699 protein-coding genes, 5 tRNA genes, 7 pseudogenes and 2 riboswitches (1 of these 713 cut by a window edge) are annotated in these 860,880 nt (G+C 63.5%); of the genes and pseudogenes, 344 read left to right on the forward strand and 367 right to left on the reverse strand.

Going from position 1 to position 860,880, the window contains the following annotated elements:
* Positions 1-1,133 carry the 3' portion of a DUF3300 domain-containing protein gene (locus tag J2X54_RS05170; RefSeq protein ID WP_310178682.1) on the forward strand. The gene continues 751 nt to the left of window position 1, outside the view, so 1,133 of the gene's 1,884 nt are visible here — the last part of the coding sequence; the start codon falls outside the window, past its left edge; its stop codon occupies positions 1,131-1,133.
* Here J2X54_RS05170 and J2X54_RS05175 read toward each other — a convergent pair.
* The 5 genes from J2X54_RS05175 to J2X54_RS05195 are packed head-to-tail and all read right to left on the reverse strand — an operon-like array spanning position 1,130 to position 4,989.
* Entirely contained in the window at positions 1,130-1,441 is a 312-nt protein-coding gene (locus tag J2X54_RS05175) for a hypothetical protein (protein ID WP_310178684.1), read from the reverse strand. The genes J2X54_RS05170 and J2X54_RS05175 overlap by 4 nt on opposite strands.
* Before the next feature lie 59 nt (positions 1,442-1,500).
* Positions 1,501-2,265, reverse strand: a complete 765-nt coding sequence (locus tag J2X54_RS05180) for a TorF family putative porin (RefSeq protein WP_310178686.1) — start codon at positions 2,263-2,265, stop codon at positions 1,501-1,503.
* Positions 2,196-3,668 (reverse strand): S8 family serine peptidase, encoded by a 1,473-nt coding sequence (locus J2X54_RS05185; RefSeq protein ID WP_310178688.1) that lies wholly within the window; start codon positions 3,666-3,668, stop codon positions 2,196-2,198. The genes J2X54_RS05180 and J2X54_RS05185 overlap by 70 nt, the downstream gene beginning before the upstream one ends.
* Entirely contained in the window at positions 3,665-4,432 is a 768-nt protein-coding gene (locus tag J2X54_RS05190) for a zf-HC2 domain-containing protein (protein ID WP_310178691.1), read from the reverse strand. Before J2X54_RS05190 ends, J2X54_RS05185 begins: the two co-directional genes overlap by 4 nt.
* Positions 4,405-4,989 (reverse strand): RNA polymerase sigma factor, encoded by a 585-nt coding sequence (locus J2X54_RS05195; RefSeq protein WP_070247580.1) that lies wholly within the window; start codon positions 4,987-4,989, stop codon positions 4,405-4,407. Before J2X54_RS05195 ends, J2X54_RS05190 begins: the two co-directional genes overlap by 28 nt.
* 130 nt (positions 4,990-5,119) lie before the next feature.
* Here J2X54_RS05195 and J2X54_RS05200 point away from each other — a divergent pair, with 130 nt between their 5' ends.
* The 3 genes from J2X54_RS05200 to J2X54_RS05210 all read left to right on the forward strand — a co-directional run bounded on the left by J2X54_RS05200 (position 5,120) and on the right by J2X54_RS05210 (position 7,590).
* Positions 5,120-5,935: an alpha/beta hydrolase gene (locus J2X54_RS05200; RefSeq protein ID WP_310178694.1), complete on the forward strand. Its 816-nt coding sequence runs from the start codon at positions 5,120-5,122 to the stop codon at positions 5,933-5,935.
* Between the two features lie 68 nt (positions 5,936-6,003).
* Positions 6,004-6,360 (forward strand): hypothetical protein, encoded by a 357-nt coding sequence (locus tag J2X54_RS05205; protein ID WP_310178696.1) that lies wholly within the window; start codon positions 6,004-6,006, stop codon positions 6,358-6,360.
* Positions 6,361-6,744: 384 nt separating this feature from the next.
* Entirely contained in the window at positions 6,745-7,590 is an 846-nt protein-coding gene (locus J2X54_RS05210) for an NAD-dependent protein deacetylase (protein ID WP_310178698.1), read from the forward strand.
* 179 nt (positions 7,591-7,769) lie between these two features.
* Here the strand turns inward: J2X54_RS05210 and J2X54_RS05215 are convergent, their stop codons facing one another.
* From J2X54_RS05215 to smpB, 3 genes are all read right to left on the reverse strand, one after another.
* Entirely contained in the window at positions 7,770-8,324 is a 555-nt protein-coding gene (locus tag J2X54_RS05215; protein ID WP_070247577.1) for a FlgO family outer membrane protein, read from the reverse strand.
* Entirely contained in the window at positions 8,325-8,978 is a 654-nt protein-coding gene (locus J2X54_RS05220; RefSeq protein WP_229255309.1) for a hypothetical protein, read from the reverse strand.
* A gap of 190 nt (positions 8,979-9,168) precedes the next feature.
* Positions 9,169-9,618, reverse strand: coding sequence for an SsrA-binding protein SmpB (smpB, locus tag J2X54_RS05225; RefSeq protein ID WP_019919646.1), 450 nt, complete (start codon positions 9,616-9,618; stop codon positions 9,169-9,171).
* A 111-nt stretch (positions 9,619-9,729) separates the two neighbouring features.
* On the opposite strand from smpB, the gene J2X54_RS05230 reads away from it, so the two are divergent.
* From J2X54_RS05230 to J2X54_RS05245, 4 genes are read left to right on the forward strand one after another with little or no spacing between them, the layout of a single operon-like run.
* Positions 9,730-10,179, forward strand: coding sequence for a type II toxin-antitoxin system RatA family toxin (locus J2X54_RS05230; RefSeq protein WP_310178704.1), 450 nt, complete (start codon positions 9,730-9,732; stop codon positions 10,177-10,179).
* Entirely contained in the window at positions 10,154-10,477 is a 324-nt protein-coding gene (locus tag J2X54_RS05235; protein WP_310178706.1) for an RnfH family protein, read from the forward strand. Before J2X54_RS05230 ends, J2X54_RS05235 begins: the two co-directional genes overlap by 26 nt.
* Positions 10,477-11,151: a hypothetical protein gene (locus J2X54_RS05240; protein WP_310178709.1), complete on the forward strand. Its 675-nt coding sequence runs from the start codon at positions 10,477-10,479 to the stop codon at positions 11,149-11,151. Before J2X54_RS05235 ends, J2X54_RS05240 begins: the two co-directional genes overlap by 1 nt.
* A gap of 2 nt (positions 11,152-11,153) precedes the next feature.
* A complete protein-coding gene (locus J2X54_RS05245) occupies positions 11,154-12,005 on the forward strand; it encodes a hypothetical protein (RefSeq protein ID WP_310178711.1) in 852 nt (283 codons plus the stop codon).
* A 96-nt stretch (positions 12,006-12,101) separates the two neighbouring features.
* Here J2X54_RS05245 and J2X54_RS05250 read toward each other — a convergent pair whose 3' ends face one another.
* The 4 genes from J2X54_RS05250 to J2X54_RS05265 all read right to left on the reverse strand — a co-directional run bounded on the left by J2X54_RS05250 (position 12,102) and on the right by J2X54_RS05265 (position 19,357).
* Entirely contained in the window at positions 12,102-14,306 is a 2,205-nt protein-coding gene (locus tag J2X54_RS05250) for a glycoside hydrolase family 3 C-terminal domain-containing protein (RefSeq protein ID WP_310179828.1), read from the reverse strand.
* Between the two features lie 90 nt (positions 14,307-14,396).
* The gene (locus J2X54_RS05255; RefSeq protein WP_310178713.1) at positions 14,397-16,769 is read right to left on the reverse strand and encodes a GH36-type glycosyl hydrolase domain-containing protein; all 2,373 of its coding nucleotides are present in this window, start codon (positions 16,767-16,769) and stop codon (positions 14,397-14,399) included.
* Between the two features lie 15 nt (positions 16,770-16,784).
* A complete protein-coding gene (locus J2X54_RS05260; protein ID WP_310178717.1) occupies positions 16,785-18,152 on the reverse strand; it encodes an MFS transporter in 1,368 nt (455 codons plus the stop codon).
* A 176-nt stretch (positions 18,153-18,328) separates the two neighbouring features.
* Positions 18,329-19,357: a LacI family DNA-binding transcriptional regulator gene (locus tag J2X54_RS05265; RefSeq protein WP_310178720.1), complete on the reverse strand. Its 1,029-nt coding sequence runs from the start codon at positions 19,355-19,357 to the stop codon at positions 18,329-18,331.
* A 136-nt stretch (positions 19,358-19,493) separates the two neighbouring features.
* On the opposite strand from J2X54_RS05265, the gene guaB reads away from it, so the two are divergent.
* The 3 genes from guaB to J2X54_RS05280 all read left to right on the forward strand — a co-directional run bounded on the left by guaB (position 19,494) and on the right by J2X54_RS05280 (position 24,229).
* Complete coding sequence (guaB, locus tag J2X54_RS05270) at positions 19,494-20,957, forward strand: IMP dehydrogenase (RefSeq protein ID WP_310178722.1); 1,464 nt, start codon at positions 19,494-19,496, stop codon at positions 20,955-20,957.
* Positions 20,958-21,016: 59 nt separating this feature from the next.
* Positions 21,017-22,627, forward strand: coding sequence for a glutamine-hydrolyzing GMP synthase (guaA, locus tag J2X54_RS05275; protein WP_070247567.1), 1,611 nt, complete (start codon positions 21,017-21,019; stop codon positions 22,625-22,627).
* A 405-nt stretch (positions 22,628-23,032) separates the two neighbouring features.
* Positions 23,033-24,229, forward strand: a complete 1,197-nt coding sequence (locus tag J2X54_RS05280) for a tyrosine-type recombinase/integrase (RefSeq protein ID WP_310178727.1) — start codon at positions 23,033-23,035, stop codon at positions 24,227-24,229.
* A gap of 7 nt (positions 24,230-24,236) precedes the next feature.
* Here the strand turns inward: J2X54_RS05280 and J2X54_RS05285 are convergent, their stop codons facing one another.
* Complete coding sequence (locus tag J2X54_RS05285; RefSeq protein WP_310178730.1) at positions 24,237-24,497, reverse strand: AlpA family phage regulatory protein; 261 nt, start codon at positions 24,495-24,497, stop codon at positions 24,237-24,239.
* 549 nt (positions 24,498-25,046) lie between these two features.
* Positions 25,047-25,673, reverse strand: a complete 627-nt coding sequence (locus J2X54_RS05290; RefSeq protein ID WP_310178732.1) for a plasmid fertility inhibition factor family protein — start codon at positions 25,671-25,673, stop codon at positions 25,047-25,049.
* Positions 25,674-26,122: 449 nt separating this feature from the next.
* Between J2X54_RS05290 and J2X54_RS05295 the strand changes: the two genes are divergently transcribed.
* Positions 26,123-26,686 (forward strand): PEP-CTERM sorting domain-containing protein, encoded by a 564-nt coding sequence (locus tag J2X54_RS05295; RefSeq protein WP_310178734.1) that lies wholly within the window; start codon positions 26,123-26,125, stop codon positions 26,684-26,686.
* A 109-nt stretch (positions 26,687-26,795) separates the two neighbouring features.
* Here the strand turns inward: J2X54_RS05295 and J2X54_RS05300 are convergent.
* The 3 genes and pseudogenes from J2X54_RS05300 to J2X54_RS05310 all read right to left on the reverse strand — a co-directional run.
* Positions 26,796-26,954, reverse strand: a pseudogene (locus tag J2X54_RS05300) (aldehyde dehydrogenase); the annotation flags it as partial.
* A 301-nt stretch (positions 26,955-27,255) separates the two neighbouring features.
* Positions 27,256-27,573 carry a hypothetical protein gene (locus J2X54_RS05305; protein ID WP_310178736.1) on the reverse strand — a complete coding sequence of 106 codons (318 nt, stop codon included), beginning with the start codon at positions 27,571-27,573 and terminating at the stop codon, positions 27,256-27,258.
* Between the two features lie 57 nt (positions 27,574-27,630).
* Positions 27,631-28,497: a DNA-binding protein gene (locus J2X54_RS05310; RefSeq protein ID WP_310178739.1), complete on the reverse strand. Its 867-nt coding sequence runs from the start codon at positions 28,495-28,497 to the stop codon at positions 27,631-27,633.
* Positions 28,498-28,868: 371 nt separating this feature from the next.
* Between J2X54_RS05310 and J2X54_RS05315 the strand changes: the two genes are divergently transcribed.
* A complete protein-coding gene (locus J2X54_RS05315; protein ID WP_310178742.1) occupies positions 28,869-29,054 on the forward strand; it encodes a recombinase family protein in 186 nt (61 codons plus the stop codon).
* Positions 29,055-29,780: 726 nt separating this feature from the next.
* Here the strand turns inward: J2X54_RS05315 and J2X54_RS05320 are convergent.
* Positions 29,781-31,574: a YbhB/YbcL family Raf kinase inhibitor-like protein gene (locus J2X54_RS05320; RefSeq protein ID WP_310178745.1), complete on the reverse strand. Its 1,794-nt coding sequence runs from the start codon at positions 31,572-31,574 to the stop codon at positions 29,781-29,783.
* Positions 31,575-31,900: 326 nt separating this feature from the next.
* On the opposite strand from J2X54_RS05320, the gene J2X54_RS05325 reads away from it, so the two are divergent.
* The 4 genes from J2X54_RS05325 to J2X54_RS05340 all read left to right on the forward strand — a co-directional run bounded on the left by J2X54_RS05325 (position 31,901) and on the right by J2X54_RS05340 (position 34,506).
* Positions 31,901-32,545 carry a hypothetical protein gene (locus J2X54_RS05325; RefSeq protein ID WP_310178748.1) on the forward strand — a complete coding sequence of 215 codons (645 nt, stop codon included), beginning with the start codon at positions 31,901-31,903 and terminating at the stop codon, positions 32,543-32,545.
* Positions 32,546-32,632: 87 nt separating this feature from the next.
* Positions 32,633-33,094 carry a response regulator gene (locus J2X54_RS05330; RefSeq protein ID WP_310178750.1) on the forward strand — a complete coding sequence of 154 codons (462 nt, stop codon included), beginning with the start codon at positions 32,633-32,635 and terminating at the stop codon, positions 33,092-33,094.
* A gap of 203 nt (positions 33,095-33,297) precedes the next feature.
* On the forward strand, positions 33,298-33,681 hold the full coding sequence (locus tag J2X54_RS05335) for a response regulator (protein WP_310178752.1): 384 nt from the start codon (positions 33,298-33,300) through the stop codon (positions 33,679-33,681).
* Between the two features lie 111 nt (positions 33,682-33,792).
* Positions 33,793-34,506, forward strand: a complete 714-nt coding sequence (locus tag J2X54_RS05340) for an SOS response-associated peptidase family protein (RefSeq protein ID WP_310178755.1) — start codon at positions 33,793-33,795, stop codon at positions 34,504-34,506.
* A gap of 72 nt (positions 34,507-34,578) precedes the next feature.
* Here J2X54_RS05340 and J2X54_RS05345 read toward each other — a convergent pair whose 3' ends face one another.
* Positions 34,579-34,845, reverse strand: a complete 267-nt coding sequence (locus J2X54_RS05345; protein WP_310178758.1) for a hypothetical protein — start codon at positions 34,843-34,845, stop codon at positions 34,579-34,581.
* A gap of 261 nt (positions 34,846-35,106) precedes the next feature.
* On the opposite strand from J2X54_RS05345, the gene J2X54_RS05350 reads away from it, so the two are divergent.
* The 3 genes from J2X54_RS05350 to J2X54_RS05360 all read left to right on the forward strand — a co-directional run bounded on the left by J2X54_RS05350 (position 35,107) and on the right by J2X54_RS05360 (position 39,933).
* A complete protein-coding gene (locus tag J2X54_RS05350) occupies positions 35,107-38,280 on the forward strand; it encodes a PAS domain S-box protein (RefSeq protein ID WP_310178760.1) in 3,174 nt (1,057 codons plus the stop codon).
* 722 nt (positions 38,281-39,002) lie between these two features.
* A complete protein-coding gene (locus J2X54_RS05355; protein WP_310178763.1) occupies positions 39,003-39,410 on the forward strand; it encodes a hypothetical protein in 408 nt (135 codons plus the stop codon).
* A gap of 46 nt (positions 39,411-39,456) precedes the next feature.
* On the forward strand, positions 39,457-39,933 hold the full coding sequence (locus tag J2X54_RS05360) for a DUF6328 family protein (protein ID WP_310178766.1): 477 nt from the start codon (positions 39,457-39,459) through the stop codon (positions 39,931-39,933).
* Between the two features lie 386 nt (positions 39,934-40,319).
* Here J2X54_RS05360 and J2X54_RS05365 read toward each other — a convergent pair whose 3' ends face one another.
* A complete protein-coding gene (locus tag J2X54_RS05365; protein WP_310178769.1) occupies positions 40,320-41,963 on the reverse strand; it encodes a methyl-accepting chemotaxis protein in 1,644 nt (547 codons plus the stop codon).
* A gap of 387 nt (positions 41,964-42,350) precedes the next feature.
* Positions 42,351-43,259 (reverse strand): LysR substrate-binding domain-containing protein, encoded by a 909-nt coding sequence (locus J2X54_RS05370; protein WP_310178772.1) that lies wholly within the window; start codon positions 43,257-43,259, stop codon positions 42,351-42,353.
* Between the two features lie 191 nt (positions 43,260-43,450).
* Here J2X54_RS05370 and J2X54_RS05375 point away from each other — a divergent pair, with 191 nt between their 5' ends.
* Genes J2X54_RS05375 through J2X54_RS05385 form a run of 3 tightly spaced genes read left to right on the forward strand, consistent with a single transcriptional unit; the run spans position 43,451 to position 45,505 of the window.
* Positions 43,451-44,524 (forward strand): aldo/keto reductase, encoded by a 1,074-nt coding sequence (locus tag J2X54_RS05375; RefSeq protein WP_310178775.1) that lies wholly within the window; start codon positions 43,451-43,453, stop codon positions 44,522-44,524.
* Positions 44,521-44,898, forward strand: coding sequence for a DoxX family protein (locus tag J2X54_RS05380; protein ID WP_310178777.1), 378 nt, complete (start codon positions 44,521-44,523; stop codon positions 44,896-44,898). The genes J2X54_RS05375 and J2X54_RS05380 overlap by 4 nt, the downstream gene beginning before the upstream one ends.
* 10 nt (positions 44,899-44,908) lie before the next feature.
* On the forward strand, positions 44,909-45,505 hold the full coding sequence (locus tag J2X54_RS05385; RefSeq protein ID WP_310178780.1) for a flavodoxin family protein: 597 nt from the start codon (positions 44,909-44,911) through the stop codon (positions 45,503-45,505).
* Between the two features lie 241 nt (positions 45,506-45,746).
* Here J2X54_RS05385 and J2X54_RS05390 read toward each other — a convergent pair whose 3' ends face one another.
* From J2X54_RS05390 to J2X54_RS05405, 4 genes are all read right to left on the reverse strand, one after another.
* Positions 45,747-45,983: a hypothetical protein gene (locus tag J2X54_RS05390; protein ID WP_310178782.1), complete on the reverse strand. Its 237-nt coding sequence runs from the start codon at positions 45,981-45,983 to the stop codon at positions 45,747-45,749.
* 190 nt (positions 45,984-46,173) lie between these two features.
* Positions 46,174-46,428 carry a hypothetical protein gene (locus J2X54_RS05395; RefSeq protein WP_310178784.1) on the reverse strand — a complete coding sequence of 85 codons (255 nt, stop codon included), beginning with the start codon at positions 46,426-46,428 and terminating at the stop codon, positions 46,174-46,176.
* Positions 46,425-47,192 carry a hypothetical protein gene (locus J2X54_RS05400; protein ID WP_310178787.1) on the reverse strand — a complete coding sequence of 256 codons (768 nt, stop codon included), beginning with the start codon at positions 47,190-47,192 and terminating at the stop codon, positions 46,425-46,427. Before J2X54_RS05400 ends, J2X54_RS05395 begins: the two co-directional genes overlap by 4 nt.
* 148 nt (positions 47,193-47,340) lie before the next feature.
* Positions 47,341-47,709 (reverse strand): hypothetical protein, encoded by a 369-nt coding sequence (locus J2X54_RS05405; RefSeq protein ID WP_310178790.1) that lies wholly within the window; start codon positions 47,707-47,709, stop codon positions 47,341-47,343.
* A 1,081-nt stretch (positions 47,710-48,790) separates the two neighbouring features.
* On the opposite strand from J2X54_RS05405, the gene J2X54_RS05410 reads away from it, so the two are divergent.
* From J2X54_RS05410 to J2X54_RS05420, 3 genes are all read left to right on the forward strand, one after another.
* Positions 48,791-49,231, forward strand: coding sequence for an antirestriction protein (locus J2X54_RS05410; RefSeq protein ID WP_310178792.1), 441 nt, complete (start codon positions 48,791-48,793; stop codon positions 49,229-49,231).
* A 103-nt stretch (positions 49,232-49,334) separates the two neighbouring features.
* Positions 49,335-51,314, forward strand: coding sequence for a ParB/RepB/Spo0J family partition protein (locus tag J2X54_RS05415; RefSeq protein WP_310178794.1), 1,980 nt, complete (start codon positions 49,335-49,337; stop codon positions 51,312-51,314).
* Between the two features lie 71 nt (positions 51,315-51,385).
* Complete coding sequence (locus J2X54_RS05420) at positions 51,386-51,913, forward strand: single-stranded DNA-binding protein (protein WP_310178797.1); 528 nt, start codon at positions 51,386-51,388, stop codon at positions 51,911-51,913.
* A gap of 57 nt (positions 51,914-51,970) precedes the next feature.
* On the opposite strand, the gene J2X54_RS05425 is transcribed toward J2X54_RS05420, so the two are convergent.
* Positions 51,971-52,471: a hypothetical protein gene (locus J2X54_RS05425; protein ID WP_310178799.1), complete on the reverse strand. Its 501-nt coding sequence runs from the start codon at positions 52,469-52,471 to the stop codon at positions 51,971-51,973.
* Between the two features lie 56 nt (positions 52,472-52,527).
* Here J2X54_RS05425 and J2X54_RS05430 point away from each other — a divergent pair, with 56 nt between their 5' ends.
* From J2X54_RS05430 to J2X54_RS05450, 5 genes and pseudogenes are all read left to right on the forward strand, one after another.
* Positions 52,528-52,848: a hypothetical protein gene (locus tag J2X54_RS05430; protein ID WP_310178801.1), complete on the forward strand. Its 321-nt coding sequence runs from the start codon at positions 52,528-52,530 to the stop codon at positions 52,846-52,848.
* A complete protein-coding gene (locus J2X54_RS05435; RefSeq protein ID WP_310178804.1) occupies positions 52,848-53,444 on the forward strand; it encodes a hypothetical protein in 597 nt (198 codons plus the stop codon). The genes J2X54_RS05430 and J2X54_RS05435 overlap by 1 nt, the downstream gene beginning before the upstream one ends.
* 388 nt (positions 53,445-53,832) lie before the next feature.
* Positions 53,833-54,120, forward strand: a complete 288-nt coding sequence (locus tag J2X54_RS05440; RefSeq protein ID WP_310178806.1) for a hypothetical protein — start codon at positions 53,833-53,835, stop codon at positions 54,118-54,120.
* A gap of 353 nt (positions 54,121-54,473) precedes the next feature.
* A pseudogene (locus tag J2X54_RS05445) lies at positions 54,474-54,986 on the forward strand (transposase); the annotation flags it as partial.
* A gap of 60 nt (positions 54,987-55,046) precedes the next feature.
* Positions 55,047-56,029 (forward strand): annotated as a pseudogene (locus J2X54_RS05450) (IS3 family transposase); the annotation flags it as partial.
* A gap of 96 nt (positions 56,030-56,125) precedes the next feature.
* Here the strand turns inward: J2X54_RS05450 and J2X54_RS05455 are convergent.
* On the reverse strand, positions 56,126-56,821 hold the full coding sequence (locus tag J2X54_RS05455) for a hypothetical protein (protein ID WP_310178808.1): 696 nt from the start codon (positions 56,819-56,821) through the stop codon (positions 56,126-56,128).
* Between the two features lie 266 nt (positions 56,822-57,087).
* On the opposite strand from J2X54_RS05455, the gene J2X54_RS05460 reads away from it, so the two are divergent.
* The 4 genes from J2X54_RS05460 (at position 57,088) to J2X54_RS05475 (ending at position 59,740) form a co-directional block, all read left to right on the forward strand.
* A complete protein-coding gene (locus tag J2X54_RS05460; RefSeq protein WP_070247207.1) occupies positions 57,088-58,005 on the forward strand; it encodes a glutaminase in 918 nt (305 codons plus the stop codon).
* 221 nt (positions 58,006-58,226) lie between these two features.
* Complete coding sequence (locus J2X54_RS05465; RefSeq protein WP_310178812.1) at positions 58,227-58,916, forward strand: hypothetical protein; 690 nt, start codon at positions 58,227-58,229, stop codon at positions 58,914-58,916.
* 161 nt (positions 58,917-59,077) lie between these two features.
* Positions 59,078-59,341, forward strand: a complete 264-nt coding sequence (locus J2X54_RS05470) for a hypothetical protein (protein WP_141749459.1) — start codon at positions 59,078-59,080, stop codon at positions 59,339-59,341.
* Positions 59,342-59,482: 141 nt separating this feature from the next.
* Positions 59,483-59,740, forward strand: coding sequence for a hypothetical protein (locus J2X54_RS05475; RefSeq protein ID WP_310178815.1), 258 nt, complete (start codon positions 59,483-59,485; stop codon positions 59,738-59,740).
* On the opposite strand, the gene J2X54_RS05480 is transcribed toward J2X54_RS05475, so the two are convergent.
* Positions 59,727-61,967, reverse strand: a complete 2,241-nt coding sequence (locus J2X54_RS05480; RefSeq protein WP_310178817.1) for a family 1 glycosylhydrolase — start codon at positions 61,965-61,967, stop codon at positions 59,727-59,729. The genes J2X54_RS05475 and J2X54_RS05480 overlap by 14 nt on opposite strands.
* Positions 61,968-61,981: 14 nt before the next feature.
* Entirely contained in the window at positions 61,982-63,136 is a 1,155-nt protein-coding gene (gene glf / locus J2X54_RS05485) for a UDP-galactopyranose mutase (protein WP_310178822.1), read from the reverse strand.
* A 252-nt stretch (positions 63,137-63,388) separates the two neighbouring features.
* Between glf and J2X54_RS05490 the strand changes: the two genes are divergently transcribed.
* The 3 genes from J2X54_RS05490 to J2X54_RS05500 all read left to right on the forward strand — a co-directional run bounded on the left by J2X54_RS05490 (position 63,389) and on the right by J2X54_RS05500 (position 68,315).
* Positions 63,389-65,149 (forward strand): glycoside hydrolase family 2 TIM barrel-domain containing protein, encoded by a 1,761-nt coding sequence (locus tag J2X54_RS05490; protein ID WP_310178824.1) that lies wholly within the window; start codon positions 63,389-63,391, stop codon positions 65,147-65,149.
* A gap of 9 nt (positions 65,150-65,158) precedes the next feature.
* Positions 65,159-67,663 carry a glycosyltransferase gene (locus J2X54_RS05495; protein ID WP_310178825.1) on the forward strand — a complete coding sequence of 835 codons (2,505 nt, stop codon included), beginning with the start codon at positions 65,159-65,161 and terminating at the stop codon, positions 67,661-67,663.
* Positions 67,664-67,784: 121 nt separating this feature from the next.
* Entirely contained in the window at positions 67,785-68,315 is a 531-nt protein-coding gene (locus tag J2X54_RS05500) for a DUF4142 domain-containing protein (protein ID WP_310178827.1), read from the forward strand.
* A gap of 94 nt (positions 68,316-68,409) precedes the next feature.
* Here J2X54_RS05500 and J2X54_RS05505 read toward each other — a convergent pair whose 3' ends face one another.
* Complete coding sequence (locus J2X54_RS05505; RefSeq protein WP_310178829.1) at positions 68,410-68,580, reverse strand: hypothetical protein; 171 nt, start codon at positions 68,578-68,580, stop codon at positions 68,410-68,412.
* 284 nt (positions 68,581-68,864) lie between these two features.
* Here J2X54_RS05505 and J2X54_RS05510 point away from each other — a divergent pair, with 284 nt between their 5' ends.
* Positions 68,865-69,950 carry a GGDEF domain-containing protein gene (locus J2X54_RS05510; protein ID WP_310178830.1) on the forward strand — a complete coding sequence of 362 codons (1,086 nt, stop codon included), beginning with the start codon at positions 68,865-68,867 and terminating at the stop codon, positions 69,948-69,950.
* 106 nt (positions 69,951-70,056) lie between these two features.
* Here the strand turns inward: J2X54_RS05510 and J2X54_RS05515 are convergent, their stop codons facing one another.
* The gene (locus tag J2X54_RS05515; protein ID WP_070247216.1) at positions 70,057-70,602 is read right to left on the reverse strand and encodes a TetR/AcrR family transcriptional regulator; all 546 of its coding nucleotides are present in this window, start codon (positions 70,600-70,602) and stop codon (positions 70,057-70,059) included.
* Positions 70,603-70,723: 121 nt separating this feature from the next.
* Between J2X54_RS05515 and J2X54_RS05520 the strand changes: the two genes are divergently transcribed.
* The 3 genes from J2X54_RS05520 to J2X54_RS05530 all read left to right on the forward strand — a co-directional run bounded on the left by J2X54_RS05520 (position 70,724) and on the right by J2X54_RS05530 (position 72,844).
* On the forward strand, positions 70,724-71,062 hold the full coding sequence (locus J2X54_RS05520; RefSeq protein ID WP_070247217.1) for a multidrug efflux SMR transporter: 339 nt from the start codon (positions 70,724-70,726) through the stop codon (positions 71,060-71,062).
* Between the two features lie 97 nt (positions 71,063-71,159).
* The gene (locus tag J2X54_RS05525; RefSeq protein WP_310178833.1) at positions 71,160-72,233 is read left to right on the forward strand and encodes a catalase family peroxidase; all 1,074 of its coding nucleotides are present in this window, start codon (positions 71,160-71,162) and stop codon (positions 72,231-72,233) included.
* Positions 72,234-72,250: 17 nt separating this feature from the next.
* Positions 72,251-72,844, forward strand: coding sequence for a cytochrome b (locus J2X54_RS05530; RefSeq protein WP_310178835.1), 594 nt, complete (start codon positions 72,251-72,253; stop codon positions 72,842-72,844).
* On the opposite strand, the gene J2X54_RS05535 is transcribed toward J2X54_RS05530, so the two are convergent.
* Together J2X54_RS05535 and J2X54_RS05540 are read right to left on the reverse strand one after the other, a co-directional pair.
* Positions 72,841-73,542 (reverse strand): MarC family protein, encoded by a 702-nt coding sequence (locus tag J2X54_RS05535; RefSeq protein WP_310178837.1) that lies wholly within the window; start codon positions 73,540-73,542, stop codon positions 72,841-72,843. The two genes, J2X54_RS05530 and J2X54_RS05535, sit on opposite strands and share 4 nt — an antisense overlap.
* Before the next feature lie 26 nt (positions 73,543-73,568).
* Positions 73,569-75,557 carry a BCCT family transporter gene (locus J2X54_RS05540; RefSeq protein ID WP_310178838.1) on the reverse strand — a complete coding sequence of 663 codons (1,989 nt, stop codon included), beginning with the start codon at positions 75,555-75,557 and terminating at the stop codon, positions 73,569-73,571.
* Between the two features lie 277 nt (positions 75,558-75,834).
* On the opposite strand from J2X54_RS05540, the gene J2X54_RS05545 reads away from it, so the two are divergent.
* Together J2X54_RS05545 and J2X54_RS05550 are read left to right on the forward strand one after the other, a co-directional pair.
* A complete protein-coding gene (locus J2X54_RS05545) occupies positions 75,835-76,539 on the forward strand; it encodes a response regulator (RefSeq protein ID WP_310178840.1) in 705 nt (234 codons plus the stop codon).
* A gap of 2 nt (positions 76,540-76,541) precedes the next feature.
* Positions 76,542-77,735, forward strand: coding sequence for an ATP-binding protein (locus tag J2X54_RS05550; protein ID WP_310178842.1), 1,194 nt, complete (start codon positions 76,542-76,544; stop codon positions 77,733-77,735).
* Here J2X54_RS05550 and J2X54_RS05555 read toward each other — a convergent pair.
* From J2X54_RS05555 to J2X54_RS05570, 4 genes are read right to left on the reverse strand one after another with little or no spacing between them, the layout of a single operon-like run.
* The gene (locus J2X54_RS05555) at positions 77,719-80,763 is read right to left on the reverse strand and encodes an efflux RND transporter permease subunit (protein WP_310178845.1); all 3,045 of its coding nucleotides are present in this window, start codon (positions 80,761-80,763) and stop codon (positions 77,719-77,721) included. The genes J2X54_RS05550 and J2X54_RS05555 overlap by 17 nt on opposite strands.
* Positions 80,760-81,935, reverse strand: coding sequence for an efflux RND transporter periplasmic adaptor subunit (locus J2X54_RS05560; RefSeq protein WP_310178850.1), 1,176 nt, complete (start codon positions 81,933-81,935; stop codon positions 80,760-80,762). Before J2X54_RS05560 ends, J2X54_RS05555 begins: the two co-directional genes overlap by 4 nt.
* 20 nt (positions 81,936-81,955) lie before the next feature.
* The gene (locus J2X54_RS05565; RefSeq protein ID WP_310178853.1) at positions 81,956-82,774 is read right to left on the reverse strand and encodes a MipA/OmpV family protein; all 819 of its coding nucleotides are present in this window, start codon (positions 82,772-82,774) and stop codon (positions 81,956-81,958) included.
* Positions 82,767-84,266: an efflux transporter outer membrane subunit gene (locus J2X54_RS05570; protein ID WP_310178855.1), complete on the reverse strand. Its 1,500-nt coding sequence runs from the start codon at positions 84,264-84,266 to the stop codon at positions 82,767-82,769. Before J2X54_RS05570 ends, J2X54_RS05565 begins: the two co-directional genes overlap by 8 nt.
* Positions 84,267-84,469: 203 nt before the next feature.
* Between J2X54_RS05570 and J2X54_RS05575 the strand changes: the two genes are divergently transcribed.
* Complete coding sequence (locus J2X54_RS05575) at positions 84,470-85,378, forward strand: DUF535 family protein (RefSeq protein WP_310178857.1); 909 nt, start codon at positions 84,470-84,472, stop codon at positions 85,376-85,378.
* Between the two features lie 123 nt (positions 85,379-85,501).
* Here J2X54_RS05575 and J2X54_RS05580 read toward each other — a convergent pair.
* From J2X54_RS05580 to J2X54_RS05595, 4 genes and pseudogenes are all read right to left on the reverse strand, one after another.
* Positions 85,502-85,747 (reverse strand): annotated as a pseudogene (locus J2X54_RS05580) (arsenical resistance protein ArsH); the annotation flags it as partial.
* A gap of 8 nt (positions 85,748-85,755) precedes the next feature.
* Positions 85,756-87,036, reverse strand: a complete 1,281-nt coding sequence (locus tag J2X54_RS05585; RefSeq protein ID WP_310178859.1) for an arsenic transporter — start codon at positions 87,034-87,036, stop codon at positions 85,756-85,758.
* A 75-nt stretch (positions 87,037-87,111) separates the two neighbouring features.
* A complete protein-coding gene (locus J2X54_RS05590; RefSeq protein WP_310178860.1) occupies positions 87,112-87,606 on the reverse strand; it encodes an arsenate reductase ArsC in 495 nt (164 codons plus the stop codon).
* Between the two features lie 14 nt (positions 87,607-87,620).
* Entirely contained in the window at positions 87,621-87,947 is a 327-nt protein-coding gene (locus J2X54_RS05595) for a metalloregulator ArsR/SmtB family transcription factor (protein ID WP_310178863.1), read from the reverse strand.
* 456 nt (positions 87,948-88,403) lie between these two features.
* Between J2X54_RS05595 and J2X54_RS05600 the strand changes: the two genes are divergently transcribed.
* Positions 88,404-89,885, forward strand: a complete 1,482-nt coding sequence (locus tag J2X54_RS05600) for a SulP family inorganic anion transporter (RefSeq protein ID WP_310178865.1) — start codon at positions 88,404-88,406, stop codon at positions 89,883-89,885.
* Between the two features lie 48 nt (positions 89,886-89,933).
* Here J2X54_RS05600 and J2X54_RS05605 read toward each other — a convergent pair whose 3' ends face one another.
* From J2X54_RS05605 to J2X54_RS05620, 4 genes are all read right to left on the reverse strand, one after another.
* Entirely contained in the window at positions 89,934-91,655 is a 1,722-nt protein-coding gene (locus J2X54_RS05605) for an ABC transporter ATP-binding protein/permease (protein ID WP_310178867.1), read from the reverse strand.
* 106 nt (positions 91,656-91,761) lie between these two features.
* The gene (locus J2X54_RS05610; RefSeq protein WP_310178869.1) at positions 91,762-94,203 is read right to left on the reverse strand and encodes a TonB-dependent siderophore receptor; all 2,442 of its coding nucleotides are present in this window, start codon (positions 94,201-94,203) and stop codon (positions 91,762-91,764) included.
* An 84-nt stretch (positions 94,204-94,287) separates the two neighbouring features.
* The gene (locus J2X54_RS05615) at positions 94,288-95,289 is read right to left on the reverse strand and encodes a FecR domain-containing protein (RefSeq protein ID WP_310178870.1); all 1,002 of its coding nucleotides are present in this window, start codon (positions 95,287-95,289) and stop codon (positions 94,288-94,290) included.
* 15 nt (positions 95,290-95,304) lie between these two features.
* Positions 95,305-95,769 carry a sigma-70 family RNA polymerase sigma factor gene (locus J2X54_RS05620; RefSeq protein ID WP_310178876.1) on the reverse strand — a complete coding sequence of 155 codons (465 nt, stop codon included), beginning with the start codon at positions 95,767-95,769 and terminating at the stop codon, positions 95,305-95,307.
* A gap of 215 nt (positions 95,770-95,984) precedes the next feature.
* Between J2X54_RS05620 and J2X54_RS05625 the strand changes: the two genes are divergently transcribed.
* On the forward strand, positions 95,985-97,688 hold the full coding sequence (locus tag J2X54_RS05625; protein ID WP_310178879.1) for an ATP-binding protein: 1,704 nt from the start codon (positions 95,985-95,987) through the stop codon (positions 97,686-97,688).
* Positions 97,689-97,702: 14 nt separating this feature from the next.
* Here J2X54_RS05625 and J2X54_RS05630 read toward each other — a convergent pair whose 3' ends face one another.
* Positions 97,703-99,880: a TonB-dependent siderophore receptor gene (locus tag J2X54_RS05630; protein WP_310178881.1), complete on the reverse strand. Its 2,178-nt coding sequence runs from the start codon at positions 99,878-99,880 to the stop codon at positions 97,703-97,705.
* 142 nt (positions 99,881-100,022) lie between these two features.
* On the opposite strand from J2X54_RS05630, the gene J2X54_RS05635 reads away from it, so the two are divergent.
* From J2X54_RS05635 to J2X54_RS05640, 3 genes are all read left to right on the forward strand, one after another.
* On the forward strand, positions 100,023-102,161 hold the full coding sequence (locus J2X54_RS05635; protein WP_310178883.1) for a TonB-dependent siderophore receptor: 2,139 nt from the start codon (positions 100,023-100,025) through the stop codon (positions 102,159-102,161).
* A gap of 101 nt (positions 102,162-102,262) precedes the next feature.
* On the forward strand, positions 102,263-102,622 hold the full coding sequence (locus J2X54_RS25720) for a type II toxin-antitoxin system RelE/ParE family toxin (RefSeq protein ID WP_404990883.1): 360 nt from the start codon (positions 102,263-102,265) through the stop codon (positions 102,620-102,622).
* A 61-nt stretch (positions 102,623-102,683) separates the two neighbouring features.
* On the forward strand, positions 102,684-103,076 hold the full coding sequence (locus tag J2X54_RS05640; protein ID WP_070247243.1) for an addiction module antidote protein: 393 nt from the start codon (positions 102,684-102,686) through the stop codon (positions 103,074-103,076).
* 31 nt (positions 103,077-103,107) lie between these two features.
* Here J2X54_RS05640 and J2X54_RS05645 read toward each other — a convergent pair whose 3' ends face one another.
* Positions 103,108-103,434 (reverse strand): NIPSNAP family protein, encoded by a 327-nt coding sequence (locus J2X54_RS05645; protein ID WP_070247244.1) that lies wholly within the window; start codon positions 103,432-103,434, stop codon positions 103,108-103,110.
* 137 nt (positions 103,435-103,571) lie between these two features.
* Here J2X54_RS05645 and J2X54_RS05650 point away from each other — a divergent pair, with 137 nt between their 5' ends.
* Positions 103,572-104,753, forward strand: coding sequence for an endo-1,4-beta-xylanase (locus tag J2X54_RS05650; RefSeq protein WP_310178886.1), 1,182 nt, complete (start codon positions 103,572-103,574; stop codon positions 104,751-104,753).
* Between the two features lie 10 nt (positions 104,754-104,763).
* Positions 104,764-105,198, forward strand: coding sequence for a DUF2177 family protein (locus tag J2X54_RS05655; RefSeq protein WP_310178888.1), 435 nt, complete (start codon positions 104,764-104,766; stop codon positions 105,196-105,198).
* A gap of 1 nt (position 105,199) precedes the next feature.
* On the opposite strand, the gene J2X54_RS05660 is transcribed toward J2X54_RS05655, so the two are convergent.
* From J2X54_RS05660 to J2X54_RS05675, 4 genes are all read right to left on the reverse strand, one after another.
* The gene (locus J2X54_RS05660) at positions 105,200-106,951 is read right to left on the reverse strand and encodes a bifunctional diguanylate cyclase/phosphodiesterase (protein ID WP_310178890.1); all 1,752 of its coding nucleotides are present in this window, start codon (positions 106,949-106,951) and stop codon (positions 105,200-105,202) included.
* Positions 106,948-108,285, reverse strand: coding sequence for a diguanylate cyclase (locus J2X54_RS05665; RefSeq protein WP_310178892.1), 1,338 nt, complete (start codon positions 108,283-108,285; stop codon positions 106,948-106,950). Before J2X54_RS05665 ends, J2X54_RS05660 begins: the two co-directional genes overlap by 4 nt.
* Positions 108,282-108,671, reverse strand: a complete 390-nt coding sequence (locus J2X54_RS05670; protein ID WP_310178897.1) for a phosphonate transporter — start codon at positions 108,669-108,671, stop codon at positions 108,282-108,284. The genes J2X54_RS05665 and J2X54_RS05670 overlap by 4 nt, the downstream gene beginning before the upstream one ends.
* Before the next feature lie 120 nt (positions 108,672-108,791).
* Positions 108,792-110,402: a methyl-accepting chemotaxis protein gene (locus J2X54_RS05675; RefSeq protein WP_310178900.1), complete on the reverse strand. Its 1,611-nt coding sequence runs from the start codon at positions 110,400-110,402 to the stop codon at positions 108,792-108,794.
* Positions 110,403-110,763: 361 nt separating this feature from the next.
* Between J2X54_RS05675 and J2X54_RS05680 the strand changes: the two genes are divergently transcribed.
* Both J2X54_RS05680 and J2X54_RS05685 read left to right on the forward strand, forming a co-directional pair.
* The gene (locus J2X54_RS05680; protein ID WP_310178902.1) at positions 110,764-111,750 is read left to right on the forward strand and encodes a TauD/TfdA family dioxygenase; all 987 of its coding nucleotides are present in this window, start codon (positions 110,764-110,766) and stop codon (positions 111,748-111,750) included.
* A 2-nt stretch (positions 111,751-111,752) separates the two neighbouring features.
* Positions 111,753-112,667, forward strand: a complete 915-nt coding sequence (locus J2X54_RS05685) for an AEC family transporter (protein ID WP_310178904.1) — start codon at positions 111,753-111,755, stop codon at positions 112,665-112,667.
* An 81-nt stretch (positions 112,668-112,748) separates the two neighbouring features.
* Here J2X54_RS05685 and J2X54_RS05690 read toward each other — a convergent pair whose 3' ends face one another.
* The 3 genes from J2X54_RS05690 to J2X54_RS05700 form a co-directional block, all read right to left on the reverse strand.
* The gene (locus J2X54_RS05690) at positions 112,749-114,071 is read right to left on the reverse strand and encodes an MFS transporter (protein WP_310179829.1); all 1,323 of its coding nucleotides are present in this window, start codon (positions 114,069-114,071) and stop codon (positions 112,749-112,751) included.
* Between the two features lie 92 nt (positions 114,072-114,163).
* The gene (locus J2X54_RS05695) at positions 114,164-115,240 is read right to left on the reverse strand and encodes a porin (protein ID WP_310178906.1); all 1,077 of its coding nucleotides are present in this window, start codon (positions 115,238-115,240) and stop codon (positions 114,164-114,166) included.
* 54 nt (positions 115,241-115,294) lie between these two features.
* The gene (locus J2X54_RS05700) at positions 115,295-116,656 is read right to left on the reverse strand and encodes an enolase C-terminal domain-like protein (protein ID WP_310178909.1); all 1,362 of its coding nucleotides are present in this window, start codon (positions 116,654-116,656) and stop codon (positions 115,295-115,297) included.
* A 140-nt stretch (positions 116,657-116,796) separates the two neighbouring features.
* Here J2X54_RS05700 and J2X54_RS05705 point away from each other — a divergent pair, with 140 nt between their 5' ends.
* The gene (locus J2X54_RS05705) at positions 116,797-117,525 is read left to right on the forward strand and encodes a GntR family transcriptional regulator (protein WP_310178912.1); all 729 of its coding nucleotides are present in this window, start codon (positions 116,797-116,799) and stop codon (positions 117,523-117,525) included.
* On the opposite strand, the gene J2X54_RS05710 is transcribed toward J2X54_RS05705, so the two are convergent.
* Positions 117,471-118,937, reverse strand: coding sequence for a PLP-dependent aminotransferase family protein (locus J2X54_RS05710; protein ID WP_310178914.1), 1,467 nt, complete (start codon positions 118,935-118,937; stop codon positions 117,471-117,473). The two genes, J2X54_RS05705 and J2X54_RS05710, sit on opposite strands and share 55 nt — an antisense overlap.
* A gap of 145 nt (positions 118,938-119,082) precedes the next feature.
* On the opposite strand from J2X54_RS05710, the gene J2X54_RS05715 reads away from it, so the two are divergent.
* Positions 119,083-119,256, forward strand: coding sequence for a hypothetical protein (locus J2X54_RS05715; protein WP_310178916.1), 174 nt, complete (start codon positions 119,083-119,085; stop codon positions 119,254-119,256).
* 18 nt (positions 119,257-119,274) lie between these two features.
* Here the strand turns inward: J2X54_RS05715 and J2X54_RS05720 are convergent, their stop codons facing one another.
* Entirely contained in the window at positions 119,275-120,204 is a 930-nt protein-coding gene (locus J2X54_RS05720; RefSeq protein WP_310178919.1) for a LysR family transcriptional regulator, read from the reverse strand.
* A 110-nt stretch (positions 120,205-120,314) separates the two neighbouring features.
* Between J2X54_RS05720 and J2X54_RS05725 the strand changes: the two genes are divergently transcribed.
* The 9 genes from J2X54_RS05725 (at position 120,315) to J2X54_RS05765 (ending at position 132,170) form a co-directional block, all read left to right on the forward strand.
* A complete protein-coding gene (locus J2X54_RS05725; protein WP_310178922.1) occupies positions 120,315-121,064 on the forward strand; it encodes an SDR family oxidoreductase in 750 nt (249 codons plus the stop codon).
* Positions 121,065-121,170: 106 nt separating this feature from the next.
* A complete protein-coding gene (locus tag J2X54_RS05730) occupies positions 121,171-122,253 on the forward strand; it encodes a catalase family peroxidase (RefSeq protein WP_310178925.1) in 1,083 nt (360 codons plus the stop codon).
* Positions 122,250-122,786, forward strand: a complete 537-nt coding sequence (locus J2X54_RS05735; protein ID WP_310178927.1) for a cytochrome b — start codon at positions 122,250-122,252, stop codon at positions 122,784-122,786. The genes J2X54_RS05730 and J2X54_RS05735 overlap by 4 nt, the downstream gene beginning before the upstream one ends.
* A gap of 304 nt (positions 122,787-123,090) precedes the next feature.
* Positions 123,091-124,710, forward strand: coding sequence for a methyl-accepting chemotaxis protein (locus J2X54_RS05740; RefSeq protein ID WP_310178929.1), 1,620 nt, complete (start codon positions 123,091-123,093; stop codon positions 124,708-124,710).
* A 472-nt stretch (positions 124,711-125,182) separates the two neighbouring features.
* A complete protein-coding gene (locus tag J2X54_RS05745) occupies positions 125,183-128,212 on the forward strand; it encodes a TonB-dependent receptor (RefSeq protein WP_310178931.1) in 3,030 nt (1,009 codons plus the stop codon).
* Positions 128,213-128,277: 65 nt separating this feature from the next.
* Positions 128,278-129,240, forward strand: coding sequence for a glycoside hydrolase family 6 protein (locus J2X54_RS05750; protein ID WP_310178933.1), 963 nt, complete (start codon positions 128,278-128,280; stop codon positions 129,238-129,240).
* A gap of 25 nt (positions 129,241-129,265) precedes the next feature.
* Entirely contained in the window at positions 129,266-130,501 is a 1,236-nt protein-coding gene (locus tag J2X54_RS05755) for a sugar MFS transporter (RefSeq protein ID WP_310178935.1), read from the forward strand.
* 54 nt (positions 130,502-130,555) lie between these two features.
* Complete coding sequence (locus J2X54_RS05760; protein WP_310178938.1) at positions 130,556-131,497, forward strand: glycoside hydrolase family 6 protein; 942 nt, start codon at positions 130,556-130,558, stop codon at positions 131,495-131,497.
* Positions 131,498-131,561: 64 nt separating this feature from the next.
* The gene (locus J2X54_RS05765) at positions 131,562-132,170 is read left to right on the forward strand and encodes a PEP-CTERM sorting domain-containing protein (protein WP_310178940.1); all 609 of its coding nucleotides are present in this window, start codon (positions 131,562-131,564) and stop codon (positions 132,168-132,170) included.
* A 95-nt stretch (positions 132,171-132,265) separates the two neighbouring features.
* Here J2X54_RS05765 and J2X54_RS05770 read toward each other — a convergent pair whose 3' ends face one another.
* On the reverse strand, positions 132,266-135,568 hold the full coding sequence (locus J2X54_RS05770; RefSeq protein WP_310178944.1) for a glycoside hydrolase family 2 TIM barrel-domain containing protein: 3,303 nt from the start codon (positions 135,566-135,568) through the stop codon (positions 132,266-132,268).
* Positions 135,569-135,855: 287 nt separating this feature from the next.
* Between J2X54_RS05770 and J2X54_RS05775 the strand changes: the two genes are divergently transcribed.
* From J2X54_RS05775 to J2X54_RS05795, 5 genes are read left to right on the forward strand one after another with little or no spacing between them, the layout of a single operon-like run.
* Positions 135,856-136,752: an isoaspartyl peptidase/L-asparaginase gene (locus J2X54_RS05775; protein ID WP_310178946.1), complete on the forward strand. Its 897-nt coding sequence runs from the start codon at positions 135,856-135,858 to the stop codon at positions 136,750-136,752.
* Positions 136,753-137,631, forward strand: coding sequence for a cyanophycinase (locus J2X54_RS05780; protein ID WP_310178948.1), 879 nt, complete (start codon positions 136,753-136,755; stop codon positions 137,629-137,631).
* A gap of 12 nt (positions 137,632-137,643) precedes the next feature.
* Positions 137,644-139,083, forward strand: coding sequence for a cytochrome ubiquinol oxidase subunit I (locus J2X54_RS05785; RefSeq protein ID WP_310178951.1), 1,440 nt, complete (start codon positions 137,644-137,646; stop codon positions 139,081-139,083).
* A 5-nt stretch (positions 139,084-139,088) separates the two neighbouring features.
* Positions 139,089-140,096 carry a cytochrome d ubiquinol oxidase subunit II gene (gene cydB, locus J2X54_RS05790; protein ID WP_310178955.1) on the forward strand — a complete coding sequence of 336 codons (1,008 nt, stop codon included), beginning with the start codon at positions 139,089-139,091 and terminating at the stop codon, positions 140,094-140,096.
* Positions 140,096-140,230: a DUF2474 family protein gene (locus tag J2X54_RS05795; protein WP_310178959.1), complete on the forward strand. Its 135-nt coding sequence runs from the start codon at positions 140,096-140,098 to the stop codon at positions 140,228-140,230. Before cydB ends, J2X54_RS05795 begins: the two co-directional genes overlap by 1 nt.
* Positions 140,231-140,256: 26 nt before the next feature.
* On the opposite strand, the gene J2X54_RS05800 is transcribed toward J2X54_RS05795, so the two are convergent.
* From J2X54_RS05800 to J2X54_RS05815, 4 genes are all read right to left on the reverse strand, one after another.
* The gene (locus J2X54_RS05800) at positions 140,257-141,759 is read right to left on the reverse strand and encodes a tryptophan 7-halogenase (RefSeq protein WP_310178962.1); all 1,503 of its coding nucleotides are present in this window, start codon (positions 141,757-141,759) and stop codon (positions 140,257-140,259) included.
* A gap of 191 nt (positions 141,760-141,950) precedes the next feature.
* Complete coding sequence (locus J2X54_RS05805) at positions 141,951-143,225, reverse strand: DUF819 family protein (protein WP_310178965.1); 1,275 nt, start codon at positions 143,223-143,225, stop codon at positions 141,951-141,953.
* Positions 143,226-143,291: 66 nt separating this feature from the next.
* Positions 143,292-144,959, reverse strand: coding sequence for a GMC oxidoreductase (locus J2X54_RS05810; RefSeq protein ID WP_404990893.1), 1,668 nt, complete (start codon positions 144,957-144,959; stop codon positions 143,292-143,294).
* 60 nt (positions 144,960-145,019) lie between these two features.
* Complete coding sequence (locus J2X54_RS05815; protein WP_310178973.1) at positions 145,020-145,961, reverse strand: DMT family transporter; 942 nt, start codon at positions 145,959-145,961, stop codon at positions 145,020-145,022.
* A gap of 279 nt (positions 145,962-146,240) precedes the next feature.
* Here J2X54_RS05815 and J2X54_RS05820 point away from each other — a divergent pair, with 279 nt between their 5' ends.
* Entirely contained in the window at positions 146,241-147,779 is a 1,539-nt protein-coding gene (locus tag J2X54_RS05820) for a CitMHS family transporter (RefSeq protein WP_310178976.1), read from the forward strand.
* 71 nt (positions 147,780-147,850) lie between these two features.
* Positions 147,851-148,036: a DUF1289 domain-containing protein gene (locus J2X54_RS05825; RefSeq protein WP_310178980.1), complete on the forward strand. Its 186-nt coding sequence runs from the start codon at positions 147,851-147,853 to the stop codon at positions 148,034-148,036.
* Between the two features lies 1 nt (position 148,037).
* Here J2X54_RS05825 and J2X54_RS05830 read toward each other — a convergent pair whose 3' ends face one another.
* Complete coding sequence (locus J2X54_RS05830) at positions 148,038-148,754, reverse strand: hypothetical protein (RefSeq protein WP_310178982.1); 717 nt, start codon at positions 148,752-148,754, stop codon at positions 148,038-148,040.
* 136 nt (positions 148,755-148,890) lie between these two features.
* Between J2X54_RS05830 and J2X54_RS05835 the strand changes: the two genes are divergently transcribed.
* Complete coding sequence (locus J2X54_RS05835) at positions 148,891-149,076, forward strand: hypothetical protein (protein ID WP_310178985.1); 186 nt, start codon at positions 148,891-148,893, stop codon at positions 149,074-149,076.
* Positions 149,073-150,056: an alpha/beta hydrolase gene (locus tag J2X54_RS05840; protein ID WP_310178987.1), complete on the forward strand. Its 984-nt coding sequence runs from the start codon at positions 149,073-149,075 to the stop codon at positions 150,054-150,056. The genes J2X54_RS05835 and J2X54_RS05840 overlap by 4 nt, the downstream gene beginning before the upstream one ends.
* Here the strand turns inward: J2X54_RS05840 and J2X54_RS05845 are convergent.
* Positions 150,034-150,405, reverse strand: a complete 372-nt coding sequence (locus J2X54_RS05845; protein WP_310178990.1) for a translational machinery protein — start codon at positions 150,403-150,405, stop codon at positions 150,034-150,036. The two genes, J2X54_RS05840 and J2X54_RS05845, sit on opposite strands and share 23 nt — an antisense overlap.
* A gap of 188 nt (positions 150,406-150,593) precedes the next feature.
* On the opposite strand from J2X54_RS05845, the gene poxB reads away from it, so the two are divergent.
* The 3 genes from poxB to J2X54_RS05860 all read left to right on the forward strand — a co-directional run bounded on the left by poxB (position 150,594) and on the right by J2X54_RS05860 (position 155,204).
* Entirely contained in the window at positions 150,594-152,315 is a 1,722-nt protein-coding gene (gene poxB / locus J2X54_RS05850; protein ID WP_310178992.1) for a ubiquinone-dependent pyruvate dehydrogenase, read from the forward strand.
* 15 nt (positions 152,316-152,330) lie between these two features.
* The gene (locus J2X54_RS05855) at positions 152,331-153,440 is read left to right on the forward strand and encodes an NADH:flavin oxidoreductase/NADH oxidase (RefSeq protein WP_310178994.1); all 1,110 of its coding nucleotides are present in this window, start codon (positions 152,331-152,333) and stop codon (positions 153,438-153,440) included.
* A 105-nt stretch (positions 153,441-153,545) separates the two neighbouring features.
* Entirely contained in the window at positions 153,546-155,204 is a 1,659-nt protein-coding gene (locus J2X54_RS05860) for a family 43 glycosylhydrolase (protein ID WP_310178996.1), read from the forward strand.
* A 46-nt stretch (positions 155,205-155,250) separates the two neighbouring features.
* Here the strand turns inward: J2X54_RS05860 and J2X54_RS05865 are convergent, their stop codons facing one another.
* Positions 155,251-156,678, reverse strand: a complete 1,428-nt coding sequence (locus tag J2X54_RS05865) for a sugar porter family MFS transporter (RefSeq protein WP_310178998.1) — start codon at positions 156,676-156,678, stop codon at positions 155,251-155,253.
* 284 nt (positions 156,679-156,962) lie between these two features.
* On the opposite strand from J2X54_RS05865, the gene J2X54_RS05870 reads away from it, so the two are divergent.
* Positions 156,963-157,712: a hypothetical protein gene (locus J2X54_RS05870; protein ID WP_310179831.1), complete on the forward strand. Its 750-nt coding sequence runs from the start codon at positions 156,963-156,965 to the stop codon at positions 157,710-157,712.
* On the opposite strand, the gene J2X54_RS05875 is transcribed toward J2X54_RS05870, so the two are convergent.
* Positions 157,713-158,681 carry a LysR family transcriptional regulator gene (locus J2X54_RS05875; protein ID WP_310179001.1) on the reverse strand — a complete coding sequence of 323 codons (969 nt, stop codon included), beginning with the start codon at positions 158,679-158,681 and terminating at the stop codon, positions 157,713-157,715.
* A gap of 196 nt (positions 158,682-158,877) precedes the next feature.
* Between J2X54_RS05875 and J2X54_RS05880 the strand changes: the two genes are divergently transcribed.
* The 3 genes from J2X54_RS05880 (at position 158,878) to J2X54_RS05890 (ending at position 162,877) form a co-directional block, all read left to right on the forward strand.
* Positions 158,878-159,651, forward strand: coding sequence for an SDR family oxidoreductase (locus J2X54_RS05880; RefSeq protein ID WP_310179003.1), 774 nt, complete (start codon positions 158,878-158,880; stop codon positions 159,649-159,651).
* Between the two features lie 59 nt (positions 159,652-159,710).
* Positions 159,711-162,167 carry a beta-galactosidase gene (locus tag J2X54_RS05885; protein WP_310179005.1) on the forward strand — a complete coding sequence of 819 codons (2,457 nt, stop codon included), beginning with the start codon at positions 159,711-159,713 and terminating at the stop codon, positions 162,165-162,167.
* Between the two features lie 119 nt (positions 162,168-162,286).
* On the forward strand, positions 162,287-162,877 hold the full coding sequence (locus tag J2X54_RS05890; protein ID WP_310179007.1) for a hypothetical protein: 591 nt from the start codon (positions 162,287-162,289) through the stop codon (positions 162,875-162,877).
* 132 nt (positions 162,878-163,009) lie between these two features.
* Here J2X54_RS05890 and J2X54_RS05895 read toward each other — a convergent pair whose 3' ends face one another.
* The gene (locus J2X54_RS05895) at positions 163,010-164,140 is read right to left on the reverse strand and encodes a diguanylate cyclase domain-containing protein (protein WP_310179009.1); all 1,131 of its coding nucleotides are present in this window, start codon (positions 164,138-164,140) and stop codon (positions 163,010-163,012) included.
* A 246-nt stretch (positions 164,141-164,386) separates the two neighbouring features.
* Here J2X54_RS05895 and J2X54_RS05900 point away from each other — a divergent pair, with 246 nt between their 5' ends.
* Both J2X54_RS05900 and J2X54_RS05905 read left to right on the forward strand, forming a co-directional pair.
* Positions 164,387-169,903 carry a DUF4011 domain-containing protein gene (locus J2X54_RS05900; RefSeq protein WP_404990884.1) on the forward strand — a complete coding sequence of 1,839 codons (5,517 nt, stop codon included), beginning with the start codon at positions 164,387-164,389 and terminating at the stop codon, positions 169,901-169,903.
* 141 nt (positions 169,904-170,044) lie between these two features.
* Positions 170,045-171,658, forward strand: coding sequence for a mechanosensitive ion channel family protein (locus tag J2X54_RS05905; protein WP_310179014.1), 1,614 nt, complete (start codon positions 170,045-170,047; stop codon positions 171,656-171,658).
* Between the two features lie 21 nt (positions 171,659-171,679).
* On the opposite strand, the gene J2X54_RS05910 is transcribed toward J2X54_RS05905, so the two are convergent.
* Positions 171,680-172,189, reverse strand: coding sequence for a TspO/MBR family protein (locus tag J2X54_RS05910; RefSeq protein WP_310179016.1), 510 nt, complete (start codon positions 172,187-172,189; stop codon positions 171,680-171,682).
* Positions 172,190-172,417: 228 nt separating this feature from the next.
* On the opposite strand from J2X54_RS05910, the gene J2X54_RS05915 reads away from it, so the two are divergent.
* On the forward strand, positions 172,418-172,687 hold the full coding sequence (locus tag J2X54_RS05915) for a GlsB/YeaQ/YmgE family stress response membrane protein (RefSeq protein ID WP_070251096.1): 270 nt from the start codon (positions 172,418-172,420) through the stop codon (positions 172,685-172,687).
* A gap of 28 nt (positions 172,688-172,715) precedes the next feature.
* Here the strand turns inward: J2X54_RS05915 and J2X54_RS05920 are convergent, their stop codons facing one another.
* The 3 genes from J2X54_RS05920 to J2X54_RS05930 are packed head-to-tail and all read right to left on the reverse strand — an operon-like array spanning position 172,716 to position 175,296.
* Positions 172,716-173,939, reverse strand: a complete 1,224-nt coding sequence (locus J2X54_RS05920) for an AAA family ATPase (protein WP_310179019.1) — start codon at positions 173,937-173,939, stop codon at positions 172,716-172,718.
* Positions 173,940-173,944: 5 nt separating this feature from the next.
* Complete coding sequence (locus J2X54_RS05925; protein WP_310179021.1) at positions 173,945-174,838, reverse strand: tetratricopeptide repeat protein; 894 nt, start codon at positions 174,836-174,838, stop codon at positions 173,945-173,947.
* Complete coding sequence (locus J2X54_RS05930; RefSeq protein WP_310179023.1) at positions 174,835-175,296, reverse strand: hypothetical protein; 462 nt, start codon at positions 175,294-175,296, stop codon at positions 174,835-174,837. Before J2X54_RS05930 ends, J2X54_RS05925 begins: the two co-directional genes overlap by 4 nt.
* A gap of 146 nt (positions 175,297-175,442) precedes the next feature.
* On the opposite strand from J2X54_RS05930, the gene J2X54_RS05935 reads away from it, so the two are divergent.
* On the forward strand, positions 175,443-176,669 hold the full coding sequence (locus tag J2X54_RS05935) for a cyanophycinase (protein ID WP_310179025.1): 1,227 nt from the start codon (positions 175,443-175,445) through the stop codon (positions 176,667-176,669).
* The gene (locus tag J2X54_RS05940; protein WP_310179027.1) at positions 176,666-177,064 is read left to right on the forward strand and encodes a VOC family protein; all 399 of its coding nucleotides are present in this window, start codon (positions 176,666-176,668) and stop codon (positions 177,062-177,064) included. The genes J2X54_RS05935 and J2X54_RS05940 overlap by 4 nt, the downstream gene beginning before the upstream one ends.
* Before the next feature lie 22 nt (positions 177,065-177,086).
* Here J2X54_RS05940 and J2X54_RS05945 read toward each other — a convergent pair whose 3' ends face one another.
* Entirely contained in the window at positions 177,087-177,458 is a 372-nt protein-coding gene (locus J2X54_RS05945; RefSeq protein ID WP_070251084.1) for a glyoxalase superfamily protein, read from the reverse strand.
* A 150-nt stretch (positions 177,459-177,608) separates the two neighbouring features.
* Here J2X54_RS05945 and J2X54_RS05950 point away from each other — a divergent pair, with 150 nt between their 5' ends.
* The 4 genes from J2X54_RS05950 to J2X54_RS05965 all read left to right on the forward strand — a co-directional run bounded on the left by J2X54_RS05950 (position 177,609) and on the right by J2X54_RS05965 (position 179,584).
* On the forward strand, positions 177,609-178,028 hold the full coding sequence (locus tag J2X54_RS05950) for a hypothetical protein (protein WP_310179030.1): 420 nt from the start codon (positions 177,609-177,611) through the stop codon (positions 178,026-178,028).
* Between the two features lie 32 nt (positions 178,029-178,060).
* Entirely contained in the window at positions 178,061-178,489 is a 429-nt protein-coding gene (locus tag J2X54_RS05955; RefSeq protein ID WP_310179032.1) for a hypothetical protein, read from the forward strand.
* Between the two features lie 193 nt (positions 178,490-178,682).
* Positions 178,683-179,102 carry a hypothetical protein gene (locus J2X54_RS05960; protein ID WP_229255457.1) on the forward strand — a complete coding sequence of 140 codons (420 nt, stop codon included), beginning with the start codon at positions 178,683-178,685 and terminating at the stop codon, positions 179,100-179,102.
* A 38-nt stretch (positions 179,103-179,140) separates the two neighbouring features.
* The gene (locus J2X54_RS05965) at positions 179,141-179,584 is read left to right on the forward strand and encodes a hypothetical protein (protein ID WP_070251068.1); all 444 of its coding nucleotides are present in this window, start codon (positions 179,141-179,143) and stop codon (positions 179,582-179,584) included.
* Between the two features lie 59 nt (positions 179,585-179,643).
* Here the strand turns inward: J2X54_RS05965 and ppk2 are convergent, their stop codons facing one another.
* Both ppk2 and J2X54_RS05975 read right to left on the reverse strand, forming a co-directional pair.
* Complete coding sequence (gene ppk2 / locus J2X54_RS05970) at positions 179,644-180,516, reverse strand: polyphosphate kinase 2 (protein WP_371851812.1); 873 nt, start codon at positions 180,514-180,516, stop codon at positions 179,644-179,646.
* Between the two features lie 158 nt (positions 180,517-180,674).
* Positions 180,675-182,024 carry an MFS transporter gene (locus J2X54_RS05975; protein WP_070251066.1) on the reverse strand — a complete coding sequence of 450 codons (1,350 nt, stop codon included), beginning with the start codon at positions 182,022-182,024 and terminating at the stop codon, positions 180,675-180,677.
* 130 nt (positions 182,025-182,154) lie between these two features.
* On the opposite strand from J2X54_RS05975, the gene cyoA reads away from it, so the two are divergent.
* From cyoA to J2X54_RS06010, 7 genes are read left to right on the forward strand one after another with little or no spacing between them, the layout of a single operon-like run.
* The gene (gene cyoA / locus J2X54_RS05980; RefSeq protein ID WP_071651681.1) at positions 182,155-183,162 is read left to right on the forward strand and encodes a ubiquinol oxidase subunit II; all 1,008 of its coding nucleotides are present in this window, start codon (positions 182,155-182,157) and stop codon (positions 183,160-183,162) included.
* 3 nt (positions 183,163-183,165) lie between these two features.
* Positions 183,166-185,175, forward strand: coding sequence for a cytochrome o ubiquinol oxidase subunit I (gene cyoB / locus J2X54_RS05985; RefSeq protein WP_310179037.1), 2,010 nt, complete (start codon positions 183,166-183,168; stop codon positions 185,173-185,175).
* Positions 185,168-185,797 carry a cytochrome o ubiquinol oxidase subunit III gene (gene cyoC / locus J2X54_RS05990; protein ID WP_070247969.1) on the forward strand — a complete coding sequence of 210 codons (630 nt, stop codon included), beginning with the start codon at positions 185,168-185,170 and terminating at the stop codon, positions 185,795-185,797. Before cyoB ends, cyoC begins: the two co-directional genes overlap by 8 nt.
* The gene (gene cyoD / locus J2X54_RS05995; protein WP_070247971.1) at positions 185,794-186,201 is read left to right on the forward strand and encodes a cytochrome o ubiquinol oxidase subunit IV; all 408 of its coding nucleotides are present in this window, start codon (positions 185,794-185,796) and stop codon (positions 186,199-186,201) included. The genes cyoC and cyoD overlap by 4 nt, the downstream gene beginning before the upstream one ends.
* Positions 186,198-187,025, forward strand: a complete 828-nt coding sequence (locus J2X54_RS06000; RefSeq protein WP_070247973.1) for an SURF1 family protein — start codon at positions 186,198-186,200, stop codon at positions 187,023-187,025. Before cyoD ends, J2X54_RS06000 begins: the two co-directional genes overlap by 4 nt.
* Positions 187,012-188,373, forward strand: a complete 1,362-nt coding sequence (locus tag J2X54_RS06005) for an ATP-binding protein (protein WP_070247975.1) — start codon at positions 187,012-187,014, stop codon at positions 188,371-188,373. The genes J2X54_RS06000 and J2X54_RS06005 overlap by 14 nt, the downstream gene beginning before the upstream one ends.
* Positions 188,363-188,929 carry a response regulator transcription factor gene (locus tag J2X54_RS06010; RefSeq protein WP_070247977.1) on the forward strand — a complete coding sequence of 189 codons (567 nt, stop codon included), beginning with the start codon at positions 188,363-188,365 and terminating at the stop codon, positions 188,927-188,929. Before J2X54_RS06005 ends, J2X54_RS06010 begins: the two co-directional genes overlap by 11 nt.
* Positions 188,930-189,001: 72 nt before the next feature.
* Here the strand turns inward: J2X54_RS06010 and J2X54_RS06015 are convergent, their stop codons facing one another.
* A complete protein-coding gene (locus J2X54_RS06015; RefSeq protein ID WP_310179044.1) occupies positions 189,002-194,104 on the reverse strand; it encodes a response regulator in 5,103 nt (1,700 codons plus the stop codon).
* 135 nt (positions 194,105-194,239) lie between these two features.
* On the opposite strand from J2X54_RS06015, the gene J2X54_RS06020 reads away from it, so the two are divergent.
* Together J2X54_RS06020 and J2X54_RS06025 are read left to right on the forward strand one after the other, a co-directional pair.
* Positions 194,240-195,190 (forward strand): 2-hydroxyacid dehydrogenase, encoded by a 951-nt coding sequence (locus J2X54_RS06020; protein WP_310179046.1) that lies wholly within the window; start codon positions 194,240-194,242, stop codon positions 195,188-195,190.
* Between the two features lie 83 nt (positions 195,191-195,273).
* A complete protein-coding gene (locus J2X54_RS06025) occupies positions 195,274-196,938 on the forward strand; it encodes a methyl-accepting chemotaxis protein (protein ID WP_310179048.1) in 1,665 nt (554 codons plus the stop codon).
* Here the strand turns inward: J2X54_RS06025 and J2X54_RS06030 are convergent.
* A complete protein-coding gene (locus J2X54_RS06030) occupies positions 196,883-200,599 on the reverse strand; it encodes a CHASE domain-containing protein (RefSeq protein WP_310179051.1) in 3,717 nt (1,238 codons plus the stop codon). The genes J2X54_RS06025 and J2X54_RS06030 overlap by 56 nt on opposite strands.
* A 161-nt stretch (positions 200,600-200,760) precedes the next feature.
* Here J2X54_RS06030 and J2X54_RS06035 point away from each other — a divergent pair, with 161 nt between their 5' ends.
* From J2X54_RS06035 to J2X54_RS06050, 4 genes are read left to right on the forward strand one after another with little or no spacing between them, the layout of a single operon-like run.
* Positions 200,761-201,186, forward strand: a complete 426-nt coding sequence (locus J2X54_RS06035) for a DUF2141 domain-containing protein (protein WP_310179054.1) — start codon at positions 200,761-200,763, stop codon at positions 201,184-201,186.
* A 13-nt stretch (positions 201,187-201,199) separates the two neighbouring features.
* Positions 201,200-202,684 (forward strand): carotenoid oxygenase family protein, encoded by a 1,485-nt coding sequence (locus J2X54_RS06040; protein ID WP_310179057.1) that lies wholly within the window; start codon positions 201,200-201,202, stop codon positions 202,682-202,684.
* Entirely contained in the window at positions 202,681-203,817 is a 1,137-nt protein-coding gene (locus J2X54_RS06045) for a histidine kinase (RefSeq protein WP_310179059.1), read from the forward strand. The genes J2X54_RS06040 and J2X54_RS06045 overlap by 4 nt, the downstream gene beginning before the upstream one ends.
* Positions 203,818-203,840: 23 nt before the next feature.
* Complete coding sequence (locus J2X54_RS06050; RefSeq protein ID WP_310179061.1) at positions 203,841-204,638, forward strand: LytTR family DNA-binding domain-containing protein; 798 nt, start codon at positions 203,841-203,843, stop codon at positions 204,636-204,638.
* Between the two features lie 3 nt (positions 204,639-204,641).
* Here J2X54_RS06050 and purT read toward each other — a convergent pair whose 3' ends face one another.
* A complete protein-coding gene (gene purT, locus J2X54_RS06055) occupies positions 204,642-205,853 on the reverse strand; it encodes a formate-dependent phosphoribosylglycinamide formyltransferase (RefSeq protein WP_310179063.1) in 1,212 nt (403 codons plus the stop codon).
* A 13-nt stretch (positions 205,854-205,866) separates the two neighbouring features.
* The gene (locus J2X54_RS06060) at positions 205,867-206,637 is read right to left on the reverse strand and encodes a YdiY family protein (RefSeq protein WP_229255326.1); all 771 of its coding nucleotides are present in this window, start codon (positions 206,635-206,637) and stop codon (positions 205,867-205,869) included.
* 186 nt (positions 206,638-206,823) lie between these two features.
* Here J2X54_RS06060 and J2X54_RS06065 point away from each other — a divergent pair, with 186 nt between their 5' ends.
* On the forward strand, positions 206,824-207,249 hold the full coding sequence (locus J2X54_RS06065) for a DUF4124 domain-containing protein (RefSeq protein ID WP_310179077.1): 426 nt from the start codon (positions 206,824-206,826) through the stop codon (positions 207,247-207,249).
* Here J2X54_RS06065 and J2X54_RS06070 read toward each other — a convergent pair.
* Positions 207,239-208,162 carry a LysR family transcriptional regulator gene (locus J2X54_RS06070; RefSeq protein ID WP_310179079.1) on the reverse strand — a complete coding sequence of 308 codons (924 nt, stop codon included), beginning with the start codon at positions 208,160-208,162 and terminating at the stop codon, positions 207,239-207,241. The two genes, J2X54_RS06065 and J2X54_RS06070, sit on opposite strands and share 11 nt — an antisense overlap.
* Positions 208,163-208,253: 91 nt before the next feature.
* Here J2X54_RS06070 and J2X54_RS06075 point away from each other — a divergent pair, with 91 nt between their 5' ends.
* A complete protein-coding gene (locus J2X54_RS06075) occupies positions 208,254-209,270 on the forward strand; it encodes an NAD-dependent epimerase/dehydratase family protein (protein ID WP_404990885.1) in 1,017 nt (338 codons plus the stop codon).
* 20 nt (positions 209,271-209,290) lie between these two features.
* Here the strand turns inward: J2X54_RS06075 and J2X54_RS06080 are convergent, their stop codons facing one another.
* Entirely contained in the window at positions 209,291-209,749 is a 459-nt protein-coding gene (locus J2X54_RS06080; protein ID WP_070247997.1) for an Lrp/AsnC family transcriptional regulator, read from the reverse strand.
* 125 nt (positions 209,750-209,874) lie between these two features.
* Between J2X54_RS06080 and J2X54_RS06085 the strand changes: the two genes are divergently transcribed.
* The gene (locus J2X54_RS06085; protein WP_310179084.1) at positions 209,875-210,123 is read left to right on the forward strand and encodes a hypothetical protein; all 249 of its coding nucleotides are present in this window, start codon (positions 209,875-209,877) and stop codon (positions 210,121-210,123) included.
* On the opposite strand, the gene J2X54_RS06090 is transcribed toward J2X54_RS06085, so the two are convergent.
* On the reverse strand, positions 210,114-211,418 hold the full coding sequence (locus J2X54_RS06090) for an NCS2 family permease (protein ID WP_310179086.1): 1,305 nt from the start codon (positions 211,416-211,418) through the stop codon (positions 210,114-210,116). The genes J2X54_RS06085 and J2X54_RS06090 overlap by 10 nt on opposite strands.
* Positions 211,419-211,488: 70 nt before the next feature.
* Positions 211,489-213,435, reverse strand: coding sequence for a diguanylate cyclase domain-containing protein (locus tag J2X54_RS06095; protein ID WP_310179088.1), 1,947 nt, complete (start codon positions 213,433-213,435; stop codon positions 211,489-211,491).
* Positions 213,436-213,634: 199 nt separating this feature from the next.
* Between J2X54_RS06095 and J2X54_RS06100 the strand changes: the two genes are divergently transcribed.
* The 3 genes from J2X54_RS06100 (at position 213,635) to J2X54_RS06110 (ending at position 214,967) form a co-directional block, all read left to right on the forward strand.
* The gene (locus tag J2X54_RS06100; protein ID WP_070248005.1) at positions 213,635-213,853 is read left to right on the forward strand and encodes a hypothetical protein; all 219 of its coding nucleotides are present in this window, start codon (positions 213,635-213,637) and stop codon (positions 213,851-213,853) included.
* Positions 213,854-213,933: 80 nt separating this feature from the next.
* Positions 213,934-214,719, forward strand: a complete 786-nt coding sequence (locus tag J2X54_RS06105; RefSeq protein WP_310179091.1) for a DNA/RNA non-specific endonuclease — start codon at positions 213,934-213,936, stop codon at positions 214,717-214,719.
* Complete coding sequence (locus J2X54_RS06110) at positions 214,719-214,967, forward strand: hypothetical protein (RefSeq protein WP_310179094.1); 249 nt, start codon at positions 214,719-214,721, stop codon at positions 214,965-214,967. The genes J2X54_RS06105 and J2X54_RS06110 overlap by 1 nt, the downstream gene beginning before the upstream one ends.
* Here the strand turns inward: J2X54_RS06110 and J2X54_RS06115 are convergent.
* Positions 214,964-215,947 (reverse strand): diguanylate cyclase, encoded by a 984-nt coding sequence (locus tag J2X54_RS06115; protein WP_404990886.1) that lies wholly within the window; start codon positions 215,945-215,947, stop codon positions 214,964-214,966. The two genes, J2X54_RS06110 and J2X54_RS06115, sit on opposite strands and share 4 nt — an antisense overlap.
* Before the next feature lie 35 nt (positions 215,948-215,982).
* Positions 215,983-216,837 carry a sensor histidine kinase gene (locus tag J2X54_RS06120; protein ID WP_310179097.1) on the reverse strand — a complete coding sequence of 285 codons (855 nt, stop codon included), beginning with the start codon at positions 216,835-216,837 and terminating at the stop codon, positions 215,983-215,985.
* 201 nt (positions 216,838-217,038) lie between these two features.
* Between J2X54_RS06120 and queE the strand changes: the two genes are divergently transcribed.
* The 4 genes from queE to J2X54_RS06140 all read left to right on the forward strand — a co-directional run bounded on the left by queE (position 217,039) and on the right by J2X54_RS06140 (position 219,635).
* On the forward strand, positions 217,039-217,674 hold the full coding sequence (gene queE / locus J2X54_RS06125; protein ID WP_070248010.1) for a 7-carboxy-7-deazaguanine synthase: 636 nt from the start codon (positions 217,039-217,041) through the stop codon (positions 217,672-217,674).
* Positions 217,674-218,120, forward strand: coding sequence for a 6-carboxytetrahydropterin synthase QueD (queD, locus tag J2X54_RS06130; protein ID WP_056145237.1), 447 nt, complete (start codon positions 217,674-217,676; stop codon positions 218,118-218,120). Before queE ends, queD begins: the two co-directional genes overlap by 1 nt.
* Positions 218,113-218,613, forward strand: coding sequence for a tRNA adenosine(34) deaminase TadA (gene tadA / locus J2X54_RS06135; protein WP_310179104.1), 501 nt, complete (start codon positions 218,113-218,115; stop codon positions 218,611-218,613). The genes queD and tadA overlap by 8 nt, the downstream gene beginning before the upstream one ends.
* A gap of 101 nt (positions 218,614-218,714) precedes the next feature.
* Complete coding sequence (locus J2X54_RS06140; RefSeq protein WP_310179106.1) at positions 218,715-219,635, forward strand: LD-carboxypeptidase; 921 nt, start codon at positions 218,715-218,717, stop codon at positions 219,633-219,635.
* On the opposite strand, the gene J2X54_RS06145 is transcribed toward J2X54_RS06140, so the two are convergent.
* Complete coding sequence (locus J2X54_RS06145; protein ID WP_310179108.1) at positions 219,636-220,190, reverse strand: hypothetical protein; 555 nt, start codon at positions 220,188-220,190, stop codon at positions 219,636-219,638.
* 142 nt (positions 220,191-220,332) lie between these two features.
* Positions 220,333-224,082: a TonB-dependent receptor gene (locus J2X54_RS06150; RefSeq protein WP_310179111.1), complete on the reverse strand. Its 3,750-nt coding sequence runs from the start codon at positions 224,080-224,082 to the stop codon at positions 220,333-220,335.
* A 459-nt stretch (positions 224,083-224,541) separates the two neighbouring features.
* On the opposite strand from J2X54_RS06150, the gene J2X54_RS06155 reads away from it, so the two are divergent.
* The 4 genes from J2X54_RS06155 (at position 224,542) to nadC (ending at position 228,794) form a co-directional block, all read left to right on the forward strand.
* On the forward strand, positions 224,542-225,084 hold the full coding sequence (locus tag J2X54_RS06155) for a PEPxxWA-CTERM sorting domain-containing protein (RefSeq protein WP_310179113.1): 543 nt from the start codon (positions 224,542-224,544) through the stop codon (positions 225,082-225,084).
* 94 nt (positions 225,085-225,178) lie between these two features.
* Positions 225,179-226,780 carry an ABC-F family ATPase gene (locus tag J2X54_RS06160; RefSeq protein WP_310179115.1) on the forward strand — a complete coding sequence of 534 codons (1,602 nt, stop codon included), beginning with the start codon at positions 225,179-225,181 and terminating at the stop codon, positions 226,778-226,780.
* A gap of 2 nt (positions 226,781-226,782) precedes the next feature.
* Positions 226,783-227,928 carry a quinolinate synthase NadA gene (gene nadA, locus J2X54_RS06165; protein ID WP_310179117.1) on the forward strand — a complete coding sequence of 382 codons (1,146 nt, stop codon included), beginning with the start codon at positions 226,783-226,785 and terminating at the stop codon, positions 227,926-227,928.
* Entirely contained in the window at positions 227,928-228,794 is an 867-nt protein-coding gene (gene nadC, locus J2X54_RS06170) for a carboxylating nicotinate-nucleotide diphosphorylase (RefSeq protein ID WP_310179833.1), read from the forward strand. Before nadA ends, nadC begins: the two co-directional genes overlap by 1 nt.
* Here nadC and J2X54_RS06175 read toward each other — a convergent pair.
* Complete coding sequence (locus tag J2X54_RS06175) at positions 228,791-229,333, reverse strand: GNAT family N-acetyltransferase (protein WP_310179120.1); 543 nt, start codon at positions 229,331-229,333, stop codon at positions 228,791-228,793. The two genes, nadC and J2X54_RS06175, sit on opposite strands and share 4 nt — an antisense overlap.
* A 4-nt stretch (positions 229,334-229,337) precedes the next feature.
* Positions 229,338-230,951, reverse strand: a complete 1,614-nt coding sequence (gene nadB, locus J2X54_RS06180) for an L-aspartate oxidase (protein ID WP_310179122.1) — start codon at positions 230,949-230,951, stop codon at positions 229,338-229,340.
* Between the two features lie 208 nt (positions 230,952-231,159).
* Here nadB and J2X54_RS06185 point away from each other — a divergent pair, with 208 nt between their 5' ends.
* Positions 231,160-232,746, forward strand: coding sequence for a TIGR03013 family XrtA/PEP-CTERM system glycosyltransferase (locus tag J2X54_RS06185; RefSeq protein ID WP_310179123.1), 1,587 nt, complete (start codon positions 231,160-231,162; stop codon positions 232,744-232,746).
* Positions 232,747-232,849: 103 nt separating this feature from the next.
* On the opposite strand, the gene J2X54_RS06190 is transcribed toward J2X54_RS06185, so the two are convergent.
* From J2X54_RS06190 to J2X54_RS06215, 6 genes are all read right to left on the reverse strand, one after another.
* Complete coding sequence (locus J2X54_RS06190; protein ID WP_310179124.1) at positions 232,850-233,200, reverse strand: hypothetical protein; 351 nt, start codon at positions 233,198-233,200, stop codon at positions 232,850-232,852.
* Between the two features lie 194 nt (positions 233,201-233,394).
* Positions 233,395-233,796: an Hpt domain-containing protein gene (locus J2X54_RS06195; RefSeq protein WP_310179125.1), complete on the reverse strand. Its 402-nt coding sequence runs from the start codon at positions 233,794-233,796 to the stop codon at positions 233,395-233,397.
* Between the two features lie 101 nt (positions 233,797-233,897).
* Complete coding sequence (locus J2X54_RS06200) at positions 233,898-234,701, reverse strand: transglutaminase family protein (RefSeq protein ID WP_310179128.1); 804 nt, start codon at positions 234,699-234,701, stop codon at positions 233,898-233,900.
* Between the two features lie 35 nt (positions 234,702-234,736).
* Positions 234,737-235,690: an alpha-E domain-containing protein gene (locus J2X54_RS06205; protein WP_310179130.1), complete on the reverse strand. Its 954-nt coding sequence runs from the start codon at positions 235,688-235,690 to the stop codon at positions 234,737-234,739.
* 10 nt (positions 235,691-235,700) lie between these two features.
* Complete coding sequence (locus J2X54_RS06210) at positions 235,701-237,131, reverse strand: circularly permuted type 2 ATP-grasp protein (RefSeq protein WP_070248043.1); 1,431 nt, start codon at positions 237,129-237,131, stop codon at positions 235,701-235,703.
* Between the two features lie 154 nt (positions 237,132-237,285).
* Entirely contained in the window at positions 237,286-237,804 is a 519-nt protein-coding gene (locus J2X54_RS06215) for a PRC-barrel domain-containing protein (protein ID WP_070248045.1), read from the reverse strand.
* 208 nt (positions 237,805-238,012) lie between these two features.
* On the opposite strand from J2X54_RS06215, the gene J2X54_RS06220 reads away from it, so the two are divergent.
* From J2X54_RS06220 to J2X54_RS06245, 6 genes are all read left to right on the forward strand, one after another.
* Complete coding sequence (locus J2X54_RS06220; RefSeq protein WP_310179136.1) at positions 238,013-238,861, forward strand: ferritin-like domain-containing protein; 849 nt, start codon at positions 238,013-238,015, stop codon at positions 238,859-238,861.
* Positions 238,862-238,996: 135 nt separating this feature from the next.
* Entirely contained in the window at positions 238,997-239,665 is a 669-nt protein-coding gene (paoA, locus tag J2X54_RS06225) for an aldehyde dehydrogenase iron-sulfur subunit PaoA (protein WP_310179834.1), read from the forward strand.
* Entirely contained in the window at positions 239,662-240,615 is a 954-nt protein-coding gene (locus J2X54_RS06230; protein ID WP_310179139.1) for a xanthine dehydrogenase family protein subunit M, read from the forward strand. The genes paoA (J2X54_RS06225) and J2X54_RS06230 overlap by 4 nt, the downstream gene beginning before the upstream one ends.
* Positions 240,616-240,618: 3 nt before the next feature.
* A complete protein-coding gene (gene paoC, locus J2X54_RS06235; RefSeq protein WP_310179142.1) occupies positions 240,619-242,817 on the forward strand; it encodes an aldehyde oxidoreductase molybdenum-binding subunit PaoC in 2,199 nt (732 codons plus the stop codon).
* Positions 242,818-242,914: 97 nt separating this feature from the next.
* A complete protein-coding gene (locus J2X54_RS06240) occupies positions 242,915-244,345 on the forward strand; it encodes a glycoside hydrolase family 28 protein (RefSeq protein WP_310179144.1) in 1,431 nt (476 codons plus the stop codon).
* Between the two features lie 58 nt (positions 244,346-244,403).
* Positions 244,404-245,954 carry a TerC family protein gene (locus J2X54_RS06245; protein ID WP_070248053.1) on the forward strand — a complete coding sequence of 517 codons (1,551 nt, stop codon included), beginning with the start codon at positions 244,404-244,406 and terminating at the stop codon, positions 245,952-245,954.
* A gap of 173 nt (positions 245,955-246,127) precedes the next feature.
* Here J2X54_RS06245 and J2X54_RS06250 read toward each other — a convergent pair whose 3' ends face one another.
* The gene (locus J2X54_RS06250) at positions 246,128-249,949 is read right to left on the reverse strand and encodes a beta-galactosidase (RefSeq protein WP_310179149.1); all 3,822 of its coding nucleotides are present in this window, start codon (positions 249,947-249,949) and stop codon (positions 246,128-246,130) included.
* 529 nt (positions 249,950-250,478) lie between these two features.
* Between J2X54_RS06250 and J2X54_RS06255 the strand changes: the two genes are divergently transcribed.
* The 8 genes from J2X54_RS06255 to paoC (J2X54_RS06290) all read left to right on the forward strand — a co-directional run bounded on the left by J2X54_RS06255 (position 250,479) and on the right by paoC (J2X54_RS06290) (position 263,156).
* A complete protein-coding gene (locus tag J2X54_RS06255) occupies positions 250,479-253,325 on the forward strand; it encodes a TonB-dependent receptor domain-containing protein (protein WP_310179151.1) in 2,847 nt (948 codons plus the stop codon).
* 5 nt (positions 253,326-253,330) lie between these two features.
* Positions 253,331-255,160, forward strand: coding sequence for a glycoside hydrolase family 28 protein (locus J2X54_RS06260; protein WP_310179154.1), 1,830 nt, complete (start codon positions 253,331-253,333; stop codon positions 255,158-255,160).
* A gap of 2 nt (positions 255,161-255,162) precedes the next feature.
* Positions 255,163-256,773 (forward strand): DUF5060 domain-containing protein, encoded by a 1,611-nt coding sequence (locus J2X54_RS06265; protein WP_310179156.1) that lies wholly within the window; start codon positions 255,163-255,165, stop codon positions 256,771-256,773.
* Positions 256,770-258,032, forward strand: a complete 1,263-nt coding sequence (gene pelA, locus J2X54_RS06270) for a pectate lyase (protein ID WP_310179158.1) — start codon at positions 256,770-256,772, stop codon at positions 258,030-258,032. The genes J2X54_RS06265 and pelA overlap by 4 nt, the downstream gene beginning before the upstream one ends.
* A gap of 112 nt (positions 258,033-258,144) precedes the next feature.
* Complete coding sequence (locus tag J2X54_RS06275) at positions 258,145-259,353, forward strand: MFS transporter (protein WP_310179160.1); 1,209 nt, start codon at positions 258,145-258,147, stop codon at positions 259,351-259,353.
* Between the two features lie 12 nt (positions 259,354-259,365).
* A complete protein-coding gene (paoA, locus tag J2X54_RS06280; RefSeq protein WP_070248083.1) occupies positions 259,366-260,016 on the forward strand; it encodes an aldehyde dehydrogenase iron-sulfur subunit PaoA in 651 nt (216 codons plus the stop codon).
* On the forward strand, positions 260,013-260,954 hold the full coding sequence (locus tag J2X54_RS06285) for a xanthine dehydrogenase family protein subunit M (protein ID WP_310179162.1): 942 nt from the start codon (positions 260,013-260,015) through the stop codon (positions 260,952-260,954). The genes paoA (J2X54_RS06280) and J2X54_RS06285 overlap by 4 nt, the downstream gene beginning before the upstream one ends.
* A 3-nt stretch (positions 260,955-260,957) precedes the next feature.
* Positions 260,958-263,156, forward strand: a complete 2,199-nt coding sequence (gene paoC, locus J2X54_RS06290) for an aldehyde oxidoreductase molybdenum-binding subunit PaoC (RefSeq protein WP_310179163.1) — start codon at positions 260,958-260,960, stop codon at positions 263,154-263,156.
* Here paoC (J2X54_RS06290) and J2X54_RS06295 read toward each other — a convergent pair.
* The gene (locus J2X54_RS06295; protein ID WP_310179167.1) at positions 263,153-264,046 is read right to left on the reverse strand and encodes a LysR family transcriptional regulator; all 894 of its coding nucleotides are present in this window, start codon (positions 264,044-264,046) and stop codon (positions 263,153-263,155) included. The two genes, paoC (J2X54_RS06290) and J2X54_RS06295, sit on opposite strands and share 4 nt — an antisense overlap.
* Positions 264,047-264,157: 111 nt before the next feature.
* Between J2X54_RS06295 and J2X54_RS06300 the strand changes: the two genes are divergently transcribed.
* Positions 264,158-264,937 (forward strand): DNA-binding protein, encoded by a 780-nt coding sequence (locus J2X54_RS06300; protein WP_310179170.1) that lies wholly within the window; start codon positions 264,158-264,160, stop codon positions 264,935-264,937.
* A gap of 2 nt (positions 264,938-264,939) precedes the next feature.
* Here the strand turns inward: J2X54_RS06300 and J2X54_RS06305 are convergent, their stop codons facing one another.
* The 10 genes from J2X54_RS06305 to mdcA all read right to left on the reverse strand — a co-directional run bounded on the left by J2X54_RS06305 (position 264,940) and on the right by mdcA (position 273,123).
* Positions 264,940-265,587: a DUF2726 domain-containing protein gene (locus tag J2X54_RS06305; RefSeq protein WP_310179172.1), complete on the reverse strand. Its 648-nt coding sequence runs from the start codon at positions 265,585-265,587 to the stop codon at positions 264,940-264,942.
* 80 nt (positions 265,588-265,667) lie between these two features.
* A complete protein-coding gene (gene mdcH, locus J2X54_RS06310) occupies positions 265,668-266,597 on the reverse strand; it encodes a malonate decarboxylase subunit epsilon (protein WP_310179175.1) in 930 nt (309 codons plus the stop codon).
* Positions 266,594-267,259: a malonate decarboxylase holo-ACP synthase gene (locus tag J2X54_RS06315; RefSeq protein ID WP_310179177.1), complete on the reverse strand. Its 666-nt coding sequence runs from the start codon at positions 267,257-267,259 to the stop codon at positions 266,594-266,596. The genes mdcH and J2X54_RS06315 overlap by 4 nt, the downstream gene beginning before the upstream one ends.
* Before the next feature lie 4 nt (positions 267,260-267,263).
* The gene (madM, locus tag J2X54_RS06320) at positions 267,264-268,028 is read right to left on the reverse strand and encodes a malonate transporter subunit MadM (RefSeq protein ID WP_070247043.1); all 765 of its coding nucleotides are present in this window, start codon (positions 268,026-268,028) and stop codon (positions 267,264-267,266) included.
* A 10-nt stretch (positions 268,029-268,038) separates the two neighbouring features.
* Entirely contained in the window at positions 268,039-268,464 is a 426-nt protein-coding gene (madL, locus tag J2X54_RS06325; RefSeq protein WP_310179182.1) for a malonate transporter subunit MadL, read from the reverse strand.
* An 89-nt stretch (positions 268,465-268,553) separates the two neighbouring features.
* Positions 268,554-269,387 carry a biotin-independent malonate decarboxylase subunit gamma gene (mdcE, locus tag J2X54_RS06330; protein ID WP_310179184.1) on the reverse strand — a complete coding sequence of 278 codons (834 nt, stop codon included), beginning with the start codon at positions 269,385-269,387 and terminating at the stop codon, positions 268,554-268,556.
* Entirely contained in the window at positions 269,387-270,232 is an 846-nt protein-coding gene (locus tag J2X54_RS06335; RefSeq protein ID WP_310179187.1) for a biotin-independent malonate decarboxylase subunit beta, read from the reverse strand. Before J2X54_RS06335 ends, mdcE begins: the two co-directional genes overlap by 1 nt.
* Positions 270,229-270,540: a malonate decarboxylase subunit delta gene (locus tag J2X54_RS06340; RefSeq protein ID WP_310179189.1), complete on the reverse strand. Its 312-nt coding sequence runs from the start codon at positions 270,538-270,540 to the stop codon at positions 270,229-270,231. Before J2X54_RS06340 ends, J2X54_RS06335 begins: the two co-directional genes overlap by 4 nt.
* Positions 270,521-271,462 (reverse strand): triphosphoribosyl-dephospho-CoA synthase, encoded by a 942-nt coding sequence (locus J2X54_RS06345; RefSeq protein ID WP_310179190.1) that lies wholly within the window; start codon positions 271,460-271,462, stop codon positions 270,521-270,523. The genes J2X54_RS06340 and J2X54_RS06345 overlap by 20 nt, the downstream gene beginning before the upstream one ends.
* Complete coding sequence (gene mdcA / locus J2X54_RS06350; RefSeq protein ID WP_310179192.1) at positions 271,462-273,123, reverse strand: malonate decarboxylase subunit alpha; 1,662 nt, start codon at positions 273,121-273,123, stop codon at positions 271,462-271,464. The genes J2X54_RS06345 and mdcA overlap by 1 nt, the downstream gene beginning before the upstream one ends.
* Positions 273,124-273,260: 137 nt before the next feature.
* Between mdcA and J2X54_RS06355 the strand changes: the two genes are divergently transcribed.
* The 3 genes from J2X54_RS06355 to J2X54_RS06365 all read left to right on the forward strand — a co-directional run bounded on the left by J2X54_RS06355 (position 273,261) and on the right by J2X54_RS06365 (position 277,002).
* Positions 273,261-274,175 (forward strand): LysR family transcriptional regulator, encoded by a 915-nt coding sequence (locus J2X54_RS06355; RefSeq protein WP_310179194.1) that lies wholly within the window; start codon positions 273,261-273,263, stop codon positions 274,173-274,175.
* A gap of 174 nt (positions 274,176-274,349) precedes the next feature.
* A complete protein-coding gene (locus tag J2X54_RS06360) occupies positions 274,350-275,897 on the forward strand; it encodes a methyl-accepting chemotaxis protein (protein WP_310179196.1) in 1,548 nt (515 codons plus the stop codon).
* A 43-nt stretch (positions 275,898-275,940) separates the two neighbouring features.
* The gene (locus J2X54_RS06365) at positions 275,941-277,002 is read left to right on the forward strand and encodes a porin (protein WP_310179198.1); all 1,062 of its coding nucleotides are present in this window, start codon (positions 275,941-275,943) and stop codon (positions 277,000-277,002) included.
* A gap of 56 nt (positions 277,003-277,058) precedes the next feature.
* Here the strand turns inward: J2X54_RS06365 and J2X54_RS06370 are convergent, their stop codons facing one another.
* Entirely contained in the window at positions 277,059-277,460 is a 402-nt protein-coding gene (locus tag J2X54_RS06370; RefSeq protein WP_310179200.1) for a DUF5329 family protein, read from the reverse strand.
* 216 nt (positions 277,461-277,676) lie between these two features.
* Between J2X54_RS06370 and J2X54_RS06375 the strand changes: the two genes are divergently transcribed.
* Entirely contained in the window at positions 277,677-279,098 is a 1,422-nt protein-coding gene (locus J2X54_RS06375) for a S8 family serine peptidase (RefSeq protein ID WP_310179203.1), read from the forward strand.
* Between the two features lie 30 nt (positions 279,099-279,128).
* Entirely contained in the window at positions 279,129-279,362 is a 234-nt protein-coding gene (locus J2X54_RS06380; RefSeq protein ID WP_310179205.1) for a hypothetical protein, read from the forward strand.
* On the opposite strand, the gene J2X54_RS06385 is transcribed toward J2X54_RS06380, so the two are convergent.
* The 4 genes from J2X54_RS06385 to J2X54_RS06400 form a co-directional block, all read right to left on the reverse strand.
* Complete coding sequence (locus J2X54_RS06385; RefSeq protein WP_310179208.1) at positions 279,359-279,796, reverse strand: hypothetical protein; 438 nt, start codon at positions 279,794-279,796, stop codon at positions 279,359-279,361. The genes J2X54_RS06380 and J2X54_RS06385 overlap by 4 nt on opposite strands.
* Before the next feature lie 18 nt (positions 279,797-279,814).
* Positions 279,815-280,675 carry a hypothetical protein gene (locus J2X54_RS06390; RefSeq protein ID WP_310179210.1) on the reverse strand — a complete coding sequence of 287 codons (861 nt, stop codon included), beginning with the start codon at positions 280,673-280,675 and terminating at the stop codon, positions 279,815-279,817.
* Between the two features lie 113 nt (positions 280,676-280,788).
* Positions 280,789-281,670 (reverse strand): class I SAM-dependent methyltransferase, encoded by an 882-nt coding sequence (locus J2X54_RS06395; protein ID WP_310179213.1) that lies wholly within the window; start codon positions 281,668-281,670, stop codon positions 280,789-280,791.
* Between the two features lie 127 nt (positions 281,671-281,797).
* Entirely contained in the window at positions 281,798-282,427 is a 630-nt protein-coding gene (locus J2X54_RS06400; RefSeq protein ID WP_310179215.1) for a cation transporter, read from the reverse strand.
* A gap of 65 nt (positions 282,428-282,492) precedes the next feature.
* Here J2X54_RS06400 and cadR point away from each other — a divergent pair, with 65 nt between their 5' ends.
* Positions 282,493-282,888, forward strand: a complete 396-nt coding sequence (gene cadR / locus J2X54_RS06405; RefSeq protein ID WP_310179217.1) for a Cd(II)/Pb(II)-responsive transcriptional regulator — start codon at positions 282,493-282,495, stop codon at positions 282,886-282,888.
* Positions 282,889-283,035: 147 nt separating this feature from the next.
* On the opposite strand, the gene J2X54_RS06410 is transcribed toward cadR, so the two are convergent.
* Both J2X54_RS06410 and yghU read right to left on the reverse strand, forming a co-directional pair.
* Positions 283,036-284,226 (reverse strand): tyrosine-type recombinase/integrase, encoded by a 1,191-nt coding sequence (locus J2X54_RS06410; RefSeq protein WP_310179220.1) that lies wholly within the window; start codon positions 284,224-284,226, stop codon positions 283,036-283,038.
* Between the two features lie 156 nt (positions 284,227-284,382).
* Entirely contained in the window at positions 284,383-285,225 is an 843-nt protein-coding gene (gene yghU / locus J2X54_RS06415; RefSeq protein ID WP_310179222.1) for a glutathione-dependent disulfide-bond oxidoreductase, read from the reverse strand.
* A gap of 148 nt (positions 285,226-285,373) precedes the next feature.
* Between yghU and J2X54_RS06420 the strand changes: the two genes are divergently transcribed.
* Positions 285,374-287,356, forward strand: coding sequence for a U32 family peptidase (locus tag J2X54_RS06420; protein ID WP_310179224.1), 1,983 nt, complete (start codon positions 285,374-285,376; stop codon positions 287,354-287,356).
* Here the strand turns inward: J2X54_RS06420 and J2X54_RS06425 are convergent.
* Complete coding sequence (locus J2X54_RS06425) at positions 287,353-290,355, reverse strand: two-component regulator propeller domain-containing protein (protein ID WP_310179227.1); 3,003 nt, start codon at positions 290,353-290,355, stop codon at positions 287,353-287,355. The two genes, J2X54_RS06420 and J2X54_RS06425, sit on opposite strands and share 4 nt — an antisense overlap.
* A 232-nt stretch (positions 290,356-290,587) precedes the next feature.
* On the opposite strand from J2X54_RS06425, the gene J2X54_RS06430 reads away from it, so the two are divergent.
* The 5 genes from J2X54_RS06430 to J2X54_RS06450 all read left to right on the forward strand — a co-directional run bounded on the left by J2X54_RS06430 (position 290,588) and on the right by J2X54_RS06450 (position 300,031).
* The gene (locus tag J2X54_RS06430; protein ID WP_310179229.1) at positions 290,588-293,767 is read left to right on the forward strand and encodes a di-heme oxidoredictase family protein; all 3,180 of its coding nucleotides are present in this window, start codon (positions 290,588-290,590) and stop codon (positions 293,765-293,767) included.
* Between the two features lie 156 nt (positions 293,768-293,923).
* The gene (locus J2X54_RS06435; protein ID WP_310179231.1) at positions 293,924-296,293 is read left to right on the forward strand and encodes an acyl-CoA dehydrogenase; all 2,370 of its coding nucleotides are present in this window, start codon (positions 293,924-293,926) and stop codon (positions 296,291-296,293) included.
* Between the two features lie 194 nt (positions 296,294-296,487).
* Positions 296,488-297,723 carry a DUF4861 domain-containing protein gene (locus J2X54_RS06440; RefSeq protein WP_310179233.1) on the forward strand — a complete coding sequence of 412 codons (1,236 nt, stop codon included), beginning with the start codon at positions 296,488-296,490 and terminating at the stop codon, positions 297,721-297,723.
* 2 nt (positions 297,724-297,725) lie between these two features.
* Entirely contained in the window at positions 297,726-299,078 is a 1,353-nt protein-coding gene (locus J2X54_RS06445; RefSeq protein ID WP_310179235.1) for a rhamnogalacturonan acetylesterase, read from the forward strand.
* 2 nt (positions 299,079-299,080) lie between these two features.
* Entirely contained in the window at positions 299,081-300,031 is a 951-nt protein-coding gene (locus tag J2X54_RS06450) for a glycoside hydrolase family 43 protein (protein WP_310179237.1), read from the forward strand.
* Positions 300,032-300,110: 79 nt separating this feature from the next.
* Here J2X54_RS06450 and J2X54_RS06455 read toward each other — a convergent pair whose 3' ends face one another.
* Both J2X54_RS06455 and J2X54_RS06460 read right to left on the reverse strand, forming a co-directional pair.
* Complete coding sequence (locus tag J2X54_RS06455; RefSeq protein WP_310179239.1) at positions 300,111-302,441, reverse strand: glycoside hydrolase family 31 protein; 2,331 nt, start codon at positions 302,439-302,441, stop codon at positions 300,111-300,113.
* 53 nt (positions 302,442-302,494) lie between these two features.
* Positions 302,495-304,141 carry a GDSL-type esterase/lipase family protein gene (locus J2X54_RS06460; protein ID WP_310179241.1) on the reverse strand — a complete coding sequence of 549 codons (1,647 nt, stop codon included), beginning with the start codon at positions 304,139-304,141 and terminating at the stop codon, positions 302,495-302,497.
* A gap of 124 nt (positions 304,142-304,265) precedes the next feature.
* Between J2X54_RS06460 and J2X54_RS06465 the strand changes: the two genes are divergently transcribed.
* Positions 304,266-305,600, forward strand: coding sequence for a hypothetical protein (locus tag J2X54_RS06465; RefSeq protein WP_310179243.1), 1,335 nt, complete (start codon positions 304,266-304,268; stop codon positions 305,598-305,600).
* Here the strand turns inward: J2X54_RS06465 and J2X54_RS06470 are convergent.
* Positions 305,597-306,229 carry a DUF1080 domain-containing protein gene (locus tag J2X54_RS06470; RefSeq protein ID WP_310179245.1) on the reverse strand — a complete coding sequence of 211 codons (633 nt, stop codon included), beginning with the start codon at positions 306,227-306,229 and terminating at the stop codon, positions 305,597-305,599. The genes J2X54_RS06465 and J2X54_RS06470 overlap by 4 nt on opposite strands.
* Positions 306,230-306,244: 15 nt before the next feature.
* Between J2X54_RS06470 and J2X54_RS06475 the strand changes: the two genes are divergently transcribed.
* On the forward strand, positions 306,245-307,180 hold the full coding sequence (locus J2X54_RS06475) for an alpha/beta hydrolase (RefSeq protein ID WP_310179247.1): 936 nt from the start codon (positions 306,245-306,247) through the stop codon (positions 307,178-307,180).
* Here J2X54_RS06475 and rhaM read toward each other — a convergent pair.
* The 6 genes from rhaM to J2X54_RS06505 form a co-directional block, all read right to left on the reverse strand.
* Positions 307,168-307,506, reverse strand: coding sequence for an L-rhamnose mutarotase (gene rhaM, locus J2X54_RS06480; RefSeq protein ID WP_310179249.1), 339 nt, complete (start codon positions 307,504-307,506; stop codon positions 307,168-307,170). The two genes, J2X54_RS06475 and rhaM, sit on opposite strands and share 13 nt — an antisense overlap.
* Positions 307,503-308,708: a glycoside hydrolase family 88 protein gene (locus J2X54_RS06485; protein WP_310179251.1), complete on the reverse strand. Its 1,206-nt coding sequence runs from the start codon at positions 308,706-308,708 to the stop codon at positions 307,503-307,505. The genes rhaM and J2X54_RS06485 overlap by 4 nt, the downstream gene beginning before the upstream one ends.
* Positions 308,705-310,141, reverse strand: a complete 1,437-nt coding sequence (locus J2X54_RS06490; protein ID WP_310179253.1) for a glycosyl hydrolase family 28 protein — start codon at positions 310,139-310,141, stop codon at positions 308,705-308,707. The genes J2X54_RS06485 and J2X54_RS06490 overlap by 4 nt, the downstream gene beginning before the upstream one ends.
* Before the next feature lie 7 nt (positions 310,142-310,148).
* Positions 310,149-312,863 carry a glycosyl hydrolase gene (locus J2X54_RS06495; protein WP_310179255.1) on the reverse strand — a complete coding sequence of 905 codons (2,715 nt, stop codon included), beginning with the start codon at positions 312,861-312,863 and terminating at the stop codon, positions 310,149-310,151.
* A gap of 81 nt (positions 312,864-312,944) precedes the next feature.
* On the reverse strand, positions 312,945-314,240 hold the full coding sequence (gene rhaI / locus J2X54_RS06500) for an L-rhamnose catabolism isomerase (protein WP_310179257.1): 1,296 nt from the start codon (positions 314,238-314,240) through the stop codon (positions 312,945-312,947).
* A gap of 98 nt (positions 314,241-314,338) precedes the next feature.
* On the reverse strand, positions 314,339-316,435 hold the full coding sequence (locus tag J2X54_RS06505) for a bifunctional rhamnulose-1-phosphate aldolase/short-chain dehydrogenase (protein ID WP_404990887.1): 2,097 nt from the start codon (positions 316,433-316,435) through the stop codon (positions 314,339-314,341).
* A 334-nt stretch (positions 316,436-316,769) separates the two neighbouring features.
* On the opposite strand from J2X54_RS06505, the gene J2X54_RS06510 reads away from it, so the two are divergent.
* Genes J2X54_RS06510 through J2X54_RS06535 form a run of 6 tightly spaced genes read left to right on the forward strand, consistent with a single transcriptional unit; the run spans position 316,770 to position 323,649 of the window.
* A complete protein-coding gene (locus tag J2X54_RS06510; RefSeq protein ID WP_070247009.1) occupies positions 316,770-317,636 on the forward strand; it encodes a DeoR/GlpR family DNA-binding transcription regulator in 867 nt (288 codons plus the stop codon).
* Between the two features lie 17 nt (positions 317,637-317,653).
* A complete protein-coding gene (gene rhaS / locus J2X54_RS06515) occupies positions 317,654-318,661 on the forward strand; it encodes a rhamnose ABC transporter substrate-binding protein (RefSeq protein ID WP_310179262.1) in 1,008 nt (335 codons plus the stop codon).
* 14 nt (positions 318,662-318,675) lie between these two features.
* Positions 318,676-320,196 carry a sugar ABC transporter ATP-binding protein gene (locus J2X54_RS06520; RefSeq protein WP_208600007.1) on the forward strand — a complete coding sequence of 507 codons (1,521 nt, stop codon included), beginning with the start codon at positions 318,676-318,678 and terminating at the stop codon, positions 320,194-320,196.
* A 14-nt stretch (positions 320,197-320,210) separates the two neighbouring features.
* Positions 320,211-321,212, forward strand: coding sequence for an ABC transporter permease (locus J2X54_RS06525; RefSeq protein WP_310179268.1), 1,002 nt, complete (start codon positions 320,211-320,213; stop codon positions 321,210-321,212).
* 14 nt (positions 321,213-321,226) lie between these two features.
* The gene (locus J2X54_RS06530) at positions 321,227-322,258 is read left to right on the forward strand and encodes an ABC transporter permease (protein WP_310179835.1); all 1,032 of its coding nucleotides are present in this window, start codon (positions 321,227-321,229) and stop codon (positions 322,256-322,258) included.
* The gene (locus J2X54_RS06535) at positions 322,255-323,649 is read left to right on the forward strand and encodes an FGGY family carbohydrate kinase (protein ID WP_310179270.1); all 1,395 of its coding nucleotides are present in this window, start codon (positions 322,255-322,257) and stop codon (positions 323,647-323,649) included. The genes J2X54_RS06530 and J2X54_RS06535 overlap by 4 nt, the downstream gene beginning before the upstream one ends.
* A 180-nt stretch (positions 323,650-323,829) precedes the next feature.
* Here J2X54_RS06535 and J2X54_RS06540 read toward each other — a convergent pair whose 3' ends face one another.
* Together J2X54_RS06540 and J2X54_RS06545 are read right to left on the reverse strand one after the other, a co-directional pair.
* On the reverse strand, positions 323,830-324,858 hold the full coding sequence (locus tag J2X54_RS06540) for a glycoside hydrolase family 43 protein (protein ID WP_310179272.1): 1,029 nt from the start codon (positions 324,856-324,858) through the stop codon (positions 323,830-323,832).
* Between the two features lie 8 nt (positions 324,859-324,866).
* Entirely contained in the window at positions 324,867-328,034 is a 3,168-nt protein-coding gene (locus J2X54_RS06545) for a TonB-dependent receptor (protein WP_310179275.1), read from the reverse strand.
* Between the two features lie 203 nt (positions 328,035-328,237).
* On the opposite strand from J2X54_RS06545, the gene J2X54_RS06550 reads away from it, so the two are divergent.
* Positions 328,238-329,950 carry an FAD-dependent oxidoreductase gene (locus J2X54_RS06550; RefSeq protein ID WP_310179278.1) on the forward strand — a complete coding sequence of 571 codons (1,713 nt, stop codon included), beginning with the start codon at positions 328,238-328,240 and terminating at the stop codon, positions 329,948-329,950.
* 1 nt (position 329,951) lies between these two features.
* On the opposite strand, the gene fabI is transcribed toward J2X54_RS06550, so the two are convergent.
* The 9 genes and pseudogenes from fabI to J2X54_RS06595 form a co-directional block, all read right to left on the reverse strand.
* The gene (gene fabI, locus J2X54_RS06555; RefSeq protein WP_310179280.1) at positions 329,952-330,728 is read right to left on the reverse strand and encodes an enoyl-ACP reductase FabI; all 777 of its coding nucleotides are present in this window, start codon (positions 330,726-330,728) and stop codon (positions 329,952-329,954) included.
* Positions 330,728-331,918 (reverse strand): acetate/propionate family kinase, encoded by a 1,191-nt coding sequence (locus tag J2X54_RS06560; protein ID WP_310179282.1) that lies wholly within the window; start codon positions 331,916-331,918, stop codon positions 330,728-330,730. The genes fabI and J2X54_RS06560 overlap by 1 nt, the downstream gene beginning before the upstream one ends.
* A gap of 3 nt (positions 331,919-331,921) precedes the next feature.
* Complete coding sequence (locus J2X54_RS06565; RefSeq protein WP_310179283.1) at positions 331,922-332,863, reverse strand: phosphate acetyltransferase; 942 nt, start codon at positions 332,861-332,863, stop codon at positions 331,922-331,924.
* Positions 332,864-332,944: 81 nt separating this feature from the next.
* The gene (locus J2X54_RS06570) at positions 332,945-333,100 is read right to left on the reverse strand and encodes a hypothetical protein (RefSeq protein WP_310179285.1); all 156 of its coding nucleotides are present in this window, start codon (positions 333,098-333,100) and stop codon (positions 332,945-332,947) included.
* A gap of 78 nt (positions 333,101-333,178) precedes the next feature.
* Entirely contained in the window at positions 333,179-334,777 is a 1,599-nt protein-coding gene (locus J2X54_RS06575; protein ID WP_310179287.1) for a P-loop ATPase, Sll1717 family, read from the reverse strand.
* A gap of 704 nt (positions 334,778-335,481) precedes the next feature.
* Positions 335,482-335,904 carry an antitoxin VbhA family protein gene (locus tag J2X54_RS06580; protein ID WP_310179289.1) on the reverse strand — a complete coding sequence of 141 codons (423 nt, stop codon included), beginning with the start codon at positions 335,902-335,904 and terminating at the stop codon, positions 335,482-335,484.
* A gap of 96 nt (positions 335,905-336,000) precedes the next feature.
* The gene (locus J2X54_RS06585) at positions 336,001-339,030 is read right to left on the reverse strand and encodes an NACHT domain-containing protein (protein ID WP_310179290.1); all 3,030 of its coding nucleotides are present in this window, start codon (positions 339,028-339,030) and stop codon (positions 336,001-336,003) included.
* A 739-nt stretch (positions 339,031-339,769) separates the two neighbouring features.
* Positions 339,770-340,441 (reverse strand): annotated as a pseudogene (locus J2X54_RS06590) (PepSY-associated TM helix domain-containing protein); the annotation flags it as partial.
* Between the two features lie 85 nt (positions 340,442-340,526).
* Complete coding sequence (locus J2X54_RS06595) at positions 340,527-341,888, reverse strand: DUF2799 domain-containing protein (RefSeq protein ID WP_310179292.1); 1,362 nt, start codon at positions 341,886-341,888, stop codon at positions 340,527-340,529.
* 136 nt (positions 341,889-342,024) lie between these two features.
* Here J2X54_RS06595 and J2X54_RS06600 point away from each other — a divergent pair, with 136 nt between their 5' ends.
* Both J2X54_RS06600 and J2X54_RS06605 read left to right on the forward strand, forming a co-directional pair.
* Positions 342,025-342,507, forward strand: coding sequence for a hypothetical protein (locus J2X54_RS06600; protein ID WP_310179836.1), 483 nt, complete (start codon positions 342,025-342,027; stop codon positions 342,505-342,507).
* A gap of 180 nt (positions 342,508-342,687) precedes the next feature.
* Positions 342,688-343,836: a phospholipase A gene (locus J2X54_RS06605; RefSeq protein WP_310179294.1), complete on the forward strand. Its 1,149-nt coding sequence runs from the start codon at positions 342,688-342,690 to the stop codon at positions 343,834-343,836.
* A gap of 1 nt (position 343,837) precedes the next feature.
* Here the strand turns inward: J2X54_RS06605 and J2X54_RS06610 are convergent, their stop codons facing one another.
* The 3 genes from J2X54_RS06610 to J2X54_RS06620 form a co-directional block, all read right to left on the reverse strand.
* On the reverse strand, positions 343,838-344,038 hold the full coding sequence (locus J2X54_RS06610; protein ID WP_070246937.1) for a hypothetical protein: 201 nt from the start codon (positions 344,036-344,038) through the stop codon (positions 343,838-343,840).
* A 151-nt stretch (positions 344,039-344,189) separates the two neighbouring features.
* Entirely contained in the window at positions 344,190-344,438 is a 249-nt protein-coding gene (locus tag J2X54_RS06615; protein WP_070246936.1) for a hypothetical protein, read from the reverse strand.
* A gap of 65 nt (positions 344,439-344,503) precedes the next feature.
* Positions 344,504-345,427, reverse strand: a complete 924-nt coding sequence (locus J2X54_RS06620) for a methyltransferase domain-containing protein (RefSeq protein WP_070246935.1) — start codon at positions 345,425-345,427, stop codon at positions 344,504-344,506.
* 205 nt (positions 345,428-345,632) lie between these two features.
* Between J2X54_RS06620 and J2X54_RS06625 the strand changes: the two genes are divergently transcribed.
* The gene (locus J2X54_RS06625) at positions 345,633-346,436 is read left to right on the forward strand and encodes an alpha/beta hydrolase (protein WP_310179300.1); all 804 of its coding nucleotides are present in this window, start codon (positions 345,633-345,635) and stop codon (positions 346,434-346,436) included.
* On the opposite strand, the gene J2X54_RS06630 is transcribed toward J2X54_RS06625, so the two are convergent.
* From J2X54_RS06630 to J2X54_RS06645, 4 genes are read right to left on the reverse strand one after another with little or no spacing between them, the layout of a single operon-like run.
* A complete protein-coding gene (locus J2X54_RS06630; RefSeq protein WP_310179302.1) occupies positions 346,430-347,101 on the reverse strand; it encodes an ankyrin repeat domain-containing protein in 672 nt (223 codons plus the stop codon). The two genes, J2X54_RS06625 and J2X54_RS06630, sit on opposite strands and share 7 nt — an antisense overlap.
* Positions 347,101-347,886, reverse strand: coding sequence for a TatD family hydrolase (locus J2X54_RS06635; protein WP_310179304.1), 786 nt, complete (start codon positions 347,884-347,886; stop codon positions 347,101-347,103). Before J2X54_RS06635 ends, J2X54_RS06630 begins: the two co-directional genes overlap by 1 nt.
* A 33-nt stretch (positions 347,887-347,919) precedes the next feature.
* Positions 347,920-348,306 (reverse strand): PilZ domain-containing protein, encoded by a 387-nt coding sequence (locus J2X54_RS06640; RefSeq protein ID WP_310179306.1) that lies wholly within the window; start codon positions 348,304-348,306, stop codon positions 347,920-347,922.
* A gap of 21 nt (positions 348,307-348,327) precedes the next feature.
* Positions 348,328-349,362, reverse strand: coding sequence for a DNA polymerase III subunit delta' (locus J2X54_RS06645; protein WP_310179309.1), 1,035 nt, complete (start codon positions 349,360-349,362; stop codon positions 348,328-348,330).
* Positions 349,363-349,526: 164 nt separating this feature from the next.
* On the opposite strand from J2X54_RS06645, the gene J2X54_RS06650 reads away from it, so the two are divergent.
* A complete protein-coding gene (locus J2X54_RS06650; RefSeq protein WP_310179311.1) occupies positions 349,527-351,152 on the forward strand; it encodes a hypothetical protein in 1,626 nt (541 codons plus the stop codon).
* Positions 351,153-351,358: 206 nt separating this feature from the next.
* Here J2X54_RS06650 and J2X54_RS06655 read toward each other — a convergent pair whose 3' ends face one another.
* The 4 genes from J2X54_RS06655 to mltG all read right to left on the reverse strand — a co-directional run bounded on the left by J2X54_RS06655 (position 351,359) and on the right by mltG (position 354,314).
* Complete coding sequence (locus J2X54_RS06655) at positions 351,359-351,817, reverse strand: GNAT family N-acetyltransferase (RefSeq protein WP_310179314.1); 459 nt, start codon at positions 351,815-351,817, stop codon at positions 351,359-351,361.
* A gap of 99 nt (positions 351,818-351,916) precedes the next feature.
* Positions 351,917-352,663, reverse strand: a complete 747-nt coding sequence (locus tag J2X54_RS06660; protein WP_310179316.1) for an AAA family ATPase — start codon at positions 352,661-352,663, stop codon at positions 351,917-351,919.
* 34 nt (positions 352,664-352,697) lie between these two features.
* Positions 352,698-353,318, reverse strand: coding sequence for a dTMP kinase (gene tmk, locus J2X54_RS06665; RefSeq protein WP_310179318.1), 621 nt, complete (start codon positions 353,316-353,318; stop codon positions 352,698-352,700).
* A 6-nt stretch (positions 353,319-353,324) separates the two neighbouring features.
* Positions 353,325-354,314, reverse strand: a complete 990-nt coding sequence (gene mltG / locus J2X54_RS06670) for an endolytic transglycosylase MltG (RefSeq protein WP_310179321.1) — start codon at positions 354,312-354,314, stop codon at positions 353,325-353,327.
* Between the two features lie 179 nt (positions 354,315-354,493).
* On the opposite strand from mltG, the gene J2X54_RS06675 reads away from it, so the two are divergent.
* From J2X54_RS06675 to J2X54_RS06685, 3 genes are read left to right on the forward strand one after another with little or no spacing between them, the layout of a single operon-like run.
* Complete coding sequence (locus tag J2X54_RS06675) at positions 354,494-355,516, forward strand: folate-binding protein (protein ID WP_310179322.1); 1,023 nt, start codon at positions 354,494-354,496, stop codon at positions 355,514-355,516.
* A 1-nt stretch (position 355,517) separates the two neighbouring features.
* Positions 355,518-355,805 (forward strand): DUF4936 family protein, encoded by a 288-nt coding sequence (locus tag J2X54_RS06680; protein ID WP_310179324.1) that lies wholly within the window; start codon positions 355,518-355,520, stop codon positions 355,803-355,805.
* Entirely contained in the window at positions 355,796-356,539 is a 744-nt protein-coding gene (locus J2X54_RS06685; RefSeq protein ID WP_310179325.1) for an NRDE family protein, read from the forward strand. The genes J2X54_RS06680 and J2X54_RS06685 overlap by 10 nt, the downstream gene beginning before the upstream one ends.
* A gap of 85 nt (positions 356,540-356,624) precedes the next feature.
* Here J2X54_RS06685 and J2X54_RS06690 read toward each other — a convergent pair whose 3' ends face one another.
* Together J2X54_RS06690 and J2X54_RS06695 are read right to left on the reverse strand one after the other, a co-directional pair.
* A complete protein-coding gene (locus J2X54_RS06690; protein WP_070246921.1) occupies positions 356,625-357,059 on the reverse strand; it encodes a GNAT family N-acetyltransferase in 435 nt (144 codons plus the stop codon).
* A 13-nt stretch (positions 357,060-357,072) separates the two neighbouring features.
* Positions 357,073-357,987 (reverse strand): LysR substrate-binding domain-containing protein, encoded by a 915-nt coding sequence (locus tag J2X54_RS06695; protein WP_310179330.1) that lies wholly within the window; start codon positions 357,985-357,987, stop codon positions 357,073-357,075.
* Positions 357,988-358,073: 86 nt separating this feature from the next.
* On the opposite strand from J2X54_RS06695, the gene J2X54_RS06700 reads away from it, so the two are divergent.
* A complete protein-coding gene (locus J2X54_RS06700; RefSeq protein WP_310179334.1) occupies positions 358,074-359,153 on the forward strand; it encodes a tartrate dehydrogenase in 1,080 nt (359 codons plus the stop codon).
* Between the two features lie 90 nt (positions 359,154-359,243).
* Here J2X54_RS06700 and J2X54_RS06705 read toward each other — a convergent pair whose 3' ends face one another.
* From J2X54_RS06705 to J2X54_RS06715, 3 genes are all read right to left on the reverse strand, one after another.
* Positions 359,244-359,774, reverse strand: coding sequence for a superoxide dismutase family protein (locus J2X54_RS06705; RefSeq protein ID WP_070246918.1), 531 nt, complete (start codon positions 359,772-359,774; stop codon positions 359,244-359,246).
* Between the two features lie 69 nt (positions 359,775-359,843).
* Entirely contained in the window at positions 359,844-360,842 is a 999-nt protein-coding gene (locus J2X54_RS06710) for an NADP-dependent oxidoreductase (RefSeq protein WP_310179838.1), read from the reverse strand.
* A gap of 2 nt (positions 360,843-360,844) precedes the next feature.
* On the reverse strand, positions 360,845-361,147 hold the full coding sequence (locus J2X54_RS06715) for a Dabb family protein (protein WP_310179336.1): 303 nt from the start codon (positions 361,145-361,147) through the stop codon (positions 360,845-360,847).
* A gap of 237 nt (positions 361,148-361,384) precedes the next feature.
* On the opposite strand from J2X54_RS06715, the gene J2X54_RS06720 reads away from it, so the two are divergent.
* Positions 361,385-363,082 carry an MFS transporter gene (locus tag J2X54_RS06720; RefSeq protein ID WP_310179337.1) on the forward strand — a complete coding sequence of 566 codons (1,698 nt, stop codon included), beginning with the start codon at positions 361,385-361,387 and terminating at the stop codon, positions 363,080-363,082.
* Positions 363,083-363,139: 57 nt separating this feature from the next.
* Here the strand turns inward: J2X54_RS06720 and J2X54_RS06725 are convergent, their stop codons facing one another.
* Positions 363,140-365,227 (reverse strand): 3-hydroxyacyl-CoA dehydrogenase NAD-binding domain-containing protein, encoded by a 2,088-nt coding sequence (locus J2X54_RS06725; RefSeq protein ID WP_310179339.1) that lies wholly within the window; start codon positions 365,225-365,227, stop codon positions 363,140-363,142.
* A gap of 300 nt (positions 365,228-365,527) precedes the next feature.
* Between J2X54_RS06725 and J2X54_RS06730 the strand changes: the two genes are divergently transcribed.
* The 6 genes from J2X54_RS06730 (at position 365,528) to J2X54_RS06755 (ending at position 372,617) form a co-directional block, all read left to right on the forward strand.
* Positions 365,528-367,225 (forward strand): methyl-accepting chemotaxis protein, encoded by a 1,698-nt coding sequence (locus tag J2X54_RS06730; protein ID WP_310179341.1) that lies wholly within the window; start codon positions 365,528-365,530, stop codon positions 367,223-367,225.
* 14 nt (positions 367,226-367,239) lie between these two features.
* On the forward strand, positions 367,240-368,061 hold the full coding sequence (locus tag J2X54_RS06735; RefSeq protein ID WP_310179343.1) for a protein-glutamate O-methyltransferase CheR: 822 nt from the start codon (positions 367,240-367,242) through the stop codon (positions 368,059-368,061).
* Between the two features lie 11 nt (positions 368,062-368,072).
* A complete protein-coding gene (locus J2X54_RS06740) occupies positions 368,073-368,636 on the forward strand; it encodes a chemotaxis protein CheD (RefSeq protein WP_310179346.1) in 564 nt (187 codons plus the stop codon).
* On the forward strand, positions 368,629-370,203 hold the full coding sequence (locus J2X54_RS06745; RefSeq protein WP_310179349.1) for a chemotaxis protein CheW: 1,575 nt from the start codon (positions 368,629-368,631) through the stop codon (positions 370,201-370,203). The genes J2X54_RS06740 and J2X54_RS06745 overlap by 8 nt, the downstream gene beginning before the upstream one ends.
* Before the next feature lie 67 nt (positions 370,204-370,270).
* Complete coding sequence (locus J2X54_RS06750; protein ID WP_310179351.1) at positions 370,271-371,005, forward strand: DUF4197 domain-containing protein; 735 nt, start codon at positions 370,271-370,273, stop codon at positions 371,003-371,005.
* Between the two features lie 223 nt (positions 371,006-371,228).
* Positions 371,229-372,617, forward strand: coding sequence for an amino acid permease (locus tag J2X54_RS06755; protein WP_071651588.1), 1,389 nt, complete (start codon positions 371,229-371,231; stop codon positions 372,615-372,617).
* A gap of 56 nt (positions 372,618-372,673) precedes the next feature.
* Here the strand turns inward: J2X54_RS06755 and J2X54_RS06760 are convergent, their stop codons facing one another.
* Positions 372,674-373,846 carry a hypothetical protein gene (locus tag J2X54_RS06760; RefSeq protein ID WP_310179357.1) on the reverse strand — a complete coding sequence of 391 codons (1,173 nt, stop codon included), beginning with the start codon at positions 373,844-373,846 and terminating at the stop codon, positions 372,674-372,676.
* 149 nt (positions 373,847-373,995) lie between these two features.
* Positions 373,996-374,679 carry a pentapeptide repeat-containing protein gene (locus J2X54_RS06765; RefSeq protein WP_070246909.1) on the reverse strand — a complete coding sequence of 228 codons (684 nt, stop codon included), beginning with the start codon at positions 374,677-374,679 and terminating at the stop codon, positions 373,996-373,998.
* 410 nt (positions 374,680-375,089) lie between these two features.
* On the opposite strand from J2X54_RS06765, the gene J2X54_RS06770 reads away from it, so the two are divergent.
* The 7 genes from J2X54_RS06770 to J2X54_RS06800 all read left to right on the forward strand — a co-directional run bounded on the left by J2X54_RS06770 (position 375,090) and on the right by J2X54_RS06800 (position 383,336).
* Entirely contained in the window at positions 375,090-376,379 is a 1,290-nt protein-coding gene (locus J2X54_RS06770; RefSeq protein WP_310179360.1) for a DUF445 domain-containing protein, read from the forward strand.
* A 60-nt stretch (positions 376,380-376,439) separates the two neighbouring features.
* Positions 376,440-378,008, forward strand: a complete 1,569-nt coding sequence (locus tag J2X54_RS06775; RefSeq protein WP_310179363.1) for an ABC transporter substrate-binding protein — start codon at positions 376,440-376,442, stop codon at positions 378,006-378,008.
* Positions 377,996-378,970 (forward strand): ABC transporter permease, encoded by a 975-nt coding sequence (locus J2X54_RS06780; RefSeq protein ID WP_310179366.1) that lies wholly within the window; start codon positions 377,996-377,998, stop codon positions 378,968-378,970. Before J2X54_RS06775 ends, J2X54_RS06780 begins: the two co-directional genes overlap by 13 nt.
* A 5-nt stretch (positions 378,971-378,975) precedes the next feature.
* The gene (locus J2X54_RS06785) at positions 378,976-379,818 is read left to right on the forward strand and encodes an ABC transporter permease (protein WP_310179368.1); all 843 of its coding nucleotides are present in this window, start codon (positions 378,976-378,978) and stop codon (positions 379,816-379,818) included.
* Positions 379,815-381,239 (forward strand): ATP-binding cassette domain-containing protein, encoded by a 1,425-nt coding sequence (locus J2X54_RS06790; RefSeq protein ID WP_310179370.1) that lies wholly within the window; start codon positions 379,815-379,817, stop codon positions 381,237-381,239. The genes J2X54_RS06785 and J2X54_RS06790 overlap by 4 nt, the downstream gene beginning before the upstream one ends.
* 12 nt (positions 381,240-381,251) lie before the next feature.
* A complete protein-coding gene (locus tag J2X54_RS06795; protein ID WP_310179373.1) occupies positions 381,252-381,944 on the forward strand; it encodes a copper homeostasis protein CutC in 693 nt (230 codons plus the stop codon).
* Between the two features lie 96 nt (positions 381,945-382,040).
* Positions 382,041-383,336, forward strand: coding sequence for a sodium:proton antiporter (locus J2X54_RS06800; RefSeq protein WP_310179375.1), 1,296 nt, complete (start codon positions 382,041-382,043; stop codon positions 383,334-383,336).
* 15 nt (positions 383,337-383,351) lie between these two features.
* Here J2X54_RS06800 and J2X54_RS06805 read toward each other — a convergent pair whose 3' ends face one another.
* Positions 383,352-383,813, reverse strand: coding sequence for a MarR family transcriptional regulator (locus J2X54_RS06805; protein WP_310179376.1), 462 nt, complete (start codon positions 383,811-383,813; stop codon positions 383,352-383,354).
* A gap of 100 nt (positions 383,814-383,913) precedes the next feature.
* Between J2X54_RS06805 and J2X54_RS06810 the strand changes: the two genes are divergently transcribed.
* The 6 genes from J2X54_RS06810 (at position 383,914) to J2X54_RS06835 (ending at position 391,348) form a co-directional block, all read left to right on the forward strand.
* Positions 383,914-384,747, forward strand: a complete 834-nt coding sequence (locus J2X54_RS06810; protein ID WP_070246900.1) for a p-hydroxycinnamoyl CoA hydratase/lyase — start codon at positions 383,914-383,916, stop codon at positions 384,745-384,747.
* A gap of 29 nt (positions 384,748-384,776) precedes the next feature.
* A complete protein-coding gene (locus J2X54_RS06815) occupies positions 384,777-386,222 on the forward strand; it encodes an aldehyde dehydrogenase (protein ID WP_310179379.1) in 1,446 nt (481 codons plus the stop codon).
* Positions 386,223-386,234: 12 nt separating this feature from the next.
* Positions 386,235-388,109, forward strand: a complete 1,875-nt coding sequence (locus tag J2X54_RS06820) for a feruloyl-CoA synthase (RefSeq protein ID WP_310179382.1) — start codon at positions 386,235-386,237, stop codon at positions 388,107-388,109.
* Between the two features lie 24 nt (positions 388,110-388,133).
* A complete protein-coding gene (locus J2X54_RS06825) occupies positions 388,134-389,306 on the forward strand; it encodes an ABC transporter substrate-binding protein (RefSeq protein ID WP_070246897.1) in 1,173 nt (390 codons plus the stop codon).
* A gap of 93 nt (positions 389,307-389,399) precedes the next feature.
* On the forward strand, positions 389,400-391,112 hold the full coding sequence (locus J2X54_RS06830) for a tannase/feruloyl esterase family alpha/beta hydrolase (protein WP_310179386.1): 1,713 nt from the start codon (positions 389,400-389,402) through the stop codon (positions 391,110-391,112).
* 80 nt (positions 391,113-391,192) lie between these two features.
* Positions 391,193-391,348 carry a hypothetical protein gene (locus J2X54_RS06835; RefSeq protein WP_167359037.1) on the forward strand — a complete coding sequence of 52 codons (156 nt, stop codon included), beginning with the start codon at positions 391,193-391,195 and terminating at the stop codon, positions 391,346-391,348.
* Positions 391,349-391,494: 146 nt separating this feature from the next.
* On the opposite strand, the gene J2X54_RS06840 is transcribed toward J2X54_RS06835, so the two are convergent.
* Positions 391,495-394,035 carry an excinuclease ABC subunit UvrA gene (locus J2X54_RS06840; protein ID WP_310179389.1) on the reverse strand — a complete coding sequence of 847 codons (2,541 nt, stop codon included), beginning with the start codon at positions 394,033-394,035 and terminating at the stop codon, positions 391,495-391,497.
* A 293-nt stretch (positions 394,036-394,328) separates the two neighbouring features.
* Here J2X54_RS06840 and J2X54_RS06845 point away from each other — a divergent pair, with 293 nt between their 5' ends.
* Complete coding sequence (locus tag J2X54_RS06845) at positions 394,329-394,544, forward strand: hypothetical protein (RefSeq protein WP_310179391.1); 216 nt, start codon at positions 394,329-394,331, stop codon at positions 394,542-394,544.
* A gap of 5 nt (positions 394,545-394,549) precedes the next feature.
* On the opposite strand, the gene J2X54_RS06850 is transcribed toward J2X54_RS06845, so the two are convergent.
* The 15 genes from J2X54_RS06850 to J2X54_RS06920 all read right to left on the reverse strand — a co-directional run bounded on the left by J2X54_RS06850 (position 394,550) and on the right by J2X54_RS06920 (position 411,858).
* Positions 394,550-395,119: a HupE/UreJ family protein gene (locus J2X54_RS06850; RefSeq protein ID WP_310179393.1), complete on the reverse strand. Its 570-nt coding sequence runs from the start codon at positions 395,117-395,119 to the stop codon at positions 394,550-394,552.
* Between the two features lie 28 nt (positions 395,120-395,147).
* A complete protein-coding gene (locus J2X54_RS06855; RefSeq protein WP_310179395.1) occupies positions 395,148-396,251 on the reverse strand; it encodes a GTP-binding protein in 1,104 nt (367 codons plus the stop codon).
* Positions 396,248-397,804: a precorrin-3B C(17)-methyltransferase gene (gene cobJ, locus J2X54_RS06860; protein WP_310179398.1), complete on the reverse strand. Its 1,557-nt coding sequence runs from the start codon at positions 397,802-397,804 to the stop codon at positions 396,248-396,250. The genes J2X54_RS06855 and cobJ overlap by 4 nt, the downstream gene beginning before the upstream one ends.
* Positions 397,804-398,583 carry a cobalamin biosynthesis protein gene (locus J2X54_RS06865; RefSeq protein ID WP_310179400.1) on the reverse strand — a complete coding sequence of 260 codons (780 nt, stop codon included), beginning with the start codon at positions 398,581-398,583 and terminating at the stop codon, positions 397,804-397,806. The genes cobJ and J2X54_RS06865 overlap by 1 nt, the downstream gene beginning before the upstream one ends.
* On the reverse strand, positions 398,580-399,356 hold the full coding sequence (gene cobM, locus J2X54_RS06870; protein WP_310179402.1) for a precorrin-4 C(11)-methyltransferase: 777 nt from the start codon (positions 399,354-399,356) through the stop codon (positions 398,580-398,582). The genes J2X54_RS06865 and cobM overlap by 4 nt, the downstream gene beginning before the upstream one ends.
* 1 nt (position 399,357) lies before the next feature.
* Entirely contained in the window at positions 399,358-400,089 is a 732-nt protein-coding gene (gene cobI, locus J2X54_RS06875; RefSeq protein ID WP_310179405.1) for a precorrin-2 C(20)-methyltransferase, read from the reverse strand.
* Positions 400,086-401,222 (reverse strand): cobalt-precorrin-5B (C(1))-methyltransferase CbiD, encoded by a 1,137-nt coding sequence (gene cbiD, locus J2X54_RS06880; protein WP_310179408.1) that lies wholly within the window; start codon positions 401,220-401,222, stop codon positions 400,086-400,088. Before cbiD ends, cobI begins: the two co-directional genes overlap by 4 nt.
* Entirely contained in the window at positions 401,209-402,798 is a 1,590-nt protein-coding gene (locus J2X54_RS06885; RefSeq protein ID WP_310179839.1) for a precorrin-8X methylmutase, read from the reverse strand. The genes cbiD and J2X54_RS06885 overlap by 14 nt, the downstream gene beginning before the upstream one ends.
* A 17-nt stretch (positions 402,799-402,815) precedes the next feature.
* Positions 402,816-403,514: a cobalt-precorrin-7 (C(5))-methyltransferase gene (locus J2X54_RS06890; protein WP_070246886.1), complete on the reverse strand. Its 699-nt coding sequence runs from the start codon at positions 403,512-403,514 to the stop codon at positions 402,816-402,818.
* Positions 403,515-403,545: 31 nt separating this feature from the next.
* On the reverse strand, positions 403,546-405,504 hold the full coding sequence (locus J2X54_RS06895; protein ID WP_310179412.1) for a putative cobaltochelatase: 1,959 nt from the start codon (positions 405,502-405,504) through the stop codon (positions 403,546-403,548).
* Between the two features lie 3 nt (positions 405,505-405,507).
* Positions 405,508-409,626: a cobaltochelatase subunit CobN gene (locus J2X54_RS06900; protein WP_310179416.1), complete on the reverse strand. Its 4,119-nt coding sequence runs from the start codon at positions 409,624-409,626 to the stop codon at positions 405,508-405,510.
* Positions 409,623-409,955 (reverse strand): ferredoxin, encoded by a 333-nt coding sequence (locus J2X54_RS06905; protein WP_310179418.1) that lies wholly within the window; start codon positions 409,953-409,955, stop codon positions 409,623-409,625. Before J2X54_RS06905 ends, J2X54_RS06900 begins: the two co-directional genes overlap by 4 nt.
* A gap of 3 nt (positions 409,956-409,958) precedes the next feature.
* Complete coding sequence (locus J2X54_RS06910; RefSeq protein ID WP_310179420.1) at positions 409,959-410,756, reverse strand: CbtA family protein; 798 nt, start codon at positions 410,754-410,756, stop codon at positions 409,959-409,961.
* Positions 410,747-410,950 carry a CbtB domain-containing protein gene (locus tag J2X54_RS06915; RefSeq protein WP_070246882.1) on the reverse strand — a complete coding sequence of 68 codons (204 nt, stop codon included), beginning with the start codon at positions 410,948-410,950 and terminating at the stop codon, positions 410,747-410,749. Before J2X54_RS06915 ends, J2X54_RS06910 begins: the two co-directional genes overlap by 10 nt.
* A 123-nt stretch (positions 410,951-411,073) precedes the next feature.
* Positions 411,074-411,283: riboswitch (cobalamin riboswitch) on the reverse strand.
* 53 nt (positions 411,284-411,336) lie between these two features.
* Positions 411,337-411,858, reverse strand: a complete 522-nt coding sequence (locus tag J2X54_RS06920; RefSeq protein ID WP_310179422.1) for an N-acetyltransferase family protein — start codon at positions 411,856-411,858, stop codon at positions 411,337-411,339.
* 175 nt (positions 411,859-412,033) lie between these two features.
* Here J2X54_RS06920 and J2X54_RS06925 point away from each other — a divergent pair, with 175 nt between their 5' ends.
* On the forward strand, positions 412,034-413,641 hold the full coding sequence (locus J2X54_RS06925; protein ID WP_310179423.1) for a sensor domain-containing diguanylate cyclase: 1,608 nt from the start codon (positions 412,034-412,036) through the stop codon (positions 413,639-413,641).
* Here J2X54_RS06925 and J2X54_RS06930 read toward each other — a convergent pair.
* Positions 413,614-414,609, reverse strand: coding sequence for a ribonuclease T2 family protein (locus J2X54_RS06930; protein WP_070246879.1), 996 nt, complete (start codon positions 414,607-414,609; stop codon positions 413,614-413,616). The genes J2X54_RS06925 and J2X54_RS06930 overlap by 28 nt on opposite strands.
* Positions 414,610-414,842: 233 nt before the next feature.
* Between J2X54_RS06930 and J2X54_RS06935 the strand changes: the two genes are divergently transcribed.
* The 3 genes from J2X54_RS06935 (at position 414,843) to J2X54_RS06945 (ending at position 420,885) form a co-directional block, all read left to right on the forward strand.
* On the forward strand, positions 414,843-417,926 hold the full coding sequence (locus tag J2X54_RS06935) for a TonB-dependent receptor (RefSeq protein ID WP_310179426.1): 3,084 nt from the start codon (positions 414,843-414,845) through the stop codon (positions 417,924-417,926).
* A 94-nt stretch (positions 417,927-418,020) separates the two neighbouring features.
* Positions 418,021-419,682 (forward strand): DUF5597 domain-containing protein, encoded by a 1,662-nt coding sequence (locus J2X54_RS06940; RefSeq protein ID WP_310179427.1) that lies wholly within the window; start codon positions 418,021-418,023, stop codon positions 419,680-419,682.
* Positions 419,683-419,787: 105 nt separating this feature from the next.
* Positions 419,788-420,885, forward strand: coding sequence for a LacI family DNA-binding transcriptional regulator (locus J2X54_RS06945; protein ID WP_310179428.1), 1,098 nt, complete (start codon positions 419,788-419,790; stop codon positions 420,883-420,885).
* 55 nt (positions 420,886-420,940) lie between these two features.
* Here the strand turns inward: J2X54_RS06945 and J2X54_RS06950 are convergent, their stop codons facing one another.
* Positions 420,941-423,337, reverse strand: coding sequence for a glycoside hydrolase family 3 N-terminal domain-containing protein (locus J2X54_RS06950; RefSeq protein WP_310179429.1), 2,397 nt, complete (start codon positions 423,335-423,337; stop codon positions 420,941-420,943).
* Between the two features lie 40 nt (positions 423,338-423,377).
* Positions 423,378-424,787: an enolase C-terminal domain-like protein gene (locus tag J2X54_RS06955; protein WP_310179430.1), complete on the reverse strand. Its 1,410-nt coding sequence runs from the start codon at positions 424,785-424,787 to the stop codon at positions 423,378-423,380.
* A 50-nt stretch (positions 424,788-424,837) separates the two neighbouring features.
* Here J2X54_RS06955 and J2X54_RS06960 point away from each other — a divergent pair, with 50 nt between their 5' ends.
* The 9 genes from J2X54_RS06960 to J2X54_RS07000 all read left to right on the forward strand — a co-directional run bounded on the left by J2X54_RS06960 (position 424,838) and on the right by J2X54_RS07000 (position 436,668).
* On the forward strand, positions 424,838-426,139 hold the full coding sequence (locus tag J2X54_RS06960; protein ID WP_310179432.1) for an SGNH/GDSL hydrolase family protein: 1,302 nt from the start codon (positions 424,838-424,840) through the stop codon (positions 426,137-426,139).
* Between the two features lie 43 nt (positions 426,140-426,182).
* Complete coding sequence (locus J2X54_RS06965) at positions 426,183-429,053, forward strand: glycosyl hydrolase 115 family protein (protein ID WP_310179434.1); 2,871 nt, start codon at positions 426,183-426,185, stop codon at positions 429,051-429,053.
* A gap of 23 nt (positions 429,054-429,076) precedes the next feature.
* Positions 429,077-431,296, forward strand: coding sequence for an alpha-glucuronidase family glycosyl hydrolase (locus J2X54_RS06970; protein WP_310179436.1), 2,220 nt, complete (start codon positions 429,077-429,079; stop codon positions 431,294-431,296).
* Positions 431,297-431,312: 16 nt separating this feature from the next.
* On the forward strand, positions 431,313-432,389 hold the full coding sequence (locus J2X54_RS06975; protein WP_310179437.1) for a LacI family DNA-binding transcriptional regulator: 1,077 nt from the start codon (positions 431,313-431,315) through the stop codon (positions 432,387-432,389).
* A 98-nt stretch (positions 432,390-432,487) separates the two neighbouring features.
* Positions 432,488-433,552, forward strand: coding sequence for an acyl-CoA dehydrogenase family protein (locus J2X54_RS06980; RefSeq protein ID WP_404990888.1), 1,065 nt, complete (start codon positions 432,488-432,490; stop codon positions 433,550-433,552).
* Positions 433,549-434,352 carry a PIG-L deacetylase family protein gene (locus J2X54_RS06985; RefSeq protein ID WP_404990894.1) on the forward strand — a complete coding sequence of 268 codons (804 nt, stop codon included), beginning with the start codon at positions 433,549-433,551 and terminating at the stop codon, positions 434,350-434,352. Before J2X54_RS06980 ends, J2X54_RS06985 begins: the two co-directional genes overlap by 4 nt.
* Complete coding sequence (locus J2X54_RS06990) at positions 434,349-434,975, forward strand: cyclopropane-fatty-acyl-phospholipid synthase family protein (RefSeq protein WP_070246870.1); 627 nt, start codon at positions 434,349-434,351, stop codon at positions 434,973-434,975. Before J2X54_RS06985 ends, J2X54_RS06990 begins: the two co-directional genes overlap by 4 nt.
* Positions 434,972-435,709, forward strand: a complete 738-nt coding sequence (locus J2X54_RS06995; RefSeq protein WP_310179440.1) for a glycosyltransferase family A protein — start codon at positions 434,972-434,974, stop codon at positions 435,707-435,709. Before J2X54_RS06990 ends, J2X54_RS06995 begins: the two co-directional genes overlap by 4 nt.
* Positions 435,706-436,668 carry a methyltransferase gene (locus tag J2X54_RS07000; RefSeq protein WP_310179441.1) on the forward strand — a complete coding sequence of 321 codons (963 nt, stop codon included), beginning with the start codon at positions 435,706-435,708 and terminating at the stop codon, positions 436,666-436,668. The genes J2X54_RS06995 and J2X54_RS07000 overlap by 4 nt, the downstream gene beginning before the upstream one ends.
* Here J2X54_RS07000 and J2X54_RS07005 read toward each other — a convergent pair.
* Positions 436,665-436,862, reverse strand: a complete 198-nt coding sequence (locus J2X54_RS07005; protein ID WP_070246867.1) for a hypothetical protein — start codon at positions 436,860-436,862, stop codon at positions 436,665-436,667. The genes J2X54_RS07000 and J2X54_RS07005 overlap by 4 nt on opposite strands.
* A gap of 87 nt (positions 436,863-436,949) precedes the next feature.
* Complete coding sequence (locus J2X54_RS07010) at positions 436,950-437,855, reverse strand: helix-turn-helix domain-containing protein (protein WP_310179442.1); 906 nt, start codon at positions 437,853-437,855, stop codon at positions 436,950-436,952.
* Between the two features lie 105 nt (positions 437,856-437,960).
* On the opposite strand from J2X54_RS07010, the gene J2X54_RS07015 reads away from it, so the two are divergent.
* The gene (locus J2X54_RS07015) at positions 437,961-438,518 is read left to right on the forward strand and encodes a flavodoxin family protein (RefSeq protein WP_310179443.1); all 558 of its coding nucleotides are present in this window, start codon (positions 437,961-437,963) and stop codon (positions 438,516-438,518) included.
* Between the two features lie 64 nt (positions 438,519-438,582).
* On the opposite strand, the gene J2X54_RS07020 is transcribed toward J2X54_RS07015, so the two are convergent.
* The 7 genes from J2X54_RS07020 to J2X54_RS07050 form a co-directional block, all read right to left on the reverse strand.
* Entirely contained in the window at positions 438,583-438,864 is a 282-nt protein-coding gene (locus tag J2X54_RS07020) for a hypothetical protein (protein ID WP_310179444.1), read from the reverse strand.
* 24 nt (positions 438,865-438,888) lie between these two features.
* On the reverse strand, positions 438,889-439,623 hold the full coding sequence (locus tag J2X54_RS07025; RefSeq protein WP_310179446.1) for a GGDEF domain-containing protein: 735 nt from the start codon (positions 439,621-439,623) through the stop codon (positions 438,889-438,891).
* Entirely contained in the window at positions 439,620-440,000 is a 381-nt protein-coding gene (locus J2X54_RS07030) for a DUF1987 domain-containing protein (RefSeq protein WP_310179448.1), read from the reverse strand. Before J2X54_RS07030 ends, J2X54_RS07025 begins: the two co-directional genes overlap by 4 nt.
* A 5-nt stretch (positions 440,001-440,005) precedes the next feature.
* Positions 440,006-440,563 carry a SiaB family protein kinase gene (locus J2X54_RS07035; RefSeq protein WP_070246861.1) on the reverse strand — a complete coding sequence of 186 codons (558 nt, stop codon included), beginning with the start codon at positions 440,561-440,563 and terminating at the stop codon, positions 440,006-440,008.
* A gap of 11 nt (positions 440,564-440,574) precedes the next feature.
* Positions 440,575-441,795 (reverse strand): SpoIIE family protein phosphatase, encoded by a 1,221-nt coding sequence (locus J2X54_RS07040; RefSeq protein WP_310179449.1) that lies wholly within the window; start codon positions 441,793-441,795, stop codon positions 440,575-440,577.
* Between the two features lie 64 nt (positions 441,796-441,859).
* Positions 441,860-444,541 carry an EAL domain-containing protein gene (locus tag J2X54_RS07045; RefSeq protein WP_310179451.1) on the reverse strand — a complete coding sequence of 894 codons (2,682 nt, stop codon included), beginning with the start codon at positions 444,539-444,541 and terminating at the stop codon, positions 441,860-441,862.
* 83 nt (positions 444,542-444,624) lie between these two features.
* The gene (locus J2X54_RS07050; protein ID WP_310179452.1) at positions 444,625-446,931 is read right to left on the reverse strand and encodes an FdhF/YdeP family oxidoreductase; all 2,307 of its coding nucleotides are present in this window, start codon (positions 446,929-446,931) and stop codon (positions 444,625-444,627) included.
* A 140-nt stretch (positions 446,932-447,071) separates the two neighbouring features.
* Between J2X54_RS07050 and J2X54_RS07055 the strand changes: the two genes are divergently transcribed.
* Positions 447,072-448,043: a YihY/virulence factor BrkB family protein gene (locus J2X54_RS07055; protein WP_310179453.1), complete on the forward strand. Its 972-nt coding sequence runs from the start codon at positions 447,072-447,074 to the stop codon at positions 448,041-448,043.
* Positions 448,044-448,051: 8 nt separating this feature from the next.
* Here J2X54_RS07055 and J2X54_RS07060 read toward each other — a convergent pair whose 3' ends face one another.
* On the reverse strand, positions 448,052-448,339 hold the full coding sequence (locus tag J2X54_RS07060; RefSeq protein WP_310179454.1) for a helix-turn-helix transcriptional regulator: 288 nt from the start codon (positions 448,337-448,339) through the stop codon (positions 448,052-448,054).
* Positions 448,339-449,631 (reverse strand): HipA domain-containing protein, encoded by a 1,293-nt coding sequence (locus J2X54_RS07065; protein WP_310179455.1) that lies wholly within the window; start codon positions 449,629-449,631, stop codon positions 448,339-448,341. The genes J2X54_RS07060 and J2X54_RS07065 overlap by 1 nt, the downstream gene beginning before the upstream one ends.
* A 131-nt stretch (positions 449,632-449,762) precedes the next feature.
* Between J2X54_RS07065 and J2X54_RS07070 the strand changes: the two genes are divergently transcribed.
* Positions 449,763-450,659 (forward strand): hypothetical protein, encoded by an 897-nt coding sequence (locus J2X54_RS07070; protein WP_310179457.1) that lies wholly within the window; start codon positions 449,763-449,765, stop codon positions 450,657-450,659.
* Positions 450,660-450,677: 18 nt separating this feature from the next.
* Positions 450,678-451,406, forward strand: a complete 729-nt coding sequence (locus tag J2X54_RS07075) for a carbon-nitrogen hydrolase family protein (RefSeq protein ID WP_310179458.1) — start codon at positions 450,678-450,680, stop codon at positions 451,404-451,406.
* A gap of 53 nt (positions 451,407-451,459) precedes the next feature.
* On the opposite strand, the gene J2X54_RS07080 is transcribed toward J2X54_RS07075, so the two are convergent.
* Positions 451,460-453,727 carry an EAL domain-containing protein gene (locus J2X54_RS07080; RefSeq protein WP_310179460.1) on the reverse strand — a complete coding sequence of 756 codons (2,268 nt, stop codon included), beginning with the start codon at positions 453,725-453,727 and terminating at the stop codon, positions 451,460-451,462.
* Between the two features lie 185 nt (positions 453,728-453,912).
* Here J2X54_RS07080 and J2X54_RS07085 point away from each other — a divergent pair, with 185 nt between their 5' ends.
* On the forward strand, positions 453,913-454,692 hold the full coding sequence (locus tag J2X54_RS07085) for an OBAP family protein (protein WP_310179461.1): 780 nt from the start codon (positions 453,913-453,915) through the stop codon (positions 454,690-454,692).
* On the opposite strand, the gene J2X54_RS07090 is transcribed toward J2X54_RS07085, so the two are convergent.
* The 4 genes from J2X54_RS07090 to J2X54_RS07105 form a co-directional block, all read right to left on the reverse strand.
* A complete protein-coding gene (locus J2X54_RS07090) occupies positions 454,693-456,267 on the reverse strand; it encodes an aminotransferase class V-fold PLP-dependent enzyme (RefSeq protein ID WP_310179463.1) in 1,575 nt (524 codons plus the stop codon).
* Between the two features lie 67 nt (positions 456,268-456,334).
* Complete coding sequence (locus J2X54_RS07095) at positions 456,335-457,711, reverse strand: DUF3526 domain-containing protein (protein ID WP_310179465.1); 1,377 nt, start codon at positions 457,709-457,711, stop codon at positions 456,335-456,337.
* Positions 457,708-459,144, reverse strand: a complete 1,437-nt coding sequence (locus J2X54_RS07100) for a DUF3526 domain-containing protein (RefSeq protein ID WP_310179466.1) — start codon at positions 459,142-459,144, stop codon at positions 457,708-457,710. Before J2X54_RS07100 ends, J2X54_RS07095 begins: the two co-directional genes overlap by 4 nt.
* Positions 459,145-459,146: 2 nt before the next feature.
* On the reverse strand, positions 459,147-459,950 hold the full coding sequence (locus tag J2X54_RS07105) for an ATP-binding cassette domain-containing protein (RefSeq protein WP_310179843.1): 804 nt from the start codon (positions 459,948-459,950) through the stop codon (positions 459,147-459,149).
* 190 nt (positions 459,951-460,140) lie between these two features.
* On the opposite strand from J2X54_RS07105, the gene J2X54_RS07110 reads away from it, so the two are divergent.
* On the forward strand, positions 460,141-461,505 hold the full coding sequence (locus J2X54_RS07110) for an acetylxylan esterase (protein WP_310179467.1): 1,365 nt from the start codon (positions 460,141-460,143) through the stop codon (positions 461,503-461,505).
* Positions 461,506-461,522: 17 nt separating this feature from the next.
* Here the strand turns inward: J2X54_RS07110 and J2X54_RS07115 are convergent, their stop codons facing one another.
* Positions 461,523-462,446 carry a LysR family transcriptional regulator gene (locus tag J2X54_RS07115; protein ID WP_310179469.1) on the reverse strand — a complete coding sequence of 308 codons (924 nt, stop codon included), beginning with the start codon at positions 462,444-462,446 and terminating at the stop codon, positions 461,523-461,525.
* Positions 462,447-462,551: 105 nt separating this feature from the next.
* Between J2X54_RS07115 and J2X54_RS07120 the strand changes: the two genes are divergently transcribed.
* Positions 462,552-462,944, forward strand: coding sequence for a RidA family protein (locus J2X54_RS07120; protein ID WP_310179470.1), 393 nt, complete (start codon positions 462,552-462,554; stop codon positions 462,942-462,944).
* A gap of 31 nt (positions 462,945-462,975) precedes the next feature.
* Here the strand turns inward: J2X54_RS07120 and J2X54_RS07125 are convergent, their stop codons facing one another.
* From J2X54_RS07125 to J2X54_RS07135, 3 genes are all read right to left on the reverse strand, one after another.
* A complete protein-coding gene (locus J2X54_RS07125) occupies positions 462,976-463,551 on the reverse strand; it encodes a TadE family protein (RefSeq protein ID WP_070247763.1) in 576 nt (191 codons plus the stop codon).
* Positions 463,548-464,957, reverse strand: coding sequence for a pilus assembly protein TadE (locus J2X54_RS07130; protein WP_310179474.1), 1,410 nt, complete (start codon positions 464,955-464,957; stop codon positions 463,548-463,550). The genes J2X54_RS07125 and J2X54_RS07130 overlap by 4 nt, the downstream gene beginning before the upstream one ends.
* A gap of 151 nt (positions 464,958-465,108) precedes the next feature.
* On the reverse strand, positions 465,109-465,408 hold the full coding sequence (locus tag J2X54_RS07135) for a hypothetical protein (protein WP_070247761.1): 300 nt from the start codon (positions 465,406-465,408) through the stop codon (positions 465,109-465,111).
* A gap of 168 nt (positions 465,409-465,576) precedes the next feature.
* Between J2X54_RS07135 and J2X54_RS07140 the strand changes: the two genes are divergently transcribed.
* Both J2X54_RS07140 and J2X54_RS07145 read left to right on the forward strand, forming a co-directional pair.
* Positions 465,577-466,353, forward strand: coding sequence for a hypothetical protein (locus J2X54_RS07140; protein ID WP_310179476.1), 777 nt, complete (start codon positions 465,577-465,579; stop codon positions 466,351-466,353).
* 160 nt (positions 466,354-466,513) lie between these two features.
* Positions 466,514-467,818 carry an MFS family transporter gene (locus J2X54_RS07145; RefSeq protein WP_310179478.1) on the forward strand — a complete coding sequence of 435 codons (1,305 nt, stop codon included), beginning with the start codon at positions 466,514-466,516 and terminating at the stop codon, positions 467,816-467,818.
* A 22-nt stretch (positions 467,819-467,840) separates the two neighbouring features.
* Here the strand turns inward: J2X54_RS07145 and J2X54_RS07150 are convergent, their stop codons facing one another.
* From J2X54_RS07150 to J2X54_RS07180, 7 genes are all read right to left on the reverse strand, one after another.
* Entirely contained in the window at positions 467,841-468,677 is an 837-nt protein-coding gene (locus J2X54_RS07150; protein WP_310179479.1) for a MipA/OmpV family protein, read from the reverse strand.
* A gap of 34 nt (positions 468,678-468,711) precedes the next feature.
* On the reverse strand, positions 468,712-469,842 hold the full coding sequence (lldD, locus tag J2X54_RS07155) for an FMN-dependent L-lactate dehydrogenase LldD (RefSeq protein WP_310179480.1): 1,131 nt from the start codon (positions 469,840-469,842) through the stop codon (positions 468,712-468,714).
* 247 nt (positions 469,843-470,089) lie between these two features.
* Positions 470,090-473,458, reverse strand: coding sequence for a DUF6250 domain-containing protein (locus J2X54_RS07160; RefSeq protein ID WP_310179483.1), 3,369 nt, complete (start codon positions 473,456-473,458; stop codon positions 470,090-470,092).
* A gap of 16 nt (positions 473,459-473,474) precedes the next feature.
* On the reverse strand, positions 473,475-475,790 hold the full coding sequence (locus J2X54_RS07165) for a TonB-dependent receptor domain-containing protein (protein ID WP_310179485.1): 2,316 nt from the start codon (positions 475,788-475,790) through the stop codon (positions 473,475-473,477).
* Positions 475,791-475,910: 120 nt separating this feature from the next.
* Positions 475,911-478,556, reverse strand: a complete 2,646-nt coding sequence (locus tag J2X54_RS07170; RefSeq protein ID WP_310179487.1) for a response regulator — start codon at positions 478,554-478,556, stop codon at positions 475,911-475,913.
* A 66-nt stretch (positions 478,557-478,622) separates the two neighbouring features.
* Positions 478,623-479,774 (reverse strand): glycerate kinase, encoded by a 1,152-nt coding sequence (locus tag J2X54_RS07175; RefSeq protein WP_310179844.1) that lies wholly within the window; start codon positions 479,772-479,774, stop codon positions 478,623-478,625.
* 16 nt (positions 479,775-479,790) lie between these two features.
* Positions 479,791-481,119, reverse strand: a complete 1,329-nt coding sequence (locus J2X54_RS07180) for an MFS transporter (RefSeq protein ID WP_070247753.1) — start codon at positions 481,117-481,119, stop codon at positions 479,791-479,793.
* Positions 481,120-481,338: 219 nt separating this feature from the next.
* Here J2X54_RS07180 and J2X54_RS07185 point away from each other — a divergent pair, with 219 nt between their 5' ends.
* Positions 481,339-482,496, forward strand: coding sequence for a sugar diacid recognition domain-containing protein (locus J2X54_RS07185; protein ID WP_310179489.1), 1,158 nt, complete (start codon positions 481,339-481,341; stop codon positions 482,494-482,496).
* A 1-nt stretch (position 482,497) separates the two neighbouring features.
* On the opposite strand, the gene J2X54_RS07190 is transcribed toward J2X54_RS07185, so the two are convergent.
* Positions 482,498-484,099, reverse strand: coding sequence for a methyl-accepting chemotaxis protein (locus J2X54_RS07190; protein ID WP_070247750.1), 1,602 nt, complete (start codon positions 484,097-484,099; stop codon positions 482,498-482,500).
* A gap of 418 nt (positions 484,100-484,517) precedes the next feature.
* Here J2X54_RS07190 and J2X54_RS07195 point away from each other — a divergent pair, with 418 nt between their 5' ends.
* From J2X54_RS07195 to J2X54_RS07220, 6 genes are all read left to right on the forward strand, one after another.
* Positions 484,518-485,909, forward strand: coding sequence for a protein adenylyltransferase SelO (locus J2X54_RS07195; RefSeq protein ID WP_404990895.1), 1,392 nt, complete (start codon positions 484,518-484,520; stop codon positions 485,907-485,909).
* A gap of 14 nt (positions 485,910-485,923) precedes the next feature.
* Positions 485,924-486,322: a peptide-methionine (R)-S-oxide reductase MsrB gene (msrB, locus tag J2X54_RS07200; protein WP_070247749.1), complete on the forward strand. Its 399-nt coding sequence runs from the start codon at positions 485,924-485,926 to the stop codon at positions 486,320-486,322.
* Positions 486,323-486,338: 16 nt separating this feature from the next.
* Positions 486,339-486,968 carry a septation protein A gene (locus tag J2X54_RS07205; protein ID WP_310179493.1) on the forward strand — a complete coding sequence of 210 codons (630 nt, stop codon included), beginning with the start codon at positions 486,339-486,341 and terminating at the stop codon, positions 486,966-486,968.
* A complete protein-coding gene (locus J2X54_RS07210; protein WP_070247747.1) occupies positions 486,965-487,237 on the forward strand; it encodes a BolA family transcriptional regulator in 273 nt (90 codons plus the stop codon). Before J2X54_RS07205 ends, J2X54_RS07210 begins: the two co-directional genes overlap by 4 nt.
* A gap of 134 nt (positions 487,238-487,371) precedes the next feature.
* Positions 487,372-488,154 carry a peptidylprolyl isomerase gene (locus tag J2X54_RS07215; RefSeq protein ID WP_070247746.1) on the forward strand — a complete coding sequence of 261 codons (783 nt, stop codon included), beginning with the start codon at positions 487,372-487,374 and terminating at the stop codon, positions 488,152-488,154.
* Between the two features lie 98 nt (positions 488,155-488,252).
* Entirely contained in the window at positions 488,253-489,032 is a 780-nt protein-coding gene (locus J2X54_RS07220; protein ID WP_070247745.1) for a peptidylprolyl isomerase, read from the forward strand.
* Positions 489,033-489,358: 326 nt separating this feature from the next.
* Here J2X54_RS07220 and purL read toward each other — a convergent pair whose 3' ends face one another.
* Positions 489,359-493,369: a phosphoribosylformylglycinamidine synthase gene (gene purL, locus J2X54_RS07225; RefSeq protein ID WP_310179497.1), complete on the reverse strand. Its 4,011-nt coding sequence runs from the start codon at positions 493,367-493,369 to the stop codon at positions 489,359-489,361.
* 274 nt (positions 493,370-493,643) lie between these two features.
* On the opposite strand from purL, the gene J2X54_RS07230 reads away from it, so the two are divergent.
* Complete coding sequence (locus tag J2X54_RS07230) at positions 493,644-495,281, forward strand: response regulator (RefSeq protein WP_310179498.1); 1,638 nt, start codon at positions 493,644-493,646, stop codon at positions 495,279-495,281.
* Positions 495,282-495,292: 11 nt separating this feature from the next.
* On the opposite strand, the gene J2X54_RS07235 is transcribed toward J2X54_RS07230, so the two are convergent.
* Together J2X54_RS07235 and J2X54_RS07240 are read right to left on the reverse strand one after the other, a co-directional pair.
* The gene (locus tag J2X54_RS07235; protein WP_310179499.1) at positions 495,293-497,311 is read right to left on the reverse strand and encodes an ATP-binding protein; all 2,019 of its coding nucleotides are present in this window, start codon (positions 497,309-497,311) and stop codon (positions 495,293-495,295) included.
* Between the two features lie 35 nt (positions 497,312-497,346).
* Positions 497,347-500,976 (reverse strand): hydantoinase B/oxoprolinase family protein, encoded by a 3,630-nt coding sequence (locus J2X54_RS07240; RefSeq protein ID WP_310179500.1) that lies wholly within the window; start codon positions 500,974-500,976, stop codon positions 497,347-497,349.
* A 108-nt stretch (positions 500,977-501,084) separates the two neighbouring features.
* Here J2X54_RS07240 and J2X54_RS07245 point away from each other — a divergent pair, with 108 nt between their 5' ends.
* Positions 501,085-502,704: an NAD(P)H-hydrate dehydratase gene (locus J2X54_RS07245; protein WP_310179501.1), complete on the forward strand. Its 1,620-nt coding sequence runs from the start codon at positions 501,085-501,087 to the stop codon at positions 502,702-502,704.
* A 205-nt stretch (positions 502,705-502,909) separates the two neighbouring features.
* Here J2X54_RS07245 and chrA (J2X54_RS07250) read toward each other — a convergent pair whose 3' ends face one another.
* Genes chrA (J2X54_RS07250) through J2X54_RS07260 form a run of 3 tightly spaced genes read right to left on the reverse strand, consistent with a single transcriptional unit; the run spans position 502,910 to position 506,378 of the window.
* A complete protein-coding gene (gene chrA / locus J2X54_RS07250; RefSeq protein ID WP_310179502.1) occupies positions 502,910-504,154 on the reverse strand; it encodes a chromate efflux transporter in 1,245 nt (414 codons plus the stop codon).
* Positions 504,100-505,644 carry a hypothetical protein gene (locus J2X54_RS07255; protein WP_310179503.1) on the reverse strand — a complete coding sequence of 515 codons (1,545 nt, stop codon included), beginning with the start codon at positions 505,642-505,644 and terminating at the stop codon, positions 504,100-504,102. Before J2X54_RS07255 ends, chrA (J2X54_RS07250) begins: the two co-directional genes overlap by 55 nt.
* Before the next feature lie 14 nt (positions 505,645-505,658).
* The gene (locus J2X54_RS07260) at positions 505,659-506,378 is read right to left on the reverse strand and encodes an ABC transporter ATP-binding protein (RefSeq protein ID WP_310179847.1); all 720 of its coding nucleotides are present in this window, start codon (positions 506,376-506,378) and stop codon (positions 505,659-505,661) included.
* A gap of 31 nt (positions 506,379-506,409) precedes the next feature.
* Between J2X54_RS07260 and J2X54_RS07265 the strand changes: the two genes are divergently transcribed.
* Both J2X54_RS07265 and mnmH read left to right on the forward strand, forming a co-directional pair.
* Positions 506,410-507,060: an arylesterase gene (locus tag J2X54_RS07265; RefSeq protein ID WP_310179504.1), complete on the forward strand. Its 651-nt coding sequence runs from the start codon at positions 506,410-506,412 to the stop codon at positions 507,058-507,060.
* Positions 507,057-508,118, forward strand: a complete 1,062-nt coding sequence (gene mnmH / locus J2X54_RS07270) for a tRNA 2-selenouridine(34) synthase MnmH (RefSeq protein WP_310179505.1) — start codon at positions 507,057-507,059, stop codon at positions 508,116-508,118. The genes J2X54_RS07265 and mnmH overlap by 4 nt, the downstream gene beginning before the upstream one ends.
* Before the next feature lie 145 nt (positions 508,119-508,263).
* Here mnmH and J2X54_RS07275 read toward each other — a convergent pair whose 3' ends face one another.
* From J2X54_RS07275 to J2X54_RS07330, 12 genes are all read right to left on the reverse strand, one after another.
* On the reverse strand, positions 508,264-510,177 hold the full coding sequence (locus J2X54_RS07275) for a SurA N-terminal domain-containing protein (RefSeq protein WP_310179506.1): 1,914 nt from the start codon (positions 510,175-510,177) through the stop codon (positions 508,264-508,266).
* Between the two features lie 335 nt (positions 510,178-510,512).
* Positions 510,513-510,589 (reverse strand) — tRNA-Asp (locus J2X54_RS07280).
* A 39-nt stretch (positions 510,590-510,628) separates the two neighbouring features.
* Positions 510,629-510,705 (reverse strand) — tRNA-Asp (locus J2X54_RS07285).
* A gap of 54 nt (positions 510,706-510,759) precedes the next feature.
* Positions 510,760-510,835 (reverse strand) — tRNA-Val (locus tag J2X54_RS07290).
* A 52-nt stretch (positions 510,836-510,887) separates the two neighbouring features.
* Positions 510,888-511,160: an HU family DNA-binding protein gene (locus tag J2X54_RS07295; protein ID WP_019921008.1), complete on the reverse strand. Its 273-nt coding sequence runs from the start codon at positions 511,158-511,160 to the stop codon at positions 510,888-510,890.
* A 216-nt stretch (positions 511,161-511,376) separates the two neighbouring features.
* Complete coding sequence (gene lon / locus J2X54_RS07300) at positions 511,377-513,788, reverse strand: endopeptidase La (RefSeq protein WP_070247735.1); 2,412 nt, start codon at positions 513,786-513,788, stop codon at positions 511,377-511,379.
* 282 nt (positions 513,789-514,070) lie between these two features.
* A complete protein-coding gene (clpX, locus tag J2X54_RS07305; protein WP_070247734.1) occupies positions 514,071-515,339 on the reverse strand; it encodes an ATP-dependent Clp protease ATP-binding subunit ClpX in 1,269 nt (422 codons plus the stop codon).
* A 182-nt stretch (positions 515,340-515,521) separates the two neighbouring features.
* Positions 515,522-516,160, reverse strand: a complete 639-nt coding sequence (gene clpP / locus J2X54_RS07310) for an ATP-dependent Clp endopeptidase proteolytic subunit ClpP (RefSeq protein ID WP_310179507.1) — start codon at positions 516,158-516,160, stop codon at positions 515,522-515,524.
* A gap of 173 nt (positions 516,161-516,333) precedes the next feature.
* Positions 516,334-517,674: a trigger factor gene (gene tig, locus J2X54_RS07315; protein WP_070247792.1), complete on the reverse strand. Its 1,341-nt coding sequence runs from the start codon at positions 517,672-517,674 to the stop codon at positions 516,334-516,336.
* 31 nt (positions 517,675-517,705) lie between these two features.
* Positions 517,706-517,792: transfer RNA gene (locus J2X54_RS07320), tRNA-Leu, on the reverse strand.
* 226 nt (positions 517,793-518,018) lie between these two features.
* Complete coding sequence (locus tag J2X54_RS07325) at positions 518,019-521,126, reverse strand: efflux RND transporter permease subunit (RefSeq protein ID WP_310179508.1); 3,108 nt, start codon at positions 521,124-521,126, stop codon at positions 518,019-518,021.
* Entirely contained in the window at positions 521,123-522,142 is a 1,020-nt protein-coding gene (locus tag J2X54_RS07330) for an efflux RND transporter periplasmic adaptor subunit (RefSeq protein WP_310179848.1), read from the reverse strand. Before J2X54_RS07330 ends, J2X54_RS07325 begins: the two co-directional genes overlap by 4 nt.
* Before the next feature lie 298 nt (positions 522,143-522,440).
* On the opposite strand from J2X54_RS07330, the gene hpnC reads away from it, so the two are divergent.
* The 5 genes from hpnC to J2X54_RS07355 all read left to right on the forward strand — a co-directional run bounded on the left by hpnC (position 522,441) and on the right by J2X54_RS07355 (position 527,209).
* Positions 522,441-523,292 (forward strand): squalene synthase HpnC, encoded by an 852-nt coding sequence (gene hpnC, locus J2X54_RS07335; RefSeq protein WP_310179509.1) that lies wholly within the window; start codon positions 522,441-522,443, stop codon positions 523,290-523,292.
* Between the two features lie 38 nt (positions 523,293-523,330).
* Positions 523,331-524,164 (forward strand): presqualene diphosphate synthase HpnD, encoded by an 834-nt coding sequence (gene hpnD, locus J2X54_RS07340; protein WP_310179511.1) that lies wholly within the window; start codon positions 523,331-523,333, stop codon positions 524,162-524,164.
* Positions 524,151-525,620: a hydroxysqualene dehydroxylase HpnE gene (gene hpnE / locus J2X54_RS07345; RefSeq protein WP_310179513.1), complete on the forward strand. Its 1,470-nt coding sequence runs from the start codon at positions 524,151-524,153 to the stop codon at positions 525,618-525,620. The genes hpnD and hpnE overlap by 14 nt, the downstream gene beginning before the upstream one ends.
* Before the next feature lie 130 nt (positions 525,621-525,750).
* Positions 525,751-526,392, forward strand: coding sequence for a DUF1700 domain-containing protein (locus tag J2X54_RS07350; protein WP_229255319.1), 642 nt, complete (start codon positions 525,751-525,753; stop codon positions 526,390-526,392).
* A gap of 10 nt (positions 526,393-526,402) precedes the next feature.
* Positions 526,403-527,209: a head GIN domain-containing protein gene (locus tag J2X54_RS07355; protein WP_310179515.1), complete on the forward strand. Its 807-nt coding sequence runs from the start codon at positions 526,403-526,405 to the stop codon at positions 527,207-527,209.
* Here J2X54_RS07355 and J2X54_RS07360 read toward each other — a convergent pair whose 3' ends face one another.
* Positions 527,210-528,460, reverse strand: coding sequence for a TIGR03862 family flavoprotein (locus J2X54_RS07360; protein WP_310179516.1), 1,251 nt, complete (start codon positions 528,458-528,460; stop codon positions 527,210-527,212). It abuts the gene before it with no gap.
* A gap of 33 nt (positions 528,461-528,493) precedes the next feature.
* Here J2X54_RS07360 and J2X54_RS07365 point away from each other — a divergent pair, with 33 nt between their 5' ends.
* Complete coding sequence (locus J2X54_RS07365) at positions 528,494-528,733, forward strand: hypothetical protein (RefSeq protein WP_310179518.1); 240 nt, start codon at positions 528,494-528,496, stop codon at positions 528,731-528,733.
* Here the strand turns inward: J2X54_RS07365 and moaD are convergent.
* Genes moaD through thrC form a run of 3 tightly spaced genes read right to left on the reverse strand, consistent with a single transcriptional unit; the run spans position 528,730 to position 531,688 of the window.
* Positions 528,730-528,984, reverse strand: coding sequence for a molybdopterin converting factor subunit 1 (moaD, locus tag J2X54_RS07370; protein WP_310179519.1), 255 nt, complete (start codon positions 528,982-528,984; stop codon positions 528,730-528,732). The two genes, J2X54_RS07365 and moaD, sit on opposite strands and share 4 nt — an antisense overlap.
* Complete coding sequence (gene glp, locus J2X54_RS07375; RefSeq protein WP_310179850.1) at positions 528,984-530,183, reverse strand: gephyrin-like molybdotransferase Glp; 1,200 nt, start codon at positions 530,181-530,183, stop codon at positions 528,984-528,986. The genes moaD and glp overlap by 1 nt, the downstream gene beginning before the upstream one ends.
* 26 nt (positions 530,184-530,209) lie before the next feature.
* Positions 530,210-531,688: a threonine synthase gene (gene thrC, locus J2X54_RS07380; RefSeq protein WP_310179520.1), complete on the reverse strand. Its 1,479-nt coding sequence runs from the start codon at positions 531,686-531,688 to the stop codon at positions 530,210-530,212.
* A 225-nt stretch (positions 531,689-531,913) separates the two neighbouring features.
* Here thrC and J2X54_RS07385 point away from each other — a divergent pair, with 225 nt between their 5' ends.
* The gene (locus J2X54_RS07385) at positions 531,914-534,709 is read left to right on the forward strand and encodes an EAL domain-containing protein (RefSeq protein WP_310179521.1); all 2,796 of its coding nucleotides are present in this window, start codon (positions 531,914-531,916) and stop codon (positions 534,707-534,709) included.
* Positions 534,710-534,797: 88 nt separating this feature from the next.
* Here J2X54_RS07385 and J2X54_RS07390 read toward each other — a convergent pair whose 3' ends face one another.
* Genes J2X54_RS07390 through kbl form a run of 3 tightly spaced genes read right to left on the reverse strand, consistent with a single transcriptional unit; the run spans position 534,798 to position 538,467 of the window.
* Positions 534,798-536,183: an L-serine ammonia-lyase gene (locus J2X54_RS07390; protein WP_310179522.1), complete on the reverse strand. Its 1,386-nt coding sequence runs from the start codon at positions 536,181-536,183 to the stop codon at positions 534,798-534,800.
* Positions 536,184-536,218: 35 nt separating this feature from the next.
* Positions 536,219-537,202, reverse strand: coding sequence for an NAD-dependent epimerase/dehydratase family protein (locus J2X54_RS07395; RefSeq protein ID WP_310179524.1), 984 nt, complete (start codon positions 537,200-537,202; stop codon positions 536,219-536,221).
* A 59-nt stretch (positions 537,203-537,261) separates the two neighbouring features.
* Positions 537,262-538,467, reverse strand: a complete 1,206-nt coding sequence (gene kbl / locus J2X54_RS07400; RefSeq protein WP_070247719.1) for a glycine C-acetyltransferase — start codon at positions 538,465-538,467, stop codon at positions 537,262-537,264.
* A 225-nt stretch (positions 538,468-538,692) separates the two neighbouring features.
* Here kbl and J2X54_RS07405 point away from each other — a divergent pair, with 225 nt between their 5' ends.
* Positions 538,693-539,268, forward strand: a complete 576-nt coding sequence (locus J2X54_RS07405) for an XRE family transcriptional regulator (protein ID WP_310179525.1) — start codon at positions 538,693-538,695, stop codon at positions 539,266-539,268.
* Between the two features lie 39 nt (positions 539,269-539,307).
* On the opposite strand, the gene J2X54_RS07410 is transcribed toward J2X54_RS07405, so the two are convergent.
* The 8 genes from J2X54_RS07410 to J2X54_RS07445 form a co-directional block, all read right to left on the reverse strand.
* The gene (locus J2X54_RS07410) at positions 539,308-541,020 is read right to left on the reverse strand and encodes a response regulator (protein WP_310179526.1); all 1,713 of its coding nucleotides are present in this window, start codon (positions 541,018-541,020) and stop codon (positions 539,308-539,310) included.
* The gene (locus J2X54_RS07415; RefSeq protein ID WP_310179528.1) at positions 540,995-542,557 is read right to left on the reverse strand and encodes an ATPase domain-containing protein; all 1,563 of its coding nucleotides are present in this window, start codon (positions 542,555-542,557) and stop codon (positions 540,995-540,997) included. The genes J2X54_RS07410 and J2X54_RS07415 overlap by 26 nt, the downstream gene beginning before the upstream one ends.
* A gap of 73 nt (positions 542,558-542,630) precedes the next feature.
* A complete protein-coding gene (locus J2X54_RS07420) occupies positions 542,631-544,778 on the reverse strand; it encodes a prolyl oligopeptidase family serine peptidase (RefSeq protein ID WP_310179530.1) in 2,148 nt (715 codons plus the stop codon).
* A 101-nt stretch (positions 544,779-544,879) separates the two neighbouring features.
* On the reverse strand, positions 544,880-547,309 hold the full coding sequence (locus J2X54_RS07425; protein ID WP_310179532.1) for an EAL domain-containing protein: 2,430 nt from the start codon (positions 547,307-547,309) through the stop codon (positions 544,880-544,882).
* Positions 547,310-547,319: 10 nt separating this feature from the next.
* Positions 547,320-547,961 carry a methylamine utilization protein gene (locus tag J2X54_RS07430; protein ID WP_310179534.1) on the reverse strand — a complete coding sequence of 214 codons (642 nt, stop codon included), beginning with the start codon at positions 547,959-547,961 and terminating at the stop codon, positions 547,320-547,322.
* A 157-nt stretch (positions 547,962-548,118) separates the two neighbouring features.
* Positions 548,119-549,537, reverse strand: a complete 1,419-nt coding sequence (locus J2X54_RS07435) for an SEL1-like repeat protein (protein WP_310179536.1) — start codon at positions 549,535-549,537, stop codon at positions 548,119-548,121.
* Between the two features lie 111 nt (positions 549,538-549,648).
* Positions 549,649-550,266 (reverse strand): PolC-type DNA polymerase III, encoded by a 618-nt coding sequence (locus J2X54_RS07440; protein ID WP_070247714.1) that lies wholly within the window; start codon positions 550,264-550,266, stop codon positions 549,649-549,651.
* On the reverse strand, positions 550,259-551,521 hold the full coding sequence (locus J2X54_RS07445; protein WP_310179537.1) for an Hsp70 family protein: 1,263 nt from the start codon (positions 551,519-551,521) through the stop codon (positions 550,259-550,261). Before J2X54_RS07445 ends, J2X54_RS07440 begins: the two co-directional genes overlap by 8 nt.
* Positions 551,522-551,767: 246 nt before the next feature.
* Here J2X54_RS07445 and J2X54_RS07450 point away from each other — a divergent pair, with 246 nt between their 5' ends.
* The 5 genes from J2X54_RS07450 to J2X54_RS07470 all read left to right on the forward strand — a co-directional run bounded on the left by J2X54_RS07450 (position 551,768) and on the right by J2X54_RS07470 (position 559,073).
* A complete protein-coding gene (locus tag J2X54_RS07450; RefSeq protein WP_310179538.1) occupies positions 551,768-552,898 on the forward strand; it encodes a LacI family DNA-binding transcriptional regulator in 1,131 nt (376 codons plus the stop codon).
* A 3-nt stretch (positions 552,899-552,901) separates the two neighbouring features.
* Complete coding sequence (locus tag J2X54_RS07455; protein ID WP_310179540.1) at positions 552,902-555,091, forward strand: ATP-dependent helicase; 2,190 nt, start codon at positions 552,902-552,904, stop codon at positions 555,089-555,091.
* 115 nt (positions 555,092-555,206) lie between these two features.
* Entirely contained in the window at positions 555,207-555,737 is a 531-nt protein-coding gene (pal, locus tag J2X54_RS07460; protein ID WP_310179541.1) for a peptidoglycan-associated lipoprotein Pal, read from the forward strand.
* Between the two features lie 190 nt (positions 555,738-555,927).
* On the forward strand, positions 555,928-556,662 hold the full coding sequence (locus J2X54_RS07465) for a hypothetical protein (RefSeq protein WP_310179542.1): 735 nt from the start codon (positions 555,928-555,930) through the stop codon (positions 556,660-556,662).
* A complete protein-coding gene (locus J2X54_RS07470) occupies positions 556,659-559,073 on the forward strand; it encodes a hypothetical protein (RefSeq protein WP_310179543.1) in 2,415 nt (804 codons plus the stop codon). Before J2X54_RS07465 ends, J2X54_RS07470 begins: the two co-directional genes overlap by 4 nt.
* A 37-nt stretch (positions 559,074-559,110) precedes the next feature.
* Here J2X54_RS07470 and J2X54_RS07475 read toward each other — a convergent pair whose 3' ends face one another.
* From J2X54_RS07475 to J2X54_RS07485, 3 genes are all read right to left on the reverse strand, one after another.
* Positions 559,111-559,569: an FKBP-type peptidyl-prolyl cis-trans isomerase gene (locus J2X54_RS07475; protein WP_310179544.1), complete on the reverse strand. Its 459-nt coding sequence runs from the start codon at positions 559,567-559,569 to the stop codon at positions 559,111-559,113.
* A gap of 102 nt (positions 559,570-559,671) precedes the next feature.
* Positions 559,672-559,899, reverse strand: coding sequence for a hypothetical protein (locus J2X54_RS07480; RefSeq protein ID WP_310179545.1), 228 nt, complete (start codon positions 559,897-559,899; stop codon positions 559,672-559,674).
* Positions 559,900-559,945: 46 nt separating this feature from the next.
* Positions 559,946-561,394, reverse strand: coding sequence for a SulP family inorganic anion transporter (locus J2X54_RS07485; RefSeq protein ID WP_310179546.1), 1,449 nt, complete (start codon positions 561,392-561,394; stop codon positions 559,946-559,948).
* 204 nt (positions 561,395-561,598) lie between these two features.
* Here J2X54_RS07485 and J2X54_RS07490 point away from each other — a divergent pair, with 204 nt between their 5' ends.
* On the forward strand, positions 561,599-561,823 hold the full coding sequence (locus J2X54_RS07490) for a hypothetical protein (RefSeq protein ID WP_070247705.1): 225 nt from the start codon (positions 561,599-561,601) through the stop codon (positions 561,821-561,823).
* Positions 561,824-561,838: 15 nt separating this feature from the next.
* On the opposite strand, the gene J2X54_RS07495 is transcribed toward J2X54_RS07490, so the two are convergent.
* The 4 genes from J2X54_RS07495 to J2X54_RS07510 all read right to left on the reverse strand — a co-directional run bounded on the left by J2X54_RS07495 (position 561,839) and on the right by J2X54_RS07510 (position 566,351).
* Positions 561,839-562,621: a Crp/Fnr family transcriptional regulator gene (locus J2X54_RS07495; protein WP_070247704.1), complete on the reverse strand. Its 783-nt coding sequence runs from the start codon at positions 562,619-562,621 to the stop codon at positions 561,839-561,841.
* Positions 562,622-562,832: 211 nt separating this feature from the next.
* Complete coding sequence (locus tag J2X54_RS07500; RefSeq protein WP_310179547.1) at positions 562,833-564,929, reverse strand: TonB-dependent siderophore receptor; 2,097 nt, start codon at positions 564,927-564,929, stop codon at positions 562,833-562,835.
* Positions 564,930-565,004: 75 nt separating this feature from the next.
* Entirely contained in the window at positions 565,005-565,505 is a 501-nt protein-coding gene (locus J2X54_RS07505; RefSeq protein ID WP_310179548.1) for a hypothetical protein, read from the reverse strand.
* A gap of 54 nt (positions 565,506-565,559) precedes the next feature.
* Complete coding sequence (locus J2X54_RS07510) at positions 565,560-566,351, reverse strand: poly(3-hydroxybutyrate) depolymerase (RefSeq protein ID WP_310179549.1); 792 nt, start codon at positions 566,349-566,351, stop codon at positions 565,560-565,562.
* Positions 566,352-566,774: 423 nt separating this feature from the next.
* Between J2X54_RS07510 and J2X54_RS07515 the strand changes: the two genes are divergently transcribed.
* The 3 genes from J2X54_RS07515 (at position 566,775) to J2X54_RS07525 (ending at position 569,804) form a co-directional block, all read left to right on the forward strand.
* Positions 566,775-567,203 (forward strand): transcriptional repressor, encoded by a 429-nt coding sequence (locus J2X54_RS07515; protein ID WP_310179550.1) that lies wholly within the window; start codon positions 566,775-566,777, stop codon positions 567,201-567,203.
* Between the two features lie 86 nt (positions 567,204-567,289).
* Positions 567,290-568,564 carry a GTP-binding protein gene (locus tag J2X54_RS07520; protein ID WP_310179551.1) on the forward strand — a complete coding sequence of 425 codons (1,275 nt, stop codon included), beginning with the start codon at positions 567,290-567,292 and terminating at the stop codon, positions 568,562-568,564.
* Between the two features lie 52 nt (positions 568,565-568,616).
* A complete protein-coding gene (locus J2X54_RS07525) occupies positions 568,617-569,804 on the forward strand; it encodes an esterase-like activity of phytase family protein (RefSeq protein WP_310179552.1) in 1,188 nt (395 codons plus the stop codon).
* Here the strand turns inward: J2X54_RS07525 and J2X54_RS07530 are convergent.
* Together J2X54_RS07530 and J2X54_RS07535 are read right to left on the reverse strand one after the other, a co-directional pair.
* On the reverse strand, positions 569,770-571,437 hold the full coding sequence (locus J2X54_RS07530; RefSeq protein WP_310179553.1) for an ATP-dependent DNA helicase RecQ: 1,668 nt from the start codon (positions 571,435-571,437) through the stop codon (positions 569,770-569,772). The genes J2X54_RS07525 and J2X54_RS07530 overlap by 35 nt on opposite strands.
* Positions 571,438-571,551: 114 nt before the next feature.
* A complete protein-coding gene (locus J2X54_RS07535) occupies positions 571,552-571,938 on the reverse strand; it encodes an OsmC family protein (RefSeq protein ID WP_070247696.1) in 387 nt (128 codons plus the stop codon).
* 146 nt (positions 571,939-572,084) lie between these two features.
* Between J2X54_RS07535 and J2X54_RS07540 the strand changes: the two genes are divergently transcribed.
* Complete coding sequence (locus J2X54_RS07540; protein ID WP_310179555.1) at positions 572,085-574,352, forward strand: outer membrane beta-barrel family protein; 2,268 nt, start codon at positions 572,085-572,087, stop codon at positions 574,350-574,352.
* A gap of 57 nt (positions 574,353-574,409) precedes the next feature.
* On the opposite strand, the gene J2X54_RS07545 is transcribed toward J2X54_RS07540, so the two are convergent.
* Complete coding sequence (locus J2X54_RS07545; protein ID WP_310179556.1) at positions 574,410-575,579, reverse strand: branched-chain amino acid ABC transporter substrate-binding protein; 1,170 nt, start codon at positions 575,577-575,579, stop codon at positions 574,410-574,412.
* 122 nt (positions 575,580-575,701) lie between these two features.
* Between J2X54_RS07545 and J2X54_RS07550 the strand changes: the two genes are divergently transcribed.
* Entirely contained in the window at positions 575,702-576,862 is a 1,161-nt protein-coding gene (locus J2X54_RS07550) for an aminotransferase class I/II-fold pyridoxal phosphate-dependent enzyme (protein ID WP_310179557.1), read from the forward strand.
* Positions 576,863-576,865: 3 nt separating this feature from the next.
* Complete coding sequence (locus J2X54_RS07555; RefSeq protein WP_310179559.1) at positions 576,866-579,067, forward strand: ATP-binding protein; 2,202 nt, start codon at positions 576,866-576,868, stop codon at positions 579,065-579,067.
* Between the two features lie 15 nt (positions 579,068-579,082).
* Here J2X54_RS07555 and J2X54_RS07560 read toward each other — a convergent pair whose 3' ends face one another.
* Entirely contained in the window at positions 579,083-580,156 is a 1,074-nt protein-coding gene (locus J2X54_RS07560) for an FAD-dependent oxidoreductase (protein WP_310179560.1), read from the reverse strand.
* A gap of 160 nt (positions 580,157-580,316) precedes the next feature.
* On the opposite strand from J2X54_RS07560, the gene J2X54_RS07565 reads away from it, so the two are divergent.
* The 4 genes from J2X54_RS07565 to J2X54_RS07580 are packed head-to-tail and all read left to right on the forward strand — an operon-like array spanning position 580,317 to position 583,994.
* Positions 580,317-581,270, forward strand: coding sequence for a MerR family transcriptional regulator (locus J2X54_RS07565; protein ID WP_310179561.1), 954 nt, complete (start codon positions 580,317-580,319; stop codon positions 581,268-581,270).
* 28 nt (positions 581,271-581,298) lie between these two features.
* On the forward strand, positions 581,299-582,006 hold the full coding sequence (gene folE, locus J2X54_RS07570) for a GTP cyclohydrolase I (RefSeq protein ID WP_310179562.1): 708 nt from the start codon (positions 581,299-581,301) through the stop codon (positions 582,004-582,006).
* Positions 582,007-582,022: 16 nt separating this feature from the next.
* Positions 582,023-582,448 (forward strand): BLUF domain-containing protein, encoded by a 426-nt coding sequence (locus J2X54_RS07575; RefSeq protein WP_070247689.1) that lies wholly within the window; start codon positions 582,023-582,025, stop codon positions 582,446-582,448.
* Between the two features lie 4 nt (positions 582,449-582,452).
* Positions 582,453-583,994 carry a cryptochrome/photolyase family protein gene (locus J2X54_RS07580; RefSeq protein ID WP_310179563.1) on the forward strand — a complete coding sequence of 514 codons (1,542 nt, stop codon included), beginning with the start codon at positions 582,453-582,455 and terminating at the stop codon, positions 583,992-583,994.
* Between the two features lies 1 nt (position 583,995).
* Here the strand turns inward: J2X54_RS07580 and J2X54_RS07585 are convergent, their stop codons facing one another.
* The 9 genes from J2X54_RS07585 to J2X54_RS07625 form a co-directional block, all read right to left on the reverse strand.
* On the reverse strand, positions 583,996-586,098 hold the full coding sequence (locus J2X54_RS07585; RefSeq protein ID WP_310179564.1) for a LamG-like jellyroll fold domain-containing protein: 2,103 nt from the start codon (positions 586,096-586,098) through the stop codon (positions 583,996-583,998).
* An 81-nt stretch (positions 586,099-586,179) separates the two neighbouring features.
* On the reverse strand, positions 586,180-587,430 hold the full coding sequence (locus J2X54_RS07590) for a TerD family protein (RefSeq protein WP_310179565.1): 1,251 nt from the start codon (positions 587,428-587,430) through the stop codon (positions 586,180-586,182).
* 109 nt (positions 587,431-587,539) lie between these two features.
* A complete protein-coding gene (locus tag J2X54_RS07595; RefSeq protein ID WP_310179566.1) occupies positions 587,540-589,870 on the reverse strand; it encodes a glycoside hydrolase family 2 TIM barrel-domain containing protein in 2,331 nt (776 codons plus the stop codon).
* A gap of 205 nt (positions 589,871-590,075) precedes the next feature.
* The gene (locus tag J2X54_RS07600; protein ID WP_310179567.1) at positions 590,076-590,393 is read right to left on the reverse strand and encodes a type II toxin-antitoxin system RelE/ParE family toxin; all 318 of its coding nucleotides are present in this window, start codon (positions 590,391-590,393) and stop codon (positions 590,076-590,078) included.
* Between the two features lie 8 nt (positions 590,394-590,401).
* The gene (locus J2X54_RS07605; protein ID WP_070247683.1) at positions 590,402-590,668 is read right to left on the reverse strand and encodes a type II toxin-antitoxin system Phd/YefM family antitoxin; all 267 of its coding nucleotides are present in this window, start codon (positions 590,666-590,668) and stop codon (positions 590,402-590,404) included.
* Between the two features lie 60 nt (positions 590,669-590,728).
* Positions 590,729-593,026, reverse strand: coding sequence for a xanthine dehydrogenase family protein molybdopterin-binding subunit (locus tag J2X54_RS07610; protein ID WP_310179569.1), 2,298 nt, complete (start codon positions 593,024-593,026; stop codon positions 590,729-590,731).
* A complete protein-coding gene (locus J2X54_RS07615; protein WP_208600028.1) occupies positions 593,023-594,072 on the reverse strand; it encodes a xanthine dehydrogenase family protein subunit M in 1,050 nt (349 codons plus the stop codon). Before J2X54_RS07615 ends, J2X54_RS07610 begins: the two co-directional genes overlap by 4 nt.
* Positions 594,069-594,623, reverse strand: coding sequence for a 2Fe-2S iron-sulfur cluster-binding protein (locus J2X54_RS07620; RefSeq protein WP_310179571.1), 555 nt, complete (start codon positions 594,621-594,623; stop codon positions 594,069-594,071). Before J2X54_RS07620 ends, J2X54_RS07615 begins: the two co-directional genes overlap by 4 nt.
* Positions 594,624-594,718: 95 nt before the next feature.
* Positions 594,719-595,132: a hypothetical protein gene (locus J2X54_RS07625; protein WP_310179572.1), complete on the reverse strand. Its 414-nt coding sequence runs from the start codon at positions 595,130-595,132 to the stop codon at positions 594,719-594,721.
* On the opposite strand from J2X54_RS07625, the gene J2X54_RS07630 reads away from it, so the two are divergent.
* Together J2X54_RS07630 and J2X54_RS07635 are read left to right on the forward strand one after the other, a co-directional pair.
* A complete protein-coding gene (locus J2X54_RS07630; RefSeq protein WP_310179574.1) occupies positions 595,101-596,948 on the forward strand; it encodes a rhamnogalacturonan lyase in 1,848 nt (615 codons plus the stop codon). The genes J2X54_RS07625 and J2X54_RS07630 overlap by 32 nt on opposite strands.
* Before the next feature lie 74 nt (positions 596,949-597,022).
* Complete coding sequence (locus J2X54_RS07635) at positions 597,023-597,370, forward strand: hypothetical protein (RefSeq protein WP_310179576.1); 348 nt, start codon at positions 597,023-597,025, stop codon at positions 597,368-597,370.
* A 12-nt stretch (positions 597,371-597,382) separates the two neighbouring features.
* Here J2X54_RS07635 and J2X54_RS07640 read toward each other — a convergent pair whose 3' ends face one another.
* Positions 597,383-599,578: an ATP-binding protein gene (locus J2X54_RS07640; protein ID WP_310179577.1), complete on the reverse strand. Its 2,196-nt coding sequence runs from the start codon at positions 599,576-599,578 to the stop codon at positions 597,383-597,385.
* A 257-nt stretch (positions 599,579-599,835) separates the two neighbouring features.
* Between J2X54_RS07640 and J2X54_RS07645 the strand changes: the two genes are divergently transcribed.
* The 4 genes from J2X54_RS07645 to J2X54_RS07660 all read left to right on the forward strand — a co-directional run bounded on the left by J2X54_RS07645 (position 599,836) and on the right by J2X54_RS07660 (position 605,314).
* A complete protein-coding gene (locus J2X54_RS07645) occupies positions 599,836-600,363 on the forward strand; it encodes a sigma-70 family RNA polymerase sigma factor (RefSeq protein WP_310179578.1) in 528 nt (175 codons plus the stop codon).
* Positions 600,363-601,367: a FecR domain-containing protein gene (locus J2X54_RS07650; RefSeq protein ID WP_310179579.1), complete on the forward strand. Its 1,005-nt coding sequence runs from the start codon at positions 600,363-600,365 to the stop codon at positions 601,365-601,367. The genes J2X54_RS07645 and J2X54_RS07650 overlap by 1 nt, the downstream gene beginning before the upstream one ends.
* Positions 601,368-601,448: 81 nt before the next feature.
* A complete protein-coding gene (locus J2X54_RS07655; protein ID WP_310179581.1) occupies positions 601,449-603,833 on the forward strand; it encodes a TonB-dependent siderophore receptor in 2,385 nt (794 codons plus the stop codon).
* Positions 603,833-605,314: a PepSY-associated TM helix domain-containing protein gene (locus tag J2X54_RS07660; RefSeq protein WP_310179583.1), complete on the forward strand. Its 1,482-nt coding sequence runs from the start codon at positions 603,833-603,835 to the stop codon at positions 605,312-605,314. The genes J2X54_RS07655 and J2X54_RS07660 overlap by 1 nt, the downstream gene beginning before the upstream one ends.
* Positions 605,315-605,340: 26 nt before the next feature.
* Here J2X54_RS07660 and J2X54_RS07665 read toward each other — a convergent pair whose 3' ends face one another.
* Positions 605,341-605,748, reverse strand: coding sequence for a hypothetical protein (locus tag J2X54_RS07665; RefSeq protein WP_310179585.1), 408 nt, complete (start codon positions 605,746-605,748; stop codon positions 605,341-605,343).
* Between the two features lie 299 nt (positions 605,749-606,047).
* Here J2X54_RS07665 and J2X54_RS07670 point away from each other — a divergent pair, with 299 nt between their 5' ends.
* Positions 606,048-607,229 carry an extracellular solute-binding protein gene (locus tag J2X54_RS07670; RefSeq protein ID WP_310179586.1) on the forward strand — a complete coding sequence of 394 codons (1,182 nt, stop codon included), beginning with the start codon at positions 606,048-606,050 and terminating at the stop codon, positions 607,227-607,229.
* Positions 607,230-607,235: 6 nt separating this feature from the next.
* Here J2X54_RS07670 and J2X54_RS07675 read toward each other — a convergent pair whose 3' ends face one another.
* A complete protein-coding gene (locus tag J2X54_RS07675; RefSeq protein WP_310179587.1) occupies positions 607,236-608,141 on the reverse strand; it encodes a LysR family transcriptional regulator in 906 nt (301 codons plus the stop codon).
* A 143-nt stretch (positions 608,142-608,284) separates the two neighbouring features.
* Here J2X54_RS07675 and J2X54_RS07680 point away from each other — a divergent pair, with 143 nt between their 5' ends.
* The 7 genes from J2X54_RS07680 to J2X54_RS07710 all read left to right on the forward strand — a co-directional run bounded on the left by J2X54_RS07680 (position 608,285) and on the right by J2X54_RS07710 (position 617,504).
* Positions 608,285-608,761 carry a TadE/TadG family type IV pilus assembly protein gene (locus J2X54_RS07680; protein ID WP_310179589.1) on the forward strand — a complete coding sequence of 159 codons (477 nt, stop codon included), beginning with the start codon at positions 608,285-608,287 and terminating at the stop codon, positions 608,759-608,761.
* Between the two features lie 113 nt (positions 608,762-608,874).
* On the forward strand, positions 608,875-609,984 hold the full coding sequence (locus tag J2X54_RS07685; protein WP_070251926.1) for a branched-chain amino acid aminotransferase: 1,110 nt from the start codon (positions 608,875-608,877) through the stop codon (positions 609,982-609,984).
* A 57-nt stretch (positions 609,985-610,041) separates the two neighbouring features.
* On the forward strand, positions 610,042-610,287 hold the full coding sequence (locus tag J2X54_RS07690; protein WP_310179591.1) for a hypothetical protein: 246 nt from the start codon (positions 610,042-610,044) through the stop codon (positions 610,285-610,287).
* A complete protein-coding gene (locus tag J2X54_RS07695; RefSeq protein ID WP_310179593.1) occupies positions 610,253-613,096 on the forward strand; it encodes a type VI secretion system tip protein TssI/VgrG in 2,844 nt (947 codons plus the stop codon). The genes J2X54_RS07690 and J2X54_RS07695 overlap by 35 nt, the downstream gene beginning before the upstream one ends.
* Positions 613,093-613,989 (forward strand): DUF4123 domain-containing protein, encoded by an 897-nt coding sequence (locus J2X54_RS07700; RefSeq protein WP_310179594.1) that lies wholly within the window; start codon positions 613,093-613,095, stop codon positions 613,987-613,989. The genes J2X54_RS07695 and J2X54_RS07700 overlap by 4 nt, the downstream gene beginning before the upstream one ends.
* Before the next feature lie 2 nt (positions 613,990-613,991).
* Complete coding sequence (locus J2X54_RS07705) at positions 613,992-616,463, forward strand: T6SS effector BTH_I2691 family protein (RefSeq protein WP_310179596.1); 2,472 nt, start codon at positions 613,992-613,994, stop codon at positions 616,461-616,463.
* Positions 616,464-616,472: 9 nt separating this feature from the next.
* A complete protein-coding gene (locus J2X54_RS07710) occupies positions 616,473-617,504 on the forward strand; it encodes a DUF6708 domain-containing protein (protein ID WP_310179598.1) in 1,032 nt (343 codons plus the stop codon).
* Between the two features lie 133 nt (positions 617,505-617,637).
* Here the strand turns inward: J2X54_RS07710 and J2X54_RS07715 are convergent.
* From J2X54_RS07715 to tnpA, 4 genes and pseudogenes are all read right to left on the reverse strand, one after another.
* Positions 617,638-618,035 (reverse strand): annotated as a pseudogene (locus J2X54_RS07715) (IS3 family transposase); the annotation flags it as partial.
* An 84-nt stretch (positions 618,036-618,119) separates the two neighbouring features.
* Complete coding sequence (gene tnpC, locus J2X54_RS07720; protein ID WP_310179600.1) at positions 618,120-619,661, reverse strand: IS66 family transposase; 1,542 nt, start codon at positions 619,659-619,661, stop codon at positions 618,120-618,122.
* Positions 619,662-619,690: 29 nt separating this feature from the next.
* On the reverse strand, positions 619,691-620,038 hold the full coding sequence (tnpB, locus tag J2X54_RS07725) for an IS66 family insertion sequence element accessory protein TnpB (RefSeq protein ID WP_310179602.1): 348 nt from the start codon (positions 620,036-620,038) through the stop codon (positions 619,691-619,693).
* On the reverse strand, positions 620,035-620,433 hold the full coding sequence (gene tnpA / locus J2X54_RS07730; protein WP_310179604.1) for an IS66-like element accessory protein TnpA: 399 nt from the start codon (positions 620,431-620,433) through the stop codon (positions 620,035-620,037). Before tnpA ends, tnpB begins: the two co-directional genes overlap by 4 nt.
* Before the next feature lie 298 nt (positions 620,434-620,731).
* Here tnpA and J2X54_RS07735 point away from each other — a divergent pair, with 298 nt between their 5' ends.
* Both J2X54_RS07735 and J2X54_RS07740 read left to right on the forward strand, forming a co-directional pair.
* A complete protein-coding gene (locus J2X54_RS07735; protein WP_310179605.1) occupies positions 620,732-621,925 on the forward strand; it encodes a hypothetical protein in 1,194 nt (397 codons plus the stop codon).
* Positions 621,922-622,653, forward strand: coding sequence for a hypothetical protein (locus J2X54_RS07740; protein WP_310179606.1), 732 nt, complete (start codon positions 621,922-621,924; stop codon positions 622,651-622,653). The genes J2X54_RS07735 and J2X54_RS07740 overlap by 4 nt, the downstream gene beginning before the upstream one ends.
* A gap of 441 nt (positions 622,654-623,094) precedes the next feature.
* Here the strand turns inward: J2X54_RS07740 and J2X54_RS07745 are convergent, their stop codons facing one another.
* The 20 genes from J2X54_RS07745 to J2X54_RS07840 all read right to left on the reverse strand — a co-directional run bounded on the left by J2X54_RS07745 (position 623,095) and on the right by J2X54_RS07840 (position 649,849).
* On the reverse strand, positions 623,095-623,778 hold the full coding sequence (locus J2X54_RS07745) for a PAAR domain-containing protein (RefSeq protein ID WP_310179608.1): 684 nt from the start codon (positions 623,776-623,778) through the stop codon (positions 623,095-623,097).
* Between the two features lie 10 nt (positions 623,779-623,788).
* Complete coding sequence (locus J2X54_RS07750; protein ID WP_310179609.1) at positions 623,789-624,481, reverse strand: hypothetical protein; 693 nt, start codon at positions 624,479-624,481, stop codon at positions 623,789-623,791.
* Positions 624,478-625,080, reverse strand: coding sequence for a T6SS effector amidase Tae4 family protein (locus J2X54_RS07755; RefSeq protein ID WP_310179610.1), 603 nt, complete (start codon positions 625,078-625,080; stop codon positions 624,478-624,480). The genes J2X54_RS07750 and J2X54_RS07755 overlap by 4 nt, the downstream gene beginning before the upstream one ends.
* A gap of 167 nt (positions 625,081-625,247) precedes the next feature.
* Positions 625,248-626,906 (reverse strand): DUF2235 domain-containing protein, encoded by a 1,659-nt coding sequence (locus J2X54_RS07760; protein WP_310179611.1) that lies wholly within the window; start codon positions 626,904-626,906, stop codon positions 625,248-625,250.
* Positions 626,907-626,909: 3 nt separating this feature from the next.
* Positions 626,910-627,572, reverse strand: coding sequence for a hypothetical protein (locus tag J2X54_RS07765; RefSeq protein ID WP_310179612.1), 663 nt, complete (start codon positions 627,570-627,572; stop codon positions 626,910-626,912).
* Positions 627,573-627,582: 10 nt separating this feature from the next.
* Positions 627,583-628,500 carry a DUF4123 domain-containing protein gene (locus J2X54_RS07770; protein ID WP_310179613.1) on the reverse strand — a complete coding sequence of 306 codons (918 nt, stop codon included), beginning with the start codon at positions 628,498-628,500 and terminating at the stop codon, positions 627,583-627,585.
* Positions 628,500-631,355, reverse strand: coding sequence for a type VI secretion system Vgr family protein (locus J2X54_RS07775; RefSeq protein ID WP_310179614.1), 2,856 nt, complete (start codon positions 631,353-631,355; stop codon positions 628,500-628,502). The genes J2X54_RS07770 and J2X54_RS07775 overlap by 1 nt, the downstream gene beginning before the upstream one ends.
* A 519-nt stretch (positions 631,356-631,874) precedes the next feature.
* Entirely contained in the window at positions 631,875-632,438 is a 564-nt protein-coding gene (locus J2X54_RS07780; protein WP_310179615.1) for a T6SS immunity protein Tli4 family protein, read from the reverse strand.
* Positions 632,435-632,791, reverse strand: a complete 357-nt coding sequence (locus J2X54_RS07785; RefSeq protein ID WP_310179616.1) for a hypothetical protein — start codon at positions 632,789-632,791, stop codon at positions 632,435-632,437. The genes J2X54_RS07780 and J2X54_RS07785 overlap by 4 nt, the downstream gene beginning before the upstream one ends.
* A gap of 51 nt (positions 632,792-632,842) precedes the next feature.
* Positions 632,843-633,676 (reverse strand): T6SS immunity protein Tli4 family protein, encoded by an 834-nt coding sequence (locus J2X54_RS07790; RefSeq protein ID WP_310179617.1) that lies wholly within the window; start codon positions 633,674-633,676, stop codon positions 632,843-632,845.
* A gap of 597 nt (positions 633,677-634,273) precedes the next feature.
* Positions 634,274-635,626, reverse strand: a complete 1,353-nt coding sequence (locus tag J2X54_RS07795) for a T6SS immunity protein Tli4 family protein (RefSeq protein WP_310179618.1) — start codon at positions 635,624-635,626, stop codon at positions 634,274-634,276.
* 76 nt (positions 635,627-635,702) lie between these two features.
* Complete coding sequence (locus J2X54_RS07800; protein ID WP_310179619.1) at positions 635,703-635,909, reverse strand: hypothetical protein; 207 nt, start codon at positions 635,907-635,909, stop codon at positions 635,703-635,705.
* A gap of 211 nt (positions 635,910-636,120) precedes the next feature.
* On the reverse strand, positions 636,121-637,311 hold the full coding sequence (locus tag J2X54_RS07805; protein WP_310179620.1) for a T6SS immunity protein Tli4 family protein: 1,191 nt from the start codon (positions 637,309-637,311) through the stop codon (positions 636,121-636,123).
* Between the two features lie 358 nt (positions 637,312-637,669).
* A complete protein-coding gene (locus J2X54_RS07810; RefSeq protein WP_310179621.1) occupies positions 637,670-639,151 on the reverse strand; it encodes a hypothetical protein in 1,482 nt (493 codons plus the stop codon).
* 357 nt (positions 639,152-639,508) lie between these two features.
* Positions 639,509-640,831, reverse strand: coding sequence for a T6SS immunity protein Tli4 family protein (locus J2X54_RS07815; protein ID WP_310179623.1), 1,323 nt, complete (start codon positions 640,829-640,831; stop codon positions 639,509-639,511).
* A gap of 174 nt (positions 640,832-641,005) precedes the next feature.
* Positions 641,006-641,149 (reverse strand): hypothetical protein, encoded by a 144-nt coding sequence (locus J2X54_RS07820; RefSeq protein WP_310179625.1) that lies wholly within the window; start codon positions 641,147-641,149, stop codon positions 641,006-641,008.
* A 211-nt stretch (positions 641,150-641,360) separates the two neighbouring features.
* The gene (locus J2X54_RS07825; protein ID WP_310179627.1) at positions 641,361-642,623 is read right to left on the reverse strand and encodes a T6SS immunity protein Tli4 family protein; all 1,263 of its coding nucleotides are present in this window, start codon (positions 642,621-642,623) and stop codon (positions 641,361-641,363) included.
* A 78-nt stretch (positions 642,624-642,701) separates the two neighbouring features.
* On the reverse strand, positions 642,702-645,728 hold the full coding sequence (locus J2X54_RS07830; protein WP_310179629.1) for a phospholipase D-like domain-containing protein: 3,027 nt from the start codon (positions 645,726-645,728) through the stop codon (positions 642,702-642,704).
* Between the two features lie 3 nt (positions 645,729-645,731).
* Positions 645,732-648,986: a type VI secretion system Vgr family protein gene (locus J2X54_RS07835; protein WP_310179631.1), complete on the reverse strand. Its 3,255-nt coding sequence runs from the start codon at positions 648,984-648,986 to the stop codon at positions 645,732-645,734.
* A complete protein-coding gene (locus J2X54_RS07840) occupies positions 648,983-649,849 on the reverse strand; it encodes a hypothetical protein (protein ID WP_310179632.1) in 867 nt (288 codons plus the stop codon). The genes J2X54_RS07835 and J2X54_RS07840 overlap by 4 nt, the downstream gene beginning before the upstream one ends.
* A gap of 239 nt (positions 649,850-650,088) precedes the next feature.
* On the opposite strand from J2X54_RS07840, the gene J2X54_RS07845 reads away from it, so the two are divergent.
* The 6 genes from J2X54_RS07845 (at position 650,089) to tssA (ending at position 659,422) form a co-directional block, all read left to right on the forward strand.
* Positions 650,089-650,952, forward strand: coding sequence for a M15 family metallopeptidase (locus J2X54_RS07845; RefSeq protein WP_310179633.1), 864 nt, complete (start codon positions 650,089-650,091; stop codon positions 650,950-650,952).
* A 67-nt stretch (positions 650,953-651,019) separates the two neighbouring features.
* Entirely contained in the window at positions 651,020-652,462 is a 1,443-nt protein-coding gene (locus tag J2X54_RS07850) for a hypothetical protein (RefSeq protein WP_310179635.1), read from the forward strand.
* Positions 652,463-652,496: 34 nt separating this feature from the next.
* Entirely contained in the window at positions 652,497-656,516 is a 4,020-nt protein-coding gene (gene tssM / locus J2X54_RS07855; RefSeq protein ID WP_310179851.1) for a type VI secretion system membrane subunit TssM, read from the forward strand.
* Positions 656,513-657,496, forward strand: a complete 984-nt coding sequence (gene tagF / locus J2X54_RS07860; protein WP_310179637.1) for a type VI secretion system-associated protein TagF — start codon at positions 656,513-656,515, stop codon at positions 657,494-657,496. The genes tssM and tagF overlap by 4 nt, the downstream gene beginning before the upstream one ends.
* Before the next feature lie 2 nt (positions 657,497-657,498).
* On the forward strand, positions 657,499-658,308 hold the full coding sequence (locus J2X54_RS07865) for an OmpA family protein (RefSeq protein ID WP_310179638.1): 810 nt from the start codon (positions 657,499-657,501) through the stop codon (positions 658,306-658,308).
* A 64-nt stretch (positions 658,309-658,372) separates the two neighbouring features.
* Positions 658,373-659,422 carry a type VI secretion system protein TssA gene (gene tssA, locus J2X54_RS07870; protein ID WP_404990889.1) on the forward strand — a complete coding sequence of 350 codons (1,050 nt, stop codon included), beginning with the start codon at positions 658,373-658,375 and terminating at the stop codon, positions 659,420-659,422.
* A 76-nt stretch (positions 659,423-659,498) separates the two neighbouring features.
* On the opposite strand, the gene tssH is transcribed toward tssA, so the two are convergent.
* The 8 genes from tssH to J2X54_RS07910 form a co-directional block, all read right to left on the reverse strand.
* Positions 659,499-662,180, reverse strand: coding sequence for a type VI secretion system ATPase TssH (gene tssH / locus J2X54_RS07875; protein ID WP_310179640.1), 2,682 nt, complete (start codon positions 662,178-662,180; stop codon positions 659,499-659,501).
* 51 nt (positions 662,181-662,231) lie between these two features.
* Complete coding sequence (gene tssG, locus J2X54_RS07880; protein WP_310179642.1) at positions 662,232-663,317, reverse strand: type VI secretion system baseplate subunit TssG; 1,086 nt, start codon at positions 663,315-663,317, stop codon at positions 662,232-662,234.
* Positions 663,281-665,125 carry a type VI secretion system baseplate subunit TssF gene (gene tssF / locus J2X54_RS07885; RefSeq protein WP_310179644.1) on the reverse strand — a complete coding sequence of 615 codons (1,845 nt, stop codon included), beginning with the start codon at positions 665,123-665,125 and terminating at the stop codon, positions 663,281-663,283. The genes tssG and tssF overlap by 37 nt, the downstream gene beginning before the upstream one ends.
* A 1-nt stretch (position 665,126) precedes the next feature.
* Entirely contained in the window at positions 665,127-665,618 is a 492-nt protein-coding gene (gene tssE / locus J2X54_RS07890) for a type VI secretion system baseplate subunit TssE (protein WP_310179645.1), read from the reverse strand.
* Positions 665,619-665,762: 144 nt separating this feature from the next.
* A complete protein-coding gene (locus tag J2X54_RS07895) occupies positions 665,763-666,254 on the reverse strand; it encodes a type VI secretion system tube protein Hcp (protein WP_310179646.1) in 492 nt (163 codons plus the stop codon).
* A 29-nt stretch (positions 666,255-666,283) separates the two neighbouring features.
* Positions 666,284-667,768: a type VI secretion system contractile sheath large subunit gene (tssC, locus tag J2X54_RS07900; protein WP_310179647.1), complete on the reverse strand. Its 1,485-nt coding sequence runs from the start codon at positions 667,766-667,768 to the stop codon at positions 666,284-666,286.
* Positions 667,769-667,770: 2 nt separating this feature from the next.
* A complete protein-coding gene (gene tssB / locus J2X54_RS07905) occupies positions 667,771-668,280 on the reverse strand; it encodes a type VI secretion system contractile sheath small subunit (RefSeq protein WP_310179650.1) in 510 nt (169 codons plus the stop codon).
* A 72-nt stretch (positions 668,281-668,352) separates the two neighbouring features.
* Entirely contained in the window at positions 668,353-668,946 is a 594-nt protein-coding gene (locus J2X54_RS07910; protein WP_310179651.1) for a hypothetical protein, read from the reverse strand.
* Between the two features lie 313 nt (positions 668,947-669,259).
* Between J2X54_RS07910 and tssK the strand changes: the two genes are divergently transcribed.
* Genes tssK through J2X54_RS07930 form a run of 4 tightly spaced genes read left to right on the forward strand, consistent with a single transcriptional unit; the run spans position 669,260 to position 675,729 of the window.
* Complete coding sequence (gene tssK, locus J2X54_RS07915) at positions 669,260-670,606, forward strand: type VI secretion system baseplate subunit TssK (RefSeq protein WP_310179653.1); 1,347 nt, start codon at positions 669,260-669,262, stop codon at positions 670,604-670,606.
* 10 nt (positions 670,607-670,616) lie between these two features.
* Entirely contained in the window at positions 670,617-671,399 is a 783-nt protein-coding gene (icmH, locus tag J2X54_RS07920; protein ID WP_310179654.1) for a type IVB secretion system protein IcmH/DotU, read from the forward strand.
* Entirely contained in the window at positions 671,399-675,187 is a 3,789-nt protein-coding gene (locus J2X54_RS07925; RefSeq protein ID WP_310179655.1) for a type VI secretion system Vgr family protein, read from the forward strand. Before icmH ends, J2X54_RS07925 begins: the two co-directional genes overlap by 1 nt.
* Positions 675,188-675,243: 56 nt before the next feature.
* Positions 675,244-675,729: a hypothetical protein gene (locus J2X54_RS07930; RefSeq protein ID WP_310179656.1), complete on the forward strand. Its 486-nt coding sequence runs from the start codon at positions 675,244-675,246 to the stop codon at positions 675,727-675,729.
* 374 nt (positions 675,730-676,103) lie between these two features.
* Here J2X54_RS07930 and J2X54_RS07935 read toward each other — a convergent pair.
* From J2X54_RS07935 to J2X54_RS07950, 4 genes are all read right to left on the reverse strand, one after another.
* Positions 676,104-676,178: transfer RNA gene (locus J2X54_RS07935), tRNA-Val, on the reverse strand.
* A gap of 72 nt (positions 676,179-676,250) precedes the next feature.
* Entirely contained in the window at positions 676,251-676,967 is a 717-nt protein-coding gene (gene dnaQ, locus J2X54_RS07940; RefSeq protein ID WP_070252000.1) for a DNA polymerase III subunit epsilon, read from the reverse strand.
* Positions 676,968-677,021: 54 nt separating this feature from the next.
* On the reverse strand, positions 677,022-677,471 hold the full coding sequence (gene rnhA, locus J2X54_RS07945; RefSeq protein WP_019920826.1) for a ribonuclease HI: 450 nt from the start codon (positions 677,469-677,471) through the stop codon (positions 677,022-677,024).
* The gene (locus J2X54_RS07950) at positions 677,464-678,306 is read right to left on the reverse strand and encodes a class I SAM-dependent methyltransferase (protein ID WP_310179658.1); all 843 of its coding nucleotides are present in this window, start codon (positions 678,304-678,306) and stop codon (positions 677,464-677,466) included. The genes rnhA and J2X54_RS07950 overlap by 8 nt, the downstream gene beginning before the upstream one ends.
* A gap of 20 nt (positions 678,307-678,326) precedes the next feature.
* On the opposite strand from J2X54_RS07950, the gene gloB reads away from it, so the two are divergent.
* The gene (gene gloB / locus J2X54_RS07955; protein WP_310179659.1) at positions 678,327-679,133 is read left to right on the forward strand and encodes a hydroxyacylglutathione hydrolase; all 807 of its coding nucleotides are present in this window, start codon (positions 678,327-678,329) and stop codon (positions 679,131-679,133) included.
* A gap of 111 nt (positions 679,134-679,244) precedes the next feature.
* Here the strand turns inward: gloB and aceB are convergent, their stop codons facing one another.
* A complete protein-coding gene (gene aceB, locus J2X54_RS07960) occupies positions 679,245-680,840 on the reverse strand; it encodes a malate synthase A (protein ID WP_310179661.1) in 1,596 nt (531 codons plus the stop codon).
* Positions 680,841-681,037: 197 nt separating this feature from the next.
* Between aceB and J2X54_RS07965 the strand changes: the two genes are divergently transcribed.
* A complete protein-coding gene (locus J2X54_RS07965) occupies positions 681,038-681,955 on the forward strand; it encodes a LysR family transcriptional regulator (protein WP_310179662.1) in 918 nt (305 codons plus the stop codon).
* A 138-nt stretch (positions 681,956-682,093) separates the two neighbouring features.
* On the opposite strand, the gene J2X54_RS07970 is transcribed toward J2X54_RS07965, so the two are convergent.
* The 3 genes from J2X54_RS07970 to upp form a co-directional block, all read right to left on the reverse strand.
* Complete coding sequence (locus J2X54_RS07970) at positions 682,094-682,297, reverse strand: cold-shock protein (protein ID WP_008448165.1); 204 nt, start codon at positions 682,295-682,297, stop codon at positions 682,094-682,096.
* A gap of 241 nt (positions 682,298-682,538) precedes the next feature.
* Entirely contained in the window at positions 682,539-682,898 is a 360-nt protein-coding gene (locus tag J2X54_RS07975; RefSeq protein ID WP_310179674.1) for an Hpt domain-containing protein, read from the reverse strand.
* 12 nt (positions 682,899-682,910) lie between these two features.
* Positions 682,911-683,561: a uracil phosphoribosyltransferase gene (gene upp / locus J2X54_RS07980; RefSeq protein ID WP_070252006.1), complete on the reverse strand. Its 651-nt coding sequence runs from the start codon at positions 683,559-683,561 to the stop codon at positions 682,911-682,913.
* A 320-nt stretch (positions 683,562-683,881) separates the two neighbouring features.
* Between upp and J2X54_RS07985 the strand changes: the two genes are divergently transcribed.
* Positions 683,882-685,576 (forward strand): GGDEF domain-containing protein, encoded by a 1,695-nt coding sequence (locus J2X54_RS07985; RefSeq protein ID WP_310179675.1) that lies wholly within the window; start codon positions 683,882-683,884, stop codon positions 685,574-685,576.
* A complete protein-coding gene (locus tag J2X54_RS07990; RefSeq protein ID WP_310179676.1) occupies positions 685,573-687,132 on the forward strand; it encodes an HDOD domain-containing protein in 1,560 nt (519 codons plus the stop codon). The genes J2X54_RS07985 and J2X54_RS07990 overlap by 4 nt, the downstream gene beginning before the upstream one ends.
* A 6-nt stretch (positions 687,133-687,138) precedes the next feature.
* Here the strand turns inward: J2X54_RS07990 and aroC are convergent, their stop codons facing one another.
* The gene (aroC, locus tag J2X54_RS07995; protein ID WP_310179677.1) at positions 687,139-688,236 is read right to left on the reverse strand and encodes a chorismate synthase; all 1,098 of its coding nucleotides are present in this window, start codon (positions 688,234-688,236) and stop codon (positions 687,139-687,141) included.
* Positions 688,237-688,447: 211 nt separating this feature from the next.
* On the opposite strand from aroC, the gene J2X54_RS08000 reads away from it, so the two are divergent.
* Positions 688,448-690,736, forward strand: coding sequence for an EAL domain-containing protein (locus J2X54_RS08000; protein WP_310179678.1), 2,289 nt, complete (start codon positions 688,448-688,450; stop codon positions 690,734-690,736).
* Positions 690,737-690,778: 42 nt separating this feature from the next.
* Here J2X54_RS08000 and J2X54_RS08005 read toward each other — a convergent pair whose 3' ends face one another.
* The gene (locus J2X54_RS08005) at positions 690,779-691,237 is read right to left on the reverse strand and encodes a CBS domain-containing protein (RefSeq protein WP_070252011.1); all 459 of its coding nucleotides are present in this window, start codon (positions 691,235-691,237) and stop codon (positions 690,779-690,781) included.
* 188 nt (positions 691,238-691,425) lie between these two features.
* Positions 691,426-692,802: a YihY family inner membrane protein gene (locus J2X54_RS08010; RefSeq protein ID WP_310179679.1), complete on the reverse strand. Its 1,377-nt coding sequence runs from the start codon at positions 692,800-692,802 to the stop codon at positions 691,426-691,428.
* A gap of 82 nt (positions 692,803-692,884) precedes the next feature.
* Here J2X54_RS08010 and wrbA point away from each other — a divergent pair, with 82 nt between their 5' ends.
* The 11 genes from wrbA to J2X54_RS08065 all read left to right on the forward strand — a co-directional run bounded on the left by wrbA (position 692,885) and on the right by J2X54_RS08065 (position 706,037).
* Entirely contained in the window at positions 692,885-693,493 is a 609-nt protein-coding gene (gene wrbA, locus J2X54_RS08015; protein WP_070252013.1) for an NAD(P)H:quinone oxidoreductase, read from the forward strand.
* Positions 693,494-693,504: 11 nt separating this feature from the next.
* Positions 693,505-693,912, forward strand: a complete 408-nt coding sequence (locus tag J2X54_RS08020) for a DUF2069 domain-containing protein (protein WP_310179680.1) — start codon at positions 693,505-693,507, stop codon at positions 693,910-693,912.
* Positions 693,909-695,327, forward strand: a complete 1,419-nt coding sequence (locus J2X54_RS08025; RefSeq protein ID WP_310179681.1) for an FAD-binding oxidoreductase — start codon at positions 693,909-693,911, stop codon at positions 695,325-695,327. The genes J2X54_RS08020 and J2X54_RS08025 overlap by 4 nt, the downstream gene beginning before the upstream one ends.
* Before the next feature lie 11 nt (positions 695,328-695,338).
* Positions 695,339-695,788 carry a DUF4124 domain-containing protein gene (locus J2X54_RS08030; protein ID WP_310179682.1) on the forward strand — a complete coding sequence of 150 codons (450 nt, stop codon included), beginning with the start codon at positions 695,339-695,341 and terminating at the stop codon, positions 695,786-695,788.
* Positions 695,788-698,358 carry an FtsX-like permease family protein gene (locus tag J2X54_RS08035; RefSeq protein ID WP_310179683.1) on the forward strand — a complete coding sequence of 857 codons (2,571 nt, stop codon included), beginning with the start codon at positions 695,788-695,790 and terminating at the stop codon, positions 698,356-698,358. Before J2X54_RS08030 ends, J2X54_RS08035 begins: the two co-directional genes overlap by 1 nt.
* Entirely contained in the window at positions 698,358-699,443 is a 1,086-nt protein-coding gene (locus J2X54_RS08040; RefSeq protein ID WP_310179684.1) for a carotenoid 1,2-hydratase, read from the forward strand. Before J2X54_RS08035 ends, J2X54_RS08040 begins: the two co-directional genes overlap by 1 nt.
* A 19-nt stretch (positions 699,444-699,462) precedes the next feature.
* Complete coding sequence (locus J2X54_RS08045; RefSeq protein ID WP_070252019.1) at positions 699,463-701,334, forward strand: ABC transporter transmembrane domain-containing protein; 1,872 nt, start codon at positions 699,463-699,465, stop codon at positions 701,332-701,334.
* Positions 701,335-701,359: 25 nt separating this feature from the next.
* Positions 701,360-702,448 carry a beta-eliminating lyase-related protein gene (locus tag J2X54_RS08050; protein ID WP_310179685.1) on the forward strand — a complete coding sequence of 363 codons (1,089 nt, stop codon included), beginning with the start codon at positions 701,360-701,362 and terminating at the stop codon, positions 702,446-702,448.
* Between the two features lie 77 nt (positions 702,449-702,525).
* Positions 702,526-704,079, forward strand: a complete 1,554-nt coding sequence (locus J2X54_RS08055) for a DEAD/DEAH box helicase (RefSeq protein WP_310179687.1) — start codon at positions 702,526-702,528, stop codon at positions 704,077-704,079.
* A gap of 273 nt (positions 704,080-704,352) precedes the next feature.
* Entirely contained in the window at positions 704,353-705,324 is a 972-nt protein-coding gene (locus tag J2X54_RS08060) for a thymidylate synthase (RefSeq protein ID WP_310179688.1), read from the forward strand.
* Positions 705,321-706,037: an alpha/beta hydrolase gene (locus J2X54_RS08065; RefSeq protein WP_310179689.1), complete on the forward strand. Its 717-nt coding sequence runs from the start codon at positions 705,321-705,323 to the stop codon at positions 706,035-706,037. The genes J2X54_RS08060 and J2X54_RS08065 overlap by 4 nt, the downstream gene beginning before the upstream one ends.
* Before the next feature lie 48 nt (positions 706,038-706,085).
* Here the strand turns inward: J2X54_RS08065 and J2X54_RS08070 are convergent, their stop codons facing one another.
* Positions 706,086-708,977 carry an insulinase family protein gene (locus tag J2X54_RS08070; protein WP_310179690.1) on the reverse strand — a complete coding sequence of 964 codons (2,892 nt, stop codon included), beginning with the start codon at positions 708,975-708,977 and terminating at the stop codon, positions 706,086-706,088.
* A gap of 191 nt (positions 708,978-709,168) precedes the next feature.
* Between J2X54_RS08070 and J2X54_RS08075 the strand changes: the two genes are divergently transcribed.
* From J2X54_RS08075 to J2X54_RS08085, 3 genes are all read left to right on the forward strand, one after another.
* A complete protein-coding gene (locus J2X54_RS08075) occupies positions 709,169-709,654 on the forward strand; it encodes a dihydrofolate reductase (protein WP_070252024.1) in 486 nt (161 codons plus the stop codon).
* 239 nt (positions 709,655-709,893) lie between these two features.
* Positions 709,894-712,146 (forward strand): arginine/lysine/ornithine decarboxylase, encoded by a 2,253-nt coding sequence (locus tag J2X54_RS08080; RefSeq protein WP_070252025.1) that lies wholly within the window; start codon positions 709,894-709,896, stop codon positions 712,144-712,146.
* 110 nt (positions 712,147-712,256) lie between these two features.
* Complete coding sequence (locus J2X54_RS08085; RefSeq protein WP_070252026.1) at positions 712,257-712,445, forward strand: YqaE/Pmp3 family membrane protein; 189 nt, start codon at positions 712,257-712,259, stop codon at positions 712,443-712,445.
* A gap of 15 nt (positions 712,446-712,460) precedes the next feature.
* On the opposite strand, the gene J2X54_RS08090 is transcribed toward J2X54_RS08085, so the two are convergent.
* Positions 712,461-713,363 (reverse strand): intradiol ring-cleavage dioxygenase, encoded by a 903-nt coding sequence (locus J2X54_RS08090; RefSeq protein WP_310179691.1) that lies wholly within the window; start codon positions 713,361-713,363, stop codon positions 712,461-712,463.
* A gap of 202 nt (positions 713,364-713,565) precedes the next feature.
* Between J2X54_RS08090 and J2X54_RS08095 the strand changes: the two genes are divergently transcribed.
* Genes J2X54_RS08095 through J2X54_RS08105 form a run of 3 tightly spaced genes read left to right on the forward strand, consistent with a single transcriptional unit; the run spans position 713,566 to position 716,968 of the window.
* On the forward strand, positions 713,566-714,258 hold the full coding sequence (locus J2X54_RS08095) for a response regulator transcription factor (RefSeq protein WP_310179693.1): 693 nt from the start codon (positions 713,566-713,568) through the stop codon (positions 714,256-714,258).
* A 4-nt stretch (positions 714,259-714,262) separates the two neighbouring features.
* Positions 714,263-715,756, forward strand: a complete 1,494-nt coding sequence (locus J2X54_RS08100; RefSeq protein ID WP_310179695.1) for an ATP-binding protein — start codon at positions 714,263-714,265, stop codon at positions 715,754-715,756.
* A gap of 3 nt (positions 715,757-715,759) precedes the next feature.
* On the forward strand, positions 715,760-716,968 hold the full coding sequence (locus tag J2X54_RS08105; protein ID WP_070252030.1) for a PrpF domain-containing protein: 1,209 nt from the start codon (positions 715,760-715,762) through the stop codon (positions 716,966-716,968).
* Positions 716,969-716,995: 27 nt separating this feature from the next.
* Here the strand turns inward: J2X54_RS08105 and J2X54_RS08110 are convergent, their stop codons facing one another.
* The 3 genes from J2X54_RS08110 to J2X54_RS08120 form a co-directional block, all read right to left on the reverse strand.
* On the reverse strand, positions 716,996-717,394 hold the full coding sequence (locus J2X54_RS08110) for a FlxA-like family protein (RefSeq protein WP_310179697.1): 399 nt from the start codon (positions 717,392-717,394) through the stop codon (positions 716,996-716,998).
* A gap of 99 nt (positions 717,395-717,493) precedes the next feature.
* Complete coding sequence (dcd, locus tag J2X54_RS08115; RefSeq protein ID WP_026637094.1) at positions 717,494-718,060, reverse strand: dCTP deaminase; 567 nt, start codon at positions 718,058-718,060, stop codon at positions 717,494-717,496.
* Positions 718,061-718,114: 54 nt separating this feature from the next.
* Complete coding sequence (locus J2X54_RS08120; protein ID WP_310179700.1) at positions 718,115-718,948, reverse strand: alpha/beta hydrolase; 834 nt, start codon at positions 718,946-718,948, stop codon at positions 718,115-718,117.
* A gap of 325 nt (positions 718,949-719,273) precedes the next feature.
* On the opposite strand from J2X54_RS08120, the gene J2X54_RS08125 reads away from it, so the two are divergent.
* From J2X54_RS08125 to J2X54_RS08135, 3 genes are read left to right on the forward strand one after another with little or no spacing between them, the layout of a single operon-like run.
* On the forward strand, positions 719,274-720,620 hold the full coding sequence (locus J2X54_RS08125) for a gluconate:H+ symporter (RefSeq protein ID WP_310179701.1): 1,347 nt from the start codon (positions 719,274-719,276) through the stop codon (positions 720,618-720,620).
* Positions 720,610-721,329: an FCD domain-containing protein gene (locus J2X54_RS08130; protein WP_310179702.1), complete on the forward strand. Its 720-nt coding sequence runs from the start codon at positions 720,610-720,612 to the stop codon at positions 721,327-721,329. The genes J2X54_RS08125 and J2X54_RS08130 overlap by 11 nt, the downstream gene beginning before the upstream one ends.
* A gap of 13 nt (positions 721,330-721,342) precedes the next feature.
* Complete coding sequence (locus tag J2X54_RS08135) at positions 721,343-724,462, forward strand: glycosyl hydrolase family 28-related protein (RefSeq protein ID WP_310179704.1); 3,120 nt, start codon at positions 721,343-721,345, stop codon at positions 724,460-724,462.
* Between the two features lie 6 nt (positions 724,463-724,468).
* Here the strand turns inward: J2X54_RS08135 and J2X54_RS08140 are convergent, their stop codons facing one another.
* The 9 genes and pseudogenes from J2X54_RS08140 to J2X54_RS08180 all read right to left on the reverse strand — a co-directional run bounded on the left by J2X54_RS08140 (position 724,469) and on the right by J2X54_RS08180 (position 732,854).
* Positions 724,469-726,433, reverse strand: coding sequence for a DNA internalization-related competence protein ComEC/Rec2 (locus J2X54_RS08140; protein WP_310179706.1), 1,965 nt, complete (start codon positions 726,431-726,433; stop codon positions 724,469-724,471).
* 444 nt (positions 726,434-726,877) lie between these two features.
* Positions 726,878-727,207: pseudogene (locus tag J2X54_RS08145) on the reverse strand (helix-turn-helix domain-containing protein); the annotation flags it as partial.
* A 188-nt stretch (positions 727,208-727,395) separates the two neighbouring features.
* The gene (gene arsH / locus J2X54_RS08150) at positions 727,396-728,112 is read right to left on the reverse strand and encodes an arsenical resistance protein ArsH (RefSeq protein WP_310179707.1); all 717 of its coding nucleotides are present in this window, start codon (positions 728,110-728,112) and stop codon (positions 727,396-727,398) included.
* Positions 728,105-728,533 carry an arsenate reductase (glutaredoxin) gene (gene arsC, locus J2X54_RS08155; protein WP_310179708.1) on the reverse strand — a complete coding sequence of 143 codons (429 nt, stop codon included), beginning with the start codon at positions 728,531-728,533 and terminating at the stop codon, positions 728,105-728,107. Before arsC ends, arsH begins: the two co-directional genes overlap by 8 nt.
* Before the next feature lie 13 nt (positions 728,534-728,546).
* Complete coding sequence (locus J2X54_RS08160) at positions 728,547-729,827, reverse strand: arsenic transporter (protein ID WP_310179709.1); 1,281 nt, start codon at positions 729,825-729,827, stop codon at positions 728,547-728,549.
* Between the two features lie 85 nt (positions 729,828-729,912).
* The gene (locus tag J2X54_RS08165) at positions 729,913-730,392 is read right to left on the reverse strand and encodes an arsenate reductase ArsC (protein ID WP_310179710.1); all 480 of its coding nucleotides are present in this window, start codon (positions 730,390-730,392) and stop codon (positions 729,913-729,915) included.
* 20 nt (positions 730,393-730,412) lie between these two features.
* Positions 730,413-730,913, reverse strand: coding sequence for an arsenate reductase ArsC (locus tag J2X54_RS08170; protein WP_310179711.1), 501 nt, complete (start codon positions 730,911-730,913; stop codon positions 730,413-730,415).
* A gap of 14 nt (positions 730,914-730,927) precedes the next feature.
* Complete coding sequence (locus J2X54_RS08175; RefSeq protein ID WP_310179712.1) at positions 730,928-731,257, reverse strand: metalloregulator ArsR/SmtB family transcription factor; 330 nt, start codon at positions 731,255-731,257, stop codon at positions 730,928-730,930.
* A 280-nt stretch (positions 731,258-731,537) separates the two neighbouring features.
* Positions 731,538-732,854: a voltage-gated chloride channel family protein gene (locus tag J2X54_RS08180; protein WP_310179713.1), complete on the reverse strand. Its 1,317-nt coding sequence runs from the start codon at positions 732,852-732,854 to the stop codon at positions 731,538-731,540.
* A gap of 78 nt (positions 732,855-732,932) precedes the next feature.
* Positions 732,933-733,007: riboswitch (Fluoride riboswitch) on the reverse strand.
* Between the two features lie 179 nt (positions 733,008-733,186).
* On the opposite strand from J2X54_RS08180, the gene nhaA reads away from it, so the two are divergent.
* Positions 733,187-734,353 carry a Na+/H+ antiporter NhaA gene (gene nhaA / locus J2X54_RS08185; protein ID WP_310179714.1) on the forward strand — a complete coding sequence of 389 codons (1,167 nt, stop codon included), beginning with the start codon at positions 733,187-733,189 and terminating at the stop codon, positions 734,351-734,353.
* Here the strand turns inward: nhaA and J2X54_RS08190 are convergent.
* The gene (locus tag J2X54_RS08190) at positions 734,340-735,281 is read right to left on the reverse strand and encodes a site-specific integrase (protein WP_310179716.1); all 942 of its coding nucleotides are present in this window, start codon (positions 735,279-735,281) and stop codon (positions 734,340-734,342) included. The genes nhaA and J2X54_RS08190 overlap by 14 nt on opposite strands.
* 44 nt (positions 735,282-735,325) lie before the next feature.
* On the opposite strand from J2X54_RS08190, the gene J2X54_RS08195 reads away from it, so the two are divergent.
* From J2X54_RS08195 to J2X54_RS08210, 4 genes are all read left to right on the forward strand, one after another.
* The gene (locus J2X54_RS08195; RefSeq protein ID WP_310179717.1) at positions 735,326-736,489 is read left to right on the forward strand and encodes a DNA-binding protein; all 1,164 of its coding nucleotides are present in this window, start codon (positions 735,326-735,328) and stop codon (positions 736,487-736,489) included.
* A 310-nt stretch (positions 736,490-736,799) separates the two neighbouring features.
* A complete protein-coding gene (locus J2X54_RS08200; protein WP_310179719.1) occupies positions 736,800-737,444 on the forward strand; it encodes a hypothetical protein in 645 nt (214 codons plus the stop codon).
* A gap of 171 nt (positions 737,445-737,615) precedes the next feature.
* Positions 737,616-738,848 (forward strand): chromate efflux transporter, encoded by a 1,233-nt coding sequence (chrA, locus tag J2X54_RS08205; protein ID WP_404990896.1) that lies wholly within the window; start codon positions 737,616-737,618, stop codon positions 738,846-738,848.
* Between the two features lie 137 nt (positions 738,849-738,985).
* On the forward strand, positions 738,986-739,258 hold the full coding sequence (locus J2X54_RS08210) for a hypothetical protein (RefSeq protein ID WP_310179720.1): 273 nt from the start codon (positions 738,986-738,988) through the stop codon (positions 739,256-739,258).
* Between the two features lie 121 nt (positions 739,259-739,379).
* On the opposite strand, the gene J2X54_RS08215 is transcribed toward J2X54_RS08210, so the two are convergent.
* The 13 genes from J2X54_RS08215 to J2X54_RS08275 all read right to left on the reverse strand — a co-directional run bounded on the left by J2X54_RS08215 (position 739,380) and on the right by J2X54_RS08275 (position 756,692).
* Positions 739,380-739,778: a hypothetical protein gene (locus J2X54_RS08215; RefSeq protein ID WP_310179721.1), complete on the reverse strand. Its 399-nt coding sequence runs from the start codon at positions 739,776-739,778 to the stop codon at positions 739,380-739,382.
* Between the two features lie 186 nt (positions 739,779-739,964).
* On the reverse strand, positions 739,965-740,441 hold the full coding sequence (locus tag J2X54_RS08220; protein WP_310179722.1) for a hypothetical protein: 477 nt from the start codon (positions 740,439-740,441) through the stop codon (positions 739,965-739,967).
* Positions 740,429-742,648 (reverse strand): integrase, encoded by a 2,220-nt coding sequence (locus tag J2X54_RS08225; RefSeq protein ID WP_310179723.1) that lies wholly within the window; start codon positions 742,646-742,648, stop codon positions 740,429-740,431. The genes J2X54_RS08220 and J2X54_RS08225 overlap by 13 nt, the downstream gene beginning before the upstream one ends.
* Positions 742,649-742,650: 2 nt before the next feature.
* Complete coding sequence (locus tag J2X54_RS08230) at positions 742,651-744,582, reverse strand: hypothetical protein (RefSeq protein ID WP_310179724.1); 1,932 nt, start codon at positions 744,580-744,582, stop codon at positions 742,651-742,653.
* The gene (locus J2X54_RS08235) at positions 744,579-745,844 is read right to left on the reverse strand and encodes a site-specific integrase (protein WP_310179725.1); all 1,266 of its coding nucleotides are present in this window, start codon (positions 745,842-745,844) and stop codon (positions 744,579-744,581) included. The genes J2X54_RS08230 and J2X54_RS08235 overlap by 4 nt, the downstream gene beginning before the upstream one ends.
* 150 nt (positions 745,845-745,994) lie before the next feature.
* On the reverse strand, positions 745,995-746,663 hold the full coding sequence (locus J2X54_RS08240; RefSeq protein WP_310179726.1) for a DUF4131 domain-containing protein: 669 nt from the start codon (positions 746,661-746,663) through the stop codon (positions 745,995-745,997).
* A gap of 18 nt (positions 746,664-746,681) precedes the next feature.
* Positions 746,682-747,506, reverse strand: coding sequence for a CsgG/HfaB family protein (locus J2X54_RS08245; RefSeq protein WP_310179728.1), 825 nt, complete (start codon positions 747,504-747,506; stop codon positions 746,682-746,684).
* A gap of 116 nt (positions 747,507-747,622) precedes the next feature.
* The gene (locus J2X54_RS08250; RefSeq protein ID WP_310179729.1) at positions 747,623-748,423 is read right to left on the reverse strand and encodes a TatD family hydrolase; all 801 of its coding nucleotides are present in this window, start codon (positions 748,421-748,423) and stop codon (positions 747,623-747,625) included.
* An 11-nt stretch (positions 748,424-748,434) separates the two neighbouring features.
* Positions 748,435-749,142 (reverse strand): lipoprotein-releasing ABC transporter ATP-binding protein LolD, encoded by a 708-nt coding sequence (gene lolD / locus J2X54_RS08255; RefSeq protein WP_310179731.1) that lies wholly within the window; start codon positions 749,140-749,142, stop codon positions 748,435-748,437.
* Complete coding sequence (locus J2X54_RS08260; RefSeq protein ID WP_310179732.1) at positions 749,135-750,400, reverse strand: lipoprotein-releasing ABC transporter permease subunit; 1,266 nt, start codon at positions 750,398-750,400, stop codon at positions 749,135-749,137. The genes lolD and J2X54_RS08260 overlap by 8 nt, the downstream gene beginning before the upstream one ends.
* A 15-nt stretch (positions 750,401-750,415) precedes the next feature.
* Complete coding sequence (locus J2X54_RS08265) at positions 750,416-751,681, reverse strand: lipoprotein-releasing ABC transporter permease subunit (protein WP_310179733.1); 1,266 nt, start codon at positions 751,679-751,681, stop codon at positions 750,416-750,418.
* Positions 751,682-751,801: 120 nt separating this feature from the next.
* Positions 751,802-752,548, reverse strand: coding sequence for a hypothetical protein (locus J2X54_RS08270; protein WP_310179735.1), 747 nt, complete (start codon positions 752,546-752,548; stop codon positions 751,802-751,804).
* 46 nt (positions 752,549-752,594) lie between these two features.
* The gene (locus tag J2X54_RS08275; RefSeq protein ID WP_310179737.1) at positions 752,595-756,692 is read right to left on the reverse strand and encodes an SdrD B-like domain-containing protein; all 4,098 of its coding nucleotides are present in this window, start codon (positions 756,690-756,692) and stop codon (positions 752,595-752,597) included.
* 276 nt (positions 756,693-756,968) lie between these two features.
* On the opposite strand from J2X54_RS08275, the gene J2X54_RS08280 reads away from it, so the two are divergent.
* From J2X54_RS08280 to J2X54_RS08300, 5 genes are all read left to right on the forward strand, one after another.
* On the forward strand, positions 756,969-758,051 hold the full coding sequence (locus J2X54_RS08280; RefSeq protein WP_310179739.1) for a hypothetical protein: 1,083 nt from the start codon (positions 756,969-756,971) through the stop codon (positions 758,049-758,051).
* Between the two features lie 17 nt (positions 758,052-758,068).
* Positions 758,069-759,763 carry a single-stranded-DNA-specific exonuclease RecJ gene (recJ, locus tag J2X54_RS08285; protein WP_070252045.1) on the forward strand — a complete coding sequence of 565 codons (1,695 nt, stop codon included), beginning with the start codon at positions 758,069-758,071 and terminating at the stop codon, positions 759,761-759,763.
* A gap of 74 nt (positions 759,764-759,837) precedes the next feature.
* Positions 759,838-760,272 carry an antitoxin Xre/MbcA/ParS toxin-binding domain-containing protein gene (locus J2X54_RS08290; protein ID WP_070252046.1) on the forward strand — a complete coding sequence of 145 codons (435 nt, stop codon included), beginning with the start codon at positions 759,838-759,840 and terminating at the stop codon, positions 760,270-760,272.
* The gene (locus tag J2X54_RS08295) at positions 760,273-760,965 is read left to right on the forward strand and encodes an RES family NAD+ phosphorylase (RefSeq protein WP_070252047.1); all 693 of its coding nucleotides are present in this window, start codon (positions 760,273-760,275) and stop codon (positions 760,963-760,965) included.
* A gap of 13 nt (positions 760,966-760,978) precedes the next feature.
* Entirely contained in the window at positions 760,979-761,308 is a 330-nt protein-coding gene (locus J2X54_RS08300; RefSeq protein WP_070252048.1) for a DUF2288 domain-containing protein, read from the forward strand.
* Here J2X54_RS08300 and J2X54_RS08305 read toward each other — a convergent pair.
* On the reverse strand, positions 761,305-763,188 hold the full coding sequence (locus J2X54_RS08305) for a carbohydrate-binding module family 20 domain-containing protein (RefSeq protein WP_310179741.1): 1,884 nt from the start codon (positions 763,186-763,188) through the stop codon (positions 761,305-761,307). The two genes, J2X54_RS08300 and J2X54_RS08305, sit on opposite strands and share 4 nt — an antisense overlap.
* A 268-nt stretch (positions 763,189-763,456) precedes the next feature.
* On the opposite strand from J2X54_RS08305, the gene J2X54_RS08310 reads away from it, so the two are divergent.
* Both J2X54_RS08310 and J2X54_RS08315 read left to right on the forward strand, forming a co-directional pair.
* Positions 763,457-764,368, forward strand: a complete 912-nt coding sequence (locus tag J2X54_RS08310; RefSeq protein WP_310179853.1) for a glycoside hydrolase family 43 protein — start codon at positions 763,457-763,459, stop codon at positions 764,366-764,368.
* Between the two features lie 8 nt (positions 764,369-764,376).
* Positions 764,377-765,105, forward strand: a complete 729-nt coding sequence (locus tag J2X54_RS08315) for a lipase secretion chaperone (RefSeq protein ID WP_310179742.1) — start codon at positions 764,377-764,379, stop codon at positions 765,103-765,105.
* Between the two features lie 118 nt (positions 765,106-765,223).
* Here J2X54_RS08315 and J2X54_RS08320 read toward each other — a convergent pair whose 3' ends face one another.
* The 3 genes from J2X54_RS08320 to J2X54_RS08330 all read right to left on the reverse strand — a co-directional run bounded on the left by J2X54_RS08320 (position 765,224) and on the right by J2X54_RS08330 (position 767,726).
* A complete protein-coding gene (locus J2X54_RS08320; RefSeq protein ID WP_310179743.1) occupies positions 765,224-765,676 on the reverse strand; it encodes an RcnB family protein in 453 nt (150 codons plus the stop codon).
* Between the two features lie 109 nt (positions 765,677-765,785).
* Positions 765,786-766,868: a DUF4272 domain-containing protein gene (locus tag J2X54_RS08325; RefSeq protein WP_310179745.1), complete on the reverse strand. Its 1,083-nt coding sequence runs from the start codon at positions 766,866-766,868 to the stop codon at positions 765,786-765,788.
* A gap of 18 nt (positions 766,869-766,886) precedes the next feature.
* Positions 766,887-767,726: an aldo/keto reductase gene (locus J2X54_RS08330; RefSeq protein ID WP_310179747.1), complete on the reverse strand. Its 840-nt coding sequence runs from the start codon at positions 767,724-767,726 to the stop codon at positions 766,887-766,889.
* Positions 767,727-767,855: 129 nt separating this feature from the next.
* Here J2X54_RS08330 and J2X54_RS08335 point away from each other — a divergent pair, with 129 nt between their 5' ends.
* Positions 767,856-768,719, forward strand: coding sequence for a transposase (locus tag J2X54_RS08335; protein ID WP_310179748.1), 864 nt, complete (start codon positions 767,856-767,858; stop codon positions 768,717-768,719).
* Here J2X54_RS08335 and J2X54_RS08340 read toward each other — a convergent pair.
* The 4 genes from J2X54_RS08340 to J2X54_RS08355 all read right to left on the reverse strand — a co-directional run bounded on the left by J2X54_RS08340 (position 768,651) and on the right by J2X54_RS08355 (position 774,143).
* A complete protein-coding gene (locus J2X54_RS08340; RefSeq protein ID WP_310179750.1) occupies positions 768,651-769,529 on the reverse strand; it encodes a response regulator in 879 nt (292 codons plus the stop codon). The genes J2X54_RS08335 and J2X54_RS08340 overlap by 69 nt on opposite strands.
* Positions 769,526-771,244 (reverse strand): ATP-binding protein, encoded by a 1,719-nt coding sequence (locus J2X54_RS08345; protein WP_310179751.1) that lies wholly within the window; start codon positions 771,242-771,244, stop codon positions 769,526-769,528. Before J2X54_RS08345 ends, J2X54_RS08340 begins: the two co-directional genes overlap by 4 nt.
* On the reverse strand, positions 771,241-771,969 hold the full coding sequence (locus tag J2X54_RS08350; RefSeq protein ID WP_070252056.1) for a Crp/Fnr family transcriptional regulator: 729 nt from the start codon (positions 771,967-771,969) through the stop codon (positions 771,241-771,243). Before J2X54_RS08350 ends, J2X54_RS08345 begins: the two co-directional genes overlap by 4 nt.
* A gap of 131 nt (positions 771,970-772,100) precedes the next feature.
* Complete coding sequence (locus J2X54_RS08355; RefSeq protein ID WP_310179754.1) at positions 772,101-774,143, reverse strand: bifunctional 2',3'-cyclic-nucleotide 2'-phosphodiesterase/3'-nucleotidase; 2,043 nt, start codon at positions 774,141-774,143, stop codon at positions 772,101-772,103.
* A gap of 193 nt (positions 774,144-774,336) precedes the next feature.
* Between J2X54_RS08355 and udk the strand changes: the two genes are divergently transcribed.
* From udk to J2X54_RS08385, 6 genes are all read left to right on the forward strand, one after another.
* On the forward strand, positions 774,337-774,978 hold the full coding sequence (gene udk / locus J2X54_RS08360; protein ID WP_070252058.1) for a uridine kinase: 642 nt from the start codon (positions 774,337-774,339) through the stop codon (positions 774,976-774,978).
* Positions 774,979-775,052: 74 nt separating this feature from the next.
* Positions 775,053-776,157 (forward strand): peptide chain release factor 2 gene (gene prfB, locus J2X54_RS08365; protein ID WP_310179755.1). Its coding sequence is split into 2 segments (ribosomal slippage): positions 775,053-775,133 and positions 775,135-776,157, totalling 1,104 coding nucleotides; the frame shifts between segments, so codons are not numbered across the junction.
* A gap of 3 nt (positions 776,158-776,160) precedes the next feature.
* Entirely contained in the window at positions 776,161-776,850 is a 690-nt protein-coding gene (locus J2X54_RS08370) for an HAD-IA family hydrolase (RefSeq protein WP_310179756.1), read from the forward strand.
* A gap of 31 nt (positions 776,851-776,881) precedes the next feature.
* Positions 776,882-778,423 (forward strand): lysine--tRNA ligase, encoded by a 1,542-nt coding sequence (gene lysS, locus J2X54_RS08375; protein WP_310179757.1) that lies wholly within the window; start codon positions 776,882-776,884, stop codon positions 778,421-778,423.
* A gap of 169 nt (positions 778,424-778,592) precedes the next feature.
* A complete protein-coding gene (locus tag J2X54_RS08380) occupies positions 778,593-779,390 on the forward strand; it encodes an SDR family oxidoreductase (protein WP_310179759.1) in 798 nt (265 codons plus the stop codon).
* On the forward strand, positions 779,390-781,258 hold the full coding sequence (locus J2X54_RS08385) for a glycoside hydrolase family 15 protein (protein WP_310179760.1): 1,869 nt from the start codon (positions 779,390-779,392) through the stop codon (positions 781,256-781,258). Before J2X54_RS08380 ends, J2X54_RS08385 begins: the two co-directional genes overlap by 1 nt.
* A 10-nt stretch (positions 781,259-781,268) precedes the next feature.
* On the opposite strand, the gene ppnN is transcribed toward J2X54_RS08385, so the two are convergent.
* Positions 781,269-782,639: a nucleotide 5'-monophosphate nucleosidase PpnN gene (gene ppnN / locus J2X54_RS08390; RefSeq protein ID WP_310179761.1), complete on the reverse strand. Its 1,371-nt coding sequence runs from the start codon at positions 782,637-782,639 to the stop codon at positions 781,269-781,271.
* A 222-nt stretch (positions 782,640-782,861) separates the two neighbouring features.
* Between ppnN and J2X54_RS08395 the strand changes: the two genes are divergently transcribed.
* Positions 782,862-784,361, forward strand: coding sequence for a peptide MFS transporter (locus J2X54_RS08395; RefSeq protein WP_070252063.1), 1,500 nt, complete (start codon positions 782,862-782,864; stop codon positions 784,359-784,361).
* Positions 784,362-784,446: 85 nt separating this feature from the next.
* On the opposite strand, the gene glpD is transcribed toward J2X54_RS08395, so the two are convergent.
* Complete coding sequence (gene glpD, locus J2X54_RS08400) at positions 784,447-785,982, reverse strand: glycerol-3-phosphate dehydrogenase (RefSeq protein ID WP_310179762.1); 1,536 nt, start codon at positions 785,980-785,982, stop codon at positions 784,447-784,449.
* Positions 785,983-786,187: 205 nt separating this feature from the next.
* Between glpD and J2X54_RS08405 the strand changes: the two genes are divergently transcribed.
* A complete protein-coding gene (locus tag J2X54_RS08405) occupies positions 786,188-788,572 on the forward strand; it encodes a penicillin-binding protein 1A (RefSeq protein ID WP_310179763.1) in 2,385 nt (794 codons plus the stop codon).
* A gap of 4 nt (positions 788,573-788,576) precedes the next feature.
* Here J2X54_RS08405 and J2X54_RS08410 read toward each other — a convergent pair whose 3' ends face one another.
* Positions 788,577-789,722 (reverse strand): LuxR C-terminal-related transcriptional regulator, encoded by a 1,146-nt coding sequence (locus J2X54_RS08410; protein WP_310179764.1) that lies wholly within the window; start codon positions 789,720-789,722, stop codon positions 788,577-788,579.
* A 119-nt stretch (positions 789,723-789,841) separates the two neighbouring features.
* Here J2X54_RS08410 and J2X54_RS08415 point away from each other — a divergent pair, with 119 nt between their 5' ends.
* Positions 789,842-791,074 (forward strand): lipase family protein, encoded by a 1,233-nt coding sequence (locus tag J2X54_RS08415; RefSeq protein ID WP_310179766.1) that lies wholly within the window; start codon positions 789,842-789,844, stop codon positions 791,072-791,074.
* A gap of 13 nt (positions 791,075-791,087) precedes the next feature.
* On the opposite strand, the gene J2X54_RS08420 is transcribed toward J2X54_RS08415, so the two are convergent.
* Positions 791,088-791,777 carry a TetR/AcrR family transcriptional regulator gene (locus J2X54_RS08420; RefSeq protein ID WP_229255510.1) on the reverse strand — a complete coding sequence of 230 codons (690 nt, stop codon included), beginning with the start codon at positions 791,775-791,777 and terminating at the stop codon, positions 791,088-791,090.
* An 80-nt stretch (positions 791,778-791,857) separates the two neighbouring features.
* Here J2X54_RS08420 and J2X54_RS08425 point away from each other — a divergent pair, with 80 nt between their 5' ends.
* A complete protein-coding gene (locus J2X54_RS08425; RefSeq protein WP_310179768.1) occupies positions 791,858-793,714 on the forward strand; it encodes a diguanylate cyclase domain-containing protein in 1,857 nt (618 codons plus the stop codon).
* A 46-nt stretch (positions 793,715-793,760) separates the two neighbouring features.
* On the opposite strand, the gene J2X54_RS08430 is transcribed toward J2X54_RS08425, so the two are convergent.
* Complete coding sequence (locus J2X54_RS08430; protein ID WP_310179769.1) at positions 793,761-795,074, reverse strand: hypothetical protein; 1,314 nt, start codon at positions 795,072-795,074, stop codon at positions 793,761-793,763.
* Between the two features lie 178 nt (positions 795,075-795,252).
* On the opposite strand from J2X54_RS08430, the gene J2X54_RS08435 reads away from it, so the two are divergent.
* The 6 genes from J2X54_RS08435 (at position 795,253) to J2X54_RS08460 (ending at position 802,763) form a co-directional block, all read left to right on the forward strand.
* Positions 795,253-796,206 carry a 5'-nucleotidase gene (locus tag J2X54_RS08435; RefSeq protein ID WP_310179770.1) on the forward strand — a complete coding sequence of 318 codons (954 nt, stop codon included), beginning with the start codon at positions 795,253-795,255 and terminating at the stop codon, positions 796,204-796,206.
* 83 nt (positions 796,207-796,289) lie between these two features.
* Positions 796,290-799,736, forward strand: coding sequence for a transcription-repair coupling factor (mfd, locus tag J2X54_RS08440; RefSeq protein ID WP_310179771.1), 3,447 nt, complete (start codon positions 796,290-796,292; stop codon positions 799,734-799,736).
* A 102-nt stretch (positions 799,737-799,838) separates the two neighbouring features.
* Complete coding sequence (serB, locus tag J2X54_RS08445) at positions 799,839-800,681, forward strand: phosphoserine phosphatase SerB (RefSeq protein ID WP_310179772.1); 843 nt, start codon at positions 799,839-799,841, stop codon at positions 800,679-800,681.
* 3 nt (positions 800,682-800,684) lie between these two features.
* On the forward strand, positions 800,685-801,443 hold the full coding sequence (locus J2X54_RS08450; protein WP_070252072.1) for an EAL domain-containing protein: 759 nt from the start codon (positions 800,685-800,687) through the stop codon (positions 801,441-801,443).
* A 2-nt stretch (positions 801,444-801,445) separates the two neighbouring features.
* Positions 801,446-802,345, forward strand: coding sequence for an alpha/beta fold hydrolase (locus tag J2X54_RS08455; RefSeq protein ID WP_310179773.1), 900 nt, complete (start codon positions 801,446-801,448; stop codon positions 802,343-802,345).
* Positions 802,346-802,400: 55 nt separating this feature from the next.
* Positions 802,401-802,763, forward strand: coding sequence for a hypothetical protein (locus J2X54_RS08460; protein WP_310179774.1), 363 nt, complete (start codon positions 802,401-802,403; stop codon positions 802,761-802,763).
* Here J2X54_RS08460 and J2X54_RS08465 read toward each other — a convergent pair.
* From J2X54_RS08465 to J2X54_RS08480, 4 genes are read right to left on the reverse strand one after another with little or no spacing between them, the layout of a single operon-like run.
* Positions 802,760-804,202, reverse strand: coding sequence for a UdgX family uracil-DNA binding protein (locus tag J2X54_RS08465; protein WP_310179854.1), 1,443 nt, complete (start codon positions 804,200-804,202; stop codon positions 802,760-802,762). The genes J2X54_RS08460 and J2X54_RS08465 overlap by 4 nt on opposite strands.
* Positions 804,199-805,428 carry a putative DNA modification/repair radical SAM protein gene (locus tag J2X54_RS08470; RefSeq protein WP_070252076.1) on the reverse strand — a complete coding sequence of 410 codons (1,230 nt, stop codon included), beginning with the start codon at positions 805,426-805,428 and terminating at the stop codon, positions 804,199-804,201. The genes J2X54_RS08465 and J2X54_RS08470 overlap by 4 nt, the downstream gene beginning before the upstream one ends.
* A gap of 45 nt (positions 805,429-805,473) precedes the next feature.
* On the reverse strand, positions 805,474-806,532 hold the full coding sequence (gene hisC / locus J2X54_RS08475; RefSeq protein ID WP_310179776.1) for a histidinol-phosphate transaminase: 1,059 nt from the start codon (positions 806,530-806,532) through the stop codon (positions 805,474-805,476).
* Positions 806,529-807,698 (reverse strand): cystathionine beta-lyase, encoded by a 1,170-nt coding sequence (locus tag J2X54_RS08480; RefSeq protein WP_310179777.1) that lies wholly within the window; start codon positions 807,696-807,698, stop codon positions 806,529-806,531. Before J2X54_RS08480 ends, hisC begins: the two co-directional genes overlap by 4 nt.
* Positions 807,699-807,779: 81 nt before the next feature.
* Here J2X54_RS08480 and J2X54_RS08485 point away from each other — a divergent pair, with 81 nt between their 5' ends.
* Complete coding sequence (locus tag J2X54_RS08485) at positions 807,780-808,106, forward strand: hypothetical protein (protein ID WP_310179778.1); 327 nt, start codon at positions 807,780-807,782, stop codon at positions 808,104-808,106.
* Between the two features lie 60 nt (positions 808,107-808,166).
* On the opposite strand, the gene rimO is transcribed toward J2X54_RS08485, so the two are convergent.
* Positions 808,167-809,570 (reverse strand): 30S ribosomal protein S12 methylthiotransferase RimO, encoded by a 1,404-nt coding sequence (rimO, locus tag J2X54_RS08490; protein WP_310179780.1) that lies wholly within the window; start codon positions 809,568-809,570, stop codon positions 808,167-808,169.
* A gap of 175 nt (positions 809,571-809,745) precedes the next feature.
* Between rimO and motA the strand changes: the two genes are divergently transcribed.
* Positions 809,746-810,603 carry a flagellar motor stator protein MotA gene (gene motA, locus J2X54_RS08495; protein ID WP_310179781.1) on the forward strand — a complete coding sequence of 286 codons (858 nt, stop codon included), beginning with the start codon at positions 809,746-809,748 and terminating at the stop codon, positions 810,601-810,603.
* Positions 810,604-810,735: 132 nt separating this feature from the next.
* Here motA and phaR read toward each other — a convergent pair whose 3' ends face one another.
* Positions 810,736-811,299: a polyhydroxyalkanoate synthesis repressor PhaR gene (gene phaR / locus J2X54_RS08500; RefSeq protein ID WP_070252081.1), complete on the reverse strand. Its 564-nt coding sequence runs from the start codon at positions 811,297-811,299 to the stop codon at positions 810,736-810,738.
* A gap of 200 nt (positions 811,300-811,499) precedes the next feature.
* Entirely contained in the window at positions 811,500-813,218 is a 1,719-nt protein-coding gene (gene phaC / locus J2X54_RS08505) for a class I poly(R)-hydroxyalkanoic acid synthase (protein ID WP_310179782.1), read from the reverse strand.
* A gap of 47 nt (positions 813,219-813,265) precedes the next feature.
* On the opposite strand from phaC, the gene J2X54_RS08510 reads away from it, so the two are divergent.
* Positions 813,266-813,502, forward strand: coding sequence for a hypothetical protein (locus tag J2X54_RS08510; RefSeq protein ID WP_070252083.1), 237 nt, complete (start codon positions 813,266-813,268; stop codon positions 813,500-813,502).
* 100 nt (positions 813,503-813,602) lie between these two features.
* Here J2X54_RS08510 and pgeF read toward each other — a convergent pair whose 3' ends face one another.
* Both pgeF and J2X54_RS08520 read right to left on the reverse strand, forming a co-directional pair.
* Positions 813,603-814,349 (reverse strand): peptidoglycan editing factor PgeF, encoded by a 747-nt coding sequence (gene pgeF, locus J2X54_RS08515; RefSeq protein ID WP_310179783.1) that lies wholly within the window; start codon positions 814,347-814,349, stop codon positions 813,603-813,605.
* Positions 814,350-814,392: 43 nt separating this feature from the next.
* Positions 814,393-815,445 carry an RluA family pseudouridine synthase gene (locus tag J2X54_RS08520; protein WP_310179784.1) on the reverse strand — a complete coding sequence of 351 codons (1,053 nt, stop codon included), beginning with the start codon at positions 815,443-815,445 and terminating at the stop codon, positions 814,393-814,395.
* A 66-nt stretch (positions 815,446-815,511) separates the two neighbouring features.
* Between J2X54_RS08520 and J2X54_RS08525 the strand changes: the two genes are divergently transcribed.
* Complete coding sequence (locus tag J2X54_RS08525; protein WP_070252088.1) at positions 815,512-816,318, forward strand: outer membrane protein assembly factor BamD; 807 nt, start codon at positions 815,512-815,514, stop codon at positions 816,316-816,318.
* Between the two features lie 147 nt (positions 816,319-816,465).
* Here the strand turns inward: J2X54_RS08525 and yaaA are convergent, their stop codons facing one another.
* Complete coding sequence (gene yaaA, locus J2X54_RS08530) at positions 816,466-817,236, reverse strand: peroxide stress protein YaaA (protein ID WP_310179785.1); 771 nt, start codon at positions 817,234-817,236, stop codon at positions 816,466-816,468.
* A gap of 32 nt (positions 817,237-817,268) precedes the next feature.
* Between yaaA and J2X54_RS08535 the strand changes: the two genes are divergently transcribed.
* From J2X54_RS08535 to J2X54_RS08545, 3 genes are read left to right on the forward strand one after another with little or no spacing between them, the layout of a single operon-like run.
* Positions 817,269-817,727: a putative toxin-antitoxin system toxin component, PIN family gene (locus J2X54_RS08535; RefSeq protein ID WP_310179786.1), complete on the forward strand. Its 459-nt coding sequence runs from the start codon at positions 817,269-817,271 to the stop codon at positions 817,725-817,727.
* 54 nt (positions 817,728-817,781) lie between these two features.
* Positions 817,782-818,978: a pyridoxal phosphate-dependent aminotransferase gene (locus J2X54_RS08540; RefSeq protein ID WP_310179787.1), complete on the forward strand. Its 1,197-nt coding sequence runs from the start codon at positions 817,782-817,784 to the stop codon at positions 818,976-818,978.
* A 9-nt stretch (positions 818,979-818,987) separates the two neighbouring features.
* Positions 818,988-819,929 carry an HD domain-containing phosphohydrolase gene (locus J2X54_RS08545; RefSeq protein WP_310179788.1) on the forward strand — a complete coding sequence of 314 codons (942 nt, stop codon included), beginning with the start codon at positions 818,988-818,990 and terminating at the stop codon, positions 819,927-819,929.
* A gap of 25 nt (positions 819,930-819,954) precedes the next feature.
* Here J2X54_RS08545 and J2X54_RS08550 read toward each other — a convergent pair whose 3' ends face one another.
* The gene (locus tag J2X54_RS08550; protein ID WP_310179789.1) at positions 819,955-822,234 is read right to left on the reverse strand and encodes a PEP-CTERM sorting domain-containing protein; all 2,280 of its coding nucleotides are present in this window, start codon (positions 822,232-822,234) and stop codon (positions 819,955-819,957) included.
* 144 nt (positions 822,235-822,378) lie between these two features.
* On the opposite strand from J2X54_RS08550, the gene J2X54_RS08555 reads away from it, so the two are divergent.
* A complete protein-coding gene (locus J2X54_RS08555; protein WP_310179790.1) occupies positions 822,379-823,314 on the forward strand; it encodes an AraC family transcriptional regulator in 936 nt (311 codons plus the stop codon).
* Here J2X54_RS08555 and J2X54_RS08560 read toward each other — a convergent pair.
* The 16 genes from J2X54_RS08560 to J2X54_RS08635 form a co-directional block, all read right to left on the reverse strand.
* The gene (locus J2X54_RS08560; RefSeq protein WP_310179791.1) at positions 823,311-826,025 is read right to left on the reverse strand and encodes a PEP-CTERM sorting domain-containing protein; all 2,715 of its coding nucleotides are present in this window, start codon (positions 826,023-826,025) and stop codon (positions 823,311-823,313) included. The two genes, J2X54_RS08555 and J2X54_RS08560, sit on opposite strands and share 4 nt — an antisense overlap.
* A 119-nt stretch (positions 826,026-826,144) precedes the next feature.
* Positions 826,145-827,326, reverse strand: coding sequence for a tetratricopeptide repeat protein (locus J2X54_RS08565; RefSeq protein ID WP_310179792.1), 1,182 nt, complete (start codon positions 827,324-827,326; stop codon positions 826,145-826,147).
* Positions 827,323-828,228, reverse strand: coding sequence for an AAA family ATPase (locus J2X54_RS08570; RefSeq protein WP_310179793.1), 906 nt, complete (start codon positions 828,226-828,228; stop codon positions 827,323-827,325). The genes J2X54_RS08565 and J2X54_RS08570 overlap by 4 nt, the downstream gene beginning before the upstream one ends.
* 2 nt (positions 828,229-828,230) lie before the next feature.
* Entirely contained in the window at positions 828,231-830,018 is a 1,788-nt protein-coding gene (gene mshL / locus J2X54_RS08575) for a pilus (MSHA type) biogenesis protein MshL (RefSeq protein WP_310179794.1), read from the reverse strand.
* Between the two features lie 2 nt (positions 830,019-830,020).
* Positions 830,021-830,473, reverse strand: coding sequence for an MSHA biogenesis protein MshK (locus J2X54_RS08580; protein WP_310179795.1), 453 nt, complete (start codon positions 830,471-830,473; stop codon positions 830,021-830,023).
* On the reverse strand, positions 830,458-831,360 hold the full coding sequence (locus J2X54_RS08585; protein ID WP_310179796.1) for a hypothetical protein: 903 nt from the start codon (positions 831,358-831,360) through the stop codon (positions 830,458-830,460). Before J2X54_RS08585 ends, J2X54_RS08580 begins: the two co-directional genes overlap by 16 nt.
* Positions 831,357-832,019 (reverse strand): MSHA biogenesis protein MshI, encoded by a 663-nt coding sequence (locus J2X54_RS08590; protein WP_310179797.1) that lies wholly within the window; start codon positions 832,017-832,019, stop codon positions 831,357-831,359. The genes J2X54_RS08585 and J2X54_RS08590 overlap by 4 nt, the downstream gene beginning before the upstream one ends.
* Positions 832,016-832,960 (reverse strand): agglutinin biogenesis protein MshI, encoded by a 945-nt coding sequence (locus J2X54_RS08595; RefSeq protein WP_310179798.1) that lies wholly within the window; start codon positions 832,958-832,960, stop codon positions 832,016-832,018. The genes J2X54_RS08590 and J2X54_RS08595 overlap by 4 nt, the downstream gene beginning before the upstream one ends.
* 112 nt (positions 832,961-833,072) lie before the next feature.
* On the reverse strand, positions 833,073-833,540 hold the full coding sequence (locus J2X54_RS08600) for an agglutinin biogenesis protein MshP (protein WP_310179799.1): 468 nt from the start codon (positions 833,538-833,540) through the stop codon (positions 833,073-833,075).
* Complete coding sequence (locus tag J2X54_RS08605) at positions 833,537-834,478, reverse strand: type II secretion system protein (protein WP_310179800.1); 942 nt, start codon at positions 834,476-834,478, stop codon at positions 833,537-833,539. Before J2X54_RS08605 ends, J2X54_RS08600 begins: the two co-directional genes overlap by 4 nt.
* Positions 834,479-834,489: 11 nt before the next feature.
* Entirely contained in the window at positions 834,490-835,125 is a 636-nt protein-coding gene (locus J2X54_RS08610) for a prepilin-type N-terminal cleavage/methylation domain-containing protein (RefSeq protein WP_310179801.1), read from the reverse strand.
* A complete protein-coding gene (locus J2X54_RS08615) occupies positions 835,115-835,723 on the reverse strand; it encodes a prepilin-type N-terminal cleavage/methylation domain-containing protein (protein ID WP_310179802.1) in 609 nt (202 codons plus the stop codon). The genes J2X54_RS08610 and J2X54_RS08615 overlap by 11 nt, the downstream gene beginning before the upstream one ends.
* Positions 835,724-835,748: 25 nt before the next feature.
* A complete protein-coding gene (locus J2X54_RS08620) occupies positions 835,749-836,282 on the reverse strand; it encodes a type II secretion system protein (protein WP_310179803.1) in 534 nt (177 codons plus the stop codon).
* A gap of 48 nt (positions 836,283-836,330) precedes the next feature.
* Positions 836,331-836,843, reverse strand: a complete 513-nt coding sequence (locus tag J2X54_RS08625) for a prepilin-type N-terminal cleavage/methylation domain-containing protein (RefSeq protein ID WP_310179804.1) — start codon at positions 836,841-836,843, stop codon at positions 836,331-836,333.
* Between the two features lie 19 nt (positions 836,844-836,862).
* Positions 836,863-838,092 (reverse strand): type II secretion system F family protein, encoded by a 1,230-nt coding sequence (locus J2X54_RS08630; RefSeq protein ID WP_310179805.1) that lies wholly within the window; start codon positions 838,090-838,092, stop codon positions 836,863-836,865.
* Position 838,093: 1 nt separating this feature from the next.
* Positions 838,094-839,797 (reverse strand): GspE/PulE family protein, encoded by a 1,704-nt coding sequence (locus J2X54_RS08635; protein WP_310179807.1) that lies wholly within the window; start codon positions 839,795-839,797, stop codon positions 838,094-838,096.
* 175 nt (positions 839,798-839,972) lie between these two features.
* On the opposite strand from J2X54_RS08635, the gene J2X54_RS08640 reads away from it, so the two are divergent.
* The 16 genes from J2X54_RS08640 (at position 839,973) to J2X54_RS08715 (ending at position 860,650) form a co-directional block, all read left to right on the forward strand.
* On the forward strand, positions 839,973-840,689 hold the full coding sequence (locus J2X54_RS08640) for an ATP-binding cassette domain-containing protein (protein WP_310179808.1): 717 nt from the start codon (positions 839,973-839,975) through the stop codon (positions 840,687-840,689).
* Positions 840,690-840,744: 55 nt separating this feature from the next.
* Positions 840,745-841,683 (forward strand): AAA family ATPase, encoded by a 939-nt coding sequence (locus J2X54_RS08645; protein WP_310179810.1) that lies wholly within the window; start codon positions 840,745-840,747, stop codon positions 841,681-841,683.
* A gap of 66 nt (positions 841,684-841,749) precedes the next feature.
* Positions 841,750-843,621, forward strand: coding sequence for a type II and III secretion system protein (locus J2X54_RS08650; protein ID WP_310179811.1), 1,872 nt, complete (start codon positions 841,750-841,752; stop codon positions 843,619-843,621).
* On the forward strand, positions 843,618-845,483 hold the full coding sequence (locus J2X54_RS08655) for a tetratricopeptide repeat protein (protein WP_310179812.1): 1,866 nt from the start codon (positions 843,618-843,620) through the stop codon (positions 845,481-845,483). Before J2X54_RS08650 ends, J2X54_RS08655 begins: the two co-directional genes overlap by 4 nt.
* A 7-nt stretch (positions 845,484-845,490) precedes the next feature.
* Entirely contained in the window at positions 845,491-847,203 is a 1,713-nt protein-coding gene (locus J2X54_RS08660) for a GspE/PulE family protein (protein ID WP_070251835.1), read from the forward strand.
* Positions 847,203-848,405 (forward strand): type II secretion system F family protein, encoded by a 1,203-nt coding sequence (locus J2X54_RS08665; RefSeq protein WP_310179814.1) that lies wholly within the window; start codon positions 847,203-847,205, stop codon positions 848,403-848,405. The genes J2X54_RS08660 and J2X54_RS08665 overlap by 1 nt, the downstream gene beginning before the upstream one ends.
* Positions 848,406-848,412: 7 nt before the next feature.
* Entirely contained in the window at positions 848,413-849,999 is a 1,587-nt protein-coding gene (locus J2X54_RS08670) for a hypothetical protein (protein WP_310179816.1), read from the forward strand.
* Positions 849,996-850,736, forward strand: coding sequence for a hypothetical protein (locus J2X54_RS08675; protein ID WP_310179817.1), 741 nt, complete (start codon positions 849,996-849,998; stop codon positions 850,734-850,736). Before J2X54_RS08670 ends, J2X54_RS08675 begins: the two co-directional genes overlap by 4 nt.
* Positions 850,733-851,464: a hypothetical protein gene (locus J2X54_RS08680; protein WP_310179818.1), complete on the forward strand. Its 732-nt coding sequence runs from the start codon at positions 850,733-850,735 to the stop codon at positions 851,462-851,464. The genes J2X54_RS08675 and J2X54_RS08680 overlap by 4 nt, the downstream gene beginning before the upstream one ends.
* 65 nt (positions 851,465-851,529) lie before the next feature.
* Positions 851,530-852,294: a hypothetical protein gene (locus J2X54_RS08685; protein ID WP_310179819.1), complete on the forward strand. Its 765-nt coding sequence runs from the start codon at positions 851,530-851,532 to the stop codon at positions 852,292-852,294.
* A gap of 5 nt (positions 852,295-852,299) precedes the next feature.
* Positions 852,300-853,022 carry a prepilin-type N-terminal cleavage/methylation domain-containing protein gene (locus J2X54_RS08690; protein WP_070251853.1) on the forward strand — a complete coding sequence of 241 codons (723 nt, stop codon included), beginning with the start codon at positions 852,300-852,302 and terminating at the stop codon, positions 853,020-853,022.
* Positions 853,019-853,792 carry an ABC transporter permease gene (locus J2X54_RS08695; protein ID WP_310179820.1) on the forward strand — a complete coding sequence of 258 codons (774 nt, stop codon included), beginning with the start codon at positions 853,019-853,021 and terminating at the stop codon, positions 853,790-853,792. The genes J2X54_RS08690 and J2X54_RS08695 overlap by 4 nt, the downstream gene beginning before the upstream one ends.
* Entirely contained in the window at positions 853,792-854,520 is a 729-nt protein-coding gene (locus J2X54_RS08700) for a hypothetical protein (RefSeq protein WP_310179821.1), read from the forward strand. Before J2X54_RS08695 ends, J2X54_RS08700 begins: the two co-directional genes overlap by 1 nt.
* A 56-nt stretch (positions 854,521-854,576) precedes the next feature.
* A complete protein-coding gene (locus J2X54_RS08705; RefSeq protein ID WP_310179823.1) occupies positions 854,577-855,155 on the forward strand; it encodes a prepilin-type N-terminal cleavage/methylation domain-containing protein in 579 nt (192 codons plus the stop codon).
* A 9-nt stretch (positions 855,156-855,164) separates the two neighbouring features.
* A complete protein-coding gene (locus J2X54_RS08710) occupies positions 855,165-859,736 on the forward strand; it encodes a PAS domain-containing protein (protein WP_310179825.1) in 4,572 nt (1,523 codons plus the stop codon).
* Positions 859,733-860,650 carry a diguanylate cyclase domain-containing protein gene (locus J2X54_RS08715; RefSeq protein ID WP_310179826.1) on the forward strand — a complete coding sequence of 306 codons (918 nt, stop codon included), beginning with the start codon at positions 859,733-859,735 and terminating at the stop codon, positions 860,648-860,650. The genes J2X54_RS08710 and J2X54_RS08715 overlap by 4 nt, the downstream gene beginning before the upstream one ends.
* The last annotated feature ends 230 nt before the right edge of the window (positions 860,651-860,880 follow it).

Raw genomic sequence — 860,880 nt, forward strand, 5'->3', positions numbered from 1 at the left:
TCGAGCAGCGGCCGGTGTATGCCACGCAAACGCTGGTGGAGACCGGCGCGCTGTCGTTCGGCATCGGTGTGCTGGTGGGGGCCGCGGTGAGCCATCACCACGACTGGGGCTGGAATTCCTGGGGCGTCAACTGGGGCGGCCCGGCGCCGCAATACGGCGGCCCTGGATATTCCGGCTACGGCGGCGGCTGGCATCGTCCGGCGGTGGTGTACAACAACACGACCTATGTGTCGAAGTCGGTTACCGTGGTCAATCGCGTCAACAATATCAACGTCACCAATAACAACTACCGGACTGTCAACAACGTCAACAACGTGGTGAACCGGACGCAAAACTTTGAGGCTCCCAACGTCGCACCCCGTCCGTCACCAAACTTCGCGCAGAACTTCGCTGCCGGTCCCGCCCACAACACCGCGCAGCAGCATCCAGTCGCGGCAATGACCATGCCGCATTTCACTCAGCGCGACGTGATACCCGGCGCCCGTCCGTTGCCGGCGACGGCATTGCAGCCGATGCATAACGCTGGCGCGCCGCAGATGCATCAATTCGCGCAAGCGCCGCACAATATGCCCGCGCCGACGTCGATGCAGCACCAGATACACCAGATGGAGCAGACGCAGCAGATGCAGCAGACGCATCAGATGCAGCAGACTGCGCACGATCCGCTCCAGCAGCACCAGCCGTTCCAGCAGCACCAGCCGATCCAGCCGTTCCAGCAACACCAGCCGCAGCAGGCCGAGCGTATAGCGCAAGCGTCAACGATGGCGTCAATCGATGTCGGTCATGCAATGCATAACGAGCGCGGTGTCGACCGGGCAGTTGCCGAGGCGGAGATGGAACACCAGCATGCGGATGCCGCAGCCCGGCGCATGGCGCAGGAAAGAAACAGCGCGCCGGCGCACATGGCGCCGGTGCAGCACGTGAACCCGGTGATGCAGCCCGCACCATCGCCGCAACGCGAAGCCATTGCTGGCCATGGCCAATTTCAACCGCACCAGCAGATGATGGCGATGCACGCCGAACATGCCCACCCGGTCGAACAACACGCGGCGCCCCATGTGGAAAGACACGAGCAGGCTGCCCATCATCACGATGAGCACGGCAAGCACGATCCCCAGGAAAGGCATGGCTAACGAGAAGAAGCCGTCCGCTCGCCGGCCTTGCCGGCCGACAGCGCCTGGAACCACCCGGCATATGGGGTATTCTTGACCATATGCCGATTCAAATCCGGCGCGCCATCGGTCCACCACACCGGCCCCCGTTCACCCAGCGCGCGCTTGGCCTGGTCTACCGCCGCCCGGGCGGCGCGCTCGCGTTGTTCGTCGCCATCCTTGCGTGCGGCGCTTACCTCGCGTCGCGCCGCCATCAGTTCCTTGACCAGCGCCTCGCGCCGGCCTGGCGCCAGGTCGGGATTACTCAGGCGCCAAAGTCTGCCTCTCACCACGAAATAACGCCCGTCGGGCGTGTGCGGATGCGGATCAGCGCCGGCCATGGCTGGACCTAGAACGCGTAACTCAGCCCCAGGCTCCACTGGCGTGGCGGATGCACCGGGTACATGGTGTAGCGGCGGCCGTCGTCCTGCACGTGTTCGCGCGCCAGTTGCAGGGTGTAGCGGCCGAACGGAATGCCGATGCCGATGCGGGCGTCGTAACGCCAGGCGTCGGGGATGCCTGGGAAGAAGCCGCCGCTGAGGTTGTGCATCAGGCCGATGTGGCCCACGAGGTTGAAGCGCGGGTGGATCGGGTAGAAAGCGTTGATTTCGCCGTACAGCACGCGCGCATCGTAGCCGAGATACCTGGGTGAATAATAAAGCCGGGCGCTGCCGCGCTCGAAACTGAGGCCGCCGTAGCATTCGCTGAAGTCGTTGTCGTGCGCCTGGGTGTAGGTGATGCGACTGCAACCGAGTTCCCAGCTGCCGCCCGAGCGCAGGCGCTGCGCATAGCCGGCATAGCCTTGCAGCTTGTAGCCTTCCAGGTCGCCGATGGTCATCGCGCTGGCGAAGGCGCCGCCATACCAGCCATGGTCGCTGTCGATGTTGACGGTAGCCTGCGGCACCGCGCTGCCCTGGCCGGGGTTCTGGCCCCGGTACCGGTATTCCGACTGCACGGCCACGCTGCCGGTGATGTCGAGCTGGGCCAGCGCGGGCGCGGGCGCCAGCATGACGCTGAAAAATAAAAACGCTGCCCGGCGCCAGGTCACGGCACCGGTGCTGGCCGGGTGGCGGTGGCGGTCGCGGTTGCGGGCACGGGGCAGGTGCAACTGCATTGACGGATCAGGCGGGAAATAGTGGCGCATGCATCGATATTAGCAGTCTTGACCATGTCCGCAGGTTGCAACATGGTGCGCAATTGTGTGGGCGAGGCGTCGGGCCGCAGTTCTTCGAGCAGGGCCAGCATGCCGGAGACGTGCGCCGCCGCATACGAGCTGCCATTGACGAAGGCCCAGCGTGCGCCGGGCGAGGTGGTCGGGATGTCGTTGCCGGGGGCAAGCAGGCCGGTCGTCGCGCTATTTTTAGTCGAAGGCGCCATGCCCGGACGCGGTTGCGAGGCCACCGCCATCACGCCCCGATGGCTGGCGGGGAAGGCCGGGCCGCTGTCCTGCGGATCGACTGCGCCCACTACGCTGATGCCGCGTTCGAGCGCCACGTCGAGCAGGCGGTCGAGCAGCTTGTCCGGTGGACCCGACAGGCTCAGGTTGATGATCTTGGCGTTGTTGAGGATGGCGTAATTGAGCGCCTTCGACAGCGTGAAGCTGTTGCAGCGGGTGCGGGCGTTGTTGGTCTGCCAGCAGGCGCGCAGTCCCATCAGCTTGGCGCGCGGCGCCACACCGACGATGCCGCCATTGCCACTGCGCGCGGCGATAATGCCGGCGACGGCGGTGCCATGCAGCTCGGGCGGCGGCGGGCCGGCATCGACGAAGTTGGTGTTGACCGCGAGCTGGCCTGCCAGGTCGGGGTGTTCGCCATCGATGCCGCTATCGATCACCGCCACCCGCACTTCGCGCCCGGTGGCGTAGCGGTGCAGGTCGGCCACGTGCCAGTAGCGGGCGGCCGGCTGGACCTGGTACAGGGCGTCGGCAGCGTCGGCGGCGGCCGAATCGGGCACCTGCGCCATGCCGTCGAAGCGGGCCACGCTTTGCGCCCATTCCACCTGTGGATCACGGCTCAGTTGTTCGATCAGCAGCTGCGGATCGGCGTGGTCGCCGTACTGCATCACGTAGCAGTCGATGCCGAGCAGCGACATGGCCCAGCCTTCGACGACTGTCAGGCCGTGCTGGCGCGCCAGCGCTTCGGCGCGGCGGCGGCGCGCGCCGTTGCCGTTGTCGTCCATGTACCGGCCGCCGTAGGTGGCGTCGGGACGGTAGTGGGTGGCGGGCAGGCGCAGCATGACCAGCAACTGGCGCTGGTTCGGATCGCCTGCGCCATCGGCGTCCGCATGGTCGGCGCCGCCCACCGGCAGCACGCCGATGTCGACGCCGGCCGGGGCGCCGATGGCGGTGTCCTGGACATTTTCGCGCCACGCATGGGCTGGCGCCGCCACGGTCATTGCGACCATTAACAGTGCGGCTGATGCCAGCGCTGCCAGCGAACGCGGCCAACGGCCTTGCGAGGTCTGCACCAGCGGGTGCGCTGTGGGCATTGCCAGGCCGCGCGGCCAGCGAGCGCTCATGGCGCGCCGCTGTCGTCGAGCGCTTCGGCCAGGCGCACCGCCGGGTCGTGGCGCAGCGCCTCGAGCGCGCGCTGGCGTTCGGCGTCGGGCACGCGCAGCAGGTAGGCATCGGTGACGGTGGGGCCGTCCACCACGCGCGCGCCATGGCGTTGCAGGATGCGGCGGAACTCGCGCTCCGTGGTCGCCGGTTCGAACATCACCACCAGGTTGCCGCCGGATGGCGCAGCGCCATTGCCGAGCGCATGATAGGAGGGCAGGTTGGCAGTGTCGGCCGCGTCGGGACGGGCCAGCATGGCGGCCATGCCGACGATCAGCACGCACTGGGCGGCAGCGGCCCAGCGCAGCCACGACGGCTCGTTGGCGGCCGCGCGGCGCCACCAGGGCAGCGTTGCGCGCAGCGGCGCCACGGCGGGGCTTGTGGCTGGCGGCGTTGGCCGATTGCTGTCGTCGGAATCGCCGGCATCGCCGGACTTGTCCTGTGCACCCAGTTGCGGCATCAGGCGCGCCAGCGCGGCGTCCATGTCCAGGCCCGGCGGCATGACGTCGTCGTCGTTGGCGGCGGCCAGCAGGGCGCGTTCGCGCGCCAGGTCGCGTCGGCAGGCGATGCAGTGTTGCAGGTGGCGCGCCACGCGCTGGCTTTCGTCGGTCGACAGGTTGTCCGCCGCGTACCATGGCAACAGCTCTTGCGCCGCCCGGTGTTCCGGGCCCGATCCATCAATATTGAAGACGCCCGCGTTCATCGGTTGTTCTCTCTTTCGTTCCACAACATATCCTTCAATTTCTGTCGCGCGTTGAACATGCGCGTCTTGACGGTATTGACCGGACACGCAACGATATCGGCGATGTCGCTGTAGGCCAGTTCGTGATAATACGTCAGCACCATCACCGCGCGTTGCGCTGCCGGCAGCGCGTCGAGCGCGTCTGCCACGGTTTGCTGCAACTGCTGGCGGTGCATATGCTGCTCCGGTTGCAGCCCGCTTTCATCTTCGTACAGCGTGGCGTCCGATTCCAGCGGTTCGTCGCTGGCGCGCAGGCCTTTCAAGGTCTTGCGGTAGGCAATCGCAAACACCCAGGTGGACGGCTTGCAGGTGCCATCGTACGTGGCGGCCTTTTGCCATACCACCAGCATGGTGTCGTTGATTACTTCCTCGATCAGCGGCGTGCTGCGCGTCATGCGTCCGACAAACCGCGTCAGGCGAGAAAAATATATTTTATATAACTTTTCAAACGCACCTCTGTCCCCGCTGGACACCCTGGCCAGCAGGCACTTTTCGTCGTTGTCACTGTGAGAGCCCGTCGACAGGCCCAGTTGATGCTGCATCAGCGATCCTCCTTGTAACCGTTAATACCTTGCCGTTCACAAACGGTTCTACAAATCGGGAAATTCTTTTTGAACCGCGAATGGTAGCACTGTCCTTGTTCCCCGCCGGCATAACTATTAAGATGACAACATGAAAAATTTCCTGCTGCCGGCCGCCATGGCCACTTCCATCCTGTTCGCCGCGCCGGCACATGCCCAGCCGCTCGCCGGCCAGGGCGCTTTCGCTGGCCCCCAGGTGCGCGTTGACGTAGGCGGACGCAAGCTCAATATGTACTGCATGGGCAAGGGCTCGCCCACGGTGCTGTTCGAGGCCGATGCCGGTCGTGCCGGCTGGGACTGGTCGGCGGTGATGCCGCAGGTGGCCGCCCGCACCCGCGCCTGCGTCTACGACCGCGCCGGCATGGGCGCGAGCGACCCCATCATCCGTGCCGCCTCGGTCGGCAACGCCAGCCGCGACCTCGGCTTCTTGATCAAGAACGCCAGGATCGACGCGCCGCTGGTGCTGGTGGGCGCCGGCTACGGTGCGCTGGTGGCGCAGCAGTACACCTGGCGTTCGCGCGGCGCCGTCACCGGCCTGGTGCTGATCGATGCGCTGCACGAAGACGCACTCCCGGCCGGCAACGCCGACCGCTTGCAGGCGGCGCTCGATTGCCTGGCAGCGGCCGAGTCGGGCAAAACCGGTGCCGGCTGCGCCTACCCGGCGGTTGCCTACAACGCCGAACTCGGCCAGTCGCTGGCGGCGGCGCAGGCAGCCCAGGCGGTCAAGCCGGCCTACTGGCGCGCCCGCGCCTCCGAGCTCGACAGCCTGGAGGTGAGCGCTGGCCAGGTGCGCACCGCCCGCAAACCGTTCGGCGCCGTGCCGGTGGTGGCGGTCGAGCAGGGCGATGCCGCCGCCATCGTGGCGGCGGTACTGCAGGTGCTCGACCAGCAGTTGCCTGTTAAATAGTTTATAGCGCGCATCCTCTCGGCCGCCGTTTCAGCGGCCCACCGTAAGTCCATCATCGGAAATAGATTATGTCCAGAAAAAAGCAACGAACTGGCTTGTCCGCGCCCGAGCCAGCCGATCCGGGTGCTAACGCGCCGTTACCATCAGCGCCGAGCGGTCAGCCAGCGCCAGTCAAAGTGCCTGCGCTGTTGTCGATTGCCGTGCTGCTGGGGTCTCTCGCGATCGCGATCTGGGTTGGAAGGGATCTGTATGCGATTGTTATCGAAGGCGAGATATGCAGACCTCGCTGTCAATCGTGGTCAACCAACCCGGTATCGCTAGTTGGTCAGTGCGTGGGTTGTATTGTGCTCATGACGATGTTTTTGGGTTTGGCGTACGGCGCGCTGAAATTTCTGATCGAGCCGGCAGGCGAAGATCGGGTATGACGGGTTTGCTGGGGGCCTAGCTCAGTGTACCCGTGTCCCCGACTATCAGAAACCTCCTGCTTGTTCTGTTTTTTTTGCTTGTTTTGCATGTCCGCGTTGCGATTGCCTCGGCCGCCGCTGCCCAGTGCCAGGCAGACTTGTCGAGTATTGCCCAATTCATAAAAGTGAACGATGCTGGCGCTGACACGCACCTGGCCAGTCGTGGCGCGGGAATCGGCGCAGCATTGGCTCAGGCCCACGCTGCGGCTGGGCTGACGCCTGACGTCGCCGCTTGCGACCTGATGTTGCAGCGCTATGTAAAGGCCTGGCAATGCATCGTCGGAACGGCGGCCCGACGCCAACCGCCGGCCACCGCTGGGCCCCCATGGTGCTACCATAACGGCCATGAACCTCCATCCCCATCTCCCAGCTCAGATCGACCAGCTCCAGACCTTCCTGCACCAGCACCGCCGCGTGCTGGTGCTGACTGGCGCCGGCCTGTCCACCGCCTCCGGCATTCCCGACTACCGCGACAAGGACGGCGTGCGCCGTGGCCGTGCGCCGATCCAGGGGCCCGACTTCCGGCGCGATGTAGCCGTCCAGCGGCGTTACTGGGCGCGCAGCATGGCCGGCTGGCCGGTGATGTCGAAGGCGGCGCCCAATATCGGCCACCATGCGCTGGCCGAGCTGGAAGCGGCGGGGCGGATCGACGCCATCATCACCCAGAACGTGGACGGCCTGCACGACAAGGCGGGCAGCCAGAACGTGATCGAACTGCATGGCAATATCCACGGCGTGGTGTGCCTCGCGTGCCGCACCGTGCACCCGCGCGCCGAGATCCAGGCCTGGCTGGCGCGCGAGAATCCGCACATGGTCCATACCGGGCCGGTCGATGGCGTGGTGCCGGAGGCGCGGCCGGACGGGGACGCCGAGCTCGAACTCAATGGCCAGGATTTCCGGATGCCGGTCTGTTCGCACTGTGGCGGCGTGCTGCAGCCGGACGTGATTTTCTTCGGCGATAACATCCCCGTCGAGCGCACGGCGCGGGCATTGGCACTGGCCGAGCAGGCCGATGCCTTGCTGGTGGTGGGGTCGTCGCTGATGGTGTTTTCAGGCTACCGCTTCTGCAAGCTGGCGGCAGCGGCCGGCAAGCCGATCGCGGCGATCAACCTGGGCAAAACCCGGGCCGATGACCTGATCGGATTGAAGGTGGAGGCGTCGGCGATCGAGGTTTTGCCGCTGTTGTTGTGACAAACTGGATCCCCGCCTGCGCAGCGGTCCGCCGGTGCGGGATGAGGCAGGGATGACGCCAGGATAAGCGGCGGCGAATCCTGGCCACGCACTGGATCCCCGCCCGTGTAGGGAGGACGGCGCCCAGTATGGCGACCTTAATGCCGTCATTCCCGCGCAGGCGGGAAGCCAATTTGAATTTAATTGCGCTGAAGCATGGAGCGCACCACCGCTTCCTTGGCCAGCACATAATCCTGCCCGGCCAGCACGAAATTGGTATTCGGCTGGATCACCTTGACGTTGATGAAGACCATGTCGCTGGTCTCGGCGTACGACCCCACCACGATGGCCTGGGCGTTGTGGGCGGTGGCCACTTCACCGATTTCGCGGGTGAGCATCAGTTCGCCCTGGTTGCGCTTGAAATACACGTTGCTGCGCAATTTCATTTCCACCATAGACAGCCCGCCCTGCGCCAGGCGCGTGGACAGCTGTTCCGAGACCAGCCGGCCCAGCGTGGTGGTCTGTTCCAGTTCGTCGATGTTGACCAGCGTGGCCATGATCAGCGGCTTGTCGCCGGCCAGTTTGCCGGTCAGCTGGCGCATCAGCGAATCGGCCGCCTTGTAGTTGGCCTCGATGAACTGGTTGGACGAGACGGTGGTGTAGTCGCGCTGCTCCTTGTCCTTGTTGGTGGCGCAGCCGGCCAGCAGCAGCGGCACGGTGAGCAGGAGGGCGCTAGCCAGTTTGGTGATCGGCATTTACAGGTCTCCGCGCACTTTGAATACGCGCGTCAGTTTGGTGTTTTCAGGTTCCGGCTCGGTGAGGCCGTACAGCGCATAGTCGGCGTCGGCGACGTAATAGGCCGACGTGCTGCGCGCCAGGTAGCGATATTGGTCCGACACCGAAATGGTGACGATGATTTCGGTGCGCGGCGTGGCGCCGGGGGCGAATTCCGAATCGAGCGGATCGAACGGTTCGTTTTCCAGGCGCGGCGCGCTCAGCTCCTTTGCCATCCACACGCCGTCGGCGAGCGGAAAGCGCTGGCCGAAGTTCTGCCGGTACTGCGGGCGATTGGCGGCAAAGGTCAGCGTTTGCACGTCGAGATCGATCTTGAGCGCGCCCGCCGGCGCGCGTGACACCGTAAACCCGTCGTTCACCAGCGCCGTAGTGAGCTGGGTGGCCAGCGCGCGCTGGAACGGATTCGGTTCGGCAGGGGTGTTGATGAAGATTGGCCGGGTGGGCGTCTTTTTCAACGCCACCGCCAGTTGCCGCTCCACTGCATCGGCCACGATGCCCCAATGGTAGGTGGCCTGCAGCTTGGCCTGCTTGCTGGCCGGGAAATTGGCCGCCAGCGGCGCGGGCGTGTAGCGGGTTGCGCATCCGGACAGGATCACACCGGCTGCGACAGCCATTAAAAGTTTCAGCGCCATTGCTTGCCTCATCGTCAAAAAGTAGACTTTGTCATGTCTCAACGCCGCACCAGCGCAGGCCATGAATGACAAATCATCGTGACCAAGTGTAACATGGATGTTTCCCCTTAGAAATTACAAGGCAACAAAAAACCCGGCGCGGGGCCGGGTTTTGTCCTGAGGGCGCAACAGATCAGCGGTTGTGGGTCTTCATGGCGGCAGCCACTTCGCGCTTGCCGTCGCGGTCTTTTTCGGTGGCGCGCTTGTCGTGCTGCTTCTTGCCCTTGGCCAGGCCGATTTCACATTTGACGCGGCCTTCCTTGTAATGCAGGTTGAGCGGCACCAGCGTGTAGCCGGAACGCTCCACCTTGCCGATCAGCTTGTCGATCTGGGCGCGGTGCAGCAGCAGCTTGCGGGTGCGCACGGCTTCGGGGCTGATGTGGGTGGAGGCGGTGGGCAGGGCGCTGATGTGGGCGCCGAACAGGAACAGCTCGTCGCCACGGATGGTGACGTACGCTTCCTTGATCTGCACGCGGGCGTCGCGGATGGCTTTGACTTCCCAGCCTTCGAGCACGATGCCGGCTTCGAAACGGTCCTCGATGAAGTAGTCAAAAAATGCTTTTTTGTTATCAGCTATGGTCATGAATTCGGTAAATCGACGATAAACCCGTACCGGGTCGGTTAAATTTCGGTTTCGCGTATAAAATTAGGGCTTACAGCATCTTATTTCCACATCATAGCAAATGGTTAGACAATGGCAGTAGTGCACAAATCAGTTTTCCTCGGTTATAGCGCCCAGCAGATGTTCGAACTGGTCGCCCGCATCGAAGACTATCCCAAATTCCTGCCGTGGTGCGGTGGTGTTGACATCCGCGAACGCACCGACAATCGCACCGTGGCGAGCATTGGCATCAACTACCACGGCGTCAAGCAGAGCTTCACCACGTCCAACGACAACGTGCCGTTCGAGACCATCCGCATGAAGCTCGTCGATGGTCCGTTCAAGTGCCTGGACGGCGTATGGACCTTCAAGGCCCTGCGCGAAGACGCCTGCAAGATCGAACTGGACCTGCGCTACGAATTTTCCAGCACCATCCTCGACAAGCTGGTGGGCCCGGTATTCGGCATGATCGCCAACAGCATGGTCGATTCCTTCTGCAAGCGCGCGGAGACGGTCTATGGCAGCGCACCCATCGGTGGTTGATCCGGCCGAGACTTTCGCGGTCCAGGTCTGCTACGCCAGCGACGCCGTGCAGTTCCTGCGCGCCTTGCAGGTGCCGGCCGGCACCACCATCGACCAGGCGCTGGCGCTGTCCGGCATCGCCGTCGAAGTGCCTGCAGTCGACCTGGCCGCCATGCAGACCGGCATCTACGGCAAAAAGAAGCCTCGCGACACGCTGTTGCGACCCCACGACCGGGTGGAACTCTACCGCCCGCTGATCGCCGATCCCAAGAACGCGCGGCGCCGTCGCAAGAATCCTCCCCCACCTTCCGCTACCTGATGCTCGACACACAATCTGCTCCTTCCATCCTGCGCCGCGCCGGCGTGGTCCTGCTTGCGCTGTGCGCGTTCGAACTGGCCTGGATGGCCTGGCGCATCGCCACCGGCGCCGACTATTCGTACAACATGATCATCCCGGCCCTGGTCGGCGGCATCTACCTGCTGCGTGGCAGCCTGCGCGCCGCTTTCTTCCTGGTCTGGATCGCCAGCGTGTTGCTGCCGATGGCGCTGGCCATGATCGTGCTCACGCTGTTGCAGCCGTTCGACCTGACCCTCACGCAATGGCAGCTCGATCCCGGCACGCAACTGGCGGTGCTGCTGCCGTTGCTGCTGTTCTGCGCCGTACTGCACTGGCTGCGCACCGAGCTGCTGCGCCAGCCAATACGCACCGCCATCCTGTCCGGCGGCCGGCGCGAGCCGTCGGCCCACCTGGCGCTGGGCGTGGGTATCGTCCTGGCGCTGCTGGCGCTGGGCGGTCACCAGCTGGGCCGCGATGCCGACCTGGTACGCAAGGCTGAATTTTTGGCGAAAGCCAAACACGGCGAGGAGTATCACTACTACGCCAGCAAGATCACCGCGCGTGACGACATGGAAGGCACGTTCGTGGAAGCGAAAGTGCAGGCATGGCGCGCCGACCGGATCGACACCGTGGACGTGTTCTGGAAAGAAAAGTAGCAATGACCGAGCCGGATTACTCGAAATACAGCGCACAGCAGCTGCGCCAGGTGCTCGGGCGTATCGACCGCGCACGTTTTCCGGAACGCGTCGCCACAGTGGAGGCCTTGCTGGCGCAGCGCGAGCGCGACGGCGATGACAATAACAATGGGGCCGATAGTGCATCGAAGGCACCGATGGCCGATCCCGCCAGCTACGTGCCGGTGCTACGGCGCGTGGGCATGGTGCTGATTGCCGCCGGTCTGCTCCAGCTGGGCTATGGAATCTGGCAAATGCCCGCACAGGCGAACACCTTTTCGTTCAACTTCGGCGGGGCCATCATCGCGGGCCTGCTGCTGTTGACCGGCAGCCTGCGGGTGGCGGCGGTGCTGCGCTGGCTGGGCTGGCTGACCTTGCCCGGCATGGTCGCCATGGGACTGGTGGCGTACGCGATACCGCTCGACCTGCTGGAAGTGGAGTTGCGGCTGGCGCCATGGCAGTTTGCCAGCGGGGTGCTGATGACATTATTCCCCATCGTCCTGGCTGCGTGGGTGCTGCGTGAGCTGGGCAGTGCGAAGATTGCAGCAGCGCGGGCGTTCGAAGGGCGACGTACCCACGACATGCGCATTGCGCTGGCGATCGGCGTGATCGGCACGCTGGTGCTGCAGGTATGGATGTTCAAAATACTCAACGGGCCCGATGCCGAGTATGCCGAGCAATTGGCCGCCGCGCAGGTGCAGGGCGCCAACAAGTACCGCGTGGTGCAGCTTAACTTCCTGAGCGGAACTTCGGGCACCCGGTACCAGGCAACGGTCCAGGTCTGGAACCATGAAGGCGTGGGCTATACGACCGTGAACTGGCAAGTGCCGAAGTAACGGCGCCAGCCGTCGCACCAGTTGCACCGGGCCGCAGCAAATGGTGCTGCGGCCCGGTTGTTGCCTTCTTCATTACGCCTTCTTCATTGCAACTTCTTACTTGCCGTGGATATCCACGGTTTGCGCGTCGAGGCTCACCTTGACCGTGGCGGCAGGCTTGGCGCCTGCCGATTCGGCCAGCGTGACCACGTACTCGCCCGGTGCGATCTTCCAGGTCTTGCTGGCGCTGTCATACATGGCCAGCAGGCGCGGATCGACTTTGACCGTGGCCTTGCCGGTCTCGCCGGCTTTCACTTCCAGCTTGTCCCAGCCACCCAGGCGCTTCGGCGCTTCCCAGCCGCCCTTGGCCGGCGAGATGTACACCTGGCCCACCGTTTTGCCGTCACGCTTGCCGGTGTTTTTCACACTGAAGGTGACTTCGATCCCCTTGCCGGTCTTGTTGGCAGCCAGGTCCGACATGGCGAACGTGGTGTACGACAGGCCGTAACCGAACGGGAACAGCGGCTTGTGGCCTTTCAGGTCGAACCACTTGTAGCCAACCGCTGCGCCTTCGATGTTGTAGTCGGTGGTGAGCTTGTTGAGGATGTTTTCGTCCTTGGTCACGGCATCGCCATCGAGCACTGGACGCGGCAGCTGCGCCACGGAAGCAGGGAAGGTCGCCGGCAGGCGTCCGCTCGGATTGACTTCGCCGGTCAGCACGCGCGCAATGGCCGCGCCACCGTTGGTGCCCGGGTACCATGCTTCCAGCACCGCCGCGACGTTTTTCAGCCACGGCATCACGACCGGGCCGCCGGTTTGCAGCACTACCACGGTCTTGCCGTTGGCCTTGGCCACGGCGGCGATCAGGTCGTCCTGCTTGTTGGGCAGGTTCAGGTCCGGTGCGTCGATGCTCTCGGCGGTCCACTGGTTGCCGAACACGATCACCAGGTCGGAACTCGCGGCCAGCTTGGCTGCAGCCTTGACGTCCTTGCCGTCGGCGTAGCTGATCTTGGCCTTGGTGCGCGAGGCCAGTTCCTGCATCGGCGACGAGCGGTGATAAACCATCGGGCCCGGGAAGTACTGCGGACCTTCGTTGGGCACTGGCGACAGGCCGATCGGATATACCTGGGCCGAACCGCCGCCCGACAATACGCCTACGTTGGCGTGGCCGCCGATAATCGCAATGGTGCGCACGGTGGACGCCAGCGGCAAGATGTCGCCGCTGTTCTTGAGCAGGACCATGCCTTCTTCCGAACCGGTCTGCGAGATTTTGCCATTGGCGGCGAAGTCGATGCCGGCGTCCTTGGTGGCGGCGGCTTTGACCGGGTGCTCGGCCAGGCCGTGGGCGAACATGGTGCGGGTGATGCGCTTGACCATGTCGTCGAGGCGCGACTGCGGCACGTGGCCGTTGACCACAGCTTCCTTCAGCGCTTCGTTAAAATACGCCGACTTGTCGAACGGGTGGCCCGACTGCTGGTCCAGTCCCGCCATGGCGGCCGGAATGGTGGAGTGGGTGGCGCCCCAGTCGGACATCACGTAACCCTTGAAGCCCCAGTCCTTTTTCAACACTTCATTGAGCAGGTAGTCGCTCTCGCAGGCGTATGGGCCGTTCACGCGGTTGTACGCGCACATGACGGAGCCCGGATCGCCCACTTCGGTGGCGATCTGCAACGCCAGCAGGTCCGACATGCGGCCGGCTGCGTCGTCGATCTTGACATTGATGTGGAAACGGTTGGTTTCCTGGTCGTTGAAGGCGAAGTGCTTGAGCGTGGAAACCATGTGGTTGCTCTGGATGCCGCGAATCTGCTCGCCGACCATCACGCCGGCCAGCAGCGGGTCTTCGCCGCCGTATTCGAAGTTGCGGCCGTTGCGCGGTTCGCGCATCAGGTTCACGCTACCGGCAAGCATGATGTTAAAGCCGCTCATGCGCGCTTCGCTGCCGATCATGTGGCCGCCGGCGAACGCCAGCTTGCGGTCCCAGGTGGCGGTGGTGGACAGGCCCGAGGGCAGGGAAGTGCGCTCGACCGGGTTCTTGGACGCGGCCTGGGTGGCCACGCCCATGCCGGCGTCGGCCTGCCATTGCGACGGCAGGCCGAGGCGTTCGATACCGGGCACGAAGCCGGCCGAATCCTTGCGGCCTTCTTTCGGGGCGATGTACTGCTTGGATTCGAAATCGGTGGAGAAGTAGCCGAACACGGTCTGGATCTTTTCATCCAGCGTCATCGCCTTGACCAGCTGTTCGGCGCGGGCGTCCGGCGACTGCTTGGCGTCGAGCCACGGACGGTTGGTGTCGGCGGCGGCATGGGCCGCGCCAGTCATCATGAGGGGGTAGGCCAGGGCCAGCGACAACCAGAGACGCTTCTTCAATTTGTTTATCCTTGTAGTGTAGTTTCAGTCTTGAACGCGCTATCGTTAACGTGGAATCGTTACGTCCAGCGCGTGTACTCCACCCGCTACGATACCTGTCACTTTAGTATCAGGCAACCGTTTTCCGTCAAGTTTGACAACGATTTCAAGAATATCTCCCCGTTGTATAACTACATGGAATGTCGCGCCCCGGAATTGCCGCGTTACGCGTATGCCATCCCAGTGCTTGGGTAGTTGCGGCGCGATGCGCAGGCCATCGACATCGCCCTGCAAACCGCACAGGCCTTCGACGAAGCAGCGGTACACCCACGACACGGTGCCGGTGTTGAACAACTGGCTCGAACGCCCGGCCGTGCGCGGGTACTGGTGGTAGGCGCCGCGATAATAGTTGGGGATGAAGACCGGCAACTGGCCGCGCTGCAGGTAGTCTTCCTCGGTCGGACCGGGAATCATCTGGCGCAGCAGTTCGTAGGCGCGCTCGCCTTCACCGACTTGGTACAGGCTGTAGATATAAAAGATTGACGCGTGGTTGTACACCGCGCCGTTTTCCGCCGAGCCCGGGTGCTTTTGCGTGACGCGGCCGACGTCGTCGCGCATGGCGCTGTAGGGCGGCGCGAACATGGCCACGCCGTACGGCGTGTGCAGCTGCTGCTTCACCTGCTCGAAGATCGACGCGCGCTGGCCGGCATTGGCCGCCCCGCCCAGCATGGCCCACGCCTGCGGGTTGAGGTAGATGCGGCCCTCGACATCTTTGGAGACGCCGAAGACCACGTTGTCATCGGTGATGCCGCGCGCATACCAGTCGCCGTCCCACAGGTGTTCGTTGGCGGCGCGGTTGACTGCCTGCGCGCCGGTGCGGAAGTGCTTCGCCTTGTCGGCCAGCGCGCTGTCGCTGTGCGCGCTCTTTTCGCACATCTCGGCCGACAGGTTGAGCGCATACGCGGTGGCCACCGTCAGCCAGCCGGAAACGCCCTTGCCCTTGTAGCCCACCATGTTCATCGGGTCGCACCAGTCGCCCTGGGCGATATAGCTGAGGCCACGTTCATCGCGTGCCTGCAGCAGCCAGTCCATGGCGGCGTGCATGCGTTCGGCCACGGTGAGCGTGACGCCGCTGTCTTTACCGGTGACCGGCGCGGCCAATACATCGTAGTCGCCGGTCTCGTCGAGATAGACCTTGAGCGCGATCGGCAGCCACACGCAGTGGTCGGTGTGCGGCACCTGGTTGATGTACTTGAGCTCCGCGCCCTCGATCAGCAGGATCCCGTCGGGCATGGCGCCGCTGTCTTCCTGCTGCGCCAGCGCGTGCAGCAGCGCTGCGCGCATCACGCCGGGCTTGATGAAGCTCATGCCCATATTGTCCTGCAGGTAGTTGCGGGTTTGCGGATCGGTGGACAGGCGGTTGACGTCGCCGTGGTAGAACACCTGGCGCGGCAGCCAGTGGTTGACGAAGTTGTCCAGTTCCTTGTCGGGCGTGTCGATCTGCAGGCAGCCGGCGCCGCTGGCGATGTATTGCGCGTAATCGGCGCGCGCCTTGGTAAAACCTTCGGCGTGCAGGTAGCGGGCGCGCATGGCGGCGATTTCGGCGTCGTCAAACGCGGGGCCGAAGATGAAGCGGTAGTCGTGCGCGCCATTGGCGTCGAGCGCCAGTCGGTATTGCACCACGGCGGCTGGCGTCTCGTAGCGGGCGTCGCCGTTGGCCAGGGTTTTCAGGTCGATGGCGGACGGGCGATGCAGGCCGCCTTCGCCCTCGAAGGCCTGCTGCTGCACTTCCCACGCCTGCGGCGCTTCTTCGCACAGGAAGTAGGTCTTGTCCTTGAAGTCCTTTTGCTTGAAGTAGTCGGCCACCTTCTGGTACGGCGCCACGCAGCTGGCCACCACGCCGCCCAGGTCCGGCCGGTACTCGCCCGACTGGTTCATCCACGACATGTAACCGATCGGGAAGTAGGGGTACACGCTGAGCTTGCGGGCGCGGCCCGACAGGTCGGTCACGCGCAGCGACCACAGTTCCACCACGTCGGCGGTCGGAATCGAGAGCGTGAGTTCGACCCGCACGCCCAGGTGTTCGACGGTCCAGGCCAGGTCGTTCTTGCCGACCGAGAAAGCGAAACGGTCGACCGGCGCGCGCACCGGTTCGTACGGCGCCGAGAACAACTGGCCGGTTTCCTCGTCCTTGATATAGAAGAAGCGGCCCGGGTGATGCGCATAGTAATTCTGCTCCGGCTGCATGAAGGTTTTCGCTTCGAGGTTCGGTGCATGGGCGTACTTGGCCGGTTCCGGCTGCATGAACTGGGCCACTGCGTAACCACGGCAGGTCACCTGGATCATCATCTTCTGGTTCCACAGGAAGCCGCCCGCGCGCGGCATGGCCGTGGGGCTGGTCAGTTCGTAGCGGTCACCATTATCGGTAGGGCGTAACATGAAACGTGTCTCCATTTATTGAGTTTTGCGCGCTTGCAGGTCGGCCTGGATCTGCACCAGCTTGCGGTTGTCGAGGTTATAGAAAAACATGATGGCCACGGCCAGCACCGCAAAGGCGGCGGGGATGAACGACATCAGCCACACGATGCCGGCCTGCGAGCCGCTGTTCTGGGCCGAATTGGCCACGTAGCCAAGCACCGTGAACAGCCAGCCGATGACGGCCACCGCGATCGCGGTGCCGAGCTTTTGCGAGAAGGTGGCGGCGGCAAAGGTCATGGCGGTGGCGCGGCGGCCGGTGCGCCATTCGTTGTAGTCGGCGGTGTCGGCATACATCGAAAAGGCCAGCGGCGACTTGGGGCCGAGTGCCAGGCCCATGCCGATCTGCAGCGCGAACATCAGGGTGACCTGGTCGTTCGGCACGAAGAAGAAGGCCGAGGACAGCACGGCGGTGATGCTCATCAGGATGATCATCAGCTTCTTCTTGTCGACGAAACGCGTCATCAGCGGCGTGAGCGAGGCGCCGATCGCGGCCGAGATCATGTACGCCGGCACGAAACCCTGCATCAGCTCCGGGCGGCCCACCACGTACTTGAAGTAGTAGGCGGCGCTGGTGGTGCGCAGGGTGATGGTGATCATGATGATCAGCGCCAGGAAGAACAGCACCACCCATGGCCGGTTTTGCGACAGGTCGCGGATGTCCTGCATCACGTTGGACTTTTGCGACGGTGGCGGCGCGATCCGTTCGCGCGTGTTGAAGAAGGTGAGCACGAACAGCAGCGACGCGAAAATACTCCACACCAGCATGGTCAACTGCCACCCCAGCTTGTCGTCGCCATGGCCGAACCAGCCGACCATGGCCGGGGTGGCGGCCGTGACCAGGGTGCCGCCGGCAAACGCGAAAATGAAGCGCAGGCCGTTGACGGTGGAGCGCTCCTGCGGATCGGCCGACAGTACGCCGGACAGGGCGTTGTACGGGATGTTGATGCAGGTGTAGCACACCATCATCAGCAGGTAGGTGCCATAGGCCCAAACCAGCTTGCCGTCGTGCGACAGGTCGGGCGTGGTATAGGTGAGGATGGCGGCGCAACCCAAAGGAATCGGCACCCACAGCAGGTAAGGGCGGAACTTGCCGAAGCGGGTGGAGGTGCGGTCGGCAGCGGCGCCAATCATCGGGTCGGTGAAGGCGTTGATGATCTTCACCGAAAACATCATCGAGGCGGCAGCGGCCGCCGAGATGCCGAACACGTCGGTATAAAAGATCAGCAGGAAGGTGGCGATATTGGTCCAATAAAAATTGAACCCGATATCGGCCACGCCGTAGCTGAATTTTTCGCGCCATGTCAGGGCAAGGGGAGCCGGGGGCGCAGTCTGGGTGGGGATCACAGTTGCCTTCTCAAAAAGCGGGTTCGACATCATTATGTTAGCGCTAACAACAATGCTAGGCAGTGTAAGGGTTTGCCAAGATTTGTAAACAGAATTCCATGTTGCGGCGCAGCGGAGCCAACCGATATCGACTGATCCGTCATTGCCGCGCAGGCGGCAATCCCATCAGTCCAGGCTCAGGCACTCTCGCGCGCCATCAGCGTAAATCCCAGGTCGATCTGCCGCACCGCCGGCTCATCGCCCTTGATCACCGACCGCAACAGGGTGGCCGCCTCGAAGCCGATGCGGTAGCGCGGCGTGCCGATCGTGGTCAGCGACGGATTCATCCACGCCGAGGCCGGCAAATCGTTGAAGCCGCAAACTGCCAGCTGCGCCGGCACCGCGATGCCGCGCCGCTGGCACTGGTAGATGGCGCCGTGGGCCAGGTCGTCGTTGCAGCAGAAGATGGCGTCGCAGTCGGGCGCCTGCGCCAGCATGCGGCCCACCAGCTCGGCGCCCAGGGCAAGCGTGGACGGATCGGGCACCATTACTTCCAGCCGAGGGTCGGCCAGGCCCGCTTCGTGCATGGCCTTGCGGTAGCCTTCGGCGCGGCGCAGCGTGCGCTCGTCCAGTTGCGCGCCGATGAAGCCGATACGCTTGTGGCCCTTGTCGAGCAGGTAGCGGGTCATGGCGTGGCCGGCCTGGAATTGCGAGAAGCCCACGGTGAGCTGGGCCGGGTCGGTGGACATGTCCATCATCGACACCACCGGCACGCGCGAGGTGGTCAGTATCTGCTGCACCCGGTCGCTGTGCGACAGGCCCGAGAGCAGCATGCCGTCCGGGTTCGACTGCAAATACGTGTTGATCAGCTTTTCTTCCTCGCGGTCCGAGTAGCGGGTGTTGCCGATCAGGATCTGAAAGCCGTCGGCGTCGAGCGCATCCTGGATGCCGGCCAGCACTTCGGTAAATACCGCATTCGACAGCGACGGCACCAGCACCGCGATCACCTTCGATTGCGACGAGGCCAGCGCGCGCGCGGCGCGGTTGGGCACGTAGCCGAGTTCGAGCACCGCTTTATCAACGCGGTCGCGCAACGCCTGCGACACCATGTCGGGCTGGGTGATGGCGCGCGAAGCGGTCATCGTCGCGACGCCTGCATGCTGGGCCACCATTGCCAGCGTGATGCGCCCGCTGGCACGGCTGCTAACCGCTTGTGATTTCGTCATTGAATATGGCTCAAGAACATTGATAGCGATATCATACGGCAGCCATGGCGAAAGTGACAGCAATCTCAACCAAAGCTATGCCTGACAGCAAGGCCGTTTTCCTGTACAATGCCGCTTTGCGCCTATAGGAAATACTATGCGTCTACTCCAAAAAGCACTCACGTTCGATGACGTGCTCCTCGTTCCAGCCTATTCCAACGTCTTGCCTGCAGATACGTCCCTCAAGACGCGCCTGACCCGCAATATCAGTCTCAACATCCCGCTGCTGTCCGCCGCGATGGATACCGTGACCGAAGGTCGCCTGGCCATCGCCATGGCACAAGAGGGCGGTATCGGCATCATCCACAAGAACCTGCGCCCGGCCGACCAGGCCCGCGAGGTTGCCAAGGTCAAGCGTTTCGAGGCTGGTGTGCTGCGCGATCCGATCACGATCCCGCCGGACATGAAAATCCGCGACGTCATCAAGCTCACCGAACTGCATGGTATTTCCGGTTTCCCTGTCGTTGAAGGCAAGCAAGTCGTCGGCATCATCACCAACCGCGACCTGCGTTTCGAGCAGGAACTGGACGCCGAAGTACGCGCCAAGATGACTCCGCGCGAAAAACTCGTCTACGTCAAGGACGACGAAGACCGCGACGAAGCCAAGCGCCTGATGAACAAGCACCGCCTCGAGCGCGTGCTGGTCGTTAACGACAGCTTCGAGCTGCGTGGCCTGATCACCGTCAAGGACATCCAGAAATCGACCGAGCACCCGAATGCGTCGAAAGACTCGCACGGCAAGCTGCTGGTCGGCGCAGCCGTCGGCGTGGGCGCCAAGGACGAAGAGCGCATCGACCTGCTGGTCGCGGCCGGCGTGGACGTGCTGGTGGTCGATACCGCCCACGGCCACTCGCAAGGCATTCTCGACCGCGTGAAGTGGATCAAGACCAAGTACCCGCACGTGGACGTTATCGGCGGCAACATCGCCACCGCCGCCGCAGCGCTGGCGCTGGTGGAATACGGCGCTGATGCGGTCAAGGTCGGCATCGGCCCGGGCTCGATCTGCACCACCCGTATCGTGGCCGGCGTCGGCGTGCCGCAAATCACCGCGATCTCCAACGTGGCCGAGGCACTGGAAGGCACGGGCGTGCCCTGCATCGCCGACGGCGGTATCCGCTTCTCGGGCGACATCTCCAAGGCGCTGGCCGCTGGCGCGTCGACCGTCATGATGGGGTCGATGTTTGCCGGTACCGAAGAAGCGCCGGGCGAAGTGATCCTGTACCAGGGCCGTTCGTACAAGTCGTATCGCGGCATGGGCTCGCTGGGCGCCATGTCGGACGGCTCGGCCGACCGCTACTTCCAGGACGCCACCATGAAAGCCGACAAGTTCGTGCCTGAAGGTATCGAAGGCCGCGTTGCCTACAAGGGCTCGGTGCTGGCGATCATCTTCCAGCTGGTGGGCGGCGTGCGCCAGTCGATGGGTTACTGCGGCTGCGCCACCATCGAAGAACTGCGCAACAAGGCGGAGTTCGTCGAGATCACCTCGGCCGGCATGCGCGAATCGCACGTGCACGACGTACAAATCACCAAGGAAGCGCCGAACTACCGTTCCGGCGACTAAGTCCCTTGCAAACGCCGGCACGATGCCGGCGTTTTTCCATCCTCTAGTTCAAACACCCCATGCACTCAAAAATCCTCATTCTCGATTTCGGCTCACAGGTAACCCAGCTGATCGCGCGCCGCGTGCGCGATTCCGGCGTGTTCTCGGAAGTGTTCCCGTACGACGTCTCCGACGAGTTCGTGCGCAACTACGGCGCCGCCGGCGTGATCCTGTCGGGCAGCCACAGCTCCACCCTGGAAGGCGACGCCCCGCAGGCGCCGGCCGCCGTGTTCGAGCTGGGCGTGCCGGTACTGGGCATCTGCTACGGTATGCAAACCATGGCCGCGCAACTGGGCGGCAAGGTCGAAAACGGCCTGGTGCGCGAATTCGGCTACGCCGAAGTGCGCGCCCGCAGCCACACCAAGCTGCTCGACGGCATCAACGACTTCGTCACCGACGAAGGCCACGGCATGCTCAAGGTCTGGATGAGCCACGGCGACAAGGTGCTGGAAATGCCACCGGGCTTCGTCCTGATGGGCAACACTCCAAGCTGCCCGATCGCCGCCATGGCCAATGAAGAGAAGCATTTCTACGGCGTGCAGTGGCATCCGGAAGTGACCCACACGGTGCAGGGCAAGGCCATGCTGGGCCGCTTCGTGCACGAGATCTGCGGCTGCAAGTCCGACTGGAACATGCCCGACTACATCACCGAAGCCGTGGAAAAAATCCGCGCCCAAGTGGGCACCGATGAAGTGATACTGGGTCTGTCCGGCGGCGTCGATTCGTCGGTCGCCGCTGCGCTGATCCACCGCGCCATCGGCGACCAGCTGACCTGCGTGTTCGTCGACCACGGCCTGCTGCGCCTGGACGAAGGCAAGATGGTGATGGACATGTTCGCCAAGAACCTGGGCGTCAAAGTCATCCGCATCGACGCCGAAGACCAGTTCATGGGCCACCTGGCCGGCGTGGCCGATCCGGAGCAAAAGCGCAAGATCATCGGCCGCGAATTCGTCGAAGTGTTCAACGCCGAATCGGGCAAGCTGGTCAATGCCAAGTGGCTGGCGCAAGGCACGATTTACCCGGACGTGATCGAGTCGGCCGGCAAGGGCAAAAAAGGCCAGACCATCAAGAGCCACCACAACGTGGGCGGCCTGCCGGAGCACATGAAGTTGTCGCTGCTCGAACCGCTGCGCGAACTGTTCAAGGACGAAGTGCGCAAGCTGGGCGTGGCCCTGGGCCTGCCGCACGACATGGTTTACCGCCACCCGTTCCCGGGCCCTGGCCTCGGTGTGCGCATCCTCGGCGAAGTGAAGAAGGACTTTGCCGACCTGCTGCGCCGCGCCGACGCGATCTTCATCGAAGAACTGCGCAACACGCCATACGAGTTCATCGCCGGCCAGGCCGTCGATTCGGACAACCTGCCGAAGAACTGGTACGAAGCGACGTCACAGGCGTTTGCGGTGTTCCTGCCGGTGAAATCGGTGGGCGTGATGGGCGATGGCCGCACCTACGAATACGTGGTGGCCTTGCGCGCGGTGCAGACGCAGGACTTCATGACGGCGCATTGGGCGCACTTGCCGCATGCGTTGCTGGGCAAGGTGTCCAACAGGATCATCAATGAAGTGCGCGGGATCAATCGCGTCGTTTATGACATTTCCGGGAAGCCGCCGGCGACGATCGAGTGGGAATGATTTCCTGATAGGCAGAGGCCGGCACCGGCCGGCAAGCTGAACCGACTAAGCCCCTGATTTCAGGGGCTCTTTAGTTTTAGGCTCAGCATTATCTGGCAGACTCAGGCAAGGCCAAGCACTACGTTTTGATGGTCATCATGATGGCACCGGCTCACCGGGTACATGATCTCATGCAACGAATACCATCAATATTGTTGAGTCTGTCATGGTATACGTGATGGTAGTTTTCTCTCTAAGTGTTTGATTTTAAAGGTGTATTTTTCCGCGTACAGCCTTGATGGAGTTGATGGTATTTTTGCGGAACTTGCGCCCCCAAACCACGTCTAAAACTTGATCGCTGCGCATCCAAGTAGTTGATTTTACTTGGGTTTTCGTAACTTGATGGTATCTGAAACAGGGGGACAAATGCTGACCGATACAAAGCTGAAAAATCTCAAACCCGGCGAACGTGCTTACAAGGTCTCCGACCGCGATGGGTTGTATGTGTCGGTGTCTACCGCTGGCGGCATCTCATTTCGGTTTAACTACCGTGTCAACGGCAGGCAAGAGACGCTGACCCTCGGCCGCTATGGTGTCGGCGGGATGACCCTTTCGGAGGCCCGTAACTTGCTCGCAGAAGCACGGAAAAGGCTGGCCAGCGGCGTATCACCAGCGAAGTCGAAGAAGGAACTGGCCCAACGCAGGAAGGCGCAGGAAACGTTCGCCACTTGGGCAGAGCAGTGGCTTGAAAAATACAAGATGGCCGAGTCGACACGGGCAATGCGGCGCTGGACGTATGAGCGTGATTTGAAGAAGCCGCTCGGAGCGCTTCTGCTGTCGGAAATAACGGAAGGGCGGGTACGCGAACTGTGTGACCGGATTGTGGAGCGCAGCGCGCCGGCAGTCGCGGTTCACGCGCGGGAAATCGTTCTGCAGGTCTACAGGTTTGCCGATGCTCGAGGCGAACGTCATCCGAATCCAGCAGAAGGGGTACGGCCAACCTCGATCGCAACGTTCGTGCCGCGTGATCGCGCTTTGTCGCCAAAGGAGGTAAGGTCGTTCTATAAATACCTCGAACGCATTCAAAGCGCTCCAACGATCAAGCTCGCATGCAAAATGCTTTTGCTGACATTGGTGCGTAAATCGGAGCTGACGGATGCAACCTGGGAAGAAGTCGACTTTGAGCACGCGGTCTGGACGATTCCAGGCGTTCGGATGAAGCGCCGCAATCCACACAATGTGTACCTGTCCCGGCAGGCGATGGATATCCTGATTGCCTTCAAAACTTGTGCTGGTGCCTCCCGCTACATCCTGCCAAACCGATATGACATCGATCGTCCGATGAGTGGTGTCAGCCTGAACGGCGTGTTGGTCAAAGTCGTTGAAACTGCCAACAGCGACGGGTGTCCGCTCGATCCGTTCTCGCCCCACGACCTGCGGCGTACCGGATCAACGTTACTGCATGAGGCGGGGTTCAACACGGACTGGATCGAGAAATGCTTGGCGCACGAGCAGCGCAATGTGAGGGCCGTCTACAACAAGGCAGAGTACGCCGAACAGCGACGCGGGATGCTGCAAACCTGGGCCGACATGATTGATGAATGGACTGCGGAAACCAAGTAGCGTCTGCTTATCGCTTGCCCGGTTGCTTCGTCGGCGCGACCGCTTGCTGTCTTGCTTGCTGCTGCGCTTCGATCCACGCATCGACCTCGGCCAGATCCCATGCTACGAGGCGCGACGAAATGGTAAAGCGCTTGGGAAATTCGCCGCGCTGCTCCATTGCAAAAATGGTCCGTTCGCTGAGGGGGACTTTCTGAAGTAGTTGCTTTCGCTTAATGAGCACGCGACCAGGTACCGTGAGGTCGGAAGGGGAAAGTGGACGCGTCTGCATGATAAAGGTCCTTCTTGTTCAGCACACCAGGGGCATGAGTGTCTGCTGAACGACGTTGGCTGCTTGGTTCAATTCACCCTGTCGCAGGTTGCACACTATGTCCAGTATCCGCCGAATCTCCGGTTGGGTCGGACTCGGCGTGAAGGATGCTTCATCAAGATCAAATTTGATACTTATTGATTTTCATTAGAAAAACCTTTCTCGAGGAGCTAGATGTATCTATTGTCCGGGGGAGTTCCTATGAGAACAATTTTTCTGGGCGAGTCTTCTACCTTTTCATCCTAAACGACCTGAAGATGCTAAGAAAAATGCGCTTAGCGAATTCATCCGATGGCTTTTTCTAATCCGAGTTGAAGAGGATGGGATAGTCATGGATTCTAAATTGAAATAAATGATATAAACGGTTTATGTATTTCTTCAACTTGTTTTCTTCCCTTCCGCCGGCACCATCAGTTTGATCTCAGTGCCGGTTCGATCCCGGTAGCCTGCATCGAAAGGCGCGCGTACAGGTCGGCTAGGTGGCAAAAGGAAAGCGGCTAGCGCTGCTCGTCACCGGCCGTGTTGTAGCGCCTCCCTGCACCTCGCCAGATCATCAGGAATAAGCTGCTCCACTGTCTGATAAACAGTGCCGGCAACCCCGGCCCACTGTTGGAGGAGGGGCGCGTCAGCGGCCGAGCATTTGACCGGGAATTGTTTCGCACCCGAGTGTAGAAGCCATATTGTTCGTGTAACACCGTTGGTAAATCCAAGAACACGGCGCTCTGCTCTGACAACTGCTGCCGGCTTGCGCAGCATCCATAACCACCGTTTGTACATCATCGTTTCGTCAAATTCAGCATGGCACCCTATGTCGGCGAGCGGCACCGGATTGCTGGAACCTTTCGAAAATCCATCGGCAGCACCAGCGAATTTACAGTCAGTGGGCCAGGTGTCATCAGCCATGTGCGCAACATCTTCATGGCTGCTGCCTGGCGAGCGCCAGAGCTCCAGAAAGCGACCTGCATCCACAATCACGACGGCGCTCAGATCGTTACGAAAGTTTGACCGGGAGACGCGCATGCACACGTCGCCGTGTAGCGCGGTTGGCACCTTGAATACCGCAGCAAGCTGATCGTGAAAGACCTTCATGTTTTCCAATAAAAGCATTGTTACCCCCGATGATTTATCTTTGTGCATATTCTAGCTACACTAAAGTATGCGAATTGAGTTGGGACATGCTCGGTACTTACGACGCGCTGCTTTACATGGCCGAATGTGGGATTCCCGAGTCGGTCGCAGCCCGGGTACTGGCGCGTATGGCGGTCAGAGGGTAGTTCCCCGGGCTGGTATGCAGGCGGCGGCCAACGATGAGCACAATGAGCAAAACCAACCCTGGCCCGCGATCGATCAATTGGTCACGCATAACGATGGTGCGGGCGCTGTTGCGGTCGGTGGGCAGGAACATCGGGCGTAACACTTGAGGTTACCTGTAGCCTGAATCGCGCTTCGCCAGTGCTGTTGTTTGCCCTTTTTCCACGCGCATCAGCTGTGGTGGGGCAGCGACACACCGATGTATTTGGGCATGCCGGTATTGGACGTCGTTTTCAATATGATAATCTGGCTCCACTCATTGAAGGAGACCGATCATGTTCAGACGCTTCCTGGCTGCACTGGCAGCGGTGCTGGTGATGTGTGCTGCGCCCGCCACTGCGGAAAATTACAAGCTTGATTTCAAAGCTTCAAATTTTATCTGGGCCTCCGAGGGCATTCCTAGCAATCCCGTCAACTCGATTTCCGGATCATTCTCATTTCGATACGATTCGTTTGGGACCGAAGGTTTAGTGATGTCAGCTGTCGACCTGGTCGTGGATGGTCACACTTATATGCTGCCTGAGATATCGGCCTATGCCACCCGGTCTCTCTTCGCGTTTAGCAGTATTGAGCAGCTAAATCCGGGCATTAATGCGTTTCAAATGTTTTATACGGGGGGCTTCGTTTCTTTCGGCTTCACGAGCGATGACAGAGAGGGGCTATGGTCCGCAGGCACGGTCGATAGCACCTTGGCGGTCCTGCCGGCCGTGGTACCCGAGCCGCAGATATATTGGCTCCTATTGGGCGGGTTCGGCTTGATAGGTTACGCTGTGCGCCGACGGCGGCCTGATGCGTCCGTGAATTCGATTGATGTTGCCTGGAATCTTGGACGCCAGTGAGTTGTGCTTTAACTGGGCTGAGCCCCGACGGAAGCGGTGGAGAGCGCTGCAAGCAGTTGCTAATGATTACGGCGGCTTTCGGCAACGATCCGGGAGCCGCCGTTTTATTTTATTGACCTGGCTTGAGGACCACTTTGGTCCATCCGTCAGCACGCTTGTCGAATTTTTCGTAGGCGTTCGGCGCTTCGGAAAGCGACAGCTCGTGCGAGATGATCGTCGAAGGCCTGGCCTTCCCCGCATGAATCAGGTTGGCCAGCTGGCGATTGTAGTGCAAGGAGCTCAGTCTGCGCCAATATGTGTCGGGCCAGTGTTAGCGCTTTAACAGTTGAAGGCGATCGGATCAGAGCTCGGCAAAATAGGATCGGCGTTGACGTGCCGCGTTCAGGGGGCGGGGGCCGCTGCTCACTCTTTACCTGGAGGTTTCTTGCAGGCGCCAAGGCTTTACGACCTCGATGTTCTTGGAGATGGGTTCAGCCTGACGAGTAATGTGGCGGATCGCCTTATTTTTGCGTACACCGATACCCCGTCGTGCGCCCAACCGTTTGATCGAAGAAGTGGTGTCGAAGCTTTTACGCAGGCGCTCTCTGGATCCGGCGTTGCGATTGGCGGTGCTGCAGGTCCTCCATTGTCAACCGTTCGCGCCCTGAACGAACGGGATCTGCTTCACCAGCATAGGCCGTATGGACATTCCACATATTGGCGGGAGCGGCAATCAGCAGCTCATACGGTTCCCCGTCGGAACTGAACAGTTCAACGGCGGTGGCGCCGCTTTCAATAGCTTCATCCAGCGCTGCGCGCAGGAGGGACAGGGCGCACGCGTCACCTGCGATCATCCCCGGTTTGCCGTCCCGGCTTGGTGCGATCAAGTGCAGCATCGGCGTTTCCATTTTGACTCTCCTTCGAATTTGAGGTGTTTCCCTGTGCAGTGAAGTCGCGGCCATTGCTCAGCGCGCTCGTTTCTGGACTGCTGCTTTTGGTGATGGTTCAACGGTTTTGTCTGCCAGCCGCTGACGCAACTGCGAGGCTTCCTCTTTCAGCTGGCCCAGTTGTTCTGCGTACCGTGTTTGTTCTGCCATATGGCGCTCGGCTGTCGCGGCATGCGTGGTCAGTTGTTCCTGGAGCTGCTGGGTGAGGCGCTCTTGCGTGGTCTGCGCTGCCCGTAGCAGTGAGCGCAGTTCTTGTATTTCCTGCTGTGCCTGGTGCAGTACGCGAGCGTTTCCCTGGCACTCCGATTCGGCGGTAACGGCGCGTTGTTCGAGCCGGTGTTGGACGGCAGCCGCCTCGGTGAGCTGCGTTCGCATTTGGGTGAGGGCGGTGCTCGCCTCGCGCAGTTCTGCGGCTTGGCCGTCGACGGCTGCGGCCAACTGCGCCTGAAGATCCTCGAGTTCTTTCTTTTCCTCTTCCCAGGTGCTGGTTGCGCTGGCAAGGTGCGCCTGTCCGATGGCATTGGCTTCGCGCCAAAAGCTTGCCAGCAGTTGACTGCCGGCGTGGCGCAATGTCTCGGGCAGCGATTCCTCCGTGATCGGCGGCTGCGGCTTGTGCTGCTGGCGCCATTGGCGCATCACCAGGGTGACGTAGTTCATGTTGACATGCGCGCGGCGCCGAACTGCATCGACATTCGGAAAAACCACGCGCCCAGCCTCGGCAAAGAGCTGGTCCGCCGCGTCGTTGATGCGGGAGACAATGTCTGGGGCGATGTCGTCATTGGTGGTCATGATGTTCTCGTCGATGCAGCCATCAGTCTGGGCTGTTGTGATGGCAAGGACTTGCGAAATCTCGATAGTGATAAGAATGTCCGCGATTTTTTGCATTCTTCTTTTCCTGCTCTCATCACTACTACCGTTATCACCAATTATTCTTATTTTTGAATTTTTCGTCGTGATGAAGGAAGGGCCGAACCGTCGCCTGTGTAACGCACCTTGTGAGCTGGACCTCGGCGGCATATCGTGTAGCGAGGGATTTGCAACTCGGGGGCGCACTGCCGCCGGGCGCGGCTGGGCCGGAGGAGGGACATGATCACGCGCTAGGGGATCAAAAGCTCTGGTGATGCAACCTGGGCTGATCTGTACATTCGGAAGTCCAGGGTCACGCAAGAGATATTCCCGCAGGTCCAGGAGGCGAGCTTGCGGCTGTACGCGGCGCAGCATGCCATGGTGGTGCCGCGCGTGTATATCGATGCCGGATGCAACGGATTGACGGCCTCAGGACGAAAGCTTCGCAGCAACTGCTCGCGGACGTGGCTGCCGGCGGCACCGATTTCCCGGTGCTGCTCATCTACGATGTCTCGCGGTGGGGGCGCTACCAGGTTGCCGATGAAGCCGGCTTTTACGAGTTCATTTGTCGTAGCGCTGGCATCCGCGTGGTCTAGTGCGCCGAACAATTCGACAACGACGGTGCGCCGTTGTCGCAGCTGCTCAAGAGCATTAAACGTAGTATGGCTGCCGAGCACGGTCGGGAACTGTCAACCAAGGCCTTTGCAGCGCAGCGCCGGCTGGCGTCTCAAGGGTGCAAGCAGGATGGGGCATCCCCCTATGGGCTGTGCCGGCTTGCTGTCAGCGCTGACGGCAGCCCGATCTGCGAGCTGGCTGGGGGAGCGCAAGCCGCGTCGAAGTGACCGCGCGCGTCTGGTATTGTGAGGGAAGGACGAAGTCGCCACCATACGCTGCATTTTTAAGCTTTAAGTCGAGCATGGCCTGACGATTACGTGCTATTGCGTGTCGCCTCAATGCGGATCAGATTCCCTGCGGCCCCAGGGTATGGAGCGATCATCTCGTCGCTGGTGTTCTGTTCTCGATGGAACTGCGAGCGGTGTATGCAGAGCACCGGATGGTTACGCACGCCATGTTGGCCACGGCGCCTGGCATGCCGGGGGCGCGGCGCTTGCTGGGGCTGTTCGGTTCTCTAGGCGCAGCCTGGTGTCGAAGCCGGTGTACCGGTAAGACCGCGCCGGCCTGTAGCACAGGCGCTTTCACAGCAGGCGTTGATGCAGCAAAACTTTTTGTCTGAAGCGTGTGCGAACACATCTTGGCGGCAGATACACGCCGGGCTTGGCACTGCGGGCTGGCTGTTTCCACCAGCCCCCAACAAATTATCGTTATTTCATCGGTGCCTGTTTTTGCGCATACCGCCCGACGATTTCACCTTTCGCGAGCACATGTCCCTGTATCGCTTGCAGCAGCTGGTCGCGGTCGGCGCCCCAGCCCAGCGGCAGCTCGGTATCGAGTGCGAAGACTTGGAAGTGGTAGTGATGTGCGGGATTGCCCACCGGGGGTTTAGGACCGTAGTAACCCATCGAACCGCGTGTGTTGCGCCCTTGTAGCACGCCCTCTGGCGCGGTCAGGCGCGGTAGCTCTTGCAGTCCTTCGGGCAGGCTGGTGACGTTCGCCGGAATATTCCATGCGAGCCAGTGCACGAACGGTCTGTTGGGCGCGTCCGGGTCTTCCATGATGACGGCGTACGACTTGGCGCCTGGCACTGCCCGCCATGACAGCGGTGGCGATACCCCTTCCGCATATTCGGTGTACTTAGGCAGCATGGCGCCCCCGGCGCTGAACGCGGAGCTTTGCACGCTCAGCCTCGCTGCGCCGGCACCGCCAGCTGCGGACTCGGGCCGCACCAACGCCAGCGGCACGTTGTCGCCCCGCTGTGCTTGCTGCCGCATCGGGCCGGCTGGTGGAGTGGGCAACGCGGCCGTCGCTTTGCCGGCACCAGTGTAGGCCACGCGGTAGAGCACGCCGTTGGCGTCGTCCGCCATCAGCAGCGAACCATCCTTGGCCATCGCCAGCCCCACCGGGCGGGCGATATGGGTTTTGCCGCCATCGGTCAGGAAGCCGGTGACGAATGGCTCGACCGAGGTAGCCTGTCCGTTGGCAAAGCGTACGCGCACGATCTCGTAGCCCGAGGGCGTGCTGCGGTTCCACGACCCGCGCATGGTAACGAACGCGTCGCCCTGGTACTCGGCAGGGAAACCGGTGCCCCGGTAAAACAGCATCTGCATCGGCGCCGCGTGGGCGGTGTAGCTCAGCACCATCGGCGTGCTATGCGCTTTCCAGTCTTCCTTGCTGATGTCGCCTTGCGGTGTGCTTTGCGGATAGATGCCGCCGGCGCCGTAGACGTGCGGCCAGCCATATTGTTTGCCCAGTTCGAGCTTGTTGATTTCCTCGGGTTGCTCGTCGTCGCCCAGGAAGTCAATGCCGTGGTCCATGCTCCACAACTCGCCAGTGCGCGGGTGCCAGTCGAAACCGATGGTGTTGCGCAGGCCGCTGGCGAAGATGCTGCGCTGCTTGCCGTCGGGCGACGCGCGCAGCAGGGCGGCATTTTCCGGATTGCTTTCGTTGCAGGCATTGCAGGTCGAGCCGGCGCTGATGTACAGCATGCCGTCGGGACCAAATGCCAGCGTGCGGTTGGAATGCTGACCGGCGTCAGGCAGGTCGCCGATGAGCAGTTGTAAAGCACCCAAGGTGCCGTCGCTGCGGATGTCTGCAACGAACACTTCCTTCACTGTGGCCAGGTACAGTTTGCCGTCGCGAATGGCCAGTCCGTGCGCGCCGGCGCGGTTGGCCACCGTGACCGGCGCTCCGTCTGCGCGGCCGTCGCCGTTGGCGTCCTTGAGCATCAGCACGTCGCCCTGGTCGCGCCGGCTCACGTACACGGTGCCGTCCGGCGCGACTGCGATGATGCGGATATTTTTCAGGCCGGTGGCAAACGCCGACACAGAGAACCCGGCCGGCGCCTTCACTGCGGCGATACGCGCGGGCGTCGCTTCCACCTTGTCGGGCTTGACGATGGCCGTGGCAATCGCCACGCGGGTGCCGTCGCCTTGCTGGGCGAAGCCGGGTATGGACGTGGCGGCAAGTGCCAGGGTGGTGAAGAGCGAAGGCAAGCGCATCGGGGATCCCTTTCGGAGGCAGTCGGTGACAAGTAAGACTTAGTGTCGTTTTTCAAACTGCTGGTCTACTGTGCGCGTCCTAACCGATTCCAGCAGTAGATGCGATCCGCGCATGATTTCCTGACATTCTGTGATTTTCCCGCAACCCAAATGAGCGTTTGTAATTGCGAAAGAAACAGCGCTGAGGCGCAATCAGCTGGCAGGACATTGCCAGGCTGAAGCGCTAAAGCTGGTCAGCCTCAGCCGTTTGATGTACTGTATAAGCGTACAGTAAAAAAATGGTGGAGTAAGTGAAAGCGTTGGTATGGAAACGGCGAAGTTGTGGTGTGATGCTGCCTGCGGCCGAGCGGGTCGGCGACATGCCTCCGCCCTTTGAATTGCTGATCGTCGAGGTAACCGACCAGGGGCGGCGGCGTCCGACGAGGGTGGCTCGGCTGGTCCCGCCGGGGAGCCGGGTTGCCGTGGCAGAGCTGGTATCTACCAAGCTCGCGTGGTTCAGGAATGACAAATTCGTGCTCAGCGGCGTGGAATGTCTGGCGAGGGAGCGCTCAGCCGTCAATGCTTCACAATCCTGGCTATGCCAACTGGCGCTGCCGTCGAAAGAAGCGTTATTCAAGGTGTGGACGAATCATCAAGAAGGTGTGGAAGTCTCGCGACATCGTGTGCTCAATGCCGGGCCGAACGTTAACGGAGCGAGCATGGCAGTCTCTAGCGTGCTGCACGAGGAGTTGGGCCGGCACACGACCGAGGCGTTGCTGAAACGTGGCAGCAAGACGGATCTGGCGCTTATCGATTGCGAGATTGAGTGGATGTCGGAGGAGCGGTTTTGCCTCGGCGGTTTGCAACATTATCCGGCGAGTGAGCAGTGGCCAGAACGGTTGCTGAAGCAGGGATGGTTGTGTGAACCTGACATTGTCGTCCCGCTGCCACTTTTGTCGGACCGACTGCTGCGCAAGATGTCGCTGCGCTAAGGGCTATATCCTTATTTCGGCGCCCTCGGTATAATTCGTGCCCCTCATTGTGCCTACGCCGGATATGCACGCTGCGACAGATTATTTATGCCGAAACCGACATTGCTCGTCGAAGACAAACCTTTTGACCGTGACCTTGCCATCGTCGCGCTTGAACGCGCCAACCTGCTCGACGACACTGTTGTTCTGAATGACGGTGTCGAGGCGCTCGATTACCTGCTGCGCCGTGGCGCGTATGCCGATCGCGCGTCCGGCAACCCGTCCGTCATTTTGCTGGACTTGAAAATGCCCAGGATGGATGGGGTGGAAGTGTTAGAAGCTGTGCGCGCCCACGCCGACACTGCACAAATCCCTGTGGTCATGCTGACCAGCTCGAAAGAGGCGTCCGACCTGGATAAATGCTACGCGCTCGGCGCCAATGCGTATGTCGTCAAGCCGATTGAGTTTCGGGAGCTTGTCGGCGCGATTTCGGACATCGGAACATTTTGGGCTGTCGTCAACGAGCCGCCCGCCGGCTCCATCAAGCATCACCTGCTACCCGACAGTTGACCCGCGCGGTTAAGTTGGCGTAGTACTGCGTCAACCGCCTTGAAATACCTCCCCACTTCGAAATTTGGCATGGTTCTTACTCATCAGCCGGCCTTACTCCTACATCGCCCTTGGTGGACAGGATGCATCATAGGTCAAGTCCGCGCTCTCTATTGGTCGTAGCGGTAGTCCGGCGTCGCGGTCGATGTTTTGGAGCGCAACTGATGAAAACCATCCTCGTCGTCGACGACAACCTTGAGGCCGCGTGTACGCTGGTCGAGATACTTGCCTTATCCGGATTTTCCGCTTACGTTGCGCACGGCGCCCGCGCGGGACTCGCGGCTTTCGAGAGTCTTGTTCCGGATATCATATTTCTCGATATCGGGATGCCTGTCATGAACGGCTATGAAGTGGCCGAAGCGATTCGTGCCAATGATTCGGTGCCCCAGCCGTTCCTCGTCGCCTTCACTGCATGGGACGATCCCGCGTCGGTTCGCCAGGCAATGCAAGCTGGATTTGACCTTCATCTTACCAAGACATCCCCGTTCGAGGTGCTGATCGCGCAGATCGAAAAATTGGTGCGTTTGGGAAATCGAACCGATGCATGATGTAGCCTCGCGACGCCCGTCGTTCGCAATCCTGGAGCTCGCATGAAACCTGGCTCTTCTTTGAATCGCGCACCGTGTCTGTGTGCCCGATGCTGTACTTTTCGAAGGCCGGTGACTGGTCGCGATTATTTTGAGAAAGGGAGAATAACGATGTGTGGGCGTTTAGATCAGCATGACGTCAACAAGCGCTTTGCCGAGCTGGCAGCGACCTGCGCGCTCATGAACCGAAGCATTGCTGTGGACCGCTGGAATGTCCCACCAGGAACTTACCGGCCAGTGATGCACGTTGAAGACGGGGCGCTGGTGGTGGACGACGTATTTTGGAGCTATCGGCCCGCCTGGGCTGCAGCGGCACAGCCGGTGCCACCTAAGAAAAGAATTCCGATCGCGATCAATGCGAAAGTCGAGAAGCTGATGGGGGCGTACTGGAAGCCCCTGCTGCGGGCGGGGCGGGGCATCGTCTGCGCCAATGGTTGGTATGAGTGGACCGGGACGAAGGGCGACAGACAGCCGTGGCATATTCGCAGGCGTGATGGTGAGCCATTGTTCCTGCTGGCGCTGGCTAACTTTGGCGCCTTCAACGAGAACCGTGAGGAGGCTGGCTTTGTCCTGGTGACGGCGGACTCATTGGGGGGAATGGTTGATATTCATGACCGTCGCCCGGTTGCAGTCAGTTTGGCCGATGCCCTGCGATGGATGGATCCGGCGCTGCAGGCAGAGCAAGCAGTGCACCTTGCGCGTTACTGCATGCTTGACGCTGGCCTTTTCCAGTGGTCAGAGACCAGCCGCGCACTCAATGGCGGAGCTGAACTGCCAACCGTCTAGTAGCAGGGCGTTGCTGTATGGGTGGATCGTAGCGCAAGAAAACAGCGGTTGTACCAGCGACGTTCGCGGCATTCACCTCCTTTGGTGCCTCAGACGAACGGTTAGAAATGCGATGACTCTTGCCAGCGCACCTTGTTTCGTTTCGCGATGAAATTGAGGTGCAGTCAATACTCGCAACGCAGTGTCGCGTTCGACCCCGGCACGCTCCATGTAGTCGACGGCGGGGCCCACGCCATCGACTTCCGCGAGCAATACCCCATCATCAATGGCCTCATTCGGGCCATCGACTCTACGCTCGTCCAGACGGTTGCCGGGAAAGGTGTTCTCTTTTGTCGTCATCGTTAGAATCCTCCAAAACGACAGTGTCCGTCGGCGGTAAGTAGCCTCGCGGTGCGCTTATTCACACTGTCACGCGCTTTCGTGGGTTTGTTGTATCGACATGCGCTCAGGTAGCTTTGGATGATTGCGCGGCGCGGTGCACCTGGTGATCATTAGCTCGCTGGAGGATGTGCAAGCGGACGCGGGCAGTCTTTTTCAGCAGATATACTGATTCAATAATTTGTCATATTGCCACTATTGCCGCTACTGGGTTACGCCGACATGCGAACAATTTCCTCTGAAGAGCGTTACCGCTTGTTAGCGAATAACGCGGTCGAACATGCCATCATCATTCTCGACGCTGATGGGGTGATCTGCGAATGGACGCCAGGCGCCCAAGCGCTGCTCGGCTGGTCGGCGGACGAAGCTGTCGGTCAGTTGATTACAATGATTTTTTCAGACGAGGATCGGGCAGCCGGGGCGCCCGAGGCCGAACGTGCCACGGCAAAGGCGCTGGGCAAAAGTGCAGATGTGCGATGGCACCTTCGCAAGGATGGGTCCACCGTATTTTGCGACGGCGTCACGTATCGAATACTTGACGAGTCGAGTGGTACCTTGCTGGGTTTTGGCAAAGTCCTGCGGGAAGCCTATTCGTTGCGGCAATCGACTGACGGCATTGACGGCCCCGCTGTATCCGAGCAACGAACTTTCGTAGCGGCAGTGCTCGAAAGTATAGAAAACGGCGTGATCGCCTGTGACCGGCACGGGCAGCTTACTTTCTTCAATGAGGCCGCACGCAAGATCCACGGCATGAAGGAAGAACGGGTAGATTTCCACCATTGGGCTGAGCACTATCATTTATTGCGCGCTGATGGTGTGACGACGCTGCCATTGGACGAGATTCCCCTGTACCGCGCTTTGCAAGGTGACGTGGTGGAAAATGTCGCCATCATTGTCGGTGCGGCGGACGGATCCCGCCGGCAGGTTCAAGTGCGGGGGCGGGCAGTGACCGACCATGCCGGGAAAGTCCTGGGAGCCGTCATTTCGATGCAAGACGCGACCCCCATGCATGCCGCCCGAGAGGCCAAGATCGCGGCGGAGCGTGAGCAGTCGCGCCGGCTGAGCGCCGAGAAGTCGGAAACGCGTCTGCGCCGAATAGAAGAGCAGCTACGGCTGGCCACCGAGGCCGCGCAGCTGGGCATCTGGACCTGGAATGTCGAGCTTGATCGCGGTACCTGGGAAAACGCCCGCATGCACGAAATCTTCAACGTCCCGGCGGGCGGCGAGCCGGTAAATGCCGCCACCTTGATGAACCAGTATCTTCATCCGGACGATGTCGACAGCTACCGCCAGGCGATCAGTGCGACGCTGCAACGAGGGGATCGATTCTATTTCTGTGGGCGTTTTTATCGTCTGCCGGCAACCGATGTACGCTGGCTTGAATTGACTGGCATGCGCCAGTGGAGTGCCGATTCGGTGGTGATCATCGGCACGGCGGAAGACATTACCGCCCGCAAGCAGGATGAGGCGGCGTTGAGGGAAGCGCGGTTGCGGTTCGAGGCGACCCTCTCTGCGGCTGAGGTTGCGAGCTGGATCTGGGATATATCGAAGGACCGGGTCATCGGCGATCGCAATCTTACGCGCTTGTTTGGTTTGCCCCCGGAGCTGGCCCAGTCGGCGCCACTTTCGACGTACGTCAGCGCCATTCATCCCGATGACCTTGAACATGTTCGTGCCGAAATCGAGCAGGCAATTGCCTCGAAGTCGATGTATAACACCACCTATCGCGTGAAAGACGCCCAAGGCCGGTATCGGGTGGTGATCGCGCGCGGCCGCGCCATGTTCGATGCAGAAGGACACCCCGAGATGCTCACCGGCGTGACGGTGGATATCACTCGCCAGACCGAAGTACAGCAAGCCCTACGGATCACCGACGAGCGGTACCGTACCCTGATCTCTTCGATGGATCAAGCCTTTGGCATTGTCCAGGTGCTCGTCGATGACCAGGGCACACCTACGGACTATCGTTTTGAGGAGGTCAACCGCGCCATGGAATTGCAGTCTGGTTTGGTGGCGGCCGCGGGGAAAACCATTCGGGAAATGGTACCGGGAATCGAGCAGAAGTGGATCGATATCTACGGTCAGGTCGCGCTATCCCGCCAGCCCGTGCGATTCGTCGAGCATTCGGCCGCGATGGGTTACTGGTGGGACGTGTACGCCACGCCGATCGGTGAAGCTGATGAACGCCGCATTGCCATCCTCTTTAGTGATGTGACGGAGAAAAGACGCGCCGACGAGCATCTGCGGCAGGTGGCTGCGGACCTGTCGGCCGTCAATCACCGCAAGACAGCGTTTCTTGCCACGCTGGCGCACGAGCTGCGCAATCCGCTGGCACCGATGCGTACTGGCATGGATTTGCTGCGTCTTCAGGGGCGCAACAATTCGGGCGAGACCCGGATCCTCGACATGATGGACCGCCAGCTCAAACACATGGTTCACCTGATCGATGATCTGATGGAGGTGGCGCGCATCAACAGCGGCAAGATCGTTTTAAAGTTGGGTTGGTTTGACCTGCGGGACGCCGTTGCGCATGCGATCGACAGCGTCGCTCCGGCCGTCAACGCGGCAAGGCATCGGTTGCAGGTGGTGGTACCCGACCAGCCGGTGTGGATCGACGCAGACGCTACGCGGCTGGCGCAGGTGCTGGGCAATCTGCTGACCAACGCCGTCAAATACACGCCGGAAGGGGGCGACATCGCGCTCACCATGGCAGTGCAAGATGGGCAGGCCTGCATCGACGTGTCTGACTCCGGGATTGGCATACCGCTCGACGAGCAGGCAAAGGTGTTCAACATGTTCAGCCAGGTCGGCCGCAACATCGGCCATTCGCAGGGCGGCCTCGGAATCGGGCTGGTGCTGGTACGCACGCTCGTGGAGATGCACGGAGGTTCGGTCACGGTGCGCAGCCCGGGTCCGGAGCTGGGCAGTACCTTCACAGTCAAGCTGCCCGGGTGTTCTGTCGGCGCCTCGACGGCCGTGCTGCCGCGCCCCGCACCGTCAGTTGCCGGTGGCGAACTGGCGGCACCCCTGCGTGTTCTGATCGCTGACGACAATGCTGACGCAGCGTCCGTGCTGAGCACATTGCTGGAAACGACTGGGCATACCACTTATGTCGTGGGCGACGGCCTCTCAGCTGTTGGCAAGATCGTTGAACTCAGGCCTGACCTGGCCCTGATCGATATCGGCATGCCGGGATTGAATGGTTACGAGGTGGCGCGAAAAATTCGCCGGACGGCAGGGCTTGAGACGATAAAGCTGGTCGCACTGACGGGGTGGGGTGGTGAACAGGACCGTGATCGCTCACGGGAGGCGGGTTTTGATACCCACATGGTCAAACCAATCGGAGTAGCCGAATTGCAGCAGTTGCTCACCCTGCATGAAGACCGGCGCCCATGAAGCGCGCGTCTGCTAGGTGCAGGGGAAGTCGAGGATGCCGCCTCGTGGTACCCGCCTGCGCTCGACCCGCACGAGGGTGAGGTTTTCGGAGGAAACGACCTCTTCGTGCAAAAAGTGCTGGCGCTCCCAGACGCAGAAGAATGACGGGACCGCAGGTACTTCCTACCGATCATCGTTGTCACTTCCGATCACCAGCATTTCAATATCTGTTTCGTTATTTCGCACCAGATCCCCGGCCCCAATCGTCATCACATTTCTCCTTTATGACTCAGCGAGCTTGGCAGGATATCGTGCAGCCAGCTGCGATTCCTGACCATAAACTTTTGGTATTTATCTTGTGGACGATAGTACGATAAGCAAAAGAAAGTCGCAATTGCTACTTCGGGAGCGCGCTGTGCAGGCGCAGCCGCATGACAGTGACGGCAATCGATTATCTGCCGGTGAATCGCATTACGCTGGCGGACTGTTCCGCTCCGATCTGGTTTCCATGCTCCCTTAACCAGGCCTCAGCCGTCGCCACGCCCGCAGCGTGCAGGTGAGGCAGAAAGCTCAGCTCACCGTTGAGTTTGCTGGACTGCGGTGGTTCTGCAGTGTTTCCGCAGCCAGTTTTGCGGTACGGTCGATCGCCTCGGGAGAACCGCCTCGTTGCTGGTGCTGGGCAAGGGGTATGGGCAAAAGCCAGAGGTTGTGATGAGTGAGGAAGCTAACTTACTCGTCGCTTAATGCGAGGCATCATCGGAAGTTCCTTCTTCGTTCAGTCAGCCTTGCCAGTGTTGCTTGCTATGGGAGGTTTCATTGGCCAGGGAATTCTGGTGGCCGGGCCAGGCTGTCCTGTTCCTGTTCCTGTTCCTGATCTAGATCACGAAGGCACTTCAACTGTTTTATTCAGGGAGATGTCGATGCCAACAGGTGCAAATCCAAAGCGCGAGCGCGAGTATAAGAAGCTCGAGCGCAAATTCAAAAAGGAAGGGCGCTACAAGGGAAGGGAGGATGAGGTCGCGGCCCGCATTGTGAACAAGCAGCGTGCGCAAACCGGTGAAGCCAAGAGCAGCCACAAGGCGCCCCAGCGCTCGGCGTCACGCCGCAAGAGTCGGGGGGCACGATCTGCTTCGCGCCGCAAGAAAACTTGATGGCATGTTCCCGCCCGCGTGCGTTGTCGCGCGGTAGGCGGGTTAGATGCCGGGCATCGCAGTGGAGAAAAACACGTTAAAAGATCAGTTGGGCAATGTGCTCGAAGAGGCGCGGATGGTGCTGCCCGGGATCCAGGCGCTGTTTGGTTTTCAAACGGTGGCCGTGTTCCACCAGGCGTTCTCGAAGTTGCCATGGTTGGCGCAAGTGGTTCATCTGGTGGCGCTGCTGTCGGTAGTAGCAGCAATCGCCCTGGTAATGATGCCCGCTGCGTGGCACCGGATCGTAGAGCCGCATCAAGTGTCGCGCGCCACGGTCTCGCTCGCATCCCGGATGATTTTTGCTGCGTTGCTGCCACTTGCCATCGGGTTGGCACTCGATATTTATGTCGTGCTCTTCGCTGTCACGCATTCGACCGCTTTTGCGTTGCTGATGGGAATCGCCACCGCGACGCTGCTCATTGGTCTCTGGTTTGCCATCCCATTTTTGCGACGGTGCTTTCACCACGACGGTCAGGACTCCTGACCGCTACGCATCGGTCCATGTTAGCTACACATATTGATCTCGCACTGGCAGACGATCCTGGCCGTGGATCCAGGCTGCTATTGGCCGCTTTCGGCTGCTCGCGCCAGCATGGGATATTGCTACCTCGAAAACATCAGGTCCCATGCCGACAAGCGCCTTCGTCCCAAATCAGACATTCGATACCGGAGCGACAACCATTCTGACACCTGAGGCGTAGCTGATTTAGTCGACGCCGATAGATTCCCAGCTAGGGCCGGTCAAAGCGTGTATCGCCTCTGCGTTGCTCAGCGTACGTTCGTATGCTGCGCTACTCGAGACGATAGCGGTCCGCTCGCTACGATATTGCGAGGCCTCAACGAGGCCGCGTGATGCCCCTTAAATTGTTGCTAGGCGAGCTTGCGGGGGGGGGGGCGCCGTGCTTGTTTTGTTTTCGGTAGCATCGTTGCTGGCGGGGCCTTGTACGCTGTCAGTTCTGTCTTTGTCAGCGTGAATATGCCGACCAGCTGCGACAGTTGTTGCGCCTGGTCCTGCTGGGCTTCGGCTGCTGCTGCTGCTTCTTCCACCAGCGCCGCATTCTGCTGGGTCACAGTATCCATCTCGGCGATGGCGTGGTTGATCTGGGCGATGCCCGCCTCCTGCTCCTGACTTGCCATGCTGATCTCGCCCATGATGTCGGTCACCGACCGGACGGCCGCAACCACGCGCTCCATTGTCGCACCTGCTTCGCCGACGAGCTGTGTGCCCATGCCGACCTTGCTTACCGAATCATCGATCAGCACCTTGATTTCCTTGGCGGCGGCCGCCGAACGGTGCGCCAGCGTGCGTACTTCGGTTGCCACCACAGCAAAGCCGCGCCCCTGTTCGCCGGCTCGAGCCGCTTCCACTGCGGCGTTGAGCGCCAGGATATTGGTCTGGAAGGCGATGCCGTCGATGACGCTGATAATATCGACAATCTTTTTGGCCGAGTCGTTGATGCCAGCCATCGTGGTCACCACGTTGGCCACCACCTCGCCGCCTTGGACGGCGATCTCCGACGCCGAGCGCGCCATGGTGTTGGCCTGGCGGGCGTTCTCGGTGTTTTGCTTGACGGTGGCTGTCAGTTCTTCCATCGACGATGCGGTTTCCTCGAGCGAACCGGCCTGTTGCTCGGTGCGCGAAGACAAGTCCTGGTTGCCGCTGGCGATTTCAGTGGCTGCCATCACAATGGAATCTGCGCCGCCGCGTACCTGGTGCACGATGTTGGCCAGACTGTCGCGCATCGAATGGATCGCAAACAGCAGGCTGTGCCGGTCATTGGCGCGCAGCGCGATGTCCACCGCCAGATCGCCGCCGGCGATGCGGCCGGCAATGCCGGTGACGTAATCGGGTTCGCCGCCGAGTTGGCCGAGCACCTGGCGCGAAATCAGCCAGGCGCCGCCGGCGCCGCAAGCCACCGCCAGCGCGCCCAGCAGCAGCATGATATTGCGCGACTGCTGGTACGAGGCCTCGGCTTCGGCCCGGGCGCGCTCCATGGCCGCGCTTTGGTGCGCGATCAGCTCGTCGATGCGTTTCATATAGGTCATTTGCAGGGCGCGCGTGGTGGTCAGCATGAAATCGACCGCTTCATCGATCTTGCCATCGCCGCGCAAACGGATTACCTCGTCGATCGATTTGACATAAGGCGGATAGGCCGCTTCCATGGCGTCAAACAGCGCCCGGCCATTGGCCGACTGGACCATGGTACCGAGCTTGCTGGTTTCGATGGTGATCTGCTTGCGGTTGTCTTCGACCACCGCGAACTCCTTGGCCGCCTGCGCAGCGTCGCGCAGCAGCAAGCCGTTGCGCAGCGAACGCGCGGCCTTATTATTCAGGTTCATCAGGGTTTGGGCCTGAAACACTTTTGGATAGTTATCCGTGACAATTGCGTTGGTGCCCGCGTTCATTGCCGAAAGGTACTGGATTGCCAGGCCGATCACGATCACGAGCATCACTAAAATCACGCCAAAGCCGATGCCTAGGCGCGTGCCGACCTTCAAATTCTTGCTGTTCATTTTATATTCCGGTGTCGAGAAGAGGCTCTCGCGCTCCGTGCGGAAGCGTTGGCGGGGAGTCGGGCCGGAGAGAAGGGCGCGCGCGCGGGGCTGGGCGGGCTGATGGTGAATTGATGAGTTCGCCAATTCTCACAATTATACACACCGCATTTGCCGCCGGGAAATTAATTCGTCTATCTGGGGCACGCAAAGTCGGCAGTTGCCTGATGCTTGGCGGCGGTCAGCGAGAACAAGTGGCGGTAGTCGACGAGAACAGGTGGCGGCGTCGGTGAGAATACTCAACCAGGCGCTGGACGGCGCGGGCCTGGCCCCAGTCTACCTGCAAATCTACCAAGGCGTCGGCGGTGCCTGTCACCAGCTGGTGCGACTCATCAATTTAGTGGCCCGCTAGTTGTCCAGATAGGGCGCCAGTATTCCTTCGGACCATTCCATGAAGGTGCGTACCCGACGTGAAAGGTTGTGGCGGTGCGCGACGACGAACGACACCGGCAGGGGCTCGGGCCGCAGATCCGGGAGCACCTCTACGAGCTCGCCTGCGACCAGATGTTCCTTGATGCTTGACAGGCCCGCCTGCATTAACCCCAGCCCGGCCAACCCGGCGGCGTGATAGGTCTGCACGCTGTTGACGCTCAGGGATCCGGCGACCGCCAACGTCGCGTAGCCGTCGGCTTGGGGATATTCCCATCCGAGCGGCCGGCTGCCCAGCGTCGGCGCGTAGTGGATCATGCGATGGCCTTGCGTGCGGAGCTCATCGAGCGTGCGGGGTATGCCGTGCCGTCGCAGGTAGGCGGGACTGGCAACGTTGACCATGCGCAGTGCTCCTACCGGCCGCGCCACCAACGTGCTGTCGACGATGCCGCCGATTCGAATCGCGCAATCCATCCCCTCCTGGATCAGGTCGATACGTCGGTCGGTGCTCGATAGTTCCAACTGTACTTCGGGATAGGCGGCCATGAACGAAGGAAGCGCTGGCACGATGGTGGCGCGCGCCAGTTCGGTTGGCAGGTCCACGCGCAGTCGCCCGCGCAGCTTGGCCTCGCCTCCCGCGAACATCGCGTCGAGCTCTTCGGCGTTCGCCAGCAGCGCGCGTGCGCGGCTGTAAAAGGCACGCCCTTCCTCGGTTAGCTGGACAGTACGCGTCGACCGGTGCAGCAACCGGGCGCCCACGTCCGCCTCGATGCGGCGGACCACATTCGACGCTCTGCCTTTTTGAATACCGAGGCTCTCTGCGGCGTGGGTGAAGCTGGCCATTTCCGCGATCCGCAGGAAAATTGCCAAGGATTCGAGATCCTGCATTTGCGTCTTTCTAAATAACTGTCTGTCTTGATTGGTGCACTTTATCGCAAAACTGGTTGTCGGTCTCAGGCATTGTGTTCTTTTGGTGTAACTATGGGTTTTGATTGGCGTACTTTATCGCAAATGCTGAAGGGGGCATAGTCAGGTCTTAGGGGGCGGACAAGCCGCTCCCATGTATTTGGAGGACGATCATGCGATACAACCAACTTGGCAACACCGGACTGTTCGTGTCCGAACTTTGCCTCGGCACCATGACCTTCGGCCCTGCCGAGCAGGAAGGCCTCTATCACGACATCGCCGGCATGGATCAGGCGACGGCGGACGCCATTATCGAGCGCTGCTTGGTGGCGGGTGTGAATTTCTTTGACACGGCCGACGTTTACACCAACGGCCATTCGGAGCGCATGCTTGGCCAAGCGCTTAAAAACCTCGGCGTGGCACGCAAGGACGTGGTAATCGCCACCAAAGTGTTCAACCCTTCGGGCAGCGGCCCAAACGATCGAGGCGCCTCGCGCGCGCACATCATGGACTCGGTCGAGGCAAGCCTGGAGCGCCTGCAAACTGATTACATCGATCTCTATCAAGTCCATGCCAGCGATCCGGTGACGCCGCTGGAGGAGACGCTGCGCGCGTTCGACGATCTCATTTCCCGTGGCCTGGTGCGCTACATCGGCGCCTCGAACTGGTCGGCCTGGCGCCTGGCGAAGGCGCAGGGTATCGCCGAGCGTTGCAGTTATGCCCGGTTTGAGAGCTTGCAGGCCTATTACTCCATCGCCGGCCGCGACCTCGAGCGCGAGATCGCGCCGATGTTAACCGAAGAAAAAGTCGGCCTAATGGTCTGGTCGCCGCTGGCCGGCGGCCTATTGTCAGGCAAATTCGGTCCCGGGTCCGCGAGCGAAGGACGGCGCGCGAAGTTCGACTTCCCGCCCGTGGACCGGGATCGCGCATGGGCGTGCGTGGCGGCGATGCGGCCGATCGCCGAGAAACACGGCGCCAGCGTGGCAACCGTGGCGCTGGCCTATGTGCTGGCCAAGCCTTTCGTCACGTCGGTCATCACCGGAGCCAAGCGGCTCGACCAGCTCGAGCAGAACCTCGCTGCCGTCGACCTCCGGCTCGACGACGACGACGACCTTGCGGCGCTCGACGCTGCCAGCGCGCTGCCGCCGGAGTATCCAGGCTGGATGCTTGAACGCACGGCCCCAACCCGCATGCCAGCTGGCGCGCAAGTGGTTCCGGGCGCCTCAGGGCAAGGGGAGCACGCATGAGAACGTTAGCCTGGCGCAAGGGTTTGGCGTGGGCGCTGGTTGCCTTTTTTGTCCTCGGCGGTGTGATGAACATCGTGGCGCCACCTTCGGTGGCCGACGAATATATGCGCTGGGGCTATCCGTACTGGTTCAACTACGTCACCGGTGCGCTTGAACTGGCAAGCGCCTGGCTGCTCAGCCGAGCGGCGACCAGAGCGGCAGGCGCAGTCCTGGGCATGGTGGTCATGACTGCGGCCCTCATCACTCTCTTTATCCACAGTGACTGGTCGCATGCGGTTCTTCCGGCGTTAGTTATGGCCGCGCTGTCCATCATCTTGGCCGCACAATTCAAACAACTTAAAACCAGTGTCACCGCCAGTGGCACATCACATTAAAGGAAACATGATGAGCGCTAATTCTTCCGGTTTAAAAGGCGTCGTTGTTTTTCACTCGGGCTATGGCCACACCAAACGGATGGCCGATTCCGTCGCGGAGGGCGCCAAGGCAAGCTTGCTACAGATCAGTGCCGAAGGTGAGTTGTCAGAGCAGCAATGGGCGGAAATTCTTGCAGCGGATTTCATCATCCTGGGTTCGCCAACGTACATGGGCGGTCCTAGCTGGCAATTCAAAAAGTTCTCAGATGCGTCTTCCAAGCCGTGGTTCGCGGACCTGTGGAAGGACAAGATCTTTGGCGGGTTCACCAACAGCTCCAGCGTCAACGGCGACAAGCTGGCAACGCTGCAGTATTTCACTCTGCTTGCCGCGCAGCACCGTGGAATCTGGGTCGGCGTGGGGATGAAGTCGTCGAACACAAAAGCGTCGCAACGCGACGACCTCAATCGCATGGGGTCTTTCATTGGCCCGATGGCGCAGACGCCGGCCGATGCGGCACCAGAGGAGATGTCGCCGGGCGATCTGGAGACTGCGCGCGTGTATGGCGAGCGCGTGGCGGAAATAGCCGGGCTGTTCCTGGCCGCCAAGACCGCCGCGTCGATCGTCTAAGGCCGCTCGTTCGAGAAGCTCCCCCCGATCGGTGCTATCGGTCTGCCGCTGGCCGACACTTGGTACGCCTCACTACCTAGTGCTGGCTATGGCGGTGACGGTGCGGCGAGCGCGCCGGCAACTGCCGCAGGCATGAACTGTAAGCAGTTGCAGTTCTAAGCGGGGCGAGGGCGGCGGTGGCAACCAGCTGGTGCGCACCATCACGAGACGCCGATTAGGACATGACAGCGTCCGCTTCGCATCACTGGCGCGCCAACTCCTTAAATTCCGGTATGACCATGCGGGACTCGGCGAAGACTTCAGCTTCTCTGCCGCGGGGTACAGGTTTTCCGGTCAGCATAACATGCAGCTTTCCATCAACCGATTCAAATTCGCAAGGCTGCGGCTGGCGTTTGGCCAGTACCTTCGCACGGTGGAGCGCGGTGGCAATGGCATAGCTGGCTTTTTCGTCCAGTGGAACTTTCTTCGCGGCAGTCATGGTCGATCCTCCTGCAAGGCGTCCTGCAAATTAGCTTAGCAGAATCGTCTCCGCGCATACCTGGGGCATGCGCGCGACGTAATTTGCCATTAACTTCTTCGGCAGGGCTGGACGAAGTCCTGGGCATCAACCTCTGCAGGGGCCGTGCGACCTGGAGAGGCCGGTGAGCAGAACGCGACAATGCCGACGCCTATTTGCTTTTCTGTATCAGCTTCTTCAGCACTTCCTGGTACTCAGGGATGACGATACGCGACGGTCCGAACACTTCTGTTTCCGTACCCGGCGTGATCGGTTTGGCGTTGAGGGTCACGTGCAATACGCCGTCTATTGGCTCGAAATCGTTGGGGTGCGGCACGTGCTTGGCAACCATCTTGGCGCGGTGGAGCGCAGCGGCAATCTCATAGTCGGTTGCGGGCGCTGGCGGTAGTTTTTTGACGATGGTCATGTTGCATCCTCCATCAAGGCAGTGTAAAGGTAGTTTAGCAGAATCGACCAACTGCGGCTGTTGGCCGCGAGCTGAAAAAGCATGGTGCGACCGCTGCCATGTTCTTCCCACCAGCCAGGTGCATTCTTGCGCACGTCCTGCACGGTAGCGGCGCCCGTCAGGGCGGGGTTTGGAAAGCGGTCCAGCTCGACCGAAGCGACTTCGGCATCGAAGCCGAGCTTGGGCCAGACGGCATAGCCGATGAGATCGTCCTCGCTGGTTTCTCGCAGCGGTCCGCCGCCTGCGGCCAGCAGGCTGATGTGCTGAAATCCCAGGCGGTAAGCCGCAATCGCCATCAAGCCGAAGGCGACCGATGTCAGGCGCGGCGGCGCCTGCGGTGCCAGCATGACGTTGCGAATGTAGAGTGCGTCGATCCACATGGCGGGGCCGCTCTGGCTGCGGTACATGACCACGCTGTTGTGCTGGCCATTCTGAATGAAGATGTTGCTGTAGTGGATATCGACGCCTGCGGGGGCCTCTGAGCGATCATCGATACGAGTCGCCGTGACCAAGGAGCCGTCTGGAATCATGCACAGGCGGCCGGTAGTGGCGGCATTGAGCCGCAGCGGTGGACCTTCCGTGTGATGGATGTTCAGTTCCCTCAATGGCTGGCCGTAGCCGTCGAAGAGCCTGCCCTGGAAGTAAGCCTGCGCAACGGGATGCGCCAACAGCGCGGCTTCAAGTCTCACGAGGTTGCGGGCATTGAATGTTGAGTTAATGTCCATGTCCTATCGTACGCGCGCGCGACGGCGATGTATTACGATGGATCAAAGGGATGTGAAATATTCCTGAACGTGGCCGGTGGGGTTCATTGCAGCCGCTCAGCGGACCAGGTCGGGGTTCTGTGCCAGGTTTCTACTGGAGACGCCGGTGTCATTCCGATGCGACCTTCATCACCCGCTCGCACTCGACCGCGCCATCGGGCAGGAGCACGAAGTTCAGGTCGGACCGCACGAATTGTTCTGGTGTCACGCCAACGTAAATCGAGTCGTGCAGCCACGCTGACATGGCGACATTGGTCGCCTGCAGATTCTGGCGCTCGCGCGGCTGGCGTGTTTGTATCGTTTTCAATAATTCCTGGGCGAAGAAGGGCACGGCGCCGGCTGCCCAGACCCGCCCCCGGCGCCGGGTGTTTTCCTCGCGATCTTCGGCCACGAGCATCAGCCGCAGCGCGTCCACGTGCAGCTCTGCCATCAACGTCTTGTGCGAATTCTCGTCCAACCTGTAAATGCGTATCAACATGGTGTCCTCGCCGGTTCTGCTGGCCTCTGTACCTGTAGGAGGGCCGTACCGCCGTGCAGCTGTTTGCGTTGTTGTGACGGAAGCAGGGTTGCCCTGCGGTGCGCCCAAACTTGCTCAGCCAAGTCTGTTTTTACTGTCAGCAAATGGGGCGTCATCGCTGCGCGCCCTCATGCTCGACTGCGTGGTGATGTCACCGGAACCTGCTTCATTCCGTCATGCGCCTGGGGTAACTCTCCGACCGTCGCCGACCTTTGGCGATATCATCCCATCGCGCTTATTCGTCGTGTTTGAGCGTCAGCAGATCCCGGTGGGCGGCCTGTCGATGCGGTAGCGTACCGACAGTGGAAAGGAAACAGGGCGACTGCGGTGTATGTTCGCTGATCACACCGGCAGCGTGCCGCAGCGGGGTCTTGATCTCTCCCATTCCGTTCAAGTGTTCGACCTGGAACGCAAGGCCCGGGGCAATGGCCGGGGCCGAAACCCCGGTCTCTCGTGAACCGAGCCCCGGCAAACCGGGTCTCGGCCCTGCGGGCTCGGCCCGGCGGCCGGGTCGCGTTGCCGCACTGCCCAGGCTTTGCTGGTCCGCATGCAAACCACCTGAAGTGAAGGACCGTCGCTTTCAACCGTCGCGCCAGCCGAACGGCACGGCTATCACGCCGGTTGAGCCGCCGCTGGCGCTATGAAGCCGGCCGCGAAAGGTCCAGGGCCGGGAGCTTTCAAGGGCTGCGCCAGCCCAACACCACGGCTGTCACAGCCCTTGAGCCGCCGCTGGCGCTATGAAGCCGGCCGCTCCCTGGCCAACCCCCACGATGGGCAGCACGGGCCGCAGGCACCCCGTTCCTCAATCCCCAAGCAAGCGCCCCCCAAGCCAAGTGAGGGGGGCTTGCTTGGGGATAAACGACGGAACGGGGCAGATTCAGCGGCCCCTTGCCTCGCTGCCTGAACCCCACCCATCCCCACCCTGCCCGTGAGGGCAGGGCATCCCCCACCCTCCGCCCGCCCCAGGGCGGGAACGAGAGAGTTCGAGCAAGAGGATCAGCTTTACCTCTTAACTCCTAACAACTTTCTGAAAGGGACAATCATGGAAACCATCAACGCCCACCTGAAACAACCGCGCGGCCGCGCGGCAGTCACCGCCACGCTGGTGACGAGTGACCTCGAGCGCATGGAGTGCCTGCCGCGCATCGCTGGCATGCGCTGTGTGCTGCTCGAGTCCACCATCTTCGACACGCTGGCGCGGATCTGCGACAGCTACGAAGGCGGCTACTGGCATTTCTACAACCTGTCGAACGGCGGCTTTTACATGGCCCCCGATTCCGATGCGGCTTTCCCGCTGTCGTGTGAAAACTATTTTGAGCACACGGTGTGCGCCGATACGGCTGGCATCATCGCCAGCGCCAGTGCCTACAGCCACCTGTCGTTCCTCAGCAATGGCGCGTGTTTCGCCACCGCCTACCACCAGTTGTCCGAGTTCATTTTCCAGCACCGTGATGCCGGCCTGATCCGCGCTGCGCTCGATTAGTACCCGGGCGTCGGGAAGCGGTCCACCCCGACGCCGTCGCTGGACCGGACCGGCCCCGGCTGCAGAGCGCGGCCGCTTATTCCCTCTGTTCTCAGGAGCTATCATGCACGCACTTATTGACACCCTTGACACCCTTGACGCCCGCAACACCATCATCATTCCCGGCGGCGCGCACCTGCCGCCCCCAATCGACGCGCTGGCGCAGCTGACCGCGCACGCGACGATCACCAACGCCACCTATACGCAGCTGGTGCGCAGCCGCTATAACGTCCGCACCAAGCAGACCGATGTCACGGAGCTTGCCGCCCTGATTCGGACGCACGGACTGCTGCAAAACCTTGTCGGCTATCGCCAGATGGTGGACGGTGTCGCCACCGGCATCATCGAAGTCGTGGCCGGTGGCCGCCGTCTGGCCGCTATCGGCCACCTGATCGAGAGCGGTGATCTGCCGCACGATTTTGCCATCCCGCTGTTGATCGTCACCGAGGACGAGGCGATCGAACTGAGTCTTGCGGAGAACCTTGGCCGCGCCGACATGCACCCGGCCGATCTCTACGTGGCGATGCAGGCGATGATCGACCATGGCCGCGCCATCGAGGACGTGGCGCTGCGTTTTGAGCTGGAAGTGACGACCGTTAAGCGCTACCTGAAACTGGCGAACGTCGCCCCGCGCCTGATCGGCCTGTACCGCGATGGCGTGCTCAACTTCGAGCACATGATGGCGCTGGCGCTGGTCGATGACCACGCGGCGCAGGAACAGGCGTGGGACAGCCTGCCAGCACACAGCCGCCATCCGTACGATCTGCGCCGCCTGCTCACCGCCCAGAAGATCAACACCCAGACCGACCGGGTGGCGCGCTTCGTCGGCGTGCGCAGCTTCGAGGCGGCAGGCGGTACCGTGGAGCGTGACCTGTTCAGCCGAGACAATACCGGCTACATCAGCGATGCGGTTCTGCTCGACAAGTTGGCGCTCGATAAGCTAGCCAAGCAAGCGAAGCAGTTACGCAAGGACGGCGTGGCATGGGTGGAGCTCGTGCCGCGCGCCGACCACGCCGACCTGTCAGCTTTTGGGCGCGTGCGTAGTACCACCGGGGAACTGAGCGAGGCTGACCGGCAAGCGGCAGACGCTTTGCAAGCGCAGATCGCCGCGCTGGACGAGCGCATCGACGACGCCTGCGACGGCGACAACGAAACGCTGGCCGAGACGCTGGACGCCGAACGCGATGCCTTGTGCGCGCAGCGCGATGCCGTCCTTGCACGCCGCACCAGCGTGCCGCACCCGGACGACGCCGCGCTGGCCGGTGCCGTGCTGTATCTCGACCACGACGGCAAGCCGGTGGTGCTGCGCGACGTGATACGGCCAGCAGACGTCGCCCGCCGCGCCAGTGCCGTCAAGGGGGCGGAGGTCGTGCCAGAGGAGAGCAAGCGCGTCAGGCGCGATCACTCGGACCGTCTCACCCTGGAGCTGACGTCGCAGCGTACCTTGGGGCTGCAAGCGGAAATGATGGACCAGCCCGACACCGCGCTGGCGTACCTGACCTACACGCTGATGCGCTCGGTGCTGCTGCCGCACCACGGCGTCGGTACCGCCTCGCTGTCCAGGATCAGCCTGGGCATGGCGACCCTCGCCGACAATAGCATGGACAGTGCCGCTGGCGTCGCCTTGGCACAGCGCCGTGAACAACTGCTGGCGCGCCTGTCCGATGCTGCACAGAATGAGCAGAACGGGCAAGGCGGCTGGCTGGCATGGTTGCAGGCGCAGCCTCAGCCGGTGGTGCTGGAACTGCTGGCATTTTGTGTCGCCGCATCGCTCGACGCCACCCTCGAACGGGAAAAAGACTCGCCCGATTTCATGGCGCTGGGCAAGGCGTTGAAGCTGGACATGACCAAGTGGTGGCGCGCCACTGCTGCCAGCTACTTCGACCACGTGCCGCGTGAATGCACGGTCAAGGTGGTGACCGAAGCGGTGTCCGCCACGGCGGCGGTACCGCTGGAAAAGCTGCCGAAAAAGGCGGCGGCCGAGGCGGCTGAACGGGCGCTGGCCGATGCGGGCTGGCTACCGCCAATGTTGCGCACGGCGTAAGACGTCAAACGCAGCAACGGCCCCGGTATCGAGTCTGCCGGGGCCTTCAACAGGGAAGGCGGGAAGCAACCATGTCGCCATCGATCAACCGGGTGTCCTTGCAGGGAACGGTGGCGCTGCCGCCGCGCTGGTCGCGCCTGCCCGGTGGGGCGACAGTGTGCCACGTGGTGCTATCAACCGAGGAGCGCGCCTACGACTGGAACTCCGGCCGTCTTGAGCCTGTGACCGTCCGGCACCGCGTGGTGATCGGCGGTGCGCCAGCGTTGAGACTGCGGGACACGCTGGCGCCGGGCGCGGTGCTGCGCGTGCACGGGTGCCTGGCATACCGCCGCTGGACTGGCCGTGACGGCGTCAATCGCACCGCGACGGCAATCGTTGCCACGGCGGTGCGATTGCGGCAGGCGCCGGTGCCGGCGCAGCCCGTTTCAGGCGCAGCGTCACCGACGCTGAATGACCCGGCAATTGCGGCGTGGCTGGCCGACTACGATGCGGCCACCGCACGCGCCGCGATCACGCCACCGCGCGAGGCGTTTGGCAGGAGCGGCGCAGGCCGACGTGTGGCGAACCTGGTGCAATCGCGCCAACGGACTGCCCGCTAAATCCTTCGTAATCGCTCATATCTGTGCATGACTACCTGGCGCGAGGCACATTGCCGATCAGCGATCAAGTCCGCGCTGCTGGACCGCCTGTTGTGTGCGGGCAGGGGCGGCGTGATCGTAGGCCACGGTCAGCATGGTGGGCATCGCCAGCAAGCCGCCGGGGATCGTGGCCAGCATGCCGAGGTCATGGACCACGTGCAGCGCCGCACCGACTTGCTGCAACAGGTGAAATTCGGTCGCGGCAACGACCGCGCCGGTATAGGTGCCGCTGGCAGTGGCCAGCTGCCATAGCGGCTGTACCGGACTGTGGGTAACAATGGCGTCGTAGGCGCGGCGTATCGACCGCAACGAGGCAAGGCGCGCCAGTCGTGGTATCAGCATGCGGCGCACGATCCAGCCGGGGCGGGTGTCCAGCACGCTGATGCGGCCGTGCTCGACGCGTGCCGCCATGCGCGCTGTAGCGGTGCTGTTGTCGATGCATAGCACGCGCTGGGCCAGGTCGGCGGCGTTTGCGAGAAAGCTTAGCGCTGGAGGCAGGCATACCTCGAAACATTGCACAGAACCCTTCAGGAGTATGGGGATCGTCCTTAGACGATTTGAAGCAATCCTTCAGCATGGATGGCGCTACAGTAACAACAAAGGCACCGCGTGCATCTTCTTCTGGTAATGCCCAAATATTTACTGTTGAAAATAGTGCTACTGGCATTAAGGAAGTGCAATTTAGTCCTGCGAGTGACGTTAGTACCCATTTAGGTCAATATTATAAGTTGACTAGTGCTGACGGCAGCAAGATAAAAATCATCGATCCTATTAAGTATGCTCCGTCGTTCAAACCAAATGGTATGCCGCTGTATGATAAAAATACAGTTTATTTAAACCCGCAGGGGCAACACGTGGTGTTTAATCCTGCTACCAATACATGGGTGAAGAAATAATGGAAAATTTCAGAAATAAAGTAGTGAGTTGGGTTGCTCCAATTGTGCCATCTATTTCTTTGGCTGGAATTGAATTGGGCATGAGTGCCGGTGAATTATTCAGTTTTTTGTCGATGTATGTTGTTGATGATAAGAATGATTTGTATCAATTTGAGATGTCTCCGATTCTTCGATTGGTAAAGAGCAATTCCAACGAGGATGAATTCTATTTGTTCAATGTTTATGATAGGGAATTGACAAATTGGCATTTATACTTTAATACGCCCGAACATCTGGGAGCGAACCCTCGTGCGCTAGGGATTGTCGTTCGAGATGGGAAAGTGCATTCCGTTAAAGTTTGGCACTTCGAGAAACTAAAGGAAGGGGATAAACCAAAGAATATTTATCGCGGAAAATTGCCTGAGAATATTGGCTTGGGTGATTTGGTTAGTGATTTGCTTCCGTACGCCAATTTGACCTATGACGACGCTGAAGAACTGTTCTATTCGTATGGCGAGTATGGAGCACTTGAGGTCACAGGCTACGGTGATCTCGAAGAGTATCCTGATCAAGTAATAATGGCGATATCGGTAAATTCTGAAACTACTAGTCAATAGAACGACATGTAATTGTTGGGGCAAAAAAAACTGGAACGGTCTGGGATACTATTCAACCAGTCGTCCCTATGCATCCTGGCTCCGTCATACCAAAGCAATTTGAACTTGCTTTGGAGAGAGGCGGAAAAATTTGGGTTGACAGAAATGCTACCAAGCACGTCGCCGAGTATGCGGCTGCCAAGGCAATTAACTCTACACCCGCAGCTGTTCGGTTGGCCAGTCAAGTGCAAATTGAAAGCCTCAGAACCGCTGTCAACACAGCTGTGCAAAACGGGTTGTTATATCGCCAAGTAATAAAAGTGAATAACTGGGAGCTGGTCTTTGCGCCGGCGAAATCGGCAGATCAATTCCGAGCTCTTTATCACGCGCTTTATAAAAGGTAAATGGGATGTTGAAAGTAACTGAGTCGCGAGACTGTGGGAAAACCGAAATCGAGTGTGGAGATTATTTGCCTTTCAAATTTTGGCAAAAAACCCTGACTACTGAGCCGAATGCTTACTGGCGAACGGGTGATATGAAATCGACGCTTCTCGAAATGGAAATTGACCGAGTATCGGGCCAGATTATTGGTGTCTCTTTGATACTGCCGGGGAAGGTGCGCAGAGATTTCCCTGAATTGGATTCTGCCAATCTTCCTAAAACAGACGGATATCCGATAGTGGATCTCAGTGAATAGCCCGATAACCGTATTAAAGATGATCCGGGTGCACTTCACGTATTTATCGACTCAATCCATTTGCTAATCACGCTTACTACATCGTTGGCGGCCACAAGAACGATCTCCGCTGATGGTGCTACTTTCGGCGTGGGTCGCAATAACTCTATAGTTTGGATATTGCTTAGCAATTTGTTAGGAGAAAAATTAACGGCCTTTGAAAATTTATAGGGGAAAATAGCACTGCGGCAGCAGAGCGAGTCCTTTTTGAAAATAAGTTCCCCCTTGATAATCGGTGACCCTAAGATTGAGGGTGTAAATAATTTTGTGTAAACGGTCATTTGGCAGGAAACTGCCGGTATCAAGGGGAAACAATGACCGTTGTAAAGCGTAACAAGCGGGCCAAGCCCGATCCAGAGCTGCTCAAACTGGCCGACAGCCTGCTGGCGAACTACCAAAAGCCGGAAGACCTGATCGGCGAAAACGGTCTGCTCAAGCAGCTCACCAAGATGCTAGTGGAACGGGCCCTGGAAGTCGAAATGACCGAGCACCTAGGTCATGACAAAAGCGGCGAGGTGACCAACGGCACCGCCAACACGCGCAACGGCTACAGCACCAAGACGCTCAAGGGCGATTTTGGCGCTCTGCCGCTGGACGTTCCGCGCGATCGCCAGGGCAAGTTCGAGCCCCAGATCGTGGTCAAAAACCAGACCCGCTGGACCGGCTTCGACGAAAAAATCATCTCGCTCTACCCGCGTGGGCTCAGCGTGCGGGAGATCCAGGGCCATCTGGAGGAGATGTACGGCACCGAGGTGTCGCCGACCCTCATCTCCAACGTCACGGACGCCGTCAGCGAGGATGTGAATCTGTGGCAGTCCCCCCCGGTGTCAGAATGGTTGTCGCTCCGATAGATTCGGTAAACTCGGGGGCGTTGACTGGAGCATGAATTGGCACGATACGGACAAGAATTTAAAGACAGAGCGGTGGCGAGACTGCTGCCGCCAGAGAGCGCATCGATCAAGGATGTGGCCAACGAAATTGGCGTGGGCGCGTCGACATTGGAGCGCTGACGTACTGAGGCATTGGCCCAGCCAGGCCGGGAGCGAATCTGGACGGGTGCGGCGCGCTTCGATGCCGTGTTGAGCACAGCAGCGATGGACGAGGCCAGCAAGAGCGCCTGGTGCCGTGCCAACGGCGTCTACCCGCAATAGCTGGCGGTATGGCGTGAAAATGCGATGTCGGCCTTGTCCGGTGACGCGGTCCCACGCACCAGCGCCCAGGAGGCCAAGCAGGACCGGCGCAGGATCAAGGAACTCGAGCGCGAGATCCGTCGTAAAGACAAGGCGCTGGCCGAGACCGCAGCGCTGTTGGTGCTTTCAAAAAAAGTCGCGGCGATCTTCAACAGGGACATGGGCGAGGACGAATGATCGGCCTCGAAGATCGCCAACGCATAGCCCAGGATATCGGCACAGTGCACGCAGACGGAGCAAGGTTGTACAAGGCCTGCGCGGTCGCTGGCATCGATGTGCGGACATTGCAACGCTGGCAGGTGGGTCAAGGACTGGTCACCGGCGACTTGCGGCCATCTGCGGTGCGCCCGCGCCTGCGCACGCGCTCAGCGCCGACGAGCGCGCAGGTACTGCAGGTGGCCAACGAGGCGCGTTTCGCCGATGTGCCGCCAGCGCGGATCGTGCCCATTCTGGCCGATGGAGGCGTGTATGTTGCGAGCGAATCGACCTTCAGCCGCGTGCTGCTCGCTGCGGGTCAGGCGACGCACCGCGGGCGCGCCAAGACGCCGCGCAAGACACGCCCACCCACCACCCACGTCGCAACGGCGCCGCGCCAGGTCTGGTGCTGGGACATGACTTACTTGCCGGCCAATATCGCCGGGCGCTGGTTCTACCTGTACCTGATTCTTGACCTGTACACAAACAATAATCGAGTGGGAATGATTTCCTGATAGGCAGAGGCCGGCACCGACCGGCAAGCTGAACCGACAAAGCCCCTGATTTCAGGGGCTTTTTTCTTATTTTGACACAGCACTATCTGGCAGACGCTTGCGGGATTTTGCGCGAGCGGCTATACCGAGCGCGAAAAGGCCGAGGCCGAGCAAGGCTGCAGGTGGAAGTTCGGGAACAGGGCTCGCGGCGAGTGGGAGCGCAACCGTCTCGGCGGTGAACGTCATAGACTGGAATTGAATATACCCGGACCAGGCCGGCAGACTCGCTACCACGATGTTATAAACGAGAACACGGCTGTACATACCCGACGCTGCCGACTCGTTCGCGACGAATTGCATGCCGCCGTCCGTTCGGGTGAGCAAGCCATCGCGGCCAGTGCTCACCAGGTCGGAAGCGAACGGTCCACAGAAATCGCAATGTGGCAGGAGAACATCGAAGGTGATGTCCATGTAGGCATCACCTTCTGTCGCATCGCCCAAGCTGTACAAAGCGTTAATCGTCGCGCCCATCTTGCCCGTTAGGGCATAGTTTGGTGGAGCCTGGACTTCGAACAGATTTTTGCTGATAAACAGTCCAATTCCTCCCGCAGTCGGGACGTAGGTTGGCTCGTAAGGAATGTCCAGTGTAACGAAGCTCGATCGGACTGCGGCTGGCTTTGACGACTCGGCCGCTGGTGTGGGCGTTCCGACGCTCGCGCTGGACAGTCCGGTGTGCGCAACGAGTAGTGCGGAAAGAAATAATTTTTGAAGCGAGCTGCCCATGGTGTCCCCGTAACGTTGATTATGTAACCATCTTAAGTATACATATGAATATGGAAATATAAAATTGATATTTTATTTTTTGATATTTGTGTGCCATTCCTTGTTGCAGTTTGGTCCTGAGGTTATGCAAGTCTCGCTCGCCTGCGCGCGCCTGCGTTGCGTGAACGTCGCGACGATATCATGCGGCTTCGGCTGGCCCGGAAATATTCGGGAACGCGAATATCTTGCGTGCGAGGCCCCCCGCCGACGCTGGTTTAGAATGCCGCATGACCGATTATGCCGCCATTCTTGAAACCATTTATGCCGATGTCCAGCCGCTGCTGGTCCAGGGCAAGGTAGCGTCTTACATTCCGCAATTGTCCGAGGTCGATGCTGCACAGTTCGGCATGGCTGTCTATTGCCTGGATGGACGCACGTATTCCGTCGGCGCGGCGGGGCAAAAGTTTTCGCTGCAAAGCGTCACCAAGCTGTTCTCGCTGGCGCTGGCTTTTTCGCTCGAGGGTGACGCCATCTGGTCGCGCGTCGGACGCGAGCCGTCCGGTAGTGCCTTCAATTCGCTGGTGCAGCTCGAGTACGAGCAGGGCAAGCCCCGCAACCCGTTCATCAACGCCGGCGCGCTGGTGATGACCGACATCTTGTCGTCGCGCTCTACCGCTTCCGATACCGCCATCCTGCAGTTTGCTCGGGAGATTTGTGATCGCCAGGACATCGAGTTCGATCTGGCGGTAGCGCAGTCCGAGCATGGCACCGCGCACCGCAACTACGCCATCGCGCACCTGATGAAAGACTTCGGCAACCTGCACAATTCGGTCGAGACCGTGATCGACAGCTACTGCCGCCAGTGCTCGATCACCATGACTTGTACCGAGCTGGCCAAGGCAGGCAGTTTTCTGGCCAACCATGGCACCATCCCGTGGAGTGAACGGCAGGTTCTCGACGCCAGTTCGTCCAAGCGCCTGAATGCGCTGATGCTCACCTGCGGCACCTATGACGCCGCCGGCGAGTTCGCCTACCGGGTGGGCCTGCCGGCCAAGAGCGGCGTGGGCGGCGGTATCCTGGCATTGGTGCCAGGAGAGATGGCCATCGCGGTCTGGTCGCCGGGGCTTGACGAAACCGGCAACTCGCTGGCCGGTACCTACGCGCTGGAGCGCTTCACCAGCCTCACTGTGCGGTCGATTTTTTAGGCGGTAGGGGCGCGTCGAGCAACGACAGTCGCTGGAGTGATGCGCATGTGGTCTGGCCGACAGATGCTCGCGCAGGAAGGCGCGCCTGGCCGGCTCTCAACGCGCAAACTATTTCCTTTTCCGACGGCGTTGTAAATGTGTCTCACAATGAGATGAACTTTACATAGTTATTTATTGAGCACGGTCATAAAAGTTGGTACGATTTCTGCATCGACTATTGATTGTTCACCGTGATCATTTCTTCTTTATTTTCCCCGGAAGATAGCCCGTCAGGCGATGTTCCACCTTCTCTTTACGCGCTTGAAGAGTCCGTGCTGGCCTGGATGAAAACGTCCGCCGCATGGGACCAGCGCAAGCACCCGACAATTTTTCAGTTCCTTCGCGATATCCGACTGCACACAACTGCGATCTGCGGCCCGGGCAACGTCTCTACGACGATACTCAACTTGGAGCTTGACCGTCTCGGTAACAAAGTCCGCTGCAGTGATGTCGACGCGAGGATTGGTGACTTGCGGCGGGATCTATCGAACAGGCCTATTGTTGCTCAGTTCAAAGCAGCGAACGCGGACCATGGTTCCGGCAGCGAAAAATTAGCTGCTCCAGTTGATAGCACGACAACAATCGGGGGTCCCGTTGTAGCGAGGCAAGTCATGTCGCAGCTGTCCGCAGGAGACTTGGTCAAACTCGAGGATGATCATTGCGAAATGCTGGTGGTTGGATGTGCAGATGAACCAGCACAGGTGCCCTGCGGTCCACCGACCTGGTTCTGCGTTTGGGAATGCGACCACCGCATGTTTGAGAAAGTGTTTCCAGAGGATATGTTGCGTCTACTGCGCAAGGAGCGTCGACGCATTCCGCGAGCCTCGGGTTTCGTCTTTCCCAGCCGCTGCGCAGGTGGGTGCAGCCGATGAGGGGCCGGGACGCCGGCAGCACGGGCCGCGAGATGGACTGCGAATAAAAGCACGGCGCATTCAAATCGATTATAATGCATAAAAATTACAAACGTATCTACAGGGAAACATTATGATCTTCCTCGAGCCGGCTTGAAGTTTCCACATATTTAAAGAGTTCGATGCGAAGAATTAATCACCTGATGGCGCAGCGCGTCGATGTTGCCATTGTTTTCCGGGACATGCTCGGTACGCACGACGCGCTGCTGTACATGGAGGAGTGCAACATTCCCGAGGCGGTCGCAACCCGGGTCTTGGCAGGCATGGCGGTGACCAGAATAGTCCGCCGGACTGGCACGCAGGCTGCAGCCAACGATGAGCAACATCAGCGCGAGGATCACTGGTCCACGATGAGTCACGCGGTCGCGCATCACCGCATTCCATGAGCTGACAGGTCGGCAGAACTCGATGTAATCTCCTTCTTACACAACCTCGAGCAACTGAGCCACAGCCAGATTCAGGCAGATTGGTAGCATCGTCGTCAGCGATTCCGTGCGGTGCGGTGCGGTGAGGTGAGGGGAGTGACGATGCTCGATTATCTGGTCCAAATTTCGGTGAAAGAAACCGGCAAGCAGTTCGTTGGCACGTTCTCCGACGCCGACCTGGTTCACCTGCTGTCGCCCCGCACCGGGCGGGCGTTCGACCTGGAGAACTACAAGGCCTATCTGACGCCGGACGGGAAAATCTCGCTGGCCAGAAAACCCTCGTATGAAGAACACACCACGCTCACACTTGCCGAGCTGGTGCGCGCATTGCGCTCGGCCGTGAGCATCAAGATGTGGTGAGGTCGGCGCATGCTGCCCTCTGGCGTGCGCGGTCTGCCAGGAAGCGGGACAGCGCATCGTCCAGCGTGGGCAGCAGACGGGCCCGGCTGCTGTCCAGTGTACTGTTGACCGGCCGCGCAGCGAGGTACTGGCAATCGGACGCCCGCACTTCGTGCAGCCGCGACGGGTCCAGCCCGGCCCCCACGGCGGCCCGGCGCGCCAGCTCGAACCAGGATAATGCGCCGGTGTTGGCCAGGTGCCAGATCCCGCGTTCGCCATCGATGACCAGGTCGAGACAGTTCTCCACCAGGTCCGGCACATGGGTCGGCGTGATGAGGAGGTCGCCGGGGGCGGCAAACATGCCGCCTGCCTCCAGCGCGGTCAGCGCGTGATGAACGAAATTGTGCTGATCCCATGGCCCGAAAAAACTGCTGGTGCGTATCACCAGCGTTGCCGCGTTGTGCGTGAACACGGCGCGCTCGCCTTCGGCCTTGCTGCGACCATACACATTGAGCGGCGCTACCTCGTCGGTTTCCACGTAGGCTCTACCGGCGCGACCGTCGAAGACCATGTCGCTCGAGAACGTGGTGAAGTGGACGCCATGCCGGGCGCACGCCGCCGCCAGCACGCCGGGGCCAAGCGCGTTTTCACGGAAGCAGCGCTCTGCATCGTGCTCGGCCTGGTCCACGCGCACGTAACCGCTGGCGTTGATCAGCGCCCACGGCCGGTGCTTGTCCAGTGCGCGTTCGACCGAACCGGGGTCGGCGATATCCATCTCGGCGCGGCGCAACAGCCGACAGGCCAGGTTGCGTTGCGCGCACACGCGGGCCAAGGCGCGGCCGAGCGTGCCGCTGGCGCCGGAGATCAATATCGGCGCACGATCGGACGTGTCGGGCAACCGTGCCAGTTTTTCCGGGTCCGGCGGTGGACGGGTGGTCGTGGCGTGATAGCGTGTATCGCGGCGCCACCAGCCGTGCCCCGGCGCGGCCGGATGGGCCGGTTGCTGCCCGGCGGCCAGCTGGCGCAGCAAGGTTGCCACGGCCGTGGCACGCGGCTGTCCGCCACGCAGGTCGAACGCCCCCGATTCGTAGTGACCTGCCTGGCGCGTGACGAGGCTGTTCCAGTCGAACGAACCCAACAACGCCCATGCGGTGACAGCGCGCACGTCGGCGCCTTGCGTGCGGGCGGCCTGGGCTGCCTGCCAGATTTCGATAAGCCAGCGCAACTGGTCTTCGCGGCCGGCGTGGAGGTGGGCTTCGGTGACGGCAATCGGCAGCCGGTAGCGTTGCCACGCCTCCAGCAGCAATGGCGTGAGACCGGTGTCGGGCGCTTCGGCAACGCGTGCAGACTCGGTGTCGATGCAGGCCTGGCCGTCGATCATGCCCGGCGTGATGAATGGATACCGTTCGACCCGGTCGTCAAGCCAGCGCTCGCTGGTGACGTAGTAGTTGACGCCTATGATGTCGGGCGGGCAGGGGTTGGCGCGGAACCACAGCACGTCGCCGGGCGCAGCGCCGTGCTTGAGCAGATAGGTCCAGAGAGGGTGGCGCCGATCGACCTTGCCGCATAACAGGTCCCACGCCAGCCAGCGCCGATGGTTGTAGAACGCGGTTACGGCAGCCATGGCGGGCGTACCCCAGCTCTTGCCCAGGTCGTCCGTCTGCACCAGCTTGGCTGCCGGGTTCACGGCGCGTATGGCCTGCATGGCCAGCACGGTGGCGCGGCACTGGTTGAGCACGGCGGTGACGAAATCGCGGTCGCTGCAGCTGTGCGGATACCACACGCCGTACAAGGTGGAAAAGCGCGCCGTGGTCAGCGGCTCGTTGACCGGCGTGTAATACTCGATCCACGGATAACGGCTGGCCACCGCGCGCGCATAGTCGGCCAGCCCGGGTGCAAAACCGGCATCGATCAGGCTGGTGTGGCGCGGTCCGCTGCCGTGGTGCACGAGGCCGGCGATCACGGTGAGTTCGCGTGCCCGGCATGCCGCCAGCTGCGCATCGGACACGCTCCAGTCTGCCTGATCGAGCCCGTTAGGGGCGACGCGCTCCCACAGGACCGGATAGCGCATGACCGGTATCCCCAGCGACTGCACCAGGTCGAGGTCATCGGGACGCGTGTCATGTCCGCTATGGACGGCCTGGTCGAAAAACTCGTCGCCCACGCGGTTCACCGTGCATTCGATGCCGCCCCATAACGCCAGCCGCTGTCCGCCCGTGTCTGAATGTGGATGTGGATGTGGATGCATGCGTGGTGCCCGCATCAGGCCAGTGGATCGATCACGAAGGCCGGCATGGCAGTGTTGTCGCGCGCACTGGCCAGGAACTTGTCGGCCGTGATCAGCGCCTCGTTGATGGTGACATCCATGTCGAGGTAGCGGTAGGTGCCGAGGCGCCCCACGAAGGTCACGTTCACTTCCTGGCGGGCGATGTTGACATAGCGTTCCAGTTGCTGCTTGTCCCGCGCCAGCCGGATCGGATAGTAGGGAATATCCTGGTCTTCGCACTGCCGGCTGTATTCCTTGTACAGGATGGTGGCTTCGTGCTGCTCCCATGGCGAAAAGTGCTTGTGCTCGGTGATGCGGGTGTACGGTTCGGCGTCGTCGCAGTAGTTGACCACGGCATTGCCCTGGTAGTCGCCGCTGTCGCGGAACACTTCGAAGTCGAGCGTGCGGTACGGCAGCCGACCTTCTGCATGGCCAAACCACGCGTCGATGGGGCCGGCATAGAAAACATGCTGGTAGTCGGTTTTCGACGCCGGATCGAACGGCGTGCTCAGGTGCACCGCGATGCCGGGCACGTCGAACATCCTCTCGACCAGGGCGGTATAGCCGTCGGCCGGCATGCCCTGGTACTTGTGGCTGAAATAGTTGTCATCGTAGTTGAAGCGCACGGGCAGACGCTTGAGTATGCTCGCCGGCAGCTCGCTGGGCGACAGGCCCCATTGTTTGATGGTATAGGTCTTGAAAAACGCTTCATACAGGTCGCGGCCGACGAAGCGCAGGGCCTGGTCTTCGAACGTGGTGGGCGTGGTGATGGTCTTGTCGCCCAGCGAGGTCAAAAACTCCGCAGCCTGCGCCGGCCGCAAGGTCTTGCCGAAGAACTGGTTGATGGTCAACAGGTTGATGGGCAAGGTGTACACGCGGCCATTGGTGATGGCCTTGACGCGATTCACATACGGTTTGAACTCGCCGAAGCGGTTGACGAATTCCCAGGCCCGCTCATTGTCGGTATGAAAAATGTGCGGCCCGTACACGTGCAGCATGACGCCGGTCTCGTCGTCGCGCCGCGAGTGACAGTTGCCGCCCACGTGGGGCCGGGTTTCGAATACATCGACCGCGTAGCCGGCATGGGCCAGCTGATTGGCGATGACTGCACCGGAAAACCCGGCGCCCACGATGGCGATACTCTTCTTCATCTTGTCTCCCAAATATACAAGCGCTTTGATATCGCTGATGCGAAAAGTTCAAGTGTCCTAGCGGATCCGGCATGCGCTCTGTGCGCGCTTTAACCGTGGCGCGCTGTGCCGCCTCTACGTGGTTGAAATGGCACAGCGGCCACCGAATGTAGGCCATCTCTTACACAATCTCAGGTGACGCAAGAAGTGACAGGGCGGCGGCGATTGATACCATGTTTCTAATATTTCCCGCCATCTCAACTGGAGACCTGCGTGCCCCAATTCGACTATCCCCGACCGCAACTGGTCCGCTCCAGCTGGACCTCCCTCAACGGCGTATGGGATTTCGCCTTCGACGACACGCAGGTCCACTCCGCACCGCACGACCCCATCGACTGGCAGCACCGCATCACCGTTCCATTCGCGCCGGAATCGGCTGCCAGCGGCATTGCCGACCAGGGCTTCCATCCGTGCGTGTGGTACCGCCGCACGCTCGATGATCTTGGCACTGGCGGGCGTACCCTGCTGCACTTCGGCGCGGTCGACTACGCGGCCCGCGTCTGGCTCAATGGTCATCTGGTGGCGCAGCACGAAGGCGGCCATACGCCATTTACTGCCGATATCACCGATGCCATCGTGGCCGACGGCCCGCAAGTGCTGGTAGTGCGGGTGGAAGACGATCCGGCCGACCTGGCCAAGCCGCGCGGCAAGCAGGACTGGCAATTGGACCCGCACTCGATCTGGTACCCGCGCACCACGGGCATCTGGCAAACCGTGTGGCTTGAAACCGTGGGCGATACCTATATCGAACGGCTGCGCTGGACGCCGATCTTCGACGGCTTCGAGATCGGCTGCGAAGTGGTCACCGCTGGCGCCCAGCGCACCGGCCTGTCGGTGGAAGTGCGGCTGTGGCACGGCGACAAACTGCTTGCCGACGACCGCTATTCGATGGTCGGGCAGGACACCATGCGCAAGATCGCGCTGCCCGATCCCGGCATCGACGATTCGCGCAACGAACTGCTGTGGAGTCCCGAACATCCCACGCTGTTCGATGCCGAAGTGGTGCTGCGCTGCGGCGACACCGTGCTCGATACCGTGCGCTCGTACACCGCGCTGCGCTCGGTCTCGATCACGCGCGACCGGCTGATGCTCAACGGCCGGCCTTACCAGCTGCGCCTGGTGCTCGACCAGGGCTACTGGCCGGAGTCCTTGATGACGGCGCCGTCCGACGACGCGCTGCGCCGCGACGTCGAGCTGGCCAAGGCGATGGGTTTCAACGGCGTGCGCAAGCACCAGAAAATCGAGGATCCGCGCTATTTGTACTGGGCCGACCGCCTGGGCCTGCTGGTGTGGGAAGAAATGCCATCGGCCTATGCCTTCAGCCCGCGCGCGATGTCGCGCCTGGTGCGCGAATGGACCGAGGCGATCGAACGCGACTACAGCCACCCGTGCGTGATCGTCTGGGTGCCGTTCAACGAATCGTGGGGCGTGCCCAACCTCACTGCCATGCAGGCCCACCGCAATGCAGTGGAAGCCTTGTACCACCTCACGCGCATGCTCGACGCCACCCGGCCCGTGATCGGCAACGACGGCTGGGAAGCGTCGGCCACGGACATCCTCGGCATCCACGATTACGATGGCGACCCGCACAAGCTGCGCGCCCGCTACGAGGCCGAGCACCAGTCCAACACCCTGTTCGACCGCCGCCGTCCCGGTGGCCGCATCCTCACGCTCGACGGCTTTCCCCATCGCGGCCAGCCGATCGTGCTCACCGAGTTTGGCGGCGTCGCCTACGATCCGCGCGCGTCCGAACATCATACTTGGGGCTACTCGCGCGCCAACACGGCCGAGGCATTCCACGCGCTGTATCGCGACCTGCTGCAGGTGGTGAACGAAACCGCGATGTTCAGCGGCTTTTGCTACACCCAGTTTGCCGACACCTTCCAGGAAACCAACGGACTGCTCAATGCCGACCGCAGTCCCAAGATTCCCCTTGAGCAGATCAGTGCCGCCACCCGCAACGTTCAATATTGAAAGCGCCCCATGTCGGCACCGCCAACCTCATCGCCAACTGCATTGCCAACTGCATCGCCAACTGCATCGCCAACATCGCAGCCCGCGCCGTTTGCCTCGTTCTGGCAGGGCGGCTATGAAGGCGCCGACCACGTCAACCACGGCGGCCGGGCGCTCGACATGAACGCCGCCAACGGCCACGTCGAGCGTGCGCGCGAAGACTACCTGCTGTTGCGGCAGTTCGGCATCACGACCGTGCGCGAGTCGATTGGCTGGCGCCTGGTGGAGCGCGACGGCGTCTTCGACTTTTCCAGCCTCGATGCGCGCCTGCTGGCTGCGCACGAACTGGGCATCCAGATCTGCTGGACCTTTTGCCACTACGGCTGGCCCGACGAGATCGATGTCTATGCCCCCGACTTCGTCACCCGTTTCGCGCGGTTTTGCCGCGCCGCCGCCCAGTACCTGGCGCCTTACGCCGGCCCGGCGCCCGTGTACTCGCCGATCAACGAGATCTCGTTTACCAGCTGGGGCCTGTCGGTCCACATGTTCAGGTGCACCAACATGTTCGATCCGCGCGCAGCGACCGAAGGCAAGCGCCAACTGGTGCGCGCCGCACTGGCCGGCTGCGATGCGATCTGGGACGTGACGCCGGGCGCCCGCATCCTCCACTGCGATCCGCTGATCCACGTGATCGCGCCCACCGGCCGTCCGGAGTGGCAGCAGGAAGCGGACGGCGCCAGCGCCGCCCAGTACGACGCCTGGGACATGTTGTGCGGCAAGCGTGAACCCGAGCTGGGCGGCGCACCGCGCTATCTCGACCTCATCGGCGCCAACTACTACGACACCAACCAGTGGGAAAGCGGCACCAGCGCGCGCCTGTGGTGGCACCTGGGCGACCCCCGCCGCAAGCCGCTTCATCTGAGCCTGCTGGAACTGCACCGCCGTTATCAGCGCCCGGTGCTGCTGGCCGAAACCAGCCACGTGGGCAGCGGCCGCGGCGCCTGGATTGCCGAGATGGCCAGTCAAACCGCGCTGGCCCTGCAACATGGCGTGGCCATGCAGGGCATCTGTCTTTATCCCATCGTCGACCGCAACGACTGGGAGCACGAACACCACTGGCACCGCAGCGGGCTGTGGGACCTGGACCGCGACGGTCCGGACCCGCTGGCGCGGCAGCTGGTGGCGCCATACGGCGTCGCCCTGCAACAGGGGCAGCGCCTGCTTACCCGTCTTACACGTCTGTTCCCGGGGCCGGGAACAGGTTTACACCCGCAAGGGCACATCAGGGAGAGAGTCATGAATACTGTTATCGTTTTTTGTCATCTGCGCTGGGACTTCGTTTATCAGCGCCCACAACATCTCCTGACCCGCCTGGCCCAGCATTACAAGGTGCTGTTCGTCGAAGAGCCGGTGTTCGACGAGGCCGAACCCCATCTGCGCACCTACCATCCGGCGCCCAACGTCACCGTGTGCCAGCCGCATACGCCGGTGCACGCAGCGGGCTTCCATGACGACCAGATCCCGGTGCTGCAGTCGCTGCTGAACAAGCTGGTGCCCCACGGGGAAAATCCGGTCGTGTGGTTCTACACGCCGATGGCGCTGCCGCTGCTGGCCGACCTGCATCCGGCGCTGGTGGTGTACGACTGCATGGATGAACTGTCGGCCTTCAAGAATCCGCCGCGCCAGCTGTTGCAACGCGAGAGCGCCTTGCTTGGCGTTGCCGACCTGGTGTTTACCGGTGGCCCGAGCCTGTATGAGGCCAAGCGCCCGCGGCACGCCAACGTCCATTGCTTCGCCAGCAGCGTCGATACCGTGCACTTCGAGCAGGCGCTCGACCGCAGCAACGCCCATCCGCTGCACGCCGACATCCCGCATCCGCGGCTGGGCTTTTACGGCGTGATCGACGAACGGTTCGACACCGCACTGATCGCCGCGATGGCCGACGCCCATCCCGAGTGGCATATCGTGCTGGTGGGGCCGGTGGTCAAGATCGAACCGTCGGCGCTGCCGCAGCGGCCCAACATCCATTACCTGGGCCAGCAGGCCTACCAGGCGCTGCCGCAATTCCTGGCCGGCTGGGACGTGTGCCTGCTGCCGTTTGCGCTCAATGAATCGACCAAATTCATCAGCCCCACCAAGGTGCTCGAATACATGGCCGCCGAGCTGCCGATCGTCAGCACCGCGATCACCGATGTCGAAGTGCCATACGGCGATATCGTCGCCATCGGCCACGGTCACGCCGAATTCATCGCCCATTGCGAGGCGGCGCTGGCGCTGACCCCCACCGCGCGCGCTGCCATGGCGACGCAGATGCGGGCAGTCGTCGCCCGCACCTCGTGGGACGGCACTGCCGACCAGATGCATGCGCTGATCGAGGACATGCGCGCCGATACCCCGGCGCGGCTGCCCGGGCATGTGGCCGCGCTTGCAGTGGAGCAGAGCGCAGCGATTGTAGTCGGTGTGCCGAACTACGGCGAACCCGACAAGATCAACCCGCTGCGCCCGGCGACTTCGCCGATGAGACCGGCTGCCTGAGCTTTGGGCGCGATGCCGCTGTGCTGGTCTTGGTGGTCTGCCGTACAGAAACCTTTTCATTCATTCGTCAGACTCGGCTTTACGAGAAAAATCTCATTCATAACACTTTGAAAGCCCCACCATGAAACCAGCTAAACTGTTTATTGCGTTATCGATAGCAGCGTCGCTCGCCGCCGGCGTGCATGCCCAGACCAGCACCAATGCAGCCGCTACCATCAGCAAGGACGACGCCGCGCGACTCGTCGGCATCGCGCAAGCCAATATCGCTGAAATCGAGGCGGGAAAGATGGCGTTGCAAAAGAGTAGCAATCCGGACGTGAAGGCCTTTGCGAAGATGATGATCGACGATCATACCAAGGGTCTGGAGGAGACGAAGAAAGTTGCCGCAGCGAAGAAGGTGACGCTGCCGTCCGAGCCGGATATGGCGCATCAAAAGCTTGCGGCCGAACTCAAAGCCGTGCCCGCAGACAAATTTGATCTGGCTTATGCCAAGCGGGCCGGCGTGGCCGATCACCTTAACGTTCACGCATCGCTGAAAAAAGATATCTCGATGTTGAAAGATGCGGATGTCAAGGCCTTGGCCACCAAGCTCGAACCGACCGTCGCCCATCACGTGGAAATGGCGAAGAAGCTCGCCACTGCCGTCAAGTGATGCTGCTGAGCACTGCGGTGTAGGGACTGACCTGTTCCTTGCGCGGCGAAGGGGCGGCAACCATAGCCTGGCTGCCGCCCCTTCGTTATAGGCGTTAGTGCTTCCGGCTTTGCTTGGCGCCGCCACCGGCGCTCTTGGTGCCGGCCGCTTTGGTGTGGCTTGCTGCATCCTTGCCGGATTTGGATTTCTCTGGCGTGGCCGATTGCTTCGATCCGCTCTCGGTCGACGATTGCTTGTTGGAACCGCCTGACTTTTGCTTGGTCATGATGAACTCCGTGGGTTGAGGAGCTTCCATCTTGCGCGGCCGGTGTTCGGACCGACGTGTGGTATCGAACATTCGTATGGATTTGATGTCAATTTCGCACGCGGCGCAGTCGCCAGGGAAGTGCCGCAGTCGCCAGGGAGGTGCAGGCAAATTGCGTTGTGAGCCGTGCCGGCGGTACTTGGTTGCTGGTATCCTTGCAGATCCACGACATCTGCCCACTTTTCCCTGTGACATTGCTCGATCCTGCAACCATCGTTCTGACGTCGACCCTGATGGCGGCGGCGATGACCATCGTATTGTTTTCCGCCTACCGCAGCTTCCCTGCCGACGTGCAAGGGTTGGGCCATCAGTCGCTCGGCATGTTGTCGCTGACGGCGAGCGGCTTGCTGTTCTGCGCTGGCCCGCTGATACCGGAAGCGGTGTTACTGTTTGCGGCCAATAGCACCATGCTCGGCGCCGCCGGGCTGATGCTGATCGGCACCCAGTTATTCTTCGGTCGCAAGCCGAGCTGGTGGTGGCTGGCGCTGGCGTGGGTGATCGGCATGGTCTGCCTGGTCGGCTGGTATGTGATCACCCAGGACTACGCGTTGCGGGTGGCGGTGTTTTCATTGTTGACGCTGTCGTTCTACGTGGCGCAACTGGTGCTGCTGGTGCGCCATGGCGAACGCCACTTCTCCAGCTGGTTCTTCGGCACGCTGTTGCTGGTGCAGTCACTGGTGCTGCTGTTGCGGTTGTTCGCGGCGCTCAGCGGCGCGGTCGGCACCAGCAACGCCAGCAACGGTGCGGTACAGGGCATTTTCCTGTTGACGGCCAATTTCATGACGCTGATGATGGCGGTCGGCTTCATGACCATCGCTACCCGGCGTCTGCAGGTTGTGATGGAGCACCGCTCCAACTCGGACCCACTGACCGGGGTGCTGAACCGGCGCGGCTTCGCCGCTGCCTACCACCGCGAAGTGGCGCTGATGAAACGCCATGGCAAGCCGATGACCCTGCTCAGCATCGACCTCGACTACTTCAAGGCGATTAACGACCAGTACGGCCACGCAGTCGGCGACCGGGTTTTGGTGCATGCGGCGCATACCACTGTCTCGGCCCTGCGCGAGATCGACCACGTGGCGCGCTTCGGCGGCGAGGAGTTCATCGTACTGCTATCGGGCACCACGGCCGAGCAGGCGAAATCGACTGCGCAACGGATCCGGGCGTCGCTGTTCGAGGCGCGTGGCGGCGACATGCCGGACTACACGGTCAGCATCGGCATCGCCAGCCAGCAGGCGCCAGACGAGAGCCTGGAAGCGCTGATGGCCCGCGCTGACGCCGGCCTCTACCGCGCCAAGGCCGCCGGCCGCGACCGCAGCGAGGCGGCGTAAGCGCGCACACCCGGCGCCATCCGACACTGTTCGGCTGATCGACAAAGCGGCCGGTCAGGTGGTCCATAATCTGCGGGTTCCATAAATTTCATTGACGCGCTGGCGGTCAAGGATTCCTGAGCAGTCCTTGCATCAACACATCGAGTTCCTCGCGCTGTTTCTTGTCGACCTTGTAGGTAGACAGCAAATCCGACAGCCATAACCCGTCTGCCGCCAGACGTACGAGCAGGGCATTCGCAGCCGGTGGCTGGTCGAGCGCACGCTCACTTTCCGCCCGTTCGCTCCACCGGGCCGCCAATCCGCGGTCAATCACAGTGGCCACGACCATAGCGCGCCACCCTTCGGTGTCCTCGTACGAGGTGGCATTGAGCGACATGCGCGCATAGCGCAAGGCTGGTGGCGCCGAGGTATCTTCCAACGCCAATGCTTCGTTGAATTCGTCCATGTAGAGATCGAAAAGCGCAGCGAGCAGCTGTTCTTTCGTGCCGAAGTGATGCTGCACGGCACCTTTGCTGACCCCGGCTGCACCGGCGATTGCCCCGATAGAAACGGGCTGCCCGGTACTCAATAAAGTTGTCGCCGAGCGGAAAAGTCTCTTTTTAACCTGGTCTGGTTGTTTCGGAGGACGGGGAGTGTTGGCTTTGGAAGTCATCGCTGGATTCTACAACAAAAAATAACGTACAATACGATCGTATTGTAAAAATCGCCGCGATCGATGAGGGTCTCGGCAGCTGATTCACATTCAAAAATTGACCATGGAGTAAGAGACCGACATGTTTCCAGCACACTATATTTGGCTAGGTGCGGCCATCGTATCGGAGGTTGCCGGTAGCGCCTTCCTGGCCAAGTCCGAACAGTTTTCCCGGTTGGTGCCAACCGCGCTGGTGGTGGTTTTTTACGGATTCGCATTCTATGGACTCGGCCAGGCACTGAAAGGCTTACCGCTGGCGGTCGCCTACGCCATCTGGGGCGGGTTAGGCATTGTCCTGACAGCGCTGCTTGGCGTGTTCGCTTTCAAGCAAAGGCTGGACCTTCCGGCCATCATCGGCATCGTTCTCATAGTCACGGGAGTGATCGTGATGAACCTGTTTTCCAAGACAGCCACGCATTGACTTGCGAGATGTATCTATTCCAAGGAGTCATCATGAGCAACCCCCCCCGCACCGCATTCGCGTTGTCCGTCAATGAGCCTCGATACGGAGGCTGTCCATGAAGATCGGCGACATGGACTTGAAGCGCAGCTGGCCGGCCCTGGCTGGCATTGCCGCAGTCGTTGCCGTGCTGGCCACGGGCTTCGCCTGGACTTCCGGTTTGCTCGGCCAGCGCGTAACCAGTACCACCTTCCTGGAAGACATTCCGCATGATTTTCCTGCTGGCTACCGTCGCGCACACGGCAAGGGCGTGTGTTTCGAAGGCGTATTCCGCTCCAGTGGCGCGGCCGCAAAGTACTCCGATGCCAGAGTGTTCACGCAGCCGGAGACCCGGGCCATCGGACGCTTCTCGATTGGCAACATGAGCCCCTATGCCGCCGACAATTCCACCAGCACCGTCAGCATGGCCATGATGCTCACTGCCGACAACGGCCAGCAGTGGCGCATGAAAATGAACAACGAGCCGTATTTCGTCACCCGCGATGCCCCCGGTTTCCTGGCGATGGTCAAGGCAACGGCCCCCGATCCGGCCACCGGTAAACCCGACCCGCAACAGCTGGGGGCTTTCCTCAAGGCGTATCCGGAAGCGCGCAAATACCTGGAAGCAGATGCCGTCAAACCGTGGGCCAGCAGCTTTGCCGGCGCGACGTTCTACGCCATTCACGCCTACTATCTGGTCGCCGGCGATGGCCAGCGGCAAGCCATGCGCTGGTCCCTGCGGCCGCACGCGCCATTTGCCGCCTGGAGTGCTGACGAGCGTGCGCGGGCCAGTCACGACGCCTTGTTCGACGAGGTGGCGCAACGCCTGAAGAAGTCGCCGCTGTATTGGGACATGATGATGCAACTCGCTGCGCCCGGCGATCCGGTCAATGATCCATCGCAGCCCTGGCCGCAAACCCGCTCCCAGATCGTCGCCGGAACGCTGGAAGTGCAGCGGGTCTTCGACCAGACTGATGGCGTGTGCCGCGACATCAATTTCGATCCCACCTTGATACCGGCCGGCATGGCGCTGTCGAACGACCCGGTATTGGCTACGCGGGCAGGTATCTATGCCCATTCGTACAACGCACGGCTGCACGAAATCGGCTACGGCAATGCCACCGATGCGGTTGGAAAGAAGGCCCCACAATGACTACCGACACCCGTTCCATGACCGCGACTCGCCAAGGTAATCAAGCCGGCCTGCCAGAACGCTTCAATCTGCTGGCGCAACTGCTGCACTGGACAATGGCGGCAGCAATCCTGGCGATGCTGTTCATCGGCGTAGCCATGATGGCGTCGCTGACCTGGCGACCCCGGATGCTCGACCTGCACCAGCCGCTGGGCATTGCCATCTTGCTGTTGGTGATCGTGCGCCTGGTCAACCGGCTGCGTCACGGTGCACCAGCGTTGCCCGCCGATTTGCCACGCTGGCAAGTGATGGCAGCCAAGGCATCGCACTGGTTGCTGTATGGGCTGATGTTCTCGTTGCCGCTGCTCGGCTGGGGCGTGCGCTCGGCGGGCGGGTGGCCGGTGACGATGTTGGCGGGCGTCACGCTGCCGCCCATCGCGCCTGTCGATCCGGTGTGGTACGCGGTGCTGCGCGACGCCCACGGCCTGCTGGCCTGGCTGCTGTTCGCCGTCGTGCTGATGCATCTTTCTGCCGCACTCATGCATGCGTGGGTACGCCGTGACGGGGTGTTCTCGAGCATGACGCCAGCAGGGCTTCATCGCCGGTGCCGGGGCAACCCCGGTTCTGATTAAAGCATGGCGACCTTGCCGAAATACAGAGCGATATCGAGTACCAGTTCCCGCACGCCGTCCCAGACGATCTGGACACCGAGGCAAAGCAGGATGAATGCTGTCAGCCGCAAGAACACTGCCGTACCGGCGTCGCCGATCAGGCGCAGGAAATGCTCGCCATATCGAAAGGCGAAATACAGCAATACGCCGATCACCCCCAAGGCAAGCAGGGCGCCCCCCATGCGGGCCAGTGAAATGATGATTTCGGTGTCATGCAACGATACGCCGACGGTGATGGCGACCGAAATCGACGCCGGGCCACAGCTGATCGGGAATGTCAGCGGATAAAAAGCCTGTTTATGCGCATGGTCAGGCGTGAATGCTTCGGCCAGCGCTGCCCGGCTATCGGGCGTGTCCGGGGAGGCGCCCAGCAGCCGCCAGGCGACCGATGCAAGGATCAGTCCGCCTCCAATACGGACGATGGGCAACGAGATGCCGAAGAAATCGAGCACGTACGACCCCACCAGCATCGACCCCGTCATGAGCCAGAACATATTGACTGCGATACGACGCGCGAGCAGCTCCCGGGTTGCGCCGGAGGCGCCCTTGGTCATGCTCAAAAATATCGGTGCGGTGGCAGCGGGGTTCAGAATGGGCAGCATCGTCACGAAGACGAACAGGAAGCTCTTTGCCGCGGCCAGGATCAGCGCAATTGTCATATCGCAGAATCTTTCCTGTTTTCCGGTTAGCTGACGCGCCGTATATGGCGGAAGCGCGCGTACTGACTCAACAGGTCGTTGATCAATTGCTCGTTGGTATAGCCCGTCACGTCGCGCTGTCGGTCCTCCTCGTTGCTGGAGGCGATCGCTCGGAAGTGCCTGCTGTCCGGGGCAGCGTTCGCGGATTCGGCCCAGGCAAAGCTCGGAGACCGGTAACTGCGCGCCCGGATCATGTAGCGGAAGATGCCGCGGTCGCCATGCGGGACAGTGAGTTCGACATACTCCTCGCGTTGCTCAATGTTCGGAACCAGTCCGCTCTCGCTCAACTGGGCAGCGACTGCCTCCACCGCAGGAAGCGCTGTTGCGCTGAGAAACGCCAGGATGTCCGGTTTTTTATAGAACCCGGTAATGCTCTCCAGGCGCTGCTGCCAGCTCAGGTCTTTCACCTCGCGCTCACCGTCAAGGTCGAGCGACAGGTCCATGGAAACATCTTTGGATTCTGTCTGCAATGCGCGCAATAACCCATAACAGATGAATAGCATGACCACTGCGAAAGGAAGCGCACTGACCAGCGCAGCAGTCTGCAGTCCCTTCAGCCCTCCTGCCACCAGCAATACCGCCGCGACAACGCCAGCGCTGACGGCCCAGAAAATGCGCTGCCACACCGGCGGATTGGGAGCGGCGCCGGACGTGATCATGTCGATGACGAGCGCGCCGGAGTCTGCAGACGTCACGAAGAAGGTGATGATCAGCAGGGTGGCGATACCCGACGAGATGAGAGGGAAGGGCAGCTGCTCGAGCATCTTGAACAATGCGACGGGCATATTTTCCGCGACCGCCTTGACGATGGGAGCCGTGCCACTGAGGTCGAGCGCAATGGCGGTGTTGCCAAAGACGGTCATCCACAGGAACGTAAACAGCACCGGCACCAGCAGCACTCCTGTCGTAAATTCTCGAATAGTGCGGCCACGCGAGATACGGGCGATGAACATGCCGACGAACGGCGACCAGGAAATCCACCAGCCCCAGTAGAACAGTGTCCAGTCCCCCAGCCACGTGTTGGGTTCGTACGCGTACATTCGGAACGTTCTCTGGACAACTGCACCCAGGTATGCGCCAATGTTCTGAACATATGCCTGCAAAAGGAAGACGGTGGATCCTGCTGCCAGCACAAAGATCAGCAGCGCAACCGCCAAGATGATATTGAGTTCGGACAGGCGGCGCACGCCCTTGTCGAGCCCAGTTCCAGCAGATAACGTTGCCAGTCCGGTGATGGCGGCAATCAGCCCGACCTGGACGGCAGCATTGACCGGTATGCCAAACAGGTACGAGAAGCCGGCGTTGACCTGCAACACGCCGAACCCCAACGACGTCGCGACGCCGAACATGGTGCCCAACACTGCAAAGATATCGATGGCGTGACCAATGGGGCCATTAATCCGCCGGCCGATCAGCGGGTACAGGCCGGAACGCAAGGTCAGTGGCAAACCGCGGCGAAACGCAAAATATGCCAGCGCCAGGCCGATCACGATATAAATCGCCCATGCATGCATGCCCCAGTGGAAGAACGTCAGGATCATCGCCTCGCGCGCAGAATCCACCGTGCTGCCCGGACCTACCGGCGGTTTCGAATAATGCTGGATTGGTTCAGCCACGCCGAAAAACAGCAAACCGATGCCCATGCCCGCGCTAAACAGCATGGAGAACCAGGAAAGATAGCTGTAGTCCGGCTCGCTATCATCGGGGCCGAGCTTGACGTCCCCGTAGCGGCTCACCATGAGGAAGATGACAAATATCAGGAAGATCGCGACGGACAGGATATAAAACCAGCCGAAGTCGCGCACGATTCGGGTCTGCACCCGATCGAACATGGCGCCGGCCAGTTCCGGGAAGATGGCGCCGAACAGTACAAAGACCAGGATCAGGGCGGCTGAAATAAAAAAGACGGGTGGATTGACCTGGATTTTTGGCCGAGGTACAGCGCTGGCGGCTTGCTCGGTATTGGAATTGGACATGTGTTTAGCACCAGATTAAGAATTAGCACAAGGTTATCACCTCGACGAACGTATTGATGTCCCTTAGAAATTTAGCCTCCCGCTGCGCGACAGCCCAGGTTGGAAGACGCCGTACCGCTTTGAGGTCGGACCTGCATTGCGCCAAGGCGCCAACCGGATCGACGGCAAGGTCACCAATACCTGGGCCAAGCCGATACCTGGGCCAACCTGGCACAGAGAAGATCGCCTATAATTTCACACGAAAAAAAGTTCCGTTGCCCCCCACAATCCCATACAAATGAGTACCAACCTCCCAACCGGCAAGCGCATCCTGATCGTGGAAGACGATGCCGACAGCGCCAGTATTCTCGAGGCCTACCTGCGCCGCGACGATTTCCAGGTGGAGATCGCCCGTGACGGCGTGCAGGCGGTGGACCTGTATGCCAGCTGGCAGCCGGACCTGGTGCTGCTCGACCTGATGCTGCCGCGCCTGTCGGGTACCGACGTGCTTTCCCACATCCGCCGATGCGGCGACACGCCGGTGATCATGGTGTCGGCCATCGGCGACGAGCCGGAAAAGCTCGGGGCGCTGCGCTACGGCGCCGACGACTACGTGGTCAAGCCTTACAGCCCCAAGGAAGTGGTGGCGCGCACCCACGCCGTGCTGCGCCGGTGGCAGCCGCGCGTGGGCGCCGGCAGCGTGCTGCGCCATGGTCCGCTCACGGTCGATACGGACTCGGTGCGGGCGGTGATCGTGGATCCTGCCGCGCGCGAACACACGCTCGACCTCACGCCCACCGAATTCCAGCTGCTGGCGCTGATGCTGCGTGCACCGTTCAAGGCATTTACCCGCAGCGAGCTGCTGGCCGCCTGCCTGCCCGACAGCGACGCCCTCGAGCGGGTGGTCGATACCCACATTTCCAACCTGCGCCGCAAACTGGGCGCCCATGGCCTCGACAACGTGCTGCTGACAGTGCGTTCGATCGGCTACCGGTTCCAGTGACCATGACCGCCATGTCTGCCACGTTCGCGCGATGGCGGCGCCAAGGCGTGCCGCTGTGGGTGTGGATGGGCCTGCGCATGAGCATGCTGGCGATCATCGCGGTGATCGTCATCGCGCTGACCATGTGGTGGTACCTGAATGCCAAGGAGCAGCACTATCTGCGGCAGGTGCCGGCAGACGTGAGCGCGCAGCTCGAGGTGCTGATCCGGGAACCGCAAAAGAACGCCGACCAGATCTGGGACCTGCTGCGCGAGCACTACAACATCGCGCTGTACCTGCCCGCCATGCCCAATGACGACTGGTGGATGCTGGTGGCGATGGTGGTGTTCGTCACGCCGTTCATCATCATCAGCGGGCTGCTGGTGTCGCGCTCGATGTCGCGCCAGTTCACGGTGCTGGGCGCGGGGGTACGCAAGGTACGCGATGGCGATTTTTCGATCCGGCTGGCGTCGTCGCCGCGCGCGCCGCAGGAGCTGGCGGAGCTGACCGATAACTTCAACGACATGGGCCGCCGCCTGGCCCAGTACGAGCGCGAACTGGAAGAATCGAGCGCCATGCTGGCGCACGAGCTGCGCACGCCGCTCAACGCGGCCATGGGCCGCCTGCAGGCGATTCTCGATGACGTCTTTCCGCTCGAGCCGGACCAGCTGCGCAAGGTGCACGGCCAGCTCGAACAGATCAACCGCCTGGTGGGCGACCTGCACCTGATGTCGCTGGCGCGCGCCGGCCAGCTGGGCCTGGAGAAAGACCATTTCGGCGTGCGCGACCTGCTGCTCGAGCGGCTCGAATGGGCCACGCTGCGCATCGCGGCAGCGGGGCTGGTGGTGACCACCCGGTGCGACCCGGGCCTGGCGCTGCGGGCCGACCGCGACCGCATCGGCCAGACCGTCTCGATCCTGATCGAAAACGTGCTGCGCTACGCCGCCGACGGCAAGGTGCTCGACGTGACCGCGTACGCGGAAGGAGCCATGGTGACCATCGTGGTGGCCGACCGTGGACCCGGCATGGATGCAGAGCATCTGTCGCGCGCGGTGGACCGCTTCTGGCGCGCCGAAGATTCGCGCTCGCGGCACCTGGGCGGCAGCGGCCTGGGACTGGCGATTGGCGCCGCCATCTGCGAGAGCCATGGCGGCACGCTGGCGTGCCGCAACCGCAGCGGCGGCGGGCTGGAGGTCGTGCTCAAGCTGCCCGTTTAGCGCGCAACGAAAACAGCAGGTCATACGCGACCGGTATCAGCCCCAGCGTGACCAGCGTACCGAGTGCCAGCCCGCCGATCATGGTGATCGCCATGCCGGTCCACAGCGGGCCGGCAAACAGCATCAGCGGCACCAGCCCGACGATGCAGGTCAGCTTGGTCATCAGGATCGGGCGGAAGCGCTTGATGGCAGCGGCCACCACGGCCTCGCGCCGGGTGCAGCCGGTTTCCAGTTCGGCGTCGATCCGTTCGAGCAGCAGCACCGCGTTGTTGACGATGATGCCGGCCAGCGCGAGCAGGCCGAAGGTCGCCATGAAGCCGAACGGGTAGCCGGTGATCAGCAGCGCGGTGGCTGCGCCGATCAGCACGAACGGCACGCTCGACGCCACGATCACCACCTTGCGCAGCGAATTGAACTGCCACACGAACAGCAGCATGATCGCACACAGCGCATGCGGCATGAAGCCCAGCAGCGCCTGGTTCACTTCGGCCGAATCTTCCAGTTCGCCGCCCAGCCTGATCTTGTAGCCGGGATCCAGCTTGATGCCGGCGATGTCGTCGGCCAGCGTGTCGGCGATTTCGCTGGCGGTCATGCCGGGGTTGCGGCCGGTGATGGTCACGGCTGGCGCCAGGTCGCGGCGGATGATCACCGACGGCTCGCTGCCGGTCGTCACCCGCGCCACGGCGCCGAGCGGCACCGCTGCACCGTCGGCCGGATACACCATGGTGTCGTCCGGCGCGCCGCGCTCTCTGGCGTCGCCGCGCAGCACCACCGGCACCGTCACGCCGTCGTCGTGGATGCCTGTGATGGTGGCGCCGCCGTAGCGCAATTGCAGCGCCTTGGCGATGTCGGTGCTGGCGACGCCGGCGCGGCGGGCCTTGAGCTGGTCCACGTCGATCACGTAGCGCGGCACGCGCGCCTCCCAGTCGTCGTGGATGTCCATTGTACCCGGCAGGTTGCGCAGGCGATCGGCGATGCGCGCGGCAATGCGCTGCAAGACTGCCTGGTCCGGCCCCGTCACGCGGTAGGCCACCACGCCCGACTCGGTCGAACCGAGCGAGAAGCGCTTCGGTTCGGCGCGCACGTCGGGCATGCTGGCCAGCGTGTGGCGGCGCACCCGGTCGATCACCGCGTCGACGTCCGTGCCCGGTTTGACGCTCACCGTAAAATAGGCGATATTGGGTGCGGGCAGGGTGGGCGCCAGGCCCAGCACGATGCGCGGGCCGCCATCGGCCACGTAGCCGATGCTGTCGACCACTTCAGGATTGGCTTGCCGGTCGCCCAGCCAGGTGCTCAGGGTACGCACCCGCTGCAGCGTCACGCGCGAGTCCACGCCCGGCTGCAAGGTCACCGGGATCTGGAACTGCAGCCGGTCCGAGCGCGGCAGAAAATCGTAGGGGATCGACACCAATACGGTCACTGCACCGGCCAGCGCCACGGTCATGGTGGCGATGAACAGCAGCTTGTGCTCGAGCAGCGTGGTGATCACGCTGCGGTAGGCGCGGTAGAAGCGGGTGTCGTAATGTTCGGCGCCCGCGTGGAGCGGCTCCACCTTGGCGAAGTGCAGGCACAACAGCGGGGTGACCGTAATGCTGAGCAGCCAGGAGCCGAGCAAGGTCACGGCCAGCACGATGGCCAGCGATTTCAGGTACTCGTTGGTGGACGTCTGGCCGAAGAAGAACGGCGAGAACGCCAGGATGATCGCCAGCGAGGAGGTGAGCAAGGGAATCGCCAGCGTGCGGCCGGCTTCTTCGCAGGCGTGGGCGCGGTCTTCGCCGGCCACCAGGCGCCGCTCGATGTCTTCCGCAATCACGATGCCGTTGTCCACCAGGAGGCCCAGCGCCAGGATGATGGCGGCGATCGACACGGTCTGCAATTCCACTCCGAGAGCGCGCATGGCGATCAGCGCAGCGAGGATGGTAAGCGGCACGATGGCGCCCACGATCAGGCCCGTGCGCCAGCCCAGGAACAGCATCACGACGGCCATCACGATGACGACGGTCTCGCCCATCACGTGGTGCATCTTGCTCATCTCGCGCGCGACCACGTAGGGCTGGAAGGTGACGATGTGCAGTTGGAAGCCCACCGGCAGCTGCGCCTTGGCGCGGTCCAGGCCCACCCGCAGGGCCTTGCCGAAGTCCTCCATGCTGCGCCCGGCAGCCATCGACACCGCCATCACCACGGCCGGCTGGCCCTGGTAGATGGCAGCGCTGTCGGGCGGATCGGCGGGCGTCAGGCGCACGTCGGCCAGGTCGGCCAGGCGCACGGTGCGCGCGCCGTTTTCTCCCTTGACGCGGATCGGCACCTGGCGCAGCGACGCCACGCTGGTGAGCATGCCGGTTGTGCCCAGCGACATGGACAGGCCAGCCACCGCCGTCAGGCCGCCCGGCTCGACGATGTTCTGCGTTTGCAGCTGCTCGATCACCGCTTGCGGCGCCACGCCCGCCTCGGTCAGGCGTGCGCGGTCGAAGGAGAGGTACACGCGGTCTTCCTGCAAGCCGTGCATGGTGACGCGCTCCACGCCATCGACGGTGTAGAGTTGCGCGCGCATGGCGCGCAGCGGTCCGCGCATCTCGCTCATGCCGAAACCCGGCGCGGTAATGGCGATCGACGCGGCGGCCACCCGGCCGAAATCATCGTCCACGAACGGTCCGACCGTGCCTTGCGGCAGGGCGCCGCTGGCGTCGGCGGCCTTGGCGCGCACGCGCAGCCACAGCGCGGGCAGGTCGCGCACGTTGTCATACGCGGTCAGCTGGATGATGGCATTGCCGGTGCGGGCGCTGGAGACGATGCGCTTGATGCCGGCGATCTCGCGCAACTGCTCTTCAAGCGGCTTGACCAGCAGGTCGGCCACCTGGGTGGCCGGCATGCCGGGAAATGACACGGAGACGGTCGCTTCACGCACGGTGACGGACGGTTCTTCCTGGGACGGAAAATCGAGGAACGTGAATACGCCGACGACCAGCAGCAGCAACGCCACCACGATGGTCAGCCGGCTCGATGAGAGTGCGGCGCGGGTGATGTTCATGGCTGCTCCCCGGCGGCCAGCGTGGATGCGGCCTGGTACGGCACCACGCGCTGGTGGTCGATCAGGAACGCGGTGCCGGCGCCGGCGACTTGCTCGCCGGGCTGCAGGCCCTCGGTGACCTCGATGCTGTCGCCGCGCTGGCGGCCCAGCACGACGGAACGGCGTTCGAGCACATTGCCGGTGTGGTGGAACACGAACACGTGGCCGGTGCCGGACCTGGCGCCCTGCGCCACGGCCGTCAGCGGCAGGGTTGCCACTTGCTTCGCGCCGGAGTCGATCGCGATCGACAGCGCTGCGCCGCTGCGCAGGGACGCATGCCCTGGGCCCGGCTCCGGTTGCAGGTCGAAGATGGCCTGCACTGTGCCGCCGGCGTCGATATGGTCGGCCAGGCTGCGCAGGGTGAGGCGGATGATGTTGGTGGGGTTGGTGGTGTTAATGGTGTTGGTGGTGTCGTTGGCGTCGGCCGGCTCGGCGCGGCGCGCGGTCACCACGGCGCCCGGCTTGAGCGATGCGGGCAGCAGCGCGGCCGGCAGGTCGGCCACCACCTGCGGGTGGCTGTCGCCTTCGATTTGCAGCACGACCTGGCCGGCGGCGGCCAGTGCGCCCGGTTGCGCCAGGCGCGCCTTGATGCGCCCGGCGTACGGCGCGCGCAGCACGCTAACACGCTGGGCGCGCGCCGCCAGTTCCAGCGCGGCGGTGGCCGAGCTGTTGGCGGCGTCGGCCATCGTCACGGCCAGTTGCGCCGCATCGAGCGTGAGTTTCGAGGCGGCGCCATCGGCGTGCATGGCCTGCTGCTGGCGCAGCTGGTCGCGCCGTTCCTGCAACTGGCCGGCGGTGGAGCGCACCTGGGCCTCTGCCTGCAGTATTTGCAGGTGGGCCGGTTCCGGGTCGAGCGTGGCCAGCACCTGGCCACGGCGGACGGTATCGCCCACGTCGACCATCACGCCGGCCACCCGGCCGCCGTTTTCGAACGACAGGTCGGCGCGCTGCGCCTGCCGTACCAGCGCCACGAAGCTGTAGTTGCCGGCGGCGGTCGTGGGTGGCGTGATCAGCTTGACCATGCGCAGCGGCGCTTCAGCGCGGACTGGCTGGCGGTCGCAGGCCGCCAGCTGCGTGGTCAGCAACACCAGCGCCGCAGTGCCAAGCAAGAAGGGAAAGGAACGTCGTGTCATGAATTCTCCTGGGCCACCGGTCAGTACACGTACCGGATGGTCATCATCGCTTCCACCGGCGTCTTGCGGGCCATGAGCGGGCTGTCCTTGGCGCGTTCGACAAACGGCATGGCAGTCAGTTGCACCGAGCTGTACCAGTGATCGGCCAGCTTGTGCTCCCACTGGGCGCTGACCGAGTACGCATACAGGCCGCCCGGTGCGCGGTACGCGCTGAAACGGGTGTTGGCCGCCTGGGCGTCGGTCACGCCGAAGTACGCCTGGTTGTAGCGGGCGTTGCCGACATGGACGTTGGCGCCCAGCGCCACGCGCTCGTCGCCGGCATCGATCACGTTCCACTCGGCGCCCACGCGCAGGTTCTGCCGGTCCACGTGGGACTTGAGCGTGACATCGGCCTCGGCGCTGATCGACAGCGCGGGGGTGACCTGCTGTGCGATCAGGGTGTGCCAGGTGGCCGATCCGGGCACCTCGCCCATGCCGGCCAGGTCGCGCCCGCCGGGGCGGAACAGGTCAGATTTAACCCCGCGCCCCTGGTCGTAATGGATCGACTGCGACACGTAAAAGCCGGAGTCGGTGAGCAGTTGCAGGCCGGCGCCACGGCTGCTGTCGATGAAGAAGATGCCGCGCTGGGCGTACACCACGGGCACGAACGTGGTGGTGGTGTCGCGCGAACCCATGTAACGCGGCGCCACCCGCACGCCGGCGCCGATGGCCGCTTCGAGCTTGTCGCCCAGCAGGTAATTGACGGTCAGTTCGGCGCTGTGCGCGGCGGGTGTCGTGATGGCGATGGCGAGCAGGGCGGCGGAGGCGGCCAGCAGCGAAGGGCGGAGCGTATCAGTCATGGTGTGGGCTATCCTGGGTGATGGGGAGGTTGAGAGAGAACGTGGTGCCATAAAAGGCGTGCAGCAGGCGAATCCGGTTGAGAGCGAGGTCGCGCGCGGCGTCGATGCGGGCCAGCGCTGCATCTTCCGTGCGCAGGTGCTCGGCCAGCAGGTCGGTGCTGTCCTGCAGGCCTTGCGCCACCCGCAGCGCCATGGCGCCGGTGCGCCGGGTGAGCGTGTCGTGGCGCTGGCGGCGTGCCGCTGCCTCGGCTTCCAGTCCGCGCTGCTGGTCGAGCGCGCCGGCCACTTCCTGGAACGCCGCCTCGATGGCTTGCGCATAGCTGGCCACGGCGGCGTCCTTGCGCAGTTCGGCCGCGTCGAGCTGCGCCTGGTTGCGGCCGCCGTCGAAGATCGGCAGGCTTACCGTGGGATTGAAAGTCCAGGCGCGGCTGCCCGACTTGAACAGGCCACCGAGATCCTCGCTGACCGATCCCACGCCGGTGGTGAGCCGTATCGACGGGAAGAACGCCGCGCGCGCCGCGCCTATGTCGGCATGGCGCGCCTTCAGTTCGGCCTCGGCCTGGCGGAGGTCGGGGCGATCGAGCAGGATGCGGGCGTCGAGGTCGCGCAGCGCGGCGAGCGGCAAGGGGCTGGCAGCCAGCGCGTCCACGCCGCCGCTGGCGCCCACCGACGCGGCAGGCGCGTAGCCGGTGAGGACGTCGAGCGCACGCTGCGCCGTCGCGTACCGGCCCGCCGCAGCGATGGTGGCGGCATGATGGGCGGCGGTGGCGGCGCGCTGCGCCCCGAGCTGGTCGCGCGAGATCAGGCCCACGTCGAACTGGCGCTGCGTATAGGCGTCGAGCTGGCGCTGATAACCATCGGTGACCTGCAGCACGCGCAGGGCGGCGCTGCCGGCCACCAGCTGGGTGTGGGCGCGCAGCACTTCGGCGATCAGCCCGGCGCGCACGGCAGCGGCGCCTTGTTCCGAACCGGCGTAGCGGTCCTGCGCCGCCTGCGCCATCGAGCGCAATCTGCCGAAGATGTCGAGGTCATAGTCCAAGCCGATGCCGGCGGCGCTGTAGTGTTCGCGCTCGGTCGCCTCCAGGTCGGGATTGTCGAAGCTGGTGCGCTTGCCTTCCGCCTGCAGTGACACGGTCGGCAGGCGCGCCGCGCCTTCCAGGCGGGCCAGTGCGCGCGCTTCGTCCACGCGGCGCATGGCCACCCGGTATTGGGCATTGTGGGCCAGCGCCTGTTCTACCAGCGTGGTCAGCATGGACAGTTGCGCGGCGCTGTGTTGCGGGGCGAAGTTGGCCAGCAAGCGTGCTTCGGCCGGGTTCAACGGGGCGGTGCCGACCGATGCTGTGGCGACACCGGCGACGCCGGCGACACCTGCGATACCGGTGGCGCCCAGCGTGGCAGGCAGCACGGGCATGGCCGGGCGTTGATACACGGGGGCCAGCGAGCAGCCGCCGAGCAGCAGCGTGCAGAGAAAAACGGGAAGTCGAGCGGGCATGGTGGCGGTGGTGTTGTCGGAATGCCGCCAGCTTCCCACTCAATGGTGCAGGTACTTTGTGGAAAGTATCAAGAAATGGTGTGGACCGGGTAATGAGGAGCGTGAAGAACCTGCGCCTCCACAGTTTCTCCATCAATCCATCATCGAAACTGCACGGACGAATCGTACCCTGCCTGGCATCATAGCCAACCCAGGTAAAGAATATGTCGCACTTTTCTTCGCAAGTCACGATCCGCTCGGGAGCGCAGGGCAACAGCCGGTTGAGCAGGGCGCGAGAATTGATCAAACTGCTGGCACGAAGCATTACCCAGCCGCATGCCAGCCATGGCTGGCTCGGACTACTCAATTCGGACCCCATCTTCAGCGACCTGGTCGCGGCCCGTCCGCGCCTGGTGGGCAAGGTATTCCGCCCGTATCTGTCCAATACGTTCGACAGCGGCCAGCGGACGTCGCTGCTGATCGGCCACTATCATTCGGTCCTGCGGGAGGGATGGGGGCCGCTGGTGGTGCAGGCCGCGCGCACGGGCGTGGAGTTGGGCAGCATTCGCGGCAAATCGGGCCACACGCTCAGCATCGTGTTACGTGCGATCGAGCCGATGGACCGCGAGGGCGAGCTGACCTTGCAGCTGATGCATGACGATGTCCATGTTTATTGCTGCGCATTTTCCCTGATTCAATCGGCCAATGGCATCTACCTGGGTATCGGCTGCCTGCAGGGACCACGCGGCGATACCAGCCTCGACATCGTGCGCGAGGCCACTCGTCAACTTCACGGGCTGCGACCGAAAAACCTGCTGCTGAAGGTGATCTCGGCGATCGGCCACCAATACGGCTGCGCCGGCATGCGCTTGGTGGGCAACCGCAACCGCGCCGTGCGCCGCGCCTTAAAGGACGGCAAGGTGCACGCCGACTACGATGCCTTCTGGCTCGAGTGCGGCGCCCAGCGGCGCGCCGATGGCGACTACGACATGCCGTGCGCGCCACTGGCGCCGCCCGATTTCGCCAGTATCGCGTCGAGCAAACGGTCGGTGGCCAGGCAGCGGTATGAACTGCTGCGCCAATTCACGTCATCCATCAGCGCTACGCTGCAGCATGCGCGCCAGTATGCGTGAGCTGCCTGAACCCTCGGCGAAGCGCAGGGCCTGATCGAAAAGCCGCGCATGGACCTGCGCGCACTATGCGCAGCACGCTTCGGTCTGTCTAGCCGGCACGACCGGTATGCGCGTGCTGTGGGGTCAGATTCTGTTGATGGCGTGGTCGATGGCTTTCATCGACCGATCGCTGCGTTCGCTGTAGCGGTCAGTCAGATCATCGGTGCGGCCACGCAGCAGCAGGGTCATCTTGAACAGTTCTTCCATCACGTCCACGACGCGCTCGTAATATCCGGAGGGCCGCATGCGGCCTTCCTCGTCGAATTCCTTGTACGCCATCGGCACCGACGACTGGTTGGGGATGGTGAACATGCGCATCCAGCGACCTCGGAACTCCATTAAGCCAGGCGCACTGCCAGTGCGGCCAGGGTGATCAGCAGTACCGGCAGTGTCAATACGATGCCGACACGGAAGTAATAACCCCAGGAAATCTGGATGCCCTTGCTCGACAACACGTGCAGCCACAACAGCGTGGCCAGGCTGCCGATCGGCGTGATCTTCGGCCCCAGGTCGCTGCCGATGATGTTGGCGTAAATCATCGCCTCGCGCACCACGCCGGTGGCACTCGTTGCATCGATCGAGAGCGCGCCGATCAGCACGGTCGGCATATTGTTCATGATCGACGACAGGACGGCGGTGATGACGCCGGTGCCGAACGCTGCGCCCCACACGCCGTAGCTGGCGCATTCGTTGAGCACGGCGGCCAGGTAATCGGTGAGGCCGGCGTTGCGCAATCCGTACACCACCAGGTACATGCCGAGCGAGAACACCACGACCTGCCACGGCGCGCTGACCAGTACTTCGCGGGTGGAAATCCGGTGTCCGCGGCCAGCCACCAGCAACAGCAGTACCGCACCGGCGGCCGCCACCGCGCTGATCGGCACCCCGAGCGACTCGAGCCAGAAGAACCCGGCCAGCAGCAACGCCAGCACCCACCAGCCGGCGACGAAGGTGGCGCGGTCGTGGATGGCCTCGGCAGGCGCCTTCAGTTGTGACAGGTCGTAGTTGGCCGGAATATCCGCGCGGAAGAACCACAGCAGGGCGCCCAGCGTGGCGGCCACGGCCACCAGGTTGACTGGCGCCATCACGGCAGCGTAGCGCGCAAAGCCGATATCGAAGTAGTCGGCAGAAACGATGTTGACCAGGTTCGACACCACCAGCGGCAGGCTGGCGGTGTCGGCAATGAAGCCTGCGGCCATGACGAACGCCAGCGTGGCCCGGGCGGAAAACTTCAGCGCGCGCAGCATGGCGATGACGATCGGCGTGAGGATCAGCGCCGCGCCGTCGTTGGCGAACACCGACGCCACGGCCGCGCCCAGCAACACCAGCAGCACGAACAGGCGCCGGCCGCTGCCCCGGCCCCAGCGCGCGACATGCAAGGCTGCCCATTCGAACGAGCCGGCCTTGTCCAGCAACAGGCTGATGATGATCACGGCCACGAAGGTGCCGGTGGCGTTCCAGACGATGTGCCACACCACCGGGATGTCGCTGGTGTGGATCACGCCGGCGAGCAGGGCAACGGCGGCGCCAGCGGCAGCGCTCCAGCCGATGCCGAGGCCGCGCGGCTGCCAGATCACCAGGACCAGGGTGGCAAGGAAAAGCAGAAAGGCGGGAAGCACGAGCGCTCCTGGTAAATTGTCAGACAAGGGGGCGCCGGTCGGCCCTGGGGCCGGCCGTAAATGCGCGGCTGCGGCTCAGGCCAGGATGGTGCCGATCTTGTCGAGTTCGGCCTTGAACTGCGCCCTGTCGTTGGCCAGCTGGTCCAGCGGCAATGCCAGGAACGCCTCGATGCGGGCGCGGATGATGCGGTAGGTTTGCTCGAAGGCGATGTTGATTTCTTCCTCGGAACCGACCACGTGGCCGGGATCGTCAACGCCCCAATGCGTGCGCAGCACCGGGCCGAGGTAGGCCGGGCAGGTTTCACCGGCTGCGCTGCCGCACACGGTGACCACGATGTCTGGTGTCACTGGCAGGTCGTCCCACGATTTGCTGTAGTAGCCCTCGGTCGAGATGCCCTTGCTGTGCAACAGCGCAACTGCGCGCGGATGCAGCTTGCCGGCGGGCTGGCTGCCGGCGCTGATCGCCTTCAGGCCGCTTGGGGCGAGATGGTTGAAAGTGGCTTCAGACAGCACGGAACGGCACGAGTTGCCGGTACAGAGAAACAGTACGGTGCAAACATGTTCTTGCATGGGGAGTTCTCCGGTCAGGTGGATGCAGTGGTTTGGCAGGCCGACGGTCCGCAAGGCATGCCGCCGCAACAGTTTTCGGTGAGATAGCCGATCAAGCCGTTCATCACACCGATATCGGCCGAGTAGATGACGAAGCGGCCTTCGCTGCGCGAGGTGATCAACCTGGCGTGCGTCAGTTCCTTGAGGTGAAAGGACAGCGACGACGGCGCGATCTCGAGCTGCTCGGCAATCTTGGTGGCCGCCATGCCGCCGGGGCCAACCTGCACCAGCAACCTGAAAATGGCCAGCCGGCTTTCCTGCGCAATAGCCGCCAGCGCGGCCAGAACCTCTTTGGTATCCATCGTAACTGCTTTCATTATTCAATAATTATGGAAGCATAATAAACTCGATACTTCGACAATTCAATCATTATCGAATCGTTGGGGGGGCGCGCAGCATATCTCTTCCCCTTGACGAAGTCGGTTGCTGAGCTTCAAAATGATGCCCATGACCGCCCAGAACCCTCCATTTGCCCCCGCAGTTTGCGATCCGCGCGCGCCACGCGCCACGCAATGTGCGGCAACAAGGCCCGGGGTTCCCGTGTTCGCCGGCTCGGGTATGCCGCTCGGGTACTTCTGCTCCGTTACTCCGCCGTAACATCTTTTCCTGCGTGATCCAATTTGCACCAGCTCGCTCATGCGGGCATGGTCGCTTTGCGTCATCGTTCTTGCCGTAGTCCGCGTGCGCCTGTCTCCTGGCGCGCGATCGGCTGCATCTTTCAAGTTAACGCCAGCCACACCGGCTGGGAAGGAAAAACCATGTCCCCATCAACCATCCGCCGTGATTGGTTCTCCAATATTCCACATGATCTGCTGGCCGGCGTTGTCGTTGCGCTCGCGTTGATTCCCGAGGCAATCGCCTTCTCCATCATTGCCGGAGTCGATCCCAAGGTCGGCTTGTATGCTTCGTTCTCGATGGCGGTGGTCATCGCTTTTTCCGGGGGACGTCCCGCCATGATTTCAGCCGCTACCGGCGCAATGGCTTTGTTGATGGTCACGCTGGTGAAGGAGCATGGCTTGCAGTACTTGCTGGCCACAACCATTCTGACCGGCGTACTGCAGGTTCTGGCCGGCGCGCTGCGCCTCGGCGTGCTGATGCGCTTTGTCTCGCGCTCGGTGATCACGGGCTTCGTCAATGCACTGGCTATCCTCATTTTCATGGCCCAGTTGCCCGAGCTCACCCATGTCGGTTGGCAAGTGTATGCGTTGACCGGTGCCGGCCTGGCCATCATTTACCTGTTCCCGTACATCACGAAGGCGGTTCCGTCGCCGCTGGTGACGATCGTCGTGCTGACTGCCGTGTCGATGTTCCTCGGTCTCGACGTGCGCACGGTCGGCGACATGGGCAAACTGCCCGACAGCCTGCCTGTTTTCCTCCTGCCCGATATCCCATTGACCTGGCAGACCTTGACCATTATTTTTCCGGTGGCCGCGACACTGGCGGTCGTCGGGTTGCTCGAATCGATGATGACCGCATCAATTGTCGATGACATGACCGACACCAACAGCAACAAGAACCGCGAATGCGTGGGACAGGGCATTGCCAACATCACGACCGGCTTCCTGGGCGGGATGGCCGGCTGCGCGATGATTGGCCAGTCCGTCATCAACGTCAAGTCGGGTGGGCGCGGCCGGTTGTCCGCCTTCGCTGCCGGCGTTTTCCTAATGCTGATGGTGGTATTCATTGGCGATTGGGTGGCGCGCATCCCGATGGCAGCGCTGGTCGCGGTCATGATCATGGTTGCGATCGGTACCTTCAGTTGGTCCTCGCTGCGCAATCTCCGCGAGCACCCCATCAGTTCAAGTGCCGTGATGCTCGCCACCGTGATCGTCGTCGTCGCGACCCACGACCTGGCCAAGGGCGTGCTGGTGGGGGTGATTCTTTCCGGATTTTTCTTCGCGCACAAGATCGGGCGCATCCTGCACATCAGCTCACGCAGGCAAGACGCGGACCGCGCTCGCACCTATGTGGTGACTGGCCAGGTGTTTTTTGCCTCAGCGGACAACTTCATCAAATCCTTCGATTTCAAGGAAGTCCTCGACACTGTCCGAATAGACCTGACAGGCGCGCATTTCTGGGACATCACGGCAGTCAGCGCGCTCGACAAGGTTGTGCTCAAGTTCCGCCGCGAGGCTGTTGCTGTCGAGATCATCGGCCTGAATGAAGCAAGCTCTACGTTGGTTGACAGGTTTGCGGTTCACGACAAGCAAGGTGCCGAAGCGATGCTGTCGGCGCATTGAGGAGAAATGGATAGCCGGTGCAATCGAACGACCGGGGCTTGCCACATGTCACGCCGCCTGCGCCGCACTCGGCACCAGCTCGATGATGTCGTCGTGGTACTTGGCTACCGCAGTGCGGTGCGCCACGCTGATGATGGCGGTGTCGGGCAGTTCGCTGATCAAGGCCTCGTACAGCCTGGCCTCGGTGGCCGGGTCGAGTGCGCTGGTCGCTTCGTCGAGGAAGACGAAGTCGGGCCGTTGCAGCAGCACCCTGGCGAACGCCACGCGCTGCTGTTCGCCGCCGGACAGCAATTGCTGCCAGTTGTCGCGCGTATGGAGCGACGTGATGCGGCCGCCGAGGCCGCAGGCGTCCAGCACGCGGCGGCAGGTGGCGTCGTCGAACTGGTCGGGCATCATCGGGTAGCACATGGCAGCCTTGAAGGTGCCGCTCGGCAGGTAGCTACGCTGCGGCAAAAACATGATGCGGGCCGCGGCCGGCAGCGTGACGGTGCCGGCGCCGTGCTGCCACAGGCCGGCCAGCGTGCGCAGCAGCGTGCTCTTGCCGGTGCCGGACGGGCCGCGCACCAGCGTGCGGCTGCCTGCCGCCAGTTGCAGCGGGGCCACGTCGGCCAGCGCGTCGCCGTCCGGGGTGCGCAGGGTCAGCACGCTGCTGTGTATGCCGTCCTGGCTGGCGCGCGCCACGGTAAAACCGTTCGGCCGCGCCTGCGCCTTGTTGATGGCCCAGGAAAAATCGCGCAGCCGGTTGGCCAGCGCCAGCCACATCGCGAAACTCTTGTACGACTCCTGGAAGTAACCGAGCGACGCGCTCAACTGGCCAAAGGCGCCCACGGCCTGGGTCACGCCGCCCATGGTGATTTCGCCGGCGAAATAGCGCGGCAGGGCGGTCAGCGTGGGCAGTACGGCGAACAGGTGGCCGTAGACAGTCCGGGTCATCTCTAACTTGGCGTTGCGCGCGACCGTGGCCAGCACGTTGTCGCGGATTTTTGCGAAGCGGCGGCGCAAGCGCTGCAATTCGTTGTCGGCGCCGCCGTACAGGGCGATCTGCACGGCGTTTTCGCGCACCTGCATGGCGCTGTAACGGTAGTTCGCTTCCACCGTTTGGCGTTTCATGCCCAGCACGATCAGGCGCTTGCCCACCCAGTGTACCAGCATCAGGTACGCCAGGTTGTAGAGCAGCGCGACATACACCATGTAGCCGGGAATGCGCAGGCTGCCATCGCCGATGGGGATGGTCAGGGTGCCCGACAGCCCCCACAGGACCGCAGTGAAGGCCACGATGTTGACGATCACGTTGATCATGTTGGAGATGTTGACCACGCTGCTGTTGGCAAACAGCCTGACATCTTCGGCGATGTGCTGGTCGGCGTTCGAGAGCGCACCGTCTGGATCGATGTCGTAGTAGGCATTCGAGCTGAACCACTGTTCAAGGTAGTGGTTGCTCAGCCAGGTGCGCCAGTCGAGGTCGATCAGGTCGATGATGGCGGTGCGCACCACGCCCAGTGCACCGACCAGCAAGCCGACGCCGATGGTCATCCAGATGACTTTTTTCAGTACATCCCAGCGACGGGCCAGCAGGGCGTCGGTCAGTTCGCCGGTGAGCTCGTTGGCGCGGACGTACAGCCATGACGAGCCGAGCGTGATGGCCAGCCACAGCAGCACCAGCAGCCAGGCACGCCAGCGCTTGCGCGCGCCCCAGTAGGGCGCGAACAGGTGCAGCATGCCGGGACGGTCGGTCGCGGCGAGAGAGGATTGATCAGGCGAGGCGCTCACGGTGGATGCAAAAGAATGTGCTGTTGCAGCGCATCATAGCGTCAATAATGAAATGTTTGCAAAGAAACATTACAACAGTGCGCGACCACCGGCGCCGCCACCCTGGCTAGAGCAGTCCGCGCAAGGTGAGCACCAATTCGCGCGGGTTGCCATACACGGCGCCGAAGTTGGTGCGGTCGATGGTGGCGTAATACCGTTTATCGAACAGGTTGTTGACGTTCAGTGCCAGCATCCAGCGGCGATCGAGGCGGTAGGCTGCGCGTGCGTTCCACAGCGTGTAACCGCCCTGGGTGACGGTTTCGGCCCGCCCCTGGATGCCACTTTGCACATTCATGCCCAGCCCCACGCTCAGCGGTCCGCTCAGCTGCTGGTCGCCCCATACGCGCAGCAAGTGCCTGGGCACTTGCGGGTTGAAGATCTTGCCCTCGTTGGTGTTGTCCTGCAGGTACTTGGTCGTGTTGTAGGTATAACCTGCCGACAGGTTGAGATCGGCTGTGATTTTGCCGCCCACCTCCGCCTCGACCCCCTGGCTGCGTACCTTGCCGGCGGCGCGCGAGCAGTAGTCGCCGTCGCACAGCAGTCCGCCATCGGTGTCGGGCACGGCGCGGTTTTCCTGCAGGTAGCGGAACAGGGCCAGCGAGGCGTTCACGCGTTGCGCGAACAACTGGCCCTTGATGCCAAGTTCGTCATTAGTGCCGACGATGGGGGCCAGCGTGGTTTGCGCGGCCGTCCTGCCGGCTTGCGGCACGAACACTTCGGCATAACTGGCGTAACCAGTCCAGTTCGGCGTGAAGGCATACGTCAGGCCGGCATACGGGGTGAACTCGCCCCGGCTCCGGGTGAGGCCGGTATCGGCCCCCCAGCGAGTGACCGACGCATATTTGTTGCTGTACCAGCTGGTGCGCCCGCCCACAGTCAAGTGCAGGCGGTCGTTCAGCGCGAAACGCGCCGTGCCGTACAGTCCTTTGCTGGTGACGGTGTAGGCGCCGGTGGACACGCCGCCGGACAGCGCGGCCAGGCGGTCCATGTCGAATCTCGGCTGGTAGGGGTCGGGGTTGAATACATCGACCGTGCCCAGGCCGGTGGCGGCGATGGCGTAGCGGTCGTCCGACGTGTAGCGCGAGTAATTGGCACCCACGATCACTTCGTGGGCGCGGCCCCAAGCCTGGAACGCGCCATTGAGCGAGGCGTCGAAGCCGGCGTGTTCGCCGGCAAAGTCGGTGGCGACACCGACCCGGGTAGCGCCGGTGCCGGTGGCGCGCCCTATGTTGCCCTGGCCATAGCTGTACAGCGACTTGTTGTGTTCATCCATGTACACCGCGCCCACCTTCAGGCGCCAGTCGTTGTCGAACCGGTGGGCCAGGTCCGCGAACAACCGCGTCTGGCGGTTCGACAGGTCGTTCCAGTCGGCGCCGAGGAAGGTGCCGCGCCGCAGGCCCAGGTCGCCACCGTCCGCGTAGCGCGGCAAGCCCGCAAACGACGGCGTGGCATCGGTTCTTTCGTGGCTGACCCCGAAGCCCGCAGTGGTGCGCGCCGTCAGGTCGATATCGATGGCGCCGTAGACCGTCAGGTTCTTGCTGCCCACAAAGTCGATAAACGTGTTGCGCCGGTCGTGGTCGAGGACGGCGCGGCCACGGATGGTGCCGCTCTCGTTGAGCGGTCCGCTGAGATCGAGCTGCGCGCCATACAAATCGTGCGACCCCGCCTTGGCAATGACATCCGTGGTTTTTTCCTGCTGTCCGCGCTTGCGCACCAGGTTGACTGCGCCACCCATGCTGTCGGCGCCTTGCCACAGGCCGGCGCTGCCGCGCAGCACTTCGGCCCGCTCATACAGCGCCATGTTTTCGGTGAGGCTGCTTGCCTGCGAATAGAACTGCCGCGTGAGCGGCACGCCATCGTACTGGAGCGAGGTGATCGGAAAGCCACGGGCGAAAAAATACTTGCCTGCCATCGGGCTTTGGGTGGTGACCACGCCCGTCACATTTTCCAGCACATCGTACAGCGAGGTCAGGTTTTGATCGTCCATGCGCTGGCGCGTGACCACGCTGACCGATTGCGGAATCTCCTTCAGGGCCTGGCTGGTCTTGCCGATCGACACTGTACGGCGCGTGTAGGCGACCGGGTCGTCGGCCGCATCGGACACCACCGTGACCGCCGCCAGCGTGGTGACCGGCGCACTGGCCCGGGCACTGACAGCGTTCGCAACCAGCATGTATTCGCTGCCATTGCCGGCCACGGCGCGATAGCCGCTCTCGTGCAACAGCAGCGCGAAGCCGTCAGCAATACCATGTTCACCGCGCAAGCCGGCGCTACGCATGCCGTCGAACCGGGCCGGCTCGAACACCAGCCGCACGCCCGAGACGGCCGCAAACTCGGCCAGCACATCACCGAGCGGGCCGGCCGCGATGGCATAGCTGCGCTTGGCTGGCGCCTGTTGCGCATGGACTGAGAGCGGCGCCAGTGACAGGGCGCCGGTACCGATCAGCATCAGGGCCAGGGCAAGGGTGGTCGGGCGCAGGCCGGGCGCGCGGTGAAGGGTAGGTTTCATGGTTGTTCAGGTTCCTGGATCGAAGTGGATGGCAGCGTGCATGGACGCCATTACCCTCTACGCCGGACGAGGCGGAAAAAGTGATCACTTTTTCGTCGAATATTTTTCCGTGGCCGATGTGGGCAGCGGCTCAACCACGGTCCAGTAAGGATGCAAGCGCCGGATCCGCACCGGGAAACGCTGGGCCAGCGTGGCCAGGCTGGCATCGACATCGTCGAGCGCGAGTGCGCCGGACACGCGCAGGTCGGCAATGGACGCAGCGCAGCGCAGAAAGCCGGGACGGTGCCGGTCCAGTTCGGCGATCACGTCCGCCAGGCGCATATTGCGCGCGACCAGCATGCCGTTTTGCCACAGGTAGCTGTTGGGATCCACGGCGCCGGACTGCAGCACGGTGGCGTGGTCGAACGTGACCTGCTCCCCGCTGTGTACTAGCCGCGCTTGGCCGCTGCGCGGTGCAATCCGCACCGCATGCTCGATCACGGCCACGCGGGTGGCGCCGTTCGCCAGGCGCACGCTGAAGCGGGTACCCAGTGCTTGCGCCGTGCCGTGCGGTGTTTCGACCAGGAACGGACGGGGAGCGGGGGTGCGGTCGGCATGCGTGACGACCAGGACCTCGCCGGCACGCACGATCACGCGTCGCTCTGTCTCGGTGAACACGACATCGGCGGCACTATTGCCGTTGAGCGTGAGCTCGGTGCCGTCGCCCAGCGTATGGGTCCGCCGCTCCCCCTTGGACGTCGCCACGTCGGCCGTCCATTGCGGCGGCGCCAGCTCGTGCCAGGTGCGCCAGGTCAGCCAGCCTGCCGGCACGGCCACCAGGAGCGCGCCGAGTCTGGCAAGGGTGCGGCGGCGGCTGCCGTGATCGATTCCTTGCAGTGTCGTCGCGCCGAGTGGGGACGATACCTGCTCGAAACTGCGATGCATGGCCTCGGCCCTGGCCCACGCCGCTGCGTGCGCGGGGCTGCGCGCGTGCCACTGCGCGAACGCTTGCCGGTCGCTCGCATGCGGTTCGCCAAAGCACAGGGTGATCACCCAGTCGGCGGCTTCTTCGAGCAGCGCGTAGGGAACCGGCGTGGTGGAAGTCATGGGCGCCGGACCGGGTTATTGTTGCGTGCTCATGCAGGCGAGCAGCGCACGCCTGATGTGGCGGCGCACCGTGATGGCCGGTTTGCCGGTGCGGACGGCAATCTCGGCCAGCGTCATGCCTTCGAGCTGTGCCATCAGGAACATCTGTCGCGTCAACGGCTTCAGCGTGCTGAGCATGTTGTCAACGGCGACCAGTGCTTCGATCAGCATCAGCCTGGTTTCGGGCGAAGGCGCTTCGTGCTCGGCAAGATGGGCGACCGCTTGCAGATACGCCTGTTCGATGTCGCGGCGGCGCCAGTAATCGATCAGCAAACCTTTGGCGATGTGCGTGAGCAGGGCGCGCGATTCGCGCGGCGCTTGCATGGAACGGGTGGTCAGCACGCGGATGAAGGTGTCCTGGGTGAGATCCGCTGCGGTGCCGGTGTCGGCCAGGTGGCGCTGCAACCAGGTGTGCAGCCAGCGGCGATGGGTGCAATACATTTCTGCCACATCGGGGCAGGGGACGGAAGTGACCGCAGACATGGCGCCATATGCAAATGAGAATTAATCGCATTATTGCCGAAAATCGCCATGCTGGCAACTCTCCACGCTGTTGAAAAAACAATCGTGTCTTTTCTTGCCCTGCGCGACAAGTTAGCAACCTCACAGAATTTGTTTAACGCCAATGTTACCTTGCGAGTTCAACAGGAGGAACCATGGCAATCGGAAAATCGGTGCGCGACCACGGTGGCGACGCATCTGCGGACGGGGCAACCGGCATCAAGGCCGACGGCCAGATGGACGGCAGCAGTTACAACCCGCTGGGCAATCCCGGCATGGAACACTGGCAGGCCACCTACGTCAGCAAGGACGGTATCGAGGACCGTGGCAATGTATTTTTTGCGGCGGTCGAAATGACGCGCATGCCGATGATCATTACCGACCCGCGCCAGCCCGATAACCCGATCGTGTTTGCCAACGGCGCTTTCCTGGACCTGACCGGCTATGCGGAAGGCCAGATCCTGGGCCGCAACTGCCGCTTCCTGCAAGGGGGCGATACCGACCGCGACACGGTGGCCGAGATCAGGCACGGTATCGAAGAGCACCGCGCCGTGGCAGTCGATATCCTCAACTACAAGGCCGATGGGACGCCGTTCTGGAACGGGCTATTCATGGGGCCGGTCTTCGATAAAGACGGCGAGCTGCTGTATTATTTTGCGTCCCAGCTCGACATTACCGACAAGTTCAACCAGCACCAGTCGTCGATCCAGGCCCAAAAAATGGAAGCGATCGGCGCGCTGACGGCGGGATTGGCGCACGACTTCAACAACCTGCTGCACGTGGCCACCGGCAACCTGGAACTGGCCACGCGCCAGTTGCACGGATCGAATTCGGCCATCGACGCCCTTGAGCGCAGCCGGGGCGCGCTGGACAAGGCCACCCGCCTGACCCAGAAACTGCTGTCGTTCGCCCGCAAGCAGAATCTGCATCCCAAGCTGGTGTCGCTGAACCAGGTCGTGCTGGGCCTGGCGGACATGCTGGGACCCACCTTGCCCAAGTCGATCACGCTGCGCCTCGACCTCGGTACCAACTTGCCGCAGTGCCAGGTCGATGCCGACCATCTCGACTCGGCGCTGCTCAACCTGGTCAAGAATGCGCGCGAAGCCATGCCCGATGGCGGCGCGATCACGATTGCCACCCGGGAGTTCACCGGCACGGCGCCAGCGAAGCTGCTGGCGAACGGCGCCCATCCGTGCGTGGAAGTGGCGATCCAGGACAGCGGGCCCGGCATGGCCGAAGAGGTGGTGCGGCGGTCGACCGAACCATTTTTTACCACCAAGGGACCAGGTACCGGCCTGGGCCTGGCAATGGTGCATGGCTTTGCCGAACAGTCGCAAGGCAAGCTGCACATTGCCAGCACGCTGGGCAAGGGCACCACGGTCACGCTGAGGTTCCCGTCCGCGCCTGCGTCGCCACCGGCACCGGCTGCGGACAAGGCGGCAGCGGGGGCGGCAGAGGCGTCCGAAAATGCGCCGGCCGAGGTTGAGCGCAGCCGGTGGCGCAGCAAGCGCCTGCTGGTGGTGGACGACAATGCCGACATCCTGATGCTGACCACCGAGTTCCTGCAAGCGCTCGGCTACCAGGTCAAGCCGGTTGAAAGCGCTGACGCTGCGCTGGCGTACCTGGCCCGGGGCGAGCAGGTGGACCTGATGTTTACCGACATCGTGATGCCGGGCGGGATGAGCGGCATCGCGCTGGCGCAGGCGGTGGCGCGCGACTACCCGCAGGTGAAGCTGCTTGCTGCCACCGGCTACATGGACCAGTTACCCGAGCAGGGCGACCTGGGCACGCCGCTCGACATCATCCCCAAGCCATTCCGCTTCGACATGCTGGGAGAAAAAATCCGCCAACTGCTCTGACACTATCGGAGCGGTCAGAAGCCTACCGTGGCCGACAGCGTGACGCTGCGCGGCGCCCCCAGCACCAGCGCGCCCGAGTCGGACGACACCACCGCCGAGGCCCAGTAGTTGCGGTCGGCCACGTTGTCGATGCGCGCGCGCAGGGTGACGTCGCGGTCGGCAATGCGGGTGACGTAGCGCGCGCCCAGGTCGAAGCGGGTCCACGCGCCGATTTCCATGGTATTGGCCGGGTTGATGTACTGCCTGGACGTGTAGATCGCGCGGGCAGTCAGGGCCAGCCCGGCCGCGCCGGGCACATCCCACTCGGTACCCAGGTTGAGCTGGGTCTTCGGCGCACCGAGCGCGTCCTTGCCGGAGAACGCGGTGCCGCGCTGCTCGGCTTCGAGCAGCGACAGGCCGCCGAGCAGGCGCAAGCCCTGCGCAGGGACGCCGAACACGCTCACATCGAGGCCACGGTTACGCTGTTCGCCGCCGAGCGAGTACAGGCCGTTGAGCACACCGGTGCCGATCGGCTTGGCGGCGGTGTACAGCGCCGCGGTCATGCCGAGTTTGCCGCCATCATATTTGACGCCGACTTCCTTCTGCTTGGTCTTGTATGGCGACAGTACCGTGCCGCGATTCGAATAATCGCTACCGACGATGCCGCCTTGCACCAGGCCTTCGCTGTAGTTGGCGTACAGCGACAGGTCGCTGCGCACCTTGTAGACCACGGCCGCGACCGGGGTGGTGGCGCTGGCGTCGTAGTGGGTGGCGGTGGCCAGGCCGGTGTTGTAGGCGTAGCCCTGGTCCTTGATGGTCTGGCGGCGCGCGCCGAGCGTCAGCAGGACCGTGTCGCCCTGGAAGCCCATGGTGTCGGCGATGGCGTAGCTCGACAGGATAGCCTTCTGCGTGGTGCGCGGATCGTTGATGTCGTTGCCGTAGGAGAGGGCGGACGTGGGAATGAAAGTCGTGGTCGGCGCATACAGGTTGGTATTACCGAGGCCGAATCCGCCGAAGCCGTAGGCGTTGCGCGAATCGAGCCAGAAGCCCGAGGCGGACGCCACCAGCGTGTGCGTGACCGCACCGGTGGCCAGCTTGCCGCGCACGCCCGTTTCACCGGTGCGCGTGTTGCGTTTACCCGCGTTGTCGAAACGGTAGAAGCTGGCGGAGCCGTCGCTTGATAACGAGGTCATGTTCGCCAGGCTGTTGCTTTCCACGCCCGCGCGGCCGCCGAAGGCTGCCCAGGCGGTGACGTTCTGGTTGACGTCGTATTCGGCGCGCACGGTGCCGAAGGTGTCGCGCTCTTTCGAGTACGTCCACGGCTGGGCAGAGTTCTTCGAAGCGTCTGGTGCGGCTGGTACGGCCGTGCCGCTGACGGTCACGCTCGGGCGCGGCGCGGTCAGGTCAAAGTCCTGGTAGCCGAGGTCGGCCGAAACGCGCAGGTTGCCGGCGCGGTAATCGAGTCCCACCGTCAACAGGCTCACTTCGCTGCGCTGGTCATCGACACTGGTTTCACCCTTGCGCTTGACTGCATTGACGCGTACGCCGAACTGGTTGTTGTCACCGAAGCGGCGGCCGATATCGACCGCGCCATAGCCCTGGCCGCCGCTGGCAATGCCGGCCGTGAACTCGGTGAGCGGGGTGTTGCCGGCGCGCTTGGGCACCAGGTTGATCGCGCCGCCGAGGCCGCTGCCGCCGGGCGCGGCGCCGTTCAGGAAGCTGCTGGCGCCCTTGAACACTTCCACCCGTTCGAGCAATTCCGGCGAGACATACTGGCGCGGCAAGATGCCGTACAGGCCGTTGTAGCCGACGTCGTCCGAATACAGCTCGAAGCCGTGGATCACGTACGACTCCTGGAAATTGCCGAAGCCTCGCGTGACGCGCACGCCCGGATCGGCAGCCAGCACGTCGCCGATGCTGGCCGCTTGCTGGTCGGCGACGAATTGCGCCGTGTAATTGGTGGCGTTGAACGGCGCGCTCATCATGTCCACGTTGCCGAGGATGCCGAGGCGGCCGCCGCGCGCGACCTGGCCGCCAGCGTAGGCTTTCGACAGGCCGTCCTTCGAGGCGTCGGCCGAGGCGGTAATCGTGACCGTTGGCAGCGTTTCAGGTTCGGCAGCAGTGATGGCGGTGCTGCTCTGGGCGTGGGCGGTGGTGGCTAACAGGAAGGCGGCAAACGCCAATGGCGACATGGTGAAGGCGGGTTTTTGCATGGTGGTGGGCGACACGTGGACGGTGCATCGATAATAGGAATGATTATCATTATAGCCGTGCGAGGCGTGTGTTGCTTGCTGGTCCGCGCTGAATTACTTAGAATGCGAATTATTATCATTCTCAAAACAAGGAATTCCCACCATGTCGCACCGTGTCTCTTCGTTTCAACCGCGCCGCCTGGTGCTTGCAGTCTTGCTGGCTGAGCTGGCCGTGGGTAGCGCCGCCCCGGCATTGGCGCAGGCCCAGGACCAAGCCGCCGCCACCCTTCCAGCCGCGACCGACATCGCCGTCCTGCCGCAGGTGCTGGTGACGGGACAGGGTGAAACGGCCACCAGTGCGGTTGCCGGCTACCTGGCCAAACGCAGCGCCACAGCCACGAAGACCGATACCAGGTTGTCGGAAACCCCGCAGGCAGTCACCATCGTCACGCGCGACCAGGTCATCGACCAGGGCGCCAGCAACCTGCAGGACGCGCTCAACTACGCAGCCGGCGTGCGCTCGGACGCCTACGGCATCGATTCGCGCAACGACGGCATGCTGGTGCGCGGCGTCTCGCCCGACGAATACCTGGACGGCGTGCGCAAGTCGATGAGCTATTACACCAGCACCGCCCGTACCGATCCGTACACGCTCGAGCGCATCGAGGTGCTGCGCGGCGCCGCCGCCATGCTGTACGGGCAGGGCGGCACCGGCGGCGTGGTCAACATGGTGAGCAAGCGCCCGCAGGCCGTGGCGCAGAACGAGATCGGCGTGCAGGTCGGCAGCTACCAGCGCAAGCAGGTGCAGGGCGACTTCACCGGCCCGCTGACCGAAGACGGCAAGTGGCTGTACCGCCTGGTCGCGGTCAAGCGCGACGCCAACACCCAGGTCGATCATGTACCGGACGACCATGCGCTGGTGGCGCCATCCTTGACATGGAAACCCAACGCCGACACCACGCTGACCTTGCAGGCCCTCTGGCAGGATGATAAAACCGGCTCCACCTCGCAGTTCTTCCCGTGGTCCGGCGTGCTGACGAGCAACCCGAACGGCAAGATTCCAACCAACCGCTTCATCGGCGAGCCCGGTTTCGACCAGTACAACACCAAGCGCAAGACCATCGGCTGGACTTTCGAGACAGCCTTGAACCCCGACTGGAAACTGCGCCAGAGCATGCGCTACTCGTACAACAAGAACGACTACCGCACCATCTACGCCGACTCGTTCTCGCTGCCGGGCGGTTTCAACGCCGACCCGGTCAACCAGCGCGTGGTGGACCGCTTTGCCAGCGCCGCGCTGGCACAGACCAAGGTGTTCGGCCTCGATAACTCGGTGGAAGGCAACCTGGTCACCGGCAGCATCAAGCACAAGCTGCTGCTCGGCGTGGACTACCTGCATTACAAGCAGACCGGCTCGGCCGGCTACCCGGTGGCGACCCAGATCGACGTCTATAACCCGGTCTATACCGGTTTTACCTTCGATGACCTGGCGCTGCTGGCGGCCAATACCCAGAAGCAGACCGGCCTCTACGTGCAGGATCAACTGAGCCTGACGTCGAAACTGCTGCTCACCCTGGGCCTGCGCCACGATAAGGCGCGCAACGAGACCGAGGGCGCGGAGAGTCAGAAATCGAGCGCGACCACCAAGCGCGCTGGCTTGATGTATTTGTCGGACAGCGGCGTGTCGCCGTATGTCAGCTATAGCGAATCGTTCACCCCGGTGGCCAACAGCGCCCAGGGCCAGGTCTTCAAGCCGCTGCGCGGCGAGCAATGGGAGGCGGGCGTCAAGTACGAGCCGGCCGGTCGTAACCTGTCGTTGAACGCTGCCGCGTACCGCTGGAAAGAAAAGAACCAGCTGGTGGCCGTCACGCCAGTGCTGTCGGCCCAGCTCGACAGCACCAGCGCCCGTGGCGTGGAACTGGAAGCGCGCGGCCAGGTGGCCAGGGGGCTGGAACTGATTGCCCAGTACAACTACATCGACCTCGACGAGCAGCTCAACGGTATCCCGTCGCAACAGGCGTCGCTGTGGACCAAGTACAGCTTTGCCGCTGCCGGGGTGACCGGGTTGTCGGTGGGCGGCGGCGTGCGCCACATGAACGCCTTCCGCGACGGCAACGCTCCGACCACGCCGGACGTCACCCTGGTCGACGCCATGTTGTCATGGGACAGCCCGAGCTGGCGCGTGGCGCTCAACGTCAACAACCTCGGCAACAAAACCTACGTGGCCACGTGCCTGAGCCGGGGCGACTGCTGGTTTGGCGCCAAGCGCAACGCGGTGTTGTCGGCGACGTACCGCTGGTAAGAACCTGTCCCAGTAATGTAGCCCAGGTGCTGCACGCGAAAATTATCCATCCATGGGTATTTTAGATTGCAGCACCGTAATCGAGTGAATACAATGGATGCATGAAGACGACGAAGCTCACTCCATCGTTTCAGGCCTGGCTTGACGGAATCAAGGATGAGATTACTCGGGCGACCATTGTTCAGAAGATTTCTAATCTTCAACGCGGCCTGGGTGATACCAGGTCTCTTGGGGATGGCCTGAAGGAGCTACGGATTCATTTCGGCGCCGGGTGGAGGGTTTACTACATCGAGGTCGAGGGTACTTTACTTTCTTGCTCGCCGGCGGGATCAAGCGTACTCAGGCGTCGGACATTGCAGCAGCGAAGGGCGCTTGCAAACATCAAGACTGCGTCTGCGGCGAGGACCAGAACGGTCGGCAAGCCAACCGCAAAGCCGGCAGCCAAGTCCCCTAAACAGTGATGCCTTTAGTTCCAGGCGCAACGCCATTATTCACAGACAATACATCGGTAGGGAGTTAATCATGGATGAGCACGGAATCACTCTGGCCGATCTGGACGGACTGGGTCTGATCGAATTCGACCCTGCGGAATACATTACCAGCGATGAGGCTGCTGCTGCCTACATTACTCAGGCATTGGAAACAAATGATGCTGCTATCTTTGCAGCTGCGGTCGGCGACGTGGCGCGTGCGCGAGGGATGGCGGAAATCGCCAAGGCGTCCGGCCTGGCGCGCGAAGGTTTATACAAGGCGCTACGGCCGAATAGCCAGCCGCGCATGGAGACGATCACGCGCGTCCTTGGTGCACTGAATGTACGGTTTAAAGTAGAAGTCATTCCACCGGACGAAAGGATATCGGCAGCCAAGCCTGTGACGAAGGCCTCTGCCAAGTCGGTCGTTAAGCCGTCTGCGTAGAGGCCTGCCACAAAAAATCCTGCAGCGGAAATCAGCGCAGTGGCGAATACCCGGTCGGCGACAGGAACGAATTCTCGATATGGCCGACGATCGGCGCCTCGGCTTCGGACGCCGCGCGTTTTGTTATCCATTCGGGATCGACCATGAAATTATTCCATTTGGTCTCGCGCTCGGCCAGGCTGTTCCACTTGAGCAGGTAGGTCAGGGTCTGGTTGCTGGGCCCCACCAGGGTGGTGAAAAAGCCGGCAGGTTCGATGCCGTGTTTTTCCCACAGGGGCAGCGTGACGTTCTGGAAGCGCTCGTGCAGGGCGGGCAGGCGGCCCGGCAGGCAGTGATAAACACGTAATTCGACGATCATGGTGCATCCTTTATCAGTGGTGGTCGCCCAAGAATACCTGCGACCGGCGCTGCCGTCCAGATCGCTACCGTCAGCAAAGCAAACCTTGTCCAGCGTGCGCCGCTTGCATTAAGATGGCAACTCCTCGAAGGAGAGCCATGCCCAACCGCAGAACCGTACTCACCATGTTTGGCGCCGCCGCCGGCGCCCTGATGTTGCCCGCCGTCGCTGCCAGCGACGTATCGTTGAAAGATATCGCCGCCAGAAAAGGCATGCGCTTCGGCTGCGCTGTCGGCGGCCGAGGCGGGGCGGGGGCAGGCGTCCGCTTTGCCGACACCGCTTACGGTCAGCTGCTCGAGCGCGAATGCGGTGTGGTCGTGTCCGAGAACGCCACCAAGTGGCCGGCCTTGCAGCCGCAACCGGGGCCGCACCGCTTTGCGGCCGCCGACGAGATGGTCGCGTGGGCCAGGGAGCAGCGCATGCTGGTGCGCGGCCATAACTTGCTGTGGCAATCGCGGCGCTGGCTGCCGGACTGGGTCAACCAGTACGATTTCGGCCCGGAGCCAGCGCGCGTGGCCGAGCGCCTGATGACCGAGCACATCAAGGCGGTATGCACCCACTTCGGCCGTGACATGTTCAGCTACGACGTCGTCAACGAGGCGGTCGATCCCAAGACCGGCGAGCTGATCGTCAACGTCCTGAACCAGAAGATGGGTGCGCTGGAACAGATCGACATGGCGTTCGTGCTGGCGCGCCAGTTCGCGCCTGGCGCCCAACTGGTCTACAACGATTACATGGGGCCTGGCCCCGGCAGCGCCAAACACCGCGCCGGCGTGCTGGCGCTGCTGGGCGCGCTGCGCGCACGCGGCACGCCGATCGACGCGCTCGGGCTGCAAAGCCATGTCGGCAACACGTTGCCTGCTGCAGCCACTGCCGCTGGCAGCGAATGGCGCAAGTTCCTCGACGAAGTGTCCGGCATGGGCTACGACCTCCTGATTACCGAATTCGATGTCAACGACCGCCAGTTGCCGGCCGACCTGGCCGCGCGCGACGCTGGCGTGGCGGCGATTGCGCGCGATTATCTCGACCTGACGCTGAGCTACCCGCGCTGCCGCGATTTCCTGCTGTGGGGAATGGCCGACAACGTGAGCTGGCTGCAACATTGGGAAGAGGCGCGCCGCGCCGACGGCCTGCCGCAGCGGTGCACGCCGTACGACAGCGAGTTACGCGCGAAGCCGCTGCGCGAGACCATCGCGTACGCGCTGAAAATCATGCCGCCGCGCTTGAATGCCGTGCAAGGTCAGATTTATCGTCCCGAAGCAAACCAGTTGTCGAGATAAAGGACATCCCATGCCTGCTACCGATCCGGCGCAAGCCCTTAGCGTGCAACAGTGGCTGCTGGCCTATGGCGGCACCTTGCTCACCATGCTGATCCTCGACGCCTTGTGGATCGGCCTGTACATGGCGCCCGCCTACAAGTCGGCGCTGGGGGACCTGATGCTGCCGCAACCGCGGCTGGCCAGCGCCGCCGCCTTCTACCTGCTGTTTGCCGCCGGCGTGGCGTTCCTGGCCGTGGCCCCCGGCTTGCGCTCAGTCAGCTGGCAGACCGCAGCAGTGCATGGCGCGGTGCTGGGCTTGACCGCGTACGCCACTTACGATCTGACCAATTACGCCATCCTCAAGGTCTGGCCGCTGGGCTTGACGCTGGCCGATATCGCCTGGGGCGCGGTGCTCACGGCGGCCGCAGCCGCCGGCGGCTGGTTTGCCGCCAACCGCTGGGGCTGAATTAATGCGCAGCCGCTGGCTGCGCCGTGTGCGCAGTGAGCCACTGCTGCAACGCTGCACTCTCGAGCGGCCGGCTGTACAGATAACCTTGCCCCTTGTCGCAGCCTTGCGCATGGGCCACATTGGCCTGTTCCAGGGTTTCGATGCCTTCCGCCACCGTGGTCATGCCCAGGCTGCGGGCGACCAGCACCGTCGCTTCGATCAGCACCTTGTGGTGTGCACTGCCCGCTGCCAGGCTCACGAACGAGCGGTCGATCTTGACTGTATCCACCGGCAGCAGGTGCAGGCTCGACAGCGACGAATAGCCGGTGCCGAAATCGTCGAGCGCCAGCTTCACGCCAAGTTGCTTGAGGCCGAGCAGCTGGTGCTGGATATCGGCGCCTTGCGCCGCCAGGCTTTCGGTAATTTCCAGTTGCAGTTGCGCCGCCGGCATGCCGCTGGCGGCCAGAATCGCGGCCACCTTGTCGCACAGGTCGGCCTGGGTCAGTTGCGCGCGTGACAGGTTGACCGCCAGCAGGCGCGGCGCGGCAGTACCCAGTCGCCGCTGCCAGGCGACGAAGTCGCGGCATGAGGTGGCCAGCACCTGCTCGCCGATCGCGTGGATCAGGCCGGTCGATTCGGCAATGCCGATGAAATCGATGGGACTCACCAGGCCGCGCACCGGGTGGCGCCAGCGCACCAGCGCTTCCACGCCCGCGCCCGGATCCGTGTGGCCGTCTGCCAGCAGGCCCACCACTGGCTGGTACACATTGAACAGTTCGGCGCGCTCGACGGCGGTGCGCAAATCCGCTTCCAGGCTGCTGCGCAGCAGTGCCTGGTCGCGCATTTCCTGCTCGAACGCCACTGCGCGGTTGCCCCCCTGCGCCTTGGCCACGGCCATGGCGATGGCCGCGTCGCGCAGCAGGTCGTCGGCATCGTTCTCGCCGGTTTTCAATACCACCAGCCCCAGGCTGAACGTCAGCGCGAGCTCCTGTTCACGCACGCGGTAGGGCAGCCCCAGGCGCTCGAGCAGGCGGCTGGCGATGCGCTCCACCACGCCGGGCTCCGGCAAGCCATCGAGCAGCACGGCAAACTCGTCGCCGCCCACGCGGGTGACCGCTTCCATCACCATGCCGCCGTCGCCGGGACGTCCGCCCGAGCGCAGCGTCGAGCGCAGGCGTTCGCCCACCAGCGTAATGACCTGGTTGCCCGCCGCGTTGCCCAGCGTATCGTTGACCTGCTTGAAGCGGTCGAGGTTGACCAGCAGCACCGCGCAGTGGTCGCCGGTGGCAGACCTGGTGCGCGCTGTCATCTTGCGCAGCAGGGTCATGGTGCCGGCCCGGTTGGGCAACTGCGTGAGCGTATCGAGCTGGGCCGCGCTGGCCAGCAGGCGCTGTTCGCGCACCACTTCGTGGGTGGCGTCCAGCAGCACCGCCATCAAGCGGTTGTCGTCGAGTTTCAGCAGGCCGAGCGAAAGCACGGCAGGGCCGTCGGCAGCGCCATGGGTTTCGTCAACGACGATGCGGCGGCCTTCGCAGACCACGCCCTGCTGGTCCGAAAATTGGGCGCACAGCTGCGGCAAATCCGGCGCGTGGCGGCGCAGCACGTGGAAAAAGTTTTCCATGTCGCCGTCCGGCGCCAGCGGCATCAACAGGCGCGAGGCCATCGGGTTGAGCAGTTCGATGGCGCCGTCCTTTTGCAACTGGATCAGCGCCACCGGCGCCCGGTACAGGAACTGTACCAGCGCTTCGTAAGCAAGTTCGCCTTCGCTCATGCCTGCTCCGGTGCCGGGTTCTGCCAGATCGCTACCTGGTTGCGGCCGCGCCGCTTGGCCGCGTACAGCGCTTCGTCGGCGCGCTTGATCAGGCCATCGAAGCCGGTAAGGGTATCGTCCATGACCGCCACGCCGATGCTGATCGAATAGGCGATCGTCTGTTGTTCGTAGAGGGCGGGGGTGCGCACCACCTCGGCGCGCAGGCGTTCGGCAATCACCCGCGCGTCGTCCAGCGCCACGGACGGCAGGATGACGGCGAATTCCTCGCCGCCGATGCGGGCGAGCACGTCCACCTGGCGGCATACGCTGCGCATGGTCTGGGCCAGGTGGGCCAGTACCGCGTCGCCGGCCGGGTGGCCATGGCGGTCGTTGATGGCCTTGAAATGGTCGGCGTCGATCACGAGCAGCGCCACCGGGCGCACGGCTTTCAGGCGGCGCGTCAGTTCCAGGTCGGCTGCTTCGAAGAAGGCGCGGCGGTTCGACAACCCGGTCAGGTGGTCGCTGTAGGCGGCCTTGCGCAGGTTTTCGCTCAGGTCGCGGCGGTCGGAAATATCGCGAATGATCATGCAGTAAGCAGGATCGCCATCGGTCCGGGGGACTGGCGAAGGCGCGGTGTCGTCGGCGCGCGCGGGCAGCGGCGAAATCATCGCGCTGCCCCAGAATTCGCTGCCGTCGGCGCGCTGGCGCAGGCCCTCGTCGAGGGTCCAGCCGTTCTCGTCGGCTTCGCGCAGGCGGTCCAGTTGCTGCGCCTCGGTGGTGGCGCCGTCGGGATAGAAGCGGGCGTACGGCTGGCCCTTGATGGCCTCTGCCTCGTAGCCGGTCACGCGCTGTATGCTTTCGTTCCACGATTCGACCCGGCCCTGGCGGTCGAGGCTGACCAGGGCGTAGTCGCTGATATTGGTCATGATGGCATTGAGCCAGGCATCGGTTTTGCGCAACTGGCGCTCGCGCCGGTCTTGTTCGGTGACGTCGGTGAGCACCGCCATCAAGCGGTCGGCGTCAAGTTTCAACATGCTGAGCGACATCACCTGGGGACCGCCGGTCTTGTCGTCCGCGTGCACATACAGGCGGATGGCGTCGCAGATCGGGCCTTGCGGCGCGGCGTAGCTGGCGCATTGCAGGCGCAGATCGGGGGCGACCGGCGCCAGTGCGTCGAACAGGTTGATCAGTTCGCCGTCGCGGCTGAGCGGCATCAGCAGTTGCGCCGACACCGGGTTGAGCATCTGGATGGCGCCATCGGCGTCAAGCTGCACCAGTCCCACCGGCGCCATGTACATGAATTGCAGCAGCGCTTCGTATTCCTGCGCATCGGGATGGTCGGGGGCGGTGCTCACGGCCGCTGCACCAGCACGTAACCCAGCGTGGCGCCGGGCAGGTACAGCAGCCGCAGCTTGACTTTGGTGGGGCGCATGCGCAAGGTCAGCACGTAGTTGATGGTGTCGTCGAGCGGTACGCCTTCGGTCCGCGCGTCCGCAAAGCGCTGGGCCACCATGAAGTTGTTCATGCACGGCGCCACCGCGAGAAACAGGTCCTGGCCCAGCACGCGTGCGGCGCGCAGGCCGGCCGCCTGCGATTCGAACGCGTTGTAACGCTGGACGCGGCCGTCGTCGTCAAAACCGATCACCCCGAAACCCAAGGTGTCCAGCGCCTCAGCGTCGCTGTGTTCCAGCAAGGCTGCGAGGTCGGGTTGGTCGAACGGTGTTTCGGCTGGTAATGTCATGGTCGGATTCCTTCACGGTGGGCAACGAGAAGGGTAACATTGTCTTGCGGCAATTTACCACTGCTCACACCTGGCTTATGTGCGCTATATGTGCGCCACTTAGCATTCGCGTGAGGAAACTCAAGCCCGGAGACGTTTGCGGCTCGAGTTTGTTGCCACGACCCGGGCCGCAGACCTGGCCAACTGGAACACCGACACCAGCTCGCTCAGCGCGGCAGCCTGCTGCTGCATGCTCTGCGAAGCGGCCGTTGCCTCTTCCACCAGCGAGGCGTTTTGCTGCGTCACGGCGTCCATGCCGGCGATCGCAGTGTTGACCTGCTCGATACCGGCGCGCTGCTCGGCGCCGGCGGCGCTGATCTCGCTCATGATGTCGGTCACGCGACGCACGCTGACCACCACGTCTTCCATGGTGGCGCCGGCCTGCTCGACCAGTTTGCTGCCGCTTTCGACCTGGTTGACCGAGTCGCTGATCAGTTCCTTGATTTCCTTGGCTGCCGCTGCCGAGCGCTGGGCCAGGTTGCGCACTTCGGAAGCGACCACGGCAAAGCCGCGACCCTGTTCGCCGGCGCGCGCAGCCTCGACCGCCGCGTTCAAGGCCAGGATATTGGTCTGGAAGGCGATGCCGTCGATGACGGCGATGATGTCGACGATCTTGCGCGACGACTGGTTGATCGAGCCCATGGTCTGCACCACCTGCGACACCACGGCGCCGCCTTTTTGCGCCACGGCCGAAGCGCTCAGCGCCAGGTCGTTCGCCTCGCTGGCGCTGGCCGAGTTTTGCTTGACGGTGCTGGTCAGCTCTTCCATCGACGCGGCGGTTTCCTCGAGCGACGCAGCTTGCTGCTCGGTACGGGCCGACAGGTCGACATTGCCGGCGGCAATTTGCTGCGAGGCGGTGGCGATGGTGTCGGTGCCGGTGCGCACCTCCTGGACCAGGCCGGCCAGGCTGTCGCGCATCGATTTCATGGCGAACAGCAGGCTGTCCTGGTCGCCGGGGCGGGTGTCGATGGCGACTGTCAGGTCACCGTCGGCAATCTTGCCGGCAATTTTGACCGCGTAGTCAGGCTCACCACCGAGTCGCTTGACCAGCCAGCGCGTAATCAGCGTCGCGCACAGGGCGCCCAGTACGACCGAGCCGATCAGCAACGTGATGATCCAGAACCGCGCCGAGTCGTACAGCGCATCGGCTTTATCGGAGGCGGCGTCGCCGCCGTCGCCGTACAGCGTGACCAGCTTGTCGATCTGGCCACGCAGGGCGACGATCAATTTATTCGATTCGCCGCGCAGCAGCTGTTTCGCGGTGTCGCTCTCGGCCGCGCGCGAGGCGGCGCGGATCTTGCCGTCTTCGATCATGTAGCGGTCCCACAGCGACAGGAATTCGCCGTAGAGCGCTTTTTCTTCGGGCGTGGCAATCAGCTTGGCGTAGGTGTCCTGCATCTTGCGCAGGTCCACCAGGTCGTTGGCGATGACCTTGTCGTACTTGTCCATCTCGGCCGGGTCGGTGGAAATGATGTACTGGAATTCGCGGGTGCGCACGCGGGCGATCTGGGCCTTGAGGTCCTGTACCACGCGCATCGCCGGCATCCAGCGCTCGGACAACTCGGTGGATGCGCTGTTGATCTGCGCCAGTTTTACGATGGCAAAGATATCGACAGCTGCAGCCAGCGCCAGCACCAGCGCAAACGCCAGCCCCAACTTGGTTGCCAGCTTCAAATTACGTAACGAAGTCATAAAAGAATCCTTCAGACAATGAGCGACGGCGCGCCCTGGTGTGTTATTGGAAGAGACAAGTTAGAATGTGTGACAATTGCCACAAAGAAACGGATAATATCACGTCGCAATTATTTCTGTATCCTAAAAATATTGGCAAGAGGGCCAAGTAATTTCTCCATAGACACATTTATGCTAACAATAATCATCAATAGATTATTTAGTAGTGAATATTGACCCGGGAACCCCGCAGCGCCGCATTCCGTCGTGGTTGAACCGGAAAGCGTCCCAAAGTATGGTCGTTCCATCATGTTGCATTGCAATATGGTGTGGCTTAGTATTCCGGGAGTGTTGCCACAAGGCACTTCTTTAGGAGATCTAGATGGGCATAGCACTTCAGCAATCCCCGAATGTATTCGTCAACCACCGTAATTTCGACTGGGGCTATGACCAAGACGCAATTATCGCGCTGGTCGGCCGCTACTTCAGCGACTTCAACGGTAACGGCTTCTATCCGCACCCGGACGAGGTGGCCTTGCGGCGCGCGCTGCTGACCATCCCGTCACTGCATGCTTTGCAGCGCTACATTGGCGGCGCCGAGGCGCGCGGCCTAGCGATCACCGGCCTCGGCCTTGCCGGCCTCGACGAGGCGCCGCGCAACGCCGTGCTGTACGCGATAGCGCTGAGCCTCGGTTATCCGACCTCGACCGACCAGCGTACCCAGCGCGTGGCCTGGGATATCCGCGCCCGGCCCGGCAGTGCGCCCAAGAGCAGCTTCGTGACGTTTTCGGAGCGGGTCGGCAGTGCCGACATGCATACCGACTCGTCGTTCTATCCGATGCCGGAAGAACAGTTCCTGTTGTACGTGGTCACTGCTGCGCGTTGCGGTGGCGGCGCTTCCCTGCTGATCGCGGTCGATGACCTCTACGAAGAACTGCAGCGCAGCGAGGCCGGCCGCGAAGCCTGCGCGCTGCTGTTCGCGACGCCATTGCCATTTCGCGTGCCGTCGGTGTACGCGGCCAGCGACGAGCAGGTGGAAATCGAACTGGCGCCGGTGTTCGAGCGGCAGGGCGGAGCGCTGACCATGCGCTGGCGCTACGACGCGCTGCTCAAGGGCCTGGCGGCCCGGCCGGCGCTCGATACGCCAGCCGTGCGCGCAGCGCTGGACTTGCTGCACGAAGTGATCGAACAGCGCGCGCCACGCTTTTGCCAGCAGTTGCCGGACGATACCCTGCTGTGGGCGGACAACCGGCGCACCCTGCATGGCCGCGCTGACTACACCGATGCGGCGCGTCACCTGATCCGCATCCGCATGGCCAACAGGCCGAATGCCGAGCGTGTCGGACCCTCCGGCATTTCGGCGGATTGAACATGGTGAATGCGATTCTGCCGGTATTGCTGATCATTGCGCTGGGGGTGGCGATCCGGCGCTTCGGCTGGCTGCCGGAAGCCTTTTTTCCATCGATAGAAAAATTTTCGTACAACATCTGTTTCCCGGCGCTGCTGTTCAGCGGCACGGCGCGGTTAAGCTTTCAGTCGGCGCAGGTCGGTGAGCTGGCGCTGGCCACGGTGCTGCCAACCCTGCTGGTGACGGTCGTGGCCTTGCTGGCGCTGTTGCCGGCGCGGGACATGCCGGACGCGGCGCGGTCGTCGGTGGTGCAGGGAGCGGTCCGGCCCAACACCTATTTTGGCATCGCCGTCTCGGCGCTGTTGTTTACGCCGCCAACGGCGGCGCTGGTGATGTTGGCGCTGGCGTTGTGCCTGCCGCTGGTCAATGTGATCTCGGTGATCGCGCTGTCATGGTGGAGCGGGGTGCCCACCCAGCCGGCGCGCATCGCACGCAACCTGGCCACCAATCCCATCATCCTGTCCACGCTGGCCGGCGTGATCTGGAGCGTGGCCGGCCTGCCATTGCCGGCGCCGCTGTTCAATACGCTCGACATCCTGGGCAAGGCGGCCCTGTGCCTGGGGCTGATTTGCGTGGGCAGCGGACTGGTGTTTTCACTGCAGGGCTTGCGTCCGCTGGCGCTGGGCACGACGTCGATACTGAAGCTGCTGGTGCTGCCGCTGCTGGCGGCCAAGGTGTGCTTGCTGTTCGCGGTGTCGGCCCCGGTGGCGCTGGCGGCCTGTTTCTATTGCGCGCTGCCCACCGCGCCCAATGCCTACATCATGGCCAAGCAGATGGGTGGCGACACCCGCCTGATGGCCGCGCTGATCACCGCGCAAACCTTGCTGGCGGCGCTGACGGTGCCGCTCAGCGGGCAGTTCCTGCAATGGCTGGCATGAGCCTGGACTGATGCTGAATTGTTCGGCATGCCGCACACTGGACGCGAAGCCAGCTGCGGCAGCCGATGGGACAGCGGCGCGTCAGGCCTGCGAGGCCAGCTGCCCCGGCTGGTCGGACTTCGGCCGGCTGCGCGCGAACAGCACTGCGATCGCGCCCAGCAGCGAAGCGCAGGCCAGGCCGTACAGGCCGCCCTGGATCGAGCCGGTGCGCTGCTCCAGCATGCCGAACGCGGCCGGGGCGACGAAACCGCCGAGGTTGCCCACCGAGTTGATCAGCGCGATCACGGCGGCAGCGATGCGCACGTCGAGATACGATTGCGGGATCGGCCAGAACAGGGACGAGGCCGCTTTGAAGCCGATCGCCGCGAAGCAAATGGCCACGAAGCCGTACACCGGGTTGCCGGTCGAGGCCGATGCGAACATGCCGGCGCCGGCCACGGCAAACGCGGCGGCAGTCCAGCCCTGCTGGTGCTTGTAGCGCTGCGCGAGCGCGGCGAAGATATACATGGCCACGATCGAAATCAGCCATGGCACCGAATTGAACAGGCCCACTTCGAACTCGCTGAAATGCCCCATCTTCTTGATGATGGTCGGCAGCCAGAAGGTGGCGCCATAAATGGTCAGCGCGATCATGAAGTAGATGGTGCAAAACAGCACGATCTGCGGATCGCGCAGCAGGTGCAGGCTGCTGCCGTGGTGGCCCTTGGCGTTGTGGGCGGCCTCGCGCTCCAGTTGTTCGGCGGCGATGGCGTCGGTCAGGGCGTCGCGTTCAGCGTTACTGAGCCACTTGGCGTCGCGCGGCTCGGAGTCGAGCAGGAACCACACGGCCACGCACAACACCATCGAGAAGCCGCCTTCGATCAGGAACATCCACTGCCAGCCGTGCAGGCCGAGTCCCTCCACCTGCAGCAGGCCGCCCGTGATCGGCCCCGACAGCACCGAGGCCGCCGCCGAACCGCTCAGGAACACCGCCATCGCCTTGCCGCGCTCGGCGCGCGGCAGCCAGCGTGTAAAGTAATACACCACGCCGGGGAAGAAGCCCGCTTCGGCCACGCCGAGCAGGAAGCGCAGCGCATAGAACGAGTTCGGGCCCTGGGCGAACGCCATGGCCGCAGCCGCGATGCCCCAGGTGAACATGATCCTGGTTAGCCAGGCCTTGGCGCCCACCTTTTGCAGCATCATGTTCGATGGCACCTCGAACAGCGCGTAGCCGATGAAAAACAGGCCGGCGCCGAAACCGAAGGTGGCGGCGTCGATGCCGAGGTCGGCGCTCAGGTGCGGACGCACGAAGCCGATGTTGACGCGGTCGATGTAGTTGGCGATGAACATGACGACCAGCAGCGGCAGCAGGCGCCACTTGACCTTGCTGATCGCGCGGGCCAGCAGCGGGTTGGTGCTGTCCATGGATGTTGTTGGTGGTTGTTGCACGGTGATCTCCTGGTTCTAGGGATGCGTAACGACGAGGCGGGGCCAGACGGGCGGCGGGCCTGCCCAGGTCAAAAGGTAAAGCGCATGCCGAGGTTGACGGCGCGGTCGCCGCTGCCGCCGTCGCTGGCATTGCCCAGCGTGTAGCTGGCGCCGCGCCGGTTGTTCATGCGCGCATAGATCGCGTACAGGTCGGTGCGGCGCGACAGCGCGTAGCGGTAGCCGAGCGCCAGCTGGTCGGCGTCCTGGTTGGCCGCTTCCTTGTCGTTCTTGTGGATCCACGAGGCCAGCAGCGTGTGCGGACCGCGCGGCAGGCTCACGCCGAGCAGGGTGTCGGTGCTGTCGCGGGTGACCGTGGTGGCCACCGGCACCACCGCGTAGCCATAGGGATTGGTGCTGTTGCGCAGGGTGGAGCTGAGCGGGCCCTTGTTGACGCCGTAGGCGAAGAACAGCTTGGCGACCTTGAAGTTGTAGGTAGCGGCCAGCAAAGTATTGCGCGCGCTGGCCAGGCGCGTGGTGGCGGTGTCGTTGCTCTTGTCGTGGTAGTTCAGGCGCACCGCCAGCGGGCCGTCGCTGTAGTTCAGGCCGACGCCGCGCGAACTGGCGGCCGAGGCATCGCCGGCGATTTCGCCGGCCGCGTACACCAGCTCGCCGCTAAAGCCGTGCAGCACCGGGCTGGCGTACTTGATGCTGTTGTCCATGCGGCCGCCGTTGGACACCGCATTGATCAGGTTTTTTTCGTCGGCCGAAGTGCCGCTGACGAAGGGATCGGCAAACACCGCCGCCAGGTAGTGCGGGGCGTACTGGCGCCCGAAGGTAAGGGTGCCGAGCCTGGTATTGCCGATGCCCACGAAGGCCTGGCGGCCGAACAGCACGCCGCCCTGGCCGGACGCGCCGGTGTCGGCCTGGATTCCGCTCTCTAGCACGAACAGCGCGGTGCTGCCGCCGCCAAGGTCTTCGGTGCCCTTGAAGCCGAGCCGCGAACCGGACGAGATGCCGCCGGTGAGCTTGGTGACCGAGCCGGCCTTGTTGCCGCCTTCAAAGGACAGTCCGGCGTCGAGCACGCCGTAGATGGTCACGCTGGACTGGCTCCAGGCGCAAGGGGAGAGCAGCAACATCGCTGCTGCCATGATTTTTTTCTGGTGCATCTGTGTCTCCTGTCGTTATATATCTTATAGGTGTTCGATCTTGCCCTGGCGCCGTCAGCGGCCCAGGCTCGGCTGCTTGGGATCGTAGGTCCAGTCCGGTACCAGGTAGCGCATCGCGTGCGCATCGTCGCGGGCGCCGCCGGCCACCCGCTTGTACAGTTCGTGCGCCGCGTGGATCCGCTCCATGTCCGGCGTGATGCCCAGGCCCGGGCGCTGCGGCACTGCCACCTGGCCGCCGACGATCTGCAACGGTTCCTCGGTGAGCCGCTCCTGGCCCTCCTGCCAGATCCAGTGGGTGTCGATGGCGGTGATGGCGCCCGGGGCCGCCGCCGCCACGTGGGTAAACATCGCCAGCGACACGTCGAAATGGTTGTTCGAATGCGAACCCCAGGTCAGGCCCCAGTCGTGGCATAGCTGCGCCAGGCGCACCGAGCCCTGCATGGTCCAGAAATGCGGATCGGCCAGCGGAATGTCCACCGCGCCCAGCAGGTGCGAATGGGCCATCTGGCGCCAGTCGGTGGCGACCATGTTGGTGGCGGTGCGGATGCCGGTGGCGCGCTTGAATTCGGCCATGATTTCGCGGCCCGAGTAGCCGTTTTCCGGCCCGCACGGGTCTTCCGCATACGCCAGGATATGGCCCTGGCCGCGGCAGGCGGCAATTGCCTGTTCGAGCGACCAGGCGCCGTTGGGGTCGAGCGTGGCGCGCGCGTCCGGGAACCGCTGCTTGATCGCCGCCACCGCTGCAATTTCTTGCTCCGGCCGCATCACGCCGCCCTTGAGCTTGAAGTCGCGGAAGCCGTATTGCTCGACGCTGGCCGAGGCCAGGTCGGCGATCGCCTCTGGCGTGAGCGCCTGCTGGTGGCGCCGGGCGTACCAGCCCTGCTGTCCGGCGCCGGACAGGTAGGGCAGGTCGGTACGCTGACGCTCGCCGATGTAGAACAGGTAGGCCAGCATCGGCACGTGGGTGCGCTGCTGGCCGGCGCCGAGCAGCTCGCACACGGGCACGCCCAGGTGCTGGCCCAGCAGGTCGAGCAGCGCCGCTTCCACGGCGGTGACCACGTTCTCGAGGCGCAGGTTGATCTCGTGCGGCTGCTTGAGCACGGCCTGTTCGGCAGCGTTGGTGACCTGGTGCGAGGCCTTGCCGGAGATGGCCTCGCGCATCGCCGCCAGAGTGCGGTTGTAGCGGCCGATCTCGGTGCCGGTGACCAGCGGCGCGGCCTTTTCCAGTGCGCTCAGGATGCCTGCGGAGCCGGGCACCTCGCCCATGCCGACATGGCCGGCGCTGTCCTTGAGCAAGACCAGGATGCGGGTGAAATAGGGCGCATGGGCGCCGCACAGGTTCAACAACATGCTGTCGTAGCCGGCGACCGGAATTACTTGCATTTCGGTAATAACTGGGGTGTTGGTGCTCTGCATGGTGGCAATTCCTCGAAAGATTGGAGCTAGGATCCTAGGTAACGGAGGCGAGTGTAACCGATTCTTTTGCGTTCGCGCTATCGAAATTTGCTAGAATCGTCACCCCGCGACGACCGCGCCACTCCCGTTGATACCGCAATATGACCCTAGAGCGCCTGACCGCTACCTTCCGTCTCGACCGCTCGCGCAGCGCCGCCTCCCAGGTCTACGACCACTTGCGCGAGATGATCGTCACGCTCGCTCTCGAGCCCGGCACTTCGCTGTCGCGCACCCAGGTGGCCGAAGCGCTCGAGCTGTCGCCGATGCCGGTGCGCGACGCGCTGTCGCGGCTGGAAAAAGAGGGGCTGGTGGAAATTTTTCCGCAACACCTGACCCGGGTGTGCGCCATCGACCTCGATTCGGCGCGGCAGGCCCACGTGCTGCGGTTGTCGGTGGAACTGGAAATCGTCCATGGGCTGGCCAACGCGGGCGATCCGGCCACGGCCAGGTTGCTGCAGGCGGCAGTGATCAAGCAGCGCGCCTGTCTCGAGGCGGACGACCTTGGCGGCTTCATCCTGTTCGACCAGGAGTTCCACAAGACCATGTACGAGGCCGCGCAGCTGATGACGATCTGGCACATGATCCGCGGCGCCAGCGGCAACCTCGACCGGCTGCGCCGCCTGCACGTGCCGCTCAACGGCAAGGCCCAGGCCGTGCTGGAGGAACACACCGGCATCGCCCAGGCGATCGCCGCCGGCGATGCCGCCGGCGCCCAGGCGTGGCTGCGGCGCCATCTGTCCGGCACCTTGACCGAACTCGACAGCTTGCGCGCGCGCTACCCCGACTTCATCCTGCCGATGGCCGATTTCACTGGGCGGGCAGGCGGCTGAGGTTGCGCATCGGCCCGCTCAACGCTTGAGCCGGGCGCGGGCTGCTGCGCCAGCAATTGCGACAGCCGTTGCAGGCCTGCCTGCAAGTGGCCACGGTCCCTGGTACTTCCGAGCGAGATGCGGATGGCATTGACGGCGGTGCTGCCGGTGGCGAACGCCTGTGCCGGCGTGACCGCGATGCCGACGCTGCCGGCGGCCTGCGCAAGCTGGGCAGGGGTCCAGTACGCCGGCAACTCGAGCCAGACATGCAGACCGTCACCGAGGCCGCTGTAGCGCCCGGCCAGGATGTCGCGTGCCATGCGGTAGCGCAGGCGCGCTTCGGTGCGGATGCCGTCGAGCAGGCGGCCGGCCGAACCGTCGAGTATCCACTGGGTGGCCAATGCCGACGTCAGCGGCGCGACCATCAGCGCAAATGATCTGAGCGCGACCAGAAAACGTTCTCGTTGCTGCGCATCGCGCAGCAGCACGAAGGCGGCGCGCAAGCCCGGCGTCAGGCATTTCGACAGGGTCGAGATATAGACCACCTGTTGTGGTGCGAACGTGGCGAGCGGCGGCGGCGGGGCCTCCGCCAGCAGCCAGTACGGATCGTCCTCGACTATGATGACCTGGCAGCGCTGCGCAATGGCGGCCAGTTCCTTGCGGCGCCTTGCCGGCATGGTGATGGCAGTGGGATTCTGTAACGTGGGATTGAGGTAGATCAACCCCGGCCGGTGCTGGCGGCACGCGTGCTCCAGCTGCTCGGGCAGCATGCCGTGCTGGTCCGTGGCCACCGCAACCACGTGCCGGCCGAATTGGGCCGCTGCGTCGCGCAGGCCGGGATAACCGATCGGTTCGGCCAGGATGATGTCGCCAGGCGCGGTGAACGCCAGGATCAGTGCGGCAATCGCCGCCTGCGCACCGGGACAGACCACCACCTGGCGCGCATCGACCTGGCCCAACATCGGCGCCAGCCAGGTGGCGCCGGCCTGGCGATCGGAGTCGCTGCCGCCGCCCGGGTGGTACGTCATCAGCAGTTCATTGTCCGCCCGCAGCAGTACCTGGGACAGGCCTTGTTTGAGCAGGTCGTCGAAGTCCACCCCGTCCGGCGGTGGCGGGGTATTCATGCTCAGGTCGAGGATCGACGTCAAATGCACTTTTGGCGCTGCGACATAGGTGCCGCGTGCGCCGCGCCCCTCCAGCAGCTGGCGTCGCCTGGCTTCGTCGTAGGCGCGCGTGATGGTGGTCAGGTCGACGCCCAGCTGGGCCGCCAGCTGGCGCTGCGGCGGCAGCCGGTCACCCGGCGCCAGCGCGCCATCCGCCACTGCCGCCTGCAACGCATCGGCAATCTGCAAAAAGCGTGGTCCCCGGTTGCCGGCCAGGCGCGGCAGCCAGGCGGCAAGGTGCTGGTCTTGTATGGTTTTTACCTGGGACATTTTGTCTCGATGTATGGATATTGTTTTTCAGTAGTATGCTGTAGATAGCCTCAATCACCGCCCGCAATCACCGGAAATACCCGAAAACATGGAATGGATCCCCTTAGTCTTCTTTACGTTCAAGTTTATCGTGCTTGGAACGGGCATGTTCTTTGCCATCAAGTGGCATTACGATCAAGGCCGCAAGACCAGGGAAAAGCGCGCGGTGCTGCGCGCGGGCGGCAAGGTGGCGGCGATCTTCGTACTGGCGCTGCTGGCGGTGGCCGTGGTCACCTACGTCATGGTCAGAACGCTCGGCATGGACCTGCATTTGCCCTGATGGTCCAAGGTCCATGCTTCAGCCCTGGGTGAAGCGCACCGGATGGACACTGGCGCGGAACCGTTCGACCACATGGTCCACGAACACGCGAACCTTGGCCGGCACCAGCTTGCGACTGGAATAGTAAATCGTCAGCGGGCGCGTTTCAGCATGCCAGTCCGGCAGCAGCCGCACCAGCGCGCCGCTGTCCAGGTAGGGCAGGGCGTGCGGCAGCGGCAGCAGCGCGATGCCGAGGCCGCGCGCGGCCGCGCTGGTCATCGCTTCCGGATCGTCGAGGATCGCCACCGGCCGGATGCTGGCGACAATTTCCTGTCCTTCCTGGTTTTTCAAGGTCCACGGCTGCAGCCGTCCGGTTGCCAGCGAGCGCCGCAACAGCCCGCGATGGCGCACCAGGTCGGCCGGCGAGGCGGGCGCAAGGTGGCGTTCCAGGTAGGCGGGCGCGGCGGCCAGCACGATGTGCACGCGCGCCAGTTCGCGCGCGATCAGCCCCTCGGTCAGCTCGATGCCGCCGCCGATGCCCACGTCAAACCCTTGCCCGATCAGGTCCACTTGCCGGTTATCGAAATGCAGGTCCAGCACCACGTCCGGATAGCGTTCGATAAAATCGTCCAGCAGCGGCAACATATAGTTGCGGCCCAGTGTGTGGGCCATCGATACCTTGAGCGTGCCCGCCGGCTTGCCGGCGCCCTGGCGCAGGGCGGTGAGGGCGTCGCCGATTTCGGTCCACGGCAGGCGCACCTGCGCATACAGACGTTCGCCATCGGTGGTCAGCGCCAGGCTGCGGGTGCTGCGCTGGAACAGCCGCACGCCCAGTTGCATTTCCAGGCGCGCGACGCTCTTGCTGACGGCGGCGGGGGTGACGCCCAGCTTGCGGGCGGCGGCGGAAAAGCTGCCTTCGGCGGCGGCGTTGATGAAGGCGTCCAGGTGGCTGCCGAGTTCGTCGATCATCTGGATTCGATACCAATGGTTGAAAGTGAAAGCGATTATTGCACGCTACCCGGATTTAGTCCCCAAGTCCATACTTGATTCATTAACTAACCCCCCGAAAGGAAATGATCATGAATTCGCACCTGAACCTGGATGGCAAAGTCGCATTCATCAACGGTGGTTCGCGCGGCATCGGCGCTGCCACCGCCCGCCGCCTAGCGCGTGAGGGCGCCAAAGTCGCCATCGGATACGGCGCTTCGGCAAGCGCTGCCGCAGCGCTGGTAGCCGACATTGAGGCGGCCGGCGGCAGCGCCATCGCCTTCCACGCCGACGCCACCGACGCCGCTGCCCTGAGCGCCGCCATCGACCGGGCGGCAGCGCATTTCGGACGCCTCGACATCCTGGTCAATAGCGCCGGCGTGCTGCGGCTCGGCTCGGTAGAAGAGTTTTCGCTCGATGATTTCGACGCCACCCTCGCCGTGAATGTCCGCGCCGTGTTCGTGGCCACCAAGGCGGCCGTGGCGCACATGAATGAGGGCGGGCGCGTCATCAATATCGGCAGCACCAACGCTCAGCGCATGCCGTTCGTGGGCGGCGCCGCTTACGCCATGAGCAAGTCGGCGCTGGTCGGCCTGGTAAAAGGACTGGCGCGCGACCTCGGACCGCGCAGTATCACGGTCAACAACGTGTCGCCCGGACCGATCGACACCGACATGAATCCGGCCGAGGGCGACTTCGCCGCCAGCATGCACGGCCTGATGGCCTTGCAGCGCCACGGCGATGCCGACGAAGTGGCGGCCATGGTAGCCTACCTGGCGGGACCGGAAGCGGGCTTTGTCACCGGCGCCGACTTGCTGATCGATGGCGGTTTCGCGGCCTGAGCAATTAAACCTGTGGAGCGGCAAAAGCGGGCTGTACCAGTTATGATCATGCGCACGACGAGTACACCGCGTCGCCAGCCATCGACCATACGAAAGCCAGCCCCACATGCCTATCCCAAATCCGCGCCGCGGCTCCATGCTGCTGCTGTTACCGATTGCCCTGATCCTGGCCATCCTTGCCGCGCTGTTCGCGTGGGTGGGTGGCTGGTTCGGCAACCACAATCTGACGCCGCAGAAAATGATGAACTTTGCCGAAGGCTCGGGCAAGCAAGCCTCGGGCTTTCGCCGTGCCCACAGCAAGGGCGTGTGCTTTGCCGGCACGTTTACCCCGGCGCCCGACGCGGCAAGCCTGTCGAAGGCGCGCGCGTTTGCGCAGCCGTCGATCGAGGTGATCGGCCGCTTTTCGGCGTCGTCCAACAATCCGTACGCGCCCGACGGGGCGTCGCCGGTGCGCGGCATGGCCGTGCAGCTGAAAACCGACGACGGCCAGGACTGGCGCATTGCCATGAACAGTTTCCCGTTCTTTGCCGCCGCCACGCCGCAGGCGTTCCAGGCCATGAACGAGGCCGGCAAGCCCGACCCTGCCACCGGCAAGCCCGACCCGGAAAAAATGAAGGCCGTGCTGGCCGCGCACCCGGAGATTGCCGCCTTCCAGGCCTGGGCCAAGACCGCGCCCCGGTCCGACAGCCTGGGCAATACCCGTTTTAACGGCGTCAATGCTTTCCGCCTGACCAATGCCCAAGGTGACCAGCGCATGGTGCGCTGGTCGATGCGGCCGCGCCTGCCGTTCGTGGCGCTCACGTCCGAACAATTGAAGGCCGCCGATCCCGACTTTCTGATCGCCGACCTCGACCGCCGCCTGGCCGCCGGCCCGCTGCTGTGGGACCTGGTGGTGCAAATCGCCGCACCGGGCGACCCGATCACCGACCCGTCGAAGGCGTGGCCCGACACGCGCCAGCAAGCCACCATCGGCACCCTGGCGATGAAGCACGCCGAGCCACAAGCGACCGGCCCGTGCCGCGACCTCAATTTCGACCCGTTGATCGTGCCGGACGGCGTCGCCGGCAGCGAAGATCCGGTGCTGCGGGCCCGCTCGGCCGCCTACTCGGTGTCGTTCAACCGCCGCGAACGTGAAATTGCCGAAGGCAAGTCCGCCTATCCTGCCAACCAGAACGGGAGCGCCCGATGAACCGTCCACGCCACTTCAACCTGCTGGCCCGGGTGCTGCACTGGTCCATGGCGCTGGCCATCCTCGCCATGCTGTTCGTGGGCGCCGGAATGGTGGTCTCGCTGCAATACCGCGCGCCGCTGCTGGACTTGCATCGCCCGCTCGGCATCGCCATCCTGTTGCTGGCCATCGTGCGCCTGGTCAACCGCCTGACCCGGCCTACGCCGCCTTTGCCTGCCGACCTGCCGGCCATCCAGAAGTTCGCCGCGCACGCCTCGCACTGGCTGCTGTACGGGCTGATGCTGGCGATGCCGCTGATTGGCTGGGCCATGTTGTCCGCTGGCGGCTACCCGATCAAGATGTTCGGCGGCGTGCACCTGCCTGCAATTTTGCCGCACAGCCCGGAGGTGTACGGCATGCTGCGTCCGCTGCACGGGGTGCTGGCGTACGTGCTGTTTGCCACCATCCTGGCCCACCTGGGCGCGGCGCTGTTCCATGCCTGGGTACGGCGCGACGAAGTCTTCGGCCAGATGGCCAAGGGTGGTCCGCAGTAGCTTTTTTCATGCAACCGGCGCTGTGATGGTTCTACCACGCCGGTTGCTACAAATTTATAAAATATTGCTTTGTGGAATTTCCTAATGTAATATTGTGCTACCGGTTGCCCGTCGTGGCGCCACGTCTCCTTGCTCCCAAAGCCGAGCATTCTGCAAGTTGTTACCGGCCCCCTACCTGCCGTCGCAGTCTCCCTCACTTAAACAATTCAGTGTCCACCAGCGCATCCGGCCCGATGACCGTCTGCGCAGACACTTTGCGGCGGGCGGTGCGCATTCGGCACCAGTCGCGGGACAGGAAAAAAACATGAACACTTTATGGACCAAGATGGGTATCGGCACCCGGCTGTACGCCGGCTTCGCGCTGATCCTGGTAATACTGATCACCTTGTTGACGGTTGCTTACGTCAATTTTTCAAAGCTGAACGAAGCCAACCAGTGGAACGAGCACACGCACGAGGTGCTCGGCGCCAGCCAGGAAATGCTGGAAAGCCTGATCAACATGGAGACGGGCGAGCGCGGCTACGCCTTGACCGGCGCGCAGGCGTCGCTCGAGCCGTTCGTGGCGGGCCAGGCCGCCTTTAAAAAGGCGTTGACGCATGTGCGCACGCTGACGTCCGATAATGCTGCGCAGCAGGAACGTCTCAAGAAGCTCGAGGAAGCCGAGCAGCAATGGCGCGCCACCGCCGCCGAGCCGGCAATTGCACTGCGCCGCGCCAGCGTGGCCGGCACCGCCACCGTGGAAGCGGTGATCGCCTTCGAACAGGCCGCCAAGGGCAAGACGCTGATGGACCAGATGCGCGCCACGCTGGCCGAGCTGGCAGGCGCCGAGCAAACCTTGCTGGTCGAGCGCGCCCGCAATGCCGCCACCATGCAGGCCACCACCAGGATGACGCTGATCGGCGGCGGTGCGCTGGCGGTGGTGTTGTCGGTCTTGCTGGCCGTCATCCTGGCAAAAATGGTGTTGCAGCCATTGCGGGCGATCCTGCTGGCCACCGAGGACTTGCGCAGCGGCGAGGGCGATCTGACCTATCGCCTGCCGGCGCTGTCCGCCGAGTTCGGCCAGGTGGCGACCTCGCTCAACGGCTTTATCCAGAAGCTGCACGACATCATCAACGAGGTCCGCAAGGGCACCGAAACCATTGCGTCGGCCAGCCAGGAAATTGCCACCGGCAACCTGGACCTGTCGTCGCGCACCGAGCAGCAGGCCAGTTCGCTCGAAGAAACGGCATCGTCGATGGAAGAGCTGACGTCCACCGTCAAGCAGAACGCCGACAACGCCCGCCAGGCCACGGCCATGGCCGGCAGCGCAGCGGACGTGGCAACGCGCGGCAGCGCGGTGGTGGGGCAGGTGGTCCACACCATGACGGCGATTAACGATTCGGCTAAAAAAATCGCCGACATCATCGGCGTCATCGACGGCATTGCGTTCCAGACCAATATCCTCGCGCTCAATGCTGCCGTGGAAGCGGCGCGTGCCGGCGAGCAGGGCAGGGGCTTCGCGGTGGTGGCCACCGAGGTGCGCACCCTGGCGCACCGGTCAGCCAGCGCCGCCAAGGAAATCAAGGCGCTGATCAACGACTCGGTGGACAAGGTAGCCGCCGGCACGCAGCTGGTGGGCGCCGCCGGCGACACCATGGACGAGATCGTGGGCAGCGTGCGCCGTGTGACCGATATCATGACCGAGATCAGTGCCGCCAGCGCCGAGCAGGAGTCGGGCATCATGCAGGTCAACCAGGCCATCAGCGAGATGGACAGCGTGACCCAGCAAAATGCCGCCCTGGTCGAGCAGGCAGCAGCGGCGTCCGAGTCGATGCAGGACCAGGCCCGCCAGCTCGAGCAACTGGTCAATATCTTCAAGCTCGAAGGCGCGGGGCAGCAACGCCCGGTCGCGCCACGGCCGCGCAAGCTCGCGCTGGCCGCCTGACCTCGCGTTTTACCCTGGCCCCGGTGCGTTCGTCGCCGGGGCCAGCTTGCCTCTTCCCCTGCCGCAATCGTCCCCCAACACCTCCTGTGCCGCCCAGGCCCCTGGGCGGTTGCCCTGTCCAAAGTTTGAAATCGATTTCAATGCATGGTCTTCAAAGATAACTTTCAAGTCAAGCGGAAAGTAGTCGGGACCAAGAAAATGTCGGCGATTTGGTATTTTTACTACGTTTAGTGGACTGCATTAAACAAATTCATTGACGCAGCTTTTGTAGTTCAGGTAACTTCGCGTCCTTGAAAGCGATTTCATAACAGCAGTTGGTGAAAAACATAAAGCAACCAGAAGTTGTTTTTGCTAGGCGCGCTGCAACGGGCAGTTGCCAGCTTTTTTAGACGCTGTTTGACAACGATTTCAAAACCCGCTAGCCGGCCTCAAGAGCGGTAGCGAACCAACATACATCTGCATCGGAGACAGAATGAAACACCTGAACAAGACGGCCATGGCGATTGCGGTAGCCCACCTGGGCATGATGTCCGGCGCCGCCTGGGCGCAAACCACGGCTGCCGACAAGCCGCCGGTCGAGCCGGCCGAGGCCAAGGTCGTGGTCGTGTCCGGCCAGCGCGCGGCGCTGCAGTCGGCCCAGAAAATCAAGCAAAATGCCGACGAGATCGTCGATTCGATCAACGCCGACGACATCGGCAAGCTACCCGATCGTTCCGTCACCGAGGTCTTGCAGCGGGTAGTCGGCGTGACCATCGACCGCAGCATGGCAGGCGACCCGCAGCACTACGCGGTGGAAGGCTCGGGCGTGGCGATTCGCGGCCTGAACTACGTACGCTCCGAGCTCAACGGTCGCGACTCGTTTTCCGCCAACGGCGCGCGCTCGCTCAGTTTCGAGGACGTGCCGCCCGAACTGATGGCCGGCGTCGACGTGTACAAGAACCCGTCCGCCGAGCAGATCGAAGGCGCGATCAGCGGCCTGGTCAACCTGCGCACGGCGATGCCGTTCGATTACAAGGGCTTCCGGGGCGCGGTCTCGGGCCAGATGTCGTATTCCACGCTGCGCAAGGGCAAGGCCACGCCTTCGACGTCGCTGCTGCTGTCGGACCGCTGGACCACGCCGTTCGGCGAATTCGGCCTGCTGGTGGACTTTGCCAAGTCGCAGAGCGATACCCGCACCGACAACTTCCAGGTCGAGCCGTACTATCCGCGCGACGACCTGGTGCCCGGCAGGACCGTCTGGGTGCCGAAAGGCGTGACCTGGCGCACCATGGAATTCGAGCGCGAACGCAAGGGCCAGTACGCCGCCGCCCAGTGGCGCCCGAACCGCGACCTGACCGCGTCGCTCACGTATTTCAAGTCCAGCTACGAGAACAGCTGGAACGAGCAGGCCATGCTGATGTCGCACGCCACCCCGTTCGATATCAAGGTGGCCAACGGCGTGTACGCGCCCAACGGCGCCCTGTTGTCCGGCACGCTGTCCGATCCCGACCACAGCGGCATCAACCTGAACCCGGACCGCCGCATCTCGAGCCGCGACTCGTCCACCACCGATATCGCCCTCAACGTGCAGTGGCGTATCAACCAGGACTGGACCGTGCGCAACGACTTCCAGCGCATCCGCGCCAGGACCGAGTCGCTGGACTCCGACGTGGCCACCGGCCTGCGCTTGCCCAAGCAGGGCCTGGACCTGACCGGCGGCCTGCCGAAGCTCACCTTCGACGACGCCGACCGCGCCTACATCGCCAACCCGGCCAATTACTACTGGGCCTATACGATGGAGCACCTGGACCGCTCCACCGCCAGCAACAACGTATGGAAGACCGACTTCCAGCGCAGCTTCGACCACCCGGTGCTGCGCGACGTGCGGTTCGGCGTGCGGTTCACTGACCGCAAATCCGATACCCGCACGTCCAACCCCAGCTACAACTGGCAGCCGATCACCCAGCCGTGGATGCTGGGCTGGGATATCCCGAACCTGGCCTTCCTGAGCGATCCGCGCTTTGCCGGCGGCGCGCGGGTACACCCGTTCAATAACTTCTTCAATGGCGACGCCTCGGTACCGGCCGCGGTATTCCCGGCCGACGCCCTGGCGCTCGGCTACCCCGACAGCTACCAGAAGCTGCACGAGTACCATACGGTGCTGTGCCAGGAGCGCGTCGCTGCCCAAGGGGGCGGCACCTGCGATCCATGGAAAAAGGCGTCGTTCGGCACCGACCCTTCCGAGAACAACAACGTCCAGGAAAAGACCAAGGCGTTCTACACCCAGCTGCGCTTCGGCTTCGACGACCTGAAGTACCCGGTGGACGGCAACCTCGGCGTGCGCTACGTGAAGACCGACATGACCGCCGCCGGCTACACCGTGTTCAAGCCGAACATGCCAGCGATTCCGGCGGGCGCCGCCGTGACCGGCGTGGCGATCCCCAATATCGGGGCAATCGCGAGCGCGGCCGACTTCAGGAACAGCTATAACAACCTGCTGCCGAGCCTGAACCTGCGCCTGAAAGGCACCGACGGCTGGCAGTTCCGCCTGGCGCTGGCCAAGGCGATTTCGCGCCCGGACTTCAACAAGCTGCAGGCGTATAACTCGCTGTCGCAAGTCGTCAACAGCAGCAGCAACCCGACCACCGGCGCCGTCAATATCGACAACGTCAGCCTGACCGGCGAGGCGTACGGCAACCCGATGCTGCGGCCCACCAAGTCCACCCAGCTGGACCTGACGGCGGAATGGTATTTCGCGCCGGGCGGCTCGCTGACCTTTGCCTTGTTCAACAAGCGCCTGAAGGACATCGTGGTGGACCAGCTGGTCAGCGTGGAACTGCCCGATACGGCCGGCACCATGCACAGCTTTGCCGTGACCTCGCCGGTGAACGGCGCCAAGGGCCGCGCCAACGGTTTCGAGGTGGCGTACCAGCAGTACTACGACAGCGTGCCGGACTGGCTCAAGGGCATCGGTTTGCAGGCCAGCTTCACCTACGTGGACAGCAAGCGCGACCTGTACAACCCGGTATATTCCGCGTATTGCAGCGGCAGCGCCGACGGCAAGGTCAACCTGAACCTCAACATCAACGGCTGCGACACCGATGGTCGCGTGTTCGGCAACCTGCCGCTGCAGGGACTGTCCAAGCGCAGCGGCAACCTGTCGCTGATGTACGACCGTGGTCCGGTCTCGGCGCGCGTGGCGTACAACTGGCGTTCGCGCAACCTGCAGGCGGTCAATACCTTCGGCGCGCGCGGCACCGATGGCAAGGACACCAACCCTGCCAGCCCGACCTTCGGCGCCACCAACCTGGCCTGGGGCCTGCCGCTGTGGGCAGAAGCGTATGGCCAGGTCGATGCCTCGATCTTCTACAAGATCACCGAGAAGCTGTCGATCGGCCTGGAAGCGCAGAACCTGAACGACGTCAAGTTCCGCCAGACCATGGACCAGCACATCGGCAATCTGAACCACACCTGGTTCAAGACCGGCCCGCGCTACACGGCGCAGCTGCACTACACGTTCTAAACGTGTTCGCGGGAGCGCGCTGCCCTGGCGCTCCCGCTTGTCGACCTGTCAACGATGAGGAAACCATGAAATCCAGGCTGAAAATACTGGCGCTGGCGCTGGCTTGCCAAATGGGCGCGCTTGCTGCCGTCACTGCTGCAACTTCCGCAACTGCCGCAACTTCCGCCACCCCCGAACTGTATGTCGACCCGCAATCGAGCGCCGCCACTTGGGTGCGCGACCATCGCGACGACCCGCGCGCAGCCGACATCGGCGCGCGCATCGCCAGCCAGCCCGGCGCACGCTGGTTCGGCGGCTGGAGCGGCGAGATCGGCGCTGCCGTGGACAAGTACGTGGACGGCGCTGCTGAGGCCGGCCGTCTGCCGGTGCTGGTGGCCTATAACATTCCCGCGCGCGACTGCGGCCAGCACAGCGCTGGCGGCGCCGGTTCCATCGCCGCCTACCGCGACTGGATTCGCGCCTTTGCCGGCGGCATCGGCGGCCGCGCCGCCGTGGTGGTGCTGGAGCCGGACGCCTTGCCGCAACTGGACTGCCTCGACGCCGGCGGCAAGGCGAGCCGCCTGCAGTTGTTCCAGTACGCGACCGGCCAGTTGAAAACGCTGGCGCCGAACGCCCAGGTCTTCATCGACATCGGCAACAGCGACTGGCTGGCGCCGCAGGAAGCGGCAGCGCGGCTGGTGGACGCCGGCGTGGCGGTCGCTGCGGGCTTTGCCCTGAATGTCTCGAACTACCGCACCGATGGCGAGAGCAATCCTTACGGCATCGCCGTCGCCAATGCGCTGCGCGACAAGTACCAGCTCGATAAATCCTTCGTGGTCGATACCAGCCGCAACGGCAACGGACCGCTGGGCAAGGAGTGGTGCGACCCGGCCGGGCGCCGCCTGGGCGCCGCACCGCGCATCCACGCCGCCGGCAGCCAGCCGGCCATGACGCTGTGGATCAAGTCGCCGGGCGAGGCGGACGGCTGCGCCGCCGCCGCCGGCGCCTTCGTGCCCGACCTGGCCCACAAGATGATCGACGGCCGCTAACAATATATATACATAAAGGATCAACGTGTCACTCATTCAACCGGCCCAGACCCCGCCCGATACCCCAGCCGCCATCACCGCGCCGCAACCGGGTCGCACTGGCGCACTGACCATGGTCACCATGCTGTTTTTCATGTGGGGCCTGATCACCGCGCTCAACGACGTGCTGATCCCGCACCTGCGCGCGGTGTACACGCTGAGCTACGTCCAGGCGATGCTGGTGCAGTCGTGCTTTTTCGGCGCCTACTTCCTGGTGTCGCTGCCGGCTGGCGCGCTGGTGCGCCGCATCGGCTACCAGCGTGGCGTGGTGGTTGGCCTGGCCACGGCCGGCATCGGCTGCCTGATGTTCTATCCGGCCGCGCAGGCAGGCTTTGGCCTGTTTTTGGCGGCGCTGTTCGTGCTGGCCAGCGGCATCACCATGCTGCAGGTGGCGGCCAACCCGTACGTGACCATCCTCGGCCCGGCGGCCACCGCGTCCGGACGGCTGACGCTCACGCAGGGCTTCAACTCGCTGGGCACCACGGTCGGCCCACTGGTGGGCGCCTGGCTGATCCTGTCCGACAGCGCCGCTGCCGGCGCCGACGCTGTCAAAGGTCCGTACCTGCTGCTGGCCTGCACCTTGCTGGCGCTGAGCGTGGCCTTCGCGCTGGCCAGGTTGCCGCAGGTGGCGGCCACCGCCGACGACCGCACGCCACTGGTATTGCGCCAGCACCCGCGCCTGGTGTTCGCGGTGCTGGCGATTTTCCTGTACGTGGGAGCCGAGGTGGCGATCGGCAGCTTCATCGTCAGCTTCCTCACCGAGCGCCATATCGCCGGCCTGACCGTGGCCAATGCCGCCCACTACGTCAGCCTGTACTGGGGCGGGGCGATGGTGGGCCGCTTCGTCGGCGCGCTGGTGATGCGCCGCGTGAGCGCCGGGACCGCGCTGGCGTTCAGCGCGGCGCTGGCCGTGGCGCTGATCGTGGTGGCGGTAGCGGGCAGCGGCAGCGTGGCCATGTGGGCGATCCTGGCCGTGGGCCTGTGCAACGCCATCATGTTCCCGACCATCTTCAGCATGGGACTGCACCAGCTGGGCGCCGGCACCGGCCAGGCCGCCGGCCGGCTGTGCATGGCGATCGTGGGCGGCGCCGTGGTGCCGGTGGGGCAGGGCGTGCTGGCCGACGTGGTTGGCGTGCAGTGGTCGTTCCTGCTGCCGGCCGCCTGTTATGTACCGATCTTGTGGTTCGGGATCAAGTATGCCGGAATATACCGGCAGCGATGACCCCTGTTGTAGGTAGTGCAGACGTGGCATCAATACACCAAAAAGGAGACGATGATGAAACTGAAACACACGAAATCCCTGGCCAGGCGCCTGCTGCCAGCGTTGTTGCTGGCAGTGTCGGTCACGGCGGCGGCAGCGCTGCCGCCGCTGTACGTGGATCCGCAATCGACGGCCGCCATCTGGGCCCGTAACAACCCCAGCGACGGCCGCGTGACCGACATCCGCAACCGCATCGCCAACCAGCCCGGCGCCAGGTGGTTCGGCGACTGGAGCGGGGGGATCGGCGCGGCGGTCGGCAATTTTGTCGGCGCCGCTGCGGCCAACGGCCGCACCCCGGTGCTGGTCGCCTACAACATCCCGGCGCGCGACTGCGGCCAGTTCAGCGCCGGCGGCGCCGGCTCGCTGCAAGCCTACCGCGACTGGATCCGCGCCTTTGCCGCCGCCATAGGCAACCGCCAGGCGATCGTGGTGCTGGAGCCGGACGCCTTGCCGCAACTGGACTGCCTGGACGCCGCCGGCAAGAGCGCGCGGCTGGAACTGTTCCGCTACGCGGTGGCGCAATTTACCGCGCTGGCGCCGGGCGCCTACCTGTACCTCGACATCGGCAACAGCGCCTGGCTGGCGCCAACCGTGGCGGCCGCGCGCCTGGTGGACGCCGGCGTGGCTGGCGCACGCGGCTTCTCGCTCAACGTCTCCAACTACCGCACCGATGCCGAAAGCAATCCGTACGGCGTGGCGGTGGCCAATGCGCTGCGCCAGCGCGGCCTGCAAAAAAATTTCGTGGTCGATACCAGCCGCAACGGCAACGGCCCGAATGGCACCCAGTGGTGCGACCCGGCCGGACGCAAGCTGGGCGTCACGCCCAGCATGAACGCGGCCGGCAGCGCGCCGGAGATGGCCTTGTGGATCAAGTCGCCCGGTGAATCGGATGGCTGCGCGGCAGCGGCGGGAACCTTTTCACCGGAGCTGGCGTACAAGATGATTTACGGCTTCTAGCCTGTCGAAAAGTGTCATGTCAACATCCCTGTGTTACATTTGCGCACTTACAGGGAGAAAAATCATGGCATGTATGCGTAAAAGACTTCTTTGCGGCCTGCTGGCATCGGTACCGGTGTTGGCCACCAACGCGGCGGTGGCAGACACCTTTACCTTCGAGCTGACCTGGTCCGGCCAGTGGGCTTACGGGCCCGATGGTCCATACGGCAACAGCGACGCCAAGGCTTCTGCGGTGGTGGTGGTGGAAGGGCCGGCTTCCGACCCCAACGTGTCCATGGACCGCATCCGCAGCATGACCATGACCGTCGACGATGCAGTGGTCGGCAATGGTACTTTCAGCCAGCGCGATTTTACGTCCATCGCCACCTCCTACCGGCTGCTGCCCACGCTGGCGTTGAACGAGCGCTTCTGGCTGACCAGTTACAACCTGTACGACTTCACGTTCTTTGGCAAAGGCAACGGCGCGCCCACCCAGTTCGCCAATTACACGCTGTGGTCGGGCGGTGTCCAGGGCAGCAATGCTCTCTACATGAGTTCGATGTACGTGACCCGCACCCTGACCTCCGCCGTGCCCGAACCTGCAGCCGCCGCGCTGCTGCTTGGCGGCCTGGCCCTGGTGGGCGCCATCGCGCGGCGGCGTGCCTCACCTGGTGCGGATGATCTGCGCTACTGACGGCGCGGTAGTCGAACCTATCGAACAGCATGCCGTGGCCGCAGTCGCACCGCAGGATCGGCGCATCTTTGCCTTTCCAGGCGACGGGGTGGACATCAGTCGAAGCGCAATGTCAGGCTGCCTTCGTAGCCGCCATTGGCCGTCGGCCAGGCGGCTGCAGGGCCGAGCGCTTCGGTGGGCGTGAATTTCTCGCCGATGGCGGGGATCGCGTGCAGCCACGACAGGTCGCCGGCAGGGAATTCCACCGTCGTATTGGCGTGCGAAATGCGCGGCGTGCCCACGCGCAGGTAGCCCTCCGCCTTGTTGTCGTTGCTGTTGATGTGCAGCCTGCCGGTGGCAGTGTCGAAGCGCGCCCAGCGCACGCCGGCAAAGAAGCCCTGCGACTCCGGGTAGCGGAAGCGCTCGCCCGGTTGCTGGTCGAACTGCACCACCTCGTGTACACCGAGCCAGGTGCCTTGCAGTCGATTTTTCCACACGCGATAGGGGCCTTCACCGAGCCAGCGCGTGCTGCGCAGCGCAGCTTCCGGGTGGTCGAACGTGATGCCGTGGTATTGCACCGCGCCTTCCAGGCGATAGCTGTAATCGAGCGTCAGGTCGCCGTTCGAGGCCATGGTCCAGCGCACGCGATCAAGTCCGCCGCTTTGGCTGGCCTCGATCCAGGCGACGGGTTTGCCGTCGGCATTGGCGCCGGTGCCGGTGCTGGTGCCGGAGCTTATGCCAGCTGCGCTGGCACTGGCGCTATTGGCCGCGCCGAGCAACGGAAATCGCCGGGCGGCGTGGCCCAGGCGTACGCTGTTCAGGGCGAGCTTCTGGCCGTGCTGGTCGGTGGCGTTGGTGATGCGTACGGCGAGCACCGGCTGTGGCGGAATGCGGTAAGCATTGCCGTCCGATTTGCGGCGGGTGGCGTCGAACACGGTTTTCCAGTTGGCGCCGTCGGCACTGATCTCGATCCTGAAGCGGGCGTAGGCGGCGCCCTTCCCGAATGCGGGGACGACTTGGATGACGCTGGCTGTCTGGGGCGTGGCCAGGCGGTGGACGGTGGCGCCAGCCAGGATGCCGCCGTTGCCGCCCCCATCATGTGCGGTATCGACTGCCAGCGGCAGCCAGGCCACCTCGGTATCGGCTGCGGCCAGCGGACGGGCGTAGGCCAGGCGCGGGCCGTTGGTCAGGGCCGACACGCGGCTGCCGTGTTGCAGCGTACGCAGCTGGCCGGTGGCCGCGTCGAAGATGGCGCTCACCGGTCCGGCCGTCAGGCGCACAGTGTCGCCACTTGTGCTGACCGTGGGTGCGGCTGACGATGGCGCAGTAGCGGTAACAGTCGTTGGCGCAGCGTTGTTGGCAGAATCGGTCTGGCGGCTGGAGGCGTGCGACAGCCGCGCCGGTTCGGCAAATCGGGCAGACAGGCGTTGGGACAAGTCACTGGCCGGATAAGTCCAGGTCCAGATCTGCTGCCCATCGGCGCCGGTGGCGGTGACCTCCAGCGCATCGGCATCGCGCTGGCGCCAGCCGGCCGGCAAGTGCAGATCGAGTTTGCCATCGCTGCGCGCCGCCACGCCGCTGGCGCTGCCCGCACCCCTGGCCAGTTCGCGTGGCTTGGTCGAGCCATCGTCCGGGCTGGCGAAGCGCAGCAGCCGCCAGTTGAAACGCACCTGGTCCAGGCCGACGAAGTCGTAACGGTTGTGTACCGGTAGCGTGCAGTCGAAGCGGGCATCGAACGTGGCAGCCCCCAGTTTGACCGGCGACCAGATATCCTTGACCGCGTAGTAGCTGCCTTCCTTCTCGTGGTGCGGACCGACGATGCCGTCCGGGCCGTACGTGCCATACGGGTCGATGCGTTTGGCCTGGTCGGTGCGGACCACGCCTTCGTCCACCAGCGCCCAGATCACGCCGCCCGCGCCCATGGGCGACGCCATCATCGCGTCCCAGTAGTCTTGCAGGCTGGCGCCGCCGCCACCGTCGTACAGCGCGTGCATGAATTCGGTCGGCATGAACAGGTTGGGGCCGCGCAGGCGTTCGTTGACCAGGTTCCAGTTCGGATAGTGCTTGGTGTCGAGGCCGTTGAAGATGGCCCACGGATGGATGACCGGGCGCTGCTGCGGATCGTGCTTGCCGAACTCCGCATCGAGATCGGTATTGAAGCCGCCCTCGTTGCCGTTGGCCCAGAACAGGATGCTCGGGTGGTTGACATCGCGCGGCACCATCTGCGCCACCAGCTTGCGGCCGATGGCGGTGCCGTGCGCGGCCTGCCAGCCCGACAATTCGTCGATCACGTACAGGCCCAGTTCGTCCGCTGCTTCGAGAAAAGCGGGATCGGGCGGATAGTGCGACATGCGCGCCGTGTTCATGTTCATCGATTTTATAAGACGCGCGTCGGCGTAGTTGTCGGCGCGATCGAGGGCGCGGCCGGTCTGCGGCCGGAAGCTGTGGCGGTTGACGCCCTTGATGACGATCTTGCTGCCGTTCAGGTACAGGCCGTCGCCCTGGCGGACTTCGAAGGTGCGGAAACCGAAGCGGGTACTCTGCGTATGCAGCGCCTTGCCGCCCCGGCGCAGGGTGAGGCGCAGCGTGTAGAGGTTGGGGGTTTCAGCGGTCCACAGGCGCGGTGCAGGCAGGGTGGCGCGCAAGGTGATGCCAGCGCTGGCGGAATCCGGCAGCACGGCGCGAAACACCGGCCCGACCGCTTTGCCGCCTGCATCGAATACCTGGCCGTCCACCGTGGCCCCAGGCAGAGGGTGCGACAAATTCACGTGCGCGGACAGCGAACCATCGGCTCGCGCATCGATCGCCACGGCTGCAATGGCCTGCACCGGCGCCGCTTCCAGCCACACTGGACGGAAGATGCCGCCGAATACCCAGTAGTCGCCGGCCCGCTCGGCCTTTTCGCTGGCCGCGTCCGACGCCACCTTGTTGACATCGACTTCCAGCAGGTTGTCGGCGTCGGCGGACAGTTTGACCAGCTTGGTGATGTCGTAGCCGAAGCGGTAAAAGCCGCCGATGTGCGGCGGCCCGGCCGGCATGCCGTTGACGCGCACCGTCGCTTCCGTCATCACGCCTTCGAACACCAGCCGGATGGTGCGGCCGCGCCAGGCCGGCGGCACGGCAAACTTCACCCGGTACTGGCCCTGCTCGTTGTGACGCTTGGCGCCTTCACCGTAATCGTAGCCACCGAATCCTTGCAGCTCCCAGTTCGATGGCACCGGCATCGTCGACCAGGCGCCGGCGCGGCGGCCGTCGGACACCTTGAAGTCCCACGGCACCGCCGTGGCCGGCCCTTGGCCGGACAGGTAGTGCTGTTCGGTGACGGGGACGGCGGCACGCGCCGTGGTTACGGCGCAGGCCAGCAACACCAGCAACATCGGCATCGGCAATCGGGCGAACATTGTGACAACCGGGTCCATGGCAGGCCTCCGTGATCAAACCGCCCAGCATAGCCACACTGTGACTCGAAGTCATCCATTCTTGGATCGCGCCATCCAAGTGATCGCGGCGATGATTATTTTGCCCACTGACGATCAGACTGGTCTTACATCGGCCTGGCTCAAAGACGCACAGAGCACGCGAGTTGGCCTTGCTAGAATTTATTCGTTTCATCCGCCCACGCCAACCCGGACCTTTCTATGCTGCCATTACACGACAAGCCGCCTACCATTCCCGCCGGTGCAGGAAAATCGTCGAGGGGACAGCCGTGAGCGCCCCGGTGGCAGTGGTGGTGCACGGCGGCGCCGGCGCCTCGCAGGACGACGTGGACGGCTGCCAGGCGGCAGCGCGCGCCGCCCTCGATGTGCTGCAAGCCGGCGGCGAGTCGCTCGACGCAGTGGTGCGCGCCGTGATGGTGCTCGAAGACGATGACCGCTTCAATGCCGGCACCGGTTCGGTGGTGGCCCCCGACGGCGCCACCATCGAAATGGACGCCTCGGTCATGGACACGCGCGGCAGGCTGGGTGCGGTGGCGTGCGTGCGCGACGTGCGCAACCCGGTGCTGCTGGCACGCGAAGTGGCCAACACGCCACACCGCCTGCTGGCCGGTGAAGGCGCGCAGCGCTTTGCCGAGGTCAGCATGCTCGAATCTTCCTTGCCGGTGACCGGCGAGCAGGCCAAGCGCCGTGCGGTCAAGCTGGCACAGGCACTGAAAGCGCCGTCGCCGGCGGAGACGGCCAAGCGCGCGGCGCTCTTGCGTCAATGGAACTATCCCGACCAGCCGGTACCGGCGGCGGCCGAAGGCTGCGACACCGTGGGCGCTGTCGCCCGCGACGCCGAAGGCCATTTCGCCGTGGCAGCTTCCACCGGCGGCGTCAGCCCGGCGCTGCTGGGGCGGGTGGGCGACACGCCGCTCATCGGCGCCGGTTTTTATGCCGGGCCTGAAGGCGCGGTCGCCGCGACCGGCACCGGCGAAGACATCATCCCGCTGCTGCTCTCCCATACCGTGTACCAGTGGATCGCGGACGGCGTGCCGTTGCAGCAGGCGCTCGAACGCGGGGTGGCGCTGCTGCCTGCCGACAGCGACGTCGGCATCATCGCCGTCAGCCGTACGGAAGCGGGACACCATAGCAACCGGGCCATGCCAACCTCGAACGGAGACTAAATGGACAACAGCAAACCAGAACGCAACGGCCACCTGGTCATCATCGGTGGCAGCGAAGACCGCACCGATGGCCGGGGCATCCTGAAAAAATTTGTCGAACTGTCGGGCGGCTCGCAGGCCAGCATCCTGGTCATCACAGCGGCCAGCGCGGTGCCTGAAAAAGTATGGCCGCCGTACGATGACGCTTTCCGCGCGCTCGGCGTAACCGACCGCGCGCTGCTGCACCTGGACACGCGCGAACAGGCCGATGCCCCCGACAACGCCCGCAGCATTACCGAGGCGTCGGGCATCTTTATCGCCGGCGGCGACCAGAAGCGCCTGATGGCCACGCTCGGCGGGAGCGCCGTGGCGGCAGCGATGCATGCGTCGCTTGCCACCGGCGGGGCCTGTATCGGTGGCACCAGCGCAGGTGCGTCGGCCCTGTCCGTCCACATGCTGGCAGAGGGAAATACCGACCTCAACCCGGGGAAGGGCACAGTCAGCCTGGGGGACGGCCTGGGGCTGCTTCGCCACGTGGTGATCGACCAGCATTTTTCGGAACGCCAGCGCCTGGCGCGCCTGTTGAGCATTGTGGCGCAGCATCCCGAGCTGTTAGGCATCGGCATCGATGAAGATACGGCGCTCGTGATCGAGCCGGGTACCGGCGTCGAAGTCATCGGCAACGGCGCCGTCACGCTGGTCGATGGACGCGACGTGGTCTCGAACGCAGCCGGCGCAAAGCAGGGAGAGAGCCTGGAGCTGATCAACGTGCGCCTGCACCTGCTGCCGGCCGGCACCCGCTACCGCCGCGCCAGCGAATCTGCGGACCCTGCGGACAGCGCGGCGGCCCCGGGGGGCTTGCGTTTCTTTGTCGATTTGGTCACGCAAACCGCTGCATGACAGGGACTAGACATGTTCGGATTGACAGCGCTGGAACTGGCCCGTATCCAGTTCGGGTTCACCATTTCGTTTCATATCGTGTTCCCGGCGCTGACCATCGGACTGGCCAGCTACCTGGTGGTGCTTGAAGGTCTATGGCTCAGGACGGGGCGCGACGTGTATCGTGCGCTTTACCATTACTGGTCGAAAATATTTGCCGTCAATTTCGGCATGGGCGTGGTGTCCGGCCTGGTCATGGCCTACCAGTTCGGCACCAACTGGAGCCGGTTTGCGGATTTTGCCGGCGCCGTTACCGGGCCGCTGCTGGCCTACGAAGTGCTTACCGCGTTCTTCCTGGAGGCCGGCTTCCTGGGCGTGATGCTGTTCGGCTGGAACAAGGTCGGGCCGCGCCTGCACTTCCTGTCCACGGCGATGGTGGCACTTGGCACGCTCATTTCCGCGACCTGGATCCTGGCATCCAACAGCTGGATGCATACTCCGCAAGGCTACGCCATCGTCGAAGGCCGCGTGGTGCCGGTGGACTGGTTCGCGGTGATCTTCAACCCGTCGTTTCCATACCGACTCGCGCACATGACGGTCGCCGCCTACCTGGCCACCGCGCTGGTGGTGGCGGGCGCCGCCGGCTGGCACTTGCTGCGCGGACGGCAGACGGTGGCGGTAAAAAAAATGTTTTCGATGGCGTTGTGGATGCTGCTGGGCGCCGCGCCGCTGCAGGCGGTGATCGGCGACTTCCACGGCCTTAATACGCTGGAACACCAGCCGGCCAAGATTGCGGCGATGGAAGGTCACTGGCGCAATCAAGCGCACGGCGGCACGCCGCTTATCCTGTTCGGCCTGCCGGACATGGCGCGCGAGGAAACCCGTTACGCGGTCGAGATTCCCCGCCTGGGCAGCCTGATCCTCACCCACAGCTGGGATGGCAAGATCCCGGCGTTGACCGATTTCGTCCCGCAGGACCGCCCCAATTCGACCGTGGTGTTCTGGACCTTCCGCCTCATGGTCGGCCTGGGCCTGCTGATGATACTGCTGGCCGCCTGCGGCCTGTGGCTGCGCCGTGGACAACGGCTGTGGCGCAGCCGGGCGTTGCAGCGGTTTGCCGTGCTGATGGGACCGGCCGGCGTCGTTGCCATCCTTGCCGGCTGGTACACCACTGAAATCGGTCGCCAGCCCTGGACCGTGTATGGCTTGCTGCGAACTGCGGATGCGGTCTCGGCGCATGGCCCTACCCAGCTCGGCATCACGCTGGTGGCGTTCGTGCTCGTGTATTTCGTGGTGTTCGGTGCCGGTGTCGCCTACCTGCTGCGGCTGATCCGCGTGGGACCCGGCGGACACGATGCCAGCGCGGCCTTGGTCGGCGGGCCTGGCCTGGACCGCCAGCCCATGCGGCCGCTCTCGGCGGCGTCCGGCGCGGCCGACCACCCCGGCGCTGCCGATCCCACCGACAGGAGCTGAACATCATGGGCATCAATCTTCCGGTCGTCTGGGCGGTCATCATCCTCTTCGGCATCATGATGTACGTGATCATGGACGGATTCGACCTCGGCATCGGCATGCTCTACCCGTTTTTCCCGCACCACGATGACCGCGACGTCATGATGAACACGGTTGCGCCGGTATGGGACGGCAACGAAACGTGGCTGGTGCTGGGCGGCGCCGGACTGCTGGCCGCCTTTCCGCTGGCGTATTCGGTCATCCTCAGCGCCTTGTATCTGCCGTTGATCTTCATGCTGATTGGCCTGGTTTTCCGTGGTGTGGCGTTCGAGTTCCGCTTCAAGGCGCGCGAACACGAGCGGCACTGGTGGGACAAGGCATTCATTTGCGGCTCGCTGATGGCGGCGTTCTTCCAGGGCGTGGCGCTGGGCGCTTACGTCCAAGGGTTTCCGGTTGTTAACCGCGCTTACGCGGGCGGGGCGCTCGACTGGCTGGCGCCATTTCCGCTCTTTACCGGTTGCGGCCTGGTGGTGGCTTATGCGCTGCTGGGCAGTACCTGGCTGATCATGAAAACCGAGGGCAGCCTGCAAGCGACTGCCGGGCACATCTCGCGCCGGCTGGTCTGGGTGCTGCTGGCCGTGATCGCCGTGATCAGCCTGTGGACGCCCGCGATGGACCCGGCCATCGCGCAGCGCTGGTTCAGTTTTCCCAACATCGCCTGGTTTGCGCCGGTGCCGCTGCTCGTGGGCCTGGTGAGCTGGCAGATGATACGGTCGCTTGCCGCCGGGTGTCAGGTCACACCGTTCCTGTGCACGCTGGCGCTGGTCTTTCTTGGGTACACGGGCCTCGGTATCAGCCTGTGGCCCAACATCATTCCACCAGACGTCTCGATTGACGCGGCCTCGGCGCCATCGCAGAGCCAGGGCTTTGCCCTGGTCGGCGCGCTGCTCATCATTCCGGTCATTCTGATGTACACGGCCTGGAGCTATTTTGTGTTCCGGGGCAAGGTCAGGCAAGGGGAGGGATATCACTGATGACGCACGAAAACAAAACCGCCTGGTGCCGGTTGCTGTGGTTTATCGGCCTGTGGCTGACGGGCGTGGCAATGCTGGGCGTGGCCGCGCTAGCCATACGGCTGGCGCTGACCGCCGCCGGCTTGCGCACGTGACGTGACGTGAGCGCGCCGGCTGAGCGTTAGGGCTTGCCCCCAGGGCAGTACCGCTCGACGTACGCCTGGTGCCCCGGCATCTGCGCCACCGTCCGGTCGATGCCGGTGCGGATGCCGTCGAGGAACGCCGCCATCTCGCGCTCGGGCATCACGTGCGCGGTATGGTGCTGCGTGCGCGGAATCAAACCCTGGCCCAGCATCACCTGGACCCACGAGTTCTCGGAAAACAGCTCGTTCTGGGAGCGGAACACCCGGCCCGAACCGCCAAACAGGTCGAGCCGGTGCTGCAATGACGGCGGCACTGCCATGTCCCGCGCGGCGCGCCAGTACGGCGTGTCGTCACGCTCGGTCACCTTGTAGTGCAGGATGATGAAGTCGCGGATGGTGCGGATATCGTCGGCGGCCTGGGTGTTGAATTCGGCCACGTCGGCCGGCTCGATGCCCTCGGTCGGGAACAGCTGCAACAGGCGCACGATGCTGCGCTGAATCAGGTGGATGCTGGTCGATTCGATCGGCTCGAGGAAACCCGAAGCCAGGCCCAGGCCGATCACGTTGCCGGCCCATACCTGCTGGCGTTGGCCCGGTGTGAAGCGGATCACGCGCGGCTCGGTCAGCGGCTTGCCTTCCAGGTTGGCCAGCAGCGCGGCCCGCGCGGTGTCGTCATCGACGAAGCGGCTCGAGAACACCATGCCGTTACCGGTGCGGTGTTGCAAGGGAATGCGCCACTGCCAGCCCCAGTCGTGGGCGATCGCGCGCGTGTACGGCACGGCCGGGCCGACCGATTCAGTCTGCACCGCGATGGCGCTGTCGTTGAACAGCCATTGCGACCAGTCATCGTATGGCACGCCCATGGTCTGGCCCAGCAGCAGCGAGCGGAAGCCGGTGCAGTCGAGGAACAGGTCGCCTTCCAGGCGGCGGCCGGAATCGAGCACCAGCGCCGCGACGTTGCCATTGGCCGGGTCGCGCTGGACGTCGGCGATCTTGCCCTCGATGCGTTCGATGCCGAAGTGTTCGGCATAGCGGCGCAGGTAGCGCGCGTAGCGGCTGGCGTCGAGGTGATAGGCATACACCAGGCCGTCGTCGGGCAGGTGGCCGAAGCGCAGCGCCCGCGCCGCCTTGTGCTCGAGGCAGTAGTCGCCGTAGTCGGCGGCAATGCCGGCGTCGCGGCCTTTTTGCCAGAAGTGGTGGAAGCCGGCGGTCCAGTGGTCGGTGCCGGTGGAACCGAATGCGTGGATGTAATCGTGGCCGCGCGCACGCCAGTTTTCAAAACTGATGCCGAGCTTGAAGGTGGCCTGGGTGGCCGCCATGAAGTCGCGCTCGTCGATGTCGATCAGGCGGTGGAACTGCGCCAGGCTGGGAATGGTGGCTTCGCCCACGCCCACGGTGCCGATGTCGTCGGACTCGACCAGCTTGATGTCGAGCACCTTGCCCAGGGTGCGGGAGAGGGCGGCGGCGGCCATCCAGCCGGCCGTGCCGCCGCCGGCGATGATGAGCCGGCGCACCGGGCGGGATTGAGGTTGGTGAGGCATGTCTCGGAGTTCCTCTCTGCGTGGAGGGAACCTCGAAAAACCTACTGCGCGATCCGCTATCGCCGCTCCGTTGCTCAGCGTACAGCCGTACGCTTGCGCTACTCGCGACGATAACGAACCGCTCGCTACGGTTTTTCGAGGTCCCCTGGAGATGATTATTGTTGTATTGCCAACCGCAGATTCTACACTCGTTAAGCTCCCGTGAGCAGCCTCAGCAACTGGCCGGCGATCCAGCCGCCATAGGTGCCCAACGCATAGCCGAGCACGGCGAGCAGCACGCCCACCGGCGCCAGCGCCGGGTGGAAGGCGCTGGCTACTACCGGAGCACTGGCGGCGCCACCGACGTTGGCCTGGCTGCCCACCGCCATGTAAAAGACCGGCGCCTTGATCAGCCAGGCCATGCCCAGCATCAGTGCGCCGTGGAAGCTGATCCAGATCAGGCCGAGCACGAACAGCTCGGGGTCGGAGAAGATCGCCGCCAGGTTCATCTGCATGCCGATGGTGGCTACCAGGATGTAGATGCACACCGAACCCACCTTGGATGCGCCGGCGCCTTCGAGCTTCTTGGCGCGGGTAAACGACAGCAGCAGGCCGAACGTGGTGGCCAGCACCGTCACCCAGAAGAAGTTGGCGGTCAGGCTGAAGCGCTCCAGTTCCGGCGCGTGGGTCTTGATAAACGGCACGATGATGCCGGCCAGCCAGTGTGCCAGGCCGGTAGCGCTCAGGCCGTAAGCCAGGATCCACACCATGTCATACGAGCTGGTGACGCGCGCGCTGTCCAGCTGCACTTTTTCGACCTTGACGCGCAGCGCGTCGAGCGCGCTGGTGTCGGCGCCGCGCCAGGCATCGATGCGCGCGCTGCGGCTGGCCAGGAACAGCAAAAACGCCATCCAGATATTGGCGCAGATGACATCGACCGCGACGAACTTGCCGAACACGTCCGCGCCCACGCCATACACTTCCTTCATGGCTGCCTGGTTGGCGCCGCCGCCGATCCAGGAGCCCGCCGTGGTGGTCATGCCGCGCCAGATGGCGTTGGGGCCTTCGGGATTCAGCAGCGACGGATCGAACACGCCCATGATGGCCAGTGCGACCGGTCCGCCGATGATGATGCCGGCGGTGCCGGTCAGGAACAGGATCACGGCCTTGGGGCCCAGCTTGGCAATCGCACCGAGGTCACAGGCCAGGGTGAGCAGCACCAGCGCCATCGGCAGCAGGTAGTCGCGCGCCATCGGGTACAGGCGCGAGGTTTCGCCGTCGATCACGCCAAAGGTGTTGAGCAAGCCGGGGATGAAGTAGCAAAGCAGCAGCGCCGGCACCACCGCGTAAAACTTGCGCCAGAACGGATTACTGGACCGCTCGCTGGCCATCACCAGTGCCAGGATGGCGACCAGGATGCCGAGCACGACCGGGTCGGCGGCGATGAGGGGAGCGGTGGATGGTGCGGTTGCGCTGGAGACGGCCATGGAGTTCCTGTAGGCTAGGGGCGTGGGCGGACAAAGCGGCGATAGTAACAACATTCATGCTTGCCGTCACCCCTGCTGGCCAGCGACCTCGGTGCCGATGGCATCCCAGAGATTGACGTCCGCTGGCGGCACATGGCTCATCGCATGTTCGGTCAGCGCCGTGATGGTCAGGCTGGGATTGACGCCGAGGTTGGCGCCCAGCATCGAGCCGTCGCAGATGTACATATTGCGGTAGCCGAACACGCGGTTCCTGCCATCGCACACACCTTCTGCAGGTGTGCGGCCGATGCCGGCGCCGCCCATGCAATGCGCGGTCATCGGGATATTGAGCAGGATCTCCGTCATCGATGTGAGCGGCACGCCGCCGGTGGCCCTGGCGGCCTTGATGGCGAAGTCGTTGGCGGAAGGGATGAAGGTGGGAATGCGGGCGCCGTGCGTGGTCAGTTGCTTGGAAAACGGCCAGAACCAGCGGCGCTTGAGCTTCATGGTCAGATGGCCGTCGAGCGTTTGCATGCACAGGAAAATCATCGATTCGCGCGCCCAGCCACGAGGTGAGAGCGCGCGCAAGGTTGTTACCGGCCGCGTGACGAGCAGCTTGAGCAGGGTGGCGGCCCAGGTGACGATCCTGGTCCAGCCGGGTCGCCCCAGCGTCATCACGGTGGTGAGCATTCCCATGGCGTCCGAGCCCTCGGGATAGCGTACTGTCTCGATATGGGTGTGTGCATCGATATGGATGCCGGAACCGATGGCGATGCCGCGCGACAGGTCGGGCTGGGAGCCGGGGAAGCGCACGCCGATCAGCGACTCGGCATTGGTGCGCACGTACTTGCCCAGGGCGTCGGAGATGTTCGGCAACGATCCCTTGTCCCGCAGCCGGAACAGCAAATCCTGCGTGCCCAGCGACGACGCGGCAAACACCACGCCCCGACAGCTGATGCGGCGCCGCTGGCCGCGTTCGGGGCCGGATACCACCAGCAGTTCCACCCGGTAGCCGTCCGCACCGTCGGCCTTGTCGTTCAACGGTCGCACATCGACCACCCTGGTCTCCGCGAACAGTGCCGCACCTTGCTGCTCGGCCAGGTACAGGTAGTTTTTATCGAGCGTGTTCTTGGCGTTCTTGCCGCAGCCGACCATGCAGCCGCCACAGCCGTCGCAGGCAGTGCGGGCCGGACCGGCGCCACCGAAATACGGGTCGGGATAGGTGACGCCGGGCTTGCCGAAGAACACGCCCACCTCGGTCGGATAAAACGATTTTTCCACGCCCACCGCAGCGGCCATCTCCCTTAGCCGCAGGTCCGCCGGTCCCAGCAGCTGGTTGGTCGTTACGCCCAGCATGCGCTTGGCTGTCTCGAAATGGCCGGGCATGACGGCCTGCCAGTCGTTCAGACCGGCCCAGCTGCCCTGTGACCAGACCGTGGCAGGCGGCACCAGCAGTGTATTGCCATAAGTGATGGAGCCGCCGCCGACCGCGTTTCCGTGCAGGACAACGACATGGCGAAAGAACTGCATGCTGAAAAAGCCGTTCAATCCCAGCGACGGGCGCCAGAGCCAGCGCGACAGCGACCACGTGGTCTTGGGCAGGTTGTCGGCGCTCCAGCGCCGGCCTTGCTCGACGACCACCACGCGGTAGCCTTTTTCCACCAGCCGCAGTGCGGAAACGCTGCCGCCGAAGCCGGAGCCGATTATCACGAAGTCGTGGTCATGATGCACCTGTGTCTCCCCGGCGTCTGTTATGTTTTACCTTAGAACATGAACATTACTACCTTCCCTTGACTAACTCAATGCATAGGGGAACTAATCCTGGTTGCTTCGCGTCACCAGCCATATCCCGCCGCATACCAGCAGCAGCGCGGCCAGGTTTTTCCATTCCAGGATGGTTTCGTTGAGGAACAAGGCTGACAAGGCCGAGCCGAATACCGGTACCAGGAAGGCGAACACGCTGATCTTGCCGACCGGGTTGTACTTCAGTAACAAGCTCCACACGGTAAAGGCCACGGCCGACAGCAATGCCAGGTACACCAGCAGTGCAGTCGAGGCCGGCGTCATGGTACCGAGGGTGCCACCGGTCACGTAGCCGCCCACCAGCAAGGCCAGGCCGCCGATGGCCAGCTGCCAGCCGGTCATGACCATCGCGTCCATGTTCTTCGAGACGTATTTGCCGTAAATGGAGGCCGCCGACAGCACGAACGCGGCAATGACGATAAAACCTTCGCCCAGCAGCGACGGCGGCGCGGTGAGCGGACCGCCGCCGGCATTGACCGTCAATACGCCGGCAAAGCCGAGCAGGCATCCAATACTCTTGCGCGGCGACAGCTTGTCGTTGTGATAGACGAAGTGCGCCAGCAGCACGCTGAAGAAGGTGGTGGTGGCGTTCAGGATCGACGCGCGCACGCCGGAGGTGTACGCCAGGCCAATATAAAAGAACACGTATTGCAGGCCGGTTTGCGCCACACCGAGTGCCGCTACCTGGCCGAACTGTTTGCGGTCCAGCCGCAGCACCGGTTTGCGCATGCAAGCGGCCAGTAGCAACAGGCAGAGGCCGGCGAGCAGAAAACGATAACCGGCAAAAATCAGCTTGGACGGCACGTCATGCTGAGCGATACCGAGCATCTCGTAACCGTTCTTGATCGCCGGGAAGGAGCTGCCCCACAGGACACAGCACAGGGTGGCCAGCGCCAGCACCATTTTTGGATTGGAAAAGAACTGTTGCCCGTACGGCGATGCTGCTTTGCTCATGAGATTGCTTGTGATTGCTTGGGGTTGCTTGGGGTTGCTTGGGGTTGCTTGTTAATCGTTTACCAAAGCTCGCCATGATACTGCACATTCAACAGGGTCGTACCTGGTCGGAGGATCGCCCGCAGCGAGGCCAGCGCATTGCCATGAACGCCTCGGCCCGCACTGAAAGACAATTGAAAGCTTCGGGCGTTTATAGTATTCACATTGCTGATGTTGCATATGCGAGAAAACTATAACCCCGGCGTGATTGCCGGAGATGAAATGCTTGGAGGAAATCAAATGTTGACCGTGCTAGCCTATTCGATGGTCGTTGTCTTTATGTTCCTGATCATGACCAAGCGCCTGCCGGCGCTCGTGGCGCTGATCCTGGTGCCGGTGCTGTTCGGCGTGATCGGCGGCTTTGCCCCCGAACTCGGCCCGATGATGCTCGCGGGTATCAAGCAACTGGCGCCGACCGGCGTCATGCTGATGTTCGCCATCCTGTACTTCGGCATCATGATCGACGCCGGCCTGTTCGACCCGGTCGTCAAGCTGATCCTGAAACTGGTCAAGGGTGACCCGTTGAAAATCGTGGTCGGCACCGCCGCACTGACGATGATCGTCTCGCTCGACGGCGACGGCGCCACCACCTACATGATTACGGTGTCCGCCATGCTGCCGCTGTACCAGCGCCTCGGCATGAGCCGCCTGGTGATGGCATGCGTGATCATGCTGTCCGGCGGCGTGTTCAACATCCTGCCATGGGGCGGCCCGACCGCCCGCGCCGCCAGCGCCCTGGGCGTGGACGTCGGCCACATCTTCGTGCCGATGATCCCGGCCATGATCGCCGGCGTGTGCTGGGTGCTGTTCGTGGCTTATGTTCTGGGCCGCAAGGAACGCAAACGCCTGGGCGTGGTGGACTTGCTGCCGCTGAAATCGAAAGCTGCCAAGGCTGCCAAGGTTGCCAAGGAAGAGCAAGACGCCGCCCTGGTCCCGCAGAAAGCCTATGCCGGTTTCGAACAACCGCGCCAGGCCAATGCTTCGATGGGCGGTTACACCCCGTCCAATGGCGACATGCAATTCGGCCACAGCGACGGTGCCCGCTTCGTTGCTCGCCGCTCCGGTGGCGACCGCAAGGTCATCCACATGAACTGCCCGCCCGAGGTCGAGAACTGCGACGACATCAAGGTCGGCGATCCGAAGACCGCGCGTCCTAAACTGATCTGGGTGAATTTCCTGCTGACGCTGGGCCTGATGGTAATGCTGGTGCTGGCCGTGCTGCCGCTGCCGGTGCTGTTCATGATTGCGTTTGCCGTGGCCATCATGATCAACTACCCGAACATGGAAGAACAAAAAGAGCGCATCGCCGCCCACGCCGGCAATGTGCTGCCGGTGGTCTCGCTGATCTTTGCCGCCGGTATTTTCGTCGGCATCCTGCAAGGCACCAAGATGGTCGATGCGATTGCGGCAAGCGTGATCTATGCGATTCCAGAGTGGATGGGCCCGCACCTGGCCATCGTTACCGGTTTGCTCAGCATTCCGTTCACGTTCTTCATCTCGAATGACGCGTTCTACTTCGGTATCGTGCCGATCCTGGCCAAGGCCGCTGCGGTCTACGGCATCACCGGCGCCGAAATCGGTCGCGCCTCGATCATCGGCCAGCCGGTGCACTTGCTGAGCCCACTGGTGGCGTCCACCTACCTGCTGGTCGGTATGGCGAAGATCGAGTTCGGCGACCACCAGCGGTACACGCTGCTCTGGGCGATCTCGGCTTCGCTGGTGATGCTGGTGGCGGCGCTGGTGTGTGGCGTGATCCCGTTCATGGGCGTTGCAAGCTGATCCTGTCTGTGCGGTAAAATAGCGATTCGAAGGCCGGCTTGTTGCCGGCCTTTTTCTTGTTGAAGGTATTCATGGCAGCCAAGTCTCCCTGCACCGGCGTGTGCGAATTCGAAGGCCGGACCGGCTACTGCGGCGAATGCCTGCGCACGCTGGACGAGGCGCGCTCGTGGAAAAAGATGACCGACCATAAGCGTCACCAGATCATCAACGACAAACCGCGCCGCATCCAGAAGCTGGCCAAGGCGACCAGCACTTAGGTCACTTGCCCAGCAGGCGCAGCGACTCTTCCCAGTTGCCCAGCCATGCATGCAGGAAGTCGTACGACTTGAATGCCCGCTTCAAGGGGCCGATCGGGGCGCGGTACACGTCGTGCAGGCCGAGGGCCAGCGTGACCGGGTTCCATACCGCGTTACGCTTCGACTTCTTGGCGCTGGCTTTGACGCGCGCGCCATCGTCGCCAAAAATCCCGATCGCTTCATCGAGCGCCTGGTCCAGGTTCAACTTCACCAGCGCGCCAAACGCCTGCAGCACTTCGGCCTTGCCGATGCCGGCCTGGGTTTCGGTGGTGGCGAGTTTCTGTTTTTCCTCTTTCGAGACCTGCGCCTCCTGTTTCAGCCTGGCCACCAGACGTTCGAGGTCGCGCTTCTGAAAGCGCAACTGGTCCAGTGGACGGGTAAAGCCGGGTGGCGGCAGCCGCACCGGCAGCTTGTGGGCGTCCTTGGTCATGGTGATCAGCACGTCCGCGCTGCCGGCCGCCAGCCGGGCCACGTCGTCTTCGAAATAGACCGGGGCGGCATAGCCGCCGTTGGCGTCGCCGAACAGATCGGGCCAGGCGGCATCGTAGTCGAGCCAGACCACCGGGATCAGCGCGTTGTCCAGCATGCGCGCCAGGGTCCACGACGTGCCAGTCTCTTGTTCGAGCCAGGCGCAGGCTTCGGCGGTGGTGGCCCGGAAGGGCAGGTCGGTGGTGCTCATGGTCTCTCTCGGGGTGTCGGTGGCGCGCAGAATAACATGCGGGCCAGGCGCGATGTCACCTTGGGCACCTTGCAAGACTGCGCGCACTGTTCGCCGCCGTACCGTACGCGGCTGCGCGTTATGCGATAGTCATGCGATGGATATCAAAAAACTTCCCCGTACCGATGCCCGCCAGGCATCCATCGTCCGCCAGGGACTCGAATGGGCCCGCACCTATGGCCAGCGCAGTGCCGCCGCCTTCCTGCTGGTGCGCAAGGTGCCACGCCCGGTGGTCGAACGCATTCTCGCTGCCGCCACCCGCAAGGAAGACCGGGCGCGATGAACCTGGTGTTTGAGCCGCGGGCGCTTGACGACATGCGCAGCTTCAACCGCAAGCTGGCCTGGGCTCCGCGTTTCAGGATCAGCAACCGGGTGATGCCTTTCATGATCCAGTCCTTGTTGCGGATGTCCCAGTTCGTTCCTGACGTGCGTACCATCGGATCCGGCGTGCGTATCTATCAGCGCACGGCGCAGGCCGACGGCCTGAGCGTGCCGGTGCGGCTGCTGCGCGGCCCCGGGCCGGCGCGCGCCGTGGTGCTCGATTTTCACGGCGGCGGCTGGGCCATCGGCAACGCCAAAATGAACGACCAGCTCAACGCCGAACTGATTGCCGCCTGCGACGTGGCCGTGGTGTCGGTCGATTACCGTCTGGCCACCAGTGCGCCGCTGGCCGCCATCATGGAAGATTGCCTGGGGGCCGCGCGCTGGCTGCTCGGCGGCGGTCTGCCGGAATTCGACGGCTTGCCGGTGTTCGTGCTCGGCGAGTCTGCCGGCGGCCACCTGGCTGCTGCCACGCTGCTACGGCTCAAGGCCTGGCCCGATCTGCTGCGCTGTATCGACGGCGCCATACTGTATTACGGCGTGTACGACCTGGCCGGTACGCCGAGCGTGCACGCAGCCGGCGCCGATACGCTGGTGCTGCACGGGCCGTCGATGGCCGCGTCGCTGCGCCTGCTCACGCCCGGCCTCACCGACGAGCAGCGCCGTGCGGCGCCGGCGTCGCCGTTGTACGGCGACCTGGCCGGGCTGCCGCCGGCAATCATGGTGGCCGGCGAGCGCGATCCGCTGCGCGACGACACCATGCTGATGGCCGCGCGCTGGGGGGCCGTGGCAGCTGTCGAATGCCACGTGGTGCCCGAGGCGCCGCACGGCTTTATCCGTTTTCCGGTGTGCATCGCATCGCTGGTGCGCAGCCGGGTCCATGCGTGGATTAACGGCCGCGTCCAGTCATTAGAAACAATCAGTGCGTCAGGTCCGATTTAACAAAGTACTTGCGGGCATAGGTGAGCAGTTGTACGTCGGTCGGGTGATCGACGGTTTCCACGCTGACGACCTTGTCGGCCGTTTCAGCGTGGCTCTTGGTCATGTGGCGCATGAAAGCCAGTTTTTCCATGCCGGGGCCGACGACCAGGATTTCCTTGGCATCGCCCAGCACGGCGATTACTTCGTCCATGTAGGTATAGTCGGGGTCGGCGCGATTGTTGCTCGGCACACCGGCCTTCTGGTGTTGGGAGGACGTCTTGATGACATCGGTCTCGGCGTCGTCGCGGGTGAAGTGGATGACATGGGCTTCGGACTGGTCAAGCCAGACGATTGCGTGTTGAAACGACATTGAGATTTTCCTTGGGGTGAGCGGGTGGCAAAGCACCCAGTCCTGCAGTTTGCGCCGATGCGCCGCCTGTATCTGTGCGTGATCGTACCCAGCAGAAAATGGCGTACCTCCACAATAGGGGATGCGAAACGCGTGCGCGCGCCGCTACACTGGTTTCATCTTGAACCGTTTATCGAGGAGTATTGACCATGAGTGGAACTGCAGCGGACTATCTGGCAAGCACCCTGGCCCAGGCGGGCGTCAAGCGTATTTATGGCGTGGTGGGCGATTCGCTCAACGGCCTGACCGATTCGCTGCACCGGCAGGCGCAGATCGACTGGGTGCACATGCGCCATGAAGAAGGCGCGGCCTTTGCCGCTGGCGCCGAGGCCCATCTGACCGGCGAGCTGGCCGTGTGCGCCGGCAGCTGCGGTCCCGGCAACCTGCACCTGATCAACGGCCTGTACGACTGCCAGCGCAGCGGCGTGCCGGTGCTGGCAATTGCCGCCCATATTCCGAGCGCCGAAATCGGCATCGACTACTTCCAGTCCACCCACCCGGAAAGCCTGTTCAAGGAGTGCAGCCACTACGTCGAGCTGGTGTCCAACCCGGCGCAGCTGCCGCAGATCCTGCACCGCGCCATGCGCGTGGCGGTAGCCCGGCGCGGCGTGGCCGTGGTGGTCATCCCCGGCGACATCGCCACCGGGCGCCTGCATGCCGAACCACCCGAGTGGCTGCTGCCGGTGGCGCCATCGGTCCAGCCGCAAGCGGCCGAGGTGGCGCAGCTGGCGACCATTCTCAACGAGTCCGAACGCGTGGCCCTGTTTTGCGGCGCCGGTTGCGCTGGCGCCCATGCCGAGGTGATGGAACTGGCGCGCACGCTGCAGTCGCCCATCGTCCACACGCTGCGCGGCAAGGAACACATCGAATACGACAACCCCTACGACGTGGGCATGACCGGCCTGGTGGGCTTTGCGTCCGGTTACAAGGCCATGAAGCGTTGCGACACGCTGGTAGTGTTGGGCGCCGATTTTCCGTATCGCCAGTTCTTTCCCGAACACGCGCGCATCGTGCAGATCGACGTGCGCGCCGAGGCGCTCGGCAACCGTTGCCCGCTCACGCTCGGACTGCTGGGCGGCGTGAAGGAAACCCTGACCGCGCTGCTGCCCAGGCTCGAGGCCAAGACCGACGGCAGCTTCCTGGCCAGCGCCCAGCAAGACTACGTGGAAGCCCGCAAGGACCTGGACAAACTGGCCGAGCTCGACGAAGGTACGCGCCACATCCACCCGCAGGCCGTCACCCGCATCGTCAGCGAACTGGCGGCAGACGACGCGATTTTCACCTGCGACGTCGGCACGCCCATCGCCTGGACCGCGCGCTACCTGAAACTCAACGGCAAGCGCCGCCTGGTAGGATCGTTCAACCACGGTTCGATGGCCAACGCCATGCTGCACGCGATCGGCGCACAAGTGTCGCACCCGGACCGGCAAGTGATATCGTTCTCCGGCGACGGCGGCTTTGCCATGATGATGGGCGAGTTCCTCACGCTGCTGCAACTGGACCTGCCGGTGAAGATCGTGGTGCTCAACAACGGCACGCTGGGCTTCGTGGAAATGGAAATGAAGGCGAACGGCTATCCGGACGTGGGCTGCGACCTGAAAAACCCCAACTTCGCCGCCATGGCCGAAGCCATGGGCATCAAGGGCATCCGCGTGGAAGACCCGCAGGCGCTCGAAGGTGCAATTGCCGCCGCACTGGCCCACAAGGGGCCGGTGCTGGTGGACGTGGTCACGCCGCGCCAGGAACTGATCATGCCGCCGAAAACCTCGATGGAGGAGGCCGGCAACTTCGGCCTGTTCATGCTCAGGGCCGTGCTCGATGGCCGCGCCGGCCAATTGATCGACCTGGCCAAAGTCAACCTGCTACGCTAAACAAAAGGAAGCACCATGCCGCAATCCCGATTATTCACGCCGCTCAAGGTCCGCAACCTCACGCTCGACAACCGCATCGTCATCGCGCCGATGTGCCAGTACTCGGCGGTCGATGGCTGCATGAACGACTGGCACCAGATGCACCTCGGGCAACTGGCGCAGTCGGGCGCGGCGCTGCTCACCATCGAAGCGACCGCCGTGCTGCCCGAAGCGCGCATCAGCTACGGCGACGTGGGCCTGTACGACGACGCCACCCAGGCTGCCATGGGCCGGGTGATCGACTCGATCCGGCGCTGGTCCGACATGCCGGTTGCGGTGCAACTGAACCACGCCGGCCGCAAGGCGTCCACCCAGAAACCGTGGGACGGCGGCGCCCAGATCGCCCCGGGCCAGCCTAACGGCTGGCCCACCGTCGGACCGTCGGCGGTAGCCTTCCGCGACGACTATGTGCCGCCCGCGGCGCTCGACAAGGAAGGCTTGCGCCGCATCCGCGACGGCTTTGCTGCCGCCGCACGGCGCGCCGCCGACCTGGGCATCGACGTGATCCAGATCCACGCCGCGCATGGCTACCTGCTGCACCAGTTCATGTCGCCGGTCTCCAACCGGCGCACCGACGAATACGGTGGCTCGCTGGACAACCGCGCGCGCTTCCCGCTCGAAGTGTTCGACGCGGTGCGGGCAGCATTCCCGCACGACCGCGCCATCAGCGTGCGCATTTCCGGCACCGACTGGGTGCCGGGCGGCTTTACCATCGAAGAGGCGCAAGCCATCTCCACGATGTTCGAGGCGCACGGAGCGGATGCGATCCACGTCTCCAGCGGCGGCTCGCACCCGGACCAGCAAATCCCGGTCGGTCCCGGCTACCAGGTGCCGCTGGCGCGCGCCGTCAAAAGCGTGGTCAAGATACCGGTGGTGGCGGTGGGCCTGATCACCGATCCGCTGCATGCCGAAGCCATCATCGGCAATGGCGACGCCGACCTGGTGGCGCTGGCGCGCACCGTGCTGTACGACCCGCGCTGGCCGTGGCACGCGGCGGCCGCGCTGGGCGCACAGGTGAAGGCGGCCAACCAGTACCTGCGCTGCCAGCCTTCGCTGTACAAGGAGCTGTTTCAATCACCGCGATGACTAAATGCTCGCGGCGGCAGTTTTGATATGCCTGCCGCCCGAACCGGCATAGCCCGGGTGCTCCTCGTCCGCTAGAATTTCCGGCATAACAACGAGGAGAGACTGATGCGGTGTTCGATAACAAGAAACACAAGCTGCGCGCGCTGGCTGCCCGGCTTGCTGGTGGCGCTGGCCGCGTCGGGCATGGCCGGCGCCGGGCCGGTCGCGGCGGCCAATGCGCCCGAAACGGCGATTTCGGCCGACGACGCCAACCCGGCGAGCGCGGCCAACCCTGCCAACCCGGCCAGCCCGACCGCCACCCCCGCCACCCCCGCCACCGCAACTGCAGCCAGCCGAACCATCCGCAATGGCGACTTCTGGCGCGATACCAGCGGCGCACCGATCTACTCGCAGGGCGGCGGCGTGCTCAAGGTGGGCGACAGGTATTACTGGTACGGCGTCAAGTACGAGGAGGCAGTGCGCTACATCGAGGATCGGAAGGCCGACGGTGCTTCAACGAAATTCAATGCCGTCACAGCCTATTCATCGCTTGATCTGGTCAACTGGACCAACGAGGGCGAGGTCATCAAGGTGGCGGCTCCCGGCAAGATCTTCGAGCGCGACGCCTGGCTGGGCCGCCTTGGCGTGGTCTACCACCCGCGCACCAAAAAATACGTGCTGATCACCCAGTACGGCAGCAAGAGCGCCGGCAACGGCGTGCTGTTCGCCACCAGCGACACGCCTGCCGGCCCCTTCACCTACCACAGCCTGCAAACCCAGGTCGCCAACGTCAACGGCCCGGCCACCGGCGACCAGACCGTGTTCGTCGACGACGACGGCCAGCCTTACCTGGTCTTCAGCAATTCCGGCGAACGGCGCCATTTGTACGTGGCGCCATTGCGCGCCAGCGACTTTCTGCAGGTGGAACCGGCCACGCTGGTGCACCAGGCGCCTGCCGGTGGACGTGAAGGCAACGCCATGTTCAAGCACAATGGCCTGTATTATTTCTGCTCGTCCGAGCTGCACGGCTGGAACGCTTCGCGCAGCTATTACATGACCGCCGCCAGCATCAACGGGCCCTACTCGCCCGAGCGCCTGATCGAGGGCACCGCAGCCGACTTTTCGCACGTCTCGCAAAACGGCTTTTTCATTCCCGTAACTGGCGGCAAGCAGGGCATGGTGCTGTTTGCCGGCGACCGCTGGAGCAATTACGCCGGTAACGGCGATGGGTATAACATCTGGGTGCCGCTCACGTTCGAGGGCACGGCGCCGGTGTTTCACTCGCTGAGCGAATTTTCGCTCGACGCCAAAAGTGGGGCCTGGCAGGCGGGCAAGGGCAACAACTACGTGCGCAACCCCGGTTTCGAGGCCGACCGCGTGGCGCAGACCGGCGTTGCCGGCTGGGTGGTCAGCTGGACCAATCTGAAAGGGCCGAGTCCCACTGTCAACGTAATGGACAGCCGCTCAGGACGCTGGGCGCTCACGCTGGCGCACGACCAGCACACCATGGGTAGCGCGGTGCAGAACGTGACCTTGCCCAATGGCCGCTACACGCTCAAGGCCTGGGTGAAAAGCAGCGGCGGCCAGAAGGTGGCGCGCCTGTACGCCTACGGCCATGGCGGGCCGGAAGCGGCGGTGTCGCTCGCGCCGGCGCGCGCCGGCTGGACCGAGGTGACCGTGCCTGGGGTGGCAGTCAGCAACGGCAGCGTGCAGGTGGGGCTGTATTCCGAAGGGCAGGACGGCCAGTGGCTCAAGGTCGATGATGTGAGCCTGGTGGCGGAGTAACAGGTCAACCCCGCAACCCCGGCCTTGGTCCTGCGGGCTTGGGGATCTAGCGCCATCCTTGTTCGATTTCTTCCAGGCTCTTGCCACGCGTCTCGGGCAGCTTGTGCAGCACGAATACAAACCCGGCCAGGCAAATCACCGCGTACAGCCAGAACGTCATCCCGGTGCCCATTGCCGCGTTGATCAGCGGGAAGGTGTAGGTCAGCAGGAAGCACGCCGCCCACAGCGCGGTGGTGGCCACCGCCATGCAGGCGCCGCGTACTTCCTGCGGGAAGATTTCGGACAGCGCCACCCAGGTCACCGGCGCCAGGGTCATCGAGTACACGGCAATTGCGGTCACGACCAGCAACAGCAGTGGCCAGCCTTGCCAGCCGGCCAGGTAGCAGGCGCCCAGCGCCAGGTAGATCACGAACAGGCCCGCGCAGCCGAGCAGCATCAGCCGGCGCCGGCCCCAGCGCTCGACGGTGGCCAGCGCCACCAGCGCGAACACGCAGTTGACCACGCCGGTGATGACGATGTTGAACAACATGTCCGACACCGCGTAGCCGGCCGAGGCGAAAATCTCCTGGGCATAATTGAAAATCACGTTGATGCCGCACCATTGCTGCAGCACCGCCAGCACGATGCCGATCACCAGCACGCGCGCAAAGCGCGGCTCGGCCAGTACCTGCCGCAGGCTGCGTCCGCTGGCGGCGCCCAGCGCGGTGCGGATGTCGTGCATGGCGTCGCGCGCGTAGTCGGCGCCGCCCAGCTTGTGCAGCGCCGCCTGCGCCTCGTGGTGGCGGCCACGGCCGGCCAACCAGCGCGGACTTTCCGGAATCAGCAGGCAGCCGAGCAAAAACGCGACCGCTGGCACGGCAGCGGCGGCAAACATCCAGCGCCAGCCGGTGGTGCCGTTCCAGCTGGCGGCCAGCTGGGCGGCAGTGGCGCCGGCCGGCACCGGCTCGGCGATCAGGAGGTTGACGACCTGCGCGCCGAGGATGCCGAGCACGATGGCGATCTGGTTCAGGCACACCATGCGCCCGCGTATCGCGGCCGGGGCAATTTCGGCGATGTACACCGGTGACAGGCCGGCAGCCAGGCCGATGGCCACGCCGCCGATCATGCGCCAGGCGATAAAGCTGTCGAACGACCCGGCCCAGCCGGTGCCCACCGACGACACGGCAAAGATCAGCGCTGCGATCAGCAGGCCGCGCCGGCGGCCCAGGCGATCGCTGATCCAGCCCGAGCCGATGGCGCCGACCAGGCAGCCGACCAGTGCGCAGCTGACGGCCCATGCCTGCTGCGCAGGCGCCACCAGTTGAAACCACGCCTCGTAAAACGGCTTGGCGCCGCCGATCACCACCCAGTCGTAACCGAACAGCAGCCCGCCCAGGGCGGACACTGCCGCCGCCAGCCACAAGGTGGTGGTCGAAGCTGGCGGGTTGGCTGCCGTCGCGCTGCCGGCTGCCGGCTGGTCTATTCCATGCATCATTGCTCGGTCCTTTGCTTGTCTCTTTATTGTAGGAGTTACTTCGTTCGCGATTTTACAAAGGAAAGCAGTCTCACAGCGGCTGCTATCTATGCCAATCCTGCTGTGAGGCATGACAAAGCAGCATGGCTGGGCGCCGGGCGGCAACCGTATAATTCACCGGCCCCATCCATATCCGAAGGTTACTCCTGGACGCGCTCGAACTCCACTGCGGCGACAGCACCGCGCACCTGTATCCCGCCCACGGCGCTGCCATCGGCGCCTGGCAGCGGCGCGGCATCGCGCTGCTGCACGCGCCCGATGGCGTGGCTGCGTGCTTTCCCTTGGTGCCGTACGCCAATCGCATTGCCGGCGGCCGCTTGCCAGGCGAGGCACCGCTGGCACCGTATCCGGGCGAGGTCCACAGCCTGCATGGCGTAGGCTGGCGGCGCGTCTGGCGCGTGATCGAGCGCGAGTCCCACTATGCCGTGCTGGGCTTGCAGCACCGTGCCGACCATGACTGGCCATTCGATTTTGGCGCCACGCTGACGATCGTGCTGGGCGATGCCAGCCTGAAGCAAACGCTACGCGTGACCAATACCGGTACCCGCGCCATGCCGCTCGGCATGGGCTTCCATCCCTTTTTTCCGGCAGCGCCAGGGCAGGGCACGACGCTCGGCGCCAACTGGTCGGGCCGCTGGGGCGTAACACCCGACCATTTGCCGGTGGGGCTGGCGCCGCAATCGGTGGCGCCGGGGCCGGTGGACGTGGGGCCGTGGCAGGTCAACAATTGCCACACCGGCTGGGACGGCCGCGCGGTACTGGCCTATCCGCAGCACACGCTGGTGATGACCGCCGATCCGCTGTGCCGCTTCCTGCAGTGCTACCGGCCCGCAGCGGACAGCGCGTTCGTCGCCATCGAGCCGGTCACCCACGTTCCCAATGCTCACCAGTTGCGGGCGGCAGGCGTGGCCGATACCGGGCTGATCGACCTGGCGCCGGGTGCGGTGCGGTCGATTTCGATGACCATGCAGGTGCTGCGCCATGTCGATGGCTGATCATGCGGCTTGCCGCTTGCGCGATGCGTCGAGTTCCGCCGTCGCTGCCTCGCGCAGCGCATCGGCCAGGATTTCCGCGCCCGGCGAGAGCACGTGGCCCCGCCGCGTGATGATGCCATACGCGTCCATGCGCAACTTGAGGTCGAACGGCAGCGCCACCAGTTCGCCGGCCACAAGTTGCGCCTGCACCAACTCCTTCGGCAGCGCCACCAGCATGTCAGTATCGGTGAGCAGCGCGACCACCAGCGGCACTGCCAGGGTTTCCACCGTTTCCGCTGGCGGCGCCAGTCCTGCGGACAGGAACAGGGCGGTGAGCCGGTCGCGCAGGATGCTGCCGGTGGGCGGCACGATCCACGACTGCTCCACCAGTTCGGCCAGTTGCAGATCGTCGCGGCCCACCAGCGGATGGCCGGCGCGCACGATCAGGTGGTGGACTTCGTCGCTGATCGGCTCGAAGTTGAGCAGCGGGACCACGGCGGTATCGAGGATACGGCCGAGCACCAGGTCGAGCTGGCCGTCGAGCAGGCGTTCCACCATCGACTTGCTGGTGCTGAAATCGACGACCAGGCTGGCCTTTTGCGACCTGGCCTTGAACAGCTTGATGGCCTGCATCAGGATGTTGGTGGCAGGCGTGAGCACGCTGCCGATCGCCACCCGGCCACCGATGCCCGAAAGCAGGGTGGAGATTTCGCAGTGCGCCGCATCCATCTCGGCCAGCGCCACGCCGGCGCGGCGTATCAGCATCTTGCCCGCCCAGGTGGGCACCACGCCGCGCGCCATGCGCTCGAACAGCTGGATGCCGAGCACGTGCTCGAGGTCGCTGATCAGGCGCGAGGCCGACGGCTGCGTCAGGCGTGCCGCGGCGGCGGCGTTGGCGATCGATGCGTGGCGGCCCAGTTCGACCAGCAGGATCAGGTGCCGCATCTTGAGATGGCTGCGGACAAAACGGTCGGAAAGTGTGCTGCTCATGCTCATTTGATGAATCGCCAAAGTGTGAAAGCGGGAGCTGTGCAAGTCCCCGACGTGGTTAACCGCAAGTATCGGCGCGATGTACCGGAGAAGGCTATGGAGCTTGCGGTAACAATCATCTATTTGAGCAGAACTATGCGCCAGAATATCCTTGCCCGTAAGACAATATAGCGACAAGACAGGAGGAATGGAGACCATGGCAGACAGGGTGAAAGACAAGGTGATCATTGTCACCGGTTCGACGATGGGCATCGGCCGCGCGGTGGCCGCGCTGTTGCTGGAAGAGGGCGCCCGGGTGGTGCTCAACAGCCACCAGGACGACGCCCACGCGGCGTCGGTGCGCGCCGAATTGGGCGGCCCCAACAGCCTGTACGTACAGGCCGATATCGCCGACCGCGCGCAGGTGGAGGCGATGGTGGCGCAAGCAGTGGCGCACTTCGGTCGCGTCGATGCGGCGGTCAACAACGCCGGCATGAACGTGTTTGCCGACCCGCTGGAAATGACCGCCAACGACTGGCAGCGCTGCTTCGCGGTGGACCTGGAGGGCGCCTGGAACGTGATCCGCGCGGTGCTGCCGGCGATGCTCGAACGCGGCTACGGCAACATCGTCAATATCGCCTCGGTGCACGGCCATAAGATCATTGCCGGCTGCTTTCCGTACCCGGTGGCCAAGCACGCGTTGATCGGCCTGACCAAGTCGCTCGGCATCGAATACGCCGCGCGGGGCATCCGCGTCAATTCCATTTCGCCGGGCCTGATCCTGACCGAGAGCGCGGAAGCCTGGCTGGCGTCGTGCCCCGATCCGGCCGCCGAACGCGCGCGCCAGGAGCAGTTGCTGCCGGTGCGCCGCATCGGCACGCCGCGAGAAGTGGCCTATACGGCGCTGTTCCTGGCCAGCGACGAAGCGCGCTTCATCAACGCCACCGACATCCTGATCGACGGCGGCCGCTCGCAGGTGTACTGCGACTAGGGATACTGTCGCCTTGCCCCGGCGTGGCCGGGACCTTCCACCTTTTGCACAATTAAAATATGAACCAGACCATCCTGCGCGCGGCCCTGGCTGCGCTGATTTTGCCTGCCACGCTGGCGCAAGCCGACACCCTGCTCAAGATCGACGCTACGGCGCCGGTGGCCGCGCCCTTGCAGGGCCATCTCAAGCAAGGCGCTGCCGTCTCGCCGGCCGGCGTGCGGATCGGCGCCAACAGCCAGTACCTCACGCGCGACGGTCAGCCGTGGTTCCCGGTGATGGGCGAATTTCATTACACGCGTTCGCCGGCCAGCGACTGGGAGCTGGAGCTGCGCAAGATGAAGGCGGCCGGCATCACGGTCGTGGCCAGCTACATCATCTGGAACCACCACGAGGAGCAGGCCGGCAAGTTCGACTGGAGCGACCGCCGCGACCTGCGCCGCTTCCTGCAACTGTGCAAAAAAGTGGGGCTGGAGGCGGTGGTGCGCATCGGTCCGTGGGCCCACGCCGAGGTGCGCTTTGGCGGCATGCCGGACTGGGTGGTGTATGCCATGCCCACGCGCGGTAACGATCCGCAGTATTTGCAGTACGTGCAGCGCTTTTATGACCAGATCGGCCAGCAACTGAAGGGGTTGATGTTCAAGGATGGCGGTCCGGTGGTCGGCGTGCAGCTGGAAAACGAATACAACCTGCGCGGCCCCGGCAAGGGCGCCGAACATATCAGCATGCTCAAGCGGCTGGCGTTGAAGGCGGGCCTCGACGCGCCGCTGTACACGGTCACCGGCTGGGACGGCGCCGTGTATCCGCCGGGCGAGGTCACCCCGGTGTTCGGCGGTTACGTCGACGAACCATGGGCGACGAGCACGCGCGAACTGGCGCCCAAGGAAACCTATGCGTTCCGCTTCGACACCCGCGTCAGCGGCGACCTCGGCGCGCAAACGGTCACCCACGAGCGCGGCACGGCCGATGATGAAATCGGCAAGACGCCGTTCTTCGGCGCCGAGTATGGCCCCGGCGTGCCGTTCATGTACCGCCGCCGGCCGGTGATCGCTGCCGACGACGTGGCGTCGATGGTGCCGGTGCAGCTCGGCTCCGGCGTGAACCTGCTCGGCTACTACATGTTCCACGGCGGCCGCAATCCGGCCGGGCGCACCTGGCTGCAGGAGAGCACCGGCAGCGGCGGCTACAACGACGTACCTTTGATTAACTACGACTTCCAGGCGCCGCTGGGTCCGGACGGCCAGCAGCGCCAGGTGCTCACGCGGCTGCGCCCTTACCACTGGTTCCTGCACGATTTTGGCGCGCGCCTGGCCACCATGACGGTGCGCAAGCCGGCTGCCGTGCCGGCCAATGCCGCCGACCTGGAGACGCCGCGCTACGCGGTGCGCAGCAATGGCGACAGCGGTTTCGTGTTCGTCAACAACCACGTGCGCAAGTATGCGATGGCGGCGCACGAGGACGTACGTTTCAAAGTGGCGCTACCGGGCGGCAAGCTGACCTTCCCAAGTACGCCGGTGGGCATCGCCGATGGCGATTATTTCATCTGGCCCTATAACTTCGACCTGGACGGACCAGTGCTCAAGTCCGCCACCGCGCAACCGCTGGCGCGGCTGGACCTCGGCGCCGACGGCGTGGTGTACGTGTTTGCCGCCCACAAGCGCATTCCGGTGGAGCTGGCGTTCGAGCCGGCCCTGGCCAGGCAGTTGCAGGCCCCAGGCGCCCGCGTGGCCGAGCGTGATGGCAGGCTGGTCGTCGATCAGCTGCAAGCCGGTACAAGCGCCGCTGTCACCATCGCCCGCCAGGGGAAAGGTCCGGTGCGCGTGGTGGTGCTCACTGCCAGCCAGGCCGAGCAACTGACCATCGCCGACGTGGCCGGCAAGCGCCGGCTGCTGCTGAGCGAACAGCAACTGGTGGTCGATGGCGGCGAGTTGCAGCTGCGTTCGGTGGGCAGCAGCGCCTTCCGGGTGGCGGTGTTTCCGGCGCTGGCCAAGGTCTCCACGGCAGCGGCCGGCGTGCAACGGGGCACGGACGGTATCTTCCAGACCTTGGCGGCCACGCTGCCCGAGCGCCAGCTGACCGCCAGCATCGCGCCGCTGCGGGCAGCGCAAGCCGTGCCGCCGCTACTGATCGGCGGCAACGCCAAGGCGGCCCAGGAACCTGGTCCGGAAACCTTTGGCGCTGCGGCCTCGTGGCAGGTGACGGTGCCGCCGGCCCAGCTCGAGGGCCTCGATGACGCCTTGCTCACTATCGACTTCGTCGGCGACATCGGCCGCCTGTACGCCGGTGTGGAGATGCTCGACGATTGGTATTACAGCGGCTACGGCTGGCAATTCGGCCTGCGCCGCCTGGGTGCGCGGCTGGCGCAGCCGCTGACGGTGTCGGTACTGCCGCTGCGCGCCGATGCACCGATCTACCTCGACAACAAGGCCCGGCCGGACTTCGGCGGCCAGGCCCAGCTGGCGCAATTGCGCCAGGTGACGGTGACGCCGGTGTACCTGCTCAGGCTTAACATGAAATAACGTGGCACGATCGCAAGCCCATCTTGCTGAGCAAGGCGCGCAACTTTGTGCCGCGCGGTATTTCGTTACCGAGTTGTCTATAGGGTAAGATTGCGCGTTTCCACCACCGAGGGCTGCGCGTGACCGAACCCATACTCCCTGCCGCCGCAGCCACTGCGCCCGACATCTTCCAGAGCACCATCGATGCCGCCGCGATCGCGCACCTGGAAGCCGGCCTCACCTCGGCGTTTTTCATGATGCTGATGACGATGGGCGACCGGCAGCGGCTGGCAGCTGACCTGGACGCGATACAGGCGAAGTACCATGACAGGATGATGCGCCGCGCCTGGGCTTTGCCGGTGCTGTTATGGTCGTGCTTGCTCGGGTTGGTGATTTGCGCGGCGTTCGCTTTCAATGGCGGCATTTACTACCGCGGCTACCGGCTCGACGCCTGGTTCGCACTGTTCTTTCTGGGCGGACTGGCATTGCTGCCGCTGCTGCGGCGCATGCAGGGGTACCGGTTGAAGCCCGGGTATTTCAACTGGATTTTAGCGCCGGACCGGATGTTACGGCAGTGGACCGCCCGGCGCCTGGCCGCACGCGGCCTGCAGCACGCCCGCAAGCTCACGCCATTCGATGCGCGCTACGAGATCGCCGACGGCATCGCCACTTATTACCGGGTAACGCCAGCGGGTGCTGCGCAGGTGCGGCAGCGACCATTGACCGGCTGACAGGTTGCCGGACCCGGTTTTACGCTGTTGTTCGAAGACACCAAAACCTTCCGTTACATCCTGTTCATGCACCAGCCCAGCGCGCGTTTCGATGCGTTGCTGGCGCAGCAGGGCGTGTTGCCACGGCCGTAATCATGGCGTGAAAATCTGGAACGACCCATCGCCGCGCGCCTTCGCTGCATACATGGCGCTGTCGGCGTCGTGCAGCAGGCTGGCAGTGGTGGCTGCACCGCTACTGGCCAGGCTGATGCCGATCGCGGCGCCCACCTGCACCGGTGTGTCGTCCAGCTGGAACGGCGCCTGCAGGGCGTCGATCAGGCGCTGGGCGATGGCGCCGGCCTCGGCGCGGTCGTGGCACGCGGCCGCCACCACGAATTCGTCGCCGCCCAGGCGCGCCACCGCATCGCCGGAACGCATGCAGTGCTTGAGGCGGGCGCTGACCAGTTGCAGCAGCAAGTCGCCGGCCGCGTGGCCCATGGTGTCGTTGACTTCCTTGAATCCGTTCAGGTCCATGAACAGGATGGCGGTGATGGTGCTGGCGGTGCTGTCGGCCAGCAGCCGGTCCACGTGCTGGAGCAGCCAGGCGCGGTTGGGCAGGCCGGTGAGGGCGTCGCGGGTGGCGCGTTCTTCGTACTCGCGCAGCATCTCCTGGTCGCGCGTGATGTCGCGCGAGACCATGACCGCGCCCACGCACAGCCCGGTCGCCGGCTCGATGATGGCGCTGGCCTTTGTGCCCAGCGCGATGTAGTGACCGTCGCGGTGGCGCTTGCGCACCTCGACCACGTGGGGCACCACGCCGCCACCGAGCACGTGCGACAACGCCTGCACCGAATGCGGCCGGTCGTCCGGATGCAGGAACTCGACCACCGGCTGTCCGACCACGCGTGCCGGGTCCCATCCCATCATCGATTCGTACGACGGCGAAATCGACAGGTAATTGCCATCGGTATCGCAATGCGCGATCAGGTCCGTGGTGTTTTCGATCAGCAGGCGATACTCGTCGGCCTGGTGTCGCACTGCGGCCAGCGCATGGTAATGCGCGGTGAGGTCGGTGATGAAACCCTGGTGGGTTCCCGGCGCCGCCGGCATACCGGACACGCGCACCTGGCGTACGGCGCCGTCGAGGCAGCGCAGCGGCAACTCGATGTCGAACGGCGCTCGCTCAGCTAAGGCAGCGACTACCGCTGCCAGCGGCTGTGCACAGTCCCCCGCGTGCACGGTGGCAATCCACTCGGGCAGCGACAATCCTGCGGGAACCGCCAACACCCCGTCCGGGACGAGTTGTAAAATAGCAAAATCGCCAGACTGGCCGGTGGACCAGATGGCGGAAAGGTTGTGTTGACTGGCGATAGACATGGACTGGCCGCCTGGCGACTGGCGCTTGCGGACTTGGCAAAGGTGACAGGGTTCTTCCGGGGACCACGCTACACTGCCGGGCGTGGGCCATTTGCACCAGTATAACGCGACCTTCAAATCATTGTCGCACGGCATCACTATTATGATAAAAGCATGGGAAATCAAGTGGAACAAGCAGAAACTCCGGCAGCGCCGGCCGCCCGCGTCGAGCTCGACTACGCGATTCATGTCTCGCATGCCAGCAAGCTGAACCTGGCCGACTTTCAGAATGCGGTGCCGCTGCTGCGCGAGTTGGCGCTGGTCAACCACAGCGCGCACGAGGTCACCGGTCTGCAGCTGCGCCTGGTCTCGTTTCCGCCTTTTCTCAAGCCCAAAACCTGGCTGATCGACGCCAGCGGTCCCAAGTCGCGTTACGGCATCGTCGATTGCGACGTCCAGCTCGACGGCGCGCTGCTGGGCAAGCTGACCGAGGCCGAGACTTCGATCATGACTTTCACCCTGGTCTCCGGGGCCGGCTCGGAACAGGAGCAGGTGCTGGCAACGCTGGAGCGCCAGGTCGAACTGCTGGCGCGCAACCAGTGGGGCGGCCTGTCGCATCTGCCCGACCTGGTTGCGGCCTTCGTGCAGCCGAACGAGCCTGCCATCGACCGCCTGCTCAAGCAGGCCGCCGAAGTGCTGCGCGAGGCCGGCAAGCCTGCTGCGCTGGACGGCTACGAAGGGGGCGCGCGCCGCGCCTGGGAATTGACGTCCGCGCTGTGGACTGCCGTGGCGCGGCTCGGCATCGATTACGCCTTGCCGCCGGCCAGTTTCGAGCAGCGCGGTCAGAAAGTGCGCAGCGCCGCGCAGTTGATCGATGGCCGCATCGCCACCTGCCTCGACCTGGCCTTGCTGTTTTGTTCGGTGCTGGAACAGGCCGGCCTGAATCCGGTCATCGTATTTACCAAGGGCCATGCGGTGGCCGGCGTGTGGCTGCGCCAGGAAGAGTTTTCGACGGTGGTGGTCGATGATGTAACGGCCATCCGCAAGCGCCTGCGTCTGCAGGAGCTGGTGCTGTTCGAGACCACGCTGGCCACGGCGCGGCCGGCGCTGTCGTTCACTCACGCCACCGAGGTGGCCGCCGGCCAGCTGGCCGAGGCGGTGCAGGACCAGTTCGAACTGCTGGTCGATATCCGCCGCGCGCGCATGCAGCGCATCAAGCCGCTGGCCAGCCTGGACAGCCATAACGGTGACGCAGCCGGTGACGCTGCCACGCCGGCCACTGCCGCCACCTTCGACGACGCTGTGCCCGACTTGCCCGACCAGCCGCTGCAGGACGCCGCTGCGCTCGACCCGAAAGACCGGCTGGCGCGCTGGCAGCGCAAGCTGCTCGACCTGTCGCTGCGTAACAACCTGCTCAACTTCAGGAGCGGCAAGAAGACCTTGCGGCTCGACGCGCCCGAACCGGCCGCGCTGGAAGACGCGCTGGCGGCAGGCGCGCCGATCCGGCTGGTGCCGCGGCCCGAGCTGATGGAAGGCAGCGACCCGCGCAACCAGGCCTTGCACGAACAGCGCTCACGCGAGGATGTGCGGCGCGAACATGCGCTCGATGCGCTGGCGCGGCGCGAAGTGTTCGTCAGCGTCGATGCGCAGGAGCTCGAGGCGCGGCTGGTGGACCTGTACCGCAGCGCCCGCACCACCTTGCAGGAAGGCGGCGCCAACACCCTGTTCCTGGCGCTGGGCTTTCTCAACTGGACCCGCGACGACAAGGCCGGGCAGGTGTATAAGGCGCCGCTGATCCTGGTGCCGGTGTCGCTGCAGCGCAAAAGCGCGCGGTCCGGCTTTACGCTGAGCCTGCACGAGGACGAGCCGCGCTTCAACCCCACGCTGGTCGAGATGTTGCGGCAGGATTTTCAGCTCAACCTGGGCGTGACCGATGGCGTGCTGCCGCGCGATGGCGCCGGGCTCGACGTGGCGCAGATCTGGCGCACCGTCTCGCACGCGGTGCGCGACATCAAGGGCTGGGAGGTGACGGACGAAGTGGTGCTGGCGCCGTTTTCGTTTGCCAAGTACCTGATGTGGGTGGACCTGGCCCAGCGCACCGACCAGTTGCGCGCAAGCCCGGTGGTGCGCCACCTGATCGACACGCCGCGCGAACCATATTTGTCCACCTCGGCGTTCCCGTCGCCGCAACGGCTCGATGCCGACTACGCGCCCGACCAGACCTTCTGCCCGCTGCCGGCCGACTCGTCGCAACTGTCGGCCGTGATGGCCGGGGCCAAGGGCAAGGATTTCGTGCTGATCGGCCCCCCGGGCACCGGCAAGAGCCAGACCATCGCCAACCTGATCGCCCAGTGCCTGGCCGAAGGCAAGCGGGTGCTGTTCGTATCCGAAAAGATCGCCGCGCTCGACGTGGTGTACCGCCGCCTGCGCGAGGTGGGGCTGGGCGAGTTTTGCCTGGAACTGCACTCGAGCAAGGCGCGCAAGCTCGACGTGATCAACCAGCTGCACCGGGCCTGGGATGCGCAGGGCGATGCCGATCCCGAGGTGTGGCGCGCGCAGTCGCTCAAGCTCAAGCGCCTGCGGGACGAATTGAATCAATATGTCCAACGCCTGCACCAGCGCCACCGTAACGGCTTGAGCATCTTCCAGGCCATCGGCCACGTGGTCGATGGCGACGCCGATGGCGTGCCCCGTGTGGAGCTGACCTGGAGCGACGCCGACGTGCACGACCGGCTCCTGCTCGACGCCCTGCGCGAACTGACCGAGCGCCTGGCGATGAACGCCGCTGCGGTCGGCCAGCAGCACTTGCAGGGCGGACCGTTGATGGCGATCGGCCAGACCGAATGGACGCCATCGTGGCAGCAGGTGCTGACCGGCGCCGTGCGCGCCACGGTGGCGGCGGCCGACGACCTGCAACAGGCGCTGCTGGCGGTGCAAAACGCCACCGGCCTGGCCGGCTTGCCGACCGGCCGCCAGGCCCGGGTAGCGATTGCCGACCTGGTGCGGGTGCTGCCTGACGCCTACGGCCACCAGTGGAGTTTCGTATTTTTGCCGGAAGGACGCGCTGCGCTCGGACGGCTGTGGCATGCGCTGGCGGCGGTTGCGCACGTGCCTGGGCAAGCGCATACACTGGCAACGGCGCCGGCGCCGGCGCCAGCACTTGCAGCGGTCGCGCAACCGCCAGTACCAGCATCAGCGCCAGCACGCACGTCCGCAGCGCAGGCAGGCAGCGGCTGGACCCAGGCGGCCAGCGCCCGCAGCAGCAAGGCGCAGGCACTGCTGTCCGAACCGGTGACGTTGATGAACGCGCTGGGCAAACCGTGGGCGGCCGATATCGTGGCCGAGCTGGAACGGGGCTTGCAGCTGCTGGGCGAACTCAAGGCAGCCGAGAGCGCCCTGTCGGTGCGCTACGGCGAACCGGTCGAACAGCTCGACGTGCAGCGATTGCAGCGCGCGTGGCGCGACGCCGAAGCGAGCATCTGGCCGTTATCGTGGAACCGCAAGCGCCAGCTCGGCAAGCTGCTGGCCGACTGCATGCTGCCCGGCAGTGCCGACGCCGAACCGGACGCGGCCAGGGACCTCGGCTTGCTGGTGCGCATACGCGAACTGCGGGCCGCCATCGACGCGGCCTGGACCGAGCTCGAGAACAGCGAGGCGGCAGTGGCGCGCGTGCTGGCGTTCGAGGCGGCGGTGACGAGCGCCATCGCCAGCCTGGCCGAGAGCGAGGCAGACGGCGCCGTGCTGCGCCAGGCGTTCGACATGCTGGTGGGCGACGGCAATACCCAGCTGGCGCCGGGCGGCGCCGTGGTCACCGCCGGCAAGCGCTACCTGGCCGCCAGCGGCGCGCTGCACACCGCGCTGGAACACCTGGCCAGGACCGCCATGTTCAGCGTGGGCGTGGCGATGCAGTTCGACGAACTGGCAATCGACGAGCTGACCGACCGCTGCGCCCGCGTCCTGGCTGCCGAACCACGCCTGAAGTCCTGGTGCGCCTGGCGCAAGGTACGCGCCGAAGCGCAGTCACAGGCGCTGGGGCCGCTGGTGGGAGCGATCGAGATCGGCGCCGTGGCGCCACAGCGGGCGCTGCATGCTTTCGAGATCAATTACAGCCGCTGGTGGCTCAACCGCGCGGTGGACAACGACGACGTGATCCGCACCTTCGTCTCGGCCGAGCACGAAAAACGCATCGGCGACTTCCGCGCGCTCGACCGCCAGTTCACCGACCTGACCCGCGCCTGGGTGCGGGCCCAACTGTGCGCTGGCATGCCGCGCGCCGACGAGGTCACCCGCAATTCCGAATGGGGCGTGCTGCGCCACGAGATCGGCAAGAAAAAGCAGCACATGCCGCTGCGCGAACTGATGCACAGCATCCCGACCGCGCTGGCCAAGCTGGCGCCGTGCCTGTTGATGAGCCCCTTGTCGATCGCGCAGTACCTGGCGGCCGATACCGACGCCTTCGACCTGGTGGTCTTCGACGAAGCGTCGCAAATTCCCGTGTGGGACGCCATCGGCGCCATGGCGCGCGGCAAGCAGGTGGTGATGGTGGGCGATCCGAAGCAACTGCCGCCAACCTCGTTCTTCGACCGGGCCGATGCCTCGGAGGACGATGAAGATGTGGAAGTGGACCTGGAGAGCATCCTCGACGAATGCATGGGCGCCAACCTGCCCACCATGCACCTGGCCTGGCACTACCGCAGCCGCAACGAGTCGCTGATTGCCTTTTCCAACCACCGGTACTACGGCGGCGGCCTGGTGACGTTCCCGTCGCCGGTGGCCGAAGACCGGGCCGTGAGTTTCCACCACGTGGCCGGCGTGTACGACAAGGGCGGGGCGCGCACCAACGTGCTCGAAGCGAAAGCGCTGGTGGCGGACATCGTCGCCAAGCTCACGGCGCCCGGCTTCCGCGCATCGACACTGACCATCGGCGTGGTCACCTTCAACACCGAGCAGATGCACCTGATCGAAGACTTGCTCGACGAAGAGCGGCGCCGCGACCCGGCGCTGGAGCCATATTTCATCGAATCGGAACTGGAACCCCTGTTCGTCAAGAACCTCGAATCGGTCCAGGGCGACGAGCGCGACATCATCTATTTTTCGGTCACGTACGGTCCCGACCAGGGCGGCGGCGTGTCGATGAACTTCGGCCCGATGAACCGCGATGGCGGCGAGCGCCGCCTGAACGTGGCGATCACGCGCGCCCGCCAGGAGTTGCGCGTGTTCTCCAGCCTGAAGGGCGAACAGTTCGACCTGTCGCGCACCCAGGCGGCCGGGGTGCGCGACCTCAAGCACTTCCTCGAGTTTGCCGAACGCGGCCCACGCGCGCTGGCCGAGGCCACCCGTGGCAGCCAGGGCGGCTTCGACAGCCCGTTCGAGGAGGCAGTAGCCGCCGCGCTGGCTGCGCGGGGCTGGCAGGTGCACACCCAGGTCGGGGCGTCGTCGTTCCGGGTGGACCTGGCCATCGTTCATCCCGACACGCCCGGCGTGTACCTGTGCGGCGTGGAATGTGACGGCGCTACCTATCACCGCTCGGCCACGGCCCGCGACCGCGACCTGCTGCGCGAGCAGGTGCTGCGCGGACTGGGGTGGGAAATCCTGCGCATCTGGTCCACCGACTGGTGGATCGACCGCGAGGGCACGCTGGACCTGGTGCATGGCGAGTTGGCGCGGCTGCTGGAAGCGAGCAGGGGTTAGTCGGAAGAACTGAACTCCGCATGGATTTTCGTCAACAGTGCGTAGGTGGGGCGGCCCGAATGCTAGACTTTGGGGCCATGCGCGTGCTTATTCGTACTTTTTTGCACTTTTTTGCGCCCCATTTTTGCAAACGAGGTCCATTTGCCCAAGCGATTCTTACACCATATTCTGCTCTGCCTGATGCTGGCGGTGAACCTGCCCGCCGCCATGGCTGCCGCGCCCAAGGCCCCCGCGCCAGCGCCGGAAACCCCTACCGATAACCTGGGCCGCGAGACGCCGCGCTCGGCCGTTGCGGGCCTGATCGGCGCCCTTGCCGAGCTCGACTACGACCGTGCCGCGCAGTACTTCGATGTGCCCGATCCCACCAGCAACCGCCAGCAGCTGGCCGTCGCCACCCAGGCCCGCACCTTCCACGCCTTGCTCGACGACAGCGGCTCGCTCAAGCCGTTTGCTGCGCTCTCGAACCAGGAGGCCGGCAAGCTCGATGACGAGCTCGATCCGGACAAGGAAGACATCGGCGAAGTCACCTTGCAGGACAAGAAAATCCCGATCGTGATGACGCGCAGCGCTGAAGGCGAGCCCAAGATCTGGCGCATCTCGAAAGAGACGCTAAGCCAGATTTCGGCCGCCGCCCGGCGCGCGCCGGTGCCGGCCGCGCCGGCGGAGCACGAAGTGCTGGTCGGCGGCGCGCCGCTCAAAGACTGGGCCACGTTGCTGGGCCTGGGCGTGGCGATCTTCGGCGGCTTGTGGCTGCTCTCGGTCGTGCTGGTGGTCGGCACGCGCCGCCTGCTGTCCGACCCGGCCGCCAGCAGCCCGTTCCGCTTCTTCGAGGCGGCTTTGCCGCCGTTCAGCCTGTTAGTTGGCGTGTTCGTGTTCTATAACTGGGCCGACCAGCTGCCGGTGTCGATCGTGGCGCGCCAGACCTTGCTGCGCTATACCGGCATCGTCACCGCCATCGCGGTGGTGTGGTTCAGCTTGCGGCTGGTCGACGGTATCGCCGACCTCGCCATTACCCGCATGCAGCGTCACCAGCGCCGCCAGGTCGTCTCCGTGATCATCCTGGTGCGCCGCGCCGTGAAATTCCTGCTGCTGGCGTTTTCCGTCATCGCCATTCTCGACACCTTCGGCATCGACGTTACCACCGGTATCGCTGCACTCGGTATCGGCGGTATCGCATTGGCCCTGGGCGCCCAGAAGACCGTGGAAAACCTGGTTGGCAGCGTCACCCTGATCGCCGACCGGCCGCTGCAGGTGGGCGACTTCGTCAAGGTGGGCGACGTGGTGGGCACGGTGGAAGACGTGGGTATCCGCTCCACCCGCATCCGTACCGGCGAGCGCACCGTGGTGACGGTGCCCAACGGCGACCTGTCGGCGCGCCAGATCGAAAATTACGCTGACCGCGACCGCTTCCTGTTCAATCCGGTCATTGCGATTGCCTACAGCACGCCGTCGGCCAAGTTGCGCGAAGCGATCTCGATCGTCCAGCAGATCATTGCCGGCAATGTGAACATGGCCGAAGGCGGCCGGGCCCGGCTGGGCAATATCAGCGACCGCTCGTTCAACATCGAAGTGTTTTCCTACATCAACGTGAAGGAATTCGACACCCAGGTGATTATCCGCGAGGAGCTGCTGCTCGATATATATCAGCAGCTGGAAGAGGCCGGCATCGAGCTGGCGTTCCCGACCCAGACCGTGGTGTACCTCAGCAAGCACCCGCAAGAAGGGCAGGACGAACCGCTGGCAGCGCGGCCCTGACGCCACCCGGCGTGGCGTGTATCAACCCAGCACGCCCGGGTTGCGCTGCCAGATGCTGTAGCACAGCGCACCCGCGAAGGTCACCCAGGCTATATAAGGCAGCAGCAACAGTCCCGCCAGGCGGTCGCGCCGGCCGAAGGCGACGATGGTGGCGGCAATCGCCAGCCACAGCACGATGATCTCGGCAAACGCCAGCGGACCGTTGTGCCAGGCGAAGAACAGCCAGCTCCACAGCGCATTGAGCACCAGCTGCACCACGTACAAGGTCAGCTCCGGCCGCACGCTGCGGATGGGAGCAGTCCGGTACACGCGCCATGCGGCCACCGCCATCAGCGCATACAGCACGGTCCAGGCCGGCCCGAACAGCCAGGCCGGCGGCGCCCACTCGGGCCGGTCCAGCTGCGCGTAAAAGGTGCCCGCCTGCGAGGTGGCAAAGGCGCCGATGGCGGCGAACAGGAAGGTGAACACCACCGAGCCGGCCAGGGCCGGTAATTGCAGGGGACGGGCGGGAGGGTGTGCTTGGCTGGTCATGATGGATACTCCTGGAATGTATGAAGCGATGGTGCCGCAAGCGCGGGGCTAACGCTGTTCGCCAGCATACAGTTGGCAGGGCGCCGGGCGCAAGTTAGGAATTTTCCCACACCAGTATGCGACGAGTGCCGATAGCCTTGCTTGTGCAAGCTCTCGATAATCAATCGACCTGCCGGCTTCTCGGTTGGCAGGCACACTAAAGGCACACTCAACTACAAGGGGGAAAAGATGAATCTGATACTGTGGATAGTCATAGGCGGCATCCTGGGCTGGCTGGCCAGCCTGGTCATGAAAACCGACGCCCAGCAAGGCTTGCTGCTCAACGTGGTGGTCGGCATAGTCGGCGCGCTGCTCAGTGGCTGGCTGCTGGCGCCCATGCTGGGCACGGGCACCATCAATTCCGACGATTTCAGCCTGGCGTCGCTCGGGGTTTCGTTCGTTGGCGCGTTGATCCTGCTGGCCATCGTCAACCTGTTCCGCCGCGGCCGGGTGCGATAACCTGGCCAGCTGCGGTTCGGGCTGGGGCTCAGGCGAACTTGGTCTTCTTCAGGTATTTCTCGACGTCGCGGTAGCTGTCGTCGCTGCCGGCGTAGCGTACCAGGTTGCGCGCCGTTTTCAGCCACTCGATGGTGGACGGCTGCATCTGTTCCAGGGCGTACTCCATGTCCCTGGGGCCGATCGGCCGTTCTGGCGCGCCCGACAGGATGTCGTGCAGCGTGCTTTCCTTGGCCAGGTCGATCAGGCCGTCGATGTCGGCGCCCGAGTAGTGCGGCGTGGCGGTTACCAGCGCGTCCACGTCGATGTCCTGTACCGGGATGTCGCGCAGCTTGAGTTCGATGATGTGCTTGCGCGCCTCGGCGTCCGGCGGTGGCACGAATAGCTGGCGCGCGAAACGGCCGGTGCGCTTCATGGCCTGGTCCACGTCCCACGGCATATTGGTGGCTGCCAGGAACAGCACGTCGCGGTTGTCGCGCTCGAAGCCGTCCAGTTGCGACAGGAATTCGTTGACGATGGTGCGGCTGTTTTCGCTGTGCGCCTTGCTGCGCGAGAAGGCCAGGGCGTCGAGCTCGTCGAAGAAGAGCACACAAGGCTTTTGCGCACGCGCCTTCTCGAACAACTGCGCCAGCGCGCGTTCGCTTTCGCCGCGCCACATGCTGAGCACTTCGCTGATGCCCACCGAGACGAACGACGCATTGCACTCGTTGGCGATGGCGCGCGCGATCATGGTTTTGCCGCAGCCGGGCGGCCCGTACAGCAAAATGCCGCCGCCACCGCTTTTCTTGAACCTGGCGAACAGGCCGGGGCGCAGGAACGGTTCGATGATGTGCAGGCGCAGTGTCTTCTTGAGGTCGTCCATGCCGCCCACGTCGGCAAAACGTACCTGGTCGGGCGCCTCCGGCTTGAGCGGGACGACCTTGCCGCCGCCCACTACCGACAGCGCCGGGCCGGTCGCCGGCCGCGCCTTTTGCTGCAACTGTTCCAGTGCGTCGTGCGGCGCGAAGTCCGGTTGCTGTCGCGCGGCCGTGTAGGCCGCCAGCGCCTCGGTGTTACGTTCCAGTGCCAGCAGGGCCAGCGCCTTGCCGGTCAGGCTGGCGGCGTCGACCTGCTGGCGCGCTGCCAGTTCAAACTGGGTCAGGGCGGCTGGCGCATCGTGCGCGTCCAGCAGCAGGCGGGCGTAAGCCAGGCGGGTATCGAGATTGAACGGGTCGCTTACCAGCGCCGCTTCGTACGTTTCACGTGTCATGGTCATGGCGGTCAGAGTCCTGCGCGGCGTTTGAGCCAGCGCGTCAAGAGGGAGGGATAAATCCAGGAATAGGCGCAATAGCCGAGCAGGGTCCAGGTGGCGGCGCTGGAAAACAGCGGCGCCTGGTTGCGGACCAGGTTCAGCGCCAGCAGGGTGATCACGTACAGTGCCGCCGAGGCGGCCCAGCCCCAGCGGTTGAGCGGCCACAGCGGCAACATGCTCCAGTGGCTCAAGGCGTCGAGCTGCACCACCAGTTCCAGCACTTCGCGCGAGCTCGGGTACAGCTTGAGCAGCTCTACCGCGATGCGCTTGGCGGCCTTGTAGCGGCCCCGGCTGATCAGGTGGGTGATCAACATGCGCGCCGTGTTTTCGCTTTCCGGGTGGCCTTGCAGCAGCCGCGCCAGCCCCGCCTGTTCGGCGCCCTTGCGGCCGTCGATGATGTCGCCGATCAGGCAGGTGGTCAGGGCCAGTTCGTTGTTCGGGTCGAGCCTGAACGCTTCGCGCGCCAGCGCCTGGGCTTTTTCGATGTGCAGGGTGCGGTACATCAGCAGTGCGTAGCGCGCGTACTGGAACCCGGCTTCCGGGTATTCGCGTATCAGTTCGATCAGCAACAGTTCAGCTTGCGGCAACTCGCCGGCATCTTGCAGCACGCTCACCATCAGCGAACGGGCGGCATAGTCTTCGGGGTCGCGGGCCAGGATCTGTTGCAGGGTGCGGCGCGCCTGGTCGCCGGCGTCGGTGTTGTAATCGACGCAGGCGGCGGCAAACAGCAGCGCGTGGTCGTCCGGGTAATGCGCCAGCGCTTCGCCGATCAGCACGCGAGCCTGGGCATAACGGCTGCGTTCGATCAGTCCGTCGATTTGCAGCGCATAGTCGCGCGCGGAGAGCAGGCCGTTCTCGCTCATGGCGCCATCTCCCTGAACAGTTTGAAGAGGCCGACCATGATGCCGTAGCCGGCAGCGATGCAGATAATCGCGGGAATCCACGGCGATGGCGGCTTGTCGGCGAAGAAGGCGGCCGAGCGGTGCTGCTTCTGGTGCAGCGCGTAAAATACGCCGCAGATCGCCAGCGAGAGCAAGGTGCGCAGCGCGCGCACCATGTCGTTGCCCAACAAGTCGAACAGGCCATTGAACAGCGCCGGCTGGAACAGCAGCGCATACACGAAGCCGACGATCACGGCGGCGCCCGCCAGGTGTACCGGGATGTCGGCCGTGCGGCGCAGGCGCCAGGAATTGAGGCCGCTATAGAGCAGGGCGGCAGCCGGCCCGCCGAAGAAGGCGACCAGGAAGCTCGACTGGATCGAGTACAGCTTGACCGGCCGGGTAGTGGCCGACAGCGAGGGGGTAAGCAGATGTTCGCGCATGAGATTGATGTGGTCGGCAAGGCCGCATGGTAGCAAGTCGCGCCGCTGCGGGCAAATGAATTGTTGCCTGTATGGTAGTCTTACGGCAGCGCGCTGACGGATGGCGCAATCACGGCGAAAACGATCGAAGACTGGGGATGGCAGGCATGGCAAGTATTGTTCGGGCGGCGATGGTGGTGGCAATGTCCATTTCGATGATGTTGACGGTCCAACAGGCAACTGCAGCGGGGGCGGAGGCGCCTCCCAAGGGCTCGCTGGTGATCGCCGGCGGCGCGGTTCGCGGCGATAATACGGTGATCTGGCAGCGCGTGGTGCAACTGGCCGGCGGCCCCGGCGCCCGCATTGCGGTGCTGCCCAGCGCGGCCGGCAACCCGGTACGCTCTGGCGCCACTGCGGCCGCCGGCTTGAACCGGCAGGGCGCCAACGCCTTCGTGGTGCCGCTGGCGGTGCGCATGAAAGACCGCGACTACCGCCGCGACGCCGACGACGACAGCATCGCCAAGTCGATCCGCGATGCCGGCGGCGTGTATTTCTCGGGTGGCGACCAGGCCCTGATCACCCAGGCGCTGGTGCGCCCGGACGGCAGCCGCAGCAAGGTGCTCGAGGCAATCTGGGACGTGTACCGGCGCGGCGGCGTGATTTTCGGCACCAGCGCCGGCGCCGCCATCATGAGCACCACCATGTATTACGAGGCCAAGACCGTGTTCGGCACGCTGAGCGAAGGCGTCAATGGTCGCGAGCTGGCACTGGGCCTTGGCTTCGTCGGCGACGACATCTTCATTGACCAGCACCTGCTGGCGCGCGGACGCTTCGCGCGCATGTTGCCTGCCATGCTCAAGAAGGGTTACAAGCTGGGTATCGGCATCGACGAGAATTCGGCGGTAGTGATCAACGCCCAGCGCGAAGTGGAAGTGCTGGGCTACCAGGGCGCGCTGCTGGTGGACCTGACCCGGGCCACCGTCAACAGCGACATCAAGGATTTCAATTTGCAGAACGCGCGCCTGAGCTACCTCGATCGCGGCGACAAGTACGACCTCAAGCTGCACAAGTACACACCGTCCGAGGACAAGATCGAGGGCAAGGTCGATCCGGCCAACCCGTATTATTCCGACCCGGTGTTCTCGGCCGATGTGCTCGGCCATAACACCATCCTGATCATGATGTCGAAGCTGGTGGACAGCTCGCAGAAGGAGGCGATCGGCATCGCTACCGCCGGCCCGGGCGAGCCGCACCAGGAACTCGGCTTCGAATTCAAGCTCACCCGCGACGCCGCCACCACCGGCTATTCTTCGGCGGCGTCGGAGGCCTACACGGTCCTCAATATGCGGCTCGATGTGCGGCCGCTGAAAATCACCCGGCCCTGGTACCAATGATTTCGCATGTCCATGTCGGCGTGAACGAGTTCGGTGCCGCACTGCGGTTTTACCAGGCGGTGTTGCCGGAGCTGGGACTCGCGATCAAGTTTTCCGATTCCGAACGACAATGGGCGGGCTGGATGAAGCCCGGCGTGCCGCGTCCGCTGTTCGTAATCGGCACGCCGCACGACGGCGCCCCGGCTGCGGTGGGCAACGGTCACATGGTAGCGCTGCTGGCACCCACGCGCGCTGCAGTAGACCGTTTTTATCATGTCGCGCTGGAAGCGGGCGCGACCTGCGAAGGCCCACCCGGGTTGCGCCCGCACTATCACGCTGATTACTACGGCGCCTACGTCCGCGACCCTGAAGGCAACAAGATCGCGGTGTGTTGCCACGATCCGGTAGCCGCGTAGATACGCCTCTTCAGTCACTTCCTCACGCCTGTTCGGCAACCTGTACGAACGTCAGCCGGTTGCCGAACGGGTCCTTGATCGACATTTCCCTGCTGTCCCATGGCATGTCTTCGATAGCGGGCCGCGCGTAGCCGTAAGGCTTGGCGGCCAGTTCGGCGTGCAAGGCGTCGATATCGTCCACCGTGATGCGGATGGCCGCGCCGGGGCAGCAGTCGCCGTGGTGTTCGGTCAGGTGCAGCACGCAGGCGCCGCGCGATACCTGCTGGTACAGCGGCATGCCCGGTTCGTAGCGATGCTCCCAGTCGCGCTTGAAACCGAGGTAATCGATGTAAAACACCTGCGCTTTTTCCTCATCGAACATTCTGAGCAGTGGTGTAACGGTACCCATTTGCATTTTTAATCCCCACGGAAATTCAAGCCTTCGATAGTACCCGCGATCTGGTGCGGAAGTCGATTGCATCAGCATCGGTGTCGCCCGGCTGGCTACGCTGAAGACAGGCTCATCGCGAGTCTGGCGTTCTCGTTATCAACCCTGGAGGTCATGATGGAAGACGATATCTACAACCTGTTTCTCACAAGCGAACAGGGCTGGAGCCTGTTTTGCACCTTGCGCTTGCGCCTGACCCAGCCGCTCACCAGCGGTGGCAGCTTGCGCTTGCCGCCATTGCTCGACGCCGCCCTGGCGCCTGCCACCCAGCAACTGACGCCGCTGCCAATTACGGGATCTATTTCAATACCGCTGTTGTTGCCGTTTCGTGCAGTGCCGCTGCGTGGCATCGCTTTCGCCACGCCCGCCGGCCTGTTTTCGTTCGCACTCGACAGCGGCAACGCGCGGCCGGCGGCCGGCATCCAGCTGTTCCCGTTCGGCAGCCCGGACCTGGGCGGCTTCGTGGTGTGGGGTACCAGCGCTTACAGCGAGCTGGTATTCAGCGCGCTGGCACGCCAGCTGCCGCGCGCGTTCTGACCTCACTCTCAACTGTCATGAAAGGAAGCATCATGGATGAGTTCATTTACAACCTGTTCCTGAAATCGCGCGGCGGCCTGGCCTTGCTGGGGGTGTTGCGCTACCGGTTGACCGGCATCGAGGTCGACCAGGCCGGCGACGACAACATCTTCTCCTTGCCCGCGCTGCGGCAAGCCCATGCGAATCAACAGCAACAGGAAACCATCGAGGCGCTGGTGGTGCGGGCCGAGGGCAGCATCACGATTCCGGCACTGACCGGCAGCCGCGCCATTCCGGTCGCTGATGTGGCCTTCTTTATCCAGATGGGGCCGCCGATCGTGACGCGCCTGTTCAGTGCCGACAGCACCGTGCTGATGTGCTTCAACCAGGTCAACAACCAGCAGATCGGCGGCGGCCTGTTGTGGGGACCGACCACGACCAGCTTTGCCCTGCTCGGCAGGCGCCAAATGCTGCCGGCTTGACGATTTTGTTTCCTTCTCACCCCGCGTGGACCGGGCGATTGTCGGCCCCCGTCCACGGTCTTGCCGCCCCTCATTCCCATTTGAGCCCAACATCGAATTGATCAGCATCTCAGTGCATGTGGCTGGCTAAGCTTGACCACCGGCCGCGAACCGGCCGGACAACGAGTTTGTTTCCAATCCTTGGGAGGTCATGATGAACGACTTTATCTACAACCTGATACTGACAGGCGAGCAGGGGCTGACCCTGTTCGGCACCTTGCGTTTTCGCTTCACCGATCCGCTGGCGGCCGTGCCCGATGGCGGCGTACCGGCTTTGCTGGCTGAAAATCAGCAGCTTGGCGTGATCACGGCGGTGGTGATCCCGCTGGAAGGTTCGATTTCGATGCCGCTGCTGACCGGCTTTGGTCGTGTGCCATTACAAGGCGTGTTGCTGGCCACGGCGGCCGGCCCGATCACCACGGTGTTCGGCACTGCCGATCCGGCCCGCCAGATTTTCGTGCAATTCAACCAGATCAGCGGCAACCAGATCGCCGGTGGGACGGTCTGGCGCGCTGGCGAGCCGGCCGAGCTGGTGTTCAGCCTGCTGGGCTTCCAGCTGCGCCTGCCTTTCTGAGTGTCGTCACCCCCGTGTTTATACCGAAGGAGATTATCATGGATGAATCCATTTTTAACCTGCTGCTGAAGACCGCGCAGGGCCTGACGTTGTTCGGTGCCTTGCGTTTTCGCATCGACTTCACCCAGCCCGCTGACGGTCCCGCCAACGCCGCTGCGGCCGGCGCCGACGTCGCCAAGCTGTACTCGCAAGTGCAGCAGCAAACCACGTTCGAGCTGTTCGCTTACCGGATCGACGGCTCGGTCACCATTCCGTTCGTGACGGGTTTGCGCCCGGTCCCGATCACCGGCCTGGCGCTGTTCACCTTCCTGGGACCACCGGCAACCTTCATCACCAGCAGCACCGAATCGCAACGCAACCTGTTCTTCCAGTTCAACCAGCTCACCAACGACAATAGCGCCGGTGGGCTGGTGTGGCGCCCCGGGGAGCCGGGCGAATTGATTTTCAGCGCGCTGGGGACGCAACTGCAATTGCCGGCCTGAGTTTCATGGCGCTAAGAAAAGGCGCGCATCCGGGTGGGGCGCGCCTTTTCTTGTTTTTGTCAGTAATATTCGGGCACGATGATCTCTGCGGGTACCGGGCGGCGCACGTAGTCGTCGTGGTACTCGCGCTCGGGCAAGGTAATTTCCGCGTGCGGCACCTCCACGTAAGGCATTTGCGACAGCAGGTGGTGGATGCAATTGAGGCGCGCCTTCTTCTTGTCGACGCCTTGCACCACCCACCACGGCGCCTCCGGAATATGGGTGCGCTCGAGCATGATTTCCTTGGCCTTCGTGTATTCCTCCCAGCGGCGCCGCGATTCCAGGTCCATCGGGCTCAGTTTCCACTGCTTGAGCGGATCGTGGATGCGGCCGAGGAAGCGGGCATTCTGCTCTTCGTCCGAGATCGAGAACCAGTATTTGATGACCTGGATGCCGGAGCGGGCCAGCATGCGCTCGAATTCCGGCACGTCCTGGAAGAATTCCTCGTATTGTTCGTCGCTGCAAAAGCCCATCACGCGTTCGACGCCGGCGCGGTTGTACCAGCTGCGGTCGAACAGCACGATTTCGCCGGCGGCCGGCAGGTGCGACACGTAACGCTGGAAGTACCACTGCGTGCGTTCGCGGTTGTTGGGCGCGGGCAGGGCGGCCACGCGGCAGACGCGCGGATTCAAACGCTGGATGATGCGCTTGATTACGCCACCCTTGCCGGCGGCGTCGCGCCCTTCGAAGATGATCACCACCTTGTGGCCGGTGTGCACCACCCAGTCTTGCAGCTTGACCAGCTCGGCCTGCAGGCGGAACAGTTCGCGAAAATACAGGCGGCGCTCTTCCTTGGCCGAGTCGGTGCGCTCGTATTCGATGACCTTGCGCGTGACCGGATCGATTTCGCGGTCTTCCAGTTCCATTTCCAGTTCTTCGTCGTAGCCGTCCATCAGCTCGAAATGCACGCGTTCGAGTAATTGTTCCTGGTTCAGATTCACGCAATACTCCTCAGTTTGGACTTGCATTACTGTACTCGCCTAATGTGACATGCACGTGACACCATAAAAAAGGGCCGCTTGCGCGGCCCCTCTGACGGAATGACTACCTATCAGTTACGGATGTCGAGGCGGCGATTCAGACTCAATGCCGCCAGCGAAGCCACCGCGCCCGACAGCAGGTACAGGCCGGCGTAAGCGAGACCGAAGTAGTTCGATACGCCCAGCGCCACCAGCGGTGCAAACGCTGCGCCCACCAGCCATGCCAGGTCCGAGGTCAGCGCTGCGCCGGTATAGCGGAAGCGTTGTTCGAAGTTGGCGGTCACAGCGCCCGAAGCCTGGCCATACGACAGTCCGAGCAGCGCAAAGCCGACCAGGATGAAGATGTTCTGGCCACCTTCGCCGGCGTCCAGCAGGAACGGCACGGCCACGCTGAAGATGGCGATCAGGGTGGCCAGCGTGCCCAGGGTGCGCCGACGGCCGTAACGGTCAGCGACGACGCCGGAAATGATGATGCCGATGGTCATCAGGATCACGCCCAGCAATTGCACGCCGAGCACGCCGGTGAGCGAACGCGATTCGTTAATTGCGACCCACGACAGCGGGAACACCGTTACCAGGTGGAACAGCGCGTACGACGCCAGGGCGGCCAGCGCGCCGATGACGATGTTGCGGCCTTGCTTGCTCACCAGTTCGACAGCGCTGACAGGTTCCAGCTGACGGTCGTCGAGCAGATTCGAGTACTCGGTGGTGGTCACCAGGCGCAGGCGGGCGAACAGTGCCACCACGTTGATGGCGAAGGCCACGTAGAACGGATAGCGCCAGCCCCATTCGAGGAAGTCGGCCGACGACAGCGCTGCCATCAGGTAGGCGAACAGGCCGGCGGCAATCGCGAAGCCGAGCGGCGCGCCCAGTTGTCCCAACATGGCGTACCAGCCGCGCTTGTTTTCAGGCGCGTTCAGCGCCAGCAGCGACGGCAGGCCGTCCCACGAACCGCCCTGGGCAATACCCTGGCCCATGCGGAACAGTGCCAGCAGCACGATGGCGGTAGTACCCAGCGATTCGTAGCTTGGCAGGAAGGCAATACCTGCGGTGGAAACACCCATCACCATCAGCGCCAGGGTGAGCTTTGTCTCGCGTTTGAAGTGGTGTTGCACTGCCATAAACGCCACAGTGCCTATCGGGCGGGCAATAAACGCTAGCGAGAAAATGGCGAAAGCGTATAGTGTTCCGTCAAGCCGGCTGTAGTTTGGGAAGAAAACCGACGGAAATACCAATGCCGAAGCAATGGCATAAACGAAGAAGTCGAAGTATTCGGATGCGCGGCCGATCACCACGCCGATTGCTATTTCGCCTGGGGAAATATGTCCATCCCTGGCATTGATGTTACGGGCGCCCTGGCTGGTCTGGGGTTGTTCGTGGACGCCAGCTTGGACGCCATTCAGTGTAGTCGTGTTGGCCATGGTCTCGTCTCGTGTTAGTTAATAATTATCACGCGCCTCCATGACCGGTAGGACAAAGTGTCCAATAGCATGAAGCACCCGTGATTGGTACAGTAGCATGTTATCCATCATTAGTAACGAAAATTACCGCATGATTCCTCCTATCGTTCGCCGTGGACTCTTCCTCGCACCGTTGTTGTGGCTAGCTGGCTGCAACACGGTTGTGTTGAACCCGTCCGGAGATATCGCTGCACAGCAAGCTGATCTGGTTGTCATTTCAACCTTGCTGATGTTGTTGATCATCGTACCTGTTATGTTTTTGATCTGTCTGTTCGCTTGGCGCTATAGGAAGGCAAATACTTCCGCTAAATACGAGCCGAACTGGGATCACTCGACCAAGCTCGAGCTGCTGATCTGGGGCGCACCGCTCTTGATCATCATCGTGCTGGGCGCCATCACGTGGATTTATACCCACTTGCTGGACCCGTATCGTCCGCTGTCGCGCATCGACCATGAGCGTCCGCTGGCCGCCAACGTCAAACCGCTCGAAGTACAGGTGGTGGCGCTGGACTGGAAGTGGATGTTCATTTATCCGGAGCAGGGCATTGCCACCGTGAACGAGCTGTACACCCCGATCGACGTGCCGGTGCGCTTCAAGCTGACCTCGTCAACTGTGATGAACGCGTTCTACATTCCGGCGATGGCAGGCATGATTTACAGCATGCCTTCGATGCAGACGGAACTGAACGCGGTGATGAACAAGGTGGGCGTGTACGACGGCTTCTCGGCCAACTACAGCGGCGCCGGCTTCTCGCAGATGCGCTTCAAGTACCACGGCGTGACGCAAGCCGACTTCGACGCCTGGGTTGCCAAGACCAAGGCCTCCGGTGGTGGCGAGCTGAACCGAGCAGAATTCATTGCGCTCGACAAGCCGACCATCAAGCACCCGATCATGCACTTCGCCTCCGTGGAGAAGGGCCTGTTTGACCGTGTTGTCAACCGTTGCGTTGTCGACGGTACCGTGTGCATGAACGAGCAGATGCATAGCGACGCCAAACGCGTCAAGGCCGCCGTCGTCGCCAAGCAGCTGGAAGCAGAAGTTTGCGAAACCGACGTCGCCACCGCTGCGGTTGCCGCACCAACTATCCGTAAAGAATGACCTATGTCTGATACCACTCTCAATCCATCAACTTCGTTGATCATGGGTAAGTTGTCGTTGGCGGCGATCCCGTACCACGAGCCTATCCTAATCGGCACCTTCGCGGGCGTAGCGCTGGGCGGCATCGTGTTCCTGGCCCTCATGTTCAAGTTCAACCTGTGGGGCACCCTGTGGCGCAACTGGATTACCAGTATCGACCACAAACGCATCGGCATCATGTACATGGTGCTCGGTATCATCATGCTGTTGCGCGGCTTTGCCGACGCCATCATGATGCGCGCGCAACAGGCCATGGCCTTTGGCGACAATCCCGGCTTCCTGCCGCCGCACCACTACGACCAGGTGTTTACCGCCCACGGCACGATCATGATTTTCTTCGTGGCCATGCCCCTGGTAACCGGCCTGATGAACTACGTGGTGCCGCTGCAAATCGGCGCGCGCGACGTGGCCTTCCCGTTCCTGAACAACTTCTCGTTCTGGATGACCACCTTCGGCGCGATGCTGACCATGGCGTCGCTGTTCATCGGTGAATTCGCCAAGACCGGCTGGCTGGCGTTCCCGCCACTGTCGGGCGTACTGGCCAGTCCGGACGTGGGGGTTGATTACTATATCTGGTCATTACAGGTGGCCGGGGTGGGAACAACACTGTCCGGCGTCAACCTGATCGCCACCATCGTCAAGATGCGCGCGCCAGGCATGGACCTGATGAAGATGCCGGTATTTACCTGGACTTCGCTGTGCACCAATGCACTGATCGTCGCCTCGTTCCCGATCCTGACCGTGACCCTGGCGCTGCTGTCGCTGGACCGTACCATCGGCACCAACTTCTTCACGAACGAACTCGGCGGTAACCCGATGTTGTACGTGAACCTGATCTGGATCTGGGGCCACCCGGAGGTGTACATCCTGATCCTGCCAGTGTTTGGCGTGTTCTCGGAAATCGTCTCGACCTTCTCGGGCAAGCGCCTGTTCGGCTACACCTCGATGGTATATGCCACCGTCGTGATCACCATCCTGTCGTACCTAGTATGGCTGCACCACTTCTTCACCATGGGTTCGGGCGCCAGCGTCAACTCGTTCTTCGGTATCACCACGATGATTATCTCGATCCCGACGGGCGCGAAGATCTTCAACTGGCTGTTTACCATGTACAAGGGCCGCATCCGCTTCGAAGTACCGATGCTGTGGACCATCGGCTTCATGCTGACCTTCGTCATCGGCGGTATGACCGGCGTGATGCTGGCAGTGCCACCAGCCGACTTCGTGCTGCACAACTCGCTGTTCCTGATCGCCCACTTCCACAACGTGATTATCGGCGGCGTGGTGTTCGGTGTGTTCGCGGCGATTAACTTCTGGTTCCCGAAAGCGTTCGGCTACAAGCTCGACGATTTCTGGGGCAAGGTATCGTTCTGGTGCTGGCTGGTTGGTTTCTGGGTGGCGTTCACGCCGCTGTACGTGATGGGCTTCATGGGCGTTACCCGCCGCATGAACCACTTCGACGATCCTTCGCTGCAAAAATGGTTCATCATCGCTGCCATTGGCGCCTTGATCATCGCAGCCGGTATCGGCGCCTTCCTGATCCAGCTGTTCGTCAGCTTCATGAACCGCGAAAAACTGCGCGACGTGACCGGCGACCCATGGGGCGGCCGTACCCTGGAGTGGGCGACTTCGTCGCCACCGCCAGACTACAACTTCGCGTTCACGCCAGTGGTGCACGACAGTGACAGCTGGGCCGACATGAAGGACAACAAGTACACCCGTCCTCTGACCGGCTTCGTCGCCATCCACATGCCGAAGAACACGGAAATGGGCTTCATCATCGCGGCCATCAGCTTCGTGCTCGGTTTCGCCCTGATCTGGCACATGTGGCTCGTTGCCGCCGTGAGCTTCGTGGTGATGTTGGCTGCCATCGTCAAGCACACCTTTAACTACAAGCGCGATTACTACATCCCTGCGGAAGAAGTAACTCGTACCGAAGAAGCCCATACTCGTCTGCTGGAACGCCATGTCTGAAATTACCGCTAACGGCGCCGCGAGCGCCGACCCAAGCGCGCGTTACTGGACGCGCGACCACCACCCGGAGAACAGCACGCTGCTGGGCTTCTGGTTGTACCTGATGAGCGACTGCCTGCTGTTTGCCGGCCTGTTCGCAACCTACGCCGTGCTGGGCCGCAATTATGCTGGCGGCCCGACCGGCGCCGAGCTGTTCGAACTGGGCACGATCGCGCTCAACACCGCGTTCCTGCTGCTGTCGTCGATCACGTACGGCTTCGCCATGATCGCCGCCCAACGCCGCAACGTCGGCGCGGTGATCGGCTGGCTGGCGGTGACCGGCCTGTTCGGCGCGGCCTTCCTGTTCCTGGAAATCGAAGAGTTCATGCACCTGATCCACCTCGGTGCCGGTCCGCAGCGCAGCGCGTTCCTGAGCTCGTTCTTTGCACTGGTCGGTACCCACGGCCTGCACGTGACGTTCGGTATCATCTGGCTGATCACCCTGATCTTCCAGGTGAAAAAGCACGGCCTGACCGTTGAAAACCGTCGCCGCCTGATGTGCCTGTCGATGTTCTGGCACTTCCTGGACGTGATCTGGATCGGTGTGTTTACCTTTGTTTATCTGATGGGAGTTCTGCCTTGAGCGCGCCAATTAATCAACATGGCCACGGCCACGACGACCATGGTCACCATGAGCAGGACGATGGCAACCACGGCACGATGAAGGAATACGCGATCGGCTTCGTGCTGTCCGTTATCCTGACCGCGATTCCGTTCTGGCTGGTGATGGCCAAGGTGTTCGACAAGTCGAGCACCACCGCCTTCGTCATCCTCGGCTTTGCCGCAGTCCAGGTCGTGGTCCACATGGTCTACTTCCTGCACATGAACGGCAAGAACGAAGGCGGCTGGACCTTGCTGTCCACGCTGTTTACCCTGATCCTGTTGATCATTGTGCTGGCCGGTTCGATCTGGGTCATGTACCACATGAACATCAACATGATGCCGTCCATGGGTGACGACGTGCACAACATGCATGAGATGAAATGACGGGCGGCGCTGAACAGCGCCAGCGTTCCCGCACCCTGCGCATCAGCCTGGCCATTCTGGCCGGGTTGATGTTTGCAGGGTTTTTTGCTTTGGGAACCTGGCAAGTCTATCGTCTGCAATGGAAGCTGGCCCTGATCGAAAGGGTTGACCAGCGCGTGCACGCACCCCCCATCGCCGCACCGGCGGTGGCGCAGTGGCCGCAGGTCACCGCCGAATCGGACGAGTACCGCCACGTGCGCATCACCGGCATGGTCCTGCCGGGCTCGGACACCCTGACCCTGGCCTCGCTCGACCGTGGCATCGGCTACTGGGTGCTCACCCCCCTGTGCACGGCCGACGGCGGTATTGTCATGATCAATCGCGGTTTCGTGCCGGCAGGGGCGGGCGGCTGGCGCGCGCAACCGGCGCCGCCGAAGGCGCAAGCCGATGCCTGCGGTGCGCTGGCTGAATCGTCTTCACCAATGGTCACCGTGTCGGGCTTGTTGCGCATGAGCGAGATTGCCAGTTCGCTGCGCAAGAACGAACCGGCGCGCAACTACTGGTACACCCGCGATACCCGCGCGATTGCCGAGGCGCGTGGCCTGCCGGCCGTGGCGCCATACTTCATCGACGCCGACGCCGCATCGGCAGCAGCAGCGAACCTGCCGGTGCCCGGCGAGACTGCGAAACCGGTCGGTGGATTGACGGTGGTATCGTTCGTTAACAACCACCTGGTGTATGCGCTGACCTGGTATGGCCTGGCGTTGATGGTGATTGCCGCAGCGGTATGGGTGGTGCGTGATGCGCGCAAGAGCAAAGCAGAAGGCGTGAATGGCGAAAGCTAACAAGAACCCGTTCGACCATGGCAGCCGGCCCACGCCGGTGATCGAGCCGCTGGCAGCTGCCAATTCGATCACCCACGCGGCCGGCCACAAGAACATGCAGCAACTGATCCAGCTGCGCTGGATTGCCGTGGTCGGACAAATGGCGACGATTGCCGTGGCCTCGATGCTGCTCGACGTGCAGTTGCCGATGCCGGCCATGCTCAACGTGCTGGCCTGCCTGATCGCCTTCAACATCGCCAGCACCTTGCGCTGGCAGGAAAACCAGGTGGTCTCCAACAGCGAGCTGCTGCTGGCGTTGACGGTGGACGTGGCCAGCCTGACGGCGCAACTGTACCTGTCGGGTGGCGCCACCAATCCTTTCGTTTTCCTGTATCTGCTGCACGTGATTTTGGCAGCCGTGCTGCTCGAAGCGTGGTCCACCTGGACCATCGCCGGCGTGACCGGCTTCTGCATTGCCGGCCTGGCGCTGTTTTCGGAACCGCTGCGGCTGCCGCTGGACCAGGAGCGCGGCATCATGAGCCTGTACGTGCAGGGCATGCTGCTGTGCTTCATCATCGACGCTGCGCTGCTGGTGGTATTCGTCAACCGCATCATGCGCAATATGCGCACCACCGCCAGCAAGCTGGCCGACCTGCGCCAGCGCGCGGCGGAAGAAGAACATATCGTGCGCATGGGCCTGCTGGCCAGCGGCGCCGCGCACGAGCTGGGTACGCCGCTGGCCACGCTGGCCGTGATCCTCGGCGACTGGAAGCACATGCCCGAATTCAAGGGCAATCCGGAGTTGCTGGAGGAAGTCCAGGAAATGCAGACTCAGCTGCAGCGCTGCAAGTCCATCGTCAGCGGCATCCTGTTGTCAGCGGGCGAGACCCGGGGCGAATCGTCGGAAGCGACCACGCTCGACGATTTCCTGTACGACGTGGTGGCCGCATGGCGTATCGGCCGGCCGGTGCAGCTGTTCGAATTCGACAACCGGGTGGAAGTGGACTTGCCGGTGGTAGCCGACTCGACCGTCAAGCAGATGATCAGCAACCTGCTCGACAATGCACTGGAAGCATCGCCGCGCTGGCTGCGGCTCGATGCCGTCATCGAAGACAAGGCGCTGGTGCTGACCGTGACCGATTCCGGCCCCGGTTTCGCCGAAGCGATCCTGGCGCAATTCGGCAAACCGTATAATTCAAGCAAAGGACGGCCGGGCGGCGGGCTCGGACTGTTCCTGGTGGTAAACGTGGCGCGCACCCTGGGCGGCACAGTGACTGCCAGCAATCGTGAAGAGGGCGGGGCGGTGGTGCGCGTGCACCTGCCGCTGTCGGCCATCGCCATACAACCGGAAGCAACCCATGACTACTGAAGCCGTGCTTGATGAAGCTGTATCGAACGAACGCGTGCTGCTCCTGGTGGAAGACGACGCCGCCTTCGCCCGCACCCTGGGCCGCTCGTTCGAGCGGCGCGGCTACCGCGTGCTGCTGGCGGAAAATGTCGACGAAGCCAGCGCGGCGCTGATCGACAACTCGCCCGGCTATGCCGTGGTGGACCTGAAACTCAAGGGCAATTCGTCGGGGCTGGCCTGTGTGCAAATGCTGCACCAGCACGACCCGGAGATGCTGATCGTCGTGCTGACGGGCTTTGCCAGCATCAACACCGCAGTGGAGGCGATCAAGCTGGGCGCCTGCCAGTACCTGGCCAAGCCGTCGAACACCGATGACATCGAAGCGGCGTTCGACCACGTGGCCGGCACCGCCGAAGTGGAAGTGACCAACCGCGCCACGTCGGTAAAAACCCTGGAATGGGAGCACATCCACACCGTGCTGGCCGAGACCGACTTCAACATCTCGGAAGCCGCGCGTCGCCTCGGCATGCACCGCCGCACCCTGGCCCGCAAACTCGAAAAACAGCGCGTCAAGTAACCGCTTCAGGTTCAGCGCTTCGGGGTCAGTGCCGACATTCGGACATTTTGGAACTTTATGGTGCGGTGTTGGTCACTCCAGTGACGGGCTCGTGTCCGAATGTCGGCACTGACCCCGAAGTAGGATGTTGAGGGCGTGGTTGAAGGCGTCCAGCAAGCCTTGCAGGTCTTCGTGTTGGGCGCGCAGGCGGTCTTCGAGGGCGGTGGCGGTTTCGTGCAGTTCGGTGGCGGAGAGGTTGCCGGCGGCGCCGCGTACTTTGTGGACCAGGTCGGCTGCATCGAACCAGCGGCCGGCCGCGATGGCTTCCTCGATCATCCGGGGCGCCTGTTCGAAGTCCTTGGCAAACATCGCCAGCAGGCGCTTGAGCAAGGTCGCGTTACCGCCCAGACGCTCCATTGCGGCCGGCACGTCGATGCCGGGCAGGATGATTTCGGCTGCTGCTGCGGTTGCTGCGGCTGCGGTTGCGGTTGTTGTTGCGGTTATTGCGGCTATTGCGGCTGTTCCTGCTGGCGGCGCTGGCAGGAATTGCGCGGTGAGCGCCATCTCCGCCACGCTGGACTGGTCCGGCGCCACCCAGGCTGCCAGCACCGTGTACAGCGTTTCCGGGTTGATCGGCTTGGTCACGTAATCGTTCATGTCCATGTTCAGGCACCGTTCGCGGTAGCCGGCCACCGCGTGCGCGGTCATGGCGATGATCGGCAGGCTGGCGTGGCGTTCGTCGGCGCGTATCAAGGCCGTGGCCTGGTAGCCGTCCATGTCCGGCATCTGGATGTCCATCAGCACGGCGTCGTACTTGCGCTGGTTGATCATGCGCGCCGCTTCGTCGCCGCTTGCCGCCAGGTCCGAGCGCACCCCGGCGCGTTGCAGGATTTCGCTGGCCACCTGCAGGTTGATGCTGTTGTCATCGACCACCAGCACGTGCGCACCACGAATGCGCTGTACCGCGAACGATGGCGGCGGCGCCAGCTTGGCCGTGGCCTGGCCCACTTCCAGTCCGAGCGCCGTCAGCACCGCGCTGCGCAGCAGGTACGGGTTGACCGGCTTGTCGATGAACGGCGTGGTGCGCAGCAGTTCGGCGCCCTGGAACCGGTGCTCGCGCGCGTAGGCGCTCACCATCAGCACCGGCGGCACCGCCGCCAGCTCACTGTCTTCGGCGATCCGTTGCAAGGTCTCGATGCCGTCGATGTCGGGCATCTCGGCGTCGATCAGCAGCAAGTCGTACTGGTTCAACTGCATCGCCGCCACGGCCGCCGCGCCCGACGCCACCGCCGCCGGTTTCAGGCCCCATGTCGCCAGCTGTACCTTGAGCTTGTGGCGCACCGAGTTGTTGTCGTCGACGATCAATACGCGCTTGCCCAGCGCCGCCTCGGGCACCGGCGCCTGGCGCTGGCTATGGGCGGGGCCGGTCTGCATCTGCACCGTGAAGCTGAAACTGCTGCCCACGTTCGGTTCGCTGTCGACCGTGATCACGCCGCCCATCTTGCGCACCAGCTGCTGCGAGATCGCCAGTCCCAGGCCGGTGCCGCCGTACAGGCGGGTGGTGCTGGCATCGGCCTGGGCAAAGGCCTGGAACAGGCGCGACTGCTGCTCGGGGCTGATACCGAGGCCGCTGTCTTCGACCGCGAAGCGCAGCGCCACCATGCCATCGGGCACCGGCTGTTCGGGCGCCGGGACGGCCCGTTCCACCCGTACTTCGATCTGGCCGCTGGCCGTGAATTTCAGGGCGTTGCCCACCAGGTTGACCAGGATCTGGGACAGCCGCAGCGGGTCGCCCAGCAGATTGGCCGGCACCTCGGGCGTGGCCGAGATCACCAGTTCCAGTCCCTGCTCCGACGCCCGCCATGCGAACAGGTCGGCCAGCTGGTTGAGGGTGTCGAGCAGGTCGAACGGCAGCGCTTCCAGTTCCAGCTTGCCCGATTCGATCTTGGAAAAATCGAGCACGTCGTTGATGATCTCGAGCAGGCTCTGGCCCGCCCGGCCGATCTTGCGGAAGTAGTCGAGCGGCTGCGGACCGATATCGAGGTGCGTGCCCAGCCCCGCGAAGCCGAGGATGGCGTTCATCGGCGTGCGGATTTCGTGGCTGATATTGGCCAGGAATTCGCTCTTGGCGCGGGTGGCCGCTTCGGCGTTCAGGCGCGCGCGTTCGATCGCCCGCAGCGCCCGCGCTTTCTGATAGGCCGAGACGAACGGCTCCTTGAGCGCCTTGAGCAGCTCGATGTCACTGGCATTGAACGACACCTGGTACTGGAAGTTCTCGAAGATCAGGTAGCCCTCCACCTGGCCGTCGGTCACCACCCGCACCGACAGCAGCGCATGGACGTCGCCAGGCAGCGCGTGCTGGTGGTGGATTTCAAAGATGTCGGGCGCAATTTCGCAGCCGGCCGGCGCATACAGCGCCTCGGCCTGGCGCAGGTCGATCCGGTAAGCGTCATCGACGACGTCGATGCGGCCCCAGGCCGCGCGCAGGCCGAGCATGTCGCTGCCGTCCTCGCGCACCAGCGCCAGCGCCGAATCGACACCGTGGACGGCGGTCGACTCCTGCAAGATGGTGTGCAGCAGCGCGTCGAAGTCGAGCTGCTCGTTGATCGAGCGGACGATGGCGTTGAGCTTTTCCAGGTGCTGGGTGCGCGAATACACGAGCGCCTGCAAATTCTCCCCCTTCAGGTGCAGCTGGCGCAGGCGCCAGCGCACCATGCCCCAGGCCAGCAGGCAGCACGCCACGCCGTAAGCCAGCCAAGCCCACCAGGTCTGGTGCCACGGCGGCAGCACCTTTACCTGCAACGCCAGTTCCTCCGTGCTCCACGCGCCTTCGCGATTACTGCCGCGCATGCGCAGCACATAGTCGCCGGCCGGCAGGTGGGTGTAGCTGGCGATGCGGCGGCTGGCATCGACCTCGATCCAGCCGCGGTCGAAGCCTTCCAGCAGGTAGGCATAGCGGTTGCGCTGCGGCGCCGAATAGTCGAGCGCCGCCAGTTCCACGTCGAAGCCCTGGCTGTCGGCGCGCAGGCTGATGGCCGGGCCCTCGGCGGTATTGACTTCGGCGGCAGTCAGCTGCCGCTGGTCGATGCGCACTGCGCTCACCACCACCGGCGGGCGGTGGTTCCAGTCCGCCAGCTGGTCGGGATAGATCACCGCCATGCCGGTGGCTGCGCCGAAGATCAGGTCGCGGTCGGAAACCGTGCTGGCGCCCAGGTAAAAAGTACGGAAGGCCAGGCCGTCGGCGCGCGCGAGGGCGCGCGCCTTGAAGGTGCTGGCGTCGATGATGACGATGCTGTCGCCGGTGGCGGCCCATACCCGGCCCGCCTGGTCGGCTTGCAGGCTCATGATGGTACTGGTGGCCAGACCCGGCAGACCGATCGTTGGTCCAACCCGCTGGAAGATTGGCTTGCCGTGTGCATCGCGGCCCGTCAGCACGCACACGCCGCCACCCTGCGTGCCTACCCACAGCCGCCCGCGGCCATCGAAGACCAGCGCGCCGATCTGCGCCTCCGGCAATTCGGTCGAGATATTGGGCGCGGCCAGGATCTGTTCGACGGCGCCGGTGTCCGGTTCCAGGCGATTCAACCCGTTGCCGGTGGCTATCCATAGCGCGCCGTAGGCGTCCACCGCCATGGCGTGAATGCGGTTGTCGGTCAGTCCGCCGGTGTTGGCCGCACCCTGCACGTAGCGGCGCACGATGCCGATGGCGCTGTCGTAGCGCAGCAGTCCTTCGGAGGTGCCCAGCCACAGCTTGCCGTCGTGCGGCAGGATGGTGGTCACACGCGGCGTCGGATTATCCTGCGGCAGCGTCACCCGGCGCACCCGGGCGCCATGGCCGCTGGTGAGATAGAGTCCCAGCTCGGTGCCGATCCAGGCTTCGCCCGGCGTGGCCTCGGCCAGCGCCAGGATCATGCGGTTGGGCAGGGCAGTCTCGGGCTGGTGCGGGTCGGGACGCAGCAGGGCGCGGCGGTGACCGGCCGGATCCGCCAGGTCGAGCCCACGGTCGCCCAGGGCGATCCAGACGTCGTTATGAACATCGTTGAGCAGCGCGGTAATGCCGGCTTCCAGCTGTCCTTCGGCGCCGAACACCGAGTCGATCGCTTCGGTGTGCGGATCGTAGCTGTCCACGCCGCGCTCGGTGGCCACCCAGATCATGCCGCTGCGATCGCGCAGCATGGCGCCGGTGCGGTCATGGGCGAGGCTGGCCTGCACCGCCGGTTGATGCACGATGCGGGTGCTGGCGCGGTGGTCGGTTCGGTATTCCACGATGCCGTTGCCGTACGTGGTGGCCCACCAGCGGCCCGGCGCGATTTCGACGATCCCCTGCACCATGTGCGCGTCGAGGTCGCGCACGCCGGTCGGCTTGACCAGCACTGCGCTCGTGCCCCGCGTCTCCACCACGCCGATCCCGCTGCGCATGGTGCCGAAGGCGATTTGTCCTTGCCGGTTCTCGCCCAGCGCCAGTACGGCGTCCTGCCATACGCCCAGGCCCGCAACCGCCACCGGCACCGGTTCGATGGCGCCACCGGGGCGCAGCCGGGCCAGGCCGCCGGTGGTGCCGATCCACAGCGTGCCGGCGCGGTCCAGCAGCAGCGCGCGGATGTCGCTGGCCGGCAGGCCGGGCGCGTTGTCGCGGGTGTAGCTGCGTACCGTGCCCTGGACCGCATCGTAGAACTTGAGCGCGGTGGGGGTAGCGAGCCACAGGTTGCCCCGGCCATCGCCGGCAATGGCATTGATGGCGCCGTGATTCAACTCGTCGGCGACGCGCACGAAGCGTTCGGTGCGCGGGTCGAACCGGGCCAGTCCGGCGCTGGCGGTGCCCACCCACAGGCGACCACCCTGGTCCACATGCAGCGCCAGGATGGTGTCGCCCGGCAGCGACCCCAGGTCGGAGGGGACGTGGACAAAACTGCGGAAGTGATAGCCGTTCCAGCGCGCCAGGCCGCTGCGGGTGCCCACCCAGATATAGCCGTCGCCATCCTGTGCCAGCGCCGTAGCGACCGGATTGGGCAGACCCTGATCCATGCCCAGGTGCTCGAACAGCGGCGTGGCCAGCTGGTCCCAGCGCTCCTGGCCGGCCGATGCCGGCAACGGCGCCGCCATCATGGCGGACCAAGCCATCGTGACGAGGACGAGCGCCGCCAGCCGTCGGACTGCGGCCAGCGTGACTTGCAAAAAACCGAGCTGGATATTCAACTGAACAAACACTCCCGTCAGGCAAATCTATTGCTAAGAGCATACGGAATACCCCTGGGAAAGTCCACGGGTACCAGCGCGAAATGCCATTGGCCGTTACAATCGCTACCGGTCTTTACAACACATGGAATCTCGATGAAACCTGAAATCCTGGTACTTGCCGCCAGCCCGTCCGCCGCCGTGATGGAGCAACTCGACCGGCATTTCCACTGCTACCACGCGTGGCGCCAGCCGCAGGCAGAGCGCGCAGCGTTCATCGCCTCGGTGGCGCCTGGCGTGCGCGCGGTGCTCACCACGGCCGCCATCGGCGTGGACCAGGCCCTGCTCGACCAGTTGCCCGTGCTGGAAATGATTGCCATCAACGGCATCGGCCTCGATGCCGTTCCGCTCGACCTGACCCGCGCCCGTCGACTGGCCGTCAGCAATACGCCCGGCGTACTGACCGACGATGTGGCCGATCACGCACTGACCTTGTTGCTGGCGGCCGCGCGCCGCCTGCCGGCGCTGGACCGCTACGTGCGCGCCGGCTGCTGGGAAGACGGCAAGCCGCTCCAGCCCACCCGTGCCCTGCGCGGCAAGACCTGCGGCATCTTTGGATTCGGCCGCATCGGCCAGGCGGTGGCGGCCCGTGCGGCAGCATTTGGCATGCGCACGCAGTACTTCCAGCCGCGTGCCATCGTGAACGTGGCCACGCCGCGCGCGGCGTCGCTGCTGGACCTGGCGCAGGCCAGCGACTACCTGGTGGTCTGCGCGCCCGGCACGCCGGCCACGCGCCATGCCATCAATGCCGAGGTGATGGCCGCGCTGGGCGCTGACGGCACCCTGGTCAATATTTCGCGCGGCGCGCTGGTGGACGAAGCGGCCCTGGTGGCGGCGCTGCGCGACGGCGCGCTGGGCATGGCGGCGCTCGACGTGTTTGCCGACGAGCCGCGCGTGCCAGCTGCGCTGCGCGAACGCGATAACGCCATTCTCACGCCGCACGTGGGCAGCCTGACGGTGGAAACCCGCCACGCCATGGGCCAGCTGGTGGTCGATAACCTGCTGGCGCATTTCGCCGGCAACCCATTGTTGACTCCAGTGAACTAATCGTCGGGACGTCATCGGCAAGTCACATAGGCGCGGTATGCTCACTGTCATTGGAGCAATATTGCTTGCCTATTGGAACTTATATGATGCGCTCGAGACTCCCCCAACTGACCACCGGCATGCGCGTGGTGGCGTCGTTTGCGGCGCTGTTATTGCTGATGGCCTGCATGTCGGCGGTGGCGCTCTGGCGCCTGCAATCGGCCAACGACACCACCGCCAACCTGGTGCACGACAAGCTGGCCCGCGAACAGCTCACGTCCGAGCTGCTCGGCTTGGCCGAACTCAATGGCCTGCGGGCGATCTCGGTGGCCCGCAGCGACAGCCTGGAAGTGTCCGACCTGTTCATGGCGCAGCTGGTGGCTGGCGATCGCCAGGCCGAAGCCATGCAGCGCAAACTGGCGGCGCTGCCGGCCGAAGCTGCCGAAGCCGCACTGCTGCAAGCGGTGACGGCTAAAAAAGCGGCTTACCTGGCGCTGCGCGCCGACCTGTTCAAGTTCAAGGACATGGGCCGCATCCAGGATGTCGAGAGCCTGCTCGACACGCGCCTGGGCGCCGCCTTCAAGCAGTACACCGGCGCACTCGATCAACTGCTCGCGTGGCAGACCCAGGAGGCGACCGCGCTGGCGGCGGTCTCCGACCAGCAGTTCCGCAACAGCCGGCTGCTGCTGGCCGCCCTTGGCGCGGCGGCGCTGGCGATCGGCATCGTACTGGCCTGGATGCTTACCCGCAGCGTGGTGCAGCCGCTCACGCGCGCCGTGGCGCTGGCCGAGCAGGTGGCCGCCGGCGAACTGCACGCGGCCATCGTCCACGGCCGCCGCGACGAAATCGGCCAGCTGTTCGATGCGCTCAGCCACATGACCGCGCGCCTGGCCGACACGGTGGGCCGGGTGCGCGATGGCGCCGTCGCCATCGACGCGGCCTCGCGCGAAATCGCCAACGGCAACCTCGATCTCTCGCGCCGCACCGAGCACCAGGCTGGCGCCCTGCAGGAGACCGCGTCGGCGATGGTGGAGTTGACGTCGGCGGTCAAACAAAACAGCGGCAATGCGCGCCAGGCCAACCTGCTGGCGGTATCGGCCTCCGACGTGGCCGGCAAGGGCGGCCACGTGGTGCGCGAGATGGTCGATACCATGGCCGGCATCAACGACGACGCCCGCAAGATCTCCGACATCACCGGCGTGATCGACGGTATCGCTTTCCAGACCAATATCCTGGCGCTGAATGCCGCCGTGGAAGCGGCGCGCGCCGGGGAGCAGGGACGCGGCTTTGCGGTGGTGGCGTCCGAAGTGCGGTCGCTGGCGCAGCGCTCGGCCGATGCCGCGCGCGAAATCAAGAAGCTGATCAACGCCTCGGCCGAGCGCATCGCCAGCGGCAGTGCACAAGCGCAGGCGGCCGGCGCCACCATGGACGATATCGTCACAGGCGTGGGCCAGGTCACCGCCATCATCGGCGCCATCTCGCAGGCCAGCAGCGAGCAGGAAGCCGGCATCGAACAGGTGGGACGGGCGATCGGCGAGATGGACGGCGTCACCCAGCAAAATGCGGCGCTGGTGGAGGAAGCGGCAGCCGCCGCCGACGCCATGCAGGCGCAGGCGCGCGACCTGGCGGCGCTCGTGGGCTCGTTCCGCATCGACGGCGCTGCCGCCGCAGAACCGGTCCAGGCGACCGCACCGGCGCGGGCGCGGCCGGCGCTCAGGCGCGTGGCGGGCTTGCTGACTGGCGCCGGTGCTGCAAGTGGTGCCGTATAACGGTCAGCATCTGTTCCACATCGATCGGCTTGGCGATGAAGTCGTTCATGCCCGAGGCGATGCACTGCTCGCGTTCCGACGCCATCACGCCGGCGGTCATGGCCAGCACCGGCAGCGTCAAACCCAGTTCGGTGCGGATCAGGCCCGTGGCGGTGAAGCCGTCCATTTCCGGCATCTGCACGTCCATCAGCACCAGGTCGATGTCACCTGCGCCAGCGCCGGCACGCAGTGCGTCGAGCGCGGCGCGGCCGTTGTCCACGGCGGTGATGCGGGCCCCCGCGTGTTCGAGCATGCTGCGGGCCACCAGCTGGTTGATCTGATTGTCCTCGACCAGCAGCAGGTGCGCGCCGTCCAGGCGGATGTGCTGCGCTGCGCCGCCATCGCCCGCTGCGGCCGGCGCGGATGGCGCGGACGACGGCTGGTGCAGCGCCGTCCTCAGCGCTTCGCGCAGGCGCGCCGCAGTGACCGGTTTTAACAGCACGCCGTCTGCTTCCTGTGCGCCGTCGGCCAGCAGCAGGCGGCCCTGCTCGTAGGCGTTGACCATCACGACCACCGGCGTGCCGGCCAGCCTGGCATCGGCGCGCAACTGGCGCAGGATGGCGCGGCCGCACAGGCCCGGCATGTTCCAGTCCAGCAGCACCGCGTGGTAGCGCTGTCCCGGTTCGCCCAGCAGTTGCAGCGCGTGGTCGCCGCCGGCTGCCAGGGTGGAGGTCCAGCCGCACGATGCCACCGTTTGCCCGAGGTAACCGGCGCCGGGGCCCTGGTCGCCGATCAGCAGCAGGCGCAGCGCCTCCGTGTCGGCGACGACAGGAGGACCATCGTCCGCCGCCCCGGCCACGCGCTGCAGCGGCACGCTGAAAATGAAATCACTGCCGGCGCCTGGACTGCTGCGCACGTCGATGGCGCCGCCCATCAGCGCCGCCAGGCGCCGTGAAATGGTCAGTCCCAGGCCGGTGCCGCCGAAGCGCCGGGTCATCGAGGCATCGGCCTGGGCGAACGGTGCGAACAGCTGCGCCAGGCGATTGGGTTCGATGCCGATGCCGGTATCACGCACGGTAAAGCGCAATTGCACGCGGTCGCTGGCACGAGTGGCGGCTGGGGCCTGCTCCACCAGCAGCACCACCGACCCCGTTTCGGTAAATTTGATGGCATTGCCGGCCAGGTTGACCAGGATTTGCTGGAGCCGGTAACCGTCGCCGACCAGCTGCACCGGCACATCCGCCTCGACCGCGATGGCCAGGTGCAGGTTCTTCTCGCCGGCGTTGACGCTCATGATGGTGGCTACCGCTTCGAGCACCTGCGCCAGCGCGAAGGGCGCCGGTTCCAGCTCCATGTGGCCGGCCTCGATCTTGGAAAAGTCCAGCACGTCGTTGAGGATGGTGAGCAGCGAGCCGCCTGACGACCGTATCATGCCCACGTACTGGCGCTGTGCGGGGGCCAGCGCGGTTTGGTCGAGCAGGTGGGCCATGCCCAGCACCGCGTTGAGCGGTGTGCGGATCTCGTGGCTCATGTTGGCGACGAATTCGGACTTGGCGCGGCTGGCCGCTTCGGCCTGGTCGCGGGCCACGATTAGCGACTGCTGCGATTCGCGCAGCGCCGCCGTCATCTGGCGCGCCAGGCCGGTGGCGTACAGGTGGCGCGCGGTGAGCGCGCGCACCACGCCGAAGAACAGCAGGCTGATGACCATCCCCGCCAGCAGTACGATGTGCGACTTCTGGCGGTCAATGGCGCGCTCGAAGGCCGGCAGCGACGTGAAGCGCAGCGTCCAGCGGTGCTGCACCAGGTCCAGCGGCAGCACGCCCTGGTACGGATTCGGATATTGCAGCTGGTCGGCTGCACTGCGGTCGGGAGCGCTGGCGTACAGGCGCTTCTCGGGTGCGGCGACATCGCCGTCGAATACTTCGAGGCGGATATCGTGGGCGCCAGTGCCCAGCAGGCCGGCCATCAGGTCGGCCGCGCGGATCGGGCTGTAGGCAAAGCCCTGCAAGGCCGCCATGCGCTGTGCCGGCGTGGCGTTCGGCGCCAGTCCGGTATGGCGCCGGTACACCGGGAAATACATCAAAAAGCCCGGCTGGCCACCGCCTTGCGCATCCTGGATCAGCACCACGCGGTCGGTGAGCGCGGGCTTGCCGTTGCGGGCGGCCTTGAGCAGCGCCACCCTGCGCACCGGCTCGGACAGCATATCGTAGCCGAAGGCGATCACGTTACGGCCGGTGAACGGTTCGAGGTAGTACACCGGCACGTGCATGCCGATGTCGCCCACGCCCTCACGCGACCAGATGCGGAAATCGGGATATCCCTCGCGCGCTACCTGGGCTTCGAGCGCGGTGCGTTGATCCTTGCTGATATAGGCGGCGTAGCCCAGTCCCATCACGCCCGGGAAATTGTGCTGCAAGTCCATCCCGGCTGCAAAGCTGCGCCACTGCTCGCGGCTCGGCTGCTGCTCGGCCTGGAACAGCGCCTGCGCCGCGCGCAGGCCCGATTCGTAGAGCGAGATGCGGCGCGCGATGCGCTCGGCGATGTCGCGGCTGTCGGATTCGAAGTGTTCGCGCGCGCGCCGCTCGGTGCCCACCGTCACCAGGTGCCACACCAGCACCGTCAATCCCACGCCCAGCAGCAGCGTGGCCCACTGCACCGCGCTGTGCTGGAGCACGCCCGCCTGCAGGCGCCGGCGCTCGGCGGCGTCGGCGCTGAGCACCATGCCGATCAGGCTGCACAGCACGACAAAGGTGTCGAGCGCGATCAGGGCGTCGTTGAGGGTGCCGGCCACGAACGGCCCCTTGCCGTTGACGGTCGCGGTTACTGCGGCGCCGGCCGCCAGCAGGCATACCGCGCTGGCGCCGCGCAGGCCATAGCGGTGGGCCGCCACGGCCACGCACGGCACGAACAGGTACGGCAGCCAGCCCAGCGCGTCGCCGCCGGTGTAGCTGCGCATGAAAATCGCCGCGCCCAGCGCCGCCAGCAGCGCCAGTCCCAGCGCCACCTCCAGCGCCACCCACAGCGCGCCGCGCTCGTGCCAGCCCGGGGGCGGGCGCAGGCGCCAGATCACGATGGCCGGCGCCACCAGCAGCACGCCAGCGGTGTCGCCCACCCACCAGGTGAGCAATACCGTGCCAAAAGATCCGGGCGGCGCCATCGCGGCCGCCGCCAGTGCGCCGGCGCCGATGCCGGCCCCCACCAGGCTCATGACCATGGCCACCAGCGCGAACTTGTAGACGTTTTGCAGCTGCCCCAGCGGCTGCCTGCCGTCGGTGTAGCGGCGCATCATCCAGGCGCCGGCCAGCGCCTCGAGCGCATTGCCGCAGCCGATCACGGTCGATACCAGCACCAGCGTAGCCGACGGCGGCTGGCCGTTGATCGTGAAGGTGACCAGGTTGGCGAGGAAGGCGCCCAGCACGATGGCCGGCCAGGCACGATAGCCTAACAATATGATAGCTGCGAGCGCGATGCCCGACGGTGGCCACAGCGGGGTGGCGTTGGTGTGGGCAAAGCCCAGTTGCAGGCTCAGGCCCGCCACCACGGCGTAAGCAGCGGTGAGCAGGAGCAGGACGGCCGCCCCCGCATGGTGGTCGTGGCCCGGTGCCTGCGGTGGCAAGGGATCGAAATCGGACGTCGCGGCTGCAGCAGCGTGCGCGGTAACGGAAGGTGGCACTGCGGGCATGGCAGCTCTCGTGGTTTGTTTCTGGAGTGACTATAACTTACCGCCGCAACTGGCGCCACCACGGTGCAACTGGCGCCGCCAGGACGCCGTTCGTCGCAGCGCACCACGCAACACCTGCCGGTTCCCTACAGTGTGGTCATTCTCACCACACGGAGCACAATATGCCCTGCCAAAACCTGTTTGCCGCCTTGTTCGTCACCCTCGTTGCCGCCGTCACCCCCGTCGCCAACGCCGCCGACCTGGCGATCGTGGTCGAAGGCGTGGCCAGCGCCGATGGCCGCGTGATGGTGGCGCTGTTCGATTCGACCGCTACCTTCCGCCGCAAGCCGGTGCGCGCACTGGTAGCGCCGGCTGCCGTCTGCACCGTGCGCCTGGACGTGAAGGACCTGGCACCCGGCGACTATGCGTATGTCGTGTACCACGATGCCAACGCCAACAACGCGCTGGACATGAACGCGGTCGGCATGCCGGTCGAGGACTTCGCCTTCAGCAACAACGCCATGGGGCAGGGTGGCGCGCCCGGTTTCGACGCCGCGCGCTTTGCGCTGCCGGCCACCGGCGCCACCGTCACCGTCAACCTGCGCTGACCGGGAGACTGCCATGCCATCACGCCGCCAATTTTTCGGCCGCTGCGCCGGCCTTGCCGCCCTGGGCGCCTCAGGCCAGGCGCTGGCCGATAGCGCCACGTACCGCAGTTTTCACGCCGCCCTCGAGCGCGATGCCCGGCTCGGCGTGTACGCCGACTTCGCGGGCGAACTGAGCGGCGAGGCCACCGTGCTGGGCCGCCTGCCGCGAGACCTGTCCGGGGTGTTCTACCGTAACGGACCGGGCCGCTTCGAGCTCGGCGGCGAGCGCTACCACCATGGGTTCGACGGCGACGGCTTTGCCCAGCGCTGGGCGATTGCCGACGGCAAGGTCGCCCATCGCGGCCGGTTCGTGGCCACCCACAAGTTCGAGCAGGAGAGCCGGGCCGGCCGTTTCCTCTACAGCGCGTTCGGCACCAGCATCGACCGCGCCCCGGTCCGCAGCAACGACGTCGTCAACGTCGCCAATACCAACCTGCTGCCGTTCAATGGCGCGGTGTATGCGCTGTGGGAAGGCGGCTCGGCCACCGAGCTCGATCCCGAGACCCTGGCCACGCGCGGCATCAAGACCTGGCGCCCGGACCTGAAGGCGATGCCGTTTTCCGCCCATCCCAAGGCGGACCCGGACGGCGGCCTGTGGAACTTCGGTAACCTGCCCGGCGCCGACCAGCTGATCGTGTACCGGCTAGACGCCCGCGGTGCGGTGACCCGCACGGCGCTGCTGCCGGTGCCGCATTTGAACATGGTGCACGACTTCGTGGTGAGCGCGCGGCACCTGGTGTTCCTGGTGCCGCCGTACGCGCTGGATCAGCCGGGCAAGAGCCTGGCCGAGCGGCTGCGCTGGCAGGGCGGCGAACGGCCGCTGCGCGCGGTGGTGGTGGACAAGGCCACGCTCACGGTGCGCCAGGTGTTCGAGCTGCCGGCGCGCTCGGTCTTCCACCTCGGTAACGCGTGGGACGATGGCGCCTGCATCCGGCTCGACGCCGTGCTGCACCAGGGCGATATCGTGCCGGAACCGGCGCTACCGATGCGCGGAGAAATGCGGCCGTACCAGGCGCAGCGCAGCAGCGCGGTGCAGATCACGCTCGATTTGGCCAGCGGCCAGGCGCGCGAGGCGCGGCTGTTCGGCGTCAGCGAGTTTCCGCGCGTGGCGCCGCAGGTGGTGGCGCGCCGCCATCGCAAGCTGCTGGTACTCGGCGTGAGCCCCGCCAGCGCGGCGCAGGTGCTTGACTCGGTCAACCTGGTCGACACCGACAGCGGCCAGGTCGATGGCTACCGCTTCGGCCCCGGCTGGCAGGTCGAGGAGCACGTGCTGGTGCCGCGCGCCGGCGCCGGAACCGAAACGGACGGCTACGTGGTGGGCGTGGCGCAGGACACGCGGCGCAGCCAGACTGTGCTCACGGTGTTCGATGCGCGCAACGTCAAGGACGGCCCGGTGGCGCTGGCGCGGCTCGGCTATCGCGCTCCGGTATGTTTTCATGGTAACTTTCTGGCCACATGAAGAATCACGCCACCGTCGTCTCCGCCCATCCGCTCGAGCTCATTCCCGGCTTTGACCGCTGGCCCGCCTCGCGCTCGCGCAACATCGTCTATACCGCCGTTTTCAGCTCCCTGATCGCGGTGGTGCTAACAGCCGGGCGCACGCTGTTCTCGGAGGGCGGCCCGCCGGCGGGGCGCTACCTGCTGCACATGCTGCTGGTGGCCAACCTGTGCGGACTGTTCATCCACGGCGGCATGCTGCTGTTCAATTACTGCTTCAACGACTGGCCGCGCCGCCTGCGCGGCTTGCCCCGGGTAGCGCTGCACGTGGGGTTCAGCGTAGCCAGCGTGATGGCGGCCATTGCGCTGGCCAACCTGCTGCTGAGCGGCGCGCCGGCGCTGCACGTGCTGGCGCGGCCGGCCGCGATCATCGAGTATACGCTGATCGCGGCGGTCATCGCCGGCTTCATGCTGCTGGTGCGGCGCGGCGCCGAGCGGCGCGTGCAGGCAGCCATGGACCAGGCGCGCCAGCAGGAGGCGGCGGCAGCGACTGCGCGCCTGCTGGCCGAAGCGCGCCTGCGCGCCCTGCAGGCGCAGATCGAGCCGCACTTCCTGTACAACACGCTGGCCAACGTGGTGAGCCTGATCGGCACCCAGCCGGGCCAGGCGCGCTACATGCTCGAGCGCTTCATCGATTACCTGCGCGCCAGCCTGGACACGAGTCGCAGCGAGGCCACCACGCTCGGCGACGAGGCCCGCCTGCTGGCCGCCTACCTCGACGTGCTGGCCGTGCGCATGGGGCCGCGCCTGCGTTACCGGATCAACGTGCCGGCCGAACTGAAAGGCGTCACCATCGCCCCGATGCTGTTGCAGCCGGTGGTGGAAAACGCGATTGCCCACGGCCTCGAGTCGAAGGTGGACGGCGGCGAGGTGACGATCGCCGCCGGCATTGCCGACGGTTTGCTGTGCATCACGATTACCGACACCGGCGTGGGCCTGTCCGGCACGCAGTCGCACAAGCCCGGGGGCGGAGTGGGCCTGGGCAACCTGCGCGAACGCCTGCGCACCCTGTATGGCGCTGCTGCCAGGGTGGAGCTGCTGGAAAATCAACCGTGCGGCGTAGTGGTGCGCATTGCGCTGCCGCTGCCGTCTTGAACAACGAGGATCACATCGCTACCATGAACAATTGCCCGCGCGCGGTCATCGCCGACGACGAAGCCCACCTGCGCGACTACCTGGAGCAGCAACTGGCCGGCGCCTGGCCGGAACTCCGCGTGGCCGGCCGCGCTGCCAACGGCATCGAAGCGCTGCGCCTGATCGACGAGGAGGCGCCCGACGTGGTTTTCCTCGACATCCGCATGCCCGGCATGACGGGGCTGGACGTGGCGACGCGGCTGGTGGAAGCCGGCCGGCCACCGCACATCGTGTTCGTGACCGCCTATGACCAGTACGCAGTGCAGGCGTTCGAGCATTCGGCGCTCGACTACCTGCTCAAGCCGGCGTCGCTCGAGCGCCTGGCAAAAACCGTGGCCAAGCTCAAGGCGGCGCTGGCGGCCCCCAGCGCAGCGGCGGCGCCGCCGGTCGATGCGCTGCGCGCCTTGCTGGCCCAGATGGGGACTGTGGTCGTACCCGCGCCGGCAGCGGGACCGGCGCCGCTGCAATGGATCCGCGCCTCGCAAGGCGAACAAACCCGCCTGATCGCGGTGGACGAGGTGGTGTACTTCCAGAGTAACGACAAGTACACCAGCGTGATGCTGGCCGAGGGCGAATGCCTGATCCGCACGCCGATCAGCAAGCTGCGCGAGCAGCTCGATGCGCAGCAGTTCTGGCAGATCCATCGCAGCGTGATCGTGGCGGCGCGCCACGTGGCGGGCACGCGTCACGATTTTCGAGGCAGGTTGATGGTGCAGCTGAAGGACCGCGCCGAGCAGCTCGTGGTGAGCCGCGCTTACGCGGACCTGTTCAGGCAGATGTGACGGTCAGGAGGCAATGACCGGCGTTACTTTCGACGCGGCCAGTTTGGCGCGTTCGCGCGCAAGGTCGGTGTCCGAAGCGGTCGCCAGCGCCACGCCCATGCGCCGCCTTGCAAACGACTCCGGTTTGCCGAACAGGCGCACGTCCGCACCGGGCACCCGCAGTGCGTCGGCCAGGCCTTCGAAAGCGATGCCTCTTGCTTCGTGCCGGCCGTAGATCACGGCGGAAGCGCCGGGTGCGCGCAGCGACACATCGACCGGCAGGCCGAGGATGGCGCGGGCGTGGATCTCGAATTCGCTCTGGGTCTGGGTGGCCATGGTGACCATGCCGGTGTCGTGCGGGCGCGGGCTCACTTCCGAGAACCACACGATGTCGCCCTTGACGAACAGCTCCACGCCGAACAGGCCCAGGCCACCGAGGTCGCCAGTGACCTTGGCGGCGATGTTCTGCGCCCGTTCGAGCGCCAGCGGATGCATGGCGCACGGCTGCCACGATTCCACGTAGTCGCCTTGCACCTGTACGTGGCCGATCGGCGCGCAGAACTGCGTGGTCAGCTGGCCGTGTTGATCGACCGAGCGCACCGTCAGCAGCGTGATCTCGTAGTCGAAATCGATGAAGCCTTCGACGATCACCCGGCCCGCATCGACCCGGCTGCCGGCGGCGGCATGGTCCCAGGCGGCGGCCACTTCGGCGGCGCTGTCGATTTTCGACTGGCCCTTGCCCGACGACGACATCACCGGCTTGATCACGCACGGAAAACCGATCTGCGCGGTGGCCTGTTCCAGCTCGGCCAGGCTGCTGGCAAAGCGGTACGGCGACGTGGCCAGGCCCAGCGTCTCGGCGGCCAGCACGCGGATGCCTTCGCGGTTCATGGTCAGCTGGGCGGCGCGCGCGGTGGGGATGCAGGTGATCTTGCCGGCCTGCTCGAGCGCGGCCAGGGTGTCGGTGGCGATGGCCTCGATTTCAGGCACCACCAGGTGCGGCTGCTCGCGTTCGATCAGCGCGGCCAGCGCGGCGCCGTCGGTCATGTCGATCACGTGGGAGTTGTGCGCCACCTGGTGGCCGGGCGCGTTGGGGTAGCGGTCCACCGCGATGGTCTCCACACCCAGGCGTTGCAGGGCGATGATGACTTCCTTGCCCAGCTCGCCCGAGCCGAGCAGCATGACCTTGGTGGCCGACGGCGAGAGCGGCGTGCCGATAATGCGTGCAGTGTTCATGGTTGTAAAAATATCAGAACGAATAGACCAGGGTGACCGAGGTCTGGGTATCGGTGTTTTTCTTGTCGTCCGGGACACTGGTGTCGTTGCGTACGCTGAACGCCGCCTTCATCTGCATGGTGCTGTTGATCTTGGTGGCCAGCGAGGTCTCGGCGGTGGAGTGGGTGTTCGACGTGCCGCGTTCCACCGTGACCAGCTGGCTGAACAAGGCCGATTCGCTCAGGCGCCATTTCAGGTTGGCGGCAGCGCGCACCGTCATGCCGTTTTCGGTTTCGCCAGTGGAGCGCTCGCCACGGAAATAGCCCGGACCGAGTTCACCGTCGAGTGTCAGGTTTTCCGCGCCATACAGGCGGGTACCGTAACCGACGCCAACGGTCGAATACTTGGTGTAAGCGCCGAATTTATCGTTGACGTGGGTGGCCAGCGCAAACAGCCGGTCGTTGTCTTCCAACAGCTTGTAGGCGGTCTTGCCGGATACCGCGTAGCGCTGCGCCGAGCGTTCGCGCGATTTGCTGCCGTCGTCGTTGGTGACCTGCTCATCCTTGAAGAAGCCGGACAGCACGTATTCGTTGCTAAAGTCCGGCAACTCCTGTTTGGCATCGATCTTGCCGGTCACCGAGGTACCGACGGTGTTGCCGGAAGTGGAAATGGCGCCCAGTTCGGCCGAGGTGCTCCAGCCATACGGCGGCGGCGTGTCGAATGCGGCGGCATTGCCGCACAGCAGGGTCAGGGCGAGCGGGGTAACGAGCAGGGAAGATTTCATGGGCATGGTGAGCAGGTTCATGGCGCTTGATGGCTTGATGGCCTATCGGGTTATTGGCTCAATAAGCGCGCGCCAGGCAACATTGCTAAAGGTTTACGGATGAGGTGCTATTGTACCTGACGACTCCTTGCGTGTGGTTCCGTACAGATTTCATGCGGTCCTTCGGCGAACATGGCGCATCGTTACAGAACACGCCAGGAGGCGGCCATGAACACCAACCATCCGATCACGGGCGCCACCGCCGCCGTCCTGCTTTGCGCCGCACTGGCCGCAGTTGCCGGCAGCGCGCAAGCCCAGGTGAATCGTTGCGTCGATGCCGGCGGACGGGTCACGCTTACCGACGAACCGTGCCCCGGCAATAGTCGCGCCGTCAACGACGACGTCAGCGACAGCGGCGCGGTCGGACTGGTGGTCACCACCGGCGCCCAATCCGCGCACCTGGCCGATGCCGCTTATCCGCCGGAACCTGCCCCTGTGATCACCGGTTTGACGCGCAGCCGCTGGGCCGACCTGCCGCGCCCGCTGACGCGCAAAACCGTCGGCACCGATGCCGCTACCCTGCAAAGCGCGCGTACCACCATGCTGATGCAGGACGAACTGCGGCGCCAGAACCGTTCCATCGCTAACCGTTAAGTTTCTCGTCGGCAGCGCTGTCGATATAGGCGCTCAACCCTTCGGCCAGGGCGCCAAAGGCGGCCATGCAGGCAGAATTGCCGCGCAGGTTTTCATGCATGGCCAACCATGTTTCCAGCGGTATGGTCAACAAGTCGGGCAAGACTCGCACCAGCGCGGGATCGCGCTGCGCCAGGCGCACCTGGCAGATGCCCACACCCACCCCGGCGCGGATCGCCGCCAGGTGCACAAGGTCGCTGTTGCTGCGCAGCGCATAGTGGGCCTCGTTCAGCGGCGCCATCTGCTCCATCAGCTTGCGGGTAAAGGCGTTGTGCGTGTCCACGCCGATCAGCGCGTGGTGCGCCAGGTCTTCGTACGTTTGCGGGGTTCCGCTTCGCTCGAGATAGTCGCGTCGCGCGTGCCATCCCACCTCGATCACGCCCAGCCGGCGCGCCACCAGCGCGTCCTGGTCCGGGCGCTGCATGCGCACGGCAATGTCGGCGTCCCGGCGCAGCAGGTTTTCAATCCGGTTCGATAACGCCAGCTCCACCGTGATGCCGGGATGCCTGCGAGCCAGCGCCGCCAGGATTGGCGGCAACACTTCCACTCCGATCACCTCGCTTGCCGTCAACCTCACCGTGCCGGTAATGTCCGGCCCGGCGCCCAGGTTCGAGGCTGCGCGCAACATCGCGGCCGACGTGGCCGCCAGCGTCTCCGCGTAGGGGCGCAGCGCCTGCGCCGCTTCGGTGCCGGCAAACCCGGCGGGAGAACGCACGAACAGGGTCAGGCCGAGCGCCTGCTCGAGTGCGTCGATATGCCGGCCAATCGTAGGCTGCGTCAGGCCCAGCGCCCGCGCCGCGCCGGACAGCGAACCTTCGCGCAACACGGCCAGCAGGGTGCGATATAAATTCCAGTCCGGATCGAGTTCAGTCATACGAAATTGTATAGCAGCTATACAGTCTTGGTCGATTTTCTTTTGATGCCGTCGCGCACACACTGGCTCCATCATTTACCGGGAGACCATGATGGAACAGCAAAAAACAGCATTGGTATTGGGCGCCACCGGCGGCATTGGCGGCGCGGTGGCACGGTTGCTGGTGGCGCGCGGTTGGCGCGTGCGGGCGCTGCACCGGGCGCCAGCGCAGGTGCAGCGTAGCGGCGACGGCTTCGAATGGCTGCACGGCGACGCCATGCAGCGCCAGGACGTAGTGGCGGCGGCACAAGGCGCCGCCCTGATTGTCCATGCGGTCAACCCGCCCGGCTACCGCGATTGGGACAAGCTGGTGCTGCCGATGATTGACAACACCATTGCGGCGGCGCGGGCCGGTGGCGCGCGCATCTTGCTGCCGGGCACGGTGTACAACTTCGGTCCGGACGCCTTGCCCGGGATTGCCGAAGACGCGCCGCAGCACCCGGTTACGCGCAAGGGCGCGATCCGGGTGGCGCTCGAGACGCGGCTGCAAGCGGCGGCGGCCGATGGCGTACGCACCCTGATCGTGCGCGCCGGCGACTTCTTCGGGCCCGATGCTGGTAACAGTTGGTTCGCCCAGGGCCTGGTCAAACCGGGGCTGCCGGTGACGGCGATCAGCTATCCGGGCCGCCCTGGCGTCGGCCACCAATGGGCATACCTGCCCGACGTCGCGGAAACCATGCTGCGGTTGCTGGAGCAGGAAGCGCGGCTGGACACCTTCGCGTGCTTTCACATGGCGGGCCATTGGGACGCCGATGGCACGCAAATGATTGCCGCCATCGCCCGCGCAGCAGGTCGCCCCAGCCTGCGGACACACGCGTTTCCGTGGTGGCTGGCCACGCTGGCGGCGCCGTTCGTGCCGCTGATGCGCGAGATGCGCGAAATGGCTTATTTATGGCGACAGCCGGTACGCATGCCCAACGCGCGCTTGCTCGAGCTGCTGGGCCACGAACCGCACACGTCGCTGGACGTGGCCGTGCACGCCACGCTGGCGGGCCTGGGCTGCCTGCCGACTCCCAGCAATGCTGCCGATACTGCCGGTGCTTCCAGTCACGCAGCGGCGCAACGATAAGGGAGCGCTGCAGGCCAGCGTCAGGGTTCGACCGAGTGGGTCTTTTTCAGGCAGCGCAGCACGAACGTCGAGCGGCTATGCTTGAGTCCTGGCAATTTGTAGAGTTTGCGGCGCAGAAATTCCTCGTAGCCGGCAGTGCCGGCCACCGCCACCTTGATCAGGTAGTCGTAGTCGCCGGTGAGCAGGTACGCTTCCATCACCTCGGGCAGTTCGGCCAGGGCCTGGCCGAATTTATCGAAGATCTCGTCGTCGTGGCGGTCGAGCGTGACTTCGATGATCACCGTGTCGGGGTAGCCCAGCCCGGTCTGGTTGAGCAGGGCGGTGTAGCCCTCGATCAGGCCGGCCTGCTCGAGCGCGCGTACCCGGTTCCAGCATGGCGTGGTGGACAATCCGACCAGTTCGGCCAGCTTGGTGTTGGACAGGCGGCCGTCGCGCCGCAGCGCGCGCAGGATGCGGCGGTCGATCTCATCGATTTCCATGATCAATCCTGAAAAGAAGTTTATTCCAGGTATTTTACTATCGACAGCAGAACCTTCCGCCAAACACTGCGGAATGAAAAAAACCAGGGAGCCTATTCCCGGGTGCAGGCGCTATTCTGAATGGCATGAAACCTACCGAAAAAAGCTACCGTTTTTGCCTCGAGCCCGACGCTCCCATCGCCACGCTGGAGCAGGTGCTGGCCATCGTGCGCAGGCTCGATCTCGACTTGCAGGCGCTGCGCACCACGGCTACGCCGGGCGGCGTGGAAGTGCTGCTGCGGCTGGCCAGCACCGAGCCGGAGCCACTGACCCTGTGCCGGATGCGGCTGCACAACCTGGTCGGCGTGCTGCCGATCCGCGAAAGTCAGGTGTAGCTGTACTTGACCAGGAACACCACGGCAATGATCCAGACTACCGGCTTGACCTGGCGCGCCTGGCCGGTGAGCAGCTTGAGGCCGGCATAGGTGATGAAGCCGAAGGCGATGCCGTGGGCGATCGAATACGTAAACGGGATTACCAGCGCGGTAATCGCGGCCGGAACGCTTTCGGTGGTCTCGGTCCAGTCCACGTCGACCAGGTCGCGCAGCATCAGGCAGGCGACGAACAGCAGCGCCGGCGCGGTGGCGTAGGCGGGCACCACGCCGGCGATCGGCGCGAAGAACAGCGCGGCCAGGAACAGCGCGGCCACCACCACTGCGGTCAGCCCGGTACGGCCGCCTGCCTGGACGCCGGCGGCGCTTTCCAGGTAAGCCGTGGTGCTGGACGTGCCCAGCATGGAGCCGGCCAGGATGGCGCCGCTGTCGGCCATCAGCGCCTTGTTCAGGCGCGCCATCTTGCCGCCGACCAGCAGGCCGGCGCGGCTGGCCACGCCCATCAGGGTGCCGGTGGCGTCGAATAGTTCCACCAGGAAAAACACCAGCACCACGTTGAACAGGCCGATCGACAGCGCGCCCGACAGGTCGAGGTGGAAGAAGGTCGGTGCGATCGACGGCGGCAGCGACATGAAGCCCTTGAAGGTATTGCCACCGAAGAAGAAGCTGAGCACCGTGACGGCAACGATGCCGATCAACAGCGCGCCCGGCACCTTCAGGCGGTCGAGCGTGACGATCAGCAGGAAACCGAACACGGCCATGATGGTGTGCGGGTTGTGCATGTCGCCCACCGTGACCAGGGTGGCGGGGCTGCCTATTACCAGGCCCGAACTTTTCATGGCGATCAGCGCCAGGAACAGCCCCAGGCCCACGGTAATGGCCACCCGCAGCGAATGCGGGATGCCGTTGACGATGTGCTCGCGCACCTTGAAGATGCTGACCAGGAAGAACAGGCAGCCGGAGATGAACACCGCGCCCAGCGCCGATTGCCACGGCACGCCCATGCCCAGCACCACGGCGTAGGCAAAATATGCGTTCAGGCCCATGCCGGGCGCCATGCCGATCGGGTAGTTGGCATACAGGCCCATGATCAGGCTGCCAATCGCGGCTGCCACGCAGGTGGCCACGAAGACGGCGTCGCGCGGCATGCCGGCGTCGCCGAGAATGGTGGGGTTGACGAAGATGATGTAGGCCATCGTCAGGAAGGTGGTCAGGCCGGCCACCACTTCGGTGCGGACATTGCTGCCATGCTCGGGCAGCTGGAAAAATCGGGAAATCGGCGACTGATGAGAGGACACGGGGGGCTCCTGCGGTGAACGGCGTTTTTTTGCGAGGGCGAACAATAGCACGTATGGGCGCTTTGTTTCTTTACGGCGCCAGCGCATAGCCGTCGCGGCCCTGGTGCTTGGCCTGGTACAGCGCGGCGTCGGCGCGTGCCACCAGCGCGGCCGGGGTCAGGTCGTCGCCGTCGAGCAGGGCGATGCCGATGCTGGTGGTCACTTGCCGGGGTGAACCGGCCACGGTGAACGGCGCCCGGATCGCCGCGACGATCTTGTCAGCCAGCCGGGCCGCTTCGTCGGCCTGGCCCACCTGTTCGAAAATGATCACGAATTCGTCGCCGGCAATGCGCGCCACGGTGTCGGCAGCGCGCACGTTGGCGCCCAGGCGGGCAGCGAATTCGCACAGTACCTGGTCGCCGGCAGCGTGGCCCAGGCTGTCGTTGATGGCTTTGAAACGATCGATGTCGAGGTAGGCCAGCGCCAGCGGCACGCGGTTGCGGCGGGCCCGCAGCACGGCTTGCTGCAGTGTTTCCTCGAAGCACAGCCGGTTGGCGATGCCGGTCAGCGGATCGATGCGCGCCAGCTGGGTGAGCTGCGCCTCGAACGCCAGCCGTTCGGTGATGTCGTGCAAAAACGCGGTGGCATAGTACTCGCCCGCATGGCGGATCGAGCCCAGCGACAATTCCACCGGCACTTCGTGGCCGTCGCGGTGCACGGCGCTGATGCGTACCCGGGCGTTCATCAGGCGGCCCATATTGCCTTCGCCAAACGCGCGCATGCCCGCCTGGTGGGCGCCGCGCATGGCTGGCGGCACGATCAGCTCGGCGATGTCGCGGCCCAGCACTTCGGCGCGGCGCCAGCCGAAGGTGCGTTCGGCGGCGGCGTTCCAGTTGGTGATGGCGCCGTCTGCCGCGCAGCTGACGAAGGCGTCGGGCGCCCGTTCGAGGATGCTGCTGATTAATGCCTCGCTGTCGCGGATGGCCTGTTGCGCCGCCTCGCGTTCGGCCATCAGTTGGTGAAAGGCGCCGCTGAGCTCGCCGATCTCGTCGGGCCGCGAGCGTTGCAGCACGGCGATCTCGGCGCTGCCGTTGCGAATTTCGCTGATATGCTGGCGCAGCAGGTTCAGCGGCCGTAACATGGCGCAGATCGCCCACCAGGTCATGAAGCCGGCCACTGCAGCGAACACGGCCGCAGCGAGCATGCCCTGGTGGCGCATGGCGATCATCGGTGCAAACGCCTCCGCCACCGGGTAGCGCGCGCCGACGATCCAGTCGGCGCCCTGCAAGCGCTTGTAAGAATAAATGGACAGCGTGCCATCCTTGCCGACCGCCTCGGTCCAGCCTTCAAAGCCGGCCAGCGCGCGCCGGGTGGCGAGGTTGGGGTTGGCGCGTTCGGTCAGGTTGCCCAACAGCAGGGAGCGGTCAGGATGCTGGACCACCACGCCGTCCTTCGTGAAGATGAAGGAATAGCCGGTTTTTCCCGAGCGTTGTCCGGCCACTTGTTCCAGCATGCTGGAATCGGCCAGGTCGAGGCTGCCGCCGAGCAGCATGGTGGTGCGGCCATCGGCGTCGGTCACCGGTTGCATGATCACCACCGCAGCCGCCCCGGTCAGAAAACTCTTGAACGGCGGCGAGACGACTGCCTTGCCGCCGGCGCGCACCTGGTCCAGGTACGCGCGCAACCGGGCGGGGGCGTCGAGCGTGGCGATGGCGTCGCCCTGGGTGTGCAGCAGGTCGCCTTGCCGGTTATAGAGGGCCAGGTTGCGGAACTCGCGGTGGGCGATCGGATGCTGCCTGACAAACTCCAGCATACCGGCCGCGTTGGCCCCGGCCGACTGCGGCACGGCTTCGGCCAGGCTGGCCAGCAGCAGTTTCTTGGCATTGAGCTGGGCGTCAAGCTGGGCGGCCGAGGAGGAGAGCAGGGCAAACTGCTGGTCCCCGATCACGGCTTTCATGTCGCGCTCGGCCAGCAGCAACGCAACCCAGGTCACGATCATGGTGGCGACCAGCACCAGTAAAATGACCACCAGGGTCATACGGAACTTCAGGCTCCGTGGAAGTGAGACAGATACGGCCATGGTGCGCTTTTTATGGGGGGGCTGTTGCCAGTATTGCATAGGAGACAGACTTAGACCAGTAAGTGTTGATGTGCTGTGGCAATACGGTTCGCAGTCGTGCGACTTCCGCGCTCAGCATTCATTAGGATAGGCCATGTAATTGTTTAAGGAGTACGACATGCCCAGAGGTGCCAACCCCAAGCGCGAGCGCGAATTCAAGGAACTGCAGCAGAAATTCAAGCAGGAAGGCCGCTATCCGGGCCGCGAGGAAGAAGTCGCTGCGCGCATCGTCAACCAGCAGCGCGCGGACGCCGGTGAAACCCGGGAGCCGCAGGGCGGCCGCACCGGTACCGGCTATCGGCGCAGAAATACAGTGAGACGCGCCAAAGCCTCGTGATAAAAAAATAGCCGGTTCCCTGTGGAGTCCGGCTATTTTTTTGCTAGTATCGTGCCCCCACGATATTTCTCAAAGTACCAATGAATTTGATTCAGCGTTCGGCCGCCGCCGTGTTCATTGCCGGTGGCCTGCTGGCCGCCGGCCTGGCCGCTGCCAGCCAGTGCCCCGCCCACTATGTCGATGGCCGCGCGCCCGACATTCTCAACCCCAAGATGGAAGCCGCCACCACCGAGCTTTGCTACGGCGTGTTCGGCGTCATGCATTCCGGCGTCACCCGCACCCCGTTGTGGTCGGCAGAACATTTGACCGTCGATAACCTGGCCGATGCCAAGGACTTGTCGCGCGAGAATTCGTTCCACGCTGAACAGCGGTTGCCGGCCAATGGCCGGGCCGAACTGGCCGACTATGCGCGCAGCGGCTACGACCGTGGCCACATGGCGCCCAACGCCGACATGCCCGACCGCGCCACCCAGCGCGAAAGTTTTACGCTGGCGAACATGGTGCCGCAGGACAGCGAGATCAACCGCCACCTGTGGGCCGGTATCGAAGGCGTGGTGCGCGGCATGGCGAAAAAAGAAGGCAATCTGTACGTGCTGACCGGGCCGGCCTTTATCGGCGGCAACTTGCAAAAAGTCGGCAGGGTGCTGGTGCCCACCCACTTGTACAAGCTGGTGTACAGCCCGCGCCAGCGTGCCGGCGGCGCGTACTTTGTCGAGAACAAGGCCGGCGCCAGCTACCAGACCATGACCGTGGCGCAACTGGAAAACCGCATTGGCATCAATCTGTTACCGTCGCTGTCGCCGCGTGAAAAACAAGTCATGCTGCGCCTGCCCAATGTGCGTCAACGCAAGGAACGGAATAAATAATGACCTTCATCCCGTATGCCAACGAAGCCGATGTGCTCACCATCGGCGGCCTCACCATCGAGAACCGGCTCGACCGCATTACCGTCACCGGCGACATCGACCTGACCGCCGACCAGGCGGGCCTGGCCCATGCCCGCGCGTTGCAGCGGCTGCTGGGCGACGTGGTCAAGCAACTGGAGGCGCACAAAGATCTGCCGCAGCAGTTGCCGCCGCCGGCCGTGGAGACCGTGGACAACCCGTTCGCTTAAGCCTTCCCGGGCAGGTCGGTATTGGGCAGGCTGATGCGGTTGCGGCCCATGTGCTTGGCGCGGTACAGCGCCGAGTCGGCCGTCGCCACCAGCTGGCTGGGGTCGGTGTCGTGCGAGGGCAGGGCGGTGGCGGCGCCAATGCTCACCGTGACCACGTGCGGCTGGCTGCCCAGGTTGGGCAGGTGCAGTTGTTCGACCCGGCAGCGGATCCGTTCGGCGACGATGGCCGCGCCTTTCAATGACTGGTTGGGCAGTATCACCGCGAACTCTTCACCGCCATAGCGCGCCACCAGGTCGTTGGTGCGCATCTCGTTGGCCACGGCCGTGGCGATCCGTTGCAGGCACTCGTCGCCGCCGAGGTGGCCGTAGGCGTCGTTGTATTGCTTGAAATTGTCCACGTCGACCATCAGCAGCGACAGCGGCTGCTGCTGGCGCAGCGCGCGTTGCCACTCGGCGTGCAGGGTGTCGTCGAAGCAGCGGCGGTTGGCCAGGCCGGTCAGGCCGTCGCGCGTGGCAAGCTGTTCGAGCGCGATCTGGGCGCGTTTTTCGTCGGTGACGTCGCGCAGGGTTTCCACCACCGCCAGCAACTTGCCGCTGGCGTTTCGGATGGGGCTGGCGTCGGCGGCCAGGAAGCAGCGCCGTCCCACGCGCGGCATCTCGCACCAGTTTTGCGACTCCAGGCTGGCGTCGGCATCGACCGGCCGGCGGCTGCCTTCGATCACCAGGTCGGCCAGGGTGGGCCGGCGCTCTTCGTAAAACGCTTGCCAGTGGTTGTCGGTGCCCAGTACTTCGCGCGCCAGCACGCCGGTCAGGCGTTCGCAGGCGGCGTTCCAGAGGATGACCTTGCCGTCGATATCGATCACGAAGGTGGGGATCACCAGCGATTGCAGCATATTGAGTGCGAAACCGTGCTGCTCTTTTGCGTGGGGGAATTCGGTGGTGTGCAATATCGGTTGAAAAATCGGGTGCGGTCGGTTCATGACGGCCTTTGCTGGTAGGCGGGTGGTGGGCATCTTCAGTGCAAGGTGGTGAGCGGGAGCGACATGGTCAGCGCCGTGCCCTGGCCGGGCGCGCTGGCCACATCGAAGCGGCCACCGGCTTCGGCAACCCGCTCGGCGATGCCGCGCAAGCCGGTGCTGGCGCCGGTCCGATCGGCGGGCTGTGGCGACTGCTGGCAGCCGACGCCGTTGTCTTGCACGGTCAGGTCGAGGCGACCGGCGGCGCGGGCGATCGCCACCGAGACCTGGGTGGCATGGGCGTGGCGGGCGATGTTGCTGAGCGACTCTTGCAAGATGCGGTAGACCATCTTGTCCACGCCGGCGTCGCGGCAGTCTTGGGCAGCCGTGAACGCGTCCGGGCGGGCGTCGAGCTGGCACGGTATGCCGGACAGGCGCGAAAACTGCGCCAGTTGACCGTTGACCGCCGCCTCCAGGCCGTTTTCCAGGGCCTCGGGCTGCAGGTCGCGTACCACGCAGCGCATGGCGCGCAAGGTGTGCTGGACATGGCCGTCGATCCGGTCCACTATTTCTCCGAGGGCCGGCTGGCTGGCGCCCAGTGCGCGCAGTTCCAGGCCCAGGGTCAACAGGTGCTGGCCCAGGTCGTCATGCAGGTCGCGGGCGATGCGGCGCCGTTCGGCGTCGCGCAGCGATTGCTGGCTGGCGCTCAGGTGGCATACCTGGCGCCGGGTGTCGGCCAGCGCCTGTTCGGCCTGCTCGCGGGTGGCGCGTTCGCGACCCAGCCGCGCCTGCAGGCGATGCAGTGCCATGTACTGGTGCCGCTGGCGCCAGTACATGAACAGGCTCAGCCCGGCCAGCAGGCACAGGCCGGCAACGAGGAGTTCTGTTTCGAACAGCAATGCTGCGGTTTCCATGCTCGGGGTCTCCTTCAAAATGTTGTTCAGGTGATAAATTGCTTGCACAAAAGCAGGACGCGTTGGAACGAAAATAACGTGCTTGCCTAAATGCATGTTTGTGTTAGGTCAACTTATGCTGCAATGCACGAAAAATGGGACAGGTCCGGACAGGTGCGGACGGGTGCGATATAATCGAGGGTTGTCCAATCAGGAACTATCGTGACTTACAGCATCAAAGAAATTTTCTACACCTTGCAGGGCGAGGGCGCGCATGCCGGGCGGCCGGCGGTGTTTTGCCGCTTTTCCGGGTGTAACCTGTGGACCGGGCGTGAGTCCGACCGCGCCAGCGCCGTCTGCCAGTTTTGCGATACCGACTTCGTCGGCACCGACGGCGAGGGCGGCGGCAAGTTCAAGTCGCCGCAGGAGCTCGCCGCCACCATCAACGCGCTGTGGCCAGCCAGCCATGCTGCCAGCAAATACGTGGTGTTTACCGGGGGCGAGCCGCTGCTGCAGCTCGACGCGGCGCTGATCGACGCCATGCACGACCAGGGCTTTACGATTGCCATCGAAACCAACGGCACCTTGCCGGTCCCCGACGGCGTGGACTGGATTTGCGTCAGCCCCAAGATGGGCTCTACCCTGGTGGTGGCCAAGGGCAGCGAGCTGAAGGTGGTGATTCCGCAAACCGGCCAGGACCTGGCTGCGTACGAACACCTCGATTTCGAGCATTTCTACGTGCAGGCGATGGATGGCCCGCTGGCCGCCTTCAACACCACGCTGGCCATCGAGACCTGCAAGCGCAACCCGAAATGGAAGCTGAGCTTGCAAACCCATAAACTTTTACAGATACCATAATGCTGACCATTACCCGCAAGCTGGAGTTCGACGCCGGCCACCGTATTCCCGACCACAAGAGCCAGTGCCGCAACCTGCACGGCCACCGCTACACGCTGGAAATCACCCTGACCGGCGAGATCATCACGGCCGAAGGCAATTCCGACAACGGCATGATCATGGACTTTTCAGACGTCAAGACGCTGGCCAAGCAGCACCTGGTCGACGTGTGGGACCACGCCTTTATCGTTTATGAGAAGGACACGGCGGTGCGCGAGTTCCTGGCCAGCCTGCCCGACCATAAAACCGTGGTGATCGACCGTATTCCTACCGTGGAAAACCTGGCGCACGTGGCGTTCGGCATCCTCAAGGCGGCATTTACCGACCGTTTCGGCACCGGCCTGCGCCTGCACAAGCTGGTACTGCACGAAACCCCCAACTGCTGGGCCGAGATCACCGATGCCTGACGCCCAATCGGAAGATTTCATGCAGCGCGCGCTCGAACAGGCGCAGCACGCATGGGATCTGGGCGAGGTGCCGGTGGGCGCGGTCGTGGTCAAGGATGGCGTGGTGATCGCCACCGGCTACAACCAGCCGATCGGCCGCCACGACCCCACCGCGCACGCCGAGATCGTCGCGCTGCGCGCTGCCGCCGAGGTGCTGGGCAACTACCGGCTGCCCGGCTGCGAGCTGTATGTCACGCTCGAGCCGTGCGTGATGTGCTCGGGCGCCATGATGCACGCGCGCCTGGCGAAAATCGTCTACGGCGCGCCCGACCCCAAGACCGGCGCCTGCGGCTCGGTGGTCAACCTGTTCGAGCACGACCAGCTCAATCACCACGCGCAAGTGACCGGCGGCGTGCTGGCCGAGGCCTGCGCCGACCTGCTCAAGCGCTTCTTTGCCGACCGCCGCGCGCAGGCCGCTGCCGCGCGCCGCGCCGCCCTGGCGGCCTTACCCTAAGCTGCCTTGCCCGGCAAGCGGCTGCTTGGTAAGATGGCGGCGGATACTTCCCGCCGGCCGCGCCCTGCGGCGGCGGCCATCCCGTCACCATCCGAGGCATCTTGAAACAATCACCGACAGGCATCGCCATTGTTGCGCCGGGCGGCTTTGCGCCCGCCCTCGACGCCCTGAACGCCGGCATCGCCCGCCTGGAACAGCAGGGCTTTATTGTCCACAATTACTACGATCACGACGCGCGCCACCAGCGCTTCGGCGGCACCGACGCGGCGCGCGTGGCGCAACTGCACGCCGCCGCCGCCGACCCGGCGGTGCAGGTGGTGATGGCCTTGCGCGGCTCCTACGGGATGACCCGGCTGCTGCCGCATATCGATTATCAGCTGCTGGCCGACAGCGGCAAGCTGTTCGTCGGCTACAGCGATTTCACCGCGTTCCAGATGGCTTTGATGCAGGCCACCGGCCGCATCAGCTTTGCCGGCCCGCTGTTCTGCGCTGACTTCACTCCTGCCGAGCTGGACGACTACACCATCGGCCAGTTCTTCGACTGCCTGCGCGGCCCGCAGCACCAGGTGCTGGGCGCGGTGGCCGACGGTGGGCCAGATAATCCAGAACTCGAGGTGGCGGGGCCGCTGTGGGGCGGCAACCTGGCGATGCTGGTCAGCTTGCTGGGTACGCCGTATTTCCCGACCATAGCCGATGGCATCCTGTACCTGGAAGACGTGGGCGAGCACCCGTACCGCGTGGAACGGATGCTGCTGCAACTGCTGTACGCCGGCGTGCTCGACCGCCAGCGCGCCGTGGTGTTCGGCGAATTTACCGGCTACAAGCTGGGCAACTTCGAGAACGGCTACGACTTCGCGGCCATGCTGGCGTACTTGCGCGCCACGCTGCCGCTGCCGGTGCTCACCGGGCTGCCGCTGGGCCATGTACGGCGCCACGCCACGCTGCCGTTCGGCGGCATGGCGCGCCTGGCCTCGACCGCGCGCGCCTTTACGCTGACCATCGACGGCTATCCCACCCTGTAATTACTCCAGGCGGCGCACGCGCGGCGCCTGGTTCACGCCTTCCACTTCCAGAAAATACGTGCCGAAGAAGTTGCGCTTGATGGCGACCTTGGGCGTCTCCCTGGTGTAGAGCGAGGCCGAACTGTCGTCCACCACGCGCCAGGCCTGGCCGTTGGCCAGGCGGAACGTCGTGGTCGGGCTCCAGCCGCTGAAGGTACCGACCAGCGTGCTTTCCACGCCATCCTGTTGGTCGGACTTGCGCAGCTGGCTCGCGGTGAGGCCGAACGTGGCATCCTGTGTGCGCGTGGCAGACGCCGTTGGTGGCGTCGCTGGCATCGTTGCCATGGCCGCCTCCGGGCCGGGGTTCCTGCCAGTCGCTGCCGCCGATGCTGTTACCGCCGCTGCTGTTGCGGCCGGACCGCCTGCTGCGGCTGCACCGACCGGAATGGCGTCGTAGCAGGCCAGTTTGGCGCTGGCGTCGGCCAGTGCCCGGCAACGCAGCAGATCGGCGTCGGCGGCCATGGCGGGGGTGGCGATGGACGCGAATACGGCAGACAGGGCAAACAGGGCTTTCATCGGGCGCTTTCCAGGTTGAGTTGGGTGATTATATCGGTTCTCGCAGGAAAAAAAACAGCCCGGAGCGCTTGCGCGGCCGGGCCAAAAGACATGGAGGATGTTGCCACCCTCCGTGGAGTTGCACGTGAATTGTTTGCGTAACTTAGTTGCGTAGATTCAGGCCGATCATGATGCGGCGGCCGGCGTACGCGGAGTCGAGCAGGTTCGGCGTGCCGTCGGCAAACGGCGCATAGTGGGCCTGGCTGTTCGAGGTGGACGACAGGTTCAGGTTGCGGCCTTCGGCAAAGATCTCGAGGTTCTGGTTGATGCGGTACGAGATCTTGGCGTCCACGTACCGGGTGGCGTCCTTGAAGGTTGGCGAGCCCGGGTTGTAGGGAATGAAGGTGGTGCGGCCGCCGCCTTCGCTCGGATAGTTATTGACCGAGTTCTGGCCGCAGGCGGCGATGCAGTTGAACTTCTGGCCTACCGCTTGCAGGGCGACTCGTGCCGAAAATTTACCGTCGTCGTACCACAGGGCGGCGTTATAGGTGTACTTGGACTCGCCCATCGGCGGCAGTTCTTCGCCGGTCAGCAGGTCAACCACGCGCGCCGTGGTATTGCTCGATTTCAGCTTGGTGTAGTTGAAATCGAAACCGGTGTAGCGCAGCAGCCATGGCAGGAACGTGAAGGCCGTCTTGCCGCCCACTTCCACTCCCTTGCGGGTGATGGTGGGGCCGTTTTCGTAGGTGCGATAGTCGAAGTCGAGATCGCTGACCGGACGACCGGTTTGCGGATCGACGATGCCGGTGCCGTCGAAGATGCGGATATCGCTACGCCCCACGATGGTATTGCCACCGACAATGCCGAGTTGGCGGAACGCGGCGACCGACAGGTTTGTATCGCTGTTCGGATACCATTCCAACGACAGATTCTGGTTCTTGTTGGTTTGCGCGCGCAGTGCCGGATTGCCGATCACGCCGCTGCACGTCTGGTCCTGCTCAGGCGTACCGTCGAGGCCGGCACGGCGCTGGTCGTAGGTGCAGTCCCCGGTCGGCACGAGGGCGGCGACCGGAGGACGGGCCACGGTCTTGGCACGGTTGTAGCGCAGCACGACCTGGTCCGGCACCAGCCACATCGACAGGTTCAGCACCGGCAGGTAATCGGTGGTCTTGGCGTGGAAGGTGGTAGGCCGGCGCGTTGTGGCCGAAATCGTGCCGCCGGTGGCGTTCGGTGTTTGCGGGTTGTACACGCCGGGCACGATATACGTCGAGGTGAATCCCATGTTGCCGGTAGCGGTGATCTTGGTACGGACCATCCGGTAACCGAAATTACCGTCCAGTTCCATGCCGAACGGCAGCGACCAGTTGGTGAACGGGATGTCGCTCATGCTGAAATCGGTCATCAGGTAGCCGGAAGTGACTTTCTCCTTGAACTTGCTGACCGGCTGGGCATACATATTGCCGTCGTTGGCGCGGCACTCCTTGACGCAGTCGAAGTTGACGTTCGGTGAGCCCACCAGCTGGAATACTTTTTCCACGTCGATCTGGTTCCAGCCATTGATGATGCCGGCAGGACGGTCGGGCATACCATTAAAGAAGGTCGAGTTCGGCGCTTTCATCGATTGCGAGATGATGTCCAGGAATTGTTGCTGGGACATGTAAGTGGTGCCGGAATTGGCCGTGCCCGGGTTGGTGCTGGCCACGTAACCGCTCTGGCAAGGCCGGCCACCTGCGCCCAGCGAACCGGGGGTATCGGTGCAACCGGTGAAGAAGCTGCGCACGTTGGCGCTCGGGATGATCACGGCCGGGACGTAGCCTGGACGGCCGAAGTCGCCAACCTGGCTCTGCACGGTATTGCCGCCGGCGCCCCAGCTGCTGCCGGAGGTATTGCGCAGATTGAAGCCTGCCTTGATGCGGCTAAAGAACGGAATCCCCTCGCCCAGCGCATAGCTGAAGTCGGCCTTTGCGGTCTTTTCTTCGGTCTCTGCGATTCTCGGGCTAAAAGTGATTTGCGGCGACTGCGTGGTCAGCGGCAGCTGGTTTACCGTGTAGGCAGGACTGGCCACCGGCACGTTGGGGCCTGCAGGGACCGCAGCGATACCGGCGGTGGCTGGCCGCACACCGGCGTAGATGGTGGGATCGGCCTGGTTGAAGGTGCTGCCAGGCTCTGCCTCGTAGGTCCACAAGCCGTTCGGCAACACCTTCATGATGGCCGGGCCGTAGTTGTAGCTCCAGTTGGTCCGCTTGTCGCCACGGCGCCAGTCGGACTTGGAGTCGCCCACGAAGAATTCCGCGCTGAAGCCGCCGTTGCGATAGGTGCCGCCCGTCTGCAGGTAGCGGCTGGTGGTTTCCATGGCGTTGAAGATCTGGTCGGTATTGACGTTGGCGTCGCTGATGCGCATTTGCGTAACGTGATGGTTGGCATCGACCACGACCGAGCGCGGATCGACGTTGGCCACCGCGCCCTGGAACGGATTGGCATTGGCGACGTAGCTGACGTTGTTGTACAGGTAGTAGCCGGAGCCGGCCACCGGCCGGCGTACACCATTTGTCCCCGTGTTGTTGGTGGTGATCGTGTCGGTGAACGACGGACCATTGTAGGTTGGGCTGTTGGTCACCGCAGGATTGATGTTCAGGCCGCCCAGGCCGTAGGTCATGAAGGTGTCGTCGACCTCGCGCTTGGAATAGTTGACCTTGCCGTAGACGCTAAGGTTGTTGTCAACCTTGAAGTCGAAGCGCAGGTCGATGTTTTTACGCTTGTCTTCCTGGCGCTTTTGAATGAAGCGCACCAGCGATGGCGAATAATCGTTCCATTGGTTGAGGCAAGAGATCAGTTCGTTGGTGCGCGCGTTGACGGCGTTGTTGAGATTGGCTCCCGCAACCATGGAATTTCGTTGGGCGGTGGTCAGATTCGGGAAGGCCGCATAGCATTCGGCCTTGGTCTGGGCGGCCGCCGATTTGGTCAGGATCTCCATCGGCGTGGCAGCATTGAAGAAACCACCGCCGCTCAGGTTCGACTGCAGGGTTGGCTGGTTGACGGAAACGTCGTTGCGCGACAAGGTGCCGGGCTGGTACGTGAAGGTCTTGTTCGGCGAATTGTCGAAGTCGATCGCGCGCGCATAGCCGGCATTGCCGGACGTGGCGATCTGGGAAGAGTGCGACTCGTTGACCACGCGCGAGGTCGAGGCATTGACCATCACGCCCAGGCGGTTGTCCAGGAACTTTTTGGTGGCAATCAGGTTGGCGTCGGGCGTCCATTTCTCGTTGATCGAGCTTTGCGAACCGGCCACGCGCAGCGAGACGAACGGCTCCTTGAAATCGAGGCTGGTGCGGGTCTTGATGATAATGCCGCCGCCGAGCGAACCTTCGGTCATGTCGGCAGTCGAACCCTTGACCACGTCGACGCTCTTGATCAGGTCGGCCGACAGCGAGCGGAATTCGGTGCCGCGGCCGCTGCCGCCGCCGTTCATGTCGGTACCGCCTGCCGATTGCACGCCCTGGCCGTCGATCTCGACCCGGGTCAGATCGGCCGAGTTGCCGCGAATCGCCACGCTGACGCCTTCACCGAAATCGCCGCGATCGAGCGCCACGCCGGAGATGCGCGAAATCGCCTCGCCGATGTTACGGTCGGGGAAAGAGCCGACGTCTTCCGCGACGATGGAGTCCATCGCGGTGGCGGCGTTCTTCTTGCGCTCGATGCCGGACTGCTGCGAAGCGCGGGTGCCTTGCACCACGACTTTCTTGACTTCGCCTTCGGTGGAAACTGCAGCTTCGGTGCCCTGCGCTGGCTGGGTCGGTTGCGTCGGTTGCATATCCTGCGCAGCGGCGTAGCCGCTGGCAAAGAACGAAGCGAGTGCAATCGAAATGGCGTAGCTGAGCGGCTTACGGCGGGTGCCGTAATCGGTGATGATCATGTCTGTCTCCCTGAGTGGCCATATGGCCTGTTTTGATATGCGGCTGTGATCGCCCGCTGATATTTGAGTAGTAGTCTAGTGTCGAAATTTGGGCAGTGGATTGCAAGAAGAGAAAGAATCACCGGCGTGATCAGTACTGTCGCTTTAACGCAAATGCGCGAATTACCTGCGGCATTCTGATATCGCTCTGTATTGCGGCGCAAAAAAATCGCCCGGCGATCACGCACTGCATTGATTGTTTATTGAGCTGGTGTGCTTATTTAGTTGCGGTCGTACCTGCCGAGCATGATGCGGCGTCCCGCATAGGCGACATCGAGCGGATTCGGCATGCCGCCGTCAGTGCCGGAGTAGTGGTCCTGGAATTATCTTAATGATATTCTTTTGTTGACTGTGGCAGCGTGATCGCCGCAGCTGATTCGGCGTGATTCCAAGCTCAACTTCCACACAAAGGGATACATCATGAACATGCTCCGCGTTGCAAGGAACCTGATGATTGTTTTTGTATTGGCGCTAGCCGCCATCAATCCGGCCCGCGCCGGTTTGGCTGGCGATGCGGTCAGGATTACGTATTTCTATCCCGACCTGGATACGCCCGCTACCGATTTCGGCACATCGGTCATTTCCGGCGCCGGCACCGACTTCGTCGACCCGCGCGGTGCGTTCACCCTGCGCGTGACCGATACGCAGATAATCGCCACCGACTTCAATTTTTCCGCATTCTGGTTGCCTGCCGCATTCAATGGACTGGTCGTCGCCAACCTGAGCGACAGTTTTACGCCCGTGTTTTCGGTCGCTCCAGCAACCAATATGGCGGGCTTCGGCGCTGACAACGTCGTCATCTCGGGCAATACACTGCGCATCAACTGGCAGGGATTGAGCTTCGATCAGGGTACGCGCGTGGTGGTAAATCTTGGCGTGGTCCCCGAGCCGCATGCGTGGGCCATGATGGTGGGCGGCCTCGCACTGTTGGGCTTGGCAGCACGTCGGCGCCGACCGGGCTGAGGCCGGGGCTGCGGACATAGCGCAGGGGGCGGGTGCTGTATAATCATGGCATTCCGCCTAACGGCATGATTTCAATAGAAAAACCTCATTACAGATGCTCTCTACAGCCAATATCACGATGCAGTTCGGCGCCAAGCCGTTGTTTGAAAACATCTCCGTCAAGTTCGGCGATGGCAACCGTTACGGCCTGATCGGCGCCAACGGCTGCGGCAAATCGACGTTCATGAAAATCCTCGGCGGCGATCTCGACCCGTCCGGCGGCAACGTCATGCTCGACACCAACGAACGCCTGGGCAAGCTGCGCCAGGACCAGTTTGCCTTTGAAGACATGCGCGTGCTCGACGTGGTGATGATGGGCCACACCGAGATGTGGGCGGCAATGCAGGAGCGCGACGCCATCTACGCCAACCTGGAAGCGACCGACGACGACTACATGAAGGCCGCCGAACTGGAAGGCAAAGTGTCCGAGTACGACGGCTACACGGCCGAGTCGCGTGCCGGCGAACTGCTGCTGGGCGCCGGCGTGGCGATCGAGCTGCACCAGGGACCGATGAGCAATGTCTCGCCAGGCTGGAAGCTGCGCGTGCTGCTGGCGCAGGCGCTGTTCTCGAACCCGGACATTTTGCTGCTCGACGAACCTACCAACAACCTGGACATCAACACGATTCGCTGGCTGGAAGACGTGCTCAACGAGCGCAACTCCACCATGATCATCATTTCCCACGATCGCCACTTCCTCAACCAGGTGTGCACCCACGTGGCCGACATGGATTACGGCACGCTGAAAATCTACCCGGGCAACTACGACGAGTACATGTTCGCCTCCACCCAGGCACGCAACCAGCAACTGGCCAACAATGCCAAGGCCAAGGAAAAGGTCGCCGAGCTGCAAGACTTCGTGCGCCGCTTCGCTGCCAACAAGTCCAAGGCCCGCCAGGCCACGTCGCGCGCCAAGCAGATCGACAAGATCAAGGTCGACGACATCAAGCCATCGTCGCGCGCCTATCCGTTCGTGCGCTTCGACGGCGAGAAAAAGCTGCACCGCCTGGCAGTCGAGGTGGACAGCATCTCCAAGACCTACGACCGCACGCTGTTCAACAACTTCAGCATCATGGTCGAAGCAGGCGAACGCATCGCCATCATCGGCGCCAACGGCGCCGGTAAAACCACCATGCTGCGCTGCATTGGCGGCGACGACATCGCCCACCTGCACGCGGACCACGGCATGGTCAAGTGGGCGGAAAACGCCAACGTCGGCTACATGCCGCAAGACCCGACCGAAGAGTTTGCCAAAGACATTACGCTGACCGACTGGATGGGCAACTGGACCCAAGAGGGCGACGACGACCAGGCCGTGCGCTCGATCCTGGGTCGCCTGCTGTTCGGCGGCGACGAGGTGAAAAAATCGGTGAAGGTGCTGTCCGGTGGCGAGAAGGGCCGCATGATGTACGGCAAGCTGATGCTGGGCCGCCACAACGTGCTGCTGCTCGATGAACCGACCAATCACATGGACATGGAATCGATCGAGTCGCTCAACATCGCGCTGGAAAAATATGCGGGCACGCTGATCTTCGTTTCGCACGACCGCGAATTCGTGTCGTCGCTGGCCAACCGCATCATCGAAATCAAGGAAAACGATGTTGTCGACTTCCGTGGCAACTACGAGGAGTACCTGACCAGCCAGGGCATCGACTGATCATGCAAACCCTGGAAATCAAACCCGTCGAGTACGAACATCCGCAAGACGGCGCCAGCTGCGTGGCCCATGCCTGGGCCCGTACGCCAGCCACTCCCACGGCCGACCAGCGCACCGCGCTCAAGGCCCGCATCAAGCAGCTGCTGGTCGAGCGCGAAGCGGTGCTGGTCGCGCATTACTATGTCGATGCCGACCTGCAGGACCTGGCCGAGGAAACCGGCGGCTGCGTGTCCGATTCGCTGGAGATGGCGCGCTTCGGCCGTGATCATTCCGCCAGGACGCTGATCGTGGCTGGCGTGCGCTTCATGGGCGAAACCGCCAAGATCCTCAGCCCCGAAAAACGCATCCTGATGCCGGACCTCGACGCCACCTGTTCGCTCGACCTGGGCTGCCCGGTGGACGAGTTCACGGCGTTCTGCGACCAGCACCCGGACCGCACGGTGGTGGTGTACGCCAACACCAGTGCGGCCGTCAAGGCACGCGCCGACTGGATGGTGACGTCGTCGATCGGCCTCGATATCGTCAAGCACCTGCATGCGCAGGGCAAGAAGATCCTGTGGGCGCCAGACAAACACCTGGGCGGCTACATTCAGAAAGAAACCGGCGCCGACATGCTGCTGTGGCAGGGCTCCTGCCTGGTGCACGACGAGTTCAAGGGCGTGGAACTGGACCTGCTCAAGGAACAGTACCCGGACGCGAAAGTGCTGGTGCACCCGGAGTCGCCGGCCAACGTGGTGGCGCTGGCCGACGTGGTCGGTTCCACCACGCAGATCATCAACGCTGCCGTGGAGATGGACGCCGACACCTTCATCGTCGCCACCGACAACGGCATCCTGCACAAGATGCAGGCCGCCGCGCCAGGTAAAAAATTCATCGTCGCGCCCACGGCCGGCAATAGCGCCACGTGCAAGAGCTGCGCACATTGTCCGTGGATGGCAATGAACGGTCTGCAAAATCTGGCCGACCTGCTGGAGAACATGGACACCGTGACCTCGAACGAAATCTTCGTTGACGCTGAAATCGGCCAGCAGGCCGTGGTGGCGATCAACCGCATGCTGGACTTTGCGGCAGCCAAAAAAGCCAAGGTGCAGCCGGGCCCGGACCTGGGCCAGGAAGCGCAACTGTTTTCGGGAATTGGACCGGCATGATGAGCACCCTCAAGAATACCTTTGCGCCGTTCGACGACGCGCTGCGCACCGCTTTCGAGGCCAACCTGCTGGCAGCTTTGCTGGAAGACGTGGGCACCGGCGACCTGACCGGCCTGCTGGTGCCGGACGGCGGTAGCGTGACGGCCCGCGTGATCGTGCGCGAAGACGCCGTGCTGTGCGGCGCGCCGTGGTTCGAGGGCGTGATGAACTGCCTGCAGGCGGGCATCGAGATCGACTGGCAGTACGCCGAAGGCGACCTGATGACGGCCGACAGCGTGGTCTGCACCCTGACCGGGCCTGCGCGCGCGCTGCTCACTGGCGAGCGCTCTGCACTGAACTTCCTGCAACTGCTCTCAAGCGTGGCCACCGCCACCCGCAAATACGTGGACGTGATTGCCGGCACCCGCGCCGCCATCCTGGACACCCGCAAAACCTTGCCCGGCCTGCGGCTGGCGCAAAAGTACGCGGTGCGCGTGGGCGGGGGCCAGAACCAGCGACTGGCGCTGTACGACGGCATCCTGATCAAGGAAAACCATATCGCAGCAGCCGGCGGCGTCACCAACGCGGTGCTGGCAGCCAAACGCCTCGACGCGGGCGTGACGATCCAGGTGGAAGTTGAAAATCTGGCCGAGCTGAACGAAGCGCTGGACGCCGGCGCGGTCTCGGTCCTGCTCGACAACTTCAGTACCGACTTGATGCGTGAAGCGGTGGCGATAAATGCGGGGAGGGCGTTGCTGGAAGCGTCTGGCGGCATCAACTTCGATACCGTGCGGGCGATTGCGGAAACCGGCGTTGACCGCATCTCTATCGGCAGCCTGACCAAGGATATTCGGGCGACCGATTTCTCGTTGCGGATAGTTGGTTAAATCGTTTTGCGCATCCGTACCAGCGGCACCTGCAATGGCCGGTTCGCCGCTCCGGGCAGCGTGATGTCGATATTCTCCACCTTCTCGAAGCCGCACGCAGCATAGAGCGGCACCCCCGGCAGTGTGGCTGCCAGTTCCAGCGTGGTAAAGCCGCCAGCGGCGGCAGCCTCGGTGCACCAGGTCAGCAGCAGCCTGCCGTAACCGCGCCGCGCTGCCCACGGCTCGACAAAGAAGGCGCGGATGCGCGCCGGTTCGATTGCCGGGTCGAGCAGGGGATCGGCCTGCTGCTTGATGCGGTCGGCGCCAAACAGCGTGGCGCGGCGGCTCCAGCCACCGCACGCCACCATTTGCCCTGCTTCTTCCACGATAAAGTACGTCCGGTCCGTGACCAGCTGGGTATCGACGCCGAATACGTGGTCGGTGATCGCGCGCGCCTGTTCGGGCGTGTAAAAACCCGCGCTCAGTTCGATGCCCGAGCGGCAAATCAGCGCTTCCATCGCAGCGATGTCGTCGTGAACGGCGGCGCGGACGGTTGGCATGGCCTTACTTGCGGTGCGGCGGCGTGAGGATGCTTGGCAGCGCCTTGGGCAAGGTCTCGGGATAGTCTCGGCTGAAGTGCAGGCCACGGCTCTCGCGCCGCTGCAGCGCGCTGTTGACGATCAGGCTCGCCACGTCGACCAGGTTGCGCAGCTCCAGCAGGTCGTGGGTGATGCGGAAGTTGCGGTAGTACTCGTCGATTTCTTCCTTGAGCAGCGCAATGCGGTGCTGGGCGCGTTCGAGGCGCTTGGTGGTGCGCACAATGCCCACGTAGTTCCACATGAAGCGGCGCAGTTCGTCCCAGTTGTGGGCGATCACCACTTCCTCGTCGGCGTCGGTCACGCGGCTTTCGTCCCAGTCGGGCAGGTACGGGATCTCACCCTTTTCCTTGGCGGCGATGTCGCGTGCGCAGGCGCTGCCCACCACCACGCATTCGAGCAGCGAATTACTGGCCAGGCGGTTGGCGCCGTGCAGGCCGGTGCAGGCGGTTTCGCCCACTGCGTAAAGGCCCGGCAGGTCGGTGCGGCCTTGCAGGTCGGTGACCACGCCGCCGCAGGTGTAGTGCGCGGCCGGCACGATCGGGATCGGCTCCCGGGTGATGTCGATGCCCAGCTCCAGGCAGCGCGCGTAAATGGTGGGGAAATGCTCGATCAGCCAGTCGGCCGGCTTGTGGCTGATGTCGAGGTGAACGTAATCGAGGCCGCGCTTCTTGATCTCGAAGTCGATCGCGCGGGCCACCACGTCGCGTGGCGCCAGTTCGGCGCGGTCGTCGTGCGCCAGCATGAAGCGGGTGCCGGCGGCGGCGCCGGCCTCGGGCGGCAGCTTGAGCAAACCGCCTTCGCCGCGAATCGCTTCGGTGATCAGGAACGATTTCGCGTACGGGTGGTACAGGCAGGTCGGGTGGAACTGGATGAACTCCATGTTGGAGATACGGCAGCCGGCGCGCCAGGCCATGGCGATGCCGTCGCCGCTGGCGGTGTCCGGGTTGGTGGTGTACAGGTACACCTTGCCGGCGCCGCCGGTGGCCAGCACCGTGTGCTCGGCCGCAAACGTATGTACCTGGCCGCTGCGTTCGTCCTGCACGTACAGGCCGTGGCATTTCGGTTGCGAGTGGCGTTTTACATCCGGGTTGACCTTGTCGGAGGTGATCAGGTCGATCGCGCAGTGGTGTTCGAACAGCGAAATGTTCGGATGCGCGCGCACCTTCTCTTCCAGCGTGACCTGCACCGCGTGGCCGGTGGCGTCGGCCGCGTGGATGATGCGGCGCTGGCTGTGGCCACCCTCGCGAGTGAGATGGAAGCCCATTTCGGCGGTGGCGTCGCGGGTAAAGGGCACGCCTTGCGCGATCAGCCATTCGATCGCTTCGCGGCCGTGTTCGACGATGAAGCGCGTGGCGCTTTCGTCGCACAGGCCGCCGCCGGCGACCAGGGTGTCGTCGATGTGCTGGTGGTGGCTGTCGCCGGAATCGAGCACTGCGGCGATGCCGCCCTGGGCCCAGTTGCTGGCGCCATCTCTCAAGGCACGTTTGGAAATAATGGCGACAGTACGGGTTTCGGCGAGGTGCAGCGCGACCGAGAGGCCGGCCAGTCCGCTGCCGACGATGGCAACATCAAATTTCATGATTTACATGGCTGAATGCAGTAGGGAACCATGACTATAGTCGATTTGTCACAGTTTGGTCATATACCCCTGCTATTTACACAGGCTTTGCGCTGCTTCGCTCACCGTCGTGATTGCGCCTGGCGGCCATTGTGGCGGCGCAAAGGCAGGCGGACTCGTTCTTGTGATCATGGAGGCTTGCGCGTTTTTGCCTGCCAGGGAGCCGACCGTGATCCGTATTTTTCATCACTATGTATCGAAAATGGCCTTCCTGCTGCTGCTGATGGAAGTTCTGCTACTGGTCACCGCTGCGCTGGCCAGCGCGCCCATGCTGCTGCCCGGGCAAGCGCCTATGCCCGATTCCCTTTACCTGCCGGCTGCGGCATTCGCGTTGGTGCTGGTGTTTTCGATGGGGGCATTGGGCATGTATCAGCACCAGCAGGCGCGCGAAGATTTGCACAATACCCTGCGCCGTATCTTGCCATCTTTTTTGCTGGGCTTTTGCCTGTTCAGCCTCCTGGCGATGCTGCTGCCGGCGCCGCAGTTCGGACGCCTGGGCAGCATGGTGTTCGTGCTGGGCGGCGCAGCGGTGCTGCTGGCGCGGCTGGTGGTGTTCACGTCGGCCGGCTCGCGCATGCTGGAAAAACGCCTGATGATCGTGGGCGACGGTCCCACCGCGCGCGAATGCCTGGACCTGGCCAGCGGTGGCGGCTTTCACCGATTTCGGGTGGTGGGCTGCGTGCCCGTCGATGGCGAAGACCGGCGCGTGCCGCCTGCCATGGTGCTGACACCGGACGTATCGCTGCTGATCCTGGCGCGGCGCTACGCAGCCGAGGAAATCATCGTCTCGGTGGCGGATCGCCGCAACGGCGCGTTCCCGGTGCGCCAGCTGCTCGAATGCGCAGTCGGCGGCGTGCGCATCACTGACGCCGCCACTTTTTTCGAGCGCGAGGCATGCCAGATCCGGCTCGATTCGCTGCAACCGAGCTACCTGATTTTCGGCGGCGGCTTCGACCAGAGCCTGTTGCGCGCGGCCGTCAAGCGCGCCTTTGACCTGGCTGCCAGCGCCTTCATCGGCCTGGCGACGATGCCGGTGATGCTGCTGGCCGCGCTGGCCATCCGCCTGGAAGACGGCGGGCCGGTCTTCTACCAGCAGGAGCGGGTCGGACGCGACAACCGCCTGTTTCGGGTGCTGAAGTTTCGCAGCATGCGCATCGACGCGGAACGCGATGGAAAACCCACCTGGGCTACCGAGGACGATCCGCGCGTGACCCGCGTGGGACGCTGGCTGCGCAAGCTGCGCATCGACGAGCTGCCGCAGATGCTCAACGTGTTCAAGGGCGAGATGAGTTTTGTCGGACCGCGCCCGGAGCGCGGCTATTTCGTCGAGCAGCTGGCGCGCGACATCGCCTATTACAACGTGCGGCACGGCATAAAACCGGGCATCACCGGCCTGGCGCAGGTACGCTACAGCTATGGCGCCTCGGTCGATGACGCCGTGCGCAACTTGCTGGCCGCGCTGGGCGACCAGCCGGCCGCCGCCAACCAGGTGTACAACGTCGCGCTGGGGGCGCGCACCAGTCTCAACGAACTGTATTTATTACTGCAGGAATTGTTGGTGGACCGCTACGGCCACCTGCGCGATTTCCAGCCGGTGTACGCAGATTTCCGTCCTGGTGACGTGCGCCATTCTCAGGCCGACATTGCCAAGGCCTGCGAGTTGCTTGGCTACGCACCCACTCACGACTTGCGGCGCGGACTGCGCCAGGCGCTGCGCTGGTACATCGAACAGCTCGACCATGGCCGGCGCGCCTGAGACCCGAACGGCAGTGCCGGTCAGGCACGCGTAGCGGAGAACTCGGGGGAAGCAGGTGGAAGTAGGGGGGAAGCAGGTGGAAGTACGGGGCCGGGTAAGACGATCAGCGCGGCATGTGGCTGGAACCGCCACGCACCAGCCCGACCAGGCCGGCCGCACGCGCGTCGCCACCGTTGGCGGCGCGCTGGAACAAGTCCATCGCTTGATCCCGTTTGGCGGGATCGGACAGGTAACGCAGCGCCAGTTCGCGCTGGGCCACCGGGGAACCCAGGTCGGCCCATTCCTGCAAACGGCGTTCGGCAGCCACGTGGCCGGCGTCGCCAATGCGGGTGGCCACGGCTTCAATCTCGGTCGGAGCGGGTATCGGGCTATCCTGTGCCTGCCAGCCTATCGCGGTACCGACCATCACCAGTACCGACGCCACCAGCACTCCAGACTTGTTGAATAAATCCATACGCTCGACTACCCCCTTGCTTGCCATTCGATTTCCCGATCTTACAATCGGGTGCACTGCGGCGTCGCACGTCTGGCGCAATAAAAGAGCAAGCCATCGGTGATCAGCGATGGCGATAGTAGCATGCAGATTAATCAACTTTGGCCATTTCAAGCATGGCCGGCGGTAACAATTGTAACGAGTCGTTAGCAGCGTCAACCGGGTGCAAGCGGGGGTTGTTGCTGAGCAAGCCAGTCGTCGGCCGCTGCCATCACGGCATCGTATTCGGCCTCGACAGTGCTCAGAAGGGCAGGGATATTGGCGGCGTCGTGCGCGCCAAGTGCCTGCTCGAGCGCCAGCGAGGCAGCGACCAGGCGCTTGGCGCCTAGGCTTCCCACCGAGCCGCGCAGGCCGTGAAACACCTTGCCGGCCTCAGTCAGGCGTCCGTCTTCGATGGCGGCGCGGGCCTGGTCAAGCGGAGTCCGGCGCGGCGCGCAGGCATCGCGTACGATCTTGGTGACGATGGCCAGCGCCTTGTCGTCGTTGCCCATGTACTTGAGCAAAGTGGTAACCGAGAATACGTTTTCATCGGCGTGTGACCGGGGGGAATCGGACATGCGTCACTCCAGAGGTTGAAAGCCCAGTATACCCCGGCTAACCGCAGCTGCAACGGCCGGCCGCGCACACATTGTTACAAATTAATGGCCTTTGCCACCGGCTAGCGCGCGGAAATATCGACCTTCACTTCCATCGACTCGATACCGCCACCGCGCCGCACACCGCGTATCGGCGCTGCACCGTCATAATCGCGGCCGATAGCCAGGCGGCAATAGGCATCGGTCATCAGGCGCGCGTGGGTAACGTCGATGCTGATCCAGCCGTGGTAGTCCTTGTCTTCCACCCACGCATCCACCCAGGCATGGCTGGCCGCGTGGTCGCTATCTTCCGGGTCGATGTAGCCGGAAACATAGCGGGCCGCAATACCATGGGCGTGACAGCAGGCCAGGAATAGGTGGGCATGATCCTGGCACACGCCCTGGCCCAGCGCCAGGGCATCGCTGGCGGTGGTGGTCACCGCCGTTGCACCGCTTTGATACCGGACCGCACCAAAGATGTGCTCGGCTAAACTCATGAGGTCGCGCGATTGCGCGCGGCCGTCCGGCAGGCACGAGGCCGCCAGTTCGAGAATACCCGGCGTAGCCCCGGTCAGCCGGGTAGGCGCGGTAAACAACAGCGGCGACAGCGCATCGCCGTTCGGCACCCGGCCCTTGAGCGGCGCCGTGGTCTCGACGACGCCTGATGCGACAATGTCGAGACCACGGTGCGGCACATCCATGGTCATCATGTGCGACAGGTTGCCGAAAGCATCGGTATAAGCGTGCACATGACCGGGCACATTCAGGTGCCAGGACTGCACCTGTTGCTGCGGTTCCTTGCGCGGCGTCATGTGCAGTTGCTCGATGGTGTAAGCCAGCGGCGCCGTGTAGAGGTAGCGCGTTTCGTGCCGTATGGTCAGTTGCATTGCTTGCCTTTCGCTTTTTTCGCCTTTTTCGCCACTCAGGCCGCCAGTGGCACCAGGAAATCGCGGCTGACGCGATTGCCCAGTTGGTTGATGTCGGCCAGGAAACGGGTGAGGGTGTCGTGCAGGCCCGCCTCGAGGATGTCGTCGATCTTGGCAAATTGCAGCGCTGCGCGCAGGCGGCCCGCCAGGCGCTCGGTGTCGGCCGAGACATCGTTGCGTACCTCGGCCAGGTTCTGCACCACTTCGTCCATGCACGCCAGCAGCGAACGCGGCATGTCGGCACGCAACATCAGCAGTTCGGCGATGCGCGCCGGCGTGATCACATCGCGGTACACCTTGCGATAGATCTCGAAGCCCGAGACCGAGCGCAGCAGCGCGCCCCAATAGTAAAAATCGCGCTGGTTCATGGCGTCGCGCACGGCCGGGGCCGCAGTGCCGCTGTGGAATTTCACATCGAGGATGCGCGCCGTGTTGTCGGCGCGCTCCAAAAACGTACCCAGGCGGATGAAATGCACCGCTTCGTCACGCAACATGGTGCCCAAGGTGACGCCGCGCGAGAGGTGCGAGCGGTACTTGACCCACTCGAAGAATTTGCTGGGATCGTCCTCCAGCATATTACCCTTGAGCAGCTTCTGCATATCGAGCCAGGTCTGGTTCTGGGTTTCCCAGACCTCGGTGGTGAGGGTGCCGCGCACGGCGCGGGCATTTTCGCGCGCTTCGGTCAGGCACGAGACCACCGACGACGGATTGGCCGGGTCGCGCACCATGAAGTCGATGACTTCGCGCGCGGCCAGGGTGTCGTAGTGCTCGGCGAAGCGGTCTTCCAGCTCGGAAATGCCGAGCAGGGCGCGCCAGACCTGGGCGTTTTCTTCATCGGACTGCGGCAACATGCAGGTCTGCACATTGACGTCCAGCATGCGGGCAGTGTTCTCGGCGCGCTCGGTGTAGCGCGCCATCCAGAACAGGTGATCGGCGGTGCGGCTTAACATGGGTGTCTCCTTAGCGTTCCAAAATCCAGGTATCCTTGGTGCCGCCGCCTTGCGACGAGTTCACCACCAACGAGCCTTCCTGCAATGCCACGCGCGTCAGCCCCCCCGGCACCATCGAGATGGTCTTGCCGGACAACACGAACGGCCGCAAGTCGATGTGGCGCGGCGCGATGCCATTCTCGACGTACGTGGGGCACGCCGACAGGGCCAGCGTGGGCTGGGCGATATAGCCGTTGGGATTGGCGAGCAGGCGGGCGCGGAAGTCTTCGATCTGCTGCTTGGTCGATGCAGGTCCCACCAGCATGCCGTAACCGCCGGCGCCGTGGACTTCCTTCACCACCAGGTCGGGCAGGTTGGCCAGGGTGTAAGCCAGATCTTCCTTCTTCCGGCACTGGTACGTGGGCACGTTGTTGAGGATCGGCTCTTCCGACAGGTAGAACTTGATCATGTCGGGCACGAACGGGTAGATCGACTTGTCGTCCGCCACGCCGGTGCCGATGGCATTGGCCAGCGTGACGCGGCCCGCGCGATAGACCGACAGCAAGCCCGGCACGCCCAGCGACGAATCGGGACGGAACGCCAGCGGATCGAGGAAATCGTCATCGAGGCGGCGATAAATCACGTCGACCCGCTTGGGTCCGCGCGTGGTACGCATGAATACCGTGTTATCGCTGACAAACAAATCCTTGCCCTCGACCAGTTCCACGCCCATTTGCTGGGCCAGGAAAGCGTGTTCGAAATAGGCCGAGTTGTACATGCCGGGTGTCATCACCACCACGACCGGGTCGGTAATGCCCATCGGTGCGACCGAACGCAGGTTATCGAGCAACATGTCGGGGTAGTGATCGACCGGGGCGATCTTGTTGCGCGCAAACAACTCAGGGAACAGCCGCATCATCATCTTGCGGTCTTCCAGCATGTAAGACACGCCGGACGGCACCCGCAAATTGTCTTCCAAAACGTAAAACTCGCCTTCGCCGGCACGCACGATATCGACGCCGGCAATATGGGCATAGATGTCGGAGGCAACGTTAATGCCTTGCATTTCCGGTCGGTATTGGGCGTTCTTGTAGATTTGCTCGGCCGGAATCAGCCCGGCCTTGACGATATTCTGGTCGTGATAAATATCATGGATAAACATATTGAGCGCTTTGACACGCTGTACCAGACCGGCTTCCATCTGCTTCCATTCGGCAGCAGTGATAATGCGCGGAATGGTATCGAACGGAATCAGGCGCTCGGTGCCGGCGTCGTCGCCATACACCGCAAAGGTAATGCCCACCCGGCGGAAGGTCAGATCGGCCTCGGCCCGCTTGCGTTCGATCGTGTCGGGCGATTGCCGTTGCAGCCAGCCACAAAACTCGCGGTAATGCTCGCGCACTTCGGCGCTGGCATTGTGCGCCAGGCCATCGGCCGTCATTTCATTAAAAAATTTTCCCATAATATAACTTCTCCCGTGTTGGGAGCAGTTATATCAAGAAACATGCCAGAGGTCCCGCACAATTATGGTGCAAACGAAGAGTATGCCACCCGCGCGTACATAAAGTAAAAAAAGCACGCGAATAACGCGTGCTTTTATATGGGCAGACCGAGATTTAAAGGTTGCCTAACCCGGTACCACGGCTGCTCGAGTAGCCAGGATCGCTTTGCAGGCTGCCGGTACCAGCGCTCATCACGCTGCCGCTGGCGGTGCGGCTGCCTGGCATTGCTTGCTGAGTACCGTAGAAGTCATGGATTTGCGTCGAAAATTCGGCGCTGGCCATATCAGGCCAATTGTCCTTGTCGAAACCAGGGGCGTTCTTCAGATGGTCTTTGGAAACATTTAGCAGGAAGCGCTTGTTGACGGTGTCCAGCTGCAGCGCCTGCCATGGCACGGCAAACAGCTTGTCGCCCATGCCCAGCCAGCCGCCGAACGACAATACGGCATAAGCCACGTTACCCTGGCGCATATCGAGCATGATTTCCTTGATGTCGCCCAGGTCTTCTTCCTGCAGGTTATACACGTCTTCGCCGATCAGCGTGTCGGCGCCCATCAGGCGCGGGCCGGGGCCGTTGTCGGCGTCGGCGTAGTCGGTGTTGTAGATGCCATAGGTGTCGCGGTCGAGGTAGCTCATGGTGGTCTCCTGGTGTCCTGATGATGGGGGGGGAAGTCACACTGGCTTCGGCGTTGTTCGCCGATGTTTAGCGCAGCACAGGACCTATGATGCGGCGCGCTTGCCCAATCGGCTATAGGTGCACGCGCGGCAGACTTGTAGGACCAGGATGAGTAACTGCGGCACATAGCAAGATGCTACACTCGCGGCTTTGTCTCTTCGTCTCTCCATGCCCTCCCTATCCAACGCATACCAGGCCGCCCACGCCGCCAGCGGCGAACTGCGCGCCCGCGCCTTGCTGTGCTTGCTGGAATCCGACCCGTTCGAGAAGGTTGCCGCCGTCAACGCCATGGCGGACGCCGTGCGCGCCAACGCCTGCACACCCGATCCCTCGGCGCAGTTGCAAACGCCGGAAGACCGCCCAATCCCGGGCCGGCCAGACCTGCCGCAACTGGTGCTGCCCTCGGCCCTGGGCAAGCGCTCGATGAACACGGTCGAGGGGCGCGCCATGCTGATCCACGCATTGGCCCACATCGAATTCAACGCCATCAACCTGGCGCTCGACGCGCTATGGCGCTTTCCCGGTCTGCCCGCCGCCTACTACACCGACTGGCTGAAGGTGGCAGAAGAAGAGTCCCTGCATTTTTCGCTGGTGGCCGCGCACCTGGTCACGCTCGGCTATGCCTACGGCGACTTCACCGCCCATGGCAGCCTGTGGGAAATGGTAGCCAAGACCACCGGCGACGCGCTGGCCCGCATGGCCCTGGTGCCGCGCGTGCTGGAAGCGCGCGGCCTGGACGCCAACCCGCCGATGCGCGCCAAGATTGCCCAGGCCGGCGACCACCAGGCCGCAGCCATTCTCGACATCATCCTGCGCGACGAAATCGGCCACGTCGAGGTCGGCAACCGCTGGTACCGCCACCTGTGTGCGCAGCGCGGGCTGGCACCGCGCGCGACCTTTGCCGCCCTGTGCGAAGAATACTGGGCGCCGGTGCCGCGCGGACCGTTCAACATCGAAGCGCGCCGTCTGGCCGGTTTTACCGAGGAAGAAATCGCCGACCTTTGCGCGAACAAGTAATTCTACGTAGGCCGAACTAACCGCAAGTCAATAGTGCGGATGTCGTCCTGGCAATGCGATTAAGATGTTTTGACTCATCCGGCCACAGGTCGTCGATGAACCACCAACACACTCTAGCCACAGGACGAATCGATGATGAACGACCTCAGCGATGTAAAAATCACCCGGCGCGATCTGCTGATCGCAGGCGCCATTTCCGCCACCACGGCCGCCGTACCCTCGGTGGCTGGCGCCCAAAACAACAGCAACGGCGGCGGCGCTGGCGCCCCAGCCCCGGCAGCAGCTGCGCCGGTGATGAACAAGGTCACGCTGATCGTCAACGGCCAGTCGCGTGCGGTGGAGGTCGATACCCGCACCACCTTGCTCGATGTGCTGCGCGAAAACATGCACCTGACCGGCACCAAGAAGGGCTGCGACCACGGCCAGTGCGGCGCCTGCACCGTCATCGTCGAAGGCCGGCGCATCAATTCCTGCCTGTCGCTGGCGGTGATGCACGACGGCGACAAGATCACTACCATCGAAGGCCTCGGCACGCCAGACAAACTGCACCCGATGCAGGCAGCGTTCGTGAAACACGACGGCTACCAGTGCGGCTACTGTACTCCCGGGCAGATCTGTTCGGCCGTCTCGGCGCTCGAGGAAATCAAGCAGGGCATCCCGAGCCACGTCACCGCCGACCTCAACACCAAGCCACTGCTCAGCAGCGAAGAACTGCGTGAACGGATGAGCGGCAATATCTGTCGCTGCGGCGCGTACTCGAACATCATCGACGCCATCAACGACGTTGCCGGGAGCCGCGTATGAAAGCCTTCAGCTACGAACGCGTTAAAACGCCGGCCGACGCCGCCAAGGCCATCGCCCGCCAGCCGAATGCGAAATTCATCGCCGGCGGCACCAATCTGCTGGACCTGATGAAGCTGGAAATTGAAGCGCCCACCCACCTGGTGGACGTCAATGGCATCGGCTTCGACAAAATCGAGGTCACGCCGGAAGGGGGCCTGCGCATCGGCGCCCTGGTGCGCAACACCGACCTGGCTGCCGACCAGCGCGTGCGGCGCGACTACGCGGTGCTGTCGCGCGCCTTGCTGTCGGGCGCCTCGGCGCAACTGCGCAACAAGGCCACCACTGCCGGCAACCTGCTGCAACGCACGCGTTGCCCGTACTTTTACGACACCAACCAGGCGTGCAACAAGCGCCAGCCCGGTAGCGGCTGCTCGGCCATCGGCGGCTTTTCCCGCCAGCACGCGATCGTCGGTACCAGCGACGCCTGCATCGCCACCCACCCGAGCGACATGGCCGTTGCCATGCAATTGCTCGACGCCCGGATAGAAACCGTGAAAGCCGACGGCGCCACGCGCACCATCGCCATGGCCGACTTCCATCGCCTGCCGGGCAAGACCCCGCACATCGAAACCGCACTGGAACCGGGTGAGCTGATCACCGCAGTGACCTTGCCCAAGCCCCTGGGCGGCAAGCACTACTACCGCAAGGTGCGCGACCGCTCGTCGTACGCGTTCGCCCTGATTTCCGTGGCCGCCGTGGTGCTGCCGGACGGCACCGGCCGCGTGGCGCTGGGCGGCGTGGCGCACAAGCCGTGGCGCTTGCCAGCCGGCGACGCCAGCGTGGCGCAAGGCGGCAAGGCGGTGGCCGACCAGTTGCTGGCCGGCGCCCGCACCACCGAAGACAACGCCTTCAAGATCACCCTGGTCCAGCGCACGATTACGTCGGTGCTGGCGGAAGCGAAGAAAGCCTAAGCCATGAAATTTACCACTCCCGCCACCACCAATCCGATCGACCAGTTGAAGGTCGTCGGCAAGCCGCTCGATCGTATCGACGGCCCCATGAAAACCACCGGCACCGCGCCGTATGCCTACGAGCAGCACGCGGTGGCGCCGAATGCCGCCTACGGCTACGTGGTTGGCGCCGCCATCGCCAAGGGCAAGATCACGTCGATCGACCTGGCTGCCGCCCGCAAGTCGCCGGGCGTGCTGGCCATCGTCACGTACGAAAACGCCGGCAAGCTGGGCAAAGGCAAGATGAACACCGCCCACCTGCTGGCCGGTCCCGACGTCGAGCACTACCACCAGGCCGTGGCCGTGGTCGTGGCCGACACCTGGGAACAGGCGCGCGCCGCCGCCCAGCTGGTGCGAGTCAAATACGCTGAAACTGCGGGCGACTATGACCTGGCCAAGGTCAAGGACAGCGCCAAGTTGCCATCGGGCAAAGACAATGCCGACAGCAAGGTCGGCGACTTCGACGGCGCCTTCAAGGCCGCGCCGGTGTCCATCGACCTGACCTACACCACGCCTGACCAGTCGCATGCGATGATGGAACCACACGCGTCGATCGCCAAATGGGATGGCGACAAGGTCACTATCTGGACCTCGAACCAGATGATCGCATGGGGCCAGGGCGACGTTGCCAAAACGCTGGGAGTGGCGAAAGACAAGGTACGGCTGGTGTCGCCGTACATCGGCGGCGGCTTCGGCGGCAAGCTGTTCGTGCGCTGCGAAGCCGTACTGGCAGCGCTTGGCGCCAGGGCGGCCGGCCGTCCGGTCAAGCTGACCTTGCCGCGCCCGTTCATGATGAACAACACCACCCATCGTCCGGCCACCATCCAGCGCCTGCGCATCGGCGCCAGCCGCGAAGGCAAGATCACCGCCATCGGCCACGAAAGCTGGTCCGGTGACCTGCCGGACGGCCAGCCGGAAACCGCCACCGCCCAGACCAAGCTGCTGTATGCAGGCCCCAATCGCATGACCAAGATGCGCCTGGCTGTCCTGAACCTGCCCGAAGGCAACGCCATGCGCGCGCCGGGCGAGGCGCCTGGCCTGATGGCGCTGGAAATTGCGATCGACGAGCTGGCCGAGAAGCTGAAGATGGACCCGGTGCGTTTCCGCATCATCAACGACATCACCCACGACCCGGCCAAGCGCGAGCGCAAGTTCTCGCAGCGCCGTTTCGTCGAGTGCATGCGCGTGGGTTCCGAGCGCTTCGGCTGGGACAAGCGCAACGCCCTGCCGGGCCAGGTACGCGATGGCCGCTGGCTGATCGGCTACGGTGTCGCATCCGCCTTCCGCAACAATATCGTCATGAAGTCGGGCGCGCGCGTCAAACTCGACAGCAGGGGCATCGTCACGGTCGAAACCGACATGACCGACATCGGCACCGGCAGCTACACCATCATCGCCCAGACTGCCGCTGAAATGATGGGTGTCACCATCGACAAGGTCGTGGTCAAGCTTGGCGACTCCGACTTCCCGGTCTCGGCCGGTTCGGGCGGGCAGTGGGGCGGCAACAGCTCCACCGCCGGCGTGTACGCCGCGTGCGTCAAGCTGCGCGAGGCCGTGGCGCAAAAACTGGGCCTGCCAGCCGACGCGGAATTTGCCGATGGTTCGGTGCGCGGCGGCGGCAAGACGGCCACCCTGGCCAAGGCCGCCGAAGGCGGCGACATCATGGCGGAAGACAGCATCGAATTCGGCGACCTGGACAAGAAATTCCAGCAATCGACGTTCGGCGCACACTTCGTCGAAGTGGGCGTCGATGCCGACACCGGCGAAACCCGCATCCGCCGCATGCTGGCCGTGTGTGCGGCCGGCCGCATCCTCAACCCCAAGTCGGCCCGCAGCCAGGTCATCGGCGCCATGACCATGGGCGCGGGTGCTGCCCTGATGGAAGACCTGGTGGTGGACCACCGCCGTGGCTTTTTTGTGAACCACGACCTGGCCGGTTACGAAGTGCCTGTCCATGCCGACATTCCCCACCAGGACGTGATCTTCCTCGACGAAACCGACCCGATGTCGTCGCCAATGAAGGCCAAGGGTGTCGGCGAGCTCGGTATTTGCGGGGTAGGAGCGGCAATTGCCAACGCCATCTACAACGCTACCGGCGTGCGCGTACGCGAATATCCGATCACGCTCGACAAGCTGATCGACAAGCTGCCGCAGCAGGCTTAAGCCGCATTCGGTCACGGCCCTGAGAATTTGGCGGGGCCGTGGTGCGGGACGGGGGAGGTGGACTACCATCCTGGGTACATCTACCAAGAGTTAAGCCATGTCCCCAACTTCGCCGGATTCACCAACGTCACCTGCCTCACCATCGCGCCGCAAGGCCGTCTTTGCCGGCCTCAGCCTGCCCCTGTTCGCCGGCTGCGCCAGCATCGCCGCTGCCGGCCATCCGCAACAACGGATCACGGTCAAAGCCCCGTTCGCCATGCCCGACATCGCGATTCCTGACTTTGCCGCCAGCAAGCGTTTTCCGATCACCGATTTCGGCGCCGACCCGGCCAGCCAAAGCGCCACCTCGAGCGCGATCACGCGCGCCATTGCCGCCGCCCATGCCAGCGGCTCCGGCGTGGTCGTGGTGCCGCCCGGCGTATGGCCCACCGCCAAGATTCACCTCAAGAGCAACGTCAACCTGCACGTGGAGAAGGGCGCGACCCTGCTGTTTTCCGAGCGTCCGGAAGACTACCTGCCGGCAGTACTCAGCAGCTGGGAGGGGCTGGAATGCTATAACTACTCGCCGCTGGTGTATGCGTTCGAGTGCGAAAACGTCGCCATTACCGGCCAGGGCAAGCTGCAAGCCAAGCTCGACATCTGGCGCGTATGGTATGCACGGCCCAAGCCGCACATGGATGCGCTGGTGGCCCTGTACCACCAGGCAGCCAAGGGCGTACCCGTGAGCGAGCGGCAAATGACCGGCGGCGCGGCCAACCTGCGCCCGCAATTCGTCCAGTTCAACCGCTGCCGCCATGTGCTGATCGAAGATATCAGCATCGAGGACAGCCCGTTCTGGGTGATGCACCCGCTGCTGTGCAAGGACGTGGTGATCCGCCGGGTGAATATCCGCGCGCACGGCCACAACAACGATGGTGTCGATCCCGAGATGACCCAGAGCGTGCTGATCGAAGACTGCGTGTTCGACCAGGGCGACGACGCGATCTCCGTCAAGTCCGGGCGCGACCAGGATGCGTGGCGCCTTGGCGTACCTTCGCGCAACATCGTCATGCGCAACTGCCGTATCAAGAACGGCCACCAGCTGATCGCCATCGGCAGCGAACTGTCGGCCGGCATCGAGAACGTGTACGTCGATAACTGCCACTTCGACCATGCCGATTCGCGCGTGGCCAGCACCATCAACAACCTGCTGTTCGTCAAGACCAACGAGCGGCGTGGCGGCTACGTGCGCAATATTTACGTCAACAACGTTAGCGCCACCCGCATCGCCGGCGGCGTCCTCAGCGTAGAAACCGATGTGCTGTACCAGTGGCGCAACCTGGTGCCCACCTACGAACGGCGCCTGACGCCGATCGAGGGCCTGCATGTCAGTGACGTCACGGTGGGGGAGGCCAGGTTCGTTTGCCACATCAAGGCCGAGCGCGAGATGCCCGTCAAAAATGTCACTTTAAGCAAGATTCAAGTCAAAAAGGTGGGGGATACCCCCATCTTGACCGAAAATGTCCACGGTTTCATAAACCAGGGATAAGTAGTCTTACCGAGATAATCGATTACAATGGCCTCCTCTTAACTCTGGAAGGCAAGGCATGGAATGGCTATTCGACCCAAATATTTGGGTCGGCTTGTTCGCACTGATCGTACTCGAAATCGTCCTCGGTATCGATAATCTGATCTTCATAGCAATTCTCGCGGACAAACTCGCGCCCGAGCAGCGCGACAAGGCAAGGCTGATCGGTTTGAGCCTGGCGATGGTCATGCGCCTCGGCTTGCTGTCTGTCATGTCCTGGCTGGTCACCCTGACCGAGCCGCTATTCCATATCGCCTCGCAACCATTCTCCGGCCGTGACCTGATCCTGCTGCTTGGCGGCCTGTTCCTGCTGTTCAAGGCCACCACCGAGCTGCACGAACGGGTCGAGGGCAAGGTCCACGTCCACACCGGCAACCGCGAATACGCCGGCTTTGGCGCGGTCGTGGCGCAAATTGTCGTGCTCGATGCCGTGTTCTCGCTCGACGCCGTGATCACTGCCGTCGGCATGGTCGACAACCTGGCCGTGATGATGGCTGCCGTGGTGATCTCGATGGCGGTGATGGTGCTGGCCTCGAAGCCGCTGACGCGCTTCGTCAACGCCCACCCGACCGTCGTGGTGCTGTGCCTGAGCTTCCTGCTGATGGTGGGCTTGAGCCTGATCGCCGAAGGCCTGGGCTTCCACATTCCTAAAGGTTATTTGTACGCTGCCATCGGTTTCTCGGTCGTGATCGAATTCCTCAACCAGCTGGCGCGCCGCAACTTCCTGCGCAAGGATGCCCACATGCCGCTGCGCGACCGTACCGCAGACACCGTGCTGCGCCTGTTGGGCAGCAAAAAGCGCGCTGTCGCCGGTGAAGAGCCGGAAGCGACCAGCGACACCGTCGAATTGCCGGCGTTCGAGGAGCAGGAACGCAATATGGTCAGTGGCGTGCTGAGCCTGTCGCAACGCTCGATTCGTTCGGTGATGACCAACCGCTCGGACATTTCGTGGATCGACCTCGACCAGGACAGCGCCACCATCCAGGGCCAGTTGCTGGAAACGCCGCACAGCTTTTTCCCGGTCAGCCGTGGCCAGCTGGACAACGTGGTCGGCATCGTCCGCGCCAAGGACCTGGTGGCCTGCCTGGCCGCCGGTCAGGACATCACCGACGAATACGTGCGCGCGCCGATCATCATGCCGGAAGCCGGCGGCGTGCTGAAAGTGATGGAAACGCTCAAGCGCTCGCGCCAGCTGGTGCTGATCGCCGACGAGTACGGCACCATCGTGGGCCTGGTCACGCCGATCGACATCCTGGAGGCGATCGCCGGCGAGTTCCCGGACGAGGACGAGCAGCCGGAAGTCCAAGTGGAAGGCCCGGGCCGCTGGCGCGTGGCCGGCAGCGCCGACCTGCACCACCTGCAGCAAGTGCTGGAAACCGATGCCCTGGTCAGCGAAACCGACGACTACTCGTCGCTGGGCGGCTTCATGCTGGAGCAATTCGGCACGCTGCCGGAACTGGGCCAGGCCATCGAGGTCGATGGCTTGCGGTTCGAGGTGGCGGAGTTGTCGGAGCGCAGGATTGCGATGGTGCTGGTGACACGTGTCGATCCGCAAGGCGAAACCGCCTGAACTGTCATGCAAGAAAATCGCCGCCGAGTGCGGTGAGCCTGAAAACGTCGTTGAGGCTGAAAACGTCGTCCCCGCGCAGGCGGGGACCCAATTTTGCACGCATCTCGACGCGTTGCACGGCACCTGGGTACCCGCCTTCGCGGGTACCACGGGTATACAACGCTTAACTGTGCTTACTTCGCCGGCGCCATCGACCCCGGCACCACTTCCAGCTTCACGCCACCGCGCACCGTACGCAAATTCACCAGCTTGACCGGCTCCAGCGCATTGCCAGGTTTGCCATCTGTAGTCACCGCCAATGCAATCGTGTTGGCGCCGTTAGGGTTCAAGATGCCAGGCGGCACCACGAACACCCGTTGCGGGCCGATGTGGGCAATGAACTGCCCCATATTCCAGCCATTAACAAAAATCAGCGCGCGGTTCTCGCGTTCCGAGCGCGGTACGGTCGTATCGCCGAACGCCAGGCCCAGCTGCACATCATGGTCCTTCGGCAAATCGAGATCGAACGACGTGCGCAGCCAGTAGGTGCCGGCGGCCGGTGGCGCGGCGGTCGGCCTGGCTGCCGCCCAGCCGGTCTTGCTGTCCTGCTGCTCCCACAGCGGACGGTACCAGCCGGCCCGCTCCCCGTACAGGCCGCCGTTGTTCATCGGACCGCGCACCACGTCGGCGATCTGTTCGCCGCCCAGGTTGCCCTGGATGCGCCACGCGATCGGCACGCCGAAGCGCTGGCCGCCGCGCCTGGTCAAGGAGGCGGCGATCAGCCCGCGCGCTTCGCGGTGGTAATCGTCGGCCATCAGGTTCCAGTTGTGCGAGTTGTTGCGCACCATCACCGCGATGACGTGCTCACCCTTCGTTAACTTGTCGCCGAGCGACAGCTTGACGCTGTCGGTGGTCTCCGGGAACGAACGGCCGACGTCCATCTCGTCCTGGCCGATAAACTTGCCATCGACCCACACCTGCACCATGCCCGCCCCGCCGGCCCCGTAGAACAGTTCGAGCTGGTTGGTTTTCGGGTCCACGATGTTGACACGGCCGCGATACCAGACGTCGCCGTGGTGAAAACCGTAATCGCTCATCGCCAGGGTTGGCTGACCGCGCTCGGGCATGGTCCAGGTTTGCGCGGCCGAAGGGCGGTTGTCGACCTTGGTCCACTGGCTGTCGTCGAAAGCGGGCTGGGCTTCCAGGCTATCCACCCGGCGCGACCAGGGCAGGGCGGCCAGGTCCGGCAGCTTGACCGCTGCCGGACCGGCCAGGGTGCCGGCCTTGATGCTGCCATCGGGCTGCGGCGCCAGCGCCAGGGTTTCGCCATTGAAGCTGGCGGCGGTAAAGACCGGGCCCCACACGGTCAACTCGCTGGCGGCGGCGGTGTCGCCGGTCAGGACCAGCTTGCCGTCCGCCAGCGTGGCGGTGCGCACCATCGCTGGCGTCAGCTGCAAGACCTGGCCGCCCGGGGTGTTCTGGGTCCAGAACTGCAGGCTGTGGCGGTTATCGGCCAGCAGTAACAGCAGCGGCGCGCGGCCACCGCCAGTGATGCGCACGCGCGCCAGGCCGTCGTGGGTGTAGGTCAGCTTGAGGTCGCCCGTGGCGGCGTCGAAGCGAGACACCACCTGGCCGGCCAGCACTTCCACCTTCGGCTCGCCCTTGAAACGCAGCACGGTTTCACCGGCTTCGCCATCGCGGCCGTGCAGCAGCGCGATATCGCGCTCGCCGTTGGCGAAATGGGTCTGGATTTCCGAGGTGGAATACACCAGGTGCTGGCGCTCGAGCTGGTAGTTCGCCAGCAGCATCTTGGCGTCCTGGCCATTGAGGCGCAGCGGCACCTGGTACTTGCCGTCAACCGTGGACAGGTCGAAGGTAAAACTGTCGTCGGTGGTGAGATCGGACGGGCTGTGCACGGCGAACAGTACGTGCGTGCCCAGGTCCGGGTTGATGTTGTGATAGACCTTGGCCTTGTTCGAAGAGGTCTTGATGTCCGGCCCCTTGTCCATCTTGGCCAGCGCCTGCTCGGCCGCCTGCACGAACATGCCTTGCTGCTTGAGCGACAGCGCCTTGGCGCGCAAGCCGCGGTCCTCGGAAATCGGCGCGCCGTAATCGTACGACGTGTACACCACCGGGCCTGCCAGCCAGCCCCACGAGGTGCCGCCAAAGGTCATGTACACGTTGTGGATGGTGATGCGGTTGATCAGGTTGGTGCCGTAGAACACGCGCTGGTAGCCGGTGCCCTGGCGCTCGGCCGTGCAGTGATACGTGCCGTTGGAACCCCAGTAGTCGAACCAGCCGCCGCCGAGTTCGGCGGCGAAACCCGGCGTCTTCGGCGACGACAGCGAGCCGATCTTCGGCGAATTCTTGCCGTAGATGCCCCAGTCGGGCGCGCGGTTGGGACCGGCCGCGCTGGCAAACACATTGCAGGTGCCGCCCGGATAGCCGTCGAACGCATACATATCGGTGGGGCCGGGATTGGCCCATGGCGCGGTGGAATTCTTAGGCGTCCAGTCGGGCAGGCGGCCGGCCGAGTTGTGGAAGAACGGCACCGTCAAACCGTCGGCGCGGGCTTTTTTCGCCAGGTGCTCCATCTGGCGCACGTGCTTCGGTTCCACCTTGCCCAGTTCGTTCTCGAGCTGGTAGGCGATGACGTTGCCGCCGCCGGTCGTGGCCTGGTGGCGGTTGATGATGGCGTTAATCTGGGTCATCCACTCATCGACGGCAGCCAGGTACACGGGGTCGTCGGTGCGGGCCTCGGCGCGGTTGCGGAACATCCAGCCCGGGTAGCCGCCGCCGGTCAGTTCGGCATTGACGTACGGGCCGGTGCGGGCGATCACGTACATGCCTTCCTCTTCGGCGATCTCGAGCGCGCGCTCGACGTTGCGGACATTGGAAAAATCGTACACGCCCGGCGCCGACGAGTGGTAGCCCCAGTCGAAATAGAAGGCGACGCCGTTAAAACCGAGCGCCTTCATCTTCTGGATGACGTCGCGCCACAGCGACGGATTGGGCAGGCGGAACGGGTGGATCTCGCCCGACCACACCACGATGCGCTTGCCATCGACCATCATCGAATGCTCGTCCCAGCTTATTTTTTTAGGCTGGCCTTTCGGCCTGGTCGCGGCGGCGAACTGCTTGCCGCCTTCGGCCATCACGGCGGTCTTGCCCAGCAGGCTGGAGACGCCGCCCAGCTCCTTCTTCGGGGTCCAGGTGCGCAGGCCGTCGGCGCTGTCGGCGTACCACAATTTGGCTCCGACCGCGTCGGGAAAATACACGCGCCAGTTGCCGTTGGCCAGCCTGACCAGCGACTGGCCGCCTGCCGTACCGCCCCAGCTCTCGGCGTCGGCTAGCGAAATCACGGTCCAGGGGCCGGCCAGTACCTTGGCCGTGGCCAGCCGCAGCAAGCCGGTCTTGTCATCGCGCAGCAGGGCCGCATAACCGTCGTCGGTCGCCACGACCACCGCATCGCTGGCAGCCGGCAAGCCCGCCAGCGGGGCCGGGGCCGACCATTGCGACAGGTCGGCATTGGCGCTTAGCAGTTGTACCTTGCCCGTGCCGGAGGTGGCTACCAGCTTGAGGGCGCCATCCTTGTCGCGCAACCAGCGCGGCGTGCCGGCGATGCCCGCCAAGTCGCGCACAAACTGCCAGCGCTTCAAATCCTGCGAGCGGGTGAGGGCCAGTCCGCTGCCGGTGGCATACACCACGTAATAATAGCCGTCGCTGTGGCGCAAGATGGCCGGATCGCGCAGCGTGGCGCTGCTGGCCCCACCGGCGCCCTGGCCGGGCTGGAACGCCTCGGAAGCGAGCGAGGTGAAGGTCACGCCGTCGTTCGATGAAAATATGCTCAGCGCATTGTTCGAAGCCAGGTTGACGGCGGCCAGCACGAACGCCTGGGCGTTGGCGGCCTGGACGGTGGTGCTGGCAGTGGTGCTGGCGGCGTTGGCCGGGCGGTTGGCATCCGATGCCTGCGGAATGCCGAGTTCCTGCGCCATGCAGCCAAGTGCGAGCGACATGCCGCCGAGAGCGGTCAGGACGGTATGGAACAGCCGGGAGACGGGGACGCGACGTCCGGAAAAGCGTGGAGGAAGTATGAGCATGGATCCTGTGATAGTGATAGATACCGAGCGCTCATGATAAATGGTTACAGAGCATGAAAAATTGGCCCGCCGATCAATTAGTTGAGTGATTTGAACAGCCATTCCGACCGGTAACTACCCGGAAGATAGTAAAAATTCCGTGAAAAACGTATTTCATATCCAGCCCGAATTACGCCAGACACCCCACGACAGCGCACTGGGTTAATCGTTTTCCAATTTAGTGATGCATTTCCACAACAACCTTGCAAAGACTAATGACCTATTGAGCAACTACGTGCATACTAAAAAAACTGGTCCGACCAATTCTAAGATTGGTTTACCAGAAGATTAAACCGATCCAACCAATTTATAAAATCCAGGACGGAGGAGACATATGCAGTATCAATCCACCCCACCACTGCGTCGGGCGACGATGGCAGTTTGCATTTCTGTAGCACTGCTTCAAATGAGCGGCCAGGCCTACGCCCAGACCGTTCCAGCCGAAGCCCCGGCGGCGCAGGTACAAGCGGTCGTCGTGACCGGCTCGCTGATCCGCCGCGTTGCGGACGAAGGCGCCACCCCTTTGACCACCATCAAGTCGGCCGAAATGGAAGCACGCGGCCACACCGAATTGAAAGACCTGGTCCTCGAACAGCCGCAGTCGCTGTCGCTGGGCACCAACACCGGCGCGGCCGGCCCGGTCACCAACCTGCGCGGCCTGGGCCCGATGCGTACCCTGACCCTGCTCAACGGCCGCCGCCTGGCCAACGAGCCGCTGCAGGACCAGTACGTCTCGGTCAACGTGATTCCGCGCATGGCGCTCGATCGGGTGGAAACCCTGTCCGGCGGCGCCGCGTCGATCTACGGCGCCGACGCCATCGGCGGCGTGCAGAACTTCTGGACCAAGCGCGGCTACAAAGGCCTGGCGCTCAAGGGCGAATTCGCCGCACCGCAAATGCATGGCGGCGGCACCACCAAGTCGTTCGGCGCCATCGGCGGCTTCGGCGACCTGGGCCAGGATGGTTTCAATGCCTACTTCGCCATCGACCACCAGGAAAAATCGGCGCTGATGCAGGGCGACCGTCCCGAGCAGCACGATCCGGAAATCCTGCGGTCGCTGGGCCTGGGCATCCAGCCGGAAGGCCGCAACGCCAATCCGCTGGCCAACTTCGGCTTTACCCGCGCTGCCAACTCGAACTACAACCCTGCGTATGCCTCGGGCTGTAACTCGCCTGCCTCGCTGCCAACGCTGGGCAACCTCAGCACCGCCGCAGCGCCGACCTACGCGCCTGGCTGCTACCGCAATCCGCTGTACTTCAACGCGGTCACCGACGGCAGCAAGATCACCACCATGTCCGGTCGCCTGAGCTTCAACCTGTCCGGCGGCCACAAGATCGACATGGACGTGCTGAACTCCGAGTTCACCGTGCAGAAGTTCCGCGGCATGCAGGTTCCGGGTTCGACCAATCCGTTCACCACGTATTCGATGCCATCGACCAGCCGTTTCTATCCTGGCCGCGGCATCACGCCGGCGGTGCAGGTGGTAGGCAGCAACACCGGCGCCAATACGCCAACCATGTACATCAACCCGACGCTGACTCCGGGCACGGTGACTAACCTGAACATGAACAACCGCACCCTGTACTTCCAGTGGGGTCCGGCGGAACTCGGTTCGGCCTACCGCAACGACAAGCAGACCAACAAGCGCCTGGTGCTCACCGCCGAAGGCGAAGTGCTGGGCTGGGACTACCGCGCCGGCGCCAACTACGGCGTGGCCGAGCGTAACACCATGGCCGGTGACGGCTACGTCCTGTATTCGAAGGTACAGGACGGCATCAACCGTGGCATCATCAATCCGTTCGGCGCCCAGGATGCAGCCGGCGCCGCTTACCTGCAAAGTACCGTCGCCAAGGACTACACGTACCGCCTGAACAAGGCCTACAACAAGAGCATCGACCTGACCCTGTCCAAGGGCCTGTACAAGCTCGGTGGCGGCGACCTGACGCTGGCCGTCTCCGGCGAACTGCGCGAAGACAGCGCCCGCACGTTCAATGCGCCGCTCGACTACGTGTACCGCCGCGCCGATGGCACCTACAACCTCGACGCCGCCGGTAACGTGCTGCAGCAGGACCTGGTTGGCGAAGTGCCGCAAGGCGTGGCCAAAAAGCTCAAGCGCAAGATCTCCTCGATCCTGGCCGAAGTCGATGCGCCACTGACCGAAACCTTCCTGCTGAACGCCGCCGTCCGTGCCGACAAGTACGATGACCTCGATACGACCACCATCAATCCGAAACTGGCCGCACGCTGGCAGCCATACCAGCCGCTGGTGCTGCGTGGTTCGGTGTCGACCGGTTTCCGGGCACCGTCGATCATGGACATCCAGAACCCGACCGCCGAAGTGCGCACCCAGCAGATGGACGATCCGGTCCTGTGCCCGAGCGCGCAGCCGACCGTTGCGGGCACTGGCACGCCGGTAGCAGGCCGTTCCGCCGACCAGGTGTGTAACGTGCTGACCAGCTACTGGACCAAGTCGCCGAACAACAGCTTCCTGAAACCGGAAAAATCGCGTGGCTTCTCGTACGGCTTCGCGCTGGAACCGATCAAGAACCTGTCGATCACCGTCGATTACTGGGGCCTGAAGATGCGTGACGTGCTGGGCGCCGTGTCGATCGCCGAAATCCAGCAAAATCCGGGCAAGTACCAGGACCAGATCCTGCGCGGTCCCGATGGTCTGATCGATCACATCGTTGCCAGCCAGGCCAACCGTGGCATGGCCCGCATTCGCGGCGCCGACATTTCGGCCAATTACCGGTTCCCGAAAACGGCCGCCGGCACGTTCGACGCCAAGCTCGATGGCACCTGGTACCAGAAGAACGAATTCCAGGGCGAGAAAGACGGCGTCTGGCTGCAAAACGTCGGCGTGATCACCAACGACGGCCGTTACGGCAGCGCTGGTCCGAACGCCGGCCTGGCCGGTCTGCCACAGATCAATCCACGCTGGAAGCACACGGCGTCGATCGGCTGGGGTTATGGCGACTTCCGCACCACGCTGTCGCACCGCTATAACACCAGCGTGCGCGACCTGACGCCGCGTCTTGGTTCGACCCTGACCAAGGTCGATGCTTATAGCCAGTTCAACATGAACGTGCGTTACACCGGCATTAAAAACGCGACGGTTACTGTCGGTGTGAACAACATCACCAAGGAATTCCCGCCACTGACCTCGAACAGCACCTATAGCGGCGGTTACGTGACGAGTATGGCCGACATGTTGGGTCGTGTTTACCGCATGTCGGTGGAATACAAGTTCTAAGCATCATGAATCAACCGTCTCCATACCAGGGACGGCGCCGTTTGCTGAAAGGGGCGGCCGCCATGGCCGCCGCTTCGGTAGCGGGCGCGCCGTCAGTCGCCAGGTCGGCCCCCGCGGATCCCTGGGCTTATGCCCAGGGCATCATCGATCAATTTTCCAAGCCGCTCGATTTTTCGCAGCGCGAAGTTTCCATCACCAGTCACGGCGCCAAGCCGTGCCAGCTGCATGCGGTCGATGGCTTTCCCACCATCGACGCCAAAGGCAAAGTCCTCACCCCCATACCAGGTTCCCACGACTGCTACCCAGCGCTGCGCGCTGCCATTGCGGCCGTGCACCGGGCAGGCGGCGGCACCGTGCTGGTACCTGCCGGCGACTGGTACTGCAAGGGCCCGATCGTGCTGCTGTCGAACGTGCGCGTGCACCTGGCGGCCAGGGCGCGGGTGCGTTTTTCCGCCGATCCCCGCGACTACGCACGCGATGGCGACTACGACTGCGGCGCCAATGGTAAATTGGTGCTGTCGCGCTGGCAGGGCAACGACTGCCTCAATTTCTCGCCGCTCGTGTACGCGCGCGGCCAACGCAATATCGCCATCACCGGCGCCGACTGGACCAGCGAACTCGATGGCCAGGCCGGCGTGCCGTTCGAAGACGGCAGCGGCAACGGCTGGTGGGGCATGAACCCGAAAGGTGCGCGGCAAGGTCCGAACCCCAACGCCATGCACCAGGGCCGCAACAACCCGCTCAATCCCGAATCGCTGGCGACGCTGGCGCCGAAGCTGGACGCCGCCGTGCTGGCGCGCATCCAGGGCGATGCGCCCGACTGGCGCAGCGACGAAAAATTCCTGCCGGCGCTGTCTGAAGCCGGCGTGCCGGTCGAACGACGCATCTTCGGCCTCGGTCACTACCTGCGCCCGTGCATGGTCGAATTCATCGACTGCGACAATGTGCTGATGCAGGGCTACCAGGTGATCAACACGCCATTCTGGATCCACCACCCGGTCGACTGCCGCCGCGTGCATTTCTCCAAAGTGCGCATGGAGAGCATCGGCCCGAACTCCGACGGCTTCGACCCGGAATCGTGCGACACCGTGCTGGTGGACGGCTGCTGGTTCAATACCGGCGACGACTGCATTGCCATCAAGGCGGGCAAGAACCTCGACACCAATTACGGGCCTACCCGCAATGTCGTGATCCAGAACTCGGTGATGAACAGTGGCCACGGCGCCGTCACCCTGGGCAGCGAAATGTCGGCCGGGATCGAGCACGTGTACGCCCAGCACCTGGACGTGCGCAACCAGCACTGGCAGACCGACCCGCTCAACACCGTGGTGCGCTTGAAAACCAATATGAACCGCGGCGGCTTCCTGCGCCATTTCTACGTTCGGGACGTCCAACTGCCCAATGGTGTGCGCCTCAAACCCGGCTTCTACAAGCCGATTGCCGGCGGCCCGGTCAAGGCGGGCACCGTGCCTACCGGTGGCGGCGCCGTGATCACCTTCGATTGCGACTACGCACCGGCATTCGACCTGATCCGCAGCCGGCCACCGGAAGTCTCGCACGTGCACATCTCGGACATCCGGGTGACCAACGTCAAAACCGCCGAGGGCGCGTTTGGCTGCTACCAGGCCTTCGTGGTGCTGGGTCCCGTGGGGCACAGCTACAACGGCCCGGACAGCAAGCAGATCCTGCCGGTCACCGACGTGACCATCAGCGATTGCGACTTCGGCACGCCAGTCAATGCGGCGCAGCCGTGGTTCATCCATAACGCCAAAAACATCGCGCTGCGCAACGTGGTCATCGGCGGCAAGCGTTACGACGAAAACCTGTCGGGGTAGGCATGAAGCGACGTGTTTGCATGATGTTCCTGGCGGCGCTGGCCGCCGGTGCTATCGCCGCGCCAGCAGCGGACAACCAATATGGCGTGGCGCCGGCTGCCGGGCCGGTGGAGCGCTGGGGGACGCTCGAACTGTCCTTCACCGGTCCCGCCACCGGCAATCCTTTCACGGACGTGGAACTGTCGGCCGTATTCCGCCAGGACGGGCGCGAACTGCTGGTGCCGGGCTTTTACGACGGCGACGGCGTCTATAAAATCCGCTTCATGCCCGACACGGTGGGCGCCTGGCGCTACGCTACCCGCTCCAACGCGCCCGCACTGCACGGCAAGCGCGGCGAGTTCACGGCGGTGCAACCGGCGCCGGGCAACCACGGCCCGGTCACGGTGCGCAACACCTTCCACTTCGGCTACGCCGACGGTACGCCGTTCTGGCAGGTGGGCACCACCAGTTATGCCTGGACCCACCAAAGCCCGGCATTGCAGGAACAAACCCTGAAAACCCTGGCCGGGGCGCCGTTCAACAAGCTCCGCATGGCGATCTTCCCCAACAACGACGACCAGGTGGCGGGCCAGCTTTTTCCGTTCGCCGGCAAACCGCCGCATGGCTGGGACTTTGGCCGTTTCGATCCGGTCTTCTTCCGCAACCTCGATCAGCGCGTGGCGCAGTTGCGCGCGCTCGGCATCGAGGCGGACTTGATCCTGTTCCACCCCTACGACAAGGGCCGCTGGGGTTTCGACCGCATGCCGGCCGCGGTCGACGACCGCTATTTGCGCTACGTGGTGGCGCGCCTGTCCGCGTACCGCAACGTCTGGTGGTCGATGGCCAACGAGTACGATTTCCTCACCGAGAAGAAGACCGACGACTGGGACCGCTACTTCCGCATCGTGCAGGCGGCCGATCCGTACAATCACCTGCGCTCGATCCATAACGCGTTCCGCTTCTACGACCACAACAAGCCGTGGGTCACGCACGTGAGCATCCAGCACGGCGCCGCCACCGAAGACCCGGAGCGCGCCGTGCTGCTGCGCGACGTGTATAACAAGCCGGTGGTGTTCGACGAAGTGAAATACGAAGGCAACTGGACCAAGCGCTGGGGCCAGCTCACGCCCGAAGAAATGGTGCTGCGCTTCTGGAATGGCGCGGTCGCCGGCACCTACGTGGGCCACAGCGAGATCTATACCGACACCAGCGGCAAGGGCGAAATCTGGCTGGGGAAGGGCGGCGTGCTGCGCGGCCAGAGCGCGCCCCGGCTGGCGTTCTTCCGCAAGATCCTGGCCGCCAGCCCGGCCGGGGGCCTGGAGCCGATCGACAAGTGGCAGGATTATCCGTTCGCCGGCAAGCATGGCGAGTATTATCTCGGGTACTTCAACCGCGCGCAGCCGACCAGCTGGCCGTTTGCACTGTTCAAGACCGGTTTGAAGGATGGCATGCGCTTCAGGGTGGAAGTGATCGATACCTGGAACATGACGGTGACGCCAGTGGCGGGCGTGTTCGAGATTAAAAAACGCGACGACTACACGTTCGCCGACAAGGATGGCCGCAGCGTTGCGCTGCCGGGCCGTCCGTACATGGCGCTGCGCATCGTGCGCGTCCCTGAGGAGTCTGATAAATGAAACGACAGATGCTGGCTGCGGCCATTGCTATTGTGCTGGCCACCGGCACGGTTCACGCCGAAGTGATCGGCAAGATGGAAACCCCGCAGGCGCTGACCGAATCGCGCCTGACGGCGCTCCCGCCCGACCAGCGCGCGGTGTGGCAGGCGTATCTCGATCGGTCGCGCGGCCTGATGGCGGCCGACAAGGCGGCGCTGGCGGCCGAACGCGTGGATTCTGCCGCCGTGCCGGCTGCCGAGCCAAAACCTGGCAACGGCATGCCGCTCAAGAATCCGGCCCCCTGGTACGGCTCCGCCGATGCGCTGCGCGTGGCCGACAACATCGCCAGCTACCAGACCCCGGCCGGCGGCTGGGGCAAGAACGTCAACCGCAGCGGTCCGCCGCGCCAGAAAGGCGAAGCGTACGTGCACGGCGACGCCGGCAAGCCGGAGGGGTGGTCGTACGTCGGCACCATTGACAATGACGCCACCATCACCGAACTGCGTTTCCTGGCGCGGGTGATCACCGCCGGCCATGGCGCGCGCAAGGCCGAGTACAAAGCCGCCTTCGCGCGCGGCATGGAATACCTGTTCACGTCGCAGTATCCCAATGGCGGCTTCCCGCAGGTATATCCGCTGGCAGGCGGCTACCACGACGCCATCACCTACAACGACAATGCGCTGGCCAATGTCACCGACCTGCTCGAAGACGTGGCGCTGCGCCAGGGCGACTACGGTTTCGTGGCGCCGGAACTGGCCGCGCGCGCCGCGCAGGCGCGCGACCAGGCCGAGCGCGTGATAGTCGCCAGCCAGATCAAGACGGGGGGCGTACTGACCGCCTGGTGCCAGCAGCACGACCCCTTGACACTGGCCCCGGTCGGCGCGCGCAACTTCGAGCCGGTCGCGCTCACCAGCGTGGAGAGCGCACGCCTGCTCAATGTGCTGATGCGCGATCCGGCGCCCAATGGCGCCATCATCACGGCGGTGGACGCCGGCGCGGCCTGGCTCAAGCGCGTGGCCATCCATGACCAGGAATGGACGCGGACAAAAGAAGGCGCCAGCCTGGCACCGAAAGCGGGCGCCGGCCCCCTGTGGGCGCGGTTCTACGACGTCGCCACCATGCGCCCGATTTTTGGTGACCGCGACCGCACCATCCACACCGACGTCAACGAACTCTCGCCCGAGCGCCGCGCCGGCTACGCGTGGTACGTGAACAATCCGGCATCGACGCTGGACAAGTATGCCAAGTGGACGGGCAAGGTTTCGACGGCAGTCAAGTAACAGGCAATTGATGAACTAAGCTCATAAGGGCATCAAATATTCATGCTGTTTTCCGCATGAATGAGCATTTAGCATACAGGCTCTCCGAGTTGTGCAGTCAAAGGATCCTGTTATGCCCATCAAATCTCGTCGCGCCCCCGCTGGCGCATCGTCCTGGGGCGCTGTGCTGGCCATGTCGCTGGGCGCGTTCGCACTGGTCGCTTCCGAGTTCATGCCGGTCAGCCTGCTCACGCCGATCGCCGCCGACCTGCACATCACCGAAGGCCAGGCCGGCCAGGCCATCGCCATCTCCGGCGCGTTTGCCCTGCTCACCAGCCTGTTCATCACCAGCATGGCCGGCAAGATGGACCGCAAGTTGCTGCTGCTGGGGATGTCGATGTTGATGATCATCTCCGGTACCGTGGTGGCGTTCGCCCCCAATTACCTGGTGTTCATGGTCGGCCGGGCGCTGATCGGGGTGGCCATCGGCGGCTTCTGGTCGCTGTCGGCGGCCACGGTGATGCGGCTGGTAGCGCCGGACAAGATCGCGCGCGCGCTGGCTATCCTCAATGGCGGCAACGCGCTGGCCACGGTGATTGCGGCGCCCGCCGGCAGTTTTCTCGGTTCCCTGATCGGCTGGCGCGGCGCTTTCCTGTGCGTGATCCCGGTCGCGCTCATCGCATTCGTGTGGAAGCTGGTGACGCTGCCGCCCATGCGCAACGACACCACCGTCAAACCGGCCAGCCTTCCCAGCCTGCTCAAGCGCCCCGAGGTGGCGCTGGGCATGCTGGCCGTGAGCCTGTTCTTCATGGGGCAGTTCGCGCTGTTTACCTACCTGCGCCCGTTCCTGGAAACCGTGACCCACGCCAGCGTCTCGGCCCTGTCTCTGCTGTTGCTGACGCTGGGCGTGGCCGGTTTTGCCGGCACCGCGCTGATCGGCGGCCTGCTGGGCAATCACCTGTACCGCACCCTGGTTGCCATTCCCCTGCTGATGGCCGCTGTGGCCCCGGCGCTGATGACCTTCGGCGCGTCGATCGCCGCCACCGCCGTGCTGCTCGCGCTGTGGGGTTTGCTGGCCACCTCGGCGCCGGTCGGCTGGTGGACCTGGCTGGCACGGACGTTGCCGCAAGACGCGGAAGCTGGCGGCGGCCTGATGGTGGCCGTGGTGCAGCTGGCGATCATGCTCGGCGCCATGGTGGGTGGCCTGGTGTTCGACTCAAGCGGCTATCGCGGCACGTTCGAACTCGCTGCCGTGATCCTGGTGATCGCGAGTGTCGCATCAGTGCTGGCGGCGCGCGCCGGCGCACAAACTTCGGTGGCGCTGGCCACTTCAATCAAATAAACAAGGATGACCATGAACGACCAAGAGATCGACAACACCCGGCGCGGAATCCTGATCGGCGGCGCACTCACGGCCACTGCCGCCGCGCTGCCAGCCATGGCGGCGGGGCAGGGCGCAGCGGTTGAAAACAGCGCCACCACGCCCGCCCCGGTGCAGTCCACCGTCACCATGCGCATCAACGGCCAGCCGCACACGCTGTCGCTGGACACCCGCACTACCTTGCTCGACGCGTTGCGCGAGCACTTGCACCTGACCGGCACCAAGAAGGGCTGCGACCATGGTCAGTGCGGTGCCTGCACGGTGATCGTCGATGGCCGCCGCATCAATTCCTGCCTGTCGCTGGCGGTGATGCACGAAGGGGCGGAGGTGACCACCATCGAAGGCCTGGGCACGCCGGAGAAGCTGCATCCGATGCAGGCCGCGTTCGTCAAGCACGACGGCTTCCAGTGCGGCTACTGCACGCCCGGCCAGATTTGCTCGGCCGTGGCGGCCATCGACGAGATCCGACGCGGCGTACCGAGCCACGTCACCGCGGATCTGACGGTGCAGCCGTTGCTGTCCTCGGATGAACTACGTGAGCGGATGAGCGGCAATATCTGCCGCTGCGGCGCCTATTCCAACATCATCGACGCCATCACCGAGGTGGCAGGGAGCCGTTCATGAGAGCCTTTACCTATCAACGCGCCGCCACAGTTGCCGAAGCGGCAGCCGTCGCGGCCCGCAGTCCCGGCGCGCGCTTCATCGCAGGCGGCACCAACCTGCTCGACCTGATGAAGCTCGAGATCGAAACGCCGGCCCACCTGGTGGATATCAATGGCCTGGGCCTGGACCGCATCGAAGCCACACCCGAGGGCGGCCTGCGCATCGGCGCCCTGGTGCGCAATACCGACCTGGCGGCCGACGCCGCCGTGCGCCGCGATTACGGCGTGCTGTCGCGCGCCTTGCTGGCCGGCGCCAGCGCGCAGCTGCGCAACAAGGCCACCACGGCGGGCAACCTGCTGCAGCGCACCCGCTGCCCATATTTCTACGACACCAACCAGGCCTGCAACAAGCGTGCGCCAGGCACCGGCTGCGCCGCCATCGGCGGATTTACCCGTGGCCACGCCATCGTCGGCCAGAGCGACGCCTGCATCGCCACCCACCCGAGCGACATGGCCGTGGCCATGCGGCTGCTGGACGCGGTGGTGGAAACGGTCAACCCGGACGGCGCCAAACGGGCCATTCCCATCGCCGATTTCTATCGCCTGCCCGGCACTACGCCCAACCTGGACACCAACCTGCGCCCGGCAGAACTGATCACCGCCGTGACGTTGCCCAAGCCGCTCGGCGGCCGCCACGTGTACCGCAAGGTGCGCGACCGCGCCTCTTACGCATTCGCGCTGGTCTCGGTGGCGGCCGTGGTGCATCAGGACGGCACCGGCCGTGTGGCCGTTGGCGGCGTGGCGCACCAGCCGTGGCGCGTGCCGGCCGCCGACGCTGCCTTGGCGCAGGGCGCCAGGGCAACCACCGCGCAACTGCTGGCCGGCGCCCGTACCACCGAAGAAAACGCCTTCAAGGTCGTGCTGGTGCAACGCACGCTCGACGCCATCCTGAAAGGATAAGAAATGAAATTCACCAAGCCGGCAACCACCAATCCGATCGACCGGATGAAGGTGGTGGGCCAACCGCTGGACCGCATCGACGGCCCGCTCAAGACCACCGGACAAGCGCCTTATGCCTACGAACAGCACGAGGCTGCGCCCAACGCGGCTTACGGCTACGTGATCGGTGCGGCCATCCCGAAAGGGCGCATCAGGGCCATCGACAGCGCGGCGGCGCGCAAGGCGCCGGGCGTGCTGGCGATCGTCACGTACGAGAACGCGGGCAGGCTGGGTAAGGGTAAATTCAATACCGCCCACCTGGTGGCCGGTCCCGAGGTGCAGCACTATCACCAGGCCGTGGCGCTGGTGGTGGCCGAGACGTTCGAGCAGGCGCGCGCCGCCGCAGCGCTGGTGCGGGTCGATTACGAGGCTGCGAACGGCGCCTTCGACCTCAAGGCCGCGATGACGGCGGCCAAGCCGGTCAAATCCGGCAACAAGGATGAAGACCGCACCGGCAACTTCGAGAGCGCGTTTGCCAGTGCCCCGGTCAAGCTGGACGCCACCTACAGCACGCCCGACCAGAGCCACGCCATGATGGAGCCGTTCGCGTCGATCGCGTCGTGGACCGGCGACCAGCTCACCGTGTGGATCTCGAACCAGATGATCGACTGGACCCGTACCGACCTGGCCACCACGCTGGGTATGCCGAAGGAGAAGGTGCGCCTGGTGTCGCCGTACATCGGCGGCGGTTTTGGCGGCAAGCTGTTCCTGCGCAGCGAAACCGTGCTGGCCGCGCTGGGCGCCAAGGCTGTCAAGCGGCCGGTGAAGGTGACGCTGCAACGCCCGCTGATCGCCAACAACACCACGCACCGGCCGGCCACCATCCAGCGCATCCGCATCGGCGCCTCGCGTGAAGGCCGTATCACCGCCATCGCCCACGAGAGCTGGTCCGGTGATCTGGCAGGTGGTGGTCCGGAAGCGGCGGTCGCGCAAACGCGCCTGCTCTACGCCGGCGCCAACCGCCTGACGCGCATGATGCTGGCCACGCTCGATCTGCCGGAAGGGAACGCCATGCGCGCCCCGGGCGAGGCGCCGGGCCTGATGGCGCTGGAAGTGGCGATCGACGAGATGGCGGAGAAATTGAAGATGGACCCGGTGACCTTTCGCGTCCTCAACGACACCACGGTCGATCCGGAGCACCGCGATCGCAAGTTCTCGCAGCGGCGCCTGGTGGAATGCCTGCGCCAGGGCGCGCGCCAGTTTGGCTGGGACCAACGTAGCGCGCAACCGGGCGCACGCCGTGATGGCCGCTGGCTGGTGGGCATGGGCGTGGCGGCGGCGTTCCGCAACAACATCGTGCTCAAGTCCGGCGCCCGCGTGCGGCTCGAACCGGACGGCACGGTCACGGTGGAAACCGACATGACCGACATCGGCACCGGCAGCTACACCATCATTGCCCAGACCGCGGCCGAAATGCTGGGCGTTGCGGTCGAACTGGTGAAAGTGCGGCTGGGCGACTCCGCCTTTCCGGTGTCGGCAGGTTCGGGCGGCCAATTCGGCGCCAACAGCGCCACCTCGGGCGTGTATGCCGCATGCGTGAGGTTGCGCGAACAGATCGCGCGCCAGGCCGGTCTCGATCCGGCCGCAGCCGAGTTCTCCGGTGGCCAGGTGCGCGCCGGCGGCAAGACGGTGGCCTTATCGACGGTAGCCGCCAGTGGCGCCATCACAGCGGAAGACTCAATCGAATTCGGCGACCTCGATAAGAAATTTCAGCAATCGACGTTCGGCGCGCACTTCGTCGAAGTGGGCGTGGACGTCGCCACTGGCGAAGTGCGGGTGCGGCGCATGCTGGCCGTGTGCGCTGCGGGCCGCATCCTCAACCCCAAGACCGCGCGCAGCCAGGTGATCGGCGCGATGACCATGGGCGTGGGTGGGGCGTTGATGGAGCACCTGGTAGTGGACCGGCGCCTGGGCTTTTTCGTCAACCACGACCTGGCCGGGTACGAAGTGCCGGTGCATGCCGACATCCCGCACCAGGAAGTGATCTTCCTCGACGAAACCGACCCGATGTCGTCGCCGATGAAGGCCAAGGGCATCGGTGAGCTGGGTCTGTGCGGCGTGGGCGCGGCAGTGGCCAACGCCATCCACAACGCCACCGGCATCCGCACGCGCGACTACCCGGTCACGCTCGACAAGCTGCTGGCGCAACTGCCGGCGGTCTAGTTTTTCATCCTGATCGCCTCAATTACCAGCGACAGCGCCCGCGAGGACTGCCGCCGGCTTGGATAGTAGGCGTGCAGTCCCTCGAACTTCGGACAGCAATCCTCCATCACCGACACCAGGCGACCGGCGGCGATATGTTCGTCCACCAGGTCGCCGGGCAGGAACGCCAGGCCGCAACCGGCAATGGCAGCGTCGCGCATCGGGTACACGCTGGTAAATACCGCCTGGCCGCGTACGCGTGCCTCCACCGGCTTGCCGTTTTCGCACAGCTCCCACGCATACAGGCCGCCACTGCCGGCAAAGCGCAGCGCGATGCAGTTCTGCCGCAGCAGCTCGGCGATCGTGGTCGGCTTGCTGTGCCATGCAAAGTACGATGGCGCGCCGACGATGCGCATCGGGACGTCGGGCGTGAGGCGCACGGCGATCATGTCCTTGTCCACCTGGTCACCGTGACGCACGCCGATGTCGTAACGTTCGGCCGCGATATCGACCAGCCGGTAGTCGGAGTTGATTTCCACGTGCAGGTCCGGGTAGAGCGGCAGCAGCGGTGCGATACGCGGCCACAGGATCGTATCGACCACCAGGTCGATGGCCGTAATGCGAATGGTGCCGGCCGGCTTGTCGCCCAGGTCGCTCACGGCCGCAATCTCCGCCTCGATTTCCTCCAGGCGCGGCGCCACGTTGAGCAGCAGGCGCTCGCCAGCCTCGGTGGGCGAGACGCTGCGGGTGGTACGTGTGAGCAGGCGTACACCGAGGCGTTCCTCGAGCCCGCGGATGATGTGGCTGAGCCCCGACTGCGTCATGCCGAGCTTGGCGGCAGCGCGCGTAAAACTGCGCTCGCGCGCGACGGCGAAAAAGACGAGAATGTCGCTGATATTGTCGCGTGCCATGGCGGTTTTTGAAGTTGTGATTGCTCGATGATACAGCAAGCGCTTGCTTTGCATTCTCGTGTATTACATAATACGTGGTATGTAATACGTTACGTTATGAGGGATCAAGAAATGGCACGTACCGGGCTGTCGAAAGAAGAAGTTGAACAAGCACGCGCGGGATTGGTGGCGCAGGGGCAGTATCCCTCGGTGGATGCGGTGCGTGTTGCGCTGGGTAACACCGGCTCCAAGACCACCATCCACAAGTACCTGAAAGAACTCGACGAAGAGCAGGGCGGTGCAGTCGGCATGGCCAATGCACGTCCAGTGACCATCAGCGACGCCCTGCACGACCTGGTCGAGCGGCTGGCGGCGCGCTTGCGGCAGGAGGCCGACGATCAGCTCGATATCGCGCGCGCGGAGCTGGCCGACAAAGAGCAGCAACTGGCGCAAGCGAACCGCCAGCTGGAAAGCGAATTGCGCACCACGCGCGAGCACGAAGCGCGGCTGCAAACCGAGTTGCGCCAGCAGCGCCTGGCGTTCAACGTCAAGCAGGACGAACTGGCGCAACTAGCCAGGGAGAGCAGCCGCATCGCAACCGAGCTGGCGCACACCCAGCAGTCGCTGTACGAGCAGCTGACCAACGCCCGCAAGCTCGAACAAAAAGTCGAGCAACTGCAGGCGCAGCAGCGCCATGCCGGCGATCTCGAACGGCAACTGGCAACCAGCATGGCGCACAACGAGCGGCTCGGTGATCAGGTGCAGGCCATGAGTGCGGCGCTGGCGCCAGCCCAGGCCAGGGCACGCGAGCTGGAACTGCTGCTGGCGCAGGCCGAAGCACGCGCCCAGGCGCAGGAGCAGATGGGGGAGCAGTTGCGCTCTTACCTGGACCGGATGGCTGCGCCGAAGTAGGGCTACAGGTAGTGCAGCTCGGTGGCTGGCGGCGGCATGGTCATCGCCACCAACAGCATCTCGATATCGCGCCGTATGTGCTCCGCCGGCGGAATGCCCTGGTAACGCAAGGTACGATAGCCGGCGTTGCGCAGCATGGCGTCGCGGTCGGCGTCCGCTGACTGCTTGTTCCGGTGCGAACGGTCATCGAGCTCGATCACCGCAATCGGCGTCAGTTGCCGCGAGCAGATGACGAAGTCGGCCACCTTGCGGTCGAAGCGGTTGCGATCAGCCTGCTCGTCGGTGGTGATCAGGGCCGAGAAGGCCACCTGGGCCAATATCACGCACTCGGGCAGCGCGCTGCGCAAGGTACCGTACATTTGTTCTTCGTACGGCGTGAGGGGGCGGCGCGCGCGCACCGGTACGCTGCAGAGCGGCGGCGGGGCCGACTGGGGCGCCGGAAGTGGACCCGCTGCAGGCATGGCAATTGGCGGCGTCGGACGCGCCTGTCGCTGCCGGTTGCGTTGGCGCCGTTTTCGGACAGAGAGCCGTGCACTGATGAAGGACAGCACGGCGCACAGCGCCAGGGCTGGCAGCCCATAGTGAACGAAGGCGTTCAACAGCGGTTGCACGCTTGCCAATAGCGGGTCTTGCAGCAGGGGAGATGTCATGTTGGCAGCATAACGCGACTATTGCTAATGTGCAATTTCTTATTCAGCTCTTGCGCAGGCTGCGCAAATCAGTGCAACGGTTATCCGCCATATGTCGCAACCAGCTGCGCAATATCCTCGAACCGCATCCCCTCGCAACTGACCGCCACGCCGCCCTCGAACACCGGTTGCGCCAACCTGGTCAGCACGCTGCCGCTGGGCATCTCGACGGCCAGCCGCGCACCGCGCTCCCACGCGTGGCGCACGCTGTCGTGCCAGTGCACCGGCCGGGCCATGTTCGCGGCCAGGTCGGCGCCGACGGCCGCGCCGTCGAACAGCGCGCGCGCCGCGCTGCCGCTGATGTAGGTGACGCGGGGCCGATGCAGCGGCACAGTGGCCATTGCCGCTGCCAGTTCCTGCGCCTGCCGCTCGAACAGTTCGCAATGCGACGGCACGCTCACCGCCAGCCGCTCGGCCCTGGCGCCCAGGCTGCTGGTCTGCACCAATGCGGCTACCGCCGCCATGGCTGAATCGGAACCGGCAATCACCAGCTGGCGCGGGCCGTTCAGGTTGGCCAGGTACACCGGCGTCGCCGCGCTGTGCACCTGCGCGACCAGCGGTGCCAGTTGCGCCTCCAGTAGCCCGGTCACTGCTGTCATGCCATGGCCGGTGGGATAAGCGTCTTCCATCGATTGCGCGCGCTGGCGCACCAGCCGCACGGCATCGGCAAAATCGAGCACGCCGGCAGTGACGGCAGCGGGATAGGCGCCGATCGACAGGCCGGCCACCATTGCCGGCTGCGCGCCCAGCACCGCGAGGTAGCGCGCAGCCGCCACGCCGGCCACCAGCAGGCATAGTTGCACGGCGACGGTAGAGCGCAGCGCGTCGGCGCTATCGAGTAACAGCACATCGCGCCCCAGCGCCATTGAAGCTGTGGCCAGCGTATCGGTTACCACGGCATGGGCGGGCAGGGCGTGCAGCATGCCCGGCTTTTGCGCGCCCTGGCCGGGGAAGGTAAACAGCACGCTCATGCCGCCTCGCGCTGCACGTCGGGTGCATGCCACGGATCGGCCGCCAGCACTGGCCCGTGCGCAGTCTTGAGCAGCACCCGGCCGCCACGCGCGTACTCGTTCAGGGCAAAGCCGCCTGCGCCCGTATCGACCTGGATATCGACGCGGCAGTCCTGCTGCTCCTGCAAGCGCAGCACGCGGTCGATGACCCATGCCGGCAGCGGCGCGGGCGCGCGAATCAGCAGATCGAGGTCGCTGTCCGCGCGCAGCACCGGCAGGCCGCTGGCCAGGTAGAAGCCGGCGCCGCCGGTGGGTCCCCACGCCAGCCCCAGTTCCTTGAGGCGCGGCGCCATGGCGGCCAAGGCCCGCAGCGGCGGCAAGTCCAACTGGCACTCGCCCGCCCGCACCGTATGCACCGTGGGCAGTCGCGGGCGCGCCAGCATCTCGGGCGTGACGCACCTGGCCACGGCGTCGCGCTGCACATAGCCCTTGCAGCGCTCGCTGCGGGACAGGCCGCGCGCGCCCACCGGCAGCAAGCTGCCCGGCGCCGCCTCGCGCCGCACTACCAGCGGCGCTTGCGTGAGCCATGCTGCGTCGAGCCACGCGGGCCAGTCGCCTCCCGTGTCGAAGCGGTCGGGCAGGCGCAAAAACAGCAGGTCGTGCGGGCGAGGTGGATTCTTCATGATGTCATCCAACGATGGCGCGGGTGGCAAAGAATAACAGTGATGGTCCCAGCAGGCAGCCCAGCCCCGTGTGGAACGTGGCCACCAGTGCGCCATACGGCACCAGCCTGCGGTCGGTAGCTGCCAGTCCCGCCGAGACGCCGGACACGGTACCGGCCAGGCCGCCGAACACCATCGCCGAACGCGGCGTGCGCAGACCCAGGAACTTGGCGGCAGCCGGCGTGCCGACCATCACCAGGATGGCCTTGATCAAGCCGGCCGCAATGCTCAGCGCCATGACGTCCGAGGTGGCGCCGATGGCCGCACCGGTGACCGGGCCGACGATGTACGTGACCGCGCCGGCGCCGATGGTGGTGATGCTGACCGCATCGCGGTAGCCGAAGGCGTAGGCCACGCAAGCGCCCACGACGAACGGCAACAGGGTGCCAAGCAACAGCGCCACCACGCCGACCATGCCGGCCTTTTTCGCTTCCACCACCTGCACTTCGAACGCGGTGGCGACAATGGCAAAGTCGCGCAGCATGGCGCCGCCCATCAGGCCCACGCCGGCAAACAGCGAGACGTCGGCCAGGCCCTTGGTGCCGCCGGTCTGCACGCCGCCCCAGTAGGCCAGGCCCAGGCCAATCACGATGGCGATGGCGGAGCCGTGCACGCGGCCCATGGTCAGGTGGCGCGAGAGTTTCATCGACACCAGCATCACCAGGCCCACCAGCGCAAATGCGGTGACCAGACCGTTGTGGCGTGCGGTTCCTTCGAGTAGTTCGAGCATGATGATCTCCTTAACGCGCGGTAACTGGGGTGGCTGGGGTAGCCGGGATTGGATCGACCGGCAGCGGCAGCGTGTCTTCTTCGACCTTCTCGCCCCGGTTGATCAGCGCAATCACGCAAGCGCACACCACCACGCTTCCTACTGCCGCCAGCAACGCGACCGGACCGCCACGCAGGGCCGTCAGCACGTTCTGCTGCGCCGCCATGGCGACCACCACCGGGATGTACATCGCGCCCCAGAAGGCCACGCCCATCTCGGTCTGTTCGGGCATCCAGCCCTTCTTGTGCATCCACAGCCGCGCGCAGATGAGCAGGATCATCGCGATGCCCACGCCGCCGACATTGGTCTTGGCGCCGATCAGGTTGCCCAGCAGGTCGCCGAGGAAGATCCCCAGCAGGTGGCAGATCGCCAGTAAAGCGGTTCCATAGATAATCATGATTGTGTCTCCTACCAGATTGAACTCGTTCCAGGAATGCAGCCACCACGCCGTTTTATAGTGGTTTCATGGGCGGCCGCAGATGACCATCAGGCGCTGGCTGCTCCTTTCCACTGCTCGCGCAGCAGTTGCCGGACGCGCCGCGAGGCGGCCCGGTGTTCGCCATCGAAACGGGTGGCGAGATCCTTGCGGCTGTCGTTGTCGATGTCGGCCAATGCCGCTTCCAGCGTGGCAGTCACCAGCGCCACGTCGTCTGCCGAGGGCGCGGCGGCGCTGGTCGGTTGCAGCACCTTCCACAACAAGCCCAGCGAGGCATAGCTGTGAATGTCGTAGGCCATCGGTGGCACGCTTTGCGCCAGTGCTTCCAGCGCTTCCACCGAACGCAGCGTGATGCGCGCGGCCGATGCCTTGCCCATCGCATGCACCATCACGCCAGGGTCGTCGAAGGCGATCAGGCGGTTGGCCTGGTAGCCGTGCGCCAGGAAGGCGCCCGACATCGCCAGCCCGACGATCAGGCCGATCACCGGGTGACCGGCGAGGCGCGCCTGGGCATAGGCGCCGGCCGCGCCAGCGAGCGCCTGGTGGATGCCGAAGGCTTCCTCGCGGCGGCCGTAGGCCTGGCTGGTGACGTCGATGACGGCGACGATGGGCCGCTTGCGGGTGGCACCGCGGTCGGCATCGATGACCTCATGCACGGCTTGTGCCAGTTGCCAGCCTTCGACCAGGCCGACTTCGCCGGTGCGGGCGCGTGGAAAGCGGTTGTCGGCGTCGGGTACCACGGCGATGAACCGGGCCGGCGCGCCGGCCAGGCTGGCGTCGCGCACGCGTACCGCCGGCCAGCTGTGTACATCGGCGCCATTGGCACCATTGGCCAGCAGGTCGAGCCAGGTGCCGCCATTGGAGGTGTTGCTTGCAGTGTTCATCACAGTTCCTTTCCGTACAGGGCGCGTACATCGGCCGCTTCGGGCTGGCCGGCGGTGTCGAATCGCGCCAGGCGTTCGAGGTAATCGGCGTAACGGTCGCTGCGATGCTCGAGCGGCGGCCCGGCGCGGAAGAGGTCCGCCACCACGCTGCGCACCTGCGCCGTATCGTCATCGACCAGCGCGTCGGCCAGGCCGGTCGCCGTGCGCTGCTGGCCGCCGGTCAGGCCCCAGATCAGGGCGCGGTTGCGCGAGTCGAATTCAGCGACGCCCGCTTCCTGCTCGATCACCTGCGGACCGTTGAGGCCCAGGCGCGCCTCGCGGGTGAGCACGAGGTATGAGCACAGGCCGGCGGCGATCGACATGCCGCCATAGCAGCCCACGGTGCCGGCGCTGACGCCGATCACTGGCCGGTAGCGGCGCAGATCGACGATGGCCGACTGGATTTCGGCAATCGCGGCCAGCCCCAGGTTGGCTTCCTGCAGCCGCACGCCGCCGGTTTCGAACAGGATCACGGCCTGGGTGGCAATGCCGGCGCGGTTGTCTTCGGCCGCCAGTTCCAGTGCGCCGGCGATCTTTGCGCCGCCCACTTCGCCCATGCTGCCCCCCTGGAAAGCGCCTTCGATGGCCAGCACCACGGTGGCCACGCCATCGACGGTGCCCTTGGCCACGACCACGCCGTCATCTGACTGGGTGACCAGTTTTTGCTGCGCCAGCCAGGGCGAGGTAACCCGGTCGAAAGGGCCGATCAGTTCGCGCATCGAGCCGTCGTCGAGCAGGGCGCGGGCGCGGTTGCGGGCGCTGCGCTCGATAAAACTGTCGCGGGCAAGTAGTTGTTCGATGTTCATGGCCGGGCTCCTCCCAGTTGCGCTTCTTCGAAGGCCTGCTCGATGCGCATGCGCACCACGCCCGGCGTGGCGCCGTTGTCATTGATCTCGATGCTGGCCGCCGGCAGCGTGGCGTCGGCAAACACCCGTTCCAGCAACGCCTTCCAGGTGCCGCCATAGCCATCGACCGAAGTTTGCACGGCGATGATGGTCGTCGCGCCAGAGCGCGGTTCCAGCAGCACCTCGAGGTCGCCGGATGCGACCACGCCGGTCACCGTGCGCGATGCTGCAGGCTGGCCGGCGGGGAATTCAAAATGCAGTCGTTCCATGTTGGGCCTCCGTAGCTTGTAGTTGTTCGGTAGTGCGCTGGTCGCGACGCGCGAGGCGGTCCAGCAACAAGGTCGCCGCCAGCAAATCGGCGGCGCCGCCGGGCGACACGCCGCGCGCCAGCAGGTCCGCATCGAGCTCGCGCAAGGCTGCGCGGCCGACGCCGGTGCCCACGCCGCCGGCAGCGAGCACCGCCTGTGCGCCGGTCTGCGCCGCCGCCAGTGCAGCGGGGCCGCCGCGCGCCAGCAGGCAGGTGTCGTCCAGGTCGGCCATCACGGCCAGCAGCGCGTTCAGTTGCGCGACATTTTCAGCCTCGCCACGGCCGCGCGCGGTGTGCAGCATCGGCAGCGCCACGTCGGTCACGTGCGGGAAAGCCGCTTCGGCCTGGCCGCGCGCACCGCCCACGCAGTAGATGCGGCGCGCCGTCTCGCCCTTGTTGCCGGTGCTGGCCGGGGCGCCGGGATCGTTCAGGCGCGCCAAGGCGCCGGCCCGCGCAGCGATGGTGCGGGCGTCAGCGGAACCCTGCGCGGCAGCGGTGACCAGCAGCCCGAGCGCCCAGATCGCGCCGCGGTGTGTATTGACGCCGCCGGTGGCGTCCATCATCTGCGCCTCGCCGGCGCGGCCGATGGCGCCGATGCGCTGGCGCAGCGCCGGCAGGTCGGTCATGGTGGCGCCGGCGTGGGCCATCGCTTCGAAGGCGGGGCGCAGCGCATGGGCCGAGCGGCACATCAGCAGCCAGCTCAAGTCGCTGTGGGCGCCGCTGCCGCGCATGTCCACCAGGCCCGGTTTTGGCGTGAGCATGGCCTCATCCACCAGGGCTGTTATGGCCAGATCGGCCAACTGCGCAAGCCTGGCGCCGACCAGGTCCACCGGCACCGGCGCAGTCAAGGAAAGATCGTGAAGTGTGTTCTGCAGTGTGGTCATTACCAGCTCCTGAATTTGGCAGGCGGGTCGTACAGGCCATCGGACCAGTCGACCAGGTCGGCGATGCTCTTGGCGGCCAGCAGCGAGCGCGTGGCCTGCGAGCGCTGTACGCCCAGGTCTTCCGGCAGCGCGATCAGCCCTTCCTGGCGCATGCGCGCGGTCTGCTTGGGGTCGTGGCGCAGGCCGACCGGCGTGACACCCGCCACTGCCGCCAGCATCGCCTTGCGCTCCTCCAGGTTGCGCGCCTTGTACAGGTAGGCGATGCCTTCCTCGGTCAGCACGTGGCTGACGTCGTCGCCGTAGATCATCACCGGCGCCAGCGGCATGCCGGACGCTTTGCCTACGGCCACGGCGTCGAGCGATTCGACGATGGTGGGTTGCGTACCGTCCTGGAACGTCTCCACCATCTGCACCACCAGCTTGCGTCCGCGCGAGAGCGGGTCGTCGCCTTCGATCAGGTCCAGCCAGGCCGGCGTGGCGTGACGGCGACCGTGCGGATCATGGCCCATGTTCGGCGCGCCGCCAAAGCCGGTCAGGCGGCCGTGGGTGACGGTCGACGAGTTGCCGAGGCCGTCCATTTGCAGGGTGGCGCCGATGAACAGGTCCACGGCGTACTGGCCGGCCATCTGGCACAGCAGGCGGTTCGAACGCATGGAGCCGTCGCGGCCGGTGAAGAATACGTCGGGGCGGGCGGCGGTGTAGGCTTCCATCCCCAGCTCGGCGCCGAAGCAATGCACGCTGTCCACCCAGCCGCTCTCGATAGCGGGGATCAGGGTTGGGTGGGGATTGAGGGTCCAGTGGCGGCAGATCTTGCCCTTCAGGCCCAGTTGTTCGCCGTAGGTAGGCAGCAGCAGTTCGATCGCGGCGGTATTGAAGCCGATGCCGTGGTTGAGCGACTGCACGTTATGGCGCTCATAGACGCCGCGGATCGCCATCATCCCCATCAGCACGTGCACCGGCTTGATCAGGCGCGGGTCGCGGGTAAACAGCGGTTCGATATAAAACGGTTTGTCGGCCTGCACCACGAAGTCGACCCACGAACCGGGAATGTCCACGCGCGGCAGGTCACCCGGGTCGTCGACGATCTGGTTCACCTGGGCGATCACGATGCCGTCGTGGAAGGCGGCCGCTTCCACCAGTGCCGGCGTGTCTTCGGTGCTGGGGCCGGTGTACAGGTTGCCCTGGCGGTCGGCCATGTAGCCGGCCACCAGCACCACGTTGGGCGCCAGGTCCACGTACAGGCGCGCATACAGTTCCACGTAGGTGTGCAGCGCGCCCACTTGCAGCACGCCGTCCTGCAGCAGCTGCGAAATGCGCAGGCTCTGGGCACCGGCAAAGGCGAAATCGAGCTTGTTGGCGATGCCGCGCTCGAACAGGTCGAGGTGCTGCGGCAGGCTCACGCTGGGCATGATCATGTGCAGCTTGTTCACCTTGTCGGCATTCAGCTGCACCATCGCGCGGGCCAGGAAGTCGGCCTGTTTCTGGTTATTGCCTTCCAGGACCACGCGGTCGCCGCTGGCGATCAGCAGTGCGAGCGCATCGACGATGGCGTCGGTGCCGATGATGGGGCCGTCGGCCAGGTGCCGCACGGAGTCGAGGCGGCGGCGCTTTTCCTGGCGCCGGGTGTCCCACTGGCGCGGTGGCTTGCTCTGGTTGTTCATGCTGTCTCCTGTCATTGCTGTCGGATGTCTGACTGGTCCCAGCATAGGCGGCAACAGGGGCCGGTTCAATCAACCGCAGCGCCCCGACGTTTACCTTCAGGTTAAGTATCGCTATACTGGTTCGAAAGGAAAACGCCATGATCGACGAAGAAATCACGCTCAAGAAACTGGAAATCTTCCTGGCCTTCATGCGCCTGGGCAGCCTGGCGCGGGTGTCGGAGGAGGTGGGGCAGAGCGTGGTGAGCGTGCACCGGGCGCTGCATTCGCTGGAAGAAGGCCTGCGTTGCCAGCTGTTTGCGCGCGAGGGGCGCAAGCTGACCGCCCAGCCAGCCGCCTTCGCGCTGGCCACGCATGCGCAGCGGGCCGTCAACGAGGCCGAAGAAGGCATCCGCAAGGTACGCGAGATTGCCGGTTTCAACAGCGGCCGGCTGCGTATCGGCTCGCTGTATTCGCTGACCTTGCGCTGCATTCCGCACCTGCTGATGGGCCTGAAATTGCGGCGCACGGAACTGCACGTGGACCTCACGCTCGGCTCCAACAAGGACTTGCTGCAAGGCCTGGCCGACGGCCGGCTCGACGCGGTCGTGATCGGCCTGCAGGCGCCCAGCGACGATGGCCGCCTGATCGCCGTCCCGCTGTTCGAGGACGAGGTGCGCCTGGCCGCGCCGCTCGGCTCGCCGTACGCGGGCGCCCGGCAGGTGGACTTGCGCCAGTTGCGCCACGAACAGTGGATTACGCTGGGCGCCGGCTTCGTCACCTCGGACAGTTTCAACCACGCCTTCCGGCAGGCTGGCTTTGCGCCGGAAACGGCAATGCAGGTGGGCGATATTTTCTCGCTGATCAACCTGGTGGGCAGCGGCATGGGTTACAGCCTGCTGCCGGCGCGAGTGGCCGAATACAGCGCACGCATCGAGCTGATTCCGCTGGCTGCGCCGTACGCCTCGCACCAGGTCATCTCGCTGTTGATGCTCAAATCGCGTGAGCGCGATCCCAACCTGCTGGCCCTGGCGGCAGAGTCGCGCATGTTCGACAATGCCGGGGGCAAACGCTGAGCTTGCCACAAATTCAGGTATGGAATTTTACACAAGGTGATCCAACTACTACCTGTTTCACCTAAAATGCGACAAATTACGCCCAGGAAACCGGCTTATCAGCTGCCTGGATCGACTTTTGAAAAGCCGGTCGCTATGATTATGTTTCTAAAAGGAAAATAATCCGGAGGCGGCATGCAGTGGTTTTATGATTTAAAGATCGGCAAGAAGCTGATCATCTCGTTCGCTATCCTCACTGTTTTCACTTGTGCACTGGGCGTGTTTGCGATTGCCCAGATGACCAAGGTCAGCCAGGCTTCCAGCGACATCGCCACCAACTGGCTGCCAGCGGTGCGCTACCTGGGGCAGATGCAGAACTCGCTCTCGCGCTACCGCATTTCGGAAGCGACCCACATCCTGCTCACCGCCGAAGAAGACATGGCCGCCACCGACAAGTCGATGGCGACCCGGCTCGAAACGCTGTCCAAGCAGCAGGCCTCGTACGCGGCGCTGGTTTCAGAGGCCGAGGAAAAGCGTATCTACGGCGAGCTGCAAAAGTCGCTGTCCGACTACATGTTGCAAAGTAAAAAGCTCACCGGGCTGTCGCACGCGGGCAGCAAGGAAGAAGCGCGCACGCTGTTCCGGGGCGCCTCCAACAAGCTGTTCCGCCAGGTCAACGAGCAGCTCGAAGCGCTGGTCAAGATCAACGACCAGGGCAGCCTGGCGTCCGACGAGCAGGCCTCGGCCACGTTTGCGCTGTCGCGCAAGCTGATCCTGGGCGTGCTGGTGTTGCTGATCGTGGTCGGCATGGGGTTGGCGGTATGGGTGGCGCGCATTGTCTCGCGGCCGTTGCAGGAAGCCGTCGAAGTGGCCCAGCGCGTGGCCAACGGCGACCTGACCGCCAACATTGCGCCCGGCGGCGGCGACGAAACCGGCCAGCTGATGGCGGCCCTGGGGCTAATGAACGCCAGCCTGCTGCGCGTGGTGGGCGAGGTGCGCAGCGGCACCGACACCATCGCCACCGCCTCGGCCGAAATCGCCAGCGGCAACCTCGACCTGTCGAGCCGCACCGAAGAGCAGGCCAGCTCGCTCGAAGAAACCGCTTCGGCCATGGAAGAACTGACGTCCACCGTCAAGCAGAACGCCGACAACTCGCGCCACGCCAAGCAGCTGGCGCAATCGGCGTCCGACATCGCCGGCGATTGCGGCAAAGTGGTGGGCGAGGTGATCACCACCATGGAATCGATCAGCTCGTCGTCGCGCAAGATCGTCGACATCATCAGCGTGATCGACGGCATCGCTTTCCAGACCAATATCCTGGCGCTGAACGCGGCCGTGGAAGCGGCGCGCGCCGGCGAGCAGGGCAGAGGCTTTGCCGTGGTCGCCACCGAGGTGCGCAACCTGGCCCACCGCAGCGCTGCCGCCGCCAAGGAAATCAAGATACTGATCGACGACTCGGTGGTGCAGGTCGGTTCCGGCACGTCGCAGGTACAGCAGGCCGGCAAGTCGATGAGCGACATGGTCGAGAGCGTGCGCCGCGTGAGTGAAGTGGTCAGCGAGATCACGGCCGCCAGCCAGGAGCAGAGCGTGGGCATCGAAGAAGTGAACCGTGCCGTGATCCAGATGGACCAGGTTACCCAGCAAAACGCTGCGCTGGTGGAAGAAGCCGCCGCAGCGGCTGCCGCCATGCAGGAGCAATCCGCGAACCTGGCGGCGGTGGTCAGCGTATTCCGCCTGGCATAGACCAGGACAGACAGCAACAATAACTCACCACCCAGGAGATAACATGAAGAAAAGCCTCATCGCCGGCGCCGTGCTGGCCGCCATCGGCGCAGCCGTTCCGGCCGCCGCGCAATCGAACGTCACCCTGTACGGCCTGCTCGACACGGGCGTCGAAAACCTCACCCACGCCGGCCCGCAAGGCAGCGCCACCCGCGTCAGTTCGGGCGGCATGAACAACTCGCGCTTCGGTTTCCGTGGCACCGAGGACCTGGGCGGCGGCCTGAAAGCCATATTCCAGCTCGAGGGCGGTCTGCTGACCGACATCGGCGGCTCCGATGGCGGCCTGTTCCGGCGTCAGGCCAACGTGGGCCTGGAAGGTTCGTTCGGCCGTGTCGTCCTCGGCCGTTCGTTCACCACGGTGTACGACTTCATCGTGGCGTTCGACCCGATGGCTTATGCACCGTACTACTCGTGGGCGTCGAGCGGCTCGGCCTCGGGTGTCAACAGCTATGGCATGATCACGTCGGCCGACAACATCGTCAAATACTCGATCGAAACCGGACCAGTCAAATTCGGCGCCACCTACGCCTTCGGCGAGCAGAGCACCGGCACCGCCGACGGCGCCCGCACGCAGCTTGCCGCCACCTACACGATGGGCAATTTCGCTGTCGTCGGTTCGGCAGAACAGGGCAACGGCAACAACGTCGCCGCCACCAACCGCCACGACAGCAGCCGCATCTACCACCTGGGCGGCATGGTCAATGCGGGCGACTTCAAGGTGCAAGTGGTGGCCCGCAGCTACAAGAACGAATTGAACAACCGCGCCTTGCCCGACGTGCGCGCCAACACCTACTGGGCCGGCCTGACCTACAAGGCCAGCCCGGCGCTGACGCTGGTCGGCGCGGTGTTTTACACCGACGTGCGCAACGTTTCTTCGCGGGTCGAGTCCGATCCAAAAATGTACATCACCCGCGCCCGCTACGCGCTGTCCAAGCGTACCGACCTGTACGTCACCGCTGCCTATGCCAAGGCCAAGAACAACCAGGTGATCAGCCTGTCGCGTAACGATGCGGGCTTTGCCGACACCCAGCGCGGCTTGATGGCCGGTGTGCAGCACCGGTTCTGATGTATCGTTCGGTGTAATGATGCCGCAATGGCCGAGGTGGCCCGCCTGCTGGCGGCCTACTTCGCTGGGGCGGCCTTGGTGCGGATGGCTTGCAGTTCGTTGGTCAGCCAGACCTGGCTGGCCACGGGCTGCGCGTCACCGCACCGCACCTGGTAAGGCTTGCCCGACATGCTGCTCGAGCTTGCCCCCAGCTTGATGAACTCTTCAGTACCATCAAGTTTGTTCTTCTCCAACAGGTAATTCAACTTTTTCGCCAGGTGCGCCCTGGCGTCGGCGGAGCTATACCAGCTGCCGTTGCGGCTGAACTGGCAGCCGGAGGCGCCCAGGCGGTTGAGCAGGGTGTCGATCTCGGCGCGGGAGGTGGCGGGCAGCTCGGCGGACAATGCCGGCGACGCGGTAGTTGCCAGCGTCGAGAAGGCAAGGGCGAGGTAGAAGGCGAGGATATTTGTTGTGCGCATGGGGGGAATGATACTGCCTTTTTACGGGATAACTATCTTGCTTATATTATTTTAAAGGTAATATGATCGGATGACATCCATTGAAGAGGTAATCATATGGCATCACGATCGCGCAACACGGCAACCGAGGTTCAACGTTACGTCCTGTTACCTAAACGGGGTCTGTATTCCGAGGCGCTGCGGGAGCCGCTTGCATCCCCCCAAACTTTTTCCTCCATGATGTCAGCCAGGCTGGACCTGCAGGGTGTCGCCAGGGCGACTGCCAACCCGGAGGCGGCGGTCAAGATCGTACACTCGAGCGCGCAAAGCGGTCCGAAGCTTGTCGAACTGAGCGATGCCGCCGCAACCGCCTTAAAGGCCAGCAATGCCGGCGTCAGGCTGGTGCCGCTGGTGCGCTACGAGATCGCCCGCAGCCCCAGGTGGCAGATTCTGCGGCCCGCAGCTGCTCGCAGCAAGGCGGCTGCGGCAGCGGCGCTAGGCTTGAAGATCAAGGTGGTCGATACCGTGAGCGGCAAGCCGGTCAGGGGCGCAATGGTGGTGGCCTTCACGAATTTCGCCGGCCAGGAAGGCGCACAGGGCACCAGCAATGCGAAAGGCGAGGTCACCTTGCAATTTACCGGCGCCAGCAAGACGCTCGACTTGTTGCTGATCTATGGTCCGGCCGGTTACTGGGGGCTGTGCGAGCGTGCCCGGAAAATCAGGAATGGCGACAGCGTCGGTATTGCCCCCATCGACCTGGCGGTGCCGGACTTCCTCGCAACCGTCTACGGCGGACATCCTGCCGAAGCCGGCAACGGCGTGCGGGTGGGGGTGATCGATACCGGTGTCGATGGCAAGCATCCCGACCTGACAGTACTGGGTGGGGCCGCCTTTGTCGCCGATGAGAACGATGCCGGCGGCTGGGGACCGGCCAAGGAGCAAGGCGAGCACGGCACTCATGTGGCAGGCATCATCGCCTCCCGGGGGCAGCAGCCGGCCGGCAAACCTGGTGTGGCGCCCGGGGTGGCACTGTACAGTTACCGGGTTTTTCCCAACGCTGGCGGCGGCGCCACCAATTACGACATCTTGCGCGCGATAGAGCAGGGCGTCCAAGACCAGTGCGACCTGCTGAACCTGAGCCTGGGCGGCGCATCGCCCGATGAGGCCGTGCACGACGCCATCAAGGAGGCGTATGACAAGGGCACTTTGTGCATTGTCGCTGCCGGCAATGACGGCCGCCAGCCGGTATCCTATCCGGCCGCATGGACCGAGTCCGTCGCGGTATCAGCAGCTGGCAGGCAAGGTACTTTTCCCGCCAATTCTTCCGAAGCGCTGGACATAGCGCCGCCGGCGGCAGCCACGGATGAGATGCTTTTCATTGCGCAGTTTTCCAATGTCGGGCCGGAGATCGACCTGACCGGCCCCGGCGTTGGCATCGTCTCGACACTGCCCGGCGGCGGTTACGGTGTGATGAGCGGCACGTCAATGGCGTGCCCGGCTGCGGCGGGCGCCGCAGCCGCGTTGCTGGCCGCCCAGCCCAAGGTGCTCAAGATGAAACGCAACCGCGACCGGTCTACGGCCATGCTGGCCGTGATTAATGCTGCGGCAAAGTCGCAAGGGTTTCCCAAGGACCTGGAGGGACTGGGGGTGCTGCCTTGATCGAGCCAGTGATCGTGCTATATTGGGTGTATGAGCCAAGTTATCCTGCGACGCACCGCTGATGCCACCGTATCCACCGAGGAAGTGCTTTCCCTGGTGGGGGCGACTGTTCACGGGCGCGTCATTCATCACAGTGGCGACAATGTGCTGGTCGACGTGGCTGCCGGTGAGCTTGACACGCTCAGGCGTAAATTGACGGGCTGGGTCGTGTCGCCGCAGCAGGAACTGATCGACGTTCCAGACACACGGCGGCGCATCGTCTAGCTTGCGTGGTCCGGAGGTGACGCTGTTGGCGCCTGCGCCGCGTCCACCGCATCGTCCAGGTTCTTGACGGCGGTAATCATGCCAAGTGCGTTCCCGGTCGGAATGGTCGCAGCCAACCCGATCAGGGCGGTGACAATGCCGATCATCGCCTTCGCGTCAACGATGTGCTTGAGCGCTTCCTTGGCAGATTCGGTGGCACTGTCCAGTGATGCCAGGGCGATCTTGCCATCGTCGAGGGCGATGCCGACGGCCTGGGTGGTGAGGTCGGTCGCCAGATTGAACAGCGTCACTTCCAATGATTGCAGTTGGGCCCTGTCATTTTTTGGGATGGCATCCCATTCGGCCAACACGCGGTCGCCCACTGCCACCGCTGCCAGCCGAAACTGCCTGGCGAGTTGCAATGCCTGTTTTGCAGCCAAGATATTGTCGCTCATGGTGACCCCCGTTTAGTTTTATCCGGCTGCGCGCACGGCAATATATGCGGCGCGAATCTGCCTGGTCTGCTTTGCGAGTTGCGAAAGAACTTCCTGGTCCGATATCCGGTGACGGTGGTCGTACAGCGACTGATGCGCAGCGCCAATTTTCTGCAAGGTCTCGATGTACCGGGGAATGGCGCGAGCGCGGGCCGCGTAAGCAGGCTTGCCGAGCTCGAGATTTGCGTACGCCATTTGCGCAGCGACCGGTTCGCGCATAGTGCCGTCCTGGCCTTTTTCCTCGCCCATGCCGATCAGGGTCTGATGGTAGCTGACGAAGACCGCTTGCTCGGTGTTCAGGGACTCGGCGAAGCTTTCCATTATCACGGTCATGGAAGTAATCACTGTCTGCAGGGGCGCATTGGCATGCTCGATTACCTGCTTCAATTCCCGTTGTTGATAGGTGCTGGCGAGCGCACCGGTGAATGCCTTGCCGAGTGCTCTGACAGCTTCCGCTTTTTCTTCGGTGAGGTATCGGGCTTGTGCTGCCGCATCGACCATTGCGTCAAGTTCGGGATCAAAATTTGGCGCCTCGTCACCTGCCAGGTCGGCCAGCGCATTCATATAGGCAGAGACGGATCGGTGATAAATCGCCAGTTCAGCACTTTGCTTCTTGCGCTCTTCTGCAACCATGGTCAGATGATCGCGCTGTGCAGTATCTGCCCTGAACGTAAAGGCTTTTCTATACTCCGGGCTCTGCACGTAGTCATCGCTCAGCTTGGTGTAGCTGGCGCCATCGGCCGACATCCTGCCGAACTCCTGGATCGCACCGAGGTTGGCGCATCCGCTAAGGCTCAACGCGATCGCCAGCACAGCTGGCCGGGTAATTGAGTCGAACAATTTGTCCCCCGTGGTGTAGGCAACTGGCGAGCCAGAAACGCCTGGCCGACCATCCGATGACATTACTATTATTTAAATAATATGTGGAATAATTTTTGATGTATTTTTACCACTTACTTCATTACAGGCAACGCCTCGCCAGGGTTCGTTTTCCGAAAAACGCAGAACATGATGTCGCTCGGAAATGCCGATAACACGGGAATCGAACACAGGACGGCAAGATATTGCAGATACAACGACAATCCTGAAATATCGCCGGTGCAACGAATGCGCTCGAACAGGCCTTTCGCGCGCAGCGAAGGCAGCTGCCCGGAATAGACGCCAGCGAAGCCATGCCTGGCCACCAGCAGCCGCAGGTTGCGCGGATTGAAGTAATGGACGTGCGGGGAGGGCAGATCCTTCTGCCAAAGCCGGTTGAACGGGTTGTGCCACCCCAGCCTGGCGAAGATTGTCGATAAACGGTAGAAGAAGCCCCGGCTGTTGGGAAGATTGAGTACCAGCAGCCCATTCTCGCTCAAGCGCGCATGGCAGGCGTCGAGGGCCGCGGCTATATCGGGAATATGCTCGATGACGTCGTTGAACACGATGACATCGAATGATTCATCCGGCGCCAGCGCATCGGGAAAATAGCCGGGACGTACCGGCAGGCCGCGCGATGCGGTGCGGTTGCCAACCACCGCATCGGGCTCGATGCCCAAGACGTCGAAATATTCTTTGGCTGTCTCGAGAAACCATCCGTGCGCGCAACCCACGTCGAGCAGGCGCCTGGCCTGTGGCTGTGCATGTTTGCGCACCACGTGCAGGATGTCGCGAAAATTTTCCTGCCGCAGCGACTTCAAACCAACTTCACGTTCGAGTTCGTCGACCGCAGCGCCATCACGCTGGGCGTTGATCTTGACTGCGAGCGCTGCGCCTTCGTAGCCACAGGCGGTGCAGCAGGTATGCCAATCGGTCAAACCTTGTGATTGCGGGGTGCTGCAAACGACACATTGCATGATCATCCTGGCTGAAGTATTTTGGTTTGTTGCCAAGCTTAACTGATCAGCGATGTTTTGCAAATACCAACAGGTGGGCTGAATCCGGTGTCAGCAATACGCCGGCAACTAGCGAACCGGCAATTATTCACCCATTCTGCGTCTCCGAGCTTTTCAGCTCTTGTCGGGCGCGGCCGATTACTTCGCGCGCGGACGTGAGACCGAGCACAGCCATGATGGCAGCGACGGCGATATCGGGCCAGGCGGTGCCCGTGCCCAAAACACCGAGTGCAGCCAACATCACGGCGACATTGCCGATCATGTCGTTGCGCGTGCAGAGCCAGACTGAGCGCATGTTGGCGTCACCATCGCGGAAAGCGTAAAGACACCATGCGACCACGCCGTTCGCTGCGAACGCGAGCAGACCTATCGCCCCCATGGTTTGGGCAACCGGCGTATGTCCGCCCAGCCCCGTCCAGAGCACGCGAGCCAGTACCAGCAGGCCGAAAATTCCCATGACGACGCCCTTGGCGTAAGCCGCGCGGCTGCGCCACACGACGGCCAGGCCGAGGACAAACAGCGATACGCCGTAGTTGGCCGCATCACCGAGAAAATCCATGGAGTCGGCCAGCAGCGACGCCGAGTGTGCCTGCATGCTGGCAACCACTTCGACTACGAACATCGCCGCGTTGATCAGCAACGCAATCCACAGCACTTTGCGATAGCCCGGGTCCGGCGCACGCGCGGATCCGCAGGAACCTGAACAGCAATCAGCCATGACACTCTCCCCATACAAAAGTGCATTAGAATCCCTCTAGCTACTACAGGGTCAAGGGGCATGCGATGAATTTGAAAATAGGGGAGCTGGCGGCGCGAACCGGTTGTCTGCCGGAGACGGTTCGCTACTACGAACAGCGCGGCTTGCTCAGCGCCCCGGCGCGCTCAAGCGGCAACTATCGGTTGTACGGCCCTGTGCATGTGGACCGGCTTACCTTTATCCGGCGCTGTCGCAGCCTCGATATGTCGCTCGGCGAGATCCAGGCGCTGCTGGTGCTCCAGGAAGAACCGGAGCAGCCGTGCGGTGGCGTGAACGATCTGGTTGACCACCACATCGAGATTCTTCGCTGCAAAATGGCAGAGCTGCAAGCATTGCAGGACGAACTGATGCATTTGCGTTCCAGATGCCAAAGTACCGGCCGGGTACGCGAATGCGAAATATTACGTGACCTGATCTCGTAGGCGACGACCATTCAAAATGGCGATGACGGACCAGGGCAACAAGCAGGGCTCGTAGTGACGACGATTCAAAATGCCGATGACGGACCACGGCAAGATGCAGGGCAGCGTTCCAGACATCGCATTTGACATAATATAAATTATGCGAAGTTATGGCTCCAGTCCCGACCGCACCCCAACCGAGGCCAGTATCTCGTCATGCCGCTCATTATCGGTCTTGTGCAGATACGCCGCCGTGGTCGCAATGCTGGCGTGGCCAGCCGTCTCCTGCAGTGTCTTCAGTTGCACGCCGTTGTTGGCATGGTTGGTCAGCATGCTGTGGCGCAGCCAGTGTGCCGATGCCTGGCGCAGCGTGGCCGCCATGTCCACGTCGCCGAACGCATCCGCCGCGCCGGCCGCTGCGGCGAAGATTGCCTTGAGTGCGTCCGATGCGGCTTCGTCGGTGATGCGCACCAGCGCGTCGCCGCGGCTCGACAGGACCAGCGGCGTGGTGTCGGTGCGGACCGCGTGCGGCAGCAAGCCGAAGGCGGCGCGGTATTGGCGGTACGCGGACAGCATCTCGGGCGGCACCGGCAGTCGGCGCGGCTTGTTGCCTTTGCCGAGGACGTCCAGCCACCAGCGGCCGTTGCCCTCGGTGTAGAACGCGCCCATGTTGGCGCTGACGATTTCGTTGAGCCGTGCGCCGGTGTGGATGTAGGCCGTGAGCAGGAAACGATCGCGTTCGCGGCGGCGCATGGCGGCAGGCGTCGGTGCTTCGCGCGTGGCCACCGTGTGCAGCGCCAGCGCCAGTGCGTCGTGCGTCAGGTAGCGCGTGATGCGGCTGGCACTGGCCGTCTTGACGTGCTTGACCAGCGCCGCCGGATCGCGCCGCAAATAGCCGGTCTGGGTGGCGTACGCGAACAATCCCTTCACTGCGATCATCGCCTGGCGCCGGCTGGCGTCGGACAACGGGCCACTGAACGGCCGATAACGCTCGTCGCTGCGCGGCCACTTGGTGGTGGAAATCCACGATGCCGGCGGCGCCTTGATGAAATCCTTGTAGCCGTTCAGGTCGGCCACACTGAGCTGGCGCAGGGTCTTGCCCGCCTCTTCCCGGCACCAGGTCAGGAAGCGAAACAGCTCTTTCTGGGTGTTGGCGATCGATTTGGGGCCCAGTTCACCGTGGCTGATGAATTCGCGGGCAATTTCGCTGTCGGTCTGGGCGTCGGTGATGGCGTCCTCGGCGATGGTTCGCAGCGCGTCGCGGTCGCGCTGGCGCCGCTGGGCCGCGCCGTCACTGTGGGCGGGAAACGGATCGAGGTTGATGACGGCAAACTTCTTCTCTGGCGGAGGCTGCTGCATGGCGGATACCGGGCTAAAAGACTGTGTGAATGTACAGTCAATTATACAGTATTGCATACAGTAATATGAATCGACAATATAGGTAGTAATGTCGATTAGATTGGAGTGGAATACGGAACGCCATGGCAGGTTTTTCCTGATCATGGCGTGAACTCTTTAGTCGAGGTCGGCCTTGTCATGGCGCTCCGCCACCTGGTCGGCCGGATCGCCGAAGGCCCGGTTCACCCGGCGGCCGCGCTTGACCGCCGGACGCGCTGCGATCTCCTCGGCCCAGCGCCTGACGTGCTGGTACTCGTGCACCGACAGGAACTCGGCGGCGTTGTAGAGCTGCCCCAGCGCCATCGAGCCATACCACGGCCAGATCGCCATGTCGGCAATCGTGTACTCGTCTCCTGCCACGTAGCGATGCCGGGCCAGTTGACGGTCGAGCACGTCGAGTTGGCGCTTGGTTTCCATGGCGTAGCGGTTGATCGGGTACTCGAGTTTTTCCGGGGCGTATGCATAAAAGTGTCCGAACCCTCCTCCCATGAACGGCGCCGAACCCATTTGCCAGAACAGCCAGTTCAGGGTTTCGGTACGGGCACTGCCCTCCTTCGGCAGGAAGGCGCAGAACTTTTCGGCCAAATGCACCAGGATCGAGCCAGACTCGAATACGCGCTGCGGTTGTCCCCCGCTGCGGTCGACCAGCGCCGGAATCTTGGAGTTGGGATTGACGTCGACAAAGCCGCTGCCGAACTGGTCGCCTTCGTTGATGCGGATCAGCCAGGCGTCGTACTCGGCGCCGGTGTGCCCCGCCGCCAGCAATTCCTCGAGCATGATGGTCACTTTCACGCCGTTGGGCGTGCCCAGCGAGTACAGCTGCAACGGATGTTTGCCTACCGGCAGTTGCTTGTCATGCGTGGCGCCGGCTACCGGGCGGTTGATGCTGGCAAAAGTGCCGCCGGATGCGGTGGGTGCGGTCCAGACTGCGGGCGGGACGTAAGTGCTTGGTTCGGTCATTCAGATCTCCTTGGACGCGCGCAGGTGGTTGGTTGCGCGGATGGTCCATTCTAGCGGATGCATTGGGGCCGTGCTGATGGCCGGCCCTTTTATGGTTTCGTGCCCGTGAACACCGGTATAATGTCGCCCTTCACAGAAGGAATCCGCCATGTCTCTGCTAGCCCACCAGCTCGAACTGCTGTCGCCCGCCAAAACTGCCGAAATCGGCCGCGAAGCCATCCTCCACGGCGCCGACGCTGTCTACATCGGCGGTCCTGCTTTCGGCGCGCGCCATAACGCCAGCAATCCGATCGAGGATATCGCCGCGCTGGTGCAGTTCGCGCACCGCTACCATTCGCGCATTTTCGTCACGCTCAACACCATCCTGCATGACTCGGAGCTGGAAGGCGCGCGCAAGCAGATCTGGCAGTTGTACGAGGCAGGCGTCGATGCGCTGATCGTGCAGGACCTGGGACTGATGGAGATGGACCTGCCGCCGATCCAGCTGCACGCCAGCACCCAGTGCGACATCCGCACCAAGGAAAAGGCCAAGTTCCTCGGCGACGCTGGCTTCTCGCAGCTCGTGCTCGCGCGCGAACTGACCATCAACCAGATCCGCGAGATCCACGCCGCCACCGACACGCCGCTCGAATACTTCGTGCACGGCGCGCTGTGCGTGGCGTTTTCGGGCCAGTGCTATATCTCGCATGCTGATACGGGCCGCAGCGCCAATCGCGGCGACTGTTCGCAGGCGTGTCGCCTGCCGTACACGCTGTCGGACAACGCCGGCCGCGTGGTCGCCTACGACAAGCACCTGCTGTCGATGAAGGACAACGACCAAAGCCGCAACCTCGAGGCGCTGATCGATGCCGGCATCCGTTCGCTCAAGATCGAAGGCCGCTACAAGGACATGGGCTACGTGAAGAACATCACGGCCCACTACCGCCTGCTGCTCGATGAAATCCTCGAGCGCCGCACGGAGTTCAAGCGCGCCGGCAGCGGCACCACCAGCATCCACTTCACGCCCGACGTGGAGAAGAACTTCAATCGCGGCCATACCGATTACTTCGCCAACGGCCGCACCGACGAAATCGGCGCCTTCGACAGCCCGAAATACCTGGGCCTGGAACTGGGCACCGTCACCCGCGTGGCCACCGACCATTTCGACATGGTGTCCAATGCCCCGCTGGCCAACGGCGACGGCTTGAACTACATGAACAAGCGCGAGACCGTCGGCGTGCAGGCCAACGTCGCCAAGAAAATTGGCGACAGCAAGGACGGCGAAGTGTGGCGCGTGTTCCCCAACGAGGCCTTCCTCGCCCTGCCCGGCTTCAAACCCGGCATCGCGATTCACCGTAACCGCGACCACCAGTGGGAAGCGATCCTCAACAAGAAGTCGGCCGACCGTAAAGTATCGCTGCACGTCACCCTGTCCGAACTCGATCACGGCGCCGGCCTGCGCCTGTCGCTGCTCGACGAAGACGGCTGCCTCAGCGTGACCGACGCGCCGATGGCGCTGCAACCGGCGCAGCAGGCCGACCAGGCCGCAGCCGGCCTGCGCGCCAGCCTGTCCAAACTGGGCGCCACCATGTTTACCGCGTCCGACGTGGAACTCAATCTGTCGCAGCCGTGGTTCGTGCCGTCGGCCGCCATCAATGCGCTGCGCCGCGACGCAGTCGAAGCGCACGAAGCGGTGCGTCTGGCCGCCTGGGACCGACCGCTGCGCAAGGCCTCGGTCGAGCCGCCGCCGGTGTACCCGGAAACGCAGCTGAGCTACCTGGCCAACGTGTACAACGAAAAAGCGCGCGCGTTCTACCAGAAGCACGGCGTGCAGCTGATCGCCGCCGCCTACGAGGCGCACGAGGAAGCCGGCGAAGTGCCGCTGATGATCACCAAGCACTGCCTGCGGTTCTCGTTCAACCTGTGCCCCAAGCAGGCCAAGGGCGTGCAAGGCGTGCAGGGACAGGTAAAGGCCGAGCCGATGACGCTGGTGAGCGGCAAGGAGACCTACACCCTGCGCTTCGACTGCAAGCCGTGCGAAATGCACGTGGTGGGCGCGATGAAGACCAACATCCTGAAGTCGGCGCCACCGTCCAACGTGGCCTATACGCCGATCAAGTTCCACCGCCAGCGCCCCGGCTCCGCTTCCTAGTAGGCAGTGCGGGCGGGCACGCGCAGCGTGATCCGGGTGCCCGCGCCAGGCGCGCTGTCGATGTCGAGTGTGCCGCCCAGATTTCGGGCGCGCTCGCGCATGCCGACCATGCCCCAGTGTCCGGGGCGGTGGCCTGTGGCAGCGACGGTTTCGTCGAGTCCGCGCCCATCGTCTTCCACGCAAAGCACCAGGCCGGCCGCCGCATACTCCAGCGCCAGTGTGATCTTGCCTGCCTCGGCGTAGCGCGAGGCATTGAACAGCGCTTCGCGGGCAATCGCGTACACCTCGTCCTGCACGCCTGGCTGCAGCCGATGCGGCGCGCCGCGCACCCTCATCTCGAACTGGTGGGCGCGGTGCCCGGTCAGCCCCTTGCCGAACTGCTCGAGCGCCAGGCCCAGCTCCTCGGGCGACGCCGCAGCCCGCAAATCCATGATCTGGTCGCGCCCTTCCACCAGCAGCAGCTCGGCCAGGTTGAGCGTCTGATCGAGCCGCATGCGCTCCTGCGTACCTTCCTTCAAGAGCCGGCTATGGGCGTCGAACGACAGCAGCAGCGACTGCACGCTTTGCAGCAGGGTGTCGTGCAGTGCCCGCGCGATGCGGGTGCGCTCGGCCAGTCGCTCGTGCAGGCGTTCGTGCATGCGCCGCGTCAGGCTGCGGATGCGCAGCGCGTAGGCGATGTACAGCAGCAGCGCCGCCAATCCTGCCAGCAGCAGCTTGAACCACCCGGTTTGCACGAAGGTCGGCGCGATGCCGATATCGAGTGCGGCGCCGGTGGTGTTCCACAGGTTGTCTTCGTTGGAAGCGATCACCTCGAAACGGTATTTGCCGGGAGCGAGGTTGGTGTAGTACGCGGCGCGCCGGCCCACCGGCTCCTGCCAGTCGCGGTCCAGTCCCACCAGCCGGTAGCACATGCGCACCCGCTCCGGGATCGACAGGCTCAGTGCAGTGAAGTCGATCTGCATGGTGCGGGTTCCCTGCGGCAGCGCCAGTGTTGGTGAGCCGGTTTCGCGAAGCTCATGGCGTGTGCCTTCCGCCACCACGGCGACGATCCGCACCGGCGGCGGCAGGCGGTTGCGCAGGATGTTGGCCGGGTCGATGGTGCCGACCGAACTGACGGTGGCGTACCACAGCTTGCCGTCCCGGGCGCGCAGCAGCGACGGCACCGGGCGCAGTTGCGGCGCGTGGCCCTGCATGCCGTCGCGGGCGTCGAAGCGCTCGAACGCCACCAGCGTTTGCGGATTGCTCAACCACGCATCCAGGCTGGCCCCGGCGATGCGGTACAACCCTTCGGCGCCATGCAGCCACAGGTCGCCGTCGGCCATGCGCACGATGCCGGAGACGCCGCGAAACCGCTCGCCGCGCTCACCTTGCAGTGGTACGAAGCGGCTCGATGGACGTCCGTCGCGATACAGCGCCACGCCGTTTTCGCCCCCCACCCACATGCGCTGTCCATCCGGGTGCAGTGCCAGCACGGTGCCCAACTCCAGCCCCTGCTCGGCGCCCGGAGTGCGCACATCACCTTCCGCCATCCGCACCACGCTGATCTGGCTGCGCAAATGCCCCAGCCACAGGTCACCTGCCGCATCGAGCGCCATGGTGGTGGTGAGCAGTTCCGACATGCCGCGCAAGCCGCCCGATTTCACCCAGCGGCCGTGCTCGAGACGATACACGCCCTTGCCGGCCGAGAACGATGCCCACAGCGCGCCGTGGCGGTCCTGCTGCAAGGCGTGCACGCGCAGGCCTTGCACTTCGTCGGGGAAACCGAACGTGGTGACGGTGCCGTCGAGCGCGCGGCGTTTGACGCCGGCGGTCCCGCCCAGCCACAGTACGCCGTCCGGCGCGGTATGGGCAGCAGTAATCTGGCCCGCCACTTCGCGCCAGCGCGGGCCGTCCGCATCGTAGCGCCACACGTCGCCCGAATAATCGCCCACCCACACGTCGCCCTCGGGGCCGGCCAGCAGCGCCGGAAACTGCAGGCGCACCTTTCCCGGCATGGTAGACAGTCGATTCGGTCGCAGCCGGTCGATGCCTTGCGACGTGCCGATCCACAGGTTGCCCTCGCGGTCCTGGAAGCTGGCAGTGAGCATCGGCCCGCTGATACCGTTCAATGGCGACAGGCGCTGATCTGCTGCGCCGGCGCCGCCGGCATCACCGTCACCAGCGTTGCCAATGCGGCGTTCCAGCGCATCCGCGTGCAGCACCCACTGCGTGCCTTGCCGGTCGTAGCGCAGGGATTTGCCGTCCAGGTCGGGTTTGATCGGCTTGCCGGCAGGCGGCGCCGTGCGCCGCACCTGGTAGTAGCGATGCTCGAAATCCTGGGCCCAGATGGCGCCGTCGGGCGCCTCCGCCAGCGCCACCCTGCCCTCGCGCGGCCAGGAGGGCCGAAAGCGCGTTTCGCCGCGGGGCCGGAAGTACGCGCCGGCATTGGTGCCGATCCAGGTAGTGCCATCGCGTGCGAACAGGACCTGGAACACGCCCAGCGCGGGCAGCCCGGCATCGGGCGGCAGGTACGCGAAGCGCTGTGCGCCCGGCGCCAGCACCGCCACGCCGTCGCGCATCGCCGCCCAGACCGCGCCGTCGGGCGCCACTTCGATATGCATCACACCCACTGGTTGCAGGCCGCCGTTCTCGGCGTACGTGTGTGCGCCATCCTGGCGAAATACCGAGACGGCGCCCACGCGGTCGCCCACCCACAATGCGCCGTCGGGCGCAGTGGTCAGCGCCATGATGTTGCTGGTGGCAAGCGCATGGCCATGGACGTGGGACACGCGCTCGAAATGCACGCCGTCGAAGCGAAACAGGCCGGTGGGCGTGGCGATCCACAGCCAGCCATCGGCGCCCTGGGCAAACTTGGTGGCGCCGGTAGGCGCGCCATCGACGGCCGTCCATGCCGTGTGCGTATATTCGGACAGCAGCGGCCTGGGGGCGGCCGCCCACGAACAGCCGGGCGCCACGACCAGCAGTACACACAACAATGCTTTAGGGAGGGACACGCTCATGCAGTGGAAGGCCGTAACTGGAGGTGGGAACCGGATCGGATGGTGCAGAATATAGCGGATAAACCGCCTCTCCGGACAGGCAATTTCAGCATCCTCCTGGCGCAGCCGCCCGCATGGCGCCCCGCGAGATCTACCAAAAGACATAATTTTAGCCGAGCCTAATGGTAAGCATATGCTATGATAAATATTTCCACACGGCACTAATCTCGTGCCATCCAACCCGGGGGCCACCTTGAGAATACCATCCTGTCTGAATACCCGCCTCGTGCCGCTCGGCGCGGCGCTGCTGCTTGCCGCCTGCGGCGGCGGTGGCGAAGCGCCGGCCGGTTCCGAGGGGCGCGTGGCGCTGGCTTCCTCCCTGCGGCTGGGTGGCGTGGAAACTGCGCTCACGCCGGTCGCGGCCACGGCCAGCTCCAGCGAACGCGGCGACCTGGCGGCGGCTGCCGCCGTCGATCGCAATAGTCAGAGCCGCTGGAGCAGCGGCGCTTCCGACGACCAGCATCTCACGCTCGATTTCGGCCAGGTGGAAACCATCACCCGCGTGCGCATCGACTGGGAAAACGCCCACGCCACGCGCTACGCGCTGGAAGTGTCGCTCGATAACCGCAGCTGGACCACGGTCAAGATCGTGGACGACAGCCAGGGCGGCACCGAGGACATCACCGGCTTCTCTGCCGAGGGCCGCTACCTGCGCATGCAGGGCCTGGCGCGCTCAACCCAGTACGGCTACTCGATCTTCGAAATCCAGGCATATACCGGCACGCCGGCTGTCCCGGCGCCTGCGCCCGACCCGGCGCCAGCCCCCAACGATCCGAGCCAGCCCGGCGTCGTCATCAAGCCGGTCGCCGCCACCTCGTCGCCGGTGGAAAACCCGGCCATGTCGGCCGCCCAGGCGGTCGATGGCAAAACCACCAGCCGCTGGTCCAGCACCGCCGTCGATGGCGCCTGGATCCAGTTCGACTTCGGCGCCAGGACCGCTGTCGGGTACATGAAACTGCAGTGGGAAGGCGCGTACGCAAAACAGTATGCGCTGCAAGTGTCCGACGATGGCGAGCACTGGTCGCAACTGCGTCATGTCACCAACGGCCAGGGCGGTGCGGAGGAATTCTTCAACCTGGGCGCCTACGCCCGCTACCTGCGCGTGCAGGGCGTGGCGCGCGCCACCCAGTATGGCTACTCGCTGTTCGAGGTCGAATTCAAGTCTCCCGGCAGCGACAACAGCCTGCCCACGGCCACCACCTCGCCACAGCCCTTCCCTGCCAGCGGTGCCGGCTGGGCGCCGCTGCCCTCGGCCGCCGAGCCGTTGGAGACGCTGCAGTTCACGCTGGCCGACGGCACCCTGGTCACGCGCTTCGGCGCACGTGGGCTGGCGCGCCACGGCCGCGAACGCGGCGAGGACTGGAACGAAATCGGCTACGGTCCCAACGAGACCGTGGACCCGGCCACCGGCCTGGCGGTCGATAAAGGCCCCGGCAATTACCTCACCTTCGTGCCGCAGTATTTCAAGAACCGCACCTGGGGCGTGGAGGTCATCGACAACAGCCGCGTGGCCGGCGTGACGAAACCCACGCTGATCGTCAACCAGTACACCACCGTCGATTTCCTGCCCGGCGGCGTGGCGTTCTTCCGCGGCTTCGATCGCCCCGGCGTGACCGGCTACGGCTGGATGGCCCCCGGCGAACTGGTGGACCGCGAGGTCACGATCTGCAAGCCGACACCCTACCCGGCCAACGGCAAGCTCACGAACGCCAACGGCATCAACGGCGCCTGCACCTTGCAGGTGAAGGACTACCCGGGCCACGCCGGCCTCAATGCGGACGGCCTGCCCAACGGCCAGTACGTGCCGGCCCGCGCGCTGGCTGCGGGCGACGCCATTGAAGTGTCGCCGTCGATGTTTTCCACCGCCGCCGCCATGGGCGCCATCGGCGACAACGGCGGCGTGCGCTACTACTCGTCCGAATGGATTTATGTGGTGGGCGCAGGGTTGCGGCCCTGGTACGGCGTGCAGCCGCGCCTGAACTCGGTGCCGCTGCCGGCGGCTACGCTGGCCGGCGGCCTCGGTTCGGTTTCGTACAACTACAGCGACAACGGCCTGTTCATGTTCCAGCAGCCGCACAACCATATCGGTATGCAGAATATGCAGCGCTTCGTGGAAGGACGGCGCCTGGTGCACACCAGCTTTACCACCGGCGACCATAATGAGCCGGGTAACGACCGCTACGCGCCGGCCGTGGGCCTGCAGGGAGCGCGTTTCAACCAGTCGGCGTGTATTGCCTGCCACGTCAACAACGGCCGCAGCCCGGCGCCCGCCGCCATCAACCAGCGCCTTGACGCCATGTCGGTGCGGGTAGCCAGCGTGGACGCGAGCGGCGCTCAGTCGCCGCATCCGCAATACGGTTCTGCGGTGCAGATGAATGGCGTGTCCGGTTCCGGTGCGCGCCAGAACTGGGGCAGCGGCGTGCGCGTGGCGGGCTTCGAAACGCGCCAGGTGAAGCTGGCCGATGGTGCCGTGGTCGAGCTGCGCAAGCCTACGGTGGCCTTCGACAGCGCCACGCCGGCCGTGGTATCGCTGCGCGCCGCCCAGCCGATGCTGGGCACCGGCCTGCTCGAGGCAATCCCGGAGGCGCAAATCCTGGCGCGCGTGCGCTCGGCGCCGGACAGCGACGGCGTGCGCGGCGTGGCCAACTTCGTGTTCGATCCCGAGTCCGGCGCCGTGCGCCTGGGGCGTTTCGGCTGGAAAGCGTCGAAGGCCAGCCTGCGCCATCAAACGGCCGCCGCGCTGCTGGCCGACATGGCGGTCACATCCCCGGTCTACCGCAGCCGGGCGTGCCACACCGATCCCGCCGGCTGCAAGGGTGCCGCCGCGCAACCAGGCATCAGCGAGGCCGACCTGCAACTGATCACGCAATACCTGGCGCTGGTAGCGGTGCCGGCCCAACGCAGTATTGCCAGCGGTTTCCCGCAAGGCGTCGCGCCGCTTGACGAACACCGCGTGGATGCGGCCCAGGTGGCCGCCGGCGCCAGGCTGTTCGACGGCATGCGCTGCGTGGCTTGCCACACCGCGCAAATGACCACCGGCGGCGGCCACCTGCTGGCCGAACTGCGCAACCAGACCATCGCGCCGTACTCCGACCTGCTGCTGCACGACATGGGCGCCGGCCTGGCCGACAACCTGGTAGAAGGCCAGGCCGGAGGCAGCATGTGGCGCACCGCGCCGCTGTGGGGGATCGGCTACACCGACAAGGTGATGGGCGGAGCCGGCAACGTCGGCTACCTGCACGACGGCCGTGCGCGCAACCTGACCGAAGCCATCCTGTGGCACGACGGCGAGGCGGCGCGGGCGCGCCAGCGCTTCGAGCAGCTGTCCCGCACCGACCGCGAGGCCGTGCTGGCCTTCCTGAAGTCGCTATAGTCGCTATAGTCGCTATAGTCGCTATAGTTGCCATAGTCGCTATAGTTGCCATAGTCGCTATAACGGCCACGCCCGATCCGGCGCTTGTGCGCGCAGCCGCACAGTGCCGGGTCGCCTTCCGCAGTATGGTGCTCCTAAAAACTGGAGGAGCACATCATGATCATCTGGATAATCCTGGCCCTGCTGATCGGCATACCGGCCATTGTCCTCGGGGTGCCGGCGCTGCGCCGCAGCCTGGTGACCCCGCACATCTTCGCGCTGTTCAAGCGCATCCTCCCCGCCATGTCCGACACCGAGCGCGACGCGCTGGAAGCGGGCACCACCTGGTGGGACGCCGACCTGTTCTCGGGCCGGCCAGACTGGAACAGGCTGATGAAGCTGCCCAAGCCCACTCTTACCGCCGAGGAGCAGTCGTTCCTCGACGTCGAAGTGCGGCACCTGTGCGAACTGGTGGACGACTGGGAATCGACCCAAGTCTGGCAAGGCATCCCCGCGCCAGCCTGGCAGTACGCGCGCGACAAGGGTTTTCTCGGCATGATCATCCCGAAGGAGTACGGCGGCAAAGCCTTCTCCGCTTACATGCACTCGCAGGTGGTGATGCAGCTGTCCACCCGGTCGTCGGCGCTGGCGGTGCAGGTCATGGTACCCAACTCGCTGGGCCCAGCGGAACTGCTGCTCCACTACGGCACCGAAGACCAGAAAAACTACTATTTGCCACGCCTGGCCGCCGGCCAGGAAATACCGTGCTTTGCGCTCACCAGCCCCTACGCCGGTTCCGACGCCGCCGCCATTCCCGACACCGGCGTGGTCTGCATGGGCACCCACGAAGGCCGCGAGGTGCTGGGCCTGCGCATCACCTGGAACAAGCGTTATATCACGCTGGGTCCGATCGCCACCCTGCTCGGGCTGGCGTTCCGCGTGGTCGATCCCGATGGCTTGCTGCCTGCCGGAGCGGACACCGGCATCACCTGCGCCCTGATCCCCACCACCCACCAGGGCGTGGTGATCGGCCGACGCCACTTGCCGCTGGGCGCCGTGTTCCAGAATGGCCCCACCAGTGGCAAGGACGTGTTCATCCCGATGGACTGGATCATCGGCGGGCCGCAGCAGATCGGCAAGGGCTGGCGCATGCTGATGGAATGCCTGGCCGCCGGCCGGGCGATCTCGCTGCCATCGACCAGCGTGGGCACCGCCAAGCTGGCCGTGCGCGGCACCAGCGCCTATTGCGCCATCCGGCGCCAGTTCAAAACGCCGATCGGCAAGTTCGAGGGCGTGCAGGAAGCGCTGGCGCGCATGGGCGGCAACCTGTACATGATGGACGCCACCCGCAAACTCTCGGCGCTGGCCGTGGACCTCGGCGAAAAACCGGCGGTCATATCGGCGATCGCCAAGTACCACGTGACCGAGCGCGGACGCGCAGTGGTCAACGATGGCATGGACATCCTGGGCGGCAAAGGCATCTGCATGGGGCCCAGTAACTTCCTGGGCCGCGCCTACCAGCAAATCCCGATCGCCATCACGGTAGAAGGCGCCAACATCCTCACCCGCTGCCTGATCATCTTCGGCCAGGGTGCGATTCGCGCCCATCCCTACGTGCTGCGCGAAATGCACGCCACCGCCGACCAGGACCAGCGCCGCGCCGAACTGGAATTCGACGACGCCTTCTTCGGCCATGTGCGCTTCGTGTGCGCCAACGCCGCGCGCGGCCTTTGGTACGCACTAACCGGCGCCAGTTCCGCGCCCGTGCCCGAGCAGGCCGATCCCGGGATGGCCGGCTACTACCGCGCCGTGGGCCGCATGTCCACCGCCTTTGCGCTGCTGACCGACACCTCGATGTTCGTGCTGGGCGGAGAGCTCAAACGCCGCGAGCGTATTTCAGCGCGCCTGGGCGATGCGCTGTCGATGCTGTACCTGGTCAGCGCCACCCTCAAGCGTTTTGAAGACGACGGCCGCCAGGCCGACGACGCGCCGTACGTGCACTGGTCGGTGCAGGACGCGCTGCACAAGGCGCAGCTGGCGCTGACCGGGGTGCTCGACAACTTCCCCAACCGCTTCATTGCCGGCGCCGTGCGCGTGCTGCTGTTCCCGTTCGGGATGCCGTACGCCGAGCCGAGCGACGAACTTGGCGGTGCAGTGGCGCGCGCCATGCAGACCGCTGGCGCGAGCCGCGAACGGCTGCTGGCCGATGGCTACCTGGCCGACGACCTGCGCGATCCGGTGGCCTGCGGCGAGCTGGCTTTTGCGCTGCTGCCGCAGGTGGACGCCATCGAGCACCGCCTGAAACCGGCCGTGCGCGCCGGCCAGCTCGACGCCATGCCGCAAACGCTGCCGCTGCTGGACCAGTGGAGCGCGCACGCGGTGTCGCTGAACCTGCTCACGGCCGAGGAACGCCGCACGCTGGCCGACTTCGCGCGCTTCACCGACCTGTCGGTACACGTGGACGACTTCTCGCCTGATCTCAATGCGGCCCAGGACGCCGAACAGCGCCGCCGCATGACGGCGCCGGCCATCGTGCTGGAAGTCTGAACCTCGGCTGTTAATCCAGGTGAACGCCATCTACTCACGAAAGTGATTAGATGGCGTCAAGCGTTGACACCCGCAACCAGACTATCGATACTCCAACGACCATGGCGTGCTTTGCCGGGCTTACCTAATGGGGTACAGTCTAGGCGTTCTACTCCTCTCGCCCCCAAACATCGTATCGAAGGACTGGTAAATACATGAAACTACGTCAGCAGCTGTTGGTTCCCGCAATCCTGTTCTCCGCCATGGCCGGCGCCGGCATCGTCAACGCCGCCGAACGCCTGACCGTCACCGTCACCCATACGCTGGACCAGGCCCGCCCGTCCGAGACCATCACCATTCCCTGGACCGAAGTCAATCGCGCCCTGCCCGGCGCGCTGCTGCAGAAGATCGCCGTCAAGGATGCCTCGGGCAAGGTGCTGCCGTACCAGGTCACCAACGTGGCGCCCCAGGCCAAGGATCCGAAGAACGAAGGCGTCGCTTACGGCGAGCTGATTTTCCAGCATAACTTCGCGCCGGGCGAAAAGAAGGCCACCTTCACGGTCGAGAAAATCGACACGCTGGCGCCTGTCTTCCCGAGCAAGGTCTCGGCCCGCTACATCCAGGAACGCCTCGACGATTTCGCCTGGGAGAACGACAAGGTTGCACACCGAACCTACGGTCCCGCACTGTCGGCCCCAGCGCCCGAAGGCAGCGGCAAGGAAGTGCTGGTCACGAGCGGCATGGACATCTGGTTCAAGCGCGTGCCGTACCCGATCGTCGACCGCTGGTACAACAAGGGCCATGACCACTACCACCACGACGAAGGTGAAGGCATGGACATGTACAACGTCGGCAAGTCGCGCGGCGCAGGCGGCGCCGGCATCTGGGACGGCAAGACCCTGTACACGGGCGTCAACTACGCGAACTGGAAAGTGATCGCCAATGGCCCGATCCGCGCCATCTTCGAGCTGTCGTACGATGCCTGGGATGCCGGCGGCGCCAAGGTGTCGGAGGTGAAGCGCTTCACCGTCGATGCCGGTCACTACTTCGACCAGATCGACAGCACCTTCAGCTTCACCGGTGCGCAGCAACTCACCGCCGCGATCGGCCTGAACAAAACTCCGGCCGACAAGGGCCAGGATGCCAAGGTCGAACCGATCACGCAACCGGCCGACCGCGCGCTGCTGCAGTGGGTGGAGCAGAAGTCGAACGGCGCTTTCGGCACCGCCATCATCGTGCCGACCGCTGGCGAGAAGGACTACGCCGAAGACAAGCTCAATGCGCTGATCACCGCGAAAATCGTCTCCGGCCAACCGCTGCGCTACTACGTGGGCGCCGGCTGGACCCGTGGCGGCGACTTTGCCAAGCGCGAAGACTGGACCAAATACGTGTCGGCACAGGCTGCGCGTGTGCGGGCGCCGATCACCGTCGCGCTGGCCGCCACCAAGTAATCATGCAACCACACCGACAGGGCGCCGCTGCCCTGCCGGTGGCGCGCCGGTTGTCGTCGGCGCTGCTGCTGGCAGGCTTTTCTACATTCGCCATCTTCGTGCCGGGCATGGCGCAATCGGCTGAAGCCTGGCACTTCACCTTCGGCGCGGCCAAACCCGGGTACACCACGGTGGATGCCGGCATGGCCTATGACGCCAAGCGAGGCTTCGGCTTCGAGCCCGGCGCCGAAGTGCGCACTGTCGGCTACCTGGCAGCAAGCAAGCCGTTCTATTTTACCGCCGACCTCCCCGAGGGCAACTACAACGTCACCGTCAAGTTGGGCGCCAGGGATACCGCCTCCAACACCACCATCAAGTCCGAATTGCGGCGCCTGATGCTGGAGAACGTGAGCACGGCCGCCGGCGTCACCGACACCCGCACCTTTACCGTCAACGTGCGCACGCCGCGCATCAGGGCGGTGCCGGGCGTGGCGGCCGGCGTGGTGGATCTCAAGGTGCCGCGCGAGACCGTATCCGAAGCGCGCACGTGGGACCGGCGCCTGACGCTCGAGATCAACGGCAGCCACCCGGTCATCGAATCGATCGACATCGCGCCCGTCACCGCGCCGACGATTTTTTTGCTGGGCGACTCCACCGTGTCCGACCAGCCGGGCGAACCATACAACAGCTGGGGCCAGATGCTGCCGCGCTTTTTCAAGCCGGGCATCGCCGTGGCCAACCTGGCGCAATCGGGCGAAACCTACCGCGACTCGCTGTCGCGCCGGCGCCTCGATAAAATCCTCAGCATGATGCGTCCCGGCGACACGGTCATGATGCAGTTCGGTCACAACGACCAGAAGCAGATCAAGGACAACAAGGGTGGGCCGTTTACCACCTACAAGGACGAGATACGCCAGCACGTGGAGGCGATCCGCCGGCATGGCGGCATCCCGGTCATCATCTCGTCGATGGAACGGCGCCGTTTCGACAACGCCGGCAAGCCGCAGGAAACGCTGACCGACTACGCCGCCGCCGCACGCCAGTCGGCCGAGGAACTGGGCGCCGCCTTTATCGACCTGCACGCCATGAGTTTGCCGCTGTACGCGGCGCTGGGCGTGGAAGGCTCGAAGCTGGCCTTTGCCGAACCGGAACCGGGCAAGCTCGATAACACCCACCACAACGCCTACGGCAGCTACGAGCTGGCGCAGGCGGTGGTGACAGGCCTGCGCCAGGCCGGCGTGCCGGCGGCGCAATGGATCGCGGACGGCTACGGCAATTTCGATTCGGCGCACCCGGACCCGGTGGCAAAATTCGCCGTGCCGGCCAGTCCCACTTTTTCCAATGAACGTCCGCTGGGCGACGAGGGTAACAAGTAATCATGAAGATCAAGCTGCGGCGCCTTGCCGCTGGCGTAATTCTGGCCGCCGCCAGCGTCGCCGCCCAGGCGGCGGACCAGTACCTGTTCGCGTACTTTACCGAGAACGGCCAGGACGGCCTGCATTTTGCCCGCAGCACCGACGGCTACAAGTGGGACAAGGTGGCCGGTGGCCGCAGCTTCCTCACACCTGCCGTCGGCAATTCGAAGCTGATGCGCGACCCGTGCATCGTGCGCGGCCCGGACGGCACTTTCCACATGGTGTGGACGTCGGGCTGGAACGAAAACAATATCGGCTACGCGTCCTCGAAAGACCTGGTCAACTGGTCGCCGCAGCAGCAGGTGCCGGTGATGGCGCACGAAGCAGGTTCGCTCAATGCCTGGGCGCCGGAAATCGTCTACGATGACCAGCGCGGCGAGTTCGTGATCTTCTGGGCGTCCACCATCCCCGGCCGCTTCCCGGCCACCGATGGCTCGTCGGAGGACAAGTACAACCACCGCATGTACGCGACCACCACGCGCGACTTCATGACCTACACGCCAACCCGGCTATTCTACGATCCGGGCTTCTCGGTGATCGACGCCACTTTCGTCAAATTCCAGGGCAAGAACCACCTGCTGGTCAAGGATGAAACCCGCAACCCGCCGAAGAAACACTTGCAGGTGGCCGATGCGCCCGACCTGCAAGGACCGTTCGGCAAACTGGGCGCGCCGATCACGCCGCCCAAGCTGTGGGTGGAAGGCCCGACCGCGCTGCAGATCGGCGACGACGTGGTGCTGTACTACGATGCCTATATCACCAAGCACTACGGCGCCATGCGCTCGCGCGACCTGGTGCATTGGGAAGATGTATCGGACAAGATGCAGTTCCCCGACGAGGGCACGAAGAAGCGCATGCGCCACGGCACGGTGATTGCCGTGCCGGAGGACGTGGCGGCGGGACTGGAGCGCTAGCCGTTTTCCTTAACCCACACGGCAAAAAAGGGGTCGGACCCCGTACAGGGTCCGACCCCAGGCTTGCGGGAGGGCGAGATTAGCGGCAGCCAGGCAGCGAGACGCTCGCCGGCTTATCACCAGCCTGCAGCGCCATGCCCTTGCCGTCAGGCTGCGCACCGCAGCGTACGATGAACGCCTGGTTCTTAACCAGCCCCTTGAAGCTCCCCTGCCAAGGTTCTACCGTCACCCGCCCGTCCTGCTGCGTCCAGGTGATGCGGCGGGTGGCAAACTCGCCGCGGGTGTAGCCGTCGCCATCGCCGGCGTCGTCGTACAGTTCATAGCTGCCGTCCTTGCCGGGATAAACGCGCAGCTCGATCGGCTGTGCGCTCTTCTGGTCCGCATACTGCACCACGGGACCGAGCGGCAGGATGCTGCCGGCGCGGGCGAACAGCGGAATCGTGGCGATGTCGGCCTGCGCCACCACCACCTTGCCACCGGCCTGGCGCTTGCCGGTCCAGAAATCGAACCAGTCTTCCTTGCCGGGCAGGTACACGGTGCGCACCTCGGCCTTGGCGCTGGTCACCGGCGCCACCATCAGCGTCGGACCGAACATGTACTGGTCGGGCACCGTCACCGCCTGGGCATCGGCGCGGAAGTCCATGGCCAGCGCGCGCATCATGGTGCCGTGGCGGCGGCTCACGTCCCAGGAGGCGCTATAGATGTAGGGCAGCAGGCGGTAGCGCAGCTCGGTGTACTTGCGCAGGATGGCTTGGGTGGGCTGGTCGAACTGCCAGATTTCCTTGCCATCGCCGGTGCCGTGCACGCGGAACATCGGATTGAATGCGCCAAACTGGTACCAGCGCGTATACAACTCCGCGTAGGCCGGATCGAGCGGTTTGCCGCCGAAGAAGCCGCCGATATCGGCCGACCAGTAAGGAATGCCGCTCAGGGTGAAATTGAGCGCGGCCGGCAAGTGGGCGCGCAGCACCTCCCAGGTCGCGGCCGTGTCGCCCGACCAGGTGATGGCGGCATTGCGCTGCTGGCCGCTGTAGGCGGACCGGGTGAGGATGAACGGCCGCTTGGCCGGCGCTGCGCGCAGCGAACCTTGGTACACGCCAGTGGTGTGCAACAGCGGGTAGGCATTGAGCACTTGCGCTCCCGGCCCGGCGGCGGTGTTCACATCGCGCATTTCACCCCAGCTGCCGCCCAGCTCCGCCTCGCTGCCATCGAGCCACCAGCCATCCCAGCCGTGCTGGCCAAGGGTGCGGTTGATCTGATCCCAGTACAGGCTGCGCGCAGTCGGCGAGTACGCGTCGTACCAGCGCCCGAAGCCGACCGGATAAACATTGGGATAGGTCTTCGGATACAGCGCGCCCGCCTGGTCCAGTTCAGCGGCATTGGCGGTGGTGGTGTCGAAGCGCGCCCACACCGAGACGATGGCGTGGACGTTCTGTTCGTGCAGCGTGCGCAGCATGCGTTGCGGATCGGGGAAGCGCACCGGGTCCATCTGGTGCTCGCCCCAGCCGCCCGGATTCCAGTACTGCCAGTCCTGCACCACCGCGTCGAGCGGCACCTGCATGGCGCGGTAGCGGGCGGCGATGCCGAGCAGTTCCGCCTGGGTCTTGTAGTGCTCCTTCGACTGCCACAGGCCCCAGGTCCAGCGCGCCATCATCGGCGCGCGGCCGGTCAATTCACGATAGCCGGCCACCACGCCGTCGAGTTCCGGTCCGTAGATGAAATGATAGTCGATGCCGCCGCCGGCCTCGGAACGGAAATGCAGCGGATGGTGCGGCGTAGCCGGCAGGCCGGCATCGACATCGGTGACCGAAGCGTTGTTCCACAATATGCCAAAACCGTTGGCAGAGACCAGCATCGGTACGGCGACGTCACGGTTGGCCTGCTGCAGGTGGACCGTGGTGCCGCGGTAGTCAAAAGCGCCATTGAGGTGCTGCCCCAGCCCGAACACGGGCGCGTCGAGCTCGAATTTTTGCGAAACGGGCGAGCCGGGCACCGCGCTGCGGCCATCGGCAAGTTCCTTCAGAATAGCTTTGCCCTGGGCGTCATGAAAGCTGATCACGCCAGTGACCTTGGCCACCCTGACCTGCAACACACTGGTCGCCAGTTGTTGATACTCGGGCGTTTCCGAGACAGTCCATTGAACGGCCGCCGGCTTGGCGATCACGGCGGGGTTGTAGTTGCCCTGCCAGCCGGCATCGTGCCCGGCCAGCACGTGGATCACGCGGTCGCTCCACGGCTCGATGCGCACCGTCCCTTGCGCCGTGCGTATCAGCAGGCCGGCGTCGCTGCGTTGGATTGCGATTTCGGTGGCCGCTGGCGCAGCCGGCGCTTGGGCCTCGGCCTGGATGGCGACGAACGGCATGACGAACATCGTCGCCACGGCGACGGATAATCTGGTGCGTTGTTTCAAGCTGGCCTCCGTGGCAAGTGACGTGGCCGGCCCGGCGCCGGCCGTGACAGTGGTTATTGCTTGATGAACGGCGCCAGCGGTTTGCCCGGCAGGCCGTTGAAGGCATCGATCACGCGCGCCGCGTTGAACCGGGCGCCGGCGTCGTTGGTGTGGGTGCGGGCGTCCGAGAAGAAGGTATCGACGACTGCTGCACCCTGCTTGCGGTAGGCGTCGCTCACCACCATGGTCAGGTCGGCGTACAGCGCGCCGCCCTTGCTGGCCACTTCCTGGTCCCACTGGGCGAAGGTGGCGAAGTCGCGGGCGTTTTCCCAGACGTCGCGGTGCGGCACCGGCGACAGCAGAATCACGGTCGCGCCCTTCGCCTTGGCGTCCGCTACGTAACGCGCCATGTACCAGCCGAAGGTGTGGACTTGCTCACGGCTGCCATCGGGCTTGGTGTCTGCCACGGTTTCGGGGCCGGTGCCAGGTGCCGAGGCGCGGTTCTTGTTGGCCGGGTCGCCGATGCGGCCGCCGTCGTTGTGGCCGAACTGGATCGCCACGAAGTCGCCCGGTTTCATCTGTTCGAGCACCCTGCTCCAGCGGCCCTCGGTAAAGAAGGTGCGGCTGCTGCGGCCACCGATGGCGTGGTTGACGACATTGATCTTGCTGGTGTCGAAGTGGGTGGCGATGCGCTCGCCCCAGCCGATGGCGCCACCGGCGCCGCCGCTCTTGACGGTGGAGTCGCCAACCAGGAACAGGCTGGGGAGCGCAGGATCGCGCGGCTGCACGCCGGCGACCTTGGCGCCGTCCACCACCGGACGGTCGTCCTCTATCGCAGCGGCAGGGATGGCACGGCCGGCCTCATTCAAGGCATTGACGGCGACTGGCGTACGAAGCGCCTTCAAACCAGCCACCACCGCCCTGGCGTTGAACTCGGCGCCGGCCATATTGGTGTGGGTGCGTTCGTCGGGCGGGAACAGCAGGCTCGCCTTGTCGCGGCCCATGGCGTCGTACTGCTTCGCAATGGTGTCGTTCAAATCGATGAAGCCGACCTTTTCCTGGGCCGCCACCTGTTTGGCCCAGCCGGCATAGCTGTCGGCCGCGCGCGCGACCTTGCCTTCTTTATCCCAATTGTTGCGCGGGATCGGCGAGCAGATCACCGGCGTGGCGCCGCGCGCCCTGATCTGCGCGACATAGCTGCGCAAGTACCAGCCGTAGCTGTGCACCACCTCGTCCTGCTTGGTGATCAGGTTGTTGATCGCCTCCGATTCTTCGCCAACGCCCTTGATGGTGCCGCGTGCGCGCACCGTGTCGTTGACCGGGCCGCTGTCGTTGTGGCCGAACTGGATCAGCACCACGTCGCCGGCCTTGATCAGCGGCAGCGTGCGTTCCCAGTGGCCGGAGCTCATGTAGGTGCGGCTGCTCAAGCCGCCGACCGCGCGGTTGACCACGTTGATCCTGGCCGGGTCGAAGTAGGCCGTGATCGGATTGCCCCAGCCCCACTGGCCGGCCGCGCCCTTGCCCTGGCCGTCGTCCTGACCGTTGCGCACAGTGGAGTCGCCGATCATGATCAGCGACGGCAGATTCGGGTTGGCGGGGTTGGGCAGCGTGACCTTGGCGTTGCGCGGGTCGGTATTGGCCGGGGCCTGTGCGACAGCGCTGGAAGGGACAACTGCGGCGCAGCACAGCATGAGCAAAAAGGAAGCGAGATATTTATTCATGGGTCCAATTCTATGCGAGGTTTTTTCCGACCCGGTTCCAGCCGTTTAAAGAATCAGGAACATGAGCAATACCCGGCGCCGTATCGGCCCACAATCGTACTCTCTCTACCCTTTTCAGACTACGATGATTTCCAAATTACTTATTTGCGCAGCGCTGATCGCGTCCAGCGCCGCCCAGGCGCAGATCGGCACCCGTTTCCCGTCCGAGCGCAAGGTGGTCAAGGACCCGGTCACCGGCACCATGCTGACCTTTTTGACCAGCACGCCCAAAGGCGACTCCAAGATCTACCCTACCCACCCGCAGTGGACGTCGGACGGTAAATGGCTGGTATTCCGTTCGAACCGCGTCAAAGGCGAGGCGATGGCCGTCAACGAGGCCACCGGCGACCTGGTACAAGTGACCGAGGGCGGCTACATGGGCATGCTCAACCTGGCGCAGAAGTCGATGAAGCTGTACTTCATGCGCGCCACCGGCGACAGCAAGCGGGTGCAGATCGTCGAAGTGGACCTGGCCAGGCTGTTTGCCGACAGCGCTGGCGGCAAGCTGCAAAAGGCCGACGCCTACCAGCGCATCTGCGGCACCACCGACGCGCAGCTGGAAGCGGGCGGCGACATGGCGCTCGACGCCGACGAGGAATGGGCCTACTTCCGCACCGGCCCTGCATGGTCCGCCCAGCACCTGCCAGCTGGTACAAAGATCGAACCGGCATTCGGTCCACGCAAGATGGGCGCAGGTCCGAACGGCATCGCACGCCTGAACGTGCGCACCGGTGAGGTAAAACACGTGGTATCGGTACCGTTCCAGATCGGTCATATCCAGGCCAACCTGTACAACCCTGGCGAAATCGTGTTCTGCTGGGAGACCGGCGGCAAGTCGCCGCAGCGCACCTGGACCGTCAAGGCCGACGGCACCGGCCTGCGCCCGCTGTACCCGGAAGCGTCGTACGAATGGGTCACCCACGAAGCGGTGATCTCGAAAGATGAAGTGGCGATGGCGATCATGGGCCACCGTCCGATTCCCGGCGCCCAGGGCGCGAGCGGCGTGGCCGCGCCGGCGACCGGCGTGTATGGCGCCAACCCGGGCCAGGATGACGGCTGGGGCGCAACCGGCACCCGCGAAAAGCCGACTGGCCTGGCGATCGTCAACCTGCGCACGCGCGAAATGACCATCGCCGGCCAGACGCCGTCGGGCAGCGGCCTGTGGCACGTGCATGGTTCGTCGGACGGCAAATGGGCGGTCGGCGATGATTTCAGCCGCAGCGTGTACCTGATCGACCGCAAGACGCGCGAGATGATCATGCTCACCACCGGCCACAAGACCACGGCAGCCGATCACCCGCACCCGACCTTCAACAAGGAAGGCACCAGGATCCAGATCCAGTCGGCCATGCTGTCGGACGATAACCGGTCGATGAATATCGTGGTGGTGCCGGTGCCGGAAGCCTGGCTGAAACGCTAAGGCAATGCCATCAGAATCACGTTGCGCAGCTCGTACGGTGCGCCTTCGAGCTGGAATCCAATGCGGCCGGCGGCCGGCTTGACGCCGGTCACGCGATTTTGCACCACGCCGTTGATCGACAGTTCCACCACGTCGTCACGGGCGACGATGTCGGCCACGTTCCACTGGCCGACCGCCAGTTCGCTGTCGGCCGCCATCTTGCCCTTGATGCGCGGTTCGGCGCCGGGGGCGCTGGTGAGCGGTTCCGCAAATGCCGCGCCGGCCATCGGCAGCAGGTCGCCGGCGCTGCCATGCTTGGTCTGCACTTGCAGGCTTAGCGGCCACACGCGGTCCATCGGGCCGTCGCTGATATGCAGCAGCACGCCGCCGTTCCCGGGCTTGCCGTTCCAGCGCCACTCGACATGCAAGGTATAGTTGGCGTAGCTTTTGGTGGTGGCGAGAAAACCGCCGGGCTGGCCGGTGGACGCGATCACGCCTTGCTGCAGTACACTGAACACCTGGTCCACGGTCGTGGCGGGCGTGGTCTTGAGTTCCCAGCCGTCGAAATTGCGGCCATTGAACAATGGCGCGGCGCTGCCGGACTGCATGGCCAACAGCACCACCGTCGCACCTAAAATCTTTTTGATCATTTTTATCGTCTCCCCATGAAAAAAACTCTGATTGCCCTATTACTGACATTGACAGTCGGCGCAGGCACGGCCCACGCCGACAGCAACATGATGACCCTGTGGCCCGAAGGCGTACCTGGCGCCAAAGCGATCGGCCCGGAAAAAATCGGCGGCGGCTACAATTCCAACGTCACCGACGCCTCGCTCACCCGTATCGGCCCTGCCGTCGATCGGCCCAACGGCACCGCCGTCATTATCTGCCCCGGCGGCGGCTACGTGCGCATGTCTACCGCGCGCGAGGGCGAACAATACGGCAACTGGCTCAGCACCCTGGGCGTGACCGCCTATGTGCTCAAGTACCGGATGCAGGAATACGGCCACCCTGCCCCGCTGCAGGACGTGCTGCGCGCGGTGCGTACCCTTCGTTCGCGCGCGGCGGAACTGGGCATCGATCCGGCGCGCATCGGCGTGATGGGCAGCTCGGCCGGCGGCCACCTGGCAGCGAGCGCCGGCACCCTGTTCGACCATCCGCTGGGCCGCACCGGCGCGCCGCTCGACGCCACCAGCGCCCGTCCAGACTTCATGATGCTGATGTACCCGGTCATCACCATGAAGGACCCGGCGGCGCACGCGGGTTCGCGCAAGGCGCTGCTGGGCGCCAATCCTGCGCCGGAAGCCATCGCGCTGATGTCGCTGGAAAACCAGGTGACGTCCAACACCCCGCCCACGCTGCTGATCCACACCCAGGAAGACCAGGCCGTGCCGGTCGAAAACAGCATCCTGTTCTACCAGGCGCTCACCCGCGCCAAGGTGCCGGCCGAGATGTACCTGTTCGAACATGGCAGCCATGGCATGGGCATGCGCGACGGTCTCGGGACCACGTCGCTGTGGCCGCGCCGCGCCGAAGAATGGCTGCGCGAGCGCGGCCTGCTTACACCCTCCAACGCGGTGGTAAAACCTCAGGCGAAGTAAAACACCTGCTGCAACGGCCACTCGGTTGGCCGGTTGCCCGGTTCCACTTCCATCAGTTCGGCCATGTAGTCCCACCAGCGCTTCATCACCGGCTGCTGCGGCAGGTCGGCGGTGGTGTGGTCGGGCGCGAGTTTCAGTACCGCGAACAGGTGCAGGGTTTCTTCGTCGAGGAAGATCGAGTAGTCGTAGATGCCGGCTTGCTTGAGCGCGGCAGCCAGGTCGGGCCACAGTTCGTCGTGGCGGCGCTTGTATTCTTCCACCGTGCCCGGTTTGAGCTTCATGCGGAAGGCGCGCGTGGTGGGTGCGGTGGCTGTGGTCAATGTCATTGATAGTCCCTGGTCATTTTCTTGAGTTCGGCAGCGGCCAGCAGGAAGCCCCCCACGCCGTAGTTATAGCTCGACGCCGGCAAGTAGTATGCCGGCTCGGCGCCGGTTTGCTGGATGCCGCCCAGGCGACCGTCCGCGTAGATATTTTTCAGAATGCCGGCCCACGCCTTGGCGATCACCGGGCGATAGGTGGCGGCATCGAGGTAGCCGCGATTGACGCCGTACGCCATGCCGTACACGAACAGCGCCGAGCCGGAAATTTCCGGCAGCGGGTAGCTGGCCGGGTCGAGCAGGCCCGCGTGCCACAAGCCGTCCGCGCCTTGCAGCTGCGCCAGCCGCGCCGACATCTGCTGCAATTGCATGATGTAGAACGGCTTTTTCGGATCGTTGTCGGGGATGAAGTCGATGGTGCGCGCCAGGCCACCCAGCACCCAGCCCTCGCCGCGCGACCAGAACACCTTCTTGCCGTTCGGTTCACGCTTGTCCTTGTAGCTGGCGTCGCGCGCGTACAGGTGTTCTTCCTGGTCGTACAGCTGGTCGTAGGTGGCCTGCCACTGGGTGTGGATGTAATCGAGGTAGCGGCGCTCGCCCGTGATCTGGTACATCTTGGCCCATACCGGCGGCGCCATGAACAGCGCGTCGCACCACCACCATGGCAGACGGGCGTCGCCCGGCTTCATGGTTTTCAAGCCGATCAGCGTCTCCAGTTCGGCCCGGGTGGACGCGATGCGCGCCGGTGCAGGCTCAAGTTGGTATAACTCCAGGTAAGTCTGCGCCACGCTGATATTGTCGGCGTCCGGATACGGCGTGCGCAGCTTCCACGCGAACTTCTCGCTCATGGCCAACATGGCGTCGCGGTACTTGGCGTCGCCGGTGGCTTCGGACGCCGCCATGAAGCCGGAGTACAGCACACTGGAAGTCCAGATGCGGTCGAAGTGCGGCGTGGTGCGCAGCAGCTGCCAGTCGGCCACTTTTCGCAGCGCCCGGTCGATGTCGGCCGGCCGCAAGACTGGCGCCAGGTCGGTGGCCAGCGGGCCGCCATCGACCGGCGCATCGCCGAAGTGGCGGCTGGTGTCCTTGTCCACGATGGCCTGCATGGCGGGCGTGGGCAGCGGATACGATGGCGGCTGCACCACGCTGGCACAGCCGCTCAATGCGACGTACGCGGCCAATATGGCCGCCGATACGGTTAGCCTGGTCACGATTTGTCCTGCTCTTCAAAGCTCTTCTCTTTGAGCGGCACTTCCGGTGGCCGTGGCTTGATCACCGTGCTACCGGCCGGCAGGCCGCGCACGTCCGACGTGGTGAGCAAATGCACCGGCTCCTTGATGGCCAGTTTGACGTCCCGGAACTGCCAGTTGCTGGCGTCGAAAATGAAGCCGCCCTTTTGCGCTTCGATGTCGATGTTCTCGAAGCTGAAGCGGTTCAACGGCGCTTCCGGATAGCCGCTCACTTCGAACGCGGTGGTGGCGCCGGTGGCCTTGATATTCCAGATCTTGACGTCATGGAAGTGGGCCATGCCCTTTTCTCGCGGCACTGGCGTGGCCAGCACTTTCCAGTAGTCCGGGTGATCCTTGATATCGTCCGGGATCCTGGCGTAGCTGTAGCTCGGGTTCCAGTTCATGGTGATGCGAATCGCCACCGGCGTGCCCTTCATGGTGAAGTCGTGCAGGCGCAAGTTGTCGCCGAAGCCGCCGCGCGTATGCGCCGACTTGAACAGGATCCCGACCGGCACCTTGTCCAGCACCGTGATGCCGTAGGCTTCCACGTTGCGGAAGCCACCCGCGGTCTCGCTGCCGAAGGTGACGCCGGCGGCGCCCTCGCGGATGACGGAGTTGCGGATCACGACGTTCTCGGTCGGACGCGCCACGCGCTGACCGTCCGAATCGCGGCCGGCCTTGAGGCACAGCGCATCGTCGTTGACCGAGATGTCGGCATTCTGCACCAGGATGTTTTTCGACGAGTCGATGTCGATGCCGTCGGTCGATGGACCGTGGCCGCCCTCGTTGTTACGGATGATCACACCGTCCACGGTCACATCGGTCGAGTAGCAGATATGCAGGGTCCAGAAGCCGGAGCGGCGCAGCAGCAGGCCACCACCCACCTTCACCTGCGACGAGTTGAAGACCTGGATCAGGCGCGGACGCTGGGCGTCGTAGTCCGAGGCCCAGCGCAGGCCGCGCGGCTCGTACATCTTGCGCAGGGTCCAGTAGCTGTCCCAGAAGACCTTGCCGTCGCCGTCGATGGTGCCCTCGCCGGTAATGGCTGCGTTGTTTTGCTCGTAGATGTTGATCAGCGCAGCCGGCCAGCGCATCTCGATGCCGGCGATGCGGGTGGGCAGCACCGTGTAGTCGGAGATCTTTTGCGAGCCGAGGATGGTCACACCCTTGTCCACTTGCAGCGTAACGCCGCTTTTGACAAAAATCGATCCGCTCAGGTACGTGCCCGGCTTGAACGCCACCGTGCCACCATGCTTGGCCGCCGCGTCGATGGCGGCCTGGATCGCCCGCGTATCGAGCGTGACGCCATCGCCCCTGGCGCCGTAGCTCGACGGGCTGAAGGTCGCTGCGGCAGCGGATGTGCAAACCGCCAGCAGCGCAATGGCTGCCAGGTTGAACCACTTCTTGATAATCATGATGCCCTCACTTTGCGGGTTGGGCCAGCAGGCGCACGGCGCCCAGCATGCCCGATGGCTGTGGTGTGATCAGCTGCGTATCTTGCGGCACGAAACGCTGGTTGTAGCGGCCGGATAGCAGCCGGTAGTCGGGCCGCTCCTGCCCCGCCAGCGCATTGAGCGCCAGGTTGGCCACCTTCACTTCGATGCGGTTCACGCCCGGCGTCAGTGCGCCAGTCACGTCCACCGTGTAGGGCGGTCGCCAGACCGAACCGGCACGTTTTCCGTTGACGAATACTTCGGCCGCCTCCCGCACCGGGCTCTCGAGCATGGCGCGCATGCCTGCGGGGACCTTGGGTACGGTGTCCAGCGGCGTGCCCTGGCCGAGATCGAGCGTGACCGCTGCGTTGTGCAACTGGGCGGCGGTGAGCGTGACGTCGCGCGTATAGCTGGCGATGCCCGAGAAATAGCGGCGCTCCGGGTCGTCGGTCCAGGACCGCAGCTGCGGCATGGCCTGCGCCGCGCCGTCCGGGTAGCGCAACTGCCAGTCGCGCGCCAGGTCGGCCAGCACCGTTGGCGCTACCTGTGCCGGCTGCGACACCGTGCCGGCCGGCGCATCGCTCAACATCAGCACCCGAGATTCGTACGGCGCCAGGTCCAGCGTCACCGATGGCGATACGGCGGCAGTGCTGGTCTTGCCGTCATGCGGATTCCACCACGCCGCCGACTTGCGCAGCTGCCCCAATTTGGCCGTGGTGCGCACCGGCTTGTTGCTCGTATTGGCGATGAAGTAGATGTCGGCGTCGGCCAGCTTGCGCCGCACGAAACCGATATCGGCGGCGTTGGACGCCACCTTGAAGTCGGGCGTGAGCACCCGGCCCAGGACCGCGCCGACGTCGCCATCATCGGCGACCACGGTCACGGCCGGTTTGGCCGACAGCGCCTTCGATGCCGCCTGTACCTGCGCCGTGATGCGCACAGCATCGCGGTAGCCGGGCGCTTTGGACGGCAGTGCGCCGACGGCGATGATCTTGCCGCCCTGGCGCACGTAGTCGTCCAGCTTGGCCAGCACGTCGGGCGACAAGCGCGTGACGTGCGGCAGCACCAGTACCGGGTGGTTCACACCCAGCGACAACACCGACTCCGCATCGACGTAATCGAGGTTGTGGCCGGCGTCGAGGATTTGGGTGGTCAGCTCGGGCGTGACGTAATGCTTCATGTGCTCGGACAGCGACACCTTGCCCGGCGTCATGGCCGCATAGGCGTCGTCATTGGGCAGCAGCACCGCTACCGTGTTGGCCGGCTGGCCCTGGCGCATCAGGTAGCTGGTGCGGGTCAGGTAGGCGTTCACGTCCGGCATCACGTTCCACCACGGCTGGTGGTTGTTGAACACGGCCGCCGCGTAGAACGAGTAACCCGGCTCGGTCACGCCGGGCGGCGTGTACGGCCAGCCGTGTCCCACGAACAGGTTCACGCCCTGCAGCAGCATGCGGTCCGCTTCCACCTTCATGTCCAGCGGCGTGGCGGCAAATGCCGGCGAATGCAGCCAGGTCCACGTCTCGGCCGAGATCACCGGGCGCTGGTACAGGTGCCCGGCAGACGTTGCCAGCCGGGTGAACGAAAATTCGCGGAACTGCGGGCCTTCGCCCTCGGGCAGTCCCACCAGCCGGTAGCTCGACAGCGACACGGCCGGTTCGCCATAGGTCTGCGAACGGAACTGCGTCTTGTGCCTGACGGCCCAGTCGTTGACCGGCGTCAGATAGCGCTCGTTGACCAGTTCCGTTTGCGTGAGCACCCAGTCGCGCCGCAGCGCCGGCGCGTCCGCACCCTGCCCGCTCGTCACGAGTGGCAGGTATGGCGTCAGGTCGTAGCCACGGCGGCGCTGGAACTCCTGCAGGAAGTCGTCGGTCCAGTCGGTGTTATAGACCTCCAGGCTGTCCGAGAACACCGCTGTCGGTGGCTGGTCGCCAAAAGCTTTGAGCAGCGGCGTCGCCACCACGTCGAGGTGATGGTCGATGGCCTTGCGGCTCAGGTGGTCGAGCACGAAACCTTCCGCACCGAGCGCTGCGCGCTTGACCTGCTGGCCGGTGCGGCTGGCGATATAGCTGACCACCACGCGGGGCTCCTTGCTGGCGCCAATCGCGCCGCGTCCTGGCGTGGTGGCCGTGGTGGCGCCGAGCTCCGTGCGTTTCAGCGCTGTGGCGTCGTACGCCTTGGCAGTCCCTGCGCCGACGAAGCTGGCGATCAGTTTTTCACCGCTCATGATCGCGGGCAGCGCTACCGAGGCAGCGCCGGCAGGCAGATCGGCCACGTGCACGCGCAGGCGCGATGCTGCCTCGGTTATGGCCACGTGCGGTCCGCCGTAGGGCCAGCCGCTGGCCAGCGTCATGTCCACGCGCAGGCCGAGCGACCGCGCCGTGCGGTTGGCGTAGCTGACGTTGTCGAGGAATTCGGGAGAAAGATAGGGAGTGTTACGGATGCCGCGCGCGGGATCGTCGAGTTCCATCGGATACACCGGCTGAATCTCCACGCCGCCAAACCCGCCCGCCTTCATGGCTTGCAGTTCGCGTTCCAGCTGGGGTTTGACCACGGCCGGGCCGAACCACCACCAGCGCACCATCGGCCGCGCGTCGGCAGGCGGCGCCGCAAACTGCGCGGCGACGTCGGCGAGGCGGTTCGACAGTGTGGCTTGCTGCGCCGCAGCCGAACTGCTGGCCAGCGAAAAGCTAAAAGCGCAGGCCAACGCCGCCGCTTGCGCGAACGGCGTCAGCTTACTGCGCAGGCGATCGCACCGGCGCAGTCCAACAATGACGGGTGCCACCGTTTATACGATACCGCTGCTGCTGGCGCCAGCCTTGGCCGGGCGTGCTTCGGCCACCTGGTCGCGGTAGCCCGAAGCGCGGTAGCAGGCCACCGGATCGATGGCGCCGCCGTTGCGCAGGCGCGCCATGGCCAGGATGGCCGAGACGTCGGTGCGGTAAGCGTGCTTGAGCGTTTGCGCCGATTGCAGCGCATCGTGCGATTCCTGGAAACCGCCCAGGGCAACGCGATCGACCAGGTTGGCCTGCACGAAGGCGCGTTGCACTTCCACGGCGCTGCTCATCAGGCTTTCGATCGGATCGGTGACGTTGTGCGACTGGTCCAGCATGTAGGCCGGATTGAAGCCCGCGCCTTCGCGCTCGGCCGCATCGGCCAGCTCGTTGAAGACCAGGAACAGCTGGAACGGGTTGATGCTGCCCGAATCGAGGTCGTCGTCGCCGTACTTGCTGTCGTTGAAGTGGAAACCACCGAGCTTGCCGAACTGGGTCAGGCGCGCCACGATCATTTCGATATTGGTGTTCGGGGCATGGTGGCCCAGGTCGACCAGGCATTTGGCCTTGTCGCCCAGCGACTGCGCGCAGGCGAAGCTGGTACCCCAGTCGGCGATGGTGGTGGCGTAGAATGCCGGCTCGAACAGTTTATGCTCGATCAGCATGTGCCAGTCGGCCGGCAGCGCGGCGTAGATTTCACGCGCGCTTTCCAGGTAGCGTTCCAGCGCGCCGCGCAGGTTGTGCTGGCCCGGGAAGTTGGCGCCGTCGCCTACCCACACGGTCAGCGCTTTCGAGCCGAGCGCATTGCCCAATTCGATACATTCGACGTTGTGCGCAACCGCTTGCGCGCGGGTGGCGGCGCTGATGGCGGTCATGCTGCCGTACTTGTAGCTGTGTTCCTGGCCAACCTGGTCCTGGAAGGTGTTCGAATTGACGGCGTCGAAGTACAGGCCGTGGGCTTCGGCTTGCTGGCGCAGGGCCTGGGTGTCCGACACTTTGTCCCATGGGAAGTGCAGAGATACGCCAGGCGTGGCGCGGGTCAGCTGGTGGATCACGCCGCAGTCGTCGAGTTTTTCGAAGACGTTGCGTGGCTCGCCACGGCCAGGGAAGCGCGCGAAACGCGTGCCGCCGGTGCCGGCGCCCCAGCTGGGCAGCGCCACGGCGAATTTCTGCGCCTTGGCGGTCAGCTGCTCGATGTCCACGCCACGGCGCGACAACATGCCGGCCAGTGCGGCGTAGTCTTCTTCCAGGCCGCTGCGCAGCTTGTCGTTGTGTTCGGCCACGCGGCCGCTGTCGATAATGGTGCTCATGTGAGGGTCTCCTTCGTTTTTTTCTGGTGCCGCCGGCGCGTTCATCGCAAACCGGGCCGGCGGCATTTTATAGGTATTCGCGCTTGATCGCCGCTTGCTTAGCGCGTGAATGCGGCAGCGTTGCCGGCATCGACGTTGAGGATGTTACCAGTGCTCTTGGCCGACTTGGAGCTGGCCAGGAAGTACACGGCTTCCGCGATATCCTCTGGCAGTACGCTCAGCTTGAGCATGCTGCGGTCGCGGTAGAACGCTTCGACGTCGTCGGCTTCGATCTTGTTCGACTGCGCGCGTTCCTGCTTCCACTTGCCGTCCCAGATGCGCGAACCACGGATCACGGCATCCGGATTGACGACGTTGACGCGGATGCCGTGCGGTGCGCCTTCGAGGGCGATGCAGCGTGCCAGGTGGATTTCCGCAGCCTTGGCGGTGCAGTAGGCCGAAGCGCCGGCGGACGCCACCAGGCCGTTTTTCGACGCGACGAACACCATGCTGCCGCCCAGTTTCTGCTGCTTCATGATGCGGAAAGCGGCGCGGCCGGCCAGGAAGTAGCCCTTGACCAGGATGTCCTGGTTGCGCTGCCAGATTTCGAGGGTGGTGTCTTCCAGCGGCGCCGACGAAGCGATACCCGCGTTGGAGATCAAGAGATCGATACCACCGAAACGCAGCGAGGTCGCGGCCAGGATGTTTTCCACTTCCTCTTCGCTGGTGATGTTGGCGACGATACTCTCGACGCTGTCCTTGCCGGCGGCCTTGGTCAGGTCTTTCTTGGCCTGGGCCAAAGCTTCCGGATCGATATCGGTCAGCATCACGCATGCGCCTTCCTGCAGCAGCTGGCGGGCCACGGCCTGGCCGATGCCGCCGGCACCGCCGGTTACCAGGGCGATACGGCCAGCCAGGCTTTTCGGCTTGGGCATGCGCTGCAGCTTGGCTTCTTCGAGCAGCCAGTATTCGATGTCGAACGCTTCCTGTTCCGGCAGGCCGACGTAAGTGTCCACGCCATTGGCGCCGCGCATCACGTTGATCGCATTGACATAGAACTCGCCGGCGATCCGTGCGGTGGCCTTGTCCTTGGCGAACGACAACATGCCCACGCCAGGAATCAGGTAGATGATCGGATTGGCGTCGCGCACGGCCGGGCTGTTGTCACGCTTGCAGCGGTCGTAGTAAGCGCGGTAGTCGGCGCGGTAGTCTTCCAGCGCCTGATCGAGGCTGGCGACCAGCTTGTCGAAGTCCGGGTTCAGCGGATCGAATTCGACCACGAATGGACGGATCTTGGTACGCAGGAAGTGGTCGGGGCACGAAGTACCCAGCGCAGCGAGCGGTTTCAGGTCGCGGCTGCAAACGAATTCCAGCACGGTGGCGTTGTCGTTGAAGTCGCCCAGCTTGAATTCGTCCCGGCTGATTTTACCGCGCAGCAGTGGCATCAGCTTGGCGGCCAGTGCGGCGCGCTGTTCGGCTGGCAGCGCCTCGATGGCCTGGCCACCGAATGCCGGCTGTTTCGAGTTGGCGGCGATCCACTCTTCTGCGCGTTTGATGATTGCCAGCGTGGTTTCGTAGCACGACTTGGCGGTATCGCCCCAGGTGAACAGGCCGTGGCCTTCGAGGATGATGCCCTTCAGTGCCGGATTGGCTTTCGAGACTTCTTCCAGTTTCAGGCCCAGGTCGTAGCCTGGACGCTGCCAGGGCAGCCAACCGAGTTCGCCTTCGAAGATTTTTTGCGTCAGGGCCTTGCTGCTGGCGCAGGCGGCGATCGCGATCAGCGAATCGGGGTGCATGTGATCGACGTGCTTGCGGTCGATGTAGGCGTGCAGCGGGGTGTCGATACTGGCGGCGCGCGGGTTCAGGTTGAACGTGCAGTGCGGCAGGTACGCCACCATTTCATCTTCGAGCGCCAGGCCGCGGTAGCGGCCCTTGAGCTCGTTCAGTTTGCTCATGTACAGGGTCGAGAAGCCGTCGAGCTTGATGCTGCCCAGGTCGCCGCCGGAGCCTTTCACCCACAGCACTTCCACTTGCTCGCCGCTGAGCGGATCTGCCATCATGACCTTGGCCGAGGTGTTGCCGCCGCCGAAGTTGGTGATGCGCAGATCGGACCCGAGCAAGTTGGAACGGTACAGCAGCAGCTCTGGCTCGCTCATTGTGGCTGCTGCGGCATCGTCCCACAGGGAAGTAATCGGGGCTTGCTGAGTTACATTCATTGCTGATCTCCGTCGTTGTTTGATTGGTATAGCGTGCTAAGTGTTGATTTCATGCCACTCTCGGGCACATGCAACCAGTAGAAATCAGCGCCGCAACAGTGTCAATGCGCAAGCGCTCAACTTCATGACCAAGACGGAAATAATCACACCCATGATCGAAACTTGATCAGTTTGTGACTCGGTTATCGAATCAATCAAATATTTGATCGCATATTGATTGACGGCAGATTTCTAAATGTTTAGGCTTGGTAATTAATAAAGTCCCACACCGGATCGGTCCGCGGCAGTGATGCAGCAGCGACGGTAGTAGGGACGAAAAAAAATGGAGACAAATATGGTAAATCACAAGCGTCGTAAACGTTTGCTGAAGTTGCTCGCCGAACATCAGACGGCCAGCGTGCCGCAGTTGGTCGACTGGCTCAGCGCCTCCCCGGCCACCGTGCGCCGCGACATCAGCTGGCTCGCCGCGCGCAGCCTGCTCACCCGCACCAGGGGCGGCGCCGCCAACCTGGAGCAAAAAAAGCGCAGCTTCACCCTCACCAGCGAAACCTTCCAGCACAACATCCAGTGCTACGCCGAGCGCAAACGCGCCATCGCGCGCCACGCCGCCGGCATGTGCGCCGAGGGCGAGACCATCATCATCAACGGTGGCACCACCACTTTCATGATGGCCGAGTTCCTGGTCGATCATCACCTCAAAATTCTCACCAATTCCTTCCTGATGGCCGAGCGCCTGCTGGTATCGAGCGAAAACGAGATCATTGTCCCCGGCGGCAAGGTCTATCGCGAGCAGAACGTCATCCTCAGCCCCTTCGACAACGACATCACCCAGCACCACTACGCCGCCAAGATGTTCATGAGCGTCTATGGCCTCTCGCTGCTCGGCCTCATGGAAGCCGATCCGCTGCTGATCCAGGCTGAAAAGCGCCTGATCTCGCAGGCCGAAGAACTGATCGTTCTGGTTGACAGCTCCAAGTTTGCCAAGAAGGCGGGCCTGATCCTGTGTGGCCTCAACCGCGTCTCCACGGTCATCACCGATACCTACGCTTCCGATTCGGCCGTGCAGCTGCTCGAGCAGTCCGGCGTGCGCGTGGTGACCGTGGAACCGGAAGCGGTGCCCGCCCAGGTCAATGCCAGCCCTTTCACTTCGCCGTTTGACTACCAGGCGGCAGCCATGTTCCAGTCGGAGGTATCACATTGAAGCGCAGGAAAATCATAGTGGCCGCAGTTGCGGCCGGACTGTTCGCGACCGTTGCCGGCTGCGGTGAGAAGAAATCCGCCGAAGCTGGCGCTGGCGGCGAAAAAATCCGCATTGCCATGGTCGTCAAAAGCCTGGGCAACGGCTTCTTCGACGCCGCCCATGCCGGCGCCAACGACGCCGCCAAGGAACTGAAAAACGTCGAAATCATTTATACCGGTCCGACCACGCCGAGCGCTGAAGGCCAGATCGAAATCATCAATTCGCTGATCAGCCAGAAGGTCGATGCGATCGTCATCTCGGCCAATGATCCGAACGCGCTGGTGCCGATCACCAAGAAGGCGATGGCGCGCGGGATCAAGGTGCTGAGCTTTGACAGCGGCCTGGACAAGGAAGGCCGCCTGATGCAGCTTAATCCGTCCAATGAGCAACTGATCGGCGAGAAGCAGATCCAGATGGCGTCCGATGCCATCGGCGGCAAGGGAGAAATCGCCATCCTGTCCGCTTCCGCCCAGGCCACCAACCAGAATATCTGGATCGGCATCATGAAGGAGACGCTCAAGAAGCCGGAGTACAGCGGCATGAAGCTCGTCGCCACCGTGTACGGCGACGACCAGTCGGACAAGAGCTACCGCGAGGCGATCGGCCTGTTGCGCAGCAACCCGAACCTGAAAGCCATCATCTCCCCCACCACCGTGGGCATCAACGCCGCCAGCAAGGCAGTCGTCGATGAAAAGCTGGTCGGCAAGGTGTACGTCACCGGTCTCGGTTTGCCGTCGGAGATGGCCGGCCACGTCAAGAGCGGCGCCGTGCGCGAGTTCGCGATCTGGAACCCGATCGACCTCGGTTACGCCGTCACCTACGCCGCCTACGACTTCGTCAAAGCGGCACCCGGCGCCAAGGCCGGTGGCAGCGTGAACGCCGGCCGCATGGGCACCATCGCCATCGACGCCAATGGCATCGGCGCCATGGGTGCGCCATTCGTGTACGACAAAGGGAACGTCGACAAGTTCTCCAAGATCTTCTGAGCTGGAATCGCCCCATGGATATGAATACCACCCCGGTCCTGCAATTGACCGGGATCTGCAAGCGCTTTGCCGGCATCGTCGCCCTCAACAACGTCGCGCTGTCGGTACGCGCAGGTGAAGTGATGGCGCTGATTGGCGAGAACGGCGCCGGCAAGTCCACCCTGGTCAAGACCCTGACCGGCATCTATCGTCCCGATGAGGGCACCATCGAACTTGCCGGCCAACCGGTTAGGTTCGCCAATGCCCAGGATGCCATGCAGGCAGGCGTCACCGCCGTCCACCAGGAGACGGTGATGTTCGACGAACTGACGGTGGCGGAAAACATCTACGTGGGGCGCCAGCCCTGTCGCGGCGCCTCCGGGCGCATCGACTGGAGCAAGATCGAAGCGGAAGCCGAGAAGCTGTTCGAACGCCTGGAAGTCGCGCTGCCGGTGCGTGCCCGGGTAAAAGACCTGTCGGTGGCGCAGCGCCACTTCGTGGAAATCGCCCGTGCGCTGTCGCAGGATGCGCGCGTGGTCATCCTCGACGAGCCGACGGCGTCGCTGTCGCAGCGCGAGATCCGCGAACTGTATCGCATCATCCGCCAGTTGCGCGACGCCGGCACTGCCGTCATCTTCATCTCGCACAAATTCGACGAGATCTACGAGGTGGCCGACCGTTACACCGTGCTGCGCGACGGCCAGTTCATCGCCGAAGGCGCGCTGGCCGACATCACCGAGCAGGAACTGGTGGCCCTGATGGTCGGGCGCACCGTCAAGCAGGCCTACCCGAAGGCGGATGTGACGCCCGGCGAGGTGCTGCTGTCGGTGGAAAACCTGTGCCACCCCACCGAATTCGATAACGTCAGCTTCGAGCTGCGGCGCGGCGAAATCCTGGGCTTTTATGGCCTGGTGGGCGCCGGCCGCTCCGAGGTGATGCAGGCGCTGTTTGGCCTATCAACCCAGGTGCGCGGCAATGTACGCCTGGACGGCAAGCCGGTGTGCGTGACCTGCGCTGCCGACGCCATCAAGCACGGCATCGCCTACGTGCCCGAGGACCGCCAGCACCAGGGCGCCCACCTGACGCTGCCCATCCTGCAGAACATCACCCTGCCGATCCTGTCCAAGGTCGGCTTCTTCCTGCGCGGACGCCGCGCAGAAGAGAACAAGATCGCCCGCCACTTCGCCGAGCAGCTCGAGCTCAAAGCTGCCTACCTGACGCAGAACGTCTCCGAACTCTCAGGCGGCAACCAGCAAAAGGTCGTGCTGGGCAAATGGCTGGCCACCAACCCGAAGGTCATCATCCTCGACGAGCCGACCAAGGGGATCGACATCGGCTCCAAGGCCGCCGTGCACCGCTTTATCGGTGAGCTGGTGAGCAAGGGCTTGTCCGTGATCCTGGTCTCGTCCGAGCTGCCCGAGGTAATGGGCCTGGCCGACCGCATCGTGGTCATGCATCAGGGCCGCATCGAACATACATTCAACCGTGGCGAGGCGACGCCGGAAATGATCGTCTCCGCCGCATCTGGCAACGAACTGGCGGAGGACTGCGCGTGAAGGAAATTCTGAAAATGCGCGAAATATTGAAGATGCGCGAAACCCAGTTGGCGATTTCGATCGTGGTGCTGATCGCCCTGGTCGGTTCGCGCGCACCGGTGTTCGTCTCGAGCTCCAGCCTGGGCAACCTGCTCACCGACAGCACCCTGCTGATCATGCTGGCCCTGGCCCAGATGCTGGTGATCGTCACGCGTGGCATCGACCTGTCGGTGGCGTCCACGCTGGCCCTGTCGGGCATGATGTCGGCGCTGCTGGCTGTGCGCTTCCCGGAGCTGCCGCTGCCGGTCGTGATGCTGGTGGCGATCGCCATCGGCCTGGCGCTGGGCCTGATCAACGGCTACCTGATCGGCTACCTGGACCTGGCGCCCATCGTGGTCACGCTCGGCACCATGAGCGTGTATCGCGGCCTGGTGTTCGTGCTGTCGGGCGGCGCCTGGGTGTCATCGCACCAGATGCCGCCCGAGTTCATCGCCTTCCCGCTGTCGCGCTTCCTCGGCGTGACCAACCTGGTGTGGATTGCCGGCTTGACCATCCTGGTGTTCTGGTACATCGCCATGCACAGCCGCTTTGGCCGCGACTTGTACGCGGTCGGTAACGCCCCGGCGTCGGCCCGCTACGTCGGCATCCCGATCGCCAAGCGCCTGTTCTGGTCCTATGGTATTTCCGGCGCCGTGGCCGGCCTGTGCGGCTACCTGTGGGTGGCGCGCTACGCGGTGGCCTATACCGAGATCGCCTATGGCTTCGAGTTCACCGTGATTGCCGCCTGCGTGATCGGTGGCGTGAGCATCGCTGGCGGCAGCGGCAGCGTGGCTGGTGCTGTGCTGGGCGGCCTGTTCCTGGCCGTAATCGGCAACGCGCTGCCGGTAGTCAAAGTGTCGCCATTCTGGCAAAGCGCGCTGACCGGCGTGGTGATCCTGGCTGCAGTGCTGATCAATGCGCGCAGCGGCAAAATCGGTGGTCGCCAGATTCTCCCGCTGCATCTGAACAAAGCTGACGCTCAAGGGAGCGCGGCGTGAATACGAGTACCGTCATGACCAACGAAGCACCAACGCCTGTCACCGAGACTCCCGCTGCGTCCACGTCCCGCTACGTCATCGCCGACCGCCAGGGCTTCCGCCTCGGCACGGCGCTGGGCAGCTGGGAGAGCATGCTGGCGTTGCTGTTCGTGGCCGCATTCACCATCTGCGCCATCGTCCAGCCGCATTTCCTCGACATGGTCAACCTGGCCGACGGCACCTTCAACTTCAGCGAAAAGGCGATGATCGCGCTGCCGATGGCGTTGCTGATCATTTGCCGCGAGATCGACATCTCGGTCTCCGGCATCCTGGCGCTGTCGTCGGTGGCGGTTGGTCTAGCCCACACCAACGGCGCCCCGCCCGAAGTGCTGCTGCCGATCGCCATTGCCACCGGCACCGCCTGCGGCTGGCTCAACGGCATCATGGTCACGCGGTACAAGCTGCCCTCGATCGTGGTCACCATCGGTACCGTGTCGCTGTTCCGCGGCCTGGCCAGCGTGGTGCTGGGCGACAAAGCCTTCACCGGCTACCCGCAACTGATGACCGACTGGGGCCAGGGTTATTTCTTCGGCTTCATCCCGCGTGAATTCGTCGTGCTGCTGGTGTTTGCGCTGCTGTTTGCCGGCTTCCTGCACTGCACGACCTGGGGTCGCCGCGTGTACGCGATCGGTAACAACCCGGTGGCCGCACGCTTTTCCGGCATTCCGGTCGACAGCTACCGCCTGGGCCTGTTCATGCTGACTGGCGCCATGGCCGGCCTGGCTGCGTGGTTCCTCACCGGCCGTATCGGCAGCACCCGTCCCAACATCGCCATGGGCTGGGAGCTGGAAGTGATTACCATGGTGATCCTGGGCGGCGTGAGCATCGCCGGCGGCGCCGGCACCATCGGCGGCGTGCTGCTGGCCGTGCTCACCCTGGGCACGGTCACCTACGGCCTGTCACTGGCGAATATCCCCGGCATTTACATGACCATCGTGGTCGGCATCCTGCTGCTGGTCACCATCGCCCTGCCCCGCCTGCTGCGCGGCAGGAGGATCGCCAAATGAGCGGCGCAACTGATGGTACAACTAATGCCACCCTGGTCCTCGATATCGGCAAAACCAACGTCAAGCTGGTATTGCTGGACGCCGCCGGCGCGGTGCTGGCCGAACGGCGCAGCCCCAACGCCATCCTGACCGACGGACCGTATCCGCACCACGACGTCGAGCGCATCTGGCACTGGATGCTGGACGGAATGACCGAGTTTTCCAGCCTGGCCACCATCGGCGCCATCGTGCCGGTCACGCACGGCGCCACCGCCGCGCTGGTCGATGACGACGGCCTGGTGCTGCCGGTGCTCGATTACGAGTTCGAGCCGCCGGCCGCGCAGGCAGCCACGTACCAGGCGCTGCGTCCTGCGTACGACACGACCTGTTCGCCGCTGCTGCCCGCCGGCCTGAACCTGGGGCGCCAGTTGGCGTGGCAGGCGCAGACCTTCCCGGCCGAGTTCGCGCAGGCCAATCACCTGTTGATGTACCCGCAGTACTGGGCCTGGCGTTTATCTGGCGTGGCGGCCGGCGAAGTGACGTCGCTCGGTTGTCACACCGACTTGTGGCAGCCGGCGCGCCAGCAGTATTCGCAGCTGGTCGAACGCATGGGCTGGAACGCCCTGTTGCCGCCGCTTCAACCGGCGTGGGCGCCACTGGGACCGTTGAAGGCGGCGCTGCTGGCGCGTACCGGTTTGCCGGCATCGTGCCAGGTCATCTGCGGCATCCACGACAGCAATGCCTCGCTGCTGCGCCACCTGGCAGCCGTCGATGGCGTGGCGCAGCCTGCCGTGCTCTCGACCGGCACCTGGGTGATCGCCGCCGCGCCGGGCAAACCGCTCGATGGCTTGCGTGAGCGGTCGGACATGCTGGCCAATACCAATGCGCTGGGCCAGGCCGTGGCCTGCATCCGCTTCATGGGCGGGCGCGAGTTCGGCGAGCTGGCGGGCGCCGACGTGCAGACCTGTACCGTGGAGGATTTGCAGCGGTTGATCGACCAGCAGACCGTGGCCCTGCCCTGCTTCTCGCAGGCTGGCGGTCCGTTTGCCGGCCGTACCGGTTCGATCACTGGCCCGGCGCCGGTCGATGCGCGCCAGCGGTATGCACTGGCCACGCTGTACTGCGTGCTGGTGTCGGACTACTGCCTCGCGCAGCTGGGCGCCGATGGCGCGGTGGTGGTGGAAGGCAGTTACACCGGCAACCGTTGGTTTGCGCCGCTGCTGGCCGCACTGCGGCCGGGTCAGGCCATCAGCAGCACCGATGACACCAGCGGCACGACCTGCGGCGGCTGGATGCTGCACCACTGGGGCAGCGCGCCGGCGGTAAGCAGCTCGGTGGCGGCGCCGTTGGTGTTGAATGGCTGGAGTGCATATCGTTCGCACTGGTTAGCGGCGTTGCAAGAGGCGCTATAATCCCCCGCACGGGCGCTTTTTACCCCCGAGACCCATGGGGTCGGACCCCGTACGGGCGCTTTTTACCCCCGAGACCCATGGGGTCGGACCCCGTACGGGCGCTTTTTACCCCCGAGACCCATGGGGTCGGACCCCGTACGGGGTCCGACCCCGGCCTTGCGGCCTTGGCCGTGCGGGTTATCAATCCGCCACCGGCGCCCCGAAGTCCGGCGAACCATCCTCTTTCCATCGCAGCACCTGCGCCCGCGTATGGCGGTTGGCATCCTTGAGCGGCTCGCCCACGATATCCCTGAAATTGCGCGCGTGGTACACCAGGATGTCGGTCTTGCCATCGGGCGTGGTCGTAAACGCGTTATGCCCCGGCCCGTACTGGCTGTTCTTCTCGCTGCTTGAAAATACCGGCACCGGCGACTTCTTCCAGGACGCTGCATCGAGCAAGTCAGAAGCCACCGGCGCCGTCAGCAACCCCAATGCATAGTTGGCATCGGTCGCACTGGCCGAATAGGTCATGAACACGCGGCCGTTCTTGACGATCACCGCTGGCGCCTCGTTGACCTCGTGCCCGACCTTCTCCCACGCATAGTCCGGCTTCGATAGCAGCACTGCCGGGCCGGTAATCGACCACGGCGTGTCCATCTGCGCCAGGTAGATATTGGTGGCGTGGACCTTGGCGTCCTGGCCGCGCTGGGTCCAGGCCAGGTAGCGTTTGCCGTTCAGTGCAAACGTGGTGGCGTCGAGCGCGAACGATTCCCAACCGGTCTTCAACTGCCCCAGTTCCTTCCAGTCCCCCTGCAGCGGATTGGCCGACTCGTTCACCAGCACGTACAGGCGGATCTCCCAGATCGCATCGGCGCGGCCGGCGGTAAAGTAGATATACCATTTGCCGTCGATATAGTGCATCTCCGGGGCCCAGATGTGCGCTCCCATCTCCCCCTTGGCGTGCTTGCGCCACACCACCTTGGCCTCGGCGGCGCCGAGGTCGTTGAGCGAGCGTGCGCGGCGGATTTCGATGCGGTCGTATTCCGGTACGGTGGCCGTGTAATAGTAATAGCCGTCGCTGTGCAGCGCCACTTGCGGGTCGGCGCGGTGCTTGACCAGCGGGTTGTTGAAAGTCGGTTCTGCTGCTAATGCGATGTTCTGCGCAAACGAAAAAACGGCGGCCGCGAAGGCCACCGTTTTGAGTCCGCGCGCAAATGGTGCCTGCGCCATGGGTCTCCCTAGTTTTTGATCGATACGGTGAAGAAGTAACGACGCCCGGACCAGGCCAGTTCGTTGACACGGTACAGGTCACCGGCGTCGGTGATCTGCGATTCCTTGGTCAGGTTCTTGCCTTCGATCGAGAACGTCACGTTGTCACTGTAACGGTACTGGAACTTCGCGTCCAGGAAACCGGTCTTTTCCTGGAAGTTCGGGTTGCCGGAAACGTCGTTGGTGCCGGTGTAGAAACGGTCGCGGTAGTTGTAGGCGACGCGGGCGTTGATCTTGCCCAGGTCGTACCACAGCGCAGCGTTATAGCTGTTCTTCGACAGGCCGGCGTATGGCAGGATCGAACCATCGAGCGGATTGATGCGTTCCGTACCTTTGGCGTAATCGTAGCTCATGCGGGTGTAGTTGACGTCGCCGCCGAAACCGCTCATCCAGCCCGGCAGGAAGGTGAACGCGGTACGCGCGGTCAGTTCCACACCCTTGGTGGTGGCGCCTTCGCCGTTCAAGGCGGTGTTCACGTCGAACAAGCGACCATCGCCGAGCAGGTTGACGTTTTTCACAACCTGCTTTTCCAGGATGTAGCTCGAAATATCCTTCTTGAACAGGCCCATGCTCAACTGGCTGTCGGCGCTCGGGTAGTACTCGAAGCTCAAGTCGGTGTTCTTGGCGCGGAACGGTTTCAGGTTCGGGTTGCCGGCCGTGCAGTCGTCGATATTGTCGCCGCCAAATGCAGGGTTGCCGCTGTCGATGATACAGGCCACGTTCGGTGCCAGCAGGTCGATGCGCGGACGCGACATCACTTTTGACAGGCCGAAGCGCACCATGAACTGGTCAGGAATCGCCCAGGCCATCAGGTTGAAGCTTGGCAGATAGTCGTTGTACTTGGTCTTGACGGTGGTCGTGCCGAAGCTGAGATCGCGGTCGATGGAAGAACCGGCAGCGCCGCCCGGATTTTGCAGGCGGATCTTGATCGATTGCGAGCCGCTGGCATCGGTCTTGGTGCCGGTGTAGCGCACGCCGATATTGCCCCAGATCTGGTGCTCGCCGATCTCGGTATCGAAGTCGGCGCGGATGTACGCGGCGCGCACACGCTCGTCTACCATGTAAGCCGGCACTTGCGGATACATCCTGCCGTCGCTGCCGATGGCGTTGTACACGTTGTTGAAGTTGAAGTTCGACGTGTCGAAATACGGTTTGGCGTTGTTATACACCGGCGACATCCAGCCCGACGGAATGTTCGAGATCTTGTCGTAGCCGCCGAAGAAGGTGCCTGGCGAGTTGCCGCGCACGGCGTTGATCAGCTCCTGCATCTTGGCGCTGTTGACGTAGGTGCTGGAGTAATTGCCGTTGATGAAGGTGTTGGTATCAGGGCCGCGCACCGCGCCCGTATTGTACGGATCGTAGGTGATGGTCTGGTTGATGTTGGCGCCGCGCACCGAGATATCGTCGGCCGTGCTGGCCGGATCGGCGCCGCCGCTGGCGATGTAGCCGCCGCCGTTGTAGCGCTGGGCCGACGAATTGCGCGCCTGGGCGCCGCCCCACAGCTTGGTGAAGAACGGCGTGGTCAAACGGTATTTCAGGTCCAGCTTGACCTGGTCTTCGTCGTTCTTGGTCTCGTAAGGACGGTATTGCAGTTCGGCCTTGACGTACGAGCTGGCGGCGTCCGGCGAGTAAGCGGCCGGGAAGTCGAAGTGCGGCAGGCCCTGCGAATCGAGCGACACCTTCAGGCCCGGCGCATTTTGCGTCAGGACGATACTATTGGTCTCGTTGTGGTAGGTCGAACGCGAACGTCCGGCCAGGCCGTCCACTTCCAGCGGACCGTCCTTGTAGTTGAAACCGGTGGTGGTGTAGTTGGAATCGATCTTGAGCTTGAAGTCGCGCGCCGAAGTGCTGAAGGCGCCCTGGCCGCCCTGGCCGGCAACGTAGTTGCAGTCGCCGACGGTGTAGCCGGTGACGTAGTGGTTCTCCACGGTGACACCGGCTGGCGTGGTGCTGGTGGATGCCGGCAGGCAGGTACCGGTGGTCGTGGTGGTGCCGTTGGCGGCGTACACCGGTGCACGACCGGCACTGGCCAGGCGATTGACGTTGCCGAAATCGGTGCCGAAGTTGCGGTCGTTCAGTCGCTGGTCCTGGCGGTTGCCCTGGTAGCTGACGAAGGCCTTCATTTCGTTGCTGACCTTGTATTGCGCGGTCAGCTCGGCCGACGAGCGCTTGTGGTCGCGGGTCCAGATGCCGTAGCGCGGCGTGCCTGGCGAGTAGTCGTACCATTGCTGGCTGCACGCGGTTTTCTGGGCGGCGGACAGGCCGGGCGCGCTGGCGCAACCGGCCGCCGAACCTACGCCGGCCACGGCCGGGTCGAGCGAATTGACGGTCTTGTTTGGCGAGAAGTCCCAGTCGCGCAGGAAGCGCCAGGTGGTGTTGCGCGAGTAGTCGTTACGGGTGCGCACGTCGTCGTAGACGATGTTGGCCATCACGCCCAGTTTGCCATCGAGGTACTGGTCGGCGATCAGCAGGCTGCCGCGCGGCTGCACGCCGCCACGGCTGGTCGAATGTTCGCCAGCGAGGGAAGTGGCGACGGTGAATTTCTTGAAGTCGAGCGGTTTGCGGGTAGTGATCACCACGGTGCCGCCCACGCCGCCTTCGGTCAGGTCGGCGGTGCTACCCTTGTACACGTCGATCGAACCGATCAGCTCGGAAGCCAGTTCGCGCAGCTCGGCGCCCCGACCGGCGTTGCCGTTGGTGCCCAGTACCGACATGCCGTTCACTTCCACGCGGTTCAGGTCGGGCTCCACGCCGCGGATCGAGATCTGCGAGCCTTCGCCGAAATCGCGGGTCAGTTGCACGCCGGTGATGCGCGACAGCGCTTCGCCCACGTTCTTGTCAGGGAATTGATTGATGTCTTCGGCCACCAGCGAGTCGGAGATGGTGGCGTTGCGGATCTTGCGGTCGATCGCCGAGGCCACCGATTTGCGGGTACCCACCACGGTCACGACGCTGGTTGGCGCCACGTCGGACGGCGAGCGCGCCGCTGGTTCGCTGGTCTGCGCAGCATCGGCAGCAGCTGCCGTTTGCGCCATGGCGGCGTTGCCGGCCATGAGGGTCGCCAGTGCCGAGGCGACTGCGCTGACGATGACGCGGCGGGTGGTGTTGCTGTGGGTGGCTTGGTGCGGATAGGTCACTATGGTCTCCGTGTATGTCATGGCCATTGGTTGGCCTTGGTTTTATGATCAGCTTGTGATCACATTCTAGATGCCGCTTGCGTGTAAAAATCAGCAACTGCTCAAAGAATCAAAATGATGATCACCAATTCTCACCACGCCCCGATCGCCCCTCCCACTTTCGCATCTGGCAGCGCACCATAAATTCGCGCTACACTGGTCCGATGACACTCCCAGACACCTTCCAGTCACGCAGCGCGCAAGCGCTGCCCACCATCGCGCCGCCCGAGCTCAAACGCATGGAGCGCTTCGGCGCGCGCGCTGTTTTCAACGATGGCGACATGCTGTTCGAAGCCGGTCGCGGCAAATTCGGTTTGATGGTGGTAGTCAGCGGCAAAATCCGCATCAGCCGCTATGACGGCCTCGGTAACAGCTCGCTCATCATCGAGCACGGACCCGGCGAATTTGCCGGCGAGATGAGCCAGTTGTCCGACGCCCCGACGCTGGTCAACGGCCACGCGCTGGGCGCGGTGGAAGTGCTGGTGCTGACCACCGCCGCGCTGCGCGCGCTGCTGGTGGCGGAGGCCGAGCTTGGCGAGCGCATCGTGCGCGCCTTCATATTGCGGCGCGTCGAATTGATGGACAGCGCGGCCTGCGGACCGGTGTTGCTATCGCCCAACAACAATTCCAGAATGCATGCTTTGCGCGGCTGGTTGTCCAGCAATGGTCAGCCGCACAAGGTGCTCGACCCGGCCTCCACCGACCAGGCACGGGCGTTGTGCGAGCGCTACACACCGCAGCCGGACGACTGGCCGCTGGTGGTTTTCCCCGATGGCGGCGTGCAGAAAAATCCGACCATCGTCGAACTGGGCCGCCGCCTGGGCACCCTGCCCGCGCTCGACTCCGACCAGGTGTGGGATGCGATCGTGGTAGGCGCCGGGCCGGCCGGCCTGGCCACTGCCGTGTATGCGGCGTCCGAAGGCTTGTCGGTGCTGGTGCTGGACACGCGCGCCTACGGCGGCCAGGCCGCCGCCAGCGCGCGCATCGAAAACTACCTGGGCTTCCCGACCGGCATTTCCGGGCGCGCACTGGCCGGTCGCGCATATGTGCAGTCGAAAAAATTCGGCGTGGAGATGGCCATTCCCGCACCCGCAGCGCGGCTGCTGTGCGACGTGCGGCCGCTGGAAGTGGAAATGTGCGGCAGCCTGCAGCGGCTGCGCACCCGCAGCGTGGTGGTGGCGTGCGGCGCGCGCTACCGCCGGCCAGACCTGGCCAACCTGGCGCGCTTCGAGGGCAAGGGCGTGTATTACTGGGCTTCGCCGCTGGAGGCGGGACTGTGCAAGGGGGCCGAAGTGATCCTGGTCGGCGGCGGCAATTCGGCCGGCCAGGCCGCCGTGTACCTGTCGGCCCACGCGGACCGTGTACACATGCTGATCCGGCGCGATAGCCTGGTTGACACCATGTCCACGTACCTGATCGAGCGCATCGCCGCCACGCCCAACATCGTGCTGCACACGCACGCACAGATCGTGGAACTGGACGGCACCGACGACGGCGGACTCGACCGGGTAAAGGTGCGCGACGCCCGGCACGGCACCGAGCGCGATTACGATGTCAAACGCGTGTTCCTGTTCATCGGCGCCGATCCCAACACCGGCTGGCTCGGCGACTGCGGGGTGGCGGTCGATGACAAGGGGTTCATCGTCACCGGGGATGACGCGCTGGCTCGAAATGATCAACCCGGTGATCGAAAAGATCACCGTCATGATGAGATCGAGCGGCCGGTCGCCAGCCTTGAAACCAGCGTGCCCGGCGTATTCGCCATCGGCGACGTGCGCGCCGGTTCCACCAAGCGGGTGGCGGCGGCGGTGGGCGAAGGGGCGGCCGTGGTGTCGCAGATCCACGGCTTCCTGGCGCGCCTGCCCCGAACCCGGTAGTTCAGGCGACGATATTGAGGCCGCTATCGACGTACACGGTGCTGCCGGTCACGCGATGTGCATAAGGTGACGCCAGATACGCGCAGGTGTTGCCCACGTCCACGATGTCCACCAGTTCGCCGATCGGCGCCCGCGCCACTGCATCGTTGAGCAGGCAGTCAAAGTCCTTCAGGCCCGAGGCCGCGCGGGTTTTAAGGGGCCCCGGTGACATCGCATGCACGCGGATCGCCCGTGGTCCGAGTTCGTAGGCCAGGTAGCGGCACGCTGCCTCCAGCGCCGCCTTCACCGGACCCATGACGTTGTAGTTGGGGACCACCTTGTTGGCGCCGTGGTAGCTCATGGCGAACAGGGTGCCGCCCTGCGTCATCAGCGGCGCGGCCAGTTTGGCCATGCGCACGAACGAATGGCACGAGACGTCCATCGCCTGCAAAAAGCCGTCGAGCGAGCAATCGAGCAGGCCGCCCTGCAGGTCGGCCTTCGGTGCAAAGGCAATCGAGTGGACCACGATGTCGAGCTGTCCCTGTTCGGCCAGCACTGCAAACAGCGCTTCGAGCTGGCCCGGCTGGGTGACGTCGAGCGGTAGTAACTGCGCGTCGATGTCGGCGGCCAGCGGCGCCACGTGGGGATAGGCTTTTTCGTTCAGGTAGGTGAGGATCACTTCCGCCCCCAGCTTGCGGAATGCCAGCGCGCAGCCCCAGGCGATCGAGTGTTCGTTGGCCACGCCCACCACCAGCGCGCGCTTGCCGGCCAATATCGGATAAACGGTTTCGGTATTCATCAGTGCTCCAGTATGTCCAGCGTGTGGCGGGCGATCATCAGTTCTTCGTTGGCCGGCACTATCCACACGGCCACGCTGCTGTCGGGAGTACTGATGCGGCGTATGCCGTCAGCGCCGCTGTCATTGGCAGCGGCGTCGAGCCGCACGCCCAGCCACGCGGCATCGCGGCAGACTGCCGCGCGCAGCGCCTTGCTGTTCTCGCCGATCCCGCCCGAAAATACCAGCGCATCGAGCCCGCCCAAGGCGGCGGCCAGCGAGCCGAGTTCACGGCCGATGCGATAGACCATCAGCGCGATGGCCGCTTGGGCGCGCGGGTCGCCGCTCTGTTCCAGCGTGCGCATGTCGGCCGACAGGCCGGAGACGCCCAGCAGGCCCGACTCCTGGTACAGCAGCTTTTGCACCGCAGCCACGTCCATGCCCAGTTCGTCGATCAGGTACAGCACCACGCCGGGGTCGAGCGCGCCGCAGCGCGTACCCATCGGCAGGCCATCGACCGCCGTAAAGCCCATGGTGCTGGCCACACTGCGCCCTGCCAGCATGGCGCACATGCTCGCGCCATTACCGAGGTGCGCTGCCACCACCCTGGCCCCTGCCAGCTGCGGATCGGACTGCGGCAGCCGGCTGGCGATATATTCGTACGACAGGCCGTGAAAGCCATAGCGCCGGATGCCGAGATCGGTGATGCGGGGCGGCAGCGCGAATGCCTGCGCCGCGACCGGCTGGCTGGTGTGGAAAGCGGTGTCGAAGCAGCCCACTTGCGGCACCTGCGGCGCCATCGCCAGCATCGAGCGCACCGGCGCCAGGTTGTGCGGCAGGTGCAGCGGCGCCAGCGGCACCAGCTGATCGAGCCGCGCCAGCACCGCCCCGGTGAGCAGTTGCGGGCCGCTGTAATCGACGCCGCCGTGGACGATGCGGTGGCCCACCGCAACCACCCGCCGTCCGTCCAGGTGCGACTGGGCGAAGTCGATCAGGAAGCGCATGCCGGTGGCATGGTCGATCGGCCCGTCGGGCCAGCGGTGTTGGTCGATGATGGCGCCGGCGGCGTCCTGCGCCACAAAACGGGTTACGCCGGCGTACAGGTTTTCGATCTTGCCGCGCATGGCCAGGTCGAGCGCGGCGCCGTCGTACAGCGAGAACTTGATGCTGGACGAACCGGCGTTGATGACGACGATGCAATCACGCGGGGCCATGGTTTACGCCACGACTGCAACGGTGCGCAGGCGGTCGTGCGCGACCAGCACCGCCACCGCGCACGAGGCCAGGCGCGCGGCCACGGTATCGGCGCGGCTGGTGAGCACAATCGGTACGCGCGCGCCCAGCACGATGCCGGCCGCCGCTGCGCCGGCCATGAAGCTCAGGCTCTTGGCCAGCATGTTGCCGGCTTCCAGGTCAGGGGCCACCAGCACGTTGGCGCGGCCGGCCACCGGCGAGACCAGGTGCTTGATGGCGGCGGCGTGCGGGTCGATGGCGTTGTCCATGGCCAGCGGGCCGTCGAGGATGGCGCCGGTGATCTGGCCACGGTCGGCCATCTTGCACAGCGCGGCGGCGTCGATGGTGGACGGCATCTTGGCGCTGACGGTTTCCACCGCCGCCAGGATGGCCACCAGCACCGGGTCGAAGCGCAGCACGTGGGCCAGGTCGATGGCGTTCTGCACGATATCGACCTTGTCGGTGAGCGTGGGTACGATGTTGACGGCGGCGTCAGTGATGATGAGCGGGTCGGGCCGGCCCGGCACGTCCATCACGAAACAGTGGCTCAGGCGGCGCGCGGTGCGCAGGCCGGTGGCGGTGGCCACCACGGCGCCCATCAATTCGTCGGTGTGCAGGCTGCCCTTCATCAGCACGGCTGCGCGCCCTTCGTGCACCAGCTCCACCGCGCGCGCAGCCGAGGCGTGGCTGTGCGGCGTGTCTTCGATGGGCAGCCCGCCGATGTCCAGGTCCGCTTCGTCGGCGACCTGGCGAATGCGCGCAGCAGGTCCCACCAGGATCGGTGCAATCAGGCCGAGCCGGGTGGCGTCGAGCACGCCTTCAAGCGCGCTGCGGTCGCACGGGTGCGCCACGGCCACCGTCACCCGGCCCGATTTGCGGGCGGCGTCGATCAGGCGGTCGTAGTTGGGATGGGCAATGCTGGTCATCGTTGCTCCTGAGCGGTATCAACGATCATCATAACCAATAGTGTAAAAAACGCAACCGGGTTCCGCTGCGCTGCGGCAACGTCAACGCCAACGCCTGCGCCAGCCGAACCAGGCGCAAGCGAGCACCGGTATCCCCAGCGCCACGGCGGACAGGGAGTCCCAGAAGCCGTCGCCCAGCAGCGCCGACAGCAAGCCGATCACGGTCAGCATCGCCATCACCAGCGGGCCGCCCCACATCCCATGGATTGGGTTCCGGCTGGACACATTATGAAATGCCTTCAGGCTAGAATATAACCCATCCCAACTATATATTCGCTAGTTTCTATTAGATTTTTTCCTAGGATCATTTCTAGTAGGAGGAGTAATATCGAGTGATCGCCAAAGCATTGGGTGAATGTAGACAGTGGCATTACCTTTAAACTGACTCTCAGCAACACCGCGGTCCTCTAGATACGACCAACTGGGTCGATCTGCTGTATCATTTTTTATCCCCACTGCAGACACGGTATAAAGCAACTTCAAAGTTTGAGAAACAACATATTCAAGCTTTCGATTTCCGGCCAGGTAATCGTTTGTCAGACGACCTATTGGATCAGTTAAGGGCAAGTCCGACCACTGATTTCCCATTAGCCCGACTATCACACCCTCATCAATTCGTGCGATTTTGAAATGATCTGATTTACCACGAAGTATCTCACAATAAAGCTCCAGATTTGGATATATCCCTGCCCACTCATCATGTAAAGAACGCAAACGTCCTAACGAATAGTTTCGCTCTGCATCTTGAACAGTTGAGGGCGCAACGAATTCCTTTCCTTCACTAAGTTCAATGCAGCAATTAACGAATGAAATAACATCTCGTGGACGTAAGAGGGTGCGATCTAGCACGTAATCAATGGCATTTTGATTCCGGACCTCAGCACGAAATACCTCGTCAAACTTTACCCGTCTTTGAGTATATTGCTCGCGGACCAACTTATCAATCCGCAGATCCACAAGCTCGCTTAACTGCTGCTTTCTCCATCGCAAGCGTAGCAGAAGAGAAGCATATTTTTCTTCCTGGAAGCCGGCATCTTTAGTCTCATCAAATACTTTTCGCAAAAGATCTTCTCGAACGGCCACGATAATCTTTACGTTACGCACACGCTGGAAAGCCTTGACTGTCTCTATAAGAGCCCTAATAAGCTTATACCGAATGCGATCATCCACCCAAGCATCATCAAGGCGGTCAATGACGAGATAAAAACGTTTTTGTGGATCGGTAAAAACATCTTCAGCGAGAAAAGCTATGATCTCGCTGAGTGCGCGAACTTGATTCTCATTAACGACCGATTGTGCCTTGTGAATGATTTCGCCTTTAATCTCTTCAGATAGCTGGCGAGCTGAAGCGGCTGTAAGCTGTATCCCGCCCAAGTCACCGCCAAAAGAAGACGATAACTTATCCTCAAGCTTAGTTGTAAACTCTTTTACCCTTGTCTCTGTGTCACTCCAGAATTTCCCATTCCACTGCTCAAAATATTCCAAAGCTTTTTTCTTAGCCGGGTCAAGAAAAATAATGTCTTTTAGTTGAGTTAGGAGGGATTCATTATCATCGAGCTTATATCGACGCTTTAGTAACTCCATAACAAACAAATGGCGCCAGAGGAGTTGATAAAATAAATCCAGCTTTACACCAGCGGTTTCAAAAAATTGAATAATGTCAGAATTGGCGATATACCCTAGAGCCAAGTCTTCCGCACGAATTTCGTAGGCATGATCACATGTGTCACGTACTCTAGACAGTAGAGCGCTTTTACCTACACCCACCCTGCCAAGTACTATACGTTTCGGTTCATCACAGTCAATCAAAACACCGAGGTCTCCGGTATCAAAAAAACATACATTAAGAAATCGTACGTCGGATTCAGCATCCATTGCGCCCACAGAGCTATTTCGTCGAAAAGTATATCGCATTGGTTGCCCGATAATGAAAATTGATGTGGTCTAAACTATTAATGAACGAGCGTATAAAGAGCACCACTTCCTTCTAAACTCTTGCTAATCGTTTCTCGCACAAGCGGTGCGGGCTAATCCTTCCAACGGTGGCTTCGAGCCTGTGTACCTCACTATACTATACTTAGGCATGGAGAAATAAAGCTATCATATCTATTGCAACGTTTTTCTAATGGCGCGCTTACGACCACTCAAAAAATTTCCGAAAAGGAAAACTCACACATTATCACTATTGAGCCGTTCCTCCGGTGCTAGTGCGCTGCCATCCAGCAGCGGCATCTCAGGCACCCGACGTTAGATATCACAGGGACAATTTTGCGCAATAAATTGATTTATCCCCCCATCGAGTCTTCGATAATTGAAATGGCGCGCCGCCGATCATCAGAGGCAATCTACCAGCCGCAGGCACACGATCAAAGCTGGTTCACAGCAAAGCTGAATAACCGTGCACCTTCCAATATTGCGCCGTCGGACCAAACCGGGATGGTGAACAATGATCTCGGTCGTCATCGCTGCTTCGATGCTCCTCATAGCCGCGATCGGTACCGTCATTTACAGAGGAAGCGGCGGCATGAACTGTACCCATTCCCGATGCAGAGCCTTATGACCTGATGATCGCCGCACCGCTATTTATGTACGACGCATAGTCCATCAAAAAGGAACGTCTGACTTTCGCATGTTTCGCGGGGGCGAAATTTTTTCGATTTTCCCAAATTTAATGTTCGCTCAGGCTCACTATGCGCCATGAATTTTTTTATTAATGCAAACTTTTGTTCAATGTCGATGAAGCCTCTGATATAAAGCTCATTGAGCATGGTGGCCTGAATATTTAGCTCGAAGCCTTCAAGTTGGATATTGGCATTCGATTGTCGAACAAGTTCCTGTCGGACTTTGCGCTCTTCCTCACATGGTTTTGAATCTTGCTCCCCGCGCTTTAATAAGATGTTCTGCGTTAGCCAAAGCGAAATTTCTTCTGAAGTGGCTTTTTCTATGAACGCATCAACTTCGTTATTTTTTTTCTCGACGATAGATGTCGCGACTTTAGCCATTATTGACACATTGCTCTAAAAAAAGTTTTAAATTGCAAACAACTTAAATAAACTAAATAAATTAATTTGGCACTAAATTTATCCTCATATGCAGAATCACTCATGTGCTCTAGATCCGTCGAAAGCAGTCTTGGACCGTTTCCAGAGTAGTGACAATAGGCGCGCAGTCGGTATTATGGCAGTGCGTAACAATGGCCGATGTCCGCTGTAACGTTCAGCATCTGACTTCTGCCATCCCCAAACCACGGCGGAGGCCGATCTAATTTGTTTAAGATCACTACTTAAAAATTCTGGATAAATGTACAACCAGTCGCCCGCTTCTTGAGAATTTTCAGCAGAAAGAAAAATTTCATAGTCTTTTGAATTTATTGATGCAATTTCAGCGAAACGTTTTATTCGATCTTTCTTAATCTGATACCTTTTGACTGCCACAGTTATCAGTCCCAAAAGCACAATTCCACCCAGTAATGGGAACCCTATTTTAAGAGCTGGTGAATTCAAAAAAAATTCATTATTAAATAATCTAACAATGTAATATACTGAGTTTCCTAATGCAGCCGGAACTAGCAACATAAAGCCAAGTGAGCCCAGTCCGGCCATTATTGTAAATCGAGCATCTTTCGATAGCTTGGATAACTTCATGCCTAGAATGTCTCTGAGCGTTATTCTGTGAGGGGTATCGCGGTGCAGATACATCATAGAAAGACTTAGAAAAATCGCAAGCATAGGTAGCAGAATGTAATAAAATAAAATCTCTTTGTTTAACACGATAATATCTTTACTCTCTTTTAATTCTAATTGCAGCATTGACGAAAAAAGCGCTGAGATAAACAGTACGGGGATAAAAATAAAAACAGTCATCCATTCAGCGCCACCTGCATATGTGCTACTAGGGAGAATTCGCTGAAGAGATTCAGTAAAATCGTTTTTGATATTCATCCGCTTAAGTAAATAGTTAATTATCCAGTTAGGAAAGAGGACCATTAGACTTAGCGTACTAAGGAAAGAGAGAATCGGTCGAAGTTTGGCACACCTTTTTACCACTACGGCGATGCCTAGTGAATTTGGGAGTTGCGCCGCCAGAGCGCTAGCCCTGAGCGTTAATGTATTATTATGCGCGGATAAGGTTAGCGTGGCCATCTTTTTACAGATTTGTTTATTTAAATCTTCGCTGGTTTGCGATAAAAAAACGCACTGTCTTAACGCAATTTCCGATACTTCATTTTGAAAATTATTCTTGAGCGCATCGCCTAAATAGAGAGTCAGGACGTCTAAGGGCAGTAGTCCGCCTAATTTAATAACCATATAATTATCGATAGAGTCGCCGTATATCATTCGCGGGGATAGCAATCTATATATCGATTTTGATAATTCAGGTATAATTAAATCCTTACGCTTACCTAGGCCCTCTTGTAATGCTTCGAGAACAGCGATTGATTTCATCCCCGTCCAGTTGTAATAACCGACTGTTAGCTGGTCGGCATACTCTGGCAACACAACTTGTTGACTACTTGCATCTTCTTCGATTACGGATATTGCTGCCTTAATTATAGGCAATATTACATCCGAATTTTGAGATTGGAGTAATGCAACAGCGTATTCTCGCCACTGAGGCAATGTGAGGAGATCCTTGGGTTCTATATATGATGGATTTGAAGCTAAATAATCAGCAAATAATGTTTCTTGATATCGTCTATGCGCAAATGCAAAACGTCGATCACCCTTCCGTGCAGTTGCCACGTCGTTCCTACCAATTTTGACATCAACCAACGCCGATATTAGATCCTGTAGATCGTCGGGTGAGATAGCACTATCTCCCAAGGCTCTAGAGATTTCGTCGATTTTTGGAGCCAAGCTTAATTCTTGGTTTTTAGCAAACGCTATGGCTAACATACGAGCCCCGGAAACCAGCTTTTCCGTAGTTAATTTATACTTTTTTTCGATATGTTCAGGCTCTCTTGCAGCTAATCTCAGAATATGCGTTAATAGCAGTTGGTGATCATTTGTAGGTGGGGTATCGGTATCTTTAAAATGTCGGCAAAGAAGGCTTAGAAACAATGGACTGTTTGCTAACATATTCCGATCATTGGCGAGATATTGTTTAATTATTTCAATTTTCCCAGGAGGAAGAAATGAATTTTCCACCAGTTCACTTTGCTTTTTCTCACTCAACTTTAATATGGTAAATTTTTTCCACGGTAAGGCCTGAGGCCCCTTGTACTCTCGTGAAGCCAAAACACTTCTGCACTCACCTTGCCCATCCAAGAACATGCGGATTGCATCCGAATAGATTTTCACTGCCTGACTATCAGTAGCTGCGTGAAGAACCGCAGGGATTTCATCAAAGGAATCGAAAAGAAACAGCCAGGAGCCGTTTTCTTTATTTTCCATCCAATTATCTTTCACATATGATGAGGTGTCTGCATCTCCTCTTCTAATATTTTCCAGAACAAAGCGCTTGATTAAATCTGCATTAACGACCTCGTCCTCAGACACCTCCAGCTCTCTCAAATTTAGATATAGAGGTATCGGAATGTTCGGATCTTTAGATTTCACCCCCCTGTTTGCAAGCTGTTTTGCCAGATGTCTCAGCGCGACGCTCTTTCCGCTTCCGGGCTCGCCAACCAGGAGGACAGCACGCTCGGTGCTCGTGTCAATAGCTTTGATTAGAGACGACACCCGTCTCATTCCGTAAAATTTTTTCTTTGCAATTTTGTCTAAGGCAGAAGCATAGTATCCGCCCTCGGTCTCCACTTCTGCTTCTAGATCAGTAAAATACTGATCATTCCAGTTTTCTGCCTTTGCTATACTCGACAGGTCAGAATCCAGTACCATACAGAATTGTTGTCGCCGTCGCACGATTCTTCGCTGTTCGGCTCTAACTACAACTCTGTATCTGCCTTTCCTATAGGCTTCAAGCAGAGTTAATCCCATTTCTATACATTTCTTCACCAGCTTAAAAGAAAGATAAAATAGTAACAGTACTATTATTAAAACTATTGATAGGGCAATCACTTTCACCCAGTAGTTTTGACTATCCGCACTCAACGTAATATAGTCAAATATATGCTCAGCGAAATCCACAACTCTAATTTTAAAATCATTGCTATTTGCGTTGCTCGCCATTGCCGGTCCTTAATACCTACACTAATTTTCAATCTGAAAAATTTTATGTTTTAGATTTTTAGTTATCTTGCCGTTCGCTTTTGTACGATAGTAGAGTTTATTATTCTGCGATGGATTTTTTGCTTCCATAAAATTTGTTTTTCAGAAAGCTTTCGTTTGAGCCTAGTTTTTATAAGAAACCCGTGTTCACTCTCAAAGATGTAGCCAAGCTTATAGGCGTAGTCGATTAGATCCAGATTGACATTGGCTTTATCATTTTCGCGAATCCGCCTCAGGCCGTCGAAAAGATTCCCTGTCTGAATCCCCAGGAATCGATTTATGCAAACATTACCCACATATGTGTGATGGCCAGTGAGATGATTTCTTATATAACAGTGCTCTTTTATTTGCTGCCCACACGGGCAACTGTCGAATTCCGCGGAGACCTCGACACCCACTAGTTTCCATTCGCTTCGAGCACATGTAAAATCCTGCGAGGCAGACAAACGTAGGATGTGTAACTTCAATTTTTCAAAATTGTGTTCCATGACGATCCATTAGGGTGTGCATCAAAAAACGCTACTCGGTGTTGCGATGATGACATCATAGTACAGATGAGGTAACAGGTCGGTCAGATTTGCAACTTTTTAGCCATTGGCCTTAGAAGTGTGGTTTCTATCAATGCGCAACAATTTTGTAAAGTTCTTTTCATAATGTGGGTTCTAACAATGCGCAACACCTGATGGATTACATAATCCGTGTACTGGTAGTACTTCACCAGCAGGTCGGCCCAGGTATTGATCATGCCGGTGGCGCCCACCACGAACAGCCAGGTGAGCGTGACGATGCCCAGCATATTGTGCAGGTCCAGCCATTTCACGCGCGGACCACGGCTGCGCCGCACCTCGCCGAAATGCAGCTTGCGCATGAAGGGCGCGTACAGCACCACGCCGGACACGATTGCCACGAGCAGCAGCAGCGCCATGGAGCCAAGGAACAGCTTGCCCCACAGGCCGGCATACAGGTCCACGTGCAAGTGGAACATCACGCCCAGGAACGTGCCCTCGAAACTGGGCTCGCCCAACACTTTTGCAGTGCGGGCATCGACCGCAATCGATTTGAACTGTTCTGCGGTCGGCGTATCGCCCATGGTCAGGTACCAGATCTCGCGCGCGTCGGCCTCCTGCGACATGAACATCATCACCTTGTGGGGATACAGGGCTTTGCCGGCGGCGATCACGTCATCGAGGCTGGCCTTGGGCGTGGCAGCCGGCATGACCGGCGCCTCGATGGCGTTGCCGAGCAGATGATCGATCTCGTGGTGATAAATCAGCGGCAAGCCGGTAATACAGAGCAGCAGCATGAACACCGTACACACCAGGCTGGTCCACTTGTGGACCCAGGCCCAGCGCCGGACATTAATGGTTTTCATCGTCATGAGCAATCGAACACAGGATCGCAGATGATAATGGAAATCGTTTCGCTTTAGTGATGATTTGGTGATGATTCGGTGGTGACTAATAGATCTCGCGGCGCAGGCGCTGCATGTGAAGCTCGTTCTGGTCGAGCCACATCCGGGCCTCGACGAGTTCGCGGTCCACGCGGCGCAGGTAGTCGATCAGCTCGCGGCGCTCCTGTTCGCGGCGGCGGTTCTGTTTGTCGGAGTCGTCGGTGGCCGGCTTCTCCTTGGTGGGCTGGTTGTTGCGAAGGTCGCGCTCGAGCCGGTCCAGGCGCTTGCGGCCGTCGTACAGGCGCGCTTCGAGCTGGCGGGCGTCGTCGACCGCCTGGCGTTGCCGCGCTTCGGCAGTGGCGAAGTCCTGGCCGCTGAGCCAGGCGCGCTTGAGCTTGTCGCGCAGCGGTGGCTGGCACACTTCCACCGCCATGGCCCGGTTGGCGCGGCCGTATTCGAAAGCGTTTTCCGGCACGCAGTAACGGGCGTTTTCCGCCTCCCAGGCGCGCGTGTAGATGGTGCGGGTGTCCGGGATGGCGAAGACGCCGTCGCGGCGGGCGTTGGCGATGCGCTCTTCCAGCAGGAACGGCTTGCCGTAGCCATCTTCCTTGCCGACCTGCTCCCAGTGCTGCATCAGGCGCTGTTCCCACGCCTGGCGATATTCAGCCTCGAAAATCTTCAGGCCTTTTTGCCGGGCTTCGCGACCGCGCACGCCGAATTCGGACCCCGTCACCGCGTCGCGCGCCCCGAGGTTGCGCCAGTAGTTGACGATCTCGGCATTCCAGGCGGCGCGGTAGACGTCCTCCTGCACCTGCACGCCGGCGCTGCGGGCTTGCGCCGCGCGCTTGAGCAGCTCGCTGTCCGGCACACCGTTGCTGGCGTCGTTGGCCCCGGCGTCCTGCCAGAACTGGCGGTTGCCCACTTGCCAGCCATTGCTGTAGGCAGCGTCGTCAAAGCGGATGCCGGCCTGGCTGGCCTGGCTGCGGCCCGCTTCCTTGCTGCCGATCGGCTGGCCGGCCACGCCGTCGCGCTTGCCGATGCCTTCCCAATACTGTGCATTGCCTTTGAGCCAGCCAGCGTCGTAAGCGCCCTGGTTCAGTGGCGTTTTGCGCTTGCGCACGTCCTCGGCGGCGGCGCGCACGACGAACTGCTGCGGCAGACCGCGCGCGCCATCGGCCACGCCCATGGCGGTCCACATCTGGGTATTGCCCTGCTCCCAGCCCAGGGTGTAGCGGGCCCCGGCGTCGGCCGTGGCAGACTTGCCGCCATCGTCATGGTCCGCGCAGAAATCCTTGCGGTCGGCGAAATTGGCCGGTACCCCCTCGAGTCCATCGGTCTTGCCGATCTGTTGCCAGTCGCCGATCTTGCAGGCCGCGATGCGCTGCTTGACCGCAGCGGAACAGCCTGCCAGCAGCACAATCAGAATCAAGGGAAGTATTCGGGCGGCAAGCGTCATGGCGGTGGTTTTTAAGTTTCGGCTGCGCAATTATAGAGCCTGAAGTGGCTATAATGACCGGTCTTTCACCGCCGGGAATCACTACATGCCTAATCGTTTGCATTTGCGTTTGCGTTTGCTTTTGTCCGTCCTGGCGCTGGCGGGCTGGTCCGGCGCTGCCGTGGCCGATACGTTCGAAGTCATCGAGTCGGCGCCGCTCAAGCAGGTGTGGCTCAATGCCGGCTTCTATTCGTACCACTTCGATCGCGACAAGGGCCTCAACGACAGCAATCCCGGCCTGGGCGCCGAATACCGCTTCTCGACCGTCGCGTCGGCGACGGTGGGACGCTTTTATAATAGCGACCGCCAGTATTCCAACTACGCGGGCGTGTATTACCAGCCGTTCAGGATCGGGCCGGTGCGGCTGGGCGCGGTGGTCGGGGCGTTCAACGGCTATCCGAATATGCGCGACGGTGGCTGGTTCCCGGCGGCGATACCGACTGCCAGCTTCGAGTACAAGAGCGTGGGTGTGAACGTGGCGGTGGTACCGAAGTACAAGGATCGGCTGTATGGGGCGTTGTCGATCCAGCTGAAATTGAAGGTGTTTGAGTAGGTTGTCGCTGCCGGCCATGCCTTTCCGGAACGCGGTGGTGGCGGCGGACGTGGCCGCGCCGTTGTGTACTTCGCCGATTTTGTTTTTCAAGATCTGTTGCCAAGTGTGCGACGTACCGAACAGCAATTAATATAGTCTCTGGACTAAACTGCAAGCTTACATCTCACCGGGAATATCTGCATGACTGTCCGACCGAAAACCGCCCTTTTCCTCTCCCTGGGCATGGCCCCTGCCCTCGCTCTGGCACAGGTTGCCACCACCGACGCCCCGGAACTCGAACTGCGCATCGAACGTTGCTCGGTGCTCGGTGACGCCAGCGCGCGCCTGGCCTGCTACGACGGCCTGGCACGCAAGACGCCGGGCGGCCAGGTCGCTGCCGCGCCGGCCACCGGTGGTCCGGCCACCGACGCGGAAAAAGTGGCGGCGGCAAATGGCACCGCAGATGCGCCACCCCGCACCCAGCCTGACGCCCCGCCGCCACCGCCGGAAGCCGTGTTGCCACCGAAAGTGGCGGAGCTGACCACCATTCCCGCCGAAGACAAGGTCTCGCGCATGGTGCAATCGTGGGAGCTGGACCGTTCGGCCAAGCGCGGCGTGTTCAATTTCCGTCCGCACCGCGACAGCTACCTGCTGCTGGCCAACTACAGCAGCGGCAATAACGACCAGCCGTTCCAGGAATTCTCGCCTGATGGCCTGAAGGCGCAGCACGTGGAACTGATGTACCAGATCAGTTTCAAGATGAAAATGCTCGAGCAGGCGTTCGGCTATCCGATCGATTTATGGTTCGGCTATACGCAGGAAAGCTTCTGGCAGGCCTATAACCGGTCCGAGTCGAGCCCGTTCCGTGAAACCAATTACCAGCCCGAGCTGATGGTCACCACGCCGCTGGCGCTCAATCTCGGCGGCGTCGATGTGCGTTTCCTGACCCTGGGCATGGTGCACCAGTCCAACGGCCAGACGTCCACGCTGTCGCGCAGCTGGAACCGGATTTACGCCCAGATCGGCGCCGAAAAAGGCAACTTCGCGGTCAACTTCCGCCTGTGGAAGCGTCTCGACAACTCCCGCTCTGACAATGACAACATCGACATCACCGACTACCTCGGCCATGGCGACATCAATGCCAGCTACCGCTGGGACGGCCACGAGATTTCGGTACTGGCGCGCCGCAACCTGCACACCAACCACGGCGCACTGCAAGTGGGCTGGGCGTTCCCGGTCGCCGCCAACCTGAAGGGCTATGTGCAGGGCTTCAGCGGCTACGGCCAGAGCCTGATCGACTACAACTACGCGCAGAAGTCGATCGGCGCAGGCGTCAAGGTCGATTTCTAGGCTAGCGGCGCACGCCGCCACCGAGGATGCGCGCCGGCAGCATGACCACGGCGCGCAGCAGCTCGAACACGCCCTCCACGCCGATGCCGATCAGGCGAAATGGCAGCGTGAGCAGCCAGCACAGCGGATAGGCTACCAGCGCCAGCAAGGCGAGCGGCCAGCAGACCAGCAGCAAGACCAGCCACAGCAAAAAGGTGAACATGTGAAACTCCCGGATCGGTGTCGATGGTGACACTGTAGTGACCGGGAGTTTTTGCTGCAACGATGGTGCGACCAGTTGCAGTCAGGCGGGGATAAAACGGGGAAAACGACGGACAAGCGGCAAATAAAGAGCCAAATCGTCGGCAGGCAGATTACTGGCCGACACAGATGATCTTGGTGATGTACTCGTGCGCATTCGGCTTTTTCTTGGCCGACCACGCAATCGCCTCGTTGGCCTGGTCGATGGTCAGCACCGAGGCCTTTTCCTTCGATTTGATGAACGAGACGCCCTCGAAGGCGCCTTCCTTGCTGCGCATCACCTTGGCAAACACCGGCGGCTTGGTGTCGCCGTCGGCGATCTTGTTTTGCTGGACGAGGTAGCGCTGGTCGATCTGTTCCATCTTCTTCAACTTAAAAATGTAAAAGCGGCAGTATACGCTGTTCCCGCCCAGGGAACACTACGACATCAGGCAAATGCCGGCATCTTGACCAGCGGCTGCGCCGCCGCCTCAAAAACCAGCTCGGCCTTGAGCGACGCTTCCAGCGACGGAATCGACCCGCCGGCGCGGTACTGGAAGCTCACTTCCAGCACATCGCCCTCGCGCACCTTGACCGGCACCGCCAGCGGCAAGGTCATGTAGTGATTGAGCCAGTCGATCGTGGTGCCCCGTTCCTGCACCACGGCCAGCACGTTCTTGGTGACAAAGCGCATGGCGTTGATCTCGCCGGTGCGCTCCACCACGAACTTGCCTTGCCACGCGTAAGACAACTGGCAGGGCTGGCTGAAGTCGATGATGTTGTACACGGCCGGGTGGGCCATTTCCACCGTGCCCGGGTACACCGCCTGGGTTTCCTGGAATTGCACGATCGGCGCATAAAAGCCCTCGAAATCGTATTCCTGCTGCAACGGCTGCACCGCCATGATCACTGCCTCGGGCAGGAACACCGGCAGCGGGCCGCCGAAGCGCTCCAGGTAGCGGCGCTTGAACGATTCGATCACTTCCACCTGTTTTTCACGCAGCATGGCCACGTGGATCATTTCGCAGATCACCACATCGACCGGCTCCGGCGGCAGGTATTCGAAGGCGTCGGCATGGATCACTTCCACCTTCTCGCCATTGGGGTTGAGCGCCAGCATCTTGCGGGCCTCGCGCACCATGTCCGGATTGAACTCGACGCAATACACCTTGGCTGCCTTGGCTGCCGCAAACCACGACAGCACGCCGGTGCCGCCGCCGAGCTCGAGCACCTTGGCGCCGGGCCGGACCGCGTAATCGATCGCCGACTTGAAGCCATGCATGCGGTTTTGGTCCATCAGCATATTGTGATGGTAGTGAACTGGTATGAATTGCCCCAGGTAGCAGCTTTCGATCTCGCGTTCGTTCAGCATGGATGTCCTCTTGGCTATAAATCGCACTGTCTCTGGATGCAATGCGCATGGGTTCATTATCAAGAATTTCTCTTCGACATGATGTTAAGAGATGGACAGGAAATACCCGTCAATTCTCCCCATCGGGCTCGGGTTTAAATCACGTGCCAACTTACTTTTTAGTCACCATTACCGTATACTTTGCGCTGCTTTCAGGGAGATCGTCATGTCGGTGCAGCAACGCAACAACGTCCATTGCCACGGTGATGGGGACCACACCATCATGTTTGTGCACGGCTATGGCTGCGACCAGACCATGTGGCGTTTTATCCACCCCGCTTACAGCCGCCGTTACAGGATCATCCTGCTGGACCTCACCGGTAGCGGCGCATCGGACTTGTCCGCCTACGACCGCGCCAAGTATGCCGACCTGCACGGTCATGCCGAAGACATGCTTGAGATTATCGAACTCTACGCGAAAGGCAAGGTGATTTTCGTCGGCCACTCGGTGAGCGCCATGATCGGCCTGCTGGCATCGATCCAGCGCCCGGAACGCTTTGCCGCCCAGGTGATGGTCGGGCCGTCGCCCAGCTTTATCAACGATGGCGATTACGTCGGCGGTTTCAACGCGGAAGACATCGACCAGCTGCTCAAGCTCATCGACGACAATTACCTGGCCTGGACCCGCCACATGGCGCCTGCCATCATGGGCGCGCCCAACCAGCCGCATCTCACGCGCGAGCTGCTTACCCGCTTCGAGCAGAACGATCCCGAGATCGCCCGCCACTTCGCCCGCGTGACGTTTACCGCCAACCACCGCGACGACCTGGCCAAATCGACGATACCGTCACTGGTCCTGCAATGCAGCGACGACCTGGTGGCGCCGCGCGAGGTGGGCGATTACTTGCGCCACCACCTGCCACACGCCACCGTGAAGGTGATCGGCAATGTCGGCCACTGCCCGCACCTGAGCGCGCCCGAAGACAGTTCGGGCTACATCGATGCGTTCCTGCAGCAGATCGGCTATTGACGTTTGCTTTGGGCAGCCAGGTGGGCGTCGATGGCCTTGGCGATCCACGGCTTGTCGGCCTTGAGCGCAAAGCCCGAGGCAGTCATGTGGAAGCCGCCATCCTTGAGCGCCGCATTGGCGCCGCGTGCGAGCAGCACTTTTACGGCATCTTCCTGGCCTTCGCGCGCGGCCATCATCAACGGCGTCATGCCTGATGGCGATTCGGCGTCGATGGCGGCCTTGTGGTCGAGCAGAAAGTTGGTGACCTCCACGCTGCCGCCCGCCGCCGCGTAGTGCAAGGCGCTCCAGCCGGGCTGATTGATCCTGGCGCCACGCCGTATCATGTCGGCCACCAGCGCCAAGTTCTTGCGGTACGCCGCCATCATCAGGGCCGTGTTGCCGTTGGGCGCCTTGGCTTCGAGGTCGATGCCTTTCTGGTCCATCAATATCGCGGCGGCAGCGTTGGCGTCGTTGCGGATCGCCACGATCAATGCTGTTTCGCCACCCAGGTCGCGGGCGTTGGGATTGACGCCGGCCGCCAGCGATTTCTTGACGCTGGCCGCGCGGTCCTGCTCGACGGCGCGGAACAGGTCCACTTCCGCCGGCGGCAGGGCTGCAGCCAGCGCTGCGCCAGAGAGCATCAAGGCAAGGCTGGCGCTGAGCCAGTGACGACGCAATGGTTTCATCAGGCGGCTTTCTCGACGTTGAACAGTTTGAAGAAATTGGCCGAGGTCTGTGCTGCCACTTCCTCCACCGGAATGCCTTTGAGCCTGGCGATGTATTCGCCCACGTGGGCGACATAACCCGGCTCGTTGGTGCGGCCGCGGAAAGGCACCGGCGCCAGGTACGGCGAGTCGGTCTCGATCAGCATGCGTTCGAGCGGCACCTCCAGCGCCACGGCCTGCAACTCCTTGGCGCTTTTGAAGGTGACGATGCCCGAGAACGAAATATAAAAGCCCAGCTCGATGGCTGCGCGCGCCACTTCCAGCGACTCGGTAAAGCAGTGCATCACGCCGGCCACGCCGCCGGCTTCCGGTGCGGCGCCCTCCTCGCGCAGGATGCGGATGGTGTCTTCGCTGGCGCTGCGGGTGTGGATGATCAGCGGTTTGCGGGTAATGCGCGACGCCCGGATATGCGTGCGGAAGCGCTCGCGCTGCCATTCCAGGTCGCCTTCCAGGCGATAGTAGTCGAGCCCGGTCTCGCCGATGGCGATGATCTTCGGATCGTCGGCCAGCTCGACCAGCTGTTCGACGGTCGGTTCGGGCGTGTCTTCATAGTCGGGATGGACGCCGACCGACGCATAGATGTGCGGATACTGGTGGGCCAGCGCCAGCACTTGCGGAAAGTCCGGCAGGTCGACCGACACGCACAAGGCGTGCGTTACGCTGTTCTCCGCCATCTTGGCGAGAATCTCGGGCATGCGAGCAGCCAGCTCGGGGAAATTGATGTGGCAGTGGGAATCGATATACATGGTGCGATTGTAACGCTTATACCGCGACCGCCGCTACAAGGTGTGGGTGGCGCGGGTCGAGCGCAGCGCCGGCCCCAGGATATCTTCGATGCGCTGGCGCAGCTTCTGGCCGCCTTCGTCGTCGGGAAAGTGGATGCCCACGCCTTGCGCCTTGTCGTGGTGGGCGCCCACCGGCGTGATCCACGCGACCCGGCCGGCCACCTGGAACTTCTCAGGCTCGTCCATCAGGGTCAGCAACAGGAACAGCTCGTCGCCGAGCTTGTACTGCTGCCGGGTGGCGATGAACAGGCCGCCATGCTTGAGGAAAGGCATGTAGGCGGCGTACAGCGCGGCCTTCTCGCGGATCGCCAGCGACACGACCGTCGGCCGGCCGGGCAAGCCTGGCGCGGCGGTGGTGTCGAAATGGCTGTCAGCGGGCATGTATGACCTCGGGTTGGGGTATCAATTGGTGCAGGCAGCGGTATAGTCGAGCAACATATCCTCCAAAAACAGCTTGGGCGACAGCGGGTGGTCCGACGTGGCGCGGCGGTCGTTGACCGCCTTGATCACCGCCAGCAGCCGGCTGATGTGGATCTTGTCGGCCAGGCTGCCCAGTTCGCGCTGGTAGCGTGGATAGTAACGCACGTTGCCCGCAAGCTTGAGCGCACACACATCATACAGCCAGCGCTGCAACCACGATACCTGCGCCGTGAGCGGCACTTTCTGCAGCTTGTCGGCCACCTTCAGGGCGCCCTCCACGCTGGGGCGGGCCAGCAGCTGCAGCAGGATTTCCAGGTCGTCGCGGTTGCCCGACTCGGCCTGGGCCATGGCCGCCAGCGGCGCACCGCCCTGTTCGCGCAGCCAGCTGTCGGCGTCGGGCACGCTCTGCTGCTTGAGCCAGGCCAGCGCCTGCTCGTGCGACGGCATCGGCATCGCAAACTTGCGGCAGCGCGACAGGATGGTTGGCAACAGGCGGTCGAGACTGTTGGACGCCAGCAGGAACACCGTCCCCGGCGGCGGCTCTTCGAGGGTTTTCAGCAAGGCATTCGAGGCTGGCATGTTGAGCGCCTCGGCCGGGTACAGCACCACCACGCGCAGCCCGGCGCGGTGGGTGGAGACGTTCATGAAGTCGGCCAGGTTGCGGATCTGCTCGATCTTGATTTCTTTTGATGGCGTCTTGCTGGACTTGGCAGTTTTCTTGCCATCGCCGTCGCCCTCCTCGCCTTCGGCCGGTTCGTCTTCCAGCGCTTCTGGACGCACCCGGCGGTAATCGGGATGGTTGCCCTGCGCGAACCAGCCGCACGAGGCGCACTGTCCGCAGGCGTGGTCGTCCGGGCGCACCGCCTCGCACAGCAAGCCCTGGGCGAAACGCTCGATGAAGTCGGCCTTGCCGATGCCGGCCGCGCCATGGAACAGGATCGCGTGCGGCAGGCGCTGGCGCAATTGCTGTAATTGTTGCCAGGATTCTTGCTGCCAGGGGTAAATGGAGTCGCTCATTGTTGGTATTGTGTTTTAAATCGTCAGCGATTGTAAACCACGGCCAGCCGAATTCTTACTTTCTCATAGGCAAAATGGTATTCTATGCATGATTCCGGCCGCCCTGCGCCGACGCCTCACGAATGGAGCACATGAAATTCCGCCACCTTGGTCCACGTATTGGTATGAGCCGCCACCCCGGCCACTCCCGCTTTTCCCGTCGCTCGCTGAGCATTACCGGGCTGGTGGTGTCGGCACTGCTGCTGGCGGCGCTGTTCTACTTCAAGATCCCCACGCTGGCGTTCGACTTCGCCGGCATGTACGTCTTGGTGCTGATAGCGGCGATCCCGGCGGTGGCGCTCACTGGACGGGTGGGACTGATGGCGGCGTACACGGCGCTGACCGTGCTGTTCGGCGCGGTAGTGTTCTTCTCCAGCGCACCGATCGTCCGTGCGGACGCCTATTACAAGATGCTGGGCGCCGAGCACCAAGCCAACTTCCACGAGGCCCTGCCGCCGATCGATATCACCCAGGCGCCGCTGGTGTCGCAGGACATGGCCTTGCAGGCGATGCAGAAGCGCCTGTCGGAAATTGCCTCGCTCGGCTCTCAGGTGCGGGTGGGCACGCCGGTCAAGCAACTGGTGCGCGACAAACTGGTGTGGGTGGCGTTTCTCGAGCATAGCGGCTTTTTCAAATGGTATGTCGATGGCGCCACCCCCGGCTACCTTACCGTCTCCGCGCACGACCCGGCGGACGTGCAACTGGTGCTGGAACTTAATGGCAAGCCGCTCAAGCTGCGCTACCTGCTGTCGGCTTACTTCAATGACCACGTCGAGCGCCACGCCTACCTGGCGGGCCAGACCACGGTGGGCCTGACCGATTTCGAGCCGGAAATCGACGACGATGGCGTGCCGTATTTCGTCGGCACCACGTACGAGCACAAGGTGGGCTTCTCCGGCAGCGAATCGACCGGCATCGTCACGGTCAATGCCGTCACCGGGGCCGTGGTGCGCTACAAGCTGGGCACGGAACCGAAATGGGTCGACCGCATCCAGGCCGAGGAGTTCATCCTCGAGCAGATGCAGGATCGCGGCGAATACATCCATGGCTACTTCAACCTCAACAACGAAGGCCGTTTGCGCGTCGACGGCTACCTCGACCTGGTGTACGGCTCGGACCAGCGCCCGTACTGGGTGGGCGGCATGACCTCCAAGGGCAACAACAACGGCCTGTCCGGCTTTTACTTTGTCGATTCGCGGACCAAGGCGGTGCGCTGGTTCAAGGTACCGTCGGTATCGCAATACACGGCCGCCCACGCAGCCGAGAACGTCAACCCGGAAAAGCGCTACCAGGCTACCAACCCGCTGCCATTCCTGGTCGGCGGCGCGCCGACCTACGTGATGGCGCTGCGCGACGCCCAAGGCGTCTCGCGCGCCTTCGGCATGGTGGACATGCGCAACAACCAGATCATCGGCGTGGCCGATACCTTGTCCGCCACGCTGCGCAGCTACCAGTCGAAACGCTCGACCAACCGCGTGGCCGCCGACATCGGCGCCGAGGCGCGCGACGTCGAACTGTCGGGCACGGTTGTGCGCATCTCGTCGGAGTTCCGCAACAACCAGACCATGTACTACATCACCCTGGCCACCGGCGGCAAAACCCTGGGCACGATCTTTACCGGCAGCTCGGATCTGTCGGAAGAGCTGGTGTTGACCAAGCCGGGCGACCAGGTGACGTTATCGTATTCGGATAGCAATACCCGGGTGGTGGGGATGAGCAAGTTTCATAACGTCGATATTCCGGGGTTGTGATGTCTTTCAAAGCGCAGGTGCGGAGCTGACACGGCAGATGCAGGACGAATCTGCGGAACAGAGACTTTGCTTCAGCCTCGGCTAACGACGCTAGAGAAAGGAGCCAGGGAAATTGATTGCCAATGAAACGGCCGAATTTTTTTACAGATTTTTCTCAGCATATTCCCGCATTTCTCCCTTGGTGCGTCTGAGCTGCCGTTTTCTGCCTACCTCGGTAGCGCCAGGCTGTAAAACCGGTCCGCGCCACTTTCTGGTAATGGGTCGGGGCCGCGTATCCATCCCAGGGACTCGTACAAGTGAACCGCAGCACCCATATTGCCCCACGTCTCGAGTTCCAGTTGAACAAAATCATGGGTAACGGCCTGTGCTATTCCTTCAGCCAGCAGCGCGCGGCCGATACCCCGTCCCTGCATGTTCGCATCGACGTGGAAGCCGAACAGCTTGGCGACAGCCCCTTCCTTACACTGAATTGCGAGGCATCCGACCAGTTTGCCATCGACTTCCGCCACTAATTCGATTGCGTTAGGGCTATTGACCAGGCCCAGCGCGCCAATGGCAGCATCCAGGGTGTCAAAATCCGCGAGCAAACCGAAAGAAGCTAAAGATTTCTGCACTACAGCCTTGGCCCCGAAATTATCGGAAGCAAGAGCTTCACGAATCGACATTACTACCTCTCAAGTGATTCAGAGCAATGATTCCAGATGTTATGCGACGACTTCCTTTTGGCGGGATTGCCATGGTCCTGATTCCTTTTCTAACAGTCGCTACTCCAGCAAAATATCAAGCATTCGCTTCGGATTGACCACGAAGTCATGCATGACCTGGAAATGCTCGGTTTCCTCGTACGTTACCTGGCGTATGCCGGTGTCCGTGCACTGGTAGATCATCGCGTCGGGATAGGCCATCAGGATCGGTGAATGGGTGGTGATGACGAATTGCGACTGGTCTTTCACCAGGTCGTGAATGCGGGTCAGCAGCGACAACTGGCGCTGCGGCGAGAGCGCCGCTTCCGGTTCGTCGAGAACGTAGAACCCCTTGCCGCCGAAGCGGTGCATCACCAGTGACAAGAACGATTCCCCGTGCGACTGCTCGTGCAGCGATTTGCCGCCGTAAGAATTGATGATCGGTGGCGCCGGCGCAGGCTCCGCATCGAGCTTTTCGATCTCGGTGGCCAGGTTGAAGAAGCTTTCAGCGCGCAGGAAAAAGCCGTCGCGCGGCTGGCGTATACCCTTCGACAGCCGCAGGTACTTGTGCAGCACAGAATGCGATGCGCGCGTGCCGAAGCCGAAATTGCGGGTGCCGCCCTCGGCATTGAAGCCGAACGATACGGCAATCGCCTCCATCAGCGTCGACTTGCCGGAGCCGTTCTCGCCGACGATGAAGGTCACCTTCGGATGCAGGTTGAGTACGTCGAGATGGCGCACGGCCGGCAGCGAGAACGGATACCGGTCGAATCCCGGCACGTCCGCCACTCTTAATCGGACTTGCGACACATACTGGGTAGAGATCATGGTGCGGTCCGTGTTGAGTCAGCGCAAGCTGCGGCTAGTGCGACGCCAGCAACTGGTCGAGTATGCCGGCCAGTTCCACCTCGATCTCGGCAATCGTGCGGGTGGAATCGATCAGCCGGAAGCGCTGCGGAAACTGCGCGGCGCGGCGCAGGTATTCATTGCGGGTGGCGGCGAAAAAATCGGTCTTTTCCTGCTCGAACTTGTCGAGCGTGCGGGTGGCGTCCAGGCGCGCGCGCGCCACGTCCAGCGGGACGTCGAACAGCAGGGTCAAATCCGGTTGCAGATGCGGATGTACCCATTGTTCCAGCGCATCCAGCTTGGCCAGGTCCATGCCACGGCCGCCGCCCTGGTAGGCGAAGCTGGCGTCGGTAAACCGGTCGGAAATCACCCAGGCGCCGCGTGCAAGAGCGGGCGCGATCACCTGCGCGATGTGTTCGCGGCGGCTGGCAAACATCAACAGTGCTTCGGTTTCAAGGTGCATGGTTTCGTGCAGCACCAGATCGCGCAGCTTTTCGCCGAGCTGGGTGCCGCCCGGTTCGCGCGAACTGACCAGGTCGATGCTGCGGTCTTGCAGGTACTTGCTGACGAAAGCGATGTGCGTGGATTTGCCGGCGCCGTCGATGCCTTCGAAGGTGATGAATTTGGAATCGGTCATTATTTCTTATCGTTGATACTGGTTCACTGCCCGGTTATGGTCGGGCAGGTTGTCTGAGAATTTACTGGTGCCATTGCCGCGCGCAACGAAATACAGGGCGGAAGATTTGGCGGGCGCCATCGCGGCGGCCAGCGATTCCACGCCGGGCAGCGAAATCGGCGTGGGTGGAAGGCCGGTGCGGGTGTAGGTATTGAACGGCGTGTCGGTTTCCAGGTCGCGCTTGCGGATATTGCCTTCGTATTTCAGGCCCATGCCGTAGATCACGGTCGGATCGGTCTGCAACATCATGCCCAGCCGCAGGCGGTTGACGAATACCGCGGCAATCATGTTGCGCTCGGACTTTTGCCCGGTTTCCTTTTCCACGATGGACGCCATGGTCAGCGCTTCGTACGGGGTTTTATATGGCAGGCCGGCGTCGCGCTTGGCCCAGGCCGCGTCGAGCCGCTTGATCATCATCGCGTGGGCCTGGCGATAGATCTGCAGTTCGCTCGAACCCTTTGCGAACAAATACGTATCGGGGAAGAACAGGCCTTCCGGATGCTCGTACTCGGAGCCGATGGCTTTCATCAGTTCGGTATCACTGAGGGTGATGGTGTCGTGCTTGAGGCCGGGATGGGCGTCGATGGCGGCGCGCATCTGGCGAAAACTCCAGCCTTCGATGATGGTCAGCTGCTCCTGCGCGAACTCGCCGCGCGCCAGCTGGTTGATCAGCTGGGTGGGCGTGGTGCCGGGTTTGAGTTCGTACGAACCGGCCTTGATACGGCTGCTCTTGCCGGTACCGCGTGCCAGCAGGTTGAACAGCAGCGGCTGGATCGGCACGCCCGCTTCTGCGATCTGCTGGCCGGCAGCGTGGGCGCCACTGCCGGGCACGATGGTGAAGTCTATCGGCGCGGTATCGCCGGTGAGGATAGGCGCTTGCTGCCAGTAAATAAAGTAACCGCCAGCCGCCAGCGCGACCAGGATGCAGAGTGTGATTATTTTTTTAATAAAAGCCATTTCTACGCCATATTTGAATCAATCGACCAGCTTGCCACTTCCAGCAGCGATGCGCCAGCATTACGAGCGGTTTTGCACCGTTGCCGACGCGATCGACGGGACATCACTATAATGAGCCCGTAATGATAATGCGTAATCGTCACCTACACCGTCATATGCGACGCTAAATATTGGAAATTATGTCATCCTGGACCGAACTGTTATCCGCCGCCGCGCCGGCAAGCCCGCTGACCACCGCCGCGCTTGCCGCCGGCTTTGTCGCACCGATCACCGGCCAGGGCATCATTGCCCTCGATGGCGAAGAGTCGGCGAAGTTCCTGCATAGTCAACTGACCAACGATGTCGAGCACCTGGGCGCCGATGATGTGCGCCTGGCCGGCTATTGCTCGCCCAAGGGCCGCCTGCTGGCCTCGTTCCTGATGTGGCGCAGCGCCACCACCATCTTTTTGCAACTGCCGCGCGAAATCCAGGCGCCGGTGCAAAAGCGCCTGTCGATGTTCGTGCTGCGCGCCAAGACCAAGCTCACCGACGCCACCGAATTGCCTGGCATGGAAGTGGTGCTGGGCTTTGGCGGCGACAAGGCCGAAGTCGTGCTGCAAAACTGGTTCGACATCCTGCCCGCCAAGCCGTTCACCCGGGTAGAACATCCACTGGGAACGCTGTTGCGCGTGGCCGATGCTTTCGGTTTCGCACGCTACCAGTGGCTGATGTCGGCCGCCACTGCCGACACCATTGCCGCCGAACTCGCTGATAAATTGGTGGTGGGCGGCGCCCAGGCCTGGCGCCTGGCGGAAATCCACTCGGGCGTGCCGCAGATCGACAAGGCCACGCAAGAGCAGTTCGTACCGCAAATGGTCAATTTCGAATTGCTGGGCGCGGTCAATTTCAAGAAGGGCTGCTACCCCGGCCAGGAAATCGTCGCCCGCAGCCAGTACTTGGGCAAGCTCAAGCGTCGTACCACGCTGGTCAGCATCGCCGACCCGGCTGCCGCTGCCGGCGCCGAGGTATTTGCCACGGCCGATCCGGCCCAGCCTTGCGGCATGATCGTCAACGCGGCACCGAACGGCAACGGCGGCGTCGATGCGCTGGTGGAAATGAAACTGGCCGCGATCGAAGCGGCGTCGGTGCGCCTGGGCTCGGCCGAAGGTCCGGCATTGACCTTCCTCGCGCTGCCGTACGTGCTGGAACCGCTCGACCTCTAGCATGGATCTGTACATCTATTACAAGGTCAGGGATGCCGACGCGGCATCCTTGCAGACGGCGGTTGCCGCCATGCAGGCGCAACTTGCCGCACAGTTCGCCGTCAAAAGTGAACTCAAGCGCCGTCCCGAGTCGAACGAGGGCATCCAGACCTGGATGGAAGTCTATCCGGCAGCGCCCGGCAACTTCGCCGCCACGCTGGCCGAAGCGGTGGACCGCGCCGGCCTGGCGCAGTGGATCGTCGGCGCGCGCCACGTGGAAGCGTTCATGGATGTCGTGCCATGTGCCTGATCGTCTTCGCCTGGAAAGTATTGCCGACAGTGCCCCTGGTGGCTGCCGCCAATCGTGACGAGTTCTACCAGCGCGCCACTGCGCCGGCCGCACCGTGGCCCGAGCATCCGCAAGTGTTTGCCGGCCGCGACCTGCAAGCGGGCGGCAGCTGGATGGGTATCACCCACCCGAACGAATGCGGCAACGGCGCACGGTTCGCCGCGATCACCAACATCCGCGCGCCGGCCGAACACCGCGACGACGCCCCGTCACGCGGCCAGCTGGTGGCCGACTACCTGGCCGGCTGCATGAGTCCGCAGGAATACATCGATGCAGTGCGCCAGCATGCTGATCAATACAACGGTTTCAACCTGGTCATCGGCGACCGCGACACCCTGATCTGGTACTCCAACCGGGGTGACGCCGACCCGCGCAACGGCCAGCCGCTCGAACCGGGCGTGTACGGCGTCTCCAACGCGCTGCTCGACGCCCCGTGGCCAAAAGTGCTAAAAACCAAGGCCCAATTTGCCAGCCTGCTCTGCCTGGGCGCGCCGGACGACGCCTTCTTCGAAATGCTGTCCGACACCACCCCTGCCCCCGACCAGCGCCTGCCGGAAACTGGCGTGCCGCTCGAGGTTGAACGCGTGCTGTCGTCAGTAAAAATCGAAAGCCCCGGCTACGGCACCCGCACCTCCACGGTGGTCAAACTCTACGCCGACGCCACCGCCACCCTGCAGGAAGAACTCATCCATTAACTTCGGGGTCAGTGCCGACATCTGGACACGAGCCCAACAGCCGTATGGCCCAGTTCGTGTCTGAATGTCGGCACTGACCCCGAACTTAGAACTTGTGGTTCATATTGATGTGGCGGATGCCTGCTTCGTAGAACTCCTCGCCTTCGATGGCGAAGCCGTGGCGCTGGTAGAAGGCGGCGGCGTGCGATTGGGCGCTCAGCGCGACCAGGCTTTCGCCGCGTGCGCGGGCTTGCGCCATCAGGCCTTGCAACAAGGCGCCGCCCACGCCGGTGCCGCGGCCGGACTTGCGCACGGCCATGCGGCCGATGTGACCGTCGGGCAGCAGGCGGCCGGTGCCGATCGGTTCGCCGGCGGCGTCGTACGCCACCGCGTGCAGGCACAGCACATCCATATTGTCCATTTCCAGTTCGGCAGGCACACCCTGCTCTTCGACAAATACTTCGGTGCGTATCAGTTTGGCTTCAGCAGACATGGTGGCCCAGTCGCCGTAGCGGATCGTGTGGTGGACGGTGTCGTTCATGGCGTCGATTTGCTTAAGGAAAACGATGATTGTCGCACGCAAGGTACCGTTCGAGGAAGTCCACGCACACCCGCACTTTTGCAGAGCTTGCCAAGCGTTGCGGATACACGGCCCAGACATTGGCTTCCTGGGTGTAACCGGGTAGCACCTGCACCAGTGTGCCCCGTTCAAGGTGCGATTGGGCGTCCCACATCGAGCGCAGCACGATGCCGGCGCCAGCCACCGCCCATTGCAGCGCGATTTCGCCATGGTTGGTCGATAGCGGCCCGGTCACTTTCACCACCACGTCACCATCGGCGCCGTGGCGCAGCCGCCACACACCGAACGGCAGGTCGCGTTCCTTGATGGGCAGGCAATCGTGGCCGGACAGTTCGGCCACCGTGCGCGGCGTGCCGCGCCGGACCAGGTAGGCCGGCGCGGCGCACAGGATGCGGTGGTTGCTCATGAGCTTGCGGGCGATCAGGTTGGGTTCAATGTCCTCTCCCACCCGGATATCGAGGTCGAACCCTTCCGCCACGATATCGACCAGGCGGTCGAGCACCTCGAAGCGCACTTGCAGCGCCGGGTGTGCAGCGACCAGTTGCGCAATGGCCGGTGCCAACACGTTGCGCGCAAAACCGAAGCTGCTGCTCACTCGCAACTGGCCGCGCGGCACACCCTGGCGTTCGGCCACTTCGTCAAACAGGCTGTCGAGGCTTACCAGGATGGTCAATGCCCGGGCATACACCTGCTCGCCGTCGGCGCTGACCACCACCTTGCGCGTGCTGCGATGAAACAAGCGAACACCGAGCGCGGCCTCCAGCACGGCGATGCGCTTGCTGACGAAAGCGGGCGACATGCCCAGTTCGGCAGCCGCACCGGCAAAGCTGGCCTTGCGCACCACGGCGGCAAACACGCGCAGGTCGCTGTTTTGAATATCATTATTCACGTTTCGTGATCCATGCGGTGACGAATTACCATATTCTAAACGCAATGGAATCACGCTATGCTCGATCATCACCCAAGGAGATCGCCATGCACACGCATAAAATCGCAGTCATCGCCGGCGACGGCATTGGCAAGGAAGTCATGCCCGAGGGCATACGCGTGGTGGAGGCAGCCGCGCGCCGCTTCGAGATCGGCATCGAATGGACCACCTTCGAGTGGGCCAGCTGCGACTACTACGCCGAGCACGGCAAGATGATGCCCGACGACTGGTTCGAGCAACTCAAGGGCTTCGACGCCATCTTCTTCGGCGCCGTCGGCTGGCCGGCGCTGGTGCCCGATCACGTATCGCTGTGGGGCTCGCTGCTGAAATTCCGCCGCCAGTTCGACCAGTACGTCAATCTGCGCCCGGTGCGCCTGATGCCTGGCGTGCCGTGTCCGCTTGCCAACAAGCAGCCCGGCGACATCGATTTTTACATCGTGCGTGAAAACACCGAGGGCGAGTATTCGTCCGTGGGCGGCAAGATGTTCGAAGGCACCGAACGCGAATTCGTGTTGCAGGAGTCGGTCTTCACCCGCACCGGCGTCGATCGCGTGCTGCAATACGCGTTCGAACTGGCACAGTCGCGACCCAAAAAGCACCTGACCTCGGCGACCAAGTCGAACGGCATCTCGATCAGCATGCCGTACTGGGACGAACGTTTCGCGTTGATGGGCCGGCAGTACCAGGACGTGCGCTGCGACCAGTACCACATCGACATCCTGGCGGCGCGTTTCGTGCTGTCGCCGGAGCGCTTCGACGTGGTGGTGGCGTCTAATCTGTTCGGCGACATCCTGTCGGACCTGGGGCCGGCGTGTACCGGCACCATCGGCATCGCGCCGTCGGCCAACCTCAATCCCGAGCGTACCTGGCCGTCGCTGTTCGAGCCGGTGCATGGCTCCGCGCCCGACATCTACGGCCAAAACATCGCCAACCCGGTGGCGATGATCTGGTCGGGGGCGATGATGCTGGACTTTTTGGGCAAGGGCGACGCCAATTACCGGGCGGCGCATGATGCGATCCTGGCGGCGATCGGGGCCAGCATTGCGAATGGGGTGCGCACCCCGGACCTGGGCGGCAAGGCAAATACGACCGAGGCGGGCGCGGCGATTGCGGCCCTGCTGGGATAGCCACAGCCCGCACGACTGTTCCAGATAATGCGGTTTGCGTGGCGTGGGGAAGGACCCGTACCGGGTCCGTCCCCTGCTTGCCGTGCGGGGTTACTTGGACGCAGTAATCACACCACACGCCAGCCGGCCGCCCGCATTGCCGGTCGGCTGCGTCTTCAGGTCGTCCGGCGCGGTGTGCACGATCACGCCGCGGTTGAGCGCGTTGACCGGGCTGCCTTCGGTGAGCGTCAGCTGCGACAGCGGCACTTTCACGTCTAGCATGGCCACGCCCTTGGCATCGGCCGTGATGTTGCCGAAATCGCCGCTGTGCTTGCTGGTGTGGGCCGGATCGCCGTGCGGCGCGCTGGTCGGATTGAAGTGGCCGCCGGCGCTGCTGCCGTCCGGCGCCGAGCAATCACCTTTTTCGTGGATGTGGAAGCCGTGCAGGCCGGGCGTCAGGCCCTCCACCTTGGCTTTGACGTGCACGCCATCGGCGGTTTGCTCGAAGGTAACGAGGCCCGAGGTTTTGCTGTTGGCGGTAGGCGCCAGCTTGGCCTCGGCGGTGACGTTGGCGGCGTTGGCAACACCGGCGGCCTGGATGGCGGCCAGCGCCAGGATGCAGCTGAGTACGGCTGTTTTCATTGTGTGGTTCCTTGTAGACGTCATCGAACGAAATGTGCCGCTCTATTGATGCGGCACAACGCGATCAAATCATATCAACTTTACCAATTGCTTGCCAAAATTGAACCCCTGCAGTAAACCGATGAACGCGTCGGGCGCCGCAGCCAGCCCGTGCGCCACGGTTTCGCGGTATTTGACCTGCCCGCTCGCCACGAGTTCGGCCAGTTGCGCCAGGCCCTGGTCCCACAGATCCATGTGCTCGGTCACGATGAAGCCCTGCACCGTCAGGCGGTTGATCAGCAGCAAGCGGGCGTTGTGGATCGCCATGTCGGCGCCGCCGAAGCCGCCGATCAGGCCGCACAGCGCCACCCGGCCGAAAGCGTTGGTACGCGCCAGCGCCGCGTCAAGCGTGGCGCCACCGACGTTTTCGAAGATGCCGTCGATGCCGTCCGGGGTGGCGGCAGCCAGGTCGGCCTCGAGCTTGCCGGCCTTGTAGTCGATGCAGGCATCGAAACCGAGTTCATCGACCACGTAAGCGCACTTGGCCGGCCCGCCGGCAATACCGACCACGCGGCAGCCCTGCAGCCGGGCCAACTGCCCGACCACGCCGCCCACCGCGCCGCTGGCAGCCGACACCACCACGGTTTCGCCCACCTTGGGCGCGATGATCCGGTTCAGGCCATACCAGGCAGCCATGCCTGGCATGCCCACCGCACCCAGGTAGGCCGACAACGGCAGCTTGCTCGCATCGACCTTGCGCAACTGGGCGCCGTCGGTCACCGCCGTCTCTGCCCAGCCCAGCACGCCAACCACCGCATCGCCCACTGCAAAGCTGGCATGGCGCGACGCCACCACCTCGCCGACAGTGCCGCCGATCATGGTCTGGTCGAGCGCCTGCGACGCCGCATAGCTTTTCGCCGCGCTCATGCGCCCGCGCATGTACGGATCAAGCGACAGGTAATGGTTGCGCACCAGCAGCTCGCCGTCCTGCAGGGCCGGTACGGTCACCGTTTCGAGCCGGAAGTTAGCCGGCGTCACGGCGCCGCGCGGACGGCTGGCCAGAACCATGCGTTGGTAGCTGCCCGGCACCATCACACCTCGTAGTCCATGCACTGGCGCTCGCTGCGCACGGCCGCAACAAACGGCTTGATGGCCACGTGGGCAGGATGCTCGAGGTAGGCGTTGAGCGCCTCCTTGCCGGTGAACTCGGAATACAGCACCACGTCGTAAGTCGCTTCCAGGCCGGGCTGGGCCAGCACCGCCTCGAAAGCAAGGATGCCCGGCACGATGTTGGCACAACCATCCAACAAGGCTTTCATCTTGATGGCGTTGGCGGCCCGATCGGCGCCTTCAGCATGGTCCTTGAGTTTCCACATCACGATGTGTTTCAACATGAATTTCTCCAACCGCCATTGCAAATAAAGGGTGGCCAGAATAGCACAATGCAAGCTGTGGCCACCCTCTCCGCCTTGTTTTTGCTTGTAAGTTTGGCGCAAGGTTCGGCGCTCACACTCGCTGCCAAGCTGTCGATCTGGAAACTGTCGAGCTTGTCTTCTGCTTGTTTGCTCAACCGGTTTTGCTGGTCTGCCGCGAAAAAACTCTAATAAGCAACTCTAAAAAAGGAGACAAACATGGCAACACCGTCGGGTACCGCCGATCCGCGCAACCAGTCCAAGGGCGCGCCGATCACACCAGAGGAACGCAAGGTCATCTTCGCCTCATCGCTGGGCACCGTGTTCGAATGGTATGACTTCTACCTGTATGGCGCGCTGGCGCCGATTATCGCCAAGCAGTTCTTCATCGGCGAACCCACCACCACTTTCATTTTCGCGCTGCTGGCCTTTGCCGCCGGTTTCATCGTGCGTCCGTTCGGCGCGCTGGTGTTCGGCCGCCTGGGCGACATGATCGGCCGTAAATATACCTTCCTGGTCACCATCCTGATCATGGGCGCGTCCACCTTCATCGTCGGGCTGTTGCCTGGGTACGCCGCCATCGGCATCGCGGCGCCGATCGCGCTGGTGTTCCTGCGCATCCTGCAGGGCCTGGCGCTGGGCGGCGAGTACGGCGGCGCCGCCACCTACGTGGCCGAACACGCGCCGCCGGGCAAGCGCGGCGCGTTTACAGCCTGGATCCAGACCACGGCCACGCTGGGACTGTTCCTCTCCTTGCTGGTGATCCTGGGCACGCGCACGGCGATCGGCGAGGACGAGTTCCAGGCCTGGGGCTGGCGCGTGCCGTTCCTGGTGTCGATCCTGCTGCTGGGCGTGTCGGTGTGGATCCGCATGTCGATGCACGAATCGCCGGCGTTTGCCAAGATGAAGGCAGAGGGCAAGACCTCCAAGGCGCCCCTGAGCGAAGCGTTCGGCCAATGGCGCAACCTGAAAGTGGTGATCCTGGCGTTGATCGGACTGACCATGGGCCAGGCGGTGGTGTGGTACACGGGGCAGTTCTATGCCCTGTTCTTCATGACCGAAACGCTGAAGATCGACGGCGCCACCGCCAACATCATGACCGCCACGTCGCTGGCGCTGGCCACGCCGTTCTTCATCATCTTTGGCGTGCTGTCGGACAAGATCGGCCGCAAGTGGATCATCCTCGGCGGCTGCATCATCGCGGCGGCCACCTACTTCCCGCTGTTCAAGGCGCTCACGCACTACGGCAATCCGGCGCTGGAAATGGCGTTGAAAAACTCGCCGGTGGTGCTGGTGGCCGATCCAGCATCGTGCAACTTCCAGTTCAACCCGACCGGCCAGCGCAAGTTCCCGTCGTCGTGCGACATCGCCGCCGGCATCCTGTCGCGCGCCTCGGTGGCCTACACCCACGAAGACGCGCCGGCCGGATCGATTGCCAAGGTGCGCATCGGCGAGAAGGAAATCACCTCGTTCAACGCGGTCATGACGCCGGATAACCTCAACTTCAGCGCCGAGAGCAAGAAGACCGAGGCCGCGCTCAAGAAAGACGTGGTGGACGCGATCAAGGTGGCCGGCTACCCCACCAAGGCCGATGACGCCCAGATCAACAAGCCGATGGTGGTGCTGATCCTGTTCATCCTGGTGCTGTATGTGACCATGGTGTACGGGCCGATTGCTGCGATGCTGGTGGAAATGTTCCCCACCCGCATACGCTACACGTCGATGTCGCTACCGTATCACATCGGCAACGGCTGGTTCGGCGGCCTGCTGCCCACCATCTCGTTCGCGCTGGTGGCGTTCAAGGGCGATATCTATTACGGCTTGTGGTACCCGATCATCATTGCCATCATCACGGTCGTGATTGGCGCCTTGTTTGTCGGTGAAACCAAGGATAACGACATCTACGCCAACGACTGATCGTTCAGAACGACAATCCGGGTGGCCGGTTCGCTGCGAGCGGGACCGGCCATTTTTTCAGGCGTTAAACGTCTTGCCTTCCGCCGCCAGCCGCACCAGCAGCGGTGCCGGTGTCCAGGCGTCGCCATGGCGGCCGGCCGCGTAGCGTTCGATGGCGGCCAGCACCGCTGGCAACCCCACCGTATCGGCATAAAACATCGGGCCGCCGCGGTACGGCGGGAAGCCGTAGCCGGTCAGGTACACCATGTCGATATCGGACGCGCGCAAGGCGATACCTTCCTCCAGGATGCGCGCGCCCTCGTTGACCAGCGCATACACCAGCCGCTCGACGATTTCGCTGTCGCTGATAACGCGGCGCTCCAGGCCCAGTTGTGCCGAGTGGGCGACAATCATCGCATCGACCTCGGCATTCGGATGAGGCGTGCGCTCGCCTGCACGATAGTCATACCAGCCGGCGCCGGTCTTCTGGCCCAGCCGGCCCATCGCACACAGCAGGTCGGCAGTTCTGGAATAGGCCAGGTCCGGCCGTTCCACCGCGCGGCGCTGGCGGATCGCCTGGCCGATGTCGTTGCCCGCCAGGTCAGCCATGCGGAACGGTCCCATGGCAAAGCCGAAGCGCTCGACAGCCGCATCCACCTGCGCCGGCAAGGCGCCCTCTTCCAGCAAAAAGCCGGCCTGGCGGCTGTACTGCTCGATCATGCGGTTGCCGATGAAGCCGTCGCACACGCGCGCGACCACGCCGGTCTTGCGCAGTTTTTTCGACAGCGCCAGCGCGGTGGCCAGCACGTCGATGGCGGTGTGCTGTCCGCGCACGATTTCCAGCAGTTTCATCACGTGCGCCGGGCTGAAGAAGTGCAAGCCCAGCACATCCTGTGGGCGGCCCGTCACCGCAGCGATCGCATCGACGTCGAGGGTGGACGTGTTGGTGGCCAGGATGGCGCCCGGCTTGACCACCACGTCGAGTGCGCGGAACACGGCCTGCTTGACCGCCAGGTCTTCGAACACGGCTTCCACCACGATATCGGCCTGGGCCAGGTCGGCGTAGTCCAGCGTACCGTGCACCAGCGCCAGGCGCTGCTGCAATTGCTCAGGCTTGAGTTTGCTCTTGGCGACGGCGTTCTCGTACAGCTTGCGCAGCGCTGCCAGGCCCTGGTCCAGCGCTGGCTGCGAGGTTTCCAGTATCACTACCGGGATGCTGGCGTTGAGGAAATTCATGGCGATGCCCACGCCCATCATGCCGGCGCCGATGACCGCCGCCGAGCTGATCGTGCGCAGCGGCGTATCGGCCGACACATCGGGCACCTTGCCGGCCACGCGTTCGGCAAAAAACGCATGGCGCAGCGCTTTCGATTCGGTGCTCTGGATCAGGTGCATGAAACGCTCGCGTTCGAACTTCATGCCGTCCTCGAACGGCATCGTCACCGAGGCGCCCACGGTAGCGATGCACTCGAGCGGCGCCGGGTAGCCGGGCGCCTTGGCGGCGGCCTGCTCGCGCGCAGTTTGCAGCACTGCTGGCGCGTGCGGATGGTCGACCGTCCGGTCGCGCACCTTGGGCAGCGGCCGGATGTCGGCGATGCCCTCGGCAAACGCCACCGCCTCGGCGATCAAGTCGGCGCCGGGCGCGAACACGCGGTCGAACAGCGGCGTGTCGGCCAGTTTTTCGGACAGCACCGGCTCACCGGTGACGATCATGGTCAGGGCCTGCTCCAGGCCCAGCACGCGTGGCAGGCGCTGGGTGCCGCCGGCGCCCGGCAGCAGGCCCAGCTTCACTTCCGGCAGCGCGATCCTGGCGCCAGGCAGCGCCACGCGGTAATGGCAGCCGAGCGATAGCTCCAGCCCGCCGCCCATGCAGATCGTGTGAATGGCAGCGACGACCGGCTTGGTGGAACCCTCGGCGGTGGCGATAAACGTGTGCAGCGACGGCTCGGCCAGCGCCTTGGGCGAATTGAATTCGCGGATATCGGCGCCGCCCGAGAACGCCTTGCCGGCGCCGGTGATGACAATCGCACTAACGGCAGCGTCGGCCAGCGCGCGCTCGATGCCGGCGACGGCAGCGGTGCGCGTGGCCAGTCCCATGCCGTTGACCGGCGGATTGTTCAGTGTGATGACGGCAACGGCGCCGTGAACCTGGTATTCGGCAGTCATGTGTAGTCCCTTGATGGCCTGCGGGCCCGGACCGTGATCGTACCTGAAAACTTGATCAAACCGCCACCCGCTTTTGAATGCGGAGAGCGCGCTTTGCCTGCAAGAGAATAAGAACTCCAGTTTTATTCAAATATTAATTCCCAGTGGAAAATAAAATACATTACACTGCGATATTAATCAAACATGCTTGAATTTCCGGGGGCGGACCTGAATAATGAAACGCTGCCGCATATTGGCGTCACGCGATGATTTTACAATATTTACCTTGAAATAATTCTCTCCAAATATAACAGGACAATTATGGACGCGCATACCCAGGTCATTCATTCCCGCGAGCAGGATTTGCAAGCCATTAATACCGCGCTCAACCGGGTGCAAGCCTTGATCGAGTTTGACCTGGACGGCACCATCCTGCACGCCAACGAGAATTTCCTGGCCACCGTGGGCTACGCACTGGACGAAGTGCAGGGCAAGCACCACGCCATGTTCTGCGCGCCGGAGTTCGTTCAGTCCGGCGCCTACAAGGCGTTCTGGGACAAGTTGGCGCGAGGCGAATTCGACCGTGGCGACTACAAGCGCATCGGCAAGGACGGCCGCGAAATCTGGATCAATGCCTCGTACAACCCCATCATCGATGACCAGGGCCAGCCCTACAAGGTGATCAAGTTCGCCACCGTGATCACCGACAGCAAGCTCAAGAACGCAGAGTACGAAAGCAAGGTCGCCGCCATCGGCAAAGCCCAGGCCGTGATCGAATTCGACATGAGCGGCCATGTCCTCAGTGCCAACGACAATTTCCTCGCGGTGATGGGTTACGAGATCGACGATATTCGCGGCGAACACCACCGCATGTTTTGCGACCTGGAATATGCCACCAGCAGCGACTACAAGCGTTTCTGGCAAAAACTGGGCCGTGGCGAATTCGACACCGGCCGTTATAAACGCATTGGCAACCATGGCAAAACAGTATGGATACAAGCGACTTATAATCCGGTACTCGATTTGAATGGCAAACCTTACAAAGTGGTTAAATTTGCCAGCGATATTACAGCACAGGTAGAACTGGAAACATCGGTGGTCGCCAAGGCGCAATCGGATAGCACCAAGATCCATAGCCTGCTGCTCTCGGTCGAGCGCGCCGCTCAGGGCGACCTCACCAGCCAGATCGACATCTCCGGCGACGAACCGCTCGACCAGCTGGCCGAAGGCATCAGCAAGATGATTGCCGACCTGCGCAAGGTGATCGCCGACGTGGTAGCCTCGGCCAACGGCCTGTCCGACACATCCACCACCATTGCCGAGCGCTCCAACGCGGTGGCGGTCGGCACCCAGGCGCTGGGCGCCACGGTCGAGCAAATGAATGCGTCGATCGATGGCCTGAGCAGCTCGATCAACATCATCGCCGGCAATAGCAACAATGCCGACGCGCTGGCCAAGGATACCCAGCGCGAAGCCGAGATCGGCGCCAAGGCGGTCGCCAAGTCGATCGAAGCGATGGACCTGATCAACCGTTCGTCCGAAGACATCGGCGAAATCGTCAAGGTCATCAGCGAAATTGCCACCCAGACCAATATGCTGGCCTTTAACGCCGCCATCGAGGCCGCGCGCGCAGGCGAGCACGGCCTGGGCTTCTCGGTGGTGGCCGACGAAGTGCGCAAGCTGGCCGAGCGCTCGTCGCAGGCGACCAAGGAAATTTCCAAGCTGATCAACGAATCGGTCAAGCGCGTCTCGGCTGGCAGCGAGATTTCGCGCCAGGCCAGCGAAGCATTCGACAAGATCGTCGCCGGCGTGGCCAAGACCACGGCCGCCATTTCCGACATCTCGACGGCCACCAACGAACAGCAGCTGACCGCGCGCGAAGTCGCTACCGCCGTGCAATACATTGCCGAAGAAGCGGAAAAATCGGCCGCTGCCTGTGACAGCATCGCCCGCTCGACCGAGGGGCTGAACCAGCGCGCCGGCGACCTCAACAAAACCGTGTCCGGCTTCGTGGTGTAAGCGGGAGAATCGCGATGACGCTCGCTGCCGGCATTCAGCCCGAAACGCTGACCGCGCTGATCGCGCTGGTGCGCCAGCACACGGGCATTGCCATGTCCGAACGCAAGAGCGTACTGCTCGAAGGCCGGCTGCGGCCGCGGATGCAGGCGCTCGAGATCGCCAGCTACCAGGCCTACCTCGACAAAGTGGTCAAAGACCGTAACGAAGTACCGCACTTCATCGACCTGGTGACCACCAACGACACCGTGTTTTTCCGCACCCCCCAGGTGTGGGATTACGTGGAGCAAGAATTCCTGCCGCAGTGGCAGCGCGACCACGCCGGCAACACCCTCAAAGTGTGGTCGGCCGCAGCTTCGAGCGGCGAGGAACTGTATTCGATGGCCATCCTGTGCGAAGAATTCAAGGCCGTCACGCCGGCTTTCACTTACCAGATCTATGCCACCGATATCTCGCAGCAGATCCTCGCGCAGGCGCGCACAGGCCGCTACGCGGGCCGCTCGGTCGAAAGAATCCGTGCCAGCCACCCGGAATGGGTAAAGAAATATTTCCAGGCCAGCACGCACGGCCTGCAAATTGTCGATGCACTCAAGAAACACGTGGAACTGGCCCAACACAACCTGCTCACGCCACTGAAACAACCCAAGCAGTTCGATCTCGTGTTCCTGCGTAATGTCCTGATCTACTTCGACCAGGAACACCAGCAGACCGTGCTGCAGCAAGTCCGCCACAGTATGGCGCCCCATGCCCGGCTGATCCTGGGTGAATCCGAATCGATTTCTGGCCTCGACACCGCCTGCCATTTCGATCGGCCGATGATTTATCGCTTGGAAAAATGACCGGCGCCGCCATGCACGCACACCACTCCCTATTCTCCGCCACGGCCACGCCGTGGTTCGACGCAGACGCCACCCCCATCGCTGCGACAGGCAAGCAGCGCTGCTACCACGTCAACATCGGCGAACTGCGCGTGGGCGCCTGCACCGACCAGTTGCAAGCCCTGCTGGGCTCGTGCGTAGGCATCGCCCTGCTGTGGAAAAAACGCGGCCGCTGCGGCCTGGCCCATTGCCTGCTGCCCGAGTCGCCAGTGCCGCCCACCGAGCTGGGCGCCCGCTACGTCAGCCAGGCCGTGCCGTCGCTGCTGCGCCTGATGGGCGCCTGCGTGGCCGATTACGCCGATATCGACGTCGTGGTGGCAGGCGGCGGCAATATGCTCTCGGCCTGCTCGGCGCGTTTCCAGGTCGGTCAGCAAAACATCGACGCCGCCCAGAAACACCTGCGCCTGCATGGCCTGAACGTGCGCTTTGCCGAAGTGGGCGGCAAGTGCGGCCGTACCCTGACCGTCGATTGCGCCACGCAGGAAGTCCGCGTGAGCGCCATCGCACAATCTGCCCAGGCGGTACACCATGCCTGACACCGTGGACAGCAGCATGGCTGCCAGCAGGGCAGCAGTAGAGTTGTTCGGCTCGTTCCTGCTGGGCCCGGACGAGTTCGCGCTGCCCGCCAGTTGCATCCGCGAGGTGGTCAATTACCCCGACAAGATGACGGTCGTGCCACTGTCGCCGCCCTTCCTCGACGGCATGTTCAACCTGCGCGGCACGGTGATCCCGGTGGTCAACCTCAGCCGCGTGTTCGATCCGGCCGCGCCTGCCGCCGAGCGCAGCCACAAGATCGCCATCCTCGATTACCAGGGCGTGCTGGTCGGCATCCTGTTCCACGCCACCGGCGAGATCCTGCGCGTGCGGCCCGAGCAGCGCAGCACGCTCAGCTACGCGCCCGGCGCCGAGCACGCAGTGATCGCCGGCACCATCCTGCTGGCCGACGGCGCCCGCTTGCTGCAAGTGCTCGATCCGGCCGCGCTGGTGCGCATCGAAAACGTGCCGCAAGTGCTGGCGCTGCAAAGCGCCGGGCGGCAGGCGGCGCGGCGCCACCAGGGCGAGCGCCGCCAGTGCGTGAGTTTCCATGCGGCCGGGTCGAAATTCGCGTTCGACATGGGCGCGATCCAGGAAATCATCCGCGTGCCGGACATCCAGCCGTCCATCCTCAACAGCGCGCTGTGCCTGGGCCGCATCAATTTTCGCGGCAGCCCGGTGGCCATCGTGTGTTTCAGTACCCTGCTGACCTCGCCCGGTGCAAGCAAGGCAAGCGCGAATGCCAGCTGCGCCGCCCGCCAGTTCCTGCCCGACCAGCGCATCGTCATCACCCGCATCGACGACGCCACCATCGGCTTCCTGGTCGATTCGGTGGACAGCATCGTCCATTACTATGCCGAAGACCTGATGCCGATCCCGCTGCTCAGCCGCGCCCGCGCCGGCATGTTTGCCGGCTGCATCACCTGCCCGGCGCAAACCGACGTGATCGTGCTCGATCACCGGCAAATCCTGTCGAGTGCGGAAATCGTCGAGATGCGCACCGGCCACGCCCGCCTGTACCCCACCGACGACACCGCGGCAGCCACCGTGGCGGCGCGCGAAGCTCGGCGCATTCAGCGCCAGGTCTATCTCACCTTTGCGCTCGACAATATCTACGCGGTCGAGATCAAGCAGGTGCGCGAGATCATCGACTTTTCCAGCGACATCGCGCGCCCGCCCGGCATGCCGGCCTTCATGCGCGGCATGCTCAATCTGCGCCAGCAGATGATCAGCGTGATCGACTTGCGCAGCCTGTACGGCATGGCGCCGGCGCAGGCCACGGCGCAGACCAGGATCCTGGTGGTCGAGCGCGCCGGGGCGCAGGGCATGGAAAAATTCGGCTTGATGGTCGATGCCGTGCAAAACATCATGACCATCGAAGACAGCCGCCGCTTCGCAGCGCCTCGCATCATGCGCAGCACCGACCCCGCCAGCGCCGGCCCCAGCGGCGACATGCCGGACGTGATCGACATCGAGGGCGAAGGTGACGCCCACCAGACCCTGAGCGTGTTCGAATGCGACCGCCTGCTGGGACGGCTGGCACGGGAGCTGCCCGCACTGGCGGCGTGAGCGCCGCTGGTTTACAGTAGCGCGATACCGGCGATGCTTGCCGGCGCCGCACACTGAAAGGCCGTCCATGTTTCCGTTCCCATCCGCTTCGCCATCGAGGTCCGTCTTCGCCACCGGCCGCGCCCTGCTGCCGCTCGGCGTGCTGCCCCTCTGCTTGCTGACCGCCAGCGCCTTCGCGCTGTCGCTATCCGACCTGAGCAACAAGGACGCAGCCGGCGGCGTCAAGGCCGCGTTGGAGACAGGCGCAACCCTGGCCGTGGCCAAGCTGGGCGTGGAAAACGGCTTCCTCAACAACGAGCGCGTGCGCATCCCATTGCCAAAAATCCTCGAGCAAGCGCGGCCGTTGCTCAAGCTGACCGGCAAGGGCCAGCAGCTCGACGACCTGGTGATCCAGATGAACCACGCGGCCGAAGCGGCGGTGCCGATGGCCAAGCCGCTGCTGCTCGACGCCGTCAAGTCGATGAGCATTACCGACGCCAAGAACATCCTGACCGGCGGCGACACGTCGGTCACCGACTTCTTCCGCGCAAAAACCTCGTCCAGGCTGGCCGTGCAATTCCTGCCGATCGTCAAAAAGGTGACCGACCGCTCCAGCCTGTCCACCAGGTACAACAGCACCATGGCCATGGCGCCCAAGATGGGCCTGGTGACCAGGGAACAAGCCACCGTGGAAGGCTACGTCACCCAGCGCGCCCTCGACGGCCTGTACACGATGATCGGCGAAGAAGAAAAAGCCATCCGCGCCGATCCGATCGGCACCGGCAGCAAGTTGCTGGGCAAGGTGTTTGGGGCGCTCAAGTAAGCGTCCCTCTCCAAAGTCCAGGTCCTGCCTCTGCCCTCAGCCAGCCGCCGTGCCGGCTGAACGGCAGCGCGCTCTTTGCCTGGTTGCGCCCGCTTCTTATCGGAAACAATAAGACAACAAAGCAAACTGTCGCGGCCGTGTCATCTTCCTGTATTATTTGCCGTCGCCGCGACCCGGGACACGGGGTGCAATCCCGCCACCATAAAAATATCTGGAGCTTAATTTGAGCCTATTTAGAACGAAGAATCTCGACGATATGATTGCCGGCGCTAACAAGCCCGGCGGACTGGCCAAAGTACTCGGGCCATTCGATTTGATACTGATGGGCATAGGCGCGATTGTCGGCACCGGCATTTTCGTGTTGACCGGCACCGGCGCCGTCACTGCCGGCCCTGCACTCACCCTCTCTTTCGTGGTCGCCGCCATCGCCTGCGGCTTTGCCGCGCTCTGTTACGCCGAGTTCGCCTCTTCGGTCCCCGTGGCCGGCTCCATCTACACCTACACCTACGCTACCCTCGGTGAACTGGCGGCCTGGATGATCGGCTGGGACTTGCTGCTCGAGTACGGACTGGCTTCAGCGGCCGTGTCGGTGGGCTGGTCCGGTTATTTGCAGTCGCTGCTGGCCAGTTACGGCTACCAATTGCCGCTGGTACTCACTGCTGCCCCCGGCGCCGTTCCTGGCGTGACCACCATCGTCAACCTGCCGGCGCTGCTGATCATGCTGGTGCTGACCGCCATGCTTGGCTGGGGTGTGCGCGAGTCGGCCCGCATGAACAACATCATGGTGGCGATCAAGATCGGCGTGGTACTGCTGTTTATCTTCGTGGGCGCACCGCACGTCAAGCCCGATAACTGGCAGCCCTTCATGCCTTATGGCTACAACGGCATGTTGAGCGCGGCGGCGCTGGTGTTCTTCGCCTTTATCGGCTTCGACGCCGTGACCTCGGCCGCTGAAGAAGTGAAGCGCCCGGAACGTGACCTGCCGATCGGCATTATCGGCTCGCTGGCCGTGTGCACCATCCTGTACGTGATCGTGGCCGGCATCATGACCGGCATCGTGCCGTACAAGGAATTCCTTGGCGTCGATCACCCGGTCACGCTGGCGCTGCAATATGCGGGCGAAAACTGGATGGCGCGCGTGGTGGACGCCGGCGCCATCCTCGGCATGACCACCGTGATCCTGGTAATGGCCTACGGCCAGACCCGCATCATCTACGCCATGTCGCGCGACGGCCTGCTGCCGAAGAAGCTGTCGAGCGTGCACCCTAAGTACCAGACGCCGTTCTTTGCGACCTGGATGGTGGGCCTGTTCTTCGGCGTGGTGGCAGCGTTCGTGCCCTTGAACATCTTGACCGAGCTGATCAACATTGGCACGCTGGCCGCCTTCAGCCTGGTGTCGATCGCCGTGGTCATCATGCGCAAGAAGCGCCCTGATTTGAAGCGTACCTTCCGCGTGCCCTTCGTGCCGGTGATCCCGGCACTGGCCGTGATCTTCTGCGTGATGCTGATGACCTACCTGAGCTGGCACACCTGGGTGGCGTTCGCCATCTGGATCGCGCTGGGCCTGATCGTGTATTTCACCTACTCGCGCAAGCGTTCGTTGCTGAACTAATCTTGTCACTACCGGCAAGCCTGCAAGGCTTGCCGGCACCCTGCTTGCACCCTTGCTTAATTCACACTGATTTTCCCCGTCCCCGCATTATTCAACACCGACTGCTTGACCGAACTAGCCGCTGCCGGACTGGCGGAGTACGGCGGCGTCCATCCCACCGAGCTGCTGAAGCTGCACTTGCCGGCCAGGTTCAGCGCCGCGCCGTTGAGCAGCGAGCCGGCGTCGGTGATCGCGCCCGACTTGCTGGCCGAACCAGGATTGTTGACCATGTCCGTGCACGAGCTGGCGCCAGTCACCTCGAAGGCATTGTTCTGCATGATGATCTTGGCCTTGTAACCCACACCGACGCTGTACTTGTGCGGATAAACCTTGTGCGACCGGTTGCCTTCGAAGTAGTTATTGAAAATGTGGACCTTGCCGAAGCGCACGCGCGGCGCCCGTTCCGAGATGTGCAGGAAGTGGTTGTTGTTGAAGGTAACAGTCAGGTGGCCATCGTCCGAGGTCGTGCTGTCGGAAGAGCCGATCAGGTTGTTCTTCTGGTGCAACTCGAAACGGTTGTTGGACACCGTGACGAAGTCCGAGCCATTCTTGACGTCGAGCGCGGCGTCGTGGCATTGCTTGAGGCGGCCATTGGCGGTAGGCAGCTGGTCGTCGGTCTTGGGCGCGTCGGTAAACACGTTGTGGTCCACCCAGATATTCTTCGAGTTCGAGATGTTGATGCCGTCGTACTCGGAATTCCAGTTGCCGGCGCTGCCATCTTCCGGGTCCCAGATCGGGTTGATATCGCACGGGTTGACGATATTGAGGTTGCGGATGATGACGTTCTGGATGCCGTTCAGGACCAGGCCGGCGTTGACCAGCTTGGTATCGGATCCCATGCCGATCAGCGTGGTGTTACTGGTCAGGCGGATTTGCAGGCGCGTCTTCTGGTCGGCGGCGTCCTTGTAAGGGCCGCCGTTGTCGGCCGTGGTCGGGTCGATGGTGCCGTACAGCTTGATGATTTTCGGCTTGTCGCCCTGCGCCTTGATGGCAGCGAGCAATTGCGCCGCCGAGTTGACCTTGTAGGTTGCCGCCGACGAGGCGCCGGCGCCGCCCTTGGTGCCGCCGTTCTGGCCGGCCCAGCCGTTGGAAGGCGCGGTTTGCAGGGTGTCGTCGGCGTGGGCCGGAGCGGCAGCGAAAGCCACCAGGACAGCCAGGGCGGCGCCCGTCATGTTGATGCGTGTAGTCATTATTGTCTTCTCCGTTATTGTTTTCCAGGGATAATTCCCTGAGGAAACATTAGCAGAAAAAACAACTGAAATTACTGTAATTTCCGTTTAGAAATAGATATCTATTAAATAATCAACCGGTTGATTGAAAGCTATTCTAAATAACAACGCTAAATGACAACAAAGTCCAGCGCCCGCAGGAAGCTGGCGGCCTGCGCGTGCGAGATCACCGCCCCCTTGAACACCGCCGCGTCCGACAATTTCAGGCCTTCGATGTCGGCCCCGCGCAAGTCCGCACCCTGGAATTTGGCCAGCTTGAGGGTGGCGTTGCGCAAGCTGCCGCCTTCGAAGACAGCGTCGCGAAAGTCGCAGCCGGCCAGGTAAGCGTCGGCGAAATCGAGCGCCTTCAAGCTTGCTTTTTTAAACGAAAAGCCGCGCAGGTCGGCGCCGACCAGCAGGCATTCCTCGAACAGCAGGCCCAGGTGCGCCACCTCCTCGAACGCGGCGCCGGTCAGCTTGCAGCCGCGGTAGCTGACCGACGCCAGCTTGGCGCGCCGCCACTTGGTGTTGTTCAGGTCGCAGCTGTCGAAGCGGGCATCGACCGCATCGACCGATTCGAAATCGGCGCCGCCGGCGCGGCAGCGCTGCCAGACCGTGCGCGCCAGTTTGGCGGCAAACAGGTTGGCGCCGCCGAAGGTGCAGCGGTCAAAAGTACAGCCCTGCAGGTCGAGCCGCGCCAGGTCCTCGTCATCGAACATGCAGTGTTCGAAGTGACGGATGCCTTGCGCGAGGTGGTGTTCGAGTTCGGAGCGGTCCAGCGCGATGCCAGAGACGGTGGGGAGATTTGATGCCATCGGATGAGTCCTCAATGGCCGGCAGACGCGTGACAGACATACCACCACGCATCCCCGGACGTTAAGAGAACCTATCCCGGCAGGGAATGAGGCGCTGCTCGCGCGCCTCGGCAGCGGGGGCGGCGTTGCTCGTCATCGCATGGCCTGCCATGCTTCCTCCTCGCGCCTTGTCCCCACTACCGATGCATCGCTATCCGCTGCCTCCTCCCTACCGAGACAGGTTCTCTGTCAAGATCGGCGCCGTGGGTCCGCTGTGCGGGAGCATGGCGCGTGGCGCGACACTTGCCGGGTTACCAACCGGCTTGCTCATTTTCGACTCGGCGCTATTTTAACCGCATCGGGTGCGCGTGTGTGACCAGTCCTGCGCGGGCTGTCCTACAATGCCTTCAAATTAACCCGGGGGAATACTCGTGGAACATGAAGTCGATATCATCCGCCAGCTCGACGACCAGGAAGAAGTGCTGCAACGCGCGCGCCTGCGTACCATGCAGCTGGTCGCCGTCGGCTTGCTGCTGCTGGCTGCCCTGCTGTTCGCGCTGGCCCGCTGGCAGCGCCACGCCCATCCGGCCTGGGGCTACCTGGAAGCGTTTTCGGAAGCGGCCATGATCGGCGCGATCGCCGACTGGTTCGCGGTGGTGGCGCTGTTTCGCCATCCGCTCGGGATTCCGCTGTGGCACACGGCCATCATCCCCAACAGCAAGGAACGCATCGGCAAAAGCCTGGGCAAGTTCGTGGAAAACCATTTCATTACCGAAGCGGCCATCAACGCCCGCCTGCGCGAGGTCGATATTGCCGGCAAGGCGGGCCGCTACATGCAGGTGCCGGCCAACGCCGCTCGCCTGTCGCAGTGGACCGGCCCGGCGCTGGAAAAGCTGCTGCACGCCCTCGACGAGGACAAGATGCGGCGCATGGTGTGCGACACCGCCACCCGCGAACTGGCGCGGCTGGACCTGGCCAGCCTGGCCGGCGACTGCATCGATGCGCTGATCGCCGAAGACCAGCCGCAGCACCTGGTCGATTTGCTGCTCGACCAGCTGGGCGAGTACCTGTCGCACGAGGAGAACCACGAAACTATCGGTAACATGGTGCAAAGTGCAGTCAATACCGACAGCTCGGTGGTCGAATACGCGCTGCATAAAGCCATGCCGCGCCTGATCCGCTCCACCATCCGCAAGGTGGCCGACGTGCGGGTGGACCGCAACCACCCGCTGCGCGCGCGCCTGGGCGCGTGGATCGCCGAGAGCGCGCTGCGCCTGAAGGCCGACCCGCAGTGGCAGGACGCCATTGGCCGATACCAGCACGACGCGCTGGCCAGCGACAAGATCCAGCACATGCTTGCCGGCCTGTGGGACGCGCTGCGCGCCCGCGTACTGGCCGACCTGCACACCGATAACCCGGGCGTGCCGGCGGGCGTGCAAAAGCTGGTGGAAAAAGCCGGCCATATGCTGACCGAAAACGACGACCTGCGCGCAGGACTGAACCGCCTGCTGGAGGCGGGCAGCGCGCAACTGGTGCGCAATTATCGCGGCGAAGTGGGCCTGTTCATCGAAACCCAGCTGGCCAGGTGGACCCGCGACGAAATGAGCAAGCGCATCGAACTGGCCATCGGCCGCGATTTACAGTTCATCCGCATCAATGGCACGGTGGTTGGCGGCCTGGCGGGCGTGGTGATTCATGTGATAGTGCAGGTCACCAGCTAAAGGCTGGCAGCGTGCGCCAACATGCTTTACCATGCGGGGTCTTCCATCCCTCCATGCTCAATGAGACCAGCTGACGATAGGTTCTTCACCCGCCGCCTGATTGCGGCCGCCCTGCTGGCATTGCCGCTGGCGGCCCTGGCCGATCCCGGCCACGTCCACGAGCTCACGCCCGCCAGCGCCGATACGCTGACCGTGGTCGGTCCGTGGGAACTGACCGGCATCGAACCCTCGCGCAGCGGGTTCATGTTCACCCGCATGGAGGTGACGCAAACCCTGCTCGACGTCGACGACGCCGGCCATTTGCGCGCTGGCGCCGCCAGCAGCTGGGAAGTGTCGAGCGACCAGCGCGAATGGCGCTTCTTCATCCGCCAGGGCAACCGCTTCCACGACGGCTCTCCCCTCACCGCCAATACGGCGCTGGTGTCGTTGCGGCGGGCCTTGAAAACGCCGGGGGTGCTGCAACTGGCCGGTATCACCGAACTTTACGCGGAGCGCGGCGCCGTCGTGGTGCGGCTGCGTAAACCATTTGCGCCGCTGCCGTTCCTGTTCACCCAGTACAGCACGCAGTTGCTGGCGCCGTCCTCGTTCAACGCGACCGGGCGGGTGACCGCCATCGTCGGCAGCGGTCCGTATCGGATCAAGTCGATCACGCTGCCGCAGATGTTCGAAACCGAATTCGCCGACACCTGGAACGGTGACGCTCCGGCCGTGCGGCGCGCGCGCTACATCAGCGTGTCGCGCGCGGAGACGCGGGCGCTGATGGCGCAAAGCCGCCAGGCCGATCTCGCCTTTACGCTCGACCCACCCAGCATCCGCCGCCTGCAACGCCAACAGGGCGTGTCGCTGGTGGCGCAGAATCTGCCGCGCACCACGTTCCTGAAACTGAACGCCGCTCACCCATTCCTGCGCGATGAACGTGTGCGCCAGGCGATCAGCCTGGGCGTGGAGCGCGACGGCATCGCCCGCGCGCTGCTGCGCGACGCCGACCTGGGCGCCACCCAGCTGTTCCCGCCCGCGCTGGCGCAGTGGCACCAGACAACGATGGCACCGTTGCGCACCGATCCCGCCGCCGCCCGCGCGCTGTTACAGCAAGCCGGCTTCGCGCCCGGCGCCGACGGCATTCTGTGGCGCGACGGGCGGCGTTTCGCCATCACGCTGTACACCTTTGTCGATCGCCCCGAGCTGCCGCTGATCGCGTCCGCGATCCAGGAAGAGATGCGCCAGATCGGCATCGCCGTGCGGGTGATCGTCGGCAATTCGAGCGACATCCCGGCCGGCCACCGCAGCGGCTCGCTGGAAATGGGACTGGTAGCCCGCAACTTCGGCACCACGCCCGATCCCACCGCCACCATGGTCGGCGACTACACCAACGGTGGCGGCGACTGGGGCGCCATGAACTGGCACGATGCCGCGCTCGACGCGGCCCTGGCGCGCCTGTCCACCGGCGAAGCGCCGGGCGCGCAGAACGCCGACCGCGCCGCCGTCGCCGCGCGCCTGCAGGCGTCGCTGCCGGTAATCCCGGTAGTCTGGTACCGCCAAACCATCGCCGTCTCGAGCCGCGTACGCAACGTGAGCATCGACGCCTTCGAACGCAGTTACCGCATATCGGACATCAAATGGCATCCCTGACACCCTGGCTAGATACCGCGCGGCGCTGGTCGCCGCTGCTGGGCCGGCGCCTGCTGCAAGCGTTGCTGGTGGCCCTGCTGGTCGGCACGCTGTGCTTTTTCATGACGCGCTGGCTGCCCGGCGACACCGCGTTCCGCATCGCCGCCGGCCGCTACGGCTACGACATGGTCGATGCCGCCGCCGCCGAAGCGGTGCGGACGGAACTGGGCCTGAACCGGCCCGCGCTGGCGGCGCTGGCCGACTGGTGGGGCAAACTGGTGCGCCTCGACCTGGGCCTCTCGCTGGTGACGGCGCAGCCGGTGATCACCGAAATCGGCCACCAGCTGGGGCAAACCCTGCGCCTGTCGTTCTGGGCGGTGCTGCTATCGGTGCTGCTGGGACCCATCCCCGGCGTGCTGGCGGGCTTGCGCCCGGGCGGTTGGTTCGACCGCGCCACGCTGGCGCTGTCGGTGCTGTTGCGGGCGATGCCGCCGTTCGTGCTGGGACTGGTGCTGGTGCTGGTGTTTTCGGTGGAACTGAACGCGCTGCCGGCCGCCGGCCACATGGACCAGGGCAGCGTGGCGCTGCCGGCGCTGACATTGGCGATCGGCCTGGCCGCGGTGTCATCGCGGGTGGCGCGCGACGCCATGGTGGCCGTGCGCGGCAGCGCCTATTATGCTTTCGCACTGACCAAGGGCCTGTCCCCGTGGCAGGCGCTCACGCGCCACGGCGTACGCAACGTCGGCGCGCCGGTGGTGGCCTACGTTGCGGTACAGCTGGTGTACCTGGTGGAAGGGGTGGTGCTGGTGGAAACCATCTTCGCCTGGCCCGGCATCGGCCACGCGCTGGTGCACGCCATCTTCGGGCGCGACGTGCCCATGATCCAGGGCACGGCGCTGGTGCTGGGCCTGATGTTCGTGCTGTTTAACGCGCTGGTGGACGTCGCGTGCGCCGCCATCGACCCGCGCCGCCGTCCGCAATGAGTGCCATGACCAACCAAGAGACTCCCGACCTGCACGACGCCCTGCTGGCAGCGAGCCCGCCACGGCGCCGGTCCGTCGCGCGCGTGCTCGGCGCCTTCATGCTGATCGCGATTGCGGCATTTGCCCTGCTGGGTCCCTGGCTGATCGGCGCCGATCCGGCGCGGCAAACGCTGGCGCGCTTCCTGGAGGCGCCCAGCCTGGCGCACCCGCTGGGACTCGATCACCTGGGCCGCAGCATGCTGGCGCGCCTGGCCGAGGCCTCGCGCCTGTCGCTGTCGATGGCGCTGCTGAGCGTTATGAGCGCGGCCATTCCCGGCACCGCGCTGGGCCTGCTGGCGGCCTGGCGCGGCGGCTGGGCCGAGCGCATGCTGACGGCCTTTGCGGACGCCATCCTGGCCCTGCCCGGCCTGCTGCTGGTGCTGCTGCTGGCCGCCTTTGCGCCGGGCCAGTTCTGGCCGCTGTACGTGGGCATCTCGCTGGCGCTGTGGGTGGAATACTTCCGCGTGGTGCGGGCCGCAGCCACCATCATGCTGGCCAGCCCGCAGGTGGAGGCATCGCGCCTGCTGGGCTTCGACGCGTTGTATATCGTGCGCCGCCACCTGCTGCCGGAACTGTTGCCGCGCCTGTGGACCTTGATGCGTTTCGGTTACGCCGGCGCCGTGCTGGCCATGGCGGCGCTGGGCTTCATCGGCGTGGGCCTGCAACCACCGACGGCGGAACTGGGCGTGATGATGATCGAACTGCTGCCGTATTACAGCGAGGCGCCGTGGCTGGTCGGCGCCCCCATTTTCATTTTGTTCGCGACCTTGCTGGGTATGATCCTGCTTGGCAGCGGAAAAGACACATGACCGATACCTTCTCGAATTCCGCGCACCTGGCCGTGCACGGCCTGGCGGTCGGCGCTGGCGGCCAGGCGCTGGTGCAAGCCATTGACCTGCACATTCCCGCCGGCGGCGTGCTCACCCTGCTCGGTGAAAGCGGCTCCGGCAAGTCGCTGCTGGCGCAAGCCATCATGGGCAACCTGCCGGCTAACCTTACCTGCAGCGGCACGGTGGAAGTGGGCGCGCATCGGTCAAACGCAGCGGACCTGAAGGCACGGCGCGCGCTGTGGGGCCGGCAACTGGCGCTGCTGCCGCAGGAGCCATGGCTGGCGCTCGATCCGACCATGCGCGTGGCGCGGCAGATCGCCGAGGTGCACGAACTGGTGGCGGGCATGGCGCCCGAGGTGGCGGCGCCCACCGCCCAGGCCGGGCTCGATGGCCTGGGCATGGGTGGCGCCGGCAACAAGTATCCGTTCCAGATCTCGGGCGGCATGGCCCAGCGCGCGGCTTTCCTGGCCACCCACGCCGCCGGCGCGCCGGTGATGATCATCGACGAACCGACCAAGGGCCTGGACGCCGACCGCCGCGCCGACGTGCTGGCCGTGCTGCGTGCGGCCATCGCCGACGGCCTCACGCTGCTCACCATCACCCACGATGTCTGGCTGGCGCGCCAGTTGGGCGGCCAGGTGGCGGTGATGCTGGGCGGCGCGATCGTCGAACAGGGCGACGCCGCCACCGTGCTGGCGGCGCCCGGCCACGCCTACACGCGGCGCCTGCTGGCAGCCGAACCGGCAGCCTGGCCGCGCCTGGCGCCGATCAAGGCCATCGACGGCCAGGTACTGGTGGAGATCGAGAGCGTGGCCAAGCGCTTCGGCGCCCAGCACCTGTTTGCCGGTGTAACGGCGCAGATCCGGCGCGGCGAATTCATCGCCGTGACTGGCCCCAGCGGCTCCGGCAAAACCACGTTCGGCAATATCGTGCTGGGCCTGCTGCGGCCCGACAGCGGCACGGTGACCCGTGGCGCGGGCCTGGCGCGCACGGCGTTCCAGAAGATCTACCAGGACCCGGCGGCAGCATTCGCGCCAGCGGTCACCTTGCGGCAGTCGCTGCAGGATGTGATCGCGCTGCACAATCTGTCGTGGGCCGAGCTGGACACCTTGCTGGCGCGGCTGCGCTTGCGCCCCGCGCTGCTCGACCGTCTGCCGTCGCAGGTCTCGGGCGGCGAGTTGCAGCGCTTTGCGCTGGCGCGGGTGCTGCTGCTGCGCCCTGCCCTGATCTTCGCTGATGAACCGACCTCGCGGCTCGACCCGGTCACCCAGCAGGAAACCCTGGCGCTGCTGGCCGAACACGCGCAGGAATTTGGCTGCGCGGTGTTGCTGGTCACCCACGACGCCGGTATTTCGGCCCGCATGGCCACCAGGGTGATAGTCTTGTCGCATTCTCCTTGATCCCCCACGCTCATGCCAGCCATCCTGCTCGAAGTCTGTGTCGATCAACTTGCCGGTCTGGCCGCCGCCGTCGCCGGGGGGGCCGACCGCATCGAATTGTGTTCGTGGCTGGCACTGGGCGGTCTCTCGCCCAAACAGGAGCTGCTGCAACTGGCCGGCGCCAGCCCGGTGCCGGTGGTGGCGCGGATCCGCCCGCGCGGCGGCGACTTCTGCTTCGATGCGGTCGAGGTGCAGATCATGCTCAACGATATCGACGCGGCCGCGCACGCCGGTTTGCAAGGCGTCTCGCTCGGCGCCACGCTGCGCGACGGCCGACTCGACCAGGCTACGCTGGCGCGCCTGGTAGCGCGGGCCCGCGACCACGGCCTGGCGTGCACCCTGCACCGCGCCATCGACATCAACCCCGACCTGGCGCAGGCCACCCGGCTGGCGATCGACCTAGGTTTCGAACGCATCCTCACGTCCGGCGGCGCGCCAGCCGCCGGCCAGGGTATCAACGGCCTGCTGCGTTGCTTCGATGCGGCGGCGGGCCGCATTGCCATCATGCCCGGCGCCGGCATCGACGCCGCCAACACCGCCCGCCTGCGCGAAAAATTGCCGCTCACCGAGGTGCACGCGTCCTGTTCGCTGCCGGCGCCAGGCACCGCTGAGGGGCGCGCCACCAGCATCGCCAAGGTGGCGGCGCTGGTGCAAGCATTGCGCTGATCGGTGGCCTGTCCCACAGACAAATCCTGCGCCGACGCCTAATATTGGCAGAGGCGATGCGCTCCGTCACCATCGCACCGCATCGGAGAAACCGGCATGCAATCGACCCACTGGTTCATCCTCATCGGCTTGCTGATGCTGGCGCGCGGCATGGCCGCCACCACCATCTCGCGTTCACCGTTCACATCTGCCATCGTCTATCTTGGCGTGGGCCTGGTGCTCGGCCCAACGGTCCTGAACCTGTTTCACTTCGAACCCACCGAGGAATCGGGCGTGCTGGAAGTGCTCACCGAGGTTGCTATCCTCATCTCGCTGTTCTCGGCCGGGATCAAGATGCCGGTGCCGTTCAGGCGCGCCAACTGGGATGCGCCGCTGCGCCTGGCCTGGATCTCGATGATCTTCACGGTGGTGCTGGTGGCTGCGTTTGGTTTCTTCGTGCTGGGACTGCCCGTGGGTGCTGCGATTCTTTTGGGCGGCATCCTGGCGCCGACCGACCCGGTGCTGGCCACCGACGTGCAGATCCGCCACGCCGGCGACACCGACCGCCTGCGCTTTACCCTTACCTGCGAGGCCGGCATGAACGACGGCAGCGCCGCGCCGTTCGTTTTCCTCGGCCTGGGCGTGCTGGGGCTGGACGAAACGGCCGGACAGCCCTGGCGCTGGCTGTTCGTCGATGTGTTCTGGGCCGCGCTCGCTGCGGTGGCGATCGGGGTGTTATTCGGCGCCGTCACCGCGCGCCTGACCTGGCGCCTGCGCATGATCAAGCCGCGCCACGACATCATGGACGACCTGGTGGGGCTGGGGCTGATCGCGGTGGCCTACGGCGTCGCCACGCTGGTGCACGCGTGGGGCTTCCTGGCGGTGTTCTTTGCCGCCGTGGCGCTGCGCCAGAACGAGTTGATGATGGCCGGCGCACCCAAAGACCAGGAAGGATTGCTGGAGCCCGATACCGGCAAGTCGCAGGTGGCCCTCGACAGTGACAGCAACGAAGCGCCGATGACCGTCAGCACCGAATCGCTGGTCTTCAAGGAGCACCTGGAACGGCTGTCGGAACTGACGTTGGTGGTCCTGCTGGGCGGGATGATTTCGCTGCAGGAGATCAGCTGGCAGGCCGTGTTCATGGCCGCCTTCCTGTTCTTTGTCGCGCGTCCCCTTGCCGTGTTCCTGGGCCTGGCCGGCAGCGCCGCGCCGCTGCGCCTCAAGGCGATGACCGCGTGGTTCGGCATCCGCGGCATCGGTTCGATCTACTACCTGGTGTTCGCCATCGAGGCGGGCCTGGCGCCCGACCTGGCCGCGCAACTGACCAACATCGTGCTGTTTACGATCATGCTTTCCATCGTGGTGCACGGCTTGAGCGTCAAGCCGCTGATGAATACCGTGTGGCGCGAATAGACCCGCAGTTAGCTCTTATATGCCTTCCAGGCTGAGCGCGCGGACCGCACTCCTGAGCGACATGTAGAGCTGCGTGCGTTGTTCCGGCGTCATGTCGGGGAACATGCGCAGTTCCACCGCGCGTACTTTGCCGTCGCACTGCCCCAGGATCGCGTGGCCCGCCGGCGTGAGCTGGATCTGGATGATGCGGCCATGCGAAGGATCGGGCGAGCGCTCGATCCAGCCTTTCGCCTCCATCTGCTTGACCATTTCGTTGGCCGACTGCGGCGACACCATGGTGCGCGTGGCCAGTTGCGCGTTCGAGAGCGCGCCCTGGGCCCGGAATACCGATAGCGCGGTGTACTGCGGCACCGTCACGCCAGCCGGCGCGCAGCAGTCGCGCAGGCGTTTGCCCAGCACGTGATCGAGCCGGCCCACCAGGTAGGCAAGGCCCAGCGGCCTGGAATCGTCGGAAGGGTTCGGAGCGTGTTCAACCATGGCGATAAAATTTTCTTGTAATTCGGAAGACGTGAGTATAGTATAAGTTCCATATCAGGCAGCCTGATACTGCAACATTAAACCTACACTGGAGAACAACATGTCGAAATACGCAGCGCGCTGGGAAACCGTCAAAGTGGACGTGGAGGCCGGCATCGGCTGGATCACCCTCAATCGCCCCGACAAGCGCAATGCCATGAGCCCCACGCTCAACCGCGAAATGATCGACGTCCTCGAGACCCTGGAACTGGACGAGGACGCGCAAGTGATCGTGCTGACCGGCGCCGGCGATGCCTGGACCGCCGGCATGGACCTCAAGGAGTACTTCCGCGAAAACGACGGCAAGCCCGAAATTTTCCAGGAGCGCCTGCGCCGCGATTGCTCGCAGTGGCAATGGAAGCTGCTGCGCATGTACGCCAAGCCCACCATCGCCATGGTCAACGGCTGGTGTTTCGGCGGCGCATTCTCGCCGCTGGTCGCCTGCGACCTGGCCATTGCCGCTGACGAAGCAGTGTTCGGCCTGTCCGAAATCAACTGGGGCATCCCGCCCGGTAACCTGGTCAGCAAGGCCGTTGCCGACACCATGGGCCACCGCCAGGCGCTCCACTACATCATGACCGGCGACACCTTCACCGGCCAGGAAGCGGCGGCCATGGGCTTGATCAACAAGAGCGTGCCACGCGCCCAGCTGCGCGACGAAGTGACTGCGCTGGCCAACAAGCTGCTGGAAAAAGCGCCGGTGGTGCTGCGCATCGCCAAGAACGGCTTCAAGCGCTGCCGGGAACTCAATTGGGACCAGAACGAGGACTACCTGTACGCCAAGGTCGACCAGTCGAACTACCGCGACCCGGAAAAAGGCCGCGCCCAGGGCCTCAAGCAGTTCCTCGACGATAAGACCATCAAGCCAGGTCTGCAAACGTTCAAACGTGGTTAAATTCTAAAAAAATAACAAAGGAGACAACCATGTTCGATATCGACCTGCTCATCGGCGGCAGCACCCACGCCGCCCAGGACAACGCCACCTTCGAGCGCCGCAACCCGGCCAGCGGCGAAGTCGTTACCCGCGCCGCTGCCGCCCAATTGGCTGACGTGGACAAGGCCGTCAAGGCGGCCAGCGACGCCTTCCCCGCCTGGTCTGCGCTCAACCCCGGCGCGCGCCGCACGCTGCTGCTCAAGGCCGCCGACGCCATGGAAAACCTGCGCGCCGAGTTCGTCGCGCGCGCCGTGGCCGAAGCGGGCGGCAGCCCGATGTGGTACCAGTTCAATGTGACGCTGGCCGCCAACATGCTGCGCGAAGCAGCATCCATGACTACCCAGATCAGCGGCGAAATCATTCCGTCCGACGTGCCAGGCTCGCTGGCCATGGGCGTGCGCCAGGCTGCCGGCGTGGTGGTGGGCATCGCGCCGTGGAATGCACCGATCATCCTCGGCACCCGCTCGATCGCCATGCCGCTCGCCTGCGGCAACACGGTGATCTTCAAGGCGTCGGAACTGTGCCCCGGCCTGCACCGCCTGATCGGCACGGTGTTCGAGCAGGCCGGGTTCCCGGCGGGCGTGGTCAACGTGATCACCAATGCCCCGGCCGACGCGCCGGCCGTGGTCGAACGACTGATCGCCGCGCCTGCCGTGCGACGCGTGAACTTTACCGGCTCGACCAACGTGGGCCGCATCATTGCCCAGCATTGCGCCAGGCACCTGAAACCGGTGCTGCTCGAACTGGGCGGCAAGAACCCGCTGCTGGTGCTGGATGACGCCGACCTCGATGAAGCGGTGGAAGCTGCAGCATTCAGCGCCTTCTTCAACCAGGGCCAGATCTGCATGTCCGCCGACCGCATCCTGGTCGACAACAAGGTCGCCAGCGCGTTCCTCGACAAGCTGGCTACCAAGACCGCGACACTCAAGGCGGCCCACGCCGATGCACCGCTGACCGGCATGATCGACGCCGCCGCGGCTACCCGCGTGGCCGCCATGCTCGATGATGCGCGCCAGCGCGGCGCTACCGTGACCCAGTCGTCCAGCGCGGTGGCAGGCAACCTGCTGCAACCGGCCATCGTCGATGGCGTCACGCCCGAAATGCGCGTGTACCAGGAAGAGTCGTTCGGCCCGATCGTCTCGATCCTGCGCTTCGACTCCGACGCAGAAGCGATCCGGCTGGCCAACGACAGCGAGTACGGCCTGTCATCGGCCGTGTTCAGCCGCGACATCGGCCGCGCCATGGCCGTGGCGCGCCAGATCGAATCGGGCATCTGCCACATCAACGGCCCCACCGTGCACGACGAGGCGCAGATGCCGTTCGGCGGCGTCAAAGGCAGCGGCTACGGGCGCTTTGGCGGCAAGGCGGCCATCGCCGAGTTCACGGAGCTGCGCTGGATCACGATCCAGACCACGCCCCGCCACTACCCGATCTGACAGGAGCTCCGCATGAATCAGTCTATCAATGCGGAGATGACCAGCGGAACAGTGAAACGGCGCCCGGTCAAACTGGGCAATCCCGAGATCGCAACCTGGCAGGACGACGGGTTGTGGCACGTGGACGCCGTCACGCCGCTGGACGCCTATCCGCCGCGCGTTACCGACCGCCTGGAATCGGGCGCCGCGCTGCATCCGGACCGCACCCTGGTTGCCCGCCGTGGGCTTGACGGCGAATGGATCCGTATCAGCTACGCGCAAATGCTGGACCGCGCGCGCCGCATCGGCCAGGCGCTGCTGGACCTGGGCCTGTCAGCCGAGCGGCCGCTGGTCATCCTGTCCGGCAACGACCTCGAACACTACCAGCTGGCGCTGGGCGCCATGTATGCCGGCGTGCCGTTCGCACCGGTGTCGCCGTCGTATTCGCTGGTGGCCACCGACTTTAACAAGCTGGCAGACATGCTGGAACGCCTGACGCCGGGCGCCATCTATGCCAGCGACGGCGCTGCGTTCAGCCGCGCCATCAACGCCGTACTGCCAGCGTTGCCGGACGACGTGCGGCTGGTGGTGGCGCAGGGCGAGGCGGCAGGACAGGCTGCCCTGAGTTTCGCCGCGTTGCTCGAGACCACGCCTGCTTCGGTGGCAGCGGCCCATGCGCAAGTGGGCGAACACACCATCGCCAAGTTCCTGTTCACGTCCGGCTCCACCAAGAAGCCGAAAGCCGTCATCACCACCCACGGCATGTTGTGCAGCAACCAGCAAATGCTGCTGCAAAGCTTCCCGTTCATGGGCGAGGAACCACCGGTGCTGGTGGACTGGCTGCCGTGGAACCACACCTTCGGGGGCAGCCACAACGTCGGCATGGCGCTCTACAACGGCGGCACCTTGTACCTGGACGACGGCAAGCCAACGCCGCGCGACTTTGGGGCCACGCTGCGCAACCTGGCCGAGATCGCGCCCACCATGTACTTCAACATCCCCAAGGGCTTCGAGATGCTGACCGACGCCATGGAGACCGACGCCAGGCTGTCCGCCAACTTCTTCTCGCGCGTGAAGCTGTTCCTGTGCGCGGGCGCCGGCCTGTCGCAGGCGGCGTGGGACCGGCTCGACCAGGCGGGGATTCGCCAGACCGGCGAATCGATCCGCATCATCACTGGCCTGGGCATGACCGAAACCTCGCCATCGTGCACGTTCGGCACCGGCGCCATCATCAAGGCCGGCTACGTCGGTGTGCCGGTGCCCGGCTGCAAAGTGAAGCTGGTGCCGGTGGGCGGCAAGCTGGAAGCGCGCTTCAAGGGTCCGCACGTGATGCCCGGCTATTGGCGCGCACCGGACCTGACGGCCGACGCCTTTGACGAGGAAGGCTATTACCGCACCGGCGATGCGCTGCGGTTCGCCGACCCGGAACGCCCGGAACTGGGCTTCATGTTCGACGGCCGCATTGCCGAAGACTTCAAGCTCGATACGGGCACGTTCGTCAGCGTAGGACCGCTGCGCGCGCGCGTGATCAGCGCAGCCACGCCGTACGTGCTCGACGCAGTGGTTACCGGCATCGACCGCAGCGCCATCGGCCTGCTGGTGTTCCCGCGCCTGGAGCACTGCCAGAACCTGGCCTGCCTGGGCGAAGGCGCTACTGCGGCCGAAGTGCTGGCCAGCGCGCCAGTACGCGAGTGGTTCCGGCAGCTACTGCAAAAGCTGAACCAGGACGCCAGCGGCTCGTCGATGCGCATCGACCGCCTCCTGCTGCAAGCGGAGCCTCCCTCGATCGATCACCGCGAGCTCACCGACAAGGGCTCGATCAACCAGGCGGCGGTGCTCACCCGCCGCGCCGCCATCGTCAACGCCTTGTATGAAGGGTCGGATCCACAAGTTATCACCGCTGCATAAACCAACTAAAACGACGGAGACAATATGAAAATCATCAAACTGGCCACCATCAGCATGACGGTAGGCGTGGCAATGCTGACCATGAATGCGGCAAGCGCGCAGGACACCATCAAGGTCGGCGTGATCGCCGCGCTGACCGGCCCGTTCGCCAACATCGGCAAGCCGTTCGAAGATGGCATCAAGACCTATATGCAGCAGTACGGCAGTACCGTGGCCGGTAAAAAAATCGAGATCATCTACCGCGACGACGGCGGCAGCAACGCCGACCTGTCCAAGCGCGCGGCGCAGGAACTGATTTCGCGGGACAAGGTGCAGTTCCTGGTCGGCTTCTCGCTTACGCCAAGTGCGCTGGCGGTGGCGCCCATCGCCACCAAGGCCAAGATCCCGATGATCGTCATGAACGCGGTCACCACCGGCATCACGTCGAAGTCGCCGTACATGCTGCGCACCAGCATGACCATGCACCAGATGACCGAACCGTTCGGCACCTGGTCGGGCCAGAACAAGGTGGGCAAGGTGTATACGCTGGTGAGCGACTACAGCACCGGCCACGACGCCGAGGCCAAGTTCGTCAAGGGTTTTACCGCTGCCGGCGGCAAGGTGGTGGGCTCGGCCCGTTCCCCGCTCGCCAACCCCGACTACTCGCCGTTCATCCAGCGTATCAAGGATGAGAAGCCGGACGCGCTGTTCTTCTTCGCGCCCGGCTCCGAGGACGGCACCGCGCTGCTGAAAGCCTTCAGCGACAAGGGGCTGGACAAGGCCGGCATCAAGTTCCTGGGCGTGGGCGACATGACCAGCGACTCGCCAACGCTGGAAGCGCTGGGTGACCGCGCGCTGGGCGCCATCACGGTACTGAACTACTCGACCGCGCTGGACAACCCGGCCAACAAGGCCTTCCTGGCCGCCTACGCCGCCGCCCTGCCCAACCGCCCGCCGCCGACCTTTGTGACCGTGGCCGCCTACGACACCATGGCCATGATTTACGAGACTGCGCGCAAGCTCAAGGGCGACGTCAACGGTGACGCAGCGGTCAAGGTCATGAGCGGCATGAAGCTCGACAGCCCGCGCGGCCCCATCAGCATCGACCCAGCCACCCGCGACATCGTGCAGAATATGTACATCCGCGAAGTGCGCAAGGTGAACGGCAAGCTGCAAAACCAGCCGATCGGCACATTGAAAGACGTACCGCCGCAGTAAATCCCCAGCAGTCGTCCACGCCAGGTCCGACGCAGCCACAGACGCTGCGCGGACCTGCTCGTCCCATTGTTTGACAAGAACCGAGGAGACACCATGCAACCCACGCTCAAACTATCCATCATCGCTCCCGGCCTGCTGCTGGCCGCCTGCTCCGGCAGCGGCTCCGGCCTGGGCGCAAGCACGCCCGCCGGGCCGGTCCTGCCGCAACTGGCCGCTGCCAGCGGCGCCACGCTGGCGTCGTGCACCGACCTGGCGACAAAAATCCGGCTGGCCAACACCACCATCACCGCCGCCAACGCCGTCGCCGCCGGTACGCTCACCATCGCCGGCAAGCCGGTGCCGGCGCACTGCCAGGTCACCGGCCGCATGTTCGACCGCGTGAGCACCGTCGATGGTCAGCGCTACGCGATCGGTTTCGAGATGCGCCTGCCCACCAACTGGAACGGCCGCTTCTTCTACCAGGCCAACGGCGGCCTCGATGGTTCGGTGGGCACCGCCACCGGCCCGGTGGGCGGCGGCGGGCCGCTCGACAGTGCGCTCAACCAGGGCTTCGCCGTGATCAGCTCCGACGCCGGCCACAGTGCGCCCACGCCGTTCTTCGGCGCCGACCCGCAGGCACGGCTCGATTACGGCTACCAGGCCGTGGGCAAGCTCACACCGATGGCCAAGAGCCTGATCGAAACCGCCTACGGCAAAAAGCCGGACCGCTCGTACATCGGCGGCTGCTCCAACGGCGGACGCCACGCGATGGTGGCTGCATCGCGCTACGCCGACCAGTACGACGGCGTATTGGTCGGCAATCCCGGCTACCGGCTGCCGCTGGCGGCAGTGGCCAATATCGCGGGCGGCAAGGCGTATGCAGGGCTTGCCACCACCGCCGGCGACCCGTCCACCGGTTTCACGGTCGCCGAGCGTACGCTGGTGTCCAACGCGGTGCTGGCCAAGTGCGACGCGCTTGACGGCGCCACCGATGGTTTGGTGCAGAACACCCAGGCCTGCCAGGCCGCGTTCGACCTCAATCGCGACGTGGCCACCTGCACCGGCGCGCGCGACGGCAGCTGCCTGAATGCGGCGCAAAAGACCACCATCGGCGGCCTGTTCGCCGGCGCCACCACCGCCAGCGGCGCCAGGATCTATGCCAGCTTCCCGTACGACGCGGGCCTGGCCACGAGCGACTGGGCCGGCTGGAAGTTCGGCAGCCCCGCCACGCGCGACGCCGGCGCCGTGGGCCTGGTATTCCAGGCGCCGCCGGAAAACGGCGCCACCTTCGACGGCGCGGCATTCGTGCGCGACGGCGACCTGGCCTCCATGCTGGCCAAGGTGGGCGCTACCAGCGGACTGTTTACGGAAAGCGCGCTGTCGTTCATGGTGCCGCCCAACCCGACCGACCTGTCCACGCTGAAAAATCGCGGCGCCAAGATGATGGTGTATCACGGCACCAGCGATCCTATCTTTTCCAGCGACGACAGCGCCGCCTGGTACGACGGCCTGCGTACCGCCAACGGCGGCGACGCATCCAACTTTGCGCGCTACTACCAGGTGGCAGGCATGAATCACTGCTCGGGCGGGCCTAGCGTCGACCAGTTCGACATGCTCACGCCGCTGGTGAACTGGGTGGAAAAAGGCGTGGCGCCCGACAGCGTGACCGCCAGCGCGCGCGGCGCCGGCAATGCCGGCGGGGTGAACGCCAGCGTGCCGGCGGCATGGTCGCCAACCCGCACCCGGCCATTGTGCCCGTACCCGAAAACCGCCAAGTACAAGGGCAGCGGCAGCATCGAGGATGCGGCAAACTTCAGTTGCGCTTGACGGGTCGGTTAGCTGGCTAACAGATTACCCCGGTGCCTACGGTCTATGCTGGATGCTCCACTTTCGGTAAAGGAAACATCATGACCAAGCGTATAGGCAACAAGCACATCGCCCAGCACCGGGGCAAAGACGAACGGCGCCTGATCAAGGCCAGCAACATCGCGGCGGAAGCCGTCAAAAAGGAAGCGGCACGGCTCAAGTACCGCAACTCGGTGAAAAACCAGCCGCCGGTTTGAGCCGCAAGTTTGAGCCGCAACGCTGAGATTCGTCATTCCCGCGCAGGCGGGAATCCAGTTTTGCGCGAACATTGTTGGCCCCGCGACAGCCAGCAGTGCTCAACGACATTGGATTCCCGCCTTCGCAGGAATGACGGTGGCAGTCGTTAACTCCCAGACATACGCCTCAAATATGGCGCCGTTCTGCTTTGCTGGTTCTTCGCCAGCTCCCCCGGCAACCCCGCAAACACGATCGCCCCGCCCTCCTCGCCCGCCCCCGGCCCTACGTCGATTACCCAGTCACTGGCCGCCAGCACCTGCATATTGTGCTCGACCAGCACTACCGTGTTCCCCGCATCGACCAGACAATGCAACTGCGTGAGCAGCAAATCGATATCGGACGGATGCAGCCCGGTGGTCGGTTCGTCGAGAACGTACAACGTATCGCCCCGGCTGGCGCGCTGCAATTCCGTCGCCAGCTTGATGCGCTGCGCCTCGCCGCCCGATAATTCGGTGGCCGGCTGCCCCAGTCGCAGGTAACCGAGTCCCACCGCGCGCAGCACGTCGAGCGCATGGCGCAACGGCGGCTGGTCGGCAAAGAAGTCCGCTGCCGCATTGACGGTGAGTTTCAATACCTCGGCGATATTGCGGTCGTTGTAGCGCACCGCCAGCGTTTCCGGGTTGTAGCGCGCTCCCTCGCATTCGGGGCACGGCGCATACACGCTCGGCAGGAACAGCAGTTCAACCATCACGAAACCTTCGCCGGCGCAGTTGGGGCAACGGCCCTTGGCGACGTTGAACGAGAAGCGACCGGCATCGAACTTGCGTGCACGCGCCGCGCGGGTGGCCGCAAAGAGCTTGCGCACATGGTCGAACAGGCCGGTGTAGGTGGCCAGGTTGGAGCGCGGGGTGCGGCCGATCGGCTTCTGATCGACCTGCACCAGGCGCCGCACGCCTTGCATGCCCTTCACGATACGACCCTTGAGTGGGCTTGCATCGGTGGCGTCGAGCATGGTATCGCCGCCTTCCGGCTCGGTATCGACAGTGTCCTGGCCCAGCTGCGCACGCACCAGCTGCACCAGCGCCTGGCTCACCAGGCTCGATTTGCCGGAGCCGGACACACCGCTCACGCACGTCATCACCCCTAGCGGAATATCGACATCGACGCCGCGCAGGTTGTTGCGTTCGATGCCGCGCAATTGCAGGGCGCCGGTTGCCGTGCGCGGCGCCCGGGGATCGCGTGCCATGCGCTCGAACAGGTAGCCGGCCGTACGCGATTCGGCCACGCCGCGCAGGCCTTCCGGCACGCCGCTATAAAGCACCTTGCCGCCCTGCTCGCCCGCCTGCGGTCCCACGTCGACGATCCAGTCGGCGTGGCGGATCACGTCCAGCGCATGTTCCACCACGAACAGCGAATTACCGGCAGCCTTCAGCCGGTCGAGCGCGCGCAATAGCGCTTCGGTGTCGGCCGGGTGCAGGCCAGCGGACGGTTCGTCGAGCACATACACCACCCCGAACAGCGACGAACGGACGGCAGTGGCCAGCCGCAAACGCTGCAGTTCTCCCGGCGACAAGGTTGGCGTGCCACGCTCCATGCTCAGGTAGCCAAGGCCCAGGTCCAGCAACACGCCAAGGCGCGCCAGCAGGTCCTCGGCAATACGCTGGGTGACGATGGCTTTCTCCGGGTGCTTTGCCGCGTCCTTTGCCTTGACCGCGCGGCCTTCCGCGTACGGCAGCAGCAGTTCGGCCAGGCGTTTTAACGGCAGCCGGCCGATCTCGGTGATGTCGTGTCCGCAGAACGTTACCGAAAGCGACTCGGTCCGCAGCCGCTTGCCATGGCAGGTCGGGCAGTCCATGCCCACCAGGTACTGCGCCACGCGCCTTTTCATGATCGCGCTCTCGGTGCCGGCAAAGGTTTGCAGCACGTACTTGCGCGCGCCGGTAAACGTACCCTGGTAGCTCGGGGTGTCCTTGCGCTTCAAGGCGCGCTTCGTTTCTGCCGGCGTCAGGCCGCCGTACACGGGCACCGTGGGCTGCTCATCGGTAAACAGTATCCAGTCGCGCGCTTTTTTCGGCAGGTCGCGCCACGGCGTATCGACGTCGTACCCGAGCGTGACCAGTATATCGCGCAAGTTCTGGCCGTGCCAGGCCGTGGGCCAGGCAGCGACAGCACGCTCGCGGATGGTGAGGCTGTCGTCGGGCACCATCGACTGCTCGGTCGCTTCGTACACCCGGCCCAGGCCGTGGCACTGCGGGCACGCGCCCTGCGGCGTGTTGGGCGAGAACGATTCGGCGTACAGCAGCTCCTGCCCCGCCGGGTAATCGCCGGCACGCGAGTACAACATGCGCATCGAATTCGACAACGTGGTCACGCTGCCCACCGACGAACGGGTGGTGGGCGCGCCGCGCTGCTGTTGCAGGGCCACGGCGGGTGGGAGGCCGTCGATGCTGTCCACCTCGGGCACGGCCATCTGGTGGAACAGCCGGCGCGCATACGGCGACACCGACTCCAGGTAGCGGCGCTGCGCTTCGGCGTACAGCGTGCCGAATGCGAGCGACGACTTGCCGGAGCCGGATACGCCGGTAAATACCACCAGCGCGTTACGCGGGATATCGACATCGACGTTTTTCAGATTATGTTCGCGCGCACCGCGCACGCGCACGTGACCGTTGTCGACGGCAGTGATACTTGGTTTGGACTTGGGCATGGCAACACTTCAAGGAAGATATGCCTGACATTATCGGCCAGTGGCCGGGCCGCTCTGGTTGAGCAGTGGGTCCCGGCGTACGGCAGCGAACATACGAGGTGGCATAAAGGCAAAAAGCACGCCCGTCCCGGATTCGCTTCACTTTTCGGGATGGCGTGCTAACCTGAAGTTTCTAGAGCGCTCATCATGGCCTCCAGAGCAAGGCGCAGCGACGAAGACAGTACGGCTGTCCGGCGAGGCGCTGCAACGCAGCTATGGAGGCTTTGTTAAGCGCTCCCACTAAGGGAGGAGATATGCCAGCTTCACACGACACTTATGTTCGCCGGCAGGGCTTGAAGAAGACTTACGATATCGAGTACACGGCGCTGCGCTACAAGATTTCACTGGGCGGTAAAGTCCTCAAGGACTACCGCCTGCCGCTGCAAGTGGGAGTGATCACCGATGCCGACGCCGTCTGGCAGAAGGCGGTCACCGATGTCGAGCACCTGCGCGGCATGAGGGAGAGCTAGTCAGCTCAGGCGGCAAGGCCCAGCCATACACCAGCCAGCGAAATGGCTGCGCCAGCGGCGCGCAGCCAGTTGCCACGCGCCTGTACCGCGCGCGCCAGTCCCAGGCCCGACGCGTGCAAAGCTGCGCTGGCCGCCACGAAACCGAGGCCGTACAGCAGGCCGCTGCCCATGGCGGGCATTTCCACGCCGTGCGCGTAACCGTGGCACAGCGCGAACACGCCTACCGCCAGCGCCGCCGGCGCCGTCTTGAGTTTCACGGCAAAGCCGATCAGGAGACCGAGCAGCAGCACCGATGTGACGATGCCCGCTTCGGCCATCGGCAAGACGAAGCCACTGGCGCCCAGCACACCGCCCATGGCCAGGAAGCCGACAAAACTGGCCGGCAGCAGCCACTGCGCGCGACCGCCGAGTTGCGCTGCCCACAGGCCCACGGCTACCATGGCCAGGATGTGATCGAGGCCGGTCAGCGGGTGCATCAGGCCGGCGACGGCGCCTTCGGCATGGCCCGGATGCGCCATGGCGCTGCCGCTGGCGGCCAGCGCCATGATGAAGAACAGTTTGCGTTTCGAATTCATGGTTTCCCCTTTTGATTGAATAAATTGTTCAGTTCCACTTGGTCCCGGTACGTTCCGACAGCAGCGCGGCGATCTTGCCGCGATTGATGTGGTAACCGATAAAGACCAGTTGCGAGCGCGATGTCGTGGCGCGTTCGCGGTCGCGATGAATCGAGACGCGCGTGCGTACGCCCTGCACCAGCATGGCGCCATCGCCGTCGCTGCTTTGCACGTAACCCTTGCTGCGCAGGATGGGTTCAATTCTTGCAGCCTCCGACACCGCCTGCGACAGCTGGTCGGCATCCTGCGGCGCATCGCTGCGCAGTACGAACGACAGCCAGCCCGGATCCTGTTCGTGGAAATGCTTGTGGGTGGCCAGGCCATGGCTGTGCGCACCGAGGCCCGAATGGGCGTGGCCATTGAGCCGCGTTTGCACGGCCAGCGGCGTGGCATCCTGCGCTGGCATGGTGGCGACTGGCGCATACACATGCGCGTGTTCGATGCGGGTGGGCTGGTGCAGGCGCAAGCCCAGCGCCAGGCGGATATCGAGCTGCGCGTTATAGGCCAGCTCGAGGAAGCGCACCTTGGGCGCACGCCGGCGCACCCGGCTTTCGGCCGCCAACAGCGCGTCTTCGTCGATGCCGTCGATCTTGTTGAGCACTACCACGTCGGCGTATTCAAGCTGCTGGTCGAACATGGTGGCGGCCGGCGCGTGGGCGGCATGGTGTTCGAAGCGGTCCGAGAGCAGCAGCGGCGTATCGACCACGGCCAACGTGGCGTCGAGAATGAAATGCTCGGCCAGTTCCGGACTTTGCAACTGCTCCATCACGGCGGTGGGCAGCGCCAGGCCGGACGTTTCGATCAGCACGTGGTCGATCTGGGCGCGGCGTGCGGCCAGTGCCAGCATGGCCGGCATGAACAGCTCGTCGTCACCGTAGGCGATCAGGCCGTGGGCGAAGTCCTGCACGTGCACCTGCGTGTCGGTGCCCACCGTGTCTCGCACCATGGCGCCGTCCACCGAGATTTCGCCGAACTCGTTGATCAGCAAGGCCAGCCGACGCGTCTGGCGACGCTCGACCAGGCTGCGCAGCAGCGTGGTCTTGCCGGCGCCGAGAAAACCGGTGACGATGGTGACAGGGATCAGCTGCTTCATGCCGTGGTTGGTCCGGGCGTGAGTTCGCGCAGCACGTCGGCTGCATTGGCAACCAGCGCCGGATAGTCGAGCTGAGGGCGCGCCACCACCAGCAGCGGCATGCCCAGCGCCTTCGCTGCCTGCACCTTGGCCCGGTAGCCGCCGGCGCCGCCCGAATCCTTGGTGACCACGCAGTCGATACCCCAGTCGCGCCACAGCGCCGTATTGAATTCGGCCGAGAACGGGCCCTGCATGGCGCAGATGCGCTCACGCGGAATGCCCAGCGCCAGCGCGCGTTCGATCAGCTCCGGTTCGGCAGTCTGGCGCACGAACCATTGCTTGTCAGCCGCGCCCGGGGTTTGCATGAAGGTCGCCAGGTCTTTCGATCCCGTCGCCAGGAAGATGCGCTGGCCCTGCGCGACTGCGCGCGCGGCCGCCTCCTCGATCGACGCGCACGATAGCCCGTCGTGCGGCGCGTATTCGCTCGGGCGCTCGAAGCGCAGGTAAGGTATGCCCAGCTCCTGCGACAACGACATCAGTTGTTCCGACATAGTGCGCGCATACGGATGGGTGGCGTCGAGCAGTACGCGCGCGCCCTTGGCGTTCAATACGCGCCGGCGCGCTTCCACGCCCTGGCGGCCCGACCAGATGGCCACGCCCGGGCAATCCTGGCGCGCGATCTCGCCGCCATGGTCGCTGGCGGCGGACACCACCACCGGGCCGATACTGGCCGCTGCCAGGTCGGCCGCCAGCGCATTGCCGTCGCTGGTGCCAGAGAACACCCACACGGCGTTGTCCGGCAACTGGTCTTCCTGCTGGGTCTTTGCTCCTTCCGGTTGCGCCCAGTCGTTATAGCCGCGCGGCGTAAAGATCTGGCCGCGCTTCCTGGCGGTGAACCGGTTGCCGACCACGATGGTGGTCAGCATGTCGAATTTCAGGCCCGGCAGTTCGTCGAGGCGATAGATGTCCACCTGCTGGCCCGGACGGTACGCATTGCGCACCACGCCGCACAGGGTGCCCGGCGCCTTCGACTCGAGCATCAGTTGCAGCACGCGGTACACGCCTTCCTGGCGGCTGGCGCTCTGCACGTTGTACATCACGCAGGCCAGGTCCGCCTGGGCGATGTGGCGAGCACGGTGCTCGATCCACTCCCAGGGACACAGCAGATCGGACAGGCTAAGGGTCGCAAAGTCGTGCGACAGCGGAGAGCCGAGCAGCGAGGCGCAGGCATTGGCCGACGTCACGCCCGGCACCAGGTTCACCGCATAGGTATCGTCCTCGCGCATTTCCTCGTACGCCAGCGCGGCCATGGCATAGATGCCGATGTCGCCACTGGAAATCAGCGCGACTCTGGCGCCATTGCGCGCATGTTCGATCGCCAGCTGTGCGCGCTCGCGCTCCTGCGTGAGCGGCGGACTGAAAATCTGCTTGCCCTCGATATGGGGCGCGATCCAGCGCAAGTACAGCTCGTAGGCGACGATCACGTCGCTGTCACGCAACGCGGCAATCGCTCGCGGAACGATCAGGTCCTCGTAACCGGGGCCCACCGAAACCAGGTTCAACACACCACTCATCAAATTTCCATCCATTTATCCAATACCACTGCGACGGCGACGCCGTCGAGGCTCATCTTCGGCACCAGCAGCGCGCCACGCGGGCTGGCTACCAGGGCGCAGGGTTCGCACACCCCGTTCAGTCCCACGTTCTGTTGTACCCAGTCCGACGGCGTGGTCACCCACGGCCGCGCCGCCAGCGTGGCGCGCGCGAACACCCGCAGCGGCAGATCGTGCTGCAGGCAGAACGCCAGCAAGCCCGGCTCCTGCGCCTTCAGGTCCACCGTCGCCACGTCGCGCACGTCGCGCATGCCATAGTCGCCGGCGGCCAACAACGCCTTGACGACGGCAGCTTCAATCCGTTCGGCCGGCACACCCTTGCGGCAGCCGATACCGACCGTCAGCGGCTTGAGCGCTTCGGTGGCGGTGGTGACCACCGGCGTCGCACCGACCACGTTGGCCACCCGGTAGGCCAGGATATTGCCGCCGCCTTCGTGGCCGGACAACAGCGCCACCGCGTGGCGCCCCGCTTCGTCGATCACCACCACGGCGGGATCAGTATGTTTATCGACCGGCAGGCCGTCGAGAAAGCGCACCGCGATGCCGCTGGCGGCCACCATGATCCACTGCGCATGGCGGCGGTAGCTTGCCGCGAACTGGGTTTTCTGTGCTACTTCCGGCTGCAGCCACGGCCGATAGATGTCGCCGCCCAGGCGCGCCTGCAAGGCAGCCGCCAGCGCATCCCCTTCGGGACGCACCAGCCAGATGCCGAGAGGCGCTGCAGCCGACTGCGCTGTCATGCGGCCTCCTCGTCCTTTTTCACCACCCGGAACAGGTGCGTAAAATCTTTCGAGTACAGGCTCGATTCGGCCGCCATACCCTTATCGAGCGCCGCGCCGACCAGCATCATCGTGGTCAGGTTCCAGGCGCCGCGCTTGGTCTCTTCCAGGATCGTGCCCAGCGTGCCGGTGTAGCTGCGCTCTTCGGGCCAGGTGGCGCGGTGTACCAGGCTGACCGGCGTTTCAGGCGGATAGTGGAGCAGCAGGTCCGTGACGATTTTTTTCAGGTGCGGGCCGGAGAGGAAGATGCACATGGTGGCGCGGTGCTCGGCCAGGCGTGCGATCGATTCGAGTTCCGGCACGGCCGAGGCGCGGCCCGACACGCGCGTGAGGATCACGCTTTGCGACACTTCCGGCTTGGTCAGCTCGGTGCCGATGGCCGCCGCGGCTGCCGTGAACGACGACACACCCGGCACGATCTCGTACGCGATGCCCAGCGCTTCGAGGCGGCGCATCTGCTCGGCGGTGGCGCCGTAAATGGCCGGATCGCCCGAGTGCAGGCGCACTACATCGATATCCTGTTCCTGCGCGCGCACGTAGCAGGCCTGCTGCTGTTCCAGGTCCATCTGCGCGGTGTCGAGCAGTTCGGTACCGGGCGCGCAGTGGGTGAGCAACTCCACCGGCACCAGCGAGCCGGCGTACAGCACCATGCGCACGCTGCCCAGCAGGCGCGCGCCGCGCAGCGTGATCAAATCGGCAGCGCCAGGGCCGGCGCCTACAAAATATACCTTCATCTTATCTGTCCTTTCGCGGGTTGCGGCGCACCAGCATGGTGGCCAGGTAACCCATCGCTTCATCGGCCACCAGGTCGGCCACGCCCGACGCCAGCAGTTCACCCGGCAATCCGATCCGGCGCGCGAACGCGCAGTGATCGGCAATCTTCATCTCGCGCAGCAGGTCGAGCACCCACGGCAGGCGCGTGCCAACCTTCATCAGCACCACGATATCGTGGGTCTCGATTTCGTGGCGCAGCTCTTGCGGCGTTTCCGGGCACGGCAGGATCAGCACCCGTTCCTTGCCCTCGCCCAGCGGCCACGCCAGCGCCGACGCGGCGGCCGCATAGCTGGTAATGCCGGGGAACGTCTTCTGCGGCAGATCGGGGATGCGCTCGCGCAGGCCGGCCAGCACGTAGCCGTAGGTCGAATACGTGAGCGAGTCGCCGATGGTCAGATACGCGACGTTGCGCCCTGCCCGCAGCTCGACCGCCAGCGTATCGGCCAGCTGGGCGTAATGCTCGCTCAGCACGGACCGGTCCGGGTCCATATTGAACTCGATCTCGCGCAGCTTGTCGGCATCGGGAATGAAGCCTGCGCTGGCCAGGCATTGCAGCGCGACCGAATCGGCAGCCCCACGGGCGCGTGGCGCGTAGATCAGGTCCGCGTGGCGCAACGCGTCGAGCGCCGCTACCGGCACGAAGCCGGCGGGGCCGGGGCCGACGCCGATGCCGTACAGTGTACCGAGCGTCATTGGTGCTCTCCCAGCAGATTGCCGGCCAGGTCGAACAGGCGCACCTCGACGCGGCGCGCCGACGGCACGCGACCGCGCGCCAGCGCCGCGATGCGCTGTTCGATTTCGCGCCAGAAAGCTGGGGCGCCCGGTTCCTGCCTTAATATATCCATTGCTGCTTCCACTGTATTGGCATTTTCAATTTGCTGCACCATCGCTGGCGCGTATCCCATTTCTGCGGCCACGCGGGCCACGCCGCCCATGGCCATCTTGCTCTTGTTCGAATGCGTGTCCCACCAGCCGTCGAGCACCTTGGCCAGCTTGCCCGGATGGCCGGCCAGCCACAACAGGTCGAGCGTGCGCCGTTCTTCCACCAGCACCTGCTCGGTGAAGTCGAGCGCGTCGCCGAGAAAATTCGCGATCTGCACCGTGCGCTTTTCCGGCAATTTCAACACGTCCGCTGCGAATTCACGGCCGATCTTGCCCGGCAGGTAAGCCACGCACTGCTGGCCCCCGGCCAGCGCCACCCGGATGTACACCTCTACCGACGCGATCCAGGTTGCCAGCGACATCGGTTCGACGATGCCGGACGTGCCCAGGATCGAAATGCCGCCGACGATGCCCAGCCGGGGATTGAAGGTCCTGGTGGCGATGACCTCGCCGCCTTCGCAACCGATTGTCAGGTCGAACCCCTGGCCGGACTCCCCCGCCACATCCTGCACCGCCTGGCGCATCATCTTGCGCGGCACCGGGTTAATCGCCGGCTCGCCCACCGCCACCCGCAAACCGGGCAAGGTGGCGGTACCCACGCCACGGCCGGCAAAGAACCGCACTTCTCCGGCATCGTTGCGCCGCACTTCCGCGAAGATGGTGGCGCCATGCGTGTTGTCGGGATCGTCGCCGCCATCCTTGATCACTTCGGCGCGCACGGTCTGCCCGGGTTCCATCCACTCGACCGCCTGGACCGGCACCGACAGGTAATGGGCGCCGTCGGGCAGGCCGATATCGACCTTCGACAAGCGCACGCCTTGCAGCAGCAACCGCAGCGCCGCCTTGACGGCGGCCGTGGCGCAACTGCCCGTGGTGCGTCCGCGCCGCAGGCCGTTCAGGGCCAGGACGTTCAGGTCGAACGGCTGGCGTTCAGCCAGCGACATCGTCCCTCGGCACTGCCGCCTGTTCAGCCGCCAGGCCATTCAACGCATCGATCATCAGGCCATTGACCACGCTGGCCGCCCACGGCGAACCGCCACGCGTGCCGCGATTGGTAATGCGCGGCACTTGCAAACAGCGGCGCAAGTCTTCCTTGGTCTCGCGCGTGCCGACAAAACCAACTGGCAGTCCAATCACCAGTTGCGGGCGCCAGCCATGGTCGCGGATCAGGCGCGTGGCTTCGGCAATCGCCGTGGGCGCGTCGCCGATCGACACCACCACGTCGTTGCCGAACTTTTCCCAGCCGCGGCGGATGCCGGCCGCCGAGCGCGTGATGCCATACTGCTCGGACATCAAATGGGTTTCGCGGTCATGCACGCCGCACCACGTATCGATGCCCAGTTCTTCGAGCAGTGCACGCTTGAGGCCCGTCTGCACCATGGTCACATCGGTGAGGATGCGCTTGCAGCGCAGCAGCGCGCGAATGCCGCTGTCCACGGCGCCCGGCGAAAAATACATATCGTTGACGGCGTCGAAGTCGCCGCTGGTGTGCACCAGCCGTTGCAGGATGGTCAGCTGCTCTGGCGGGAATGGCGCCCAGTCGCGGCCTTCGGCGATGATGCGGAAGCTTTCCGCCTCGATCGGGTGCGGCACGTAGGTCTTGTATTGAGGCTCTGCCACCACCGGCTGGTCCGGCTTGGCGGACAGTGCCCGCACCGCCAGGTGGTGCGCCTGCTGCGGCTCGCCCACCTGCTGCTCGAAGCCGACGATCTGCACGCGGTATTTGCACAGTGAGCAGTTCATCGCGGCGCGGCCGGCCACGGCTTCGCGCGCGCGTTCGATCATTACGTCCGCCATCAATGGATGCACGCCCAGGTAGCCGGCTTTCAGCACTTCCACGCCCGGCTCGCGTTCGGCCAGGTCCTCGGTCGCAGCATAAATGCGCTTGACCAGCACGCCGTCGAACAGGAAGAACGGCAGCACCACCACCCGGGCGTAGCCCAGCCGCGCAGCACTGCGCAAGCCATCGGCCACCAGCGGGCTGGCGGTGCCGGAATAGCACACGTAGGCGGCGCCGAAACCAAGGCCTTCTTCGAGCATGCGCGCCAGCTTGGCCACTTCGCCGTTGGCGTCGGGGTCGGTGGTGCCGCGCCCCACCACCACCAGGCAGGTGTCGGAGCGGCGCACGGTGTTCGGTGACTGCGCTTCGGCCGCAACGATGCGCTCCTGCGCCAGTTGCAGCAGCTTGGGGTCGAGGCTCATCGGCGCGCCGAAATGGAAATCGATCTCGGGATAATCGCGTGCGGCGGCCTGCATTTCGGCTGGCATGTCGTTCTTGGCGTGGCGCGCGGCCAGCAGTACGCCGGGCACCATCGCTACCTGCTTCGCGCCAGCGGCCAGGTTGGCGGTGACCGCCTCGCCGATGGTCGGGGTGGCGAATTCCAGGTAGCCGTGGGTGACCACGTCGTGCGGTGCACGCTGTTTGATCAGCTCCACCAGCGCTTCGAACTCGCGCACGGCGTCCGGATCGCGGCTGCCATGGCCGGCGATCACGATGCCGAACTTGTCGCCACCGGTCATGCGGGTAGTAATCTCAATCACGGCGCGGGCTCGATCTGGCTCGCCATCGGCGCCATGGTGCGAATCAGCATGATGCTCATATCCGATACTTCGCGCTCGGCGCATTCGGCCAACGTGCCATGCCATTCGGCTTCGGCCCGGGTGAGGTTCTCCCAGACTTCGGTGGGCTGGCTCGGCGGGATGCCCTGCTCGATCAGGTACTTGGCGATATGCCACGGCATGAACGAGCGCGCCGCGTCCCACGGGCACGGAATCACGATGGCGTTGCGCTGGTCTTGCAGCACGTGCACCAGGTGGCGCTTGAACGGCTCCAGGTCGCCACGGCGGTGGAAAGTGATGAACGTGGTCTCGTCGAAGCACACCTTGGCGCGCGACGCGAGGATCTGCGCCGACGAAATGCCGGGCAGCGATTCGACCGGGTGGCCACACGCGCGCTCCACGCGTTCCAGGTACTGGAAGCCGCTGAAGTGGATGTCGCCCATGAACACGACGACGCATTTTTTGCCGGCGTGGTGGTCCACCGCCACCTTGTCGAGCTGCTCGACCTGGTCGCGGTAACCCATGCTGATCACGCGCGCGGTCTCGGGGATCAGGCTGCGCACCACATTGAGCACAGCCTCGAAGCCGGCCACCACGTCGGCGTCACGGATCAACTCCGCACCGCGCTGGGTGAGGTAACCGATGTCGCCGGGACCGGCGCCTATACAAATAATCATTGCTACTCCTGATAACTTTACGAGACCAGCTTCAAGCCAGTCGTGCCCTGACCGTCAGCGCCAGGCTGTCGGCCGATAATTCTTCCAGTGTCAAACACTCGGCGCCAAGCGCCTGCGCCAGTTGCGCGGCGCGCCCCAGGCGCAGGTAGCCGTTCTCGGTATCGATCACCAGCGCCGGTGTACGGCGCCCGGCCAGCAGTTCTGCCATTGCCACCGACTCGCGCCACGGATCGGCGCCCTCATTGATCGGCACGTTGCCCTTGCCGTCGGTGAGCAGCACCAGCAGCGGCGGATTGCCGCTGCCATTTGCTCCGGCGCGCTGCAACGTTTCCAGCGCCAGTTGCAGCGCGTGCGGCAAAGGCGTGCGGCCGCCCGTGGGCAGTTCGCGCAGGCCCTGCTCGGCCAGGTCCACGCTGCGCGTGGGCGCCAGCAGCAACTCGGCGCGCTGGCCGCGAAACGCCACCACGGCCACTTCGTCGCGCTGCTGGTAGGCGTCGGTAAGCAAATTCAAGACCGCGCCCTTGAGCGCTTCCATGCGCCGCTGCGCCGCCATCGAGCCCGAGGCATCGACCACGAATAGTATCAGGCTGGCACTGGTGCCGACGCGTACCTGCTGGTGCAAGTCGGCGCGCGTGACCTGCACGCCGCCGTCCGTTGCGTGCAGCGCGGCGCTGCGCAACGTGGCGCCGATGGCGATGCTGGTCGGCTGCTCGTTGGGCACCGCGCGCAGCACGTGGCCGCGCGGTGACTGCTGCGCCATGCTGCGGCGGCCGGCGGCGCCAGGAGCCGATTGTGCCTCCACCGAAATGCGCGCGGTTTGACCGCCTGCGGCGGCGGCAAACACCTGCTCATCCTGTTCGACATTCGACTGCTCGCTGTCCTGCGACTGCTGCTCTGCGCCGGACTGCCCGCCGTCTTGCGGTTGCTGGTCGCTGCCTTCGCCATCGGCAGGTGCTTGCTGCGGCGGGGAATCCTGCTCCGCCTGCCGCATCAACTCATCGAGCTTGTCCTGGTCCAGGCCCGGCTGCTCGAACGGCTTGCGGCGACGCCGGTGCGGCAGCACCAGTTCGGCCGCGCCGCGCACGTCCTGCGGCGTGACCTGGATGCGGCCAGCCAGCGCGGCGATGGCGCGCGCGGTCTTGTACATCACGATATCGGCGCGCAGACTGGCCACTTCCAGCTCGCAGCACAAATGGCTGATCAGGTCGAGCAGCGCGTCGTCGAGCTTTACTTGCGGCAGCAGCGCCTGCGCGGTGGCCAGCGTGGCCTGCAGTGCATCCTGCTGCGCGCGCCAGGTGGCGACATATGATGCGGGATCGGCCTCGAAGCCGATACGGCGGCGGACCACCTCGGCCCGCACCGCCTTTTCGCGCGGCGCCGTCACTTCCACCATCAGGCCGAAGCGGTCCAGAAGTTGCGGGCGCAAATCGCCCTCTTCCAGGTTCATGGTCCCAACCAGCGTAAAGCGCGCCGGATGGCTGACCGACAGGCCCTCGCGCTGCACGCGGTTGACGCCCATGGCCGCCACGTCCAGCAGCACGTCCACCAGGTGGTCGGCCAGCAGGTTGACTTCGTCGATGTACAGCAGGCCGCGATGGGCCGATGCCAGCAGGCCAGGCTGGAATGCCTTGTGGCCGCCGTTCAAAGCACGCGACAGATCGAGGCTGCCCAGCACGCGGTCTTCGGTGGCGCCCAGCGGCAGCGTGACGAACGGCACCGGCGACAGCGTGGTGACCCGGTCGGACTGGCGGCAGACTTCACAGTGCTCGCACGGCGCTTGCAAGGTGCAGTTGAAGGCGCAACCGGCAACCAGTTCGATCGGCGGCAGCACTTCGGCCAGCGCACGCGCGGCCGTACTCTTGGCCGTGCCCTTGTCGCCGCGTATCAGCACGCCGCCGATGCCGGGATCGACCGCGCACAGCATCAAGGCCTGGCGCAACTGCTCCTGGCCGACGATGGCGCTAAAAGGAAAATTCAATGAAAAATTCATCGGCTACCCTTGACCATTGCGCGGCGTCTCGCCGCGTTCTTCGAGCAATGCTTCGCTGCGCAGGTACAGCTCGCGCAGGCGCTCCAGGGTTTCCGGCTTCGGCGCCGCCCACATGCCGCGCGTGGCCGCTTCCAGCAGGCGTTCGGCAATTGCGTTCTGCGCCCACGGATTGGCCTCCTGCAGGAACTGCTGCATGGCCGGGTCGAAGCCGTACGACTGCGCCACGTCCTCGTACATCCAGTCGTCCATCACTTGCGCCGTGGCGTCGTAGCCGAACAGGTAATCGACGGTGGCCGTCAGTTCCAGCCCGCCCTTGTAGCCGTGGCGCTGGATGCTGGCCAGCCACTTGGGATTGACCACGCGCGAGCGGAACACGCGCAGGGTCTCTTCCTTCAGGTCGCGCACCTGGGCGCGCGACGGGTCGTGGCTGTCGCCGAAATAATGGCGCGGCTGCTGGCCGCTGAGCGCGCGGATGGTGGCGATCATGCCGCCGTGGAACTGCAAATAATCGTCGCTGTCGAAGATATCGTGTTCGCGGTTGTCCTGGTTGTGCAGCGCGATCTGCACACCATTGAGGCGGGTGCGGAAGGCGTCGCGCTGGTCCGAGCCCTGGGTGCCGCGCGCGTACGCGTAACCGCCCCAGTTGACGTAAGCCTCGGCGAAGTCGCCTTCGGCTTCCCAGTTGCGGTGCTGGATCAGCGGCAGCACGCCGGCGCCGTACGCCCCCGGCTTGGCGCCGAAGATGCGGTAGGCGGCGCGGGTTTCCGCCTCGGCTTGCGCCACGCCCTCGGTCATCAGGCCAGCCAGTTCGGCCAGGTAGTGCTTGCGCACGAAGTTGTGCGTAAGCGGTTCATCGCGCTGGATCACCTGGTTGACCGCGTCGTCCACCAGGTCGATCAGTTGCGGGAAGGCGTCGCGGAAGAAGCCGCTGATGCGGGTGGTGACGTCGATGCGCGGGCGTTTCAGTTCGTCGAGCGGGATCACTTCCACCCCGCTCACCTGGCGGCTCTCGGCGCGCCATACCGGGCGCACGCCCAGCAACGCCAGGATTTGCGCGACGTCGTCGCCGTGGGTGCGCATGGCGCTGGTGCCCCAAATGCTGATCGCCACGCTTTCCGGGTACTCTCCCGCCTCGCGCTGGTAACGCTCCAGCACTTCGCGCGCCAGTTGCTGGCCCACGCGCCAGGCCGATTGCGACGGCACACTGCGTGGATCGACCGAATAGAAATTGCGGCCGGTCGGCAGGATGTGCGCCATGCCGCGCGTGGGCGAGCCGCTAGGCCCCGCCGGTACGTAGCCGCCGGACAGGCCGTGCAGCAGGTTGTCGATTTCGTCGGTGGCGCGGGTGAGGTTCGGCACCAGGTCGGTGCAGGCGAACCGCAAGATCTTGCGCAGGCCGTCGAAGCGCGCCGGGCCGGCCGGCTTGGCCAGCGCCGGGGCCAACGCTGATGCAGCAGGCTTCAAGGCCGCCAGCTTCGGACGCGGCTTGCCCATCTGCGACAGCACATTGGCGCTCGCCTTCAAGGCCGGTTGCAACAACGGTTGCAAAAGCGACGCGGCAGGTGTGGCCGCATCGAGGTCGGCAAACACATCTGCCAGCACGCTGTCGATCTGCGTTGCGTCGTAAGCGACTTCACCCAGCGCCGTGAACAGGCGCAGGCACAGCAAATCCACGGCTTCGAGCGCATTGGCGCGCGAGACCACGGCGCGGCCGGCGATGCGCGCCAGCGCGGGATCGACGTTCAGGCGGCGGCCTTGCTGGTCGAGCAGCATCTCCATGTTCAAGCCGAACAGCTGGGCAATTTCCGCTTGCAGGCCTGGGACGTCGAGGTTGGGCAGGCGCGTGAGCGAGACCAGCATGTCGGGCATTTGCGTGTCGTCCGGGCGGCGGCCCAGGATATGCAGGCCGTCGCGGATCTGGGCCGAACCGAGTTCACACAGGTAGCCGTCCAGGTCTTCGATCAGGTGGGCGACGTCGGAGCCGCCCATGGCCGACAAGGCGGCCGGCAGTTCGCCGTCGTGCGCGTGATCGTGGTCATTGCCGTGATCGTGGCCATGATGATGGTCATGATCGTGGTGATGATGCCCATGCCCGTGGTCGTGGTCGTGGTCGTGACTGAGCAACCGCATCTGCAAATCCGCATCGAGATTGGTCTGCTTGACCAGTTCCCAGATCTGCTGCTGCAACAGCGGCAGCTTGGCCGGATCGAGTACCTCGACCTGGTAGTACTCGTCCACCAGCTGCGTCAGCTGCGCCAGCGCACCGTAGGTGTCGGCCGTGGTCATCGGCGGCGTCAGGTGATCGACCACCACCGCGTGGCCGCGGCGCTTGGCCTGCGACCCTTCGCCCGGGTCGTTGATGATGAACGGGTAGAACAGCGGCAGGTCGCCCAGCAGCACGTCGGGGAAGCACTCTTCCGACAGGCCCACGCCCTTTCCCGGCAACCACTCCATGGTGCCGTGCTTGCCGACGTGGACGATGGCGTCGGCCTGCCACACATCGCGCAGCCAGCGGTACAGCGCATAGTAATGGTGGGTGGGCGGCAGGTCCGGCTGGTGGTAGATCGCGTCCGGGTCCATGCCGTAGCCGCGCGGCGGCTGCAGCGCCACGAAGGCGTTACCGAGTTCGATGCCGGCCAGCGCCACGTGGCCTTCGTGCACATAGGCTTCGCCGGGGGCGGCGCCCCACTGCTTGACCATCTTGTCCTGCAGCGCCTGCGGCATCTCGTCGAACCACTGCTGGTATTGCGCTGCCGGCACCCGGCCGGTGGCGCCGCGCATCTGTTCGGCCGTGAGGTAGATATTGTCGTACGAGCAGCGGGCGACCAGGTCGTGGATCAGCGCCGTGCCGCTCTCGGGCAGCTCGCCTATCGCGTAGCCGGCCTGTTTCATCGATTCGAGGATGCGCATCAGCGATGCAGGCGCGTCGAGCCCCACGGCGTTGCCGATCTGCGAAGCCTTGCTGCTGGAGTTGGTGAACATGAAGGCCACGCGCTTGTCGGCATTCGGTACGCGTTTGAGGCGCGCCGCGCGCCAGGCGATGCCGGCGATGCGCGCCACGCGGTCGGGCAGCGGATCATATTCGACCGCGTCGCCCGGCATGCCGGCGGCACGCGCCTTGAACGACAGCGGCACCGTGATGATGCGGCCGTCGAACTCCGGCAGCACCACGTTCATCGCAGCATCGAGCGGATTGAGGCCGCGCGCGGACTGTTCCCACTGCGGCAGGGTCATGCCGCTGGTGATCGCCTGCAGCACCGGCACGTCGAGTTGTTCCAGTACGCCCACCGACCAGCCGGCCGGCGTGGGGCCGCCGGGCGTGATCTCGCCCATGGCGAACGACGTGGTGTTGATCAGCGCATCAACATGGGCCTGCGTGACACCGTGGACCACGGTGCCGAAGTAACGCAAGGCGTCAGGCAGCTTGCCATCCCCCGATCCAGACCGCAGCGAGGCGGTAAACACCGGCAGCACATTCATGCCGCGCGCTTCGAGTGCGGTCAGCAGCGCGTCGATGAAGCGGGTATTCCCGCTCATCCAGTGGGCGCGGTAGAAGACGATGCCGACGCTGGGGCGCTGCGGATCGGCCAGCGCCTGCCAGTCAGCCAGGCCGGCGCCTGGCGCCAGGTCCGGGTGGTAGATGCCGTGGTCCGGCAGCGCAAGCGCCGGCTCGAAGCCGAAGCCGGTCAACAGCAAATGGTCGGACAGGAAGCGCAGCAGCTGCGCCAGGTTGGCGCTGCCGCCGGCGCGGAAGTACTGCAAGGTCATGTCCAGCACGTCGGAACGAACGGTCGACACTGCCGCCAGTTCGGGATCGGGTTCGCCGGTGCCGCTGACGACGACCAGGTGCCGCCCCTGGCGGCGCGCGTGCTCGACCAGGTGGGAAAATCCGGGCACGCCGCCCAGGCGGCCCAGCACCCGCACCACGATCACGCGCGCCGCGCGCAGTTCGCCGTCCAGCAGTTGCGCCAGCGTGGACTCTTCCCCAAGCGCTTGCAGGTTCACACCCATGACCGGGCCGAAGCCTTCGGGCATTTGCGCCTGCGCCTGGTGCAGCACGGTCAGGTCGTTGGAGGCGTGGGTCAGCAGCGCAAGCTGTGAAAAATTCGGATGGTCGGTCATTTCGGTCCAGGTTCGCAGGTGTCGCCCACGCCCAGGCGGTGGAACACCAGGTCGGCGACTTCGCGCCCGTTCAGCAGATGCTCGTGGACGATGCGCTCGGCGTTGGCTTCGTTTACGCGCTGATACCACACGCCTTCCGGGTACACCACCACCACCGGCCCCTCGAAGCGGCACGCCACCATGCAATGGGTGCGGGTACGCTTGACGGCCAGCTCGGGATGTTCGTCGATCACCTTGCCCATGTGTTCGAACACGGCCTGTGCGCGGCCTTCTTGCGGCTCGCAGCGCGGACCGACGCACATGAAGATGTGGCGGTGGTGGGTTCTCATGAATCAGGCGAACTTTTTGTAGAAGTAGCCGGTCAGGCCCCCGAGGGCCAGCCAGAACACCGCATTGGCCAGCGCGGTGGCGATGATGAACGAGCCCACCAGGCTTTCCGGCGCTGCCATCGAATGCATGGGCGGTTGCGGCGCGCCCACCAGGTGCGGCACCAACAACAGCGCCACCGCACCCACCTTGAACCAGACGTTGCGGCTCCAGGCCAGTGCGCCGATGGCGACGGCGGTGGAGAACGCGGTGCAGATCCACCAGGCCTGGCGCGCCGAGACCGGCGCCGCCAGGGTGCCCGGCAGCTCGGGCGGCAGTCCGAGCGACGGCGCGATGAAGAACACAGCGTACGCGGCCGCGCCCCACAGCATGCCGCTGCGCCAGGTCACCGGGCGGCCGCGCAGGCAGATCACGGCCGCCAGCAGCAGCGCGTAACCGACACCCATGCTGACATCGGCCAGCGCCGTGTAGGCGGTGCGCTCGATACCGTCTTCGGGCTCCCAGCCGCCGTGGCTGTGGGCCTCTGCCGCCGCGCCGTGGCCGCCATGGCCATGCTCGTGCGGCGCAGTGCCGGGGGCATGCGCATGTTCGGCAGCGACAGGAGCGGCAGGAACCACGACAGCAGCAGAGTCCTGGGCCTTTTCATACACCTCGGCCTGCTGAATGATCGGGATTACCTGCAGGTGCTGCACACCGGTCAGCAGCAAGCCGGCGATGATGCCGGCGGCAGCAGCGGTGCGCACGATGCCGTTGAAGATGCCGGCCGGCGCCGCAGCGCCTGGCCCGGTGCGGCTTAGTGACACGGGAAGCCCGCCGAGTGGCGGCTGTCGTGGGCAGCATTGTGCAGCGCTTCCATCGAGGCGAAACCGGCGCCGAACAGCAGCACGGCGCCAAGACCGGCGGCGCACAGCGCCGGGATCATTTTTTCGCGCAGCGTGGATGTGGCGGGACGGCTGGCAACTTCGGCGTGGACGGTAGTAACTGGGGTGACGGGCATGATCTTCCTTCCAGGTGCGTGGAGACGGTACGCGGGGAAGGAAAGCGGGGATGCGGCCGGGATGCATCGACAACGGATGGACAGCACGGCGCAGCACTCACCCGTATCGCCCTCCGCAATACAAACGTGTTGACAGCTACTGGCTGGTTTCCGGGCTGACGAGTGGATCGCTCCTGGCAGTGCGCCTTCCCATGCTTGCGCACAGTGGCTGATTGCACTTCCTTGACCTCGACTACCGTTGCGGGGGCAGCGCCGGCATGGCCCTGGTCGGACGCACCGGCTTCCCATTTAAATATGCGGAACCGGGATCACACCCGACGTCCGCGCATACCAGAAGCTTTGACTACCGGCGAAGTATAGGGGCGGCACAGGGGAATTGCAAGGCGTTAGCCATCTACCGGAGCGCCGGGCGTGGGCAAGATCAGCTGGTAAAACGCCAGGTCCAGCCAGCGCCCGAACTTGAACGCCGCATGGCGCACGGTGCCGGCATGGACGAAGCCCAACTGCTCGTGCAGGGCGATGCTGGCGCGGTTGTCGGCGTCGATGCCGCCGACGATGGTGTGCAGGTCGGCCTGCCCGGCCGCCGCGATCACCTGTTCCAGCAGTGCGCGGCCCAGGCCCTTGCCGCGCTGGTCGGCGCGCACGTAGACCGAATGCTCGACCGCGTACTTGTTGGCCGGGTAGCCGCGAAAGGCGCCATAGCTGGCAAAGCCCAGCAGCACGCCGCCGGCGTCTTCGTAGCCGAGCACCGGATAGCCGCCGGCGCGCTTGGCGGCAAACCACTTGTTCATGCTCTCGAGCGTGCGCGGATGGTATTCGTACAGGGCCGTCGAATTGGCGATGGCGTCGTTGAAGATGTCGAGGATGGCTTGCGCGTGGCGCTCTTCGGTACAGCTGACAAGGTTCATGGTGACTCCGTGAAAGACAACCGTCATGATAGTCGAAAATATCGCCGCTACCACGGGCGATGGGACGCCATCCACGTCGCGTCACTTATTATCTTGCTTTTCAGACACAGATTTGATGCGGTGATGTAACATTGAGGGCAGCCAGATGGACCGTCAGCAGCCACCGTAGACACCGATGCCATTCAAAACCATAACAACCATGCGTGCACCCTCGATCCGATCCCGCCTGCTGTACCTCGTAGTGGCGTGCATCGTGCCCGCTGCACTGATGGCGATTTTGTTGATCGGCTACGATTACACCCAGGCGCGGGCGGCCTTCATCACCGGCGCCATGGCCACGGCGCGCGCCAACGCCATGGACGTGGACAAGGAGTTCGCCACCGTGGAGGCGGCGCTGCGCGCGCTGGCCACCTCGCCCGACCTGGCGCGCAGCGACCGGCAGGCATTCTACGCGCAGGCGCGCGGCCTGGCCGCCTCGCAGCACATGCTCAACATCGTGCTCGAAGACGCCAGCGGCCAGCAATTGATCAATACCTTCATCCCTTACGGCGCCGCGTTGCCCCCGCCGAGCATGGGGAACGTGCTGCAGTTCGTCCAGAAAAACGACGCCACCGCGATTTCCGACCTGTTTATCGGTGCGGTCTCGAACCGCAATATCGCGTCGGTCAGTATCCCGGTGCGATACCTGCCCGGGCGCCCGGACCTCATCGGCGCGCTGAATGCGACCGTCCCGGTAGAACGCTTCAACGCCCTGCTGGCCCAGCAAAGCTATCCCGAGCACTGGATTGCCAGCATCCTCGATCGCGGCGGCAAAGTGGTCGCGCGTAGCCAGGACACGCAGCGCTACGTCGGCCACAAGGCGCTGCCCGAAGTCATCGACCGTATGCGTGCAGGTTTTGAAGGGGTGATCGAAACCACCACCCTCGACGGCAAGCCGATACTGGCGGTGATGACGCATGCGGGCGACTCGCAATGGACGGTCGGTATCGGCATTCCGATCGAGGTGCTCAACGCCGAACTCAATCGCAAGCTGCTGGTGCTGGTATTGGCGACCGCCACCCTGCTCGCCGCCAGCCTGGTACTGGCGTGGAGCATCAGCAACCGCATCACGCGCGCCATCGGCGCGCTGGTGGCGCCGGCCATGGCGCTGGGGCGCGGCGAAGCGGTGGCAGCAGCCAGCTACGGCTTGCGCGAGGCCGACGAGGTGGGCGTGGCGCTGGTCGATGCGGCGCGCATGCATGCGCAGGCGCGCCACCAGGCCACCCACGATCCGCTCACCGGCCTGGCCAACCGCGCCATGTTTTGCGAGTTCCTGGAGCGGCAGGTAGAACTGTGCGCGCGCTCGGGGGAGCCGCTCTCGCTGCTGTACCTTGACCTGGACTCCTTCAAGCAGATCAACGATACCTACGGCCACGCCGCCGGCGACCAGTTGCTGACCGGCGCTGCGCTACGCCTGCGCGAGGAGTTGCGCAAGTCCGACCTGGCGGCGCGGCTCGGTGGCGACGAGTTTGCCGTGATCCTGGTGGGCTGCGACGCCGCAGCCACGGCCACCGTGGTGGCCAAGCTGGAAACTCGCCTGGCCCAGGCGCATCACATCGAAGGTTACGAGCTGGTGGCAGGCGCCAGCATCGGCGTGGCAATGCTGGCGCCCCAAGGCCGTGCCCAGCAGCAGCCGGTCAGCGCCACCGACCTGGTGGCCGATGCCGACGACGCCATGTACCGGCGCAAGGCCGAACGCAAGCTGGCCGCAAAAGCTCAATCCTTGCCGGCTGCTTCGATGTAGATCTCGTCGGCACAACCCTGCACCCGCGCCGGCGCCGGCTGGGCATTGCCCACCATGGCCGCCAGGTCGCGGTCGGTGCCGAATTGCAGCGGCAGCGACACCCGGATCTCCTGCAAGTATTTGCGCTGGCTGCACACGAGCGTGAGGCTATCGGCCACCTTCTCGCCATGGCGCGCTTTGACGCGCGCGAAGAAGTCGTCCACGCGGATGCTCTTGCCGGTGCTGCCGAGGATGATCTTGCCCACTTCCGAATCGTTCACCACCCGCACCGCTGATACCGCCTTGATGAAGTAATCGTCCGGCGCCAGTTCCTGGCACTTGCCATGCTTGTTCCACTCGTAGGCGCCGAAGGTGCGCTCGTAATAGAAGTTGGGCATCCACGGCGCTATTTTTGCGATGGTGTCCTTCGACAGCGAGAACTGCTGGCCTTCGCAACTGCCGTAACGGGTGCCGCACTCCTTCTTGTTGGGCCACAGGCCATGCAGGCTCAGGGTCTTTGCCTCCAGTTTGCCGCCGTTCATGGCATCGCATTCGGGCTTGCTGCCCTTGAACGGGAAGTGCTCGCAAAAGCCGGGCTGCCAGGTTACCGCCAGCACGTAGCTGTCCTGGCGGTTGGCGATGCTGCACGAGCCGCCATCGGCGGCCGGATCGCTGCCGCGCGGCGGCCGTGCCGAGCGCGCTTCCATCGGTTCGAGCACCGCTGCGCCGCAGTCGCGCTGTACCCAGCGCAGCTTCGGCTCCGCACCCGGCACTTCCACCCGCACCCAGTCGTAGTCGGCCTTGTTAATCTCGCGCACCGTATAGCCCTTGCCGGCCGCCAGCTGCGCAGCGCCGGGATTGGTGCGCTTGGCGAACGACGCATACGCTTCGCAGCTTTTGCTGGCGGTGAACGTGCCGCTGGCCGCTTCGCTGGCAGCGGCGCCGCCGGCCAGGCAGGCCAGCACAAAGGTGACAGTAATTCGCAACATGGAGAGCTCCGCAAGAAAGGTTGGCGGCATTGTAGCCGAGCCTGCGCGGACCAAGGCCGGCGTTGTCGATTAGCCACGCGATCAACAAAATGGTAGCGCATGACATTTTGCGGAATCTTTCTGTTGACAATAACTTGGCAACGCTTCTACACTCAAATGGTCGCGGTACCATAAAAAACACAAGACCGTGGCACCTAACAAAAAGCAGTCAAAAAAACCATTAGGAGACAGCAATGCCCAGCAACTTCACCCCTACCGGCGGTGGCCGCCGCACGCCTGCCCGCCTGGCCTGCGGCCTGACTATGATGGCCGGCCTGGTGGCCCAGGCCTATGCCCAGCAAACGCCTCCCGCCACTGCTCCCATCGACGAAGCGACGATCCAGAAGGTGGAGGTCAGCGGCTACCGCAACAGCCTGATCTCGTCGGCCAAGGACAAGAAAGAAGCGGTCGGCTTCCAGGACTCGATCAACGCCGAAGACTTCGGCAAATTCCCGGACAAGAATATCGCCGAGTCGCTCAGCCGCATTCCCGGCGTGGGCGTCTCGCGCGATGTCACCGGCGAAGGCATGAACATCCAGATTCGCGGCCTCGGCTCGAGCTTCACCAAGATCCTGCTCAATAATGCGCAGATCGCGGTGGCCTCGTCCGGCCCGGTCGATGGCCAGAACAGCAACCGCGAAGTCGATCTCGACCTGCTGCCCACCGACCTGTTTACCAAGCTCACGGTGAGCAAGAGCCCAACGGCGAGCATGCTCGAAGGCGGCGCCGCCGGCGTGGTAAACCTGCGCAGCGCGCGCCCGTTCGACAAGGAAGGCCGCACCGTGGCCATGAGCGTGACCGGCACGCGTAACCAGATCGCCGACAAGACCGGCGGCCGTGGTTCGCTGCTGGCCAGCCAGACCTGGGGCAAGACCTTCGGCATCCTGGGCGGCATTTCGGTGTCGCGCCAGGAAATCCGCACTACCGGTTTCGAGTCGGTGGGCTGGACCAATCCCAACCTGAGCGCCACCCAGAACACCTCCCCCACCCGCAACAACACGGGCGGCGGCAACTGGAATATCCCCGCCGTGGTGCCGGCCAACGCCGGCAACGGCCTGGTACCGGGCACGGTGATCGACCAGGCCTTCCTGCTGCAGCACAATCCGGGACTGACCATCCAGCAGATCGACAACGCCATCCTGCCGCGCCTGGGCCGCACCATGGACTACTTCGGCACCAAGGACAAGCTCTCGGCCATCTTCAGCAGCGAATACCGCCCCACCGACGACCTGCACTTCTATGTCGACACGATGTACAGCAAGCGTGACGACAAGGCCCAGCGCGTGGCATACAACTGGGCCGTGCGCAACAACGGCGTCATCCCGCTCAACATGACCGTGGACCGCAGCGATTGCAGCGCCGGCTGCACCGTCACCGGCGGCACGTTTGCCAACTCGCTCAACTTCATCGAATACGGTCCGCGCCACGACAAGGTGGACCTGCTGGGCATCAATCCGGGCATGGAGTGGACCATCACGCCCAAGCTCAAGCTCGATGCCCAGGTAAATTACACGCGCAGCCGCTTCTCGCACGAGGCGCCGACCGTGATGCCCATCACGCCGGCCAACAGCGGCAATACGACCACCTATGACAACAATGGCGGCGGCATCCCGAACATCACGTCCAGCCTGGACCTGAACAACCCGGCCAACTACGCCTGGGCCGGCGGCCGCGTCAACATCGCCAACGAATTGCGCGAAACCCGCACCAAGGGCGCCCACGCCGACCTGACCTGGGGCGACCGCGCCTTCAACATCAAGGCCGGTATCGCGTACGACGACATCAATCGCCGCATCCGCGCCCAGGAAAATTCGGCCGCATGGCAGGCCGCCGTCTGTGGCAACAACCCGAGCGTGCTGCTGGCCGGCCCCAATGGCGGACCTGCCTGCGACGGCGCCAATACGCCGGGCGCCAGCGCCGCCGCGCTGTACCCGGGCTTCGGCACCGGCTACACGGCCGGCCGTACCGACGCCCTCACCTACGGCGGCTCGCTGATCCCGCAAAGCGCGCTGGCCAGCTACATCGTGCCGGGCCCTTACGGCCGCCCGATCATCGACTGGGACCGCTTCCGCAAGGACTCCAACTACGACACGTACAACAAGAACGCGCCATTCGCCATGTCGTCTTCCACCGGCGCCAACGCCGGCTTCATCGCCGAAAAGAGCACCGGCATCTACACCGAACTCAATGGCGAAGCCAAGCCTTGGGGCCTGGACCTGCGCTACAACGCCGGCATCCGCTACGTGCGCACCCGCCAGCAGGTCGGTTCGTACAACTCGTTCTCCGATCCGCGCAACGCCAACCTGCCGCTCAACGGCAGCAAGTACCCGAACGTGGACCAGTGGGTATACCAGGACACCACTTACAACAACACGCTGCCATCGGCCACCGCCGCCCTCAACCTGCGCAGCGACATCGTGGCCCGCGCCGCCGTCTCGCGCAGCATGACGCGCGCCGACCCGAACGCGCTGCGCCCGGGCATCAACTTTTCGTCGCCGTCAGCGGACATCGGCACCATCGGCAACCCTACCCTGAAACCCTACCTGTCCGATAATATCGACCTGGGACTGGACTGGTACACCGGCCGCGAAGGCTATATCAGCGCCACCGTGTTCCAGAAAAAAGTGGACGGCTTTACCGCCAACGAAAACCTGACGCTGCCGTTTTCCGACCTGGCCGCCTACGGCATCACTTACAACAACCTGTCCCAGAATCAGCAAAGCGCGCTCAACGACCGGGGCGGTCCGAACGCCGCCACCGTCGTCATGACACGCACCCGCAACGCCAGCGGCAAGCTGCGCATCCGTGGCCTGGAGCTGGGCTGGGTGCAGCCGCTGGACAAGCTGCTGCCGTTCAAGGGCCTGGGCTTCAACGAGACCGTCACCTTCATCACGCAGCGCGCCAGCGGCGAAGGCAGCGAAGGCTTCGTGGCGCTCGGTGTACCGAAACGCACCAATAACTTCTCGGTCTTCTACGAGAACTATGGCTACTCGGCGCGCCTGTCGCACACCTTCTCCAAGGGTAGCCAGGTCTCCACCGGCAACCAGAACGGCATCACGCTGGCCAACCTGTATGTGAACGACTACAAGCAGATGGACTTCTCGTCGAGCATCGACCTGGAACAGGTGATGGACCGCGACGGCTGGCCGACGCTGACCTTCGATATCGTCAACCTCAACCGCGACGCCAAAAAGACGTACTTCCAGTTTTCCAACGCCCGCTTCACCGAGTACGCCCCCGGCCGCACCTACTCCTTCGGCCTGCGCAAAAAGTTCTGATGTGTCGCTCCCTGCTCCTCCAAGAGCAGTTTATGGGCACCGTCGCCGGGTGGCGGCGGTGCTTCTTTTTTGACCGATTCCAAGGATCCCCACGATGACATTGCGTGCATCGCCCCGCCATACGCTTGCTGCGCTGTGCGCCCTCGCCGTATTCGGCATTGCAACCGCCCCTGCCAGCGCTGCCGCGCCGGTGCCGCACCTGCGCCAGCAGGGCACCGCCTCCCAGCTCATCGTCGACGACCAGCCGTTCCTGGTGCTGGGCGGCGAGCTGCATAACTCTTCCGCTTCTCACCTGCCCTACCTGCAACGGCTGTGGCCTGCCCTGAAAAACGCCCAGCTCAATACCGTGCTGGCGCCGGTGCAGTGGGACCAGATGGAGCCGGAGGAGGGCCGTTACGACTTCACGGTCCTCGACGGCATGCTCAAGCAAGCGCGCGCCAATGACATGCGCCTGATCCTGCTGTGGTTCGGCGCCTGGAAAAATTCCATGTCCACTTACGTGCCGCCATACGTCAAGCGCGACGCCAGGCGCTTCCCACGTGCGTTCAACCGCGCTGGCGCGGCGCAGGAAATCCTCAGTCCGTTTGGCGAGCAGACCTTGCAGCGCGATACCGCCGCCTTCCGCGCGCTGCTGGCGCACCTCAAGCAAACCGACACCGAGCGCACCGTGCTCATGGTACAGGTGGAAAACGAGATCGGCATGCTGCCGGACGTACGCGACTTCGGCCCGCTGGCCAACGCGGCGCTGGCTGGCCAGGTGCCCCGGCGCCTGCTCGATTACCTGCAAGCCAACCGCGCTACCCTGCACCCGTCGCTGCTGGCCTTGTGGACCGCGCAGGGCCAGCGTACCCAGGGCACGTGGGCTGAAGTGTTCGGAACATCCATCGGCGCCGAAGAAGTATTCCAGGCATGGGCCTACGCCGCTTTCGTGGAGACCATGAGCGCGGCCGGCAAGGCGGCGTACCCGATTCCGCTGTACGTGAATGCGGCGCTCAACCGGCCCGGAAAACAGCCGGGCGAGTACCCGAGTGCGGGGCCGCTGCCGCACCTGTTCGATGTGTGGAAGGCGGCGGCGCCGTCGGTCGACCTGCTGGCGATCGATACCTATTTCCCCAACTTTACCGACTGGGCGCCGCAGTTCAAGCGCCGCGACAATCCGCTGTTTGTGCCGGAAGCCGACAACGCCGGCCGCCACGACGCCGCCGCCAAGGCCTTTTACGCCATCGGCGAACACGACGCCTTCGGCTTTTCGCCGTTCGGCATCGAGGACAGCACCGGCACGGGTGACGACACCCTGCCCGCCGCCTACCGCCTGCTGCGCCAGCTGGCGCCCGTGATCAACCGCCACCAGGGCGCGGGCGACACGCGCGGTTTCAAGGCCCGCGTGTCGTACGACGGCGTGGTCGATGCAGCGCCGCAGCAGGCCACGATGGGCGGCTACCTGCTCACCGTATCGTTCGGCAATCCGTGGGCAAAGGCCACCAGCCGCGATGTGGAAGCGTTCGGCGGCCTGGTGATACGACTGGCCGACGACGAATTCCTCGTCGCCGGCAAGGGACTGACCGTCACCTTCAAGGACGCCACCGGCGCCGGCGACAGCATCGGCCTGGAGCTGGTCACGGAAGGCACGTACGAGAAGGGCAAGTGGGCGCCTGCGCGCTGGCTCAATGGCGACGAGATCCACCAGGGCCGCCAGGTGATGCTGGTGACCGGCGGCTTTACCGCGCAAAAGGTGAAGCTGTATCGCTACAGATGAAGTTGTACGACGACTCCAGGCAGAAGGTGGAAATATGCTAAAGTGTTACCGCAACCATCGGTAGATGGTTGCGCCTTACATCACTCCACCGAAGGTAGTCCCGCAATGAATAAATTGGCGCCAGAAGAGCGCAGCCAGCCGACGATGCACGACGTGGCGCGGCTGGCTGGCGTGTCGCCGATGACCGTATCGCGCGTCATGAACGGCAAGGACACGGTCCATGCCAAAACCCGCAAGAAGGTCGCCGATGCGGCGGCCGCGCTCAACTACATGCCCAACCAGGAAGCGCGCAAGCTGGCCGGCGCGCGGCCGATGCGCATCGGTTTCTTGTACAGCAATCCCAGCGCCGGCTACCTGAGCGCCTTGCTGGTCGGCCTGCTCAACCAGTCCAGCATCCACAATATGCAGCTGTTCGTGGAAAAAGGCGATGGCCAGGCGCACCAGCTCGAACAGATCGAACGCCTGATCGACAACAACCTCGATGGCATCATCCTGCCGCCGCCGCTCGGCGACGATCCGGCCATCCTGGCGCGCCTGAAAAACGCTGGCGCACCGGTGGTGACGGTGGCCTGCGGCCAGCCCGCTGCCGACATGAATACGGTCAGCTCGGTCAGCATCGACGACTACCTGGCCGCGTACCAGATGACGCGCCAGTTGATCGACCTGGGCCACCACCGCATCGGCTTCATCGCCGGCGACGGCAACCAGGTCGCCAGCGCACGGCGCCTGGCCGGCCACCAGGCCGCGCTGCAGGAAGCCGGCGCCGACACGGCGCCGGCGCTGACCGTGCCGGGCTTGTACACCTATCGTTCGGGACTGGAAGCGGCGGAAGCGCTGATGGCGCTGGCCGAACGCCCCACCGCCATTTTCGCCAGCAACGACGACATGGCCGCAGCCACCGTGGCGGTGGCGCACCGGCTGGGCCTGGACGTACCGGGCGATTTGACCGTGGTGGGCTTCGACGATACCGCGCTGGCCACCACCATCTGGCCGGCGCTGACCACCGTGCACCAGCCGATCACCGACATGGCCGGCGAGGCGGCGCGCCTGCTGCAACGGCAGATCCGCCGCCAGCGCGACGGCGAACCCTCGAAGCCCGAACACCTGTTGATGAATTTTTCGCTGATCCGGCGCCAGTCCGACGCCGCCCCGCGCGTGCGTCCGCCGGCGCATTTCATGCCGGCCAGCGTCGAAAGCCCGTAACACTTTGGGGTCGGACCCTGTACAGGGTCCGACCCTGGCCGTGCGGGTCAGTGCATCATCCCACCATCAGCTTGACCGATTTGAGCTGGACCGAATCCGGGCCAGCGTGAATGGTGAAGCTGCCCGGCTCCACCACGCGCTCCATCCGCATATTGTAGAACCACAGGTCCGACGGCTTGATGTCGAACGATAGCGTACGCCGTTCGCCCGGCTGCAAGGTCACACGCTTGAAGGCCTTCAGTTCCAGCACCGGCCGCGTGGCCGAGCTGATGTCGTCGCGGATGTAAATCTGCACCACTTCGTCGCCTGCGACCTTGCCGGTATTGGACACGTCCACTTCCACCTTGGTGCTCTCGCCCACGCCGATGCGCGCCTTGGTCAAGCGCGGCTCCGAGATCGAGAACGTGGTGTAACTGAGACCGAAACCGAACGGATATAAAGGCTTGGTGGAGCCGTCGATATAGCCGCGCCGCGCCGACGGCTTGTGGTTGTAGAAGATCGGCAGCTGACCCACGCTGCGCGCGATCGACACCGGCAGCTTGCCGCCCGGGTTGGCGCGGCCGAACAGGATGTCGGCCACCGCGTTGCCGGTTTCCTGGCCCATGTACCAGCCCTCCACCAGCGCGTCGGCCTTCTCGGCCAGCAGGTTGGCCGACAACGGACGGCCGTTGAGCAGGAATACCACGGTCGGTTTGCCCAGCGCGAAGATGGCGCGCGCCAGGTCGTTCTGCTGGCCCATCAGGTCCAGCGTCTCGCGGTCGCCCAGGTGGTTGTCGGCCCAGGCTTCGCGACTGGTCTGCTCGTTGTCGCCCAGTACCATGATGATGGTGTCGGCATTTTTCGCCCCCGCCACCGCCTCGGCGATCAGCCTGGCATTCACCTCCGGCGCGACGAACTTGATCTCGTCCTGGCCCCAGATGCGGCTCTCGGTGATGCGCACGCCTTCGGCGTAGGCCAGTTCGAAACCCTGGGCGCGGCTCTCGGCCTGCAGTCCCTCGTACACCGACACCACGTGGCGCGGAATGTCGGAGTACCCGCCGATCGGCGTGTCTTTCGCGTGGGCGCCCAGCAGCAGCACCTTGCCCACTTTTTTGCCGTCGAGCGGCAGCAAGCCCTTGTCGTTCTTGAGCAGCACCGGGGTGCGGGTGGCGACCAGGCGCGCCAGCGCCACCGCATCGGCGGTCGCGGTCAGGCTGTCGGCGCGGTTGGCGTCCACGTATGGCTGCTCGAACAGCCCGGCCTGGAATTTCAGCTTCAGGATGCGACGCACCACGGTGTCGATTTCCTTGACCGAGACGCGCTTTTCCTTGACCAGGTCTGCCAGCGACAGGTACGACAGCGGATCGGGCGTTTCGATATCGACGCCGGCCTTGATCGCGTAGTAGCCCGCCTCTTTCGCGTCGGGGGCGAGCTTGTGGCGCGAGGCCATCTCGTTGATGCCGAAATAATCGGACACCGTCACGCCCTGGAAACCCCATTCCTCGCGCAGCACCTTGTGCAGTAGCCAGTGGCTGGCGTGCGACGGGATGCCGCCGATCTCGTTATACGATGGCATCACCGCCGCCACGTTGGTTTCGCGGATCAGGCGCTCGAACGGCGGGAAGAAGTCTTCGCGCAGGGTGCGCTCGCTCACTTCGGCCGGGCCGATATTGGTGCCGTTTTCCGGCTGGCCGTGACCGGTCATGTGCTTGAGCGTGACGAAGACCTTGTCCTTGGCCAGCACCGGGTTGTCGCCGGCGAAGCCGATCACTGCCGCCTTGCCGATTTCCGCAGAGAGATGAGCATCTTCGCCATAGGTTTCCTCGATGCGGCCCCAGCGCGGTTCACGCGCCACGTCCACTACCGGCGCCAGCGCCAGGTTGGCGCCGCGCGCGCGCATTTCGCGCGCGGCCACGCTGAATGCCTGCTGCACCAGCGCCGGATCGAACGACGAGGCCAGGCCGATCGCCTGCGGGAAGCTGGTGGCGTCGCGCGCGACGTAACCGTGCAGCGCCTCTTCGTGCATGAACAGCGGAATGCCCAGGCGGGTTTCTTCCACCGCCCATTTTTGTGCGGCGTTGGTGTAGATGGCGGTTTCGAGGGCATTGCGGTTCTTGACGCCACCGGTGTCGCCGGCGCCGGCCGCCTGGCCCAGCTGGCGGTCGGACGGACGCCCGATCATGCCGATACCGTGCGGATAAACCTGTTTGGCCTTGGCTGCGTTGAACTCGCCGCTGCCGTCCTGGATCTCGGTCTTCTTCTGCCACACGCACAGCATCTGGGCGATCTTTTCTTCCAGCGTCATGCGGCCCAGCAGGTCGCTTACCCGGCGATCCACCGGCAAGCTGGCGTTTTTATACGGTGCGCTGGCGGCGGCAGTAGCGGTGGCAGCGAAGGCCATCGGCGCCGACACCATGGACAGGCCGGCCACGCCGGTCATCGAGGTCAGAAAATCCCTGCGGTTACTGGTCATACTTGTCTCCATATTTTTTATGTGGGTACTGCAAAAACGCTCAGCGTCCAAGGCTGGGCTTGTTCGGTGCATAGGTCCAGCCGGGCACCAGGTAGCGCATCGCCAGTGCGTCGTCTCGCGCGGTCGTGGCCACTTTCTTGTACAGCGCATGGGCCGCCTCGATGCGGTCCATGTCGGGTTCCACGCCCAGGCCGGGACGGTCCGGCACCTGCACGGCGCCGCCGACGATCTGCAACGGCTCCCGCGTGAGGCGCTCCTGGCCCTCTTGCCAGATCCAGTGGGTGTCAATCGCCGTGATCTGGCCCGGCGCGGCCGCTGCCGCGTGGGTAAACATCGCCAGCGATATGTCGAAGTGGTTGTTCGAGTGCGAACCCCAGGTCAGGCCCCATTCAGCGCACAGCTGCGCCAGCCGCACGGAGCCCTGCATGGTCCAGAAATGCGGGTCGGCCAGCGGAATGTCGACGGCGCCCAGCAGGTGCGCGTGCGCCATCTGGCGCCAGTCGGTGGCGATCATGTTGGTGGCGGTGGGGATGCCGGTGGCGCGGCGGAATTCGGCCATGGTCTCGCGGCCCGAGTAGCCGTTTTCGGGGCCGCACGGGTCTTCCGCATAGGCCAGCAAGTGGCCCTGGCCGCGACACAGGTCGATCGCCTCGCGCAGCGACCAGGCGCCGTTGGGGTCGAGCGTGGCGCGCGCATCGGGGAAGCGCGCCTTGATGGCGGCAATCGCTTCCATCTCTTCGGCGCCGTGCATCACGCCGCCCTTCAGTTTGAAGTCGCGGAAGCCGTAGCGCGCCACCGTGGCCTCGGCCTGGTCGGCGATGGCTTGCGGCGACAGCGCCTGCTGGTGGCGCATCTTGTACCAGTCGTCTCCGGAACCAGCCAGGTAAGGCAGGTCGGTGCGGCCACGGTCGCCGATGTAGAACAGGTAGGCCAGCATCGGCACGCTGTCGCGCTGCTTACCGGCGCCGAGCAGTTCGCACACCGGCACGCCCAGGTGCTGGCCCAGCAAATCGAGCAGCGCCGCTTCGACGGCCGTGATCACGTTCTCGAGGCGCAGATTGATTTCGTGCGGCTGCTTGAGCACCTCCGCTTCGGCCGCCGACGTGACCTGGTACTGCTGGCCGCTGACGTCGCGGTTGGCGATGGCGGTGCGGAGTCCGTTCAAGGTGCGGTTGTAGCGCCCGATCGGCGTGCCCACCACCAGCGGCACGGCGTTCTCCAACGCGCGCAGGATGCCCGCGCCGCCCGGCACTTCGCCAACGCCGGTATGGCCGGCGCTGTCTTGCAGCAGCACCAGGTTGCGGGTGAAGTAAGGCGCGTGCGCGCCGCACAGGTTAAGCAGCATGCTGTCATGGCCTGCCACCGGGATCACGCGCATGGCCGTAATCACCGGCGTCACCGGTGTGGTGGACCCTGCCGAGGAATGCGGTAAATGTGTTGCCTGTACCATGCCTTTATCCTAAAATGATTAGCGCTACCATTACTCAGTGTGAAGGATTTATGCGATCACGTCAACAAGGCAAGTGCAGCAAAATCACTGCGGCACTGACTATCATCTTCACTGCGGGTGTACTGGCAGGTTGCGCCACCGCGCCCGACTCCGCACACGACCGCGCCAGCGCGAAAGGCCAGCACTGGGTCGCATCGTGGGGCACGGCGCAACTGGTGCCGGAAGCCGCCAACGAACTGCCCGCCGCGAGCTGGCGCGATGCGAGCATGCGCCAGATCGTCCACCTGTCGCTTGGCGGCAGCCAGGTGCGGGTGCGCCTGACCAATGTGTTCGGCACGGCGCCGCTGCTGGTCAATGCGGCCAGCGTGGCGCGCGCACCTGGTCCGGGCCGCGCCGATATCGACGCTGCCACGCTGCAGGCCCTGACCTTCGATGGCCGCCGCGCCGTCACCATCCCCGCCGGTGCCGAATATTACAGCGATCCCGTCGCAATCGAACTGCAGGCCGGCGCCGACCTGGCGATCTCGCTGCACTTTCCGGCCGAACCGGCACGCCAGACCAGTCACAGCGGTGCACGCACCAACAGCTTCCTGATTGCCGGCAACCGCACGGCCGACGCCACCTGGCCCGGTGCCGCCAAGGTCGCGCGCTGGTTTTCGATTGCCGACGTCGATGTGCTGGCACCGCACACAGCGGGCGCGCTGGTGGCCATCGGCGACTCGATCACCGACGGCTATGGCGTGACCACCGATGGCAACAACCGCTGGACCGACGTGCTGGCCGCGCGCCTGCGCCAGGACGGCATGGCCCTCGGCGTGGTCAATGCCGGCATCGGCGGCGGCCGCATGTTGAAGGATGGACTGGGACCGAACCTGGTCTCGCGCTTCGAGCGCGATGTGCTGGCCCGCGCCGGCGTGACCCACGCGCTGGTGCTCATCGGCGTCAACGACCTGGGTGGCCTGCACCGCAACACACCCGACCTGCCGGCCGAACGCCAGCAACTGCTGGCCGACCTGCGCCTGGCGCACCGGCAGCTGGCCACCCGCGCCAGGGAGCGCGGCATCTGCCTGATCGGCGCCACCGTCACGCCGTATGTGGGCAGCGACTACTATCACCCGGAGCCGGCCAACGAGGCCGACCGCCAGGAACTGAACGCCTGGATCCGCACGTCCGGTGTGTTCGATGCGGTGGTCGATTTCGACGCCGCGCTGCGCGACCCGGCGCAGCGGCAGCGCATGGCGCCGCAATACGACTCGGGCGACCATCTGCATCCGTCGCTGGCCGGCTACCGCGCCATGGCCGAAGCAGTGCCGTTGACGCTGCTGCGGCAGTCGTGTCGAAGCCGGCCCTGACTGCCATCCGTACCACACAATATAAAAACGGATAACGACAATAATGAGACAAAAATTGATAAGCGTGGCGGGAGCCTTCCTGGCCGCCGCCCTGTTCTGCTGCACCCTGCCCGCCCACGCACTGGGCCAGCAGCGCCTGGTGCGGTTCGACTCTCCTCCCGCCAACGCGGTCGTGATGGCGCAAGCCGGCAAGGCCGCCACGCTGTACGTGGACGCCGCCGACCACGCCGGCGTGTTGCGCGCCGCGCGCGACCTGCAGGCCGATATCGGCCGCGTCACCGGCGTCACGCCGGCGCTGCAAACCGGCGCGCCGGCCGGCGCCGACGTGATCATCATCGGCACCGTGGGCCACAGCCCGCTGATTGACCGCATGATTGCGGCCGGCACGCTCGATGTCGCAGCGATCCGCGGCAAGTGGGAGGGCTGGCAGGTGCAGACCGTGCTGCGGCCGCTGCCCGGCGTGGAACGGGCGCTGGTGATTGCCGGCAGCGACAAGCGTGGCGCCATCTACGGCATCTACGAGTTGTCCGAGCAGATCGGCGTCTCGCCATGGTACTGGTGGGCGGACGTGCCGCCGCCGAAAAGGGCCGCGCTCTACGCGTATGCGCCAAGCGCCGCGCACGATGCACCGGTGGTCAAATATCGCGGCATCTTCCTCAACGACGAGCAGCCGGCGCTCACCGGCTGGGTACAGCAGACCTACGGGGGCTACAACCACCGCTTCTACGAAAAGGTGTTCGAACTGCTGCTGCGCCTGCGCGCCAACTACCTGTGGCCGGCGATGTGGAACTCGGCCTTTTACGATGACGACAAGCTCAATGGCAAGCTGGCCGACGACTACGGCATCGTCATGGGCACCTCGCACCACGAGCCGATGATGCGTGCGCAAAAGGAGTGGACGCGCCAGGGCAAAGGCCCGTGGGACTACCAGAAAAACGGGAAGGTGCTGCACAAGTTCTGGACCGGCGGCATCGAGAACACCCGCAACTTCGAGAAGATGATCACCATTGGCATGCGCGGCGACGGCGACGAGCCGATGTCGGAAGAATCGAACGTGGCCCTGCTCGAGCGCATCGTCGACGACCAGCGCGCCATCATCGGGCGGGAACTGGGACGCGACGCCGCCATCGTGCCGCAGATGTGGGCGCTGTACAAGGAGGTGCAGGACTACTACGAAAAAGGCATGCGCGTGCCGGACGACGTCACCCTCCTGTGGTGCGACGACAACTGGGGCAATATCCGCCGGCTGCCCACGTTTGAAGAACGCAAGCGTGCCGGCGGCGCCGGCGTGTACTACCACTTCGATTACGTCGGCGGTCCGCGCTCGTACAAGTGGCTCAATGTCACGCCACTCCCGAAAATCTGGGAGCAGATGCACCTGGCGTGGCGCCACCAGGCCGACCGCATCTGGATCGTCAACGTGGGCGACCTCAAACCGATGGAAGTGCCCATCGAGTTTTTCCTCACCTACGCCTGGAATCCGGCCGCCTGGCCAGCCGAACGCCTGCCCGACTACCTCAAACTGTGGGCCACGCGCGAGTTCGGCCCGCAGCACGCGGACGATATCGCCGACATCGTCGCCAGCTACACGCGCTACAACGGCCGCCGCAAGCCAGAGCAGCTCGAGCCGAACACTTACCACGTGGTCAACTACGACGAAGCCGAACGCGTGACGGCCGAATTCCAGGCGATTGCCGCGCACGCCGAGAAGATCGCCGCACAACTGCCGGCGGGGCAACGCGACGCCTTCTTCCAGCTGGTGCAGTATCCGGCGCAGGCCAGCGCCGTGGTCAACCAGCTGTATGCAGTGGCCGCCCGCAACCGGCTGTACGCGGTGCAGGGTCGCACCTCGACCAACGACCTGGCCAACCAGGCACGCAGCCTGTTCGCGCAGGATGCGGAACTGACGCGGCGCTATCACCAGGACATCAGCGGCGGCAAGTGGAACCACATGATGTCGCAAACCCACCTGGGCTACACGTACTGGAACCAGCCGCCGCGCAACGTGATGCCGGCAGTCAGCGAAGTGCAGGCGCCACTGGCGGCCGACATGGGCGTGGCCGTGCAAGGCAATGCACAGGTGTGGCCCGGCCCCGAAGGCGACAAGCTGACCCTGCCCGCGCTCGATGAAATGACCGATGCGCCGGCATACCTGGAAGTGTTCAATCGCGGCAGACAGCCGTTCGACTACCGCATCACCACCAGCGCGCCGTGGCTGGAGATCGACCAGCCGGCCGGTAAAGTGGAACGCGATCGCCGCGTGCACGTCAAGGTGCGCTGGACCGACGTGCCGCGCGAAGTTGATCACGCCACGCTGACGGTGCAAGGCCCGAACGGGGCCAGGGTGACGATCAAGGCGCCGCTGCGCCGCGTGGTCAAAGGCGCCGTGGCAGGCGACTACATCGAGACCGGCGGCGTGGTGTCGATTGAAGCGGCCAGCTTTGCCAAGGCTGTCGCCCCGGCAGGCCGGCAATGGCTCACCATTCCCGGCCATGGCCGCACGCAGTCCGCCGTGACCGCGCTGCCGGTGGACGCGGCGGCCGATGCTGCCCCGCAGATGCGGCTCGACTATGCGCTGCACCTGCAAAGCGCAGGCCAGGTCGTGGTGCACGCGACGCTGGCGCCCACCCAGAAATTCCAGCCGGGCGCCGGGCTGCGCTACGCGGTCTCGTTTGACGACGAGCCGCCGCAGCTGGTGAATATGCACGCCGACGGCTCCGAAAAAGCCTGGGAGAAGAGCGTGTCCGATGGCGCTGTCGTCATCACCTCGCGCCACACCATCGCCAAGGCCGGCCACCACACGCTCAAGTTCTGGGCGGTGGATGCGGGCGTGGTGCTGCAGAAAATCGTGGTCGATGCGGGCGGGTTGAAAGACAGTTACCTCGGCCCGCCCGAGAGTCCGCGCGCACGGTAATCCAAAAATATAACGGAGACAAAATGCATAAACTGTTTCATAAACTGTTTCCCCCCGTGCTGGCGGCGCTGCTGCTGGCCGCGGGCTTGACGTCGGCCAACGCAGCGACCAGCACAGCCTCCAAGCCCGTCCCCGACGAAGACGGCTACAACCTGTGGCTGCGCTACCAGCCCCTGGCGCCGGCAGCACAGGCGAGGCTCAAGGCGCAGGCGCGCAGCATCGTCCTCACCACGCCGATCACGCCCACCACCACGGCCGCCGTCGCCGAACTGCAGCGCGGGGTGGCTGGCATGGCAGGCATCGACGCCCCCGCGCAAACTGCCACCATCGCCGACGGCGCCCTGGTGCTGGGAACGGCGGCAACCTTGCCGGGCCTCGACAGCACTTTGAAGACCGAGCTGGCAAAGCTCGGCAACGAAGGCTACCTGCTGCGCGCCGCACGCCTGCAGGGTCGCCCGGTCACGCTGATCGCCGCCAACACCGACATCGGCCTGCTGTATGGCGCTTTTGCGTGGCTGCGCGCCACTGCCGGCGGCACGGCGCCCGAGGCGAGCTCCGCACCGAAGCTGCAACTGCGCCTGCTCAACCACTGGGACAACCTCGATCGCCACGTGGAGCGAGGCTACGCGGGCGCGTCGATCTGGGACTGGTGGGCGCTGCCCGAGATCACCGACAGCCGCTACACCGATTATGCGCGCGCCAACGCGTCGCTTGGCATCAACGGCACTGTGCTCAACAATGTCAACTCCAAGCCGGAAGTGCTCACGCCTGCCTACATCGCCAAGGCGGCTGCGGTGGCCGACGTGCTGCGCCCCTACGGCATCAAGGTGTTTCTATCGGCGCGCTTTTCCACGCCGCTGGAACTGAAGCAGACCGACACCGCCGATCCGCTGTCACCTGCCGTGCAAACCTGGTGGAAGAACAAGGCCGACGAGATCTATCGCGCCATTCCCGACTTTGGCGGCTTCCTGGTCAAAGCCAATTCCGAGGGCCAGCCCGGCCCGCAGGATTACCACCGCAGCCATGCCGATGGCGCCAACATGCTGGCCGCCGCGCTGGCGCCGCACCATGGCATCGTCATGTGGCGGGCCTTTGTCTATGCGCCGCAGGCAGGAAAGGAAACCGACCGCGCGCGCCAGGCGTTCGAGGAATTCAAGCCGCTCGACGGCAAGTTCGCATCCAACGTGCTGGTACAGGTGAAAAACGGCGCTATCGACTTCCAGCCGCGCGAACCGTTCCACCCGCTGTTTGGCGCCATGCCCAATACGCCGCTGATGATGGAATTCCAGATCACCAAGGAGTACCTGGGCTTTTCCACCGACATCGCCTACCTGGGCACAATGTTCGAGGAAGTGCTCGAGAGCGACACCATGCAGCAAGGCCAGGGTAAAGGACCAACAGTGGCGCAGGTCATCGAAGGTTCGCACACGCTCGATGGCAAGCCGCCTTTGACCGGCATGGCCGGCGTGGCCAATATCGGCGTCGATCGCAACTGGACCGGCCACCATTTCGATCAGGCCAACTGGTACGCGTTCGGCCGCCTGGCGTGGAATCCGCAGGCGTCGGCGCGCGCCATCGCCGTCGAATGGGCGGCGCAAAGCTTCGGCAACGATGCACGGGTGATCGGACCGGTAGTCGATATGCTGATGCGTTCGCGCGAAACCGTGGTCGATTACATGACGCCGCTGGGACTGCACCACATCATGGGCACCGCCCACCATCACGGCCCGGCGCCGTGGGTGAACGACCTGGAACGCCCGGACTGGAATCCCGTGTATTACCACCGCGCCGCACGCGACGGCATCGGTTTCGACCGCACCGCCAGCGGCACCAACGCACTGGAACAATATGCGCCGGCGCTGGCGCGCCTGTACGCCGATCCGCGCACCACGCCGGAAAAATACCTGCTGTGGTTCCACCACCTGCCGTGGACCTACGCCATGCCATCGGGCCGAACGCTCTGGGCCGAGATCATCGACCACTACGACCGTGGCGTGGCGGGCGCGCGCGACCTGCAAAGCCGCTGGGACGCGCTGCGCGGCGTGGTCGATGCGCGCCGCCACGCGGAAGTGGCGCAGCGGCTGCGGCGCCAGGTGCAGAACGCCGAGTTGTGGCGCAATGCCTGTATCGCCTACTTCCAGTCGGTATCCGGCCTGCCGCTGCCGAACGGCGTGACGCCGCCACCGCAGCCGCTCGAGTACTACAAGGCGATCCACTTCCCGTATGCCCCGGGCCGTGGCTGACCCCTAGGCGACTAACATGACCAACCTGACCAACAAGGCCAACCCCACCATGAGCGACGTCGCCCGCAAGGCCGGCGTCTCGCCGATGACCGTCTCGCGCGTGCTCAATGGCGACACCCGCGTGCGCGAGGCCACGCGCAAACTGGTGGCCGACGCCATCGCGTCGTTGAATTACGTGCCCAACCAGGCCGCCCAGCGGCTGGCGGGCGCCAGGGCGATCCGCATCGGCTTTTTGTACGCTAACCCCAGCGCGGGCTACCTGAGCGAATGCCTGGTCGGCCTGCTCAACCAGGCCAGCCCGCACAATGTGCAACTGGTGGTGGAAAAGTGCGAGGCCGACGAGCATGGCCTGGAGCAGGCGCGGCGCCTGATCGACAATGGCGTCGATGGCATCATCCTGCCGCCGCCGCTGTGCGACAGCGCGGAACTGGTGGACCTGCTGGCGCAATCGGGCACGCCCGCCGTCACGGTCGCCTGCGGCAGGCCCGACGACCGCCTGAGCGGCGTACGCATCGACGACTACCAGGCCGCCCACGACATGGCGTGCCACCTGGTGGCGCTGGGCCACCAGCGCATCGGCTTCGTTGCCGGGCACCCCAACCAGACCGCCAGCGCGCGCCGCCTGCAAGGGTTCCAGGATGCGCTGGCCGAACACCACCTGCCGCAGGCGCCGGAGCTGATCGTGCAGGGACTGTTTACGTACCGGTCAGGCCTGGACGCCGCCGAACGGTTGCTGAGCCACGACCCGCGCCCCACCGCCATCTTTGCCAGCAACGACGACATGGCCGCCGCCGTGGTGGCCATTGCCCACCGGCTGGCGCTCGATGTCCCAGGCGATTTGACGGTGGCCGGCTTCGACGATACGGCGCTGGCCACCACCATCTGGCCCGAGCTCACCACCGTGCGCCAGCCGATCGCCGAGATGGCGGAAATGGCGGTGCGTGCGCTGGTACGGCAAATCCGCGACCGTCGCGACGGCGCGCCGGCAGCGCCGCAGCAGGTGGTGATGGACCACGCGCTGATACGACGCCAGTCCGACGCCGCGCCGCGCGTGCGGCCGCCAGCCAGGGCGGGAAAGCCGCTCAGAATGTAGCAAAGGCAATAAACCTGCTGATGAGTGTGCAAGCGAACATACAGCAGAGTTCTACAAAGAGATGATGCCAGGACGATATTTTTTTATTGACTGACATCATGCCTCTCACTGCTCAATCACGCGCCGAATTCGCGGTCGCTCCGGCCAGGGTGCCGCCCATGCTGGCCCAGTACGTGGCCGGTGTACCGGATGGCGACGCGGCATCGGCGCTGGCGGGTGCGGTGGCGGCGGGACTGGACCGGTTGCCGCTGCCCGGCAGCGGCGCCACGCTGGCGCGCTGGCAGGCGCTATCGATCGCCGGCGGTCACGATCTTTCTTTCGCCAAGCTGTACGAGGGCCATACAGACGCCTTGGCGATCCTGGCGGAATTGCAGGGACCTGACATTGCCGGCGCCACCTGGGGCGTGTGGTGCGCGGAGCCGCCCGGTCCAGGCGTGGCGCTGCGCGTGGCCGGCAACGGCCGTTACACGCTGTCCGGCCGCAAGCAGTGGTGCTCGGGCGCGGCGGCGCTGAGTCATGCGCTGGTGAGCTGCCGCGATGCCGCAGGCCGGCGCATGCTGGCTGCCGTCAGCCTGCGCCAACCGGGCGTGGAAGTGACCAATCAGGGCTGGCACGCCGTGGGCATGGCCGGCAGCGCCAGCGTGGACGTGGTGTTTACCGATGCGCAGGCGGTGCCGGTGGGCGAACACGAATCGTACCTCACGCGGCCCGGCTTCTGGATGGGCGGCGCTGGCGTGGCGGCCTGCTGGTACGGCGCCGCGCGAGCCATTGGCGAACGCCTGCTGGCCGCCGCCCACGCCCAGACTTCCGACAGAAATCACCGGCCCGATCCGCATCGGCTGGCGCACCTGGGTAATGTCGATATCGCGCTGTCGGGCGCCGCCGCGCTGCTGCTTTCGAGTGCGGCCAACATCGACGCGCATCCGCGCGCTGACCACTGCGCACTGGCGCTGCGCCTGCGCCTCACGGTGGAAGCGGCAGCGACCACCGTACTGGCCCACGCCAACCGCGCGCTAGGCGCCGGTCCGTTGTGCCGCGACGCCCAGTTTGCCCACCTGGCGGCCGACCTGCCCGTGTTCCTGCGCCAGAGCCACGCCGAACGCGACCTGGCCACACTGGGTTCGCAACTGGCAAACACCGGAGCATCGCCATGGGCTTTATGACCGAACAACTGGCGCCACCCTGCCCTGTTCGTGGTGCTGAACACCCGCGCCAGATCGCCGGCGCGGGCACCCCGGACGCCGCCTGGCAGGCGTGGGCAGGACTGCACGACCTGCCGCCGATCGCGACCCACGACCTGGTGACGCCCGGCCAGCGCGCCATCATCGTCGCACCGCATCCCGACGACGAGGTACTCGCCTGTGGCGGCTTGCTGCAAATGCTGGCCGCGCAAGACACACGCACCGTAGTGGTAGCCGCCACCGACGGCGACGCCAGCCATCCCGGCTCCAGCATTTATCCGCCGGCTCAGCTGGCGCGGCTGCGCTCCCGTGAAACCGCAGCCGCATTGCACGCCCTGCTGCCAGCGGGCCGGCCGGCGCCGCAAGTGATCCGCGCACGCCTGCCCGACGGCGACGTGAGCAGTCAGGCCGGCGCGCTGCAAACCCTGCTCGAGCAACTGCTGCGCCCAGGCGACGTGGTCTTTACCACCTGGCGCCATGACGGCCATCCAGACCACGAAGCCTGCGGCCACGCCGCCGCGATGGCGGCGCGGCTGTGCGGCGCCGCCATGGTGGAGCTGCCGGTATGGACCTGGCACTGGGCAGAGCCCGGCGACCAGCGCGTGCCATGGCAGCGCGCGCGGCGGCTGGTGCTCGACGCCGAGACGCTGCAACGCAAGCGCGATGCGATTGCCTGCTACACCACCCAGCTCCACCCCGATCCGTCGACCGGCCAGCCGGCCATCCTGCCGCCGCATGTGCTGGCGCGCCTCACGCATCCTTACGAAGTCTGCTTCCTATGACCATCACCAACCGCCACACCCATTTCCAGCAGCTCTATACCCAGGACGCCGATCCGTGGAAGGTGCGTCAGCGCTGGTACGAGCAACGCAAGCGCAGCCTGTTGTTGGCGTGCCTGCCGCTGCAGCGCTATCGCCGCGCCTTCGAGCCAGCGTGCGGCAACGGCGAGCTGACCGCTGCACTCGCCCACCGCGCCGAATACGTGCTCGCCACCGACCTCTCGCCCGAGGCGGTGCGCCTGACGCAGCAGCGCATGCAGAAGGAGCATCCGAGCGATGCCTCGCGCGTGACGGTACGCCAGCAGGTGGTGCCACAGGAATGGCCCGACGAAAACCCGTTCGACCTGATCGTCATCAGCGAAATGGCCTATTACCTGCCCGAGCACGAAGTGGCGAATTTGCGCCAGCGCTGCCTGGAGTCCCTGGCCGACAACGGCACCCTGGTGCTGTGCCACTGGCGCTGGCCCTTTGCCGACCGCCAGCTCGATAGCGCCGACATCCACGCCGGCTTCGACGGCGCGCCGGGCATGCACCGCCTGATGCAGCACAGCGAGGCCGACCTCCTGCTCGACATCTGGTCGCGCAACCCGTCTTCGGTCGCGCAACTGGAAGGACTGGCGCCATGATCGGCATCGTCATCCCGGCCCACGACGAGGAACGCTATCTCGATGGCTGCCTCAACGCCATCCGGCTGGCCGGGGGCCATGCCGACCTGCGCGGCGAGTCGGTGTGCGTGGTGGTGGTACTCGACCATTGCCGCGACAACTCGCGCGCCATCGCCCACGCTCACACCAATGCCCTGCAGGGTGCCGGCTACCGGGTGGAAGCGATCGAACTCGATGCCCGTAACGTCGGCGCTGCGCGCGCCGCCGGGGCCGAACGATTGCTGGCCCACGGCGCACGCTGGCTGGCCTTTACCGACGCCGACACCCGCGTGGCGCCCGACTGGCTGGTGGCGCAGCTGCGCCTGGGCGTGGACGTGGTATGCGGCACGGTGTCGGTGGACGACTGGTCGGCGCACCACGACCAGGCGGCTGTGTTGCGCCACCAGTTCGACAGCTGCTACGCCGACCGCGATGGCCACCGCCACATCCACGGGGCCAACCTGGGCGTGTGCGCCACGGCATATTGCTGCGTTGGCGGCTTCCTGCCGCTGGCATGCAGCGAAGACGTCGCGCTGGTGGAAGCACTGGAAAATTGCGGCGCGACTGTCGCCTGGAGCGCCGCGCCCCGCGTGGTAACCAGCGCGCGCCGCGATGCCCGGGCGCGGGGCGGATTCGGTGATACGCTGATCCGCCTTGCCACCGCCGCCAGCCAGGCAGCGCTGCCATTGCTCCCGCTGAAACCGGTGATCCCATGACGCTCCTGCACAACTGGCAGACTGCCCCCACCGACGACCATCCGCTGGTACGCCTGGGCCGCCTGTTGCAGAACGCTGGCTACCAGTTCACCACCATCTCGCCTCCGAGTCACCGGCGGGTAAACGCCCGCGAACACCATGCGACAGCCGGCGATTTGCGCGGTGTATTCGGCTGGAACCGCCCTTTCGAGGCGGCATTGGTGGGAACGGAAATGCTGCAATTGATGGACAGCGCCGGCATCCTGCGGGTCGATGGCACGCTGTACCGCAGTGGGCTGCGGGTGTCGACACTTGGCGGCGAACTGTATTTTCACTCGGCGTATCCCACGCACGATGTCGATTCGGTCTTCTTCGGACCCGACACATACCGCTACGAGCAGGTGATCGATTCCGCGCTGGCGGCCGGATTGCCGGTCGCCCGGGCGGTCGATATCGGCAGCGGCGCAGGTCCCGGCGCGATCAAGGTGGCGCGGGCGCACCCGCAGGCCGACGTGTGGGCGGTCGATGTGAATCCCGCAGCGCTCGCGCTCACCGCGCTCAATGCGCAGCTGGCACGGCGGGACAATATACAGCTGGCGCACAGCGATGTGCTCACAGCAGTGGCGGGACAGTTCGATCTGATCGTCGCCAATCCGCCATTCATGGTCGATGACGATCAGCGCACGTATTGCCACGGGGGCGGCGCGTTGGGCGAAGGCCTGTCGCACGCTATTGTCGACAGCGCCATCGAACGGTTGGCGCCCGGCGGACGGTTGGTGCTCTACACCTGCGTAGCGATCATCGATGGCGCCGATCCGTTTTGCCAGCAGGCTGGAGCTCGACTGGACGCGGCAGGCATGCAGTGGCAGTACCGAGAGCTTGACCCCGACGTCTTCGGCGGCGAACTCGGTGACGACATTCACCGCAACACCGACCGCATCGCCGCCATTGCGCTGGTGGCGACGCGGTCGAAATTCTAGGCGTCCTTGCGGCGCGGTGCCACGCGCTGCTGCGCTTGCGGCGCGCGCAGCACCTTGTAGGCGATAAAACGCGGAATGCCCCGGCTCATCGCGTATTCGGCGGCAGGATCGAGTCCCATCACGGGCAGCAGTTGCTTGGCTTCGTCGATAATGGCGGCGGTGGCGGTCGGTTTGCGGCGGTCTGACAGTGGCATGGTGAACTCGCTGGAACGTAAAGTCCCAATTTACGCCCGCCGGGCGCTCCGGACTGTACGCCGCCTCACCCACACTTCCATGCAGAACTATTTTCGATGGTGCAGCGCCCGAAAAGCCCCCGGCAACATGGCCGCCTCGCGCCGGAAAAACTTGGTGAAATTGGTCGGCTCGTCGAAACCGACATGGTTGCCAACCACCGCCACCGGCAGCGCGGTGTGGGCGAGCAGGCGCTTGGCCTCGAGCATGATGCGTTCGACGATCAGGGCCTTGGCGGTGCGGTCGGCTGCCGCCAGCACGGCGCGGTTGAGGGTCTTGTCGGAGCAGCCCAGCGCCGCTGCGTACTCCTGCACCTGGTGCCACTGGCCGAAGCGCTGTTCGACCATGTGGCGAAAGCGCCGGTGGCGCTGCCGCTCGCCGGCGCTCACCGGGTGGTCGGCGCTGGCCGCCTCGCGTTCGCCCCAGGCCATACCCAGCCGTATCAGCAAGGCATGCAACTGGTGACGCAGCAGCGAGTGCAGCTCGCCGCGCGGTGCCGGCAGCTGCGTATCGTGGTGGAGCTGGGTCACGGCATCGGCCACCAGCCGCTGCAACGGCGCGTCGAGGTGCATGGGCTGACCGGGCCAGGCCAGGTCCGGTTCCAGTCTCCGGTTGCCTTGCGCTGTGCCGGATGGCAGCAAAAAGTCGGACTGGAACAGCAGCAGCCAGCCGTCCCAGGCACTGTCCACGTCGAACTGCTGAGCCTGCCCCGGCGTGACCATCAGCACCGTGCCCGCCTCGCACGCCACCTGATCGAAGTCGATGGTGTGGGTGCAGCGCCCCTCGGTGACGACCATCAGCTGGTGGAATTCGATGCGGTGCGCGTGGCGAAAATGCTCCTTCGTTTTACGGGGCCACAGCTCTGCCAAACGGAATACCTCGATGTCCAGATTATATTTTTCGGGCGGCTCGTAATCGAGCCTTGCTATCGCATTCCCAGGAAGTGGCACTGCCATTGCTTGTCCCATATTTACCATCACTGGTACGGATTCTACCGTGAGTTGCCGAGGCCGGTGGCCTATAGTCGGGAGGCAGCTATTATTCACCCACAAGGAACCATCATGAGCAAAGTTGTTATCGTCTTCCATTCCGGCTACGGCCACACCCAACGCGTTGCCGAGTACGTTGCCCAGGGCGCTGGCGAAGGCGCCGAACTGCTGCAAATCACCGCCGAGGGCGAACTGCCAGAAGGCGGCTGGGACAAGCTCAACGCAGCCGACGCCATCATCTTCGGCACCCCGACCTACATGGGCAGCCCGAGCTGGCAGTTCAAGAAGTTCTCCGAAGCGACCTCGAAAGCCTGGTTCACCCAAGCGTGGAAAGACAAGGTCTTCGGCGGCTTCTCCAACAGCGCCAGCTTCAACGGCGACAAGGCCGTCTCGCTGATCGCCCTGCAAACCCTGGCTGCGCAACACGGCGGCATCTGGGTCAGCCTGGGCATCCTGCCATCGAACACCAAGGCCGCACAGCGCACCGACCTGAACAACCTGGGCGGCTCGGCCGGCGTGCTGGTGCAGTCGCCGTCGGATGCGAGCGTGGACGAGATTCCCCAGGGCGACCTCGATACGGCCAAAGCTTACGGCAAGCGTGTGGCGGAGATTGCTGGTCGTTTGGCGTAAGAGCGAAAACCACCGGCGTCGACCGAAACGGCGCCGGTCATACCTCCATCTGAAAATTATTGCATCAAACCGCCGCACCCCGCAACGACCACCGCCGCGACGTATTGCCCACCCTCGGCCCCACCTCGCGGTCCCCTGCCCGCACCGCGCCCTCGAACAGCACCCGCTCGATCAGCTCGCGGTCGGCGCCCACGGTTTTCAGGTATTCGATGGCGGCGATGACGCCTACCTGCTGGCGCAGCGCCACGGCCTTGCGTACGTCGTTTTCCAGGCTGTGCTCCGCTGGCGGCAACACGCCAGCCGCCTGGCGCCTGTCGATGGGAAATTCAGCTATCGTGTCAGTCATCTCGTCTCCTGGGGAATTCTTGATTTAGTCTGCCATGCGCACGCAATTGCGGCCGCTGCGTTTGGCGCGGTACAGCGCCTGGTCGGCGCGGATGTACGCCTGTTCGAACGTGCTGCCGCGCGCGCTCCAGCTCACGCCCACGCTGGCGGTGACGGGCGCGGTGATCGGCGCCGGCCATTCGGTGTTGGCAATCGCCTGGCGCAGGCGTTCGCCCAGCGCCAGGCCCTGCACCGGGGTCAGGCCCGGCCACACCACCGAAAATTCCTCGCCGCCCACGCGGCCGATGAAGGCCTGGCCCTCGACCATCTCGGTCAGGCACACCACCACGGCCTGGATGACAGCGTCGCCGGCCGGGTGGCCGTAGGTGTCGTTGACCTGCTTGAAAAAATCGATATCGAGCACTACCAGCACGATGTCGTGCAGCAGCAGGCAACTGCGCGCGTGCTCGATGACGGCGCCGCGATTGAGCGCGCCGGTCAGCGGGTCGTGGCTGGCGCGGTATTCTAGCTGGGTGGCCATTTCCTGCAGACGCGCGTTGAGCTGGTTCATCTGGCGTTCGGCGCGGTCGCTGCGCTGGACCAGGCGCCGGCTCTCGCGCAGCAGCCTTTCGTAATGCGCCACCAGGTCGCGCAGCGCGCCCTGGTGGTTGTCGTCGTGCGCAGCGGCGCGGCGGGCCTGGTCCAGCGCCTGCTGTTCCGCGGCGAACAGGTCGGGTTCGAGGTCGGCCGCCGTGCCGAAGAGGGGCACCGGCGCGCTCATACCGGCCGGTCGGTAAACTGCAGCGCGGCGAAATCGTCGCGCAGTTCTTCGCCAAATTCCATGATGGTGTCGTCCTCTTCGTCGCGGTACCAGTTGAGCAGCACTTCGTTGCCAGCCAGTGCGGCGTCGTTCAGTGCTTCGAACAACGCGAACAGCATCTTGGTCGAGGAGCTGTTGAAGTACGCCAGCGAGACGTGGACCGTGATGGTTTGCTCGCGGCAGTTCTCCAGGTAGCGGCGCAGCCGTTCGATCACCGGCCCATAAAAGGCGGCCGCGTTTTCCGGGTACGACTCGCCCTTGAGCGAAAGCGTATGCTCGGGGAAGCGGAAGTCCACTTCGGGCGAAGTGGGGGTTGCTGCTATAAGTAAGGCGTCCATGGCGGTCAGATGATGGCTTTGATGCAGAAGATGGTGGTGTCCGGCTCGTTCGGTGACGGCGCAAACTCGAATTCCAGCGGCTCGCTCGCTTCGCGGGCCATGGTGAGAAAACCCAGGCCTGCGCCTTTGCTGTCGGCGGGCACTTCGGCGCGCAGGGCCTGCTTGTAGGCAGCCTTGATTTCGTCGACAGTCATGGTGCGCAAGGCGTCCAGGCGGCTGCGCAGGCCTGGTACGCGGTCGGTCGCCACCGGGTTGGCGCACAGCAGGAAGAAATGCTCGCCGCTGGTGCCGATGCAAAACGAGCCGCGCCGCATTTGCGCGTCGCGCTGGTCGCCGGGCGTGAGCGCTTCGGACGAATAGTGCATGATGTTTTGCGACATCTCGACAAAGGCCGAGAAGATGCGGCGCCGGGTGGGACCGGCCGCGCCGGCGCTGTCGAGGCGCGCGCGGATGGTCTCCGAGATGGCAGCCACCACCGGCTGCGAAAAATAGCCGGCATAAAAAAAGATGACCTGGCGCTTTTGCGCCACTTGCCATAGTTCGTCGAATTCCTGGTACAGCACGGTGCTACTCCTTAGGGACGGCAACAAAAGAAAGTCAGGTCATCGCGGCGGGGCTGGCCGTCCTGCCAGCCGGCCAGCGCTTCCAGCAGAACCCTTGACAAAGCGGGGGCGCCAGCGTCGGCATGCCCGGACAGCAGCTCGCGCACGCGGCGCTTGCCGAAGGCAATCGCCTTCGGTCCGCCGATCTGGTCGATCAGGCCGTCGGTGGTGACAAACACCAGCGCCCCGGGCGCCAGGTCCACCACGTGGGTCGGCCATTCCTGCGCGGGGTCGGTATCGACATATCCGAGGCCGGCGCGCTCGCCCTCCACCACCAGCAGCGGCTCGCCCGGCGCCAGCAGGTGCAGCGCAATCCGGGCGCCGGCAAAATACAGGCGCCGGGTACGGTGCTCGAACCACAGGAAGGCGGCGTCCAGCCCGTCGTCCGATTCGGCCACGGCGCGCTGTTCGGTGGTCTGGCCGAGCAGCGCCTTGACGCCGCCGCTGACCTCCTGCAGCAGCCGGCCCGGGGTGCGCGGCCCCACCCGCAGCAGCGCACCACCCAGCACTTGCGACGCGATCAGCGTCATGAAGGCGCCCGGCACGCCGTGGCCGGTGCAGTCGCCGAGCGCCACGAACCAGCCGTCTTCGTGCTGCTCGACCAGGTAAAAGTCGCCGCCGACCAGGTCGCGCGGCTGCCATTCGAGGTGGGCGTCGCCCAATTTGGCCAGCGCGTCGCGCGAGGGTTTCAGTACCGCGCGCTGGATCACGCTGGCATACTCGATGCTGTGCATGATCTGGCGATTGCGCTCGGCCTGCATATTGGCCACCACGTTCATCAGTTGCAGGCCAAAGCCCACGCCGGCCAGCTCGCCCTGGTTGGTGATGATGAAGCCGTCGGCCAGCGCCTTTTCGCCGGAGGCCACCGCGCGGAACGTCAGGTCTTCGATGCTGACGTCGCACTCGACGATCAGCGGTTCCTTGTCCATGAAGGCGATGCAGCTCTTCTTGCCGTACAGCTCCTGGTAAAACGGCTTCGACATTTGCGACATGAAGATGTTTCGGCTGATCAGGCCGATCGGGCGACCGCCATCGAGCACGGGCAAACTCATCAGGTCGCGCCGCTCGGTGAACAGCGCATGCACGTCGGCGTTGCACGCTTCCGCCACGATGGAGACGCTCTCGCGGCACAGGTCGGCAGCTGTCGACTGGCGGTAGCGTGGCAGATGCTGGCGGGAGGCGTCGAATTCCACAGTTCACCCAATCAAATAAAAATGCATACTAGCAATTCAATATGACCTCATTATGACAAGCGTGTTACCTGACCAGAGTCAGCGCGGTCCGCTGGCCCAGTTCGCCCAGCGTGGCGGCCATGGCTGCCGCCGGTACCGGTCGTCCCAGCAAATAGCCCTGGGCCTGGTGGCAGCCCAGATCGCGCAGCAGGGCCAGCTGGGCCGAGGTTTCCACGCCTTCGGCCACCACCGTCATGCCCAGCGCGCGCGCCATCGAGACGATGGCCTGGAAAAACACCCGGCCCTCGTGCGAGCGGTCCAGTTCGCGCGTGAAAGCCTGGTCCACTTTCAGGCCGTCGAGCCGCAGCCGCTGCAGCTGCGACAGCGACGAGTAGCCGGTGCCGAAGTCGTCGACGAACACGCGCACGCCCAGCGCGCGGATCGCGGTCAGTTCGGCCTGCACATCGACCTGGTCGGCCACCATGGCCGACTCGGTGATTTCCACCTCCAGCAAATCAGCGTCGATGTCGTAATGCGCCAGGTGGCGCGCCAGCTGGGTGGCCACGCTGCCATAACTGAACTGGCGCGGCGACACGTTGATCGATACCGGCAGCAGCGGCAGGCCCTGGTCGCGCCAGGCGGCCAGTTGGGCGCAGGCCTGGCGCATCACCAGCTCGCCCAGGCGGTTGATCAGACCACTGGCTTCGGCCAGCGGGATGAACTGCCCCGGCGGCACCATGCCCAGCGTGGGGTGCTGCCAGCGCAGCAGTGCTTCCATACTGACCGGCCGGCCGCTGCCCACATCCACCCGGGCCTGGTAGTGCAAGCTCAATTGGCCCGCATCGATGGCCTTGGCCAGGCTGTGTTTCAGGTGGGCGCGGGCACTGAGCAGCACGTATTGCGACGCGTCGAAGAAGCGGTAATGGCCCTTCTGCTCGCTCTTGGCGGAAAACAGCGCGATGTCGGCGTGGCGCAACAGGGCTTCGTGGTCGGCGCTCTCGCCCGCATAGCGCGGGTAGCAGCTGATGCCGATCGACGCCTCGATACGATGCGTTTCCACGCCCAGGGCCACCGGCTCGGCCAGCACCGCCAGCACGCGTTCGGCCAGCAGCGCCAGCCCGGCGTGGTCGTGGCCCTCGTCGGCCGGGTCCACCAGCAGCAGGAATTCGTCGCCACCCATGCGCACCACGCAGTCGCTGGCACGCATCAGGCCGGTCAGGCGCTGCGCCGCTACTTGCAGCAACTGGTCGCCCACGCCGTGGCCCAGGGTGTCGTTGACGTGCTTGAAGTCGTCCAGGTCCACCAGCAGCACGGCCAGTCCGCCCTGGCGCTCCAGGCTGGCGGCCAGCCGGCGCGGCAGTTCGCGCACCAGCCATTGGCGGTTGGGCAGCTCGGTGAGCGGATCGTGCAGCGCCAGGTGTTCCATATCGCGCTCGTGCAGCTTGCGTTCGCTGACGTCCTGCAAGGTGATGGCCAGGCACTCGCCCACGCGCACGATGCGGCGACGGCCCCAGCCGATATTAAGCTGGCCGTCGGGCGACATCTGCCGCTCGTCGTCGTAGTTGCCGTCTTGCAGCGCCTGCAGGTACACCGGCAGCAGCGCCGTGCCGAACACGCCCTGGTCGAGGGTGGAGACGCGGCGGCCGATCAGCTGGTCGCGCCCGAGTCCATAGAAATAGGCGCCGCGCGCATTGCAGTCGATGATGTCGAAATCGGTGACCGCGCCGGCAGCGTCGCGCACGGCGGCCGCCAGGTAAAAGCCATCACTGCCGTGTTCGGTTGCCATGCGATAGGCCTGGTGCGCAGCCCTGCTGCGTACGCGCCGGCGCTCGATGCCCAGGCTGTAATGCGTGGCCAATCCACCGAGCAGCACGGTGAGCAGAGTGAGCCAGAACGCGCGGTCGCGGCGGCGGCTCCAGTCGGTGGCGGCCGGCGCCAGCGCTTGCGCCGAGGTCATGGCCGCCAGTGCCACGACCGGGTAGGCGCTGGAATGGCGCCAGCTGACCAGCCGCGGGGCGTGGTCGGAAAAGGCCGCGCCTGCCATCAGCCTGGTGTCGAAGCCGCCGGTCAGCGCCGGCGCCGTGGCAAACAGCGAGGCGCCGGGCACCAGGGTCAGCGCGTCGCCGTGGGCTTCGAGGCGCACGCTGCTGGCGTTGCCAAGGTCACTGAACACGGCCACCACGCCGTGGCCGCCCAGCAGGCGCTGGTTGTAGAACGACGTCAGGTAATCGGCATCGAGGGTAAGCGCCAACACCCCGGCAAAACCGTCGTCGCGGCGGTCGAGACGGCGGGTGAACTGCACGAATTGCTGGCTGGCCTGCACCGCGCCGCCCGGCGCCAGGATGCGCAGCGCCGACGAATTGTTAGCCTGGTGAAAGCCGAACGAGGCCGGCAAGCCCGCGCCGGCGCCATGATGGCGGCCGGCGCGGCTCAGCACGCGGCCGTTGGGGGCATAAATGGCGATCTCGGCAAATGCCGGATCGGTGAACATGCCGTCGCGGTACAGCGCATCGAGCTGCAAGGTGCCGCCGCTCTGCTCCCAGCCATGCTTGAGCTGCATGGTGACCTGGTCCATCTGGGCGACGCTGCGGGTAAGGTAGTGCTCGAACGCATCGACGTGAGCAGCGAGCTCGCGCCGCGCGGTCTGCTCGACATCGCGCCGGGTGCGCTCGGCGCTTACCACGGCGTGATTCCAGCAGGCGGCCGCCGCCAGCAAGGCCAGCAGCAACCAGGCCCATGGCCAATATCGGGAGGCGTACGAACGCAAGATAACATCCAGGGGAATAAAAGTTTCCGGATGTTATCGCAGCAGTATGTCAGGCGCGTGACATTGCGTGATTTTTGCTCGATCTACCCTGCAGCAGGCGCCAACCGTACCGCAATCGCCTTGGCGGCCGGCACCATGCTTTCCAGCGCATGGTGTTCGAGCGGCAGCAGCGGATTGCACTCGGGATAGTAACCGGCGATGCAGCCGGGCGGCACGTCGTAGCCCACCAGCTTCAGCCCAGCGACCGTGCGCACCAGGCCGTCGTCGGTAACGCCGTGCACATCGACCAGCGCACCGTCCGCCAAGCCAAGCCGGGCGATATCGTCGGGATTGACCAGCAAGACCTTCCTGCCGCCATACACGCCGCGGAACCTGTCATCGAGGTCATAGATGGTGGTGTTGAACTGGCTGTCGCTGCGGATGGTAAACAGGCGCAGTATGTCGCTTGCCAGCGGCGGCTGGTCCGGGTTTTCCTCGAGCGTGGCAGGCGCGATGAAGTTGGCGCGGCCGCTCGGGGTTTTCCATTCGCGGTGTGCAGCCGGCACCGGACGGCGAAAGCCGCCCGGCGTCCACATGCGGGCATTGAAGTCGCTGAAAATATCGGGGAAGGTGACAGCGATGGCGTCGCGGATACGGCTGTAATCGGCCACCCAGTCGGCCCACGGCACCAGCGCTGCGCGCTCGGGCGGCAACATGGCTTGCGCCAGCGCCGCCACGATGGCCGGTTCCGACCACAGGGTATCAGCAGCCGGCTCGGCGCGACCGCGCGAGCCGTGCATATAGCCGGTGCTGTCTTCCACCGCCACCGACTGCTCGCCGCCGGCCTGGCGGTCGATCTCGATGCGGCCCAGGCAAGGCAGCAGGTAATTGACAGCGCCCGGCACCACGTGGCTGCGATTGAGCTTGGTGGCAATCTGCACGTTGAGGCGCAGTTGCGACCAGGCTGCCTCCAGGCGCACGGTATCGGGTGCGGCGCGCAGGAAGTTGCCGCCCAGGCCGATGAAGGCTTTGACCGAACCGTCCATCATGCCGCGACAGGCGGTGACGGTGTTCAAGCCCTCGTCGCGCGGCGGCGCAAAGCCGTATTGTTTTTCCAGCTGGTCGAGCGGCGCCAGTTTCGGCTTTTCGGTGATGCCCACGGTGCGCTGGCCCTGCACATTGGAGTGACCGCGCACCGGGCAGATGCCGGCGCCCGGCTTGCCGATATTGCCGCGCAAGAGCAGCAGGTTGGACACCATTTCGACGTTCTGCACGCCGTGCCGGTGCTGGGTGAGGCCCATGCCGTACACGGCAATCACGCGGTTCGCATGTGCATAGGTGGCGGCCGCTTCTTCCAGTGCCGCGCGCGTGAGGCCCGACTGGCCTTCGATGGCGGACCAGCTGGCGGCACGCGCCGTGGCGGCAAATTCGTCGAGGCCGGCCGTGTGTTCGGCGATGAAGCCGGCATCGAGCACGCGCGCGCTGCCGGCAGCTTGGGCCGCGTCGTCGCGCGCGATCAGCGCCTTGCACAGGCCCATGATGGCGGCGCTGTCGCCCCCGGCTTTCACTTGCAGGTACTGGGTGCTGATCTGCGTTTCAGCCGTGGTCAGCATCTCGGTCGGCGATTGCGGGTTGGCGAACGACAGCAAGCCGGTCTCGCGCAAGGGATTGAAGGTGATCACCGGCACACCGCGTTTGCGGGCTGACTGCACCTGGTGCAACATGCGCGGGCTGTTGGTGCCGACGTTCTGGCCGAAGAACAGGATGCAGTCGGTCTGCTCGAAGTCGTCGAGGTTGACGGTGCCGATCGGCACGCCGATGGTTTTGGGCAGCGCCACCGAGGTGCTTTCGTGGCACATATTGGAACTGTCCGGCAGGTTGTTGTTGCCGTAGAGGCGCGCGGCCAGCTGGTACATATACGAGGTTTCCAGCGAGGCGCGCCCGGATGCATAAAACACCGTGCTCCTGGGGTCAAGCGCATGCAGGTTTTTCAGCTCCTGGCCGATCTCGTCGAACGCGGCTTCCCACGCCACTTCCACGTAACGGTCGCTGTCCGGGTCCCAGCGCAGCGGCACGGTCAGGCGGCCCACGGCTTCCAGCTGGTGGTCGGACCAGGTGCGCAACTCGGTCAGCGTGTGCTTCCTGAAAAAATCGGCGCCGATCGTCTTGCTGGTGATTTCCCAGGCCGTGGCCTTGGCGCCGCTTTCGCAGAATTCGAACGGGTGCGGGTTGGCCGGCTTGGCCCAGGCGCAGCCCACGCAGGCGTAGCCATCGGTCTTGTTCTGGTGCAGCATCAGGTTGCCGCCCTTGAGCAGCACGCCCTGGTCCAGCAAGATCGTGCCTACTTCCTTGACGGAGCCCCAGCCGCCGGCGGGATGAGGATAGGGTTCGGCATGGGTTTCTTTGGTCATCGGGGTTTCCTGAATGGGTTGGAGGCTTGGACTATGCGAGCCAGTGTGGGGCACCACCCTCCCTGCTTCCGTGCGCGTGCGCACCGACCGCGAAATGGGTGGCGGCGACCATCAGAGTGTGACCAACAATTGCTAACTCCATGACTTCTACCACCATCGCCGAGGACGATCCCGTCGCCCGCAACCGCCGCCAAATCGCCTTGCGCGTCAAGCACGGCGGCCCTTCCGCTTACGTGTATGCCGTCGGACAAATGGCCAAGGCTGCCGCCATGGCCTGGCTGGCCAGGCGCGCCGCCAGCAAGGGCGCGGCGCTGACGCTGTACGTGCTGTTTTCGCTGGCGCCGATGCTGATGCTGGTGGTCGCCCTGGCCAGCCTGTTCTTCGATGAAGACGTGGTGCGCACTGCGCTGCTGACGGAACTGGGCGGCCTGACCGGCAGCCAGGGCAGCGAAGCGCTCAAGGTGATCATTGCCGGCGCGCGCCAGGCAGATGGCAGCCTGGCGGCCAGCATCATCTCCGGCGTGATCGTGTTGATCACGGCCACCAGCGCATTTGCCGAGCTAAAAGAAAGCCTCGACGAACTGTGGCAAATCCCGCCGTCGCAAGGCTCGGGCGTGTGGATCTTCATCCGCGAGCGCTTTTTGTCGTTCGGCTTGCTGATGGTGCTGGCGCTGATGCTGATGATGTCGCTCTCGATCAATGCCGGCCTGGCGGCGTTCCAGAGCAGCTGGGCCGATCCTACCGATCCCGGCAAAGTGCTGCAATACGCATTCTCGGCGCTGTCGATGATCATCATCACCGTGGTGTTCGCGTTCGTGTACAAGTACCTGCCCGCCACCCGCATTGCCTGGGGCGACGTGATCGTGGGCGCCATCCTGACTGCGTTGCTGTTCCTGGTTGGCAAGGTGCTGATCGGCCTGTACCTCGGGCATGGCAACTTCAGCAGCTCGTATGGCGCGGCTGGGTCCATCGTCGCGCTGATCACCTGGATTTATTATTCAGCGCAAATTTTCTTCTTCGGTGCCCTGTTTACCCACGAATACGCGACCACGCTGGGCAGCCGCCGCATAGACGGCGGGCCCGGCCAGGATGGCGGTTCAGGCGTGAGTTAGGGCGTCGATTAGCGTCGTGGCGCGGCCACCGCGCCCACCGCCAGGCCCACCGGGCGCAACAGCTTTTCCACGGTAGCCAGGGTGGGACTGGTATGTCCGCGCTCGATATCGGCCAGGGTGCGGCTCGAAACGCCGCACAGGCCTGCATACTCGGCGATGGTGAGGCGGAGCGCGGTACGGGTCTTGCGGATCACGTCCGGGATCGGCATGGCCGGCTGCTGCGCCAGTTCGTCTGCCAGCTTTCTGCGCTGCGCCAGTTGTTCGGAGGGACTGTGGGGGTGGTAGCGTTTGTCCATTACAACGCCTCCAGCTGCGCACGCACGTTCAGCAGCGATTTTTCTATCGGTTTGAGAAAATCCCGCTCGTCGATGCCAAGGTCCAGCGCGGCCTGGTACACCTGCGCCAGCGGCTCCGCCATGGCGCGCACCCCTGCCACAACCCGCCTCTCGTCGATACCGGCCGCCTGCGCCGCCTGGGCGATGGCGCTGGCCCATTGCGGCGCGCCGTCATCGTCGCGCTCCCAGCGCATCTTGCGGGCGATACCATCTGGGTGTAACCACGTCGCCGCAAAATCGAACAACGGCGCCAGCGCCACGGTACCGTCCTGGCGACGCTGGATGGCCGTATTGCGGCCGTGGTTATCCTTGTTGCCCAACGCGATATTGGCGATGTCACGGCGGACGTATTCGATGACATCGGCCACCGGGTCGCTCGCCCATACGCCCAGCCGTCGGCACACCTCGTTGTGGCTGGGCGCTACGCCAAAGCCGGTCAACCCGCAAAAGGCCGCCACGCTCTCCTGGCCATGGCGCAGCACCGCGCCATCGACCACCGCGCGGTCGAAACGCGGGATGAACAGCGCCCGGTCCACCAACGTCAACGGCTTGTGCACGTTCAGGCCCAGCATCGCGGCCAGTTGCATATACGGCGCTTCGAGACGCAGGATATCGGCCAGGCGCGCATCGTCGCCGCGTCCGAACTTGACGATGAAATGTTCGTCGGCCTCGTGGTCCGGCAAGGTATGGTCGAGATAGAACAGGCCGTCGCGGGCGCGCGTGAGCAAGATCTTGGGCCACTCGCCCTGCACGCCTGACGACCCGGCCAGGAACAGGCCATGCTGCGCCAGGTACTCGTTGAAGTCGCCAGCACGGCGCGCCACCTCGTCCATGGTGAAGCCGCGTGCGGTAGCGCCGGTGCGCTGCAGCGCCCATTCATAAGCCTCGCGCACTCGCAGATTGCCCACCGGGTTGCCGGCGCCGGCCAGCAGCAGTGCCCAGTCGGCCTCGCGCTCGGCATATTCCTGCCGCTGCAATTGCTTGAGCACCTCGCGCCTGCCATAGCCTTGCGGCAGCAAGTCCACCAGGAAGGCCGGCCAGTGGGGCAAACTCTCGACCATGAGGCTGACCGGCAACGCAGCGGACAGAGCCGCCGCGTCGCGCCCTCCAAGGTGGTCGATGGCATGGGCAGACGTGTAAGCGAGCACTGTATGTGCGTCGAGCCCCTTCGCGGGGTCACCGTTCAGCTCGACTGCAGCGGCACCGCGCCAGGCGCCGTTGAGGTAGAGTTCCAGATTGCAGGTTGGGTCCATATAGGTAGAAGAGTAGCATTAGTAATGCCTGTATCAAGGATAATACTGCTATTAAAGTTCATAACCATTACAAATTTGCGGGTTAAGATAAGAAACTGCTAACATCGCTTTTTTCTTCTTCCCCACTTTCCATGCGCCACGCTCTCCCGCTGTTGTTCGCCTGCCTGCTCTGGCCCGCCCACGCCGCCGACTGGCAACCGTTCCTCTGGCATACGGGCAGCGTGGACGGCGGGCCGGTGGAGCGGTTGGCGATCGTGCTGCCGATCACTGTTGACGGCATCGCGTGCAACGCACAGCTCGACACCGGCGCCAACGAGGCCGTCATCTGGCACGGGCAAGCGCCCGCCGTTGCGGTCGCCACACCGGCGGCCGCCCAGCCGCGCAAGGTGCTGGTGGAGTTTGCGGGGCTGCGGTCGTACGCCAGCGCCGCGCCGGCCGTGCTGGCGCAACTGACCAGCGATGCATGCAAGATCGGCGTCATCGCCACCCTGGGCAACGCGTTCTTCGAGCAAGGCACGGTCACGCTCGACCTGGGCGGCGCACGCGTGGCCTACGCACCGCAGTCGCTGCTGGCAAACGACCCGAACGCCCAGCCGCTGTTCTATGCGCGCTGGGCCAGCACCGGCGGCCATACGCTGGTAGAGGTGGCACAAGCAGACCAGCCGGCCGGCTACGCGCTGCTCGACACAGGCTCGGCTCGCTTCGGTCTCAACGCTACCAGCGCCGCCGAGTGGGCCACCCTCACCAACAACACGCCGCTGCAGGCGGGCGACAAGGTGCGCAAGTATTCGATCCGCAGCTGGGGACGCGATATCGATTGCTACGAGACCAGGGCTGCCGGCGACTTCACGGTGGGCAAGCAGCCGGTGGCCGCCATGCAGGCCTCGTATTGCGTGGACCAGGGCTTCCGGGCGCCGGTGCGGCTGATCGGGGTGCTGGGCCTGAAACCGCTGGGCGACCGGGTGCTGACGATCGATTATCCGGGCCGGCGCTGGAAACTGGCCGAGCCTGCCAGCCCAACTCCCTGACAACTGACACGAAAATCAATGAAACTCGTCGCCGTCCAAATCGCGTCAACCGCTGGTGATATCGTCAAGAATATCGCCAAGCATGAACAACTGGTCGAACGCGCGGCCACCCACGGCGCCGACGGCATATTTTTTCCGGAACTGTCGTTGACCGGCTATGAACCGGGCCTGGCGGCGCAGCTGGCCATGGCGCCGGACGACCAACGCCTCGATACGTTTCAGCGCCTGAGCGACCGCTTCGCGATGCTGATTGCCGTCGGCGCACCGCTACGCGGGGAGCACAGCATCGAGATCGGCATGATCGTGTTCCAGCCCGGCGTGGCGCGCAGCGCCTATGCCAAGCAGCAGTTGCATGCCGATGAACTGCCCTTCTTTTCACCTGGCGCGCAACAGCGGCTGTTTTCCGTCGGTGGCCACCTGCTGGCGCCGGCCATTTGTTACGAGTCCTTGCAACCGGACCATGCGCAGCAAGCGGCAGACGCCGGAGCGCACATCTATTTCGCCAGCGTGGCCAAGTCCGCGCGCGGCGTCGCAGCCGCGTATAACCATTATCCGGCAATCGCCAGGCGGCACGCGATGACAGTCATCATGGCCAATTGCGTGGGCCCGGCCGATAATTTTAACGGCGCCGGACAGTCGGGCGTATGGTCTGCCGACGGCGCACTGGTGATCTGCGCCCCTGCGACCGCAGAGGCGCTGCTGGTACATGATGTGATGAGCGGCACCGGCGAACTGGTCACGTTGTAGTGTCATCTCCGCTACGAGACAGCCGTGCGCAGTGAATCGAGAATGCGTTGTCGTTAGCGCTCACCACCGGAACGCGACGCCGCAAACCGCAGCAACTCATCGGCCGCCACCGGCCGCGAAATATGGTAGCCCTGCAGATAATGACAGCCGATGACGTCGAGCGCCCTGGCCTGGTCGGCGGTTTCAACGCCTTCAGCCACCAGGCGCATGCCCAGGCTATGGCCCATGGCCACGATGGTGGCCACCAGTGCGTGACTGCGCGGGCTGTCCACCATGCCGGTGACGAAGCCGCGGTCGATCTTGAGGGTGTCGATGTCGAACTGGGTCAGGTAGCTGAGCGACGAATAACCGGTGCCAAAGTCATCGAGCGAAATGCTCACGCCCAGGTCGTGCAGCCGCGCGAGCGCCGCACGAACCTGCTCGCCGTTACCGATCAGCACCCGTTCGGTCAACTCGAGTTCCAGCCGCTGCGGCGACAGGCCATGGTCGGCCAGCGCCTGCTCCACCAGGCTAATGAAGGCGGGATCGAGCAACTGCCGGGCCGAGACATTGATGCTCATCGCCAGCTGCGGCAAATCGGCGCGCCAGGCGCCCAGTTGGCGGCACGCTTCGGCCAGCACCCAGGCGCCGAGGTCGATGATCAGGCCGCTGTCTTCGGCCACCGGGATGAAGCGGTCGGGGCCGACATGGCCCAGGGTTGCGCTGTGCCAGCGCAGCAGCGCTTCCACCTTGTCCAGGCGGCCGGTGCGGGCGTCGATGATGGGCTGGTAGACCAGCCGCAGCTCGCCGGTGGCAATCGCCCCGCGCAAGGCGCCGTCGATCACCAGCGCCTCGCGCGCATAGGCGCTCATGGCGGCGTCGTAGAAGCGCAGCTGGCCCCGGCCCGATTTCTTGACCTCGTGCATGGCGATGTCGGCGTTGCGCACCAGGGTGTCAGCCTCGGCGCCGTCGCTGCCCTGGCAAGCGACACCGATACTGGCCGATACCGTGATCGCATGCGGCGCCAGGTCGAAGCTGGCGCCCAGCGCGCGCAATATTCGCTCGCCGCAGTCGGCAGCGCGCGCCGGCGCCGTGCGGGCGGCCAGGGCCGGCAGTACCACCACGAATTCGTCGCCGCCGAAGCGGCCCAGCAAATCCGCTTCGCCCACGCAGTCGCGCAGCCGCGCGGCCGCCTGGCGCAGCAAGTGGTCGCCGGTCGCGTGGCCGAACGAGTCGTTGATGCGCTTGAATTTGTCGATGTCGATGAACAGCACCGCGCACTGCTGGCCGGCAGCGCGCGCCAGCGCCAGTTCACGGTCGAGCTCAATGCCGAGGCCGTGGCGGTTGAGCAGGCCGGTGACGTTGTCGTAATGCGCAGCGCGGTATAACTGGTCGTCCTTCTTCTTGCGATCGGTAATGTCCATCACCAGCATCATGCAAAACAGCTGGCCGCGTTCGTAGTGCGGCGAGGCGATCAGCTCCACCGGCAGCTCGGCCCCGGTACCGGCGCGGAACACCGTGGTTTCCACGTAGGGATAGGTCATGGCGTCGGCGAAACGCTGGAAGTGGCCCGCCACCGTATGGCGGGTGGTCCCGTCGAGCCAGTCGCCGATATTGCTGCCGATCAGTTGCCGCAAGCCGGGGGCGCCCAGTAATTGCACGCACCGCTGGTTGGCCGTGCGGATCACACCCTCGCGGTCAGTGACCAGGAAACCCTTGCCCAGGCTGTCGATGGCATGGATGTAGCGCCTTTGTAGCTTGTCCTGCACCGCGTGGATCAGGCCCAGCATCGAGGCCGCCGTGACCAGGAACGACCACATTAGCCACAACTCGACCACGTCCGGCACCAGGTGCATGCTGTTGGCGAGGTTGAACAAGCCACGCAGCAAGAATACCCAGGCCAGGAAGCGGTAGCCGGTGCGCTGGCTCAGCAGGCGCCAGCCCACCCAGAGGAAAATCACGGCATAGCCGAAGGCAGTGACCACGCCAATGACGGCGCCGGCGCTGACGAAGACGCCGTAGCAGGCAGAGCCGAGTCCGATCGTGACAGCCACCGCGCGCCGCAGCCGCGCCGGATCCAGTTTGCCAAGGAAGGCTTCGGTGCCGGCCCAGAAACCGGCCATGCTGACCGCCAGCGTGAGCGCGGCCATGGCGGTCCTGGGGAGATAGCCGGGATCGAGTTTCCAGCTCACGATGCCCATGGTGAGCGCAAACTGTCCCAACGCCCAGGCCAGCGCATGTTTTTCGTCGTTGTGGCGCCACCATAGAAACACCAGCACCAGGCACAGAAGGACATCGATGCCGAGCGAAAAGAGGATAAAAATCTGTGGATCTACATTCATCTGGGCGTGGATTCGCGTGTTGGGTAGCGCAAACGATTGTAAATCAGACCATGAATTTATTGCTACTTTTATTTCCATGCGGCAGTTTTTATAGAAGATTATTTCTCCACATAAAACGCGCGACATGCGGTGCACAGGGTGGCTAGACTTGATCACTCCTTCCTTTTTCCGCAAGGAGATTCGCCATGTACCCGTTCATTCCCACCCTGGCCGGCTGCGCCCTGGCTGTCGCCGCGATGGCCGCTTCTGCCCAAACCGCCACCCCGCCCGGCGCCGACAAAACGCCCAAAACCCGCGCCCTGGAGGCCGGCGCCAAGCTGCTGCAAAACAGCGGCCCGATACCGGGCTTCGACATCTACCTGGTGGGCTTCCACCCGATGCGCGACATGCCCGAGAACCAGATCGAAGCCCACCATTACTGCCACCAGCAAAACGAAGATTTCGCCCAATGCGTGCTGTTCGACGGCAACCGCCGCGACGCCAACCTGCACGGCGTCGAATACATCATCTCTGAAAAGCTGTTCGCCACCCTGCCAGAGGGCGAACGCAAGTACTGGCACCCGCACAACGGCGAAATCCTCAGCGGCCAGTTGATTGCGCCGGGTTTGCCGGCAGCAGCGGAAAAATCGCTGATGCGCACGAAAATGAATAGCTATGGCAAGACCTGGCATATCTGGAACACCGGCCACCACGGCGAACACAACGACCCGCTGCCGTTCGGCGAGCCGATGCTGGCGTGGTCGTTCAACCGTGACGGCGAAGCCAGGGCGGCGCTGGTTGAGCAACGCGACCGCCGCATGGACGTCAGTACCGAGCGCATCCGCAGCCAGCGCGACGACCTGCGCGCGCTGGCGCGGCCGCAGGCGGGGGTGGATGCCATGCAGGGCCAGTTCGCCCGGCCGACCAGGGAAATTCCGGCGGTGGTCGACAGTGACCGCGCCCCCGCCCCCGCCCCTGCTCGCTGATCAGCAGGCGGCGAGCAATGCGCCCAGTTGGCGCTGCTCGGCAATGATTTCGCCCAGGTGCGCCGGCGTGGTGTACACATTGCTGAGCACCACGCGCAGCACCGTGATGCCCTCGGCAAACGGTGCGCGCTCGAGCACGGTACGCGAGACAAAACTGTGGCCGTTGGCTTTTTGCCGCTCCTGCAAGCGCGCATTGAGCTCGTTGACCTGTCGGTTGAGAATGATGGCCTCGTCGATACTGCCGGCGGCCAGCAGTTGCGCCAGCCGCTGGCCCAGCGCCGGCGGCAGGTAGCGGTAGGTCAGGATGAAGTTATCCGAATTGCTGGTCAGTTCGAAATCGGGCTGGGCAGCGATCAGCTCGCGCATGGCGGCGGCCAGGCCGGCCGCGTGGTCCAGCAGCGTGGCGTAGCCGCCCTCGCCCAGCAGCTTGAACGATACCCACAGTTTCAAGGCATCGAACCGGCGCGAGCCTTCCAGCGAGGTCTGGCCCAGGTCGCCCGAGTTGCTGCGGATGATGTAATTGGCGTTGTGCTTGAGCAGATCGAGGCTGGCCTGGTCGCGGAACAGCACCATGCCCTGCGCCATCGCCACCCAGAACAGCTTGTGGCCGTCGATCACCACCGAATCGGCTGCCTCGATGCCCGCGTACAGCGACCGGAAGCGCTCGGCCATCAGCAGCGCCCCGCCCCAGGCGGCATCGACGTGGAACCAGGTGTGTTCGCGCCGCGCGATGGCCGCCAGGGCTGCCAGCGGATCGATGGCGCCGGTCTCGGTGGTGCCGGCGATGCCGACGATGGCGACGATGCGGATACGGTCGCGCTTGAGCGCGGCGATGGTCTCTTCCAGCGCCACCAGGTCGATGCGGTTGTCGGCATCGACCGGCACGCGGTGCAGCGCGTCCTCGCCCAGTCCCAGCGTGCCCAGCGCCTTCTTCAGCGAATAGTGGGCGCGCGCCGAGGCGATCACCGCCATGCCGCGCTGGCCAGACTGCTGCATCGCCGCGTAAACGCCGTGCTTGCGCACGCCCGGCAGTGCGTGTTCCAGCGCCACCGCCAGCGCAGTCAGGTTGCCCATGGTGCCGCCGTTGACGATATTGCCCAGCGCCTGGTGTTTGGCGCGCATGGCGTCCACGTACACCGCATCGGGCGCAAGATAGACCACGCGGTGCATCCAGCCGAGGATCTGCTTTTCCACCAGCGTGGAGGCATAGGCGGTTTCGATCTTGACCTGGTTCTGGTTCAGGGCGGCGGCGAGCGCTTCCACCAGCACCGTCATCCAGGGCAGCGCCTGGGTCATGTGACCGATGTATTTCGGGTGGTTCAGGCGCGCGGTATGCGGCAGCAGCTTGCGTTGCAACTCTTCCAGCACCTGGCCCGGGGCCATGCCGCTTGCGGGCGGTGCCAGGTCGGCAAACAGCGGCAGCAGGTCGTCGATGGGCGTGACGGGATACGGCGACTTGCCCTCGGGCGCGAGCCAGTCGCGCACCATGCCTGCCATTTGCCGCAGCACGTCCGCATCCACCTGTTCGACCGCGAAATGCCGGTTCAGCAATTCACGCAAGCCGCTGTCACTCATCTGCCATCCCTATTCAACCCAACGCGGGGTGGCAGTATAAAACAAAGTGACCGATAAGTGCTTCCGATCAGCGTTCGGCGCCGGCTTTTATGCGCGCCAGCCGCCATATTCCGGCCGCAAACACCAGCCACGCGACCAGGCATACCGCCCCCGCCGCCCGCCACGGCGCCGGCGCAGCGTCCGCCGCCGGCTCGAACACCGGCTGCTGCGCCGCCTGCGCGGGTCCGAACGGCTTCTCGGTGAACAGGTAGCCGTAATAGAAATTGCGCAGCGCTTCATGGAAGCCGGTGATGCGCTGCTGGTACGCCAACTGCGCGGGCAAGTCGGTGGCTGCCAGCCGGTGCAGCACCGCCTGCACGCCCACGCCGGGCAGTAGCCACCCCAGGCGCTCGGTCCACTGCTGGCGCGCCATCAGCCCGGCGCGGTACTGCGCCACCTGGCCGGCCACGCTTTCGTCACCGAGCTGGTGGAACGCGAAATACCATTTCCAGTGAAAGCCCACCGGCAGCGGTGCGCTGTCGCGCCATTGAGGGTGGTTCAGGTAGAACTTGCGCATGGTCTCGTCCCGCGGCACTTCCCAGGCGCCGTGCACGGTCTGGCGCTGCGCCAGCATCAGGTCCACGCCCTGGTGCACGGGGATTGCGCGGGTGAGCACGACGTTGGCCAGCGTGGGCAGCACCAGCGTCAGTACCGCCCACACGCCCATCAGCGCGGTGGCGTTGGTGACGGAGCGCCGCCCACGCGCACCGATCAGCAGCGACACGCCGATCCAGCACGCCAGGTAACTGGCCGCCACCGCCAGCACGATGGCGATTGCCGCCACGCCCAGTCCTGTCCACAGCGCCCCTGCCAGTACCGGCAAGACCAGGCAGGCCAGCAACAGCGCAAAGCGCAGCGCCACCCGCCGGCGCCACAGGCGGGCGCCATCGGGCATGGCGGCCAGCATCCGCAGCCGGCCCGACTGCCGCTCGTTCGAGACCAGGTCGTGCAGCAGCGCGATCACGAACAGCGGCGACAGGTAGATCAGCACAAAGGCAAAATCGAAACGGCCCGGCAGCGCCACCTCGGGGTTGAAGCTTTCGCCCTCGTAGAGCTGCGCCTGCAGACCCAGCGCGCGGATGCGCAGCGCATAAGGCGCGACGTCGCGCAGGCCCAGCGCCAGGAAGGCGGCGTCGGTGGGCGCATCCCAGGTATGGTGGAAGGTGTAGTAGGCCGCGCTGCCGGCATCGCCGCCGGTGGCGTTGCGGATGGTGGCCACGGCGCTGTCCTGCGCCTGCAAGGTCGCTAGCCGGGCGATGGTGGCGCGCTGGCGCGCCGCTTCCTGCACACCGGACCACACCGACAGGGCCGACAACAGCAGCAACAGCAGCAACGCCACGACCGACAGGCGTGAGCGGGCGATCAGGCGCCATTCAAAAGACAGCCAATTGGTGAGCAGGTTCAACGCACGGCCCTCCCCAGGCGACCGGCAAGCCACCAGGTCAGCCCGGTCAATGCCAGTATCCACAGCACCAGCGCGGCGCCCGCAGGTGCGGCGCGCACCAGGATTTCATCGACCTGCGCCTGGCGGTAATGGAACGGCGGGAAGCCCTGCCAGTGGGCATTCGAAATACGGTTTTCCTTGCCGGCCTTGCCGTCGTCGGCATAGTGCACTTCTTCCGCGTGCAGCTTGTTGAGCCCCTGGATCAGCGCGTAGCGATAGGCTTCGCCCTGCTCGAGGAAGCTGCGAAAGCTGGCCAGGTCGGTGCCGGACGCCGTCATCGACAGGCGCCGCAGCGCCAGCGCGGGACTGAGCCAGCCGGCGTGATCGATCAGGCGGCTCTGTTCTTCCTGGCGGTCCATGGTGGACGCGGCATAGCGGTTGAACAGTTCGGTCGAGCGGCGCTCGCCTTCCATGCTCACCAGTCCCTTCAGGTTGACCGGCAAATCTTCCACGCGGGTGACGTTGTATTGCTTGAGCAGGCTGTCGCGGAAGGCGGCAAATTTCGGATCGGCAGGATTATGCGAGTCGCCCAGCGCCAGGTAGTCGCGCTGCACGTTGATCACGTTCTCATAGCGCGTGGGCAGCGCCACGGCATTGTTGGCCGCATCGGGTACCCAGCGCGGCAACAGGATCACCGCCACCGCCCACGCGGCCAGCAGCACCAGCAAGGCGTCGCGGCCGCGCGCGAGTACGGTGGACACCAGCACCACGCCAACCGACCACAACAGCAGCCAGCCGGTATAGCCGGCCGCCAGCAACAGCACCGGCAACCAGGGCGCATGGCCGCTGGCCGCCATCCAGGCCAGGCCGGCCAGCGCCGGCAGCAGCATCAGGGCCGTGAAGCCGCATAACGCCAGCAGCTTGCCCAGCACCAGCTGGCGGCTGGCCACACCCTGCGCCAGCAGCACCCGCAAGGTGCCCGATTCGCGCTCGCGCGCCACCGCCGCGTGGCCGAAGAACACCAGCAGCAACGGCGCCAGCACCTGCAACACGAAGGCGGGCGTCAACTGGCCGAAGCGCAGCAGCAGCGAAGTCTGGCGCACGTCACCGAAGTTGGCGCTGTTTTGCTGGTGCCCTTCGACGAACAGCGTGCTGCCGGTATAGCCGTCGATACCGGGGTCGAACGCGGCCAGCGGATTGACGGGCCGGAACAGGAAATGGCCGTAGTGGACCATGCGGTGCGGGTGGCGGTCTGGCTGGGCCTGGAACTCGTGGTTCGATTGCGCCTGGTAGCGCGCCCGCTCGGCGTTCGCGCCGCGCTGCTGCTCGTACGCGGTGAGCGCCGCAACGCACATCAGCACCGTCAACAGCAGCAGGCCGACGACGGCGGCGCGGTCGCGTACCAGCACGCGCCATTCCTCGCGGGCGATGCGGGTGATCAGGGAGGTCGCCATGGTCACGCTGCCTCTGCCGACGGCGCCGAGGGTGCCGAGGTTGCCGACTGGGCAGCATAGCGGCGATGCAGCGCGCGCACGTCGAAGCGGTCGTCGCCGGCGGCGGCCACTTCCTCGCGCAGGCGCCCGGCTTCCAGGAAACCGATGCGGTCGGCCACGTCAGCGGCGCTGAGCAGGTCGTGGGTCACCATCAGGATCGCCACGCCCTGGGCGCGCAGCACGCCCAGCAGGCGGTTGAATTCGGAAGTAGCTTGCGGATCGAGGCCGGAAGTCGGTTCGTCGAGCAGCAGCGCCGGCACCTTGCGCGCCAGCGCCAGCCCGATCGCCACCTTCTGCCGCATGCCCTTGGAGAAGCCGGCCACGCGACGGTCGAACGCGGCCGCATCGAGGCCGGCGGCAGCGAGCGCCTGGTCGATGGCGGGGGGGTCCTCCTGCTGGCCGGCCAGGTGCAGCAGGTAGCCGACGTTTTCGCGCGCCGTCAGGTGCTCGTAGAGCGCGACGTTTTCCGGGATATAGGCCAGGTGGCGGCGCGCCTGCGCCGGTTCCGTGACGGGGTCGAAACCGCTGACCTTGACCGTGCCGGCGACGGGTGCGACAAAGCCGAGGAACAGGCTGACGGTGGTGGTCTTGCCGGCGCCATTGGCGCCCAGCAGCGCATAAATCTCGCCCGCGCGCACCTGCAAATCGAGCTGCTGCAAAATGGTCTTGCCGCCGTAACCGGCGACCACGCCGACGGCGTCGAGCACCGCTTGATTGCCTGCTTTGCTGGCTGTGCGGCCCTGCACGGGCGGATGAAGACTGTCGATGGTCAAGCAATTCTCCTGGTCGGATGGGGTTGATCGCTGCAATCGCAACATGGTTGCGTTTATTAATGAGAATAATATCTCATTAGTGCCATGCCGCGCCAGTCCGGATATGCGTGACAGCTGTGCTCAAAATGGTGATTGTTCGTAGCGTTCCCGCAATCCGGGGGACATCAGCCGCTACTATTTCGGCATGAACCCTCTCACCTTCTCCAAGCCCCTTGCCGCCACGCTGCTGGCATGTGCCCACCTGTTGGTTGCTGCGCCGGCCTGGTGCAGCGTTACAGCCAGCACCACCATCGTCCCCGTGGTCGCTGCCGACGCAGTGCTGCAAGTGGGACTCGACCGGCCGACCTGGACTTACCAGGTCGGCGATGCCGCCACCTTCAGTGTCAAGTTCAACCTGAAGCCCTACCCGGCCGAAGGCGTTGCCATCACTTATCGCCTGGGGCCGGACATGATCGAAGGTACCGAGCGCACGGCGCTGGTACCTGAACAGGGTTTGCGCCTGTCGGCGCCAGCGCCCACGCGGCCGGGCTTCGTGCGGCTGCTGGTCAAGGCCACCGTGCAGGGCAAGGTCCAGGAGGGCCGCGCCACCGCTGCTTTCAGCCCAGAAAAAATCGTGCCGGTGCAACAGGAGCCGGCCGACTTCGACCAGTTCTGGCAGGCGCAGAAGCGCGCGCTGGCTGCGGTTGAGCCGCAGTTTATGCTCACGCCCGCGCCGGCGCTGTCGACCGCACAGGTGGAAGTGTCGTACCTGAGTTTCCAGAACGTGGCGCAGCCGCCCGGCGGACGTCCCACGCGCATCTACGGCGTACTGTCGGTGCCGCGCGGCGCCGGGCCCTATCCGGCCGTGCTGCAAGTGCCGGGCGCCGGGGTGCGCGGCTACAAGGGCACGCCGGAGATGGCGGCCAAGGGCTATATCACACTGCAAATCGGCATCCACGGCATTCCGGTCAACCTGCCCGACGAATTGTACGAGCAGCTCAACATCGGCGCGCTGGAGAGCTACAATCGCTATAACCTCGACAACGCCCATACCTATTACTATCGGCGCGTGTACCTGGGCGCCCTGCGCGCGCTCGACTACCTGGCCCGGCATCCCAAGTGGGATGGCAAAAACCTGGTGGCGCAAGGCGGCAGCCAGGGTGGCCAGCTGGCCATCATGGCCAGCGCCCTCGATCCACGCGTGACCGCCACCGTCGCCTCGTATCCGGCGTACAGCGATGTTACCGGCTACCTGGACGGGCGCGCCGGCGGCTGGCCCGGACTGTTCCGCCCGGATGTCCTCGGCCAAGGGCAGGACCTGCTGTCGGACGCGAAGCTGGTCACCAGCGCCCACTACGACACCGTCAACTTTGCCCGCCGCCTGCGCGCGCCAGGGCTGTACTACGCCGGATTCAACGACATGGTGACGCCGCCCACGTCCACTCTGGCCGCCTTCAACGTGATCACCGCGCCGCGCGAGATCGTGCTCGATCCGCAGCAAGTGCACCTGACCACGCCCGAACACCGCGCCACCATCGAGCGCTGGCTGGCCGCGCAGGTGGCAAAGTAGCCTTGAAGGCAGTCTGACTACATCGGCGGCCGCATGACCGGCGCGTGTACCGCCATCAACTCCGCCACCCAGTCGATGAACACGCGCAGCCGGGTGCTGACGTAGCGGTTGGGGGCGTAAGCCACGTGCAGCGGCATCGGCGCCAGTTGCCAGTCGCCGAACAGCGCCAGCAGCTCACCTCCGGCCAGGTGCGGCCGCGCCATGTAGTGCGGCAGCCATAGCACGCCCATGCCGGCCAGCCCGGCTGCCAGATAGGCGTTGCCGTCATCGACCGCCACCACGTACCGGCCGCCGATGTCGAGATGCTCGGCGCCGCGCGCCATCGCCACCGGGTAGGTCTTGCCGGCACGGCCCCACAGGAAGCCCACGATGCGGTGGTGGGTGCCTTCGAGGTCGCGCGGATGGGCGGGCGTGCCGGCGCGCGCCAGGTACGACGGCGCCGCGTACAAGCCCAGGTGCAGGTCGCCCACGTGGCGCGCCTTCAGGGACTGGTCGGTAAGCACGCCGCCGCGCACCACGCAATCGACGTTCTCGCCAATGATGTCGATGGCGCGGTCGCTCACCCCCATGTCGATCTGCAGGTCGGGATAGCGGGCGTGGAAATCGGGCAGCGCCGGCATCAGGATCATGCGCGCCAGCGGACTCGGAACATCGACCTTGAGCTTGCCGCGCGGCTGGGCCGAGGCGCTCGACAGGCTGGACTCGGTCTCATCGAGATCGGCCAGCAGGCGGATCACGCGTTCGTAGTACGCGGCGCCGTCGGCGGTAACGTTCACCTGGCGCGTGGTGCGGTGGAGCAGCTTGACCTTCAGGTGCGCCTCCAGCTGTTGCACCAGCTGCGTCACGCTGGTGCGGCTGATGCCCAGGGTGGCGGCCGCGCGCGTAAAACTGCCTGCTTCCACCACGCGCGCATAGGCTTGCATCGCCTCGAACCTGTCCATGGGCACTCCTTATTATTTGGTTATGACAAACAGTGATGCAGCATTATCGCCGTTTATCAAACAAGCGGGGAACCGCACAATGGCGCCTTATTCAAGGAGGTCGACATGAACCAGCGTGACGTGGTATTCCCGGCAGGACGCCGGGCTTTGTATGAGCGTAACCGGTATTCGCCGGCGGTGCGGGCCAATGGCTTGCTGTTCGTCTCGGGCCAGGTGGGCAGCCGCGAGGACGGTTCGCCCGAGCCTGACCTGCTCGCGCAATTGCACCTGGCGTTCGAAAATCTGAACGCGGTGCTGGCGGCTGCCGGCTGCACTTTCGATGACGTGGTGGACGTCACCGTGTTCCTGGTAAACCCGGAAGAGAATTTCGAGAAGGTGTGGCAGGTGGTGCCGCAGTACTGGGGCGAGGCGCCCTACCCGACGCTCACCGGGGTGGGCGTGACGTGGCTATACGGCTTCCAGTTCGAGATCAAGGTGATCGCCAGGCTGCCGCTCTAGCAGGACCTGGTGCAGGACGACCGCGCGGCCATCACTGGCAAGGTCCGTCGCCCGGCATTGCACCCAGCGTCTCGGCGCCAGCAATCGTCGATGCCAGCGGCAACTGTAGGGGAAGCCGCACCAGCGGGAACATGGTGCGGTAGGCGGTGTGGCGGCAGGTGCCGGTATCGGCGGGATCGCAGATCCGTACCCGCACCAGCCGGATGCAGGCGGCGCCGTTCGGATCGTGCATGCAGGCGATGCGGTTGTTCACCGGGCACGCCGGCATGCCGCCGGCCGCGATGGGCACCATGGCCTTGCCTGCCGCTCCCGCCAGCGACAGGTAGTCGATACGCACATGATCATCGGTGACCGGGGCGCCCATGATCAGGGCCCCGGGTGTGCTGCGCATCACGGCATACCGGCGCACCGCCGCCATGGCCTCCGGATCGGAAAAGTCGGCATTGGCGGCCGCCAGCGCGGCACGCTGCGTCACCATGTGCAGCACGTTGAACATGTACATGGCGCGCCCCACTTCCAGTACGCCGAAAGTCATGGTCAGGAACAGCACGAGGACCAGCGAAAACTCCGCAGTGACCAGGCCGCCCGCCCTGCGCCTGGCGCTCACCGGAACAGCTCCACCGGGCCGCCCAGCGTATGCTCGGGCGCCAGTCCGCCGAATTCGGCATACAGCGTGGTGGCCGTGGCCGGTACCGTCATCATGAATTTGCCGATGGCCAGCACGGTCGCGGGCGCGGGGCCGCCGGCGGCCACCGGGCAGGCCAGCAGCGGCACGTTGAGCACGCGGCGATGGGCCAGGCCCAACTGGTCCAGCGGCGGCTGCTCGTAGTTGGCGCCGCCGGTGCTCTGGTATGGCGTGGTGGAGGGATAGCTCTTGGCGACCGGCGCGACCGGCCCGTACAGGCTGGCCCAGTCGGCCGGGCCGAAGGTCGGGTAACCGGCCGTCGGTTCGTTGGCGCCGGCCGACCAGGCGCTGAACCGCACCGCCCTGGCATAGGCCCACAATGGGCCATACATCTTGGCCTGGGTGCCGGCCGGCGGCGCCGCCAGGTCGGCAATGGTATGCAATTTGCCGCCAACGGTAGTTGACAGGGCGCCCTGCTGGTCAGGCGTGGCGGCCATCCACGGCACACCGCCGCTACGGGCGTAGGACTTGGGGTTGCTGTCCATGATAGCCGTCGCGGACGTGCACAAGTTGTTTTCGTACTGGTTGAAACGCGAATTGAGCTGGCGGAAGGTCGATGACAACGGAAACGGTCCCGCCACCGTGAGCGGCCCGCCGAACACCGTGGTGATGGCCAGCTGGCCGGTACAAACGTGCGGCCCCAGGGAATCTACCGACGGTAGCGGTGCGACGGCCGCACCGGGCCGGCGAAACGGATGGATGACGAAATTGGCCGGATCCACACCGTGCGGATTGAGCTGCATCAGATCGTAGCCGACGCCGCGCCGGAAACCATACTCCACCAGTTCCACGGTAGCCGGCGGTCCGGGGTTGGTGCGCGCCGCACCCGCCACTTCCGACATGGCGCACACCGCCAGCGGCATGACGTCGATGCCGGTGCGGCCGGCCACGGCGGTGGTCGCCACCGTCACCGACCGCAGCGACGGGAACAGCAGGCTGACGATGTACAGGGTAACCGAGCCGGCGCTGGCATCGAGCCCGGCGGTATCGGCGCGCACGAACATTCGGCCGGCCGGCGCCGCCTTGGCGGCGGCGGTATCGACCCAGCCGCCGTCGGGGGTGGCGCCGAACGACAGCACGTCGTCGCGCCACGCCAGCGTACCCCTGCCATAACGATATTTCAGCGTGGCCAGCACCTCGGCGCTGCGGACCAGCGCATTGTCGATGCCGTCCGCGCTGCCATTGAGCTGGCGGGCGGCCGCCAACGCTACCATGCGCGCGGCCAAATCGAGTTCCTGGCGGCGATGGTGGACCAGTACCAGGTCCAGCGCCATGCCGCTGAACACCACGACGCCCAGCATGCTCATGATGAACATGATCGCGGTCACGCCATGCTGGCGCCTAGGACGGAGTCGTTTGGATATTGCCATTGCGAAATTGTAGATCGCAGGAAATATCCGGGTTTGTTTTACCGCAAGGCAAGCAGCTGCTAGCGGTCAGCCTTGGTCGCCGCCCCACCGGCAGCTGTGCTGAAAGGACTTAGCGGCGCTTCAGCAGGTAGTAGCCCACGCCCAGCGCCACCGCGGCAATGGCAGTTTTCTTGACCGTGCGCTTGTCCACCCGGCGCGCGATGCCGGCCTGGATCGCTGGCGCCTGGGTCAGCAGCAGCTTGCCCCACTCGCGCAATTCGTTGTGCGCCAGCTTCGAGCTGGTTTGTTCGAGCAGGTCCTTGATGCGCTGCGGCAGGTTGTCGGCGAAATTCGGCTCGTTGTCGATCGCCAGGTCGGGGTTGGCGGTGGACGCGTTGACAGGCTTGCTGGTGGACTTGTCGAGATTCATGGCGGGTTCCTGGTTGAGATGAAAAGGATGACGAGTTAAGACGATTTAACAATACACACAGTTCACACGGCACAACGTGCGTTGGCTAACCGGCGCGCCGTGCAGCGCTCATGAAACGGGAAAACCTGCCGTTATTGCCATACGATCCAGCACTTCATGGAGTAAGCAATGGTCAACCTGTCCGGTATTTCGGCGCGCCCTGCCGCTGACGCCACCACGGCAACGGTGCAGTCAAAGCCGTCGGCAGCGCCGGCGGCAAAAGTGGCCGCGCCCACCGAAAAAGTGACCGTTTCCACGCTGGCGGGCAGGCTATCGGCCGCTGGCGAGCACACCGCCGCCAGATTGCAGGGCATGGATCACGCGACCTTGCAGCGGCAACTGGAGGCTGACGTCAGGAAGGTGTTTTACACCCTCGATCCAGCCAACAAGGCAGCCGCCGCCAGCGAGGTGCCAACGCCTGCCGACGACGCCTCGATCAAGTCGGCGGCGGCGGCCACCGCCTTCATCGCCGGCAAGGCGCCGAACCCGTTCGCCGGGCTGTCGCGCGAACAGCTGTCGACCATTTCACACGACGAAAGCGGAACGTTTACCGTCAACGAGCGCCGCGCGGCCGAACACCAAGCGAACAAGGAAGAACAGGCCTGGCGCAGCCAGGTGGTAGCAGCCGCGATGAACGAATACAACCAGACCGGCAAGATGACCAGGTTCTTCACCTCGGTGCTCGATCATTTCAACCAGCTGCCCGCACTGGAACAGGCCACGTACCCGGAAGATTACGCAAGTGACCTGCAGGCCAAGATCAAACTCGACTTCAATTACTTCAACCACGCGCCCGGCGACGCCGACCCTACCCCGGGTTCACTGGCCGACCTCGCGCAGCGCCGGCCAGGTGCACAACCGGCCAGCCTGTTCGACATGCTGGGCCTGCTGCCTGATGCAAAATGAGCAGTCAGGCCAGCACGAACGCTGACTGGAACCATCCATAAGTTCCGACGACCCCGCAAGCGTGGCACCATAGTTGTCGAAGATGCTTTACAATCAGAAACATTATTCATGAATGAAGCATCTTCATGAATGTGATATCTGATACCGCAACGGGAGCCACATGACCGCCACAACCGCAACACAACCCCACTACACCGCTGAAGAAAAGCGCAAACGCGTGTTTGCCATCATCAGCGCCTCTTCCGGCAACCTGGTCGAATGGTTCGACTTTTACGTTTATTCGTTCGCCTCGATCTACTTCGCCAGCCAGTTTTTCCCAAGCGGTAACCCTACCACCGAGTTCCTGAAGTCAGCCGCCGTGTTCGCGGTCGGTTTCCTGATGCGTCCGATCGGCGGCTGGCTGTTCGGCCGTATCGCCGACCGCGTCGGCCGTAAAAAATCGATGATGATCTCGGTGATGATGATGTGCGGCGGCTCGCTGGCCATTGCCGTGCTGCCCACCTACGCTTCCATCGGCGTGGCCGCACCGATCCTGCTGCTGATCGTGCGCATGTTCCAGGGCCTGTCGGTGGGCGGCGAGTACGGCACCACCGCTACCTACATGAGCGAGGTGGCGCTGCGCGGCCAGCGCGGTTTCTTCTCGTCGTTCCAGTATGTGACCCTGATCGGCGGCCAGTTGCTGGCCGTACTGACGGTCGTGGTGCTCGAGGTATTCCTGACCGAAGCCGAACTGAAAGCCTGGGGCTGGCGCATTCCGTTCGTGATCGGCGCGATTGCCGCCGTGGTGTCGCTGCTGCTGCGCCGCACCCTGCACGAAACCGGCAAGGCGGCCGACCAGGACAACAAGGAAGCCGGCACCCTGGCCAACATCTTCAAGCATCACCGCGCCGCCTTCATCACCGTGATCGGCTACACGGCCGGCGGTTCGCTGATCTTCTACACCTTCACCACCTATATGCAGAAGTACCTGGTCAACAGCGCCGGCATGCCGGCCAAGACCGCCAGCATCATCATGACCGGCGCGCTGTTCGCCTACATGTGCATGCAGCCGCTGTTCGGCATGCTGGCCGACCGCATCGGCCGCCGCAACTCGATGATGCTGTTCGGTGCGCTGGGCGCGCTGGCAACCTATCCGATCCTGCACCTGTTGCGCGGTAACGACAGCCCGTTCATGGCGTTCATGCTCATTACGCTGGCGCTGGCCATCGTCAGCCTGTACACCTCGATCAGCGGCCTGGTGAAAGCGGAGATGTTCCCGCCCGAGGTGCGCGCGCTGGGCGTGGGCTTCTCGTACGCGATCGCCAACGCCATCTTCGGCGGCTCGGCCGAATTCGTCGGCCTCACGTTCAAGAACCTGGGCCACGAAAACTGGTTCTTCGTCTACGTGACCGTGCTGATGGTGGTCGCTTTCCTGTTCAGTACGCGGTTGCCGAAAACGCCGTCGTACCTGCACACCGACCACTGATCGGCAGCACCGGGCCCGCGGTTTATTCCCAGGCCCGCGCTGCCGAACGGTGGATGGTCCAGGTAAAACCTGCCCCGGCCGACCAGCCGCTGTTCTTGCGGAACAACGGGCTGTCGCGGTTGGCCGAGTGACTGAGATTGTCGTAACGGGTGAAACCGAACACGCGCCAGTCGGGCGCTACGCGACGCGACAGGCTCAGGCCCAGTCTTGTCATCATCAGGCCGGCGCCGGCCTGATACGCAGGACGGTCAGCCGTGACATACTGCGGCGCCACGTCGTAAAAGTACCGGTTCAAGCGGGCGTTGCCGAAGACCATGCCGAGGTTGGCATCGGCCTGCCACACGCCGCTGCGGTCGCCCGTTTCCGCCACCAGGCGCGGTTCGAACACCAGGCCCTGGCGCTTGAAGCCATTGCCCAGTTCCAGTGGCACGCGTAGCGGCAGCTCCAGCCGCAGGCGCGAGATTTCCGTATCGGTTAGGTGCACCTTCAGGCGCGGGCCGAATTCCAGCAATGAGTTGAGGTCGGGCATGCCGGCGCGCGCGCCCACGTCGTCCGATTTGGCCGGCAGCGACACCGCAAAACCAATGTCGAGTTCCACCCGGTCGGTATTGAGCAGCCGCGCGCCGATGCCGGAGCGGTCGGCCCGCAGCACCTTGCCGCGATATATCACCATGGGAAGTACCAGCGCCCGCTGCGAACGGTCGTCCGCCCCCGGATAGGCCGGTGTGCTGGCGGCGCCGCCGAACAGGCCGACTTCCCATAGCGGCAAATCAGGCGCCGGCGTAGCATCCAACTCTTGCGCGATGGCCGGGGCGGCCAGCGTAGAGAACATCACCGCCGTCAACAACGGTAACTTCATCCATGCTCCTGGTTCCAGAGGATTGAGGCGACTCTCAAGCCAATAAGTGCGGGCCGATCTCGCGCACCGATTTGACACCGGTGAGCACCATGGTGGTCCGGATATCTTTTTCCAGGATCGCCAGCAACTTGGCCACGCCGGCCTGGCCTTGCGCCGCCAGTGCGTACACGAAGGCCCGGCCCAGCAGCACGCCGTCCGCGCCCAGCGCCAGCAAACGGAAGATGTCGGTGCCGGTGCGGGCGCCGCCGTCGGCGAAAATGGTCATCTTGCCCTTGACCGCCGCGGCAATGGCGGGCAGCGCGCGCGCGGTGGACAGCGCGCCGTCGAGCTGGCGGCCGCCGTGGTTCGACACCACGATGCCATCGGCGCCGAACGACAGGGCGGCGCGTGCATCGTCCGCCTCGAGGATGCCCTTGATCACCATCGGCCCTTCCCACTCGTCGCGGATCCACTGCAGGTCGCTCCAGCCGATCGACGGATCGAAGTTGTTACCCAGCCAGCCGATGTAGTCGGCCAGGCCGGTCACCTGGCCACGGTAGGCCGAGATGTTGCCCAGGTCATGCGGGCGGCCGTGCAAGCCCACGTCCCAGGCCCAGCCCGGATGAGTGACCGCCTGCAACATGCGCCGCAGCGCCGCGTTGGGACCGCTCATGCCGCTGTGGGCGTCGCGATAACGCGCACCCGGCACCGGCATATCGACGGTAAACACCAGCGTGGACGCGCCCAGCGCCTTGGCGCGCTGCAAGACGTCGCGCATGAAGGCGCGGTCCTTGAGCACGTACAGCTGGAACCAAAGCGGCTGGTCGATCGATTGGGCCACTTCCGCCAGCGGGCACACCGACACGGTGGACTGGATGAACGGAATGTTACGCGCACTGGCCGCGCGCGCCGCCTGCACCTCGCCCCGGCGCGCATACATGCCGGTCAGGCCAACCGGCGCCAGCGCCATCGGCATGCCGTAGGACTTGCCGAACCATTCGGTACTCAGGTCGAGGTCTTCCGAGCCTTGCAGGATGCGCTGGCGCAGATTGATCCCTTGCAGGTCGTCGACATTGGCGCGCAAGGTCTGCTCGGCACCGGCGCCGCCGTCGAGGTAGTGAAACAGGAACGGCGGCAGCTTGCGCTGCGCGACAGCGCGGAAATCGGTTGCGGATGAAACGATCATGAGATGGCAGACGGATTGAAAGGGTTGCTCGATTGTATCATTGGCATTCTTTTGCAATCATCGGCAATCAGCTTCAATCATCAAGATGCGTATTTCCAGACCTCGCCCGGCGCGCCCAAGGGCCATACGTGGTCATCCGCTACACCAGCGACTCCACCAACCAGGCCGGCGTGGTCGTCAATGACGCCGATGCCGGACGCGGACGGGATCTGGCGCGTAACCGGCTATTTTGTCAGATAACCGTGGATCAGGCGATGCGGCGCACCTGGAAGTTCTCCACCTTCTGGCGCGACTGCGTCGTGCGCAAGCCGAAGTAGCCGCCACCGGCTTGCGGACCGGGAGCGCTGAACCACTCGCGGTCGTCCACGAACAGGCGCGTGCCCTTGCCATCGACCACGATGCGGATGCGGTAAGGCTGGTTGGCCTTGAGCACGTAGTCGGCGCCCAGGTACTCTTGCAGCAGCTTGCGCTCGCCGCTGCCATCGTACGCACGGAAGCGCGAGGTGGTGTTGGTGTTGCCGCCGATGCCGGCGTAGAACATCGGCACCTTGTCGTAGTCTTCCAGCTTGCCCGAATGCGTAAATGGATTGACGCCCAGTTGCGCTTCCCAGAAGAAGTTCAGGTCCGACAGGCGCTCGTGCGGTTTGCCCTCGGCCAGCACGGTGCGGGTAAAACTGATCTCGTAGTGGCCGATCAGCTGCTGGCGCAGCCATACCGTCAGGCCGCGCTCGGCGTCGAGGATCAGCGCACCGGATGACGCGAATGCTGCCTGCTCCGGCTTGCCGGCTTCCGCTTCCACCGCCCAGGCGCGCGGATCGAAACGCCGGAAGTCGTCCGCCACCAAGACCTGGCCGATGGCGTCGAGCGCCATCATGCCCATCGCGCCCAGCGCCCACTGCGACATCGAATTGGTGGAAATGGCCGGTGCTTCTTCGACCTCGCGCAGCACCAGCGGCGGTTTCACGCGGCGCGACACCAGGTCCTTGTCCAGCAGCCCCGCCTTGCCTTCGTAGAACTGCGCCCAGGCGCGCTTGAGCACAGCAGGGTCTTGCCACTGCACCGCGGCATAGCCAAGCAAGCGCGCGTGGCCCTGGCCAAGATTGAGCTTGCCCAGGCTCTGGCCCAGCTCCGCCTTTTGCTGCGCCTCGGTGGCGTTGTACAGCCGGCAGTAGCGCAGCCAGGCGTCGCGGAATGCCGGTTGCGGCACGGTGCGTATCAATTCGCTGCAGATTTCCGGCAGACCGAACACCGCGCTCAGGTGCGAGACATTGATCTTGCGTTCTTTTTCGACGATGAAGGCGCCGGTGCGCAGGTTCATGGTGCCGCCGCCGGCGAGGAAGCCTTCCGGCTGGGCGGCGATGCTGGCCATGGACCGCAGCAGCTTGTCGCGGATCTCGGGCTGGCCGCTGCGCTCCCACGCGGTAAACCAGGCGCCGGCAATTGCACCCCAGTCGGTGCCGAACGACACGCTGGCATGGTTCTCCGGATCGATGGTCGGCGCCACCTGGCCGATCTTGCGGCCCGGGATCACGGTTTGCAGGCGGTTGACGGCGTCGGTTTGCGCCGTCATCAGATCACCGATGCGTTCGTCCGCGGTCAGGTAATACATGAAGCGGCGGTTGATCACGGTGGAAATGCGCAGCTGCTTGGCGCTGTCGCCCCAGTGCTGCACGTTGTGGCGCGAACCGAGCGGCGCGAACGGGCCGATATGGTGGACATCGACTTCGCCGGTGTGGCGCGTCATCGCTTCGGCCATGCGGAAGACGTCGGCGCGGCCCGTGTGCAGGAAGTAGTGCCACAGCCAGATGTCGGTGCTCAGCTCCGAGTTGTCCCAGGCAAAGCCGCCGACGTCGTAGCGCCACACGTGGCGCTGGTTGTCGTAGGTGTGCATGACGTCGCCGAAGTCCCAGAAACCGTACCACTTGCGGTCTTCGACCTGGTTGCGGTAGAAGTCGAAGCCCCAGGCCAGCTGCTTTTCCAGTTTTGCCTGGGCGGCGTTCGGTTGGGCAGCCGCCGGACTCCAGTAATCGCTGAACACGCCGGCCTGATAGATGCGCTCGGAGCTGGTCACCAGTTGCGGCGGCGACTGGATACGGCGGCTGATCGCCACCAGGTCGTCGGCCAGCGGCGTGGCAGCGAGGAGCTGCCATTGCAGCTCGCTGGTGCGGGCCACGCCCAGCGGCGTGCCGAAGCCCTGCTCGTAATCCTCGTAGGTGATGTCAAGCGCGTCGCGCTGCTTCTCGTGGGTGTCCTCGCCCATGCCGTCGTGATAGAAGCGCAGGTCCATGGCCGGGGCGTTGGGCGCCCACAGCCACATGGTCACCGTCGCCTGCGCGGTCTCGGCGCCGTGGATGTCGATCTGGCCCGGATAGCTCTGCCAGAAATTGCGCACGCCGAAAGCGACGCCGCCATCGGGTGCGCCCACGTAGGCGGTGCCGGAGGCGCGCGCGCCGCTGGCGGCGTGAATCCAGCCATGGCCGGCGCTGGTGCGCTTGCTGATCGAAAAACCGTCCGAATGCGATTGCAGCAGCGAGTAGCTGCCGAACGCCGGTATGTATTGCAGCCCCTTCTTTACCTGCGCGCCCAGCTGCGCCAGCGGCACCGCGCGGCCGTTCAGTTGCGCGTCGTAGACGGCGGCGCCGGAATCACGGCGCAGGCCGGTCAGGCCCTTGACGGCTTCGGCGAACACGCCACCGTTATCGCCCACGAAGCGGATATGGCGGTCGTACAGTTCGGCCGCCAGCGGCACGCCGAAGCGCAGGCCCACGCCACGGATATAGGACTTAGCGGGATCGGCGTCGTACACCAGCGTGTGCACCAGCCGCACCGCGTCGGAATTCTTGTAGAAGTACATGCGCACCACGAACGGCAGCAAGGTGGCGCCGTCGGCGTGACGATGACTGCCGTCGATGCGGACGACCACGCGCTGGGCGCCGTTCTGTTCCAGCGTCACCTTGTCGATGGCGCCGTCGTAAGCGCGGCGACTGGCGCCCCGGGTTTCATCATCGAGCGCGCCATCGACCAGCAGCACCAGGCGGCCGTCGCGCAGCAGCTGCTTGCCGCCGCGTTTCATGGCCGTCACCAGCACCGCACCGGAACGCGGCAGCGAACATTGCAGCACGCCGGTGTCGACCTCGATCACACTGCCATTATCTTTGGCCAGCGGTGCCCCCTGCTTTGCTGCGCTGGCGGCGTCGCCGACCAGGGGATGCAGGCTGTAGCCGGCCTGCGGCAAGCCACCTTTTGCATCGGGCGGCAGCGCATGGGCCGACCATTTGAGCGAACCATCGGGCCAGTACGCGAGCGGCCACGATTGCACCGGCTGGGTAGCCGCGCCACTGCCGGCGCCGCGCAATTCGAAACCGGCGTCGCGCGGAATGCGGCCCTGCGGCCAAGGCACGCCCCAGGTGGCGCCGGCAAAACTGTCAGGCCGGCCTTCGAGCCATTGCAGCGGCGTCTCGCCCAATTGCGGCGGTCCCGCGCGGCCGGCAGTAGCCGGTGCTGGGGCAGTGCCGGTAGCAGCAACGACGCCGGAGGCCTGGGTGAGCGCTGCGGCGCCCCCGGTCAGCAACGATGCCAGTTTGATGAATTGACGACGTTCGAATGATGCACTCATGCCTGTCTTCCGTTACCTAGTATTTGTAAGTCAGCGTTGCGCCAACCGTGCGCGCATCGCCCAGCCAGCCCCAGACCGTGCCGTAATCGCCGGCGCCCACGCGCCGGTAGTATTGCTTGTCGAAGGCGTTGTTGATCCAGAGCGATACGCTCCAGTCACCGCGCGCCAGCTTACCACCGGTGCCAGCCGAAAACGAGGCCAGGCCATAACTACTCACCCGGGTGAGCGCCGAGTTATCGACGGTGCCGAACATGGCGCCGCGGTAGGCGTAGCGGGCGCTGACGAAGTTGTCGAAACCGCCATCGGTGCGCCAGCCGTAGCGCGCGCTGGCATTCCAGGTCACCTCGGGCGCGTTGAACACGCGCGCGCCGGTCAGGTCGCACGATGCCGGTGGCCGTGGCGACAACGTCACCTCGGGCGCGCAGCGCGCGTTGCGGTAATCGAGATAGCGCGCGTCGTTATAGACGCCAGCCAGGTCGACCGTGAAGTTGCGGGTAAACGCCGTGTGCACGGTGGCCTCGAACCCGCGTGACCGGAAGCTGCCGGCGTTCATCAGGTAGGTTTGCTGGTCTTCCGGGTTGTAGCCCTGGGTTTGAAAATCGCTGATCTCGGTCTGGAAGATGTCGGCCTTGAGCGAGATCCGGTCGCGCCACAAAGCGCCCTTCACGCCCAGTTCCACGGTGCGGGTTTTCTCCGGCTTGACGTAGAGCGAGTCAAGCCCCGCCTGGCGCGCCGCGCCGGCCGAAATATTCAGGCCGCCCGATTTTTCGCCGTACGACGCGGCCAGGTAGCTGCTCCAGTCGTGGTTCAACGTATGCCTGAGCACCAGCGTGCCGGACGGCAGCGTGTGATATTCCTTCAGGTAGCCGGAATTGAAAGCCACCCGGTTGAACCGCACGAACTGACCGCCCTTCTCCTGGTAGTTCACCCGCACGCCGCCGGTCAGGTCCCAGTCCGGCGCGATATGCCAGGTGCCCTGCGCGTGGGGCGACGTCATGCGGTCCCGCAACGTACCGAGGCGGATGACGTCGAGATTGTTGTAGGTGGCGGAGCCCAGGTAAATGCCCGGCAGCGGACCGGGACCATAGCGCGTATGCGCCACCGACTCCATGTTCTGGCCCAGATAGGTCAAGCCCAGCGCGTAATCGAAGTGCTCGCCCAGTGGCGAATCGAGACGCAACTCCTGCGACCAGGTGCGATCGCGTACCGCCGTGCCGGTGTTGTTATAGATGTTGACACTGAAGCCGTCGGCCATGTTCGGCTCGGACCGGAACGAGCGCACCGACGACACCGAGCGCAGCTTGTAGCCGCTGTCGAACTGCCACTGCGCCACCGCCGACAGGCCACCCTGCTTGACGTGGATGCTGTTCTCGTCGTCGAGATCGACGTTGGGGCCGAATACGATTTTGTTGCCGATCTGGCGCGAACGGGTGACGTAACCGTCGGTACCGCTGAACACATTGGTGGCCAGCAGTACCGGCGTGGGCGCGCTGCTGCTGATGCTGTAGTCGGCCGACAGGCGCAGGCTGAACGCAGCCCCGCGGGTATACAGCGCCTGCGCGCGCAGGCCGGAACTCGAACCGCCGCCGAGCTTGTGGCCGTTGCGCAGGTTGGTGACCGGGCCGTCGTTATTGCTGTAGACGGTGTTCAGCCGCCCGGCCCAGTGGTCGGACAAGGCACCGGAGACCATGGCGCGAAAACGCCGGTAGCCGTTCTGACCCACCGAGAACGACGTCGAAGCCTCGGGCGTGGAAGACGGCGCGCGGGTATGGATATTCAGTACGCCGCCGGTGGCGTTGGCGCCGAACGCAGTGCCCTGGGCGCCGCTCAGCACTTCGGCGTAGGCGATGTCGCCCAGGCCGTTGCCCAGCATGCCGGCACGCGCCAAGTACACATTATCGACGTAGATCGCCACGCTGCTCGGCATGCCGATATTGGCGTCGCCGCTGGCCTGGCCGCCGCCGTCGCCCACGCCACGGATGCTGATCTGGGTGTCCGACGGATCGGTGCTCTGGATCACCAGGCCGGGCACCAGCTGCTGCAAGTCTTCCAGCGAGGTCAGGTTCTGTTCATCGAGCCGGTCGCCGGTGACGCGATACGACGAAGTGGGTGCGCGCTGCGGATCATCGGTCGTCTCATCGGCGCGCGCTACGCGGCCGCCCGCGACGGTCACGCGCGCCACCACGCCAGCATCGGCGGCGGAAGAGTCATCGGCATACGCGGACGGGGCGAGTAGCAGCTGGATCGCGGCAGGAATGGCTAACAGAGCCAGGCGGCGCCTGGAAGGGCCAATAATACGCTTGGTCGTGAGGGCTTTAGATAGATAAGTCATAACCAAAACTATATTCGTCTGGCTATCGATATAAAACGAACTATTTCCGATATGCTACGGCAAAAAATCCGCTATGAAAAAACCGTATCGCAGCTGTGCATTTTGTTATCGCTGCAGCGCTCAGGCGCGGCTCAAATGGCGCGCCAAAATCGCGAACATCTGCTCGACATCGATCGGCTTGCCGATAAAGTCGTCCATCCCGGCCGCAATACACTGTTCGCGCTCGCTGGCCATCACGCCGGCAGTCATGGCGATCACCGGCAGGGTCAGGCGCAGCTCTTCGCGGATGATGCGGGTGGCGGTAAAGCCGTCCATCACCGGCATCTGCACGTCCATCAGCACCAGGTCGCAATCGAGACGGCGCAGTTGGGCCACCGCTTGCTCGCCGTTTTCGGCCAGCGTCACCCGCGCCCCGGCCTGCTCAAGCAGGCCGCGCGCCACCACCTGGTTGATCGGATTGTCTTCCACCAGCAGGATGCGCACGCCGGCCAACGGCGGCTGGGCGCTGTCGTCCTGCCTGGCCGGCGCCGGGACGTGGGTGCGCGCGGCCTGCACCGCTTCCACCAAACCCACCGCCGTCACCGGCTTGGTCAGGCAGGCTGCAATGCGGCCGTTGGCCATGTCCTCGGCAACCAGGTCGCGGCCGTAGGCATTGAGCATGCAGACCAGCGGCGCGTCGATCTCGGGTTGCAAGACGCACAGTTCGGACATCTGCCAGTCCACCAGCACCGCGTCGTACTTTGTGCCACCGCGCAGCAGCGCCACCGCTGCCCGGGAGGACCCGGCAACGTTGCAGGTCCAGCCGGCGGCGGCGATGGCGGCGGCGATGCAGTCGCGGCTGGTGGCGTTGTCGTCCGCCAGCAGCAGGTGCAGCGGCTCTTGCGACACATGAGGTTCGCGCTCCGGCACGACCTGCGTAGCGCCCAGCGGCACGGTGAAGCGGAATTCGCTGCCTTCACCCGGCATGCTGTGCACCGTGATCTGTCCCTGCATCAATTCGATCAGCCCGCGCGAGATGGTCAGTCCCAGCCCGGTGCCGCCGAAGCGGCGCGTGGTGGACAGGTCGGCCTGGGTAAACGGCGAGAACAGCCGCGCCACCTGCTCCTCGTTCAGGCCGATGCCGGTGTCCTTCACCGCGAAGCACAGCACGGTGGCGCCGCCGGGCGCCGGCAGCCGGGATACCCGCAGCGACACTTCGCCACGCTCGGTGAACTTGATGGCGTTGCCGGCCAGGTTGACCAGCACCTGGTGCAGGCGCAACGCGTCGCCGACCAGCGCGCGCGGCACGTCGGCGTCGACGCCGATGGCCAGTTCGAGTTGCTTGTCGCCGGCGCTCACGCTCATGATGGTGGCTACCGCGTGCAGCACGTCGTCGAGACGGAACGGTGCCTGGTGCAGTTCCACCTTCCCGGCCTGCATCTTGGACAGGTCGAGGATGTCGTTGAGGATGCCGAGCAACGACTGGCCCGAGGTGCGTATCATCTCCAGGTAGCGCGCCTGTTCCGGCGTCACGCCGGTGCGGCCCAGCAGGTGCGCCACGCCCAGTACCGCGTTCATCGGTGTGCGCAATTCGTGGCTCATATTGGCCACGAAGACGTCCTTGGCCGCGTTGGCCGCCTGCGCTTCGCGCATCGCCGATTCCAGCTGGCGGGTACGGTGTTCGATCAGGTTTTCCAGGTGGTGCCGATAGCGCAGCAGTTCCGACTCCACGCCGTGCAGCGTGTCGAGCGCTTGCGCCGCTTCGTGGAAGGCGGCCGGCGCCGCCGGTTGCTGCGGCGACTTGCCGCCCAGCGCCATCGCAGCCGTGGTCAGCGAGCGCACCGATCCCTCGATATTGCGCGCAAAGTGCCAGGCCACGCCGAAGCCGGCGGCAGTGACCAGCGCCAGGAAGGCCATGATCCAGGTGATCGAATCGAATACCTCGGCATACACGGCGCTGCGCGGCACGCCGATCACCACCGCCCAGCCGCTCTGCTGCGAACGGCTGTACATCGAGTAGACGGGAATGCCCTCCAGGGTGGTCGCCTCGATCGCATCCTCCTGGCGCAGCCGGAACTGCGACAGCAACGTGGGCGACACGTGCTGGCCCACGTATTTTTCGGGATCATGGGTCCGCGCGACCAGCACGCCGTTGGCGTCGAAGATGCCGGTCACGCGGTTGGCTGGCAGCAGTTGCTCGCGCAGCACCTGCCCCAGGCGCTCGGGCACGAACGCCACCGAGATCACGTACACCACCTTGCCGTCGCGGATCACCGGCGCGTGGATGGCCGCCAGCGGTCGCTTCAAGGCGCCGGCGTAAAACAAATTGGAAATCAAAGGCTTGCCGGTCTGGAACACCTGGGCAATGCGCGCCGCGCTGAGCGGATCGGGATATAGCTCGCCGTACGGACGGGCAGTGTTGAGCAGTTGCACCGAATCGTGGTCGTGCAGCACGAAGTTATAGCCGGGGAATTCGGGCCGCAGCACCTCGGTGGCCTGGCGGTAGAAGGCGGCAAAGTCGCGGTTGTCGATGCTGGGCGAGTTGGCCAGCGCCAGGGCCACCGTGATGCCGGTGTTGAGGTCGCGATCGACCGCCTGGATCAGGGCCCGGGCGGTGATCAGCGTATCTTGCTGGATGGTCTTGCGCTCGCGCACAATGAAGTTGTTGGTCAGCAGCGCGAAGCCGAGGATGGCCGGCAAGGCGCACGCCCAGACCAGGCTGTAGATCTGCGAGCGGATGGTCGGCAACCTGGCCACGTATTTCTGTTCACCCTGTTGCGGCGGCATCAAAATCCTTCCTGCGAGCATTTTGTTGCCGCAGGAAATGACTTTAGCACAGACTGGCGCGCCGCCCTAGCCTAGCTGTGTTCCCAAGCGCAACACTGCAGCAATGTTACGGGCCGACGTGCGCACATTGTAGGCGGCGTCCGCCAGCGCCCGTTCCAGGGTGCACGGGCAGTTGACCACGCTGAACACGGCGTCGATGCCGTGGCCGTGGATTACGCCCGCGCCCGGTTCCAGGCTGCCGGCGATGCCGATCACCGGCTTGCCGTGGCGCTTGGCCACACGCGCCACGCCGATCGGGGTTTTGCCGTGGATGGTCTGACTGTCGATGCGCCCTTCCCCGGTCAGCACCAGGTCGGCATCGCGCACCGCTGCGTCGAGGCCGACGGCGTCGGTGACGATCTCGCTGCCCGGACGCAGGCTGCCCTTCAGGAATACCAGCATGGCCGCGCCGATGCCGCCGCCGGCCCCCGCACCGGGCAAATCGGCCACGGCCGACAGTTCCAGGCCCAGGTCGCGTGCAATCACCGCCGCATAGTGGCGCAAGTTGGTGTCGAGCAGCGCCACCATGGCCGGCGTGGCGCCCTTTTGCGGCCCGAAGACGTGGGACGCGCCCTGCGGTCCCACCAGCGGATTGCTGACGTCGCACGCCACGTCGAAGACGCAATCCTCGATGCGGGCGTCGAGGCTTGAGAGGTCGATACGAGCGAGCGCGTCGAGCGCGCCGCCGCCGGGCGGCAGGTCGCGCCCCGCCGCGTCGAGCAGGCGACCGCCGAGCGCCTGCACCATGCCGGCGCCGCCATCGTTGGTGGCGCTGCCGCCGATGCCGAGCACGAAGCGGCGCGCGCCGGCGTCGAGCGCGTTGCGGATCAGCTCACCGGTGCCGTAACTGGTGGTGTGCAGCGGATCGCGGCGGTTGGGGGGCACCAGTTCCAGGCCGCTGGCGGCAGCCATTTCGATCACGGCGGTCTGGCCGTCGCCCATGATGCCGTAAAAAGCCTCGACCGGCTCTCCGAGCGGACCGCGCACCGACAGGTCCACCCGGCGGCCGCCGCTGGCGTCGATCATGGCTTGCACCGTGCCCTCGCCGCCGTCGGCCACCGGTACCTTGACATACAGGGCGTCGGGAAAAATTTCCCGGAAGCCCGCTTCGATTTCGTTGGCGATCGCCATCGCGCTCAAGCTTTCCTTGAACGAATCGGGGGCGATGACGAATTTCAGTTGCTTGCTCATAAGATTACCGATTCACCAGTTTAGCCGGCACGCGCAACACCAGCAACGCGCCGAGCAGCATCACTGCCGACAAGACGTACAGCGCGGCGTCGGTACTCTGGGTGGCGTCCTTGATCCAGCCAACCAGGAACGGACTGACGAAACCGGCAATCTGGCCCAGCGAGTTGATCAGCGCCAGGCCGGCGGCCGCTGCGGCGCTGCCGAGGAAGGCAGCCGGCAGCGACCAGAACATCGACAAGGCAGCCAATGCGCCCATGGTGGCCATCGACAAGCCGACCATCACGACCAGCGGGTTGGTCGAGAAATTGGCGGCCATCATCAGGCCGAGCAAGCCCATCAGCATCGGCGCGCTGACGTGCCAGCGGCGTTCGCGGTGCTTGTCGGCAGAGCGGCCAGCCCAGACCATGAACACGGCGGCAAACAGGTACGGGATGGCGCTGAGCCAGCCGACCGTTTGCGTATCGTAGCCGAGCGACTTGATGATCGACGGCAGCCAGAAGTTGATCGCGTACACGCCCATCTGGATGCTGAAGTAGATTACGCCGAGCATCCACACGCTGCCGTTTTTCAGCACGTCGCCGATCGACTGGCCGACGGTGCTGGTGGCTTGCCGCTGCTTTTCGTCGTCGTCGAGGGCGCGCTGCATGGCGCCCTTTTCTTCCGTGCTCAGCCATTTCGCCTGGGCGATGCCGTCATTGAGGTAGAAATACACGGCCACACCGAGCAGCACGGTTGGCAAACCCTGCAACAGGAACAGCCACTGCCAGCCGGCCATGCCGCCCTGGCCGGCCGAGAAGTGCGCCAGCATCCAGCCCGACAGCGGACCGCCGATCAGGCCCGAGATCGGGATCGCCGACATGAACAGCGCCATCACCTGGCCGCGCTTTTGCGACGGGAACCAGTGGGTAAAGTACAGCACCATGCCCGGGAAGAAGCCGGCCTCGGCCACGCCGGTGAAGAAGCGCAGCACGTAGAAAGACGTCGGCGTGGTAACGAACAGCATGGCCGCCGACAAGGCGCCCCACATGATCATCATGGCGGCGATCCAGCGCCGCGCGCCCAGTTTGTGCAGGATCAGGTTGCTTGGCACGCCGCTGAGGACATAGCCGATGAAGAAGATGCCGGCGCCGAGGCCGTAGACGGTGTTGCTCAGATTGAGCGCATCCATCATCTCCAGCTTGGCGAAGCCGACGTTGACGCGGTCCAGGTAGTTAAAGAAGTAGCAAACAAAAATGAAGGGTATCAGGTGCCAGGTGGCTTTTTTGTAGGCGCCCTCGAGTACGGCGCCCGCCGCAGTGGTGGTCGCGGCGGCGGTGGTGTTGGAATTGCCCATTGCAGGTCTCCTTGATGTTGTAGTGTCATGACGGCTGACCCGCTGATTATCTGGAATCACCTGGCAAAAATCATCGGCCGAATGCACGAGAATTCGCAGTTGATGGTGCAAAATACTGGGCAACTGCCCAAATATTTCCTTAGAAAAACGACTTTCGAGCGCAATCCCTCGTTCCTTGGCACAATGGCGGCCAGAGTCATCCACCATGAATAGTTTGCCATGACCATCTTGAACAGCGCGTTGGCGCAGGACATCGTCACCCGCACGATGAAAATCATCCCGTATAACGTCAACGTGATGGATGCTCACGGCAGCATCGTCGCCAGCGGCAATGCCGCCCGCATCGGCGAGCTGCACACGGGCGCCATGCTGGCCCTGGCCAAGCAGTTGCCGGTGGAGATAGACGCGGCCAGCGCGCGCAATATGCACGGCGCCCAGCCTGGCATCAACCTGCCGCTGACCGTCAACGGCCAATTATGCGGCGCCATCGGCCTGTCCGGCGCACCCGACGAGGTGCGCCAGTTTGGCGAACTGGTGCGTTTGACGGCCGAGATGATCCTGGAACAGGCGCAACTGACCGACGCCCTGCAGCGCGACTCGCGGTACCGCGAAACCTTTGTGCTGCAACTGGTCGCCAGCGATCCGGGCGCCCGCTCCGGCCTCGAATCGTGGGCGCGGCGGCTGGGCGTGGACTTTCGCCGTCCGCACGTGGTGCTATTGCTGGAGCTGGCCGACCGGGCGGCCGGCACGGTCGAGGCACTCAGTGAAATCCAGCGCCTGCAGTTGCGCTTGCTGGGCAGGCAGCCATCGGCGTTGACCGCCGCAACCAGTTCGCACGAGCTGGTGATCGTCGATTTTCATGACAGTATTGACGCCACCGATGTCCCGGCGTGGGCGCAGCGCAAGCTGGCGGCGCTGGCGGCCTTGCTGGACGACGAGGGCGCGCAAGACTATGCGCTGACGGTGGGCATCGCCCTGGCCGGCATCGACAATGTGGCGATCTCGTACCAGAGCGCGCGCACGGCGGCGCGCATCGGCCGCCAGCGCGACGGCGGCCGCAAGCGCTACAACTATTACGACCAGGCGCTGCCGGTGCTGCTGTCGGGACTCGATGCCGGCTGGCAGGCCGAGCAGCTGCGCCAGCCGATGCAAAAGCTGCGAGCGCAGGACAAAAGCAAGGAACTGTTGCAGCGAACCCTAGAAACATGGTTCCGCCACGACAGCCATTTGGCCGCCACGGCGGAAGCATTGCACATCCACCGCAACACGCTCGACTACCGGCTGCGCCGCATCGGCGAGATCACCGGGCTCGAGCTGGCGCGGCTGGAAGACCGCTTCCTGTTATATGTATCGTTGTTGCTGGCCGATGTAGATTGAATCAGTAACCGAGCGCCAGCGCCGGTCGCTTCGGCGCCCGACCCAGGCGCGGCGCCGACTGCGCCTCGACCTGGAACGTGCTGACCAGCGCTTCCAGCGTTGCCGCCTGCTCCTGCAGCGACCCTGCCGCAGCCGCAGCTTCTTCCACCAGCGCCGCGTTCTGCTGCGTCACTTCGTCCATCTGCGCAATCGCCTGGTTGATCTGGTTGATGCCCTCGCTCTGCTCTTCGCCGGCCACCATGATCTCGCTGATGATGCCGGTCACGCGCTCCACGCTGCTGACGATCTCGTCCATCGTTGCGCCGGCCTTGTCCACCAGTTGCGAGCCAGCATCGACCTGCTCCACCGACGCCGTGATCAATTCCTTGATTTCCTTGGCTGCAGCCGCCGACCGCTGGGCCAGGTTGCGCACTTCGGTGGCCACCACCGCAAAGCCCCGGCCCTGTTCACCGGCGCGCGCCGCTTCCACTGCCGCGTTCAGCGCCAGGATATTGGTCTGGAACGCAATGCCATCGATCACGCCGATAATGTCTGCGATCTTGCGCGAGGAACCGTTAATCGTGCTCATGGTATCGACCACTTGCGAGACCAGCTGGCCGCCCTTGCTGGCCACGTCCTGGGCGGTCACCGCCAGGTGATTGGCCTGGCGCGCATTGTCGGCGTTGTGGCGCACGGTGGTGGTCAGCTCTTCCAGCGAAGACGCGGTCTCTTCCAGTGCGGCAGCCTGGTTCTCGGTGCGGCGCGACAGGTCGAGGTTGCCATGCGAAATTTCGGCGCTGGCAGTGGCAATCGAATTGCTGCCGCTACGGATGCCGCGCACGGTGGTGGACATTTGCTCCTGCATGCGGATCAGGCCCTGCATCAGGTTGCCCATCTCGTCGTCGCGATCAACCTGTATGTCGTTGGCCAGGTTGCCGCCGGCAATCTGGTCGAAGTGGCCGAGTGCGGCGCGCAGCGGTTTCAGGATGGCCGACAGCAGGCGCAGCGTGGAATAAGCGATCAAGGCCATGGCCGCCAGCAAGGCGATCACGAAGCCGATTTCGAACTTGCCGAAGAATGACTGGCTCTCGTCATAGTGTTTTTGAGCGCCGTCGAGCTGGTATTTTTCCAGCTTGTTGGAGGCGGCGTCGAAAATGCCGAACTCCTTGCTCATCTTGTTCATGGCCAGGTCGTCGATCTTCTCGGCATTTTGGGTACGGATCGCCGCCATCAGCTCGCGCAGGAAGCCGATATACACGGTGCGCTTTTTATCGAGGTCGGCGGCCAGCGCTTGCTCTTCGCCCACCAGCGGCAGCGCCAGGTATTCCTTCCAGGCCTTGTCGCCATCGACAATGAACCCTTCCGCGCGGCTCAGGGTTTTTTCGAGGTCCGATGCCTCCGGATGAAATACGCCGCGATCGATGACGAAGCGCGCGCGATTGAGGAAGTTCTTGGAATTGCCGAGTATGAGTACGGACGCCATCTGGTTCGAATAGACGTCCTTCAGGGCAAAGTTGACCTTGTTCAGGCCAAACAGGCTAACGACACCGATGGAAATAATCAACAGGCCGAGAACTGTCATGGTGACAATAAGCCGGGTACGGATAGTGAGACTAGTGAACATGGGGGTCCTGGAGCGCTGGGCGCGAAGTCGAAGAAATGCTGCAAAGCAATAATTTACGGGTAAATACTTATTACCGTCAATCAATTTATCAATGAAGTAACTTACTATTAGCTAGTTGAGGTTTGCGCAATATTGCTGTTCGCAAGGGCTGGCGCGGGTTTGCCGGCGATTTTCTGCGCTGCGAGTAAGACGACTATTTGTATTTTTCGCGCCACGCGGGCCGACAGTGCGCTCAGTTCGCGCCGCTCGCGCTTCGTCCATGCATGCACGCTACGCGCTTGCCCACGCTGCGGTAAAATCGCGCTTTCCGGCCCCGGGCCGGGTGCTCTTCACAGGAACCATCATCGCTACCAATCTGACCTCGCTGCCGCTGGACAATTCTTTCGCGTCCTTGCCGCCCGCGTTCTATACCAGGCTGATGCCCACTCCCCTGCACTCACCCTACCTGGTAGCGGTGAGCCCGGCGGCCGCGCAACTGATCGGCCTCACGCCGCAGCAGGTGGCGGACAGTCTCGACGTCCTGGTCGGCAATGCCGTGCCGGAACAGGCGCAACCGCTGGCGGCCGTGTATTCAGGCCACCAGTTCGGCGTGTGGGCCGGCCAGCTCGGCGACGGCCGCGCCATCCTGCTCGGCGCCGCCGCCACCCCGCAGGGTCCGCTGGAGCTGCAATGGAAAGGCGCCGGCCAGACGCCCTACTCGCGCATGGGCGACGGTCGCGCCGTGCTGCGCTCGTCGATCCGTGAATTCCTGTGCTCGGAAGCCATGCATGGCCTCGGCATCCCCACGTCGCGCGCGCTGTCGATTGCCGGTTCCAACCAGGGCGTGATGCGCGAGACGGTAGAAACCGCCGCTGTCGTGGTGCGCTTGGCGCCCAGCTTTGTGCGCTTCGGCTCGTTTGAGCACTGGTACTACCGCAAGCAGAACGACCAATTGAAAATCCTGGCCGACTACGTGATCGACCATTTTTACCCAGAACTACGCGCCAGCGACAATCCCTACCAGGGCCTGCTTGAGCAAGTCACGCGCCGCACCGCGCACATGATTGCGCAGTGGCAAGCGGTGGGCTTCATGCACGGCGTGATGAACACCGACAATATGTCGATCCTGGGCCTGACCATCGATTACGGTCCATTCGGCTTCATGGAAGCATTCGACGCAGATCACATCTGCAACCATACCGACCAGCAAGGCCGCTATGCGTATTCGAACCAGCCGCAGGTTGGCCACTGGAATTGCTACGCGCTGGCCCAGGCCCTGCTGCCGCTGATCGGCGAGCCGGAAGACGCACAGGCGGCGCTCGACGTGTACCAGCCAGCGTTTGCGGCCAAGCTCGACGAACTGCTGCACGCCAAGCTGGGCCTGACGCAACTCGACGCCCACGCCGACGCCGACCGCGCCCTGTTCGACGCCATGTTCGCCATGCTGCCAGGCGTGGACTTTACCCAGTTCTTCCGCCGCCTCGGTGGCCTCAAGTCGCAGGACGCCAGCGGTGACGAACCGCTGCGCGACCTGTTCATCGACCGCGCCGCCTTCGATGCGTGGGCCCGGCAATATCGCCAGCGATTGCAGGCCGAGCACAGCGTCGATTCCGACCGCCAGCTTGCGATGAACCGAATCAACCCCAAATACGTGCTACGCAATTACCTGGCCCAGGTGGCCATCGACAAGGCGCAGCAGCACGACTATTCGGAAGTCGAAAAATTGCTGGCCATCTTGCAGCACCCGTACGACGAACAGCCCGAGCACGACCAATACGCCGCCTTGCCGCCCGACTGGGCCAGCCATCTCGAAGTGAGTTGTTCTTCTTAAGAAAGATCTAAGCCATGACCAATAAAGTCACCAAGTCCGACGCCGAATGGCGCGCCATGCTCGATCCAATGGAATATGAAGTCACCCGCCACGCCGCCACCGAGCGCGCCTTTACCGGCAAATTCTGGGATCACCACGAACACGGGACGTATACTTGCGTGTGCTGCAACACGCCGCTGTTTACTTCCGACACCAAGTTCGATTCCGGTTGCGGCTGGCCCAGCTACTTCGAAGCCATCGATCCTGCCAACGTGATCGAGAAAACCGACCGTACCCATGGTATGCTGCGCACCGAAATTCTGTGCGCCGTGTGCGACGCCCACCTGGGACACGTGTTCCCGGACGGTCCGCCGCCGACCGGCCTGCGTTATTGCATCAACTCGGCGTCGCTGCGGTTCGATCCACAAGATTAAAAGATATTGAGGCACCATGAAATTCCTGTTCGATTTATTCCCGGTCATCCTGTTCTTTGCCGCCTACAAGCTGGCCGGCATGCATGCCGAAGCAGCCCAGGTGTTTACCAACACCTACCTGGGCAGCATCATTTCAGGTGGCAGCGTGACGCCAGACCAGGCCCCCATCGTGCTGGCCACGGTGGTCGGCATCCTGGCTACAGTATTGCAGATCGCTTACCTGAAAGTGCGCGGGCGTAAGGTCGAAGGAGTGATGTGGTTTTCCCTTGCCATGTTCGTGTTCTTTGGCGGCCTCACCATCTACCTGCACGATGAAGCCTTCGTCAAATGGAAGCTGAGCATCGTCTATTGGTCATTTGCCGTCGGCCTGCTGGTCAGCGACCTGATCTTCAAGAAAAACCTGATGCGCAAGTCGATGAGCGAATTCGTCGAACTGCCCGATGCGGGCTGGACCCGTATCAACCTGGCGTGGATCGCCTTTTTTACCGTGATGGGCGTACTCAACTGGTACGTGGCTTTTGTGCTGTTCAAAGGTAATACCGATGCCTGGGTCAATTTTAAAATGTTCGGCACCACCGCGTTGATGTTCGTGTTCATCATCGGCCAGACCGTTTACCTCTCGCGCCACATGAAGGAGCAAGCATGACCGAAACCCGTATCGAGCGCATCCGCAGCAAGCTGGAAGCGGCCTTGTCCCCGCTTCAATTGACACTCGACGACGACTCCCATTTGCACGCCGGCCATGCCGGCGCCGCCTCCGGCGGTGGACATTACAGCGTCAGAATCGTTTCGTTACAATTTGAAGGGCAGAGACTCGTCACAAGACATCGACTCGTGTATGATTCCGTGAACGATATGATGCATAAAGAAATTCATGCATTGGCCATTACTGCATTGGCTCCGTCCGAAGTATGATGTTGTGCCGGTGGGGTGGAACCAGGCTATGGGTCTCAGAAAATATTCGAACACAAACGCTGAATAAAAGACAGATAGCAACTCTTACTCCCTCCTCCGGTTTTCGCTAAATCTTCCCCCTACAGGAATTAATAATGACTTTCAAGCCAGCCCGTTTGCTGATTGCACTGCTCGCCGTTGCCGCCGTACCTGCTTTTGCACAAAATGTTGCCGTTGTTAATGGCAAAGCCATCCCGAGCTCGCGTGTTGACGCTGTCGTCAAGCAAGTCGTCGCCCAAGGCCAGCAGCCGGATTCGCCACAGTTGCGCGAGCTGATCAAGAAGGACCTGATCGGTCGTGAAGTCATGATGCAAGAAGCCGAAAAACAAGGCTACGGCAAAAACCCTGCCGTCAAAGATCAGATCGAAAACGCCCGCCAGGCCATCATCACCAATGCCCTGGTAGGCGACTACGTCAAGAAAAACCCGGTCTCGGATGCCGACGTCAAGGCCGAGTACGACAAAGCCGTGGCTGCCGCTTCGGCCGAAAAAGAGTATCACGTGCGTCACATCCTGCTGGCGACCGAGGCCGAAGCCAACGACGTCATCGCCAAGCTCAAGGGCGGCGCCAAGTTCGAAGACCTGGCCAAGCAGTCGAAAGACACCGGTTCGGCTGCCAACGGCGGCGACCTGGACTGGGCTACCCCATCGTCGTTCCCACCAGTATTCTCGGCAGCTTTCGTCAACCTGCAAAAAGGTGGCGTGACCGAGAAGCCGGTGCAAACCCCTAACGGCTGGCACGTGATCAAGGTCGACGACACCCGCGCCGTGAAACTGCCGCCGCTGGAAGAAGTCAAAGGCCAGGTACAAGAAGGCCTGATGCAGAAGAAAGTTCAAGCTTACCAGGAAGAACTGGTTAAAAAAGCAAAAGTGCAGTAATGTTCTGCAAGGCGGCGCCCTACGGGGCGCCGTTTCTCATTTCAAGTTGGTAATATGCGCGTCCAAGTGCAATTTCAAGCTTTTAAAGGATTTAGATAATGATGTTGAAACCAGCCCGTCTGTTGTTAGCCATGCTCGCTGTTGCTGCAGTGCCCGCTTTTGCGCAAAACCTCGCGACCGTCAATGGCAAAGCCATTCCGGCCGCCAAGGCAGACCAAATGGTCAAACAGGTCGTAGCACAAGGCCAGCAACCTGACAGCCCGCAATTGCGCGAAATGGTCAAGAAAGAACTGATCGGCCGCGAAGTGATGCTGCAGGAAGCGAATAAACAAGGTTATGGCAACAAGGCTGACGTCAAAGCCGCCATCGATAACGCCAGCCAGAGCATTATCATCAACGCCATGCTGGCCGATTATGTGAAAAAGAATCCGGTCAAGGATGCCGATATCAAGGCCGAGTACGACAAATACAAGGCAGCCAACGGCGGCAAGGAATATCACTCGCGCCATATCCTGGTGACCACCGAACAGGAAGCCAAGGACATTATTGCCAAGCTGAAAGCCGGCGGTAAGTTCGAAGAACTGGCCAAGGTATCGAAAGACGGTTCCGCCAACAATGGTGGCGATTTGGGCTGGATGTCGCCAGGCAAGCTGGTCAAGCCATTCGCCGATGCGATGGTTGCCCTGAAACCAGGTGCGATCACCGAAACCCCGGTCAAGACCGAGTTCGGCTACCACGTGATCAAGCTGGACGAAGCGCCACGCGATGCCCAGTTCCCACCGTTCGACCAGGTCAAGGGCCAGATCGCCCAACAGATGCAGCAAGGCAAAATCGCCGCGTACCGCGACGAGCTGCAAAAGAAAGCCAAGGTTCAGTAAGCTGAACCGGGCAGCGTGAGGCTGCCTTGAACCAATAGCGCCCGGCCTTGTGCCGGGCGTTGTCGTTTACCGGCTTCACGCTGCGGCAGCACAGCCAGATGTCAGCTTGAAGATGCCAAACTCTGGCGCAATCCTCGGAGCCCGTCATCCTCGCGAACGCGGGATCCATGCTGAGCAAGCACACCGCGCGGCCCATCCTTCACGCGTTCTATGGATCCCCGCGTTCGCGGGAATGACGGATTAGAGTGCAGTGTTAATAACCGATGACAAAAAAAGCCGGGCCACTGCTCGCGCAGGGCCCGGCTTTCAGGAACGACTCATACTGTTTAACCGACAAACTTGCGCGCGTTACGGAACATGCGCATCCACGGCGACTCCTCGCCCCAACCTTCCGGATGCCACGACTGCTGCACCGTGCGGAACACGCGCTCGGCGTGCGGCATCATGACGGTGAAGCGGCCATCAGGCGTGGTCACCGACGTAATGCCCTGCGGCGAACCATTCGGATTATACGGATACGCTTCGGTAGCCTCACCGCGATTGTCGACAAAGCGCATTGCCGCGATCGCTTCGGTGATATTCCCGGTCTGGGTAAAGTCGGCATAACCTTCGCCGTGCGCAATCGCGATCGGGGTCTGGGTACCGGCCATGCCATTGAAGAATATCGACGGGCTATCCATTACTTCCACCATCGCAAAGCGCGCTTCGAATTTCTCCGATTTATTGGTGGTGAATTTCGGCCACGCGTGGGCGCCGGGAATAATCGATTTCAGATTACTCATCATCTGGCAACCATTACAAACACCGAGGCCGAAACTATCGCCACGCGCAAAGAAGCGGGCGAACTGTTCCGACAGCGCGGTATTGAACAGAATAGTCTTGGCCCAGCCCTCGCCCGCACCCAATACGTCGCCATACGAGAAACCGCCGACCGCGATAATACCCTGGAAGTCGTCGAGTTTCACGCGGCCGGCAATCAGGTCGCTCATGTGGACATCGACCGCGGTAAAGCCGGCCTGGTGCATCACGTAAGCGGTTTCGATATGCGAGTTGACGCCCTGCTCGCGCAGGATGGCCACCCTTGGCCGCACGCCAGTGGCCAGGAATGGCGCGGCGATATTGTCGCCCAGGTCGAACGTGATCTTCGGCTGCATGCCCGGATCCTGTTCGTCCAGCAAGCGGTCATATTCGGCATCGGAGCAGGCCGGGTTGTCGCGCAGGCGTGCGATGCGCCAGCTGGTTTCGCTCCACAGGCGGTGCAGCGCGCTGCGCGGCTGGCTGTAGATCAGCTTGGCATCGCGGGTGAATTCGATCACGCCACGGTCGTTCGGCTTGCCGATGATGTGGCTGCATGCGCCCAGGTTGAAGCTGCGCAGCACGTCCATGACCAGCGACTTTTCTTCGGCACGGACCTGGATCACGGCGCCCAGTTCTTCCGAGAACAGCGCGCGCAGGGTTTGCTCGTTGCGGCGCTCGGCGATCTGGCCGGCCCAGTTCTTGGCGTCGCCCTGGTCGGCGCCATGGCCCTGTTCCAGGGTCAGGATGTCGAGGTTGATCGACAGGCCGGCACGACCGGCAAACGCCATCTCGGTCAGCGTGCCGTACAGCCCGCCGTCGGACCGGTCGTGGTAGGCCAGCAGCTTGCCGTCGCGGTTCAGTTGCTGGATGGCAGCGAAGAAGCCTTTGAGGTCTTCGGCGCTGTCCACGTCCGGGGTCTCGTTGCCCAGCTGGTTCATCACCAGCGACAGCGCCGAGGCGCCCAGGCGGTTCTTACCACGGCCGAGGTCGATCAGGATGATGGCCGTGTCGCCCGCATCGGTCCTGATTTGCGGCGTCAGCGACTTGCGTACGTCATACACTGGCGCGAACGCCGAGACGATCAGCGATACCGGCGACAGCACGGCTTTCGCCTGATCCTCATCCTTCCAGGTTGTGCGCATCGACAGCGAATCCTTGCCGACCGGAATGCTGATGCCCAGTGCCGGGCACAGCTCCATGCCGACCGCTTTCACGGTGTCGTACAGCGCGGCGTCCTGGCCAGGCTGGCCGCAGGCGGCCATCCAGTTGGCTGACAGCTTGATGTCGGAGATATCGGCAATTGGCGCGGCAGCGATATTGGTGATTGCTTCGGCGACCGCCATGCGGCCCGAGGCGGCAGCGTCGATCACGGCCAGCGGGGTGCGCTCGCCCATGGACATCGCTTCACCGAGGTAGCCCTCGAAACTCATGGTGGTCACGGCGCAGTCGCCGACCGGCACCTGCCAGGGACCAACCATCTGGTCGCGCACCGACATGCCGCCCACGGTACGGTCGCCGATGGTGATCAGGAACGACTTGTCGCCCACGGTCGGCAGCAGCAGCACGCGCCTGGCCGCTTCGGCCAGGTCGATGCCGGTCAGGTCCAGTGGCGGCAATGTGCGCACGACGTGTTCCACATCGCGCTGCATCTTCGGCGGTTTGCCCAGCAGTACGTCCATCGGCATGTCGACCGGGTTGTTGCCCAGTTCCGGATCGATCAGCTTGAGCTGGCGCTCTTCGGTGGCGGTACCGACCACGGCAAACAGGCAGCGCTCGCGCTCGCACAGCGCCTGGAACAGCGGCAGGCTTGCCGGTGCAATCGCCAGCACGTAACGTTCCTGCGATTCATTGGACCAGATTTCCTTCGGCGCCATGCCGCTCTCTTCGAGCGGAATCTTGCGCAGGTCGAAGATCGCGCCGCGCTTGGCGTCGTTGGTAATTTCCGGGAAAGCGTTTGACAAGCCGCCGGCGCCCACGTCGTGGATCGAGATGATCGGATTGTCTTTACCGAGCTGCCAGCAGCCGTTGATCACTTCCTGGGCGCGGCGTTCCATTTCCGGGTTGCCGCGCTGGACCGAGTCGAAGTCGAGGTCGGCAGTGTTGGTGCCGGTCGCCATCGACGAGGCAGCCGATCCGCCCATGCCGATGCGCATGCCGGGGCCGCCCAGCTGCACCAGCAGGCTGCCGACCGGGATGTCGTTCTTGTGCGTGTGTTGCGACGAGATGTTGCCGATGCCGCCGGCAATCATGATCGGCTTGTGGTAGCCGAACACGGCAGCTTCACCGAACTGGGCGCTGACATTTTGCTCGTAGGTGCGGAAGTAGCCGCCGAGCACCGGGCGACCGAATTCGTTGCTGAACGCGGCGCCGCCGAGCGGGCCGTCGATCATGATTTGCAGCGCCGAAGCGATGCGGTCCGGCTTGCCGTAGGCGTTGCCGTCGGCATCGACTTCCCACGGCTGCACGGCGTCCGGCAGCAGCAGGTTGGACACCGTGAAGCCGGCCAGGCCAGCCTTGGGCTTGGCGCCACGGCCGGTAGCGCCTTCGTCGCGGATCTCGCCGCCGGCGCCGGTGGAGGCGCCCGGGAATGGCGAGATGGCGGTCGGGTGGTTATGAGTTTCCACCTTCATCAGGGTATGGGTCAGCTCGGTGACCGGGGCGTATTCCTGGCCGGCGCCTTGCGGGAAGAAGCGCATCACGGTCGCGCCTTCCATGATCGACGAGTTGTCGCTGTAGGCCACCACCGTGCCTTTCGGCTGCAATTCGTGGGTGTTCTTGATCATGCCGAACAAGGACTTGGGCTGCGCCACGCCGTCGATGGTCCAGTCGGCGTTGAAGATCTTGTGGCGGCAGTGTTCGCTATTGGCTTGCGCGAACATCATCAGTTCGACGTCGGTCGGGTTGCGGCCGGCGCGGGTGAATGCCGCGTCCAGGTACTCGATCTCGTCGTGCGACATCGCCAGGCCCAGGTCGGTATTCGCCTTTTCCAGCGCACTGGCGCCGGCGCCGATCACGTCCACGGTCTCCAGCGGCTTCGCGTCCAGCGTGCGGAACAGGCCGGCAGCTTCGTCCGGGTGGCGCAGCACCGATTCCGTCATGCGGTCGTGCAGCAAGGCGGCCACGGTCTGCACATCCTGGTCCGACAGTTTCTTCGGCGCGCCGATGCTGCTGCCCAGGATGCCGCCCTTGAGGTTGATGCGGAACGCGATGCCGCGCTCGACGCGCTTGACGTGCGCCATGCCGCAATTGTGGACGATGTCGGTGGCCTTGGAGGCCCACGGCGAAATCGTGCCGAAACGCGGGATCACGAAGAATTCCTCGACCGCACCGTCAGCGTTGTCGGCCTGGGCCGGTTCGCCGTAGGTCAGCAGCGCGCCGAGACGGCTGGTGTCGTCGGCCGACAGCGGCTGGGCGGCATCGATGAAGTGGACATAGCGGGCCTGGACTGCGGCAACCTGCGGAAGCGCGGCTTGCAGTTGGTTTAACAGGCGTTGGCTGCGGAAGGCGGACAGGGCGTTGGAGCCCGGGAGTATCAACATGATGGAAGAGTAGTTGATGCAGCGTGGCTGCGGATTAAAGGTAGACAGCGAAATTGAGACACAGGCATGGGCTTGCAGAATTCCTTTTGCGCGCATTATACCCGTTCCGCCCCTCCCCATACAGCACCAGGATGCGGCTGCCGGCAGCGACAAAGTATTCCACAAGCAACATTTAAGGGCCGAGGCGCGCCAAAATGTGACTTGTGCCATGCAAAAACGCATCATTTCACCGACCTTCGGTTATGCTGGGAACAACCTGGAATGGATAAGAAACATGGCGGACTATAGCGAGTTGTCGGTACTGATCGTGGACCCGAACCCGGGCATGCGCGGCAGCCTGCACAATATGCTGAACCAGTGCGAGATCACCCGTATCGAGTACGCGGTGGGTTCCGGCACGGCCATCCGCCAGCTGAGCCGCCGCCAGTTCGACATCGTGCTGTGCGAGTACGACCTGGGTAACGGCAGCGAAAACAATGGCCAGGACGGCCAGCAGCTACTGGAAGATTTGCGCCACCATCGCCTGATCCCGCCGTGGTGCATCTTCATGATGATCACGTCCGAGGGCGTGTACAGCCGCGTGATCGGCGCGGTGGAGCTCGCTCCTACCGATTACGTGCTCAAGCCATTCACCGTGGACGCCCTGCTGCAGCGGATCCGCCGCGCGGTGGAGCGGCGCGACGTGTTCTGGCCGGTGTACCAGCATGTAGCAGCCGGCAATATCCGCAAGGCGATCACCGGCTGCAAGGAGGGGGAGCAAGCCAACCCGCGCTACGCCACCGACTACGCGCGCCTGCGCGCCGAGCTGCTGGTGTCGATCGACGACCTGGTCGAAGCCGAGTTCGTGTACCAGGCGATTTTGCTCACCCGCCCTACCGCCTGGGCCAAGCTGGGCCTGGCGCGCTGCCAGTTCGGCCTGGGCAAGCTGGTCGAAGCGCAGCAAACCCTGACCGACCTGCTGCAACAGCACACCACCTTCATGGCCGCCTACGACTTGTTGGCGCGCACCCTGCAGGCGCTGGGCCAGCAGCAGTCGGCCAAGAAGGTGCTCGAAGACGCGGTGGACATTTCGCCGCACATGGTGCGCCGCCTGCGCCACCTGGGCGAAGTGGCGTTCGCCACTGGCGACGTCGGGGTGGCCGAACGGGCGTTCAAGCAGGTGGTGACCAAGGCCAAGTATTCCGAGTTCCGCGATCCCGAGGACCACGTCAAGCTGGTCAAGACGCTGGTTAAAAAAGGCGACGCCTACCAGGCCGGCGGCGTGATCCGCGACATGGAGCGCTCGCTGCGCAACAATGCCAACACCGACACCTGCCGGGCGATTGCCGCCGGCATGGTGCAACAAATGGCCGGCAATATGACCGCCGCCGCAGCCGAACTGACCACTGCAGTCAACGGCATGGCCAACACGCGCGGCCTGTCGAGCGGGCTCAAACTCGACCTGATCCAGAGCTGCCTGAACGTCAAGCTCGACCAGCAGGCTTCGTCGGTGATGCTGGACCTGATGAACGACGACGACAGCGGCGTGTCGATGGACGATGCAGTCGAGGTCTTCGAAAAAGCGGGTCGCCACGACCTGGCCCAGGGGATGGGCGAACAGATCAAGATGCAGGTGGGCGAACTGCTGGCGCACGCGGCGCAGAAAAGCACCGAGGGCGACCTGCGCGCGGCGGTGGACACCCTCAACGCCGGCCTGCGCAAGGCGCCGGCCAATATGGCGCTGCTGCCGGCGGCCGCGTCGGCCATCCTCAGGCAGCTCGACGACATGGGCTGGGAAGCGCCACTGGCCGAACAGGCCGCGTACCTGCTCGAGCGCATGCGCAAGATCGACGCCCATCACCCGGCGCTGGACGCGCTGTTGGCGCAATACCACCACACCCAGCGCAAGTACGGTATCGCGACATCGGCCTAGGCAACTCCGGCCTAGCCGGGTTTGACCGGCCCGGTCAGCACCTGCCGTACCTTGCGCGCCAGCGCCTCGCGCGAATACGGTTTGCCCAGCAGTTGCACGCCGGGCTCGAGCCGGCCACCGTGGACGATGGCGTTTTCCGCGTAACCCGAGGTGTAGAGCACGGCCAGTCCGGGCGTCTTCTGCCGCGCCAGCCGCACCAGGTCGGTGCTGCGCAGCGGACCAGGCATCACCACGTCGGTAAACAGCAGGTCGATGCCGATGCCGCTGTCGAGGATGCTCAGTGCGGCAGTCGCGTCGGCGGCCTTGAGCACGGAGTAGCCGAGTTGCCTGAGCAATTCGACGGCAGTCTCGCGCACGCCCTCGTCGTCTTCGACCACCAGCACGGTTTCGTTGCCGCCCACCACGGCGCCGGCTTCGGGCTCCGCCACACAGGCATCCTCTTCTTCCAGGCAGCGCGGCAGGTAGAGCTTGACCGTGGTGCCGCTGCCCACCTCGCTGTAGATGTTGACATGGCCGCCAGACTGCTTGACGAAGCCGAACACCATCGACAGTCCCAGTCCCGTGCCCTGACCTTCGGGCTTGGTGGAAAAGAACGGATCGAACGCCTGCCCCAGCACCTCGGGCGGCATGCCGCAGCCGGTGTCGGTGACCGCGATCAGCACGTACTGGCCGGGCTGGACGTCGGCGTGGCGCTGCGCATAGTGCTCGTCGAGGCTGGCGTTGGCCACTTCGATGGTCAGCCTGCCGTTGCCGTTCATGGCGTCGCGGCCGTTGATGCACAGGTTGAGCACGGCGTTTTCCACCTGCGCGGTATCGACCAGCGCGCTCCAGGTGCCGGGCGGGATCACGGTCACCACCTCGATGGTTTCGCCCAGCGACCGGGCCAGCATGTCGTCCATGGCCGCGATCAGCGCGCCCACCTTGATTACGCGCGGCGCAAGCGCCTGGCGCCGGCCAAAGGCCAGCAGGTAGCTGGCCAGCCGGGCCCCGCGCCGCACCCCGCCCAGAGCGCTGTCGACGTAGCGCTGGCCACGACTATCGCCCGCCACCACGTGCGACAGCAAGTGCAGGTTGCCAGAAATGACTTGCAGCAGGTTGTTGAAGTCGTGCGCGACGCCGCCGGTGAGCTTGCCCATCGCTTCCATCTTGCGGGCCTGGTGCAGCGCTGCTTCGGTTCGCTTCAACGCCTCGGCAGCGGCCCGCTCGGCCGTGCTATCGCGGCCGATGCCAAGCAGGAAGTTGCCATTGAGCGCATTGGTCCACTCCATGTAGATGTACTCGCCGCGCTTGTGGCGCAGGCGCACCTCGATCCTGGGCGAACCCTGGCCATGGCGAATGGCGTCCAGGCGCCCGATCACGACATCGCGTTCGAGCGGATGGATCAGCGCGGCCACCGGGGTGCCGGCCAGTTCATCCTCTTGCCAGCCGAGGGTGCGGCTGAAGGCAGGATTGACGGCGGCCATGCCGTTGTCGCTGTCGAGCAGCGCCATCGCATCGCTGGACAGCTGCCAGATCCGGTCGCGGTCCTGGGTCAGTACCTGCAACTCGTCCTTGAGCGCTGCCGAATAGCGCGCCGTCTCGCGCAAGGCGCGCACCTTGGCCGTAGTTTCGACCACGGTGTCGAGCACGCCGACGGTGACGCCCTGCTCGTCCAGTACCGGGCTGTAGCAAAAGGTGAAGAAGGCTTCCCTGATCTGGCCGTCGCGGTCGACCATCAGCGGGAAATCCTCGATGAAGGTGGATTTACCCTGCCACGCGCGGGCGAGGATCGGCTCGATGTCGTCCCACACTTCGCTCCAGACCTCGGCCAGCGGCCGGCCCAAGCCATCGGGCTTCTGGCCCATCAACGTCATGTAACCGTCGTTGTAAATCATCAACATGTCGCCCCCCCAGAACAGGCAGGACGGGAAGTCCGAGGCCAGTATCAGGTTCACACTCACGCGCAGCGAGGGCGGCCAGTCGGCGATGTGGCCCAGGCCTGTGGCAGCCCAGTCGTACTCGTACACCCGGGCGGCCATCAAACTGGTCAATTGAGCGGGGCGATGCGCTGTCGGCCGGACCGCGCTCACGGCAGCACCGTTCCGTAGCCGCCGCCGCCGGGCGTCTCGATCACGAAAGCGTCGCCAGCCTGCATGGCGGTCTTGCCGATGTGGCCAAGCTGCTCCACCGAACCGTCGGCGCGCAGCACGGTGTTGCGTCCCAGCGCACCGGAATGGCCGCCGGCCATGCCGAACGGCGGCACAATCCGGTTGTTGGACAGGATCGCCGCTGTCATCGGTTCGAGGAAGCGCACCGTGCGCACGCCGCCGTCGCCGCCGCGCCATTCGCCGGCGCCGCCGCTGCCGGCGCGGATGCGATAGCTCTCGAGCCGCACCGGGAAGCGGAATTCGAGGATCTCGGGATCGGTCAGGCGCGAGTTGGTCATATTGGTCTGCACCACGCTCACGCCGTTGAAACCGGGACCGGCGCCGGAGCCGCCGCTGATGGTTTCGTAGTACTGGTACTTGGCGTTACCGAAGGTGAAATTGTTCATGGTTCCCTGCGCGGCCGCCATCACGCCCAGCGCGCCGTACAGGGCGTTGGTGATGCAGGTGGACGTTTCCACGTTGCCAGACACCACCGAGGCCGGGTAGTGCGGGTTGAGCATGGAACCGGGCGGTATGATCACCCGCAACGGCTTCAGGCAGCCGGCGTTGAGCGGGATCTCGTCATTGACCAGCGTGCGGAACACGTACAGCACCGATGCCATGCACACGGCCGACGGCGCGTTGAAGTTGTTGTCCAGTTGCGGCGAGGTGCCGGTGAAGTCGATCTCGGCACTGCGGCTGTCGTGATCGACGGTGACGGTGACCGCGATCTGCGCTCCGTTGTCGAGCTCGAGCTTGTAAGCCCCGTCATGCAGCGCGCTGATCACGCGCCGCACCGCTTCCTCGGCATTGTCCTGCACGTGGCCCATGTAGGCGCGCACCACGTCGAGGCCGAAGTGCGCGACCATCTTGCGCAGCTCTTCCACGCCCTTCTGGTTGGCAGCCACTTGCGCGCGCAGGTCGGCCAGGTTCTGGTCCGGGTTGCGCGCCGGGTAGCGGGCGCCGGCCAGCAGGGCCCGGGTTTCCGCTTCGCGCAGCTTGCCGCCGTCGGCGCCCTCACTTGCCCCATCCACCAGCTTGAAATTACTGATCAACACGCCCTCTTCCTCGATCACGCGCGAATCCGGTGGCATCGAGCCGGGCGTGGTGCCGCCGATGTCCGCGTGGTGGCCGCGCGATCCGACGTAGAACAGGATCTCGGCCCCGGCCTCATCGAACACAGGCGAAATCACCGTCACATCGGGCAGGTGGGTGCCGCCGTTGTACGGATCGTTGAGCATGAACACGTCGCCGGGCTGCATCTGGCCGGCGTTTTCGCGCATCACGGTCTTGATGCTCTCGCCCATGGAGCCGAGATGCACCGGCATGTGCGGGGCGTTGGCGATCAGGTTGCCGTCGGCATCGAAAATCGCGCAGCTGAAATCGAGGCGCTCCTTGATGTTGACCGAATACGCGGTGTTTTGCAGCCGCAGCCCCATCTGCTCGGCGATCGACATGAACAGGTTATTGAAGATTTCGAGCATCACCGGGTCGGCGCTGGTGCCGATGGCCACGCGCTGCGGCAGTGCGGCCACCCGGCGCAGCACCATGTGGCCGCGCGCCGTGGCTTCGGCGCGCCAGCCCGCTTCGACGATGGTGGTGGCGTTGGCTTCGGCGATGATGGCCGGGCCGTCGATGACGGCGCCCGGCTCGATGTCCACGCGCTGGTACAAGCCGGTTTGCAGCCACTGGCCGCCCGCGTACATCGGCACCACGGTCGCCGGTGCCGGTGCTGTCGCCGGCGTGGCGGCCTGTGGTTCGGCCTCGGCCGGCGCATCGGACGCGCCCACCGCTTCCACCGACACCGCTTCCACGATCAGCGCCCTGCCCTGCATCAGGAACGAGTAGCGCTTGCGGTAGGCCGCTTCGAACTGCGCCCGCATGGCGGCAACGCCGCCGGATGGATCGAATAGGGCGATCAGCGCCGTATCGGTGCCTTCGTAGCGCAGGTGCACGCGCTCGACCAGGGTAATCCGGTGTTCCTCGACGCCCTGGTGCAGCAGGTCGGCGCCGGCCTGGCGGCCCAGCGCATGCAGCCGCGCTTCCAGGTCGGGCAGCGCGTGTTCGTCAAGCCGGGCTTCCACAGCCGCCTCGCGCATGCTGGACTGGTCGGCCAGGCCCATGCCGTACGCCGACATCACGCCGGCCAGGGTGTGCACGAACACGGTTTTCATGCCCAGCGCGTCGGCCACCAGGCAGGCGTGCTGGCCGCCGGCGCCGCCAAAGCTGGTGAGCGCGTAGTCGGTCACATCGTGGCCGCGCTGCACCGAGATCTGCTTGATGGCGTTGGCCATATTGCCCACTGCGATGGCAAGAAAGCCTTCAGCCACCTGCTCCGGCGTGGTGGGATTGCCGGTGGCGGCCGCAATGCGCGCGGCCAATTCGACGAAGCGCACCCGCACTGCCTGGGCGTCGAGCGGCTGGCGGCCGTCGGCGCCGAACAAATGCGGGAAGTGCTCGGGCTGAATCTTGCCGAGCATGACATTGCAGTCGGTCACCGCGAGCGGACCGCCACGGCGGTAGCTGGCCGGCCCCGGGTTGGCGCCGGCGCTGTCGGGGCCCACGCGGTAGCGGCTGCCGTCGAAGTGCAGCACCGAACCGCCGCCGGCAGCTACCGTGTGGATACTCATCATCGGTGCGCGCATGCGCACGCCGGCTACCTGGGTGTCGAACACGCGCTCGAACTCGCCGGAAAAATGCGAGACGTCGGTGGACGTGCCGCCCATGTCGAAGCCGATCACCTTGTCGAAACCGGCCAGCTGGCTGGCGCGCACCATGCCGACGATGCCGCCGGCCGGGCCACTGAGGATGCTGTCCTTGCCCTGGAAGGCGCGCGCATCGGTCAGACCGCCGGACGACTGCATGAACTGCAAATTCACACCAGGCAGCTCGTACGCCACCAGGTCCACGTAGCGGCGCAGGATCGGCGACAGGTAGGCATCGACCACGGTGGTGTCGCCGCGTGCGACCAGCTTCATCAGCGGGCTGGCCAGGTGCGAGACCGAGACCTGGGTGTAGCCGATGTCGCGCGCGGCGTCGGCCACGCGGTTTTCGTGGGCGTGGTAACGGTAGCCGTGCATGAAGACGATGGCCAGCGAGCGCAATCCCTTGTCGTACGCCGCCTGCAACGCCGCACGGGCGCCGGCCAGGTCGAGCGGCACGACGGTGTCGCCGTGGGCGCCCATGCGTTCGTCGATTTCGATGACGTCGGTGTACAGCAGTTCGGGCAGGACGATGTGGCGGTCGAACAGGCGCGGGCGGTTCTGGTAGGCAATACGCAGCGCGTCGCCGAAGCCGCGCGTGATGGCCAGCACGGTCGGCTCGCCCTTGCGCTCGAGCAGCGCGTTGGTGGCGACCGTGGTGCCCATCTTGACGGCGCCAATGCGTTCGACCGGGATGGCTTCATGCGCCGCCACGCCCATCAACTGGCGGATGCCGGCGATCGCGGCATCGGCATAATGCTCAGGATTTTCGGAAAGCAACTTCAGGGTGCGCAGTTGGCCATCGGACGCCAGCGCCACGATGTCGGTGAAAGTGCCGCCCCGGTCGATCCAGAATTGCCAGTCCATGCATGCCTCGTAGCTTTCGGTGAAGCGGCTATTGTAGTGCGTGTGGCGTCCGCCACTCAACACGGCTGGCAACCCGGCTGGCACGAGCACCGATGTTAAGATGGCGGCATGAAGCCACTTTACCGCAGCGCCGACATCCGCGCCATCGAACACGCAGCCGCAGCAGCGCTGCCCGAGGGCGAGTTGATGCGGCGCGCGGGGCGGGCTGCGGCCGCTGCTGCGCAACGCCTGCTGTCATCCGCAGCGCCTCATCCAGGCCCGGTGGATACCTTTCCTGACCGGGCGCCGGCGCTGCAGCGGTTACAGGTGCGGGTGCTGGTGCTGGCGGGCCCCGGCAACAATGGCGGCGATGCGCTGGAAGCCGCGGCGCACCTGGCCGACGCCGGGATTTCGGTGACAGTGCTGCACAGTCAGCCCGGTAATGCGCAGTCGCCGGAACGGGCAGCAGCATGGCGGCGGGCCGCCGACAGCAGCGCGCGCTTTGAAGAGCTGTCGGCGCCTGCCGTGCAGACGGGCGACTGGCAACTGGTGATCGATGGCCTGTTCGGCATCGGCCTGGCGCGGCCCATCGGCGGCGCACTGCGCGCGCTGGTGGAGGCCGTCAACCAGCTGCCCTGCCCGGTCCTGGCGCTGGACGTGCCCAGCGGCCTCGATGCGGACACCGGCGCCATCGTCGGCCCGGACGGCATCGCGCTGCGCGCCAGCCACACCATCACGTTCATCGGCGACAAGCCGGGCCTGCATACCAACGAGGGCCGCGACCATGCCGGCATCGTCGAGGTGGCGTACCTGGACATCGACCCGGCGCTGTTGCCACCCACGCAGCTGCAGCTGAACCAGCCGGCGCTGTTCGCCCGCCATCTGCGCGCGCGGCGCCACAGCGGCCACAAGGGCACTTACGGCAACGTCGCCGTGATTGGCGGCGCCACCGGCATGCGCGGCGCGCCGATCCTGTCTGCGCGCGCCGCGCTGCATGCCGGCGCCGGCCGCGTGTACGTGCTGTTTCCCGAAGATCCGCTGCCAGCCGACAGCGGCCAGCCCGAACTGATGTGCCGCCTGGCCGAAGGCTACGACTTCGAGCAAGCCACGCTGGCCATCGGCCCCGGCCTCGGCGGCTCGGCCATGGCCGCCGATTTGCTGGCGCGCGCCATCGCCAGCCAGAGCGCCCTGCTGGTCGATGCCGACGCCCTCAACCTGCTGGCGCACACCCCGGCCTTGCAACACGCGCTGGCCAGCCGTGGCGCAACCACTGCACCGACGCTGCACGCGCTGCAAGCGGCTCGCCCGGTGGACGGAAGCGTAACCGCCGTGCTGACGCCGCACCCGCTGGAAGCGGCGCGGTTGCTGGCCGTAACCGTCGTCGCCGTGCAGGCCGACCGGGTGGCGGCAGCGCGCACCCTGGCCGCGCGCTTGCAGGCGGTGGTGGTATTGAAAGGTTCGGGCACCGTCATCGCCGCGCCCGGTGGCGACTGCGTGATCAACCCCACCGGCAACCCGGCGCTGGCCACGGCCGGCACCGGCGACGTGTTGTCGGGCCTGTGCGCCGCCCTGCTGGCGCAAGGCTGTCCGCCGTGGCCGGCAGCGCTGGCGGCTGTGTGGCTGCACGGCGCGGCAGCGGACGAATTGGTGGCCAGTGGCGTCGGACCGATCGGCATGACTGCCGGTGAGCTGATACCGGCGATCCGCGCTGGCATCAACCGGCTGGCGCGACTGAACCTGGTCCGATAACAGGCGCCTTGAGGCCCTCTGCCTGAACGGATGCCGCACCGCTGAGGTCTGCCCCCAATGCCGTCAATTAGGAACAGTCATTCTGCATCGGCGCGCAGGCGATAATACATGCTGAGCATATGATCACGCGCTCTCTGGATTCCCGCCTGCGCGGGAATGACGACTCATCGGTTGCGGTTAAAACGCTTAATTTGGCGGCACTCGTTTAACCCGGTGCGAGAACCAGCCAGCCGACCAGGGCGCAAGCAAGCACCACCATCCACGGCGGCAGCTTCCACCAGGTTAAAGCGGCCAGTGCGGCCAACGCCAGCGCCAGGTCGCGCCAGCCGAATATGGCGCTGGTCCACACCGGATGATACAGCGCGGCCAGAAGCACCCCGACAACGGCCGCGTTCATGCCAGCCAGCGCAGCCTGGGCGCGGCGGTTTTTCCTCAGCGACTGCCAGAACGGCAAGGCGCCGGCCAGCAGCAGGAACGAGGGCAAAAAAATCGCCAGCAGGCAGATTGCGCCGCCCAGCCAACCGGACGGCGCCACCGTCATCGACGCGCCCAGAAACGCGGCAAACGTGAACAGCGGTCCCGGCACCGCCTGCGCTGCGCCGTAGCCGGCCAGGAAAGCCTGGTTGCCCACCCAGCCGCTCGGCACCACCTCCGCTTGCAACAGCGGCAATACCACGTGGCCGCCGCCGAACACCAGCGCACCGCTGCGGTAGAAGGCATCGACCATCGCCAACGGCTGGCCCGGCAGCCAGTGCACCGCCAGCGGCAAGCCGATTAACAGCGCAAAGAACAGCGCTAGCCAGCAGGCGCCGGCGCGGCGGCTGATCGTGACCGGGAGAATGTCGACAGCAGCGACCGCGCCTGGCCGCAACAGCAGCAGCCCGATCACGCCCGCCGCAGCGATCACGCCCACCTGCGCCCACGCCGAAGGCCCCAGCAACACGCCACCGGCGGCAACGGCCATCAGCAGCACGCGCGGCAGGTCGGTGCACAGCTTGCGCCCCATACCCCACACCGCTTGCGCCACCACGGCCACCGCCACCACCTTCAGGCCATGCATTGCGCCTACCGGCAACAGGTCGCCATGGCCGGCCAGGCCCACTGCGAACAGGATCAGGAGGATGGCCGAGGGCAGCGTAAAGCCGGCCCAGGCCGCCAACGCGCCAGCGTAGCCGGCGCGCGACAAGCCCAGCGCCATGCCCACCTGGCTGCTGGCGGGACCGGGCAGGAACTGGCACAGCGCCACCAGGTCGGCATAGCCGGCTTCGGTCAGCCAGCGCCGCCGGGTGACGAATTCATCGCGAAAATAGCCAAGGTGGGCGATGGGGCCGCCGAACGACGTCAGCCCCAGGCGCAAAAAGATCAAAAAAACGCGCCACGGGTGGCACGCATCGTTCAACGGCGCACCAGGTCGGCTTCGATGGCTTTCAGGAAGGCGCGCTGCGACCATTCGAGGTCATTGACCACGATGGCCGGCGTGTAGAACGTGGCGGCGCTGCGCGGCCGGTTGACCACCACCTTGGACGGCACGATCACCGACGCCAGGCCCGACTTGAGCGGCTCGAGACGGATGCCGGTGTACGACGAATCGGCCGCGCTGGGCGCCCCGATCAACCTGGTATTGGAAAACAGCGAGAACACGTCGAGCGCTTCGAGGCAGGCGCCGGTGCACTGGCCCGGCACCACCACGTACACCGGCTTGGTAAACGGCGCCGGATCGCCGGGCAGGTTTTCGGCGCGGTCGCTGTCGTTCACCGCGGCCCGGCGCGCCGGATCGGGATAGAATTTTTCATCGCGCGACTGCGCCGCCAGCATGCCTTGCGCAATTGCGGCCGGATCGTAACCAAGCGCGCTGCGCTCCTTGTCTGTCAACTGCGCCGACTCGAACGAGGTGTAGGCGATATTGCCGAACGACGCACGCCACATCACCGCCTGCCGCGCCTGCGCCACCTTGAGGCGGCGGTTGACGCGCGACTCGCCCCACAGCGCGCGCGCCAGGTTCATGGCCCAGACCGCGTCGCCACCCTGGTTGCCGCGCAGGTCGATCACCACGGCGTTGGCGTCGAGGTAACGCTGGCGATTGGCCTGCACCTCGGCCAGCATGGCGCCGTAGGCTGCGCGCTCGGTGTCGTTCGGCTGGAACGTGGGCAGCGCGAACCAGTGCAGGCCGTAACGCGGCGTGCTGACGCCGGGCGGTTGGGTGATGCCGTTGAAACTGTCGTCGCGCAGGCGCTGGGCCGCCTCGTCCATCGGGCGCCAGCTGAGCGTGAGGCGCGATTCGCGCCCCTCGTCGATGAAGATGCACTGCACCGGCAAGGTGATGAACGGATTGCCCTGGTCGATGAATACGTCGGGGGCAAACGACCACCATGGGCCGGTGCCGCCGCTGCGCTGGCCGAAGCCGAACACATTGGTCTCCACCAGTTGCGCAATCGGTTTGCCATCGCAGTCGGCAATGCGCGCGCCCACGGCCGGGCCGCCGGGGGTGGTGGCGGCCACGAACATATTGTCGCCACGCCACGCAGTAATAAAGCCGGGCCAGCGCGGCGGCGCTGGCGGCATGTCCTTGAGCACCACGCCGGCACGGCCATCGCCGAGCAGGGCGTTAAAGTGCTGCAACGCTGCCGCATAACCGGCGCCGTCGCGCACCTTCGAAGCCAGCAACTGGGCGCCTTCGCGCGCTTTTTCGAGGTTGCCGGCAAAGTCGGGGTTGGCGGGATCGACCGTGCCCGGGTGATCGTCCAGCGTGACCAGGTAGGCCGCTTCGACATCGGCAACGGCAGCCTGGCGCCACTGCTCGGCGGACATGGTGGGTGCTGCGGGCGGCGTGGCCGGGGGACGCAGGGCCGGCGCCTGGGCATACGCGCCCGCCATGGTCACTGCCAGCAAGGAGCAAACGCCGAAACTGCGCGCGGATTTTTTAACGGATGCGATCGACATATGGACTCCCCTGCTCACACCAGCCGCCCGGCGGCAATCGTGATCGTGCGGCCGCAACGCGCGGCCATCGATTGATCGTGGGTGACCAGCACCAGGGTGGAACCGTGCTGGCGGTTCAGTTCGAACATCAGCTGGATCACCGCTTCGCCGGTGGCGGCATCGAGGCTGCCGGTCGGTTCGTCGGCAAACAGCAGGGGCGGCTCGCTGACGAAAGCGCGGGCCAGCGCCACGCGCTGCTGTTCGCCACCGGACAGGTATTTGGGGTAATGCTTGAGCCTCGATGACAGGCCCACGCGATCGAGCATGGCTGCGGCTTTTTCGCGCGCACCGGCCACGCCGGCCAGTTCGAGCGGCAACATGACGTTTTCCACGGCAGTCAGGTGCGCCAGCAACTGGAACGACTGGAACACGAAACCGAGCTTTTCCTTGCGCAGCGCGGCGCGGCCGTCTTCATCGAGCGCGTAGATATCGACGCCGTCGAGGATGACCTTGCCGGCGCTGGGGGTATCGAGTCCGGCCAGCAGTCCCAGCAAAGTGGACTTGCCGGAACCGGAGGCGCCCACGATGGCAAGCGTCTCCGCCCGTTGCACGGTAAAATCCACCTCATGCAGGATCGTCAGTTCGCCACTGGCATCGGCCACCCGCTTGGCGAGGCCGCTGACGACGATGGCGGCCTGGTTGGCCGCCACGCTGGTGGCGGCTTGGGCTGCATTGAATCCGGGACCATCCGGCACGAAATTGGAAGACGCTTTAGGGAAATCAGGCATGCGCAATATGGTAATGAAGTTGGCAAAGAAGCTCAGTGTACACGCAGCAGCCGCCCTGCTGATGGCAGCTGCATCGGCGAGCGCTTATTCTGCACCAAAAACAGTCCTCGTGCTGGGCGACAGTCTCTCTGCGGAATACGGCCTGGCCCGGGGGACGGGCTGGGTGGCGTTGGCAGAAAAGAAAGTCAAGGCGCAGAAGCTCGATGCCGAGATCGTCAACGCCAGCGTCAGCGGCGAGACCACCAGCGGCGGCCGCTCGCGCCTGCCCGCGCTGCTGACCAAACACAAGCCGGGGCTGGTCGTGATCGAGCTGGGCGCCAATGACGGCCTGCGCGGCTTGCCGGTGGCGGCGGCGCAGGCGAACCTCAAAGCCATGGCCGAGGCAGCCGACCAGGCCGGCGCCAAGGTGATGCTGGTCGGCATCCGCATCCCGCCCAACTATGGCCGCGATTATTCGGAAAAATTCTATGCCATGTACGGCATCCTGAGCCGCGAGCTGAAGGCGCCGCTGGTGCCATTCATGCTCGAGGGCGTGGCCGAGAAAACCGAGATGTTCCAGCCCGACCGCCTGCATCCGCTGGCGGCGGCGCACCCCACTATCCTCAACAATATCTGGCCCGTGCTGGAAAAATCGATCAAGACAAAATGAAATATCCAGAAGTACTCGGCATCGCCGATGTCCTGCCCCAGCTCGCCAGCTTCGACGCCATCATCGACGCCCGCAGTCCGGGCGAATACGCGCAGGACCACCTGCCCGGCGCCATCAATGCGCCGGTGCTCGACGATGAGCAGCGCATCCGCATCGGCACCATGTACAAGCAGATCGGCTCGTTCGAAGCCAAGAAGCTGGGCGCGGTGCTGGTGGCAAAGAACATTGCCAGCCATATCGAACAACTGTGGCTGGACCAGCCGCGCGAATGGCGGCCGCTGGTCTATTGCTGGCGCGGCGGCAACCGCAGCGGCTCGATGGCCCACATCCTGTCCAAGGTTGGCTGGCCGGTGGTACAGCTGGACGGCGGCTACAAGGCCTTCCGTGCCGAAGTGAACGCCACCCTCGAGGTGGCGCCGCCGCTGCGCTTCAAGGTGATCTGCGGCACTACCGGCAGCGGCAAGAGCCGCTTGCTGGAGGTCCTGGCCGCACAAGGTGCGCAGGTACTGGACCTGGAACAGCTGGCCGCGCATCGCGGCTCGGTGCTGGGCAACCTGCCCAGCCAGCCGCAGCCGAGCCAGAAAGCGTTCGAGACCCGTATCTGGGACTGCCTGCGCCACTGCGACCCGGCGCTGCCGGTGTTCGTGGAATCGGAAAGCAAAAAGGTCGGCAACCTGCGCGTGCCGGCCGCCCTGATGGACACCATGCGCAGCGCCGACTGCATCGCGCTCACATTAAGCCGCGCCGACCGCGTGCGGCTGCTGATGGAAGACTACGCGCATTTCCTGGTCAGCCCGGCCACCCTGAACGCCCAACTCGAGCACCTGGCAGCGCTGCACGGCAAGGAAAAGATTCGCCGCTGGCAAGCGATGAGCGAGAGCGGCGCCATGCCGCAGCTGGTCGATGAATTGCTGGCCGAGCATTACGACCCGGCTTACCTGCGCTCGATCGACCGCAATTTCGTGCGGTATGGACAGGCAATGCCGCTCGAGCTTGGCGACATCGGCGCGGCCGATTTCCTCGCTGGCGCGCGCTGGCTGATGGCTTCGGTGCGCTAGCTCATCCCCTCCCCCACGCTGCGATAAATCACAGCTACCACGTGGGGTCGGACCCGGTACCGGGTCCGACCCCGGATGGCTCTGCGGGTTTAATACGTGCAAAAAAAAGCCGCGTATCGAACGCGGCTTTTTCGTTTCTAACGTATTACTCTTTAACTTCAGTCACCGTCGTGGTGGTGATCGGTTTCAGGATCTTGACCTTGGCGCGCTGCTTGAGCAGTTCAATGTACTCGTACATCTCTTGCTGGGCCAGGATGGTACCGATCTGTTCGGCTTCTTGCTTGCGACGCTCGGCGTCCTGCTCGGCAGGCTGCTGCACCTTGCCGATGCGATACACGCCATAACCTATGCCTGGCAACTCCACGCCCACGTAGGCTGGCAGCTTGCTGGTGTCGGCTTTCATCACGTCTTGCAAGGCTACGCCATTCAGGCCTTCCGGCTTGCTGCGCGAGACCAGCTTGGCAGGGCCGAAACCGGTGGCGTCGCCAGCTTTTTTGGCGGCAGCGAGTTTCTCGGCGCCGGCTTTCATCGCCAGCTTCGATGCTTCTTCCATGGTCACGCGCTGGCGGATCGCCGCGTCCACTTCGGCCAGCGGACGCCTGGTCGCAGGCTTGAACTCGACGATACGGCCGGCTACCAGGGTGCTTGGCGCCACTTCGATCGCTTCGGTGTTGGTCTTCTTGGTAATCGAGTCATTCGAGAACAACGCGGTGAGGAACTTGGCGTTGTTGTACGGCGCAGGACCGGCTGGCGGCGACGGCGTGCGCGAGATGTTGCTGGCAGTCTCGATTTTCAGACCCAGCTTGTCGGCGGCCGGCTTCAGGCTGTCTGACTGCTCATACACGGTGTTGGTGAACGCTTCGGCCATTTCCGAGTATTTTTTCGACGCTTGCGCGGTTTTCAGTGCTTCGGCCACTTCGGTCTTGACCGAGTCCAGCGGCTTGACCACCGCAGGTTTCAATTCCGTCACGGTCAGCACATGGAAACCGTAGTCCGACTGCACCGGATCGCTGATCTCGCCCTGCTTGAGCTTCATGACCACCGCTTCCAGTGCTGGCGCAGGCAGGCTGCCCTTGGTCACCAGGCCCAGGTCGCCGCCCTCTTCCGACGATGGATCTTCGGACTTGGCTTTGGCGATCTTGGCGAAATCGGCTGGCGCTTTGCGCACTTCGGCGGCAATCGCTACGGCCTTGGCCTTGGCGGCTGCGACGTCGGCAGCGCTGGCGCCTTTTTTCAGTGCGACCAGGATGTGGGCGGCACGGCGGGTTTCCGGCGTGGTGAACGCGGCCGGGTTGGCTTCGTAATACTTGGCGATGTCGGCATCGGTGACTTTTACCTGGCTCAGCACGGCTTCGTTGTTGAGCACCACGTATTCGATCTTGGCCTGCTCGGGAATTTCGAAGAACTTGCTGTTTTTGTCGTAGAAGGCCTTGACCACGGCATCGGTCACTTTGACCTGCGGCACGAAATCGGTGATCGGCAGCATCAGTTCCTGCACTTCACGCTCTTGCGAACCGATGTTCGACAGCGTGGTGGCGACCGTGCGCGGCGCAAAACCGGTATTCTGCACGGCGCCGCCCAGCTGCTGCAGCGCTATGTCGCGGCGCATGCGCGCATCGTTCATGGCTGGCGTGAGACCTTGCGACGCCAGGATGGCCTTGTAGCGTTCCATGTCGAAGTTGGCGGCGCCGCCGAACAGGTCCATGATCGCGCGCTGCAATTGCGGGTCGCTGATGGTCAGGTTGGAACGGACGACTTCGGCGCCAATGGCGCGCTCGGCGATCAGCTGGTCGAGGATGTTTTGCTTGAACTCGGGCGTGTCGAACATTTTCTGGTCGAACTGCGCACCCATGCGCTGGCGATAGCTGTCGAGCTGGTTACGCAGGGCATTGTCAAATTCTTGCTGGGTCAGCGGTTGACCGCCGACCTTGGCGATGGTGGTCGCATCGTCGCCAAAACCTTTGTAGCTTTCGAGACCGACTAAGGCAAACGACGGGACGATGATGATCGCCAGGAGAATCTGCATCAAACGTTGATGATTACGAATAAATTCAAACATGGTCAGCCAATTCCGATTGATAGGGACTTGCACATACAAAAATGGCGAACTCGCGTCCGCCAACTCCAGGGGATTTTACAGCGCACACACCTCTATAGCAAGGGTAATCATGGCAGCTTGCTATGGGCTGGATCGGCCCGCTTGCCTCAAAACCGTCATTCCCGCAAAAGCGGGAATCCATGCTGAGCGTGCTAATCAAGCGGCCCATGGATCCCCGCGTGCGCGACGATGACGGATTAAGCGATAACGTTATAAACTCGGTATTCAACTCGCCGATTAATTGCGCACAAAAGAAAAACCCCGCAGCTATTACTAGCTGCGGGGTATCTTGTTCTTGGCGGAGCGGACGGGACTCGAACCCGCGACCCCCGGCGTGACAGGCCGGTATTCTAACCAACTGAACTACCGCTCCTTTGGTCCTGCATTTTTGCTGCGATCACTAACAAGATGCTGGCGGAGCGGACGGGACTCGAACCCGCGACCCCCGGCGTGACAGGCCGGTATTCTAACCAACTGAACTACCGCTCCAGCAAACTTACTAGGTGCAACATTGTACTACAAGGCACTACATTTTGCAAACCCTGGTGGGCGGTGAGAGGCTCGAACTCCCGACCTAAGCCTTGTAAGGGCTCCGCTCTACCAACTGAGCTAACCGCCCCAGATTTGCTATGCGAACAGTTAATTTAACCTTAGCTGCCCACCGAAGTCCGTTAGTTTACAGCATCTTTCAAAGCTTTGCCAGCTTTAAATTTAGGAACTTTTGCTGCTTCGATGGTGATCTCTTCCTTGGTGCGCGGGTTGCGGCCGGTACGGGCAGCGCGTTCGCTCACGGAGAAGGTACCGAAGCCGACCAGGGTCACGCTGTCGTTCTTTTGCAGGGTGGTGGTCACGCCGTCGATTACGGCATCCAGCGCGCGCGCAGCAGCAGCTTTCGAGATATCAGCGGAAGTGGCGATATGGTCGATCAATTCAGTCTTATTCAAAGCAGTTCCCCGTCACATAAGTTATAACATTTAGCCCGTCGATTTATTGGTCAATTCAACCAGTCATTCGCGGCCGAGAAAAATCTCAGGCCGTATTAAACAAGCCAGCGTGTACCCCTGTCAAGGTTGGCACTGTAGAAAAGTAGGTAAAAATAAAAAACAGGCGCCATAAAAGCGCCTGTTTTGGTAAAACGTGATACTAAAAACGAATAAGTGTTAGTGCTTTACCACTTCTGTTTGGCCGTCCGGTTTGGCGGCAGCGGCTGCCACCGCTTCCACCGGCGCGGTTTCCGTCAACGGTTCAGGCTGGCGTTCGAGGGCCACTTCGAGCACCTTGTCGATCCAGCGTACCGGAACGATTTCCAGCTTGTTCTTGACGTTGTCCGGAATGTCGGCCAGGTCCTTGACGTTCTGCTCGGGGATCAGCACGGTCTTGATGCCACCGCGCTGGGCCGCCAGCAGTTTTTCTTTCAGGCCACCGATCGGCAACACTTCGCCGCGCAGGGTGATCTCGCCCGTCATGGCCACGTCGGCACGCACCGGAATGCCCGTAAATACCGACACCATCGCCACCGTCATCGCCGCGCCGGCCGAAGGACCGTCCTTGGGCGTTGCGCCTTCCGGCACGTGGATGTGGATGTCGCTCTTCTCGAACACTTCGTTCTTGATGCCGAGGCGATTGGCACGGCTGCGCACCACGGTGCGAGCCGCTTCGATCGACTCCTTCATCACGTCGCCCAAAGTACCGGTACGGATCACGCCGCCTTTACCAGGCATCGACACGGCTTCGATGGTCAGCAAGTCGCCGCCCACTTCGGTCCATGCCAGGCCGACCACCTGGCCGATCTGGTTTTCTTTCTCGGCCACGCCAAAATCGTAGCGGCGCACGCCCAGGAACTTGTCCAGGTTTTTCGGCGTGACCAGCACTTTTTTGTCGGATCTTTTCAGCAGCAGCATCTTGACGACCTTGCGGCAGATCTTCGAGATTTCGCGTTCCAGCGAACGTACCCCGGCTTCACGGCTGTAGTAGCGGATGATGTCGCGCAGCGTCGCTTCGGAGACCGAAATCTCTTCTTCCTTCAGGCCGTTGTTCTTGATCTGCTTGGGCAGCAGGTAACGCATGGCGATATTGGTCTTCTCATCCTCGGTGTAACCCGACAGGCGGATCACTTCCATGCGGTCGAGCAGCGCCGGCGGAATGTTGTACGAGTTCGACGTCGCCACGAACATCACGTCCGACAGGTCGAAGTCCACTTCGATGTAGTGGTCCGAGAACGTGTGGTTCTGTTCAGGGTCCAGCACCTCGAGCAGGGCCGACGACGGATCGCCACGGAAATCGGCGCCCATCTTGTCGATCTCGTCGAGCAGGAACAACGGGTTGCGCACGCCGACTTTCGACAGCGATTGCAGCACCTTGCCCGGCATCGAGCCGATGTAGGTACGACGGTGACCGCGGATCTCGGCCTCGTCGCGCACGCCACCCAGGGCCATGCGCACGAACTTGCGGTTCGTGGCGCGGGCGATGGACTGGCCCAGCGAGGTTTTACCCACGCCCGGGGGACCAACGAAGCACAGGATCGGTGCTTTCAGTTTGTCCACGCGCTGTTGCACTGCGAGGTATTCCAGGATGCGTTCCTTGACCTTGTCCAGGCCGTAATGTTCGCCCTCGAGTACTTTTTCAGCGTTGGACAGGTCGTTGTTGACCTTGGACTTTTTCTTCCATGGCAAGCTCACCAGCGTGTCGATGTAATTGCGCACGACAGTCGCTTCGGCCGACATCGGCGACATCAGCTTGAGCTTTTTCAGCTCGGCAGTAGCCTTGTCCAGCGCTTCTTTCGGCATCTTGGCCAGCGCGACTTTTTTCTCGAGTTCGTCGAGGTCGGCGCCGTCTTCGCCCTCGCCCAGTTCCTTCTGGATGGCTTTGACTTGCTCGTTCAGGTAGTACTCGCGCTGCGATTTTTCCATCTGGCGCTTGACGCGGCCACGGATGCGCTTTTCAACCTGCAGAATGTCCAGTTCGCCTTCGAGCTGGCCCAGCAGGTGCTCGAGGCGCTTGGCGACGCTGAAGATTTCCAGTATCACTTGCTTCTGCTCGAGCTTGAGCGGCAGGTGCGCGGCGACGGTGTCGGCCAGGCGGCCGGCGTCGTCGATGCCCGACAGCGAGGCCAGGATCTCCGGTGGAATTTTCTTGTTCAGTTTGACGTACTGGTCGAACTGCTGAACGATGGCGCGGCGCATCGCTTCGATTTCCGAATCGTCGCCCAGCTCGGAGTCGAGCGGCGTCAGATCGGCCACGAAGTGCGTAGGCGTATCGGTGATCTTGTTGATGCGTGCGCGCTGGGCGCCTTCGACCAGTACCTTGACGGTGCCGTCAGGCAGCTTGAGCATTTGCAGAATATTGGCCACGCAGCCGATTTCATAGATATCGGAAGCGGAAGGTTCATCCTTGGCGGCCGCTTTTTGCGCGGCAAGCATGATGCTCTTGCCCTGCTCCATTGCGGCTTCCAGCGCCTTGATCGATTTCGGGCGTCCTACGAACAGCGGTATCACCATATGCGGAAAAACGACGACGTCCCGCAACGGCAATAACGGCAGTTGAGTTTGCTCTGTTAATTTGGAAGTTGTCATGGCGTACCTTATGTGAAAGCGTAAAGATGATGTGGCGATGGTCCGCCCAATCACAAGACCGAACCACAAGAAATAATACTATGGATGAAAGAATATTGCCCACAGCGGTACTTGCATTGCAGTCACGCTGAAAATCCAATTAAAAAAGCCACGCGCAACAGCTGCTGTCACGCGTGGCTTTTCGATGGAAGCCTGCTCTGTTCTTGATTTAAATTGTACCGCCTGACCCGGAGGATGAGAAAAGATTTTTACATCGATCCGGGATAAGTGTGCACCTCTTAATTAATTCTCACCAGAAGCTTTTGCCTGCTCCTGGTAAATTAATAAAGGTTTGGCGCCGCTGGTAATGGTATTTTCATCAATAACCACTTTTACGACATTGGTTTCATTCGGCAGCTCGTACATGGTGTCGAGCAGCGCGTGTTCCAGGATCGACCGCAGGCCACGGGCGCCGGTCTTGCGCGCCAGGGCTTTCTTGGCGATCGCGTGCAAGGCGGCCGGACGAATTTCCAGTTCGGCGCCTTCCATGTCGAGCAGCTTGGCGTACTGCTTGACCAGCGCATTCTTCGGCTCCACCAGGATCTGGATCAGTGCCTCTTCGGTCAGCTCGGCCAGGGTGGCGACCACCGGCAGACGACCAACGAGTTCCGGGATCAGGCCGAACTTGATCAGGTCTTCCGGTTCCGCGTCGAGCATTACTTCGCTGTTGCTGCGCTCTTTCTTGCTCTTGACGCTGGCCGAGAAGCCGATGCCTGATTTTTCCGATCGGTTCGAGATCACTTTGGCCAGGCCGTCGAACGCGCCGCCGCAAATGAACATGATGTTGGTGGTGTCGATCTGCACGAAGTCCTGGTTAGGATGCTTGCGCCCGCCTTGTGGCGGTACCGAGGCCATGGTGCCCTCGATCAGTTTCAACAGCGCCTGCTGCACGCCCTCGCCCGACACGTCGCGGGTGATCGAAGGATTGTCCGACTTGCGCGAAATCTTGTCGATCTCGTCGATATAGACGATGCCGCGCTGGGCTTTCTCGACATCGTAGTTGCAGCTTTGCAGCAGCTTCTGGATGATGTTCTCGACGTCTTCACCGACGTAACCGGCTTCGGTCAGGGTGGTTGCATCGGCAATCACGAACGGCACGTTGAGCATGCGCGCCAGGGTTTGCGCCAGCAGGGTTTTACCCGAGCCGGTCGGACCGACCAGCAAGATGTTGCTCTTGGCCAGTTCGATATCGTCTTTTTTGCCCAGGTGCTTGAGGCGCTTGTAGTGGTTGTACACCGCCACCGACAGGATGCGCTTGGCGGTCTGCTGGCCGATCACGTACTGGTCGAGCAAGTCCTTGATTTCGTTCGGCGTCGGCAGGTCCGACTTGGCGCCGGTCACCGATTCCACGGCCGACGTTTCGTCGCGGATGATGTCGTTGCACAGGTCGATGCACTCGTCGCAGATGAACACCGACGGGCCGGCGATCAATTTCTTTACCTCGTGCTGGCTCTTGCCGCAAAACGAGCAGTACAGTAATTTTTCGCCGCTGGAGGATTTTTTGTCTGACATGGGGCAGTTTTCTCTAGTTACAGGATGCAAGCGTGAATGCAGAAATGTCCGCTAAGCCACATGCTACCCGAAATAAAAACGAAACGCCCGAACGTTTGATCGCCCGGGCGTTTCATGGCAATTCGTCAGCAATCGCACGGGTGGGTCACCCGTGCTTAAAGCCCATACTTCAAGCCCGCAGATCAGGCACGGTTGGTCAGCACCTGGTCGATGATGCCGTACTCTACCGCTTCTTCGGCCGACATGAAACGGTCGCGATCGGTGTCCTTGGCCACCTGCTCGATCGATTGACCGGTGCGGTCAGCCATGATCGAGTTCAGGCGATGGCGCAGGTACAGGATTTCCTTGGCCTGGATTTCGATATCCGAAGCCATGCCTTGCGAACCACCGGACGGCTGGTGAATCATCACGCGCGAGTTAGGCAGCGAGAAACGCTTGCCCTTGGCGCCGGCGGCCAGCAGGAACGCGCCCATGGACGCGGCGATGCCGGTGCACAAGGTCGACACTTCTGGCTTGATGAATTGCATGGTGTCGAAAATCGCCAGGCCGGCCGAAACGGAACCGCCAGGGGAATTGATGTACAGCGAGATGTCCTTGTCCGGATTTTCGCTTTCCAGGAACAGCAGCTGGGCCACGATCAGGTTGGCCATCTGGTCGTTGACGGGGCCAACCAGGAAGATCACGCGCTCTTTGAGCAGGCGCGAGTAGATGTCGTACGAGCGCTCGCCACGGCCGCTCTGTTCGACCACCATCGGGATCAAGCCCAGGGCTTGGGTATCCAGTGCAGGATTACGGCCGGGGTTACCATTATAACCAGTCATTCTTTTTCCTTGTGAAGCAGCTAAGTCCAGAGGGAGGAACGGCGGCGCTGCTCCGTCATTCCCGCGTAGGCGGGAATCCAATTTCGTTGTATCGCCACAAAATTGGGTCCCCGCCTGCGCAGGGACGACGAAGCAAGCGCCGCCGGGTGTCACTCTATTCTAGCCTAGCTGGATTACGCTTGTGCGTTGCTTCCCATCAGTTCGTCAAAGGCAATACCCTTGGACGACGTTTTCGACAGGCCCAGCACGTAGTTGACGACGTTTTCTTCCAATACAAGGGCTTCGACTTCCGCCAGACGACGACGATCGCTGTAGTAGTACTTCAGCACTTCGCGCGGGTCTTCGTAGCTTTGGGCGAAGTCTTCGATCTGCGCTTTGACTTGCTCAGGCTGGGCTTGCAGGTTGTTTTCGCCAACCAGTTGCGACAGGATCAGGCCCAGGCGTACGCGACGCTCGGCTTTGTCTGCGAACAGCTCTGGTGGGAATGGCACGTCCTTGACGTTCATGCCGCGCTGCGCCATGTCCTGGCGGGTGATTTCAGCCAGGCGCTCGGTGTCCTGGGCGATCAGCGACTGTGGCACGTCGAGGGTGGCGGTTTTCACCAGCGCATCCATCACGGCTTCCTTGTTGCGGGCTTTGACACGGCCAGCGACTTCGCGTTCCAGGTTGACCTTGATGTCTTCGCGCATTTTGGCGATGTCGCCGTCAGCCACGCCCAGCGACTTGGCGAATTCTGCGTCAACTTCCGGCAGGTGCGCCCATTCCAGTTTTTTCAGGGTGATGGTGAACGAGGCGGTTTTGCCGGCCACGTCTTTACCATGGTAGTCCTCTGGAAAAGCCAGTGGGAAGGTCTTGGCTTCGCCAACTTTCAGGCCCAGGGTGGCTGCTTCGAATTCTGGCAGCATGCGGCCTTCGCCCAGCACGAACGGGTAGTCTTCAGCTTTGCCGCCGTCGAACTCGACGCCGTCGATCGAACCGACGAAGTCAACAGTGGCGCGGTCGCCGTTGGCAGCAACTGGCTCGCCGCCGTCGCCGTGTTCGCCAGCTTCGCCCTTGGTGTGGAAGTGCACGCGCTGCTTGCGCAGGATGTCGATGGTCTTGTCGATCTCGGCGTCGGTGACCTCAGCCTTGACGGTTTCGATTTCCACGGTGGTCAGGTCGCCGACCTGCACTTCTGGATAGACTTCGAAGGTTGCATCGAAGGTCAGCACGCCCGCTGGCGACTCTTCCTTCGGCTGAATGTTCGGGTAGCCCGCAACGCGCAGTTGCGCTTCGTTTGCGGCATCGTTGAAAGCGCGGCCAACTTTATCATTGAGCACTTCGGTTTCGATCTGATAACCGAATTGTGCTGCGACCATTTTCATAGGTACTTTGCCCGGACGGAAGCCTGGCGCTTTAGCCGTTTTGGCTTGCACTTTCAGGCGCTTCTCTACTTCGGCGCGGACTTCGGTCAGCGGGAAGGAGATCGTGATACGACGTTCGAGTTTGCCCAAGGTTTCGACTGCAGTTGCCATGTAAAAATCGTCCAAAAAAATATAATACAGTTGGTGCGAGGAGGGGGACTCGAACCCCCACACCATTGCTGGCGTCAGGACCTAAACCTGGTGCGTCTACCAATTTCGCCATCCTCGCGGCATGTTTGCACAAAAGCAAAGGGCGACCCGTAAGTGAAAACGGTCGCCCTTACCCCGGTAGACTCGGGGGCTTTCAACTTCAACGCGATATTCTAACGGGTTTTTTAGTGAAATGTGGTGTTTTTTAAACCAAGCGGATTAATGCGGCATTTTTGGCTTATCTTCACCCTTTTAACCCGCAAAACCGACCAGGGTCGGACCCCGTTCGGGGTCCGACCCTAAGCTTAGGGGGTGCTTATCGCTTTCGGGGCAACCGGTTTTTTGACCCGGAACCACGCCGCGTACAGCGCCGGCAGGAACAGCAGGGTCAATGCCGTGGCCAGAATCAACCCGCCCATGATGGCCACTGCCATCGGTCCCCAGAATACAGACCGCGACAACGGTATCATCGCCAGCGCCGCCGCAGCAGCGGTGAGGATGATCGGCCGGCAGCGGCGCACCGCCGATTCGACGATCGCGGTCCACGGATCGTGGCCGGCGGCGATATCCTGCTCGATCTGGTCCACCAGGATCACCGAGTTGCGGATGATCATGCCGAACAGCGCAATGATGCCGAGATTGGCCACAAAGCCAAGCGGCCGGCCCAGCAGCAGCAAGGCCATCGCCGCCCCCGCCACGCCCAGCGGCCCGGTCAGGAACACCAGCAGCGCCCGCGAGAAACTGTGCAACTGCAACATCAACAGCGTGAAGATGATGAAGATCGCCAGCGGCAGGTTGGCCGCGATCGACGCTTCGGCCGTGCCGCTGTCGGCGGCGGCGCCCTTGACGGTGATCGCGTAACCGGCCGGCAGCGCGGCGCGCAGCTTCGCCAGCTCCGGGTCGATCTGGCCGGACACGGTAGCGCCCTGGATATGATCGCCGACGTCGGCCTGCACGGTGATCGCCCATTCGCGCCCTTCCCGCCACACTACGCCCGGTTCCCACACGAAATGCGCCCGCGCCAGCTGGCTGATCGGCACGTACTTGCCGCTGGCGGTCGGGATGTTGGTGTCGTTGAGCACGGAAATCGTGTTGCGCTCATTGATCGGCTGGCGAATCTGGATATCGATCAGGCGGATATCTTCGCGGAACTGCCCTACCGTCGTGCCGGACAGGATGGTGTTGGCGGCGCGCATCACCGTTTGCGACGTCACGCCCAGCGCGCGCATCTTGTCCTGGTCCAGGTCCAGGCGCAGCACCTTGACCGATTCGTTCCAGTTGTCGTTGACACCGATCGCGTTCGGATTGGCGCGCATGATGTCCTTGACCTGGTCGGCAATCGCGCGCACCTTGGCCACTTCGGTGCCGGTCACCCGGAACTGCACCGGGTACGGTACCGGCGGGCCGTTAGGCAATAGTTTCACCCTGCCGCGCACTTCCGGGAAGTCCTTCTCGAACACCTTGGTGATCTGCTCGCGCAAGGACGCCCGCGCGGCCAGGTCCTTCGGCAGCACGACGATTTGCGAGACGTTCGACTGCGGGAAGATCTGGTCGAGCGGCAAGTAAAAGCGCGGGCTGCCGGTGCCGACGTAGCTGGTCACACTGACCACGCCCGGCAATTTGCTCACGAAGGCTTCGAACTTTTTCACCTGCGCCTCGTTGGCGGTAAAGCTGGTGCCTTCCGGCGTCCACAGCTCAACCATCAGCTCGGGCCGGCTGGAGTCGGGGAAGAACTGCTTTTCGATGAAACTGAAGCCGTAAATGCCCAGCGCAAAAACCAGCAAGGTGGCGACGATGGTGGTCTTGCGGAACTCCACGCACCAGTTGACCACGGCGCGGAAACGGCGGAAACCGGGGGTGTCGAAAATGTCGTGATCACTATGTCCGTCGGCGTGCGGCTTTACCTTGAGCAGCAGGAAACCGAGATACGGCGTAAACGTTACCGCCACCACCCACGAAATGACCAGCGCCAGGGCATTGACGGAGAACAGCGAGAACGTGTATTCGCCGGCTGCCGACTTGGCCAGCCCGATCGGCAGGAACCCCGCCACCGTGATCAGGGTACCGGTCAGCATCGGGATCGCGGTGGACGTGTAGGCGAAGGTGGCCGCATCGAAGCGCGACATGCCCTCCTCCATCTTGCGCACCATCATTTCCACCGCGATGATGGCGTCGTCCACCAGCAAGCCCAGTGCAATGATCAGCGCGCCCAGCGAAATCTTGTGCAGGTCGATATCGAGCATGCGCATGAACAGGAACGTCACGGCCAGCACCAGCGGGATCGACAGCGCCACCACCAGGCCCGGCCGCACGTCGAGGCGGAACGGCTTGGTGTGCAAGCCGAGCGCGACAAAACTCACCGCCAGCACGATCAGCACCGCCTCGATCAGTGTATGGACGAACTCGCCCACCGACGCCTTGACCGCTTGCGGCTGGTCCGACACGCGCTCGAGCGTGATGCCGACCGGCAGCTTGGCCTTGATCTCGGCCACGGTCTTTTCCATGTTCTGGCCCAGGACGATGATGTTGCCGCCCTTTTCCATCGACACGCCCAGGCCGATCACTTCCTTGCCGTTGAAGCGCATCTTGTCGTTCGGCGGGTCTTGGTAGGTGCGCTTGATGGTGGCAAAGTCGCCGAGGCGGAACGTGGTGCCGTTGGCGCGCAGCTCGAGCTGCTCGAGGTCTTTCGGGGTTTTCAGCGCGCCGGTCACCCTTACTTGCAGGTTGTCGGTGGGCGTGACCAGCACGCCGGTCGATTCCACGCTGTTTTGCGTGGCGATCTGGTTGGCAATGGTCTCGATCGGAATGCCGAGCTGGGCGAATTTCTTGTGCGAGAACTCGATGACCAGTTTTTCATCCTGCACGCCGAACAGCTCCACCTTGGCCACGGAAGGCACTTTGAGCAGGCGCTGGCGCACGAAGTCGGCATATTCCTTGACTTCGGCATAGTTGAAACCGTCACCCGAGAGCGCAAAGATCGAGCCATAGGTATCGCCGAACTCGTCGTTGAAGAACGGTCCCACCACGCCCGGCGGCAGGGTCCCTGCAATGTCGCCGATCTTCTTGCGCACCTGGTACCACGACGTGGGCACGTCCTTGGGCGACGTCGATTCGCGCAACTTGAGGATGATCAGCGTCTCGCCTGGCTTGGAGTAGCTGCTGATTTCATCGATGCCAGGCGTTTCCTGGAGTTTCTTTTCCAGCTTGTCGGTGACTTGCTCGGCCATCTGCAGGGCGGTCGCGCCCGGCCACATGGCGCGCACCACCATTGCGCGGAACGTGAACGGCGGGTCTTCGTCCTGGCCTAGGTTGCTGTAGGCGAGCGCGCCGCCGATCAGCAGCACCGCCATCAGGTAGCGCGTCAGCGGGATGTGTTCGAGCGCCCAGCGCGAGAGGTTGAAGCCACCTTTCATTTGGCGGCCCCGGTTGCAGGCTTGGCAGCGGCAGCAGCGGCCGGCGCAACCGGCACATCGTTACCAAGGATGGTCACCTTCTGGCCCGGCTTGAGCAGGTTGACGCCGGCGGTCACCACCGACTGGCCCGGCTTGACGCCACTGGACAACACCAGGTCGTTGCCGGCAGCGCCCGCCACGGTGACCGGCACCAGCTTGACGGCGCCGTTTTCCACCAGCCACACCGAGGTGGCCGATTTTTCATGGAACAAGGCGGTCAAAGGCACCTTGATCTGCGGCGTGGCCGTGCGCGAGGCGAATTGCACGACGGCGGTCATGCCAAGCTTGGCGTCCAAGGTGTCGGGTACGGTCACCTTGGCGGTGTAGGTGCGGGTGGCCGGGTCGGCCACCGGCGAAATTTCACGGATCTTGCCAGCGACCGCGCGGCTGGGGTCGGACCACAGCCGCACCTGCACGTCGCTGACCTTGCGCAAGGTATCGACCTTGTCTTCAGGCAAACCGATAACGATTTCCTTCTCGCCGGCCTTGGCCACCTGCACCACCGGTGTGCCCGGTGACACCACCTGCCCCACTTCGGCATCGACTTGCGTGACCACGCCGTCGACGTCGGACGTCAAGGTGGCGTAGGCGGCCTGGTTGGACTGGCCGCTGTAGAGCGCCTGCTGGGCGTCGACCGAGGCTTGCGCCGCCTTCAACGTCGATTCCTTTTCATCGAGCACGGCCTGGCTGACAAAATTCCTGGCGCGCAATTCGCGGTAACGCTGGGCGTCGGCCTTGGCCAGGTCGCGGCTGGTTTCCGCCGAGCGCAGCGAGGCCATGGCCTGCGCCTGCGACAATTTCAGATCCTGGGGATCGAGCGCCATCAGCACCTGGCCGCGCTTGACCAGCGTACCGACATCGACTTTGCGGCTGACGATCTTGCCACCCACGCGGAATCCGAGGCGCGATTCGACCCGCGCCCGCACCTCGCCAGCAAACTCGGCATTGACATCGACATCGCTGCCGGCCAGCACCATCACCCGCACCGGGCGGATATCCTCGGTCTTTTCAACCGGCTTGGAACACGCGGACAGGGCCGCACACGCAACAACTATATAAATAGCGCTCAAACAAACAGGGGTCAAACGGGGGAATCTGGAGGAGACCACGATACTTTCCTTTTCCTTGCTCTCAACGGCAAATTGGCACTACCATTACGGGTTAGAAATAAATGACTTTCCGTTAATTAATTATAAGCTGCGGAAACTGCTTTGCAAATGACTTTTGAGTCATCAACTCGAAAATCTGCAATAAACTGCTTTAGGCCACAACTACATGCCTGTAGAACACTACGAAAACTTCCCCGTCGCGTCGATCCTGTTACCGAAAAAGCTACGCCCCGCTGTTGAAGCCATCTACGCCTTCGCCCGCAGCGCCGACGACATTGCCGACGAAGGCGACGCCATGCCGGAACAGCGCCTGGCCGAACTGAGCGCCTACGAAGCCGCGCTCGACCGCATCGCCCAGGGCGCCACCGGCCACTGCGCGCTGTTCGAGCGCCTGGCCGTGGTGGTGCGCCAGTACGACTTGCCGCTCAAGCCGATGTACGCGCTGCTGTCCGCCTTCAAGCAGGACGTGACCGTGCACCGCTACGCCACCTACGCCGACCTGCTCGACTATTGCGCGCGCTCGGCCAACCCGGTGGGCCACCTGATGTTGCACCTGTACGGCCAGGCCACCGCAGACAACCTGCGCGATTCGGACGCCATCTGCAGTGCCCTGCAACTGATCAATTTCCTGCAGGACGTGGCGATCGACCTGCACAAGGAGCGCATCTACCTGCCGCTGGAAGACCTGAACCGCTATGCGATCCTGCCCGGCGCGCTCGATGCCCCGGACTCGCGCCCACGCTGGCGCGCCATGATGAAATTCGAAGTGACCCGCGCCCGCGCGCTGATGCTGAGCGGCGCGCCGCTGGCGCTGCGCATGAAGGGCCGCATCGGTTTCGAGTTGCGCATGGTGGTGCAGGGCGGCCTGAAAATTCTCGACGAGATCGAGCGCGTGCAATACGACGTGTTCCGCCACCGGCCCAAGCTGGACCGGCGCGATTGGATCAACGTGTTCTGGTCGGCCGTCCGCATGAAGCAGAGGATGAAATCGGCCCCGTTACAGGGCGCGACACTATAAAATAGCGGCTTCGATAGGCCAACCTTGCTTTTTTATTCATGTCCCCCGACGACTACTGCCAGCAAAAGACCGCGCAAAGCGGCTCCAGTTTTTATTACAGCTTCCTGTTTCTCACGCCGGAGCGTCGTCGCGCCATTACCGCCCTGTACGCGTTTTGCCGCGAGGTGGACGATACCGTGGACGACTGCACCGACGAGTCGGTCGCCCGCATCAAGCTGGAATGGTGGCGCAAGGAAATCGCTGGCATGTATGAAGGCCGCCAGTCGCACCCGGTCACGCAAGCGCTGCAACCGCATCTCGCGGTGTACGACCTCAAGCAGGAACACTTGCAAGCCATCATCGACGGCATGGAGATGGACCTCAACCAGACCCGCTACCTCGACTACGCCGCCCTCACCCGCTACTGCTGGCACGTGGCCAGCGTGGTGGGCATCCTGTCGGCCAGCATCTTTGGCGTGACCACGCCGCAAACCCTGCAGTACGCCGAAAAGCTCGGGCATGCGTTCCAGCTCACCAACATCATCCGCGACGTGGGCGAAGATGCGCGCAAGGGCCGCATCTACCTGCCAGTGAACGAATTACAACAGTTCGGCGTCACCGCGGCCGACCTGCTCAATGCCCGCCACTCGGAAAAGTTCGAGCAGTTGATGGCGTTCCAGGTGGCGCGCGCGCAGCAAGCCTACGACGACGCGTTTGCCCTGCTGCCAAAGCAGGACCGCCGCGCCCAGCGCCCGGGCCTGATGATGGCGGCCATCTACCGCACCGTGCTCGACGAAGTGCAGGCCGACGGCTACCACGTGCTCACCCAGCGCATCTCGCTCACGCCGATCCGCAAGCTGTGGCTGGCGTGGAAGACCTATGTCCGTGGCTGAGCACGTAGCGTCCAACATCGCTGGCAAGGCGCCTGACCAACGGGCCGACAACGGCGCCGACAAACGCCTGGCGCCCAAGGGCGGCAACGATGTGGGCCGGTCGGTGGCCGTCATCGGCGGCGGCTGGGCCGGCTGCACGGCGGCCGTGGAACTGGCGCGCGCCGGCTTCAAGGTCACGTTGTTCGAGGCCGCGCGCGTGCTCGGTGGCCGCGCGCGCCGCATCGAAACCGACCGCAAGCAGCTCGACAACGGCCAGCACATCCTGCTGGGCGCCTACAGCGAAACCCTGCGTGTGATGCAACTGGTCGGTGTCGATCCGGCCCAGGCGTTGCTGAACCTGCCTTTGCAGATGCGTTATCCGCGCGTGGCCGGGGGCCCCGGCGGCATGGACTTCATCGCCCCGCGTTTGCCGGCGCCGCTGCACCTGGCAGTGGCGCTGTTCCGCAGCCAGGGCCTGGACCGTGCCGACAAGCTGAGCTTGCTGCGCTTTTCGTCCACCGCGCGCTGGATGGACTGGCAATTACACCAGGACTGCACGGTGACCGAGCTGCTGGAACGCTACGACCAGACCGCGCGCCTGACGCGGCTGCTGTGGCGTCCGCTGTGCCTGGCGGCGCTGAACACGCCGCCGGAACGCGCTTCCGCACAAGTGTTCCTGGCCGTGCTGCGCGACAGCCTGGGCGCGCGCCGCGCTGCCTCCGACATGCTGGTGCCGCGCGTGGACCTGTCGGCCTTGATGCCCGAGGCGGCGGCCAGATATATCGAAGGCCATGGCGGCGCAGTCCGCACCGGCGCCAAGGTGCAGGCGCTGCGCTCGATCGAAGGGCGGCTGTGGCAGGCCGACATCAGCGGCGCCGCCGTTGGCGGCACCTGGAGCACTTATTTCAACGGCGTGGTCGTCGCCACCGGCCCCAACCAGGCGGCGACGTTACTGCACGGCATCGCCGATTGCGACACAGGGGCGGTTTGCGCCAGTCTCACCGCGCTCGAACCGGAAACCATTACCACCGTCTACCTGCAGTTTGCCAGCGATATCGGGCTCGATTCGCCGTTCTACGCCCTGCTCGACGATCCGGACAACCACGAATGGGGCCAGTTCGTATTCGACCGCGGCCAGCTCGACGCCAGCCAGGCCGGCTTGCTGGCGGTGGTCATCAGCGCTTCGGCCAGCGCCGCCGCCGAGCAGCAGGATTTACTGGCTGAAGCCGTGGCGGTGCAACTGGCGGTCGCGTTCCAGCGCCCCGAGCTGGGCCGGCCGCAATGGTTCAAGGTGATCACTGAAAAACGCGCCACCCACGCCAGCACGCCCGGCCTGGTGCGCCCGTACAACGACACCGGTTTGCCGGGCCTGGCGCTGGCCGGCGACTACACCGCCGGCGCTTACCCGGCCACGATCGAATCGGCCGTGCGCAGCGGCGTGGCTGCCGCGCGCCTGCTCAATGGTGTGGAAGCCTGAGCCCGCTTGACGGACTGGCGCACGGGCGTGTCGCCTGTACCGCAATTTACGCAGACTGTCACATGCCGGTGGCGCGGCTCTGCGTGCTTGCGTACAGTGCCAACATCGACAGCAACAACGATTGAACATCATGAAACCCGAGACAGCCCGCCAGTCACCACCGCCGCCGCGCCACATCCTCCGGACTGTGGGCTCGCTGGTCGGTTTGTCCTTTTTTAACCTGTTCATGGTAATTCCGGCCATGGTGTATGCGTCGCTGCTGCTGGCTGCATACCTGTCGGCATTCAGCTGCTACATCGGCGGCGTGGCGGTGACCGCCAGCGGCCTGTCCGGGCAAAACGAACTGGCGCTGCAAGGCCCGATCCGCCAGGTGATGGCGCTGACCAATTCACACTTCGATACCCGCGAAGAGGAAGAACAGGCCATGGGCTGGAAGGTGGCGATCACCAGCCGCGGCGTGCAGGTGTTTCGCGAGCCCGAAACCAGCACTGGTGGTAATGTCGGCAATGTTGGCAATGTCGGCAACCTCGCCCCGGACGCCGGCAGCCGCAACGCCCGCATCTGGGACCGCGCCGAAGCCGTGGCCACCGGCGACATGACCATCACCACTGACTTCGACAGCGGCGCCCGCACCACCCAGACCCTGATCGGCCTCGGACTGGTACTGGGCGGTATTGGCCTGTGCCTGGTGTGCATCGTGCTCACCCGCTACACCCTGGTCGGCATGCGCCGGTACGCGGCCATGAATATGTCGCTGCTGCGCGGACATTGAGAGGCCCACCATGCGCTCCCTGATGAAAATCGGTTTCAGTTTGCTGCTGTTCGCCTTCGTGCTGATCGGCATCAGCTACAGCTTCCTCAAGTCGTACGGCGCCGCCAACCCGGCCAGCAGCGCCGGCCGTTCGCTCTCGAGCGAGGTACGCCGCATCGACGCCATGGCGTCGGTGGTCGATATCACCGGACCGATCGACCTGGTCCTCACGCAAGGACCGGTCGCCTCGCTCAAGGTGCGTGGCGAACAGCGCTCGCTGGCCAATATCGCCACCGAGCAGGATGGCCGCGACCTGCAAATCCGCACCACCGGCATGTTGCTCAACCCGCGCCACCGCCTGCAGGTGGAGCTGGTACTGCCGCAATTGCAGGAACTGGTGGTGCGCAGCAGCGGCAACGTCAAGGTCAGCGGTTTTAATGGCGAACGGATGGACCTGCAACTGATGGGCTCGGGCGACGTGGCGTTCAACGGCCGTTATCGCAAGCTCAGCGCCGCGGTGCACGGCAGCGGCAACCTGGCCCTCAATGCCGGCAGCGGCCAGCACGTGGAACTGGAGTTGATGGGCTCGGGCCGGATTACGGCCGCCGGCAGCTGTCAGGTCATGGAGATGCAACTGGCCGGTTCCGGCACCCTCGACGCGCGCCACCTGGCAGCGGACCGGGTGCAAGTGATGCTCAAGGGATCCGGTTCGGGCCACGTGTTTGCGCGCCGCGCTGCCGAGATCGAATTGCAGGGCAGCGGCAACCTGGCCGTGTATGGCAACCCGGACCAGCGCGAGATCAACCGCAAGGGCTCGGGTTCGGTACGCTGGGAGTAGTCACGCGCCCCGGTTGTGCGGGCCGGCGAGCCAGGCCAGCACGTCGCGCCCAGCAGCCAGGCCACTGGCAAAGCACGCCGTCAGCAGGTAGCCGCCGGTCGGCGCCTCCCAGTCGACCATCTCGCCCGCCACGAACACGCCCGGTACTGCCGTGAGCATGGCGCCGTCCAACGCCTGCCACTTCACGCCGCCGGCGCTGCTGATCGCCTCGTCGAGCGGCCGCGGCCGCACCAGCCGCACCGGCAAGCGCTTGATGGCGCCGGCCAGCAGCTCGGCATCGGCATACGATTCCTTGTCCAGGCACTCGCGCAGCAGACCCGCTTTGACGCCCTTGAGACCGAGCCGGCTTTGCAGGTGGCTGGTCAGCGAGCGAGCGCCGCGCGGGCGCGTCACTTCATCGAGCACGCGGGCAGCCGAGAGGTCGGGCAGCAGGTCGAGGTGGATGGTGGTGTGGCCGTTTGCGGCAATCTGGTCGCGCAGCGCCGCCGACAGCGCATAAATCAGGCTGCCCTCCACGCCGCCGCCAGTGACCACGAACTGGCCCTGCTTGCGGAACTCGCGCCCGTCCGCGGCCACCGAGGTGATCGCCACGGTGGTCAGCGGCTCGCCCGCGTAACGCTCACTGAAATGCGCGCTCCAGTCGACGTCGAAGCCGCAGTTGGCGGGGACCAGCGGCGCCACGTCCACCCCGCGCGCCTGCAGCAGCGGGATCCAGGCGCCGTCCGAACCAAGCCGCGCCCAGCTGCCGCCGCCCAGCGCCAGCACCACGGCGTCCGCTGTTACCTGCACCTCGCCGTCGGGCGTGTTCAGCACGAGCGCGGCGCCGTTCCAGCCGGTCCAGCGATGGCGCATGTGGAACCGCACGCCGTGCTCGCGCAGCCGATGTAACCATGCGCGCAGCAGCGGCGCCGCCTTCATATCGGTGGGGAACACGCGGCCGGACGTGCCGACGAAGGTTTCCACGCCCAGGCCATGTATCCAGGCCCGGACGGCCTCGGGGCCGAAGGCGTCGAGCAGCGGCCGCAGTGGCGGCGCACCGGCGCCATAGCGCGTGACGAAATCGGCATACGGCTCGGCGTGGGTGATATTCATGCCGCCGCGCCCGGCCAGCAGGAACTTGCGGCCGACCGAGGCCATGGCGTCGTACACATCCACCTGGGCGCCGCCCTGGGCCAGGGTTTCGGCGGCCATCAGGCCCGCCGGGCCGCCGCCGATGACGGCGACGCGAAAAGGTGGCACACTAGGCTGCATGGGTTTCGATCAACAAAATAAGAAGGAGACAATATGGGCGCATTGTTCTGGCTGAAACGCTACCTGCTGGCGGCGCTGCCGCTGTTTGCGATCCTGGCCGCCGTCGAGTGGTTCAAGGGTTCCACCGCGCCGGCAGACTACATGAGCGCCGGGCTGTGGGCGCTGGCTGCCGCCGGCCTGTTCACCTACAGCCACTGGCGCCGTTACCGGCAGGCCCTGCCGTGCGCGCGCTGCGACGATACCAGCGCAGGCACCGGTTCCAAAAACACCTAGCCGCCGGTCACCGGCGGAAAAAACGCCACTTCCACGCCATCGGCCACCGGTGTGGCCGCATCGCACATCACCTGGTTGCAGGCCATGCGCAGCGCCGGACTCTCCAGCGCAGCGCGCCAGTTGTCGCCGCGCGCGGCCAGGTGTGCGCGCAGCTCGCCCACGGTGGCCACGCCAGGCGGCAAGGCCAGCGACTCGGTGGATACGCCCACGGCTTCGCGCACGCTGGCAAAAAATTTTACGGTAACTGCCATCAGTGCATCAACTCGCTGAACGGGATGAACCGGACCATATCGCCTTCGGCGATGGTGCGGTTGGGGGGATTGTCGATCACACCGTCGCCCCAGACCGTGGACGTGAGCACGCCCGAACTCTGGTTGCGGAACGGTTCGAGCCCGCCGCCGGCATTGATGCGCGCGCGCAGGAACTCGTTGCGGCGGTCGGCTTTTGGCAGGTTGAAATCGGCGCGCATGGTAAACGCGCGCGGCGCCACCGGCCCCTGCACGCCTTGCAGGCGCAGGATGAACGGTCGCACGAACATCAGGAACGTGATGAAACTCGACACCGGGTTGCCGGGCAAGCCGACGAACGCGGCCTGCACCACCTCGCCGAACGCCAGCGGCTTGCCGGGCTTGATGGCGATCTGCCACATGGTCAGGCGCCCTTCCGCTTCCACGGCCGGCTTGATATGGTCTTCTTCGCCCACCGAGACACCGCCCGAGGTGATGATCAGGTCGTGGCCGACGGCGCTGGTGCGCAGCACGGCGCGGGTGGCGTCCAACGTATCGGGCACGATGCCGAAATCGGTGATCTCGCAGCCGAGGTTTTCCAGCAGCGCGCGCAAGGTAAAGCGGTTGGAATTGTAGATGGCGCCGGGCGCGAGCGGCTCGCCCGGCATGGCCAGCTCGTCGCCGGTGAAGAACACGGCCACGCGCAGCTTGCGCCGCACTGGCAGTTGTGCCAGCCCGACCGAGGCGGCCAGGCCCAGCTCCTGGCTGCGCAGGCGCGCGCCAGCCGGCAGGATGGTGCTGCCGCTGGTGATGTCTTCACCGGCGCGGCGTATCCATTCGCCGGTCTTGGGCGTGTGGCGGATGGTGACGGTGTCGGGGCCGGAGACTTCGCACTGCTCCTGCATCACGACTGCATCGGCGCCAGGTGGAATCAAGGCGCCGGTGAAGATGCGCGCGGCGGTACCCGGTTGCAAAGGCTGGCCCACGTGGCCGGCAGGAATGCGCTGCGACACCTTGAGCGCGGCGTGGCCGCTGACGCAATCGGCCGCGCGCACGGCGTAGCCGTCCATTTGGGTATTGTCCTGGCCCGGCACATTCATGCCGGACACCTGCGCTTCGGCCAGCACGCGGCCGTTGGCCTCGAGCGTGGGCACGACTTCGATGTCGGCCACCGGGCGGGCGGCGGCCAGCATCTGCGCCAGCGCCTCGGCCATGGTCAGCATCGGCTTGGAAGTGGGCACGGCGCCGCTCACAGGCCGGTATTGGCGGCGATGTAGGCTTTCATCGCCTCCACGTCGGCCTTCATGACCACGAACTTTTGCGGCAGGTCCTCGATGTTCTCGAAGCCTTCCGGGCGCTCGGCGTCTTCGCCCAGCGCGTCGAGAATGGTTTCGTTGAACTTGGCGGCCAGCGCGGTTTCCAGCACGATCATCGGCACGCCGCGTTCCAGGTGTTCGCGCGCGACCTTGATGCCGTCGGCGGTGTGGGTGTCGATCACGATGCCGTAGTCGTCGGCGACGTCGCGGATGGTGTCGAGGCGGTCTTCATGGGTGGACTTGCCCGACTTGAAGCCATACCTGGCCACCAGCTTGAACTCGTCGCCATCGCTGCCCGGTTTGCCGGACAAATCGAAGCCGCCGTGGGTTTCCACCTTGTGGAACAGCGCGCGGGTGCGGTCGCCATCGCGGCCCACCAGTTCGTACACGAAGCGCTCGAAGTTGGACGCCTTGGAGATGTCCATCGACGGGCTGCTGGTGTGGTAGGTCTCCGACGACTTGCGCACGCGGTAGACGCCGGTGCGGAAGAATTCGTCGAGCACGTCGTTTTCGTTGGTGGCGGCCACCAGCTTGTCGATCGGCAGGCCCATCATGCGGGCGATATGGCCGGCGCAGATATTGCCGAAGTTGCCCGACGGGACCGTGAACGATACCTTTTGGTCATTGGAGGTAGTCGCTTCCAGGTAGCCGCGGAAGTAGTACACCACCTGCGCCACCACGCGCGCCCAGTTGATCGAATTGACAGTGCCGATCTTGTGACGCGCCTTGAATGCCAGGTCGTTGGACACCGCCTTGACCATGTCCTGGGCGTCGTCGAATACCCCTTCGATGGCGATGTTGTAGATATTGGGGTCTTGCAGGCTGAACATTTGCGCGGTCTGGAACGCACTCATTTTTTCGTGCGGCGACAGCATGAACACGCGGATGCCCTGCTTGCCGCGCATGGCGTATTCGGCCGCGCTGCCGGTGTCGCCCGAGGTGGCGCCAAAAATATTCAGTTCCGCTTTCTGCTTGGCCAGCGCGTACTCGAACAGGTTGCCCAGCAATTGCATGGCCATGTCCTTGAACGCCAGCGTAGGGCCGTTCGACAACGCCTGCAACAGCAGCCTGGTGCCGTTGCCCTCTTCCAGCACCCGCAGCGGCGTGATGCGCGACGAGTCTTCGTCGGGACGGGCGTTGCGGTACACCTCTGGCGTGTAGGTCTTGGCGGTAATCGCGCGCAGGTCGGCTTCGGGTATGTCGGTGGCAAACTTGCGCAGGATTTCAAACGCCAGTTCGGCGTACGACAGCTTGCGCCAGGCATCGAGTTCGGCGCCGGTCACCTGCGGATATTCGGCCGGCAGGAACAGGCCGCCGTCGGCGGCCAGCCCGCCGAGCAGAATGTCCGAAAATTGTTGGGAGTTTGACGAGGTGGCTGGCGACGGCGCTGCGCGGGTAGAGACGTATTGCATAGATGAGTAAGTCCGGTTGTACTGGCAACAAAATGGCGGAACGCTGCAAAATGAGCGGATATTATAGTGCGCCACGGCGATTGCGGTGAAGGTCGCGTTGTTTTACGGCTATCGCGCGCAAAGGCCTGAGCGTTTGGGCATCCGTGCGCTGACTTCGCTATCTTTCAGGCAATATATCGCATCCGTCAGTTTTCCAGGCTTACAGGGCGTTTGCCGCCATCCATTATGAAGTTGCCAGTTTCCCGCCAGCCTGCACCCAAGCAGTTCGTCAGCATCCTGTGGGCGTGTTTCGGCGCCCTGTTCATCGTGACCGTCGCCTTCCTGCTGTATGTCTGGACGGAGAAGCGCATCGACCACGCCAACCAGCAGCGCTACGCCTCGCGCACACTGATCGAGGAGCTGCGCCAGTCTTCCGACGACCTCACCCGCATGGCGCGCAGTTACGTGGTCACCGGCGACCCGCAATACCGCCGCCAGTACCAGGAAGTGCTCGACATCCGCGACGGCCGCGTGCCGCGCCCGCAAGGCTACGACAATGTGTACTGGGACCTGGTGGTGGACCCCGCCAAGCGCCCGCGCCAGCCTGGCGCCGCCGTGCCGCTGATCGACCTGCTGCGCCAGGCCGGCTTTACGCCCGGCGAGCTGCGCCTGCTCACCCAGGCCAAGGACGAATCGGATCGCCTGACCGGCATCGAGAACAAGGCCCTGGCCATGCGCGACTTCGGCGGCGACGATCCCGACGCGCTGGCCGCCGCCCGCGCCATGCTGTACGACGCCAGCTACCACCGCGCCAAGGCCGCCATCATGCTGCCGATTGCCCAGGTCACCGAGAGCGTCGAACGGCGCACCCTGCATGCGGTGGAAAACACGGCGCTGCAAGCGAATGGTGCACGGCTGGGCTTCATCCTGTTTGCGCTGGTGCTGGTGACGCTGCTGTGGCGCGCCAAGCGTCGCCTCGACGCCACCCTGGGCTGCTCGGTGGACCAGCTGCAGCAGGAGATACTGCGCCTGGGCCGCGGCGACATGAGCGAACCGCCGCCGGTGCCAGTGCCCGACAATGCGCGCGACAGCGTGCTGGCCTGGCTGGCCGAATCGCGCCACCGGCTGGCCAGCGTGGCCCAGGAGCGTACCGACGCGCTGGCCCGCGCCCAGCGCCTGGGCAAGCTGTATGCGGCGCTGAGCCAGTGCAACCAGGCCATCGTGCGCAGCCGCGACGAGCAGGAACTGTTCGCCAGCGTGTGCGATGCCGTGGTCTCGCACGGCGGCATGTCGCTGGCGTGGGTCGGCGTACTCGATCCGGACTCGCTGCGGGTCACCCCGGTGGCCGGCGCCGGCGACCATATCGACTATCTGAACCAGCAACCGATTTCGGTCGATCCGGCGCTGCCGGAGGGGCGCGGTCCGGCAGCCGCCGCGTACCGCGACGACGCGCCGTTCTGGTGCCAGGACTTCGGCCAGGTGCCGCTGTCGCCGCTGTGGCGCCAGCATTCGGAGCGCTGCGGGTGGCGCGCGGCGATGTCGATTCCCTTGCATCGCCACGGCGCCATCACGGGCTTTTTCTCCGCCTATTCCACCGCAGCGGATGCCTTCGACCCGGAGGTACAGGCGCTGTTCAGCGAAATGGCCAGCGATATCGAATTCGCGCTGAAGAATTTCGACCGCGAACGCCAGCGCGAACAGACCGACGAACGGATCCAGTACCTGGCCCACTTCGACACCCTCACCGGCCTGCCCAACCGGGCGCAATTGCAGGAGCACACGCTGCGCGCGCTGGACCAGGCACGCGCCCAGGGTGCGCCGCTGGCGCTGATGATGCTCGACCTCGACCACTTCAAGGACATCAACGATTCGCTGGGTCACAGCGTGGGCGACGGCCTGCTGTGCAAACTGGCCAAGCGCCTGCGCCAGGGCCTGCGCGACGGCGACATGGTGGCGCGCCTGGGTGGCGACGAATTCATCTTCGTGCTGCAAGGCGCCGGCGCCCAGGAGGCGACCGAGGCGGCGCGCAAGATCATGGAACTGATCGCCCAGCCGTTCCGGGTGGGGATGCACGACCTGAAGGTGACGGCGTCGGTCGGCATCGCGCTGTGCCCGGACGATGGTGACGACATGGAAAACCTGCTGCAACGGGCCGACGCCGCCATGTACCAGGTCAAGCGCGCCGGCCGCCACGATTATCGCTTCTTCACCGCCGCCATGCACCAGCGCGCCGCGCGCCACCTGCAACTGGTCAACCTGCTGCGCTATGCGATCGAGCGCGGCCAGCTGCGCGTGGTGTACCAGCCGCAGGTAGCCTTGCGCGGTCCGCACCCACAGCGCATCGTCGGCGCGGAAGCCTTGCTGCGCTGGACCACGCCGGAGCTGGGCGACATCTCGCCGGTCGAATTCATCCCCGCCGCCGAAGACAGCGGCCTGATATTGCCGATCGGCGCCTGGGTGCTGCGCCAGGCAGTGCGCCAGGCGCGCGCGTGGCTGGACGCCGGCCTGCCACCGCTGGTGATGGCGGTGAACCTGTCGGCCACCCAGTTCCGCGACACCGAGCTGCCGGAACTGGTGTCGCAAATCCTGCTGGAAGAAGGCCTGCCGCCCGAGTACCTGGAACTGGAACTGACCGAAGGCGTGGCGCTGCACGACCCGCAGGGCGCCATCACCATGATGAACCACCTGCACGAGCGCGGTATCCGCATGTCGATCGACGATTTCGGTACCGGTTACTCGTCGCTGAGCCACCTGAAAAAGTTCAAGGTCTATAAGCTGAAGATCGACAAGTCGTTCGTGCGCGACATCAGCACCGATGCCGAGGACAAGGCGATCGTGAGCGCCATCATCAACATGGCGCGCAGTTTGGGGCTCAAAACGATTGCGGAGGGAGTGGAAACGGCAGAACAGCTGGCGTTTTTACGGCAGCAGGATTGTGACGAGATGCAGGGTTTTTACTTCAGCAAGCCGGTGGATGCGGAGGAGTTCCGGGGTTTGCTGGCTGATCATGCGTTCCATGGATCCCCGCGTGCGCGAGGATGACGACTTTTATTTCGCGAACTCAAATCCGTCATCCCGCATCGGCGGACCGCCGCGCAGGCGGGGATCCATATACCCTCATCAAATTCGGTCAACAAGCAGCATGGTTGACAGTAATGACGTGGATCGCCAACCCGCCCAATGACGTTTCCTTGTACTTGGCCTGCATATCGGCACCGGTCTGGCGCATGGTCTCGATCACCTCGTCGAGACTGACAAAGTGGGTGCCGTCGCCCTTCAACGCCAGCGACGCCGCCGTGATCGCCTTGACCGCGCCCATGCCATTACGCTCGATGCACGGAATCTGCACCAGGCCGCCGATCGGATCGCACGTCATGCCCAGGTGGTGCTCGATGCCGATTTCGGCGGCGTTCTCGATCTGCAGATTGGTGCCGCCCAGGGCCGCCACCAGGCCGGCAGCGGCCATCGCGCACGCCACGCCCACCTCGCCCTGGCACCCTACCTCGGCGCCCGAGATCGACGCATTGCGCTTGCAGAGCATGCCGATCGCTGCGGCGGTCAGCATGAAGTCGCGGATGCCGGTGACCGGGTCGCTCGGCTTGCAGTCTTCCGCGTAGTAGCGCAGCACTGCCGGGATGATGCCGGCCGCGCCGTTGGTCGGCGCCGTGACCACGCGTCCGCCGGCGGCGTTTTCCTCGTTGACCGCCATCGCGTACAGGCTGACCTGGTGCAGCGCGTCGTGCGGCAGGTGGTTGGCCGGCGCCACGTTCGACTGCGCCTGCTGCCACAGGCGCGCCGCGCGGCGCTTGACCTGCAGGCCGCCGGGCAGGATGCCGGGCGTTTCCAGGCCGTGATTGATACAGTCGCGCATCACGTGCCAGATGCGGTCGATGCCGGCGTTGAGCTCCTCGTTGCCGAGCCGCGCGCACTCGTTGGCGCGCAACATCTGCGGGATGCTCAAGCCGCTGGACTGGCCGTGCGCCAGCAGCTGGTCCATGGTATCGAACGGGTATGGCAGCGCCGGGCGCGTGGTATCGGGCGCGGCCTGCTGCGCCTCGCCCTCTTCGCGGATAAAGCCGCCCCCGACCGAGTAATACACCTTGCTGGTCGTCGAGCCGTCGTTACGGGTGAGCGTGAAGCGCATGCCGTTCGGGTGTTCGGCCAGCGATTCGGCCATGTGAAAAATCAGGTTGACGCCGCGCTTGAACGGCACCGTGTGGCCGCCCAGCAGCGCCAGCTGGCCTGCCGCTTCGGCGGCAGCCAATTGCGCGTCCACCTCGGTGGGCACCACGTCCTGCGGGGTTTCGCCCATCAGGCCCAGGATCACCGCCTTGTCGGTGGCGTGGCCCACGCCGGTCAGCGCCAGCGAGCCATACAGCTCGGCGGTCACGCCGGCCGCATCGTCGAGCGGCGCGCAGTCCAGCAAAAAACGGCGCGCCGCCACCATCGGTCCCACGGTGTGGGAACTCGACGGTCCTATGCCGATCTTGAACAGATCGAATACGCTCATATCCATCAGTGTCTCTCGTTGTCGTTTTATATGATGATGAATTACGCCGCGCGACCGAGCTTGACGTCGACGTTGGCCAGCATGTCGGCCACCATGGCGTCGATGCCGATGCGCGCCTGCCAGCCCCAGTCGGCGGTGGCCACCGCGTCGTCGAGGCTTTGCGGCCATGAGTCGGCAATCGCCTGGCGGCTGTCGGGGGCATAGCCGATCTTGAAGTCGGGCAGCGCGCGGGTGATGGCGGCCGCCAGTTGCTCGGGGTTGAACGACACGCCGGCCACGTTGTACGACGAGCGCACTTTCACCTGCTCCGCTGGCGCGTCCATCAGTTCGATGGTGGCGCGGATGGCGTCGGGCATGTAGATCATCGGCAGCGTGGTGTGCGGGCCGAGGAAGCATTCGTAACGCTCGCCGCGCAGCGCCGAATGGAAGATCGCAATCGCGTAATCGGTGGTGCCGCCGCCCGGAGGCGATTTGAAGCTGATGATGCCGGGGTAGCGGATGCTGCGCACGTCCACGCCGTACTTGAGGAAGTAGTACTCGCACAGGCGCTCGCCGGCCAGCTTGCTGATGCCGTAGATGGTGGTCGGGTCCATCACCGTGGTTTGCGGCGTGTTCGCTGCTGGCGTATTGGGACCGAAGGCGGCGATCGACGACGGCCAGAACACTTTCAACGGCTTGCCGATGGCGCCGCGCTCACGCGCCACTTCCAGGATATTGAGCAGGCCGTCCATGTTCAGGGTCCAGGCTTTGAGCGGCGCCGCTTCGCCGGTGGCCGAGAGCATGGCTGCCAGCTGGTACACCTGGGTGATGCCTTCGTCGGTCACCAGCGCCGCCAGCGCTTCCTTGTCGAGCACATTGAGCGTCAGGTAGCGCGCTGCGTTGTACAGGTTGGTGGGGCTGATGTCGGCGGCGAAGACGTTGTCGGCGCCGTGGCTGGCGGCCAGCGCCTCCACCAGTTCGCTGCCGATCTGGCCGTTGGCGCCGATGACGAGAATACGTTCGGCGCTTGGGGTAGTGGTGTTCATGTGGTTCCTGACGATGTGCATGGTATTGTTTGGCGGTCTGGCGGTTGAGCGGCCAGTGGTTACCTGGCCAGCAGGCCCAGTTCATTGCCGGCCTGCTCGAAGGCCTTGAGCACGGTGTCGAGCTGCTCCCGGGTATGGGCAGCCGACAGCTGCACGCGCACGCGCGCCTGGCCCATCGGCACGACCGGGTAGAAGAAGCCCGACAGCAGCACGCCCAGCTCGTACATGCGCGCCGCGAACTTTTGCGCCACCGGCGCGTCGAACAGCATCACCGGCACCACCGGGTGCGTGCCCGGCTTGATGGTAAAGCCGATGCGCTCGATCTCCTTGCGGAAGTAGGCGGTATTGAGGTGCAGGCGGTCGCGCAGTTCGGTCGATTGCGACAGGCGCTCGAGCACGGCCAGCGAGGCGCCGGCAATCGAAGGCGCCAGCGTGTTGGAGAACAGGTAAGGACGCGATTTCTGGCGCAGCATGTCGATCACTTCCTTGCGCGCGGACGTAAAGCCGCCCATGGCGCCGCCCAGGGCCTTGCCGAGGGTGCCGGTGATGATGTCGATACGGCCCATCACATTGTGGTGTTCATGCGTGCCGCGGCCGGTGGCGCCCATGAAGCCGGAGGCGTGGCACTCGTCAATCATCACCAGCGCGCCGTACTGGTCGGCCAGGTCGCAGATCTTGTCCAGCTGGGCGATGGTGCCGTCCATCGAGAATACACCGTCGGTGACGATGACTTTATGGCGCTTGCCGGCGGCTGCCTGCAACTGCTTTTCAAGGTCGGCCATGTCGTTGTGGGCGTAGCGGAAGCGCGCCGCCTTGCACAGGCGGATGCCGTCGATGATCGAGGCGTGATTCAGGGCGTCGGAAATGATGGCGTCGTTCTCGTCGAACAGCGGCTCGAATACGCCGCCGTTGGCGTCGAAGGCTGCCGCGTACAAGATCGTGTCTTCAGTACCGAGGAATGTCGAGATCGCCTGTTCCAGCTGCTTGTGCACGGTCTGGGTGCCGCAGATGAAGCGCACCGACGACAGGCCGTAGCCGTATTTTTCAGTAGCGTCGATCGAGGCCTGTGCCACCCATTCTTCGCCCGAGAGGCCCAGGTAATTGTTGGCGCACATATTGATCAGGGTGCGGCCGTCATCGCCCACCACTTCGGCGCCTTGGCGCGAAGCGAGCACCCGCTCCGGCTTGAACAGGCCATCGCTGCGCAACTGGTCGAGGGTGTGCTGCAGGCCGGTGAAGAAGGTGTTTTTGGCGGCTATGGTCATGGTGATCCCTTGTCGGTAATGTAGGGTGTAGTTCGGATTTGATACGAATGTGGTACGATCGCGACACGTTTTCACTGCCTGAGCAGAAATCCGCTATGTCGAACTAGAATTCAATATAGTGGATATTACAGAGAACAATTGAACCGCGCAAGCCGGGACCATGCGGAAATATCCGCAGGGTCCGACAGATTTACCTGCAATTTAGCCCATCCGCCGAATAAAACAATGCAAATACCCGTTTCGACGAACGCCCCGCCCGAAGTCGGCGCCGCCCTGCAACGCCTGCGCCTGGCGCGCGGCCTCACGCTCGAGGACCTGTCGCGCATTGCCGGCGTCTCCAAGTCGATGCTCTCGCAGATCGAGCGCGAAAAGGCCAACCCGACGATTGCCATCACCTGGCGCCTGGCCAACGCGCTCGGCGTGCCGATCGGCGACCTGCTGGCGACAGCAGAAAAGGAAACCGCCGCCATCCGCGTTCTGGAAGCGCACGAAACCCCCACCCTGCCCGGCACCCACGCCGGCTACGTGCTGCGCATCCTGGGTCCGATGGAACTGGCCGGCAAGTACGAATGGTACGAACTGACGCTGGCCCCGGGCGGCGAACTGGCCTCGCAAGGCCACGACCCGGGCGCCCAGGAACACTTGACGCTGCTGCATGGCGCGGTGGAAGTGGTGGTGGGCGCCGACAAGAAGAAAGTCAAACTGGGCGCCACCGCGCGCTATGCAGCCGATTTGCAGCACGTGATCCGCAACGTGGGCAAGACCGAGGCGAAGGCGTTGATGGTGGTGATCCACCGCTAGACCGGGGCCTGCAAAACAATCTCGCTGCCCCGACGACACTCAGCGCCGCAGCGCGTGGTCCACCGTTGCTGCCAGCTGTCCCAGGTGGAACGGTTTGCGCAGCACCGTGTTGTCGCCGATGACGGCGTCGATCGCTTCCATGTCGGCGTAACCGGTGGCGATGATCATCGGCAGGCCGGGGAATTCGACGTTGGCGGCGGCTACCAGCTGGGCGCCGGTCATGCCCGGCATCAGGTAGTCGGTGATCATCAGGTGCGGCTTGGCGCGGCGCAGTTCGCGCAGGCCCGCTTCGCCGTCGTCGGCCTGGCTGACCTGGTAACCCAGCGTCTCGAGCAGTTCCACCATTGACTGGCGCACCGACTTGTCGTCTTCCACGACCAGGATGCGTACACCATCGCCGGCCGGCTTGGGTGCGATCGCCACCGGTGCACTCGCTTCCGCCTCGGCCTGCTGCGCCAGTTGCAGCCAGATCTCGATGGTGGTGCCGCCGCCCTCGGCACCGACGATACGCGCGGTGCCGCCCGATTGCTGGGCCATGCCATACACCTGGCTCAATCCGAGGCCGGTGCCCTTGCCCACGCTCTTGGTCGTGAAGAATGGTTCGAACACCTTGCCGACGATGGCAGGGTCGATGCCGGGACCATTGTCGGTCACAGCGATGCGGCAATAACGCCCGGGCGGCAGCAACCCCTCCGGCGGACTGGCTGGGCTGGCGCTCACCGACAGCTTGCCGCCGTCGGGCATCACGTCGCGCGCGTTGATGGCCAGGTTGAGCAGGGCCATCTCCATCTGGTTGGTGTCGGCCATGACCAGGCCGACGTCGTCAGCCACGTCGAACTCCAACTTGACCCCGCTGCCCAGCGAGGTGGCCATCAGCTCGCGCACGCCGTCGAACATGGCGCGCACCGGCGTGGCGCGCAGGTTCAGGCGCTGGTTGCGCGAGAATGCCAGCAGCTGGCTGGTGAGCTTGGCGCCACGCTCGCAAGCGCGGCGCGCCACCTCGGCCTTGCTGCGGGCGTTGGCGTCCTGCGAGAGCAGCAGGATCAGGTCCATGCTGCCCTGGATCACGTTGAGCAGGTTGTTGAAGTCGTGGGCGATGCCGCCGGTCAGGCGCCCTACCGCTTCCATCTTCTGCAGCTGCACCATGGCCAGCTGCACCCGTTCGCGCTCGATCACTTCATTCATTAGCCGGTCATTGGCCTGGGCCAGCGCGCGCGTACGTTCCTCGATGCGCGATTCCAGCGTTTCGTTCAGTTGCAGCAGTTCGGCGCGGCTGTCGCGCAGGCTGTCCGAGGCCAGCGTGCGCTCGGCCAGGATGCGGCGCGCCTCGTACTGGCGCCGCCGCGCGCGCAGGCCCGAGGCGGCGGCACTGCGCAGGGTTTCGGCATTGAGCGGGCGCTCGAGCAGGATGATGTTGCCCAGCTGGTCGAAGGTGCTGCGCGCCGCCTGGGTATGGCCACCACCCCTGGCAACGAGCACCACGAACGGGAAATCGGACCACGGTTCCTGGGTGCCCAGCCATGCCAGCAATTGCTTCACACTGGAGTCGCGCAGCGCCTCCTCGGCGATCACGCAGGCGCCGGCCCCCTGCTGCAGGCCGGTCACCAGCGCCTCCACGTTGGCCACCGCGCCGCCGCTGAAGCCGTCGCGCAGCAATACCTGGTGGATCACCTCGGCGTCGCGGCCATACGGCGCCAGGATCAGGATGCGCTGTTCGATGGTGTGGTCAGCGGCGGACATCGGTATTGACATGGGTATCGGCACCGACACCGGCATCGGTCGCCATCATCGGCGTGGCGCCGCGATAGGTGGGCAGGCCGGTGAGCACGCCCTCGAAACCTTCGAGCGCCGGGCCGATGGCCATGCCACCGCTGCCCAGCACCAGCTCGTGGATGGTCAGTGCATGGTCGGCGGTGCGGCTCTTGATCACGGTGAGCGCGCGGCGCAGCCGGCCGTTCGATTCGAAGAAGCGCACCAGCACCGTGGTGTCGCTCATGTAGCTCAGATCGACGTCGGTACGCACTTCGCCGATCACGCCGTGCTGGCCCAGCACCAGCACCGTGGTCACACCCTGCTGGTTCAGGTACGACAGCAGCTCGTGCATCTGCAAAGTGAGGAAATGCTCGCCAGGCATCGCCTGCAGGTAGGCGTTCAGGCTGTCGATGACGATGAACTTGACGTTGGCGCCCTCCACCGCGTCGCGCAGCATCTGGGCGAATTCGCCCGGCGCCAGCTCGGCCGGATCGATGTGGTGCATTTTAAGTTGGCCGCTGTCGGCGTAGCCGCGCAGTTCCATCCCCAGCGCGGCCGAGCGCGCGAAGAACGTGCCCAGGCCTTCGTCGAACAGGTAGAACGAGGCCTTCTCGCCGCGCTCGAGCGCCGACAGCAGGCAGCGCACCGACATGGTGGTCTTGCCGATGCCGGATGGCCCCACGATCAGGGTGTTGGTGCCGGAGGCCAGGCCGCCGCCCAGCAGCGCATCGAAGCCCTCGGAACCGGTGGAGCTGACATGGGCACTATAGGGCCGGTGATGCTCGGCCGCCACCAGGCGCGGGAAGATCTTCAGGCCGCCGGTCTCGAGGATGTAGTCGTGGTAACCGCCACGGAACTTGGTGCCGCGCATCTTGATCACATTCACGCGGCGGCGTTCCTTGCCGAATTCCTGGGCGATCTGCTCGAGGCTGATCACGCCATGGGCGATGCTGTGCAACTGCTGGTCGGGCGTATTCGATTTATCGTCGAGCAGTAGCACGGTGCAGTCGCGCTGCGAAAAGAACTGTTTGAGGGCGAGGATCTGGCGCCGGTAGCGCAACGGGTTTTGCGCCAGCAGGCGCATCTCGGACAGGCTGTCGAACACCACCCGCAAGGGCTTGAGCGTATTGACGCGCTCCATCACGCTGCGCGTGGTTTCGCCCAGTTCCACTTCGGACGGATGAAACACCGACTGCTGCGCCTCGGGATCGAGCGAGGTGTCATTGGCCAGCTCGAACACGTCGATGCCTTGCATGTCCCAACCGTGGCTCTCGGCCACCGCCTCCAGTTCATCGGCGGTTTCCGACAAGGTGATGTACAAGCCGGTCTCGCCGAGCCTGACGCCTTCGAGCAGAAACTGCAGGCCCAGGGTGGTCTTGCCGGTACCAGGCGAGCCCTCCACCAGGTACACGCGCTGGGCGGTCAAGCCGCCGCACAGGATGTCGTCGAGGCCATTGATGCCGGTCGAGATCCGTGTAGTCGGCTGGCGCTTGGGCCGCGCGGTCGCTGTGCTATTGGTCGTCTGCGATGTAGTCATGGCGTGATGGAGTGGTGAAGTCTATAACCAATAGTAATTCCATCACGCCATTTCTTATGTTCGCTATCGAACCTTATTTCGCATCCATGTGCAGGGCGCGCGTGAGGAAGCCCCAGCGGTCGGCCACTTCTTCGATCTGTTTCGTCGTCGGTTTGCCGGCGCCGTGACCGGCCTTGCTGTCGATACGGATCAAAATCGGCGCGGCGCCCTTCTGGCCTGCCTGCGCGGCCTGGGCGGCTGCTGCGAACTTGAAGCTGTGCGCCGGCACCACGCGGTCGTCGTGGTCGGCGGTCGTGATCATGGTCGCCGGGTAGCACGCGCCTTTTTTGAGGTTGTGCAGCGGCGAGTACTTGACCAGCGCCTTGAATTCGTCGGCATTGTCGGACGAGCCGTAGTCCGACGTCCACGCCCAGCCGATGGTGAATTTATGGAAGCGCAGCATGTCCAGCACGCCCACCTGCGGAATCGCCGCCGCAAACAGGTCCGGGCGCTGGGTCATCGCCGCGCCCACCAGCAGGCCGCCGTTGCTGCCGCCGCCGATTGCCAGCTTGGCAGGCGACGTCACCTTGTGCGACACCAGCCACTCGGCCGCACCGATGAAGTCGTCGAACACGTTCTGCTTTTTCAGCTTGGTGCCCGCCTCGTGCCACGATTCGCCGTACTCGCCGCCGCCGCGCAGGTTGGCCATCACGTACACGCCGCCCATTTCCAGCCAGGCCAGGTTGGCCACCGAGAAGGTCGGCGTGAGCGAGACGTTGAAGCCGCCATAGCCGTACAAATAGGTCGGGTTGCTGCCGTCGTACTTGATGCCCTTCTTGGCGACGATGAACATCGGCACCCGCGTGCCATCGCGGCTGGTAAAGAATTCCTGGCGCGTTTCATACGCTGCCGGGTCGAAGTCCACCTTGGGCTGCCGATACACGCTGCTCTTGTTGGTCTTGAGGTCGTGGCGATAGATGGTCGACGGCGTGGTGAAGCTGGTGTACGCGTAAAAAGTCTCGGTATCGACGCGCTTGCCCGAGAAACCGGACGCCGTGCCCAGGCCCGGCAGCTTGACGTCGTGCAGCGGCTTGCCGCGCAGGTCGAATACCTTGACCAGGCTGTGGGCGTCGCTCAGGTAATCGACCAGCAGCTGGTTGTTGACCAGCGAAGCGGAAACCAGCGTGCTGCCGCTTTCCGGCACGACCTGCTTCCAGCTCAGCACCGCCGGTTTCCTCACGTCGATGGCGACGATGCGCCCGCGCGGCGCGTTGCGCTCGGTGTGGAAGTAGAACACGTTGCCGTCGTTGCCCACGAAGTTATAGGCGGCGTCGAAGTCTTCGAGCAGGCCCACCACCTTGCCGTCCTTCTGCGTCAAATCCTTGTAGAACACGCGGTTCTTGTTCTCGGTACCCTGCGAGGCGGTGATCACCAGGAACCGGCCATCCTCGGTCACCTGGGCCGAGAAGCCCCAGTCCTTGTTGTCCGGGCGGTCGTACACCAGCGTGTCCGCGCTTTGCGGCGTGCCGATCTTGTGGAAGTACAGCTTCTGGAAGTAGTTGACGGCAGCCAGCTTGCCCGCTTCGGTCGGCTCGTCGTAGCGGCTGTAGAAGAAGCCGGAACCGTCGTGCAGCCAGGCCGTATTGGAGAACTTGACCCACTTGATCTGGTCGGCGACATCCTTGCCGGTGTCGATATCGCGCACGCGGATCTCGTTCCAGTCCGAGCCCGAGGCGGCGGTGCTGTAGGCCAGGTATTTGCCGTTGGGGCTCACCGCCAGGCCGGCCAGCGCCACCGTGCCGTCGGCAGCCAGGGTGTTCGGGTCGAGCAGCAGGCGCGGCATGTCTGCCAGCGACTTCATGGTGTAGAGCACCGCCTGGTTTTGCAGGCCGTCGTTACGGCTGTAGAAGTAGCGGCCACCTTCCTTGAACGGTACGCTGAAACGCTCGTAGTTCCACAACTTGGTCAGCCGCGCCTTGATGGCGTCGCGGCCCGGAATCTGCGCCAGGTAGCCTTGCGTGAGCTGGTTCTGCTGTTGCACCCAGGCGGCGGAGTCGGCGCTGTTGGCGTCTTCGAGCCAGCGGTACGGATCGGCCACGGTGGCGCCGTGGTAGTTGTCCTGCTGGTCCACGGTGCGGGTGACGGGATAGTCGATGGCCGGCCAGTTGCCGTTGCAGGTTTGCGCCATGGCGGCAGCTTGCGTCAAGATCAGGGAAGCGAAGAGAGTCAGTCGTCGTGGCATTGCGATCCTTGGTGTATGAACAGAACGGATGTGTTCGGCAACCAGATCATAGCCTGAAGTGTGACAAATATGACACGCCAGGCATGCCGGTAAAGAAACTTTTATTCGGTAGGGTGACCAGCGGTTACCGCCGGCTGCGCGGCCACTGCAATCGGCGCGCGCCACTTCTCCAGCCACGCCACCAGCTGGTCACCGGGAATTGGCCGGCTCATGAAGTATCCCTGGCCCTGGTCGCAGCCGAGTTCGGCCAGCAGGCGCCACACGGCCTCGCTCTCGATGCCCTCGGCCACCACGCGCAAGCCCATGTTGTGACCGAGGTCGATGGTCGAGCGCACGATCTTGGTGTCGCCTTCGTCGTTTTCCATGTTCAGCACGAACGACTTGTCGATCTTCAGTTCGTTGACCGGCAGGCGCTTCAGGTAAGCCAGCGACGAGTAGCCGGTGCCGAAGTCGTCGATCGACAGGTCCACGCCCATGTTCGACAGGCGCTCGAGCGTGGTCTGGGCCCGCACCGGGTCGTCCATGATGGCGCTCTCGGTGATCTCCAGGCAGAACGAACCGGGCGACAGCCGGTAGCGCGCCAGCAAGTCGGCAAACTTCACCGGCAAATCCTGGTCGAGCAGATCGCGGGTGGACAGGTTGACCGACACTTTCAAATGGTGGCCCTGCGCCGCCAGCTGCTGGCACAGCTCCGCCGATTTTTCCATCACCCACCGCGTGAGCAGGCGGATAAATCCGGTCTGCTCGGCGAACGGAATGAACTCGTCCGGGAACACGTTGCCGCGCTCCGGGTGCACCCAGCGCACCAGCGACTCCATGCCCACTACCTGGCCGGTATCGAGCATGATCTTGGGCTGCACGAACAGGCGGAACTCGTTGCGCTCGATGGCGTTACGCAGTTCCGTCAGCAGCGACAGGCTCTTGTCGCTGGACTTGTCCATGGCTGCGTCGTACACCACGGCGCCGTCGTTGCGGGTCTTGGCCGCGTACATCGCCACTTCGGCCATGCTGAGCAGCTGTTCGCCATCGTCGCCATGGGTGGGATAGCCGGCAATACCGAGGCCCGCGCCGATGTCCACGGTCTGGTCGTCGAGCGACAGCGGCGCTTCCAGCGTTTGCAGGATTTCGCCGGCCATGCGCTGCGCCGCTTCGAGGTCGGATGCGGGCAGCAGCACCGCAAATTCGTCGCCCCCCAGGCGCGCCACCTGGGCCGACGACTGCAGCCGGTTGACCAGCAACAGCTGCAAGCGGCCCGCGACCTGGCGCAGCAGCGCATCGCCAAAGCTGTGGCCCATCACGTCGTTGACGTGCTTGAAGCGGTCGAGGTCCATCATCAGCACGAACACGGCCTCCTCGCGGCCTTCCGCGTTGAGCAGCGCGTCGTTAAGCAGCAGCAGGAATTGCGCGCGGTTGGGCAGGTTGGTCAGCGTGTCCCAGTACGCCAGCCTGCGGATTTCCTGTTCGCGCTTGGCGATCGATTCGCGCATCGAGTCGAACGCGCCAGCCAGGGCGCCGATTTCATCGGACCGGCTGGTGTCGATGTCGCCCTTGTAGTCGCCCTGCTCCAGGCGACGGGCGGTGGCGGCCAGTTCGCTGATCGGCTGGGCGATGCGCTTGGCGGTGATCACGATGACGATGGTGGAAATGACGATGCCGCCCAGCGTGAGCAGGATCAGCCAGCGTTCGAGCTTGCGGTATTCGGCGGTGGCTTCGTCGATCGAGCGGGCCAGCACCACGCCGGCGACCTGGCCGTTATCCTCGCCGATGCGCAGCAGGCGCGCGCTGTAGCGGCTCTCTTCCACCTCGAGGTCAAACGTCGCGGCGTCGCCGCTGGCAGGCTTGGGCAGCGCCTGCAATTGCTGCACCACCGCTTGCGCCGACGGGCCGACGAAGGTGGAGCCGGCCGGCAGCCAGTGGCCCGCCTGGTCGCGCGTGGCGATGGTGGCGTGCAAGGAGGTCACTTCGCGCATTTCCGTGGCCAACTGGCGGTCGATCGGAAAGGTCATGACGATCCAGCCGATGGTGATCGGCGCCTTGACCGGCATCACGACCACCTGGTACGGCCGGCGCTCGACGATGGCGATGCCGTTGGCGCCGTCGGCCGCCTCGGCCGCGTCGAGCATGCCGTCAACGATTTTTGCCAGCAGCAGCGCCTGCGCGGCATTGGTGGACACGCTAATCTGGCGTTCGCTGTTGACCAGCATGGTCATCGTCGCCTTGATGCGGCGCCCGCTGTTGGCCAACGCCGATTCGATGGTGGCGCGGTCGCCCTCCTCGTTGTTGCCGATGGCAGCCAAAAACGCCGTGTCGCGCGCCAGCAGCCGCGCGCCGAAGCGCAGGTTCTGGGCATTTTGCTCGAGCAGACGGCCGAACACCTTGGCCCCGTTGTGCAATTCGCCGGCGATGGCCTGGCGCGCGTTGTTGTCGATGCCGCGCTGGATGACCAGCAAACCGATCACCTGGACCGCCACGATCAGCACCAGGAACAAGGTGACGATGCGGCTTTCAAGGCTGCGAAATACGATACGCATGCCGTAATCTCTACAGCGACGCCGCGCCGTCGGCAGGCGCCGGCGGCTTCATGGGCAGCTTGAAGATGGCGGTGGCGACCGTGTCGCCGGCCTTCACCAGCAGCGTCTGCTCGGGCGTGGCGCCGCCCACGGTGTTGTAGTGCCAGGCGCGCACCGTGTACTTGCCGCCGGCCGGCAGTTCGATGCGCACCGCGCCGGCGCCGTCGGTCTTGCCGAAATACGGCGTCTCGACGATTTTGATATACGCCAGCATCTTGTCGTGGATATTGCAGCCCAGGACCACGGTGCCGGCCTTGTCGAATACCTGTGGCGTGGCGGCCTGGCCCGAATACAGCTTCTGGTCGAATTTGTGCGCGGGCGAGAACGAATAGATGTGGTGGCGCACCTTGTCGTTGTTGGGGAAATTGATCCTGGCGCCGGTCTGGATCACGGTGACCAGGGGCAGGAACTTCAGGCCTTTTTGCTCGATTTCGGCGCCGGTGGGTGCCTTGCCGCCACTAAAGCCGCCTTCCGGCTCGAGGTACACCACGGTGTCGGGCAAGGGCTTGCCGGCAGCGTCCTGCACCTGCACCGCTATGCCGGTGGCGCCGGCGACAATGCAACAACCTGTCAGGGCGCTGGCGATCACAGCGCGGCTCATAAAACGTCGCATGGCTTACCCGGGGTGTGAGGTGGCGGAATTGAACTCGTCGATCACCCATTGTAGCGCCTGGACGATGCATCATGGCAATAGTTAATGTGATGGGCGCGAATTTGCGACGGCGGACGTCAATTGTGTCGCAAATTGGTTCGCGCTGTCACAGATGCTTTCAGGTCGATAGCAGCGCGCGGCCATTCTGAACCCGCAACCGCCAGCGCAGCAGCAGTTCCTGGGCCCGCGCCATGGCCGGCGCGCTCATGGCCGGAGCCAGGACGGCGCAATTGGCAATCGCCGCCGCTTCGCCTTTTTCGGCGGCCAGGCACATCCACATGAAAGCGCGCGCCGGGTCGCGCTGCACGCCTCGGCCCCCGCCATACATGGCGCCCAGGTTGATCTGCGCCAGCGCGTGGCCCTGGCGGGCAGCGCGGGCGTACCATTGGGCAGCGCGGCGGTCGTCGGCGGGAACGCCGTAGCCGTTGGCGTACATCACGCCCAGGTTGTTCTGGGCGCTGGCGTCGCCCTGGACGGCGGCGCGGCGGTACCAGAGCACGGCCTGCGCGGCGTCGCGCGCCGTGCCCTGGCCGTTGGCGTACATCACCGCCACGTTGAACTGGGCGCTGGCCGCGCCCTGCTCCGCCGCCCGCCGGTACCAGCCCAGTGCGCGCACATCGTCGCGCGGCGCGCCACGGCCGCGCGCGTACATCCCGGCCAGGTTGTACTGGGCCAGCACGTGGCCCGACTGCGCGGCGCGGCAGTACCAGGAAAACGCCAGTTCGTCGTCGCGCATGACGCCGCCAGCGGGGCCGCCCCCCTTGCCAACGCGGCCATTGGCCAGCAGGATGCCGAGGTTGAACTGGGCGTCGGCGTCTTCCTGTTCGGCGGCGCGCAGCAGCCAGGCAAAGGCGCGCTGCGGGTCGGCCGCCACGCCCTGGCCTTCGGCGTAGGCCACCCCCACCAGGCGCTGCGCCACCGCATCGTTGTGCGCGGCGGCCTGGCGCAGCCAGGCCAGCGCCAAGTGGTCGCAGCGCGCCACGCCCTGGCCCCGCTTGTACATCAAGCCGAGATTGCGCTGGGCGCCGGCATGGTTTTGCAGCGCCGCCTTGCGCAACCAGGCCAGCGCCAGCGCGTCGTTGCGGCGCACGCCGACGCCGCGCGCATAGGCCAGACCGAGGAAGGCCTGGGCGCTGGCCACGCCCTGTTCGGACGCCAGGAAGCACCACGACAGCGCAGTTTCGTCGTTGCGCGGCACGCCGCGTCCCTGCTTGTACATCAGCGCCAGGTTTTGCTGGGCCGCGGCCTCGCCCTGGCCGGCCGCGCTGCGAAACCACCTGACCGCCGCGCGGTCGCTGGGCGGCACACCGCGGCCGTTGTAGTACAGCACCCCGAGATGGTTCTGGGCGAAGGCCAGCCCTTGCTGGGCAGCCTTGTGGATCCAGTGCGCGGCCTGGCGGTCGTCGCGCGCCACGCCGCGACCATGCTTGTAGAGCAGGCCAAGATTGAACTGGGCGTAGGGATTGCCACGCTCGGCGGCGGACCGATACCACAGGTAACTGTCGTAGCCATCCCTGGCCGAGCGCTGGTTGTTCATGGCACACCTCTAGTCAGTTTGGCAACTTAATTGACTAAAGTGTAAAACCCGCCCGAGTCCGGCGTTTGCGCGGAGTCAAACGCGTCCGGGACGGTTGGCGCTAAGACGCGTCTAGCGCGGGTGTTTCAGCAGGAACTGGTGCACCTTGGCCGCCGCCAGCTTGTTGACCGACACCAGCAGCGCCGGGTCGACTGCGGCGATGCCGTAAGTGGCGCCAATATGCTTGCCGATATGGATCAGCACCTGCGCCGCCACCTCGGCATCGGACTCGGCCCGGTGGGCTGCGCTCCTGAAGCGTATCCCGAGCTGGCCCGACAGTTGCCCCAGCTTGTAGCTGGGCAGTTGCGGAAACACCCGGCGCGACAGTTTTAGCGAGCACACCAGCGACTGGTGGCGCGCCTGCAGGTCCAGGCGCGCGGCCTCGGCCAGCAGGAATTTCTCGTCGAAGCTGGCGTTATGGGCCGACAGCGCGTCGCTGCCGATAAACTCGAGCAGCTCCGGCAGCACCTGGCGCACCGGCGGCGCACTGTCCACCATGGCCTGGGTAATGCCGGTCAGGCCGGTGATGAACGACGGAATGCGCACATTGCAGTTGACCAGCGAGACGTAACGCTCGACCACCTCGCCGCCGACGATGCGCAGCGCGGCTACCTCGGTAATGCGATCGCCCATCACCGGCGAGAGGCCGGTGGTCTCGAAGTCGAGCATGACGATCGGTTGATCAAGCATGGGCGCCGCCGAACTTGCGCACCGCGTCGAGCGCCAGGCCGGCGCCGATGCTGCCGAACAGGTCGCCCTCGACCTTGCGCGCGGCCGGCACCAGCGCCGCAATCCGCTCGCGCAACATGCGCACACCGCTCGAACCACCGGTAAAGAACACGGTATCGACCTGGTCGGGCGTGACGCCGGCGTCGCGCAGCAGGTTGAGCACGGTGGTTTCCACCGAACCGACCAGGTGGCTGATGGAATCGTCAAAACGGCTGCGGTCGAGTTCCAGCGTGACCGGCGGGCTCAGGCGGTCGAGTTCCAGCAGGTGCTGCTCGGCGCCGGACAGCGCGATCTTGCCTTCTTCCGACTTCATCGCCAGCCAGTGGCCGGCGCGGTCGTCGATCAGCCGCTGCAGGCGGCCCAGCTTTTCCTGCTCGGCCGAATCGCGCAGCAGGTCGGCCAGTTGGGTCCACATCTTCTTGGTGTAGGCCTGGTTGATGGTATGCCAGGTGGCCAGGTTGAAAAAATAGCTCGATGGCACTTCGCTGCCGTTGCGCAGCTTGCTGCCAAAGCCCAGCAGCGGCATCACCGCCGCCAGGCTCAGGTATTTATCGAAATCGGTGCCGCCGATGTGGACGCCGCCATTGGCCAGGATGTCGTCGCGCCGTTCGGCTTTTTTGGCGCGGTCCGGTGACAGGCGCACCAGCGAAAAGTCGGAGGTACCGCCGCCGATGTCGGCGATCAGCACCAGTTCCTCGCGGTCGATCTGCGACTCGTAATCGAAAGCGGCGGCGATCGGCTCGAACTGGAAGGCGATGTCGGTAAAGCCGACCGAGCGGGCAATCTCGGCCAGCGTGTCTTCGGCCAATTGATCGTTGGCGGCGCTGTCGTCGATGAAGTGCACCGGGCGGCCGAACACGGCGGAATGGAACTGGCGCCCGGCGGCGCGCTCGGCGCGGTGCTTGAGCTCGCCGATAAACTGCGCCAGCAACATGCGGAACGGCAGCGCGCGGCCACCGACCTCGGTCTGGCCGTCGATCAGGCTGGTGCCGAGCAGGCTCTTGAGCGAGCGCATCAGGCGGCCCTCGTAACCGGCCAGGTAGTCGGCCAGCGCTGCGCGCCCGAACTTGACTTCTTCCTCGTCGGCGTTAAAGAACACGACCGACGGCAAGGTGGTTTTGCCGTCTTCCAGGCCCAGCATTACAGGGTGGCCGGGACGTACCCAGCCCACCGTGGAATTTGACGTTCCGAAATCGACGCCGCATGCGTTGGCCATGTCGCCCCTTCAACTGATAAAGGGGCGATATGCTACCAGAAAATGCGCAGCCAGCCGCCGCTGGCCGTAAAAATCGCATCGATGCGACAGTATGCGTCGGAATACGTAGGTAGTTTCCACATGGAAATCGCATTAAATCGCAATTCATATTGCCCAGGGGCAATTTCTTGATTATGCTCATGGCAATACAACCGCTGGTGTCGCCAGGCGTGCCAGGTGCGCGCCTCGCACCTCAACAACGAGACGATGACCAAACCAAAGCCGTGCGTGGAAGCTGCCGCCCTCGCCCACAAAGCCGTGATCGCCCGCGAGGCGCGCCGCGTGACCTCGTACGACGTGGCGCTGGTGGCCGGCGTGTCGCAGTCGGCGGTGTCGCGCTGCTTCCAGGCCGGCGCCAGCGTCTCCGAGACCACGCTGGCCCGGGTGATGAAGGCCGCAGCCCTGCTCGACTATATTCCCAACGCCGCCGCCCGCAGCCTGATCACGCGGCGCTCGAATATCGTGGCCGTGCTGATCGCCAGCCAGGCCAACCTGCACTACCCGGAACTGCTCGGTGAATTGAGCCAGCAAATGGGCGCGCGCGGCAAGCGCGTGCTGCTGTTCATGCTGCCCAGGGAAACCGACGTCGAGCGCGTATTGTCCGAGGTGTGGCAGTACCAGGTCGACGGGGTGATCGCCGCCGCCCACCTCTCGTCCGGGCACATCGCCGAATTCGAGCGGCGCCAGATGCCGCTGGTGCTGTTCAACCGCACCGTGCGCGAGCGCCCCGTCCACTCCGTCACCTGCGACCACCGCGAGGCCGGCCGCATGCTGGTGTCGCGCCTGGCCGCCGCCGGCCACCGCCGCTTCGGCATCATTGCCGGCCTGGAGGACTCCACGGTCGCCAACGAGCGCCGGCGCGGCGCCTGCGAGCGGCTGGCCGAACTGGGCCTGCCACCGCCGGTGGTGGTGCCGGGCCAGTCCGACTACCCGAGCGGCGCGGCCGGCCTGCGCGCCATCATCAGCGCCATAGGCGCGGTGCCCGATGCAATCATTTGCGGCAGCGACGTGATGGCCATCGGTTGCCTCGATTGCGCGCGCCACGAGCTGGGCATCGACGTGCCGCGCCAGTTGTCGGTGGCTGGCTTCGACGCGGTCGAGCCATCCAACTGGCTCAGCTACAACCTCACCACCCTGCGCCAGCCGATGCCGAGGATGGCGCAGGCCGCCGCCGAACTGCTGTGCGCCGTCATCGACAACAATAATCCCGCCGCCACGCCGGACCACCGCGTGTTCAGCGCCCAGTTCATCGAGGGCGCCACCGCGCGCCTGGAGCCGGTCTTCAGCACAATCACCGGCGCCACCCCGGGCTTGGCCGCGCCGGTCGCTATAATGTAGCGGATGAACGCTACCCAGTTGCCACAACCGCAAAACCAACCCCGCTTCACGCCGCGCGGCCTGATCCCCACACCGGAGCAGCGCGCCATCCAGCTGTCGCAAAACAAGGTCACCCTGGTAGACGCCAACGCTGGCGCGGCCAAGACCACCACGCTGGCGCTGCGCATCGGCGAAGCGCTGGCGCGCAAGCTGCCGCCCGAACAGATCCTGGCCCTGACCTTTACGCCCGAAGCGCGCGACGTCATGCGCCAGCGCCTGCTGGACGTGGGCGTGCCCGCCACGCTGGCCGACCGCGTGGACGTGCTGACGTTCGAAGACTTCAGCGCGCGCCAGCTCGACACCATCGACGGCGACGGCCTGCGCACCTGCACCGAGCCGCGCCAGCTGAAGCAACTGGCGCTGGCCGCCATGGACCGCGTGGGCGAGCGCTACGCCGGCCGCCTCGACAGCCTGGAACTGCACACCCACAGCATCGCCGTCAGCCAGTTCCTGGAAACGCAATTGACGCTCAAGGCCACCATGGCGCTCGACGCCGACGTCGAATTCATGGACGTCGAGGAAGCTGCCGAGCAGCTGGGCGTGCCGGTGGCCGACTATCTGACCACGCTCGAATACGAGGCGCTGCGCCTCGATGGCGGCGCCGGTGCCCTGCTGCGCGGCCCGTTCGACGCTACCTACGACCTGGCCTGTAACCTGGTCGGCGGCGCGCGCCTGGCCGAACAGTTCCCCGACTACCGGCTGGTGCTGTGCGACGAACTGCATGACCTGAACGAAGCGGCGTTCCGCATCCTCGAAGCACTGATCGACCGCCCGCAATGCTATTTCGTCGGCGCCGGCGACAAGGACCAGGTAATCTACGCCAGGCTGGGCGCCAGCGACACTTTTTTGAACCAGCGGTTCGACCAGCGTTTTCCCAAGCTGGTGCGCCTGCCGCTCACGTACAGCTACCGCCACGGTCCGCACCTGGCCTACGCCATGGCCGCGTTCAAGGACAAGCCCGTGGAATCGAGCCTGGCGCTGCGCACCGAGATCAGCCAGCCCCACTACGACGACGCCGCCCACTGCGCGCGCCAGGTGGTGGCAGCGGTCCAACGCTGGAAGGCAGATGGTCATCCGTTCGACAGCTGCGCCATCCTGATCCGCGACCGCCACCAGTCGGTGGCCATCGAAAACGCCCTGATCGAAGCCGACATCGATTACCGCACCCCGGCCATGGCCGGCTATCTGCAGCGCGACGAAATCCTGTTCTTGCGCGGCATGCTGGCCATCGCCCTGCGTGATTTTCGCGCCGTCAAGTCGGAGCAGGTGCGCGGCGCGGTGGTCGATGCGCTGGTGGCGTTTTCCGAAATGGCCTTCAGCGCGCGCCGCATTGACCACTTCAAGACCCAGATCGCCAAGTCGCCCGACCTGCTGGGTGAACTGTTTTTGATCGAGGACGAGTACCGCGACGGCGTCGAGCCCAGCTGGCGCGACGTCGCCAGCGTGACCACCAAGCGCGCCGTGATCGACGCCATCGCCTGGCTGTCCACGCTGGACCCGGCCACACCGGCCGCCCTGGTCCTTACCGAATTGTGCGAGCGGGTGCAACTGGTGGCGGCGGCGCGCCGCATCTTCGTGCGGCCTTACGACGCCGGCGTGGTCAACAAATCGGTGGACGGCTTGCTGGCCTGGGCATCGGCGTCCGGGCTGGGATTGGCCGACTTCTGGGCCGCGATGAACGCGCGCGAAGCATTCGTGCGCCGCAAGCGCGCGCCCAAGGCGGTGCTCATCGAGCGCGTGGCCGATGCCAAGGGCAAGGAATTCGACCACGTGATCGTGCCGTATCTGCAGGCCGACGAGTTTCCGCATCCGCAGCAACCGCGCCGCGACGAGGAAAACCTGTTCTACGTGGCAGCCACCCGCGCACGATTGAAACTGACCTTGTTGTCGCCAACCGACAACGGCGCCCGCAGTGCGTTCCTGGCCCGCCTGCGCTTGCCGCAGTGCAATACGGCCGCCGACGCCGCGATTACGCGCAACCATGAGCAGCAAGCCGCTGCCGCTGCGGCTCCCGGCCGTCACTACCTGACAGCCAGTTACCAGGAGAAGGATGCGGTGAAAGCGCTGGGCGCGCAGTTCGACATGGCGCGCCGCGCGTGGTACGTCGAAAGGGGGACCGATTTGGCTCCCTTCGCGCCATGGATCAAAAAATAATGCAGCGCGCCAATTATAACCAGAGAAACCCTTATATAATATCGGTCGCGGCTGGCTTGACAGCCTCACACCCTTTAGTGTGCCCCACAACATAATTCGAATCGGGAGTATATCGATGAAAGCAAATACCAACATCCTGCTGGCAGCCTGCACCGTAGCCCTGCTGAGCGCCTGCTCGACTCCAGCACCTGCACCAGCGCCAGTACCTGAGCCAGTCAAAGCTGCTCCAGCACCGGCCCCGGCACCAGCGCCAGTCGCAGCACCGGTACAAGCGCCACTGGCCGCCTACCTGGATCCGAACAGCTCGATCTACAAGAACCGTAGCGTCTACTTCGATTTCGACAAGTACACCGTCAAGCCAGAGTTCGACGGCCTGGTTGCCGACCACGGTAAATTCCTGGCTTCCAACCCGAACGTGTCGGTCAAGGTCGAAGGTAACACCGATGACCGCGGCAGCGCCGAGTACAACCTGGCCCTGGGCCAGAAGCGCGCCCAGGCACTGGTCACCGCCCTGAAAGTTCAAGGCGCGAAAGACACCCAGATGGAAGCCATCAGCTACGGCAAGGAAAAGCCAAAAGCCACCGGTTCCGATGACGAATCGCGCGCCCAGAACCGCCGCGACGACATCGTCTACCCAAGCAAGTAATTCTGTCGCGTCACCGCAGAACGATAAAACGCCCGGCCTTTGCGCCGGGCGTTTTTGTTTGCGGCCGGCGCCTGAGGACAAATAAGCCATTTTGTTTATTTGATAAACATCGGTAGAATGGCGCACCGAGTTTGTGCGTAACCGTCCGATGTCGTTGTTCCCCCGAATTGCTGCACTGATCCCAATTCTGATGCTGGCCTGCCCAGGCACCAGCGCTACGGCGCTGGGACCCGCGCCGGCATCGGCGCCCGCCGTGGCCTGGCTGTGGGACAGCGCCGTGCTGCCATCATGGTCCACCGCGGAGGCGGCGGTGCTGCAACGACACATCCTGCTCACCGGCCCGTCGGCCCGCACCCGCCCGCGCGCGCACTGGCCGCTCATGCCTTCGACCACCCGCGTCACGCCGGTGCTGCACGTGGAGGTCAGCACCGTCAATGCGCCGGTTGCCATCGACACCCGCGCCGACATGATCGTGCGCGCCATGATGGAAGCAGCGCAGGCCAGCACCTCGGGCTGGGTGCAACTCGATATGGAAGCCAAGCCGTCACAGCGCGCGTTCTACCGCGCGCTGGTGGCGCGGGTGCGCGCCGAACTGCCGCCCCAAATCAGACTGAGTGTGACCGCGCTGGCCTGGTGGTGCCGCGCGCCCGCCTGGCTCGACGGCCTGGCCGCCGACGAAGTGGTGCCCATGTTCTTCCGCATGGGCCGCGACAATGCACAGATGCGCCACATCGTCGAGCACACGCCGCAGTTGCTGCACGCCAGTTGCCGGCAGGGCAGCGCCGGTTTCGCGCCGCAGGAACCGTTCGCGCCGCAGGTGATTGCCCGCTACCGCAAGACTTACTGGTTCGACCGCTACGCGTGGAAACGCAGCGCCTCGGCCACCGCCCCTATTTCCCCGACTGTTCCAGGAACCATGCCATGAAACGCCCGCTGATCACCCTCGCCACACTCCTGATGCTCACTGGCGGCCACGCCGTTGCCAGTGGCGGCGGCGACGATCCGACCGACGAATTCGTCAACCGTTCACGCACCGACGTCGCGCTGGGCCGCTACCAGGCCGGCCACCTGGGCGTGGTGCTGCCCTCCTATGTGCGCAGCAACCTGTTTACCGCGTGGCGCGCCGTCATGCTGGGCGCGCCGGGACTGCGCGCGGCGCCCAATGCGGCCGGCGGCCTGGCCCTGGTCGAAGAGCGCCGCAGCGGCGGCTGGCAGGATCAGCAGAAAGGGGGGGACATCTACAAGGCCTGGCGCGCCGCCGTGCGCGGCGCCCTCAAGCGGGAAATGGAACCGGCGCCCGATGCCGATCCGCTCGTCAACAGCTACCTGAACTGTCCGGTGGCCAGCTATCAATTCGCCACGCGCACGCTGGGCGACCTGTCCGCGCGCGCGGACGCCACGCCGGCGCGATTGGCGGCGTGGGTGGCCACCCAGCGCGAAGTCTTCAAGGCCTGCGGCGACGATCCCCTCGACCGCAAGAATGCCTACCAGCAAACCAGGAAGTCGGTCCAACCGGCGCCGCTGGCAGCGGCCGAGCCGCTGTTCTGGCGCCAGGTGCAGGAATACCAGCTGGGATCGGCCGCGTTCTACAGCGAAGACTACGCGCGCAGCACGGCGCTGTTCGACAAGATAGGCGCGACCGAAGGCCATCCAATGCGGGCCTGGGGCGACTACCTGGCACTGCGTTCGCAGGGCCGCGCCGCGCTGTACGTGCCGGGCACGCCCGACGAACGCTGGCGCGCGCGCGAGGCGCAGGCAAAAGAAAGCCCGGCGGACAAGGCCGCGCGCCAGGCACGCCAGCAACAGGTATTGGCCGACGTCGAGGCACGCGTGGGCCGCATCGTTGCCAATCCGGCGCTGGCCGCGCGCCACGGCGACAGCCGCGCCATCGGCCGCATCCTGCAAGCCAGGTTTACGCCGGTCGAGCGCTACGCCGACGTGAGCAGGCTGCTCGACGACCCGCGCAATGACCCGTACCTCGACGACCGCCTGGGCGACTGGCTGGCGCTGGCCGACCGCCTGGCCGAAACGCCAGCGGCGACGCCGGCACGGCCGGCTCAACCCCCGGCATCGTCCCTGGTCGACTGGGTGATGACGGTGCAGCAGTGCGCACCCTACTACCCGGACGACAACAGCGAGTACGCCACCAAGGTGGCAGAGACTTGTGCGCCATCGCGCACGCATGCGCACGAACGGTGGCGGCACTACGCAAAAGCAGGCAATGCCGCCCAGGCGCGCGCCTGGCTGTTCGCCTCTGCCATGATCAGCGGCAAACTGGCGCCGGAGATGGAACAGGCCCTCCTGCAAGTGGCGCCCTCCGCGCCCGAGTATCTGACGGTGCGCTACGCGCTGGCGCGTCATTACCGCCTGGCCGGACAAGCAGACAAAGCCCGCGCGCTCGGCGAGGCAGAGTTGACCGGCGCACTGCTGTCGTCCACCGCCTCGGACTCGGCGCGCAACCTGTTTCTGCAGGAGCGCTTTGCGGTGGCCACGTCGCTCACCGACGCAGCCCTCTACCTGCTGCGCAGCCGAGGCTACAAGGTGGACAGCGACACCGGCGAACCGGCAGCGGTGCAAGATCCCTACACCGTGGCACGCGGACGGCTGGCAGCCGACGGCAAGCGCTGGCTCAATGCCGGACTGGCGGCCAGCGACCTGCTGACATTGGCGGCGGACCGCCAGTTGCCGGCGGAGGAGCGCGGACGTATCGCCCTGATCGCGCTGATGCGCTTCGACATGACCGGCCAGTACCAGGCAGCGGTGAAAGCGACGCAACTGGTGGAGGCCAATGCGCCCGAACTGGCGCCGGTAATGAAGCGCTACCGGGAACTGACGCCAAACGCGGAGCGCCACCACTGGCTGCTGCTTACCGCCCTCAAATATGGTTTCAGCCCGATGCGCAATACCTGGGCGCTGCCGGTGCCGTACGTGCCACGCGCGGTCGAGGAAACCAGGGCCGACATGTGGTGCAAGATGCCGTCCAGCGGCGAGAAGGAATACCAGGAAAATGGCTGGTCGGGGCAATCGGTGTGGGTGGAGCAGGCGCCGACGATGCCGCAGCTGGCGGGGGTAGATGCCGCCCGTCGCAAGGCCGAACTGGCACAACTGGGCGCCCTGAAAACCGCCACCGGCTACCTCGGCGACCACGTGTTGCAAAGAGTGGCGGCGAAACCGAAAGACGCCGACCTGCCATGGCTGCTGCACGTGGTGGTGCGCTCCACGCGCGGCGGTTGCCTCGACGACGACGCCAAGGCGTTGTCTAAAAAGGCATACACCACGCTGCACAAACGCTACGGCAACAGCGAATGGGCGAAGAAGACGCCCTATTTCTACTGATGCCGTAGCGCTTACGCCATCAGCGCTTTTAGCGCACTTAGCGCACTTCCACCAGTTCGATGTCGAAGACGAGGTTGGAGTTGGGCGGGATCGCGCTGTTCCCTTGGGCGCCATAGCCCATGCTGGCCGGGATCAGCACCGTGCGCTTGCCGCCCACTTGCATGCCGGTCACGCCTTGGTCGAATCCCTTGATCACAGAGCCGCTGTCCAACACGAAAGAAAACGCCGCCTTGCCGACCGAGGAATCGAACTGCATGCCCTTTTTGGATGGCGCGGCGGCATCGTACAGCCAGCCGGTGTATTGCACCGAGACGGTTTTGCCAGCGATTGCCGGCGCACCGGTGCCGACCACGTTATCGATCTTCTGCAGCACGATGGTGTCGGCGACCGGAACCACCACCGGTTGCACCGGCGCAGCAGTATCGCCGCCACCGCCACCGCAACCAGACAGGGCCAGCGTCAATCCCAGCGCGCAAGAAGAAAACAGGTATCTCATAGAACTCTTTCTCAATGATGATGAACACAAATTTCACAAATCCGGCAAAATGCGCTGGCAGCATACAGTAACAATGCCTTTGTGACCATCATTTAAAAGACGCTATTTGAGGATGACTTTGCGGACGAATTCGATCGCGGCGAGGGCGAAGAAGGTGTAGGCGCACCAGGGGATCAGGTAGCCGGGGATGAACCAGGGTCGCAAGGCGCCCAGCGCGGTAAAGGCTGCGCCGAAGGCAAAGGCGGCGGCCAGTACCCATTCCTTTTGTTTGGAAAACAGCCCGACGCAGGTGATGGTGCCGGCCAGGCTGATGATGGTTGCTATCTGCATTGGAGAGTGCTCTTCTGTCAAGGATGGGCAGAATACCACGAACACTTCAGGCAGTCACCGATACGCCGGCCCGCACCAGCAACTGTTCGCAGCGCTGCGACAGGTGCTGCACTTGCAGGCGCTTGCCGGCGCGTGCATACCGCTCGCTCAGGGCGGCCACCGCCACCACTGCCGAATGATCGACCAGGCGCAGGTGGCGGCAGTCGAGCACCACCTGTTGCGGATCATCCTGGGGCACGAACAGGTCGTTGAAATGGGCGATCGAGGCGAAGAACAGTGTGCCGTGCGGCGTGTAGTGCTTGACGCCGTCGGCGTCCACCATCGCTTCGCACCGCACATCGCGCGCGTGGCGCCAGGCGAAACTGAGTGCGGCGATCACAATCCCGCACAGCACCGCCACCGCCAGGTCGGTCGCCACGGTAATGCAGGTAACGACCACGATCAGCAGCGCGTCGTGGCGCGGCACCTTGCCCAGCACTTGCAGCGAACTCCAGGCAAAGGTCTGCTGGGCGACGACAAACATCACGCCCACCAGGGCAGCCAGTGGAATACGCTCGATCAGCGGCGACAGGAACAGCACGAACAGCAAAATCATGATGCCGGCCACCGCACCCGACACCCGGGTGCGGCCGCCGGAACCGAGGTTGATCATGGTCTGGCCGATCATGGCGCAACCGCCCATGCCGCCGAACAGGCCGGAGGCGACGTTGGCCGCACCCAGCGCCACGCATTCGCGGTTGGGCAGGCCGCGGGTTTCGGTGATTTCATCGGTGAGGTTAAAGGTGAGCAGCGTTTCGAGCAGCCCCACCACCGCCATCAGCAGCGCATACGGCAGCACGATGCGCAAGGTCTCCATGGTGAACGGCAACTGCGGAATGCTGAACGACGGCAGACCGCCGGCGATGGTGGCCATGTCGCCCAGCGTGCGCACCGGCAGATGCAGCAGTTCCGACAGCAACCCCACGCCCACGATGGCCACCAGCGCCGGCGGCACCGCCCTGGTCAGGCGCGGCAGCAGGTACACGATGGCCATAGTCAACGCCACCAGCCCGCCCATCCACCACATTGCCGCACCCGCCAGCCAGCCGCCGTCAACCCGAAAATGCTGCAATTGCGACCACGCGATCACGATCGCCAGGCCGTTGACGAAACCAAGCATCACCGGGTGCGGCACCATGCTGACCAGTTTGCCGAGCCGCAGCAGGCCGAACAGCAGCATGATCACGCCGCTGAGCACTACCGTGGCCAGGAAATACTGCAAGCCATGCTGTGCCACCAGCGCCACGATCACCACTGCCATCGAGCCGGCAGCGCCCGAAATCATGCCCGGGCGGCCACCAAAAATCGCGGTGATGGTGCAAATGAAGAAGGCGCCATACAGCCCCACCAGGGGATTCAAGTGCGCAACCAGCGCAAACGCGATGCATTCAGGAACCAGTGCAAACGACGTGGTGAGGCCCGCCAGGGCATTTTTAGTGAAATTGGTGGACCACATATCGGTTTCGGAAGAAGAGTATTCGGGACGAGCGACGCGCAAAAAAATAGCTGCAGAGCATCATTGATGCGCCGCAGCAGGAGTATTTTACACGGAGGAGACAGGTTACCGCAGTGATTGGGTGAACTGGCGCACATTCAAAACCGGTCGCGACAGGCAAAATGGCTTTGCTTTCCAACCAACAACTGCCAAGCCGAGCCCACCATGACCACGATGATGAATGCCACCCGCGCCCTGAACCGTCAAAAAATCGCTGTCGAGAGAACGCTGTATGCACGTTCGGCAGAGGAATCGCAACTGGCAGCGCGTTGGGCCGCCGCCTGGCACAAGCTGGTCCAGCGCAAACTGGACAACATGGCCACCCGCTCTGCCCCTCGGGTGGACTTCAGCGGATTCCTGGTGAATCCGCCGTCCCGCGTATTGCATTAATTTCCCGGCTATTCTTCAAGCAGCACGCTGTTCCATGCCGGCCGCCTTGTTGCGGCCGCCTTGGTAGCAGCTGCCTGCGCGCGCTTCCATCCCCGCACGATCAAGTACCGTAACGCAACCACGGCGGTAGGAAATCAAGCCTTCGTCGGCCAGCTTGCCAGCCGCGCCGGTCACGCTTTCGCGACGCACGCCCAGCATGTTGGCGATCATTTCCTGGGTCACTTTCAATTCATTGCCCATCGAGCGGTCCAGGCGTTCGAGCAACCAGCGGCACAGCTTTTGCTCGATACTGGTGTGACGGCTGCCGGCCACGCTTTGCGCCAGCTGGGCGAACATGGCGCTGGTGTAACGCATCAGTTGCTGGGCCAACGGGCCGCCGGCGTAGAACACGTCGCGCAGCACGTCGGTGCGCAGGCGGTAGCCGTAACCGGCGGCTTCCACCACGGCCGAGTAAGAAGCACGCTCGGTCGGGTACAGAGCCACGCCTACCACACCTTCACGGCCTACCACGGCGATCTCGGTGGTGGCGCCGTCTTCCATGACGTATTGCAGCGAGATGATGGCGTTGGTCGGGAAGTAGGTGTACTCGACCTTGTCGCCGAAGTCGAACAGGTGCTTACCGGCAGGCAACGCAACCAGTTCCAGCTCGCTGAACAGCGCCAGCAGATCGTCGCGCGACAGGGCGCGCAGCAGATCGTTCTGCTGCGCGCCGATCAGGCTGATCTGCGAACCGGCGCTGCTGTTGCCTGCGATGGCGTTGGCAGCGGCGGTTGCGGAAGTGGTGTGGTATGCGTTCATGGTGTCTGCCTCTTGGTGTGTGGTCTTGGTGGCTGATGTATCAAACTTGGGTATCGCTCACCGTTGATGACACTATATCTAGCAGACCGATCTACCGGTATAGGACCGGCGTGTAGGCCAATGTAGGCTGCAAGCAAGAAGAAATGTGGGCCTTGTCCTACGTTGGCATCATGACACTGTGCAGTCGCGCACCGAACTGCGCATGAACTGCTCAATAACTGGCACGCAATTGCAGGTATCCGGTACGTGGCGCACCAACCATGCGCCCGGCATTGCCATCGACATTACGGGTGTAATAACGCCGGTCCGCCAGGTTGTTCACCCCTGCCATCACCTCGTAGCCAGGTTTCCCTTTCACTTTCCAGCCCACTTGTGCATTCCACAGGCGGAAACCGGGGATCGCTCCTGCGCTGCCGTTGGCCGCTTCGGCCACGGTATTGGCGGCGTCCGAGTACTGGCGGGTCTGGTGCGTGCCCGACACGTTGAAGCTCCACGCGTCGCGCTTGTAGCGCGCGCCCACGGTGTCGGTGCCGCGCGAGTAGAACGGCACGTCCAGCCCGGCCGTGGCGCCCGACTCCTGGATCGCCTTGGTGTAAGTGTAGTTGGCGTACAGGTTCAGGCCCGCCAGCGCGCCGGCTTCGTCGAAGCTGTAGTCGAATGCCGATTCGATCCCTTCGTGGTTGGTCGCGCCAATGTTCTGGAACGTGGCCGGCAGTGTGCCCGGCACCTGCAAAATCTGGTTGTCGAACTTGAGCTTGAAGGCGGTCAGCTCCGCGCTCACCGCGCGGTTCTTCCAGCGCGCACCAAGCTCGACGGTCTTGGCCACTTCCGGATTGAGCGGATTGGTGGCGCTTTGCGAATTGAGCTGGGTGTTCTGCACCGCGCCGAACGACGTGGTGTAGTTGGCGAACACGGTCAGCGCCGGGTTGACCAGGTAGGCCACGTTCAACGACGGCAGCGCCTTGTTGTTGTCCGAAGCGAAAGCTGCGCTGCTGCCCGCATCGCGCCGGTCAGAGCGGATGCGCTCGTAGCGTACGCCGGGCGTGATGCGCCAGGCGCCAATGGCGATGCGGTCGTCGATGTACACCGAGTGGGCATCGGTGGCATTGTCGAACCTGGTGGTGGCGCCTTGCACGCCAGTGGCAACCGTCACGGCATAGTTGTTGTCGTCGCCGCGCTCGCGCAGGAAGCGGTAGCCGGTCGTGACATCGTGGGTGAGGCCGGCAGCAGTGAAGCGCTGGGTGTACCGCGGCTCGATGCCCAGCACCTGGTAGTTGCGCGGCTGCCAGGTGACCTGGGTACGGGCGGCGTTGATCAGGGCGCTCTGGCGGAAGCTCTCGTTGTAATAAGCCTTCACTTCGAATTCCTGGGTGGCCGAGATGGTGTTCAGGTAGCCGACGTCGCCGCCCTTGCGCTCGCCGCTCCAGAAATCCGTGGGCCGGGTGTTCTGGAACGGATCGGCGGCGTACTGCGCCACGGTCAGCCCACCCGGCGTGCGCGAATTGACGTCGAAGTACGTCAGTTTGCCGTACACCTCGCTGTGGGCGTTGAGCGGGTAGCGGAATTTCAGCGCCACGTCGTTGAGCTTGTCGTTGCTGGCGGTGCGCCAGCCGCCGCCATCCATGCCCGAGTACATCAGCGCCAGGCCCAGGCCATTCTCCAGCGTGCCGCCGAGGAAGGCGCTGTACTGGGTGTTATGCCCGGTCTCGCTGTAGTCGTTGTAGCGCACCGAGACATCGCCGCTCAGCGCCCCGTCCGGGATCGACCGGCTGCGAAAATTGATGATGCCGCCCACGTTTTGCGGACCGTAGCGCACCGCGCCGCCGCCGCGCACCACGTCGATCGATTCGATGTTGTTCAGGCTGACCGGGGCGAACGATAGCTGCGGCTGGCCATACGGGGCCACTGCCAGCGGAATGCCGTCGAGCAGGATGGTGGAACGCGGCGAATAGCGCCCGGTCAGGCCGCGCACGCCGATATTGAGCGAAATGGCGCTGCCGGCGGTGCCGGAATTGTCGGTGGCCTGCACGCCCGGCACGCGGCGCAGCACGTCGCCGATGTCGAGCGCGCCCGAATCCTCGATGTCGTCCTGGTTCACCACCGTGCGTGCGCCGGCGAAATTCCTGACGCTGTTTTGCAGCCCGGAGCCGAGCCAGCTGCCGGTCACCTGGATGGTTTCCATCGGCGCCGCGGCGCGCTCTTGCGCCTGCTCTTGTGCATGCGCCAAGGGCATGACCAGCAGCGCCAGCGCTGCGGCCATGGAAGTCAACGGGAATGGTGGTGCAAGGTGCAAAGTCTGGAGGGGCATGGCAATGAAAGGAGTATCATGAAAGTGACAATGATAACACTTCTCATTCGCATGTTCATCCCTCCTTGGGACTGGTTATTGGCCTTTGGCAGCTTCAGCCAGCGCCCGATCGGACAGCACGGTGGCGGCGGCGCTGGTGGAGTTGAGCAAGGTGCCGGCCTGTTCCGCACTGTTCTGCAATACCTGGCCCAGGTCCTTGAAGAAGCCGACCGTTACCAGGCCAACCTCGTCGGTGGAAACGGTCTGGCGCAGGTCGCTGGCATAGGACTCGGCGCGCGCGCTCACCTGCTGCAACACCTCTTTTTGCTGGGCGGCCAGGCCCTCCAAAAACTGCGCCTGCAGTGCGAACAATTGTCGCACCGACGCCGCCGCGCCGCCGCTTTGCACCAGGTCCAGCTGCGCATGCAGCGCATTGAGGCCAGTCGAGGACTGCTGAGCACTCCATTCGCGGCCGGCAGCGATGGCCGCCTGCGCCGCTTGCGCGAACGGCGCCAGGGCCGCAAAAGGGGCGAACGTGGCGGATGGCGCCAGCGAGGCCGGGATGCCGAACAACGGTTGCAATGCCTGGGTAGTCATGTGATGCCCTTTCGGTTGGTGGACTTGCAGTGGTCAAGCGTGTCAAGGGAGGATTCAGGGCCGGGCGGCAGCCAGCGGCTGCCCCAGGCGGTCGAGCATGGCAACGATGGCGGCCATTTGCGGCGCGTTGCGGGTATAAAAAGTGCGCTGCGCCGGGTTGTCGTCGCTGTAACCCCAGAAATCCCAACATCCCTTGGGATTGAACGGTATGCCATTCGACAGTACCGCCTGCGGATAGAGCACGATGGTGCGGTTGGTGTCGGCATACTGGTTGTAGCCGGTGCCGTTGTAAAACCGGTCACCGAGGACGGCGGCGCCCTGCTGGCAACCGTGCAGCGCGACGTGGACCTTGCAACCGCCCTGCTCGCAATCGGCGGGAATATAGGCATACGCGGTCTGGTCCATGCTGCTGCGCCGCCCTTTCACGAACTCGGCCTGGTCGAAGCTGACGATCTTGCCCTGCCTGTTCGTAGCCGGCGCCGTGCTGCCGGGATAAATATGGGCCAGCAATTCCTGCGATTGTTCGAAGCCGCAATTATTGATATACGGACTGTGGGTCGTGCTGCACGGCACGGCCTGCGGATTGTTGACGATGATGGAATGGCCGGCGTTGACGTCGTGCCGATAGACGATGTTGGCAGGCGGCGTCTGCGCCAGGCTGTAATACGTGGGCACCGTGGCCGCGACCAGCGGCTTGACGGTCTGGTCGTTGGTGCCGCTGAATACATACACGCGCTGGCGCGCCAGATATTCCACGTCGTCGATCCAGTCGCGGTGGGCGAAATAGCGCGCATTGCTCAGCGATACGGCAGGCAGCGGGCCGACCGCAGCATTGACCGGGCTCATACAGGTCGCCGTGGCGTTTTGCAGCGGCGTCAGCGCCGGATAAGTACCGGCACAATAATAAGGTCCGGCCGCTATTACGCCCACGCCAATAAACCTGCTGGAATAAGCGGTCGCCAATTGCGCGGCCATAAAACCACCGGACGATATTCCCGATACCGATGTTTGAGATAAATCAACACCCATTGCTGGTAAAGGCGTTATAGCCCGCGTAATAACTGGAAGCATGCCCAATATAATCAACAGCGGCAAGCGTGATAATCGGTGACTTTTCATTCAAACCTCCTTGGATTAGAATATTTACGGGGAACAATTAATACTAAACCGATTATCAACTTATTAAAAGACATCTTGATGACTATTTTTCGGTACCGCGCGTCCAGCCACCTTGCCATAGCTGCAGCGCAGCCGTGGTAACATACGCGGATGCAAACATCCACCTCAGACCAGGCCGAAACACTGATACGCGCGACCGGCGCCCGCGTCACGCGCCAGCGCGTGACCGTGCTCGAGTTTTTGATGGGACAGGAAAAGTCGCTGACCCACCACGATATCCAGGCCCTGCTGCCGGACGAGGCGCTCGATTCGGTTACCCTGTACCGGGTGCTCGAATGGCTGACTGAGAACGAACTGGTGCACCGCATCGCGGGCGCCGACCAGGTCTGGCGTTTTCGCGCCGGCGCCGGTCATCACTCGCACGAACATGCGCACTTCCAGTGCACCCGTTGCGAAGAAGTCACCTGCTTTACCGACGTGCCGCTGCCGCGCACGATCAAGCTGCCCAGCGGCTTCCAGAGCCAGGAAATGGATTTCCTGATCAAGGGCACCTGCCCGCACTGCGCCACCAAAAAATAGCCGCGCACGATCCACGCTAATGCAACAAGCTTGCATTAACGATCAATCGGACTTATGATGCAACTCGATTGCATTTAAGGACCGCTATGACCACCCTTCCCCAACCACTGGCCGATGTGCGCCTGCCCGTTACCGTTCTTTCCGGCTTTCTCGGCGCCGGCAAGACCACCCTGCTCAACCACGTGCTGGCCAATCGCGAAGGCTTGCGCGTGGCGGTGATCGTCAACGACATGAGCGAAGTTAATATCGATGCGTCGCTGCTGCGCCACGGCACGGAAAATGCCGGCGCCGCGCTGTCGCGCACCGAAGAGAAGATGGTGGAGATGAGCAACGGCTGCATCTGCTGCACGCTGCGCGAAGACCTGCTGCTGGAGGTGCGCAAGCTGGCGGCGGAAAACCGCTTCGACTACCTGCTGATCGAATCGACCGGCGTGGGCGAGCCGATGCCGGTGGCCGCCACGTTCGACTTTGCCGACGAAGACGGCGCCTCGCTCAACGATGTGGCCCGCATCGACACCATGGTCACCGTGGTCGATGCCGTCAACCTGCTCAATGATTACAACTGCGCCGACTTCCTGGCCCAGCGCGGCCAGAGCGCAGGTGAAGGCGACGACCGCACCCTGGCCGCGCTGCTGTCGGAGCAGATCGAGTTTGCCGACGTGATCGTGGTCAGCAAGACCGACCTGGTCACCATCGAGCAGATGGGCGCGGTACGCGCGGTGATCAAGGCGCTCAACCCTACCGCCAAAATGGTGCTGGCAGAGCAAGGCCGGGTGCCGCTGCACGAGATCCTGGGCACCGGCAAATTCGACCTTGACCGGGCCAGCCAGATGGCCGGGTGGGCGCGCGAACTGGCCGGCATCCACACGCCGGAAACCGAGGAATACGGTATCGCCAGCTTCGTCTTGCGCGAACGCCGTCCGCTGCACCCGCAGCGCTTCAACGAGTTTCTCGACCTGGCGCTGCCGGGCCTGATACGCGCCAAGGGCTATATCTGGTTTGCCAGCCGCCCTGACTGGGCAGTGGCCTATTCGCGTGCCGGCCGCATTGCGTCGGTAGAGCCGGTGGGCCAGTGGTGGGCCGCCAGCGACCGCGCCAACTGGCCGCCGGTGGGCGACGCCGACCCCGATGGCATTGAAGCGGCCTGGGTGGAGCCGTTCGGCGATCGCCAGAACGAACTGGTCTTCATCGGCGCGGACCTGGATCGGCCGGCCCTGGAAGCCGCCTTCCGCCGCTGCGTGCTGACCGACCGCGAACTGGCCGCCGGCGCCGCCGCCTGGATAACCTACGTCGATCCGTTCCCGGCCTGGAGCCGCGAAGACGAGCTGGAAGATCTGGAAGCGTCAACAGCGAAGGCCTGACAGGCACCACCGGGGCCGCTATACTGCACGCTTTCCCGACCTGAGCAATGTCATGGCCGTCCTGCCCTCCCCTGTTCGCACCGCCCTCGCCGCCGCCAGCTTGCCATTTTTGCTGTTGCTGAGCTCCCACGCCAGCGCCGAAACGCTGGCCGCCGCACCGGTATCTGCATCGACGCGCACGCCGGAATCGATCACCTCGCTGCGCCTGATCGGCGAACAACGGCTGCCGTGGCGCCAGCGGTACAGAGGCACGATGGTGGGCGGCCTGTCGGGCATCGACTACGACGCCGCGCGCGGCGAATGGGTACTGATCTGCGACGACCGCTCCGAGCATAATCCGGCGCGCTACTACCGCGCCAGGCTCGACTACGACCAGCAGTCGTTTCGGCGAGTCGCCTTGACTGGTGTGACCACGTTGTTGCAGGCCGATGGCTCCGCGTATCCATCGAAGAAGACGTTCGCGCGCCGGGGCGGCGCCGTGGCCGACCTGGAAACGTTGCGCGTCGATCCGCGCGATGGCGCGATCTGGTACGGCAGCGAAGGCGATGTCACGCTCAAGCTCAATCCCTTCGTGCGCCAGGCCGACGCCAACGGCAGCCTGCGCTACGAGTTGCCGCTGCCGCCGCTGTTCGACGTGGCAGTGGACCAGAGCAGCGGCCCGCGCAACAACCAGGCTTTCGAAGGCATGAGTTTTACGCCCGACGGCGCGTCGCTCTGGGTGGCGCTGGAAGGGCCGTTGTACCAGGACGGTCCGGCGCCCACGCCAGCACACGGCGCGATCAGCCGTATTACCCGCTTCGCCCGCGACGGCACGGTGCTGGGCCAGTACGCCTACGCGCTGGAGCCGATTCCGGCAGCGCCGGGCAAGGGCAAAAACGCCGACAACGGCATCTCGGAAATTATGGCGCTGTCCGATACCCGCATGCTGGTGCTGGAACGTGCGGGCGTGCAGAACGATAAAGGCCGCTATCGCAATTACGTGCGCCTTTACGAGGTGGAGACCGCCGGCGCCACCGATATCGCGCAGTTGGCCACGCTGGCCGGCGCCAGCTACACGGTGATGACCAAGCGCCTGGTGCTGGACCTGAATCAGGCCGGCCTGCGACGGGTGGACAACCTCGAAGGCATGGCCTTCGGCCCGCGCCTGGCCAACGGCCACGCCAGCCTGGTACTGGTTTCGGACGATAACTTCAATGACAAACAGGTTACGCAGTTCCTGCTGTTCGAGGTAATGCCATAGCACTGGCGGCGGCCACCAGCGGCGCAGGAGCCAGTTCAGGCAATGCGCCCGTGCCGAGCGGGGGCACGCCCGGCTCAGTGGCCGTATCGATGGCCGTATCGATGTCCGCCGCGGTAGCCAGCTCGATGGGCTGGTCGAACGACGACAGCTGGATCGCCGGCGGCGACAGGCAGTTATCGCACTTGCAGCACTGCTCGAAGCCGGGCGCAGCGTCGCCGAAATAATCGAGCAGCAGCTTCCAGCGGCAGTAGCCGCTCTGGGCATAGCCGACCATTTGCTCGAGTCCCTCGCGGTCGCGCTCGTGCTTGTCGGCGTACACCCGCGCCATCTCTTCGTACTGCGCGGCCTTCGGTTCGGTTTTGGCCAGTGAATAATCGAGCTTGCGGCTGCGCTTGAGCAGCTTGCCGTCCTTGAGCATCTTCAGGCAGATTTTCAGCTGGCTGGCCGAGATGTGTTCGAGCCTGGGCTTCAGGTCGGCCTCGGTAAACGCGGCGCGCTCGTTGCTGGCCACAGCCTGGCGGGCAGCTTCATACACCGCGCGCAGTTCCTCGGCTTGCGGATAGTGCTTGACCAGGAAGAACTGCTGCAGGCGCTTGTCGGCGTGGTAGTACAGCAGCGTGCATTCGGCGTCGTGTCCATCGCGCCCCGCCCGGCCCGACTCCTGGTAATACGCTTCCAGGTTGGCCGGCACCTGCAAGTGGATCACGAAGCGCGTGTCCGGCTTGTCGATGCCCATGCCGAACGCGTTGGTGGCCACCATCACGCGGCGCTCGCCGCTCATGAACAGATTCTGGTTTTCCACCCGCTCGCCGGCGCGCAGCTTGCCGTGGTAGATCGCCACGCTTTCGCCGGCATCCTTGAGTTGCGCATGCATTTCCTCGGCCGCCTTGACGGTGGCGGCGTAGATGATGCCCACGCCTTCGGTGCTGCGCACCAGCTCCAGCACCTCCGCCGTCTTTTCGGACGGGTTGGTGACCTGCTTGACGCGGTAGTGCAGATTGGGACGGTAGATGCCGGTGTTGACCACGGCCATGCGCGGACGGCCCAGCTGGGTGCGGATATCCTTGATCACGTCATCAGTGGCGGTGGCGGTGAGCGCCAGCACCTGCGGACGCCCAAGCGCTTCCAGGGCAGCGCCGATTTCCAGGTAGGCGGGGCGAAAATCGTGGCCCCACTGCGAGATGCAATGGGCCTCGTCGATCACTACCAGTGCGATATCGCTGTCCTTCAGTAACGCCAGGAAGTCCGGCGTGATCAGGCGCTCCGGGGTGCAGAACACGATGTCGTGGGCAGCGCTCTCGATGCCTTCGAGCGCCGCCAGTTCGTCGGCGCGCGACAGGCTGCTGTTGATTTGCGCAGCGCTGGCGATGCCGGCTTCCTCGAGCTTTTCGGCCTGGTCCTTCATCAGCGAGATCAGGGGCGAGACCACCACCGTGAGCCCTTGCAGCAGCCGCGCCGGCAACTGGTAGCACAGCGATTTGCCGCTGCCGGTAGGCATGACGGCCAGCGTGTCGTGACCGGCCAGCACGCTGTCGATGACGTTGCGCTGGCCATCGCGCAAAGCTTCGATGCCGAATACCTTGCGCAGCAAGGTGGTGATTTGTTTGCTCTGCGGGGCTGACGGGGCTTTCATGGGGGACTCTCTGGTGGTGTGGATCTATGGCCAGAGTAGCCAACCGGTTAACAATGCACTGTGCGCCAGCACACCGCGCGGCTTAACCGGTAGTCACGATTTGCAACGGGATTGTCATGCAACAGTGGTATCGATACGGGCGCCGGTTTTGAGCGTCATCGTCACCGGCGTGCGCTCGGCGATATCGGCCAGCCGCGCCACCTGTTCCGCATCGAGCGCGCCGGTCAGGTGCAAGGTGCGGGTGATGACGGTACCGTCATCGCTGCGCTTGAGGTGCAGGTCCACCTGCACCGCCTCCAGCGGCCACTGCTTGCGGTCGGCGTACATGCGCAGCGTGATCGCCGTGCACGAGCCCAGGCCCGCGAGTAAAAAATCGTAAGGCGCCGGTCCCGCGTCCTGGCCGCCGTTGCGTGGCGGTTCGTCGCCAATCAGCTTGTGTCCACCCACCTCGATCTCGGTGGAATACATGTCGCGCCCGATGCGGGCAAATCCTTGTGCCATGGTTGAATCTCCTTTCCGGTATTTTAGCTCCCAGGATACAAACTTCACACCAGCTTCACCTAAGTAAAGTATTGTAAATGGCAAGTATTAAGGCATTGCTTCTGTAAAATAGCCGCATTGGCTTACTTTCATCATTTACTTCCCCCATGCAAAAGATTCTCCTGACCTGCTCCCTGCTGACGTCGCCCATGTGTGCGCTGGCCCAGACCACCGCCGCGCCAGCGGCCGCCCCGGGGGCCAAGCCCGGCGCCGTCAAGGCCGACGAGGCGCAGGTGGTGCCATCGGTGACGGTGGCGGCAGAGCGCCCCACCAACCGCATCGACCGCCAGGTGTACGATGTCAAGTCCGATGTCTCGAGCACCAACGGCACCGCTGCCGACGCCTTGAACAACGTGCCGTCGGTGGCGGTCGATCCCGATGGCACGGTGTCGCTGCGCGGCAGCAGCAATGTGCAGATCATGATCGATGGCAAACCGTCGGCCATGCTGCAGGGCGAGAACCGCGGCGCGGCGCTGCAAGCGATGCCAGCCGACGATATCGAATCGGTGGAAGTGATCAACAACCCCGGCGCGCAGTTCGGCAACGAGGGTGGCGGCGGTCCGATCCTGAACCTGGTCATGCGCCGCAACCGCAAACCTGGCGGTTTCGGCTCGGTCAACGCCAACGCCGGTACCGAGGGGCGCTACAACAGTGCCGTCAACGGCAGCTACAACGAGGGACTTTGGGGCTTCCAGGGCGGCCTCAATGTACGCCATGACGGCCGTAATTCCACGTCCGAGGTGACCCGCGAGCGGCTCGATCCGCGCACCGGCCAGTACGTGCCCAGCACCCAGGATGCGGTAAGCAAGGGCCTCAACGACATGGTCGGCGCCAACGGCACCGTCAGCTACAATATGAACCAGTCCGATACGCTGACCGGCAGCGCATCGTTCATGGGGCGCGGCAACGACCAGCGCTCGACCGAACACTATGTGAACGGCGCCACCGGCTTCAAGCCCGCCAACGACTACGTTCGCAACACCGCGCGCAGCGGCGACGCCAAAAACTTCGGCTGGGGCGCGCGCTACGACCACAAGGGCGAACTGCCCGGCGAAACCCTCAAGATCGACCTGCGCGTGTCGGCATCCGAAAACGACAGCGACACCAGCTACGCCAGCGACTACGCCACCGGCGCCGACAACTTCGGCCGCACCGACCCGCGCGCATTCCAGCACAGCGACACCAGCACGCGCGTGATCGACTTCACCGGCGACTACAGCCGGCCGCTGTGGGGCGGCACCACCAATGTCGGCTACAAGGTGGCGCGCACCACGAACAATTTCGACACGCTCTACACCGACATCGACCCGGTCACGAATATCGCGATCATCAATCCGTCGCGCACCAACCGCTTCGATATCGAGGAAACCGTGCTGGCCCTCTACGGGACCTACCAGATGCGCCTGTCCGAGCGCTGGGGCCTGCTGGGCGGCGTGCGCACCGAGCACACCGACATGGACATCCACCAGGTCACCAGCGGCATCGAGGCAAAGAACAGCTACATCAACTTCATTCCGAGCATGTTCGCGACCTATAAGGTCTCGGACGACGCCAATCTGCGCTTTGCCTACGCGCGCCGCCTGCGCCGTCCGCAGGCCAACGATCTCAATCCGTACGTGACCTACCGCGACGAGTTCAACGTCTCATCCGGCAACCCGGACCTGAAACCGACCAAGACCGATTCGTTCGAGGTCGGTTACGAGACCAAGTTCGGCGGCCTGGAGACCAACCTGCGCGGCTACTACCGCCGCGACACCGACGCCATCGTCGACTACCGCTACTTCATCGCCGACAACGTGCTGCTCACCACGCGCCAGAACGGCGAAGGCAGCCACTCGAGCGGCCTGGAATTTACCGTCAGCGGCAAGCTCACGCCCACGCTCACGCTCAATACCAGCGGCAACCTGATGCGCAGCCAGCAGCGCTCGCAGGATGAAGCGGGCGTCATCACCAGCCGCACCGCCAATTCGCTCAGCGGCCGCGCGCGCCTGAACTGGCAGATGACCACCGCCACGCAAGTGCAACTGGCGCTGCAAATGCAGGGCAAAACGCTGTCGGGCCAGGGCTACCGCTCGCCCAACAATACCGTCAATATGAGCGTGCGCCATGCTTTGAGCAGCCAGTGGAACCTGGTGGCCAACGTCACCGACATCTTCGACCGCAACAAGATGGAAACCATCGTCAACAGCACCACGCTGCGCGAAACCAGCACGCGCCGCTTCGACGGCCGCGTGTTTTACGTGGGCCTGTCGTACCGCTTCGGTGGGGTCAACAGCAACCGTAGCGAGGGTGAAGGCGGCTTCCGTCCGCGTCCCGGTGGTCCGGGCGGACCTGGCGGTCCCGGTCCCGGCGGCTTTGGCCCGCCCGGCGCTTGACGGATAAAAAAACGCCCGGGGCTTCACAGCCGCCGGGCGTTTTTCATATCTCCACGATTACTTCACCACCGCGACTTTTACGCGCTTGCCCTTCTGGAACGTGAAGATGGTCAGCGCCCCATCCTTGATGTCGCCGCGCGCATCGAACGAGATATCGCCGGTCACGCCCTTGTGGTGGATCTTCGCCAGGTAAGGCAAATACTTGACCGGGTCGGGCGAGCCGGCCTGCTGCATCGCATCGACCATGGTCATCAAGGCGTCGTAGGTTTGCGGCGCATAGGTCTGCACCTCCACGCCAAAACGCTTCTTGTACGCGGCCTTGAAATCGGTCAGCGCCTTTTCCTGCGCCGGCGCCACGCCGCCCGCTTCTGCGCATAAAACCTGGTCGTCGTTCATGCCGTCGCCGGCCAGGCGCGGCACCGAGTCCGAGCACATGCCGTCGCCGCCCATGAACTTGACCGGGAAGCCCAGCTGCTTCATCTGGCGCAGCATCGGCGCAGCTACCGCATCCATGCCGCCGTAGAACACCAGGTCGGGCTTGGTGGCCCGGACCGTGGTCAGGATGGCGTTGAAGTCGGTGGCCTTGTCGGTGGTGTACTGGGTGCTGACGATGGCCGCGCCAGCCGCCGGTCCCAGGCGCTTGATATTTTTGGAAAATTCATCGGCAAGACCCTTGCCGTAGGCGGTGCGATCGTCGATCACGGCGATGCGCCTGGCCTTGACGTTTTGCAGCGCGTAGCGCGCCAGCGCCGCCCCCTGCTGCTCGTCGTTGGCGATATTGCGGAACGCCGACGCGAAGCGCTGGCGCGTGTACTGCGGATTGCTGGCCGACGGCGAGATCTGCGGAATGCCGGCATTGAAGTAAATGCGCGACGCCGGGATGGTGGTGCCCGATACCTGGTGGCCGATCACGCCATTGACCTTGGCATCGACCAGTTTTTGCGCCACGGCCGTGCCCTGCTTGGGATCGGATCCATCGTCCTCGGCCTGCAGCACGATCTTGTACTTCTTGCCGCCGATGACCACGCCCTTGGCGTTGAGTTCTTCGACCGCCATCCGGGCGCCGTTTTCATTGTCCTTGCCCAGGTGGGCGGCGGTGCCGGAGGTGCCGGCCGCGTGGCCGATCTTGATGATGTCCTGCGCGTTGGCGAGTGCCGGAAGGGCGGCGCTTGTCAATCCCAGCGCGACGGCCAGGGCGATTTTTGGTGCGTGTGTTGGGTACGGCATACAACTCCTTACGAATTTAGCCGGTTAGGATACCATCCGACAAGATAGTCTGCCATCAGTAGATGCCGCACAGCTATTTACGTAATATACTTATTACCTAACCGCATAAGTCATTGATCACTATGGAAATTTCCCGTCGCATCGCGAAGTCCCGACCACTCGCCACCACCGCCATGCACGGCCGGGTGGACGCCATGAAGGACCGCGGTGAGCACGTCATCGATTTTTCCATCGCCATCTCGCATTTCCCCGCACCGCCCGCCGTCCTCGCTGCCATGCACGAGGCGCTGCAGCGCCCCGCCCTGCCCTACACCGCAGTCGGTGGCGACGCCGGCGTGCGCGCCCGGCTGGCCGCCCGGGTCGGGCGCGAGAACGGCATCGACGCCGCGCCAGCCGACATCCTGGTCACCAACGGCGCCAAGCAGGCGCTGTACCAGGCGCTGTACGTGATGGCCGATCCGGGTGACGCGGTGATCATTTTCAAGCCATACTGGCCGGCGTACGTGGCCACCAGCGAACTGCTGGGCCTCAAGCCGATCCTGGTCGATCTGCCGAGCCAGATCACCACCGAGCTGCTCGACAGCCTGCCACCGGCCAGGATCCTGATCCTCAATAATCCGCACAACCCCACCGGCGCCCTGCTGTCGGCCACGGAACTCGCGTGCATCGCCGCCTGGCTGCGCAAGACCGGCACCCGCGCCATCGTCGACGAGAGCTACGAAAAACTGGTATTCGACGGCGCCCACCACAGCCTGGCGGCGCGCCCCGACTGGCGCGAGCTGGGTGTGGTCACGCTGTTCTCGGCGTCGCAAAGCTATGCCATGATGGGCTGGCGCGCCGGTTTCGCAGTAGCCCCGGCGCCACTGGTGGCAGCCATGGAAACCGTGCAGGGACCGATCACCGCCGCCGCGCCGATGCTGATCCAGCTGGCGCTGGCGGCCGCCTTCGAATCGGACGACACGCCCGAGTCGAAGGCCATGCTGGCCGACTACCGCGCGCGGCGCGACCTGGTGCTGGACCTGACCGCCAACCTGCCCTGGCTGACAGTGCGCACACCGGCCTCGGGCCCGTACCTGTGGCTCGACGTCGCGCCGCTGGGACTGGACACGGTGGCTGCGTCCGAGCAGCTGCTGGCCGAACACGCGGTGGCGGTGATGCCCGGCGACGCCCTGGGCGTACCCGGCTACCTGCGCATCGGCTTCATCGCCGACGACGTCGCCACCTTGCGGCGCGGCGTGCAGGCCATCATCGCATTCGGCAACCAGCGCCACGGCGGCCGTTGAACGATGGCGTTCCTGCTCTTCAGCCTCAACAGCCTGCGCGGACGCCTGCTGCTGCTGGTGGCGCTGGCAATCGCCCCGATCGCCGTGATGACCATCATCAGCGGCATCCGCGAGCATGACCACGCCATCAGCGTGGCCGAGGAAAACCTGCAACGCCTGACCAACCTGGCCGCCGCCAACGAAGCGCAGTCGATCGAAAGCGCGCGCCAGATCCTGCGCGACCTGGCCAGTGTGCCCGACCTGATGAAAGACCAGGCCCGCTGCAACAACCTGCTCGACAGCATCCAGCGCCAGAACGGCGACTACGCCAACTTTGGCGTGATCCAGCTGAACGGCGACGTCAACTGCACCGCGATCCCGTCGTCGGGACAGGTCAACCTGCGCGACCGTTCGCACTTCCGGCGCGCCGTGCATCTCAAGCGCTTCGTCGCCGGCGGCTATATTTTCGGCCGCGTGATCCAGAAGCACACGGTCAACCTCACCTACCCCATCCTCGACGACGACGAGCAGGTGCGCGGCGTGGTGTTTGCCGCCATGGACCTGACCAAGCTCGATCGCTTTGTCGCCGACATCCAGCTGCCACCGGGCTCGGTGCTGATGACGGCTGACTCGGAAGGCAAGATCATCGCCCGCAAGCCGAACCCGGAGCAGTGGTTCGGCAAGCCGGTCTGGCCCGAGCTGCGCGCCGCCATGGCGGGCGAGCCGGGCAAACCGGTGCAGCTCACCGGCCCCGATGGCGTGGAGCGGCTGCACCGCTTCGCCCGCGTGGGCAACAACGGCCTGACCGACTACACCGTCACCATCGGCATCCCGGTGGCGGACATTACCGCCGTGGCCCGCCGCGACCAGGTGATGGACCTGCTGGCGCTGGCCGTGACGCTGGTGCTGGCCATGCTGGCCGCGTGGTTCGTGGGCGACGTGCTGGTGCTGCGCCGCGTGAAAATGCTGGCCACCACCGCCAACAGCATCGCCTCCGGATCGCTGGGCGCGCGCAGTGGCATCGCTTACGGCAAGGAAGAAATCAGCGAACTGGCGCGCGCGCTCGACGCCATGGCCGCCGCCTTGCAGGACAAGGAGCGCCAGCACCTGAAAGCCGAGGCGCAGCTGCGCCTGGCCGACCAGCGCAAGGACGAATTTTTGGCCATGCTGGCGCACGAGCTGCGCAACCCGCTGGCGCCGATCAGCGCCGGCGCCCAGCTGCTACGCAGCGGCAACGCCTCGCCGGCCGCCGTGGACCGCACCGCCGACATCATCGTGCGCCAGGTGAACCACATGACGCGCCTGATCGACGACCTGCTGGACGTTTCGCGCGTCACCCGCGGACTGGTGACGATCACGCGCGCGCCATTGAACGTGGCTGCCGTCGTGGCGGACGCCGTGGAACAGGCCGAACCCATGATGCGCGCACGCCAGCACCGCTTCGAACTGGTGATGCCGGAACAGCCATTGCAGGTGATGGGCGACCACAAGCGGCTGGTGCAGGTGCTCGTCAATGTGCTCAACAACGCCGCCAAGTACACGCCCAGCGGTGGCGAGATCGTGCTACGGGTGCAGGAGGACGAAGGCAATGTGCGGCTGCAGGTGCGCGACAACGGCATCGGCATGTCGCACGAACTGCGCGGCCGCGTGTTCGAACTGTTCGCCCAGGCCGACCGCAGCTCCGACCGCTCCGAGGGTGGCCTGGGACTGGGACTGGCGCTGGTGAAAATGCTGGTGGAACTGCACGGCGGCACGGTGACGGTGGACAGTGGCGGCGAACGCCAGGGCAGCACGTTTTCCATCGTGCTGCCGGCCACCGAAGCGCAAGTGGTGCCAGTGGCGACCAAGCCAGTCAGCGCCACCGGTTCGCTGCTGCGCGTGCTGGTGGTGGACGACAATGTCGATGCCGCCCAAACGCTGCAACTGCTGCTCGAAGCGGCAGGCCACGAGGTGGTGGTGGCGCATACCGCGCACGGCGGGCTGGAGGCGGCGCAGCGGCTCGAACCGCAACTATGCCTGCTCGACATCGGCCTGCCCGACCTGAACGGCAACGACCTGGCGCGCGGCCTGCGCATGCTGGGCGCCAGCAAGCACGCCACGCTGGTGGCGGTGTCCGGCTATGGCCGCCGCGAAGACCGCGAGATCTCCAAGGCGGCCGGCTTCGACCATTATTTTGTCAAGCCGCTCGACCTCGATGCGCTGCTGGCGGTGATCGCGAGGCTGTAGGGGTAATCCTGTGCGTCAAGAAGATGCGGCGCAGGCCATGCTGGCGAGCACCTGCGCCGCCAGCGTCCGGCCGCTGAGCCATGCGTCTTCCACGCGGCCGCCGGCCAGCCAGTCGCCGCATACGCCCACCCGTACCGCCGGCAGCCAGATGGCCTCGCGCAGCACTGCGGGTTCACCGTCTTCGTCCACGTGGTTTTGCTGGATCGCTTGCGCGTTGTCCTGTTGGCCCCCGGCCCTGGCATACCGCCAGCGGTGCGCAGTCACCTCGTCAGGCGGCGGCGCGCCCAGCGCCGCAAACGCGGCCAGCAGCGCGGCGATCACGCTGTCGCTGTCGTCTTCCAGGTGCTGCGCGCTCCAGCCGGCAGTGGCCTGCAACACCCACGTCTCGCTGCCCTGCCGGCCGGGCTTGGAACCGTCGCGGGCGATCCAGCCGAGTGGCCCGTGGTTGACGAAAGCGGCATCGTAGCCGGGCGCAAAGCGGATTCCGGGCGTGCGGTAGCGCAGCATCAGGGTCCAGCGAGGCAGCATGTCGGTGGCGGTTTGCCGGGCGGTGAGCGGCAGCAGGGGCTGCAGCAGCACGGTGGCCTGCGGCGCCGGGATCGCCAGCACCACGGCGTCGTAGCGGTCGTCGTGCACGCCGTGTTCCTTGCTGTGCAGGCGCCAGCCGGCGCGGTCGTGCTGCATGTCGACGATGGTGTAGCCGCTGTGCACCCGCAGATTGGCCCCCAGCCAGCCGGCCGGTGCGCTCATGCGCGGTACGCCGACGAAGCGCGCGGTGCTGTCGGGCGCTTTGCGCGCGACGCTGCCATCTGCCTCCAGCACGGCCAGCCTCGGTTCCCACAGCGCCGCCACACCAGCGGTCTCCCAGCGCGCCACCTCGTCGCGGAAACGGTTGTCGCGCACCGTAAAATACTGGGCGCCGTGGTCGCACTGCCAGTCGTCACCCCGGCGCGTGCTCATGCGCCCACCAGGACCGCGCGCCTTGTCGAATACCGTTACGCGGTAGCCGGCGTCCTGTAAATGGCGCGCGCACGACAGGCCGGCCAGGCCCGCGCCGATCACCGCGATGTTTGGTCGGGTAGCTATCATGTTGAACTCCTTGGTTGCATGTTCTATCGATGTCCCAGTATACTGACCCGATTGACGCGTCATACGCCTGTATAGCCCCATAAAGCGGTTCAATACCGGGACAAACTGGCTCACATTCATGAAACTGTTAAAATGCGGCCATCGATCAACAAGGACCACCGTGGCAGACTCCGACGACAATTCGACCAGCACCGGCGCCGGCTACCGCAGCGGCGTGGCTGCGCGCCTGGCCGGCCTGCCGGTAGAGACGCTGCGCGTGTGGGAGCGGCGTTACGGCGTGTCCGACGCCGGCCGCTCGCCGCGCGGCCAGCGCCTGTATTCGTCCGAACAGGTGCGCCGCCTCGGCCTGCTCAAGCGCGCGGTGGACCAGGGCCATGCGATTTCCACCGTGGCGCGGCTGGACACCGACGAGTTGCTGGCGCTGACCGGGGTGGCGCCACCGGCGGAAAACGAACCGCGCCTGTTGCGCCTGGCCGTGGCTGGCGGCGCCCTCACGCGCCAGCTGGCGGCGGTGCGCACCGCGCCCGTGCTCGACATCGTGGCCAGTTGCCAGCACCTCGAACAGGCGCCGCAAGCGCTGGCCGGCACGGCCGCCGACCTGCTGCTGATCGAAGCGTCCGAGATGAACGCCGATGCCCTGCCGCTGGTCATGTCTACGCGCGCAGCATTGCAGGTGCGCGCGGTGGTGGTGCTCTACCGTTTTTGCGACAGCGCCACCGTGCGCCGCCTGCGCGAACAGGACTGCCTGGTGGCCCGGGCGCCGTCCGACGCCGCCGAAGTGGCGCTGCTGTGCGCCACTGCCTTTGCCGGCGGCGGCCGTCCGCCCGCGCCACCGGTCACACCGGCCGAGCCACGCCGCCTGACTGACCAGCAGCTGGCCGAACTGGCCGCCATCTCCACCACCATCGAATGCGAATGCCCGCGCCACCTGGCGGATATACTGCTGATGTTGACCAGCTTCGAGCGGTACAGCGCCCAATGCGTGAGCCGCAACGCCTCCGACGCCGCGCTGCACCAGGACCTGGCGCGCAGCGCCGGGCACGCCCGCATGCTGATGGAACAGGCGCTGGAACGGCTGGCCTATGCCGAAGGCCTGCCGCTGCCGCCCCGGTAGCACTTTTAATTTTTTGATTGGATTCCGCATGACCACCGAGCCGCAACCGGCATACCTGCCTGTCACCACCACTGCCTCCGAACGCATCCGCGCGCGGCTGGTGGCCAGCAAGACCCGCTTCCACGCCAACGACAACATCGCCGCCTATATCGAACCGGGCGAGCTCGATCAGCTGCTCGATGAAGTGAGCGGCCATATGCAGAAGGTGCTCGAGAGCCTGGTGATCGACACCGTGAGCGACCACAATACCCAGGACACCGCGCGCCGCGTGGCCAAGATGTATATGACCGAGGTGTTCGGCGGGCGCTACGTGGACATGCCGCCGGTGACCGAATTCCCCAACGCCGCCAACCTCAACGAGTTGATGATCATCGGTCCGATCACGGTGCGCAGCGCCTGCTCGCATCACCTGTGCCCGGTGATCGGCAAGGTGTGGATCGGCGTGATGCCCAACCAGCACTCGAACCTGATCGGCCTGTCGAAATATGCACGCCTGGCCAGCTGGATCATGAGCCGCCCGCAAATCCAGGAAGAAGCCGTGGTGCAGCTGGCCGACCTGCTGCAGGAAAAAATGCAGCCGGACGGCCTGGCCGTGATCATGGAAGCGGACCACTTTTGCATGCAGTGGCGCGGCGTCAAGGACATGGACGCGCGTATGATCAACAGTGTGATGCACGGCTCCTTCCTCAAGGACCCGGCGCTGCGCCGCGAGTTCCTCTCGCTCATCAAACGTTAATCTCCAGGAGATCCGCATGCTCGTCCGCCTTCTGTACGCCAGCCACGCCGCCAAAGAAACGCCTGCGGGCAGCATCACCGCCATCATGCAGCAGTCGCACAGCAACAACCCCAGGCAGGGCATCACCGGGGTGCTATGCCACAGCGAACGCCTGTACCTGCAAGTGATCGAAGGTGGTCGCGACCAGGTCAACGCGCTGTACGCCAAAATCCTGCGCGACCCGCGCCATACCGACGCCATCCTGCTGCACTACGAAGAAATCTGCGAGCGCCGCTATTCCGGCTGGACCATGGGCCAGGTCAACCTGAACAAGCTCAATCCCGGCACCCTGCTGCGCTACTCGGCGCTGCCCGAGTTCAATCCGCACGCGCTGTCGGGCAAAAGCTCGCTGGCGCTGATTGACGAGCTGATGGCGGCCGCCTCGGTCCTGGGCCGCGCCTGACATCTTGAGCACGGCGGCAACCACGCTCAAGCTGGTGCTGGGCGACCAGCTCAGTTGCCAGCACAGCTGGTTCAACACGCCGGACCCCGGCGTGGTGTTCGTGCTGATGGAAGTGCGGCAGGAAACCGACTACGTGCTGCACCACGCGCAAAAAATCATCGCCATCTTTGCCGCCATGCGCGATTTCGCACGGCGCCTGCGCAACGCCGGCCACCGCGTGCACTACCTGGCCATCGACGATGCCGACAACCTGCAGTCGCTGCCGGCCAACCTGGACCGGCTGCTGGCGCACTACCAGGCCGGCGAATTTTGCTGGCAGGCGCCCGACGAGTACCGTCTCGACCGTCAACTGGCCGACTACGCCGCCGCTTTGCCCATCCCCTGCGCGATGGCAGACACCGAACATTTCTACACCGCCCGCCACGAAGCGGCGCAGTTGTTCGACGGCCGCGCCAGCTGGGTGATGGAACACTTCTACCGCCACATGCGGCTGCGCCACAAGGTGCTGGTCTCGGACACCGGCAAACCGGCGGGCGGCCAGTGGAACTTCGACCACGACAACCGCGCAGCCTGGAAAGGCATACCGTGGGAACCGGCCGATCTGCGCGCCTCGCACGACCACAGTGCGCTGTGGGCGACGATCGAGGCATCGGGTGCAGCCAGCTTTGGCGCGCCGAATGCGGCCGACCTGCGCTGGCCGCTGAACCGCGAGGAAGCGCTGGCGCAGCTGGAACGCTTCGTCCAGCACGCCCTGCCCCATTTCGGCCAGTACCAGGACGCGATGAGCTTCAAGGCCTGGCGCCTGTTCCACTCGCTGCTGTCGTTCGCCATGAACGTCAAGATGATCGCGCCGTACGAAGTGGTGGACCGCGTGGTGCAGGCGCTTGCCGACGGCGCGGCGCCGCTGGCGGCGGTGGAAGGCTATGTGCGGCAAATCCTCGGCTGGCGCGAATATGTGCGCGGCGTGTACTGGCATCGCATGCCCGGCTACGATCAGCTGAACACCTTCGGCCACCAGGAACCGCTGCCGCACTGGTTCTGGTCGGGCGACACGCGCATGCGCTGCCTGGCCACGGCGATTGGCCAGTCGCTCGAGCATGCGCACGCGCACCACATCAACCGCCTGATGGTGATCGGGAATTTCTCGCTGTTGGCCGGCCTGTCGCCGCAGGCGCTGCACGGCTGGTACCTCGGCGTGTACATCGACGCCTTCGAATGGGTGGAACTGCCCAACACGCTGGGCATGAGCCAGTTTGCCGACGGCGGGCTGCTGGCGACCAAGCCGTATGTCTCGAGCGCGGCGTATATCGACAAGATGAGCGATTACTGCAAGGGGTGCCACTACGATAAAAAGGCCCGCACCGGTGAGCGCGCGTGTCCGTACAACGCGCTGTACTGGGATTTTTTCGACCGCAACCGGGAGCGGCTGGCGGGTAATCACCGGCTGGGGATGGTGTACCAGCAGCTCAAACGCATGGACGGGCCGGTGCTCGATGCGGTACGGGAGCAGGCGGCGCGCACACGTCGCGGTTTGGCCGAGTTGTAGATCAGGATCGCCGCGCAGTCAGCCACTGCGCCGGCTTCAATGCACCGGACGCCACGCGGATCTCGCCGATATTGCCGAAGAACCCGTCGGCGCGCTCGCCATCCCACGAACCGCCCCCCACCACCCACGGCGACCGGGCCGACAGCGTCGCCAGCCCAACCACGTTGCTGCTGTTGCGCAGCACCGGTGCGCCTTCCACGTACATTACCGTGTCGTGCGTGACCGGGTCGTTGACGATGGCGACATGGACCCAGGTGCCGGCGATGATCTCGCCCGACCAGCTGGCCAGCCCGCCGCGCGCGCCGCTCACATCGGGTACGACCTCCCACTGCACTTCGCGCAGGCTGGAGATGGCAAACAGCAGCGGCGGCGATTCGGCATCGCCACCGTTAAAGCCTGCCAGGTCGCCGCGCTTGCCGTCGCGCGTCATGATGTTCATCCAAGCGTGCTTCGAATTGACCCAGGCCGGGTTGATCTTGATGAAGGCCTCGATGGTGTAGCCGGTGGTGGCAAAGGTCTGGGCGTTGATCGCGGCCGCCGCGTCGGTGACGAAGTAGCTCAGGCGCGGCAAGTTCTTGTCGGTGTTGATGAAGCTGACCGAACCGGGCGCCGACGACAGGCGGTGGCGGTCGGTGCTCCAGACGATGTCGCCCGCTTCGGCATTTTTCACGCCGTTGACATTGAGCGCATCGCGCACCAGCGGGTTGGCGCCGGTGACGTCGGCAATCCGGGTGCCCGGCGCCACGGCCGCGCCGTCGGCGCCGCCGAAGAAGCGCCAGTGCGCCACCGTCGATGCCACTTTCGGATAATCGTCGGCATCCTTGGGCACCACCGGTTCGACCACCGCCGGTTCCGTGTAACCCTTCAGTACCATCGCCCTGGCCTGCTCCACCAGCGAAGACGCCACCGTGGCCTGGCCCACGCCGAAGGTGGGATTGAAGCGCGCAAAGCGCTTGGCAAAATCGATATCGATGGTGAAGGCCTGGTTGGCTTCGGTAAGCACCGCGCGGTCGAAGGCATTGAGCGTGTCGGCCGGTTTCATCGGCACCCATGGCGAGAACGACAGCACCTTGATCTGCTTGTTGGTCAGATCGAATTCGTACAGGCGCATCAAGCCGTTGCCGCCCTGGTAGGCCATCTGGTAATCGACCACCATTTCTTCGACCGGGTTGCCGAAATTGTTGGTCTTGGTCAGGCGCGCGGCGCCGTGGTGGTGGCCGTTCAGTGTCATGAAAATCTGGTCGTTATCGCGGATCAGCTTTTCCCACAACATCTTGCCGTAGTCGGTTTCCAGCGGCGTGACCGCGTCCGGGGAGATATTCATCAGCTGGTGGTTGACCAGGATGACCGGCAGCGTCGGATTGTCGGTGATAACCTTGCGCGCCCAGGCGATGCCAGCGTCCGAGATGCGCCACGACAGCGACAGCACCAGGAAGCGCTGGTCCTGCGCGGTGAAGATGTGGTACTCGTGGAAGCCGCTCGGATCGCGCGCACCGAAGGTGGCCTGGCGCTGGGCGCGGCGCGCACCGAACCATTGCAGGTAAGGCTCGTTGGCCAGCACGCGCTGGGCGTCGGTGCCGCGCGACTGGTCGCCGTTGTAATCGAGGTCGTTCAGGACGTCGTGATTGCCGGCCAAAATCGAGTACGGCAGCTTGGCCACTTCCAGCACCTGCATGGCGCTGTCGGCTACCTTCCATTGTTCCGGCTTGCCCACCTGGTCGACCACGTCGCCGAGGTGGATCAGGAACGGGATGTTGAGCGCCTGGGCGTTGCGCGCCACCCAGTTGGTCTGCGCGGCGAACGGCTCGTTGCCGTAGTGGCGCTGGTACTGGTTGCTCTCGCCCGAGGTGGCGTAGCGCGCATAGAACTGGGTGTCGGGCAGCACGGCCAGGGCGAAGCTCGAGATTTTCGCGGCTGGTGTCGGCGTTGGCGCCGGCGCTGGCGTGGCGCTCACCGCGTCGCTGCCGCCGCCGCAACCGGCCAGCAGGCCGCCGACCGACAGGGTCGAGGCTGAAGCGAGGCCCATTTTCAGCAGCGTGCGGCGGCTGGTTTGCGGTTCGTTGCTTGGTTCGTTGCTTGGTTCGTGGTTGACTTGGTTGGGCATGACCGGCTCTGGAAAGGTGGGAATGCCACGCATTCTAGAGCCGGGAAGTTACACGCCCATGACAGACTTCATAAAGAATAGTTACCCTTTGGAACCAGCACGCCAGCGCAGCTTGAAGCCGTACTTGGTGCCCAGCACCTCGTGGCCGCTGATCTTGCCGTCACCGGACACGTAGTCCACCAGCTTGGTCACCTGCAGCTTGCCGCCCTGGTTTTCGATCATGGCGATTGCGCACATCGGCTGGTTGCCACCGTGGTCGAGGCGTACTTCCACTGGCGGCTGGTTCGGCACTTCGATCAGTACCACGCCGTCGGTGGCGGCCCAATTCGGTACGCCCTCGTAAATGAAACTGAAGATCAGCACGCGGCCGATTTCGTCGAAGCGGTCGCCATTGATATAGATGTTTTCGCCATCGCTGACCGCGCCGCTGCGATCGTCCCCGGCCAGGTGGATGTACGGCGGGCGGTCGAATGCACCCCAGCTTTCGCCCAGCGCCTGCACGCCGCCCGGAGTGCCGTCGCGCAGCTCGAACAGGCAGGCCAGGTCGAGGTCGATGCCCTTGGGCTTGTCGCCGCCGGTCAACTTGGCGAAGAAGCCGGTCTTGGCCTGCTGCTCCTGCGGACGCTGGTTCCAGTTCAGGTTGACGCGGATCTTGCCGAAGCCGCGCGCGGCGCCCTTCTCGAGCGAGATCTTGTCGCCGCGCTTTTCCAGCGTGATTTTCGACAGCGAGATTTTGGGCGCGGGGACTGGTGCTGGGGCCGGAGCCGGAGCCGGTGCGGCAGCGGGATCAGCGGGCGCAGGGGCCCGGACCGGCGCGGCTGCGGCAGCCTCGGTGCCGCCAAAATGCGCCAGCAACGCAGCCATGCCGCCGTTGAAGCCCTGGCCCACGGCGCCGAAACGCCAGGCGCCATCGCGGCGATAGACTTCGGCCAGGATCACGGCCTTTTCGTCGGCAAAGTCGGCGCCGGCCAGGGGGAACGTGGCGGCGCCGCCGATGGTGATGCTGCCGGGAGCGATGGCGCGCATGGTGCCGCCACCATCGAGCGCGCCGGTAAATACCAGCCGCTCGATCGAGGCCGGCAAGGCGTCCAGGTTGAGCTGGAACCGGGCGGCGCCCGCCGACAGCGTCAGGCGCACCGCGCCTTCGGGGCTGGCCAGCTGGTTGTAGAACACCATGTAGCGGTCATCGGACAGCTTGCCTTGCGCATCGAGCCCGAAGCACGACAGGTCGATGGTGACACCCGGCGCCTGCAGCGCCACGTCCACCGCCACGTTGCTGCCGCAACCGAGGTCCGCCAGTTTGCCTTTTTGACCGCGTCCGAAAGTAACCATGTGCACACTACCTTTTTTCAAGTGATCGTGTGCGCCATGCTAACGCATAAGCGCGTCGCCCGGTAGTGAACGCAGCGACGCGTGCGCGCCACCGCGCCGGGGCATACTGCTAGAGGCTGCCGCGCAAATTGGCGCCATCGGCAGCGATCGTGCCCTTGCCACCGCTGGCGCCCACGCGCACCAGCACGCTGGCGATGCCGCCCTCGGTGGTGACGGTGGCAGGACCGACGATCTCGTAAGCGCCGCCGGCGGTGAACTTTACCGACTGGCCGTTGCCGGCCACCAGGTTGCCCTTGGCATCGACAACCCTGGCGCGGATGAACACCAGGTCGCCGGTTGCCGATTTCACGCCCAGGTCATCCACCGATACGTCCAGTTTGGCGCCCTCGCTGGCGGTACGCACCACGTGCTCGGCTACCTTTTTGCCACCGAGGTAAGCGACCGCCTTCAGTTCACCGGCAGCGAACTGGCCGGCGTCGAACTCCAGCGGTGGATGCTTGAGGTTCGGATGCAGCTTGGTGGGCGCGCTCTTCACGCGACCCAGGCTTTTACCGTTGAGGAACAGCTCCACTTCGTCGGTGTTGGCGAACACGCGCACCTTGGGCGAGGAATCCTTGTCCCAGTGGCTGGCGATGAACACCATCGGGCCACCGCCCCACTTGCCCGATTCCAGCGCGCTGCGCTGCGAGCGGAAGAACTCGTTGGAAAACTTCGGCAAGCGGTCGATGGTCATGATGCCGGACGACTCCAGGTCGGGTGCGTAGCCACGGCCGTAGTCGAACATCACCCAGTAGCCATCGGCAACCGCGCCGGTATTGAAATTGTCGTCGTGCGATTCGGCCAGGTTTTTAGCCTGCTGCAGCAGGCGGGTTTCGCCGTCGGCCAGCAACTGGCGGCTGCTGCGGTCGGCCGCCTTCAGGTCGCCCCAGGCGGTCTGGTTGAAGCCCGCGTTCATTGCGTAGTATTCCCAGTCGCCGTATTCGGAAACGATCAGCGCCTTGTCGGGCTGCGGGCGCTTGTCCTCCAGGCGGTGCTGGCGCGCTTGCAGGTACACGTCGTAGGTCTGCGGCACCCAGCCGGCCGAGTAGACATGGTCGCCCGGGAACTCGGTGTGCACGGTCTTGTGCAGTTTTTCCACCAGCGCGTCCGGCATCTGGGTTTCGTTGAGCGAGCATTCCCAGGCCAGCACGCTGGCGTGGTTGCGGTCGCGGCGCACCATGTCGGTACAGGTCTTTACTACCTGGGTGGTGAAGGCCGGATCGGGATTGAAGTACTGCCAGCCCGGAATGCCCGGCACCACCATGATGCCCAGTTCATCGGCAGCGGCCATGAACGCCGGCGAATGCGGGTAGTGCGACAGGCGGATGTAGTCGAAACCGGCGCGCTTGATCAGCAGCGCATCGCGGTACTCGGCCTGCGGCGACAGCGCATAGCCGACGTATGGATATTCCTGGTGGCGGTTGACGCCGCGCAGGAAGGTCTGCTCGCCGTTGATCAGCAGCTTGCCCTTGCTCATCTCGATGCGGCGGATGCCAACGCGGGTTTTCACCAGGTCCGATTGCCCCTTGCTGGCAACCGTGGTCTCCAGCGCATACAGGTTGGGCGCCTTGGGCGACCACAGTTGCGGACGATCGACCTTGAGGTCGCGCGTGACGTGGCGACACTCGCCAGCGGCCAGGCTGACTTTCTCGGTCGCGTCGGCCACGCGGCTGTTTTTGCCGAGCAGGCGGTGGCGCAGCTCGGCGGTGCGCGGCTCGGTCGCGGTATTGCACACTTCGGCCTTCACGCGCACGGTCGCCGACGCCTTGTCGATCTGCGGATAGGTGACGAAAATGCCGCCGCCCGCCTCGATATTGGACAGCATCTCGTCGCTGATATGCACGGCCGGCTTGATGGTGAGCGTGACGTCACGGTAGATGCCGCCGTACTGGATGTAGTCGAGATCCTTCAGCGGCTTGGGACCGGTAATGGCGTTGTCTTCGTTATTGATGCGCACCACCAGCTCATTGCCGCCGCCCGCTTTCAGGTGCGGCGTCACATCATACGAGAACGGCAGGTAGCCGCCCAGGTGCTGGCCCAGGTGCTTGCCGTTGACCCATACGTCGGCGACGTTCATCGCGCCTTCGAAACGCAGGATGGCCTGTTCGCCCGGCGCCACCTTGGCGTCGAAACGCTTCTTGTAGAACGCCGTGCCCTGCCACGAATTGACCGGCACCTTCGCTTCCAGGCGCGCCGTGTGCGGCAGGTTGACGCGGCTCCAGCCATTGGCGGGCACCTGCTCGACAGTGGCGGCGACCTTGGCGTCGTCGCGGTAAAAGTCCCAGGACTGATTGAGGCTGGTGGCGCCGATGGTGGCTGCGCTGGCCGACGATGCAACCGCCAGCGCCAGCAAACCGATGGTCGGAAACTGCTTTGTAAGCCTCAAGATAAAACTGGTCATAGTGCCTGGAACTCCCAAAAAAATACCGCATAACTAGGATCGGACAAGCTGTGACCGGGCGCCAGTGGCGCCCGGTCCAGTTATCACGGCGCAGTATATCGAGTATTGATTTGGGGCGCGGTGCGTATACAAATTATTCATGGGTAGAGAGAACTTTGTTATACGCACACCATCCCGGGTAGCGGGAGGCATCCCGCATTCCCCTTTATATATCGAAGAGTCGCTGAAAGAGATGTGATCTGAAGTCCATATTGCTGTGTATGAACATGTGAACCAGTACCTTCTCATCATCAAACTCATAGACGACCTTGGTCTGTCTTACCAAACGCATTCTGAAGTTCTCCCCGCCCACGCCCTCAAGTTCGGTAATGTTTTTGCCGCCGTCAGCGTTCAGTCCAACTTTCCTGATCGACTCTTTGAACTCCGCATTGACTTCGTCCCAAACCAGGTCGCCGAAATCCCTTTTGACATAGCGCTTAATTTTTCGGAAGTCTGCTTTGGCGACATCGAGGACGATAACCATCCTCGTTTTCATTCTTCGTTATCCATCTCTTCGAAGAATGACTGCGCGTCCTGATAGCGGCCTTGTTCAAACTCTTTACGGCCGAGAGCAATCAACTTGAGCAAAGCCAGTGTCTCTTGCTGCTTCTCGTACTCGTGAATGTCCATGACAACCATTTTCGCCTCACCATTTTGAGTGATGATGAGCGTTTCGGGGTTGGTCGCAAACTCCTTGACGATGTCGGCCGCATTGGATTTCAAGTACGAAATCGGCTTGATACTGGTGGCAAGGCTCATGGTCGGCTCCTGGTTGGCGTGGGTCTGCCGGCCTATTATAGTCCGAATTTAGCCGGCTTCTTACCCGCGCATCACCTTCTCCGGCGTCATCGGCGTACTGCGCACCCGCTGCCCGGTCGCATGGTAAATGGCATTGCACACGGCCGCCGCCACGCCCACCTGGCCGATCTCCCCTACTCCCTTGGCACCGATGCGGCTGACGATGCGGTCGTCTTCTTTCACGAAGATGACGTCGATGTCGTGGATGTCGGCGTTGACCGAGACGTGGTACTCGGACAGGTTGTGGTTCATGAAGCGGCCCAGCCGGTGGTCGCAGTGGGTCTCCTCGTGCAGCGCCTGGCCGATGCCCCATACCACCCCGCCGATGATCTGGCTGCGCGCAGTCTTGGCGTTGATGATGCGCCCCGCCGCCACCGCGCTCACCACCCGCGTCACGCGCACGGTGCCGAATTCGGGATCGACGCGCACTTCGACGAACACCGCCGAGTGGGTGGCGCGCTGGAATTTCATCTGCTTGAGCATATTGGGCAGCATCAGGTATTTTTCCTCGAGCGGCTGCTCGATGCCGGCCAGGATTTGCGTGAGCGGTACGCTGGTGCCGGGGATGTTGCGCAACCGGACCACGCCGTCGACAAACTCGACGTCGGCCAGGCGCGCGCTGGCCAGCGGCGAACCGGCCATTTCCCTGGCACGCTTGAACACGGTTTTCTGCAGTTTTTCGCACACGCCCGCCACCGCCGAACCCACCGTGGCAACGTGCGAGGAGCCGCCCTCGATCGGCGCCACCGGCAAAGTGGAGTCGCCGAGCTGGAAGCGCACTTTTTCCAGCGGCAGGCCCAAGGCCTCGGCGGCGATGATGCACATCGCGGTATAGGTGCCGGTGCCGATGTCGGATGCGGCGCTGCTGACCACCAGGCTGCCGTCCGCGTGCAGCACGGCGCTGGCGCGGGCGAACATCTGCATGGCGTCCCACATGCCGGTAGCCATGCCCCAGCCGATCAACTCGCGCCCCTCGCGCATGGAGCCAGGCTCCAGGGGCCGCTGGTCCCAGCCGAAGCGCTGCGCGCCTTGCAGGTAGCATTCGCGCAGCTCCTTGGTGGAATACGGCAGGCCATGGGACGGATCGATCTCGGCGTAGTTTTTCAGGCGCAGCGCCAGCGGGTCCATCTTGAGCGCGTACGACAATTCGTCCATCGCCACTTCCAGCGCATGCACGCCGTGGGCGGCGCCTGGTGCGCGCATGTCCATCGGGCTGGCGTGGTCGAGATCGACGATCTTGTAACCGAGGCGGATATGCTCGCACGCATACAGTTCGCCCGACCAGTTGACCACGACTTCCACGTAGTCCTCGTAGCGCGAGGTTTCGGCCACCGCTTCGTGGACGATGGAGGTCAGCGTGCCGTCGGCATCGGCCGAGAGCTTGAGGCGCTGCTGGGTTTCCGGACGGTGGCCGAAGGTAAACATCTGCTGGCGCGTGAGCACCACCCGCACCGAGCGCTCGAGCTTGAGCGCAGCCATCACCGCCAGCGGCAACTGGTACTGCGGGCGCAGGCCGGAGCCGAACGCGCCGCCCACGTAAGGGTTGCGCACGGTGACCTTGTCTTTCGACAGCCCGAACACGTGCGAGACGTACCAGCGGCTGTTCTGCGAACTTTGGGTTTTATCGTAAATCGTCAGGTGGCCGTCGGCGCCGTGGATGACGGTGGTGGCGAACATCTCGAGCGGGTTGTGGTGTTCCACGCCGCTGTAATACGAAGCTTCGATTTTTACGGCGGCCTTGTCCCACACTTCATCGGGATGGCCCTTGACGTCGGGCGGCGGCGTGTAGCCGGCCTTCAGGCGGCTCGGCTTGTGGGCGCGGCCCTGGTGTTCGAGCAAATACGTCTCATGCGGTTGCACGTCGTACTCGACCCGTACCAGCGCCGCCGCATGGCGCGCGGCCTCGAAGGTGTCGGCCACCACCAGCGCCACCGGCTGGCCGCTGTAGTGCACTTCGTTGTCGTACAGCGGACGATAGGGCGAGCCGCCGGGCGCGGTCATGTCCTTGTAAAAAATATCGAATGAACGGATCTTGGGGCGGTTCTCGTGCCAGATCACGTCCACCACGCCGGGCACCGCCATGGCCGCCTCGGTGTGGAGGGCCCTGATATGGCCCTTGGCGATGGCGCCGCTCACCACCACGCCGTACAGCAGACCAGCCTCGCTGGCGCCAGCATCTGGCGTGTATTCAGCGGCGTAGCGCGCCTGGCCGGTTACCTTGTCGCGGCCGTCCACGCGCGAGACGGCGTCGCCGATGCGCACCTGGCCGGCGCCGGGGTCCGCACTCGGGGTGCGCAATGCCTGGATCAATACGGTCATACTGGTGCCTCGTTTTCGGTCAGTTCTGTGGTGTTGTCGTGGGTGCCCTCGACCGCCTGGGTCAGGGCGCGGATCACGGCGCGGCGCGCCATGGTCACCTTGAAATCATTCTGGCCTTGCCCTTGGGCGCCGGCCAGCAGCACGTCGGCCGCTTCGGCAAACGCGGTTTCATCGACCTGGCGGCCGATGAGGACCGCTTCGGCGGCCGGCACGCGCCAAGGTTTGTGGGCCACGCTGCCCAGCGCGATGCGGGCGTCGCGTACCTTGCCGTCCTCCCCGACATCGAGCATGGCCGCCACCGACACCAGCGCGAACGCATACGAGGCGCGATCGCGGAATTTCAGGTAGGCCGAGTGGCGCACGAACTGCGCTGCCGGCGGCAGGTCGATATGCGTGATCAAATCGCCGGCGGCCAGCACCGTGTCGCGCTCGGGCTGTTCGCCAGGCAGGCGGTGGAAGTCGGCAAAGTCGATGCGCCGCTCGCCGGCGCTGGAACGCACGCACACCACCGCATCGAGCGCAGCGAGTGCCACGCACATGTCGGACGGATGGGTGGCGATGCACTGCGCGCTGGCGCCCAGGATAGCGTGCTGGCGCGTGAGGCCGCCGATGGCCGAGCAGCCGGTACCCGGCGCCCGCTTGTTGCACGGCGTGGTGGCGTCGTAAAAATAGTGGCAGCGCGTGCGTTGCAGCAGGTTGCCGCCATTGCTGGCCATGTTGCGGATCTGCGGCGAGGCGCCGGCCAGGATGGCGGCGGTCAAGACCGGGTACTGTGCGCGCACCAGCGGGTGGTAGGCGGTATCGGCATTGCGGGCGATGGCGCCCAGGCGCAAGCCACCATCGGGTGCAGCCGTGATCTGGTCCAGCGGCAGCGCATTGATGTCGACCAGCTGCTGCGGTCCCATCACGCGCTCCTTCATCAGGTCGAGCAGGTTGGTGCCGCCGGCGATGACCTTGGACGGCGCGGCGTTGGCATCCACACCCGCGTAAAGATGGGACAGAGCGCCGCTCACGTCCAGCGGCGCCACGTAGGTGACCGGGTTCATGCCGGCACCGTGCCAGGCTGGAATGGACGCGCCGGGTCGTCGTGGCCCGGTATGCCCATCACCTCGGTGACGGCCGCCACGATGCCGGGGTAGGCGCCGCAGCGGCAGACGTTGCCGCTCATCAGCTCGCGTACCTGGGCGGCGGTGCAGGCATTGCCTTCGTTCATCAGGCCCACGGCCGAACATAGCTGGCCCGACGTGCAATAGCCGCACTGGAAGGCGTCGTTGTCGATGAACGCCTGTTGCAGCGGATGCAGTTGGTTACCGTCGGCCAGGCCTTCGACCGTGGTGACCTCCTTGCCGTTTTGCATCACGGCCAGCGTGAGGCAAGAGTTAATGCGACGGCCACCGACCAGCACGGTGCAGGCCCCGCACTGGCCGTGGTCGCAGCCCTTCTTGGAGCCGGTCAGGCCTGCATGTTCACGCAGCAAGTCCAGCAGCGTGACCCAGGCTTCGACGCGGAAGTCGTGCTCACGGCCGTTGATGTTGAGGGTGAGCGGATACGTTTGCACGGCAGCGCGAGGGGGCGCAATTGTTTCGGGAGCGTTCATGGCGGACTTTGCAATGATGATGGAGTGTCACCACTGTAGCCCCGCACGCTGCCACGCTTTGTGGGACAACTAACACTGTCCCGATGCGCACCGAATTATTCGGCTGCCATGCCCGCCTTGACGTCGCGGCACGACACCTTTTTGCCTTTTTTCATCTCGGCTGCTTCGATCCGTTGGCAGTCGGTGTAGTCCGCCACCACCACGAACACGTAGCCGACGACGGACAGCGCCACGGCAGCCATGGCGGCGAGGATGAGGATCTTGGTTAGCTTCTGGGAGGACATGGAATTCATCAAAAACAGGAGGCGGACGCCGATGATACCACGCACCGCCAGCAGCAAAAAACAACAACATTGCTCGACAAGTTGACTATTAAGCTCTGGGGCGGTTTGCGATGGTGACTTGCATTTTCCCTGAGGTACCGTAGTCAGGCCCGCGTCACGGGCCCATAACCATATTCCAAATGGAGACAAACCCATGAACTTACGCATCGCCTCGGCGGTATCCATCCTGGTCGCCACGCTGGCAGCCGGCACGGCGCCAGCCGCCAACAAGCAGATCGAACGGCTCAATCGCGGCGCCGTCGCCATTGCCTCGGGCAACGGCGTGTTCGTCAGCTGGCGCCAGCTGGCCACCGACGCCGCCGGCACTACCTTCAATGTCTATCGCGACGGCATCAAGATCACGGCCACGCCGCTCAACGCGCTCAATTTCAGCGACAGCGTGGGCAACGCCGGCAACCAGTACGCGGTGCGCGCGGTGGTGGGCGGCGTCGAACAGGCCGCCTCGCAGTTCGGCGCCGGCGTCACCTGGGCCCAGCCGTATAGATCGATCCCGGTGCAGGCGCCAGCCGGCGGCACCACGCCCGACGGCGTCGCCTACACCTACGAGCTCAACGACGGTTCACCGGCCGACCTCGACGGCGACGGCACCTACGAGATCGTCGTCAAGTGGCAGCCGACCAATGCCAAGGACAATTCGCAGTCGGGCTACACCGGCAACACCTACCTCGATGCGTATCAACTCGACGGCATGCGCCTGTGGCGCATCAACCTGGGCAAGAATATCCGCGCCGGCGCCCATTACACCACCTTCCTGGCCTACGATTTCGACGGCGACGGCAAGGCCGAGGTGATGGCCAAAACCGCTGACGGCACCGTCGACGGCCAGGGCACGACCATCGGTTCGGCCAGCGCCGACTACCGCTCCAGCGCCGGCTATATCCTGACCGGACCGGAACTCCTCACCGTGTTCAATGGCCAGACCGGCGCCGCCATGAAAACCGTCAACTACCTGCCGGCGCGCGGCACCGTCTCGAGCTGGGGCGACAGCTATGGCAACCGGGTGGACCGCTTCCTCGGCGGCGTCGCCAACCTCGACGGCGCCCGCCCGAGCGCGGTGTTTTCGCGCGGCTACTACACGCGCGCCGTGATTGCAGCGTGGGACTGGCGTAACGGCAATCTCACCAGCCGCTGGGTGTTCGACACCGACGCGGCCGGCAGCGCCGCGCGCGGCCAGGGCGCGCACTGGTTTGCCACCGGCGATGCCGATGGCGACGGCAAGGACGACATCGTGTATGGCGCGGCCACCATCGGCAGCAACGGCCAACTGCTGTACGCCACCGGCCTGGGCCACGGCGACGCCCTGCACTTCGGCAAATTCGACCCGAACCGCAGCGGCCAGCAAATCTACATGGTCCACGAAAGCCCGGGCAGCTACGGCGCCAATGGATCCGGCATGCACGATGCCGCCACCGGCGCGCTGCTCTGGGGCGCCAGCGGCTCGAACACCGACGTCGGCCGCGGCGTGTGCTTCGACATCGACCCCAACCACGCCGGCGCCGAATGCTGGGCCAGCCGTGGCGGCCTGCGCACGGTCACCGGCACGCAATTGAGCACCAGCGCGCCCGGGTCGATGAACTTCGGCGTGTGGTGGGACGGCGACCTGCTGCGCGAGCCGCTGGGCAGCACCATCGTGCAAAAGTGGAATCCGGCCACGTCCAGCATGAACAACCTGCTCGACCTGGGCGCCTACGGCGGTGCGACCAACAACGGCACCAAGGCCACGCCGGTGCTGACGGCCGACCTGTTTGGCGACTGGCGCGAGGAAATCGTGGTGCGCAACAGCAGCAATACCGCGCTGCTGGTGTTCAGCACCGCGATTCCGACCAGCACCCGCATTACCACGCTGATGCACAATCCGCAGTACCGCAGCCAGGTGGCGGGCCAGAACGCCGGCTACAACCAGCCGCCGCACCCCAGCTTCTACCTGGGCAACGGCGCCACCTCGTTCCCGCAGGAACCGGTGCAAGTGACGGCGCAGTAAGTCCTTGATCCGTGGCGTGTTTTGCAGGCTTGAGGTTGCTTGACGACCGCGAGCCTGCGCTCTACGATGACTGGATGGACATCGAACATCGCGACGTCAGGCTGGAAGAATTTGCTGCCGTCATCGGCGAACGGTTGGCGCGTATCGAATCGCGCCTCGATGAGACTGCCACCAAGGCTGACCTGTCCGATTTACGTGCAGAGCTGCGGGCGGAAATACACAGCAGCGCCAACGACACCATCCGCTGGATTGTCGGGGTGGGCATCGGGCTGGGCGTGACCGGCATCACCATCATCACCTTTGTACTCAACAACGCCACCCCAAAAGCACCGCCGACACCATCCGCACCGATCACCATTTACGCCCACCCCGCGTCACCTGCAGCACAGGCGCCGGCACCGTTCGCGCCACGGCAACCGTAGCCGCGCTGCGTGCTAACTCACCGTCGTCGCCGCCTGCAAATCCTCGAGCGACGCCGGCTTGGTCAAGTGCAAGTCGAAGCTGGCCGCATACGCCCGTTCCACGTCATCCTTCTGGCCATAGCCGGTCAGCGCCACCAGCCGCACCGCCGTGCCGCCCGCTTCCGCGCGGATGGCGCCGGCCAGCGCGTAGCCGTCCATATCGGGCAGGCCGATGTCGAGGATGGCCACCTGCGGCAGGCAATCGCGCACGGCCGCCAGCGCCGCCGCGCCGCTGTGGGCGGTGCGCACCGCGTGGCCCATCAGGCGCAGGAGCTCCGCGCCTGCGTTGGCGGCATCGACGTTATCGTCCACCAGCAGCACCTGCAACGACACTTGCGCCGAGGGCACGCCGGCCGGGACGGCAGGTTGCGGCGCCGCCGCCAGTGGCAGCACCACCTCGAAACAGCTGCCCTCGCCCAGGCCGGCGCTGCTGGCCGTGACCTGGCCGCCGTGCAGTTCGACGATCTTGCGCACGATCGCCAGACCGAGCCCGAGACCGCCGGTGCGGCGCGCCAGCGATTGCGGCGCCTGCTGGAACGGCTCGAACACGCGAGTCAGCAGCTCGGTATTCATGCCGATACCGTCGTCGCTGACCACCAGCCGCGCGTGGACCGCGTCGGCAGTCAGCGTGACCTGCGTGGCGGTGCTGCCGAAGCGGGCGGCGTTCGACAGCAGGTTGTTGAGCACCTGGGTCAGGCGGCTGTCGTCGCCCTCCACCCACACCGCCTGCGGCAGGCTGCTCGATACCGGCTGGTCGGCCACCGCCGCCACCGCGTGGCGCACCACGTCGGCCAGGTTGAGTGGATGCACGTCGATCTGCAACTTGCCGGAGATGATGCGCGAAACGTCAAGCAGGTCGTCCACCAGGCGCCGCAGGTGATTGACCTGGCGCCGCATCACACCGCGCTCGCGGCGGCTGGCCTGGTCGTTGCGCAAGTCGAGCAGATCGAGCGAGGTGACGATGGGGCTGAGCGGATTGCGCAGCTCGTGGCCCAGCACGGCCAGGAAATCGTCCTTGGCGCGGCCGGCCTGGCGCGCATCGGCCAGCGCCGCCTGGTGACTGGTGAGGGCCTGGTTGAGCGAGTCGAGCAGCAGCTTGCGTTCGTGCTCGCGGGTGTTGCGCTGGGAATCGGCAAGCGCCAGCGCTGCGCTGATCTGTTCGACCTCGGTAATCAACGAGGTCGAGTACGTGAGGGCGCCCCCCGACCCCAGCGCGGCGGCGTTTTGCTGCAGGGCACGGATGGTATCGACCAGCCGCGCCGACAGCAGCGACGCCAGCGCGATCGCCACCAGCAGCGAGACGGCGATGCCGGCGCCGTACATGCCCAGCCCCTGCATGGCTGCGGCAGTCAGTTGTTCTGCGGGCCGGCCCACGACCGCGAGCCAGTTAAAGTGCGACAAGGTGGTGTAGGCCGTGACCATGTCCTGGCCCTCGGTGGTGCGGGCCGTGCCCACCCCCTCGGCGCCGTTGGCAGCCATCAGCGTGAGCAGCGAGGCGCTCGGTGGCGCGCCCACGCTGCCGTCCTGGTTGCGCGAGCGCGCCACCACCGACTGGCTGCTGTCACGGATCGCGGTGACGGCGCCGCCCAGCGCCTGCTGTCGATCGAGCAGGCGCACCATGCGGTCGGGGCGGATCACGGCGGTCAGGATATACAGTTTGCCTGACACGGTGATCACCGGCACCCGCACCGGAAACGCCGGCTGGCCGCGCAGGCCCCGAACGATACGCCCGACCACCGGCTGGCGCGTGGTGAGCGCTTCGCGCAGGCTGACGGGATCGGCCAGCGGCGGCGGCCGGGCGCCGTACGGGTCCATGGTGCGCCACAAGACCTTGCCGGTATTATCGGTGAGGATTACGCCCATCCACTCCGGCTGGGCCTTGACCAGCGTGCCGGCCACGCCGTGGAAGGCCTGCAAGTCGCCGTCCTGCAACTCCGGCGCCCGCCCCAGCCCGGTGAGGATGGCCACTGCACTGTCCAGCTCGGCGTCGGCCGCGCTCGACAGCGCCCGCGCCAGGTCCAGCATCAGGCGCTTTTGCTCGCGCTGCTGGTACTCGCTGGCGTTGTGGATGCTCCAGGCGCCCAGCAGCGCCAGCGGCAGCAGCCCGATCGCGGTGAGCATGATCAGCAGGTGCCGCAGGGGCCAGGTACGCCGGGAGCGAGGAAGCATGGAATGGTTCAGTACAGAGATCGAAAGTCGGTCCGGCAGTTTAACTTAAGATAACTGTTGTTGCACCCCCGCTTGCAAGCTAGAAGCGGCTGCCCAGTTGCACGTACACGGGTCAACCATCGTAATGAGAGGTATTCTCATGATCCGGTAAATGGCCCCTTGTGCCAAACACTGTCGCAAGCACATTGCAATGCTTGTGGCGTTGCGCCGAATGAATTTATAATAATGAGAATTATTCTCAACTATGGTGACTTCGCATGGCGGCATCTCCTCCCGGGCAGCCACAATTGCATACGCTGTACGCCGAGCACCACGACTGGTTGCAGGCCTGGCTGCGCAACAAGCTGGGGTGCCTGTTTACCGCGCAGGACCTGGCCCAGGACACGTTTTTGCGCCTGGTCGTGCGGCCGCGCGAGCTCGATGCAGGGCAAAATCCGCGCGCCTACCTCACCACCATTGCCAAGGGCCTGGTGGTGGACCACTGGCGCCGCGCCGAAATAGAGCGGGTGTGGGTGGCCGCCATGCTCGAACGCCCGGAAACGATCCAGCCGTCGGCCGAGCACCAGGCCATCATCGTGGAAACCCTGGTCGAGGTCGATCGCATCCTGGCCACCTTGGCCGACAAGCCGCGCCAGGCCTTCCTGCTGGCGCAACTGCAAGAACTTACTTACGCGGAGATCGGGGAACGGCTAGGCGTGTCCGAGCGCATGGTCAAGAAGTACATGGCGCAGGCCATGCTGCACTGTTTGTCGGCCGGTGCAGCTTTCCGCGCCGCGCTGGCCTGATGTCGATGCAGCGCCGCCACGAGCACGAGCACGAACTGGAGATTAGGTACGCCACCTTGGAACAGGCGGCCGAATGGTTCGCCATATTGCGCTCGGGCCGGGTAACAGACGACGAGCGGCAGCGCTGGCAGGACTGGCTGGCTGCCGATCCCGGCCACCGCCAGGCCTGGGCGCGGGTGGAAGCGATCAGCGACGGCGTAGCGATCGTCCGCGTGATGCCGCAAGCGGCCGGCGCCGCCCTGCACGCGGCCAGTGAAGTGCGCCAGCGCCGAACGCTGCTCAAGACCATGGCGCTGGCTGCGGTGACGGTCGGCGTCGGCTGGCAGGTAGCGCGCCAGGAAAGCGTACGTAACCTGGTGGCCGGCCTGGCTGCTGCGCACCGCACCGGCACGGGCGAGACCCGCCAGGTGGAGCTGGCCGACGGCACCCGGCTCTGGCTCGATACCGGCACCGTGGTAGGCGTAAAGTACGACGCCGGCCAACGCTTGCTGGTGCTGCACCAGGGGGTGATCCTGGTGGACACCCATGCCGATATCGTGCACCCGGCGCGCCCCTTCATCGTCAACAGCCGCCAGGGCGCCATGCGCGCGCTGGGCACGCGCTTCGTGGTGCGCCAGCTTGACGACGGCGAGACCGAGCTGGCCGTGAGCCAGGGTCGGGTGGAAATCACCGTGTTCGAGGGTCCGTCACGCGTGATCGCTGCTGGCGGACAAACCTGTTTTACCCGGCACGTCATTGCCTCTACCGAGGCCATTGAACCGGCGCGCGACGCCTGGACAGAGGGCATGCTGATCGCCCAGGACATGCCGCTGGTGCAGTTCCTGGCGCAGCTGTCGCGCTACCGCTCCGGCCACTTGGGCTGCGACCCGGCACTGGCCAAGCTGCGCGTGGTGGGCGCCTTCCCGCTCGGCGACACCGACCAGGCGCTGGCCATGCTGGAGGCAGCGTTGCCGGTAAGGGTGACCTACACGCTGCCGTGGTGGGTGACGGTGAGCGCAAAATAGTTTTATGAGAGCGGTTCCCTTTTTGTCGCGTGGTTCGGAAAGCTCTGTGAAGACAGACATACCCCTTTTCCGAAAGTGCTCATGACCTATTTCGCTCTCCGCCCCCTGATGGGCCTGCTGGCCGCCGTCACCGCCACCATTGCCTGCGCCGCCGACACCGTCCCGCGCACCTACAACATTCCCGCCGGCCCGCTTAATGCCGTGATCGCCCGCTACTCGGTGGAGTCCGGGGTGTACGTGGCGGCCGACGGTGCCCTCACCGGCGGCAAGACCAGCCCCGGCGTGCAAGCCACGCTGGCGCCGCACGAAGCCCTGGCCCGCCTGCTGGCCGGCAGCGGCCTCGAAGCGGTGCCGCAAGGCGCGGGCCGCTACATCCTGCGCCAGGGCGCGGCGCCGCAGGCCGTGCGCACCGGCGCGCCCGCCGTGGCTTTGCCGGCGGTGACCGTCACCGGCGAGCGCGAGACGCCGCTGGGCCACGTCGATGGCTACGTGGCCCGCCGCAGCGCCACCGCCACCAAGACCGACAGCCGCCTGATCGACAATCCGCAATCGGTGTCCGTGATCACCGCCGACGAACTGGCCGACCGCAAGGTGGAAACCCTGGACGAAGCACTGCGCTACACGGCCGGCGTCACGCCCAATATGAAGCCGTGGGCGGTCGATGAATTTTCGATGCTGCGCGGCTTCGAACTGGGCACGGCCGGCATCTTTCGCGACGGCCTGCTGACTTCCGGCCGCGCCTACGCCGCCCCGATCGAACCATACGGCCTGGAACGCCTGGAAGTGCTGCGCGGCCCGGCCTCGGTGCTGTACGGCCAGTCGCCGCCGGGCGGCATGATCAACGCTGTCTCCAAGCGGCCGTCGGCCAGCGCGATCCGCGAGATGGGCATCGAATACGGCACCTACGACCGCAAGCAGGTCAAGGCCGACCTGGGCGGCGTGATCGACGCAGACGGTGCCTGGACCTGGCGCACCACCATGCTGGCGCGCGAATCGGGCACCCGGCTCGACCTCGACCGCGATGACCGCGTATTTTTCGCACCCGCCATCACCTGGCAAGCGGGCGCCAACACCCGCCTGACCCTGCTGGGCCAGTACCAGAAGGACAACCAGGCGTACGCCTGGCCCAACCAGTTGCAAAACCCGGGCCTGCGCGGCCAGCCGGCGCCCAGCCTGAACATGGGCGGGCGCGACAACCGCTGGAAGCGCGAGAATGTCGCACTCGGCTACGAGTTCGAGCACCGCTTCAACGACACCTGGAGCGTGCAGCAGAATGTCCGCTACACCAAGCTGGACCGCAACGAGACCAACGTCTTCCCCCGCGTACTGCAAGCCAATGGCACCATGACGCGGCTGTTCTACCCGCGCAGCTCGCACTGGCGCGGCCTCCAGGCCGACACCCGCGCCCAGGCCGCGTTCCGCACCGGCGAGTTGGCGCACAATGTGCTGGTCGGTGTCGATTACGCCAACAACAAGACGGTGGACCGCTTCCCGTACGCGATCTCGCCGATGCCGGCCCTGGACCTGACCAACCCGGTCTACGGCGAGCGCCAGGCGCCGGTGGCGTCCACCAGCCCGCGCAACGAGCGCTATCCGCTCAGGCAACTGGGCCTGTACGTGCAGGACCAGGTGAAATGGGACCAGTGGGTGGTGACGGCGGGTCTGCGCCGCGACCGCGCCGACAATTCGAACACCCAGGAACTGCCGCTGGCCGGCACCTCGAAGCAAACCTACGACCAGTCGGCCAGCAAGACCACCGGCCGCGTGGGGGCGGTGTACCTGATGCCGTCGGGCTGGGCGCCGTATGTCAGCTGGTCGACCTCGTTTGCGCCGCAGATTGGCCGCGACATCAATAACAATATGCTCAAACCCTCGACCGGCCGCCAGCTGGAAGCCGGCCTGCGTTACCAGCCAGACCAGGGGAATGTCAGCTACACCGCGTCGGTGTTCAACCTGGTGCGCAAGAACGTGATCACCGCCGCTGCACAAGACCCGGACGCGCTGGTGCAAAGCGGCGCAGTGCGCTCGCGCGGGCTGGAACTGGAAGCGCGCGCCGACCTGGCGCGCAACCTGAGCGTGGTGGCGCAGTACACCTACCTCGACACCGAGATCACCGAGAGCAACAACGGTGATCGCGGCCTGCCGCAGCAAAGCGCGGTCAAGCATAGCGCGTCGGTGTGGACACGCTACCAGCACAAGCTGAACGACACGTGGCTGGCCAACGCCGGCCTGGGCCTGCGCTATTACGGCAAGGCGCGCTCATCGCTCGACTATGGCAACGTCAATCTGACCAATCCGTCGTTCGGCATGCTGGACCTGGCGTTCGGGCTCGAGCGACAGTCGTGGCGCTATTCGCTCAACGTCAACAATCTGCTCGACAAGCAGGTATTGCTCGATTGCGACGGCACCTTCTGCTACCGCAACGCCGAGCGCACCGTCAACGTGAGCGCCAGCTACCGCTTCTGATGGAAACGAAGGCGCCCGGCCTGCGCCAGGCGATGGCCGGCTTGCACGCGTGGGCCGGCGTGCTGGCGGGCTGGCTGCTGTACGCAATCTTCGTCACCGGCGGCATCAGCTACTTCCGCGAGGAGCTCACGCAGTGGCTGCGCCCCGAACTGCCGGCGCGGCCGGCCGTGCTCGACCAGGTGGCGGCGACGCAGCACGCGCTGGCCACGCTGGCGCGCGTTGCGGTCGGCGCCGACCGCTGGCAAATCGACCTGCCCGTGCCGCGCAACAACGTGATCGAAGCGTCGTGGGAACGCGGCGATCACCGCGAACGCGCCCTGCTTTCCCCCGCCGACGGCGCCCAGTTGCACCCGCGCGCCACCCACGGCGGCGAATTCTTTTACTATTTTCACTTTCAGCTGCACTACCTGCCTGGCACGCTGGGGCGCTGGATCGTCGGGCTATGCGCAATGATGGCTCTGGTGGCGCTACTCAGCGGCGTGATCGTGCATCGGCGAATCTTCAGCGACTTTTTTACTTTCCGTCCCGGCAAGGGCCAGCGCTCGTGGCTGGACGCCCACAACGTCAGCTCGGTGCTGGGCTTGCCGTTTTACGTGATGATCGTATATACCGGGCTGGTCACGCTGATGCTGACCTATATGCCGTGGGGCGCGCTGGCGGCGTTCGGCCAGCAACAGGCACGGCCAGCGATGGCCATGGCCATGCAGGCGCGCTTCGAGACGCCGGCATGGCGCAACCTGGCAGCGCCGCCCGTCCCCATCGCGCCATTGATGGCGCAGGCCAGTTTGCGTTGGGGTAACGACAGCATAGGCCGCGTCATCGTGATGCATCCCGGCGATGCGGCGGCGCGGGTGGCAATCGTGCGCGGCGATGGCGGCAGGATCTCGGTCGCACCGGCGTACCTGCTCTTCCATGGCGTGACCGGCGCGCTGCTGGGGGAGCGCGCGCGCAGCGGACCGGTGCTGACCACCTGGGGTACGGCCTATGGCTTGCACTTGGGACGCTATGCCGATTCGGCGCTGCGCTGGCTGTATTTCGGCAGCAGCCTGCTGGGCGCGGCCATGGTGGCGACCGGACTGGTGCTGTGGACCGTCAAGCGCCGCAGCAAGCCCAGCGCTGCGCTGACGTGGCTGCGCTTTACCGAGGCGGGCAACGCCGCGTGCGTGGCGGGATTGCTGGCGGCGGTGCCCACCTTCCTGCTGTCGAACCGGCTGCTGCCGCCGGACCTGGGGGACCGTGCGCAATGGGAGGTGCACAGCTTCTTCCTGTGCTGGGGCGCGGCAACGCTATTCGTCGGCTGGCGCGGGGGGCGAGAGTCGTGGCGCGGCTTGTGGCGGTTAGCGGCCATGCTCTGGATTGCGTTGCCGATGGCAGATTACGTTCAACTTGGCCAGCCAGCACGTCCGCTGTTCATCGGCTTCGATAGTGCATTCGCCATGATGGGGCTGCTCTGCGCATATCTCGGCTTGCGAACCCGGTAGCTGGGAAGCGCGGCTGGCGGGGAGTGCTAGTGGCAAGCGGCGCCAAATACGCCGTGGCGTGGCGCGATGTTCATGACGTGGGCGGTCGGTTCGGCCGGCACTGCCCAGCCGCCCTCGCGCTCGAAGTCGTCGAGCGCGGCCTCGAGCGGTCCCGGTGGCGCATCGCCGGCGTGCAGCCAGTGGTGCAGGATGCTGAAGTACATCTTGCCGATCAGGCCATCGTCGTGCGCGGCCAGCGGGCCGACCATGCCAGCACCAGGCTGGAATGGCGCAAAGCGCAGCCGCACGGCGCCATCGTCACCGGCGCCGTCATCGGCAGACAAGTGCACTTCGCCACCATTGTCGATCCACAGCACGTGGGCGCCGGCACGGTCGTCGGCTGCGGCGATCAGGCGGCGCAGTTGGCCCATGGTGGTTGGGGTGGTCAGGTTCATGTCGATACTCCTCGTAAATGATCTGTCACATGCAGGGAGATTGTGCTCCTGCCCGAGCCCGGTTTGCGTAGGACGGACGCGTAGTTGAAGGTAGGATTCGAACAACCCTGGTTGTCATCCACTACCAACAAAACAATTTAGATGCCCCTGAGACATTATCAGGGTATCCTGAAAGCCGGCGCTGTCTGCTCTTTCCCTCCAATGACAGAATCTTCCCAACCTCGATGACCTTGACACCATGCCGCAACGACCGTCCCCGCCGCCGGCATGCCATGGGCTGGCTGTGCGCTGCGGTTCTCATGCTCTGCCCGCCTGCCCGCGCCGAGCAACTGGTGATCGACTACGTGATCTCCAACAGTGCGCAGCGCAGCAACTGGCTGGGCATCATCGACCAGTTTGCCGCGGCCAATCCCGATATCGAGGTGGTCAACAACGGCTTCCCGCAGGAGCAATACAAGCGCGACTTCACCACCCGGCTCAAGCAGGGCCGCGCCGATGTGGCGTTCTGGTACGCCGGTGAGCGCCTGCGTGATGCCGCCAGCGGCAAGCTGCTGGCACCGCTCGACGCCGACATGCTGGCGCTGTTGAAAAGCAAAAAATTCTTGCCCGGCACCTTGGAGGGCACCCGCATCGACGGCCAGGTATACGGCTTTCCCTTGTATTACTACGTGTGGGGCTTTGTCTATCGCAAGTCGCTGTTCCAGCAACTGGGCCTGCAAGCGCCGGGTACCTGGGATGAATTCCTGCAGGTCTGCGCGCGCCTGCAGGCGGCAGGCGTGACGCCGCTGGGCCTGGGCGCACGCAGCGGCTGGCCGGCCGCCGCCTGGTTCGACTACCTGAACCTGCGCACCAATGGCGTCGACTTTCATCGCAAACTGCTGCGCGGCGACGTCGCGTTTACCGATGCGCGCGTGCGCCAGGTATTCGACACCTGGGGCAGCCTGCTGCGCAAAGGTTACTTTTTTGCGCCCACCATCGACCAGGAGCACGAGCGCGTGCTGCCCTACCTGTACCGCCACCGCGTAGGCATGATGCTCGCCGGCAGTTTCATCGCGGCCCGCTTCCCCGCGGCTATCGCGCCTGACATGGGCTTTTTTGCGTTCCCGGCCGTACGGCCCGGCCTGCCCATCTACCAGGAAGCGCCGCTCGACGTGCTGGTGTTGCCGGCGCGCGGCGCCCACCCCAAGGCCCGTCAACGCTTCCTGGCATTCCTGGCCGAGGGCGACGCGCTGCGCCGCATCGCCGAGGCCGACCAGACCCTGCCTCCGCAGGCGGGGGCCGTCTCGCCCGCCGTGCTGCTCGGTGAGCCCACGGCGGCCGCCTGGCGCGCTGCGGCGGGCCACACCTATTTCTTCGACCGCGACGCCAGGGCAGAACTGGTCGCGCCCACCTACGACAACCTGCGTCGCTTTCTAGAACCGCCCTACGATACCGACCAGGCGGTGCGGGCGATCGAGGCGGCGCGCAGCAAGCTGCGTTGAGACAATTTATTCGGCGAAAGCTTCCACCACCAGGTGGCGCAGCCACAAGTTGCCGGCGTCCTGGCTGTAGCGCCGGTGCCAGAACAGCCTGGTCTGCAACGACGGCAGCGCCAGCGGCGGCAGTGCATAGTCGAGCTGGAATGGCGTGGCCGCACGCTGGGCCAGCTTTTCCGGCACCGTCACCACCAGGTCGGTCGTGCCCACGATGTAGGGCACGGCGGTGAAATGCGGCACCTGGAACGTGGTGGCCGCGCGCACGCCGGCCTGTTCCAGCAAGGTGTTGACCCGGTCGTACGGGCTCTCGGACGACGCCACGACCAGGTGCTCTGCCGCCAGGAAACGCTCGAGCGTGAGGGTGCCACGCCCCAGCGCGTGGCCTTGGCGGAACATGGTCACATAGGCCTGCTCGAACAGGCGCCGCTGGTACAGCGCGCCCGAGACATCATCAAAAGCGCCGATGGCCAGGTCCACGCGGCCCGCTTCCATTTCGGTTTTGAGGTCGATGGCGCCGGCCCGTACGGTGCTGACCCGCACCGCAGGTGCGCGCTGGCGCAGCAACTCGATCAATACCGGCATGAAATATACCTCGCCCACGTCGGTCATGGCGCAGCGGAAGTGGCGCGTGCTGGTGGCGGCATCGAAGGCCTGCGGTGGATTGAGCGCTGCACCGATGGCGGCCAACGCCCCGGCCACCGGCTCGGCCAGGTGTTCGGCGTAGGGCGTGGGCTGCATGCCGTGGGCGGTCCGCACGAACAGTTCGTCGTCGAAGGCGCGCCGCAGCCGCCCGAGCGCGTTGCTCACGGCCGACTGGGTCAGGTGCAGCCGCCTGGCCGCCTGCGAAATCTGCCGTTCGCGGTACACCTCGTGGAATACCACCAGCAGGTTGAGGTCGATGTTGCGGATGTCGATCATGGGCGCAGCGCAGTAGTGTGGCCGCATAGCGTACCATTATTGACAGGCTAGATACCCTGCATTCCTTCATTTACACGTTGACTGACACGGAGCAAACCGGCGTACGGCATTGCTGGCTACATTGCCAGGTCAGGAGACACGATATGTCAGCCAGGAAACACTCTCAGCATCCGCAGTACCAGCGCCCGGGGGCCGCGCGTGGCGTGGCGGCGATCGAACTGTTCCTTCTGATGCCGATCTTCGTGATGATGCTGGCGCTCCCGCTCTACATGGGCCGCTATTGCTACCACTACAGCGCTGCGCATGCGGCAGCCACCAGCGCGGCGCAATACCTGTCGAAAATCCCCCTGAGCGAAATGACCAACACGACCAGGGCGCCCATCGTTGCCGCCATCGCCCGGGAGATTGCGGGCGAGATGCTGGCCGAGCTCAAGCCGGGCCTGGGGCAGCCATCGGTGGCGATCGATTGCGGCAGCGGCTTACCCTGCATGGGCGTGGTCAAACCCGCCTTCGTCACGGTCCATGTACAGATGGTGGTCGCTGATTTTTTCTTCCCCAAACGCACCCAGCTGCGACTGCCGATCGTGGTATCGGTGCGGCTGCCGTACATCGGGCGGTAATCCGCTACCGGCAACGCACGGGCGCATGCGGCGCTGCTGCGTATCGTATAATTCCTCAACGATATGAGATACATCATCGACCATTCGCCGACTACTCCGCAGCAGACACCTACATGACCACTATCGACGCCACCTTCCAGCTCCACCGTTCCACCTCTCCCCTCAGCGATGCCGAGCGTGCATCGAGGCTGCAAGCAATCCAGTTCGGCCGCGTATTCAGCGACCACATGGCACAGGTCACCTACCGCGACGGACAATGGCAGGAGCCCACCGTCAAGGCTTACGGACCGGTGGCGCTCGATCCTGCCGCTTCGGTACTGCACTACGGCCAGGCGATTTTCGAAGGATTCAAGGCTTACCGTCAGCCCGATGACGGCATCGCACTGTTCCGTCCCGAAGCCAACTGGGAGCGCTTCAACCGCAGCGCAGCGCGCCTGGCGATGCCCTCGATCCCCAAAGAACTGTTTATCGGCGCTGCCGAGGCGCTGGTGGCAGTGGACCAGGCCTGGGTACCGCACGGCGCGGGCGAAAGCCTGTACCTGCGCCCGTTCATGATCGCCACCGATCCATTCCTCGGTGTGCGTCCGTCGGAGCAATACCTGTTCATGCTGATCGCGTCGCCCGCCGGCGAGTACTTCCCGCAAGGACTCAAACCGGTCAGCGTGTGGGCCAGCAAGGAATACGTCAGGGCGGCGCCGGGCGGCACCGGCGAAGCCAAATGCGCGGGCAACTACGCCGCCAGCCTGCTGGCGCAAGCCCAGGCGCAGCAACACGGCTGCGACCAGGTGATCTGGCTCGACGCCATCGAGCGCGAAGTCATCGAAGAAATGGGCGGCATGAACCTGTTCTTCGTGTATCGCAATGGCGCAGCGCCTGTCATCGTCACGCCCGCGCTGACCGGCACGCTGTTGCCAGGAATCACCCGCTCGACCCTGCTCGACCTGGCCGCCAGCCTCGGCTACTCGTCCGAAGAACGCCGCCTGCCGCTCACGCAGGTGCTGGCCGACATCGCCTCCGGCGCCATTTCCGAGGTCTTCGCCTGCGGCACGGCAGCGGTCATCACGCCTGTCGGCCTGATCAAGGGTCATGGCATCGAGCAAACCATCAATAATGGCGAGAACGGCCCGGTCGCCCTGTCGCTGCGCACCGCACTGCTCGGCATCCAGCGCGGCACCCTGCCCGATACCCACGGCTGGCTGCATCCGGTGGCTGTAGCGGGTTGATTGCTGGGCTAGCGGTGGGGCCATAAGGTACGCCCCTCACCCCAGACGCAACAAGCCATGCCTGCACTCGTCAGGCTGGCTTTGACGCATCCAGAAGCGATGCGTCCCATTGCTCAATTGATATCAATCCTGGCAGCGCGCAGACTCCTCAAAGTTCAACCAATCGAATCACTCTTGCCGAAAACTTATTTCTGGGTTGTAATCTTGCATGGATTCTATCTATATGGCGGCAAACAGCCAGCCACAGTAACCCAGGAGCACCAAAATAATGTCGGCCTCAGCGCAACACCAGCAATCGAGTGATCTCGGATCGCTGCTGTCAGGATTTACCCAAAACGCCAGGATCATCAAGCTCAGTACCGTGCTCGGTCCCGACGTGCTGCTGGCCGAGTGCGTGCGTGGTGAAGAAGGCATCAGCCAGGGATTTCGCTTCAAGGTTGCCGCCTTGTCCCAGGACGCTGCGCTGTCGCTCAAGGCGCTGATTGGCCAGCCGGTGCTGATCGAGCTGATGACCGCCGCCAGCCGCGACCAGCTGCGCCCCTTCCATGGCCACGTGACAACGGTCGATATGGCCGGCGCCAACGGCGGCTTCGCCCGCTACAACCTGACGGTGGAGCCCTGGACCGCGTTCCTGGCGCCAGGTCGCGACAGCCGCATCTTCCAGGACATGACGGTATTCGACATCCTCGACACCGTGTTCGCGGCCTACCAGGGCCAGGGCAAGCTGGCGCCGGCCTGGCGTTTCGACATTCTCGACCGCACCATCTACCCCAAGCGCAGCATCACCACGCAATACCAGGAAAGCGACCTGGCCTTTGCCGAGCGGTTGATGCACGAAGAAGGCCTGTTCCACTATTTCGAACATGCGGGCGACAGCGCCAGTCCCGGCCTGGGCAGCCATACCATGGTCATCGCCGACCATAACGGCAGCTTCAAACCCAACGCCCAGGCCAGCATTGCCTACACGCAGCCAGGCGCGACCATGGTTCAGGACAGCATGGACCGCTGGCGCACCGAGTTGCGCCTGCAAACCAATGGGGTGGAATTGAGCAGCTGGGACTACCGCTCGCTCGACACCCGTCCGGTGACCGCCACCAGCAGCGGCAACAACGGCGGCGACAGCTCGCCACTGGTGAGCCGCGACACCCCGGGCGCCTACGCTTACCAGTCGCGCGAACAGGGCCAGCGCGTGGCCGACAACCAGTTGCAGGCGCTGGAAGCGGCGCGCGAAGTACACGTGGGCGCCGGTACCGTGCGCACCCTCGCCCCCGGCACCACGTTCGCCCTCACCGGCCAGGCCCAGTTCGACCTGGCCGGCAGCGACGACGAACGCAGCTTCCTGGTCGTGCGCGTGGTGCACCTGATGCACAACAACCTGAGCGCCGACATGAAGGCGGGGCTGATGCAGCGCCTGGGGCAAGGCCTGCTCGACGCCCTGATCGGTGAAGAAGAAGGCACCAGCCTGCACGCTGTGGGCAAGGGACTGGGCCAGCGCCCGCTGTACCGCAACCGCATCGACGCCATCCGTAACAATATCCCCTACCGCAGCAGCGGCGCCGACGCCCACGGCCGCCTGCTGCACCCACGCCCCACCATCCACGGCCAGCAGACGGCGATCGTGGTGGGCCCCGGCGGCACCCCGATCCACACCGACCGCGACCACCGCGTCAAGGTGCAATTCCACTGGCAGCGTGGCGCGCAAAGCCACAGCCGCCTGCAGCACCCGATGCCGGACGGCCACACCGGTGCGCCCGGCGACGACCAGGCCGGCACCTGGGTGCGCGTGGCAACCCCGATGGCGCCGGTGGCTGGCGCCAACTGGGGCAGCAGCGCCCTGCCCCGCGTGGGCCAGGAAGTGCTGATCGATTTCCTGGAAGGAAACATCGACCGCCCCGTCGTGCTGGGCACCGTGTACAACGGGCGCGGCCAGGCCGACGCCCAGCACAACCAGGTCAGCGCCGGCGCCGGCACAGCCACCGGCAACGCGCCCGCCTGGTTCCCAGGCGAGTCGGGTGGCCATGCGCACCCGGCAGCGCTGTCCGGCATCAAGACCCAGGCCATGCAGGCCAGCCAGGGCGGCAGCGGCGCCTATAACCAGCTTGTCTTCGACGACAGCCCCGGCCAGTCGCGCGTCGCCCTGCAACGCCACGCCACCGCGCACCAGGGAACGGCCGAACTGAACCTAGGCCACCTGCGCCACCAGAGCGACAACCAGCGCCTGCAAACAGCAGGCTTTGGCGCCGAGCTCAAGACCGAGTACAGCGTCGCCCTGCGCGCCGGCAAAGGCCTGCTGCTCTCGACCAACGCCCGTGCCAGCGCCACCGGCAACCAGATGGACGCCAAGGAAGCGATCGATCAGATCGAACAAAGCGTGCAACTGCAGACCGACCTGGCCGAAATGGCGCAAAAGCACAGCGTGCTGACCGCCGGCGGCAAGGCCCAAGCCGGCGCTGGCGCCGCAGCGACCCCGTTGCCAGCCATCGAGCAGTTAAAGCAAAGCGCCAAGGTGCTCGCGGCAACCGAGACCGAAGTGCCGGCCTACAGCGCGCCGCAATTGCAGCTCAGCTCACCGTCGGGGATTGCGGTGACGACGCCGGTCAATGCGGTGCTGGGCGCTGAGACAACCACCAGCCTGACGGCGGGCCACGATATCAACTTTGCTGCGCAGGCCAATACGTATTTCGCGGTAAAGGACGGCATCAAGCTGGTAACTTACGGCAAAGCGACCAACGCCCAAAAACCGAACCAGGAAATTGGCATCAAACTGCACGCGGCAAGCGGCAAGGTAAGCAGTCAGAGCCAGTCCGATGAGACCAAGCTGACGTCGGACAAAGCGTTGACGGTATCGAGCGTGACCAAGAGCGTGACAGCGAGCGCCAAGCAGTATGTGGCGCTGACGGCGCAAGGGGCGGTCCTGAAAATGGAAGGCGGCAATATCATGCTGCACGGGCCGGGAAAGATTGAGTTCAAGGCTAGTCAGAAGGAGTTGACGGGGCCGGCGACCGCGAGTGCGCAAGCCATTTCTCTGCCTACTGCCAGCAAATTGACGCTGTGTGAACTGCGTGCATCGGGCGCGGCAGCCGGAGGCGAAAGCATGGTGCCGGCATCATGATCGAACCAGCGGAAAATACCTTCGATTACAAAATCCTGGCCACGCATAAGTTTTGCCTTGTCGATCCAAATGCGGTAGGAGAGCTTCCGGACAGTGTAAGTGGGAAACCGCTGGTACCCGACGAGCTTGCGAACAGTGCTCACCTGATGCCTGTATTGCTGAACTTGCGCACGATACCGGAAGAAAGCGGGAACGCCTTACTGAACGCACTCTATGAAGCACATTCTCAGCAAGAAAGGCCTGTCGTCAGAGTCTTGGTTGAGACGGATGCAGATACCGAACAATTCACGCGCCAATGGAACAGTTTGCAGCTGGTTTCACTCGACACTGGCGTTAAATCTTGGCTGCGGATTCATGATCCACGCGTTCTGCACCAATTGTGGCGAGTGCTCACGCCGGGCCAGCGCCATGCCCTGTTGGGAAAAGCCAGATCAATATCCTATTGGATCGCTGGCCAGTGGGTGAAAATCAGCACCTCGGACGAAGCCAACCCGAATCCTGACCAGGTAGTCAGCAGCCCGTATCAAGGCACCTCAGGCTGGGATTGGCGCCGCATAGAACAGATCGGCATTATTAACCGCGCTCTCGAACTACTTGATGCAGAAAACCCACTAGTTTTGCAGCGCCAAGCTGAGATGGCGGAGGATCTCATAGCACGCGCCAAAGCATTACACGGCTTGAGCATACCGGAGGATTTGGTCGAATTCGTCTATCGTGGATTATCGTCCCATCCGCTGTTCGACCAGCACCCGGCATTGGTAAAAAACATCAGACGACCGGGGGATCCATCCGACGACTCCACTTTGGCAGATCGGCTAGCGCTGATCGATGAAACTATCTGGAACGGATTACATGGTCAAACCGTTACGTCATCCATCTTACAACGAAGCTGAATATGACCGATACCAAGAAATGCCAATATTGTGACAAGCGCGGGCTTCCGATTCTTTTGATACGCGATGCCATCGCCCAGGCGGGTAAAGGCGCACCACTTGCAAATGAAGCCCCGATTGAACTCGAAGCGGCTGCGGCCCATTACACGAAGCGCCTTTTGCGCTCGGGCTACGTGAACGTTTACGATGAAGCGCGCAAGCGTTGGGAACTCTATTTTGTTACCGCGCAGGGTCACTATTTCAAGCTGCTGCTTCCTAGGCCAGGCATAACAGCGATAGTGCCTGAAAAACCGTTCAATTGCCCCGACAAAGGTCACAGCGAGCTGGCTAGTTGCATCACCGTGTCCGATCCAAAACATGCGACCAAAGTATGGATCGGCTTTAGCGATGTGCTTTGGACCGACGCAGTACGTACTGCTAATGAAAGTGCGGTCTATCGCAAGCGGCACATGGTGGAAGTTGACGTTGAAGCTGCGTTAGCAGGAACAACTCAGCCCCACGCAAGGCCGATTGCGCAACTGCCAGCCGTCGTAGCGGAATATGCGATGAATCCGCGTGTGGCGAAGGTTGCGCTGGGCTGGGGTCCGTATGAGCTGAGTTTGCGTCAGGGGGCGGCGCAGTCTCTGATAAATGCTTTCGATGGGATGCGACCTCGAAAAGGTTTAATGGTCACGCTTCCTGACCCGGCGGGAATTGCGGCTGAGTTGGCGGCGCTGATGACACATTGCGTGGAACAATTTAATAACGGCCCTGACTACCGCCGTAAGCTTGCCGCAGACTTCCAAATTGGGAGGATTGAGACTGCCATCCGAGAATCCGCAAAAACTGCCGAAAGTACCGCAGCGGAAGAAATTGCAAATGAGCGCATTGCCAGCAACCCTATAGGACACCTGCTGTTCGAGAGGGAAAGGAAGGAAACTGAGGGAATACGCGAAGTTACTTTAGCTGAAGCAGAAAAAAGTGCTGAGCAGGCTTGGAAGAAGTATGCAAACAAGCTTAACAACGAAGAACGAAAGAAGTGGCAGGAAGAATATAAAACAAGGTTACAGGCATACGACAAGAAATACGTCGCTCCGTTGGCGGAAAATCACGTTAGCTGGATGAAGAGCAAGGCTATGTCGAGTTACTTCAGTTGCAACTACGATCCAGAGAGCCCGCACTCAGGCGTTGTATACACCGCAGTCGTTACCCAATGCGTGAGAGATACGCAAGACAAGCTTTCCTGCTCAAAACTTTACGAAGAGTGGCTGGAGGGCGATGTAAATGACAAAACAAATCTTGCTCTTCAGGCACTTTTTCTAAATATCAAGAAATTAAAGGAGGCAGTGGGCGAGGCTACCAAAGTCAGCATTGACCCGCGCATGTTTCCCTGGGATAACATCTTGGCGATATACACCAGCGCGTTGGGCCGCTTTGAAAAGGATGTTAGTGAAGTTGCCGCTCGGTTGGTTGTTCAGTTCGCAGGTCCCTTTTCGCGAGTACTAGGAAGAGTCTTGGATGGAACAACAAAAATGCGGGCTGCAGTAATTAGTTTAGGAGTTATCGCTGGGCATCCTGTGATTATTTGCGAGATCGAAGGTAGCAAAAAACAATTCCGTCAGTATCTTATCAAGACAATGCTCAAAACTTCAGGACAGACAGTCAGCAAAAATCAAATTCAAAAGGCGGTGGCAGACCAGCTCAAGCAATTACAAATCCAGGGCGTTCCGATCGAAGGGTCCACTAAAAAACGTTGGTTCATATTACTGGACAAAGAAGTGCTTACCTCAGTCCAAACGGGTAACAACACAGTGCAAAAGCTTTCTGGATCTATTCGTACCGTAGAGCAAATTGACAATCTAAACCTTGATCGTTGGAGAACCGTTGTTAACAATAATGTTCGTTTCGGGATAGTGGCAGGACTTATACAAACAATATGTCTGACCAAAACAATAGCCGACGAAGAGAAGGCATTGTCAAATGAAGGCTTTGATGCAACTTCCCGCATGTACGCAGGCATTGGGACAGTTGTCGCAACTACAGCCGATGTCTTGGGTAATTATCTTGAAAAGCGAGCTATCCAAGGACTGCCATTTGGGCAAGGACTGATTAAAAGCCTTGGTACTTTCATAAGCAAGACAGCTGGGCGCGCTGCGATTGGCTTGGGTTTATTTGTCGCAGTTCTAGACGGAAGAAAAGCATATGAGTCTTTCAAAGAAGAAAAGGTTGGTCTGGCCATACTTTATGGTACATCAGCAGCAGCTGGATTTACTGCCACCTTATTAATCGGCGGGGTTTTCACTCTAGGTGCATTCACAATACCGGTTATCGGCATACTGATTTTTGTAATCATTGGAGTAGCCGTTTGGATTGAGTATCTCAAAGACAATCCTGTCCAAGATTGGTTGGAGAGGTGCGTCTGGGGGACGATGCCGGCTGAAAGATATAAAGATATGGAAACTGAGCAGGCGCAACTTGCCCAGGCACTTAAATAAAGGTTCCGAATGGATAACATAGGTTTAACATCTAAATTCGCAGTCAATAGACCACTAACACCCCAAGAAGTGGAGCAAAGACTACAGCAAAAAGTGCGCCTACTAGTTGAGCCTCATTATCAACTAAGTATCATAAAATGCAATTCCACTTATCTGGAGTCGATTGATAAATGGTATGGTGAAAAGGGATTGATCACTGCAATTGTTACAGTAGGAATGCTAATATTCGGCGGTTTCGGTGGAGCCATGATATGGATTTCACTATCAAAATATTTTGGTTTCACGCCAAAAGTCTCCGATGATAGCAATTACTTACTTCATGCAGTTGTGATTGCAGCCATTCTAGCTCCTATCTTTACTGGCTTAACGTGGCTCTTGCGCAAAGAGTCTTTCGCATACACTCATTACCCGATTCGCTTTAATCGGATATCGAAAATGGTGCATGTTTTTCAACCAACAGGAACTATACTGTCTGTTCCCTGGAACGAGATTTTCTTCACGATCGCCCAAGCTGACCATGTCTACAAATTCATGAATGTTTTCGGCCACGTTTTGGATAAAGATAAACTTACCGTAAAAAGCACCTTTGCGCTGAGTGTTTCAGAAACAAGTAGTCCTGATGGAATTACGCTATTAAAATCTCATTGGGAATTCATGCGCCGCTACATGGAAGAAGGGCCTGAGGCAGTGACTAGTCAAATCGAGTTCTGTTTGCCTGTTAGTGAGCAAAAGGAGTCTCTTATGTTCGGTGTGCGCAGGCTGATGGCCAACAGCTCTGTCGCCTCACCCATCATGTATCCAATAATTCTATTTTCGCTGCTTTTTTCATTGCTAACTGTGCCATTTCGCTATTTTTCCATCAGGACCAGCAAGATTCCACGCTGGCCCCAAGAAATTGAGAAAGAATGTACGGTAGCTGTCAACGATCCTTACGCCATCTACGGAGATGCGCGCGGCGAGAGGCTTGCAGTCTTCCCGGAAGCAGCGGCATCGGCGGGTGTTGCATTTGTCGGACCTCCGAAAAACCCACTTCGCCCGTGATGCGGTCAAATTAAGGAATGCGGTTCTCAAACACCAAGCGGGACCAAGCTGCGGTCAAGATGTGAACCGAAGGCGCGGAGAGCTCTGCTAAGCAGCTTCTTGAGGTGTACAGTCAATAGTGGACACGTCCGTTTCAAGCAGCCAGTGCCTGCTTTCTGAAATTCTTAGCAAACGACGCCGGCGATACATAGCCAAGGCGTGAATGGCGTCGCTGGCGGTTGTAAAAGATCTCGATGTACTCCTTGATTGCCGCCTCCGCATTGGCCCGTGTTGTATACCCCTGATGATGAATCATTTCGTTCTTCGGGCTGCCCCAGAAGCTCTCCGTCGGCGCGTTGTGGTAGCAGTTTCCCTTGCGCGACATCGATGCCTGCATGCCGAACTGCGCGACCAGTTTGCGATAGTCGTCGGCGCCATATTGGCTGCCACGATCCGAGTGCAGAATCAGTCCTGGTACGGCCGCGTTCCTCGAACGGCCCGCCACAACGCTTGCGCCGTCAGATCCTGCGTCATCCTCGGTCCGAGCGCGTAACGTAAGCGTCCGCTCAGCGCCGTCTTGAGTGCAGGGGCTTTTTGATCGATGATGGCGTCACACCGCTGGGAAGCGGCGTGTTCTCAACGGGCCGCTGGCAGATTGCAGTTCCAAGGCAAGAAATCATCAACCCGGTTGACGGGATGGTCGGCGATATGCGCCAGCACGTGACGCAACCAGGCTTCGGGATCGACACCGTTCAGCTTGGCGGTGCCGATCAGCGAGTAGATCGCGGCAGCGCGCTCGCCGCCGCTGTCGGCGCCGGCGAACAGGTAATTGCGGCGGCCGATGGCCACGCCACGCAAGGCGCGTTCGGCCGCAGAGTTATCGATCTCGATGGCGCCGTCGTCGCAATAGCGCAGCAGCGCGGGCCACAGCTTAAGCGCGTACAGGATTGCTGCCGCCGTGTCGGACTTGCGCGATAAAGTATCGAGCGTGCTGCGCAGCCAGCGCTCCAGGTCGTCGAGCAGCGGGCGCAAGCGGGTTTGTCGAACCTGCCTTCGTTCGTCAGGTGGTTTGCCCCGGATATCGCTCTCGATCAAATAGAGCTCGGCGATCCGGCGCAGCGCCTCGGTGGTCAGCGGCGTTGCGCGCGCAGCGTGCAGGTCGTGGAATTTGCGTCGCGCGTGCGCCCAGCAGGCCGCTTCGCGGATCGTGCCGTCGTCGAACAAGGCGTTGAAACCGGTGTAGGCATCTGCTTGCAGCACGCCCTCGAACTTGGCCAAGTGAGTCTGCGGATGGATACCCTTGCGATCGGGCGTGTAGGCAAACCAAACGGCTGGCGGCGTCGAGTCGCCGGCTGGTCGGTCGTCGCGCACATAGGTCCACAAGCGCGCCGTCTTGGTTTTGCCATTGCCGGGCGCCAGCACCGGGATCGGCGTGTCGTCGGCGTGCAGCTTCGATGCTGCCAGCACATGGCGCCGAACGGCGTCGACCAGCGGGCGCAGCAAAGCGCTGGCGGCGCCGACCCAGCTCGCCAGCAGCGCGCGATCGAGGTCGACGCCTTCGCGGGCGTAAATAACGGACTGGCGGTACGGCGGCAGATGATCGGCGAACTTGGCTACCAGGATGTGCGCCAGCAGGCCGGGGCCGGCGATACCGCGCTCGATTGGCCGGCTCGGCGCCGGCGCCTGGACGATGGCGTCGCAGCAGGCGCATGCCAGCTTGGGGCGCACATGACGAATCACGCGGAAGCTGGCCGGCACGAATTCCAGTTGCTCGGCCACGTCCTCGCCCAGCGGCCGCAGGCCGTCACCACAGGCAGGGCAGGCATCGGCCGTCGGCGCGTAAACCTTCTGGTCACGCGGCAAATGATCGGGCAATGGACGCCGCACTGACTTCTTGCGCGGCGCCTGGTCGGCCGCCGGCATCTCGCGCGCCGCCTCGGCCTCGTCGGCCTGCAAGTCTTTCAGCTGCAACTCCAGCTGCTCGATCTGATGATCCAGCTTTTCCGACTTGCGGCCGAACTGCATGCGCCGCAATTTGGCGATCTGCAGCTTGAGGTGCTCGATCTCGACGGCGCGCGTGTTCAGTTGTTCACGCAGCCCTTCCACCACCTCGTCCTGGGCGAGCAGCAGCGCTTTCAAGGCGGCGATGTCGTTGGGCAGGTCGGCTGGGCTGAGCATGCGCCAAGTTTACGCGAGGCTTCTTCCGTTTACAAGGCCGACGTTGGTTTCCAGGTCCGCTCCGGCCGCCGCCAGTCTATGCCCTCAAGCAGCATCGACAGCTGCGCCTGCGTCAGCGCCACCGAACCGTTGCTGGCCTGCGGCCAGATGAAGCGGCCGCGCTCAAGCCGCTTGGCCAGCAGGCACAAACCATCGCCGGTCCACCACAGTAATTTGATGAGGTCGCCGCGCCGGCCCCGGAACACAAATACGTGGCCGCTGAACGGATCTTCCTCCAGCGCCGTTTGCACTTTGGCAGCGAGACCGTTGAAGCCCGAGCGCATGTAGGTGGTGCCAGCGGCCAGCCACACCTTGGTGCCCGCTGGTAGGCCGATCATCGCAGCATCCGATCGAGTACCTGCGCCAGGACGGCCGCGTTGGGCTGTCCAACGATTCGCACCCGGGCCTGGCCGAGCTCAAGCACGATCGTGCCGGTGCCGGTGGCGTCGCCGTCGGCCGAGGCCTTGCCTGGGGCAGGCGCCATCGGTGCCAGCACCACCGGCAACAAGCCATCGTCGCGCATCAACGCAGGCACGCCGAGGCGTCCTTGTTGATAGAGGCGGCGCCAGCTGAACACCTGGTTGGCGTTGACGCCGTGTTCGCGCGCGATGCGAGCGACAGAGGCACCCGGATCGAGCGACAGCGCCACCAATGCGCGCTTGAACTCCAACGAGTGCTGCCGATAATGGCCGCGCGCATTCTTGGAAGTGATCGGTTGAAAATTTGTGTCCATAATCAGAATTTGTGGGCACAAATGCTGTGCCAAAATTCGATCATGAATGGTGGTGGTCAGGCAGTCCAGACGGCGCTGGGACGACGCTTATAGCACCTGCAACCTCCTCTCCGAAAGTCCCACAGGAAGTCTGTATTGATTTGCCCGGTGAAGCCGTGCAATGCTGGCGGTCAAGCGATAATATAAAAGTCGTCCTAAGAAAACATCGGGACATTTTTTTGAAATTAACCTTAAGCCCGGTGCTTCCTATACTGTGGAGTCGGAGCATGAATTTTATTCGCCCAAGCAAAAGAAGTTATTGAAACGCGTAACATTCAGCGACAGTGAGCGTTTTCATCTTTGGGTGGGTCGAGATTTTAAAGGCAAGCTCCTATTAAGATCCGGAAAAAGTGTCATTGGAACTTATGAGCCCAATAAGTTAGACGTCAAGGGTTACGATGCAAATCCAAAAACAAAGCCAGAGCCTTTAATGGTAATTCTAGGTAAGAAGGAGCTTTCCTACCCTTTGACCTGCACGCCACAAGATCGTTTTGGCACAACCGATACCCAAGGAATGTTTAAATCATTTTTGGACCCAAAGATGTCTTACCTTAAGACTTATGGCACCGATTTTGACTATCAATACTACCAACAACAGCCCGAGATCAAAGAGTATGCTTGTGTTACGGAAGGGCTGGCCTCCGAAATTCAGCCGCAAGTTTTGAAGCAGCTAGACGAAGGGGCCGCAGTCGAGGGAACCATCGATCAGATATTTATCCCACCGAAACCTGGCACTTTGAAATCCGACCTTTACTCCGCGATGGGGGTAGCTGCTGGTTACATATCGAATAATGAAACGCTTACCGCGAATTGGTTTAAAGAGAGCGCGGGGTATATGCAAGAGCACTGGAGAAGCATGAATAAACTCATGATGACAGTCAGAGTAGAAAAGAAGATGAAAGGAAAGTACCGAGTTTTATTTAAAGGTCGTCTAATAAGCCGTATGACATCACAAATAATGGGGGTCGCCGCCAACAATAAAATTGTTCACCAACGTGTGCCACTTGGCTCACCAAAAAGTTCATTTGTAGATGGTGGATTTTCAAAAACCGGGAAAGCAGGCTATGGCGGAGTTAAAAGATTAATATTAACAAGCGCCGAAAATTTCCGCGGTGGAGTTAAAATTCAAATTATCGGTACTGTGATAGATTTAATTGGGGATGCAAACGCTGTGTACTTTGATGAAAAAGGTAGCAAAGATCTTTCTGAGTTTCTTGGGAGAGCTGGAGTTTCAATAGCAAAAGCTGGCGCCACAGCTGCTTTAGGTAGTGTTTTCGCTGCTGCAGGGTTGATGATTTTAGGAGGTATTTTTGCAACTGTAGGAATCGCAGCCTTACCAGTTGCCTTAGTTGTTGCAGTTGTTGTGGGAGGGTACATTGGAGCAGCCACGTTGGTCGATTATGTTGACAACGGCCTCGGGATCAAAGAAACAGTTGCTGGATGGGCGCGATGATGCCTAAACCAACACCACAAACTTTAATTTTGTCGGCCGGAATGTTTATTGCTTGCATAGCAATAGGAACTTTAATTACACTTAAATTGACTGACTCTGATTCGGCGAAGAGTTATCTTTGGTTCACCTCGATAATTTCCATTTTAGCATTTTCTCTTTTGATTAAAAAATACAAAAGTGGCCAAATAAATCTTTACGATCAGTTGTTATATTTTTGCTTTTACGGATTCTGCATGGTGTGGTTTTTTCTTTCACTATTTTTGCCTATATTTTGGATGAAAAATATTGATATGACAACGAAAATAATTTTAGGTTGTTTTTCAATTATTGTCCTAACTTCTAATTTCTCACTTGGCTTCAGTGAAGCAAGAAAAAAATGGGCGCTTTTTGGAAGATCTGCTTTTGAGCAAGAATGTGAAAAATATGGGCAAAAAATTAATTGGGCAAAAATAGCAAAAAAAATGAGGATTAATATTACTATTCATCTACCTGGAGTCCCAAAGCGTGTCATGGATATAATTTCTATTTTGATGATCGGCTTTATGATTATTGGTCTCAATTTAAGAACAGCAATGCCAGTTTTCAGTGTTTTTGCTTGGGGCATTCCTGCAACGGTATTTGCTGGCTGTTTGATCCAACTAATGGGAACATATCTTTTTTTAATAAAACTTGTACGTCGTCTTGAGACAGAAAAATCTTTTTCTATTCAAGCTGGAAGCGAAGAATAAATAGTCGAGTCTGAATAAATCGTAACCGCTTGATTCTGCTGGCGAAAGAGCGGAAAACGGTAGCCGGGATTTGCGAGCCATCGCTAAAATGGTGGCGATTCCTTGCAAATTTCAGAGGGCAGTATTGGGCCGGCGCCAACAGGGCTGACCAAGCAACTGCCGGCGAATTCAGGCCGCCGTTCATCCGTCCGCCCAGCATCGCAACCCGGACCGCTGCTCCGGCCGGAAGCGCTGCGGGCAGGTTCGCCTTTTAAGTCTCACTGAGAATTTATTCGACGCTATGTGGCAGTCGGCCCGCCGTCTGTAATTGGGCAAATTCAGTTCTCGATCCTAATCAGTGAAAGCGTGAATCTCTCAGCGGGGGCATTCCTCGCGTGTTAGCAGACAGTTGGACGGGGCCCCCTGGTGGTAACACGTCCGGCCAGGCCACAGCGTTACTATTTATCCAAGCACGCCAATCTGAACTGTCTTCTGATTAAAAACACTCAGTAACTTCGCCCCACCATCAGCGCCGACCTTGGCCTGAAGTTTCAACTCCCTCACGCCCGCGACCAGTTCGGATTCATCGTCGTTTTTCAACAGGATATCCACGCTTTCGCCGGCGGCGTAGTTTTCCGTTTCGACGTGAAGATTGAGGTCCACGTAGTGACGCGCGATATCATCTACAGGCGTCTCATCCTGGCCATAGCTCCAGTACAGGCGCTTGATCGACTTTTCTTTGCTTTTTTCGGTGTCCTTTCCTGCCAGACCTGCAAGCGCTTTCGCTGCGGGAGCTGCCGCAAGCGCTGCGATGGCGGGGACCACCGCAGCGGCGGCAGCAGTTTTTGCAGCAGGTGCTGCTGCACCGCCGCCACCGCCCGCCATCTCGACCGTATCGGTGAACTGGGTAGGAATCAGCACCGCACCGCACGAAGTTTTCATGCCAGCGATCGCAACACCCTTACCATAGAAATTGGTCGTGACGACTCCTTCCACAATCGGGAAATCTCCCTTGCACTTGGGGCAGTGCACCTTGTGTCCGATGTAGGCGATCGGTTTGCCGTGGCAAATGTCCGAGGGTGATCCCTCCAACACCACCCCGTCGTGGTTGGTACGGTCACCCTGTCGAATTATTTCTCCGGCCATATATTTCCTTTCACATTCCGAACGGCGAATTGCCCGCCGGCTTGCATTGTAAGACTTGGGTATCGCTACCGTTCAATGTCGTAATTTTCGGCGGCTGGCCGTCGCGACAGACTTTATCCAATGCTGGCGGTGCGTAAGAGCGCAGGACTTTGCCCGCCGTCGTCATCACCAGGCCTTTGCCGCCTACAAAGATTGTGTTGTGGCATTCAGCATCGGTACAGTAGCTGACGCATTCGCTGCACACATCGATTTTATCGTTGGCTACAGCGCGGCACTGGTCATACCTGGCAGGTACGACCACGCTGAATTGCCCGGCTTTGAAGTAGCCGCACTTGGATACCGGCTGCCCTTTGTCATTGACGCTATCGACTAAGAACCGGCCTATGCCATGTTCGGCGTTGGGATAATCGAAATCACCGGTGTGACGTATGCCTGGTATGACAACGGCTCCCGCGCGGTTCACGGCCACCATTTCGCGCGGCGCCGTGATCGTGATAACCGCCATGCCATGACGATTGGCATTGATCTGTTTGAGATATTGCGGCTTGACCGCACGATCGCTGCCATTCATCACGAAACACTCGGAGGACCATTCTTCTCCGGTCTGGGTGGCGGGGCAGAGATCGGCTGAGCGAGTCCCTGCCGATGCGAGCGAACAGAGACTCATCGCAAAGCAAGTAGCCAATATCGTGGCCAGCCTCATTTGAGCTCCCAGAATTTCACTTTCGCCACTTGAACGACGCGGTCCTTGCCTTCGCCCTCAATTAACTGCGTCAGCCAAAAATAATACGTGTTCTTGGCAGAGTCATCATGGCCGTCTGCGTAAGCGAGCTTTTTTGCGGTGCCGTCCCATAAAGTGAAGTGTCCGGAAGCATCGCCCCATCCCTGCACTTCGAATACGACTATGCCATTTTTCGACGCCAGCTTGGTATCCAAAAAGTCTTGCGCCTGCTTCACGCGTTCCTTGAACAAGGCACTCATGCGATCCGCATCACCCAGCAAGGAAGCGGGAATGATCTTGAGGCTCAGTTCAGCATCGGGATTCTTGAACTGCTTTGCCAGTTCCCCCTTCAGATCCCCTACCCTGATCCAGTAAAGGTAATCATCGCCGCCTTTCATGCTGCCGCCAGCGCTGGGCGCCTTACCCAGCTTGAGCCCGCTACGGTTGAGCGCATACGACATGCGCACTGCACAGGTATTGGCATACGCAGCATGTTTGTACAGGTTTTTGAATGCCCCGCCGATTTTGACGTCGTAGAGATCAGCAGTAGCGACGCTGCTGTCGGGATAGTACTTCTTCATGTCTGCCCAGGAGGGGCGTCGCGCGGTAATCGCGGTCGACGTGCCACCGGCACTTGCAGTAATCGCCAACTTGCACCTCACTAATATTTCAATTCAGATAATCATAGCATTTCGTGCCGTTGCAGAGGTGTCCGCTACGTGGCGCCGAATAGCCTGGCTGTCACCGGTCAGGCGATGGCAGACTGCGCTTCGGACCCGGGACCTTGTTTTGGCATCAACATGGCCTCTCTCACGCCGCCCACTTCGGGTTTTGCCCCCTCGTATCTCCAGTAAAGAAATTTCTTGCCGCGCTTACCCATGAAATATTGGCGATTTCGACTCCAACGGCTGGCTTCCACAAATCCAATCTTGGAGTCCGACATCTGGTTTTTGAAACCTGCCACCGAATCGTGAACATAGCGGTCGAAGAACATGTCGAAAAGCTTACGTTCCGTGATGGTCATGGATTTCCTCAGCTTGCCCCTCCAGGCATCGAAGATCACGTCTTCCAATGGCTCCGTGGAGCTGCGGAAAAAGCCTGTTTTCTTTTCTGCGATATTCTGAACGTCACGCTCCCATTCGCGATCTGTAATCGTCATGTATTCATCGGGCGTTGCGTACATGACGGACTGGCCTCTCGCGATGATTGCTTCTCGTTCTCTGCGCGCCGCCCTCTGGCGCTCCGTGCGGCCCCAGCGCCAATGATAATACGCGTTCATGTGACTGATGACCTGCTTCTCGAGGCGGCCATCGACACTCACATAGCGCATGTAGGCCTCGAAAGAACGCTGTAGATCGCTACTGATTCTGAACAGCGAATCGTAATTTTTGAGCACTTCCTCCGGCGGCTTGAATGGTACGCCTGCTGCGTACGCGGACAGGTACATATTGCAAAGTGGAATTCGGGAGAGTTCACTCGAACGTCCCTCCTGGTTCATGTCGTCGTACCCTCCGCCGACGTCGGAGTGCGCCCCAGGATAAAAAGTTTCTCGACAGTTCAAAGGCGTGGATTGATTTATTCGAACCGAATCAGAAGGGAATTTCTCGCGGACCTCATGCGCAGCGACATAATGCTCGCAGAACTGAACGTAAGATGGAATGCGAAGGTCGCCAGCCCAGTCGGCATGGCCGCCGTCATCGACCATGCTTAATGCGCCGCCCAAAACAGGACCCAAAAAGTAGCGCAAATTCTTTTCAAGTCGACTTCCACCAAATCCCACTGAAGCCACGGTGTCAAAAATGCCGAGGAAGTAGAATACCAATTTTGGCTGGATGAAACCGCCACTTTTGGTCCAGATTAATTGCCCATCGCCTTGTTGATAGCACTGTCCACCCAATTGACGGACAAATGCTCGCGCCTGTGCAGCTCCCCGGCTGAAACCAAACACCGCGACATTGATTTGATTCACATGCGGCATATGCCGATCAATGCGGGCTTTTAACTGTTTCAACATCCAGGAAATGCGCGCTTGCCCCTTGGCAGCGGAAGCCATGCCAAGCGCCTTGTCGATTCCTCCGCCGCTGTCCCCAATCTCGGGGAACGGGGTACCGACGCCGGGGGCATAAATGGCGTAAGTCTGATGTTCTGCATCCTCTGCCTTGTGCGCGAATCGCCCCAACTTTGCAACGTTGCTGTATTTCACCGTTGCAGACGCGAGCGATCCATTGCCATCATTCTTATAATTATTTCCGGTGCCATCAAAAAAACAGCTAATCCAGACCGGCTTGCGACATGCAGTTAGATCTTTCGTCATTGTCACCTTCCCCAAACGTGTGCGGACGACACTTCTGGCGAATCTTTCATTCTTGGTGATGTCAGTAAGCCGGCGTATTGTTGGTTTGCTCATGGTTCATTCCCTATGGGGAGGACGAGGTATGCCATAAAATGGGTTATCAATTTCTTTCTTGCAGAATTTACCAGGTGGAAGCCGTGCTGAATGTCGTTTAATCTCGTCGGTAGACAATGGCCCGCCCGTGCCAAATGTCCCTAGCCGCGCTTGAACTGAACCATCGGCAAGAAAGTGAAGAAACACGGTGGTTGGGCGCTCGGGGCCGATGGCGGGAAGGATGTCGACGCTGGCTTCACACCAGCGACTGCCCGGGGCGCTTTGTTTCGATAGACGTTCATCGTACGCGATGCTCGATTTACCGTCGTGATAACTGGTGTCATACACGACGCTCCACACTACCCGAACGCGCAGGGGCTGGTCGATTGGACGGTCCCAGATAAAACAGCAACTGCCCTCGCTAAAACTTACCTTGTCACCATTGTCCAGCGTGGCCTGGCTTGCATCGCGAAAAAAGACCGACCCTCCGCTGGGGGCCTCATCGATCTTGAAAGGCAGTGAGCTTTCCTTGAAGGCAATCGAATAAATGTCGTAGGGCGTGTAGTTATAAGACGTGGTGGTAAAGGTTTTCTCGCTAAGCTCTTGCTGTTCTCGAGCGTCCTCTTTTTGCCCGTTGCATCCGGCGAGAATCATGAGGGAAAATACTATGAAAACTAATTTTTTCATTTGAAATATTCTATAAAATCGAATCGGATTCTTCCAGTGAGGCCCATTGCTCCGGTGTCCACGACAGGATCCGTTCGCTGAACGAGTCATCAGGGCTAGCTTGCCGCAGTGCTTCAGCAGCAACAGGACTCGCATCGAAGTGCGCTCCAATCATAAGCGACAGCATGCAGTAACACTTAAGATCGGCCGGCGACGATAATCCGTAAGCACTGGCCTTGCATAGCTGCTGCGAGAAAAACGCGTAGCGATCTCGCGGAGATAGCGTGGAGAGCAGGTGCTGATCGTCACTTTCCAATTGGTGCATCACCATATATGGCAAGGTTTTACTCATCAACTCGTCACATTGCTGCTGGCTCAGTAGCATAGGATCGCTTGGAATTGCTACTGCGTCCCCGATTTTTTCGCTGCCGAAGCTGTGAGGGCGTCCATGCATATCGATGTACACCCACGCGCGGGATCCGCCAAGAGCCGCGGCGCGTTGCGCCCTATCCAATACGCCGAGCCAGTGCGGCAGGACCAACGGATCGTAGTAACGCATAACCCACTCAGTTCCGTCGTCGTGTACGACATCCGTCAGCCATCTCAGGCGCTCGAACAGGATGGGGAACGGTTCATCGGAAACAATTAAAGACAAGAAGTGCGCACTATTAGCCTGTTTGAGCAGCTTGGTAAGCACTGGACAATGCTGACCTCGTGCGTGTCTCAACAATACCGGACCGGCATAAATCGCGTCCACTTGGGCAGACTCGCCCAATAACGAGTGCAGCGTCACCGAGTCATCATTTGGTAGCGTTAGTCGCCCGAGGCTTGGGAACTTGGCACCGTCAATCAAGCTATAGAGCATCGCACCACGGTCATTAAGATCCGCATGGTTAATCAGGCTCAGTAGCGCCAAGCCATGTGCAGTGATCTCGTTTTCGTTCGACATCACTCCCCCTTGGCAGCAAAAGGTGAACCGCTCTTGGCCGCTTTTAACAGGCACTCTTTGCATATACTGCGAGGCATCACTGGCAAAGGATAACTGGTGCGCTCGGGGCCGGTGAAGCTTTTCTTTGCCGCATGAATGGTGATCTTGCCAGGGCATTGGACGGTAATATTCCCCGCTGCAATCGTAATATTCGCCCCACCCGCCGTCGATAAACTAATGCTTTTTGCGGCGCCCCAGTCGATATGCGCGTTAGCGCTGGTGATAGTGACTTCCTCGCGGGCCTGAAGGTTGAGCACATCTGATTGTGCCTGGAGTTCGATGGCGTCCTTGGCCGCAATCATCTGCAAGCCGACATTGGCGTCGCCCGCCTTCATCGCCCCGCCCAGCAGGCCGATCGCCTGACCGCTGTGCACCCGCATCTGCCCGCCGGTGGCGAACTGGGTGTCCTGCCCGCTCATCAGGGTAATCGTTTCGCCATTGGCCAGCTGCAGGTTTTCGCCCGACAACACGCCCAATCCCGCCTTGGCCGCAATCGCGATAATCGCATCGGTGGTATGCGGCAGCTTGTCGTCGGCTGGCGTGACCGGTTTCTGCGGCGCCTCGGCCTTCGCGGCGTCCACGCTGTTTTGGTTGAGCATGCCGGACGTGGCGGTTTGCAGAGCCTTGATGGGCGCAGCCTTGTCGTCGAGCACGCTGCTGTCGGCTTGGGCCGCCCCCAGGTGGCTGGCCAGTGCCACCGTCTCGTGCGTCCTGGCGGCGTCGCTGAAGGTTTGCGCGAGCGTCGCTGCCTGCTTGAGCAGCGCCATGCCGGCGCTGTTGTCGCCGGCCGGATCGCGGGTGTCCGGGCTGTGGATGATCTTGTAGCTCGATACCAGCAAACCGGCGCCTGCCCGCACGGCGCCGTAACCGTCGGTGCGCAGCTCGGCGCCGGTGCCGCGCAGGCTGCCGCGGTAGTTGTCGGCGGCGTGGATCAGGTGGCCCAGCGTCAGCTCGCTCGCTGCGTGGCTGCTCTTGAGGTGGATGCGCCCCTGGTTATCGGTGTCGTCGAACAGCAGCTGGTTATAGCCGGCGCCGCCAAACTCCTTGCTACGGATGCCCCACTGGGCGGCGCTATTGCGATGGCCGGCGTTGTCGGCAGCGGCGCCGTGCCACAGCGGGCTGTTGCCGCCGGCCAGGTTGCCCTGCCCCGAAATACCATGATCGTGCGCCGACTGGAATACGGCGGTGTCGCTGTCGCGCTCACTCTTGCCGCCCGGCGTGGGCAGCTGGCCGCCCTCACCCTGGCCGTTGTAGAGCGCGCCGACGATGATGGGCCGGTCGATATCGTTTTCCAGGAACTGCACCAGCACTTCCTGGCCGATGCGCGGAAGGAACTGGGTGCCCATGCCGCCGCCGGCCGAACGCTGCGCCACGCGCACCCAGCAGGTGGCGTTGGCGTCCTGCTGCCAGTGGAACGCGATGCGCACGCGGCCCAGGTTGTCGCAGTAGATTTCATCGGCGCCGGCCGCACCATTGCCGCCCCCGGCGCCAACCACGATTGCGCTCTGGCTGCCGTGAGCGGTTGGTTTCGGGTGGTGGCGCAGGCCGTTTTCGCCGATGACCGGGCGCCACGGTGTAGCGGCAGCGATGGCCTCGAAGTGGTTGGCATAGCCGCTGTCGCTTGCCTGGGCGATGACGGCGGCAAAGCTGTCGGGCTGCTCGGGCATGGTTTCGTCGAGCAGTTCCGGGATCGGGCCGAACAGTTCGGCCAGGCCTTGTTTGGCCGGCGTGGGCAGGTTGTTCACACCCACGCTGACCACCCGCAACACCACGTACTGCTGGTCTTCGCCACCGGCGCCGAGCGGTCCCTGGGTGAGCGTGAAGCGTGTTCCCGCGCGCAGGGTACGCACGGTCGAGCGGCCATCCCACAGGTGGCGGCGCGCTTCGTTCGCCTCCATTTGCAACAGCGCGTAGCGCTGGGCCTGTTCGCCGTTGGCGTAAAAATACTGGCCGGGCGTGTCGTAACTCTCGATGCGCGGCGCGCGGGCGCCGCCAACCGCGCCCTGGGTGGGCACGCTGGCAGCGACTGCCTTCTTGGATTTGTAGTCGTAACTGAGCACGGTACTGAGGCCGGCCCGCAGACTGCGGTGCGCGCGCAGCGCCTGGATGGTGTCGGCCGACTCGCCCACGCGTGCGCCATGGAAGCGGATGCCGCCGCCCGACTCGCTGCTGGCGTCCGCCGGCGTGGCGGTGGCGTTGCTGCTATTGGCAAACAGCACCATGCTCTGGCCACCGTCGATTTCCTCAAAGCGCCACGCCAGGCCTTCTTCGGTCAGCAGGCGGGTAATGAAATCGAGATCGGATTCGCGGTATTGGCAACAATAGCTGCGCGCGCCGGCGCCGGCCATGATCGATGCGGTCTCGTCGCTCCAGCGCCACTGCGCCAGCGGCGCATGGGCCTGGAATACCGATTCGACGATCTCGATCACGGTTTTATCCTGCCAGACCCGGCTGTTGCGCACCTGTCCCAGGCGCCACAGCCATGGCTGCAAGCGAAGCCGATAGCGCGTCAGGCCGCCGAAGCTGCCCAGCATGGCCGCTTCGGTGACGAGGCCGCTAAAGCGGGTACGGGTGCCGTTGGCCAGGCTCGCTTCGAGCACGGCCTGCTGGCCCAGCAGCTTGGCCAGGTCGAGGTAGGCGTCGGTCGAGAGCAGGATCAGATCACGGTGGCCAACTGACTGCAGCTCTTCGTGCGCTATGAAGGCTTCGACCAGCAACGGCGTGGCAGCGCCATCCAACTGCAATGCATACAGCCGCGTATCACTGGCAAATTGCGCCAGTGCAGTCCTCACCTCCTCTACAGCCAGTTTCGCCATGTCGTCGCCTTGGTCGGTTCCATGGCAGAAAGTGTAGTATGAGATAACTTTATGTGGAGCACGAATGGTTGAGCTCGCGTGCTCACATTCGAGCGGCCGTCCCGCAGGTGGCAGCGGGACTGATTCGCTTCCATCTTCAGCAGCGCGTAACGATGAGTCTGTCCATTGTTGAAATAAAAATACTGGCCGGCAGTATCGTGACATTCAGCATGGGGGCTCGAACGCCACCAATTGCGCCGCTCTCAGACGCACGTGCTATGGCATGGCATTGGTGTTACTGCACGGCTGAACACCAGGATCACGTAAAGGATCAGTTATCCCATCTGATATTAATGGACGACACAATTTCCTGTGATAATTTTATGAATTCCTCAGCGGTCACTGGGGCGATCCCTTCACGGGTGGAATTTTCGGCTTTTCTTAGAACATATACTTTCACATCAGAAGAATTTTTTACTTTCCTGACATCTCCGCGTACTGTTGCCATATACCCATAATCTATCACTCCGCTTTTACGCGTTATTCGGAAAACGACGCCAACCCCTCATTTTTTCCAATTGCGACTTTTCTTCCGCTTGGGAATTTCCATTGGCTTTCTACCTTGTCGACTGTTGAGGTACTTTGATACTGCGACCAAAATTCGTTGATTACATTACGCAAAGAGTCTGCCTTATCGTCATTATTTTTGACATACGAATCCTCTATCCACACGGTCACATCAGGATGCTTTTTCAAACGATACGTGACAGCAATGTACCTTCGGTGAGTGTCGCCATTAGGTTCGGTTTTTAAGAAAAAATATGGAAAACACAATCCTGTAGAATTTGGTACCGTGCCCAGTTCACGAAACGAAATATTTTTCGGGTATTCCAAAACTTCCTCTTTATATTTTGCGATCTCATCCTCATCAATCGTGGAGTCTGCCCACAGCATATGACCGCCAGAAAAAATTGAAGCAGAGAAACCATTACCAATACGAAAGGCCACCCCCTCGGCAGGAGAGAGACTCAATTCTTCAAACAATATGGCTTTCTTATTTTCTCTCTTTTTAGCAGCATTTTTTTTGACATTTAACTTGCTCAATCCTGCAAACTGAGTAGTTTTTTCTGTTGCTCAGTGTTTAAAAAATGACTGATGAGAAGTTGCCCATTGTAGGCGATTGAACTCCAACCAGCTCCTTCGCCATCCGAAAATTCAAATTTCGGCTGAATAGACCCAATTTCGTGTTCTTGAATCAACATATCCGCAGAATTAGCCGCAATTTCTAACTCACCAGGAAAGGTGATGTTTAAATTCCCAACGCATTCGCTCACACCACTTTTCTGAGATTCCGCATTGCAAAACAACGGTATAAATGCGGCGAGCGCCAAGTAAGCTATGTTCATGTTTGAGCCTTCACTGTAGCGTTGCTGATCGCGCATAATGATTAAATCCACGCTGCACTCTGACGACTAACCACTTTAGTATTTTAACCACCGCACGTCGAATTATTTCCCAGCCGCCAATTCTGGCATCGGTGGATTAGTCGACCTGATGCGCATGTACCTCAGCATTCCATCAAGTCGCTCCATGCTCTGCTTGAATGGCGGCGGATTCACATTCAACTCTGGCGCCTGATCCATAGTGAACGATTGCATATCGACTAATATGAAAGGAAGTACATCTGTCCCGAGCCATCCTGCGTAACCGGTGAAGACAGAATATGCTTCGTACGGTTTACCCAGGGCTTTTCTTATTTTTAACGCAACACCACCCTGTTCGCCGGTTACGCCACCAATTTTTGCTTGCCTTGGACCGATGCGCTGATCGATATGTTTCTTGATCTCCGCTTCCTCGTCAGTTCCAAATCTACCTACTTGCGAACTTGCCAACGAAGTAACGACAGTGGATTTCATTTGCCCTCGCTGGACATTACGAGTATGAATTGTATACAAGACACCAGGGGCATCGGCCCAGCGCACTGATTGCTTAATATCGGTAATAGTCCTACCGTCGTCAGGTAAAAACCCAAATGGAATGCAAACGCCCGGCTCTGCTGGAATCTCATTCAAACGTCGAGTGCGGAATTTAGCGAGTTGCGCTAAAAATCGGTTACGATTGAGTTCGGCAGAATTTTTTTCAGTAACGACCTCTTTTGACTCGAACGTATAAACATAATCAGATCGAAAGAGATAAGCCCGATAGATCGAATAGCGATCACCGTTACCAGAAGCCTCTTCCTCCTCGGCTTGATAGCCATAACTATTCGGCAAACCTGCCGAAAACGGTTTATATTTATCCACAATTTCACGTATTGTCTTTTTCGTGTTCTCGACAGTCATTAATATATCTTCATAAGCTTCCTACTCTTTAAATCCAATGCTCCGACGCTTTTCCTGTTTTTTAAGCTCCGCATCAGCAAGAGCGAGCTTATTTTTTAGGTACACCAGAATATTTTGCGGTAAGGAATCCAAAATAGCTTGCTTGACCGCTGGCTCTATCTCATGCACTGCGATTTGAGTATTACCAACCCTGATTTCATCCCCGCGAGAAAAACATTTTTACTGAAGGAATGCGTAAACTCGGCCTTACGGTCTCGATAAACCGACCACGTCAAATCTTTATCGCTAGACCAAACTAGCCGCCCCAAGCACTCTTCAGTCACTTCGGCGCCCGGCTTGTATGACGGCATCGATGATGAACGCAATTGCATCACCGAAGGCAGTTTTCACGGAGTCGCATTACTCTCTGCGCTGGCAACGTTCATAACTACCACGGCAAAGACCGTGCAGATAAACCGACCGAGGAACATGGCCTTTCCTTTTTCAATATGATAATTTAGCTTAATTTTATTTCAACTGATTTGAGAAATCAAAAGATGCTGTCCGCGCAAGGTCTATATGCCCAGCAAGCAGATCCCTGACTTATTGTTTACCTGCTTATTTATTTCCCGATAATTCTGGCATTAATGGAATGGTAGTTCGAATGCGCATATTTTTCAAAACGTTTTCCAGTCGTTGCATGCTTTGCTTGAACGGAGGTGGATTTTCTTTTAGTTCTGGCGCTTGATCGATAGTGAAGGATTGCATATCTACAATGATAAAAGGCAGTACGTCTGTCCCGAGCCATCCTGCATAGCCACTGTACACAGAGTACGCCTCATATGGCTTTGTGCCCGGGGCAGTTATCTTCAGAGCAACACCACCTTGTTCGCCAGTTAATCCGCCAATTTTTACTTGCCTTGGGCCGATCCGCTGATCAACATGCCTTTTGACCTCCGCTTCCTCGTCAGTTCCAAATCTGCCCACCTGGGAACTTGCCACAGCATTGAGAATAGTCGACTTTAACTGGCGTGCTTGGACATTTCCAGTGTGAATTGTGTACAAAACTCCGGGAACATCTTTCCATCGAAAAGATTGTTTAATATCAGTTATGGTTCTTCCATCATCGGGAAAGAATCCAAAAGGAATGCAAACTCCGAGCCCTGTAGGAATCTCATTCATGCGGCGCGGACGAAAGCTTTTCAGAAGCGCAGAAAATTTTTTACGGTGTTTTTCCACGGACATATTTGGTTTGATTGTCTCTCTGGATTCGAAATTATATAGGTATTCACCAATGAATAAATAAGTCGTTAGTATGGAATACCGATCACCATTTCTCGAAGATGAGTCTTCGGTGAATCCATATCCATAACTTTCTACGATACCAGAATCATACGGACTGTATTTACCAGTAATTTCTTCGATACTTTTTTTAAAACTTTCAATCCGCGAGGTTGCCAAATCATATCTTTGCCGCTGCCTCACGTCACCATCCTTATTTTTGAAGGCTGCTCTTTCTTGCTGCTCTGCTTGCTCTAACCTTTTCTTGAAAGATTTAATCCGATTATCTGGAAGAAAACCGACAATTTCTTCTCTAGCTCCTTCTTTAATTTTTTTAACAGAGACATTTGTATTCCCAAATCTAATTGCGTCACCTCGAGAAAATACATTTTCACTAAAAAAATTATCGAATGAATCAAGCTGATTAATATCGTAATTTACCGGCCATTCGATAGATTTATCTGAAGTCCATATGATACGCCCTAAGCACTCTTGCAGATCTGACGGCTCTGGCTTATAGGAAAACATGCTCGACGCTTTCATTTGGTCTAACGAAGGTCGTTTAGAGGGTTGAGATGGATCTTTTTGATCCGCATACGCCAAACCAGTCAAAACTGAGGAAGTCAAAACACTTACCCATAATAAATAAAAAAGTCTCATGATCATTTTTTGGAATATCAAAGTTTTCATCTATATTTTGTAAAAATATAGGTATTTACGCAACCTTTTCGAGAGAACTAAGGATGAGTGTCCTTCGTTATCATTTTCAGAAGTTGCCGTGGGCAGTCGGCTGCAAATCGTAAAGCGGGCCGTTCTCGCCACTAGCTAGCACCACGGCGGTAGAAGTGATGGCTTCGAAGTCGATAACGTAGCCGGTGTCGCTGACCTTAACAATGGTTGCGGCAAAGCTGTCGAGCCACTTAGCCCAAATTTTGTCGAGCAGCTCCAAATTCTGGTAGAGCAGCTCCGGCAATCCCGTCTTCACGGCGCAGTTAACTCGCTACGGTCTACATGACCGCCCACAGCGAGACGTACCGCTGGCCCTCGCCGCCAGCACAAAGCAGAACCCAGGTGAGCGTGAAGCGGTCGCATAGATATTGTGCTCGCAAAGACGAACGCCGCGCGTCGGTGACGGTGCGCTTCGTTCGCTTCCAATTTCGGCAATGCGTAGCACCCGGCGCCAACTATTTTTCCCCGGCCAGCTCCGGCATCGGCGGATTGGTCTGCCTTACGCGCATGTACTTCAACATATCATCAAGCCGTTGCTTGCTTTGCTTGAACGGAGGTGGATTTTCTTTTAGCTCTGGCGCTTGATCGATAGTAAAGGATCGCATATCCACAATAATGAAAGGCAATACGTCTGTTCCGAGCCATCCAGCATAGCCACTGTAGACAGAATAAGCCTCATACGGCTTGGTACCGGGGGAAGTTATCTTCAAAGCAACGCCGCCCTGTTCTCCAGTTAATCCGCCAATTTTTACTTGCCTAGGCCCAATCCGCTGATCGACATGTTTTTTAACCTCTGCTTCCTCATCGGTTCCGAATCTGCCCACTTGCGAACTCGCAATGGCATTAAGAACGGTAGACTTAAACCCCCTCGGCTGCACATTTCCGGTATTGATGGTATACAGTACTCCAGGGGCATCTTTCCACCGAAGAGATTGTTTAATATCGGTTATCGTTCTGCCGTCATCGGGGATGAAGCCGAACGGGATACAAACTCCAAGCTCAGTTGGTATTTCATTCATCCTGCGCGGGCGAAAGCTTTTCAGCAGCGCTGAAAATTTTGAACGGTGATTTTCCACAGACATTTTTGGTGCTATCCTCTCCTTCGATTCAAATATATATATATATTTACCCATAAACAGATATTCCCTTAATACAGAGTACCGATCACCGTTTCCAGACGCTTCTTCTTCTGTCCACTCATAACCATAACTGTCTTTTATACCAGATTCAAAAGACTTATATTTTCTCGAGGTTTCCTCAATATCTTTCTTGAGGCTTTTGATATCCGACGTTGCCAAATGATAGGCCTGTCGCTGCCTTATATCTCCGTCCTTGTTTTTAAATGTTTCTTTTTCTTCCTGCTCAGCTTCTTTTAAGCGATTTTTAAAATATAAAATTTTATTAGAAGGCAAAAACTTTATAATTTCATCCCTCATCCCGGGCTTAATCACCTTGACTGAGACATCGACATTCCCGAATCGGGTGACGTCGCCACGAGAAAATACATTTTCGCTAAAAACGTGGTTAAACGACTCAAGCTGATCGATATCATAATACACCGGCCAATCGACAGATTTTTCCGAAGTCCATACGATACGTCCTAGACACTCTTGAAGAATTGAAGAGTCTGGTTCATAGGAAAACATGCTAGATTCCTTCATCTTCTCTAATGAAGGTCGCTGTGAGGGCTCCGCTGGATTGTTCTGCTCGTCGCTAGCAGCTTGTGTACAAGCTGATAAGGTAAAAATGCATATCGAATAGGATAATCTCTTTATCCGATCAGAGAAGCGAGGCCAGGAGCGCAGACATGTCAGCACACCAGCGCGGCTCGATAAAGATTGCGTTGACTTGCTCATCCTCTAGTGATCAAGGGTCGAATTGGAAGCTTCATAACTTATCTAATTCCAGTTAAGTCCGGCATCGGCGGATTGATCTGCCTGATGCGCATAATTCAATAGGGGTATGCCATGTTGATGGAACATACGCTCCCGATCACTTCAAATATTAGATCTGCTGCGGGTTTTCGCCATTCGCCACATCCGGAAACACCTGCTCCGCCTCCGGACTGAAATCGAACTGCTTGAAAAACTCTTCCTTGTTTTTCCAGATCTCCTTCCCCGCTGGGGAGCCGTAGACCACATCGGCTGACAATACACTGGTTTTCTTCAGCGGGTTGCGAAGTGCCCGGTCCCAGCTTACTGCAACCAGAGTCGGTTTTCCCTGCGCATCGAAATCGTAGACCCTATGGTAAATCTGATGGCTATAGATGCTAAGACCCTTATCAGTAAGCAATCTATCATCGATGTCGGGTTTGACGCCCGGTCGTGGCTGACGCCAGTCGTTGATAGTGACCACGCGCTTTACGCGGCCACCGGAATCGAACTGCTCGTGACGCACCACAAATTTTTCAACCAGGTAGTAACGATGTAGCGAGCGGTGCTCATTTGGCTTAAACAATTCTAGTAACTTAACGCCTGGCCCGCCAACGTAGGTCTGACGACGTCGCTCATATCGGTAGATCAAGTCCGGCTTCTCTAAAACCTCCAAGGTAACCGGCGACTTAATGAACCAATAGGCAGCCGCACCCGCTTTACCGAAGGAATCAAGAACGGTATTGGCTGCATTTTGATCAAGCTTTCCGGCGTTTGTGCCGTAAATCACTGTTACACCCTTCCCTATTTGGGCCTTAGCCGCACCGAACACAGCATCTGGAGCAGCACTGGTTCGGAAAAGCGCAAAATCCTTCCCCCACTTTCCGGACGGACTACCCCGATTCCACTCATCGAGTAGTGGGACTAATTTGCCGTCGTACCTTCCGTAGCGGTAGCGAAGCCACTCGTCGCGAAGATCCGGCGGACTGGCCTTGCAGCTTTGCGAGTTTTTTGGATCCAGAAGCAGGGTCAGATTGTCGTCTTTGTCATACTCTCGGCAAATTTTGATGGAGGATTTCCCATTTGGTTTTTGAAAGTCTCCTTCCTCCAAGCGAATGATGCGCCCTTTGCTGTCGTAAAAATACAGAGTTGCGAATAGAACGATATTGTCTTTCCCAAGTTTCTTCAACAATGGGTTGTTTTCTACATAACGCGCAGTGATGGGTTTGAGTGCCTCACGTACTGTCTTTTGCCCCATCCCCGCAGACCACCATTGCTCCACCCGGCATACCCTCCAATTTCCTTTTCCGTCAGGTTCGTAATACGACACGTCGGAAGTTTCATCCTTCGACAGGATTCCAGAACCCTCAGTACCGAGCATTTTTTCAGGTAGAGGCGAGGGATAAGGATAGTCAACCGCCGCCCTCCCAATTCCGACAGCACCGAACCCTGGCTTTTGCTCCTGTTTATATCCGACGAATACTTTCGTGTCAGCCCCCGGTGCCTCAAACCAGTTTTTGGCGCTATTGCAAGCCGCTTGCACCGAAATCGAAGTCGTAGAAGAAAAGACGCTGACGATTGCAATTTTTAAATTTCTTCGAAAAGAATAATTCATTATACGTTTCCCTGACTTCCGATGGACGGTGCGTCGTTACTTGCAATATCTACCGTAGTACGCTTTGTCGGATCTCCACTAATCTGTGTGCCCATCCCTGATTCCCTTCCTTCATATTGTCTGAAGTGTCAACACGGGTAAGGTTAAAAAAGTATGCCGCATTGAATCATCAATAATTGGTGTAACCGTCCCCTGTCAGGTGGAATTTGCTCAAAAAATCCGACCAATCACTATAGTGATCGCAACTATTAAATTGACGGAGTCTTAACGCGGTAAGGAATTTCAAACAGTGCAAAGGTTATCACTCGCAAGCTAGCCGAGAACCGCATAACTAAAATACGCAGCATGGTTAACAAATTATCTTTGACCGGCCAGTTCCGGCATAAGTGGATTGGTCTGCCTTATGCGCATGTACTTCAAAATGTCATCAAGCCGTTGCTTGCTCTGCTTGAACGGAGGGGGATTTTCTTTGAGTTCTGGCGCTTGATCGATAGTAAAGGATTGCATATCTACAATGATAAAAGGCAGTACATCTGTCCCGAGCCATCCTGCATAGCCACTGTATACAGAATAAGCCTCATAAGGCTTTGCGCCCGGGGCAGTTACCTTCAAAGTAACCCCACCTTGTTCCCCAGTTAATCCGCCAATTTTTACTTGCCTTGGACCGATCCGCTGATCAACATGCTTCTTGACCTCCGCTTCCTCGTCAGTTCCGAATCTGCCCACCTGGGAACTTGCCACAGCATTGAGAACAGTCGACTTTAACTGGCGTGCTTGGACATTTCCGGTGTGAATTGTGTACAAAACTCCCGGAGCAACTTTCCATCGAAAAGATTGTTTAATATCAGTTATGGTTCTTCCATCATCAGGGAGGAATCCAAAAGGAATGCAAACTCCGAGCTCTGTAGGAATCTCATTCATGCGGCGTGGACGAAAACTTTTCAGGAGAGCAGAAAATTTTTCACGGTGTTTTTCTTCGGACATATCTGGTTTGATTGTCTCTCTGGATTCGAAATTATACATATAATCGCCAATGAATAAATATGTCTTCAGAATCGAGTACTTTTTTCCATTTCCTGCCCGTTCTTCTTCGACAGATCCATACCCGTAACTGTCTGCAATCCCAGAGTCATATGAACTGTATTTACTAGAAAGTTCTTCGATACTTTTCTTGAACCTGGCAACCCGCGAAGTTGCTAAGTGGTATGTTTGGCGTTGCCTCACATCACCATTCCTATTTTTAAAGGCCGCTTTTTCCTCCAGCTCTGCTTCATCCAGCCTTTCTTTGAAAGACCTCATTTGATTATTCGGCAAAAACTCAATAATTTCCTCTTTAGTTCCTTTCTTAACTCCTTTAACTGAGATATCGATATTTCCGAAGCGTATTGCGTCACCACGAGAAAATACTTTTTTACTAAAAAAATGGTTGAATGAATCAAGCTGATCCTTACCGTAATATACTGGCCATTCGATAGATTTTTCTGAATTCCATATGACACGACCTAAGCACTCCTGCAAAGCTGATGGCTCTGGCTTGTAGGAAAACATGCTCGACGCTTTCATTTGTTCCAATGAAGGTCGTTTAGAGGGTTGAAATGGATCTTTTTCATCCGCATACGCCAAACCAGTTAAAACTGAGGAAGTCAAAACGCTTACCCAGAATAAATAAAAAAGTCTCATGATCATTTTTTTGGAATATCAAAGTTTTCATCTATATTTTGTGAAAATATACATATATATATGCAACTTTTTAGAGCGAACTGACGATGCGTGTCCTTCGTTATCATTTTCAGAAGTTGCCGTGGGCGGTCGGCTGCAAATCGTAAAGCGGGCCGTTCTCGCCACTGACTAGCATCACGGCGTGGTAGAAGTGATGGCTTCGAAATCGATGACGTAGCCGGTGTTGCTGACCTTAACAATGGTTGCGGCAAAGCTGTAGAGCCACTCAGCCGAAATTTCGTCGAGCAGCTCCAAATTCTGGTAGAGCAGCTCCGCCAATCCCGTCTTCACGGCGCAGTTAACTCGCTACGGTCTACATGACCGCCCATAGCGAGACGTACCCCTGGTCCTCGCCGCCAGCACAAAGCAGAACCCAGGTGAGCGTGAAGCGGTCGCATAGATATTGTGCTCGCAAAGACGAACGCCGCGCGTCGGTGACGGTGCGCGTCGTTCGCTTCCAATTGCCGCAATGCGTAGCACGCCGCGCCAACTATTTTCCCCCGGCCAGTTCCGGCATCGGTGGATTGGTCTGCCTTATGCGCATGTACTTCAACATATCATCAAGCCGTTGCTTGCTTTGCTTGAACGGAGGTGGATTTTCTTTTAGTTCTGGCGCTTGATCGATAGTGAAGGATTGCATGTCTACAATGATAAAAGGCAGTACGTCTGTCCCGAGCCATCCTGCATAGCCACTGTATACAGAATAAGCCTCATAAGGCTTTGCGCCCGGGGCAGTTACCTTCAAAGCAACACCACCTTGTTCTCCAGTTAATCCGCCAATTTTTACTTGCCTTGGACCGATCCGCTGATCAACATGCTTTTTGACCTCCGCTTCCTCGTCAGTTCCGAATCTGCCCACTTGGGAACTTGCCACAGCATTGAGAACCGTCGACTTTAACTGGCGTGCTTGGACATTTCCGGTGTGAATTGTGTACAAAACTCCGGGAGCATCTTTCCATCGAAAAGATTGTTTAATATCAGTTATGGTTCTTCCATCATCGGGAAGGAATCCAAAAGGAATGCAAACTCCGAGCTCTGTAGGAATCTCATTCATGCGGCGCGGACGAAAACTTTTCAGGAGAGCAGAAAATTTTTCACGGTGTTTTTCCTCGGACATATCTGGCTTTATTGTTTCCCTGGATTCGAAATTATATACATAGTCACCAATGAATAAATAAGTCTTTAATATAGAATACCGATCACCATTTCTCGACGGTTCTTCTTCCGTGAATCCATATCCATAGCTCTCTGCGATACCAGAATCATACGGACTGTATTTACCGGAAATTTCCTCGATACTTTTTTTAAACCTTTCAACCCGAGAAGTTGCCAAGTAATATATTTGCCGCTGCCTCACATCCCCATCCTTATTTTTAAAGGCGACTCTTTCTTGCTTCTCTGCTTGCTCCAACCTTTCTTTGAAAGATTTAATTTGATTATGTGGTAGAAATTTTATAATTTGTTCTTTAGCGCCGTTTTTAATTTTTTTAACTGCTACATCGGTATTTCCAAATCGAATTGTGTCCCCCCGAGAAAATACTTTCTCACTAAAATAATGGTTAAACGACTTAAGCTGATCCATATCATAATACACGGGCCATTCGATAGATTTATCTGAAGTCCATATGATACGGCCTAAGCACTCTTGCGAAACTGATGGATCTGGCTTGTATAAAAACATACTCGACGCTTTCATTTGGTCTAATGAAGGTCTTTTAGAGGGTTGAGATGGATCTTTTTCATCCGCGCTCACAGCACCTGTCCAGATCGAGCAAGTGAAGGCAAGTAGACATACCAAGTAGTGAATTCTCATTGCAATACCTTCCAGATATTAAACGTTTTTCTCTATTGTTTTTAAGGCATCGGAATCCGCACTGGCATATCGAATACCCTCTACTTCAAGTCCACTTCTGCCATTATTTGCCAGAAGACTTAAATTCATCCCGGATATATTATTTTCACCTTCCGTCCATTTGGACGGAAGCGCCACGATAAACCCTTGAATTCCAGAAGGAGCGCTCTCCGGGGCCCTTTGATTAGCGCTCCACGTAAACAGTTCATCTCTAACTTCATCTGGCCGCCAAAAACGATCATTGAAAGGCATGTGCCAATTGAGCTTTTTTTTACCTTTGCTCCAGGTCGGCCATATCGAACTAGGCTGGCCATCAAGTGGCAAAAAAGGAAATGCTTTACTGTAATAAATTAGGTTATTTTCCGCAATATCTTGAATTGCTTTTATTGTTTTTTCGGCGGCAGGGCTTTCTATCATTTCCATCAATTTCGTAGCAGGCAACTTGGCACCATCAGTCAGGCCAAAAAGCTTTTTCCATAATCGAACCCGCAAATTATGAACACTCTTACTGACCAGATCAATTTCCGAATTATTCAGTTTGACGTTCGCATTTGCATCGTCTCTAATGACTACCGCCAGCTCAGAATCTCGATCACCTAACTGGCTTCGGTCGTTGATATTCGCACTTCCCAGAATTGCAACCCGATCATCAGCAATGAGCAGTTTTGAGTGAACATAAATCTGCTCTGTAACGTTCCGCTTATTTATTGAGTCCCAGTTTCGAAGATTCAAAAGAGTAAGGTAGGCCTTCCATCCATCGCCTGCAACCGAAATCAATTCCTCAGTGGTATAACCGCTGACGATCCGCATTGCGGCTTCGCGCTTCAGTTTTTTATCATTGGCTCGAAGTTCGGCACAAGCCAATGCTTTACGGATCCGGTTTACTAAACTTTCGTTCCCAAAAATCAAGGACTGCATGGTCAAGTGCAGTTGTGTCATGATGTTTAATGTGTTCAGAGTCCCTTCCGGGTGCACAGGTATCACCATGTAGACGTGAAATGGCAAGTCGTCAACAATTGCTGCCTCGATCCTCAATGCCAGTGCCTCGCCTATTTTGTTGATCATGGATTTCTGCTGCGGCCCCATTAGCTGCGACGCCTTGACCGATGCAATATTTCCCAGCGTCGCGTAGAGGTCATTCATGAAATCAGCCCCCTTGCCTTTTGTGTCAGCCATTACGTCGTCAACTTGCGACCACCTGATGGCCCCGGGGATATCTGCTGGAGCTAAACCATAGATTTCAAGCTGTCGTGCATATTTCTCATATTGCTTCGATGATGTGATATCAAGCAGCGCTGCTAATGGCCCCGATAATGCCGTACCTTCGGCAGAGTCCGCGCCATATTCAGACTGAAAAAACTGCCCCTCGATATAGATGAATTTTTGCGAGCCCTGAATGGCCGTCAACATCGCCTTGAGACAATTATTTTGCGCCATCTGTGCAGGAGCAGACGTGGAACCGGGTACGGCGCGCTCTTCGTCTTTCTGCATTCTTAATGGCGCGCTGCGCAATACCTGGACCCAGCAAGTCCCCTTTTTCGGCTGCGACGCTGGCGGTGGAGCTGCGGCCAGCCGGGGCACCTTGAGCTGTTTGGTCCCCTTCAGGCCCAGGCTTCGGAAAATCGTCGCCAGCGCCGGGTTCGAGACAACACTCGTCTTCGAATTCTCATAGCGATGAGCGACCCCGTTCCAGCGCAAGATGAAATTGCGGGCCAGGTCGCTGGCGGCCGGTCCTTCGATCGATGAATGGACGTCGTGCCATGGCATGCGTGGCTGGTCGGTTGAAATCGTTTTTCCGCTCGGCGGTACGATTTTGCGCAGCTTTTGCAGATTGGCGTAGCGATTCGCATTCTGATCGGTGGCACCTGAAAGGTATCCGAGAGTTGCAATGATGAAGGACTCGATTAGCGTAACCGTTCCTTCTCTTAAGGCATGCGGCAACTGATCCATATTGGCGTTGTTCAGCCAGGCCATTAGTGCTGAAGCGGCGTCGGCAGCATTCGCGCTGCCGCTGGTACGAAGGCGATCCAGCATTTCCCTCGAATCCTTGTTAATACGCTTGTAGGTCCAGCGCGAAGCAGCTTGCGCCATATCGACCGGGATGTCGGCCGCCTTGTTGACGAAGTCGGGCAGCAGATCGGCATTGGTCCACCAATCTCCGATGCGCTTATAGGTATCCTTTTTAAAATCGCTGACGGTCTTGAGTGCATCCTGAGGTTTCGCGATCATGTCCATCGGCGCCGATGTGATGAATTGCGAAACAGATCCGAACTTGCCGTCGAAGCATGCGGCTACCAGCTCAGCTCTGGTCAGGTAATGCACTTGATCCGAATGTGTCAATTCGTAGACCGCTGGGACGCACGTGTTGTAGAGCTCATTGCCAGTACGCCCGTCATGGCGTAACGAGAACTTGCCGTTATCGCGGCGGCCATATGCCAGATCAATACCGCCGACAAAGGCGCGCTTCTGATCGATTACTACCAATTTCTGGTGGTGGGAAAATCCGATTCCCAAGCCAGCCTTCATGTCGCTTTGGGCAATTGCTGGCAGCGCGAAAGCGCGTGCAGGAGGCGGCAAGCCAGCATTCAACTGGAAAATTGCCAGCATGGTTTCAAAGTCACCGGTGTCGACGCCCACCTTCGGCGATAACCAGGGCATGACGTAAATATGCAATGCGGGGTGCTTGTCGATTGCCGCCTCGAGATACTCATACAGCGTTTTGCCGCCCTTGAGCTCAACATCGAAGTTGATTTGCCAGCCGGTGATGAATATGCTGGTCGTGGCGCTTTCAATCGCAGCGGCGACGGCATTGAAATACTCTTCGCCAGTGACGTAAAAATCCACCTGATTGCCACTGTGCGGCTCCGAAAATGGCTTGGCCCACTTCATGTCCGGGAATTTTCTCAGCGGCTCATCTTCATGAATAAAGCAACCAGGCGCTGATGTGGCTGGAGCAACGGGCTTGCCGTCCGCTGTAACGAGTTGCGAGATATTCTTTTGGGTCATACGCTAGACTTTGATTTTGGCAAAAATGGTCTTGGGATCGAGCACATCGAATGCAGTTTTGGCGTAGCTGGTATGAGATAAGGCAGCGTCGTCAAAGATGGTACCGTGCAATGCTGTGCTGAAATCTGCTGAGTTGAGCGCATGGAAAAGTTTTTCCTTTTCGGTCCAATCGGGGGATTCGTCGGCCACTCTCAAGCGCACCACGTGCCCCGGGTAGACAATCCAGGTGCTGTCAGGGTTGCCAGCGTACGTCTTGGCCAGCTGCTTTTCCTGATCGGGTGTCAACTTGATGTTGCCCTCGTCGTCGGTTAAGCCACTTGCCAGCAACTGCTTCTCTTCGACGTAAGCCATGCCGTCTGGCATCGCGCCAAATGCGATTTTCCATGGCGTATTGCTCAACGCATGGCCGTTGGGTCCAGGGGTATCGGCAAGGCGTAGATTGAATGCCATGTCGCGGACCGGCAAGGCAGACCGTGGCAATTCCGGTAGCGGATATCCTTTACCAACTGGTCCAGTAAAGCTCTTCTTGCCTGCGTGGATAGTGATCTTGCCCGGGCACTGGACCGTGATATTTCCCCCGGCAATCGTAATATTCGCCCCGCCCAACGTCGACAAACTAATACTCCTGGCCGCCGCCCAATCAATATGGGCATTGGCACTGACGATATTGACCTCGTCGCGCGCCTGAACATTCATCACGTCCGCATGCGCCTGGAGTTCGATCGCCCCCTTGGCCGCAATCATCTGCAGGCCGACATTGGCTTCGCCAGCCTTCATCGCCCCACCCAGCAGGCCGATGGCCTGCCCGCTGTGCACCCGCATCTGCCCGCCGGTGGCGAACTGGGTGTCCTGCCCGCTCATCAGGGTAATCGTTTCGCCATTGGCCAGCTGCAGGTTTTCGCCCGACAGCACGCCCAATCCTGCCTTGGCCGCAATCGCGATAATCGCATCGGTGGTATGCGGCAGCTTGTCGTCGGCTGGCGCCACCGGTTTCTGCGGCGCCTCGGCCTTGGCGGCGTCCACGCTGTTTTGGTTGAGCATGCCGGACGTGGCGGTTTGCAGAGCCTTGATGGGCGCAGCCTTGTCGTCGAGCACGCTGCTGTCGGCTTGGGCCGCCCCCAGGTGGCTGGCCAGTGCCACCGTCTCGTGCGTCTTGGCGGCGTCGCTGAAGGTTTGCGCGAGCGTCGCTGCCTGCTTGAGCAGCGCCATGCCGGCACTGTTGTCGCCAGCCGGATCGCGGCTGTCCGGGCTGTGCGTGATCTTGTAGCTCGATACCAGCAAACCGGCGCCTGCCCGCACGGCGCCGTAGCCGTCGGTGCGCAGCTCGGCGCCGGTGCCGCGCAGGCTGCCGCGGTAGTTGTCGGCGGCGTGGATCAGGTGGCCCAGCGTCAGCTCGCTCGCTGCGTGGCTGCTCTTGAGATGGATGCGGCCCTGGTTATCGGTATCGTCGAACAGCAGCTGGTTATAGCCGGCGCCGCCAAACTCCTTGCTGCGGATGCCCCACTGGGCGGCGCTATTGCGATGGCCGGCGTTGTCGGCAGCGGCGCCGTGCCACAGCGGGCTGTTGCCGCCGGCCAGGTTGCCCTGCCCCGAAATACCATGATCGTGCGCCGACTGGAATACGGCGGTGTCGCTGTCGCGCTCGCTCTTGCCGCCCGGCGTGGGCAGCTGGCCGCCCTCGCCCTGGCCGTTGTAGAGCGCGCCGACGATGATGGGGCGGTCGATATCGTTTTCCAGGAACTGCACCAGCACCTCCTGGCCGATGCGCGGCAAAAACTGGCTGCCCATGCCACCGCCGGCCGAACGCTGCGCCACGCGCACCCAGCAGGTGGCGTTGGCGTCCTGCTGCCAGTGGAACGCGATGCGCACGCGGCCCAGGTTGTCGCAGTAGATTTCATCGGCGCCGGCCGCACCATTGCCGCCACCGGCGCCGACCACGATCGCACTCTGGCTGCCGTGGGCGGTTGGTTTCGGGTGGTGGCGCAGGCCGTTTTCGCCGATGACCGGGCGCCACGGCGTGGCGGCAGCGATGGCCTCGAAGTGGTTGGCATAGCCGCTGTCGCTTGCCTGGGCGATGACGGCGGCAAAGTTGTCGGGCTGCTCGGGCATGGTTTCGTCGAGCAGTTCCGGGATCGGGCCGAACAGTTCGGCCAGGCCTTGTTTGGCCGGCGTGGGCAGGTTGTTCACACCCACGCTGACCACCCGCAACACCACGTACTGCTGGTCTTCGCCACCGGCGCCAAGCGGTCCCTGGGTGAGCGTGAAGCGTGTTCCCGCGCGCAGGGTGCGCACGGTCGAGCGGCCATCCCACAGGTGGCGGCGCGCTTCGTTCGCCTCCATTTGCAACAGCGCGTAGCGCTGGGCCTGTTCGCCGTTGGCGTAAAAATACTGGCCGGGCGTGTCGTAACTCTCGAGGCGCGGCGCGCGGGCGCCGCCGACCGCGCCCTGGGTGGGCACGCTGGCAGCGACTGCCTTCTTGGATTTGTAGTCGTAACTGAGCACGGTACTGAGGCCGGCCCGCAGACTGCGGTGCGCGCGCAGCGCCTGGATAGTGTCGGCCGACTCGCCCACGCGCGCGCCATGGAAGCGGATGCCGCCGCCCGACTCGCTGCTGGCGTCCGCCGGCGTGGCGGTGGCGTTGCTGCTATTGGCAAACAGCACCATGCTCTGGCCACCGTCGATTTCCTCGAAGCGCCACGCCAGGCCTTCTTCGGTCAGCAGGCGGGTAATGAAATCGAGATCGGATTCGCGGTATTGGCAACAATAGCTGCGCGCGCCGGCCCCGGCCATGATCGATGCGGTCTCGTCGCTCCAGCGCCACTGCGCCAGCGGCGCGTAAGATTGAAAAACCGACTCGACGATCTCGATCACGGTTTTATCCTGCCACACCCGGCTGTTGCGCACCTGTCCCAGGCGCCACAGCCATGGCTGCAAGCGAAGCCGATAGCGCGCCAGGCCGCCGAAGCTGCCCAGCATGGCCGCTTCGGTGACCAGGCCGGTAAACCGGGTACGGGTGCCGTCGGCCAGGCTCGCCTCGAGCACGGCCTGCTGGCCCAGCAGCTTGGCCAGGTCGAGGTAGGCGTTGGTCGAGAGCAGGATCAGGTCACGCTGCCCCACACTCTGCAAGCCATCCTCGGCCGCAAACGCTTCCACCAGCAGCGTGGCGTCCGCCCCCTCGAGCGTCAGCTCGTAAAGTCGCGTGACACTGGCGAACTCGCCAAGCGCAGAGACGACTTGTTGCAATGATCCGAGACTCATTCTTTTACCTTGCACCCGCCAGTTTTACTACGGCCTTCGCATACACGCTCATGGCATTGTGCCGCCTTGGTTTTCGATAATTTTCTGCATTGATTCAGTTGCTCGTCCAGGCTCACGCGTGGCTTTTTCGGCGGCTCGGCCCGGCGCTCTTCCGACTGGGTATGCGCCACCAGTGCCGCCAGCAGCGCGATATCGTTCTCTTCCTCCGGAGTGGTTTTTTCTTTTTCCTTCGGACGCGTCGTCTTGGCGACAGTCGCCGGCTTGGCCTTGGGCTTTTCCTTCACGACAGCCTTGTGCGCTGGCTGCGACGCCACAGCGTTTGCCGATGGCGTCTCCAGGGCACTGCTGAGCATGTTCGGATCGTGCTTGCCAGCCGCTGGCGACACCGCTGCCTCGCTGTTATTCTCGAGCATCTCGCCCAGGCTTTGTTTCTTGTCCTGCGCCTGCGCCGCCCGGTCTTCCTGGATCACCGCAGCAGGCGCTGCGGAGGACAACACTTCGTCCGCAGAGACGTCGCTGCTGGCAGTTTGTGCCGCAGCCGCTGCGGGAACAGCAGGCGCAGGGGCAGGAACGGCTGAACCGCCTGTCGCTGCGGCCGACACGGCTGCCAGGTGCGCATCGCCCGCGTCATCGTGATTGGCCCATACGCCAAAGATAACGGCGATCGCAACGGCCAGCGCACCAGCGCCGACCCAGACCAGCGACTTCTTGCGCCTGACTGCCGGCTTGCCAGCCTTCCCGGTCTCCAGCTGGGACAGGATACGATGGCGGTCGGCCTCCGCCTGTTGTGCCGGAGTTAACAAACTCGGGCGGGATCGCTTGGGGCTGTCTTCGCGCTTGGGGCTGTCGTCGTTATGTTGCAAAATTCGAACTCCTATTAGTTTTTGCAATACTTTACGCTATTCAACTTCAATGCGCCGCATGGTTGAAAAATAGTTCAGACTTGCACACTGTCTGGCAGCGCACAATTGAAATCAATCATAACGCCCATTATCAGACTAGTAAGATATACTCTCAAGCAATAATTAATCCCGCAGTTCTAAAGCTGGTGGGAATGGACGTCCACTGGGCGCCACATTAACGGTCAAGGGTTGAGGTTTTCGTGTTACTACTGGCGGTAGTACTCTATTTTTTGTTGGCATGCGCGGCCTGCTGGCTGTTGTTCTTCCCTGCCGGGCGCAGCTTTGTTGGCGACCTGGTCGCCCGTACCGATGCATCGGTGCGGCGCGCCGTCACGTCCATGGGCCGCCGCCGCGCCACCGGCGCCGCTGCCGCCAGCGCCGCCATCACGCGTGCCGCGCCGAGCTTTTTCAGTGCGGGCGACATTGGCAGCTTCATGCGCCGCCATGCCGTGCTGTGCATCGCTGGCCTGTTGCTGGTCAGCGTGCCGCCGTTGGTCGCGTTTTTCGCGGGCGGCAAGATCATGCTGGGCGGTTATGACGTCTCGACCCGTGAAGTGAACACCCAGGTGGCAGAGTTGCTGCAGGGCGAGCAACTGGTGCCGCCAGTGGCGCTCCCACCTGCCGTGTTCGCCAGCGCGGCGATCGAACGCGAACGCCCGATGCTGGTTTCGGCCAGCCGTAACTGGGACTTGATGAACCAGGAATACACGCAACGCCTGTTGATGGTGTTCAAGATCATGAAGGAACAGCACGGCTACGACATGGCCATCCTGGAAGGTTATCGCAGCCCGGAACGTCAGAACATGCTCGCCGGCATGGGCACCAATGTCACCAACGCCGCCGCATTCCAGAGTTGGCACCAGTACGGCCTGGCCGCCGACTGCGCCTTCCTGCGCGATGGCAAGCTGGTCATTTCAGAAAAAGATCCATGGGCCATGCGCGGTTACCAGCTGTACGGCGAAGTCGCCGAATCGGTGGGCCTGACGTGGGGTGGACGCTGGAAGATGATGGATTTCGGGCATACCGAGTTGCGCTTGCCCGGCGTAATGAAACGAAAAGGATAGGAGACCGCATGGCGGGTACGTTGATCAATAAGGGAATGCGGTAATGCGGCCCTGGCTGAAGATATCTTTGCTCGCGGTCGCCACGTTCGGCGCCTGCTGGCTGGGCGCGGTCTGGTATTGGCGCGAAACGCGGCGCATGCCCAATTCCGACGACCTGGTGATCTATCTGGTGGTGCTGCCGCTGCTGGTACTGGCCCTCATCGGTCTGGCCGTGTGGGTGGGGCGCAAAGTGCTCGCCGCCAGCGCCGCCAGTGCCGCCGCCGCCAGCGCGATGGCAGTCAGCGCCGCCGAAGCCCCGGCAGCGGCGCCGGCCGCTGCCGCACAGCCATTGGCGATATTGGCCGGCGCCCTGCGCATGCCGCACGGCGACAGCGCTGCCCAGCTGGCCGACGCCATGCTGTCGCGCCGGGTGTCGCTCGAGCTCGATACCGAACTGCAAAACGACAGCGGCTACCCGATCCTGGCCGGGCGCATCGCCGACGTCGATGGCGCTGCCCAGGCAGACGAGATGGCCGACTGGCTGGCCGAGCACCACCCCGAGGCCCAGTTCGAAGAAGAGCAGTGGCGCGCGCTCGCACTGGGCAGCAGCATCACTGCCGAACTCGCACTGGAGTTAGCTCCACATCCGGCCCTGCCCGCTTACCTGCAAGCCGTTGCTGCCGGCAAGGCGCCGCCGCCGCTGCCGCAACTCAAGCTGCTGGCGCTGATGCCGCCGGAATGGGCGCCAGCCGAGCAACTGGCCGGCGCCCAGTGGTTGCGCCAGCTGGTGGTGCGGGCGGGCTGGCCTGACGCCCGCCTGGCGCCGGCGGTCGCCGTGGCAGCCGCCCAGTTGCCGCTGGTGCAACTAGGGCAGATGGTGCACCTGGCGCAGTTGTCGCAAATGAGCCAGATGGAAGAACCGGCGCGCGACGCCGGCCAGCCGCTGCTATGCCTGATGGTAGCCTGCCACTCGCGCATAGGCGCCGGCAGCGTTGACGACTGGGCTGGCAAGGCGATCCTGTTCGACAGCGATCACCCGCATGGCCGCATTCCGGGCGAAGGCGCGGCCGGCCTGTTGCTCGCCGACCGCGGGCAGGCGTCGCTGTTCGACCTGTCGGGCGCCGCCCTGCTCTATCCTCCCGCCAGCGCCATGCGCGGCGCCTCCGCCGATGGCAAAGCGCGCGGCGATACCGACCTGCTGGTGGAACTGGCGGGCAAGGCGTTGACCACGGCCCAGGTGGACCCGGCCGCCATCGCCACCCTGACCAGCGACAGCGACCAGCGGCCCAGCCGCATGGGCGAAATGTTGGGCATGGCCACCAAGATCACCCCCGAGCTCGATCCAGGCGAGGTACTGAACGTGACAGCGGCCTGCGGCGACGCCGGCGCTGTCGCCACCATGGCCGCGCTGGTGCTGGCGCAGCAACAAGTCAAGGCAGGCGCCGGACCGGCGCTGTGCGTGAGCAATATCGATCCCTTCCACCGTGGCGCAGTGTTGCTGATCGCAGCAACACTGGCAGACGCGGCCTGAACCACTTTACTCAACCCTTGTACGCCACATTATGATGCAACGATTCTGGCAATTTCTCACCGCTCGTTTCAGCCTGGCTGTGATCGGCTTCGCGGCGTTTGCCGCCGTACTGCTGATCGCCGCCGCCGTGTTCGAGATCTCTTACCAATGGGTGCTGGCGGCGCTGGCTGTCGCGCTGTTGCTGTACGGCGCGGTGCAGCTGTTCAAGTACTACCGGCGCAAGCGTTCGGGCGCGGCGTTTGGCGGCATGCTCGAGCAGCAGGCCACCCTGCCCAAGGCTAACGCCGCCCAGCGCGAGGAAAACTCTGCCCTGCGCGAGCGCATGCTCGAGGCGATCGGCACCATCAAGACGTCCAAGCTGGGCCAGCTGTCCGGCGACGCCGCCCTGTACGAGCTGCCGTGGTACATGGTGATCGGTAACCCGGCGGCGGGCAAGAGTACCGCGATTGCCAGCTCGGGCCTGCAGTTCCCGTTTGCCGACAGCAAGATCGTGCAAGGCGTGGGCGGCACCCGCAACTGCGACTGGTTCTTCACCACCGACGGCATCCTGCTCGACACGGCCGGCCGCTACTCGGTCAACGAGGAAGACCGCGCCGAATGGCTCGGTTTCCTTGGCCTGCTGAAAAAATATCGCAAGCGCGCGCCGATCAACGGTATCGTCATCGCCGTCAGCGTGGCCGAACTGACGGGCAGCCGTCCCGAGTTCGCCATCAACCTGGCCAAGAACCTGCGCCAGCGCGTGCAGGAGCTGACCGAAAAGCTCGAAGTGCATGCGCCGGTCTACGTGGTCTTCACCAAGGCCGACCTGATCACCGGTTTCAACGAATTCTTCCAGGAAGCCGAACGCAACGAACGCGACCGTGTATGGGGCGCCACGCTGCCCTATAGCCAGAGCAGCACCAGGCAGGACGTGCTGGAGCAATTCGACAAGCGCTTCGACGAGCTGTACGATGGCCTCAAGGAAATGAGCCTGGCCAACATGGCGCTGCAATCGCGCGAACGCATGGCGCCGGGCGTGTTCACGTTCCCGCTCGAATTCAGCTCGATCAAGGGGCCGCTGCGGACCTTTATCGCCACCCTGTTCGAAGAAAATCCGTTCCAGTTCAAGCCCGTGTTCCGCGGCTTCTACTTCACCAGCGCGCTGCAGGAAGGCGAGTCGGTATCGGCCTCGTCCGAACGCGTGGCGCACCGTTTCGACCTGCAGATGGCGCCTGCCGCGCAGTCCGAGGTGCACGACCAGCACGGCTACTTCCTGCTCAACCTGTTCCGCACCGTGATCTTTGCCGACAAGGACCTGGTCGCCCAGTACGCCAGCCCGGCCAAGACGCGCATGCGCTACATCACCTTCTTTGCCGCCATGGCGGTGGTGGGACTGGCACTGGGCGGATGGAGCTGGTCGTACATGGCCAACCGCCAGCTGGTCGCCAACGTGGAGGCCGACCTGGCGCAGGCGGTCAAGGTGCAGGACAAGAAACTCGACCTGGCGTCGCGCTTCCAGGCGCTTGAAATCTTGCAGGACCGTATCGAGCAGCTGGAAAACTATCGCACCGACCGCCCGCTGTCGCTGAGCCTGGGCCTGTACCAGGGCGACTTCCTCGAGCGCAAGCTGCGCGAAGAATATTTCTCCGGCCTCAAGGAAGTCATGCTCAAGCCGGTCGGCCAGTCGATCGAAGCGTTCCTCGGTGAAGTCAACAGCGGCGCCGACCAGCTGCAACCGATGTCGCGGCCGCCGCAATCGGGCGCGGTCAACGCCATGCCGGCCGATCCGGCTACAGCAGCGGCAGCAGCAGTGGCAGCGGCGCCTGGCGCACCCGGCCTCGCGCCGGCCCCGGACGCCATCACGGGTACCCCGGCCGCGCTCCCTGTCACGGCCACCGGCGTGGCGCTGTCGCCAGCCGCCGCCGTCAACTTCGGCGCGCTGCAATTCAAGGATGCCAACCCGGCCAATGTCGAAGACGCCTACAACGCGCTCAAGACTTACCTGATGCTGAGCGACAAATCGCGCGCCGAAGCGAGCCACCTGAACGACCAACTGACCCGCTTCTGGCGCGTGTGGCTCGACAGCAACCGCGGCACCATGCCGCGCGAACAGATGATCCGCAGCGCCGAACGCATGATCTCGTTCTACCTGAGCCAGCTCAACGATCCATCGTGGCCCACCATCGAATCGCGCCTGGCCCTGGTGGACCAGACCCGTGACAACCTGCGCCGCGTGGTGCGCGGCATGCCGGCGCGCGACCGCGTGTACGCCGACGTCAAGGCCCGCGCCGCCACCCGCTTCCCGTCGATGACGGTGGCGCGCATCGTCGGCGACCAGGACAAGGAACTGGTCGTGGGTAGCTACGCCATCCCCGGCACCTTTACCCGCGATGCCTGGGACAAGTTCATCCAGGGCGCGTTCCGCGACGCCGCCAACCGCGAGCTGCAAAGCACCGACTGGGTGCTGAAAACCGCCGCCAAGGACGACCTCACGCTCGAGGGTAGCCCGGAGCAGATTCAGAAAGCCCTGCTTGAACTGTACAAGAACGACTACGCCCGCGAATGGCAGAAGTTCATCCAGGGCGTGAGCATCCGCGACCTGAACGGGTTCGAACAGGCCGCTGCCGCCATGAACCGCCTGGGCGACCCGCAATCGTCGCCGATCGACAAGCTGATCAAGACTGTCTATGAAGAAACCTCGTGGGACAATCCATCGCTGATCGACGCCGGTCTCAAGAGCGCCCAGCGCGGCTTCGTCGGCTGGTTCAAGCAGACCATCCTGCGCCAGAAACCGGCCGGCATCGACATCAACGTCAATACCAGCGCGGTCAATACCGGCGCCATCCCGATGGGGCCGGTGGGACGCGAGTTCTCCGGCGTGGCCCGCCTGGTGGTGAGCAAGGACAAGGGCGCCACCCTGATGGGCGGCTACATGGATGCTCTGTCGAAACTGCGCGCGCGCTTCAACCAGATCAAGAACCAGGGCGATACCGGCCCGGGCGCCAAGCAGTTCATGCAGCAAACCCTGGACGGCAGCGGTTCCGAGCTGGCCGAAGCACTCAAGTATGTCGATGAGCAAATGCTGGTCGGCATGACCGATCCGCAGAAGCAGGCCATCCGTCCGCTGCTGGTGCGCCCGCTGATGCAGACTTTTGCAGTGATCGTGCGGCCGACCGAGACCGAGATCAACAAGGTCTGGACCGCGCAGGTGCTCGAGCCGTTCACCCGCACGCTCGCCATCAAGTATCCGTTTGCGCCCGAGTCGCGGGTGGAAGCGACCGACGCCGAGATCGGCCAGGTCTTCGGTCCGGAAGGCGCCGTGGCGAAATACTTCAACACCACCATCGGCCCGCTGGTCGTGCGCCGTGGCGACACCCTGAGCGCCAAGACCTGGGCCAATATGGGCATCACCCTGGCGCCCGGCGTGATCGCCAGCTTCCCGGGCTGGGTGGCGCCGCTGTCGGCCGGCGGCGTGGCCGCCCAGGCCAGCGCGGGCGAAGCGCAAACCAAGTTTGACGTCCAGGCGCTGGGCGCCACCGGCGCCACCGAGTTCACCATCGAAATCGATGGCCAGGCGCTGCGCTGGCGCGGCCAGCCGCAACCATGGGTCCACATGGTGTGGCCGAACCCGCTCGGTTCGCCAGGTTCGCGCATCAGCGCCATCACGCCGGAAGGCCGCACGGTGGTGCTGCTCAACGAGCCGGGCCACTTCGGCCTGAAGAAAATGATCGACTCCTCGCGCCGCCAGCGCAAGGACGGCGGCGTGTTCGAACTGAGCTGGGAAAACAGCGGTGTCGTGGTGCGCGCCAACCTGCGCATCGTCGCCACCAACCAGGCGCCGGCCCCAGCGGCCCCGCCGCCGAACGCCGCCACCGGTTTCCGCCGCATGCGTCTGCCGGAGACGGTGACCGCACCGGCGCCGGTGCCGGCGCCCGTGACGGCCGCTGCACCGGCGGCAGCGGCTGCCTTGCCGGTGTCCGGCGCGCCAGCGGTGCCGGCCCGCCCAGCCCAAGCTCCAGCTCAAGCACCAGTCCCAGCAGCATCGGCCGCCCCTGCCCCAAGGAGCCAGCCATGAGTCGTGCGACGCCTATTGCCGTAGGTTATTTCGGCAAGATTCCCAGCCGTGGTGACTTCGTCAAGGCCAGCGACAACCCGGCCCTGATCAATATGCTCGACGCCTGGCTTGCCAATGCGATGGACCTGCTCAGCGCCGACGCGCGCTGGAAGCTGACCTATGACGTACTGGCGCCGCTGCATTTCGCGTTCATCGGCCCGCGCCGCAGCCGGGCCATCGCCGGCCACATCGTGGCCAGCAGCGACCAGTCGAGCCGGCGCTTCCCGTTCCTCATGATGAGTACGCTGGACGTGGGCGACGCGGCCGGCTTCGTGCCCAACAGCCCGCTGGTGCTGTCGCGCCTGTGGAGCCGGCTGGAGGCGACCACCGCCGGCGTGCTGGCCGCGCCGGAACCGGCCGGCGCCTTGCAAGCGGCAGCCGCCAGCACCATCGACCTGGACCTGTCCAGTGCCGCCTACGACGCCGCCTTCAACGACTTCCTCGAGCTGCAAACCGTCGGTGCGCTCGAAGCATTGCTGGCGCAATCAGGTTTTCACGGCACCGTGCGCCAGGTGCTGCTGGCACTGGGCCTGCTGCTGCAGCCGGTCATGGCCAGCAGTTCGAGCCGCCTCGAAAAAAGCCTGGTGCTGCCGCTGCCATCGGACCCCATGTACCGCAACCTGGTGGGCGCGTTCTGGATGCACCTGATCACGCCGTTCCTGATGCGCGCGGACTTCGAACTGGCGCTGTTCATCACCCGCCTCGAAGACAAGCCGGTGATGGTGCTCGGGTTCAGCGGCGCGTCCGCCATGACCTTGCACGCCATCATGGAACCCCAGGCCGCGCTCGAACGCCACATCGGCTTCGAAGAACTGGACTGGGTCGAGGAGCAGGTCGACACCGATTACGGCATCAAGAAGGTCTCGACCTACCTGGCGCAACCCAATCTTTCACTTAAATCGGCTTGCGACTCCTTGCGCGCAGCCTTCATCGGAACCTGATCATGCGTTTTATCCGGACCGTTTTCTCCCTGACTTTCTCTCTCGGCGTCGCCGCGGGTCTCACTGTTGCCGCCACGGCGTCGGCGCAGACCGCCGTGCCTGCCGCTGCCACGCCGCAACCGGGCCAGGTGCTCGCCAGCGGCACCGTGCCCGACGAAACCACCAAGGCTGCCGTACTGGCGCGCCTGCGCGAAGTGTATGGCGACGACAAGGTGGTCGATCAGATCGCCGTGGGCCAGGTGGCCCAGCCGGCCAACTGGAACACCTATGTACAGAAGCTGATCACGCCCAATCTCAAGCAAATCAGCCGCGGCCAGCTCAAGATCGACGGCAGCACCATCAGCGTGCGTGGCGAAGTGTCCAACGAGGCGCAGCGCCAGAAGATCGCCAGCGACATGGCCACCAGCCTCAATCCCACCTATGTCATCAACAATGGCTTGCGGGTCTCGGCTGCCGAGCAGTCCATCCTCGACAGCACGCTGGCCAACCGCATCATCGAGTTCGAGAGCGGCCAGGCCAACCTGACGCCGTCGGGCCGCACCATTCTCGACCAGATGGGCGCCGCCATGCGCAAGCTGCAGGGCCGCAAGGTCGAGATCATCGGCCACACCGACAACCAGGGCCTGAAAGCGAGCAACCAGAACCTGAGCCAGGCCCGCGCCGAAGCCGTTAAGACCTATTTGCAAGGCAAAGGAATCGACCCCGACATGCTCAGCGCTTCGGGCCAGGGTTCGGACCGGCCGATCGCCAGCAACGATACGCCGGACGGCCGTGCCCGCAACCGCCGCATCGAGTTCCGGATTGCCCAATAAAAAAGCGGCTGTCAGCCTGAGCTACCGCCACATCGAAAGGTCATGAATGTTTTCAGCAGAACAATTGCTTAACCCCATCTCCCCGACCGCGCCCAGCGGTGAAGACCTGTCGTTCTCGCCCGATCTCGACGCCATCGCCCAGGCGCGCCGCTTCGACGATCCGTCGCTCGACCAGGGCGAATGGGTTACCGAACTCAAGGAAGCGGACTGGGATTTCGTGGTGCGCCGCTGCGCCGCCCTGCTGCAGGAAAAGAGCAAGGATTTAAGGCTGGCCGTGTGGCTGGCCGAAGCCGGCGCCAAGACTTCGGGCCTGCGCGGCCTGGGCCAGGCTTACCGCGTGCTCGCCGGCCTGTGCCAGGACTACTGGGACCTGGGCCTGTACCCGGAATCGGACGGTGACGACCATGACCAGCGCATCGGCAACCTGAGCTGGATCCTGGGCCGCACGCCGGCACTGGTGCGTGAAATTCCCCTGACCGAAGGTCGCGGCAGCGCCTATTCCACCATCGATTTCGAAGCTGCACGCAAGCAGGCCAACGGCCAGGGCGGCGTGGCCGACCCCACCGGCACCCGCCTGGCCGACATGGAGGCGGCGCGTCGCAACAACACGCCCCAGTTCAACGCCGCCATGCAGGCCGACGCCCAGGATTGCCTCGCTGCGCTGCGCGAACTCGAAGCCGTGGCCGACGAACGCCTCGGCGTGGACAGCCCGGGCTTTTCGGCTGCGCGCGACGCCATCGTCACCCTGCAACGCATGCTGCCCGCGGCCGCCACCGCAGCCGCAGCCGCAGCCGAATCGCCAGTCAGCGCCGCTGCCGACAGCGCAACGACGGCCGACCAGTACCTGCATGGCGCAGCGGACGCGGTACCGACCGCACCGCAGCCGAGCGGCCCGCCCGGCGCCATCCAGACGCGTGCCCAGGCGCTGGCACAGCTGCGCGCGGTGGCGCAATTCTTCCGCCGCACCGAGCCGCACAGCCCGGTGTCGTATTTTGCCGACAAGGCGGCCGACGCCGGCGAGCAGACCCTGCACGACTGGCTGCGCTCGGTGGTCAAGGACAGCGACTCGATGCGCCACATCGAAGACATGCTGGGCGTTAAACCGGACCAGTAATCACTGTCGGCAGTAACAAGAAGGGGCGGCGCCGCAAGGCACCGCCCCTTCTTGTTATCGGCAGCTTATTTGATGGCTACTTGATGGCGTACTTGAACTGGCCCTTCTTGTCCGCACCCACCTTGATCTTGGCAATGGTCGCGCCTTCGGCCATCTTCGCCAGCACCGCTTCGGCGATCTCCGGCAGCAGGCTGCCGTTGAGGATGTTGTCGACGTTGCGGGCGCCCGAATCGACCTCGGTGCAGCGCGCCAGCACCGCTTCCACCAGCGCGTCGTCCCAGGTCAGCTCGGCCTTGTGGTTTTCCTTGATGCGGCGGGCGATCTTCTGCAATTTGAGCTCGATGATCTTGACCAGCACGTCGTCCGCGATCGGATAGTACGGCACCACCTTCATGCGGCCCAGGAACGCCGGCTTGAACACCTTCATCAGGTGCGGGCGGATGGTCTGCTCGAGCTCTTCGGGGCTCGGCATATCCTGCGGCTCCTTGTTCAGGCACGCCTGCATCATGGCGGCCGAGGCCACGTTCGAGGTCAGGATGATGATGGTGTTGCGGAAGTCGATCTCGCGCCCTTCGGCGTCGTCCATCACGCCCTTGTCGAACACCTGGAAGAACAGCTCCATCACGTCCGGGTGGGCCTTCTCCACCTCGTCGAGCAGCACCACGCTATACGGATTGCGGCGCACGGCTTCGGTCAGCACGCCACCTTCGCCGTAACCGACGTAGCCAGGCGGCGAACCTTTCAGGCCCGAGACGCTGTGCGCTTCCTGGTACTCGCTCATGTTGATGGTGATGAGCTTGCGCTCGCCGCCGTACAGCACGTCGGCCAGGGCCAGCGCGGTCTCGGTCTTGCCGATGCCCGACGGGCCGACAAACAGGAACACGCCTTTCGGTTTGTTGGGGTCGTCCAGGTTGGCGCGCGAGGTACGCACGCGCTGCGCCACCGCTTCGATCGCGTGCGACTGGCCCAGCACGCGCTGCTCGAGGTTGTCCTTGAGTTTGAGTACGGTCTTGATTTCATCCTTGACCATTTTGCCCAGCGGGATGCCGGTCCAGCCGGCCACGATCTCCGCCACCACGTGGCCATCGACCTGCACCGGCACCATCGGCGCCTCGCCCTGCAGGGTTTTCAACTCCGCGACCAACGCCTGCACCTCGGACGTGGCGCCCTTCGCTGGCGCCTTGCCCGCTTCGCCTTCGGCCGGGTTTTCCAGCGCCTGGCGCGCCGCCTTGATTTTTTCGGTCAGCGCTTTTTCCTGTTCCCAGCGCGCGGCCAGGATGCCGTGCTCGTCGCTGGCCTTGGCGCGTTCGCTGCGCAGCGCCGTCAGGCGCGTGGTGTGGCTGGCGCCGCTGCTTTCCTCGCGCGCCAGCGAGCCGATCTCGGCGTCGATGCGGTCGAGCTTTTTGACCAGGTTCTCGATCAGGGCCGGCGTGGCGCTCTGGCCCAGCGCGACCTTGGCGCAGGCGGTATCGAGCACGCTGATGGCCTTATCGGGCAGCTGGCGGCCCATGATGTAGCGGTGCGACAGGCGTACGGCCTCGGTAATCGCTTCGTCGTACACGCGCACGCCGAAGTGTTTTTCCATCAGCGGCGCCATGCCGCGCAACATGGCGCACGCCAGTTCTTCGCTCGGTTCCTCGACCTTGACGACCTGGAAGCGACGGGCCAGTGCGGCGTCTTTTTCGAAGTACTTCTTGTACTCGCCCCAGGTGGTGGCGGCGATGGTGCGCAGCTCACCGCGCGCGAGCGCCGGCTTGAGCAGGTTGGCCGCGTCGTTCTGGCCGGCGGTGCCGCCGGCGCCGATCATGGTGTGCGCCTCGTCGATGAACAGGATGATCGCGTGCGGACTTTTCTTGACTTCGTCGATGACGTTTTTCAGGCGGTTTTCGAATTCGCCCTTCACGCTGGCGCCCGCCTGCAGCAGGCCCATGTCCAGGGTGTGGATTTCCACGCCCTTGAGCACGTCCGGCACGTCGTCCTGGGCGATGCGCAGTGCCAGGCCCTCGACCACGGCGGTCTTGCCCACGCCGGCCTCGCCAGTGAGGATCGGGTTGTTCTGGCGGCGGCGCATCAGGATGTCGACCGCCTGGCGGATTTCCATGTCGCGGCCGATCACCGGATCGACCTTGCCGTCACGCGCGCGCTGAGTCAGGTTGGTGGTGAACTGGTCGAGCGCCGGCGTCTTGGAAGCGCCCTGCCCGGCCAGCTCGCCGACCGGATCGGCGCCCTCGTCGCTGCTGCCGGCACTGTCGGCGCTGGCCGCGACCGGGGCCGCTTCCTGCGAACCGGCGGTCAGTTCCACCAGCTTGTGCTTGATTTCGTCGACATTGAATTTATTGAACAGCTTGGAGCCGCGATAGGCGAGCTGCGACAGCTCGCTGTCGGTCAGCAGCGCCTGCAGCAGGTGGCCGCTGCGGATGCTGGTCTGGCGGCCTGCCTGGATGTCGAGCGAGGCGATCAGCCAGGCATTTTCGAACAGCTTGGGCAGGCGCGCGGAAAACACCGGGGTGCGGGTGTTACCGGTTTTCAGGCGCGCCACCTCGGCTTGCAAGTCCGCTTCGAGCATCTGCGGGCTGATGCCGCTGTGGCGGGCCAGGATCACGAAGTCGCTCCTGGGTTGCTCCAGCAGCGCCAGGAACACGTGTTCGAGATCCACCTCGAACTGGCCGAGGCCCACGCAAATGCTGGCCGCGCGGGTGGCGGCGGTACGGCTGGTGTCGTTCAGCTTGCCGATCAGCGTCTTCAGGTTAATGCTCATTGGACGGTTTTCCTTGTTCGATGGTTATGTAATGTCGTTGGTGGAAAGGGGTTATGAGAGCGTGTGGATCTGGTAGTGCACATCGGCGCGGTCGCACCGTTCGTCGCCGGTGATCAGGAAGCTGTCCCAGCCCAGCCGCCCGCCGGCGCGCGGTTCTTCCAGCGTAACGCCATCGACGTCCTGCGCGCGCAGCACCAGCTGCACGTCGTATTCAAGGCACAGGCCGGTGAACATGGTCAGCATCTTTTCCAGCGCGCGCGCGGCCACGCCGCCGGGCAGGAACGACTCGTACGCGGCGCGCGGCAGCGGTCCCACAGTGAGGCGCATGCGCAAGTCGCGCTGCCACACGCGCTGGCCCACCAGCGCGCTGGCGCCCAGCTGGGTGTTGTCGCCACCGAGGATGCTCTGCTGCGACAACGGCACGTCGTACCAGGCGCCGATGAACTGGGTGACCGCAATGCGCTGGCCGAAATACTCGCTCAGCACCTGCGCCACCGACGCGGCCGACGCCGGACGGTGGCGCATGGCGGTGGAAAAATAGCCAACCGATTCGTCGAGCACGCCCTGGCCGCCGTCGGACAGGCGGTGCGTGAGCGACGGAAAGCCGGCGCCAGCCAGCGACAGCAGCAGCGGCAGGAAGCGGTCTTCGCCGTCGATCTGGTATTTGAGTTCAAGCCGGTACTTGCGCCACGCTTCGTAAAACAGGGCCAGCGCACGGTTGGAAAAGGTGTCGAGGAACGCGCGCGGACCATCGTCCTTGTCGTACAAGGCGTGCGCCGCCACGCGCTCGGTGTAGTGGGCGGGCAAGGCGCCGGCCGTGCCCAGGAAACCCATGAACGCCGGCGTGATGCGCACGTAGCGCAGCTCGCCCCTGGCCAGTGCGTCGCTCAGGGCGGCGCCGTCGCGGGCGATGGTGCGCGGCTCCGGCTCCATCGCCTCGAGCTGGCTGGCCGGAAAGTTGAGCGACAACGAATTCTCGAAGCGCAGGAAGCCGGACACGGCCTGCTGGTGCGGCAAGCCGTTGCGCTTGAGCCACAGCTCGAGCATGCGCACCGCCTGGAAGAACTGGAAGCGGTACGGCTGCGCGAACAGGCGCTCGATTACACTAGGGTCAAATCGCCGCTTCGTGGTGTGCATCGCCACAGCTCCTCTCCGGATTTTTTGGCGATGATCACCAGTTGCGTAAAGCTGTTGGCATGCACATACAGGCCCAGGAAGCGTTCGATCAGGTGGGCAAACGCGTGGATGCCGCTACCGACGAAGGCTTCCTCGTCGATGGTCAGGCGCACTTCGATGCCGCGCACCAGGCAGGCGAACGGGTTGCCGGGCAACCAGGCGTTGGCGGCCTTGCTGTCGATCGCGCAAATGCCGCGGATCTGGCGCTGCGAGATGGCCGAACGCGGCAAGTCGTACAGGGTGAGCATTTCCTGGAACGCCTCCACCCCGCTGCCGGCCAGCGACAGGTGGTTGAGCGACAGGTGCGAGATCAGGCGCCAGTGGGCGCCGCGGCCGCGCTCGAACCGGAACGATGCGGTGGGCCGGCGCAGGAACGTAATGCTGCGCACGCTCGAACCGCCTTCGAGGAACAGGTCGCCGCCGCGCATGCCGTACGTCAGCGACGCCGGCAGGTCGCGGTTGGTGCAGGTCAGCTCCAGGCTCAGGGTATCGGTCTCGATGGCGGCCGGATCGAAGTCGATGTCGACGATCGAGATCTCGGTTTCGTAACCGGGACTTTTCTGCGCGATGACTTCGTCGCGCCGCATGACCCAGTAGTGGCCCTGCTTTTCCGGCGTCTCGCCGTGGCGCAACGAATAGAATGGCCGGAATTCGATCACCGATTCGCCCTGCGGCGTTTGCCGCACCAGCTTGACGGAATCGATAGCCTGCACCTCGAACGCATAGGCGCGGCGGGCGTCGGCCAGCACCGGGTAGCTGGCGGTGGTGTGGCTAACACGGATCGGCTCGCCACGCTGGCGGAACAGGTTCACCACCGGCGTGCAGCCCAGCAGCAGGCTGGTCGTCGCCATGGTGCCCAGCATGCGCGCATTGTTGGAATCAGTGCGCATGCCCGACAGGCCCAGGTGCAGCGTAAAGCGCTTGACGCCGGCGGGCAGCATGCGGGCGATCTCTTGCAGGTCGAGATCGAAGAAATTGAATTTTTCCGGGAAGCAGAAGTATTCGGTGAGCAGGCGGTACGCCGAATGCGAGCGCGACGAAAACGGAATCAGCGAATCGGCTTCGTCGAAGCCGACCGGCTTGACCGGCACCTTGGCCAGGGCCGACCAGCGGCCATTGCCTTCCGGTTCCACCCAGGCCTTGACGGTGCGCATGAACAGCGCGTCGCGCAGGGCCGCGCAAAACGACGGCTCGCCGTCGATGAACACGCGCAGCGACTCGATGCCAAGCTGGCCCAGGGTGACCTGGGCGGCGGTGGTTTCGATGGTGATGCTTACGCTCGAACTCACATTGGGCGGCAACATCACCGCTTCGGGCGCATCGATGATGGCGGCAAATGACGCGTGGCTGAGGGCGATCGGCGCAACCGTCACCGGGTAGGAGGTGCGGAAAGTGCATGCCACGCCGTTGACCGGGCGCGTATCGAGCTCGGTGCCGCGCGCGATTTCGCTGGCCGTGGTGAGCTGGGCGGCAGCGGCGCTGTAGTCCATGCGCGCGATCGAGCACGACGGAAATGGCCGCAGGTAGTGCGGGTACAGCACCTCGAACAGCGCTTCGGTAAATTGCGGGTAATCGTCGTCGAGCCGCTTGGACACGCGCGAATTGAGCAGCGCAAACGACTGGATCATGCGCTCGATGTGCGGGTCTTCGCACACCTCGCCGCCCATCAGCAGGCGACCGGCGATCTTCGGATAGCGCTCGGCAAATTCACGTGAATAGCGGCGCAGGAATCCCAGTTCCCGTTCGTAATAGGGTAATAATTCTTCCAAGTCAGACTCCCGGCGACGCCAGGCGGCGCGCCTTGCTTATTGTGTAATGCAGACTGGATGGTTGCAGGACGGCGTCGAAGTTGACTGGTTCCTGCTCCGCGTTCACCACCAGCAGTGCGGTGATGGCGAAATTGAGGCGATTGATCTGGCCCTCGCGCACTTCCAGCGACGCCCGCACATTGCGCAGGCGTGGCTCGTGGCGAGCGATGGCTTTTTCGAGGCCGGTGCAGATAAGCGCGCGATCATCGAAGCTCGACAGGCTGAGGCCGGCAAAATCGTTGAGTCCATAGGTCAGGATCGAGCGCGCGCACTCGGGAAATTTTTTCAGCAGCTCTTCGCTGAACACCGAACGGGTGTTGAGCAGCGCTTCGAGATCGCGGGCAACGGTGTCCTTGAGTTCTTCGATCGACAACCGGGTCACGGTGGCTGCGGTGGCGCCATGGACCGGAGCATCCATCAAGCGGTCGAACAAGCCCGGCGAAAAACCTTTCATGTGCTTCCTGATAAAAACAGTTAAATCGGGCTGCCGCCGGCTGCGTCGGACAGCCGGCGGTGGCCACGATGGACCTGGGGCATTTCACGTCCAGGCAACGGCGCGCGGCGCCCCGACGCCGCCGCGCACCGTGCGTCGACTGCTTTAGGCCGTTTTGTTGGCCGACAGATCCCAGCTACCGGACGTGTTACCACCGGAACCGCCACCCACTTTTTGCTGGGTGTACTTCCACTTCACGCGCGAATACTTGATCGACAAGTCTTCCATCAGGATGTCGCCAGGCGCCACCGATGGAGCGACGCTGCTGATGAGCACGTTTTCCAGTTCGATTTCGAAGTACTTGATACGCTCGCCCTGGCCATCGGCGCGCAGGAACTCGAATTTTGCTTTAGGAATGGTTTTACCGGACGAGCAATTCTGCAGCAGCAGAGGCGTTGCCAGGTCGGCCAGCTTGGCCACCACGATATCCTTGTGCTCGGTACGCTCAGCGGTATGGCCGCCACCGGTCGATGCCGTCGCCGACTTAGGCTGCAGCACTTCCCACTTGACCGACTTGCACTCGATCCAGTCTTTGTGGGTGGAGTCGGTGGACTCGCCTTTGATACCGTCGATTTGCAGGTAGACGTCGATTGCCATGTTATTCCTTTCGGTTATGGGTTAAAAAATTATGATTTGGTCGATTGCGGCAACTCCGCGACCAAACGGAGTGATACGGACAGCTCGTCGAGCTGGAAATGCGGGCGCAGGAACGACACGGCGCGGAACACGCCTGGACGTCCCGGCACTTCGGACACCTGCACCGACGCTTCGCGCAGCGGGAACTGGGCCTTCTGTTCCTGACTGGCGTTGTCGTCGAGCAGGACATACTGGGTCAGCCAACGGTTGAGGAAATCCTCGACGTTGGAAGCGGCGGCAAAGCTGCCGATCTTGTCGCGCATCATCGCCTTCATGTAGTGGGCGATGCGGGAAACCGCGAAGATGTATTGCAGCTGGGCCGACAACACGGCGTTGGCGTTGGCCGCGTCCGTGTTGTACTTCTTGGCTTTCTGGGTGGACTGGGCGCCGAAGAAGGCCGCGTAGTCGGTGTTCTTGCAGTGGACCAGCGAGATAAAGCCGAGGTCGCTCAGCTCTTTCTCGCGGCGGTCGGTGATCGCGATTTCGGTCGGGCACTTGAGCGCCACTTCGCCTTCGTCGGTCTTGAAGGTATGGGTCGGCAGGTCTTCGACCAGGCCGCCGCCTTCCACGCCGCGGATCGCCGCGCACCAGCCGTAGTCTTCGAAAGCGTTGGTGAGCTTGGTGCCGAACGCGTAAGCGGCGTTGCACCACAGGTATTTCTGGTGATCGGTGCCATCGACGTCTTCGACGAAATTGAAGCCGTCGACGGTGGCGCCATCGGCCGGATTGAACGGCAGGCGGCCCAGGAAGCGCGGCAGGGTCAGGCCGACGTAGCGCGCATCTTCCGACTCGCGGAACGATTTCCACTTGGCATACTCGACGGTGTCGAAGACTTTCGACAGGTCGCGCGGCTTGCCCAGGTCGCTGTAGGTTTCCAGTCCAAACAGTTCCGGCGAGGCGGCCGAGATGAACGGCGCGTGCGAAGCGGCAGCCACGTGCGACATCTGTTCGATGAAGTACATGTCTTCAGGCTGGCGGGTGATCTCGAAGTCGCCCAGCAGTGCGCCGAACGGCGCGCCACCGAAAGTACCGAATTCTTCTTCGTACACTTTCTTGAACATGGTCGACTGGTCGAACTCAAGCGCGCTCTGGAAATCCTTGACCAGCTCGCGCTTGGTGGCGTTGAGCATCTTGATCTTCAGGTTCTGGCCGGTGGCCGAGTTCTTGACCAGGTAGTTCAGGCCGGTCCAGCTGCTCTCGAGCTTCTGGAATTCCGGCGCGTGCATGATGGCGCTGAGCTGGCGCGAAATCAGTGCGTCGATCTCGGCCACGCGGGCATCGATGGTGGCGGCCAGGTTGTCCGACACCACGACAGTGCCATCCATCACCTGGTTGACCAGCTCGGCGATGATGTCCTTGGCGCGCGCGTGCTCCACGCTCGACTTGGCAACCTTGCTCTGTTCAACGATTTGGTCGAGCAAGGCCAGCTCGGTGGTGGCCGCGCCGGCCGACGAAGAGGAAGTTTGGACGGACATGATCAGTCTTTCTTGTCAGTAGTTTGCTGGCCCAGTGCGGCCATTTTTTCGGTGCTGTGCAGGACATCGTTGAGGATGTCTTCCAGTTTGTCGTTGCCGGCGAGCTTGTTGCGCAGGTCGGCCAGCTTGGTGCGCGCTTCGAGCAGCTTGCGCAGCGGATCGACTTGCTCGACCAGCGACTCCGGACGGAAGTCGTCCATCGACTTGAACTTGAGGTCGACCGCAAACTCGCCGCCGCCATCGCTCAGTTCGTTTTGCACGCGGAAGTTGGCGCGCGGTTCCACGCCTTTCATCACTTCGTCGAAGTTGTCGCGGTCGATGCCGACGAACTTGCGTTCCTTGAGGCGCTTTTGCTCGACCTCGGAGTTACCGCCGAAATCACCGACCACACCCATTACGAACGGCAACTCCTTGTTTTCGATCGCATCACCGATCTCGACGTCGTAAGTCATCTGGACCCGCGGCGGACGCACCTTTTGCAGGCGTTTCTGAACACTCTCTTTTTTCGACATGACATCCCCATTTCAAGATAGACGGCAGCTTGCAGGTCAAGCCGCCGCGTGGATAGACTACAAAACCGGCAATTACTTCAACGCGTCGAAGGGATCAGCCTTCGGCTCGGCAACTTTTTTCGCACCACGACGAACCGGCGCCACCTTGTCGCGGGCAGGCGCGACGACCGGCTTCTCACGCACTGGCGGCACCAGCACTTGCTCGCCCAGGCTCTCGCGCAGCAGCTTGGCGAGGTCTTGCGATTCCGTGCGCAGTGAACCGGACAGATTGTTTTGACGGCTCAGATCGGCCAGCGCACGGGTGGACAGGCGCAAGCCGCTGATGGCGATGATGCTGTTGGCTAACTGGTCGTTGGGGTCGCGCACCAGGATTTCCTGGGCGTTGACGATGGCTTCGCCATACTGTCCTGCATCGTATTTGGTCTGCGCCATGCGGGTCCACGGCGTTTTGTCTGCCGGATATTCGCTTGCCGCCTGTTTCCAGATGGTCATGGCCGCTTCCTTCTGGCCAGCGGTGTCCACCGCAGCAGCCTTGCCCATCAGGTCGGCAATGGTGGGTTTCGGTGGGGGCGCAGGCGGGGCCACCGGCGCGGTCGAACAGGCGGTCAATACCATCAGGCAAGCGGCGCCGCCCAGCAGACGACGAAAGTGCATCGTAGTAATCATGTAGTCCTCAATCTCAATAAGAGCGCGTAAAAAACGGTCTTTTCAACAGTTGCAAAAGTTGACATAAAAAGTTGCTTATTTCTCATTTTCCGCAGAGTAGCATAAATTTAATATTTACCTCGTACAATACGTGCTCAGCGGTAAAAAGCTGCATAAGTTTCCACCTAAGAAACATTTCACAGCTTAACACGTTACCCCAGAGAAACATCACACTGTTCGCAGAAAATGTTATTGTTCTGGCAGTTGTGATTGGGCATTACTTTTAACGGTGTGGGAGACCATGCCGGGACGCAGGCAGAAGGCGGAGTCATCGATGAGCAATACCGGAAAACTTTTATGGGGCGAGGGCTTGTTCCTGCGTCCGCAACACTTTCAGCAGCAGGACCGTTACCATGAACAGCGGCTGCACGAGAGCGTCAAGGCGCTGCACCCGTACGCCTGGGGCGTGGGCCAGTTGCAGCTCGACCGTGATGCGCTGGTCAACAACACCTTGCGCGTGCTCGACCTGGCGCTGGTGTTCCAGGACGGCGAAATTTACCAAGGCCCCGGCAACGATGAATTGCCGCCGGAAATCGACCTGAGCAATATCCCGCAATCGCAGCAGGCGCTGACGTTCTACGCCGCCCTGCCCGCCTTCAAGCATTTCGGTGGCAACTTCGCGCCCGACGGCCAGCCGGCCAACACCGCGCGCTACGCCCAGAACAACGTCGACACCCCCGACCTGTTTACCCAGGCGGCCCACGCGCAGCTGACGTTCCTGAAAAAATCGTTGCGCCTGGTGTCGGAAATGGAGCCGCGCGACTCGTACGTAACGATGCCGCTGCTGCGCCTGCGCCGCCTGTCCACCGGCGGCTTCGAACAGGACCCGAGCTTCATTCCGCCGAGCCTGTCGATCCGCAGCGCGCCGCTGCTGTTCCTGCAACTGCGGCGCCTGCTCGATGCGCTGCAAGCGAAGGTCAATGCACTCTATGGCCACCACCGCGAACCGAGCAAGAACGTGATCGAATTCCGTTCCGGCGACATGTCCTCGTTCTGGCTGCTGCACACGGCCAGCTCGGCTTACGCTGCGCTGAGCCACTACTTCCACCATCCGGCACTGCACCCGGAACGGCTGTACGAACAGCTGCTGAGCCTGTCCGGTGCGTTGATGACGTTCTCGAAGGGCCTGGCGCTGAGCGACCTGCCCGCCTACGATCACCTGAACCCCGGTCCCGGCTTTGCGCGCCTGCACGGCATCATCCGCGAACTGCTCGACACCGTGATTTCGTCCAAGTATTTCGCCATTGCGCTCACCGAGATCAAGCCGTCTTACCATCACGGCAAGCTCGACTCGGGCAAGATCGACGACAAGACCACGTTCTACCTCGGCGTGTCGGCCGACCTGCCCGGCGTGGAACTGGTGGACGTGGTGCCGCTGCGCTTCAAGATCGGTGCGCCGGACGACGTCGAAAAATTCGTGCTCTCCGCCATGCCGGGCGTGCGCCTGGCGCATGCGCCGCAGGTGCCGGCCGCGGTGCCGGTGCGTCCCGACACCTATTATTTCGCCCTCGAGGCCAAGGGCCAGATGTATGAGCGCATGCTGCAGGCACAATCGATTTCGATCTACGTACCGTCCGGCATGCGCGACCTGAAACTCGACCTGGTTGCCGTAACTTCTTGAAGACAACATCATGACCACTACCGCTCCTCCTTCGTTGATCCCCGGCGGACAGCCGGCCTTTTCGGCCAGCGTGGCTGCCGGCCCGGGCACCGAACACACGTTGATGGACCTCATGTACGACGGCTTTTACGCCCTGTTCATGCTCAAGAACGGCAACGGACCGCAAGCCAATGCCGACTTCATCAGCAAGATGACGCACTTCCTCGACGACTTCACGCGCGGCGCAAAAAAACAGGGCGCCTCGCCGGACGACATCGACAACGCCAAGTACGCGTTCTGCGCAGCGGTGGACGAAATCATCCTGCGCTCGCCGTATGGCATCCGTGACGCCTGGGAACGCCGGCCATTGCAACTGGTGCTGTTCGGCGACCAGTTGGCCGGCGAGAATTTTTTCAACCGACTCGAGAGCTTGCGCGCCCGCGGCGCCGTCCACTTGCAGGCGCTGGAAGTGTTCCATATGTGCCTGCTGCTGGGCTTCCAGGGCAAGTACATCATCGAAGGCACGGAAAAACTGGCGTACCTGACCGCCCGCCTCGGTGACGAGATCGCCCAAATGAAGGGCAAGAAGTCCGGCTTCGCACCGCACGCCGAGCGCCCCGACCAGATCATTCACAAGCTGCGCAACGACGTTCCGCTGTGGGTACTGTGTTCGGTATTTGCGCTGATCTGCGCGCTCGGTTACATCGGTCTGCGCAGCATGCTGGGCCACGGCACCGAGAAAAGCATGAGCGCGTACAACGACGTGGTCAAGCTCGCGCCCAAGCAGGCCAACCTGACCATCACGTTGCCGTGATGTCGCTGTCCGACCTGACGGGCGCGTCCGCCGTGGACAGCGTATTCGGAACCGGCCTCAGTCAAAACGCGCGCCTGATCACGCTCGCCAGCGCGCAGGATTCCACCCTGCCGCAGGCGTTGATGCCGGAACACTTCACCGGCCGCGAAGCGGTCAATGAATTGTTCCGCTTCGACATCGACGCGCTCAGCACCTCGACCGACCTCGAGTTGGCCGACTTCATCGGTGAAGAGATCACGCTCAAGCTGCTGCAGCCCGACGGCAGCCGCCGCTCGTGGCACGGCATCTGCACCGACGCCGCCTGGCTTGGCGCCGACGGCGGCATGGCGCGCTACCGGCTGCGCCTCGAACCGGGCCTGGCCCTGCTCGGCTTGCGCCGCGACAGCTATATTTTCCAGGACAAGAACGCCCAGGACCTGGTCACCGAACTGCTGGCCGACTACCCGCAGGTGCGCTTTGAGTTCGACGTCACGCAGACCCTGGCCGTGCGGCCGATCTGGACCCAGTACCGCGAAAGCGATCTGCAATTTCTCCAGCGCGTGCTCGCGGCCGAAGGCCTGAGCTGGCGGTTCGAGCACGAGCAGGACGGCCAGGACGACAGCAGCGCCGCGACCGAAGGCCAGCAGCAGGCCAAGCACAAGGTGGTGTTCTTCGACAGCAAGGCGGTCTTGCCGGACACCCTGGGCGGCGCCGACCTGCGCTTCCACGGCGTGCGCGCCACCGACACCGACGACGCCATCGACGAATTCAACGCGCAGCGCCGCATCCAGGCCAACGCGGTCACTATCAGCAGCTGGGACCCGACCCAACTGGTGGCGCCCGCCGCCGAACAAAGCACCAGCCTCGACATCGGCGACATGCCGGCCCTGTCGATCTACGATGGCAGCGCCGAGCGGCGCCATGAAGACACCGCCGCCGCCGACCCGCACAGTCGCCTGATGCTGCAAGCGCTCGAACTCGACAACAAACTGTTCGAGGGCCAGGGCGCCGTGCGGCGCATGGCCGAGGGCCACCGCTTCCACCTGACCCAGCACGAACGTTATGCCAGCGAGAATGGCTTTACCACGCTGTGGGTCGAACACGAAGCGCGCAACAACGTCATGCCAGCCATGGACGGCATCGGCAAACTGTTCAAGGCAGCCAAGGCCGGCATCGCTACGCTGGCCAGATTTGCCGGCAGCAGCGTCGAGAACGGCACCTACCGCAACCGTTTTGGTTGCGTACGCGACACCGTCGCCATCGTCCCGCGCACCGCCGCCGCGCGCTATGCCGGCGCCGCGCTGGGCCCGCAAACGGCGCTGGTCGTCGGCCTGCCCGATGCCGTCAACACCACCACGCGCGAACACCAGGTACGCATCCAGTTCGCCTGGCAGCGCGGCGCCAACACCAATGCCGGCGGCCTGCCCCATAACAGCGACCCGAAAGGCAATGCCCCCGGCAACGACGCCTCCGGCACCTGGGTACGCGTGGCAGAAGCCTTGGCCGGCCCCAACTGGGGCTCGCAATTCACCCCGCGCATCGGCACCGAAGTGCTGGTGGACTTCATCGAAGGCGACATGGACCGCCCGCTGGTGGTGGCCCAGCTCTACACCGGATCCGATACACCGCCCTACGCTGCCGGCATCGACAGCGGCGTCAACCACGCCGGCGTCATCTCGGGCATGCACAGCAATAATTTCGACGGCGGCGGCTTCAACCAGTGGGTGGTCGACGACACGCCCGGGCAGCTGCGCACGCGCCTGGCCACGTCGAGCGCCGCCACCCAACTGAACCTGGGCTACCTGGTGCACCAGGCCCCGACCTCGGCCCAGCGCGGCGCGTTCCGTGGCTACGGTTTCGAGCTGCGCACCGACGCCTGGGGCGTGGTGCGCTCCGGCGAAGGCCTGCTGATCTCAGCGACCGCGCGCCCGCAACAAGGCGCCAGCGTCACCTCCACCCAGCTCGACAGCAAGGAAGCAATCGGCCAACTGAAAAGCGCGTCCGAGCTGAACAAGGTCCTGGCCGACGCCGCCACGCAGCACAGCGCGTTGTCGAGCAAGCCGGCAGGCGAAGCGCAAACCGACTTCATCGCCCAGATCGATCCCGAACGAAAGGGTAAATTCGAGGGCGCCGTCGGCGGCCACGAACCGCTCAAGGCCGTGGAAGGCAAGCGCGACCCGGACAGCGCCGCGCCGGTGGAAAAGTTCGCGCAGCCGGTGGTGCTGATGGAAGCGCCGGCCAGCATCAACTGGGCTTCGCCAGCATCGACTGCGCTGTTTGCCGGTGGCCAGTTGCAATGGACCACGCAGTCTGATTTACACCTGGCGGCCGGCTTCACGGTGGCGTCGGTGTCGGCCAATGCGACCGGGTTGTTCACCCACGCAGGCGGCATCCAGGCGATCGCTGGCAACGGCCCGTTGTCGCTGCAGGCGCACACCGATCAGCTGGAAATCCTGGCGGACAAGGCGATCACGGTGATCTCGGTGAACGATGTGATCGAGGTGAAGGCGAATCAAAAGATCGTGTTGCAGGCCGGGCAGTCTTCGGTGACGCTTGAGGGTGGGAATATTACGTTTGCCTGTCCGGGGAACTTTACGGTGAAGGGTGGGCAACATGTGTTTACCGGCGGCGCCAGCGCGCCCCCGGTAGCCACGCCTCTGCCCGACACACGTATCAAGCTGTTCGATGAAGGATTTGTGCTGAAGGATCGTGATACGGGCGAATTGATGCCGCGCCAGCCGTACCGCATCAAGCGCGAGGATGGCACGTACGAAACCGGCATGACCGACGAGAAGGGCCTCACGCACGTGGTGGCGGCAGCGGCGGCGGAAGCGCTGGTGATTGAACTGCTGAACGTTACCGGTATAGGATCGAACCCAGCGCCCGGCGAATCTCCGGCGCGCAAAACGCCGGCTGGCAGCTCGACGCCTGCACCGGCGCCCGAACCGAAGGAACCGAAATTCAAGGCCGCAGAAAAATCGACGACAACACCGATCGAAGTCAAAGGGCGCAAGGAAGTCAAAGTCAAACTTCCCGCGTGCTGGATCGACGACTATGAAAAAGAAATTGATGGCCCTTCGTACGGCCGCTATTCACAGCCATTCCAGCACGATGGCACGCCGCATGCCTACGAGGATGAAATCTGGTTCAAGCTCCACGTTCCGGTGAAGACCAACCAGCCGGTGGTGGTTGAAGTAAGGATAAAAGTCATGGCGGCGCTCGATCCCGCCGGCCAGGCGCTCGAGGCGCAAGACAAGGGCACACCATCGGCAGCGAAACGCAAGCAAACGCGGGCCACGGTGGTCGAGCTGGTCAAGCAGATTGCCATGCGCGGGATCACCAGCGTCTGGAACAACAAGCTGAAGATCCAGATTACCGATCCGCAGTGCGGTACCAAGGTGCTGCCGATCGTGTACAAGCCGGTGTGGGTGGATTCAGGGGAACATTACGTGATGCGGGTTCATAAAAAATTCGATCGCGAGCAGGTCAGCGGACGCTTCATCGACGTATCGCTGGGCACGACGGAACAGACCCACGCCCACGAATTTGGCCATTGCTGCGGACTGCCGGACGAGTATTCGTATACCGATTTCGACGAAACGGTCGGCTACTTCAAGCCCGACGGCACGATGGACAAGCCGGTACCAGCGTTGGCACTGGACAGCGAGGAACTGGAAACCGGTAACAATATCTACAATACTTACGATTCGACGGTGATCAACCGCCGACATGCGTGGAATATCGCGATCGAAGTACAAGAGTTGCTGACGGCCCGGATCGGACGAAAAATCAAATGCGACATCGTTTAACATTATTTTTTGCAGCCTTGGTGTTGACCATCCCAATGCTGTCGACAGGAGCAAAAATGGAACAGCCTACCTTCTCGGTGAGCCTGGCATGCGAAGACAATCCGGCGTGCATTTTTACCGGCATGTACATGCCAATTGCAATCACCGTAAAAAACACGGAGTCCTACCCCATCGGTTTCCCACGCAGCTACTTGCAGTCGCGCGGCCCCACGATGACGTTGACCGACCGCGAGACAGGACAGCAAAAGATATTAAAGCTGGGCATGCCCGACAGGGCCTTGCTCAAGGACCTTACCACCTTGAACCCAGGCGAAACCCTGTCGATGAGCACCGTGATTAACGAAGCTGAGCTGACTGCCTTCCGCACTCAATACGTCGATCTCGTCGCAGAAATAGGTTTCACGGCGAAGATCCGGGTGCCTGATCGCGAAGAGACGGTTCAGGCCAAGGGCGGCAATACACTGAGGATTATCGGCAAGGATACGCTGGAGCGTGAGACTCAGCTAAAAAGCGGCAGTGAGTATCGACCGCGTGGAAAATAGTCTGCGGTGGAAGCCATAGCGGCGCGATTCGGCGCTTGAGCTTACTAAGGGTTTCTCCTTGGGAGCTCAGCGACACCACTAGGCGTTCGCTACGAGCCAAGTACGGCGTTAGCGAGGCATGGGCGGGGGTTCTTGGCGCCGCATACGCTCTGATGCTCACAATGCGCCGAACAACTCTTGGATCCACCATTCAGGCACGTCCATGGCGGTCTGTTCACCGGGAATTGTTAATAGCGACCACGTCAAAAACGATTCTGTCCGGCAGGGGCTACCAAGAGCCGTAAAAATCTCCAAAAGTATTTCATACTTTTTTATACCAAACAAAAAAGGCTCACGCAGAAAACCGCGTAAGCCTTTGATATAAAACGAATTCTTGGTGGGAAGTGCAAGTTTCGAACTTGCGACCCCTGCAGTGTGAATGCAGTGCTCTACCCCTGAGCTAACCTCCCGAAGCGAGGCGAATTATACGATACGTCCTGCGTAAAATGGAAGGGCAAACGTGAAAATTCTTCCGATTTGCCTTACGCCGGCAGTTGTGGCGCCATGGCGGCAGTCCAGATGCACTGTCCTTTCACCGCCTTGTCCAGCCCCGCCAGCGCTTCCACGTGCGCGGCCAGCTCGTCGTCCGAGGCCGGCAGGAAAATGATGTCGGCCATGGCCACTGGCGCCAGCAATTCGCTGCCGGCGGGCTTCACTTCTTCCACGTCCATGCCCAGGCTGTTCTGGCCGCGTGTCATCGCCAGGTAGACGTCGGCCAGCAACTCCGAGTCGAGCAGCGCGCCGTGCAGCTTGCGGTGGGCGTTGGAAATGCCGTAGCGGTCGCACAGCGCGTCCAGCGAGTTGCGCTTGCCCGGGTGTAGTTCTTTCGCATGCACCAGGGTGTCGATCACGCTGCCGATGTGACTGGAAAAATCCGGCAGGTTCAGCAGTTTGAATTCGTGGTTCAGGAAACCCAGGTCGAACGGCGCGTTGTGGATGATGACTTCGGCGCCCTGTATGTAGGCGCGCAAGTCTTCGACGATTTCGTGAAAGCGCGGCTTGTCGCTCAGGAACTCGGTGGTCAGGCCGTGGACGTTGAGCGCGCCCTCTTCCGAATCGCGGTCGGGATTGATGTAGACGTGGAAGTTATTCCCCGTCAGCATGCGGTTTTCGAGTTCGACACAGCCGATCTCGATGATGCGGTTGCCCAGCTTGGGGTTGATGCCGGTGGTTTCGGTATCGAGTACGATTTGGCGCATAGTATTTCGGTGATTGCTACAGACAAGCGGCCTAGTATAACAGGCCGGCCGGTTTTACTTTTTGCTGGCAGCGCGCGCCACTTCCACGCCGCGATTGGCCAGCATGTCGGCGCGCTCGTTGCCGGGATGGCCGTTGTGGCCGCGCACCCAGCGCCATTCCACCGTGTGCAGCGCTTGGGCAATGTCGAGCGCCTTCCACAGGTCTTCGTTCTTGACCGGTTCCTTGGACGCGGTTTTCCAGCCGCGCGCTTTCCAGCCGTGGATCCATTCGCTGATGCCCTTTTGCACGTACTGGCTGTCGGTGTGCAGCACCACGTCGCACGGGCGCTTGAGGATGCTCAGCGCCTCGATCACCGCCTGCAATTCCATGCGGTTGTTGGTGGTGTCGCGCGTGCCGCCGCAGATTTCCTTTTCGGAGTTGCCGGCCACCAGGAAGGCGCCCCAGCCGCCCAGGCCAGGGTTGCCCTTGCATGCGCCGTCCGTAAAAATTTCTACCTTATCCATCCTGCTGTTCCCGTCTTTTGTTAGTTGCCGGCACCACCGCCGGGGCGGTGGCCGATTTCTTGGCCCAGGCCGGGCCGATCAGATGCATGCCCTTTACGCGCTTGATGGCCTGGATGACGTACACGCCGCCGAAGAAAGGCCACCAGCGCGGACCGGCATTATCCATGAATGCGTAGCGTTGCAGCCATTTTTCTGTGCGGCAGGCGGGCGCGTAACAGCCGAGATGGCTGTGGCTGGCGCCCATATTGAGCAACTTGAGCCAGTCGCGCATGCGCGGCATGGTAATCAGCGATTCGGTGGGCGGCAGGAACGAGGCGCCGCCCACGCGCCGCAGTACATGGCGCGCACCCCACAGGCTGGTGGGATTGAAACCGCAAATGATCACCTGCCCCTCCGGTATCAGCACGCGCTCCACTTCGCGCAGCACCTGGTGCGGATCGGTGGAGAACTCGAGCACATGCGGCAGTACCACCAGGTCCAGGCTGTGCGAGGCAAACGGCAATTCGGTAAAATCGCAGGTGAGCGAAACCGGTCGCAGCGCAGGCGCCGCCGGCAACTCGATGACCGTTTCCGGCTGGCCGGTTAGTGCCGGCAGCGCGGACGGCACAATATTTTCGGGCCGCACCTTGCGGTCCACCAGCCATTTGTTCGGCATGCGATTGGCGGCCAGCGCATCGATCTGCGGCAGGCCGATCTGCACCGCGTTGTAGCCGAAAATATCGACCGTTAAATTATCGAGACAGGTTTGTTCCCACGCACGCATGTACACACCGGCGGGCGTTTGCAGCCAGCCTTCCAGCGCTATAATGGACTGCTCCGAACCTGCTTTATCCATGTCCAGCCTTTAGCGATCCAATGACCATATCTTCTCAACAAGCTCTCAGTGTTCTTACGATTCCAGCGTTCAAAGACAACTACCTGTGGCTGATCCATGACGGCGTGCATGCCGCAGTCGTCGATCCCGGTGAAGCCAAACCGGTCGTGGCCGCGCTCAAAGCACACGGCCTCAGGTTGACCGCCATTCTACTGACGCATCATCACGCTGACCATATTGGCGGCGTCCCCGAATTATTACAGCATTACCAGGTTCCCGTTTACGGACCGCGCAACGAAAGCATCGCCACCGTCACCTTGCCGGTCGGCGAAGGCAAGCAGATCGACGTGCCCGGACTGGCGCTGCGCGTGAGCGTGCTCGATGTGCCCGGCCACACCATGGGCCACATTGCCTACGTGCGTGCGCCGCAAGATGGCGAACCGACCTGGCTGTTCTGCGGCGACACGCTGTTCGCGGGCGGCTGCGGCCGTTTGTTCGAAGGCACGCCGGCTCAAATGATCAGCTCACTCGGCAAGCTGGCCGCGCTGCCCGATGATACCAAGGTGTATTGCGCCCATGAATATACCCTATCCAACCTGCGCTTCGCCCGCGTGGTTGAGCCCGACAATGTCGCGCTGCAGGAAAGGGTAAAAGTGGAGACCGACAAGCGCGAGCACAACCTGCCCACGGTGCCCAGCACCATCGCCATCGAAAAAGCCACCAACCCGTTCCTGCGCTACCGCGAACCGGCGATCGCGCAGCAACTGGTCAAGGCTGGCAAGCTCGATGGAATGGATACGCCGCTGGCCACGTTTACGGCGCTGCGCTTGTGGAAGAACGATTTTTGATTTGATTGTGGCGAGGTGCGGTATCGGCCGCCGCACTGGCGGAGATCCAGGCGCCGCGTGCTTGGGCACTCAGCTTGGATCCCCGCCTTCGCGGGGATGACGGGCTGAAGTCTAGATTTCTTCGTACAGCGGCAGGGTCAGAAACTCCGCAAACTCGGTCGAGGTAGACATTTCCTCGAAGATTTGCGCGGCGCGAGGATAGGTTGGGCCGTCACCGCCAGGCGCGTCGTGCTGCACTTTCGCCAACTCTTCCGGAATCATGGCGCGCACCATGTCTGCCGTGACCTTGCGGCCGTCTTCCAGCACGCCCTTGTCGGAACGGATCCATTGCCACACCTGCGAGCGGCTGATCTCGGCCGTGGCCGCATCCTCCATCAGGTTGTGGATCGGCACGCAGCCATTGCCGGCCAGCCAGCTGCCCAGGTAGTGGATGCCGACGTTGATGTTGTAGCGCAGGCCCGCCTCGGTGATCGGCGCTTCCGGCTTGAAGTCCAGCAGTTGTTCGCGCGTGACGTCGATGTCGGGGCGCTGTTTGCCGATCTGGTTCGGCTGGTCGCCGAGCACCTTGGTGAACTCGCCCATCGCCAGCTCGACCAGGCCCGGGTGCGCCACCCAGCCGCCGTCGTAGCCATCGGTGGCGTCGCGCGCCTTGTCGTTGCGCACGCCGCCCATGGCCACGTCATTTTTCTCGGGATCGTTCTTGATGGGAATCAGCGCCGCCATGCCGCCGATCGCCGGCGCATTGCGCTTGTGGCAGGTCTTGAGCAGCAGCAGCGCATAGGCGCGCATGAACGGCGCAGTCATCGTCACCTTGGCGCGGTCGGCCAGGCAGAAGTCCTTGTCCAGCTTGAACTTCTTGATGCACGAAAAGATGTAATCCCAGCGACCAGCATTCAGGCCCGAGCTGTGTTCGCGCAGTTCGTACAGGATCTCGTCCATCTCGAAGGCGGCCAGGATGGTCTCGATCAGCACGGTGGCCTTGATCGTGCCCTGCGGCAGGCCAAGCTCGTTTTGCGTCATCACGAAGATGTCGTTCCACAACCGCGCTTCGAGGTGCGATTCCATTTTCGGCAAATAGAAATAGGGACCGGCGCCGCGCGCCAGTTGCTCCGTGGCGTTGTGCACCATGAACAGGGCAAAATCAAAAATGCCGCCGGAAATACGCTTGCCGTCGACCAGCACGTGCTTCTCATCGAGATGCCAGCCGCGTGGGCGCACCACCAGCGTGGCGACTTTATCGTTGAGCTTGTAGGACTTGCCGTTCTGCTCGAGCGAGATGGTGCGGCGTACCGCATCCTTCATATTGATCTGGCCGGTGATCTGGTTGTCCCAGTTCGGCGTGTTGGAATCCTCGAAGTCGGTCATGTAACTGTCCGCGCCCGAGTTGAGGGCGTTGATCACCATCTTGCGCTCGACCGGGCCGGTGATTTCCACGCGGCGGCACTCCAGAGCGGCAGGAATCGGCGCGATGGTCCAGTCGCCGTTGCGGATATGTTCGGTCTCTGGCAGGAAATCGGGGCGTTCGCCGGCATCGAGCCGCTTGGCGCGCTCCACCCGCACGGCCAGCAACTGCTGACGACGCGCTTCGAACTCGCGCGTGAGCTTGACCACGAGGTTCAAGGCCTCGCTGGTGAGGATGGCTTCGTATCCGGGCTTGATGTCACCGGTAATTTCCATGCCCTGCGGCAGATTAGTGGACAGCGTCATGTGCGAAATCTCCAAGAGAAAAGTTAACTTCGATACCAGATTATAAGCATCGCCACAGTGCGCACGCCGGTTTCTTTTTTAGTGTGAAGGCTCGGTGACGCTATGGCATTTTTTCCAGTATATTCACTATTTAGTGATGCAAACGAGACTAAATATCACTTCATCCATGCGTTTTTGTCACAGATAGAAAGTTCACGATGGGGCAGTTCAGACAGATTTCCACCTTTGTCGAGGTGGTGGCCCGTGGCAGCCTGTCTGCCGCAGCACGCGCCGAAGGCATCGCACCGGCCATGATCGGCCGCCGGCTCGACGCGCTCGAAGCGCGGCTGGGCGTCAAATTATTACAGCGCACCACGCGCAAGCTGGCGCTTACCGACGAAGGCGCGGCGTTTCTCGAGGATTGCCAGCGCATCCTGGCCGAGCTCGAAGAAGCCGAGTCGGCCGTGGCCGAGCGCAGTGCGCGCGCCACCGGCCACCTGATGATTTCGGCGCCGGCCGGCTTCGGCCGCCAGCACGTGGCGCCGTTGCTGCCGTCATTCCTGGCCGAGCACCAGGACCTGACCGCCACGCTCAACATGACCGACCGCGTGACCGACATCGTGGGCGAAGGCATCGACGTGGCGATCCGCATCGCCAGCCTGGCCGATTCCAGCCTGGTCAGCGTCAAGCTGGCCGACAACGAACGGGTGGTGGTGGCAGCCCCCTCCTACCTCAAGCGCCACGGCACGCCGGAAACCCTGGCCGACCTGGCGCGGCACAACTGCCTGGCGATCAGCAGCGAAGGCAGCCAGCGCGGTTGGACCTTCCGCGAAAACGGCAAGAACGTGGTGCTGAAAGTGGGCGGCAACATGGGCTGCAACGACGGCCAGGTGCTGCACGAATGGGCATTGGCTGGCAAGGGGCTGGCGTGGCGGTCGATGTGGGAGGTGGGCAGCGAAATCGAGGCGGGAAAATTGCGCACCGTACTGGGCGACTTTGCCGCGCCAGGCAACGATATCCACGCGGTATTCGCGCAGCGACGGCACTTGCCGTTGCGCGTGCGGGCGTTCGTGGATTTTTTACGGCGGGCCTATGCGCAGCCGAACTATTGGCGGCGCAAACCCGTGGAGCAGTAAGGGCAATGCAGGCCTTGCCGGATAGCGTGAGCCAACGCGCCAGGCCCGTTCCTGGCCGGACGTGCCGATTGACCAAACGTACAGACGAAAAAAAATCCCCGGTGACCGAGGATTTCTTATTTCGTTAGATCCAGCGTATTACAGAGGCTGAATGTTCGAAGCTTGCTTGCCCTTAGGACCAGCGGTCACTTCAAAAGAAACGCGTTGGTTCTCTTGCAGCGACTTGAAGCCTGCCGACTGAATCGCCGAGAAGTGAGCGAACAGATCTTCGCCGCCTTCGTCAGGGGTGATAAAGCCGAAGCCCTTCGAATCATTGAACCATTTTACGATACCAGTTGCCATTACAATTCCTATTTCAGTTAAGTTGGGCTTGCGCCCGTGATATCGTTTGAGGCAAGAAAAACATACAAACTGCAGTACTCTTGAATCTAAACGATTCCGTATTATACCCATTTACCAGAGAAAAGCACGGATTCACAAAAATAAATGCAAAACAGCGTTTTCTCTCTCGGTCAATGCGTACATGTCATTATAGACAACTAGATCATAACCTATTTGAGCTAGATCAAGTGCACAACATGTCTCAATCGAATTCGACGGCGCCAGGATCTCGTGCAGCCCACGCCAGGAACTGCTCGACCTGGGCCGGCATGCCATCCCAGCCGGCGCCCTCTTTCATTGCTGCGCGCACCTGCTGCTCAAGCCGACGCGCCTCCTGGCCCAGCGTGGGATAACCGAAGGTGCCGGCCGAACCGGCCACGCCGTGCAACAGTTCGTGCAAGGCATGCAGCGACGCCGCCGATGGCATGCCGCCTTGCATACTGCCGTTGCAGGCGGCCAGCGCCTGCGCGATCTTGCCCATCGTGCCAGGTACGGTGGCGGCGAACTTGGCGTTGAGCGCCGCCAGGCGGGCGCGGAAATCGAGATCGGTCGAAGCGGTCATATATACAGACGGTTACTTGGTGCCGAAGATGCGGTCGCCGGCGTCGCCCAGGCCAGGCACGATGTAAGCATGGTCGTCCAGGTGCGAGTCGAGCGCGGCGCAATAGAGTTTTACGCCCGGGTGCGCCTTCTGGAACACCTCGATGCCTTCCGGCGCGGCCACCAGGGCCAGGAAAATGATTTGTTCATCCGTCACGCCGCGCTTCTTGAGCACATCGACCGCGTGCACCGCCGAATTGCCGGTGGCCACCATCGGGTCGCACAGGATGAAGGTACGCTCCGCAGTATCGGGCAGGCGCACCAGGTATTCCACCGGCTGGTGGGTGGCCGGGTCGCGAAACACGCCGATATGGCCCACGCGCGCCGACGGCACCAGGTCCAGCAAGCCATCGCTCATGCCGATGCCGGCGCGCAGGATCGGCACGATGGCCAGCTTGCGGCCGGCGATCACCGGCGCGTCGATGGTCATCAGCGGTGTTTCCACGGTGCGGGTGGTCAGCGGCAGGTCGCGCGTGATCTCGTACCCCATCAGCAACGTGATTTCCTTGAGCAGGTCGCGGAACGTGCGGGTGGACGTGTCCTTGGCGCGCATGTGGCTGAGCTTGTGCTGGATCAGCGGATGATCGGTGATGAACAGGTTCGGGAAGCGCGGATCTTGTTTCATTATTGTTTGCTCTATGAAGACGTTTATGCACGCCATTATACAAGCGGGGCATGTGGCGTGGCAGTGCTGCAAGTGCGGCATCGGCAAACAACTATCTGCGAGGCTTTAGAGATTTCTCAAAAGAAATTAATGAAACCAGACAGAATGTTGCCCATACCCATGTAAAAGCGCGCGCAGAAGTGATAAAGTGCTTTATGGATTTGCAAGATTCACATAATCCGCATGTCACATATACAAATTAGAAAGCTTAGATTTTTGCAATGCAACAGAGCCCACCACCTCAGCCGCCGCGCGATTTGCTCCATGAGCTGGACCGTCTCATGGAGGAAGCTGGCGATGTGGTGTTCCGACTCGACGCTGCCGGCGCGGTCGCTTTTGCCAGCCGCCGCGCGACCACGCTGATCGGCCGCCTGGCGCCGCTGCATGGTTTGTCGCTGGCGCGACTGGTCGGCGACGACGACCATGCCGCGCTGACGGCGGCGCTCGCGGTAGCGCACTCCTCCGGCGCGCCGCAGGTAGTGCAAGTGCGCATCAAGGCGCCCGAGGCCGAGGTGTGGCACGAATTGCGCATCTCCTCCCTGGCGCAGCCGGACGGCGCCCCGGCGCTGCTGGTGGTGGGCCGCGACATGTCGCAGCAACAGGCCACCGAACAGCGCCTGCGCCACCTGGCCACCCACGATGCCCTGACCGAGCTGCCCAATCGCCTGCTGCTGTCGGACCGTATCCGCATGGTGATCGCCAATGCGCGCCGCTCGGGCCAAGGCTTCGCGGTGGCCACCATCGGCCTTGACAGTTTCAAGAAAGTCAACGATGGCCTGGGACACCCGGTCGGCGACGCACTGCTGCAAATGGCTGCCGCGCGCCTGCGCAAGACCCTGCGCGACAGCGACACGCTGGCGCGCGTCGGCGGCGACGAGTTTGTCGCGATTCTGCCCGGCACCCACACCGAGGCCCAGATCAAGCTGGTCACGGGACGGCTGATCGCCACCCTGCAGTCGCAGTTTGACATCGGCAAACACACCATTTACGTGGGCGCCTCGGTCGGCGTGTCGATCTATCCGCTGCACGCGGAAGACGAAGTGCGCCTGATGGCACTGGCCGATGCCGCCATGTCGCGCGCCAAGGAAACCGGCAAGGCGCGCTGCGTGGTGTATAGCCCCGCGCAGGCTGGACCACCGCAACACGACATCTCGCTCGAGGCGGCGATGTTCCAGGCCGTGCGCGAAGGCGAATTCCTGCTGTACTACCAGCCCATCGTCGATGCGCCCACGCGCGAGATCCAGGGTTTCGAAACGCTGATGCGCTGGAAGCATCCTACGCTGGGCATGGTGCCGCCGGTGCGCTTCATTTCGATCGCCGAGGCCAATGGCCTGATCAACCTGCTGGGCGCCTGGGCGCTCAAGGCCGCGTGCGTGCAACTGCGCCAGTTCGAGGAAGTGGCGCGGCGCAGCCTGTATATCTCCGTCAATATCAGCCCGCGCCAGTTCCGCAACGATAAATTCCTCGACGTGCTCGACGACGCCCTCGCCTTCTCCGGCCTGCCCGGCGAACAGCTGGTGCTCGAAATTACCGAGGGCACACTGATGGTCGATCCGGTGCACGCCGAGGCTATCCTGACCAAGATGGCCGAGCGCCGCGCGCGCATCGCCATCGACGATTTCGGCACCGGCTATTCGTCGCTGGCCTATCTCAAGCGCTTCCCGATTTCCGTGCTCAAGATCGACCGCGCTTTCATCCGCGACCTGCCTGGCTCGCAGAAGGACGGCGCCATCTGCAGCACGGTGCTCGACCTGTCGCGGCACCTGGACCTGTCGGTGGTGGCCGAAGGCGTGGAGACCGAGGAGCAGATGGGCTGGCTCAACGAGCGCGGCTGCCAGTACATCCAGGGTTACCTGACCGGCAAACCGATGCCCGCCAACGTCGCCATGGCGGCGCTGAGCGAAAGCATGCACGCCAAGCTGGTGCCGCAGGACCTGCCCGCCCCCGCTGCCGCCATCGCGCAGGTGACGCCATGAGTAAACTCGGCAACCTCGATGCCATCGGCCCCATCGACGAACAAGGCGAAAAAACCCTGGCGCAGCTGTGGGATTGCACGCGCCGGCGCGGCGACATGCCAGGCTTCGCCAAGGCCATCACGGCGATCCTGGGCGCCATGCGCGGCGAAGACGAGCTGGAATTCAATATGACCAGCACCGTGCTGTCCGACCCGGTGCTCACGCAAAAGGTCCTGCGGCTGGCCAACAGCAGCATGTACTCGGCCTTCGGCCAGCATGTCAACACGGTTTCGAAAGCCGTGGTCGTGCTGGGCACGGACGCCATTGGCCACCTGGCGCTGGGGCTCAAACTGATCGAGGAAATGGCAGCCGAAACCGCTGTCGGCGGCGCAGCCACCGTGGCGCATATCGAGATGGAAAAAGCGGTCCTGGCGGGCATGGTGGCGCAGCAGATCGCCACCGCAGCGCACAACCCGCGCGGCGAGGAAGCCGTGGTATGTTCGATGCTGCACACGCTGGGCCGCATGATGCTCACCTTTTACATGCCCGAGCGTTGGCTCGAACTGCAACGCCGCGCCGACGATGAAGGCTCGACTATCGAAGCCGTCGCTCCCGCCATGCTGGGCTTGAGCATGGCGCAGCTGGGCCACGCCGCCGCGCTGCACTGGCGCCTGCCGGCCAAGCTGGTGGACGGCATGCGCCGGCTCGACCCGCCGGCAGAAGGCGCCGACATCGAAGCCGCCGACTGGGTGGCGGGCCTGTCCACCATGTCGGCACTGTGCGCCGAATCGCTGTGGCACGACGACGCCGTGGGCGCGGCCCAGGTGCAGGCGCTGACCGAAAGCTATGCGGCGATGCTGGGCATGGAGGCAGACAATTTGATGATCGCCATCGAGCAGGCCAAGGTAGTGGCGGCCAACGATCTGACCATCGCGCCGCTCTCGCGCCCGGCCGAGCGGCGCGCGCGGGCACAGGCGCAACACCGCCAGCGCGCGGCCGGCAACAAGATCCTGCTCAGCGGCCTGGCCGACATGCGCGATGTGCTGGACACGGCCAGCCCCGGCCAGATGGTGCAGATTGCGCTGGAAACGATTTACAAGGGACTGGAATTTTCGCGCGCCATCGCCTTCGTGCGCAACCGCCGCGCCAACCAGTACACGGCGCGCATCTGCTTCGGCAACGACAGCCGCGAACTGCTGGCGGCGATGAGTTTCGACGATGCGTACGAGCCGAACGTGTTCCATGCGGCGCTCAATAGCGACCGCGTGATCTTCATCGAAAATGCGCGTGACGCCAAGTTCGCGGCCAAGCTGCCGCAATGGTGGAAAGCCGCGCTGTCGGAGGCGCACAGCTTCGTCATCATTCCGCTGTCGTACAACGGCCAGGCTGCTGGTTTCCTGTACGGCGACTGGGACGACACCTTCCCGCCGATCCAGCTGAGCCCCACGGAATTCTCGCTGCTCAACGACATCCGCACGATGGTGGTGCGCGCCGCCGAACGGCGCCACCAGCAGGAAATTGTGAGCACCGGCGTGGCAGCCGGCGCAGGCACCAGCACCACATCCACCCGCGCCTGAAACCCGTTACCGGGAGATATCCGGGGTGGACACCTTGACGTCGCCGCACTGGGCGCGGTGCATCAAGGCGTGGTCGATCAGCACCAGCGCCAGCATCGCCTCGGCAATCGGCGTGGCGCGAATGCCCACGCACGGATCGTGGCGGCCGAAGGTTTCCACCAGCACCGGGCTGCCGTCCTTGTCGATCGAGTGGCGCGGCGTGCGGATCGACGACGTGGGCTTGATGGCGATCGATACCGTGATGTCCTGGCCGGTGGAGATGCCGCCCAACACGCCGCCGGCGTTGTTGCCGACAAAGCCCTGCGGCGTGAGCTCGTCGCCATGCTCGGTGCCTTTTTGCGCTACCGACTTGAAGCCGGCGCCGATTTCCACACCCTTGACCGCGTTAATGCCCATCATGGCGTAGGCGATGTCGGCATCGAGCTTGTCGTAGATCGGCTGACCGAGGCCCACCGGCACATTTTGCGCGACGACGTCGATTCGCGCCCCGATCGAATCGCCGGCCTTGCGCAGTTCGTCCATGGTCGCCTCCATGTGGGCAATCAGCTCGGCGTCGCCGCTGGCGGCAAAAAACGGGTTGTCGTGCACGTGGGTCCAGTCCTGGAACGGCACTGGTATGTCGCCCAGCTGGCTCATGCAGCCCGCGAAGGTGGTGCCGTACTGCTGCAGCAGCCACTTCTTGGCCACGGCGGCGGCGCCGACGATGGGCGCGGTCAGGCGCGCCGACGACCGGCCACCGCCGCGCGGATCGCGCACGCCGTACTTGTGCCAGTAGGTATAGTCGGCATGGCCCGGCCGGAAGCTCTCGGCAATATTGCCGTAGTCCTTGCTGCGCTGGTCTTCGTTGCGGATCAGCAGCGCGATCGGAGTACCGGTGGTAACGCCCTGGTATACGCCCGACAAAATCTCCACCGTGTCCGATTCCTGGCGCTGCGTCACGTGGCGCGACGTGCCCGGTTTGCGGCGGTCGAGTTCCGGCTGGATATCGGCTTCCGACAAGGGCAAGCCCGGCGGGCAGCCATCGATCACGCAGCCGATTGCAGGGCCATGCGATTCGCCGAAAGTAGTTACAGAAAACAATTTGCCAAATGTATTACCGGACATAGGAAGAGAATCTTTGGAAATAATAGGGATTTCTACATTCTAACAGCCCACGCCCGCCTTGCGTGACCGGGCGGCTTTGTTGCAATCGCGACGCATGCACGTGCGCACGACGTCGGTCGGGCGGCGATCAAACGGGAAAGTCGAGTTCATTTAAACAATTTGCCTATATACTTCCTCAAGAGAAAACCGAGCAATCCTGGAGACGCGACACATGCCCCAACCGATCACCCCTCCTGGCCATCGACAGCAAACGTCAACGGCCAAGGATGATCAAGACGACCTGGTATTCCTCGAAGAACATCCGGCGGCAAGCACAGACACCAGCGCCACCGGCGTCTGGCGGGTGATGATCATCGACGATGACGAAGATGTTCATTCCACCACCACCTTCGCGCTCGGCAATCTCGACATGCAAGGCAGGCCGCTGGAATTCGTCCACGCCTACTCGGCCGGCCAGGCGCGCGATCTGCTTGCCAGCGAAACCGACATCGCCGTGATCCTGCTCGACGTGGTGATGGAACAGGACGACGCCGGCCTGCACCTGGTGCGCCACATCCGCGAAACGCTCAAGCTGGCCGACGTGCGCATCATCCTGCGCACCGGCCAGCCCGGCTATGCGCCCGAAATCGACGCCATCCGCGATTTCGACATCAACGACTACAAGACCAAGTCCGAACTTACCCGCATCAAGCTCTATACCACCGTTACCTCGGCGATCCGGTCGTATCAGCAGATCCGCAAGATCGACGACAGCCGCCGCGGCCTGAACCAGATCGTCCATGCCAGCACCGAGCTGATGGCGCTGCACGGCGTGCATGACTACGCCGCCGGCGTGCTGGCGCAGATCGGCGACCTGCTGGGCACTGCTGCCAACGGCGTGTTGTGCGTGAAGGACTGCCCCGGCGGCGACCCCGGTTGCCACGAACTGATGGTGATGGCCGCCTGCGGCCGTCACGCCCAGCTCGAGCATCCCCACCATCTTCAGCATGCGCCGCTGGCCGACGCCCGCATCCGCGCACTGATGGAACAGGCCCTGGCGCAACGCGCCAACGTGTACGGCGCCGATTCCGTCACGCTCTACTTCGCCGGCAAGGCCAGTCGCGACTTCGTGGCGTACCTCGACGTGGACAGCGCGCCCACCGACATCAACGAACGCCTGCTCGACGTCTTTTGCGGCAACGTGGCGGTGGGGCTCGATAACGTGGAACTGGTCAGCCACCTGCACAACGCGGCGTTCTACGACCAGTTGTGCAAGCTGCCCAACCGCACCCGCCTGCTGGAGATACTGGAAGAAAGCCTGGCCGCTGCCACCGGTCCGCAGCACGCCCCGGCCACCCTGGCGCTGGTCGATCTCGATCACTTCGCCGAAACCAACGACGCGCTGGGCCACCAGTTCGGTGACCTGCTGCTGATCGCGGTCGCCAATCGCCTGCAGGCGGACCTGGGCCGGCAAGTGGCGGTGGCGCGCATCGGCGGCGACATTTTTGCGCTGCTGGGGGATTCTGCCCTGGTCACGCCGACCGCGCTGCTGGTGCTGTTCCAGCAGCCGTTCCGCATCGACGGCCAGGATGTGCAGTTGTCGGCCACGCTGGGACTGGTGCGGCTCGACGAACACGAAGGCAGCGGCGGCGACGCCCTCAAGGACGCCGACATCGCCTTGAAACGCGCCAAGACCCAGCAGCGCGCCGGCTACTGCTACTTCTCGCGCTCGATGGGGGTGGAAATCCGCGAACGCGTGCGCATGATGCACGCGCTGCGCACCGCCTTCGGCCAGCGCCAGCTGTTCGTCATGTACCAGCCGCAGATCGATCTCGAAACCCGCCGTCCGGTCGGCGCCGAAGCGCTGCTGCGCTGGCAGACCGCAGACGGTGCCTTTGTCTCGCCCGACCGTTTCATTCCGATCGCCGAGTACTCGGGCCTGATCATCGACCTCGGCGAATGGGTGCTGCGTACTGCGTGCCGCGAACTGATGGCCGTGCGCGCGGCCGGCCACCTCGACTTCGTCATGTCGGTCAATGTCTCGCAGGTGCAGTTCCGCCACCCGCACTTCCTCGACATGCTGCGCCGGGCGCTGGAAGAAACCGGCGCGCCGCCGCAGAATATCGAACTGGAAATCACCGAATCGATGGCGATGGAAGAGCCGGATTTGCTGATCAAGATGCTCGACCAGATCAAGCAGACGGGCGTATCGATCGCGATCGACGACTTCGGCACCGGCTTTTCGTCGCTGTCGTATTTGCAGCGGCTGCAAGTGGATCGCCTGAAAATCGACCGTGCCTTCGTGACCGAAATTACCGGCTCGGCGCGCGGCAGCAGCATCGCCGAAATGGTGATCCAGCTCGGTCGCAACCTGGGGCTGACGGTGATCGCGGAGGGGGTGGAAGACGAGCGCCAGGCGCAGATCCTGCACGCGCTGGGCTGTCCGCTGGCGCAGGGCTTCCTGTTCGCGCGGCCGATGAAGGCGGATGCGCTCGAGGACTGGCTCGACAACGGCAAATAGCAGAGGTTCCCCGCATCATCAGATGCAGGGAACGGCTGACCATCAGTCCGGATGCGGCTCGGCCTGGTCGCCCGGCCAGTCGCGGATATACGCCTTGAGCATGCGGTTCTCGAAGCTTTGCGCCTCCAGCACCGCGCGCGCCACGTCGTAGAACGAAATCACGCCGAGGATGGTCTTGGCGTTCATCACCGGCAAATAACGCGCATGTTTTTCCAGCATGATGCGGCGCACTTCGTTCACTTCGGTATCGGGCGTGACCGTGATCGGGTAATCGTCCATGTGCTTGCGCACGGTGCCGCCGCCAACATTACCCTCGTTGGCGTGGATCGCGCGCAGCACTTCGCGGAACGTGAGCATGCCGACCAGGTCGCCGAATTCCATGACCACCAGCGAGCCGATGTCTTTTTCGGCCATGATGTCGGCCGCTTCGGCCAACGGCTGGTCAGGCGAAATGGTGTAGAGGATGCTGCCTTTGACCTGCAGGATTTCGGAGACTTTCATATTAGACCGTCCTGTCCGCTGAGAGGCTTCGTGGGTTGAAGATGTCATTGTTTATTGTAATGTTTAAGCCCAAAGCCGAATGTAGCCTATGCATGGCAAAAAATCCAGCACCGCGCCCCACGATATTGCAAGAATTTGCTTTGGGTGTTACAGCGCGCTCATGCTGCGCTGCAACCAAAGCGCCGCGATCAGCGGCAATCGATCGGGCCGAAATGGTCGGCCAGACTTTTGCCCAGGCCGGTTTCCACCGCGTTCTCCACCACCCGAGCCAGCTGCGCCGCCTCGCGCGCCGACAGCTGGTCGCGCTCGTCCGTGCCGTCATCGACCACGCCAGCATTGACCGCCATGCCGCCGAACACGAACAGGCGGTACACCTCGGCCAGGGTCAGCTTCTCGACATTGGCCAGCAATACCCAGTGGTCGCTGCCATCGGACACCCGCTTGCCCCACTGCACCCTTCGCGGCGCCGGCACGTTGACGCGCCCCACCCAGCCTTCGGCCAGCATTTTTTCAAGCAGGCTATCCATCTCGTCGAAACCGAGGCGGGTACGGGTGCGGATGGTGCCGGCGCTGACCAATGCCGTATCGCCGCATTTGCAGGCGAGGAACAGCACCTTCAGGATCGCCATCGCATCGACGAATTCGCCGCCCGGCTTGGCCTCGTGCCACCAGCGCTCGTATTTGACCACCGGCAGCGCGGCCACCAGCAAGGCGCCGATCAAGGTGATCACCCACGAAACGTAAATCCAGACCAGGAACAGCGGCAAGGCCGCCAGCGCGCCGTAAATCTTGGAATACGTGGGGAACTGCGTGATGAAAATGGCGAAGCCGCGCTTGGCCAGCTCGAACGCCACGCCGGCCACCAGCCCGCCCCAGGCGGCGTCGTACCAGTCGACGTCGCGGTTCGGCACCGCCACGTACAACAGCGTAAAGCTGGCGGTGGTCACCGCCAGCGAGGCAAACGTGTAGATAATCGCGCCCACCACCGGAAACTGCTCGAACAGGCCCGACGTGGCCAGGAACACCGTGGACGACAGCGTGAGCGAGACGCCGATCAGGAGCGGCCCCAAGGTGATGATGGCCCAGTACACCAGGATGCGGCGGGTCCAGCTGCGTTCGCCGCGCACGCGCCAGATGCGGTTGAACACGCGCTCGATCAGGTTCATCATGGCGATCGAGGTAAAAATCAGCGCCACCGCGCCCACCGCCGACAGCCGCGTGGCCTTGGACGCGAACATGGTCAGGTAATTGAGGATGGTGGCCGATATCGTCTTGGGCATCACGCTCTGGACGAAATACGCTTCCAGCGACGCGCGGAAGGTATTGAACATCGGGAAGGTGGTGAAGATCGCCAGCGCGATGGTCAGCAGCGGCACCAGCGCGAACACGGTGGTAAAGGTGAGGCTGCCGGCCACTTGCGGCAGGCTTTCCTCGCGCAGGCGGCGGTGGGCGAACAGCACCAGGTCGCGCACCTCGGACCACGACAACGCGCGCACGGTATTGACGCCGTTGCGGCAGCTGCGCAGCAGGTAGCGGAAAATCGGTAGTATATATTTTTGGAACATGAGCGATAATCGACATTCAGAAGCTGCGGCGCCGCGATTTTCACTCCGCCCGCGCCCGCTTTAACCCCCTATAATACCTGCGATGAGCCAACCCAATCTGATTATTCTTGTCCTGTTCTACTCGCGTCACGGCGCTACCCGCAAATTGGCCGAGCTGATCGCCCAGGGCATCGAGAGCGTGCCGGGCTGCGACGCCCGCCTGCGCACCGTGCCTGCCGTGTCCACCGTCGTTGAGGCCACCGCGCCCGACGTGCCGCTCGACGGCGCGCCGTACGTCGAGCTGGACGACCTGGCCGAATGCGCCGGCATCGCGGTGGGCTCGCCCACCCGCTTCGGCAATATGGCCGCGCCGATGAAGTATTTTTGGGATGGTACTTCGGGCCAGTGGCTCGCCGGCGCGCTGGCGGGCAAGCCGGCATGCGTGTTTACATCCACCGGCAGCCTGCACGGTGGCCAGGAATCGACCCTGCTCACCATGATGGTGCCGCTGTTCCACCATGGCCTGATGGTCATGGGTCTGCCCTACACCAACCCGGAACTGATGACCACCGCCAGCGGCGGCACGCCGTACGGCGCCAGCCACTGGGCCGGCCTCGATGGCGCCCGCCCGATCACCGACGACGAAAAACGCCTGGCCATCGCGCAAGGCCGGCGCCTGGCCGAAACCGCCGTCAAGCTCGCCGCCCGCTAGAGGAAAAAACGATGCACACCACCTTGCACAAGTATGTTCACTGGGGCGCCGTCGGCAGCCTGGGCCTGTTGATCGTCTGGTGCGTGTTGTGGGAGATGGTGATCGCACCGTTGAAGCCAGGCGGCTCGTGGCTGGTGCTGAAGGCAGCGCCGCTGCTGCTGCCGCTGTACGGCGTGTGGAAGCGCGACATCTACACCTTGCAGTGGACCTCGATGATGATACTGCTGTACTTCACCGAAGGCGTGGTGCGCGGCTGGAGCGACGCCGACCGCGCTTCGGCCTGGCTGGGCTGGGGCGAGGCGATCATCGTCTGCGTGTATTTTGCCTGCGCGCTGCTGTACCTGCGGCCATATAAACGCGAGGCGAAAAAGCTGGCCAAGGAACTGCTCGACAAGGTAAAGGTTACCACGGTCAAATGACGGCTACCGGCAGCGCCTTCCTGGACCAGTGCCGCGCCATCGTCGGCGCGGACCACGTGCTCGAGCTCGATGCCGACAAGGCCGCGTTCCTGACCGACCAGCGCGCGCGCTACACGGGCCGCGCGCTGGCCGTGCTGCGTCCCGCCACCACCGAACAAGTGGCCGCCCTGGTGCGCACCTGTGCGCAGTACCGCGTGCCCATCGTGCCGCAGGGCGGCAATACCGGGCTGGTGCTGGGCAGCGTGCCCGACACCGGCGGCGCGGCCGTGGTGCTGTCACTGGCGCGCATGAACGCCGTGCGCCAGGTCGACGCCGTCAACCGCACCATGACCGTCGATGCCGGCTGCATCCTGCAACAGGCGCAAGAGGCGGCAGCCGCGCAAGGCTGCCTGTTCCCGCTGTCGCTGGCGGCCGAAGGCAGCTGCACCATCGGCGGCAACCTTGCCACCAATGCCGGTGGCACGGCCGTCCTGCGTTACGGTAATACCCGCGACCTGTGCCTGGGGCTGGAAGTGGTGACCCCGCAGGGAGAAATATGGAACGGCTTGCGCGGACTACGCAAGGACAATACCGGCTACGACCTGCGCGACCTGTTCATCGGCGCCGAAGGCACGCTGGGCGTAATCACCGGAGCCGTGCTCAAACTATATCCGCAGCCGAAAGCGGCCATTACCGCGCTGGCGGCGCTGCCCTCACCGGTCCACGCGCTGCGACTGCTGGGGCTGATGCAGGACTTTTGCGGCGCCAGCCTGACCGGTTTCGAATTGATGTCGCAGTACTGCCTGGAACTGCTGGCGCGCGAATTCCCGCAGCTGCCGCAGCCGTTCACGACGCCCCATGCGCAATACGTGTTGCTGGAACTTTCGAGCAGCGAATCCGAAGAACACGCAGTAGGGCTGCTGGAACGGGCTATCGGCGCGGCTTTGAATAGCGGCGTGATCGACGACGCCGTGGTGGCCACGTCCATCGCGCAGTCGACCGGCCTGTGGCGACTGCGCGAGCATATCCCCCTGGCGCAGGCCAGGGCCGGCAAGAACATCAAGCACGACATCTCGCTGCCGGTCTCGCGCAGCGCCGACTTCATCGCTGCCACCGGCCCCAAGCTCGAGGCCGCCTTCCCTGGCTGCCAGCTGGTGTGCTTTGGTCACCTGGGCGACGGCAACCTGCACTACAACGTGGCCCCGCCCATGGGCGTGTCCAACGAGGAATTCCTGCTCAGGCAAGACGCCGTCAACCGCGTGGTGTACGACAGCGTGGAGAGCTTCGGCGGCTCGATTTCGGCCGAGCACGGCATCGGCGCGCTGAAAAGAGACGAGCTGGTGCACCATAAATCGGCGGTGGAACTGAACATGATGCGGGCCATCAAAGCTGCGCTGGATCCGCTCGGTATCATGAATCCCGGGAAAATTTTGTGAACGGGACCGCCATGCAACCTCATCTACCTCGTCTGTTAGTGCCTTGCGCCTTGTTGTGCGCGTTGAACGTGGCGCACGCGCAAGACATCCATAAATGCGTTGTCGGCGGCCAGGTCAGCTACAGCGACCTGCCCTGCCCGGCCAACGCCAGCTCGGCCAGCACGCTGACCAGGCCATCGGCGCCCGCCTCCGATCCGCAAGCAGCAGCCAAACTGGCCCGCGCCCGCAAGGAGTCGGCCGCGCTGGAAAAAACCCGCCTGGCGCGCGACGAGCGCGAAGCCAAACTCGACGCCAGGGCGGCGCAGGTCGCAGCCACGCAGGAACGCAAGTGCGGCAAGCTGCGCCTCAATCGCCAGTGGGCCGAGGACGACGCGCGCCGCGCCACCGCTGCCACCATCGATAACGCTCGACTGAAAGCCCGCCGTGCGGCCGAACTGCTGGCCATGGAGTGCAATCGCTGATGACCTCAATGGCGCCGGGACGGTTGAAAAGCTGGCTGCTGCTGGGCGAATGGCGCGCGCACCCGGTGCGCACGCTGGTGGCGGTGGCGGCGATCGCCATCGGCATCGCGCTCGGCTTTGCCATCCACCTGATCAACGCCGCCGCCTTCAACGAATTTTCCTCGGCCATCAAGGGCCTGTCCGGCGTGGCCGACGTGCAGGTGCGCGGCACCGAACCGGTCTTCGACGAGAACATCTACCCGGTGTTGGCAGCCCTGCCCGAAGTGGTGGTGGCCTCGCCGATCCTGGAAGTGGAAGCCTCGATTCCGGGCCAGCGCAGCGCGCTCAAAATTCTGGGCATCGACGTCTTCCGCGCCGGCTTCATCTCACCCGACCTGGTGGGCGCGCCGTCGGAAGAGCACCTGCAGGACACCATTTCGGACGACGCGATCTTCCTCTCCCCCGCCGCCCAGCAGTGGCTGTCAGCGCGGGAAGACAAGCCGCTGCAATTCCAACTGGGCGTGGGCACGGTGGCGCTGCGCTACGCCGGCGCCCTGCAAAGCGCGCGCGCCGGCCAGCGCCTGGGCGTGATGGACATCGGCGCGGCGCAGTGGCGTTTCGACCGGCTGGGCAAGCTGTCGCGGGTGGACCTCAAGCTACGCGACGGCGTCAACCGCGACGTCTTCAAGAACACCTTGCAACAGCGGCTGCAACGCGACCACCCGGGCCGCTTCCTGGTCAACCAGCCCAACGACGAAGACCAGAGCAGCCGCAACGAAGGCATGAGCCGCGCCTACCGCGTCAACCTGACGGTATTGGCGCTGGTTGCCTTGTTCACCGGCGCGTTCCTGGTGTTTTCCACCCAGGCGCTGTCGGTGATCCGCCGCCGCAGCCAGTTCGCGCTGCTGCGCGTGCTGGGCATGGAACGGCGCCAGTTGCTGCGCCAGATCCTGCTGGAGGGGCTGTGCCTGGGCGTGCTGGGTTCGGCCATCGGCATCGCCGCCGGCTATGGCCTGGCCGCCACCGCCCTGCATTTCATGGGCGCCGACCTGGGCGCCGGCTTTTTCTCCGGCGTGCGGCCCACCGTGCATTTCACGCCGGTAGCGGCTGGCGTGTATTTCGCCTTGGGAGTGACCGTAGCGCTGCTCGGTTGCGCCGCGCCGGCGTGGGATGCGGCGCGCGCCAAGCCGGCCGTCGCGCTCAAGTCCGGCACCGAGGAAGCGGCAATCTCTCGCCTGGCCACGGTGTGGCCGCCGCTGGCCGGCATGGTCCTGGCGGCGCTGCTGTCACAGGCGCCGCCCATCTTCGAGCTGCCCATCTTCGGCTACCTGTCGATTGCGCTGCTCTTGATCAGCGTGATCGCGCTGATGCCGCGCCTCGCCGCCGCCGTCTTCCGCGCCGCGCACCGGCGCTGGAGCGTGGTCGTGGCCAGCCGCCCGGGCGCGTCACCGGTGCTCACGCTCACGCTGGCGCGCCTGCCCAACGCGTCGAGCCAGGCCGGCATCGCCTTGGGAGGCGTGCTGTCGAGCTTTAGCCTGATGGTGGCGATGGCGATCATGGTGTCGAGCTTCCGCGTATCGCTCGACGACTGGATGCGCCACATCCTGCCGGCCGATGTGTATGTGAGCACCGTCAGCGGCGGGGCCACGGCCGGGCTGCGGCCGGCGCAGCAACAGGCAATCGCCGCGCTGCCCGGCGTCGAGGGCACCGATTTCCTGCGCGTGCAGTCCATCGCGCTCGCTGCCGACCGCCCGGCCGTGGCGCTGATCGCGCGCGATGTCGATGCCGATGATCCCGCCAGGGTGCTGGCGATGGTGGGGGATATTCGCACGCCGGTTGCAGGCGAACCGCCGCCGGTGTGGGTTTCCGAGGCGATGGTCGATCTGTACGGCATGGCGGTCGGCAAGCGTATCGAGCTGCCGCTGGCGGGCCGTCAGCATGCATTCACGGTCGCCGGCGTGTGGCGCGACTATGCGCGACCCACCGGTTCGATCCAGATGCGCCTCTCCGACTACCGCGCCATCACCGGTGACCCGGACGCCAGCAGCGTGGCGCTGTGGCTCAAGGATGGCGCCAACCAGCCCGGCATCGAGCGCGCCTTGAAGGCGCTGCCGTTCGCCGCCACCCTCGACATCAGCACCCCTTCGGACATCCGCGACATGTCGATGAAGATTTTCGACCGCAGCTTCGCCATCACCTATTTGCTCGAAGCGATCGCCATCGTGATCGGCCTGTTCGGCGTGGCCGCCACCTTTTCGGCCCAGACCCTGGCCAGGGCCAGGGAATTCGGCATGTTGCGCCACGTGGGCGTCACCCGCCGCCAGATCCTGGCCATCCTGGCCATCGAAGGCGGCTCGCTCACCGCGCTGGGCATCGCCACCGGCTTCGTGCTGGGCTGGGTGATCAGCCTGATTTTGGTCTTCGTGGTCAATCCGCAGTCGTTCCACTGGACCATGCAGCTGCACCTGCCGTGGGGCTTGCTGGCGGGGGTCGCCGCGCTGCTGCTGTCGGCGGCCGCGCTGACCGCGCTGCTGGCAGGGCGGCAGTCGCTGTCGGGCGGTCCGATCCGCGCCGTGAGGGAGGACTGGTAATGCAGCTTGTACGAATATTTTTGGCGGCGCTGCTGTGGTGTGTGGCAGGACCGGCACTGGCAGAGGCGCCCAGGTTCGCGTCCGTCACGCCGCTGGCGCGCGGCGCCGCGTTGACCTTCCCGCTCGATTACGGCGCCCATCCCGATTACAGGACCGAGTGGTGGTACGTCACCGGCTGGATCGAAACGCCCGACGGCAAGTCGCTCGGCTACCAGGTCACGTTCTTCCGCAGCGCCAGCGACCATGACCGCGCCAACCCCAGCCAGTTCGCACCCACGCAGCTGATCATCGGCCACGCCGCGCTGTCCGATACCGCCAACGGCAAGCTGCTGCACGACCAGCGCAGCGCGCGCGAAGGCTTGGGGCTGGCCTACGCAAAAGTGGGCGACACCGACATCAAGCTCGACGACTGGCGCATGGCGCGCCAGCCCGATGACAGTTACGCAGTCCATGTCGAGGCGTCCGGCTTCACCCTGGAACTGAAGCTGGCGCCGTCGCAGCCCGTGCTGGTGCAAGGCGTGGGCGGCTATTCGCGCAAGGGGCCGCGCCCCAGCCAGGCCAGCTATTACTACAGCGAGCCGCAGCTGACCACCACCGGCACCCTCACCCGTGCCGGCCAGGCGGTGGCGGTCAAGGGGGCCTCGTGGCTGGACCACGAATGGTCGTCGCAGGTGCTCGATACCGAGGCTGCCGGCTGGGAGTGGATTGGCGCCAACCTCGACGACGGCGGCGCCCTGATGGCATTCCAGATTCGCAGCAAGACAGGTGCTAAACTGTGGGCCCACGCGACATGGCGCGACGCTTCCGGTAAGATCACGCAGTTCGCGCCGGAACAGGTGGATTTCACGCCGCAGCGGCGCTGGCGTTCGCCGCGCACCAAGGCCGAGTACCCGGTGGCCTTGCGGTTGACCACCGGCGCCACCATCTGGCAGGTGGGCCCGTTGCAGGACGACCAGGAGCTCGATTCACGCCGCTCGACCGGCGCCGTGTACTGGGAAGGCGCGGTCCTGCTGCGTCGCGACGGCAAGCGCGTCGGCCGCGCCTACCTCGAATTGACGGGCTATGTCCGCCCCATGAAATTATAGTAAACAGATAAGCCACACGATGACCAATAGCACCACCGCCAGCCCTGTCAACAGCAAGCCCGCCCAAACCCCGGCGCCGTCCACCGCGCGCGTCGCCGAAAAAGGTAGCATTGCCACCCTGCGCGGCCTGCTGCCGTTCCTGGCGCCGTACAAGCGCCAGTTCTTCATGGCCGGCCTGGCGCTGCTGGTCGCCGCCGCCGCCACGCTGGCGATTCCCGCCGCCTTCAAGCAGATGATCGACCTCGGTTTCGGCAGCGCTGCCAGCGTGCCTGGCGCCGTCGGTGACAAGAGCATCAAGCACGTGGACCTGGTGTTCCTGGCGCTGTTCGGCCTGGCCACCGTGCTGGCGCTGGCCACGGCCGCGCGCTTTTACACCGTCTCGTGGCTCGGTGAACGGGTGACCACCGACATCCGCGACGCCGTCTACAGCCACGTGGTCAAGCAAAGCCCGGAGTTTTTTGAAACTACCCAAACCGGCGAAGTGCTCTCTCGTATCACCACCGACACCACGCTGATCCAGGCCGTGGTGGGCACCAGCATCTCGATGGCGCTGCGTAATTCGCTGCTGTTCATCGGCGGCCTGGTGATGCTGTTCGTGACCAGCCCCAAGCTCTCTGCCATCATCATCGGCCTGCTGGTGCTGACCGTCCTGCCGATCATCATTTTTGGCCGCCGCGTGCGCAAGCTCTCGCGCGATTCGCAAGACCGCGTGGCCGACGCTTCCGCCATGGCTGGCGAAATCCTCAACGCCATGCCCACCGTGCAGGCCTTCACCCACGAAAAGATCGAAGCTAACCGCTTCAGCGCATCGGTGGAAGGAGCGTTCCAGACCGCCATGCGCCGCATCCGCGCGCGCGCCATGCTGACCATGATCGCCATCGTGCTGGTGTTCGGCGCCATCGTGTTCGTGCTGTGGCTGGGCGCCCACGCCGTGATCAACGGCGAAATGACGGGCGGCGACCTGGGCCAGTTCATCCTGTACGCGTCCATCGTGGCCGGCGCCATCGGCGCGCTGTCGGAAGTGATGGGCGAAGCCCAGCGCGCCGCCGGCGCCACCGAGCGCCTGCTGGAACTGATGGCAGTCAAGTCGGCCATCGAAGCGCCGGCAAAACCGCTGGCGCTGCCGCCGCGCGCGGCCAATGGCGCGTCGCTCAGCCTCGACAACGTGACCTTCCTGTATCCGTCGCGCCCCGAATCTGCAGCACTGAGCAATCTGACGCTCGACATCAAGCCCGGTGAAACCGTGGCCGTGGTCGGCCCCTCGGGCGCCGGCAAAACCACGCTGTTCCAGCTGTTCCTGCGCTTTTACGATCCGCAGCACGGCGCCATCCTGCTCGACGGCGTCGATATCCGCCAGCTGGACCTGCACACGCTGCGCGGGGCGATCGGCATCGTGCCGCAAGACACGGTGATCTTCTCGGCCAACGCCATGGAAAACATCCGGTACGGCCGGGCCGACGCCACCGACGCCGAAGTGATCGCCGCCGCCAGGATGGCTGCCGCCCACGAATTCATCGAACGCCTGCCCACCGGCTACCAGTCGTTCCTCGGCGAGCGCGGCGTGCGCCTGTCCGGCGGCCAGCGCCAGCGCATTGCGATTGCCCGCGCGCTGCTGAAAAACCCGCCGCTGCTGCTGCTCGACGAAGCGACCAGCGCGCTGGACGCTGAATCTGAACGCCTGGTGCAAAGCGCACTGGAAGCGGCCATGGTGGGCCGCACCACCGTGATCATCGCCCACCGCCTGGCCACGGTGCAGCGCGCCGACCGCATCATCGTCATGGAAGACGGCAAAATCGTCGAAACCGGCACCCACGCGTCGCTCGTTGCCCTGGGCGGCATCTACGCCAACCTGGCGGCGCTGCAGTTCCATACCGGGATCGCCTCACATTGACAGCCCCTCCTCGAAAGGGAGCACCTTGAACGACACGGAACTGCGCCAGACCTGCCACACCCTGCTGCCCGGCCATCGCCAGCTGACGCCGGCGCAGCTGTTTGCCGCCATGTCCGAGTGGTGCCAGGTCAACGAGGTCACCAACGACACCTACGGCTGCGGATCGCTGATCCAGGAGTTCGAAGCCAAGGTGGCGCGCCTGCTGGGCTTCGAAGCGGCGCTGTTCTGCATCACCGGCACCATGGCCCAGGCGACTGCGCTGCGCCTGGCCGGCATGGAGCGCGGCAGCCGCCTGGTGGCGCTGCACCCCACCGCCCACATCCTCAAGCACGAACGCGGCAACCACCAGTTGTTCGACCATTTCCAGGCGCTGCAGATCGGCGACGCCAACCGTCCCTGGACGCTGGCCGACCTCGAAGGCATTCCCGACCAGTTGGGCGCCGCATTGCTGGAGCTGCCGATGCGCGAAATCGGCGGCCAGTGCCCGTCGTGGGACGAACTGGCCGCCATCAAGGACTACTGCCGCGCGCGCGGCATTCACCTGCACATGGACGGCGCACGCCTGTGGGAAACCGTTGCCGCATATGACCGCGACGTCGCGCAGATCGCCGCCGGCTTCGATACCGTGTACGTCTCGCTGTACAAGGGCATCGGCGGCATGGGCGGCGCCATGCTGGCTGGCGATACGGCCTTTATCGACCGCGCCCGCGAGTGGTTCCGTCGCCAGGGTGGCAATGTGTATCAGCGCACGCCATACGTGGCGGCCGCCGCCATGCAGTTCGACGCCCGCCTGGCCGCCATGCCCGACTATTTCAAGCGCACGCAATGGCTGTACCAGCAGCTGCGCAAGTATCCGCTGCTGGTGCCGAATCCGGCGCGCCCGCATGCCAACATGCTGCACCTGCATTTGCCGGTGTCACGCGACCATGCGCTCGACATCCGCAACCGCATCGCCAGCCAGCATGGCGTGTGGCTGTTCAACGGCGCCCAGCACGCGGCGCTGCCGCTGCGCTGCTACGTGGAGCTGTACGTGGGCGACAACCTGCTGTACCTGCCAGACGCGCGGGTGCACGAGATCCTGGGCCTGTGGTCGGACGCACTGGCAGACCAGTAACACTTCCCATCTTTTTTCGCGCAAAACAGCCTAACCGGCTACACTGCGCGCTGTTGAACGATATCACCGCACATACCATGACTTTCCAAGCACTGGGCCTGATCGCCCCCCTCCTGCAAACGCTGGACACCCTGGGCTACAAGCAGCCAACCCCGGTACAGAAGCAGGCGATTCCCGCCGTTCTCGCCGGCCGCGACCTGATGGCCGCTGCCCAAACCGGCACCGGCAAAACCGCCGGCTTCGCCCTGCCCATCCTGCAACGCCTGACACTGGAGGGCGAAAACGCCCCCACCGCCGTGCGCTGCCTGGTGCTGGCGCCCACCCGCGAGCTGGCAGAACAGGTATTCGAGAGCTTCCGCAGCTACGGCAGCAACCTGCCGCTGCGCGCGGCCGTCGCCTATGGCGGCGTGCCGATCGAGCCGCAGATCGCCAAGCTGCGCAAGGGCCTCGATGTGCTGGTGGCCACGCCCGGCCGCTTGATCGACTTGCTCGACCAGGGCGCGGTGAGCTTCAAGCAGCTGCAAACGCTGGTGCTCGACGAAGCGGATCGCATGCTCGACCTGGGTTTCGAGCGCGACCTCGACATCCTGCTGGCAGCAATCCCGAAACAGCGCCAGACCTTGCTGTTCTCGGCGACGTTCTCGGACGAGATCCGCAAGCTGACCAAGGGCCTGCTCAAGGACCCGGTCACCGTGCAGATCGAAGCGAGCAATTCGATCACCAAGTCGGTGCGCCAGTGGCTGATCCCGACTGACAAGCGCAGGAAACCCGAGCTGCTGCTGCACCTGTTGAACAAATTCGGCTGGCGCCAGGTGCTGGTGTTCGTCAAGACCCGCAAGGGCGCCGAGGTGCTGGTCAAAACTCTGCACGACCACGGCATCACGGCCGACACCATCCACGGCGACAAGACCCAGCCGGCCCGCCTGAAAGCGCTGGCCCGTTTCAAGAAAGCGGAAGTGCAGCTGCTGGTGGCAACCGACGTCGCTGCGCGCGGCCTCGATATCGAGGCGCTGCCGCAGGTGGTCAATTTCGACCTGCCGTCGGTGGCCGAAGATTATATCCACCGCATCGGCCGCACCGGCCGCGCGGGGCTGGAAGGCGAAGCGATCTCGCTGGTATGCGCCGATGAAGCCGACATGCTCAAGGCTATCGAAACCATGACGCGCCAGGTGATCGCGCGTTTCGAGGAACCGGGCTTCGAGGCCGACCACCGGGTACCAGAGACCGCGCCGGCCGCTGCTGCGGCTGCGGCCGCCAAAAAGGCGGCGGCAGCGGCGCCGGGCAAGAAGAAGCGGCCGTTTACCGGGCCTGCTGGCGGCAAGGCTGGCACGCGTGCGCCCTCTACCTTGGCAACTGGCAGCGGCAAGGCGGCGGCATCGGCTGGCGGTGCCAGGGCGACCACGGGCGGTGGCAAGCCGGTCACTGGCAATGGCAAGCCGGCGGCGCGTTCCCCGTCCGGCCCGGCTTCCGGTGGCGGCAAGCCTGCGTCGCGGGCCCCGGCCAAGGCGGCGGCGCCAAAAGGCGCCATCGTGGTCACCGGTGGGCGCGGCGCCAAATCGCTGGCGCGCGCTGCCGGCAAGGTGACGGCGCAGGCGGGTGGCCGCAAGCCCAAGTCGGGCCCGCGCTCCTGATAAAATAGCGGTCTTTGGGGTCGGCGATACGCGTGCAGCACCGCTATCCGCAAAGCCGTCATTCCGCATCGGCGGACCGCCGCGCAGGCGGGAATCCATAGGCCTGTTGATCTGCGCCAGCTTAGACTGCAGCCACCATTTTGCAAACTCAATATGGAGTCCCGCGTGCGCGGCGGTCCGCCGATGCGGAATGACGGGTGACGCGGTGACGGAGAGCCACCAATCAAGCATGGGCCGCAGCCCCGCATCACAAGCACCACGTTGGAGATTCAAATGAAGCAATACCTGGACCTGATCCAAACCATCCTCGACACCGGCAGCTGGCAGGACAACCGCACCGGCATCCGTACCCTCAGCGTGCCCGGCGCCATGATGCGCTTCGACCTGCGCGAAGGCTTCCCGGCCGTCACCACCAAGCGCCTGGCGTTCAAGTCCGTGATCGGCGAACTGTGCGCCTTCATGCGCGCCTCGCGCAACGCGGCCGAATTCCGCGCGCTGGGCTGCAAGGTATGGGACCAGAACGCCAACGAAAACCGGCAATGGCTCGATAATCCGTACCGCCTCGGCGAAGACGACCTCGGTCCCGTCTATGGCGTGCAGTGGCGCCAGTGGCCCGGTTTCAAGCTGCTCGACGTCGACCAGCACGCGCAGATCGCCGACGCCCAGAACAGCGGTTACCGCCTGATCTCGCAGTTCGACGACAACGGCGTCACCAAGGTGCTGCTGCACAAATCGATCGACCAGCTGCGTGAGTGCCTCGACACCATCGTCAACAATCCGGGCAGCCGCCGCATCCTGTTCCACGGCTGGAATCCGGCAGTGCTCGATTCGGTCGCCCTGCCCGCCTGCCACTTGCTCTACCAGTTCATCCCGAATCCGACCACGCGTGAGCTGTCGATGTGCCTGTACGTGCGCTCGAACGACCTCGGTCTCGGCACGCCGTTCAACCTGGCCGAAGGCGCGGCCTTGATGCACCTGGTGGGCCGCCTGACCGGCTACACCCCGCGCTGGTTCAGCTACTTCATCGGCGACGCCCACATCTACGAGAACCACCTGGACATGGTGCAGGAGCAGCTCACCCGCACGCCGTTCGCCGCGCCGCAGCTGCGCATCTCCGACCGCGTGCCGGACTTTGCCAAGACTGGCAAGTACGAGCCGGAATGGCTGGAAAAGGTCGAGCCATCGGACTTTTCGCTGGAAGGCTATGAGCACCACGCGCCGATCACCGCGCCGATGGCGGTATGACCGTCCATGGCACACGCCTCGACCTGATCCCCGGCACCCTGTGCGACGAACGCATGTGGTCGCGGCTGGCGCCACTGCTCGATGGTTACGACCTGCACCACGTGCCGCTGCATCAAGCACGCACGCGCGAGCAGATGCGCGAGCTGATTGCCCGGCACAGCGTGCCGAAAACCAACCTGGTGGGATTTTCGCTGGGCGCCTATCTCGCGATAGAATACGCGGTGGCGCACCCGGAGCGCGTTAGCACGCTGGTGCTGATCGCCAACTCCTGCAAAGGCTTGCTGCCGACGGAAATCGAAGCGCGCAAGCGCATCGTCGCCATGCTGGAAAAAAACGCCTACTCGGGCATGACGCGCCACCGCCTGCGCGAACTGCTGCATCCCGATCACATGACCGACGCATCGATCACCGGCGTGATCCAGCAGATGGCGGTAGACCTGGGCAAGGACGTGCTGCTGGCGCAATTTACCACCACCATCGACCGTGTCGATTACATGGACCAGCTGCACACGCTGTCGTTCCCGGTGCTGGTCGTCGGCGCCGAGGGCGACCAGCTGGTGCCTGCCGCCGACCTGCGCGACATGGCGGCGCGACTGCCCGATGCGCGGCTCGAGATGGTCGGCGAGCCGACCGGCCATATGATTCCGCTGGAGGCGCCAGGGGCGCTGGCTGCGCTGCTGCACGCGTTCTACCGCTCAACGACTTCTCCATAAAAAAAAGCCTGCGATCAACGCAGGCTTTTTCAGCTTTACACCTTCTGGTTACGCCTTCTTGGCCAGGCCCAGCAAATCCACCACCTTCAACCCCGCCACATCCTTGGTCACGTCACCCACGAACGCCGCGCGACTAGGTTCGCCGTTCTTGAGCCAGGTGCGCACTGCCGTGCGGATTTGCTCCAGGCTGCACGTGAGCACCTCGGTGCGGAAGCGCTGGCGCAGGGCCTGGTCGATGCCGCGGCGTTTCAGGCCCCAGGCGTGCAGCACCTGGTCGTACGGCGAGTTGGGCTTGTCCATGCCCTTGATCACGCAGATGATCGCCTCTTCCAGCATCTCCTGCGAGAACTCGCCGGTGAGCAAGTCGTCGATCGCCGTGTCGAAGTCGGCATAGGTTTCGGCCAGGCGCGGATCGCGGTACGACGCCATCAGGAAGGTGCCGGTGCCGCCGTTGTAGCCGGCATTGCCGCCGTAGGCGCCGCCCTTCTCGCGCAGCGCCACGTGCAGCAGCTGGTTGGTCATCAGTTCGGCGGCGACGGCCAGTGCGGCGGCGCCATCTTCCTGCATCATCGGCGCGCGGTACGACACCACGCAGTGATTGATCTGGCTGACCGCGTGCAGGCCGGCGTTTTCGAGCGCGATGGTGCCCAGCTTGGGCGCCACCGCCGGCATCGCAGCTTGCGACGCCGGCAGCTTGAGCAGGCGGCCCAAGTCTGCACCGTCGGTGCCGGCGCCGGCAGCGAGCACGGTCGGCGTGATGGCGATCACGCGGCGGTGCAGCGCGTTCAGGCGGCCGGCAATGTGCGCCAGTCCTTCCGGGGTTTTGCTCAGTTCCAGCAGCTCGCCCTGGAACGCCAGGCTGGCCGCGCCACTGACGATATCCTCGAAGCGGCGCAGCACCGACAATGGCGCGGCGGACGTCAACATGGCATAGCGGTTGCCCGACTGCGCCAGGCCGTTCAGGCGGTCCTGCACCTGGCTGTCGATCAGGAACGCCAGGCGTTCATGTTCGTCGAAGCGTGCTTCGGCCAGGCTGCGCGACACCAGTTGCGCGATGTTCTCGTGTTCTTCGCGCAAGCCGCTGGCGGCGAACCACAGCTCCATGCTCAAGTGGCCGCCCGGGTGCTGGGTCGCGTCGAAATTGAGGTCGTACGACGGCGCCATGCGCTGGCGCCAGGCATCGGCGTCCTCGTAGTCCATGTCGCCCACGCCCAATTGGGTCACCAGGTCCACCCACAGGCGCAGCCACGGCCAGTCCTCGACCGCGAAGCCGGAAACGTCGTAGCTCACGCGCACATACGACAGGCCATTGGAGGCGATCTCGAACGGCAGCACGATGGCGTCGCCGGCATCGCCCAGCGGCGACGGCAGCGGCAACGCCGCGCGCGGCTCGGCACTGACGTCGGCCGGGCGTATGCGCGGCAGCACGTCGGAGTTCGACGGCAGCTGCTGGTGCGCTTCCAGGTCGGCCGATTCCTTTTCGATGCGGGCGCGCTCGGTCTCGGTCAGGGCGCGGGTGCGCTCTTCCAGGCGGGCTTCCTCGATGGCGTCGCGCTTCTTGAAGTAGTCGGCGTCGGGCACCACGCGGGTGGTGAGGCGAGTCGGGTTGTCGAGCAGCTTGCGCACCAGGCCCTTGAAATACGCGGGATCGGCAATCGCCTGTTCCAGCTTGACCAGGTGTGCTTCGTTATCGAATGCCAGGAACACGTCGCCATCGCGCATCGACACCGGCAGCGCGTTCAAGAGGCGCGACAGGGCGTTGGGCATGCGGCCGGACGCGGTATCGCGCTGGCTATAACGCACGTCGCGCAGGGCCGCTTGCAGCGATTCGGTCGGCACGCCCTCTTCCGCAGCCCGTTCCAGCGCGGTCCAGATGCGGGCGCGCGCTGCTTCGATCTGCGGTTCGGTCAGGCCTTCCATGCCGAGGTGGAAAATCATCTGGCGCGGGCCGTTGTCCTGGCCGTTGAGCGCGGACGGACGGCCGAAACCGGCCGATTCCATCGCCTTCATCACCGGCGACGACGAGTCGCCCAAGAGGCCCGACGACAGCAAATAGGTATTGAAGTAGACGTCGATATCGGACGACTCGCCCATCAGCCAGGTGATCTGCACGCCGTGTTCGTCGGGCTTGGCGGTTTGCGAAGGGATCCGCACTTCGTTCGATTTCGGCTCGGGCCAGGCAGCAGCGAGTTCCGGCAACATGCGCGGCGCGTTCAATGCCGGCAACTTGGACAGCACCTTGTCTTCGATCTGCAGCTGCACATCCACCGCGCTGATGTCGCCGGCGGTCATGAACACGGCTTGCGACGGGTGGTAATGGCTGGCGTGGAAGTCCTTGAGCATCTGGTGCGTCAGCTCCGGGATTACCAAAGGATCGCCGCCCGATTCGACTTCGTACGTGGTGCCGGCCAGCAGGGTGTTTTCGATACCGCTGTACAGCGCGCGGATCGGATCGTTGAAGGCGCCCTTCATTTCGTTGAACACCACGCCCTGGTAACCGAGCTTGCCGTCCTTGAGGACGTAGCGCCAGCCTTCCTGCAGGAAGTTCAGGTAGTCGAGGTTGGGGAAGAAGGTGGCGTCCAGGTAGACGTCGAGCAGGTTGTAGAAATCCTTGCTGTCGGTGCTGGAAAACGGGTAGACGGTGCGGTCGGCGTAGGTGAACGCGTTCATGAAGGTGGCCGTGGAACGGCGCATCATGGCGAAGAACGGGTCGCGCACCGGGTAGCGTTGTGAGCCGCACAGCGACAGGTGCTCCAGGATGTGGGCACGGCCGTCGCTGACGTCGGGCACGGTGGGGAATGCTACCAAAAACACCTTTTCCGCCTGGTCGCTGGCGAGGTGGATGTGGCGCGCACCGGTGCGCGGCGAGATGTATTCTTCCACGGTGGCTTGCAGCGCGGGGATCACGCGGCTGCCGATTTTTTCAAAAGTCGTCGTCATAGGCACTCGGTTGGGCTTTTCGTTGGGCTAAAAAAGCCGGATTTCAGAGGGGTTACATAGGACACAGTGTAACGCAGATCGGCAATCTCGTCGGAGGAGGCGTACGCCACGGGCCTGGCTTGGTGAAGCAAGCGGATTTCCGCGATAATGACGGCCATTGCAGCCCAATCAGTTAACTTTAGACTAACGCCATGAGCAATCTCATCATTATCGTCGCCACCGACCAGCAACGCGGCATCGGTATCAATAACAGCCTGCCGTGGAAGCTGCCCGAGGACCTCGCGCATTTCAAGCGCGTCACCACCGGCCACCCGATCATCATGGGCCGCAAGACGTTCGAGTCGATCGGCCGCCCGCTGCCCAACCGTCGCAACATCGTCGTCACCCGCAATGCGGACTGGCGCCACGAGGGCGCAGAGACCGTCGGCTCGCTCGAGGCAGCCGTGGCGCTGCTCGATGGCGCCGACGGCTACGTCATCGGCGGCGCCGAGATCTACCAGCAGTCGATGGGGCTGGCCGCCACCCTGATCGTTACCGAAATCGGCCAAACCTTCGCTTGCGACGCGTTTTTCCCGGAAATCGACCCGGCCGCCTGGCAGGAAACCGCGCGGGAAAGCCATGTTTCGGCTGCGTCCAGCCTGCCCTACGCGTTCGTCACGTACAGCCGGCGCGGATAAAACCGGCTTGTGCCCTATACAGGTGACGAAAATTAGCGATGCGTGTAACAATGCGGTCACACCGGTGCGGCATTCTGCCCGGGTTTGGCCGTATTTCGATATGATATTTTTTCCCCGCAGCGGCTGCATTTCTGCGAGAATCCCGTTCTTATTTTTTTCGGCGACCCTGTCAAATAGTGGTCGCGCCCAGGGCCGCCCCGTACACAAGTGATGGGCGGCTTGCTTTTTTGGAGACATGCATGAAATTTCGTTTCCCCATCGTCATTATCGACGAGGATTTCCGTTCCGAGAACACGTCCGGCCTGGGCATTCGCGCCCTGGCCGATGCGATGGAAAAAGAAGGCATGGAAGTGGTGGGCGTGACCAGCTACGGCGACCTGTCCCAGTTCGCCCAGCAGCAGTCGCGCGCGTCGGCTTTCGTGCTGTCGATCGATGACGAGGAATTCGGCGCCGGCTCCACCGAGGAAACCGACGTGGCCCTGAAGTCGCTGCGCGCCTTCGTCGAAGAGATCCGCCACAAGAACGCCGACATCCCGATCTACCTGTACGGCGAAACCCGCACCTCGCGCCACATCCCCAACGATATCCTGCGCGAGCTGCACGGCTTCATCCACATGTTCGAGGACACGCCGGAATTCGTCGCGCGTCACATCATCCGCGAAGCCAAGTCCTACCTCGACGGCCTGGCGCCGCCGTTCTTCCGCGCGCTGGTGGAATACGCCAACGACGGCTCGTACTCGTGGCACTGCCCCGGCCACTCGGGCGGCGTGGCGTTCCTGAAATCGCCAATTGGCCAGATGTTCCACCAGTTCTTCGGCGAGAACATGCTGCGCGCCGACGTCTGCAACGCCGTCGAAGAACTGGGCCAGCTGCTCGACCACACCGGCCCGGTCGCCAAGTCCGAGCGCAACGCCGCGCGCATCTTCAACGCCGACCACTGCTATTTCGTCACCAACGGCACGTCCACCTCGAACAAGATGGTGTGGCACTCCACCGTGGCGCCCGGCGACATCGTGGTCGTCGATCGTAACTGCCACAAGTCGATCCTGCACTCGATCATCATGTGCGGCGCGATTCCCGTGTTCCTGATGCCGACCCGGAACCACCTGGGCATCATCGGCCCGATCCCGCTGGCCGAGTTCTCGATGGAGAGCATCCGCCGCAAGATCGAAGCCAACCCGTTCGCGCGCGAAGCCGTCAACAAGAAGCCGCGCATCCTGACGATTACCCAATCGACCTACGACGGCGTGGTGTACAACGTCGAAACCCTGCGCGAACTGCTCGACGGCCAGATCGACACGCTGCACTTCGACGAAGCATGGCTGCCGCACGCCACTTTCCACGACTTCTACAAGGACATGCACGCAATCGGCAAGGACCGCCCGCGCGCGAAAGAGTCGATGATCTTCTCGACTCAATCGACGCACAAGCTGCTCGCGGGCCTGTCGCAGGCCTCGCAAGTGCTGGTGCGCGAATCGGAGTCGGTCAAGCTCGATCGCGACGCCTTCAACGAAGCGTACCTGATGCACACGTCCACCTCGCCGCAATACTCGATCATCGCCTCGTGCGACGTCGCTGCGGCCATGATGGAAGCGCCGGGCGGCACCGCGCTGGTGGAAGAATCGATCCTGGAAGCACTGGACTTCCGCCGCGCCATGAAAAAGATCGACGCCGAGTGGGGCAAAGACTGGTGGTTCAAGGTATGGGGTCCGCAGGACTTCGCCGAAGAAGGCATCGGCTCGCGCGAAGACTGGGTGATCAAGGCGGAAGACGACTGGCACGGCTTCGGCAACCTGGCGCCCAACTTCAACATGCTCGACCCGATCAAGGCCACCATCGTCAACCCAGGCCTGTCGCTCGACGGCCAGTTCTCGGACTCCGGCATTCCGGCCTCGATCGTCACCAAGTACCTGGCCGAACACGGCGTGATCATCGAGAAGTGCGGCCTGTATTCGTTCTTCATCATGTTCACCATCGGCATTACCAAGGGTCGCTGGAACACCTTGTTGACGGCGCTGCAGCAGTTCAAGGACGACTACGACAAGAACCAGCCGATGTGGCGCATCCTGCCCGAGTTCGCAGCCGCCAATCCGACCTACGAGTCGATGGGCCTGCGCGACCTGTGCCAGCAGATCCACGATTTCTACAAGGCCTACGATGTGGCGCGCCTGACCACCGAGATGTACTTGTCGGACATGATCCCGGCCATGAAGCCGTCGGACGCATTCGCCAAGATGGCGCACCGCGAAATCGAGCGCGTGGCGATCGAGGACCTGGAAGGCCGCATCACGTCGATCCTGCTGACGCCTTATCCGCCGGGCATTCCGCTCTTGATTCCCGGTGAGCGCTTCAACAAGACCATCGTCGATTACCTGCGCTTCGCGCGCGACTTCAACGAGCGCTTCCCCGGCTTCGAGACCGATGTGCACGGCCTGGTCAAGCGTGAAGTCGATGGCAAGCGCGGTTACTTCGTCGATTGCGTTAAGCAGTAAGCACCACAGTAAAAGAGCGGCCGAAGCCGCTCTTTTTTTATGCTAAATTGCGTCCAAGGGCATCTCGCCCGCACGTTCCTGTCGTTTGCAGGCCAAGAAAGATAAAACACATGCGTCTGATCATTGCACTGCTGCTGCCGTGGCTCACCTTCTTCACCATCGGCCGCCCTATCGCCGGCATCATCTGCCTGATCCTGCAGGTCACCCTGATCGGCTGGCTGCCAGCGGCGATCTGGGCCGTGTATGCGCTGAGCCAGTACAAGACCGACCAGAAAATCCGCGACGCCCTGGGCCGCTGATTCGGTCCATCCAGCTTACCCTGCCACGCCCACCGTCAACGTCGCCACATAGCCATCGGTGACGTTGCCGGTTATGCTCACCACTTGCAGCGCAGCGCCGTCGCCAAACACATTGTCCGTCGCCAGGCTGATGGCTGCCATATTACGCACGCTGGCGCTGTAGCCCGTGGTCGCATACACCGCGTTGCTGGCCGCGTCCGGAAACGCCAACTGCGAGGTCTTGATGCGGTTCGAGGCACTGGTTGCAGCAGTGAGCGACCGGTACACCTCGAAATGCACATGCGGCACCCGGCCCGCGTAACAGCCCGGATAAATCGTCGTAAATCCCAGATTGCCACTGCTGTCGCTCACCTGCACCCCGCGCAGGTAGTTTTGCGTGGTCACGCCACTTGAATACAGCGAATAGTTGCCGTCCCGGTCGCAGTGCCACAGGTACACCGCGTAGCCATCGAGCGCCGCGCAGCTGCCGTTCACGTTGACGATTTGCAGCTTGATGGTCAACGGCACGCCGGCTGCGATGCCGGTGGCGCCGTTGAAACTGCTGCGGATATCGCTGCGCACCACGCCTGACTGCGTGAGCACGTTGACCACGCCGGCAGCGTTGCTGTTGGTGCCGTCGGCCGGATAAGGGCCACCGGTCTCTTCGGGAATCACCGAGCACGAACCGGTCGGCGTGGTGGTGGTGGGAGTGGTGGTGGTGGTGGTGGCGCCGCTTGCTGGCGCAGTGGTAGCCGTAGTGGCCGCGCTGTCGGTGTCGGAGCCGCCGCCGCAGCCGAGGAGCGGCAGCGCCGACGCACCAGCGAGCAGCCAGCGCAAGCTCTGGCGGCGGTCGCTGCTCAGGTCGAGCATGGCGGCCAGGTCGGCGGCCAGGCTGTGGTCGTGGTGACTGTGGTAGTCATGGTGGTCGTGGTTATGCATGAGACTGCTCCCTGTTGGTGTGTTCTGATTATTGTCCCGCTGCACCAGGTTAAGTCTCGTAAAGCCACGGTAAAACCAGGTAAAGATGCCGTTTTGACAGTCTATTTCCACAAAGCAGCTTCATGTAAAACCGGGTAAAACGCTGCTTTGGCCTTGGCGCCGCTGTTATGATGGGCGATCCCCATCCAGAGAATCGCTGCACATGAAGAGCAAAGTACTGCTGATAGACGACGACATCGAGCTGGTCGGCATGTTCAAGGAATACCTGGAACAGGAGGGTTTCGAGGTCAAGGCCGTGCACGATGGCGAGGCTGGCACCATCGAGGCCAGCACCGGCGCTTATGCGATCGCCATCCTCGACGTCATGATGCCGCGCATGAACGGCCTGGAAACCCTGCGCCGCATCCGCACCAACAGCCAGTTGCCGATCCTGATGCTCACCGGCCGCGGCGACGATACCGACCGCATCGTCGGCCTGGAACTTGGCGCCGACGATTACGTGGCCAAGCCGTGCACCCCGCGCGAACTGACTGCGCGCATCCGCGCCATCCTGCGCCGCGCCCACAGCGTGCCGGCCGATAGCGGCAACGCGTCCGCCATCGTGGTGGGCCAGCTGACCATGTGGCCGGAACAGCGCCGCGCCACCTGGGCCGGCGCCAAGCTGGAACTGACCAGCACTGAATTCAACCTGCTCGAAGTACTGGCCCGTAACGCCGGCCGTCCGGTCAGCAAGAACACCTTGTCGGAACAGGGGCTGGGCCGGCCGCTGGCCCGCTTCGACCGCAACATCGACGTCCACCTCTCCAGCCTGCGTCACAAGCTCGGCGCCATCGCCGACGGCCGCTCGTGCCTGCAAACCGTGTACCGCCTGGGCTATCAGCTGATCAAGGAGTAAGCCCGTGGGCCGTTTGTTCTGGAAGTTTTTCGTTTGCATCCTGCTGGCGCAGCTGGCGGCAACCGTGGGCATCGGCGGTGCGGTGTGGCTCAAGAACCGCAACCAGCAAGCCGGTCAAACCGATATCGATACCAGTCCGCCAGCGGAAATGGCAATCAATTCAGCTGCCGCCACGCTCGAATTCGGCGGCGCCAATGCCCTCAAGCGCATGCTCGATAACATGGACCGGCGCCGGGTGTACGCCGTCAACGACGCCGGCCGCGAACTGCTCGGCCGCATCGTCAGCGACGCCATGCTGCGCGAATCGCGCAACCTGCTGCGCAGCGAGGACCGCCACCGCGTGGTGCGCCAGGTCTACGATCCGCAAGGCAATCGCTACCTGCTGTTCCTGCCGTCGTCGGAACGGATGCGCGGCTACGACAAGGACCGCTCACTGCTCGGCATCAACGACCGCGATGTGCGCATGTTCATGACCCGCGAGGGCATGCCCGGTGGGCAACCGAACCGGGCAGGTCAAGGCGGACCAGCAGGCCAGGCGAATCCGGGCGGAGCCCCAGGCGGCGATATGCGCGGACCGATGGGCCCGCGCTTCCAGCCACTGACGCCGTGGGTACCGCTGGCGGCGGCCGTGCTGGCCAGCCTGCTGTTCTCGTTCCTGCTGGCCTGGTATTTCTCGCGCCCCATCCGCGCGCTGCGGCAGGCGTTCGACGCTGCCGCCGGCGGCGACCTGTCGCCGCGCTTTGTCAATGCCGCCGGCAAGCGCGGTACCGAACTCAACGACCTGGGCCGCGACTTTGACCGCATGACCGCGCGCCTGCGCAGCCTGATCGACGGCCAGACCCGCCTGCTGCACGACGTCTCCCACGAGCTGCGCTCGCCGCTGGCGCGCCTGCAGGCCGCGATTGGCCTGGCGCACCAGCAACCGGACAAGATGGCCGCCTCGATGGCGCGGGTGGAACGTGAAAGCGTGCGCATGGACAAGCTGGTCGGCGAGCTGCTGACCCTGGCCAGGCTGGAAGCTGGCGCCATCAAGGCCGCGCAGGAAGACATCAGCATGGCCGACCTGATCGACCAGGTGGCCGACGACGCCCGCTTCGAGGCCGCCAGTGTGCAACGCAGCGTATCGCAAGATGGCGAGGCCGACGTGGTGGTGGTCGGCCAGACCGACCTGCTGGGCCGCGCCATCGAAAACGTCGTGCGCAACGCCATCAAACACAGCCCCGACGGTGGCGAGGTGCAGCTGCACGTGCAGTCGCTGCATGACCAGCGTCGCCTGTCGATCCGCGTGCTCGACCGGGGTCCCGGTGTGGCGCCAGCCGAACTGGACACCATTTTCCACCCCTTCTTCCGCTCCAGCAACGCCAGCACCGAGGGCCACGGCCTGGGGCTGGCGATTGCCCAGCACGTGATCGAGGCGCATGGTGGTACGATACGGGCCTCCAATCGCGAAGGCGGCGGGCTGTGCGTGGAAATTATCCTGCCGGTCAAGCCGCAGTAAATCATGACTGAATTGTTCGCTCCACGGCTGCGCCATGGCGTGCTGGAATTTCCGGTCCACCACATGCGTGGCGGCACCTCCACCGGGCTGGTACTGTGGGACCGCTGGGCGCCAGCCGATGTGGCGCTGCGCGAAGAACTGCTGCGCCACCTGATGGGCGTGCCGCTGGCCGGGCAGAACGACCGCAACAAGCAAATCACGGGACTGGGACGCGGCGGCCCCACCAGCAACAAGGTGTTTTTTGCCGATATCGAACGCAGCAGCGATGGCGATGGCGACGTACTGGTCAGCACACTGGCGCAGCTGGCGCACAACCACGGCGCCATCGACTGGAGCGTCAATTGCGGCAATATGTCGGCGGCCCTGCAACTGTGGGCGCTCGATAGCGGCATGGTCAGCTCGGCAGCCGACCTGCAGATCCGCAATACCAACACTGGCGTCACCACCGTCTCGCGCATGCAAACCAGGCCGGACGGCAGCTTTGTCGCCGCCGAGATTCCCGGCGTCGATGGCGCCTGGCCTGCGGTGGACCTGTTCATGCAGTCGCCGGTCGGCGCCAAGACCGGGCGCCTGCTGCCCACCGGCAGCGCAGTCGATGTGATCGACGGTTATTCGGTGTCGTGCGTGGATGTGGCGGTACCGATGGTGATCTGCGATGCGGCCGAGCTGGGCAAGACTGCGCGCGAGTCCATCGCCGAACTCGACGCCGATCCCATCTTCAAGCAAACCCTGAAACGCCTGTGGGTCACGGCCGGCCTGCGCATGGGCTTGCAGCGCCGCGACGGCAGCCCGATGACCGAAGACGACCTGGCGCGCAGCGAGACCATCCCGAAAATCTGCATCGTCGGCCAGCCGCAGGCGAGCGGCAATATTGCCGTGCGCTACTTCACGCCGCAAATGGGCCACGCGTCGATGGCGGTGTCAGGTGGCTGCTGCTTGGCGGCGGCCTGCCTGGTACCTGGTTCGGTGGCGCAGCGGGTAGCGCGCGGCCTGCCCGTGCTCGGAGGCGAGTTTGGCGACGTGGAAGTGGGCATCGAGAACCCGGCCGGCATCCTCGACGCCACCGTGGTAGCGCGCATGACCGGCGGACTGCCCGAGATTCGCAGCGCCGCCTATCGCCGCAGCGCGCAGGTGCTGCTGCGCGGCCATGCGCCGTTGTACCGTGCGTCCCGCGCGCTGATGGCCGGCATCATGGAGCGGGTGGCCCGGTAAGACGGACCCGCCCTGCCGGGCCAGCCTTCACGCCGTCGTATCGATGATGGAACCGACGGTGTCGTAGCGCGGCCTGGCGGCGCTGGTGCTGGTGCTGGTGCTGGTGCTGGTGCTGGTGCTGGTGCTGGTGCCGGTTGCCGTATCGGTCGTGGCGGTATCGGCAGCCGTGGCCGCTGCGGCCTGCTGTTGCTGGGCCTTCTGCGCCGCCTGCGCCTGTAATTGGGCGATCTGCTGCGCGATGGCTTCCACCTGCGTCTGCAACAGCTTGGCTTGGGCCTGGCCTGCCTCCGACGTATCCTTGCTCGCTTGCGTCAAATCCTTTTGCAGGGACTGCATCTGCTTTTGCAGGTTGGCGATGGTGCTGCTTTCCGACGAAACGCTGCTGGCGCTTGCCGCTGCCGAACTCGATCCCACTGCTGATACCATGTTTGCTCCCTCAACTGTATTGTTAAGGAAGGTATCGGCAAATAAAAAGCGGGCCGAAGCCCGCGTCATGTAAAGCGATGTAAAGCGACGTTAAGAAGCTTATGCGCGCGGCAATGTCACGCCGTGCTGGCCCTGGTACTTGCCGTTGCGGTCCTTGTACGATACGTCGCACAGCTCGTCGCTTTCGAAGAACAGCACTTGCGCGCAGCCTTCGCCGGCGTAGATCTTCGCTGGCAGCGGCGTGGTGTTGGAGAACTCCAGCGTTACATAGCCTTCCCATTCCGGTTCGAACGGAGTGACGTTGACGATGATGCCGCAGCGGGCATAGGTCGATTTGCCGAGGCACACGGTCAGTACGCTGCGCGGAATGCGGAAGTATTCGACGGTGCGGGCCAGCGCGAACGAGTTCGGCGGGATGATGCAGACGTCGCTCTTGATATCGACGAACGAGTTCGAATCGAAATTCTTCGGATCGACGATGGTGCTGTTGATGTTGGTGAAGACCTTGAATTCATCGGCGCAGCGGATGTCGTAGCCGTACGACGACGTGCCATAGGAAATGACCTTGCGGCCTTCTTCCATGCGCACCTGGTCCGGGAAGAACGGCTCGATCATGCCGTGTTCTTGCGCCATGCGGCGTATCCATTTATCGCTTTTAATCGTCATCGCAAAGTCATCCTGAGTGCTGGGAGGGCGCGGCTGCGCCGAATGGACGAGATTTTACGCGAAAGCATCCGCCTTCAACACATTTTTAGACTGTCCGCCGATTAATTCGCCGATCATGGCGATGGTCGCATCGGCCGCCACCAGCGGCGTCTCCATCGGAAACAAATGGCCACCAGGCACGATGCGGAAATGCGGCCCCACCAGCGCTTTCGTATGCTGGTGGCCCGACTGGCTGGTTTCCCACGAATCGGCGCCGCCGACGAAGCCGATCGGTACCTTCAGGCCCTGGCGCAGGATGCCGCCCAGGTGGTGCGGCAAGGTGGCATACACCCTGGTTTCGATGTCGCGCGTAAATCGCAGTTGCACGCCTTCCGGGTGCGGCTTGAGGCCGCAGGCGATGTAGTCGGCCAGCACGCCTGGCGCCCAGGCGGCAAAGATATCCTTGCCGGCAAAGTGCTGATGGGCGCTCTCGGCATCGGGCCACACGAACCGGCGGCGCCTGGAGAACTTGGCCGGCGGCATGTCGTACTCTTTGCCCACCAGCTTGATCAGGCGCCACACCAGCGCGCGCCAGCCGGCCACGACCGGCGCATCGAGCATCACCACGCAGCGCACCAGGTCGGGCCGCTGGTGCGCCACCAGCAAACTGAGCATGCCACCGAGCGAATGGCCGACCAGGATCACCGGCTCGGTGTAGCGCGCCACCAGCTCGGCAATGTATTCATCTACCAGGTGCGGCCAGCAGTCGGTGACCGGGTAATGCGGGTTGTGGGCGTGCATGTCCAGCGCCTGCACGTCGAAATGTTCGCCCAGGCGGTCGAACAGCTGGCGATATACACCGGCCGGGTAGCTGTTGGCGTGGGCGAAATGAAGCTTGGGCTGGGTCACCGGTGATCTCCGTTGCTTGTTTTTATGTTGACTGCCAATTGTAATGGCGGACGCCCTGCCCTGCGTGGGGGAAACGCTCTAACGCGATGCCAGCGCCATGCCGCATTCACCGATGCTGTCCGACAGGTTTCTCAATTCGACCACAAGATTAGCTTGATTTTGAGCGAAAACATCGCGCATACTCAAGTCCAGCCCGCAAACCTGTCCAACCGGATCGCTCGAATTCGGTGGCAGCAAACCGACGGGACGAGGAGACAACAATGCAAACCATACAAGTACCCCGCCATGGGGCGCTACCGCTGCGCCGGCAAGAAAGCACCGTGTCATGATCGGCCACGACATGCAGCTGGTCATCGCGGCGCTGACCGGCATCCTGCTGGCCGTGTTGATGATCGTCCGCGGCCGCCTGCACCCTTTCATCGGACTGTTATGCGGCGCCTTTACGGTCGGCCTGCTGGCCGGCCTGCCGCTGTCCGCGGTTGCCAAGGCCGTGCAAAAAGGCGTGGGCGACATCATCGGCGGCACCGGCCTGGTGGTGGCGCTCGGCCTGTCGCTCGGCGCCATGCTGCATTTATCGGGCGCGGCCGCTGCGCTGGCCAAGAGCGCGCTGCAGCTGACCGGCGTGCGCGCCGCGCCCTGGGCCACGCTTGGCATCGCCATCATCGTCGGCCTGCCATTGTTCTTCGAGACCGGCCTGGTGCTGCTGTTGCCGATCGTGGTGGCGGCAGCCGAAGAGATGGCCAGCCGGGGCGGCACCGACCGCGACGCTGCCAAACTACGGCTGATCATGCCGGCGCTGGCCGGGCTGGGCGTGGTCCACGCGCTGGTGCCCCCGCATCCGGGACCGCTGCTGGCGGTCGAGGCGCTGGGCGCCAACCTGGGCCTGACCATGTTCTACGGCATACTGATCGCGATTCCCACCGCCGTCATCGCCGGGCCGGTGCTGGCCAGGTTTACCACGCGCGGCGTGCGGCTGGCCACGCCGATCGCCACCGAAACCAATCTCGTCATCGCGCCGCCGGCGCGGCTGCCGTCGCTGCTGATCGTGCTGCTGCCGGTGCTGATGATCGCCACCGGCGAACTGGGCCAGATGATCCCCGGCATGCGCGGCGAGGCCTGGCTGGCCGCCGCCAGCAATCCGGTCGTCGCCCTGCTCTTGACCAACCTGCTGGCGCTGCCGCTGCTGTTCGGCAAACGGCTGCGCGAGGCGGCGATCCAGGAGGCGGTGTGGCACGAAACCATGGGCGCCGCCGGCGCCATCCTGCTGGCCATCGGCGCCGGTGGCGCGTTGAAGCAGGTGCTGGTGACGGCCGGCCTGTCCGACCTGCTGGCGCGCACGGTGCTGATGTATTCGATCTCGCCGCTGGTGCTGGGCTGGCTGGTGGCGGTGGCGATACGGCTGGCGGCCGGTTCGGCCACGGTGGCCACCATCACTGCCGTCGGCATCATGCCGGGCGTGGTGGCCGGGTCCGGAGTTTCGCCGGAGCTGGTGGTGCTGGCGATCGGCGCCGGATCGGTGTTCTTCAGCCACGTCAACGACCCCGGCTTCTGGCTGGTGAAAAGCTACGTGGGCACCAGTACGGCGGACACCTTCCGCACCTGGTCGCTGCTGGAAACCACGATTTCCGTGGTCGGCCTGGCGCTGGTCATGGTACTGAGCCATGTCATCTGACATCATGGACAACGGTGCAGACCACCCCGCGCCGGGTGAGGGCAGGCTGGCCGACCGCGCCTATGCGGGCATCGTCCAGCTGATCCTGGACGACCAGATGGCGATCGGCGACCGCCTGCCTTCGGAACTGGCGCTGGCCGCGAAGTTCGGCATCTCGCGCACCATCGTGCGCGAGGCGCTGGCGCGGCTGGCATCGGACGGCATCACGCAGACCAGGCTGGGCGCCGGCTCCTTCGTCAAGCGCCGCCCGTCCGAGCGGCTGGGGTCGCACGTGCCGATGGACGGCCTGGCCACCACGCTCGGCACGTACGAAGTGCGCTTCGTGCTCGAAGCGGAAGCCGCGCGACTGGCGGCACAGCGCCGTTCGAGCCAGCAGCTGGCGGCCATCGAGAAGGCGCTCGAAGCCTTGCGCACGGCGTTGCTGTCGAATGCGCCGGCGCACGACGAGGACTGGCGGCTGCACCGCCTGATCGCCGCAGCGACCGCCAATGCCGCCTTCATCGAGGTGCTCGACCAGCTGCAGGCGCAGGTGATGCAGGTGATGCACGCCGGCGTCGATATCTCGCGCTCGCGCCCGCCCGAGGCGATCAAGGCCATGATGGACGAACATGACGACATCGTCGAGGCGATCCGCGCGCAAGATGCGGACGGCGCGGCGTTGGCAATGCGCTGGCACCTGTCGCAAGGCCGCAAGCGCCTGATGCCGTAACCAGGGAGACAAAATGATCGATGCACGTACACCTACAAACATCACGCGCGCAGTAATGAAGGCAGCAGCAACACTGTGGCTAAGCGCCGCCACGTTGACAGGCGGCGCGCTGGCCGCGCCAGCGCAACCGCCGGCATCAGTGTCGCTGTACCAGAGCGCACCTGCCGAACCCGATGCCGTCACCGTGCACGCGCGCGGCGACGGCGTGGCCGACGCCACGGCGGCGATCCAGGCCGCGCTCGACAAGGCGGCCGCGCAACCTGGCGGCGGCATGGTGTTTCTGCCGGCGGGCCGCTACCGGCTCACGCGCACGCTGTTCATGTGGCCGGGCGTGCGGCTGTTCGGAGTGGGCAAAACCCGTCCCGTGCTGGTGCTGGCCGATAACACGCCCGGTTTCCAGCAGGGCGTTGGCAATATGGTCTTCTTCACCGGTAACCGGCCCGGCGCGGTCGTGCCGGTCAACCTGGGCGGCGCGGCGCCGGTGGCGGGTGTCGATGCGGCCCGCGTGCCGGTGCCGCCGCCGACCAGCGTGCCGTTCGATGCGCGCATTGCCGACGCCAATTCCGGCACCTTCTATTCGGCGCTCGCCAATGTCGATTTCGAGATCGGCGCCGGCAATCCGGCGGCCACCGCCGTGCGCTTCCACACCGCGCAGATGGTCTACCTGGCGCACATCGATTTCCACCTGGGCTCGGCGCTGGCAGGGATTTACCAGGTCGGCAATGTGGGCATCAACCTGCGATTTTACGGCGGCCGCTATGGCATCCTGTCCGAAAAAACGTCGGCGGCCTGGCAGTACACCTTGCTCGACTCGGTGTTCGACGGCCAGCGCGACGCCGCCATCCGCGAGCACGAGGCCGGGCTCACCCTGGTCAACACCGTGATGCGCAACACCCCGGTCGGTATCGAGATCGACCGTGGCTACGGCGACTGGCTATGGGGCAAGGATGTGCGCTTCGAAAACGTCTCCAGGGCTGGCATCATCATCAGCAACGAAGGCAGTGCCTATACCCAGATCGGCTTCGACAACGCCGTGGCCAGCGCCACGCCGGTGTTCGCCCGGTTCCGCGACAGCGGCAAGACCGTGGCCGGCCCGGCGCCGCACTATCGCATGAAGTCGTTTACCTACGGCCTCACCCTGCCCGGCGCCGGTCAGCCGGGCGACTACGCAACGCGGGTCGATGCCGTGGCGCTGCCGTCGCTGCCCGCCCGCCGCGCGCCCGCCCTGCGCCTGCTACCCGCAGTGGCGGAGTGGACCGACGTGCGCACGCTCGGCGCCAAGGGCGACAACACCACCGACGAGACCGCCGCACTGCAAAAGGCGATCGACAGCCACCGCGTGCTGTACTTCCCGATGGGCTACTACCGCGTGACCGGCACGCTCAAACTGCGGCCCGACACGGTGCTGATCGGCCTGCACCCGGGCCGCACCCAGATCATGCTGGCCGAGGACACGCCCGCCTATCGCGGCGTGGGACCGGCCAGGGCGCTGATCGGGAGCGCGCGCGGCGGCGACGCCATCGTTTCCGGGCTGGGCCTGGCCACCGGCGGCAGCAATCCACGCGCGACCGCCCTGCTGTGGCGCGCGGGCGAGCGCTCGCTGGTTGACGACGTCAAGTTCATGGGCGGCCACGGCACCACGCTGGCCGACGGCAGCCGCTTTGATCCCTACAACGCCAACCACACCGCCGACAGCGATCCGAAAAAACGCTGGGACGCGCAATATGCGAGCCTGTGGGTCACCGACGGTGGCGGCGGCACCTTCAACGGCCTGTGGACCCCGAACACGTACGCCCAGGCCGGGCTGTATGTCTCGAATACCTCGACGCCAGGTTACGTGTACCAGATGTCGGCCGAACACCATGTACGGGCCGAAATCGTGCTCGACCGCGTGCGCAACTGGGAGTTCCTGGCGCCGCAGACCGAGGAAGAAGCGGGCGAGAGCCGCACCGCCGTGGCGCTCGAAGTGCGCAATTCAAGCGACATCCTGTTTGCCAATTTTCACGCCTACCGCGTCACCCGTTCGGTGCATCCGGCGCCAGCGGCAGTCAAGCTGTATGGCTCGACCGGGATCCGGTTCCGCAATGTCCACGTGAACGCCGAAAGCGGCTTCGCCACGTGCGACACCGCGGGCTGCGGCACTTTTGTCCGCGCCAGCAAGTACCCGTTTGCCAACGCCATCGTCGACGTCACGCGCGGCACCGAGGTGCGCGAGCGCGAGTTCGCCGTGCTCGACATCACCGATGCACCGATTGCGGCCGGCACGCCTGCCCTCGCGCCGGTCACGCGCCTGGCGGGCGACTTCCAGGCGCTGGGCGGCGGCGCGGTCGATGCGGCCGGCAAACTCTATTTCATCGACCGGCCGGCCCACCGCATCCATGGCTGGTCTGCGCAGGAAGGGCTCTCGATCGTTGCCGATGCACCGCTCGATCCGGTCAACCTGGCGGTGGACCGCTCGGGCCACCTGCTGGTGCTGTCCTCGGACGGCCCAGAGGCCACGGTGTACAGCCTCAAGCCCGACGCACCACAGGCCATCGAACCAATCGCGGCCACGCCGGTGCGTGACCGCTCAAGCGCCCGCGTCGCGCTGCCGGGCAGCTTCTGGGTCAACGGCGAGTTCCGCGACCGGTACGACGCCGCGCGCGACCGCTTCCCGACCCTGGCCGAGCTGTTCGCGCAGGACGTGGCCGCACCGCAGGCGCGCGAGTATGTCTCGCCCGATGGCAGCCTGGCGCTGCCTGCCTATCGCGTGTGGCAGCAGGGACCGGGCAACCACCTGGGCTGGCGCTTCTCGCACGCGCTCGATACCTATGGCTGGACCATCGGCGTACCGGGCGCGCGCGTGTACCTTGCCAACGGCTCGGAAAACGTCACGTACTCCGCGCTGCTTGGCGTCGGCGGCGCATTGACCGATCTGCAGCGCTTTGCGCCACGCGGCGGCGAGAGCGTGGCGGCCGGGCCGGACGGCCGGGTGTACGTCGCCAACGGCCAGGTATTCGTGTACGACGCCAGCGGCCGCGCCGTGGGACGCATCGACGTCCCGGAACGGCCGCTGCAACTGCTGTTCGGCGGCGTGGACGGGCGCACGCTGTTCATCCTGACCCACCACGCGCTGTACTCGGCCCGGCCATAGCAGTGTTCATGGCTGGTCGTGCCAGTAGCGTGCATCGGTGTACCGAAAGCGCCGAATCTCGATGCTGGCACCCACCTCGATGGTCAGCGCGCCGGTGCGGTCGGTGCGCAGGCGTTCGATGCCGAGGTCGCCGTAGCGCTGGTAGACCTCTTTTTTCGGATGGCCGTAGCGATTGCGGTGGCCGACCTGGAAGATCGCGGCCTGCGGCAGCACCGCCTGCAAAAACGCCGGGGTGCTGCTGGTGCCGCTGCCGTGGTGCGGCGCCAGCAGCACGTCGGCGCGCAGCCGGCCGCCTTCCTGTTGCACCAGCCGCGCCTCTTGCGTCGCTTCGATATCGCCGGCCAACAGCACCGACTTGCCACTTGCGGTGATGCGCAGCACGCAACTGCGCGCATTCGATTTGATGGCTGCGTCGCTGCGACTGGCGGCCAGCGGGTGCAGCACCTCGAACAGCACGCCGTCCCAGGTCCACTGCTGGCCGGCCGCGCACGACACATGCTGGCGCGCTGCCCTGGCGATCGGATGGCCGGGCGCCAGCGAGGACAGCACCCAGTCGGCTCGCACGTTGTCGAGCACCGTCAGCGCGCCGCCCGCATGATCGACATCGCTGTGACTGACCACCACGCCATCGAGCCTGGCTATGCCACGCGCCCGCAAGTACGGCACCAGCACGCGCCCGCCGGCGTTGCTGTCGGGCCCGTAAGTGGGCCCGGTGTCGTACAGCAGCCGGTGGCTGCTGGTCTCGACCAGCAGCGCCATGCCCTGCCCCACGTCGAATGCGGTCACGGTCATGCGACCGGGCGCCGGGTGCGTGGACTGCGCCGCCAGCAGCGGTATCCACGTGGCGAGCCCCAGCCAGCGCACTGGCCAGCCGCGCGGCGCCAGCAGCCACAACGTGCCGAACATGGCAAAGCAGAACAGCCACCACGGCGGCGCCGGCGCGGTCCACACCGCGTAACGCAGTCCGCTGAACCACGCCAGGCACGCGGCCAGCCACTCCACCAACCAGTGCGCCAACACCAGCAACGGCGTGCCCAGCACGCTCGGCAACATGCTGCCGGCCAGTGCCAGCGGCGTGATCACCAGGCTGATCAAGGGTATCGCCACCGCATTGGCCACCGGGCTGATGAGCGACACTTGCGAGAACAGCAGCATGGTCAGCGGCAGCAAGCCGAGCGTGACGGCATACTGGGTATGGGCGCCCAGTTTTAACGCCGGCCACCATTGCTTCAGCCACACCAGCATGCGCGTGGCAGGCGTGCCGGGCGGCTGGTCCAGGCTGGAGTGATCCCTATCGGACCGTTCCCAGCCGGATTGTTCCGTACCGGTTCGAGTCCGCGCCGGCCGCGCCGTGGTGCGCCCGGCCGTGGCATACACGATCACCGCCACCGCGCCGAACGACAGCCAGAACCCCGGCCACAACACGGCCCACGGATCGATCACCACCACTACGCCCAGCGCCGTGCACAGCACGTGTGAAAAGTCGGACAGCCGGTTGCACCACAGTGCCACCGCCACCACGATCAACATGTACAGCGTGCGCTGCGCCGGCACGCCAAAGCCGGCCAGCAGCACGTACAGCAGCGCGCTGACTGCCCCCACCAGTGCCGCCACCTTTTGCGCCGGCAGCAGCAGCGGCAACTGGGCGCCGGTGAAAAACGAGTGCCGCCACGAGGTATGCGCCACCCAAGCGAACAAGCCGGCCACCATCGTGATATGCAGGCCGCTGATACTGACCAGGTGGCCGATGCCGGTGCGGTTGAACACCTGCCAGTCCGATTGGCCGATGCCGCGCTGGTCGCCCACCACCAGCGCCACGATCACGCCGGCGTACTGCCTGCCATCGAGGGCCTGTTCGATCCGCGCCCGCAACCCCGCGCGGCTGCGTTCGATGAGGTTGTTGGCGCTGGCCACGAATGCGTCGCGCCTGCCATTGGCGCGGTCGGCGCGCACGTAGCCGGTGGCGCGCACACCCTGCTCGAGCAGCCACGCTTCGTAGTCGAACCCGTGCGGGTTGGCGTCAATTATGTGGAGTTGGGTTGTTCACGCCCTTAAGACAGCCCTTGAGGCAATGGGGGGCGCATCAAAATAGGCGGGTTGACATGTTCATAAACACATTTAAGCAGACATCAGACTTACAGCTGCATCAGCGGATGCCCTCGCTCTTAGCAGACGGCCGATGTATTCCTCTTCACCCAATCCACGTCGCAATCACCAACGTCCACGACGGACAACCCGGATATCCAATGGGTAAAAAATCACAAGAAGTTCCCCTTAGCGGCAACAGACGGCCATAGGTACAGGCCACGCTTCGTGCACTAGGAGCAAATTACTTGAGGAGCTATCCGCTCAAATCAAGCTAACGGTGCCTCCCGGTGTTCGTTTGCGCGCCGAATTGACCCACTCCGTTTGACCCTCCCTCCATTGCCTGGCGAACGCCGCCACTCGGTCGTAAGACCTTTTGAACCCCAACTCCGATAGATCTTCATGAAGCTGTTTTAGGCTGCGCCGTTGCTTGCGTGATTTGGCCGCCTCCGTCTTGAGCCAGCCTGCGAGCTGAAAGGCGTATGGGTCAATTGCGCTAGCCGATTGGCGCTCTGCATAGGTGGGTTCGGTCGTTTCCGAGCGTAGGTAGCGCCGGACGGTATTACGGGAGATGCCGAGGCGCCTCGCGATTTCCCTTAATGGGACTTGGTCGCGAAGATGCCAGCGCCTGATAATTCCTAATAGTGCCACGTCAATCACTCCGATCTCCTACTCATTCAGATTAGTAGGATTGTGTGCTAAACGTGGGTCAATTTCCGATGCAAATTATGTGGCTTAGTGGGTCAGTTTTAGGTGCAAATCAACACCAATAAGCCAACAGTGCGCTCTTGGGGCTTAGTGAGCCAGTTCATGCACCTGTATCGAAAGGTGCTGAGGGAGTGCAAACTTTAGATGCGCTGGATGTGCCGGTCGATCGCCTTTAACGCGCGTTCATTTCGCTCGCTGTAGCGATCGGTGAGATAGTCAGTCCGGCCCCGCAGCAGCAAAGTCATCTTAAACAACTCCTCCATCACGTCGACCACCCGGTCGTAGTAGCCTGACTGGCGCATGCGGCCGGCGTCGTCAAACTCCTTATAGGCCATCGGCACCGAGGACTGATTCGGGATGGTGAACATCCGCATCCAGCGGCCTAACAGCCGCAGCGTGTTGACCACATTGAAGGACTGCGAACCGCCGCAGACCTGCATCACGGCTAGCGTGCGGCCCTGGCTTGGGCGGATCGCGCCCATCTCCAATGGAATCCAGTCGATCTGGTTTTTCATCACGGCCGTGATGGCGCCATGGCGCTCCGGGCTGCACCAGACCTGACCCTCAGACCATAGGCAAAGCTCGCGCAGTTCGACGACTTTCGGATGGTCTTCCGGCACGCTGCCGGCCATCGGGAGCTCCATCGGATCGAATATCTTCACCTCGGCGCCGAAGTGCTCCAAGATCCGTGCCGCCTCCTCGGTCAAGAACCGGCTGAACGAGCGCTCACGCAGCGAGCCGTAAAGCATAAGAATGCGCGGCGGATGGTCCATTGCGCCAACTTGGGCGAGCTTGTCCATTCTCGGCATGTCAAGCTGATCGGGTGTGATATTGGGCAGGTTTGCAATCTTATCCATGCTTGACGCGCTCCCCATTTTCGTCAATCACACGCTCGCCATCTTCTTTGGTGAAGGCGCCGCGTTGTGGCTGCGGCAGAATGTCCAGCACCAGCTCAGACGGCCGGCACAGACGCACGCCCAGCGGCGTGACGACGAACGGCCGATTGATCAGGATCGGGTGCGCCACCATTGCGTCGAGCAATTCCACTTTTGTTTTCGTTGGTGAATCAAGACCCAACTCAAGGTAGGGTGTGCCTTTCTGACGGATTGCGTCGTGGACGCTGAGCCCGGCCCGGACGATCAAATCGACCAGCTTGGCCTGATCTGGCGGATGCTTCAGGTATTCGATGACAACAGGCTCAATGCCGGCGTTGCGTATCAGGGCAAGCGTATTGCGCGACGTGCCGCAATCCGGGTTGTGATAAATGGTGACGGTCATGTTAGTTCCTTCATTAAGCCAGACGCAGCGCCAGCGCGGCCAAGGTGATCAACAGCACCGGCAAGGTTAACACGATGCCGACACGGAAATAGTAACCCCAGGAGATGTGGATGTCCTTGCTGGCCAGGACGTGTAGCCAGAGCAGTGTGGCCAGGCTTCCGATCGGCGTGATCTTCGGACCAAGATCGCTGCCGATGACGTTGGCGTAGATCATCGCCTCGCGCACCACGCCTTGCGACGTGGTCGCATCGATCGACAACGCCCCGATTAGCACAGTCGGCATGTTGTTCATGATCGACGACAAGATCGCGGTAATGAAGCCGGTACCGAGTGCGGCGCCCCATACGCCGTAGGTCGCACATTCGTTGAGCACGCCGGTCAGGAAGTCGGTGAGGCCCGCATTGCGCAATCCGTAGACGACCAGATACATGCCCAGCGAGAAGACCACGACCTGCCAAGGCGCGTTGCCCAGGACCTCGCGCGTCGAGATCTTGTGGCCCCGCGCGGCTACCACCAACAGGAACACAGCGCCCACCGCCGCGACGGCGCTGATCGGCACGCCCAGTTGCTCCAACCAGAAGAAGCCTACCAGCAGCAAGCCCAACACCCACCAACCGGTGATGAATGTGGCACGGTCATGGATCGCTTCCGCCGGCGCTTTCAATTGCGCCAGGTCGTAGTTGGCTGGGATGTCCTTGCGGAAGAACCACATCAAAGCGGCCAACGTCGCCGCCACGGCCACCAGGTCGACCGGCACCATGACGGCGGCGTAGCGCGCAAAGCCGATCTTGAAATAGTCGGCCGACACGATGTTGACCAGATTCGACACCACCAGCGGTAGGCTGGCCGTGTCGGCGATGAAGCCGGCGGCCATCACGAAGGCCAGCGTCGCCTTGGCCGAGAAGCGCAGCGCCCGGAGCATGGCGATGACAATTGGAGTGAGGATCAGCGCCGCGCCATCGTTGGCGAACAATGCGGCTACTGCGGCGCCCAACAGGACCAGCAGCACAAACAGGCGCCTACCGCTTCCTCGGCCCCAGCGTGCCACGTGCAATGCCGCCCACTCGAAGAAGCCCGCCTTGTCCAGCAGCAGGCTGATGATGATCACCGCCACAAAGGTGCCGGTCGCGTTCCAGACGATGTGCCAGACCACCGGGATATCGGCGGTGTGGATCACGCCGGCCAGCAGCGCGGCGATGGCGCCGGCGGATGCGCTCCAGCCGATGCCCAGGCCGCGCGGTTGCCAGATGACGAGGATCAAGGTGGCGAGGAAGATCAGAAATGCGATAAGCACGGCTAGTCCTTGTGAATAGTATCAAAGGTCAATATCGAAAACCGGCCATCGAAGGCCGGTGGGTGGCAATGGCAAGTGGCCTGGCTCAGGCCAGGATGGTGCCGATCTTGTCGAGCTCGGCCTTTAGCTGGGCTCTGTCGTTGGCCAGCCCCGCCAGCGGCAGCGCCAGGAACGCTTCAATGCGCGCGCGAATGATGCGGTAGGTCTGTTCAAACGCGGCATTGATCTCCTCCTCTGTGCCCACGACGTGACCGGGATCGTCCACGCCCCAATGGGTACGCAGCACCGGGCCCAGATAGGCCGGGCAGGTTTCGCCGGCCGCGCTGCCGCAGACGGTCACCACAATATCGGGCGTCACAGGCAGGTCATTCCACGATTTGCTGTAGTAGCCTTCGGTGGAAATCCCCTTACTGTGCAACAGCTCCGCGGCGCGGGGATGCAGCTTGCCGGCTGGTTGGCTGCCGGCGCTGATCGCTTTCAGTCCGACCGGGGCCAGATGGTTGAAAGTTGCTTCGGACAGGACGGAACGGCACGAGTTGCCGGTGCAGAGAAACAAGATATTCATGGTAAGCGTAAGGTGGGAGATTAGACGGACGTTTCGCCGATGGCTTGGATTTCACGCTGGATGGCGTTCTTTTCCAGCATGTGCAGCGGCAGGCTGACGAAAATGTTCATGCGGGCCGTGATCTGACGGAAGATGCGCTGGAACGCCGCGCGCTTTTCTTCGTCGGTCCCGACGACTGCGGCCGGATCTTCAAAGCCCCAATGCGCCGACATAGGATGGCCGGGCCAGTACGGGCAGGTCTCGCCTGCGGCGTTGTCGCATACCGTAAAGATGAAGTCCATATGCGGCGCGTCAGGGGTACCAAACTCATCCCAGCTTTTACTACGCAGGTCGATAATCGGATAGCCGGTATTGGCCACCTGCTCGATGGCGAAAGGATTGACGGCTCCACCGGGGTGGCTGCCGGCCGAGAATCCTTTGAAGCGACCTTTGCCCATCGTCGTCACCAAGGCTTCGGCCATGATGCTGCGCGCCGAGTTGCCGGTGCAGAGGAACAATACGTTGTAGACTTTCTCTTGCATTGGAATTCTCCAGTTCAGGTAGATGTGGGTTGGGTGTCGCAGGCAGCAGGGCCGCAAGGAACGCCGCCGCAGCAGTTTTCGGTCAGATAGCCAATGAGCCCGTTCATGACCACGACGTCGGCCGAATAGATCACGAAGCGTCCTTCGCTGCGCGAGGTAATCAACCTGGCGTGCGTGAGCTCCTTTAAATGAAACGACAGTGAGGACGGTGCAATATTGAGCTGCTCGGCGATCTTGGTAGCGGCCATGCCGTCCGGGCCGATTTGCACCAGCAGCCGAAAAATGGCCAGCCGGCTTTCTTGCGCGATGGCAGCCAGTGCCATCACAACTTCTTTGGTATCCATACGAGTTGCTTCCATTATTCAGCAATTATCGAATTATCATACCTCAAAAATTACGACATTTCAAATAATATCGAATTAACGTGACGGCTTCATGACATAGGTGTGGCCACAAGGCTTGAGCACCGATTTGATATTCGACGTGTATGAACAGGTAGGCGCCGGCTCGATGTGAGTGAAGGTGCGGGCCGACGGCCGGATGCGGGCTCGTAGGCTTCGACTTTCTGTTTGCCCAAACGCTTATGGCGCAATGCTCGATTTCGTTTTGTCATTATCTATGGCCTCAGTGCGTGGAATCGTCATGGTCGTGTTTTTTTCTAAGCTGACGAAGGTAACTGGGCAAGTCACCGAGTTTCATCCCTTCAGGGATATGCCGGTGATGTTTTGCGTGACCGACGCGCTGCGCGCGATAGATGCCGGTATGACCGGAGAAAAGATAGCTCACAACGCAAGCGATGGCCGCGTAAGGACCGATTTCCGAACCGAACAATTCGATCGCCATGACCGTTGATGCGATCGGGACGTTGGCAGCACCCGAGAATACAGCGACAAATCCAATCGCGGCGAGCATCGCAAATGGCAAGTGCAGTAGCGGCGCCAGCGCGTTGCCAAGTGTAGCGCCTATATAAAACAGTGGTGTGACCTCGCCGCCTTTGAAGCCTGCGCCGAGGGAGGTGATGGTAAATGCGGCCTTGCCGAGGAAATCCCACCATGGGAGTTGGTGGACGAACGACTCCACGATGACAGGGATACCCAGTCCGATGTAGCGATGTGTCCCAATCGCCCAGACAGCAGTAGCGACAACGGCACCTCCAATCAAGGGACGTAAAGGCGGATAAGTCACGTGCCGCTTCATGAAATCTGAGAGCCCGTGCGTGGCGTTCGCGAACAACATGCCGGCAACACCAAAGACGATCCCCGCAATGAATGTGAGTGCCAGCGAGCCCGCAGTAAGTTCTGGAATTGAGCCAGCCGCGTAGTGGGTATGATGAATTCCCAAGAGCTGCCCGACTTGGTCAGCGACGATTGCCGCGAGCATGCAGGGCAATATCGCGTCGTATCGCATGCACCCGATCGCTAGCACCTCCAGGCCAAAAAGTGCGCCGGCCAGTGGCGTGCCGAACACCGAAGCGAATCCGGCGCTCATGCCGGCCATGATCAAAAGACGCCGTTCAGGCTGCCCCATGCGGAACAGATGCGTCAGCTGGTCCGCGAGCGCGCCTCCCATTTGCACAGCCGTGCCTTCACGCCCAACCGACGCGCCGAAGAGATGCGAGACGATGGTGCCGCCCAGGACGAGGGGGGCCATGCGCAACGGGATCACTTTCTTGGGGGCGTGAATCTCATCGATAATGAGATTGTTGCCGGCTTCGACGGTTTTACCCAGGCGCAGATAGATCCATCCGACCGCAAACCCGGCCAAGGGCAAGAGCCAAATGATTGCCGGATGGGCGACGCGCCAATCGGTCGCCATATCGAGTAGGTAGAGAAAGGCGGCGGAAGCGCTACCCGCGAGGATAGCGACGACGATGGCCAGGATAGACCACTTGCCGATGTAGGGTAGCAGATCGATCGGCTCGGAATGTTTGGCGTTTTTCATGTGACCCAGGTTGTTGTTCTAAAAAACCTGGTCAACCACGAAAGCTGCGCGAACGCCTACAGCTCCCTATGACCAGGGTACACTGTAGGCATCATCAGCTGCCGACATACTGTCGGAGGCGGTTAGCGGAGGAATGCCATCTCCGTATTTCGGCCTCAATCATAACAACTTTTATCGATCTATACAAAATTTCCGTTTTGGCCGGTCTTTCACCGGCCGTCGGCCTTCTCTGACGATGGCCGAATCCGGTATACTCGGCCAGGGTGTTCGCACAATGGTGTGTGGGCAGGCAATTGCGATGGTCGGGCCGCCACGCAGTTTTCTCACGCCCAATGACATCATTCATCACGAACACATTCAATTCTTTTTTCGAGTCCGAAAAGGCAAGCGGCGTCTTGCTGATCGCATGCACCATCTTTTCACTTGCCTTGGCAAATCTGCCAATCGGCGAGGACTATCTGCGTTTGTGGCACTTCCAACTGGCCGGGTTAAGCGTTGAGGAGTGGGTCAATGACGGCTTGATGGCTGTTTTTTTTCTCCTGATCGGCCTCGAACTCGAACGTGAGCTGTACTGCGGAGAGCTGTCGAGTTTGAAAAGCGCGTTGCTCCCGATTTTTGCCGCTATCGGAGGAATCTGCGTACCCGCATTGATCCATTTCAGTTTGAATGGAAACGCGCCAACGCGCGCCGGCATGGGGATCCCGATGGCGACAGATATCGCATTCGCCCTTGGGGCGCTTGCACTTATGGGAAGCCGGGTACCGTCGTCACTAAAGGTATTTCTCGCCGCGCTTGCGGTGATGGATGATCTCGGCGCGATCATCGTCATCGCGGTCTTCTATACCGCGCAGGTCTCTTTTGCCTATCTGTTCGCAGCGGCCGCCGTGTTTACGCTCCTCCTTGCCATGAACCGTTTTCTTCGCGTGAGGGCGTTGACGCCTTACCTCATCGTCGGCGCCCTGATGTGGTTTCTGATGCTCAAGTCTGGCGTGCACGCGACAATCGCAGGTGTGCTCCTGGCTTTTGCAATTCCATTCTCGACCAAACAGGAAGATACGAGTTCGCCGTCACATCGGCTGGAGCATTTCCTGCACCGTCCAGTTGCGTTCTTCATTCTTCCTGTTTTTGCGCTTGCCAACACTGGCGTGGCAATTGCACCAGATTGGGCGCATCAACTTGTGTCAGTAAATAGCTTGGGCATTTTGGGAGGACTGGTGATCGGCAAGCCCTTGGGGATTTCACTGATGTGCTTTTTGGCCGTGACGATCGGCGTTTGCAAGCTGCCACCGGATTTGGGCTGGCGCCACGTGGTTGGCGCCGGTATGCTGGGCGGCATCGGATTCACCATGTCCATCTTTATCACCAACCTCGCGTTCAATGGAAGCGCTGAGCTTGTAAGTGCTTCAAAGATGGCCATTCTTTTAGCTTCGCTATGTTCAGGCCTTCTTGGCATCGCTTGGCTCAAAATATATGGCGGTCCGGTCGTCAAGAATCAGTAATCGACCGCTCGATACGCCGACGGTTAAATGGATCGTCGGTGTCGATATAGCGCATGGCCGACTGGGCATTTTTCCAGCCGACGTGCTCCATTAATGTCTTTAGATCCCACCCATTGGCGGTCGCCCAGCTGGCGAAGCCGCGCCGGAGGGAGTGCGCGCTATAGAGCTCTGCCGCTTCGACGCCGGCTTCTTGAAGTATGCCTCGCAAGAGCGGCACCAGGCTATCGATATGAAGCGGACCGTCGCCGAGATGCCCCCAGCGGTCGATAGGGCGGAATACCGGTCCGCTGTCGAGACGCGCCGCTGCGATCCAATCCAGGTAGGCAGTAACAGGGCACAGGCGGGAGAGCATGGGTGCTTTAAAAGTGCCGCCTTTGAGCTGCCGATCACCCTTGGTGTGCGGAAGGTAGCAGGTCATGCCTTCGCCCGGCGTAATGGCAATATGCTCGATCCGCAAGCGGGTCAGCTCATCGCCCCGAAAGCCGCGCCAGAAACCCAACAGGAATAGCGCGCGGTCGCGGAGGCGACGCAAGGCCACGGATGCGTCGTTCGCCTCTGTTGCTCTCTGAGCGGCGTCTATCAGCCAGCTGTCCACCTGATTAAGCTGATTGAGCTGCAACGGCTTGGCGCGCTTCTCCTGCGCCGGGCGAAGAGTCTGAATTCCCCGCATTACCTGGCGCACCATTGGAGTCTTTGTCGGATCAGGAAAACCTTGGTCGACGTGCCATTGCGCCAGGGCCGCCAGCCGCTGCCGCAACGTGTTGACTGACAGCGACTCACCATGATCGGCCAGGTATCGAGCAACGCTATCGGGTGTCGCCGGCAGAAACCCGCCCCATTCAACCTCGAAGTGGCGTACGGCCGATTGATAGCTCTTGCGGGTGTTATCCCTGAAGGCGGCGGCTAGATAGGTGTCAAGATTGCTCATAAGGGCGAAGTGTGCGGCGGCGAGGTAAAAAAACCGGAAAGATCGTGCTGATACCGGATAATGGTACATTATCCTGCATTAAATTCGAAAGCCAACGATTCAAATATTCGAGTAATATTAGTACGTATATACATGGTATGTATTACAGTATCAAATTTAATGGAGGCGGTATGGCCCGGTCAGGACTGTATAAATCGGATGTAAAAAGGGCTCGCGACAGCCTGATCGCCCAATCGCAATATCCGTCCATCGATGCCGTGCGCATGGCTCTGGGCAATACCGGCTCCAAAACCACCATCCATAAGTACCTTAAGGAACTCGAAGAGGAGGACGGCAACGGCCCTCAGAAGGCATCAATCAGCGAGGCACTGCTGGATCTGGTCGAACGCCTCGCCGGCAGGCTACAGGAAGAGGCGCACGCCAGCGTCGCTCATGCGAAAGAGCAGCTGGCTACTCGCGAGCTGGAGCAGGCTCAAGCCAGAAATGCCCTGGAAAGTGAGTTAAGCGCTTTGCGAGAAGCCTTCTACACCTTGGAGGCCCGACTGAACGCAGAGACAGCCAGCCATGCCAGGACGCAAGCAGCACATCAATTTGAAACGATCGCTAGACATACTGCCGAACAGCAAGTGACAGACTTGAAGGAGCGGCTGGCCGAAAATGAGCAGCATCGAAAGTCGCTCGAAGACAAGCATACGCATGCTCGCGACGCTCTAGAACATTATCGCCAGTCGGTGAAGGATCAGCGGGAACAGGATCAGCGCCGTCATGAGGAGCAAGTACAACAAGCGCAGACTGAACTGCGGCGCCAGCAGCTCGCCAGCGCAGCCAAGCAAGAAGAAGTGACGAGGCTCAATCAGGAAGGCGCGCGCCTGGTCGCCGAGTTGGCCCATACCAAGCAGTCACTCTACGAACAACTCACAAATGGCCGCAAGCTGGAGCAGAAGATCGAGCAGATGCAAGCGCTGCAGCAAAGCGTTGAGGACATTGAACGGCAACTTGCGAGTAAGATTGCCGAAGTCGAGCTACTTGCTGAGCAACTGAAAACTGCAAACGCTGAGATCGAGCCCGCGCGTGCACGCACCCGCGAACTGGAAATCCAACTGGCACAGGCCAACGCAAGAGCAGCAGCACAGGAACAGATCGGAGAGCAGTTGCGCGCTTACCTAGACAAGATTGCGGCAGCGCCTGCCGCACCCACGAAAAGCTAAGCGTTCAGAATTATCATATCTTCACGGAACGTGAATTTCGATAAAATTGAACATCTGCCGCTTAGCATACTACCTGAAATCCAAAAGGGGCCCGCCTCATGCGGGCTTACTGTATTCTGGATACATGCAGATCCTAGGTCGCAAATACACACTCGACCAATGCAGCTTGCTGGCAGACCGACGCCCAACACTAGATGCTTCCGGCTGCAACGGCTCAACCTGATTAATCGCTTTGAGTGGCGGCCACGCCTTTGACAAGGTGTTCGTCATCGATGGAAGGGAAAACACAGTGGTTGATAAATGGAGCATCATGCAGAGCCTGATCGCGGCCGGCGCCGGTCTTGGCGGGGTATTCCTGGGCGGCTACATGACGACCCGCAGGGAGGACAAACGCGAACTTCGGCGCGTCGAAAAGGAGTCAGGCTACCTAGCCATCCTTGTCGTTGCTCATCTGGATAGGTTGGCCAACGAATGCCTGCATGTGTCGTTAGACGATGGCACCAGTGAAGGGCGACCAGCCGCTCAGGACGGCGAAACCTATGAGACGACCATAGAAACGCCGACGTTTGACCCTCTGGCTCTGGGCGTAGATTGGAAAGTGCTACCGCAGGGGCTAATGTACGGCATTTTGAATCTGCCGTATCGTATCGAGCAGTTGAACAATCACATCTCCGGCGCATGGGAATTTGATGACCAGCCGAAATTTATCGAATTTTTCTGGGCGCGGCGCTTTGGTTATGCCGAACTTGGCTTGGCCATTTCTGATCTCGCGAAACAGCTTCGCAAACACGCTGGATTGCCAATTGAGGAACCGGCGGAAGGTGAGTGGAACCGGGACGCTTGCATGCAAGAGCAAATGGACAGGATTACTGAAGCGCGCAAAGCCCGAGATGAAAGATACCTCGCCAAGCATAGGGCAGAAATTGCGTCAGCCGTAAATTCACAGGGCGCATAAGGAGTTCATCTCTTATTACTTTTCGGCTTATGTGTCATTTCCGCCTTTATCCAGCTCCGTTCCATCGATCATGCTGGAGATATCGCTGCAGCGGTGCGACGAAATAAAAAAACCAACGCAGATCATACCTGCACTTACCAATCAGCGACTCAACCCAGGTCGCCAACCATGATGAAGACAAGCAAGCCAATGGAGCCAGTCACTCAACGCGGCGACCGAAACGAAAACGCGTGGGGCGTCTTTCTGGTGTTCCTACGCCTCGGCCTGACTTCCTTTGGTGGCCCGATTGCGCACCTCGGCTACTTCCGCGATGAATTCGTCAATCGACGGCGCTGGGTGAGCGAACGAAGATATGCCGATCTCGTAGCGCTTTGCCAGTTCCTGCCGGGGCCAGCCAGCAGCCAAGTAGGCATGGCCTTGGGCTTCTCGCGCAACGGCTACAGTGGCGCGCTCGCCGCATGGGCTGGGTTCACCCTGCCGTCGGCCACCGGCCTGATCCTCTTTGCCTTCGGCATTTCAAGCCACGGCACAACGATCCCTGTCGGCGCACTACACGGCCTGAAGGTGGTGGCTGTCGCAGTAGTCGCGCAGGCGGTTTGGGGGATGGCGAGGAATCTGTGCACAGACATGCCACGCGTTACGATCATGGTGGTTGCTGACTGCATCGCCTTGCTTATGCCATCCGCTCTTGGACAGGTGGGCATCATCGCTATGGCGGGCATCGTAGGGCTGCTACTGTTCAAACCGGAATCTGCCGGTGACCATTTGCCGCAGCCCATCACTATCAGCCGTCGTGCCGGTGTGCTTTGGTTAACGCTTTTCTTCGGCCTGCTGGTTGGCTTGCCCATGCTGACCGCGCTACTACCTTACCAAGCAATCGCTGATGTGAACGCATTCTTCTTGTCAGGTGCACTAGTCTTCGGTGGAGGCCATGTCGTGCTGCCGTTGCTTCAGACTGCCGTCGTGACGCCGGGGTGGGTCAGCAATGACGTCTTCCTTGCAGGCTACGGGGCAGCGCAGGCAGTTCCTGGCCCGCTATTTACCTTTGCGGCCTTCCTAGGCGCTTCCATGAACGTCGCCCCTTCGGGTTTGCCAGGCGCTCTTGTCTGCCTGCTGGCGATCTTCGCACCATCCTTCCTACTGGTGGCGGGGGCATTGCCTTTTTGGGAGCAGCTACGCGGCAATCTGCGCACGCAAGCGGCCATAATGGGTATCAATGCGGCAGTCGTTGGCCTACTGTTGGCCGCGCTGTATCATCCGGTCTGGACCAGCGCAATTCACGAACCCCGAGACTTCGGTATCGCTGTGGTTGCCTTCGTTGCACTGGTGTTTTGGAAGTTGGCTCCTTGGCTCGTCGTAGCGGGTTGTGGCATTGCCGGGTGGGCTGTGAGTTTGTCGCTTTGACTGTTTTATCCGAACTGAGTTGACGACAAAAGTCTTCGGCCCGTAACCCGGAGTTCCGTCGGCACCTCGGCCACTATCACGTCGACGCCCGCCAAGACCAAGACATAGAAGTAGGTGTGATCTGGAGCTACACAGACATGGAAAATCAGCTTATTGCAACACCTGACAATTATGCTGCGGCACTCAAAGAAATAGATGTACTTATGTCAGCAAAAACTGGAACTTCAGAAGGACGTCGCCTAGGGATTTTGGCGGACCTCGTTCAGAAATATGAAGCGAAACATTTCCCGATGAACCTTCGAACAGAGGTAGATGAGGGCTTGCCGATTGACGAGAATATAACTAGCCAGCCTAGCGCCACTCCAGCTGCCGTCGAGCAACCACAAAACGAAAATTCCCCAATAAATTAGGCAGTTACAGCATACTTTGGGTATTTTTACACGAATCCCGGCCGACCCTCTAATTGGAGATCACCCGTAACTTTGTTACTCTGTGGCAAAGCCCCCCCCCCTTAACTCTCGGACTCGGCGGTCAGCTTTTCGAAGCGGGCAACTCGTTTTTAGCCGGCGAATCAAGCTTCGAGTCTTTTGGCCATTCGACAATAAAAGGCTGGCCTTTGTCTGTAGATAGTACCGTACAAAGAAGCTCATCATCAGGCATCATCAAATACATGCCGCTTTCATCTGCCGGTCTGGGCCGCATGGTAGGTGGGCGCTTCCGTATAGATGCTAACCAAGATGTTACCAGGGCCAATGCGTCGTCATGAGCGGCAACCCGTGCCAGTTGCTCGTCTGCAATGGTAGCAAGAGGCGGAAAGACACGCCGCCCCAACTCATGATCATCCAACAGTAAGCGTAGCAACCAGCCACTGCCTGGCGCGCTCGACTCCGGAGTCAGTTCGTAACTATAAGCTTCGATGCGTGTCACCATTCTGACTTTCCCCTACTAAAAATAGTAATTACTCAAGATATGCATAAGCCGCTATATGGCGGTGAAATTATAAGTACGCAGCCTCTAATTATTTGTGGAGCATTAAGATTTTTACTTAATTTGGCGCCGTAACTCCATGAACAAAGAGTCTCGAACTTTTGACCTGCTCCCCCATCGCCAGACTCCCTAGACATCCTTTTGCACGATGCCCAATGGCTTTCCCTTGAGCGCAATTTCTTTCCGCAAGCGCGCCGCAGTTTCCTTCTCCCTGACAGCTTCACCTTCCGCTTTCACGCGGGCGGTGAAATGTGCCAGTACCTCGGATTTGTATTTTTTCACTTGCTCCTGCAAGTCTGCCTTGTCCATGCGGAGGCGCGCAATAAGTTCACTATGCGTTGTCGGCAAATCCGTCCTGCCTGCAGCCGTCTGTTTAATCAGTTCTCGCACGCGAGGATATCTACACCCATTTGCAAGTGCGATGAGCGTTCGCGCACGCCCCGCCTCCAGAGCCACCGAAGAAAAATTAACCTTGAGTGTCCCCTTCGCCTGGCGCATCTTTAGCTGTTTGTTACGAGGCTGCCCGTCCTTCAAACGCCTGATCGCATCTAGGAAATCTCGCTCGATCGGGTCCTGAGCGGGCGCGCATAGCTTTACCTTGGGCATGGCACCTCTAGTCTGGCTAAGGCAACTTGGTCGAGCGCGGAGATGTCAGCACCAAATCGTTTCAGAATTGCTCTAGCTTGCTCAGCGCGAAAGCGAATTTCGCGAAACGAGCCATGCGCAATTCCTATATTTTTTGCTGCGAACAAGGAGCGCTGACTTTCAGTGTATCGGTCGGACCAGAACTTCTCATGGCTCTTGTCCATGATCGCGCATGCACAGCCGGCGCAGAGGCCCGGCGTCCGCGTGCTAGTATTCGGCGCCCATCGCACCCATATCGGCGTTTTTGAGACATCATGGCAGCGCATTTCGCTGTTACGCGTGGGGCAGCAGGTCGCGTGGGCAGAGAAAAACATGCGCAGATCATTGCGATCCGCCCAGACCACTGTTCGGCTCCACTTTTCCGACTTCGGAAGATTACTGACCTCGGTACGCAGCTCGCCTAAAGCCGAATCGAGCTGGTCTCCCATTCGCCCTGCGAGCTGCGACTTCCCTATAACTGCCTCATACAACAAAAGATTTCGTTTTTGCACGGACACGGAATTAAGCGCTTCCAATAGCATAGGGTTTCGCCCGATATAGCTACCTTCCGTCATCGCCAAGCTTAAGTGGTGAAACTGCATCTGGATCGCGGGGAGCAATCGCGAATCACATGCCAAAGCAAACTGCGCCCAAGTCTTTCGCAGCATATGCGTACGAAAGATCTCACCACGACTTTCACGCCAAGGCACGAGGTCCGATTCTGTTACGTGATGCGCACTCTGATCCGGAAGCCAGGTTAGATCGACCCAATTCATAATGAAACGCTGCATGTGCGTATTCAGTTTCTTAACTCCAATCGAGTTAGCAGCGGCATGAGTACGTAGAAGCCCTTTGCCATGCGAGATCGAGAGGAACAAGTGGTCAGTGCGTGCCTGCGTGACCCAGGGCGCCTGCAATGCGTTCACAATGCAAAGGGCCTTAACAGCAAGGGGAATCTGGGTCGTTCCTGCTGGCCGCATGCCCAGCACCCAGTCTACCTCGCGGGGTGATCCTTCTTCCGTTTTCGAAATGATACTGCGCACTACAAACCACTCGTACAAGCCAGTCAGACTCAGTTCAATTCGCACCTCCGATGGCAATTGACTGCGTTTATCAATTCCCGCTTTTATGCTGAGCAGCTCTGAGGCACGCATCCCTGTCATCGCTTGAACGATGATTGCTGCCGCGTCTCGAACCGCCTGCCACAGATCCGCAACGCGCCGCTTGCCTTCGTACTTTTCGTTGCTGCACTCAGCATCATGGGATGACTCGGCGTGACTGGACAGAATCGGTTCATGCCAAGCCCGACTTTCCCCGGCCACGATTCCAAACTCGAATCGGTCGAGGAAACGCCTAACGCGTTTATGTCTGGCACAGTTTTTTAAACCAGCCTTATGCGTATAGTCACTTCTTATATCGGACTTTACAGTTACCGTGGAACCAGCCAGGGGGTCGGTAAAGACATCCATTAAACGCAGCACGTCGTCGGCCGGAGTTCCTAAGAACCAGGCAGCCTTATTTAGCACGGCCAGCGCAACCTCATCCGGCAGAGGTGGTACCCATTTGCTAACCTTAGCCGACAGCTCGCGCCCTACCTCATCTGGTGTTTTTCCATCAAATGGGTGAACAGTCATTGGCTCGATCCCCATCTGCAACAGGCTGCGTCGCTGGTTCCACAAATGCGCGATGACGAATAGTCCACGCGAGAAAGTGTTGCGGTTTAGCTCGGCATCGATACAACGCGCCGCGATGATCGGCGCGACATGATCCATGAAGCACCTCACCGCATCAGGCTTCAGCTCGTGCGGCGCGTGGTAACCGCATTCACTCATCCACGAAAGAAGGTAGTTGAACGACGCTTGTATATTGGCCATCGATCCGGCAGCACGAATTCGCTGATTAGCCGGAACCACAACCAGCGTAAGCAGGAGCAGTTTTGCCCAATGCAAACGCGTAGCATGCCGGGAATCCGTCAGGCTGCTCCCGTCCGACAGCACCATTGCCCAGTTCAATGTCGAATTTGCCTTTGGGGCGCCCGGAAGGTGATTGGTGAAGAACCACTTTTCATCTCTGAAGCGGCTCCGTTCGCCGATACTATAATCATCGAGTTCATCGCGGTTGAGCTCGTGGAGCTTTTTTTGCGCGTATCCAATTCCGCTCGATTCCGCACACTTGCTTTTGAGGGCCATGATTACTCCACATTCATCAGAGTGATTGATATCTTGCGCGATTCCTCCATCACTTCTAGCGGTATGTGCGCTTTCAGCGACTTCAAATCGGCCAAGACGGGGACCCAGCGCTCAAGCCATGTGCTTGAGCTCATTGCGGTCTGGCTCCGGAAGACAGCGTGCTCAAGCGCAACGTAGTAGGCAACGCTAACCGGGTCGTTTGGATGCGCTGCAGCCAGAGGACACGATGGGCATCCGCCGTAGTCTCTGCATAGCTTTCCAGCTTGCTGACCAGGCCTGGGCGAGCTAAAGGGATCGAGGCATGTGAACCCCGGCGTCGCTGCCCCCTTGTCCTGTACGGACTCAAGGCGCCGTGGGTCCACGACGCCCTGGCTATCAATCCAGCGCTCCCGCATTAGAATTACTTGGCCGATCCGTTCCCGGTATCGCTTCTTTACCCCGTTGCTCGTGTAGTGTGTCCATGTTGTCCTCGGGTTGCGGTGGTTTCCCACCTTCTGGGCCGCTTCAAGGCTGCCATGCGAAAGCTGAACCAGATCGAGAATTGAAGGCCTCAACTGTCCTAAGCTGAAATTAGGCAGTTTATTGTCATCAATAAAATTGCGAAGAGAGCGCGTCCACACCACATCGCCTGACAACGTCGAATCTGTCTTGCCGCCGCCATAGCTCCTGGGCTTTTTTGCGCGTTGGGTTTGCACTGCTATGAATATCCGGTCAGCATGCCAGTCTGGGACAAACGGACGTATCCGAGCAGTGATTAGTTGAAGCGTCCGCAGTAGTTGCTCGAGACTTAGCTGCGACGCCACCGCTGCTTCAGGATCTAGCAGCCGCACAAGATCCTGCGACGCCCGATTCTTGGCGCCTACGATTTCGATCGCGGCGGTGCCAGCACACTCTTTATCAAAGGCGATGTCTTTCCAGCTGAGGCCCAGCAGCGTATCGGGATTAAATACCGTCGTGATCGCCAATAGCACTGCAAATGGAGCGAGGTGGCGGAACGATGGGTGGAAGTGGGATGCCACCGTGCCCTGACTATGCACGTATTGCACTGCTGATCCTAGCGCGCGGTCGTACGATTGGATAATCGGTAGGTCAGGAATGATGCCTGGATACGCACGGTCAAGCGCAGCCAAGCAAACAGACAGGTCCGTATATTCCTTAATACTCCATGGCCCGACGTTCTGACGGGCCTCCAGCCGTGCGTTGCCTTCAGCTAAAAGCTCGCGGCCGCGTTCGAACCGCAAGGCTGTCGCTAAGACTTCCCGCTCCGCCGCCTCAATGATTGCAAGGAGATCGTCCAACCCCATCACCTCTACCGGGCAGCTTCTCCTCGCCGCGCCAAGGGGGCCAGGCGGCACTCGGCTCGCGATGTTTCGGGCGAGTACCACTGAAGGGCCGACTACCACGGCGCCAAGAAGCGTCCTCACGCAGCCCAAGTAGGCAGCACTAGTGCGCGCGTGCAACGTCTTGCCACCTTTACCTTTTACAGTCAGTAAAAAAGTGCGGAACCCAATCAGAAGTTCATCGTCGACTTCCTGTGGCTTCAGATCCCGATGCCAGCGGCTGTTCAGATAGTGAAAGAAACCTGCCGTCAGGCTCGCTATCATCGCCCAGCGTGATGCAGGCGCGCGGGTGGCGCCCCATTGCAAATATGCATCGGCAAACAAAGCGCAAAGATTCCGGAAATCCAGCAGAAAACTCAGATCTAAATGCTGAGGCTCCCGCCCTTTATTAGATGGAAAAACCGCAGCAAGCGTGCGCTGCCCGGTGCTAGCGTCCACACCATATTCGAGCCGTGACAATGACAGCGATTGGACTTTACTTACAATGCCTGTCCTTGCCTGAGCCTGAGCTACCACCGTCGCCGCAGAAGTTATTTTTTTGGGCGTCCGCCTGCGCGGCGATGCTGGCGGATCTGCCGGCGGCAAGTGCTTCATAGTCCCAACATCCCTCTAACATCCACTAAGCCAGGCTGAGCAGTGAAGATTTCGACATGTGACAAGTAAGTGTCAATTGTAGTCTGTAGCTGCGAATGCCCAAGCTGAGCCTGAATCTTCTTCCAGGGCTCAGCATTGCCATTCACACGCTCAGCGTGGTAGGTCAAGACAGCGTAGGTGTGGCGCAAATCGTGGATAGAGTGCTTAGGCACTTGAGCAAGCAGCCGCGTGCCAGTAAGCGGCACTTCCTTCCGTACTGTTTCTACCACGCCCAGCGACAAGCATGCCTGGCGAAACATCTTCTGGACTGCGCTGTTCGTAATCGGTTGCCCTGGACTTTTTGAGTTCAGGTTGGCTAGTATCAGATTGAGCGGCCGGCCACGCCCCCCGTTTTTGCCTGCTCTAAGAGAAGTGGCCCTGTCCCCGTCGATATATGCAAGAGCATCCATGACGAGCCATGCTGGTACTGCGACCTGGCGTGTCTTCTTACCTTTGCCGTCATGGATTGTCAGCGGAAGACTGATGAATGGCGCTTTCATGTCCGGAACGAGGTGAAGGAACTGAAGCGTAGTGAGACGATTGATCTCGTCCAGGCGCAGTCCGACTGCCCATCCAAAATCACAGATCAGCCTGTCGCGCGCCGGCCGCAAATCGCCGATCCTGTGAGCAGCTTGTGGCCCGACATGATTGAGTAAGCCTCGTAAATCGGATGCTGCAATAGGATGAATTTTCGTACCGGGCCGCACTTTTGGTAGGGCATAGTCCTTGTTGCCAAACCTTGGTGAGCTCCGTGTGTGAGCTAGAAAATCGCGGTCTATCGAAGTCCTTAACTGCACGCTATGAGTAATTCCGATGTCACCGTCATAGATGTTCTTCGTGCCGCAAAAGTGATGAAATTCCCGGATAACCGTCATATTGTCACGTACTCCGGCGGAGCCATACAAGCGACCGGTTTTCGGACTGATTGCACTAAGGTAGGCATCACGGTAGTTGATCCGATCCAGCTCGCCGGCATCGTGCCAATGCTTGCCTATGGCCTGCAAGTATTCAAACCAGCTTTTTAGTGCATAGGCCGCCTTAGCCCATGTATGACGACTTTGCTGAGCACCCGACCGTACGTACCGCTCCGTCAAGAAAGTCGTAGGCGCTTCAAACAGCACTGCGCTATTTTTCGTTTCGAGAAATAGCGCTGGTGCTCCAGCCCTCAGCCCAGAATTCTCATAAGAGTTAATGAATAGTACGAGTTCAGCCTGATGAAACATGTTCGTGTCCCCATCGCCGGCAGAAATTGTGGTGAACAACTTTTCGTTATCAGCATAGTCTAGTTCAACTACTGATAAGGCGATACGTAAAACGTGAACATGTTGTGAATTCGCCCGTTACCTGGAGGTAGCACCTTGAGAACGAATAACTTACGGCGTAGCCAATGGCCTAGGAGCATTCCACATATCATTGCCGTGCGGGCGTTGCAGCCGCACCGTGAGGCGCCAGCGTTCGCCGGGCTGCACGTTGCCAATTTCACCAACCGCGCCAACCTTGCCACCCTCGCCGCCCTCGCCTGCCTGGGCCTTCTTTCCCGGCTTGGGCACTTTGCCCGGCGCACTCTTTGGTGGGCGGGAACCGCTGTACCACGAAATCGCGATGCGCGGCGGGACCGGCATCGGCAGCAGTGCCTTGCCGGTCCGGTCTTCCACGCGCTCCACGGCAAAATTGAAGCGTGCGCCTTCGGCAAAGCGATACGGCAGATTGTCGATGGTGCCGACGATGATGAAGTCACGGCCCTCGTCTTCCGGCGCCAGCGACGGCGCCAATGCACCATGGGCGAGCCAGGCGGCCCAGAGAAATCCGCCGATGATTGCCACGAACCAGATCAGCGACACGCGGACAGCTACCGCCACGATGCCTGTGCGCGCCATCACGGGAAAATTGCGCCAGCCAGCGCGCGCCGGCCACAGCAAGAGTAACAGCAACAGCACGGCTGCCGCGCTGCCTAAAACAGCGACTGCCGCTGGCTCGGGCAGCTGCGCCCGCGTCTGCAACAGCGCCGCGCCGCACGCCAGTCCGATTGCCGCAGCGCGCATCGCAGGCCAGCCTCGCGGCTACTTCGCCGCCACTTCTCCCGCCTTGACCACGACGTGCTCGGTGATATTCTTGGCGGCGATGGTCTCGGTCAGGAATGCGGTCGATTTGACCAGCAGATCGCGCGCCACTTCTTCCAGCGGCGAGCCGCTGATGCTGGCATGGTTGCCTCCTAAACCGGTACCGCCGCCCCAGCCCATGGCGGCGAAGCCGAAGCCATTCTTCTGGTTATTCGCTTGAAAAGTCTTGGAGGCAATAATGCGCGCGCGGCGCACATCGACCACGCGGATGTCGATATTCATGTGCACTTTCGACTGCTTGTAGTCGACCGCACCAGCGATGAAACCAAGGGGTCCCTTGAGAAAACTCAGACCGCCCAGGCCGGTGGAACTCTGCTCGAAGCCCAGCGACGTGATAGAGCCGGTGATCATGTAATCGGCCGCCTCGGCCTCCACGCGCTTGCCCATGAGCGCCATTTCGCGGTGGATTTCTTCGAGCTCGGCACGTTCCTGGACGTCGAAGCAGCCGGTTTGCGTAAGCGCGGTCGCCAGCATTTCGGTCATGCCGGTGCCCACGCCCGTGTAATGCGGCTGCGAGACGGTGCCGCCCGACTGCCACCAGCGATACTGGCGCGGGTCTTGCTGCCCGGCGCCCGAGCTGCAATCGGCGGACTTGCATTTAAATTCGGTAAATACCACCTTGGCCGCCGGCGCGGCGCACCTGGGCACGTCGATCTGGCGTTCGGAGACTTCGCTCGGGTCGGCCCGGCATAGAACGGGAATGAGAAGCAGGCCACACAGCAGAGCTGGCAGCGACCGGCGCAGCGGTGAGAAACGGGAGGTCATGGGAGTATTCCCTGAGAAATGATTCAGTTATGACAATAGTCAAAGAACCATTATGCTCCGGCCCACCTGCCTGAATTGTGGCGCTTATACCGACTGCTGGGGTACCTTGATACCGCTCAATCGGCTGCCAGCTTCATCCTCGGCAAGATTGCCTTGGCCGCAGCCGTGCTGGCAACAGCCACCTCCTGCACAGATATCGCGCGCAATTCGGCCAACACAGCGCCAATGCGCGGTACCTGGTCCGGGCTATTGCGTCCCGGATGCACCCACGCCGGCGAAATATCGGGCGCATCGGTCTCCAGCACGATGGCGTCGAGCGGCAGCTCCGTCGCCAGCCTGCGAATCTGCAGCGCGCGCGTAAACGTCATGGCGCCGCCGAAGCCCAGCTTGAAACCGACATCGATATAACCCTGGGCCTGCTGGAAGCTGCCGTTGAAGGCGTGGGCGATGCCGCCGTTGGGGGTGATCTGGCGCACGTGCTTGAGCACCACGTCCTGCGACTTGCGCACGTGGGTCAGGATCGGCAGGCCGAAATCGCGCGCGATGCGCAGCTGCTCGCGAAAGAAAAAGACCTGCTTTTCGCGCATGGCCGGCTCGCACAGCATGGGGATGAAGAAATCGAGACCGACCTCGCCGATGGCCACAAAACGAGGGTCGTCCATGGCGGCGGCCACCTGCTCGCGCATCACGCGCAGGTCGTCCTCTTTGGCGTGCGGTACGAAGATCGGGTGGATGCCCAGCGCGTAGCAGCCGTTCGGGATGCTGGCGGCCAGCTGCGCCACGGTGGCAAAGGTTGCCACCTCCACCGCCGGGATCACGATCATTTCCACGCCCTGCTGCTGCGCCAGCGAGGCCTGGGCGATCGATTCGTCGCCGAATTCGCCGGCGTCGAGATGGCAGTGGGTGTCGATCCACATGGCGCTGCTCCTTAGTCCTGCCAGGGTTTGAGGCCTTCTTCGGTCAGGCGCAGCACGCGGTCGCAGCGGCGCGCCAGCTCGACGTCGTGGGTGACGATGATGAACGCGGTGCCGAGGGTTTGCGACAGTTCCAGCATCAGGTCGAAAATCTGCTGGGCGGTGGCCTGGTCGAGGTTGCCGGTCGGTTCGTCGGCCAGCACGCATGCCGGCTGCGTGACCAGCGCGCGCGCCAGCGCCGTGCGTTGCCGCTCGCCGCCCGAGAGTTCGCCAGGCACGTGGCTCACACGCTTGGCCAGGTTCACCCGCGTGAGCATCTGCTGCGCCACGCTGCTCGCCTCCGCGCGTTTGACACGGCGGATCAAGAGCGGCATGGCGACGTTGTCGAGCGCCGAGAATTCCGGCAGCAGGTGGTGGAACTGGTACACAAAACCCAGCGACTTGTTGCGCAAGTCGCCGCGCGCAGTTTCGCTCAGCGTGGCGAAGTCCTGATCGAGCAAAGTGACGGTGCCGCTGGTGGGCGTATCGAGGCCGCCCAGCAAATGCAGCAGCGTCGATTTGCCGGAGCCCGAGGCGCCCACGATGGCGACACGTTCGCCACGGCGCACGTCGATGTCGATCCCGGCCAGCACCTGCACCGAGTAGCTGCCCTGGGTGAAGGTTTTACCGAGGTTGCGGCAGGAAAGAACCACCGGTTGATTGGTATTAACAGCATTACTCATAGCGCAGCGCCTCCGCAGGTTTGACACGTGACGCCCAGCGGCTCGGGTAGAGCGTGGCCAGGAAGGCCAGCACCACGGCCAGGCCGCCGATCTTGAATACGTCCGGCCAGCGCAGGTCCGATGGCACGGTGCTGTTACTGTAGATATCCTTGGACAAGAACTGCACTCCCAATAAATGTTCAATGAATGGCACGATGACGTCGATATTGAGCGCCACCAGCACGCCGCCCGCCACGCCCAGCAAGGCGCCCAGGATGCCTACCAGCGCGCCCTGGATCACGAAAATCTTCATGATCGAGCCAGGTGACGCGCCCAGAGTGCGCAAGATGGCGATGTCGGCCTGCTTGTCGGTCACCGTCATCACCAGGGTCGAGACCAGGTTGAAGGCGGCCACCGCGATGATCAGGGCCAGAATGATCGACATCATGCGTTTTTCGATCTGCACGGCGGCAAACCAGGTGGCGTTCAGCTGCGACCAGTCGCGCACCGTGAGGTCGCCCGTCATGCTGCGCTTGAGCTCCTGCGCCACCTGCGGCGCGCGATGCATGTCCACCAGGCGCAGGCGCAAGCCGGCCGGGGCATCGAGGCGCAGCATCTTTTCAGCGTCGGTCAGGTGCACGAACGCCAGCGACGAATCGAACTCGCTGTGGCCGGCCTCGAAGATGCCGGTCACCGTGAACGAGCGCATGCGCGGCAGCACGCCGGCCGGCGTGGCCTGGCCCTGCGCCAGTGCCAGGGTCACCTTGTCGCCAAGCTGGGCGTGCAGCGAGCGCGCCAGCTCCACGCCCAGCACGATATTGTAGGCGCCCGGCTGCAATTGCGCGAAGCTGCCGCGCCGGGTTTGCGCAGCGACGTCGGAGACGGTCGGTTCGAGATCGGGCAGCACGCCGCGCACGATGGCCGGACGCAGGATGTCTTCGCGCACCAGCATGCCCTGCATCTCGGCGAATGGCGCCGCGCCGATCACTGCCGGGTTCTTGCGAGCGGCAACGATCTGGTCGCGCCAGTTGGGCATCGAGCCGCTGGCGTCGAAGATCTCCACGTGCGCCAGCACCGACAGCATGCGGCCGGTCACTTCCTTCTGGAAGCCGTTCATCACCGACAGCACGATGATCAGCGCGGCCACACCGAGGCCGATGCCGGCCATCGAGATCAGCGAGATGAACGAGATAAAACTGTTACGGCCGCTGCGCTTGCCGGCGCGCGTGTAGCGCAGGCCGACCAGCCATTCGTACGGCAAATTTTTCATGATGCTCATGGGGTCATTCCAGAATTATTCATAACGCAGCGCCTGCGCCGGTTTTACACGCGCGGCGCGCCAGCTCGGGTACAGCGTGGCCACGAACGCCAGCAGCACCGAGACGGCGCCGATACTGAGCACGTCGCCCCAGCGCAGGTCCGACGGCAAGGCGCTAATGAAATAGATGTCCTTGGACAGGAACTTCATGCCCAGCAGCTGCTCGATGGCCGGCACGATCACGTCGACGTTCAGCGCCAGCAGCGATCCCAGCGCCACGCCGATGGCGGTGCCGGCGATGCCCACCAGCGCGCCCTGGATCATGAAGATCTGCATGATGGAAAACGGCGAGGCGCCCAGCGTGCGCAAGATCGCGATGTCGGCCTGCTTGTCGGTCACCGTCATCACCAACGTGGAGACCAGGTTGAACGCGGCCACCGCCACGATCATGGTCAGGATAATGAACATCATGTGCTTCTGGCTTTGCACGGCGGCGAACCAGGTGGCGTTGAGCATGGTCCAGTCACGCACGTACAGCTGCCCGGGCATGGCCATCTTGAGTGCGCGCGCCACCTGCGGCGCCTGCTGCATGTCGGCCACGCGCAGGCGCAAGCCGGCCGGGGCGTCGATCTTGAGGATGCTCTCGGCGTCGGCCAGGTGCACAAAGGCCAGCGTGGAATCGAACTGGTTGTGGCCGGCCTCGAAGATGCCGACCACGTGGAAGGTGTGCATGCGCGGCATCACGCCCGCGCTGGTGGGCTGGCCGTCGGCCAGCGCCAGCGTCACCTTTTCGCCCGGCTTCACATCGAGCAGGCGCGCCAGCTCGATGCCGAGCACGATGTTGTCGCTGCCCGGGGTCAGTGCGCTGAAGCTGCCCTGGCGCATCTGCTTGATGACGTCCGACACTTGCGACTCCATCTCGGGCAGCACGCCACGGATGATGGCCGGTTTGAGCACGTCGCCGCGCACCAGCATGCCCTGTGCTTCGGCAAACGGCGCCACACCGGTCACTGCGGGATTCTTGCGGGCCTCGAGCGCCTGCTGGCGCCAGTCCGGCATCTGGCCGCGCAGGTCGAACAGTTCGGCGTGGGCCAGCACCGACAGCATGCGGTTGGTGACCTCTTTCTCGAAGCCGTTCATGACCGACAGCACCACGATCAGCGCTGCCACGCCCAGCGCGATGCCGGCCATGGAAATTGCGGCAATAAAGGAGATAAAACGGTTACGGCCGCCGCGCTTGCCGGCCCGCGTATAACGCAGGCCGACCAGCCATTCGTACGGCAAATTGCTGACGACACTCATAAAACTCATAAAAAACGGTCACGCGTGGTGGGTTGAGGGCGCAGTGTGCCACAACTTCACGAAATTGCCATCACGCACTGCTTTCCCGGTACTGAATTACCCCCAGATTACCCCGAGTTATCAAACGAATTTTTCGTCGCCCAGCACTTCGCCCTTGCGGCGACGGCTGCCCATCACGCCCAGCAGGCCCAGTCCCAGGCCCATCATGGCCCAGGTCTGCACTTCCGGCACCGGCGATACGGCCGGCGACGCGCCCAGCATTTCCTGGGACACCTGGTTACCCAGCGCACCGGTAAAGCTGGTGTAGGTGTACAGGTTTTTCAGCTTGTAACCGCGGATATTGTCCAGCAGGGCCTGGGCGGCTTCCACGTTGACGTCATTGCCGGGGGTGTAGTACTGCATGCCGCCGGTATTGAACAGGTCGCCGTCGTCGCTATGCAGCTCCCACAGCGCCAACTGGAAGGCGATCTGGGCGTCAGTGCTGGCGCCGGTCCCCACGCTGGTGATGCTGTTGGCATACGCGGTTTCGAACAGCGCCTTGACCGTATCCTTGACGACCACGTTAAAGGTCGCGGTATAGATGGCGTTGGGGATGGTGTCAACCGCCGGCGCGAAGCAATAGGCGTAGAACTGGTTGGCGTAGCTGTCGTTGCTGGTCATCTGGTACAGCGATACGCCCTGGGCGTGGAAACCGGGAATGATCGGTTCCTTGAAGAATTTGGCGCCGTCATCGACGACGAAGCCGCCGTCGACCGGGCTCTGGTTGTAGGTAGCAGCCGGCACCGGCGCAGCGTGGCTGACGCCGGAAACAGCGATGGCGATGGCGAAAGCGGAGGATTTAAGGACGTTTTGCAAGGTGATGTTCATTTTTATTTTCTTTAAATGGTTATTTGTCAGAGTTGAAAAGTCAGGTTCAGCCCATGTACACCGGGCACTGGCCCACCAGTTGTACCTGGGCGGCGTCGGCGATCAGCTGGTCGATGGTCGGCGCAGTGATGCCGGCATCGGCCGCGTCGCTGGCGGCCACGTTGAAATACACGTCGGTCATGGCCGCGCTGTGGCCAGTGGCCAGCGTGACGGTGCTGCTTTCCATGTGCAGGTTGTTGTTGGCATCGAGGAATGCCAGGTCGGTGTAGGCCAGTTTCAGGCTCACCACGCCGGCCTGTGCGAGCGACACCAGTTCGCCGGCGCCGGTTTTGCCGTCGCTGTTGGCGTCCTGCCAGATCAACAGGCTGGCGAAGTCGCGGTCCAGCCCATCGACCACACCGTCGCCGTTGCTGTCGAAACTGGCCAGCTTGGCAAAACCGTCGCCCTTGCCCATGCCACCGAACAGCTCGCTGATGTCGTCGATCCGGCCGTTGTGGTTGCCGTCGATGGCCAGGAAGCCGTCGTCCCCGGACAACCAGCCGGTCTGGATCGCCTTGCCGGTGCCCAGCAGGTCGAAGCTGCCAGCCATGTCCTCGCGCGCAATGGTGTGGATACCGTCGCCGTTCAGATCGATGGCGATCGGGGTGATCGCGGCATCCCAGCTCATGTCGTTCTTGCCCGAGGTGAGGGTGATGATGTCGGTCTTGGTGATGTTGTTGAACATCTGGCCGTCGCCGGCCACGTCGGAGTCGACGGTGTCGTTGGTGCCGGTGTTCTTGACGCCCCATTTCCAGGTGCTCATGTTGACACCCTTGAAAATCACCTCGGCCTTGTTGAACTCGACGTAGTATTTACCAGGGGTCAGGTCGGCAAACTTGTAGTTGCCGTTGGCGTCAGTCTTGACCGAGGCGCCCAGTTGCTTCCGGGTTGCTGCATCGTACAGCGACACCGTGATGCCGCTGATACCCTCTTCACCGGCTTCCTGCAAGCCGTTGTGGTTGCTGTCCCGCCAGACCTTGTCGCCAATACTGGCCTTGCGATAAATGCCGGCGTCTTCGGTGGTGATGTTCTGGCCTTTGCCCAGCGCGATGGTGCCGGTGCGGCCCGTGCTGCCGTTGACACTGGTGATATCGGAATCGGTGGCGTCGCTGCCCATGCCCGACTTGGTGAAGAACCAGCCGGCGCTGTTGGTCACTTCCACCTTGTAGTTGCCGGCAGCGAGGCCGCCGAACAGGTACTGGCCGCCGTCATGGGTGACGGTGGTGGCCTTGAGCACGTTGTTGGCGTCGTAGAGCTTGACGGTCACGCCATCGACACCTTTTTCGCCCGCGTCCTGCACGCCGTTGTAGTTGGTGTCTTCCCACACCCGGTCGCCGATGCTCGATGCCTTGACAAGGCCGGCGTCACGCGACAGATCGACGGCGCCCGAGGCCAGCGTGAACTGCGAGATCAGGCCGTTGGCGTCGGCATCGGAGTCGCTGCTGTCGTAGTAGCCCTGGTTTTGCTTGGTGAACAGATAGCCGTCCGGCGCATCGAACTTGACCGAGTACTTGCCCGGACCGACATCGGCGAACAGGTACTGGCCGTAAGCGTCAGTGACGTCGGTGGCAATCGCCTTGCCTGCTTCGTTGAGCAGCGTGACTTTCACGCCGCGCACGCCGGCCTCGTTGCTTTGCTGGATGCCGTCGCCGTTGGCGTCGTGCCATACGCGGTCGCCGATGGCGCCGGTCTGGTAGATGCCGGCGTCCATGCTGGTGACGTTCTGGCCGGCGGCAACGGTGACCGAACCGAGGTTGCCACTGGCGTTGGCGTCGCTGTCGAGCGCGTCGCTGCTGCCGGCGTTTTGCCTGGTGATCGCAAAGCCGTTGGGCAGTTTCATCGCCACGCTGTAGGTGCCTGCTTCCACTGCAAACTTGTAGTTGCCGTTGCTGTCGGTAGTGGTGGTCTTGACCACTTTCCCGGTGCTGTCGCGCAGTTCCATGGTCACGCCCGACTTGCCGCTCTCGCCGGTGTCCTGGATACCGTTGCCGTTCTTGTCGAGCCACACGCGGTCGCCGATGGTGGCAGCGCCGACCACGCCCGCATCCACCGACTTGTTGACCTCGCCGGACGCCAGCGTGAAGCTGTGCGACAGGCCGCTGGCATTGACGTCGGAGTCGATGTTGTCGTTGCTGCCGACATTGGCAGTGGTGAAGCCCATGCCTTCGGGCAGTGTCGATTTGTCGAACTGCACGCTGTACGCGCCGGGTTTCAGGTTAGTGAACTGGTAGTTGCCGTTGGCGTCGGTATACACTGCGGCGCCCACAGGTTTGCCGGCAGCGTCCAGCAAGGTGACCTTGACGTTGCAGATGCCGGCTTCGCCGCTGTCTTGCACGCCGTTGCCGTTCTTGTCGAACCACACGCGGTCGCCCACGCTGGCGGTCTTGTACAGGCCGGCGTCGATGGTGTTGTTCACTTCGCCGTTCGCCAGGGTGATCTGGCCGCTCTGACCGGTACTGCCGACGTTGCTGTCGAGACTGGCATCGCCGCCGGCGTTGGCACCGCTAAACACGTAGCCCTTGGGCGCGGTCACGGCCACCGTGTAGCTGCCGGCGTCGGCCGAGAAACTGTACTTGCCGTCGGCGCCGGTGGTGGTGGTCTGCACCACGTTGCCGGTGCTGTCCTTCAGCTGGACGGTGGCGCCGGTGATGCCGGCTTCGCCCGCGTCCTGCACGCCGTTGGCGTTGCTGTCTTCCCACACGCGGTCGCCGATGGTGGCTTTCTGGGCCACCAGGCCGGCGCGCACGGTCACGTCGTCGCCCGAGGCGAGCGTAACCTTGCCGGTCGTGCCGGTATCGAGGCTGGCGTCGGAGCCGCCGCTGCCCGGCGCGCCGGTGCTGGCGGTGGTCAGCGAGTAGCCGGCCGGCAGCGTCGCCTTGTCGAATTGCACGCTGTATGCACCCGGCTGCAGGCCGGTAAACTGGTAGTAGCCGTTAGCGTCGGTGGTGGCGACGGCGCCTGGCACGGCGTTGCCGTTGGCGTCGAGCAGGGTCACGCGCACGCCGGCAGCGCCGGTTTCACCGTCACTCACCAAGCCGTCGCGATTCTTGTCGAACCAGACGAATTCGCTCAATGACGCCGGGCGGTACAGACCGGCGTCGATGTCGAGGTTGTTCTGGCCCGGGGCCAGTACAACGCTGACCTGGCCGTTGGTGCCGACGTCGCTGTCGAGTGCGCCATTGGCGCCCTGGCTGGCGGCGGCGAAAACGTAGCCGGCCGGTGGCGCCACCGCCACCGAGTAGGTGCCAGGATCGACGGTGAAGTCGTACTGGCCGCCGTCGTGGGTGGTCACGCTGGCCACTATGTTGCCATCGGCGTCCTTGAGGTTGACGATGACGCCGTCGATGCCCGCTTCGCCAGTGTCCTGCACGCCGTTGCCGTTGACATCTTCCCAGACCAGATCGCCCAGGTGCGCTGGCGGCACCTTGAAGGTGAGGTAGTTCGGGGTGGCGCTGGTATCGGCTGCGCCGCAACCGACCAGCCCCCCGGCATCGCGGACCTTGAAGCCGATTTCGAAGGCGCCGGCGGTGCTCTGGCTCGGCTCGAAGCTCAGCTTGCCAGCCTGGATGTCGGCGGCGGAGATTTCGGTATTGAGGGTAACGGCCACGCCGTCGAGCTTGAGGACACCGGCGGTGGGCAGCGCAGTGATGATCACCGACTGAAACATGTCATGCTCGACCATATCGACGAAGCCGAAGTCGGCCTGGGTGAGCGCAACCGGGCTGCCGTTGTCGAGATTGAATATCTTGTCGGCGCCGGTTGGGGCGTCGTTGACCGGATCGACCACCACGCGCAGACTCAGCGTGATGGTATTGCCCTTGGTGCCTTGGTCGAGCACGAACTCGTAGGTCACGAACTCGCCATTGTAATTGGCAGCCCACTGGCCGGGCCGGACGTAGAGGGTGTCCGCGTCCACCTTGCCGAACAGCGGGCTGTCCTTGCTGGTGACAGTCCCATCGGGCAGCACCACCGAGACAGCGTTGATTTTCAGCGTATTGCCGGCGTTGGGCGTATAGCCGATGTTGGCCAGGATATCGCGAATGTCGAAGGTACCGTCAGTATCTTCGCATATGTGAATAGTGGTAGCAAGATTGATCGAGCTCATGCTTTCTCTTTCGTCAGTTCGTTTTTTTTCGACAATGAGCCGGCGCGGCGGAACGATGGGGGTGGAGCAGCGGCGGTAGGGATGTTACGTCGTCATGACGGGGGCTGAGTAATGACTTTCTTTCATTTTTGTTGTCGAGATTATAGCTAAGATTTTATTTGGATAACTAAAATTTTTTATTTGTAATGATTTTGTGCGCGAAATAATACAGTTTTCTCATATGCAACTATTTTGAAACATTCCGCCTCGCGGGCCGCAATCGCCTACAATCTCGGGATGACCGATATTACCCTCGCCCTGCCCTTCGCCCTGCCCCCAGCCGACATGGCGCCGCACCTGCTGCGCGCCCTGCAAGCCCCCGCCCTGGCAGCCCTGCTGGGCCGCCACAGCCGCCAGCAACGCCACAGTTTTGCCCAGCACAGCCGCGTATTGCCGCATGAAGCCTGGCTGGCCCGCACCCTCGACCTGGCGCCGTCGCCGATCACCTTCCAGACCGGCGCACCGCTGGCCACCGCCTGTATGCGCGGCTGCGGCTTGCAAACCCAAGCTGCCGAAGGACACTGGCTAATTCTGCAACCAGCGCATATTCAAGTGTCGAGCACCCACCCGTCGCTGGCCGACCCGCGCGCGCTGCAACTCGATGAAGCCGACGCCCGCGCCTTATATGATGCCGCGCGCCCCTATTTCGAAGAACTGGGCAAGCCGCTGCTGTTCGGCGCGCCGGGCCTGTGGTTCGTGCGCGCCGACGACTGGGCGCAGTTGTCCACCGCCTCGCCCGACTCGGTGGTCAACCAGAACCTGGGCGACTGGCTGCCCGAGGGCGAGCGCGCGCGCGACTTCCGGCGCCTGCAAAACGAAATCCAGATGCTGTGGCACCAGCACCCGGTCAACGCTGCGCGCGAGGCGCGTGGGCTGCCGGCGGTCAATTCTTACTGGTGCTGGGGCGGCGCGTCTGCGTCTGCGTCTGCGTGTGCGTCTGCCGATACTGCCGCAGTTGGGGCGGCCACGCTGGCCGTGAGCGGCGGGCCGTCGTGGCTGCAGGCACTGGCCGCACCCGAACTGCGCCAGGCCACGGCCAACGGGTTGATCGGCCGCCAGGACAACACCGTAACCAATACCGTGGCGGTGGTGGCCGACCTGATCGCGCCGGGCCAGGCCAGCGAATGGGCCGAATGGATCGCCGCCCTGCAGCACATCGACCAGCACTGGTGCGCGCCGCTGCTCGCGGCCTTGCAGGATGGGCGCGTAGGCCGCGTCAACCTGATGCTCAGCCACCGCGAGAGCTGGCTGGAAGTGTCCAGCACCAAAATGGCACAGCGCAAATTCTGGCGCCAGCCGAACCTGAATCTTTTGAAGTAACCGACGAAATAACCGACATGACCCGTATTGCCATCCGCCCCATTCCGTTCCGTGAATCCGAAGTGCTGCGCCAGGACGGTATCCACCCGGTGCTGGCGCGCCTGTACGCGGCGCGCGGCCTGACCGACGCCAAGGACCTGTCGAGCGAACTGTCGGCAATGATCCCGCCGTCGGGCCTGATGAACATCGGCGCCGCCGCCGTGTTCCTGGCCGATTCCATCGCTGCCAAAAAACGCATGGTGATCGTGGCCGACTACGACTGCGACGGCGCCACCGCCTGCGCCGTGGCGCTGCGCGGCCTGCGCCAGATGGGCGCCCACATCGACTACATCGTGCCCAACCGCTTTGAATACGGCTATGGCCTCACGCCCGAAATCGTGGAACTGACCGCGCGCGAAAAGCAGCCCGACATCATCATCACGGTCGATAACGGCATTGCCAGCATCGACGGCGTGGCCGAAGCCAACCGCCGCGGCATCGAAGTAGTGGTGACCGACCACCACCTGCCGGCCGACACCCTGCCCGCCGCACGCGTGATCGTCAACCCGAACCAGCCCGAGTGCGGCTTCCCGAGCAAGCACATTGCCGGCGTGGGCGTGGTGTTCTACGTGCTGCTGGCCTTGCGCGCGGAGTTGCGCCAGCGCGGCGTGTTCGACGCCCAGACCCAGCCCAAGCTGCAAACCCTGCTCGACCTGGTGGCGCTGGGCACGGTGGCCGACGTGGTGCGGCTCGATCCCAACAACCGCATCCTGGTGGCGCAAGGGTTGAAGCGCATGCGCGCCGGCCAGATGCACGCGGGCGTGGCCGCGCTGTTCCGCGTGGCCGGGCGCAACCCGCGCACGGCGTCGCCATTCGACCTCGGTTTTGCGCTGGGCCCGCGCCTGAACGCGGCCGGCCGGCTGCAGGACATGTCGCTCGGGATCGAATGCCTGGTCACCGACGACGAGGACCGTGCCTGGGCGCTGGCCCAGCAGCTCAATGACATCAACCTGAAACGCCGCGAAATCGAAGCGGACATGCAGGACACCGCGCTGCTGCACCTCGACACGTTCGAGCCAGCCAACAGCAGCACCATCTGCGTGTTCGACGACAGCTGGCACCAGGGCGTGATCGGCATCGTGGCCTCGCGCCTGAAAGAGAAATTCTTCCGGCCGACGATTACTTTTGCGCCCGCTGGCGACGGCTGGATCAAGGGCTCGGGGCGATCGATCCCCGGCTTCCACCTGCGCGACGCGCTCGACCTCGTGTATAAAAAGGCACCGAGCCTGATCGACAAGTTCGGCGGCCACGCCATGGCCGCCGGCCTGACCCTGCGCGCCGACGCCTTCGAAGCATTCTCGATCGCCTTCGAGGAAGTGGGCAAAGCCTGGCTCACCACGCAGCAACTGGAACGCGTGATCGAGACCGACGGCCCGCTCGAAGACGCCTATTACACCACGTCGTTCATTGACCTGATGGCGGGCCAGGTATGGGGACAAGGATTTGCGCCACCGGTGTTCTGCGATGAATTCCGCGTGGTGAGCCAGCGCATCCTCAAGGAGCGCCACCTCAAACTGCTGCTGGAAAAGAACGGCGCCCGCTACGACGCGATCTGGTTCGGCCATATCGATGCGCTCGGTGATCGCGCCAGGGTGGCGTTCCGCCTGGACGCCAACGAGTTCAACGGCGTGACCAAGGTGCAGCTGCTGGTGGAGCATGCCGAGGCGGCCTGAGCCCGGGTTCGACAGGAAATCGGATTGCCTTTCATCCGAAAAAAGAGTATAACGACTCCATTACCGGAGGATTTATGCTCAATTTTGCCTACCCCCGCAGCCGCTTCGAGCCCACCGTGCTGGTCGATCTCAACGCCAGGGCCGAGCGCGAACGGTTGTCAACCTCGGCCCTCAAGGGCTTTTTCAAGCTCGCCGCCACCTGGAAGGTCCGCGACGAGGATGCGCGCCAGCTGCTCGGCGGCCTGTCCAACAGCGCCTGGTACGACTGGAAGAAAAAACCGGAACGCACGCTGGAAGTGGACTGCATCACGCGCATTTCCTACTTGCTGGGTATCTACAAGGCGCTGCACATCCTGTACGGCGACCAGCTCGCCGACGAATGGATCAACCTGCCCAACTCCAACCAGATTTTCGAAGGCCGCACGCCGCTCGCGTACATGCTCGGCGGCGGCCTGCTGGCCATGCAAACCGTGCGTCAACTGCTCGACGCCCGGCGCGGGGGCTTGTAAATGGCGGTCAGCCTGGTGCCACCACTGACGGTCCTGCGCCAGTTCGACACCTGCCGCCTGCTGCCCTCGCGCTTCGCCGACGTCGAGGATTCGGTGCTGGCGCCGCTGGCCGACAACGACGCCCACTTGCGCGACCTGTTCGACCTCGATAACGCCACCAATGCCAGGCTGAAGACCCAAAACGGCGGCGGCGCGGCCGGCATCAATCTCGATGAACTGGTATTCGGCGTGCCGAACTTCCGCATCATCAACGCCGCCTACACCTACGCCCATCCGCAGGGCAGCCGCTTCAACGATAGCCGGCGCGGCGCCTGGTACTGCGCGTTCGACGCCGAGACCGCGCTGGCCGAAGTGACCTTCCACAAGACGGTGGAATACGCCGAGATCAACCGCTTCGACGACAGCGTGCAGTACCAGTGCATGCTGGCCGACTTTACCGCCACCTTCCACGACCTGCGCGGCCAGCCGCGCTACGAGGCCTGCCTGGCGGCGGACAGTTACGTGGAGTCGCAAACGCTGGCCGAGCGGCTGGTCGATGGCGGTTCGCTGGGCGTGCTGTACCCGAGCGTGCGGCGCCCCGGTGGCACCAACCTGGCGTGCTTCCGCCCTGCACTGGTGGGCAATGTCCGCAAGGGCGCGGTCTATCGGTTAACATGGCAAGGCAGCCCGCAACCGAACATCGAACTTATTTAATACCTTATTTGATATGCAAACCAAACCAGAAAAAGATACCGAACTGCGCGACAAGGTCAACCGCGAAACCGCGCGCATGCCATGGACCGAACTGCTCAAGCATTTCGCCCAGGGCAACGTGGTGTGGGTGGCCGACTCGCTCGACCTGGTCGATGTAGCCGTGCGCATCTCGCACGACGACAAGGCCAGCATCGGCAAGTGGATGGAAGCGGGCCTGCTGGCCAAGGTCAACGACGAGCAGGCGCAAGGCTGGCTCGAATCGAACGCCCAGCTGTGGGCGTCCGTGGTCAGTCCATTCATCCTGGTGCAGCAGCAAAAGGCCGTACCAGCGAACCTGCACTAATTTTTAAAACTGCCGCCGTCGAGCGTGAGCGAACCGCCGCAGACCGGCGTGGTCGCTTCGCGGTTGCCGCTGGCGGTCGTTTGGTTACTTTCCCACACGGCCGAGCCGCCCGCCTTGACGAACTTGTACTGGATAGTGGTGGCCGGCGGCAGTTGCACGGTGCTCGACCACGGCACGTTGGCGCCACTGCCTTCGATGGTCATCTGGGTATTTGCGCCCGGGGTCCAGTTGCCCAGGGCCGGCTGGTTGCCCACCACGTTCAGGTTCTGGCCGAACGCCGTATTGGCGTTCGCCACGCGGAACGTCACCGGCACCGTGGTGCAGGTGCCGCCGCCCGCGCCACCGCCGCTGCCGGCAATTTTCTGGTTGACGTGCAAAGCCACTGCCGGCACGCCCGATCCGCCATTGCCAGGAATACTCACGCTGATGACGCCATTGCTGGCCACCGTCACGCTGCCGCCCGTGCACGCCGAGGCGGTACTGTTCAACTGTCCCTGCACCACGTTGCAGTAGGTACCGGCCGGCAGCTGGGTTTGCAGCGACACGTTCCACGGTGCGCTGTCGTTGTTGATGGCCACATAGCCCTTGGCGCCGCGCGCAAACGCGACCTGGTTGCCGGTGCCGCTGGTGAAATTGTCCACGCCCTGGCCACGTGAGACCGCGCGGAACGCCACCATGTTCGAGATATCGCTCCAGCGGTGGATGAAATCCCACTGCTGGTTGATGACGGGATTGCCGCTGGCATCGAACGGGCTGGCCGATGGCGGCGCCTGGTCATAGCTGGTGAAGCGGAAACCCGAGTGCAGTTGCGCCGCGCCGTATGGCCACGCCAGCATGAAAATGTTGGCCAGGTCGTAGCGCTTGGTGCCCTGGGTGTCGTTGACGCTGCCCGAAATGTAATTGCTGGCGACCAGCGAGCTGCCATTGCGCTCTGTATCCCAGTTGTTGACGAACACAGTCGCTTTCTCGCTCGGGATGAAGCCCCAGCTGCCACCCCAGCTGCCGGGCGTGCCCATGATGGTGCGCACTTGCGCCAGGTTGGCGCCGTTCTCGTTGCGGAACATGGCTTTTAACGCATACGCATACTGGAACTCGTTCAAGGTGCCGGCGGCAAAATAGGTCGAGCGCACCACGTTACTGTCCGGGATCACCTCCTGCGTCACCCACAGCGCCTCGCCCGAGGTGGTCGTCTGCGTGATGCCGCCCAAGATGGCCTGGATATCGGACGGCTGCATGTGCTTGGCCGCGTCGAAGCGCAAGCCATCCACGCCCAGCGCCACCAGCTTGTTCAGGTAGGTTTTCACCTGGCCCTGCACGTAGCTGCCCTCGGTTTTCAGGTCGGGCAAGCCGCTCAGGCGGCACACCATCACGTTGTTGCGATTACCTGGCGCGCCGTAGTCGCCGCCGGCGATGTCACACGCCGGGTGGAAATCGCTGGCGCTGAAAAATGGGTACGTCAGCGAAGTCGAGTTCCAGGTCGAGCCGTCGGTGGCCGTACCGGCGCCGGCCGCCACGTGGTTGACCACCACGTCCACGTAGATGCGCACCCCGGCCGCGTGGCAGGTGTTGACCATGGCCTTGAACTCGGCCTCGGTACCCATATTGCTCTTGAGCGAATTGAAATTGACCGGCTGGTACACATCCCACCAGGTGCCAAGACTGGCTGCAGCCGTTGGCGGCGACACCTGCACGGCGCCGAAGCCCTGCGGGCCCAGGAAGCTGGTGCATTCTCTGGCGATATCGTTCCACTTCCAGCGGAACATCTGCACCGACGTGTCGCCGGGGTTGAGCGCGGCGTGCGCGGGGGCCATGGCGGCGGCGCCGAGCAGACCGGCGGTGAACAAGGTGGCTGGGATGTTGCGCAGTCTCGTGTGGGTCATCATCGTGTCCTTATCGTTATGTTTTTGGGAAGCATGTCTCCCACATAAAATGTAGCAGAACTACAGCTGATTTAAAGCGCGATTTTCAAATATTTCTCCGTTTCCCCGCGCGTCTCAGTAATTCGACTACAGAAAGTTTTGTAGTCGCGATATGGATCCCGGTATCGCTGCGCGCAAAAAAATGATTAGACGACCCGCGCTGGTCGGCACAGCATGGCGTACTGCCGCGTTGACGGCATCGATAAAAACGGAGACCAAATTGAACATCATGAAAAAATGGGTGGCCGCAGGCTGCCTGGTGCTGGCCTCGGCCGGCGCCGCTGCCGCCACCTGGACCCTGACCGGCGACATCGTCAGCCATGACCCGCACCTGTACAAGGCGGCCAATACCTGGTGGATCGTGGAGACCAGCGATACCGGCGTGGGCGTCAAGTACTCGGCCAATGGCCGCGCGTGGACCCAGGGCGTGCCGATTTTCGGCAACGGTTTGCCATGGTGGGGCCAGTACAACGGCAACAAGAAACAGGCATGGGCGCCAGACCTGCACGAGTGGAACGGCAAGGCCATCCTGTATTACGCGGTATCGACCTTCGGCAGCCAGAAGTCGGCGATCGGCCTGGCCACCGCATCGAGCATCGCCCAGGGTAACTGGGTGGACCAGGGCGCCATCCTCACGTCCGCACCCGGCGATAACTTCAATGCCATCGATCCCAACTTTTTTGTGGACAAGGCCGGCCAGCCGTGGCTCAGTTACGGCTCGTTCCAGACCGGGATCTACATCACGCGGGTGGACGCCAACACCCTGAAACCGTTCGGCGCCAAGACCCGGCTGGCGACCGATTCGATCGGCATCGAGAATCCGTTTATCGTGGCCAACGGTTCGTACTACTACCTGTTCGTCTCCAAGGGCAAATGCTGCGACGGCGCCAACAGCACGTACCGCATCGCCTACGGCCGCTCGACCAGCGTGACGGGGCCTTACCTGGACAAGAACGGCGTGGACATGCGCAACGGCGGCGGCACCGTGCTCGATGCGGGTGGTGGCCGCTTCATCGCACCGGGCGCGGAATCGATCAGCAACGGCGTGCTGGCGCGCCACGCCCTCGACACCCAGAACAACTACACGCCGGTGCTGTTCATGAGCGACCTGTTCTTCACCAACGGCTGGCCGACGTACTGATGAAAGCGGTGCCGGTCGCAGTGATCGCGGTGGCGGCGATGCTGGTGATGGCGGCCATGGTGCTGGTGGCGGCGATGGCGCCGGGCACATGGTCGCCGGGATCGGCACCGGCTGCGCTGCCCTCCGGCCAGACCACAGCGCGGGATGCGGCTGGGACGCCGGGCGACCTTGTGCACCGGGCGGACGGCGGCGCTGACGCAGCGGCGTTGGCTGCCCTGCCCGCGCCCACCGCGCCGCTGCACACCGGGCCTGCTTTGGCACCTGCGGACAAGCCCGCACTGGCGCTGACCGAAGACCACCACCTGATCGCCGACCAGGCGCTGCGCGCAGTGATGGAGGCGTATCTGTCGGACCGGCGCAACCCGCGCCGCTTGCAGCAACTCGATGAACACTTGCGCGAACGGCTGCCGGCCGGCGCCGCATCCGAAGCGCACACATTGGCGGCGCGCTACGATGCCTACCTGGCCGCGCACGCTACACTGCTGAATGCGCAGAATTTCGCCGACGAACCGGACCTGCAGCGGCTCACCAGCTGGCAGGCGCAGCGCCGGCAACTGCGCGAGCGCATGCTGGGACCGGAGGTTACCGAACAGTGGTTCGGCACCGAGGACGCCTACCTGGAGCAGGCGCTGGAAGAGCGCCGCCAGCCGGCACCGGCGGTCACCGGCGAAGAGCAACTTCGCGCCCGGCACCTGCGCGCAGTCGTCGACGCCGCGACTGGGCGACTGCGGCGCTGACCTAAGGACGCTGGGCAAAGCACTGACGGCAGCGCACATGAAAAAAGGCCGCATCGCTGCGGCCCTCAACTGTCACCCTCAGCTGTCACTCTCAACTGTCACTGTGCAGCGCTGCCGATCAATTCGACAGGATCAGCGTGGCGATCACGCCGGTGGCAATGCCCACCAGCACGTAGTCGGCGCCGGTCTGCACCCAGTGGTAGCCGCGCGGTGGCGCGCTCAGGCGGTGCGTGCGCCAGTTATCCACCACGTACTGCTTGCTGCGGTACTGCGGCGGCAGGCGGTGGCCCTTGTACAGGTCGTGGCGCGGACCGGCGCCGCGATGGCCATTGTTGGCGCCGCGATTGTCGTGGCGATAGTCGTAGCGGTCGTTGCGGCGATCGCCGTCGAAGTCGCGCCGGTCGTCGTGTTTGTCCTTGTACTTGTTGTTACCATTGCCATTGCCATTGCCATTGCCATTGCCATTGCCATTGCCGCGATGGTCGTCGTTGCCGCGGCCTTGCGCCATGGCGCTGCCCATTGTGCCCACGAATGCCGCCAGTACTGCGCCGAGGATAATTTTCTTGTTCATGTCAGCTCCTTCAGTTAAGCCCGAAGATTGCTCCGGGATGACTGAAATATACCGTTGGAAAACTTTTGGTTCCGTTCGGTAGCATACATAAGGGTTTTACGTAGGCGCATCAGGTCGGCGTATCGACCTCGTCCCAGTCACGGTCCTCGAAGCGCACCAGCCAGTTCAGCGCATGGTGGCGCTCCTGCAGCACGCTGTCGTTCAGGCCTGCCGGTACCGCAGTTTTCTTGAGCAGCGCCTGGCGCGACGCCCAGTGCAGGCGATAGTGCAGGTCGAGCGCGTCGAGCACTTCGCTGGCGGTGCGCACGACCGGCTGCTTGCGCAGCCCCTCGGTGCCGCGCTCGATGACGGTGCTGGAAATGGCCGCGACATCGCAAATCTCATCGGGGAACGGCAGCGCCTCCTGCAACCCCAGCGCCCATTGCAGCACCAGGATCGCCTCGTAGCGCCACAGGAACTGGGTGATTTCGTGGGCGGTGGGCGCATCCTTGGCCAGGAAGTCGCGCTCCAGTTCGGTGAGGCCCGCAAACGCCGGCGGAAAGCGCTGCTGCAAATCGGCCACCGCGATCGGGCGCTCGCCCGTCAACGACTCGGCGCGGATCGCCACCACGAACAGCGCCAGCATGCGGCGCAGCACATCTTCCGGCGTGCGCAGGCGCAGTTCCGGTTCCGACACCACCGGCGGCAAATCGGCAGGCACCGTGACCCCGCGCTGGGCGATGACCGCATCGGTGCGCGCCTTGCGGTCCCAGGCCGCAGGAGGGTATGGCAGCGCCGCCTGCGGGTCGCCGTCGGCAGCCGCTGGCTTGAGCAGTGCGCGTCCCTGCGGATCGAGCACGCTGCCATCGGCCATGAACAGGATCGCGTTGGCGGCTTCGGCCCAGGCCAGCATGGCGGGCATGTCGGCCGGCGCGATGGCCAGGCTGGCATGTTGCTGCACGCGCTGGATGTGGCGGATCACGTGGTAGCGGGTGCGCGTCAAGTTGCCTTTGCCCGCGTCTGCCACATGGTGCATGAAGCCGTTGAGATGCTTGCCCAGTTCCGGATCGGCCAGGTTGCGCAGGCCGCCCGTCACGTGCGGAAAATCGCGCGGCGGCAACGGCGCCACGGTGGCGTAGGCGTTGACCAGGATTTCGTCGCCTTGCGGGGCGGAAGGCGTGGCGGAGAGCAGTTGCTTGAGTCGTTTGAACATAATCGTTGGTGGCAGTAGTTATCTCATGTCCAGCGCACGCGCGCGGCGCGGCGGCGGAAAGGCGCGGTCCAGCGCGGCCAGGTCGTCGCTGGTCAGCACGATGTCGGCGGCAGCGCGGTTGGCGCGCAAGTGTACAGGATCGACCGCCTTGGGGATAGCGATCACGCCGTCCTGGTGCAGCACCCAGGCCAGGGCAATTTGCGCGGGCGTCGCGTGGTGGGTATCGGCCACTGCCCGCAGGGCAGCATTACCCAACAGGACTGACTGTTCGCGCCCGCTGCTCTCGAGCGGCGAATAGGCCATCACCGGCATGCCGCGCGCGCGGCACCACGGCAGCAGGTCGAACTCGATGCCGCGCTTGAGCAGGTTGTAGAGCACCTGGTCGGTGGCGGGCGCACCGTAGCCGATGGCCTCCTCCATGCTGGGCAGATCGAGGTTGCTCACGCCGTATTCGCCGATCTTGCCGGCCTGCTTGAGGGCCTCGAAGCCATCGAAGGTTTCGGCCAGCGGGTGGTGGCCTTGCCAGTGCAGCAGGTACAGGTCGATAGAGTCGACCTTCATTCTCCGCAAGCTGCGCTCGCACGCCTCGCGCACGCCGTCGAAGCTCGCATTGTGCGGATAGACCTTGCTGACCAGGTAGACCTCCGGGCGCCGCCCGGCAATCGCCGCGCCGACCACTTCCTCGGCACCGCCTTCGCCGTACATCTCGGCGGTGTCGATCAGGGTCATGCCCAGGTCGAGCCCCAGCTGCAAGGCGCGCACTTCGTCTGCCTTGCGCGTGGCGTCCTCGCCCATATTCCAGGTCCCCTGCCCCAACACCGGCACGGTCACGCCGGACGCAAATGTGACTGTTTTCATGACAGTACTCCTGTGACATCAAAGACCGGACAGTGTAACGCTTCGGGGTCAGTGCCGACATTCGGACATTTTTGAACTTTATTGATCTTGCATAGTCACCCTTCGTCACGGAAGGGTTAGCTTTGCATAATGACCAGACCATTAAGAGTGCAGTACGCGGGCGCCCTCTACCACGTCACCTCGCGCGGGGATCGCCGGGCAGCGATCTATCGCGACGACGTGGACCGTAGGGTGTGGCTTTCCATACTAGAACAGGTATGCCAACGCTACAACTTCGTCGTGTTGGGCTTCTGCCAGATGACCAACCATTACCACCTTGTTGTGGAAACTGTCGACGGCAACCTGGCGCAGGGCATGCGGGTATTGAACGGCACCTATTCGCAGTATTTCAATCGCCGCCACGAGGTCGTGGGGCACGTCTTTCAGGGCCGTTACAAGGCGATACTCGTGCAGCGCGAATCATACCTGCTCGAGCTCACCCGGTATGTGATCCTTAACCCGCTGCGCGCCGGGGCTGTGGCATCGATCGAGGCGTGGCCCTGGAGCAGCCATGGTTATCTCACCGGGAGCATGACAGCACCGCCATGGTTCGAGGCCGACGCCATTCTGGGGCACTTTGCCGCCGACCGCACCGAAGCTATAGCACTATATTGCCGCTTCGTGCTTGCAGGGATAGGGGCCGCCAGCCCACTGAAACAGACCAGGCATCAGCTGTTGCTGGGAGATGAACATTTCATCGCCCAAGCCTACGGCAATCCGGCGTTCAACAACATGGTGGCAATAACGAAAGCCCAGCGACGCGCCACCCTGCTGTCTCTGGCCGAATATTGCGCGGCCTATCCGCGTCGCGACGAAGCAATGGCGCGGGCATATTTTTCCACTGCTTACAGCATGCAGCAAATTGCGGCATTCTTTGGCGTGTCGTCAAAGACCGTCAGCCGTGCGGTTAGAAGCATCGAGAAGGCCGAGCTTGTGTCCGAATGTCGGCACTGACCCCGAAGTGAAAAAGGTGGCCATGGCGGTGATGTCGCGGCCTACGCCGCGGTAGCCGATGAAGCGGCTCGCTTCGTCGAATACCGGTTCGCCGCTCACTTGCAGGTACTGGACGGCGCCGCTGTCGGCGGTGCGGCTGTAGATGAAATCGAGGAATGGCTTGCGGTCGGCGATGTTCGATTCGAGCTGCGCGCGTTCGGCCACGTCCCAGCCGCCGGTGTCGGCGCCCGAGAGGCCCACCATGTCGGCCACCGGCCCGTGACAGTTCACCAACTTGCCCTCGGCGTCCTGTTCCCAGTACCAGTCGGTGGACAGCTCGGCAAAGCGCTGGAAGCGCGCTTCGCTTTCGCGCAGCTGCGCCGTGCGTTCCAGAACCGTGAATTCGAGCTGCTGGTTGTAGCGGCGCAGCTTGCGGTGCAGCAGGCGTACTTCAAGCATGTTCTGGATGCGGGTTTCCACTTCCAGCAAATCGAACGGTTTGCCGATGAAGTCCTTGGCGCCCGCCTGCAGTGCGCGCAGCTTGTGGTTCGGCTGGGCCGTGACCACCAGCACCGGCACATAGCCATCCGGCTCGATGTCGTGCAGCGCCTTCAGGACCGCGAAACCGTCCATGCCCGGCATTTGCAAGTCGAGCAAAATCAGGTCGTAGTGATGCTCCAGGTGCAGGCCGGCGACCTGGAACGGGTCCATGGTGCTGTGCACATTGGTATAGCCGGCGTTGGCCAGCATCTGCTCGAGCAGCATGACGTTGGCTTCCTGGTCGTCCACGATCAGGATCTGCGCGGCGCGGATGTCGGATGGATCTATCATGATGCGGTTTCCTCGGTGGGTGTGTGCGGGCTGCCATGAACGGCGGCAAAGGCCAGCGCTTCGTCGAGTGCGCGCATGAACTGCGTGACATTGATCGGTTTGGTCAGGTACTGGAAGAAGCCCGCTTCCACACCCTTTTCGACGTCGCGCGCCATGGCGTTGGCCGACAGCGCCAGCACCGGGATGTGCGCGGTCGCGGCATCTTCCTGCAAGATCTTCAGGCACCCGAAGCCGCTGATGCCGGGCAGGTTGATGTCCATCAGGATCACGTCGGGCTGGTAGGTGCGCGCCAGTTCGATGCCGGCATAGCCGTCGATGGCCGTCAGCAGCTTCAGGTCGCTGCGGCGCAGCACCAGCTGCTCCACCAGGTTCAGGTTGGCCGGATTGTCTTCGATGTACAGCAGGGTTTTGAGCGGCGCATCGGCGCCTTCGGCCACTGCAGGCGGCAGGTCGGTGGCTGCGATTTCCAGCACCGGCTCGACGCTGGCTGCGAGCTCGATCCAGAACGTGGTGCCCACGCCCACTTCGCTGAAGACGCCGATCACGCCGCCCATCAATTCGGTCAGCTGCTTGGTCACCACCAGGCCGATGCCGGTACCCTCTTCCGCGCCCTCTTCCTGGCCCAGCCGGTTGAACGGCTGGAACAGCTGCTCGACCTGCTCGGCGTTCAGGCCGGCCCCGGTGTCGGTCACGCTCACGCGCACCCGATCACCGTCGGCATGGGTGCATTCGACGATCACCATGCCGCCACGGCGGTTGTACTTGATGGCGTTCGACAGCAAATTGATCATCACCTGTTTTACGCGGGTGCGGTCGGCATGCACGAAGAACGGCTCGCTCATGGCGGCAAAGAACAGCCGGATGCCGCGCTTTTCCGCTTGCGGCGCAATCAGCGACTGGCAATCCTTGAGCACTTCCGCCAGCCCCATCGACTCCTGCGACATGGTCACCTTGCCCGACTCGATCATGGCCAGGTCGAGAATCTCGTTGATCAGCTGGAGCAAATACCAGCCGCCCTTGAGGATCTGGTCGAGCGAGCGCTGTTGCGCGACGGTCGGCGGCGGCTTGTCCGACGCCAGCAACTGGGCAAAGCCCAACACCGCGTTCAGGGGCGTGCGCAGCTCGTGGCTCATGGCCGACAAAAACTCGGACTTGGCCAGGTTGGCCTTTTCGGCCAGCGCGCGCGCAGCTTCGAGTTCGACGTTGGTGTCCTGCAGCGCCATCTGCTGTTCGCGCAGGCGCTGGTCGAGCAAAGCCTGCTCGCGCTCGGCCTGTTTGCGGGCTGTATTATCGGTACCCATCAGCAGGTAACCGATGACATTCTGGCCGGCGTCGCGCAGCGCGCTGACCGACATGCTGGCCGGCAGCCGGCTGCCATCCTTGCGGATGAAGGTCATGTCATAGGTATCCTCGATGCCGCGCGAGGCCCGGAAAGTGAGCGCCTCGAAGCCCGGCTGGATCGTCACACCGGCCTCCAGGCTCAGGGCGGCAGCGCGTTCGACGTCTTCCAGCGGGTCGGCCAGTCCGGCCGGCGTGACGTGGTTGAGTACCTCGGCCGCGCTGTAGCCCAGCATGCGCTCGGCGCCGACGTTGAAGATCTGGATCACGCCATTGACGTCGGTGGCGATGCTGCAAAAATTGGCGCTGTTGTGGATCGCCGTTTGCAGCGCATCGGCCTCGAGCAACAGCTTCGCGACGGGCAGGCCGGCGTTCATTTGACCTCCTGGCGCTGGCGCACGTCCGACATCAGGCGGGCAAATTCTTTTTTGACCACTTCGTAGCACTCGCACACATCGCCCTCCAGGCCATGGCGGTCCAGCACCGAAATATGGCCGCGACGGTTGCTGATATAACCCTTGGCCTGCAGGCGGCCGGCCGCCACGGTCACGCCTTCGCGGCGCACACCCAGCATGTTGGCGATCAGTTCCTGTGTCATGGTGAGCTCACTGGTGGGTAATCGGTCGAGGGTCAGCAGCAGCCAGCGGCACAATTGCTGGTCCACCGTGTGGTGGCGGTTGCAGATCGCGGTTTGCGACATTTGCGTAAGCAGCGCCTGGGTGTAGCGCAGCAGCAGGCGCATCACCGGGCCGGCGCGGTTGAATTCTTCGAGCAGCAGGTGCGACTTGAGGCGATAGCCATGGCCGGCGGTCTGCACCACGGCGCGGCTGGGCGTGGTGTTCCCGCCCATGAACAGGGAAATGCCCAACATGCCCTCGTTACCCACGCCGGCGATTTCCGACGAGCTGCCGTTTTCCAGCACGTAGTGCAGCGAGACGATCGACGACGTTGGAAAATAGACGTGGTTGATGGCGGCGCCGGACTCGTAGAGCACATCGCCCAGGCGCATCATGATCGGATCGAGGTGCGGCGACAGCCGGTCGAACTCGGCGTCGAGCAGCGCCGCCAACAGGTGATTTTGATTGGGATTATTGAGACGCATGTGACGGTCCTGGGTTCCAGTCGTTAACTAGATGGCTACTTGGACGGCTAACGATGACCGTCGCGCACAGTAACACACAATGCCTCACATCATGCGCGCCCCAAGGATTATCGACCTGTCAATGCGAGCTGTCACTGCGCCAGGTCGACCGCGTACCGCGCAAAGCCCTTGCCGCCGCCGTCATCCGGCTGCAATTCGGTCACGCCGCTCAACCCCGCCTCCGCTGCCAGGGCTATCATGCCCGGCGCCGCGTGGAACACCACCGGCCCGGCCACCTGCACCGGCGCAAAGCGCCAACTGCGGGTGCTGCCGTTGGCCGCGCGCGTGAGGTTTTTGGTTTTCTGGATGTAGGCGATCAGCACATCGCGGCTGCTGTCGGGCGCGGCGATCACGGTCTGGCTGCCGTTCAGCCCCGGGAAATTGCCGCCCCCGCTGGCGCGGTAGTTATTGGTCGCGACCAGGAACTGCTGGCCGGGCGTGACCGGCGCGCCCTGCCAGTTCAGCGCCACGATGCGCTGACCGACCGGCCGCGTGACGTCGATCTGGTAGCTGATGTCGGCGTTGGTAAGCATGTCGAAGTTATAGCCGGCCGCACCGGTGTTGATCAGCTCCTGCGGCGCGGTGGCGGCCGGATCGATGCGGTTGAAACGCTCGGCCGATTTTTCCAGCCAGGCCTTCAGGCCCGCGCCATCGACCTTGACCGCATGCAGCTCGTTCGGATACAGGTACAGGTCGGCGGCGTTGTTAAGGGCCAGCTCGCCCGGCTTGACATCGGTGTAGTCGCCCACGCCAGCAGCGCCGGTCTTGAACGGCGACGCCATCGACAGCACCGGCAGCGACGCATACTGCGGCAAATTGGCCTGCACGTAATGGCGCACGTAGTCGGTCTGGGCCTGGTTCACCAGCTGTACCGCGCTCACATCACCGACGTCGGCAAAATACGACGACATGCGGAAGTCGCTGCTGCCCACCGGCGTTTTCACGTAGCCAATGGTGGCCTCGTGCTCGGCCGCCACCAGCCTGGCCACGGCCGGATCGGCCTCGACGTAGCTACCGTCGGCGTTGCGGATGCTGCGCGCTTCCACCGTGGTGCGGGTTTTGTCGATGTTCCAGCGCTGGCCGTCGTAGGTCATATGCAGCGCGATCACGCCCAGGTGCTTGCCCCACAGGCTGGCCATCACGGTCGGCACGCCATGCACGGTGCCCTTCGCCTTGTCCACGCCGGGCAGATTGAATTGCGCGACCGTGCTGGTGGCGAGCGGGAACGGCAGGTGCGAGTGGCCGATCAGCATGGCGTCCACGCCCGGCACTTGCGCCAGGTAGTAGTTGGCGTTTTCCATCGCCGGCGTGTACGGCGCGCCGTCGATGCCGCCGTGCGACAGCGCCACGATCAGGTCCGCACCCTGGGCGCGCATGAGCGGAATGAATTTTTGCGCGGTCTCGCGCACGCCTTCGGCATAGACCTTGCCATCGAGCCAGCGCTTGTCCCACGCCAGGATCTCGGGCGGGGCGAAGCCGATGATGCCCACCTTGATGGTGGCGGTAACCGATTTGCCATCGGGGCCGGTGGCGCCAATTTGCCGGGTGAGGATGCTGTACGGCGCGAACAGCGGCTTGCCCGAGCGTTCGCTGACCACGTTGGCCAGCACGATCGGGAACTTCGGCCCGGCGCAGCGCGGCGCATCGGCCGGCACGCCGGCGACGTCGAAAGCGCTGCCGGTAACCTGGTTCAGGTACGGCAGGCCGTAGTTGAATTCGTGGTTGCCGATGCCGGCGCCGTCGAAGCCCAGCAAATCCATCGCCTTGTAAATGGCCGGCAGCTGGCCGCACTGCACCGGCGCGACCTTGGCCTGGTAGTCCGACAAGGCCGTGCCTTGCAGGGCGTCGCCGTTGTCGAGCAGCAGATTGTTCGGGTACTGGGCGCGCGCCTGGCGGATCAGCGTGGCGGTGCGTTCCAGTCCGATCGACGGCTCGGCTTTGAGCTTGTAATAGTCGTAGCTGAGCACATTGGCGTGCAGGTCGGTCGTTTCCAGCAGGGCCACGGTGGCCTGGGCGCCGGCCGGGGTGGCGCCCGGATTGGCCGCTGTGGCGGCAGTTGCAGCCAGGCTGCCAGCGCCGGCCAGCAGCACGGTGGATAACAGGCGAAAACGGGGGGAAGGCGGCAGCAGCGGCATAAGTCGTCGGATCAGGGAAGATCGCAGCATAGGATCGGGAACAGGATCGAGCATGATACGCAGCGATCCGGCGTGAATCAAGGCATTACAACGGGACGCAACGTTAATTCTTGTGCCATCCCGCGAATAATTGGCGCAATCCGGGCCCATTGGTCCCTGTCGGTGAAGGCGCGGTTCCGGTATCATGCGGGGTATGAACAATATCCCATTCCAACCGTTTATTATTGGTGTCGCAGGCGGTAGCGGCAGTGGCAAGTCCACCGTGTCCCAGCAGGTGCTGGCAGCCTTCGGCGCCGACATGGTCTCGGTGGTGATGCAGGACGATTACTACTGCGACCAGTCGCACCTGGCGCCCGAAGTGCGCCCCGAGCAAAATTACGACCATCCCAATGCGTTCGAGTGGCCGCTGCTGGTGCAGCACGTGCAGGCGCTGCGCCGCGGCGAATCGATCGAGATGCCCGAATACGACTTCACCCTGCACAACCGCTCGCAGCGCACGATTGCCGTCAAACCGGCGCCGGTGATCGTGATCGAAGGCCTGTTCGCCCTGTACGACGCCGACCTGCGCGACATGATGTCGCTGAAAATCTACGTCGATACCGCCTCCGACGTGCGCTTCATCCGCCGCATGCAGCGCGATATCACCGAGCGTGGCCGCTCGGTCGAAAGCGTGGTAGTCCAGTACATGGACACGGTGCGCCCGATGCACAAGCAGTTCATCGAACCGACCAAGCGCAACGCCGACGTGATTTTCCCGCACGGCGCCAACGGCCCGGCGATCGATGTCATCACGGCCAAGGTGGCCAGCGTGATCAAACAGCTCAAGATGTCCTGATCAGCAAGAACGAAGTTCGGACTTCCATAGCGTATAATCTGGGGTTTGATTTCGCCCTTAGAGAAGAAGAAAACATGGAAGCCGAACGCATCAACTCCCTCTCCGCCCTGCTCGCCGATCTGACCTCGCGCGAAGTCGAACTTCGGAGGTATCTTTGACTTCGATAAAAAGTCAGAGAAGCTCGAGCAAGTAAACGAAGAAATGGAAGACCCGACGATCTGGAACGACCCTAAAAAGGCCCAGGATCTCGGCAAGGAAAAAAAATCGCTGGAAGCCATCGTCTCGGCGCTGACCAAGGCCGACACCGACCTCAAGGACATGGCCGACCTGTTCGCCATGGCCAAGGAAGAAGGCGACGACGACACGCTCGAGGCGCTGATCGTCGACGCCGAAGCCGTGCGCGTGGTCATCGAGAGCATGGAATTCCGCCGGATGTTCAACAATCCGATGGACCCGAACAACTGCTTCATCGACATCCAGGCCGGCGCCGGCGGTACCGAAGCGCAGGACTGGGCCTCGATGCTGCTGCGCCAGTACGTGCGCTATTGCGACCGTAAAGGCTTCAAGGTCGAGGTGATGGAGCAGTCCGACGGCGAAGTAGCCGGCATCAAGACCGCCACCATCAAGGTCGAAGGCGAATACGCCTACGGCTTCCTGCGCACCGAAACCGGCGTGCACCGCCTGGTGCGCAAGTCGCCGTTCGACTCGGCCAACGGCCGCCACACGTCGTTTACGTCGCTGTTCGTGTACCCGGAGGTCGATGACTCGATCGATATCGAGATCAACCCGGCCGACCTGCGCATCGATACCTATCGTGCGTCCGGCGCCGGTGGTCAGCACATCAACAAGACCGATTCCGCCGTGCGTCTTACCCACGCACCATCGGGCATCGTGGTGCAGTGCCAGAACGACCGTTCGCAGCACCGCAACAAGGCCGAAGCGATGGAAATGCTGAAGGCCAAGCTGTACGAAATGGAACTGCGCAAGCGCATGAGTGAGCAGCAGAAACTGGAAGATTCCAAGACCGACGTCGGCTGGGGCCACCAGATCCGTTCGTACGTGCTGGACCAGTCGCGCATCAAGGACTTGCGCACCAACTTCGAGACCGGCAACACCAAGGCGGTGCTCGACGGTGAACTGGACGACTTCATCTCGGCTTCGCTCAAACAAGGCGTATAACTCATGACTTCCACCGCATCACCGCGCGCGTTCATCTTCGACATGGACGGCACCATCGTCGACAACATGGCCTACCACACCGAGTCGTGGCTGGCCTTCTTCGACAAGCGTGGCCACAAGCTCGACCCGGACGCGTTTTTCCGCGACACGGCCGGCCGCCAGGGCCATGAAATCATGCGCACCTACCTGGGCAGCCACCTGACCAACGAAGAAACCGCTGCGCTCGATGTGGAAAAGGAGTCGCTGTACCGCGAACTGTATGCGCCGCACCTGGCCGTCACCAAGGGCTTCGAACAGTTCATCGCCCGCGCCAAGGCGGCCGGCGTCAAGCTGGCCGTGGCCACCGCCGCGCCGCCGGCCAATATCGACTTCACGCTCGATGGCCTCGACCTGCGCAGCCAGTTCGACGCGATTGCCGGCGCCGCCGATGTGGCGCGCGGCAAGCCGAACCCGGACGTGTTCCTGCTGGCCGCCGAACGCGCCGGCAGCGTGCCCGCCAACAGCATCGTGTTCGAAGATGCGCCGCTGGGCGTGGAAGCGGCCCGCCGCGCCGGCATGCGCGCGGTGGTGCTCACCACCACCCTGCCCGCTGAGGCGTTTGCCGAATTCGACAACGTGATTGCGATTGCCAGCGACTTCAGCGAGCTCGATGTCGCGGCGCTGTTCGCGTCCGAGCCTTACATTGCCGCCTAATTAAATATTTACCCCACCAAAGAAACAGACCATGACTACGGATCTCCAAGACCAAGCAAGCGCTTCTGCAAACCCGCCCGACGAAAACAAGATCATCGCCGAGCGCCGCGCCAAGCTGGCAGCCCTGCGCCAGCAAGGCGTGGCCTTCCCCAACGACTTCAAACCGCAACACAAGGCTGCCGACCTGCACGCCGAATTCGGTGCGAAGACGCGCGAGGAACTCGAAGAGCATCCAGTGACCGTGGTGCTGGCCGGCCGCATGATGCTCAAGCGCGAAGCCGGCAAGAAGGCCGCTTTCGCCACGCTGCAGGACTCGTCCGGTAAAAACGCCGACGGCCGCATCCAGATCTACGCCACGCTCGACCTGACCGGCGAAGCCGCCATGGCCGCGCTGCACCACTACGACCTGGGCGACATCCTGGGCGTGACCGGCACCCTGTTCAAGACCAAGACCGACGAGCTGACCATCAAGGTCACCGAACTGCGCCTGATCACCAAGTCGCTGCGCCCGCTGCCTGACAAGTTCCACGGCCTGGCCGATCAGGAAACCAAGTACCGCCAGCGGTACGTCGACCTGATCATGAACGAAGAGACGCGCCGTACCTTCAAGGCCCGTACCGCCGCCATCTCGTCGATGCGCCGCTTCATGGAAAAGAACGAGTTCATGGAAGTGGAAACGCCGATGCTGCACACCATCCCGGGTGGCGCGTCCGCAAAACCGTTCACCACGCACCACAATGCGCTCGACATGCAGATGTTCCTGCGCATCGCGCCCGAGCTGTACCTGAAACGCCTGGTGGTAGGCGGTTTCGACCGCGTGTTCGAGATCAACCGCAACTTCCGCAACGAAGGCGTGTCGATCCGTCACAATCCTGAATTCACCATGATGGAGTTCTACGCGGCCTACACCGACTACCAGTGGCTGATGGACTTCACCGAAGCGATCATCCGCCAGGCCGCGATCGACGCCCACGGCACCGCCACCCTCACGTATGGCGGCCGCGAACTCGATCTGGCCAAGCCATTCCACCGCCTGACCATCGTCGAAGCGATCAACAAGTACGCGCCGGGCTACACGCCCGAGCAACTGGAAGACGCAGAATTCATCAAGAAGGAACTGCTCAAATTCGGCGTGAAACCCTTCGCTACCGCCGGCCTGGGGGCGCTGCAACTGGCGCTGTTCGAAGAGACTGCCGAAGCGCAGCTGTGGGAACCGACGTACATCATCGATTACCCGGTCGAGGTCTCGCCGCTGGCGCGCGCGTCGGACACCCGCGAAGGCATCACCGAGCGCTTCGAGCTGTTCATGGTCGGCCGTGAAATCGCCAACGGCTTCTCGGAGCTGAACGACGCCGAAGACCAGTCGGCTCGCTTCCTGGCGCAGGTCGCCGCCAAGGATGCCGGCGATGAAGAGGCGATGTACTACGACGCCGACTACATCCGCGCACTGGAATACGGCATGCCGCCAGCCGGCGGTTGCGGCATCGGCATCGACCGCCTGATGATGATCATCACCGACTCGCCGAACATCCGCGACGTGCTGCTGTTCCCGCACCTGCGCCGCGAAGAGTAATCTTCAGTAGCCAGGTCAGAAAAACCGCTCGTCATGGGCGGTTTTTTTTCGCCCGCATTTTTGCGGCATTGCGTGCGGTGGGGCCGCTTCGCCCTTGCAAGCACCCTTCCCTTGCGCGGCATGCTGCCTAGAATGAGACGATTACCGTTCATGAAATGGGAGCATGCACATGCACATCACGCTTGAAGATCAAACCGCCATCGTCACCGGCGCCAACTCCGGCCTCGGGCGCGGCATCGCGCTGGCCTTTGCCAGGGCCGGCGCCAATGTCGTGGTCAACTACCACTCGCACCAGGACCAGGCCGACGAAGTCGTCGCTGCGATTACCGCCGCCGGCGGCAAGGCCATCGCCTTCCAGGCCGACGTCGGTGAGGAAGCCGATGTGCAGGCGCTGTTTGCCGCCGCCATCGAACGCTTCGGCGCGATCGACATCGTGGTGGCCAATTCCGGTCGCCAGGACGATGCGCCCAGCGCCGACATGACGCTGGCGCAGTGGGAAGGCGTATTGAAAACCAACCTGACCGGCCAGTTCCTGTGCATGCGCGAGGCGGTGCGCACTTTCCGCCAGCAGGGCCAGCGCCAGGCGTCGCGCGCGCTGGGGAAGATCATCTGCATGAGCTCCGTCCACCAGCGCATCCCGTGGGCCGGCCACGTCAACTATGCAGCCTCCAAGGGCGGCGTGCACCTGCTGATGGAAACCATGGCGCAGGAAATGGCGCCCGAGCGCATCCGCATCAACGCGATTGCGCCGGGCGCCATCAAGACGCCGATCAACGCCGAAGTGACCGCCGACGGCGGCACCGACGATCTGCTCAAGCTGATTCCATATGGCCGCGTGGGCCAGCCGGACGATGTGGCCAACGCCGCGCTGTTCCTGGCCTCCGACCTGGCCGACTACGTGGTGGGCAGCACGCTGTTCGTCGATGGCGGCATGGCGCTGTACCCGGGCTTCGAGGACAACGGCTGATGGCTGCCGCCAAGCCACGGACCAAATCCGCCAAGCCGGGAGAACCGCAGCAGCCAGCACATGACCGCCAGCGCAAGGAACGCGACATTGCCGACCACGGCGTGATCGGCAACCTGGCCACCATTGCGCTGGTGGCGTGCGACGGCGCCATCGACTACATGTGCTGGCCCAACCTCGACAGCCCCAGCATCTTCGCCGGCATTCTCGATGCGGACCAGGGCGGCGTGTTCGAACTGGCGCCCGACATCGCAGAACCACGCGTGGTGCAGATGTACATCCCCGACACCAACGTGCTGCTCACGCGCTGGATGGGCAGCGACGCTTCGGCCGAATTGACCGACCTCATGATCGACACGTCGGAGACCGGCGAGGCCCCTACCCGGCTGGTACGGCGCATGGTCGTCACGCGCGGCACGGTAACCATCCACGTGCGCTGCGCGCCGCGCTACGACTATGCGCGCCTGAAACCGTCGGTGACGATCAAGGACGGCGCTGCGCTCTTCAAGGCCACGGATTGCCCGTCGCTGCGATTGAGCGGCGCCGACTTCAGCAAGGGCGACGGTGAAGTCCGTGCCAGCATCACGCTCAAGGCGGGCCAGTGCATCACACTGATGCTCGATGAACCCGGCGAACCGCTGATCGACGCCGACCAGATCGGCCAACTGATCGAAGCGACCATCAACCGCTGGCGCGCCTGGTCGGCGCAATCGACCTACCAGGGCCGCTGGCGCGACGCCGTCGGCCGTTCGGCCCTGGTGCTCAAGCTGCTGACGTCACGCCGCCATGGTTCGATCTCGGCGGCCGGCACTTTCTCGCTGCCGGAAGCGGCGGGCGGCGTGCGCAACTGGGACTATCGCGCCGCCTGGATCCGCGATTCGTCGTTCTCGATCTACGCGCTGATGCGCCTCGGCTACCACACCGAGGCCAAGGATTTTTATCGCTGGCTGGGCGACCGCGCCATGCATTCATCCAAGGGCGGCGAGCTGAAAGTGATGTATGCGCTCGATGGCGGCACGGTGCCGGCCGAAACCTCGCTCAAGCACCTCGGTGGGTACGGCGGCGCCGTGCCGGTCCGTATCGGTAACGATGCGGTGACCCAGCTGCAGCTCGACATCTACGGCGAGCTGATGGACTCGATCTACCTCAGCAACAAATACGGCGAGGCGATCTCGCACGACCGCTGGCTGGGCGTGTGCCGCGTGATCGATTACGTCGCGCGCCACTGGAAAGAGCCCGATGCCGGCATCTGGGAAATCCGTGGGCCGGCGCGCCACCACCTGCATTCGCGCCTGATGTGCTGGGTGGCGATGGACCGCGCGATCCGGCTGGCCAGCAAGCGCTCGCTGGCCGCGCCGTTTACGCGCTGGATCAAGGTGCGCAACGCCATCCACGACGACATCTGGAAGAACTTCTGGGACGAGAAGCTGGGCCACTTCGTGGAAGAACGCGGCCGCAAGGACCTCGATGCCTCCATGCTCTTGATGCCGCTGGTACGATTCGTCGGCGCCACCGATCCGCGCTGGCTGGCCACGCTGGACGCCATCGGCAACAAGCTCACCGACGACGGCATGGTATACCGCTACAAGCGCGACGACGGCCTGCCCGGCAAGGAAGGCGCGTTTTCGGCCTGTTCGTTCTGGTATGTGGAGTGCCTGGCACGCGCAGGCCGCATGGACGAAGCACGCCACATCTTCGAAAAGCTGCTACGCTACGCCAATCACGTGCAGCTGTATGCCGAAGAATTCGACGAACGCGCGCACCTGGTGGGAAACTTCCCGCAGGGGTTCACCCACCTGGCGCTGGTCAGTGCCGCGTTTTATATCGATCGCGAGATGGAGGGACGCGGACCGCGTGACTGGCCCGCCTGAGCGCCTATCACTACTGGATCACCCGGTAGCAGGGCTCATAGGCCTTGCCCGGCAACTTCATCCTGCTCTGCTCCACGAACGACGTCAGCAGCGCATCCATCGGCCCCATGATGGCCTTGTCGCCATGGATTTCGAAGTGTCCATGCTGTTCGATGGCGCGGATGCCTTCGTTCTTGACGTTACCGGCCACCACGCCCGAAAACGCCCGGCGCAAATTCGCTGCCAGCAGGTGCACTTCCTGGTCCTTGTGCAGGCTGAGGTTGCGCATGTTTTCGTGGGTGGGCGCGAACGGCATCTGGAATTCGCGGTCGATCTTCAAACCCCAGTTGAAGTAATAGGCGTCGCTGCGGATCTTGCGGTACTCGCGCACCTGCTTGACACCGGCCTGCATCTCGCGCGCCACCGCTTCCGGGTCGTCGATGATGATCTTGTAGCGCTCTTGCGCTTCCGGTCCCAGCGTGGCGTGGATGAAGTTATTGATCTGCACAAAATACTCGCGCGAGGTTTCCGGGCCGGTGAAAATCAAGGGGAACGGCAGCTCGGCATTGTCCGGGTGCAGCAGGATACCCAGGATGTACAGGATCTCTTCGGCCGTGCCGGCGCCGCCCGGGAACACCACGATGCCATGGCCGGCGCGCACGAACGCTTCGAGGCGCTTTTCGATGTCGGGCATGATCACCAGCTGGTTGACGATCGGATTCGGCGATTCGGCAGCGATGATGCCCGGCTCGGTAATGCCCAGGTAGCGGCCATTGGTCAGGCGCTGCTTGGCGTGGCCGATGGTGGCGCCCTTCATCGGGCCCTTCATGGCGCCCGGGCCGCAGCCGGTGCAGATATCGAGTTCGCGCAGGCCCATCTGATAACCGACTTCCTTCGAGTAGTTGTACTCGGCGCGGTTGATCGAGTGGCCGCCCCAGCACACCACCAGGTTCGGGTTGAGCATCGGCTTCAATACGCCGGCATTGCGCAGGATATGGAACACGGCGTCCGTGACATCCTCGGTGCGGCTCATGTCGAACTTGTCGGAGTTGGTGACTTCGTTGCTGACGAAGACGATATCGCGCAGCACGGCGAACAGCTGCTCGTGGATGCCCTTGATCATTTTGCCGTCGACAAAAGCGGAAGCGGGCGCGCCCTTGATATCGAGCTTGATGCCGCGCTCGCGCTGGATGATGCTGATCGAGAACGACTCGAAGCGCTCGAGCAGTTCCTTGCCGTCGTCGATGGTGCTGCCGCAATTGAGCACGGCCAGCGCGCAATTGCGAAATACGTTATACAGGCCGCCCTGGCTGGTATCGAGCAGTTTGTTTACTTCGGCCTTGGACAGCACTTCGAGCTGGCCTTCCGGCGAAATCAGGGTATCGATAACGTCATGTTCCATGTTGCGTAAATCCTTATATTCAGGTGCGCAGATTCGGTGTCTCGCAGGGTCCCCTGCCCTGCCAATATACGACAAGTCGGCGCGCTGCGTGCGGAGTTTGGTGCAGCGCAGCGCGCAAAAAGTACTTTCTAAACCATTTGTAGATTAAAATGGCGCCCGATTTGGCCCCTCACGAGGGGGCCCGAGACATTTTTAAACAGATCATCGAAGAGGAGACCCCGCATGAGCGGTGCCACCATCAATAAATCGGAAGCAGTCGTGCCCGAGTTCAAACAGATCATGGGACACCCGGCCCCGCTGTGGATGTTGTTCATGACCGAGTTCTGGGAGCGCTTCGCGTTCTACGGCATCCGTTGGGCACTCGTGCTTTACGTCGTCGCCCAGTTCTACAACGGCGATGCGTCCGGTGAATCCGCCGCCAACCTCGTGTACGGCTCCTACCTCGCGCTGGTCTATGCGGCCGCCCTGTTCGGCGGCTACGTGGCCGACCGCGTGCTCGGCTACCAGCGCTCGATCCTCATCGGCGCCGCCTTCATGGCGGCGGGCCTGTTCATGATCGCCGTGCCGCACGAAGAAGTGTTCAAGTTGGGCCTGGCCACCATCATCGTCGGTAACGGCATGTTCAAGCCGAACATCTCGACCATGGTCGGCAAGCTCTATACCACCGGCGATCCACGCCGCGATTCGGGCTTCACCATTTTCTACATGGGCATCAATGCCGGCGCCATGGTCGCGCCGGTGCTGACCGAGTGGCTCGCCGCCAAGGTGTTCGGCACCGATGGCATGCCCGCCTACAAAGTGGTGTTCATGTCGGCCGGGGTGGGCATGCTGATTAGCCTGGTATGGTTCTTCATCGGCCGCGCGCGCCTGCTGGGCATTGGCGCCCCGGACGCGCAGCATGCCGATCCAAAACGCCTGCTGTACGTGATCATCGGCTCGCTGTGCGTGATCCCGGTCGTGTACTTCCTGCTGGCCGCCGGCGCCGCCAACCTGCAGATCGTGCTGACCATTTTGTTCATCATCCTGTCGGTGATGGTGCTGGTGGAAGGCTTCAAAAACGGCAAGGTCGCGCGCGACAAGGCGCTGGCGATGCTGATCATCTTCTTCTTCAATATCATGTTCTGGATGTTCTTCGAGCAGGCTGGCAGCTCGTTCACCTTCCTGGCCGAAAAAATCGTCGACCGCGACATGTTCAACTGGACCTTCCCGGTGGCCTGGTTCCAGACCGTGAATTCGCTGGCCATCATCACGTTCGCGCCGCTGATCGCGTTCATCTGGGTCAAGCTCGGTCGCGCCAATCCGTCGATTCCGCGTAAATTCGGCCTGGGCCTGCTGTTCAACGCCCTGGCGTTCGGCCTGTTGATGTATTCGCTGTCGATGCTGGTCAATATCGACAACAAGATCCCGTTCTGGACCCTGTTCATGGTCTACGTGCTGCAGTCGATCGGTGAGCTGTGCCTGTCGCCGATCGGCCTGTCGATGGTGACCAAGCTGGCGCCTACCCGCCTGGTGGGCCTGGGTATGGGTGGCTGGTTCCTGTCCACCGGTATCGGCAACAACCTGTCGGGCATGTTCGCCTCCCACGTCAGTGGCACGGGTGGCATGTCGATCACGTCGGCACTGTCGGGTTACACCGTGGGCTTTTATTCGCTGCTTGCCGGCGGCGTGCTGCTGTTCCTGGTCGCTCCGCTGATCCAGAAGCTGATGCACGGCGTGAAGTAAGCGCAATGACGTCGCTCCCGCGCAGGCGGGAGCGCAGTTGCAAGATAAACGGCGCTCTCGGGCGCCGTTTGTCGTTTAAGCTGCGCTATTTGAACTGCATCGGGTGGGCGGTGAGCCACGCCTGCAGTGTGGTCGCCGCCTCGGGCGGCAAATGCAACCCCAGCTTGGAGCGGCGCCACAGGATGTCCTGCGCCGTGCGCGCCCACTCGTACTTGCGCAGGTACGCCACTTCCACTTCATACAGGCCGGGGACGATTTCGGCGCCCATGTCGGCCACCGTAGCGCGGTCGCGCAGCAGCGTGTGGATGCGAGTGCCGTAGGCGCGGGTGTAGCGCACCACCAGTAGCGGCGGCAGCCAGGCGTAATGGTTCTGCACGTTGCGCACCCATTCGTCGAAACCCAGCACCGACTTGTTTTGCGGCTCGGCGCCGTACAAGTCGCCGCCCGGCAGGCAGGCGTGGGCGGTCCAGTTGCCGTGGCGGTTGTCCAGGGCCTTGGCGATCAGTTCCACCGCTTCTTCGGCCAGCTTGCGGTAGGTGGTGATCTTGCCGCCGAAAATGCTCAGGATCGGCGCGCCATCGCTGTCGACTTCGAGCTTGTAGTCGCGGGTGACGGCCTTGGCGTCGGCGCCGTCGTCGAGCAGCGGACGCACGCCGGAATAGGTCCACACCACGTCGGCAGGCGCCACCGGCTTGACGAAATACTCGCTGGCCAGCTGGCACAGGTAGGCGATTTCGGTGTCGTCGATCGCCACGCCGTTGGCGTCCCCCTTGTAATCGATATCGGTGGTGCCGATCAGCGTGAAATCGCGCTCGTACGGAATCGCGAACACGATGCGGCCGTCGCGGTTCTGAAAAATATAGGCGTTATCGTGATCGAACATGCGCCTGACCACGATATGGCTGCCCTTGACCAGGCGCAGGTGGCCAGCGCCGTCTTTCGGCGTTGCCGTGTGCAGCATCTGCGCGGTCCACGGCCCGGCCGCGTTGACCACGTATCGCGCGTTGACGCGGATGCCGCCGCAGGTGGGCTTGTCGATGATCGCTTCCCAGCCGGCGCCCTTGCGGCTGAGCGTGTCCACCCGGGCCTGGGTGAGGATGGTAGCGCCCTTCTCGCAGGCGTCCATGGCGTTGAGCACGACCAGGCGGGCATCGTCCACCCAGCCGTCGGAGTAGGCGAAGCCGCAGCGAAATTCCGGCTTGAGCGGCTTGCCGGCCGAGTGGCAGCGCAGGTTGATGGCGGCCGAGCGCGGCAGCAGTTCGCGCTTGGCCAGCGTGTCGTAGAGCCACAGGGCGGCGCGGATCAGCAGCGCGGAACGCTGACCTTTTGAATGCGGCATGACAAAGCGCAGCGGCCACATGATGTGCGGCGCGGCGCGCAGCAGCACTTCGCGCTCGATCAGCGCCTTGCGCACCAGGTTGAATTCGTAGTACTCGAGATAGCGCAGGCCGCCGTGTATCAGCTTGGTCGAGGCCGACGACGTGTGCGCCGCCAGGTCGTCCTTTTCGCACAGGACGACCGACAGCCCGCGTCCGGCCGCATCGCGCGCGATACCCGCGCCATTGATGCCGCCGCCCACGATCAGGACATCGCAATCGAGCGTGTGCTGCGGTTCCGCCATGAGTTCCCCGAGGTGACTTGTAATATGGCAAGATTTGCCACATCCCCTACGGTACGACAAATTTCACTTTGATGATAGAGGGCAACCGTATCGTCCTTCTAAAATTCACCGTGAAAGCCACGTTCGTTATAAGTTTGCTATTTAAGCTGGCTCAAATTTCGTTGGTCTATAATCTGCGCACCGTATTGATAGCGAGACCTACGCTTTGACTGCTACTACCAACAAACTGCCCCAGTGGCTCAACCGCCGCAACACCCTCCGTGGCGTGATCGTGATCGGCCTGGTGGCCCTGATCGGCGCGGTCGCGCTGGCGGCGTACATGTTCCTGGCGATTGCGCCCAATTTGCCGTCGCTCGATAAAATCTCCGACTACAAGCCAAAGATTCCGCTGCGCGTATACACCGCCGACAATGCCCTGATCGGCGAATTCGGCGAGGAGCACCGCGACTTCATCCCCATCAAGGAGATGCCGGACCTGATGAAAAAAGCGGTGCTGTCGATCGAGGACAAGCGCTTCTACGAGCACAATGGCATCGACTGGGTGCGCGCCATGGGCGCCGTCAAGGCCAACCTGGGCGGCTCGTTCCGCCAGGGCGGGTCCACCATCACCATGCAGGTCGCGCGCAATTTCTTCCTCACCCGCGAAAAAGTCCTGGGCCGCAAGCTCAACGAAGTGATGCTGGCCCTGAAGATCGAGAACGCCCTCTCCAAGGACGAAATCCTCGAGCTGTACATGAACCAGATCTACCTGGGCCAGCGCTCGTTTGGCTTCGGCAGCGCGGCGCAAACTTATTTCGGCAAGTCGCTCAAGGAATTGAACGTCGCCGAAATGGCGATGCTGGCCGGCCTGCCGCAAAACCCGGCGCGCCATAACCCGATCACCAACCTCAAGCGCGCAAAGCAGCGCCAGCAACTGGTACTGAAGTCGATGCGCGACCTCGATTACATCAGCGCCGACCAGTACGAGGCGGCGCTCAAGCAGCCGATCCATATCAGCGCCAAGGGCCAGCAGTTCGAGGTGCACGCCGAATACGTGGCCGAGCTGGCGCGCCAGGTGGTGTATGCGCAGTTCAAGGACGAGGCTTATACGCGCGGCATCAGCGTATACACCACCATCCTCAAGGACGACCAGAACGCGGCCTACGAGTCGATGCGCCGCAACGTCATCAACTACGACCAGCGCCACGGCTACCGCGGCCCGGAAGCCACCATCACCCTGCCCGCCGACGCCGACGAGCGCGACGACGCCATCGAAGATGCGCTGCAGCGCCGCCCCACCAGCGACCGCCTGATCGCGGCCGTGGTGCTGGCCGCCAGCACCAAGTCGGTCACGGTGCAGAACGAAGCCGGCGACGAGATCAACATCACCGGCGACGGCCTGCGCCTGGCTGCCAGCGCCCTCACCGACAAGGCCAGGGAATCGCTGCGCGTGCGTCCCGGCGCCGTCATCCGCATCATGGACAACGGCAAAAAGGGCTGGGCCATTTCGCAGGTGCCGCAGGTGGCGGCGGCGTTCGTGTCGATGGACGCGGTCAACGGCGGCTATCACGCCATGGTCGGCGGTTTCGACTACAACCTGCAAAAGTTCAATCACGTCACGCAGGCATGGCGCCAGCCCGGTTCCTCGATCAAGCCGTTCGTGTATTCGGCGGCGCTGGAAAAAGGCTTTTCGCCGGCCACGCTGCTCAATGACGAGCCGCTGGAGCTGACCGCTGCCGAAACCGGCAGCCAGCCCTGGAGCCCGCGCAACGACGACGGCAAGTACGAAGGCCCGATCACCATGCGCTACGCGCTGGCTGAATCGAAAAACGTGGTCACGGTGCGCATCCTGCGCGCCATCACGGTGCCGTACGCGCACGATTACCTGGGCAAGTTCGGCTTCGATCTGGCCAAGCATCCGAAGAACTTCACCATGGCGCTGGGCACCGGCTCGGTCACGCCGGCGCAGATGGCCGGCGCCTACTCGGTGTTCGCCAACGGCGGCTACTCGGTGGAGCCGTACCTGATCGCCAAAATCGTCGATGGCGACGGCAAGATCATCTCCGAAGCCAAGCCGCGCACCACCCTGCCCGACGAGGCGCGCGTGCTCGATCCGCGCAATGCGTATGTCACCGACAGCATGCTGCGGGAAGTGACACGCACCGGCACCGGCGGCGCCGTCGCGCGCCTGGGCCGCCACGACATGGCCGGCAAAACCGGTACCTCGTCGGAGGCGGTCGATGGCTGGTTTGCAGGCTACGGCGGCGGCATCGTGGCAGTGTCGTGGATGGGTTACGACGATTCCAAATCGCTGGGCAACAAGGAGTTCGGCGCCACCGTGGCGCTGCCGATCTGGCTCGACTACATGAAGGTGGCGATGAAAGACCGGCCGGCACGCGACCGGCCGGTACCGGTGGGCCTGATGCAGGTGGGCAGCGAATGGCTGTACGATGAGTTCACCGGCGACGCCGCGCGGGTGTCACTGGATCTCGATGCAGCGCCACCTGGGGCGGAGAACATCGTGCCGATGCCGACTGGCGCCGGTGCGCCGCCGCCACCACCACCGCCACCGACACCGGCGCCGCCACCGGCGTCACTGCCAGCACGCTAAAAAGCTATCCGGGCCGCTGGTGGCGTCCCAGCGCCGCCGCCAGCCCGATCTTGTTCGACACCCCCAGTGCGCGGTAGGCGTCGCGCAGGTAGGTGCGCACGGTGGACGGCGACAGGCCAAGCAGGCGCGCGACCTGCTTGCTGCTATGGCCCTGCGTATAGAGCAGCGCCGCACCCAGTTCGCGCGGCGACAGCGGCAATTGCGCCGCCGTGCTGCTCCTGACCGTCACTGCCATCAACTGTCCCACCGGTTCGAGCCACAAGCTGGCGCCGGCCAGGCGCAACGCACAGGGCGCGCGGAGGAACGCTGCGCTCACTGCGGGCGGCAATACGGTACCGGTCCAATCCGGCGCATAACGCGCTAGTACTTGCGCCATGCCCTGCCCCAGGTAATGCAGCCGCCCGGCATGGTCGGCCAGCGCCAGCACCGTGCCGGCGCAGCCGCCGGCAACCGTCCCAGCCCCTAACCCTGCAACAGTACCAGTACCAGTAACAGTAACAGCGCCGGCGCCGGCACCGGCCATGGTCAAGCTCAGCAGATCGGCTACCCGGTGCTGCCAGGCCTGGGCCAGGTGCCGGGTAACATCGGCAAAGAACGCGCTTTCGGCATCGCTGAACCCTGCCTGCGGATCGTGGCGGTACAGGCAAATGAAAAACAGCAGTCCGCTGTGTTCCAGCGCGATGGTCATGGTCAGGATGCAATACAGGCGATGCCGCACGACGAACTCCGCGACCGCACCGGGCGGCCCCCGGTAGTGGCCGCTGACGCGAAACACCGTGCCCAGGTCGGCCATGGTGCTGAGCGCAAACGTGTCCACGGCGGCCACGTCGCGGTTCCACTCCTGGGCAAAGGTCGGACTGAGGCCAATGCTCGCATGGAGCAGGTTGCGCGGGCCGGCGCCGGCACCAGCAGCGGGCGCTGCGTTGATCACCTCGCCCCACCATGCGGCATCGAAACCGACGTGCTCGCGCAGCGCCAGCATGGAGGCGTGCAGAAACTCGGCGGGCGCAGTCTGCCGCGCCAGTTGACCAATGCGCAGCAGGCACGGCCCCAGCGCGCGGTGCAGCGGCGCCGGTGCGCCGTCGCCGTCTCCGGTGCCGGTGCCGGTGGTCCAGTCGCTATCAAGACTATCAAGACTCTCGAGATGCATGGCGTTGCTCCTGCCCCCACCTCCGCATTCGAGGAGGGGTGTTTATCGCGTGACGGACAGTATGATGGATTGTATCAGGCCACCTGATATAAACCACGACAACAATTATGGAGACAATCATGAAAACAACGACAGGAACCGTGGCAGCGCTGCTGTGCGCCGCCACTGCCGCACTGGCGCTGGCCGGTTGCGGCAACAGCGGCAGCGTCGGCGTCGGCGATGCCCACGCGGCCACGCTGGCGCCGTTCAAGGAAGTGGCAATCGGCACCGACTTCTGGGCCGTCCAGGAAGCGCCCCCGGCCGGCGCCAAACCGGGCGACATCCTGCGCGCGCAAAAGCGCGGTGACGCGCCTGCCGGCGCGCAGGGCTGGAGCGTGGTGTACGTGTCGGAAATCGCGCCAGGCAAACTGGCATACGTGTCGGGCGAAGTCTACTATCCGGCGGCAGCCGCCACGGCGCCGCGCGACATCGTCCTGTGGAACCACGAAACTGCCGGCCTGGGCGATGCCTGCGCACCGTCGCGGCGCAACCTGCTGGAGAACAGCGTGGACCGGGTGCCGGCCATCAGCAGCCAGCTTGCCGCCGGCCGCGTGGTAGTGATGAGCGACTACCCCGGCCTGGGCCTGCCCGGCCCCGCCTTGTACATGGCGGGCCAGCCAAATGCGCGCGCCTCGCTGGACATGCTGCGCGTGGCGCAAAAATTCCCGGACGCCCGGGCCTCGGCGCGCTACGTGATGTACGGCTGGTCGCAGGGCGGCCAGACCACCATGTGGGCCGAAAACATCGCGGCCAGCTACGCGCCCGAATTCACCGGCCTGGGCGCCGCGCTGATCGCGCCGGCCGTGCGCATCCGCGAGCTCACGCTCAACTCGATGAAGTCGCCGACCAACGCCGGCTACGTGATCTCCACGCTGCCCGGCATCCAGGCCTATATGCCGGAGCTCAAATACCGCGACTTCCTTTCGGCCGAGGGCATGGAGCAGCTGCCGGCGCTGACCAATGGCTGCTACGACATCTGGGAACTGGCGACCAGCGTGCGTGACGCCTACCAGCCCGGCGCACTGGCGCCCGGCTCGAGCTGGTGGAACGCGCTCACGGCGGTGGACAACTTCACGCCGCGCGGTTCGATGCCGTTCGTGATGTTCCAGGGCACCCTGGACACCGACACGCCGGTCGCGCTCAACCAGCGTGAACGCAGCGCCCTGTGCAAGGCGGGATCGGCGGTGGAATACAACGAGTTCGCCACGCTCAACCACCTGACCATGGTGCCGGAAGCGGCAAAACGGCTGCCGGCGTGGATGGACGCGCGCTTCAAGGGCCAGGCCCCCGCCAACAACTGCCCCGCGCCTTAGACTACAGCAAGCGTTAAAGAGCGGGTATCGCCAGGTACCCGCGCATCATCCGCACCGCGCTGCCGGCAAATTGATCGGGCGTCACGTCCGCCGCCCGGTATTTCCACCGTTTGACATACCAGTCCTGGAACGTTGCCATCAGGTGCGACGCCAGCAGGTCGGCGCTGCCCGGCGGGCGCGACGGCAGGCGCACGATCACCTCGGCAAACAGCGACTGCACGTACAACTCCGAACGCTTGGCCGCGTGGCGCAATTCCGGCTGCAGCACGCGCGAATCCATGTACACGAAATAAAACCACGGCTGCAAGATCTCGGAGATGTAGATCGACGAGCGTATCAACGCTTCCAGGCGGTCGAGCGGATCGGCGATGGTGTCGAACAGCAGCGGCACCTGGTGAGTGGCGTGGCGCACCACGTCGCCAATCATTTCCGCCAGTTGGTCCTTGTTGCTGATGTAGCCGTACAAGCCCCCCATCGACAAGCCGGTTTCCTGGCACAAATCGCGCAGGTTCATGGCGCGAAAGCCGACATCGTTGGCCAGTTTGAAGGTGGCGTTGAAGATCCGTTCGAGGTTTTCCAGCGCCGGTTTACGGCGCTTGACGGTGATGCGGTCGGCGTAATGGTCGAGCAGGTAGGCCCAGATATTGCCGGCGCCAAGCGGCGTCATGGTCTGAAACTGGGCAAAGGTAAAGTCTGGCTGCACGACGGTCTCTTTAGTTGGTTTTATGGTAAATATTATAGCGTATGCGGTAACATGGTGATCCTTGTCCAGGAATGTTTCCATTGTATACACGTCGCCCCCCACCCAACTTCCTCCTGCCGCTGCTTGCCGTGCTGTCGCTGTTGCTTTTGCTGGCATTGTCAGCAAAAGCCCATGCCGCTGGGGCACCGGTCGAGGTGCGCGCCCTCCACCAGGGCGTGGTGTCGCTCACCGATGCTGTTGCCGTACTCGAAGATCCTGGCCACGCGCTCGATCTGGCGCAGGCGCGCGCGCAAAGCTATCGCTACAGCGGACAGGCCGACCAGGCGATCAGCTTTGGCTATTCCCGGTCAGCCTACTGGCTCAAGGTGGAGCTGCGCAATTCGGGTGCTGCGCCAGTGCGTCGCCTGCTCGAAATCAGTAACGCGCGCCTGAGCGATATCACGTTCTATGAACCGGATGAAGACGGCAGCTATCGTGCGCACCACACCGGCAGCGCAATGCCGTATGCCTCGCGCGATTACCCCAACCGTTACTATGTCTACCAGATCGAGCTGCCGGCCCGATCGCAGCACACTTATTATCTGCGTGTAGCCTCCGAGGGCGCCAAGCTGATACCGCTGCGCCTGTGGGAGCCGCAGGCGTTTGCAGTCCACGCCCAGGGCGACTACCTGGCGCAGGGCATTTTCTTCGGCATGGTGATCGCCATGATGCTGTTCAACCTGGTGCTGTTCGCCATGCTGCGCGACCGGCTGTACCTGATGTACGTGGTCTTCGTGGTGGTTACCGCCATGGGGCTGGCCGCCCAGAACGGCCTGGGTCACGAATGGCTGTGGCCAGCGGTGGGCGGACGCTGGCCCAACCTGTCGGCCGCGATCCTGTTCTCGCTGTCGCACGCCACGCTCACCATGTTCATGCGGCGGATGATCGGCACCCGCACCCTGGTGCCCTGGCTCGACAAGCTGCTGCTGGCGATGGTGGCATGGTTCCTGGTCTCGCCGGTGCTGCTGGTGCTGTTCTACCAGCAGGTGGCCGGCGCCATCACCACGATCTGGAGCATTACCTCGCCGCTGACGCTGGTGATCGCGCTGGTGTGCGTATGGCGCCGCCAGCGCAGCGCCTACTACTTCAGCGCCGCGTTTTGCGTGCTGCTGGTGGGTAACATGGGCAGCGCCCTGGCCGCGCTGGCGATATTGCCGCACAACCTGGGCACCAATTTCGGCGCGCAGATAGGATCCGCCTGCGAAATGCTGCTGCTGGCGTTTGCGCTGGCCGACCGCATGCACGTGATGCGGCGCGAGAAGGAGCAGGCGCAGGCAATGGCGCTGGCCGCCCAGAACGACCTGATCACCGGTCTGAAACTGTCGGAGCAGCGCCTGGAAGCGCACGTGGCCCAGCGTACGGCCGAACTGCAGCAAGCCAACAACAGCCTCGCGCTGATGTCGATGACCGACGTCCTCACCGGCATCCCGAACCGCCGCCGCTTCGACCAGATCCTGGCGGCGGAATGGACACGGGCGGCGCGCCAGCACAGCCTGCTGGCCATCGGCATGCTCGATATCGACCACTTCAAGAAGTACAACGACCACTACGGCCATCAACAGGGCGATGACTGCCTGCGCCGCGTGGCGGCGGCGATCGATGACCAGTTCCGGCGCGGTGGCGACCAGGTGGCGCGTTACGGCGGCGAGGAATTCATCTTCATCGTGCCCGACGCCCAGCCCGACACCGCCATGGCCCTGGCGCAGGCGGTCTGCGCAGCGGTGGCCGCGCTGGGCATCGTGCATGCGGCAGCGCCAGGCGGCATCGTCACGGTGAGCGTGGGTGTGGCATGCGGCCAGCCAGTCGGCGGCGAAGAACCCGAACAGCTGGTGCACGCGGCCGATGTGGCGCTGTACCAGGCCAAAAAGTCGGGACGGAACCGGGCGATGCTGGCCTGAGAACGGCCAGCGCCTGCCACTGTCCAGCTTGACAATGCGGGTGTGTTCACCGTTTGCCTGTGTCTGGGGCTGCGGCTGCAGGTGCAATTGCGGAGACTGTATTGACCGCATCGACAATGGCTTGCACGGCGTGGGCAGGGGGGATTCCGGACTCGTCCTCCAACCCGTGCCCAACGGCATCGATGGTACGGATGCTGCAACGAGGAGATGCCGCACATGCGCCCGGGTCCGGCAGCTGCAGATAGTCGAGCTGGCCAAACAGATAAATCGTTTTTCCAGTGTAGCCTTGCAACTGCACGACGGTACTGGCGCGGGTCTGGAATACCTGCGAATAGTAAGATCCGTTCCACACTGCTGGCACGCGTACGCCGCCGAACGCTCCCGGCATGACCTCGTCACTGACATCGCCGGCATAGTGGGCCAGCGCCTGCCGGTACAGTGCTTGCGCGTATTGTCGGCGCGCTGCCAGCGTTGCAGGCGAAACGGCGGTAGCCCCAAGAAATTCCTGCAGGCCGGCGCGGGTCGCCGCCAATGGCCGGGCCTCGGCGCAGGCGAATACGCGATCGAGGTCCAGTGTCGCTGCGCGGCACCGATCGAACGCTTTTTGCACCATCCCAACATAAAAACCGCGCTGCATCTGGTAAGCCCAGAGCGCTGACAGCGGTGCTGTCGGCCCGCCGGCGCCAACGATGCCCGCCGGTGCGATGCGGCCTTGCCCGGCCAGCAGCGTGACATGGTGCATGCCTTCAGAAAAAGCCAGCGCTACTTGCGGCAATTTACCAGTCAGCGTCAAGGCCGACAGCGCGTGGAAGACGGCCTCGGTGTCGGCAGTGGTGGTGACGAGATTGGCCGTCCCGCGCACCTCGCTGTTGACGCAGTGGGTGGCAAAGTCGGTCGCCCGCGCTGCGAAATGGTCGCCGTGAGCACATTCGCGCAGCGGTGCAAAACCGCGCAGGCTGAAGAAGGCGACGGCATACCCCTGGCCTGTCAGCGCCTCGACCAGGCCCCCGCGATGATCGGGCCGGTAAGTAGCCTGTTGAAGTTCCGGGTCGAAATACGGATCGGCCAGTCCGCCGGAATTTGGTGCAACGATCACCAGCGCGCGGGGGGCGTTAGCGGGCCAATACAGGTCAACCGGAATATCGATGCCGGCTTCGACAGGTGCAAGCACTTGCCGATAGGTCGGCGGGGCAGCGACAGCAGCAGGCAAGATCGTCGCGCAGACTGCTAGCAGCAAGGAGATCCAGCAGCGTCTCACTGCACAGCACCGGAAAGCAGCACCAGGCAGATCATGCTTTTGTGGAAAAGCTTCAAAATGACTCCGTTTGGTTTGAATGTGGGCCAAAAAAAAAGCAGCCACACGGGCTGCTTGACATTACTGCGGTACCAGAAGTGGCTTACCTTTTTGTTTTGCCCAGCCAATATCCGTTGTCACGCAATCCACGTCAATTGAAATGTGCATTACGGCGCGCAGGTGTGGCGCGGCTGGCACGGAAAATCGGTTAAAGTGGCGTGATTGACAACCCAAATACCCATCCATGGCCTATCCGATAGAACACAAGCTGGTGGTCGGCATCGCGTCGAGCGCGCTGTTCGACCTGACCGAGTCGCACCAGGTCTACGTCGAGAGCGGCGCCGAAGCGTATCGCCAGTACCAGGAACGCCACCTCGACGTCGTGCTCGGCAAGGGCGTGGCGTTTCCGTTCATCCGGCGTTTTTTATCGATCAACGCCCACCACCCGCAAGCCTCTCCGGTGGAAGTGGTGCTGTTGTCGCGCAATTCTCCGGAGACCGGACTGCGCGTGATGAACTCGATCGCCCACTACGGGCTCGACATCTCGCGCGCCTGTTTTGTCACCGGCAAGTCGCCGTACACCTACCTGCCCGCCTTTAATACCTCGCTGTTCCTCACCGCCAACGAGCAGGACGTGCGCATGGCGCTCGACGCCCACTACCCGGCCGGCCTGGTGCTGCCGGGCCTGACCGAGGACGACGACGCCGACGGCGAACTGCGCGTGGCCTTCGACTTCGACGGCGTGATCGCCGACGACGAGTCCGAGACGGTTTTCAAGCGCAACAACGACGTCGCCGAGTTCCACGCCCACGAGCGCGAGCGGGTGGCGGTGCCGCATCAACCGGGGCCGCTGGCCGACCTGTTCCAGAAGCTCTCGGCCATGCAGCGGCTGGAAGACCAGGCGGTAGCGGCCGATCCCGGCTACCAGCGCATCTTGCGCATCGCCATCGTCACCGCCCGCAGCGCGCCCGCGCACGAGCGCGTGGTCACCACGCTCAAGAGCTGGGGCGTGTCGGCCGACGAAACCTTCTTCCTGGGCGGGATGGAAAAAGCGCGCATCCTGTCGATCTTCAAGCCGCACCTGTTCTTCGACGACCAGTTGAGCCACCTGAAGTCCCCTGCCGGCAATATCCCGATGGTGCACATCCCGTTCGGCATCGCCAACCTCGTGGCCGGCTCCGCACCCAAGCCGGGGTAGGCGCAGACCGGGCTGCGGTGCATCGTCTATAATGTTGTTCACCTTTTGACCATGCACCACAGCTCACCAGCGTCCACCTCATTGTGTCCCTAGTCCTCGCCAACTCCATTCCCAAACCGGGCAATCGCTTTGCCCTGCCCACCCTGCATGGCTCCTCGGATGCGTACGCGCTCGCGCAAGCGGCGCTCGCCCTCAAGGCGCAAGGCCGCATGCTGGCCGTGATCACGTCCAGCGCAGCGGACGCCCAGCGCCTGCGCGACGAGATCCCGTGGTTCGCCGGCGACGAAGTGCGCTGCCACCTGCTGCCGGACTGGGAAACCCTGCCTTACGACGCTTTCTCGCCCCACCAGGACCTGGTGTCCGAGCGCCTGGCCACGCTGCACGAAATCTCCAGCGGCCAGTGCGACGTGATGCTGGTGCCGGCCACCACGGCGCTGGTGCGCATGGCGCCGCCGTCGTTCCTGGCGGCGTACACTTTCTTCTTCAAGAAGGGCGAGTCGCTCGACGAAGCGCGTTTGAAGGCGCAACTGACGCTGGCAGGCTACACGCACGTCACGCAAGTGATGTCGCCCGGCGAATACTCGGTACGCGGCGGGTTGATCGACCTGTTCCCGATGGGCTCCGCCCTGCCCTACCGGCTCGACCTGTTCGGCGATACGGTGGAAACCATCCGCACTTTTGACGCCGACACCCAGCGCTCGCTGTACCCGGTTGGTGAAGTGCGACTGCTGCCGGGACGCGAGTTCCCGATGGACGAAGCGGCGCGCACCACGTTCCGCAGCCGCTGGCGCGAATATTTCGAAGGCGACCCATCGCGCTCGGTGGTCTACAAGGACATCAGCAGCGGCATCGCCTCGGCCGGTATCGAGTACTATCTGCCGCTGTTCTTCGAGCAGACCGCCACCCTGTTCGACTACCTGCCCGAGGGCGCGGCACTGGCACTGGTCGGCGACATTGACGCCGCCATCAAGCGCTTCTGGGCCGACACCACCTCGCGCCACCGCTTCCTGAAAGCCGACCGCGAACGCCCGATCCTGCCGCCCGACATGCTGTTCCTGTCGGACGAACAGTTCTTCACGCTGGCCAAGCCGTATGGCCGCATGGTCATTTCCAGGGACGCCGACCAGGGCGCGTCCGAATTGTCGGCGCCGATTCCCAATATCGCCGTCAACCGCCACCTGGAAGACCCGCTGACCAACCTGCGCAGCTACCTTTTGCAGGCCGGCACGCGGGTGATGATCTGCGCCGAGACAAACGGTCGCCGCGAAACCTTGCAGCAGTACTTCAGCGAATACGACCTGGCGCTGACGCCGGTCGAAGGTTTCGAAGGCTTTGCCACGTCCGCCGCCAAGCTGGCACTGGGCGTAGCACCCCTGCACACCGGTTTCGAGCTGGCCACGCCTACCGAGCGGCTGGTCTTCATTACCGAGACCGAGCTGTATGCGGGCTCTGGCCGCCGCGTGGGCAAGAAGAAGCAGGAAGCGGTCACGCAGGTCGAATCGATGGTGCGCGACCTGTCCGAGCTGAAAATCGGCGACCCGGTGGTGCACATCAACCATGGCATCGGCCGCTACATGGGCCTGACCAGCATGGACCTGGGCGAAGGCGAAACCGAGTTCCTGCACCTGGAATACGCCAAGGACACCAAGCTGTACGTGCCGGTCTCGCAGCTGCACGTGATCTCGCGCTACTCGGGCGCCGCGCCCGAAGACGCGCCGCTGCACACCTTGGGATCCGGCCAGTGGGAAAAGGCCAAGCGCCGCGCCGCGGAACAGATTCGCGACACCGCCGCCGAACTGCTCAACCTGTACGCCCGCCGCGCGCTGCGCCAGGGCCATGCCTTCGAATACTCGGCGCACGACTACGAGCGCTTCGCCGAGAGCTTCGGCTTCGACGAGACGCCCGACCAGCAGGAAGCGATCAACAACGTGATCCGCGACATGACATCCGGCAAACCGATGGACCGGCTGGTGTGCGGCGACGTCGGCTTCGGCAAGACCGAAGTGGCGCTGCGCGCCGCCTTCATCGCGGTCATGGGCGGCAAGCAGGTGGCGATCCTCGCCCCCACCACGCTGCTGGCCGAACAGCACGCGCAAACCTTCGCCGACCGCTTTGCCGACTGGCCGGTGCGCATCGCCGAAATGTCGCGCTTCCGCACCGGCAAGGAAATCAACCAGGCCATCAAGGGCATGGCCGACGGCACGCTCGACATCGTCATCGGCACGCACAAGCTGCTGTCCGACGACGTGAAATTCACCCGCCTGGGCCTGGTCATCATCGACGAGGAACACCGCTTCGGCGTGCGTCAGAAGGAGGCATTGAAGTCGCTGCGGGCGGAGGTCGACGTGCTCACGCTCACCGCCACGCCGATTCCGCGCACGCTGGGCATGGCGCTCGAAGGCCTGCGCGAGTTTTCCATCATCGCCACCGCGCCGCAAAAGCGCCTGGCCATCAAGACGTTCGTGCGCAGCGAGGGCGAGTCGATCATCCGCGAGGCCTGCCTGCGCGAACTCAAACGCGGCGGCCAGGTGTACTTCCTGCACAACGAGGTGGAAACCATTCAGAACCGGATGGCGATGCTGACCGAGCTGCTGCCCGAGGCGCGCATTGCGGTAGCCCACGGCCAGATGCACGAGCGCGACCTGGAAAAAGTGATGCGCGACTTCGTGGCGCAGCGCTACAACATCCTGCTGTGCACCACGATTATCGAAACCGGTATCGACGTGCCGACCGCGAACACGATCATCATGCACCGCGCCGACAAGTTCGGCCTGGCGCAGCTGCACCAGCTGCGCGGGCGCGTGGGCCGCTCGCACCACCAGGCGTATGCGTATCTGCTGGTCACCGATGTGCAGGGCCTGACCAAGCAGGCGCAGCGCCGACTCGACGCCATCCAGCAGATGGAAGAACTGGGCAGCGGCTTTTACCTCGCCATGCACGACCTGGAAATCCGGGGCGCCGGCGAAGTCCTCGGCGACAACCAGTCCGGCGAGATGACCGAAATCGGCTTCCAGCTCTATACCGACATGCTCAACGAGGCGGTACGCTCGCTCAAGGCCGGCAAGGAACCCGACCTGGCGGCGCCACTGGCCACCACCACCGAGATCAACCTGCACACGCCGGCGCTGCTGCCGGCCGACTTCTGCGGCGATGTCCACGAGCGGCTGTCAATCTACAAGCGCATGGCCAACTGCTCGGTCCAGGACAAGATCGACGACTTGCAGGAAGAACTGATCGACCGTTTCGGCAAGCTGCCCGACCCGGTCAAGGCGCTGATCGAAACCCACCGCCTGCGCATCGCCGCCAAGACCGTGGGCATCATCAAGATCGACGCCCATGGCGAGGCAGCGAGCCTGCAGTTCATGGCCAAGCCGCCGATCGACCCGATGCGCATCATCGAACTGATACAGAAGAACCGCCAGATCAAGCTCGCCGGCCAGGACAAACTGAAGATCACGGCGTCCATGCCGGACCTGGCCGCGCGCGTCGCGCAGATCAAAGGTGCAATTAAACAACTCACCAACAATTAATCAGGTATTGACCGCGAGCGCCTAAGGTCGTACCTTAAACGAGCGACACCCGAACACCAAAGCCTACAACCAGCAAGAACAATGACATCAGCCACCAAATCCATGAACCTGGTTTTACAAGGGCACGACGAAAGCCGTGCGCGACTCGAACGTATCGCGGCGCTGACAGCGCCGCAGTCGCTCACGTGGCTGAGCGACCGCGCCGTGCGCTGCGAAGGCATCGCCTTTTCGCCGGCGCTGCGCCAGACCATCGAAGTGGCGGCCCATGCCGCGCAGCTGGACGCCACCTATGCCATCGGCGTGCAAAAGATGAGCGACTTCAAACTGGTGGCCATGGACATGGATTCCACCCTGATCACCATCGAGTGCATCGATGAAATCGCCGACATGCAGGGCCTGAAGGCGCAGGTGTCCGAGATTACCGAGGCGGCCATGCGCGGCGAACTCGATTTTGCCGCCAGCCTCACGCGCCGCGTGGCGCTGCTCGAAGGCCTGGACGCGTCCGCGCTCGAGCGCGTGTATGAAGAACGCCTGAAGCTCTCGCCGGGCGCGGAAGCCATGCTGCAAGCGGTGCAGCAGGCTGGCCTGAAGACCCTGCTGGTCTCCGGCGGCTTCACCTATTTCACCAGCCGCCTGAAAGAACGCCTGAAGCTCGACTACACCCACGCCAACGAACTTGAAATCGTCGACGGCAAACTGACCGGCAAGGTACTCGGCGCCATCGTCGACGCCGACGCCAAGCAGCAGACCGTGGAGCGCGTGTGTGCGGAGCTGGGCATCTCGCCGTCGCAGGCAATCGTGATGGGCGACGGCGCCAACGACCTGAAAATGATGAGCATCGCCGGCATGTCGGTGGCGTTCCGCGCCAAGCCGGTGGTACGCGAGCAGGCCAGCGTGGCGCTCAATTTCGCGGGCCTCGACGGCATACTGCCGCTGTTGGCATAAACCATGGACAAGTCTGCCGCCAAGGGCTGTCAGCAATGCCGCGAGGCCGAGCCGCTCGGTTTCGACTTCTCTTATGCCTACCAGCCCATCGTCCAACTGAGCACGCAGCAGATCTATGCGCACGAGGCCCTGGTGCGCGGTCCCAATGGTGAGTCGGCCTGGTCGGTGCTGTCGCAGGTGAATGAAGACAACCGCTACGCCTTCGACCAGGCCTGCCGCGTGGCCGCCATCGAAGGCGCAGCCAAACTCAATCTGCAAGGCTATTTGTCGATCAACTTCCTGCCCAACGCCGTGTACCAGCCTGCGGCCTGCATTCAGCGCACGCTGCAGGCGGCCGAGGAATTCGGCTTTCCCACCGAGCGCATCATCTTTGAAGTGACCGAGGGCGAAGAGGTGCAGGACCGCCCGCACCTGGTCAATATCTTCCGCGAGTACCGCCGCTTCGGCTTCCAGACCGCGATCGACGATTTTGGCGCCGGCTACGCAGGGCTTAACCTGCTGGCCGAATACCAGCCGCACATCATCAAGATCGACATGGACCTGGTGCGCAGCATCGACACCAGCGTCGCCAAGCAGGCCATCGTGCGGGGCATCGTGTCGATCTGCCGCGACCTCGACGTCAAGGTGCTGGCCGAAGGCATCGAAACCCCGGCCGAACGCGACACCCTGCGCGGCGCCGGCATCGACCTGATGCAAGGCTATTTGTTTTGCAAGCCGGCGTTGCGCGCGGCTGGCGAGATCGATCCGGCGGCCTGGGGTTGAGCATGGCCACTTGCGGCTGCCGCCTGCTGGAGGTGGCAGACACGGTGCAAAAGGCGATGATCCCGCTGGCGCTGCTGTATCCGGCCCACGGCGTGGAAACCCCCGAGCAGTTCGGCCCTTATTCCCTCGATGTCGCAGTCGATGCAGCACCGGTCGGCGGCACCTTCCCGCTGGTGGTAGTCTCGCACGGCAACGCCGGCACGCCGTGGGCGTACCGTGAACTGGCCAGACACCTGGTGCAGCACGGTTACATCGTCGCCCTGCCCGCCCACACCGGCAACACCCGCCACAACAACAACCGCGCCAACACCGCCGCCAACCTAGCCAACCGGCCGCGCCACATCACGCTTGTCATCGATGCCGCTTACCAGCAGCTGAAAGACCACCTGAAACCCGACTGCGTGGCCGTGATCGGCCATTCGATCGGCGGCTACACCGCGCTGGCGGTGGCCGGGGGAAAGCCGTGGACCGGGCCGTACGAGCGCAAGACCAAGCCGCCGCAGCCTGTCCTGGTGACGCCCGACGACCGAGTGCGCGCGCTGGTGTTGCTGGCGCCGGCCACCGCCTGGTTCCGTCCCGAGGCGCTGCGCGCGGTGCGGGTACCGGTCCTGATGATCACCGGCGACCAGGATGTGAACACGCCGGTCGCGCACGCGCTCAATGTGCTCGATGGCGTGGCCGACCGCGCCCAGGTGGTGCACAAGGTGTTTGCCGGCGCCGCCCACTTTTCGTTCATGAGCAAATTTCCGGCCGAGATGACCAAGCCGGAATTTCATCCGTCGCAAGACCCACCCGGTTTCGACCGCGCCGATATCCAGGCCGAGTTGTTCGACGATATCAGCGCGTTCCTGCTGCGTACGGTCGGTACGGTGGCTGCATTACCGGATAATGAAACTGTGTAAACGCCCGGCGATTCCGCTATACTTTTGACACTCTTGTCACTTTAAAGGAATCGCCATGTCGCAGGATCTGATACTCGATGGTCGTGACAGCTCGGCCAAGACCACCGCCTGGTGGTTGTACATCGTGCACGCCGTCAGCTTCATATTTTCGCTGGGCCTGTTCTCGGTGATTCCGCTGGTGATCAACTATGTGCAACGGCCCGGCACTAGCGGCACGTTCGTGCATAGCCACCATACCTGGATGATCCGTTCGTTCTGGTGGTACGTGGTGTGGATCGCCGTGGGCGCGCTGGCGTTCATCACCATCATCGGCATTCCGCTGGCCTACCTGATCTGGCTCGGCGCATGGCTGTGGAAGGCCTACCGCCTGATTGCCGGCTTCATGCGCCTCAATAACAACGAAGCGGCTGCCGTCTAACCCCGGATCAGCTGCAACGCCTGGCGCAGGCCTTCGATGATCACGCCGTAGGCCTGGCGCCGGCTGGCCTCGTCCGGCGCGCGCAACACGTACGACGGGTGATACACGGTGACCACCCAGCGCCCGTCGTGCTGCACCGGAACGGGGTGTCCGTCGTTCATCATTGCGGTCATGGTGGCGGCCCCGTCCTGCAGCAGCGACTTCAAAGCTGTGCTGCCCAGCGCCACCACCACTTGCGGCTGCACCCGTTTCAATTCCTCTTCCAGCCACAGGTGGCATGCCGCCACCTCGCGCTGCGCCGGCGTCTTGTGCAGCCGCCGCTTGCCGCGCGGCTCCCACTTAAAATGCTTGACGGCGTTGGTCAGATAAATGCTGTCACGGTCCACGCCGGCCTCCTGCATGGCCTGTTGCAGCACCGCCCCGGCCGGGCCCACGAACGGCAAGCCCTGCAGATCCTCCTGGTCGCCCGGCTGTTCGCCGACGAGCATGATGCGCGCCTGCGCCGGTCCCACGCCAGCGACGGCCTGGGTGGCGTTTTCCCACAGCGCGCAGCGGCGGCACTGGTCGAGCGACGTCGGCAGCTCGCGCTGTGGTTGCGCGCGCTCGGGTGCGATCGGGATGCTGGTGGCGCCGCCGCGCTGAGCCACGGTGCCGGTCTGGCCGGTGCGGCGCTCGCCGTTGTTGGCGGCAGTGACCATGGCGGGCACGATCGCGCCTTCGGGCAAATTTTTCCAGAACCGCGAAGGGATATGGCTGCGCAGCAGGTCGGCGTTCACGCGCGCCGGATTGAAGATGCTGCGGTAATAGGTGAGCCACAGCGCTTCGCCGGCATCCTCGATATCGGCCGCGCTGCGCAGCAGCGATGGCGCTTCGATCAGCTTTTCGCCGTCCCACAGGATCGCTTGCCCCGGCGTGGCGATCAGCCAGGTGATCGGCCCCATGCGCCTGGCAAAGTGGCGCGCCACCTGCGGCAGCACATCGTGGGTGGGCTCGAACCAGGCCACGAAGCGCGGCGCGCCGTCTTCTTCCTTGCGCTCGCGGAAGCGCACGTAGGCGTGCATGTCGTGCTGCTCGCGGTGCACGGCTTTGACCATGGCATACAGCCGGGCGCCGTCGGGATCGGCCGGCGACACCACGTCGCGCTCGCCCAGGTGCCAGCGCCAGATCACCTTGTATAAAAACGACCAGCGGTCGAGTGCATTGAAGCAGGCCGCGTCCTCGATCATGTCCATCACCTGGCGCGGCAGGCGCAGCTCGGCGCCCGGCGGCGGCGCGGCCTTGAGCGCGGTCGCGCCGGCCTGCGAGCCGAAGCCGGAAAACAGGTCGCCGTCTTCGGGCTCGCTGGCCCACTCGACGTACTCGGGCGCGATGCTGCGCGCCACCAGGTCGCGCGCGGCAGTGCGCCATTCGGCAAACGTCTGGACCACCCGGCGCGTCATGCCGCTTGCAGCTCCGGCCACAAATTCAATTGCTGTGCCGGCACCGCCATAGCCCGCCGCAACTGTTCGGAAGGACCGGCGTCGTTGACCGGAAAATAGTCGGCCGTGATGATGAAGGGCGAGATCTTCTTCATGCTGCATTTCAGGCGCGTGAGGTCGGCGTAGCGCACCTGGCGCAGGCGGCGCAGGTCGACGATGCGCTGGGCGTTGCGCAGACCGATGCCGGGAATGCGGGCGATCATGTGCGGTTCGGCGCGATTCAAGTCCATCGGGAAGTGCTCGCGGTTGTCCAGCGCCCAGGCCAGCTTGGGGTCGATGTCGAGCGCCAGGTTGCCGGTCTTGGGCAGCAGCTCATCGACCTGGAAGCCGTAGCTGCGCAGTAAAAAATCGGCCTGGTACAGGCGGTGTTCGCGCATCATGGGCGGCGGCGCCAGCGGCACGCTTTTCGGGCTTTGCGGAATCGGGCTGAATGCCGAGTAGTACACGCGTTTGAGCTTGTAGCTGCCGTACAGGGTTTCGGCGGTTTTCAGGATTTGCTGGTCGTCGCTGGCGTCCGCCCCCACGATCATTTGCGTGCTCTGGCCGGCCGGTGCGAAGCGCGGCGACTTCGGCTCCTCGGCCTTTTCGTCGAGCTTCCTGCGGATGGAGCCCATCGCCAGCTTGATGGTGTGCACGCTCTTTTCGGGCGCCAGTTTTTGCACGCTGTCCTGGGTGGGCAGTTCGATGTTGACGCTCAAGCGGTCCGCATAGCGGCCGGCGGCGGCAATCAGCGCCGGGTCGGCGTCGGGGATGGTTTTTAAATGGATGTAGCCGCGGAACTGGTGCACCTCGCGCAGTTCGCGGGCGATCTGCACCAGCTGCTCCATGGTGTAGTCGGCCGACTGGATGATGCCGGAACTGAGGAACAGGCCGTCGATGTAGTTACGCAGGTAGAAATCCTTGGTAAGCTTGACCACCTCGGCCACCGTAAAGCGCGCACGCGGCACGTTGGACGTGCGGCGGTTGACGCAGTACTGGCAGTCGTACAGGCAGTAATTGGTCAGCAGGATCTTGAGCAGCGAGACGCAGCGGCCGTCCGGCGTGTAGCTGTGGCAAATGCCCATGCCGGTGGTGGCGCCGAAGCCGTCCTTGCCGACCGAATGGCGCTTGGGCGCCCCGCTGCTGGCGCAGGAGGCGTCGTACTTGGCCGCGTCGGCCAGGATTTCCAGTTTGTCTGTCAGTTCCATGACCCGTCTCGATATACTGTGTATGCATACAGTATATCAGACGAATCAGGCCAGCAGCTTCTTCAGTGCATCCACGAGTGCCGCGCATTCCGCATCCGTACCAATCGAGATACGCAGGAACTGGTCGATGCGCGGCTGTTTGAAGTGTCGCACCAGGATGGCCCGCTCGCGCAGGCCGGCGGCGATGGTGACGGCGTCGTGGCCGGGATGGCGGACAAAAATGAAATTGGCGCTCGAGGGCAGCACCTCGAAGCCCAGCGCCAGCATCTCGGCGGTCAGCCGTTCACGCGTGGCGATCACTGCGCGCGAGGTTTGCGCGGCATACTCCACGTCGTCGAGCGAGGCCACCGCGCCCGCCTGCGCCACCTGCCCCAGCGGATAACAGTTAAAACTGTTTTTCACGCGTTCCAGGCCGGCGATCAGATCAGGGTGGCCGACCGCGAAGCCCACCCGCAGGCCGGCCAGCGAATGCGACTTCGACAGGGTCTGGATCACCAGCAGGTTGTCGTAACGGTCCACCAGCGCGCTGGCGCTCGCGCCGCCGAAATCGACATAGGCTTCATCGACCACCACCACCTGGTCCCGGTGGTTCGCCAGCAGTGCTTCGATCCGCTCCAGTGGCAGAGCGATGCCGGTGGGGGCATTCGGATTGGCGATGATGACGGCGCCGCACGGCGCGGTGTAGTGCTCGACGTCGATCTCGAAGCGTTCGTTGAGCGGCACCTGCACCGCAGTGATGCCATACAGGCTGCAATAGGTAGCGTAAAAGCTGTAGCTGATATCGGGCAGCAGCAGCGGCAGCTCGTGCTTGAGCAGCGCCTGGAAGGTGTGGGCCAGCACTTCGTCCGAGCTGTTGCCGACAAAGACCTGCTCGCGCTGCACACCGAGTCGGTGCGCCACCGCATCCTTGACGGCGATGCTGGCGGGGTCCGAATAGCGGCGCAGGTCGTCGTCGGCGGCGGCCTGCATGGCGGCGATCGCCTTGGGCGATGGGCCGTACGGGTTTTCGTTGGTGTTCAACTTGATCAGGCCCGGCATGCGCACCTGCTCGCCCGGCGTGTACGGCGTCAGGCCGTGGACGACTTTGCTCCAGAAACGACTCATTTCATCAACTCCAATGCTTGTTCGATATCGGCGATCAGGTCATCGGCATCTTCCAGGCCGATATTAAAGCGCACCAGGATGCCCTGGTCGGGCCAGTTCTTGCGCATGTGCGCGATCCGGTACGGCATGGCCAGGCTGTTGGCACCGCCCCAGCTATAGCCGATGCCGAACAGCTGCAAGGCATCGACAAAGCGGTCGGTCTGCTCTTCCGTGTAGCGCGCGTCGAACAGCACCGAGAACAGGCCGCCGGCACCGGTAAAGTCGCGCTGCCAGGTTTCGTGGCCGGGACAATCGGGCAGCGCCGGGTGCAGCACGCGGGTGATCTCGGGGCGGGTCTTGAGCCAAGCCGCCACCTTGCGCGCGGCTTTGTCGTGGGCCTCGAAACGCAGCCGCATGGTGGGCAGGCCGCGCAGCACCAGGAACGCATCGTCGGCGCCCACGCCCATGCCAAGGCGCATGTGGGACAGGCTCAGCCGGTCGTGGATGGCGCGGTCGCGCGTGATCACGGCGCCCATCAGCACGTCGGAGCCGCCCGACTGGTACTTGGTCAGCGCCTGCATGACGATGTCGGCGCCGTGGTCGAAGCCGTTGAGCGCCAGGCCGGCCGCCCAGGTGTTGTCCAGGGCGACCAGCACGCCGCGCGCATGGGCGGCCGCGCAGATGGCCGGCAAATCGGGCACTTCCATCGACACCGAACCGGGCGCCTCGGTCCAGATCAGCCTGGTGTTGGGCAGGATCAGCTCGGCGATGCCGGCGCCGACCAGCGGGTCGTAGTAGCGCGCGGTGATGCCGAAGTCGGCCTCGAGCCAGCGCCCCAGTTCGCGGTTGGGGTTGTAGACGTTATCGGGCAACAGCACGTCGTCGCCGGTCTTGAGCAGCGCGAAATCGATCATGGCGATCGCCGCCAGCCCGCTCGGCGCCAGCAGGCAGTGCGTGCCGCCCTCGATCGCGGCCAGTCGCGCCTCCAGAGTAAATGTGGTGGGCGTGCCGTGCAGGCCATAGGTATAGGCGTTCTTGTCCTTCCAGTCGCCCGAGCGCATGGCGGCGACGTTCTCGAACAGCACCGTGGACGCATGGTGGATCGCGGTGGGGAACGCGTTAAAGCCTGCTGGAGGTTGGTAAGCGGGATGGATAAGCGCCGTTTGCGGAGACAGAATTTTAGTCATCGGTTAATAATTGCCTTAAAAATACTAAGCGCCTATAATAAAATTTCCCAAAGAAAACATCCATTAAATCGGAGCTGGACAATGATCGTGAAAAAATTATTCCTGGGCGCAGCGACGCTGCTTAGCCTGACCCTCTCGGCACCAGCGCGCAGCGGCATTGATTGCCTCGATAAGGTTACCGAGGTTATTACCCATTCCAATGGCAGGACTTTCTTCGTTACTCAGAATGCTTGCTCGAACTACTGGTGCGAAATCAAGGGCGATACCACCTTCGTCAAACAGGCGTATGCAACCTTGTTATTGGCGAAAGCCACCAGTGGGACAATCTTGTTTCGCTGGCAAAACCTGACCAGCTGCGATGCAAAAAATGAAGGGTATGCCGTGCCGGAATTTATCGTTCTCAAATAAAGCTGCAATCAAAAAGGCGAACTACGGGTTCGCCTTTTTATTATTAACCAGGATCGCGCATTACTGGGCCTCGCCCCACAGGTCGTGGGCATCGGACGTGGTGATCTTGACGTCGACGAACTGGCCGACGACCAGCTTGTTGTGCGGTTCGTACGGCGGCTTCACGTACACCACGCCGTCGATTTCCGGCGCATCCGCGCTTGATCTGCCGATGCCGCCGGTGCGGTTGACTTCATCGATCAGCACGCGCACGGTCTTGCCAACCTTGGCCTTCAGGCGGTTCTTCGAAATTTCTTCCTGCAGCAGCATCACGCGGCCACGACGTTCTTCGCGCACTTCTTCCGGCACCGGATTGGCCAGTTCGTTGGCAGTCGCCCCTTCCACCGGCGAATACGCGAAGCAGCCGAGGCGGTCGATCTGCGCTTCCTTGAGGAAGTCAAGCAGGTACTCGAACTCTTCCTCGGTCTCGCCAGGGAAGCCGGCGATGAAGGTCGAGCGGATGGTCAGGTCAGGATTCATTTTGCGCCAGGCCAGGATGCGGTCGAGGTTTTTCTCGCCGCTGGCCGGACGCTTCATGCGCTTAAGTACATCGGGATGCGCGTGCTGCATCGGGATGTCGAGGTAAGGCAGCACGTGCTCGCCCATCATCGGGATTACCTGGTCCACGTGCGGGTACGGATACACGTAGTGCATGCGCACCCAGGCGCCGTACGACTTGGCCAGCTCGCCCAGCGCTTCCATCAGCTGCGTCATGTGGGTCTTGATCGGGCGGCCGTTCCAGAAGCCGGTGCGGAACTTGACATCGACGCCGTAAGCCGAGGTGTCCTGAGAAATGACCAGCAGTTCCTTGACGCCCGACTTGAACAGGTTTTCCGCTTCCAGCAGCAGCTCGCCGATCGGGCGCGACACCAGGTCGCCGCGCATCGACGGGATGATGCAGAACGAGCAGCGGTGATTGCAGCCCTCGGAAATTTTCAGGTAAGCGTAGTGCTTGGGCGTGAGCTTGATGCCCTGCGGCGGCAGCAGGTCGATGAACGGCTCGTGCGGCTTGGGCAGGTGGAAGTGGACCGAGTCCATCACTTCGGCCAGCGCGTGCGGACCGGTCACGGCCAGTACCTTCGGGTGCACCTTCATGATGATGTCGTCGCCGGCAGCATCCTTCTTCGCGCCCAGGCAACCGGTCACGATCACGCGACCGTTTTCAGCGAGGGCTTCGCCGATGGCGTCGAGCGACTCCTGCACGGCAGCGTCGATGAAGCCGCAGGTGTTGACGATCACCAGGTCGGCGCCGTCGTACGACTTGGCGGTCTCGTAGCCTTCAGCGCGCAGCTGGGTCAGGATTTGTTCGGAATCGACCAGCGCCTTGGGGCAGCCGAGCGAGACAAAGCCGACTTTGGGCGCCGCACCGCTCACGGTGGTGGCTGCTGCTGGCTTGGTGGTACGGGAAAGTGGTTGCGATTGCATGTTGGGTGTCATGAAGATGCCGGGCAATCGGGCATTATACCCGATTGCCCTTGCTGCGGAGAAGCCCCGAGCACCGCGCTGTCGCCGCGATCCTGAATACATGCTCATCCGTATACCTTTCCATACTGCAAGATGGTATCGTGAGGTCTTATCGGAATTCACGATTGGACAGTGTATGGCAGTTATTGTTGGCATCGTTATCGCCTTGGGCGCGATATTTGGCGGCTTCGCGCTCGAGGGCGGCCACCTGGCACCCCTGTTCCAGCCGTACGAGTTCATGATGATTGCCGGCGGCGCGCTGGGCGCGTTCGTCATCGCCAACGACGCCAAGTCGCGCCAGGCCGTGTACGATGCCATGCCCACCCTGTTCCACACCGCGCGCCAGACCCGCGCCCTGTACGTTGAAATGATGAGCCTGATGTTCGAGCTGCTGACCAAGGCGCGCCGCGAAGGCCTGATGGCGATCGAAGACGAAATCGACAATCCGCCAGGCAGCCCGATCTTCGTCAAGTTCCCGCTGGTGATGGCCGATGCCCACCTGGTGGAATTCATCACCGACTACCTGCGCCTGATCATCAATGGCAACATCGACGTGTACCAGATCGAAAACCTGATGGACAACGAAATCGACGTCCACCACCAGGACGGCGAACTGGCGATCAATGCCATCCACAAGGTCGCCGAAGCCCTGCCCGCCTTCGGCATCGTCGCTGCCGTGATGGGCGTGGTCCACACCATGGCCTCGGTCGGCCTGCCGCCGGCCGAACTGGGCAACCTGATCGCCGCTGCGCTGGTGGGCACCTTCCTCGGCATCCTGCTGGCCTACGGCGTGTTCGGCCCGATCGCCAGCCTGCTCGAGCGCAAACTGGCGGAATCGACCGGCGTGTTCCAGTGCATAAAAGTGACCATCATCGCCAGCCTGAACGGCTATGCACCGGCACTGGCGGTGGAGTTCGGGCGCAAGGTGATTTCGGCCAAACAGCGGCCGTCGTTTGCGGAGCTGGAGTCGATTTTAAGGCCGGGGAAGCGTTGAGTCGGCATCTCGCCTCATCGGAACACAGGTTTTTGACGCCCATGTTTCAAGCAAAAACGGCACAGAAGCCAAAGCCGCTGTGCCGTTCAGATTTCGCTCAGTTCAGCTGCTCAGTTCAGCTGATGCGAAAGATTACTTTTTGTCCGTGGGCGGCACCACTGGCACGAACGGGAATGCGCCGAACAGGTTTTTGCTCTGGTTCTGCATCTGCTCCTGCATCTGCACGAACAGGCTCTTGCTCTGGTCGATGTAGTTGTTCATCATGCCTTGCATCATCGGACCCTGGACGTTCATGAACTGAGTCCACATTTCTGGACTAAAAGCTTTGCCGTCGATGGCGCCCGGGGTGGTGCCGGTGAATTTGCGCTGGATGTCGGTAAAGGCCTGGACGTTCTTTTCCAGGTACGAGCCCATCATGCCCTGCATGGCGTGGCCGTAGAAGCGGATGATCTGCGACAGCACGTCGCTCGAGAACATCGGCGCGCCGCTGGCTTCTTCTTCCAGAATGATTTGCAGGAGAATGCTGCGGCTCAGATCTTCGTTGGTCTTGGCGTCGACCACGGTGAATACTTCGTTGTCCAGCACCAGCTGCTTGACGTCCGACAGCGTGATGTAGGAACTGGTCTGCGTATCGTACAGGCGACGATTCGGGTATTTCTTGATCAGGCGGTCAGCATTTTTTTTCGCACTACTCATCACAAGTCCGTTTTTATTGCGCCGCAGCGCGTCTCCAACAATTCGAAAGAAAAAGCGAACTTCGGTCCGCTTTTCACGTGCCTACTTCATCGTATTATAGAGGGGAAAGTCAAAAGATTGCAGAAAGTCGCAATAGTGCTGGCATTTATTGCAACGCAACCAATCGTCGCGCAATCAAGCACTTCCCCTCAGCAACTCACTCAGCCAGCCTTCGCCTTCACATACCGTCCGGGTGCCGGCTCGATCGGCGTGTAACGGGCATTGCCTGGCTTGGCCTTGGGCTTGACCTTCTTGCCGCCGTGCTGAGCCAGGAACTCGGCCCATTGCGGCCACCAGCTGCCCGGCACCTCTTTGGCGCCATCGAACCAGGCCTGGGCGTCTGCGGCGTCGCCTTCGTTGATCCAGTAGCTGCGCTTGTTCTTGGTCACCGAGTTGATCACGCCGGCGATGTGGCCAGACGCGCCCAGCACGAAACGGTTGGCGCCTGGTTTGCCCTGGTTGAGAATGTTGCGCGAACCGTAAGCCGACATCCACGGCACGATATGGTCTTCGCGTGATCCGTAAATAAAGGCCGGGGCGTCGATCAGGCCCAGGTCGATCTTTTCGCCGGCGACGGTGAGCTTGCCCGGAATTTTCAGGCTGTTTTCCAGGTAAGTATTGCGCAGGTACCAGCAGAACATCGGGCCCGGCAAGTTGGTGCTGTCCGAATTCCAGAACAGCAGGTCGAATGCCGAGGGCTCATTGCCTTTGAGGTAGTTCGACTGCACATAGTTCCATACCAGGTCGTTCGGACGCAGGCTCGAGAACGTCGAGGCCAGGTCGCGGCCCGGCATCAGGCCGCCGTCGCGCAACTGCTGTTCGCGCAGCGAGACTTGCGTTTCGTCGATGAACACGTCCAGCACGCCGGTATCACTGAAGTCGAGGAAGGTGGTGAGCAGCGTCAGGCTGGCTGCCGGCTGCTGGCCGCGCGCCGCCAGCACCGCCAGCGCGGTGGCAACGATGGTGCCGCCCACGCAGAAACCGAACATATTCAGTTTTTCCTGGCCACTGACGTCCTGGACGATGCGGATCGCCTCGATCACGCCCTTCTCCACGTAGTCGTCCCAGGTGGTGCCGGCCAGCGATTTATCCGGGTTGCTCCACGACACCAGGAACACGGTGTTGCCCTGCTCCACCGCGTAGCGCACCAGCGAATTTTCCGGCTGCAGGTCGAGGATGTAGAACTTGTTGATGCACGGCGGCACCATCAGCAGCGGCACCTGGCTCACGGCAGGCGTGGTAGGCGTGTACTGGATCAGCTGGAACAGCGGATTCTCGTAAATCACCGTGCCCGGCGTAATCGCCAGGTTGCGCCCCACTTCGAACGCCGATTCATCCGACAGCGAGATATGGCCCTTGTTGATGTCGCCGAGCATATTGGCCAGGCCGCGCGTGAGGCTCTCGCCCTTGGTTTCAATCAGTTTTTGCTGCGCTTCCGGGTTGGTGGCCAGGAAGTTGGCCGGCGACATGGCATCGACCACCTGCTGCACGGCAAAGCGGATTTTCTGCTTTTGCTGGGGCGCGGTTTCCACGGCGTCCACCATCGCGGTCAGGAACCTGGCGTTGAGCAGGTAAGATGCGGCATTGAAGGCCGACATCGGGTTGCCCTGCCAGGCCTCTGAACTGAAGCGGCGATCGGCAATGGCGGGCGCCTTGCCGGCCAAAAATTCCTGCCACAACGCGGTAAAGTCGCGCAAATAATCGTTTTTCAGCTGCTCCATCGCTTCCGGTTTGAGCGCGACGCCGATATCCTGCAACATGGTGGCCATGGGATTGGCCTCGGTGGTGGGCGCCTTGCTGAACCAGGACTGCCATTGGCTCGGGTCGCCGACCTGGGACATCCAGGCGTTGGCAATGGCTTGCGGATCGGGCAAATTCATGTGTGATTCCCTAAAAAATAATGAAGTATCTTTAACTGGGTTGCTACATGCTGATTGTTGCTATTGCTTGGATTTACGTCGTGGGACTAATGGCGCTCACCGAGCCGACCATCGTCGCGGGAATTGTAACGTTTTTGTTCTATTGCGTGCTGCCGCTGGGGACCTTGATTTACATCTCGGGTACCGGCAAGCGCAAGGCACGCCGCAAAGCGGCAGAACAGGCGGCGCAAGAAGCAAAAAAGTCCGGCACGCCCGGGACTCAACGGAGCCCTGAGAAACCGTAGCGAGCGGCTCGCTATCGTCTTGAGTAGCGGAAGCGTACGCAGGTACGCTGGGCAACGCAAAGGCGATAGCGTGACGCGCAGTAGGTTTATCAGGGCTCTCTCATTTGAGCCAGATCAAGCTCGCTTGCCGTCCAGTCACGCCATCGCGGCGGAACGAGAAGAAGCGGCCCGAGTTGGACACCGTGCAGTATTCGCCGCCATGCACTTGCGTGACACCGGCGCGCAGCATGCGGTGCCGGGCCAGCGCGTAGATGTCGGCCAGGAATTTTCCCGGCTTGTGTTCGATGGCAGTAAACGCCGCCGTCACGTGGCGCACGCTCGAATCGTCCAGCGCACCCTGCAGAAAGGCCTCGCGCACGTCGCCGCCCACTTCGAACTGGTAGGCGCCGATGGCCGGCCCCATCCAGGCCATTAGGTCGCCGGCGCCGGCGGCGCGCATGGACTCGATGGTGTTTTCCAGCACACCAGCGGCCAGGCCGCGCCAGCCCGCGTGCGCGGCAGCCACCACGGTGCCTTGGGCGTCGCAGAACAGCACCGGCAGGCAATCGGCCGTCATCACCACGCACACCTTGCCGGCGATGGTGGTCATGCTGGCGTCCGCTTCGGGCACTTGCTGCGGGCCCACCTTGGCCAGATCGGCTACCAGCGTGCCGTGTACCTGGGCCAGCCAGGCCGGGTCGCACGGCAATTGTTCGCGCAGGATCTGGCGGTTGCGGGCGACGTTGTGCGGCTGGTCGCCGACGTGGGTGCCCAGGTTGAGGCCGCCCTGCCCCATGCCGTCGTCATACGGCGCGGGACTGACGCCGCCACGCCGCGTGGTGGACAGCATGACCACATTGGCGGGCATGCCCGGCCACTGTGGCATCAACCATTGTTGATAAGCATTCATTTCAGTGCTGTTCCGGTTCTGCGATGCCGGCCTGGGCGATCAGGCCGGCGAAGTCGGCCGCCAGCGGCACGACCCATTCGCATGCCTCGCCGGTGGCCGGATGCACCAGGCCCAGGCGGCGCGCTTGCAGGGCCTGGCGTGGGAACACATTGGACAGGTGCTGTTTGCCGTAGGTGGTGTCGCCCACCAGCGGGAAGCCGATCGACATCATGTGCACGCGGATCTGGTGGGTGCGGCCAGTTTCCAGCCGGCACTGCATCAGGCTGACCGGGCGACGGTCGAGGTCGCCGCTGGACAGCAGTTCGTAGTGGGTAATCGCCGGCTTGGCGCCCATGCTGGTGGAGACCGCCATCTTGATGCGGTCTTTCGGGTGGCGGCCCATGGAGGCGTCGATGGTGCCGCTGATGCGCGGCGTGCCCCATACCAGCGCGAAATACTCGCGCTTGACGGTGCGCGCGGCCAGCTGGCGTACCAGGTCGGTCTGCGAAGCCAGGGTTTTGCCGACGACCATCAGGCCGCTGGTATCCTTGTCCAGCCGGTGGACGATGCCGGCGCGCGGCACACCGGCCAGTTGCGGACAGTGGTAGAGCAAGCCGTTGAGCAGCGTGCCGCTCCAGTTGCCGGCGCCCGGATGCACCACCAGGCCGGCCGGCTTGTTGATGACGATCAGGTGGTCGTCTTCGAAAACGATGTTAAGTTCTACCGGTTCCGGTTTAAAAGCCTCGTCTTCCGGCGCTGGTTGGGGCAGAATGACGATCTTCTCGTCGCCGTAGACCGTATCCTTGGTGCTTTTTGCCGGTTTGCCATCGACGCTGACGAAGCCGTCGGTGATCCACATCTGCAGGCGCCCGCGCGAAAATTGCGGCACCAGGCCCGAGATCACCTTGTCGAGGCGCTGGCCGCACGCTTCCGGCGTGAGTTCCAGTTCGATCGGCGCCAGGCTGTCGTCTTCGTCGCCGTCGGCATCGAGGACGATGGTGGTGTCGAGATCAGTGTGGTCGAGGGCGAGTTCGGTGGAGGATTCGGTCGAATTCGGCTTTGGAGTTAATATCACAGCATTCCCATCGGCTATAATCAGCCTATTGTAAAACTTTGGTTAAACAGCTTCTTGCAAAACAATATGCAAAAAAAATTATCAGTAGTCGCAGCAACGTTGGTGATGCTTAGTTTGTTCGGTTGCGGAGCATTCTCCGACAAGGCCGATGAAACAAAGGGCTGGACCGCTTCGAAATTATACTCGGAGGCGACCGAAGAACTCGAAGGAGCGCACTACGAGCGCGCAATTCAGCTGTACGAGCGTCTCGAATCGAGCTATCCGTTCGGTACCTACGCTCAGCAGGCGCAGATGCAGATCGCCTATGCCTACTACAAATCGCAGGACCAGGCCCAGGCGCTGGCGGCGGTCGAGCGCTTCATCAAGCTGCACCCGAATCACAACAACGTCGACTACATGTATTACCTGCGCGGCCTGATCAGCTTCAACGACCAGGTTGGCCTGCTCAACTTCGTCTACGAGCAGGACGTCACCGAGCGCGATCCGAAAGCCACGCGCGAAGCGTATGCGGCGTTCAAGCAGCTGGTGGACAAGTTCCCCAACAGCCGCTACACGCCAGACGCCCGCCAGCGCATGCGCTACCTGGTCAACGCCATGGCGTCGTACGAAGTACACGTGGCGCGCTACTACTACCGCCGCGGCGCCTACCTGGCAGCGGCCAACCGCGCCATGGGCATCATGGACGACTACCGCGATTCGCCATCGATCGAAGAAGCACTGTTCATCATGATCCGCAGCTACGACAAGCTGGGCATGACCGAACTGCGCAACGACACCGAACGTGTATTCCGCCTGAACTACCCGAACAGCAAGTTCCTCGACGAGGGAAAGAAGGCCGAGCGTCACTGGTGGAAGTTCTGGAGCAGTAAATAAATACCGATCGCGGTTGAGCCGTCATCCCCGCGAAAGCGGGGATCCATGGAGCGCGTGAGCAGCCCGGGGCTGGTCACTATGGCGATTCACAGGTTCTATGGATCCCCGCGTACGCGAGGATGACGGATCTGTGGCCTTTACACCGATTTACTCCGCCACCTTCCGCCGGAAAATCCACGTCGTCTCGCTCGAATCCTTCGCATCGAACGCATAACCGTCGACGTCGAATTTTTTCAGCTTCTGCGGGTCGACCAGTCCCTTGACCGTCGCATAGCGCGCCATCAGGCCGCGTGCGCGCTTGGCGTAGAACGAGATGATCTTGTACTTGCCGCCCTTGTAATCCTCGAACTGCGGCGTGATCACCGGCACCGCGAGCTGCTTCGGTTTGACCGACTTGAAGTATTCCTCGGACGCCAGGTTGACCAAGGCTTTCGCGCCCTGCTCCGCCGCCAGCGCGTTCAACGCGCGGGTCTGGGTCTCGCCCCAGAAATCGTACAGGTTCTTGCCGCGCGAGGTCGTCAGGCGCGTGCCCATTTCCAGCCGGTGCGGGTGGATCAGGTCCAGCGGACGCAGCAAGCCGTACAGGCCCGACAGGATACGGACGTGCGACTGGGCATAGTCGATCTGTTTGGCGTTCAGGCTGTAGGCGTCGAAACCGGCATAGACGTCGCCGTTGAAGGCCATGATGGCCTGGCGACCTTCTGCAGTGTCGGTGGTCCACGAGGCGTAGCGGCCCACGTTGAGCGACGCCAGCTTGTCGGACAGGTCCATCAGTTCGCCGACCTGGTCCGGCGAAAATTCGCGCAGGCGGTCGATCAGCAGGGCCGACTGGTCGAGAAAATCGGGCTGGGAAACTAACTTGGTCGTGGCAGGGGTTTCGAGATCGAGACTTTTGGCGGGCGACAGCACTATCAACATATTCTGATTAACCTATTTACTGAACTTCCGACATGATACCCGTTCCCCGCATCGTCATCGATACCAACGTCTGCCTGGACCTGTTCGTCTTCAAGGACCCGCGCTGGGCCGCTCTGCTCGATGCGCTGGAAACCGGTAAGGTCGAGGCCGTTACCCGGTCGGATTGCCGCGACGAATACAATATCGTGCTGCATTACAAGCATTTGCCGCTCGACGACGACAGCCGGCCACTGGCGGCCGCCCGTTTTGACGAACTGATCAAGGTGGTGGCGCCAGCCGAATCGGGCGTGCGCCTGCCGGTGTGTACCGACCGCGATGACCAGAAGTTCCTGGAAGTGGCGCGCGACGCCCGGGCCAGTGTGCTGATCACGAAGGACAAGGCGCTGCTCAAGCTGGGCAAGCGCCTGGTCAAGGCTGGCATGTTCCAGGTAATGGTGCCCGAGAAATGGTCGCTCGAAGTTGACGTACACCCGCTGACGCACAACCGCTGACCAGCACCAGCTGACCTGCGCTAGAATAGGCGATCTGTCCACCACCTCGCCGACATGAACAGCAGCCTACCCAGCAGCCAACACAGCAGTAGCAACACCGCCACTCCTGTCCTTGCCAGCCGCCTGCCGGCCGTCGGCACGACCGTGTTTACCCGCATGTCGATGCTGGCCGCGCAAGCGGATGCCGTCAACCTGGGCCAGGGCTTCCCCGATTTTCCTTGCGAGCGCAGCCTGCTCGACGCCGTCACCGGCGCCATGCAGGCCGACTGCAACCAGTATCCGCCCATGACCGGCGTGCCGGCGCTGCGCCAGGCCGTCGCCGCCAAGATCGCCACGCTGTACGGCCAACAGTACGACGCCAACGACATCACCATCACCGCCGGCGCCACTCAAGGCCTCACCACCGCCATCCTGTGCTGCGTGCACCCGGGCGACGAAGTGATCGTGATCGAACCGGTGTACGACAGCTATGTGCCGGCCATTACGCTCGCGGGCGGCATCGCCGGGTGCGTGCAGATGGAAATGCGCGCCGGCGGCTACACCGTGCCATGGGCCAAGGTGGCCGCTGCCGTCACCAGCCGCACCCGGCTGATCGTGATCAACACCCCGCACAACCCCACCGGCAGCATCCTGCGCGGCTCGGACATGCACGCCTTGTCCGACCTGGTGCGCGGCACCGATATCCTGGTCCTGTCCGACGAAGTGTACGAACACATGGTGTTCGACGGCCAGCGCCACGAGTCGGTGTGCCGCCACCCGGAGCTGGCCGCGCGCGCCTTCGTGGTGTCGTCGTTCGGCAAGACCTACCACGTCACCGGCTGGAAAGTTGGCTACGTGGCGGCGCCGCCGGCGCTGATGGCCGAATTCCGCAAGGTTCACCAGTACAATGTGTTCAGCGTGAATACGCCGATGCAGCACGGCATCGCCGACTACATGGCAGATCCGCAGCCGTACCTGCAGCTGCCGGCGTTTTACCAGCGCAAGCGCGACCTGTTCCGCGATGGCCTGGCCGGCACCCGTTTCGAATTGCTGCCGGCCGACGGCACCTACTTCCAGTGCGTGCGTTACGATAAAATTTCCGCGCAAACCGAGGCCGAATTTGCCGAGTGGCTCACGACCGAGATCAAGGTGGCGGCCATTCCCGTGTCGGCCTTTTACCAGCAGGGCAACGAGTCGGGCATCGTGCGCTTCTGCTTTGCCAAGCAGGACGCCACGCTGGCGCTGGCCCTGGCGCGCCTGACCACCATCTAGGAGCCAACCATGGCCGACCTCGACCCCGGCACGCCTTCCGCTTCGGTGCTGCATCTGCTCAATGCAAGCAACCGCCAACTGCAACACCTGCTGGAAAACCTGCGCAACGAACCCGACGCCGAAGGCGCGCTGCGGGACATCGCCGGCGACGTGATCCACGCGGTCGAACAGCACGCCGACATCGCCCTGGCCGCCATTTTGCTCAACCAGATCGCCGGCAGCTACGCCGTGCGCCACTGTATCGAGACCGCCGTGGTGGTGGTGGTGATGGCGCGCCGGCTGGGCAAGACCCGCGTCGAGACGCTGACACTGACCGCCGCCGCGCTGACCATGAACGTCGGCATGCTGCGCCACCAGGACACGTTCCAGAACAAGCACACGCCGTTGTCCAGCGAAGAACTGGCCATCGTCCGGCGTCACCCCGAGGATTCGGCCAACCTGCTGCAATGCGCGGGCGTGCAGGACGACGACTGGATTTCCTGCGTGCTGCTGCACCACGAAAACGACGACGGCAGCGGTTACCCGGCCGGCATCGCCAGCCCGGAGGTCACACTCAACGCCAAACTGCTGAGCCTGGCCGACCGTTATTGCGCGCAAGTGTCGGCGCGCAACTACCGGCGCTCGATCCTGCCCGACCAGGCGCTGCGTGCGCTGCGCGAAGACCGCGCCAATCCGGTCGATGCGGACCTGCTCGACGTCTTTCAGCAGGAACTGGGCGACTATCCGCCCGGCTGTCTGGTGCGTCTGCACGGCGGAGAGATAGGCGTGGTCAGTCGCCGTGGGGCCGACGGGCCGGGGCAAGTGATTTGCCTGCGCGACGCCGCCGGCGCAGTGGTGACTGCCGAGGCGAGGCCGCTGCCCACCACAGCCATCGCCGCAGCGATCACCGAAGACGAAGCCGACACCCGCTTCAGCATGAAACAGGTGTGGGGTGCGCAGGCCGGCCTGTAGTTGGCCGACCGCCCCCTGAAAATGCTTACACCCTGCGGCGGCGCGCCACCATCACCAAAGTGCCCAGTCCCAGCAGCATGGCCAGCCAGGTGGACGGCTCCGGCACCGGCGAGACGCCCAGCAGGTAGCGGAAGCCGTAGTCGGACGCGACCTGGTTGGTGGCAGACCAGGATGCCGCGATCGACAGGTTCTGCATGCCGGCGCCAAAGCCGCCCAGGTCGATCAGCCGGTCCGTCATCAACGCAGTCAATGCGCTACCAGAGAAAAATCCCGTCCACACCGGCACGCCATCATTGGACACTGACAGGTCGAGCGAGAAGTCGTCGCTGGCGATGCCCGGTGCGCCGAACAGTCCCAGCAGCAGGTGCTGGCCGCCGCCGGTGGCGAACGTGTACCGCACTTCGCTCTGCAGCACCAGCGACTGCGAAACATTGCTGTAGGCCATGGCCCCTGCGGCGATCCACCGCGCATCGGCAGCGGCGAGCACGGGACTATCGTTCAACAAGGCAGCGACGTCCGCGCCTGATGGCAAACCGGTGGCAACCGACACCACGGCGTTGGTGCCGGCAACGTTGGGCAAGGCGTACAGCGCACCACCGACGTTGGCAGCGTTCGTTACCTCGCTGTCGGCGCCCAGCAGCCAGGTCCGGCCAGAGGTGGTGATGGTCATACCGCCGCCACCGGAAGTGGCGCGACTTTCGAGCGTGCCGCCGTAACCGCCGCCGGCATTGATGCCGGTCGCCACCGCCGTGGCGCCGCCGCTGCCCACGCTCGATGCTTCGGCAAGAGCGCTATACTCGCCGTACAAGTCGTAGCTTGCGTGACGCGCCTCGGCGCGGGAGGTGCCGCCACCAGCGGTGGTCCTGGCGCTCGCATGCACCTGGGGTGAGTCGAACGGACTGTTGATTTGCGTGCCACCGTAGGAATGCGCCTCGGCCGTCACAGTCACCCTGCCGCTGTCGGACTGGCCGGTGGCGACCGCGCTGGCATTGCCGCCCTTGGTCGGATACGTCGTATCGCTGATCATCGATTTACCGCCCAGTGCCAGCGCCGTGATGGTGACATCGCCACTGCCGCGCGTGATACCGCTGGCAAAACTCTGCGCCTCGCCACCGCCCAACTGGTAGCCGGTGTAAGAACCTTCGTACGTAAAAATGCTGTCGGCGCCGCGCGCCTGGCTGGCCCCCACGATCGTACCGGTGCCCAGCAAGGTCACCCGCGCCGTGTTCAGGCCATGCGCGTTCTCGACGTTACCGGCCAGGGCCCTGCCGGAGATGGCGGCGCTGCCGGTCGCCGCCATGCCGTAGCCCGAATCCACGTGGACGTCGGCACTGGCGCCGCCATAGAACGTGTCGACCTGCGCCAGCGCCGTCAAGTCCACCACCGCACTGCCGCCAGTGTAGGCGCGCGCCGAACTGGTGGCGTGCAGCCCGGTGGCGTTACTGGTGCCGGTGCCACCCGCGCCGCGCAGCGCCAGAGTGGCGGTGGCATCGCGGCCCGATGCGTCAGACCAGCCACTGACCAGGCCGCTACTGGACACGGACAAGTTGGCCGTGGCAACCCTGCCGGCCGCAGCCGACCGGCCGCTGGCAGCGCCGCTACCGAGCACGGTCAGGTCGGCAGTGGCGTCGCCCTGTGAGCCATGCACCAAGCTCCATGGCCCGGGCGGATCGTACGGGGCGCCAGCATTACCGCCAACGGCCAGCACGTCGCCCGTCGCCACACCGTTGATGGCCACAGACGTGCCCCTGGCGAAGGCTGCGCCGCCATCGGCCACCTCGCCACCGGTTCCGCCCGTGGCGCGCACCTGTACCCGGGTATTGCCATTGCCGGTTGCAGCGGTAGCGGTGCCTGCGGCGGCACCACCGGCACCGCTCGGCGCCGTGCCCCAGGGGTTGCAGCAGGCAGAGCCACCGTTGCCGCCATTGCCACCGCGAACATTTACTTCGGCAGCAACGTTGCCAGTGACGCGACCGGCACTGAGCCGTCCGCGTGCCTCGCCGCCGGCGCCGCCAGCGCCCCCAGGGGTGCCCTCCACCGGCGCCGCCTGGCCAGTACCCGCCGCGCTGCCGTAGCCACCATGGCCACCGTTCAATGTGAGGCGACTGGAGGCGTCGCTGGTGGCGACGCGGTGCCGGACCGCGCTACCTGCGCCGCCGGGATTGCCAGGAGCATCATCGGTGGTGCCCCGGACTCCAGGCGCGCCGTTGGCGCCGCTGCGGGTGATATCGACGGCGTATGCCTGACCGACCGCCATGGCGAGCAACAGTGGCGTTAGTGCGACGTTGAGGTGCGAGGTTTTCATTGAATGATTTTCGTGGAGTGGATGGCAGGGTAAGCGAACGGTAAACCGGTTATTGCATATTGTGAATATAATAATTTACTTGGGATAGTTATAATTTCCTCTGAGTCTCTCATTGCTTGATCCAATCTCTCCACCACCGAACCCATGCTGACCACGCCATCGCCCTGCCCCGCCCCCTGGTTCGACATGGAAACCGTCAGCGACTTTCCCGGCACCTTCAAAAGCCAGGCGCTCGGCACGCTGACGTTGTCGCAGGCGGCAGGCACGCGTCACAGCGTGCAGCGCGACATCGCGCAGCCTGGCGACGGCGGCGAACAATGTTTATTGCTGACCTGGCAGCGGCGCGGTACCGCAACCCTGGCGCAGCAGGGGGCCAAGCTGCGGCTGGCCCCCGGCGACATGCTGTTGCACGATGCCGGCCAGCCCTACCACTTGCATTTCGAGGAACCGTTCGAGGTGATGGTGGCGCGACTGCCGGCGGCGCCGATGCGCAACCTGTGTCCGCTGATCGATACCCTGCTGGGCGTGGTGCAGAAGTGTCGCCAGCCGCAGGTGGCGCTGTTGACGGCGATGGCCGATTGTCATGTCGCCACCGATTACGGCAGACTGCCCCGGGCAGCGGCCTTGCACGCCGCCGACGCCTTCCGCCACACGCTGGCCGCCTGCGCACTGGGCGTGGTGGTGGCGGAGCCACAACGCCGGCCCAGTTTGAGCCAGTACCACCTGGACCGGATCCGCCAATACGCGCTCAAGCGCATTGGCGACAGCGACCTGTCGGTCAACCAACTGGTGGAGGCACTCGATATTTCGGCGGCGCACATTCACCGCCTGTTCGCGGGCGAGGCGCAAAGCTTCAGCACCTGGCTGTGGGAAACGCGCCTGCAACTGTGCCACCTGGCCTTGCGCGACCCGGACTGGGGGGACCAGCCGATCAGCCAGATTGCCTACCAATACGGCTTCAGCCATCCGGCGCATTTTTCACGCGCCTACCGCAATCACTTCGGCATGACACCGAGCGCCTGGCGCGCCGGGGCCCCAGCGGCTGCCGACCACGCAGCCGTCAGGCGCCGTCGGCCCTAGCAAACTGTCTTCGACTTGCGGCGGCGCGCCACCAGCAACATGCCGCCCATGCCCAGGCTCATCATCAACCAGGCCGACGGTTCCGGCACGGCCGAGACGCTGTCAAGCGTAGCCACGCCCAGCGCCGAGGTACGGAACAGCGCGCCGCCACCGAGCACGTAATTGAACGCATACGCGCCTTGCTGCGCGTACGTCAGCGACGAGTTGATCACCAGGTGCTGGCTGCCCGCGCCGAACGAACCGAGGTCCAGCACGTGGTCGTTGAAGAACAGGTTGGCGGCCGCCAGCGTGGTGAAGCTTTGCGACAGCAGGGTCACGCCGTTGTTGCTGATGGTGAGATCGAGCGCGTCGAAGCTGCCGCCGGCGAAGGTCGATGACACGAAGCCCAGCAACAGGCGCTGGGCGCTGTCGGTGGCGAAGCTGAATTCACCGGTCGTCGCCAGCACGGCCGGCGTCTCGGAGAGCGGTGCTTCGATACCGGCCGCGTGCACGCCGGTGCCCAGCACGGTCGGGATGGCGGCGGCCACGTTGGCGCCCAGGCCCAGCGCGCCCGGGTTGACCGGACCGGCGCCCACGTGGGCGGTCATGGTGGAAACCGCTGCCAGCTGCGGCAACTGGAAGGCGCTGTCGCGGTAGGCGCTCGAGGCCGAGGTCTGCGCCAGCGTGCCTTGCGTGCTGCGGGCGCCGGCCGCATAGGTGACCGCGCCGCCGGCAGCAGCGATGCCCTGCGCGGTGGCCTTGACATTGAGGGTCAAGGCTTCGCCTTCGGCACGCGCCAGGCTCACACCGCCTCGTTGCGTCGTCACCGCAGTCGCGGCGGCATTGGCATGGCCGTTGCCTGCCTCGTAGCCGTAGCCGTAGACGCCGCCGCGCGCCACTGCGACGCTCTCGACAATGCCGCTGCCGGAACGGCCGTACGCACTGGCGGTACCGTTTCCGCGGAACGCCCGGGCGCCGTTGGCGTCGCCAATATTGCTCAGCGCGGTGGCGGTGACGCTGACGTTATGGGCGCCGCTGGTGATCGCCCTGCTGGTGCTGACGGTTTCGCCGGCGAGGGAATCCGTGGCGCCGTTGCTGGTGTAACCGCCAACGGCGCGGCTGCTGGCCACGATGTCGCCGGCGGCGCGTACGTCGGTGGTGGCGGTGGCTTTTTCGATCCGCTCGCCGCCCAGGGCAACCGACACGGCGCGCACCGCAGCCGTCCCGGCAGAAATACCCGCCCGCACCGTATTGACGACGGTATTGGCGATTGCCGAGCCGATGTCGGCGCCGTTGGCGCCATTGGCCACCGCCTGCGACTGCACGTCGACCGCCCGCATGCCGGTGGTCGACACATTGGTGTTGCTGGTGGCGTAGCCGCCATTGCTCGAGGCCGCGCCCAGCGCGCCGTCGCCCGACAGCGCCAGGTTGGCCGTCGCCGCACCGTAGTTGCTCCTGGTGAGCGGCCACTGCTCGCGACCGGCGCCGGCATTTGCCTCGGCCGTGCCACGCACGGTGCCGGCGCCGCTGACGCGCAGCGAAGCGGTGGCGTTGCCACCGGTGCCGCCCGCGCCACCGGTGGCAACCACCCGGCCATCGACCGCGCCCTTGCCGCGCAAATCGGCGCTGGCGCTGGCGTTGCCGCCGATGCCGCCGCCGAACGGCGTGCTGCCGCCCATGCCGCCAACCGCCGCTACCTGGGCGTCGATGCCGGCGCCGTTGCGTCCCGATGTGAGCGTGAGCGCGCTGCTGGCGTTGCCGCCGGCGTTGGGCGAGATGCCGGTGTCCGACAAGGCGCCGCCGTTGCCACCGGTGCTGGCAATATCGAGCGATAAGCCACTGGCGACATTGTCTTCCAGTACCAGCGTGGAGACCGCGTTGCCGCCGCGAGCATCGCCGACCAGGTCCTGGTACGGCGGGATCGTGTCGAAGCTGTCGCCGGCCTTGCCGCCGGTGGCGCGCTGCGCCAGCGTAACCGAGCCGCCGGTGGTGGTGCCGCGCACCGCGTTGTTGAGCGTGGCGTTGCCGCCGCGCGCGCCGCGCCAGGCGATGTTGGCACCGTTGCCGCCGGCGCCGCCGTTTGCAACGGCCGTGGCCGAAACATTGCCGGTGAGCGAGGTGGCGCTGGCAGCGGCCGTGGCCGCGCCACCGACGCCGGCGATGCCGACGGCGCCGCCATTGGCATTGCCGCCTGCGCCACCGATTGCCACCGCCAAGGCGGTGGCGTTACCGACTGCCGTGGTGCGGGCCGTACTGGTGGCGGCGCCGCCATTGCCACCGTTGCCGTAGGCAGGGCTGGCCGGTGTGAAATTGAACCAGCCCGGGGTCGCGCCGGCATGGCCGCCGTCGCCGCCGAGGGCGCTGGCGCCGGCGTAGCCGGTCAGGTCGAGCGTGGTGGCGCTGGCCGCGCCGCCGTGGCCGCCGCTGCCGCCGGTACCGGCTTCGGCATCGCCTTCCTGGACGGCAGGGCCGCCCGCGCCGCCATTGCCGCCCCGGCCACCGGTGACGGTGAGGTTGTTGTAGACCGCACCGGCATTGCCGGGATTGATGGTGAGCGACTGGCCGGCCTTGCCGGCGGCGCCAGCGGCAAGCGGTGCGGTGGCAGCGGCGCCATTCTGGCCGGCGTTACCGGTGCGCACGACGTCCGCCGCAAAAGCATTGGTCACTGCCAGCGAGAGCAACAAAGGCGTCAGTCCGACGGCCAGAGCTTGCTTTGAAGAGAATTGTTTCATGCTGAGCCTCAATAGTAAGTGTTATATGACATTTCACTTGAAATAATCATCACAATCTTAATATTAAGGCACGCTCAGCAGTATCACCCAACTCTCTTATTAATTGACTGGTGCTCTCACTAAGGTACGGAACGCGCCAACTGGTCGAGCCGGCGGTCGATAAAGGCCAGCAATTCCGGGGTGATGCCGTTGCCGGTGCGGGCGCGCGTAAACGCTTCGCGCGCCTCGGCCGGGTGCTGGTCGGCCTGCATCGAGATGCCGAGGCCCATCCACCACACGCCGTTGAGTGGCGACAGCTTGAGCGCCGCCTGGTAATACCGCGCCGCTTCGGCGTGGCGCTGCTCACGTTGCAGCACGCCGGCCAGGAAACCCTGGTAGTCGGCATTGGCGGCGGCGTGCGGCAAGGTGGTCATCAGGGTTTCCAGCGCCGGACCACCGCGCTCGAGCTGCAAGCGCGCCAGCACCATGGCCAGGCCGGGCTGGCGCGCATCGATGCCGAGCGCCAAACGCAGCTGGCGCATGGCGTCGTCGGGCCGGCGATTTTCCAGCAGCAGCGAGACATAGGTCTGGCGCGCCGCATCGTTGCGCGGATCGATTTCCAGCGCGCGGTCGAGATCGGCCAGGGCCACGCTCAGGCGGCCCTCCTGCAACGCCGCCAGCGCGCGCCGGTAGGTGTTTTCGGAGAGCTGCTTGGGCGTGAGCTCGGGCTTGGTGGTCACGCCCGCCTCGGCGCGCGCGCTGCCCTGGCGCGGCTGGCGCGAAGCGCCAGTGGTGGCATAGGCAGCGGTATCGGCAACGGCAGCGGTCGGCGTTGGCCGGTGGTTGACCGCAGCCGTGCCGGCAGGCGTGGTGGCAGACGTCGTGGCAGACGTGGCGGCAGGAGTCGCAACGGCCGCTGCCGGTCCGGCTTGCCCTTGCGACGCGGACGACACCATGACGGCAGGCTGAGCAAGCACCGGCGCCGCAGTCGGCACTTCTGCAGCCGGCCCGCTGGCCGCTGGCGCCGTCGGCACCGCCGGTGCTGCTGCCGCTGTAGCAGACGGCGCCGTAGCCGGTGGCGCCACCGCCATGACCTGCACCGGTACAGGTACCGGCGTGGCCCGATGCATGGTTTGCCAGCCATACCAGCCGGCCGCAGCTGCGGCCAGCGCCGCCACGCCGACGCCGGCCCCCACCAGCAACAGCGGCCGGCGTTCGCGCTCGGGGGGCGGCGCGGCTTTCAGTTCGCGTTGCTGCAAACCGTCCTCGCGCGCGCCGCCGCGTGCATCGAGATCCTGCAACATTTTATTGATCAGACTCATTTGCTCAGTGCCCATGTGAGACCGCAAGCGGCCACCAGTATTGCCATCCCTGCCGCGCCCCACGCCAGCCGGCTCCGCAGGTGTGGCCGCACCCGCAGTTGCACCGTGTCGCGCGCCGCCATGCTGACATGGCTGCGCGTGACCTGTTGCCGGCCTTCGCCGAAGCACGCCATCAGCGCCTTGTTGGCGATGATGTTAACCAGCCGTGGTATGCCGCCGCTGGCGCCATACAGCCGCGCCACCGCGCCGCGCGTAAACAGCCGGCTGCCATCGTAGCCGGCCACCCGCAGCCGGTGCGCCAGGTAGTAGTCGAGATCGTCGCGCTTGAGCGGTCCCAGGTGGTAATGGAAGGTGATGCGCTGGGCCAGCTGGCGGATCGCATTGTCCTGCAGGCGCAGGTTGAGCTCGGGCTGGCCGAACATAATGATCTGCAACAGCTTGCGCTTCTCGGTTTCCAGGTTCGACAGCAGGCGCAGCGCTTCCAGGCTCTCGATCGGAATCGCCTGCGCTTCGTCGAGCAGCAGCAGCACCTGCTGGTCTTGCTGGGCCAGTGCGATCAGGCGCGCCGTAATCGATTTCAATAACCGGTGCTGATCGACGTCGCGCTCGAACACAATTTCCAGTTCGTCGGCCAGCGCCAGCATCAGGCTGCGCGGCTCCAGCAAGGGGTTGGGGATGTAGGCCGTGACAAAACCATCGCCGATGGTGGCAATGAATTTGCGGCACAGCAGGGTCTTGCCGGTGCCCACTTCGCCGGTGATCTTGATGAAGCCCTCGCCGCTTTTGGCCGCCACCAGCAAGGTATTCAACGCCTCCTGCGAATGCGGGCAGGTAAAGAAATAGCTGGTGTCCGGCGTGATGTTGAACGGCGCTTCACGCAAACCGAAGTGTCTGGCGTACATGGTTACCGGAGCCCCCCGCGCCGCTGCGGATCGAGGTCCTTGATACGGCGGCTGCTATCGAGCAAATCCTGGTTCCAGTCCGACGTCGATTCGATCACGGTCGGCTTGATCAGCACCACCAGCTCGCGCTTTTGCACCACTTCGCCGGTCGAGCGGAATAGCGCGCCCACCACTGGCAAGCCGCCGATGCCCGGCACGCCGGAGCGGTCCGAGGTGGTCGACTGGCGCATCAGGCCGCCGATTGCGACCACCTGGCCGTTCTGGCCGCGCACGATGCTGTCCATCTCCGAGGTGGACGACGACGCCAGCGGCAGCGACAGGCTGCCCAGCGCCACGCCGAGGTTGACCGCCTTGTTGACGGTGGACACCTGGCTCACCGACGGGTGCACGTGCAGGATGATGTTGCCCTGGTCGTCGATCTGCGGCGTCACGTCCAGCACCACCCCCGAGAAGAACGGTTGCAGCGTGACGCTCGGCGTGGTGACCCCGGTGCCGTTGGCATTGTTGTTGGTGGTGGTGCTGACGCCGGTGACGAAGAATTCGTCGGTGCCGATCTTGAGCAGCGCCTTTTGATTGTTAAGCGTGGCAATGCGCGGGCTCGACAACACGTGCACCGTGCCCTGCCCTTCGAGGAAGGAAATCAGGGCGGCGAAATTGCTGGTCTGGAAAGCCAGGCCGAACAACGAGCCCATGGCATCGCCCGCCGCGCCGATCGCCGCGCCGGGATTGGCCACGATGCTGCCGTTGTTGAGCGTGACGCCCGTATTGTTGGCGCCGAGTGGCGCCAGGGCGGTCCCTGGCTGCACCAGCCCGGTGGCAATGCGGCTATTGGTGCTGAGTTTGCCGAAAGCGGACCAGTTGATGCCGCTCTGGAAATTGCTGTTCAATTCCACTTCGAGGATTTTCGCTTCCAGGATCACCTGGCGGTCCACCGACACCTGGGTAGCGCGCAGGTAATCGTCGACATTGCGCAAGGCATCGGGCATGGCGCGGATCACGATCACGCCCGACTGCGGGCTGATGGTGACGCTGCGGCCGTCCTTGCCGCTGTCGACGATGGCGTCGAGCGCGGTTTTCAGTTCCACCCAGAAGTCGCTGGCCGAAGTGGTCTGCACACTGGCAGCGTCGCGCTGCGACTGCGAGCGGCCGCCGTTGCCGCTGTCGCCGCTATTGCCATTGTTATTGCTGCTGTTGCCCGAGTTGTCGTTGCCATTGCCATTGCCGGTATTGCTGCTGCCGCTGCTGCTGGTGCCGGCATTGGCCACCGACGTCGACGACACGCGCAAGCTCGACACGCCCTTGCGGGTGGCGGTCAGGTAATTGACCTTGAACATCTTGGTCTGCATGGTGAGCGGCCGGATGTAGATGCGGGTGCCGTCGATCTTGTAGTCGTAGCCGTACAGTTCGCGTATCGCCTCGAGCGCTTCGAACAGCGTCACGTCCTTCAGATTGGCCGTGATGTTGCCGGTCACGTCGGGATTGATCAGCATGTTGTAGCGGGTGCCGGCCACGATGGAATTGTAGAACTGCTGCACCGGCACGTTGTTGAACGAGACGTTGAAGCGTTCTTCCAGCACTGCGCGCGCCTTGGGCAGCTGTTCGGCCAGTTGCGCCACCGGCGGCAGCAAGGCGCTGGCGACGGCGTCGGCCTGGCTGGCCGCCGGCGGCCTGGCCTTGAGCGCGGCGTCGACCTCGGCGCCGATCTTGTTGTAGGTGTCGGGCTGGGGTGCCGTCTGGCAGCCGGCAAGGATCAGCGTCGTCAGGACGGCAAGGGGCAGGTACTTTTGCATAATCACTTCTCTGGTGCGGTGTTGGGGGCGCTTTGGCGCCGGACCGTGGCGCCGATGTTAGCGTTGGCGTTGGCGTTGGCATTGCCGGCATCGGGATACAGCTTCAAGACCTGGCGCGTGCGGCCATGTTGCAAAACCACGCGATCCTTGCCGACCTGGACCAGGGTGGCGCCGTGGATCTTGTCGCCCACGCGCAGGGCCTGGCCGTCGATCACGGCCACTTGCCGGCCATGATTTCCATTGAGCACAGACTGCAGTTGTGGACCGCTGGGCGCCGGCCCCAAATCAGCTGCGCCGCCAGCGGCAGCCAGGCGCGCTTCGGGCGGCGGCCGGGTGGGGTCGGCCAGTTGCGCCGAGGCCCCTGGCGCGGCGCAGGCCAGCGCCATTGCAAGCACTACTGCCAGCACCGGAGCGGCACCCAGGCGGATGGTGGCGCGGCTCATAGTTTCATCCATTGTTCGTCCAGGCTCAGGGTGTAGAGCGTGAGGGTCAGGCGCGCTTCGGGATACTGCTGGGCATCGAGGCGCGCGCCGCCCCAGAACAGTTGTACCGGCAACGCTTCCAGCGCCTGCATGGTGTTGATCATGTCGAGGTAGCTGCCTTGCAGAACGATTTCCACGCCGTGCCGGTACAGCAGCTCGCGCGGCTTGGCGGTGGCGATGGTGGCAGGGTCGGGCCCAAGCCCAGGCACCGGCATCGGCTGCGGCGCGGTGGCAGGCGTGGTTGCAGCGGTGCTTGCAGCGATGTTTGCCGGGTTGCTGCCCGGTGCGGCGCCTTGGGTGGCCGGTGGCGGCGTTTTTTGCAATGCCGACTGCTGCAAGGCCTGCTCCAGCGCCTGCGCCTGTGCTGACGGCACGCCGTTTGCCGCAGTGCCGGGGGCGGCAGGTGGCGCCGGCGCTGCCGCTTCGTTCATGCCGGTTACCGGCAGCGTCCGCAGCGCCACAAGTGTCAGCTTGCCATTGCCACGCAGCAGGTGCTCGAGCAACGGCGCGATCTTTTCCGGCGCCACCAGTCCCTTCTGCACGGCTTGCAGCCTGGCGCCGACGGTGTCGATCTCGGCCTGTGCCTGGTTCAGTTCGGCGCGGGCCTGGGCGTCGGGATCGACCACGAAACCCTGGGCACGGGCAGCGATTTCGGTATCGATGCCGCTGATCTGGTTTTGCTGCTGGGCGATTTCCGCCAGCAATATGGCCTGCCTGCTGAGCATCGGCTCGACCGCCATGGTGTAGAGCAGGAACAGGATCAGGCCGGTGGCAGTGAGGAACACCAGCGCCCGTTCGCGCAAGGTCATGGCGTCGAGCTTGGTGCTGACCTTGATCCAGGCGTTTTTCAATGGTTTCATTTGGCCTGTCCTCCCGTCGATTGCAGGCTGAACTGCACGTAAGGCGCCGCCGTGGCGGGACCCGGCTGCGCGGCGGCAACAGCACTGGCGGCGGCCGGCGCGAGCGCCGCGTCAGGCCGCGTGATATCGAGGCTGGCAAAGGTTTTACCGCGCATCACGCGCTCGGTTTTCAGGCGGGCGATGTATTGCGGGATCAGGATCGGCTGCATGGCGCGGCCTTCAACGCCGATGTTGGTACCGGCACCAGCGATAGTCACGCCGGTCAGCCACAGGCCGTTGACGTTCTGGCGCGCGAACGCCCGAAAATACTCGGCATAGCCGGCGCTGTTGCCCAGCGCGCCCTGTTGAAGAAACTGCTCCACCCGGTGCAGCGACGCCAGCTCGGCCCGGGCTTGCGCCACATCGGTGGTCAGGGTGGCGCTTTTCTGGCGCGGCGCGAACTGTTTGTTGGCTTCCTGCAAGCGCCGCTCGCGCTCGGCCAGCAGGGTCTTGCCATGGGCGGCGCGCTGCGCCAGCTCATCGACATTGCGGCTGGCGTACCAGGTCATCAACAGTGTGCCCAGCACGATGGCGCCTAGCGCCTCGGCCATCGGCAGCGCCGCGAAGATCTTCTTCTGCTTGAGGAAGATCGGGTTGAACAGGTTGATCTGCTGGCTCACAGCACAACCTCCTCGTGCCGCAGGGCCGCGCCCAGGGTCAGGAAGAAGCGCTGCTGCTGCTCGACATCGGCAAGCGCCGGCACCCGCGAAAGATCGAACACGTCTTCCAGGCCCATGGCTTCGACCGGGGTGTACAGGTTGGCCGCCAGGTATTCGTGCAGTCCGGGCGCGCCGGTGGGCGCCAGCAACAACTTGTTGACGTTGACGTAATTGAACTGGCGGTCGAAATGGTCGAGCGAGCGCTGCAGCTCCAGCGTGATCTTGTCAAAACAACCCTGCTGCTTGTCGGTGTCCGGTTCCAGCAGCTGGGCAATCGTGACGTCGATGCGGCGCGACAGGTACAGCTCGCCCTTGAAAGTAATCGTCAGCAAGCCGCCGTCGGCGTCGAACGACAGCATGGCAAGGCCGCGGCCTTCGGTTTCCAGCAGCGCCGAGATATTGCGTTGCGCCAGGTCGGGAATGTCGATCACCGTCAGCGCCAGCTGGATGTCGGCGAACAGCGCCTGGCGCGCCTGGATCAGCGCATTGCGGGCGGCCACCGCGAACATCGAATGGCCGCGCGACATGCCGTTGGGATCGACCGGGATATCGAGCACGTCGATGGTGGCGTCATCGACGTGGAAGTCGAGCATGTCCTTCAGGCGCCAGCGCACGGCGGTTCTCAATTCGTCCTGGGGCACATTGGGCGCTTCGACTGTCAGCAGCTGGTATTCGCCGCCGCCGAGCATGGTGCCGAGCTGGTAGCTGGCAAGCTTGAATTCCTTGGCGGCGCGTTCGAGCGCCACCGGCGAACGACTGTCGGTGGCGGGCTGAAACGCGGACAGTTCCACCACGGCCTTGCCATCGCGCGCGCGCTGGACGCGGGCGACGCAGAGTCCATCGCGCAAAAAGGAGACGGTGACCCAGCCTTCCTTCTTTTTAGTTCTTGTAAAAAATCCCATGCCCGTGTTTCTCTGTGGTTATGTCGTTGATTATATTCAACTTTCGAATCATTTTTACGCTATTTGACATTCATGCAGTAAAAATACACATTTTCCCGCAGCGCTTGTTTCTTTAAAGCTGCGCCTGCACCACGCGCTGGATGTAGTCGGGACTGTTGTTCGGCGCACAGGCGGTGCCGACCGTGGCATTGCACGCGGTGACGGTGATGGTGATGCGGTTGGCGGTGGGGTCCGCAGCTCCTGACGCGACGCCAAAGCCGGCCGGCGGCGCCTCGCAAGCTACAGTCACCGTGAACCCCGACAAGCTGGTATTGGCCGGCAACGCGAAGGTGTTGGTGGATGGGCAACCGAGGCCGCCCCCTTGCAGTTGGGTGAACAGCGCCCACTCCATCCCGGCTTTGGCCGCCAGGTAGGCGCGCGCGCCCAGTTCGTCCTGGGTGCGGATGACCTGTTGCGTGGTGGTCAGCGACACCACCGCCACGGCTAGCCCGGCCAGCACCACCAGCAGGAAGATCGCCGTCACCAGCGCCACGCCGGACGACTTGCGCAGCCTGCGCGGGTTCATGACAGGTTGGTTCATGGCGTATTGTTCACGTGGATTTGATGGACCAGCGTCACGGTTTCCAAGCCGCTGTCGGGCCTGGTGCGGCCGAGCGTGAGCGTGAGCCCGACCAGCGCCGATTGCCGGTTCGGATTGGTGCCGACGCTGATATTGCATGCCACAACATTGTTTGCCAGCAGCACCCCGGCGGCAGTTGCCGGCTGCGACGGCACCGGGCTGAAACTGGCTGCAACTGACCGCGTGAGCGTGCCAGTGCCGGTAGCGTTGCCCTGGCAGCGAAAGATCACGGGCCTGCCCACCACCTGGAAGCGCTGGTCGGGCGAGGTATTGGGCGGCCTTGGCGTTGCAGCGTTGACCGGCACCGCAAACGGATTGGCCAGTGGCGACACGGCGTTGCCGCCACCGAGCTCGGTCGCCGGCACGGCGCTGAATGAAATCGTCTGCAAGGACGCGGCAATGGCGCTGCCGGTCACGCGCGCCAGGTTGCTGGCGGCATAGGCGTCGGCATCCTGGAAGCCGACGCCGAGGTTGTAGATGGCAATGTAATTCGGCACCCCTGGCGCCATCGCGGCGTTCGCGCCTACCACGCTGAAACTCGTCGCCGCGCCGTTGGTAAAACTGAGCGGCGTGCCGGTCGTGGTGTTGTCTTCCACCGACAGGTAGCGGCCGCCGCCGTAGGTGGGAATGAATTCCAGGAACACCACGCCGCCGACGTTATTCACGCGGGTACTGTTGGGCAACGACGCGCGGATCTCGCGCGCCATGCGGCGCAGGGCCAGGTCGGCGACATCGGTCATCTCGGCGCGGCCCGCAGTGTCGAGGTAACTGGTGACCGGGCGCCGGATGAACAGCACCAGCGTGCCGGCGATGATCGTGGTCAGCACCATCGCGACGATGATCTCCACCAGCGTGAAGCCGCGCTGGCTACGGTGGTGAGCGTGCAACCTGGGCATCATGTTGGACGCCATCACGGCAGCACGTTCGGCGCGTAGCGCGTGCGGTAGGCGTCGAGCCGCACGAATTCGTTGGCCCCGCCGTAGGTGGTGGTAATGGTGATCTGCAGGGCATTGAGGGCGCCGGCGCTGGACGTGATCGCCGCCCCCGCAGGACCGAGCCCGGCGACGAAATTGAGCGTGACGGTAGAGCGGATGGGCGCCAGCGAGGCATTGCCCATGGTGGCGCCGGTGCTGTCCACGCCGAGCCGGTTGCCGCTAATGTCGACGTCCACGTTGTTCACAGCGAACGTGAACGTGGGCTGGCCGGCCACCAGGGCATAGTCGGCGACATTGCCGTACGGGCGATTGGCGCCAGCTGCGCGCGCACCCACCCGCATCGGGGTAGTACAAGCGGCCTGGTTGGCGGCGCTGGCGGCGTTCGGATCGTCGGGCGTACAAAAGGTAAAGCGCGCCAGTTGTACCTCTTCCATCAGCGCTTCGGCAATCATCAGCGCCTGCTTGCGGCGCAGCGGTTCGGCGCTGGACTTGTTGCTGAGATTGATCACGCCGATGATGCCGGCTGCCGCAACGCCCATGATCACCATGAAGAGGATCAGCTCGATGAGGGTGACGCCGCGGGCGCGCCTGGAAAACTGTCTAGAACACATAACCGGTCTCCGCCTCGACATTGAGCGTGGCGGTCTGGTTGCCGCTGCTGAAGTTGAGCGTCAGCCGGGTGAAGCCGGATACGCCGTCGACGGCGTCGCCGCTGTTGAACGGCCGTCCCGCTGCATCGAAATAGAAATATCCATTCTGTGCCATTTCAGTGCGCGGCGCCGTGCTGGCGATGCCGATGCCGGGACTGCCCAGGCATGCCCAGTTGGCCACGTAGGCGCCGCCGACGGGAAACACGCAGAACGCGCGGGTGGCAGTGGTACCGTTGTTGGTGCCGCCCGGCGCCTGGGCCAGGTTGGCGGCCGTATTGCAGACCGTCCCCGTGGCAGGGTTCACGTCGAAGCACACCGCGAAGCCGGCAGGCGTGGAGCGCACGTACACCGGACGGTTCTGGGCGATGGCGAGCTTCTGGGCGTAGCGTATCAGTGCCTTGGCCTGGTCGGCGAACGCCCTGGCTTCGAACACCTGGCGGTCCACGAACCTGCTGCCGACCACCGCGCCCATGATGCCGATCAGGACTATCACCATGATCAGTTCGATCATGGTGAAGCCGGCGCGGCCAGAACACCTGCCTGCCCTGAACTGCAACATGTCCGCCCTTGTCTATTCGGCTAGCTTATGAACGGCAGTTTGCGGGAGTGGGTGCATTCGACACCACTGGCGGGGTGTTGGCGGCCACCGACTGAGTGTAAGTAATGAAGCAATTGACCGCAGTAGCGGTACCGGCAATGCCACGTGGGACCACAGCGAAACCGTTGGCCGGAATTGCCGGGGTGGTTGCCGTAGCGGCAGTGAGCGCAGCGGCACCGGGGATAAGGGTGTAATCATTGGCAGTCAGTCCAGCAGCATCGAATAGAGTCTGACCGGCAAGTGGATAGCCATTGGCATCCATCAGAACCACGATGCCCTCGAACGTCGGATTGACAGGATTGACCAACCACGCGCCACGTGCCGTCGCGGCAGTCGACGCCAACGAGCCGCGTACCGCGTTAAGCGACGCCACGCGCGCATCGCCGCTCAGATTACTAAATCGGGGCAACGCCACCGCAGCCAGAATACCGAGAATCACGATCACAACGATCAGCTCGATCAGGGTGAAACCCGACTGTGCGCCACGGGCGCGGGTGACGGACATCGCTTGCTTGTTCATATACTTCTCCAAATCGGACATTGAATGAGAAAAACCCGCGTCATCACGTCAGGTCTTCACTTGCTCGATGTCGAGACCGACCACCGTACCGGCCGCGTTTTCCGCAACGCCAGATGTGTTGAGCAAGTGCAACAATTTTACCTTGAATTTCAAACGTTTCGCCTGACCCTGAGAAAATGTTTCCGCATTATTTAACAAATAAACGACGCTCTTGTCGCTTCGGTCATAACACCAGTTGCCGGGGCCGATCTGCGCGTCAGACGGAGCGTAATATTCACCTGCATAATTGACAGGCTTGCTCTTTAACCAGTTGAACGGATTTTCTTCGGCCAACATCGTTAAATTTGAGCTGCCACTTGGCAACTTGCCTTGCTCAACGCGGCTTTGCAGCGATAATCGCAAGTTGGCAACAGTTGTTTGCAAAGAAACACGTTCAGCTTGGCCCTGGTAATACGCGATGCGATTGAGCAGGACCGTCGCCAAAACGGCCACGATGGCGACCGCCACGACAAATTCCAGCAAAGAGTATCCGCGTTGTTTTGGCGTCACAAGGTTTGTCATAACACTCACGCCGGCGCACTCAGTGCGGCAGCGCCGCTTTGCCCAGGTCCCAGATCGGCAGGAAAATGCCCAGCGCGAGGATCAGTACCATAATGCCGAGAAACACGATCATGATCGGTTCGATCTGCGCCGACAGCGTCTTGAGTTCGTAATCGACCTCGCGCTCGTACATTTGCGCCACTTCGTCCATCAGGTCGTCGATGGCGCCGCTTTCTTCGCCCACCGCGATCATTTGCAGCACCACCGGGGTGAACACGCCGGCGGCGGCGGCCGTGCGCAGGATGCTGTCGCCGCGCTCGACGCCGTCGCGCATCTGTTCCACCCGCGCCGACAGGTAAGCGTTATCGACCGTTTGCGACACCACGGTGAGCGCCTGCACGATCGGTACGCCGCTGCGCGAGGACAGCGCAAAGCTGCGCGCAAAACGCGCCAGCGTGGCTTTCAGGATAATTTTGCCGGCCACCGGGATGGTCAGCTTGAACTTGTCCCAGCGATAGCGGCCGCTGGTAGTGCGGATCCAGCTGCGAAAGCCCAGGGTGCCGGCCACTGTCACCACCGCCAGCACGGGCCAGTAGCGCACGGTAAAGCTGGACGTGCCGATCAGGATGCGTGTCATCAACGGCAATTCGGCGTGCATGCTGGCAAACACGCCGGCAAATGCCGGAATCACGAACATGTTGACCACCACCATGGCGGCAATCATGGCGAACACCACGAAGCTCGGATAGCGCAGCGCGGTCTTGACGCGCTCGCGCATGTCGCGGTCGAATTCCAGGTGATCGAACAGGCGCAGGAACACGTCTTCCAGGCGGCCGGTCATCTCCCCCACCCGCACCATCGACAGGTAGAACGGCGTAAACACGTCCGGGTGGCGGCGCATGGCGGCCGACAGTTCGCGGCCCGAATCGAGCGACTCGCGCAAATCCTTGATCACCTTGGCGAACGATTTGCTCACCGCCGACTCCTGCAAGCCGGCCAGGCCGCGCATGATCGGCACGCCCGACTTGAGCAGCGTGTACAGCTGGCGGCTGAACAGCTGCACGTCCATCGACGTCACCTTTTTTTCCAGCAGCCTGGCCCACCAGCCCTCGCCGTCGTCGGCCACGCGCTTCTGGGTGACGGTAATTTCGATCGGCGTCACGCCGGTGTTGAACAACTGGTCGGCCACGGCGCCGCTGTCGGGCGCTTCCAGCACACCCTGCATCAGTTCGCCGCGCGCGTTGCGGGCCTTGTAGGCGAAATACGGCACGTCACTCCTCGACCTGGTTGCTGATGCGCATCGCTTCAGCGATGGTGGTGCGGCCTTGCACCACCAGTTGCACCGCGTGGCGGCGCAGGGTTTCGCCAGCCATTTGCTGCTGCGCCACCTTGAGGAAGTGCGACGGGTTCGGATCGTTGGCCGCATCGACCACGGCGCGCGTCATTTCCAGCAGCTCGTACACGCCGGTACGGCCGCGGTAGCCCATGCCGTTGCAATGCGAACAGCCCTTGCCGTGGAAGTAACGCGCCATGTCCACCTTGTCGTTCAATTCCAGGCTCAGCCATTCACGTTCGGACGGTGTCGGCTGGTAAGGCGTGGTGCAGCTTTCGCAAATGGTGCGCACCAGGCGCTGCGCCAGCACCGCCTGCAGCGAGCTGCCCACCATGTAGCGCGGCACGCCCATGTCCATCAGCCGCAGCGGCGTGCTGATGGCGTCGTTGGTGTGCAGCGTCGATAGCACCAGGTGGCCGGTCATGGCGGCGCGCAGGCCGATCTGCGCGGTCTCCTGGTCGCGCATCTCGCCCACCAGCACGATGTCGGGATCCTGGCGCAGCGCCGAGCGCAGCACGCGGGCAAAGTCGAGCTCGATCTTTTCGTTGACCTGGACCTGGTTGATGCCCGCCAGGCGGTACTCGACCGGATCTTCCACCGTGATCAGCTTTTTTTCGACCGAATTGAGTTCGGCCAGCGCGCAGTACAGCGTGGTGGTCTTGCCGCTGCCGGTGGGGCCGGTCACCAGCACCAGGCCGTTGGGGCGCTGGACGATGGCGCGGAATTTTTCCACCAGCGCGCGCGGCATGCCGATGGCGTCGAGCCGCAACTGGGCGCTGCTCTGGTTCAGCAGGCGCATCACCACCGATTCGCCGTACTGGGTGGGCATGGTCGAGATCCGCACGTCGATGCGCTGGTTGCGCACGCGCACGGCAAAACGGCCATCCTGCGGCAGGCGTTTTTCCGAGATGTCGAGGTCCGACATCAGCTTCAGGCGCAACGCCAGCGACGGTGCGATCTTGATATCGGTCTCGGTTTGCAGGTGCAGCACGCCGTCGATGCGGAAGCGGATCTGCAGGCGCCCCTCCTGCGGCTCGATGTGGATGTCGGACGCGCGCACCTGGGTGGCGTCGTCGAACACCGATTGCAGCAGCTTGACGATCGGTGCTTCTTCCAGGTTGGGATTGGCGGCCAGCGCGCCGAAGTCCACCGACACGTCGCCCAGATCCTGCTCGAGCTCGCGCGCCAGGTCGGAGATGTCCTCGGTGCGGCGGTAGATGCGGTCGATCACGCCCAGCACCTCGGTCTCGTTGACCACGGCCAGCTCGATCGGCTGTTTGACGATGCGGGCAATCTCGTCGTACGCGAACAGGTCGGTCGGGTCGGAAATGCCGACCAGCAAGGTGCCCTTGCGATCTTCCAGCACCAGCGCGCGGAAGCGGCGCGCCTGGGTCTCGGGCAGCATGCGCACGATCTCGGGATTGACGTTGAAGAATTTCAGGTTCAGGTACGGAATATCGAGCTGGCGCGCCAGCGCGTTGGCGATTTGCTCTTCGGTGACATAACCGTTTTCGACGAACACGCGCCCCAGCTTGCGGCCGCTGCGCTTTTGCTCGGTCAGCGCCAGTCCCAGTTGCTCTTCCGACAGCAGCTTTTGCTGGACCAGGATTTCTCCCAACCTGACTTTTTCCGGCCTTGCCATACCTGCTCCCTGTTCAATCCGCGATGGCATCAATAAATGCCTCAAAACAACTTGCCAGACATTCTAGACGAGAATGTGACATTTGCGATGAAGAAACACGAAACGATGTCGCATTCCGCGCACGAATACGCTACAGTGTTACATCATTTCCCACCGGCTACTATTCCCTTGCTTCATGACTGAAACTGCCCTGCGCTTCCAGCAAGTCGTCAAACGCTATGGACCGTCCGGCGTGCTGCAGGGAGTCGATCTGGCGGTGCAGGCCGGCGAATGTTTCGGCCTGGTCGGCGTGAACGGCGCCGGCAAGACCAGCCTGATCAAGTGCCTGCTCGATTTTTGCGCACTCGACGGCGGCGCCATTGCCATCTTCGGCCAACCGCACGACCAGCCGGCCAGCCGCGCGCCGCTGGGCTTTTTGCCCGAGCGTTTTACGCCGCCGTATTACCTGACCGGCGCCGACTTCATCAAGTACCTGCTGACCTTGCAAGGCGTGAAGGTGGATGCAGCGGCGGTGGCCGCCATGCTGGCCGCGCTCGACCTCGACGCGGCGGCGTTGAAAAAAACCGTGCGCCATTATTCGAAAGGCATGACGCAAAAGCTGGGCCTGGCCGCCTGCCTGCTGTCGCCCAAGCGGCTGTATGTGCTCGACGAACCGATGAGCGGCCTCGATCCGAAAGCGCGTGCGCTGTTGAAGCAACAACTGCGCACCTTGCAACAGCGCGGCAGCACGCTGTTTTTGACCTCGCACGCGCTGGCCGATGTGGATGAACTGTGCGACCGCATGGCCATCCTGCACGACGGTGCCATCCGGTTTACCGGCACGCCCGCCGACTGCCGCGCGCATTACGGCGCCCAGACATTGGAACAAGCCTTCCTGGCTTGCATCGCTTGATGGAACCGTGGATAAACCTACTGCGCGGCCCGCTACGGTTTCTCGAGGTTCCGGAATGACCACGTCGGCCATGTACCAGCAACACTTCGGGCTGCGCGAGTCGCCGTTCGGCATCACGCCCAATCCGGCGTTTTTTTACGCGGGCAATACGCGCGGCGAGATCCTCGAGGCGCTGCTGTACGCGGTGTGCCACGGTGAGGGCATCGTCAAGGTCACCGGCGAAGTGGGCGCCGGCAAGACCATGTTGTGCCGCATGCTGGAAAGCCGCCTGCCCGGACATATCGAGGTGATCTACCTGGTCAACCCCAACCTGGACCCGGTGGAAGTGCAGTACGCGATCGCAGCCGAACTGGGCCTGGCCACGCGCGGCTACCGGGTCGATGAAATCCAGCGCGCCGTGCACACGCACTTGATCGCCCTGCACGGCCAGGGCCGCAACGTGGTGCTGCTGGTGGAGGAGGCGCAAGCCATGCCACTGGCCACGCTGGAAGCGATCCGCCTGCTGACCAACCTCGAGACGGCCAGCAGCAAGCTGCTGCAAATCGTGCTGTTCGGCCAGCCGGAGCTGGACCGCCACCTCGACCTGCCATCGATGCGGCAACTGAAGGAACGCATCACCCACAGCTTCGAGGTGCCGGCGCTGGCGTCGTCGCTGGTGGCGGAGTTCCTGGCGTTCCGGCTGGCGGCGGCCGGCCATGGCGGCGCGCCGGTATTCAGCAACGATGCGGTGCGGCTGATCGGTGACGCGTCGGAAGGCATCGTGCGGCGGATTAACGTGTTGGCCGACAAGGCGCTGCTGGCGGCGTTCGCCGACGATGCCGGCACGGTCGAGGCGCGCCACGCCCGGCTGGCGATTGCCGAGTCGCCCTATCGGTCCTATCGCACGTCCCGTTTGAAGGGCTTGCAGCCACGTACTGTTGTAACGGCGTGTTTGCTGTGCCTGGTATTTGTTGCAATCTGTTGGAGCGTCCTTGCGACCGCTTCCGAATTGTAAGATCATGGTCGTTATATTGCAAATTCACAACATCATCCTGTGGTGTCACCGGGCCGGAAAGACTCAATGAAAAAACTAGCCTGTTCCCTGTTGCCCGTCGCTTCGTTGATCCTGGCAGGTTGCGCCACGCGCGCGCTGCCGCCCTCGCCCACCCACATCTCGGAGCCGCCGCGCCCGGCCGGGGCGATTCCCGAGCCGGTGCGCCAGAGCGCCATGCTGCCGCCGCCCAAAGCTACCGCCAAGGTGGAAACCTACAGCGTGACCGTGCACAAGGTCCCGGTGCAGTCACTGCTGTTCGCGCTGGCGCGCGACGCCGGCCTCAATGTCGACGTCCATCCGGGCGTGGAAGGCAGCGTCACCCTGAATGCGCTCGACCAGACCCTGCCGCAACTGCTGGCGCGCATCCAGCGCCAGGTGGACATGCGCTACGAGATCAACGGCACCACCCTGACCGTGTTGCCCGATACGCCGGAGTGGCGCAACTACAAGGTGGACTACGTCAACATTGCGCGCAGCACCAACAGCAGCGTCAATATCGCCACCCAGATTTCCACGACCGGTGGCGGCAGCAGCGCATCGAACCCGGTCGGCGCGGCCAGCGGCACCGGCCAGAATGGCGGCAGCAGCGGCGGTTCGTTTGGCGGCAGCAGCGCCACGAACAATCCGAGCAATAACTCGACCACCGTGGTCAACAACCGTTCGGACAACAATTTCTGGTACAGCCTGGAAAAGAATATCCGCGACATGCTGCGCCCGACCACCATCAACGACAAGCTGGTCGATCCGCTGGCGGCGCCGCAGCCGGGCCAGAATGGCCAAACCGGCCAAACCGGCCAAGCAACAGGTGCGCAGGGGGCGAACAGTCAGCAGCAAGCGTCGCCGTCGCCGTTCGATGGCGGCGCCTTCGGCGGCAACCGCAACACCACCACCAATTCGGTGGTGGTCAATGCCGAGGGCGGCCTGATCGCGGTGCGCGCCACCAGCCGCCAGCACGAAAAGATCCGCGAGTTCCTCGATATCGTGCTGGGCGCCGCCAAGCGGCAGGTGCTGATCGAAGCCACCGTGCTGGAAGTCAAACTGAGCAACAACTACCAGCAGGGCATCAACTGGTCGACCATTTCAGGCGGCAACGTGCAGTTTTCACAGAGGGCGATCGGCCAGACCGGTTTGCCCAGCGGCGTCAATCCCGGCACCAGCCCCGGCGCCTTCCTGCTGACCTACTCGGCGGCCGGCAAGCTGGGCAACCTGACCACGGCGATCCAGTTGCTGGAATCGTTCGGCAAGGTGAAAGTGCTGTCGAGCCCGAAAATCAGCGTGATGAACAACCAGACCGCGCTGCTCAAGGTGGTCGACAACAACGTGTTCTTCTCGATCAAGGTCACGCCGGCCGTGCTGGGCACCAACGGCACGCCGATTTCGCAGGCCGTGTACGAATCGAAGCTCGAGACGGTGCCGGTCGGCTTCGTCATGAGCGTGACGCCGCAGATCTCCGACAACGACGAGGTCACCATCAATGTCCGCCCCACCATTACCCGCATTGTCGGTTACGTCAACGACCCGAATCCGGCGCTGGCCGACGCCAAGGTGACCAGCCGGGTGCCGGTGATCCAGGCGCGCGAGCTGGAGTCGCTGATGAAGGTACCGAGCGGGCAGATCGCCGTGATGGGCGGCCTGATGCAGGACAGCGTGGACAACCTCAAGGACGGCATCCCGCTGCTGTCGAGCGTGCCCGTGATCGGCGACCTGTTCTCGTTCCGCAATGAAACCAGCACCAAGACCGAGCTGGTGATCTTCATGCGGCCGGTCGTGATCAAGGACGCCAGCGTCAACGGCGACTACCGCAACTACCGCGACCTGCTGCCGGGCGAACCCGACACCGAACCGTACCCGGTACCGTCCACCTACCCTGTCCCTACCGCCAAGGCCAACGGATCATGAGCTTGTTAATGCAAGCGCTCAAGAAAGCCGAGCGCGCCAAACAGAATGCCGCCGGCGACACCGAGGTGGACCGGCCATCGCGCGAGTTCGACGATATCCTGGCGCTGACGCCGGAACCGCAGGCGGCGGTCGTGGCTGGTAATGCAGGCTCTGCCGCACCTGCCGCAGCGGCTGGCGCGGCGTCGGCCCGGCGCGAGCTCAGCCTGGACTTCGAACCGTCGTTCAGCCTGGAGCAGCCCTCGCCCACCGGCGCTGCCGCCGCCAGCGACACGCTGCGCCCGATGCCGGACCCGGTACCGCCGAACGCACCGCAGCATGAATCTAGCCTGTCTTTCGACCTGGCGCCCGACCCGGCCGCGCCGCCTGCGCGCGGGACGTCGGCATCTGCCGCCGCCAGCGCTGGTCCAGGCGACCACGCTTCACTTGGCGCAGACAGTGGCGGTCTCGATGCCGCCGGCCTGTCGCGTGCCGGGACTGCGCCAGCTTCTCGCCAGGGTTCCGGGACCGGAACCGTGACCGGAACCGGGACCGGTACCGGGACCGGAACCGGGACCGAATACAGCGCATCGCCAGCCGGGTTCGATCCGGTCACCGGTGCGCCGCTTCGCACCAGCGCGACAGCCGCCGCCGGCGCAGCTGCCGCCAGCGCCGAAGCGGCCCGGCCGCGCGCCACGCCACGCGCCAGCAACGGCAATGGCAACTACAACGGCAATGGCAATGGCAATGGCAATGGCAACAACGGCAGCAGCAAGGACGCCACACCACGCGCCCGCGTCAGCGCGGCAGCCGCCGCCAGCGCCGAGCCGCCAGGCATGGACCCGGAACGCCTGCGCCTGATCGGCCTGCTGTCGGTCCTGGCGCTGATCATCCTGGGCTTCGGTTACTACTACTGGCAGGCCGTGATGGCGCCGGGCGCGGGCTCGCGCCTGCCACCGGTCGCCATGCCGCCAGCGGGCGCCACCGGCGCTACCGGCCCTGGCGCGGTGCAGATCGTCGGACCAGCCGGCAGCAGCGATCCATCAGCCCTCGGCAATGGTGTCGATCCGTCGGGCGGCGATCCGTCGGGCGGCGATCCGTCGGTGGCCGGCATGCTGGCGCCGTCGCCAATGGGCGGCATGGGCCGCGCCGCCCGCGCCGACCTCGAACGCCGCCTGGAACGCACCGAGCAGGAACTGGCCGCCGCCCAGCAGGCGATCCAGGCGCAGGCGAATACGCCGCGCCAGGAGCGCCTGCCGCCCGTGGCCGCGCCCGACAACACCGACATCCGCGTGGCGCGCAGCGTGCAGCCGGCGCGCATCGCCCCGGCGCTGACCAACGCTTACGAGGCGCTGGGTACGGGCGACCTGGCTAACGCCCAGCAACAATACCAGGCCGCGCTGCGCCAGGATCCCAACAGCCGCGACGCCCTGCTGGGCCTGGCCACGGTCGCCGCGCGCCAGAACCAGGGTGCGCAAGCCTCGAGCTACTACCTGCGCCTGCTCGAGCTCGACCCGAATGACGCCACCGCCGTGGCCGGCCTGGTGGGCATGAGCGGCGGCGACATCGGCCAGAACGAGCGGCGCCTGAAAGCGATTTTGACCGGCAATCCCGAGGCCGGCCCGGTGCTGTTCGCCTTGGGCAACCTGTACGCCCAGCAAAGTCGCTGGCCCGAAGCGCAGCAGACGTATTTCCGCGCCTACTCGGCCGCACCCGACAACGCCGACTACGCCTACAACCTGGCCATCGGCCTCGACCGCCTGAACCAGGGCAAGCTGGCGCTGACGTATTACCAGCGCGCGCTGGCGCTGGGTCAGGACAAGCCGGCCGGTTTCGACCGCACCGCGCTGCGCCAGCGCATGCACGAGTTGAGCGGGGCGCACTAGGAGTTCCATGGCAGAACAAGCAAAACTCCCGCTCGGCAAGCTGCTGATCCAGAAAGGCGTGATCAGCGAAGACCAGTTGCGCATCGCGCTGATCGAGCAAAAGCGCAGCAACGAGCCGCTCGGCAAACTGCTGATCACGCTCGGCTTCGTCACCGAAGCGACGGTGCGCATGGCGCTGTCGGAAAACCTCAACCAGCAAAGCGCTGACCTGACCAGCCTGGTGGTGGACGCCATCGCGTTAAAGCTGATTCCGAAGGAAGTGGCCAAGCGCTACCGGGTGTTCCCGATCGTCTACGAGCGGCAGACGGACAACCTGATCCTGGCCATGTCCGACACCAGCAACATCGTCGCACTCGACCAGATCAGCGCCATGCTGGTCAAGGGCATCACGATCACGCCGCTGCTGGTCAACGAATCAGACATCTCGCGCGCGATCGACCAGTATTACGGTTTCGAGCTGTCGATCGACGGCATCCTGCACGAGATCGAAACCGGTGAAGTGAACTACGCCAGCATGGGTTCCACGTCCGACGAATACAGCCAGCCGATGGTGCGCCTGATCGACGCGATCCTGGCCGACGCCGTGCAGAACAGCGCGTCGGATTTGCACTTCGAGCCGGAGCAGTCGTTCCTGCGCATCCGCTACCGTATCGACGGCATCCTGCGCCAGATCCGCAGCCTGCACAAATCGTACTGGCCAGCCATGGCCGTGCGGCTGAAGGTGATGTCGAACATGAACATCGCAGAAACGCGCGCGCCGCAGGACGGCCGCATCTCGATCAAGTTTTCGGGCCGGCAGATCGATTTCCGCGCCTCGGCCCAGCCGACCACGCACGGCGAAAATTTTGTCTTGCGCGTACTCGACCGCCAGAAAGGCATCGTGCCGCTGGACGGCCTGGGCCTCGGCGAAGCGGAACTGAGCCTGCTGAAGCTGATGATCGCCCGGCCCGACGGCGTGATCCTGGTGACCGGCCCCACCGGCTCGGGCAAGACCACCACGCTGTACTCGATCCTCAACCACATCAACACCGAGAGCGTCAACATCATGACGCTGGAAGACCCGGTCGAGTACCCGATGAACATGATCCGCCAGACGTCGGTGAACGAATCGGCCAAGATGGGTTTTGCCGAAGGCATCCGCTCGATGATGCGGCAAGACCCGGATATCATCCTGGTCGGCGAGATCCGCGACCAGGAAACCGCCGAGATGGCGTTTGCCGCCGCCATGACCGGCCACCAGGTGTATTCCACGCTGCACACCAACTCGGCCATCGGCGCGATTCCACGACTGCTCGACATCGGCGTGCTGCCCGACATCATGTCCGGCAACATCATCGGCATCATCGCCCAGCGCCTGGTGCGCAAGCTGTGCCCGCATTGCCGCGAGGCGCACACAGCCGACGACGTCGAGCGCCAGCTGCTCGGCCTGGCCGACGACGCGCCGCCGCAAACGCTGTACCGCGCGGTCGGCTGCGAGCGCTGCGCGCACCAGGGCTACAAGGGAAGGATCGCCATCATCGAACTGCTGAAAATGACGCCGGCGTTGGATGAACTGGTGGCGCGGCGCGTGTCGTCGCGCGAGCTGAAGACGGCGGCAGCGGCCGGCGGCTTCCACAGCCTGATCGACGACGGCGTGCGCCGCGTACTCGAAGGCGTGACCACGCTCGAGGAAGTGGGCCGCGTGGTCGATCTGACCGAGCGCCTGGGGAGGCTGCACTGATGCCCCAGTATATTTACCGCGCCATGAACACCGCCGGCCAGATCCAGCCCGGCAATATGGATGCATCGAACGAGCCGGACCTGGAACTGCGCCTGCACCGCATGGGCCTGGACCTGATCGACTGCCGCGTGTCGCGCGCGCGCGTGATGGCGCTCAAACGCGTGATCACACGGCGCGACCTGATCAACTTCTGCTTCCACATGGAGCAGCTGACCGGCGCCGGCGTGCCGATCCTCGAAGGCTTGAACGACCTGCGCGAGAGCATCGACCATCCGCGCTTTCGCGAGATGATCACGGGCCTGATCGAGAATATCGAAGGCGGCCTGCAACTGTCGGCCGCCATGGCCGCGTACCCGGAAGTGTTCGACCACACGTTTACCAGCCTGGTGATGGCGGGCGAGCAAAGCGGCAAGCTGACCGAGGTGTTCAAGAACCTGTCGGAAAGCCTGAAGTGGCAGGACGAGCTGGCGTCGCAGACAAAAAAGATCGTGATGTACCCGGCAGCGGTGGGCCTGTTCGTCACCGGCGTGACGTTCTTCCTGATGATCTACCTGGTGCCGCAGCTGACCAGTTTTGTCAAAAACATGGGCAACACCCTGCCGCTGCACACCAAGGCGCTGATCTGGGTGTCCGGCATCTTCATCGATTACTGGTACGTGATCGTGGCGCTGCCGGTCTTCGCTTACGTCGGCCTGCGCGCATGGCTCGGCCACAGCGAGCAGGCGCGCTTTGTCGCCGATGGTTTCAAGTTGCGGGTGTGGCTGATCGGCCCGGTGCTGCACAAGATCATGCTGGCGCGCTTTGCCACGTTCTTTGCGATGATGTACGCGTCGGGCATTTCCATCCTCGAATGCCTGCGGCTGTCGGAGGGCATCGTCGGCAACCGCGTGGTGGCCGCCGGCCTGCGCCGCGCCGGCCAGCTGATTTCCGAGGGCCAGGGCATCACGGCCGCTTTCCAGCATACCGGCATCTTTCCGCCGCTGGTGATCCGCATGCTCAAGGTGGGCGAGACCACCGGCGCGCTCGACGGCGCGCTGCGCAACGTCGCCTACTTCTACAACCGCGAAGTGAAGGAAATGATCGAGAAGGTGCAATCGATGATAGAGCCGGCCATGACCGTGATCCTGGGCCTGATGGTGGGCTGGATCATGTTGTCCGTGATGGGCCCGATATACGACACGATCAGCAAGATCCAGACCTGAGGCTCCCGTGCTGAACCGACATGTACTCTATCTGAGCAACGATACCCTCACCGCCTGGCGCTGGGAGCGCGGCCGCCTGTTGGGCGGCGCCAGCTTTACCAGCGACAGCGCCGGCGTGGATGACCTGCTCGATCACCTCGATCACCAGCGCCAGGTGCCGGTGCTGCTGCTGACCGACCTGATCGAAGAAGATTTTCAACGCGTGCACCTGCCGCACGTGGGCGGGCGCGCGGGCGCCAAACTCACGCAGCGCCGTCTGCTGCAGCAATACCGCGAAACGCCGTTCCGCCACCACGAGGTGCAGGGCCGCGAGCCGGACGGCCGCCGCGACGACATCGTGCTGCTCTCCGCGCTGACCAATCCGGCCATGGTGCTGCCTTGGGTGGAGGCGCTCGAACAAGAACGCATTCCGCTCGCTGGCCTGTATTCGACCACCTTGCTGAGCGAGTACCTGGTCAACAAGCTCGGCTTGCTCGACGAGCACCTGTTGCTGGTGACCCAGCAATCGGCGGGCTGGCGCCAGAGCTATTTCCAGCGCGGCCAGCTGAAATTCTCGCGCCTGACGCCGGCCATCGACCGCGATGGCGACGCCATCAACGTCGGCGCCGAGGCCGCCAAGACCCAGCAGTTTTTGACCAGCGTACGGCTGCTGGCGCGTGGCAGCGTGCTCGAAACTGTGATCATCGCGCCGGCCGGCCAGTTGCCGGCCCTGGAAATGCAATGCGCGGACGGTCCTGAAACCGCGTTCCGCTTCCTGCCGCTGGCGCAGGTGACTGACCGGCTGGGGGTGAGCGCGGCCGTTGGCGACGCTGCCGGCGCGCTGGCCGACACCATGCTGCTGGCCCTGCTGGCCACTACTCAGCCGGCCAGTCACTACACGCTGGGGCCGCTGCGCCGCTACTTCCAGCTATGGCGCGCGCGCCGCAACCTGTACCTCGCGGCCGGCGCCGTGGCCGGCATCGCCGCGTGCGCGGTCGGCCTCAACCTGTGGCAGGCGTGGGACGCGCGCGCCGACAGCGAGCGCCTGGCGCAGGAAGCGCGCCAGTTCGACCGCCGCTACAACGAGGTAATGGCCGCCATGCCGCCGCGCGTGACGTCCACCGCCAATATGCGCGCGGCAGTCAATGTCGAGCGCATGCTGGTCGTGCAGGGACCATCGCCTTGGCAGATGGTGTCCATGGTAAGCGCGGCACTGGAGCAGTCGCCGCAAATCCGCCTGCTGCAACTGGGCTGGAAGGTCGATCTGCCGGGCCAGCCGCCGACAGGCGCACCGGTGCTGGCCAACGGCAGTGCTGGTGGCACTGGTACGGCAGCGGCCACGCCGATGTCGTCGCTGCTGGCCGGCATCCCGGCGCGGCCACCGCAATCGCTCTCGATCGAGGCGGAAATTTTGTCGCCCGAAGATGATTACCGCAATGCCGTCAACACCATGAACCGGTTTGCCCGACAGCTGGCGGCCAACCCGCGCCTGCTGGTGCAGGTGGACAAGCCACCACTCGACACCCGGCCCACCGTGCGCCTTGACGGCAAGGCCGGCACGACAGCGGCGCCTACCCGCGCCAGATTTACCCTGAACCTGGTATGGAAGCCATGAATCCCAATCCTGCCGCCCTGTCCCCAAAAAAGCCTGCGAACACCATCGCCCTGCCGTACTGGATCGCCGAGTTCGCCCAGATACGCACCGCCGGGCTGGCCGCGCTGGCGGCCGTCATCATCGGCGCCACGCTGGTGGCGGTCACTGCCGCCCAGCGCCACGACGCCGACGCCGACCTGCAACACGCCACCCGCCTGCGCGACACCGCCCACTCGCGCTATGCCCACGTCGACAGCGAAAAACGCGACATCCGCAATTTCCAGCGACGCTACCTGGAACTGCGCCAGCGCGGGCTGATCGGCGAGGAGCGGCGCCTGGAATGGGTCGACGCGATCCGCCAGGTGCAGGAGGAACTGCAATTGCCGCCGCTGAGCTACCAGATCGAACCGCAGCAACCGGTGCGGCTGGAAGCGGCGATGGACCTGGGCGACTACCAGCTGCGCGGCAGCCGCATGCGCCTGCACATGGAACTGCTGCACGAGATGGACTTGTTCGACTTCCTCGGCGGGCTGCATGGCCGCGGCTTTTTCGCCGCGCAGGATTGTTCGCTCAAGCGGCTGGCGGCAGTTGGCGGTGGCCAGGCCAACCCAGCCGGTGCAGGTGGCGCAAGTGGTGCCGGTGCTGCGGGCGGCAACCTGGGCGTCGATTGCACGCTCAACTGGATCACCATGGCGCCCAACGCCGGCGCCATCACCTCCGCACCATCGGTGGCGCTGGCGACCGGGAGGCGGCCATGAAACGGCTACTGCTGTCGCTGCCGCTGCTCGCCTTGTGCGCGGCGCACGCCCAGCCGCAGCTGGGCCGGCTGTTCAATACACCGCAAGAACGCCAGGCCATCGACGCCAGCCGCAACCGGCCGGCCGGCGCCGGGGCCGGGATCGGCTTTCAGCAGAGCGCGCCGGGTAGCGCTGGCGCACTGGCGCCGGCCATGTCGCTGGCCGAGGCGCAAAGAGCTGGGGCAATGCAGCCAAGCACGACGCCGGCCATGCCCGCGGGGATGCAAGCGGCGATGCCAGCCGCGCAGGCGATGCCTCAGGGAACTCGCCCCGGGTTCGCGCCCGACGTTGTGCCCGCGTTGCCGCCCAATCTGCCGCCCGGCATGCAAGCCGAGATGATGGCCATGGCGCGCACCAGCCGCGAACTCGCGCCTACCTCGCAGCAGCAGCAGCAGCAGCAGCCGATCCCAACGCAAATGCCGATGCCGATGCCCGGTTCGGCGCCGGCAGCGGCAGCGACAACCGAGACCGTCCCCGAACAGCTGACCATGAACGGCGTCCTGCGCAGCAGCAATGGCCGCAGCACGGTCTGGCTCAACAACGTGCCGCAGCGCGGCGCCGCCAACAAGTTCAGCAACCGCGACAGCAAGGCGGTCACGGTCACCCTGCCGTCGGGCCGGCGCATCGTGCTGCAACCGGGCCAGCGCTACGACCTGGCCGACGGCCGCGTGAAAGACGTCAGCCAATGACGCCACCCCAGCCATCCCGGCCAGCGCCGCCATGCTGCCTGCCCCGCGCACGGCAGCCGTTGACAGTGCACCAGCGACCGGCGGCACGGCATCAGGTGACGCTGCGCCAGGCGCCGCTGGCACGCCAGCGCGGCGCGGCTCTGCTGCTGTTGCTGCTGGTGCTGGGCCTCGGCGCGTCGTCGTTCCTGATCAGCATGTTCAGCCAGCCCAAGGGCGACCTGCATCGCCAGGCGCTCACGCGCGCTGCGCTGGCCGATGCGCGCGAAGCACTGCTCGGCTACGCGGTGCTGCACCGCCGGCTGCCGCGGCCGGCGCAGTCGGCGCTGGACGGGCGTGAACGCGGCCAGCCATGCACCGACGATGCCGCCTGCACCGGCTGGCTGCCGTGGACCACGCTGGGCCTCACGCCCGGCGATGGCTGGAACAAGCTGCTGCGCTACAGCGTCTCGCCCGAGTTCACCGATAACAAGCTCGCGCGCGCGCCCGAGGCCACCAAGACCCTGCTCGACCGCAGCGGCGACGGCGGCATCTTCTACCGCGTGGGCTCGGCCAACTGCGTGGTGGACGACCGCTGCGCGGCAGCCGTGATCCTGTCCAGCGGTCGCCACCTGGGCACCAGCCTGGCCGGCATCGAGCAGGCCGGCGCGGTCACCGACAACCTCGACGAACAGGCCAATGCCGAAGCCGTACGCGACTTCATGGCGCGCGCCGCCACCGACGATGTGCGCAGCGCCGGCGGCAGCTTCAGCAACGAACTCGGCTGGGTGCCGCTGCGCCTGATCCGCGAGCGCCTGCGCGCCACCGCCCCCGTCAAAAAAACACTGCAATAATGCCCATGCCATTCCACTCCCGATTAAGCCAGCAGCGCCGCCAGTCCGGCTTCACCATCGTCGAAATCGCCATCGTGCTGCTGGTGGTCGGCCTGCTGATCGGCGGACTGGTGGCACCGCTGTCGTCGCAACTCGAACAGCGCCGCGTGGCCGATACCCGGCGCGTGATGGAAGACGCGCGCGAAGCGCTGTTCGGCTTTGCGCTGCGCAACGGCTACCTGCCATGTCCCGCCATCTCCGCCATCGACGGCCGCGAAGACCGCGCCGGCAGCCTTTGCAACAAACGCTATGGCTACCTGCCCTGGGCCACGCTGGGCGTGTCGCGCCTGGACGGCTGGGGCCGGGTACTGGCCTATTCCGTCACGCCCTCGTTTGCCGACAGCGTCAGCTTTTTCACTTTGAGTTCGCCGCGCGACATCACGGTGGCCACGCGCGGCATGGACGGCCAGATCATCCCGGCCTCCGACGCCAACGACATCCCGGCCGTGATCGTGTCGTTCGGCCGCAACGGCTACGGCGCCACCAGCGACCAGAACACCCGGCTGCTCGACGCCGGCCTGGGCAATATCGACGAGAAAACCAACCTCGGCGGTGAAGGCGTGGCGTTCGTCACGCGCCCGGCCAGTACCGATCCGCGCGCGCCCGGCGGCGAATACGACGACGTGGTGCTGTGGCTGTCGCCCAACATCCTGTTCAACCGCATGGTCGCGGCGCAAAAGCTGCCATGATGCATTTATCGATGGCGTCGACGATCGCCCGCTACACCCTGCTCGAAGCGCTGCGCAACCGCCTGCTGTGGCTGTTGATCGCGGCCGCGCTCGGCGCCGTGGGACTGGCCGGCTTTTTGCAGGAACTGGCGCTGACCGAAAGCCATCAATTGCAGGCAGCCCTGCTGGGCGCCGTGCTGCGGCTGGCCAGCGTGTTCCTGGTCGCCACGTTCGTGATCACCAGCATGGTGCGCGAAGCCAACGACAAGGGGCTCGAATTGCTGCTGGCCCTGCCGATGCCGCGCGCCGTGTACCTGGCCGGCAAGCTGGCCGGCTTTGGCGCCCTGGCGGTGCTGCCGGCGCTGCTGTTCGGCGCCCTGGCGCTGGCCCTGGCGCCGCCGGACCAGGCCGCCTTATGGGCGTTTTCGCTGCTGTGCGAGTGCTGGATCGTGGCCGCCTTCAGCCTGCTGTGCGTGCTGACCTTGCAGCAGGTGCTGCCGGCGCTGGCGGCAGCCACGGCGTTCTACCTGGTGGCGCGCGCCATCGGCGCGCTGCAACTGATGAAGCAGTCCGGCGCTGCTGCCGACAACCTGGGCCAGCAGGTGCTGGGCGGCGGCCTCGATTTGCTGGCCCTGCTGCTGCCGCACCTCGACCAGTTCACCCGCAGCGACTGGCTGGTGTACCACGGCGGCAGCGGCGCCGACCTGCTGGCGGTCGCGGTCCAGACCGCGCTGTACGTGGCGCTGATGGCCGGCGCCGGCTTGTTCGACCTCTACCGCAAGCAGATCTGATGACTGCCGTCCAGAAACCGGTCAAGGCGGTGCCGCGCGGCGTGTGGCTGCTGCTGGTGCTGGCCCTGCTGTTGCAGGTGGCTTGGCAGACCAGCCGTCCGTCTGAAACAGCCCGGGCGCAGGCACTGCCGTCGGCGCCATCAAGGCAGGCCTTGCAACTGGCGGCGCTGGGTGAGCCGGTGGCGCTGGCGCGGCTGACCATGCTGTATGTGCAGGGGTTCGACGAGCAGGCGGGCGTGAGCGTGTCCTGGCGTGAACTCGACTATCCCACCGTGATCGGCTGGCTGCAACGCGTGCTCGAGCTCGACCCGCGCGGCCAGTCGCCGCTGCTCGCTGCCAGCCAGGTGTACGGCGCCGTCGGCGACCCCGTGCGCACGCGGCTGATGCTCGATTTTGTCCACGCCCGCTTTGCCGAAGACCCCGACCGGCGCTGGCCGTGGCTGGCCCACGCCGCGCTGGTGGCAAAACACCGGTTGCACGACCTGCCGCTGGCGCGCGCGTACGCGCACGACATCCGCCTGCACGCCACCGGCGCCAGGGTGCCGGCCTGGGCGCGGCAGCTGGAAATTTTCATCCTCGAAGACATGAACGAGCTCGATGGCGCACGGGCGCTGGTTGGCGGCCTGCTCGACAGCGGCCAGGTCACCGATCCGCGTGAGCTGAAATTCCTGTCCGAACGCCTGCAACAACTGACTCAGCAGCAACAGAACCATTCCACCGGGCGCTAGCGCTGCGGTAATATAGCGATCGAACCACAGCGTTTGAAATACTGAAAGGAACTACCATGCGCGCGCCCCGTCCATCTCCCCTTATTTCGCGGCAAGCCGGCTTCACGCTGGTGGAAATCGCCATCGTGCTGGTCATCATCGGCCTGCTGCTCGGCGGCGTGCTCAAGGGGCAGAGCCTGATCGACAGCGCCCGGGTCAAAAATATCATCCAGCAATCGACGTCGCTGACGTCGGCAGTCAACGCCTACCAGGACAAGTTCCGCGCCCTGCCCGGCGACGACGTGCAGGGCACCACCCACGCGCCGGGCGCCACCGGCAATGGCAATGGCGACGGCCAGATCGCCGAATACCTGCTGGCGCCGCAACACCTGGCGCTGGCCGGCTTCATCACCGGGTCGTTCAACGGCACTACCGACTTCATGACCAGCGCCCAGGGCGGCGCGGTGTACATCTACAACGACGCCGTCGGTGGACGCGGCGGCAACGGCGTGCGCCTCGACAACCTGCCGGACAGCTTCGCCGAGCAGATCGACAGCAAGCTCGACGACGGCAAGTTCGACACCGGCTCGGTTCGCGCCACCGCTCCCTATACCAATAACGGCAGCGTGATCCAGCGCACCGCCGTCTTCTTCTAGCGCCAGCCAGTGCCGGAAAACTCCCGCCTGCCGTCGATCCGCGCGCAGATCGCCCTGCTGGTCCTGGCCTGCGCGCTGCCGACCACGATCGGCTTCGGCGCGGTGGTGCAACAGTTCTACAGCCGCGAGCGCGACACCCTGATGGAAGACACGCGCAAGGCCGCGCGCATGGTGGCTGCCGCCATCGACCGCGACCTGGTGCAAAGCCAGGGCGCGGCCCAGGCGCTGGCGATCTCTCCCAGCATCCGCAGCGACGACATGGCGACGTTGCGCCTGCAGGCCGGCGGCCTGCTGGGGCCGCATTTCCCGGCGTCGCAATTTTTGCTCAGCGACAGCACCGGCCAGGTCACCATGCACGTCGGCGCGCCGCTTCCCGACACGTTTAATTCAATCAACAACGCCAGCCGCCTGGCGCCGCTGTATCACACGGCGCGGGCGCAACTGTCGGTCGTGTACGTGGCTGGCAGCGCGCTGCTGGCGGTCGATGTGCCGGTGTTCGTGGACAACCAGGTGGTGTATGCGCTGACCGCCCTGCTCAAGCCGGACCAGCTCGACAAGATCCTGCGCGACGAGCGCATCAAGCCGCACCAGATCATGGCCTTGTACGACGGCGAAGGCCGGCTGGTGGCGCAGGCGGGTGGACCGCGCCAGTTGCTGGGGCAAATGGCCGACGCGGCCCTGCGCGCACGCTTCCAGCAAACCCCGGACGCCCTGTTTGCCACCACCGACACCGAAGGCAATGCCATCTACCGCGGCTACAGCCGCTCACCGGTGAGCGGCGCCACCGTGGTCATGTCCACGCCGCAGGCCAAGGCGCTGGAAGAGCTGCTGCGCGCGGTCACCAATATCTCGCTGACCATGGGCCTGGTGCTGCTGGCCGGCTTTTCGCTGGCATGGCTGGTAGGCGGGCGCATTGCACGCTCGGTACGGGCCCTGGTGGGACCGGCCGAGGCGCTGGCCGCCGGCCGCCCGTTCACGCTCGAACCGATGGCCTTCCGCGAGGCCGGTGCCGTGGCGCAAGCGTTCAACGCGCTGGAAATCGATCTGAAAGCGCACCGCCACGGCCTGGAACAACTGGTCAGCGAACGCACCGAGCAACTGGAGCGCTCGCGCAGCCAGCTCGAAACCCTGTACGCGACCGCGCCGGTGGGCCTGAGCTATGTCGATAACGAGCTGCGGGTGATCCGCGTCAACGATTTCCTGGCGCGGCTGACCGGTGAGCCGGTCGTCGCCCATATCGGCCGCCACATCGGCGACATGATCCACGATCCGGCCCTGCGCCGCAGCATCCTGGCCGACTACCGCACCGTGCTCGACACCGGGCGGGCGCTGGTCGGCGCCGAGCGCTCGGGCACCGCCGGCGCCGGCGCCGATCCGCGTACCGGGCCGGTGCAGCACTGGGTAGCCAGCTATTACCCGCAATTCGGCGCGGGCGGGCTGGTGACGGCAATCACCGGGCTGCTGCTCGACGTCACCGACCAGAAACGCATCGCTGCCGAATTGCAGCGCTCGCGCCAGTTGTTGAGCTCGGTGGTGGAAAACATGCCGGCCATGATCTTCCTCAAGCGCGCCTCGGACCTGCGCTACGAGATGGTCAACCGCTACGGCGCGGTGCTGTCCGGGCGCACCAGCGGCGAAGAGTTCGTGGGCAAGACCGACCTCGACTTCTATCCGCCCGAGCTGGCCGCGCTGTACAACCAGGCCGACCGTGCGGTGCTGGCCTCCAATGCCAACGAAATTACCGAAATCGCCGAGGAACCGATCGTCAACGCCGGCGGCGTCACCCGTTACCTCACCACGCGCAAGGTCGCGCTGCGCAACGAGCATGGCGCGGCCACGCACGTGCTGGGACTGGCGATGGATATCACCGAGCGCAAGCAGGTCAAGGAAACCCTGCGCGCCACCGTCGAACAACTGGGCAAGAGCGAGCACTTCCTGCGCACCCTCACCGACAGCCTGCCCGGCATGGTGGCCTACTGGGACGCCGGCCTGCGCTGCCGCTTCGCCAACCGCTCCTTCCTCGACTGGTACGGCATGGACGAGGCGCAGATGCTGGGCGCCTTCATGCCCGACGTCATAAGCGCGCCGGAATACGCCGGCAACGCGCGGTACGTCAAGGGCGCGCTGGACGGCGAGCCGCAGGGCTTTGCCGGCGAACTACGCTGGCCATCGGGCAAGGTCAGCTACACCTGGGTCAACTATATCCCCGACGTGGGCGAGTTCGGCGAGGTGCGCGGCTTCCTGGTGCTGGCGTCGGACGTGACCGCCTTGAAGGAAACCGAGCTGCACCTGCAGGAAGTCAATGACGAACTGGTGCTGGCGCGCGACCGCGCCGAGGCCGCCAGCCGCGCGAAAAGCGAGTTCCTGGCCAATATGAGCCACGAAATCCGCACGCCAATGAACGCCATCATCGGCCTGGCCCGGCTGTTGCAGGAAGCGCAGCTGGCGCAGCGCGAGCGTGGCTACCTCGACAAGATCCAGGTCGCCACCCAATCCCTGCTGGGGCTGGTAAACGACGTGCTGGAACTGTCGCGCGTGGAAGCGGGCCAGTTGCAGCTCGAACATGCGCCGTTCCAGCTGCGCCACATCCTCGACAGCATCAGCGTGCTGATCAGCGGCAGCGCCGCCGACAAGGGCATCGAACTGGTGTACGACATCGACCCGCACCTGCCCAACGAGCTGGCCGGCGACCCGATGCGCCTGCAGCAGGTGCTGCTGAACCTGCTCAGCAACGCCATCAAGTTTACCGCCGCCGGCGAAGTGGTGCTGTCGGTACGCGCCAGCATCGGCGGCGCTGCCCCAGCTGAAGCGGACCTGCCGGCCAACTGCGCCATCCTGGTGGAGTTTTCGGTGCGCGATACCGGCATCGGCATTCCGGCCGAACAGCAGGAGCACATCTTCGACGCCTTCTCCCAGGCCGACAGCAGCACCAGCCGCAGGTTCGGCGGCGTGGGCCTGGGCCTGGCGATCTGCCGCCAGCTCGCCGACATGATGGGCGGCGCGGTCGCTGTGCGCAGCGAACCGGGCCAGGGCGCCGAGTTCCTGTTCACCTGCCCGCTCGAATGCACGGCGCCGCCGCGTGCGCCCGAGGTGCCGGCCGCCGTCGAGGGCCTGGCCGTGCTGGTGGCCGACGACAACCCCGGCGTGCGCCGCGCGCTGGCCGCCGCCTGCGCCTGGCTGGGCTGGCAGGCCGACGGCGCCGCCGACGCCGCCGACGCCAGCGCCATGCTGGCCCAGGGCCGCGAGGACGGCCATCCATACGAATTGCTGCTGCTCGACCGCGACCTGCCGGGCCTCGACGCCGGCTTGCCGGCGACGCTGGCAAGCGCATTGCTGCCAGGAACCATCCTGCCCCCCATACTGCTGATGGTGTCCGAACACGAAGCGGCTACGGTGTTGCAGGACATGGAAGGCAGCGGCGTGGCCGGCGTGCTGTCCAAGCCGGTCAGTCCGCAGCGCCTGCTCGAACGGGTGCGCGGGCTGCTGGCCGGCGACCACGGCGACGGCGCCACCGCCACCGCGCCGCCGTCGCCGCTGCACGGGCGGCTGGCCGGCTTGCGCATCCTGCTGGTGGAAGACAACGAGATCAACCAGGAAGTGGCGCAATACATCCTGCTGCACGCCGGCGCCAGCGTTACCATGGTGAGCAACGGCCAACTGGCGCTGGACCAGCTGCTGGGCGGCGCGGACCGCTACGACGTGGTGCTGATGGACGTGCAAATGCCGGTCATGAACGGCTACGACGCCACCACCGCGCTGCGCGCCGCCGGCCTGACGCTGCCGGTGATCGCCATGACCGCCAACGTCATGGAAGAAGACCGCCAGCGCGCTGCCGAGGCCGGCATGGATGCCCACGTCGCCAAACCGGTCGACGTCGAAATCCTGATTGCCATGTTGCGCAACCTGGCGCCGCACGCGTTGGCGCCATCGGCGCCCGCCGCCAGCACGCCGCTGCCAGTGCCGGCACAGGCCACTTACACGCTGCCAGCCGACCTGCCGGGCATCGATCTCGACACCGCGCTGGCGCGCATGGGCGGCAACTACGATGCGCTGGCCGGGCTGCTCAAGCGCTTCGAGCGCGCCCATGGCGACACGGTGCTGGAAGTGCGCGCGGCGATCGGCGAGGGCAAGCGCCAGCCGGCCGCGCAGGCGCTGCACAAGTTGCGCGGTGTGGCCGCCAACCTGGGCGCCACCGAGGTGGCGCGCCTGGCCGCCGTTGCCGAGATCGCCTTGCAGCTTGACCACCCCGAGATTGCGCTGCACACCGCGCTCGACCAGCTGGCGCTGGCGCTGGACGCAGTGGTGGCCGGAGCCCGCAGTCTGAATATAGACGAAAGAAACGTTCCCACTGACAACATCAACCAGGATGAATTGCTACAAAAGCTGGCGGTGCTGCAAAGTTTGCTTCAGAATAACAACTTGAAGGCCTTGGACTACTTCAAGGAATTAAAGCCGGCCCTCGCCGGCGTGGAACCTGCAGCACGTCTGGCCGAGGCTGTCGACAGCCTGGACTTCGACGCCGCCGCCCGGATCATGGACGAGGTGACACAAGCAATGAAGCAGCGAAAGGATAGTGCATGAGCTGGACCAACCTGGCCCGGAATGGACGGATACTGGTGGTCGACGACGCCATGGAAAACGTTCAGATCCTGCACCAAGCGCTGCGCGACGAGCACGAGGTGCTGTTCGCGCTGTCCGGCGACAAGGCGATCGAGGTGGCGCTCGCGCAGCAGCCCGACCTGATCCTGCTCGACGCCGTCATGCCCGGCATGGATGGTTACGCCGTGTGCGCTGCGCTGGACGCGTCGCCGCGGCTGCAGGACATTCCGGTGATTTTCGTCACCGCGCTGAGCCAGCCGGAAGACGAAACCCGGGCGCTGGAAGCGGGGGCGGTCGACTTCATCAGCAAGCCGTTCAACGTGGCCGTGGTACGGGCGCGGGTACGCAGCCAGCTCACCATCAAGCGCCAGGCCGACGCCATGCGCGAGCTGAGCATGACCGACGGGTTGACCGGCGTGGCCAACCGCCGCCATTTCAACGACCGCCTGGAATCGGAATGGCGCCGCTGCGCGCGCGCCAACCTGCCGCTGTCGCTGATCATGATCGACATCGACCATTTCAAGTTGTACAACGACCACTACGGCCACCAGGCCGGCGACCTGTGCCTGCAACAGATCAGCGCCGCCATGAAGCGCTGCGCCGCCCGCCCGCAGGATTTACTGGCCCGCTACGGCGGCGAAGAATTCATCCTGCTGCTGCCGCAGGAAGGCCCGGAAGGCGCCGAAGTGGTGGCGCAGCGCATCCAGGAAGAAGTGCGCAAGCTGGCGGTCCTCCACGCAGCCTCGCCGACCGCTGCCAAGGTCACCATCAGCATGGGCCTGGCAACCGCCATGCCACCGCTGGACCGCCAGGACGCCAACGCCCTGATCCGCAACGCCGACGCCCACCTCTACCAGGCCAAACAAACCGGCCGCAACCGCTACCACCGCGACTAACCCTCGGGGTCAACGACTAACCCTCGGGGTCAGACTAACCCTCGGGGTCAGTGCCGACATTCGGACATTTTTGAACTTAATCGCGCGGTGGCGGTCATCGTAATGACGGGTTCGTGTCCAAATGTCGGCACTGACCCTAATGCCGCTAAGTTAAGCTTTCTTAGTTAGTCGTTTCTCTGGATATCGCTGCGCCACCGCTTTAACGACCCGGTCGAATTTCCGGCCGGGTC

The sequence above is a fragment of the Duganella sp. 3397 genome, assembly GCF_031456625.1.
In the GTDB taxonomy this organism is placed as follows: Bacteria; Pseudomonadota; Gammaproteobacteria; order Burkholderiales; family Burkholderiaceae_D; genus Rugamonas; species Rugamonas phyllosphaerae.

Bases quoted from the DNA above. Each gene is read 5' to 3' on its own strand.
- J2X54_RS05180 (WP_310178686.1), bottom strand. From the start codon at position 2,265: ATGCAGTTGCACCTGCCCCGTGCCCGCAACCGCGACCGCCACCGCCAC.
- J2X54_RS05185 (WP_310178688.1), bottom strand. From the start codon at position 3,668: ATGAGCGCTCGCTGGCCGCGCGGCCTGGCAATGCCCACAGCGCACCCG.
- J2X54_RS05195 (WP_070247580.1), bottom strand. From the start codon at position 4,989: ATGCAGCATCAACTGGGCCTGTCGACGGGCTCTCACAGTGACAACGAC.
- J2X54_RS05200 (WP_310178694.1), top strand. From the start codon at position 5,120: ATGAAAAATTTCCTGCTGCCGGCCGCCATGGCCACTTCCATCCTGTTC.
- J2X54_RS05205 (WP_310178696.1), top strand. From the start codon at position 6,004: ATGTCCAGAAAAAAGCAACGAACTGGCTTGTCCGCGCCCGAGCCAGCC.
- J2X54_RS05210 (WP_310178698.1), top strand. From the start codon at position 6,745: ATGAACCTCCATCCCCATCTCCCAGCTCAGATCGACCAGCTCCAGACC.
- J2X54_RS05215 (WP_070247577.1), bottom strand. From the start codon at position 8,324: ATGCCGATCACCAAACTGGCTAGCGCCCTCCTGCTCACCGTGCCGCTG.
- J2X54_RS05220 (WP_229255309.1), bottom strand. From the start codon at position 8,978: ATGGCTGTCGCAGCCGGTGTGATCCTGTCCGGATGCGCAACCCGCTAC.
- smpB (WP_019919646.1), bottom strand. From the start codon at position 9,618: ATGACCATAGCTGATAACAAAAAAGCATTTTTTGACTACTTCATCGAG.
- J2X54_RS05230 (WP_310178704.1), top strand. From the start codon at position 9,730: ATGGCAGTAGTGCACAAATCAGTTTTCCTCGGTTATAGCGCCCAGCAG.
- J2X54_RS05235 (WP_310178706.1), top strand. From the start codon at position 10,154: ATGGCAGCGCACCCATCGGTGGTTGATCCGGCCGAGACTTTCGCGGTC.
- J2X54_RS05240 (WP_310178709.1), top strand. From the start codon at position 10,477: ATGCTCGACACACAATCTGCTCCTTCCATCCTGCGCCGCGCCGGCGTG.
- J2X54_RS05245 (WP_310178711.1), top strand. From the start codon at position 11,154: ATGACCGAGCCGGATTACTCGAAATACAGCGCACAGCAGCTGCGCCAG.
- J2X54_RS05250 (WP_310179828.1), bottom strand. From the start codon at position 14,306: ATGATGACTGGCGCGGCCCATGCCGCCGCCGACACCAACCGTCCGTGG.
- J2X54_RS05255 (WP_310178713.1), bottom strand. From the start codon at position 16,769: ATGTTACGCCCTACCGATAATGGTGACCGCTACGAACTGACCAGCCCC.
- J2X54_RS05265 (WP_310178720.1), bottom strand. From the start codon at position 19,357: ATGACGAAATCACAAGCGGTTAGCAGCCGTGCCAGCGGGCGCATCACG.
- guaB (WP_310178722.1), top strand. From the start codon at position 19,494: ATGCGTCTACTCCAAAAAGCACTCACGTTCGATGACGTGCTCCTCGTT.
- guaA (WP_070247567.1), top strand. From the start codon at position 21,017: ATGCACTCAAAAATCCTCATTCTCGATTTCGGCTCACAGGTAACCCAG.
- J2X54_RS05280 (WP_310178727.1), top strand. From the start codon at position 23,033: ATGCTGACCGATACAAAGCTGAAAAATCTCAAACCCGGCGAACGTGCT.
- J2X54_RS05285 (WP_310178730.1), bottom strand. From the start codon at position 24,497: ATGCAGACGCGTCCACTTTCCCCTTCCGACCTCACGGTACCTGGTCGC.
- J2X54_RS05290 (WP_310178732.1), bottom strand. From the start codon at position 25,673: ATGCACAAAGATAAATCATCGGGGGTAACAATGCTTTTATTGGAAAAC.
- J2X54_RS05295 (WP_310178734.1), top strand. From the start codon at position 26,123: ATGTTCAGACGCTTCCTGGCTGCACTGGCAGCGGTGCTGGTGATGTGT.
- J2X54_RS05305 (WP_310178736.1), bottom strand. From the start codon at position 27,573: ATGGAAACGCCGATGCTGCACTTGATCGCACCAAGCCGGGACGGCAAA.
- J2X54_RS05310 (WP_310178739.1), bottom strand. From the start codon at position 28,497: ATGCAAAAAATCGCGGACATTCTTATCACTATCGAGATTTCGCAAGTC.
- J2X54_RS05315 (WP_310178742.1), top strand. From the start codon at position 28,869: ATGCAACGGATTGACGGCCTCAGGACGAAAGCTTCGCAGCAACTGCTC.
- J2X54_RS05320 (WP_310178745.1), bottom strand. From the start codon at position 31,574: ATGCGCTTGCCTTCGCTCTTCACCACCCTGGCACTTGCCGCCACGTCC.
- J2X54_RS05330 (WP_310178750.1), top strand. From the start codon at position 32,633: ATGCCGAAACCGACATTGCTCGTCGAAGACAAACCTTTTGACCGTGAC.
- J2X54_RS05335 (WP_310178752.1), top strand. From the start codon at position 33,298: ATGAAAACCATCCTCGTCGTCGACGACAACCTTGAGGCCGCGTGTACG.
- J2X54_RS05345 (WP_310178758.1), bottom strand. From the start codon at position 34,845: ATGACGACAAAAGAGAACACCTTTCCCGGCAACCGTCTGGACGAGCGT.
- J2X54_RS05350 (WP_310178760.1), top strand. From the start codon at position 35,107: ATGCGAACAATTTCCTCTGAAGAGCGTTACCGCTTGTTAGCGAATAAC.
- J2X54_RS05355 (WP_310178763.1), top strand. From the start codon at position 39,003: ATGCGAGGCATCATCGGAAGTTCCTTCTTCGTTCAGTCAGCCTTGCCA.
- J2X54_RS05360 (WP_310178766.1), top strand. From the start codon at position 39,457: ATGCCGGGCATCGCAGTGGAGAAAAACACGTTAAAAGATCAGTTGGGC.
- J2X54_RS05365 (WP_310178769.1), bottom strand. From the start codon at position 41,963: ATGAACAGCAAGAATTTGAAGGTCGGCACGCGCCTAGGCATCGGCTTT.
- J2X54_RS05370 (WP_310178772.1), bottom strand. From the start codon at position 43,259: ATGCAGGATCTCGAATCCTTGGCAATTTTCCTGCGGATCGCGGAAATG.
- J2X54_RS05375 (WP_310178775.1), top strand. From the start codon at position 43,451: ATGCGATACAACCAACTTGGCAACACCGGACTGTTCGTGTCCGAACTT.
- J2X54_RS05380 (WP_310178777.1), top strand. From the start codon at position 44,521: ATGAGAACGTTAGCCTGGCGCAAGGGTTTGGCGTGGGCGCTGGTTGCC.
- J2X54_RS05385 (WP_310178780.1), top strand. From the start codon at position 44,909: ATGAGCGCTAATTCTTCCGGTTTAAAAGGCGTCGTTGTTTTTCACTCG.
- J2X54_RS05390 (WP_310178782.1), bottom strand. From the start codon at position 45,983: ATGACTGCCGCGAAGAAAGTTCCACTGGACGAAAAAGCCAGCTATGCC.
- J2X54_RS05395 (WP_310178784.1), bottom strand. From the start codon at position 46,428: ATGACCATCGTCAAAAAACTACCGCCAGCGCCCGCAACCGACTATGAG.
- J2X54_RS05400 (WP_310178787.1), bottom strand. From the start codon at position 47,192: ATGGACATTAACTCAACATTCAATGCCCGCAACCTCGTGAGACTTGAA.
- J2X54_RS05405 (WP_310178790.1), bottom strand. From the start codon at position 47,709: ATGTTGATACGCATTTACAGGTTGGACGAGAATTCGCACAAGACGTTG.
- J2X54_RS05410 (WP_310178792.1), top strand. From the start codon at position 48,791: ATGGAAACCATCAACGCCCACCTGAAACAACCGCGCGGCCGCGCGGCA.
- J2X54_RS05415 (WP_310178794.1), top strand. From the start codon at position 49,335: ATGCACGCACTTATTGACACCCTTGACACCCTTGACGCCCGCAACACC.
- J2X54_RS05420 (WP_310178797.1), top strand. From the start codon at position 51,386: ATGTCGCCATCGATCAACCGGGTGTCCTTGCAGGGAACGGTGGCGCTG.
- J2X54_RS05430 (WP_310178801.1), top strand. From the start codon at position 52,528: ATGGATGGCGCTACAGTAACAACAAAGGCACCGCGTGCATCTTCTTCT.
- J2X54_RS05435 (WP_310178804.1), top strand. From the start codon at position 52,848: ATGGAAAATTTCAGAAATAAAGTAGTGAGTTGGGTTGCTCCAATTGTG.
- J2X54_RS05440 (WP_310178806.1), top strand. From the start codon at position 53,833: ATGTTGAAAGTAACTGAGTCGCGAGACTGTGGGAAAACCGAAATCGAG.
- J2X54_RS05455 (WP_310178808.1), bottom strand. From the start codon at position 56,821: ATGGGCAGCTCGCTTCAAAAATTATTTCTTTCCGCACTACTCGTTGCG.
- J2X54_RS05460 (WP_070247207.1), top strand. From the start codon at position 57,088: ATGACCGATTATGCCGCCATTCTTGAAACCATTTATGCCGATGTCCAG.
- J2X54_RS05470 (WP_141749459.1), top strand. From the start codon at position 59,078: ATGCGAAGAATTAATCACCTGATGGCGCAGCGCGTCGATGTTGCCATT.
- J2X54_RS05475 (WP_310178815.1), top strand. From the start codon at position 59,483: ATGCTCGATTATCTGGTCCAAATTTCGGTGAAAGAAACCGGCAAGCAG.
- J2X54_RS05480 (WP_310178817.1), bottom strand. From the start codon at position 61,967: ATGCATCCACATCCACATCCACATTCAGACACGGGCGGACAGCGGCTG.
- glf (WP_310178822.1), bottom strand. From the start codon at position 63,136: ATGAAGAAGAGTATCGCCATCGTGGGCGCCGGGTTTTCCGGTGCAGTC.
- J2X54_RS05495 (WP_310178825.1), top strand. From the start codon at position 65,159: ATGTCGGCACCGCCAACCTCATCGCCAACTGCATTGCCAACTGCATCG.
- J2X54_RS05500 (WP_310178827.1), top strand. From the start codon at position 67,785: ATGAAACCAGCTAAACTGTTTATTGCGTTATCGATAGCAGCGTCGCTC.
- J2X54_RS05505 (WP_310178829.1), bottom strand. From the start codon at position 68,580: ATGACCAAGCAAAAGTCAGGCGGTTCCAACAAGCAATCGTCGACCGAG.
- J2X54_RS05510 (WP_310178830.1), top strand. From the start codon at position 68,865: ATGACCATCGTATTGTTTTCCGCCTACCGCAGCTTCCCTGCCGACGTG.
- J2X54_RS05515 (WP_070247216.1), bottom strand. From the start codon at position 70,602: ATGACTTCCAAAGCCAACACTCCCCGTCCTCCGAAACAACCAGACCAG.
- J2X54_RS05520 (WP_070247217.1), top strand. From the start codon at position 70,724: ATGTTTCCAGCACACTATATTTGGCTAGGTGCGGCCATCGTATCGGAG.
- J2X54_RS05525 (WP_310178833.1), top strand. From the start codon at position 71,160: ATGAAGATCGGCGACATGGACTTGAAGCGCAGCTGGCCGGCCCTGGCT.
- J2X54_RS05530 (WP_310178835.1), top strand. From the start codon at position 72,251: ATGACCGCGACTCGCCAAGGTAATCAAGCCGGCCTGCCAGAACGCTTC.
- J2X54_RS05535 (WP_310178837.1), bottom strand. From the start codon at position 73,542: ATGACAATTGCGCTGATCCTGGCCGCGGCAAAGAGCTTCCTGTTCGTC.
- J2X54_RS05540 (WP_310178838.1), bottom strand. From the start codon at position 75,557: ATGTCCAATTCCAATACCGAGCAAGCCGCCAGCGCTGTACCTCGGCCA.
- J2X54_RS05545 (WP_310178840.1), top strand. From the start codon at position 75,835: ATGAGTACCAACCTCCCAACCGGCAAGCGCATCCTGATCGTGGAAGAC.
- J2X54_RS05550 (WP_310178842.1), top strand. From the start codon at position 76,542: ATGACCGCCATGTCTGCCACGTTCGCGCGATGGCGGCGCCAAGGCGTG.
- J2X54_RS05555 (WP_310178845.1), bottom strand. From the start codon at position 80,763: ATGAACATCACCCGCGCCGCACTCTCATCGAGCCGGCTGACCATCGTG.
- J2X54_RS05560 (WP_310178850.1), bottom strand. From the start codon at position 81,935: ATGACACGACGTTCCTTTCCCTTCTTGCTTGGCACTGCGGCGCTGGTG.
- J2X54_RS05565 (WP_310178853.1), bottom strand. From the start codon at position 82,774: ATGACTGATACGCTCCGCCCTTCGCTGCTGGCCGCCTCCGCCGCCCTG.
- J2X54_RS05570 (WP_310178855.1), bottom strand. From the start codon at position 84,266: ATGCCCGCTCGACTTCCCGTTTTTCTCTGCACGCTGCTGCTCGGCGGC.
- J2X54_RS05575 (WP_310178857.1), top strand. From the start codon at position 84,470: ATGTCGCACTTTTCTTCGCAAGTCACGATCCGCTCGGGAGCGCAGGGC.
- J2X54_RS05590 (WP_310178860.1), bottom strand. From the start codon at position 87,606: ATGCAAGAACATGTTTGCACCGTACTGTTTCTCTGTACCGGCAACTCG.
- J2X54_RS05595 (WP_310178863.1), bottom strand. From the start codon at position 87,947: ATGGATACCAAAGAGGTTCTGGCCGCGCTGGCGGCTATTGCGCAGGAA.
- J2X54_RS05600 (WP_310178865.1), top strand. From the start codon at position 88,404: ATGTCCCCATCAACCATCCGCCGTGATTGGTTCTCCAATATTCCACAT.
- J2X54_RS05610 (WP_310178869.1), bottom strand. From the start codon at position 94,203: ATGAAACCTACCCTTCACCGCGCGCCCGGCCTGCGCCCGACCACCCTT.
- J2X54_RS05615 (WP_310178870.1), bottom strand. From the start codon at position 95,289: ATGACTTCCACCACGCCGGTTCCCTACGCGCTGCTCGAAGAAGCCGCC.
- J2X54_RS05620 (WP_310178876.1), bottom strand. From the start codon at position 95,769: ATGTATTGCACCCATCGCCGCTGGCTGCACACCTGGTTGCAGCGCCAC.
- J2X54_RS05625 (WP_310178879.1), top strand. From the start codon at position 95,985: ATGGCAATCGGAAAATCGGTGCGCGACCACGGTGGCGACGCATCTGCG.
- J2X54_RS05630 (WP_310178881.1), bottom strand. From the start codon at position 99,880: ATGCAAAAACCCGCCTTCACCATGTCGCCATTGGCGTTTGCCGCCTTC.
- J2X54_RS05635 (WP_310178883.1), top strand. From the start codon at position 100,023: ATGTCGCACCGTGTCTCTTCGTTTCAACCGCGCCGCCTGGTGCTTGCA.
- J2X54_RS25720 (WP_404990883.1), top strand. From the start codon at position 102,263: ATGAAGACGACGAAGCTCACTCCATCGTTTCAGGCCTGGCTTGACGGA.
- J2X54_RS05640 (WP_070247243.1), top strand. From the start codon at position 102,684: ATGGATGAGCACGGAATCACTCTGGCCGATCTGGACGGACTGGGTCTG.
- J2X54_RS05645 (WP_070247244.1), bottom strand. From the start codon at position 103,434: ATGATCGTCGAATTACGTGTTTATCACTGCCTGCCGGGCCGCCTGCCC.
- J2X54_RS05650 (WP_310178886.1), top strand. From the start codon at position 103,572: ATGCCCAACCGCAGAACCGTACTCACCATGTTTGGCGCCGCCGCCGGC.
- J2X54_RS05655 (WP_310178888.1), top strand. From the start codon at position 104,764: ATGCCTGCTACCGATCCGGCGCAAGCCCTTAGCGTGCAACAGTGGCTG.
- J2X54_RS05660 (WP_310178890.1), bottom strand. From the start codon at position 106,951: ATGAGCGAAGGCGAACTTGCTTACGAAGCGCTGGTACAGTTCCTGTAC.
- J2X54_RS05670 (WP_310178897.1), bottom strand. From the start codon at position 108,671: ATGACATTACCAGCCGAAACACCGTTCGACCAACCCGACCTCGCAGCC.
- J2X54_RS05675 (WP_310178900.1), bottom strand. From the start codon at position 110,402: ATGACTTCGTTACGTAATTTGAAGCTGGCAACCAAGTTGGGGCTGGCG.
- J2X54_RS05680 (WP_310178902.1), top strand. From the start codon at position 110,764: ATGGGCATAGCACTTCAGCAATCCCCGAATGTATTCGTCAACCACCGT.
- J2X54_RS05685 (WP_310178904.1), top strand. From the start codon at position 111,753: ATGGTGAATGCGATTCTGCCGGTATTGCTGATCATTGCGCTGGGGGTG.
- J2X54_RS05690 (WP_310179829.1), bottom strand. From the start codon at position 114,071: ATGGACAGCACCAACCCGCTGCTGGCCCGCGCGATCAGCAAGGTCAAG.
- J2X54_RS05695 (WP_310178906.1), bottom strand. From the start codon at position 115,240: ATGCACCAGAAAAAAATCATGGCAGCAGCGATGTTGCTGCTCTCCCCT.
- J2X54_RS05700 (WP_310178909.1), bottom strand. From the start codon at position 116,656: ATGCAGAGCACCAACACCCCAGTTATTACCGAAATGCAAGTAATTCCG.
- J2X54_RS05705 (WP_310178912.1), top strand. From the start codon at position 116,797: ATGACCCTAGAGCGCCTGACCGCTACCTTCCGTCTCGACCGCTCGCGC.
- J2X54_RS05710 (WP_310178914.1), bottom strand. From the start codon at position 118,937: ATGTCCCAGGTAAAAACCATACAAGACCAGCACCTTGCCGCCTGGCTG.
- J2X54_RS05715 (WP_310178916.1), top strand. From the start codon at position 119,083: ATGTTCTTTGCCATCAAGTGGCATTACGATCAAGGCCGCAAGACCAGG.
- J2X54_RS05720 (WP_310178919.1), bottom strand. From the start codon at position 120,204: ATGATCGACGAACTCGGCAGCCACCTGGACGCCTTCATCAACGCCGCC.
- J2X54_RS05725 (WP_310178922.1), top strand. From the start codon at position 120,315: ATGAATTCGCACCTGAACCTGGATGGCAAAGTCGCATTCATCAACGGT.
- J2X54_RS05730 (WP_310178925.1), top strand. From the start codon at position 121,171: ATGCCTATCCCAAATCCGCGCCGCGGCTCCATGCTGCTGCTGTTACCG.
- J2X54_RS05735 (WP_310178927.1), top strand. From the start codon at position 122,250: ATGAACCGTCCACGCCACTTCAACCTGCTGGCCCGGGTGCTGCACTGG.
- J2X54_RS05740 (WP_310178929.1), top strand. From the start codon at position 123,091: ATGAACACTTTATGGACCAAGATGGGTATCGGCACCCGGCTGTACGCC.
- J2X54_RS05745 (WP_310178931.1), top strand. From the start codon at position 125,183: ATGAAACACCTGAACAAGACGGCCATGGCGATTGCGGTAGCCCACCTG.
- J2X54_RS05750 (WP_310178933.1), top strand. From the start codon at position 128,278: ATGAAATCCAGGCTGAAAATACTGGCGCTGGCGCTGGCTTGCCAAATG.
- J2X54_RS05760 (WP_310178938.1), top strand. From the start codon at position 130,556: ATGAAACTGAAACACACGAAATCCCTGGCCAGGCGCCTGCTGCCAGCG.
- J2X54_RS05765 (WP_310178940.1), top strand. From the start codon at position 131,562: ATGGCATGTATGCGTAAAAGACTTCTTTGCGGCCTGCTGGCATCGGTA.
- J2X54_RS05770 (WP_310178944.1), bottom strand. From the start codon at position 135,568: ATGGACCCGGTTGTCACAATGTTCGCCCGATTGCCGATGCCGATGTTG.
- J2X54_RS05780 (WP_310178948.1), top strand. From the start codon at position 136,753: ATGGACAACAGCAAACCAGAACGCAACGGCCACCTGGTCATCATCGGT.
- J2X54_RS05785 (WP_310178951.1), top strand. From the start codon at position 137,644: ATGTTCGGATTGACAGCGCTGGAACTGGCCCGTATCCAGTTCGGGTTC.
- cydB (WP_310178955.1), top strand. From the start codon at position 139,089: ATGGGCATCAATCTTCCGGTCGTCTGGGCGGTCATCATCCTCTTCGGC.
- J2X54_RS05795 (WP_310178959.1), top strand. From the start codon at position 140,096: ATGACGCACGAAAACAAAACCGCCTGGTGCCGGTTGCTGTGGTTTATC.
- J2X54_RS05800 (WP_310178962.1), bottom strand. From the start codon at position 141,759: ATGCCTCACCAACCTCAATCCCGCCCGGTGCGCCGGCTCATCATCGCC.
- J2X54_RS05805 (WP_310178965.1), bottom strand. From the start codon at position 143,225: ATGGCCGTCTCCAGCGCAACCGCACCATCCACCGCTCCCCTCATCGCC.
- J2X54_RS05815 (WP_310178973.1), bottom strand. From the start codon at position 145,961: ATGAGCAAAGCAGCATCGCCGTACGGGCAACAGTTCTTTTCCAATCCA.
- J2X54_RS05820 (WP_310178976.1), top strand. From the start codon at position 146,241: ATGTTGACCGTGCTAGCCTATTCGATGGTCGTTGTCTTTATGTTCCTG.
- J2X54_RS05825 (WP_310178980.1), top strand. From the start codon at position 147,851: ATGGCAGCCAAGTCTCCCTGCACCGGCGTGTGCGAATTCGAAGGCCGG.
- J2X54_RS05830 (WP_310178982.1), bottom strand. From the start codon at position 148,754: ATGAGCACCACCGACCTGCCCTTCCGGGCCACCACCGCCGAAGCCTGC.
- J2X54_RS05835 (WP_310178985.1), top strand. From the start codon at position 148,891: ATGGATATCAAAAAACTTCCCCGTACCGATGCCCGCCAGGCATCCATC.
- J2X54_RS05840 (WP_310178987.1), top strand. From the start codon at position 149,073: ATGAACCTGGTGTTTGAGCCGCGGGCGCTTGACGACATGCGCAGCTTC.
- J2X54_RS05845 (WP_310178990.1), bottom strand. From the start codon at position 150,405: ATGTCGTTTCAACACGCAATCGTCTGGCTTGACCAGTCCGAAGCCCAT.
- poxB (WP_310178992.1), top strand. From the start codon at position 150,594: ATGAGTGGAACTGCAGCGGACTATCTGGCAAGCACCCTGGCCCAGGCG.
- J2X54_RS05855 (WP_310178994.1), top strand. From the start codon at position 152,331: ATGCCGCAATCCCGATTATTCACGCCGCTCAAGGTCCGCAACCTCACG.
- J2X54_RS05860 (WP_310178996.1), top strand. From the start codon at position 153,546: ATGCGGTGTTCGATAACAAGAAACACAAGCTGCGCGCGCTGGCTGCCC.
- J2X54_RS05865 (WP_310178998.1), bottom strand. From the start codon at position 156,678: ATGATGCATGGAATAGACCAGCCGGCAGCCGGCAGCGCGACGGCAGCC.
- J2X54_RS05875 (WP_310179001.1), bottom strand. From the start codon at position 158,681: ATGAGCAGCACACTTTCCGACCGTTTTGTCCGCAGCCATCTCAAGATG.
- J2X54_RS05880 (WP_310179003.1), top strand. From the start codon at position 158,878: ATGGCAGACAGGGTGAAAGACAAGGTGATCATTGTCACCGGTTCGACG.
- J2X54_RS05885 (WP_310179005.1), top strand. From the start codon at position 159,711: ATGAACCAGACCATCCTGCGCGCGGCCCTGGCTGCGCTGATTTTGCCT.
- J2X54_RS05900 (WP_404990884.1), top strand. From the start codon at position 164,387: ATGGGAAATCAAGTGGAACAAGCAGAAACTCCGGCAGCGCCGGCCGCC.
- J2X54_RS05910 (WP_310179016.1), bottom strand. From the start codon at position 172,189: ATGACCAGCCAAGCACACCCTCCCGCCCGTCCCCTGCAATTACCGGCC.
- J2X54_RS05915 (WP_070251096.1), top strand. From the start codon at position 172,418: ATGAATCTGATACTGTGGATAGTCATAGGCGGCATCCTGGGCTGGCTG.
- J2X54_RS05920 (WP_310179019.1), bottom strand. From the start codon at position 173,939: ATGACCATGACACGTGAAACGTACGAAGCGGCGCTGGTAAGCGACCCG.
- J2X54_RS05925 (WP_310179021.1), bottom strand. From the start codon at position 174,838: ATGAGCGAGAACGGCCTGCTCTCCGCGCGCGACTATGCGCTGCAAATC.
- J2X54_RS05930 (WP_310179023.1), bottom strand. From the start codon at position 175,296: ATGCGCGAACATCTGCTTACCCCCTCGCTGTCGGCCACTACCCGGCCG.
- J2X54_RS05935 (WP_310179025.1), top strand. From the start codon at position 175,443: ATGGCAAGTATTGTTCGGGCGGCGATGGTGGTGGCAATGTCCATTTCG.
- J2X54_RS05940 (WP_310179027.1), top strand. From the start codon at position 176,666: ATGATTTCGCATGTCCATGTCGGCGTGAACGAGTTCGGTGCCGCACTG.
- J2X54_RS05945 (WP_070251084.1), bottom strand. From the start codon at position 177,458: ATGCAAATGGGTACCGTTACACCACTGCTCAGAATGTTCGATGAGGAA.
- J2X54_RS05950 (WP_310179030.1), top strand. From the start codon at position 177,609: ATGGAAGACGATATCTACAACCTGTTTCTCACAAGCGAACAGGGCTGG.
- J2X54_RS05955 (WP_310179032.1), top strand. From the start codon at position 178,061: ATGGATGAGTTCATTTACAACCTGTTCCTGAAATCGCGCGGCGGCCTG.
- J2X54_RS05960 (WP_229255457.1), top strand. From the start codon at position 178,683: ATGAACGACTTTATCTACAACCTGATACTGACAGGCGAGCAGGGGCTG.
- J2X54_RS05965 (WP_070251068.1), top strand. From the start codon at position 179,141: ATGGATGAATCCATTTTTAACCTGCTGCTGAAGACCGCGCAGGGCCTG.
- ppk2 (WP_371851812.1), bottom strand. From the start codon at position 180,516: ATGGACGGCTACGACGAAGAACTGGAAATGGAACTGGAAGACCGCGAA.
- J2X54_RS05975 (WP_070251066.1), bottom strand. From the start codon at position 182,024: ATGGCCAACACGACTACACTGAATGGCGTCCAAGCTGGCGTCCACGAA.
- cyoA (WP_071651681.1), top strand. From the start codon at position 182,155: ATGATTCCTCCTATCGTTCGCCGTGGACTCTTCCTCGCACCGTTGTTG.
- cyoB (WP_310179037.1), top strand. From the start codon at position 183,166: ATGTCTGATACCACTCTCAATCCATCAACTTCGTTGATCATGGGTAAG.
- cyoC (WP_070247969.1), top strand. From the start codon at position 185,168: ATGTCTGAAATTACCGCTAACGGCGCCGCGAGCGCCGACCCAAGCGCG.
- J2X54_RS06000 (WP_070247973.1), top strand. From the start codon at position 186,198: ATGACGGGCGGCGCTGAACAGCGCCAGCGTTCCCGCACCCTGCGCATC.
- J2X54_RS06005 (WP_070247975.1), top strand. From the start codon at position 187,012: ATGGCGAAAGCTAACAAGAACCCGTTCGACCATGGCAGCCGGCCCACG.
- J2X54_RS06010 (WP_070247977.1), top strand. From the start codon at position 188,363: ATGACTACTGAAGCCGTGCTTGATGAAGCTGTATCGAACGAACGCGTG.
- J2X54_RS06020 (WP_310179046.1), top strand. From the start codon at position 194,240: ATGAAACCTGAAATCCTGGTACTTGCCGCCAGCCCGTCCGCCGCCGTG.
- J2X54_RS06025 (WP_310179048.1), top strand. From the start codon at position 195,274: ATGATGCGCTCGAGACTCCCCCAACTGACCACCGGCATGCGCGTGGTG.
- J2X54_RS06030 (WP_310179051.1), bottom strand. From the start codon at position 200,599: ATGCCCGCAGTGCCACCTTCCGTTACCGCGCACGCTGCTGCAGCCGCG.
- J2X54_RS06035 (WP_310179054.1), top strand. From the start codon at position 200,761: ATGCCCTGCCAAAACCTGTTTGCCGCCTTGTTCGTCACCCTCGTTGCC.
- J2X54_RS06040 (WP_310179057.1), top strand. From the start codon at position 201,200: ATGCCATCACGCCGCCAATTTTTCGGCCGCTGCGCCGGCCTTGCCGCC.
- J2X54_RS06045 (WP_310179059.1), top strand. From the start codon at position 202,681: ATGAAGAATCACGCCACCGTCGTCTCCGCCCATCCGCTCGAGCTCATT.
- J2X54_RS06050 (WP_310179061.1), top strand. From the start codon at position 203,841: ATGAACAATTGCCCGCGCGCGGTCATCGCCGACGACGAAGCCCACCTG.
- purT (WP_310179063.1), bottom strand. From the start codon at position 205,853: ATGAACACTGCACGCATTATCGGCACGCCGCTCTCGCCGTCGGCCACC.
- J2X54_RS06060 (WP_229255326.1), bottom strand. From the start codon at position 206,637: ATGAACCTGCTCACCATGCCCATGAAATCTTCCCTGCTCGTTACCCCG.
- J2X54_RS06065 (WP_310179077.1), top strand. From the start codon at position 206,824: ATGAACACCAACCATCCGATCACGGGCGCCACCGCCGCCGTCCTGCTT.
- J2X54_RS06070 (WP_310179079.1), bottom strand. From the start codon at position 208,162: ATGACTGAACTCGATCCGGACTGGAATTTATATCGCACCCTGCTGGCC.
- J2X54_RS06075 (WP_404990885.1), top strand. From the start codon at position 208,254: ATGGAACAGCAAAAAACAGCATTGGTATTGGGCGCCACCGGCGGCATT.
- J2X54_RS06080 (WP_070247997.1), bottom strand. From the start codon at position 209,749: ATGGAAATCGATGAGATCGACCGCCGCATCCTGCGCGCGCTGCGGCGC.
- J2X54_RS06085 (WP_310179084.1), top strand. From the start codon at position 209,875: ATGAAACCTACCGAAAAAAGCTACCGTTTTTGCCTCGAGCCCGACGCT.
- J2X54_RS06095 (WP_310179088.1), bottom strand. From the start codon at position 213,435: ATGACCCTGGTGGTCATTTTACTGGTGCTGGTCGCCACCATGATCGTG.
- J2X54_RS06100 (WP_070248005.1), top strand. From the start codon at position 213,635: ATGCCCAGAGGTGCCAACCCCAAGCGCGAGCGCGAATTCAAGGAACTG.
- J2X54_RS06105 (WP_310179091.1), top strand. From the start codon at position 213,934: ATGAATTTGATTCAGCGTTCGGCCGCCGCCGTGTTCATTGCCGGTGGC.
- J2X54_RS06110 (WP_310179094.1), top strand. From the start codon at position 214,719: ATGACCTTCATCCCGTATGCCAACGAAGCCGATGTGCTCACCATCGGC.
- J2X54_RS06115 (WP_404990886.1), bottom strand. From the start codon at position 215,947: ATGAACCGACCGCACCCGATTTTTCAACCGATATTGCACACCACCGAA.
- J2X54_RS06120 (WP_310179097.1), bottom strand. From the start codon at position 216,837: ATGGAAACCGCAGCATTGCTGTTCGAAACAGAACTCCTCGTTGCCGGC.
- queD (WP_056145237.1), top strand. From the start codon at position 217,674: ATGCTGACCATTACCCGCAAGCTGGAGTTCGACGCCGGCCACCGTATT.
- tadA (WP_310179104.1), top strand. From the start codon at position 218,113: ATGCCTGACGCCCAATCGGAAGATTTCATGCAGCGCGCGCTCGAACAG.
- J2X54_RS06145 (WP_310179108.1), bottom strand. From the start codon at position 220,190: ATGAAAGCCCTGTTTGCCCTGTCTGCCGTATTCGCGTCCATCGCCACC.
- J2X54_RS06150 (WP_310179111.1), bottom strand. From the start codon at position 224,082: ATGATCATCACCGATTACGGCACCCGCCGTAAGCCGCTCAGCTACGCC.
- J2X54_RS06155 (WP_310179113.1), top strand. From the start codon at position 224,542: ATGAACATGCTCCGCGTTGCAAGGAACCTGATGATTGTTTTTGTATTG.
- J2X54_RS06160 (WP_310179115.1), top strand. From the start codon at position 225,179: ATGCTCTCTACAGCCAATATCACGATGCAGTTCGGCGCCAAGCCGTTG.
- nadA (WP_310179117.1), top strand. From the start codon at position 226,783: ATGCAAACCCTGGAAATCAAACCCGTCGAGTACGAACATCCGCAAGAC.
- nadC (WP_310179833.1), top strand. From the start codon at position 227,928: ATGAGCACCCTCAAGAATACCTTTGCGCCGTTCGACGACGCGCTGCGC.
- J2X54_RS06175 (WP_310179120.1), bottom strand. From the start codon at position 229,333: ATGCCAACCGTCCGCGCCGCCGTTCACGACGACATCGCTGCGATGGAA.
- nadB (WP_310179122.1), bottom strand. From the start codon at position 230,951: ATGAAATTTGATGTTGCCATCGTCGGCAGCGGACTGGCCGGCCTCTCG.
- J2X54_RS06190 (WP_310179124.1), bottom strand. From the start codon at position 233,200: ATGGATTTATTCAACAAGTCTGGAGTGCTGGTGGCGTCGGTACTGGTG.
- J2X54_RS06195 (WP_310179125.1), bottom strand. From the start codon at position 233,796: ATGTCCGATTCCCCCCGGTCACACGCCGATGAAAACGTATTCTCGGTT.
- J2X54_RS06200 (WP_310179128.1), bottom strand. From the start codon at position 234,701: ATGCAACTGACCATACGGCACGAAACGCGCTACCTCTACACGGCGCCG.
- J2X54_RS06205 (WP_310179130.1), bottom strand. From the start codon at position 235,690: ATGTTAAGCCGCACCGCCGATCACCTGTTCTGGATGGCGCGCTACACC.
- J2X54_RS06210 (WP_070248043.1), bottom strand. From the start codon at position 237,131: ATGGGAAAATTTTTTAATGAAATGACGGCCGATGGCCTGGCGCACAAT.
- J2X54_RS06215 (WP_070248045.1), bottom strand. From the start codon at position 237,804: ATGAGCTACCTCGACCGCGACACCTATGGCATCTACAACACCGACTAC.
- J2X54_RS06220 (WP_310179136.1), top strand. From the start codon at position 238,013: ATGCCCTCCCTATCCAACGCATACCAGGCCGCCCACGCCGCCAGCGGC.
- paoA (WP_310179834.1), top strand. From the start codon at position 238,997: ATGAACGACCTCAGCGATGTAAAAATCACCCGGCGCGATCTGCTGATC.
- J2X54_RS06230 (WP_310179139.1), top strand. From the start codon at position 239,662: ATGAAAGCCTTCAGCTACGAACGCGTTAAAACGCCGGCCGACGCCGCC.
- paoC (WP_310179142.1), top strand. From the start codon at position 240,619: ATGAAATTTACCACTCCCGCCACCACCAATCCGATCGACCAGTTGAAG.
- J2X54_RS06240 (WP_310179144.1), top strand. From the start codon at position 242,915: ATGTCCCCAACTTCGCCGGATTCACCAACGTCACCTGCCTCACCATCG.
- J2X54_RS06245 (WP_070248053.1), top strand. From the start codon at position 244,404: ATGGAATGGCTATTCGACCCAAATATTTGGGTCGGCTTGTTCGCACTG.
- J2X54_RS06250 (WP_310179149.1), bottom strand. From the start codon at position 249,949: ATGTCGCTCGCACTTGGCTGCATGGCGCAGGAACTCGGCATTCCGCAG.
- J2X54_RS06255 (WP_310179151.1), top strand. From the start codon at position 250,479: ATGAGCGGCCAGGCCTACGCCCAGACCGTTCCAGCCGAAGCCCCGGCG.
- J2X54_RS06260 (WP_310179154.1), top strand. From the start codon at position 253,331: ATGAATCAACCGTCTCCATACCAGGGACGGCGCCGTTTGCTGAAAGGG.
- J2X54_RS06265 (WP_310179156.1), top strand. From the start codon at position 255,163: ATGAAGCGACGTGTTTGCATGATGTTCCTGGCGGCGCTGGCCGCCGGT.
- pelA (WP_310179158.1), top strand. From the start codon at position 256,770: ATGAAACGACAGATGCTGGCTGCGGCCATTGCTATTGTGCTGGCCACC.
- J2X54_RS06275 (WP_310179160.1), top strand. From the start codon at position 258,145: ATGCCCATCAAATCTCGTCGCGCCCCCGCTGGCGCATCGTCCTGGGGC.
- paoA (WP_070248083.1), top strand. From the start codon at position 259,366: ATGAACGACCAAGAGATCGACAACACCCGGCGCGGAATCCTGATCGGC.
- J2X54_RS06285 (WP_310179162.1), top strand. From the start codon at position 260,013: ATGAGAGCCTTTACCTATCAACGCGCCGCCACAGTTGCCGAAGCGGCA.
- paoC (WP_310179163.1), top strand. From the start codon at position 260,958: ATGAAATTCACCAAGCCGGCAACCACCAATCCGATCGACCGGATGAAG.
- J2X54_RS06295 (WP_310179167.1), bottom strand. From the start codon at position 264,046: ATGGCACGCGACAATATCAGCGACATTCTCGTCTTTTTCGCCGTCGCG.
- J2X54_RS06300 (WP_310179170.1), top strand. From the start codon at position 264,158: ATGGCACGTACCGGGCTGTCGAAAGAAGAAGTTGAACAAGCACGCGCG.
- J2X54_RS06305 (WP_310179172.1), bottom strand. From the start codon at position 265,587: ATGACATCTCCCCTGCTGCAAGACCCGCTATTGGCAAGCGTGCAACCG.
- mdcH (WP_310179175.1), bottom strand. From the start codon at position 266,597: ATGAGCGTGCTGTTTACCTTCCCCGGCCAGGGCGCGCAAAAGCCGGGC.
- J2X54_RS06315 (WP_310179177.1), bottom strand. From the start codon at position 267,259: ATGAAGAATCCACCTCGCCCGCACGACCTGCTGTTTTTGCGCCTGCCC.
- madM (WP_070247043.1), bottom strand. From the start codon at position 268,028: ATGCTCGAACTACTCGAAGGAACCGCACGCCACAACGGTCTGGTCACC.
- madL (WP_310179182.1), bottom strand. From the start codon at position 268,464: ATGATTATCTATGGAACCGCTTTACTGGCGATCTGCCACCTGCTGGGG.
- mdcE (WP_310179184.1), bottom strand. From the start codon at position 269,387: ATGAACACTGCAAGCAACACCTCCAATGGCGGCACCTGGCTCGACCTG.
- J2X54_RS06335 (WP_310179187.1), bottom strand. From the start codon at position 270,232: ATGAACATCGAACAACTACTTGCCCGCGACAGTTTTATCGAGCGCAGC.
- J2X54_RS06340 (WP_310179189.1), bottom strand. From the start codon at position 270,540: ATGGAACGACTGCATTTTGAATTCCCCGCCGGCCAGCCTGCAGCATCG.
- J2X54_RS06345 (WP_310179190.1), bottom strand. From the start codon at position 271,462: ATGACCACACTGCAGAACACACTTCACGATCTTTCCTTGACTGCGCCG.
- mdcA (WP_310179192.1), bottom strand. From the start codon at position 273,123: ATGAACAACCAGAGCAAGCCACCGCGCCAGTGGGACACCCGGCGCCAG.
- J2X54_RS06355 (WP_310179194.1), top strand. From the start codon at position 273,261: ATGATCGACGAAGAAATCACGCTCAAGAAACTGGAAATCTTCCTGGCC.
- J2X54_RS06360 (WP_310179196.1), top strand. From the start codon at position 274,350: ATGCAGTGGTTTTATGATTTAAAGATCGGCAAGAAGCTGATCATCTCG.
- J2X54_RS06365 (WP_310179198.1), top strand. From the start codon at position 275,941: ATGAAGAAAAGCCTCATCGCCGGCGCCGTGCTGGCCGCCATCGGCGCA.
- J2X54_RS06370 (WP_310179200.1), bottom strand. From the start codon at position 277,460: ATGCGCACAACAAATATCCTCGCCTTCTACCTCGCCCTTGCCTTCTCG.
- J2X54_RS06375 (WP_310179203.1), top strand. From the start codon at position 277,677: ATGATGTCAGCCAGGCTGGACCTGCAGGGTGTCGCCAGGGCGACTGCC.
- J2X54_RS06380 (WP_310179205.1), top strand. From the start codon at position 279,129: ATGAGCCAAGTTATCCTGCGACGCACCGCTGATGCCACCGTATCCACC.
- J2X54_RS06385 (WP_310179208.1), bottom strand. From the start codon at position 279,796: ATGAGCGACAATATCTTGGCTGCAAAACAGGCATTGCAACTCGCCAGG.
- J2X54_RS06395 (WP_310179213.1), bottom strand. From the start codon at position 281,670: ATGCAATGTGTCGTTTGCAGCACCCCGCAATCACAAGGTTTGACCGAT.
- J2X54_RS06400 (WP_310179215.1), bottom strand. From the start codon at position 282,427: ATGGCTGATTGCTGTTCAGGTTCCTGCGGATCCGCGCGTGCGCCGGAC.
- cadR (WP_310179217.1), top strand. From the start codon at position 282,493: ATGAATTTGAAAATAGGGGAGCTGGCGGCGCGAACCGGTTGTCTGCCG.
- J2X54_RS06410 (WP_310179220.1), bottom strand. From the start codon at position 284,226: ATGCAGCAGCCTCCGCCAGAGAAGAAGTTTGCCGTCATCAACCTCGAT.
- yghU (WP_310179222.1), bottom strand. From the start codon at position 285,225: ATGACCGAACCAAGCACTTACGTCCCGCCCGCAGTCTGGACCGCACCC.
- J2X54_RS06420 (WP_310179224.1), top strand. From the start codon at position 285,374: ATGTCTCTGCTAGCCCACCAGCTCGAACTGCTGTCGCCCGCCAAAACT.
- J2X54_RS06425 (WP_310179227.1), bottom strand. From the start codon at position 290,355: ATGAGCGTGTCCCTCCCTAAAGCATTGTTGTGTGTACTGCTGGTCGTG.
- J2X54_RS06435 (WP_310179231.1), top strand. From the start codon at position 293,924: ATGATCATCTGGATAATCCTGGCCCTGCTGATCGGCATACCGGCCATT.
- J2X54_RS06440 (WP_310179233.1), top strand. From the start codon at position 296,488: ATGAAACTACGTCAGCAGCTGTTGGTTCCCGCAATCCTGTTCTCCGCC.
- J2X54_RS06445 (WP_310179235.1), top strand. From the start codon at position 297,726: ATGCAACCACACCGACAGGGCGCCGCTGCCCTGCCGGTGGCGCGCCGG.
- J2X54_RS06450 (WP_310179237.1), top strand. From the start codon at position 299,081: ATGAAGATCAAGCTGCGGCGCCTTGCCGCTGGCGTAATTCTGGCCGCC.
- J2X54_RS06460 (WP_310179241.1), bottom strand. From the start codon at position 304,141: ATGAATAAATATCTCGCTTCCTTTTTGCTCATGCTGTGCTGCGCCGCA.
- J2X54_RS06465 (WP_310179243.1), top strand. From the start codon at position 304,266: ATGATTTCCAAATTACTTATTTGCGCAGCGCTGATCGCGTCCAGCGCC.
- J2X54_RS06470 (WP_310179245.1), bottom strand. From the start codon at position 306,229: ATGATCAAAAAGATTTTAGGTGCGACGGTGGTGCTGTTGGCCATGCAG.
- J2X54_RS06475 (WP_310179247.1), top strand. From the start codon at position 306,245: ATGAAAAAAACTCTGATTGCCCTATTACTGACATTGACAGTCGGCGCA.
- rhaM (WP_310179249.1), bottom strand. From the start codon at position 307,506: ATGACATTGACCACAGCCACCGCACCCACCACGCGCGCCTTCCGCATG.
- J2X54_RS06490 (WP_310179253.1), bottom strand. From the start codon at position 310,141: ATGATTATCAAGAAGTGGTTCAACCTGGCAGCCATTGCGCTGCTGGCG.
- rhaI (WP_310179257.1), bottom strand. From the start codon at position 314,240: ATGAGCACCATTATCGACAGCGGCCGCGTGGCCGAACACAACGACAAG.
- J2X54_RS06505 (WP_404990887.1), bottom strand. From the start codon at position 316,435: ATGAATGTAACTCAGCAAGCCCCGATTACTTCCCTGTGGGACGATGCC.
- J2X54_RS06510 (WP_070247009.1), top strand. From the start codon at position 316,770: ATGGTAAATCACAAGCGTCGTAAACGTTTGCTGAAGTTGCTCGCCGAA.
- J2X54_RS06520 (WP_208600007.1), top strand. From the start codon at position 318,676: ATGGATATGAATACCACCCCGGTCCTGCAATTGACCGGGATCTGCAAG.
- J2X54_RS06525 (WP_310179268.1), top strand. From the start codon at position 320,211: ATGCGCGAAATATTGAAGATGCGCGAAACCCAGTTGGCGATTTCGATC.
- J2X54_RS06530 (WP_310179835.1), top strand. From the start codon at position 321,227: ATGACCAACGAAGCACCAACGCCTGTCACCGAGACTCCCGCTGCGTCC.
- J2X54_RS06535 (WP_310179270.1), top strand. From the start codon at position 322,255: ATGAGCGGCGCAACTGATGGTACAACTAATGCCACCCTGGTCCTCGAT.
- J2X54_RS06540 (WP_310179272.1), bottom strand. From the start codon at position 324,858: ATGGCGCAGGCACCATTTGCGCGCGGACTCAAAACGGTGGCCTTCGCG.
- J2X54_RS06550 (WP_310179278.1), top strand. From the start codon at position 328,238: ATGACACTCCCAGACACCTTCCAGTCACGCAGCGCGCAAGCGCTGCCC.
- fabI (WP_310179280.1), bottom strand. From the start codon at position 330,728: ATGAATACCGAAACCGTTTATCCGATATTGGCCGGCAAGCGCGCGCTG.
- J2X54_RS06560 (WP_310179282.1), bottom strand. From the start codon at position 331,918: ATGGCCCCGCGTGATTGCATCGTCGTCATCAACGCCGGTTCGTCCAGC.
- J2X54_RS06565 (WP_310179283.1), bottom strand. From the start codon at position 332,863: ATGACCAGCATTGCCCATCCCAACTACGACCGCCTGATCGACGCCGCC.
- J2X54_RS06570 (WP_310179285.1), bottom strand. From the start codon at position 333,100: ATGTGGGGCGGCCCGCTGGTGATGGCGATGCTGACCGTGATCGGCTTG.
- J2X54_RS06575 (WP_310179287.1), bottom strand. From the start codon at position 334,777: ATGGATGCTGAATCCGACGTACGATTTCTTAATGTATGTTTTTTTGAT.
- J2X54_RS06580 (WP_310179289.1), bottom strand. From the start codon at position 335,904: ATGGCTAAAGTCGCGACATCTATCGTCGAGAAAAAAAATAACGAAGTT.
- J2X54_RS06585 (WP_310179290.1), bottom strand. From the start codon at position 339,030: ATGGCGAGCAACGCAAATAGCAATGATTTTAAAATTAGAGTTGTGGAT.
- J2X54_RS06605 (WP_310179294.1), top strand. From the start codon at position 342,688: ATGACTGTCCGACCGAAAACCGCCCTTTTCCTCTCCCTGGGCATGGCC.
- J2X54_RS06610 (WP_070246937.1), bottom strand. From the start codon at position 344,038: ATGTTCACCTTTTTGCTGTGGCTGGTCTTGCTGCTGGTCTGCTGGCCG.
- J2X54_RS06615 (WP_070246936.1), bottom strand. From the start codon at position 344,438: ATGGAACAGATCGACCAGCGCTACCTCGTCCAGCAAAACAAGATCGCC.
- J2X54_RS06620 (WP_070246935.1), bottom strand. From the start codon at position 345,427: ATGCTGAACGAACGCGAGATCGAAAGCTGCTACCTGGGGCAATTCATA.
- J2X54_RS06625 (WP_310179300.1), top strand. From the start codon at position 345,633: ATGTCGGTGCAGCAACGCAACAACGTCCATTGCCACGGTGATGGGGAC.
- J2X54_RS06630 (WP_310179302.1), bottom strand. From the start codon at position 347,101: ATGAAACCATTGCGTCGTCACTGGCTCAGCGCCAGCCTTGCCTTGATG.
- J2X54_RS06635 (WP_310179304.1), bottom strand. From the start codon at position 347,886: ATGTATATCGATTCCCACTGCCACATCAATTTCCCCGAGCTGGCTGCT.
- J2X54_RS06640 (WP_310179306.1), bottom strand. From the start codon at position 348,306: ATGCCCGCTGACAGCCATTTCGACACCACCGCCGCGCCAGGCTTGCCC.
- J2X54_RS06645 (WP_310179309.1), bottom strand. From the start codon at position 349,362: ATGAGCGACTCCATTTACCCCTGGCAGCAAGAATCCTGGCAACAATTA.
- J2X54_RS06650 (WP_310179311.1), top strand. From the start codon at position 349,527: ATGAGCCGCCACCCCGGCCACTCCCGCTTTTCCCGTCGCTCGCTGAGC.
- J2X54_RS06655 (WP_310179314.1), bottom strand. From the start codon at position 351,817: ATGTCGATTCGTGAAGCTCTTGCTTCCGATAATTTCGGGGCCAAGGCT.
- J2X54_RS06660 (WP_310179316.1), bottom strand. From the start codon at position 352,663: ATGATCTCTACCCAGTATGTGTCGCAAGTCCGATTAAGAGTGGCGGAC.
- tmk (WP_310179318.1), bottom strand. From the start codon at position 353,318: ATGACCGATTCCAAATTCATCACCTTCGAAGGCATCGACGGCGCCGGC.
- mltG (WP_310179321.1), bottom strand. From the start codon at position 354,314: ATGGCTTTTATTAAAAAAATAATCACACTCTGCATCCTGGTCGCGCTG.
- J2X54_RS06675 (WP_310179322.1), top strand. From the start codon at position 354,494: ATGTCATCCTGGACCGAACTGTTATCCGCCGCCGCGCCGGCAAGCCCG.
- J2X54_RS06680 (WP_310179324.1), top strand. From the start codon at position 355,518: ATGGATCTGTACATCTATTACAAGGTCAGGGATGCCGACGCGGCATCC.
- J2X54_RS06685 (WP_310179325.1), top strand. From the start codon at position 355,796: ATGTGCCTGATCGTCTTCGCCTGGAAAGTATTGCCGACAGTGCCCCTG.
- J2X54_RS06690 (WP_070246921.1), bottom strand. From the start codon at position 357,059: ATGAACGACACCGTCCACCACACGATCCGCTACGGCGACTGGGCCACC.
- J2X54_RS06700 (WP_310179334.1), top strand. From the start codon at position 358,074: ATGCACACGCATAAAATCGCAGTCATCGCCGGCGACGGCATTGGCAAG.
- J2X54_RS06705 (WP_070246918.1), bottom strand. From the start codon at position 359,774: ATGAAAACAGCCGTACTCAGCTGCATCCTGGCGCTGGCCGCCATCCAG.
- J2X54_RS06715 (WP_310179336.1), bottom strand. From the start codon at position 361,147: ATGTTGAAACACATCGTGATGTGGAAACTCAAGGACCATGCTGAAGGC.
- J2X54_RS06720 (WP_310179337.1), top strand. From the start codon at position 361,385: ATGGCAACACCGTCGGGTACCGCCGATCCGCGCAACCAGTCCAAGGGC.
- J2X54_RS06725 (WP_310179339.1), bottom strand. From the start codon at position 365,227: ATGACTGCCGAATACCAGGTTCACGGCGCCGTTGCCGTCATCACACTG.
- J2X54_RS06730 (WP_310179341.1), top strand. From the start codon at position 365,528: ATGGACGCGCATACCCAGGTCATTCATTCCCGCGAGCAGGATTTGCAA.
- J2X54_RS06735 (WP_310179343.1), top strand. From the start codon at position 367,240: ATGACGCTCGCTGCCGGCATTCAGCCCGAAACGCTGACCGCGCTGATC.
- J2X54_RS06740 (WP_310179346.1), top strand. From the start codon at position 368,073: ATGCACGCACACCACTCCCTATTCTCCGCCACGGCCACGCCGTGGTTC.
- J2X54_RS06745 (WP_310179349.1), top strand. From the start codon at position 368,629: ATGCCTGACACCGTGGACAGCAGCATGGCTGCCAGCAGGGCAGCAGTA.
- J2X54_RS06750 (WP_310179351.1), top strand. From the start codon at position 370,271: ATGTTTCCGTTCCCATCCGCTTCGCCATCGAGGTCCGTCTTCGCCACC.
- J2X54_RS06760 (WP_310179357.1), bottom strand. From the start codon at position 373,846: ATGACTACACGCATCAACATGACGGGCGCCGCCCTGGCTGTCCTGGTG.
- J2X54_RS06765 (WP_070246909.1), bottom strand. From the start codon at position 374,679: ATGGCATCAAATCTCCCCACCGTCTCTGGCATCGCGCTGGACCGCTCC.
- J2X54_RS06775 (WP_310179363.1), top strand. From the start codon at position 376,440: ATGAGACCAGCTGACGATAGGTTCTTCACCCGCCGCCTGATTGCGGCC.
- J2X54_RS06780 (WP_310179366.1), top strand. From the start codon at position 377,996: ATGGCATCCCTGACACCCTGGCTAGATACCGCGCGGCGCTGGTCGCCG.
- J2X54_RS06785 (WP_310179368.1), top strand. From the start codon at position 378,976: ATGACCAACCAAGAGACTCCCGACCTGCACGACGCCCTGCTGGCAGCG.
- J2X54_RS06790 (WP_310179370.1), top strand. From the start codon at position 379,815: ATGACCGATACCTTCTCGAATTCCGCGCACCTGGCCGTGCACGGCCTG.
- J2X54_RS06795 (WP_310179373.1), top strand. From the start codon at position 381,252: ATGCCAGCCATCCTGCTCGAAGTCTGTGTCGATCAACTTGCCGGTCTG.
- J2X54_RS06800 (WP_310179375.1), top strand. From the start codon at position 382,041: ATGCAATCGACCCACTGGTTCATCCTCATCGGCTTGCTGATGCTGGCG.
- J2X54_RS06805 (WP_310179376.1), bottom strand. From the start codon at position 383,813: ATGGTTGAACACGCTCCGAACCCTTCCGACGATTCCAGGCCGCTGGGC.
- J2X54_RS06810 (WP_070246900.1), top strand. From the start codon at position 383,914: ATGTCGAAATACGCAGCGCGCTGGGAAACCGTCAAAGTGGACGTGGAG.
- J2X54_RS06815 (WP_310179379.1), top strand. From the start codon at position 384,777: ATGTTCGATATCGACCTGCTCATCGGCGGCAGCACCCACGCCGCCCAG.
- J2X54_RS06820 (WP_310179382.1), top strand. From the start codon at position 386,235: ATGAATCAGTCTATCAATGCGGAGATGACCAGCGGAACAGTGAAACGG.
- J2X54_RS06825 (WP_070246897.1), top strand. From the start codon at position 388,134: ATGAAAATCATCAAACTGGCCACCATCAGCATGACGGTAGGCGTGGCA.
- J2X54_RS06830 (WP_310179386.1), top strand. From the start codon at position 389,400: ATGCAACCCACGCTCAAACTATCCATCATCGCTCCCGGCCTGCTGCTG.
- J2X54_RS06835 (WP_167359037.1), top strand. From the start codon at position 391,193: ATGACCAAGCGTATAGGCAACAAGCACATCGCCCAGCACCGGGGCAAA.
- J2X54_RS06840 (WP_310179389.1), bottom strand. From the start codon at position 394,035: ATGCCCAAGTCCAAACCAAGTATCACTGCCGTCGACAACGGTCACGTG.
- J2X54_RS06845 (WP_310179391.1), top strand. From the start codon at position 394,329: ATGCCAGCTTCACACGACACTTATGTTCGCCGGCAGGGCTTGAAGAAG.
- J2X54_RS06850 (WP_310179393.1), bottom strand. From the start codon at position 395,119: ATGAATTCGAAACGCAAACTGTTCTTCATCATGGCGCTGGCCGCCAGC.
- J2X54_RS06855 (WP_310179395.1), bottom strand. From the start codon at position 396,251: ATGAAGCAGCTGATCCCTGTCACCATCGTCACCGGTTTTCTCGGCGCC.
- cobJ (WP_310179398.1), bottom strand. From the start codon at position 397,804: ATGAGTGGTGTGTTGAACCTGGTTTCGGTGGGCCCCGGTTACGAGGAC.
- J2X54_RS06865 (WP_310179400.1), bottom strand. From the start codon at position 398,583: ATGACAGCGCAGTCGGCTGCAGCGCCTCTCGGCATCTGGCTGGTGCGT.
- cobM (WP_310179402.1), bottom strand. From the start codon at position 399,356: ATGAAGGTATATTTTGTAGGCGCCGGCCCTGGCGCTGCCGATTTGATC.
- cobI (WP_310179405.1), bottom strand. From the start codon at position 400,089: ATGACGCTCGGTACACTGTACGGCATCGGCGTCGGCCCCGGCCCCGCC.
- cbiD (WP_310179408.1), bottom strand. From the start codon at position 401,222: ATGTCGCTGGCTGAACGCCAGCCGTTCGACCTGAACGTCCTGGCCCTG.
- J2X54_RS06885 (WP_310179839.1), bottom strand. From the start codon at position 402,798: ATGACCGGTGGCGACAAGTTCGGCATCGTGATCGCCGGCCATGGCAGC.
- J2X54_RS06890 (WP_070246886.1), bottom strand. From the start codon at position 403,514: ATGATTATTTGTATAGGCGCCGGTCCCGGCGACATCGGTTACCTCACC.
- J2X54_RS06895 (WP_310179412.1), bottom strand. From the start codon at position 405,504: ATGAATTTTTCATTGAATTTTCCTTTTAGCGCCATCGTCGGCCAGGAG.
- J2X54_RS06900 (WP_310179416.1), bottom strand. From the start codon at position 409,626: ATGACCGACCATCCGAATTTTTCACAGCTTGCGCTGCTGACCCACGCC.
- J2X54_RS06905 (WP_310179418.1), bottom strand. From the start codon at position 409,955: ATGAGAACCCACCACCGCCACATCTTCATGTGCGTCGGTCCGCGCTGC.
- J2X54_RS06915 (WP_070246882.1), bottom strand. From the start codon at position 410,950: ATGCCCGTCACCCCAGTTACTACCGTCCACGCCGAAGTTGCCAGCCGT.
- J2X54_RS06920 (WP_310179422.1), bottom strand. From the start codon at position 411,858: ATGAACCTTGTCAGCTGTACCGAAGAGCGCCACGCGCAAGCCATCCTC.
- J2X54_RS06925 (WP_310179423.1), top strand. From the start codon at position 412,034: ATGCCATTCAAAACCATAACAACCATGCGTGCACCCTCGATCCGATCC.
- J2X54_RS06930 (WP_070246879.1), bottom strand. From the start codon at position 414,609: ATGTTGCGAATTACTGTCACCTTTGTGCTGGCCTGCCTGGCCGGCGGC.
- J2X54_RS06935 (WP_310179426.1), top strand. From the start codon at position 414,843: ATGCCCAGCAACTTCACCCCTACCGGCGGTGGCCGCCGCACGCCTGCC.
- J2X54_RS06940 (WP_310179427.1), top strand. From the start codon at position 418,021: ATGACATTGCGTGCATCGCCCCGCCATACGCTTGCTGCGCTGTGCGCC.
- J2X54_RS06945 (WP_310179428.1), top strand. From the start codon at position 419,788: ATGAATAAATTGGCGCCAGAAGAGCGCAGCCAGCCGACGATGCACGAC.
- J2X54_RS06950 (WP_310179429.1), bottom strand. From the start codon at position 423,337: ATGACCAGTAACCGCAGGGATTTTCTGACCTCGATGACCGGCGTGGCC.
- J2X54_RS06955 (WP_310179430.1), bottom strand. From the start codon at position 424,787: ATGGTACAGGCAACACATTTACCGCATTCCTCGGCAGGGTCCACCACA.
- J2X54_RS06960 (WP_310179432.1), top strand. From the start codon at position 424,838: ATGCGATCACGTCAACAAGGCAAGTGCAGCAAAATCACTGCGGCACTG.
- J2X54_RS06965 (WP_310179434.1), top strand. From the start codon at position 426,183: ATGAGACAAAAATTGATAAGCGTGGCGGGAGCCTTCCTGGCCGCCGCC.
- J2X54_RS06970 (WP_310179436.1), top strand. From the start codon at position 429,077: ATGCATAAACTGTTTCATAAACTGTTTCCCCCCGTGCTGGCGGCGCTG.
- J2X54_RS06975 (WP_310179437.1), top strand. From the start codon at position 431,313: ATGACCAACCTGACCAACAAGGCCAACCCCACCATGAGCGACGTCGCC.
- J2X54_RS06980 (WP_404990888.1), top strand. From the start codon at position 432,488: ATGCCTCTCACTGCTCAATCACGCGCCGAATTCGCGGTCGCTCCGGCC.
- J2X54_RS06985 (WP_404990894.1), top strand. From the start codon at position 433,549: ATGACCGAACAACTGGCGCCACCCTGCCCTGTTCGTGGTGCTGAACAC.
- J2X54_RS06990 (WP_070246870.1), top strand. From the start codon at position 434,349: ATGACCATCACCAACCGCCACACCCATTTCCAGCAGCTCTATACCCAG.
- J2X54_RS06995 (WP_310179440.1), top strand. From the start codon at position 434,972: ATGATCGGCATCGTCATCCCGGCCCACGACGAGGAACGCTATCTCGAT.
- J2X54_RS07000 (WP_310179441.1), top strand. From the start codon at position 435,706: ATGACGCTCCTGCACAACTGGCAGACTGCCCCCACCGACGACCATCCG.
- J2X54_RS07005 (WP_070246867.1), bottom strand. From the start codon at position 436,862: ATGCCACTGTCAGACCGCCGCAAACCGACCGCCACCGCCGCCATTATC.
- J2X54_RS07010 (WP_310179442.1), bottom strand. From the start codon at position 437,855: ATGGCAGTGCCACTTCCTGGGAATGCGATAGCAAGGCTCGATTACGAG.
- J2X54_RS07015 (WP_310179443.1), top strand. From the start codon at position 437,961: ATGAGCAAAGTTGTTATCGTCTTCCATTCCGGCTACGGCCACACCCAA.
- J2X54_RS07020 (WP_310179444.1), bottom strand. From the start codon at position 438,864: ATGACTGACACGATAGCTGAATTTCCCATCGACAGGCGCCAGGCGGCT.
- J2X54_RS07025 (WP_310179446.1), bottom strand. From the start codon at position 439,623: ATGAGCGCGCCGGTGCCCCTCTTCGGCACGGCGGCCGACCTCGAACCC.
- J2X54_RS07030 (WP_310179448.1), bottom strand. From the start codon at position 440,000: ATGGACGCCTTACTTATAGCAGCAACCCCCACTTCGCCCGAAGTGGAC.
- J2X54_RS07050 (WP_310179452.1), bottom strand. From the start codon at position 446,931: ATGACCAAAGAAACCCATGCCGAACCCTATCCTCATCCCGCCGGCGGC.
- J2X54_RS07055 (WP_310179453.1), top strand. From the start codon at position 447,072: ATGACTTCTACCACCATCGCCGAGGACGATCCCGTCGCCCGCAACCGC.
- J2X54_RS07060 (WP_310179454.1), bottom strand. From the start codon at position 448,339: ATGGACAAACGCTACCACCCCCACAGTCCCTCCGAACAACTGGCGCAG.
- J2X54_RS07065 (WP_310179455.1), bottom strand. From the start codon at position 449,631: ATGGACCCAACCTGCAATCTGGAACTCTACCTCAACGGCGCCTGGCGC.
- J2X54_RS07070 (WP_310179457.1), top strand. From the start codon at position 449,763: ATGCGCCACGCTCTCCCGCTGTTGTTCGCCTGCCTGCTCTGGCCCGCC.
- J2X54_RS07075 (WP_310179458.1), top strand. From the start codon at position 450,678: ATGAAACTCGTCGCCGTCCAAATCGCGTCAACCGCTGGTGATATCGTC.
- J2X54_RS07080 (WP_310179460.1), bottom strand. From the start codon at position 453,727: ATGAATGTAGATCCACAGATTTTTATCCTCTTTTCGCTCGGCATCGAT.
- J2X54_RS07085 (WP_310179461.1), top strand. From the start codon at position 453,913: ATGTACCCGTTCATTCCCACCCTGGCCGGCTGCGCCCTGGCTGTCGCC.
- J2X54_RS07090 (WP_310179463.1), bottom strand. From the start codon at position 456,267: ATGAGTGACAGCGGCTTGCGTGAATTGCTGAACCGGCATTTCGCGGTC.
- J2X54_RS07100 (WP_310179466.1), bottom strand. From the start codon at position 459,144: ATGGCGACCTCCCTGATCACCCGCATCGCCCGCGAGGAATGGCGCGTG.
- J2X54_RS07110 (WP_310179467.1), top strand. From the start codon at position 460,141: ATGAACCCTCTCACCTTCTCCAAGCCCCTTGCCGCCACGCTGCTGGCA.
- J2X54_RS07115 (WP_310179469.1), bottom strand. From the start codon at position 462,446: ATGGACAGGTTCGAGGCGATGCAAGCCTATGCGCGCGTGGTGGAAGCA.
- J2X54_RS07120 (WP_310179470.1), top strand. From the start codon at position 462,552: ATGAACCAGCGTGACGTGGTATTCCCGGCAGGACGCCGGGCTTTGTAT.
- J2X54_RS07135 (WP_070247761.1), bottom strand. From the start codon at position 465,408: ATGAATCTCGACAAGTCCACCAGCAAGCCTGTCAACGCGTCCACCGCC.
- J2X54_RS07140 (WP_310179476.1), top strand. From the start codon at position 465,577: ATGGTCAACCTGTCCGGTATTTCGGCGCGCCCTGCCGCTGACGCCACC.
- J2X54_RS07145 (WP_310179478.1), top strand. From the start codon at position 466,514: ATGACCGCCACAACCGCAACACAACCCCACTACACCGCTGAAGAAAAG.
- J2X54_RS07150 (WP_310179479.1), bottom strand. From the start codon at position 468,677: ATGAAGTTACCGTTGTTGACGGCGGTGATGTTCTCTACGCTGGCCGCC.
- lldD (WP_310179480.1), bottom strand. From the start codon at position 469,842: ATGATCGTTTCATCCGCAACCGATTTCCGCGCTGTCGCGCAGCGCAAG.
- J2X54_RS07160 (WP_310179483.1), bottom strand. From the start codon at position 473,458: ATGAGTGCATCATTCGAACGTCGTCAATTCATCAAACTGGCATCGTTG.
- J2X54_RS07165 (WP_310179485.1), bottom strand. From the start codon at position 475,790: ATGACTTATCTATCTAAAGCCCTCACGACCAAGCGTATTATTGGCCCT.
- J2X54_RS07170 (WP_310179487.1), bottom strand. From the start codon at position 478,556: ATGCCGCCGCAACAGGGTGAACAGAAATACGTGGCCAGGTTGCCGACC.
- J2X54_RS07180 (WP_070247753.1), bottom strand. From the start codon at position 481,119: ATGGGCAATTCCAACACCACCGCCGCCGCGACCACCACTGCGGCGGGC.
- J2X54_RS07185 (WP_310179489.1), top strand. From the start codon at position 481,339: ATGACCATCTTGAACAGCGCGTTGGCGCAGGACATCGTCACCCGCACG.
- J2X54_RS07190 (WP_070247750.1), bottom strand. From the start codon at position 484,099: ATGTTCACTAGTCTCACTATCCGTACCCGGCTTATTGTCACCATGACA.
- J2X54_RS07195 (WP_404990895.1), top strand. From the start codon at position 484,518: ATGCCCACTCCCCTGCACTCACCCTACCTGGTAGCGGTGAGCCCGGCG.
- msrB (WP_070247749.1), top strand. From the start codon at position 485,924: ATGACCAATAAAGTCACCAAGTCCGACGCCGAATGGCGCGCCATGCTC.
- J2X54_RS07205 (WP_310179493.1), top strand. From the start codon at position 486,339: ATGAAATTCCTGTTCGATTTATTCCCGGTCATCCTGTTCTTTGCCGCC.
- J2X54_RS07210 (WP_070247747.1), top strand. From the start codon at position 486,965: ATGACCGAAACCCGTATCGAGCGCATCCGCAGCAAGCTGGAAGCGGCC.
- J2X54_RS07215 (WP_070247746.1), top strand. From the start codon at position 487,372: ATGACTTTCAAGCCAGCCCGTTTGCTGATTGCACTGCTCGCCGTTGCC.
- J2X54_RS07220 (WP_070247745.1), top strand. From the start codon at position 488,253: ATGATGTTGAAACCAGCCCGTCTGTTGTTAGCCATGCTCGCTGTTGCT.
- purL (WP_310179497.1), bottom strand. From the start codon at position 493,369: ATGTTGATACTCCCGGGCTCCAACGCCCTGTCCGCCTTCCGCAGCCAA.
- J2X54_RS07230 (WP_310179498.1), top strand. From the start codon at position 493,644: ATGGCGGACTATAGCGAGTTGTCGGTACTGATCGTGGACCCGAACCCG.
- J2X54_RS07240 (WP_310179500.1), bottom strand. From the start codon at position 500,976: ATGGACTGGCAATTCTGGATCGACCGGGGCGGCACTTTCACCGACATC.
- J2X54_RS07245 (WP_310179501.1), top strand. From the start codon at position 501,085: ATGAAGCCACTTTACCGCAGCGCCGACATCCGCGCCATCGAACACGCA.
- chrA (WP_310179502.1), bottom strand. From the start codon at position 504,154: ATGGTCGCAGCGCGCCTTCCTGAAAGCCATCGAAGCCGACCTGGTGCG.
- J2X54_RS07255 (WP_310179503.1), bottom strand. From the start codon at position 505,644: ATGTCGATCGCATCCGTTAAAAAATCCGCGCGCAGTTTCGGCGTTTGC.
- J2X54_RS07265 (WP_310179504.1), top strand. From the start codon at position 506,410: ATGCGCAATATGGTAATGAAGTTGGCAAAGAAGCTCAGTGTACACGCA.
- mnmH (WP_310179505.1), top strand. From the start codon at position 507,057: ATGAAATATCCAGAAGTACTCGGCATCGCCGATGTCCTGCCCCAGCTC.
- J2X54_RS07275 (WP_310179506.1), bottom strand. From the start codon at position 510,177: ATGTTTGAATTTATTCGTAATCATCAACGTTTGATGCAGATTCTCCTG.
- lon (WP_070247735.1), bottom strand. From the start codon at position 513,788: ATGACAACTTCCAAATTAACAGAGCAAACTCAACTGCCGTTATTGCCG.
- clpX (WP_070247734.1), bottom strand. From the start codon at position 515,339: ATGTCAGACAAAAAATCCTCCAGCGGCGAAAAATTACTGTACTGCTCG.
- clpP (WP_310179507.1), bottom strand. From the start codon at position 516,160: ATGACTGGTTATAATGGTAACCCCGGCCGTAATCCTGCACTGGATACC.
- tig (WP_070247792.1), bottom strand. From the start codon at position 517,674: ATGGCAACTGCAGTCGAAACCTTGGGCAAACTCGAACGTCGTATCACG.
- J2X54_RS07325 (WP_310179508.1), bottom strand. From the start codon at position 521,126: ATGAAAGGTGGCTTCAACCTCTCGCGCTGGGCGCTCGAACACATCCCG.
- J2X54_RS07330 (WP_310179848.1), bottom strand. From the start codon at position 522,142: ATGGTGCTGGCCGGCAGCGATGTCGATGTCAATGCCGAGTTTGCTGGC.
- hpnC (WP_310179509.1), top strand. From the start codon at position 522,441: ATGCCTGTAGAACACTACGAAAACTTCCCCGTCGCGTCGATCCTGTTA.
- hpnD (WP_310179511.1), top strand. From the start codon at position 523,331: ATGTCCCCCGACGACTACTGCCAGCAAAAGACCGCGCAAAGCGGCTCC.
- hpnE (WP_310179513.1), top strand. From the start codon at position 524,151: ATGTCCGTGGCTGAGCACGTAGCGTCCAACATCGCTGGCAAGGCGCCT.
- J2X54_RS07350 (WP_229255319.1), top strand. From the start codon at position 525,751: ATGAAACCCGAGACAGCCCGCCAGTCACCACCGCCGCCGCGCCACATC.
- J2X54_RS07355 (WP_310179515.1), top strand. From the start codon at position 526,403: ATGCGCTCCCTGATGAAAATCGGTTTCAGTTTGCTGCTGTTCGCCTTC.
- J2X54_RS07360 (WP_310179516.1), bottom strand. From the start codon at position 528,460: ATGCAGCCTAGTGTGCCACCTTTTCGCGTCGCCGTCATCGGCGGCGGC.
- J2X54_RS07365 (WP_310179518.1), top strand. From the start codon at position 528,494: ATGGGCGCATTGTTCTGGCTGAAACGCTACCTGCTGGCGGCGCTGCCG.
- moaD (WP_310179519.1), bottom strand. From the start codon at position 528,984: ATGGCAGTTACCGTAAAATTTTTTGCCAGCGTGCGCGAAGCCGTGGGC.
- glp (WP_310179850.1), bottom strand. From the start codon at position 530,183: ATGCTGACCATGGCCGAGGCGCTGGCGCAGATGCTGGCCGCCGCCCGC.
- thrC (WP_310179520.1), bottom strand. From the start codon at position 531,688: ATGCAATACGTCTCTACCCGCGCAGCGCCGTCGCCAGCCACCTCGTCA.
- J2X54_RS07385 (WP_310179521.1), top strand. From the start codon at position 531,914: ATGAAGTTGCCAGTTTCCCGCCAGCCTGCACCCAAGCAGTTCGTCAGC.
- J2X54_RS07390 (WP_310179522.1), bottom strand. From the start codon at position 536,183: ATGGATATGAGCGTATTCGATCTGTTCAAGATCGGCATAGGACCGTCG.
- J2X54_RS07395 (WP_310179524.1), bottom strand. From the start codon at position 537,202: ATGAACACCACTACCCCAAGCGCCGAACGTATTCTCGTCATCGGCGCC.
- kbl (WP_070247719.1), bottom strand. From the start codon at position 538,467: ATGACCATAGCCGCCAAAAACACCTTCTTCACCGGCCTGCAGCACACC.
- J2X54_RS07405 (WP_310179525.1), top strand. From the start codon at position 538,693: ATGCAAATACCCGTTTCGACGAACGCCCCGCCCGAAGTCGGCGCCGCC.
- J2X54_RS07410 (WP_310179526.1), bottom strand. From the start codon at position 541,020: ATGTCAATACCGATGTCCGCCGCTGACCACACCATCGAACAGCGCATC.
- J2X54_RS07415 (WP_310179528.1), bottom strand. From the start codon at position 542,557: ATGACTACATCGCAGACGACCAATAGCACAGCGACCGCGCGGCCCAAG.
- J2X54_RS07420 (WP_310179530.1), bottom strand. From the start codon at position 544,778: ATGCCACGACGACTGACTCTCTTCGCTTCCCTGATCTTGACGCAAGCT.
- J2X54_RS07425 (WP_310179532.1), bottom strand. From the start codon at position 547,309: ATGCGTATCGTATTTCGCAGCCTTGAAAGCCGCATCGTCACCTTGTTC.
- J2X54_RS07430 (WP_310179534.1), bottom strand. From the start codon at position 547,961: ATGCGACGTTTTATGAGCCGCGCTGTGATCGCCAGCGCCCTGACAGGT.
- J2X54_RS07435 (WP_310179536.1), bottom strand. From the start codon at position 549,537: ATGAACAACCAGCGCTCGGCCAGGGATGGCTACGACAGTTACCTGTGG.
- J2X54_RS07440 (WP_070247714.1), bottom strand. From the start codon at position 550,266: ATGCTTGATCAACCGATCGTCATGCTCGACTTCGAGACCACCGGCCTC.
- J2X54_RS07445 (WP_310179537.1), bottom strand. From the start codon at position 551,521: ATGGCCAACGCATGCGGCGTCGATTTCGGAACGTCAAATTCCACGGTG.
- J2X54_RS07450 (WP_310179538.1), top strand. From the start codon at position 551,768: ATGACCAAACCAAAGCCGTGCGTGGAAGCTGCCGCCCTCGCCCACAAA.
- J2X54_RS07455 (WP_310179540.1), top strand. From the start codon at position 552,902: ATGAACGCTACCCAGTTGCCACAACCGCAAAACCAACCCCGCTTCACG.
- pal (WP_310179541.1), top strand. From the start codon at position 555,207: ATGAAAGCAAATACCAACATCCTGCTGGCAGCCTGCACCGTAGCCCTG.
- J2X54_RS07465 (WP_310179542.1), top strand. From the start codon at position 555,928: ATGCTGGCCTGCCCAGGCACCAGCGCTACGGCGCTGGGACCCGCGCCG.
- J2X54_RS07470 (WP_310179543.1), top strand. From the start codon at position 556,659: ATGAAACGCCCGCTGATCACCCTCGCCACACTCCTGATGCTCACTGGC.
- J2X54_RS07475 (WP_310179544.1), bottom strand. From the start codon at position 559,569: ATGAGATACCTGTTTTCTTCTTGCGCGCTGGGATTGACGCTGGCCCTG.
- J2X54_RS07480 (WP_310179545.1), bottom strand. From the start codon at position 559,899: ATGCAGATAGCAACCATCATCAGCCTGGCCGGCACCATCACCTGCGTC.
- J2X54_RS07485 (WP_310179546.1), bottom strand. From the start codon at position 561,394: ATGTGGTCCACCAATTTCACTAAAAATGCCCTGGCGGGCCTCACCACG.
- J2X54_RS07490 (WP_070247705.1), top strand. From the start codon at position 561,599: ATGACCACGATGATGAATGCCACCCGCGCCCTGAACCGTCAAAAAATC.
- J2X54_RS07495 (WP_070247704.1), bottom strand. From the start codon at position 562,621: ATGAACGCATACCACACCACTTCCGCAACCGCCGCTGCCAACGCCATC.
- J2X54_RS07500 (WP_310179547.1), bottom strand. From the start codon at position 564,929: ATGCCCCTCCAGACTTTGCACCTTGCACCACCATTCCCGTTGACTTCC.
- J2X54_RS07505 (WP_310179548.1), bottom strand. From the start codon at position 565,505: ATGACTACCCAGGCATTGCAACCGTTGTTCGGCATCCCGGCCTCGCTG.
- J2X54_RS07510 (WP_310179549.1), bottom strand. From the start codon at position 566,351: ATGAGCCCGGTCAATGCTGCGGTCGGCCCGCTGCCTGCCGTATCGCTG.
- J2X54_RS07515 (WP_310179550.1), top strand. From the start codon at position 566,775: ATGCAAACATCCACCTCAGACCAGGCCGAAACACTGATACGCGCGACC.
- J2X54_RS07520 (WP_310179551.1), top strand. From the start codon at position 567,290: ATGACCACCCTTCCCCAACCACTGGCCGATGTGCGCCTGCCCGTTACC.
- J2X54_RS07525 (WP_310179552.1), top strand. From the start codon at position 568,617: ATGGCCGTCCTGCCCTCCCCTGTTCGCACCGCCCTCGCCGCCGCCAGC.
- J2X54_RS07530 (WP_310179553.1), bottom strand. From the start codon at position 571,437: ATGAAAGCCCCGTCAGCCCCGCAGAGCAAACAAATCACCACCTTGCTG.
- J2X54_RS07535 (WP_070247696.1), bottom strand. From the start codon at position 571,938: ATGGCACAAGGATTTGCCCGCATCGGGCGCGACATGTATTCCACCGAG.
- J2X54_RS07540 (WP_310179555.1), top strand. From the start codon at position 572,085: ATGCAAAAGATTCTCCTGACCTGCTCCCTGCTGACGTCGCCCATGTGT.
- J2X54_RS07545 (WP_310179556.1), bottom strand. From the start codon at position 575,579: ATGCCGTACCCAACACACGCACCAAAAATCGCCCTGGCCGTCGCGCTG.
- J2X54_RS07550 (WP_310179557.1), top strand. From the start codon at position 575,702: ATGGAAATTTCCCGTCGCATCGCGAAGTCCCGACCACTCGCCACCACC.
- J2X54_RS07555 (WP_310179559.1), top strand. From the start codon at position 576,866: ATGGCGTTCCTGCTCTTCAGCCTCAACAGCCTGCGCGGACGCCTGCTG.
- J2X54_RS07560 (WP_310179560.1), bottom strand. From the start codon at position 580,156: ATGATAGCTACCCGACCAAACATCGCGGTGATCGGCGCGGGCCTGGCC.
- folE (WP_310179562.1), top strand. From the start codon at position 581,299: ATGACCACCGAGCCGCAACCGGCATACCTGCCTGTCACCACCACTGCC.
- J2X54_RS07575 (WP_070247689.1), top strand. From the start codon at position 582,023: ATGCTCGTCCGCCTTCTGTACGCCAGCCACGCCGCCAAAGAAACGCCT.
- J2X54_RS07585 (WP_310179564.1), bottom strand. From the start codon at position 586,098: ATGCCCAACCAAGTCAACCACGAACCAAGCAACGAACCAAGCAACGAA.
- J2X54_RS07590 (WP_310179565.1), bottom strand. From the start codon at position 587,430: ATGGTTACTTTCGGACGCGGTCAAAAAGGCAAACTGGCGGACCTCGGT.
- J2X54_RS07595 (WP_310179566.1), bottom strand. From the start codon at position 589,870: ATGACCAGTTTTATCTTGAGGCTTACAAAGCAGTTTCCGACCATCGGT.
- J2X54_RS07600 (WP_310179567.1), bottom strand. From the start codon at position 590,393: ATGGTTATCGTCCTCGATGTCGCCAAAGCAGACTTCCGAAAAATTAAG.
- J2X54_RS07605 (WP_070247683.1), bottom strand. From the start codon at position 590,668: ATGAGCCTTGCCACCAGTATCAAGCCGATTTCGTACTTGAAATCCAAT.
- J2X54_RS07610 (WP_310179569.1), bottom strand. From the start codon at position 593,026: ATGACCGTATTGATCCAGGCATTGCGCACCCCGAGTGCGGACCCCGGC.
- J2X54_RS07615 (WP_208600028.1), bottom strand. From the start codon at position 594,072: ATGAACCCGGTCACCTACGTGGCGCCGCTGGACGTGAGCGGCGCTCTG.
- J2X54_RS07620 (WP_310179571.1), bottom strand. From the start codon at position 594,623: ATGAACGCTCCCGAAACAATTGCGCCCCCTCGCGCTGCCGTGCAAACG.
- J2X54_RS07630 (WP_310179574.1), top strand. From the start codon at position 595,101: ATGAACTTACGCATCGCCTCGGCGGTATCCATCCTGGTCGCCACGCTG.
- J2X54_RS07625 (WP_310179572.1), bottom strand. From the start codon at position 595,132: ATGGATACCGCCGAGGCGATGCGTAAGTTCATGGGTTTGTCTCCATTT.
- J2X54_RS07635 (WP_310179576.1), top strand. From the start codon at position 597,023: ATGGACATCGAACATCGCGACGTCAGGCTGGAAGAATTTGCTGCCGTC.
- J2X54_RS07640 (WP_310179577.1), bottom strand. From the start codon at position 599,578: ATGCTTCCTCGCTCCCGGCGTACCTGGCCCCTGCGGCACCTGCTGATC.
- J2X54_RS07645 (WP_310179578.1), top strand. From the start codon at position 599,836: ATGGCGGCATCTCCTCCCGGGCAGCCACAATTGCATACGCTGTACGCC.
- J2X54_RS07650 (WP_310179579.1), top strand. From the start codon at position 600,363: ATGTCGATGCAGCGCCGCCACGAGCACGAGCACGAACTGGAGATTAGG.
- J2X54_RS07655 (WP_310179581.1), top strand. From the start codon at position 601,449: ATGACCTATTTCGCTCTCCGCCCCCTGATGGGCCTGCTGGCCGCCGTC.
- J2X54_RS07660 (WP_310179583.1), top strand. From the start codon at position 603,833: ATGGAAACGAAGGCGCCCGGCCTGCGCCAGGCGATGGCCGGCTTGCAC.
- J2X54_RS07665 (WP_310179585.1), bottom strand. From the start codon at position 605,748: ATGAACCTGACCACCCCAACCACCATGGGCCAACTGCGCCGCCTGATC.
- J2X54_RS07670 (WP_310179586.1), top strand. From the start codon at position 606,048: ATGCTCTGCCCGCCTGCCCGCGCCGAGCAACTGGTGATCGACTACGTG.
- J2X54_RS07675 (WP_310179587.1), bottom strand. From the start codon at position 608,141: ATGATCGACATCCGCAACATCGACCTCAACCTGCTGGTGGTATTCCAC.
- J2X54_RS07680 (WP_310179589.1), top strand. From the start codon at position 608,285: ATGTCAGCCAGGAAACACTCTCAGCATCCGCAGTACCAGCGCCCGGGG.
- J2X54_RS07685 (WP_070251926.1), top strand. From the start codon at position 608,875: ATGACCACTATCGACGCCACCTTCCAGCTCCACCGTTCCACCTCTCCC.
- J2X54_RS07690 (WP_310179591.1), top strand. From the start codon at position 610,042: ATGCCTGCACTCGTCAGGCTGGCTTTGACGCATCCAGAAGCGATGCGT.
- J2X54_RS07695 (WP_310179593.1), top strand. From the start codon at position 610,253: ATGTCGGCCTCAGCGCAACACCAGCAATCGAGTGATCTCGGATCGCTG.
- J2X54_RS07700 (WP_310179594.1), top strand. From the start codon at position 613,093: ATGATCGAACCAGCGGAAAATACCTTCGATTACAAAATCCTGGCCACG.
- J2X54_RS07705 (WP_310179596.1), top strand. From the start codon at position 613,992: ATGACCGATACCAAGAAATGCCAATATTGTGACAAGCGCGGGCTTCCG.
- J2X54_RS07710 (WP_310179598.1), top strand. From the start codon at position 616,473: ATGGATAACATAGGTTTAACATCTAAATTCGCAGTCAATAGACCACTA.
- tnpC (WP_310179600.1), bottom strand. From the start codon at position 619,661: ATGCTCAGCCCAGCCGACCTGCCCAACGACATCGCCGCCTTGAAAGCG.
- tnpB (WP_310179602.1), bottom strand. From the start codon at position 620,038: ATGATCGGCCTACCAGCGGGCACCAAGGTGTGGCTGGCCGCTGGCACC.
- tnpA (WP_310179604.1), bottom strand. From the start codon at position 620,433: ATGGACACAAATTTTCAACCGATCACTTCCAAGAATGCGCGCGGCCAT.
- J2X54_RS07740 (WP_310179606.1), top strand. From the start codon at position 621,922: ATGATGCCTAAACCAACACCACAAACTTTAATTTTGTCGGCCGGAATG.
- J2X54_RS07745 (WP_310179608.1), bottom strand. From the start codon at position 623,778: ATGGCCGGAGAAATAATTCGACAGGGTGACCGTACCAACCACGACGGG.
- J2X54_RS07750 (WP_310179609.1), bottom strand. From the start codon at position 624,481: ATGAGGCTGGCCACGATATTGGCTACTTGCTTTGCGATGAGTCTCTGT.
- J2X54_RS07755 (WP_310179610.1), bottom strand. From the start codon at position 625,080: ATGAAGAAGTACTATCCCGACAGCAGCGTCGCTACTGCTGATCTCTAC.
- J2X54_RS07760 (WP_310179611.1), bottom strand. From the start codon at position 626,906: ATGAGCAAACCAACAATACGCCGGCTTACTGACATCACCAAGAATGAA.
- J2X54_RS07765 (WP_310179612.1), bottom strand. From the start codon at position 627,572: ATGAAAAAATTAGTTTTCATAGTATTTTCCCTCATGATTCTCGCCGGA.
- J2X54_RS07770 (WP_310179613.1), bottom strand. From the start codon at position 628,500: ATGTCGAACGAAAACGAGATCACTGCACATGGCTTGGCGCTACTGAGC.
- J2X54_RS07775 (WP_310179614.1), bottom strand. From the start codon at position 631,355: ATGGCGAAACTGGCTGTAGAGGAGGTGAGGACTGCACTGGCGCAATTT.
- J2X54_RS07790 (WP_310179617.1), bottom strand. From the start codon at position 633,676: ATGACTGTCGAGAACACGAAAAAGACAATACGTGAAATTGTGGATAAA.
- J2X54_RS07795 (WP_310179618.1), bottom strand. From the start codon at position 635,626: ATGAAAACTTTGATATTCCAAAAAATGATCATGAGACTTTTTTATTTA.
- J2X54_RS07805 (WP_310179620.1), bottom strand. From the start codon at position 637,311: ATGTTTTCCTATGAACCAGACTCTTCAATTCTTCAAGAGTGTCTAGGA.
- J2X54_RS07810 (WP_310179621.1), bottom strand. From the start codon at position 639,151: ATGAATTATTCTTTTCGAAGAAATTTAAAAATTGCAATCGTCAGCGTC.
- J2X54_RS07815 (WP_310179623.1), bottom strand. From the start codon at position 640,831: ATGAGACTTTTTTATTTATTCTGGGTAAGCGTTTTGACTTCCTCAGTT.
- J2X54_RS07830 (WP_310179629.1), bottom strand. From the start codon at position 645,728: ATGACCCAAAAGAATATCTCGCAACTCGTTACAGCGGACGGCAAGCCC.
- J2X54_RS07835 (WP_310179631.1), bottom strand. From the start codon at position 648,986: ATGAGTCTCGGATCATTGCAACAAGTCGTCTCTGCGCTTGGCGAGTTC.
- tssM (WP_310179851.1), top strand. From the start codon at position 652,497: ATGCAACGATTCTGGCAATTTCTCACCGCTCGTTTCAGCCTGGCTGTG.
- tagF (WP_310179637.1), top strand. From the start codon at position 656,513: ATGAGTCGTGCGACGCCTATTGCCGTAGGTTATTTCGGCAAGATTCCC.
- J2X54_RS07865 (WP_310179638.1), top strand. From the start codon at position 657,499: ATGCGTTTTATCCGGACCGTTTTCTCCCTGACTTTCTCTCTCGGCGTC.
- tssH (WP_310179640.1), bottom strand. From the start codon at position 662,180: ATGAGCATTAACCTGAAGACGCTGATCGGCAAGCTGAACGACACCAGC.
- tssG (WP_310179642.1), bottom strand. From the start codon at position 663,317: ATGCACACCACGAAGCGGCGATTTGACCCTAGTGTAATCGAGCGCCTG.
- tssE (WP_310179645.1), bottom strand. From the start codon at position 665,618: ATGAAAGGTTTTTCGCCGGGCTTGTTCGACCGCTTGATGGATGCTCCG.
- J2X54_RS07895 (WP_310179646.1), bottom strand. From the start codon at position 666,254: ATGGCAATCGACGTCTACCTGCAAATCGACGGTATCAAAGGCGAGTCC.
- tssC (WP_310179647.1), bottom strand. From the start codon at position 667,768: ATGTCCGTCCAAACTTCCTCTTCGTCGGCCGGCGCGGCCACCACCGAG.
- tssB (WP_310179650.1), bottom strand. From the start codon at position 668,280: ATGTCGAAAAAAGAGAGTGTTCAGAAACGCCTGCAAAAGGTGCGTCCG.
- J2X54_RS07910 (WP_310179651.1), bottom strand. From the start codon at position 668,946: ATGATTACTACGATGCACTTTCGTCGTCTGCTGGGCGGCGCCGCTTGC.
- tssK (WP_310179653.1), top strand. From the start codon at position 669,260: ATGAGCAATACCGGAAAACTTTTATGGGGCGAGGGCTTGTTCCTGCGT.
- icmH (WP_310179654.1), top strand. From the start codon at position 670,617: ATGACCACTACCGCTCCTCCTTCGTTGATCCCCGGCGGACAGCCGGCC.
- J2X54_RS07925 (WP_310179655.1), top strand. From the start codon at position 671,399: ATGTCGCTGTCCGACCTGACGGGCGCGTCCGCCGTGGACAGCGTATTC.
- J2X54_RS07930 (WP_310179656.1), top strand. From the start codon at position 675,244: ATGGAACAGCCTACCTTCTCGGTGAGCCTGGCATGCGAAGACAATCCG.
- dnaQ (WP_070252000.1), bottom strand. From the start codon at position 676,967: ATGCGCCAAATCGTACTCGATACCGAAACCACCGGCATCAACCCCAAG.
- rnhA (WP_019920826.1), bottom strand. From the start codon at position 677,471: ATGGATAAGGTAGAAATTTTTACGGACGGCGCATGCAAGGGCAACCCT.
- J2X54_RS07950 (WP_310179658.1), bottom strand. From the start codon at position 678,306: ATGGATAAAGCAGGTTCGGAGCAGTCCATTATAGCGCTGGAAGGCTGG.
- gloB (WP_310179659.1), top strand. From the start codon at position 678,327: ATGACCATATCTTCTCAACAAGCTCTCAGTGTTCTTACGATTCCAGCG.
- aceB (WP_310179661.1), bottom strand. From the start codon at position 680,840: ATGACGCTGTCCACTAATCTGCCGCAGGGCATGGAAATTACCGGTGAC.
- J2X54_RS07965 (WP_310179662.1), top strand. From the start codon at position 681,038: ATGGGGCAGTTCAGACAGATTTCCACCTTTGTCGAGGTGGTGGCCCGT.
- J2X54_RS07970 (WP_008448165.1), bottom strand. From the start codon at position 682,297: ATGGCAACTGGTATCGTAAAATGGTTCAATGATTCGAAGGGCTTCGGC.
- J2X54_RS07975 (WP_310179674.1), bottom strand. From the start codon at position 682,898: ATGACCGCTTCGACCGATCTCGATTTCCGCGCCCGCCTGGCGGCGCTC.
- upp (WP_070252006.1), bottom strand. From the start codon at position 683,561: ATGAAACAAGATCCGCGCTTCCCGAACCTGTTCATCACCGATCATCCG.
- J2X54_RS07985 (WP_310179675.1), top strand. From the start codon at position 683,882: ATGGAGGAAGCTGGCGATGTGGTGTTCCGACTCGACGCTGCCGGCGCG.
- J2X54_RS07990 (WP_310179676.1), top strand. From the start codon at position 685,573: ATGAGTAAACTCGGCAACCTCGATGCCATCGGCCCCATCGACGAACAA.
- aroC (WP_310179677.1), bottom strand. From the start codon at position 688,236: ATGTCCGGTAATACATTTGGCAAATTGTTTTCTGTAACTACTTTCGGC.
- J2X54_RS08000 (WP_310179678.1), top strand. From the start codon at position 688,448: ATGCCCCAACCGATCACCCCTCCTGGCCATCGACAGCAAACGTCAACG.
- J2X54_RS08005 (WP_070252011.1), bottom strand. From the start codon at position 691,237: ATGAAAGTCTCCGAAATCCTGCAGGTCAAAGGCAGCATCCTCTACACC.
- J2X54_RS08010 (WP_310179679.1), bottom strand. From the start codon at position 692,802: ATGTTCCAAAAATATATACTACCGATTTTCCGCTACCTGCTGCGCAGC.
- wrbA (WP_070252013.1), top strand. From the start codon at position 692,885: ATGAGCCAACCCAATCTGATTATTCTTGTCCTGTTCTACTCGCGTCAC.
- J2X54_RS08020 (WP_310179680.1), top strand. From the start codon at position 693,505: ATGCACACCACCTTGCACAAGTATGTTCACTGGGGCGCCGTCGGCAGC.
- J2X54_RS08025 (WP_310179681.1), top strand. From the start codon at position 693,909: ATGACGGCTACCGGCAGCGCCTTCCTGGACCAGTGCCGCGCCATCGTC.
- J2X54_RS08030 (WP_310179682.1), top strand. From the start codon at position 695,339: ATGCAACCTCATCTACCTCGTCTGTTAGTGCCTTGCGCCTTGTTGTGC.
- J2X54_RS08035 (WP_310179683.1), top strand. From the start codon at position 695,788: ATGACCTCAATGGCGCCGGGACGGTTGAAAAGCTGGCTGCTGCTGGGC.
- J2X54_RS08040 (WP_310179684.1), top strand. From the start codon at position 698,358: ATGCAGCTTGTACGAATATTTTTGGCGGCGCTGCTGTGGTGTGTGGCA.
- J2X54_RS08045 (WP_070252019.1), top strand. From the start codon at position 699,463: ATGACCAATAGCACCACCGCCAGCCCTGTCAACAGCAAGCCCGCCCAA.
- J2X54_RS08055 (WP_310179687.1), top strand. From the start codon at position 702,526: ATGACTTTCCAAGCACTGGGCCTGATCGCCCCCCTCCTGCAAACGCTG.
- J2X54_RS08060 (WP_310179688.1), top strand. From the start codon at position 704,353: ATGAAGCAATACCTGGACCTGATCCAAACCATCCTCGACACCGGCAGC.
- J2X54_RS08065 (WP_310179689.1), top strand. From the start codon at position 705,321: ATGACCGTCCATGGCACACGCCTCGACCTGATCCCCGGCACCCTGTGC.
- J2X54_RS08070 (WP_310179690.1), bottom strand. From the start codon at position 708,977: ATGACGACGACTTTTGAAAAAATCGGCAGCCGCGTGATCCCCGCGCTG.
- J2X54_RS08075 (WP_070252024.1), top strand. From the start codon at position 709,169: ATGAGCAATCTCATCATTATCGTCGCCACCGACCAGCAACGCGGCATC.
- J2X54_RS08080 (WP_070252025.1), top strand. From the start codon at position 709,894: ATGAAATTTCGTTTCCCCATCGTCATTATCGACGAGGATTTCCGTTCC.
- J2X54_RS08085 (WP_070252026.1), top strand. From the start codon at position 712,257: ATGCGTCTGATCATTGCACTGCTGCTGCCGTGGCTCACCTTCTTCACC.
- J2X54_RS08090 (WP_310179691.1), bottom strand. From the start codon at position 713,363: ATGCATAACCACGACCACCATGACTACCACAGTCACCACGACCACAGC.
- J2X54_RS08095 (WP_310179693.1), top strand. From the start codon at position 713,566: ATGAAGAGCAAAGTACTGCTGATAGACGACGACATCGAGCTGGTCGGC.
- J2X54_RS08105 (WP_070252030.1), top strand. From the start codon at position 715,760: ATGACTGAATTGTTCGCTCCACGGCTGCGCCATGGCGTGCTGGAATTT.
- J2X54_RS08110 (WP_310179697.1), bottom strand. From the start codon at position 717,394: ATGGTATCAGCAGTGGGATCGAGTTCGGCAGCGGCAAGCGCCAGCAGC.
- dcd (WP_026637094.1), bottom strand. From the start codon at position 718,060: ATGACGATTAAAAGCGATAAATGGATACGCCGCATGGCGCAAGAACAC.
- J2X54_RS08125 (WP_310179701.1), top strand. From the start codon at position 719,274: ATGATCGGCCACGACATGCAGCTGGTCATCGCGGCGCTGACCGGCATC.
- J2X54_RS08130 (WP_310179702.1), top strand. From the start codon at position 720,610: ATGTCATCTGACATCATGGACAACGGTGCAGACCACCCCGCGCCGGGT.
- J2X54_RS08135 (WP_310179704.1), top strand. From the start codon at position 721,343: ATGATCGATGCACGTACACCTACAAACATCACGCGCGCAGTAATGAAG.
- arsH (WP_310179707.1), bottom strand. From the start codon at position 728,112: ATGGATAAGATTGCAAACCTGCCCAATATCACACCCGATCAGCTTGAC.
- arsC (WP_310179708.1), bottom strand. From the start codon at position 728,533: ATGACCGTCACCATTTATCACAACCCGGATTGCGGCACGTCGCGCAAT.
- J2X54_RS08165 (WP_310179710.1), bottom strand. From the start codon at position 730,392: ATGAATATCTTGTTTCTCTGCACCGGCAACTCGTGCCGTTCCGTCCTG.
- J2X54_RS08170 (WP_310179711.1), bottom strand. From the start codon at position 730,913: ATGCAAGAGAAAGTCTACAACGTATTGTTCCTCTGCACCGGCAACTCG.
- J2X54_RS08175 (WP_310179712.1), bottom strand. From the start codon at position 731,257: ATGGATACCAAAGAAGTTGTGATGGCACTGGCTGCCATCGCGCAAGAA.
- J2X54_RS08180 (WP_310179713.1), bottom strand. From the start codon at position 732,854: ATGAAAAACGCCAAACATTCCGAGCCGATCGATCTGCTACCCTACATC.
- nhaA (WP_310179714.1), top strand. From the start codon at position 733,187: ATGACATCATTCATCACGAACACATTCAATTCTTTTTTCGAGTCCGAA.
- J2X54_RS08190 (WP_310179716.1), bottom strand. From the start codon at position 735,281: ATGAGCAATCTTGACACCTATCTAGCCGCCGCCTTCAGGGATAACACC.
- J2X54_RS08200 (WP_310179719.1), top strand. From the start codon at position 736,800: ATGCAGAGCCTGATCGCGGCCGGCGCCGGTCTTGGCGGGGTATTCCTG.
- chrA (WP_404990896.1), top strand. From the start codon at position 737,616: ATGAAGACAAGCAAGCCAATGGAGCCAGTCACTCAACGCGGCGACCGA.
- J2X54_RS08210 (WP_310179720.1), top strand. From the start codon at position 738,986: ATGGAAAATCAGCTTATTGCAACACCTGACAATTATGCTGCGGCACTC.
- J2X54_RS08215 (WP_310179721.1), bottom strand. From the start codon at position 739,778: ATGGTGACACGCATCGAAGCTTATAGTTACGAACTGACTCCGGAGTCG.
- J2X54_RS08220 (WP_310179722.1), bottom strand. From the start codon at position 740,441: ATGCCCAAGGTAAAGCTATGCGCGCCCGCTCAGGACCCGATCGAGCGA.
- J2X54_RS08225 (WP_310179723.1), bottom strand. From the start codon at position 742,648: ATGGCCCTCAAAAGCAAGTGTGCGGAATCGAGCGGAATTGGATACGCG.
- J2X54_RS08230 (WP_310179724.1), bottom strand. From the start codon at position 744,582: ATGAAGCACTTGCCGCCGGCAGATCCGCCAGCATCGCCGCGCAGGCGG.
- J2X54_RS08235 (WP_310179725.1), bottom strand. From the start codon at position 745,844: ATGTTTCATCAGGCTGAACTCGTACTATTCATTAACTCTTATGAGAAT.
- J2X54_RS08240 (WP_310179726.1), bottom strand. From the start codon at position 746,663: ATGCGCGCTGCGGCAATCGGACTGGCGTGCGGCGCGGCGCTGTTGCAG.
- J2X54_RS08245 (WP_310179728.1), bottom strand. From the start codon at position 747,506: ATGACCTCCCGTTTCTCACCGCTGCGCCGGTCGCTGCCAGCTCTGCTG.
- J2X54_RS08250 (WP_310179729.1), bottom strand. From the start codon at position 748,423: ATGTGGATCGACACCCACTGCCATCTCGACGCCGGCGAATTCGGCGAC.
- lolD (WP_310179731.1), bottom strand. From the start codon at position 749,142: ATGAGTAATGCTGTTAATACCAATCAACCGGTGGTTCTTTCCTGCCGC.
- J2X54_RS08260 (WP_310179732.1), bottom strand. From the start codon at position 750,400: ATGAGCATCATGAAAAATTTGCCGTACGAATGGCTGGTCGGCCTGCGC.
- J2X54_RS08265 (WP_310179733.1), bottom strand. From the start codon at position 751,681: ATGAGTGTCGTCAGCAATTTGCCGTACGAATGGCTGGTCGGCCTGCGT.
- J2X54_RS08270 (WP_310179735.1), bottom strand. From the start codon at position 752,548: ATGAACATCACCTTGCAAAACGTCCTTAAATCCTCCGCTTTCGCCATC.
- J2X54_RS08275 (WP_310179737.1), bottom strand. From the start codon at position 756,692: ATGAGCTCGATCAATCTTGCTACCACTATTCACATATGCGAAGATACT.
- J2X54_RS08280 (WP_310179739.1), top strand. From the start codon at position 756,969: ATGACCGATATTACCCTCGCCCTGCCCTTCGCCCTGCCCCCAGCCGAC.
- recJ (WP_070252045.1), top strand. From the start codon at position 758,069: ATGACCCGTATTGCCATCCGCCCCATTCCGTTCCGTGAATCCGAAGTG.
- J2X54_RS08290 (WP_070252046.1), top strand. From the start codon at position 759,838: ATGCTCAATTTTGCCTACCCCCGCAGCCGCTTCGAGCCCACCGTGCTG.
- J2X54_RS08295 (WP_070252047.1), top strand. From the start codon at position 760,273: ATGGCGGTCAGCCTGGTGCCACCACTGACGGTCCTGCGCCAGTTCGAC.
- J2X54_RS08300 (WP_070252048.1), top strand. From the start codon at position 760,979: ATGCAAACCAAACCAGAAAAAGATACCGAACTGCGCGACAAGGTCAAC.
- J2X54_RS08305 (WP_310179741.1), bottom strand. From the start codon at position 763,188: ATGACCCACACGAGACTGCGCAACATCCCAGCCACCTTGTTCACCGCC.
- J2X54_RS08310 (WP_310179853.1), top strand. From the start codon at position 763,457: ATGAAAAAATGGGTGGCCGCAGGCTGCCTGGTGCTGGCCTCGGCCGGC.
- J2X54_RS08320 (WP_310179743.1), bottom strand. From the start codon at position 765,676: ATGAACAAGAAAATTATCCTCGGCGCAGTACTGGCGGCATTCGTGGGC.
- J2X54_RS08325 (WP_310179745.1), bottom strand. From the start codon at position 766,868: ATGTTCAAACGACTCAAGCAACTGCTCTCCGCCACGCCTTCCGCCCCG.
- J2X54_RS08330 (WP_310179747.1), bottom strand. From the start codon at position 767,726: ATGAAAACAGTCACATTTGCGTCCGGCGTGACCGTGCCGGTGTTGGGG.
- J2X54_RS08335 (WP_310179748.1), top strand. From the start codon at position 767,856: ATGACCAGACCATTAAGAGTGCAGTACGCGGGCGCCCTCTACCACGTC.
- J2X54_RS08340 (WP_310179750.1), bottom strand. From the start codon at position 769,529: ATGATAGATCCATCCGACATCCGCGCCGCGCAGATCCTGATCGTGGAC.
- J2X54_RS08345 (WP_310179751.1), bottom strand. From the start codon at position 771,244: ATGAACGCCGGCCTGCCCGTCGCGAAGCTGTTGCTCGAGGCCGATGCG.
- J2X54_RS08350 (WP_070252056.1), bottom strand. From the start codon at position 771,969: ATGCGTCTCAATAATCCCAATCAAAATCACCTGTTGGCGGCGCTGCTC.
- J2X54_RS08355 (WP_310179754.1), bottom strand. From the start codon at position 774,143: ATGCCGCTGCTGCCGCCTTCCCCCCGTTTTCGCCTGTTATCCACCGTG.
- udk (WP_070252058.1), top strand. From the start codon at position 774,337: ATGAACAATATCCCATTCCAACCGTTTATTATTGGTGTCGCAGGCGGT.
- J2X54_RS08370 (WP_310179756.1), top strand. From the start codon at position 776,161: ATGACTTCCACCGCATCACCGCGCGCGTTCATCTTCGACATGGACGGC.
- lysS (WP_310179757.1), top strand. From the start codon at position 776,882: ATGACTACGGATCTCCAAGACCAAGCAAGCGCTTCTGCAAACCCGCCC.
- J2X54_RS08380 (WP_310179759.1), top strand. From the start codon at position 778,593: ATGCACATCACGCTTGAAGATCAAACCGCCATCGTCACCGGCGCCAAC.
- J2X54_RS08385 (WP_310179760.1), top strand. From the start codon at position 779,390: ATGGCTGCCGCCAAGCCACGGACCAAATCCGCCAAGCCGGGAGAACCG.
- ppnN (WP_310179761.1), bottom strand. From the start codon at position 782,639: ATGGAACATGACGTTATCGATACCCTGATTTCGCCGGAAGGCCAGCTC.
- J2X54_RS08395 (WP_070252063.1), top strand. From the start codon at position 782,862: ATGAGCGGTGCCACCATCAATAAATCGGAAGCAGTCGTGCCCGAGTTC.
- glpD (WP_310179762.1), bottom strand. From the start codon at position 785,982: ATGGCGGAACCGCAGCACACGCTCGATTGCGATGTCCTGATCGTGGGC.
- J2X54_RS08410 (WP_310179764.1), bottom strand. From the start codon at position 789,722: ATGCATCTCGAGAGTCTTGATAGTCTTGATAGCGACTGGACCACCGGC.
- J2X54_RS08415 (WP_310179766.1), top strand. From the start codon at position 789,842: ATGAAAACAACGACAGGAACCGTGGCAGCGCTGCTGTGCGCCGCCACT.
- J2X54_RS08435 (WP_310179770.1), top strand. From the start codon at position 795,253: ATGGCCTATCCGATAGAACACAAGCTGGTGGTCGGCATCGCGTCGAGC.
- serB (WP_310179772.1), top strand. From the start codon at position 799,839: ATGAACCTGGTTTTACAAGGGCACGACGAAAGCCGTGCGCGACTCGAA.
- J2X54_RS08450 (WP_070252072.1), top strand. From the start codon at position 800,685: ATGGACAAGTCTGCCGCCAAGGGCTGTCAGCAATGCCGCGAGGCCGAG.
- J2X54_RS08455 (WP_310179773.1), top strand. From the start codon at position 801,446: ATGGCCACTTGCGGCTGCCGCCTGCTGGAGGTGGCAGACACGGTGCAA.
- J2X54_RS08460 (WP_310179774.1), top strand. From the start codon at position 802,401: ATGTCGCAGGATCTGATACTCGATGGTCGTGACAGCTCGGCCAAGACC.
- J2X54_RS08465 (WP_310179854.1), bottom strand. From the start codon at position 804,202: ATGACGCGCCGGGTGGTCCAGACGTTTGCCGAATGGCGCACTGCCGCG.
- J2X54_RS08470 (WP_070252076.1), bottom strand. From the start codon at position 805,428: ATGGAACTGACAGACAAACTGGAAATCCTGGCCGACGCGGCCAAGTAC.
- hisC (WP_310179776.1), bottom strand. From the start codon at position 806,532: ATGAGTCGTTTCTGGAGCAAAGTCGTCCACGGCCTGACGCCGTACACG.
- J2X54_RS08480 (WP_310179777.1), bottom strand. From the start codon at position 807,698: ATGACTAAAATTCTGTCTCCGCAAACGGCGCTTATCCATCCCGCTTAC.
- J2X54_RS08485 (WP_310179778.1), top strand. From the start codon at position 807,780: ATGATCGTGAAAAAATTATTCCTGGGCGCAGCGACGCTGCTTAGCCTG.
- rimO (WP_310179780.1), bottom strand. From the start codon at position 809,570: ATGCAATCGCAACCACTTTCCCGTACCACCAAGCCAGCAGCAGCCACC.
- motA (WP_310179781.1), top strand. From the start codon at position 809,746: ATGGCAGTTATTGTTGGCATCGTTATCGCCTTGGGCGCGATATTTGGC.
- phaR (WP_070252081.1), bottom strand. From the start codon at position 811,299: ATGAGTAGTGCGAAAAAAAATGCTGACCGCCTGATCAAGAAATACCCG.
- phaC (WP_310179782.1), bottom strand. From the start codon at position 813,218: ATGAATTTGCCCGATCCGCAAGCCATTGCCAACGCCTGGATGTCCCAG.
- J2X54_RS08510 (WP_070252083.1), top strand. From the start codon at position 813,266: ATGCTGATTGTTGCTATTGCTTGGATTTACGTCGTGGGACTAATGGCG.
- pgeF (WP_310179783.1), bottom strand. From the start codon at position 814,349: ATGCCCGCCAATGTGGTCATGCTGTCCACCACGCGGCGTGGCGGCGTC.
- J2X54_RS08525 (WP_070252088.1), top strand. From the start codon at position 815,512: ATGCAAAAAAAATTATCAGTAGTCGCAGCAACGTTGGTGATGCTTAGT.
- yaaA (WP_310179785.1), bottom strand. From the start codon at position 817,236: ATGTTGATAGTGCTGTCGCCCGCCAAAAGTCTCGATCTCGAAACCCCT.
- J2X54_RS08535 (WP_310179786.1), top strand. From the start codon at position 817,269: ATGATACCCGTTCCCCGCATCGTCATCGATACCAACGTCTGCCTGGAC.
- J2X54_RS08540 (WP_310179787.1), top strand. From the start codon at position 817,782: ATGAACAGCAGCCTACCCAGCAGCCAACACAGCAGTAGCAACACCGCC.
- J2X54_RS08545 (WP_310179788.1), top strand. From the start codon at position 818,988: ATGGCCGACCTCGACCCCGGCACGCCTTCCGCTTCGGTGCTGCATCTG.
- J2X54_RS08550 (WP_310179789.1), bottom strand. From the start codon at position 822,234: ATGAAAACCTCGCACCTCAACGTCGCACTAACGCCACTGTTGCTCGCC.
- J2X54_RS08555 (WP_310179790.1), top strand. From the start codon at position 822,379: ATGCTGACCACGCCATCGCCCTGCCCCGCCCCCTGGTTCGACATGGAA.
- J2X54_RS08560 (WP_310179791.1), bottom strand. From the start codon at position 826,025: ATGAAACAATTCTCTTCAAAGCAAGCTCTGGCCGTCGGACTGACGCCT.
- J2X54_RS08565 (WP_310179792.1), bottom strand. From the start codon at position 827,326: ATGAGTCTGATCAATAAAATGTTGCAGGATCTCGATGCACGCGGCGGC.
- J2X54_RS08570 (WP_310179793.1), bottom strand. From the start codon at position 828,228: ATGTACGCCAGACACTTCGGTTTGCGTGAAGCGCCGTTCAACATCACG.
- mshL (WP_310179794.1), bottom strand. From the start codon at position 830,018: ATGCAAAAGTACCTGCCCCTTGCCGTCCTGACGACGCTGATCCTTGCC.
- J2X54_RS08580 (WP_310179795.1), bottom strand. From the start codon at position 830,473: ATGGATGAAACTATGAGCCGCGCCACCATCCGCCTGGGTGCCGCTCCG.
- J2X54_RS08585 (WP_310179796.1), bottom strand. From the start codon at position 831,360: ATGAAACCATTGAAAAACGCCTGGATCAAGGTCAGCACCAAGCTCGAC.
- J2X54_RS08595 (WP_310179798.1), bottom strand. From the start codon at position 832,960: ATGGGATTTTTTACAAGAACTAAAAAGAAGGAAGGCTGGGTCACCGTC.
- J2X54_RS08600 (WP_310179799.1), bottom strand. From the start codon at position 833,540: ATGAACCAACCTGTCATGAACCCGCGCAGGCTGCGCAAGTCGTCCGGC.
- J2X54_RS08605 (WP_310179800.1), bottom strand. From the start codon at position 834,478: ATGATGCCCAGGTTGCACGCTCACCACCGTAGCCAGCGCGGCTTCACG.
- J2X54_RS08610 (WP_310179801.1), bottom strand. From the start codon at position 835,125: ATGTGTTCTAGACAGTTTTCCAGGCGCGCCCGCGGCGTCACCCTCATC.
- J2X54_RS08615 (WP_310179802.1), bottom strand. From the start codon at position 835,723: ATGTTGCAGTTCAGGGCAGGCAGGTGTTCTGGCCGCGCCGGCTTCACC.
- J2X54_RS08620 (WP_310179803.1), bottom strand. From the start codon at position 836,282: ATGAACAAGCAAGCGATGTCCGTCACCCGCGCCCGTGGCGCACAGTCG.
- J2X54_RS08625 (WP_310179804.1), bottom strand. From the start codon at position 836,843: ATGACAAACCTTGTGACGCCAAAACAACGCGGATACTCTTTGCTGGAA.
- J2X54_RS08635 (WP_310179807.1), bottom strand. From the start codon at position 839,797: ATGGCAAGGCCGGAAAAAGTCAGGTTGGGAGAAATCCTGGTCCAGCAA.
- J2X54_RS08640 (WP_310179808.1), top strand. From the start codon at position 839,973: ATGACTGAAACTGCCCTGCGCTTCCAGCAAGTCGTCAAACGCTATGGA.
- J2X54_RS08645 (WP_310179810.1), top strand. From the start codon at position 840,745: ATGACCACGTCGGCCATGTACCAGCAACACTTCGGGCTGCGCGAGTCG.
- J2X54_RS08650 (WP_310179811.1), top strand. From the start codon at position 841,750: ATGAAAAAACTAGCCTGTTCCCTGTTGCCCGTCGCTTCGTTGATCCTG.
- J2X54_RS08655 (WP_310179812.1), top strand. From the start codon at position 843,618: ATGAGCTTGTTAATGCAAGCGCTCAAGAAAGCCGAGCGCGCCAAACAG.
- J2X54_RS08660 (WP_070251835.1), top strand. From the start codon at position 845,491: ATGGCAGAACAAGCAAAACTCCCGCTCGGCAAGCTGCTGATCCAGAAA.
- J2X54_RS08665 (WP_310179814.1), top strand. From the start codon at position 847,203: ATGCCCCAGTATATTTACCGCGCCATGAACACCGCCGGCCAGATCCAG.
- J2X54_RS08675 (WP_310179817.1), top strand. From the start codon at position 849,996: ATGAATCCCAATCCTGCCGCCCTGTCCCCAAAAAAGCCTGCGAACACC.
- J2X54_RS08680 (WP_310179818.1), top strand. From the start codon at position 850,733: ATGAAACGGCTACTGCTGTCGCTGCCGCTGCTCGCCTTGTGCGCGGCG.
- J2X54_RS08690 (WP_070251853.1), top strand. From the start codon at position 852,300: ATGCCATTCCACTCCCGATTAAGCCAGCAGCGCCGCCAGTCCGGCTTC.
- J2X54_RS08695 (WP_310179820.1), top strand. From the start codon at position 853,019: ATGATGCATTTATCGATGGCGTCGACGATCGCCCGCTACACCCTGCTC.
- J2X54_RS08700 (WP_310179821.1), top strand. From the start codon at position 853,792: ATGACTGCCGTCCAGAAACCGGTCAAGGCGGTGCCGCGCGGCGTGTGG.
- J2X54_RS08705 (WP_310179823.1), top strand. From the start codon at position 854,577: ATGCGCGCGCCCCGTCCATCTCCCCTTATTTCGCGGCAAGCCGGCTTC.
- J2X54_RS08715 (WP_310179826.1), top strand. From the start codon at position 859,733: ATGAGCTGGACCAACCTGGCCCGGAATGGACGGATACTGGTGGTCGAC.